The organism is Pectobacterium atrosepticum, from assembly GCA_019056595.1.
Taxonomy (GTDB): Bacteria; Pseudomonadota; Gammaproteobacteria; order Enterobacterales; family Enterobacteriaceae; genus Pectobacterium; species Pectobacterium atrosepticum.
The window spans coordinates 403,701-1,326,446 of the sequence record CP036163.1; the positions used below are offsets into that span (position 1 = coordinate 403,701).

Here is a 922,746-nt window from a genome sequence, read left to right on the forward strand (position 1 = left end):
GTAGTGCCTCGGCATCCAGTATTTTAGGTGTGTTTCTCTCGCCAATTCTGGTCGGTTTACTGATGCATACGCAGGGGGGAGAAACGGACACGCTGCATGCTATCGGTTCCATCATCATGCAATTAATGGTGCCTTTCGTCATTGGCCATCTGTCGCGCCCGTTGATTGCCAAGTGGGTCGAACGTAACCGTAAGTTGATTAATATTACTGACCGGTCATCGATTCTTCTGGTGGTTTATGTCGCGTTCAGCGAGGCGGTCGTGCAGGGGATTTGGGGGCAGATCAACGGATGGTCATTGCTGGCGGTAGTGGGTTGCTCAATAGTACTGTTAGCGATTGTGCTGGTGGTGAATACACTGGTTGCACGTAAGCTGGGCTTTAACACCGCCGATGAAATCACCATTGTTTTCTGTGGTTCGAAGAAGAGTCTGGCGAACGGGATTCCGATGGCAAATGTGCTGTTCCCAGCGGCGGCGGTTGGTGCGATGGTGCTGCCGCTGATGATCTTTCACCAAATTCAGCTAATGGTTTGCGCCGCGCTTGCACAGCGTTATGCCAAACGGCTAAATAAAGAACAAGATACACCTCATCAGTAAGATATTATCGATCCCTCGATACATAAAATAATGCCCTCGGACCTTACACGGTTCGGGGGCATTGTCATGTGTGACCATTCCGACATAGATTAAATAATCTATTACAGTGATAGTTTCTAAAGTGTATCACTTCCCCGATCCGTTACGTTATAACAATGCTGGCTCATCGACATTCGTTGTTGAGGGCAGGGCACAGTTGATGATAATCGGTATTTTGAGAACGAGGGAATATGTTAAAAAAAACGGTGTTAACTTTAGCAATGCTAGGGGCGTTAGCTTCCACATCCGTACAGGCTGCTCAACATATGGACTGTGTACAAACCAGTCAAAAAGAGATTGCGTCGTTATTTGACCGTTGGAATGCCTCGTTGCAAACGGGTGATGCGAAGAAGGTTGCAAAAAACTATGCGCCAGACGCCGTGCTGCTGCCGACGTTGTCCGATAAACCACGTACGACTGATGCAGAGCGCATTGATTACTTTGAACATTTCCTAGCAAAAAAGCCGGTTGGTAAGATTGACACCAGCACAATCCGGATCGGCTGTAATAAGGCTGTTGATACCGGAACATACACTTTCACATTCGGTGATGGTAGCGTAGCCAAAGCACGCTATACCTATACTTACGCTTGGAACGGTAAACAGTGGTTGATCACCACGCACCATTCTTCAGCGAATCCGAGTAGTTGAACCTTATAGATGATCTGTAATAAATTTGCATCAAACGGCTAACGAGAGTTAGCCGTTTTTCATGAGCGGCAGGCAGAAGTGACTGCATGACGTCACGGTGATTAGGCAGAAGCCCGCTTACGCAGAACCTTTTCACGCAGCTGTTGTTTTTCCTGCTCGCTGATAAATGCAATGTTCAGGCCGTTTTCCTGCGCTTTGCGCGTTTCTACCGCCGTCAGGCCGGCAAGTGGTGCTGCGACCTCATATTCGTGGCGGATTTCGATCCCTTGAACCGCAGGGTCATCGGTATTGATAGTGGCGGGAATGCCATAACGCAGGAAGTGGATAAGGGGATGTTTATCCAGTGTTTCCACCGTACTGGTTTGAATGTTAGATGTCAGACAGGATTCAATGCCGATCCCAGTCTCTGCCATGTGCGTCATTAGGCGAGGATCGATAATGGCGGTTACGCCGTGCCCGATACGCTCTGCGCCCAGATGATTAATCGCCTGCCAAATACTTTCCGGCCCGGCTGCCTCACCCGCGTGAACGGTGATATGCCAGCCTGCATCGCGGGCTTGTTGGAAATGAGAGGTAAACTGCGCACCAGGGTAGCCCAGTTCATCACCCGCCAGATCGAGCGCTACGATACGATCGCGCTGTGACAACAGGGCATCCAACTCTTGTTGGCAGGCCTCGGTACCGAATGTCCGACTCATGATGCCAATCAGACGGATGTCGGTATCGAAATCACGACTGCCTGCTGTAATACCATCGATCACAGCTTCAACAACGCCCGCAATCGGCAGCTTATGATTCATCGCCATATAGTAGGGAGAGAAACGTAGTTCGGCGTAATCCAGCCCAGCTTTCATGGCATCTTCAACATTCTCGTAAGCGACGCGGCGGCAGGCATCCAGTGAACCGAGAACGGCTACACCCCAGTCGAGCTTTTGTAAAAAACTCAGTAAATCAGGTTCATTTTTGGTGACCTGAACGTGAGGGCGGAGCGCGTCAAGATCGCTGGCAGGTAACGCAATATTGTACTGGCGTCCTAGCTCCAGAATACTCTGGGCGCGGATATTGCCATCCAAGTGGCGGTGGATATCAGTCAGTGGCAGGCGTAAATCAATCATAATGTTATTGTCTGATTATTGTTTTTCATAGGACAAAGTATAAAAAGAAATCGTGGTAAATAGCTAATCGTTACCGATAAAATTCAAGCGCAATGGACAATAATTGAGCAAAAACAATCTGTTATTGTTTTTTTTGCTTAATTTCAGGCGCGTTTAACTTAGGGATAACCCGGATATAAATGAGTTCACTGAGTAACTCGACTAAAGTTTGGCTGACAATGACGGCGGGAAGTAACGGTAGTGCGCCCGGTATTGCCAAGGCCAGCGGGAGAATAACCAGAGAGTTACGTGTGCTGGCGCTAAAAGCCACTGCTCGTCCGCCAGCCGAATCCAATCGGAATACGCGGCTAGTTAACCAGCCAAGCAACGGCGCCAGCAGAGCGAAGAGCAGGTAAAACGGTATTGCGAGTAAAACGGATTCCCAGGTGGTGCGCAATTGTGGAATGACAGCAGCCACCACGATAAACAACACCAGAGCCGTGGCTGGAACGGGGAGATAGCCTAATGCATCTGAACATGTAGCCATAACACGCAGCCGCGCCGCTAGCCATTGCAGAAGGGCTGCCAGTGCTAAAGGTATGGCGATGAGCCAGATAAATGCGTCGATAAAGGGTGCGAAGACGATGAGTCTGGCGGCCTCATGGCCGAGGAATAGCGTCAGGTAAAAGGGCAACGCCAGCATTTGCAGCATCAGTAGTATGGGCGTTGCGGCCAGAAGGCGGGCGGCATCGGCACGGCCCAGATGCGCGAATGTCACCACGTAATCTATACAGGGTGCGAGTAGCACTAATATGATGCCTAGCTTCACCAGCAGTTCGGCGGGGAGAAAGGGTAACAGCGCCGCGACCAGTAAGGGAATCACGATGAAATTGGCAACGAGAAGCGCGCCGATGAATCTGACCTGAGTGATACTTTTTCCGATCGTGGTCAGCGGAACTTGAAGAAACGTAACAAACAGCATCAGCGCCAGAGCGGGATTAATCACGGCACTGAGTTGCTCTGTTTCCGGCATAACCATGGCGATTGCCGCTGCCGCTATTACAGCAAAAAAGTAGATTGCGGCCTGATGGGCTTCCATAAAAGGTTTCAGCGCGGACATGACGTTATCTCAATATCAAGCAGAAGATTTGGGGCAGAAAAAACGGTGGCTGAAAGGGCGGCCACCGTGTGTTTTAGCACGTAATATTACCGAGTGCTGGATTATTGCGCCGGTGGTGTAATCGGCTCTTGCGGCGCACCAGGCTGGGATTCTTCACCTTCTTCCGTTGGAACGGAGAAATAAGGGGCGATGAAATCGGCCAGTGGTATCTTGTTACCGTTGAAGTCAATTTGACCATCAGCGTAGTGCAGTGAGCTGGTAATCGCATTGTCCTTCGTGACACTCATTTGGTTCATTTGACCGATGTCTGCCATCATCTTAGCTTGCTGCTGCGCCATTTCTGTCGCCTGCTTTTGCTCTTCAGCGTTAGCTGGTTTCGGCCCCGCCTGCACCATTAACTCTGCCAGCATATCGAGCGGTACGTTGAGTTTTGCATCGAATTTTTTGACCGATTGACGAATGATTTTTTCTTCATCCGATACCGTTGCGTCAGCGGCTTTATCCGTGCTCTGCAATGGGTCGGCTAAATCCAGTGCCAGCGTGAATGTGCCTTCTCCTTTACTGTTTTTCCAACTGATCGGAGAAATCTCAACGCTCGGATTACCTTTCAGCAGTTGTGGCAGGTATTGCAGAATAGACATAGCGACTTCATGCTGATAAACATCGGGATCCATAGCACTTGGATCTTGCAACAGTTTCTGCACTTTTGCCTGATAGGCGGTGAGGAACTGTTTGGTACCCGCGCCGTCAAGCTGTGAAATGGACATGCTTGCGTTACCCGAGCCCAGATTACGGTCGCCGATGACTAAGGAACCCAGCGTAACGTCCATTTTGCCCGCCAGATTTTTATCATCTTCCGTTGCGCTACTTTGCAGAGAGAAGTCGTTCAAGGTAACGGGATCGCCGCCTTCTACGGTAAACGTCATCGTTTTAAGAGATAGGGCTCCATCGCCTAAATCAATATCGAATTTGCCTTTTTGATTAGTCCCCTTGATGGCGAAATCGCTGACATCGACCTTCTCGGTTTGGCCCCAAGCGTTTTTCCTTTCCATCTTCACGCTGCTGATGGTGGTGTCCAGCTTGCTGCTGCGTAGATCGTGCCCGATATCCAACAGCGCTTCTGCGCCGCTGAAGGAGAATTTCTGTTCTGGCGTCTGATAGTCGATCGGCACCAGCGTAATAAGTGACTGCGTATCACCGCTGTAAGCGACGCGAGTGTCGGACGTAAAGAATGGTTTATCTTTGGTCAGCTCAAACCAGGCTTTGACTGCCGGGGTGTTGGCCAACTCGGTATGAACAGAAGCCATCGACGGAGCGAGGTTGAATTTCTTTAGCTGTGCCAGCGGGAACGGCCCGTGAGACACGGTTTCGTTGAAGACGAGTTCTTCACCGGGCGCAAGGAACTGTGTACCTTTTGCTGTGCCATCGGTCTGTAAGACATAGGCCAGAGTGCTGCTGAATATTCCGCCTTGATAGTCGCGATAGACCACTTTTAACCCAGCGTTCGGGTAGGCTTGCTTGATCTTAGTGTTCAGCGTATCGGTAAAACCATCAATCTGCTGAGCCACTTGTTTGCCGGTGTACCAGGATGCGCCGGTCCAGATGGCGCCCAGAGCAACAATAACGCCTACGGCGACTAATGACTTATTCATTTTTATTCATCCTTTAGTAAAAAAATGCGCGTTTTCAACGCGAAACGCGGGTAACTCTCAACGTAATGCGCAGGTAACTTTCAACGCGATACGTGGGTAACACAGCGTATGGAACAAGTTATCGGTTAAATACGCGAGCGAGACGCCCCTGTCCCTCAACCGTTATCGGTGACTCACTGGCGGAAATAAAGCAGGATTCTCCCGGACGTAGCGAGAGCCGCTGCTCATTTTTTTGCAAGACGGCATGGCCGTCGACGCAAAATACAATGGCAGCACTGTCTTGGCGGAGCGTTTGTGGGCTCTGGCTCAGTTCGTGCAGTGAAAAAGCAAAATCATCAACAGGAATGGGGAAGCTTAGTTCATTACCCTGTCGCTGTGGCGTAGTCAGCAACTGGTTTGCGGGTTTGCCTTCAAACACGACATTTTCCAGCAGCTCTGGAATATCAATGTATTTCGGCGTTAACCCCGCACGCAGCACGTTATCCGAGTTCGCCATGACTTCTAATGCCACGCCTTTTAGATAGGCATGCGGCGTTTGAGCAAACAAGAACATGGCTTCGCCGGGTTGAAGCGTAATGACATTCAGCAGCAGTGGGGAAAACAACCCGCTGTCATCGGAATAGTATTGTGTAATCGCGCGAATAGTGGCCCACGGCTCGTCATTCTGACTGTTTAGCGCAGCCTTCAATACGCCGAGTGCACGGGATTTTTGCTCACCGTCCATACTCAACAGATTAGTGAACAGCATGGCGAGGTTCTTCGCATCGGGCTGTTGTAAAAACGCGGCGATTGACGGGTGTGCGCTGGCAACTGGCTCTAGCAGGTGCACAATTTCAGATAATTCTCTAAACCCGTTCATGGCCTGAAAGGGCGTTAACGCGTAGACCAATTCCGGTTTGTGATTGGCATCTTTGTAGTTTCTTTCGGCTGCATCCAGCGCGATACCGGCGGCATTTTCTTTCGCAAAGCCTTGTTCTGCCGCTGATTTACTTGGATGAACCTGAATAGAAAGTGGCTGTTCTGCACACAATACTTTAAACAAAAAGGGTAATTCGCCAAAACGTTGCGCGATCGTTGCGCCAAGATGAGCTGTCACGTCTTCGGCAATCACCTCACGCAGGCTGCGGGTGTCGCCTTTTTCATCAATAATCGCCGAACTGCTTTTAGGATGGGCACCCATCCACAGTTCCGCCATCGGTAAATTTTTAGGGTTATCAATGCTATAAAGCTCACTTAACGTGTGTTTGCTGCCCCAGGCATAGTGCTGGACGCAATTGAGCATTTTTTGCATGTCGGCTCCCTGCTATTACATTAATGGTTAATTTCTGTGACGCTGGCTGTTAACTACTTGAATGATTATGAATACACTGCATCTTCTTCGCTTCATGGTAATGTTTTATGTAGCGCGATGCCAGACCGTGTTAGTAGACACAATAAGTGTTATAGGCCAGTTAGTGTTATCAGAATAGGCCCAGCGATGTGATTCGATGTCTTCTACTATTTGAATCTGTGTTTTAAGGAGGAAAGGTAATGAGCACGATGCGTAGTGAAAAAGACTCAATGGGACCAATTGATGTTCCTGCTGAACATTTGTGGGGGGCGCAAACACAACGCTCACTGGAACACTTCCGTATTTCTGAAGAAAAAATGCCACGCACGCTGATTTATGCGCTGGCGCAAACCAAGCGTGCGGCGGCCCGCGTCAACATGGATCTCTCGCTTCTATCTGCCGATCGGGGAAATGCGATTATTCAGGCAGCGGACGAGGTGTTGTCTGGCAAACATGCTGGGGAATTCCCGTTAGCAATCTGGCAGACGGGGTCTGGCACGCAAAGCAATATGAATATGAACGAGGTGTTGGCTAACCGCGCCAGTGAGCTATTGGAAGGAGAGCGAGGCAACAATCGGCTGGTTCATCCCAATGATGATGTCAATAAAAGTCAGAGTTCCAATGACGTATTTCCAACGGCGATGCATGTTGCGGCCGTGGTTGCGATCAACGAACACCTGATTCCTGAATTGAAAGCGCTGCACGCCACGCTGGCGTCGAAGGCCGAGGAATTCAAAGACATCGTCAAGATTGGTCGTACGCATTTACAGGATGCGACGCCATTGACGTTGGGGCAGGAAATCTCCGGCTGGGCCGCAATGTTGCAGCATAATCTGAAGCATATCGAAAACAGCGTGCCACATATTTGCGAGCTGGCGCTGGGCGGTACGGCGGTAGGTACTGGGTTGAACACACATCCTGAATATGCGGTGCGTGTGGCGGCGGAACTGGCGAAATTAACCGGTCAGCCGTTTGTGACCTCGCCGAATAAATTTGAAGCGCTTGCGACCTGTGATGCGCTGGTTCACGGGCACGGTGCCTTGAAGGGGCTGGCAGCATCGTTAATGAAGATTGCCAACGATGTGCGTTGGCTGGCATCTGGCCCGCGTTGTGGCATCGGCGAACTCAGTATTCCTGAAAATGAACCGGGTAGTTCCATCATGCCGGGCAAGGTCAACCCGACCCAGTGTGAAGCGCTGACAATGCTGTGTTGCCAGGTGATGGGCAATGATGTTGCTGTGAATATCGGCGGAGCTTCCGGTAATTTTGAGCTAAACGTGTACCGGCCAATGGTGATTCATAACTTCCTGCAATCGATTCGCCTGCTGGCTGATGGCATGAAGAGCTTTGATGAGCACTGTGCGGTGGGAATTGAGCCTAATCACGATCGCATTACTCAACTGCTGAACGAATCACTGATGCTGGTTACCGCGCTGAACACGCATATCGGCTATGACAAAGCGGCTGAGATTGCAAAAAAAGCACATAAAGAAGGGCTAACGCTGAAGGCGTCCGCGCTCAAACTGAACCACCTCACTGAAGCACAGTTTGATGAGTGGGTTCGACCGGAAGAGATGGTCGGTAGCCTGAAAAAGTAATGGCGCTGTAGTTAGCGTTTTATCACGTAGCCTGCCGATTTATATCCGCAGGCTTTTTTTATTCCGGCGCATCGGTATACAGATGCAAACGCGGGATAAGCAGGCGAAGTTCGGCTGCTTTCGGCTTGTGCTTATGTTTGATGTTGTTGGCATCGTAAGGATTGAGTTCGCCGATAATCGGCATAGTGCCCCCAGATTCCTGCTGACAAAGCACAAGTAGAGGAGACGGGCAGGGATGTTGAACCTGTTTCTGCTGCTCGGCATACCACACGCGTGCGATTGGCTGCACTTTTACCGGACGTTTGATCTTCAAGACCGCGTCTTCCGGTAACTGCAATACGGCATCCATTTCCTGTTCCACATGCTCAATCCATTGCGCTTTGGTATACGGCGCCGCATGCTTTGCTGCATTCAGGCTTTTGGTCAATTTTTCCAACAATTCTATGCGTGTCATGTTGTTGATGACGTGCTTATTCGCCCAGCCAAACCGGACTGACGCTGGGTTGGTTATGAGCGTTAATGAACGGTAAGCGCTGAGTGTGATCAGCCCTTTCAGGTGTGAGTGGACAAACTCAAAGCGCTGTTCCGGCTCTAGACCAGATTCGACGGTAATAATCTGCTCCAGCTCTTTTTTCAGTGCATTAATTTCCGCGATGAGCGAATGTGCCTGCTGATATTGCGCCGCGTTTACCGCAAAGCAGAGAGCACCTGGTAAGCGAATTGCACTTTTGCTGCTGAGCGCTTCCGGGTAGTGGTGAATGAACAGACGCTGAAAGTGCGCGAGTCCTTTATCTTGAGCCTCCTGACCAACGTACTGCGTGACGGCAATGTGCTCAATAGGATCGTGCTCCGTTCCTTTTTCCACAGGGGGAAGGGAGTAGACGCGGCCCGCCAGCAGTCGATACGTTGAAAACTGTTGCTGCATCACTGCAAGCTTGATCTCTAACGTTTGAAAACAGTCGTTCATGCGTTCGATTAACGCGTAGCGATTCATAGCTAACCCCAATTTAGTTACAACATACTTATGTTTATACTCATAAATACACACTTCAGCAATTGTGATTATCGTTATTTTCAAGCAGGGCTGGTGGGATAATATTGAGGAAGGGAGTAGAAACAACGCGGAGTTTACCCTGATGCAGGTAAACCCCGGTAATAAAAGAGATTAAATACGGTGTTTTAGTATCAGGCTGACTACCAACGCGAGAAGTAAGAGCGTCGCGAGAAACACTGTGATCCCCATCCAGCCGAATGAATGCCAAAAGAATCCCCCTAGCGTGCCTGCCAAGCTTGAGCCCAGATAGTAAGAAAAGAGATACATGGACGAAGCCTGACCTTTCGCGCGCCGCGCACGTTGCCCAATCCAACTGCTCGCTACCGAGTGGGCAGCGAAGAAACCTGCGGTAAAGAGCATCATCCCGCCAAAGATAGCGAATAGCGGGCTCAGTGCCGTTATCCCTAATCCGATTAGCATCAGAAGAATCGAAATACTCAGCACCGGGCCGCGTCCGTAGCGGGACGTTAACGCACCGGCTTTCGGTGAACTGTAACTTCCGGTGAGATAGACCACCGAAAGTAAGCCAACCACCGCCTGACTGATTAAATACGGCGGAGCTAACAGTCGATACCCGATGTAGTTAAACAGGGTAACGAATGCGCCCATCAGCAAAAATCCCTCAAGGAACAGCAGCGGCAAGCCTGCATCGCGCCAGTGCAGTTTACTATTCAGTAATAGCGTTTTCGGGCGTAGTGAGCCGGGGCGGAAATGGCGTGATTCCGGCAGAATTCGCCAAAACGTTATCGCCGCAATGAGCGCTAGTATGCCGATTGCACCGATAGCAACTCGCCATGGGAAATAGTCCGTTAACACGCCGCTGACCAAACGTCCGCTCATTCCGCCAATCGAGTTACCGCTGATATATAACCCCATCGAAAACGCCAACACGCTGGGGTGAATTTCTTCACTCAGGTAACTCATGGCGACAGCCGCGACACCACTTAGCGACAGGCCAATCATCGCCCGCATAATCAATATGCCGTTCCAACTGGTCATAAAAGCACAAATTATGGTACAGATTGCAGCCAGCATCAGCGACACGGCCATCACATTCTTACGACCAATCGTGTCGGACAGAGGGCCGGTGAACAACAGGCCAAAAGCCAACATCACCGTTGAGACGGAAAGTGACAAACTGCTGGTTGCTGGCGAAATACCAAAGTCCTGAGATAACACCGGCAGCAGCGGTTGTACACAATACAGCAGGGCGAACGTTGCTAACCCAGCAGAAAATAGCGCGAGCGTGACACGCATAAATTGTGGTGTACCACGCGTGATATAAGGTGTTTTTCCAGAAGATTTCGGGGCAATATCGTCCGCAGCGTCGACCGTAGAAATAGGCCAGTCGTTCGGTGCAGAAGATGGCAGGTTACTCACAATAATTCCTTAGCGGGAAAGATAAATCAGACGTAAAACAACAATAAGCCGATCATAGAAGAGTGATATTATTTTGTATAATATATTAATAATCATGATTGATACGTTTAACATATGAATATAGAACTGCGTCACCTTCGCTATTTTATTGCTGTCGCCGAAGAGCTACATTTTGGCCGAGCTGCTGAAAGATTACGCATTTCACAGCCGCCACTAAGCCAACAGATTCAAATTCTGGAAGAGCAGGTGGGAGCAAAACTTTTAGCGCGCAACAACCGTAATGTTCAACTTACGCCAGCAGGCGCAATGTTCCTGAAAGAAGCCTGGTCGATTATCAATCAGGTTGATCAGGCGGCAGAGCGGGCGTCCCGCATTCAACGCGGCGAGATTGGGGAATTAACAATCGGCTTTACGTCGTCCGCGCCGTTCATCAAAAAGATCTCCAGCAGCCTGCTGCGTTTTCGCCAAACGTACCCGGAAGTGCATATTCAGATGATGGAGCTCAACACCAAGCAGCAAATTGAACCGCTGCTGAACGGTAAGCTTGATATCGGCATTATGCGCAATAACCCGTTACCGGACGCACTGGATCATCAACTACTATTACGCGAACCGCTGATCGCCGTAGTGCAGGAATCCCATCCCTTAGCGCAGCAGGCCGCAGGGCGGGCAATCAACATCACACAGTTGGCAAATGAGCCGTTCGTTTTCTTCTCCCGCGCGGTTGGAACCGCACTGTATGACGATACGTTGACGCTGTTGAAACGCTATGGCATCAGCCCTTACATCACGCAAGAAGTGGGCGAGGCGATGACCATCGTTGGGCTGGTATCGGCGGGATTGGGCGTGTCCATTTTGCCTGCGTCATTTTTGCGTATTCGGGTTGATGGCGTGAAATATTTGCTGCTGGAAGAAGAGGACGCCACAACGGAAGTCTGGCTGGTTACGGCGCGACATCATCCGCAAAGTGCAGCGGCTAACATGCTGATGTCGCTGATGTTGGGTAGATAATATTTTAAATATGCGCGCTAAATCACATAACGAATCAAATATTTGACGAGTTTAGTGAAAAGCCCCACCATACCCGCAGTTTTTTTATTTTGCAGCGTGAAAAATAGTCATACCGCGATAATAAAGATGAATTTTTCAACAGCAGTGCCAGTTATACCCTAAATAATTCGGGTTGTAGCCAATGCATAGGCAGCTTGAAATATGATTGGTATATAATGCGTAGGAGCCAGGTTTGTGATTGCCGACGGTCAACCAGGACACATCGATCAAATCAAACAAATTAATGCCGGTGCAGTTTATCGGCTGATCGATAAGTACGGCCCGATATCACGTATCGAACTGTCCAAACGCGCTCAGCTCGCACCCGCCAGTATAACCAAAATCGTCCGCGAACTGCTGGAAGCTCATCTGGTACAGGAAACTGAATATCAGGATGTTGGCAGCAGAGGGCGTCCCGCTATCGGCCTGATTCTGGATACCCAGGCCTGGCACTATCTTTCTGCACGCATTAGCCACAATACCCTGTTATTGGCGCTGCGTGATCTCAGCAGTAAGCTGGTTGTGGAGGAAGAAATTCCGCTTCCCGCAGAAGCTCCGCAGCCACTGCTCGACCGCATTCTGAATGAAATCGATCAGTTTTTTATTCGTCACCAAAAACGGCTGGAGCGGTTAACGGCAATCGCGATTACTGCGCCGGGCATGATTGATGCCAGCAAGGGCATTATTCATCGGATGCCATTTTATGACGTTGAGGAAATGGCGATTGGTCCAGCACTGGCACTGCGCACGGGCCTGCCAGTGTATTTGCAGCACGATATCTGCGGCTGGACGATGGCCGAAGCGCTATACGGCGCATCACGCGATTGCCAAAATGTGATTCAGGTGGTGATCGACCATAACGTCGGTGCGGGCGTGATTACCGGAGGACGCATTCTGCACGCAGGGAGTCGGAATCTGGTCGAGATCGGGCATACGCAGGTCGATCCTTATGGCAAGCGTTGCTATTGCGGCAATCACGGCTGTCTGGAAACGGTCGCCAGCACGGAAAATATGCTGGAACTGGCACAACAGCGCATGAATACCTCCATGAGTTCGCTTCTGCACGGTTCACCGCTCAGCGTTGAAAACTTGTGCGATGCTGCGCTCAAAGGCGATCAGTTAGCTAAAGATATCATTAACGATGTGGGTAATAACGTGGGCCGAATTGTCGCCATCATGGTGAATCTCTTCAACCCCGATAAAATTCTGGTCGGTTCCCCCCTGAATAAAGCAGCCAGCATTTTACACCCTGCAATTTTAGGCTGTATTCAACAACAATCATTCCCGCCCTATAGTCACAACATCCAGGTGGAAGCTACTCAGTTTTACAATCAGGGCACGATGCCCGGTGCCGCACTGGTAAAAGATGCTCTCTACAATGGAACGCTGCTAGTTAAATTGTTGCAGGGATAACCATAAAGGTGTAGAGCAACAAAACATTGCGCTAACGCAAACCGCCCGAATGAGGCATAGCCTAGACTTTCACGCTTGGAAAGCATTTTAGCTGTGCTTGTTTTTTGGTATTCAGGTGGTCTGGAGTTATCCCATGTTGAAACGTATTTTTGTCACTGGTACTGATACCGCCGTTGGCAAAACAGTGGTATCCAAGGCGCTACTGCAAAAACTGGCGCAGGCAGGCAAATCGGTTGCAGGTTACAAACCGATAGCAAAAGGGTGTCAAGAGACGGAAGCTGGCCTGCGCAATAAAGATGCACTGTTGCTTCAAGCAGCCTCCACGCTGGAATTACCCTATAAGATGGTTAATCCCATCGCACTGCGAGAAGATGAAATCAGCGCCAGTGAAGACGCCATTGATTACTGCACGATGACACAGGGTCTGCGCCACATGGGCGAGATAGCCGATATCGTGGTGGTTGAAGGCACGGGGGGATGGCGAACCGTCATGAACGATCTGCGTCCATATTCCGAATGGGTGGTACAGGAACAGCTTCCTGTCGTGCTGGTTGTCGGCATCAAGCTGGGCTGCATCAGCCATGCGCTGTTGACGGCGCAGGCGATCATCAATGATGGGCTGCCGCTGGTCGGCTGGGTTGCCAACCGTATTAATCCTGGTCTGGCAAATTACGCAGAAATTATTAACGTTCTGCGGAAAAAAATTCCGGCACCGCAACTGGGTGAACTGCCTTACTTGCCGCGTGCCGAACAGCGGGATCTGTCGTCTTATATCGATCTTTCCGCCGTCAGCTACTAATTTCTTTTAGCCCTCTATTCCCGCATCTCTGCGGGAATAAATTTCCTCCGTAACGCCACCTGTTATACTCACAGGCAGTTTTTCTTCTTATCTTGAAAATATAATGAAAACAGAGAATAACCAGAAACAAACACCTGTCCCACATCGCCATTGGATCTTAATTGCCTGTATGTTAGCCATGTTCACGGCAGCGATTGAAGTGACAATTGTCGCGACAGCGCTTCCCACTATCATCGCGGATTTAGGTGGATTTTCCCTACTAGGTTGGGTCTTTGCAGGTTATTTGTTGACGCAGTCGATCAGCATTCCGATTTATGGCCGATTGGCCGATCTGTATGGTCGTAAAAAGATTTTCTTCTTCGGCATGATTGTGTTCCTGCTGGGGTCGATTCTGTGCGGGTTTTCGACGCAGATGGGCTGGTTGATTGTCTTCCGTACCTTGCAGGGGCTGGGCGCAGGGGCGATTACACCGATTGCATTCACCATTGTTGCCGATGTGTACAGCTCAACCGAACGCCCGAAAATACAGGGCTATTTATCCAGCGTGTGGGGCTTTTCCGCCATTATTGGCCCGTTGCTCGGGGCGTTCATTGTGCAACACTTCAACTGGGCACTGGTGTTCTGGGTCAATGTGCCGATTGGGCTATTCTCTATCTTCCTGCTGGCTCGTTATCTGCCGACGATCAATGTCGTTCGTCAGCATCAGTTGGACTGGACGGGCGCGTTCTATCTGGTTGTGTCCGTTGCCAGCTTGCTGATGGCACTGCTACAAGCTGAGGTATTTGGCTACTGGGTGATTCCTCTGCTTGCGCTCTCCGTCGTGGGCGGCATTCTGCTGGTTCGACAGGAAAAACGTACGCAGGAACCGCTGTTTCCGCTGGCGCTGTGGCGCAACCGAGTCATTATCGCCGGCAATCTCGGCGGATTAGTCGTCGGGGCCGCTATGATGGGCGTGAGCGCCTTTTTGCCGACGTTTATTCAGGGCGTGATGGGTAAAACTCCATTGGAAGCGGGCAGTATATTGGCGATGATGTCGATTGGCTGGCCGCTGGCCAGCACGCTGAGCGGACGGTTAATGCTGTGGACATCTTACCGGTTTACGGCGATGTGCGGCGGTATTGTACTGATTATCGGCAGTCTGACATTATTAACGGTTCAACCGGACAGCAATCTTATGTGGGCGCGGCTAGCCGCATTTTTGATCGGTTCAGGGATGGGGCTGAGCAGCACCACGTTTCTGGTATCGATACAAAATTCGGTGGACTACTCCATTCGTGGCATTGCGACCGCCTCCGCGATGTTTACCCGAATGTTGGGTTCCGCGCTGGGAACGGCAATTCTTGGAGCCACGCTGAATATCAATCTGCACTGGCGATTACCGGAAGTGAGCGATCCTCTCCAGACGCTCATGGACCCAGCCAAGCGCATTTTACTGAGCGTAAATCAGCTCGATACGCTGGCATCGCAAGTCGCTTCGTCAATCCACGGCGTATTTATCGTTTCCGCACTCATCGCGGCTATTACGCTGCTTTCCGCCAGAATGATCCCCGCGAGTCAGCGACCAGGACAGACGTAAACCAGACAGGAATACCAGCAAAAGAAAAGGCGCGAAAGCGCCTTTTGAACATATAGAGAAGGGTTTACGGTGTGGTCGTCGGCTGGCCTTCAGCTGGCGCAGGTGCGCTTTCAGCATTAGCTTCACCATCGGCATGACGGGTGTAAACAATCTTGTGTGAATCACTCTCGCAGTGACCCACCACCTGACCACCGGCTTGATTCACCTGATCGTTCGGTACAATATCCAGCGTAAAACCGGATTCTGGCACACCATTGGCGATGATTTTCTGGGTAATATCCGCTTTCACGCTCTCGCAAGATGCCTGTGCAGCCAATGGAGCAACCAGGAATAACGCGGCACTAAAAATGACGGTTTTTTTCATCTTTTGATCCTTTTCTCTGAAAAAAGTCTATTTGAGTATATCAAACGATGAGGATAACGCGAAAAAGCGGCGAAATCAGACCATCAATGATGGCCAGGAAACACTCTAGACGCAGGGGCCGGTGGCGCAGCCATACATCATAAACAGCGGGAAAAGGATAACGGCCGGAATCATGAGAGGGGCAAGCAGTACTTCTTTACCCGAGTTATCGCTGCTATTGATTACAACGGGGATTGGCTGCGGCAAGCGTCCATTGTCTGTCGGGCTGACCAGCGAACCTTCTTTCTTACTGAATGTGCCTTTCGCGCTAAACGTGACTTCGCCTTTTCCCATCGTCGTGGGAATTTGTGCCGCGTAGAGCTCGCGTAAATCGAGTTCCTGCGCTTTGGTCAACCGGCGAGTATCAATCATATTTTTATAGCTCGCATAGACTTGGCCATTATGGAGAGAAAAGTCGACCCTCACACCAATAATGATGTCTTTATAATCGCGATAAAACGCGTAATAGTCCTGATACTCCTTTTGCGTTCTTGCGTCGGGGAATGTGTAAACGTAGGTATTGGACTCAGCGATAAGCGTCCCGTTGTTGTTGGCGATATGCGTGATGTTGTCCGTTTTCGGGTATGTGCTTGCGCATGAACTGACCAACAAGCACATGATCAGCAGGCCCCACAGCTTGATGTGAAAAGGGCGTGAAAATAACCGTGCTAAATCCATATTCATCCTGGTGCACTCCATTTTGGATAAAAACGCGTGTTGCTGCGGTGTAGCGCTAATCGTTGAATTTAAAGGTGATGTCATCCTCGAATGCAGATTAATTTGCTGCAATACGAAGAGGAAAGGGGAAACCCACGCCAGAAGGCGTGGGTAAAGAATTATGGGGCAACCGGACGACCTGTACGACGATCGAGGCAGCGATCGGTCGTATTTTCCCAATAAGCATTGACGTTATAGCTCGCGTTGCACTTCTCACGCCCATCAATGGATTTTTCAGTTTTATCGAATTCTTTCTCAACGCGGTTATTAACTTTATTACGCAGCGAGCGGGTTGAATCCCATTGCTCTTTGCTTTGACGCGCCGCTTCTTTCGACAACGCGCTGTCGCCAGAGTCGACAATGATATGGCGCGTATCAGCCAGTGCGGCAGGCTGCCAGGCAGCGGAAACGATAACCAGAGAAAGCGGGATGAAGGCCCGAATCAAAGAGGAAAAGGAGTAGTGGTTCATGTTTCACCTTGACAGAACGAATGATAAAAACAAACGCCGATGCCGTAAAACGATAACAAGCGCACGGCAAGCGATAGACAACAAAAGGCGACCGCCGTTCCCTGTAACCTTCGCGCTTCGTGCAAAACGAAAGGTTGCCTATAAAGATAAGTATACATCCTTCGCTTCAACGGCACTATAACCGTGCAACATCGGGTTAAATGCTGTTTGTGACATCATAGAAAAGGGCATGAAACCACGTTCACACCCTTAATTCTCGTCCTGTCGGCGATTATCAGCCTTCGCGATGTACGCTTAACCCTGCAAAAGATTGGCTAACTGGCATCATTTCCAGCGTGTTGATGTTGACGTGTGCTGGCAGGGTAGCAACCCAGAAAACAGCTTCAGACACATCTTCAGCGGTCAACGGTGTCGTGTTGTCGTAGGTTTTGCTGACTTTGTCGTCGTTACCCTTGAAACGCACGGCTGAGAACTCAGTTCCACCGACCAGACCCGGTTCGATATTCGTCACACGGATCCGGGTGCCAGACAGATCGGCGCGTAATCCCAGGCTAAACTGCTGCACGAACGCTTTGCTGGCACCGTATACGTTACCGCCTGCGTATGGCCAATTTCCTGCGGTAGAACCGATGTTAATAACATGACCGATATTGCGCTCTACCATGTCAGGTAGCAGCGCGCGCGTCATAAACACCAAGCCTTTGTTATTGGTATCGATCATATTTTCCCAATCGTCTACCGATGCCTTATGTGCAGGCTCCAGGCCTAGCGCCAGTCCAGCGTTATTCACCAGCACATCAATCGCCCGCCATTCGGCAGGCAGAGAGGCAACGGCCTGCTCAATCGCCTGACGATCGCGCACGTCTAATTTTAGCGGATATAACGCATCGCCCAGCTCAGCCTTCAGCGCATCCAGACGTTCCTGACGGCGGCCCGTCGCGATCACTTTATGGCCCGCGCTAATAAATTTACGGGTAATTGACTCACCAAACCCAGCTGTTGCACCGGTAACAAAAATAATCATGCTTTTTTCTCCCTGACCGTTTTCATATTCTGTTTGTGCCTGATATCGATATAAATAATGAAAGGCATGAGATCATTTAGCCGCGCAATTCCCCGTGGGTCAAGCGTTACTCCGGTTTCAACGATACGGTTCAGGAATAATTGCCCCTCAGGAAGAGGGGCGGATATCGCGCCATAACAGTGCGACAAGACAGGTATAACGGATAATTAAATCCAGTTCTTGTTACGGAATTCTCGCATGGTATCCGCGACCCACTGCATTTCCTGCGGTGTGCCTAGTGAGATACGGCACCAGTTATCCGCCGGAGGAAACGCACGGCCGATCAGCACGCCAGCGTCTGCCATATGCTTTTGGTAATCCTTGAGCGGAACGACCAACTGATGGAAAACAAAATTCCCTTCTGACGGCAAGTACGGCAATTTCAGGTCATCTAGCGCCTTCAACAAGATTTGACGCGACACATCATTACTCTTTTTACTGTAGGTAATAAATGCCGAGTCGTTCATGGACGCCAGTGCGGCATCCACGCCGCTAAAGTTAATTTTTTCACCCGCGACATACCGTCCCATCAACGCAATCACGGTGGGATGCGCAACGGCATACCCAACGCGCATACCGGCCATCGCGTGTATTTTGGAAAAGGTTTTGAGCAGAATAATATTTTCTGCGCCTTGAGTAATCATCGGCGAAATAGAGCGAAAACGTGGGTCATTGACGAATTCGGCGTAGGCTTCATCGACGATAAACATCGTATTGGCAGGCTTGCTGGCAATCCACGGTTCGATTAAATCCGCAGGCGTAATCGTGCCCGTTGGGTTGTTAGGATTGACCAGATAAACAATGGAAGGGCCACTGTAACCCGCAACGGCCGCTTTTAGCCCTTCAATATCGAACGCCCAGTTGTCGAGCATTTTGACTTTTGTGACTTTCATTCCGGCAATTTTGGCAAAGTGCTCGCCGTCACCGTAGGTTAATTCAGGAATGACCAGTTGCGCATCCAACGATGCGTAGGCTTCAATCGCTGCCCGGATGCCCTCGGATGAGCCTGCCGTCAGCAAAATGGAAGGGGCCTCCACCTGATGATGCGCTGCCAGTTTATTGCCAAGCATCAAAATTTCATTCTTTGCGTAGCGGTTGGCTTTCACCACCGCATCACGTGCGGCGGCTTGCGCCTTGGGTGACATCCCCAGTGGATTCTCATTGAAGTTAATACGGATTGGGTTATCGGCCGACGGTGCGGTAAATGCTGCGCTCTCAGGCTGTGTCTCGGCAAACACTCGCGAACTTAATCCTGTGGTTACCGCAGCCGTCCCCAGCAAGGCGCCAGAAAGTTTTAATAATGCTCTGCGTTTCGGGTTTAACACGTCGCTTTCATTGATTAAAAAATTCATCAAAACACTCTCCTTAGTTACATAATGACAGGAGAGCTAAAGCATAAAGCGCGCCAGTTTTCCCAATCGCTCGATCTCTAATACCTTGTCAAATAGATGAAATAATATTTTCTTACGACAAGTTTTCCCGTATGGCGGGAAATTTCACCTTTATTGCGTATCGATCAAAGGTAAAAAAAATTGATTTATTCATCAGGTGATTAAATCAAAGGATCGGTGTTACTTATGCAAGAGATCCATCATGACGCATAAAATGATGCATCATGATGCGCTTGCCCTACGAGATAGCGATTGAGTCACGCTTCCTGATTGTCGGCTTCTACCGCAGCGTACAACCGGTCAAGAATATCGGGAAAAGCAGACTGCACGCGGTTCCAGCTCGGTACAAACGGTTTATCACCTGGACTATCGCTGAAGGCATGGCCGGAAAAGGTGATCACATCGGAAAACAACTCCACAGCCGACTCTTCTTTATGGCGGTCAAAACTCAGGCCGTTCATACGGGCATCGTGTTCGAAGGCATCGATCATATCAAGAGCGGTGCGATAGTAGGTCGCACGCAGGACACGGAAAGAATCTGTGGTGATATTCACACCAAGAATGGCCAGCTTGCGATACAGCGCTTTTGTGATATCCGCCGCCATGCGCTGCAATCCTGCGTTCGGATCGTCTTCAGACATCGGCTGATGTTTATGGTCGTAGCGATCCGCAATGTCTACCTGACAAATACGGCGAGTTGCTGTTCCTCGATGGATCTCTGATAGCACACCAATCTCCAGTCCCCAATCGCTTGGAATGCGCAGGTTATTCAGGATTGCGGTGCGCATCGCAAATTCGCCGGAAAGCGGATAACGGTAACTGCGCATGTAATCCAGATAGTCGGAATTACCGTAGACCTTTTGCAGCGATTTTAGTAACGGATAAACCAGTAGGCGTCCCACGCGGCCATTCAGTTTTCCCTCAGCAACGCGGGCGTAATAGCCTTTGCAGAAGTCGTAACTGAAGTGCGGATTCGCCACAGGATAGAGCAGGCGAGCCAACATCGCACGATCATAGGTGACAATGTCACAATCGTGTAAGGCGACACAGGCAGAGCGACGCGATGCCAGCGTGTAGCCGACGCAAAACCAGACATTTCTGCCTTTGCCGAGTTCACGCGGTGCCAGCGATTTTTCTGCCAACTCGTCGCTGAGTGCTTTCAGTCGCGGGCCATCGTTCCACAAAATACGATGCCGCTGCGGTAGACGAGAGAAAAATTCTCGAGCGTAAAGAAACTGTTCCCGATCGGCGCGATCCAGCCCAATCACAATTTCGCCAAGGTAAGAAACCTGGGATAGCTGCTCGATAATGTGGTTCAGCGCAGGACCTTCCAGCTCAGAATAGAGCGATGGCAAAATCAGTCCCATGCTGTTTTGCCCGGAAAATACCTGAAGTTCATACTCCAACTCTTCCGTACGTCTCTGAGTGAGATTGTGAAAATTGGTAATGATGCCATCTTGATAAAATTCGCTCATCGTGTGCTCCCATACCATCTTGTGGCTCATTCATGCCAAGAAATGACCGTTGCTGATAAAGTGATCCAGTCCTTCGCTCCAGCCCCGAGGCCCTGAATTCTTTGTGCAATATTGTTCACCGCCATACGACCCAGGGAGGCTAACAATTTGATTTTCAATACCTTTAATTAATACAGCACAGTCTACGGTGCATAAAAGAGAGATATCGTTCGGGCCATCGCCGAGGCCGAGGGTTTTGACGTCAGTATCGTATTTCTCGATACACTGTGTTTTTATCCAGTTAGCCGTAAATCCCTTACTCGTTTGAGCGCTCATGACGTGATAGAAGCGACCGCCTTGCGTCAGCGCCAAACCCATATCCGCCAATAATTGGCGAAAATGCGGTAATCTGCTGGCATCATCCAGCCAAAGCAACGGTTCAGAGGCTTCACGCTGTTGCGCTAGTCGGGCGTCTTGCTCGCTTAACCCTGTGACTTCTGCTACTTCCTTACCGCTCATATCACCAAAGCCTTTGAAGCGAAAACCGGATGCGCGCAGTTGCTCTAGCTGTGTGCGGATAATGGAATACCCTGAACCCATCCTCTTCCTTGGGTAGTCAGGATGAGGTCGCCATGTCGGCGGCAGTGTCGCAATGGCGCCGTTTTCAGCAATATAAGGATAATCATCCAGCCCAAGCGCCTGCCGTAATGGCTCAACTTCGGCCGCTGTTTTACTGGTGGTAATAATCAGCGGAATTGCTTCATTCGTCAGCCGCGTCAGCCAGGGTTGCGCGTCATCCCATCGGTAGGTCTCATGGTCAAGCAATGACCCATCGAGGTCGCTGAAAATAATCAGCTTCGTATTGCGTGGTTGCATAGGTTCTCCATGTTTTATCGTGGATAAACAGAGAGTAACGATGGACGGTTAACGTTAGTCAGAAAGGGCGTGTGTTTGTCAGTGAGGTTTTGTATTAGCAGTATTGGTGAATGTGATCATAATCACATTTTAAAGATAGGCGGCGATCTGTAGCTTCACCAATAGCATAATGATCTGGCTACTTTTCTGTGCAAAATGAGGATTAGCGAACGCTACTTTTATCCTGAAACGTTTTACGCCAGTCGGTTGGGTTAACGCTAAAACGTTGTTTAAACTGCTGGCGAAATGTCACCACTGACTGAAACCCCACACTATCCGCAATCGCTTCGATTGAATGGGATGTCGATTCCAGTAATACCTGGCTATGGCGAAGCCGTTCTGCCGTTAACCAGTCGCTGACCGTCATGCCCGTGGCACGGAAGAAATGCCGGGTAAATGTTCTGCGACTCATCTGTACGCGGCTCGCCAATGCATCCAAAGAGTGGGGAGCGCGGAGATGGCTGCGCAGATAATCCAGCAACTGATTGATTTTGCTATCCCGTGTATTCTCCGGCACAGGATGTTCAATAAACTGGGCCTGCCCACCTTCCCGATAAGGCGGAATAACCAAGCGGCGAGCGGCACGGTTAGCGATAGCGCTGCCGCAATGCTGGCGCACCAGATAAAGGCAGCAGTCAATTGCTGCCACCGTGCCCGCAGACGTAATCAGATGTTCATCTTCAACATAGAGCGCATTGGTGTCCAATCGCACATCAAGAAAGCGGGCGATAAAATCCTGCTCAAACGCCCAGTGTGTTGATGCGCGGCGGCCATCTAACAACCCAGCATAAGCCAGCACATAGGTGCCTAAGCATAATCCGGCGATCTGTGCTTTGCGTGCTTCTGCAACACGTAATGCATCCAGAAGTCGCGTAGAAGGGCACGTATCTGGATGGTTCCAGTAGGGAACCACGATCAAATCAGCTTTTTCCAACGCTGAAAAATCGTGCTCAACGTTGATAGAAAAACCGTGTTCAGAGGCAACCGTACCCGGTTTTTCTGCACAGAAAAAAAGTTCAAACTGTTTTTCTTCATAGAGCGTGTCGCTGAAAACCATACTCGGTATAGATAAATGAAACGGGCTAAAATTTTCGCAGACAACCACTGCAACGGTTAATACAGCCATAATAGCCCTCGTTAAAGATCAATATGTTCCGGTATTATCCGGTTTAGAATTGCACGCTTTCACCATCGTTCGGTACGTGCGCGATGGACTGAAGCTTTTCTTCGTGCAGATAGTCACGGAGTTCAGCACGGCTCAGGAGGCAATGATTCACCGCTTCCATATGTGTGGCAACTATCGCCGCGTTAGGCACAAGCTGATGTACACGCCGAACATCCTCTTTTCCCATGATAATCGAACCGAAACTGGGGATGAATGCATTACCGATATTCAATGCGACCACATCGGGAGAATAATCCGTCAGTACATCGATAACATGCTGATTCCATACGGTATCACCAGCCAGATAAAATGACTTCTCATTAGCATGTTGAAAGACGATACCGCAGACTTCACCGAGTCGTTCCGCCAGTTGTGGGTTGGCGTAGGTTTCATCAGAACCGTGCTGACCAGCCGTTTTTATCAGCGTTATTCCGTCATATTCCATCTGCTCACCCAGTACACGTACCGATATAAATCCCGCGCGTCGAATGAGGTCAGCATCTTGCGCATTTTGGCTGAAAATTGGCATCGTTTTCGGGATGGCCTTGATAGCTGCATCATCCCAATGGTCAAGGTGTGTATGCGTCACAATCACGGCATCAACGTCCAGAATCGTCGCCATAGGTAAAGGAAGCTCGACCAAGGGATTACGCAGATGATCATTCGCTGTTCCGGGGAAGCCAGGATAGGTTGCTTTTGGTGCCAACATCGGGTCAATCAGAAACGTTTTTCCACCAAATTCCAGTTGTAATGTCGCATTACGAATCTGCGTTATTTTCATCTTATTGTTCCTATATTGGGTTAACTGGCAGCGCCGTTACGCGCCAAACAGAAGCAGTATAAGAATCTGGCAGATCGCTAACAGTGGCCTGAATGACACACTTCGATGAGTTTAGGCCAATTTGTCATAAGCGGATTGTTTATCATCGGGCGGGACTATCCTATTGCTGTCTTCATGCACACTAGCTATCTTAACTAACTGGCTATCTTAACCAACGTGCTGTTTCATCACTGAAAAGGACCATCCCATGCCCCATATTGATGTCAAACACTTCCCAAGAAACCTGTCTGAAGAAGAGAAGAAAATCGTCGCTGAAGATCTCGCTGCCGTTCTGAAGAAGCATTTCGGTTCTTCTAATGATTCGCTTTCTGTCGCGTTCAACGAAATTCAGCCAGAGCGCTGGAAGGATGAGGTTTACGATCCGATCATCAAACCGCATTTGGATACGTTGGCAAAAAAACCGGGATATTCGTATTAAAAAATACGTAATAAAAAGCCGATAACACTGTGAGTGTTACCGGCTTTTATGCTGCTGTAGAGCAGGGGAGATTACGCTGTCAGCAGTTGCTGTGCAGTGCTTTCAACCAGAGCCAGCAGGACTTTGACATCATCCAGGCTCACCGTTGGGTTCAGCAATGTCAGTTTCAGGCAGGTAACGCCATCAAACTCAGTTACCCCGACGTTGGCACGTCCTGATTCCAGCAGTGCATCGCCAATACGTTGGTTAAGCAGTGCAATCGTTGCATTATCCGCTGTTGCCACCTGTTGTGGACGAGAACGGAACAAAACGCTTGCCAGCTGCGGCTGCATTACTAATTCCAGCGAGGCGTGTTCATCCACATACTGGGCAACCTGCTGCGCCAGCGTGACGCCATGATCGATGATCGCCGCGTACTGCTGTTGGCCTAACGCTTCCAGACCCATCCACAGTTTCAGCGCATCAAAACGACGCGTCGTCTGTAATGATTTCGACACCAGATTCGGCACACCCTGCGCTTCATCGAACTCAGAGTTCAGGTAAGCCGCCTGATAGCGCATTAGCTCATAATGGCGAGCTTCTTTCAGCAAGAATGCGCCACAGCTGATGGTCTGGAAGAATTGTTTGTGGAAATCCAATGTAATGGAATCCACCAATTCAATACCGTCCAGATAATCGCGATACTTCTCGGACAGCAATAGTGCACCGCCCCAAGCTGCATCAACGTGCACCCAAATCTGGTGTTCCGCTGCCAGTGTCGCAATCGCCCGCAGAGGATCGATTGCTCCTGCATCAGTGGTTCCCGCCGTCGCGACAATCGCCAGAATCTGCTCGCCGTTAACCTTGGCCAACGCTACTTTCTCAGCTAAATCGTTGAGATCCATCCGCGCGAAGCGATCGGTTTTCACCAGCGTGACGCATTGATAACCCAGCCCCAATAAAGCCATGTTCTTTTGCACCGAGAAATGGGCATTTTCAGAACAGAACACTTTAATTTTCTTCAGGTTACCGACTAATCCGTCTTGCTGGATCGAATGTCCCTGACGTGCGAAGAAGGCATCACGCGCTAACATCAGCCCCATCAGGTTGCTCTGAGTGCCGCCACTGGTGAATACGCCAGCATCGCCAGACTGATAGCCGACTTGAGTACGCAGCCATTCAATCAGCTTCATCTCAATGATGGTGGCTGACGGGCTTTGATCCCAAGAGTCCATGCTCTGGTTGGTGGCGTTAATCAAGACTTCAGCCGCCTGACTGACCACCAGACTCGGGCAATGCAGGTGAGCGACACACTGTGGATGATGCACCGACAGGCTGTCTTTCAAAAAGTACTCAATTGCACGCTCGATAGCGACCTGGTTACCCAGGCCCTGAGGATTAAAATCCAGCGTGATGCGTTCACGCAGTTCAGCAACCGTTTTCCCCTGATACATCTCAGGCTGTTGCAGCCACTGCATAACGGCTTGGCTACTTTGAGTTATCGCTTCCTGATAGGCTTCAATACTCTGCGCAGAAGAAGCCAGAATCGGGTTGATTTTTGTTTCAACTGCTTCTGTTTCCACTACTTCTTTTTCCACTAATTGGGACATCGTGGTCATTCGCTCCACTCAGACTGGCTTCACGCCAGCAGACAGCAGGGCGTTTTCAAATTTATCCAGGAAGATTTCCAATTCAGCATTGCTGATCAGCAGGGAAGGCAGCAGACGCAGAACGCAACCATTACGGCCACCGCGCTCCAGAATCAGGCCTGATTCAAAACATTTTTTCTGTAACAGCGCAGACAGATCGCCGTCGGCTGGATAGCAACCCATGTGATCCTGCGCTTCGCCAGGCTTAACCATCTCAATCCCGATCATTAACCCCAAACCGCGAATGTGGCCGATTACCGGATAACGTTTTTGCAGCTCAGCCAGTTTGGCCTTCAGCCATTCACCTTGCTCAGCGACTTTATCTGCCACCTGATTGTCTTTGAGGTGCATCAGCGTCGTCAGGCCCGTTGCCATTGCCAGTTGGTTACCGCGGAAGGTGCCGGTATGGTGACCCGGTGCCCAGGCATCGAACTGCTTCTTGATACCCAGTACGGCTAATGGCAAGCCGCCACCGACCGCTTTGGACATCACGATGATATCTGGCTCAATGCCTGCGTGTTCAAAGGCGAAGAATTTACCAGTACGTGCGAAACCGGCCTGAACTTCGTCGATGATCAGCAGAATACCGTGTTCCTGCGTCACTTTACGGATGCGCTGCAACCACTCGGCCGGTGCTGGGTTCACGCCGCCTTCACCCTGAACAGCTTCCAGAATGACCGCTGCCGGTTTGCGTACGCCACTCTCAACGTCGTTGAGCAGGTTTTCAAAATAGTAGGTTAATGCTTTAACGCCAGCGTCACCGCCAATGCCCAGCGGGCAGCGGTACTGATGCGGATAAGGCATAAACTGGACTTCAGGCATCATGCCGTCGACGGCTTCTTTCGGTGACAGATTACCGGTTACCGACAGCGCACCGTGTGTCATGCCGTGGTAGCCACCCGAGAAGCTGATCACACCAGAACGGCCAGTGTATTTTTTTGCCAGTTTCAGCGCGGCTTCAACTGCATCGGCACCAGAAGGGCCGGTAAACTGGAGGCAGTACTCTTTGCCCTGACCAGGCAATAAGGAAAGCAGATATTCGGAGAACTGATCTTTCAACGGCGTTGTCAGATCAAGGGTATGTAACGGCAAGCCGCTAGTAATGACACGTTGGATGCTTTGCAGCACGTCAGGATGGTTATGTCCAAGCGCCAGCGTACCCGCACCAGCCAGACAATCAAGATATTGATTATTCTCAACATCAGTGATCCACACACCTTCAGCTTTCGCAATGGCCAGAGGCAATTTGCGTGGATAACTCCTCACGTTCGATTCAAATTCAGCTTGTCTTGCCAAATAGGTTTCATTGTTTCCGTTTAATGAATTCGCACCTAAACTGTCAATACGGACTTTATCCGTCATCATATCTCTCCTACAACCGTGTGCACGCTGGCAATCACAGTTGAATAAATGAATTAAATACGTAACTACTATAAGAAAAACGCGGCCAATATAGGGTTTTTCAGCCACCGACTCAATGATTTATTTCGTTTCGAAAACTTTATTTTTTCACATAAAAATCAATGTGTTGAGTAATTAATTGCTGATCATGATGCCATGACCATCTTACATGCTTATTAAATAAGCAAAAAAAAACCTCCCGCCGCAGGGTTTTTGAGCCAAAAAGGTGGTAATGAACGGAGTAAACAGCACTTTTAGCTAGAGAAAACGGAATGGAAACCGCAGGCTAGGGGGAATGTGATGCTGCTTTATGCGTTGCGATCAGTCTATATAAAGACTAAATTAAGACTGAAATGGTGGAGGGGAAGGAATTATGAAGATCGAAACGATTAGCTATATCAAAAAAAACGCAGCCACGCTTGACCTCGCTGAGCCAATTTTGGTGACTCAGAATGGCGTCCCAGCCTACGTTATTGAATCCTATGATCAACAGCAGGAACGCGAAAATGCCATTGCACTGCTTAAACTTCTGACGCTGTCTGAAAAAGACAAATCTGAAGGGAAAGTGTTCAGCAGGGAACAATTACTGGATGGGTTGGAATTCTGAGCTGACAATATCATCAGGAAGGGAAGCTAAATGAAAGAACCGAGAGTGGAAATAGAATATACCTCGACGGTCAAAATCTGTATCAGTGATATTGTCAGCCATCTTCGCCGTGTTGATGTAGAACCCGGCCCGGTGATCAATGAAATTCTGGATCAATTTGAGAGTAAAATCCGACAATTTCCCTTGAGCTGTCAGATCAGTCCTGAACTGTTGAAAATTGGGTGCGGGAAATACAGGGAATATAATACTTCGGGAGGATATAGAGTTCTCTATTCAATCGAAAATAATCGAGTTACTGTCCATGCTCTTCTTGCTCACCGACAAGATATCAAGCAATTGTTATTTAAGCGCTTGATTCAGACGTGATTGGGCACAAGGGGACAGTACAGAGATTTTGGATGCCGCTGCAACCCGTTAAATTGGATTCCAGCGGTTTCTGAGATAATTGACCGCTTCCTGAGTTTGTGGCTGATTGAGATAGTTTTCTCTGAACAAAATCGTGCCGTCAATGTGCGGAGTAGACTCGTTCAAATCGAGCTGCTTCTTCAGTTCTGGCACGCCACCACTGATCATCCAGTCTGGTTCATTCTTTGACGGTTCACCCACTTTATACAGTGCAACGCCAATATAGAGGCGCGTGCTTGTGGGCTTCACCACATCCGCCCACCATTTTGCCAATACATCGTAGCGAGCCGCATCGCGCGCAAAGGGCCAGTAAAGCTGCGGGGCGATGTAATCCAGTAGCCCTTGCTGAACCCACAGGCGGGTATCGGCATAGGCTTCATCATAGGCAGCCGCGCCTCGTGTGTCGGAACCTGCTGCATCGTGCGACCGGTTGCGCCATACGCCAGCAGGGCTGACACCGAATTCAACCTCAGGTTTCAACTGCTTGATGGTGCGCGAAACCTGCTCAATCAGCTGTTGTGTATTGTGTCGCCGCCAGTCAGCTTTTGAGCCAAATCCCTGACCATACTTTTTAAAGGTCTCTCCATCGTTAAGAACGGAGCCGGGTGATTCAGCATAGAAGTAGTCATCGAACTGCACCCCATCAATAGCGTAACGCGCAACGACTTCGGCCACGATACTGGTGATCCAGTTTCGTGCTTCCGGAATTCCTGGGTCGAGCACAAAGCGATCGCCAGCCGTGCGAATCCAGTCACGATGCAACACAAATACGCTGGCCGGATTCTGCGACAGCGTGCGGTTTAGCTCCGCAACGGTTCCTGACTTGGTGTTGACGGATACGCGATAGGGATTAAACCAGGCATGGACTTTCATGCCGCGTTTGTGCGCTTCATCCAGCATGAACTGGAGCGGATCGTAACCAGGATCCTCACCAATATGGCCTGTCATCATATCTGACCAAGGCAATATTTTAGAGGGCCAGAGTGCGGTGCCATCAGGCTTAATCTGGAAAAATACGGTATTGATACCGAGACTTTTCAATTTATCCAGCTTGCCTTTCAACGCTTCCTGCTGCTGAGTAATGCGGATGGCAGGGCTGTTGGTATTGACTGATGTCACCGGCGGCCAGTCGAGGCGGGAAACGGTCGCCAGCCAGACACCGCGCACCGGTTCCTGATGCTGCTGAGATGTGGCCGGATGTGGCTGTTTAACAGGAGGAAGCGGAGTGACAAGTGAACTCGGCGGTTTGGAGGCGCAACTGGCGAGTAGAAGCGCAGCGGCAATAAGTACGACTGGCTTTTTCACGTTAGTTAGCTCTTATTTTTGCGACTATTAGCCCATGGGTCAGTGGCACTATCATCTGGTGTTACGGGAGCGGCATCATCCAGAGAATCAAGATACAGTGCTTCAACTTCGGCGCGAGCCCACGGCGTCCGACGCAGAAATTTTAAACTGGATTTCACGCTTGGATCGCTTTTAAAGCAATTGATGTTGATCAGTTTACCCAGCTCAACCCAGCCAAAACGGTCAACCAGCGCATTGACTTGCATTTCAAGCGTTACGCCATGTAAAGGGTCTTTAGAAATATGAGCTGTCATGTAGTAAAAGTCCGGTAGTTTCAGATGTTATGTGCAGAATTGGGCTTGTAGCAAGGGAAGGGTACAAGAAAGCAGGGCGTGCGGCAATGTTGTGCGGCCATGCCGATATGACAATATTGGCACGAATACACAGGATTACATCAGCAAAGTGCTAGTATGAGCGTCCTAAGCCATCATCAAGGAAAGATAATGAGAGCCAGTATTCGGACGAAGATAGTGAGAGTATGTGAAGCCAAGATTGCAGCTAAAGGAGATAATGTTGGCGTATCATTTTATGCTTTTTTTGCCAACAAGAACGATGATCCGGAATTACTCATGGAAGTAGCCGAATGGTGGATCATGGAGATGAAGCTGGATCACTTTGAAAAAGCCAGAAAAATCATATCTCTTGTATGACTTAATCAAGCTCATATTCCAAAACTGACCTTAATTGCTGGCTCACCGCAGTTTTTAGTGAGGTATGAGCCAATACTTTTTCAGATATTTCCCCACCATATCGTAGGGTGGAATGAGTAAGTAGAGTCTGACATATAAAATTCGGACTCTACTTTCAATAGTTTACCGAGGAAAGTTAATCATTAAACGCTATACATAAACATCTATAGCATTATCTTCCGTTGGACTATTGACGCCTTCAGCAACTTTGGGAGTGGGATTATCTTTCGATACCTCCTCAACGCCTACGATATTTTTATCCGCAGCCTTCTGAGTTTGCTGTTGCTGAATTTGTGCGAGCTGTGCTTGCAGCATTTGAATTTGTGCCTGAATAATATCCTGCATCGCTTTTTTTTCTTTAGCATCAAGAGTCGTGTCGGAGCCTAACTCTTTTAGCTTTTGCGTCAATTGAGAGATCTGTTTGGTTATCGCAGCAATTTGTGAACCGTTGCCTCCTGAGCTCGCTTTCGAGCTGCTTGACACGCTGCTGCTATCCATAGTTATTGTTGCCATAATTCCTCCGTTAGATGGTACTTATTAAGTATCGACCGCGTTTTTCTTCACTTTAATTATTCTGGCGATCAGCCGTTTTTTGATTCACTCCTCTAGATTACCGATTTCTGATTAATATAATAAGAATACTGCTATAGACAGTGAGCTATAGCAGTCAGGCTAGCGGTTATATAGACCACTTAGCTTTGCGCTGCAGCGATACGCTTTCCAACTTCTGCGGAAAGGTCTATTACGACGCTTGCAGGGCGCATCATTACGACTAAATCAGTGATTTTACCAGCATCATTAAATTCAATAAGATCGACACCGGTGAGAAGTTCGTCACCCATATTGGCGTTGAACTCTAAAACATAACCTGATTTGCTGGAAAAGTGTCTAGCATACTGAAAGTTTTCAAGTACGCTAAAGACGGCTGGCAGAATAACCATCAGTGGTCCCTTGCCGTGGTATGGGTCGAACGTTGATGGGTTACTGAAAACAACATCTTCAGCAAGTAAATCAGGCAGCCGTTCCCAATCTGCTTCAGCGATGATGCGATGCCACTCCTGAAGCCCAGACTGAACCGCTGCATTAGGTGAAGTTTGTTGGATATTGTGCTGGGCATTCTGTTCTACTTTACTCATATCTGTTTCCTTCCACTTATTATTATAGGCACGACTTCTTTTTTAAATCATAGAGTCGTGCTAGTGCTGACATTTACCATTTTAATAAATGGCAGGTTTTCAGTTTCTATAGCGTGCTGCTGCACGGCTGTTGCTAAAACCCTGGGCCAGAAGCATTCTTGCATGCTCAAATGAATTCCATTCCTCAATGTCAGGAACAGGAGGGATCGTGACCAGTTCTTGGCGGTCAAAACCTATAAGTGCGGCGTTGACTAACTGGTCTACACGTTCCTCAATATTGGACGGTTGACGAAATGGATGTTAGTATCGTTTAGATAGTCAGTCAATACAAAAAAGATAGTAACAAAGAAAAGCGGCATTCTTGGGCATCTCAGGCTTTGAAAGTGGTGAAGCGTCAAGTCTGTTCAAGTCTAAGATGTACTGAATATTTAACGTCTTATAAGCAGTTAAGAGCGTTGCTGCGGCGATTTTGATAAAATTGTAAGAAAGGATTCATACTCATCGTGCTAGCAATGCGGTGGGTATACCCCCTGGTTTATTAAAAAAACTGCCTGCGATTACAGTATTGCGTGAAGGTTGTGAAGGGAAAAATGGGGAAATAGTTGATGCTTCATACATGTGATTTATTACACTCAGGGTTGACTGATTACCTCTGCTGACCATTTAGGAAGTGACGACAAGGTGTTGTAGATACTCGCGTTTTCCTCAGTCAACAAGTCAACTTTGAAAATGTGTTTTAAAATCAATTAAGTTCCAACCTAATTTTAGTGAATATTATGAAAAATAAAGATTTCTCAACCGGATCTTGTCCTATTGCAAGAAGCCTCGTTTTTTTAGGGGACGCATGGACAGTGCTGATACTCAGGGATGCTCATGCTGGAATGACCCGTTTTGATCAATTCCGTAAAAGTCTGGGGATTGTGCCGACGATGTTAACCAAGCGGCTGGCCTCACTGACTCAGGAAAATCTTCTGCAAAAGAGGCTGTATTCAGAACATCCGCCACGCGAGGAATACGTTCTGACAGAGTCGGGACGGGACTTTTTACCTGTGCTGTTTATGTATGAAGCATGGGGACGAAAATACCGCGGTGAAGGTGAACTCATGCAGATCCTTGATGATGAAACCGGACTTGAAGTGCGGCCCGTAGCGATAGACCGTATTACCGGTGCTGAAATCGGTACCAGACCGTTCCACATCGTGCAGCCTAAAGACTAGCGGAAATATAACTCAAGATGGAGGAAGTAATGGCATTGTCAGAACCTGAACAAAATACGTGGATAAATCGCCCTGAATATTCAGAAGTTAGCGAAGACAGAATAGTTATAGTGAGTGATGCTAACACTGACTTTTGGGAAAATACTTACTATGACTTCAGCCATTACACCGGACATGTGTACGGGAAAGAAACTGAGAGTGATTTCACTTTTCAGGTCAGAATCAAAGCGGACTTCAGAGCCCTGTACGATCAAGCGGGGATTTTCATTGGAGGAACTGAGACAACGTGGATTAAGGCCGGAATAGAATTTAATGATGGACAGCCATCTATCGGATGCGTTGTCACTAACAATAATTCTGACTGGTCGACAGGACTTTTTCCGGGAAATCCAGGCGACTTTTGGATGCGGGTAACATCTAAAAGCGATGTTATACGCATCCAATATTCTATTGACGGAAAAAATTGGCCCTTGCTGAGATTATGTACATGGCCCGGGACACGAAAAAGATTCATTGGCGTGATGTGCTGCTCTCCTAAAAGAAAGGGATTAAGCGCCGAGTTTACCGAAATATTATTGACTACTCCGCTCGATAGCGATCTTCACGACCTTTCATAGGTAACAAGCAATACAGGTGTTCATAAGTCCACTGTTGAAACCTTCTTAAAAGGTAATGGAGTTTATTATGTACGGTCATATACGAAATAAAGGTGTCAATATTGCTTATGAGAGTTTTGGCGACGAATCGGCAGAAATTATCATCCTTGTCGCTGGACTTGGATCTCAGATGATCAGTTGGTCCGATGCATTTTGTCAAAACGTTGTAAGCAGAGGCTATCGCGTTATTCGTTTCGATCATCGCGATGTAGGGTGCTCCTCACATTTCTACGACTCTCCTGTTCCAAATATGGGAGAGGTTAATAAAGCCATATCAGCAAACCGTCAACCGGACGTTCCTTACACGTTAGATGATATGGCGGGGGATTTAATCGGTATGATGGATGCCCTTTCAATTACAGCGGCGCATTTTGTGGGCCGGTCAATGGGAGGGATGATCGCCCAGATTATTGCCGCTCATCATCCTGAAAGGGTGCTATCGCTCTCAATAATTATGTCAAGTTCCGGAAACCCTTCGTTGCCGCAGACAACGTCGGACGTCATGGCTCTGATGACGCAGCCAGCTCCCAATCCTTTCCTTAATGAACCCGAATATCTTAATCACCGCCTGCGGCTGGCTGAGCGGTTAGCGGGTAAGATCTATCCCTTTGATACTGAGAGGTACCGCAGTCAATTCAAGGAGGAACTCAGACGTTGTTTCAACCCAGAAGGATTTACAAGACAAATGGCGGCTCTTGTTGCTTCTGGCGACAGGCGGAAACTACTCGCTACGATAGCGGCTCCGACACTGGTGGTCCACGGTACTGATGACCCTCTGTTCGTTCCTTCACATGGTGAAGACGTTGCCATAAATATCCCAGAGGCTGAATTTATGCTTATTGACGGCATGGGGCATGATATTCCGAATCAGCTAAATGCACTCGTTACTGACGCTATAGTACGGATCGCACAACGCCGTCATCAGAATTCCGCGTTACGTACTTCTTAAGATTGTGATTAATCAAGAGGGATTATCAATGCGCAGAAAGAATATTAACGATTATCAGGCTTTTATCGCGGTCGCGCGTGAACAGAGTTTCACCAAAGCAGCAGCACAGTTGGGTGTCTCACAATCTGCGTTAAGCTACACAATCAGAACTCTGGAGGCACATCTGGGTATTCGCCTCCTGACACGTTCAACCCGCAGTGTCTCGGTTACCGAAGCTGGCGAACGTCTCCTCAGTCGCATCGGGCCACATTTCGATCAAATTGAAGATGAAATCGCTGCACTCAGCGGGATGCGTGAAAAACCGGCAGGCACGGTACGCATCACCTCGGTTGAGCATGCAGCTGAAACCCTCCTCTGGCCTAAACTCGCGCCCATGCTCCTGAAATATCCTGATATCAATATTGAGATTATTAGTGAGTACGGGCTTAAAGATATCGTTGCGGAACGTTATGACGCAGGTGTGAGACTCGGGGAGCAGGTTGATAAGGACATGATCTCCCTGCCGCTTGCGGAAAACTTTAGTTTTGCTGTGGTGGGTTCTCCCTCTTACCTTAAAAGGAAGGCGGTTCCTGTGATCCCCAGTGATCTTAGCCACCATAGTTGCATCAAATTACGACTTCCAACTCTGGGAAGCATTTATACGTGGGAGTTTTATAAGGAGGGTAATGAGATTAAAGTTCGCGTTGATGGGCAGGGGACATTTGCCACAATAAGTATGATGCGTCAGGCTGCTCTTGATAGTCTGGGTCTCGCATACCTGCCAAAAGACACGGTAGATGCCGAGCTAAAAAATGGCAAACTGGTTCAGGTTCTTGCTGACTGGTGCCCTCCACGGCCTGCTTATCATCTTTACTATCCCAGCCGGAAGCAGCATTCGCGGGCCTTTATGCTGGTACTCGATGCTCTCCGATATCCCAGCGTATAACTTCCCCACATAAATACCCCGTCTACATGAATCTTATCGATTCGATTTTATTAAGAAAATACCTTTCTAAGCTCATGCACTATTAAGCATCTAATCTCTGAATATCATTGGAAGTATGATGATTTCTGAAATGACAAATGAACTATTCGCCGCTGTCATCGAATGAATGAAGGAGTCTTGCAATGAGCAATAAAACAGGTGGGCTCAGCCGCCGAAATTTCATCCTGAAAAGCTCGGTTGTCTCAGCTGGCTTTTTGATGGCAGGTAAGGCATCAGCAGTACTTCCCCCGACGCCGAGTGTTTCCGGAACGACAACCCATATTGACGGTGTCACCGTCCAGAGTGTCATGTTCAGGAATCACGAGATTATGATGTCGGGTAACATCTATCTTCCCAAAGGTTTCAGCGAAGATCAAAAGTATGCTGCAATCGTCGTGGTACACCCCGGCGGAGGCGTAAAAGAGCAGACGGCGGGTCTGTACGCACTCAAGTTGGCGGAAGCTGGCTTTGTTACGCTTGCCTTTGATGCGTCACATCAGGGGGCCAGTGGCGGTTTGCCTCGTTTTCTTGATGACCCTATGAAACGTGTCGGTGATTTCTACAGTGCTGTCGATTACCTGACTACGCTGCCTTATGTTGATACCGCACGCATCGGCGCACTGGGAGTTTGTGCGGGTAGTGGTATTACCGTGAAAGCCGCCATGACCGAACGACGTATTAAAGTGCTGGCAACAGTCAGTGCGGTAGATGTGGGTGCAGCAACCCGGAAGGGCTGGGAGGGTAATACGAATGAGTCTGAACTTATTCAGACTCTGGACGCTGTCGCTAAGCAGCGCTCGGCAGAAGCCGCGGGGGGAGCCCCCGTCTATGTCAACTATGTACCTAAAATCGGGGACACTACTGCACCTCGTGATCTTCAGGAAGCCGCTGATTACTATTTGACAGCCCGCGGTAGATACCCGACATCAACCAATCAGATGTTAATGACCAGTATCAGCACTCTGGCGTCCTTTACTGGATTTGAAGGCGCGGATATTTACATCACACAACCCCTCCTGATGATAGCCGGTAGCAAAGCAGGGTCACTCTGGCATAGCCAGCAACTGCATACCAGTGCTGCCTCAGAGCAAAAAGAACTCTATATCATCCCGGGTGCGACGCACATGGATCTCTACGATGGCAAGGGTGCAACTACCGCGGCTAAAAAGCTGGCCCCGTTCTTCAAGAAAAATCTCGTATAAGGAAAATCATCGATGAAACACGCTGCACTTTTTGAAAAACTCTCACTGGGTCAGGGTATTACTTTACGTAACCGTATTGTCATGGCACCGATGACGACCTGGTCTGGTAACGACGACGGCACGGTGTCTGAAGATGAAGAGGCTTATTACCGTTTACGTGTGAAGGATATTGGTCTGGTCATTACCGGTTGCACGCATGTACAGGAAAATGGCATTGGATTTACCGGTGAGTTTGCTGCTTATGATGACAAATTTATTCCCAGCTTAAAGCGGCTTGCTGCAGCAGCAAAAAGCGGTGGGGCACCGGCGATTCTGCAAGTTTTCCACGCAGGTGTCAAAACCCGACCCGATCTCGTCTCTGACATTGTGGCTGCGAGCGCCGTTCCCGGGGATGCCGGTCCGTCGGCTCCCTCCGTCACTCCTCGTGAACTTCAAAATGAGGAAGTTCTCATGGTCGTTCAGGCCTTTGGTGAAGCAACTCGGCGTGCTATTGAAGCTGGTTTTGATGGTGTTGAACTCCATGGCGCACATGGCTTTTTACTGCAGAATTTCTTCTCACCACATTTTAATCAACGCACCGATTGCTGGGGTGGTTCTCCTGATAACCGTATGCGCTTTCCACTCGCCGTTGCCAGTGAAGTGCGTAAAACTATTTCCGAACATGCCACTGGTCCTTTTCTGCTCGGTTATCGGATCACTCTTGATGAATCACATGAAGATGGCTTACGAATAAAAGACTCTCTTCAGCTCATTGATAACTTGATAGATGTTGGTATCAACTATCTTCATGTTTCATTAGGTAATGCGCTGGAAGCTCGGCCAGTCGACGGGCCGAACGGTCCTAAAATCATTGAAATCGTTCGAGACCATCTCGACGGCCGCATACCGTTCATCGCTGCGGGTCAGATCAGGACACCAGAGCAAGCCGACGACGCCCTTGCGGCGGGCCTTTCTCTTGCCGCAATCGGGCAGGGACTAGTTATGAATCCTGACTGGGTTCGGATTGCGAGTGGTGAATCTTCAGATCCGATCGCTCTCGACGTGGCAGCTTGCGACGTCGAGTCACTTGCTATCCCTCGAAAACTGTGGGGCATTATCGAAGACACTACGGGGTGGTTTAACGTTCGGTAAACTCAGGCTTTCAGGGACATCTTTCACATCCATGAAGAAACACATTTACCTGACCTATAATCCCTTAAAATACTGGTTCTGACGGGCATTGAGTGGGCGCCGGAAATGTGTTTTCGACAAATTTCTCGTTTATTCCATTTCTAAATATTTATCTGGGCAGACACGCTGCCCGGATATTGTAGCCGGTGAACGCAACGCTAGATGATCTACAAGATATTGTAAGGGATACAGCAGAAGCTGGCTGGTCCAAGTATCCATCAACACCCATAGCCGATGTCGGTGGTTGATATTGAGCTGGGTGAGCATGAACATGCGCACCTTTTCTGGGATCGTATCCGTCCTCAACAGTCGTGATGATCAGACCAAATTTATCTCCTAATAATTATGGTTATGAAGAAAATGTACTCTGTACCTAACGCAAGAAACGGGAGGGAAGTCAGAAATTACTAACGTATTGATTTATCGCAACGTGGATGTGGCTTATGAACTTATTTACCATCACAGGTTATTAACTTATGTTGAGTGAGAATCCAATTCATAAACAACAGATGCCATATCTCTTTGCTTTGAATGAGTATTTTTAATAGAAAGAAGAGTTAACTTTCAAATAACTTCACGAACTAACAGAGAATCCGCTTCTTATGAGCATTTTCTGGCCGCTTACTTTTCTTCCGTTCATGAACCGTTTCCCACCATAATCGCATAGTCAGGCCTATCAAGCTTTAGGGTTTATCTGATTGTCTTCTTGAGCTATTCATGAATTTTGTTAACATTCAGATACATCAATACTTAATCGGAACTGATATCTCTGAGGGCGGTAGCGTTGTCAAGGCTGGTTGGTTTTTCCAGCGGAGGATAAGTTCAATCCGTAGTAGCAAGTTTGGTCTGATTTTACCCACCAATAGTGGACACGCCACTAAGTGAGTAAACTCTCAATCAGAGGTGACTCATGACAAAACCATCATCAACCACTAAGAAGCTCCGTAAACAGCACACACCTGAATTTCGCAACGAGGCTCTCAAGCTTGCAGAGCATATCGGTGTTGCCGCCGCTGCACGATAACTCAGCCTGTATGAATCACAGCTTTATGCCTGGCGCAGCAAGCCCACAGACTGATCCGCAAGGATAATGGACAGCGAGTATATGATAGCCGGATTTTAAATGATAAATATAACGATGCACTAAATAACTTTGCAAAATAATAGATCACTTGGAGGGAACTCAGTCCGAATTGAGCGATCTGATCAATCGCCAAACATCACAAATCACCAACCGGACTGAGCGATGCCGATCATAGCAGTAATCCCTGATGAAGAACGACAACTGATGCGTAAAGAAATCCAGCAGACACGCGATAAAAATTACGCCAGACGACTCATTGCCATGCTGATGTTGCATCGCGGGATGACCGTCACCGACGTTGCCAGACTGCTCTGCGCTGCCCGCTCATCCGTCGGTCGATGGATTAATTGGTTTACTTTACATGGTATTGAAGGACTACAAAGTCTCAGGTCCGGACGTGCTCCCCGGTGGCCTGTCGCTGATATTCTTCAGGTTCTTCCACTGCTGGTACAACGCTCTCCGCAGGATTTCGGCTGGCTGCGTTCCCGATGGAGCACTGAGTTATGTATTACTACGCCGGGACATAACCAAAAACATTATCTGGCAGGTGCACTGCATTCGGACACGAGGCGAGTCCATTATGTCGGCGGTAACAGCAAGTGCTCTGATTTATTTATCAATCTGTTAGAGGCATTACGGCGCACATACCGGCGAGCAAAAACGCTCACGATAGTGGTAGATAACTACATTATCCATAAAAGCCACAAGGTGGAGCGCTGGCTGGAGAAAAACAAGAAGTTCAGGTTGTTGTTCCTGCCAACGTATTCGCCGTGGCTGAATCCAATAGAATTGCTGTGGCTGTCGTTGCACGAAACCATAACGCGTAACCATCAGTGCCGATATATGTGGCAATTGCTGGGTCGGGTAAATCAATTTATGAATGCGGCCTCACCGTTCCCCGGCAATCATCATGGTCTGGCTAAAGTGGAGCGATAATATGCAAAGTTATTTAGACCTCGCATTACATATATCGCGAAGACATGAAAAACCAGCAATAAAGTTTTCGAGGGAAAGTGATTTAAAAAATAGCAGTCAACTACTATTCATCAAGAATAAGGATTTAATTTTGCAAAACTACTCTGAAATGAAAGGATATAAAAAGTTAGAATTTAGAGTTATTCCAACCTTGGTTGATTCTTTAAGTTCATTTTTTTGCGCAAGAATAAAATACACCTCCTCGCCGATGAATTATTTAAAGGACAAATACGACCTTGATGTTAGCTTATTTCCAAATAGAGGTGTTTATATTATTGATGATGAAAAAACCGTTATATTAGGAAAGTTTATAGAAAACAAAACAGTTAAGTATGTTTTTTCGATAGAGATAATGGGTGTTAATTTATCATATGTGCCTAGTTTTTTAAATTCATTGGAAGCCGTGATTGCTCGTAAACTAAGTAATAACACTTGCCTTCAGTTAGCCGAAGACTACTTTTTTTTTGGTGATCAGTTATTAGAGAAATCCATTGTACACTTTCTAGGTAAAGGGCATTATAACCAGAGTGCGTTGCAAGTGTTAATGCAATCATTCCACAAAATATCCTCCTTTCAATATGAAGGTAACTCTTTCACAACCGGTTTACTTTTAACGAAATCTTATGTCGACTTTATAAAGAATAAAAGTCTAAAAGAAAGAGGGGGGTTTTTATCTGAACTACATTCAAAGTTAGTAATTATAGGTAGCACTACAGTAAATAAGCGGCTATGGTTTTTAGTTGATGGAGAGTCGACTTTTTTCCTTGCAACGATGCGTCGAGGTAAAACCCAAATACAAAATTATTTCACTCTGGAGTCTAGCGACATTAGAAACAATGGCTTTGTGGATAATTACAACTTAGTCAAAACGATGAAGGGTAATGATATTCTCTTCAGAGTTACTGGTTGTGCTGAGTTTTCGATTACGACTCCTAAAGGAATCGATTTTAATTATAAGGAGGGGAAATGGATTTTCCGTAATTTAGAATGGTACATTTTCATGCTTTGTTCGCTATTGAAAGCAGAACGCAATGTAATGGAAAGCTTACTGAATTATCTCTTTCTACTATCTAATAGAAGAACTAGCAGCATTATTTGGATGCCGGAGAATGAAGAGGAAATCGCAAGTGTCACTAATAACATCAACGTATTTACAAAGGATGAAATTACAATAACAAATATAAATCACAAAGCAATTATAACAAGGATTTTTTCAAGTGATGGGACTGCTATTTTATCAAAAAAAGGCAGCCTTATTTCATTCTCTACAATGATTAGTCATGATAATAATACTACTGGGCCGCTAAGCGGCACAGGTGAAAAAGTTGCAGAGTATTTATCAAAAAATGGAGTCGCAATTAAGGTATCACAGGATGGTAGCATAAAATTATTTCACCAAGGGAAAATTAAAATTATTCTATAACTCAATCATGTTTTAATTTTTTAATAGAATTGAATAGCGCATACTTTTTTTAGAGAGTATCCTTGCTGATTGCCAAATTAAAATTGGAGTCGAGATGGTTAATTTCGCGGAAGAAAAAGATGAAGGGAAAATATTACGCATACTTTCTCTGGATGGAGGTGGCGCAAAAGGTTTCTATACTCTCGGCGTACTGAAAGAGATAGAGTCGTCGATAGAAACTCCGTTACATCAGAAATTCGATTTGGTTTTTGGTACTAGTACTGGAGCTATAATTGCATCACTAATTTCTTTAGGTTACAATATTGACTCTATTTTAGAACTTTATCGAAAATACGTCCCCGCGATAATGTCAAAAAAGAGAGCTCATGACAGATCTGTTGCATTAGAGGCGTTAGCATACGAGGTTTTCGGTGATGCGATGTTTGAGGATGTAAAAACAGGCATAGGAGTTGTGGCTGCTAAGTGGTCAACTGAACGTCCTATGATTTTCAAAGGAAATATAATGCAGGCCCATGGACGGAGAAAATCGTTCATTCCGGGATTTGGTGTTAGTATCGCCGATGCAGTCAAAGCTTCTTGTTCCGCTTACCCATTTTTTGAACGTACTATCGTTCGGACCTCCTTAGGAGAGGAGATAGAACTTATTGATGGTGGTTACTGTGCTAATAACCCTACTTTATATGCTATCGCAGATGCAATTAAGGCTTATAATATTGAGCGGGATAGTATTCGCGTGGTTAATATTGGTGTTGGTAATTACCCAGAACCCAAGCCTAAATTGCTTATGCGTTTAGCTAGAAAGTACTTGGTTAGTATACAATTATTGCAAAAAACATTAGAGATAAATACGCAGTCTATGGATCAACTGCGTCAAATAATGTTTGATGATGTGCCAACTATCCGAATTAGTGACTCATATGTTGCGCCTGAAATGGCAACCGACCTACTCGAGCATGATATCAAAAAACTTGATGTCCTCTTTCAACGAGGGAGAGAGTCATTTTCTTCTCATGAGAAAGAGCTTTTAGAATACTTGATGTAAACAGCGCTGACTGACCGGAATATAACAGGGAACGACCTCATGAACCCCTGAATAACCCGATACCGGAAGAGTACCGACTGATGGCTGAAAAAACCGGAAACACAGTAGTTCTATTTTGCTTACCCATACCGAGCAAACTAACTGATAAATAACAATAAATTTCGTTTTCCGCTTCAACCATCTCAACGTATTTTTGCTTTTGTGGATGATGTAATTATCAACGATCAGTGTGATTGTTTTGGCACAGTGATATGCGCTTCTCAACTTGCGTAACATTTTGATAAATAGTTCTGAGCTCTTACTTGTTCCGCTAGCGTAATCCACTCTTCCCGTTCCTGCATGGAGGGACCCGACAAGAAGCGTTTTTCCGACGAACAGATCATCAGTATCCTCCGCGAAGCTGAAGCCGGGGTTTCTGCCCGTGAGCTCTGCCGCAAACACGCCATTTCCGATGCCACCTTTTATACCTGGCGTAAGAAGTATGGCGGTATGGAGGTGCCCGAGGTTAAGCGCCTGAAGTCGCTTGAGGAAGAGAACGCAAGACTCAAGAAGCTGCTTGCCGAAGCCATGCTGGATAAGGAGGCACTTCAGGTGGCTCAGCGTCCGGCGGCTGATGCGCATTTATCAGGGCGCATCACTGAGCTGGCACTGGAGCGCAGGCGTTTTGGTTACCGCCGCATCTGGCAGTTACTGCGCCGTGAAGGCCTTCATGTTAATCACAAGCGCGTGTACCGCCTTTATCATCTGAGAGGGCTGGGCGTAAAACGCAGACGACGTCGTAAAGGGCTGGCAACAGAACGTCTGCCGCGGCTCGGAAGTTCAGCCCGGTCAGCTACCGTGAACATGGGTTGCCAGTATCAGAGAACCTATTGAAGCAGGATTTTTACGCCAGCGGCCCGAATCAAAAATGGGCCGGCGATATCACGTATTTACGCACGGATGAAGGGTGGCTTTATCTTGCCGTTGTTCTCGATAAATAATTACGAAACTGAATTTCGCCGATAGGGAAGGGGTTAATAGGGTTCGCTCGGGAACGTGAACTCGGCCTGATAACCTCGTAAAAAACCCTTACCATCTCAGGTGTTAAGCTACGGAATTGTTTGTGAGATTTTTTTATTTTACCAATTTGAAACTCATCCCGGAGCATCGATACGCGATTTGTCAATCGAGAGGAAAGACGAGACAATTCCTTAGGAGATTCATCCATATATCGTGGTGAAATATAAGTGTTAATCATATATGTGATAAAGCGAATAACCGAATGCACATGCTTTGCATTCGTGCAACTTTGAGTAGTCGGTTTTTGGTGGTTTGTGATCCTGAGTATAGGAACACCTGGTTTTCCGCATTCCAAATAATGGAAAAAAGCTTCCAGCTCTTCAATAGCAATCAGAGGATTATGTCCCGACTGGTAAAAACTGAAGCAAAAAGTTACTCCATATTTATTAAACCAAAACTCATAGAAAAACTTTAGCGCCTGGAGGGTAGTTGCTTGAGTGGACGCAGAACGTAAAGACAGGCGGTCGACAAGAAATCTAAGTGGAAACAAAAGTGGCAGGTTTGTTTCTGAATCGACCAACACCCACAGTCGCTTATGCGGCACAACATTGAGCTGAGTGACTACAAACACCATAAATTCCTCATCAAGTGCATGGATATGAAGAAAGTAACTCTTAACATAACTGCTGCAATGAAAAGGTGAGCGACGTTTTAACTACATGATTTCCAGTGGTGAGGATTGATTCGTGAAGTAATTGTGCATTAAACAAGATTTAACATAATATACATTATGCGAACCTATAGATGAAAAGGCAGGAACTGACCGTTCTACTGAGTAAATTCCCACGCATCCGCAAAACACTTTTTCCGGCATCAACAATCATTCAACCGTGTTAACGGTAACCACTAATTATTTAATACGGAAAGACACGCGGTGCGATTTATCTGGGACTCAGAGTGTTTTCCTCTACAATGTGTTTTCCAGTTCGCTTATTAGGTCCATTCCCATGCCCAGACTGACTCAGAAAGACATGACAGAAAGTGAACAACGTCAACTCAAGACGTTACTCGATCAAGCGAGAAAAAAACAGGATCGTCCACTGACCAACTCTGAGAGTAATCATATTAAAGATGATTACATCGATAAACTGATGAAGGAACGTGAAGCCGTGGCAAAGCAAGCGCGGGTCGAGAAGAAGAAAAATAAATTCAAGCCTGATTCCTCTACAACTTATGAGTGGTCTGCTAATACGAATTTACGAGGACGCCGCTAGCATCCCGGCTCGGATGATTGAAAAAGATGCCTAACGGCCGCTGCTCGCACGCTCTGACTTAATGCTTCCAGCGGCACAGAGCGGATATTCCACCGGTGCCAGTACAGGCGGATATCTATCGGGTTCCCGATTTGCAACTGCACCAGCTCGCCTTTTTCTTTATGAGGTGATGCCATATGTTCAGGGATCATCCCCCACCCTAACCCTCTGAAAATGGCGCCGACAAAGGCTGCGGTTGAAGGGACAAATTGCTGAGGCGGTTCAATCACTTCAGGAACCAGCGATTCAATGAATAAGGACTGTAGCCTGTCTTTATTGTTAAATATCAGGAGCGGCGCTTTTTGCAAACTGTCTGCATTAATGCCGTCAGCAAAGTACGTATCGTGAAAAATCTGTGAACAATAGGCGCGATAGCGCATCGTTCCCAAATATTCTACGCCGCATCCTTGAATCGGCTCCGGGCTGGCACTGACAGCGGCCATTACCCGACCTTCACGCAACAAGGTCGCTGAATGCTCCTGATCCTCAACGAGGATGTCGAGCAAAATACCGGATTGGTGACAGACATCCTCCATCGCATCCAGAAACCATCCATCTATAGAGTCCGCATTTACAGCCACTGAGATACTTTGTCTAGCTGGCATTTCAAGCGTGCTGAAGAGCTCACTCTCCAACATATCTATCTGTTCTGCGTGTCGAAGTAGCGCTTGTCCCGTTGGCGTTGCACGACAGGGATTGCCTCTTACGATCAGTACCTGACCAAGCTGATCTTCCAACTGCTTGATACGCTGGCTGATGGCAGACGGCGTGACGTGAAGCTTACGGGCCGCAACCTCAAAACTGCCGCTACGGACGATCTCCATGAACGCTTTCAGGCAAGGGTAATTCAGGTGCATGGTTATTTTTTCTTAACAAGATCAGAATGATTTAATTTGCCTTAATTAAGGGAACGATACAACTTTCACAGCGTTGCGAATGCTATACGCGAATCGGGGAAAATTTGTGGGTATGGGAGGAAGAATCACAGAAGTGCTGAATATAGTAACCCAGCGACCATGAGGTCGCCGGGTTACTGTGTTTCTTTTTATCTCAATAACGCATGAGGTAAAGCGTGCTGCTGTTCCAGACGGAAATGCTCTATCGTTTGCGCCAACAGCATGGACTGATCTTCCAGCGAACTGGCGGCGGCAGACATCTGCTGTACCAGTGCGGAGTTTTGCTGCGTTACGCCATCCATTTCATTGACGGCAATCGTTACCTGACTGATGCCTTTCGCTTGCTCATCCGATGCGGTGACAATTTCACCGATAATACTTTGTACCGAGTTGACGGCATGCGTCATATCCTGCATGGTTTTACCCGCGTCGTTCACCAGCTTAACGCCACTTTCAACGCGCTGGCTGGATTCCTCAATCAGAGCGGCAATCTCTTTCACAGCGCTAGCGCTGCGCTGTGCCAGACTGCGAACTTCAGATGCCACGACGGCGAATCCTCTTCCCTGCTCACCCGCTCGCGCCGCCTCCACCGCTGCGTTCAGCGCCAGAATGTTGGTCTGGAAAGCGATGCTGTTAATCATGGCGGTAATGTCGCCAATCTTCTTCGCACTATCATCAATCTGCGACATAGTCTGAACCACCTGACTGACCAGCGATTCACCGCGCAGAGCTATCTTCGTGGCATTTTCTGTCAGCGTTGTGGCTTGATGGGCATTGTTGGCATTGTGTTTCACCGTGGCGGTAATCTCTTCCATGCTCGCCGCCGTTTGCTCCAGCGCGGCAGCCTGCTGCTCCGTACGCGAAGCGAGGTTGAGGTTACCGCTGGCAATTTCCGCAGCGCCTTGTCGCACGGAATCACTGGCGTCTTTGATCTGTCCCACCACCTGACGCAGCTGTGATTGCATCGTATTCAGCGCGAAGAACAGGCTGCTGCGATCGTTGGCTTTCACGTCAATCACATTACTCAATCGTCCTTCCGCAACAGACAGTGCAATGGTTGCGGCTTCAAGTGGCTCGCCGCCAATCGGTTTAAGCACTTTGCGGCTGAATACCCAGCCCAGCAGCGCGCTCACCAACAGAATGCTGATCACCATCATGATGACGGCATTAATCAACTGGCGCTCAGACGCGGCCATCACTTGACTCACGGGCACAACAATCCCGAGATACCATTTCTCTGTGCTGTTGCCAATGGTGACGGGCTGCCAAGTAACCAGCGCTTGCTCGCCCAGAATCGCATCGTCGTGCTGTACCACAGAAGAGGTGAAATTGTCCGTCGGTCCTTGCCAAGCTTTGCTCGTCTGAGATTTGTCAGGATAAGAGATGACTTTACCCGCGCTGGATAACAACATCGCGTAGCCACCGCCTTCCCAGGGTTTAATCTGGTTAATTTTTTGCTGCAATGACGCAAGAGAAATGTCTGAAGTGACGACACCCCACAGTTTCCCCTGACTAACAATCGGTGCGGCGACTGATGTCAGCAGCGTCGGAACGCCGTTGTAAGCATAGGTGTAGGGTTCGATTAGCGTATCTTTCTGGCTCTTTTGCGGCAGCAGATAGTAATCGCCTTGGCCGGGAGTCAGGTAGGAAAGCAGAGGATGCATGGCGTAATTACCTGCCTGATCGCGGTCAACAAACCAGGCATAGCGACCTTTCGGCGCCTGACCCGGTTGATCGGCAAACTCGGCATCACGTCCGTCAAACACGTTCTCTTCAAAAATGACTGAAATCGAAAGGTATTCCGGGTTATCCCGCAGAGCATATTCCATCATTTTATCGACCACTGCGCGGTCTTTAATGCCTGCGGATGGCAAAGCAGCCAGCCCTTGCCCGAGGTTATGCGCTACATCACGTGCGTAGTTGAGTTCCTGCTGAATTCTCAGGGCTTCGCTTTGAGCTATTTGCTGTAAATAGCGTTCGGCCAAAGACTTTTGTTCACTACTAGACTGCCAGCTGAGCACGCCGATGGTGACAGCAAAACCGAGTGCGATGGTGAATGCGCCAGTTAGCAATACCTGGGCGCGGGTGCTCATTGTCTTTTTTTGTATTAATTGTTTGGCCATTATGGCTCTCCTGGTGTTGATTCTGATCGTAATCAACATTCCCTTGCAATGAGTTCCCTGCTATTTGTCTATCGGCGTTTTTTTTTTGAACTTTAGCGGCGCAGGAATGAACTAGAGATAAGGGGCGGAGGCCAATGGTCGTCGGAGATCGTTTTTTTACGTCATAGACTTAGCCGCAGTCTGACGATGAGTCTGATTCCAGACTTTTGTGCATATTAAAACCGGTAATCTGGAATCCCTGTTTTTCATATAACGCCTTCGCGACCGAGTTACTCGTAGCCACTCTCAGCCCGATTTCGCTGATGCCTAATGCAGCGACCGCAACGTCCATCGCTGCTAGTGAAGCTTTACCGAATCCGCAGCCACGCCACGCGGGCAGAAGGCAAAAATCAGATATCCAGGCAGAATTTCCGTTCAGAATCACCCACAAATAGCCGATGACGCCGCCGCCGTCTAAAGAATGAATGCACCATAATTTATTGGCTGGCGTATGGATGCCTTGCGGCAACGCAATATCGATGGATTGCGTTGCGATCGCCCTCGCCTTTTCCGCGTCATATCCCCGAGACTCTTGTAAATCCTGAGCATATTCAAGAATAAAGAACTGACGATAGTCGGGATAATCCGACTCGGTCATATCCGTTAAGTTTACCATTATGTTCGCTTTACCCAACCCGAGTGACGGCCAGTCTCACGGCTGTTATTCAGCAGTGTCAGCCATCACGTAATTTATTTTCAACATAATCAATATAATGACACAATCAGCGCGGTTCCGATAATACGAAACGAAACCGCGCAGAAACGTCAGTATGGGGTTTCTGATGCCGTTCTGGTCGCACGATCGCGAGCGGAAGAAGAACAAATAAAGGCCAGAATCACCATGACAAGCACCGGCAGCATGGCGATGCGTAACCCCGCAACCTCGCCTAGAAAGCCCAATGCCGGCGGGCCCACGAGAAACGCAAAGTAGCCTAATGTTGCGGCAATCGTAACGCGAACAGCACTGTTTTCTCCACTTCCTGCGGCGGAAATCGTGAGCGGGAACCCCAGCGATGCACCAATACCCCAGAAGATAACGGCGGCAGCAGCCAGCAGTGGCGCATCGGAGAAGATAACCAGCGTTAGCCCTAATGCGGCGGAGGCGGCACTGAATCGGAGGACATTGACCTTGCCGAAGCGATCGACAAAATATCCTCCAGCAAAACGGCCCAGCGTCATACCCGCAGTAAACCCGACATAAACCAGCGTCCCCGTCGTGTGACCGAAATTGTGGCCATCGATCATCAGTAACGGCAGCCAGTCATTGGCTGAACCTTCCGCAAGCGCCATCGCCAGAATTACCACACCCAGAATCAACAATCGGCTGTCTTTAAGTTCGTTGAAAACCTGAGCCGTGTAGTTCCCCTTTTCTTCTTGCCCGGAACTGGCCAAATCGCTCAACCATGGCATTTGGCGCATCAGCAAAATAGCGATAAGTATCGACAGTGCAACCACGACGATAAAATGCATCGTCGTATTGACGCCAAAAGCCGTCATCGCCATCCCTGCCAGTGCACCAACCAGCGTTCCCAGGCTAAAGAAGCCGTGCAGCGTTGTCATTATGCTTTTCTTCAGGTGTTGCTCAAACGCCGCACCTTCAATGTTGATGGCGATATCAACCAAGCCGACACCCGCCCCGAAAATTAGTAGTCCCATAAAGGCGCAGGGCGTGCTCCGGATCGAAAGTGAAACGGCAAGCACAAGTAACCCAAGCAGAAGCAGCAGAAATCCACTGGCCATGGTTTTACGAATGCCGAGGACGTTAATGACTTTACCCGCGGCCAATACACCGAGCATGGAACCACATGAAAAACCGAACAGGATCATGCCGATGGTTTCCGTTGAAGCATTCAGAACATCACGCATCACAGGGGTTCGGGTCACCCACGTTGCCCACGTAAAACCGGGAATGAACATCAGCCCAAACAGTGCGAATTTATTGATAGCGGGTTTTGTGGTCATAGCTCTCGTCGTCTTTATTTAAAAGTATTCGTACATATGTACGAATAACTATCGCACGAATATGCACCGCTTTGCACCTGTTTCATTACGTTCTTTTTTCACGGGAAGACGTCCGGCAAGATCGCGCCAGACGATATCAGGATGTCAGTTTTATCACCGTATTGAGAATGTCTTCGCGGCTAACTGCGTCATCATTGAGATAGTTATGGATCGTATATCCTTCAATCATCGCATCCAGTGAGCACGCGGTCGCAATGTTGAAATGAAGGTGAAGTGATTTTCTACTGCGCGTCATCCACTCCTGCAATATCAGCCGATACTCTTCTTTACGTGATGCCAGCGCGTACAGCTCAAAGCTTAATGTCAGATGACGTGGCGTCGCCCAGATATCGCCACAGATCAGATCAACCACCGCTTCACGTGCGCTGTCGATATCCTTTGCCTGCTTGAGGCGGACACGGAATGCCTGTGAGATGCCATCAACCATATAGACGAACGCGTTGTTGAGCAGCAATTCAATGCTGCTATAGCGATAGGTCAGCGTCCCCGGAGAAAGCCCAGCCTGTTGCGCAATTTTCCGGTAGGTTGCCCCCCGCACGCCATGGTCCAGAATGACTTCCAGCGCAGCCTCAAGAATTCTGTGTTGTGTATTTTTGCCATCATGCGCTGCATCGTGTGATGGTGACATCATTCTGTTCCCCTTAACTGGCAATGCTGACGATCGTAACCTTTATAACAAAAAAAGCCGCCAGCGGGTTCTATTCCCACTGGCGGCTTATGGTAAACGAAAAGCGGCTTAGCCTCTCAATTTACTGTGGTATTCACCCTTCAACGTATTGATTTCTGCTAATGCTGCTTTGGCTTCGCTCACTTTACCGGCATCCGCCAGAGCCTGTGCGCTATCGACTTTTTGCAAAATCTTATCCAAGCCTTCCACATAGGCTTTTCTATCTGGGCCGTCTGCAGGTTGCTTGGCGAAATCAGGCGGCACTTGCGTTTTAGCATGCTCGACGTGTTCGCGGAATGTGCTCAGCGCGGTTTTCAACGTTGCAGCATCGTCCGCTTTCGTCGCCGCGGTATAACTTTTTTGCATACCGCGCATGTCTTCCGACACGGTTGCATTCGCTAAAACCGGTGTCAGCAAACTCCCGGCCAGCAGTACAGAAAAACAGATCTTGGTCATTCTATTCATCTTGAATTCTCGCTTGTTTCCATAGCACGACATACTCGGAGAATCTGGCCATCACACGCCGGCCAGCCCAATATTGATCTTGTTATATTGCGTCCTACGCCATTGCCCACATCACGGAGCGATGGCTCTACTAATTTTATGGTTATTACGGTAAAGATGTTAAATTATTTTTAATCGTTTCGTTATTTTTAATTGTATAAATGTAAAAAAGCTCACCAGAATCACTCTGGTAAGCCTTTTATCAGCACTAATTTTATTGGTAAAGCAGATAAACAGTGTTAGTTCAACTGATAATCCAGCGTAATTTCGGCCTTAAGTACTTTTGACACTGGGCAGCCTGCCTTCGCTTTTTGGATAATCTTATCGAACGTGGCTTCATCAATCCCCGGTAGCTTCACCGTGCTGTGAAGGGCGATCTTGGTGATCGCGAATCCACCATCGACTTTATCCAGTGAGACATCCGCAGTCGTATCAATTGACTCAGGTTTATGGCCTTCTTCGCCCAACATCAGCGATAGCGCCATAGAGAAACAGGCCGCATGCGCCGCACCAATCAACTCTTCTGGGTTCGTACCGGGCTTACCCTCGAAACGGGTATTGAAGCCGTAAGGTTGCTGCTGCAATGCCCCGCTTTCCGTTGAAACCGTGCCCTTTCCCTGCTTGATATCACCTTCCCAATGCGCTTGCCCTTTCTTATGAATGGTCATGCAATCTCCTCTATCATTTTAGATTAGCTATTGGCAGCTATCCGCGTTAGAGCGAAATCATGCTGTCGTCATACCCTTTAAACCGTAGAACACATTTCGCATAAACCCAAATTGATTATTTCATCACATAATAATTTCACGCTATAGAAATAAACCTGGTGATATATTCACTGCTTTATTATTTTAAGATAAAACCGATTTACCTATTTATACAAAACTTGGATTATCGACGGGCCAAATCAATAGATTTTCGAAAAATGGACTTCTGTTTTGGCGTATTTATTTTTACAACTCACCTATGTTATTAATCTTGAATCATATTGGATGTGAAACATGAATAAAATAACCTCATTAGCGTTGTCCGCATTATGCGTCATTCCCCTAATTAATACCGCCCACGCCCAGTGGGAACTGGACGATATCTGTTACGGCTACGCTACCGCAACCGGCTCTGGGTATCAGGGCGGCGCGCTCTTGTTGGACCCTATTCCACAGAACATGGAAATCACCGCATTAAACCGGAGCCAACTGGATTATCGCGGCGTGAAAGCATCACTGGCTGGGGCTTACCTCAAAGTGAATGGCCCAAAAGGCAGCACGGTGGTTTATGTCACGGATCTTTACCCTGAAGGTGGAGATTGCGCATTAGACTTATCGTTTAACGCTTTCGAGAAAATAGGCGATCTGCGAGATGGGAAAATTAATATAGATTGGACGCTGATCGAAGCGCCAGTAAATGGCAACGTTATTTATCGTATAAAGGAAGGTTCAAATCCTTATTGGGCTGCGGTGCAATTTAGGAATGTAAAATATCCGGTTATTGAAATGAAATATATGCGCGATAACCAGTGGGTTGCTGCACAAAAAACCGATTATAACCACTTTATTGTTGAGCACGTTGGAATGAACGATATTCCTATTGAGTTTACCGATGTAAAAGGTAACGTCCTCAGTGACACGCTACCACCAATGTCACAAAGTACCTCATCTGCCTACCTGATCACGGGCAACGTCCAACTGTAGTCGCCCACAACTTGAGGGACGCTGACACCGTGCAGCCTCCCTCGCTTCTGCCATATTGCGTTTAAAAAAGCTCTCGCCATTTTTGCCAGCATTTTCATCACATTATCTGGCCATCGTCTACAGCTCGTGAGTACAGTTCTCGTTTCCCACTTTTTCTATTGCTTAAATATTTGTTAGTTTTACCACTTCTTTAAGCGTTTGATTCGCCATCATTCGCACTACAGTATACCCTGTCGCAGATTACATTTTATTTTCTGCTTTAGGCATCATTACAAAAGGTCTCTTTTGCGTGGCAAAATTATTTTTACGTAGTGGAAGTTTGGATGATTTTCTGGCGCTGGGTGAGAACGGGCAGCCAGTTTATGCATCGGCACTTCAATTGCGGGAAACGTTACGTCTCAGAAAACAGCAGCAGATTGCCGATTGTCTGGCGATTCCCCAACCCAACGAGCATGGCGACCGTATTGACTGGTATTCGCCGGTTGACGGTAACGTCACCTCCTGGATTGCCGCCAGTGAAGAAGAAAGAGAAAAAGCGCTGTCGTTACTGGAAACCTATAAAGCCGCAGTTGCCGACATCAGCCAGCGTGCGCAAAATGCAGAAAAAGCGGGGCAGAAACTTTTCGGTGTCCTGCTGGCAAAAGCGATACAGTTCCCAGGGGCGAACCACGTCTATCTGGTTGATGGCATGCCAGTCTTAACATTCTGGGGCTTCGTTAATCTGGATAAGAAATCCCGCCTTGATGCATTGGACTGCCTACGGCCTATCATCAAGGAAGCAGAGCCGCTTTTTGTTGCACCTGCCCCCGCTGCAAGCGCACCAACGCTTCCACTGGTCGACCCCGTACCGGAACCAGAACCACAGCCTATCGTTCAGCCCGACCCCGTCGAGCCAACGCCTGCACCTGCTACGTTACCGACTCGCCCAGCATTCTTTCGCCTGTGGTGGCTATTACCTGCCGCCGCGCTGTTAGCTATTTTGTCATTGCAGATACGCGGTTGCGTGTCTGAACAAGAAAAACCGACATCCGAACAAGCCGCGACGGTCAAACCGGAAAAACGAGCGCTGTCTTCTTCCACACCTGCTGAACCAACACCGCCACCTGCTCCGCCGGTCGTAGAAAAAGAGATCGTGAAAGCGGCTGAGCCCCCCATTTCAGCTCCGCCTGTTGTTTCTCCGGCGCCTATCGTAGAAGCGGCCAAACCAGAAGCCCCTGCTGCCGTTGAACCAAAAGAGCCGGTTGAACCTGTTGTCGAGCAAGTGCCTGCACTGCCTGCGGGCAAAGATGATTTAGTCATGCCAGCCGACGCCGTGAAAATTGGTTCCATCAAGTTCCTGAACGGCAACTGGCGCGTCATTGTTGATAGTAAAGCGCCGATTACCGGCAGGCCGCCTAGCCTGCGCTACCAGATTCAAAATGGAAAAGGAACGGCGCGCATCACTCATGGTGACGGTGTCACGTGTCGCGCCAACGTTGAGGCAGGCTTAATGGGCTCCGGCAACCTGATCGTCAATAGCCGCTCAGGCGCACGCTGTTCCGATAATTCTCGATTCCAAATGCCTGAACTGGTCTGTAAACAAGGTGCATCTGGCACCGCTGCGGAGTGTATCGGTCGTTATGACGCAGACACCGTTTTCCCGATGACGATAAAGCGCGAGAGTAAATAATCATGCTGGCGACGATTACCGATTATAAACAACGCATTACGTTGATTCAGGACAGCGGAATTCAGTTTTTGGATTTTGCGTTAAAGCCACAGTTTTCGGCTGAACAGCCTAACCGTTATGTGCGTAAAAGCGCCAACGGCCCCTTGCTGCACCTGCTTTACGATGAACACACGGACAAATACCTGCTGCCTTCTGCAACGGGTATGCCACCGGAAGTGGTCAAGCCCGAGTTAAGTGCTTCGCTTGATCAATCGCTGAAGCTGCTGGAGAACATCTGGCTGCCGTTGCCCTTCTTCCGCTTCAATCCGCCACGTACCTTTATGGGTGGGCCGGATAACTGGGCGCGGATGCGGATCCTGGCTTTGGATACGCCCGATCAGGACGGCAATACACACCGCATTTGTCTGGCATTCGATACCAAAACCTACCCAGAAGGTCACGAATACGAGTCGCTGGCGCCTAATGCCAATGACATCAAAACCGGTGGGAATTTCGCGTTGGCCTATCACAGCGATGAACTGGGTGAATTTCTCGATGAAACCTGGGTCGACGGCTGGCTGCGTGAAATATTTACTCAGCAGGTTAAAGCGCAGGAAAAACGCGACAGCCATGATGTGAAAGTGGCACTCAGGGGATTCGAATATCAGGCGCATTACCTGAACGTGTTGGATATGCTGGGCAACCAGCTTGAGATACCGGAAATCCGTATCAACACCAGCACATTGCAGGAGCCAGCCGTCAACGTTGACCTGATTTTGGACGTCGGTAACTCGCACACCTGCGGTATTCTGGTAGAAGATCATGCCGATGAAAGCAACGGCCTGAAGCAGACCTATGAGCTGCAACTGCGCGATCTGAGTGAGCCGCATTATCTGTATAACGAACTGTTTGAGAGCCGTGTTGAGTTTTCACAGGCGAAGTTCGGCAAGGAAAACTTCTCCGTAGAAAGCGGTCGTGATGACGCCTTCATCTGGCCGTCAATCACTCGCGTCGGACGTGAAGCCAGCCACATGGCGTTGCTGCGTCAGGGAACGGAAGGATCGAGCGGAATTTCCAGCCCGCGTCGTTACCTGTGGGACGAAGAAAGCTATGCACCTGGCTGGCGTTTTAGCCAGACGGACGCACATTCACAAACTGAACCATTAGCCACTGCCATGCCGCTGACCATCATGCTGAATGATGAAGGTCAACCGCTCTACAACCAGCCGCTGGATGAGCGTTTACCGGTATTTTCGCCGCACTATAGCCGCAGCTCGATCATGACTTTCATGCTCTCCGAACTGCTGGCTCAGGCGCTCATGCAGATGAACAGCGCCGCCCAGCGGTCGAAGATGATCCACAGCAGCGCACCGCGCCAACTGCGCAACATCATTCTGACGCTGCCTTCCGCGATGCCGAAGCCTGAGCGTGAAATTTTCCGCCGCCGGATGCATGAAGCCATTGCGCTGGTCTGGAAAGCGATGGACTGGCATCCGATGGATGAGGATTTCACCACGCTAGCCGACAAACAGCAGAGCCGGGTTCCCGTGCCTGAAGTACAGATTGAATGGGACGAAGCGACATGCGGGCAGATGGTTTACCTGTATAACGAAGCGCAGGTGAACTTTGGTGGCCGAGCGGAAGATTTCTTTGCCAGCATGGCTCGCCCGGATAAAGAACTCGACGAGGGTGAGCCCGCAGGAAAAACGCTGCGCATTGCCTCAATCGATATTGGCGGCGGTACTACCGACCTCGCCATTACGCAATATTTGCTCGATGACGGTGTCGGTAACAACGTTAAAATCATTCCACGCCTGCTGTTCCGCGAAGGCTTTAAGGTCGCAGGTGACGACATCCTGCTGGATGTGATTCAGCTTTATATCCTCCCCGCGCTACAGGCCGCGCTGAAAACCGCAGGAATGGCCAGCCCAGATGCGCTGATGGCGAAGTTGTTCGGCAATGAAGGTCGTATGGATGCGCAGCTTACGCTGCGCCAGCAGGTGACGTTGCAGGTCTTCATTCCAATCGGTCGCGCGATTCTGGAAGCCTACGAGCGCTTTGATCCGCTGGACACCAGCGCCGAGATTGAATCCACCTTTGGTGAATTGTTGGAACAGGCGCCGACGGAAAAAGTGCTGGAATACATCAATACGGAAGTGCAGCGCGAATTGCCCGTTAGCGATACCGTATTCGATATTTTACAGGTGCCGCTCATCCTCAAACTGAACAAGCTGCACGGCGAATTCCTGTCTAACAAAATGAACATCACGCAGAATTTGCGCCTGATGTCTGAAGTCGTGTCGCTGTATTCGTGCGATGTGCTGCTACTCACTGGTCGCCCTTCACGCTTCCCTGGGATTCAGGCGCTGTTCCGCCACCTGCAACCGCTGCCGATTAACCGAATGCTGTCACTGGATGGCTATCACACCAATGATTGGTATCCGTTTAACAAACGTGGGCGCATCGATAACCCGAAATCCACCGCTGCCGTTGGCGCGATGCTGTGCCTGCTGGCGCTCGATCTGCGTCTGCCGGGCTTTTACTTTAAGGTCGGTGATTTCCAGCCGTACTCTACTGTGCGCTATCTCGGCATGATGGACAGCAGCAACGCACTGACGCTGGATAATGTGTATTACAGCGATATCGATCTGGATGCGCCGGATTTCGTGCTTGATCCGAAACACAGCTTCCAGGTGCGTGGTTCTCTCTGCCTCGGCTTCCGTCAGTTGGACAACGAACGCTGGCCCGCCTCTTCACTCTATATGCTATCGATTGTCGATCAGGATTTGGCCCGTAAGGTCGTCGGCGACAGTAAGCTGCGCGTCCGACTGGCTGTGACGAAAGGCGACGATCAAGACAGCCCTGAGCGTTTTGAGATTGCCGATGCAGTATTGGAAGACGGCACCCGCGTTCCACCTCATCATTTACGACTTAAATTAAACACATTATCCGCTAACGGTTCAGGAGCGACCCATTATTGGATCGATAGTGGGAGTGTATTTAAAAAATGAAACGACTAACGCCTAAACAGCTTTCCACCCGACTTCACGGCCAGCTACAGGCGGTCGCGCAAGGTGTTGAACAGGCCATCGGCTGGGTTGAAACCACACGTCAGAACGCCCCGCGTCTGGATATTGAAGCCGACCGTCTGATCGTTAAACTGCGCCGCAACCACAATAAAGCGCAGCACTTGTCCGATGTAGCGCAGAAAGAGATTGCTATCGGTTTTTTTGGCCTGTCTCAGGCTGGGAAAAGCTATCTTATCTCGTCGCTGGCTGGGGGAGAAAACGGTAAGTTGGAAACCTCATTTGAGGGGCAACAGCTGGATTTTGTCGATCACATTAACCCATCTGACCGAGCCACCGCGCTCGTTACGCGCTTTAGCCGACAGTCGGGCGTGAAGAACAAATCGTTTCCCGTTCAGTTGCAGCTCCTCAGCGAGCTGGATATCGGCAAGATCATGGCTAACGCTTTTTTGAACGATCTCAACCAAGAGACAACGTTTGAAGAGCTGGATGAACGCCATATCGCCGAGCACATTAAAACGCTGTTGATGCACCGCCAGCCAGAACCCGTTGAAGGGATGAGTCGCGATGAAGTGGTCGAACTCTGGGACTACCTCGTGCGCCACGATGTTAAACGGCAAAAACAGCTCGAAGCGCACTTCTGGCCAGTTGCGGTTGAATTAGCACCTTATCTCACCGTAGATGACCGCGCCCAGCTTTTCTCCGTACTGTGGGGAGAGTTGAATTCGCTGACCTCCGCGTATCGCCATTTCAACCACACGCTGCAACACTTGTCTGGTGCAAGTAAGTTATTAGCACCGTTACGGACACTGGTGGATGATGAGTTAAATCCCGCAGACGGTCTGGTCGACGGTTCCGCGTTGGAGCGATTGCACAGTACCGACGATCCCAGCGTGCTGGTACGCCCGGTTCAAAACGGCCGCGCGGGGAAAACAGCAGAACTCTCGCTGGCGGAGTTAACGATGCTGACGGCGGAGTTGCTTATCCCGCTACAATCGCCTCCTAAAGAAGCGCTATTCGAGCAGGTCGATGTGCTGGATTTCCCCGGTTTTGGTGAGGTTCGCGAAACGCGGGCTGCGCCACCAGCAAAAGGTCAAAACACGCTGTATCCGCTGGCGCACACGCTATTACGTGCGAAACGCGCCTATCTGCTGGAACGCTATACCGATAATCAGGAAATGAACGTTCTGATGGTATGCAGCGCCGCTGGCGATCGTGCTGACGTTAAAGTGGTCGGCAAAGCGCTGGATCACTGGGTCAAACAGACTCAGGGTGAAAACGCACAGGTTCGTAGCCACCGTAAACCGGGGCTGATTTGGGCGGTTACCCGTCACGATCGCCGTATTACACACGGGCAAAACTACGATGCCGCGGTACAGCGCTATGTCGGTAATCCCGGCGACGCTTGGGGAACGATGCTAGCCATGGATAAACGTGGTGTAACACGGATGGCAACCTGGCTGGGGACTGAAGTTCACCGAGAAGTAAAACTGGGGCGCATCAGCGAACAGCTGAACGAGATCCAACGTGAACTCAGCGATAACCTGTTAGGTAACTGGTATCTGCCTGTTGATGTTGACGATCCAGCGGAAAAACAGCGCATCGCAGAAACCTTGCTTAAATCGCTCCAGACCCGCACTGGCGTGCACGGCGAACTGCTGGAACGGCTTCTGCCCTCGCGTGATGAGCTACGCCGTCTTTATCTGCAACAGAAAGGGGCAAGCTACGGCGGTTTCCACACCGATGCGGAAGACCTCTCTGCCCCCTTAGCCAATAGCGATCCGTTTGGCGTTGGGATCGAAATCGATCTGTTCGCCGATGAACCGATCGCTATCGATCAACCTGTAATGCCCATTCTGACGATCGATCATGGCTATGAGGCGGACTATGCGCACGGCGTTTATCGTTACTGGATTAACTACCTGCGCGGCTTGCCGGAAAATGCTCCGCTTCTCGATCTGCTGAACGTGCCGAAATCAACGATCGAAATGCTGGTCGAAGAATTGATTACTGGCAGCATCCGTTTACGTATCGAAGAAGCGCTGGTCGACATGTTGGTCGATGGTGAACAATTGGGCATCAACCGCGAGAATAAAGCCGACCGTCAGGTTTCACGCGTGCTGACCATTCTCGGCGATTTTGTCGCCTGGCTCGGCTTCCAGCAGCTTGATGAATCTCTGCGCCCTGCCAGCCGCATCAATCGCGGCCATAAGATTTTCGCCAAGCCGGAAAAACAGTCGGTCAGCTTTGGGGCCTCACAACGCTTAACCAAACTCTCGCTCACGCCTACCAACAATACGGCGTTTTATATCTATGACTGGCTGGTTGGCCTGAATGAGATGATTATCCAGAACGCGGGCTACTCCGCTGCGAGAGAAGTCAGCGCTGAACAACGCGAGCAACTTGGCACAATTCTGGCGCTGATTAAACCCGCTGAGAAATAACGTTCAGTCTGCCGCTGTCGATGTAAGAAACATGACGTGACATTGTCACTAAAACTCACGTCATGTTTCCTTTTTTCTGCAACATTCCCTCTCCTAATGTGTTTATCTTCTGTTGTTACTCCTCAAAATCTTATTTGACGAATCGTGGATTCAATCTATACCTAAGTATATGACTTTCAATTAATAAGCGTTGAGTTCCTCTATCTCTGCTAGCCATTTCCACCGCGTGGGAATGGGTGACCTTAACAGGAGTGGTTATGACGATAGAAAAAGCGCGCGAGGAAGGCGATCTCTCGCTAGAAAATGGCGAGTACGAACCTATTTTGCTGAAAATAAGGGAATTCTATCAACAACTGACAACCGAGGGGTTAGCGAAGCTGGGTGAAATTTATCATCAAGATATTCATTTTATCGATCCCGTATCTAGCCATCATGGGTTGAGTGCTTTACATCGTAACTTTTCCCATTCACTCGAAAATTTGAGTTATTGTCGGTTCGATATCTCCGATATTCATACCTTTCGCGGCGGTGCGACGATGTTCTGGACGATGCATTATGCGCATCCGTCCTTAAAGCGTAATGCGCCGCTGATGCTCGCAGGCTGTAGCCATCTGCTCTTTGCCGACAATAAAGTTATCTACCACCGTGATTATTACGACATGGGTGCGATGCTTTATCAGCATGTTCCCTTGCTCGGCTCGTTAATCAACTATCTGAAGTCGAGACTTAAAACATGAAGCGCGTGTTGATTACCGGCGCCAGTTCTGGAATCGGTCAACAGCTGGCGCTGGATTATGCCAGAGACGGCTGGGACGTCCTCGCCTGCGGGCGCGATGAGCAACGGCTTCACGCATTGACTGCCACCTCCCCAGCCATTCGCACTGTGGCATTTGACATGACGAATTTAGATGACACGCGTCAGGCGTTGGAGGGCGTAACAGCCGATTTGGTGATTCTCAGCGCGGGAACCTGTGAATATCTGGATAACGGCGTCGTTGAGGCAGAAAAAATAAGCCGGGTGCTGACAACCAACGTAATTGGCCCGGTAAATTGCCTGTCGGTGCTATTGCCACAGCTTGCCAGCCATAGTCATCTGGCGCTGGTTGGTTCGACCGCTAGCCTCGTTCCTCTGCCACGTGCGGAAGCCTATGGTGCCTCAAAGGCGGCGCTGGCCTATTTCGCCCGCAGCTTGTCGCTGGATTTACAGGCGCGCAATATCACCGTGTCGCTGATCCTGCCCGGTTTTGTGGAGACCCCACTGACCGCGCGTAATGATTTCCCTATGCCGATGTTGATTTCCGTGTCCCACGCTTCTGATGCTATTCGGCATGGGCTAGCAAAGAAGAAACGCGAAATCGCCTTCCCTCTACGCTTTGCGCTATTGCTCAAATTGATTTCTGTGCTCCCACAGTCATGGCAACGTCTACTCGGAAGCCGCTTAGTAAGGTAAAAAATATGAAGATTGCCATTATTGGTAGCGGTATTTCTGGCTTAACCTGCGCACTCAGGTTGTCCGATCGCTTTCAGGTGTCGGTATTTGAAGCGAACGATTATCTGGGCGGGCACACGGCAACGGTCGATGTGGTTCAGGATGGTACGCCCTACGCCATCGATACGGGCTTTATTGTCTATAACGAGCGGACCTATCCAAACTTCATTGCTCTGCTGGATGAACTGGGGCTAACTGGCCAGCCTACCGAAATGAGTTTCTCGGTCAGTAATCCGGTTTCCGGGCTGGAATATAACGGGCATACCTTAAACACGCTGTTTGCCCAGCGTAGCAACCTGTTCCGCCCCACTTTCTATCGCTTCGTTGCGGAAATCGTGCGTTTTAACCGCGTGTGTAAGCGGTATTTGACTGACGACAATTATCAGGGGCTGACGCTAAGCCATTTATTGCAGCAGGAAAAATTCTCGCCGTTCTTTGCTCAGCACTATCTTTTGCCCATGGGCGCAGCAATCTGGTCGTCGTCGCTTGAAGATATGCGACTTTTCCCGCTGTCGCTTTTCCTGACCTTCTTCAACCATCATGGGCTGTTGGATTTGGTCAATCGTCCGCAGTGGATGGTGGTGCCCGGCGGTTCACGAGAATATGTGCGGCGCATTGCCGAGCGTGTCCGCGATCGGGCGACGATCCACCTTCAGACGCCTGTCAGCCAGGTAATTCGTGATGACGCTGGCGTTACGGTGCATACCGCCGAACAGGCGCATCGGTTCGATCAGATTATTTTTGCCTGCCATTCCGATCAGGCGCTGGCGCTGCTGGAAACGAGTACACTCGATGAGCAACATATTCTCGGTGGCATACATTATCAGCCTAACCACGTGATTTTACATACCGATACCCGACTTTTACCCCATAGCCGACGGGCATGGGCGAGTTGGAATTATCGACTGCCGGTCGATCAGGCGCTTAGCCGTTCGCGCGCGTCCGTCACCTATAACATGAATATCCTGCAAGGTATTCGTTCATCCACCACCTTCTGTGTTTCGTTGAACCCTCAGCAAGATATCGACCCGAGTAAAATATTGCATCGCGCGATTTATCATCACCCCGTATTTACGCAACAGACAACAGAGTATCAACAGCAGCGCGAACGCATTAATGGGCACAATCGTAGCTGGTTTTGTGGGGCCTACTGGTATAACGGTTTTCATGAGGACGGTGTAAAAAGCGCGCTGGACGTCGTCAGCCACATCGAACAAGGTGTGCAACATGAATAGCGCACTGTATGTGGGCAAGGTTCGTCATCGGCGCTTCACTCCCGTCACGCATCGTTTTGACTATGCATTATTCATGGCATTAATCGATTTAGATGAAATCCCCGCCTTGCCGCACGTTGGCATTGCGTTGGAACGTTTTGCTCCTGCGTCATTCTATCGCGGTGATTACCTAGGTGGCGGCGATATCAAAACCAAAGCACAGGATCGGATTGCGGAACTGACCGGGGAACGCCTCACGGGGAAGGTCTTGCTGCTGTGCCAGCTACGCTATCTGGGCTGCTATTTCAACCCGGTCAATTTCTATTATTTGTACGATGAACATAACCAGCTACGCTGGTTATTGGCAGAAGTGCGCAATACGCCCTGGAACGAACGCCATACTTATGCTGTCGTCCCCGATGGGTCTACGCCCATTTCCAAGGCGTTTCACGTGTCTCCTTTTAACCCGATGGATATGGTTTACCACTGGCGACTCACGCCGCCCGTCGAGCGTTTGCGGATCCACATAGAGAACCACAGACAGGGACGCGAATTTGATGCGACGCTGTTGTTGCACCGTCAGCCGCTCACTCGCGCGGCGCTGCGCAAACAGCTTTGGTCACTGCCGTTAATGACGATAAAGATCGCCTGCACCATATATTGGCAGGCTTTGAAACTGTGGATTAAACGCTCACCCGTTTATCCTCATCCGCAGTCTGGAAGGAAGGACAACCCATGAGTTCGACGGAAACACAGCTGGTACGTCAGCCAAACAATACCGCTCGCTATACACGAGATCGGAAAGTGGTATTTGCCTTACTTGGGCGAATAGACGGAGGAAGTTTGCGCCTCCGAGAACCTGAAGGTCATGAGATACTCTTCGGAGGCCAGCACGCGACATTGCAAGGCGAAATCACGATACATAATCCTCGCGTTTATCGCCGCATATTGCTGGGTGGAAGCATCGCCGCCGGAGAGAGCTACATTGATGGCGACTGGAGCTCAACAAACCTCACGCTCGTCCTCCAGCTTTTGGCGCAGAATCAGGCGCTAATCGATACGCTTGAAGCGCGTTTCGGCTGGCTGACGGCGCCATTTCATCGGTTTATCCACTGGTGTCACCGTAATCGTCCGCAGCAGGCACAGAAAAACATCGCCGCCCATTACGATCTGGGCAACCATTTTTACCGCAGTTTTCTCGATAGCGAGATGCTCTACTCTAGCGCCTGGTATCAGCAATCCGACATGACACTCGAAGAGGCTCAGCGCGCTAAGCTGCGTCGCCTCTGCGAGCAATTGTCGCTGTGTGAAACCGATCATTTGCTGGAAATTGGCACCGGTTGGGGAGGACTGGCCGAACTGGCCGCCCGTGAATATGGCTGTCACGTCACCACGACCACGCTGTCACAGCAGCAATATGAATACGCGGTTGAGCGTATTCAGCAAGCTGGACTGAGTCATAAAGTGACGGTTCTGCTACAGGATTACCGCACATTGACCGGCCAGTATGACAAGCTGGTATCGGTCGAAATGATCGAAGCGGTCGGGAAAGCTTATTTGCCCACCTTCTTCAAACGCTGCCAGCAATTGTTGAAGCCACAGGGCCGAATGGTGCTTCAGGCTATCACCATCGCCGACCAACGCTACCATCATTACTCTCGCAACGTGGATTTTATCCAACGCTATGTTTTTCCCGGCGGCTTCCTACCCTCGGTCACGGCGATGACCACCACCATGACGCGGCATACCGACTTTATCACCCGTGACCTGTTCGATATCGGCCAGGACTATGCCCGCACCCTCAGCGAATGGCGGCAGCGTTTTCATCAGCAGTGGCATACCCTGAGTACTCAGGGTTTTGATGAATCTTTCCAACGCCTGTGGGTATTTTACCTTTGCTACTGCGAAGCAGGCTTTCGCGCACGCACCATCAGCACAGTACAGCTCACGGCAGAAAGACCATGAGCCAAAAGCGGAACGCTTGACCCTTTACACTCAAATCCTAAGAGGCAAAAGACAATGAAACTGAAGGCACTTATCCTGACAGGCGTGTTCTTTTCCTGTTCTACCTTGGCGGCAAGCACCACGGTTACACTGAATGAAGCGCTGCCAACGGGCGCAGGTAGCAGTATCGGTGACGTCTCCATTACGGAAACACCGTACGGCCTGCTTTTCACGCCGAACTTGAAAGGATTGGAAGCGGGTATTCACGGGTTTCACGTACATGAAAATGCCAGCTGTGAACCAGCCGAGCAAGACGGTAAATCGGTTCCTGCGCTGGCAGCAGGCGGCCACTTCGATCCGAAAAAAACGGGTAAACACCTTGGACCTTATGACGATCAGGGACACGTAGGTGATTTACCCGGACTGGTGGCTAATGCCGATGGTACGTCAACTTATCCGATTCTGGTTCCTCGGATAAAATCACTGTCTGAGGTAAAAAATCACGCGTTGATGGTACATGTCGGCGGGGATAACTACGCGGATATGCCAGCAAAGCTGGGTGGTGGCGGTGCCCGCATGGCGTGTGGTGTGATTAAGTAAAGCGAGAAGAAAAAATAACGATGCCATATCGCGAAGGATATGGCATCGCACGTTAACAATCGTTGGTTATCGAATGGCGCGTTTTAATATACGGTTAGCGCCGCTGAGGAAATCATCGGCAACCTTATTCACTTCACCATTGCCGTAGTCCAGTTTTTGCAGGCTCGTCGTCCACAGTTGAACCAGTTCCTGATTTTCCATAAACGGTGAAACAGCCACCTTCGATTCAGGCTGTGCTGCGGCTGCCCGATAGGCATTTGCTAATAGGTTACCGGGGTTGATCACGCCGATATCCTCCAGCAGTTTTTGCGCTTTCGGGTTGGCTGGCATCCCGTTTTGCAGCCCAAGCGCCTTCACGCCTTCTGGATTACTCAGCATGAAATTCATCAACATCGCCGCTTCTTTAGGGTGTTTGCTGTTCTTACTGATCGCAAACAGTGAGGACGGTTTGCTTGTAAGCCCCGAGTCTTTAGCGCCCGGCATCGTGATAAACGGCCCAGTTTCCAATACGGCATCTTTCGGCATATTGCTCGAATAGGTATAAATGGCAGAATCCCACAGATACATACCCGCTAATTCGCCGTTAATCCACGGACGGATTTCATAGACGTTGGTGCGCCCGAACGAGGAGAAATAGCGCTGATCGGGTATCACATGGGAGTCAACCAGTTTTTTATAAAAGCCGAAGAGTTCCCGCACCTGATCGCGGCTATAGGCGATGCTTTGCTTCTTCTCATCGATCATATCGATGCCATATTTCTGCGCCATATAGCTACGACCGAGCGTGAGAATATCCAGCACATCGCTTGCCCCTTGGGCTACGCCGAGCGGATAGTAGCTGTCACCCAGTTTTTGTTTAAACACCGGGCCAGCAGCAAACAGCTCATCCCAGGTTTTCGGATAGGCAACGCCCGCATTGTCCCAGGTGGTTTTATTGTAAATCATACTGCGGGACGTCATCGAAATCGGGAGGCCTTGCAGTTTCCCTTTTACATCCGCCGTTTTCAGAGCGTTAGGCGGAAAATCCCCTAACCCCAAAATGTCTTTTTGCTTATTCAAATCATAAAAGCCGTCGCCATTGCGTGAAAACTGCGGCAACCAGTTCCAGTCAATACGCATAACATCAGGTTCTTGCCCCCCTGCAATCTGTGTTGACAGTCGGGAAAGATAACCATCCCAGCCAGCATATTCGGCTTTGACGGTGATCGTCGGGTTGGCTTTTTGAAACGCGTTAATTGCAGCCAGCGTGGCCTCATGTCGCTGATTACCGCCCCACCAAGAGATGCGGATTTCGGCAGCGTCAGCAGAGTGAGAAAATGCCGCACCCAAAGGGAGAGCAGCACAGAGCAGGAGTAGGTGAGATAATGTGTTCCGTGTTTTCGCCATAATAGAACCCTTATAATTGTATTCGGAGGTTTCCACCCGCTGCCCTTTTAGGGGCAGACAGGTACTACGGATGCGGAAGCTTTTTCTGCCCAATGGCAGAGACTCTGATTAATTCTCTCTTTTCAGGTTAACGGCCAGCTCGCTTATTTTCACTGGCAATTCGGTGCGTAATGACCGATTAGCGGCAATACCGGTTAAAATAGACATTGCCCCGTCTCGATAATCCGCTGCACGATGTAATGGATCGGGTTCCGGTGTACCAAACAGATCGTTCAACATGACCTGATCGCCGCCACCGTGTCCGCCCGATTTAAATTCAACCGGTACGACATAAGGTTCATCAAACATCGGATAGATCTTTATTTCACATTCATTCAGCGCACCTTCATCCTCTTTTTGTCCGCCTCCGTTTACATAAGACTTTTCTACCAGTTTCATTTCTAACCGGCCCTTGCTACCATTAAATACCACATTCAACCCTTCCCATGGCAAATAGGCATTTAATGAGTATGTCATGATGGCTTTGTTCTTATAGCGCACCATCACACCCAGTACATCTTCAATATTAATACCGTCATCGAACACGCTTTTATCACGGTAATAACCATCTTCGTGTTCGGCGTCTAAATATAAAGCCGTTAGCTGTTCGCTTTGATTCATATGCAACGCAAACGGGTCGTTTTCCGCCGCGGCGCTATTATGTGAACGTGAATAGAAATCCGTGATACCACGCGCTTCGGCATTCGCTTTACCATAAAAACGCAAATCGCCTTGTGCGTAGACCGTTTCCGGTTCGCTATTCAGCCAGAAATTGACCAGGTCAAAATGGTGCGTGGATTTATGCACCAACAGCCCGCCGCTATTGCGTTTGTCACGGTGCCAGCGACGGAAATAATCTGCCCCATGTTCGGTATTCAATAGCCACTCAAAATGAACGGAATAAACTTCACCAATCGATCCTGCGGCAATTAATTCACGGACTTTACTGTGATGCGGTGCGTAACGATAATTAAACGTCACCCGTAATTTACGTCCAGTACGATTAATCGCATCAATAATGGCCTGACATTTTTCTTCGTCAATCGTCATCGGTTTTTCACTGATGACATCACACCCTAATTCCATTGCCCGGATAATATAATGATGATGCGTCCGGTCTATCGACGACACAATAACGATATCTGGCTTGGTTTCCGCGATCATCTGCTCAAACCGATCGGCGTGATACGTTGCCACATTATCGTGTCCAAATTTATGGACAATACGGTTGGCGTAATCCATTCGCGTCTGGTTTGTATCGCAAAAAGCAACAAATTGTCCCTGATCCTGATAATCTCTGGCGATCGACTCCAGATAAAGGCCTGCACGCCCCCCCGTTCCCACTACGGCATATTTCTTTTTCATTCTGTGTATTTCCTCCAAATAACGTAGGCACATAGCTATTCGTACATAAAACAGGACGCTAAAAAACTTCACCGAATTGACGGGTACATACCGATTGAGGGCTGGCTGGTATAGTGATTTTCATCATGACAGCCATACCCACACTCTCCTGCCTTTGTCATAAAAAATAGAGCATATAGACATAGTTCACCTTCACATTATTGCCACGTGATGATGTTATCTGGCAGTAGGAGAAAGATTGGCATGCTCCATCTCTCATAAGTATAAATTAGAGGACTTCTATTTTAGTGATTGATTTTATTGAAAATGTCACACGTGACGTATCTCCGCATACCTCACAGTAAATGGGGATTAGCTTTCTTACGTGCCATGTTGGGGTAAGGCTGAGCTATGTTCGTGATGACTTTCTCTTTCTTCACTTCATCATGTGACATATCTTGCATTTTATTTTCAATCCGCCGACCGATGCCGGATAATCGACACGTAACTAATATAGAGATGCAGGAAAGCGACAAGCGCGTAAGGAATTACTATGCAGACTTTTTTCCAAGACACCATGGCTACCCCACTTGGGGAGTTATTGATTATTGCTGATGAAAATAATCATTTGCGCGCTGTCGAGTGGCGCGAGTATGAAGACGGTTTATTTCGCTCACTCAATCGCAGTTATCGAAATGATCCCTTTTCGTTACAGTCACGTCATAATCCCGGTGGTCTGACAGACAGCCTGCAGCGCTATTTTGATGGCGAATTAGCGATTATTGATACGCTGCCCGTTGCTTCTGTAGGGACAGAATTTCAACAGCAGGTTTGGCGGGAATTACGTAGAATTCCCTGCGGAGAGATTACCACCTACGGCGAACTCGCCACGCTATTGGGACGCACTGGCGCAGCGCGTGCAGTCGGCATGGCAAATGGCTCAAACCCTATCAGTATCGTGGTTCCGTGCCATCGCGTCATCGGTACGGGCGGTGCACTGACGGGCTATGCGGGGGGGATTCATCGTAAACAGTGGCTATTAGCTCATGAAGGTTACTTACCGCACCAAAATAGTTTACCGTTATAATTATAACGCTGCGGCCTGAGAAAATGCCTCACCGAATTGCTTATCAGCGTAAGTGATTCGGATTAATCAACGTGTAACCGTTTGAAAACGCGATGGACGAAAATATTATCGCCACGCGGCACTTATATATCGAAGTATTTCCCAGAAAAATTGAAAATTTATAGTTAGTTCACTATTTATTGGTCTATTCCGGTGATTGTCGGTCTTATCACAGCCGATAAAAGCTGTTAAAATTGACCAATATCAATTATTGCCTGAGCAAAGCCTATGATCCCGGAAAAGCGAATTATCCGACGCATCCAGTCTGGCGGTTGTGCAATCCACTGTCAGGATTGCAGTATCAGTCAGCTATGCATCCCTTTCACCCTGAATGAACACGAGCTCGATCAGCTCGACAACATCATTGAAAGGAAGAAGCCTATCCAGAAGGGGCAAGCGCTGTTTAAAGCAGGTGATGAGCTGAGATCGCTGTACGCCATCCGCTCCGGTACGATAAAAAGCTACACCATCACCGAGCAAGGCGACGAGCAGATCACGGGTTTTCATCTGGCAGGCGATTTGGTTGGCTTTGACGCTATCGGTACCGCTCAGCACCCAAGTTTCGCTCAGGCGCTGGAAACCTCAATGGTCTGTGAAATCCCTTTCGAGACGCTGGACGATCTCTCAGGGAAAATGCCTAACCTGCGCCAGCAGATGATGCGCCTGATGAGCGGTGAAATCCGTGGCGATCAGGACATGATTCTGCTGCTGTCGAAGAAGAATGCTGAAGAACGTCTGGCTGCATTTGTCTACAACCTCTCCCGCCGTTTCGCTCAGCGTGGTTTCTCACCACGTGAATTCCGTCTGACCATGACGCGCGGTGATATCGGTAACTATCTGGGGCTGACCGTTGAAACCATCAGCCGTCTGCTGGGGCGTTTCCAGAAAAGCGGTACACTGGCAGTAAAAGGGAAATACATCACGATCGAGAATATTGATGCGCTTTCCGAATTAGCCGGGTCTTCACGTAAATAGTCTTTCCAGCCTAACTATTTGACGCTGCCACTGTTTTACTGTGGCAGCGTCAACGTTCTATCCTCCCTGCCCGCGTCGTTCGTGATATTTCTTATTTTTTTATTCTGCGGCTTATCTCTGTTGTCCAAATAGATCCCATTGCGGTACTCTTGATTTACAGGCTGTGGAATAACAGCTGTTTGGAGGCGCTATGGCAAAGTATCAGAATTTACTGGTAGCTATTGACCCAAATCAGGATGACCAACCAGCACTGCGTCGGGCAGTTTACCTGGTTCAGCGACTTGGCGGCCGTATCAAGGCATTTCTGCCGATCTATGATTTCTCTTATGAAATGACGACTCTGCTTTCCCCCGATGACCGGGTGGAAATGCGTCAAGGTGTTATTCAGCAACGGACGGAGTGGATTGAGGAACAGTGTCAACACTACCTTGAAGCGGGCGTTTCGATAGAGATCAAAGTGGTCTGGCACAATAAACCCTTTGAAGCCATTATTCGGGAAGTGATTTCCGGGCAACATGACCTACTCTTGAAAATGGCCCATCAGCACGATCGACTGGAAGCCGTGATCTTTACCCCTACAGACTGGCAATTACTGCGCAAATGCCCTTGCCCTGTATGGATGGTAAAAGATCAACCTTGGCCAGCCGAAGGCCGCGCATTGGTTGCGGTCAATCTGGCCAGCGAAGATCCTTATCACGATCCACTCAATATCAAATTGGTATCGGAAACACTGGAACTGGCACAGCAGGTTGACCAAACCGAGGTTCATCTGGTTGGTGCCTACCCGGTTACCCCCATCAATATCGCCATTGAATTGCCTGATTTCGATCCTAGCGTCTACAACGATGCGATTCGAGGGCAACACCTGATTGCCATGAAATCGCTACGGCAGAAGTTTAGTTTGGATGAGCGCGTGACGCACGTAGAAAAAGGGCTGCCAGAAGAAGTGATTCCCGACCTGGCGGAGCATTTGCAGGCAGGCGTCGTGGTGTTAGGGTCGCTGGGTCGAACCGGCCTTTCCGCCGCCTTTATCGGCAACACCGTCGAGCATGTTATCGATCATTTGAAGTGCGACCTGTTGGCGATCAAACCCGATGACTTCGTTTCGCCGATTACACAGGAAGACAGCGACAACAGCTGACCTCATGTTTCATCACGTTCGAATCGAATAATGCCAGCCTCAGTGCTGGCATTATTTTTGCCAATGTTATGCGACGCACATGCAGCGTAAAGTATGACGAGTAAAGCTTATTTTCAGATGTAAAAAAGAGATGTAAAAAAGGGGCGATATTCGCCCCTTTCGTTGTCAGTCGAAAACCACCTCTGAGGAGGTGGCTTTCACTTATTACAGCGCTTTCAAAATCGCCTCGACGCTGTCTTTGGCATCGCCAAACAGCATCTGCGTGTTCTCTTTAAAGAACAGCGGATTCTGTACGCCAGCGTAGCCGGTATTCATGGAACGCTTAAACACGATAACATTCTGCGCTTTCCACACTTCCAGCACTGGCATGCCAGCAATTGGGCTATGTGGATCTTCTTGCGCCGCTGGGTTAACGGTGTCATTCGCGCCAATGACCAGAACGGTGTCGGTGTCGGTGAAATCATCGTTAATTTCATCCATTTCCAGCACGATGTCGTAAGGCACTCTCGCTTCGGCTAACAGCACGTTCATATGTCCAGGCAAACGCCCTGCAACCGGGTGAATACCAAAGCGGACATTGATACCACGCGCACGCAGTTTTGCAGTGATGTCATGCACAGGGTATTGTGCCTGTGCTACGGCCATACCGTATCCCGGTGTGATAATGACCGAGGTTGAGTTCTTGAGTAAATCAGCCACGTCTTCCGCTGAAGCCTCACGATATTCCCCAACCTCTTCGCTCTCACTGGTGGAAACGCCATCGGTACCAAAACCACCGGCAATCACGCTGAAAAAGGAACGGTTCATCGCCTTACACATGATGTAAGACAGAATCGCACCAGAAGAACCCACCAAAGCACCGGTCACGATCAACAGGTCATTGCCCAGCATGAAGCCTGCCGCTGCTGCCGCCCAACCAGAGTAGGAGTTCAGCATGGAAACGACTACTGGCATGTCCGCACCGCCAATCGATGCAACCAGATGCCAGCCAAATACCAGAGCAATCGCTGTCATCAGAATCAGCGCCAACACCTGCAACGCTACGCTTCCCGTGTTGACGAAAACCAACAGCAGCAGGAAGGATACGACCAGCGCCGCCAGATTCATTTTATGGCGATGAGGCAACATCAACGGTTTGGAAGAAATATTACCGCGCAGTTTACCGAACGCGATAACTGAACCCGTGAAGGTCACAGCACCGATGAAGATACCCAGGAAGACTTCCGTCAAATGGATATTGACCATCACCGGGTCGGTGATTTCACCATGATCGAGAAAACTGTTAAAACCAACCAGCACCGCAGCCATCCCCACAAAACTGTGAAGAATAGCGACCAACTCTGGCATTTCGGTCATTTCAACCTTACGCGCCAGATAAATACCGATTGACCCACCGATCGCCATAGCCACGATGATCCAACCAACGTTGCCGGAATCAGGCCCCAGAATCGTCGCGATCAGTGCAAGTGCCATCCCGCTGATACCAAAGATGTTCCCTTGTTGCGACGTTTCGTGCTTGGATAATCCAGCCAAACTGAAAATAAAGAGAATTGCGGCAACAATGTATGCAGCAGTTACTAATCCACCAGACATGTGTTACCCCTTAGTTTTTACGGAACATTTTCAGCATGCGCTGAGTCACGGTGAAGCCACCGAAAATATTGATGCTGGCAATCAATACAGCAATGAATGAGAAGAATGACACCCATCCGCCGTGACCGATTTGCAACAATGCTCCGACAACGATAATGCCTGATATCGCGTTAGTGACTGACATCAATGGTGTGTGCAACGCGTGGCTGACATTCCAGACAACGTAATAGCCCACCACGCAGGACAACGCAAAAACAGTAAAGTGGGACAAGAACTCTTTAGGTGCGACATTTGCCAGCCAGCCAAACAGCAGAATAGCGATCACAAGGAATGCATATTTCTTCCACGGTGATGTTGGCTTGGCTTCTACCTTCACAGCCGCAGCGGCAGGTTTCGCCTGCTGTGGCTGAGCAGAAACCTGAATCGGCGGAGCTGGCCAGGTGATTTCGCCTTCTTTAACAACGGTCACACCGCGAATCACGGTGTCGTCAAAATCGACGTCGATTTCGCCGTTTTTCTCTTTGCAGAGTAATTTCAGCAGGTTAACCAAGTTCGTGCCGTAAAGCTGCGAGGATTGTGTCGGCAAACGGCTGGGTAAATCGGTGTAACCGATAATTTTGACGCCGTTTTGCGTCACCGTCACGCGGTCGGCAACGGTCAATTCGCAGTTTCCGCCCGTTTGCGCGGCCAAATCGACGATCACGCTGCCGGGCTTCATGCTCAGCACCATCTCTTTGGTGATCAGGCGTGGAGCCGGTTTCCCTGGGATCAGTGCGGTAGTGACGATAATGTCGACGTCTTTCGCCTGTGCGGCAAACAGTTCCATTTCCGCTTTGATAAAGGCTTCAGACATGACTTTGGCATAGCCGTCGCCGCTGCCAGCTTCTTCTTCAAAGTCGAGTTCGAGGAACTCGGCACCCATACTCTTAACCTGCTCTTTTACTTCAGGGCGGGTGTCAAAAGCACGAACGATAGCACCTAGGCTGCCAGCAGCACCGATCGCGGCCAAACCTGCCACACCCGCGCCGATAATCATGACTTTGGCAGGAGGAACCTTACCTGCTGCGGTAATTTGCCCAGTAAAGAAGCGGCCAAATTCGTGAGCAGCCTCAACGATAGCGCGATAGCCTGCGATGTTAGCCATCGAGCTGAGCGCATCCAGTGACTGCGCTCGCGAAATACGCGGCACGGAATCCATTGCCATTACCGTCACTTGACGGGCAGCCAGCTTCTCCAGCAGTTCTGGGTTTTGTGCTGGCCAGATAAAGCTGACAACCGTACTGCCCGCACGGGTCAGTTCGATTTCATCATCCTGCGGCGCGTTTACCTTCAGGACGATATCAGATTGCCAGACTTCTGAACTGTCAACAATTGACGCACCGACTTCTTCATATGCCGCATCGTCAAAACTTGCCAGTTTTCCCGCTTCACGTTCTATCGAGACCGTAAAGCCCAGTTTCAGCAGTTGTTCAACCGTTTTCGGCGTCGCTGCAACACGGGCTTCATTGGTCAACCGCTCTCTTGGTACACCAATACGCATGCTGATACCCTTTTCGCTTATTTTTAACGAAGGTTATTATTCTCACCCTACTCTGTTATACGAATTCGCCGAGACCTGCTGCACTCTGAATCCCCGCATTCACACGGTAGGAAGAGGGTCTTATCATCTTCTTGCTACACGCTTTTCTGGGGCGTCTCACTGTAGGCGAACTCATTTATAACGTACTGAAAATGTGATCGATGATCCATAAATAAAATGAATTTCACAGAAAAGCCGAGTTATCACAGGTTCCATCAGCCTTTCTTGGTCGAAAATCATGCTCTTCTCTGTCTTTTGTAGCATTATTACAGAAGTATTTTTCTGTTCTGTTTCACAAAAACGATGTGTTACAAGGTTGTTAATGCGATAAGCCACATAAATATCCCTTATGATGTCAAAACAATCATTAACCGTTATTATTAGCACTTTTCTTGTTCCCAGCCGAAGTATCACGGCTTTTCAGCACCGCTGAAAATGCTAAAGCACAAGAATTTATTCCGTGCGATAATCAGCCCTATTCCGTTACAGGTTGATTGCTATACCTTAAATAATTCGAGTTGCAGGAAGGCGAAAGGATTTTTTATGAAGCTGAAGACTACTGTTATTGCATCTACATTGTTGTTATCACTCTCGGCATTTTCAGCGCAGGCTGCACAGGAACTTACACCTGAGCAGGCAGAATCCCTGCAACCCTTTGAGCGGATTACGTTTAAAGGACGTTTCAACGCAATCAATGAAGCGGTAGCCGCGGCATCAAAACGCGCCGACAAATTGGGTGCCCAGTCGTTCTATGTGCAAGCTATGGATGACGCTAATTCGAGCGGTAACTGGAATGTTACTGTCGATCTATATCGCAAAGATGCGCCAAAGGCGAATCAGGATACCCAATTCCGCACGTTCTACGGTGTAAAAGAGCTGCCGAAAGATGTCGCTTACGGGTTGGAACCTTATGACACGGTAACCGTTGGTGGATTCTTCCGTAGCCAGCCGGATGTGAATGATGCGATTGCGAAAGCAGCAAAAGAGAAAAACGCCGATTCATTCTATATCGTCCGTCAGGTTGATGTGAACTCGAATAGCGCCAATCAAAAAGTCACTGCATATATTTATAAAGCCGACGCACCGAAGCGCCAAACCCAGAGTACGGACGTGATTCCAGCAGATTCTGATGCGGGACGCGCTGCGCTTGCTGCGGGTGGTGCGGAAGCTGCTAAGGTAGAAATCCCAGGTGTCGCCAACTCAGGTAGCCCTAGCCGTAACGTAGGTAACTTCTTTGAAACGCAGTCATCAAAAGGTGGACGTTACACGGTAACGTTGTCTGATGGCACACAAATTCAAGAACTAAACAATGCCACGGCGGCGCAGATGGTACCTTTCGACTCCATTCAGTTCCGCGGCAACTACACCAATATGACACAGGTGTCTGAAGCAGTGGCTAAACGCGCAGGCGAGAAAGGGGCCAAATACTACCACGTCACCAGACAGTGGGAAGGTAAAGGCAACAACCTCACGATTAGCGCCGATCTCTATAAATAACAGCAATCGCACAGTGTCGTAGAAATCAGCGAGCTGTTATAAGACAAAAAACCCGCGATATCGCGTAATGCCGATCAGTTAAGGATCAGTTGATCGATCCAGTGCTGTGTAAGAATCCGTAGTCTTCATGGAAGATTACGGATTTTTTATGCAACTATCTCAGGCTCTCAACGTTATTTCCCAGTATGACACTCTGCGTAATCCCCTCTCCACCCTGGCTGAGGTCCTCGACCCCGAACTTGTCGCGCGCTGCCTTGAAGAAGCTGGGACCGTCACGCTGCGTAAACGCAGACTCACTACCGACATGATGGTCTGGTGCCTTATTGGTATAGCGCTTGAAAGAAAAGAACCACTACATCAGATAGTTAACCGACTGGATATCCTCCCCCCCGGTAACCGTCCCTTCGTCGCACCCAGCGCAGTGGTACAGGCGCGACAGCGTCTGGGTAGTGAGGCTGTCAGGCTTGTTTTTGAACAGACTGCTGACCTCTGGAACCGGCAAACAAACCATCCCCACTGGGGCGGGCTGACCCTGCTGGCTGTCGATGGTGTCATCTGGCGCACGCCTGATACGCCTGAAAACGACACCGCAGGCGCGGAAAAAATGGCCACATCTGGCTGAAAAAATAGCAGTACGGATGACTGAACGTGAAATCAAAGGAAAAACAATCCGCTTCCTGACCTCAATGACGGATCCAATGCGCTGGCCGGGTAAAGAAATAGCCGATCTGTACAGCTACCGGTGGGGAGCCTTGCACAAGGCCTGTCCGATCAAGATCAGCAAGCTGCTCATGGACAACGGCAAGGAGTTCACGGATCGCTTGTTTGCCAGCCGCGAGCGTGAGCCCAGCGGCAATCATGAGTTTGATCAGTTGTGCAAGGAATTGAGCATCGAGCACCGCCTGACCCGACCCAGAACGCCCAAGACCAACGGGATGGTGGAGCGCTTCAACGGGCGTATTGCGGATGTGCTCAAGACCCACAGGTTCAACAACAGTGAAGACCTGGAGCAGACGTTGATGCGTTACACGGCGCTTTACAACCATCAGTTGCCGCAGACGGTCTTGAAGAGTAAGACACCGCTGCAAACCATGAAGCAGTGGCACCAGTCACATTTGTTCCACAGACGTCCTTATGATCGTCCTAAAAGAACTTTATTTTGTCGGTCGTTGGACATGATTTTCTCCGGTGGCGGTTGCTCTTAATCTGCAGGAACCCCGCGCATCGTTGCTTGTGACGCAGGACTACTTCAGTTTCACTTGAGGCAGCGAAGACGGGTCGAAGCCGTTCAACTTGATGGTTCCCAAAGTTTGGCTTGAGAGATTGATCTGCTTCTTGCGGCCGGTCTTTGTGTCGCTGACGCCACGCACAGCCTCGTGCAAGACCCAGCCGTTGATTTCGGGCGCGTACTTGAAGTGAAATTCATTCCACCAGTGTTCCCGGGACCCGCCTTCCGTGACCACAGTGAAACGCCCGGGAGCCACACGTGAATAGCTATAGGGGTCTCCCGCAGCGCCCCCGCACCGGGCGCACGGAACGATCTTGTCGTTCTGGGCGAGCGTTCTCAACTGCCCTTGTCCATCGCGTGCCACTAGCAACAATGTGCGCGACGGGCCTTCCCGTGCACTCGGATCACTGCTGGCAGGGCGCTCAAGTACGACCAGTGCTGCAGCGTTGCCTTGGCCAGTGAGATCGCCAATCTGGGCATCCAGCAGTTTGGACCCGTCGGCAGTCAGACCCTTTAAGTCATCTTTGGTCAGTGGCTGGACGCTGCCCGGCCCCTGTGGGGACTCCGACGTTGGCGCCGAGCCGGCAGTCTGCACACGCACTATGCTTGGTTGAGCGGCGAGGCTGGCTGCAGAGAAACATGCCACCCAAGCCAATGAAAGAACCAAAGTTGATCGAAGTGCGAGCGAGCGAGTGAGATGGGCCGGTCCAGTTGCGGTCGAACTGGCGGCTCCGAACAATGCGCCAAAAAAATTACTTGTTCTCATTTGAATCCTTCAGCTAACGGATACGGACTGCATGCGCTGTACAAAACCACGCAACTCCTGTCGCTATCTTTACACTTTTGGATGCCCGATGCAATCGCTTCATCCACGGTCGCTCTAGACGCGATGTTGTAACCCCATTCACCGACGATCATTGCTGTGCAGCCATTCTTATAGGAGTTCTCGATCTTGCAGTGCTCGCCGCCCTTTGTCGCACAGTCAGCCAACGCTGCATGTTGTGCGGCAGGTTCACTTGGGAGCCAGGTCGAGAAACCAAGAATACCTTTTGGCTTGTCGCCTGCGATCGCACCCCAGCGGTCTTCCCATATGGGCGCCGGAGGACTCGGTTCATACTGCCAGCCGCCCCCGCCCGCGTTGCCCCCACCGGGAATAGGAGCGCATCCTGCTGTGGCACCTCCGCCAATCGGGTAGGAACCTGGCGGGCAGTTTCCTTCGGCATGGACGTCTATGCTGAAGCAAGAAAGAGCGAGCAACGCACCTGCCAAGTTGATGCATTTCATGAGCGTACTCCAGGGTCGCCTTGATAGGACCTCACTCTCTCAGGGGGGCACTTGAGCGCTGGACCGGTACCCTCCGAGATTCGAATGGGCAGCGTTGACAGTCGAAGCCGCAGGCGGTGCTGCCCCACTCCAAGACCCAGGCGGCTGCCCCTGCGGCCCCGGACGGTTCACGGAACCTCCCCCATTGACCTGCGCATAGCTCATGAACTGCCCCATCGTGCCCCAAAAAACGCTGCGGCCATCGGCGGGCCGGCCACACCTAGCAAGGCGATAAACGAAGCACGGCTCTGAGCGTTGGAGCCTGCAGCATCGTCCGGCGGAACCGGGATCGCTTCGATTGCTCCCATCGCGAGCTGGGGCAAGCGGATTGAACCTGGTGACCGCCGCCATCGTGCTGTGGAACACGGTCTACCTGGAGCGGGCTACCCAAGGACTGGTTGACGCCGGAAATCCGGTGAATACCGACCTGTATCAGTACCTGTCGCCGTTAGGTTGGGAGCACATCAACCTGACCGACGATTACGTCTGGCGGCAGAGCCGCAAGCTTGAAGACGGCAAATTCAGGCCGCTACGACAGCTCGGAAAACCTTAGCATACGATTTTTTCCGAATTCTCTAGGCTCCCCACGGTGGGAAATAGAACTGGGCTACCGGGAAATAAAACAGGGACTTCAGGACAGCAGGCTGACGCTGAGAAGTAAAAAATCGGACATGGTGCGACAGGAACTGTGGGGCGTACTGCTGGCATATAATATAGTGCGTTATTAGATGATTAAGATGGCGGCGATGCTAAAAGGAATGTGGCCAAATCAACTGAGCTTCAGGGAATCGACGGCATGGGTAATGAAGCTACTCTGGACGCTGGAAGGGGCATCACCGAGCAGGATCCCGGAGTTGGTCAAAGATGTGGCGAGCATAGCGCAGATGGTGAAGCTTCCGCCGCGCAGAGAAAGAGCTTTCCCCCGAATAGTGAAGGAAAGGCCCCAAAAGTATGCAACGGCACGGAGAAAAAATGCAGCCAAGCTTAACTGACTGGCATTACGCGATATCGCGGTTTTTTTATGGCGAGCTTCCTGCCCGCCACACTGCGGGCCGTCGCAAGCGACGTTGAAAAACGTTCCCTACGTTTTTTACGTCAGCAATCAATCTACAGTGATTAAGATTAGTTACTGGTATCCAGTTCTGGGAAGCTTTTCACTAGATCGTCAATCGCTTTGATCTGTTGCAGGAACGGCTCCAGTTTATCCAGCGGCAGCGCGGACGGACCATCACACTTCGCGTTAGCTGGATCGGGGTGAGCTTCAATAAATAGCCCCGCCAGACCGACTGCCATGCCAGCACGCGCCAGCTCGGTTACCTGCCCGCGACGGCCACCGGACGCCGCACCAAACGGGTCGCGGCACTGTAACGCATGCGTAACGTCAAAAATCACGGGTGAGCCGTTGGAAGCGTGCTTCATGACATTGAAGCCCAACATATCAACAACCAGATTGTCGTAACCGAAATTGCTGCCGCGATCGCACAGAATAATCTGATCGTTGCCACCTTCGATAAACTTATCGACGATGTTACCCATTTGACCAGGGCTGACGAACTGCGGTTTTTTAACGTTGATCACCGCACCGGTTTTCGCCATCGCTTCCACCAGATCGGTTTGGCGTGCTAAAAACGCAGGAAGCTGGATCACATCAACCACATCAGCAACGGGCTGCGCCTGATGCGAGTCATGTACGTCAGTGATAATTTTTACGCCAAAGGTCTGTTTCAATTCTTGGAAGATTTTCATCCCTTCTTCCAGACCAGGACCACGGTAAGAGTGAATCGAAGAACGGTTAGCCTTATCGAATGACGCCTTGAACACGTAAGGAATGCCCAACTTCTGCGTGACCGTGACGTAATGCTCACAAATGCGCATCGCCAGATCGCGTGATTCAAGAACATTCATGCCGCCAAACAGCACAAAAGGCAAGTCGTTGGCAACGGGGATATCCCCTATCTTGACCACTTTATTCGTCATACTTTTACCTTCATGTCGGGAAATAAATTAACGCTGCATTACTGCAAAACGGTTTCTTAATGCAAGACAATCTGTTTTTGCTCTATCGAGTGAATCTGTACTTTTATCATTTCACTCACTGGATCTTCCGGGCACTGTTCAACGAAATAGTTGAGATCGGACAGCGCGATATGGTCGCAATCCAGTTGAGCATAAATCAGGCCGCGATCGCGAATTTCATACGGATCGTCCGGGTCAAATTGCAGCACAGCTTCACTGGCTCTCAACGCCAGTTCCATCTGTTTTTCTTCCATCAGAGCAACTTTCAACGTATCGAGCATTTTACGCACGATCATGACATTTTCTGCTTCATCCAGATCTTCATCCAACAAACGGGTTGAAGGACCGATGTTACCTTTCAGCCAGACTTCCAGCACATGCTCACTCAGCGTATCGCCATTGAGCGGATTGATCAGCCACATCTCTTCATCGAGCCAGTCAGCACGCAAAATCAACTGCGTCGGGAAAATCACCGGCATCAGCGGCAGGCCGAGTTCGTTTGCGATATGCAGGAAGATAATGCCAAGCGACACGGGCATGCCCTGGCGAGATTCCAGCACCTGATCCAGCCATAGTGCATCAGACAGGCGATAAACACCGCCGGCACCGCCGAATCCCCAGGTGTGATAAAACAGCTCAATCAGTTTTTCAAGCTGAAGATCTTGCTCAAGGCCGTCAGGAATAACGGCTCGGGCGCTCTCAACCAGCTGTTGCAGATTTTGCCGCACATCCTGAGCGGGAAAGTCGCGGCGAATAGCCTGTGAAACCAACACGACACCATCACTTAGCAGTGACTGGTTGAATTCAAAATCAGCAATAGCACTCATAATTATTCCATCAGCAACGGTGACTGGGTCAGTGCCAGCAGCACAACCACACCAAAGCATAGTAAAGCAGATACAAACGCCAGCCAGCGAACTTTCTGGCTACGGGGGCGTTTCCCCAAGGCAATAGCGCCAAGAAGGATATAAATGATAACGCCAAACAGTTTTTCCGTCAGCCAGCTTTGCTCGGGCGTAAACGGATAAGTGTGACTCAGAATGATTAAACCAATACCGCTGATCAATAACAAGGTATCGTTAATATGCGGCAGAATTTTAACCCAGCGCTGTTGCAGTAAAGCCGATTGCCGACATAGCCAGAAAAAACGGATGACAAACAGGGAAATACTGATGCCAACCGTTGCCAGATGAAGATATATCGTGGCTGGGTAAAGAGTTATCACGTCCATTGCTCCTAATAATTGATGGTATCCAACCAGCGCCCTAACGACACACGGTCATTGCCACCATAATCCTGATAAGTTTCTATCTGTGTAAATCCTCGTACCTGCAACAGTCGACGCACGGCGTCCCCCTGCTGCCAGCCGTGTTCCAACAGCAGCCACCCACCGGCATCTAAATAATGCGGGGCGGATTCAATAATGGCGCGTAAATCCGCCAACCCGTTGTCGGCAGCAATCAGTGCGCTGGCAGGTTCAAAGCGAACATCCCCCTGCGCCAGATGCACATCATCAACATCGATATACGGAGGATTACTGACGATAAGCGCAAAGCGCATGTGTTCGAGCGGTGAATACCAGCTTCCAGGCAAAAAACGGGCGTTGTCGAGCTTCAATTGCTGGGCATTTTTTGTCGCTAACGCAACCGCGTCCGGTTGAAGGTCAACACCAATCACCCGGCAATCACGTCGCTCGCTGGCCAACGCCAGCGCGATCGCGCCGGTTCCAGTGCCCAAATCCAGCACGGAACACGGCGTTTGAGGCAGGCGCAACAACGCTTGCTCGACCAAGCATTCGGTATCGGGACGGGGAATCAGCGTGGCGGGCGAGACGGCCAGCGGCAGTGACCAGAACTCGCGCACGCCGATCAAATAAGCGATAGGTTCTCCCTGTTCACGGCGCGCCAACAGTTCAGTTAACGGCTGCTGTTCAGCCGCGCTCAACTCGGTTTCACCAAACGCTAGCAAGAACGTGCGAGACTTGCCGGTCACAAAGCCCAACAGAATTTCCGCATCTCGCTTCGGGCTTTCACCCGCTGCGAGTTGCTCCGTCGCAGAGATTAACCAATCCTGATACGTCATTATTCCTGCTCGGACAACGCAGCAAGCTGATCGGCCTGATATTCCTGTACTACTGGCTGAATCAGCGCGTCCAGTTTCCCTTCCATGACTTCATCCAGTCGGTAAAGCGTCAGGTTAATACGGTGATCGGTCACCCTTCCCTGTGGGAAATTGTAGGTGCGGATACGGTCGGAACGATCGCCACTGCCAAGCAGGTTACGGCGTGTTGACGCTTCTTCCTGCTGACGTTTATGGATTTCTGCCGCACGAATACGCGCGCCCAACACTGACAACGCTTTAGCTTTGTTCTTGTGCTGTGAACGTTCGTCCTGACATTCCACAACAATACCGGTTGGCAAGTGGGTAATACGAATGGCGGAGTCGGTGGTGTTAACGTGCTGACCGCCCGCGCCAGAAGAGCGGAAGGTATCGATGCGTAAATCCGAAGGGTTGATGTCCGGCAGTTCCGCTTCCGGCACTGCCGCCATGACAGCGACCGTACAGGCCGATGTATGAATTCGCCCCTGAGATTCAGTAGCAGGAACGCGCTGTACGCGATGACCGCCGGATTCAAACTTGAGCTGGCCGTACACACCGTCACCGGAGATTTTGGCAATCACTTCTTTATAACCGCCATGTTCACCATCGCTGGCACTCATAACTTCCACGCGCCAGCGGCGTGATTCAGCATAACGGCTGTACATGCGGAACAGGTCGCCAGCAAAAATCGCGGCTTCGTCCCCACCCGTTCCGGCACGCACTTCCAGAAAACAGCCGCGTTCATCGTCGGGGTCTTTCGGCAACAACAGCACCTGAAGCTCCTGCTCCAGTGCTTCAATCGCCGCTTTACCCTCTTTCAGTTCTTCCTGCGCCATATCGCGCATTTCTGGATCGTCCAGCATCATTTCTGCGGTCTGCTGATCCTCTTGCGCCTGCTGCCATTGCTGGAAACAGCGGGTAATATCAGTGAGCTGTGCATATTCTCGCGACAACGCGCGAAAGCGATCCATGTCAGCGATGACGCTGGGCTCACCGAGTAACGCCTGGACTTCTTCGTGGCGTTCTTGTAACGCTTCCAGTTTAGCAACAATAGAAGGCTTCATGCGGGCGGTTAAATCCTGTAATAGAGATGAATGCTAGTCCAGCCCAAGGCTGTCACGTAAAATTTGTAACCGGTTTTGGTCGCCGTCACGAGCGGCTTGCTGAAGGGATTTGGTCGGCGCGTGAATCAGACGATTAGTTAAACGGTGTGTCAATTCCTGAATCACCGCCTCAACGTCATTGCCTTGCTGAATGGCAGCCAGCGCTTTGGCCGTCATTTCCGCACGCAGCTCATCGGCCTGAGCGCGATAATCGCGAATCGTTTCCACCGCGGACTGCGCACGCAGCCACGCCATGAAATCGGAGCTTTCCTGCTGCACGATAGATTCAGCCTGCACCGCCGCCGCTTTGCGCTGCGCAAGATTATGCTGAATAATCGCATGCAGATCGTCCACACTGTAGAGATAAACGTTCGGCAATTTGCCCACTTCTGGCTCAATATCACGTGGAACCGCAATATCTACCATCAGCATAGGCTGATTCCGTCTCGCCTTCAGCGTCCGTTCCATCATCCCTTTTCCGATAATCGGCAGCGTGCTTGCCGTTGAACTGATCACGATATCAGCATGAACGAGCTGTTCGTCCAACTCAGCCAAGGTGATGACTTCTGCGCCCACTTCTGTTGCCAATGCCTGTGCGCGTTCACGGGTTCGGTTCGCGATCACCATTTTCTGAACGTTGTGATCTCGAAGATAGCGAGCGACCAGTTCAATGGTTTCTCCAGCACCGACCAGCAGCACAGTGACATCGGCCAGTGATTCAAAAATCTGTCGCGCCAGCGTACAAGCAGCAAACGCCACCGACACCGCGCTGGCACCGATATCCGTTTCTGTACGAACACGCTTGGCGACGGTAAAGGATTTCTGGAACAACCGCTCCAGTTCGCTGGACAAGGAATGGCCACGCTGTGATTCGGCAAACGCCTTCTTCACCTGCCCTAAAATTTGCGGTTCGCCTAACACCAGAGAATCCAGACCACTGGCAACGCGCATGAGATGGCTAACAGCAGCGTTGCCCTGATGCCAATATAGGCTGCTGTTGACTTCTTCCGGGCGCAATTGATGATATTCGCACAGCCAGCGAATCAACTGCTCACGCTGATTTTCCTGTTCGTCAACGCTAAGGTAGAGTTCCGTGCGATTGCAGGTAGACAGCACAACACCGCCCTGCACCAGCGGTTGCTGTAACAGACTATCGAGGGCCACCCCGAGTTTATCTTGTGAGAACACAACGCGTTCACGCAAAGAAACGGGGGCGGTTTTGTGATTAATACCAAGCGCAAGCAGGGTCATTAGGCTGTTTCTAAGTAATACCGATCTTAGTATGGATTTCGTTTGAGTCGCATTCTACTTGATGCAGGAGTGCAAGAAAAGCGACAGCACGCGATACACCTCGTCTGAGGTATACGCTTTTTGATAAAAAACAATAAACGCCATTAACGAATAACAACCATTGACGCTGAGCGGTAAGCCCGTTAGCGTGACGTATTTCACGGACTTCTTCATTACAGGATACGACCGACATGCCAACCAAAACCGTCCGATGCCTGCGTTTACTGCCTTTAGCCAGCCTATTGCTAGCCGCCTGTAGCGTTAATCAACCAACACAAACGGGTAAAAGCCCAACCTCGCCAGAGTGGCAAAAACATCAACAAAAAGTACAGCAACTCACCCAATATCAAACGCGCGGCGCTTTTGCCTATATCTCCGATAGCAAAAGAGTATCAGCCAATTTTTTCTGGCAGGACACGCCTCCGCAGCGTTATAGACTGTTGCTGACCAACCCGCTCGGCAGCACCGAATTAGAACTGCGCGCCCAGCCCGACGGCGTGCAAATCACCGACAATCAAGGCAAACGTTACGTAGGTAAAGATGCCGAGTACATGATTCAGCAACTGACCGGCATGGCGATCCCGCTGAATAATCTGCGTCAATGGATCCTCGGCATACCGGGTGATGCGACCGAATTCACATTGGATGAACGCTATCTGCTAAAAACCATCACCTATCGTCAGGGCAATCAAAACTGGGATGTCAGCTATCAGAGCTACAACACCGAGTTGACGCCCCCGCTTCCAACCAGTCTGGAATTGGTTCAGGGCGAACAGCGAATTAAGCTGAAGATGAATAACTGGATGGTTAAATAGCGATGCAACCGACGGTTATCGAAACATGGCCTGCTCCCGCCAAACTGAATCTGTTTCTTTATATTACAGGTCAGAGGCAGGACGGGTATCACCTGCTGCAAACGCTATTTCAGTTTCTGGATTACGGCGACACGCTGACAATTCGACCGCGTAATGATGACCAGATTAACCTGCTTACCCCCATAGACGGTGTAGAGAACGAGCAAAACTTGATCATCCGCGCCGCACGCTTATTACAGCAGCACTGCGAACGCCGTAATATTCGCCCTGCACAGTTTGGTGCAAACATTCATATCGAAAAGTGCCTACCAATGGGCGGTGGATTGGGCGGCGGTTCATCCAATGCGGCCACCGTGTTGGTCGCCCTTAATCATTTGTGGCAAAGTGGTCTAAACGTTGATACGTTGGCCGAATTGGGACTGCAACTGGGTGCGGATGTTCCTGTGTTTATCCGTGGGTATGCTGCCTTCGCAGAAGGCATTGGCGAACAGCTAACACCGGCGAATCCGCCAGAAAAATGGTATCTGGTGGCACACCCTAGCATTAGCATTGCCACACCGTTGATTTTCGGCGATCCTGAACTGACGCGTAATTCGCCAGTTCGTGATTTAGAAACTTTATTAAACCAGACCTTCGTCAATGATTGTGAAGCTATCGCAAGAAAACGTTTTCGTGAGGTTGAACAGCTACTTTCATGGCTGCTAGAATATGCCCCGGCGCGCCTGACTGGAACGGGGGCTTGTGTGTTTGCAGAGTTTGACACCGAGTTCGCAGCCCGTCAGGTGCTTGACCAGGCCCCGGAATGGTTAAACGGTTTCGTAGCACGAGGCGTTAACGTCTCTCCGCTACAACGTAGACTTTCTGGGCAACGTTAGGTTTTGCTACACACCGGCTGCCGTGCGGCCAGTCTGTAGCAAACTTAATTCATACACCCGTATGCATATTGTTCCTGTTGCTCTTCGCTGCTTGGCAGGTACAATATTTCTCTGGACGCAAGCCTGAGGTTCTTCTCGTGCCTGATATGAAGCTTTTTGCTGGTAACGCCATCCCGGAACTAGCACAACGTATTGCCAACCGTTTGTACACTAGCCTTGGCGACGCCGCTGTTGGTCGTTTTAGTGATGGCGAAGTCAGCGTGCAAATCAATGAAAATGTACGCGGTGGTGATATTTTCATCATCCAGTCCACCTGTGCACCCACCAATGACAACCTGATGGAACTGGTTGTGATGGTAGATGCTCTGCGTCGCGCTTCTGCGGGACGTATTACCGCTGTTATCCCCTACTTCGGCTATGCCCGTCAGGATCGTCGCGTGCGTTCCGCACGTGTGCCAATTACCGCGAAAGTCGTTGCTGACTTCCTGTCCAGCGTGGGTGTTGACCGTGTTCTGACCGTTGATCTGCATGCTGAGCAGATTCAGGGTTTCTTCGACGTGCCGGTAGATAACGTATTCGGTAGCCCGATCCTGCTGGAAGATATGTTGCAACAGAATCTGGAAAACCCAATCGTGGTTTCTCCTGATATCGGTGGCGTTGTGCGTGCTCGCGCAATCGCTAAACTGTTGAACGATACCGACATGGCGATCATCGACAAGCGCCGTCCACGTGCCAACGTTTCTCAGGTGATGCACATCATCGGTGACGTCGCTGGCCGTGACTGTGTGCTAGTTGACGATATGATCGACACGGGCGGTACGCTGTGCAAAGCGGCGGAAGCGCTGAAAGAACGTGGTGCTAAACGTGTATTCGCTTATGCTACACACCCGATCTTCTCAGGCAATGCTTACGAGAACATCAAGAACTCTGTAATTGATGAAGTGATTGTCTGCGATACCATCCCGCTAGCGGAAAACATTCGTTCACTGCCGAATGTTCGTACGTTGACGCTGTCAGGTATGTTGGCCGAAGCGATTCGTCGTATCAGCAACGAAGAATCTATTTCTGCGATGTTTGAACATTAATCGCTTCTGACCGGGTAACCGATCACAAACGATAATGATGGAGCCACCTGTAACAAGGTGGCTTTCTTATTTCTACCGTTGTTGTCGCTATAAAAAACAAAAAGCCACCATAGCGAGGCTACAGCGGCTTTACTGTTTAATGTTCATTCGACTTCATTAACGCTTATGGGTGACGCTGGCGGCGGCAACGCTTATCAAAGTGTTTAACCCACCAATAACGGTCTGCGACTTCTTCACGCCCGCTAATACGCGCCCCCACCAACCAAAATATTGCGCCAGAAAAGATACCAACCAAGTCAATGTAAGTCATATATTCAGGGACATTCAGCTTAGGAAACTGACTAGCGATGGAGAAGCCAATACCACCAATCATCAGAATCATACCAAGCCCCATCAACACATTACCCAATGCTGCCACATTCTTGCGTTTCATCTGCCACCTCCAGATTAATTCTGTGGATGAATCGGAGTGCCATTACAGGTTGCTTCCTTATATTGATATAATTATAGACAATAACGCAGTCGGATGATTGCGGGAGGGATCACAGATAAAGGGAATGATTAATATTTTTTTACGTTTAAACAAATAAATAGACAAAAATATGAATAATCACATCACTAAACAAATAACAATGTATTCACATTCCAATACCGCGATTTGGCTATCCACCATGCGGTGTGTAAACTAGCGTTCTCATAATCACGCTACCCTGCGTAAGTCTAAGCACGTAATCTGGAATATACCGTGAGCAGCATTAAATTAATTGTCGGCCTGGCTAATCCTGGCGCGGAATATGCCGCCACTCGTCATAATGCGGGTGCCTGGTTTGTCGATCGTCTGGCTGAGTCTTATCGCCAGTCGCTAAAAGAAGAAAGCAAATTTTTCGGTTACACCTCCCGTCTGAACCTGGCTGGGCAAGATGTACGTCTGCTGGTTCCCACCACGTTCATGAACCTAAGCGGAAAAGCCGTCGCGGCAATGGCCACCTTCTACCGCATCCAGCCCGATGAAATTCTGGTTGCACACGATGAACTGGATTTATTACCGGGGATTGCCAAACTTAAACTGGGTGGCGGACACGGCGGTCATAACGGGCTTAAAGACATCATCAGTAAATTGGGTAATAACCCTAACTTCCATCGTTTGCGCATTGGTATCGGTCATCCGGGTGATAAAAGTAAAGTGACCGGTTTTGTGTTGGGTAAGCCACCGATGAGCGAGCAGACTCTGATCGACGAGGCCATTGACGAAGCCGTGCGCTGCACAGAAATTCTTATGAAAGAAGACATGATAAAAGCGATGAATCGCTTACATGCTTTCAAAGCGGCATAATCTGGTCAGAATGCGGATGGTAGATCGAGATAAATCACCATTCCGTGTATAATCGGCCGAAATGTTTCCATTCTGACAGGCAAGATAAAGTAATTGCCTGATTAATAAGTTATTTAAGGTGATATAAACATGGGATTCAAATGCGGTATCGTTGGGCTGCCTAACGTCGGTAAATCCACTCTGTTCAATGCGCTGACCAAAGCCGGCATCGAAGCAGCCAACTTCCCGTTTTGTACCATCGAGCCGAACACCGGCGTAGTGCCGATGCCCGATCCACGTCTGGACAAGCTGGCTGAAATCGTTAAGCCGCAGCGCATCCTCCCTACCACCATGGAATTTGTTGATATCGCTGGTCTGGTAAAAGGCGCGTCCAAAGGTGAAGGTTTGGGTAATCAGTTTCTGACCAACATCCGTGAAACGGAAGCCATTGGCCACGTTGTACGCTGCTTCGAGAACGACAACATCATCCACGTCAATAATAAAGTTGATCCGGCTGATGACATCGAAGTCATCAATACTGAATTAGCACTGTCTGATCTCGATACCTGCGAACGTGCCATTCATCGAGTGCAGAAGAGAGCTAAAGGCGGCGATAAAGATGCTAAAGCTGAGCTGGCTGCACTGGAGAAATGCTTACCGCAGTTGGAAAACGCTGGCATGCTGCGCTCGCTGGATTTAAGCGATGATGATAAAGCAGCCATCCGCTACCTGAGCTTCCTGACGCTGAAGCCAACGATGTATATCGCCAACGTCAACGAAGACGGTTTCGAGAATAACCCTTACCTCGATAAAGTGCGTGAAATCGCTGTTGCTGAAGGTTCTGTCGTCGTAGCCGTCTGTGCCGCCGTTGAATCAGACATTGCAGAAATGGATGATGCCGATCGTGAAGAATTCATGACCGAGTTAGGTTTGGAAGAACCGGGTCTGAACCGCGTTATCCGCGCAGGCTATGAACTGCTGAACCTGCAAACCTACTTTACCGCTGGCGTGAAAGAAGTTCGCGCATGGACAATCCCTGTCGGCGCCACCGCCCCACAGGCCGCAGGTAAAATTCACACCGACTTTGAAAAAGGCTTCATCCGCGCACAAACTATCGCCTATGAAGACTTCATCACTTACAAAGGTGAACAAGGCGCGAAAGAAGCCGGAAAAATGCGTTCGGAAGGCAAAGATTACATCGTAAAAGATGGCGACGTGATGAACTTCCTGTTTAACGTCTAAATGATTTCTGTTGTCTCATGGTATCTCAAAGCATCGCATGAAGACTAAAAACCCCATAAAATCCACGCAGTTGCGTGGATTTTCCTTTTCATAGTGTCTCAACTCATCTCGTGACAGCGCAGTCAAAAATGCGTACAAGGATGAGTACAATCAATTTCCATCTTCATGTTCGCGTTGGGTGAGTACTCAGCGGTAAAACTTGCCGAGGCGCGGGAGAAATGCAATCAAGCGCGTAAGCAAGTTGCAGAGGGAGTCAACCCGGCACAGGCTAGGCAACTAGATAAAATCCGCAAGGTCAACTACGCCTCCAACACCTTTGAGCTTATCGCCAAAGAGTGGTTACAGATGAAAGACTGGGCCGAAATCACCAAAACGCGGCGACTGGATATGCTTGAACGTGTGGTTTTTCCCGCAATCGGTAAGCTCCCAGTCAGAGAGATCACTCCACACCATATACTTAAAATTCTTCAGGAAACCGCTAAACGAGGAGCGCCAACAGTTGCCGCTGAAGCCCGTCGCACCATTTCATCAGTTTTTGAGTTGGCAGTCGCGACGCTTAGAGCTGATAGCGATCCCGTATGGCCTGTGCGTAAGGCCCTTCCGGCCAATAAGACACAGCACAAACAGGCACTAAATCCTCAGCAAATCGGAAAGTTATTAAGCTGTTTTGACAATAGTCGTGGCTCGTACCAGGTTAACTATTGCATGTGGCTTATGTGGTGGACATTGGCGCGTCCTGCAGAAGCCACCGAAGCAGAATGGACAGAATTCGATCTTGATAACGCCCTGTGGACCATTCCGGCTACGCGAATGAAAGCCCGAAGAGAACACGTTATTCCCCTACCCTTCCAAGCTGTCAAAATGCTCAGAACACTACAGGGATTAATCGGGCATCGGCAGCACCTTTTCCCGGGCAGAGATAATCCGCTGGGTCCAATGACATCGCACTCTCTGCGTCAGCTACTTAAAAGCCTCGGCTGGAGTGGCACTTATAGCCCACATGCAACCCGAACCACAGGAAGTACCCGTTTAAACGAGATGGGCTATCGACCTGATGCTATCGAGGCTCAGCTTGCGCACGCTGATACCAACAATATTCGTCGCACGTATAACCACGCGACTTATCTTGATGAACGCAAAGTGATGATGCAGGATTGGGCTGATAAGCTTGATGGATGGGTAAGCAGCACTCGCAGCAGTGCTGATGTTTCGTAAACGATGATGCATTGGTGCGTTAACACTGATTACTAACGATTATTTCCCACCATAATATAAAAACTACATTTTAACCTATACTTTAGTAACTATCTGATTTTACAAATATTGTTTGCTCTACTTATCCAGCGTTATAATCCCTCTGTTTTTCCATTCCTCTAATAACACAGGGCATATCCATGAGCCGATACCATGTATCCAGTAGTCAAGGTCAGTATGAGAAAGACTCTGGCGAGCAGAACGGGGCGGCACTGGTCAATACGCTGGCACCGGAATTAATGGGTACTGCGGCAGTGAGAGAGCTGGCGATACGGCGGGCGACACATTACATCGGTGAAGCACTGCGGGGCTATCTGGCGACAAGTAATGAAATCAATTATTCGGCTGAAAATAACGACATTTTAACGGCCATCGGATTCAGGCCTGATACGGCTTCACGGGTAGATAATCAGCAGAAATATACCCCGGTACAGAACCGTGTTTACGCGCACCGGCAGGCAGAACTGAGTCAGCAAAAACCCACTTAAAATCAGCCATAAAATACCGCGATTTAATTCAATTAAACCATGCATTACGGTGCATGGTTTTGCATGTAAAACCCCGTATTTTTCACACCTCAACACCCCAGAGCCGGCGCGGCTCGGGGGTGCTCATGCACCTGCATAAAACCCCACCCATGAAGCGGGCAGGCGTGGCGGAGATAGCATTGCGCGCTAAGAGTAAACATTTCTCACGCACAGCGTTGATATTATATGATGTTTGAAAGTTCATCATTCTGTATGACGAGCCCTTCTCTAAAGGCTGTTTCAAGCAAGGGGCTAATTTTTTGTGTTTTTTCAGTTACGAAAGCTACTTGATATTTAGCTCTTGTAATCGCAACATATAATTTATTGAAAGAAGAGTAATTGATGAAATGGAGTGATTCTCCATTATAAGTTGATTGCTCAGGGAATTTGTCTGAGTCAGCGCCTACAATTATCACTGCGGAAAACTCTAACCCTCCGATGTATTCCATACCTCCGATTACATATAAGTTTTTTTCCGAAGCTTTAAATACAGCAAGATTATCCCCGCGCCTTTCTATAGAAATATGGTTTATATCATGTTTATTTGCATGATTTTTAAGATCTTTCAATGTGCTATCGGTGCACGGAACTATTAAAATGTCACTTCGTTTAATGCCAGAATTTTGCGATATATAATCAGCCAAAGCAAATGTGGATCTATAAACTTCTGATGATCTTTGTTTGCTTATAATATAAGGAATGTCGCATTTTTCCTCAATAAGGGACGTGTGGCCTGTCATTGACTCAGCTAAAGGATTTTCTAACTCTTGGAATAAGGTAGCACCTGAAGCTAACACACAGCTTGCTAAGTTTATAATATGCTCCGATGAGCGGAAAACAGCATTTAAACCATGCTCATGTGCTAGAGTTGCATCAAGCTCTTTTGCAACATCTTCTTTAGTTATAGTCGTGTCCCCAGAAGCTTGGCTTCGATCCATTGTGAATACAATATGGTTTGAATTTGGTTTAAGAAGGTTGTGGAATAAACTCAACTCATTAATATTAAAAAGATGAGTTTCATCGATATACATGATATCAAAACCGCCATTTATTCTTCTGCGCTTCCAAATTGGAGTCGAGGTTTCTTTAAGAGCGGATAGGGTTATATCATCACTATCAAACAAACCTAAAGTGATAAGTTTATCTTGATATTTATTATAAATTGAGAAGATAGTTTTAAAGTCATCCTCATTTTCTAATGGTATGACATTTTTACTACGAGGAAGAGCGGCGTAAGTTTTAAGATCATCACCAGCACGCCCTTTAATGTATGTAGAGATCTCCTCTTGAAGCAAAATAGAAATCCCCCATGGATCATTGTTTCCGAAAAAATCTTTAAGTGCGGGGGAAATAAAGTTGACAGATCCTGCGTAATCATTTATCAAAAAATCTTCAAGAGCTTCGTTTATATATAAGAGCTGTAACTGCTTAGATTCAAAAGCATCGCTATCAAGATACTCTGTTGCTTCTATTCTGTTACCTAAATTTTTGATACACCATTCCTGTAAAGTTGTCACTTCAACAGACTGCTGATGTTCTGAGTCAATAAATTCAGAGCCACCATTAGATGCTATAAGGTTTTCTATATTAGTCTTAGTTGCTATGCTGTGGGTTATAAAAATAGCTCGTAGCAGATTGTCTGTTTTTTTTGAATTTTGAAGCTGAACTACACATCTCAATATTAAACTTAAAGTTTTTCCTGTTCCTGCTGCCCCTTTAAGAATATCCGGCCCATAGCTTTCGCTATAAACAAATCTTTTTTGACTTTCAGTAAGATTTTTTTCCCAATAATCTAACCCCATATGTGGGTTTGATTGAGTATTGGTATTATCAGTTTCATTTATGTTCAGATATGTAGTGACATTCTCCTCTTCTATGTCGGGTATTTTAAACAGAGAAAGCGTATCAATATCATGTATCCCTTCTTTAGCTTTGCGGAAATTAGCTAATTTTGGCACCGCATCGGTAGTGTCATACCCGTCATGAAATATTAAAAAACTACTTTCGTTCCTTTTTTCTTGTCGCTCCTTATCAGGAGATTTATCAAGTATGACTTTATAGGATTTTCCAGTAGTAAATGAAAGAGGTAATAAAGCAATTAAAGAAGAACCACTAATTATTTTCTCACATGGACTATGCCCAATCTTATCCCACAATTTTATCGCCAGCCTGCAAGATTTCTGAATTATCGTGATAATTTCATTACTGTTTTTTTTAAAACCATCAAAGGTCGTTGTGTCGAATATTAACATATTCTTTTTATTTGGGTTTTTGCTTAATATATATATACCAGTATTGATAGAGACAGCTTTAACTTCGAGGCTGAAATCAAGTATTTTTCTGTCTTTCAATAAATCAGCAAGTATCTGACCTTTATCATAATCTGCTGACTGAAGCATTCTTTCAGAAACGATTTTTCGTGCTGCATTACTTTCAATGGCTATGAAACTCATATTTATACGCTCATGATATTGGTTAATAATGCCGAGCGGTGATTAGCTACACCTACTCTAACAAAGTTATTTGTGAAACGTTGCATTAATAATTCTATAAACGGTGATTTCAATTGACCTACAATACTACAAAATTTATTGGAGATATTTAAATTTAGACCAGGATGTAATTCGCCATTATCAAGCTCTATTCCATTAGGGATTTTTTTTGCTGTAAGAAGATTAAATTCATAAATTTCTCTTAAGTTCACTAATACTGAATTATAGCCAAGAACGTCATCAATGAAAAAATAGTCGGGGTTTTTATTTTCAATAATGTCACAAATTATTTTTCTTGCTTCATCATGAAAATAACTTAATAACTGTGAATAAGAAGAGTTTTGCTCTAGGCAATTTATTTTTTCTTTTACACTATTTAGGCGGGTTATCTGTTTCTGGTTAAGCAATTTTTTTCAACGATAATATCATAAATCCTATCAAAGCCATAGGTTTCAATATTAGCTGATGAAAAACTTGCTGTAGTTAGCAACACTGAATATTGCTGTTCTAAATTTTTAAAAACTTGTTTTTTTATAAGAGGTAACAGCCCTTTCTCTTTCCAAATTTCAAATTTCAAATTTCAAATTTCAAATTTCAAATTTCAAATTTCAAATTTCAAATGGAATTGCCGGTATGAAATTATAAAAATCAACCTTATCTTTATTAACTATGTCACATCTTGCGGTTATAACTAAACCTAACGTTTCATTGTTGGGGTACGAAGCGCAATAGGCACAATTGAAAATTGTGCCTTGTGTTAGATTTTTATCATCCGTAACATCGACCATGTCACGCAGCATTTGATCTCCTTATATAGAGTTCTTAGTCACAAAATTTCCCCACCAGTCCATCATCACTGTTCTGATATCGGGATAGATGGAGCGGTTGTAAGCTCTTCTTACTTCATTTTTATCGGCATGTGCTAAAGAAACTTCAATAGCATCGCTATTGAATTCAGCCTCATTTAATGCAGTACTGGCAACGATCCTTAGACCATGCGCAACTAACTTACCACCGTAGCCAATTCTTTTTAAAGCGGCATTAGCCGTCTGGCTATTCATGTTGGTCTGGGCTGGGCGGATAAAAAGCACGATGTCTGCGTTCACTTTAAAAACAGTGAGCGCATATTCCAAGTGATTAAACATACGCCGGAAGCGCTTGATATCTGGCTTACCAAGTTACACCCGAAGGTGAAAGGCAAGATCGCTATTGCCGTTAAGCTGGCAGGTGCCAATAAGGGAGTAAAGCACCGCGGCCCGCTCACCGCCGCTGTCTGAACTGGCAAACAGCCAGTTTTTACGGCCCTGGGCAACGCCCCGCAGGGCGTTCTCCGAGATGTTGTTATCTATTTCGGCCCAGCCGTTGCCGCAGTACAGGTTGAGTGCATCCCACTGCTTCAGCAGGTACGAGAACGCCTTCGCTGTATCCGAGCGTCATCTGCACCTGTATCCAGTCGTACAGTGACTGCATCAGCTGGATAGTTTTCTCTTTCCGGATCGCCAGTCGTTCATCTGCCGGGCTGCCACGTATTTCCGCCTCGATGGCGTACCGCTCACCGATGCGCTTCAGCGCTTCGGTGGTAATGTCGGTCGGGGTACGAACGTGAACGTCGTGGATTTTTCTCCGGGCGTGCGCCATGCAGGCCGCCTCCGTGATGTGGCCGTCTTCGTACAGCGCGTTTGCAGGCAAAAGAGGTGAACAGGCTAACCAGTTTGTTATCCATAATCGCAACAGTGCTGGCACCATCAGTCATCAGCAGCAGATACGGCTTTTTAAGCTGATCTATCCAGATTATATTCAGAGAGCCCGTAACAACTATGACCAGTGGACTGGGAAATATGCTGAGCGTACTCAATGGGATAGTTTAAAATCGGCGATTAGCGATCTTCTGGTCGACTTTGTCTACCAGGGATTCACCAAAGGTGAAGTACCGATGAAAGCTGGCATGACAAATGATGTGGATACACTCATTTATTATATCGAACACAGTACTACTATGATGAGTTATGAAAAAGGACGTAACCGGGTTGGTTACTTGAAGAAAAACCGTTAAAGGGCGTGTTATGAAGAAAATTTTAATCGCTGCCGCAATGCTTGCTGGCATGAGTGTCAGCACTTCGCTTTGGGCCGCTGATTGTGCAAATCCTAGTGCAAGTGCAGAAGTTGACAGTTGTGCCAAACAGGGCAAAGAGGCCACTGAACAGGCATTAAATAAAGCTTGGAGCGAAGCCAAGGGTCGTATCACAACGACTTACAAAGCGGATGATAAGCTGCAAAAAGAGTATCAGCAGAACCTGGTGGATTCGCAGCGTGGCTGGCTAAAATACCGTGATAGTCAGTGCAAAATGCAGGCTTTCCTCGCTGAAGAGGGGACCACAGCTCATGACACACTGACCAATAACTGTATTAGCGATATCGATAAGCAGCGTATTGAGCAGTTAAAACTGATCCCTTATCAGTAATAACAGGCCGGAATGAATGACGGCAGCAAGTGATTTTGCTGCCGTCAGCTGCCCCTGAATCAATAAATTTTGGCACAGGATTTTTTATGAAGTTGGCTGATGGATTGGTAGTAACGATATTGGCACTAGGTGGAATTACTTCGGCTTTTGCTGACGATATTTGCTCCAAACAGCCTTCAGATGGTGCACTTTATCAGTGTATGGTGCAGCAGAAAAAATTGGCGGAAGATGATCTAAATAAAGAGTACGCGGCTGCCAAAAAACGGATTGTGCAGATGTATGGATCGCAGAAGCAGTTAGGCGATCAGTATGTTGCCATTGTCGTTGATACGCAGCGCGGCTGGCTGCCTGTCGATACGATAAGGGGCGATCTGGGTAACGGTTTACTGGTCCCCCTCAAACTTGCCGTCGGCGACAGTCGTATCATTCATCTGAACCTCTATCGGGGGACCACCGATGCGGCAGCGACAAACGCGGCAATGTCTTTGGAGAGTTTGCTGCGCGCTCTCGACTGAACTACGTCCAGATCTCTGATTTATCCTGGCCCCAATGTCGATACCATATCGCTCCCGTTCATACCGGATAATGAGCAGGTATTGCGGATTCAGGACTCAAACGTCGTCAGTTGGGATCTTTCCGCCGCGACCTGTCCCCCAAACTTCGGGCATTCATTAACTGCCTGAGTGAGAAAACATTTAGTTGATGGCGAATACCCTATCCATTCGCCACGCGGCAAAAATGTTGATAAATGCGTTTAACTCTCGTTCAACTCATTACCACCACTGACTAAAAATCTGCTGCGGATTATCGACCTGTACACGTTCACCAATACGGGGCGTCATTAATCGCCAGCCCTGATTTTCGCTGGCTTGAGAAATGCGCTCCAATGGATCGTTCCAGCGGTGGTGCGCCAGCTTAAATTTGCTGTTGTGGCTCGGTAACACCGCTTTGGCGTGCAAGTCACTCGCCGCCTGTGCGCTCTCTTCCGGCGTCATGTGAACGTAGGGCCAGTCACTGTCGTATTGGCCGCATTCCAGTATCGCGATATCGAATCCACCCAAACGCTCGGCGATCTCTTTGTAGTGCGCACCATAGCCGCTGTCACCACCGAGATACAGGCGATGCTGCGCCGTTATCAGCGCAAATGAGCCCCACAGCGTTTGGTTATGCTTGAGGAGTCGACCGGAAAAATGCTGCGTCGGCAGCACGTGAATTTCCACCCCGTTCTCTTTCAAGCTGCTGAACCAGTCACCTTCCGTAATATCTTTCCGAGGGAAGCCCCATTTTACAAAATAGGAACCCACACCGGTCGGCGTGACAATACGACGGATTTTTCCACGTAGCGCGTTCAACGTAGGGTAATCCAGATGATCCCAGTGATCGTGAGTGATCAACAGATAGTCGATTTCTGGAATGTCTTCCGGTGAATACACATTGCTGCCTTTGAAGGCGATATTAGTACGCGGCACCGGCGAGGCGTTGTCACTAAATACCGGATCCAGCAGGAAGGTTTTCCCATCCAATTGAATAAAGTAGCTGGAATGCCCCATCCAGATGATGACGTTATCCGTTTTACTTAACTGATGCAGATCGGTCTTTTCCGACAGCAGGTGGGTATCGGGTAACGCGCCAGCGTCTTTCTCGAAAAGAAAGCGGTACAGCAACCCGAACCGGTTCTGGCTATCTACCGTCGGGCGGGCTACCGGGTTATGAAACGCGCCATCGCGAAAGAGTGGGTTTTCCGGTTGAGGTTTTACCTCTGGTGAAACGTATTGCGGCTGTTTTAACCAGCCGTAAACGGCGACTGCAATCACAGCCAAAACGAGTAACAAAAGCATAGAGTTTATCCAGTGTCGTTTCGTGATGAATATTGTTTTGTAGCGAGTACGAGTTCGTAATAATGATTTCAGGCATCGTATCTCCAGCTTCGGCAGTTATGCACGAACGCTGAGAACCTGGCAAGGGAGAACCGGGGGGTTTTTGGTGCAAAAAAAGCGAAGGCGCTCACCTTCGCTCTGGTTTCTGATGAAAAACTATATGCCCTTTCACCGATAATACTAGTCTTGCTGTGTCACCCACATACTATTTTTTAAGCGTCAGCAGCGTTTTTCCCATCGCGATAACAAATTCGTTCTGTTGTTCGATGGTTTTATTAAGCCCTGCTTCATCCTGAATATTATCGACCGTATTGATCGCCTGAACTTCCAGTACGCGCCCTTTAATCAGCGTCGAGCACAGCGAATGCAGAACCTTGTTATTCAAAATCGTTTGTAAGCAGCGAAAAGGCGTCGCGTCGTCAACCTTTCCCGCACGCTGGTCAGGCTTGATGCGCTGGCGTAGCATCTCTTTTTCCGTACTGGCGATCACTGCATCCAGATCGCTAGGCTTGGAAGCAATCGGGACGTTACCCTCTCTATCTGGCGGCAACATGAACAGTGAAACCAACGCCTTATTGCCTGTCGTCGGATCAACATACTCGGTTTGCACCATGTGGTTTGCCGCATCGACCACTTTTTCTCGCTGAACCATGCTCAACAACCGAGCAGGCAATGCATCGGTGAGATCCTGCGTGGTATAGCCGACGAACAAATCTGGATCCTTTGTCTCGGCAAACCCATGCAGCGGCAGCACCAATAACAGACCCGCAATCCCTTTCTTTATCACACTGATTTTCATTATATTCCTCTACTCTTCATTGTGTGCATCATCCCGTCATACTCAGCACGTTTATGTCGATAGACTTCGACTTTTTTATCGCCTTTACCACCGCATTTAAACACTACAACGCATTCTACAACTACAGGAAAGAATAGCATTTTTTATACAAAAACTTGTTGTCGGAGGATTCCTTCGCTAGAATCGCGCCATTTACTCACCCCCAATGTGTCATTTGGAGCCCTAAAGTGCCCTGTACGTCAGCCCCCCACTAACCGCCGACGACTGCATTAAGCAGCCTCGATTCGGCGCAGTCTGCGCCAGCGTTGGCTGCGGTACTGGTTCCCTTCTCTTTCTCGCCATCACGCGGAACAGAGAATGAATCTCCCGCTTCCTCCCCCGCGACTCTGACCTCTGGAATGCCAGTGGCCAGCCTATTGACTCGCGCTCGAACACGTTCGTCGGCCCTCTTTTTTACCGTAGATGGGCCTGGCTGCGCCAATAACGCAGCAGGCGAAAAACATGTATTTACATTCAATACCGTTATTAAAGTATCCGCGTACACCTCATTTGGAAGGCTCACGCTTACAGCCCGGCGATGATGCATCTGACCAAATTGCACTGAAAGCGCTGGCAGGCCGTTACGTCGTGATCGAAGAAAAAATCGACGGCGCGAACAGCGGTGTGTCCTTCAATGAAACGGCAGAGCTTTTGCTCCAATCACGCGGCCACTATCTGGCTGGCGGTTCGCGGGAACGACAGTTCAACCAGTTCAAACTTTGGGCTACTGCGCACGAAATGCGTTTTCTTGAACTGTTGGAAGACCGTTTTGTGATGTACGGCGAATGGGCCTACAGCAAGCATTCCGTGTTTTATGACCGTTTACCGCACTACTTTCACGAATTTGATCTTTACGATCGTCGTGACGGCATTTTTTTATCGACGGCGCGCCGACATGCCATGCTGGCTGGCTCGCCCGTGTTGTCCGTTCCGGTGCTGTATGCCGGAGAGATGCCAACGAATCCGGCGTTGCTGTGGAAGTTGGTATACCGTTCGCTGGCGAAGAGCCAGAACTGGAAAACCGCGTTTGAATCCACCGTTCAGCGTGAAAGTTTGCCGCTCGCGCTATGCTGGCAACAAACTGACAAATCGGATCGTTCGGAAGGACTTTATCTAAAGGTTGAAGATGATGAACAGGTGCTAGCGCGTTACAAACTGGTACGCCATGACTTCATTCAGACCATTTTGGACAGCGGCTCGCATCATTCTCGACGCCCTATTTTGCCGAACCAACTGGCAGAAGGCGTTGACCTGTATGCGCCTTGTCCACCGGTATCTTGGGAAATGCTGGGGCTGAATACGCTGCGTTCGTTGGACGCACTCGCCACCGCAATGCCCGATAAATAAGGAGTATGACTATCATGGATTGGAATACCATTAAGGGGCTGGTCCCCGTCTCTGGCGTACAGCCAGATTTTGTGAATTGTCTGGATGCGTTCCCTGTACTTAAGCGGGCCAAAGAAACGCCGCAAGAGCCACGCTATCACGGTGAAGGCGATGTCTGGACGCACACCATGATGGTGATCGAGTCGCTATTACAGCTTCCCGATTACCAGACAGCCACGCGAGAACAACAGGAAATCTTGTTTTTTGCCGCGCTGCTGCATGACGTTGCGAAATACCGAACAACGGTCATTGATCCAGTGACGGGCCAGATTGGTCAACCGGGACATTCGCGCAAAGGTGCCATCGACGCTCGGGTGCTGCTGTGGGATGCAGATGTCCCGTTTGCGATTCGAGAAGCGATTTGCCGGTTAATTGCGGTGCATCAGGTGCCGTTTTACTGCCTTGAAGATGAACGCCGTCGGGTGTCGCCGATCTTTACGATTCGCGAACTCTCTTGGCAGTTGAGCATTCCGCTGCTGGCCACGCTGGCGGAAGCTGATATACGTGGGCGAATCTGTCAGGATCAAACGCGCGTACTCGACAGCATTGAGTTGTTCCGCGAACTGGCGCGGGAAGAAGGCTGTTACGGCCAGCCGAGAGCGTTTGTCGATGCTCACACGCGCCTGAGTTATTTTCGCGGTGCCGATGTCCATCCAGACTATCCGCTGTTTCAGGAACCAGGCTCGAAAGTCACTGTTATGTGCGGTTTGCCTGCTTCAGGAAAAGACACCTGGGTACGGACGCATCGGCATGATTTACCGGTGGTCTCTTTTGACGATGCGCGCACAGAGTTGGGGCTGAAACACGGAGAAAATGAAGGAAAAGCGGTGCATTGGGCGACCGATAAAGCACGTTCACTGCTGCGAACCCATGAACCATTCGTGTGGAACGCCACGCATCTGAGTCAGCAAATGCGCACCCGCACGTTGGATTTGTGCTATGCCTACGGCGCAGAAGTGGAGATCGTTTATCTGGAGCGTCCGCGTCAAGAACTACTTCGCCGCAACGGTAAACGAGACACGACGCTGAGCAATAAAACGCTGCAAGGAATGCTGACAAAATGGGAGCTTCCCTCACCAACGGAAGCGCATGTTGTTCGCTATGAAAGCTAACGCAGCTGTAGCGAAGTCCAGCGTGGAAGCGCGGTAAACGGGATCTCGTATTCCGTGCTACCGTGTTTTTCTGCACCAAAATACTGTTTTTCATAGATCAGATTATCGTCCTCGAAGCGTACGGGGACGATAAATCCACCCGCAGCCTGAGAAACCTGGCATTGCCTCTCTTCGAGCACATCAATACACAGCAAAGCCGTTTGCGGGCCGTCGCGTTCCGCCGTAGAGAGCCACTCTTGTGCCACAAGGTAACGAGAATCCGGCGACCACAGCATCTCGTTGCCGAAAACGCGCTCTTCTAATGCGTTGCCGTCGATCGATAGCGAAAAATAAGGCGGGCCAAATCGAATTTCACCAGCGAAAATCAGCATCGCGCTATGTTGTCGATCGAATGATGGCAGTTTGTGCAGCATACAAAGGGTTCCCGAATCAGTCTGATGTTATCTCAATCAGATTACCATCAGGGTCGCTGACGATCGCTTCATAAAAACCGTCCCCCGTCATGCGAGGTGGGGCAACCAAAATGCCGCGTTCAGCCGCTTTGCTAGCTAACGCTTCCACATCCGCTTTACTGCCAACCGAAATCGCCACATGCGCCCAACCGCAACCTTCTTTGTTGGTTAAGGCGTCCGCCAGCACCGGCAGCGTCATCAGCTCAATGGATGCCCCTTCACTCAGTTGAACGAAATGCGATTCAAACCCGGGGCGATTCTGGCTCACATATTTTTCCCCCACCTGAGCAGAGAAGAACTCTTGCCAAAATGCAGCCTGTTCGGCCAGATCGGCTGTCCATAATGCAACGTGTGCCACTTTCATCATGATTCCTTCTTAACCGTTGTTTTTCACATCACCATGGTCTGTTATACAAACCAAAGACGATTACCGCGATCCGTTGAGAATCGCTAAAACCTGCGGGTGCAAGTCTGGATTACCGGTCGCGACCACGGTGCCACCCGCTTCTGCTCGCTGCCCGTTGAGATCGGTAATGATGCCGCCCGCCTGCTCAATAATCGGAATCAGCGCGACAATGTCGTAGGGCTGCAATGCAAATTCCACGCAGATATCAATCTGGCCTGCCGCCAGCATCGCCAGCGCGTAGCACTCACCGCCGTAGCGCGTCATCAGTGTGCTTTCGGTGAGCTCTGCGAAGCGAACGGTCGGATGCATGCTCAGCGCTTCCGGCGCAGTGGTGTGAAGAATCGCCTGTTCGAGTGACACGCCTTTACGCGTACTTAAGCGTGTTTCTCCCTGCCGATCGCTACGCCAGGCCTGTGAGCCATCGGCCCAGAAACACTCTCCGGTAAACGGCTGGCTCATCATTCCCATCACCGCACGTTCATGATGCAACAAACCGATGAGTGTTCCCCACACGGGTAACCCGCATAAGAAAGGCCGGGTTCCATCGACCGGATCCAAAACCCAGCGCACTGGCCCTTCACCGCTCAAGCCAAATTCCTCTCCCATAATCGCGTGCTCGGGATAATGGCGCGTTATGTGTTCACGTATCACACGCTCGGCTTCCCGATCGGCTTCCGTCACTGGATCAAAGCGAAAACCTTCTTTTGGCTTCGTTTCAATTTGGCTGGCTTTGAGAGAACGAAAACGCGGCAACGTTTCTTGACTGGCTAACGTGGCAAGTTCATGAAAAAAAGCAATATCGGGAAGCGACTGACTCATCGTGTTTTACCTTCCTATCGCGTTTGCGCGATCGTATCACTGAGAATTAGGCTGATAGATAGCAATGCTCACTTTAGCTCGATCGCACATCAATGAGCATAACCAATACGCTCGATTATGAGTGAAAAAACAAACACCGACAACCTCACTTTCCTCTACGGATAAAAAAATAGCCCCCAGACGCTACCGTCAGGGGGCTATAACAAGAATAGCTAAACTGAATTATTCCATTCAGCTCAGGTCAGCGCCGTTGCTGGCGATCACCTTTTTATACCAGTAGAACGATTTCTTTTTCTTTCTGGCTAATGTCCCTTCGCCTAGGTCGTCGCGATCGACATAGATGAAGCCATAGCGTTTACTCATCTCGCCGGTAGACGCGGCAACCAGATCGATACAGCCCCACGAGGTGTAGCCGATAACCGGAATACCGTCGCCGATGGCGTCTGCCATCGCGCTGATGTGCTCACGCAGATAGCTGATGCGGTAGTCATCATCAATGTCGCCCTGCGCGTTAATCTCGTCCTTCGCCCCTAATCCATTCTCCACCAAAAACAGCGGTTTCTGATAACGGTCATACATCATGTTCATCGTGATGCGCAGGCCCAGCGGATCAATCCCCCAGCCCCATTCACTCGCCTTGATGTGCGGGTTCTTCAGCGATTTAACGATGTTCGCGGCGCTACTGTTGTGCTCGTTCATATCTGCCGACGCGCAGCGGGAGGCGTAATAACTGAAGGAAACAAAATCCACCGTGTTCTTGAGAATTTCGTCATCGCCCGGCTCAGAAGCAATCGTGATGCCCTTCTCTTTAAACAATCGTCCGGTATACGCCGGATAGGTGCCACGCGCCTGCACATCGATAAAGAACAGGTTTTCACGATCTTTATTCAGCGCCGCCCAGACATCTTCCGGTTTACACGACCACGGATAGAAATTACCGCCAGCCAGCATGCAGCCAACCTGATTTCCTGGGTTAACCTCATGCGCAATCTTCGTCGCCAGCGCGCTCGCCACCAGTTCATGGTGTGCCGCCTGATATTTTACCTGTTCCTGATTTTCCCCTTCGGCAAATACCAGCCCTGCACCGGAAAACGGGCTGTGCAGTAAAATATTGATTTCGTTGAACGTCAGCCAGTATTTCACCAACCCGTCAAACGCTTCAAAACAGGTTCGAGCGTAACGCGTGAAGTACTCCACCATTTTCCGGTTACGCCATGAACCGTATTCCGTGACCAAATGCATCGGCACATCGAAATGGCACAGCGTCACCAACGGTTCCATGTTGTACTTCTTGCACTCGGCAAACATATCGCGATAAAAGGCGATGCCATCCGCGTTGGGCGTCAGCTCATCCCCGTTTGGATAGAGACGGCTCCAAGCGATGGAGGTACGGAACACCGTGAACCCCATTTCCGCCATTAGCGCGATATCTTCCTTATAGCGATGGTAGAAATCGATCGCCTGATGGCTGGGATAAAACTCATCCTCACGCAGCGCAAAACGCGGTTCTTGTCCTAGCTTCACCGGCAGGCGATTCACGCCGTGGGGAATCATGTCCACCGTCGTCAGCCCTTTACCGCCTTCAAGGTACGCGCCTTCTGCCTGATTGGCCGCAATCGCGCCCCCCCATAAGAACCCAGTGGGAAATGTTGATGCAGACATACGCTATTTCTCCTTCGTATTAGTGCTTCATTTAATTCGTGTTCGCTGCGCGCTGCGGCGCGGAAATCTCATCGCCCTCTACGCGTTTTTCTTCCGGTTTTTCTTCTACTGGGATGTCTTCAAAGCCCAGCAGCAAGGTCACGAAGAAGGAAATCACGACGGACAGAATCATGACGCCGAATACCCAGGCAATGCTCATCGGATTGGTAGGATCGAAGAACTGTACGCTGGTGAATAGCCCCGGCGACGCCATTGAATGGCTTGCTAATCCACCGATACCCGCGACGGCACCACAGATAAATCCGGTGATTAAACAAGCGATCAGCGGACGTTTCAGACGTAAAGCCACACCATAAAGCGCAGGTTCAGAGATCCCAGCAACAATCGCTGATGCCGCTGCTGCCAGCGCCGTCTGGCGCAGTTCCGGGTTTTTGGTACGCCAAGCGACGGCCAGTGATGAGCCACCCAGCGACAGGTTCGCGCCAATTTCAGACGGCATGACCATGCCTTCTTTGCCGGTTTCAGCGATGGTTTGAATAATGGTCGGCGTAAACACACGGTGCATACCGGTCATGACCAGAAGTGGCCAGATAGCGCCCATGATGGCAACGGACAGCCAGCCCAGATAGTCATGCACGGTGTACACTACCGCAGAAATACCGCTACCAATCCAAATCCCAATCGGCCCGATAAGCATGATGGCAATCGGGGACGCAATCAGCACGATTAACATCGGCTTGAGGAAGTTTTTGGTCACTGCTGGCGTAATGCGGTCTACCCATTTTTCAATGTAAGACAGAATCCAGGTCATACACAGCGCCGGAATTACGGTATAGGTATACTTCACCGCCGTGACCGACAACCCCATAAACACCACCTGCTGACCCTGTGCTGCTTTTGCCATCAGATCGATAAACGTCGGATGCACCAGTACCCCAGCGATAGCAATCGCCAGCGACATATTGGTTTTGAATTTTACCGCCGCAGACGCCGCCACCATGATCGGCAGGAAGAAGAACGCGCCGTCGCCAATCACGTTCAGAATAGTGATCGTCGATGCGCCCTTCTCAAACAGCCCGGTCATATCCAGAATCATGGCGAGCAATTTCACCATCGACCCACCGATAATTGCCGGGATAAGCGGTGACATCGTGCCAATCAGCGCATCCAGAATGCCTGCACCGATGCGTCGCAGCGTAATTTTATTGTTCACTGGCACCGCTTTTTCAGCAGCCGCACCTTCCGGTAATAGCTTCACCACCTCGGCGTAAGCCTGAGAAACAGTATTACCGATGATGACCTGACACTGGTTATCGTTTTTCACCACACCTAGCACGCCGCCGATCGCCTTCAATTCGGCGACATTCGCCGCATCATTATCTTTAAGCACAAAACGCAGGCGGGTCATACAGTGCGTCACGGCAGTGATGTTATCAGCACCACCGATGGCATCGACTATCGAACGGGATACAGCCGCATAATTCTTTGACATGGATAGACAATCTCTCGTAATCGCGCACGTTACACCTGTTTCAACAAACCGCTTAACGCGAGTTTATTGTTTAGTGAACATGCATTTATTATTAAATTTCATACAGTTATGAAAGAATTCATGCCGGTATCCCTGCTCCATGCAACGTGATGAAACGCCGATGGGTAACCGGTTCCACATAATAGTGTTTATATATGAGTGCGATTTCAATAGATGGATTGTTAATATTTTACTTATGTGACCACGATCGCCATGAAAAGCACAATTCTTCTCCCGAGACCATTGGCTCTGCATTTATCACCCTGCTGCTGCCAGCCTAAAGTGTGTAAAATGATGGAAGTACTCAACGTCTCAGGATGTCCCATGTCAACAATGCAGGAAGTGGCGAAGAAAGCAGGCGTATCAAAAGCGACGGTGTCGCGCGTGCTTTCAGGTAAAGGCTATACCAGTGAAGAAACCAAAACGCTGGTCTATCAGGCCATTGAAGAGACGGGATATCAGCCAAATTTACTGGCGCGTAATCTGGCGACCAGCAAGTCAGCCTGCATTGGTTTGGTGGTGACGAATACGCTCTATCACGGCAGCTATTTTAATGAATTACTGTCACAGGCCGCCAAGAAGCTCGAAGACAATGGGCGTCAGTTAATTCTGGTCGACGGTAAACACAGTGCCGCTGAAGAACGCGATGCGATTCAATTCCTGCTCGGTTTACGCTGCGATGCGATTATCATCTACCCCCGTTTTCTTAACGTGGATGAGATGGATGACATCATCGAGAAGCACAAGCAGCCAATCATGGTGGTCAACCGTAAACTGCGTAAACACCAAAGCCACTGCATCTGCTGCGATCACAAAGGTTCCAGCTACAACGCCACGCAGCATCTGATCGCACGCGGTCATAAAGACATCGCGTTTATCACCGGTTCACTGGATTCACCGACCGCTATCGAACGCCTTTCTGGCTACAAAGACGCCCTGAAAGCAGCTAACATCGCAGTACGGGATGAACTGATCGTGAGAGGGAAATGGACGCCGCGCTGTGGATCACTCGCCATTACCACCCTGCGCGATAGCCAGGTATCGTTCAGCGCCGTGCTTGCCAGTAATGACGATATGGCGATTGGCGCAATAAAAGCGCTGGATGAAGCTGGCGTTGCCGTACCGAACGACGTCTCTGTGGTCGGGTTCGACGATATTCCCACCGCGCCGTTTTTGAAGCCGTCGCTCTCCAGCGTAAAAGATCCGGTGAGCGATATGATTAACGAGGTGATTAACCGCCTGATCGCGATGCTGGACGGCGGGTATTTTTCGAAAGAGAACCTGTTTTTGTCTGAACTGCGGGTCAGAGATTCCATTCAGGACGGGCCGTACGGGTAATCATTCCGCGCTGATCTCAATGCGGGGTCGTTTCAGACCCCGTTTTAACGCCTTATGTCAGCACCAAGAGTGAGTCCTGTTCTTCATCAACAGATTCAGAATTGCCACTGTACGCCCACGCTGTAGCGCGTTTGATCGCCATCCTGATGACCAAAACGACTGCCGATTTCGGAATATAGATTCAGATTCTCTGCCGCAAGCCACTGCACACCGACCGTCGCCTTGCCGAAATTCTTATCCTGCTCTCCCACCGCAACGCGGCGGTTTGCACCATCGACATGATCTTTCACAGTAAAGCTGGAATCGAGCCCATCGGCCAGTTCACGCACCCACGCCACTGTTGCGTAAGGTTGTAGCGACATCGTATTGCTGAATTCCACCTTGCCACGCACTCGCCAGCCCAGACTGGCCTCCAGCGAATCGACATCCTGCTTTTCATACCGCACGCCAGTCCGCAAATTGCCCTTGTCATCAAACGCATTGATGCGATAACGCGCGTAATCCAGACCAACAACCGGGCCAGTGCGCAGGCCGCTTATTGGGAAGTCATAACCGCCGCTAACGCGGGCACCGATAAACTGCGCTTCGGTGTTACCATCCAGCGCGTTGTCCAACAAAACCGGACCGCCTGCAGATTGCAGATAAACCGAGCGGCGTGATTCAATCGCTGCGCGACCTGCCGTCACTTCGCTGCCCAGCCAGGCGGGTCCGCCCTGATTCAGCAAACCATAGACACCCGCTTGCCAGGTATCGCTTTCAATGTGTCCATTGCGCTCCAGCTTATCCTTACTACGCAGCAGACTCAGGCTTCCGCCAATCGTGACAATGTCACTTAATTGATAATCCACCAGTGCATAAGCCATCGCCTGCCGAGAGCGCTGCTGCGGTGCGCGGTCAAAGCCATTTGACGGAATAACATCGCCCTCAACCCCGATCGCCGTATCCAGCGTGCCCACGCTCCGAGTGGTATTTTGCAACAGCAGCCAGCGCTGGTTATGCAAATCACTCAATGACTGACGCTGACGCTTCAGACTCTCTTCCATCGCCTGCTGCATCGCGGCGGCGGAATATGCCGAATGCAGTAAATCGGTATTGGAGATTTCCAGCAACAGTCGCGTCACCAGACGTGAAACGTCACGCAGGTGCTGGTCGATACGCTCCTGCCCGAACACGCTGGTCAGAAAGGCTTCGTTATCAACGGTGGGATCATGCCATGTCGCGCCACCCGGCACCGCGGGGTTTGTGGTTTGCTCATAGCCATCTTGATCGCCAATATCCCAGTTGGTGGCCTCCATATAGAGCACGGGAATATCAAACGCCGCATTGAAGCTATCGCCGTCGCTGCAACAGCCGGTTCCAGCGGGATAACTCGCATTCAACCCCGGATTAGTGAACAGATCGATGCCCAATTCATTCGCAATACGCAGCGTCTGTTCACGCAGGCTTGCCAGAGCAGGGTTAGCCACGCTGTTATCGCCGGCGTGAGCGTAGAGTTTGTCACCGGTGATCATGCTATCCATGTTAATCATGGCCTTAAGATCGCCCGCGTTTCCTTGCGCAATCAGATCGTTAACCATCGCACGCGAACCGCGTAGCCCCTCTTCTTCTGCACCGAAGGCAGCAAAGACCAGCGTTTTTTCCGTCTGGATACCGCTAAAATTACGCGCCACTTCCGTCAGAATGGCGGCACCCGATGCGTTGTCATCCAGCCCTTGTAGCGTTGGCCGCCCGAAGAAGGTATCAAAGTGCGCCCCGGTAATGATGTATTCGCTGCTCAACCCGACATTAGAGGCCAGCACGTTCTGTGACGAACGTGTCGTGCCACCTGCCGTCCAGGAAAAATCCTGCCTGACTGTGCTATAGCCGGGTGCCATACGCTGCGTCATCCAGTCCGCCGCACCAACAAAATTTGCCGTATCGCGATAGCGCCCCGGATAATCATTAATGAGCGTATCCACGGTCTCTCGCGCATAGTCACCATAATCATAAGCCCAGGCCGGTACACATAAACACGCCATCCCTACCGCAACAGCTACTTGCTTCAACATACACCCCACTCCCTTTTCTCGTTATATACACGTAATACTTCAAGCTGCATGTGCGTTGGCTGCGTTCAAATCTGCTCCAGGCAAATTTGTCACCCGAATCACTTACCTGAGATGATCAAGAACAGCACCAGAGGAACCTTATTTAGGTCATGTGTTTGTTAAAGAAAGAAAAATAGCAGCAATATTCATTCCAAGACTATGGAATAGAAGAAAATATGATGAAATGTGTCAAAAAGCAGCAAATAGAAAGGAAGTTATCAGAATTGTGTAATGCTGATTAATCATAGGGTTAATCATGAATTAGCCTGACTTCATCAGGAGACGGGTAAATGACGAGCAGGGAAGAAAAAAGGTGATGGTGGCTCGACAGGTTTGATGAAGGTGCAATGAGGATGTGATGAAGATACTTTTATGAGGATACAACACGATCAAAAAGGGCAAAACACGCACCGAAAACGATCGTTTACAGCGCGCGATTGCCCATTTCTGTAGGAAATTTAAACATAAACGTTAAGCTGGTTAGTTGCCGTTGGGCGATTCACCCCATCTGCTATGGGTGCTTTAAAGACCGAGCCGCTATTTTCATACGCTGTCCGCGTTCGAGTAGAAGCGTCCTGATTAGGGTAACCAGACAGCTGCGACGAACGGGAAATACCTTGGACATAATCCAGTTTGTCAGGCGTGGCGTAATATGACACTGGAGAAACTAAGTTGAGACCAATCATTTTTCTTCCCCCTTATTCATCTCATCTGCCAGTAAAACTTACCTTGCTTATTACTGAGTATAGAACAGTCAAACAGGGGGAATATGTAAGGTTTTGTCTGAAAAAACGCCGCTAACGAGCCCTTATAAGGGGAAAGATAAGGCCAACAATCATTTTTATTTACTATCAAACACTTATTTGTTTTTCTCCCACGTACGCAGGCGTCCGGCCGCATTTTTATAAGGCGCGGCGGTATTGAACTGAATCATTCGACCACGCGTCCACTTGCCGTACCAGCCTTCGCCATAGAGCTGTTCATCGGTATAGCGTTCAACCAATGCGATGAGTGCTAATTTATTCGCGGCAAGCAGCGCGATCAGTTCCGCCCAATCGGTAATAGGGGCATAATCCTGATAGAATTTTTGTGCCAGCAGGCCAAGCTGATTCCATTTATAACCGGCCTCAGGGAAATCAATGGTTTTACCCTGCTCTTCGTCCTCATGCCATTTCAACACCACATTGCCCCAGCCCAGCAAATACGCCACCAGATTTGCCGGGCTCATCTGCGTCCCCTGCGCATGTCCTGCCATTTCTGGCGAGAACGCTCGCTCTGCAGGCACTGCGTCAATTTTCTTCATTAATAGCGTGAACTGACTGTTGATCGCCTTAATCAAGGCCTCCTTGCTCTCCGGCACCGCCATCGCATAACCTCACTTTTCTACCAGACAGCATCAGGTTACTGTCCACATGGCGGCCCGGCGGTGTCATTGCTCACATTTCTAATCATTACTCACGCTGCTAGCCGTTGTTCAGCGTTGCGCCAACAGCCGGATAGACGCCTCACGCTCACGGGGTGATGTCACGGGCGTATGGATAATGAACTCATCTACGCCAAAGCGCTGATGATAGTTCTCCAGACGCTGATGAATATCTTCCGGCGTACCGTAAAGCACATGGCGTGGCTCCTGCTCAATACGGAAATCCGTCACGCCTGCCTGTCGAACGAAATTTTCTGCCTGTTCCTGACTTCCAACCGTTAGCGGCGGCTTGTTTTCAATATAAACCTTATAGTTATGCTGCGTGCTGGCCAGCGCTTCCGCATCCTCATGACGTTCGGCGGCAATCACCGACAGCGATAGCAACGTATGTGCACTGGCTGGCTTCAATTCCCGATAGCTCAAGAGTGATTCTGCCAGCAGCGTTTCGCTGGCGTTAATGAACCCAGCGAACACGAAATTCCAGCCAAGCGATGCCGCTAATCTCGCACTATCCTGACTGGCCCCTAGCAGAAAGCGCTGTGGCGCATGTTCCGGCAGCGGTGTCGCATTCAGACGATCGACCGTATCGTCATTGCTACCGAGAAAACGATTGAGCTGATGTAATTTCTCCGTGAAGGCGACCCGCTGCGCTTCACCGATTTCCTGCTGTAACGCCCGTGTCGCAAGTGGCAACCCGCCCGGCGCTTTACCGATACCCAAATCTACACGTCCGCCTGCCAACGCGCTGATGACATGGAAATTCTCCGCGACTTTATACGGGCTGTAATGCTGTAACATCACGCCGCCGGAGCCAATGCGCAGCGTTGTCGTATGCGCCAACAGCCAGGTGATCAAGACCTCGGGAGACGACCCCGCCAGCTCATCGGAATTATGATGTTCGGAAACCCAAAAGCGGTAATAGCCAAGCGCTTCCGCCACTTTCGCCAACGACACGGTTTGTGCCAACGCCTGCGCCGCGCTCATTCCTTCGGCGATAGGGCTTTGATCTAATAAACTGAGCTTATATCCCACGATGTTTCCTTATTTTCAGCGGCTATCCGTTAGCACTATTCATAGTAATAAATAGTCATAACCAAAAAACAGAAATAGCAAAAAAACCGAATAAGAAGAATGTTGCATAACGGTGTTAAAAATAAATATCAATAATGAGTTTTGTTAGCAGAAATATTCATAATACATGAATACAAAAAACGCCATCATAAAAAGACATGAAATATAACCAGACGGTATTTATCCATTTAGTTGCTATCGGCTACCTTTATCATGTTTACATTTTGTTAAGGAGGTGTATTGATATGGCTGAATCTATCCCCTGTTGTGATACGTCATTTGATCAACAGTTAATTAACTGGCGACGGCACTTGCATCAGTACCCAGAATTGTCCAATCAGGAACACCAAACCACCGCGCACATTACCCGCTGGCTACAAGAAAAAGACATCCGCCTGCTGCCCCTTGCGTTAACCACCGGCGTCGTTGCCGAAATTGGTCACGGCAGCGGTCCGACGATTGCGCTACGCGCTGATATTGATGCGCTGCCGATTGAAGAACTGGTCGATGTCGGCTTTCGCTCTCAAAATGCAGGCGTCATGCATGCCTGCGGACATGACTTCCACACCGCAGTGATGCTCGGCGCTGCCTGTTTGCTGAAAAAACGTGAACATGCCTTACCGGGTAAAATCAGGCTGTTTTTCCAACCGGCAGAAGAGGTATCTACCGGAGCTAAACAGATCATTCGTGCGGGGGCACTCGCCGATGTGGCCGCCATTTTCGGCCTGCACAATGCGCCCGAACTCCCCGCAGGCACCTTCGCCACACGCAGCGGGCAGTTCTATGCCAACGTGGATCGCTTCGCCATTCACATTACAGGCAAAGGCGCGCACGCCGCCAAGCCGGAACAGGGTATCGACAGCATCGTCACCGCCTGTAATATCGTCAATGCACTGCAAACGTTGCCCAGCCGCAGCTTCAGTTCGCTGGAGTCGCTGGTCATCAGCGTCACGCGAATTCAGGGCGGCAACACCTGGAACGTACTACCGCAAACGGTAGAATTGGAAGGAACGGTTCGTACTTACAATGCCGCGATTCGTGCAGAAATACCGGAGCGTATTGAACAACTGATCGGCGGAATTGCCCTTGCTTTGGGCGCAAAAGCGGAACTCAAATGGTATCCCGGCCCGCCAGCGGTCGTGAATACCAGCGAATGGGCCGATTTCAGCAAACAAATTGCCCGAGACGCAGGTTATCAGGTAGAAAATGCCGAACTGCAAATGAGCGGCGAGGACTTTGCCCTTTACCTTCAGGAAGTGCCGGGCACGTTCGTCAGCATTGGCTCAAACAGCGAATTTGGCCTGCATCACCCTCAGTTCAACCCAGATGAAAGCGCGATTGCGCCTGCATCACGCTACTTTGCACAGCTAGCGGAAGCCGCACTGCATCGCTTGCGCACCACGAAAGTTACACCACCACAGGCAGTCCTGTCCTCATCGTGATCGTTGACTTATAAAAATCCCTCCGTCCGGTCAATCCGGCGGAGGGGACTCCCTCAATAATTCGCGTTAGAAAGAGAGCAAAAACCCTATTTTCAGAACGAAAACGGGGGTAATGGAATAGAAGAGTAAAGCGTCCGCGCCAAGGATGGCGCGGCTCGAGCTTACAAGGACGTACTTGCAGCGTCTTTACGATCTATCCATTACCACCGCTCGACGCACTTTGTCTGCAACATCAACTCATATAGATGGCTTAACATATAGTCGATGAATTTCATTACCCGCGAACAGCGTGATAACCACGGGAAAAATACACCAGACCATCGGTACTTTCGCCCTGCTTAATCGCTAACACTCTGCAAATAAAGATATCGTGCGTCGCCGCGCTCACCACTTCCTCAACCCGGCAGTCAAATGCAACCAGCGCATCTTGCAACACCGGTGAACCCGTGTGTAACACGCCCCACTTCGCCGCAGCAAACCGTTCTTCCGTAGACGACCGACTCCCAAACAGCGACGACAGCGCTTCATGATGTGCCGCCAACGTATTAACGCATAAATGTTCATTCACCTGAAACGTGGGATACACCGATGAACCACGATTCAGACACACCAGCAGCGTGCCGGGCGTGTCGCTAACGCTTGATACAGCCGACGCGGTAAACCCAGCCTTACCTGCCGGACCATCGGTGGTAACGATATTAACCGCCGCGCTCAACTTTGCCATTGCATCGCGAAACGCCTGCCGGTCAACGGCGCTAACCGCCGCAGAGGGAACGGCGTCATTCACGGTTACGCGTCGTTCAGCTGTCAAATCAGACATTACATTCTTCCTTTAGATACGGCGAGAGACATGGCTATTAACATCATACTAACAAAATAAGCCGCGCCATCATCTGAAATTTTTGAATTTCATTATCCATTTTTGTTGTTTTACATCACACCTCGCCTCATCAATAGTGAAAACACGCTATTAACGTCCCATTAACCTTTCATTGAATGCGTGAATGCCTATTAATGGCTTATTTATTGACAGCCGATTTTATTGATGGACTGTGTTCACTTTCATGGAAGTTAGCTCAATTAATAACAAGCACATTCAATTAATAACAAGGTTTATAATAATGAGTAAAAAACAAACATCCTCAAATCGACAATTAAGACTAGGTTTAATATTACAAGGTGCGGCGGGAAATATGTCCGCGTGGCGACATAAAAACGTCGTACCGGATGCCAGCATTAATTTTGGTTTTGTGCTAGATGCGGTGAAGAAAGCCGAACTGGGCAAGTTTGATTTTGTCTTCGTGGCAGATGGTCTGTATATCAATGAAAAATCTATCCCACATTTTCTCAACCGTTTTGAGCCGTTGACGCTACTGTCCGCACTGGCTACCGTCACCAGCCATATTGGCCTGGTCGGCACACTCTCGACGTCGTATTCCGAACCCTTTACCACCGCCCGACAGTTCGCCAGCCTCGACCATCTCAGCAACGGTCGCGCGGGCTGGAACGTGGTGACATCGCCATTAGAAGGATCGGCGAAAAATTTTTCCCGTGAGCAGCACCCAGAACACGCGCTGCGCTACCGTATTGCCGATGAATTCCTTCAGGTAACAAAAGGCCTGTGGGATTCCTGGGAAGACGACGCCTTTATTCGTGACAAATCAAGCGGGCAGTTCTTCGACCCTGAGAAGCTGCACACGCCGAATCATCAAGGGGAATTCTTCTCGGTACAGGGCCCGCTGAATATTGGCCGCTCTGCGCAGGGTCGCCCAATTGTGTTTCAGGCTGGCGCGTCTGAGGACGGGCAAAAGCTTGCCGCCAAACACGCCGATGCCATCTTCACCCATCAACACACGCTGGAAGACTCGCAGCGTTATTACCGCGAGGTGAAGCAGAAGCTGGAAGAAAACGGTCGCCACGCCGATCAGCTGCACGTCTTCCAAGGCGTCAGCGTGATTGTCGGCAACGATGCAGAAGACGTCGAGCGCCAGTATCAGGAAACTGCACAGCTGGTCACGATTAAGGACGCGCTAAATTATCTGGGCCGCTACTTTGAGCACTATGACTTCTCACAGCATCCGCTGGATGAGCCCTTCCCCGATATCGGCGAACTGGGGAAAAACAGCTTCCGCAGCACCACCGATGAAATCAAACGCAACGCGCAGGAAAAAGGCTTAACGCTGCGACAAGTCGCGCTGGAAGCGGCGTCACCCCGCCCGGTATTCAGCGGCACGCCCGAGCAGGTGGCGGATGGCTTACAGCTCTGGTTTGAGAATGGTGCGGCAGACGGCTTCATTATTCAGGGCGGCACGCCAGATACGCTCAACCACTTTGTCGATCGCGTCGTCCCACTGCTGCAACAGCGCGGATTATTCCGTCAGGAATATCCCGGCTACACGCTGCGGGAAAATCTGGCGCTGGACTATCCGGTGAATCAATTCACGCGCTAATTCGCGCAACAGGAGATTCACCGTGAAGCATCCCAATTTTATCACTGTAACCGGTCTGGCTACGCTACTGAGCGCCACGCTGGCAGCAAACGTGCAGGCACAAGACGCGGGATTCGTCAGCCGTATCGATCTCAAGGCCAATCAGGTTCCCATTCGTACTGATAAAAACGCCGAGGCTATCGCGCAAATCCCGGCTAATTTCAAATTCGTTACGCCGGGTAAACTGACGATTGCCGTTTCGGCGCTCAGTTCACCACCGCTGTCTCTGCTGGCTGACGACAACAAAACAATTGTCGGCAGCGATGCCGACATCGCACGGCTAGTGGCGGACAGTCTCGGGCTGGATCTGAAACTGGTGCCTGCCTCTTGGGAAGATTGGCCGCTGGGCATTACGGCGGGGAAATACGATGCCGCTATTTTTAATATCGCCGTAACGAAGCTGCGCAAAGAGAAGTTCGATTTCGCCACCTACCGCATTGATACGCTGGGTTTCTACGTGAAATCGACCAGCAAAATTACCGCAATCAACAAACCGGAAGACGTGGCGGGCCTGAAAGTGATTGTCGGCTCCGGCACCAATCAGGAAAACATTCTGCTGGGCTGGGATCGGCAAAACCACGCTAACGGCCTCGCCCCCGAACAGCCTGTCTACGTTACCGACGATGCCGCCGCCAATTTGAGCATCCAGTCCGGGCGTGTCGATGCGTTTTTCGGTCCGCACTCCATCGGCGCTTATAAAGCGGCGTTAACAGGCAAAACGCGCATGGTAGGCAAAGGCCCGACTGTCGCTTATGTCGCGGTCACCACGCAAAAAGGTAACGGTTTGGCGCAGCCAATCAGCACCGCCATCAATGGCGCGATCCACAACGGTAGCTATGCGCAGGTGCTGGATCGCTGGGGTGAAGACGATGAAAAGATCACACAGTCCGTGGTGAATCCGCCGGGTATCGGCGATTAATAAAAGTGACACGTTCTTTAAAGTGACACGTTCTTTAAAGTGACATGTTCTTAAAAGTGACGGCGTCACCATAACAACCTGCAAGGGAAAGACAAATGCAAAAACAGATCGCCTACATCATCGCACATTCGGCCGCGACACCTCGCGTGCTTCCCTCGCTTCTGACAAGGCTACTGACGGGATCGCTGCTGCTCGGCACGCTGTCCGTAACGACTATCGCGCAGGCGGCTATCGACCTGAAAACCAATCAGCAACCGATCCATGCGCCGAAGAATGTGGACGCTATCGCACAGATTCCGGCTGATTTTAAATTTGTCACGCCGGGTAAATTCACCGTCGCGATTGCCACATTGGGATCGTCACCCCCGCTGGCCTTTCTGGCTGACGACAACAAAACTGTAGTGGGCAGCGAACCGGATATTGCCCGACTGGTAGCAGACAGCCTTGGTCTGGAACTAAACATCGTTCCCACCTCATGGGAAGACTGGCCACTCGGCGTAGCCTCCGGCAAATATGATGCCGCCATTATCAATATTACCGTCACCAAAGAACGTAAAGAAAAGTTCGATTTCGCCACTTATCGCATCGACTCACTCGGCTTCTATGTGAAATCCACCAGTAAAATTCAGTCCATCAAGGAAGCGAAAGACATTGCTGGATTGAAAATTATCGTCGGCTCCGGCACCAATCAGGAAGCCGTGCTGCTGGCGTGGGATAAACAGAATCGCGCTAACGGCCTACCCGCCTTTCAGCCCATTTATGTCACGGACGATGCTGCGGCCAACCTGAGCCTGCAATCCGGTCGTTCTGATGCCTATTTCGGTCCAAACGTGATCGGCGCCTACAAGGCAGAGCTAACTGGAAAGGTTAAGCATGTCGGCACGGTAAACGGCGGTTACCCCAACGTTGCACATATCGCGGTCACCACGCGCAAAAGCAGCGGATTGGTACAGCCGATTAATACGGCGTTGAACGGTGTGATTAAAAGCGGTGAATACGACAAAGTGCTGAGCCGCTGGGGAGAAAGCATTGGGCGTATCGAGCGTTCAGAAATCAATCCGCCGGGACTGGGCGATTAATCCCGCTTTATGGCTATCGCGACGCTATAAGCGAAACGCAATAGTTACCGATAGCCCGCGTATCCCCTAATGAATCAGGAGCATGCAATGTCCGACGATATCTTCATTGTTACCCAGCCCGAGGATCCTATCGTGGCCCCTATTATCGACGGCCTGTTCGCGGAATATGAGCAGCGTTATGGTGATTTTTTCGGTGAGCGGGAAAGCGACCCACCGGGAATCTACCAGCAGCCGCACGGCATTTTTATTGCGCTGCTGCGTCAAGGTATCCCCATCGCCACGGGGGCGTTTAAACGCTACGACAGCACTACCGCCGAGATTAAACGGGTATGGACGGATAATTCACTGCGCCGTCAGGGGCTCGCGGGGAAAGTGATGCATGAGCTGGAGCAACACGCTCGACGATCAGGCTATCTGCATTTTTTCCTGACCACCGGTTTCCGTCAACCTGAAGCGGTGCGCTTATACCTGAGCCACGGTTATACCCCTCAGTTCGATACCACCATCGATCCGGTGACCTATAGCCTCCCACCTTACGACGGGCGTTTACCGTTTAAGAAAGCGCTGTTCGAAACGGCGACACCACGGGTTACGCGGCAAACGGAAGTCGATCTTATCACCCGCCATTTGAAAGTGTGTTGACCCTTACGCACCAGTAACAACCCTATGCGCTAACCACAAAACGACATTTTTCAGCATCACATTCAAATGGTATCGATCATGACGCAATCTCTCCAAACATCGTCTCAGCAGCCACCGCTGAGTCAGGCGCAGGAACCACCGTTGAACATTGTTCCGGCGCGTTATCCTTTTCGTTTTGCCGGTGCACTGTTTTCGCTGTTTATTTTTGCTGGGATTATTCAGTCAATCGCGCTGAACCCGCGCTGGGAATGGTCAGTCTTTGCCGAGTGGTTTTTTAATCCGGTCATCCTAGCCGGGCTGGGGCAGACGCTGTTGTTGACCGCGCTGGGTACATTACTCAGCATTTTTCTCGGCACCGCGCTGGCGCTGGCACGGCTTTCACCGTCTTATCTGCTCTCCACCCTGTCGTGGCTGTATATCTGGCTGTTTCGATCGCTGCCGCTGATTCTGGTGCTGATTATTCTCTACAACTTCTCGTATCTCTATGACGAACTGGCGCTGGGGATTCCGTTCACTTCTATCATCTTCCTGCGCTATCCGACGATTGATCTACTGGATCAATTTTCCGTCGCCGTACTTGGCCTGACGCTGGTGCAATCCGCGTATACAGCGGAGATTATTCGCGGCGGTATTCTTGGCGTGGACGCGGGTCAGTTTGAAGCCTCCGCTGCGCTCGGCCTGCCCGGCGGTCGCCGCACGGTACGCATCATTCTGCCGCAGGCGCTGCGTTCGATTCTCCCTACCGGTTTTAACGAGATAATTAGCCTCGCTAAAGGTACCTCGATCGTCTACGTGCTGGCGCTGCCAGAGCTGTTTTACACCGTTCAGGTCATCTACAACCGTACGCAGCAGGTTATTCCGCTGCTGATGGTCGCCACCATCTGGTATCTGTTGATTACCACAGTGCTATCCATCGTCCAATACTACGTGGAACGCTATGTGTCCCGCGGGGCGGTGCGTGAAATGCCGCTAACGCCGCGCCAGAGACTCGTCCGTATCCTGACGCGCAAGCGCGCACGTTAACCCCGATTCTGGAGATTCACCATGTCTGAAGCTATCGATTATTTTGCTCATGCCCGAACGACCACGCAGCCACAGGCAGAAAACGCTCGCGGGCTGATCGAAATCCGCAATGTGGCGAAACATTTTGGTCAGCATAAAGCGCTGGATGATATCAATCTGACGCTGGCACCCGGCTCCGTCACGGTGATCCTGGGTCCATCCGGCTCAGGGAAATCCACGCTGTTGCGCACGATTAATCATCTTGAACGCGTAGATGAAGGGTTTATCCGCATCGACGGCGACTACATCGGCTATCGGCGCAAAGGGAATACGCTCTATGAATTGAAAGAAAAGGACGTGTTACGCCAACGCATCAACGTCGGCTATGTGTTCCAGAATTTCAATCTGTTCCCCCACCTTTCCGTATTGGAAAACATCATTGAAGCGCCGCTGGCACATAAGCTGCATTCCCGTCAGGAAGCGGAAGATCTCGCCTTTACATTGCTGGAAAGCGTCGGGCTACGCCATAAAGCGCAATCTTATCCCCGCCACCTGTCAGGTGGCCAACAGCAGCGCGTCGCGATTGCCCGCGCGCTGGCACTCAAACCGAAAGTGATGCTGTTTGATGAACCGACGTCCGCGCTCGATCCCGAGCTGGTCGGCGAGGTGCTGGATGTGATCAAATCGCTCGCCCGCTCCGGAGTGACGCTGGTTGTCGTCACACATGAAATCGGCTTCGCCCGCGAAGTCGCCGACCGCGTCGTGTTTATGGTGGAGGGGAAAATTGTCGAAAGCGGCGAATCCTGGCAAGTGCTAAACCATCCCCGCCATCCGCGGACGATCAACTTTTTGAATAAGGTACTGTGAGACTCCTACCTGACTCTCATCACACCATTCTCAATGGTAAAGGCTAAAAGCTCAGCGAGCCAGATGACTCCCTTCTGGCTCTATTTCGCATGTTGACCCAATTCATCAGTGACTTTTCCCTACCTTCTTTTGTGAATGCGCCTTGCTGCGTGCGGGAGAAAAAATGGTGGTTTCTGCCCAGCCGTACTCAGGCCGAAGGCATACTGCTATTCACTCTTTGCTAGTATCGGTATGATAGCCAGAGATGAATGGGCAACTACGTGTTGAAGGATAACTATCTGACCGTCAAGATAGTTACTCAACGTATTGACCGCCAAAGCCCGAATCATACTCTGGAGAAATGGGATGACTGCTCAAACACATAATGACGTCGCTGTTTGCTGGAATCAAAATGCCAATCAATGGACTAGTGATGTACGCAATGGCTACGATGTCTATCGCGACTTTTTCACGCTCCCAGCTTTCCTACAATTTTTGCCAACTATGGCAGATCTAAACGTTATCGACTTTGGATGTGGCGAAGGTTCGAATACCCGACACTTCGCTCAGATGGGCGCAAAGGTGGTAGGCATAGATATCTCGAATGGTTTAATCGAGCATGCCAGGCAAGCAGAGCGCGTGGACCCCGTTGGCATAACATATAAGATTGTGTCGTACAGTTCTGACACGGGATTTCCAGCCTCTTCTTTTGATGCAGTCGTTTCGACGATGGCGTTAATGGATGGGCCTGACCTTCAGGGCGCAATGCATGAAGCTTACCGTTTGCTCCGTCCGGGTGGCTTCGTCGCGTTCAGTGTTCTACACCCCTGTTTTATTACGCCCGGCTGGCAATGGCAGAAGGATGAGAACGGTCAGACAACGGGTCTTTGCACCTCACGTTATTTCGATAAATCCGGTTTCACAGAAAACTGGAAATTTGGAAATCGGCCGAAAGACGAGAACGTCGCGCCATTTGCCGTGCCGCGTTTTCCCAGAACGATCGGAGACTATATCAACGCAGTGGCATCAGTTGGATTTCGCATAAGTAAAATTGAAGAACCGCAGCCTACGGAAGAGGCTTGTAAGGCGATTCCACAGCTCCGCAGATGGCGTGATCTCGGCGCGTTTCTTTTGTTGGTAATAGCAGAACGGCCCAAATAGTCATTCTCTGAATTGCCTATAGTGTAATTGGAAAAATCCAATTTATTCCATGGTGAAGAATTGCAATCACTTTTTCCTCAATCTCTATTAAAAAGTTGGTTGTCGTCACACATGAAATCGGCTTCGACCGCGTAGTGTTTGTGGTGGAGGGGAAAATTGTCGAAAGCGGCGAATCTTGGCAGGTGCTAAACCATCCCCGTCATCCGCGGACGATCAACTTTTTGAATAAGGTGCTGTGAGGAAAGTAAAAAACAGTTTATTGATCAAAAATAAATCAGGCCCACCGTGGTGAGCCTGATTTAATTACGCTGTTAGCCATATTTTCTGGCGAAATCTTCATCTGAATCGCACAGGTAAATAATAAACTCCACAAACGCAATAATGCTTGGAATAAATGTCCAGCAAAACAGTAAATATAAAATTCCTTGTCCGACTTTTCCTAAGTAAAATTTATGAGCACCAAAGCCCCCAAGGAAAGCAGCGAACAATGCCGCAGATACTCTACTTTTTTCGCCCTTACCACTAGCTTGCGTAGCCCCACACTGTGGACATGCTTTTGCTGTGCTATGAATTTCCTTGCCGCATCCTCGGCAAAACACCATGGCAGACATAATAATTAGACTCCTAATAATATATTATACTAATTTTACCTTAAGTTTACTTACTGCTATTAACACCACCCAAAATGATCAGCAGCGTACTGCGTCGTGTTTTATACACCACTGATTTTCAGTGTTCAATTTAAAACTATCGTGCTAGCGACAGAAGTGGAATAGTGCGTTCATAGTACTATTTTTTATCCGTTCCGTTCTTATCTATCTCTTTCGACTATTTTCGCTACGCTTGTATACCTTCATGACTAAATACAGGAAATAACTCGCCAGCTAATAACATCAATGAAGGACAATGAATGATAAAAATCACAGTTTTACTTCATTATTGTGATTTTTACGTTAGTTGAAATAATTATTTAGGTAGTAATGGCTCAGTGTATGGACTGCTATAAACTTGAACCACCACGCTCTTATCGGTATCAAACGTGGCAACCGTAACAACGTCATTAGTACCAGCCGCTCGCCAACATTCAGCCTCAACATCGCAACGATCTTGCTTCTCATACCCCACCGAAGTCAGATAGGTGTGAACGTTGCGGGTATCGCCAGTGCCATAGAAATTCACCGTCCATACTTTAGCTTCTGGACCTGTTACGTTCGAAAAACTGAAGTCATAACGATCTGTAATACGCGGCATTTTCTTTAGAATATCGGGGGTATAGAACGCATACTCCCTTTTATCCTGTTTGGTATAATGCGCGCTACTGGCAAAATCCATTTTGATATACGGCCATATCGCACCAACCACAACAGCAATAACGATAATGCCGATCGCAGCAAAAACTTTCAGCGGTTTACTCATCCTTAAGTCTCCTTCCCTTTTTAAAACTGAAGCTAAACAATGAATTATCTTCTTAAGGTTGTATTTTACACCGCTTGCCCGACCAGTATGAAAATTTTGTACTAACGAAATGAAACCAAGGTCACTGCACTCAAATCGCGACCAGTCCCCGTACGCCGTCCTGCTCCATCGTTTCGCCTCGCCCGCGCTGTATGATTTCCCCGCGAGACATCACCAGATAGCTGTCGGCCAGTTCAGCGGCGAAGTCATAAAACTGTTCGACCAGTAAAATCGCCATGTCACCACGCTGCGCCAGTTGGCGAATCACCGCGCCGATCTCTTTAATCACCGATGGCTGTATGCCTTCTGTCGGTTCATCCAGAATCAACAACTGTGGCTTGCAGGCCAACGCACGACCAATCGCCAACTGCTGCTGTTGTCCGCCGGACAAATCGCCGCCGCGTCGCTGTTTCATTTCATCCAATACGGGAAAAAGCTGGTAGATCTCATCCGGCACCTGTCGAGCTTGTTTGCCCGGAAAACGCGATAGCCCCATCAGCAGATTTTCTTCCACCGTCAGACGAGGGAAAATTTCCCGTCCCTGCGGTACGTAGGCAATGCCAGACTGCACGCGCTGGTGAGGTTTACGTGTATTAATTGCCTCGCCCTGCCAGCGAATCGTGCCGGACTTCGCCGGAATCAGCCCCATTAGACATTTCAGCAGCGTGGTTTTCCCTACGCCGTTGCGCCCTAACAGGCAGGTAATCTCACCGGGTTTTACCTCAAACGACAGGCCGCGCAGGATGTGGCTGCCGCCGTAATATTGATTCAGTTCTGAAATTTCTAACATGTTAGCGCCCCAGATAAACGTCAATCACCTGCTCATTAGCCTGCACCTCGCGCAGCGATCCTTCCGCCAGCACCTGCCCCTGATGCAATACCGTAACGCGATCGGCAATACTCTCGACAAACCCCATATCGTGCTCCACCACCATCAATGAATGCTTGCCAGCCAGACTGCGGAACAACTCGGCGGTATAGGCAGTTTCTGCATCCGTCATCCCAGCAGCCGGTTCATCAAGTAACAGTAGATGTGGTTCCTGAACCAACAGCATGCCAATTTCCAGAAACTGCTTTTGCCCGTGCGACAACAGCCCTGCTGGTCGCTGTCGTTCCTGACCGAGTCGCAGCAGCGCCAGCGTATCGTCAATCCGGTCACGTTGCTCGCCGTTCAACCTGGCATGCAGGCTTGCCCACACCGACTTGTCGGTTTTCAGCGCAATTTCAAGGTTTTCAAACACCGTCAACGCTTCAAACACGGTCGGTTTTTGGAATTTCCGCCCAATTCCCGCGCGGGCAATGTCCACGGGAGATAGCGTCGTCAGGTCAGTAAATTGATCGTAAAACACCTTACCGTTATCCGGCCGCGTTTTGCCGGTAATGACATCCATCAGCGTGGTTTTCCCCGCGCCGTTAGGTCCGATGATGCATCGCAGTTCCCCCACGCCAATCTGCAACGAGAGATCGGTGAGTGCCCGAAAACCGTCAAAACTCACGTTAATCTTGTCGAGTTGCAGCACCGGATCGGTCTGGTGTCGATGGCGATCCGACGGATGTTGCTGGGCAAACTGGGTCGGTGAGGAAACCGTCTGTGCAGACACTGAGGATACAGATGCAGGTTCAGTCATGTTTCTTCCTCGTTAGCAATCCAATCACACCACGCGGCAAAAACAGCGTGACGAGAATAAACATCAGCCCCAAAAAGAACAGCCAGTATTCGGGAAAGGCTACGGTAAACCAGCTTTTCGCACCGTTGACGATCCCCGCGCCGAGCAACGGCCCGATTAGCGTTCCGCGTCCGCCCAGTGCGACCCAAATAGCGGCTTCGATGGAGTTGGTCGGCGACATTTCGCTGGGATTGATAATGCCGACCTGCGGCACATACAACGCCCCCGCCAGCCCGCACAGCACGGCGGACAGCGTCCAGACAAACAGCTTAAATCCTTTCGGATCGTAGCCACAGAACATCAACCGGTTTTCCGCATCGCGCACCGCCGTCAACACACGACCAAATTTACTGCGCGCCAGCGCAAACCCGACCAGCAGGCTGGCGGTCAGCAACAGCACGGTGGCGATAAACAACCCGATGCGCGTACCGGTGGCCGTAATAGGAAAACCCAGCAGCGTAGTAAAACCGGTAAATCCGTTATTCCCACCAAAGCCGGTTTCGTTACGGAAGAACAGCAGCATCCCGGCGTAGGTCAGTGCTTGCGTCATGATCGAGAAATAGACGCCTTTGATTTTGGAACGGAACGCGAACCAGCCGAATACAAACGCCAGTACGCCCGGCACCAGCACGATCAGGCACAGCGCCCAGACGAAATACTGGGTGCCCGCCCAGAACCACGGCAGCTCCGTCCACGACAGGAATGACATAAACGCGGGCATTCCCTCGCCAGCGGCCTGCCGCATCAGATACATGCCCATGGCATAGCCGCCCAGCGCAAAAAACAGGCCGTGACCGAGCGATAGCAGCCCGGCGTAGCCCCACACTAGATCCAACGCCACGGCAACAATGGCATAGCACAGAATTTTGCCGATCAGCGTCAGCGTATAGGTAGAGATCGCCAGCGGGTTCTCTGCGGGCAACAACGCGAGAAACGGGAGTATCAGCAAGGCCAATAGCATACTCGAACCGAGGCCAACCATGAGCCGCGGTGCGCGCTGCGTCAGGGTTATCGTCATCGGTTGTTTAATAGATTGCGTAATAGGTTGCGTCATCAGTCAATCACCCGTCCTTTGAATGCAAACAGCCCCTGTGGCCGTTTCTGAATAAACAGCACTATCAGTACCAGAATGACGATTTTTCCCAGCACCGCACCGATCTGCGGTTCCAGCACTTTATTGAGAATACCGAGACTAAATGCAGCTACCACCGTCCCCGCAAGCTGCCCAACGCCGCCCAACACGACGACGAGGAAGGAATCGATGATGTAACCCTGTCCCAGTTCCGGCCCGACGTTGCCCAGTTGTGATAGCGCTACGCCGCCCAGCCCCGCGATGCCGGAACCCAGCCCGAAAGCCAGCATATCGACGCGTCCGGTCGGCACGCCGCAGCAGTCTGCCATCGCCCGGTTTTGCGTCACCGCCCGCACATTCATGCCGAGTCGGGTTTTATTGAGTAATAGCCAGGTGAGCAGCAGCACGCCGAGGACGAACAATATCACCGCAATACGGTTATACGGCAGCACCAGATTTGGCAACAAACGCAGCCCACCGGACAACCACGCGGGGTTCGCGACTTCCAGATTCTGCGTACCAAACAGCATCCGCACCAGTTGGATCAGCATCAGGCTGATACCCCACGTTGCCAGCAGTGTTTCCAGCGGGCGACCATAGAGATGGCGAATCACCGTGCGCTCCAGCGCCATGCCGACTCCCGCAGTGATAAAGAAAGCGACAGGCAACGCCAACAGCGGATAATACGGCAGCCAAGCGGGCGCAAACTGCTGGCACAGCGACTGCACCAGCCATGTCGCGTACGCGCCCAGCATCAACATTTCACCGTGCGCCATGTTAATGACGCCCAATAACCCGTAGGTGATCGCCAGCCCGAGCGCCGCCAGCAGCAAAATAGAGCCAAGCGATAGCCCGGTAAAGGCCTGCCCTAGCAGATCGCCGACGATCAAACTTTGCTTAATCTGATCCAGACTCTCCTGCGCCGCCGCACGCACGCCGGTATCTGATTCATTCGGTGCCTGCGTCAACGGCTGTAACAGTGCCTGCATTTGCGGATCGCCGGTCTGTCCTAAGCGTTTGACCGCATCAAGACGCACCAGCGGATCGGCAGCACTTAACTGGCGGGTGGCAATAGCGATAGTCAGCGCATCGTGCACCTGTGCATCTTTTTCTACCTCAAGCCGTTGCACCAATAGCGGCAGTTGTTCCGCACTGCTGTCGCCTTGCAATTGCCGCACCGCATTCAGTCGTGTTGCGACGTCATCACTGACTAACTGGTGTGAGGCCAGCGCGGTGGCAATCAGTACACGCAGGCGGTTATTCATAAATAGTTTTTTGGTCGCGCCAGTCGGTTGTGCTTGCCCTTCCAGCGGCGTTAACGTGCCTTGCACATCCATAAACGGCTGTTGATTCTGATCGAGTACCACCGATTCGGCGCGCAGTGCCTGTAGCAGCGGCAAGCGCGCGGGCTCTGGTGCAGCAGCCCACTGTTGCAGTAACTCTGCCTGCTGCGTGCGGCTAGCGGCGGCGAAATCGGCTGCAGGCCCGGCCTGTACCAGGAAAGGAAGCATCAGACACAGCGACAGCACAAACGTAGATAATTGACGACTAATCATCGCAATGTCCGCCATATAAGAGAGGGAAGATCCCCGTCCAGCCGTTGGACGGGGCGTATAGGGGCGACGTTTACTGTGCGGCTTTTATTGGATGATCGGGCTTCTTATCATTACCGGCGATGTACGGGCTCCACGGCTGGGCGCGAACCGGTTTATCGGTTTGCCAGACCACGTTGAACTGACCGTTTTCCTCAATTTCGCCAATCATCACCGGTTTGTGCAGATGGTGGTTGGTGCTGTCCATCGTCAGCGTAAAACCATCCGGTGCAGCAAAGGTTTGACCCGCCATTGCGGCGCGCACTTTATCCACGTCAGTGGTGCCCGCTTTCTCTGCCGCCTGCGCCCACATGTGAATGCCGACATAGGTAGCTTCCATCGGATCGTTAGTCACCACCGTGCCCGCGTTCGGCAGGTTTTTCGCTTTGGCATAGGCTTTATAGGCTTCTACGAATTTGGTGTTGGTTGGATTATCTACCGACTCAAAGTAGTTCCACGCCGCCAAATGGCCGACCAGCGGTTTGGTATCGATGCCGCGCAGTTCCTCTTCGCCCACCGAGAATGCGACAACGGGAACATCGGTCGCTTTGATGCCCTGATTCGCCAGTTCTTTATAGAACGGAACGTTAGAATCACCGTTGATGGTAGAAACTACCGCCGTCTTACCGCCCGTCGAGAATTTCTTGATGTTGGAAACGATGGTCTGATAATCGCTGTGGCCGAACGGCGTATAGACTTCCTCGATATCCTTGTCCTGCACGCCTTTCGAATGCAGGAATGCACGCAGGATTTTGTTGGTGGTACGCGGATAGACATAATCGGTACCCAGCAGGAAGAAACGCTTCGCCGCCCCGCCGTCTTCACTCATCAGATATTCCACTGCGGGGAGCGCCTGCTGATTCGGTGCCGCACCGGTATAGAATACGTTCGGCGACATCTCTTCGCCCTCATACTGCACCGGATAGAACAGCAGTCCGTTTAGCTCTTCAAACACCGGCAGCACCGATTTACGCGACACCGATGTCCAGCAGCCGAATACCACCGCCGCTTTATCCTGCGTTAGCAACTGACGCGCCTTTTCAGCAAACAGCGGCCAGTTCGACGCGGGATCGACGACCACCGGCTCCAGTTTTTTGCCCAACACCCCGCCTTTAGCATTGATCTCATCAATGGCCATCAGCGCCACGTCTTTCAGCGGCGTTTCCGAAATCGCCATCGTGCCAGACAGCGAATGCATCACCCCGACTTTGATGGTTTCCGCCGCCCGCACGCTCCAGGTCAACCCCATACCAACCACCGTCGCAGAAAGCGCAAAAACTTTTATCAATGAACGTCTTTTCATTTATTAGCCCTTAAGTCGTGTTGAGTGAGAACGGAATCGTGTGATGCGTCAGGTGAAACGAGTTCAGCAGAAACAGATTGCGGTGAAGTGGATTCAACAGAAGCAGATTGAGGCCGCGCCTGCTGTAGCATGTGCAAGGTTATTTTTCTGACTTCGGCCTTACTGACCGCAATGTGGTCGGTCAGAATGCGCTGCGCCTCCTCGGTGTGTTGTTGCAAGATCGCCAGCAAAATCTGGGCGTGTTCTTTATAGGTCGCATCGATGCGATCCTCACGGGTGAAGTCGAGGCGGCGAATAATGCGAATTTTCTCCGTCAGTTCGCCGTGAATCCGCGCCATTTCGCTGTTGCCTGCCGCCATAACCAACCCACGGTGAAACCCTTCGTCATAGCGGGACACGGTCTTCCCATCATCCAGACGCGGTTCCTCAATCCAGAAACGTTTCAGATCGGCCAATAACTCGGCGCAGCGCCCCGGCGGCATCCCGCACAGTCGCCGAATGGCTTCGCGCTCCAACACAATGCGGAAATCATAAAGTTCTTCGAAATACTCAAAATCAAAGGGGCGCACCTGCCAGCCGCTGCGGAAATAGACTTCGACATACCCTTCCCGCTCCAGCCAGAACAGCGCCTGACGCACCGGCGTGCGGCTAACCGACATCCGCTCGGCAATCTCACTTTCACTGAAGCGATCGCCCGGCATCAGTCGAAAGTCGAAAATGTCGTTTTTCAGCGTCTGATACACCCGTTCCGCCAACGCTTCCGGGCGATCTTTGTTATTTTTTTGTGTGCCTGTTCGCATCGTTTTCTCCGTCTCGCCGTTTATTACCTGTCGTCCGTTTTATGCAGACGCATACTTTATTCCAGCCATAGCAAGGCATCGCCAGGACTGACCGGACGTCCCGGCTGGCAACCGATGCGCTTCACTCGGCCAGACTGCGGCGCGTTAATCGTCAGTTCCATTTTCATCGCTTCGACAATGATCAGCGGCTGTCCGGCCTCAACCTCATCCCCCACATTCACCAGTACTTTCCAGATATTGCCGTTCATATCTGCACTGACCTGAAAAGCGTCGTCGTCGTTTTCTACGGGGGCGATTAAAACGTCCTCCTGCGGCGTGCTGTCATCCTCTTGCTGCCACAGCGCCACCTCGGTTTCAAATGCAGAGGCCTGACGCTGGCGAAACGCGGTGATATCGTCGGCCTGTTCGGTCAGAAAACGCGTGTGTTCAGCGAAATCAAATTCGGTTTCTTCGATGTGGATCCCAGCGCGTCCTTCGCGAAAATCCTCACGCAGCGCCGTTAGTTCGGCTTCGCTGACCGGATAAAACCGTACCTGATCGAAGAAGCGCAGCAGCCACGGTTCACCCGCGATGAATTGATCGTTTTTGAGGAACTTGTTCCAGATCGGCAGCGTGCGCCCCACCAGTTGATAGCCGCCGGGCGAATCCATGCCGTAAATGCACATGTACATGCCGCCGATACCGACCGTGCCTTCCGCAGTGAAGGTGCGCGCCGGATTGTATTTGGAGCTAAGCAGACGGTGGCGTGGATCGACTGGCACCGCACAGGGCGCACCGAGATAAACGTCGCCTAGCCCCAAAATCAGGTAGCTGGCATCGAAAATGGTGTCGCGCACGTCATCACGGCTCGGTAAACCGTTAATGCGCTGAATAAAATCGACATTATTCGGCAGCCAGGGCGCACTGGCGCGTACGGTTTCACGGTAGCGTTCAACCGCGCCGAGCGTAGCGCTGTCTTCAAACGCCATTGGCAAATGGACAATGCGCGACGGCACGGTCATCTGGCTGACGTCGCCGAGCTGGCTTTCCAGGTGCAGCAGCACATCCAGCAGCGCGCGCTGGCGGAGAACTCGGCTGTCGTAGCGTACCTGTAGCGAACGTACGCCAGGCGATAGCTCTTCTATTCCCGCCGTCTCTGAAGCACGGATCGCGATCATCAGCAGATGAATACGTAGCCGCAGCGCCAGATCGAGCACGTTCTCGCCGTACTCGATCAAAACGTAGTTATCGCCTGCCTGACGATAGACGGCGGCTGGCGTGGTCGCCGTGGCTTGCACGGCAGCCAGCACCGTTGCTGAGCCATATTCCGTCGTTGCCAACGAGGGGACGTCAAATGCAGGTACGTGGGCTGCACCCAACGAGGAAACACAGTCAGCCTGCGCCTGTTCCAGCGCAACGGCTTCGTCCGCGCTGATGGGATGGAAACGAATGCGATCGCCCGGCTTAACCTGACCGACTTTCCACAGTTCCGCTTTGGCAATGGTGACCGGACAGACAAATCCGCCTAGACTTGGCCCATCTCGCGTGAGGATCACCGGGAAATCGCCGGTAAAATTCACCGCGCCGATGGCATATTCACAGTCGTGAACGTTGGAAGGATGTAAACCGGCCTCGCCGCCGTTAGCCCTTGTCCAGCTTGGCTTCGGCCCTACCAGACGCACGCCCAGTCGGTTCGAGTTGTAGTGCACCTGCCACTCCGCCGCGAAAAATTCGTCGATTGCCGCATGGGTAAAGAAATCCGGCGCACCATGCGGGCCATAGAGCACGCCAATACGCCATTCGTTGCCATACTGCGGAATCAGCGCGGCGTCCACGGCCTGCGGTTCACTCACTGGTGCCGGCGTAGAACAGGCAGGTAATTCGGGTTGAGAAATCGCTAGCATATCCGCCACGCGCAGCGTTCGTCCGGCGTGGCCGCCAAATTCTCCGAGCGCGAAAGTCGAGCGGCTGCCGAGATACTGCGGCACATCGATACCGTTACGCACCGCAAGATAGGTGCGACAGCCGGACTGCGCCCGCCCCAGCGTCAGCGTTTGCCCAGCGGTTACCGTAACGGGCTGCCAATAGGGCACAGCATCTCCATCCAGCGTCGCTGGGCAGTCAGCCCCCGTCAGCGCAATCACTGCCGTACTGTGGAAACGCAGCGTCGGCCCTTGCAGCGTAAATTCCAGCCCTGCCGCAGCGTCATCATTACCGACAATGCGGTTCGCCAGACGGAACGCGAAATCGTCCATCGGACCGGACGGAGGCACGCCGATGTCCCAATAGCCGAGGCGTCCGGGGTAGTCCTGCACGCTGCTCCAGGTGCCGGGTTGGATGACTTCAATAACTGACGCCGACGGCGTAAAGCTATCGAGCATCCGCGTCCACACCGTTCCGCTACGGAACGCGTCGGTGGTAATAACCTGACGCAGGTAATCCAGATTGGTGGCAATACCGTGCAAACGCGTGGCATTCAGTGCCTGTTGCATCTTCTGCAGCGCCAGTTCGCGGGTTTCTGCGTGGACGATCAGCTTGGCGATCATCGGATCGTAATACGCCGACACCTCAGTACCCGTGCTCACCCAACCATCGACCCGCACGCCGTCGGGAAACGTCACTTCGGTCAGCACGCCGGGGCTGGGCTGGAAATTTTTCAGCGGATCTTCAGCATAAATGCGCACTTCAATCGCCGCGCCACGCGGTCGTTTTGCGAGCTGCGCCCAGTCAAGCGGTTCATCCGCCGCAACGCGCAGCATGCATTCGACCAAATCCAGCCCGGTGACACACTCCGTCACCGGATGCTCAACCTGCAAACGGGTATTCACTTCGAGGAAAAAGAACGCGTCGCGCTCGGCGTCGTAGATAAATTCCACCGTTCCCGCGCTGCGGTAGCTGACCAGCTCACCGAGTTTTACTGCCGCAGCCAGCAGCGCCGCACGCGTGGTTTCTGGCAAATGCGGCGCAGGTGTTTCTTCCACCACTTTCTGGTTGCGCCGCTGCAATGAGCAATCACGTTCGCCCAGCGCCACCACACGGCCTTTACCATCGCCAAAAATCTGTACTTCTACGTGACGCGCCCGATCGATACAGCGTTCGAGAAACACGCCTGCATCGCTGAAAAACTGCTCGCCCAAGCGGCGCACGCTCTCCCACGCTGCGTGAAGTGCGGCGGCATCCGCACAGCGCGTCAGGCCAATACCACCGCCACCGGCGGTACTTTTCAGCATCACCGGATAGCCGATCTCGTCTGCTGCAACTAGCGCGTCCTCCAACGAGGCCAGCAGCGGCGTTCCCGGCGTCATCGGCACACCCGCAGCCGCGGCCAGTTCACGGGCGCGGTGCTTCAGGCCAAATTCACCAATTTGCTGCGCGGTTGGCCCGACAAATGCGATACCCGCCTTTTCACACGCGGCGGCAAACGGCAGGCTTTCGGATAGAAAACCGTAGCCCGGCCAGATCGCTTCTGCTCCCGTCTGCTGCGCAGCCGCCAATACCTTATCGATGCACAGATAGCTGTCGCTGGCCTTTTCCCCGCCAATCGATACGGCGATATCGGCATCTTTCACATGCTGTGCGTTTTTATCCGCGTCGGAATAAATCGCCACGCTGGTAATCCCCAAGCGCTTTAGCGTGCGCATCGCACGGCAGGCGATCTCACCTCGGTTAGCAATCAATACGGTCTTAAACATGGGACGCCTCCTGACGAGCGAGCCAATGACGCCAGCCGCCGAACGCGGTGATATCCGTGGCATCGTTCAGCGCGGCCGGTTCGCAAATAAAGCCTTTAACCTGTCGCCCGTCGGCTAACGTCAACGTACCAATCCCCAGCGGTGCCGGAATCTCTGCGACAAACTCACCAAAACGCGCCAGCGGGATGTCCCACAGTTCGACGATGATCGCCACGCCGTCGGTGCTTTTCGCTAATCCGGGCTTGGCAGGTTGCGTATTCGCCAGCGCATAAAGACGATAGTTTTCCGCGGTGCGCGTCTCTTCTATCCGTACCGCATCACGGTTGGTCAATTGATGATTGAGCGGCATGCCCGTCAGATGCGCGCCGACGACGGCGAGACGGACGTGTAATGCGGAAGGCGGTAAGGTGGCAGATCTGGCAGGTAGCGCTTTTCCCGTTGCGCCCAGCGTAAGCGCCAACTGCGCCTGCCAGCGCAGGCCAAAGCTCGCTAATGCACGGTCGTGCCACGCGGGCGCAATCAACGTGATGCCCGCAGGCAAACCGTCAGCACGGAAAGGCGCAGGCAACGCCAGCGCCGAAAGATCGGCCAGATTAGTAAAGTTGGTGTAGGTTCCCAATTGGGAGTTGTTACGCACAGGCTCCTGTTTCATCGCCTCACGCGTGTGGATGGTCGGCGAGGTCGGCACCACTAACGCATCGAACGAGGCCAGCGTCTGTTGAATCTGGCGCGACAGTTCGGCTCGCAGATATTCGGCTTTGAAAGTATCCACCGCGCTAAAGCGCTCACCGCTCGCCACAATACCGTGCACCACTGGGTCCATCAGTTCGGGCTGGCGCAGCATATTGCCAACCGCCACCGTGCGTTCCGCCACCCAAGGGCCTTGGTAAAGCTGTTCTGCCAACTGTGTGAATACACTAAAATCGATTGGATGCAGCGTCGCGCCCGTCGCTTCTAATTCGACCAGCGCGAGCTGCCATGCTGCCTGTGCGACGCTATCATCAAAAAAGGTCGGATCGCTGGGAATAGCAACGCGCGGTTTTTCCGGTAGCAAGGCTGGCGCACTGCCCGGATGGATGCGCGAATAAGCATCTGCGGCATCGTATCCGCCGGCCAGCTCTGCGACGGTAAACGCATCTTCGACGGTTAACGCAAACACGGAGATCGTGTCATTCAGGCGACAGGCTGGCACCACGCCGCTTGCCGATAGCCACCCTTTTGTCGGCTTCAGACCCACGATATTGTTAAAGCCAGCGGGAACGCGCCCTGAGCCAGCGGTGTCGGTGCCTAATGAAAATGCGGCCAGTCCTCGCGCCAGCACCGAAGCCGATCCTGAACTGGAACCGCCGCTGATATAGTCCGCATTGAAGGTATTCGGTACTTCACCAAACGGGGAACGCGTGCCCACCAAGCCAGTGGCAAACTGATCGAGGTTGGTTTTACCGACAACCACCGCGCCCGCCGCCTTTAATTTGGCGACGGCAGTCGCATCCTTGTCGGCCAGATAGGTGAACGCCGGACACGCTGCGCTCGTCGGCCAGCCTGCAACATCAATATTGTCTTTGACAGCAAAGGGAACGCCGAACAGCGGTAGCGCGTCTGGATTTTCACGATACAGAGGCAACAGCGCCGCGATCTGTACCTGAAGTTGTTCAGGTGTCGCCAGCACGATCCACGCTGGATCGTCCGCAGAGAAACTGGCGAGCAGCGCACTTAGCGTCTCGCCAACGCTATCGGTCTGCTGTTGATAATGCTGTTTCCATTCCTGAAGCGTGAGTCCCGTCATTCTTGGCATAGTGTGAATCCCATCTGGTATACAAGATTGAATTCACTAAAGCGAAAACTATGCCACTTTTCACTGCATTGATTTATATGAAATTAAATGATTTCGTTTCATTATCATGCACAGAAAAGGAACAACCGTGCGCCATCGCGGAGCACGGTTGTTATAGGTTAATTCGCGGAAAATGCTACGTCAGGCGATCTTATTCGCGGCCTGCTGCGCCAGAATCGACAGTTCTGTTGCCTTGAAGATATGCGACTGCGACATCGCATTTTCGGTGCGCTCACGACAGTCACGTAGAAAATCGGGGAAAAAGGCGCGTTCAACGCTACCTGCGGGGGTGAAACGTTGTTCACCCTTGCCATTCACCAGATAAACGACGTTGCTTTCACCGCGCGTGAGATCGACATATTTCCTGATTTCGATATAGCCTTCCGTCCCCAGTATTGTCAGACGACCGTCGCCCCAGACGCTCAGCCCATCTGGCGTAAACCAGTCACAGCGGAAATAGCCCGTTGCCCCATTGTCGCCGAGTAGCATCGCATCGCCAAAATCCTCAAATTCGGGATGGTGCGGGTGGTGATAATTCGCCGTCTGGCTGGTCACCACGCGCGCATTGGTATTGCCAGTAAAATAGAGAAACTGCTCAATTTGATGGATGCCGATATCACAGAGAATCCCGCCGTACTGACGTTTTTGATAAAACCAGTCAGGCCGCGCGCCGCGTTCACGATGTGGGCCAACACCCATCGTCTGAATCACTCGCCCGATCTCACCCCGCTGCACCAGTTCACCGGCAAACAACGCGCTATCCACATTGATGCGTTCATTAAAGTACACGGCAAACTTGCGACCCGTCTCCGCCACCCGACGTTGGACGGCATCCAGCTGTTCCAACGTGGTCAACGGCGGTTTGGCCGTGAAAAAATCCTTGCCCGCATCAAGCGTGCGCAGCGCCAGTTCGGCTCTGTCACAGGGAATCACCGCACAGGCGATGAGATCGATAGAAGCATCGGTAATCAGCTGTTCCGCAGAAGCAGCAAAAGGGACGGACGGGAAAAGCGAGGTAAATTTTGCCCGATTATCCGAGTCAGATTCGAATACGCCAGCCAACTCAGCACCTGCATCAATGAGTTGCTGACACATGTCATAAATGTGGTTGTGTGCTAATCCAATCGCTGCAAACCGAATCTTTTTCATCTTCACCTCTGCCGATCTCGCTATACCGAATCACTACAATAGAGTGGGAATGGGACTAGCTAAAGACAAAAGCCACGCAACGCGTTAGAATTTTCCCTGTTTTTTGACATACCTACATTTTCTGCAACGCAACCAAAAAAGATAACCATGAAAAGAAAACGTATTCTGATCCCCCTCCTCATTCTGATCCTGTTTGTGCTCTATCTGAATCGCGATGCATTGAATCCTTTTGCCCCAGACTGCAAAAACCTGCCAGCGAATCAACCGAAGCCAGAAGCGTGCAAAAAACCGGTGAAAGAAGTTGCACCCGGTTTTGAGATTTAAGCTGACGAAATTTAAGCTGACGCCTTAGCGTGGGTTGGGGATATTAATCTGTTCCAGCGCGGGATTAACCGCCTTGGCAAATCTTCAGGGATATTTGATGGCTGTCGATTACCTATTCATTTTATAGGAACGTCACTTCCATAAGCATATTTTCAGGCTTGTGGCGGAAGTAATACAGACCATAGGTAAATTGTTGTTCGATTACATATCATTATCATCATTAACGTTCAAGAGATACATCCCTCAACCTGACAGCAACGATCCCCGTAACACCTACCCCCCTCTCTTACAATAATCAAACTAAATTATTACAAATAATTTCAAATAGTAACTAAATATGTGATCCACATAAATGAAACAATGCTTCCTTTTCACCATAATGCCACACAGGCTAATTATCAAATTTACTGATTAATTAGAGTGTCCCGTAAAAGGTAGGAATTATCGACACTCACTCATCAGCATAAACCATTTCGCTGATTGAAATACTCATAAGCTAAGCCGTATATAAGGGGTAACCGATGAATTGATAGATCTTGATTTACCAGGGAGAATGCCCTGTCTGACATTATTAATGGCGTTATCATCATTCCTGGTGATTCTATTTATACGCCAAAAAAATGACATCAACTGTCTGGTTTTAAAGATAGAGATTGCACTCGCCAAAAATATTATTTATTCAAAAAAGAGAAAGACAGAATGAAAATAGACACACGTAACCTACTTATTGTTTGCGCTGGACTCGCCCCTTTTCTTGCCCAGGCAGAAACTGACGGCAAAACGACTTTCCAATATGAACATAACTGGAAGACGGAAGACCGCCGCCACTCAGATTCCATCAAGCTCATTCACAAGAAAACAAACGGCTGGTCGTACGAAGTCAAATTCAGTACATCTGCGGGCGGGAACAGCAACTACGACGTCGCCTATGACGATATGCAAGGCGGCTCAGGTGGCATGGTGATTGGTAAGGACTTCAAACTAAGCAAAGCCGCAACCTTAACCCCTAGCTTCGAGTTCTCGATTGGGAATGCCTCCATGATGTATCAGCCGGGGCTAAAATATAGCTACCGGATCAACAGCGACTGGTCCACTTATGGTCGCTATCGCTACGAATATAAAAAACCGACTCGTAGTTCACGTTATTCGACCATTTCCACGTCGGATAAATATGGTTACGCAGGGGAATCTTATCTATCAAAATCTGACACCGGACGCCACCGATTGGATGCCGGGGTAACCTATTCTGGGCTTGACAATATTAATCTGACTTACGTCTTTAACTACTATATCGGTGATAACACCACCAAATCGTATAAATATAGCAAGGGTGAATTCACAGAAAGAGAATACGCCGTCTATGACAATGGTAAAACAGACTATGAGCATCAGTTCAAAGTTCAATATAAGTTAAACAAACAGCTAACTCCTTACATTGAGTATGATGATATTAGCCAATCCAGCACATCATCAAGCCGTCAGGGGAAAATCAAAGTTGGTTTCAACTACGTTTTCTAAGAAATGCAGAACTTTATAAAGTAAATATGCCGTATTTCGTATCGCGTTGCTGAAAAATAAACTCATGAATAAATTTTGTCTATCAGCGCACAGTTTTCATAATTAACGACCAATATTAATGGTGCCCATAATGAAAAAACGCTACCTTGTGGCCGGGATTCTCTTTGCCCAAATTTATGCTATTTCCGCGTCTGCCTCTGATACTAAACTCAGCTATGAACATAGTTGGGGAACGATGAATCGCTATCACGGTGATGAAATCGGCATGCGACATTTTATGGATAATGGCCTGTACGTTGGCGTTAAGCTGAATTTCTATAATAAGAATAAAGATCTGACGATCGATGATGTCGTCTCGAACTCTTATGCTTTTTATACCGGTTATGCCTACAGCTTAACGCCTGAATTAACGCTGACACCCAATCTGGAAGCACGCTTCTACTCCGGCGGCACCAGCGGTGAAGGCACCGTAGGTGATATCGCCGATAGTCAAACGTCCGGTGCACGCTATACGCCGGGGTTAAAACTGACCTGGGCGGTGACGGATAAGACGGATCTTCATGCGCAATATCGCTATGACCTCAGAAAAATCACTCGCAGCAAGCGTACCAGCACGGATGATGACACCCACCGTCAACGTTATGAAGCAGGGGTTGCCTACAAAGGCTTCGATAACTTCACGCTGGCGTACACCGCTTACTACTATCACGCGGATTACGTGCTGCAAAACAACAAAAAACATGACTATCAACAGGATTTCGACGTGTCTTACACCATCAACGACAACTGGACGGCACACGTTGGCGTTGAAGACGTCGCTAGTGGGCGCGATGTGAAATCACGTGAAGGAAAAGGCAAAGTCGGCTTCACCTATACATTCTAACGCCGACTTACTGCTGCGCAATGTTTCTCGGGGATCCTGTTAATCAAGCGGGATCCCTTCATTACAGTTACAGATGAACACTCGTTACAGGGAAATAACATGAAAAGATTTGCGCTGTCGCTCCTTGCGGGTCTGGTCGCTTTACAGGCCAGCGCGACTACACCGGACCGTCTCACCATCGTCAATCAGTATGTTGACAACGTGCTGGCGAAAGCCGGTGACCATTATCACGGTCAATCACCTACACCACTGCTTGCTGATGGCGTCGATCCGCGTACTGGCAAACAGATGGAGTGGATCTTCCCTGATGGTCGTCAGGCCGTATTATCCAACTTCTCCGCTCAGCAGAACCTGATGCGCGTGCTGGTTGGGCTAAGCAACCTGAGCGGCAATGCCAGCTATAAGCAGCGTGCCGAAGCGATTGTGAAGTACCACTTTCAGCATTATCAAGATGAAAGCGGCCTACTGATTTGGGGCGGTCACCGTTTCGTTGATTTAAAAACGCTGCAACCGGAAGGCCCGAGCGAAAAAGAGATGGTGCATGAGCTGAAAAATGCCTATCCCTACTACGATTTGATGTTCAGCGTTGATAAAGACGCAACCGCACGCTTTATTCGCGGTTTCTGGAATGCGCACGTTTATGACTGGAAGATTATGGAAACCAGTCGCCACGGTAAATACGGGCAAAAAATGGGCGCACTCTGGCAAAGCCCGTTCGAACAACAGCCGCCCTTCTTCGCCACCAAAGGCCTCAGCTTCCTCAATGCGGGTAACGACCTGATCTATTCCGCATCGCTGCTCTATAAATACAATAAGGAAGATGGCGCGCTGGTCTGGGCAAAACGTTTAGCGCAGCAGTATGTACTGCCACGGGATAAGGCTACCGGTCTTGGCGTGTACCAATTTACGCAAGCGCTGAAACGCGATGAAACTACCGACGATGCGGATACACATTCCAAATACGGCGATCGCGCCCAGCGTCAATTTGGCCCAGAGTTCGGCCCGACCGCGTTGGAAGGCAATATGATGCTGAAAGGACGCACCAGCACGATCTATTCTGAAAACGCGCTCATGCAGATCCAACTGGGCAAAGATTTAGGTGCGGAAGGTAAAGAGTTGCTGACGTGGACAACCGACGGCCTGAAAGCCTTTGCCAAATATGCCTACAACGCGCCTGACAACACGTTCCGTCCGATGCTGGCTAACGGCAAAGATCTTTCCAACTACGTTCTGCCACGTGACGGCTATTACGGTAAAAAAGGCACTGTGCTTAAGCCTTATGCTGCGGATAATTCGTTCCTGCTTTCGTATGCTCGCGCCTATACCGTTTCACCGGACGCCGAACTGTGGCGTGTTGCACGTGGTATCGCTGGCGCACAGGGGCTGGGTGAATTAGGTTCAGCGCCGGGTAAAGACGTCAAAGTCGATCTCGCCACCAAGAACAACGATCCTTATGCCCTGTTCGCGCTGCTGGATCTGTATCAGGCTAGCAAAGTGAAAGACTATTTGTCGCTGGCGGAAAAAGTGGGCGATAACATGATCAGCACACGTTATAAAAATGGCTTCTTCATGGCCGAGACCAACAGACAGTATGCCGATGTCGATACCATCGAGCCTTATGCCCTGTTAGCGTTGGAAGCGGCGGTACGCAATCAGCCACAGTCTGTTGCTCCGTTCCTGAATGGCGCGGGTTTCACTGAAGGCGGCTACCGCCTGGAAGATGGTTCAACGCGCGTGTCGACTCGCGATAATGAACTTTTTCTGCTGAACGTTGGTGAAACACTCAAACCCAACAACAAGAAATAAGCGTTAATCGTCAACAAGCCAATGGTGGTTCGCTGCCATTGGCAATCCCTTTTGCTTATCCTGCTCAACCATTCACAGAACGATCCAGCCATTACACGATGCGCTATATAGTGTAATGCTGGCCACTATTGATGTGACCAGCATAAGTTGACGCAATAATCTCAGGCGTTAGTTAACCAGAGGGACTTCTGGGTGCACGCCAAGCCAGCCCGGCGTTGGTTCTCCTTTGGCTTCACCCACATACAGGCTCAACTGCGCGCGAAAACGCTCTACCGCACCACGGTCGTACATGAAATCAGCAAAAGCCTGAGGACGCGTGTTGCGGTATTCCCAGATATGCTTGTAACCCACTGGCGGCTCAACATCGGTACGTACTGACCACATACGTGAGACCTGAGTCTGCGTTTGCGGATCCAGCACCCAGCTCAGATACAGCTTGGCGCTTTCTGGGTGTTTAGCCTGTTTAAAGATGGCTGCGCGTTGTGCCCAGGAGACAAACGGATCGGATTTCGGCAGAATAAAACGGGTTACAGCATCGGCTGCCGGAACGAGCGCACCGGAACTGCTAAAGGTCGCGCTGTATTTCCCTGTCGCGATCTCAGCACCGGGTACGTTGGTGCCGCGTACGTAGACGGGATCCTGCTCCTGCAATTTTTTAACAAAATCCCAGCCGTATTTATCTACAGCCAGTTTGTACCAGAACAACACCGCATCATCGTCGTTAGGATAGGCCAGAATCAAATTGCCCCTCAGATTGGGACGAAGATAGTCATTGACTTCGCGCGGCCAGGATTTTTCATCCAGAAGCTGGGTGTTGACCAAATTGCTGAATGCGATGACATAGGCACCAGTCCAGGCACCATCCGCATCACGAAACTCTGGGTAGATTTTGTCCCAGCCCCGTGCCTTGTAATTCAGCAGCACGCCTTCCTTTTTCCAGCGCGGAAAATTTTGCACCGTTTGCAGCTGCACCACATCAGGAATCAGGGTGTCGGTCGCCAGTTGGTTATCGATACGGGCATCATGATATTTGCTGTAATCGACAATCACATTCAGTTTCATGCCAGGAAAACGTGTCTCAAATGCATTCTTAAAGCCAGTCTGCTGTGATTGCACGTCACCACCGGCATAGACCGTGACCGTACCACCTTCTCTCAACGCACTCTGATAGATTTGATCCAGCGAACGCGTCTCAATTTCGACGCTCGCCTGACTTTGTCCGACGCTGAGACCGGCCATCATGGCCAACATCAGCACTGTTTTCTTCAGATACTTCCCAGTGTATTGCATTGTGATTTCCTTCACTTAATGAATAAAACCCGTGCCGACAAACAACAGATATCAGCCGCTGAAACGGCAACGGTGTGACCAGCGAATCGTGAGTACGCGACGCGCAGGATTGGATCGACGATCAAATCGTCAAAAACAAAGTCAGAATAGAAAACGGATGAGCCTTCGTTATTATATCTTCCATCCAAAGGCCAATATCCATGCTTCTATTATGCAATTTAGCCGTGAGTTTACAGGATTAAATAAAAATACATACGAAGAAAAAACGAACGATATAGTTAAAAATATTGAATGGAATAAGAGAGTCGATATTCTATTCAGTGTGAACTAAACAGAGAGAGGGGGAAATTCATAGGGAAAAGAATGGAACAATTTATCTTTATAATGATTCCAGTTTAAATAATGTCATTTTGAAATCATGTAGGTATGATAACATTAGGATTGAAATCACTTACCATTTCGGCCACTAAAAAAAGACTGAAAATAATTACCACTCGATTAACGCTAAGAATCTATATACTAAGCAAAAAATAATACATAGTCGTGATTATCTATATAATGATTATCAGGATTGGAATAAAAGATCCTTCTCAATTATCGTTACCTTATCGGTTTCAGTATCCAGAATAAGCAGAGCTTCGTGTGTCGCATCAGCTTGTATAAGAAGTTTTCCCTCACGATCCCAAATCGCCGACTGCCCTGCACAGATAAAATTATCAGCATGACCAACCGCGTTCGCCATCAGAATAAACATATCATACTCCCTGGCAATCTCAGGATAATGCGCATAAGCCCGCACCACGCCATTAGATGACTTTGCCACGCTCGTAACATAAAGATCGGCACCCAAGTTTGCAGCCTCAAGAGCATGAATTGGCTGCAAAGATTCATAACATATTGCAGGTACAATCAACTTCCCTTCAACGCTAACCGTCGTTTGTTGCATACCTTGTTTAAAAAAAGGCATTTCATCAGGATGAAGTAACCGCTTTGAATAAAATAACGTCTCTTTTTCAGGTTGAAAAATAATCATCGTTATCTTTATTTCATCGCTGAATTTTACGGGATAACCAACCGAAATAGAAAGTTGCTATCGCAGTTGATAAATCAGCATTGTCTGAAAGCATTCCAGTTTCGATATGCTGGAAAAGCTCTAACTTATCTGATTCTCTTAAACAATCCAATTGGTTTACTAATGCCTTGCCCACCAATGAGAACAATAAAATAGTCGGGGGGTTATCTGGAAGCCAATACTTGACACTCTTATTTACTTCATTTTTTATGTACTCCGATTTCTGAGTGAAAATACTAAGGTATTCATTAATATATTTTCCCATTACTACTCACCTTTAAGGTAACTGGCTGGAAGCCGCCGAGTTTGACACAGATATCTCAGTCGTCATCACCGTTGAGCACTGCCAACTGCTGATACACATTGTGGCTGAGTGACAGATGCAAAAATCCCAGCTTTTTTAGGAGCCGGGATTTTTAATGGCTAATAGAATTCGGGATCTATTCGACCTTCCGCTTTCAGGATTTCAAGGAAGCGTTTATATGCAGTTTCATCATACTCAAGAAGATCATCAAGGAGTTTTTCTTCTATCAAAGGTTTATAAAAAACACCTTGGTTAAAATAAATAAAATCACCTGATAAATCAGAGTCAACTATATCTATGCCATCTCCTAGTTTATAAGCAGACAACCCACCATTCCCCTTAGATAGACCATAGAAGTAAGTGTTGCCTCCAACCCAATAGACTGCATAAACATCAACGAGATATCCCCCTCGTTGAGTTATTATTTTCATTGTTTTTCCTTAAATGAAGCACCTTGACGTTGTGGTGTGATAACTTTCATATCATAAGCCTTATTAGTCAATGAGTTATATTGATAATGAACTTCAATATTCCTACCATCCGGGAGTGTATGATTGACTGACATTTTCTGGAACCCTGCCGATGAAGGAAATTTAGGATCATTATTCAATCCCGTCAGTGGATATCCAGCCGATGGATTAGCCTTAACTCCATTCCATAATACTTGCTCATTCAGATCCCTCGGGAACGGATTCTGTATCCCCTTTGCTGTTGATACAGACTCAGCCTTTCTGATTAATTCCTGTTGCTCTCTTGTCAGCGGCGATGCATTAGAGCTTCCACCGATAGGTCTTTCGAGCGTTAGACCAGATATAACTGCAGCCAATATTCCTTTGTTAATATTATCCTGATGTAATTGAGGGTTGTTAACCACTGGTTCGAGCTGGGAAATCGAGTAACTTACTAACTCCTGACATTGACCGACACAATCCGGTGAAACAGCAAGCAACTTCAGTTTTTCCAGTTCTGCTTTTTGTTCCTTCAACGGGATACCGGTCGATAAGGCTTGATGCTGTTTATCTTTATCTAACTGGCTAAGTTCAGCTTTAAGTTGATCTCTTTCCTCATCGGTCTTCGCATTCGCATATTTCTCAGTGAAGATCGTGATGTCCTTATCACTCAGATAGTTATTCTCCACCGCATTACGCCCAGACTGTGCTCCGCTGGCGGCGGAGGCGGTGCTGTTGCCTGCCAGGCCGGATACCAGCCCCGCAGCCAGTGTCGAAAGCGCGCTCACTGACTGTTTTTCCGCTTCCGTCAGGTCGTTCGCCGTCTTGCCGGGATATTGATCGGCCATGATGGCTCGGGCGATCAGTTCACCGCTGGAGGCACCTATCGCCCCCGCTGCCGCATTCTGACCCGACAACTGTGCAACCACCGCACCCACCACTGCATGCGCCATCGCGTTGGCTGCGATATCGGAGGCCGTGACTTTGCTCTCATCCTTCGGCATCGTGACATCTTTCACCAGCTGTGCCAGATACGGTGACGCACCACTGGCAATCGCTTTCTGGATATCCCCGCCCGCCAATGCCTGAATCGCCGCCGTCGCCGCCTGTGCCGCCCGCTGGAAATCGCTACCCGTGCCGTATTTCTGCATCTCGGCCTTGTAGGTCGGCGATTCCGTCAGCGCCTTTTTATAGTCCTCCCACAGCGCGACCGAATCACCGTCTTTCGGACGTTCGACTTTGGAATCACCTTTCGCTTCCGCGGCCTTCTGCGCTTTCAGCTCGCCTTCCGTGCGCACGATATCCATCACCTGCGCGCCGATTTCACCAATCAGCTGCGCCTGTTTCAGGCGTTTTTGCTCTTTCTCTTTGTTAAAGATCGGGCTGAGCGCATTGTTCGCGTGCTCAACATCACGGCTCAGCGTGGCGATATCCTGCACCTGCTTCGCCGTATCCCGCAACAGCAGGCTGCCGTCACTCACCGCCGCATAGGTGGTGCTGGATGCATTGCCACTGTTACCCAATGCCATCAGCGCCGACGGCACATTCATCGCCAGCGTCGACAGCATGCTACCGCCCATCGATGGGCTGGCGCTGAAACCTGCGCCGCTGTGCTCCACCTTGAATTCGGCTTTATTGTTAAGCCCGCTCCAGCCGAGCGTCCCCGTTTCCAGCCGGTTTTTCTCGGCGCTGGCGGTAGAACCAATAACGGCAGCGTCAAGCTGGGTATGTTCACCGGTTTTTATACCAAATCCGTCTTTACCAGCAAAGAACCCCGTCTGCTGCTGCACACTATCATAATTGCTGTGCATCTTGTCCTGGCTGAGGCTGATGTAGCCGCTGCCGCCACCGCCGCCCCAGGTAAAGCTGCCCCCAGCCGCCACGCTGGTCTGTTTAGAATCATAGCGGTCGCTATCCTGCTGGCTTTGCAACAGCAGATTGCGTCCTGCGTCGACATCAATGCGCTCACCGTTAACCTGCGCGCCAATCAGTCGCGTGTCGCGATCGCTTTTCAGCGTGACATGGTTACCTGCATCCACCGTGGTTTCTGACCATGTATTGCCCGTGCCGGTTTCCCGCCCTTTCGCCGCATTAACGTTAGCAAAAATGCTAAGCCCCGCGCTGCCGTTACTCAGTCCCAGACTGATGCCGATATTGCCGCCGCTACTGCTGTTTTTGCCACTTAGTGCTTCACTATTACGGGCGGAGATCAGGTGGATATCCTGCGCCGCGTTCATCATGACATCGCCGCCCGCCTTAAGCTGGCTACCCGCAACCGTGATATCTCCCGTGCGCGCTTCAATGCCGATATCCCGCGTTGCATTCAGCGTCGAACCAAAGCTCTGCTTCTGTTCACTGGTCTGGCTGGAGCGTGAGTTCTGCGCCCCGAGAGAAATACTGACGCCGACAAAAGAAGCCTCCCCTTTGTTGTTCAACTCAGACTGACTGCCCTGGTAAGCCTGATACCCAGCCAGCCCCGCCTTCATCCCCTGAAGTAGCGCCAGTCGGCCATCACTTTCGCTTTTTGCCGCCTGAATGCTCTGCACCGCGCTATTGAGCGCCGACCCCACCACGCCGGAGAGCGCCACGGTCAGACCTGCGCTTTTCTGCTCAAACTCCTGTTGCTGCTTGCGCGTGTCATAACCCGGATCGATCGTGACGTTGTTACCTTGCAGGAGGATGTCTTTCCCCGCCACCATGTCGGTGCCGCTGATGGTGACATCGTTCCCGGCCTTCACCGTCACCGAGTCTGTCGTACTGCCGAGCGTGCTGATACTCTGGCTCTGTGTTGCGGCCTGATCGCGCAGTTTTTGGCTGGTCGACGTCGATCCGATGGTGAAGCCAATGCCGCCGCCGCTGAACAAGCCGCTTTTTTTCTTGCTGTGCTCTTCATAGTTCTGGTAGTTCTCTACGCTGGCAGCGGTGTTGATATCATTATTTGCCAGAAGCGTGACCTGCTTGTCGCCGACCACCGAAGAGCCTTGCAGATTAATATTCTGATTAGCCGCCATAGTGACACTGTCACCAGAAAGCAGACTGCCTTTCTCATCGGTTTGCAACGTTTCCCGCAACGTATGCGTCACCGTCTTCGAAAAGGCCTTTTTCTTGACTTTCGTTTCTTCAAAGAAGGTGTGCTGCGTTTCGGTCGCCGACAGCAGATTGATGTCGTTGCCCGCCTGTGCCGTCACCGCGCCGCTGGCTACACCCTGTGCCGCTTGCAGATTGATGTCTCTGCCCGCCTGCAGGTTCAGGCCCTTGCCCGTCGTTAACTCGGTACTTTGCTGAGTGATGTTTTGCTGCCAGTCGGCATGACGGTTCCACCAGTTGCCGCTGTAGGTTTCTTCCTCTTCAGACAGCAAATTGAGATCGCGCCCAGCCGCCAGTGTCGCCGTGCCCTTGGCATTCAAGCTGGCCGCTTCAGACAAGACATCTCGCCCCGCCACCAGAGTCAGATCGCCGCCGCTCAGTAACTGGCTGTTTGCCACCTCCTGCGTGCGACGCTGCGCCGTGCTGCTGCCCTGATACAGCGTCTCTTTCAGCGTGTCCTGCGCGGTGAGGTGAATATCATTACCCGCCGCCAGCGACAGCGCCGAGCCGCCGGAAAGCTGGCTGGCATCGATCTGAATATCCTGACCCGCTACCGCTTTCAGCGCGCCGCCCGCATTGACGGTGCTGCCTTGCACAGCCGTGTTCAGCGCAGTATTGCTGCTGCCCCACCCGATATCCACGCGATTATTGGTCAGCGTCAGCGCCTCAATCGCCACATTGCCTTTGGCGTTCAGCGCCATATCCTGCCCGGCGTTCAGCGTAGCCGCCACGTTGCGGATATCCTTGCCCGCGCTGAGGGTCAGGCTGTTACCTGCCACGATTTCGGCGGTTTTACCCAATTCGGTGAACGTAAGCGAGCCCGTGCCGCTGCGTGAAGCATTCGGCTGCGCGGTCTGAAAATCGCGCGACGCAGTCTGGTTGATAATGTCGCCGTTAATGCTGGCGAGCTGCAGCGTATTGCCTTCAATCCGGCTGCCGCTGTTTGTGATGTTGCTGAGCGCTACCAGATTCAGGCCGCCGTCTGACTTGATCAGTCCGCCTTCATGGTTATCAATCTTGTCGCCACTGGCAATCGCCAGCACCTCAACTGCCTTGAGCGTGCCGCTGTTGGTGACGCTGCCGCCAGCGTTCAGCTCAACCTTGTTCGCGACAATCGCGCTGCCCTGCAGGTTATTTTTATCCGCCTGCGCCAGATACAGCTTCGGCGCCAGCACGGTCTGGCCATTGACTTCAATATTTTCCCACCAGATCATACTCTGGCTGAGGTTGGCAACCTGATCCGGCGTCAAACTCACACCAAGTTGCAGGTTCATGCCTTTCTGCGCAGCAGCGGCGTTATCGAGCAGCATTTGCATCTGTGCCAGATCGGAGCCAGTGCCATTCAGGTGACGCTGCCCGCTCTGTTTCAGCACCGCCTGACTGATGTAGCGAGTATCAAACTCCGCATCCCCCAGAAAACGGTAGTCGTGATCCGCATCCAGATTGAGTTTATCTAGCAGATAGGACGACCCCAGCACCTTGTCGACCTGCGTCCACTGTGAACGCGTTTCGACAGGCACCACCGTTGACGGTTGTTGTCCCAGCAGCGTTTGCAGATCGCTGAACAGCGCATTGTCGACCTGCCCAAGCTGTTCCAGTTTCGGGTTGGTGTGGATCAGATAGCGGCTGTCCGCATTAGGATCGACAACCAGCAGCCCGTTATTGCCAGTGGGCAGTGGGTACTCGGCGAGCGGATTGGTGCTCAGGTTTTGCAGTCCATTGCCAATGGCGTTTAGCAGTTCTGTGGCAGAAAGAGGCTTCGGCACGGCGGGGGTAACCCCACCCGGAAGGTTGTCTGCGCTCACCGTTTGTTTCGGTATTTCTACCTCCACCGTGCCCGGCTTCGTCAATACGGCAGGCGAACCTACCGTGCCCGCTATCGTGACGCCCGCGACGGTATTGTCCACGGTAACGGGCGTCAGCCCCTGTCCCGCATCAGGACGTTGACCTGTCGACGTGAGCGCAACAGCATCAGGGTGGGCGACAGAGCTGGCGTTGGGATCGGTTAACACTAACGCATCATCGGTTTTCAACGTCAGCGGCCCTGCGGACTGCTGCCCCTGCGTCAACGGCGTAATGTTCTCTGCCTGCACCGCCGTTTGCAGCACAGTGCCTGCTTGCTGCGTCAGCGCGACCGTATCAGGATTGCTGACGTGACCGGAAGTAGAAGGCTGTAACGCCACCGCATCGCTGGTGTTCAGCGTCAGCGGCTCTGCAACCTGCTGCCCCGGCATCATTGCCGTAATGTTCTCCGCCTGCACAGCCGTTTGCAGCGCGGTGCCAGACTGCTGCGTCAGTATCACGGCTTTACCCGTCGCAGCTACGCCTGTGGCATTGCCCGCCAGCGTCGCCTGTCCGCTACCTGTTTTCGTAACGTCTATCGCACCCGTATTAAACGACGAATCCTGACTGACCAACTGACGTGTGGTCTGTTTCTGCAATGGCGACAGCGTGGTGATAGCATCCAGCACCGGTTTGGTGGACGCCGGCATAAATCCGCCGCTGCCCGGTTGCAGCGTGGTGTTGCTGATATCCTGTTTAAAGTCGGCGGTAATGGTGCCGCCTGCCTGAATTAACGCATTATAGCTTTCACCCTCAGTTTTTTCGTAGGTTGGAGTGCCGTCAAGTTGATAACTAATATATCTGAATAGAGCTCTCTGATGATGATAATCGCTAATCGTTGTACTTGTTGCTCTTGGTCCTATATATGCATAAGTCAAATACTCAGTAAATCCACCCTCATGATATGAGCTATTTTCAAATTTATTACCTAAAATAAAAATATTATCGGCTGCATATAATGAAGATGCTCTGTTTATCAAATCATCGGATAATATTGACAGCATATGACCAGAATTAATGACAGCATTATTTCCTTGGGCTACAACGTTTATTTTTTTATCTTTTAAAGTAAAACGCTGAACAATAAAATCTCCGAGAGGAGCATATATGGTTCTATCAGGGGCCCCCAAATGCCCTTTGTTAACATAAACTCCATAACTACCTTCTTTAAACCACTCAATCGGAATTTTTATCACCATTTCACCCACCCAATCCGGCACAGATTCCGCCGTAGATTCACTCTCCGTCACCACAAACCCTTCACGCTGATTAGTCAACGTGCCGGTATTAATCGTGATATCGCCGGACTGGGTTTCGATGGTGCCGGAGCTGTTGAGCAGCGAGGTGCTGGCCGTGCCCTGATCGTCACGCTGAATGAGCAGGTTATTGCCCGCTAGAATGGTGCCAAAGACGTTGGTGAGGGAATCGGACAGCAGACGCATATTGCCGCCCGCATAGAGCATGCTGCTGTTATGGAGCGCGCCACCCGCCTGAATAAGCAGATCGCTCGTAGTGCCAATCAGCCCTTTATTATTCAGCGTGTTATCACTGACCAGCGTCAGATTCCCGCCAGCCTGAACGCTGCCTGCTTCTACCTGCACAATGTCTTTCGCGCTGATACGCGACTCACCGCCGCCCGCCAAAATGTTGCCCTGATTGGTCAGCGTGCCGGTGCTGGTCAACTGGACGGATTTACCCTGTAACGTCCCGCGCTGATCGAGGTCACCCGCTACGTTTAGCGCCAGTTGTTGCCCCGCCGCCATGCTCTGAGTGAAGGTCAGCGGCCCGGTGATATCGGCAGTCAGGTTACCCAGCGCAACCAGTTGCCCTTCCTGTTGTAGTTGATTAGTTTTCAGGCGCAGATCCTGCGCGCTGTAGAGCTTCGCGCCCTGACGGTTAATCAGCCGCTGCGTTTGCAGCGCAAGCTGTGTTAAGCCCAGCAGTGTGCCGTGGTTGTCTAGTTCGTCGGCGATAATCTCCAGTTCGCCCGCCTGCACCAGCCCGTTGTTCACCCACTGCGGAATTTTCAGCGTCAGTTTATCCTGCGCCATCAGGCTGCCCTGCTGGGTAAACTGTGCGGTATTCACGTCCAGCCCGCGCCCCTGCAGCCAGCCGTGATTTTCTACCGCCGCAGATTTCAGTGTCGTGATACCGTCGGATAACAGTTGTCCGGCCTGCTGGTTGACAATGCGGTCTGTCGTGTCCAATTGCAGCGCGGCGGTGCCCTGCACCGTGCCGCTGTTGGTGACGGTATTGGCCGTCAGCGTGGTGTTGGCAGCTTTTATCTCGCCCTGATTATTCAGCGCCGCCGCCTGCACGCTCAGCGTACCATCGCTACTCAAACGCGCCTGTGGCGCATTGCTGAACTGATTGGAGGCTGTCGCGTTAAGCGCACTATCGCCACGCAGAGTGCCGTGATTAGTGAGCTCATCAGCACCCAGCGTCAGCGTGCGGCCCTGCATCTGTCCACGGTTAGTGATGTAATGCGCAGTCAGGCTGAGATCGCCGCCACTGACCAGTTGGCTGCCCTGCGCGCTCTGATACGATCCGGTCAGTTGCAACGTACCACGTTGCACGCCCAGCAGATTGCCCTGCTGATCGAGGTCACGAGCAGTCAGACGCAAATCATCCGCTTGCCACAGTCCCTGATTGCTCAACACGCCAGTCGTGAGTTCGCCCACGCCGCCGCTGAGTAAACGTCCCGCCGCCAAATTATCGACGCGATCGGCCAATTGCAGCGTAAAGCCGCCGACACCCGTCAGCGTGCCGCTGTTTTCCAGCGTCTTGCCCGTTAACGTCGCCGTTCCCTGCGAGAACAGTTCGCCTTTATTCTTTAGCTCGTCGCCGTTGAGCGACAGGCTGTTCAGCCCCGCCACGGTGCCACGGTTGTCGAGCGATTCGCCGTTCAGCGTCAGCATGCCCGCCTGCCATAAACCGGCGTTTTCTGCCTGTTTAGCATTAAGGGTAGCGGCGCCTTTGCTGAGCAGTTGACTGTTTTTATCGCCGACATAGCGCAGCACGTCGAGCAGGCGCAGCGCGTTGGTGCCCTGAATGCGCCCCTGATTATCGATTTCACCAGCACGCAGTTGCAGGTCGTTAGCCTGTAGCGTGCCCGCGTTGGTCACCGATCCGCTGTCAACACGGCCTGCGCCGTTAGTCAGCAGTTCTCCACCGGCATGGTTAAGTAGCGCATCGCGGTTGGCCACCGTCAGGCCATTGCTGCCCAGCACCCGCCCGCCGTTCTCCAGCGTCCCAGTGGTCAGGCTCAGCGTTCCCGCTGCAATTTCACCGGTCTGTGTCAGGCGATCGGCTGTGATAGTGGCCTCACCGTCACTCAATAGGTGGGATAAATCGGTTCCCTGATAGGTGCGCTGTAAATCGAGGTGAAGGCCATCCTGACCGAGCAGCGAACCACCATTAATCAGGTCATTCGCGGACAGTTCCAGTGTTTTCCCCTGCCAGAATCCGTCGTTAATAACCTCTCCTGCCTGCGCCAGCAAGGCACCACTGGTCAGCAGTTGACCATCGCGACCTACCGTCAGGCCTTCACGCAATTCCAGCGTGATGCCGCGCTCACCGACTAGCGTGCCGTGATTGTTCAGCGTCCCACCATTCAGCGCCAGCGCCCGGCTTTCCCAGCGTCCGCTGTTGTTCAGTTGATTACCGCGTAGCGTCAGCGTGTCGGCCGTGTGTAGCAGGCCGGCCCCCTGATAGTCGCCACGGAGCGACAGTGCGCCGTCGGCAATCAGATTGCCCGCGTTGCGAATATCCGCACTCTGCACGTCCATCTTGCCCATGCTGGAGACCGTGCCCTGATTGTCGAACCGGTTGGCTTGCAATTGGCTGTCGCCACCGGACATCAAGCTGCCCAGATTGGTTAAACGGCTGGCGGGATTATTGCTATCCAGCATGATCGATAACTCGCGATCCCCCTGAATATGCCCGCTATTGGTCAGCTGTTGTGCCTCAAACGTCAGGCGATCTGCCTGCATGTCACCGTCGTTTATCACACTTGCGGCACGTAAGGCGGCAATACCCTGCGACAGGAGCGTACCGTTTTGTTGGTTAGTCAGGTCGCGGTTTGTCGTCAGCGACAAAGCATCGAGACCGAATATCTGTCCGGTATTGATCAGATCATTGGCCTGAAGCGTGATATCACCCGCCTGCCACTGGCCGTTATTTTCAACCTGAACCGCCGTCAGCGTGCTGCGGCCCTGACTCAGCAATTTCCCCTGATTGCGCGCCGTATCCGCAATCGCCAGCGTCAGTGCATCCACACCCAGCATTTTTCCGTGGTTATCCAGCGTCTGGGCGTCCACGGTCAACGCGCGGGCTTCCAGCGTGCCCTGCTGATCGAGGCTTTTCGCGATTACACCCAATGTATTGCTACCGCTAATGACACCGCGATTATCCAGCTTATTGCGCAAGTCCAGTTGTAGATCGTCCGAACCCTGCATTTGCCCGTGGTTGAGCACGTCCTCCGCGGTTATATCGATGCGCTGGCTGGTGAGGTCACCAGTGTTGGTCAAGCCACCACCCAGCGTTAACTGCAGGCCGCGCGTGCCGTTAAGCTGTCCGCCGTTGGTCACGTCGCGGGCGGCAATGGCAAGCACATGGCTGTTCAACGTACCCTGATTATCAAGATGATTGCTGAGTTCCAGCGTCTGCCCGTTAACGCCCGTCAGGGTGCCGTGGTTGAATACGTCATTAGCCTTGAGCGTCAGCGCATTGCTGCTGACGTCACGCGCGTTGTTCAGTGTCCCCGTCAGATCCAGGGTCAGGCTGTCCACGCCCGTAATCGTGCCGCTGTTCGTCAGATCGCTGGCGTTCAACGCCAGCACCGACCCGTAGAGCGTGCCGCGGTTCGTGAGGCTGTCACCGACTGTCAGTTCAAGATGGTCGATGCCGTTGATTTTCCCGCTATTGTCCAGTCTGTCTGCCTGCGCGGTCAGTTGATAGCTGTTCAGCGTGCCCTGATTGGTTAACGCATTATCCAGCGTCAACTGCAGCCCGGCCGCGCCAGTGATGTTGCCCTCGTTGGTCAGCGTCTGGGCGGCAATATCGGCGTTATCGCTCCACAGCGTGCCCTTATTGTCCACATCACCGTTCACCAGCGTCGCCTTAAGCGATTTATCGCCCTGAATGTGCCCGCGGTTGATCAAGTTCTGCGCGTCCAGCGTCAGGCTATCCGCCTGCCATTCACCGTCATTTTCCACGTCGGCCGCGTGCAATACCGCGAGTCCCTGTGTGAGCAGCTTGCCATTTTGCGTATTGTCCAAACGGTTTTTCGCCGTCAGCGACAGCGCAGACAGCCCCAGCAATTGCCCGGCATTTTCGACGTCATCTGCCGTCAGCGTCAGCGTGTTGCCCTGCCAGAACCCGTCGTTCACGACCATCCCCGCCTGCGCCTGCAGGGCACCGTTGGTCAGCAGTTTGCCGGTGTCGCCGACCGTCAGGCCTTCACGCAATTCCAGCGTGATGCCGCGTTCACCGACTAGTGTGCCCTGATTGTTCAGTGACCCGCCGTTCAGCGCCAGCGCCCGACTTTCCCAGCGTCCGCTGTTGTTCAGTTGATTACCGCGTAGCGTCAGTGTGTCGGCCGTGTGCAGCAGGCCTGCACCCTGATAGTCGCCACTGAGCGACAGTGCGCCGTCGGCAATCAGATTGCCCGCATTGCGAATATCCGCACTCTGCACGTCCATCTTGCCCACGCTGGAGACCGTGCCCTGATTGTCGAACCGTCTGGCTTGCAGTTGGCTGTCGCCACCGGACATCAGGGTACCCAGATTGGTTAAACGGCTGGCGGGATTATTGCTATCCAGCGTGACCGCTAACTCGCGATCCCCCTGAATACGCCAACGGTTGGTCAGCTGCTGTGCCTCAAACGTCAGGCGATCGGCCTGTACATCACCGTCGTTTATCACACTTGCGGCGCGTAAGGCGGCAATACCCTGCGACAGGAGCGTACCGTTTTGTTGGTTAGTCAGACCGTGGGTTGTCGTCAGCGACAAGGCATTGATGCCGAAAATCTGCCCACTGTTGGTCAGATCATTGGCTTGAAGCGTGATATCACCCGCCTGCCACTGGCCGTTATTTTCAACCTGATCCGCCGTCAGCGTGCTGCTACCCTGACTCAGCCATTTGCCCTGATTGCGTGCCATCCCCGCAATCGCCAGCGTCAGCGCATCCACGCCCAGCATTTTTCCGCGGTTATCCAGCGTCTGGACGTCCACGGTCAACGCGCGGGCTTCCAGCGTGCCCTGCTGGTCGAGGCTTTTCGCGATCACACCCAACGTATTGCTACTGCTGATGACACCGCGATTATCCAGCTTATTGCGTAGGTTCAGTTGCAGATCGTCCGAACCCTGCATTTGCCCATGATTGAGCACATCATTGGCCGTTATCGCCATTTGCTGGCTGATAAGATCGCCGCGATTGGTCAACGCCTCGTTGAGAGACAGTTGCAGGCTGCGCGTGCCGTTGATCTGACCATCGTTAGTGAGATCGTTGGCGGTGATGGACAGTGCATGGCTGTTCAGCGCGCCCTGATTGTCGAGGTGATTGCCGAGCAGGAACGTTAACCCGTTAACGCCCGTCAGGGTGCCGTGGTTGAATACGTCATTGGCCTTGAGCGTCAGCGCATTGCTGCTGATATCACGTGCATTCTCCAGCGTCCCCTTTAGGCTCAGGGTCAGGCTGTCCACGCCCGTAATATCACCGCTGTTGGTCAGGTCGTTCGCGTTCAGCGTCAACGCCGTACCGTACAACGTCCCTTGATTATCCAGGCTATCGACGGCGGTCAATTCAAGGCGGTCAAGGCCGTTGATTTTCCCGCTATTGACTAGTCTGTCGGCCTGCGCGCTGAGCTGGTGGCTGTTCAGCGTGCCCTGATTGGTTAAGGTATTATCCAGCGTCAGTTGAAGACCGTTAACGCCGGTGATGTTGCCTTCGTTGGTCAGTGTTCGGGCAGCAATATCGGCGCTATCGCTCCACAGTGTGCCCTTATTGTCTACATCACCGTTTACCAGCGTCGCCTTAAGCGATTTATCGCCCTGAATGTGCCCACGGTTGATCAGGTTTTTCGCGTCTAGCGTCAGGCTACCCGCCTGCCATTCACCGTCATTTTCCACGTCGGCCGCGTGCAATATTGCGATGCCCTGCGTGAGCAGTTTGCCGTTTTGCGCATTGTCCAGACGGTCCTTCGCCGTCAACGACAGCGCAGACAACCCCAGCAACTGTCCGGCATTCGCGATCTCATCTGCCGTCAGCGCCAGCGTGTCCGCCTGCCAGTGTCCGCTGTTTTCCAGCCGATTAGCTGTGAGCGTGCTGGTGCCCTGACTCAGCAACTTGCCCTGATTACGTGCGGTATCACGGATGGCAAACGTCAACGCATCCACGCCCAGCATCGTGCCCTGATTGTCGAGTGTATTTGCCTGCACCTGCAGATCGCGGCTTTCCAGTGAACCTCGTTGATCGACCTGACTGGCCTCAAGCTGCACTTGCTTACTGCCGCTAACCAGACCACGATTGTGCAAGCCATCTTGCAACGTCAGGTGCAGGTCGTCACCGGAGACGTCGCCCTGATTGAACAGATCGGTCGCCGACAGCGTCAGCGCCGACCCATAGAGTTCGCCTTGATTCGTCAGGCGATCGGCAAGCGTCAATTGCAACGCGTCAATCCCGGCCATCTCGCCGCCGTTGAACACGTTATCTGCCGTAATATCAATCCGTTGCCCCAGCAACATCCCCTGATTATCCAGCGTAAATCCCTTCGCCTGAATGGTATTCGCCCGCCAGTGCCCGGTATTCGCCAGCGTCGTGCCGGACAAGGCCATCAGACCGTCCGTATTAAGCGACCCACTTCCCTGATAATTCCCCGTCAGCGACAGTGATTTCACCGCCACCACGGCACCGGTATTATCAATCGACTCACCAGTCAAAGCAGCGGTACCGTTGCTGGAGAGCGAGCCATGGTTGGCTATTTGCGTGGCGCTCAGGTGTACGTCCCCACCTGACACCAGCGAGCCGCGATTGTCCAGAACACCGCTGTTTTCCCCCGCACCCTGAGGTGAAGCGCTCAGGCTGAGTTGCTGTGCATCTGCCGCCAGCGTTAACGCCATCGCCAGAAAAGACGGCTGACGAAGCGCACGCGTTGGCTCCACGATAATGCCGAGATCGCGATCGGCCTGAATCCGTCCCGTGTTAGTGAAACGCTCGGCCTGCAACGTCAGGTTATCCGCCAGCCATTCACCGTGGTTCTCTGCCCGAGCCGCCTGCAGAATCGCCGCCCCCTGCGTGAGCAGTTTGCCGTTCTGCTGGTTGGTCAGCCCGTGTTGTGCGGTTATCGACAGCGCCTGAATACCGAGTAATTGCCCAGCATTGGTCACCTCATCTGCTTCTAGCGTGAGACTGTCGGCCTGCAGCAGCCCGCTATTGTCCAGTTGCTGCGCGGTCACCATCCCATTGCCCTGCGTCAGCACATTGCCACTGTTTGTGACATTGCCTGCGATGGCGAGCGTCAGCGCATCCACGCCCAGTATTTTGCCCTGATTGACCAGCGAGGCGGCGTCCAGTGTGACGGTTTTCCCTTCCAGGGTGCCGAGCTGTTTGACGTCACCTGCCGTCACTGCCACCGACTGGTTGCCGCTGATGACGCCCGCGTTATCTATTAATCCCGCCACATTCAGTTGCAGGGTATTGATGCCCTGAATATCGCCATGATTGTTCATGCCTGATGCCGCAATAGACAGATTGTCGCTGCGCAACTCGCCGACGTTATCCAGACGGTCAGACAACGTGATCCCCAGAGAATCAACACCTACAACGCTACCGCGATTTGTCAGACGGTTCGCCGATAGCATCACGCCATTCCCTAACACCGAGCCCTGATTGGTGAACGTCAGCCCTTGCAGGGACAGCGCCCGACTTTCCCAGTGTCCGTCGTTAACCAGCGTGTCGCCCTGTAGCGTCAGCGTACCTGCTGTGTTCAGCAGTCCGCTGCCCTGATAGTCGCCGTGCAGCGACAGCCCTGTCCTGCCACCAAACGGCCGTCGTTAATCAACGACATTCCGGTCAGTGCAGTTTGACCCAGACTGGATAGCGTGCCCTGATTATCTATCAGACGCGCGAACAGCGTGGCGTCACCGCCCGTCGTCAATGCGCCACGGTTGATTAACGTGCCCTTGCCTTCAGCGGCCGGTAGCGTCAGGGATAAAGCGTCATCTCCCTGAATCTCACCGTCATTGGTCAAATTATTCGCCGTCAGCGTCAGGCGCTGTGCCTGCCATTCTCCGGCATTGACGACATCCGCCGCGGTGAGCACCGCCGCACCCTGTGTGAGTAATTTGCCACTCTGTTGATTGGTCAGCTCGTTTGTGGCCGTCAGCGCCAGTGAGGTGATACCGAGAATCTTGCCAGCGTTATCCAGCGAACCCAGCTGAAGCGCGGCATTTTTTGCCTGTAATAACCCTGAGTTATCAATCTGCTGCGCCGTCACCGTGCTGTCACCTTCGCTCAGCAACATCCCCTGATTAGACAGGTTGCCAGTTATCGCCAGCGTCAGTGCATCCGTACCGTGAAGCGTGCCCTGATTGGTGAGGCGAGCCGCCTCTGCGTGAAGCTGATTGCCCTGAAGCGTGCCGCTGTTATCCAGATCTCCAGTGATAGCCAGCGTCAGCGCATCGGTACCGTAAAGCGCTCCCTGATTAGTGAGGCGGGCAGCCTCCGCATGAAGCTGGTTGCCCTGCAGGGTGCCGACGTTATCCAGATTGCCATTTAAGAAGAATGACAGGCTATTAATACCGCTGATGTTGCCGCTGTTGTTAAGCGCGCTACCGACTGCAGTGAGGTTTAATGCCTGTAGTGTGCCCCCGTTCTGGACGTTCGCCGCCTGAATGCGCAACGTATCACCGCTTAACCAGTCGCCGTCGTTGGTAAACGCATCAGCTACAGTCAGGGTTACTGCCCCCGGCGCCTGTACTTGACCGTGATTCGTGAGCGTATCAGCCTGAAGAGTCAGCGTATTGCCCTGCAACGTACCGTCATTGCTCATGGCATTGCTGGCAATTGCCCAGTTCCCCGCCGTCAGCAAACTGCCGCGGTTGTCCAACTGAGCAGCCGTAATCTGTCCGTCGCCGGTAATGCTGGTTTTACCCGTATTGAGCCAGCGTTCGGCATTCATCAGGAACTGCTGCGCCTGAATCGCGCCGTCGGTCTCTGCCTGTCCGGCGTTCAGCGTCAGTTCGGTGCCCGCCAGCAGCGTTCCGCTGGCAGATTGCGTCAATTGATGCGTGGCACCGAGGTGCAGCGCGTTATCGGCCTGAAGCGCCCCCTGATTGGCTAGGGTTTCGGTGTGCAGCTGTAATTCAGGAGCGGTGAGCGTACCGTCATTGCTAACGTGGTCGGCGATCACGTGTAAGGCAGTACCGGCCTGCATCAGACCACGGTTATCCAGCGTATTCCCCAGCGTCAGCGCCAGCTTCTCTCCCGAGCTGAGCGTGCCGTCATTCACTACACTGCCGCCATGCAGCGCCAATATCTGGTGAGCGTTGATGGTGCCATGGTTTTCTGTCGTCTGACTGGTCAGATCGAGTTCATTAGCCGTCACCTCGCCCTGATTGGCGAACTGATGACTTTGCGCGGTCAACGCCGTGGATTGCAGCGTCCCACCGTTGCTGATGCTATCGGCCAGCAAGAACATCTGATTATCCGTCAGGATCTTGCCCTGATTGGCGAGCACCGTTTTCAGCTCAAATCTGATATCGTCACGCGCACTGAGTAAGCCAGTATTATCTAGTCGATTCGCATTGACCGTCAGGCGTTCTGCGGCGGCCAGCGTCCCGCCGTTTGTCAGGTCAGTGCCGCTGAACGTCAACCCCTGCAGCGAGGCGATATCACCCTGATTATCCAGCGAATCGACGGCCAGCGAGATCGTTTTCCCCGCCAGCGTACCGCGCTGCACCAGACGTCCCCCCTCAACGGCTAGCGCGTTACCTGCAGTCAGATTACCCCGCCAGTCACCCTGCTGCGTGACGCGCACCGTGGCGTTGTTTTTCGCCTGAAGTTGCGCGCTGCCTGCACCGTTGAGGGTTTTTGCCTCAAGACGAACCGTGTCTGCGTCCGCTATGCCCGCCAGCGACACCACGTCCCCACGCACATCAAGTAAGGTATCTGTCTTAATCCCGCTTTTGGCATCCTGCTGCAGCGATTTCCCCGCATCTATCGCGACCTTGCCCGCCGCAAACTGGGCATTGGAAAGTGTGACACCGTCACCTTTTAGGGATAATTGATTGGCGGATTTGACGATACCTTGTGCATCCACGCCAGCACTGATAAGGCTGTTTTGTGCGGTCAGCTCACCGCCAGACTGGAGATCGATATCCTGCCCGCCACGCAGCGTGGCGCCCTGCAGCGCGATGTCCTGCCGGGCTTTTAGCGTCAGAGCGCTTCCCGCCTGCTGCTTGCCCTGTAGCACTAGCGTGTCAGCGTCGGCCTGAATTGTCCCCTGCGCCACCGTATCACCGAGGCTGAGTTTACCGTTGGCAGACAGCGTGATATCGCCGCTGCGTGCACTGAGGTTCCCGACGTTCACGCCCACGCCTTTATCACTCGAAATCAGCTTGATGCGATTGGTGTACATCCCGCCGAGTGCGCCGGTATCCAACGCGACTTTGACACCATTAACCGCACCGCCATCAGCCGCCTTCGCCGTCACCTTGCCTGTCGCGTCAACCTGATTGGCACCCAGCACAATCTGCGCATCGTTGGCATTCAGTCCGGCATTAATCTGCGCGGTACGGGAAATCAGGCTGAGGTAGTCGCTCTTGCTCGCATCCAGTCCCTGCCCGGTCAGCGTGATATCACCGCGTGTCACATCAATACGCTGCAGATTGCCCTGCGCATCCAACTGGGGTTTCCCAGTGGTCAACGTCACTTGTGGAGTATTGATAAAACCGCAGCCGTCACAGGTAATGCCGTTCGGGTTGGCAACGATGACGCTGGCCGGTTTACCGCCAACTTCCAGATAGCCCGCCAGCGTACTGCGGTTGGTCGATACCACTTCGTTGATAATGGCGTCGGCGGCTTTCCCCTTCAGATTGGGGTTGTTCTGAATCAGCCCACCGAGTTGGGTGGAATTAAGCTGTTCCGTGCCGTTATTCAGGATCAGACCGGGCTTGTCGACGTTAAAATCGTGGTACTGGTTGTGGGAGATCCCCGCACTGTTTGGCGTGGCAATGTTGATGACCGGCACGCCGTTGCCAGCCTGATCCAGCGCGGTATTGCCTGTTGCGACCTGCACGCCTGCGGCCATTGCTGGCAATAGCGGCTGAAACGCAATGAGGTGGATCAGCGTATACGCCAGCAGGCGCTGTGTGGTTTTTATTGGTTTCATCCCTGATCCCCTGCCTTACAATAAAAAGTTAACAAGAAAAAATTAACAATTAAAAAGAAAGTCCAACGCGATAATAAGCAACAGCGTGATCCGGTTTTAGCCAGTCGGGGTGTGCCAACGGCCAACCAACTGTGATTTGCTGTGAGAGGTATTGGTTAGCAACGCCCATTCCTACCGCCGCGCCCCACAACGTGCCCGACGATTCACTGTCTGCCTGCTGTGAGAAAAGATGCCCGCCGTCCACCGCCGCCGTCAGCGTGACACTGCCCAACAGCGGCAACTGCGTCGCCCGCCAGTTGACTTCGTTGCGCCAGTAGCCACCACGATTACCAGAAAGGTATTGCTCTTTGAAACCACGCACGGAGGTTTCCCCGCCCAGCGTCACCTGCTCGCTGCCATATAGGCGCTGTGGTGAATACTGGCCATAGAGGTTGGTGAGGTAATGGAGGTTGTCAGCGATCGGGTAGTAATAACTGGCCGCCAGCGTCACCTTATTGAATTCGGCGCGCGGCGCATCGTCAGATTTACCGTCATCGCTTTCTGCGCCAAACCAGCGCGTTCCACGGCTGTAAGCAGGATTGAGTGTCGCCAGCCCGCCCCACAGTTTCTGGCTGTGGTTAATGCCGATAATGGCGCTGCTGAGTTTGCGACTGCTGGATTGCAGCAGAACATCGTTCAGGTAATTCTGTCCGATACGGTGTGACATGCCCGCCGAGAGGCTGGTTTTCATGTCGCCATTACGGAACACCACACGTGAAAGCGTGGCGCGGTGCGTTTGGCTGTCACCCGTTGAATGCCAGAGAAAATCTCGGTTAGTGAAATCGTTGCGGTAACGACTTTGAGAATAGTCGTAGCTGAGCGTCCAGTAGCCATAGGGTAGCGATAAGCCCGCCTGTAAGCTTTCGGTATTGCGGCTATCCCGAAATTCACTGCTGTGTCCGCCGTTGATAAACCACTGGTCGGCCAGCCCCAGCACGTTATCCGCCCACAGGCCGCCGTTTAGCTGCTGCTCCCCAGTGCTTTTCTGCCCACTATTATCAAAACTGATGTTTGCCGTCAGCGGAATTTGCTTTTTACTGGTGAGGTTAACGATGGAATAGCCAGGCTGGCTACTGGGCTGAATTTCGATACTCACCTGCTGCGTCGGCATGCGGTTGAGTTGTTCCATGCCCTGTTCGATATCGCGGAGATTGAGGATTTCGCCCTCTAGCCCCGGAAAAACCTGTTTTAAGGCTCGCGTCGATTCATTATTAATATTAATGAATTCGAGACGCCCTTCCAGAATATCAATCTGTAATATTCCGCTCGACAGATCTTGCTCGGAAATAAAAGCACGACTGGTAATATAGCCCTGTTCGATATACCAATTGCTGACATCATGAATCAGCTGATTTATATTATTAACATTAATACAACGATTGATATAATCTTTATTTAACGTATTTTTATCTTTTTCACTCAGTAAAGAACTGTTGCGATAATGAATTTCATTAATGGTAAAACAGTGCCCTGCATCGCTTCCACCGGCTGGATTTATCGTCTCTTGTGGCTGATTTAACTGCAATAAGTCATCGCGTTGCTGCCGGGATTGGTCGATCACCTCGGCTTGCCGCTGCTGAATATCAATTCTGTCCGCTGGATTAAGCGGCGCGGATAATACAGAAAATGATATAGAAGAAAATAACACAGGCATGATAACAATCAGCCTAAAAAAACCACGCATGGTTTCATCCCTGATGATAATAATTTTTCGGCATAGTAGAACCGTTAATTACCAAGCTCAATATGTCAGGTAATATATAATTTTATGACAGTTGGTTTGCGTTAAGACGCGATAAAATATTTTCCTAAGCAATAATTTTAGGTTAGTTACACCTCGTCACACAATACTGCGTATTTCATGACCCTTTCTTGACGATTTTCTGCCAGAGAGATACTTCCCCCATAGCCTCGTTGATGCATCATATTGTATATTAGCCTCTCATCGCCGCGAGTCCGTTGCGGTAGCAAACCATATCTTTATCTCATCACGTTGCGCAGCACTTCTCTCTGGGGGAACAGTGAATTATCCAATTGGGCAGATCAATCACAGCTATCTGGGCTCCAGCGTTTACACCATGCTGCGTGAAGCGTTAATTACCGGTCAACTCAAACCGGATGATCGCTTGAGGATACGGGAGCTTGCCGCACAGGTTGGCACCAGCGTAACGCCAGTAAGGGATGCAATCCTGCAACTGGCGAAAGAACAGGCGCTGGTGCTCAAGACGCCGCGCGATATTCGTGTCCCCCAATTAACCGAAGATCAGTTTAAAGAAATCCGCACTTTGCGGTTGGCGCTGGAAGGAACGGGCGCCGAACTGGCCGCCGCGCACATTACGCCGAAGATGTTGGAGAAAATTGAAGAAAATATTCGCCAGAATCGTCTGGCGATTGACGAGAAAAACCTACGCGAAGCATTGCAGTTGAATAGCGAATTTCACCTGTTTCTGGCACAGGCAGCACGTATGCCGCTGTTAACGCAGTTTATCGGCAGCTTATGGATGCGCACTGGCCCGCTGATTGCGCAGGCCTATGCACATTTTTCCGTGCAGATGGCGATAGAACATCACGAAGACGTTCTCGCAGCCTTACAGCAACACGATGCCAGTGCCGCTCGACAGGCCATCCAGTCTGATATTCTGGACGGGAGCGAAACGATGCTGGCCTTTATTGCCATGGATCAATAGATTGCGGCGTTAAGCTGCCATGAGCCGTGGCAATAGCCCGCGAATCAGAAGTCGGGTCTCTTTTACCTGGCTGATAAACGCGGGCAGCAGCGCCGTAAAACTTGGTTCATCTAACGATTCTGCGGTGTGCTGAGTGCACAAACGCAGCGTCGAATTCTCATCCAACGCCAGCCAACAGCCTTTCATCGCCGCCATCTCAAAATTAAGCATCAGCATCAGTTGATACACCTCGGTGCCGACGTCTCCCTGAAACCGCATCACGTCACTATGCAATACCAACGCGCTGCCGCTCGCGGGGACTTCCAAAACCACCGCTTCCTTCCCGTCTGGCTCGCGCAGTGCGCAGATCCCGTTCTGCAAGCCCAGTTGAGTCCGGTTGAGCGCACCATAATGGCGTAATAAGCGGGCAATATGTTGTTGTGTCGGTGTCATCCTGTTCTCCTTTAATCACAGCATTTTGTTTACATTAACCGTTAAGCTGCAAGCCTTCTTGCTGTAGCTGCTGCAACGCATTAGCGGTAGCAGGATTGGCTTTTGCAATCTCGCCACTCAGTTTGTAGCTTTGCGGTACGGTTTGATCCTGTCCGTAGCTGAAGCTGACGCTGCCCAGCAGTTTATTCATGCTGACGCCTGCACTGCTTGAGGCGTTGATGATGACTGCCGGGGTATTGAACCCTTCGCTCTTCTTCACCGTCTGCGAGACATCGATGCTGGCGAGACGTAAATTATTACCGTCTTTAAACAGCGCAATGACATCATCTTTGCCGTGCGTCTTGTTCTGAATGCCCTTCTCTATCTTTTCCCGCACATCGTCTTTCAGCTCTAGTCCAACCGTCACTGAGGCGCTGTCGCTATCCTGCAAGCGGCTTACGATATCCTTCAGTGCCGGGTTGTCCGCGATCAGTTGATTGATACGGTCGGCATTACTTGGCGGGAGCGAAGAAAACAAATGGTTGCCGATGACCTGAAACAGCCCATTTTCCGTCAGTTTGCTGAGATTGGTGTAGGACGTCGTGTGCTTAACGCTATCCAGCGTCGCCCCATCACGCTGGGCGACATCCTGTCGCACGTTCAATTTTTGCAAACTCATCAACCCCTGATGCTGATCGTCGGTTTTGGCCGTTTTATCGGCGAAGTGCTCATTCAGAATGGCAAGCTGATCGTCCGGTTCTGCCATTTTTTTCACACCGTCGATCAATAGTTGGCTGGCAGGATCGTTAAACGCGGAGTTCAGCGTCTTGGTCAACGCGTCGATATCCTTTTTCTCCAACGGCTCGGCTTTCTTCATGCCCAGGCTAATCGATTGGTTAGTACGCGAGTCTGCCGCCACATTCACCCCAACGCTGGCTGAGGTAAAGAACGGAACCGTCCCCTCTGGTGTGTTTCTGGCTGCCCCGGCGCTAATGGTCGCGTTTGCCCCCATCGCCGCCTGATTCATGAAGCGCAGACGGTTGTCGGATTCGGTGTAGGTGGAGGATTGCTCACCTTGCGCGATGCTGGACGAACTGGCGCCAGACAGAATATTAGCGCTCGCCGTCAGGCCGACAGAGCCGCGTAATGTGGCGCTGGTGGGTGCCGCACCTTTTTCTGTCAGGTTTATCCCACCGCGCAGTTCCAGCGCCGCATTGCTATCCAGATTGAAGCTGACCGTTTTACCCGCCTTCACGCTGTGCTGCTCACCTTTATCCAACAGAGCAAGCGGATTGATCGTACCGCTCGACAGACCGTCAATAAAACCGGGCAGTTCTTCTTCGCTGAGGGTAAAGTTCAGGGCGTTTTGCTGCGCCATTTGCAGGCTGGCGGATACGCCGAATGACGCTCGGACATCCGGTGCAAAGCTGTGTTTGCTGTTAATGTTTTGCGTCATCTGCGCCGAGGTTTTTCCTGTCAGATACTCGCTGACGTCATATCCGCCGGAGTAACTCACTTTCCCGGTAATCCCGCCCGAACGCTCGAAGGCGACATTAATGCCGTTTTCACCACGGGAAAAACTCAGGTTGTAATTTCTTTCGCCGCTGACACCGCCGCCCGGCACCGGAGGGAAAGGCAGAGGCGTGCCGTTGACCACAAACGACATGGATGCCCCGCCGCCATAGGTCCGGTTAAAGGCGATGCTTTCGTTGCTGTCCAACGACAAAACGGTCGCCTTCATTTTATCGATCATGTCCGTCTGGTTCGCCGCCTGCATCACGGTTTTCGAGGTCACGCTGACGGCATTCTCTTCTTTCCTGAACGCCTTCATAAAGGTTTTAACCGAATCGTAATCCGCTTCCAGCGACTTATGGTTGGTGAATCCCATGTCGGTCATTTTCTTCACCGGATTGTCGCCATATTCCCCCTGCCGTAACGCGTTTAGCTCCTTCATCATCGATGCCAACGCCGCCTCATTCGGCGAGGTGCCTGATAGCGCCCCAGCGCGATCGGTCAGCTTGTGCAAATCACCTAACACCAGGGTATCCAGCACCAGACGCGTTTTTGCCAACGACAAAGCATCACTGGTATCACGCTGCTGCCCAAACGCCTCACTATTCGGCTTTTGCGCTATCGGTGTTTTACTGTCTACAAAGGCTTTTATCAGCGTACCGGCGGTACTCGTTTTCGATGACGGATGGCTCTCCATCGCTGCCAGCAGCACCGGAGCTAGATCTTTTTCCCTGCCGTGCACGCTGGCTGGCTTGCCTTCCGGATTCATCACACCGTTATCGTTCACCACGCCCTGCTGCCTGCCGATAAGCAGAGCCGCTTTGGCCGAACTGCTTTCCAGTTCGGTCTGGAACTGTTTTAACAGGTTCACCAACGGTTTCCCCTTCTCCCCCAGATCCAGCGTGTCGAGCTTACTCGCCAGATCCATCGCCGTTCCCTGCGGCTGGCTCGTCGTGGCGTCCAGCTTTTTCAGTAATTCGGTCTGCATGTCGTAAACGGGCTTCAGACCTTCGCGGCCGCTGATGTGGTGCTGCACATGATCGGAAAAGGTTTTTAGCGGTCGGGGTACTTCCATGGAGAACGAGACAACATGGGCTCTGAGCAAATCTGACAGCTTGCTTTTAACCTGCTGTGACTCTTCACCCGTTTTACCCAAGATCTGAACATCGGCTTTAACTGACACGCCGGTCAACGGTATCTTCATCCCTTTTGTCGCCACATCAAGCCGACCAAACACCGTTTCTGCCGCACGCGCTTCCGAAGGTAATGGCGCTTCTCCTTTCGGCACTGTCGTTTTCCACGCGCTCCCGTGTTGGGTATGGAGTTCATGATCGTCATGCGCAACCTGCAAATGATGCTGCGCATCCGTACCCAATGAATTCACTTTGCCTTCTGCTGGCGTCTTCACCGGCTGCCATTGTGCCTTGTCATGGTTCGCGGCATTCTGCCAGTCGTCTTTCGGTAGCTGAAAGAGATGCCCTTCTTTATTCAGAGCGAACAACGTCTGCTGGTGATCCAGCGTGATGTCCTGTATTTCACCGGATAACCCATTTTTAGGCAGCGCCAGCGGCGACGCAGCGGGCTTCTCCGTTCCCGGCTTGATCTGGTGGAAATGCAAATCACCCTGTTTATCGACGGCAATAAATTTATTGCGGTTGAGCACCGCCATCGCCGATACACCATCGTCCTTGGCGATCCCGGGAAGTGCCGTGCCTGCGGACGGCGTCATACGCACCTGCGACAGCGCAAAAACGGTGTTGTCACCGTGCGTAAACGACTCTGATTTCTGATTGATGGACAGTGGCGTGATTTCACCGTCTTTCAGCGTGTAAGCCTGATTATCAAGCCCGCGCTTTAATTGGCTGGCTTCAACGCTGGACGCTTCCCAGTTTTTAGTATTGCCGTTGTAAAAATGGACTTTGCCATCCTGTAGCCCTATTTGCCCCAGTCGTCCCAGATCTACGGTGTCTTTCGCTGCTGGTGCCTCCGTCGTCAGACCCAGTTTATTATCCACCACCAGACTGTCGCTCAGGTTCCATCCCGGCGTTGGCGACACCCCATTTTGCCCCAGAGACGCGACATGTTTTTGTCCCTGACGATCGGTGGCGAGTGCCTGCGTCTGCCCATGTTCATCGTGGGCAAATCCAGTAATACTGTGGTCAGTCCCCAATGCCGCATTCAGTTCAGACGTACTGACTGCCGTTAAGGTGGCATGTTGTTCGCCCGCCTCAGGCCGCGGGGCGCGGTAAAGCTTGCCATCATTATCAGCAACGAGCAGATGTTCAGCGGTTAATCCCACCGCTTTCGCATACACCGGTTCACCATTTTCCAGTTTGAGATCCACCGGCTGCGGCGCGGCATCCAGCGCGTTCATCAGATGCAATTGTGTCAGATGATCCTGTTCGGTCAGCACGGCCGATTGTCCGTTCTGGTTGGCTGAGAACGCGGTAATTTTATCGCTGAAGGACGATGACGCCGTCCCCGACGACAAGTTGCTCAGTGTGTGGTCATCTTTGACTGCATACAGTTGACCATCTCCCTGCCGGGATAATTGGCTATGGGGGACATCGCTGTTTTTCTGCCAGACGCCAAATTCGGTATTCAATGAAAACAGCTTGCCGTCATGCAGACGCAATTGCTCGCCCGCGCCAGAAGCCGAGTCAGGCTGTAGGTGGATACCGGTCAACAGCTCGTGGTTCATCCGTCCAGATAGTGGCACATTCGTGGCTTCACCAGATTTTGTTTGCAGGGAGATATGTTGCGGCGTGGATTCCAGCTTTACGTTATCCACCTCCGACTTACCTGACAGCATCGCGCTCCGGCCGCTGCTGTGAAGTGCAATATGCTGATTCCCATCACTTTGAATAACGAATAGCCGCCCTGATTTATCGGCTAACGCATGCTGTTGTTCGCCCGCTCGTCCATCTTGATTTTCATGATGGGCAACGAACGGTTGGCTGTTTTTCCCTATGGTCTGCTGCAACAGCGTAGTCAGCGCTTCCGGTAAGCCCTTGCCGAACTGAAGCTTACCGTGGCTGTCCAGCGTGATATCAGATTTAGCGGCGGATGTAGGATTACCGCTGCCGTTTATTTTGATTTCAGCAGCTTCGGTGGAAGCAAAACGCGGCAAGCTCTGACTCATACCTTCCAATGAAAATAGCTCGCGTAAAGTCGTCGAGCGAGCCCCCTGACTCTTCACCTGACTGCTGCTTCCCTGCTCCAATTCAGGCGGTTTGTTTTTATCATGCAAACCTTGCTGAATCAGGGATTGCGCCCCCTTCTGGCTCGCACTGGTGCTACTGCCCTGCGATAACGATGTTTTAGCTAGCGCGGCAGGTGCAATTTCCGAAATGGACAGACTGGGCTGAGCATGCTGGATTTTCTGCATAACAAGTTCCAAAGGTGATGAAGTGAACGTGCCAGTTAAGTGGTCATTTCCCCCCTCTGGTTCCCCACCATCTTTCTCTCCCCCGCTCGGGAACCACATCACACCGCTCTTCACTTAATACGCAACAGACATAAGCCTGTTAATAACCCATCACTATTCACTTTCAAGGAGATGTTATGGCTGATATGACGATTACGCTCAGCATACAACCCGGCGCAGGTCTGTCATCGACAGGTCTGAATTCCCCGCTTTCAGGCAGCAATGGCGGGGCGTCACCACGTTCTGGGCAGCAAGATAGCCAACTGATGGAAGCGCTGAGCACATTGTTGAGTGCCCTTCTGCCCAATTCACAAGGCAATACTCCCTCATCAACAGACGGCAGTTCGCAGGGCCAGGCAGGGATAGGTAATGGAGGGAGTTCAGCATTAGGGCAAAACGGCAGCGCTGCCGATATGCTTATGAAACTGTTGGAAGCGCTGATCCCTAGCAAAAATGGCCAGGAAGCAGGGAATCCGCTCTCTTCCGGTTCGTCGGGTGCAGCAGGCGGCAACAGCGGTGCCTCACCGCTGACGGGTTCATCCGGTGCTGGAGGCGTGGGTGGCGCACAAAACCCAGAAGATCTGAGCCGTTCCCTGCTGCAAGATTCTGCAGGCAGTGCGTTAAATAACGCGATCAATCCAACGGCAGACGGCGGTGGCCAACTGAGCGGCAACGATCTGTTAAAAGCGCTGCTGGAATTGATCGGTAATTTGATGGATTCACAGAAAGGTGAATTTGGTCAGCCGCAAGGTAGCGGCCAGTCACAGGGTGGCGGATCGCCGTCAACGGGCGCGCCGCAGGCGTCATCTGGTGGTGGAGGTGGCTCCCCAGCTGCGCCTTCAGCACCATCTTCATCAGTCGGCGGTAACGGCGGTGCCGCGTCCGCCCCACTAACGGCGGCGCCAACCGGCGTTGATGGCGGTTCGGCCGCATCACCCACGGCGTCAACAGCAGGTGCTGGCCCAGTTTCCTTCCCAACCGCCAGCGCTAACCCCACAGTAGTAAACGACACCATCAAAGTCGGCCCCGGTGAAGTTTTTGACGGCGGCGGCAAAACCTTTACCGCCAGCAGTAAATTAGGTGACGGCGGCCAGGCTGAAGGCCAGAAACCACTGTTTGAGTTGGCTCAAGGCGCAACGCTGAAAAACGTGGTGTTTGGTGATAATGCGGCGGACGGCGTACACGTTCGCGGCGATGCCAAAATTGATAACGTGCACTGGACCAACGTCGGTGAAGATGCACTGACGGTGAAGTCAAACAGCGGTAAACCTGCCAACGTTGAAATCACTAACAGCAGTGCTCAGGGCGCTTCCGATAAAATTTTCCAGTTGAACGCGGATGCCAACCTGACTATCGATAACTTCAAAGCGAAAGATTTCGGTACGTTCGTCCGCACCAACGGCGGACAACAGGGCGACTGGAATTTGAACCTGAGTAACATTGACGCAGAAAACGGCAAGTTCTCGTTCGTGAAAAGCGACAGTGAAGGGTTGAACGTCAAAGGCAACAATATCAACCTGACGAACGTCAATAATCACTACAAAGTACCCGACTCCGCCAACTTACAGGTGAATTAAGATGCCAAATACGATGACATCGTCCACACCGCCTCGCTGGGCGGATCTCGCCAAGCAAGGCGGATACATTACGCCCGCTCAGCGTGAATCATTCACTCAGGCTATTCATCTGGTGAGAGCACAGTTGAACACGGTACTTAGCCAGTCAGGAACGCAGCGGTGGGGTGAGTTCGAGTTCGATAACTTTGTGGATTCTCTGGAGCAGGACTTCCTGCATCAGGCCAATATCCATAAGGAGAATGGACTTCATAGCGACGTGGCACAAACCTCATTCTGGGTCGCCCGCCTGATCGCCGATCGCTGTATTGCGGTGCGTCAGATGTAATACTTGCGCCACACCACACAGGGAAAAGCCAGCCAGAGAAACCTGCGCTGGCTTTATTAGGATTTGCGTCGACAGATATCAGGCGTAAGTAAACCCTCACCCAATGCTTACCGTTCCCCCGCCAATCAACACGCCGCCACAGCTAACCGCATCACCAGTGCGAGCAGCAGGCTTTCCATCAATGAGCACGGTGGATGAACCACCGCTAATACTCCGGTCATGGCCGTGAGGAACCAGAGGATCGCCTTGTCGAGCCAACGGCATACCATCAACCTTAACCGTTGATGAGCCCGCCGCGACGGGCGTCGGCGGATGGTTACCGTGCCCCGTGTCGCTATCGCCTAATTTAACTGCGTTACCCATTTTTATTCCCTTATTAATCCGTTTATTAAAACACCGAGATAAATCGGTTTATTTAATAGGCTGCTGGTCCGTTTTAGGCTGCTTAGCACGGTAATCATCCATGATCGGCGCCCAGTCCATTCCCAGTGGGATAGGGTGTTGTTTAAACAGTTCGCCGTATTCTTTGTCAAAGTCTTGGAGCGTCACGGTGTATTGGCTCACACCAATCGGAAATTTTTTATCATACCAATTGTCTGTCACCTCTTCGGCGATACCACGGGCAAGCAACAAATCTGGACTGACGCCAAGTCCCCTCCCCATCAAGACCACTTCATAATAGCCGCCTGGGGCCAGACCAAAATACAAACGTTCGCGGCGATCGTAGCGCCCCTGAACTTGATAAACTGCTCTCATTCTCTGTTCTAAATCCGCAGGTAAATCAACCTTGATGCGGTAACGCTTGCGATCGTAGAGAGACACCATTTCTATCACCGCGCGGTCGGGAACCGCAATTCCTTCTACAGGTAAACCGCCACCGCCGGCCCAATAGTAACGTTTTTCCGTAATCCGTTTTACACTGGCACCAGGTCCTACGCCCCCCCCTGGATAGCCGCCAATTAATGTTCCTCCACGATAAAATTCAACGTTGGTCGTCCACGTTTCATCGATATTACTGCCAGTACCATATCGCCATGAAAAAGCTGGGATCGTTGGAGCCGTCGCACAAGCAGCCAATGAAACGCAAAGACCCAGCAACACAATACATTGTTTAAACATCATGCTTCCTCATTCCCTATCATGTGCCGCCGCTCTTTACTCACGGTGACACAATCACTTCACAGGCTGCTGGTCCGTTTTAGGCTGCTTGGCGCGGTAATCATCCATGATCGGCGCCCAGTCCATTCCCTGTGGGATGGAGTGCTGCTTAAATAGTGCGCCGTACTTTTTGTCAAAGTCTTGGAGCGTCACAGTGTATTGGCTCACGCCGATTGGAAATCTTTTATCATACCAATTGTCCGTCACTTCCTCGGCAATACCACGGGCAAGCAACAGATCTGGGCTGACGCCAAGTAAATCCCCCTGCAATAGCACTTCATAATAACCACCGGGTGCAAGGCCAAAATAGAGCCAGCTACGTTGATCAATACGCTTGCCAATCTGATAGCGCTGCTGCATTTGCTGGGCTAAATCAGCCGGTAAATCGACTTTGATGCGATACCGCTTGCGATCGTAGAGGGACACCATCTCGATCGAAGCCCTGTCAGGGACGGGAACACCATCAGTAGGTAACCCGCCGCCCCCAGCCCAGTAATAACGCTGGCCTGTGATTCTGTCACTCAGCAGTCCGCCCGCCCCGCCGCCCGCTTCACGATCGGCGTAAATAAGTTTTCCACCACGATAAAATTCCGTTCGCGTATTGTTAGTGATATCAATGTTGCTGCCAGTGCCATAACTCCAGCTAACCGGAGTTCTTAAATTCGGGCTTGAGCAGGCGACTAGCGAGATGCTGAGGCCCACGACCATAATCAAATACCTGAACATTATGCTTCCTCATTCCCTATCATGTGCCGCCGCTCTTTACTCACGGTGACACAATCACTTCACCGGCTGCTGGTCCGTTTTAGGCTGGTTGGCGCGGTAGGCATCCATGATCGGCGCCCAGTCCATTCCCAGTGGGATGGAGTGCTGCTTAAATAGTGCGCCGTACTTTTTGTCGAAATCATCAATGCCATATTGTTCAGCCACAGATACTTTTTTATCATACCAATCATCGGTAACCTCTTCGGCAATACCACGGGCAAGCAACAAATCTGGACTGACACCAAGTAAATCCCCCTGCAATAGCACTTCATAATAACCACCGGGTGCAAGGCCAAAATAGAGCCAGCTACGTTGGTCAATGCGCTTGCCAATCTGATAGCGCTGCTGTATTTGCTGGGCTAAATCAGCCGGTAAATCGACTTTGATGCGATACCGCTTGCGATCGTAGAAAGACACCATCTCGATCGAAGCCTTATCAGGAACAACAACGCCCTCAGTAGGTAACCCCCCGCCGCCCGCCCAGTAATAACGCTGGCCTGTGATTCTGTCACTCAGCAGTCCGCCCGCCCCGCCACCCGCTTCACGATCAGCGTAAATGAGTTTTCCACCACGATAAAATTCCGTTCGCGTATTGTTAGTGATATCAATGTTGCTGCCAGTGCCATATCGCCATGAAAAAGCCGATTTTGTGGATGTCGTCGCACAGGCAGCCAATGAAACGCAAAGCCCCAGCAACACAATAAATTGTTTAAACATCATGCTTCCTCATTCCCTATTATGTGCCGCCGCTCTTTACTCACGGTAGTTTCAAATTTGCTGGTATTGGCTGGACTGGCGATACCCTGATTGCTGGCGCTACGATGGACATAATCGCGGCGCAGTGACTGATAAACCTCCGCAGAGAGTTGCTGGCTCAGATTTTTCACTACACCCTGCTCGGTGGCCGCTAATGCCCACACCTCATCTAGTTTAGTCAGATTGACCGCTGGCAGTTTGGCTGAAAGTGGTTCAAGCTGAAGCTGTTTATCTTTTGATCGCCACGCCTTAAACGGCACGCTGGCGGCTCGTCCCGCTTCCACCATCATGTGTAGTGGAATGCGCGAATACTCCCCCTCCACCACGCGGCTCATCACCACCTCCACATACACGGCCTTTTTCGGCCACAAATCATCCTTGCCACGCCGTCGGATAAACGAGTAGGGGATCAAACTGATCGCCCCTACAGGAGGAATAGCGGCACGCAGCAAACGCGGGTGAAGACGTCCGACCCAGCCCTGCGCAATTTTTTCCTCGGCATAGGCGTAGGCCTGACGATAGGCCTGACTTTCATCATCCGGCGTGGAGGTCGCTTCTTCACTCATAAAGCGCTCCAGTTCGAGGCACTCGGTCAGCGCCGGATCGCTGTTCGGATTAGGCAGGCTCCAGCGGCTGTAATAGCCGCCGCCAAGATCCGAATGCGCGCCCGGCAGCGCCAGCTCGGTGAAGTGTGGCGGAATGCTAGAGCCTATCGCCGTAGGAGTGACACGCGTTAAGGGGAAGTGTTTTCGCACCTCATCCAGCGCTGTCAGATGCACCACCCGTTCGGCACAATCATCCTGCAAGTGGATGTTCAGACTGGGATGGTACGATGAAGCGACCGTGTCAAAAATCCCGACAAACGTGATACGCACATCGTCCCTATTGGCCCAGTCAAACCCAGCCTTAAGACGGATAGTGGGCGTATTGGCGATCGCCTGTACCAACGGGTGATCGGTTTTCTGGTCGATGACATTGACAAAATGGCGTGCCGCCGCCGCCCCACGACTAAAGCCAAATACATCGAACACGATGCGATGAATGCATTCAATATTCGGTAATACCTCCCTTAAATCACGTTTGACCGCATCCGTAATCCCTTGACTACAAGCCTGATTAACCTTGCCAACGATAGAGGTATTTTCACCGCCAAAATCCAGATCCAACCCTTTTGTCAGCATATTGTCCGATCGGTATTCCAGACCATCTTTTCCTGCAACCGGATCGCGAGTGCCAATGCCGCTGATATAGCTATGGACGACCAACGGGCCAGCAGTCAGATCGTATTGGTTGAATAGTTTACCTACATTAGTAATATCGTTAGCCGCACTATCCCCAACCGGGAGTTGCCCCATCTGGCAGCCACGCAGCTCTTTCTCCCGCTGCGCCGGATCGGAGCAGGTTTCAGCCAGCCATTGCTCCACTTTTTTAAGACCAGACTCGGCATTATACGTGTTATTCCCCGTACCATCGAAGAACACACCGATGCGCAGCACGTTGATCTGATAACCTTTTACTTCGATAACGTAAGAATGCTTGGTAAAGAAACGGACGCTACCCGCTTTCCCTTCCTGATGCGCCTCTGGCAAGGGTTGCTCCGGTGCGGTCAGGCACAGGTCTCCGGTGGTCGCCTTAATATGTTCACGTAGCGTTTCATCATACCCAACCTTTTTTGCCACATAAGCAGGGACGGCACTTTGCCCGTCCTTCAATATTTCACGCGATTGCGCTGCCTTGAGCCAGGGCTGCGTCTCTAGTTTGACGGCTATCGGGCCTACGGCAAAACCACGTACGACTACAGGCCCTTCTTTGAGGGTGACCGTTTCGGATTTGCCGGTATCGTCGGTCAGTGTCGCTTTTAGGCCCTTGAACGAACGATTGTGTTCATCACGAACCTCAATCTCTATCCAGGTATCGTAACGTTCGCAGGGAATACAGTGGGGATCGGCTGCCATTAGTTAGCTCCTATCAACGCGTTATGCTGCACCATCCAGTGGTTGACCTGCGCGAATTCAGCCTCGGTCAGCATCAGCGGCGCTCGAATACTCTCCAAAGGAAGTCCGGCCTGCAAGGTCAAGGCTCCAGCCACCACGCCATCGAGCACATCGTCTTGAAGCCTCTCCGCATTGGCTTGCCTGAGAACGGACAAAATAGTCCCTGCCGGATCGGGATGACGTTCCATCATGCTCGTCATGGTCTGCCACAGACGCCGACGAAGAATGTAGGCGTGACGCTTTTCGTCATACAACGCCGCCATATGGTGTGAGCGGATGTGAAACCAGGGACTCTTTAACCGGAGATGGAAGGGAATATCAGGATTACGCGTAAATCCATTTTCGTTGATCCAGAGTCCATTGCAGGGGCCAAGCACGGCATCCCGCTCTTCTGGGCTCATGGCGCAGAACATCGGAAGAAAGATACGAGGTTCAGAGAAACGAAACCAGACAGCCTCTCCTTCACGGATAGCTAATATCAGGCTTTGCCAATGGTTGCGAACGACGTCAAGAGACTGTTCACTGACCAGATAGAATCCACTCAACGCGGGAGAATCCGTCACGAACGCGGGCGAAGGGTTAGACAGCAGCCAAGGGCCAAGTGCGGCTTGCTCGTTAAACTCGGTCCCCGCAAAGAGGGGGAAAGCTTCACCTTGGCTGAGTTCATAGAAACGGGCTACTGCCGAGCGATCTACCGCGCCGTCGACGATCGCAAAGAGCGCGCCGCTATGCTGGGCTTGCCACGCATTCAGGCTCATGCTTTGCCTCCCTTAGCGAGGGGACAAGGTTTGACAAGCGGTGACATCGATTCCATGCTTTTATGAATGGCAGGGGCAGGCAATGTCGCGGGTGGTGCAGGTGGGACGGCAACACCACCCGGCAGAATGGGGCTCTGTCCTGCCCAACCAGAACCGCTCCCAGCACTGCCCCCAGAGTTAATTTTGATAGCCGGGCCCACCACGCTCACGCCGCTGGGATCGATCTTGATGAAGCTTCCCCCGACTTTCAGCGTCAGCTCCGCCCCCGCTTCAAGAACCACCTTAGCCCCCGCTTTCACATGCACTTCTTGCCCTGCCTCGACCAGCAAAGCCTGTCCCAGTTTCTGGTGCATAGAGGCATCGACGTTCAGTGAGTAATCCCCTTTAACATGATCACGTTTCTCGCTCTCGACCGTCAGGTGATCGTTGGCTTTAACGCGAGTTACACGGTCATTATCAATATCCGTATGTGCATCGCGTTTGATATGCCAGACAACATCGTTCTCAATCAGCGCGTTGAGATCTTTCTGACCATGAATATAAATCTCTTCCTGCCCTGCCTGATCTTCAAAGCGCAGCTCATTAAATCCTTCGCCCTGATGGGTTTCCGTACGCAGCACGGTGCGCGTCTTGTGCGCAGGCAAGTCGTAAGGAGGACGGTTGGTCGCGTGGAACGTACGCCCGGTGATAATCGGCTGGTCGGGATCACCTTCTAGGAAGCTAACAATCACTTCATGGCTGATGCGCGGGATAGCAATCATGCCGTACTGACCGCCAGCCCAGCCCTGACTGACACGCACCCAACAGGAGCTCTGGTCGTTGCTCGCGCCATAGCGATCCCACGGGAATTGCAGTTTTACCCGACCGTACTGGTCGCAGTAAATCTCTTCTCCCGCCGGGCCGACGACGGTGGCGATTTGCGGGCCATCGACCATCGGTTTGTATGGCAACTCCGCACGCCAAGTCGTGTTGGCGCTAATGACGTCGAAGCTGTTACTGTAGGTGGTCGGTTCGCCGCCACTTTCCTCCTCCAGCGCCTGCGGTTGCTGCCCACTGTGCGTGATAGCCACCAGTTGCCAGCCGCTATTCAGCGCCGGATTGGGGTGCTCGGTCAACATGAAACTGCTGCCCGGCATTAACATCGCCGCATTCGATTCACCCGCGCCGGTCACCGCCCCTGAACGTAGCGCATCCAGCCGGTAACCGCTGAACGCCTTGCCGCTCGGTTCTTGTTTATAGCGCCCCGGATAATCGTAGTGCTGATAGCTTTCGCGCTGGTGCGCCAGCTCGTTGCTCATCTTCTTGTGTGACAGCCCGTAAGCCGGGGTTTTGAAGCTGTAGTCCTTCAATTCCACTTCTGCCGTACTCACCCGCTCCGCGTAGTGGAACCGCCGGACATAGTCGCCTTCGCTCAGCCCCTGAACCGCCAGATTGAAGAACAGCTCGGGGCCTTTGGTCAGCGCCCCGGCATCATCAGCAAACACCACACGGTGTTTGCCTTCCTCAAACTCATGGAAGAAGTACAGGCCTTCCTCTGCGGTCAACCGGGTAAGAAACGCCAAATCACTTTCTCGGTACTGCACGCAGTATTCCCGCACCGTATGGTCATGGCGCAGCGAAAAGGCATAATCGGTGATACCCGTTTCTTCCAGCAATATGCTGATAATCGCTTCCGGTTTCTGTGCCTGAAAGATACGGGCATTGGTGCGAAGCCCTAGTCGCCACAGGGCAGGCCTGACTTCTGCCTGATAGCGCGTGCGGCGAAATCCGGTGTCACCCTGCGTGAATCCACTAATAATCCCGCAGACTCGGCGTTTTAACTCGCCCTCATACCAAATCATCAGTTCGCACGGCTGGTCCAGAACCGCGCCAAAATCGACATCCGGCAACGCGCTCGCCAGACTCAGCGACAGGCTGAAAGGCCGGTTCAGCCCCTCATCCAGCCTGAAATCCACCACCGCAAACGTGCCTGCCGCAAGCGCGCCGACCTTTACGGTGAATTGCAATCCGGTACTGTTTGCCATCGGTCTTCTCCTTATTATTCTTGTGCTGTTACCACGGCGACCGCACGCCTCGGGTTCCCTCGGAGCGGCACGTCGCTATCCTGATTAACATCAAAACCTGAGTTGTGGTCTGAGTCTGCTCACACCACGACCTAGGTTGATAAAAACATCACACGGGAAAAATGTGATTTCAGAGAAAAGCACAGAAAATTAGGGGGAGTAGATATTCGGTGTGTTCACGCCATCGGAGACAAAAAGAATACGGGGTTGAAGCGGAGTGAAGAATAATGAAAACGTTCCATGTGACATCCTTGGCGCTATTCCTTTTGAGAAAATATGTGTAAAGGATAACAAGATGCTCACAGAGCTAATAGCGCAAAGAAAGGACAAAAGCTGAGTAAACTAATTGATTTGAATTGAAATAATTTCATTAAAACTAATAACAAGAAAGCAGAGCTTTCGCCCTGCTCCCGGTAATTTTTCGTTTTAGCTCGCGAGCTTTTGCAGCCCCATATTGACGATGCGGTCACCGATCATGGCCGCATCAATCCCCAGAGAAGCGCCGCCGTTGCCACGAGCATTCAGGTTGGTATTGCCGGTATCACCCGCTACCGCGCTCTTGATCATGCCGACAACCTTCATAAATTTATCCATGCTGCCTTTGGTCATGCCATCGTCATCCGGCTTGCTCAGCGCCTTGGCCCAGGATTTGTCATCCTGCTTCGCCGTCTGCCAGTTATCTTTCTGGTATTCCGGCTTACCGAAGACTTCAGGATATTGATCCATAAACTGACCAATTTCTTTCGCCATCCCCCGATCTTCTTTATCCACGAAGTAACGGGTCGGGCTGTCATTGTGCGTGCTGATGTTATTCAGCTCCTGCAAACCGGCTTTTTGCCCAACGCTCATCCCCAACGTGCTACCCAATTGATTGAACGCCCCTGCGCCGCTCAAGCCTTGCAGACCGTTGTTACCCAGTTGCAGCGGTGAGTTCTGGCCTTGTGCCTGACTCAAGCCGTTGCCCAAAATCGCTGATAACGCATCGTTAACGCCTTGGGTATACGCCGAAATTTCCGGTGATGCAGGCTGTTTATTGCCAAACAGGCCCCCCTGTTGCTGTGACATACCGCCGCCCAACAGATCCTCCAGCGCGCTAAACAGCAGGCTGCCCATCATTGCTGATGGATTCATGGCATTCATACCGGCACCCAGCGCCCCACCTAAACCACCACCGAGTGCGCCACCCAATCCGCTGCCAAGACTGCTCCCGAGACCACCGGCCAGACCGCCACCAAGGCCTTGTCCCAGCAATCCGCCGCCTAATCCGCCCAGGCTACTTCCCAGACCGCCGAGCGCGCCACCCAAACCGCCCCCCATACCACCGAGGCCACCGCCCATGCCGCCGCCCATCATGCTCCCCATGAACATCATGGTGGTCATGATATCGGACAACTGTTCTGCAATATTGCTACGCTGGCCACCAAACCCCGATTGCGATGGCGATGCGCCATTTTGTGAAGACTGAGATTGAAATAAACTGCCGTTACCACCCGCTTTGATCGTAATTTGCAAAGAAGTACCGCCACCAAGAGAATTAAGCATAATGTTTCCTCAATGAATAAATGGAGTATGAAAGCGCCAATAGGTTTGCGGTCAGCCCGCGTGATTGTGACACTCCCCCATTAAGTGATTTTCTTGCCTGCGTGGTTCCCGCCTTACATACGAAAACACAGGACTTTTTCACGGTTCAGCGCGGAGGTAGACCGGCTAAACGCCACAGTTCGTCGATCGCTGCGACGGAGTCAGTCAATATGGATAATGAGCGGCGTAACCGCAGAGTGTGCTGTTCATCCAGGCTCAGGCTGCATGCAGGTAGCGTGTCAGCCTCCAGAAAGCGGCGTTGTAAAATTTGCCGCAGCATACCGGGATAATGTCGGGCAGGTGCCAGCGTTAAGATGAGTTCAACCTGCCGCGCCGACACTACCGTAAACCACAGCCTCACGCCCGGTTGTACTGACCAACATGCCGTCGGCGTGGTTTCCAGCGCTGAGAGAAAATCATGCTGATTGTCGAATACTTCCGTTGGCTCACTCATCCACGCTTACCCTGCTGTAATCCGCCGGGCCATTGCGCAGGTCAGGCTGCCACCAGATGATGAGCTGTCGCGTTTCTGGCTGCGGGCGACAGGTGACTGAAGCACAGTTAGTCACCTGCCGCGGTGAATTGCAGGCACTCAATAAGAATGCGATGAACACCACTAACCACGTTTTATGGTTCATATGCATCTCCTGTAGTGGATAAGATTATTAATTTGATATCAGCACATTGCGTCGGGTTGGTTGAGCCGTTAGCGCGGGCTGCAAAGCAAGGAACACCTCGCTGGATTCCCCCGGTGCCAGCGTCGTTTTCGGCCACACGGCCACCGCTAGCGTGCGGCTACTGGCACAAGCCGCTTCATCAAAACGCTGTGGCTGGGTGCCTCCATTACGCACCACGCCTACGCTCAGGCGTACCTGACCGTTGCCATACCATTGATAGCGCGAGCTGTCATAGATCAGGCCCGACTGTGAGCGGCACACCTCTCCCAATCGCGCGCCTTTGCTGTCGGCCTGAAACCCGGCAGGAAGCTGGCGGCTGGCAAGATCGCGGAACGCGCCTTCAATCAGGCTATAGAGATCCGTTTTACCGTTGCGCTGCGCCACGCGGTTCATGGCACCGTTCAACTGCTGGCGATTGACGGAGGACACATAGCGCGTAGGATCGGTTTGATCGCCAACAAGGTGGGGTGTAAGAATGAAAAGGCGCTCGCGGCGAGAGACTTCATGACGCGTCGAGGTAAACAGTTTCCCCAGCAGCGGGATATCCCCAAGGATCGGAATACGACGATCGCGGTCACCGCTCTCCTCGACGTGAAAACCGCCCAACACCAGCGCTCGGTTCTCACCAATCAACGCCTGCGTGCTGACAGTACCGCGCTTCACGCCAGAGGCTTCCCCCTCGCGCCCTGTCTCGACCTGACCATCTTCGATATCGATAACCAGTTGGATGCTGCGCTGTGCCCCTTCACCAATCACCCGCGGCGTCACTTGCAGGCTGGTGCCCGCCGTCACTGGTTGAATGTCCGCGACACGCTCACCCGTCGCCGTGATGAACGCCGTCCGGCTGAAATCGACAATCGCAGGCTGGTTCTCCAGCGTCAGCACGGAAGGATTGGCGACGATGGAGGCCGTCCCTTCTCCCTCCAACGCCTGAATATCAGCGAAGAAACGCTTGAAATCACTGACAAACAACGTGCTTCGTCCCATCATCATGGTGCTGCCCGCGCTCACATTGCCGAGCTGCGCCTGCCAGTTCGCTTCCAGCCGCGACAGCGCGGTACGATCCACATCCAAAATAATGGCATCAATGTTGACCAGATTTTGCGGTACATCGATATGCTCGACGAGCTGTTGGTACTCCGCCCGGCGTTTTTCATCATCCCGAATCAACAGCGCATTATTGCGTACATCAGCGGAGATCTTGCCGCTTAGCGTCACGCGGCTTGACGCCTCACCGCTGCGTCCTGGGCTAGTGCGGGTTGCGAGCCGAGTCATCAGCGAACGCGTACTGTCCCGCATAGCTTCCATCCCCGTATCCGGCTGTACGGGCATCGGACCAGATGCGCCCGCCGGTGCGGCTCGCTGACCATCCATCAGTTCATTGAGAATGGTCGCGACGCCCGGAATCGTGATTTTTTGATCGCGGTATTGCAGCGTTCGGTCGGATACAGAGGCATAGCGCAGCGGGAAAATCATCACCTTACGCCGTTCGTCCTGCTTTTCCCGCTGTTGGCTAAAATTACGGATCAAATCGATATACGCCTTCGGCCCGGTAACCAGCACTACGCCCTCTTCAGGTAACTCCCCCCAGCCGAAGCGCGAGTCGATCAGCCCGATGCCACTGAGTGCCTGTTTGATGTCAGGCGCAGCATCCGGTGAGATCTCCAGACGCACCGACGCCTGTTCATCCTGTGGGCTGACATACAGCGCATTGTTATACACAAACCACTGGAAGCGATGCTCCAGCGCCAGCCTGTCGAGAAACAGCGTGGGATTATCCGCCCGAATCTTCGCCGTCACCTCATTGTCCGCAATATTGCCCAACACCAAATCCACGCCGTGGCTGTTGGCGAAATCCGCCAGAATCGCAGACAGTGGCGTTTGCTCGGCAGAATACGCATACGCCCCTTTATTCCAGTCGGCGGGTGTGGCGGCGTACGCCAACGAAATAACCCCATTCACGGGGATAATCCCGATCAGCACTATTGCCCAGCAAAACCAGCGATAGATCACCAGCAAAATGCTATACGATCCATTACGTATCAATCCCTTACGCATGTCGTTCTCCTTGCAAAAAAGCCAGCGTGCTCAGATTAAGTGGGGCGGAAACAGCCGCTTTTGTGCGCGGCGTGAGCAGGCTCAGCCAGACGTCCCGTTGATTAAGTAAGGTTTCCAGACTGCGGCACAGTTGCATGACGTCGTCGGCATCGGGCCACATCCATAGCCAAAACTGTTCATCCTGCGGTGAGAGCGAAAGTACGGCGGTATCCTCCTGAAACTGCGCGTGAGCGGCATCAGCCAGCTGTAATGCGCGTGCCAGCATCGGCTCATCCGGCACCGTGTGCAGCGGAATCGCCGCACTGCATGCCACGCCCGATGACTGCCGTACTATCGCCACTGCGCCGCCGTCGATCTCCAGTTTCAGCATTGACGCTCCGCCGTTTAGCCAGCGCTCCAGCATCGCGGCTAACTCAGTTGAAGTCATTGATGATGGCCTTTGCCAAACCGTGCTTAACGCTCAACAGTTGCCCGACCGCCCAGTTGGCATTGGAATAATCCATACTGGCTTCAAAAAAAGCGTAGCTATCAGCCTGACTGGCACCGCCTTCGGCAACATTCAGAGCAATATCATCCAGTTGCTGCTGCGAATCGACCAGGTGCGCGTCAAGGCGGCGCTGAATGGGGTTAAGGGACATAGCACGTTCTCCTCATAAGGTATTTTTCTCACAAAACAGGTTTCGGTCGCTGACCTGATAGTGAGTGGTTAACCCTGGCGTGCAGTTCCCATTGGCAAACGATGATTTCACATAGCAGCGGCGGAGTGATTGGGAGGAATGAGCTGCTGTGTCGCCTGCCGCCAGTTCAGCGACATCACGCCATGCGCCGTGATCAGCTTCATGGCATCGTTATCCAATGCCTCATCGCTGGCGAGACGCCACTCCAAATGTGGATGCGCGTCCAGCCAATGTTGCACATCGGCAAGCTGACCGGGATGGCAGTACAGCGTTCCTCGGCTCTCCCCCTGCTGTTGTTTCAGCAACTGTCGCAATAAGGCATGATGGCGTGACGGCGTAGGCGTTTTATCCAGCAAGTGCGCCAATGCATCGCGCAGCAGTTGTCCGGCTTGCGTAATCATGGTCTGCTCAAGGCGCATCCTGTCTTGCCGAACGCCCAGCAGTAATGCGTTTGCCTGCTGCCAGAACGCAGCTTCTGCATTTTCTACCGCCTGTTCGCAGAGCGTTCCAGCACGATTGTGCGCCTGTGCCACGATCGTCTCTGCCTGTACAGTGGCTTCTTCCCAGAGTGTCCGACTGCGACGATGCGCCGCAACCCGCTCCGCCGGAATAATCACCGCTTCATCTCGACTTGCGCCGGGTAATGTCACAAACATCTTTGTCGTCAGCATGCTTCGTCCTTAGCAAAATGAATAAAAATGAGGAGGGTTATGCGGGGGTTGATGCCTTCCAGATTAGGGCATCGCACAGCGCATTCAGCCGGGCGGCGGGTAATGACACTGCTGGAGCCTGACAGTGGGTTCCCCAATCACGGGAACAATCATATGGAAAGAGCAATCGCAGACGCGGCCAGCACGCTTCGCCATAGCGAACGCGCAACAGCATCAAGGCGTCCTGGTCGCGTGATGTCGAGGGATCCGGTGATGATTGAGCAGAAAAAGCAGCCGGTGTCGGTAGCCACAAACCGGGCCGCAGCGCCTTTGCCAGCCGTTCACACCATATGCCCTCTGCGTCAGAGTGATTCGGTTCACGTATGGGCTGGCACACCCGTGCCATCAGGTGTAATACCGTTTCCCGCTGCGCCGTATCCAGAGTCCCCAGTTGCATCAGCGAGGCAAGCGGATCCGGCGGTAAGACCAACGGCAGAGAGAAATAGCGATTAAGCTGTACGGCGTTCACATGCAGCCAGTCGCGACGCCGTGGCGAATCAGGCAACATAACGCCCCCCGTCCACCAACTGGGGTCCGCTTGTAACAGACAGTCCTTTACCCACCAGGTCAGCCACGCAAGCGGTGTGATGCCATCCGATTCGCGCCCTCTGGTTTGCTCTTGTGTTGTCATTGTGACGACGACGCCCTCGCTTTTTTCTGCTGCCATTGTCGCAGGTAAGGCGAGCCAATACGCCAGCCTAATAGCCCAGCCAGCACTAGGCCAAATAGCCCAGCGCTCCACTGCCAACGACGCATTTCATCCGGCGTCAGCGTGAACGGCCCCAGCGTAACGACGGGGATCGTGTCCTGATACGGTTCTGCCGGAACAAAAACGATCGCCAGTTCTTTATCGTCCTTACCAGACAGACCGGGAATACTGCTGGCGACCATCCGACGGATACGCGGCTCCATCCCATCCGGTTCCAGTTCGGCACGATATTTAATAAATACCGCTGCTGAGGCGGGCTGAACCGGTTCGCCGGGCGCGATACGCTCGGGCAACACCACATGCACTCGCGCCACCATCACGCCATCGATCTGCGCCAGCGTCGCTTCGACTTCCTGCGACAAGGCATAGATATAGCGGGCTCGCTCTTCCAGCGGCGTCGAGATCACACCGCTTTTCTGAAAAACTTCCCCCAGATTAGTGCGCGACTGCTTCGGTAAACCCGCCGCATTTAGAATGTTGACGGCGCGTTCCATATTTTTTGCATCGATCACCAGCGTGACGCCGGTTTTCTCAACCCGTTTCTCCGCACCGATCTGATAGCGGCCAAGCATTGAAATCGCTTCGTTGGCATCGTTCTCCGACAGCCCGCGATTCAGCTCAATCGGCTCACCGCAGCCAGCCAATAATCCGATCAGCAGGAGCAACACTCGCTTATCTATTTTCATAGGCCGCTACTGTAAGTTGGTGAGTTTTTCCAGACTTTGCACACTTTTCGCCACCAGTTTGGCGCTCAGCAAGCTTTCCAGATAGAACGACGACAGTGTTCGGGTTGCATCCAGTACATCCTTTGGATTATTGGAACGCATCGCCTGGCTGACGTCGCGTTCGGCGGATTTGAAGACGCCGTTCAATCCCTGAGATTTTTCCGCCAGCGCACCCAGCCACTGACTGTTACCGCTTCCTGCCGTCATCGGTGCCGATGACAACGCCGCACTAAACCAGGAAACATCCTGATCGTTGGCAGAAAAGGAAAAAGACGTGCCGTTGTCCGCCAGCGGAGCATCCCCCGGCTGAGGCAACGTACTGGCGTGGTTGATTTTCATGGTGTGGATTCCATCGCGGACGGGATAAAAATAAAGCCGGAGCATAGCCCCGGCTCGTTGACTCACGATCAGAACTGGATAGCTTTCGCCGCTTTCTGCCCAGAGTTCAGTGATTTGGAGGCAGAATCCATCTGACCATCCAGAATGGAGTTTTCCGTATCCAACGCAATTTTCTGTGCCTGCGCGCCTGCTGCACGAGTCAGAGAACCGGCCATCGCGGTATCCAGAGTCTGAGAAGCCGCCTGAGATGCAACCTGAGAAAGTCCTAAAGCCATGATATATCTCCAAATATGATGAATGTTTACGGTAGTGAACTGTCATGCTGTACATACAGTCATCTTGTTCATTCATTAAGTAGAGATCGGGCTGGAGGAGTTCCCGCTGAAAGGAAATTCTTTCGGGAAATCGTATTCGAGGGGAAGAACTAGGCTGGTTTTATCAACCTTTCCGACCGTTAGCTAGCGACCATTTTCCTTTAAAATAGCAAAGACCACGACTGCGTCTGCCGAAAACGCACGCGTGGTTTTGATTTGTAGGATCGTTTACGCCATTCTTCTGCCCCTGAATAATGGCTGATAAACGCTGTACCGTTGGCAAGGATGCGATATCTGAATCTATGCCGCTTTTATTTCCGTCATGCTGCCGGATGATCGCTATGCTCGCCTTAACGACGAATACTGGATTGTGGTTCAGACTGGTTTCAATTTCACTTGGCAGCGCATTGCTAGCCCTGTTACTTGGGCAAGCCATTGTCGCCAGGATGGAACAAACACAACTACTGCACTATAGCGAGGAGGTACTCGATCAGGGAATCGCCGTCGCGAATGAAGGCCGGGAAACCATCAACCGGGTTCTGACGCTGAATAACACCCCGTGCTCCAGTGCCGATCTAAAAGAATTACGCCTGATCTCTTTTTACTCCGTTTATCTACGCGATATCGGACGTATCAAAAATAATTATCTCATCTGCTCTGCTGGCTGGGGGATGCTCAATCCTCCTATTTATCTGCTGCCACCGAACCTGACGACGCCGGATGGCGTGCAACTGTGGACCGCAATGAAGGATGTGGTTGATCCACGTATTACCGCAGATATGGCAAGCCTCAACGGTGTGGTCACCATCACCGCCGCCGCTGCATTTCGCCGTTTCACTCAGCCGCCGGCCGAGCATAGTGCGATGCTACTCACACGTAATCTGGACCATGTTTATCAAAAATTTGGCGACATTGATCTGCCTGCGTTTAGGCAAACACGGCAGCAGAATAACGCGTGGCTGACCATGGGAAAACGCCAGACGTTTTTCTGTGCGCAGAACCGAGATATCTGCGTACTGGCTCAGTTGGATTCCGCAGGTATTCTGTATCACCCTTGGTATGTCATCGCTTCTCTTCTGTTTCTCGGTTTGCTGATTGGTGCCAGCTCTACCTTCTCCTATCAGCTCTACTACGATCGGCATCAGGCTTTGCCATCACAGCTAAAACGCGCGATCAAACACCAACGGTTTCAGGTGCATTATCAGCCTCTGATCAGCCTGCCACAGCGTGCCATTATTGGCGTAGAAGCATTGGCCCGCTGGAGAAACGAGCACGGCGACAACGTCTCGCCGGAATACTTCATCAATATTGCAGAAGAAATGGGCTATTTACCGGAGCTCACTCGGATCATTACGCGTCAGGCATTGCATGATATGCAGCCGTACCTCACGCAGGAGCCCCCCTTCCTTCTCAGTATTAATCTGTCGGTAACCGATATTGTTTCGCCTGACTATCACCATTTCCTACAGAAGATGTGTGACGAACTGGGGATAGACAGAGCGCGTATCATGTTAGAACTTACCGAGCGGTCGAGCACATCCCACCAGACGCTGGCCAACGGTCTTGAGGCATTACGACGCGAGGGCTATAAGGTTGCGCTTGATGATTTCGGCACGGGGTATTCCAATCTGGATTATCTGAGCCACTTACCGTTTGATATGATCAAAATCGACAAAGTTTTCGTCGGTGCCATTGGTACGGACTCGGTTAATGCCGCCATGGCGGACCTGCTCTTCACCCTGGTCAAAAAACTGGACGTCCCCGTAATTATCGAAGGGGTAGAAACACGCGAGCAGGCCGCTTATATCCTTCAGCAGTGCCCTTCAGCGATGATACAAGGATGGTATTTCAGTAAAGCGGTAGCATTATGCGATCTACCAGATATCCATCACTATCAGTGCCCACCGATAGAAACGGCGTAACCTGAAAGTAGGTCTACCGTCAAAGGTAGACCTACTTCCATCGTCCACGGTATATGGGTGTTTAAACGATCGGTTTAAACGATCGTCATGCGTTTATCATGCCTGACACGTTTCCCCGCCCCCTGCGCACATTTCTCGCACCGTCACGTTAAGCACTTTCAGGCGATGGTAGAGCGTTCGTTTGGGGATCCCCAACTCCACAATCACATCGTCAATACAGTGGCCGTGGCGGCGCAGCGCATCCTGAATCAGAAACTTTTCAATCCGCTTTAAACGGTCTTTGAGCTGCAAAGGGCGTGGATGCAGTAGTTGTTGAATTTCAGCCAAGGGCGACAGCCCCATTGCCCAGCGATCGGCCGCCGCTTTCAGCTCACGGATATTGCCCGGCCAGCTGTGGGTCAGCAGTTGCTCGTCAATTTCCGCCGTCATCGGCGGCAATGTCATCCGCAGGCGTACCGCCGCTTCCTGACTAAAACGCTGAAACAGCGGCAGAATGAGATCACTGCGGGAACGCAGAGTCGGCAACTGAATTTTTACCGTATCCAGACGGAAATAAAGATCGCGTCGAAACAATCCTTTCTCTACCAGTTGCAGCAGCGGTGTTTGCGTCGCCACAATCACACGCATATCTACGGGGGTGAACTGAGTACTCCCCAGCCGCTTAACGCCGCGGCTTTCCAGCACGCGTAACATCTTGGCTTGCAGCGTCATGGGCATGCTGTCGATCTCATCCAAAAACAGTATTCCCTTGTCTGCACTTTCAAGATAACCGGCGCGGGAGCGGTTAGCGCCGGTATACGCACCCGATACCACGCCAAACAGCTCGCTTTCAGCCAGATTTTCCGGCACAGCGGCACAGTTCACCGCCACCAAAGGGCCGCTGCATTGAGAAATTTGATGGATCCGGTTTGCCAGCGTGTCTTTCCCCGTACCCGTTTCACCTTCGAGAACGATGTCGACATTGAGAGGAGCAATAACATTGATGATTGGCGACAACGATGAGTGAATATCCTCAGCCGTGTAGGTGGAATAGCTCGACGGTAACGAGGAATATTCGAGTGATCGGTTTGCTAATGGGGGATTTTCTAATGCTGAATTCTCTGATGATGAATGTCTTAATGATGAATAGTGCTGTCTGTCCTGACGGTAATGATTGTTCATTAACTACTCCTGGGGCCCAAACGGGCTAACTCACTGCTTTCCATAACGTGGGGCGAACCACCGCATTTCTCCGCGTAGCGCACACCGATTCATCACTGGTGGAACGATGACAATCATTACCGTCATTGAATAATGAAACCATCAGGCATCGCTGAACATCAGGTAGGAATTTCAGAGGGATTTGTAGGGAAATGACTACAAACAATCGGCCAAAATTAGTAAAAACAGCCCGTTACTCTTCCAGATGATTCGCAGGAAAACGAAAAGGGATTGTCAGGAAAACGTTAGCTTCAGCAAAAGGGATTCATCGACTGTTGAATCCCTTTTATCTGTTATCGTCTCGGGCTCCCATTGCTAGGGAATGAGCTTCTTGCTAAAGACGTATTTAACAATCTCCACATTGGTACTGAACTGCATTTTTTCCATCAGGCGCGCTTTGTGGGTACTGACCGTTTTGTTGCTGATGGCCAGCTCATTGGCGATGGTGTTAATCCCCATCCCCTGCGCAAACATAATCATGATTTGGTGCTCTCTGGCCGTCAGGACGTCGTGCTCGGCTCTGCCGCCCTCGGTATAATGAGAAAAAACCAGCTGCCCGGCAATGGTGTGATCGATATAGCGGGCGCCCTGCGCCACACGACGGATCGCCGCCAGCAGCGCCTCTGGGTCTTTATCTTTGGTGATGTAGCCTCTGGCACCGCTTTTCAGGGCATGCTGTGCAATCTGCGCCTCGCTGTACATGCTGAGCACCAAAATCGGCAGACGCGGATATTGCGCCACTACGCGCGAAATCAGCGCTTCACCGCTGATACCGGGCATCGACATATCCAGCAGCAGCAAATCGGGTGCCACGCTGCGCAACTGCGCCAGCACCTGTGCTCCGTTTCCGGCTTCAGCGACGACGCTCAGCGAGTCATCCAGCGCGAAGATCTGCTTGAGTCCTTCACGCATAATGACGTGATCGTCTGCGATCATTAAACGTATTTGTTTGTCCATCGCTCATTTCTTCCTTTTGTTATTCTTGTTCCGCGATTAACGGAGATAGCCATTTTTAGGAAACGTTAACTGCACCTGCGTGCCTTTGCCGGGTGCACTTTCAATGATGACTTCGCCCCCCAGCATGCGACCTCGCTCTTTCATACTCATAAGACCGAAGGCGTTTTTATTTTTCGCGCGGGAATCAAACCCTTTACCGTTGTCTTTGATACACAGCACAACGCAGTCCTGCTGATTTTCCAGCGTAATGATCACCTGTGTGGCAGCAGCATAACGCGCCACATTGGTCAACGACTCCTGAGCGACACGAAATGCCGCGGTAGTGCTTTCATCATTAAGTGCCAACGTTTCCCCCGGCGTTCGCAACAGGCAGGTTGCACTGTAGTGTCGGTTAAATTCGTCGCACAGCCATTCCAGCGCAGGCGTGAGCCCCATATTTAATACATTCGGCCTGAGTCGCGTCAAGACATTACGCACCACCTGAATCGTTTGGTCAGTCAGTTGCATCAACTTTTGCAGATGCGCCTGCATCTCTGGATTTTTCTTGGCAAAGCACATGCGCATCAGCGACAGGCTCATGCGAATCGTGGTCAGGTGTTGCCCAAGCTCATCGTGAATTTCCTGTGCGATATGCTTGCGCTCTTCCTCGCGTGAAATCTCACGCTGGCGTGCCAGTAAGCGCAGTTGCATATGTGAATCGGCCAGCGTCTTCTCCGCATAGCGAATGGCGGTAATGTCCCGCCCCACGGTCAGAATGGAAACCAGAGCGCCACGCTGATCGAACTCCGGCACGCAGCGAATATGGTGAATGCTTTGATGACGCTGATCGCCTTTCCCTAGCTCTTCCATCACTTCGCCTTCCGCGCTGCTGCGGGTATCGACAACCTGCTGCACCAACTGTTCCATGCGGATGGCACACCCCGCTCCGGGCATCAACTCCGTAATCATTCGGCCTCGAAGTTGCTCTACGGTAAATTCCAAATGTTTCAAACTGGCGGGATTGGCATACAGGCAATTCAGGCTGGGATCGAAGCGAATAATCAAATCCGGTGAATTTTCTACCAGCGCGCGAAATTCCTGATCTCGCGCGTAAGCTAACTGTTCGATATGTTTACGTTCCCTGATATCTCTGACTACACACATGCTGTAGCTGCGTCCTTTATGTTGGAAATGCGTTAGATTGACCTCGACTGGAATAGTCATACCGTAGCGAGTGAGGTGCCGGGTTTCAAAAGTGGTACCCACGCCAGATTCATACTCCAGCAACCAATCGGGCGAGCGATGCTCGGCGGCCCAGCAGGGATCGATATCAACCACACTCAGATGCATAAACTCCGTGATGCTGTAGCCCAGCGTCTGACTGGCAGCCTCATTGACATAACAGAAACGCTGATCTGCATTGACGATATAAATCGCATCCTTGATACGGCCAAACGCAAAATCTACTAGCTCCAGTTCGGGGGCCTTGGTTTGTTCATCGGAACGAAAAGGTTGGGTAAACATCATTGCCATCTCCTTATTTTGAATTAAGACATTGGTGCAGCCACCCGCGGTGCAGGTAGCGCAATACGGCGTCTCAACATTCCAGAAGATGGACAGGAAACCCTGCAACGGCTAAACGCGACCTGATATCACAACGTGCGACCTACGTCCTGAGCGGCAACCGCCCTATTGAATCAGGCGGTCACCACATCAAGCAGTGAAAAACGGCGGCGGCAGACACGTCCTTTCGTCCCGTGGGATAGCGTCAGGATTCAACGGCCTGACGGATCACACCTCGGGCACGAGACAGTCGTGACCGCACCGTACCGATGGGGATCCCCAACTGCAACGCGAGATCCTGGTAGCTGGCATCGGTATCCAGCAGTTGCATCAGCATCTGACGAGTATCCTCAGGCAATGAGACGATAGCATCCATGGCGCGTTTCAGGGCTCGCTGGCTTTCGGTAATCGCGCCGGGATCGAGTTCTATCGCGATATGTTCCAGCATCTCATCGCCCATTTCCTGAGCGCGCTGTCGTGCCTGCTTGAAATAGTTGCGCACCAGATTGAGAGCAATGCCGAACACCCATGTTTCCGGCCGCGATGCCCCCGCAAATTTATCCTGATGTTTGAGCACTTCCAGATAGGTCATTTGCTGTAAATCCTCAACGTCATCATGGTTGCTGACGCGCTTGCGGATAAAGTTATGCAATTTCTTTCCGTGTTGACGAAACACCTGTTCCCAATCGACAGCTAGCGCCGGGTAAAGCGAAGGGGTCTGTTCGGTGTGTTTGGTAGACATTTCCATTTGCTGACTCTCCGTTGTTGTGCCCTATTGGCAAAAACGGAAGAGCAAGCCTTATGCCAGCCCAAAATAATTTTTATTCCACTGATTTTTAATCAGTTATTTTTAATTTTGTTTTTTATCGCGCCACTTATTGCCAACGCCAACGGCGTGAAATTGCAAGTTATTGCAATCAGTAAAACGGCATTTAATCCAATCCGCCATCAAATTCAGCCTGCTCCGATGACTTCACACCGGGGAACCCATCCTTTTCTGCGTCCACACAGCAATACATTCATATCACTGCACGTTCACACCACGACACGTAGCCGGTTCATTCAGGATGACATCATGATCAAAATACCGACGGTTCTTCCCACTAGCAGCGCCCTACCGCGCCCTGTCGTCGTGGATGACGATCCCGTGCCGCAGGTTGCGGTACAGCAGACGAGTTCGCTTCATGCTTCACCCGGTTCTCCACTCTCTACCTCAATGGAGGAGGTCGCCATGGCATTTGGCGAGCAGGCCGAACGTAGGAGTAAATCACTGAATCGGCGTCAAATCGCCCAGCAGCCAGAAGCGCGTGCCACTGCCAACGTTGAACGGATCGAGAAACTGACGGAACTGTTCAAAATGTTGGAAAATCCGTCACAAAGTACCCTCGACCAGCAGTTGAGCCGCATGCGCGATCTGTTGACGCGGCAAGGTTCACCGTCTATTGATTCTGTGCTGGAGGCCGCAGGCAACGATCCGGCACGCGGGGACATTTTGCTGCGCCACATCCAGCAGCAATCAGCGCAGCAGCCTGAGCTGGCAACCGCGGCAGAAAATGCGCTACAGCAGTTGCATCAAGAGAAAGGGCCGGAAGTTCGGGCTGGCCTGAATACGGCAACGGCCATTGCTCTGTTCAGTACGCAGCCGGAACAAAAACAGGCGATGCGCGATCTGTACTACCAGAAAATCGTGCATCAGCAGTCGGCCAGTGCGCTGCTGGACTCCCTGTTGGAACGCTTTGACGCCGCGACATTTTCCATTGGGCTGCGCACGTTGCAACGCGCATTAGCGGCGGATATCGCCTCGCTGACGCCGTCTATTTCAAAAGCCGTTCTCAGCAAGATGCTGAGCAATCTCAACGATTCCCGTCACCTGAGCCACACGCTGTCATCCAGCCAGACGCTGCTCACTCGATTGGCGAACAAAGTGCCCGCGTTTACGCTGGGTGCCGTGGAATTGACGCGTCGTTTGATTGGCCTGAGCGCAAACGGCGCCTACGCCCGCGATCTGCATAATCTCGGTCGGGAAGTTGCCGGTACACAGGTGCAACATCAGGCTATGTTTTTCAGCGCCCTGCTGCCGCTCGTCAGCGACCTGCCACATCCGCTGTGGCGAGACAGCAAAAATCGGCAAACGGCGCTCCAACTGATACGCGGCATGATTGGCGATATCGCCCAATACGAGAAACAGCAAGCCAAAAATACTCAGCATGATGATCTGGCACAGCCAAAACAGCCCCCGCACACGCCGGATAAGGGGCAGCCATGAATCTGCTGATTATCTGGCTAAATCGTATTGCGCTGAGTGCAATGCAGCGCTCGGAGGTGGTGGGCGCGGTGATCGTCATGTCTATCGTTTTCATGATGATCATCCCGCTGCCCACCGGACTGATCGATGTGCTGATCGCGCTTAATATCTGTGCCTCCTCTCTGCTAATCGTGCTGGCGATGTACCTGCCTAAACCACTGGCTTTCTCGACGTTTCCGGCGGTGCTGCTGCTAACCACCATGTTCCGGCTGGCGATCTCCATTTCCACCACGCGCCAAATTCTGCTCCAGCAGGACGGCGGCCATATCGTTGAGGCTTTCGGTAACTACGTGGTGGGCGGGAATCTGGCGGTCGGTCTGGTTATTTTCCTGATTCTGACGGTAGTGAATTTTATGGTCATCACCAAAGGCTCTGAACGTGTGGCCGAGGTGGCGGCACGCTTCACGCTCGATGCGATGCCAGGTAAACAGATGTCCATCGACAGCGATCTCCGCGCTGGGTTAATCGAAGCCCATCAGGCACGGCAGCGGCGGGAAAATCTGGCGAAAGAAAGCCAGCTTTTCGGGGCAATGGATGGCGCGATGAAGTTCGTTAAAGGCGATGCGATTGCGTCGCTGGTTATCGTGTTCATTAACATGATCGGCGGCTTTGCCATCGGCGTGTTGCAACACAATATGGCCGCGTCCGATGCCATGCACGTCTACTCGGTATTGACCATCGGCGATGGGCTGATCGCCCAGATTCCGGCACTGCTGATTTCACTGACCGCCGGGATGATCATTACTCGCGTTTCGGCCGACGGGCAAAAAGTGGATGCCAATATTGGTCGGGAAATAGCGGAGCAGCTCACCAGCCAGCCCAAGGCGTGGATCATCTCCTCCATCGGCATGTTTGGATTTGCACTGCTGCCGGGGATGCCAACGTTGGTGTTTGTCGCCATCAGTTTGTCCTCGCTCGGCAGCGGTCTGTTTCAGCTCTGGCGCATCAAACAACAAGGCCAGTTGGATGCCAACCAATTGGAAGCGGACAACATGCCTGCCGAACAGAACGGTTATCAAGATCTACGGCGCTTCAACCCCACGCGTGCCTACCTGCTGCTGTTTCATCCGGTCTGGCAAGGGCAGCCGACGGCGACGGTGTTGGTGCAGAATATCCGTCGCCTGCGTAATCGGCTGGTCTACCGCTTTGGCTTTACGCTGCCGTCCTTTGATATCGAATTCAGCGACCGTCTGGCGGAAGATGAATTCCAGTTTTGTGTCTATGAAATTCCCTACGTTAAAGCCACATTTGTCACCGACCAGTTGGCGGTTGCCAATGGAGCCATCGAACAGGTTGACGCGACGATCGCCACGCCAGGCCACACGTTACGGGATGAAAGCCAGTGGCTATGGCTGCCGCTGGCGCATGTCGCCCAGCAGCCGGACGACATACCGCGCTGGACATCAGATGAGCTGATTCTGGCTCGCATGGAACAGGCCATTCACCGCACAGGTTCACAGTTCATCGGCTTACAGGAAACCAAATCTATTCTGGCCTGGCTGGAGAGTGAACAGCCGGAGTTGGCGCAGGAGCTACAGCGCATCATGCCGCTTTCGCGTTTTGCCAGCGTACTGCAACGGCTGGCTTCCGAACGTGTACCGCTGCGGTCGGTGCGCCCTATCGCCGAAGCGCTGATTGAAGTCGGCCAACACGAACGGGACACGCTGGCGTTGACCGACTACGTGCGTCTGGCGCTCAAATCACAAATCTGCCACCAGTACAGCGATGAGAACAACCTCGCGGTCTGGCTGCTGACGCCGGAAAGCGAAGAGCTGCTGCGCGATGCGCTACGCCAGACGCAGAACGAAACCTTCTTCGCCCTGACGCAAGACTACGCCTCAACGCTGCTCAGCCAATTGCGGCAGGCGTTTCCACCGTTCTCGTCACAGAGCAGTCTGGTGCTGGTAGCACAGGATTTACGCAGCCCGCTGCGCACGCTGTTACAGGACGAATTTCACCACGTCCCCGTGCTGTCCTTCACCGAACTGGAATCCACCCTGTCGATCAACGTCATTGGACGCCTTGATCTTTACGACTCCCCTGATCCCTTTAGCGCATAGGAAGACACCATGTTTGAATTACGCGTGCTGACTGGTTTACATCGCGGAGCGGCGCTGCCGCTCTGTGGAAACGCCTGGCGCATCGGTGCAGCCGATGATGCCGACCTTGTGCTCTACGATCCCGGCATTGCGCCTTATCACGGCCAGTTGGAGAAGGCCGCAGACGGCTGGGCGCTTAGCGCACAGGATGGCACCTTGTCTAATGCGGAAGGCCACTCCGTCGAATACATTAACGCGCTGCCGCCCGGTACCCCTTTTGCACTGGGGCAAATTTGGCTCTGCATCGTAGCCGCCGATACCCCCTGGCCTGATGACAATGAAACGCCTCTGTCTACGGAAGAGGACATCCCCTCTGCGGATATCCCCGCCGATGACTCACCAGTTCATACCACTGTGCCCATTCCCACCACTGCACCCGCGCCGCGCCTACCGCTGTGGGCCAAAGCCTGCTACTTGCTGCTCGGCGCATTGCTGCTGGTGATGGTGGGCAGTTGGCAGCTACAGGAGAGCGTCGCAATGCCTGCCGCCCCGCCGCCGCAGGATACCCGCAAGCCACTTGGCACGCTGCCACAGTTAGAAAGCACGCTGCGGATTATGTTGCAGGAACGGGAGCTGAGCGCGGCCGTGAAAGTGGCGGCGTATCAGGATCGCCTCACGCTCACCGGGCAATTAACGCCAGACGATCAAAAAAAGCTGGAACGGATGCTCGCCCAGTTCCACCAACGTTATAGAACCGCGCTATCCGTTGATAACCGGACACAGCTGAAAACGGAGCAATTGCCGTTTCAGATCATTCAGGTAACCAGCGGGTCACGCGCCAATGTCGTTACGGCAGATGGTCAGCGCTTTTTCATCGGCGATGAGATCGACAACCTGCGTCTGGTGAGAATTGACGAGCACCAGATTGAATTCAGCGGCAGACAACAGATAACGGTGAACTGGTGATGCAGACACAATCTTCTTCTTTTCCGCTGCTCGATCAGTGGGTCGCCCGACAGCGCCAGCATCTGGCGGGTTACGCGCCGGTGGAGAAAAAAGGCCGCGTCATGGCCGTCAGCGGTATTTTGCTGGAGTGCAGCTTGCCGCAGGCACGTATTGGCGATTTGTGCTGGGTGGCGCGTCAGGATGACAGCCAAATGATGGCCGAAATCGTTGGATTCAGCCCGGACAATACTTTCCTCTCCGCACTCGGTGCGCTGGACGGCATTGCACAAGGTGCGACCGTGACGCCGCTGTATCAGCCGCACCGTATTCAGGTGTCAGAACGTTTGCTGGGCAGCGTATTGGACGGATTTGGTCGGGCATTGGAAGACGGCGGCGAGAGCGCCTTTGTCGAACCGGGTCAGGTCACGGGGCGCACGCAGCCGGTGCTGGGCGATGCCCCGCCGCCGACCTCCAGACCGCGCATCAGCCAGCCGCTCCCCACCGGATTACGCGCCGTCGATGGCCTGCTGACCATCGGTCAGGGTCAGCGCGTCGGTATTTTCGCCGGTGCGGGCTGCGGCAAAACCACGCTGCTCGCGGAACTGGCGCGTAATACGCCGTGCGACACCATCGTTTTCGGGCTGATTGGCGAACGTGGGCGCGAACTACGCGAGTTTCTCGACCACGAACTGGACGACGAGCTGCGTAGCCGCACCGTGTTGGTATGTTCGACTTCCGACCGTAGCAGTATGGAGCGCGCCCGCGCGGCATTCACTGCCACCGCCATCGCCGAAGCCTACCGCGCAGAAGGCCGTCAGGTGCTGCTGATTCTTGATTCCCTGACGCGTTTCGCCCGCGCCCAGCGTGAAATCGGTCTGGCACTCGGGGAACCACAGGGGCGAGGCGGGCTACCGCCGTCGGTCTATACGCTGCTGCCGCGTCTGGTCGAACGTGCCGGACAAACGGAAGACGGTGCCATCACCGCGCTCTATTCCGTGCTGATCGAACAGGATTCCATGAACGATCCGGTCGCTGACGAAGTTCGTTCGCTGATCGACGGACACATCGTGCTCGCCCGACGTCTGGCGGAACAAGGGCATTATCCGGCTATCGACGTGCTCGCCAGCCTGAGCCGTACCATGAGTAACGTCGTGGATACCGATCACACCCGCAATGCGGGCGGCGTACGGCGTCTGATGGCAGCTTACAAACAGGTCGAGATGCTGATCCGCCTCGGCGAATACCAGCCCGGTCATGACGAATTAACCGATTCGGCAGTCAACGCCCATTCAGAGATCACACAGTTTCTGCGCCAGTCGATGCGTGAACCGATGCCTTATGGCGTGATTCAACAACAGCTCGCTGGAGTCAGCCGCTATGCCCCATAACACCGAACGTGATGCCGAGTTACAAAGCGTGCTGAATCTGCTGATGCCGATACGCCGCCAGCGCTTAAGCCGCAGCGAGCGCCAGCAGCGGCAGGAAGAACAGCAGCTTATCAGGATTGCGGAGCAGCAACGCCATCACCGGCAGCAGGTCGAGGCGCTGCGACAGGCCAGTCACACACAGCGTGACGCGTTTGTCCAAGAGACTCAGGGACAACGCCAAACGCTGGAAAACCTGAAAAAACACCTTTCCGCCGAACAGCGTTTACTCGGCGAGATAGCGGCAGAAGCGCAGCAGGTTCAGGCCACACAGCAGCAGCACGACGACCAGCAGCGTCAGGTTGATGACGCCCGCAACGCGACCCGCCAATGTCAAAAGGCGGTGGAGAAACTGGAGTATCTGCTTACGTTACCTCAGGAGCACGTATGAATAACCGACAGATTGCGTCATCCGAGTCCAAGGCAACACAGAACGCACAGGCCACGCTACACGGCAAATCCTCACGCGCAGACGACCCGCAACATACCGATTTCTGGGAAGCCTTCACGTTTTCAGACGGCTTTGAAGACGCGCTCTATCAGGAAACGCCTATCGCGTTACCGCAGGGCAACCCCATCAGCACGTCGCTGTCGCTGTATAGCGAGGCACCAGAAAGCCCACAAAATGTGACACCGTCACAGTGGCAGCCACTGCAATGCGAACTGATGGAGGCGATGGACAACATTTGCGCCCCACCGTTTGCCTTTAGCCTGCAACTACCGCAGTTGGGCGACATCGATGCCCGTTTAGCCAATATGGTGCCACGCGGCTGGGACATTTCTCTGCGCTTTAGCCGGGAAAGTTACCACCAGTTAAAAGATCGGCGTGAAGCGTGCCGTCGCGCAATAGCCACCGCGCTGGATTGCCCTATCAACCTGCGTTTTGACGCCAGAGAGTATGAGCGATGAGCCAGAATGCACTCGACTTCAATTCACTGCATGTCAGACCGCTGACGCTGCCGATCATGCGCATACAACACGCCCGCATCAGATCGACGCTGGCCGCCGGACTATCGCTGCCTTTTGTCCGCGATGGGCTGGCTGGCTGGCTGCACCTTCAACTGGCACATAAGGGTGAGCAGATAGAGGAAACGTCTGCCGCACAGGTAAGCAACTGGCGTAGCGATATCGGCAATTTCTCACTGACCGATCCGTTTCCTGTGCTCAGCCTGCTGTCCGACTGCCCGCTGTTGCCCCTTACCGAAGACGACGACGCGGCGCAGACGTGGTACTGGACGCTCTACAACCAGTCGCTGAACCCCGTGCTGCGGTCGCTTGTGGGGGAGATTTATCCAACGGCAGCGACCTCGGAAGAACGTGATTCTGCACAACAGCACGACACCCAACAGTACAGCCCTCAACAACACAGCGCCCAACAATGCAGCAATAGTGCCGCACTCTGCGCCTGGTTCAACGTGAGCTGGAACGGGATTGTGGTGCGCAGCAGGATGCAGGCTGCTGACGCCACCTGGCTAAAACTATTTTCTCTTGCTGAATGGCATCGCCAGCGCCGTGCGCTACCCGCAGGAATGACTATCGCTATCCCGCTGACGCTGGCTGACGTCGTGTTGCCGTTTACCACGCTGCAACACCTCCAAACTGGCGACATAGTTCTCCCTAATCGCCCGTGGTTTACGCCGTCCGGCGAGGGAACGCTGTCATCCGGCACGCTCCGCCTTCGCGGCACGCTGCAACTCGCAGAACACGCGCCCTATATTTTTACCGTTACCGACATGGAGACTGTCTCAATGCCCGCGACCGCGACCGATATAATGCTAGCCGATCCTAACTCCGATACATCGGCGTTTGAATTTACGCTCGATAGTGACAATGTCACTGAAAGTTTACCGCCGCTGCCGATCACCTTACACATTCGCTGCGGCAGCCTGACGATGACGCTGGCGGAATTGCAACATCTTGCCAGCGGTAGCGTGCTGACGCTGCGCGATGTGGTGCCGGGGCAAGCCTGGCTGTATCACGGGGATATCGCGCTGGCGAGCGGCGATCTGGTCGATGTGGAAGGCCGATTGGGGCTACAGATTACCCAGCGCTTTTCCACGCCGAAACCTATGTTACCAATGCAGGATGAAGAACACGCCGCCGCACAGGAGCTGGCACCATGACGTCCGGCGCATTCGATCCGTTGATGTTTGCGCTCTTTCTGGGCGCGCTCTCTTTGATTCCGCTGATGATGATTGTCTGCACCTGCTTTCTGAAGATTGCGATTGTGCTGCTGATTACCCGCAACGCCATCGGGGTGCAGCAGGTACCGCCTAATATGGCGCTGTACGGTATCGCCCTTGCGGCAACGATGTTTGTCATGGCTCCGGTGTTTCAGGACATCAGCAAGCGCGTGCAGGAAAAACCGCTGGATATGACCGATATCACCTCGCTTCAGGCCAGCGTGACCTACGGGTTGGAACCGCTGCAAACCTTTATGTCGCGCAACGTTGACCCGGATATCCTCACCCATTTGCATGAGAACAGCCTGCAAATGTGGCCTGCCTCGCTATCCGAGAAGGTGAATACGCAAAACCTGCTGCTGGTGATTCCGGCTTTCGTGCTGTCGGAGCTACAGGCTGGGTTCAAAATCGGCTTTCTGATCTATATCCCGTTCATCGTCATCGACCTCATCGTCTCCAATGTGCTGTTAGCGCTGGGGATGCAGATGGTCGCACCGATGACGCTCTCGCTGCCGTTAAAGCTGCTGCTGTTCGTGCTGGTCAACGGCTGGACACGGCTGCTAGACGGCCTGTTCTACAGCTACCTGTGAGGCCGCGATGGAAATAATCACGCTTTTCCGTCAGGCCATGGTGATGGTCGTGCTGCTCTCTGCTCCGCCGCTGCTGGTTGCAGTGATTGTCGGCGTGTTGATTTCACTGCTACAGGCGGTAATGCAATTGCAGGATCAGACGCTGCCCTTTGCCGTCAAACTGATCTCTGTCGGGCTGACGCTCGCGCTCTGTGGCCGCTGGATTGGCGTAGAGCTGATGCAATTAGCCATTACCGCGTTCAACATGATTGCGCACACTGGGGTATAAATCCGCATGATCGCCACCATTCAGCACGTTTACGACTTTATCATCGCCATTACACTCGGCATCGCCCGGCTGTATCCCTGCTTTATTCTGGTGCCGGTTTTCTCACTCAACGTGTTGAAAGGCATGATGCGCAACGCCGTGGTGATTTCCCTGACGCTGTTGCCCGCCCCCATCGTGCAGCAGCAACTCCTGTTGACCCCGCTCTCCTGGCCGATGCTACCCGCGCTGTTGTTCAAAGAAATCATGGTGGGATTGCTGATTGCACTCATTCTGGCGATGCCGTTCTGGCTGTTTGAGTCTGTCGGGGCGCTGTTCGATAACCAGCGCGGTGCGTTGATGGGCGGCCAGCTCAACCCCGCGCTGGGCTCGGATGCCACGCCGCTCGGTCATCTACTGAAACAGACCCTAATTCTGCTGCTGATTGTCGGTATCGGCCTAAAGGGGCTGACACAGCTGATTTGGGACAGCTACCAGATCTGGCCGGTACTGTCCTGGCTGCCTGCGCCGAGCGAAAAAGGGTTTGAGGTGTATCTCAACCTGCTGGCCGACACCTTTACTCATCTGGTGGTCTACGCCGGGCCGCTGGTAGCGTTACTGCTGCTATTAGAGTTCAGCATTGCGTTACTCAGCCTGTATAGCCCACAGCTTCAAGTGTTCGTTCTGTCAATTCCGGCTAAATGTCTGGTCGGGATGGCATTTTTCATCATCTATCTGCCGGTGCTGCAATATTTAGGCGACCACAAACTTCAAGGGTTGCCGGATCTCAAACACCTGCTCCCGCTGCTTTTTACCGCATCGAACAGCTAACAAGGCGGAACCGATGAGTGAGAAAACGGAACAACCCACAGAGAAGAAACTGGAAGACGCACGCCGCAAAGGGGAAGTGGGGCAAAGTCAGGATGTGCCCAAGCTGCTGATCTGCGTCGGCCTGCTGGAGTGTGTACTGGCGCTGGCGGACAGCACGATGGGGAAACTGCAAACGCTGGTACAGCTGCCGCTGCAACGGCTTGGCACACCGTTTGCGCAGGTGGCGAAAGAAGTGTTTCATGACGCCGCTGTGCTGGCGGGTACGCTCTGCCTGCTGTCTGCAGCAATTGCCGTGCTGTTACGCATCGCGGGTGGTTGGCTCCAGTATGGTCCGCTGTTCGCGCCCGAAGCGCTGAAGCTCGATCTCAATCGGCTGAACCCAATCAACCAGTTCAAACAGATGTTTTCGATGCGCAAGCTGGTGGAAATGTTGACCAACATTCTAAAGGCGGTGGTGATCGGTACGGTCTTTTATAAAGTGGTGGTACCGGAATTAGAGGCGTTGGTTGAATTAGCCTATGGCGATCTGCACGGCTTCTGGCAAGGGGTGAAAGCGCTGCTGACGCGCATTACCCGCACCACGCTAACGGCGCTGCTGGTGCTGTCGGCACTGGATTTCGGCATGCAAAAATATTTCTTTCTCAAGCAGCAGCGCATGAGCCACGAAGATTTACGCAACGAGCACAAAGATTCCGAAGGCGATCCGCATATGAAAGGCCACCGCAAATCGCTGGCGCATGAACTGGCGAACGAATCCGCCGCGCCGCGTCCCAAGCCGAAGCTGGAAGATGCCGATATGCTGCTAGTCAACCCGACGCACTATGCGGTGGGGCTCTACTATCGCCCCGGCAAAACTCCGCTGCCGCGCATTTTGTTTAAAGGTGAAAACAAGGCGGCGCAGGAGCTCATCGCACAAGCGAAAAAAGCGGGCATCCCGGTGATTCGCTTCATTTGGCTGACCCGCACGCTGTATCGCACCACGCCGGAAGGCCATTATATTCCGCGCGAAACGCTTCAGGCGGTAGCGCAGGTGTATCGCGTCCTGCGCCAGCTCGAAGACGAGCAAAAACGCGACATTATCGAGATGGAGTGAAATAAGCGATGGCAATGAACAGTATCAAACCATATCCGTCGCCATGTGACTCAGATAGTACGCCTCCCCCTGACGCAACTCCGCCATCATGAAATCCAGAAAAGCCTGCTGCTGCGGCGCATGCGCTTTACCAGCCAGCGTTTGGATCTGGAGCGAACGCTGGTCGAGCTGCTTAATATTTAACGGCTTCAGGCGCATCGGTTCCTGTAAGCACTTATACATCACGGAATAGAAGCTACAGGCGGTGACCGCACCCGGCGTGCTCATCGCATAGTAATAGAGCGTGGTGAAGTTGTTGCAGCACAGCGTCGGTTCCAGAAAGGTGCCGTTCATGCGGCATGAGAGGTCAAACAGCTGTCGTAACGTCGTCGATGATTCCGGCAGCGCCAGCGGGAAAGGATGCAGATCCGCCAGTTGAATAGACTGCTGCGCCAGCGGATGTTCATCCGACATCAGCAGCATCAGCGGCGCAGGCAGCGCCAGCTCTACATTCACGCCCTGCTCGGGAGCCAGCGCAAACTGTAGCGCGATATCCACTTCACCGTTACGGATCATCTGGGACACTTGCATCGCCGAGTCCACTTTCAGCGCAAAGGTGGTATCTGGATCATGTTGGCGAAAACGCGCAAACAATGTCGGCAACAGATCAAACGCCATTCCTTCCGTACAGCCAATCCGCAGCAGTGCCCGGCGACTGGCCTTCAGCCCCTGAATCTCTGCCACAGCGGCATCCATATCCATCATACTCTTGCGCACATGATTTTCCAGAATGCGTCCCGCATCATTTAACACCATGCCGCGTGCATGACGCTCGAACAGCGGCACACCGATGCGTTCCTCTAATCGCTGAATCTGGCGGCTGATAGCAGAAACGGCAACAAACAGGTGCTGACTGGCGGCGCTGAGCGAACCGGTGGTGGCAACCACCAAAAAATAACGAATCTCGGAGCTGTGCATACCGGCCTTCCTTTCAGACAGAGCGAGGGGACTCGGAGGTTTATATTAAAAGCAAAGCTTAATTGCAATTTTTATTATTGTTGCAAAGCTCGTTTTTCCTTTAAATATCGGTAACTTCGGCACATTATCCAGCAAGGAAAGGCATGACCAGCGCAGACCTTATTCGTATCGCCTGTGAACGTTTCGATCGCGGAGAATTTAAGCAGACGCTGGCACGGCGTATTGCGCATACCAGCGAGAGTCAGAAAACCGATAACCAGCCTGCGCTGAACCGCTATCTGACTGACGAGATCCAGCCCGCGTTGCTGGCGATGGGGTTCAACGTAAAACTGATCGCCTCGTCAGATGAACGTCATCCCCCTTTTCTGCTGGCCGAACGCATTGAAGATCCCAACCTACCGACAGTGCTCTCTTACGGCCACGGCGACGTGGTTTTCGGTGATGAAGAAAACTGGCGCGATGGGCTGATGCCCTGGGAATTGGTGGAAGAAGGCAACCACTGGTACGGACGCGGCAGCGCCGATAATAAAGGCCAGCACAGTATTAACTTGATGGCACTTGAGCAGGTGTTTCAGGCGCGCGGGCAGCGTCTGGGCTTCAACTGCAAGCTGCTGTTCGAGATGGGTGAAGAAATAGGTTCTCCGGGGCTTGCCGACCTATGCCAACAGCATAAACAGGAACTGGCTGCCGATATTTTTATTGCCTCCGACGGGCCGCGACTTAATGCAGAACGCCCGACGTTGTTCCTCGGCTCTCGCGGCTGCGCTAACTTCCGTTTACGCATCAAGGCACGTGAGCAGGCATACCATTCTGGTAACTGGGGCGGGCTGCTGAGCAATCCGGGTACGCAGTTGGCGAACGCCATAGCCAGTCTGGTGGACGAGCAAGGACGGATGAAAATCGACGCCCTGCTCCCCCCGCCGCTGACACCAGCACTGCGGGAAATTCTCAGCACGATTGATCCCGCAGGCAGCGAGGGCGATCCGGCGATTGATGAAAACTGGGGTGCAGAGGGACTCACGCCTGCCGAGCGGCTATTTGGCTGGAACACGCTGGAAGTGCTGTCGTTCATTACCGGTAACCCAAACAAGCCGGTGAACGCGATCCCCGCTGACGCCACCGCGATTTGCCAACTGCGCTTTGTGGTCGGCACCGACTGGAAAAATTTGGCACAACATGTGCATCAACACCTCGACCAGCACGGCTTTGATCAGGTAGACGTTGAGGTGCTTAACACGTCTCCAGCGACGCGGTTTAACCCCGAAGATCCGCTGGTAAACTGGACGCTGGCGCTGATGCAGCAAATCAGCGGTAAGCAACCCGCGCTGTTACCCAATCTGGGCGGCTCGCTGCCTAATGACGTCTTCGCTGACATCCTCGGTCTGCCAACGCTGTGGATCCCCCACTCTTACCCCGCATGCGGCCAGCACGCCGTCAACGAACACCTACTGAAATCTGTCGCCCGAGAAGGATTAGCAATCATGACCGGCTTGTTCTGGGAATTAGGGGAGCAAGGCAGTCACCTGCTGGCACGGCACAAGCAACACGAGAATAGAGATGGGTAACAACATCCTTCATGTTGATAAATTTAATCCCATACTACGAATATTCAGGTTCTGAGTGGTGATGCCATATTGCTTATGGTGTCATTAATAATTTTTCACAGCGTTAAAGGCAGAAAATTTTTTAGTACACATTCCCTTGATGCACCATTTTGGATCGAAAAAGCTCAAGTACTCATCTCTGGATACTGACTCATACCATTGTAGAAATTGAGTGTAAGGATATGACTTTCGCCTTCTTTCATAACACAAACAGAGTCAGTTAATGGAATGTTACATTCTTGATTACTTCAAATGCATTTATATGGTGCACTTAATCGTTACACTGCACTCATTTTGAACGTACCCATTGAAAATAAAACAGATTTATCAGGAAAAAATACTTGATCACCTAATACCTGGCATGTAAATGTATTAACAATGTCACAAGATAAGCGTGATGTTTAAACGAAGACGACTGCAAGTATGTGTCGTTTTTTTTAACAAAACGAAAACCGAACGTCCGTTCGTTCGTAAATTTATCATTATAGTAATAGCAACCTCTAAAGGTGCCAATATGTCCGAACTGACACCCACTATAGCGATCGTTGGTAGCGGCCCTGCTGGCTGCTACAGTGCACAATTTCTTAAGAAATCCATACCCAGTGCTGAAATAACTGTGTTTGAAGCGTTACCCGTTCCCTATGGCCTCCTGCGGTATGGGGTAGCAGCTGACCACCAAGGTACAAAAAATGTTTCTGCCCAATTCGAACGTTTATTTACCCACAGTGGTGTGCGCTTTATGGGTAATGTTGAGATCGGTAAGGATCTCGGCGTGGACGAACTCATGGTTGCCTTTGATGTGGTCGTTTTTGCAACCGGTCTGAGTTCAGATCGTAGGCTAGGTATACCTGGGGATGACCTAGAGAATGTAATCGGTGCAGGAAAGCTCCTGCGCGCGTTGAACGGCTATCCGAACAAAAGCATTAACGGTCAAGACGTTACTCGCCCTCTTGGAGATCGCGTCGCTGTGATAGGCAACGGTAACGTTGCTATGGACATCGTAAGACTCATCGCTAAAAGCGAAGATGAGCTTTTAGGTTCAGATGTTGATGACAACCTGAGACTTGAATTGTGTACTACCAATGTCAGGCGTATCGACATAATTGGCCGTTCTCCCATTGAGTCTGCAAAATTTGACCTAGCCATGCTACGTGAGATCTGCCACCTGAAAGGGGCTACGGTCAACTGGCTTAATAAACCATTAGACATTAACTGCCCAGCCGCTGACCTACTGCTAAGTACAGAAGCGGTATCTTCACTTGTATCGGGTTCGGTTGAAATCAATTTTCGTTTCAGTGCCGCCCCTCTTCTCATCTCTTCTCGAAACCAAGCCACCGTATTGACATTGCGACTTAACGAAGGTGGAACGGTTGAAGACCTCGAGTATGACACCGTGATAACAGCCGTAGGATTCTGTAGCGAAGAGAGTGACTCGTTAGCATTGACGCCGGGAACGTATCCAGTTGGCTGGGCACGCCGTGGCCCAAAAGGAACGGTTGCCGAGAACCGAAGAGATGCCGCAGAGGTCGCCTCTTTAATTGTGGAGGATTTGCATAACGGCCGTCAAAACATAGGTAAACCAGGATTAAAGGCAATTGAACATCTTGTTACCCATAAAGCGGTTTCGTTTGAGCAATGGAAGCGACTTGATCGGCATGAAATTCATTCTGCGGCACCAGGAAGGTGCAGAAAAAAAACAACGTCCATAACTGAAATGCTTTCCGTTATGGAAAATCAAGTTCCTGTAGCGAAATAACAGGGTCCTAGTCCGTCAACGGTTTCTTGCCCCACGCGTCTGAAAATCGTGTTGAGCGGTTACTTAGTTATCTAACAGAGGTTTTAGATGTTGAAAATTATTTTTGGTACAGAAAGCGGCAATGCTGAAATGGCTGCGGAAGATATGGCTACCGCGCTGAATGATTCAGGAATTACCGCCACCGCTGTCGCGATGGATACCTACGACGTGGCTGAAATTGCAAATGAAGAGCACATCATCCTGATGACCTCGACTTACGGAGAGGGTGAACTGCCCATGACGGCAGCACCGTTTTACGAAAGCCTTAAAGCCTCTTCTCCAGATTTGAAAGGGGTGAAGTTTTCAGCGTTTGGGCTAGGTGATAGCACTTATGAGACTTACAACCAAGCGATCAAGTCATTGATTAATCTGATGCAAGATCTGGGAGCCAAGCAAGTGGGTGAACCCGGTTTTCACGATGCGGCACTGCCGTATGCTGTCAGCGATATGGCTGTCTGTTGGGCAAGCCGCCAATTCATTATTGCCAACTAAAACTCAGGGGAGACCACTCATGTTTGCACATCCAGAAAGGCAGGATAAATATTTCCCATGGGCCGATCGTCTTTTTCGCGTAAACCCGTATCCGTGGTATGACAAAGTCCGCGCCGAGCACCCAGTGTACCGCATGGAAAATGGTGAAATTGTACTTACTCGTTATCACGATGTCATGACGTGGCTAAAAGCGCCGCTGGGTATTTCTAATTTTGGCAATGGTCCTTGGAATAATTTTGATAATACCGTTCTGAATTGCGATCCTCCTGAGCACACAACATTGCGTCGCCACTCTAATAAGTGGTTTACACCAAAACTAGTTAACCAGTACGTCACAATTGCCACTGAATTGGCGGAGAATGCTCTTGATCGTTACAGCGACGGTAGCGTGATGGATGCGTTTTACGAGCTAGCAGTCGTTCCTCCGCATGCAACCATGTGCCGTGCTCTTGGCGTGCCGGAAGATGATGCTGGCCTAATTTATCGTCATTTTTTGACCTGTACGGATGCACTGGGTCATGGTGTTGGCCGTGATGATACAGAGAAAGCATCTCAATCTTTTGACTATCTTTTTGAACGTTGTGCTCATTACATTAAAGAAAAACGCAGCAATCCAAACGTTGGTCCGCAGGGGCTGGTCGATGATTTCCTTAAACTGGCTGACGAAGGAAAACTGACAGAACGCGCCGTATTGGAAACGATGGTGCTGTTCTATGGTTCTGGATCGCCTAACCCAGCAACAGTCATTGCATCGGGTCTTAACCATTTTGCTCGTGAACCAGAAACGTTCGAGCTGTATCGTACACAACCGGAAGAACGTAATGCGATAATCAATGAGTTAACCCGACTTTATCCCGCCGAAATTTCAATGATTCGTTATGCGACGGAGGATACCGAGATAGATGGCATTCCCGTTACCAAAGGCACACCAGTGCGTGCTGTTATTGCTGCGGCGAACCGAGATCCTGAGTTTTTCGAAAACCCACACGAGTTCAACCATAAACGTCCACCAGAAACCAGCATGAATCTGACTTTTGGTGTGGGCCACCATGCCTGTGCGGGTCAGTTGATCAGCCGTTCTGCGGTTCGCTCGGTATTCGATGCCGTTGCCAAGAAAGCAACCCGCATTCAGATCGCTGGCGAAGCGGGGATTGCCCATACTGACCGTGTACGTGGCTATCTTTCTCTTCCGCTACGTATTTACTGATATTTATCCCAGTTCATTGATGGGTGAAAGTTAGAAAGCAAATTCGGGGTCTCATGGCCCCCGATATCTCCGCCCTTACCTTCAGAAAAAATAGTCATGTTTAATTCAGCACTGCTTTTATTTTCTGCCTGTATGGAGACAGTAATTGTCGTAAGTATTTACGCACGCATTATCTCTTATACAACCGAATATTAAGATCAAAACACATGAATGTTTAATCATCTTAAAAGATGGTGTGGCGTTTATTTTGAATGTATGAAGAAAATTCAAGGTGATTAAAAACGTGGCCAGAACACAGGATATGCTGAAAAAGCAAAGAGTACGTCTGCTGGAGATCGCACTTGCACTTGGTGGCTTTGCATTAGGGGCGACTGAATTCGCATCAATGGGCCTGCTTCCTGATATCGCCCGTTCTTCTGGCATAACGGAAACACGTGCCGCTGGTGTAATCAGTGCTTATGCTCTCGGCGCTATAGTCGGTGCCCCCCTTCTAACATTGTTGGGTGCAAAGTTGTCGCGACGAAGTTTACTGCTATTAACGATGACGCTAGTAATAATTGGTAATTTTGCTACCGTTTTTTCTACTAGTTTTAGCAGCCTTTTCTTCGCACGCTTCCTAAGCGGCATTCCTCATGGTGCATATTTCGGCGTAGCTGGGTTTGTTGTTGCCTCTTCTGTCCCCCTGCATCAAAGAGCCAGAGCAATAAGTCGTTTTATGTTAGGCGTGACGTTATCAATTGTTGTCGGTACTCCCTCAGCAACATTCATCGGTCAGGTATTTGGGTGGCGATGGGCGTTCGTTATGGTCTGCATACTTGCCATGTTAACTCTGATCATGATCGCCCTCTTTCTTCCCCCCAATCCAAATGAGAAACGTAGCGCACCACAGATTGAGTTACAGGCAATGATGAATATTCAAGTTTGGCTTACGTTGGGAATTGCGGCTGTTGGGTTTGCAGGTATGTTCTGCGTATATAGCTATCTTGCGCCAGCGCTAACCAACATTACCAAACTATCTCCTCACGGGGTGCCATTGATGCTGGTGTTATTTGGCATTGGTACGGTCGTGGGTAACGTAATTGGTGGTCGACTATGTGACCGCTTTGGTTTTGATTCTGTGGGCATAATTTTAGCAGGGAGTGCTGTTTGTATGTTCATTTACCCATCTGCAATGCACGGGACTTTATACGCAGCTATATCAATTCTTTTGGTAGGTTGTCTCATGGCTCTCGCACCTGCTCTGCAAATTCGACTTCTGGAAGTAGCAAGTAGTGCCCCTTCTCTAGCCGCAGCGTCTAATCATGCTGCGTTCAACATCGCCAATGCGGTTGGTCCATGGCTAGGCGGAATCGCGATCTCCGCAGGGTATGGATGGACCTCAACAGGATATATCGGTGCAGCAATGGCGATAGGCGGGCTAGGTATTTGGTATATTTCGCGCCGTCTTGGCACATAATTTTTTTGCCAAGTGACGGCTTAGCGTAATAAAACCAACAATATTCCCATTACCGATACTCGTTTCACTTTAGGCTGAATGTGTTTTTTATTGTAAAGTGTGGTTTTCCCTTACATACGCGATAATTATGCATTCCCTTACCACAACGAGAAAAATGCTACAGAGATTGGACGTCTATCTTACTTCCTTTGAATGGGGAAATTTTTCTAAAAGCAAATTATCAATTCTTCAGGCTTTTCTTAAAATAGCCACTAAAGACGGTTATGATGCCGTTTCAATGCGTAGCCTAGCTAAAGCTGTTGATTTAAAACCACCTACAATGTATTCCCACTTTCCTGCCGGCAAAGATCAGATTGTTTCTTCAGCGTTTCGGTGGCATTACTATTCCTTTGCTATGGCGGTTAAGGAAGGGTTGAGCCAAAGTGAAACATTGGAAGAATACTGGTCAGCACTCATTCGAGTACATATCATTCAGCAGATAAAACATCCTGAAAATGATCTATTTGATATGCTAATGGCTACGGATCGACTGGGAAGTATTCTACCAACAGACCTACGCTCTGAGATGATTGAGTGGCTATCCTTCTGTGATTTTATGTATGAATCAATTGCAACGGATCTAGGTATCGATGATGCAAAACAGAAATCTAAGATAATTCGTGTAACACTCGATGGAGCGAACAGTTGGTGGAAGTGGGATGATAGCCAAGAGAATCTCGAAGAATGTATTCGCTACGCGGAAAGAATTGCGGCAGGAATCCTAAAGATTTAATACTCAATGTGTAAACTCTGGATTCAATACCTTATTACAATATGACAGCCGCAAAAGCGGCTGTCATAAGACGTACTTTTTATGATTATAAATGTGAGCGTCCAAGGCACTCATATACTTTTGGATACTTCTTCTTATAAAACTGAGCTAATCCCATACCAACGAAAAGCACACCTAGCAGACAATAAAGCATCCAGCGGCGTTCACCGGGTTCTCCCCCCACGAGAAGATCAAAGTTTTTAGTAACCAACACTGTCAAACCAATAAAGAAAACACCTGAAATAACGGGAGCCATAAATAATCTGACAACACTGAGTTTTTCAGGACGACCAACACGGAAATACCAAACCAGTGAGGCAATACAAACGACTGTCATCAACATGATGATCCCAGCAGTGCCTACGCCAGACAACTGTCCATAAAGAACATCAGGTTGTGCGCCGCTGATAATGAACGGTGCCATAACCAAAAGAACCAGAGCAGAAACACTCAATGATGCAACATAAGGTGAAGCATGCCGAGGATGCACTCTACGCAACACTCGGGGGAATGCGCCATCTGTACCAAGATTATGCAGATAGCGTGACAACACATTATGGATAGAGAGCACACAGGCGAATGACGAGGTCAATACTAAAACAGCAACAATCATGCTTAGCTTCGGGCTTATATATTTCGAAAATGCATCTGAGAACATAGTCGCTGGAGCATTTTGAGCGATAGTTCTCACTTCCGGTCCATAAGCCGCAATTAAAGCATAGGCGCAAATGGTATAAATCGTTCCAATGAAAATAATCGCTCCGTACGTCGCTCTCGGAATCGTTTTCTCTGGAGAGCGAACCTCATCACGAAACAACGCTGTTGCTTCGAACCCAATAAAGAAAGATACCGCAAAGAGCATAGCAAAAGGAATATTAGCCCCTTCTGCGGTCAATTCAGATACGGCAAATGGAGCGAAAGTAGGAATCGCTATATCCCCACTACCGATGATGCTCCCAGAAAAAACCAGACAAATTATCACTTCGCTAAGCATAACCCATGACAATACTTTTGCAGAAAGTTCAACATGCAAATAGCCCAGTAATGCAACCGCTGCCCAACAAATTAGCGCATAGGCATACCAGGGTAATGAACTTCCAGTTATCCCTTTCATAAGCTCAGATGCCGACACCCCAAAAAAAGACGCGACACCAGCAAGAAGAAGGAAATAAGAGACTGCAGCCATTAACCCTGCTCCCAAACCTACTGATTTACCCAGTCCGAAGCTGATGAAAGAATAGAAGTCACCGGGACGATTAACAGCATTAATGACTGCAGTGTAACCAACAGCGAATAGCAAAATGACAGCGGTTATGATCATAAACACCAAAGGTGCGGCCACTCCTCCAAACATCATTGCTACCGGAATGTATCCAGATACGGTGGTAAGCGGGGCTGAAAAAGCCAGTACGGTAAGTGCCAGACTCACAGCTCCCATCTGGCCAGTGAGTTTGTGCTCACTAGATGAGGCGGATAGGTCGATAAATTCTTTGGTTTCCAAGCTCATTTTTAATGTCTCACGCAGATGAATCGTTGATAGTTATTAAAAGCAGCTGACTCAAACGTTTAGGCTCGGCGGCGTAGTTAACAAACACGACAACTAACCGAACGAACGTTCGTAAACGAAGCAAACTATGTGCCAGATCATCATTGATTGAATTTAGAGGGCTTTGCGTGAGTCTATAGCGCAATATTGCACTGTAAGGATGCTTGTTTCCGTTTCGTTGCACTAAGATGAAACGTTTATAGATAAGTTGTGAACAAAGAAATAACCGTCACGCTATTCAGAGCGAGTCCTCACCTCCTAACAGCTAAATCAATAACGCAGGTTTGAGTTTGAACCGTTATTACACCTGATAGATTTATTTTGAACAGCTACCAGAACAGTAGCCTAAGTGACACGCCCTATCGTGCCCAAACGGCATAGCCGTGTGACATTGCTGGACACGCTAAATATGGCTACAGAGGAAGTTGTTAGTTGCAAACAGCTAACGGGGCAAAAAAATAAAGCCATCTCGATAGGAGATGGCTTTATCGTAAGACAGACTTATATAAAAGCCGTCTTTAATTTAGATTGAGCAATAAACGCGTGCTTCTCTCGGCGTATAAATCCCGAATGTCACCACCCCAAGTAAACCGTTAACAAAGGTCGTCTGTGTTTCAGTGCGAGCAACTTTATCAGCACCGCCACATACCGCCGCAGCATCAATAGTTTTCTTCTGACCAATCCCAGAGACGAAGAAGTGATGTGTTGTCACCTGTTTAGGTGTTGCAACAGCGGCATTCTTGACTGTAAACGTTTGTTGGGCACATCCGGTCAGCACCAGCGCCAATACAGCAGCAGAAAGTATTTTTTTCATTAAATCCTCGTTATGTTGTGTTGATAAATCTTACGAAGAATGACATTTATACAAAAAATTACAATACTTGAAATATTTTTATCTTTGAGTTAACAAAGTATGTTGGCTAGGAGGGAGTTTGCTGGTTGAGACACGTTCAGTGAAGAAGCCAGTGACCGACGAGCAATAGGTCACTGGCAGCTTGAAAGGTCAATTACTTCTTCATCCACTCAGGCTTCTGGAACGCGTGAAACATTGAGTTTTTGTCCGCAAAGAACGCGGCGAATTCTGGGGATTGAACGGCGGCTTTCAGATCCTGAGCAAACGGTTTGTCGGTATCTTCCGCACGCACGACGATCATGTTTTTCAGGTCTTCCGGCAGCACATCCAGTTGAATGGCGTCAGACAGATTCAGACCTGCGGAAATCGCGAAATTGGCATTAATCAGCGAACCCGTTACACCGCCCAGCGCACGTGGTATCTGTGCCGCTTCCAGCGGTTTAAAGACCAGCCCTTTCGGGTTTTCCTTGATATCACGCAGCGATGCTTTGGTCGGCGTAATGTCTGGATTGATCTTGATGAGGCCGTATTTTTGCAGGAAATCCAGCGAGCGTGCCAGATTTGACGGATCGTTCGGTAACGTAATGATATCTCCGGCTTTCAGTTCATTCAGCGAGCGCACTTTGTTGGAGTAAAAGCCCATGCTGGCCGTCGGCACGGTGATCACTTCCGCCAGTTTCAGCCCTTTATCCGCGCTGAAGCGGTCAAGGTAGCGGCGGTTTTGGAACAGGTTGGCGTCGATACTGTTATTCGACAGCGCCAGATTCGGCTGGATGTAGTCGCTGAATTCCCGCACTTTCACGTCGTAGCCTTTTTTCACCATTTCCGGCTTGATCGCTTTCGTGACCATATCGCCATACGGCCCCGGCGATACGCCGATGGTGATTTCTTTGCCTGAATCTGCTGCGTAAGCCTGAGAAATGCCCAACGCCAGCATGAGTGGAATGAGTTTTTTCAATCGCATTGTCGCGTTCCTGTCTGTCCGATTTAGTCAGTCTTTATCATTATTTTGGGCGCAATAGGTGCCATGATATTGATGACGCAGTAAGGCGGGCAGAGAACGTGGGTAGATCGTAAAGACGCGGTGAATACATCCCTGTACGCTCGAGCCGCGCCATCCCTGGCGCGGACGCTTTACTCTTCTATCCCACGCTCTCTGTTGCCATGTCGTATAACGATTATGGGCGTCTGTAGCGCCCTGTTCTATTTTTATGACGTTATTCCCTGGTGTTGGATAACGCTTTACTGCTTACTAACTTTAAAGTTTTTTATTTAACAAATAGTTAAAACAAAAAGGTTTCCTGTCCGTAGCAATATTTGTCGTACAGTTCAGGCTTGATATCAAAGCCGATTCCCGGTTTATTTGGCACCGCGACACAGCTGTCGTTGTCTAATTCGACAAACGGCAGCATGAAGTCTTCATGCCAGTAGCGGGAAGATGGCGGAATATCGTGCGCATAGATAAAGTTCGGCAGCGTAGACACCGCAATGTTGTGCGCTTTACCGACCGCCGTATCCAGCATACCGCCGCACCACACCGGAATATTGTGCGCCTGACAGTAATCATGAATCAGCTTGGTTTCAGTAATACCGCCCACGCGCGCCACTTTGATATTGATGATTTTGGCGCTGCCCAGCTCTATTGCTTTACGAGCATCTTCTACCGACGCAATACTTTCATCCAAGCAGATAGGCGTGTTCACCGCTGCCTGAAGTTTGCGGTGGTCGATAATATCGTCGTGCGCCAGCGGTTGTTCAATCATCAGTAGATTGAATTTATCGATGCGCTTAAAGAAATCGATATCGTCCAGCGTATAGGCGGAATTGGCATCCACCATCAGCGTAATATCACCAAATTCCTGACGCAGCGCCGCAATATAGTCGTAATCTTTTCCCGGCTTGATTTTTATTTTGATGCGCTTGTAGCCTTCCTTCAGGAAATTATCGACCACGCTGACTAATTTATCGGGCGTTTCCTGAATACCGATACTGACACCCGCTTCGACTTTATCCCGTACTCCGCCCAGTAATTGATGCAGTGGGACACCTTTTATCTTTGCGTAAGCATCCCAGATGCCACCTTCGATTGCCGCTTTAGCGCAGTTATTACGCTTTACCGGAGCGAAAATATCGCGAACCTGCGAAGGGTGCTCAATATCTCCAGCCTGCTTAATCATCGGGATCAGGAAGTCACGCATAATATGCCAGGCGGTGACGTTGGTTTCTTCGTTATAAAATGGCAGGGAAATGGCGGAACAATCGCCGTAACCAATCTGCCCACCCGCGTGAATTTCCGCGATGGAGAAGTGTTTCTCCGTCTGCGTCGCAAAGCTGGTGGTAAATGGCGTTTTGAGCGCCATTTTCATTTTTCGTAATACAATTTTGTCTATTTTCATGACATCTCTCTGCTGTCCTGAATAACGTATTCTGTCGCGGCTTAGCGGCGTTCGCGCTTATTCGCCCGTCGCGAGAGCATATCGCCCAGCGTTTGTACGACCTGCACCAGTACCACCAATGCAATCACCGTCACAACCATGACTTCGGTTTCATAGCGATAATAGCCGAAGCGGATCGCCAAATCGCCGACACCGCCGCCGCCCACAATTCCGGCCATCGCCGAGTAACCAATCAGGCTGACCAGCGTGATCGTCAGGCCGCGTAACAATCCCGCCAAGGCTTCAGGCAAGAGCACGGTCGCGATGATGCGCGTCGGGCTGGCACCAAAAGCCTCAGCCGCTTCAACAATACCCGGATCAACTTCACGCAGCGCGGAATCCACCAGTCGGGCATAAAACGCAATCGCCGCCACAGACATCGGTACCGCCGCCGCAACAGGCCCTATTGTGTTCCCCAGCAGCAGTTGTGTTAATGGCAACAGTAGCACCAGCAGGATCACAAACGGGATCGAGCGGATGATATTCACCAAAACGGTAGATACCAGATAGATAAAACGGTTCTGCCAGAACAAATGACGATCGGTCACATAAATCGCAATACCTAACGGCAAGCCGAATATCACCGCACAAAGCGTTGAAATACACACCATCGTGAAGGTTTCACCGAAGGCGAAGATTAATTCACCTATTAACTCAGTCATTGATGACCTCCACCCCAAAGGTATTCTGTCGAATATAAGTAATAGCCGCCGCGAGATTTTCTGCTGCTGGATCGTCACGATATGAAATCTGGGCGATAATATGCCCCAATGCGCGATCGTTAATGTACTCAATATTCCCGTGCAGAATATTCACCGATACCTGAAACCGCTGCGCAACGTCGGATAATATCGGTTGTTCTACCGAATCATCGGCGAAGAGTATTTTCAGCAGGACACCTTTATTATTCTGCTTAAAACGCTCAGGTAATTCGATCGGCGTGGTATGGCTAACCAGCTGTTTGGTGTAGGCGTGTTGAGGCGCAGAGAAGATCGTAAAGACCTCACCCTCTTCCACAATATTTCCGCCCGTCATCACCGCCATGCGCTGACAAATACTTTTAATCACGCTCATTTCATGGGAAATCAGCACGATTGTGATACCTAACCGAACATTAATACTTTTCAATAACGCCAGAATAGACGCTGACGTTTCCAGATCCAGCGCCGAGGTAGGTTCATCACACAGCAGCACTTCGGGATGGTTGGCAATGGCACGGGCGATGCCTACACGCTGTTTCTGCCCACCACTCAACTGCGCTGGATACGAGGCCTCTTTATCCTGCAACCCGACCAGCGCCAGAATTTCCGGCACGCGCGAGGCAATCTCTTCTTTACTCTTGCCCGCGGCACGCAGGCTGAACGCCACGTTGTCATACACATTGCGGGTATGCATTAGATTAAAATGCTGGAAGATCATCCCGATACGCTGACGATGCTGGCGCAATTCACGGCCAGAAGCATCGCTGATCAGCGTATCGCCCAGAAACACGCGCCCTTCGGTTGGGCGCTGCAATAAATTGATCGTCCGCAACAGCGTACTTTTCCCCGCGCCGCTGGTGCCAACAATCCCAAAAACTTCACCCTGTTGAATGGTCAGGTTGACGTTGTTCACCGCCCTGGACTGTGCATCTTTACCGGCGGGAAAATCAACGCTCACGTTTTCTAACCGAATCATTACCTGACTCACTCCTGCTGTTACTGACTATTTTAAGACATATGACGTTGGCATACGCAAGGTAAGCCTGTTTGATGTAGGGAAACCTTTGTTCGTGGGTAAAATCATTTCGCATTAGCGTGCGTTAAACCTATCCCACGGAACTGTTTCACTTATTATTTTGAACAGAGATAGGCTCTTCATCGCCTTTTTTGCATTGAGGAATAACCGGGCTATTTATGGCTGCCATTTTTGTTATAATTAGATTAATTTCTTATAAATCAATAAAATATTAAAAAATATTCGTCTGTTTAAGTTAGAGAGAAATGAGCTTTGCGTCAATGATAAAAAAAGCAAATCACCCTTCTGTTTTTTAGAAACTCTTTTATGTCTTTTTCTTCTATATATCCCCGCCATCTTTGTTTATGCCGTTGACGTTTACTGCGTCACCAAACATAACAAATCATGATAATTCTTTGATAAGTATCTCAAAATATATCCTGAAACATTACCATCACAATCAGCGCCTAGCCTGATCCCGCACCGACAAACGTTTGTCCTCCCCATAAGGATGCCATCATGCGTTATCGCACGACTATGCTTGCGACGATCAGAGTGTTACCAATCACCAGTCTTTTTCTGCTACCGCTTTCTGGGATTGCCGCCTCGCCCCAGCCGGACAGCGCGACTATCAGCACCATTGTGGATTCCACCACGCAGGCCAGTAACCGTCCTCACGTTATTGAACTGGAACAAACCATTCAGGCCGCGCTGCGCAAAGCAATCCAAGGCGATGCGCCGCAGCTCACCCGTGCGCAGTTAGCGCAGGCGCAAGAAACATCACAAATGGCGGATATCAACTGGCTGAATGCCAGCGGATATGACTTCGCAGTCAAAGCCAACCAGCAGGCAGGCATTGCGCTATTGGAATCCTTCTCACACCTTTCTACTGATGTGTTGCAGCAAAACACGGCTATCGTTACACGCATTAATCGTGAAGCCACCACGGGACAACGTGAGCAGGCAGTCGTCGATGCTGAAGGCCAGGGATATCTCTATTATCTGGCGGATGCGCTAGGCCCGAGGCTGGGCAAGGTATTTATCACCGCCTATAACCACGGTGAAATACGGAAGGCCGCCGTGTTACTCAAGTTATCAGGCGTCAGCACGTCCGCCGCAAAACTGCATTTCAACTATCCTCGTCCTTTTCTACAGCCAAATAACACGATTCATCTGGTGCCAGATACTGCTGTAATCGGCGATAACAAACCCTATACCGCAACCGGTGGCGCGTTTCCGAGCGGCCATACCAACACCGGCTATACCGATGCCCTACTGTTAGCGGAAATGATCCCTGAACGCTTCGTCCCGCTAATCGATCGCGGCGCACGCTATGGCTATTCACGCGTCGTGCTGGGCGTTCATTACCCATTGGACGTCATAGGTTCACGGATGATTGCCGAACGTAACGTGGCACATTATCTCAACGATCCACAGTATCGTCGGCTGTTTGAACAGGCCAAGGTCGAGTTACGCAGCGCGTTAGAGAAAGCCTGTGGTACCACGTTGAGCGCCTGCGCCAAGAATGCCCCGCAGGACGATCCTTACGCGGCACCGGAAATGAAAACCTTTTATCACTACACCATGACGTACGGGCTGCCTGCTCAGCCTGGCGCAACGTCTACGGTTAGCGTTCCCGAAGGTGCAGAGGTGCTGCTCGACGCCGTGCTGCCACAGCTCTCTGCCGCCCAACGCAGAAATTTGATGGTGAAAACTGCGCTGGCCGATGGCTACCCACTCTCCGGCGCGCCGGGTGATAACGGTGCGCAGAATTTCTGGCAGCGCCTCAATCTCCATGAGGCCGTGCAATTGGCTCAACATCCTTAACCGTTCCCCCTCTTCCTCCGCATTTTCTCGCGCAGAGGAAGAGGGTGTGATAAGGATATAAAAATGAGTAACGGAAATTTATTACCCTCGTTATTCTCTTAATTCCCTGTATCTTTTCATTTTTTAAAACAAACCGTTCTTTTTTAAACATAGCTATTCTGGCGATAAAATGAAGTCACCATACTGACTCCGTGGCTTTGCCGTGATTATTATTTACTTCACTTAGCTGTAACGGTAACTTTCCGGACAGAATAATATATTAACTATTTTTTATCATTCAGCATAGAATATCGAACGTTTTGTAAATCAATGTAAACAAATGCTATTACAAGTCCCCTAATGCCATTTTAAAATTTTAGTTTACCCCAGCATAAACATTCTCCTCATTTCGTCGATATAAGAATACCGCTCCTTATCTTGGAGTAATTTAGAGGTACTTATGAGCATTAAACTTAAATTAATTTCGGTTATGTTGTTAATGGCATTATTGCTTTCGGTTGTCTCTCTTACCGGCTTGTTTGGCATGAATAATACCAATCAGTCGATGAAGACCCTGTATCAGGATCGACTGATCGCGCTGGGTTATCTGGATAATATAACCAGACAGGTAAATAGCGTGATGTTTGAAATCGCGAGCGTTGATCTCTCACAGCCAGACAATGTCAAAACGGGGTTGGCGCACATTGCGGAAGCGCAAAAAATTTATGATACCCAATGGGATTTATACAGTAAGACGTATTTAACTGGTGACGAAAAAATATTAGAAGAACAGTTTTCCATGTTATACAAGCAGTACAACGATAAAGTCATTACCCTTGCCATTAATGCAATACAGAAAAATGATAAAGACGCGTTAGAAAACATTATCAATCACACATTAAAAAGCGAATATGCGCCCCTGCAAAAAATTGCCGATCGGCTGATTAAATTACAATCTGACGTTGGTCAGGAACTCTATTCCGAATCACAAAGTAGCTTCAATAAACTATTATTTTCCGTAGTGATTATCCTTCTGGCGGGCATCGTTATCGTTGCCTTATCCGGCTGGCGGTTGATTGTTTCAATTGCCGTACCGATAAAAAATGCAGTGGATTTAGCAAGAAAGGTAGCGAGTGGCGACCTGACCCATCGTATCGCGATTACTTCACGTGATGAAATGGGACAGTTGCAAACCGCGCTGCGGGAAATGGTGTTGAATCTGACGGACATCGTAGAACGCGTACACAGTAACGCCGACATTATTGCGACGGCATCCAGCCAGATTAGCAGCGGCAATATCGACCTCTCCTCTCGAACCGAACAGCAGGCTAGTTCACTGGAAGAGACGGCGGCGTCAATGGAACAGATGACCTCCTCCGTCAAACAGAATGCTACGCATGCCGCTCACGCCAGCCAGCTGGCAACAACCGCCTCACAGCGCGCTGTCGATGGGGGCAAGATGATGGGCGATGTGACATCAGCGATGCAGCTGATGGTGTCATCCGCAGATAAAATAACCAACATCATCAGCGTGATAGACGGAATCGCTTTCCAAACCAACATCCTCGCACTGAACGCCGCCGTGGAAGCGGCTCGGGCAGGAGAACAAGGCAGAGGCTTTGCCGTCGTCGCAGGCGAAGTCCGCACGTTGGCGCAACGCAGTGCAAACGCGGCCAAAGAGATTAAAAACCTGATCGGGACGTCCGTCGAACAGGCGAACCTTGGCCACACTATCGTCATTGACGCTGGCAACACGATTCAAAGCGTGGTGGAGGACATAAAACGAGTGGCGTCGCTCGTGACCGAAATTTCCACCGCCAGCAATGAGCAAAGCCTGGGCATAGGGCAGATTAATACCGCAATTTCACAGATGGAAACGGTGACGCAGCAAAACGCCGCACTGGTTAACGAAGCCGCCGCTGCCGCGGGTTCATTGTCCGAACGGGCAGGTGAACTCAGTCATGCCGTGGCGGCGTTTCGTATCTAACGCCCTGTCCTTTTCACCGTAACCGCACAATCGATTATCTCTGTGCACGAGTGCCGATGAGCGCTAAAACGTCACTCAGCGTGGTTAAGAACACATCGGCGTGTTCTTCCAGAAACACCAGCGGCGGGCGAATTTTCAGTATGTTCGCCGCTGGCCCCGTCGCGCTGATGAGCACACCACGTTGGCGCATCGCATTCACCACCTGCAACGCGGATTCACTTGCCGGCGTTTTACTTTCGCGATCGCTGACCAGCTCCGCACCAATAAACAGGCCGTAAGCCCGAATATCACCAATCAGCGGGAAATGCTGCGCCAGTTGCTGCAACCCTTGCCGCAGATAATCACCGACCCGCTGGGCATTCTGCTGCAACTGCTCTTCCCGAATCACCCGCAGCACCGCGTGCGCCGCCTGACAGGAAACCGGATTGCCGCCAAAGGTATTGAAATAGCGCACATCGCGCCCAAATGCGTCGAACAGAGCGGAACGCCCCACCAATCCAGCGATGGGATGTCCGTTGCCCATCGGTTTCCCTAGACTCACCAAATCAGGGACGACATTGTGGCGCGCAAAGCCCCACAGTGATTCCCCGGTGCGCCCGAAGCCCGGCTGCACTTCATCCGCAATAAACAGCCCGCCCGCCTGACGGATCAACGCCGCCGCCTGTGCCATTTCGCCTTCCGGCGCACAGAACACGCCATCGCTGGAAAAAATGGTATCTACCAGCAGCGCCGCAGGACGAATACCTTCCCGTTGCATCTGCGCCAGCGCTTCACGAATGCTGGTAAGAAATGCACCGGGCTGACGATAAGTGTCTGGCGCGTCGATCAGCTTCACATGGCTACCGCGCACAACGCCATCCCCCAGCGACGGAGACAGTTCCGCCAGCGCGCTGGTCACGCCGTGATACGCCCAGCGCGTCACCAACATCCCCGTCCCGCCCGTGACATGTCGGGCGATACGCAGCGCCAGATCGTTAGCCTCACTGCCGGTACAGGTCAGCATTACATTGTTCAATTCGGCGGGAAATTCGCTCAGCAAATCTTCCGCAAAATCGACAATCGCGTGGTGCAAATAGCGCGTGTGGGTATTGAGTTGTGCGCTCTGTCGCGCCACGGCTTCAACCACCGCGGGGTGGCAATGTCCGACCGAAGCCACATTATTGTAGACATCCAGATAACGTTTCCCTTGGTGATCGAACAGCCACACGCCCTCGCCGCGCGCGACATGCAGCGGCTCTTCATAAAACAGGCGATAACCGCCGCCCAACACTCGCTGACGGCGCGCCAGCAAAGCTTCTGTCGCTGTCATTTCAGACGTCATTCCTTTCTGGTTCATCGCGCATTCTCCGGGCAAACCTGCTGTAGGCGAGTCAAAAATTGCGCATGGGAATAGGTCGCAATGCGCTGCAAACTGTGCCAACAGCGCGGCACGTTACGCAGCAGATACTCCCGATTGTCGGGATAACGCGATGCTCGCCACTGCGCAATGGTCAGGGTCAGCGCCATACGGGTCGCTATCAGATCGGGTAACAGCGCAATCTCCTCCGGTGCTAACGGAATGCGTTGGTGATAGGCCGCAACAAACGGCACAACATGCTCCAACAAATCGGTTCCATCGCCGATCTGATACGCCAGTGCCGTCGCGACTTCGCAAATTAACGGGGCAAATACGGCATCGCCAAAATCGATAATGCCAGTAACCCGCGTCGGCGACGATCCATCCACCAGCACGTTATGCGGATTCAGATCGTTATGAATGACCTGACGACGTAGCGTCGTCAACAGAGGAGCAACGTTACTGTCATAACGGTCAAAAATACGCTGAAGATGCTGATACTGCTGCGGTTCAGAAACGAAATCGAGGTAAGGACGCACCTGCTCTGCCCGGCTGATATCCCACAGCAGCGCACGGTTTGCCGCCGGATGCGTAAAGCTGTGAAGCGCGTTATCCAACTGCGCCAGCGTTCCCCCCAACTGCGGCATCAGCGCCGTTGACGGTGAGGCCAGATACTGCGGCATTCCTGCCAGATAGCTCACAAGCCGCACACGCAGCAGTACACCATCGATCTCAACGCCTGTTTCCGACTGACCCGCTTTTGTCGACCTGATACGCGGTACGGGCAGTTCAGGTGCCTGACGGGCAAGATGCAGCAGCAGCGCGGTTTGGAAATTGCTGACGTCGGCAGGTTCTGCCGCATTGATGACTTTCAGCATGTAGCGTTCATCTGGCGTCACCGTCAGACAGAAATTCACATCACGCTCGCCCTGAAGCAGCGACATCTGCCCAGACAAGCCATATTCTTGCTGCGCAATCGCCAACGCCTGCTGACAGGAAACCTGCGGTACGGCCTGCGTCATTAACTCGTCGTCGTGCGGTGAAGCCTCGGCAAATACGGGCTGATTGGACGCCGGGTGTGGGAATGCAGGAAAAAGTGCGGTGAGTCGTCCGTCAGACATGCTGCCCTCCGTTAACATGAATTTCGGCACCGTTGACATAAGAGGCACCGGACGTGCAGAGAAAATAGATCAGGCTGGCCACTTCTTCGGGCTTACCTAAGCGCTGCATCGGCACCTGCCGCTCGATGATGTCGTTCGTGCCGGGCGACAGAATCGAAGTTTCAATTTCTCCCGGCGCAATCGCATTCACACGAACGCCGTGCGGACCAAAATCAAACGCCATTTCTCGCGTCAGCGCAGACAGCGCCGCTTTTGAGGTGGCATAGGCCACGCCAGCAAAGGGGTGAACGCGCGAACCGGCAATCGAGGTCACATTAATGACGCAGCCCTGTGAAGCCTTGAGCTCATCGAACAGGCCGTTTGCCAATAGCGCACAGGAAAACAGGTTAACGTTGAAGACGCGCAGCCAGGTCGCATAGTCTGTGTCACGTACGCCAAGACGTTGCCCTTCTGCACCCTTTGGTGAAATCCCTGCGTTATCGACCAGCGCATCCAACCGCCCGCCTAGCTTTTCCTTAATCAGCGGCAGCGTCTGTTGCAGGCTGTCGATATCTTCCAAATCGAGATGAATATGATTGAGCAGCTTTTCTGCCCACGGGCACTCTTCCGCCCAGTTCTGGCGTGAAGCGGTAAAGATCCGCCACCCCGCCGCGTGGAAATGCTTAACGGTAGCATGCCCGATTCCCCGGCTGGCACCGGTCAGCAATAACGTTTTTTGCGCTGTCATACCGAACCTCCTGAACGCTTTTACACAATAATTTTTTTACACAGCACACATCAAAATGGTGTTTGATGCATCATCATTTTGGTTTTAAAAAAAGCTGAAAAAAATTTCAGCGAAAAAAACGATTTTTCCCTTGGCGTAGAATGATGCTGAAGAGAAAACGTTTTCCAGGATGAGCAGCATGGATGCTGCGAAAGCCAGTGCCGCGTAGGGAACGCGTCACTGGCGGTCCGTCAGGAAAACGTTATCTCTGAAGGCACCGCGCAGCGGCATCATGTACCGCCAAAAAGCCAGGGTTCCAAGGGCGACGGCAACTGAGCCGCCCTTGGTCGTGCGCTCTCCCATGCAAAGGGAGAAATCCAATATCAAAGCGCACGAAACAAACCACCAACACTAAACAAGAATTACGAGGCACACCCTAGCGTGGTGTGGTTAACCACCTTATCCCCCACTCCGTAACCGCTCCGAACGGCGACGTAAAATTTCCATCACGATCAGTAGGATAAGCGCCGCACCGACCATCATTGTCGCGGCGGCGGCTATCGTTGGGTCGAGGTTTTCACGAATGCCGGCAAACATCTGTAGCGGTAGCGTGCGTTGGCGCGGGCTGGCGAGAAACAGCGTGACGATCACCTCATCGAACGAGGTCGCAAAGGCAAAGAGCGCTCCAGAGAATACCCCCGGCGCAATCAGCGGAAACGTTACCTTGCGAAAAGCCAACAACGGTGAAGCGCCCAGACTGGCAGCTGCGCGCGTCAGGTTGTGATCGTAGTTCTTTAGTACCGCCGTGACCGTAATCACCACGAACGGCACGCCCAGCATCGCATGCGCTAACACCAGCCCCAGATAGCTGTTCAGCAGCGACAGTTTGGCGAAGAAGAAAAACATCCCTACCGCGACAATCACCACTGGCGCAATCATCGGCGAAATCAGTACCGCCATCACCAGCGATTTGCCGCGAAATTCACCACGTACCAGCCCGACTGACGCTAATACGCCGAGCACCGTCGCCAACAGCGTCGCCAGCGGTGCAATCAGCAGGCTGTTGCCCAGCGCCCCCAGCCACTCGCTAGAGTTGAAAAACTCGCGATACCAGCGCAGGGAAAATCCCGTCAGCGGATAGCTCAGAAACGACCCCGCATTAAACGAAAGCGGAACAATCACCAGCACGGGGACGATCAAAAACAACAACATCGCTGCGCCGTAAAAATTAAAGAACGTGTTCCACAGACGGATACCCACTTCACCCTGCTGTCTCATTTGTTATCTCCCCAGTATAAGGTTATGGATATCGTACTTAATGCGCTGCCGCTTCCGCATTGGTGCGCGTCACACGGATATACACCACGTACAGTAGCGTCACGATGATCAGCAATTGCGTACCCAGCGCGGCGGCCATCCCCCAGTTCATGGTGGTATTGGTGAAGAACGCGACAAAGTAGCTCAGCATCTGGTCGCTTGGCCCACCCAACAACGCAGGCGTAATGTAGTAGCCAATCGCCATCATGAAGACCAGCAGCGCCCCCGCCGTTACCCCCGCATACGTTTGTGGCACGTAAACCCGCCAGAACGCGATAAACGGATGCGCCCCCAGCGAGATCGCCGCACGCACATAGTTCGGGGAAATGCCTTTCATTACCGCGTATAACGGCAGAATGAAAAACGGCAGCAGGATGTGGGTCATCGAGATATAGACACCGATGCGATTGAACACCAACACCAGCGGTTCATCAATAATTCCGGTGCTCATCAACGAACGGTTGATCAACCCGCCGGACTGCAACAGCACAATCCAGCTCGCCGTCCGCACAATCAGCGATGTCCAGAACGGCAGTAAAACCAGAATGAGCAACAGGTTGGCACGGTTAGACGGCTGTTTTGCCAGCCAGTATGCCAGCGGATAGCCCAGCCCCACGCACAGCAGCGTCACGACACCCGCCATCAGCAACGTGCGCAGCAGCACGTCCACATACAGCGCCTGATCGGCAGGTAGCGGAACGATTTGCTGGGTAGTGGCATCAACTTTATGGTCAAACACCGCCAATAGGTAATAGCTGGTGAAAGGCCTTGCGGCGCGATCGAACGTTTGCCAGGTAGATAATGCTCCCCACATCGGCTGTTCGCGTATCAGTTGGTCACGCATATCGCTGCTGCCCTCAGCGGGCAGCTTACGCAATGTGCGGGTAATCAGCGTGCGATATTCCGACCCTTCATACCCTAACCGTTTAGTGATCGTGCTTAGCTTACCGCTGCTGCGGGCATCACGCAGATCGCCGACCAGCGCCCGGAAGACCGCTTCATCCGGCACATCGTTACCCGACCAAAGCCGCATTGCGGCAATGGTCTGCGGCATATTGTCGCGCAATTCCGGATTGGAGACGCTTTTCCCCAAAATCGAGGTGATCGGGAACAAAAAACTCACCACGATAAACAGAAACAGCGGTGCAATCAGCAGCAGAGAGCGTTTCTTATAGGCTTTCTGCGCGATCCTCAGTTGCTGTTTCAGTGTCGAATCTTCCTCGCTCCCGCTAGGCGGTGCAGAGTCGACGATTTCGCTCTGGGACATAGGCTCTTTCTCCATCATCACGTACGGTAAATCACTGCAACTTTATTGGGCGGCCCAGGCGTTGAAGCGTTGTTCCAACTCTTCACCGTGATCGATCCAAAACTCAGTGTCTACTTGCAAGGCCTGTGCCAGATTATCTGGAGCCGTTGGCAGATTGGCGGCAACAGCCGGAGCCAGCAGGCTGGTGGTCTTGACGTGTGTCGGGCCATAAGGAATGTTCTCGGCGAACACCTTCTGGTTTTCCGGCTGATTGGCAAAGGCAATAAACTGCTCCGCCAGTGCCTTATGCTTGGAACCTTTAACGATCGCCCAACTATCCAGATCGTAAATACTGTCAGCCCAGACAATCTTGAAGTCATGCCCTTCTTTCTGCGCTGCCGCGACGCGACCGTTATAGGCGGACGTCATCACCACATCACCCGACACCAACCATTGCAGCGGCTGCGCACCAGATTCCCACCACTGAATATTTGATTTGATCTGATTCAGTTTCTTAAAGGCGCGCTCGACACCTTCTGGCGTCGCCAGCACCGTGTAGAGGTCTTCACGCTTCACGCCATCGGCTAGCAGCGCAATTTCCAGCGTAAATTTGGCGCTTTTACGCAACGCACGCTTGCCGGGGTAATCTTTTACATTCCAGAAATCGGCCCAGCTTTTCGGTGCCTGTTTCAGTTTCTCAGCGTTGTAGGTCAAGACGGTTGACCACAGGAAGATCCCCGCGCCGCACTCAGTGGCTGCGCCTTTGACAAATTGGGATTGATCGCCCAGCTTTGACCAGTCCAACTGCTCGAACAGCCCTTCGCTACAGCCACGCATCAGCTCAGGGCCTTCGACTTCCACGACATCCCAGCCCACCTGCCCGGTTTCTACCATCGCCCGGATACGCGCCATTTCACCGTTATACTCACCGGCTTCTACCGTACCTTTGCCCGCCGCGGCGAACGGTTTGTAAAACGCTTTATCCTGCGCATCTTTGTTCAAACCGCCAAATGAGATCACCGTGACAGATTCCGCCTGCGCCTGACAGGCCATCGTCACCAAAAAAGCCGTCGCTGCTATTTTCTTCAGCGCCTGACGCGTGAACAGCCCTTTTGCTTTGGAGGAAGTATTGAGTTTGGACATTGCTTTGCTCCTGGAGTGGTAGTCAACGTAAAGGTCAAATGCGTATCACAATTTTGCACACTCTATTTCGTGTACTGCATTCTTGATGCATCATGTATCAACGTAATCATGCAAAAAAATATGAGCATAAACTGTGCCAATTCAAAAATTTCATTGATGTTTTTCTACTGCGGCGGCGGGAACGGCGATGAGAAACATCAGTAGTACGCAGTGTTGCCTTATGCCTGATTGTATTTCGCCATTTTTGCCATGTTGTGGTGCAAGCCGACATTGCCTTGCACCACTCAGACGCATTGCGCGTCTGTCGCACGGGTGCCGACGTTGACTGCCGACACGCGCTTCTTACCGACTATGGGGATGAAAACCTTATCGGGAAAGATCGACGCAAAGGTATTTCATTTCCAGATAGTCTTCGATACCGAAACGTGAGCCTTCACGGCCCAGCCCTGACTGTTTCACCCCGCCAAACGGCGCGACTTCATTCGAGATCAATCCGGTATTGATGCCAACCATGCCGTAGTCCAGTGCTTCCGGCACCGTCCACTGGCGTATCGCGTCGCGCGTGTAGACATAGGCAGCCAGACCGAACTCGGTATCGTTCGCCATCGCAATCACCTCGGCTTCATCGCTGAAGCGGAACAGCGGTGCGACTGGCCCGAACGTCTCTTCACGCGCAAAACGCATCTCGCGGGTCACGTCGCCAACGATGGTCGGCGTGAAGAACGTACCGCCTCGTTCGTGGCGTTGGCCGCCCAGTAGTAGCGTTGCCCCGTGCGATAACGCATCGGCAATGTGCTGCTCGACTTTGCTGACCGCATCGTCATCAATCAGCGGCCCCTGTGTGACACCTGGCTGTGTACCGTCGCCCACGTTTAATTTACGCACTTCCTCGATCAGCCGTTCTACCAGCGTCGGGTAAATCCCGTTCTGCACATAGATCCGGTTAGCACAAACGCAGGTCTGTCCGCTGTTACGGAATTTGGAGGCCAGAATGCCTTTCACCGCCTGATCCACATCGGCATCGTCAAACACGATAAACGGCGCGTTGCCCCCTAGCTCCAGCGACAATTTTTTCACCGTTGGCGCACTCTGCGCCATCAGGATGCGGCCCACTTCCGTGGAACCGGTGAAGCTCAGCTTGCGCACCACTGGGCTATCGCACAGCACCTTACCGACGGACTGTGCGTCGCCGACAATCACCTGCAATACGCCGCGCGGAATACCCGCCTGCTGCGCCAGCTCAGCCAGCGCCAGCGCGGTAAACGGCGTCTGCTCCGCAGGTTTAACGATCATCGTGCAGCCCGCCGCCAACGCGGGTCCGACTTTACGAGTGATCATCGCAGCCGGAAAATTCCACGGCGTAATCGCTGCACACACGCCGATGGGCTGCTTAATCACCATCAGGCGCTGCTGCCCCTGCGGCGATTGCAGCACGCTGCCTTCAATGCGTTTAGCTTCTTCCGCAAACCAGTCGATAAAACTGGTGGCATAGGCAATTTCGCCCCGCGCTTCCGCCAGCGGTTTTCCCTGCTCCGCCGTCAGCAGCACAGCCAGATCGTCCTGATTGTCCATAATCAGGCGTGCCCACGTCTGCAATAGCACGGCACGTTCTTTTCCCGTCTTCTTACGCCATTCAACCAGCGCCTGTTCTGCGGCGGCAATCGCCTGCTCGGTTTGTGACACCGTCACGAGTGGTACTGTACCCAGCACCTCACCCGTCGCCGGATTGATGACATTCAGGCGTTCACCGCTTTGGCTATCCTGCCACTCGCCGTCAATCAGGCAGTGTTGACGAAATAGCACCTGTTGTTTCAGTGAAATAGACTGTTTCAGTTGCATAGCTTCTCTTCTATCGTGTTAATACGCGCGTCAGGATGTTCATCGCTTTGCTGAACTGCTCATCAGGAACCGTCAGCGGATACAGGAAACGAATCACGTTGCCATGCACACCGCAGGTCAGCAGCAGCAAGCCCGCCTCTAATGCGCTTTTCTGAAATTGGCGGGTAATCTCTGCCGAGGGTTTACCCGTGTTCGGATCGTTAAATTCAGCCGCGACCATCGACCCTTGCGCACGAATCGCTACCAGTGCTGGACACTGCGCTTTTACTTTCTCCAGCGTTTCTACCAGTGCAGCACCCAGACGCTGCGCACGTTGGCACAATTTTTCTTCTTCAATCACATCCAATACCGCCAGCGCCGAAGCGACCGACAGCGGGTTACCCGCATAGGTGCCGCCCAGCCCGCCCGGCGATGGCGCATCCATCACCTCAGCACGGCCGACCACGCCAGAGATCGGGAAACCACCGCCCAGGCTTTTCGCCATGGTGATCAGATCCGCTTTCTCCGTGTAATACTCCATCGCAAACAGCTTACCGGTACGCGCAAAGCCCGTCTGCACTTCATCGGCAATCAGCAGGATGCCATGCTCATCGCACAGCTTACGCAGCCCGCTGATAAAAGCGGGCGGCGCAACATGAAAACCGCCTTCACCCTGTACCGGTTCCAGAATAATCGCAGCAACCTGATCGGCGGCGATATCGGTATGCATCAGACGTTCGACGCTTTCCAGTGCCTGTTCAACGGTAATACCGGTTTGTTCATTCGGATAAAGCGCGTGAAAAATGGAACCGGGGAACGGGCCAAACCCCGTGGAGTACGGTGCTACTTTGCCCGTCAGCGTCATGGTCAGCAGTGTACGACCATGAAACGCCGCGTTGAAAGCAATCACGCCAGGACGCTTGGTGTAAGCACGGGCGATTTTCACCGCGTTTTCCACCGCTTCTGCTCCGGTGGTAAAGAACGTGGTTTTTGCCGCGCCTTGAATCGGTGCCAACGCATTAATACGCTCGGCCAACGTGACATAGCTACCGTAAGGCACAATTTGATAGGCCGTATGGGTAAAGCGATCCAGTTGTTCGCGCACCGCAGCGACAATTTTCGGGTGGCGATGGCCGGTATTCAGCACCGCAATCCCGGCGGCGAAATCGATAAACTCGCGTCCTTCAACATCCCACAGGGTGCTGTTTTCCGCTCTCTCAGCATAGAAATCACACATGACACCTACACCACGCGGTGTGGCGGCCAGACGGCGTTGATTCAGTTCGCTATTCTTCATTGTCTGCTCCGGTATCCCAAATACATCTGTTATTAGTTGAAGATGGTGAGTTGAACGATGACAGGTCGTTGCAAGATGATGATGTCATTTAGACGTGAGATGGTTCTATAATCCAGTGCCAGTTTTGAATATTTGAAGGATCCACTTTTGCGCTCACTCCTGACCGACTTATTGCTTCAGCGTTTAGCCAATCAGCAAGATGGTGCGCTGAACAAGCGTTTGTACGACAGTATCCGGCTCGCGATTCTTGACGGCGCGATTGCCGCAGGCGTTCGTCTACCGTCGTCACGCGATCTGGCGCAACAGCTCGCGCTGTCACGTAATACCGTGCTAACGGCTTACGAACAGTTACTGGCTGAAGGCTATATCGAGGCGCGCAAAGGAAGCGGGACCTTCGTCACGGAACAGTTGCCCGACGGCAACATGCAGCCCGTGGATAGCGACAATACGGGGGAAATACGGGAACCTAAACACGAGCTTTCGCGTCGCGGCATGCATCTGCTGGGTTATGCCGGTGCCTCCGTCCGCCAATGGGGAGCGTTTATGCCCGGCATCCCCGATATCGCCAGCTTCCCTCATGATTTATGGCGGCGTATTCAAACGCGGTTGACGCGGCGCGTTCGTCCTGAACAACTGTCTTACTCGCCGATTGGCGGTTCTCCCGAACTCCAGTTGGCGCTGGTGGATTATCTGCGCGTCGCTCGTTCCGTGGAGTGTACGCCGGAGCAGATTCTGATTACTGAAGGCACCCATCAGGCGATGGATCTGCTCGCCAAAATGCTGTGCAATCCCGGTGATTTGGCATGGATTGAAGATCCCTGCTATTGGGGGATTCGCAATGTTCTGACGATTAACGGCCTGCGCATTGCTCCAGTCGATGTGGATGAACAAGGGCTAGTGCCGCCGGATACCCTGTTGCCCGACGCCGCACCGCGTTTGATTTGCGTGACACCGTCACATCAGTATCCGCTGGGTGCAGTGATGAGCCTGGCACGTCGTCAACGACTGCTGGCACTGGCACAGGAGCACGGCTGCTGGGTGGTGGAAGATGATTACGATAGCGAGTTTCGCTTTTCTGGCAGCCCAATCCCCGCACTGCAAGGGCTACAGGCGCAATCACCGGTGATCTACATCGGTACATTCAGCAAAACGCTCTACCCCGGCCTGCGCGTCAGTTACATGGTGCTGCCGCCGCTGCTGGCGCAGTCTTTGAAGACGGCACATTCCGAGCTTTATCGGGGAGGACATTGGCTAACGCAGGCAACGCTCGCGCAGTTTATCCGTGAGGGCCACTACGCCGCGCACATCCGCCGCATGCGCCTGTTGTATGCCAAACGCCGTGCGTTATTGACATCGCTGATCGAACAGCATCTGGGGGCGGATTACGTCGGAGATAACAGTAATGCCGGTCTGCACATGCTGCTTAGCCTGCCGCCCCACGTTGATGATGTTGTGCTGAGCGCCGCCATCCTACGCCGTGGCGTGATGGTCAAACCGCTTTCCAGCTACTACCTGCAACCGACGCAGCAGCGCGGTTTATTGCTGGGCTATGCCAGCATCGAAGAACCTCAAATGGAGCAGGCTTTCGCTGTGATTGTGACGTGTATTCAGGCGCTGAATACGCATGATTTGAACGCCTGACGGGGTGCATTTTTATAGGGCACAGCGATACAGCATGCTCGCACCATTAGAGTGCCACCTATCCATGACGCGCCCCATTACAGGGCATTCATCGTAGCAAGCGACGGCATTTTTGCCTGTCGTAGTATGACAATCCTCAGCTCTCTCGTATCCGGCATGGTTTATGCATCCTTATGAATAACAGTGACTGCCGGAGAGTGAAAAAATGAGAAATTATGTCAGCTTCAAGAACGTTCAGAAGACCTACGACGGCGACCGCCTGATCGTCAAAAACCTGAATCTGGATATTCGTGAAGGTGAATTTCTGACCCTGCTTGGGCCGTCCGGCTCGGGAAAAACCACCAGTTTGATGATGCTCGCCGGGTTTGAAACCCCAACGCAGGGAGAAATCCTGCTGCGCGATGCACCGTTGCATCATCTCCCGCCGCATCAGCGCGACATCGGCATGGTGTTTCAGAACTACGCACTGTTTCCACACATGACTGTGGCGGAGAATCTGGCGTTTCCGCTGTCCATCCGCCGTCTAAACCGCGTCGATATCAAAGAGAAAGTCGATCGCGTGCTGGATCGCGTAAAGCTGACTAGCCTAGCCGATCGCTACCCCGCACAGATGTCCGGCGGCCAGCAGCAGCGTGTGGCGCTGGCTCGCGCGCTGGTCTTCGAACCGAAACTGGTGCTGATGGATGAACCACTGGGTGCGCTGGATAAGCAACTACGCGAGCATATGCAGTTAGAAATCAAAGAGCTGCATCAATCGCTGGAATTAACCGTGGTGTACGTCACCCATGACCAGAGCGAAGCGATGACGATGTCCAACCGCGTCGCCGTGTTTAACGACGGCGTGATTCAGCAGATGGACAGCCCTAGCGATATCTACGAAAAACCGGAGAATGCGTTTGTGGCGCAGTTTATCGGCGAAAACAATACGCTGCTCGCCACGCGCGCCGAGGCCGAAGGCGCGTTCTACCGGGCAACGCTAGACGACGGCACATCGCTGCGTGCGCTGAAAGTCCGCCCCAGCTCGCCGGGTCGTAAAATCACACTCTGCATTCGGCCGGAACGTATTCACGTCAACGCGGCTCATACCGACGACACAATGCAGCATGTCAAAGCCCGCATTCAGCAGTTCATCTATCTGGGCGATCACGTCAGGATGATGACGGAAGTCGCAGGCCAGCCGCAGTTTATGGTGAAACTCCCTGCTAACGAGATTCAGCCGCACTGGAAAGCGGGCACCGAAGTCAACCTGTCGTGGCAGCCAGAGCACCTGCGCGCGCTGGATAGCATCATCACGCATTAATGGTGACGCATTAACCTCTTTCGTATTAGCCACTTTCCAGACCCATTCACCGGGCGCAATGTGCGCCCGTCTCACTGATTTCCAGCCCACACTATTGTATATCTCGCTAACAGACACACGGCTGAACTCACGACCTCATGGATATACTGTGCTTTATCATCGCGTTAACCCCGATCACATTATCTCCTGGAGCCAGTTTTACGCTGGCAATGAATAACGCAACCAGTGGGGGAATACACGCCGTATCGCGCATTATTATCGGTACTGCGCTGGGTATTTATACACATAGCTTACTGGCAAGTATTGGTCTCGCAGGGCTGCTATCCTTTTACCCTACGATCATGCATACCATTACCGCGATTGGTACGGGTTATTTGCTCTACTTAGCGTTTCGTTTGATAGAGAGTGGGTTGCGGGAGAAAAGTACAACCTCATGCAACAGCAGCAGAGTGGGTATCAAAGAGGCCTATTTGGCAAATGTTCTGAATATTAAAGCGATCCTACTTTATGTCACTATTGTTCCGCTGTTTGTGAATACCAAAGGCACCTCACCCGTGTCGCTTGCGTCCTACCTAACACTCGCTACCCTACACATTGTAATGATGTCGGCCTGGCTGCTATTTTCAGCACAGTTACTTATCCGCTCATCAGGCAGAATCAACCCCATTGCGTTGAAAAAAAGCATTAATATTGGTGGAGGGATCGTGCTGGTTGTTCTGACACTCTCTCCCTATATCTCAACTTATTTTTACTAGAGATAATATTCCCGCCGAAGTTAAGGCCATCGACCGAATCGATGTCTACTCGCGTCGCCGTGATTCAGCAGATGGACAGCCCCAGCGTTCTCTACGCGTTAACCATAATCGCTTTCCTCACTACCATGCACAAACAGCCTGAAGTTTGACGGATATATACTGGCCTTATTTTTAAGCAATAAAATATATACTAAAAAAGCATCTTGTGGATAAAAACAAAAGCAGCTTATATGTCATAGTATTTTAGATAATTCCATGTATTTTTTGAATAGACAGGAGGGAAACTCTCGTTAAATGAGGGTTTTATTTACCACAGCAACAACCCTGCACCATCGTAGGATGAATCCAACCAGAAATAAAATAGTAAAATGATAAAAAGGTTTTTTCATTATGCTTTCAAAATATAATAACCCGCCCATTATAAAAACATTTTATCGCCCCATCGAAGTGGCTATTCGGTGGAGTCATTTAATGTCGTCAGAATCTGAAATACTTAAAAAACTCGATGAAGACCCCCTGTTTTTTTTACATTACGCGTATCAAACATGGCCAAAATTGTCGTTAAATCAAGAAAGAGTGATTGATGGGCTTATCAATGGGGAATTGCGTCATAGCAAACGAGGGGTTACTAGTTTGACACCGGTAGACTTAAACGATCCAGATTTATCTATTCGACATGTCGATCTAAAAAACTGGATGATGTCATATTATCCGAACGAAAAGCCCGATTTTTTATTTTCCCCAGAAGAACGATTAACCCCGATAACAATAAACATGAATTCGGTGCAAATATTGCTAGCCGAATTAGAGGTGATGCGTATAAAAAATACCGCTCTTGAAGTTCAGCGAAATAATATAAAAAGCGATTATCTTTCACTAAACGCTACTTACGCATCAGTGATGATGCACCCTACACAACCCATACTCGGGGAGCGTAGTGAAAGTACGTATCTGACGATTATTGGCGCGTTAATCAGCCTATATAACCAACGCTCACCATCAGGCAAGGCCTATACACTTTTTAACTCTCAGGACGCTGTGATTTCTGCCTTAATTGCGCATTATGGCGATAAAAGAGGGATTTCCAAAAGCACGCTTGAAAGTAAGTTCGCTCAGGCAAAACGCCAGCTCAATGGCACGTAGTTCCTACCCTTGCCAGGGTCCAATCCACCCCAGTTAAGGTGAAAGCCGTATACTCTTTTTTGCATAGTAGGTTATCCGCATCATTCTATTACGCCATAGGGATAATCTACTATCATGCATAAACAGGATCGTTTTGTATTAGCGTATCGCCCATCATTTCACGCCCAGCGAATCTCACCGACCAGTAGAAAATCGCTAGTATCATCTTTTGTATTTCGCATGCCCTGCTTTCTCATTCTGCTGTGGACACTCACATTCAGCCCCCCAGGTGTTGCCTTAACGATCGCAGAAACACGACATCTGATAGATCGTACCGGATTTGGCACAACCCCACAGGATATTGAACGTTTCAACGATATGACGCGGGAGCAAGCCGTGGACTATCTACTGGGCACGCTCAATGCGCCTTTTTACACGCTTCCCCCGACTTTCGTGCAGCAACCTCATCCAGATTACTGGCAGGAAGGTTGGCGAGAGCAGAAAATGATTTTTTTCCGTATCAACGAAATTAACCAGCTACAGGCTTGGTGGGTACAGGAAATGATCCTTACTCCCACTCCTTTTGCCGATCGTCTCACGCTGTTCTGGCATAACCATTTCGTTTCCCGGTTTGACAATACCCTCATCACCGCGCCTTTTTTCGATCAGCTCACGCTATTTCGTCAAGCGGGTAGTCAGAGCTTTCGCCTTTTGGCACGAAAAATACTGCAAGATCCCATGATGCTCAGCGGGTTGGATAACACGTCCAATACACGCCAACATCCTAATGAAAATCTTGCTAGAGAATTAATGGAGCTCTTTACCCTGGGAGAGGGTAACTACAGTGAAAATGATGTCAAACAGGTTGCCAAGATTCTGGCAGGGCACGGTGTAAACGCCACGCAACAATGGCGTTATCAATTTGACGCCAGCGCAGCGGTATCCGGCGAAAAAATGCTGCTCGGCCAGAAAATTCAAGGAACGCCCGATGAAGAACTCGATCAACTTGTCGATGTTTTGTTGTCGCAACCCCAAACGGCAACGCGTCTGGCGGGGAAATTCTACCGAGCGTTTATTTCGTTAGAGGACGACCCTGAAACAGTATCGGTATTAGCGCAAGTGCTACGCAATCATGACTATGCGATGAAACCGTTCATGCGAGCATTGCTGCTCAGTCCCGCGTTTTGGCACGAACACCATCGTGGATCATTGGTCAAATCCCCATTGGATCTGATCGTCGGCTTTTCTCGCACGCTGTCACTGGTGTTACCCGATCAACACATCCTACTGGATTATCTCCAAAATTTGGGACAGAGCCCGTTTATGGCCCCCTCCGTAGCGGGATGGGAAGAAGGCACCGCCTGGCTTGATGGGAAGACACTGGTCGATCGTACCAGAGTGTTAACCCGGCTGTGGTCCGCGATAGAAAGCTCGCCGCTGACTGACAATACGAAGCTAATCGTGCGTTTTTCATCCGAAAGCCGTGGACTTCCTGCACGTTTTATCGTTACCGCGAATGGGCAACAGCTTGCCAGAATTACCGCCAAGCTCGGAGCAGATACCCGGCAAGAACAAGCGTCCAACGAACCGGGAAATCTGAAACCGATGTGGGAAACTGTCGCCATTCCACTCCCCAATGCGTCTGCGGTATTGGAAAATGTCACTATTACGATGGATGCTGATGAACCCGACACCCATTTATTTATCAATTGGATTTCCTTCAAGGGCTATCGTTTTTCCCCCTATCAGGCCAGTTGGATCATTCCGAATGGTTCTTCCTGCCTTGCCGACTCACCGTTAGGATCTTTTTACTGTAACTTAAGTTTATCTTTTGACCTCACCACCCCAATCAGGAGCGAAGCAGCCAGCCTGATCGATCGGCACGCTCCGCTCAACGCCAATATCGAATACGGTACGGGTCGCCTGAGGCCGCAATTTAGCCAATCGGGAAACCGACTCCCCGCCAGCATCACGCCTTATACCCGCATACCTGTTGATTCACTACTGGCTACCACACCTTTCGGGCAGCCCGTGCCACCGGATAACAGTGCCACGGCCTTAAAGGCACTGACGCTTGATCCCGCATTTAATCTGAAATAGATAAGGACATCTGCTTATGTCTACACCATTTACATTGTCACGGCGCGTGCTCCTCGGCGGGCTTGGCGCGGGCCTATTAACAGCCATGCTTCCCCTGCGCGGGTTTGCCCAAAACGCCATTCCCACAAACAAGCATTTGATCGTCATCGAATTATTTGGGGGAAATGATGCATTAAACACGCTGGTTCCCTATCGGGATCCACTCTATCGACATTATCGCCCTACGCTGGCGTTAAACGCTCACGAATATGCACCGTTAAGTGATGATCTGGCCTTTAATATCGTCTGGAAAAAGCTCGCTAATGTATTTCAAAAGGGGGAATTAGCGGTAATACAAGATGTTGGCTATCCGTCTCCCAATCTGTCTCATTTTAGTTCCGCCGCAATCTGGGCCAATGGTGCTGACACCCCAACGCTGAAGTCAGGCTGGGCTGGCCGCGTTCTGAGCACATCTTCACGTGAGGATCGCTATCATGATACTGACGGCATTATTCTCTCTGGCGATCAGTCTTTACTCATCCATCCGGCGATCCAGGCACTGACGCTTCAGGATAGTCGCGCCCTACTTAATGCCAATTTCACCCTACCCTCTGCCCACACGAATGATAGAAGTACGACGGCAGCACAGCATATCCTCCGGTTAATGGAGAGTACCAGCACGATAAGTCGCCGGATTCAAAATAAGCTGCGCAATCAGAACCATTTCACCCGTCGATTTACACAGGACGGCTACATTGAACCGCAAAACGCGCAAGCGGCAACGATACTCTGGCTGATAGAGAACAATGTCCGTTCACCACTATATAAAATCAGTTTGTCTGGCTTCGATTTGCATAGCCATTTACGCGGTGAACATGAACGCCAGCTCAGTAAAGTAGAGACGTTGCTGCTTGGGCTACGGCAAGGACTCATCGATATTGGTGCCTGGCAGGATAGCCTGATTATGGTGCATTCGGAGTTCGGCCGTCGGCCAAAAGAGAATGCATCGGGCGGAACCGATCACGGCACGTGCGGGCCGATGCTGCTAGTTGGCGGTCAAGTCGAGGGAGGTATCTGGGGAAATCGCAGCCCACTCGATAAGTTGGATAACGACGGCAACCCTTATTTTTCGACCGACTTCCGCTCGGTATATGCCACCGTCGCCGAACGTTTTTGGCGACTTCCCGCCGCTCAGGTTAGCGGAACATCGCTCTCCCCGCTGAATATTCATCTTTAACCCACCGCCTTATTTCTACAGGACACGCTTTCTATGCAGAAAACAATGACACCAAGCCATCCTCCGACAACGACAGACATGACAGACAGCAAAAACTGGCAGATGTTGGCAAAAATCCGTCAATCTTGTCGTGATAATATCCATATCAGTGGAGAGCTCCCCACCGGACAAACCGATATTCTGGTTTGCCTCACGCTGTATAACGAACCTGCGCCCATGCTTGCCGATACGCTGGCGGGGCTGGTGCGTAACCAGCAAGAGTTAACCGCAACGTTTGCCGATCGTCCGCCCAACATCATCATTTGCATCCTGCTTGATGGCACCAACAGTGCTCACCCATCAACCGTTTCACTTTTAGGGTCGCTAGGGTTGCTGCCAATGCAAATGCCCAGAGCGGATAGCCAGAATAATTCACTGACGCTTCAGGTCAGCGAACAGCCCGCCTCGCATATTCTGCGCTGCTGCGATCAATCTGACGCCATTGAAAACGCGGAGCAGAGCATTACGCTACTTCTTGCCAACAAACACCATAATGCAGGAAAGCTGGATAGCCACGCCTGGTTTTTCTGGGGCGTTGGAAGTGTCGTTAAAGCCGAGTTTGCTATGCAGATTGATGTCGGTTCGGTGACAGAATCAGCATGTTTGATACAGTTGCTACAACACATGTGGCGAGATCCTTATTGTGGGGCCATCACAACGCGCGTTATGCTCCCGGTTCCCACGAATGCAAACCTGTCTCAGAATTGGCAATACGCCGATTTTATCTGGGAAAAAGTCAGTGATTGGGCCATCGGCAGCGCTCTGCATTATCTGGAAGTGGTTCCAGGGCAATGCAGTATGATTCGATGGAGCCAATTTTGTGAAAACCACGGACATTCGCACGCGCCGCTCGACGCCTACCTGCGTGGGCTAATTCCTCAGAGTTTACTGGAGCGCAACCTGTTTCTCGCGGAGGATCGGGTTCTGGGATTTGAACTGACCAAACACCATAAAGGAAGCGGAGTACGTTATGAGCAAGGTGCCATCGTTCGTTCGGATCCTGCTCCCACCTTCATAGAACTTCTGCGCCAGCGACGGCGCTGGGTCAACAGTACTATTGCCGCTCGCTTGCACTCACTGTCCCGATTGCCTGCGGTGATGACACAGTCTTCTCTTTCGCCACTGCGGCGCTGCGGTATTGCGCTTTCTTTGCTTTGGGGAATGTTGCAGTTTATTGCTCAATTTATCATGCCGGCATTTGTCGCCATCTTGCTCGCCACTGGCGTACACCCACTTGCCAGCCATATCCTGCCAGATGCCGCACCGTCTCTTATCACCGCCGCAGCCATAGGTATGGCGCTGCTTTTCCTTGTCGTATGGATAAGCATCCTCTTTATGAGCCGCAGTACCACCTTGACTAGCGAGGTTGGCACACGCTACCACGTCTCAGCGATGTTGCTATTAGGTGCATTAATGGGGGGCGCATTCGTCTTCACGCTGCGGGTGGCACCCATACCGAGCATTGGCCTCATGGGTGTAGCACTTTTCTTGCTTTGCCTTGCAATTAGCCTGCATTCATTGCGCTATCTGCGACAGTTCATACGCTGGATGCCCCTTTACCTCATGCTATTACCCGTCTTCAGTCTCTATCTGACAACCTACTCTATCGCCAACATTAACGATGTCAGTTGGGGAACCAAAGGCTTGACTACTAATCATGTTGAGGAGAATAAACAAAAATCGTGGGCGGCCACACGCAACAAAGTGCTCTTTATCTGGAGTGCCTGTTCACTGAGCGCCGTGCTGCTGTTCTTGCTGACACTCCCTAACACGCAATGGATGTTCGTTATCCAATGTGCCTCCACGTTTTTCTGTGCCCGCATAATACTGTCATCCTCCGTCAGCATCGGTGCCAGTATCACCAAACGATTGCGGACTCTGCGTAAACACACCCCCATGCCGTTTGTCGATCGCGTTGAATGTCCAGTTTCCACCTCACTCCCTATCGTCAGGCCGGTTTTTCCCCCTTTCGCGTCATTCGCTTCGCTGATCAAAGAGAGTCTTACCTCCGGCCATGTCACGAACAATGGCCCCTATGTTCGTCAGTTAGAAAGCCGATTAACTGAATATCAATCGGTCCCCACACGCGTATTCTGTAACGGTGAGCAGGCGCTCATTACCCTGTTACTGGCCGCCGACATTCGGGGTAAAGACGTCATTGTTCCCTCATTTACCTTTGCTGGCACGCCCCATGCGGTTGTTATGGCTGGGGGAAACCCCGTGTTTGCTGATATCAAAAGCCGGGATTGCCCGCTGCTGGATGCCAACGATGTCGTGCACCGCATCACGGCGAATACCTGTGCGATTGTCGCGGTGGACGTGTATGGTTACGCCAGCGACTATTCCGCCTTGCAAAAAATTGCGCGAGACCACGGACTGCGTCTGTTTATCGACAGTGCCCCTGCGTTTGGTACTACGATCAATGGACAACGAACCGGTGGTTTCGGCGATGCACAGATTTTCAGTTTTCACGCAACAAAGCCATATAACACCATTGAAGGTGGCTGCCTATGCAGCCATGACGCAGAGCTTATCAAGCGTGCCGAAGCGATACGCAATTTCGGGTTGGATGCATCAGGCATCTGCGTATCTCCTGGATTAAATGGCAAGATGAGTGAACTCAACGCGATTATCGGGCTGGCGCAGCTTCCTTATCTGGAATCGCAATTAACGTGCCGCCGACAAGCGGCGTCACATCTGATTGCAGGTATAACGTCCATCCCCGGCCTTACACTCTGCTTACCTCCCGAGGGCCAATCCCCTGTCTGGCAGTATCTACCCATTCACGTAGACGCAAAGCGCTACGGTATGGATCGTAACGACCTGCAACACGCGCTGCATGCCCAAGGGATCATGGTGCGCTGCTATTACGCCCCAGCCTGTCATCTCATGCCAGCCTACGCAGGGGAGCATCAGGCCACGCTCCCACAAACCGAACACCTGTCTGCCTGCGTTCTGGCATTGCCAATTTACAACGACATGACGGAGAAAGAATGCGAACGCATCATTACCTCGCTCCGTGCAGTCGCCCTTTCTCCCATCACTCACCACGCGGCTGAAGGAGTATACGCATGAAAAACACGATTCTGGTCGCTGGCGCAGGTGGCTACATAGGCATACCGCTATGCCATTTATTAATTAATCAGGGATATCGCGTGGTGGCCTTCGATCGCTTTTTCTTCGGCCTTCCTGTATCAGAAATGCCACAATCACCAGAGTTCCATACGTTACGTGGCGATATACGCTACATCACCCCCGATATATTGCACAATGTTGAAGCCGTCATCGATCTCGCGGGATTAAGCAACGATCCTGCCGCACAGATATCATCCACGCTCACTCATGCCATCAATTACGAAGGCGCTTGTCATCTCGCAAATACGGCGAAAAAGGCGGGTATTCAGCGCTATATCTATATGAGTTCCGCCTCAGTTTATGGTCGTTCTGGTTCAACACCCGCAGATGAAGAGACAGAGTGCCAACCACAGAGTCTCTACGCGGAGCTGAAACTCAATGTGGAACGTGAACTTCTTCGACTGCGTGATACCACCTTTCATCCGATCATTCTGCGCAATGCCACCGTGTTCGGCCTCGCGCCTCGCATGCGTTATGATCTCTCCGTCAATATCATGACGCATATGGCTGTGCGGGATAAATTCATTGCCATTGATGGTGATGGTCTCCAGCAACGTCCGTTTATTCACGTTAAGGATGTCGCTCGTGCCGTACTACTCACCTTACAGCTTAATCGCCCGCTTTCGGCGCCACCCGTATTTAATATTGGTGGCGACGTGTTAAATCACAACATCAATAGCATTGCTAGCATCATCGCTGAGGAAGTGCCCAACGTGAAAATCGTTCATCGCCCGCAATCTCTGGATACCCGTGATTATCGACTCTGTTTTTTCCATGCGAAAAACACGTTAGGCTTTTCACCGACACGCAGCATTCGAGATGGTGTAAGAGAAATTGCGCATGTCCTGACTACCGATCAAGAGGCAGGAACACAGCCGACCTGCTTTACTGCACAGTGGTACACCGATTTGATTGAGTGGGAGAAACGCTTACAGCCTTTGCAACTAGATGGACACCTCTTTTAGGTATTAACAACAGAAAGCACGTTGCCCCTGAACCGGGGCAACGGATACATACTCTAAATAATTCAAGTTTCAGGAAGGCGGCAAGGGAAGGAATCCCGATGAGCTTACTCAGGTAAGTGATTCGGGTGACTAAACGCAGCCAACGCACATGCAATTTGAAGTATGACGAGTATAGAATTAATCTCGAATCTTGCGGTAAACCCACAGCACAACAATCGCGCCGACAACCGCGACGACAAAGCTGCCGAAGTTAAAGCCATCCACCCGACCGAACCCAAAGAAAACGCTGATGTAGCCACCCACAACTGCACCGACAATCCCGAGTAGCACCGTCAGGATGAAGCCACCGCCGTCTTTACCGGGCATAATCCACTTAGCCAAAATCCCCGCAATCAAGCCAAAAATAACCCAAGACAGAATACCCATACTTACTCCTCGCGTTTTCGTTTCACCACACCCAGCTTGCAACTCGTTGGCAAGTCGGGCAGTTAAGCAAGTATAGGTGAGGATTTGGGAAGTGGTTGGTGGGGGCATGATACAACACAGCGCATCAACTCCCTTGGGATCAAAACGGTGGCGTGTTAGAAAATCCAGATGCATTTAACTTCAGTTTTAAACTCTTGGATATAGAAGACAGGCCCTCAGTTGCCTGCATGTGCAGTTTTTGCCCGCGAACGGAATGGGAAGAAGATGAAGAACACTTTGCGGAAGGTCCAACGCTAAATATTGAAATGTTACAAAATTTTCATTTGCGTGATTCAGAACTGGATGGGAATACCCTAAAGTATGCGCTCTACGCTGTACTATTTTTCATCATAGAGACACAGTGTACTGGGGTTCGCTTAATCGAACCGATTAATGATAGCGTGGCTAACTATTATCTTGAACAGGGTTTTGAGGATATAACGGGAGGTAGCAAAGCAATACTGTGGCGATCTTCAGAAAATCTTCTTCAGTGGCTTGGTGAATACATTCAGGTAGTAAACGACGACGTTGAAGATGAGTATTTTTTAGGCGATAATGAACTCAATCAGAACGAATTTAATGGGGGTGAAAATGGCAACTAACAGAAAAAAAACCTATGCTCCGCCTCTAACCAAAAATAGTCATGACATTGATTTTGATGAAGATAAAATTGGATCGATTCATATGGGCAGTATAAAATACACACAGGAAGAGCTTGCTCGCATAACACCACGCGGGAAATGCATCACTGCTACTAAAGAAGAGGATTTTTCTATCATCTTAGCCTCCGCCAGAAGAACTAAGCGCCAGAAAGACCCTATAATTGAAGCAATTGGCTCAATTTATAAACCCGCTAAATAACGTTTAACGGTCGCATATATTTCTTTATTTGCGACCATTTTGCTGAAAAAATCAAACCACTCCCATACAGTTAACTCTGCGCATCAAAGCAATCTGATATTAAACGCTTTCACCCTACTCCTTCGCATACAAATACACCGAAGCTCTCGATACGCCGAGGTGCTGTGCGATGGTTTCCATCGATTTTTTGACTTCCAGCAGGCCGTTGTCTTTCAGTTCCTGAAGCAGTACTTTTCTGTCCTGCGCTTTTAGCGCCCGTGGCGTGGTGGCAAGCCGTGCGGCGAAAAGATCGATGTGTTGTCTGATCGCCGCTGCACCGTTTGGTTCTAAATGCTCGGTTACGGAGTCCGAAGCAAGCTGGGTGAATTGCGCCAGCGCATTCTGCATGCCGCGAAATAGCGTCATATCGACATTAAGGCACAGTGCGGCGACGTATTCACCTTCCGCGTTTTTGATGCCGACCGAGGTGCTTTTTACCGGACGCCCGTCAGCAAACTGGTTAGCATAGTTCGCTAAAATATTAGGAAATTCGGGTGAAGCGATGCGTGCAAGGCCCAGCTCCGTCGCGGGTGCGCCCACCTCCCTGCCAGAGAGGTTATTGTGAATAGAAAGTATTGCGTGTTCCGGGTTCTTCAGATCGTGCACAACCACTTCACAGAATGGCGCGAACGTCTCGCTCAACCCTTTCGCTATGGCATCTAACTGCGTCAGCAGCAGACCCTCTCCAGATGCAGACATATTCCTCTCCAATACCAATACTGGCGCAACCGCGTTTTCTGGCGCTGAGTGTACTGTAAGTACACCTGTTTTAGCATCACACGCTGCGTCTCACGTAAGCTGAGAATCTAAAAATAAATCAAATTAGACAATTTATCTAATTTTATATATTTTGTTTATCAAGCATTCGATAGCATCGGGGTCAACGGCCTCGGTATTCATAATCGCTACTAGCAGGTGATCCAGACATGAGCGACTTACGCCTCCCAACCTTCGACGATGTGGTAGCCGCAGCGGAACGCATTGATGGCTATGCCAATAAAACGCCAGTGATGACATCACGCACGGTCAATGATGCCTTCGGCGCAGAGGTTTTCTTCAAGTGTGAAAACTTTCAGCGTATGGGCGCATTCAAGTTCCGCGGAGCCATGAACGCGCTGTTGCAGTTCTCAGATGAGCAGAAAGCCGCAGGCGTGGTCACCTTTTCTTCCGGTAACCATGCGCAGGCCATTGCCCTTTCCGCCAAATTACTTGGCATTCCGGCAACGATCGTTATGCCGCACGATGCACCCGCAGCAAAGGTCGCTGCGACACGTGGCTATGGCGGAAACGTGGTGGAATATAATCGATATACCGAAGATCGTGAGCAGATCGGTAGAGATCTGGCTGAAAAGCAGGGTCTGACGCTCATTCCCCCTTATGACCACCCGCACGTCATTGCAGGACAAGGTACGGCTGCGAAAGAGCTGTTGGAAGAAACCGGTGAGCTGGACGCCCTGTTCGTCTGCTTGGGCGGCGGTGGATTGTTGGCAGGTTCCGCACTGTCCGCGCGTCAGCTGTCTCCACGCTGTAAAATTTATGGCGTCGAACCTCTCGCGGGCAACGACGGGCAGCAATCTTTCCGCAGCGGCAATATTGTGCATATCGATACGCCCAAAACCATCGCCGATGGCGCACAGACTCAACATCTGGGCAACTATACCTTCCCGCTGATTCGCCAGAACGTCGACGATATTCTGACCGTGACGGATGACGACCTGATTGACGCAATGCGGTTTTACGCTGAGCGCATGAAGATCGTCGTTGAGCCGACGGGGTGCCTCAGTTTTGCGGCGGCGCGTAATCTCAGGGAATCACTACACGGCAAACGTATCGGTATCATTATCAGCGGCGGGAATGTCGATATCAGCCGCTACGGCGCATTTCTGACCGGCAGCGTTTGAGGAAAAAACGATGATCTTTATTTCTGAAGCGGAATCGGCAGCGCTCATAAGCCATGAGCTGGCTTATGATGCCGTTCGCGAAGCCCTGCTTGCCGCCAGCGAACCGGAAGCGCGCAGCTTTCCAGTAGTACACGGACAAGGCTCCGATCCGGGCAATACATTCAGCATCAAAGCCTCTGCGACCCGTGAGCTTGCGGGGCTAAAAGTGGGTTCATTCTGGCCGGGAAACCCCGCTAACGGCCTGCCCCGCCATAATTCCCTTATTCTGCTGTTCGATCAGCAAATCGGGAAAATGGCTGTGGCCATAGAAGCCGGAAAGGTGAACGCCTTTCGTACCGCCGCCGCCGATGCTGTCGCAGCCGATTTGCTGGCGAGACCCGATGCCTCGGTTCTGGCGGTGTTCGGAACCGGTCATCAGGCCCGTTACGAATGTGCTGCACTGGCAAGAATACGGCCCATTCGTACTGTACTGATTGTCGGGCGCGATAGCGGCAAATCCGCAGAGATGGCGCAAGAACTCAAGGCTGCTGGACTGGATGCACAAGTCAGCGATGCCGAAAGCGCATGCCGCGCAGCGGATATCATCGTGACCGCCACACCATCGCGCGCGCCGCTGTTTAACGCCGAATGGGTCAAGGCAGGAACGCACGTCGTCAGCATGGGATCGGACGCCGCCGGCAAGCAGGAACTGCCGCCAGAACTGTTTACCTCCGGCCGCCTGTTTTGTGATCTGCCTTCTCAGTCCAGAACCATCGGTGAGTTTCAACACGCACCAGCCCATGCGACATTGACCGCCATCGGCGATGTAATTAGCGAGAACGCCACCGGACGGCAAGCGCCGGATGACATCACCATTTTTGACAGTTCTGGTTTGTCCATTCAGGACTTATATATCGGCCAACGCATTCTTGCTGTCTGGCAGGCAGAGAAACAAAATGGAGGCATAGAATGAGTAACGCCGAGTGGCTTAACGCGTTGGAAACACCCTTTTTACTGATCGATGAATTCCGCTTTCAACGCAATATCGACAGGCTTTATCAGCGTACGAAAAATCTAGGCAGCCAGGTTCGACCGCACCTTAAAACGCTACGTTCGATTGAGGCTGGCCGCTATTTGCTCAAAGACTCCGCCTCACCGGCGACGGTTTCAACACTGGCAGAAGCCGAAGCCTTTGCCGGAGCGGGTTACACCAACCTGCTCTACGCCGTGGGAATCGCTCCGCACAAGCTGCCGCGTATCGCTAACCTCATCCATAAAGGAGTGAATCTTCATATTCTGCTGGATAGCGTGGAACAGGCGCGGGCGGTGACGGATTATGCTCTCGCCAATAACGTGACATTTTCAGTGTTTATCGAGATCGACTGTGATGGACATCGCGGCGGTATTCCGCCGGAAAGCGATGCGCTGCTTGAGCTAGCGCAGCAGATCGACGGCAACGGCGCGACACTCACTGGCCTGCTGGCTCATGCAGGAGAATCCTACGCCTGCCGCACGGACGAGGCGATCAGAGCAGCCGCGCGGGCCGAGTGCGCAGCCATCAATATCGCCGGACGGCGTGTACGGGCGCTGGGAATTGCCTGCCCCGTGCTCAGCGTCGGAGCCACGCCGACGGCACACTTTGCCGAAGACTTAACTGGCATTACGGAAGTCAGAGCGGGCGTGTTCACCACGTTCGATCTGGTGATGAAAAATGTCGGGGTCTGTTCGCTGGATGATATCGCCCTCTCAGTCGTCAGCACGGTGATTGGGCATAACCGCGAAAAAGGCTGGGTGTTTATCGATGCAGGCTGGATGGCGCTATCGCGCGATCGTGGTACGGCTTCTCAGGCAAAAGATTACGGTTACGGACTGGTTTGCGACCTGCATGGCAGCCCTTACCACGACCTCTGCGTGACCGTCACCAATCAGGAACACGGCATCATCGCGCTACCTACCGACAGTGGATTTTCGGTCGATAATTTCCCCGTCGGCACGCGGTTGCGGATATTGCCTAACCACGCCTGTGCGACGGCCGCGATGCATCAACACTATCAGGTGTTGAAATCGCACCGGCATGAACAGGAAACCTGGCAGCGCATTACTGGATGGTGATGACCTGCTGAACGTAATCGATCATTCCGCCCGGTCTAAACACATCGGGCGGTGATTTTTGCTTATTTCTTCGCGTAGTTCCCTGTTCAGCTCTTCGTCCCTAACGTCGGCTCACAGTTGACCGGGAAATTCACCGAGTGAGCGATGTAGCAAGCATCATGTGCCAGTTCGTGCAAGGTGGCATATTGCTCGGCGGTAGGCTGCTTTTCACCGCTGAATGTTACCTGCGGGTGCAGCGTGACGTCCAACATCGCCGTTTTCCCCGCCGCGTTAACGCCCATCGTTCCCACCGCGTGATCCTGATAATCATCCACGCAAAACCGCTTTTTAGCCGCAATCGAAAGAAACCACAGCATATGGCAGCTCGACAACGAGGCTACCAGCGCCTCTTCGGGATCGACCGCGTCTTCCAGCGAAAAAGGCAGCGGTACGACATGAGGTGATGACGAGGCGCGCAGCGTAATACCGCCATCAAACTGCCACTGATGAAGTCGGCTGTAGCGGTTATCAATAAAATCTTGTCCATCGCGTTGCCAGCAGATTGAAGCACGGTATTCAGACATGGCTCAGTTTCCTTTGTTATGACTTTCCAACCCGCGCAATAGCGCCGCGAGATTGGTATCAAGTGCCGCCAGAACCTCAGCAGGCAGCACCGAGAGCACCTGCCGCTCATTCTCAATGTGCGCCTCAACGGCACGGTTAATCAGTTCAAGTCCCGAGCTGGTGAGCTGCACGAGCGTACTGCGCGCATCCAGTTCGTTTTGCACTCGTTCGATAAATCCTCGGGTTTCAAGGCGCTTGAGCCGATGAGTCATGGTTCCTGACGTTACCATCAACGTGGAGAAGAGTTCGGTCGGACTAAGGCAATGCGGTGCACCTGCACGCCGCAGCGTAGCCAACATATCAAACTCCCAACTGCTCAGATCGAATCTGGAAAAACAGGATTCCAGACGCTGATCCATAAGCACAGCACATCGCCTGAGGCGTCCAATCGGTCCCATAGGGCTGGCATCCAGATCGGGGCGTTCGCGCCGCCACTGTTCAAGGATGGCATCTACCGCATCGTATTCGTGCTCGTGCTCGTGCTCGCTGGTTTGATTTTTCATTTATCTTGACTTCAAGGTAATTAATCAACACTATCATAGTATCTTGAATTGAAGGTAAAGTCATGAATACTCCATCCCCATCACACTATTGGCGTGACGTCATACTCACGGCGCTGGCTCCCGCGATTTGGGGGTCTACCTACATTGTGACATCAGAATTTTTGCCACCGGATCGCCCCTTCACGGCTGCGTTTATCCGTGTACTGCCTGCTGGCCTGCTGCTACTTTTATTCACCCGCGTCTTTCCCGCTCGGCGAGACTGGTGGCGAGTGGTCGTGCTCAGCGCCCTGAATATCGGCGTTTTTCAGGCACTGCTGTTCGTCGCGGCTTATCGTTTACCCGGCGGATTGGCTGCGGTACTTGGCGCTATCCAACCGCTGCTGGTGATGGTGCTGGTCTGGGCGGTGGATCATCACGCTCCCAAGCTGGCCACGCTGTGGTCGGCGATAATCGGTGTGATTGGCATGAGCATTTTGCTGCTGTCGCCGCAGACAACATTCGAGCCGGTGGGAATTGCCGCAGCGCTGCTGGGTGCGGTATGTATGGCGACGGGAGTCTGGCTGACGCGTCGCTGGCAGCTTGATTTACCCGTACTACCGCTTACCGGCTGGCAGCTCTTTATCGGTGGATTGATGCTTGCGCCCGTTGCGTGGCTAGCCGATGCGCCGCTGCCTACCTTGACTCTGTCGCAGTGGGCCGCTTACGCCTATCTCTGCCTCGCGGGTGCAGTGCTAGCTTATGGGCTCTGGTTTCGCGGCGTATCCCGTCTTCCAACGGTTGCCGTTGCATCACTGGGATTATTGAGTCCGCTGACTGCCGTGCTGCTGGGTTGGGCGCTGCTTTCACAGTCGATGACCGGTACGGCATTTCTGGGCTTGGCGATCGTGTTAGCCAGCGTCTTCGCCGTGCAATGGACGACGGCACGAAGCAGGTAATCGACTGAACTGCGAATGGTGAGTGCTATTGGCGGGGAAAGAGGAAAAGAAAGAGATTAAAACGGCGGTGTTATCATAACACCGCCGTTTTCTATCATACTTAGCGACGGTTACGCACTAACTGGTAGCGACGCGTCAGGTACTCGACCGGTGCGCTCCAGATGTGAACCAGACGGCAGAACGGGAACAGAACGAACAGCGTCAGCCCCAGTACGATATGTAGTTTGAAGATCAGCGCGACACCCACCAGATGCGCAGACGCACCGCCCTGGAAGTACACCACGCTCTGTGCCCAACCGACCAACTTCAGCATTTCACTACCGTCCATGTGCTGTGCAGAGAACGGGATGGTCAACACACCTAAACCGGCCTGAATCACCAACAATGACAGAATAAGAATGTCACCGACGCTGGAAGTGGCACGAATACGCGGGTTAGTCAGACGGCGCTTTAACAACAGCGCGCCACCGACAAATGTCAGCAAACCTGCTGCACCACCGCCGAACATCGCCATTTTCTGTTTTATTTCCATCGGTAGGAAGGCTTCGTACATCCAGTGCGGCGTCAGCATCCCGAGGAAATGTCCGGCAAATACGCCCAAAATCCCCAGGTGGAACAGGTTAGACGCCAGACGCATCCCTTTCTTATCCAGCATTTGGCTCGAACCGGCACGCCAGCTGTACTGGCCGTAGTCATAGCGCAGCCAGCTGCCAATCAGGAAAATAGCCATCGCCAGATAGGGATAGATGTCAAAAAAGAACACGTTGCTGAAGTTGATAAAAGAAGAGTTCGTGAAAGCACTCATTAACGTTGCCCCCCCGCCGATGTAGCGTCAAGATTCAGATATTGCGGCACCACAGCGCCAGCAAAGCGGCGTTGGTGTTGCGTTTGTTGGGCCGATGAGCAGCCTTCTTCACCGAGGAACTTAATCTGTTCCTCTTCCCACACGGCATCCAGCGCCTGCGGCGTGTCGTCGCGCGCTTCGTCAGCGACCTGGTGTGTGACGTCGTCACTTTTTAGGTCGCTGCCAGACAGCGCCAACAACAGATCGAACAGCACGGAATAACCACTGTCACGCTGTTGCAAACGCGCACCAACCAACGCGAGAATCGGCGCGATGTCGAGTAAACCCGCACGACTCTGCGCAGGTTCCAAACGAGAAAGGTACTCAAGATACAGCGGCAGGTAGTCCGGCAGCTCACGGCAATCCAGCGCCAGCCCGGCATCTTGATATTGCTGCATGAGATCGACCATCGCCTGACCACGGTCACGAGACTCTCCGTGAACATGCTCGAACAGCAGCAGCGAGGTTGCCCGACCTCGGTCAAACAGGCCGCTGTACTCCGCCTGTTTGTCCAACAAGTCCTGCGCACACAAGGTATTGATGAACTGCATCAGTTGATGGCTTTCATGCAACGGTAGGGTATCAGTCTGCTCCACCGCTTCGATCAACTCAGCTTTATTTTCCCACAGCTCGCTATCGGGATAGTCCAACAAGCGGGCAATAATCCTCAGGCTAATCATGGTTCGTCTCCCGCATGATTTTGCTGTTCATATCGCGCGTTTTGTTGCTGACATCAATGGCATCAATACGCTTGCTGTTGAACAGGTTGAATTTGGTATCGCTGCCGTGGCAACCATCGCCAAAGCTGAAGCCGCAGCCTTTGCTTTCAGGGAAGGCTTCACGCGCCAGCTCACGATGGCTTGATGGGATCACGAAACGGTCTTCGTAGTTAGCAATCGCCAGATAGCGGTACATTTCCTGCGCCTGTGCTTCCGTCAGCCCAACCTGCTCCAGCGCGCTGGTATCGATTTTGCCTTCTACGGTTTCTGCACGTTTGTAGTGACGCATCGCCAGCATACGTTTCAGCGCCAGCAATACCGGTTCGGTATCCCCAGCAGTCAGCAGGTTCGCCAGGTATTGCACCGGAATACGCAGGCTTTCTACGTCCGGCAATACACCGCTATGCGCCAATTGACCCGCATCCGCGGCAGATTGAATCGGTGACAACGGTGGCACGTACCAGACCATCGGCAACGTGCGGTATTCTGGGTGCAGCGGCAGCGCCAACTTCCAGTCCATCGCCATTTTGTAAACCGGCGACTGCTGTGCCGCTTCAATTACGCTGTTTGGAATACCATCTTTCAGCGCTTGTTCAATGACTTTCGGGTCGTGCGGGTCAAGGAACACATCCAGCTGGCTCTGATACAGATCTTTCTCGTTTTCTACCGCAGCAGCTTGCTCAATACGGTCGGCATCATAGAGCAGCACGCCCAGATAGCGGATACGCCCAACGCAGGTTTCCGAACAGATCGTCGGCTGACCGCTTTCGATACGCGGGTAGCAGAAAATACATTTTTCTGATTTGCCGCTCTTCCAGTTGAAGTAGATTTTCTTGTACGGGCAACCGGTCAAACACATCCGCCAGCCGCGACATTTATCCTGATCGATCAGGACGATACCGTCTTCGCCGCGTTTGTAGATCGCGCCGCTCGGACAGGTCGCTACGCACGCCGGGTTCAGGCAGTGTTCGCACAGGCGCGGCAAATACATCATGAACGTATTTTCAAACTGGCCGTACATCTCTTTCTGTACGTCATTGAAATGGACGGGATCGAAGTTTTTGTCCTTCGACCGCTTGCTGAATTCGCCGCCCAGATCGTCTTCCCAGTTCGGACCCATCTCGATTTTCTTCATCCGCTGACCGGTAATCAGCGAGCGTGGACGGGCAACGGGCTGGTGCTTACCTTCCGGCGCTTTACGCAGGTTCTGATAGTCGTAGTCGAACGGCTCATAGTAGTCGTCGATTTCCGGCACATCCGGGTTAGCAAAGATTTTGGACAACACACTGATGCGGTTACCCATACGTGGTTCGAGCTTACCGCTGATCTTACGGATCCAGCCACCCTTCCACTTTTCCTGATCTTCCCAGGCATGGGGGTAGCCCACGCCCGGTTTGGTTTCGACGTTGTTGAACCAGGCGTATTCCATCCCTTCACGGCTGGTCCAGACGTTTTTACAGGTAACGGAGCAGGTGTGACAGCCGATGCATTTGTCCAGATTCAGCACCATGCCCACTTGTGAACGAATTTTCATCAGGCTTTCCCCCGCTGTACCGCTTTCTGAACTGTTTGTTGCTGAACATAGTCCTGACCTTCATCATCCAGCCAGTCGATGCGTTTCATTTTACGAACCACGACGAACTCATCACGGTTTGACCCGACGGTGCCGTAGTAGTTAAAACCATAAGCCAGTTGTGCATAGCCGCCGATCATATGGGTCGGTTTCGGAGTGATACGGGTCACCGAGTTGTGGATACCGCCGCGCTGCTGGGTAATTTCCGATCCCGGCAGGTTGATGATGCGTTCCTGCGCGTGGTACATCATGGTCATTCCCGACGGTACACGCTGACTCACCACCGCACGCGCCGTCAGCGCACCATTGGCGTTGAACGCTTCTATCCAGTCGTTATCCTCAATACCCAAATCGCTGGCATCCTCTTCGCTCAGCCAGATAATCGGGCCACCGCGACCCAGCGTCAGCATCAACAGGTTGTCGCTGTACGTGGAGTGAATGCCCCATTTCTGGTGCGGCGTCAGGAAGTTCAACGCTTTTTCCGGGTTGCCGTTAGGTTTCTGGTTCATCACCGGTGCAGCAGCACGAGTGTCGACTGGCGGACGGTACACCAGCAGGCTTTCACCGAAAGCACGCATCCACTCATGGTCTTGATACAGCTGTTGGCGACCAGACAGCGTACGCCACGGAATCAGCTCGTGAACGTTGGTATAACAGGCGTTATAGGAAACGTGTTCGTCTTCCAGGCCAGACCAAGTCGGGCTGGAGATAATTTTGCGCGGCTGTGCCTGAATATCACGGAAGCGAATTTTCTCGTCTTCTTTATTCAGTGCCAGGTGCGAGTGATCGCGACCGGTGAATTTGCTCAGCGCTTCCCACGCTTTCACGGCCACCTGACCATTGGTTTCCGGAGCCAGAGACAGAATCACTTCTGCCGCATCGATCGCCGTTTCAATCTTCGGACGACCAGCTGCCGCACCTTCAGTTTTGGTGTAGTTCAGCTTTTTCAGGAAATCGACTTCGGTCTGCGTGTTCCAACCGATACCTTTACCCCCGTTGCCCAGCTTGTCCATCAACGGACCGAGCGAGGTGAAACGTTCGTACAGGTTCGGATAATCGCGCTCTACCATCATCAAGTGTGGTGCCGTTTTACCCGGAATCAGATCGCATTCGCCTTTTTTCCAGTCATCCACGCCGAACGGCTGCGCCATTTCTGCTGGAGAATCGTGTTGAATTGGCAAGGTAACCAGATCAGTTTCCTGCCCAAGGTGTCCCTGACACACGCGAGAGAAGGCTTTAGCGATGCCTTTGTAGATTTCCCAATCACTCTTGGAATCCCACGCAGGATCGACAGCCGCAGACAGTGGGTGAATAAACGGATGCATATCCGAAGTATTCATGTCGTCTTTTTCGTACCAGGTTGCCGTTGGCAGGACGATATCGGAGTACAGGCAGGTGCTGGACATACGGAAATCGAGCGTCACCACCAGATCCAACTTGCCTTCAACGCCGTGATCGCGCCATTCCACTTCTTCCGGCTTCACGCTGCCCGCCATGCCCAAATCTTGCCCTTGAATACCGTGCTCCGTACCCAGCAGGTACTTCAGCATGTATTCGTGGCCTTTACCGGAGGAACCCAGCAGGTTAGAACGCCAGATAAACAGGTTGCGCGGGTAGTTTTGCGGGCTATCCGGCTGTTCAGCGGCAAATCTGATCTCGCCTGACTTCAGCGCGGCAACCGTATAATCCTGCGGCGTCATCCCTGCGGCACGCGCTTTTTCTGCGATATCCAGCGGGTTAACATTCAACTGCGGTGCAGACGGCAGCCAGCCCATACGTTCGGCACGCACGTTGAAGTCAATCATGCTGCCGCTAAAGCGAGATTTATCCGCCAGCGGTGACAGCAATTCCTGCGGCGTGACCGTTTCATAACGCCATTGGCTGGAATGGTTATAGAAGAACGACGTGCTGTTCATGTGACGCGGCGGACGCTGCCAGTCCAGACCAAACGCCAGCGGCGTCCAACCGGTTTGCGGACGCAGTTTTTCTTGTCCGACGTAGTGCGCCCAACCGCCACCGCTCTGACCGACACAACCGCAGAAAACCAGCATATTGATGATGCCGCGGTAGTTCATGTCCATGTGATACCAGTGGTTGATACCCGCACCCACGATAATCATGGAACGACCGTGCGTTTTATCGGCGTTATCCGCGAATTCACGCGCAATACGGATGATGTTCTGACGAGAAACGCCAGTAATCTTCTCGGCCCAGGCTGGGCTGTACGCTTTTACATCGTCGTAATCACGCGCGCAGTTGTCGTCACCCAGACCGCGATCCAGGCCGTAGTTCGCCATGGTCAGGTCATAAACGCAAGCAACTAGCGCCTCGCTACCGTCAGCCAGCGTCAAACGCTTAACCGGCAGTTTGTGCAGCAGAATGTCTTGTAACTCGACATTGTTGAAATGTTCGCTGACCGCGCCGCCAAAATACGGGAAGCCGACATCAACCACATCGTCGTGTGTACCTAGCAGGCTCAAGCGCAGTTTAACGTCTTCACCGCTGACGCCGTCGCGCTGTTCCAGGTTCCATTTACCCTGATCGCCCCAACGGTAGCCGATCGACCCTTGCGGTGCCGTCAGGTTGCCGCTTTCATCGTCAATCGCGATGGTTTTCCACTGCGGATTGCTATCATGCCCGAGGTTGTCCACCAGATCGGAGGCACGCAGCATACGACCCGCGGCGTAGTAACCGTCTTCACGCGGCTCCAACAGCACCAGCATGGGTAAGTCCGTGTATTGGCGCACGTACTCGCTGAAATACTGGCTCGGTTTATCGAGGTGGAACTCTTTCAGAATAACGTGGCCCATTGCCAGCGCCATGGCGCTGTCGGTGCCTTGTTTCGGGTTCAACCACTGATCGCACAACTTAGCGATTTCAGCGTAGTCCGGCGTGACCGCAACCGTTTTGGTGCCTTTGTAGCGCACTTCGGTAAAGAAGTGGGCATCCGGCGTACGGGTCTGTGGAACGTTAGAACCCCAGGCGATGATGTAAGAAGAGTTATACCAGTCAGCAGATTCCGGTACGTCAGTCTGTTCACCCCAGGTCATCGGTGACGCTGGCGGTAAGTCGCAGTACCAGTCGTAGAAGCTCAAGCACACGCCGCCGAGCAGAGAAAGGTAACGCGCGCCCGCCGCATAGGACACCATCGACATTGCAGGAATCGGTGAGAAACCGATAACGCGGTCTGGGCCATAGGTTTTGGCGGTGTAAACGTTAGAGGCAGCAATCAGTTCGTTAACTTCGTTCCAGTCAGAACGAACGAAACCACCACGGCCACGAATTTGTTTGTAGTATTTGGTTTTTTCGGGGTCGTTGACGATGGATGCCCAGGCATCAACCGGATCGCTGTGCGTTAGCTTCGCTTCACGCCACAGTTTCATGAGGCGCTTACGCATCATTGGGTATTTCAGGCGATTGGCGCTGTACAGATACCAAGAGTAGCTGGCACCGCGTGGGCAGCCACGAGGCTCATGGTTAGGCAGGTCCGGGCGGGTACGCGGATAGTCAGTCTGCTGCGTTTCCCACGTCACCAGACCGTTTTTCACATAAATCTTCCAGCTACATGAACCGGTGCAGTTTACTCCGTGAGTAGAACGTACAATCTTGTCATGCTGCCAGCGACTGCGATAGCCATCTTCCCAGTCACGATTGCTATTGAGGGTCTGCCCGTGACCGTCAGAAAACGGTTCGGCCAGTTGTTTGAAGTAACGTAACCGGTCAAGGAATTTGCTCATCCGGACTCTCCTGCTGCGAAGCCTGTTGGCTCCTGTCGTTATGAAATGCTCGTAGCAGACATCTGTTTTTGCTGACGACACATCGCTCAAATTGGCGCTAGGGTATCCAGCAACCGCGCAGCCAAACTTGATAACGATCAAGAGTGTCCCCCGATGAAAAACGGAGTACACCGCTAACTACCACTAAAGAATTATTACGAAATAATTAATCAAATTATTGATTTTAAAGGTTAAAAATAAAACCACTAACTTTGTGTTTATACTGAATTCATACACACGACTATTTAGAGGTAGTAGTCAGAAAGTGACGAAGAATCGTGCGCACAAGAGAGATTACATATAGGCATTTTAGTGTGGGCATAAGACCTAAGATCACAGAATGCTCTCTGTGCTTATTTTTTCCGGCGTAAGAAATTGTGCTGAGGTGGACGTGACTGCCGGGTGAGCCGCATGGAAGCGGCGAAAACCAGTGCCGCGTCGAGAACGCGTCACTGGTAGCCCGAGTGGCAGTTACGAACGCCGAAGGTATCGCGTAGCGACACAGTTAGCGCCAAACAGCCACAAGTCAAGGAGCGGCGGCAACTGAGCGCTCCTTGTCGGGCGTGTAATAAAGTTACATAGGAGTGTCGAAATTAATACGCACGAAACTTCGCACTACTGCACATAAACATGTGGAGCTCGCATTGTTCGGCACTTGTTAATAAATTAAAAATCCTAATTTTTCTTTCTGGCATAAAACAACCACGTCACCAGTACACACACCACGTAGCACACCACAAACACTTTCATCGCACCGGTGGGTGAACCCGTTAACTCAAGCGACATCCCAAAGGCTTGAGGAATGAAGAAACCGCCGATAGCGCCAATGGCCGAAATAAAGCCCAACGCCGCTGCGGTATCCGTGACTGCCGCACGCTGCGCGTCAGCATCTTTCCCGCCTTCCGATTTAACGCGATCCGCCGTTAATTTACGGAAAATGACGGCAATCATCTGGAACGTTGATCCACTACCCAAACCAGCCGTCAGGAACAGCATCATGAAGATGCCAAAGAACATTCCGAATGAACCAGCAGAGCTCGCACTCGGCAGAGACAAGAATAACAACACCGAGAAAATCGCCATCAGGATGAAGTTAATCAACGTGACTTTCACACCGCCAAAGCGATCGGACAGCATTCCGCCAACCGGACGCGCCAACGCCCCTAGCAGCGGCCCGAAGAATGCGTAGTACAGAATCACGATGTCTGGGAACTGCGTTCTGGACAGCATCCCGAAGCCTGCTGAAAAACCGATAAATGAACCAAAGGTGGACAGATACAGGAAGCTGAGCACCCACAGGTGCATTTGCTTCAACACTGGCAGCTGTTTGCGTATAGACGCATTGGCCGTCGAAAGATCGTTCATGCCAAACCAAGCAGCGGTTGCGGCAATCACCAAAAACGGTACCCACATCCACGCGGCATGATGCAGCCAAATCTGGTGGCCATCAGGTTGCACAACGCCATTGCCGGAGAATCCCAGAATCGGCAGGAAAATCACCACCGGCACCAGCAACTGCATTACGCTCACACCGAGATTACCCAACCCACCGTTAATACCTAACGCACTGCCCTGACGTGATTTGGGGAAGAAGAAACTGATGTTAGCCATGCTGGATGCGAAGTTAGCACCGGCAAAACCACACAGCAGAGAAATCGTGACGAAAACGCGGTAAGGCGTTTGTGGGTTCTGTACGACAAACCCGAGCCAAATACATGGGATAACCAGAATAATGGTGCTTAATGTCGTCCAACGGCGACCACCAACGATTGGAATAACAAAGGAGTAAGGCACACGTAACAGCGCGCCGGAAACGGAAGGCAGCGCGGTAAGCAAAAATAGCTGGTCTGTGGTAAAACTAAATCCGACCTTGTTTAGGTTAACGGCCACGGTGCTGAAAATCATCCAGACACAAAACGATAACAGCAGGCACGGTACAGAGATCCAAAGATTACGCTGTGCTATCCGTTGTCCGCCAGATTGCCAGAATTTAGTATCTTCAGGATCCCATTCCCTTAGGAGCGTGCTTTGCGATACTTTTTCGGGTGATGAAGGCTGCGTCATAAAAACCTCGATAAATAAAAACGCGGTAGAATTAAGGCGCAACATTAGGGATTACACCGCAGGTAAAGTTGATGCAAATCAACGCGCTGTCAGGTAAAAAAACTGGGTAAAAATAACCACACTCCTTAATGAGTAATAAAAATAGAAAAATAAGCAACGATAATTCAAGCTGTTATATCTCTATTTTTTCTTACTGCCATACCCCCTTTCAAAGCGTGGATATTTAGTGGTACTCACTAGTGGGTATGGGGTTATCTCGTAGGATCGGGAAAAATGCCGAAAGGGTTATCCTTCTCGGTACTGGTTTTCTACTCCTCCAGCAGAGGTCGCTTTATTATGTTGAAACGTTTCCTGCTGCCGCTGTCGCTCGTCAATCAGGTTGCACTATTGATGCTGCTACTCGGTTTGCTGGGTATTGCAGGCATGTCGGTTTCCAGTTGGATGTCTCAAAGCATTCAAGGGAACGCGCACGCCATTAATAAAGCGGGCTCACTGCGTATGCAAAGCTACCGTCTGTTATCGATGGTACCGCTCTCTGCCGAGAATGAAATTTACCTGCAAGAGCTGGAAGAAGACGAAATAAGCAGTGACTTGCAGCAGGCCGTACGCCGAGAAGGGCTCAGTGAGCAATTCACTGCGCTGCGTGTTTTCTGGCTCGATAATCTGCAGCCGCATCTGCGACAGGCAACGCATTCCGCCGATGCCTCGGCGGATGTCGCTCGCTTCGTGAAACAGCTGGACGATCTGGTTTCCGCCATCGATCATAAAACCGAGCAGCGGTTGATGATGGTCACGCTGGTGCAGCGTATCTTCATTGGCATCATGTTCATCCTGCTGATCGCTACATTTTTTTATCTGCGTCGCCGTCTGCTGACACCGTGGCGACGTTTGGTTTCGATGGCGCAGGCTATCGGGCAAGGTGATTTCACCCAGCGTGTCGCTATCACCGGACACGACGAAATGAGCAAACTGGGACAGGCGCTGAACAGCATGTCGGATGAACTTTCCGCCATGTATCACAGCCTGGAACAACGCGTCGCCGAGAAAACGGCCGATCTGCAACAGAAAAACGATCTACTCTCTTTCCTTTATCGCGCCAGTCGACGCCTGCATACCGGCGCACCACTGTGCAGCCGACTGATGCCAATCCTGAACGAACTGCCGTCGTTAACGCCGCTCCGCAATATTCAACTGCGGCTGTATGAAGATAACAATCAGGAACAATTTCATCAGTTTAGCGATTGCAGCCAGTCACAGCCGGAGCACTGCCCGGATAACAGCTGTCAGAGTTGCGGTATGCAGGTAAAACGTGACGACCTGCAGGGTGAACCTCACTGCTGGGATCTGCACGACAAACATGGGCAATATGGCGTTGTGTTGGCCACACTGCCGGGCAATACCGCGCTGAGCCGCGATCAGAATCAGTTGCTGAATACGTTACTTGAACAGTTGACCAGCACGCTGGCGCTGGAGCGTCAATCCAACCACCAACAGCAGTTAATGCTGATGGAAGAACGCGCAACGATTGCCCGCGAGCTGCACGACTCTATCGCGCAGTCCCTCTCCTGTCTGAAAATTCAGGTGAGCTGCCTACAAATGCAGGGCGGCGATTTACCTCCTGCCTCGCAACAACTGCTGATGGAAATGCGGGAAGAATTGAACACCGCGTATCGCCAACTGCGTGAACTGCTGACGACCTTCCGGCTGAAGCTTTCTGAATCCGGCTTACTCGCGGCGCTGCGAGCATCGATCGATGAATTCGGCAAGCGGCTGGGGTATCCCATCGAATTACATTACCGTTTGCCACCGCAGTCGGTATCCGCTCACCAAGGCATTCACGTTCTGCAAATTGTACGTGAAGCGCTGAGCAACATTTATAAGCACGCGCAGGCCACGCAGGTCGATATCACGCTGCAACTACGTCAGGGTTACATCGAACTCAGCGTGACCGATAACGGCATCGGTATTCCTGATGATGCCAGCCGCGCCAACCACTATGGACTTATTATCATGCGTGACCGTGCACGGGGTTTGCACGGCGAATGCATTGTTCGACGCCGGCCGTCGGGAGGCACTGAAGTGAATGTCAGCTTCCTCTCCGAATACCGTCACCGGCTGCCATTAACAGGAGAAACTCATGATTAACGAAGATGCTGCCACCCTACTGCTGATTGACGACCATCCCATGTTGCGCAATGGCGTTAAGCAACTCATCAGTATGGACCCAGAATTGCAGGTGGCAGGTGAAGCTAGCCACGGCGAACAGGGTGTTGAGCTAGCGGAACAACTGGACCCGGATTTGATTCTGCTCGATTTGAACATGCCTGGCATGAATGGCCTAGAAACGTTGAACCGCCTGCGGGAAAAATCGCTGTCTGGCCGCATTGTCGTCTTTAGCGTATCCAACCATGAAGACGATGTGGTCAATGCATTAAAGAATGGTGCCGATGGTTACCTGTTGAAAGATATGGAGCCGGAAGATTTATTAGCCGCGCTGCATCAAGCGGCATCAGGAAAAATGGTGCTGAGTGAAACGTTGACGCCGATTCTGGCCGCCAGCCTGCGCGAAAGCCGCCACAGCAGCGACCGGGATATTCAACTGCTCACGCCGCGCGAACGCGATATTCTGAAATTGCTGGCTCAGGGGCTCTCCAATAAAGTGATTGCTCGCAAGCTCACGATTACGGAAAGTACCGTCAAGGTACACGTCAAACACCTGTTGAAAAAAATGAAGCTAAAATCGCGGGTTGAAGCAGCAGTCTGGGTATTGCAAGAAAAAGTCATTTAATCAAACGGTAATAACAAGCAGCTATGATCGGCGGTACGGATAAGGCGCTCAGGCGCCCTTCCCACCGAGATTATCCTCGCACGAGCGAGGGTGCCGCAACAACTGGTGGAAATGCCACCGCCCCAATCCCCAAAGTAAACGGTTACTAAACGACACCGGCATTTATAGCCATTATCCTAATTAATGTGACGTTGCTCTCGTCTAAACTAGTTCGTAATCGCATTTTTCGGCTTTTACACCGAGTTTAACGTTGAGGAACAACATGAAGAAGGTCAGTAAAGAGCGATTTATCGGCCTAGAGTGGCTACGATTTTTGCTCGGCTGTTATGTGATGATTTATCACACGGTCCACATTTATCCCCAGCGTGAGCGCATTCCTTTCTTGAGTGAACTCACCAGCATGGGATTCTTCGCGACCAGCACGTTCTTTGTCCTGTCTGGCTTTTTGCTAGCGCATGTGTACATTAAGGACGGACGTCTGCGTGAACCTGTTCGCCAGTTCTGGGCCAAACGTTTCTTTAATCTTTATCCTATCCATATCATTGCCCTACTGTCTTCTATTGCCGTTGTCACGCTCATGCAGTGGTTGGCTGTGCCGCCGGAAGGACAAGTCGCCAGCGCGCGTTTCGTCATTTATGACACCAACGATCCCGCTGCCGACCCCGAAACGCTGCGCCATTACATGACAAACGCACAACTGGCGTTCAACGGGTTATTGCAGGTACTGATGTTGCAGGCATGGAATCCTTACTTCCTGACCTTCAATGCCCCGTTATGGTCGCTTTCTACGCTATTCTTTTTCTATCTGGCGTTTCCGCTGTTAGCCCCGCGTCTGTTGAACAGCCGCCATCCGTGGCTGTGGATGGGGATCGTTTGCCTGCTGTATCTGCTGCCACCGATTTGGGTGATCTGGCAACAGCAGTTCGGCATGCCGTACACTGGGTTATTGCAGCGTGGGCCAATCTTCCGTTTACCAGAGTTTTTGGCTGGGATTTTGGGCTATGCACTGTTCCGTCATTATCGCCAGAAAGATCGCTCACCGCTAAGCAAGGGCCAGCGTTACGGTGTCGCCTTCTTCATCGGTGTGAATTTTCTTGTCGCCACCTGGCTGTTCACTAAAGGCGAAGCCTATTGGTACTTCTTGCTGCACAACGGTTTGATGCTGCCAGCTCAGGTCGGTTTGGTTTGTCTGAGTGCGCTGGCGCGTGAACCTAACAGTGAATGGTTGCGGCATTGGTCGCCTCGGCTGGGCGCAGCCTCGCTCTCTATCTTTGCGCTGCATGTTCCGCTGTTTAATCTGTTCCGCACCTTGGAGCAACTGGTGCGTGGTAATCCGATGGCCTGCTTCAGCGATTGGGATCAGTGCATTGCCGCTGCCGGTCAGGTACAGCTGTCCATGACGGGCTATATCATTTTCCTGCTCAGCACCGTGACGCTATGCGTTCTCTTCCAGGAACGGATCGTGTTCCGCGTAAGAACATTACTGATCTCGCGTTTCATTAGTAACAACACATCACGCACGCAACGCACTGCGTAGCACTATAACTGCTCGCAATTCTCTGGCCTGAAACAGACTGGGCCAGAGATTCACCGTCCCACATCGATATCCCCTTCTACCGCTAAAAACGTGACGGACATCGCGTTATAGCAGTTAATCATCAATAGCAACTTTTATAACTATTTACATTCTAATCAATTATCGTTTTCGGGTAGAGCATCACTCCGATTCCTGTTAATGTTTGCCGTTCCGGGCTAAACCGGTTCATTTTTATAGGCTGTACGTCTTTGTCTCTCACGGACGTCTCACTACATGTCACCACGGTTTATTTGGCAATAATGACACTATCCAAACATGCAATCTCTTCCCTCAGCTTGGTTATCGCCCTCTCTGCTGGCATTACACAGAGCCGCGCTGACACCATTTGGCTGAACAACGGCGACAAGCTCACAGGGAAAATCACGCTGCTTGACGGCGGTAAACTCTTTATCAACACAGACTATGCAGGATCTATTTCTGTAGCCTGGGACAAGGTGAAAACCTTTGAAAGCGATCATGGCCTGGTGATTCAGGGCGAACGCTACGAGAAAGGCGTATTGTATCCGGCAGTGAAGGCTGGTGAAAACCGCGCTATCGTCGCAAGCCCATCACTTTCTAACGAAGCCGCAGGTCCGCAAACATTGCCGCTTTCCGAAATCACCTCAATCGTGGCGCAGAAGCCGCTGGTGACTGATTTATCGTGGAAAGGCAACATTGACGCAGGCATGTCACACAAGAAAAGCTCGACCGAAACCGACAACTACGATGTGACGCTGAACACCAAAGCACGTCACGATACGTGGCGACATAACCTTGATGCCAACTATCATTTGGCAAAAGAGGATAAAGTCGAGAGCACCAAAAATGCGGCTGGCGAATATGCGTTGGATAAATTTGTGGATGAAAACTGGTTCTGGCAGGGCCGTTATCAGTACAAACGCGACTGGATTGAAAGCATTAAAATCAACCGTTCTTTGGGTCTCGGTCCAGGTTATCAGTTCTGGGATAACGATTTAGGTTCGTTCTCACTGACGTCGCTGGTTAACTCCCAAACGTTCGTGTACCGCGATCAAGGCGATGATGATTTCTACTCTGGTGCGCTAAAGTGGGCATACAACCGCTATCTGTTCAGCAAATCGGTTGAAGCCTTCACCAACGGTGAATTGGGGCGTTCATTTGATGGCACGGCACCAATCTACCTGAAAGCGGATGCAGGCTTGCGCTTCAAGCTGACCGACTGGTCTTCTATGACTATGAAAGTGTCACGTACCCGTATCGAAAGTAATCAAGGGAATGTTGACGACACGCTGTACACCATGGGTGTTGGCGTCGGCTGGTAATTCGGCAGCTTTACATCGTCTCAAGGTGAACAGCAATATCGCTGTTCACCTCAAATCTCACGCTCGCCCTGTCGTTATTGTCCGCCCCCTGCTGGCGCAGGACATGATTGTTGCAAGGTACGCACCCGCTGCGCCAATTCGCTCACGCTTTCATCTTCCGTTCCGTGATTCTTCAGCTCTTGCTCTAGCGCAAACAGATATTGCGCATTGGTGCCGAGCGGACCGCTCGCACGGGCGATCAGCGGTGCAACGCTTTGAATACAGGTATCATTTTCATTCAGGGGATGTTCCGGTTCAGAAACAAACACCAGTGCCGTCAGCGGCGCACCGTTCTTGCGATGCAGTTCACACCAGAGCGGACGATAGCAGCCCGTCAGCATTTCACGCTTCCACAGCAGTTCCAGATCTTCACGCAATGAGGTTTTCGGCAGGCGGAAAGCCAGGCCCGTCGTTTGTCCACCAGGTTGCAACGCCAGCATCCGCCCCGGCTGTGTTACCGTACCGCGACCAATGGTGAGGCGCAGACAGAAAGCACGCTGCCACCCCGTCAACGTGGCCAGACAGGTTTCTTCGGCGTCAAAAACTGGGTTCCACATGAGTGAACCGTAGCCAAATACCCAAACAGGACAGCTATTTGGCCGTAGCGCCAACATCCTGTCCAACGAATCAGCCCGCTGCTGCGGCGTGAGCAGTAAGGTTTCTTCAATACACCCAAAAGACGTTCTACAATCTGCTTTCTGCAAAAAATCGCGTGTTAACACTACTTCCCACCCCCAACCTTACTCTTTTTCTGCTCGTCAGATCGGCTCTCGCCCTGCGTTTAAAAACCTAACTACTTCATCTGCTTAATTTTACAACACCATATAACTTGAGATTATTCATTTATGGCTTTGCGATCAAGTTTGATACTGGTCACAAAACCTGAAAAAGTTAGTGATAATGTTTCATTCATACATGATGCAGCGTTAATACCCTAAATAATTCGAGTTTCAGGCAGGCGGCAAGGGAAGGACAAATTCGTCGGGAACGAATTTGACCAGCCAACGGCTGGCCTCCGGTGAGAGACAGGATGTCTCTCATTTAATCCCGATGAGCTTACTCAGGTAAGTGATTCGGGTGACAAATCTGCCGGGAGCAGATTTGAACGCTGCTTGCAGCGGCCCTTCAGGGCGAGGCCCACGACGGGCCGAGTATTTCAACGCAGCCAACGCACATGCAACTTGAAGTATGACGGGTATATCAACTTAATCGGCAACTCATCGCTGGACTTGACGCTTTCCTGACACAAACCTCATTTTTGTGACGTCAGGAGCCTGCCACAAGCCATTTGTTTAATGTAAAAGCGCTAGCAGCGTATTTGTTTCGATGAAAATGTATTTATTTTGAGAAAAATAACAACAAAGACACGAAATGATAATAGTTATCATCTCGTGTTACTATCATCCCTACACTGGAATTGATTACCACGGAGACACTGAATGGCAACGCCGCGTCAGCCTGTTTTAGTTCAGATTAAACAGATCCACGATATTTCCCCTCATTTACGCTGCATTACTTTTCATCATGACGCGTTGCGTGATTACCCAACCGAGCGATATGGCGCGCATATCAAACTCTTTCTGCCTCAGGCTGGACAGCAAAAACCGGTTCTGCCTACCATCAGTGAGCGCGGCCCGATCTGGCCAGAAGGCGAAGCTCGCCCCATCGTTCGCACCTACAGTGTTCGCTCGTTGCGCCCAGAGGACGCGGAGTTGGATATGGTTTTCGCGCTGCATGAACACGCAGGGCCTGCAGTCAACTTTGCCCGCCAGGCCAAACCTGGTGACTGGGTCGGTATTTCGCAACCCGGTGGCCCACACCCGATGCTGCCACCTGCTGCCGCTTATTATCTGGCAGCCGACCCGGCTTCGCTTCCTGCGCTAATGGCGCTGCTTGAGAATTTGCCTAGTGATGCCCAAGGGCATGCCGTGATTCGTGTCGACAGTGAAGCGGATAAACTCAATATCGCTAAACCCTCACAGCTTCAACTACATTGGATCGTTGGTGGGACAGACGCTACCGACGCGCTGTTGCAGCATTATCAGGCACTTCCAGCGGCTGATAATGCATTTCACTGGTTGGCGGGTGAGGATCGCATCGTGGTTCAGCTTCGGCGCCACGTGCGTCGCGAACGCGGGTGTGAGCGAAATCAGATGTACGCAGTGCCTTATTGGCGAGAAGGGTTAAATGAAGAGGATTATCATCATAAACGCCACAATATCATGGATAATCCTGACGAATAACCACAAAAAACATATTTGATATTATCATGATAGGGAGAAGATACGCAGATTCTCCCTTTTCATTTAGATTTTAACTCAAAGCGTAAAAATCCGTAAAATCTCCCGCACTCACACGACAATCTGTTATTATATTGTTCGTTTTATTACGTTATAACTACTTTTTAGTAACCTTTTGCGGTTTATTATTGTTTTATGACCATGAATAAATGGTTTTATACCTTTAATAAATTGCTTTATGCCCTAAGTAATTCGAGTTGCCAGTGCGCTAGCTTGACGTATGACGGGGATATTTTGCCGTATCATTCCTCTGGATAAGGAGAACTCCCGCAATGAAGTCTCATGCTGAGGTGGTTAAAACTCGCCATCATGAATACTCACTCGTTTTTCCTGTTATTGCTCTGGTCGTGCTCTACATATGGGGCAATTCACAAGATTTTATCGCCATTCTTGGTATCAACGCCGTCGCGCTAGCCGGGATACTTTTCAGCGCGTTTAGCGTGGTGCGTCATGCTGATGTGCTCGCACATCGCTTAGGTGAACCCTACGGTTCGCTGATCCTCAGCCTATCCGTTGTGATCCTCGAAGTCAGCCTGATTTCAGCGCTAATGGCCACTGGCGATGCTGGCCCGGACCTGATGCGTGACACCCTCTATTCCATTATCGTCATTGTCACCGGCGGCCTGGTGGGCTTCGCCCTCTTGCTCGGCGGCCGTAAGTTCGCTACGCAGTATGTCAACCTCAGTGGTATCAAACAGTACTTGATGGCGATCTTCCCATTGGCCGTGATTGTGCTGGTTTTCCCCAGCGCCTTGCCCGATGGTAACTTCAGCGTAACGCAGTCACTGATTGTTGCCGCCATCTCTGCAGCAATGTACGGTGTTTTTCTGTTGATTCAAACGCGTACGCACCAAAGCCTGTTTGTCTATGAACATGAAGACGAGGGTGACGGCGACGATCCGCATCATGGTAAACCGTCCGCGCACAGCTCGCTGTGGCACACCGGCTGGCTGCTGGTTCACCTGATTGCTGTTATCGCAGTAACCAAGACGAATTCCATGCCGTTGGAAACGCTGCTGACCGAAATGAACGCGCCAACGCAGTTTACGGGCTTCCTGGTAGCGCTGTTAATTCTCTCTCCTGAAGGGCTGGGGGCAATCCGCGCCGTCCTGAAAAATCAGGTACAGCGCGCGATGAACCTGTTTTTCGGTTCCGTACTGGCGACGATTTCACTGACGGTCCCTACCGTCACGATCATCGCCATGATTACCGGCCGCACGCTGAACTTCGGTCTGGATATGCCGCATATCGTCGTGATGCTCTCCGTGCTGGTGCTATGCCACATTACGTTCTCCACGGGTAGAACCAACGTGTTGAGCGGCAGCGCGCACTTGGCGCTTTTTGCCGCCTATTTGATCACCATCACGCTGTAACCCCTTTGCCGACGCGGTTTTAGCCGCGTCGGCCCCGCCAAATCTCACTTCTCTTGATGTATATCTGGATCTTCTGAGCGCGTCCAGCGTATCGTAAGGCTGTCGTCGACGGACCGGCAGGCCCGCCATGTTGATTTACTTCCTTACTTTGGTTTCTGCTTAGATGAAAACGCACGGAATTAACGGCATCAGGCCGTTCAGCGCGCTGATTGATGCGTGCTGGCGCGAAAAATATACGCTGCAACGTTTTACCCACGACATTATCGCTGGTGTTACTGTCGGCATCATCGCCATACCGCTGGCGATGGCACTGGCGATTGCCAGCGGCGTTCCTCCGCAGTACGGGCTATATACGTCGGCCATTGCTGGGATCGTTATCGCCGTCAGCGGCGGTTCACGCTACAGCGTATCCGGCCCGACAGCCGCCTTCGTCGTTATTTTGTATCCGGTATCGCAGCAGTTCGGGCTATCCGGCCTACTGGTTGCTACCTTGCTTTCCGGTGTGTTTCTGCTGCTGATGGGCCTCTGCCGCTTCGGCCGTTTGATTGAATATATTCCACTTTCCGTCACACTGGGGTTTACCTCCGGGATCGCTATTACCATCGGTACGATGCAAATCAAGGATTTCTTCGGTTTACAGATGGCAGTAGTGCCCGAGCATTACGTCGAGAAAGTGGCAGCGCTAGCACAGGCGCTACCTACTCTGCATCTTGCTGATACGTTGATCGGCGCAACGACGCTGCTGGTGTTGATCGTCTGGCCCAGACTCGGTATTCGCCTACCCGGCCACTTGCCTGCGCTGCTGGCCGGTGTCGCGGTGATGGGGATCATGTCGCTAGTGGGTGAAAATGTGGCCACAATCGGTTCCCGATTTAGCTATATGCTGGCGGATGGTTCACAAGGGCAAGGGATTCCCCCTATCCTGCCGCAGCTCGTTTTGCCATGGAATATTCCATCACCGGATGGGAAAACGATGACGCTGGATTGGCAAAGCATTTCCGCTCTGCTGCCTGCGGCATTCTCGATGGCGATGCTGGGGGCGATTGAGTCGCTGCTGTGCGCCGTTGTGCTGGATGGCATGACAGGCAAAAAACACAACTCCAATGCAGAACTGATGGGACAAGGTTTCGGTAACATCATTGCGCCATTCTTTGGCGGTATTACCGCGACCGCTGCGATTGCCCGTTCCGCCGCCAATGTCCGCGCGGGCGCCAATTCACCGGTTTCCGCCGTGATCCATGCGCTACTGGTGTTGTTGGCGCTATTAATACTTGCCCCGTGGCTGTCTTATCTGCCGCTGGCCGCGATGGCATCGTTGCTGCTGATCGTCGCCTGGAACATGAGCGAAGCGCACAAGGTGGTAGATTTGCTACGCCACGGACCGAAAGACGACATTATTGTGATGTTGCTCTGTATGTCGTTGACCGTACTGTTCGATATGGTGATCGCCATTACCGTTGGTATCGTGCTGGCCTCCTTGCTCTTCATGCGTCGCATCGCGCAGATGACACGTCTGAGCGAACTGCCGGACACTAAAATACCGGATCATCTGGTATTGCGCGTTAACGGTCCGCTATTTTTCGCCGCGGCGGAACGCATCTTCAACGATCTGACCGTGCGCAGCGAAGGCTACCAAAATATCATCTTGCAGTGGGATGCTGTGCCAGTGCTGGATGCGGGTGGATTGAATGCGTTCCTGCGCTTTAGCGAAACACTACCCGAGGGTAAACAGCTCATCATTACTGATATTCCCTTCCAGCCGCTAAAAACGCTAGCACGGGCGAAGGTTCACCCAATTGAAGGGCGACTGAGCTTCTACGGTTCATTAGCGCAGGCGATTGAAGCGACGACGGTGCATTCAGCGTAACAGGGACAAAGTAGAAATAGAGAACAGGCCACGCCGTGCTATTGTCACGGTTAGCCCCCTTTTGACTAGCGTGTTGAGGAGACCTAATTGTGACAACTTTTTCTTCTGCTCCCGTGTTAATTACCGGCGGCGCGCGACGTATTGGTCTGGCGCTGGCACGTTCGTTTTTGGCCCAGTCGATTCCCGTCATTATTAGCTATCGCACGCCTTATCCCGAACTGGACACGCTAGAGCAAGACGGTGCTGTTTGTCTGGCTGCCGACTTTTCCACCACGGAAAGCATCTATACGTTTGCTGAGAAAATCCAATCACTCACGCCGCAGCTACGCGCCATTATTCACAACGCCAGCCGCTGGGAGCCAGAAAACCCCTCAATACCGCCAGAACAGACGCTGGCCGATATGCTACAAATTCATGTCTATACGCCCTATTTGCTCAACCAACTGCTAGAACCTTGCCTGCGTGGGCAAGGCATTGCTGGCGCGGATATTATTCATCTGACGGATTACGTGGTTGAAAAAGGCAGCGAGAAACACATCGCCTATGCTGCCAGCAAAGCGGCGTTGGATAACATGACGCGGTCGTTTGCCCGTAAGCTGGCACCGGAAGTGAAGGTCAATGCTATTGCTCCCAGCTTAATCCTGTTTAAGGAACAGGATGACGACACATATCGCCAACAGGCGCTGGAAAAGTCATTGATGAAAATCGCACCCGGCGAAGAGGAAATTGTCCGACTGGTGGATTACCTATTCAGCAGCCGCTACATCACGGGGAAAACGTTGGGCGTTGATGGCGGACGCGCGTTGCGCTAAAGCCCTGAGCAGCAATGTGAGGATAAGAAAATCACCACCAGTGAAGTTCGCCAGCAGCTTACTGCACACCTAACACGCCTGTGGCGCTATGGGCTAGTCCTGTCGCGCAGCCACGAGGTTGCCGAAGAGTTAGTCCAGTCTACCTGCGTTCGTGCGCTCGAAAAAAGTACACAATTTACCCCAGGCACTCGTATCGACAGATGGCTGTTCTCCATTCTCCACTCAATATGGATTTCCGAACTGCGCGCCCGTCGCGTACGTCAGGGGCAAGGATTTATCGAAAGTGAGGAATTGCTGGCTCCAGATACCCATGAGCGGGACAACGATCGTCTGCATTACCAGAAAATAATGCAGCGCGTCAGCGCACTGCCAGAAGCACAGCGCAACACTGTATTTTTAGTTTATGTCGAAGGGTTTACCTATCAGGAGGCGGCAGACACGCTGTCAGTACCGATCGGCACTATTATGAGCAGACTGGCCGCCGCGCGGGGTACGCTGGCTAAATCAGCTGACACCCCGGCCCCTGCAAAGGAGAAACTGTCTTGAAACCCATGAGTTTTACTCCCCCTTACAGTGACGAAGCCATTGTTGCCTGGTTGGATGGCGAGATGACTGAGGCCGATGCGCAAAGATTCAAGGCACGACTTGAAGGGGACGAACAGCTTGCCGAGCGCACCGCTGAACTGATGAAAAGCCAACTTGATTTTGAAGAAGCCTTCGCCCCGTTACTCGACAAAGCACCTGAGGCGAAGATGCAGGACAGGCTTGAGAGATTAGTAACGACAGCGCCAATACCCAGCAAACCTTCATCTCACGCGGGAGTCAGTCGCCGCTCGCTGATTGCTGCTTCCCTCAGTTTTCTGGTGATTGGCTCAGGGCTAGGCTACTTCGCACATTCGCCCCAGATCACTCTCAGCGACAGCGAGAAAATTCGCGATCTTGAAGCCCAGTACATGTCTCTTTACAGCGCTAAAACTCTACTCGATGCGGACAGCTCCGCACAGACCTTGCAGAGTGGGCTGTCTCGTGCTGCTCAAGACATAGGGTTGTCTCTCAATGAACAACAACTGACGCTTCACGACGCAGAGTTGAAAATGGTACGTCTACTGAGCTATGACAATACGTCAATTGCGCAGATTACCTGGATGCATGCCAAATATGGGCCGATGGCACTGTGTATTTCCCCTGAACATCAGGCAACTGCTACTACGCTTAACAATGAGCAACGCCATGATATGCAGGTTGTCTGGTGGCGCGATCGCGGCTATCAGTTCGTATTAATTGGCCGTAGCCCTGTTACGCCGCTGACGGAAAGTGCGCTCAGGTTACAAGCGTCGCTGGCATAAACAGTGAATGCCCTTCACGCACGGTCAACTCCGCGTGTGAAGGGCAAATATTTATACGGTGGGTCGGGCTTTCGCCTGAATTTCAATATTAATCGCTACGCGATCGTCCACCACCCCGGTAAACCGATCCATATTAAAAGATGAGCGTGAAATAGCAGTGGTCGCATGAAGAGACAGCGAACCCTCATGGGATGAGATTCCTCCATGTTCTTCAAGCGTGGCTTCCAGAATTACCGGACGTTGAACGTTTTTTACTGACAGTGAACCAAAAACCCGAAAGTGACCATGACCCAGCGCCACCACTCTGCTGCTGGTGAAAGTAATCGCGGGATAGTGTTCAGCATCAAAAAACAGGCTGCTTTTTAACTGATAAGTCAGCAAACGGTTGGACGCCTGTAGCGTCGTGATTGGAATTTTCACATCAATACGGTCATTCATTTCCTTTTCAGCATCCAGTGTAATGTTGCCCGTCACGCCGTCAAGAGAGGCCTGCGACGGGTGTCCAAATGCTTGCCATGAAAGCCCAATAACCGTGTTATCAGTAGCAACGGTGTAGTTAAGCGGCATAGCGTGCAGCAGTGGGCTGATGAGCAGCCCGAAGGCCAGTACAGGAACGATGCGAGTCATAACAGAATTCTCCTCAGAATAGACAACGCGTAAACGCTCCAGAGCACGACTTTATTCGGACACGTTTCACTATTTCTGTTCATTCTGAGGAAAAAGTTTGGCGAGCTTTGCATTAGCAACCCGCTCAACGAGGTTGTTGACGCGATTACGAACCTTTTTTCTTCGCACGCCCCTTGCGCTGGTAGGCTTTATGTTCGGCTATATATGTCAGGTAGGCTGCCCGCGTCATCCCGTCGGTACGTTGGGCAAACACATCGTAGGTCGTATCGGGCGGAAAGCCAAACTCAGCCAATACCTGCTCCCATGCTTCGAGTTGTTCTGGGTTGAGCAACGTCTTATCCCAGTCTGGGAATCCTCTATCGACAAAACAGTCGGCTGACACGCTGCTATAAGCCCCATTGTTCATATAGTTGCGCCCGGTTTTCAAAGCCGTATCCTGACTGGCTTTACTGATCGAACAAGGTCCCCACGACAGGCGATAATCGCTTTTCTGTGCGCTGATGCTTGAGCCATAACCAACGGGAAACAGGATGTCCTCTTCCGCCAATATTTTCAATCCCACATATTCGTAATTGCCACGCAGGAAAGCGTTATCCATAACAATCCAGCATTTGTCTGACAAAGGAGAAGCCACAATCTCCGACAGCGATGGATTACGCACGGTCGTGCAGAAAAGGTAAGGCCGAACAAACAGCGGCATCGTCATCACATCATTCCAGATGCTGTGTTCAGCAAATAATTCGTCCTTTTGCATCTGGCGCAGATTGCCAATAACCAGAACATAGCCATCGGTATGTAAGTCTATTTCTACGCGAAAGACGTCGCCCGGAATGGTTTTATGCTGCCGATTTTTCATATGCATCAACCGCTCCAGCTTATGCGCATAATCAGCAGGCAAGCGTTCGCGATAAGATTGCAGCCATTCGACAATCTCTTCTTTACTGGCCAGGTCGCGGCATTCCGGCAGAGGCAGTCGGACAGAATTTCGATAATTACTGACGGTAATATATCCGTAGCGTCCCGAGTTCAGCGTTCTGATACCCGCCGAAAACACAATGCCGTCAGCTATTACAATGGAAACGCTAGTGTAAGTGAGTTTTTTCTCTTTACCGCGTGCGGTTCTCGGCAGAACAACCTCGCGCTCACTCGTCTGAATAATGACATCTTCTTCCTGATAATTTAGCTCTGTGGCCGTAATGCGCTTGCGGATCGTATCGCCATCAAAACAGATAAAATAGCCATCACGGACGGTTAAAATATCCCATTCGTCCGATAACGGTTCCAGTCCGAAATAAGGGCGTAGGGCTTCCTGCATCCAGCTAGTTATCTGATCAATTGGTTTCATCTTCAGCACGGTTCCCAGTGAAGTATTCAGTCATCATGTCGTGGTCGTTCTCGGTAAACAACGAGAATCAGGTGCAATACCGCCTAAAAAAGACACGCGCCGCAGCTTATCTAATTTTGATAGGTAAACAAATACTTAACACCCATTTACGCTTCATTTCTCGTTTATCACCTATCATCAGGCTATGCTATGAGCAGTGAGATGGGGATAACGTAGATACCATGCATAAGATTGTTTTTATAGAAGATGATACCGAGGTTGGAAAATTGATCGCTGCCTACCTCGGCAAGCATGACATTGATGTTCAAGTTGAAGCACGAGGCGATCAGGCATTAGCCTTTATTGAGCAACAGCAGCCCGATCTCGTGCTGCTGGATATAATGCTGCCCGGCAAAGACGGGATGACCATCTGCCGGGAGTTGCGGCCACAGTACAGCGGCCCGATTGTGCTACTGACGTCGCTGGACAGCGACATGAATCATATTTTGGCATTAGAAATGGGTGCCGATGATTACATTCTGAAAACCACACCGCCCGCTGTCTTGCTCGCCCGCCTGCGCCTGCATTTGCGGCAATACGCCACCGCGCCACAAACAGTGGCAGAAAATGCAGCGCCCGCCGCGTTGCAGGTGCATAAATCACTGCACTTCGGCCTGCTCTGTATCGATCCGGTTAATCGGGAAGTGACATTAGGGCAAGAGCATATCGTGTTATCGACTGCGGATTTTGATCTCCTCTGGCAGTTGGCGACCCATGCTGGTCACATCATGGATCGGGATGCGCTGCTGAAAAATCTGCGCGGCGTGACCTACGACGGCATGGATCGCAGTATTGATGTCGCTATTTCCCGACTGCGTAAAAAACTGTACGACAACCCGCTAGAGCCATTCCGTATCAAAACCGTACGCAACAAAGGCTATCTGTTCGCCCCCAATACCTGGGAGAGCGTGACGCTATGAGAAAGCTGTTCGTCCAGTTTTTTCTATTGCTGTTTGCCTGCTTTGTCGTCATGACGCTACTGGTCGGGCTGGTTTATAAGGTGACAGCTGAACGCGCTGGGCGTCAGTCCATGGATGATCTGATGAAAAGCTCGCTGTATCTCATTCGTAATGAGCTACGCGCTATCCCCCCTCGCGAGTGGCATAAAACTATCAGCCAGCTCGATCTAAATCTGTCGTTCAAATTGCACATCGAGCCGGTGAGTAAATACGCGCTGAGCCCCAAGAATCGGCAGCGTCTGAATCAGGGGGAGATTATCGCGCTGGATGATGAATACACCTTTATCCAACGCATCCCCCGCAGCCATTACGTTCTCGCCGTCGGCCCTATTCCTTATTTGTTCTTCCTGCACGAAATGCGGCTGCTGGATTTACTGCTGGTGATGCTCATCGGGCTGTCGCTGGCATTACCGGTTTTCTTGTGGATGCGGCCACATTGGCAGGCCATGTTAAAATTGGAGAATGCTGCGCAGCGTTTAGGGGATGGTCATCTGGAAGAACGTATTCATTTTGATAGCACCTCAAGCCTGTTTCGTCTTGGCATCGCCTTCAACCGGATGGCGGATAATCTGAACCAGCTCATCAACAGTAAAAAGCAGCTGATTGACAATATCGCGCACGAACTGCGTACGCCGTTGGTCAGGCTGCGCTATCGGCTGGCGATGAGTGACAACCTGACGGAAGACGAACAGCAGGCATTAAATCGGGATATTGGTCAACTTGAAGCACTGATTGACGAACTGCTAACGTATGCCAGACTCGATCGTCCACAGGTGACGCTGCATCTTGCCGATATTGATATTCCTTCGTGGCTACAGGCAAAAGTTGACGATTTTCGGCTTATCCACCCTGATAAACACATCTCGCTGGACATGCCTCATTCGGCACAGATTGGTGCACTCGATTTGCGTCTAATGGAGCGAGTCCTGAATAATCTGATCGGCAATGGGTTGCGCTTCTGCCATAGCCAATTGCATGTCAGCCTGACGTCCAACGCCGAGCATATCGCCTGTCTGCAAGTCGAAGATGACGGCCCTGGTATTGCACCCGAAAGCCGGGAAAGCGTTTTTGAACCGTTTATCCGTCTGGATGCAGGTATTGAGAACAGCAGCGGTGGGTGTGGGCTGGGGTTGGCGATTGTTCATGCCATCGCGCGTGCTTACGAAGGCAGCATTACCGTGGATGAAAGCCCACTGGGCGGCGCTCGTTTCCGTTTCTGCTGGCCGGTAAAAACCGCAACGACACAGGCTGCAATCACCATTCAGCACTAGCGCCAAGACAGCGGTAACCCCTCGCTGTCTTTCAATGTATTTATCGCCCTTCCAGACTTGTACATTAGGTTACACGCCGAAACCAATCACTCACTGAAGCCGCCCTCTGTTTCTCCTATTCTCTCTTCAACGGCCCGCGTGAGGGTCACGAAACGTGAATGAGATAACGAGGAAATGATGATGAATAAAGTATTAGTTATGATCGCAGGTGCTGCACTGGGTCTGTCCTCTGTAGCCTTTGCCGCGGATACCGTAACCAGCGCACCTGTTCAGCCTTCGGCGACCACTACCACCTCTGCTCCGGCTAAAGCCGTTCATCATAAAAAGCAGATGAAGAAAGCTAAACCAGCCGCTGAACAGAAAGCGCAGGCTGCCAAGAAACATGTGAAGAAAGCTAAACCGGCCCCAGCACAGAAAGCACAGGCTGCCAAGAAACACGTGAAAAAAGCTAAACCAGCCCCTGCACAGAAAGCACAGGCTGCCAAGAAACACGTGAAAAAAGCTAAACCAGCCCCTGCACAGAAAGCGCAGGCTGCTAAGAAACACGTGAAAAAAGCTAAAACGGTAAAACCTGCTGATACCACGCCAGCAGCGTAATCAATTAGCACCCACTCCTTCCCCCACCGGGAAGGAGTCACTTCTGGCTAACCCCGATTTGAATCGTGTAACTAAAAGGTTTACCGAAAAAATAGGGCAACCATCAAACACCCGGTTTACCGGGTGTTTATTTCATAGGGGGACGGGAGAATGATGCGGCGTTACTCATTTGAAATTATGTTATCTCTTGTTCTGCTCTGTGGCGTTATTACTCTGAGTTTTTTTCTTTAGCCCCCAAGGGCAGTATCCCAGCCGCTACCAATCAAACACGCTAGATCCATACGCAGAGAAAGCGCTATCTCAATACAATAACCTCTCCATTAATAATTCGGCTCAACTCATCAAATCCCTTTGAAGATCTGCACATAGATATCACCAAATAATAGAACGTCAAAAAAATAAGATATCGATCCAAACAAAAATTTTGGAATAGTAAAGTTTTACCATTCCGCGCCGTTTATATCATTACACTCCGAGCAATACCGAGAACACCATAATGAAAAAAATCCTGCAAATATCTGCCATATTGCTTAGCACTATGACTGCGACATCGTATACATTCGCATCCCCCTCTCCGTCAGCCGGTATCATTCGATTTTCGGGTGCCATCGTCGAACCCGTTTGTGATGTTACAACGCACTCAAACAATGTGACCGTCAGTTGCGAACGACAAGGTGAAGTACAAACGCTACAAATGAAAAACAGCTCACAACACGCCGCTTTACCTCAAGGCATCGGTTCTGTGAGTTCAAAAACATTGAATTCAGATGCACGTATCGTGATCGTCAGCTACGAATAAGGCTGACGCCGCTCGCGACGATATAACGTTTATTGATGCAAAAACGCGACGCCACCTAAAATCGTGGCGTCGCGTTAATCTTGGCGATCGGCAATACCATGCCAGCCATAGCACTGTTATGTCATGAGCATCCTTTTACACTCGATAACATTTTAATTCCCCGCTCCACGCCAACAATTACATCTATAGTTAAAGCAACACGCTATATTTAGCGCCTCAAAATGACTTTTATCATAAGGCCCATTGACGACATGCGCATATCAGCCTGGTTGCTATGTTCATTATCCTTTATTGCCCCGTTAAGTTGGGCAGAATCCTCACCAGCAGACATCGCTGCGCAGAAACAGCAGCAAATCTTATTTTTCAACCACGACGATCGGGATATCGTTCCTGACACAGCTGTCTGGCCGTGGCAGGCGATTGGGCAGTTGGAAACCGCCAGCGGCAACCTTTGCACCGCGACGCTTATATCACCGCATCTGGCGCTGACGGCTGGGCATTGCGTGGTCACCCCACCGAAGGGCGGGATAGATAAGCCCGTCGCGCTGCGCTTTCTGGCGACAGAAAATGGCTGGCGTTATGAAACGTCGGAAATTGAAGCGCTGGCGAATAAAACACTCGCTAAAAAATTGAAAGCTGACGGCGAGGGGTGGATCGTTCCGCCCTCAGCAGCACCGCTGGATTACGCCTTAATTCGGCTGAAACAAACACCGCCAGGTATTCGTCCGCTCCCGCTCTGGCAAGGCAGCCGCCAAGAATTGATGCAGGCCTTGAAGGACAATGGTCAACGCGTCACGCAGGCTGGCTACCCAGAGGATCATCAGGAAACGCTTTATCGCCATCAGGATTGCTTGATCACTGGCTGGGTTCACCCTGCCGTTATGGCACACCAGTGCGACACGCTGCCTGGCGATAGCGGCTCCCCTCTGATGCTGAACTCGGCAGCAGGTTGGGTACTGATGGGAATTCAAAGCTCAGCACCCGATGCCAGTGAACGCGATCGGGCCGATAATCGCGCTGTTTCGGTTACCGCCATTCGTCAGCAGTTAGAAACATTGGCAAAACTAAGTTCACCAAAACCAGGTTCACCAAAACTTTCACCAAAGTAATGCTAACGCCCACTACGCAGTGGCCCACAGTCAGGCGGCAATCGCAATTCAGGATACCGCCCGACGCCTCCCGCTTCACACCTGCTTCATGGTATAAAAAAATATCTGTTCTATTCTTATCAGAGGTATAGGTTAATCATCCATATTGTCGCCCGACAGCGGCGCGACAATTAACAGGATTTTATTTTATCTTATGAAAGATGCTTCTTTTATAATTAGATTCTCATTTATTCGCAGAGCATTTCATCAGCAAAATCAGTTATCGCTGCTCGCAAGTAATGGGAAAATATCATAAATTCATACCGCACACTGAAAACCGAAAACACGGTTAAGACAAGAAAGCCACTGAACCTTAACGGAAAGATAAAGGTAATATAATAAGTTACCTCAAATTTTAGCCTCTATGTTATTGTGTCGCCGTTAAATTAAATTGATGTCGTCGCGGTTATTATTGCGAAAAGGAAGAGTCTACATGTTAAAACATTTGAGCCATGACGAAAAAAAACGCATGCAGACTCTCGATGAATTACAAAAAATCGATATATCTCAAGACGATGTTCTTCACAAACTCACAAAAATGGCCTGCCAACTGCTCGGAACCCCAACGGCACTCGTTACACTAACAGGTTCTAAATCTCTGCATGTAAAAGCAAAAAACAATTTTCCTATGGATGATATGGATAAAATTGGTTCATTCGACCATTTTACCGTACAAACGGGCCAAGCTTTTGTCTGCACCGATGCCACTCAGGACGACCGTTTTAAAGATAGCCCCTTTGTAACAGGCAAGCCTTTTATCCGTTTTTATGCTGGCGTTCCGCTTAAGACCAAAGATGGCTATTCCATCGGTACTTTCTGCGTCATAGATTATGTTCCACGCTCCTTCACTAAGGTCCAACTGCGGTTACTGCACGATTTAGCCGCCATTGCGATGGTGTTAATGGAATATCGTAATGCGATTGGCCTGATCGATGGGGTAACCCTGTTGCCCAACCGCCAGCGCCTGATTGATGACATCAGCCACATTACCGATATTCACGAGAATTACCTGCTTATCCTGATTGATACCATCGACATTTCTTACGCTTATGAAATGGGATGTGCATTGGGTATGCCAACGGTAGAAGGCCTGCTGAAAGATATCGGGATCTTTTTACGTCTTAGCTTAAATTCATCAGATAACCTTTACTCTGCCGCCGTCGGTCGTTTCGCACTTCTGGTGAAGTCGAACAAGAAAGAACTGGTTCTGGCGGAGCTCGACGCTTGTGCCGAACGGATTCATGAAAGTATCGCCAGCCATATCCCGCTTAAGCTGGAGCTTTTTGTTGGCTATACTGAATTTCAGATTCCGGCCAAAGATCCCCATCAGATCCTGCGTGAATCGATGAGTGCGCTGCGCGCCGCCATCACCACGAATACCCGCCAGTTAGCTTACGACACTGAGGCCGATAAGGCGCAGCAAATCGCCTTTACCTTGCTCAATGAGCTGGCCGATGTGTTACAGAACAATAAGCCGGGTTTGTATTTGGTCTACCAGCCAAAATTAAGCATCAAGACCAATGCCGTCATTGGTGCCGAAGCGCTGATTCGCTGGCGTCATCCCGAATTAGGCGAGATTTATCCTGACCAGTTTATTCCGCTAGCGGAGGGCACGACGCTAATGCGCCCGCTAACAGACTGGGTCACCAGAGAGGCGGCATGTCAGGTGAAACAATGGCGTCAGGAGGGGTTAACCTTCCCTGTGTCGATTAACGTTTCTGCCCGAAATTTTTCCGAAAATGACTTCATTCCGCGCCTAATTTCCATTCTGGACAATCACGGTCTTACTCCTCAGGATATTGACATAGAGTGTGTCGAAACGCAGGAAATCATCGAAAGCACTGAAACGCTCGCCACCATCCAAGCGCTGCAACAGCTCGGATTTACTATCGCTCTTGATGATTTCGGTACCGGGTATAGCAACTTAAGCTATCTGCGTAACATCCCCTCTACGGTGATAAAACTGGATAAGTCACTGATTAAAGATATAAAAACTGACCGAAAAAGCCGCGTTATTGTGCAATCCATTATCAGCATGCTGCACAAACTGAATTATATTGTGCTGGCGGAAGGGGTGGAAAATAAGGAAACGCTCGAACATCTGGCTCATTTTGGCTGTGATGAAGTACAGGGCTACTATTTTTCCAGACCTATCCCACCCAAAGCATTTACCGCTTGGTTAGCGGCGCGCTCGTCACAAACTTCTGCATAATAGTCCCGCCAAACGGGCCATTCAGTAACAGTATGGAGAACACATATGACTCTTCTTACTTCAGAGGATGAGCTCGCTATCAGAAATGCCATAGCTCTGCTGGAAGCCCCTTCCTTTGCAATACAGGCGGCGAATCAGGTTGGAAAACCGATTGAATGGAGCCTATCGAAGTTACCGTCCATAGTGAAAAACAAAATACAGAATCTGGTTCACGCCGCGCTACACAAAGCGGTAAACGCCGCACTCTATACGCTGGAAGACGCCCCTGCTCGCGTGGCATCACCAAGGACACATAAGCTAGCCGTCGCCGCTTCCGGCGCAGTCAGCGGTTTTTTTGGCGCTGCCGGACTGTTGGTTGAACTGCCTATCAGCACCACGATCATGATGCGTTCCGTGGCTGATATTGCTCGCAGCGAAGGTTTCTCCCTCACTGATTATTCCGTCAAAGCCGCCTGTGTGGAAGTTTTCGCGCTCGGCGGTACACAAGAAAGCGACGATGCTGCCGATTCGGCCTATTACGCGTCACGCGCCGTACTTGTCGATATCACAAGACATGCCACACGAGAGTTGATTGGGATAGCAGGAAAGAAAAGCGCGGAGAAAGCATCAGCAAGGGTAACTACCGCACAGGCAGGAAAAACGCTGGCAAAGCTGATTGATGTGGTCGCCACCAGACTAGGTATCACCATGACGGAAAAAATGGCCGCGCAGATTGTCCCCGTGATCGGTGCCGCCAGCGGCGCAGCCATTAATACGCTTTTTATTCACCATTACCAAAACATGGCGAAAGGTCATTTCATCATAAAACGTCTGGAGCAGCAGTATGGTGAAGAGGCGATCAGGTCGGCTTACCTTGAGCTAAAACAGCCACAATCGCCGACCTGATGTAATACGAGAGATTACCCTTCTACCTGCTCCATCGCCTGTAATACGCGTTTATCCGAGATCGGGAACGGCGTTCCTAGCTGTTGGGCAAAGTAGCTAACGCGCAGCTCCTCAAGCATCCAGCGCACCGCCTTCACATCGTCGTCATCGCGTCGTTCCGCAGGCAGCTTATTCCACCACTGCTGCCACGCCTGTTGAACCTGTTCCACTTTCAGCATCTGCGCCCTGTCACGATGTACATCCTGCGCCAGCTTCTCCAGACGTCGCTCTATCGCGTGCAGATAACGCAGTACGTCCGGCAGGCGCTGCCAGCCGTTTTCGGTCACAAAACCGCGGAACACCAGGCCGCTCATCTGGCTTTTGATATCACTTAACGCCAGCGCCATCGCCATATCTATACGCCCTTTCAGGCGCTTGTTAATGGTGAAGACGGCAGTCAAGATTTGCTCAACCTGTTTGGCGATATCGACCACCGTCTCGTTCAGCTCCGCGCGTACTTTCTCATGCAACTGCTGGAAGGCGTCTTCCTGCCAGACAGGACCACCGGATGATTCAATCAGCTTGTCCACCGCACAGGCAATACAGTCATCGATGAGATCCATCACCTTACCGTACGGGTTGAAATAGAGGCCGAGTTTCGCCTTGTTCGGCAGTTTTTCATGCAGATATTTGATCGGCGACGGGATATTCAATAACAACAGACGGCGCAGTCCTTGTCGCATTACCTGCTGTTGCTGGTGTGGCGTGTCAAACAGGCGAATCGCCACGCTATCCTTTTCATCCACCAATGCAGGATAGGCTTTAACCGAGTAGCCACCACGCTTCTGCTCATAACAATTCGGCAGCGAGCCGAAACTCCAAACGTGCAGACCGCGTTGCTCTAACCCATCATCCACCACGGATGACAGCGTTTGTTGCACTTTATCTTTGAGCTGATCTTTCAGCGCGTTCAGGTCTTTACCTTCCCGCTGCGTCCTGTTTTTCTCATCAATGACGCGGAACGTGATTTTCAGATGATCGGGCACCTGATCCCACTGCCACGCTTCGCGTGGCACCGTGACACCCGTCATCAGACGCAGTTCACGTTCCAGCGCATCCAATAACCCTTTCTCCAAGGGAGTGGTACGCGCCAGAAACGCCTCAGCATAGTTCGGCGCAGGGACAAAGTTACGGCGTAACGGCTTAGGCAAGGATTTAATCAACGCGATCGTCAGTTCGCGACGCACGCCGGGAATCTGCCACTCGAAGCCTTCTTCACGCACCTGGTTGAGGATAGGCAACGGAATATGTACCGTCACGCCATCTGCATCCGCGCCCGGCTCAAACTGATAGGACAGGCGCAATTTCAGACTGCCCTGATGCCAGAAGTTCGGGTAGTCCAGCGCGCTCACTTTCTCCGCGCCGTCTTTGATCAACATGCTCTTTTCAAAATTAAGCAGGTCAGCGTTGTCGCGGCTGGCACCTTTCCACCATGTATCAAAATGACGCGACGACACAACATCATGCGGCAAGCGCTGATCGTAGAAGGCAAACAGCGTTTCGTCGTCCACCAGAATGTCGCGACGGCGCGATTTATGCTCTAAATCTTCTACCTCTGCCAGCAGCTTGAGATTGGCACGGAAAAAGGCGTGATGCGTTTGCCAATCGCCTTCCACCAGCCCATGGCGGATGAACATCTCACGCGCCAGCGTCGGATCGATTTGGCTGTAGTTCACCTTACGCGCCGCGACAATCGGCAGCCCGAAGAGCGTCACCTTCTCCTGTGCCATTACTGTGCCCTGCGCTTTCTCCCAGTGAGGATCGCTATAGCTCCGTTTAATCAGGTGCTGAGCCAGCGGCTCGATCCACTCTGGTTCAATACGCGCGGCAATACGTCCCCACAGGCGGCTGGTTTCCACCAGTTCGGCCACCATCGTCCATTTGGGCGGCTTTTTGAATAATCCAGAACCAGGGAAAATAGCAAACCGTGCGTTACGCGCGCCGCTGAACTCTTGTTTCTCAATATCTTTCTGCCCGATATGTGACAACAGCCCGGTGAGCAACGCACAGTGAATACTCAGGTAATCAGCTGGTTCGCTGTTGACCGGCAGCCCCAATTCTTTCACCACCTGACGCAGTTGCGTGTAGATATCTTGCCATTCGCGAACGCGCAGGTAGTTAAGGAAATCAGTGCGGCACTGACGACGGAACTGGCCGGAAGACAGCGCCTTCTGCTGCTCACGTAGATAGTCCCACAGATTGACGAAAGCCAGAAAATCAGAGTCTTTATCGGCAAAGCGGCGGTGTTTTTCATCCGATGCCTGCTTCTTATCCATCGGCCTTTCACGCGGGTCCTGAATCGACAGCGCGGCGGTGATCACCATCACTTCACGCACACAGCCCGTTTTGCGCGCTTCCAGCACCATTCGCGCCAAACGCGGATCAATCGGCAATTGCGCCAACTGTTGCCCTTGCGGCGTCAAATGGTAATGTCCGTTCTCTGCCAGATGAATCGCACCCAACTCCTCCAACAAGCGCACGCCGTCCTGAATGTTGCGCTTATCCGGCGCTTCAACAAACGGGAACGCGGCGATATCGCCCAGCCCCAGCGACGTCATTTGTAGAATAACGGAAGCCAGGTTGGTGCGAAGAATTTCGGGATCGGTAAATTCAGGTCGCGACAGGAAATCCTGCTCGGAATAGAGACGGATACACACCCCAGCGGCGACACGCCCACAGCGCCCTTTACGCTGATTCGCCGACGCCTGCGAGACAGGCTCAATCGGCAGGCGCTGCACCTTGGTGCGGAAGCTATAGCGGCTGATACGCGCGGTGCCGGGATCGATCACATAGCGAATCCCCGGCACGGTTAATGAGGTTTCCGCCACGTTGGTCGCCAGCACGATGCGACGGCCATGATGTGACTGGAAGACGCGGTTCTGTTCCTGATTCGACAGGCGCGCATAGAGCGGGAGAATCTCGGTATGCGGCAAGTCCAGACGGGTCAACGCCTCTGCCGTATCGCGAATTTCACGTTCACCGCTCATGAAGACCAGAATATCCCCCGGCCCTTCGCGCGTAAGCTCATCAACCGCATCAAAAATCGCCTGTAGCTGGTCGCGCTCGCTGTCATCAGCGTCTTCCACCACGGGACGATAGCGCACATCCACCGGATACGTTCGGCCAGACACTTCAATGATCGGCGCATTATTAAAATGGCGGGAGAAGCGCTGCGGATCGATGGTGGCCGACGTAATAATCACTTTTAAATCGGGGCGTTTTGGTAAAAGCTGGCACAAATAGCCCATAATGAAATCGATATTCAGGCTGCGTTCGTGCGCTTCATCGATAATCAGCGTGTCGTACTGCATCAACAGGCGATCTTGCTGAATTTCAGCCAGCAAAATACCGTCGGTCATCAACTTGACCAGCGTATTGTCACCGACTTGATCGTTAAAACGGACTTTATATCCGACGCTGCCGCCCAGCGGCGTTTCCAACTCTGCGGCAATGCGATCGGCAACGGTTCTGGCCGCCAGACGGCGCGGCTGCGTGTGGCCAATCAGACCGTGCACACCGCGACCCAGTTCAAGACAGATTTTCGGCAACTGCGTGGTCTTACCCGACCCCGTCTCACCTGCGACGATAATTACCTGATTATTACGCAGGGCCTCCAGTATCTCGTCTTTTTTCTGGCTAACGGGAAGCTGTTCAGGATAGTGAATCGTCGGACAGCTTGCCCGCCGGTTTTCGACTTTCTGGCGTGCAGCAGCGATTTCCCCCTCAATTTCCTGAGCGATGGCGGCCTGAGCCTGCGGGCTACTGACCTTCGCTGCGCCCTGTAAACGGCGGCGCAAACGTTGCCGATCGCGAAGCATTAGCTCACTTAACTGCGTAGATAATGCACTGAGAGGTGATTTCACGTTGCTCTTCCTTAATCGTTTTCTAATTCTTTTCTCTGTCGGGGAGATGATCGCCACCGAATCTGGCTCAATTGAGCCTAACCTGATTTTAAGGCACTGAATTTTTAAGCCGTGGATAGTAGCACATTGTCATAACCGGCTCTAATGGCACCACCTGGTCTTAGGTAAGAACGGTCTTATGCAAAAACTGTCTTATTCAATAAAATCGAATAAAGACCTCGAATATTTGCACTTTTTACTTTCCAGAACACCGCATAAGATGTGAAGCATCAAAGGGCGTTATGTTGTCGCCCACTTCAATCACTAAAGGAATTGGCAATGAGCAAAGTATTGGTTCTGAAATCAAGCATTCTGGCAGGTTATTCTCAGTCAAACCAACTGGCCGACCACTTCACCACTCAGTGGCAGTCTGCACATCCAGACGATAGCATCACCGTACGCGATTTGGCCGCTCAACCGATTCCGGTTCTCGATGGTGAATTAGTCGGCGCACTGCGTCCTTCCGATGCCACTCTGACTCCTCGTCAGCAGGAAGCACTGAAACTGTCCGACGACTTAATCGCTGAATTGCAGGCACACGACGTGATCGTGATCGCTGCACCAATGTATAACTTCAACATTCCTACCCAGTTGAAGAACTACTTCGACCTGGTGGCACGCGCGGGTGTAACGTTCCGCTACACCGAGCAAGGCCCTGAAGGTCTGGTGAAAGGCAAACGCGCTATCGTATTAACCAGCCGTGGTGGTATCCATAAAGGCACACCAACCGATCTGCTGGAACCGTACCTGCGTGTGTTCCTGGGCTTCCTCGGTCTGACTGACCTTGAGTTCGTATTCGCTGAAGGCTACGGCTACGGCCCGGATGTGGCACAGAAAGCGACCGAAGACGCAAAAACACAGCTGTCCCAACTGGTCACCGCATAACGAACCATTATTCATCGCGAATAATGGTTCATATACCCTAAATAATTCGAGTTTCAGGCAGGCGGCAAGAGAAGGAATCCCGATGAGCTTACTCAAGTAAGTGATTCGGGTGAGTGACAAATCCGCCAAAGGCTGATTTGAGCGCTGCTTGCAGCGACCCCAACGGGGCGAGGCCCACGCGAGTGGGCTGAGTAGTGCAGCCAACGCACATGCAACTTGAAGTATGACGGGTATACCGACCTTGCCATTACATTGATTTAATTGGCTTAATTATTGCGCGCCTTCCGGCGCGCTTTTCTTTATCTCATCACCTGCCGCATTGTCGGATCTTTCCAGCAGTTGCGTCGCTTCTTTATCCGCTTTGATGTGAATCTCATGCTCGATCTTCACATTCATATTGATGGTGATCGGCTCTTTGGGCGCGGCAACCTCAATGCGCGGCACACATCCCGTCAGGAAGGCTACCGTGCAACACACCAGCACTGTCTCGCTTTTATTCATTGTCCTGCCTTGAGTTTATTCATTCGCCTGCTGTTCCAGCGTATCCCGCAAGTTATCGCCAAAGCGCAAACTGCGCCATAGTTGGAAGATATTCTCCTGATGGCGATAGTTAAGAATAACCTGTCGTTTCGCGCTGAGCTGCGGATTTTTCCCCTGCACCCGCGACGTTAATGTCAGCTCACCTTGGTTATTCAGGTCAAGCGTGGCATAAGAACGCCCGATCTCCAGATAGCGCAACCAACCAATCGCCGCACCGCCCGCCAAACTTTTACTCGCTAACTCGTCTGCCAGTTGGTTATCCAATCGTAGCGTCAGGAAACCATCGTTGGTAATTCGTCCACCTTCAATCAGCGTGGTCGGATGATTAAAATTCAGCGGAAGCGTACCACTCACACGCCCGGACAGCGCAAACTGCTTTTGCTTTACCACAGTGATCAGTTCGCTGAGATCGACACTCTTAACGGTGAGAAGTGCCGGCTCACGCTGCGGCCAGCGCAACGTGGACAGGCCGACATGCCCATTCAATACGTCCATATCAGCCTGAGACATAATCAGCGGTCGTCGCTCACTGTACGGATAAAACCCTTGTAGATCGACGCGGATATTGTTCATCCTAAACAGGTTATCCAATACATCGATTCGCAGCGTGACGGGCTGCTTGACGCCCAGTTGCCAACGTTGATCTTTCAGGCGATAAGGGAGAACAAAATTTACCCCGCTAACTTCGCCATCCTGTAGCCATAGCCCACCATTTTTCACCACCCAATGTCCGCCAGCGCTGAACCCTTCTTTACGTGCAGCGGAAAAGGCCGCCTGTGCGTAAAACTGTCCGGTGCGGATATTCATTTTCAACAACGGGGAAAGCAGAGGCTGAAACACCTTAAGCGGCTGTATTGGCCACCATGCGCCACCGCGCAGTCGCTCACCATCCCAGCGTCCGCGCAGCCTAACGGGCCCAATATCTTCAGCCTGTAGCTGCCCCTGTAGCTGGAAATCATTTGGGCTGCGCCCCTGCATTTCCAGCGTTAACAATGAAGGCGGTAAATAGCCACCGTTGCTGAAGTGCGCTCGCTCGGAGGCCAGTTGCAACGCCCCTTGAAAATGTTCGCCTGAGCGGGCGCGCTGCCAACGGATCGGCTCAGTAATCGTCAGGCGAGGCTGGTGTACCGTCACAATGCCATAACCCAGTTGGTCCAGCCCACTCGACAGTTGGCTCACTTCAATCAGCGTATCCTGCCAACGACCTCGACCCGCTACGTCCCACTGTCCTTTCAGCGGCGGCAGGCGACCACTGCCCCAATAGCGCCATTGCCACTCACCTTGGTCCGGCCAGAAATCCTGCGCCTGACCGTCAAGGTGCAGGTTAAAGCGTCCCCAGTATGCTTCCCGTGCCTTCACAATCGCCTGTAGCCGCCCATTCACGCCCGTCGCACTGATCCTAACGCCAGCCAGCGGCCAACGCGCTTCTTCAAGATAAATCTGTGGTGCGGGCGTTCCCCAGGCACGTAGCAGCGCGCCCGGTAAAAGAGAGAGTTCGGGGTTGAGAATAGAACCCTGCAAAATCCCCGGTAGCGTCGCCGTCAGGGAGAGCGCCGGTAAGTTAGCCTGTCCGGTAAGCTGAAAGCGCAATTCACTGTTGAGCAAACCGATATTGCCCGGCCCCAGCACCAACACGGCGTTAGCCTTGCCGTTATGTCCTTGCGTCAGCATATTCAACCGCGCATTAATCGTGGTGGCATCCAGCCCTTGCCGCCAGTGCTGTAATGTCATGGCTACTTGCCCTGAGAGTGGCTGATCCGCATAAGGCCAGCGCCAGACGCCGTTAATGACCTGAATAACGTCATCCGTCAGTTGCCACGGCAGCGATATCAGCGGCGTCTCATCATTCGCCGCATTCAGTACCAGTTCGCCTTGCTGCTTATGCCAATCCAACAGGAGCGAGAGCGGATCCGGCGTCTGCCCTGAATCCAGCTTGCCGGTAAGCCGCCCCCGCACCGGTGCGGCATCCAGTGTATCGGCCAACTCCATCTCACCACTGACTTGTAAACGCACAAATCCTGCTGGCGTGGCAAGCGTGCTTTCATGCAGAGTCAGGCGTGTATCATTTAGCTCTGCCCTAAACGCTAACTGATCGCCCTGATAATCGAGTGTTTGTTGTTGTTTGCCATCGCTACTGAACCTCACCTGTCCGGCATAATCCTGCCAAGGCTGTAGCGTAAATGTCTTTACCTGAATAGTGGCAGCAGGCAGTCGCCGCTGCCATTGCGATAGCTGCACCGCAGGTTCAGTGCTGTTACCTGCTGGCACATGCTGCAAGCAGTCGCTGTTTAACGTCACAGCATCAATATCGGCATGCCATCGCCAGCTATGCCAGCGCAACGTCATATTCCGTACGTCAAATAGCGTGCATTCCCCAGCCGTAATACTGAATCCCGCGCTATGTAGCCCGCCGCCCTGCCAGCCAGGCGACCCATTTACGGTCAACGACAGGCCCGCAGGTAGCCAGATTTCGGCAAGGCGCGGCAGCCACTGTGGCAATGCCCGCCAGGAGAGAAACAGCAAGGCTGCCAACAGAAAAGCGATTGGAAGTGCCTGTTTTTTAATCATTAGAGAATGTTAAGCATATGTTCAATGTCCGTAAAAATCCGTCCTGAATTTACCCGTTGATTGTTCATTCACAAATAGCTCTTTTTATTAACAAATAACCCTACCCAACTCACATTTAGCCCTATTGTGCGTACAGGCTCATTACCCTTTCGTGGTAAAATGTTTAATTGAGGTTATATTTTGTAATGAATCTCGTTATCTCATCATGAACAAAGCGTTTCTGGGTGGATATCAGGATTATCTCCTTCTGTCCGAATCGCCTTAAAAAAAAGCAATGAGCAACCTGAACCATTACCGCTATCCGCTGATTCATTTTCGTGGGTATGCCTCATGTTAAATCAGTAATCGGACACAGCATATCAAGGACTGCTTTATGCGTAATAACACCCCAGTCACCGACCATCAACTCCCGCTTTCTGAAAAAACCAGACTCATGTCGGTCACCACGCCAGAAAGCCACATTACTTATGCAAACAAAGATTTTATTGATGTCAGCGGCTACACCACCGATGAGCTGATGGGGCAGCCCCATAATCTTATCCGACACCCGGATATGCCACCAGCCGCCTTCGCAGATATGTGGAAAACGCTGCGTGCAGGGAATATCTGGACGGGAATTGTAAAAAATCGGTGCAAAAATGGCGATCATTATTGGGTAAAATCCAGCACCACGCCGTTGAGAAAAGGCGGTGAGATTACCGGTTATATGTCTGTGCGAACCGCCGCGTCGCCCGACGAAATTCGCCAAGCCGAGACGCTCTATGCCAGTGCGAACGAAGGTAAACTGAAACACCGCACGTTCCATCACGGTCTACTTATTTATACTGGACCATTGCGTATCCTGAGCCTTTTTAAAACCATGCCGCTACGCTGGCGCATCCGCAGCTATTTTCTGCTCTTTAGCCTGATTCCATTAATCGCCGCCTATTCCCTACTGGCGGGAACGGCATTGGCTTCTGTGCTTTTTCCGCTGCTTATCGCCTGCTGTTTTGTCAGTGGAGAGCTTCTGGTGCACCATGTCGCCCGCCCCATCGAGCAAATATTGGCTCAGGCCATGCGTTCCGCTGCCGGACAGGCAGACAATCTAACGCAGCTTAATCGCGTGGATGAAATTGGCATGTTAATGCGGGCAGTAAACCAGTCCGGTATGAACTTCCGCACTTTCGTGGACGATGTGAACACCAATCTGAGCGAGCTGAAAAACGCCTGTAATGAAATCGCGCAAGGCAACCATACGCTGGCACAGTGCTGCGAGGAGACGGAAAAAAGCCTGCAACAGACTGCCGCGTCCGTGGAACAGCTCACTGCAACAATAAAAAGTAATGCGGAAGCCTCGCTTCAAGCCTCTATATACACGCAGGATGTGAATCAGGCGGTGAACTCTGGCGAACAGGCCGTCAGCCAGGTCTCCGATACGATGGAGACGATCACACGCTCCAGCGAACGCATTACGGATATCGTCAGCGTGATGGATAATCTCGCGTTTCAGACTAATATTCTCGCCGTGAACGCCGCCGTCGAAGCTGCGCATGCCGGAGAACAGGGGAAGAGTTTTGCGGTGGTCGCGAGTGAAGTTCGTTCGTTAGCGCAGCGCAGTGCCTCCTCCTCCAGCGATATTTCGACCATTATTGACGAAACGCTGAATAGTATCCGTACCGGCGAACAGCAGGTCTCGCATACACACAAATCCATGAGCAATATTCTGCTTCAGGTTCAGCACGTCACTAATTTGATGAATGAGATCAGCCTCGCAACGCAGGAACAATCTTTAGGGCTGGAGCAAATTAATGAGGCGGTAAATCGCATTGATGAACTCACACATCAGAATACCGCATTGGCCAGTCAGTCACATTCAGCCACCGATCACCTGCAACAGCAGATATCGAGTATGGTACAGGCTGCCTCGGTCTTCAGCCTTTCCCGCTAATCTCATCTTTAACGGGCGCTTACATCAGGGCGCTCGTCGCCTTCCCTCTCATCATCTCCCGTCGTTCTTCAACATGTGTTGCCCACAGTGCAAATTTGCAAAGGCATAATATACTTAGCAAATGAATGCTTTTGGTCATCAGCATGCGCGTTTGCAGCCAGTCAGGTCGGACAACTACTTTCCGAAAGGGAAAATAACGTAAGAAACTAATGAGAATATATAAATCCCTGAGCTAATTATTTCTTAGACATTGCCGTTAATTAGATAGCGTTAATCGTTTTTCAGTTAGCTAATGGATCTAAAAACATCATATTTACGCTTGCTTATACTAAAAGGATCAATAAATGCGTAAGAATTTTCCTGTCAGCGATATTCAGTATTTATTAGATGAAAAAGCCAAGCTAATGTCGGTTACGACCACCGATAGTCATATCACTTATGCAAATGACGATTTTATTGATGCCAGTGGTTACGACTTTGAGGAAATCCTCCACCAACCTCACAATATCGTACGTCACCCAGATATGCCCCCGCTGGCGTTTGCCGACATGTGGGCAACGCTGAAGGCAGGTAAAATCTGGACGGCGGTCGTCAAGAACCGCCGTAAGAGTGGCGATTACTATTGGGTGAAGGCCAGTACGACGCCGCTGATGAAGGAAGGGAAAATAACAGGATATATGTCGGTGCGAACGCGCGTTTCTCAGGAAGAGATTCGACAAGCTGAAGCGCTTTATCATCAAATGAATGAGAATAAATTAAAAAACCGCCGACTGTATCAAGGATTGCTGATTTATAAAGGGCCGCTCAAGTTCCTTAGCTTATTTAATGTCATTCCGGTACGTTGGCGGATTAGAAGCTATGTTTTCCTTTTCATGTTATTCGCGCTTCTTTTCTTACTCGCAACCCTTCCACTCACCACACCGTTATTCGTTTTTGTTTTGGCGCTACTCGCTGGCGCGACAATAACCAGTGAATTATTAGTTCAGCACTTGGCAAAACCGCTGGAAAAAATTCTCCGCCAAGCCATTAATTCTGCATCCGGGCAGGCGGATAACTCGTTTCAACTTAATCGGGTGGATGAAGTGGGCATGTTATTACGCGCCGTCAATCAATCCGGTATGAATTTCCGTACGTTTGTCGATGATGTCAACGGCAAGCTGGCCGAGCTACGCCACGCCTGCGGCGAGATTGCTTCTGGGAATTACACGCTCAGCCAGCGCTGTGAAGATACCGCACAAAGTTTGCAATCTACTGCGTCATCAATGGAAGAGTTAACGGCAACGATTCAAAGTAATGCGTCTGCCACACAGTTGGCGACACGATGTGCAAATGATGCCAATCAGGCTGCCGACGCTGGCGAGAAAGCGGTCAACCAAGTAACAGAGACGATGGCGACCATGACGCGTTCCAGCAAAGAGATCACCGACATCATCAGCGTGCTGGATAATCTGGCGTTCCAGACCAATATTCTGGCGCTTAATGCGGCAGTAGAAGCGGCTCATGCTGGAGAACAAGGAAAGAGTTTCGCCGTGGTTGCGGGGGAAGTTCGTATTCTGGCACAGCGTAGCGCTGCTGCCGCAAAAGACATCGCGGAGATTATCGACACCACGATTGCGAATATTCACACCAGCGACAAATTGGTCAACCATACCAGCCAGTCAATGCAAAATATTTTAACGCAGGTGCAGCAGGTTACGCAGCTTGTGAATCAGATCAGCTTGGCGACACAAGAGCAATCACAAGGGCTGGGGCAGATTAATTCCGCAGTGAACAACATTGATGAATTGACGCGCCAGAACACCATCTTAGCGACACATTCCAGTTCTGCCATCAACAGCCTGGAACAGCAGATATCTACCATGTCCGAAGCCGTATCGGTCTTCAGCATCCCTCGCTAAATCCGTTCTTATGCAGTTATCACCTCTTATTTTCAAACCGTTACTGTCAGTAAGGTAACGGTTTGTCACCGCCCAATTTTCTGATAGCTTAATCTGAGGATTTTTCGGAGAAACTATCAATGAAACTGGCAATTTACAGCACTAAGCAGTATGACCGTAAATATCTGGAACAGGTCAATCAGCAGTTTGGCTATGAACTGGAGTTTTTTGATTTCATGCTGACCTCGCGCACAGCGAAAACAGCCGCGGGCTGTCAGGCCGTCTGCATCTTCGTGAATGATGATGGCAGCCGCGACGTGTTGACCGAACTGGCGGGGTTGGGCATTAAAACACTGGCGCTACGCTGCGCAGGCTTTAACAATGTCGATTTGGAAGCCGCCAAGGAGCTGGGTATCAGCGTGGTACGCGTTCCCGCGTATTCCCCCGAGGCCGTCGCTGAGCATGCAGTCGGCCTGATGCTGACGCTCAACCGCCGTATTCACCGCGCCTATCAACGTACCCGCGACGCGAACTTCTCTCTGGAAGGGCTGATTGGGTTCAATATGCACAACCGGACGGCGGGCATTATCGGTACTGGCAAAATCGGCATCGCCACCATGCGCATCCTGAAAGGCTTTGGCATGCGCCTGCTGGCATTCGATCCTTACCCGAACCCGCAGGCGTTAGAGTTAGGGGCGGAATATGTCGATCTCAAAACGCTGTACGCCAATGCGGACGTTATTTCTCTGCATTGTCCGCTGACGCCAGAGAATCATCATCTGCTGAATCAGGCGGCCTTTGCACAAATGAAAAATGGCGTCATGATCGTCAATACCAGCCGTGGCGGACTGATCGATTCGCAGGCCGCTATCGATGCATTGAAGCAGCAGAAAATTGGCGCGTTGGGTATGGACGTTTATGAAAACGAGCGCGATCTCTTCTTCGCCGATAAATCTAACGATGTAATCCAGGACGATATTTTCCGCCGTCTATCGGCGTGCCACAACGTACTGTTTACCGGACATCAGGCTTTCCTGACCGAAGAAGCGTTGATCAGTATTTCCCAAACCACGCTACAGAACCTGAAAGACATCAGCCAGAACGTGCCCTGCGCCAATCTGGTTACGCCTTAAGGTTTTCTGCGGCAGTACAGACTGCCGCACATTCACCCCGCAGGACAGCTTCCATTCATCACCGATTGTTCGCTACAGCGCTTACCATTTGCTAACTGACAGGCTCCCACGTTCATACCATCCAGTTGTCTGGCACTCGCCATCGTCCCGCCAATCAATGTACAGTTGACGTCAACCGGAGAACTGCTTTTCAGCAACACCGCGGTACTCCTATCATCATTTTGCATAGCATCTTGTTGGGCAACCGCAGCGTTCTCACTATGATTACTGCATCCCGCCAGCAGGAGCGCAGCAGCAGTACATAGCCATGGCAAAAATTTCATGTTTTGGCCTCGTATCGGATGGACCACAGATTCTGACGCCACATTGGGCACCAAAATCTGACGAATAGACTTTTCAGATAAAGACTATATCCACCACATCTCACGTCGGCAACCGCGATCGTGAAGCAAAAGGCATTATCCCCCTAAACCCCGCACCAGAGGAGACGAAAAAATCATCACTCGGAAGTCAAAGCGATGTACCAAACACCGTGTTTTTTCACGCTAAGCAATCTTTCACATACTTATATTTAATATAGGTAATAGCAAAGATAGCTTGTCGACTTCTTATTAAATAAAACCATAACCATCATTTAATTTAAACATAATAATTAGCTGATAAATCATTTAAATTATTAACACTTCATTGATTTCTTCATTTAAATACCAAGTTTCAGTTATTTTTTTGATATCGCAAATATTAACTTTTTACATAAAGAAAGGAATTAATTATCATTGGTAAATAAAATCACATCGAATAGTGTCATTTCAATGCTCTCAGAAAGACTAATAGAGCATCACAGCAACAATATTAACAATAAAATTAAATAAGGTGACATAATGTCAAATCAACTTCTTAGTGGATGGATTGCTTTCCGTGATTTGAATGATACAGATAAAGCGCTTTTTAAATCTACTGTACATCTGTTGGGCGTGACCTACTCTCCTTTATTTGTCGCAACACAGGTGGTATCAGGCACAAACTATTCTTTTCTGACGAAAGGCACGGTAACGTCTCCAGAGGCACCGCTGAGAATTGTCAAAATCCATGTTTACAAACCGCTAAGCAGCGAGGCGCACATTACTAAAATTGAAGAAGTTCTGCCGCAATAAATAGTTCATAAAATAAATATCACTACGGCTAGTTTATTTATCTTACTAGCCGTAGTACCGTTTTACTGTATATTCCCAACTTGCCAGAACCGCCTCCTATTTTACCTGAACCTCCACCCAGCAATGAAAGTGTATCGCTATTGCTACCTAATAAATTTCCGGGGGTGCGAGGCCACTGCAATCAAAAATCGGTCCAATACCCGCCGACTCCCCAACAGGAATGAACTGACCCCATAATGATTTTGTGGTATAAAAACCGGAGCAACTTTTTAAGGCATACTCCGGTATTTTTCGCGAATTTAGCGCGGATTATCCCTTAACTCAAGTTCAAAGAACTAAAACTAGTAATACTCTGATTAATTAGAAAAACCTACGATAGTGATTATAAAGGCATTATATCCTTTAGAGGAATCATCGTTGATATTTTCGATAGCATTATCATTGCTCTTTTTTATTTCACTTTTATCAGTCAACTTATCGAAACCATCCCACCGAGTGTTCCCATCAGGTTGGAATCCTGGATTCAACCAGTGACCACCTTCGATCATTCCGATTGGTAGATTGCGTTTAGTCGCTTCCTGGCATACTTCAATAGCTGCCTTTGGTGATAATTTCATTACAGCATTACCACCAAGTTCAAAGAAAAATTCACCTTCGCTAAAAAAATCTCGCTTATTTTTATTCATTTTTATCTCCCCAATTAATACGTGAATCATCAACCCATTCGGGATCACTTTTATCACTGAACTGAACGACTTCCCCTGTCCGATCATTAACTACGATATATTTCCCAAATTCGCCATAAACAGAGGCAGGATCATTTCTACCTAAAAAATCAGGGGGCGTCTTTTTAGGACTACACTTATCTTCGGCGCTGCCTTTTGCTCCTTTTGAAACGGTATCTCGAACATCTTGTTCCGTCCACCCACGATTTCCAAGCTGCTCCCTGATTTTATCATCCAACTTCAGCTCAGGAGCTTTACCTTTATCCTTTTCTTGCTCATCCTTCAGCTTTTGATCCGCCGATTTTTTATCCTGCTCAGCTTTTACCCTGCTTTCCAACGCAATAATCAGAGATTTTTCAGCGTTGCTAATTAGTTCCTTGCTCTTTAGCAATTCACTGCGGAGATAACCGTAATATTCCAGAGCTTGCTCTTTGTATACGTCACCTAAGACAAACATAGTTTCGCTAGGATCATTCAGCATATCTTGTGAAAGATTGTTCACAGAATATTTTGTAATGACATCATGCCAAATGATTTCGTCAGTAAACAAAGCACCGGATCCCTGTGCAAAAAGATCGTTGAGATATGAACAAAAAAATTAGCTACTCTTTCTCGTCCATAGGGCAATTGTGGAATGCTGCGGTAAAACGATCTGGCATTCGTCGCCGTAATCCGTACCATACACGCCATGATCACGCAGACCATATTGGCGTCTGCTCTGAACCGTTTTCCACCCGTAACGCCTTTTGCAACGAGCACAGATAAAAATGTCAGAAAATCAACAAACTAACCAAAAAGAACAATACAATTTAAACAAATTGCAAAAGCGCCTGCGCCGTAACGTCGGCGAAGCTATCGCTGATTTCAATATGATTGAAGAAGGCGACCGCATTATGGTGTGCCTTTCCGGCGGGAAAGATAGCTTCACCATGCTGGAGATTCTGCGCAATCTGCAACAAAGTGCGCCAATTAACTTTTCTCTGGTCGCAGTGAATTTGGATCAGAAACAGCCGGGATTCCCGGAACATATTCTGCCGCAATATCTTGATAACATCGGCGTGGAATACAAGATCGTCGAAGAAAATACCTACGGGATTGTGAAAGACAAGATCCCGGAAGGAAAAACGACCTGCTCGCTGTGTTCACGCCTGCGCCGTGGGATTTTATACCGTACCGCGACAGAGCTCGGCGCAACAAAAATCGCCCTTGGCCACCACCGCGACGATATTCTGCAAACGCTGTTTCTGAATATGTTTTACGGTGGAAAACTGAAAGGTATGCCACCAAAGCTGATGAGCGACGACGGTAAACATATCGTCATCCGCCCTCTTGCCTACTGCCGTGAAAAAGATATCGAACGCTTTGCTGAAGCCCGCCAATATCCGATTATTCCGTGTAATTTGTGCGGCTCACAGCCCAATCTGCAACGTCAGGTGATTAAAGACATGCTGCGCGATTGGGATAAACGCCACCCTGGTCGTATTGAAACCATGTTCAGCGCTATGCAGAACGTTGTTCCTTCTCATCTTGCCGATCATGCGCTGTTTGATTTCAAAAACATTCGTCACGGTAGCGACGTGGTGGATGGTGGCGATCTGGCTTTCGACCGCGAAGAACTGCCGTTACAGCCTGCGGGCTGGCAGCCGGAAGAAGATGACGACGCATCGCCAATTACTCGCCTTGATGTGTTGGAAATAAAATAAGCGCGACATTCTCATTAGGGAATGACATTACCGTCAAAAATAGAGACACGGTGGCAAGAAGCAGAAATTACTGTTTCACCACCGTGTTTTTTATTTCCGTTTTCCACCAAGCACAGCTATCTATCTTGCGGTGGTTCAGTGACAGGCTCGTGTTCCGGCCCTGTGGGTGGGTCAGGAATTGGCGGTGGATCGGGGAGTGGATAAGGTGACGGGTCGTTCGGCACAATAGGAATCGGTTCAATGGGAACCGTGTCGGCTTGCAGATAATCCGTCGCGCCTTGCATGAGCATATTTTCCTCCTCGGTGTTGGATAATGTTAAAGCAAATCCAGCTACTGAAGCAGTACAGACATGCGTTACAACTGGTCAAGCAGCACCAGCGCTTCCCTTTAAGCATAGTAAGCTAATGAATAAAATGCCAAAGGCATTTTACAACGTCGCCTGCGACGGCCCGAAGGGTGGATGGAAAAGGAAGGAACCGGATCGAGGGACAAAAAAAAGCCGACAAAACTGTCGGCGTGGTGTGAATCAATTGTGCTATGCAGTAATTCAAAAAAGGAAGTAAGACAATATGGAGCGCAACGCCCATCGCTTGACGTTGCATTCACCTGCGAGAATGATAGTGCCGCACAACAAGGTAAAAAATGTTGATATTGCTCAATTTACGCGTGGTTTTTTAGCCGTTCGCGACAGTTTGTGATTATCTACGCACTCACTCACCGCGAGTTTCTATAGCCATTTACTGCGCTTTAACCACCATGCAACGCCGCCAACCAATATCACCAACATCAGGCAGAACGTGAAAAAACCAAACGGCGCATCGCCGCCGGGAATTCCCCCTAAATTGACGCCAAATAAACCGGTTAAGAACGTCGTTGGCAGAAAAACCATCGCCAAAAGCGACATCGTATAGGTACGGCGGTTCATCGCTTCGGTCATCAAGGCGGTGATTTCATCCGAAAGTACCGTGGTGCGAGCAACACTGGCATCCAAATCCTCCAACCCGCGCCCTAACCGATCGGCAATTTCCTGCATTCTGCGTCGGTCGTCATCCTGCATCCAAGGCAGCTTCTCGCCGGAAATACGCGAGAATACATCGCGCTGTGGCGTCATATAGCGGCGTAGCACGATAAGCTGTTTGCGAATCAGCGCCAGCTCGCCGCGCGGCGGAATCTTTTGTTCCAGCAAATCGTCTTCCAGATCGATGATTTTCTCATGCAAATCATCAATGAACTCGCTGGTATGATCGGTCAAGGCTTCCGCAATGGAGACCAGCCAGTTTCCGCTGTCCGTCGGGCCATTGCCTTCTTTCAGGTCGGTAAGAATCTCATCGATAGCCAGAATCTTACGGCGTCGAGTAGAGATAATCAGCTTGTCGGTAATGAACACCCGAACGGCCACGAGTTGATCTGGCCGCGCATTGGCATTCAGGTTAATGCTGCGCAGCGTGATCAGCGTACCTTCGCCCAAACGCGTAACTCTGGGGCGGACGCTTTCCCCCGCCAACGCAGTGCGTACGCTATCGGGTACCACTAGCGTTTTATTCAGCCAGCGTGCGCTAGCTGGCACTGTAGAATCCAGATGTAGCCAGCAGGGTTTCTCGCTGTTGACAACGTCTTGCTCGCCAATCGGGGTAATGCCCCCCCTTCCATCCAACTGATACGCATGAACCGCACCGCTGTGTTGCAACTCTTTTCCTGCAAAGGATTCCACGTTTTGCCTCCAACGGTTTTTGCTATCAGCTCTTTACCTATTCGTTCTTTTACTACCCGTTCTGCGTTCTACCAGCCGGAAGATCCATCATGACCACTCCGGCTTTATTACCACATCATTCGATGTATCAATACGGTACTTAATGCTTTTCAATGTAGAGCATATGACTGTACGCCACATCTTCAGGGTTAGTAATCGGATAACCCTTCACCCACGGCTTAATCAAGCGACCGTTGGTATATTGATAGATCGGCGCAATCGGCGCTTCATCCATCAATATCTGCTCTGCTCGGTTGTAGTCCGCATTCAACGCCTGCGGGTTAGTCTGGTTACCCGCTTCATCTAGTACACGATCGTAATTCGCACTTTTAAAGCGGGCGATATTCCCGCTGTGGTGCGATGTCATCAGAGAAAGGAACGTCGAGGGTTCGTTATAGTCACCGACCCAAGAGGCACGCACGACGTCAAAATTACCGCTATTTCGGCTGTCTATGTAGGTTTGCCATTCTTGATTGGATAAGCGTACGTCTACTCCCAACGTTTTCTTCCACATGGAAGCCACGGCAATCGCGATCTTCTGGTGGCTTTCCGACGTGTTGTACAACAACGAGAGTTTCAACGGGTTATTTGGGCCATAACCGGCGGCCGCCATCAGCGCTTTTGCCTGCGCATCCAGCTCATCCTGAGAATATTGCTGCAACAGGCTTTCCGTAGGTTTGAAGCCTGCGGTGACATCAGGCGTAAAGTGCCAAGCCGGCTTTTCCCCCGTGCCCAGCACTTTCTCGGCAATCACTTTACGGTCGATGGCATAAGACAGTGCTTTTCGTACCCGAACATCATTGGTGGGCGCACGTTGCGTATTAAACGCGTAGTAATAGGTGCCAAGCTGCTCTGGCGTATAAACCTGACCGGGTAAATCCTTCAGCAGCTTCTGATACAGATTTTTAGGGAATGACTCAGTGATATCAATATCACCAGACAGATAGCGTTTTGTCGCGTTCGATTCCTGATTGATCGGAACAAAAGTCACCTTTGTCAGGCGCGTGTTGGCGTTATCCCAATAATATTGATTCTGCGTGAGCATCAGCTTCTCATTAACGACGCGATGATCCAGCTTAAACGCGCCATTTCCAACCAGATTTCCCGGCTTCGTCCAGTCGTTCCCGAATTTTTCTACCGTGGCCTGATGGACTGGAAACATGCTGAAATTCGCCGTCAGGCTGACAAAATAAGGTACTGGCTTGCTGAGTTGCACTTTCAACGTGTGGTCATTAACGGCCGTCACGCCAAGTTGATCGACAGGCATTTTGCCCGCGAGAATCTGTTCGGCATTCTGAATCCCCGCGAGCCGGGCAAACCAGGCGAATGACGAGCTGTTTTCAGGCGTGACCAAGCGACGCCAGCTATAGACAAAATCGTTTGCCGTAACGGGTTCACCGTTAGACCAGCGAGCATTATCACGCAGGGTAAAGATAAACGTGCGGTTATCGGTCGTCTGCCAGCGCAGAGCCACACCAGGGACGATGTTGCCCTTCGCATCCTGATTGACCAGACCTTCAAATAGATCACGTGCCACCTGTGCTTCCGGCAGCCCCACCGCTTTTATCGGATCGAGAGAAGCCGGTTCATCTTTAATGTGGCGGACGATTTCCTGTTTCTCAGCCAGAACCGTTCCCGCCGGAACCTGCGCCGCGACAGCATTGCCCGCCATCGCCACCATCAACGCGGCATAAAATGCAGAATATCCATAGTGCATGATGAGTTGACCTGAAAGCGTAATGAATTGATTGAAGAATATAATAGTCAGAAATCATCGCTATCATCCAGCAATACGCCTGCAATTTGTCAATCCACATCACCGTTTGCGTCTCTGAAGCGATTTTTTTATGATGAAATGCATAGGTAACCACAGGGCGATATCATGGAAAACACAATCATTCCGCTTCAGGCGCGTCAGCAACGAGGTAATTTGCCGTCGCTGGGCGAACCTTATGGGAAATCGCTACTAGGCGCACCGCTACTCTATTTCCCAGCCGAATTAGCGCCTTCAGAAAGCGGGCTGATTATTGCCGGGACACACGGTGATGAAACCGCGGCGGTTGTGGCGCTATCCTGCGCGCTTCGCACCCTCTTTTCAGGGCAGCGCCGCCATCACGTTGTTCTTGCGGTAAATCCCGATGGCTGTCAGTTGGGCCTGCGTGCCAACGCTAACGGTGTCGATCTCAATCGCAATTTTCCAGCCAGTAACTGGCAACCGGGGAATACGGTATATCGCTGGAATAGTGCCGCAGATGAACGTGATGTCGAGCTATCCACGGGTGAAACCGCAGGCTCAGAGCCAGAAACAAAAGCCCTTTGCACGCTGATTGAGAAACTTAATCCTCACTGGGTTGTCTCTTTTCATGAGCCGCTCGCCTGTATTGAAGATCCACACGGGTCCGAACTGGGTCAATGGTTGGCGCAGCAATGCGAACTGCCCTTAGTATCGAGTATCGGCTACGACACACCGGGATCTTTCGGAAGCTGGTGCGCCGATCGGTCGCTCCATTGCATTACCGCTGAGCTTCCGCCAATCTCGGCAGATGCGGCCAGCGAATGCTATCTGAACGCCATGGTCGCGTTGCTAAGCCAGCAATTTTAATCGTAATTTTTATACCAATGTTGCTAATGTTGCCCTAAACTGAGCAGCGTGTTAATCACCTGTAATTAAGGACGCAAACATGTCACAGAACGTACATTTTCAAGGCAATCCTGTGCCAGTAGCTGGGTCATTCCCGGCCAAAGGAAGCAAAGCGCCAGCATTCACTCTGGTCGCTAAAGACCTGTCAGATGCTTCACTCAGCAACTATGCTGGCAAGCGCAAAATCCTGAACATTTTCCCAAGCATCGATACCGGTGTTTGTGCCGCGTCCGTGCGTAAATTTAACCAGTTGGGTTCTGAGCTGGATAACACTGTTGTTCTGTGTATCTCTTCCGATCTGCCGTTTGCACAGTCCCGTTTTTGCGGTGCGGAAGGTCTGAACAACGTGGTTGTACTGTCTACCCTGCGTGGCGGTGAGTTCAAAGAAAGCTACGGCGTCGCTATTGCAGATGGTGCGCTGAAAGGTCTGACCGCTCGTGCTGTCGTGGTGCTGGACGAAAATGACAACGTGCTGCATAGCGAACTGGTGAATGAAATCACCACTGAACCAGACTATGACGCTGCACTGGCTGTTTTGAAATAAGCCATACTGCCAGTTATTCGTACTGATGATAGTGAAGAAACGGCTGCGCAAGCAGCCGTTTTGTTATTTACTCTTCGTCATCCCCCGCCGGTTTGCGTTGGCTGAGTCCATATTCCCGCAGTTTGTTGGCTATCGCCGTGTGCGATACCCCTAGCCGCTTCGCCAATTTGCGTGTGCTTGGATAGGATTGATAAAGACGAGTCAGCACAGAGCGCTCAAAACGCTTGTTGATATCATCCAACGAGCCATCCAGCAGAGTTTCATCTTGTGGCACATCAATCGAAAACGCAGGGAGATCGATGTCTTGCATATGCAGTTCGCCACCGTGCAACTGCGTCAGCGCGCGATAAATGGTATTTCTTAGCTGCCGAACATTACCCGGCCAACCGTACTGCGGCAGGAAATGTTCCACATCTGCTGCCAGCTTGGGACGAGGAATTCCCTGTTCGTCGGCAAAACGTGCCACAAAGAGTTCAGCCAGCGGCATAATGTCCGCCGGACGCTCGCGGAGCGGCGGTAACATTAACGTGAGCACATTGAGACGATAATAAAGATCCTCGCGGAATTCCCCACGCTGCACCAGTTCCAGCAGATTTTTCTTAGTCGCGCAGATCACCCGCACGTCCACATGGACTTCATGATCTTCGCCCACGCGGCGGAATGTCCCGTCATTCAGGAAACGCAACAATTTAGTCTGCATCTGTGCCGACATTTCACCGACTTCATCCAGCAGAACTGAACCGCCGTTAGCCTGTTCGAAGAACCCTTTCTTACCTTCCTGCGCATTGAGATACGCGCCGGAAGCATGGCCAAACAGCTCGCTTTCCATTACGTCATCGGGCAATGCGGCGCAGTTCAGCGCCAGGAAAGGATTCTTGCCACGCGGCCCGCGCAGGTGGCAGGCACGCGCCAGCATATCTTTGCCCGTCCCCGTATCACCTACGATCAACAGCGGCGCGTCCAACATCGCCAACTTACGTGCCTGTTCAACCACCTGACGCATTTTTGGACTAGCGGCGACGATGTGATCGAATTCGTTTTCATCGTTCACGGCAAGATTCTGTAACTGTCGGCCCATGCGAGCGGCCGATTTCAACATCACTAGTGCGCCTGCGGTTGCCACGTTACCAGCATCATCTTCCAGGCGGACCGGTGTCATTTCCAGCAAGAAATCTTGACCTCGAATCACTACGCGTTCCGCGACGATGGAGCTACTCTTCTCAAGCCAGTTGGCGAAATTGAAACTGGGAATCATCGTGGCAATCGTCAATTCGCTGATGGTTTCTGCCGATTGTTCAAACAGCGCCAGCGCGGCCGGATTAAACAGTTCCGGTTTCCCTTTCATATCCAGCGAGAACACGGGTTCAGGCATAGACTCCAGCAGCGCATTCAACGCCCGATGCTCACGTTCAGATGGCATAAACGCCACGGTGCGCACATCGCTGACGCTTTCAATACGGCGGATTTCCGTCATCAGTGGACGAAAATCATCAAAATCTAGGGTGGCAAAATTGAGGTAAATACGGCCAATAGACGCAATTTCGATGCCGCGTAAATCAATATGGCGTGACGCAAGCAGATCTAACAACTCACGGACCATACCAATGCGGTCTTCACAAATAACTTCCAGATGCATCAACGGCTACCTTCTTCAAGAGACACGACATGGCTATTGCTACTGATAATACCCTTTCGTTTGCACCGGATGAAGTAAAGTGGCAGCAAAAGTTGACACATCTGTACGTTTTTTCCACGTCAATAACGAAACGAGGTTAAGACAGCGGCGTGGTTGCCATCGCCACAATGGTTCGAATACCTTCCAGATAGTTACCGAGACGTAAATTCTCATCAAAACTATGCTGATTATTATCGGCATTAACTAGAGGCACGATCACGTACGGCACTTTCAACACACTGACCGCACCGCTCATCGGCAGCGTACCGCCCATCATACGGTTCTTCTCCGGTGCGATACCACGCGGTGCGGTTGTGGTGGCAACCGCCCAATGACCCAAGGGAGAATCGATCTCGGTTCTGGCCGCATAGGCGCTGCTCGGATAGGCCGTCAGATGAAGTGAAATCAGATGCGGATACTGCTCGCGTTCTGCCTGTGTAGGCGATTCGCCTGCAATGATATGAAAACCTTTGCTGGCAATATACTGGCGTAATAGCGCATACATATCATCCGGCGGCGTTTCCGGTACGGTACGGATATTCACGCTGGCGGTCGCGGTTGATGGAATGGCATTCGATGCTTTCTTCCCCGTCTCACCAGCTTTAATGCCGAGAATATCCAGTGAAGGATACTGCACCGCCTCTGCCGCATTGCCTGCGACCTTATCCAACTGCGCGACGCCAAAGCGTTTTTCCAGCGAACCCGCAGGTGGTGCAGTCTCGGCTACCTGTTTTTTATCGCTATCACTGAGCGTGACGCGGTCATAATAACCGGGGATCGTGACCTTGCCGTCCGCATCTTTCATGCTGGCCAGCAGCGTAGCCAGATTTTGCACCGGATTTGGAATAACATTGCCATAGCCACCGCTGTGCGCAGCGGCATTCGCACCGAAAACCGTCATGTCTATCTGAATTGAACCACGATTACCAAAGTTGATACCGGGGCGATTGCTGGACGGCATCGCACCATCATAAATCACCATACCATCGCTTTTCAGCAGCGTCAGATGATCGGCCATCACCGTCGTCAGGCCGGGTGAACCTTTTTCTTCTTCGGAATCCAACAACACTTTGATGTTGACGGCCGGTTCAACGCCCTTCTCTTTCATCGCATCCATTGCCGCGAGGAACATCACGATCGGCCCTTTATCATCGGCCGATGCTCGGGCGAAAATACGCCATTCTGGGTTGATGTCCCCTTTCAGAAGACGCGACTCAGGCAGCGTCTGCCATTTACCCGCGGCATCTTTTTCTTTTAGCACAGGCTGCCACGGCGGCGTTTGCCACTCGGACGGATTCACGGGCTGCCCGTCAAAATGCATGTAGAACAGGATGGTTTTACGATCGGACTTTGCCGCACCAAACTCAGCATAAACCAGCGGCTTATCGCCATTCGTCAACGTTTGCGTGGTAAAACCGCGCTTCTGAAACGCCTTTTCCAGCCAGTCGGCATTACGTTGGATATCCGCAGGCACGGCAGCATCATTTTGCAGCGTCAGTAATTCGAGATATTCAGGGAAGCTGTTTTGCGCATAACGTTCAGCATCGGCAGGTGCCAGAACCAACTGGGCACTGGCAGGTAAACAGAGAATGCTCGTCGCCAGCGATAGCGCCGCCAGCGTCAATTTTTTACCGAGAATCATAAAAACGTCCTGTTATACAGAAATGAGAAGTATTTATCCTACACACGATTCTGTAACAACGGTACTCTCTGCCATACCGATACGCTTTTGCATTACATTCCCCAGTTGAACAATGACAAATGACGATGGCGCACACCGTACACCATCGTCTTCACCACTAACGTCCTTTTTGCAGTGTTTCTTTTACCTGACCAATCAGCTCGCGGCGGAAATCACCGAGGCGGGGTTTGTCATCCAGCCACGGCAGCGGGCGACATAATTCCATCGCTTTGATACCCAGACGCGCAGTCAGCAGACCTGCGCCAATGCCCTGTGCGGCGCGGGTCGATAGCCGTGCGGCAAGATCCTGCGACATCCAGTCCATGCCAATTTCCCGCACCAGCTCCGATGCACCGGCAAACGCAATATTAATCAACACCAGACGGAACAAGCGAATGCGGCTGAAATAGCCGAGTTCGATGCCGTATAACGCGGCAATCCGATTAATAAGCCGCAGGTTACGCCAAGCAATAAATGCCATATCGACCAGCGCTAGCGGGCTGACGGCGATCATCAAGGTAGATTCTGCCGCAGAACGACTAATTTCACGCCGCGCCTGCGTGTCCAGTACAGGCTGAACCAGACGCGCATACAATTCCAATACTTCGCGATCGTTGTGCGTTTCGTGGAGTGAAGCCTGCCAGCGCTGTATAGCCGGATGACCGCTATCCAACCCTGCCTGCCGCGCCAGTTTTTCACAGAACTCACGCCCACGTTCCACTCCGTGGCTGTGCAGCAGATCGCGCGCCACATCGCGCTCTTCCGCACGTTCTCGCAGGCGATAGAGTCGTCGCCACTCGACAGCCAATGAGCCAACGCCCGCCGCCACAATCAGGCTGCCCGCCGTAATACCGCCCAGCGCGATCCAATCCTGTTGCACCCAGGCGTTATGCAGCGACTGAACGCCCTGCGCCAGCGCGCTAATGCCGAATAATGCGACGCCCGCCATCACCATACGCCGCCACAGGCTGCGTTTTGGACGTAGCGCCGCACTGATAGCCTCTTCCGCCGCACCTTCTTCCGGCACTTCTTCTTCGCGGCTGATAGGGGAAAATGGCGTGCTGCTCTGCTCGTCAAATGCCAATCCGGCACGTAGTTGTGGCTGCGGCTCTTGCGGTGAAACATCGTCGAACGTAACGCGTGGTTTTAGTGGCTCGTTCATCGCAATTTATCCTTTAGCAGAAAGTCCATGACCGTATCTAGCCGGATATGCGGCAACGGCGTATCTACCGTCATCTCGCGCGGACGAAATTGATCGAAGTGGAAGCCCTGCGTTTGCCAGAATGCAGCGCCCGGTAAACGCGCGGGCACTTCACCGGGATAGACCGTCAACGGTTGACCATCGCTGAGCCGATGCCCTTTCAGCGCCGGAATTTTCTGGCCCTGATGATCGACCACCCCGCTCTGCGTTGATTGAATCGATGCAATGCCTTCACAACGCATATCAATGCCTTCAAATGCCGCGTTCTGCCAGGCCTCTTGCACCAATTGCTGAAGTAAAGACACCAGATTGGAGTGCTGATCGGCGGTAATGTGATCGGCTTTACTCGCGGCAAACATCAGCTTGTCGATGCAGGGCGAAAACAAACGCCGGAACAGCGTGCGTTTACCGTAGTGAAAACTTTGCATCAGTTGGGTCAGCGCCAGCCGCATATCGTTAAATGCATGAATGCCGCTATTGAGCGGTTGCAGGCAGTCGACCAGAACAATCTGTCGGTCGAAACGTACGAAGTGATCCTTATAAAACCCTTTGACGACCGACTGGCAGTAATAGTCAAAACGCTTACGCAGCATGCCGATATTGGTTTTCTCATCCGCCTGCGCCAGCTTGGCCTCACCGATGTTATTCACCTGCGGCCAAGGGAAGAATTGCAGCACTGGCGCCCCGGCCAGATCGCCCGGCAGCACAAATCGCCCCGGTTGGATAAAGTGCAGCCCTTCCTGTTTGCAGCGATGCAGATAGTCGGTGTAGGCCTGCGCTACCTCAGCTAACTGATTTTCATCCGCGGGTGCCAGCGGATCGATTTTCTCACACAGTGCCAGCCAGGGTTTCGCCCATTCAATGCGTCCCCCTTGCAGCAAGCCGCTCATCTGCTGTGACCAGCTCAAATAAGTTTGCTCCAGCAGCGGCAAATCCAACAGCCACTCACCGGGGTAGTCAACAATTTCGAGATAGAGCGTCGAGGTATCTTTAAAATGGCGCAGCAGCGAATCTTTGGAGCGATAGCGCAGCGCCAGACGGATCTCACTCACGCCACGCGTCGGCGTCGGCCAATCCGGCGGTGAACCATACAGCGCTGCCATGCCTTCATCATAGGCGAAGCGCGGCACGCCCAGATCGCGCTGTGGCACACGCTTTACGCCGAGCAAACGCTCTTCGCGCGCGGGGGAAAACATCGGCAGATGCGCACCGCTGTGGGTATTTAATAATTGGTTGACGAACGCGGTGATAAACGCGGTTTTGCCACTACGGCTCAGCCCAGTGACGGCAATACGTAGATGGCGATCCACGCTGCGATTGACCAGTGAGTTAATTTCGTTCTGTAGTCGACTCATCGAATGAACCATCACTCCTGTCGTTGCAAAAGTATGTCGTTAAAAATGCGCATTCAGGCTACCGCATTGATCGCGCAGAAAAAAGCAGCGCGACGCTATCCACTTGCGATCTGCATCGCACGGTAGATAACGTCAGCGGCGGTTATAACGACTAAATGTCATCACTGATGACGAATTACAGATGGCGAAAGCGGTTCTGAACGCCAAACGTATCCGAGGTAACATAGCGCTCAATATTACGTAGACGCTGTTCGCTGGCCTGCAATGTCGCATCTGCCTCATCCAGCAGTTGGCTGGGTGTCCGGGCCGCTTTTTCATCCTCAAATCCCATTCCCGCCGGAGCCGGATCGAGCATAAAGGTCAGAATGATGTAAGCCACAATCGTGAAAAAGAACAGGCCGAAAAACATCGACAGCACCACGATTATCCGCAGGAGTTTCACCGGCACGTCAAAATAACGCGCTAAACCAGCACAAACCCCTTTCAGCATGCCTTCTTCCGGTATGCGATATAACGTTTTACCTGACCACGTATTTTTCATTACGATTTTCTCCAGTCCGGGTGTTCTGCATCCAGAATGTCTTCCAGTGCCCTGATACGCTCACGCATACGGCTGGACTCTTCCGTTAAGCGTGTCAGTCGTTGCATATCGTTTTGTCCCAGTTGAGCACTGTTTTTACGCTGACTGTAATGTAGCCAAAGCCATATCGGTGCCACAAACAACATGAAAATGGTCAGCGGAATGGCAAGAAACAACGCACTCATTGTATCTCCTTAGTATTATTCACACGCCTCAAACAGCGCGAGGGCTAAGCGTTGGCTGCCATTTTGCAACGGCAGCCCGCCCAATAGCGTTTACGCTTTAATTACTCTGCTGGCTTAACTTTAGCTTTAAGTGCCGCCAGCTGCGCGCTGATTTCATCGTCCGCTTTCAACTCGAAAAACTGCTGATCCAGCGATTTTTGTTTCCCCAGCCCGTGGCTTTCAGCTTCCGCTTCCATCGTGTCGATGCGGCGTTCAAACTGATCGAAACGCGCCATAGCTTCATCCAGCTTGCCGCTATCCAGTTGGCGGCGCACATCACGCGATGATGCCGCAGCCTGATGGCGCAACGTCAGTGCCTGCTGGCGAGCACGGGTTTCGCTTAATTTGTTTTCCAGCTCACCGATTTCACGCTTCATGCGCTCCAGCGTTTCATCCACATTTTCGGCTTCATGCTGCAACACGGCGATCAAGTCGGTCAGCTTCTGCTTTTCAATCAGCGCCGCCCGAGCCAAATCGTCTTTATCTTTACGAAGAGCAAGCTCTGCTTTTTCCTGCCACTGCTCTTGCTGACCGTGCGCTTGTTCAATACGGCGGGCGATCTGTTTCTTTTCTGCCAGCGCACGCGCCGAGGTTGAACGCACTTCAACCAGCGTATCTTCCATTTCCTGAATCATCAGCCGCACCAATTTCTGCGGATCTTCAGCTTTATCCAGCAATGAATTGATGTTGGCGTTCACGATGTCGGCAAAACGAGAAAAAATACCCATAATTACATCCTCTTCATGATTTCCAGCGTCTGATTACGCCTGATTTATCATCGTGACCAGACGAGCCAGTCGCGATCTCGTTCTAGATATATCAATAAGCATGCCAACTTTTAATTCCATTTAACTAACTGAAAATAAAAGAATAGATAATTTTGACTATTTTTTCCTTTTCGTTAGATTAGTCAAACACACTAATAGTTAGTAAAAATAACGCGGTGAAACATCATGATTCAGGAAAAAGAGAACCTGCTGGGCGAAGCCAACAGTTTTTTAGAGGTACTGGAACAGGTGTCGCAGTTGGCACAGTTGAATAAACCGGTGCTGGTGATCGGCGAACGTGGCACAGGTAAAGAGCTGATCGCCAGCCGCCTGCACTACCTTTCCCCGCGTTGGCAAGGGCCGTTCGTTTCTCTCAACTGTGCGGCGCTCAACGAGAACCTGCTCGATTCCGAGCTATTTGGTCATGAAGCGGGTGCCTTTACCGGAGCGCAGAAACGCCATCTGGGGCGCTTCGAACGCGCCGACGGCGGAACGCTGTTTTTGGATGAATTAGCCACAGCTCCGATGCTGGTGCAGGAAAAATTACTGCGGGTAATCGAATACGGCATGCTGGAGCGCGTAGGTGGCAGAGATCAGCTCCAGGTTGACGTGCGTCTGGTGTGTGCCACTAATGACGACCTGCCTGCGCTGGCTGCCAGCGGTAAATTTCGTGCGGATCTGCTCGATCGTCTGGCGTTCGATGTCGTGCAACTTCCGCCGCTGCGCGAGCGCCAGCAGGACATCATGTTGCTGGCGGAACACTTTGCCATTCAGATGTGCCGAGAATTGCATCTGCCGCTGTTTCCCGGCTTTACCTCTGCCGCACATACGACGCTGCTGAATTACGATTGGCCGGGCAATATTCGTGAACTGAAAAACGTGGTTGAGCGCTCGGTGTATCGTCACGGCGATAGCGAACAGCCTCTCGATACCATCATTCTTAATCCCTTCAGCCGGACTACCGCCGTTCAGGAAACACCTCTGCGTGCGGCAACTGGCCAGCCAGATTTACCGTTGGACATGAAACCGTGGCTGCTGGAACAAGAGAAGGGCTTGATTAATCGAGCGTTAAATCAGGCAAAGTTTAACCAGCGCAAGGCCGCTGAACTGCTGGGGTTAACCTACCACCAACTGCGTGGATTGCTGAAGAAACATGATATTGCAGTGAATGAGTGAAGGTCTGGAAAGAAAATGCGGGCGAATTAACGCCCGCACTATCAGTCGGTTAATGGGGTAATAACGCGCTATTGCGGCTCAGCGCCCCATACCAGCGTGCCTTTATCATGCACGGTGATCTTATCCCAGTTGGTGTAGCTCGTGACGTTAGCACCGTATGAATAGTCATTCGTTTCATTCACGTTGCTCCAGTCACCAGCGTGAATGCGGACCTGTACCTCACCGGTCTCCGCGCCCGGTTGAAGGGAACCGGCTCCGCTGCTGAAGGTCACCAGAACATAGCGATTGGCCTTATCGGTGCTGGCGGCAGGCATCCCCGTGCTGGTCACGATGTTGTTAGGGCCGACATTCGCCCAATCAACAAAGAGGTTCGCACCCGGTTTACCATCATCGTGGAAGTAGTAACGTACTTGCAGATCGCTGAGTTTGATCGGCGTACTTCCGGTATTTTTGATGTTGAAGGCCATACGAATTGCATCATCGGAAGGGTTGTTATCCACATTACGATATTGCAGCACGACGTCACCCGTTGTTCCATTGCCTGGGTTAGTCGGCTCCGTTGGCGTGGTCGGCGTATCGCCACCACTCAGGTCTGCACCCGCACGAACCTGCTCTCTGACAAATTTTCCTGACGTCGACAGATTCTGCTCCGTCCAACCGCCTGATTTACTCGCCCCTGGAGTCAGCGCCGCAGACGTCTCAGACTTATCGCTTAGTGACCAGTTTACCCAGCTTATGCCACGGTTATTCAGGAAATCGATCCAGGTTTGCGATTCTGGCAGGAACGGCCCGCCATTGCCGGACGCATCGCTTGTCCCCCACTCGCTGACGAAAATTGCGGCACCGCGGCTTTGCGCATAATCGATACGATCGCGCAGGAACTGCCCGTGCGTACCGGCATAGAAATGCAGCGCGTACATCGTATTCGGATCGGGCAACAGATTGTCCGCCGCATCATGGATGTCCTGGCTCCAGGTCCCGCTGCCGACGATAATAAGGTTATCAGGATCTTTGCTACGGATAGTGTCAGTAACATCCAGCGCATAAGGCCGAATCTGTCCGTTCCACGTCACGCCGCCGTTTGGCTCATTGGTGATTTCATAAATCACGTTCGGCGAGTTACCATACAGCCCCGCCATTTCAGCAAAGAAGGTTTTTGCCTGCGCTTTATAAGTATTGGGATCGTTATCCGACAAGGTGTGCCAGTCGATAATGATGTAGATGCCAAGGCTTTGCGCCGCCGCAACAGCCTCTTTTACCTTATTGGCGAGGGAAGGGTTAGCAATATAACCATTCTCCGCCGTGTACATGGCAACGCGAAACACATTGATCCCCCAGTCGTCACGCAGCCATTTTATCGAATCTTTGTTTACGTAATCACCAACCCACTGCAACCCGTTCGAGCTGATTCCTCTCAGTTGCACTCTTTTTCCCTGCTCATCCACCAGTCGCCCATTTTCGATGGACAGTTGGCCATGTGTTTCCACCGGCGTGGCGGATAATGCGGAGAAACTGAGCGACATGCCCAGCACCGTTGTTACCACACCTAACGTCAATTTCCTGACGATTTTATTCCTTCTGATCCACATATTCCTTATCTCCATTGTGAACACCCATAATCTTGGGTATAGGCATGATAAGGGAGATTTCCACTCACGAAAATAATTTAGGAAATATCCAAATCATATTGATTTAATTAATTATTTACAAATAAATAGAAAGCAGGATAAGGATGTGGCGAAGCCATTTAGTGGGCAAAAAAAAGCCAGCACGTAGGCTGGCTAAAATAATACTGGAAGCAATGTGAGCAATGTCGTGCTCTCCTTCAGTGTCTGCGAGGAGCCACTGCTGAAGTGCGAGAATAATGATAATAGTTATCAGTATCATCTGTAAAGTACTTTGTTGAGAATTTTTCTCATTTCCATACTGACTATAGGGTTCTTGCCCGTGTATCCATCTCTACTCGGGACTCTGTTTGGGAAATGGATGATATTGCACGCTAAGGCTAAAATTCAACCATAGTCACCGTCGAGAAAACCATAGCTAGCATAATTTCTCTTTATGTCACAAATCCTTATCTACACTCAGCGCTACCGTTCTGGTTTCCTCCAGGATCTGGATCCGAGTGTTCAGCGCATCGCGGATCGAGTGGTATGCCTTGCTGCCGAGTGCCAGGCGGAAAGGTGGAGTATCTGCATCCGCAGCAGCAATAATGGCCTCTGCCGTTTTAGCCGCGTCACCTAGGATGGCAATACTGCCATCTACCAACCCCCTGCGTACATCACCAGCCGGTGTATCATCGTAACAGTCCATCTGCTGGGCAATATCCACCCCGCTGGCGAAATTCGTATCAGTAGGTCCAGGTTCCGCTATCAGAAAATCAATCCCGAAAGGAGCCACTTCCTGCGCGACAGATTCAATGAATCCTTCAATACCCCATTTGGTAGCGTGGTACAGACTGAAATTTGGCCAAGCAATTTGGCCGCCTTCTGACGATACCTGAACAATACGCCCGCCCCCCTGACGACGCAGATACGGCACCGCGGCACGAATAAACTGAATGGAGCCGGTGAGATTGGTAGAAATCTGCCTGTCTATCTGCGTATCACTGACCTCTTCCGCTGCGCCGAACAGGCCGTATCCGGCATTACTCACCAACACATCAATATGGCCAGCACGATCAAATGCTGTTTGCACGGCTCTGCGTATTGCTGCGGTATCGGTTACGTCCAACAACAGGATGTGCAGTTGTTCGCCATATTCCGCCAACAATTCGTCCAAGGCTCCTGGACTGCGCAGTGTGGCAAATACTCGGTCACCCCGTGCCAGCAGGCGCTCTGTCATCACCCTCCCTAATCCGGTGGACGTACCGGTAATAAACCACGTTTTTACATTCATTGCTGTTCTCCACAAAAAATCATTAATCCGCAATCACAGATTATGGCAACATGGTTAGCATGATAAGACTCAACAAATAGCACGAAGAGGTGAAATAAAATCACCAATGAAAACACCAACACTCTCTGATCTGAAAGCGTTTATTGCGGTGGCTGATCAACGTAGTTTTCGACGCGCAGCGGATCTATCCGGTGTTACCCGATCCACGCTAAGCCATGCCATTTGTGGGTTGGAAGAACGTCTTGGTGTCCGGCTGCTGCACCGCACCACACGCAGCGTGGCACTGACAGAAGCTGGGGAGCAATTATTACAACGGATGCGACCCCATCTCAACGGACTGGAACAGGCGTTGGAAGAGGTAGCTGACACGCAGGGGCAACCGATCGGTAGTCTACGTATTAACGGGGGTGAAGAGGCTATTCGTCTCTTGCTGCATACCGTGGTGCCCAGCTATCAGGCACGTTACCCCAGCGTGGTTCTAGATTTGGTCGTCGATGGAAGGCTGGTGGATATTGTCGCTGAGGGGTTTGATGCAGGCATTCGGCTAGCAGAAGATGTTCCTAGAGATATGGTGGCAATACGTTTTGGTAATGATATGCGTTTTCTGGCGGTGGCATCCCCTGCATATCTGATGAAACATCCTGCTCCATCAGTGCCAGATGATCTGGTGCAACACCAATGTATTCGCCAAAGATTACCCAGTGGAAGACGTTATCGCTGGGAGTTTTCCCGCCATGGGCAGGACGTTGCTCTTGATGTTCCCGGCACGCTGACACTAAACAGCTCACCGTTAATGGTGTGTGCCGCTATACAAGGATTAGGGATTGCTTATGTTCCTGAAGTTCACGCGCGGGCGGCGCTGGATGATGGCAGGTTGGTGACGGTGCTGGAGCCTTGGAGTCCTCCTATCCCCGGTCTGTGTCTTTATTTTCCCGCCAATCGCCATATGCCCGCCAGCCTGCGAGCCTTGGTAGATATGATTAAGAAAACGCCAACTATAGTCAGAAACGTGGTGGCTGAAATCAATAAGACGTAGCAGGCTCAGTGTTAGCGATTGAAAATTAGCCAGACGCACACAACAAGAGTGGGGAGGATGCCAAGAGTACGATACACTCTCTCTATAATCGTATTGACTGAAAAATCCCGTATGTTCGGAAAAACCTGTTTCGCACTGGCATTCACCTGGCTGGCTTTGCCTGCACTGGCCGCACCGCAGTCCGTGCTAACGCCACCTGCTCCACTGGAAAATATTCGCCAGAGCGGTTTTGTCTATTGCGTCAATGATGTCCTAAACACGTTTAACCCGCAGATGGCACGCAGCGGCGTTACGATTGATACGCTGGCGGCGCAGCTTTACGATCGCCTGCTGGATGTCGATCCTTATACTTATCGCCTGATGCCGGAACTGGCGCAGCGTTGGGACGTGTTAGATAACGGTTCGACGTACCGTTTCTACCTGCGCCACGATGTGCCATTCCAGAGTACCGACTGGTTCAGCCCGACCCGCATGATGAATGCCGACGACGTGATATTCAGTTTCCAGCGCATGCTGGATAAAAAACACCCGTATCATGATGTCAACGGCGGCGAATATCCCTATTTCGACAGCCTGCAATTTGCCGATTCAGTGCAAAGTATTCGCAAGCTGGGCGAGTACAGCATTGAAATCCGCCTGAACAGCCCAGATGCCTCTTTCTTGTGGCATCTGGCTACGCATTACGCCCCGATTCTGTCCGATGAATATGCCCAACGTCTGGCGAAAGAGGATAAAAAGGAGATGCTGGATCGCGAACCGGTCGGCACCGGGCCTTATATGCTCAATGAATACCGCAACGGGCAATATATCCGGCTGACGCGCAACGCTGATTATTGGCGCGGTTTGCCACGTATGCCGCAGGTGGTTATCGATCTCGGTTCCGGCGGTACGGGTCGCCTATCCAAGCTGTTGACGGGCGAATGTGATGTTCTCGCTTATCCGGCGGCCAGCCAGTTGACCATCCTGCGTAATGACCCGCGTCTGCGTCTGTCGCTACGTCCCGGCATGAACGTCGCCTATTTAGCCTTCAACGTACGAAAACCGCCGCTGGACGATCGCCGCGTGCGAGAAGCCATCGCGCTGGCGATCAATAACGACAGGCTGATGCAGTCAATCTATTACGGCACGGCGGAAACCGCCGCCTCTATTCTGCCCCGGGCCTCGTGGGCGTACGACAATGAATCGCAGGTTACGGAATATAACCCGCAGAAAGCGCGACAAATCTTGCAGGAACTGGGGCTGACTAACCTAAACCTTCGCCTGTGGGTGCCCAGCACCTCTCAATCCTACAACCCCAGTCCGCTGAAAACGGCAGAGCTGATACAGGCCGATCTGGCGCAAATTGGCGTCACCGTCACCATCGTGCCGGTAGAAGGCCGCTTTCAGGAAGCACGACTGATGGAACTCAGTCACGATTTAACACTGGCAGGTTGGGCAACGGACAGTAACGACCCGGACAGTTTTTTCCGACCGTTGTTAAGCTGCGCGGCGATTCGTTCTCAGAGCAACTACGCACACTGGTGCGATCCTACCTTTGATGAAGTGCTACAAAACGCGCTCTCGTCACAGCAGCTCTCTAAGCGGATTGACTATTATCAGCAGGCACAGCGCATTCTGGCAGAACAATTACCCGTTCTACCGCTAGCGTCATCATTGCGATTACTCGCCTACCGCTACGACATGAAAGGGCTGGTATTGAGCCCGTTCGGCAATGCCTCGTTCGCAGGCGTATTCCGCGAGGATCAACAAGCGCAGCAGAAGCCCCCTGCACCGGAAACCGTGGAGGAAGCACAGCCGTGATTATTTTTACCTTGCGACGTCTGGTGTTATTGTTCGTGACATTGTCACTGCTGACGCTGGTTGGCTTCAGCCTCAGCTACTACACGCCTAACGCCCCGCTCAATGGCGCAGCGTTGTTTGATGCCTATCATTTCTACCTCACCAGCCTGCTTCAGGGCGATTTCGGTCGTTCCAGCATTAACGGGCAGGCCATCAGCGAACTGCTGAAAGAAGTGTTCCCAGCCACGATCGAGCTTTGTCTGCTGGCGTTTGCGCTCTCGCTGCTGGTCGGTATTCCGCTGGGGATTACCGCAGGCGTGATGCAGAATCGCAGCGCGGACATCGTGATCAGCACGCTGGCACTGATCGGCTTTTCCCTGCCGGTGTTCTGGCTGGCGCTGCTGTTGACGCTATTCTTCTCGCTGCATCTCGGCTGGCTGCCGGTTTCAGGCCGCTTCGATCTGCTCTATCAGGTTAAAACCGTGACCGGCTTTGCGCTGATTGATGCCTGGCTGTCAGATTCACCGCATCGGGGTGAAATGATCGCCAGCGCCATACGCCACCTGATTTTGCCAATTACCGTGCTGGCCGTCGGGCCGACCACCGAGGTGATTCGCCTAATGCGCGTCAGCACCACGGACATTATCAGCAAAAATTACATTAAAGCGGCGGCAACCCGTGGGCTTTCGCGCTTTACGATCATTCGTCGCCACCTGATTCACAACGCGCTGCCACCGATTATCCCCAAGCTAGGGTTACAATTTTCCACGATGCTGACGCTGACGATGATTACCGAAGTGGTCTTTAATTGGCCGGGCGTGGGTCGCTGGCTGGTGAATGCTATTCGTCAGCAGGATTTCGCCGCGATTTCTGCGGGCGTAATGGTGGTCGGCGCGATGGTCATCACGGTCAATATCCTGTCCGATATTTGGGGTGCTATGGCAAATCCGTTGAAACACAAGGAATGGTATGCCCTACGATAACGTCTATAGCGAAAAGCGGCTGCCTAGCCGACTGGGCGATACCTGGCGGGCATTCCATCAAGATATGCTGGCGATGGTCGGGCTGTACGGTTTTCTGATCCTGATCGGCCTGTGCCTGTTCGGCAAATTTCTTGCGCCTTATGAAGTTGACCAGCAATTTTTGGGCTATCAACTGCTGCCCCCTTCCTGGTCGCACTACGGCGAAGTGTCGTTCTTTCTCGGCACCGATGATTTAGGGCGCGACCAGCTAAGCCGCCTATTGAGCGGTGCGGCCCCCACCGTCGGTGCGTCGCTCATCGTCACCTACGCGGCGGCGCTGTGCGGCATCGTGCTGGGTGTCTTTGCTGGCGTCACGCGCGGGCTGCGTTCGGCGATGCTCAATCATATTTTGGATACACTGCTGTCGATACCGTCGCTGTTGCTGGCGATTGTGGTGATTGCCTTTATGGGCCCTAAGCTCGAACACGCAATGCTCGCCGTCTGGCTGGCGCTGTTGCCACGCATGGTGCGCACTATCTACAACGCCGTACACGATGAAATGGACAAAGAATACGTGATCGCCGCCCGTCTTGACGGTGCCTCAACGTTTTATCTTGTCTGGTACGTCGTCTTACCGAATATTGCTGCGCTGCTGGTTTCCGAGTTTACCCGCGCGTTGTCGATCGCTATTTTGGATATCGCTGCGCTGGGTTTTCTCGATTTAGGCGCACAGCTACCAACCACCGAATGGGGTGCCCTGCTCGGTAACTCACTGGAGCTGGTTTATGCCGCGCCGTGGACCGTGATGCTGCCCGGTGCGGCTATCGCGCTGAGCGTGTTAATCGTCAATCTGCTGGGCGACGGCATCCGCCGCGCGCTCGTCGCGGAAACGGAATAAGAGGCGACGACTCCCTATGCCATTACTTGATATCCGTAACCTGACGATTGAGTTTCTGACCGCCGACGGCGCCGTAAAAGCCGTCGATCGCGTCAGTATGACGCTGAGCGAAGGAGAGATTCGCGGGCTGGTGGGCGAATCAGGCTCAGGAAAAAGCCTGATCGCTAAAGCCATCTGTGGGATCACCAAAGATAACTGGCGCGTGACCGCCGACCGCTTCCGCTTTGATGATATCGACCTGCTGCAACTGTCGTCGCGCGAGCGGCGTAAACTGGTCGGCCATAACGTTTCCATGATTTTTCAGGAGCCGCAATCCTGTCTCGATCCGTCCGAAAGTGTGGGTCGGCAGTTGGTGCAGGCAATTCCCGGCTGGACGTATAAAGGCCGCTGGTGGCAGCGATTTAACTGGCGCAAGCGCCGCGCTATCGAATTGCTGCACCGCGTCGGGATTAAAGATCACAAAGACATCATGGGCAGTTATCCCTATGAACTAAGCGATGGCGAGTGTCAGAAAGTGATGATTGCCATCGCGCTGGCGAACCAGCCGCGTCTGCTGATTGCCGATGAACCGACCAACGCGATGGAATCCACCACGCAGGCGCAGATTTTCCGCCTGCTATCGCGCCTAAACCAAAACAATAACACCACGATTCTGCTCATCAGCCATGACCTACAAACCATGAGTAAATGGGCAGACCGGATTAACGTGCTTTACTGCGGACAAACAGTAGAGAGCGCTACCTGTGAAGATTTGATCACCGCGCCGCATCATCCTTATACGCAGGCGCTGATCCGCGCAATGCCAGATTTCGGCCGCTCACTGCCACACAAAAGCCGGTTAAATACCCTGAACGGCGCGATCCCCTCACTGGAACACCTGCCGATTGGCTGCCGACTCGGCCCGCGCTGCCCTTATTCACAAAAACAGTGTATGCAAACGCCGCCGCTGCTCTCCGTGAAGAACCACTTATATGCCTGCCACTTCCCACTTAACATGGAGGAGCCGTAATGGTTGAGATGCTGCTTGAAGCCCGCAACCTAACTAAGACGTTCCGCTACCGAACCGGGCTGTTTCGTCGTCAGCATGTTGAGGCGGTGAAGTCCGTCAGCTTTACGCTACGTGAACGCCAGACGCTCGCCATCATCGGTGAGAACGGTTCGGGGAAATCGACGCTGGCCAAAATGCTGTCAGGCATGATCGCTCCGACGTCCGGTGAGCTGGTTATCGATGATCATCCGCTGCATTACGGCGATTATGGCTACCGCAGCCAGCGCATCCGCATGATTTTTCAGGATGCGAGCAATGCGCTCAACCCGCGTCAGCGTATCGGGCAACTATTGGATGTTCCGCTGCGGCTAAATACCGACCTCAGCGCCGAAGCGCGCGAAAGAGCGATTAATCAGGCGCTACAGCAGGTCGGGTTACGGCCCGATCACGCTTATTACTATCCGCACGCGCTCGCGCCGGGGCAAAAACAGCGCGTCGGTCTGGCGCGTGCGCTCATTCTGCAACCGAAAGTGATTGTTGCCGATGAAGCGCTGGCTTCGCTGGATATGTCTATGCGGTCACAGATTATCAATCTGATGCTGGAGTTACAGGAAAAGCACGGTATCTCTTATATTTACGTGACGCAGCATCTGGGCATGATGAAGCACATCAGCGACCAGATTCTGGTGATGCAGGCAGGCGAAGTGGTCGAACGCGGCAGTACTGCCGATGTGTTGTCCGCCCCGCTCCATGACCTGACGAAACGTTTGATTGCCAGCCACTTCGGCGAAGCGCTCAGCGCCGATGCCTGGCGACGAGACGGCGCACAACGTTAATCTTCGCGCACTACGACAACTGCTCGGAGTACCCCTACCGTCCCCAACATGGTAGAATTGCGCGGTTTATTCATCTCGGTCGTCACTTGCCACGTATGTTTACAGGCACAGAAGTGGCGATCGCAGCAACAATGATCACAAGGATTACTGCTATGGGTTTTCTTACCGGTAAGCGCATTCTGGTAACAGGTGTTGCCAGCAACCGTTCTATTGCCTACGGTATTGCAAAAGCAATGCAACGTGAAGGTGCCGAACTGGCGTTCACGTATCAGAACGACAAATTGAAAACACGCATTGAAGGCTTTGCCAGCGAGCTGGGTTCCAGCATCGTTCTGCCGTGTGATGTCGCGGAAGATGCCAGCATCGAAGCACTGTTTACCGAACTGGCTAACGTATGGCCGAACTTTGATGGCTTCGTGCATTCCATTGCTTACGCACCGGGCGACCAACTGGACGGTGACTACGTTGATGCTGTTACCCGTGAAGGCTTCAGCATTTCTCACGACATCAGCTCTTACAGCTTCGTCGCGATGGCGAAAGCCTGCCGTAAGATGCTGAACCCGAACTCTGCGCTGGTTACCCTGTCCTATCTGGGTGCTGAGCGTGCCATCCCTAACTACAACGTGATGGGTCTGGCAAAAGCCTCTCTGGAAGCGAACGTACGTTACATGGCAAATGCTATGGGTGCTCAGGGCGTGCGCGTCAACGCCATCTCTGCTGGCCCGATCCGTACACTGGCTGCATCTGGCATCAAAGACTTCAAGAAAATGTTGTCTCATTGTGAAGCCGTTACGCCAATCCGCCGTGTCGTTACCACTGAAGACGTAGGCAACTCTGCTGCGTTCCTGTGTTCCGATCTGGCCGCCGGTATCTCCGGTGAAGTCCTGCACGTTGACGGCGGCTTCAGCATCGCCGCGATGAACGAGCTGGAACTGAAATAAGTTCTCACCGCTAACGGTGTTTCAACAATGCGCTCTTGAAAAGGAGCGCATTGTTATTTCCCCATCCCCAAAAGAAGATCGTCAGTACGATCATCCTTCATAGATAAAATATAATAATTGAATTAATGCATACAAAATAATATGCATGGAAAAGTATGTTTGTGCAGAATAAAATCCCATACAAAAAGCAACCCCTAACATTAATAACTATATATTTAAAAATATTGAATTTTTATCATTTATCCATAAAAAACACAAATGCATAATACTCATTAAATAACAAAGGAATAGTGAATTAATTACAGATGTATTAAAAAATAAATCCTGTCAAATCAAAAGAATGATAAATAATAAAGCAGAACGCAAAAAACAAATCTTCATCTATTATTTACCTGCGCGCCAGTCGAGCCGTATTTTATTTTTCCACAAAAAATTTACACGCTAATTATTTAACGTTTAGTTAAATAATATATTTACCTATCATTTTAAAACGAGGTCATTATGAGTAACGCTGATGCATCTAGTTTCAAATCCAGTAATAGTATTATCAACATCATTGTTGTTATTGATACGGATAGCATTATTAATGATTTTACAGGTAAAAACCCCAGCAAAAATGAAAAAAGCCCGACCCCTATTGGCCATCAATATTCGTATATGGTTGTCGCTTCTGAATCGGCCATTAGTGGTTCAGGCACAGCCGATCTTAATATCAGCGCCAATGTTGGTGATGTGATTCGCTGGACCGGAACATCAGAATCGGGGAACTTTGACTCCAGTGTGTTGATTTATGGTTTACCAAAATTTGGTGGGCAAGATGTATTTACCAGCCCAACCTTTAAAATGTACACAAAGACCTCAATGCTGCCAGCGCAGAACGGTCCTTTTCCAGTAACGTATACCGATCAATCTTACTGGTTCATTCAGGCGGATATCAACCAGAAAGGCAAAGAAAACTATCAAGTGCAATTCGGGTTGTACTATCGCCCAAATGGGGGGACGCAGGAGCTTTTTGGTTATTTCCAATGGGACCCGACGATCACTGTTAACAATTAAAAATACACATCGATTAATAGTATTACTAAAAATGGATGGCCGATTTTTCTTGGCCATCTATTTGTCTATTTTAGAATAACGATAACTACAACATAGTCACCAAATAATCCTCATCCAGCAATTCAAACCGATAGTGCCGCTGCGAAGAAAAGATTATCTCTTTATTCTTCGTCACAAAAACAGCTTCAATATCTTGCAGATTCTTTAGAAAGTGAATGCCTGCGCTCACGCCCATGCCATAGAGTAAGGTGGTGTAGGTATCACCGTCGAGAGAGTCGTTCGAGATAACCGTCACGCTGTGCAGCTCATTATCTAGCGGGTAACCCGTCTGGGGATCGAGAATATGGTGATAGATACGATCGTCCACGGTAAAAAATCGCTCATAAACACCGGAGGTCACCACGGATTTATTCTTCACCTTAATCACACCGAGCAGACTATCGCGGTCCGCAAAAGGTTTCTGCAACCCGACACTCCATAGCCCTTGCTCATCCGTCAACGCACTGCCGATAGCCAGTACATTACCACCCAGATTAATCAGTGCATCCTGAATAGCGTGTTGACGCAGGACGTCCCTGACGATATCGGCAATATACCCTTTCGCAATCGCACCCAGATCGATCTCCATTCCTGCGTTTTCTAATAACACGGCGCAGTCTTGCTCTCTGAGGATAATACGCTCGGGATGCGTTAATAGCAGCGCCCGATGTATCGATTCTTCATCAGGCACCGTGCAGCCGCTAAAGCCAATTTTCCATAATTTGACGACGGGGCCAATCGCCACGTTAAAACCGCTGTTTTCAATCAAGCTCACCGTTTTGGCACGTTTAATCAATTCAAAAACAACCGGGCTGACCGAAACATAATCTTTTCCCGCTGCGTGGTTGATGCTCATCACTTCCGACTGTGCTCGATTAACAGTGAGTACGTCTTCGAGCTGCTTGATACGCTGAAATACCTGCCTGACCGCGGTTTCATCATGGGTAAACAGTTTAAGCAGAATGGGACTGCCCATCAGATGTACGGAATAGACGTAAGCGTTATCGACAGAAGGCATAAGGGGATTCCCATGAACGAAGGAGGTACTGAGAGGAAACGGTGGAAAATGGCGAGCGCCTTTTCATACGCTCGCCAGTAGCGCTATTCTTCTATCATAACAGACTGTTTTTCAGCCGTTTTAGCCATAGATGTCACAAACTTGGCTTTACGCGCCTTGGTAGGAAAAATGCCAGAATGGCGCGGTGAATTCGCATAAGCCGCCGCCTGAATCCCCGCCTGAATGCCGAAGATGATGATATCCGCTACGGCGTTGCCGCCAATGCGGTTCGCACCGTGAATCCCCCCCACCACTTCTCCTGCCGCATAAGCACCGGAGATTGTCTCTTTATGTCGATTCAACACTTCCGCTTTCTCATTAATCGTCACCCCACCCATCGTGTGGTGTACACCCGGCGCGACTTTAATGGCGTAGTAAGGTGCTTGATTCAGCGGATCGCGCATGCCCGTTGAACGACCAAAGTCTTCATCGTGTTTCCCTGCAATAAAGGTATTGTAGCGTTCGAACGTGGCTTGCAACGCAACCTGCGGCATGTCGAGCTTGTCGGCCAGTTCGGTGACGCTGCTGGCGCTGACGGTCAGCCCTTGGGCGACGTATTCTTCAACCGCCCGATTGCGGTTTCTCACCTGTTCATCGAACAGGATGTACGCGTATTCTTCCGGCAAGTTAACAATGGCTGACGAGACGTTATCGCGTGTTTCCATCTCGTTGAAGAAGCGTTCTCCACGCTGTGACACCAAAATAGCACCACCGCCGCGAATGGATTCGGAGATCAGATAAGAGGTCGTCTGTTCAACCGTTGGGTGGGTTTGAATTTCGCCCATGTCCACCGTATCCGCGCCAATCTGCTCCAACAGACGAATCCCGCCGCCCGTTGCGCCTTTGTGGTTGGTCGTGACAAACCCTTTCAGGTCTGGACGGTACGACTCCACCATCGCCTGATTCGCGCTGAAACCGCCCGTGGCAACAATCACCGCTTTTGTCGTAATCAGGCTTTCTTCCTGTTCGTCATTAACGACTTTGACGGCGGTCACTTTGCCCTTATCTTGCACAATCTCCGTCACCGACGTTTCCAGCAGGACCTCAATATTGTATTTATTGAGGTTTTTAATCAGTCCGCTGACCAGATAGCCCCCCACTGCTGCGCCGTTGGCAGGCCGATGCGTTCTGTCCACGCTCATACCGCCCGTCGTGGTGATGTCGCTCAGTTCAATATCGTGCTGCGCCAGCCAGTTAATCGCATCCGACGCATGATCGACGAAATATTGCACCAACGTCGGGTTGTTCTTCTGCTTTCCACTTTTCAGGGTTTCGTTATAGAACAGCGCGTGGCTATCTTCGATACCTCTGTTTTGCTGGAAGACCGTTCCCGCCGCGTTCATCCCGGCAGAGGCCTTGATGGTATTGCCGCCGATGACTGGCATCTTTTCAATGACGATAACGCGAGCGCCCTCTTCGCTAGCCTGAATTGCCGCCGCCAGCCCCGCGCCGCCGCTGCCAATCACCACAACGTCCGCTTCGCGGCGTGCATTCGGATTACCACCATCGGCAATAATGGCGTCTTTGCTCGATTTCACCATCGCCTTGGTGACGGCTTTTTTGATCGCCTCACTCTGCGCTGTTGCGCCCGTTACGGCGTCAACGTGTGGGCTATTGGTATCCAAAATACGTTCACGGATAATTTCAAAACTGATTTTCAGTGAATCATCGATATCACAATTATCCAACGCAATATCAGCGACCCGATTCTGCTCAAAATGGACAGTAATCTGCAATTCGCCACATTCGTCCTGAACGTTTTCCTGATACACCCCAGATTTAAATTTCTTGCCGGTTAAATTCACGTCCCGAATCATGGCTTCGACTAATGAAAAACGCCACAGCGGCTCGGGGATCATGAGTGCTTCACGTTTATCGCTGGCAATATAAAGATCGAGTTTTTTCTGCTCGGCAATGCAATCCGTCCAATCGGGATAAGCAATACAGGCTCTGCCAACAGCAATCAGGTCATAACCATTTTCTAACGCCGCATCGGCGTCTGCTTGATTGACGATATCGCCTACGCCAATAACCGGAATAGCTGCTAATGTCGCAGAACGACGAGCAACATATTTTTTAATCAGTGGCGTCGGATCATTTGTCTCGATAATGGACGAGCGCAGGATATTCCCCATAGAGAAGTGGACATAATCCAGCCCGCGCGCCGCCAGTTTTTCCAGCAGATAGATCGAATCATCAAAATGAATACCCGGCTCTTCAATCTCTTCTGGTGAGAAGCGATAACCGATAATGAACGCAGGATCGGCGTATTTATCGGCTACCTCGTGGGCGATATCCAGAACGGCAAGCGGAAACGCCGCGCGTTTGTCACGACTGCCGCCCCATTGATCTGAGCGTTGATTAGAGTGGGGAGAATAGAACTGTTGAATCAGGTAGGTGTTGGCGCCGTGTATTTCCACGCCATCAAACCCCGCCTGAATGGCACGATGGACGGCAGCGCCAAACTTTCCGATCATGGCTTCGACTTCATCGCCTGACAACGCGACCGGAACGATGGCACCCGCACGCGGTGCAGCAATGGCGCTAGGAGCAACCGGCGTCGCACCGCCAATAAAACGCGGTTCGACCATACGGCCGCCGTGATAAATTTGCAGGATCGCCGTCGAGCCTTTTTCTTTAATCGCCGTCGCAATTTTGGTCAGCCCGGCAATTTTGTCGTCGTTGTCGATCCCTATCGCGCCAGGAAAGGCCAACCCTTTATCATCAATAAAACAGCACTCTACAATCACGGTGCCGATGCTGCCTGCTCTGGCCTGATAATATTCCACCAGTTCTTTGGTCACGCTCCCATCGTAAAACCCACTACAGGTGGTCATGGGAGCCATCAAAACCCGGTTTTTCAGCGTAGCGCCGTTGGGAAGTGTAAAAGCGGCAAATAAATCATGGTGACTATTCTTCATAGTGAATACTCCACTTAAAATAAAAACTCTGTTCGCAAAGGAATCAGAAGCCGCCATGTTTTGTTTTTATTAATTTTTTCGGCTGATAATTCGCGAACTTATTACTTACCAAGTATCTATTTTTTTAACTGTTATAAAACGTTTTTTTACTATTTAAACTATTGTGTAGTTCCGCTGTTATTAAGGGTATTAGTACAACTCTTTTTTATATTTAATATCCCATTCACTTCATTAACATCTCTTTATCCTGACAGTAACCAATCGGATATTATTCATATTCTGCATAACAAAAAAAACGCCCCGGTAATAAGTCCGGGGCGCAATAGGAAGCGATAGGTATAGCGGTGACTATTGGTGTTGATAGGTATCCGTGCGAACGCCATTAATGTACAAATTGCGCTGCTCGCCTGCTGGCAAGCGCAGCGTCGCGTACTTCCAGGCTGGCTGATACTGTCCTTCTGACGTAAACGTGATGTCAATCCGCTGGCTATCCGCGCGGATTTCCCAACGTAACCACAACGCGTTTCCTTCACGCCATTGCCACGTTTCCCCATCATCTTCAAACAGCAGTCCACTGTCCGTGCCGCCTGCGGTAGGCGGAAAGAGCAGGAATTCGCGCTGTTCGTCTTCATGTTGGCTGACATACGCCGTTCGGCTCGACAACGGGATCATCGCTCCCGCTCTGACCAGCAGCGGCAGGCGTTCCAGCGGTGCATCTAACACTATCGTCTGTCCACCGCTGAACCATTGGCCGGAATAAAAATCGTACCAGCCAGACGTATTCGCGGGTAGATAGACTGTACGCTGGCGCTGCTCTGGTTCAACCACGCTGGCGACCAGAATGTCTCGCCCCAGCATGAAATCGTCGGTTTCCTCCAGCGTCGCACGATCCTGTTCGTGATCGAGGAACGTCGGTCGCAGCATCGGTTCATCGTCCGCACTGGCCTGCCAGAGCAACGTATAAAAATACGGCAGAAGACGATAGCGAAGTTCAATCGCGCTGCGTATTGCAGCCGTTACCGAGGGATACATCCACGGTTCGTTCACCGTATGGTCATCATTCCAGGAGTGGATGGTGAAACGCGGGTGCATCACCCCGTTTTGTACCCAGCGCACAAAAAGCTCGGCGTCCGGCTTGTCACCAGAAAACCCCCCGACGTCATGCCCAACATTAAACAAGCCGGACAGACTCATCCCTACTCCCATTCGGGTGTTGTAGCGTAGCGTCTGCCAGTTGGTGCGGTTATCGCCGCTCCAGGTCTGCACATAGCGCTGCATTCCCGCACAGCCGGAACGAGAGATTAAATAAGGACGCAACGTCGGGGCGAAGCGCTGTTGTGCTTCCAGCGAGGCGCGCATCATCAACAGCGGCATCAGCGGACGAATATTTTTGATCGCCATCGGTTGGCCGAACCCGTGACAACGGGCTTCGCCATCCCAGACTTCATACTCGTTGTTGTCATTCCACGTCGAGTCGATGCCTTTCTCCAGCAGTTGCCGAGTGACGTTCTCCTGCCACCAAGCCACCGTTGCGGGGTTAGTGAAATCAAGGTGAGAACCTTCGTCGTCCCAAAAGCTGGAACGTTCGGGCTCATCCGATTCGGAATCACGGATAAACAGCCCCTGCGCCGACACCTCATCGTATTTCGGGTGATCTTGCAGTAAACAGGGTTTGATATTGGCCGCCAGCTTGAGGCCAGCATCGTGGAACGCCTGCGACATCACTTCAGGTTGAGGGACTTTGTCGTGGTTCCAGTTAAACACATAACGCTTATTGTTAATCGACGTGTAGCCCGACGAGAGTTGAAACGAATCACACGGAATATGGTGTTCACGGCACAGCGCAATAAATTTCATCAACTGCTGCTGCGCATCGGGTGCATCGGTGTAATGCATGGTGGAACCGCTGTAGCCCAGACTCCATTTTGGCCCAAAGAGCGTTTTCCCCGTCAGCCGCACGAAGGCTTTTGTCACATCCAGCACACGTGGCCCAATAAACAGGTAATAATCGAGATCGCCCGCCTCCGCCTGATAGCGTCGATACGCCAGATGATAATTATCGATTTCATTGCCGAGATCGAGCCATGTCGTGCTCAGGTTATCGTAGAACAGACCAAAGCTGACATCCTCACGCCGGGTGATGGTGAAAGGAACATGCTTGTACAGCGGGTCGGTACTCGCCGCGTTGTAGCCCATAGCATCCAGATTACGAAACTCAAATCGGCGTCCAGTACGTTCAAGATCGCCTGCTTTTTCACCCAAACCATAATAGCGCTCTGTCGGGAAACGGCGCTGATAGTGCGCAACGCCCTCGCCGTGTGGGTTCAGCAGGTAGGCACTGGTCGGTCGGTCAGCAGCAAACGGCTGCCATTCGCCCTGCTCATCCCGATATTCCCACGCCAGCCACAGCGGCTGGTGAATCGTAATGCGCATCCGCGCGGTGCTGATACGCAGCACGTCGTCCAGATGTTCCAGTGAAAACCCCGGCAGGCTGAAACCGTCGCTACTTTCACGGTTGCGCCCCTCCCAAGGAACATCCTGCTGCGGCGCAATGCTCCAGGTGCGGTTCAGACTCAGTTCGCCATTCTGTTTAATCAGCACGCGGGCCAACATAGGCTCAAGCACGTACAGGCGAAAAACATGTCTGTCGTCCACCAGCAGCTCAACATGATCGGTGCTCTGATGACGAAACACCCAATTTTTCAACGTTTTCATACAGCGTCCTTTTCAGGAAAAAATAAACCAGCCGTTACGCTTGATGCAGGTCACGTAAGCCCATTGTTAGGAGAAACACGGGGATGAGGTTACCGTAGGAAAGCCTCACCCCGGGGTCGCTCCGTGTATCTCGCTTCTTAAACGGTCGGCATAAACCGTTATGCCTGCGTGCGCGTTTTCCCACGGCGTTCAGCAATAAACGCAATCAGAAAGACGGCACCAATCAGATCGAAGAATCCCATCGCCACAAACAGCGGATTAAACCCGATCTTGTCGGCAGTAACGCCAATCAGCAGCGAGAACAGAAAGCTGGCAATCCACGCAAACGAACCACGCATCCCGTTCACAGTTGCCATCTGCCCTTTATCAAACGACTCCACTACCAGTGCACTCAACATGCAGGAAATCACCTGATGGCCGAACCCACCGATAGAAATAAGGAGAATCGCCACCCACGGATCTTTACTGATGGCGACCAGCGCCAGTGACAGCATCAGAAATGCGCCCGTTACCGAACTGGCCACAATCGAGTTGACGCGTGAACAGCCGAACCAGCGGGCGTAAAGCCGAGTGAGGTAACCGCTGGCGATACTGCCCAGATCGGCAGCAAGAAACGGCAGCCACGCGAACATCGCGATCTGTTTCAGGTCCATACCGCGTTCATTCGCCAGATAGAGCGGCACCCAAAAGCTGAGTACGGCCCACGCGGGCTCCGCCATAAATGCCGGAAGCGCGATACCATAAAAGCGTTTATTTTTTGAGACCGTTTTCAGTGCGGTGAAGAAAGGCAATTTGACAGGGGGAGCTTCATTGTCCTGCCGGATGAAATCCAGCTCCTCACGGCTTAAATTGGGGTGTTCTTCTGGGTTATGGTAGAACAGCCACCACAGCACTACCCACATCAGCGCCAGCGCACCCGTGAACATAAACGCGCCCTGCCAGCCCAGATAGACATGCGCTACGACAATAATCGGCGGTGCCAGCATCGCACCGATTGAAAAACCGACTCCGGCCCAGCCTGCCGCAATCGGTCGCTCTTTCTTAGGGAACCATTCGCCCAGCGTTTTGGCGTTCGCCGGAGTTGCAGCGGCTTCGGACGCCCCCATAAAGAAGCGTAGAATCGCAAGGTGCACCCAACTTCCTGCTCCCGCGTGGAGTATGCACATGAGCGCCCATATCACCGCACAGATCATAAAGCCTATTTTCAGACCGATGACATCGATCAGCCAGCCGCAAATCGGCTGAAAAATGGTATATGCAAGCTGGAATGCACCCACAATCCAGGAATATTGTTCGGTGGTGATGCCCATACTGGTTTTCAGTTCTGGTGCCAGAATACCGAGCGAATTACGCGTGATGTAGTTAACGGTAACGCCGAGCAGAAACAGGCTCAGCATCCACCAGCGCAGGTTTCTGAATGTCCGTTTACCTTTGGTAGCGATGGAGGACGGATTGATGTCGAGACTCATGGTGACTCCTTTACAGGATAGTAGGGTTACATTGGTCTGATATCTCGAAGGCATTTTTGTATTTATAGCCTATCGGACGATCAGAACATTTTCATCTCATTGTATTTATTAGTTTAAATCCTATTTTATTACATGTAACCACTGAAATTGGTTTACCAAATTGAGAGTAGAACAATTGAAAATCGCGAAACACTCACTTTTTTGAAAACATTTTCATGATATGGTCGAAATGCAGGCAAAAAACCGCCTCGATCACCGAATAACAGGTGATAGATAGTGATGAAAACTTTGTCATTTTCAAAAGTGAACGGGATCACAAAATGAAAGGAAACCTGAAAATACGTGAAATCGCGCAGCGGACGGGCTACTCGATCAGTACCGTTTCACGCGTGCTGTCTGGTCAGTCCAATACCAGCGAGCGGGCCAAAGCAGACATCCTCAACTGCGCCCGTCAGTGCGGGGTATTGGCCGATCTCGCCAACGGCCGCCTGCTTTTGAACGGGCTGACTATCTTCGCCCCACCGCGTGCGTTTGATATTCGGTCCGATATCTTCTATCACAAGGTGGTGCAAAGCATTATTGATGCCCTGAAGCCACACGATGTGCGAGTGCGATACTGCGGGCTGGAGGAAAATGACAGCGACGTGGCGCTGTTTTTAGACAAAATGCGCGATCCGGCCACGGAGGCCGCCCTGCTTATCGGTATTGACGACCCGTATATTCACGCACTGGCGGCAGACAGCGGGAAGCCTTGCGTGTTGATTAACTGCATCGACCGTAAGATGAGGTTACCGGGTGTGGCACCAGCACATCGGTTAATTGGCGAGTTCTCCGCCCACTATCTCTTTGAACAGGGTCACCATACCGTGTTAACGCTATTGTGCCTGCGTCGCTACACGATGGAGCTGCGCCTCGACGGCATCCGCGATGCCTATCAGCACCATAACCTTTCTTTCTCCCCTGAAGAGCATTTGCTGGCGTTAGATAATTTCAGCACGGCGGATGCAGAACACGCGATGAGCGATTTTTTAGCCCGTTGCCCGCAGGACAAATGGCCCACGGCGATTCTGGCAGGCGGTGACTTTATCGCGGTTGGGGCGGTGAATGCACTGAACAAGGCGGGATTACGCGTGCCGCAGGACGTCTCCGTGATGAGCATGGATGGGTTCAATCTCTCCGCGATTCACGATGTGCCGCTAACATCGGTACATGTGCCGCGTGAGGCGCTGGGCGAAGAGGCCGTCAAACTGTTGCAATATCGTCTGATTCGCCCCGACGCCCCCGTTGGCAACCTGCTGTTAAACGGTACGCTGGTGATTCGCCAGTCCGTCAGACGGCTTCGCGGAAGCAAATCGGTTGCCCCGGTACAGGACAAAAGCCTCTATGACTGAGCCTGCAACCACTGCTGTGCCACGTCAAAGAAATTCTGTGCCAACGCCGTCGCTCTGCCCGCCTGCGCGATGACAACGGCAGGCTGGCGGCGCATCGGGGGAAATTGCAACGGACGCAGCGTTAACGCAGGCGTCATCTCTGGGATCAGGCTGCCGTGGGGCACAATCCCGCAGCCAAGCCCAACATAGACGCTTTGGATCAGTTGCAGAACGGAAGCGCTTTCTACCTTTACCCACGGCGAGACGCCCATTTCACGAAAATGGCTATCCAGATAGCGACGAAAATAGCGGCTGGCTTCCGCCAAACAGAGCGGTACGTCGGAAAGTGCATCGAGTGCCAGCGGCGCATCACCCACCAACTGCGGGAAATGGTGCGGATGAAACAACAGGTCAACGCCCTGCTCTGTCAGAGGCGATGCCTGAAAGTGCAGTTCTTGTAGCGTTGAAAATTCAAAAAAGCCGATACCAATATCCACCGAATGGGCATTCAACGCTTCCAGCAGTTGATCCGCGCTGAACAGCGAGATCTGGAAATCCAACTGTGGGTATTCCTCATTCACCGCCGCCAGCAGGCTCGACAACGCGATACTGCTTTGCGGCACCGCACCGATGCGCAATACCCCGCTCACACCGCGCTTCAGCGAAGCGACTTCCAGTTTTAATCCCTGATAAACTGAAACGATCTCCCGCGCCCAAGCCAGCACGCGCTCGCCTTCGGCCGTAAAACCTTCAAAGTTGTTACCCCGGTTGATTAACGCCAGATCCAACTCCCGCTCCAGATTTTTCAACCGCATGGAGAGCGTTGGCTGACTGACAAAACTGGCTTCCGCTGCCCGACCAAAATGGCGCTCTTTCTCCAAATTGCACAGGTATTGCAGTTGCTTAATATCCATCGTCGGACTCTGTAGTGGGTGAGCGACAAGTATACCGATAAACCGCCTCTATCCCACCATAGCCGTATTTGATTAGACGCGATCGCCGACGACACCTAAACTTCAAAATAAGAGCAAACATTTAAAGTTTTGTTCACATAAAAAAAACAAAACCCTAAATAATTCGAGTTTCAGGCCGGCGGCAACGCAGCGAGTCCCCAAGAGCTTACATAAGTAAGTGACTGGGGTGAGCGAGGCGGCCAACACACCTGCAACTTGAAGTATGACGGGTTTATTCACCTGCGGAACACATATGAAATTCAAACCATCTATCAAGCCATACCGCAACGCGGCTGGCGGCTGGGGCTCGTTGGAAGCCACCACGCGTTTTGTCCTCGATAGCAAGCAAGCGCTGAAAAATATCCGAAACTTGTTGCGTGTCAATAAATCGAAAGGATTTGACTGCCCCGGCTGTGCCTGGGGTGATGACAACAGCAGCACGTTCAGCTTTTGTGAAAACGGCGCGAAGGCGGTGAGTTGGGAAGCGACGCGCAAAGCGGTCGATCTGGATTTCTTTGCCGCCCACAGCGTCACCACGCTGCGCCAGCAAAGTGACTATTTCCTTGAGTATCAGGGCCGCTTAACCCACCCGATGCGCTACGACCGCGCCAGCGATCGCTATGTTCCCATCGACTGGGACGCGGTTTTTACGCTGATCGCTCACCATATCAGTAACATGGAACACCCTAATCAGGTGGAGCTTTATACCTCCGGCCGAGCCAGCAATGAAGCGTCTTATCTGTATCAACTTTTTGGCCGTATGCTGGGCACCAACAATTTTCCTGACTGCTCGAATATGTGCCATGAAGCCAGCGGCATCGGCCTGAAACAGAGCATCGGCGTCGGCAAAGGGACTATCCGATTGGATGATTTCGAACACGCTGACGCGATTTTCGTCTTCGGTCAGAACCCCGGCACCAACCACCCACGTATGCTGCACAGTCTGCGTCATGCTGCCGATCGCGGCGCGCACATCGTCTCCTTCAATACGCTCCGCGAGCGCGGGCTGGAACGTTTTGCCAATCCACAGAATCCGCTGGAGCTGCTCACGCCATTATCCGGCACCATCAGCGAAACCTACCTGCAACCTAATCTGGGCGGTGATATGGCTGCCGTGCGTGGCATGGTAAAAGCGCTGCTGGAAACGCATCGTCAGCGCCTGTCTGCCGGAGAAAAGGGGTTATTCGATCAAGATTTCCTGTCCACGCATACCCAACAGGTAAACGACTACCTCGCCGTTGTCGATACGACAAGCTGGCAGAAGATCGAACAGCAGTCAGGCCTGAGCGAAGCACAGTTGCGCTCTGTGGCGGCGATTTATCAGCAGTCACCGCGCGTAATTTGCACTTGGGCGATGGGGATTACTCAGCACAAGCATTCCGTTGCCACCGTGCGCGAAATCGTGAACCTGCAACTGCTGTTTGGGCAGTTGGGGAAACCGGGTGCGGGGTTATGCCCAGTACGCGGTCATAGTAATGTGCAGGGTAATCGCACGATGGGGATCGATGAAAAACCAAGTGCCGCGTTTCTTGATCGTCTGGCTGCGCATTATGATTTCACACCCCCTTACGCCGCAGGCCACAACACGGTAGAAGCGCTGGAAGCCATGCTGCGCGATGAGATAAAAGTGCTGATCGCGCTGGGTGGTAACCTCGCTGCTGCCGCGCCGGATTCGGCACGCACCGAAGAAGCACTCAGCCGTTGCGATCTAACCGTACATATCAGTACCAAACTCAACCGCAGCCATCTGGTTACCGGCAAGGTCGATGCACTCATTCTGCCAACGCTCGGCCGTACCGATCTCGATATGCAGGCCAGCGGTGCACAGTTTATTACCGTCGAGGATTCCTTCAGCATGGTGCACGCGTCGCAGGGCGTCGGACAGCCGCTTTCGCCATTGCAGCGCTCGGAAACGGCCATTGTTTGCGGTATTGCTAACGCGGTTCTCGGCAATGAAAAACTCGACTGGCTGGCGCTGGCGGATGATTATTCACACATCCGCGACCATATCGCCGCCACCATTCCCGGCTTCACGGATTTTAACGCCAACTGCGACCTGCCGGGCGGATTTTATCTCGGCAATGCGGCCGCCGAACTCCGCTTTAATACCCTCAGCGAAAAAGCCCAATTCGGCCATGCCGCGCTGCCCGATACGCTGTTCCCGCAACTGCAAGGCAGCAATGTACCCTTTACGCTGCAAACCCTGCGTTCACACGATCAGTACAACACCACGATTTATGGTCTGGATGACCGCTATCGCGGCGTTTATGGTCAGCGGGAAGTGCTGTTCATGCACCCGGATGACATTGCCGCGTTAGGGCTGGAAGATGGCGATCTGGTCGATATCGAGACGCTGTGGAACGATGGCATTACCCGCATCGTCAACGGCTTCAAGCTGGTGAGCTACAATATTCCACGCGGTAATCTGGCGGCCTATTACCCAGAAACCAACCCGCTGGTGCCGCTGTCCAGTTTTGGCGATGAAACGCACACGCCGACCTCTAAGTCAGTACCGGTTAGCGTTCGGCGCAGTATCCAAACGGAGTCTCTGCTGCGCATCGCTTAAGAACCTGTCAAGTAGGCTATTTTATTTGCCATTTTGAACCAGGGCAGTGCTCAAACAAACGCAATTGCGTTTGAACGCCACTTGGGGCGGCCCGCAGGGTGAGCGTAGCGAATAATCCTCACGTACTACGTGTACGCTCCGGTTTTTCCGCGCTGTCCGAGTCCAAACTGGCTGCACCAATAACGCCTACTGAGATAGGTTCTACACCATAACTCGCATTGCAAAACTAATGGCGCACATGACAGGGGCCTCACGCCAATCAGCATTGACTTTATTCGTATTTATCTGCCCTTTCGCTACCGTTATACGGCCGCGGCATCCCCGATTATTCTTGCCGCCAGCACCTGATTCGAGTAAAACTGTGAACTGCTAATTGGGCCACTCACAATCGTATTTCTGGACGCTATGTTTCAAGATAATCCGCTGCTTGCACAGCTAAAACAGCAACTTCACTCTAAGACACCGCGTGTTGAAGGTGTCGTCAAAGGTACCGATAAGGGATTTGGCTTTCTTGAAGCTGACGGACAAAAAAGCTATTTCATTCCGCCTCCACACATGAAAAAAGTGATGCACGGTGACCGGATTACCGCCACCCTGCATACGGAAAAAGATCGGGAAATTGTCGAGCCAGAAACGCTGATCGAACCTTTCCTTACCCGATTTGTTGGGCGTATCCATAAAAAAGACGATCGCTTATCAATTACGCCTGACCACCCGCTGCTGAAAGAGGCGATTCCCTGCCGAGCCGCGCGTGATGTTACAGACGATTTTCAGGAAGGCGATTGGGCCGTAGCTGAAATGCGTCGTCACCCGTTGAAGGGCGATCGTGGATTTCATGCCGAGCTGACGCAGTACATCACCACGGGCGATGACCCACTGGTGCCGTGGTGGGTGACGTTGTCACGCCACAATTTGGAGCGTTCTGCCCCAGAAGTTGAAACCACTGAACGCCATGATGGCGAACTCGTCCGTGAAGATCTGACGGCACTGAACTTTGTCACCATCGACAGCGCCAGCACCGAAGATATGGACGATGCACTGTATGTGCAGGACAACGGTGATGGTTCACTGCAATTAACGATCGCTATCGCCGACCCAACCGCCTATGTGGATGCAGGCAGCGAGTTGGACAACATTGCACGCCAGCGCGCCTTCACCAACTATTTGCCCGGCTTCAACATCCCGATGCTGCCGCGCGCGCTGTCGGACGATATCTGTTCCCTGCGCCCGAACGAGCGTCGCCCTGTTCTCGCCTGCCGCGTGACGATTGCCGCTGACGGTGCGCTGGGTGACGATATCCACTTCTTTGCCGCCTCGATCGAATCCAAAGCCAAATTAGCGTATGACAACGTCTCTGACTGGTTGGAAAACCAAGGCGAATGGCAGCCGCAGAACGAAGAGATTGCCGAACAAATCCGTTTGCTGCATCGCCTCTGTCTGGCACGCAGTGAATGGCGCACCACACACGCGCTGGTGTTTAAAGATCGCCCGGATTATCGCTTCCTGCTGGGTGAAAAAGGCGAAGTGTTGGATATCGTAGTTGAACACCGTCGCATCGCTAACCGTATCGTTGAAGAATCAATGATTGCAGCCAACGTCTGCGCAGCCATTGTGCTGCGCGACAAGCTGGGCTTTGGCATCTATAACGTGCATAACGGCTTCGATCCTGCCTCGATTGAACAAGCGGTCGCCGTACTGGACACGCATGGCGTTCAGGCCGACGCGCAGACGCTGTTGACGCTCGATGGCTTCTGCACGCTGCGCCGCGAGCTGGATGCCCAGCCGACGCAGTTCCTGGATAGCCGTATCCGTCGCTTCCAGTCATTTGCAGAAGTCAGCACCACACCGGGGCCACACTTTGGTCTGGGGCTGGAAGCTTATGCCACCTGGACATCCCCGATCCGTAAATACGGCGATATGGTGAACCACCGTTTGCTGAAAGCGATTATCACCGGACAGGCCGCGGAAAAACCGCAGGACGACGTCACGGTACAACTGGCCGAGCGCCGTCGCCTTAACCGTATGGCTGAGCGTGATGTCGGTGACTGGCTGTATGCTCGCTACCTTAAGGATAAAGCAGGTACAGATATTCGCTTCAACGCGGAAATCATTGACGTCACGCGCGGTGGCCTGCGCGTTCGCCTTTTAGATAACGGCGCGGTGGTGTTTATTCCGTCATCCTTTATCCACGCCGTGCGCGATGAACTGGTGTGCAGCCAGGAAATGGGTACCCTCTCGGTAAAAGGCGAAGTGGTTTATCGTCAGGGGGATACGCTGGACGTCATCATCGCTGAAGTTCGTCTGGAAACCCGCAGCATCGTGGCAAAACCTGCCGCATAATAGTCATACTGCTGCAATACAGCATCTCCGCGCGGGCGTTCATAGTGAACTGACCCGCGCGTCATCATCGTTTATTCCGCTATATGATTTAGCCGCGCCGGATCCGTTTTGAGAACAATCAACGGCACGCATGCAACCCTACTAACAGGAGTGTTCCCGATGAAGAAAATGACAATCGGCACATCCGCGATACAGGCTTCCAACATTGCGTTGGGCTGTATGCGAATGGCGAAGAAAAGCACGAATGAAACTGCTGACATCCTCAATGCTTCCGTTGAGGCTGGCATCGATTTCTTCGATCACGCCGATATCTATGGCTCAGGCTTGTCGGAAGAGATTTTCGCCGCAGGTTTACAGAAGACGTCCATCCGCCGGGAATCGCTTTTTCTGCAATCAAAATGCGGTATCCGTAAGGGCTTTTTTGATTTTTCCAAAGCGCACATCATCGCGTCCGTTGAAGGCAGCCTGCAACGTTTAAAAACAGACTATCTTGATACGCTCCTGTTGCACCGCCCGGACACCTTATTTGAACCTGACGAAGTCGCTGCTGCATTCGATGAGTTGGAAAGTAGCGGGAAGGTTCGCCATTTCGGCGTCAGCAATCAGAATCCGTTGCAGATTGAGTTGCTGAAAAAATCCGTACGCCAGCCGCTCATCGCCAACCAGTTACAGTTCAGCATTATGCACACGGGCATGATTGATGCCGGCTTTAACGTGAATATGACAAACTCGGCATCGGTGAACCACGATGGCGCAATTCTGGAATACAGTCGTCTGAATACGATGACGATTCAAGCCTGGTCACCTTTCCAATACGGCTTTTTTGACGGCGTGTTTCTCGATAATGAGAAATTCCCCACGCTAAACGCAGCGATTGATCACATCGCAGAGCAACACAACGTCACCAACACCGCGATCGCCACCGCGTGGATCTTGCGTCACCCAGCTGCCATGCAGGTGGTTATCGGCACCATGAGTCCAGAACGTATCCGTGACATTGCGGCGGCGTCTACATTGTCGCTCAGCCGCGAAGAATGGTACGAGATTTACCGCGCCGCCGGAAACGTCCTGCCTTAAGCGCATCGGCCCTGCCAGCCACTGAATTATCCACAGCAGGGCCTCTGATTTACCGCTTCTACATGTTAGCCATTGTTTAGCCTTTAAGTTTCTTTACAGAAATTCACGTTCGCTCACATTTTCTCATCCATTCGCTTCTCTTCGTCAACAAACCCACTATTGTTAAATTGCATTAACACCCGCGCCATATACCTCAAATAATTCGAGTTGCAGGAAGGCGGCAAACGCATGAATCCCCAGGAGCTTACACAAGTAAGTGACTGGGGTGAGTAAGAGAAGCCAACGCACATGCAGCTTGAAGTATTACGGTATACCCTTTCTGAATAACGAAGGAGCCGTTGTTATGAGTAACATAAAGAGCATTGTGATCTGGCTGCTAGTCGGACTGGCGGGCGCTTTTTCGTTCGCTATGCTGGCGCTAAGCCGAGGTGAGCACGTCAATGCGGTATGGTTGGTTATCGCCGCAGTATCGTGTTACAGCATCGCTTATCGGTTTTACAGCCTGTTTATCGCCAAAAAAGTGTTTGAGCTCGACGATCGCCGACTAACACCGGCTGAACGTCATAACGACGGTCTGGATTACGTCCCCACCAATAAATGGGTACTGTTCGGACACCACTTCGCCGCTATTGCTGGGGCAGGTCCGCTGGTTGGACCGATTCTCGCCGCACAGATGGGTTTTCTTCCCGGCACAATCTGGATTTTGGTCGGCGTGATGCTGGCGGGTGCCGTGCAGGATTTTCTGGTGCTGTTTATCTCCACACGTCGTGACGGTCGTTCGCTGGGGGAAATGGCAAAACAGGAACTGGGCACGTTCGCGGGTATTATCACCATGCTCGGTGCGCTGGGCGTCATGATCATCATTCTTTCGGCGCTGGCACTGGTTGTCGTTAAAGCGTTAGCGGAAAGCCCGTGGGGGTTGTTTACGATCGCCGCCACCATCCCCATCGCGCTCTTCATGGGCGTTTACATGCGCTTTTTACGTCCGGGTAAAATCGCTGAAGTGTCCATCATCGGCTTTGTGCTAATGATGCTGGCGATTGTCTACGGCGGCAACATCGCCGCACACCCATACTGGGGCCCATTCTTCACGCTGAAAGGCACATCGCTCACTTGGGTGCTGGTTATCTACGGCTTCGTGGCGTCAGTCCTGCCCGTCTGGCTGCTGCTGGCACCGCGTGATTACCTCTCTACGTTCCTGAAAATCGGGGTTATTATCGGGCTGGCCTTCGGTATCGTGTTCGCCATGCCGGAAATGAAAATGCCCGCTGTTTCTCGCTTTATTGATGGCAGCGGCCCCGTATTCTCAGGTTCTCTGTTCCCCTTCTTATTTATTACCATCGCCTGCGGCGCGATTTCCGGCTTCCACGCCCTCGTTTCCAGCGGCACTACACCGAAGTTAATCGAGCGTGAGAGCCATATCCGTTTTATCGGATATGGTGCCATGTTGATGGAGTCCTTCGTGGCAATCATGGCGCTGATTTGTGCATCGGTCATCGAGCCGGGCATTTACTTTGCCATGAACTCACCCGCCGCACTGATTGGCACCACGGTTGAGAGCGCTTCGCTGGCCATTAACAACTGGGGGTTTGTGATTACCCCGCAGGAATTGAGTGCCATTGCCAATGATGTCGGCGAAATCTCTATTCTTTCCCGTGCCGGCGGCGCGCCAACCTTCGCGGTGGGCATGGCCTATATCATCACGGAAATCTTTAATAGCCGGGCGATGATGGCATTCTGGTATCACTTCGCGATTCTGTTTGAAGCCCTGTTCATTCTGACCGCCGTTGACGCCGGGACGCGCGCCTGTCGCTTCATGGTGCAGGATCTGGTCGGTATTGCGATTCCAAGATTAGCTAACAGCCGTTCCTGGATGGGGAATCTGGCCGGTACAACCGTTGCCGTTTCTGGCTGGGGATTCTTCGTGTATCAAGGTGTAATCGACCCGTTGGGTGGTATTAACACGCTCTGGCCACTGTTCGGTATCGGTAACCAGATGCTCGCATCGATGGCGCTGATTCTCGGCACCGTGGTGTTGTTTAAGATGAAGAAACAGCGCTATGCGTGGGTGACTATCGTACCGACCGTCTGGCTGTTTATTACGTCGATGACAGCGGGTTGGCAAAAAATCTTCCATGAAAAACCGAGCATCGGCTTTCTGGCTCAGGCGAAACGCTTCGCTGCGGGTATTGAACAGAACACGCTGATCGCACCGGCTAAATCGATTAAAGACATGGAAACCATCGTCTTCAGTAACCAGATCAACGCCGCACTGTGCGGGTTCTTCATGCTGGTGGCAGTGACTATGCTGGTTTCCGCGTTCTTCGTCATTCGTCGTGCACTCAACAGCAATGTGCCAACGACAAAAGAGACGCCGATTGTCTTACGGGACGGCGCTCAACCTTAAACGTCGTCGGCGTATATTCTCCAATCCCTCCCGCGTGGAGGGATTTTTTTAATCAAAGATAACGTTTTAGGGAATTAGAGTTGAATTAGTGCAGGTCAGGAGCAGCGACATGTGACTCTAACGACGCAACGGGCTTGCGTCGTTAAGGTAAACCGAAGAGGAACTACTGTCGGTTTATTGTCCGTAATACGCGTTCTTACCGTGCTTACGCAAGTAGTGTTTATCCAACAGCGTTTGCTGCATCTCGCCCAACTGAGGTGTTAGCTGGCGCGAGAAAATTCCCATGTAGGCAAGCTCTTCCAGAACCACGGCATTATGCACCGCATTATCGGCATCTTTCCCCCACGCAAAGGGGCCATGCGAGTTAACCAACACGGCTGGGACATCCATCGGAGAAATGCCGCGCTGGCGGAAAGTTTCGACTATCACCGTTCCCGTATCCCACTCATAGCGACAGTTGATTTCCTCGTCCGTCATCAGACGCGTGCAGGGAATGGGGCCATAAAAGTAGTCCGCATGCGTCGTTCCCCAGGCGGGGATATCTTTACCGGCTTGCGCCCAGATCGTGGCATGGCGGGAATGGGTATGAACAATACCGCCGATATCGGCAAATTCCAGATACAGTACACGGTGGGTATCGGTATCTGACGATGGTTTCTTCGTCCCCTCCACCACTTTGCCGCTTTCCAGCTCAACGACAACCATATCCTCCAACGTCATGGCCGAATACTCCACGCCGGAAGGCTTGATCACCATCAGGCCACGCTGTCGGTCTACCGCACTGACATTTCCCCAAGTAAACGTCACCAGATGGTGCTGCGGCAAGGCCAGATTGGCTTCCAACACCTGTTTTTTTAGCGTTTCTAACATAATCAGTCTCCCATCGGCGCGATGACACCATTCTCGCGGCCTGAGGATCTCGTCGCTATGGGCTAAATCGCTAAAGACCTAGCGGTGTTCTGCTATGGGAAAAAGAAAGAGACATGCCACAGAATTGAGCAAAAAACAGCCAAATTTATCAATTATTGCTATCGTTAAGGTAACGTAGGGGAATTAAGAGTTTTTACCTGTTGCAGTTTTTCCCGATGATTATACTTGTCATCACGCGGTAAAGGGCTCGGTTTCTTTATTTAATACCGTATAAAGCACTTTTTTCGATATTTTCCTCACAAGAAACGTGAGGCCAAGAGCAGAAAGGGGAAGAAAATGACATTAAACAAACGCGTTGCAACGGCCGCTCTGGCAATTACGCTTGCTGTTACGCTGGTGGGCTGTTCAAACATGTCAAAACGTGACCGCAATACCGCCATTGGCGCCGGTGCGGGAGCGGTAGGTGGGGCTATCTTAACGGATGGCGGAACATTAGGAACGTTGGGCGGAGCCGCTATCGGCGGGCTGATTGGCCGTCAGGTCGATAAATAACGAATTTGTAGCAGCAGGTTGACGGGAGTAAACCTGCTGCTCTCATACTCGTCATACTTAGCCACCAGCCAGCTTAACCTTCATCCCTTTCGCTTCCAGAAGCTGTTTTAGCAGGTCTCGCTTGTCTCCCTGAATTTCGATCACGCCTTCTTTCACTGAACCGCCGCAGCCGCATTTTTTCTTCAGTTCAGCAGCCAGCTTATCCAATACGGCATCGTCAAGATCGAGACCGCTAATCAGGCATACACCCTTCCCTTTGCGTCCGCTCGTCTGGCGCTGAATGCGCACGATACCATCGCCCTTTGGCCGAACGACCTTTTCTTCTTCCGGCGTAATGCGCCCAGTATCTGTAGAGTAAACCAGTTGACTGTTCTTATCATGATTCATGATGCAATACCGTTTAGCAGCGACGCGCGAATATCACGCAGCGTCTGAGCCGGATCAGACGATTGGGTGATCGGACGTCCAATCACCATGTAATCCACGCCTGCCTGCTGCGCCTGAACGGGCGTCATGATGCGGCGCTGATCGCCAACGTCACTGCCTGCGGGGCGAATCCCCGGCGTGACCAGCTTAAATGCCTGACCGCATACCTGCTTCAACCGCTGCGCTTCATGTGCAGAGCACACCACGCCATCCAACCCACTGTTATGCGTTAGCACAGCCAGCCTTTCCGCCTGCTCCGCTGGGCTAAGGGTAATGCCAAGCCCGCGTAGATCTTCTTCGTCCATACTGGTCAACACGGTCACGGCAATCAGCAGCGGTGCATCTTTACCAAACGGCACCAGCGCGTCTTTCGCCGCTGCCATCATACGCGAACCGCCGCTGGCGTGGACATTGACCATCCACACGCCAAGATCGGCGGCTGCCGCCACAGCATGCGCGACGGTGTTCGGAATATCGTGGAATTTCAGATCGAGAAACACATCAAAGCCGCGCTGTTGCAACGTCTGTACGAACTGTGGGCCAAATAAGGTAAACATCTCTTTGCCTACCTTCAAACGGCAATCCTGCGGATCGATACGGTCAACAAACGACAGCGCTGCATCCTGGCTGGCATAGTCCAACGCGACAACAATCGGGGATGATACCGTTTGATTCTTTTGCTGTAGATTCTCGTTTTTCATTCGTCACCCAGTCTCTAGCGAAGCCAAAATTCCCGCCGCATTCTACATCCCTCGCCCCCGAAATCCCAGCCACCTGAAGACCAATGCGATTAAAGAAGTCTGCTGAAACGGAAATCACGTACAATTATTAGCATGTTGTAACTAAAGTACGTTAAAAAATAGCCGCTCAATATCGCGAGAGGCTATTGTCCGTCTAATCCACGGATCGGCTTCACGCTGGCCCAGGTACGACAGGAAGGACATTGCCAATAGAGGGATTGTGACGTGAAACCGCATTTACGGCAGCTGTAGCGGGGCTTAGTACGAATCTGCTCGCCCACCATGTCGCGCAGCACCACCAGGCTTTCTTTTGCTCGTCCGTCTTCCGCTTCATGCAGGTGAAAATCCATCAGGCGATGGAACACACGCATAGTCGGGTGACGTTGCAGCTGACGATTGATGTAGACCTGCGCAACCTCTGCACCCTCTTCCCTTTCGAGGATATCGGCCAGCATCAATTCCGCCGTCGCTCCGGTATTTTCTTCCACGCAGCGCTTGAGGAAATGAGCCCAATCCAAGGTGTTACCTAAGTGCTGATAGCACTCCTGCAACATCGGTAATGTTTCACTGACCAGCTCTTTATCTTGATCGAGAACCTGCCGCAAGGCCTCCACCGCACGTGAATAATCCTGCTGCGCCATGTAAATACGCCCCATCATAATGGACGCACGAGCGCACTGGTTGTCCGCCGAGGCCCCTTTCTTCAGGAACGTTAACGCTTTATCCAGATCGTCACTGCCCATAGCCAGCAGCGCTAACTCGCAGTAAAAATGAGCGATGTCCACGCGAAGCTCATCTTTTCCCATTTTGACCAGTTTTTCCGCAACATCTATCGCCGTCTGCCAGTCGCTGGTGGCCTGATGGATCTGCAATAGCTGCTGTAAAGCGCTACGCCGAAAATCTTCTTCATCCACCAGTTGGTTAAAAATCTCTTCGGCACGGTCATACAGACCAGCAGCCATGTAATCGCGACCCAGCTGCTGCACCGCCAGCAGGCGTTGTTCAAAGGTTAACGATGCGCTTTCGGTCAGTGCCTGATGGATGCGAATCGCACGGTCAACTTCGCCGCGCGAGCGAAACAGGTTACCGAGCGTGAGGTGGGCTTCAAAGGTATTACTGTCATCCTTGAGCATGTCGAGGAACAGTTCCACCGCCTTATCCTGCTGGTTAGACAACAGGAAGTTAACCCCGGTAACATATTCACGGGACAGGCGGTTGGATTCCTGCTCTTTGTCCTGCTGCGCACTTCTGCGACCCATGTACCAACCGTACGCGGCGGCCACGGGCAGCAACAGAAACAGCAGTTCTAACATAGAGAGAATTCCTTAGTGGGTGACCGTCTGCACCGGCGTCACATTCTCCTCGGTGGAGGTAGAAAGCTGTTGTTCCAGACGCTTGATTTTACGTTGTGCACGGCCAATCGCAATGCGCTGACGCAGATAAAACAGACCACAGATAACCCAGCCAAGAACAAAGCCCAAGGCAAACAGCGTGGCGAGCAGTGTGGAGATACGATAATCCCCCTGTGCCAGCAGGTAGTTAAATGTCACAACCTGATCGTTGTGCGCACCCAGTGTGACAGAAATGATGAATATCGCCAGCACGAGTAAAAAAATCAGCAAATATTTCACATTGTCCTTCCTGTGATATCCATTAACCGGATGAATTATGCCAAATTTTGGCGACTAACCCCATTAAATTACCATGTCCAGCACGGACAGGGAAATCAAGAACCGACCTCCACTGCCGTCTATGCTTGTTATTTATTCTGTGCTGAATAAAAATGACAGCAGCATGCCAGCAAGGGGAAAAGTCATGTCAAAGCAGGACGAACAGCGATTATTAGTCAAGATCGCTACGCTCTATTATAGCGAAGGGATGAAACAAGCAGAAATTGCCGCCTCACTCCATTTGTCACAGTCTTTTGTCTCGCGCGCTATCACACGCAGTGTTAAAGAAGGTGTGGTCAAAATCAGCGTAATTCAACCCCCGAACATGTTCATGGGGTTGGAATCTGCCATTCAGAAGCGCTACGGCATCGATCAGGCTATTGTTGTGGATGTCGCCGACAACGCCACGCTGACGCAAATCAAGCAGGCGATTGGCTCTGCCGCTGCGCACTATGTCCAAACCAGTATCCGCCCTGACGATCTGGTTGGTATCTCATCCTGGAGTAGCACGCTGCGGGCGATGGTGGACAGTTTACATCCGCAAAGCGTCAAGGCGCAGGGCGTGATCCAACTGTTGGGCGGCGTGGGGCCGAACGGCAATGTGCAGGCGACCATCCTGACACAGACCCTAGCCAACCAATTAAGTTGTCCGGCCTATCTTTTACCGGCACAGAGCATTGAACGTTCGGTGGAAGATCGCGCTCGCTTGGTGACCAGCGATGAGGTTTCCAGCGTGGTCGATAAGTTTAGCGAAGTGAGCCTGGCACTTGTGGGCATCGGCGTGCTGGAACCGTCACAATTGCTGAAAAACTCCGGCAACTATTATCACGAAGCGATGCTGCAACAGTTAGCAGAACGCGGTGCCGTCGGTGATTTATGTCTGCATTACTACAACGCAGAAGGCGAGCCGGTGTTGCAGGACGATGAAGATCCGGTGATTGGCATGGCATTACCACAGCTGCGTCAATGTCCACGCGTGGTGGCACTGGCGGGCGGTGTCGAGAAAAGTGCGGCCATTCGCGGCGCGTTAGTCGGCCACTATATTGACGTATTGATTACCGATCGGTTAACCGCTGAGACGCTGATCTAACGCACGTATCACCAATGGTTTGTGCGGCTGGATGTGATGTACCGCGAGTCGCGATGATAATCGCGAAGCAATAAGAGTAACGTCAGGCGCAGGATGATTCCCACTGCTCCGCGCCTGACGAACCGTGACGCGATTATTCGCTAACGTTAATGGATGACAGCAGCGCATCCTGCACAATCCGCTGTGCCTGTAACGGATTTTGCGCTTCCTGTGCCGCCTGAAGCGCGGGGATATCCAGCTTGTCCAGCGCACGATAGATGTGCTTCAAGAAACGGATGGACAACTGCGCCGCCTCCACGTGATTCTCACGGAACGGGAACTGATCGAGCTGCCAGACGCCCTGCCAGTTGTTGATTTTCAACACATAGAAGAATTCGAAAATCTCAGTCATGTGCACCGTGCCGACCACCAAATCGTCATCCCAGCCGCGCAGATTGTCGTTTACATCCATTCCGAACAGCCGGCCGCGATCGATAATCAACTGGGCAGAATCAGCGGGTGATTCACCGCCATACAGTGCATGTCCGAAGTCCAGCAGCACGCCGACGTTATCCAGCCCGATGTCTTCAATACCCAGCAGCGTTCTCGCAGCGGAATCCCAGGTCATTTTCACGCGCGGTTCACGCGGCTTGTATTCGATGGCGAATTTCACATCGGGGTTAGCCCCTGCCAGATCGCGCATACCATCAACGGCAAGCTTCCACAGATTTTTATGGCTGACCTGAAACGGATAATCCCAGCCATCCTGCCCCGGCCAGACTTTGACATAATTCGCACCCAATTCACGCACAATGCCAGCAGATTCATGCATCAGTTCAAACGCCGCAGCTCGGGCCGCCGGATCGGGGTTGGTGAAGGCGCCACGCGACCACTTTTGCAGGTAAATTTCCGGCGTGATGCCAATCGCTTTCAGCCCTGCATCCTTCAGTGCATCTTTCACTTCGCTTAGCGTGACGCCCGGCGTGAAGGGATAAGGCAGGTCGACATAGGAAAGCTCGCCGACCTCTTTCGCGGCGTTGATCTGATCGATCGTGCTCAATGCCGGGCCGTAGCCATCTACGGCGTAGCGGTCGATATAATTCGCAAAATGCCACAAACCGGCACCAAATTCAGGGTAGTTATACGTTGCCATAAAAGTCACCTCATTGATTTATAGGATATTGAGCTGCTTATCTTTCTTGCGTATCGGATAGGTTTTTACGGTTAACATTTCTTACTGCTAAAAATGCTTACGGTTAAAAATGGTCATGCTTCAGGCCGCAAACGTGCTCGCGCCACCGCCGTACGCCACTGTTGGTAGCTCTCCAGAATGGCGTGATTTGTCGCCGACGGTTCGATGACTTCCACCTCTCTCGGCAGCGCGGCGATCTGTTCGTTGTGCTCCCACCATCCCAGCATCTTGCCGCCCAGATAGGCCGCCCCCAACGCAGACACTTCCGCGTTGTGATTGCGAATCAGAGGGCGTTGTAATAAGTCAGCCTGAAACTGCATCAGCCAGCGGTTTTGCGTCGCGCCACCGTCAACACGCAGAGCGGGTAAAGCGGCCTGCGACGCCTGTTCCATAGCGAAAAAAACGTCAGCGATTTGATACGCAATCGCTTCAAGACCGGCACGAGCGATGATGGCGGGTGTGGTGGCGTCGCATAAACCACACAGCAGACCGCGCGCTTGCACATCCCAATAGGGTGCACCCAGCCCGGATAAGGCAGGAACAAAGAAAACTCCCTGATTCGATTCGGCGCTGAGCGCCAGTTCGGTCAGTTGCGTAACAGAAGGGACGCCCAGCATCTGACCAATCCAGGCAAATCCCGAGCCGGTATGGGTGATATTGCCTTCCAGCGCGTAGCGCAGTTCGCCATCGTGCCAGGCAATGGTGGTGCTGAGCCCAGCGGCGTGAAGGTGCGGCGTGTTGATCGTGGTCATCAGCGATGAACCGGTGCCGTATGTCGCTTTGATTTCACCGCTTTGGGTGATGCCCTGACCGTACAGCGCAGCATGGGAATCCCCAATCAGCGCCACAATCGGTACGCCAGCGGCAAGCCCACTGATGCCCGTCACGCCGGTGTGACCGTGTAACGCCGAGGAAGGCGTGACGGCAGGCAGACAAACGCTAGGGATACCGAACAGCGCCAGCAGGTCCTCATCCCAACAGCCGCGGTGAATATTGAACAATTGAGTTCTCGCCGCGTTGGAATAGTCGGTGGAGAACGCCCGCCCCCCGCTAAACTGCCAGTTAAGCCAGCAATCCACCGTCCCGATGCACAACTCCCCCTGCATTGCACGGGCGACACCGTTTGGCAATTCTGCCAGCATGGCATGCAGTTTGGCGGCGGGAAAAAGCGGATCGACTTGCAGCCCGGTACGGGATTCGATCAGACGTGCCTCAGCGCTTCCTTGTAATGCCTGACAGAATCTCTCCGCACGGCGATCTTGCCAACTGACCAATGGCGTCAGCGGTTTTCCGGTTTGCCTGTCCCAAATCAGCACCGACTCACGCTGATTGCTGATGGCGACACCCACCACCTGAGCACGGTGTAATGATGACAAGCAAACCTCTGCCGCCTGACAAACCGCACGCCAGATCGCCATCGCATCCTGTTCGGATCTGCCCGGTTGCGGGTGCGTGACCTGCAAAGCGACCGCCGCTTTAGCCAGAATGCGTCCCCGCTCATCGACGGCAATCGCCTTGGCGTTCGTCGTCCCTTCATCGATTGCCAAAATAACCGGCGTATACATCATCAGCCTCCCGGACAAAGACGCAGTGCCGCGTTGACAATGCCCGTCGCGTCCAGCCCGTGATGCGCCCGCATCGCGCTCCGATCGGCAGCAATCGCGTACTGACCATCAGGAATCCCCAGCCGTACCAGAGGAATTCCACTGCCCGCTTCCGCCAGCACTTCCGCAACCAGACTACCTGCACCGCCGTTGACGTTATGTTCCTCGACGGTAATAACGCGAGGTGTTTCGCTCAGAATTTCAAGCAACTGCTGAGTATTACACGGTCGAATAGAGGAAAGATTGACCACCGTAGCGGCAAGTCCTTTTTCTGCTAATAATTCAGAAGCCGTCACAATTTCATGTACGGTCGACCCCAATCCGACCAGTGTGATATCACGGCCTTTGCGCAGTACATCGATCTGTCCCGGCACAAAGCGATAGTGCTCATCATGCAAGGCAGGCAGTGGTTTTCCATCGAGGCGAATATAGACTGGTCCCTGATGTGCAAACGCATAATCGATAATTTGGCGACACTCTTCCGGGCTGGATGGCGCGTAGATCTCAATATTGCCAAACCCTCTCAGCACCGCGATGTCGTCAATACTGTGGTGCGTGCTAGCGAGCGGGCCGTAGCTACAACCCGCATTCAGCCCAAACAGCTTAACGTTGCTGTTGTTGTAGCAGACGTCGACTTTGAGCTGTTCGTTGGCGCGGGAGATCAGAAATGGTGCCGCGTTGCAGGTCACCGCAATCTTGCCGCCGATGGACAGCCCTACCGCCGTTCCCACCATCGTTTGTTCGGCAATCCCCACGTTGACGATGCGATCGGGAAAACGCTGAATGAACGGTGAAATCTTCGCCGTGGAGGTCGAATCCGCCAACACAGGCACTAAATCAATCCCCTGTTCGACGGCCTTAATGAACTGCTCGACCATGACGGTTGCCAGATGCTCTGCGCTACTCATCTTTTAGTTCCTCCAACGCCAGTGCAATTTCTTCGCCTTTCGGCACCCGGTGATGCCATTCAGCCCGCCCCTGAATAAACGATACGCCCGCGCCTTTTTCCGTATTCGCAATCACCACATTCGGCTTGCCGTTGCGAGGCAGATTCTCCAGCGTGTCCACCACCGAACGCATGTCATTACCCGCGCATTCCGTCACCTGTAGGCCAAATGCCTGCCACTTTTCCGCCAGCGGATCCGTGTTCATGATGGAACAGGTCGTTCCTGCCAGTTGCAGCTTGTTCTTGTCGTTGATGATAATCAGGTTATCCAACTGGTAATGCGCCGCCGCCAGCGCCGCTTCCCAGTTACTGCCTTCCGCCAGCTCGCCGTCGCCCGTCAGGACAAACACCCGACGCGGGCTGTTGTCACGTTTTGCCGCTAGCGCAATACCGACGGCAACCGGCAACCCGTGTCCCAACGCCCCCGTGTTCAGCTCAATCCCCGGCGTCTTGTGCTTGACCGGATGCCCCGGTAAATGCGAATCAGGGTGCTGATAGGTTGCCAGCCACGATTCGGGGAAATAGCCTGCTTCTGCCAGACAGCAGTAATAACCGCCAACCGCATGGCCTTTTGACTGGATGTAAATGTCACGCTGCGGATCCTGAAGGCGATCCGGCGCACAGTTCAGAATGCGGAAATACAGTGCCGTCAGAATCTCCACCTGTGACAGATCTGCACCCGTATGTCCGCCAGCTGGACTATTGGCATTCAGATGAATAATGCGGCGACGAATGGCGCGGGCTTTGTGCGTCAGCGCCTCCACCGACAATGCGTACGGATTCATACCTCACCTCGCTTGAATTTTTACTCAAAAACGAATATTTATTCACATTAAATCAAAAAAAATTGCGCTTAAATCAGGCCTCGGTATGTCTACCGACATCGCTCCCGCCACAACCCAACGCCCCGTGCTATTTGCTCTTAAATACACCCACTCTTAAATACAGCTTAAATGCTATCGACACTTAATGTACCTACGCCTGATTAAGCGCCTTCCGCCGCGGCCTTCTGTGACACAATTGCGGCCCTGTGCTGCATACGGTTTTGCATCTGGTCGATAATCACCGCCACAATAATGACGATGCCTTTAATCACCATCTGCCAGAATTCACTCACGCCCATCATCACCAACCCGTCGGCAAGAATTCCGATGACAAATGCGCCAATCAGCGTGCCCAAAATCGTCCCGCGACCGCCCGCCAGCGACGTTCCGCCGAGTACCACGGCAGCAATCGCGTTCATTTCAAAAGCTGTGCCCGTCGCCGGATGGCTGGCGACCAACTGAGAGGACACCACGATGCCGGCGATAGCTGCGCAGAAGCCGGAAATGGTGTAGACCCAGACTTTTACCTGACGAACCTTGACGCCAGAAAGCTCCGCAGCACGTTCATTGTCGCCAATCGCATAGACATGACGGCCAAATGGCAGGCGACGCGCCACATAGGCAATCACTAGAGCCAGTACCAACATCAGCCAGATGGCGAGCGGCAATCCCAAAATCGTGCCGGAACCAATCAGCTCAAAGCCGGTATTGCCCAACTGCGGGTTACCGCCTAAGCCTGGGAATGTCTCCCCACCGGAAATCAGCATCGAGGCCCCACGCACGATATACATCGTGCCTAACGTGCAGATAAAGGGCGCAACGTTATACCGCGTGATAATCCAGCCGTTAATGGCACCAATGAGCGCACCAATCACCAACACGACGGGCACAACGACCCACACGCTGGGGAAAATCGCGATGCCGAACATGGGCAGCACAATGCCCTGGGTAATCATGTAGCCCGCCACCATGCCGCACAGCCCCAGCGTGGCCCCGATTGACAGGTCAATCCCGGCGGTAATGATGACAAACGTGATCCCTAATGCCAGAAACGCGTTGATAGCAATGTGCTTCACCATGATGATCAGGCTACCTGTCGCCAAAAACCCGGGCACCGTGAAGGCAAAGAACCCCAGAATCAGGAGCAGCGCGATGAACGTGCGCAGCCTGAGGATCAACAGCAGGATGCTCTCTCGTGAGCGTACAAACTTACCCGGTGATAGCGCGCCCGACGCTGCCGGAAGGTGAGTCGTTTTCATGTCAGAATCCTTGAGCACTTGCCGAAACCAATGCCGATTCGCTGGCCGACTGACGCACAATATTCGCCGTCAGTTTGCCATTCGACATCACCAAAATACGGTCCGATACCGCCATAATCTCTTTCAGATCCGAGGTGGAAAACAGCACGCCGATGCCCTGTTCGGACAGCCCAACCATCATTTCAAACACATCGGCTTTTGCCCCCACATCAATACCGCGTGTCGGTTCGTCCAGTAACAGCACCTTAGGGTTGGTCAGCAACGAGCGGCCAATCACCACTTTTTGCTGATTGCCGCCGCTGAGCGCCTGAATTTCCACTTCAGGTGAAGACACTTTGATTGCTAACCGCCCAATCGTGCTGGCAACCACCTCTTGCTCCTGTCGCTGGAAGATCGCCATGCGGTATTTCAGTCGCCGCCACAGGCTGGCTATGGTGAGATTGGAAGCCACCGACGAGAGCGGAAAGATGCCAGTTTTTTTGCGATCTTCCGGCACCAGACTCATTCCCATGCGAATGCGCTGCGCGGTAGAAAGGCGCGGACTCACCGGTTTGCTATCGAGATAAATCTTGCCCAGATAATCATTCTGAATGCCCAACAGACACTCAAAAAGTTCGGTGCGTCCTGCCCCCATCAGCCCATAAATACCGACGATTTCCCCTTCACGTACCATCAGCGAGACATCGTTAACGACCTGATGTCCTGCATCATTGAGGCAGGTCAGATGCTCCGCTTCCAATATCGGCGCACCGAACGTTCTACCCGAATGCAGGAAACTGGTGACAGGGTCACCGCCGAGCATTTCCCGGACGATCCACGGCACGTCAATGTCGCTGACCGCCGCTTCCGCCTGAAAACAGCCGTCACGCAGGATAGTGATGTAGTCACCAATCGCCATCAGCTCTTCGAGCCGATGCGAAATGTAGATGATGGAAACATTCTGGCGAGTCAGTTCGCGGATCACGCGAAACAGAATCTCCACTTCGTTTTTGCTTAGCGCGGAGGTCGGTTCGTCCAGAATCAGAATGTCGGCCTGATCCGCCAGCGCCTTGGCGATTTCCACCAACTGCTGCTGCCCGACTTTCAGGCTGGCGACTTCGGTACGCGGTGAAATAGCCTGATCGAGACGCGACATTAGCTCTGCTGCAATCCGCTCCTGCTCCAGATAATCGATAGGTGCAACGCCTTTTTGCCGTTCCCGCCCCAGAAAAATGTTCTCCGCCACGCTCAGATTCTCGGACAGGTTAAGTTCCTGATGCACCATGCCGATGCCTTTCGACGCCGCATCGCGCGTATCCGCTATACGCACCGCGGTGCCATTCAACAGAATCTGGCCAGACGTCGGCTGTTGCACACCAGCCAGAATCTTCATCAACGTCGATTTACCCGCCCCGTTCTCACCAATGATCACGTTGACCTTGCCGCGATAAACGTTGTAATCGACGTTATCCAGTGCTTTGGTGCCGGGAAACAACATCGTAATACCTCGGGTCGCCATCACTATTTCGGGTCGGCGAACCGCGTCTGGTTGCATAGCCGCATCTGAACGTTCCATCATTGCGTACCTCCGCTGCTCGCTCCGGTCAAATTTAGCGTCATCGGCACCGCATCGCTGATGCCCTGCTTGGTCAACACCAGCGCCGCCAGTACGTTAACGGGTTTACCCTGCACATCCACATCCAGCGCCGGCAACGACGCAATCGCTTTGTTATTCAGCGCGCGTGCCAGTTGGGCAAACTGCACCTGATTCTTGAAATCATCAAAGCGGATAAACCCTGCCGCATCGCGAATCGCATTGCCTTTGATTATCGGCCCCAGCTGAAGCGTGACAGCGTCACCTTGTACATCAAGCGTCAATTTCCCTTCACGACTTTCCCGGTCAATTCCGCTGATCGTGCCCTGAATCCGGGCGTAGACGGCTTTACGTGCGGTTCCCTCCAGCGCTGCCTGTGCTTTCTTCAGCTCATCCCAGGATAGCGCCTGCTGCTGTGCCGCTGGGAGCAGTGTGGGTTGCCACAGCGCAGTCGCAATGCTCTCTGGTGTCATGGTGCTATAGCCTGGCGTAGCGGCTGGATCGACCGGAATAATCGGCTTACCGTTCTCATCCAGATCGACCACCGTACAGGCAGACAGCAGTAAGGCGCAGAGCCCAACCCAACCAGCGCGATATCGTTCATCAAACAACATAACGACTCCTCTATCAGCAGGCGCTAACGCGCCCGCTGCCTCGATTACGGTTTCAACGCAAAGGTGTTGAGTTTGTTCGCGTTAGACTCATCGATCAGAATGCAGTCCATCAGCTGTTTTTCATCAAGCTGCGCCTTGCCGTTCTTCAGGTAGTAATCGGCCTGTTCGACCGCCATCTGCGCCTGTTGCCAGCCGGGTTGCAGTACCGTGGCTTTAATATTGCCTTTATTGATGATGGAATCGCGCACGTAGTCGCTGCCGTCAAAGCCCACCACAATCACATCGTGACGCCCCGCCGCTTTCAGCGCCGCTTCTGCGCCTAGCGCCATGGTGTCGTTGCCGGAAATCACGCCAGTGATATCGGGGTTCGCCTGCAAGATGGCTTCCATACGGGTAAACGCTTCCGTCTGGCTCCAGTTCGCCGTTTGTCTGGCAACCCGCTTCATGTCGCTGTATTGATCGATCACATCGTGGTAGCCCTGCGAACGAACGTGCGCATTGGTGTCCGACTCACGACCAATCAGTTCAACGTACTTGCCTTTCTGGCCCATCAGTGCAACGAATTTCTCCGCGCCGAGCTGCGCGCCCTGATAGTTATTGGAAACGATCTGCGCCACGGCCACGCCGGTTTCATTGATTTCACGGTCAATCAGGAACGCGGGAATGCCAGCGGCTTTCGCCTTCTTCAGCGGTCCAATGGTGGCATCAGCCCCGGCATTATCCAGAATGATGGCTTTCGCCTTACGGGCAATAGCAGTTTCAATCAGTTGATTTTGCTTACTAACATCATCGTCGTGCGAGGCCACCAGCGTGGTGTAGCCCAGCTCGGCGGCTTTGGTTCTGGCACCTTCGGCTTCCGCTTTAAAAAACGGATTATCGTGTGAAGGGGTAATAATGGCGATCAGGCCGTTATCTGCGGCGAACGTGCCCGCAGAGAGGGAAAACATGATAGCCAGCAGGGAGGATTTCAGACGGTAAGGTTTCATTGTTATTCTCCTATTTGAATATATATTCAATATTGAATTAACATTCAAATGAAGTTTTACAACCAACCGAAAAATTGTCCAACAGCAAAAACAGGAATAGCGAAGCAGCTCACAAATTGTTTACATTTTGCGCGAGGAGATAACGGTGGGGATGAGGAAGAAACAGAAACGAGGGAGAAATTTTTAACGTTGCGTCAGCAACGGCCTGCAGGGTGACGGACAAGGAAGTCCGTCATAAAAATGCGGATGACCGATGTCATCCGCAGGATACGAACTACAGCGATAACTCACTCTAGAGGGCTACGAGGATTTATTCTCAGCGGCATCTTCTTCCGCCTGTTCTTTAATCTCTTCATGCTGGAGCGACAGTGGGCCACACCAGCGCTGTGCTAACCAACTGGCAACGACAACCAGCAGCCAGCTGATTAACGTCGCCACCACCAGATCCTGCGGCCAATGCATGCCAAGCACCAGACGGCTGCCCATGACGCCGTTGGCCCAGAGCATCAGGATCACTACCGTTTTATAATGCCGACGTGCCCACAGTAACCCGACGCCCAGCAGCGCCCAGGTCGCGGCAAACATGGTGTGCCCGGAAGGGAAAGCAAAACCGGTTTCAAACTGCCAGTGGCTGCGTAGCCACTGTGGAATCTGCGCTTGATCCTGCAATTGCGTTTTAACCAGCTCCGAACGTTCCTTGCGCGGCAACGAGTAGAAATAGCTGTCATCCACCTGATGATTTTTCTCCAGCCAGACGACATAGGGACGAGATTCCTGTACCCACTCTTTAATCACCGATTTGATGCCCTGTCCAATCAGCACCGTAATCGCCATAATGACCAACAGGCCGAGAGCAGGCCTCAGACGAAAACGCAGACACCAAAGAAACCAAATGCTCAATACGATGCTGGTCAGAATGCCCCATGGCGATGTCACCGTCTCGGTGATCCAAAAGAGTACGCGCAGCCAGAGCCCGTCATACTCCGGTTGCCACTGCCAGCCGCTCATCCAGATAATCATTGGCATAATCAGTAATAGCACAGCGCCAATGGTTGTTCGTTTGGCAATTTCGTACATAATTTCTTCCCATAATTCAGTATGATGCTTTGCAACAAAACTTTCACAATTCTATCAGAAAATCCGACATGAACTGTCAGTATGGCGTAAAATAGCGCTCAGTTCTGTCAACGAACCTGAAACCAAACCGCGGTCAGGGCACATTCTAATTCAATTTTTGTGACGTTCTTAGACAGGCTTTTTTGCTGGTCAAGCGCGATAGGTCGCAGTAGGATTCGCCTCAGCACTTTTTTGGACACAGCTTTTTTGGACACGGCTTTTTTGGAGAAAAGTATGCAGCTAAAACGGGTGGCGGAAGCCAAATTACCCACTCCGTGGGGCGATTTTCTGATGGTGGGTTTTGAAGAGATCGCCACGGGTCACGATCACCTTGCACTCGTCTATGGTGATATTTCCGGTTCAGTTCCTGTACTGGCTCGCGTGCATTCCGAGTGCCTGACGGGGGATGCCCTGTTTAGCCTGCGCTGCGACTGTGGTTTCCAGCTTGAGGCTGCATTAGGCCACATCGCCGAAGAAGGTCGCGGCGTGCTGTTATACCATCGTCAGGAAGGCCGTAATATCGGGTTGCTCAATAAAATCCGCGCTTATGCGTTGCAGGATCTGGGGGCAGATACGGTAGAAGCGAATCATCAGCTTGGGTTCGCCGCCGATGAGCGCGATTTTACGCTGTGTGCAGATATGTTCAAATTGCTGGACGTTGATGAAGTTCGCCTGTTGACTAATAATCCACAGAAAGTGAAAATCCTCAACGAAGCAGGCATCAATATCGTCGAACGTGTGCCATTAATCGTCGGACGTAACCCGAAGAATGAGCACTATCTGGCAACCAAAGCCGCCAAAATGGGGCACATACTGGATATGAAATAACGTTCCCACGTATCGCTTTGGGATCGCTTGCTTCAATGCCTACAGCCGGTTTTTCACCGGCTGATTTGTTTAGATTAGTGCTTGAGGATGTACATATCTTGCGTGTAATAATCGCCGCGAACATTGGGCGAAAAACCACCGATATACGTCTTAACCATCTGCGGCTGAACATAATAGTAGATGGGTAATAATGGAGTGTCGTTATCTAAAATATCCGAGGCCTGTTGATAAATTGCCTCTTTCTCACTCTTATCTTTGACCGTCAGCGCCTTTTTCAGCAACGCATCATACTGCGTATTACTAAATTTACCGTTGTTGTTGCTGTCGTTGGTTTCCAGAGTATTCAAGAACGTACTTGCTTCATTGTAATCCCCTGTCCAAGATTGTCTGACCACTTCAAAATTACCCGTACGTACGGTATCCAGCATGGTCTTCCATTCCTGATTTTGCAGCGTCACTTCCAGACCAAGATTTTTCTTCCACATTGAACTGGCGGCAATCGCCACGCGTAGATGCGACTCGGAAGTGTTATAAAGCAGATTGAGTTTCAGCGGGTGTTTCTCATCAAATCCGGCCTCTTTCAACAGTTTCTTCGCCTCATCATTACGCTGCTGCTGTGTCCAGCTTGCCCACTCAGGATCTTTACGTTGAAATCCCCCTACATTTTTGGGAATCAAACTGTAAGCGGGCGTCTGGCCCATGCCCATCACCTTTTCAGCGATGACCGCTTTATCTAAGCTGAGGTCTAAGGCGCGGCGAATGCGTGAATCGTCAAAAGGGGCTTTTCCCGTATTGAAACGATAAAAGTAGGTAGACAACAACGGCGAAACCTTCACTTCCTGAGGGTACTCTTTTTGCAGCGACGCAAACTGAATCGGTGATAAAAGCCCTGTGATATCAATCTCGCCCGATTTATAACGATTCAATTCCGCCGCCTGCGAGCTGATCGGCAGATACGTGACTTTGTTAATCACGGTATGCGCATCATCCCAATACTGGCTATTGCGCTTACCGACGATGCGTTCGTTAACCACCCATTCGCTCAGCGTATAAGGGCCACTGCTGACGAAATTCCCAACCTGTGTCCAACTTTCTGGATGCTTTTCAATGACTGCTTTCGGTAATGGCACCAGAACATGATAAGCCGACATTTCCAGGAAATAGGAAAGCGGGTGTTCCAGCGTAACTTCAACCGTATGGCTATCCAGCGCTTTTATGCCCAACGTATCTGGCGCCTTTTTGCCAGCAATAATATCTGCCGAATTCTTCACGTACATACTGGCGATGTAGCTGCCGTAAGGCGACAACGTTTTTGGATCGCCAAGGCGTCGCCAACTGTAAACGACATCATCCGCAGTAATCGGTGAACCATCGGACCATTTAGCATCAGGTCGCAGATGGAATGTCCACACCGTGTTGTCTTTATTATCCCAGCGCTCGGCCAGTCGCGGCTGGATAGTGCCGTCATCGCCCACGCGCACCAGATTATCGAAGAAGTCGTTGATAATATGGCCTTCTACATCGCTTTCTACCTTATGCGGATCTAACGATGCAGGCTCTGAACCATTGCCTCGCACCAGCTCTTGTTTCTCCGCCAGCGACGTGCCAGCAGGAACCTGTGCCGCAAAAACCGATGTCATTGATCCCGCCGCACATAGTGTAAGCAGCAGCGAGTGTTTAAAACGTTTTTTGATTACAGCATTCATATAACCTCCTGTTATATCCCCGTCATTCTTCAAACTGCGTTGGCGTTGTCGTCGGGGCATGGCTGGGCAATAATTTTTACTTATTCCCCATGTAGTTAGCGTCAATACAACATAACCACAATTTGCCGGAGGATACGAGAATTTCATGTGGGAAAAAGTGCGCTGGTGCACTAAGACGAATATCTCGTTCTTCGTCGCCAGAAAGGGGAACGCTATTCTGTCTGGATTAACGCTTCATTTTTAACGGTCACTAGTCCAAGCTATAAACCTACCTGACTGTAACAAATGGAGATTGTTATGGATGATCAAAAAGAAGGAAGTTTGCGACTGCTTACGTCTGGTGAAATAAGGCTGGCTAAATCTATTTTTGGCGACTCTGTTCACTATCACAAAGTCTGGATTCATCACGACAGTTACCTTCCATTCAGCCTTCAAGATAAAAATACGGCGATGAGCCCGAATGGTGAACTGTACTTTCGGGCATGGTATAGCGACGATTTCTCCCTCACGAGTATGTCCAGCCAACACCTATTTATTCATGAAATGAGCCATGTCTGGCAGCGTGAGCGAGGTATGAATGTCATATTTAGAGGTTTAGTAAGCTGGGCTGTCAGTTATCGCTACCAGTTTGGTAACCGCACATTACGATCCTACTCAATGGAACAACAGGCACAGATAATCGCTGACTATTTCATTTTAAAAACTTACGGTCATCAAGCGTGGAAAATGTTGAGAACGCGAGGAGATGTTACCCTTGATGGCGATACTTCTGAGGCTGTAATACGTCAACACTATCAAAAAACCATGCAATTCTTTCCCTGGAATTAACGATGACATTTATTGCAAGATTGCCTGCATATTTGCTTTTATTTAGCGCCTTTATTCTTGTTGGCTGCCCCGGTTCAGGTGACCGATTGCAGCCAGATGAATTGACATCTGTCAGGCAAGTTAAAGGTGATATCTGTTTTTCAGTTAATAAACCTGTGGATTACCAACCCACTCTTATTGTGATTAGTACAAGGCTCGCGCCACCACAGGAATGGGTGCTGTATGAAAATCCCAGAGTTATCGTTACACAGGGAGAATTGTGTATTCCCCCTTCCTTTTACCGCTTTTTAGACGACAGGACATATGTCGTCAGGTATATCCTGCAATCGAAAAAGCACAGTGATTTGCGAAGAAGCGTCGTGTCTGCGATAGCGATTACCAACGGTAGTGTTCGGAGCGAACCGCTTAGGGAAGATGAAGCCGCTTATTATTGATGTCCGATTTTTCAGGCATATAGACAAGAGATATCGAACGATAGACGAAGCACCACGAGCAGATTTTCTGCTCGTGGTGGCTGCATATAAAATTACAACATATTACGGATAACGTAATGAAGGATGCCGTCGTTCTGGTAATAGGTCAGTTCATTACGGGTGTCGATACGGCAGCGGGTGTTGATCACCTGCGTATTACCATCAGCATCAGTGATATTTACCTCAACCGTGGCGCCAGGTGCCAGTTGATTTAATCCCGTAATCGAAATCTGCTCATCCCCGGTTAATTGCAGCGTTTTACGCGTCACACCGTCGGGAAATTCCAGCGGCAGAATCCCCATCCCAATCAGGTTAGAGCGGTGAATACGCTCGAACGATTCGGCGATCACCACGCGAACACCCAGCAAACGTGGGCCTTTCGCGGCCCAGTCTCGGCTAGAACCCGAACCGTACTCTTTCCCAGCAAACAGCGCCAGTGAGACACCTTCTTCCTTGTAGCGCATTGCCGCGTCATAGATCGTCATCTCATTCTGCGACGGAATGTGACGGGTATAACCGCCCTCTTTACCCGGCACCATTTCATTACGGATACGGATGTTGGCAAACGTCCCGCGCATCATCACTTCGTGGTTGCCCCGCCGTGAACCGTAAGAGTTGAACTCCGTGGTTTCAACGCCGCGTTCCAGCAAATATTTCCCTGCAGGGCTATCACGCTTGATGTTGCCTGCTGGCGAGATGTGGTCGGTTGTAACCGAATCGCCCAGCATCGCCAGAATGCGCGCCTTGTGGATATCCTGAACCGGCTCCGGTTCTTTCCCCATATCCAGAAAGAAAGGCGTCTGGCGAATATAGGTCGATTCTTCCGGCCACTGATAGGTAGGATTATCGTCGACCTCGATATCTTGCCACTCCTGCGTACCTTCAAACACTGCGGCATATTGTTTGTGGAACATGCCAGCGTTGACATTCAATACCGCGTCCGCCACCGCTTTCGTCGAGGGCCAGATGTCTTTCAGATAAACGGCTTTTCCGTCACGATCTTCACCCAGCGGTTGTTGCGTCAGATCGACATTCATATTTCCCGCCAGCGCGTAGGCGACCACCAGCGGCGGTGACGCCAGCCAGTTAGTCTTCACCAGCGGATGAATACGGCCTTCAAAGTTACGGTTACCTGACAACACGGCGCCGACCGTCAAGTCGCCTTCTTTTATCGCGGCTTCAATCGCATCCGGCAGCGGGCCGGAGTTACCGATACAGGTGGTACAGCCGTACCCCACCAGATTGAACCCCAACTCGTCGAGGTATGGCGTTAATTCCGCTTTAGCATAGTAATCCGTGACGACCCGTGAGCCCGGTGCCAACGAGGTTTTGACCCACGGCTTGGTTTTAAGACCACGCTCTACGGCATTTTTTGCCAGTAGCCCAGCCGTCATCAGCACGCTAGGGTTGGAGGTATTAGTACAAGAGGTGATCGCCGCGATCACGACCGCCCCCTGATGCAAGCGATGCGTCTCACCTTCCAACGTGAACTCTTCATAGTCAGAGCGGTTCTTCACCGAGCTGACATCCAGTTCCCGGCTGGCTTTAAAGGCTTCCGGCACACCCGCTAAAGGCACGCGATCCTGTGGGCGTTTCGGCCCTGCCAGACTGGTTTCCACCGTTGCCAAATCCAGCGCTAGCTGGCTGGTGAATACCGGCTCATCTCCAGCATTGCGCCACAGCCCCTGTTGCTTACTGTAGGCTTCCACCAGTGCAATCTGTTCTTCGGCGCGGTTGGTCAACCGCATGTAATCCAGCGTGATGTGATCGATAGGGAAAAAGCCACAGGTTGCACCATATTCCGGTGCCATGTTGGCGATAGTCGCGCGATCTGCCAACGGTAGAGAATCCAGCCCATCACCGTAAAATTCCACAAATTTGCCGACAACGCCGTGTTTACGCAGCATCTGCGTTACCGTCAGAACCAAATCGGTTGCCGTGATCCCTTCTTGCATTTTGCCGCTTAATTTGACGCCAACCACATCGGGAATCAGCATCGAAACAGGTTGCCCCAACATCGCGGCTTCTGCTTCTATCCCACCGACACCCCAGCCGAGCACGCCCAAACCGTTAATCATGGTGGTGTGCGAATCGGTTCCTACCAGCGTATCAGGGTAGGCAAACTGTTTGTCGCCCTGTTTTTCGTACCAGATGGCCTTGGCGAGATACTCCAGATTCACCTGATGGCAGATCCCGGTTCCCGGCGGCACGACGCTGAAGTGGCTAAAGGCATTTTGTCCCCAGCGCAAAAACTCATAACGTTCACGGTTACGCGCCATTTCCAACTGCGTGTTATCCGCTAGCGCCTGACGATCGCCGAAGTGATCAACCGTAACCGAGTGGTCAATAACCAGATCGACCGGCGACAGCGGGTTGACCTTATTAACATCGCCGCCCAACCGTTTCACCGCTGCACGCATCGCCGCCAGATCGACCACGGCGGGCACGCCGGTAAAGTCCTGCATCAGTACGCGCGCTGGCCGATAGGCGATTTCCCGATCGGCGTGACCGATTTTCAGCCAGTCCACGACCGCCTGAAGATCGTCCTGCTCGACCGTGTCGCCGTCCTGATGACGCAATAAATTTTCCAGCAATACCTTGAGTGACTTCGGTAATTTATCGATATTGCCAAGCGTTTTCGCCGCCTTCGGCAGGCTGTAGTAATGGTAAATCTGCTGTCGAACCGTCAGTGTGTCCAGACAAGTGTCGCGAAGGTGTGATGACATGCTTCCTCCCAAATTAACTTGCTATACCCGTCATACTTCAAGTTGCATGTTCGTTGGCTGCGTTTAGTCACCCGAATCACTTACTTGAGTAAGCTCATCGGGATGCCTTCTCTTGCCGCCTTCCTGAAACTCGAATTATTTAGGGCATATTCGTTATTCTGCATCGGGCGATCAATGAATAACCAGCCTGAGCTTGCGGTCTTATTTAAAGATAACACAAACAAAAAATAACGTTTTTGCAACAATGCCATATGAACGCAGCGATAGCCGTCAGCTATTAAAAAAAGATAAGCCGGAGTAAACACGAAGGGGATGAAAAACAACAACGTCAACGAGCAGAGAATACTGAAGACAATAGGGAGACAATAATCGAGAAAGCGGCCCGAAGGCCGCCTGTTTCAGCGTATTAATCTGACGATAATTTAGATATTCCCGGTTGCCATCACAGGGACTTCTTCGTCGGAATGGTCATGGTTTTGCTCCAGTTTGGCAACAACGGCTGTCGCCATGCCGTTACCAATCACATTGGTCGCCGTGCGGCCCATATCCAGGAACTGATCGATACCAATAATCAGCAAAATACCTGCCTCGGGTAAGCCGAACATCGGCAATGTGGCTGCCACCACCACGACCGCTGCGCGAGCTACCCCCGCCATGCCTTTACTCGTGATCATCAGTGTCAGCAGAATCAAAGTCTGTTGCGTCAAACTTAGGTGAATATTGTATGCTTGCGCAATAAACAGAATGGCAAAAGCCTGATAAATCATGGACCCGACAAGGTTAAAAGAGTACCCCAATGGGAGTACGAAGCTGGTGATTTTTTTAGGAACACCGAATTCGCTCAGTGCCTCCATCGTTTTCGGATAGGCCGCTTCGCTACTTGCCGTAGCAAATGCCAGCATACTGGGCTCCCGCAGCAGTTTGAGCAGTCCCCAGGTTGCTTTCTTACCCAGGAACAATGCACCCGCACCGAACATCAGCCCCCATAACAGCGCCAATCCAAGGTAGAATTCACCAATGACTTTGCCAAAGTCGAGAAGAAGCCCCAGGCCTTCGGTCGTAATAGAAGACGCTAATGAGGAAAATACCGCCAAAGGTGCTAATCGCATGACATAATCCGTCACCCGAAACATCACTTTCGCCAGTTCTTCTATCATCGACTCCATCGTGACGGCATGTTTATTTTGACCTTTCACAAAAGCCAGTGCGGAACCGAAAAACATGGAGAAAACGAGGATTTGCAATATTTCGTTATTCGCCATCGCTTCGACGATGCTGCGTGGAAATATATGGGCAATAAAGCTTTTCAGTGTAAATCCGCCGGTACTCACGCCGGTATCTACCTGTATTGGCGTGCTTGGGATGGCGAGATTCATTCCGACGCCGGGTTCGAAGATATTGGCTAACAGCATGCCAATAAAAAGGGAAACCAGCGAAGAACAAATAAACCACACCATGGCTTTCAGCCCTATTCGGCCGACGGAAGAAGAGTTCCCCATGCTAGCAAGGCCAGAGACCAATGTTGCGAATACCAATGGCGCAATGATCATTTTTATCAGACGAAGAAAAACATCGGTCACTAAATTAAAGTAGGACACCACCTCTTTTGCTTCTTTTGCAGTCAATAGAGAATGACAAACCCCGCCGACAATAATCCCGAGAATAATAGCCAAGGCTATAAAAAATAATAACCTGTTCTTTTTCATAGTAACCTCATGGTAATGAATAGATTCAGACAATACACATTGTTAGTAGAGTTAGCCGTCCGACTCGCAATCGTAAGCACCTGCGGTTTATCCTATTTTTCGTCGTGTTGTCTGTGTCTTGATGTGATGATAATAATTACTCAGGAATATTATTTATTTTTCTATCACGGATAAGCGGTCTCGCCACGGAAACTATTAAATATAACTACCCCTATTTTGTTACACGCAACAAAAAGGGGTAGTTTAATCAATGTGGCAGTGAAACAGTTTTCTTTCATACCCCTTCCTATTTTTTAATATCCATTAAACACCGGCCTTGGAGAAATAAACTAAATGGACAACATCATGAAAAACACGAAATGTGTCACTAATGAAATTTTTCTTATCAAGAAATTTAGCAAAAATTAATTAACCTCTATAAATCACCCGTCGAAAATCATCACTCACACAGTTAATTTAAGTGTATTTGCTTCAAAAATAGACAATGTTATTTTATTTAACGATTTCCTCTGTTCTATCGCCTCTTCCATCTGCACATCGCGATTTCACCAACCCAGAAGCCCCCTGAACAGTCTGTCGCATTGCCGTTCCAACACGGACTGAACCCGGAAATGTCACGCGCTACAGGATTTTGCTTATCCCTCAGTTAAAGCAGCTCTGATAACACATCAAAATTTGACTTTGTTCCGTCAAAATCGCCCAAATTTCATACGTCAGTCATACATAAGGAGTATTTTGCAAGAAGCCTCACACTCTATCGTTACGTTTTGTTGTAAAAAAACGACATGTCGTCATTCAACAATCATCAGCGCATGTGTTGATGGAAAAATAATAATAGAAAGGGGTTTTCATGAAACTGTTTTACAAAGCTGAAAGCAGTTCTCTTTTTACACACATCGTTTTGATCGAATCCAAATTGGAGTTCAAGCTGGAGAAGGTTAATCTGCGCACGAAAAAAACGGAGCGTGGAACCGACTATACCTTCATCAACCCGAAGGGCATGGTGCCAGCGTTAGAGTTAGAGGATGGTTCAATCCTGACTGAAGGGGTCGCAATCGCCGAATACATTGCCGATCTGGTTCCGCACTGTAATCTTATTGCTCCTACCGGAAGTATGGCGCGCTACCATACGATTGAATGGCTGAACTACATTTCTGCCGAACTGCACAAAACGTTTACGCCGATTTTCCGTCCCGGCACGCCAGAAACGTATAAAGAGCTGTTAGTTGAATATTTGCAGGTCAAATTCCGTTATATCAATCTAGTACTGAGTGAACAAAACTATCTGGTCGCCAACCGCTTCAGTATCGCCGATGCGTATCTGTTTACCGTTATGCGCTGGGCGCAGTCGTTAAAACTGGATATGTTCCGCTACCCTGCACTGGCGGCCTATCTCGACCACATCGCCGAGCGCCCTTCCGTCACTACCGCGCTTAAAGTTGAAAGGTTGAAAGGATAACATGCAATAACGCCCCGAATTTCGGGGCGTTATTCGTTTCACGACAAGCGAACAGCCTGGAAATGATGACGCGGATTGGCAATACCATCCTGAGCAGCAACCAGTTGCAGCTCATATTCATTCATCTCTTTCGTTACCAGCATGACTTCATACACCGCCGCCGTCGTATGCTCCAGCGCTTTATCCAGCGCGACACCTTTCAGCAAGTTGACCAGCAGTAATCCGCTGGTCAAATCGCCCACACCTACGGGCTGGCGTTCAAATTCCACCAGCGGGCGGCTGATGTGCCAGGCATCCGTCGGCGTGACCAGCAGCATTTCGAAGCTGTCTTCGCGGCTAGCCGCTCGGCTAAGGTGCTTCACTAGAACGATTTTTGGCCCTTTCTCACACAGCGCACGCGCGGTTTCCACGGCTTCTGCCACGTTATGCACGGTACGACCACCGAGCAGCTCCAGCTCAGGCAGATTCGGTGCAACAATGTCGGCAGCTAACAACGACTGCTGGCAGTGGAAATCAGACACGCCGGGCGCGACGATACAGCCTTTCTCCGGCGTACCCATAACCGGATCGCAGAAGTATAACGCATCAGGATTGGCGGCTTTTACCTGCCGAACAATACCCAGAATATGTTCCCCTTGCTCAGCAGAGCCGATATAACCACTCAGCACCGCATTACAGGTCTTCAGTTTGTCGATGTTCGCAATCCCCTGCACCACTTCAGTTAAGTGGCTGGCAGGCATCACACATCCTGTCCAGTGACCGTATTGGGTATGGTTCGAGAACTGCACTGTATTCAGTGGCCAAACGTTTGCGCCCATCCGACGCATTGGAAACTCTGCCGCACTGTTACCGGCATGACCAAAAACGACATGTGACTGGATGGAAAGTATATTTTTCATTAGATATGACTCAAATCCTTGCCAGCGCCTGTGCGCCTCAACTTACAAGAAGAAAGGGAGCTCGCGCTCCCTTATCGGTAATGATTATGCTTTCCAGCAGATCAGGCAGTAATGCTTTTTACCACGACGCAGCAAGGTGTAGCGATCAAACAGACGGTCGGAAGCGCTGAAGATGTATTCAGGATTGGCCTGTTTTTCGCCATTAATCGTTACCGCATTCGAGGAGATCATCGTGCGGGCTTGACCACGTGACGGCACCAGCTCAGCGCTGACCAGCGCCTGTTGCAAATCAGCACTGTTTTCCAGTTCGATGATAGGCATACCATCTTGCGCCAGTTGGGCAAAATCGTCCTGCGTCATATCCTGCAACGCGCCAGAGAACAGGCTTTGTGTAATACGACGAGCAGCTTCCAGACCCGCTTCGCCATGTACCATACGGGTGACATCTTCCGCCAGCACGTATTGAGCGCGCGGCGCTTTGCCGCTGTTTTTGTCTTCTTCTTCCAGCGCGTCGATATTTTCGAGGCTCATGAACGTGAAGAACTTCAGGAAACGATACACATCGGCATCCGCCGTGTTGATCCAAAACTGATAGAATTTGTAAGGACTGGTCTTACTGGCATCCAGCCAGATTGCGCCGCCTTCCGTTTTACCGAATTTCGTGCCATCAGATTTGGTGATCAACGGAACAGTCAGGCCGTAAACCTGCTTCTGATTCATGCGGCGCGTCAAATCGATACCAGACGTGATGTTGCCCCACTGGTCAGAACCACCGATTTGCAGTTCGACGTCATGCTGCTTGTTCAGCGAGGCAAAGTCGTATCCCTGCAACAGGTTGTAAGAAAACTCGGTGAACGAAATACCGACGTCATCACGGTTTAAACGCTGTTTGACGGCTTCTTTGCTAATCATCTGGTTAACGGAGAAATGCTTGCCGATATCACGCAGAAAATCCAGCACGTTCATGTTGCCAAACCAGTCATAATTATTGGCGGCAATCGCGCTGTTTTTGCCGCAGTCAAAATCCAGAAACGGAGAGACCTGACGGCGGATTTTTTCTACCCACTCACCCACAGTTTCAGACGTGTTCAGCTTACGCTCTGTCGCTTTAAAACTGGGGTCACCGATCAGTCCCGTAGCGCCGCCGACCAGCGCAACCGGTTTGTGGCCGGACAGCTGGAAGCGCTTCAGGCAGAGCAGCGGCACCAGATGCCCCAAATGCAAGCTGTCAGCGGTGGGATCGAAGCCGCAATACAGTGCAATTGGCCCTTGCGCCAGCCGCTCTGCTAACGCTTCCTCATCCGTCACCTGGGCAATCAAGCCCCGCTCTTGCAATTGTTTAATCAGGTTACTACTCGCCATCGATAACTCCATTTTTATAAAAAAAGCCGTTACGTTCCCTTTGGGTTTACGCACAAAGCCGTGAGAGATGCACAGCATACCTGTCTGCTGTCACATGATGATTTCGCTGCCGCATTACCTTACGCAACAGGCCATGAACGCCATATCGCTACGCAACGCCCAGTCAACGCGAAACCTCATAGGATAAAGTGCGGATGATAGGAGCGCCAGCGTTTAACACGGATATTTCGCGATCAAGGCGCTAAACGATCAATCTGCCAGCTCTCTTCCTGCCGCTGGTAAAAAAACCGGTCATGCAGACGGTGTTCACCGCCCTGCCAAAATTCGACAGAATCGATAACGACGCGGAAACCTCCCCAGAAACTCGGCAAGGGGACCTCACCGCTTTGAAATTTTTGCTTCAATTCCAAAAACTTGCTTTCCAGCACCCCGCGAGCTGAGATTCTGCTGGACTGTTTTGATACCCATGCGCCGATTTGACTGTCTTTCGGGCGACTGTGGAAATATTTCAACACCTCAAGCGCCGGCAGCTTCTCTACGCGCCCCAGCACCATCACTTGCCGTTCCAGCACATGCCAAGGGAACAGCAGGCTGATACGTGGATTGTTTTCCAGATGATGCGCTTTGCGGCTGCCCATATTGGTATAAAACACCATGCCTTTCTCATCATAGTGTTTAAGCAGAACGATACGCTGATATGGCTGGCCACGCTCATCAACGGTCGCGACAGACATCGCGGTAGGGTCGGCCAGTTTCGCTTCACAGGCTTGTTTCAGCCAGCGTTCGAACAAGTCCAGCGGGTTAGCGGGAAGATCACCACGACGAAGCCCACCACGAGTGTATTCACGGCGGATGTCGGCGATATCGGCTGGTTGAATAAGAGGAGTACCGTCAGAGGGGGAGCGTTCCTGAGTCATAATATCCTGCTGTCGCAATGTCGGGCCAGAAGCGGGGAAAATCCCATTCTGCTCCCGTACCCGAAAAATCGCAATCAGCAGTAACACTGCAACCGTGCGGCGTCAGTTACATCGTTGCCAGCACACAATCATCGACGATAACCCGTTCACCCCGCTGGATAAATGCACGATCGCCTTTACTCCAGAATGTGTAGGTATCATTGCTATATCTGACACCAGAAGCGGACACCACTTGGGGCAGGATGAGACGTTCACCGTCCAGTAGGAAACTCACCTGCGAAGGCGCTTCCCTCCCCTGCTGTAGCGTAACGGTTAGTGGCATCGTGCCACATTGATAATGCAGCGTTTCCACTGTCTGTTTATGACCAAAATAGCTGCATCCGCTCAGCAGAATCAGCGCTGCCCCTGTCAGCAATCGTTTCATTTTTTTCTCCTGTTATTCTTGTCAATGGCGGCAACTCACGCTGCCGCTCATTCAAGTTTAACAAGAGGATAACGATGAACCTCTCGGCAAAATCTGATTAATCCACGTTAACCGGATAAATCGCACCTAACACCGTTTCCTGACTCGCTCCCGTGACAGACGGCAGATTACCCGGCAATCCCGATAGCGTACGCGACGCCAGCCAGGCAAATGCCAGCGCTTCCATATCATCGCCGTTCACGCCACACTCATCGGTCGTGCTGACTTCGATGCCCGGCAGCAGGGCCGAGAGACGCGCCATGATGAGTGGATTATGCGCACCACCGCCACAAACTAATAAGCGTTCACATCCACCGACCAGCAGCACTTGGTCGGCGATGCTTATGGCCGTTAACTCAACCAGCGTCGCCTGAACATCCTGCGGCGCTATCGGCGGCAAGCCAGCCAACATTCTTTCGAGCCAGCCCAGGTTGAAATACTCACGTCCGGTGCTTTTCGGTGCTCGTAACGCAAAGTAAGGATCGGTCAACATCCGGCGCAGCAGTAACGGGTTCGCCTGTCCGTTTATCGCCCACAGGGCGTCTTTATCATACGGTTGCGCGCAGTGCCGCCAGATCCAAGCATCCAGCAGCATATTCCCAGGCCCGGTATCGTAGCCGCGCACAGGCGCCCCCGGCACCAGCAGCGACAAATTGGCGATTCCCCCGATGTTAAGCACGATACGGCGCTCAACGGGGTGCAATAGTAACGCGTGATGGAATGATGGCACCAGCGGAGCACCCTGCCCGCCATAAGCCAAATCGCGGCGTCGAAAATCCCCTATGGTCGTGATGCCAGTCAAGGCGGCAACGCGGTTGTTATCACCTATCTGCAACGTACAGGGTGCTTCGCCCGTGGGCTCATGCCAGACCGTCTGCCCATGGCAGCCAATCGCAGTAATACCCTGCGCCCTCAGGCCCGTCTCTTTAAGCAGCGTCAGCACTGCTTCGGCAAACAAGATTCCCAGACGCGTATCCAACTGGCCCAGCGCTGACAACGTCACCGCCTGCCCCTGACACATCCCCAAGATAGCCATTTTGATATCCTGCGGTATCGGGTGGCAGTAGCGGGCCTGCTGAGCCACTGTATGTTCGTCAATCGCGGCTAGCACGACATCCACACCATCAAGACTGGTGCCGGACATCACGCCAATATATCTGCCTGATCTCATTATGTAGCCTTTGCCTCTATGGAATAAAAAGAGAACATCGATAACAACCGTTATGTCGAGAATAAAAATAGCACGTTAACACGCTGAATTATTAAATTTTTTGTGTTTTTTGCCACACGGGTTAGGTTTTAACCAAAAGTAGTTTTTTGATAATATTTGCTACAAAAAAAGCCCTTTCTCGTGTTATTTACCCCTCTGTTTATACGCAATTTAAGCGCACTATTATATTCTGCAAAAAAGAGTAAAAAGAGTGGCATGCTACACTGAGCCAGACCATAATTTATTGGTATAACACTGCGTCGGCCGAGGCTGAGCCAGCCCGACATATTCGCTATTAAGGAGTTTGTATTATGATGAAGCGTTTGCTTGTGGTTACCCTTGCTGGTATCACGCTGGCTGGTTGTGCTAATACCAGTACGCTTTCCGGTGATGTGTACAGTGCATCCGAAGCTAAACAGGTGCAGACCGTGACTTACGGTACCATCGTTTCTATGCGTCCGGTTCAGATTCAGGCAGGAGAAGATTCTAACGTTATCGGCGCTCTGGGCGGTGCTGTATTGGGTGGTTTCCTGGGCAACACTATCGGCGGCGGGTCTGGTCGTAGTCTAGCGACAGCGGCGGGTGCAGTGGCAGGTGGTGTAGCGGGTCAAAGCGCAACGGGTGCACTGAATCGTACACAGGGCGTAGAGCTGGAAATCCGCCGTGATGACGGCAGTACCATTATGGTGGTGCAAAAACAAGGCGATACGAAATTCAGCGCAGGTCAACGCGTTGCTATGGCCAGCAATGGCCGCAGTATCACCGTCTCTCCACGCTAATTGTTGTGTGACGATCGCCGCTATCTGTGGCGCTCGTCACAACGAATAATCAACTCCCGGAATAAATAACCAATAGCAGGTATCGGTAATCTTGCCGGGATTTAATTCTCCCTTTGCGTAACCCAAATTTAGCTACGCTTGATTCTCATGTAATGCCAATATATTTTTCTCAAGACGCGCAACCAGCAGCGCTAATTCATCAACCTGCTCCGGCGTAATACCAAATAACACTTCACTACGTGTATGACTAATTACCCCATCGACTGCCTGTATTATCGGTTCTGCTGATTCGGTCAGCATAATACGTTTTGCTCGGCGATCGTGCGCACAAACGTGGCGAGTGATTAACCCCTTCTCCTCAAGCTGATCCAATGTTCGGACTAATGAGGGTTGCTCAATACCTATTGCTTTGGCTAGTTGAATCTGCGACTGGCCAGGGGGTAAATGGTATATGTTATGCAACGTGACCCAATGCGTCTGGGTCAGTTCAAGTGGTTTTAATCGATGATCGACCAGCGCACGCCACACGCGCACCAGACGGGCTAAATCAGATCCTAATGGCAATTCCATCACCTTTCCTTATTGTTAGCACACTAAGTTATATCCCTGGATTGCAATCAACTCTGATTTATAAGAATAAAAAACGATTTTGTTATCGTAAAAAATAGAACCTTAACGGAAGTGGATTCTATCAAATAAAAATATTTTAAAAATGATCTTAGCCTTATTTTATTCAATCGGACGCTTCTGCGTTGCTTAAACAAAATTTCACGTAAATAGATCATCTAAGACAAGAAGACTTAAAACAACGATGGCTGATGGGACTCTGCTAACGCATCGGCTTTCTCTGAACGCTGTAACCGTTTCATTCTCTGCCGACACAAACGCAGCACATCCTGTTTCTGCGCATCACTCATTTGGCCCCAACTAAAGCGCTCATTACGATTGCGAAAGCAACCGCGACAATATCCGCGCTCATCCGTCTGACAAATACCACGGCATGGATTAGGGACAACAAAGAGTTCAAGTTGCTCTGGCACAACACCTCCTGCTACAACTCTATTTATTGAAGCCCTGTTCTTTACTGCTGGCAAGCCCAAACGGACAGTCACAATGAAAATAATTAGGTAACCATTGTAATAACTGACGATTTTTTTTACACGCAAGGTAGCCTAAAACTGACCCAGCGCGCTATTTACCCCTCCTGATAGTACGTTTTAACACAAACCTCACTGCAGTGTCGCCTTTTTAGCATCAACCCAACGGCTTGGACTCAACAGAGCCACAACGCTATACTTCCCTTTTGTTGCACTTTTTAACGAGGACACTATGCGTTTACTTCACACCATGCTGCGTGTTGGCGATTTACAACGTTCTATTGATTTCTATACCCAGATTTTGGGAATGCGCGTACTGCGCACCAGCGAGAATACCGAGTACAAATACACGCTAGCTTTCGTCGGTTATACCGAAGAGAGCGAGGGTGCGGTTATCGAGCTGACCTACAATTGGGGCGTCGACAGCTACGATCTGGGCAATGCCTATGGTCATATCGCGTTGGGCGTTGATGATGTTGCCGCAACATGTGAGCGTATCCGTAAGGCAGGTGGCAATGTGACACGTGAGGCCGGCCCAGTCAAAGGCGGCACGACCGTTATCGCATTCATCGAGGATCCAGATGGTTATAAAATCGAATTGATCGAAAATGCCCACGCTGGTAGCGGCATCGGCCACTAATATCCTGCGCAATACAGGTGCTGCATCGGCACCTGTTCTTCTCTCCTCCTCTACCACTTCCGCCATGTGAAATGGCAACGGGCATGCTGCATCTCCAGCCAAAATTTGCAATAATGCGCGCTGCGTTTTGCTAACAATTTAAGAGACAAATGGCTGATAAAAGTGATCTGAACGCCCTGAGCGGCCGTTTTCGTGGGTTTTACCCGGTAGTGATTGATGTTGAAACCGCCGGATTTAATGCGAAAACCGATGCCTTGCTGGAAGTCGCGGCGGTAACATTAAAAATGGATCAAGACGGTTGGTTGCAGCCAGATGAAACGCTACATTTTCATGTTGAGCCATTCGAAGGCGCAATTCTGGAACCCGCCGCGCTGGCATTTAACGGTATTGACCCCACCAACCCGCTTCGCGGCGCGGTAAGCGAATACGATGCGTTGCATGAAATTTTCAAAGTCGTGCGTAAAGGGATCAAAGATCGAGGCTGTAACCGTGCGATTATCGTGGCGCATAATGCCACGTTCGATCACAGCTTTATGGCAGCAGCAGCGGAGCGCTGTAGCCTGAAGCGTAACCCGTTTCACCCTTTCGCTACCTTCGATACCGCAGCACTCAGCGGGCTGGTTTTAGGCCAAACGGTTCTTGCTAAAGCCTGTATTACCGCTGGTATTGCGTTTGACTCCAGTCAGGCGCACTCCGCGCTGTATGACACTAATCAGACCGCATTATTGTTCTGTGAGTTGGTTAACCGCTGGAAACGTCTGGGCGGATGGCCGCTTGCGCTGGAAGAAAGTTCGCTGGAAGACACATCAGCCGAAGACTGAGACGACGGGAAAGATCGAGATCAAAAAACGGGTGCCATAAGGCACCCGCTGGAAAGATTAACACTCGCAGCATAACGACGTTTCGTATCGTCATTATGTTGATAAAAGCTATTACTCTTGATCGGCCTGCTGTGCTTTGTATTTGTCTGCCGTTTCTTTGATCAACTGCTGCAGTTCACCGCGCTGAAACATTTCAACCACGATATCACAGCCGCCAACCAGTTCGCCGTCAACCCACAGCTGTGGGAATGTCGGCCAGTTCGCATATTTTGGCAGCTCAGCTCGAATATCTGGGTTCTGTAAAATATCTACATAAGCAAAGCGTTCGCCACATGAAGACAATGCCTGAACGGTCTGTGCGGAAAAACCACAGCTTGGCAATTTCGGGGAGCCTTTCATGTACAGCAGAATCGGGTTTTCAGCAATTTGGCGCTGAATTTTTTCAATTGTCGGTGTCGTCATCTTCTTGCTTCCTTAAATCTATAGGATGGCTAACGTCCAAAACGCTAGCCATGAGCCGCCGTCAGAGGTATTACGACAGCGACATTGACTCAATGATATTGTACCGATGCCACTAGCTACAAAAAAACGCCATTTTTTGTAGGGTTATTTTCTCTTATCGCTTTGCATCATTGATGAAATCAACGCCAGAAAGTGCTGATAAATCAATCGAAAAAATAACTATTAACGTTTTTTCACTATTCTGTATGAATAAAGCGACCGTGCCCACTTTTTTATGACGCCGTTTTCAGGAATACTGTGGGGATTGAGCGAGTTAAGGATTATGTTCGGTCACTTTTATTATGCGCTTATTTATTACTCTTTTTATATTATTTTTCAGTAATCTATCCCTGAACCTTGTTCAGGCTGCGCCGCATACCCCGCATTCGGCGCCGAAGAAAAGCGCCGTTGAAGAAACGAATAAGAAAAGCCGTCAAACAAAGGGTAATGCTAAATCACCGACTCCGATCAAAAGCAAAAAACCAGAACCTACCGCAGTAAGCAATAAAACCAAACCCCGAACAGCTAACAAATCGACAGAAAAAAAGCCGTCACGGACGCAAAGCAGCACTCCTGCGCTAGTGAAGAAAAACCTTAAAAAGCTGAAATCTGAAGAAGAAAAGCAGACGACTGCACAGGTCAGAGTCAAAACAGGGTTAAAGAAGACGGCCCTCAAAGGAAAGTTGGATAAAAATCCTTCTCCTACAGAAAAAGGAATGACGCTCAGCGCGGCGCATAAAAAACGCTATCAGCATGCCAAAACAACAGCAATGAATAAGTTGATGAGCCAAATAGGTAAACCTTATCACTGGGGCGGCTCATCTCCCTTTACCGGATTTGACTGTAGCGGGCTGGTTTATTACGCCTATAAAGATGTCGTCAAGATACAAATCCCGCGCACCGCAAATGAAATGTACCACCTGCGTGATGCTGCGCCGATTAAAAAGAGCGAGCTGGAAAGTGGCGATCTCGTCTTCTTCCGCATCAATAACCGTGGCGCTGCCGATCACGTTGGGGTTTATCTGGGAGAAGGGAAATTTATCCAGTCGCCGCGTACAGGCTCAGATATTCGTATCAGCAAGTTGAGTGAAGATTATTGGCAGGAGCACTACGTTGGCGCGCGTCGCGTCGTTACGCCACAGACGATTCGTTAAGCAGATTATACCGGTTATACCCTAAATAATTCAGACACGTTTATGCACCACAAACGTGTCTGAATGCCAACCAGCGGCGGAAGCACCGATCGGTTAATTCAGCACCGCGATAAAGCTAAATGCGATGATCACAGCCAACGAACCAACGGTTGTCAGCAAAGACATTTTCAGATTTGTATCCATAAACCACTCCTTATTAGCGAACAAGTTTCATCTGAAACTTCATCTAAAAAAAGACACCACCATTCACAGCAGAACCCACGTAGGTGGTTAAAACTACAAATAATAGGGTTATTACGATTCTTTCATAATTCTAGCGAAAAATCTCGGACGAATGCATCACTAATAGTATAAATTAGCCCTTTCACTTTCATGATAAATCGGACACAATCCGCTGTTTATGAAAGCGCTGCGTATCAGTCGAAAAACGTCAACCCAGACCCCTTCGGTATAACATTCGGCATTCTCCTTCTGAAATCCTGTTTTTTAGCTTAGAAGAAGAACTTTAAACGTAGGCAAACGATTAACAATATACTTACGTCTGTAACAGGTAAGTTCAGGAGTCATTTTTAGATGGCAACGATTAAAGACGTGGCAAAACGTGCTGGCGTTTCCACCACAACCGTATCGCACGTGATCAATAAAACACGTTTCGTCGCCGAAGAGACCAAGGCAGCCGTCAGGGCAGCAATCAAAGAATTGCACTATTCGCCCAGCGCCGTCGCTCGCAGCCTCAAAGTTAATCACACTAAATCTATTGGCTTGCTGGCCACATCCAGCGAAGCGCCCTACTTCGCCGAGATCATTGAAGCAGTCGAAAACAGCTGTTATGCCAAAGGTTACACGCTGGTGCTGTGTAATTCTCATAATGACATCGGTAAACAGCGCGCCTATCTTTCCATGTTGGCGCAAAAACGCGTCGATGGCCTGTTGGTGATGTGCGCCGAATACCCGCCGGAGCTATTGGGCATGCTGGAAGATTATCGCAGCATTCCAATGGTCGTTATGGATTGGGGACAAATGCACAACGATTTCACCGATACGATTATCGATAACGCCTTTGAAGGCGGTTATATGGCAGGCCGCTATCTAATTGAACGCGGCCATCGGGATATCGGTGCCATCCCTGGCATTCAAGAGCGCAACACAGGCAGCGGACGCTATCTCGGCTTTTTAAAAGCGTTGAAGGAAGCCGATATCACCGTGCGCGACGAATGGGTTGTTCAGGGTGATTTCGAACCGGAATCAGGCTATAAAGCCATGCATCAGATTCTCGCGCAGAAACAGCGACCTACGGCCATATTCTGTGGTGGCGATATTATGGCGATGGGTGCCATCTGTGCAGCCGACGAACTGGGTTTGCGCGTACCGCAGGATATTTCAGTGATCGGCTATGATAACGTGCGCCACGCGCGCTTCTTTACGCCAGCACTGACCACCATCCACCAGCCGAAAGAACGCCTGGGCCAATCCGCATTTTCTATGCTGCTGGATCGCATTACTAGTAAACGGGAAGATGCGCACGTCATTGAAGTTCACCCGACGCTGATTGAACGCCGTTCGGTTGCCGACGGCCCGTTCCGCGATTATCGCCGCTAACCTCGACGACGCAATACAGACGGTTTTTCTATTCCTGCCCGCTTTCCCTCTCTGCTTGCTTCAGCCAATTTTCTTGTATATTGGCTGGAGCAACTCTAAACTGAACCCTGCGTTTCAGTTTCACTGATAAAACCAAAATAGCGATAGCCGCACGTCAGTAAGCAGGTCCGTGTTTTTTGCCAATGAGCTCCTGTTTACGTGCAAATTTCTTCTTCATTTTTCTCTGGTGACAGCCGATACGTCGGCTGCAGTAAGTGCTGTCCAGGTGTTTTACGATACTTTTATACGTGAAAAGTTAAGGAGACATGATGGGATTACCTTATGCAGAAGAATGGGATCACGATACCGCGCCTTGGTTCCACATAATGCAGGACATGTTGGCCACCGCAGATATCACGATCAACGGTACTCGCCCTTTTGATATCCACGTTACCCATCCCCGCTTTTTTAAACGCGTCTTGCGAGAAGGTTCGCTGGGATTAGGTGAAAGCTATATGGACGGATGGTGGGAGTGTGAACGGCTGGATATGTTTTTCCATCGTGTCCTGCGCGCAGGACTAGGAAATACGTTACCTCGCCGCCTGCACGATCTTACACGAGTCGCCATTTCCCGCGTCACTAATTTGCAGTCCCGCAGACGCGCTCAGGTTGTCGGCAAAGCACATTACGATTTAGGTAATGACCTCTTTACCCTGATGCTGGATCCCTACATGCAATATTCCTGCGCTTATTGGAAACAGGCACACACGCTGGAACAGGCGCAGGAAAACAAACTCACCATGATTTGCGAAAAACTCCAGCTAAAATCAGGGATGACGCTGCTGGATATCGGCTGCGGCTGGGGCGGGCTTGCTGAGTTCGCGGCGCGGCGCTACGGTGTCTCCGTTTACGGCATCACCATTTCCAGAGAACAGCAGATGCTGGCGCAACAGCGCTGTCAGGATCTTGACGTCACCATTGCGCTACAAGACTACCGCGATCTGAACCAGCAATTCGATAGGATCGCCTCTGTTGGCATGTTTGAACACGTCGGCCCGCGTAACTATGACACTTACTTTCGCATGGCAAAACGCAATCTTAAGCCCGATGGACTCTTCCTGCTACATACTATCGGTGCCAATAAGACCAACCCGCACATTGATCCCTGGATTCACAAATACATATTCCCCAACGGCTGCATTCCATCCATACAGCATATCGCGCAGGCGAGTGAGCCTTACATGGTAATGGAAGACTGGCACAACTTCGGCGCCGATTACGATCGCACATTAATGGCGTGGCATACGCGCTTTCAGCAAGGGTGGCCCCAGCTTTCTACACGCTATACCGCCCGCTTTCGTCGGATGTTTAGCTACTATCTGAACGCGTGTGCAGGAACGTTCAGAGCCAGAGAGCTTCAGCTCTGGCAGATCGTATTCAGTATCAATGGGATTGATGGTGGATTACGCGTTTCACGCTGAGAGAAACGAGAAAACCGGATGATATTGTTCATCCGGTTTACAAAAAGAGGCAACGCAGGGATTACTCTTCGTTGACGAGCTCGTTCGCCTGCTTGCTGGCTAACACGCGTTCTACCGTGTCGACCACGGCCTGCGTTTGCGGGTCGATTTCAATATTGATGCGATTCCCCAGTCGTTTCTGTCCCAGCGTTGTGCGGTTCAACGTTTCTGGAATTAAATGCACGCAGAAACGTCCGCGGGTCACTTCTCCAACAGTCAGACTAATGCCATCAATCCCGACGAAGCCTTTATGCAGCACGTATTTCATCAGCGCTTCATCTGCCAGGCGGAACCAAATCTGATGATTGTTTTCTGAAATCTGAATCTTGACCACTTCTGCCGTACACATAATATGTCCCGACATGACGTGCCCGCCGATCTCATCGCCAAATTTCGCGGCTCGCTCAATATTCACGACATCACCTTCATGAATATCGCCCAGATTTGTTAGCCGCAGCGTTTCTTTCATGAGATCAAAACTGACGCGATCGCCATCAATTGCCGTTACCGTCAGGCAGCAGCCATTGTGCGCCACTGATGCACCGGGCGTAAGCCCTGGCAGTAGGTCGGGTGGGAGTTGAATAACGTGAGTACGAAAGTTGGATTTTTCTTCAATCGACACCACTGGCGCGGTGCCCTGAACAATACCGGTAAACATGCAGTTTGCCTCTTAAAAACAAAGAAATGACTGTATGCAGTGTGCCCGATATTCTGTGGAAAACCAAACCGGAATACCGAGCGTCAAACGCTACCGAAACCGCAGCGTAACAAAAAGAATATATTCTCTTTCAAGCTGGTTTACTTTTATTAAGTCGTTACAATAACACTCTCGTTTTATTCTTGACGTTTTCCATATCCAGATTATTCATCCCGCTAGCAAAATTAAGTCATTCAAGGAAGGTATCCGTGCAACAGTATCTGACAGAAGCGCGTAAATTATCGGCGCTTGCTGTTCCTGTCATTATTGCGCAAGTGTCCCAAACGTCGATGGGTGTGGTTGACACCATCATGGCAGGTGCTTATAGCGCCACCGATATGGCCGCCGTCGCAGTGGGAACCTCTATCTGGCTACCCGCCATTCTTTTTGGTCACGGTCTGTTATTAGCGTTAACCCCCGTTGTCGCACAGCTCAACGGTTCTGGCCGACGCGATCGCATCTCTCATCAGGTGCGACAATCTTTTTTCCTGGCCGCCATCATTTCTGTGTTAACGATGCTGGTGCTGTATCAGGGTGAATATGCCATCAATCTGATGAGCAACGACTCGCCGGAACTGGCTGCAAAAGCCATTGGTTATCTGCATGCGCTGCTGTGGGGCGTTCCCGGCTATCTGTTCTATCAGGTGTTGCGCTGCCAGTGTGAAGGGCTGTCCAAAACCTACCCTGGCATGATGATTGGGTTCATCGGGCTATTAATCAACATCCCGATCAACTATATCTTTATCCACGGTAAATTTGGCATGCCCGAGCTAGGTGGCGTCGGTTGTGGCGTGGCTACCGCATCGGTTTACTGGATCATGATGCTGTTAATGATGCTTTATACCCGACGTGCTTCCTGGTTACGCGATATCCGCCTTCATCGCCCAGCATTCCGACCGGATTTTACCGTACTAAAGCGCCTATTTGGCCTCGGCTTACCCATTGCGCTGGCACTGCTTTTTGAAGTTACGCTGTTTGCAGTGGTGGCACTGTTAGTGTTACCGCTAGGCGTCGTCAATGTGGCCGGTCACCAGATTGCCCTGAACTTCAGTTCACTGATGTTCGTCCTTCCGCTCTCGGTTGGCGTTGCTACGACCATCCGAGTCGGGCACCGCTTAGGGGAAGGTTCAGTTGAGAATGCCCGTATTGCCGCGCACACTGGTATCATGGCTGGCGTGGCGTTAGCCTGCTGCACGGCAATTTTTACCACGCTGCTACGTGAGCCTATCGCCCTGCTCTACAATCAGGATCCACTGGTGGTGGCAATGGCCTCTCAGCTCATGCTGTTGGCTGCCGTTTATCAAATTTCCGATGCTGTTCAGGTGATCGGCACTGGCGTATTACGTGGCTATAAAGATACCCGTTCGATTTTCTATATTACCTTTGTCGCGTATTGGGTGTTGGGGTTACCGAGCGGCTACCTACTAGCGTTGACGGATGTTATCGTGCCGCGCATGGGGCCTGCGGGGTTTTGGTGCGGTTTCATCATTGGCCTAACGGCAGCAGCGGTGATGATGGTGACGCGAATTCGTTTTCTTCAGCGCCAGCCTGCCGCACGAATTTTAGCGCGAGCCGCCCGCTAGCTAACGTTTCACTCAGGTATTGTCGAAAAAAACGGCGGAACGGATACAAGCTCAGCAATCACGCTGGCAAGCGCACAAAATTGCATTTTTCCGCTTGCCAGTTTTTACCTTGATCGCTACTATTCGTCCCGCTGTCAGACAGGCAGCGAGGTATCTAAATGCGTTCATAGCTCAGTTGGTTAGAGCACCACCTTGACATGGTGGGGGTCGTTGGTTCGAGTCCAATTGAACGCACCATTCCTTGTTTTTCACTTCTCCATTCCTTTTGAATTACCGTTTATTTTCCCTCTTTTAATACAATAACCACCGTTATTCTCGGCGGTTTACTAGCTCAGTTTTCCTATCCCACCCAGTTAAATAACTAAATTAACCATTAAGTAACTAATTTCACACTCATTTCGCACTTCTTTGTTTCATCTGACCCGATTCAGCTAAAATTATTTAATAACCACTCATTATATAAGTGTATATAGCACCACGTTGGTATCCCTTGTTTTTTAACTTCTTAAAATCAGGATGTCAGGACACCGCTATGCACGATTATTTATATTTTTTGCTGGGTAGCTTCCCACTGTTGGTCATGATTGTTCTTATTCTCAAAATAAAAATGCCTATCCACCACGCAGTACTGATTACGCTGACGCTAACTGTCGTGATCACCGCCCTATTCTGGCATACGCCGCTGAAAACTCTGGGGCTAGCAGCAAGCTATGGCGCACTAAAAGGTCTATGGCCAATTATCATCGTTATTCTGGGTGCGATATACAGTTATAACCTGATGCAAAAAACACGCAGCATGGATGTACTACGGGATGTCCTTGCCAGTATCAGCGATGATAAACGTATTCAGGTATTGCTGATTTCATGGTGTTTTGGTGGTTTTCTCGAAGCGGCTGCGGGTTATGGCACCGCCGTTGCGATCCCCATCGGCATCCTTATCGCACTCGGTTTCGACCCGATGAAAGCGGCCATCGCCTCACTGGTCGCCAATACCGTCCCTACCGCTTTTGGTGCCGTCGGCATTCCGGTGTCTATTTTAGCGGAACAGGTTCACCTTTCGGTCACCACATTAAGCGCCACGGTGGTATTGCAACTGGCGTTATTCAACATTCTCCTGCCCTTTGTCATCATCGCGATCGTTGGCGGCGGCATTAAAGCCATTCGCGGCGTGTTCGCTATTACGCTGGTGTGCGGCGTAACCACGCTGGTGCCGCAGTATATTGTGGCCGTCCACCTCGGCGCCGAATTGCCCGCCTTCGCAGGCAGTTTAGTCAGCCTGGTTGCGGTTACGTTAATGGCAAAATGCCGTAAGAAAGAAACCGAAAAGACCTACCTTATCGACAGCGCTCAGCGCGCGTCCCTATCGGGCTATTCCGCCAGTCAACTGCTGCGCGCCTGTGCGATTTATATCCTGATTTTTACCTTTATTCTGCTTTGCTCTCCGCTATTTCCCGCTATCAAAAGCACCGTCTCTCAGGTGGCTTCCGTCATTCCCTTTTACCTGACGGACACACAGGTGCTGAAGTTGAAGATCGATTGGATTGCCACTCCCGGCGTCCTAATCATCATCGCCAGCCTGCTGGGCGGTTTTATACAAGGCGCGAATCTGGGGACCATGTTGAATGTCTTCGTCAGCACGGTAAAACAGCTTAGAAATTCGATTATCGCGATTACCGCCATCGTCGCCATGGCAACGGTAATGGATGTCAGCGGACTGATCGCCACATTGGCACAAACCCTGGTGGACGTAACCGGAGGGGGCTATCTGTTTATTGCCCCCGTGATTGGGGCGTTAGGTACTTTCGTCACTGGCAGCGACACCAATTCCAACGTGCTCTTTGGCAAGCTGCAAACCATGGCAGCGGAGAAGTTGCATGTCGATCCCGTCTGGCTGGCTGCGGCGAATACCGCAGGGGCCACCGGCGGCAAGATGATATCGCCGCAAAGTATCGCGATCGCGGTGTCGGCAACACGTATGGAAGGACAAGGCAGCGCGATCATGTCCGGTACGCTGAAGTATTGCGGCGTCTATATCATCATCCTTGGGCTCAAGGTCGGCCTGGTGTACTACCTGTTTATGGCCTGATATCACAATAAAAAATCCATCTACATTGAGTAATGGGAGTCTGTCGTGAATGTTAATTTTTTTGTTACCTGTATTGGTGACGCCCTTAAATCCCGTATGGCGCGTGATTCCGTACTGCTATTGGAGCAGTTGGGCTGCAACGTGCACTTTCCCGAAAAACAGTCATGTTGCGGGCAACCCGCCATCAACGGCGGTTATATCAACAGCGCCATTCCCGGTATGAAAAGCGTGATTGCCGCGCTGGAGGACAATGACGACCCGATCATTTCTCCCGCAGGTTCATGTATGAACGCCATCCGCCACTATCCCGAATATCTGGCCGATGAGCCCGAATGGGTGCTACGTGCCGAGCGTGTTGCCGAACGCATGAAAGATCTGACCTCGTTCATCGTCAATACGCTGGGCGTGACGGACGTCGGTGCACGTTTGTCGGGGACTGCGGTTTATCACCCCTCCTGTAGCCTGTTTCGCAAACTGGGCGTGCGAGAGGAGCCCATCGCGCTGCTCAGCCACGTTCAGGATTTACACTTACTGCCGTTTAAGGCAGAAGAAACCTGTTGCGGTTTCGGCGGCACATTTTCGGTGAAGATGGCAGAAATTTCCGGCGAAATGGTGAAAGAAAAAGTCAGCCATATGATGGAGGTCAAACCCGACTACCTGATTGGCGCCGATGTCAGTTGCCTGCTCAATATCGGTGGCCGAATGCAGCGTGAAGGCCACCCTGTCAAGGTGATGCACATCACCGAAGTTCTGATGAGCCGCTAAGGAGAGAATATGAGCCTAAAAACCAGCGATGTTAAATTTAAGGATCGTATTCAAACCCAGATTCACGATCCCATCATGCGTAAGGCGGTTGCCAACGCGCAGGAACGTATCGGCGCAAACCGTCAGAAAATGGTCGATGAGTTAGGCCATTGGGAAGCGTGGCGCGATCATGCCGCTCAGATTCGCGAGCATGTACTTAACAATCTCGATGCTTACCTTTATCAGCTATCAGAAAAAGTGACGTCCAACGGCGGACAGGTCTATTTCGCCAAAACCAAGGAAGATGCCACCCGTTACATTCTTCAGGTTGCTCAGGCTAACCATGCCAAAAAAGTCGTCAAAGCGAAATCGATGGTCACCGAAGAAATCGGTATGAATCACGTCTTGCAGCAGGCGGGGATTGAGGTTATCGAAACCGATCTGGGCGAATATATTCTGCAACTGGATCAAGACCCGCCTTCGCATGTCGTCGTTCCTGCCATCCATAAAGATCGCTACCAAATCCGCAAAGTACTGCACGAAAAGCTGGGCTATGACGGGCCAGAAACCCCAGAAGCCATGACGCTGTTCATTCGTCAGAAGATACGTGAGGATTTTCTCAGTGCGGAAGTCGGCGTCACCGGCTGTAACTTCGCGGTGGCGGAAACTGGCTCGGTCTGTCTGGTCACCAACGAAGGCAATGCGCGAATGTGTACCACGCTGCCAAAAACGCATATTGCGGTGATGGGGATGGAGCGGATTGCGCCGACCTTTGAGGAGGTGGACGTCTTGATCACCATGTTGGCGCGTAGTGCGGTCGGCGCGCGTCTGACGGGTTACAACACCTGGCTGACGGGGCCACGCGAAGCGGGACACGTTGATGGGCCGCAGGAATTTCATCTGGTGATTGTCGATAACGGTCGTTCACAGATTCTTGGCTCCGCGTTCCGCGATATTCTGCGCTGTATCCGCTGTGGTGCCTGCATCAACACCTGTCCTGCCTATCGTCATATCGGTGGACACGGCTACGGCTCTATTTATCCTGGCCCAATCGGTGCCGTCATTTCCCCCCTGCTGGGTGGCTATCAGGATTTCAAAGAACTGCCTTATGCCTGCTCGCTCTGTACCGCCTGCGATACTGTGTGTCCAGTCCATATTCCATTATCGTCACTGATTCTCAAGCACCGGCGCGTTATGGCGGAAAGCGGAATAACGCCAAAAGCCGAACAGCGCTTCACGAAACTCTTCAGCTACGTCAACAGTCACCCGATGCTGTGGAAGGTCGGAATGATCGCCGGAGCCCATGCCGCAGGCTGGTTTATTAAAAACGGTAAAACACGCATTGAGATGGGTGCTATCGGTGAATGGACGGAAGCGCGCGATCTGCCAGATGCAGACGGCGAAAGCTTCCGCAGCTGGTTTAAGAAACATCAGGCAAGAGGAAAGAAATAATGGAAAACCGAGATAGTTTTCTGGCTGATATTGCCCGCCAGCTCGGACGCAAGGTGCGCCACATTCCCGCTTCGTTGCCAAGGCCTGCCAGCCATCATGCTCGTACTCGATTAACCGATCTGAGCGTACAGCAGCGTTGTGATGCGTTTATAGATGTCGCGACTAACGTCATGCTAGCGCACTGCGAAATCGTCAGCGAAGCCGACGCAGCGCAGGCCGCGCTGCAATTGTGCGATAAATACGGCCACGCGCCCGTGATCGTCAGCGACGATCGGCGTTTAGAGGCATTAGGGATCACCGCGTGCTTGCAGCGTGAATGTCAGGCCAGCGTATGGGATCCCAGCGTGGGAGAAGAAAATCTGCGGCTGGCGGAGCAAGCCAAAGTCGGCGTAGTCTACGCGGAGTATGGCCTAACCGAATCAGGCGGCGTAGTGCTATTTTCCGCACCACAACGAGGACGCGCCGTCAGCCTGTTGCCGGAATCCTCTCTCTTTGTACTGCGAAAAAGCACATTGTTACCCCGTATCGCTCAGTTGGCGCAGCACCTGCATCACATGGCGCAACAAGGCGAGCGTATGCCATCGTGCATTAATATTATTGGTGGCCCGAGCTCCACAGCCGATATTGAACTGATCAAAGTAGTCGGCGTACACGGGCCGATTAATGCCGCCTATCTGATCGTTGAGGACTGTTAACACTAAAGCAGGCGGCCTCATTTCGCCGCCTGCAAAGATCCGGTGCAAGACTTATCCCTGAGACTCAATCACCACCACGCACTGCCCTGCACGAACGGACGCTCCAGGCTGGCAGCGAATCTCTCGAACCCTGCCGTGCTGCGGCGACACAATCGGGATCTCCATTTTCATGGATTCGAGGATCATCAGCGTTTCCCCTTCAGCTACCGTCTTACCCACTTCGGTAGCCACCTGCCAGAGGTTGCCGGCAATCGGGCTTTCCACGCCGACCTGCCCCGGCTGGATCGGCATTTCGCTCGTTTCCTCAATCACGGCGTCCACACTATCCGTCACCGATTGGCCGGCAATACGCCAGCGCTCACGCTCCGCCTCAAACGCTGCCCGCTGGCGCACGCGGAATGTCTCGATGTCTTCCGCTTCCCGCGACAGGAAATCCTGATAGGCGCTTAGCGCCAATTCACTTTGCTCGATCCGCAGCGGATAACGCCCTAGCGGGAAATCCCGTCGGATGGATAACAATTCATCAGCCGACACCGGATAAAAGCGAATTTGGTCGAAGAAGCGCAGCAGCCACGGTTTACCGTCAAAGGCGTCAACGTCGCGATAACGATCCCACATTTGCAGCGTGCGTCCGACAAACTGGTAGCCGCCCGGCCCTTCCATGCCATAAACGCACAGATAAGCGCCGCCAATCCCCACCGAGTTTTCCGCCGTCCAAGTGCGCGCCGGGTTATATTTGGTGGTGACTAAACGGTGACGCGGATCCAGCGGCGTTGCCACCGGTGCGCCGAGGTAAACGTCGCCCAGCCCCATGACCAGATAGCTGGCCTCAAACACCGTTCGATAAACCTCATCGAGATTATCCAGTTCGTTAATACGGCGGATAAATTCAAGGTTGCTTGGGCACCAGGGCGCATCGCTGCGTACCGTGATCATGTATTTCTGAATCGCCAGTTGGCAGGCAGGGTCGTCCCAGGACAGTGGCAGATAAACCACCCGCGATGGCACGGTCAGATTTTGCTGGGCGCAAACGGCCAACCATAGCGAGGAAAGCCCCTCCAGCAGAGGCGACAATGCCAGCGTTTCAGGACGATAGTGCACCTGCAACGAGCGAATACCCGGCGTGATATCAATGATGCCATCAAGCGTTTGTTGTTCCAGCGCCATCATCAGCGCATGAACGCGAAAACGCAGCGCTACGTCCAGCTCCGCCGCCCCCACTTCCAGCAGTAGATGCGTATCACCGGACAGCCTTGCAACCAGCCGCTTATCCGCGTCACCGATATCCAATACCACCGGAGAAATGAGCGCGGCAGGCGACCAGTCGATGTTGATCGGCGCAAGCTGTTCTACCTCAGCATGACACGCCAATGCCAGCGAACGCGCCGTAGCGAGATCGACGGGAATAAAGCGCACGCGATCGCCAGCATTAAGCTGCCCCAGCGCCCACAAGTCGGCTTCGATCACCGTCACCGGACAGACGAAACCGCCCAGACTCGGGCCATCCGGCCCCAGAATAACCGGCATATCGCCGGTGAAATCCACCGCCCCGATGGCATACGGGTTGTCGTGAATGTTCGAAGGGTGCAGCCCCGCCTCTCCGCCGCTATCGCGTACCCACTCCGGTTTCGGCCCAGTCAGGCGTACGCCCGTACGGCTGGAGTTAAAATGCACTTCCCATTCAGTGGTGAGAAAAGTGTCCATATAGGCAGGCGTAAAATAGTCGGGTGCGGCATGCGGGCCGTAAATCACGCGCAGTTCACGCACCGCAGACAACGTGGTGCGTAACGCATCCGGCAGGCGGTCACCAACTCGTCTGTCCGCCAGCGCAGCAAGGTGTAAAACATCCCCCGCCCGTAGCGCACGCCCGGCATGGCCGCCAAACTGTCCCAGCGTGAAGGTGCTTTTACTGCCAAGGTAATCCGGCACCTCGATACCACCGCGCAGGCAGAGATAACTGCGTACGCCCTGTTCCTGCATTGCCCCTAAACGCAGGCTGGCACCAGCCGGTATCGCAAACACGCGATCCATCGGGATGGGCTGGTCGTCTATCTCAATAGCAATCGCCGCTCCCGTAACAACTGCCACCGCATCGGTGTTAAAACGCAATGTCGGCCCGTTCATCGTGACCTCCAGCGCGGCCGTCCCCGCCGGATTTCCCACGAGTCGATTCCCTAAACGCAGCGCGCGATCGTCCATCGGACCCGACGGTGGCACGCCGACCGACCAGTATCCGAGACGTCCGGGATAGTCCTGTACGGTGGTTTGCGTACCCGCACTCACCACTTCGCAGGTTGTCGCCTTATAGGCCAACGCATCCAAACAGCGCGTCCACGGCTGGCCGCTGGCAAACGGTTCTGCCGCCAGAATCTGACGCAGATAGTCACGATTGTGCTCAACGCCGTAGACCCGCGTCTCTGCCAGCGCGCGATCCAGCCCGGCCATCGCCTGCTCGCGGGTTGGCGCGCAGGCGATAATCTTAGCCAGCATCGGGTCGAAAAACGGGGGGATATCGCACCCTGCCGTCACCCAGGTATCGATGCGCAGGCGGTGTTCTTCTGACGCGGGGAATTCGACTTCCGTCAATAATCCCGGTGATGGTTGGAACTGTTTGCCCGGATCTTCGGCATATAAACGCGCCTGAATCGCATGACCACGCGGATTCAGTTGAGCTGCCAGCTCACGCAACGGCGGCAGATCCCCTGCGGCCAGTTCAATCATCCACCGTACCAGATCCACACCCCAAACCTGCTCCGTTACGCCGTGCTCGACCTGTAGGCGCGTGTTGACTTCAAGAAAATAAAAACGGTCGGTCGCACTGTCATAGACGAACTCCACCGTCCCCGCACTGCGGTAATTCACCGCCTGCGCCAGACAGATTGCCGCAGAACACAGCGCGTCAGCGACGCCGTCCGGCAGATTGGGCGCAGGCGTTTCTTCAATGACTTTCTGGTTACGACGCTGTACCGAGCAGTCCCGAACGCCCAGCGCCAGCACGTCGCCCTGACCATCACCAAAAATCTGTACCTCAAGATGCCGGGCACGTTCGATATATTTTTCGATGAAAACGCCCGCATCGCTGAAATTGTTCTGTCCCAGCCGTTTTACCGTTTCAAACGCCTCGGACAGTTCCGTGGCGCTATAGCAGACGCGCATCCCAATCCCGCCACCACCGGCCGTGCTTTTGAGCATGACTGGGTAGCCAATCTCTGCCGCCGCGCACAGGGCGGCATCAATATTTTCCAGCAGTTCAGTGCCTTCCAGCACCGGGACGTGGTATTTCTTCGCCAGCGCGCGCGCCGTATGTTTTAAGCCAAATACGCGCAGCTGCTGCGGCGTCGGCCCAACAAAGGCAATTTGTGCCGTTTCACAGGCTTCGGCAAATGCCGCATTCTCAGATAGAAAGCCATATCCCGGATGGATGGCCTGCGCGCCACTGCGCTGCGCCGCCGATAAAATTTTCGCGACATCCAAATAGGTATGAGCCGCCGCGCCCTCTCCCAGACTAATGGCTTCATCGGCGTCCTGAATATGCAGGCTACTGATATCGGCATCAGAATAGACCGCGACGCCACGGACGTTCATCTCGCGCAGCGAACGCAGAATACGGCACGCAATCGCACCACGGTTAGCAATCAGAAGTGTGTCGAACATACGCTAGACTCATGCAAGGGCAGGTCGTCCCGCCAAAATGCGATCCGCATGATGGTCGTCCATCGCGGTAACGGTCAAAGGATGCAGAGGCGTGCTACCACACCGGAATCATCCGGTTTTGTCAGACGGAGAACGGCTCGTCGACGGCAGAAAATACCGGTTCGCCCTCGCTTCCAATGCACTCACCAGCCACACTTTCACACGCTGCCATCGCGTATGTTTTTCACGGCCTCGATCCGGCGTCAGTTCCATACCAGCACCTCCGCTGGCGTCGGATTCCAACCATTGCACGGATTATTCAGCTGCGGGCAGTTGGAAATCAGCACGATGACATCCGTTTCAGCGCGTAACTCCACGTATTTCCCCGGTGCGGAAATGCCATCCTCGAAGGTCAGTCCGCCTTCCGCCGTTACCGGCACGTTCATAAAGAAGTTGATGTTCGCGCCAATGTCCTTTTTGTTCAGGCGACCATCGTGCAGGCAGGCACAGAGAAAGTTGTCACGGCAGCTGTGCATGTAGCGTCGGTCGAGCGCATAGCGCACCGTGTTGCTCTCTTGCGCACAGGCACCGCCAAGCGTGTCATGTTGACCGCAGGTGTCGGCGACGATCGTCAACAACGGATTGCCAAGGTTGGAATACAGCACACTACCGGTCGTCAGGTAGACGTTATTCTGGCGGCGCATCGTACGTTGAGGATCGTAGCGTTCACGTGGGTCGCTGACGCGATAGAACAGCGTATCCACCGCCTGATTGCCTTCTAAATCCAGCAGCCGCAGCGTCTGCCCCTGTTTTACTTCGAACAGATAGGGTTCTCCGGCTGGGATGACATGGCGGAAGACCGCGTCCTCGGCCATTTTGTTGCTGGCAATTAATGTCATGTCCGGCCTCCTTACAGGTAATCGCGTTCGGTATTGTGAAACGCGCGTGCATTTTCCTCACGGAACTCACGGCAGTATTTGGCAACATCCTCGCTTTCTGCTCGGCTCCAGGTGAGTGCAATTGGACGCGGCGCATACGTCGGGTTGGGATCCATCGGGTGTTGCAAGGCCGTCAGCACGACCAGTGTGTCCATCGGTGCATACAGCTCGATGTAGTTGCCCGCTTGAGAATGATTGGCGTGAAAGTGAAACTGCCCCTGCGCATTCACCGTGACTTTGCTGAACAGGTTGATCGCCATCAGTAGATCTTGCAGGTTGAGATTCCATTTCCCCATTTCGACCAGCAGGTTATCCATGCCGTTACGGAAAAAGCCGTTGCGCAATTCCTGATAGCGCCCCTGCCCGTATTTTTCATGCACCTCCTGCGCATTGAGCACGCCGCCAACGCTGTCGTGCCAGCCGCAGGTATCGGTAACGATCGCCGCCAGTACCCGTCCCATATCAGAGTAAAGGCAGTGCCCTACCGTTAATTTGGCGGTGTGTTGCCCTTTCAGGGTATCCGGCAGGTTTAAACGTTCGCTGGTCTGGTGAGCGTTAAACAGCAGCAAGCCCACATTGCCGCCGCCTTCCACATCGGTTATCCGCAGAATCTGTCCGCGCTTGAGGATGACGGAGGTATGGCCTCCACCCGGTACCGTTTCTTCATCCAACGTTGACCGGCCTGTCGATGTATTTTTCGATGCGTGTGTGTCTGTTAATACCTGTATCTCTGTCATCACAGAAAGCTCCTTAAACGGGGGATGTCGCCGCACTGACAACAGGAGACAGCGGCGTAAAGGCGCGCTGGCGCGTAGCGAGACGTTCCTGATTCAGCGGTATGTCATAAGTAATACGAGCGCCATAGGCTTCAGGCGCATGGGGATCGACGCGCACTTTGTCGAACACCAGCAAACGTGTGCCGAGGTGGAATCCTTCCGGCAAATCGTGGGTGACCATGAAGACCGTTAAGCGGGTTTCCCGCCACAGCTCCAGCAGTAAGGTATGCATATCGCCGCGAATACCGGGGTCCAACGCCCCAAACGGTTCATCGAGCAACAGGATGCGCGGCTGGACAATAAACGCCTGAGCAATCGCAAGCCGCTGCTGCATCCCCCCGGAAAGCTGATTGGGATATTTGTTCATCGCATGTCCAAGCCCGACGCGTTCCAGCATGCGAGCAGCACTGTCACGCACCTCCTGCTTACGCCGTCCGAACAGCCTGCCGAACCAAGGGGAGCGCGGTATTTCCAGCCCAATCACCACGTTTTCCAACACGGTTAAATGTGGGAAAACCGAATAGCGCTGAAACACCACACCGCGGCTGGCATCCGGCTCGGCGGGCAGCGTTTTCCCTTCGAGCCGCACTTCGCCACGACTGGGCGTTTCCTGCCCCAGCAGCAGGCGCAAAAAGGTGGATTTACCGCAGCCGGATGCACCGACCATCGTGCAAAACTCCCCTTCCTCGACGTTCAGATTCAACCGTTCCAGCACAACGTGGGCGCCGTACTCCTGCCAGATGTTATCGATCTCGATAAAACTCATGCTTTGCTTTCCTCTGACCACGGGAACCAACGGCGATGTAGCCAGCGCAGTGCCATATCCATCAGCCATGCCAGCAACGTGATCCATACGACGTAAGGCAGAATCACGTCCATCGCCAGATAGCGGCGTACCAAAAAGATGCGGTAACCCAGCCCAGCCGCTGCCGAAATTGCTTCGGCAGAAATCAGGAACAGCCACGCTGCACCCAGCAGCAGCCGCAGGGAAATCAACAGCCGTGACAGCAGTTGCGGCAGGATGACGCGCAACACCACCACCCAGCTGTTCGCCCCCAGCGTTTGCGCTTTGATCAGCATTTCCTGTGGGATATTGCGGGCACGCTGTTCGAGATCGCGTGCCAGCATCGGCGTGACGCCAATGACGATCAACATCACTTTCGAGAGTTCATCGAGCCCGAAGACGATGAAAAGAATGGGTAAAATCGCCAGCGGCGGGATCATCGACAGCACCGTCATCAGCGGCGAGAGTGACGCACGGAACAGCGGAAAAGCCCCTGCCGCAATCCCAAACAGCAGACTCAACAGGCTGGCGATGCCGAGCCCCAGTGCAAGACGTATCAGACTGGCCTGCGTATCCAGCCAGAACAGATAATCTCCGCTACGTTTGTCTTCGGTAAATGCCATGCGCTGAATTGCCTCGGCCATTTGCCCAAGACTTGGCAGCAGTTTGTCATTGGGATTGGCTTCCAGCCGCAGCGCTGAACCCACGAGGTACAGCACCAGCAACACGGTAAACGGCAGCAGGACAAGCAGCAGCCGTCCGCCCCGGCTGGGGGAGCGATTGATCAAGCGCACGATAGTCTCTCCAGTCTGCGAGGTCAGAGTTTGTTCTCTGCGGCCAGACGAACGAAGGTGTCGTCAAAGCGCAGTTTCACATTGGCGCTGTCACCTTGCGTGATCTGCCCAGGGAACGTCATGCCGATAAAATCGGCACTCTGTGCGCCAGTGCCGAGCAACCCTTTATCAAAGGAGAAATCCGCAACGCGTTTCATGGTGTTCGGGAGATCGGCGCTGGTCAGAAACGCCAGATTGTCCTGCGCGGAATAAAACAGATGAGTGGTTTTTAGCTGTGCCTGATAACCGGCTAAATCGGTACCGGAGGCGGCTGCCATCGATTCCAACGCGGGTTTGTCACCCGCTTTCATTAGCGACATCATTTCAAACCAGGCACCGGCCAGCGCTTTACCCAGCGCCGGATTCTCTTGCAGCGTCTGCGTGTTCACGACCATCATGTCGATCAGCTCGCCGGGGATCTGACCGGACTGAAAGACTTCCGAGGTATCCGGCTGGCTTTTAATCGCGGAAAGCTGTGGGTTCCAGGCGACAACCGCCTGTACGCTGCGGGTGGCGAAGGCGGCAACAATATCGGCATCCGACGTGTTGACGACGGTGACATCCCGCTCACGCAATCCGGCGGTTTCCAGACCGCGCACCAGCAGGTAATGAGAAACGGAGAGTTCAGGCAGATTGACCTTCATCCCACGCAAGTCGCTTAGCGTTTTCCCTTTGCCCTTGAGTACGATGCCGTCATTACCTGCGGAGAAACTGCCAAGCAGCAACGCCGTGGTATCCACACCGCCCGAAGCCGGAATGGTCAGCGCATCCATATTGGTCATGGTGCAGCCGTCAAACTGTCCAGCGGTGTATTGATTGATCGACTCGACGTAGTCGTTAAGCTGGGTAACCTTAATTTTGATGCCGTACTTGTCGGCCCATTTATCGATAATGCCCTGCGTGCCGATGACGCCCCACGGCATCCAGCCAGCATAGATAGTCCAGCACACGTTGAATTGCGTTTTAGGCGCAGCCTGTGAAGGGAAGCTCAGCAGCGCTGAGAGACTGAGGACGCAAACGCCCAGTAAACGAGATAAGTTCATGCCAGACCTCCAGTTGAGTAGGAAAAAAGCGGGAACAGCGCGACACCATGGGTGTTGCTGTCTCCCGGGCTTTTGTCCCGCCGTGTAACCTCAACTGGAGGTCGCCAGCTCTCGGACCAGACATCCATATTGCATGGATCGGAACCCTAGCCAGCTATTCAGGTTGTTCAGCGCCCTATGTGGTGCTGTCCCGAAGAGATAAGAGCAAAATGCGTGCCAGCACCGCAAATGCCGGTACGGCTGGCGTTTATGCAGGGAAGAACCCCGTTCTCGCGCCATCGCGGTGCAGCAGTACGATGAGTACGCCTCACGGCAGTGCAGAGATCGTCAGTTGGCACAGGATTTAGTGTTTCGCATCGCTCGCCGCTATTTTTTCCAGCAGCGCACTGAACATGGCTTGTTCTTCAGAGGACAGCGCCTGAAGCATTCGCGCCTCTATCTGCTTTTCCTGATGCAGAAAAACCTGCGTAAATGCGGCGCCCTTATCGGACAAACTGAGCCACACGCTGCGTCCATCATCCGGGTTATCAATCTTGCGGACATAATTACGTTTAACCAGCTCCGCCACCATTCGGGTGATCTGCGCCTTATCGCGTCCTACAGCTTTCGCCAGCGACTGAGGCGTAATCCGCCCTTCCATCGCGATGATCTTACATAGCCGAATGTGCACGACATCCAGACTTATATCGTGCGCTTTCATCTGTTCCTGCATCTGTGCCTTATAGCTTTCTAATAAGGAAAAAAGCGCTTTCATCATAATTTATTGACTCAGTCAACCAATGATCATATAGTTGATTTTATCAACTATCCATCACGAGTTCAATTTACTGAGGCCACAATGGGAAACATCTATCAGATTACGGTGGAAGAAAAAGCCGAGCACCAACGCACGCTGTCGTTTGAATTCTCGCTTCACGACGACCTGTTCAAGCTACTGGAAAAAGTCGATGGCAAGATGGACATGACGCCGGAACAAACGCAGGCCTTTATGGTGGGATTGAAGCTGTTTGGAGAGGTGATGATGCAGCAAAGAAAACATCCGCTATTTAAGGAATTTTCTGCCCCGTTCAGAGCGTTCATGATGAACCTGAAGAAACAGTAATCTGTACAGACACACCGAAATGCATCACAGTAGAAAATGATTCTCCCCACGCGGCACAAGCGCCCGCGCAGGGAGTGGTTACGTCTTACTCTGCCAGATCGAAGCGATCCGCATTCATCACTTTCACCCAGGCAGCAACAAAGTCATTCACAAACTTCTCTTTGCTGTCGTCCTGTGCGTAAACTTCAGCGTAGGCCCGCAGAATGGAGTTGGAACCAAAGACCAGATCCAGACGCGTCGCCGTCCATTTGACTTCACCCGTTTTGCGATCGCGGATTTCATACAGGTCTTTGCGGTAAGGCTTCCACGTGTATTTCATGTCGGTCAGATTGACGAAGAAATCATTCGTCAGCGCCCCTTCACGATCGGTAAATACACCGTGCTTCGTACCGCCGTAGTTGGTTCCCAGCACGCGCAGGCCGCCCACCAATACCGTCATCTCATTCGCTGTCAGCCCCATCAGTTGGGTACGGTCGAGCATCAGCTCTTCTACGCTAACGGCATAATCTTTCTTCAACCAGTTACGATAGCCGTCATGGATCGGTTCGAGGACATCGAAAGACTCCACATCAGTCAGGGCATCGGTGGTGTCGCCACGTCCCGGCGCAAAAGGCACCGTCACCTGTACGCCAGCCGCTTTTGCCGCTTTCTCAATCCCCACATTACCTGCCAGCACAATGGTATCAGCCACGCTGGCTCCCGTTGCGGCCGCAATACTTTCCAAAACGACTAATACGCGCGCCAGACGCGCAGGTTCATTCCCTACCCAGTCTTTCTGCGGGGCAAGACGAATGCGCGCACCGTTGGCACCGCCGCGCATATCGGAGCCACGGAACGTACGGGCGCTGTCCCAGGCGGTTGCCACCAGCTCGCTAATGGAAAGGCTGCTTTCCGCAATGCGTGCTTTGACAAGATCGACATCATAGTCGGTACGGCCCGCCGGAACCGGATCCTGCCACAGTAAATCTTCCTGCGGCACATCTGGGCCAACGTAGCGCGCTTTCGGCCCCATATCGCGGTGCGTCAGTTTGAACCACGCTCGGGCAAATACTTCGGAGAAGTAGGCCTGATCCCGAGAGAAGCGCTCGGAAATTTTGCGATATTCTGGGTCAACTTTCAGTGCCATATCGGCATCGGTCATCATCGGGTTGTAGCGAATAGACGGGTCTTCAACGTCAACCGGTTTATCTTCTTCTTTAATGCTGACAGGCTCCCACTGTGACGCGCCCGCTGGACTCTTTCTCAGTTCCCATTCGTGATTCAACAGCATTTGGAAGAAGCCGTTGTCCCATTGTGTCGGATGCGTCGTCCAGGCACCTTCCAGCCCGCTGGTTACGGTATGGCGACCTTTGCCCGACCCCGCCGGGTTATGCCAGCCGAGACCTTGTTCTTCAACATCCGCACTTTCTGGTGCCGCGCCCAGCAGGCTGGCATCGCCGTTGCCGTGGGTTTTACCAACCGTATGTCCACCCGCCGTCAGGGCGACGGTTTCTTCATCATTCATTGCCATACGAGAAAACGTAACGCGCATGTCTTGTGCGGTACGCAGCGGATCGGGATTACCGTCGACGCCTTCTGGGTTAACGTAAATCAGCCCCATCTGTACGGCAGCCAGCGGATTCTCCAGAGAGGTACGATCGTCGCTGCCATAGCGTTCAGTACTTTTTGCCAGCCACTCTTTTTCCGCTCCCCAGTAGGTATCTTTTTCCGGTTGCCAGATATCTTCACGACCAAAAGCGAAGCCGAAGGTTTTCAGCCCCATGGATTCATAGGCGATAGTGCCCGCCAGAATAATCAGGTCTGCCCAACTGAGTTTATTGCCGTATTTTCTTTTGATTGGCCACAGTAAACGGCGCGCTTTATCGAGGCTGACGTTATCCGGCCAGGAGTTAAGCGGTGCAAAGCGCTGGTTACCCGTTCCGCCGCCACCGCGACCGTCAGTTGTGCGGTAGGATCCCGCCGAGTGCCAGGCCATACGAATCATCAGGCCGCCGTAGTGCCCCCAATCCGCTGGCCACCACTCCTGGCTGTCGGTCATCAGTGTATGCAGGTCTTTTTTGAGGGCATCGACATCGAGGGTTTTAAGGGCTTCACGGTAGCTGAAATCGCTGCCTAACGGGTTGGTTTTGGTGTCGTGCTGATGAAGAATATCGAGATTGAGGGCATTGGGCCACCAGTCCGTGTTTGATGAGCCAGTAGAAGTATTTCCGCCGTGCATAACCGGACACTTGCCGGTTGGTTTCGTTTTATTCTCGTCCATCATTATCTCCCAGTATGTTGCATTGCCTTAATCGCTGCGCCAGAAAGTGGGTCGTTCTCCGATAGCCTTGTCATGTGACAACGGAGCCTTCACCTATTCCCTCTTCTTGATGCAAGACAGTGCCAGAGTCTCCCTATCATTTATAATTGTATATACTAACTTCTGCGATAGCTTAACCTGATGAAAAGCAGCTCAATCGCACATTTTTCCTATCTGCATCAATAATCTTGCGGATAGAACGGCTTGCGATAATGAGTCTGCTTGTGATCGCGGCCTCTTTCAAGAAGCCGCTGATTCAGCTACCACAAAAAAACTACAGCGCAGGCGAACGGAGTATGAACTGGGTAATTTCGGCGCGTTTCCCTAATCGGATCGGAAAGCCGTTCCACAGACCTGCGCCATTGCTCACGTATAAATGCATGCCATCGACGTCATAGCTGCCTGAAACATAGCCTTCATTCGCTAACTGCGTCACCCAATGCATGCCTAGCACCTGTCCGCCGTGCGTATGGCCGGAAAGCTGTAAATCGGCTCCGGCACGCGCGTTCTCTTTCGCCCCCGTGGGTCGATGGCTCAGCAGAACGACGGCGCTGTCGGGCGATATACCCTCAAGCGCAGCACGAGTATCCGGCAGCAGTTGTTGAAAATCCGCAGCAGTGCGATCGGTGATACCCGCCAGTACAAACGCGGCATTATCACGACTAATCGACACATGTTCATTGAGCAACATCCGTAAACCCAACGCATTCAACCGTTGCACCCATTGCGTATATTCCACGTAATACTCATGGTTGCCCACGATGGCAAACACGCCGTGTGGCGCAGTCAGGTTACGCAGCGGCTCCATATCATCGTGACGGGCGCTGACGGTGCCATCGGCCAGATCGCCGGTAATCACTGTTAGATCGGGCTTAAGCGCATTAGTTTTTGCTACCACTGCTTCCATCCAAGGGCGCTGCAACAGACGGCTGGCATGTAAATCCGTTAGCTGCACCAGTCGGAAACCGTCCAGCGCTGGCGGCAGGTGTTTTAATTCAACCTCTACCGTGCGAACTTCAGGAACACGTACCGCTTCCCACACTCCAATAGCCGCCAGCCCCATCGCCACAGCGGCAATGCCGCCACGCAGCACCATGTTGTTCAGCAGAATATTTCCAGCTGACGGGGATAAAAAACGCACCACGACGCCGAGAAGATCGACGGCCAACAGCAGGAATGCAGATATCAACAGCGCGCCGAAAGCCCATCCCAGCAGCATCAGGACGAATGCAGGCACTTCAGGCGATGCCATCGTGCCAAAAAAGGTGCGCGTAATTAGGTGATGCTGTGAAACCAGCAGCAGTAACACCGCCAGCATGCGCTTTACAGGCACCCCGACACGTAAGCGCCAGACCAGACGCCAGATAACATAGAGGGCAATGAGCCCAGTAATGACATGAAACACGGATGTTTTCTCTCTTTATCGGTGATATCGGTATATTGACGCGGACATTATTTCCCAAGGAAATGTTTATAGTGTCCACTAAGATCGTGTCAAGCCGTTTACCTCGCGGCTCACACATTGCGGATCAACGCAGTAGAGGTGTTGTGTTGCCAGAAGGGGCAGATTAACATGGCGCGATTCCCTGCTGTACACGTCACTGACCAGAGTGAAGCCTGCTAGCTGACGGCAGGTTGTGCATGATTTTGATTAACCAAGGACATTTATGTTCGATTACACCGACTTTCCCGAACAACGGCAATCCAAAATCAGGCAGATCCTCAGCGAGGAAGGCAAAGTCGTCTGCACACAGCTCTCACGCGAATTGAACGTATCCGAGCACACCATACGGCGCGATCTAAAAGAACTGGCACAATCTGGTGCCTGCAAACGCGTCTACGGTGGTGCAGTCAGCCTGCCGCCAGAAGCCATCGATTTTGCCAGCCGAGCAACCATCGACGCAGCCCAGAAAGATCGCATCGCTCAGGCCGTCATCCCACTGATAAAGCCCAACGGCTGCGTCTTCTTTGACACTGGCACAACCAATCTGGCAGTGGCGAAACAGATCCCGACGGGGCTGAAATTTACCGCAGTGTGTAATTCGCCGATTATCGCGGCGGAATTGATGCAACATCAGGATGTAGAAGTGATTGTTCTTGGTGGAAGGATCCAGAAGGAAGTCGGTGGCGCAATTGGGATCGATACGCTTAGGCAGTTGGAGAAGATGTATTTCGATCAATGCCTGCTGGGAGGCTGTGCCTTTGATGCTAATGAAGGCCTGACCGTTTTTGAATATGACGATGCGGAATTCAAAAAGTGCCTCGTAACCCGCAGCAGCGAAGTGATCGTGGCCCTCACTGCCAATAAAATCTCCGCTCTGGCGCGCTATCGCGTCGCTGAATGTGATGAGATCACCTCGCTGGTGACCGATGACGAAATCCCCCCTGCCTGCCAGAGCGTGTTAAGCGAAAAAAATCTGGATCTGATTATTGCCCGATAATACAACGGTAGCCCCAGCGGCTGCCGGATCCACTCATGAAAGCAGCAGCTTTATCGTTTTTAGTACCCCATCGTCGTCATTACTGCGGGCAATAAAATTCGCCGCGGCTTTGGTTTCCTCAAACGCATTGCGCATCGCAAAGCTGTAAGCTGCGCGGCTCATCAGTTCAATATCATTGTAACCATCGCCAAACACCATCGTTTCATCTGGCGTAATCGCCAATGTATTCTGAAGAATCTCTACGGTGTGCCCTTTGTGTACGCCAACATTGGCAATGTCGATCCAGGCCGCTTCGGAGACCACGATATAAACATGGTCGTGAAACGCATCGAGATACTTCGCCGTCTCATGACAGTGTCCTGCTGGGTCATAAACCGTGATTTTCACAAAGTCATCGGTGACGACAGCAAAACTGGGTATCAACGTCACGTTGGTGTACGATTTCTTCACCTTTTCCAGTAAGGCTGGGCTGATCGTTTCTTTTACCATTGCTCCATTTGGAGTACAGCCGATGATCACATGCTGGTCGTCTACGCTTTCCAGCACGCCAATCAGACTCAACGCAAGACGGTTTTTGATGAGCGATTGGTAAATATAATTTCCCTGATGTTTGATACGCGTCGCGCTATCTCCCAGAATCCAGATGTCTTTCGCCTCATCGCCAAAAAGCGCTTCCACCCGTTCACACTGCTTACCCGTGCAGGCAGCGAACTGTACGCCCTTCTCTTTCATTAATGCATAAACCTCGGCAAACAAGGCTCTGTTGTAATCGCCATCGCTGTGAAGAAACGTGCCGTCCAGATCGGTAATTACCAACTTGATCATTCCACTCCCCTTTCAGATTGTACGTACACAGATAGCCACGTGTCAGGCTGGGAATAGCCCACCTGAACAAGGAAAAACATCGCTTTTTCACAGTGTGCTAAATGATCGACGTGATGATTAAACGCCAATGCTCGATTAAGCTCGATAATGTATTCACCACACAGAAAAGAGCAAAATGCATACGATGAAAACTACTTACTGTCAGATTCATTGAGATTTTACGCGAAAATTAGCATAGCATTTATTGACAATACGCAACAAGAAGCAAAATCAATCAATAATGAGCAGCGGAGGGATAGGGATAATGAAAACCGTGGCCGAGGCCACAATGAAAATAGCTCCGCAACACATTAGCGGTTCAAATGAAGCCGATGCGGGACGAAACCCGTACTCAGATGAGCCGCAACAGCACCATATTTTGCTGACATATCGGCTTCATTCGACGAATACGGCTAAACATTCGGCACTTGAAAGACGATGATAAACAAAGCGCTTGCCACGAACGTCGGAGCCGTCCATAATAGCGCCCATTCCAAACGCTGGAATGAAGAAAAGCATTCTAATCAAAACGTTACTGATTAAGATGTTATCTACTGTACGACCGTAGCTCAGTTGGTTAGAGCACCACCTTGACATGGTGGGGGTCGGTGGTTCGAGTCCACTCGGTCGTACCAATTCATGTTCTGTAAATATTACCCTGCGCCCGTAGGTTAATGAATGTGAATTGAAATTTCTCTTACTCGTGTCCTGTTAATCTCATCAAAACCTATTCAAATAAGCGTTTTTACGCTCATTTTTAGCCTGATCCTGGGCGCTAATCTAACCCGCACGACAATCCTGTTACCGACTTTGCAGCATTAACCATAATTGCACACCAATCTCTATTGATGTCACTCATCATCAAAACACTTGACGGAATAGATGATGATCATCATTATAAAAATCAGCTCATTTCCTGTAAGAGATGATAAATCATGGCGAGTTCCCTGTCTGACCCTTTCAGCCCACTTCAGCGCAGTCGATAGGGAGTAGAGCCGACCTCACTCAGGGCCTTAATCACCGAGCCTATGCCACGCTCCCCTTTCAAGGACAAAATTATGACGACTCGCTCCACTGTTCTCATCACTGGTGCCTCAACCGGAATTGGTGCCACTTACGCTGACCGCTTCGCTCGTCGCGGACACGATCTGGTATTGGTCGCTCGCGACAAAGCACGCCTCGACACGCTCGCCACCCGTCTGCGGGACAAACACCACGTCGGTGTTGATGTTCTGCAAGCCGACTTGACCCGGCCCGAAGATCTGGCAACAGTCGAACGCCGTCTGGTAGACGATTCCGCAATTGACATCCTCATCAACAACGCCGGCATCGCACAGTCTGGGGGGATCGTCGATCAAACCGCCGGTAGCATTAACCAACTGATCGCATTGAACATTACAGCGCTGACGCGACTCGCCACAGCCATTGCCCCACGGTTGGTTCAGTCCGGCACGGGAACTATCGTCAATATCAGCTCAGTCGTTGGCTTGGCACCCGAGTTCGGCATGTCAGTGTATGGAGCAACCAAGGCCTATGTACTATTCCTTTCTCAGGGACTGAGTCAGGAACTCGCGCCCCAAGGCATCTATGTACAGGCGGTGCTGCCAGCATCCACGCGCACCGAAATCTGGTCGCACATCGGCATCGATGTCAATACGTTGCCTGAGGTGATGGAGGTCGACGAACTGGTGGACGCCGCCCTCGTTGGCTTCGATCAGCGTGAACTCGTGACGATCCCCCCTTTGCACGTCGCTGCACGCTGGGACACGCTGGATGCAGCACGCCAAGGCCTGCTGTCGGATTTACGTCAGGCAAATGCGGCGCAACGCTATCGCCCAGCCATTTGAAAAAACCAGTTACCGCTAAAGCCTCTGCCAGACAGAATGGGGATATGCCATGAGCGCTGTCCCTATTTTAACCGTTACTCCTCTCTCACAGGCATAGGGCCATATATCATGAAGGCATTTTTCATCAATCGCTACAAGGACACCGGCCAGATTGGTCAACTGCCTGACCCTGAGGTCGGGCACAACGACGTGTTGGTACAGGTGCATGCCGCCAGCATCAATCTGCTGGACGCCAAGATCCGTAAAGGCGAATTCAAGCTCATCCTGCCCTATCGCTTTCCGCTGGTGTTGGGCAATGATCTGGCCGGTGTGGTCGTGCGTGTCGGCCGCAATGTCCGTCAGTTTAAGGCTGGAGACAAAGTTTATGCTCGTCCCCCAGAGGATCGCATCGGTAGCTTTGCCGAACTGATTGCCGTGAAAGAGGAAGCGCTAGCACTCAAGCCGACCAATCTCGATATGGAACAAGCCGCCTCCATCCCGCTGGTTGCCCTAACGGCCTGGCAGGTGCTGGTCGAAACTGCACAGTTAAAGAAAGGTCAAAGGGTGCTGATTCATGCAGGTTCGGGCGGCGTAGGCACTATCGCCATCCAACTGGCTAAACACCTCGGTGCGTTTGTTGCGACCACCACCAGCACCCGCAATGTCGAATGGGTGAAAAGTCTGGGTGCCGATGTTGTGATCGATTACAAAACACAGGCGTTCGAGAGCGTCCTGAAAGATTACGATGTCGTCCTCAACAGCCTAGGCAACGACGTACTCGAAAAATCACTTCAGGTGCTCAAGCCCGGTGGTCGACTTATCTCTATTTCTGGGCCACCGACACCAGCCTTTGCCAAGCAACAAGGGCTGTCTTGGTTCCTGAAACAGGTGCTACGCCTGTTGAGCCGACGCATCCGCCAGAAAGCTGACAAGCGCGGCGTGCGCTATAACTTCGTTTTCATGCGTGCAGACGGCGACCAACTGCGAGACATCACTGCGCTGATCGAATCCGGAGTCATCAAACCGGTCATCGACCGAGCTTTCCCATTGGAAGCAACCGCAGAGGCACTGGCTTATGCCGAGCAGGGAAGATCGAAAGGCAAGGTAACCATCAGTATTCGATAGCTCGGTGGTGCTGAATAGCAGAAGACGTTTCGCTCAGGGCACATTCGGGGGAACGTGGAAATAAGGCTAACGCCGACAATTCCTCCCCTGTTCCCGCTGCCTTCGATCCTTAAGTATCTCTATTAGTGCTTATGGACACAGAGCCATTTAATCACGCAGGAGCAAGGCAGAAATTGACACGGTTGCACCAAACCCAGCCATTAATAGCCACGCCAGACTGTATTGATCTGCATAAAGCGCCGTTCCCGATACCGCAACAAAGACAGAAACCCCTACCGCCGCACCGATTTGGCGAGCCGTATTAATAATCCCAGTGCCTGTAGCATACTGCTTCTCAGGCAGCGCAGCCGTGCCGCCAGCCAGAAAACCCGTTTGCCCAATACCAGCCCCTGCACCTGCCAGAAGCAATCCCGGCAGGTAGCTCACCAAATAGTCAGGTTCGGAGCCTAACATGGCATACCACCAAATCCCTGCGATCAGGAAAAGGAAACCAGCCAGCGCGGTCAGTCGCTTAGGTGAAATATTTATTTTGCCCACCAGTAATGATGCCAGTACGGCAGCACCCGGACTAATACCAATACCCGCTCCGGCAATCATCGGTTCCCAGCGCCACACCTGTGTCAGGTAGAGCGAGCCTCCCAACAGCATGATCGCAAACCCCATATAAAAACAGGCCATCCCGAACGTCGCAAACGAGAAGGCCGGAGCCTGAAAAACGCGCAGATCCAGCGCAGGTGACAACACGGTTAAGCAACGCCGCACAAACAGCACCAAAAATAATGTTGCCGCGCCGAATGCCAGCCAGAGGCTTATACTCTCCGCGCCCCACACCGACGTGTACGAAATGCCCGTGACAAGGCAACCAATCCCTGCGATCAAAAGCACAGAACCCGCAATATCGGGAAATACACCGTCCGTGGCTGGGCTTTCAATCAGGTGCTTGCTAAGCCACAGCGCCACCATGACCACGGGCAAGTTGATCAGAAAAATCAGACGCCAGTCGATCTCAACAAGCGCACCGCCCAACGTAGGACTCAGAGCGGCAGCGACCGAACCCGCTGCAGCCCAAATGCCAACCATCTGCTTGTGTCGCGTTTTGGGGTAGGTAGCAAGGAGCAAGCCAAGGCTGGTGGGGATCATCAAGGCAGCGCCTAACCCTTTTAAGCCCCGCGCGAGAATCAAAGAGACAACATTGGGTGCAAAGGCGCAGGCGGCGCTGGCTAGCGCGAAAACCAGTAGCCCTGCGATAAACACTCGCTTGCGCCCGTAGAGATCCGCCAACCGGCCACTGGGCACCAGAAAAGCCGCAAACGTGATGGTATAAGCGGTCAGCACCCATGACATAATCTGATTTGTCGCGCCGGGAAAACTGTCCCGGATGGCAGGGAAAGCCAGGTTGACAATAAACAGGTCAAGCGACGACAGCACACTGCTCGCCCCCACGGCAACCATTACCCAAGGTGAAACACGGGTGGGTGGTTCTTCAATCATTAAGGTATTCGTTGGCTGGGACATATCCTCTCCAGACGATGGTATTTCTGGAAGAGGAGTGTGATAAATACATCAGGTCGTGTATTGGACATCTGATAAATACGCCGCCGTGTACTGCGCAGGTGTGATGCCAAATGAGCCCTTAAAGCGCCGAATAAGATGGCTCTGATCGGACAGGCCAACGGAGGCCGCTACATCAGCAGCACAGTGGCCGGATCGCAGGAGTTGTTTCGCGGCATCCAATCGTACGGCATTGAGATAGGCATGGAGAGGAAGGCCATAAGCCGCGCTAAACAATTGATTCAGTCGAACCCGGCTAAGCGCGGCGGCTTCCGCCAACACTGATGTGGTCAATGGCTCAGAAAAACAGGCGTGGATAAGTTCACGAACACGTTCGATACGAGGTTCATTACACACTGGTTGAGGTTTGATAGGGGTCGTTGAGTAACGTTGAAATAGCGGATTTAACGCGTCAATCATGCTGACTTCACGTGCCAGCAGATCCTGTTCACTAAAAAGTACACCATGGAGTTTTTTCAATAAAAAAACGATATCTGCATCCATGATTAATGAGTGGGTAAAGCGTGTGGTGGAAGAGGGAAAAACGTCATGCGCCTGAGCGAGATCATCAATCATCCAGGGATCGATATACACCATGCTGTAGATATAACCCTGCTCGTCACAAGGCTTCCCGTCATGCATCTCTCCGGGATTGATGATCATCGCGCTACCCGGAGGAGCAATGAATCCCCCCTTTTCCAGAGCAACTTTTGGCGCACCAGCATCAATCGTACCCAACACAAAATAGTCGTGGGAATGGCGTTCGTACTGATGTTTGTTGAAGTAGGCGTGCAGCCCCTGCATTCCCAATGAAGGAACAGCAACAAACTTCTTCCATTCACGCTGTTGGGATTGCATACACTCCGCCCATGTCTGATCTGAAAATCAATCGCCCCTAGGGATCAGATTCACCCCGTCAGCCATGATTATGGCGAGTTTGCTCCCGTTAATCATCCAGAAATATAAGGCTTTACACCGGCCTAAATGGCAACGAATTTTCCCTTGCTGTCATGCTAAAAGGCAAGAGAGCACCGCTTAGAAAAGGACAGCCACGGCATACTGACCGCCAGCCCCTCTGGATAGAGAGGCTCCATGACTCAAGAGACGTAAATCGTTCTTTGCGGCGGGCGACAATCCACCGTTAATTAACTACGGCCCTACTGCCCGCGAGTTTCCAGATAAAGCACCGTGGCGGCGACGCGGGAGCGCACGTTGAGTTTGCGCAGCATGTTGCGAATATGCACTTTTACCGTTTCTTCTGAGATATACAGCACAGCGGCGATTTGCTTGTTGGATAACCCTGAAGCCACTTCCTGAAGCACATCCAGTTCGCGCTCCGTCAATACGGTAAAGGGCGACGGCGTCTCCTTTATGGCGATACGGTGGCGCAACACGTCGCGCACCTGTTCACTGAATGCATCACTGCTACGGATAGAATCCAATAAGTGTTCTGGGGCGCTATCCTTAAGCAGGTAGCCATCGGCACCCGCGTCCATCAGCGCATAGATATCGCTGGGCGCATCGGAAACCGTCAGCACAATCACGCGAGCGCAGATCCCATCACGCCGCAGCGCGTGGAGCGTATCCAGCCCGCTTAATCCTTTCATGTTGAGATCGAGCAAAATGATATCGGGAGAATCTCGATTCGCGAGGCTTAGTGCCTCCACGCCATTGCTAGCTTCCCCAATCACGTCAAAGATGGCGTCAGTTGCCAGTAACTGACGGATTCCCCGGCGCATAAGCGGATGATCGTCGACGATCAGCACGCGATAAGATGGTTTTTCTGACATGCCCAGCCCCAATGTAATATGGATCTTATTATTTTTTATTTATGATTTATCCCTGTCATCTTTCAAGCGATATGTACGCCGCTCGAATTATTCAGGGTAGAGATTATTCGTGTTGTCACGTTCACGCGCTGTCGTCGGCGTCGAAAAACGAACGCTAACCTGCGTCCCTCCTTCAGGGTGGAGACCAATAGCTAATCGTCCTCCTAACCGTTCGGCGCGTTCCTGCATAATATTTAAACCGTAATGTCCTGCGGGTTCTTCCTGATTGATAATGCCGCAGCCGTCATCTCGAATATCAACACAATGACTACCATCGGGCTGCGTACGACAGTTGACGGTAATCGTCGTCGCCTGCGCGTGTTTAATGGCGTTTAGCACCGCTTCACGAATAATTTGCAGCAGGTGAACCTGCTGTGATGCATCTAGCGCCTGCGTAGGAATACGGCAATCGATATCAATCGTCGCCGGAGTCTGCGCTCTTAGCGGTTCAATCATTTCCTGCATCGCCGCAGGCAAATCAGCCTGTTGCAGCGTCAGCCGGAACGTTCCTAACAATTCCCGCAGTTGGCGGTAAGCATCGCTTAACGCCTGTTCAAAATCGGTGATGATCTGCCGAGCCTGCGCATTTTCTTCCGCTACCGCGCGCTTTAATAACGTCATCTGGATATTCAGATAAGAAAGCACCTGAGCCAGTGAGTCATGCAGTTCACGCGCAATAGTGGCTCGCTCCTCCATCAGTAGCAACTGCTGGTAGTGCTTCTGCGCCTGATTAAAATAGAGGCCGCGCCCCAGCATATTGGCGACGCTTTCCATCAGCTGCGCCGACGGCTGCTGCGTTGATGCCTGCCACCGTAGCTGTCCAAACTCGACCTCTTGCAAACGGATGGGCAGCGTCTGCCATGCTGTCTGCTCGTCCGACTGGCCTTCACATAACAGCCAGTTCTCCCCTACCCGCATTTCCAGACAGACGACCGTTTCATAGCGATGAACAATTTGCAGAATCTGCTGAAAGCAATGCCTGTCGATCGTGCTGACATTCATCGCCTGAGAACAGTTGTACAACACCTTCAGCATACGGTTCACTTCCTGCAAACGCAGCGTTTTCTGCCGTACCTTGTCTTCCAGAGAGCGGTAGAGCTTTTGCAATTCGTCAGTCATGCTGCTGAAGGTTTGCGCCAGTAATCCCAATTCATTCGGCAAATTGACATCCAGCCGCGAATGAGTAAAACGCCCCTTCTCAATGGACGCACAGGCCGCCATCAGCTTATTCAACGGCACGACGACCTGACGGCGAATGCGGCGCAGCGTAAAGAAGATCAGTATATAGATAGTGATCGAACCAATTATTGATGTCACAACCACTATCATCATCTTGCGCTCGGAATAATGCTGCAACGCCAACACAAAGAGATCGATCTGCGTGACATAGCGAACAATATTGTCCTGATACCACACCCGATCCCCCGCGCTTAGGCGCTCATCCATCGTTTTCCAGCTCTGCAACAGTGCGGCATAACGATCGCGTACATCGCGCGGCACATACCAGCGATCCAACAGATGAAAAACTGGGGAATCCAGCGTTTGCGCATAGAGGTGGCGATGCGCTTCTAACGCTGCACGGTCGCCCTGTAGGTCATATCCCATGCGATAGCTTTGCATACGCATGGAGCCAGCAACGTTGATCGCTTCCGCATCGCGCAAACCGCTGGCTAACGTCAGCAGCGCAATGCCCGTCGTCAGGAATGAGAGCAACGCGATATAAAAAAATGCGCGAGCCAGACTGGTAGAAACAGGACGTTTGACCATCACAACAAGCAATCCTCTTTAGCATCAGGTAAGTGATTCGGGTGAGTGACAAGTCTGCCAGAGGCAGACTTGAACGCTGCTTGCAGCGGCCCCAACGGGGCGAGGTCCACATAAGTGGGCCGAGTAGCGCAGCCAACGCACATGCAGCTTGAAGTATGACGGGTATCCACTATCACGATCCCCGCGTGCTCAGGCAAGCCGATAAGGCACGAATCCTACATAAGCTTGATCCGGCACCCCCATTTACCTCTAAAGGGTGATTATCGCATACAGCCTAGGGAGCATAGTGTAACCCCTATAAAAACAACGTGTTTTTTATTGGATATTTTACCGAGTGCCAGAGCGACAAACCGCCATGACTAACCTCTCTCGACGTTCCTTACTGACCGGTGGCCTACAGCGTACAGACAACGCGCTGCGTCCGCCGTGGAGTGGTGCCGAAAGCCATTTTCTGAGTCAGTGTACGCGCTGTAATGCCTGCGTTGAGGCCTGCGAAACGAGGATCATCCAGCGAGGTTCAGGGGGCTTTCCCACTATCGATTTCCAACGCGGCGAATGCACCTTCTGCTACGACTGCGCTCGCGCGTGTCCACAAGCGCTGTTCGCGGAAAGCCACACCGCGCCGTGGGAATATCACCTGACGATTCAGGATGCCTGTTTATCGCTACATCAGGTGGAATGCCGCAGCTGTCAGGATGCGTGTGAAACAGGCGCGATACGGTTTCGGCCAACCCTCGGACGCATTGCCGCACCGTCGATCGATGATGACGCCTGTACCACCTGCGGCGCATGTATTTCAGGGTGCCCCGTCGGTGCCATGTCGATGAAAAAAATAACAGCGGAATATCACACCGCGCCAGCGCGTCTCACGACGCAACAGGAAAACCGATGAGCACAGTCTGGCATGTTTGCAGTGTAGTGGTTCACGTCAAGACGGAACGTATGGCGGCGGTAAGCGACGTATTGGAAAAATTACCCAATGTGGAGGTTGCCGCCAGCGATAGCGATACCGGAAAAATGGCCGTGGTACTGGAGTCAGATTCAGAAGACACGCTGTTAAAACACATAGCGTCAATACGCGAGCTTGCAGGCGTATTGGCGGTTTCGCTGGTTTATCACCAGCTTGATGAACAATCTCAGGGTGAGGAAATACCATGAAACTCAGTCGACGACACTTTATGAAGGCGAACGCTGTTGCTGCGGCCGCCGCGGTCGCAGGCATCACCATCCCTATCGCGGTTCGCGCCGCGACCGAGCAGTCGGATGCAATCCACTGGGATAAAGCCCCCTGCCGCTTCTGTGGCGTAGGATGCGGTGTCTTGGTGGGGACGCAAAATGGGCGCATCGTCGCCAGTCAGGGCGATCCCGAAGCACCGGTTAACCGTGGACTAAACTGCATCAAAGGCTATTTCCTGCCCAAAATCATGTACGGACAGGATCGCCTGACCCAGCCTTTGCTACGCATGCGTAACGGCCAGTTCGACAAAGAAGGCGAATTCACTCCCATCTCCTGGGACAAAGCGTTTGACATCATGGCGGAGAAATTCAAAACCGCGCTGAAGGAGAAAGGCCCGAACGCAATAGGTATGTTTGGCTCTGGGCAATCAACGATTTGGGAAGGTTATGCCTCCGCCAAACTGTTCAAAGCCGGTTTCCGTTCCAACAATATTGACCCTAACGCGCGCCACTGTATGGCCTCGGCGGTGGTAGGCTTTATGCGTACCTTCGGTATGGATGAACCCATGGGTTGCTACGATGATATCGAGCAGACCGATGCGTTTGTGCTGTGGGGCTCCAACATGGCGGAGATGCACCCGATTCTCTGGTCGCGTATTACTGACCGCAGCCTGTCAAACAACAATGTCACGGTCGCTGTGCTGTCTACCTATCAGCACCGCAGTTTTGAGCTGGCAGATAACGGGATGGTGTTTACGCCGCAAACCGATCTCGCCATTCTCAACTACATCGCCAACTACATTATTCAAAACAATGCGGTGAACGAGGCGTTCTTTACTCGCCACGTGAATCTACGTAGAGGCGTAACCGATATCGGTTACGGGCTACGCCCGACGCACCCGTTGGAAAAAGCGGCGAAAAATCCCGGTTCCGACGCGTCCGAGCCGATGAGTTTTGAAGAATACAAAGCCTTTGTCGCCGACTATACGCTGGAAAAAACGGTCGCGATCAGCGGCGTTCCTGCCGACCAGTTGGAAGCGCTGGCAAAACTCTACGCCGATCCGAAGAAAAAAGTGATCTCCTATTGGACTATGGGCTTTAACCAGCACACGCGCGGCGTCTGGGCGAACAATCTGGTCTATAACATCCACCTGCTGACCGGCAAGATCTCTCAACCGGGCTGCGGGCCGTTCTCGTTAACCGGGCAACCTTCTGCCTGCGGCACCGCGCGTGAAGTCGGCACCTTTGCCCACCGCCTGCCAGCAGACATGGTCGTAACCAACGAGAAACACCGTGCGATTGCGGAAAAACTGTGGCAGTTACCGACAGGCACCATCCCTGAAAAAATCGGTCTGCACGCCGTCGCACAAGATCGGGCGCTGAAAGACGGCACGCTGAATGCCTATTGGGTGATGTGTAACAACAACATGCAGGCTGGCCCTAACATCAATCAGGAACGTATGCCGGGCTGGCGCGATCCGCGCAATTTCATTGTCGTTTCCGACCCTTACCCAACCATCAGCGCACTGGCCGCCGACCTGATTTTGCCTACCGCGATGTGGGTGGAAAAAGAAGGGGCCTACGGCAACGCCGAGCGTCGGACACAGTTCTGGCGTCAGCAGGTTAAAGCGCCGGGCGAGTCAAAATCGGACCTGTGGCAGGTCGTCAGCTTTGCCAAACGTTTCACCGTGGAGGACGTGTGGCCGGAAGAACTCCTGGCGCAGAAACCGGCCTATCGCGGCAAAACGCTCTATGACGTGCTGTTTGCGAACGATGTCACCACGCGCTTCCCGCTCAGCGAATTAGCGGAAAATCAGCTGAACGACGAATCTCGCGAATTTGGTTTTTATTTGCAGAAAGGTCTGTTTGAAGAATACGCCGCGTTTGGCCGGGGACACGGTCACGATTTAGCACCATTCGATGCTTATCATAAGGCTCGCGGGCTACGCTGGCCGGTCGTTGACGGCAAGGAAACGCAGTGGCGCTACAGCGAAGGGCACGATCCTTACGTCAAAGCGGGAGAAGCCTACCGTTTTTACGGTAAACCGGATGGCAAGGCGGTGATTTTCGCGCTGCCATACGAACCCGCAGCAGAAGCGCCGGACGAAGAATACGATCTCTGGTTCTCTACCGGTCGCGTGCTGGAGCACTGGCACACCGGCAGCATGACGCGTCGCGTACCAGAGCTGCATCGCGCCTTCCCCGAAGCCGTGCTGTTTATCCACCCTCAGGATGCCAAAGCGCGCGATCTACGACGCGGTGAGAAAGTGCGCATCATCTCACGCCGTGGCGAAGTCATCTCCGTGGTTGAGACTCGCGGTCGTAATAAACCGCCGCGCGGGCTGGTGTATATGCCGTTCTTCGACGCCGCACAGATGACCAACGTCCTGACGCTGGATGCGACCGATCCGCTGTCGAAAGAAACGGACTTTAAGAAATGTGCCGTCAAGCTGGCTAAGGTGTAGCGAACATGGCACGCCCGGAGAATTCACCACCCGCTCGCCGCCGCTTTCTGCGTGACGCCGTTCGTGCCGTTGCGGGTTTATCCGTAGCGGTGACGATACTCGGCATTCAGCAGCGGCGCGCGCAGGCTGACGTACTCCGGCTGCGGCCGCCGGGTGCGCTGCCTGAAGCGACGTTTTCCGGTGCCTGCATCCGCTGTGGTCAATGTGTTCAGGCCTGCCCCTACGACACGCTAAAGCTGGCGACGCTGGTATCCGGTCCCGCAGCGGGTAGCCCTTACTTTGTCGCGCGTGATATCCCGTGTGAGATGTGCGAGGACATTCCCTGCGTGGTCGCCTGCCCTAGCGGTGCCTTACAGCCGCTGGATTCTATCGATGATGCCCGCATGGGATTGGCGGTGCTGTTAGATCAGGAGAACTGCCTGAACTATCAGGGGTTACGCTGCGAGGTGTGTTATCGCGTCTGCCCCCTTATCGATAGCGCCATCACACTGGAGCCAGAGCGCAATGCCCGTACCGGAAAGCATGCTCGCTTTCTGCCTACCGTGCATAGCGATGTCTGTACCGGCTGCGGCAAGTGTGAAAAAGCCTGCGTGCTGGAACAACCTGCGATAAAGGTCTTACCGCGCACGCTGGCAAAAGGCGAACTCGGGCATCACTACCGTTTCAGTTGGCTGGAGGCACGCGATGGCAAATCGTAAGCAAGACGCTGGACGAGAAGCTCGGGCGAAAAAAGGTTGGTGGCGAAGTCACCGCTGGCTGGTACTGCGCCGCCTGACCCAATCTCTGGTGCTGCTGATGTTCCTCAGCGGCCCGCTGTTAGGGTTCTGGATCTTGCGCGGTAACTACAGCTCCAGCCGATTGCTCAACACCGTGCCACTTAGCGATCCGCTAATGGTGCTGCAAAGTCTGGCCAGCGGCCACCTGCCCGCCGCACTTGCACTGGTCGGGGCGCTGATTATTGCGCTGAGCTATGCGCTGGCGGGCAAGCGCCTGTTCTGTAGCTGGGTCTGCCCCGTGAATCCGCTCACCGATTTAGCCGCCTGGCTGCGTCGTCGTTTCGGCATCACCGCCTCGGCAACACTCCCCCGCAACCTGCGCTATCTGCTGCTGATACTTATTCTGGCAGGTAGCGCACTGACGGGCGGGCTGCTGTGGGAATGGGTCAACCCTGTCTCATTGGCGAGCCGTGGGCTGATTTTTGGGTTTGGTGCAGGCATCTGGCTGCTATTAGCGTTGTTTTTGTTTGATTTATTGGTCGTGGAACACGGCTGGTGCGGGCACCTTTGCCCGACGGGTGCGCTGTACGGTGCGCTTGGCAGTAAAGGCGCATTAGTTGTGGATGCCGCCAAACGTGAACGCTGTACGCGCTGCATGGACTGTTTTCATGTCTGTCCAGAGCCGCAGGTATTGCGCGCACCCTTGCTCGATAAAGACAGTCCGGTACAGGTGACTGACCGAGACTGCATAACATGCGGACGCTGTATTGATGTCTGCGCTGAAGACGTTTTTAAAATAACCCTTAGATGGAAATCGGGAGCAAAGTCATGAAAAGCCTGAGAATGGGATGGTTTCGTTGGATCACCGCCTTGGCAATAATGTGCAGTGCGATAGCCACTGCACAGGTCGATTTAAGTCAATCGCCGGAAGTCGCCGCGACACAGCCGGGAAATAGCCGGATGCCGAAGCAGCAGGAGCGTATGGCGCTCAACTATGTCAACCAACCGCCGATGATCCCACATAGCGTGGATGGCTATCAGGTCACCCCAACCTTTAACCGCTGCTTACAGTGTCACGGAGTAGAGAACTACCGTTCCACCAGCGCCCCCCGCGTCAGCCCGACCCACTTTGTCGACAGAGACGGTAAAGTGCTGAGCAATGTGGCCCCCGCACGCCATTTCTGCCTGCAATGCCATGTGCCGCAGACGGATAGTTCGCCGATTACCGGCAACACGTTCACCCCTTCTAAAGGCTTTGGACAGTGAGGTTTGCTATGAAACAGCCAGGAAAAGTAGGACGGTTGTTGCGCCAGCTGTGGCAATGGTGGCGTCGCCCAAGTCGGCTGGCACTGGGAACGTTGCTGATTAGCGGCTTCGCGGGCGGTATTTTCTTTCTGGCGACATCCCAGAAAGGCATGGAAATGAGCAACAGCGAGGCGTTCTGCATCAGCTGTCATGAGATGCGCAATACCGTCTATCAGGAATATATGGAAACCGCGCACTACAGCAACCGCAGCGGCGTGCGTGCCACCTGCCCGGATTGCCACGTTCCGCATGAATTAGTGCCGAAAATGGTGCGTAAGATTCAGGCCAGTAAAGAGCTGTACGGCAAAATAATGGGCACCATCGACACGCCACAAAAATTCGAAGCACACCGACTAACGATGGCGCAGAGCGAATGGCGGCGTATGAAAAATAACAACTCTCAGGAATGCCGCAACTGCCACAACGTTGACTATATGGACTTATCAGGGCAAAAAACGGTCGCGGCGGAAAAACACAGCGAAGCGATAAAACTCGGTCAAACCTGTATCGATTGCCACAAAGGCATCGCACACAAACTGCCGGACATGCACGGCGTCAAAAGCGGGTTATAAGCACACCTCTTCTTAACACATAGGACGGTGTATGCCGTCCTCACCACAAGCGGAAACATCCGACCCAAACTAGCAATGTGCTGGGTTCAGTCTTTTGACCTTATGGGTTGGCTCGCGTAAAAAATCGCGCTGAGGTGGGCGTAGCCGCCGGATGAGCGGCATGGACGCCGCGAAAGCCTGCGCCGCGTAAGACAAAAACGTCAAAGACGTTTTTAAACAGCACTTGTGCTGGCCCGAAGGGCGAGTCCCATTAATGGGGCGAGTAATCGCGTCGCAGGTGGTCCGAACCGCGGATACGAACGCCGAAGGCATCGCCAAGCGGCGCGATTTCCCGCAAAAAGCCAGGGGTCACGGGGCGACGGCGATGAGCCGCCCCGTGTCGGGCGCGTGCGACGCGAGTTGCAGAAATTCACGCGGCGTGTAGCGCACGAAACCTTCACCGTAACAACAGAAACAACAAAAGGGCGAGGTTGCTGACACAGTCCGTAGAGCGGGAGTAACGGATAGATCGTAAAGACGCTGTGAATACATCCTTGTACGCTCGGCTTGCGCCATCCCTGGCGCAAACGCTTTACTCTTCTATTCCGTTACTCCCGTTTTCATTCGGCAAATAAGTTTGTCAACGGTCTGAGGGCGATATATCGCCCTTTTGCTCAAGACAAAGATAAAAAGAACTTACTTCCCAGTTACCGCCTGCACCGACAGAGAGGCTTCGGCCTGCGCCACACTGCGCTCGATGACAGCACGGCGTGTGTCGTTTTGCGGGAGCAGTTTTAGCATCGCTTTCCAGGCATCAATCGCGTCTTGATAGCGCTGGGCTTCATAGGCATTGAAAGCCAAAAGGCTCAGTACGCGCACATTGGTCGAGCCGGAATTCATCAGCTCACGCAGCATGTCACCACCGCGCTGGCTATCACGCGGGTCGGTGGATCTCGAAAGTAGATCGGCATAATCCAGCGCCAGATCCGTATTTTTCGGATCGAGCTGGAACGCTTTGGCAAACGCCTGCACAGACATGTCATAGTTATTCAGCAAGCCCGCAATACGCCCCAGCATCCACCAGTCTTGTGCATTATCTGGCTGCGCTTCCAGTTGGCTGCGTAACCCCAAACCGAGGCGCGAGACTTCTTCGATGGTCAGTGGTTCTGCATCAGCATCCAGCGCTCGCTTCATCAGATCTGGCGTTAACGCCACCACCTGCTGCAACTCTTGCACCCGATTAACCGCAGAAGTCTGCCAAAACACACCGAGGCTGACGATGACCAGCAACAGCACACCCGGCAGCAAAACCCAACGGTTCAACGGACGCCGTTGTACCGTTGTACCGTCAGGAATATCTTGCAATAGCGTATGCTGGAGTTCTTCAACTAACTGAGCACGCTCCTGCTCATTGGCAACATCCCCATTAAGTTCACGCAGACGATCGCGATACAGCGCCTGATTGATCGCATCGCGATCGTATTCGCCCCGTGACGACCACGGCGCAAGCAGCAGCGCGGACAGTGCAATCAGCGATAAGACAATGATGGTTGTCAGTAACATCATTCCGATTTCTCCTCACGTCCCAACAACATCTGCAAACGCTTTTTATCCTGTTCACTCATCGGTTCTTTGGCACTTCTGATGCGGCGCGCGCGCTGAATAATCATCGCCGCCCCCGCCGCCAGAAACAGCGCAGGCAATAGCCATAGCAGGATCGTGAAAGGCGTAATCGGCGGTTCATACGTCACAAAATAACCGTAACGATCCACCATATAATCGACAACCTGCTCTTTCGTTTGCCCTTGCTGCATGAGCTCATACACTTTCTGCCGCATATCCGAAGCAATCATCGAATTGGAATCGGCAATGCTGTTGTTCTGGCATTTTGGGCAGCGCAGTTGCATCGTCAATTCGCGAAACTGTTGCTCCTGCGTGTCGTTGTCAAAACGCAATACTTCGGATGACGCCAGCACGCTGAACGACAGCAGCAGTGCACCAAGGAAGCTGAGCACTCTCATGCGCCGCCCTCCTTGCTGTATTTTTCCCACAGCGGTTGCAGCGTTTCTTGCCACACCTGCATGTTGAGATCGCCCGCATGGCGATAGCGAATGATGCCTTTCCCGTCGATCAGGAAGGTTTCCGGCGCGCCGTACACACCTAGATCTAGCCCCAACATGCCGTCGCCATCAAACAAGCTCATTGCATAGGGGTTGCCTAGCGTCTTCAACCATTCAACCGCTTTGGGGCGTTCATCTTTATAATTCATGCCCACGACGCGAATTCCCTGCGCCGCCAGCGTATTGAGAAACTGGTGTTCAGCCCTACACGTTGGGCACCAGGTCGCCCAGACGTTTAGCAGCAGCGGCTTGCCATCACTCAGTTCAGATTGGCTGTAAATCTTTCCCGGCTGATCCAGCGATTCAAGACGAAACGCAGGGATTGATTTGCCAATCAGGGCGGACTCCAGTCGCATGGGATCGTCACCGTCGCTGTTACGCACCAGTTGCCACAGCAAGGCAACAGCCAGCAGCAAAAACAGGGCGAGCGGGATTAATAAAATCTTACGGCTCATGCTGATGTCTCCCTAACGGCCCGACGCAGGCGATAGCGAGGGTCAAACATGCACAGAATGCCACCTAACGCCATCAGCCCCCCGCCATACCAAATCCAGCGAATAAAGGGTTTGTAATACAGCCGTACCGCCCAGCTATCGTCATCTAATTGTTCGCCCAAGGCCGCATAGAGATCGCGCGTCACACCCGCATCAATAGCAGCTTCCGTCATGACCGCGCCGCTGGTGTTATAGAAGCGTTTTTCCGCTTTCAGGATCGCCTCCGGCTTGCCGTTACGCGTGACCTCAATCGTCCCTTTACCGCTGTGCCAGTTAGGCCCCACAACATTCTGCACACCTTGAAACGTAAACCGATAATCATGGATCTGGATGCTGTCGCCTGCCCGCATCCGCACATCACGCTCGACGCTATAATTCTGACTGAAGGCGATGCCCACCACCGTCACCGCCAGCCCAATATGACCGCACACCATGCCCCACTGGCTCAGTGAGAGTGTGGTCAAACCGCGCAGCAGGCCATGACGTCGAGTAGAATTGGCATGCAGGTCGTACACCGTTAAGAAAAATACCCACAGCGCCATCGACAAGCCGACTACCGTCATGGCAACCAGCGAGTCCTGCAACAACCACGGAAGCAGCAGCGACAGCGCGGCGGTCACAGCCAGCGCAACCAGCAGCAGCTTACGCAGCTTTTGCGGCTCATCGCGCCGCCAACGAACCAGTGGCCCCACGCCCAACAGCAGAGCAAAAGGCGACATTAACAGGGTAAACATGGTGTTGAAGAACGGTGCGCCAATGGAAATGCTGCCCAAACCCAATTGCTTATGCACCAACGGCAGCAGCGTTCCCAGCAGCACCACGAGCGTGGCCGCCATCAGGATCAGGTTATTGCCGAGCAGGAACGTCTCACGCGACCAGAGCGAATTCGTCACCCGTGCCCGTACTCTGTTGCCTTTGATGGCGAACAGCAGCAATGAACCGCCGATGACAATGACCAGAAATGCGAGAATAAACATCCCACGCGCCGGATCGGAGGCAAATGCATGCACCGACACCAGTACGCCAGAACGCACCAGAAAGGTACCCAACAGGCAGAGCGAGAACGCGCCGATAGCCAACAACACCGTCCAGGCTTTAAAGCTGCCGCGTTTTTCGGTGACCGACAGCGAATGCAGCAGCGCCGTGCCCACCAGCCACGGCATCAGTGAGGCATTTTCTACCGGATCCCAGAACCACCAACCGCCCCAGCCGAGTTCGTAATACGCCCAACCAGAGCCGAGCACGATACCCAACGTCAGGAACGACCAGGCCGCCTGCGTCCACGGTCGAGACCAACGTGCCCACGCGCTGTCCAGCCGTTCAGCCAGCAGCGAGGCAACCGCAAACGCAAACGCCACGGAAAACCCGACATAACCCATGTAAAGCAGCGGAGGGTGGAAGATTAACCCGACATCCTGCAGCAGCGGATTGAGATCGCGCCCGTCAATTGGGTAGTCCGGCAGCGTGCGCGTAAAGGGATTCGACGTCAGAATAATGAACAATAAGAAGCCGACATTAATCATTCCCATGACGGCTAATACCCGGGCGACCGCATCCAGCGACATCCCTCGGCTGAAGACCGCCACGGCAAAGGTCCAACCGCTCATCAGCAGAACCCAGAGCAGCAGCGATCCTTCATGTGCGCCCCATGCCGCCGCCACGCGATACCACACTGGCAGCGCACGATTCGAGTTGTTTGCTACATAGAGGACGGTGAAATCATTGATCACCAGCGCATGCACCAGCACGAGGAAGGAAGCCAAAATGCATGCAAACAGCGCCCAGGCAAGTGGACGCGCCAGCGCCATTAGGCGTTCATCCTGACGTGATGCCCCCCACAGCGGATACACGCTGAGCAACAGCGCGACGCCCAGCGCCAGACAGAGCAGATAATTGCCCACTTCAGGCATCATAACCGTTTACCCTCTGTGCCAGCCGCGGGTGCATGGCCGTTCTGCCCTTCCATCGCCGCTTTGATTTCCGGTGGCGTGTAATTTTCGTCATGTCGGGCAAGCACTTCTTTCGCCGCAATATGATCGTCGGTATCCAGAATGCCCTGCGCCACAACGCCTTGCCCTTCACGGAACAGGTCCGGTAGCATCCCGTTGTAAGTCACGTCCACTGAACCCTTCGCGTCATAAACGGTGAAACGGACCTCCAGACTTTGGCTATCACGGCGTACGCTGCCCGGCATCACCATGCCGCCAACGCGCAAACGCTGTCCGATCGCCGGTTTTTCCTGCGTTTCATTTTTGCCGTAGAGAATTTCGCTGGGCGTATAGAAGAGATCGATATTTGAGCTCAACGCATAGAGCATCAGCGCTATCGTCAGTACCGCGCCGCAGACGACGGCCAGAATGGCATAGAGGCGAGTTTTACGCGGTGCACTCATTGCACCACCCCCATGGTTTCCGACTGACGCGCCGTGCTCTTACGCTGATCACGCGCCTGCTGGCGGCGGATATCCCGCAGCAATGCACGACGGCCCAAAAGGGTATGCCCGATCAACGCACTCAGCGGTAGCAGCGTTAACACCACGGCCAGCCACACGTACAAGGCATAGCCGCCCATCGCAAAGAAATCTTGCCAGCTCGTGAAGGCGATATTCATCGTGCTACTCCTCCTTTATTGACCAGCGCAGCAACCCAAGGTGCACGGCGCTGCTGCACCAGTATCAAATTACGCAATCGCATGAGTGACAACGTCACGAATAAACTCATAAACCCTAGCATCATGATTCGCAGCGGAAGGCGCATGGCGGGATCGATGGTCTTCTGCATTTTTGTCGATCCCTGATGCAGGGTATTCCACCACTCGACCGAGAAATGGATGATGGGTAAATTCACCACGCCAACCAGCACCAAAATGGCCGCCGCACGACCGGCAAGGCGGCGATCGTCAAATGCGTTGTAGAGCGCGATGATACCGACGTACAGAAATAACAGGACGAGTTCCGACGTCAGGCGTGCATCCCAAACCCACCAGGTTCCCCACATCGGTTTGCCCCAGGTAGCGCCAGTGGTCAGCGCAATAAAGGTAAACACCGCACCAACGGGAGCCATCGCTGCCACGGCAAGCTCCGCCGTTTTTGACTGCCGAATCATCCCGACCAGCGCGAAAATCGCCATCACGGCATAGACACCCATCGACCATACGGCAGCTGGCACGTGCAGATACATGATGCGATACCCTTGCCCTTGCTGAGAATCTACAGGCGCAAACCCGAACCCTAACAGGCAACCGCCGATCAGCAACGCGACGCTGATCAGGGCAATCCAGGGGATAAGCCTGCCGCAAAGGCCATAAAGGCGATCCGGCTGCGTAAGCTGATAGTTTTTTTTCAACATAATCGTGTGCTCACTTTGCGTAAAACGCATCCCAACGGGACGACGAATGCGATCCTGAGATCGGAAAATTATTGTATGCTCACCCGCAACGCCGCCGCCGTGGCAAACGGGCTTAGGGTGGCGCTACCCACCAAAAAAGCACCGAGGATCGCCAGATACCCACCCACTGGCAGTTGCATCATCGCGGCCTCTACCGCCGCCGTCGCAAAAATCAGCAGCGGTATGGTCAGCGGCAGTACCAGCAGGCTTAACAACACGCCGCTGCGGCGCAGCCCGACCGTTAATCCCGCGCCAATAGCGCCTAGAAAACTCAGTGTTGGCGTGCAGAGCAACAGCGTTAATGCCATCACCCACCAGCCGTGGCTGTCCAGCCCAAACAGAAGTGCCGCCAGCGGGGAAAGCAGTAGCAGCGGCAGCCCACTGACCATCCAGTGCACCACCACTTTCGCCAGCACCACTAGCGGCAGCGGCAAAGGCAGCAGCGTCAGTTGTTCTAGCGAACCATCCTGATAGTCATCGCGAAAAAGACGATCCATCGCCAGCAGAGACGCGAGCAATGCCGCGACCCACACCACACCCGGCGCCACGCGCATCAGCAGCTGCGGTTCTGGCCCGATGGCCAACGGAAATAAGATGATGACGATGAGGAAGAACCACAGCGGGTTAAGAATCTCAGCGTTATTGCGTAACGCGACGCGCAGTTCTCGAGCAATCAACCGCCGCATTATGGCGTGCCCTCACTTGGTGTGAGCTGGATACAGCGGATACTTTGAGCAAACGGACGTAGCGGCTGATGAGTGGTTAAAATGATGATGCCGCCGTGCGCAATATGGTGTTCCATACGCTGTGTCAGCATTTCGACGCCCGCCACGTCAAGCGCGGTCAGCGGTTCATCCAGAATCCACAGCGGCACATCGGTGAGCCACAAACGCGCCAGCGCAACGCGACGCTGCTGTCCCGCCGAAAGACGCGCCACAGGCACGTCTTCATATCCAGCCAACCCGACAGCAGCCAACGCCTGCCAATGTGCATCCTGATGCTGTTGCGGATAGAAAAAGCGCAGATTTTCTTCACCGGTCAGGACGCTCTTGATGCCCGGCTGATGGCCTAGCCACAGAAGCTGCTGATTAAAATGCTCGCGGATACGATTGATTCGCTGCCCCTGCCAGCAGATTTCCCCCGACTCGGGCGTCGCCAGACCGCTTAACATGCGCAGCAGCGATGTTTTACCTACCCCGTTAGCACCGGCAATCTGCACCATTTCTCCCGGGCTGGCGGTAAACGACAACGCGCTGAACAGCACATGCTCATCGCGTATGCAAACCACATCGCGCGCTTCTAACATCGGGGTTTACTCCTACTTTCTTCGTGGCTATAGAATAACATGACGCCTTTACTCCCCCTCTTGGGGGTCGTAACCCTAAAGAGTTAATCTTTTTTATTGAGATCAATAAAGTCGGTGATTCCGGTTATCTCCGTCATCATGACGGTGCCAAAAGCGGTGCTGGCATTGCTGAGCCGAAGGAAATCACGCACTATTTCTGGCTGTTCTTCAGCAGCGTTGCCGTGTTGATCGCCGCGATCAATTGAGCGCGGTTAACCCGCGGGCTGTATGTATCCAACAGGCGCTGCCAAATCGTAATCGCGCGTGCATAATCGGCCTTCAAGAATGCGTCAGACGCCAGCAGCATCAGTGCCGTGACTTCATTGGCGTCCAGCGCCAGCGCTTTATCGACCATCTCCTGCATAGCAGGCGTGACAACCTGACCAGACTGGTAATACAGCACTGTCGCCAGCGCCGAATACAGCTCCGCACTGTCACCCTTAAGCGCAATCGCCTGCTGATAAGCGCGCAGCGCGTTGTCATAAGCGTTACGGTAAAGATAATACTCACCCAGTTCAGCCCAGAGGACGCTGTTGCTCGGCGTTTTACGAATGTTGTCCTGCAAGGCAACAAGCTGTTTTTCCTGCTGTTGCGCGTCGCTAAAATCACGTAGCGGATCGGCAAGCCGCTGGCGTTCCGCCTGAACCAGCACACCACGCTGGCCCAGCGCATAGAACGCCGCACTGCTCAATAGGATAACGATGACCGCGACCACAATGGCGATAGTGGGCATCGGGCGCAGTGCAGAAAAAGAGGATTGCGTTAGCGGTAGGTCATGCGTCAGCTCACGCCCCAACATCTTGGCCTCATGCTCGGACAGATGCTTCCCTGCCTGTTCACACTGAAAATGCCAGATACGCTCCGCTAAACGCGGTAGCTTTCCATCCCCCTCGGTCTTGCGCAGGGGTAATAGCGGCCACAACAGTCCGACAGCCAGAGCAAGAATAGCGACAGCGACGATCAATTCGTTTAATAGGTTCATGAGCGCGCCCCTCGGTTCTGTCGCCGTATCACCCGCCACGCAATCACCGCGATCGCGAGCAGCAAAAACAGCGGCGTTAGCCAAAGGATGCCGGTTTGCATTTTCATCGGGGGGTTGTACTGAACAAAATCGCCATAGCGCTGGTTCATAAACGCCATAATTTCTGATTTGTCTTTACCTTGCTCCACCATGGAAAAAACCTCATGGCGCATGCTGACCGCGACGGGCGAATTCGACTCCAGCAGGCTTTGATTCTGACACTGTGGACAGCGTAACTCTCCGGCAATTGCCATCGCGTCCTGACGCTGTGCCTGACTGGAAAACACCCAGGTATCAACCACCTGTGCCTGCACAGAAAAAGCCAGCAACATGAGAAGAAGCGCAAGGTGCTTAGTCATAGACCCTTCTCCCTCGGAACCATCCCAGCAGTGCGCCAGCGACCATCAACATGCCGCCGCCCCACACCCAGCGAACGCCGGTTTGCACATAGAAACGCATCGCATAGCGGTTTTCGCCGGTTTTCTCTCCCATCACGGCATACCATTCTCTGATTGGCCCCCAGGCAATACCCGGTTCAATCATCTGATGTTTGCGTGTATTGTAATAACGCCGTTCAGGTATGACGCGAGCGATCGGCGAGTCGCCACGATAAATCGCAATCACGGCCTGCTCTGCGGTGTAATTCTGCGCCGCCACTAAATCCAGCTGTAAAAAATGAAATTGATAGTCACCCAGCGTGACCTGTTCGCCCTGACCCACATTGGCGCTGATTTCTTGCTTGCTGCCCGCAGAGAACGCAATCCCCAAGGCAAACAACGCCACGCCCGTATGTGCTAACAGCGCAGGAAGCTGCTGGCGTAGCGCCGACAGCGGCTGTAGCCACTGAGCTGCCATCACCCAGCCGATCAGACCGGAAGCCAGCGCCACATCGTATCCATACGGCCATAAGACCAGAGCGGTGACGACACCGACTGCCAGCGTCACGCCTAAGTGCCAGACAGGCCACCGCGTACTGCGTTTCCAGTAGCCTCCCGCCGCAACGCCAATGAGCAACAGCATCAAGCCAGCAAAGGGCAAGAGCACGCGGTTAAAATAGGGTGCGCCTACTGAGATTTTCCCCCAGCCCGCTAGTCCATAAATCATCGGATAAAGCGTACCGAGTAGTACCACCAGCGCGACGGCACTGAATAGCAACAAAACCAGCAGTATTGCCATTTCCCGTGACCAGCCAGAGAAGCGGGCTGCGGAATGGACAAGCTGAGCACGCCAGCCATAAACAGCCAGCGCAGCCATGCTTAAGCAGGCAAACAAGATAAATAAAGGTACCGCGCGATCATGTTCGAGGGCAAAGGCATGGACAGAAACCAGTATTCCGGAACGAACAATCAGCGTCCCCAGCAGGCATAAAATGAACGTCAACAGCGCCAATATCAGCGACCAATGGCGGAAGATACCGCGCATTCGAGTGACAGACAGACTGTGAAGCAATGCGCTAGCCGTTAACCACGGAAGCAACGAGGCGTTCTCTACCGGATCCCAGAACCACCATCCTCCCCAGCCCAGCTCGTTATAAGCCCACCACGATCCCAAAATGATTCCCAGCGTCAACAGGCTCCAGGCGGGCAGCGTCCAACGCCAGCAAATCCAGGCGGCTGGTGCAGTAAACTCGCCGTGAATCAGGGCAGCTAACGCCAGTGCCGCACTCACGGTTAAGCCGCCATAGCCTAGATAGAGCAACGGTGGATGGAGAATGAGGCCAATATGTTGCAACATCGGGTTGAGATCCCTCCCCGCCACCGCAGGCGGGAAGAGGCGCACAAAAGGATCGGAAAAAAACACAATGAATACCAGCAATGCGGTCGCAATCACCGCGAGCATCGCCAGCGTCAGCGGGAACAGATCGCTCATCGCCTTGCGATAGCGGCAGGCAAATGTGGCGCTCCAGCCGGATAAACACAAGAGCCACAGCAGCAGCGAACCTTCATGCCCGCCCCAGACCGCCGCAATTTTGAGCCCCAGCGGTAAATCACGGTGGCTATGCTGAGCGACGTAATTAACAGAAAAATCATCCTGCACCACGCTCAACGTCAGCGCGACAAACGCGAACAGCACGAGACCAAACAGCACCAGCGTCCAGCACCGCGCCAGTCGGTAAGTGCCCGACCAGCGCAGGGTGTAGCCTGAAAATGTCAGCAATGCTGTTGCCACACCGACGCAAACCGCCAGTAACAGCGACACATACCCAAACTCTGGCAATAACAACATCAACAGGCCTCTTGCTGGGAACTAGACAACGGTTAACTGCCCCGCATAGAGGATAAAGAAGCGCAGCAGTAAAACGCCCACCAGACTCATGCCGCAGACCGCCAGCACGCCATAGGGTGAATGCTGTCGGTTAGCCCACGACTTGAGCAGCAAGGGAATGACTAATCCAATCCCTACAACGCCCAGCCAGAACCACACGGCCCAGAATCCACCACCCAACGCAGCCACTAGCGCCCGTTGCTTCCCATCGTCCCCTAACGCGAGGCCAATAAAGAACGCGAACAGCAAGAAGATCTCTAGCCACACGACCGGCGTTTCGACGCGATGGATAAAGTGCGCCTCTTCGCTATGCGGATTGCGGCGATAGCGGCAGGTCATAGCGATCAACGCCACTGCGGCACCGGAGGACACGCCCGAAAACAGGAATAACGCAGGTAGAATCGGATTATTTAGTAGCGGATAGGTCTTCAGCGCGGAGAGCAAGAATCCGGTATAAGCCCCTAACATCACCGCCAGCAACAACATCACGATATCCAGCGATTTCTGCATCGGTGCCAGCCAGCAGAGCACCTTGGGGAAGAGAGTCAGCTTCGGCAGCCAGCGCTGTTGCAGCACAATAGCCTGCTCGCTAAAAATATTGATCAGCCAGACTGCCAGCGCCGCCATGTAAACCTGAAACAGCATAACCCCAACGGACATCACGGAGGTAAAACTGTAATGGAACATGAGCTTCCAGAACGTCCAGGGGCGCGTGAGGTGGAAGACCAGAATCAACAATCCCAAAATGATGGTGCACGGCGCGAGAATAAGCGTGGTGCGCATTAGCGTACTGTCTGCTGTGGCCTGTTCGGGATGGTAGCGCCGCAGTAAGGCAGACAGCGTCACCAGCCCCGCAGAAATCCCCACCAGGAACAGGTAAATCGCAATCGGCCAGTCCCAGACTAACGAATCAAAATGGAATGCGCTTGAAGACACGGGCGTCATTGATGAACCTCCCCGTATTTAAACGGTACGCGATAAACCTTAGGACGAGTGCCGAGCGCGATTTTGTAGCGATAGGTCGGCTGTTGACGAAGCTGACGGGAAATGTCGCTGTCAGGGTCGTCAAGGTTACCGAACGTCAGCGCGTTCGTCGGACAAGACAACACACAGGCGGGCAGTTTTCCGGCTTTCAGGTTAGTCTTGCGGCAAAAATCGCACTTATCCGCCGTTTTCGTCTGCGGATGAATAAAGCGCACCTGATAAGGGCAAGCCGCAATACAGTATTGGCACCCGACGCACAGATCGGGATTCACATCCACAATGCCGCTTGCCGCATCACGAAACGAGGCTCCGGTTGGACATACGTCAACGCAGGGTGAATTTTCACAGTGCTGGCAGGAGTGACGGAAAAAGCGGTATTTCACGTCTGGGAATGTCCCAATCGGTTCGCTGCGAATGATCGTCAGACGCGATACGCCCTCCGGCACCTGATTGACCTCACGGCAGGCATCCATGCACGCCGTACAGCCGATACAGAGCGATTCATCATGGATCATGCCGTAGCGGACGCCGTTGATATTCAGCGTCTGTGCGACGACTTGTCCCGCCGTGCTGGTGATGGCGATCAGCCCGCCCATACGGGCAAGAAATTGACGACGAGAGCAACTCATGGCTGCCTCTTATTACCCAGATGCACTGAGGCTGGGTTGAAGTCTGGGTTATTGCGCTGATCGCTATGACAATCCACACACAGTTTGATGCGGCTCTTGTCGTTCAGCGTCTGCATACTGTCCTGCGTGGGGTGCAGTTGATGGCAACTGGCACACGCCACTTTCGCCACATGCACATCGTGTGGCCAAAACGCTTTCTGCAACTGCTCCGGCGCATGGCATGACATACAGACGCCGTTCTGTTCTTCCACCTTATACATCGGGAAGTTAAAGCGCATGACATCTTTAACGCCTTCGCGGTGCAGCAGTGACGGCTTGCCATGACAGTTTGTGCAGGTCAGCTGTTGTTGATTATGCGGGTTGACTGCGGAGGCATGTTTGCCCTGCATGCCATCCTCTTCCGGTTTATGGCACTGTAGACAAGCCTCATCGGGATTGCGCTGTGGCATTACCGTCCACCGCTCTCCTTTTTCCGCCTGGGGTGCGGGCTGCGTCAGCCCTGGCAATGCCCAAAGCATGCCTGATACCAGCACCCCGGCAGTCAATAACGAACGTAATACGCTCATATCCACTCCACTTTATGATCGCCCGCGTCCACGGGCGATGGGGTTATTAGTTCAGTCGTCCAGCTTTACGCGCTTGCTCATCCCACTGCGGCACTACCGTGTTCAGGAAATCCTGTTTCTCGGCGTTGATTTGCTGCATGTTGAGACCAATCGCCTGTTGCGCTTTCTCTTTCGTCGAGATATCCGGCAACTTGACTTCCCCTGTCACCCCTTTCTGTGCCAATAAGCGCACCAGTTTGGTTCTCGCCTCGGCAGATTTGCTCAGCGAGGTGCCAAGCATCCGTAAGCCTTCATCCGGCGCATGCATGTGAATGCCGTGAGACGCCACCGCCAAATCCCAGCGCCACTGCGCATGGCGGATATCTATCAAAATCGGCTGCATGTCTGCTTCGGTTGCACCGGCATCCCAGGCCGCTTTGGCCTCAAAATGCGCGTGAACCAGTTGCTCTTCTGCTTTCAGTTTTAATTCCTGAATGGCCGTTTTACGTTCAGCGACAACCGCTTGCATTGCTGCTTTATCCTGCGTATGGCAATTGGTGCACGTTTCGCCGTAATTATCGAAGGGGTTACCGATCTTGTGATCGGTGTACAACTTGCCGTCTGCGTTTTTCACTTTCGGCATATGGCAGTCGATACAGGTCACGTTATTTTTACCGTGGATACCAACGCTCCAGGTTTCATACTCTGGATGTTGGGCTTTCAGCATCGGTGCGCGGGAAAGGGTGTTGGTCCAGTCGGAGAAGGAAATGGCGTCATAGTATTTCTCCATGTCCTCGACTTTCGTGCCGTTATCCCATGGGAATTTCACGGCTTTGTCTTTGCCAGAAAAATAATACTCAACGTGGCATTGTCCACAGACCATGGACTGCTGTCCGAACCGACTGGCGCTATCAAACGGCTTGCCAATCGCCTCCATCGCGCGTTCCGCGTAAGGACGGGATAGCGTCAGCGCGGGCTTGCCCTGAGCAAAATCCGGTGACGCGGTATCATGGCAATCTGCACAACCGAGATCGTTAGTAATCTCCGGCCCACCTCGCGCCCATTTGCCTTTGAAGTAGCCCTCCTCGCCCTCCTGTTGGATCAACCGAGCGACGTCCGGGCTTTTACAACTCCAGCACGCCATTGGCAGAGGGCCATCTTCTGCCGTCTTCGGTGCACCGGTGCGTAGCGTTTCACGTACGTCCGTTATTGCGTAAGCGTGGCCGCGCGGCTTGTTATAGTCTCTGGAAAAGGGGTAACCCGCCCAGAGGATCACCATATAGGGATCTTCTGCCAGCGCATCGTGGCGCTCAGACTGTTCGCTGGTCGCCTTCCACGAGTTGAACTGATCGGGGTGTTGATTGATGAATACCGAATTTCTTGCCTCTATCGGGGCGGGAGAAGGAGACGCCGGAACATCCGCCGAATAGGCTGGCATCATTAGAAAGAGACTGGCTACCATGCCCCACAGATAGGAGATTGACATGCTTATCCTGACCATGCGTTTGTGTCCACATTAAGCCGCCTGCTGGCGGTCATTTTAGTTATCCATTCGACAGAAACCACACCAACTGTCGTGACATTACTCGCCCTATGAATACCAAAAAGATGCATTTGAAATATTGTTTTTGATCAAAGGTAAAGAAAAGTAATGAATCGTATCGAAAGTTATATGAGGATTATCTCAATCACGGAGGGAGGACATTGCCAAAATAAGACAAGGGACTTAAAAATTGCGGGCTTAAAAATTCAGGACTTAAAACCTGTCAGCTTTGACATCAAAGTATGCGGTGTGAGCACTGGGATGAGGTGTTCATGTCGGAAATTCATCCCAGTGTGTTTTCTGATAAAACGCGGCGTGAGGCATCCCCGCGGGAACGCATTACCGTGAACGCGCTAAATCCACGCTTGAGTAAGCGGTATTAACCCTTCAGGGATTTTTATTTTCCCTGACCATAAGCCAACGCCAGTTTGGCGTAGAAATCTTCCAGCGTGAAGCGGGCATCAACCGCGTTATACACCCGAATCTGGCGCGCATTGTCCTGAGGCGCATAGGTCAGATCGTCGTTTAACTGTGGCGCGTTGACCAGCGTGTAGTGATATTCGTGGTCATCCAGCAGCAGAGAAACCGAGGGATTGTCACCCAATACCCAAACTTCACTTTTCGGCCAGGGAACATCTTTGATGGTTTCGGAAATCGCACGATTAAACTCGATCAGCTGTTGCCATAGGTACTCCCCGACTTTGCCTTGCGGCTTAACGCGTACCGCAAGTTCAGACAGCGAAACACGCACGGACATATAGACATTGTGCGGAACCTGCCATAACGGCACCTGAGATTTGAATACGTGGTTCGCCGCCACCGGATCGTTGAACATATTGTATTCCCAGCCGCCTTTCGGGTAAGGCATACCACCAATCCACACAACCGTCATTTTGCTAGCGATCTTCGGTTCAGCTTGCAGCGCAGCGGCAATATCCGTGATCGGCCCCATGACTAACACAAATAACGGATGCGGATCGTCTTTTAACGCCTCCTTGATGAGCATCTGCGACCCTTCACTCAGTGCTGGCGCGCCACCGTCGGCTTTCAGCGACTGTGTCGCACCGCGATAAACGGGAATATCTGTCTTTCCCATCACATTCATCAGTCGCTGGAGCTCATGATAGCTTTCCATCATGCTGTTTTCGCCATCACGTTTCATCAACGGCGCGGTACGGGAGTAATGGGCGGCAATCAGTCCTTTCACCTGCATCGTTGGCGTCAACACCGCATGCGCAACGGCAAAATCATCATCAGCCTCGTTTTTAGCATCGGCACTGATAATGACGCGGATCTGTTTATGATCGGCTACATCAAAAGGTGAGGTTTGAGCCTGAGCGGTAAATGCGCTGAGGAAAGGCAATGCGACGATCACCATGGCAAACTGGGAAAAAGACCTGTGAATAAACATGATTATCCTTAACTGTGCTGAGCAGTCGTTGATATGGCAGCCCAGCGATTCAGGCTGCCCAGAGAACGCGGGCACGCGACGACTCTGCCCGCAGCACGCCGATGCTATTTAAAAAGCTTCTGAACAAATTCGCTGTAGGCCGGTCGCCAGACATCCATCTCATGGCCGAGGTTAGGATAGTGGGTATAGTCAAACCGGATATTTTTCTGCTCTAACATCGTTTTCAAACCCGCAATATCCTTACCGGTGATGTTATCGGTTTCGCCAATCACCACTGTGAGGTTCTTCAGTTGCTGATTAATCTGCTCAGGCCGTTCAAGCTGTGCAGCAACAGCCATGTTTGGCACCGTTTCGGTAGTCACGCCGCTGAACGTTGCAAGCCAACCAAAATGATCCAGATGGCTCATACCCGATACCAGTGCCTGATAGCCGCCTTGAGACAAGCCGGCCAGCGCCCTGCCGTTTGCATCCTGACGAACATTAAAGCGTTTGCCGATCGCGGGGATAATGTCATGAATAAGTTCTCTGTCCGCTGCTAAGGCATTGCGCGGATAGAACACCTTGCGCCGCTCCTGCGGTGGGTATTCTTCCGGGATAATCCCAGGAACGTCGGTTTCCGTATCAGGGATGACAACCAGCATCGGTTCAATTTTTTTCTCTGCCAGCAGGTTATCCATCATCTGCGGTATCCGCCCCTGCACAACGGCAGACGCACCTGTGTCGCCAAAGCCATGATAGAAATAGAGCACGGGTAACGGTTTTGACGATTCGCTATAGCCCGGTGGCGTCCAGACATACATCTGACGCTCTGATTTCAACGCGTTGGAGTGGTAGGTCAGTGTTCTCAGTTCACCATGCGGAATCTGGCGTACATCCAGAATGCTCCCCGGCACCAGAATCAGGCTGGTGTTCACCTGACGCTGCGGTTTGGTAAACGCCGTACCGGTATCAATGGTGCGAAAACCATCCACGCTGAAGAAGTATTCATACAGATTCGGTGCCTGCACTGGCGTTTTAAACGACCACACACCTGCTTCATCTTTTGTCATCGCATGGGACACGATGCTATCGGGTGTCGAACCGGTAAAAACACTGACCTGCTTCGCCGTTGGCGCAAACAGGCGGAAAGTAATGCTGCTGTCCGCGTTAACCGCCGTAACATACTGGCTCACGGGGGCCGTTGCCGCTGGCATAACAGGAAAGTCAGCCGGTAGCGCAGACGCATTGATAGAAAGGCCTGACAGAACGCCCAGCGTTAATAATGATAAAGAGATTTTCTTCATGTTCATTCGCATAATCCCATCCCAACGATTACGTAATCGAGTCTGTTTTTGCTAAATGTGACGGCACTGCGGTAGCGGTGCCGACGTGATGACAGGTATTACCACCAGACTTCTGCCTGAACACCCAAGGAGAATTGATCGCTCTTGCTGTCGTTAAATGTGGCCTGACTGATGTCGTTATCTTCAATTTTCAGGTAAGAACCATAAAATCGAATCTCTGGACGAGAATTCAAGATACTCGTGTCAACTTTAAGCGCATGGTACAGCGTAGTTTTATAACCGGATTCATGGTAACTCACGCCGTTCGTTTTATTGGTTTGGTTAAAATACGCCAATTCTACGCCGGTCTGATTGAACTTATCCCAAATATAGGCGGGACGAAGTACGGCACGGAGGCTATCAAAGTCAGTATTTGCACCGGTATCATAACTGTAGATATCGTTACCTTTTGAATAGACCAGCGCATTGGCCATAATGACATCATCACGCAAATACATTTCTCCTTGCGAGATCACGCGGAAGGCATTACCTGAATGGTTGCCATAGTAGTCACCATTACGGCTATACGTCGGGTTAGCATCAGATATATTAGCAAAACCGCTGGCAATAGAATTACTCGCACCTTGCACGGTGAATTCATTAAATCCACCGTTATACAACCCTTGACGTAAAATGACACCAGCAGTCCAAGCATCCTTTAACTTATAAGACAAACCATCGATTTCGTCATTATTCTGTACATTGCTTTTATTGGCTTGTGCATATTTACCAATCAGAGACAATGTTGCATCATCCCACAGCGGAATACCCTTATAGCGGATATCAACCGCATTCGTATTGACCTGATTTTTATCCTTCTTCGGATCATTATATACGAATCGGCGCGCGTTAACGTCTTCACGGTTCAAAGAGACATCAAGTTTACCCACGCCCAACTGCCAGTTCTCAATACCTACACCGCCTGCCGCTTCTGAACGATGGCTTTTCCAGTCCAGCATCTGAATTTCATAGACTGGCAGGGTATTTTTACCTACCCAAAAATCAGCCTCTGGGGCGAATGGTAAGAACCCTTTTGTATTGACGTACATCTGGGAGAATTGCAGTTTATTTTCATTATCGGCGTCTTCGCCAAACCAGGCGCTGTTGTACTGCATACCCACGTTACCATCCAATTGGATAACGGCGTCGACACGTTTATTCCCTTCTGCATAAACTTTTTGGCTCAGTATGAGATCAAACCAACCACTGTGCTCATTACCAAAACGCCCTAATGAACCGATCGCATACGATTTTGGTGCGCCATGATCGGCCGTTGCCCATCCAGAACGGAAATACCCCGTATAGCTAAAGCCAATATCATCCTTAACGAACTTGCTCACCTCAGCTAACGTTAATGGCTTTTGTGGTGCACTCATAACATCATCAGCCGTATTTGCGGCTGGTTGAGCGACAGGCGCAAGAACAACCTGATTAACCGATGACGTGCCAGAAGAGGCAATAACCAGTGGTTTATCCTTTGCCACAGAGTTTGCTGCCAAGCGTGCTTTATTTTCTGCGATCGTCTTATATTCACGCAGCTCTTTTTTCGTTGACTGCAATTCGGCTTTATTTTCCGCCAATTCTTTTTCCAATAGTTCCAATCTTTCTTCTACGGTCAATTTTGCGGCCATAGCACCATTAGACAAAAACACTGACGACATCAGTAATACCATCATCTTTACAGGGAATTTTTTACGCATGATTATTATCCGTGTAGGGTACATTATTAAATTTATAACGATGCACTTTCGACGCTAGCCGATGGCTCGTCTATTTATAAAAAGCTATTTGTAAAACCCAAATGATCGTTTATATAAATTAATGGCTAGACCACGTCCTCCTGTTTCATTTTATTCTCCTGCCATCTTTCCCATGGGTAGTAAAAAATATAATTCGCATTCATTCCAGACCTTATTCTTCTGAGAATGAATGCGTAAATGACGTATCGATATGCTGATTTATTTCAACGCTTCACCATCAGAGGCAATAACCTCTTTATACCAGTAGAAGCTTTTCTTACGTCGACGCGCTAATGTACCGTTCCCTTCATCATCACGATCGACATAAATGAAACCGTAGCGTTTCGACATTTCAGCTTTTGACGCACTGACCAGATCGATAGGCCCCCAGCAGGTGTAACCCATCACCTCAACGCCATCTTCTAGCGCTTCGCCGACTTGATACAGGTGATCGTTCAGGTATTTGATGCGATAGTCATCGTTAATGCTGCCATCGCTTTCCAGTTTATCTTTGGCACCCAACCCATTTTCTACAATGAACAGCGGTTTTTGGTAACGGTCATACAGATAGTTCAGCAAATAACGCAGTCCTTCTGGGTCGATCTGCCAACCCCACTCGGAGCTTTCCAAATGCGGATTCGGCACCATATTCAAAATATTGCCACGGGCTTTTAGGTTCACCTCTTCGTCGGTGGTCACACAGCCCGTCATGTAATAACTGAAAGAGATGAAATCGATGGTTTCCTTCAGCGACTGACGATCGTCTTCGGTTACCGACAGCGTAATACCGTGCTGTGCAAAGAAACGCTTCATGTACGCTGGGTAGTATCCTCTGGTTTGTACATCACCAAAGAACAACCAGTCGCGGTTCTGCTGCATCGTTTCCATTACATCCGCAGGCTTGCAGGTTAATGGATAGAACATGGAACCCAACATCATATTGCCGATTTTGGCATCAGGGATGATTTCATGGCACGCCTTCACCGCTTTAGCGCTGGCAACGAGCTGGTGATGAATCGCCTGATAAATATCCTGCTTATTACTCTCGGTAGGTAAGCCAATTCCTGTAAACGGCGCGTGCAGCGCGCAGTTGATTTCGTTGAACGTCAGCCAGTATTTCACTTTGTCTTTATAGCGCTGGAATACCGTGCGAGCGTAACGCTCGAAGAACGTAATCGTTTCGCGACTTCTCCAACCACCGTAATTCTTCACCAGACCGTACGGCATTTCATAGTGGGACAACGTCACAAGCGGCTGAATGCCATACTTTGCCATTTCATCAAACAGGCGATCGTAAAATGCCAGCCCTGCCTCATTCGGCTGAGTTTCATCGCCCTGCGGGAAAATACGCGTCCAGGCAATGGAGGTTCTCAGGCATTTGAAGCCCATCTCAGCAAAAAGCGCGATATCTTCGGGATAGCGGTGATAAAAATCGATCGCGGTGTCTTTAGTTCCGCTGTCGCCCGGCGTACGCATGACGATCTCGCCGAAGATACCCTGTGGCTGTAAATCGGACGTTGATAGCCCCTTGCCGTCCGTTAAATACGCGCCTTCAACCTGATTGGCTGCGATCGCGCCTCCCCACAAGAATTCTTTCGGAAACTGATGGCTCATCTTCTCTCCTCCCAGTTGGGTCGTAAATGTCAATTTCAGCGGATTAACGTCAACAGTGCGCCCTGTTCCTGCACGGTGTTTCCGGCGGTAGGCAGAACATCAACGTAATTTTCGCTATTCGTGATAATGACGGGCGTTGTCGTGTCATAACCGGCTTTTTCGATCGCCTGATAATCAAATTCCACCAGAAGATCGCCCTGTTTCACGATATCGCCGGTCTTAATGTGTGCGGTGAAATACTGACCATCCAATTTCACCGTATCGATACCGACGTGGATAAGCACCTCGGCCCCCTCTTCTGATTCAAGGCCAATGGCATGATTGGTCTTAAACAGCGAAGCAACCGTCCCGTTCACCGGTGAAACAACGCGTCCAGCCAACGGTTTAATCGCGATACCTTTTCCCATTAATCCGCTGGCGAACGTTTCATCACCAACCTGATCAAGGGTCAGAACCGTTCCCTCAATCGGGCTGGTTATCGCTTGTTTACGCGTGGCATCATTTGGGTTCTGCGTAGCTTGCGGGGCCGCCGTGGGTGCATTTATTGCTGCGGTATTTTCTTGTGCGGGAATCCCAAAGGCCCAGGTAGCCACGGCCGCGAAGGTAAAGGCGATTGCCGTACCAATAATGGCGGCCCAGACCGTATTATCGACACCTGTCGGCGGGATAACCTGAGTAAAGGTGAAAATACTCGGGAAGCCGAAGGAATAAATAGTGGTATGGAAATACCCCAGAATTGCGGCCCCCATTGCGCCCCCCACACAACCGAAGATGAAAGGACGTTTCAGCGGCAACGTAACGCCATACACCGCTGGTTCCGTAATACCAAAGATTGCAGCGGAGAAAGCCGAACCGGAAATACCTTTCAACTTCATGTCACGGGTACGCAGCAATACGCCCAGCACCGCTCCGGCCTGCCCTAATACCGCCGGAACCAGAAGAGGCATCATGGTGTCGTGCCCCAACACGCTGAGATTGTTAATCATCAGCGGTGTTAAGCCCCAGTGCAGGCCAAAAATAACGAACACCTGCCACAGCGCGCCCATCAGTGCGCCCGCAATTGTGGAGTTCAGCCCGTAGATCAATTGGTAGCCGCTGGCCAACATATGCCCGAGCCAAGTTGCCGCGGGACCAATCAGCAGGAACGTAACGGGAACGGTGATACAAAGGCACAGTAGCGGCGTGAAGAAATTACGGATATTGATATGCAAAATGGCATTCAGTGGCTTTTCCAGACGTGAAGCAAGCCAAGCCGAGAAAATAATCGGAATAACCGAAGAGGCATAATTAATGAAGGTGATCGGAATGCCGAGGAAATAAAGCTGTTGATAACCGGTATTCTGCATCGCACCAAATTCAGCAATCATTGATGGATGTACCAGCGTTGCACCAATCACCATGGTAACGAATGGATTTCCGCCAAATTTCTTCCCTGCGGTATAACCTAAAACAATCGGGAAGAAAAAGAATAATGCATCGCTCGCAGCGAATAACACTTTATACGTCCCACTGGTTTCAACCATCCAACCACAGGCCAAACTGAGCGCCAGAAAACCTTTTAAAATACCGGAGGCTGCCATCACGCCAATTAATGGCGTAAATATTCCAGAAATAATATCGATGAAGCGAGAGAAAACATTTCCTTTTTTCTCATCACCTTCCTCATGATTTGCGGAATCACTTTGATCGGTCAATCCAGAAACATCCAGTAAACTACGATATACATCACTGACATGATTGCCTACAACGACCTGAAATTGTCCGCCACTTTCAACCACCATGATCACGCCTGAATTATTCTTCAGCGCCGCTGCATCCGCCTTTTTACTGTCTTTTAGTTTAAAACGCAGCCGGGTTGCACAGTGCATCACGCTAATGATGTTGCCACGTCCGCCGACACCATCGAGTATCTCACTTGCTAATGCTTTGTATTCCATCGCCTATCCTTAAATACTTAACAGACATATATATCAATATGTTATGTTTGCCAGATCTGTTTAAGACAAAAAAAAACCTAAATCGCTTTTCCCAATAAACATTGAGAAAACGATTTAGGTTTTGCCTGCCTGCTGAGACGAGCCTGACAGTAACAATCCTGATTATTTGCCAGCACAACTCATGCACCGACAATAAAAACTTACTTCATCTGATAATTTTCTTTCCACATACTCTAGTCTTTCACTTTCATCGTAAGCAAGGCATTTATCTCGCTACGCTGCTATTTTGTGACGAAAAGCAGATTAACAGAAATCATTCTCCATCACCTGGTTCTATTTTCTCCTGGCCTTCCGTTCGCACGCGTTCAATATGAATAGTCAAGAACATTAATTCTTCTTTCGTTAACGTGTAGTGATACTTTTGAATAATGTGAGCTTGTATTTTTTCCGCACAGCGATAAGACAATGGATATCTTTCTTTCACCACATCATGCAGTGATTCGTCATCACTAAATACGGTACTTTTTCCTATTAGTCGTTGCGCAAAAAACTTCAAATGCGTAACAAAACGATGATAGCTTAACGCTTGCTCGTTATAATCCAGGCTCAGCTGATATTTTACAATATTCAGTATTTCCTGCATGATTTTGGTAATTTGCAAGACTTCTGGCATTTCGCTGTCAAGCTGCGCATTAACCAAATGCAGCGCAATAAATCCAGCTTCATCTTCCGGTAACCGCACGGACAAACGTTGCTCAATAATATCCAGCGCTTCCAGACCAACGGCGAATTCCTTTGGATACAGGCGCTTTATTTCCCATAAAAGCACATTGCGGATATCGACGCCTTGCTTGTGGCGCTCGATCGCAAAGTGGCAGTGATCTGTTAAAGAGATATAGACGCTATTTTGCAGTTTCCCGGGCAAACGCGCTTTTGCCAGCAGAATGATCTTGTCTGCCGTTGTGATGACATCCATCGGGATTTCTGACAGCAGCTCCTGTAGGCGCGATGTCAGTTCTTCTGACTTCATCACAAACACACGTTCAATCAGCGTTTCATCCAGCAGATCGCCAGAGTGTTTTTTGAAGCCCAGCCCGCGCCCCATCACAACCGACTCATTATTGTTTTCGTCGATTACGGTGACGACATTATTGTTGAGTATTTTGGCAATCTTCATTTTTCAAACCCTGGAAACAAAAAAACCAGACACCCGTAGCAAGAACGAGCATCTGGTTTTGCCTGCTTACGCAGTAACAATCCGCAATGGCTGGTAAACTACCATCTGCATTCATCTTCTCAAGAAGAATGACACAAAAACGTGATGCGGATCGACAGAAAAGCATGCCGCTTACATGCTCTTTCTTTATCTATTGTCGGCCGTTACAAGAATCAACCACTTGCCATCACCCGCTGCAATACCGTATTTATACGGCGGGTTTTCTTAGGCAGTTGCGCAACAAAGTTAGGTAAAAACCCCAAATCGCTCAGTTTTTTGCGTAAACGCGACAAAATATTCAACTTCATACCTTTTGCCACCTTGTTTCTCTTCGCTTAATAACTATAATACGGAACGTCGTTTCAATTGAATGGTTTCAGCTAAACACGTGCCACTATCAATAATATTATTATCAACGGCATCGCCAACGCGACTCTCCGCTAATCTCATGCAACGAGCGGCCTCGCACTTCATTACCCATTCGCTACGACCATCTATACTTACCTCTTTTACGCGGTTTCCTCACACATTCTTTCCAGCGGCTTGTCCCACATCGCCACTGGTTCACTCGTTTTTTTATCCATCACAACTTGTAGAAACTATCTTATGAAAAAGACAAAAATTGTTTGTACCATCGGGCCGAAAACAGAGTCAGAAGAAATGCTTGGCAACCTGCTGTCTGCCGGCATGAATGTTATGCGCCTGAACTTCTCTCACGGGGATTACGTAGAACATGGCCAACGCATCAAGAACCTGCGTGCCGTCATGGAAAAAACCGGTCAGCAAGCGGCGATCCTGCTTGACACCAAAGGCCCAGAAATCCGCACCATGAAGCTGGAAAACGGCGCTGACGTAACGTTGACCGCCGGTCAAACGTTCACGTTCACCACCGATCAGAGCATCGTGGGTAACAAAGATCGTGTCGCAGTCACTTATGCTGGATTCACCGAAGACCTCAGCGTCGGTAACACCGTTCTGGTTGATGACGGTTTGATCGGTATGCAGGTTACAGCGGTCAGCGGTAACGACGTCGTTTGTAAGGTGCTGAACAATGGCGATCTGGGCGAGAATAAAGGCGTTAACCTGCCAGGCGTTTCCATCCAGTTACCTGCTCTGGCTGAAAAAGACAAACGCGACCTGATTTTCGGTTGCGAACAAGGTGTCGATTTCGTCGCAGCTTCCTTTATTCGTAAACGTTCCGACGTTGAAGAAATTCGCGCTCACCTGAAAGCACACGGTGGCGAGCACATCCAGATCATTTCCAAAATCGAAAATCAGGAAGGTCTGAACAATTTCGACGAAATTCTGGAAGCGTCTGACGGCATCATGGTTGCTCGTGGCGACCTGGGCGTTGAGATCCCAGTTGAAGAAGTGATCTTCGCACAGAAAATGATGATCGAAAAATGTAACCTGGCTCGCAAAGTGGTGATCACCGCAACGCAAATGCTGGATTCAATGATCAAAAACCCACGTCCTACCCGTGCTGAAGCTGGCGACGTGGCTAACGCCATCATCGACGGTACCGATGCCGTTATGCTGTCTGGCGAAAGTGCGAAAGGTAAATACCCGCTGGAATCCGTTACCATTATGGCGACGATCTGTCAGCGCACCGATTCCGTGATGAAAAGCCGTCTGGATACCATCAAGACACCAGGAATACTGCGTATCACTGAAGCCGTCTGCCGTGGTGCAGTAGAAACCGCAGAAAAACTGGATGCACCGCTGATTGTGGTTGCGACCAGCGGCGGCAAGTCAGCCAAATCGATCCGTAAATACTTCCCGAATGCGCGCATTCTGGCGCTGACGACTAACGAAGTCACCGCGCGCCAGCTTCTGCTGAGCAAAGGCATTGATACGCTGCTGGTGAAGGAAATCGCCTCTACTGATGATTTCTACCGCATTGGTAAAGAAGCCGCGCTGAAGACCGGTCATGCGCAAGCTGGTGATGTTGTGGTGATGGTATCTGGTGCACTGGTTTCCAGCGGCACAACCAACACTGCTTCCGTACATCGTCTCTGATCCTAACCATCAGATCGGTAAAAAGCGCCTTAATGGCGCTTTTTTTATATTCTGAAACGACTTTCTACAGTGCGATAACCTAATTAATGCGTTTGCGTAACACGCCTTTTTAATAGCCAAAGCCTCAGAGTTATCCGATAAAAATAGCGCTGTTTTCCTTACTTTTTTAATTAATAGGTAAAACTCGCTGTTTCTTTGAGCGAACGATCGAAATTAAGCATGTTCTCATCAAAAATTTATTCTCATTAGAAAAAAGTTTGTGTAATACTTGTAACGCTACATGGAGATTAACTCAATCTAGAGGGTATTAATAATGAATCGTACTAAACTGGTACTGGGCGCGGTAATCCTGGGTTCTACTCTGCTTGCTGGTTGTTCAAGCAATGCTAAAATCGATCAGCTGTCTTCTGACGTTCAAACTCTGAACGCTAAAGTTGACCAACTGAGCAACGACGTGAACGCAATCCGCTCTGACGTACAGGCTGCTAAAGATGACGCAGCTCGTGCTAACCAGCGTCTGGACAACCAAGTTCGTACTTACAAAAAGTAATCGAGCTGGTTAAGTAGTGAAAATGGCGCACAGTGTGCGCCATTTTTTTTGCCTTTTTTCTGTCAGCAGTTCTGTTCCATCGACCTTCGCTTTCATCCCTTTTCCACGTTACCTTACGTATCTACTCTTCTGCCCGATCTCTGAACCAGCACAGATGCGTCTAAGACGCACCAGGCCAGTTTATTTCATAATTAACGCGAGGTAGTATTAATAGAAGTGATTGGCGCAACCTGATGGGTTTCAGGCGCTTCTGGAGACGATTCTACCGGTGGCTGGTAGGTATTGATATCTTGCCCCACGCTCACCACAATCGGCATGCCGGAACGACGCACAATCGCATCAGCAACGGCTTTACTGTCCGTCTCCGCCTCCTTAACAAACTTCTGCGTCTTCACCGTCAACGGAATCTTCATGGTTTGTGGATCGTCCTTATCGGTCTTCGACAAAGGCTGATGCACTTCAACGTAGCGTTTACCGTCCGGTTCAACGGAGGTTTTAATCGCATCATTAAGAATCTGTACACGCGTACCTACTGGCACGTTGTCGAACAACGCCTTGATGTCATCTGGGCGCAGACGGATACAGCCGGAGCTTACGCGCATGCCGATACCGAAGTCCGCGTTCGTACCATGCAGCAGATAAACGCCGCCATGTGCTGACAGGCGCAACGCATGTAGCCCCATCGGGTTATCCGGGCCAGCAGGAACGACCGCAGGCAGCTTAATGCCCTGCTCTTCGAGATAATGCTTACGGATGTTCGCCGTTGGCGTCCAGGTTGGATTCTCACGTTTCTCGCTCACGCTGGTCGTCATCAGTGGCGTATTGCGCCCCAGTTGACCAATGCCGATCGGGTAAACGATGACGGTGTTTTTCCCTTTCGGGTAGTAGTAGAGGCGTAATTCCGCCAGATTGACCACGATGCCTTCACGCGGGGTGTCCGGCAGCAGCATTTGCGTCGGGATCGTGAGAGTCGAACCCGGTGTCGGCAGGTAAGGATCCGCGCCAGGATTTGCTTCCAGCATGCCCAGTAAACCAATCTTGAAATCTGCCGCGATGGCTTCCAGCGGACGACCGTCATTAGGAACGGTATAAGCGATGTTCTCGCCGATAAGGCGACTATTGGGTGGCGGTAGCGGATATTCCGTCGCTCTAGCGGCGGTGCTGGCCAGGTATGCTGCGAAGGCCATACCAAGTAAAGTTAACGCGCGTTTCATATTAGGTTCCCTACAATCAATAACATCTGGCTGTGTACCCAGAATGCAGTATCCGGCTATACCTCTTGATCTGGTGTCAATGCGGCTATTGGTGCCACTTTCCACCGAACGTGGGTATATATTAGCATTGTTGTAACAAAAGAATATTTGATTTAAAAATCAAAGCATTGATATTCAATTCTTTACAAAACAGAGTCAGCATAAAATTTAATGGGGAATAAATATACGGGACGAATTCTGAAATATCAGCGAGTTAATAAATGAACCGAAAAACAATAACGTGCCGTTGGTAAAAATCAGTAAATGAAAAAAACAAAAAAGCGCTGGACGTTTTTTCCGTCACAGCGCTTTTTTATACTCAGAGAAGCAGAGAAAACAGGGAAGAAAATTAAAGCAGTGCCGCGGCATGCGCACGAATCGCACGCAGCATTGCCTCAAGCCCCTGAGAGCGAGATGGTGTTAGATGTTGGTTCAACGCCAGCGATTCAAAGAACGGCCGCACATCCAGCTCAACAATCTCCTGCGCTGTTAGCCCCTGATACAGGCTGAAAACGACCGCGATCAGGCCTTTCACAATGGCAGCATCGCTGTCGCCGTGCAGAATTAGCACGCCCTGCTCATCAGGCTGTGTCACAATCCACACCTGACTCTGGCAGCCCGAAATTAGGTTCTCAGGATTACGCCACTCATCGGGCAGTGGGTCAAGACGCTCCCCTAACTCGATGACATACAGATATTTTTCTTCCCAGTCATTACAGCGCGCAAAATTGCGCGCCAGCTTCTGCGGTTCTGGCAGACTCGCCATGGTTTCCTCCCCGAACAGGTTCGCGCGCGGCGCTTAACTGCCCAGCAATCGATGGATACGTTGCAATCCGGCAACTAGCCGGTCAATTTCTTCGCGCGTAGTATAAACGGCCAGCGAGGCGCGGCACATACTGGGAACACCATAGTGTTCCATCAGCGGCATCGCGCAATGGTGGCCGGTGCGAATCGCAATACCGTACCGATCGAGGAAACTTCCCACATCATAGGCGTGGTGCTGCCCAAGGTTAAACGCAATAACACCGTGACGTTCAGCAGGACCGTACAAGGTCAGATCGGGAACCTGCGTTAACGCTTCAAGCGCGTACTGCATCAGCGAAGATTCATAACGCTGAATATCTTCACGTCCCAGTGCCGTCACATAATCCAGTGCGGCACCTAAGCCCATAATACCGCCCGTGTTAGGCGATCCAGCTTCAAAGCGCCACGGTGAATCAGCATAGGTGATGCCCGTACGCAGGCTGACCTGACGAATCATCGCCCCGCCGCCTTCCCACGGTGGCATGGCTTGAAGCAGGTCACGTTTGCCATACAGCACACCAATGCCTGAAGGGCCGTAGATCTTATGTCCTGAAAAGACAAAGAAATCGCAATCCAGATCCTGCACATCGACAGGCTGATGCATAATCGACTGTGCACCATCGATCAACACAACAGCACCCGCCGCTTTTGCCTGCGCAATCATCGCTTTCACTGGGTTCAGCGTGCCCAATACGTTGGATATCTGCGTCACCGCCAGCAGACGAGTGCGTTCATCCAACAGTACGGGAAGCTGTGCCACATCCAGCGAGCCATCTTCAGCTAGCGGCAATACACGAACTTCAACGCCATGCGCTTCCGCCAGCATCTGCCAGGGAACAATATTCGCGTGGTGCTCCATCTCGGTGATGATCAGGTTATCGCCCGGCTGGATGAAGGTGCGACCATAGCTGTTGGCCACCAGATTGATGGCCTCCGTCGTCCCACGTACAAAGACAATCTCTTCCGCTGAAGCGGCATTGATAAAAGATGCCACCTTCTCGCGTACAGCTTCCATCGCACTGGTCGCCTGTGCGCTCAGCGTATGAATGCCGCGATGCACAGCGGCGTATTCATGGCGATAGAATTCAGCTTCACGATCGATAACCGAATGCGGCTTTTGCGCACTCGCGGCACTATCCAGATAGGCTAACGGTTGGCCGTTAACCTCGCTTGCCAGCAACGGGAAATCAGCACGAACTCGCTCAATAGGATAACTCATCATACCGCCTTGCCGGCATTCGCCAACGCGTTGGGCAAACGCTGCGCGATACGTTCCAGAACCGCATCTCGCAGAGACTCGTTTTCAATCGCTTCTGTGACTTCCGCTGCGAAGGCGAAGATGATCATCTGTTGTGCATCCTGCTGCGTAATACCGCGAGAACGCAGATAGAACAGCTGTTCTTCGTCCATACGGCCAATGGTCGCGCCGTGGCTGCATTTCACGTCATCCGCATAGATTTCCAACTGCGGCTTGGTGTCTACCTCGGCCAGTCGACCCAGCAGCAGGTTGTTATTGGTCATCTGTCCGTCGGTTTTCAGCGCATGCGGCGCAACCTTGATCATGCCGTTAAATACCGCTCGGGCGCGATCGTTGACGATGACTTTATGCAACTGACGACTTTCGCCGTTGCCCTGATTGTGTTCCAGATACGTTCGCGTATCACACACTTCGCTGCCGACAGGCAAAATCAGGCTGTTCATGGACAGATTCGTCCCTTCGCCGTTCAACTGAGCACTGGTGTGGTGACGCGTCAGCCCGGCTCCCAGCAGGAAGCTATGGCTGCGAACCCGAGCATCGCGTGCCAGAACCAGATCGTTGTGCGCGAAGTGGTAGCTCGCCGCCGCTTCAAATGCCAGCTTATAGTGGCTAACCTGGCTATTTTCCGCTGCATTCACCGTCAGGCGTGCACCAGTAAAGTGCGCATGTTCATCCAGGCTGACGTAGTGCTCGATGATTTCCGCGCTTGCGCTACGTTCAACGTTCAGATGGTGACGATGGTGAACCGTGTTCAACGCCGCAGCCTGGCTGCTGCTGATGTGCAGCAGATAAAGCGGTTTTTCCGCTTGCTGCCCGGCAGCCAAACGAATCAACGTACTCGTACTCGCCAGACTTTCGGTCAGATGCAGGAACACTTCTGACTGAATCGCCGTAGGCAGCACACCATGCGCATGCGACGCCTGTACGTTAACCTGATACGGTCCCCAGGCGCTGTCGCTGAGTTCAGCGTTGAACACGCCATCGATGAACACCAGACGCCAGCTATCCACCGCGAATGCCAGTGCATCTACCGCCGCACGATCGATAGACGGTGCCTGCGGTGCGACAAATTCATTACTCAGCAAGACATCGAGCGGCGTGTATTTCCAGTGCTCATGCTTACGATGCGGTAAGCCAAGACGTACGACGTCCTGCCAGTGTTGGTTTGCGTCTTCAGAACGACGCGACGCATCGCGTTCAAACAGGCCATGCCATTGTTGCAGCGCCTGCTCTTGTTTCTGTGCGATGCTGGTTTTACCCGCCACGTTATCGCTCGTCACATTATTGCTCGTCGGTAAGCCAGCCATAGCCTTGCTCCTCCAACTGTTTCACCAGCGAGAAATCACCGGATTTAACAATGCGCCCTTGATACAGAACGTGTACGTGGTCCGGTTTGATGTAATCAAGAATACGCTGGTAGTGCGTGACAATGATGAACGAACGTTTGCCGTCGCGCAGGGAGTTCACGCCGTTAGAGACGATTTTCAGTGCGTCAATGTCCAGCCCGGAGTCAGTTTCATCCAGAATGCACAGATCCGGCTCCAGCGCCGCCATTTGCAAAATGTCGTTACGCTTCTTCTCGCCGCCGGAGAAGCCCACGTTGACCGAGCGGGTCAACAAATCTTCCGGCATATTCAGCAGTTTGATCTTTTCTTCGATAAAGTCAGCGAAGTCAAAGCGATCCAGCGGTTCCTGTTCGCGGTATTTACGCACTGCGTTAACAGAAGTTTGCAGGAAGAACTGGTTGCTCACGCCGGGGATCTCTACCGGATACTGAAACGCCATGAAGACGCCTTCACCTGCGCGATCTTCTGGAGACAGCTCCAGTAAATCTTTTCCTTTGAAGCTCACCGAGCCGTCGGTGACTTCATATTCTTCGCGTCCAGCCAGCGTCGCGGAGAGCGTACTTTTCCCTGAGCCATTCGGGCCCATAATCGCGTGAACTTCACCCGGCTTAATAGTGAGATTAAGCCCTTTGATGATCTCTTTGCCTTCTACGCTGACTTTTAAATTTTCGATGCTTAACATGCTTATTCCTTCCAACGCTCAATATGGCGAGCGCTTAATGAATTCCGGGACCGATGATTCTCATTATTCGTCTGTGAAAATCCCGATAACCGCCGAATTAACCCACGCTGTGTTCCAGGCTAATCGCCAGTAACTTTTGTGCTTCTACCGCGAATTCCAGCGGCAATTCAGAGAAGACGTCCTTACAGAATCCGTTCACGATCATCGAAATAGCGTCATCTTCGCTGATACCGCGTTGCAGACAGTAGAACAACTGATCATCGCCGATTTTCGAGGTCGTCGCTTCATGCTCCAACTGCGCAGTATTGTTGCGCACTTCCACGTACGGGAAGGTGTGCGCGCCGCACTCGCTGCCGATTAGCATGGAGTCACATTGGGTAAAGTTACGGGCGTTGGTCGCGCTCGGCATAATCTTCACCAGACCGCGGTAGGTGTTCTCGCTACGCCCGGCAGAAATGCCTTTGGAGATGATGGTCGAACGGGTGTTTTTACCGATGTGAATCATCTTGGTGCCGGTATCGGCCTGCTGACGACCGTTGGTCAAGGCAACAGAGAAGAATTCACCCACGGAGTAGTCACCGCGCAGAATGACGCTTGGGTATTTCCAGGTGATCGCCGAACCGGTTTCCGACTGTGTCCATGACATTTTTGAATGATCACCCGCACACAGCGCGCGCTTGGTTACGAAGTTCAGAATGCCACCTTCTGTGTCATCTTTACCGGAGAACCAGTTCTGCACCGTGGAATATTTCACTTCGGCATTCTTGTTGATGATCACTTCCACCACTGCGGCGTGCAGCTGGTAGGTGTCACGAACAGGTGCGGAGCAGCCCTCAATGTAGCTGACGTAGCTGTCGTCATCGGCGATCAGAATCGTACGCTCGAACTGACCGGTTTTTGCCGCATTGATACGGAAATACGTCGACAGTTCCATCGGGCAGCGCACGCCTTTCGGGATGTACACAAACGTGCCGTCGGAAGCGACTGCCGAGTTCAGCGCCGCAAAGAAGTTGTCGTTCGCCGGTACGACCGTGCCGAGATACTGACGCACCAGATCGGGATGTTCCTGAATCGCCTCGCTGAATGAACAGAAGATAATGCCTTTTTCAGCCAGCTCATGCCGATACGTGGTCGCAACGGATACCGAGTCGAAAATAGCATCGACCGCGACTTTCTGACCTTCACGGACGGGAACGCCCAGTTGATTAAAGGCATTCTCTACTTCGCTGGTCAGGTAATTATTCACGTCCGTAATCCCGGATTGCTGCTTGGCACCGGGCTCAGAGCCACAGCTGTCGTCGCAGTTACCGCAAGAAGGCGCGGAATAATAGCTATAGTCCTGATAGTCGAGTTTCTCGTAATGGGCTTTCAGCCAATGCGGCTCTTCCATCTCCAGCCACGCTTTGTAAGCGTTAAGACGGAATTCCAGCATCCACTCAGGTTCATTACGCTTCGCCGAGATCGCCCGTACGACATCTTCGTTGATGCCGTGCGCCAGCTCATCGGTTTCCAACTGCGTGAAGAAACCTTCTTTATAGCGTCCATCACCCATCCAGATCTGGACATCATCAGGTACATCTACCGTGCTACGTGCCATAATTTTTCATCACTTAAATGCCAAAGCTTTCGCCACATCCACAAGCATGCTGCGCTCTGGGATTATTAAACTTGAATATCTGATTCAGCCCTTCACGGACGAAATCAAGTTCTGTGCCGTCAATGAAAGGCATCGCTTTCAGTGGGACATACAGTTTTGCGCCATCACGTTCGAATATCAGATCGTCGGTTTCAAACTCCTGCACCAGATCCAGCACATAGCCAAACCCAGCACAGCCTGATTGTTTAACGCCAAGCCGCAGCCCTTGCACGGCTTCATCCTGCGTCATCAGATTCTTAATCTGCTTCACGGCGCTATCGGTTAGCGTCAGTCCCTGCCAGACATTTTCATCCAGTGAAAATGTCCCTACATTTTCCGCTTGCATATGGAATACCTCATTGCGTGTGGTACCAGTTTTAGGCTGGTTTCCCCTAATGTTAGTGATTATGAAACTAGCTTCAACCTCTTGTTTCGCAGGGCTATTCGTAACATTTGTTTTTTTAGCGATCCAATAGCATCATTTTACACGTCTTAAGTACGCCAAACAACGTGGCAACAACCCAATTAAGAGATTGATAATAAAGAAATTACCTTCACCAACCATGGCTCTTGCAGTCGAATAAAAAATATCATCTCGTTATCATTATTATAACATTTATCGGTGATACCTATTTATAAAACAGGGAAGGTATATGAAGATTTATGTGATTTCCGATCATACTTTTGATGTTAAAGCACGTTTTGCCCATTGATCATGGCCTTTTTTATTAATATGATAATGATTATCATTTCATATTCAGGATCGATAACCATGCTTTCCATGAATGCCTGGCTGCACCACCAGATTGACGAATATAAATTTCAGATTCGCGATGCCACTGTTGATTTCTATATGGCGGAAGCCCGTCTGAACCGCCCGGGAAGCAATATTGATCATTTACGTCGCTTTCATAACGCCTGTATGGACATGGTTGAACTCTGTCTGAGAAATGGCGATGACGACAGTTATTTACATGCGCTGGTCAAGTTGCACAATCGGTTGATTAAAGAGATCAATAATGAAGGACGTTGCCACCTCTTTCGGGTGCAAAGCTACTACTTTGCCCGTAACACGCTGAAGTCGATTTGCCATCAGTTAAGCATGCAAGGCTCATGGGATAAAGCGACCGCGTTTCAGTCGGATTTCGTTAAGCGCGTGCCTTTTCTCCCCTGAAGAACTATCGATTTACCAACAACTGAACCAGACCCACCAGCAGTCTGGTTCAGCGTTTCATGCTTACGGCGTAATCACCGACGTCGTCAGACGCGAAATGCAGCACAGGCGATTCTGATTATCAAAAATCTCAATCTGCCACACCTGGCTACGGCGGCCAACGTGAAGCGCACGGCATACTCCCCGCACTTCACCTTCACGCACGGCACGCAGGTGATTGGCATTGATTTCCAGCCCCACCACCTGCTGATCGCCCTCAGAACACAGATAGCCCGCGACGGAACCCAGCGATTCCGCCAGCACGACGGAAGCGCCGCCGTGCAGTAAGCCAAATGGCTGCCGCGTGCGTGAATCCACTGGCATCACCGCTTCCAGATAATCCTCCGCAAGGCAGGTATAACGAATACCGACATGACCAACCATACACGCTTGGCTCTGTTGATTAAGCTGTTCAAGCGTAGCCTGTCGTTTCCATAGCATCAGAGAATCTCCAGTAGGGCCTGTAGCGGATGGCGTAATGCACTGCCTTCCATCCGTTTTACCTGACTACGGCACGAATAGCCGGTAGTCAGACAGCGTTTCTGCGGCAACTTCTGCAACACCTGTTGCCAGGATAGCGCATAGATTCCCTGCGAGTTGGCAAGGTTTTTGGCTTCATGACCGTAGGTTCCCGCCATACCGCAACACCCAACGCTGACATTCTCCAGTTTTGCGCCAAAGCGCGAGAAGATATCGGCCCACTGCTTAGTGCTGATCGGCAGCGCGGTCGTTTCGGTACAGTGGCCGAGCAAATACCAGGACTCGCCAGTGGAAGACTGAGGCGTGCTGTCTGCCAACGCTGTCACCAGCCATTCATGCACCAATTGCACCTGGAAATCACCACGCTTCTCACCCAGAATTTCACGGTATTCATCGCGGTAGCAAAGCACCAGTGCCGGATCGACACCCACCATCGGCATCCCCAACTTGGCAACGCGATTCAGGAAATCTGCCGTCTTCGACGCCGTTTTAGCAAAGCGCTGTAAGAAGCCTTTAATGTGCTGCGCCTTCCCGTTCGGCGAGAACGGCAATAGCACCGGTTTCAGCTTCAGTTTTTCGATCAGATGAACGAAATCCGCCACCACCTGCGCATCATAATAGCTGGTGAATGGATCCTGCACGATTAACACGTACTGCTGGCGCGCCTGTTCCGATAGCTGTTCCAACTGTTCAAGCGTGGTGTTGACTCCGCTATGCCCGGCAAACTGCTGACGAAGCGACGGCGATGACAGCAAGGGCAAATCAACCATGCCGATCTGGCTGCGGCTCAGGTTATTCAGCAACGGCATTTTCAGGAAGAAGTTAAACGTCTTCGGACTCCGCGCCATCAGCGGCGCATAGCTTTCGACGCCGGCCACCAGATAGTCACGAACCGGGCGCAGGTAGCGCGTGTGATAAAGCTGTAGGAAGCGGGAACGGAAACCGGGCACGTCGATCTTGATCGGGCACTGCGTTGAGCAAGCTTTACACGCCAGACAGCCTGACATCGCCTCTTTAACTTCATGCGAGAAGTCGTAATCGCCTTGCTTCGCCTGCCAGGTATTGCGGGTTTTCTGGATAAAGGCGCGCAGGCTCAATTTCTGCTGCGGTAAGGCGTTCTCCAATACAACCGGATCGACGCCCTGCTCCGCCAGCAGACGTAACCATTCACGCACCAGCGTCGCGCGGCCTTTCGGGGAATGAATACGGTTTCCGCTGATTTTCATCGACGGACACATTGGGCTACGGGCATCAAAATTGAAGCACAATCCGTTGCCGTTACATTCCATCGCACCACGGAACGCAGTACGCACCGTCAGCGGGATCGTACGGTCGAACGTGCCGCGCTTGACTGCATCAACTTTCATCATCGGTGCGTCGACATCGAGCGGCGCACAAATCTTCCTAGGATTAAGTCGGTTATCAGGGTCAAACGCCGCCTTGATGCGACGCAGCTCGGCATACAGTTCCGGCCCAAAGAATTCGGGACTGTATTCGGCGCGGAAGCCTTTACCGTGTTCGCCCCACAGCAGGCCACCGTATTTGGCGGTCAGCGCGACAATCTGATCGGAAAGCTGTTTCATCAGCATTTCCTGTTGCGGGTCACACATGTCCAGCGCGGGGCGAACGTGCAGTACTCCTGCATCCACATGACCAAACATGCCATACGTCAGATTGTGGCTGTCCAGCAGCGCGCGGAACTCTTCGATGTAATCCGCCAGATGTTGTGGCGGCACGCAGGTATCTTCCGCAAACGGGATGGGCTTGGCCAGCCCCTTACTGTTGCCCAGCAGCCCGACGGCTTTCTTACGCATGGCGTAAATACGTTCGATTCCGGTAAGGTCGTTACAGGTTTGATAGCCAATTATCCCGCCTTCCCCAGTAGCCAGCAGCGTGTCCAGCCGTTGACATAGCGACTCAACCTGCCCGTTGATGAGTGCTTCATCGTCACCGGCGAACTCAACGATATTTAGGCCAAGCATTTCCTGATTAGGTACATCGGTAATCAGTTCACTGACGGAATGCCACACGATATCTTCACGGGCAAGGTTTAAGACTTTGGAATCCACCGTTTCGACGGATAACGCTTTCGCTTCCACCATAAACGGCGCATTGCGCAACGCGGAATTAAAGGAGTCGTACTTGATATTCACCAGACGACGGCTCTTCGGCAACGGCGTGATATCGAGCTTCGCTTCAGTGATAAAAGCCAGCGTGCCTTCAGCCCCAGTCAGAATACGCGTCAGGTCAAAGGTGCGGAGATCGTCGCTGAACACATGGCGCAGGTCATAACCGGTCAGAAAGCGGTTCAACTTGGGGAACTTGTCGATAATCAACGCGCGTTGTTCACGACAGCGGTGCAGCACCGTGTGGTAAATACGGCCGATAGATGAATCTTCTTCCGCCAGTTGCTCTGCCAGTTCTACTGGCATTGCCTGCGTATCCAGCATCTCGCCGCCCAGCAGTACTGCACGTAGCCCCAGCACATGGTCTGAGGTTTTACCGTACACCAGCGAGCCTTGCCCTGACGCATCGGTATTGATCATGCCGCCCAGCGTCGCACGGTTACTGGTCGACAGCTCAGGCGCGAAGAAATAGCCATAAGACTTAAGATACTGGTTGAGCTGGTCTTTAATAACGCCAGCCTCGACGCGCACCCAGCCTTGCTCAGGATTGATCTCAAGAATGCGGTTCATATAACGCGACATATCGACCACGATGCCGCGATTCAGCGCCTGCCCGTTCGTTCCTGTCCCGCCACCGCGTGGGGTAAAGGTTAGCCCTGAAAAGCGCGCCTCACCCGCCAGTCGCGATAGGATCGCGACATCGGCGGTTGAACGGGGGAAGACCACCGCATCCGGCAAGAGTTGATAGATACTGTTATCCGTCGCCATCGTCAGACGATCGGCATAATCAGTCGCCGTATCGCCCGTGAATCCGTTTTTCTTCAATGCTTCCAGAAAATTAAGCACCGGCTGGACCAGCCCGGGAGATTGCGTGATCTGTGGGATCATTATTTTTTGACCCTGTCCGTACATGATGTGTTTGCCAATATGTCGTGATATGCCTGTGAAGAGGGGTATATTCGCTTAAGGATAGAGATACCGTGGCGACCACGGTGTGAGGCATCCCTACGGGGACCTCATCACCGTGTTTCCCCTAAAGCCATGCTTAAGTGACTAGCATTTGTATATATAGCCGCCCTTTCATCGGGGACATCACGTTTTATCACATTTCGCAATCGTGTGCGCTCCCAGAACGGCAAAAACATACAGCGTGTTGGCTAACGGCTGTTTCACCAACAAAATGTTCAACAGGCTGTCAAAACACCCGGAAATATCTCATGATGACTTGTGATGAGATCCGTTTACCTAAACCACCTCGCCTTCAGCCTTTTCTTTTTCTATTAAGGAACGATTCGTTGAGCAAATATTCTCAACCACCACGATTTGACCTGGCCAGAATCCTGTTCAGTCTGGTGTTTATTACCATCATGATTATTGCCTGTTTTTGGGTGGTGCAGCCTTTTATTCTAGGATTCGCCTGGGCATGCATGGTGGTCATTGCCACCTGGCCAATGCTGATTAAATTTCAGGCGCTATTATGGGGGCGACGCTCTCTGGCGGTACTCGTCATGACGCTTCTGCTTATTCTGCTATTTGTTGTGCCGATTGCCGTCCTCGTCAGTAGTGTGATCGATAACAGCTCGGCACTAATGAGTTGGGGATCCAGACAGGAAAACCTTTCACCACCAACACTGGAATGGCTGACGTCAATCCCCTTAGTCGGGGAGAAGTTGTTCAACAGCTGGCAGGCACTATTGCAAAGCGGTGGCAGCGGTCTGTTCGCCAAAGTGCAGCCCTATTTTGGTAAAACTGCGACCTGGCTGGTGGCACAGGCTGCCCATGTCGGGCGCTTTCTGATGCACTGCTCCCTCATGCTTATCTTCAGTGCTCTGCTGTATTACAAAGGTGAGGCCGTTGCGAAAGCCGTGCGACATTTCGCTATCCGGTTGGGGCGGGAGCGCGGCGATGCTGCCGTGATTCTGGCTGCACAATCGATTCGTGCCGTTGCACTGGGCGTGGTGGTAACGGCCATCGTGCAGTCGGTGTTGGGCGGGATCGGTCTGGGCCTATCTGGAATCCCCTACACCACACTACTAACCGTTCTGATGTTTCTGTGTTGTCTGGCGCAGTTGGGGCCACTTCTGGTACTTATTCCGGCCATTATCTGGCTGTATTGGACGGGTGATAATACCTGGGGCACCATCCTGCTGGTCTGGAGTTGCGTCGTTGGAACGATTGATAACGTGATTCGTCCAATGCTAATCAGAATGGGTGCCGATCTTCCTATGCTACTGATTCTTTCCGGCGTGATTGGCGGATTGCTGGCGTTTGGCATGATTGGGCTGTTTATTGGCCCGGTCGTCCTCGCCGTTTCCTATCGTCTGCTGTTTGCCTGGATGCGCGAAATTCCCGAACCGCAGAACCTCCTCTCTGTTAATACGACCAAGACACCGAATAAAGAGTCATAGCGGTAAATCTCCCCTTGTCTTTCCGTGAGCGGTGCGCCGCTCACGCATTTCCCTCGCATTCCCTTCTTTCAGGATCGCGTCTTCGTGAGTATTTTTTTCTCATGACTCAATAGGTAAAAATAGCTAATGATTAAGCCTCTATTCTTAGGGATTACTCTTAAAAATTTTGGTATCATTTCTCTAATGCATCAATATTATTGACAATATAAAAACTCTGAGAGGCCAATCCTTAAAAGATAATTAACTATTAGGATGATTCTTAATGACTGAGTCGGGCATAATCCATAGGATTAATAACGGAGCTAGTATTAACCTACTGTTTGTCAATGAGGTTTCCTCCTCGTCAGAGCTAGTAACGAATTGCTGTGTGTAGTCTTTGCCCATCCCCTGAGATGGGCCTTTTTTTTCCTTTCATTTCTCTTCCATTCAATTACGCTGCATTCCTTTTTTGCTACTCTCCTGTCTGCCACCCTCGGTTCAGCTTTTTCAGGAGTTTTTCATGACGCCTCTCGCCGCGAAGAGATTACTACTCTGTGGCTTATTCAGTCTTCTGACAGCCTGCGATAATCCGACACCTTCAGCACAGCGCCCTTTGTTGACAATTGAAGGCAAAACAATGGGGACGTTCTACAGCGTAAAAATTAGCGGCGACGTCACCGAAGATAAAACACAGCTGCAACGGGAAATTGATGCTCTGTTGGAGCAAGCCAATAACGACATTTCTACCTACCGTGACGATTCCGTCCTATCTCGCTTTAATCAGTATCGGGGAACGGACCCGCAGCCTATCAGCAATGGCATGGCCGATATTATTCTAGCCGCACTGCGTATCGGTAAAGCCACTCACGGCGCGATGGATATCACCGTCGGCCCGTTGGTTAACCTCTGGGGGTTCGGCCCGCAGAAGCAGCCGACACGCATTCCCAGCCAACAGCAGATCGATTTAGCACGGCAAAACGTCGGGCTGCGCCACCTGAAACTGATCGGTGACGAAAAAGGAGAATGGATTCAGAAAGATCTCCCGGATTTGTACGTCGATCTTTCCACACTGGGTGAAGGTTACGGCGCAGACATTCTCGCGCAGTTGATGACGCGTAAAGGGATCACTAATTATCTGGTTTCCGTCGGCGGTGCGATTTCTAGCCGTGGCATAAATGCCGAAGGAACGCCATGGCGTGTGGCGATTCAGAAGCCAACCGATCAGGAAAATGCAGCGCAGGCGGCTGTGAATTTGCAGGGTTACGCGATTAGTACGTCCGGCAGCTACCGAAATTATTTTGAGGAGGACAGCAAGCGCTATTCTCACGTTATCGATCCCGAAACGGGCAGGCCGATTACTCATCAGTTGGTTTCTGCCACCGTGATTGCTCCGACTGCGCTGGAAGCGGATGGCTGGGATACGGGTTTGATGGTGTTGGGAACGGAGAAAGCGTTGAAGTTGGCGGAGCAGCAAGGGCTGGCGGTTTATCTGATAACCAAAACGGATAAGGGTTTTAGTACGGTAATGACACCGCAGTTTAAATCATTCCTGATTTCAGCACCGTGATTTTCAGCACGGCTTGCCATCAGCGGCGGTCAAGCGGTGGTAATGGATAGATCGTAAAGACGCTGTGAATACGTCCCTGTACGCTCGGATTGCGCAGATATGAATCTCATCCCTGAGATTCACCCTTTCAGGGCCGTCGCAAGCGACGTTCAAAAGTGTTCTTGACGCTTTTGTCCATGGCGCAAACGCTTTACTCTTCTATTCCATTACCACCGTTTTCATTCTGTGAATACTGTTTCAGTTACCTGATGCCTGATGATTATATATCAGGCATTCACCGTACTGATTACTTGTGCTCAGCCAGATTCAGCCAGGTTTGCACCACGGTGTCTGGGTTGAGTGACAGGCTATCGATACCCTGTTCCATCAGCCAGATCGCGAAATCTTCATGGTCTGATGGGCCCTGCCCGCAAATACCGACGTATTTACCCTGCTTCTTAGCGGCTTTAATCGCCATCGACAGCAGCGCTTTCACCGCATCGTTGCGTTCGTCAAACAGCGCTGATACCACACCGGAGTCGCGATCCAGACCCAGCGCCAGCTGCGTCATGTCGTTTGAACCGATGGAGAAGCCATCAAAGTGTTGCAGGAATTCATCAGCCAACAGCGCGTTGGACGGAATTTCACACATCATGATGATTTTCAGGCCATCCTCGCCACGGCGCAGCCCCTGATTCGCCAGCTCAGCAATGACCGCTTCCGCTTGCGCCACGGTACGAACGAACGGGATCATGATTTCTACATTCTTCAGACCCATCACGTTGCGCACGCGTTTAACCGCTTCACATTCCAGCGCAAAACAGGCTTTGAAGTCTGGTGATACATAGCGACCTGCACCACGGAAGCCCAGCATCGGGTTTTCCTCTTTCGGCTCATAGCGCTCGCCGCCGACCAGATTGGCGTATTCGTTCGATTTAAAATCGGACAGACGGACGATGACGCGCTTCGGCGAGAATGCCGCTGCCAGCGTCGCAATTCCTTCCGTCAGACGACCCACGTAGAATTCCACCGGATCGTCATAACCCTGCATCAGCGTTTTAATCTCGCGTTGCAATTCTGGGGCCTGCTGGTCGAATTCCAACAGCGCACGCGGGTGCACGCCAATCATACGGTTGATGATGAATTCCAGACGCGCCAGACCGACGCCATCGTTCGGCAGGCAGGCAAAATCAAACGCACGATCAGGGTTGCCTACGTTCATCATGATTTTCAGCGGCAATGCGGGCATTTCGTCAATCTGTGAACTCTTCACGGAGAAGTCCAGCAGATCCTGATACACATAACCCGTGTCGCCTTCCGCACAGGACACGGTTACTTTCTGCCCCTTGCGCAAACGCTCGGTCGCATCGCCACAACCCACAACAGCCGGAATGCCCAGCTCGCGCGCGATAATCGCTGCGTGGCAGGTACGTCCGCCGCGATTGGTAACAATCGCAGCCGCTTTCTTCATGATCGGTTCCCAATCTGGATCGGTCATGTCGGTCACCAGCACATCACCCGCGTTGATCAGGTGCATCTCGCTGATGTCCTGAATCACTTTCACTTCGCCCGCACCGATGCGGTGGCCGATCGCACGGCCTTCCACCAGCACCGTACCGCTGGCAGGTAGATGATAACGCTCCATAACCTGACCGTTGGAACGTACCGTTTCCGGACGTGCCTGCACGATATAGAGTTTGCCAGTATGACCATCTTTCGCCCATTCGATGTCCATCGGGCGACCGTAGTGTTTCTCAATCAGCAGAGCCTGACGCGCCAGCGCCTGCACTTCATCATCCGTCAGGCTAAAACGCGCTGTTTGTTCTGCCGGTACATCTTCAATCCGCACTTGCTTGCCATGTTCCTGGCTCGCGGCATACACCATACGGATTTTTTTCGATCCCATATTACGGCGCACAATAGCAGGCTTGTTGCTCTGCAAGGTCGGCTTGTGAACATAGAACTCATCTGGGTTCACCGCCCCCTGCACCACCATTTCGCCCAAACCGTAAGCCGAAGTAATGAACACCACCTGATCAAAACCGGATTCGGTATCAATGGTAAACATCACGCCCGCCGAGGCCAGATCGGAGCGCACCATACGCTGTACACCTGCCGACAGCGCCACGCCACGGTGGTCATACCCCTGATGCACGCGATAGGAAATAGCGCGATCGTTGAACAGCGATGCAAATACGTGCTTCACCGCGACCATCACCGCATCAATGCCTTGCACGTTCAGGAAGGTTTCCTGTTGGCCAGCAAAAGACGCATCTGGCATATCTTCCGCGGTGGCGGAAGAACGCACGGCAAACGAGGCCTCTTTTTCGCCATCGGCCAGTTGCTGATAAGCATCACCGATCGCCTGCTCCAGTTCTGGCTGGAACGGCGTATCAATAATCCACTGGCGAATCTGCGCACCGGCGCGGGTCAATTGGCTCAGATCGTCAATATCGGTACGATCGAGCAGCTCATAAATGCGCTGGTTAATCCCGCTTTGATTAAGAAAATCATTAAACGCCTGCGCCGTTGTCGCAAAACCGTTGGGAACGGCTACACCTAAATCTGAAAGGTTGGTGATCATTTCACCCAGAGAGGCATTTTTGCCTCCCACCCTTTCAACGTCGTGCATACCGAGCTGGTTATACCAAAGGACATTACGCAAATCAGGGCCGTTATTGGACATCGAAAATAATCCTTTCTGCATACAATTAGGGTATGAAAGAGTTCGGTTGAGAATCGCCTCAACACAATCAGGTTAGCATAGCGTTTTGATGAACATGGACAGGTGAATCGATCAACCTATGAAAAAAAACTGATTTCATGGCGAATGATTGCTTAACGCGGTAAAAATCCAATATCGTAGAAGATTAGTATTCTTTATCATGAAGATAATGAAATGGCGTTTTAATAAAAGTGTTATTGAAACGCAATTTTTGACGAAGTTAACGTATTTGAGCTGTCGAAAATATCACCAGGGGGTTATGTGGAAAGAAGCGTATTTTATGTCTCGGACGGTACGGCTATTACGGCAGAAGTACTGGGCCATGCGGTGCTGTCTCAGTTCCCCGTGAACACAGTTAGCTATACCTTACCTTTCGTTGAAAGTGAAGTTCGCGCTAAAGCCGTGTGTGAACAAATCAATACGTTGTATCAGCAAACTGGTGTGCGGCCGCTGGTGTTTTACTCCATCGTGACACCGACCGTTCGTAATATTATTACCAGCAGCGACGGGTTTTGCCAGGATATCGTACAAGCGCTGGTTGCGCCTTTGCAGGAAGAATTGAATATCCCTCCTACGCCGGTTGCCAACCGCACTCACGGTTTGACAGCCAATAATCTGGGCAAATACGACGCCCGTATCGCGGCTATCGACTATACGCTGGCGCACGATGACGGCATCTCGCTGCGCAATCTCGATCAGGCTCAGGTTATTCTGCTGGGTGTGTCACGCTGTGGCAAAACACCGACCAGCCTGTATCTGGCGATGCAGTTCGGTATTCGCGCTGCCAACTACCCTTTCATTGCCGATGATATGGACAACCTGCGCCTACCGGATGCGCTGAAACCTTTCCAGCACAAGCTATTCGGGCTCACTATTGATGCCGAACGGCTAGCGGCAATTCGGGAAGAGCGACGAGGCAATAGTCGCTATGCTTCTCTGCGCCAGTGCCGTATGGAACTTAACGAAGTCGAAGCGCTGTTTCGCAAACATCAGATTAAATATCTCAATACCACCAATTATTCCGTCGAGGAAATCTCCGCCAAAATCATCGACATTCTCGGCATGAGTCGAAGGATGTACTAGTACATGGTGTATTTTTTTGTCCTGATGCGGTTGTAATGTGCGCCATTTCGTTTATTGTGTGCTCCATCACTTCCCGGCATTTCGCCGCTGCGAAGCAACCCTTTAGTTGAAAACATCGCTTGAAAACAGGGTCTGAAACACTTTCAGCTCAACGTTTTTTCGGCAAAGACAGGTTTTCGACTTGACCGTATTCAGAGACAAAACATGCTACAAACAGATGAACTGCGGAGCGCGCGCATCGAGAGTCTGGTTACGCCCCAAACGCTACTTGCCAGACTCCCGATTACCCCTGACGTTGCCGAAAATGTCACCTCCTCACGCAAGAAAATTGAAGCCATTCTCACCGGCCACGATCCCCGTTTACTCGTTGTGATTGGCCCATGCTCGATCCATGACACCGACAGCGCCTTGGACTATGCGCGCCGTCTGGCAGTGCTACGCACGCAGTATCAGGATCGACTGGAAATTGTCATGCGCACTTATTTTGAAAAACCGCGCACGGTGGTGGGTTGGAAGGGGCTTATCTCCGATCCTGCACTCAATGGCTCGTTTCAGGTGAACGAAGGGCTGGAGATTGCTCGTCGCCTGTTGCTGGACGTCAATCAACTTGGATTGCCGACCGCAACGGAATTCCTCGATATGGTCACCGGCCAATATATCGCCGATTTGATTAGCTGGGGCGCGATTGGTGCGAGAACCACCGAAAGCCAAATCCACCGTGAAATGGCCTCTGCGCTATCCTGCCCTGTCGGTTTCAAAAACGGGACGGATGGCAATACACGCATCGCCGTCGATGCGATCCGTGCCGCACGCGCTCAGCACATGTTTCTCTCGCCGGATAAACAAGGTTTCATGTCGGTTTACAAAACGCAGGGCAACCCGTTTGGCCACATTATTATGCGCGGCGGGAAAAAGCCGAACTATCACGCGGAAGATATTGCCGCTGCCTGTGCGCATCTCAGCGAGTTTTCTCTGCCCGAACATCTGGTGATCGATTTCAGTCATGCCAACTGTCAGAAACAGCACCGTCGCCAGCTCGATGTTGCCGATGATATCTGCCAGCAAATTCGCGCTGGTTCACGCGCCATCGCGGGGATCATGGCGGAAAGTTTCTTAATCGAAGGGAGTCAGCCGGCCATCAACCCGCTGGCGCTAACGTATGGGCAATCCATTACCGATCCTTGCTTAAGCTGGCAGGACACCGAAACGCTGCTGGCACGTCTGGCAAGCGCTGTCGATAGCCGATTCTAGGCCTAATCACTCCCCAGTGGTTCACCGCCACTGGGGAGATTTAGAGTATGTCATTCGTTCCGACGATTTCGCGACGTAATAACCTTCCCTCCCTCTTTTATCTAATGAATAATATGGTGATATTAGTTTTCACGCTTATTTTTTCGCAGAAAAATAACGTGCGGACGTAGTGTCCCCCGGGCAACTATAAGTTGACCATATAAAACCACCGAGTAAAGTTATTAATAGAATCCAGAATAGGATTCATTATTTATATTTATCCATGCACGACAAGGCTATTCTTATTTCTGTACAGCAGCCTACTGGTGATATGGCATGGCTGTTTTCACTCAGCCAAATTATAATTATTGAATATGTGGTTTACTTACTATGACGATACTAACTACTCGAATTACGCTCAGCGCAATGCTGGCGGCAGGATTATCATTTTCAGCCGTTAATTACGCGGCAACAGATCATAATCAGCAAGATACACAGGCGATGGTAGCCGTTAATGATGGCGTTTCTGCGCATCCAGTGTGGTGGAAAGAAGCCGTATTCTATCAGGTTTATCCCCGATCATTTAAAGACAGTGACGGTGACGGGATTGGCGATCTGAAAGGGCTGACTGAAAAGCTCGATTATTTAAAAGCGCTCGGTATTAATGCCATCTGGATTAACCCCCATTATGATTCGCCGAATACCGATAATGGCTACGATATTCGTGATTATCGCAAGATAATGAAAGAATATGGCACAATGGATGACTTCGACCGACTCATTGCAGAAATGAAAAAGCGTGATATGCGATTAATGATAGATGTTGTCGTTAATCACACCAGCGATGAGCATGAATGGTTTGTTGAAAGTAAAAAATCAAAAGATAATCCTTATCGCGACTATTATATTTGGCGCGATGGCAAAGATGGCACACCACCTAATAATTATCCCTCCTTCTTCGGCGGTTCCGCCTGGCAGAAAGATAACGCAACACAGCAATATTATCTGCACTATTTTGGCGTACAGCAGCCCGATCTGAATTGGGATAATCCCAAAGTACGTGAAGAAGTGTACGACATGCTGCGTTTCTGGATTGATAAAGGGGTATCTGGGCTGCGTATGGATACCGTCGCAACCTTTTCCAAGAACCCGGCTTTCCCCGACCTGACGCCAAAGCAACTGCAAAACTTTGCCTACACCTACACGCAGGGCCCTAATCTGCATCGTTACATTCAGGAAATGCACCAAAAGGTGCTGACAAAATACGATGTCGTTTCCGCAGGTGAAATTTTCGGTGTACCGCTGGAGGAAGCGGCCCCGTTTATCGATCAGCGCCGTAAAGAGCTCGATATGGCCTTTTCATTCGATCTTATCCGTCTCGATCGCGCCGTAGAGGAAAGATGGCGGCGGAATGACTGGACGCTGTCCCAGTTCCGTCAGATCAACAATCGACTGGTTGATATGGCCGGGCAACATGGCTGGAATACCTTCTTCCTGAGCAACCATGACAACCCGCGTGCGGTATCACACTTCGGTGACGATCGCCCCGAGTGGCGCACCCGTTCCGCTAAAGCACTGGCGACGTTGGCGTTAACGCAGCGCGCAACTCCGTTTATTTATCAAGGAGACGAATTGGGCATGACCAACTACCCGTTTACGTCCTTGTCTGAATTTGATGACATTGAAGTTAAAGGCTTCTGGCAGGACTTTGTAGAGACAGGAAAAGTGAAACCTGATGTCTTCCTGGAAAACGTGAAACAAACCAGCCGCGATAACAGTCGCACACCGTTCCAATGGAGCAATACGGCACAGGCAGGCTTTACTACAGGTACTCCCTGGTTCCGTATTAACCCCAACTATAAGAACATCAATGCAGAGGAGCAAACGCAAAACCCAGACTCCATCTTCCATTTCTATCGTCAACTGATCGCATTACGGCATGCTACGCCAGCGTTCACGTACGGAACTTATCAGGATCTCGACCCGAATAATAACGAGGTACTTGCTTATACTCGTGAACTCAACCAGCAACGTTATCTGGTTGTGGTGAACTTTAAAGAGAAACCCGTGCATTACGTTCTGCCGAAAACACTTTCCATCAAACAGTCTTTACTTGAAAGCGGGCAAAAAGACAAAGTAGAACCAAACGCGACGACGCTTGAATTACAGCCGTGGCAATCTGGGATTTATCAGTTGAACTAATCGGTACGCCCGCACGTCGCACCCCGGCGAGCGGGCGAATTTACAGCGAAAGCTTATTACGCTGCATATAAAAGCTAACCTGATAATCATGTACGTTATAAATCATAATCGAAAAGTCGAGATACGCACCTTCAACCGACTGCGATAGAGAGGTCATTTGTAGCAACGGCGCGCCCTCGCTCACGCTCAATAAACGCGCCACCGACGCATCAGCCAAAATCGGCGAAAAAACCTCGTAGCAACCGGCAATCTCAATATGTTTTTCGTCCTCGATATAAGCGAATTTCGATCCCTGCAAATGTTTTACCGACAGTTCAGGAAAGGGAGCAACCGGTAAATAGCTGTCTTCCAACATACAGGATTTACCGTCCACGTAGCGAATACGTCGGGCAAAGTAGATCTTTTCATCTGTCCGAAGCCGCAGCTGTCGGGCAATCGCTGGCGGCGCGGGGATAATACGAAAATCCACGACGTCATTCGTCGTCGTACGACCAATCAAACGCATATGTTCGGCAAAACTGTTCAGCGCGTGACTCTCATGCTGGACATCTTTTTGCAGAATATAGGTTCCACTCCCGTGGCGGCGATCCAGTAACCCTTCCGCCACCAGCATTTCTAGCGCTTTACGCACGGTCATCCGCGAAACGGAGAATTCTTTCGCCAGATGTTTCTCCGCTGGCAACACCTCACCAACGCGAAATTCTGCGGAATTAATGCGTGAACGAATCTGTTCGGCAATAAATTTATAGATCACTTTTAGACCTCCCTTTCCTCTTTCCGATGCCATGAGATTCGCCTGACATCCTTAATTTTTATTTCCTAATCATAGTATTACGTTTCTCTCACCGCCAACGCTCTCCTGCAAAGAATAAACAGGTCTGCAAGACTGCCAAAAGCTATACCTCTTCCCGTGCGCCAACTTGTTGATTGAGCTCACAAATCATCGATACATGCCCTGTTTGTGTGAAGCAACCTGCTTATTCTCACTACAGAACGCGTTATCTAGACCAAAAAAATAAATTTCCCTACAAACATAAAAATGAAGGACACCATTATGCTCAGTCAAATTCAGCGGTTTGGTGGCGCAATGTTCACACCCGTGCTGCTATTTCCTTTTGCCGGTATCGTCGTCGGGTTGGCGATCATGCTGTCGAATCCCATACTTGTCGGTGAGTTAGCCAACCCGGACAGTCTATTTTTCCAGATAGTTTATGTGATTGAAGAAGGTGGATGGACCATCTTTCGCAATATGCCACTGATTTTTGCTTTCTGTCTGCCGATTGGATTGGCAAATCACTCGCCTGCCAGAGCATGTCTTGCAGCACTGGTTTCTTACCTGACCTTTAATTATCTAATTCAAGCAATGGCAACCCAATGGGGCAGCTATTTCAATATTGATTTCAGCGCTGAGATCGGCGGCATCAGTGGATTAACGACGATCGCAGGCATCAAAACGCTGGATACCAGCATTATTGGCGCTATCGCCATCTCCGCCTTTATCACCGCGCTTCACAACCGTTATTACAATAAAACGCTGCCAGTTTATCTCGGCATATTTCAAGGCACTGCTTTTGTGGTGATCATCAGCTTTCTGCTGATGCTTCCAGCCGCCTGGTTGACCTTACTTGTCTGGCCTAAAATCCAGATGGGAATCGCGTCCCTTCAGGGATTGCTGCTGGCATCAGGCGCTGCCGGAGTCTGGGTATACACGTTTCTGGAACGCATTTTAATCCCCACCGGACTGCATCATTTCGTTTACGGACCGTTTATCTATGGTCCAGTCGCAGTAGAAGGCGGTATTCAGGTTAACTGGATCGCCAATATTCAGGCTTTCAGTCAGTCCACACTGCCATTGAAGACGCTTTTTCCCGTTGGTGGATTCGCGCTGTTTGGCAACGCTAAGATTTTTGGTGCCATCGGCATCGCCGCAGCCATGTACGCCACAGCCAGCCCTGAAAACAAAAGCAAAGTTGCAGGCTTGCTGATCCCTGCCGTACTTACCTCCGTGCTGGTTGGTATCACCGAACCACTTGAGTTCACTTTCTTGTTCATCGCCCCTGTCCTGTTCGCGATCCATGCTGTGCTGGCCGCCACGATGGCCACCGTGATGTATATGCTGGGCGTAGTCGGCAATATGGGCGGCGGGCTGATTGAAATCGCCACGCAAAACTGGCTCCCCATGTTCCACCATCACGCCATGAATATGGTCATCCAAATTAGCGTCGGCATCCTGTTCTCTTTTCTCTATTTCCTGATTTTCCGCGCCGTGATTTTGCGTTTCAACATCAAAACACCGGGACGGGAAGACAGCGAAATTCGCCTCTACTCAAAAGCGGATCTTGCTGGAAAAACCACGCCTCAACACATGACACAACACGCAGCACAACAGGACGAAGCCAAAGCGTATCTGACCGCGTTGGGCGGAGCAGAAAACATAGCCAGTCTCACCAACTGCGCAACCCGTTTACGCATCACGCTGGCAGACCCAACGCTAATGCAGCCCGATGACGTATTCCGCCAGCTCGGCGCACACGGCGTCGTCCGCAACAGTCACGCCATTCAGATTATCGTCGGCCTGTCGGTTCCTCAGGTACGCGATCGTCTGGAAAATCTCATGCACAACACACATCCTATGGAGATTTAACCATGAAAAAGTTTTCAATTTTGATCGCAGGCGGCGGCAGTACCTTTACCCCCGGCATTGTTCTCATGCTGCTGCAAAATCAGGATCGTTTTCCAATCGGTACGCTGAAATTTTATGACAACGACAGCGCGCGTCAGGAAATCGTCGCCGAAGCCTGCAAAATTTTGCTGCGAGAGCAGGCACCTGAAATCAAATTCAGCTATACCACCGATCCACAAACCGCATTTACCGACGTGGACTTTGTGATGGCACACATTCGCGTCGGTAAGTACCCCATGCGCGAACTGGATGAAAAAATTCCACTGCGTCACGGCGTGGTTGGGCAAGAAACCTGTGGCCCAGGCGGGATTGCCTACGGTATGCGCTCTATTGGCGGCGTGCTTGAACTGGTGGATTACATGGAGCAGTACTCACCACAGGCGTGGATGCTAAATTACTCCAACCCAGCGGCAATCGTGGCAGAGGCGACCCGCAAGCTACGTCCTAATGCAAAAATACTTAATATCTGTGATATGCCAATCGGCATAGAAGGCAGAATGGCAGACATTCTTGGCCTGAAATCGCGCAAAGAGATGACGGTACGCTACTACGGACTGAATCACTTCGGCTGGTGGACATCGATTCAGGATAAAGACGGTAACGAGTTACTGCCAGCTATCCGCGAACACGTTGCACAACATGGTTATATTCCACTGACGGTTGAGAACCATAACGAAGCAAGCTGGAACGACACGTTTGCCAAAGCGAAAGATGTCTGCGCACTCGATCCGCAGACGCTACCCAATACTTACCTGAAATATTATTTCTTCCCCGATTATGTCGTGGCGCATGCCAACCCTGACTATACGCGAGCCAATGAAGTGATGGCCGGACGGGAAAAACAGGTGTTTGGCGCCTGCCGTGCCATCACTGAAGCGAAATCGGGTGCGGCTGGCGATCTCGAAATCGATGAACACGCGTCTTATATTGTTGATCTGGCACGCGCTATCGCATTTAACACGCGAGAAAGAATGCTATTGATTGTTGAGAACAACGGCGCGATACGTAACTTTGACCCTAGCGCGATGGTGGAAATTCCGTGTCTCGTTGGCAGCCACGGGCCTGAGCCGCTGCAAATAGGCGACATTCCTACATTCCAAAAAGGATTAATGAGCCAGCAGGTTGCCGTCGAAAAATTGGTGGTTGAAGCCTGGGAAGAGGGATCGTATCAAAAACTGTGGCAAGCGCTGACATTGTCCAAAACGGTTCCTAGCGCAAGCGTCGCCAAAGCCATTTTGGACGATCTGATTGATGCCAACCGCGATTTCTGGCCTGAATTACACTAACAGGAAACGACTTCCCGCCCCTTCTTATTGCGAAGGGGCTTTCTCCTGTCACTTTTCCCGTTATCGCGCAGCACGTAAATTCCTCTCTCAATTTCCCTTATTCCACTTATTAAGAAAACTTCACTTGAGGTTGCGTTTTTGTTACATGAAAATGATTCTCATTCATTGCTATAATCTCTACGACAACGATTAAGGGAACGAACGAGATGCAGACGTCCATTTACCAACAGTACCTTCAGGCTAAAGTTGAACACCCGCGTAAATACGCACGCGATCTGGCTACACTACTCAACATCAGTGAAGCGGAATTGACTCATGCCCGCGTCGGACATGATGCGCAGCGCCTGCAGGGTGACGCCAAAGTTTGGTTAAGTGCGCTGGAGCAGGTTGGTAATACCAAGTCGATCACACGCAACGAGTACGCCGTGCATGAGCATACCGGTTACTACCAAAACCAGACGCTTGATGGACATGCCGGTCTTATCCTCAACCCGCGCGAGTTGGATCTGCGTTTGTTCCTTTCTCAATGGGCATCCGCCTTTGCGCTGCGTGAAAATACCGCACGCGGTGAGCGCCAGAGCATTCAGTTTTTCGATCATCAGGGTGATGCCATTCTGAAGGTCTACACGACCGACACCACGGACATGGCCGCCTGGCAGCTATTCGTTGAGAAATTTACTAGCAGCGAAAACCCAGCGTTGACACGTCGTCCAGCGAGTAACACCGCCGTGGAACAGCCGGTTGCCCATAATCCTCAGTTTGAAGCAGACTGGCGTGCGATGACGGATGTGCATGATTTCTTCATTCTGCTCAGACGCTATAACCTGACGCGTCAGCAGGCGTTTAACTCGGTCGCTGACGATTTGGCCTACCGTGTAGAAAACGATGCGCTGTCACAGATTCTGTTTGCCGCACGTGAAGATCAGAACGAGATCATGGTGTTTGTCGGCAACCGTGGCTGTGTGCAAATCTTCACCGGTACGCTTGAGCGTGTCGAGCGCATGGAGCAACACGCCGAATGGATTAATATCTTTAATAAAGATTTCACCCTGCATCTGATCGAAGGCGCGATCGCTGAAAGTTGGATCACGCGTAAACCGACAGCCGACGGCATCGTGACCAGCCTGGAACTCTATGCCGCAGATGGCTCTCAAATTGCACAACTCTTTGGGCAACGTACCGAAGGAACGCCGGAACAACAGCAATGGCGCAACCAGATCGATGCCCTGAAACTGCGTAAGGATCTTGCTGCATGAAAAACTGGTTATTCCCCCTGTTATTGACACTTCCTCTCGGGGTGTCCGCTGCCGAGCGTGTCGTTTCTATCGGTGGCGACGTTACCGAAATCATCTATGCGCTGGGCGCAGAGAAAAATTTAGTTGCACGCGACAGCACCAGTCTGCACCCAGAAGCCGTGAAAAAGCTGCCTGATGTGGGCTACATGCGTCAGCTCAACACCGAAGGCATTCTGGCAATGAAACCTTCTCTGGTTGTCGCCAGCGATCTGTCCCAGCCATCGCTTATCTTGCAGCAGGTTGCGGACAGCGGCACCAAAGTGGTTCATGTAACCGCCGAGCCATCGCTGGATGCCGTGCCGAAGAAAATCGGGGCCATCGCGCAGACGCTAGGAAAAGACGCAGAAGGTAAAAAACTGACAGAAACCTATCAGCAGCAGTTGGCGGCAGTCAAAACGTCACCGCTGCCGGTTAACGTGCTGTTCGTTCTCAGCCACGGCGGTATGACCGCGATGGCGGCAGGAAAAAATACCCCAGCGGACACAATTATCCGCCATGTCGGGTTGAAGAATGCCATGCAGAACGTTGAACGCTACCAGCCGCTGTCGCAGGAAGGCGTGATTGCCAGCGCACCGGATCTAATTCTGATTTCCAGCCAGGGACTGAAAATGCTGGGTGGTGAAGCACAAGTCTGGAAATTACCCGGTCTGGAACTGACGCCTGCGGGTAAGCACAAGCGTCTGTTGGTGGTCGATGACATGGCGATGCTCGGCTTTACGCTCGAAACCCCAGCGCTGATGGCTACGCTGCGTCAGACAGCCGAAGCGATAAAATGACGTCACGGTTTCACCCGCGATTTTGGTTGATCGCACTGCTGTTACTGATGGTGGCACTGATGGTCGGTGCCGCCAACATGGGTGCGCTGAGCCTGTCGCTAAAAATGTTATGGCAGACCCCCTTTGACGATCCAATCTGGCATATTTGGCTGAATATCCGCGTTCCCCGCGTGCTACTGGCGATACTCGTCGGTGGGGCATTGGCCTGTTCCGGCGCGATTATGCAAGGGCTGTTTCGTAATCCGCTGGCCGACCCCGGCCTGCTGGGTATCAGCAGCGGTGCCGCCCTCTGCGTAGCGCTGACCATCGTGCTACCGCTCGGCCTGCCTCCGCTGTTGGCGCTTTACGGTCCGATGTTCGCCGCCTTTGCGGGTAGTCTGGCGATTACCGCTATCATCTTCATCCTCAGCCGTTCCGAACAGGGTGGGTTAACGCGGCTATTACTGGCAGGTATCGCGCTCAATGCGTTGTGTATTGCCTTCATCGGCGTCTTGACCTACCTCAGTACCGACCAGCAGTTGCGCCAGTTTTCACTGTGGGGCATGGGGAGTCTCGGGCAGGCGCAGTGGCCAATGCTGCTTGTTGCCAGCACGCTGACAATCCCTGCGATGATCGCTACATTGTACTATGCACGTCGCCTGAATCTGTTGCAGCTAGGGGATGAAGAAGCGCACTACCTCGGTGTTAACGTGAAGCGCACCAAATACACGCTACTGTTGCTGAGTTCGCTGCTGGTTGGCGTGGCGGTTGCGGTCAGCGGCGTGATCGGGTTTATCGGGCTTATCATCCCACACCTGATGCGTATGCATCTGGGTGCCGATCATCGCTGGCTCCTTCCGGGATCTATCCTGGGCGGTGCCTGTCTGCTGCTGTTTGCCGATACGCTGGCACGCACATTACTTTCTCCGGCAGAAATGCCCGTTGGGTTATTAAGCAGCCTGATTGGCGGCCCCTATTTCTTATGGCTGATCGTTCAGCATAAAGGACGCGGCAATGACTGACTCAGCGCTCGACCGGACGTTAGTCGCCCGCCATCTGCGCTTTCAGACCAACGGGCGTTATCTGACCGATGATGTCTCTCTGGAACTGAATTGTGGGGAAATCGTGGCGATTATTGGTCCTAACGGCGCGGGAAAATCGACCCTGCTCCGTTTACTGACCGGTTATTTGACGCCCGATGACGGTGAATGCCTGTTAGCCGGACAACCCTTTTCGCACTGGCAGCCCAGTGCATTGGCAAAAACGCGTGCGGTGATGCGCCAGCATAGCGGCATGGCGTTTGCGTTTAGCGTGCAGGATGTCGTTGCGATGGGGCGCTCCCCTCATGGGCGCTACCCGAAAAACGATGACGTTGTTCAACAAGTCATGGCGCAAACGGGCTGTCTGGAACTGGCGACGCGCGACTATCGTCATCTTTCTGGCGGAGAGCAGCAGCGGGTGCAGCTGGCCCGTGTGCTGGCACAGCTGTGGCATCCCGAACCGACGCCAGGCTGGTTATTTCTCGATGAACCAACCTCGGCGCTGGATCTGTACCATCAGCAACACCTCTTGCGGCTGCTCAAGCAACTCACGCGTGAACAGCCGCTAGCCGTATGCTGTGTCCTGCACGATCTGAATCTGGCGGCGCTGTATGCCGACCGCATTCTACTACTGCACGAAGGCAAACTGGTCGCACAAGGCTCGCCTGCGGACGTACTACAGGCAGAGACGCTGGCTCACTGGTATCGTGCCGATCTTAGCGTGGGTTCGCATCCTGACTACGCCATCCCACAGGTTTATCTGCGTCAATAGTTTGCCCCCCTGCTCCGGCTTAGCTGGAGCAGGATATCTCCAGATGCTTACCCCAGTCTGGCGGTAACGCCGCCAAATCGTGGCTATCCGGCTGCTCGTCAAACGGCCGACACAGCGCCTGATGCAGACGTGCCAGCGCGCTAGTATCGTCACTTTCCGCCCGTTCAATCGCCATTTGCGCCAGATAATTACGCAGAATATATTTTGGATTCGTCGCATTCATCAGACGACGGCGTTCCTCATCGTCCTGATCTTCCTGCATCAACCTCTGGCGGTAGGTAGCAAACCAGCTATCGAATGCCGCTCTATCAATGAATTCATCACGGAGCGGCGAGCGCGATGCCTGCTTCTCGCTGTCCGCTAACAGCCGGAACGTGCGGGTGTAATCGCTGCCTTCTTTCTGCATCAGGCGCAATAGCCCGACCAGCACGTCATTATCGTCGGGGCTCGCGGTAAATAAGCCCAGCTTGGCGCGCATCAGCGTGCCATAGTGCTGCATCAGCGCCGGTTCATAGCGAGCAAGCGCACGCTCCAGCGTGTCGGTATCCATCAATCCCGACAGCGCCTGCCCCAAACGATGTAGATTCCACAGCCCAACTGCAGGCTGGTTGTCAAACGCGTAGCGCCCGCGATGGTCAGAGTGATTGCAAATGAAGTCCGGCTGATAGGCATCTAAAAAACCATAAGGGCCGTAGTCGATAGTCAGCCCCAGAATCGACATGTTGTCCGTGTTCATGACACCGTGCGAAAATCCGACCGCCTGCCAGTGTGTAATCAGCCGAGCGGTACGTTCTACCACATCGCCAAACCACAGTTCATAACGACGTTCGTCGTTTTCCCACTGTGGCCAGTGACGAGCAATCACATACTCCACCAACTGACGCACTTTTTCCGGCTCACGACGATAGTAGAAGTGTTCAAAATGACCAAAGCGCACATGGCTTTCCGCCACGCGCAGCAGCATTGCGCCCTTTTCTTCTTGCTCACGCTGCACTGGATGTTGGCTGGTGACAATCGTCAGCGCCCGCGTAGTGGGAATCCCCAGATGATGCATCGCTTCCGAGGCCAGAAATTCGCGTATTGCCGAACGTAACACGGCACGACCATCCCCCATGCGCGAATACGGTGTTAGCCCCGCACCTTTCAGGTGCCAGTCCATGCTGCGGCCATCCGCCAGCTGTTGTTCCCCTAGCAGGATGCCACGCCCGTCACCCAGTTGGCCGGCCCACGAGCCAAACTGATGACCGCTGTACACCTGCGCCAGCGGCTCCATTCCCGGCAGTAAACGCGTACCGCTCCAGACGTCATCCTGTTCTGGCGTAAACCAGTCGGAAGACAGGCCAAGTTCTGAGGCCAATCCCTCACTGTGATAAAGCAGACGAGCGCCATGCAGCGGCGTCGGCTGTAGCGCGGTATAGAACCCTGGCAATTGATGAAAATAGTGGTTTTTGAATAACGGTGTTTGCTGCATCTTGTCTCCCTAATACCACCCTGCTCAGGTGAAGAGAGCCACACGCTCACCACACAACGACTAACGGGTATGCAGAAAGTGTAGAGGGATGGCAACGAAATTAACACGGAGGAAATACAGGGATATTATTTTCACAACGCATATTCAGGAAGAACATCGTTGCCAAAAGCGGTGAATCTATTGCATTAGCCGATCAGCGCCGTACGCTGCTCAAGTCGTTCGAAATGTACCGCTGGCCACATCCGTCCTTGGACGGCATCAATGTTCAACGGCTTTATTTTATTCAAAATCGCCAGGGTATCGATCTCCTTAGCGACGATACTAATCCCTGAATAGCTGTTTTTAATCGTCCGTAATAACGGCTCCATCATCAGCGTATTGGTCGGCCGCGATAAAAGTTGCCCGATAAACTGACGATCCAGCTTCACGCCGCGCACTAACCCATCGTGTAAAGGTTTAAGCGTGGTTTTTCCAGAACCAAAATTATCCAGCCATAAAGGAACGGATTGGCTCAAATTAAGCAGTGCTGCGTTTTCTTTTCCCTGCGATAGCTGTGGGAAAAGCTCATTAATTTCCAATAAAACAAAATTGAGGTGTTTGATTTCGCCGCGCAGTACGTCGGATTTAATTAACATCTCTGTTATCTGACGCCCTACCTTGAGTACCAGTTGAATGTGGTTATCGATAAACCATGCCGATTTTTCTTTGATAAAAAGAAGCTGTTCATGAATAAAATCATGTTGTTGTCGCGGGCTTAACTGCATAAGGAGAATATCGGCGGGCATGCTCAACTTACCCGCAAGACCATTAAAATGGCTTATCATTTCAACGGCAAGCAGTGTTCCATCCAACCTGAATATCGGCCAAAAAACGTAGTCACTGGTGTAATCAACAGCAAGATGGATGCGCATGATCTTGTACTACACAGAATAAATAATAATCACATTAAGTTATTATCATAGACGAATCTATAGCACTTACTCGTACTAAGCACGAAAAGCACTCTTCTGCCATAACGCCAGTTTATTCAGAGTCCGGCTTCGCTTAGAGTTGCGTCCACTTTACGTGGGTAAGATCATGATTCGGTTGCCCTCAGAACGAGGGCAACCGGAAAGCAGGGTTTAAATCACCATATTCAGCAGCAGACAGCCAATCAGGCCACACACCGCAATAATGGTTTCCAACGCAGACCAGGACTTCATGGTTTCGACAATAGTCAGGTTGAAATACTCTTTAAACAGCCAGAAACCCGGATCGTTCACGTGAGAGAAAATCACGCTGCCGGAACCCACAGCCAGCACCATCAGCTCAGGACTCACCCCAGTGATGGTCAGCAACGGCGCAACAATCCCGCCTGCGGTCATAGCCGCAACGGTCGCTGAACCCAGAGCCAGACGCAATGCCGCAGCAATCGCCCATCCCATCAGTAACGGCGACAGCGTACTGCCCGCCATCAGCGTTTCGATATACTTCGCAACGCCACCGTCCACCAGAATTTGTTTGAATGCACCGCCACCACCGATAACCATCAACATCATGGCGATGATCTTGATGGAATCGCTAACGGTATCCATTACCTGATCCATGCTACGACCGCGATTAAGCCCGAAGGTAAAGATCGCCACGATAACGGAAATCAGGGTCGCCATAACCGGGTCGCCCAAAAACTCCGCGTAACCCAGCACTGGGTGGCCTTTTTGCAGCGTCATTTCTGCCACTGCACGGCCCGTCATCAGAATAACCGGAATCAGGGTAGTGAATACGCTGATACCAAAGCTCGGCATCTCATGGTCGGCAAACACTTTTGGATTGTGCAATCCAGCAGGAATAGGTTTATCGATACTTTTCAGGAAACGCGCATAGACCGGCCCCGCCAAAATCACAGTAGGGATAGCAATCAGGGTTCCGTAAAGCAGGGTTTTACCCATATCGGCTTTGAACAGAATAGCGATAGCGGTCGGGCCCGGATGCGGAGGCAACAGCGCATGGGTTACCGATAACGCGGCAGCCATCGGCACACCGATAAACAGCAATGGAATTTGCGCCGCAGCTGCAATGGTAAACACCAGCGGCAGCAACAACACAAAGCCAACTTCATAAAACAGCGCAAAACCGACAGTAAAACCGGTTAAGACCACTGCCCACTGGATACGGTCCTTACCAAATTTATCGATAAGCGTTGTCGCAATACGCTGGGCGCCGCCGCAATCTGCCAGCAGTTTGCCCAACATGGCGCCAAACCCCATGATCAGGGCCAGGCTGCCCAGCGTGCCGCCAACCCCATTTTTGATAGAAGTGATCACGCCATTGACGTTAAATCCCCCCTGAGTGGTGTAACCCAACGCCAAGCCGACGGCCAGCGACACCAGAATCAATGAAATGAACCCGTTCAATTTACAACGGATCATCAGCAGCAGCAGCAGGGCAACCCCAATTGCTACGATGATTAATGGCATAATAATTCTCCGATATAGGAATCGTACAGATGCTGTCGCTATTCTAGTCAGATCTATAAAAGCTACGTTGACTTCAAGATAGCGTTCTTTTTGTTACCGGGTAGCGCTTGCTACCGAGCTTTGGGGGCCAAAGCCTGACATGCCGGAGTTGTACTTCACGCCCTCTATTATGCCATCGGTAATTTGTGATTTTTGTCACACCCCTACTTGTTACCGGTATCATGATACCGGTAACGTGATAAAATGCGAAACTACCAAGTAAGCTTAAATATTCATTTTGAGATAGAGATCAAACTATGGCTGGACAAAGCATCATCATCATGGGCGTATCTGGGTGTGGTAAATCCAGTGTGGGAGCCGCCATCGCGAACGCGCTGGGCGCTAAATTCATCGATGGCGACGATCTGCACCCGCGAGCCAACATTCAAAAAATGGCCAGCGGCCAGCCACTAGATGATAACGATCGTGCGCCGTGGCTTGAGCGTCTCAACGATGCCGCCTACAGCCTGCGCCACAAGAACGAAGTGGGCCTGATCGTCTGCTCTTCGTTAAAACGCCGTTACCGCGATCGCCTGCGTCAGGACAATCCAGAAATGCTGTTCCTTTATATGAAAGGCAGCTTTGACGTCATTCTGGAACGCCTCAAGGCACGCGCTGGGCATTTCATGCCAACCGATCTGCTCAAAAGCCAATTCGAGGCGTTGGAAGAACCGGCCGCTAATGAAACTGACGTGGTCAGTATCGACATCGATGGCGACTTTGATGAAGTGGTTGCGCGTGGCCTGGCAGCATTGCGCAACGCGGGTGTTGTATCTCGCCGCTAAGGGTTCAAATACTGCCGCCGTGCAGGATAGTGAAGCCCAAGTCCAATCGTTGCGGGGTAACAACCTCCCCGCGTAACCGGGCCAGCAGCCTCTCTGCCGCCACCTGCCCCATTACTTCACGCGGCGTCAACACGCTGGCCAGTTTAGGTTCCATCGACTGGCCAATATCGTGTCCGTGAAAGCCGGCGATCGCCATTTGATCGGGGATGTGCAACCCTTGCCGTTGGCACTCGAAGGCGGCACCAATGGCGATATCATCGTTGGTGCAAAACAGGCTGTCGGTTTCCGGATAACGCTCGAGCGCTTCTTTCATCAGTTCGCCGCCCAGGCTGTAAGACGAGGGACGATCGGTACTGACATCACGCGGCATCAGCCCGGCCTCACGCATCGCCTGTTCATACCCCTGCATTTTAATCAGAGTACGTTCATCCAAACGCGAGCCGAGATAAACAGGAAAACGGTGTCCACGCGCCAGCAGTACCTGAGTCATCTGGTAGGCAGCTTCAAAATTGTTAAAACCCACGGCCAGATCGATACAGGGAGACTCGCTGTCCATGATTTCAATCACTGGAATGCCGGCCACTTCAATCATCTTGCGCGTGCGTTCCGTGTGCGAACGCTCAGAAAGGATCAGTCCATCGATGTTGTAGGAAAGCAGTGACGTCAAGCGCATCTCTTCACGCTCGGCGTGGTAGCCATAGTGCGCCAGCATCGTCTGGTAGCCATGCGCATCCGTCACGCGCTCAATGCCACGCAATACTTCAGCAAACACCTGATTGGTCAATGAAGGAAGCAGAACGCCAATCGCTCGGCTAGTGGCATTCGATAAAATCTCTGGTGCCCGGTTGGGTATGTACCCCAATTCATCCAGCGCAGCGGCAATCCTGTCGCGTAGCGTCGCCGATACCTTCTGCGGATCGCGTAGATAGCGGCTAATGGTCATTTTAGTGACGCCTACACAGTTGGCCACATCTTGTAAACCTGGTCTTTTCTTCTTCATTTTCAATCAATTGAAATATTGTTGGCCGGTACTCTAGTGTAACAAAGAAAACCAACGCTGTCTGTGAGCGAGGGTGACACGATGGCAACCCGTTCACTACCCGAACCAACATAACAATTAAATGATTAATAATGACAAAACAACCCTGCCCTTCCCCTTATTTTTCATTGAAAAAACGTCATAATTCCGAGCACATTGACATCCATAAAAAATATTCAACGCGGCGCTTTGGGAAAAAAAATTCCGCGACACATTAGTTAACTTCTATTTTTCATTCTTTAACTTTAAATAATATAGCCCCATAAAAACGACATTAAAAACCCAAACTAATTTTTATTTTTTCCATTATTATTTTAGATATTACTACCCATCACGATAAAGCCTGATATAGCACATTTTGCGCCTTTCCCACTAGCACACATCACAACGTGATCTTCATCACAAAATAATTTTCATCTCAGCTGAATCGAGTAAAGCGTCATCATTAAACTCATTGTTACCGGTATCATTTGAGTATATAGTGGTCTCATCACCGTCAGGGCGTCCTGATACATGGCCTATTGGAGAGAAAACTTAGCGGCAAAGATGAAAGTCTGAATCAAGTGAGGTCGCGATAAACCCTATTCGCGCCCTGAATACGCCCATACTGTTTTACGGTATATACACCGTATTAAAGGGCACTTTATTTATTGACGATCTCGTATCGTGCGTTTATTTGCACGAGAGCATTTCTCATCTTAAAAATAATAAAAACGCCCGCTAACCACAGTAGTCCGATTATTTCTTTCGACGTCATTGGCATCTAATTTTAATTAAGCAAAGCATCAATGTTAAACACATGGGGCATAGCATGAATCCTATTGTTGCACGCGTCACCCAGAATATCCTGTCTCGTTCTCAGGCTGAACGTAGCCGTTATCTGGCACAGATTGCATTAGCCAAAAATAAAACCGTACACCGCTCCGAGCTTGCCTGCGGCAATCTGGCGCACGGCTTTGCCGCTTGCTCGCCAGAAGATAAAGCCGATTTGAAGAACATGATCAAAAGCAACATCGGCATTATTACGTCCTATAACGACATGCTCTCTGCCCATCAACCTTACGAACGTTACCCAGAACTGATCAAAAAGGCGTTGCACGCCATCGGTGCCGTCGGCCAGGTAGCAGGCGGTGTACCCGCCATGTGCGACGGCGTGACACAGGGGCAAGATGGCATGGAGCTTTCACTGTTCAGCCGAGATCTGATCGCGATGTCAGCGGCGATCGGGTTGTCACACAACATGTTTGATGGCGCGCTCTTTTTAGGCGTGTGCGACAAGATTGTCCCCGGGTTGTTTATTGCCGCCCTCTCTTTTGGCCACCTGCCTGCGGTTTTTGTGCCCGCAGGTCCGATGCGCACTGGCATTTCCAATAAAGAGAAAGTGCGTATCCGCCAACTGTATGCTGAAGGGAAAGTAGGCCGTGATGCGCTGCTGGAATCGGAGGCCAGCGCTTACCACGGTGCCGGTACCTGTACCTTTTACGGTACGGCCAATTCGAACCAGATGGTCATGGAGATCATGGGGCTGCACCTGCCCGGATCCTCTTTTATCTACCCGGATATTCCGCTGCGTGATGTGTTAACTGAAGCTGCTGCACGTCAGGTCACTCGAATGACGGAAAGTGCAGGAGATTATCTGCCTGTCGGCAAGTTGGTGGACGAAAAAGTGATCGTCAACGGTATTGTCGCACTGCTTGCAACCGGTGGCTCCACTAACCACACCATGCATCTGGTGGCAATGGCGAAAGCGGCCGGTTTTACTGTCACCTGGGATGATTTTTCTGAACTGTCTGAAGTCGTGCCACTGCTGTGTCGCATCTACCCTAACGGCCCTGGCGACATCAACTATTTTCAAGCCGCAGGCGGCGTATCATTGTTGGTCCGGGAATTACTGCGCGGTGGCTTGCTGCACGAAGATGTTCACACCGTGGCAGGTTTTGGCCTACACCGTTATACCCAGGAACCGTTCCTCGAAGAGGGTAAGTTGGTCTATCGCGAGGGTCCACAGGTATCGCTGGATGCCGATGTGATTGCCCCGCTGGAAGCCCCGTTCGCCAAACACGGCGGCACCAAGGTGCTTTCCGGCAATCTGGGGCGCGCAGTGATGAAAACCTCTGCTGTGCCGAGTGAAAGACAAACCATCGTAGCGCCCGCCGTGGTCTTCAACGATCAGAATGATGTCGATGCCGCCTTTAAAGCCGGTCGACTGGACAACGATTGCGTCGTTGTCGTGCGTTATCAGGGACCGAGGGCGATAGGCATGCCGGAACTGCACAAACTAATGCCACCACTCGGCGTCTTGATGGACAGGGGCATCAACGTCGCGCTGGTGACGGATGGCCGCTTATCGGGCGCATCTGGCAAGGTGCCTGCGGCTATCCATGTCACACCGGAGGCTTACGTCGGAGGGTTGCTGGCAAAAGTCCAGGATGGCGATATGATCCGCGTTGACGGCATCAGCGGCGAAATCAGCCTGTTGGTCGATGAAACCGAACTGGCACAGCGCCATCCCGAACAACCGGATTTATCCGCATCCCACGTGGGTATGGGGCGAGAGTTGTTTACCGCATTACGCGAGAACATTACCGGTGCAGAACAGGGAGCCAGCGCGATCCCCAACCGTTACGCACATTCGCCACAGGAATCTGCGTAATAGCGTTTTACGCACGTTTTAAGCACAAATAGACGTGCAAACCAGGATTGGTCGATGTCATCGCGAATAACGGGACAACTTGCGTGTGATGCGTGACATCGGATGGAATTAGATGCGGCGGGCCTGCCAGTAAGCCCGTTTCCAATAGACGTTATCCAGCGACGAACGGATGACGCCCTGACTGGTGGAAGCGTGAATAAACTGGTCGTCTTTATCGTAAATACCGACGTGCAGCCCGCTGCTGCCACTGCCCGTTTTGAAAAAGACCAAATCGCCCGGCAGCAGATTATCACGGTCAACGCGCTCACCCAGCTCGGTTTGTTCTTCCGTCGTGCGCGGCAACTGCATGCCAAACTTATCGCGAAACGTCAGGTAGACGAAACCGGAACAATCGACGCCGTTACGATCCAGACCGCCATAGCGATAAGGCGTTCTGTACCATTGCCCCAGTTGATCGTTTAGCTGCACCATCACCATGATTGAATCGCTCAGACGCGCATTCGGCGGCGGGTTGTTATGCCGACTACTGCTACAGCCGACCAAAATCAGGCTGGCGAGGAGCAACCCATATCGTAGAACCAAACCAGGTCGTAGACGTATCATGCGCGATTACCATAAAAGCAGCCGAGGCCACAGGCTGACGGCGGCAGAGAAGAATGCCAAGTATAGACTCTACATAATTCGAGTTTCAGGACAAAAACGGCAAGGCGTTTTTGAACAGCGCTTGCGCTGACCCCGAAGGGGTGAGGCCATAAGGCTGAATAACGCGGCAAGCGAAGGAATCCCGATGAGCTTACATAAGTAAGTGATTCGGGTGAGTGAACGCAGCCAACGCACATGCAACTTGAAGTATGATGAGTATTGATTAATTTAGCGTTTAATCGGGGTGGCTGGCAAGTAAAGGCGATTTTTCCTATTTTCTGGCGACGCAGATTCTCTCGCGACAGCAATTAGGCACTGCGAGTGGTGATCCAATTTCTGCCATCGACCACGTGCCGCTGAAACGCAACACCGAACACAGGAGATAACACCTCCGGCAGCATGACATCCTCCGTTTCACCCTGTGCCACCAGAACGCCCGCCGACAGTAGCCACACGCGATCCGCATGGTGGGCGCTGTGGTTGAGATCGTGTGCGCAAACCACGACGGCAATCCCCAAGCGACAGAGTTCGCTCAGTAGCGAATCCAGTGCCACCTGCTGAGCCACATCCAGACTGCTGGTGGGTTCGTCCAGCAGCAGCAAACGCGCGTGCGGATTGGTCGTCGGCCAAATCTGCAATAACGCCGCCACCAGCCGAGCACGCTGCCACTCACCGCCTGACAACTGCGTAAGCGGGCGCGCCAGCTTATCGGTTAGCATCAGGCGTTCCGCCAAGAAATGCACCACCTTTTCAACCGCGTATTCCTGAGCCAGCGGCGGTTGATGCCGTTGCCAATACTGAAACACTGGCATCAGTGCCAATGGCGGTTGCTGCTGTGCCAGATAGGCGCGCCGCACGGCTAGGTCCGCTGCCGTATACTGCGACAGCGGCGTGCCAGCCAGATAGACCTCGCCTTCACCCGCCAATAAGCCAGCCGCTCTTGCCAGCAAGGTGCTCTTTCCTGCGCCGTTCGGGCCGATAATATGCAGTAGTTCACCGGGACGGCACTCTGCATTCGTTGGCGACAAACGCGGCAAGACACTAGCCTGCCGCAGTTGCAATACCGGGGAAGTCTGCTGCGTCAATTATTTTGCCAACGCCGCTTCTATCGCTTTGACGATAGTGTCATGGTCAGGCGACATATCCGGAGCAAAGCGCTCAATCACGCGCCCTTCGCGATCGACCAGAAACTTCTCGAAGTTCCACAAAATATCTTCTGGATTCTTGGGCTTACGGCCTTTGTTTACCAAACGAGCAAAAAAATCACTCTTCCAGGTGCCGTTGGCCTCGGGTTGCTGGCGAATCAACAGCTGATACAGCGGGTGGCGGTTCTCGCCATTCACTTCAATCTTGCTGAACATCGGGAACTGAACGCCAAACGTCCCACGGCAGAATTCTTGAATCTCTTCTTCTGAACCCGGTTCTTGCCCCGCAAATTCATTTGATGGGAATCCCAGCACGACCAACCCTTTGTCACGATAGGTTTCGTAGAGTTTTTCCAACGCGTCGTATTGTTTAGTCAGGCCGCATTTCGATGCGACGTTGACAACTAAAGCAACCTGTCCTTTAAACGCTTCGAACGTTGTCGCTTTCCCGTCGATGATGGTCAGCGGAATAGCATAGATTTCAGTGCTCATCGTTTTGATCCTTTTGTTGGTAAAAATCAGCAGCGTCAGCAATATAGACGAGCTAGAGTCGATTACGTAATAACAGCCAGATAAACCATGGCGATCCCAGCGTAGCGGTAACCACGCCTATCGGCAACTCGGCTGAATTCAACGCAACGCGTGCGACCGTATCCGCCAGCAGCAAAACGCTACCGCCAGCCAATGCACATCCAGTCAATAAATAACGCTGATCGGTCAGTCCACATAGTCGCAACATGTGAGGAATAATCAATCCAATAAACGCAATAATACCGGCTAGCGCCACGCTCAACCCAACCTGTACGCCCATAACCAGCACGAGAACCGTCCGCCAGCGGTAAACTGGGATGCCCAACTGACGCGCCTGAATCTCACCCAGCGTCAGCCCGTTCAACACCGTGCCCTGACCGCTCAGCCACAGCAGCAGCGGCAATAGCGCCAGCATCAGCCAGCCGTGTCGCCAATCAATGCCGCTGAAACCGCCCATCATCCAGTACATCAACTGGCGTAAATCAAGACTGGTACTGAAATAGACCGCCCAGGTCATCACCGCGCTACAGATAATCCCGAGCGCAATGCCGATGAGTAGTAAACGGGTATTGGAAATATGACGGCGAGCAAAATGGAGTAACAGAAAGGTAATCAGTAGCGCACCGGCAATCGCACTCAGGCTTAACACCCAGACAGGTAAAAGTCCCTGCCCCAGCAGTACCGTTAGCACCAAGGCTACGCCTGCACCGTTCGCCACACCCAACAGCCCCGGTTCAGCCAACGGATTATCAAAGACGGCCTGCATGACAGTGCCTGACATAGCCAGACTAGCGCCTACTAGCATCACGGCCAGCGTTCTGGGTAACCGCAGTTGCCAGACAAAGAGTTGCTGAGCATCATCCAGCCAGGCCGTCGGCCAAATCCAGCGTTCCCCCGCGCACAAGCTGACAACCAGCGTGAGCACAAGAAACGCCAATAGCAGCGCCAGACTCCGACGATCGCGTCTGCACTGCTGTTGTTTTAGCTGGCTGTAATGGGGTAACTGCATCGCGTGTTTTAGCGGGATATCACCCGGCAGTAATGGCTGCATTGTTCACCGTAACAAGGAATCCAGCGCAATAAGAGCATATTCCCTAACGGTTCTACCGCTTGGGGCATCTCTAAACGTTGTCACGTATGTTAAACGATTTCGCCTGCCTTACACGCTTTTTCCTTGTTGCCGCTACACGTCAAAAGGACGTAGCGCCGCATACTGTCATTACTTGGTGCTGCACACGGCAATATAGTTAAGCTGGTTCCGATTGCGGCGGAAGGTATGAAACATGTTGAAGAACATGCTGCGATTTTCTTTTTTCAGCGCATTTTTTACGATACGCGCCGCACCGGCCACGCCTTCATCATAAATCAGCCCTTGTGGCGTCAGCAGCGTCATCGCGCCGTTATCATAGTTGACCTTGCTAAAACCACATTCCTGAAACAGCGTAACCCAGCGTTCACGCAGCATCGGCTGAGCGTGTACGTTGATCGCTTTATGCATCTGTTCCACCGCCTGCAACGCTCCAGTATCCTTCTCGGAAAGCAGCATGATATCGTGGGTAATGAGGCGACCGCCCGGCTTCAGCACGCGATAATACTCGGCAATAATGCGACTCTTGGCCTTATCGGCATACATGGTCAGCATGGCTTCATTAATCACCACGTCAAAGTGATTATCGGGAAACGGCAGTTCCAGCGCATTCGCCTGCATAATCGTGACCTGTGAGGCCAGACCGTTCGCCGCCACATTTTCCTGCGCCTTCTGTAGTGCCGCTTTATCCATGTCAGCGCCGATGACCTTGCAGCCAAAGCGACGCGCGATTTCCATCGCAGTGGTGCCCATATTGCAGGCCACTTCCAGCACCACGCTGTCCTGCCGGAACGCCGCCTGACTCAGTAGCCACTCGGTTGCCTTTCTGCCGCCGGGGCGCAGGCGTTTTTTCCCCAATCGGGCTAAGAATTTATGTCCTGCTTCATGATCGCTCATACTGTCACTCCTTCATTCGGTGTTATCGCAGTTGCCGTTTACTGAGCTTTCAGCGTCTTCAACATGGTCAGCAACATACGTGACGACTGCTGCGCATCGACGGCGTGAGGGATATTGGCAGGCATACGCACCAGCGTGCCGGGCTGTGCGACGACGGGTTCCCCCCCGATCGTCAGCAATAATTCACCTTCAAGTACCATAACCAGTGCATCATAAGGCGCACTGTGTTCGCTCAACCCCTGTCCTTGGTCGAAGGCAAATAGCGTGACATTGCCGCCGTCGGTACGGGCCAGTACGCGACTGGCGATACCGTGTTCGGTTGGGGTAATCAATTCATGGAGAACCAGCGCCTGTGCCGCCGGAAGGGTATTTTCTTTCATGGAAACGCTCCGCTATTTTCGATTCAGCGTGCCGTGATTTTGCTTGCTGAATTCATGCAAGTGATTATTATTTTCATTTACTAGTTTGATGGTAATACCAGCCTCTGGGAGGGCAAATGACATTTGTCAAAAAGGCACTATCACCCGATGAATACGGCGAAGTGCTGTTTCAGCATGACTGGATGCGCGGTGAACCCAGCGACGTGGTGTGCGAGTTATTGGCAAAAAGCGAGCGCCTGTTTTTCCGGCAGGATGATGTTCTGTTTCGCGAAGGCGACAAAATGCAGCACTGTTTGCTGGTTGAAACGGGAAAATTGCAGGCTTTTCGCCATACCTATGGTGGAGACGAGAAAATTTTCGGGCAGTTTGAACGTGGTGAGTTTGTCGCGATTGCCGCCGTCTTTATGGATCACGGCCGTTTCCCGATGAATATCCGTGCGCTAAGCGATGGCCACACGCTGATGATTCCGCGGCAGGATATTCATCAGTTTTGTTTGCAACGTCCTGAGTTGGCGCTGCGTTTGCTGAATTATCTGGGCAAAAAGCTCTACTCAACGATCAACCAAATCGACTGGCTGACCTCCAGCTCTGCGCCACAGCGTCTGGCGGATTACCTATTGCGGCAACACCACATTCAGCAAACTCAGCATCTGACATTGCCGGTGAGCCGGGGACAGCTCGCCACGTCATTGGGGATGCGCGGTGAAACATTGAGTCGATTGATGTCCGACTGGAAGCGGCAAGGTCACATTACCTATCGGGGCCATCAGGTGGAATTGTGCGATCTGAATTATCTGAAAGAACTGGCTGCCGAGGCAAGAAGGACATTCTGACGGGGATAACTGATTATGCTAAGGCTTTGTAAGATGAAGCATAGCGGTGCTATAGAACAACATTGGATATACATTTTGACAATTGTCATTCCCCCATCACCGGATTATCAACTACGCTTAGCTTACATTGATGAGAATAGCTCTCATTAACATAAGTATCTCATTAACATCGTGATGAGATACCGTGAGGGTAACGCTATGCTAGGCTTTCTCCGACGAACCTTATCTCTTCATGGAGCGCGGTCATTCCATGCACTGTCACGCAATAACGGCCAACAGCCGCCGCATCCGCAGACGGCCGTGCCGACAGAAACCGCAGTCCATGCTCGCTGTAGCGAGAGCGAATATTGTTTCTTTAATCACGCCGCCATGTTGCCATTCGATCAGCTTGACGAATGTTGCTACAGCAACGATCGACAAGAGAAAGCGTCATCCTCACACGATTCATGACGCTTTCACTTTTTGCTGGCGCTTAAAACGTAATGCTTTTGCCACGCGTCAGCCAGGCACTGACAAACTCGGGCACTACGGTGCTGGCAGGGCCGTAAATTTTTTCATCAAACTGGCTTTCTACCTGACTGGGTTCCAGATTCAGTTCCAGCGTGTAGGCACCGTGCGAGTGGGCTTCATGGACAAAGCCAGCGGCGGGATAGACGTGCCCGGACGTACCAATCGCGATAAAGTAATCCGCCTGCGACAGCGCATGGTAAATCTTGTCCATGTGCAACGGCATTTCACCAAACCATACAATATGCGGGCGTAACGGCGCGGGAAATTGGCAACAGTGGCAGCGTTCACCGACGGCGAGATCGTCCCTCCACTCAAAAATCTGTCCACTTTGGCTACAGCGTATCTTCAGTAGTTCACCGTGCATATGAATGACGCGCTGGCTGCCAGCACGTTCATGTAGGTTATCGATATTCTGTGTGATCAGTTGAAAATTGTCTTCCAGCATCGCTTCCAGATTCGCCAACGCCAGATGCGCGGCATTGGGCACAATTTCCGGCTGCTGTAGCTGACGACGACGGGCGTTATAAAATTCCTGCACCAGTTCGGGGTTGCGCTGAAAACCTTCAGGTGTTGCGACATCCTCAACGCGGTGTTCTTCCCACAGGCCATCGGCTGCGCGAAAGGTACGAATACCCGATTCTGCTGAAATGCCTGCGCCCGTCAATACCACAACGCGCGGCTTTTTCACTTCGCTTGCGGCCAGATAATCACGATGGAAAATACGCGCCCGAAGACGCTGTTGCCGCATACGCTTTCCCTTGTGAAAACGCCCTAATCGTTGACGCGTATACATACTTTCTCCAGCTAGTTATCCATTAAGTGTAGCAACGCCGCGCCACGTACGCCGCCCGCATCGCCATGACGCGCTTTCTCTATACGTGGCAGTTTCGCAATCGGTAAAAGTCGCGAAGGAAGACGCGTCGGCAAAATTTGATAAATTTCGTCAAAATTAGACAGGCCGCCGCCCAATACTAACAAATGCGGGTCGAACAGGGTCAGCAGATTACCCAGACAGGCCGCCAGTAAATCCATAAAACGATCGACAAACTCTAGCGCTTTCTCTTCTCCGCCACGATAGTGCCGGATGATAGTTACCGCTGGCAGGGCTTCGCCATACAGATGCTCGTATAACCACTCAAAACCACGGCCAGAAATATAGTTTTCGATACAGCCGAATTGCCCACAGCCGCATTTCACGCGGGGAATATCCACGCCGATGATATCCAACGCGTCAGACGGCAGGCGGAGATGACCGAACTCACCCGCGATACCGTTGCGCCCGTCCACCGGACGTCCGTTAATCACCAGTCCACCACCCAGTCCTGTGCCCAAAATCAGCCCTAACACGACAGGATAGGAACGGAATTCCGCGTCCCAAGCCTCAGACAGCACAAAGCAGTTGGCGTCGTTGCTAATGCGAACGTCGCGCTGCAAGCGCTGTGACAAGTCAATCCGCAGCGGTTTTCCCATCGTCGCAGGCAGGTTGGCTGTAAATAACGCTCCGCTTTCATCCTGGATGCCCGGTACGCCGATACCCACACTCCCCAACACGCCAACCTGTGCGTCGGCTTCATGCACCAGATCGATCAGCGTAGTGAGCAGATCATCATAATTATTGCGCGGGGTCGGTACCCGCTTTTGCCACACCTTGTTCAGCTCAGCGTCGAACACGCCCAGCTCAATTTTCGTGCCGCCCATGTCAAAACCGTAGTACATGACTGCTCCTTAGGGTGTGATCGCATTGCCACACGATAGGGAATATCCCCGTCATCTCTCAAGCCGCATGTACGTTAGCTCGGCTTACTGTCCGCTCAACACGCGGGCTGGATCAATCCTGCTAGCACGTCGCGCCGGATACCAGCTGGCAATCAAACTCAACACCAGCGACGTTCCTAACACGATAAACACATCCATCAAATGCAATTCCGACGGCAGGAAATCGATAAAATAGATATCGCCGGACAGTAGCTTATGGCCGATGAGTGCTTCAATACCGCGAATCATCGGCGTCAGTTGCAAGGTGGCGATCACGCCGACCACAGCCCCTATCACACTGCCCAACAGCCCAGCCAATAGCCCGTACCAAATAAAGATAGCCCGAATCAGCCCATCTGACGCACCTAGCGTACGCAGAACCGCGATATCGCTACTTTTGTCTTTCACCGCCATCACCAGCGTTGAAACAATATTAAAACAGGCCACGCCGATCACCAGGATCATCGCCAGATACATGATGGTTCTCACCATCTGAATATCCCGATACATATAACCATAGGTGCCAATCCAACTGCGAATATGGACATAGAGATTCGTCGCTTTGCCTGCATCGCGCACCAGTTTATTGGCAGAGAACACGTCGTTTGCCTTGATGGCGATCCCCGTCACGCTCTGCCCCATATCCAGATACTGCTGGGCATCCGCAAGCGGAATCAGCGCTAAGCTATGATCGAGCTGACCACTCAGTTGCAAAATACCGCTGACGTGGAGTCGGATGCGTTTAGGCTGCATCAGCTTCATTTCCGGATCGCTGTTCGGGATCATCACCGTGACCCAATCCCCTTGAGCAACATTCAGCGTTTTTGCCACGCCTTGACCGATAATGACCTGCTGCTCACCTGGGCGAAACCGCTGCCAGGCATCATTGAGAACATAGTTGGGCAACGCGCTGAGGTGTGTTTCCTGCTGCGGATCGACGCCTTTTACCTGAATAGCCTGAAGTTTAGCGCCGCTCTCTAGCAGCCCGGTGAAATTGATATAAGGCGCGGCGGCAGCGACGCCGGGCACCTGCTCGATGGTAGGTAGGAAGTCTTGCCAACCATCAAAAGGCTGATTAACTGGCTCAATCTCGCCATGTGGCACCACCGCAAGAATGCGATTATTCAGTTCACGCTCAAACCCATTCATCGCACTCAGGCCGAGAATCAACACCGCCACGCCGAGAGCGATACCCAGCGTCGAAATGACTGAAATCAGTGAAACCATGCCGCCACGCCGACGGCCACGGCTAAATCGCAGGCCAATCTGCAACGAGAGCGGAGGAAAGGTCATTGCCGCGCTCCCATCAGGGTCAGTTCCTGCTGCAATTGACCGTCGCGCATTTCCAGTTGGCGGTTCAGTCGACCAGCCAATTGCAGGTCATGCGTCACCACCAGAAAGGCGGTTCCCTGACGAACGTTCAGCTCCCCCAGCAGTTCAAAGATGTTATCTGCCGTACGCTGATCGAGATTACCGGTCGGTTCATCCGCCAGCACCAGCGACGGGCTGTTAACCAAGGCTCTGGCAATAGCGACACGTTGTCGCTCACCGCCGGACAGTTCCGACGAACGGTGGTGGCTACGCGCTTCCAGCCCGACAGCCGCCAGCATTTCGCGTGCTTTATCCTGCGCCTGTGAAGTCGGTACTTTGCCAATCAGCAACGGCATCGCTACGTTTTCCAGCGCGGTGAAATCCGGCAGCAGATGGTGGAATTGATAAATAAAACCCAGTTCACGATTGCGCAAATCTGCTTTTGCTGCCGCCGATAGCGTACTCAACGGTTGGCCTTTAAAGATAACCTCGCCTGACGTTGGCGTATCTAATCCACCCAGCACATGCAGCAGCGTACTTTTGCCCGAGCCAGAACTCCCGACTATCGCCATCATCTCACCACTGCTCATCTCAAAAGAGACATCGCGCAGCACGTCGGTAGACAGCTTGCCGTCCTGATAACGCTTGGACAGGCTAGTACACTGCAATAATGATAAATCACTCATAACGTAAAGCCTCAGCGGGTTGAACGGTGGCAGCGCGCCATGATGGGTAAAGTGTCGATAAGAGGGCAATCACCATCGCGGAAATGGCGATAGTCACCACCTGCATGGGATCAATATCCACTGGCAACGCGGCACCATCCAGTAATACGCCCAGCACTGGCATCAGCGTATTCAGTTGGCTGGCCAATAACGCCCCCAGCAATGCCCCTAACAACGCGCCAACAATGCCAGCGCTGCCCCCCTGCACCATAAACACCGCCATCACCTGACGTTGAGTCAGCCCCTGCGTTTGCAGAATGGCGACTTCTCCCTGTTTTTCCATCACCAGTAAACCCAGCGAGGTAATAATATTGAACGCGGCCACAGCAACGATCAGGCTGAGCAACAGCCCCATCATGTTTTTCTCCATGCGAACGGCCTGAAACAGCTCACCTTTACGCTCGCGCCAGTCTTTCCAGACCGTGCCTTCCGGCAGCGTTTGCGTACTCAACGTATCAACCGACAGCGGCTTTTCCAGCCACAAACGCCAACCGGTAATGTGGTTCGCCGGATAGCGCATCAGGCGCGAAGCATCCTGTTGGTTCACCAACAGTTGGTAGCTATCTACTTCACTGTTGGCGGCAAAGGTTCCGGCAACAGTGAAGATACGTTGGCTAGGAATACGCCCCATCGGCGTCAGTTGGCTAGCGCTCGTTACCATCATGCGTACCTGATCGCCCGTATTCACACCCAGTTGCTCGGCCAGTTTCTCACCCAAAATGGCCTGATACTGACCGGGTTGAAGCTGCTGCTGTTTGACGTTGACCAGATAGCGTGACAGCGGTTCCTTCTCGTCAGGGTCAATCCCCAACATCACGCCAACGGCGACGCTGCGAGCGCTTTGCAGCACCACATCGCCCGTTGTCAGCGGCGCAACACGCGTCACGCCTTCCAGCGAGTCTAGGGAAGAAGCAGGAATCAGCGCGGGGTTCAGCGAACCTTGCGGCGTAGAGATCACCGCCTGAGGCATCACGCCCAGAATGTTGCCTTCCAGTTCGCGCTCGAAGCCGTTCATGACGGAAAGCACGGTGACCAGCGCCATCACGCCCAGCGTGATGCCAATGGCGGATAACCAGGAGACAAACCGGCCGAAGCGGTCTGATGCACGCCCACGCATATAACGTAGGCCAATAAATAAAGCGACAGGTTGATACATGAAATCCGTCTGGATAAGGTTGCCAAAGCAAAGTGATCAAGGATAATAAAGGGTAGTACTGCTTTATGGAACCCTAACACCCTCACTCTACGGCTTTTTCTTGGCCGGATGCAGGGGGACGAGACCCGATAATCAGATGATGCCTGAAAATTACCGTTATTCGTTGCCACCCAAAGCGGGCGAGCAACGCCTGTTAGGCGAGTTAACCGGCGCGGCCTGCGCCGTTGAATGTGCAGAGATCATTGAACGTCACGCTGGGCTGGTGGTGCTTATCGCTCCCGATATGCAAAACGCTTTGCGATTGCGCGATGAGATTCAGCAATTTACCAACCAGCACGTCACTACACTGCCTGACTGGGAAACGCTGCCCTACGATAGCTTTTCTCCACATCAGGAAATTATTTCGACTCGACTCTCCACACTCTATCAATTGCCCAACATGACGCGCGGCGTCCTGATTCTGCCGGTCAATACGCTGATGCAGCGCGTTTGTCCGCACAGTTTCCTGCACGGTCATGCGCTAGTGTTGAAGAAAGGCCAGCGCCTCTCGCGCGACAAGCTGCGTTCACAGTTGGAGCAGGCGGGCTATCGCAGCGTCGATCAGGTGATGGAGCACGGCGAATATGCGACGCGCGGCGCATTGTTGGACCTGTTCCCAATGGGGAGCGAAGAGCCCTATCGTATCGATTTCTTTGACGATGAGATCGACAGCCTGCGTCTGTTCGATGTGGATACGCAACGCACGCTGAATGAAGTACCGCACATTAATCTGCTGCCCGCACATGAATTCCCAACCGATAAGACGGCAATCGAGCTTTTCCGCAGCCAGTGGCGCGAACAATTCGAGGTCCGGCGCGATGCTGAGCACATTTATCAGCAGGTCAGCAAGGGCGTCTGGCCCGCAGGGATCGAATACTGGCAACCGTTATTCTTCAGTGAGCCGCTGCCGTCGCTGTTCAGCTACTTCCCGAGCAACACACTGATCGTTAACACGGGCAATATCGAGCAGAGCGCTGAGCGCTTCTGGCAGGATATTCAGCAGCGTTTTGAAAGCCGCCGTGTCGATCCGATGCGACCGCTGCTACCATCGGACTCACTCTGGCTGCGCGTCGATGGTCTGTTCACGGAGCTGAAAGCATGGCCGCGCGTGCAGTTAAGAACCGATATGCTGCCGGAAAAAGCCGCCAACGTGAACCTGGCCTATCTGCCGCTGCCGGATCTGGCGATTCAGCATCAGCAAAAATCCCCGCTGGATGCATTGCGCCGTTTTATCGAACAGTTCGACGGTCAGATCATTTTCTCCGTCGAGAGCGAAGGTCGTCGCGAAACGCTGCAAGAGCTACTGACCCGTATCAAACTGAACCCCACGCCTATCAGCACATTGGAGCAGGCACAGGGGCGTGGCTCTTATCTGATCATCGGTGCCAGCGAACACGGCTTTATCGACACTCTGCGCCAGCGCGCCTTAATCTGCGAAAGCGATCTGCTGGGTGAACGCGTCAGCCGTCGCCGTCAGGATAGTCGCCGCACAATTAATACCGATACGCTGATCCGCAATCTGGCAGAGCTGCGTCCGGGACAGCCCGTTGTTCACCTCGAACACGGCGTTGGCCGCTATGTCGGGCTGACCACGCTGGAAGCCGGTGGCATCAAAGCCGAATACCTGATTTTGACCTATGCGGGTGAAGACAAGCTGTACGTCCCCGTTTCTTCGCTACACTTGATTAGCCGCTACGCGGGCGGTGCCGATGAGAATGCGCCGCTGCACAAACTGGGTGGTGAAGCATGGTCACGCGCACGCCAAAAAGCGGCGGAAAGAGTGCGTGATGTCGCCGCCGAGTTGCTGGATATTTATGCCCAGCGCGCGGCGAAAAGTGGTTTTGCCTTTAAGCACGACAAAACGCAGTACCAGTTGTTCTGCGAAAGTTTCCCTTTCGAAACCACGCCCGATCAGGCGCAGGCCATCAACGCCGTACTGAGCGACATGTGCCAGCCGCTGGCGATGGATCGTCTGGTGTGTGGTGATGTCGGTTTTGGTAAAACCGAAGTGGCAATGCGCGCCGCGTTTTTAGCGGTTGAAAACCATAAGCAGGTTGCCGTTCTGGTGCCGACAACGCTGTTGGCACAGCAGCATTTTGACAACTTCCGCGATCGCTTTGCCAACTGGCCAGTGAAGATTGAAATGATCTCCCGCTTCCGCAGCGCGCGTGAACAAACCCAGATTCTGAAGGAAACGCAGGAAGGCAAAGTCGATATTCTGATTGGCACCCATAAACTGCTGCAGAGCGACGTGCACTGGCACGACTTAGGGCTGCTCATTGTCGACGAAGAACACCGCTTCGGCGTGCGTCACAAAGAGCGCATCAAAGCGATGCGGGCGAATGTCGATATCCTGACGCTGACCGCTACGCCAATTCCGCGAACGCTCAACATGGCGATGAGCGGGATGCGCGATCTGTCGATTATCGCCACACCTCCAGCCCGCCGTCTGGCGGTGAAAACGTTCGTGCGCGAATATGACAATCTGATGGTACGTGAAGCCATCCTGCGTGAAACTCTGCGCGGTGGACAAGTGTACTACCTGTATAACGACGTCGAAAATATCGAGAAAGCCACCCAACGGTTGGCGGAACTGGTGCCGGAAGCACGCATCGCGATCGGCCACGGTCAGATGCGCGAACGCGAGCTGGAACGGGTGATGAACGATTTCCATCACCAGCGTTTTAACGTGCTGGTGTGTACCACTATCATCGAAACCGGAATCGATATACCGAGCGCCAACACCATCATCATTGAGCGAGCCGATCACTTCGGTCTGGCACAGCTGCACCAGCTACGTGGTCGTGTGGGGCGTTCCCACCATCAGGCTTATGCCTATCTGCTGACGCCACCGCCCAAAGCAATGAGCACCGATGCCCAGAAACGTCTGGAAGCGATCGCCTCATTAGAAGACCTCGGTGCCGGCTTTGCGCTGGCGACGCATGATCTGGAAATTCGCGGCGCGGGCGAACTGCTTGGGGACGATCAGAGCGGACAGATGACTAGCGTCGGTTTCTCGCTGTATATGGAACTGCTGGAAAGCGCTGTAGATGCCCTGAAAGCAGGACGAGAGCCGTCACTGGAAGATTTGATCAACAGCCAGACTGACGTCGAGCTGCGGTTACCCGCCCTATTGCCTGACGATTTCATCCCCGACGTCAATACACGCCTGTCACTATACAAACGTATTGCCAGTGCGAAAACCCTCGCCGAACTGGATGAGCTAAAGGTTGAGCTGATCGATCGCTTCGGCCTATTACCTGATGCAAGTCGCCACCTGTTGCAGGTTGCCGCCCTGCGCCAGCAGGCGCAAGCGTTGGGTATTCGCCGTATTGAAGGGAACGAAAAAGGTGGATTTATCGAATTCGGCGAGCAAAATCGCGTCGACCCGTCTCACCTTATCGGTCTATTACAGCGCGATCCGAGCACCTTTCGTCTGGATGGGCCGACTCGTCTGAAATTTATGAAGGATTTAAGCAACCGTCCACAGCGCATCGAGTTTATCGGTTCACTGCTGGGGAACATGGCGCAGCATACACTGGCGGCATAATCCGCTTTCACGATAAAAAACGGGAACCTTCGGGTTCCCGTGAGGTTGCTGACAAAAGCCGCCGTTCGGGAAAGTCTTCCGTTGCATCCACCTTTACAAGTACTGCCGTAACGCAGTAAAGTCGCCAACCTTTTTTAGGGCCTGCCATCCTTGGCGGCATCCCTTCCGGGCCGTCGCTGGTGCGACGTTAAAAGTTTCTCCCGGAAATTTTTTATGGCATGGGGCCTCACTATGTTTATCGGTTTTGACTACGGTACCGCCAACTGTTCCGTGGCAGTTATGGATGCAGGCACACCAAGGCTCCTGTCGCTGGAAAATGGCTCGCCTTATCTCTCTTCCCTGCTGTGCGCGCCAGTGCGTGAAGCGGTTAGCGAGTGGCTATGGCGGCATCATCAAGTCAATGCTGAGGGCGAGAGTGCGCTGCTACTGAAGCGCGCCATCAGCTACAACCGCGAAGAAGATATTCGCGTGCAGCCCGATAGCGTGAAATTCGGGCGCGATGCGTTACGCCACTATATGGATGATCCAGAAGAGACATGGTTCGTTAAATCGCCGAAGTCCTTCCTCGGTGCCGTCGGGCTTAAAGCACAGCAGATTGCGCTGTTTGAAGATCTGGTCTGCTCCATGATGCTGCATATCCGCACGCAGGCAGAAACCCAGCTCGATCAGCCTATTCGTCAGGCCGTCATCGGGCGACCGATCAACTTTCAGAGCATCGGCGGCGAAGAAGCCAACCAGCAGGCACAAGGGATTTTAGATCGTGCGGCACACCGCGCTGGGTTTGAAGACGTCGTCTTTCAATTTGAACCCGTGGCTGCTGGGCTGGATTTTGAATCTACGCTGACGAAAGAAACGCGCGTGCTGGTCGTGGATATCGGCGGCGGAACCACCGACTGCTCCATGCTACTTATGGGGCCGGAGTGGCATAAACAGCACGAACGTTCGCAAAGCCTGTTAGGACACAGCGGCTGCCGCGTTGGCGGTAACGATCTGGACATCATGCTTGCGTTCAAACAGTTGATGCCACTGCTTGGCATGAATAGCGAGTCGGAAAAAGGTATCGCCTTGCCGATCATGACTTGGTGGAATGCGGTCGCCATTAACGATATTCCGGCACAAAAAGAGTTCCATAGCACCGCCAGCCGCGCGTTAATCAACGAAATGATCCGCGATGCCCGCCAGCCCGAACTAGTGAAAAGATTGCTGACCGTTTGGCAACAGCGCTTGAGCTACCGTCTAATCCAACTGGCCGAAGAGAGCAAAATCGCGCTTTCCAACCAAGCGGAAACGGCGGCCGATTTGCACTTTATCGAATCAGGTCTGGCAACACGCATTCATGCTGATGAACTCAACGCCGCGATTGATAATCCGCTCACGCGTATTCAGCAACAGGTAACGCTGGCGTTAGAAACCAGCCAAACCCAGCCAGAAGTCATCTACCTGACTGGCGGTAGTGCGCGATCTCCTCTTCTGCGTCAGGCAATTCAGCAGTTGCTGCCTGATATTCCTATCGCCAGCGGCAACGATTTTGGCTCCGTTACCGCCGGACTAACGCGCTGGGCAGAGATAGTTTTTCGCCGTTAAGTCAGATACAGGACGTAAGCTATGCGTCTCGTCAGACTATGGCTTTATTAACTATCGTGGCTTGACCAACAACCCACGCAGCAGTAATTCCAGCGCGGCAACGGCTTGTGCCAGCCGCGCATTACCATCTTCTCCGTCCGCGATCCAAAACGCCGCTTCGGCCAGACTGCCGTAGATCAACGATGCCAGCGCCTGTGGATCGGCTTCAGCCACCACGCCTTGGCGTATGAGATTGTCGATCAATCGCTGCATCGACTCAACGCAATGCCGTTGTGAATCCGGCGATGCGCCACCCAATACAGCCCGCGCATCACGCAGCACGATGCGCTGAATCTCCGGCTCCAGCGCCATTTCCAGATAGGCACGGCAGCGACACCGGAAACCTTCCCAGTCATCTTCGGCGGTATCGGAGATCGCTTGCAGTCGCTCATCCATCTCAGCATCGATCTGCTCCACCACCGCCGCCAGCAATCCTTTCTTGTCACCGAAGTGGTGATAAAGCGCCCCACGGGTCAGGCTCGCCTGCGCAGTAAGATCGTCCATTGAGGTATCGGCATAGCCGCGTTCGCTGAAGACCTTACGAGCGGTCGCCAGCAGTGTAGCGCGTGTTTCTTCCATTTCAGCACGGGTACGACGAACCATCGACACATCCTTACATACACATCGTATGATTATTTACATTCACTCCGTATGAATATATGCTTTTATTCATACGCTCTGTATGTATTGTCGCTGCACCGCCATCTTGTGGCAAGTGGATTCACTTTGGAGAACGAAATGCTCAACCCTTATCGAGAACTTTTCACCGCCCCTGGTACGAGAGGCTTTGCGCTGGCAGGCCTGTTGGCACGGATTCCGCTGCCCATGACGGGCATCGGCATTATCACCATGCTGTCGCAGTTGCGCGGCAGCTATACGTTGGCAGGAGCGGTATCTGCCACTTTTGTCCTGACCTACGCACTGCTATCACCACAGATCTCCCGTCTTGTGGATCGACATGGACAAGGGCGCGTACTGCCGCTGGCAGCGATGATCAGCACGATCGGCATGCTGCTTCTGCTCGCCAGTTCCCGGTGGCAAGCGCCTGACTGGACCTTATTCATCGGCGCATTATTGGCCGGCTTCATGCCCAGCATGTCAGCGATGGTAAGGGCTCGCTGGACGGCTATCTATCGCGGGCAACCTCGCTTGCAGACCGCTTACTCGCTGGAGACAGTGCTCGATGAAGTCACCTTTATCGCCGGGCCTCCGCTGGCTGTCGGGCTGTCCGTCGCGGTGTTTCCTCAAGCTGGCCCGCTGGCAGCGGCGCTATTGCTGATTATTGGTGTGTTTGCTCTGGTTACACAACGCGGCACCGAACCACCGGTGGAAAAGCAGGATGTCAGCACGGATCGTTCGGGAGCGGTGATCAAGCAGTCAAATGTGCGCTTGCTGACACTGTTGATGGTGGCGATGGGCATCATCGTTGGCACCGTTGACATCGTCAGTGTGGCCTTCGCCGAACAGCATGGCCAACCGGCAGCAGCTAGCCTGATCTTGTCAGCTTATGCGGTCGGTTCCTGTCTAGCCGGACTGCTCTTCGGTGCCCTCAAGCTGCGAACTGCACTGCATCACCTGCTATTACTCGGCGGTGTGGCAACAGCAGCAACCACGCTGCCTCTGCTGCTGGTTGGCAGCATTCCCACATTGGCTGCGGCCGTACTGATCGCGGGACTGTTCTTCGCTCCCACCATGATCGTGGCGATGTCACTAGTCGAACGTTTGGTGCCTGAACACCGCTTAACTGAAGGTATGACCTGGCTGCTGGCAGGGCTAAATATCGGTGTGGCTCTGGGCGCTGCGGTATCGGGTCACGTGGTAGATGAAAGTGGCGCGCGTGCTGGATTCGCCATTGCATTATGCGCTGGTGTTTTGGTGCTGCTGGTCGCGATTTGGGGATATCAGCGCTTGCGGGTACATGCCTCCTCCCTTCCCACTGCCGTTTGACTCTCATAGCCTGTTTCCCGTGTTAAGGACTAAACCATGAATACGTCTTCACCTATCCTCACTGGGCCTACTGCACAGTATCCTTGGCTGGCCGTCGTCTCCATAGGCCTTGCAACTTTCTCTGTTGTCACGACGGAAATGCTTCCGGTCGGTCTGCTAACCCCGATTGCCGACACACTAAGTACCTCTACCGGAACCGCAGGCCTGATGATCTCACTCCCTGCACTGTTGGCCGCATTATTCGCCCCACTGGTGGTGATCGCATCCGGTGGCATGGATAGACGCAGGATTTTATGCGGTCTGCTGGCGCTACTGGTTATCGCCAACATCGCCTCGGCACTGGCACCAGACATCGGCTGGATGCTGGCAGCACGCGTGCTTGTAGGCTTCTGTATGGGCGGCATCTGGGCGATTGCGGGAGGTCTGGCTGCACGACTCGTTCCCGAGCCTGCCATCGGTCTGGCAACATCCATTATCTTTGGCGGCGTCGCCGCGGCGTCCGTGCTGGGTGTACCGCTAGGTGCCCTGATCGGTGATGTCGCCGGATGGCGCTGGGCTTTCGGCTGCATGGCCGTGCTTAGCGGGCTAGTGCTGATACTCCATCTCGCGGTCATTCCTGCGCTACCCGTCGCCGGTTCAGCCACCGTGCGCCAGTTCGGCGAGCAACTGACCAACCGTAAGTTGCAAGTCGGACTGATTCTGACGCTGTTACTGGTGGCAGGGCATTTCATTGCCTTTACCTTCGTGCGCCCGCTGTTGCTATCGGTGTCAGGATTCGATGCGCAGTGGATTAGCGCATTGCTGTTCGCCTATGGCGTTGCAGGCATCGTTGGCAATTTTCTGGTAGGTATGATCGCGGCACAGCGTACGGCTTTAGCCTTGATGGCGATTACTCTGGGGCTGTTGTTGACCTCGATACTGTTCCTGACCATCGGGGGCTCGCATGTTGGCGGCGGCATGGCGTTGCTGGTCTGGGGGCTAGCCTACGGCGGTGTATCCGTTGGTTTGATGACATGGATAATGAAGGCCGCACCGCGCGCCGTGGAGATGGCTTCCGCGCTGTATGTTGGCGTTTTCAATGTTGGTATCGCGCTTGGGTCCTGGGTCGGTGGCCAGATAGTCGATGGCTCAGGCCCAATCGCAACGCTGTGGCTGGCGGGTGGATTCGCGGCGGTCGCCTTGCTGTTATCCCTGAAGATCAGGTTGACTGAACGGCAGAACATCGTCGAATGAAAAAAACCGCGAGCACCTTATTCAGGTGTCTCGCGGTTTTTAGAGATGGTGTCAGCGCAAAAACGTAGACGTTGGGGGAAATCAGCTCTGTTGATTCAGGACTAATTGACCGTTCCTGTCCACTGGAATTTGTGTACCCGGATCGCGATCCATACGGATTTTACCCTGCTGTTCGCCGATTTTATAGGTGACATCATAACCTAGAACTTTTTGTGATTTATCGTACACCGTCTGACAACGCTGCTGCTGTGTCGTGTACGTATCATTTTCCTGCATGCCACTTTGTACACGGTTACCCGCGTAGCCGCCTGCCAGTGCACCCGCTACCGTCGCGACATCTTTACCGCGTCCGCCACCGAACTGATGTCCCAGAACACCACCCGCCACGGCACCCAGTACCGATCCGGCTATCTGGTTTTCATCCTGCACCGGACGACGGTGAGTCACGTTTACGTTACGGCACTCTTGGCGAGGCGTTTTGACCGTTTCTTTAATAGGTGTTGCCGTTAGCACCTGTGCATACTGAGGTTTAGAGGAAAAAACGTCCATACTCGCCACCGCCGCCACACCCAATGCCGCAGCCACACCAATACCTACACCCGCTAACATTGATTTGTTCACAGGATACCTCCCGAATCTATTCTCACGCATTCCCCATCTGCAATTCTGCCGTAATCTTGTTTTACGTCAGCTCGCGTTTAACGCGATGAATCCGATGGTTCCTTCTGAATAATCGCATTCAGAATTTTCGGCGTGCGTGCTACGCCTTCTGTAAACAGTGGAAAGTCTGCACAATGTTTCACACTCTCGCAATAAGACTAACTAACCAAAAGTGTCAGATTCGTAACATAAAACTGTCATTTGGGAATTATCTTAACCGGAATTGCTAATAGGACGATATTTTATACTGTTATTTCAGGGCGATGCTCAGTGGCATGACGAACGGAGGTGCGGCTTAGGGGGGAATATTGTCAATACATTGACGGGAAGGCACGTCTTTTCCAGAGAACCAGAGCAGACCGATAAGAAAAAGAATACGGGCGCGAAATTGCGTTCACGCCCGTATCAGAAGGATGTCAGCCGTTGCGGATTAATGCAGTTTGAGGCGCGGGCGTATCACCCGGTTGATGCCACCGACCAGCATCATCAAGCCCGTTTTAACATAGCCGTGCAGGGCAACCTGGTGCATACGATAGAGGGAGATGTAAACGAAGCGAGCAATGCGCCCCTCTACCATCACTGAACCCCGCATCAGGTTCCCCATCAGGCTACCTACCGTACTGAATTTAGATAGCGAAACCAGCGAGCCGTGATCTTTGTAGACGTAAGACTTCAGCGCCTGTCCATTCAACAACGCGATGATGTTGCTGTGACAGCGTGATGCCATCTGGTGAGCCGCCTGCGCACGCGGTGGCACGAAACCGCCGCCTTCCTGCGGGCAGGATGCACAGTCGCCAATGGCGAAAATGTTAGGATCGCGTGTCGTCTGCAACGTGGGTTCAACAACAAGCTGATTGATCCGGTTGGTTTCCAGACCGGCAATGTCTTTCATTGCATCCGGTGCTTTGATTCCTGCCGCCCAAACCATCAGGTCGGCTTCGATAAATTCACCGTCCTTCGTATTCAGACCGGCGCTTTCCGCACTGGTTACCATGGTTTTCGTCAGCACGCGGACGCCAATATTATTCAGCTCATGGTGTGCCGCCGCTGAAATGCGCGGCGGAAGCGCTGGCAAAATACGTTCGCCCGCTTCAACCAGCGTCACATTCAGTGTTTGGTTATCCAGTCCGTCAAAACCATAGCTGTGCAGCTGTTTCACCGCGTTATGCAATTCCGCAGACAGCTCGACGCCAGTCGCTCCACCGCCCACAATCGCAATATTTACTCGCTCTTTTTCGTCCTGATTTGCTGTGAATTTCAGGAACAAATTCAGCATTTCATTATGGAAGCGACGGGCTTGTTTTGGATTATCCAGGAAAATACAGTGATCTTTCACGCCCGGCGTGCCGAAGTCATTTGAAGCGCTGCCTAAGGCAACTACCAAAATGTCATACGGAATGCGGCGCGCCGCAACCAGTACGTCGCCTTGATCATCACACACTTCGGCCAGTTGAATCTGCTGCTGTTCACGATCGATATCCGTCAGCATCCCCAGTTGGAACTGGAAATGGTGATTGCGGGCGTGCGCCAGGTAGCTCAGCGCATCCATATCGTCGTCCAGCGAACCGGTCGCGACTTCGTGCAGCAATGGTTTCCACAGGTGGCTGTGGTTACGATCCACCAGCGTAATGTCCGCTTTTTTCTTGCGTCCTAACTTGTGGCCCAAACTCGTTGCGAGTTCAAGTCCGCCAGCTCCCCCGCCGACAATGACAATTTTTTTGGTTGGTGATGTCAAAATGACCCCCTAAAATGTGAACCAATCGTTAATAAAGAGTAAAAAATAATATCCTTATATAACATAGGGTTCGCGTAAGTTAAGCCTGATATCTGCTGCAAGAATAGCACGCTAGGTTATTTGGTCATACCAAAATTGATATATATCAATTTATTTTGCGGCGCGGGTTTTTACCGAGAAAATTCCATCTTTATTTCAGTGAATTAGCGGAAGTCTATCTGAAGGGAAAATGCTGAATCGTGCGCCTATGCACGTCTGTACGAACTAAGGAAAGGGAATAAATAACGTCACTCCTCCTGATATCCCTCTCAAACAGGGACATCAGAAGAAACACCCGCAGCCATTAACACCGCATGCTAACCGAGCGTTTTGAAGGCTTTTATCCGCTGTAGATGGGGAGAGATACTTTTGAATTTATGCGTCTGGATATCGTCCCAAACAATCTCATAATATTCTCCCAGCGCTTGCGCACTGCGCTGGCTGTCGAGCATCTCATCCTGACGGGAAAGCATGACCATGCAGCGATCGCGGTTTTTTTCACGAAAATTCGCGACACACTTCGTGGCGATATCCAGATATTCTTCCGGTCGATCGATTTTCCCGCTCATGTTTTCCTGCGGGAAAAGGTTCGGATTGACAATAACTTGTCGTATATCACACAGAAAACCGACCCGTTCAGCCCAAAAACCGCCCAACCCCACGCCACAAATCAGCGCACGATCGTCATTTGAATGCTGAATCATCTTATCCACCTGCTTTAGCAGGTGTTGCATATCATGACGCGGATGCAGCGTGCTATAGCTAATCAGCCGTACATCTTCATCGATAAACTGAAGCTGCAAGACTTTTTCATGGTTACCGGGGCTGGTTGAGTCAAAACCGTGTAAATAGATAATCATCTTTTATCCTCACCACTGACTAGGTTGCCTATTTCTCACCATTTTTATGCGCCTGCCAGCGCTCACTGAGTGCGCTGAGCGCCTGATTTGCCTGCTTCCAGCGCGACGAATCCAGCAGTTCCCGACGAGAAAACGAACCCTGATGATATAAGCGCGTTAGTTGCTCCGCTTTGACCGGGGATAGGTTATCCAGCACGCTGACCGCTCCTTCACGATGATTGCAAACCAGAATCATGTCACATCCCGCCTGCAACGCGGCCTGCGCCCGCTCTGGGTAACTTCCCATTACAGCCGCACCTTCCATCGACAGATCGTCGGAGAAAATGATGCCATCAAAGCCTAACTCTTCACGCAGTACTGTTTTAAGCCAGTAGGGAGAACCGCTGGCGGGACGCGGATCGGCCTCGGTGTAAATCACATGGGCAGGCATGATCGCATCCAACTGCTGACGTTGGATCAGCTCTTTAAAAATCAGCATATCGTGTGCGCGAATCTCCGCAAGCGGACGCGGATCGCGCGGCGTTTCTTTATGTGAATCGGCGCTGACCGCACCGTGACCGGGGAAATGCTTACCCGTGACTTTCATTCCTGCGCTGTGCATACCGCGAATAAAGCTCTGCGCTACAGCCAACGCCGTTTCCGGCTGTTCATGAAACGAACGCTCGCCAATCGCCGCACTCTGGTGACCGATATCCAGCACGGGTGCAAAACTAATGTCGATATCCATCGCGATCATTTCTGCCGCCATCAACCAGCCGCCTTCTTCCGCCAACCGTTGGGCTTCTGGCATGCTATTTAATGCAGCAAACGCCTGCGCGGCGGGCAAACGGGTAAATCCATCACGAAAACGCTGAACGCGCCCGCCTTCCTGATCCACAGAAACCACGAGACGCTCGCGCGACGCCGCGCGGATTTGGCGCACTAATTCACGTAACTGCGCCGCATCATGAAAATTACGGGTGAACAGAATAACGCCGCCAACGAGCGGGTGTTCCAGCACTTCACGATCTTCTGCATCCAGCTCATAGCTGGCGACATCTAACATTACCGGACCCACAAAAACCTCATTCTTTAATAGTACTGCTGAGTAAAATGACTACGACCACAAAAATCATACCGTCAGCTTGACTGTAGCCCATGGCCCAGTTGTAGCCGATGATAGAGTGCGGGAATTTCCGCTAAAAACTCGGGGTTCTTCGTTTGTTGCCAGCGTATTTCAAACCACATCAATACCAGATAATCGACCCAGGGGAACCACTGCATCATCTGTTGCTGAAGACGGCTCACGGAAAACCCTCGCCGATGCTGCTGGTAGCTCTGTAGAAAGTGCGTTTGCGCCATGCTTTCCATCTGACTGGCTCGGACAATGAACGCTAGCTCAAAGGCGATATCGCCATCTGAGGCATATTCCCAGTCGATCAGCATGGTTCCTTGCGGTGTAATCAGTAGGTTCTCAGCATGTACATCCAGATGGAGGGGACCTAACGCCAAAGGCGTGGGTAACGCAGCACGTTGAAAATGATGGTGGGCACGCAACAACGCAGGCGAACGACGGCACGGATCCATCAGTTGCCAATGTTGAGCGAATAATATTTTGAGATTGAGGGGATGACCGCTACGCGGCTGACGATGGAGCTGAGACAATACACGCGTCACTTCGCCATTAGCCAGCATCATCAGGAACTCATCTGTGGTAGCAATGCGCCCCGGCACCCACTCGACAATTAACCAGCCGTCACGCCACAGCAGCGGCCGTGGCGCGAGTCCTATCGCCGACGTCTGCCGCAGCAGAGCGAACTCTCGCTGACGGTCGACGCCCATTTTTCGCTCAACTGGCGACTGCCGGCGTGCAAGCCACTCAATACCCGGCCCACGAATACGCCAGCTTTTACTACTTAGCCCCCCGACCAGCTCAAAGCGAATATCCGCCATCTCCACAGTAGGGAAATGTTTCTGGATCGTCGCCGTCAGCTGTTGCCGGATGCCCGCCGATTTAATGCTGAACGGCGCCATTGCCTGACCAAACAATTTCGCCGGTCTGTACCAGCATCAATTGCATATCAATTTGCGGTGATTTCACATCACCACTGACATCGCTGTACAACACATACTGCGCGCTAACATAACGCGCCAGACCAATCGCCTTGCTGCGCGATCCTAAGCTGTCATCAACCGACAGACCCAGCGTTTGCTTCGCAGTAGCCAGTTGCTCACGTGGTACCAGCGTAAAGGCCTTACCGGAGGATAACGCGCTGTACAACGCATTTGTTGCTTTCGCTATCGGCAATGAACCATTGGTGTTATTTTTCACGCTATCCACCAGCAGTATGCTGCCCGGTGTAACGCCATCGGCTTTCAGCATCTGTGCCACCAACGGATTGATGCTGGCTTCCCAGTTCAACGTCTGGATTTTAGGCGGTTGCGGTACAGATTCCCCCGGCGGCGGCGTTGGCGTGGTTGGCACTTGAGGCTCAACCGGCTCAATGGTCGCAGGCGGTTCAGTCGGTTCCGGCGGACGGCTTGGGCACCCTGTCAGTACCAACGCTGCCAGTATCACCCCTAGATACTTTTTCATATTTTCTCTCTCAGCACACCATTACAAAAACAGATGAAGACGAACCTGACGCGCATTAGGATTGCTACGCGTTGAAAAAACCGTCATTTCCGTCTGTGGCGGGATTTCAATGGACTGCACCTCTTCAAACGGCAGCACGTCCAGCCCGTTTTCATCATACCAATAGAAACGGTAATGCACGGTCACCGCATGTGAAGCATCGTTGCTGACAGCGGAAGAAGCTCGCAGTCTGCCATTTTCTGAATCCAGAGACGGATTCCCCGCCGTAATGCCAGCGGATAGCACGGGAGCATCCAATACCAGCGTTTGTCGCTCATTGATAGTCAGCACCTTTGGCGCACTACAGCCCGCTATCAATCCCAGCATCAAACACGCAAACATAAAAGGCGTCGGGTTACGCATGGTTTACTCGCATGATGGTTTTCTCACCTGATTGTCTAACCATGTCTATCGAACTTAGCTCTACAGGATCTAGTTCGCCAGCAAAGGCCCTAATGCACGGCCACCAAGTAGATGCATATGGATGTGATAAACTTCCTGCCCACCGTGTCGGTTGCAGTTAATAATCAGGCGATAGCCGTCTTCTGCAATGCCTTCCTGCTGCGCAATTTTACCCGCAACCGTCACCATACGTCCCAGCGCCGCTTCATGCTCTGGCGCCGTGTCGTTAACGGTTGGGATTAATACATTCGGGATAATCAGAATATGGGTTGGCGTGCGGGGCGCGATATCACGGAAAGCGGTGACCAGTTCATCCTGATACACGATATCGGCAGGAATTTCCCGGCGGATGATTTTACTAAAGATGGTTTCTTCAGCCATGATTGATTTCCTTGTTAAAGCTGGCGTTGAACGACGTCATGTAGGCAGTATGAGTGACATATTCCATTTCTTTCAACCTTCTTCGTCTATTTCTGGTGCAGGTGGTCAAAATACGACACGCAGAAAAAACCTGTCTGTACCGAACACTGCCACGCTATCACCACGGCGGCAAGGGTTTGACGCCGCTTAGCGAATGCCCATCGCGTCCCTTCCTTTGTCAGTTAACCGACTGCGGCGTTCTCACCAACATTAACAACAGGATGCAAACCAGCAAAGCCGCGCCTAAGTTGTAGAGCATTCCCACGACAAAGGCAGAAATGTATTGATCCGCTTGTGTAACAGCGTCATCGCCTGTCGCCAGCGCGGTGCCAAACAAGATGCCAACCACTGCCACACCCAACGCCGCCCCAACCTGCTGAACCGTCGAGATCACGCCCGATGCCATACCGGCCTTAGCTTCATTTACAAAGCCCAAAACCAGATTCAGTAGCGGCGTCATGATAAAACCTTGACCTGCACCAAGCACCACCAGCACAGGAATCAGCCATGCGGCCACCAGATTCGCTCCCGCTAGCTGCACTTGCATAATCAACAGCCCGATGGAAACGGCATAAACTAACGCCCCCGCGACGATGGCTGGCATACCCCAGCGGGCAACCAGGCGCGGTGCAGCCAGCGACGCCAGAACGAAGCCCACGCTACAAGGCGCGAAAATACTACCGGCGAGAAAGGGATCGAGCCCCAACCCAACTTGCACCAGCAGAGCAAAACACAAGAAAAATGAGCTGGATGTGGAATACACCAGCAGCACCAGCAACACGCCCAACAGGAACCGACGCTGCACGAGCAGACGCATATCAACCAGCGGAAGATGTCCCGCTAGTTGTCGCCATTCCTGCTGGTGATAAAAAACTGTCAGCAGGACAGCCGCAGCAGCCAGCATCCACAGGCTCCATGCAGGCCAGCCTTGTCCCGGTCCTTCGATCAGCGGCACCAGCAGCAACGTCAACCCAATGCTAACCAGCGCCACACCCGCCCAATCCAGCGAAGGGCGCAGCGGCGTACGGGATTCAGGAATAAATCGAGCTGCCGCGATAGCCAACAGACCAATAGGAACATTAATAAGAAAGATGCTACGCCAGCTCAGCCCGAATAGGTTGGCATGCACCAGCCATCCTCCCAGTACCTGACCCGCGATAGCGGCTAGCCCCAGCGTCATCCCCAGCAGACCGAAGGCACGGCGACTATCGTTCCCATCGAAATTGACGCGGATAGAGGCGTAAACCTGTGGGAACAGTAGCGCGGCCGCGAGTCCCTGCAAGATGCGTGCGCTAATCAGAAATTCTGCGTTGGGCACTAAGCCACACAGCGCAGAAGCAATCGTAAATCCAGCCATGCCCACGACAAACAGGCGGCGTCGCCCAAATATATCTCCCAATCGGCCACCCGTAATCAGCAGCACACCGAAAGCCAGTTCGTAACCCGCAACGATAAAGCCGATCTGCGCGAAGCTGGCACCCAAGTCGGCCTGCATGCTGGGGATGGCAACATTGACCACGAACAGATCGAAGATCGTAACAAAGCCCGCCATGAGCAGCACAGACAGACCGAGCCAAGGCGGACTATTGGCCGTCGTCGTTACAGCCGAAGCACGATAAGTTGAGTTCATGTTGTCTATCCTTGTGTATCGCGAATTTATGTATCAAGAGTCATCACGCCATCATTCTCAAACCTCTTTTAAACGATTACAATTTAACAACTTATGCTATTACTAAAAGTAACTCGGTAAACGATGAGAACATTGGAGAGAACTCGCCACGATCTGGCGGCCTTTTTGCGCGCGCACCGCGAACGGGTGTCACCCGCTGATGTAGGTTTGCCCAGTGGTGGAAGACGGCGCACGCCGGGGCTGCGACGCGAAGAAGTGGCCGCACTGGCCGGGGTCGGCCTGACCTGGTATACCTGGCTCGAACAAGGACGCGACATTGGTGTGTCAGCAGCCTTTTTGGACAGCCTGGCACGGGTGCTCAAACTTGATGCGGCCGAACGTCGCCATCTGTACCTGCTGGCACATGAACGGCCACCTGTCGAGCCGGGTAAGACGTGGTGCGTGGTTCCACCACTGGTACGGCGTCTAATGCACGATCTGGCCCCGCATTCAGCTTACATACTCAATCTGCGCTGGGACGTACTGGCCTTTAATGAACCGGCGAACCAGTTTTTCGGCTTTGACGCGCATCCCTCCGAGAGACGTAACCTGCTCTGGCTCTTGTTTACCGATCCGTTGTTGCATGAGCGATTTGTCGGCTGGGAGAAACAAGCACCACAAATGTTGTCGAGTTTTCGCCGCGATTTCGCTCGCGCAACGCAGGAGGCTGATATTCATGAGCTAGTGGATGAACTGGAACAAGTGTCGCCAGACTTCAAAATGTGGTGGCGTCAGCATGATGTGCATGCGCCGTGCAGTGGGGTTCGCCAACTGATGATTGAGGGCAAGCCTGAAGCCTTCGAGCACACGTCGCTGACCATCGATGAAGATCGGCATCTGCGCCTGGTGGTTTATGCGCAGCAATCTCAGGAAAGAATATGATATGGCGCTGATGCGGTATCAGAAAGATAGACAAATATACGATAGGATCTCGCTACATAAGCAGATAAGAGTCTCGCCGTTCATGTTTTGAAGACCGTTTGATGATAACCATAAAAAAGGGGCTTTCGCCCCTTTCTGCAACTCCCCAACAACTCATCAATGGTTACGGATGTAGTCGTCCATATCGGTTTTCAGGTTATCGGATTTTGTACCGAAAATTGCCTGAACACCGGAACCTGCCACAACAACACCTGCTGCGCCCAGTTTTTTCAGGCCAGCCTGATCAACTTTAGCCACATCGCCTACGCTAACGCGCAAACGAGTGATGCATGCATCCAGGTTAGTGATGTTTTCTTTACCACCAAACGCGCTAACCAGTGCAGCAGCCATTTCGGTGCTGTCCTGCGAAACTTGCTCAGATGAGCTATCTTCACGGCCCGGCGTTTTCAGGTTCAGCTTAGTAATCAGAACGCGGAAAATGGTGTAGTAAATCAACGCATAGCACAGACCCACAATCGGGAACAGCCACAGGTTGCTACCGTTGCCGCTCAGTACCACAAAGTCGATCAGACCGTGAGAGAAGCTTGTACCATCACGCATACCCAACAGGATACAGATTGGGAACGCCAGACCCGCCAGAATCGCATGGATCACATACAGGATCGGCGCAACAAACATGAATGAGAACTCAATTGGCTCAGTGATACCCGTCAGGAACGAGGTCAGTGCCGCAGAGATCATGATACCGCCCACTTTCGCGCGGTTTTCTGGTTTAGCCGAATGCCAGATAGCAATCGCCGCCGCTGGCAGACCGTACATTTTGAACAGGAAGCCGCCGGACAATTTACCCGCAGTTGGGTCACCCGCGATGTAACGTGGGATATCACCGTGGAAAACCTGGCCAGCCGCATTGGTGAATTCACCCACTTGCATCTGGAAAGGTACGTTCCAGATATGGTGCAGACCAAACGGTACCAGAGAACGTTCAACGACACCGTAAATACCGAATGCCAACGTCGGGTTCTCATTCGCTGCCCAGTGAGAGAATACCTGGATAGCACTACCGACCGGTGGCCATATGAAAGACAACACCGTACCGATAATGATTGCCGTCAGACCCGAAATAATCGGTACAAAGCGTTTACCGGCAAAGAAGCCCAGATACTCAGGCAGTTGGATGCGGTAGAAGCGGTTAAACATATACGCGGCAATCGAACCGGCAATGATCCCGCCCAGAACACCGGTATCTGCCAAGTGCTTCGCAGTAATCTCGGCAGCCGGTAGATTAAGAACTATCGGCGCAATCGCCGCCATGGTTTTCACCATGATGCCGTAAGCCACCACCGCCGCCAGTGCGGAAACACCGTCATTGTTGGTGAAGCCCAGGGCAACACCGATAGCAAAAATCAGCGGCATGTTGGCAAATACCGAGTCACCAGCCTGTGCCATGACGCTGGAGACAATTTCAGGTAACCAGCTAAAATTGGCCGAACCGACACCCAGCAGAATACCTGCGATAGGGAGTACGGATACGGGCAGCATTAGCGACTTACCTACTTTTTGCAGGTTTGCGAATGCATTCTTGAACATAATTGAGTGTGCTCCTGAGTAATAGTGCTTTTACTTCTGATACTTCATCTATAAGCAAAGGTGGGGAGGATGGCCTTTGCGAGTTGGGGTGTCTTAGCCCCCTTTAATTTTTACGCAGAGTAAAATAAATAGCGTTCACAATGTTTGATTGCTATCACGTTTCCACAAGCCAACAGGCTGAGAACGAACAGATATTGCACTTTTTTGTGATATATCGCTAAAAAACACGCCCCCCTGAAGAGGAAAAACCTGATCAAGGGGATTATGTGTCGCTATTAATTACACGGGTAAAAAAAACTCGGCTATTCTCAGCCACTATTGTGCTGTGGTCAACCGAGCCGGATCGATGTGAAACAGGCGGGAAAAGTTTTCTGTCGTGGCAGCCGCGAGGGTTTCCAGCGATGTACCTTTCACTACGGCAAGGTATTCCGCGACATCACGCACATACGCAGGCTGGTTTTCCTGACCTCGGAATGGGACAGGCGCTAACCAAGGGGAATCTGTCTCAATCAACATCCTATCCAGCGGTACGTAGCGCGCTACGTCACGCAATTCCTCTGCATTACGAAACGTCACGATCCCAGAAAATGAGATGTAGAACCCCATATCCAGCAAGGCTTTTGCCGTGATCAAATCTTCCGTAAAGCAGTGTAGAACGCCACTGCATTTCTCCGCGTGTTCGTCACGCAGAATTGCCAGCGTATCTTCACGGGCAGCTCGCGTATGCACGATGACTGGCTTATTCAGGTCATTGCCAATCCGAATATGTTCGCGAAACGATTCCTGCTGTTGGACTTTCGTTTCCTGCTGATAGAAATAGTCCAACCCCGTTTCCCCCATTGCCACCACGCGACTGGCGCTGGCTAGCTCACGCAGTTCGGCATAATCATAGGGGGCTTCCTGATTGAGGGGATGAACACCGCAGGAAAACGCCACGTTATCACGCTCTCCGATCAACTCCACCATGGCACGATAGCCGGGCAGCGTTGTCGCCACCGCCAGAAGGAAACCGACATCGCGGCGTTTCGCTTTCTCCAGCACGTCGGAGACGTCTTTATGCAATGACTGATAATCCAGACCGTCAAGATGACAGTGGGAATCCACTAACAACATGATATTTACTCGATAGTAATTAAACAGAAAATGGATGGCTGTCGCGCTTAACCGATGAAGCAAGCGTGCGTTCGCCATCAAGAAGGCGTTCCGTTAACAGCAGTTCACGATTCACACCGGTGACAGTCAGCAATTTTTGTCGGCAAGCCAGCCACTGTTGCAGTTCATACTGTAAGTGCGCAGAAGGTTCGAGCGCCAGACGCTCAACCAGTTCGATCTGATCCTGATTCACCAGATGCTCACGGGCTCCCTGTTGCCATTTCATTGCATCCAGCAGTAGCGCGGCCAGCCAGTGAATACGTGCATCCGCATCGTCATGATTCAGTTGTGCTATCAACGAAAACTGGTCCCGTGAAGTCATCGCAGCAGAAAATGTTTGGCACAGCACGCTCCGCTGCTTCCAACGTTCTGGCTGCAATAATGCTTCGGCAGCGAGCGGCGCGCCCGATTGCAATCTCAATGCCGTACGCAATGCCTTACTATCATGACGATGGCGCGTATTCAGCCACAAGATACTCTGCGTCTCATTCGGCACATCCAGATAGTGATACAGGCAACGACTGCGTAAGGTTGCTAACAACCGAGCCGGCTCACGGCAACCCAATAAAAAGAAGGTATTTTGTGGGGGTTCTTCCAGCGTTTTCAGCAGTGCGTTCGCTGCGGCTTCTGTCAGTTGCTCAGCGGAAGCCAGCCAGATCACTTTTGCTCCGCCCTGTCGGGAGTGTTGGTATACTTTTTCCACGACGTCACGCACCGGATCGACACCCAGACTGTGCTTGCCTTTCTCCGGGCTCAGCACATGCCAATCTGGGTGCGTTCCCGCAGTCATCAAATTACAAGAATGGCACTGGCCGCAGCTTTTCATTCCGTCAGGTCGCTTGCAGATTAGCCAGCGACTCAGCGCATAAATAAGCGATTCATCACCCATGCCCGGCAGCGCATGCAGCAACACCGCATGGTGGCCTCTGCCTGCCTGATATTGACTGATAAGCTGCCGATAAGAGGCATTCAGCCACGGATACCAATCCATCAGTACTGTACCTGTACGACAGGCTGCAATCCTTGTTGCTGCAACCACTGCTGTAACGCGGCCTGAATATCCGCACTGACGGCATCAATAGATTGTGAAGCATCGATCGTCAGGATGCTGTCATCCTCCGCCGCCAACGCCTGATAGCGGGTACGTGTGCGATCAAAGAAAGCCAGCGACTCTTGCTCGATTCTATCCAGTTCGCCGCGTTGACGCGCACGCTGCAAACCGATGGCTGGCGGCAAATCAAGATAGAGCGTCAGGTCCGGACGAAAATTACCCAGCACGGTATCGCGCAGTGAGCGCAGCAGTTGCTGATCGATCCCACGTCCACCGCCCTGATAAGCCTGCGAAGAGAGATCGTGGCGATCGCCGATAACCCATTTCCCATCTGCCAATGCAGGTTTGATGACATTATCCACCAATTGAACTCTGGCCGCGTAGAGCATCAAAACTTCCGCTTTGTCGGTGACCTTCTCATCGGCCATACCTTGCTTGATGAGTTCACGTAGCTTCTCCGCCAACGGTGTACCGCCGGGCTCTCGCGTGAACAGCACCTCTTTCACACCATGTGATCGCAGCGTTTCCACAACAATATTGCGCGCCGTGGTCTTCCCTGCGCCTTCCAATCCTTCAATGACGATAAATTTACTGTTCATCCCGTTCCTTTAACGCTGAGCGGTATACCTTTACAGCACGATTATGGTCTGCAAGGTTAGTGGTAAAACTGTGTCCGCCTTTTCCATCCGCCACGAAATACAGATACGACGTTTTAGCAGGATGTGCAGCCGCATCCAATGACGCTTTCCCCGGCATCGCGATCGGCGTCGGCGGTAAGCCGGTGATGACATAAGTATTGTAAGGCGTCGGCGTATCTAATGCTTTACGGGTTATCACACCTTTATAGTCATCCCCCATGCCATAAATCACCGTGGGATCAGTTTGCAACCGCATACCAAGCCGTAAGCGATTGATAAAAACGGAAGCGACCTGCGTGCGTTCTTCATTGATTGCCGTTTCTTTTTCAATGATTGACGCCATCGTCAGCAACTCGTCAGGGGTCTTGTAGGGTAAGCCTTCTTCACGCCCTTTCCATACGTCATCCACCGTTTTTTTCATACGCTGATGCGCACGCTGTAACAGGGCGCTATCGCTCGTACCGGCCGTGTATGAATACGTGTCAGGATAAAACCAACCTTCCGGGTTCGCCTTATCGTTGATTTCCAACTGAGTGGCGATGTCCTGTTCGGTTTTATCGGCCAGCGCATGCTTGATATAAGGTGCCTGCTGTAATGTGACAATCCACTCTTTTAGACGTGAACCTTCAACAAAGCGGATGGTAAATTGCGCTTCCTTGCCGCTGGACAGTAAGGCCAACATCTCGCGTACGGTCATTCCCGTCGTAAAGCGATACGTACCTGCCTTGAATTTTGCCAATTCAGGCTCGATACGCAGCAGCCACGGAAAAAACGCACCATCAGTAATAATTTTTTGATCGAGAAGCAGCGTTTCCAGCCCTTCTCTTCCCGTACCGGCCGGAAGCGTGAAAATAGTTTCTTTTTCGATAGCCAATGGAGAACCAGCAAAACGCTGCATTTTCTGCCACGCTACCAGCAACATCAGAACAACAGCGGCGATAATCAGCAAACCAATTTTCTTTTTTTTCATAAATCAACCATCTACTAGCAGTCAGAACTCAGGAATTGATAAAGCTCTCGGGAGTGGTAACGCCAGACATGCGCCTGATTCACGGGGACTATCGGCATTAATGCGTTACAAATCAGCACTTCATCCGCGTCAGCCAATGTGTCTACTGATTCACTGACGATCTGGAGATCGAAGTCAGAATCTGCCAGCAAGGCAATCATATGCTGTCGCGCAACGCCATCCACACCTGATTGAGATAAATCCGGCGTATAGACACGATGATCCTTACGCCAGAATAAATTAGCGGCACAGCATTCCACTAGCGCACCAGAGGTGTCAAGCACGAGGGTCTCATCGGCTGGGGTCTGGTCAAGATGTGCACGAATTAACACTTGTTCAAGCCGATTCAGATGCTTGATTCCCGCCAACAGCGGGTTTTTAGCTAACGCCACAGGGCTCAAATTCAGGCTAATACCCTGCTCACGCCAGACGGCATACTGCGCAGGATAATCTGCCTGCATGACTATTCGGGTTGGCTGCACACAACCTTGCGCACTATAACCACGCCCGCCGACGCCACGCGTTAGCATGACTTTCACTACGCCGCTCGATCGTCCCTGCGCTGCGCTTATCATTTCAACGTGCAGATCTTCCCAGTCAACGGCAGGAAATAATAAGCGCGTAGCAGCCTGTTGCAGTCGTGCGATATGTCGATCGAGCCAGACAATCTCGCCATCACATATTCTGGCGGTCGTAAAACAGCCGTCACCATACTGTGTACCCCGATCGAGTACCGAGAGCTGTTCCTGTAACTGACCATTAATCCACAGCATAATAAGCTCCACGTCATTCATCGCCGTCAGCTTGCCAGTAAAGCGGCATCGTAGACAAGCAGGTGTGTCTGATTTTATTCAGGCAAAAAAAAACCCGGAAACCGGGTTTTTTATGACGCTATTGCAATCAAACTTTACGGAAGATCAGAGAACCGTTGGTTCCACCGAAACCGAAAGAGTTGCAGAGTACGTATTCCAGATTGCTGACCTGACGCGCCTCATGCGGCACAAAATCCAGATCGCAGCCTTCATCTGGATTATCCAAGTTGAGCGTTGGCGGAACAGCCTGATCGCGCAGAGCAAGAATACTGAAGATTGACTCCACCGCGCCTGCTGCACCCAACAAGTGACCCGTCATGGATTTTGTCGAGCTAACCAGTACACGACTGGCGTCCGCACCAAACACGGATTTCACGGCCTGTGTCTCAGCTTTATCACCCGCAGGCGTAGAAGTGCCATGCGCGTTGATATAACCGATCTGGCTCGTTGACACACCAGCATCACGCAGTGCGTTCTCCATCGCCAGCGCGGCGCCTGAACCGTCCTCCGGCGGAGACGTCATATGATACGCATCGCTGCTCATGCCAAACCCAACAATTTCTGCATAGATTTTCGCACCGCGCTTTTTCGCGTGTTCATACTCTTCCAGCACCATGAGGCCAGCGCCGTCGCCCAGTACAAAACCATCACGATCTTTATCCCACGGACGGCTTGCCGCCTGAGGATCGTCATTGCGCGTAGACAATGCACGAGCGGCACCGAATCCACCGACGCCTAATGGCGTACTGGCTTTTTCTGCACCACCGGCCAACATCACATCCGCATCGTTGTAGGCAATGATACGTGCGGCATGGCCAATATTATGCACGCCAGACGTACAGGCAGTAGCGATAGAAATGCTGGGGCCACGCAGTCCGAACATGATAGTAAGATGCCCAGCCACCATATTGACGATGGTTGACGGTACGAAGAACGGGCTGATTTTACGCGTGCCACCGTTCACCAGCGCAGTGTGGTTCTCTTCAATAAGACCCAGACCGCCGATGCCGGAACCAATCGCCGCACCGATACGCGGAGCGTTTTCTTCCGTTACTTCCAAACCGGAGTCCTGCATAGCCTGAACGCCAGCAGCAACACCATATTGAATAAAGGCATCCATTTTGCGTGCTTCTTTACGCGAAATGAATTCCTCAGAATTAAAATTCTTTACTAAGCCAGCAAAACGCGTTGCGTAGGCACTAGTATCGAAATGGTCGATCAGGCTGATACCACTCTGACCGGCAAGAAGAGCACTCCAGGTAGACTCAACTGTATTGCCGACAGGAGATAACATGCCCAGTCCGGTCACAACTACTCGACGCTTAGACACGCTTATCCTCCAGGGAGGGAAAAAAAAGACACTGCGGGACAAAAAAACTTAGGCGGTCGAATGACCGCCTAGATATGTTCGCTTACTGCTGGTTAGCCTGAATGAAATCAATGGCTGCCTGAACAGTCGTGATTTTTTCAGCTTCTTCGTCTGGAATCTCAGTATCAAACTCTTCTTCCAGAGCCATTACCAGCTCAACAGTGTCAAGAGAATCAGCGCCGAGGTCATCAACGAAAGAAGCATTGTTTACGACTTCTTCCTGCTTAACACCAAGCTGTTCAACGATGATTTTCTTAACGCGTTCTTCGATAGTGCTCATACTCTTAAATTTCCTATCAAAACTCGCTTTCGCGATGGTTTTCGTAGTGTATAAAATGTTTGAAAAGATGCAACAAAATCTCGGCTGGTCGAACCACGATTTTGTGCTATTTTGCGGTTATCACCGCAAATAAAGCAAATAGTTTTCGAGCTTTTTAGATCATATACATGCCGCCGTTGACATGCAATGTTTCGCCAGTAATGTAAGCAGCTTCATCAGAGGCTAAAAATACAACAGCACTGGCGATTTCTTTAGCATCACCGAGTCGGTTAGCTGGAACCGACGTCAAAATGCCTGCTCGCTGTTCTTCTGTCAATGCCTGAGTCATATCTGTTTCGATAAAACCAGGCGCGACCACGTTGACCGTAATACCACGAGAAGCCACTTCACGCGCGAGGGATTTGCTGAACCCAATCAGCCCCGCCTTCGCTGCCGCGTAGTTAGCTTGTCCTGCATTGCCCATCGTTCCCACAACGGAACCGATGGTAATGATACGGCCAAAACGTTTCTTCATCATGGCACGCATAACTGCTTTAGACATACGGAATACCGAGGTCAAATTGGTATCCAGAATATCGTGCCATTCATCATCTTTCATACGCATCAGCAGGTTATCACGGGTGATACCCGCGTTATTGATAAGAATATCAATTTCCCCGAATTCTGCGCGAATTTCTGCTAACACGCTTTCTACTGATGCTGCATCAGCAACATTCAGCATATAACCTTTACCGTTCTCACCCAGCCAGCTGCTAATGGCTTCAGCACCTTTTTCGCTGGTTGCAGTACCAATGACTTTTGCCCCGCGAGCAACCAACGTCTCGGCGATGGCACGCCCTATACCACGGCTTGCACCGGTAACCAGTGCAATTTTCCCCTCAAAACTCATTGTCTTCTCCGCTCTTATTTCTCAATCGCCGCTGATAGAGAAGCAGGATCGTTCACCGCAGCTGCTGTCAGGGTATCGACGATTCGTTTGGTTAAGCCAGTCAATACTTTACCCGGCCCGACTTCTAATAGTGACTCAACGCCCTGAGAGGCCATGAATTCAACACAGTCAGTCCAACGTACTGGGCAATGAAGTTGTCGCACCAGCGCATTGCGAATCGCTTCTGGTGTGGTTTCGATACTTGCATCTACATTATTTACAACTGGGATGACCGGAGAATTAAATGTCACGGATTCCAGTGCCACAGAAAGCTTCTTCGCAGCGGGCTCCATCAACGCGCAGTGTGACGGTACGCTGACAGGCAAAGGCAACGCGCGCTTCGCGCCAGCAGCTTTACACGCAGCACCAGCACGCTCAACGGCATCTTTATTACCCGCAATCACTACCTGCCCCGGTGAGTTGAAGTTTACCGGCGATACCACCTGCCCCTGCGCGGATTCTTCACACGCTTTGGCAATCGCATCGTTATCGAGGCCGATAATGGCATACATCGCACCAGTGCCTTCAGGCACCGCTTCTTGCATCAGTTTGCCACGCAATTCAACCAGACGAACAGTCTGTTGGAAATCCAGAACACCCGCACAAACCAGTGCAGAATACTCACCGAGGCTATGACCAGACATCAACGCAGGAGTTTTTCCTCCCTGCTGCTGCCAGGCACGCCAGATAGCAACAGAAGCGGTCAGTAACACAGGCTGTGTCTGCCAGGTTTTATTCAACTCTTCAGCTGGCCCTTGCTGGGTAAGCTGCCACAAGTCATAACCTAACACTTCGGAAGCTTGAGCAAACGTTTCGGTAACGACCGGGTATTCTGCTGCAAGTTCAGCCAACATCCCTACCGTCTGCGATCCCTGACCGGGAAACACCATTGCAAATTGCGTCATATCACAATCCTGTTTAATTAAAAGCGAACCAGCGCGGAACCCCAAGTAAAGCCACCACCGAAGGCTTCAAGCAGCACCAGTTGTCCTGGTTTAATACGCCCATCGCGTACCGCTTCATCAAGCGCTGAAGGCACGGAAGCCGCAGAGGTATTACCATGACGATCCAGCGTCACAACCACTTTGTCCATCCCCATGCCCAGCTTTTTCGCCGTGGCACTGATGATACGCAGGTTAGCCTGATGAGGCACCAGCCAGTCTAATTCACTTTTGTCCAGTTGAGCCGCTTGCAGCGTTTCTTCAACAATGTGTGCCAGTTCAGTCACAGCCACTTTAAAGACTTCATTACCCGCCATCGTCAGATAAGCAGGCTTATCAGTATGGTTACGATCCTGATGAGGCAACGTCAACAACTCGCCATAGCGGCCATCGGCATGAAGATGGGTGGAAAGAATACCCGGTTGCTCTGATGTTGTTAACAACACGGCACCCGCACCATCACCAAACAGAATAAGCGTACCGCGATCTTCAGGATCCAATGTACGAGACAACGTATCGGAACCGATCACCAGTGCGTATTTCACCGCACCGCTTTTAACGTATTGATCGGCAACGCTCAGCGCATAGGTAAAACCCGCGCAGGCAGCAGCCAGATCGAAAGCAATCGTATCTTTGATCCCTAATAACTGCTGAACCTGACAGGCTGAGCTAGGGAAAGCATGGCTTGATGATGTTGTAGCAACAATTAGAAGGCCGACTTCAGAAGCATCGACATTCGCCATCTCCAGCGCTTTCTGCGCGGCACGGTATCCCATGGTCGCAACGTTTTCATCCGGCGCAGCAATACGGCGCTCACGGATTCCAGTACGTGTGACGATCCATTCGTCCGTCGTTTCCACCATTTTTTCTAAATCAGCGTTCGTCCTGATTTCTTCAGGCAGATAGCTGCCTGTTCCGATTATTTTTGTATACATGTACGCTTAGTCACTCTTGGGTAATACTGCTTCTAGACGAGCGGCAATCCGCTCGGGAAGCTGCCGCCGTACCGTCTGCATTGCCTGTTCAATAGCAACCGCAAACGCTCTCTGGTTTGCTGCGCCATGGCTTTTGATTACAGTTCCCCGCAATCCTAGCAGGCATGCGCCATTATATTGATCGGGATTCAAATGACCGAAACGCTTTGATAAGCGTTTTTGTAACAAACGTCCCAGCCATTTCAACCACCAGGATCGCTTTTGTTTTTGCTCTGGGCCTGAAGCAGGAGACTTCAGCAGTGACAGGAACATCCTTACCACGCCTTCCACCGTTTTCAGTGTGACATTACCCACAAAGCCGTCACAGACCATCACATCCGTTTTTCCCGTCAGCAGATCGTTGCCTTCCAGATAACCGATATAATTTATTGATGGTGTCTCTTTTAGCTGTGCCGCTGCTTCACGGATAGTACTCAGCCCTTTGTTTTCTTCTTCACCGATATTCAACAACGCGACCCGAGGATTCGTCAGTTCCAGCACTTCTTCTGCCATCACTGAGCCCATCACAGCAAACTGAACCAACATTGTGCTGTCGCATTCAACATTAGCCCCCAGATCCAACACAACTGTCTTTCCGTGCTGCTGGTGAGGTAATACCGACACCAATGCAGGTCGCTCAATGCCTTCAAGTGGCTTAATCAGGAGCTTAGCCAGTCCCATAAGCGCACCCGTATTGCCTGCACTCACACAGGCCTGTGCCCTACCGTCTTTAATCAACTCAAGCGCGATGCGCATTGAGGTACCACGGCTCGCACGAATAGCCTGCGACGGCCTCGCATCACTAGCAATAACCGACTCCGCCGGAACAACTTCTAAGCGAGAGAGTAAATCAGAATCGACTTTGGCAAGTAATGGAGTAATCGCAGCAGGATCGCCGACTAATAGCAAATTGAGTGCTGGATTAGAAGCCAGTGCCTGCAATGCAGCAGGCACTGTTACGCAGGGACCAAAATCCCCGCCCATCGCATCTAACGCCAGAGTTAGGCGTGTCAAGGTATTGCCTTGCAAATAATTCGCAAGAATTACTTGGCAATGACCTTGCGACCGCGGTAGTAACCATCCGCAGTGATGTGGTGACGCAGGTGAGTTTCGCCAGAAACTTTATCTACGGATACAGAAGAGGTAGTCAGCGCATCATGTGAACGACGCATACCACGTTTGGAACGGCTAGGTTTGTTTTGTTGTACGGCCATGGACCTTACTCCTTAATTACTTATGCTTTAAACTGGCTAATACGGCAAACGGATTTGGTTTTTCCGCCTCTGCAGGCAGTTGACCAAAAACCATGTCCGCTTCGGACACTTCACAGTGTTCAGAATCATGTACCGGGGCGATAGGCAACATCAGAATAATTTCATCCTCAATCATTGCCAGCAGATCGACTTCGCCAAACTCATCAACGCCGATCGGCTCATACGCTCCCGGTAACGCTTCGGCCTGCTCATCATTGACGACCGGGCTGAAACAGAATGTCGCATGGACCTGATGTTCAAACGTCTTTCCGCAACGCTGACACATCAGTGTCACCGCAACGTCAGCGTTACCGTCAATCACAGCCAGACGCTGATTATCAATATTGAAAGATAAAGAGGCCTGAACATCACTATCCACACTCACCACTGACTCGGCAATACGCTCTACTTGTTCAGACGAATAGATACCAACGTAATCTAAACGTTTCTGAGCAGTACGGACCGCGTCAAGGGTTAAGGGTAATTTTACCTTTTGCATAGGGCGCGCATATTAACGTCGTAACGACATAGAGTCAAAGAAAAAGGCAGTTATACACCGCCCTTCACCAATATTCGCTTCCAGAGCGGCACACAGTTTAAAATGCCTTTCATCATTACGCTACGGTTTATCAAAAAATTATGCAGCAGATCGTTCTCGCCTCAACTTCGCCTTACCGTAAAGCCTTATTGGAAAAGCTGACGGTCCCCTTTGTCTGCGCGTCGCCAGACATCGATGAAACCCCTCGCATTGGCGAAAACGCCATCGATCTCGTGATCCGTCTTGCTGAAAGCAAAGCACGAGCGCTGGCCACACACTACACCAATCATTTGATTATTGGTTCCGATCAAGTTTGCGTACTGGGGAATTCCATTACGGGAAAACCGCATAATAAGATTAACGCAACACGGCAATTACAGCAGGCCAGCGGAAAATGCGTTTCCTTCTTTACCGGTTTAGCGCTTTTTAATAGCGCAACCCAATCAATACAGAGCATCGCAGAGCCCTTTGATGTGTATTTTCGTACACTAACGGAAGCTGAAATTGACGGCTATCTGGAGAAAGAGCAGCCATGGAACTGCGCGGGGAGTTTTAAAAGCGAAGGGTTGGGTATTACCCTCTTTGAACGGTTATCTGGTCGAGATCCAAATACGCTCATTGGATTGCCGCTGATCGCGCTAACACAGATGCTACAAAAGGAAGGTTTGAATCCATTGACAGTGAGAAATGAATAGGGATAGCCCGATGAAGCGCTATCCCGATAGATAAAAGCATATAGATATGAGTGGTTAGCTTTTTGTCTCGCGCAACACCTGTAGGCAGCGGCGTAATCCATTATCCAATGGCGCTTCGACTCTCAACGTCTCGCCAGTATTCGGGTGCTCAAAACGCAGCGCCTGCGCATGCAGGAATAGACGTTTTAAACCCGAACCTGCCAGTTGCCGATCGAACTCGCGATCGCCATAACGGTCGTCAAACGCTATCGGATGTCCGGCATACTGGGCGTGTACACGAATTTGATGTGTACGCCCGGTAACTGGGCTCGCCCTCACCAGAGTTGCGTGTTCAAAACGCTCTTCTATTTTAAAACGTGTTTCTGACGCTTTACCTTCGCTGTTTACCCGTACTATGCGTTCACCACTTTGCAGGATATTTTTCAACAGCGGCGCCTGAACGACCTTACAGTGAGACTGCCACTGGCCGCGAACCAGCGCCAGATAGTCTTTTTGCATACCTTTCAACCGCAGTTGTTCATGCAAAGAACGTAAGGCCGAACGTTTTTTTGCCACCAGTAAAACACCAGAAGTATCGCGATCGAGGCGGTGCACTAGCTCCAGAAAACGCGCTTCCGGGCGTAAAGCACGCAGCCCTTCAATTACGCCGAAGCTTAGGCCACTTCCGCCATGCACCGCAGTACCCGAGGGCTTATTCAGCACCAACAGGTAGTCATCTTCATAAATAATGCACTCGGCCAACGCCGCTACTTTACCAAGACTGGCAGAAACAGGCGTTTCGTCGCGTTCAGCCTGTCGAACAGGCGGAATACGGATGACATCACCGTCGAGCAATTTATACTCCGGCTTGACCCGTTTCTTATTTATCCTTACCTCACCTTTTCGCAAGATTCGGTAAACCATGCTTTTAGGCACACCCTTTAAGTGGGTATGCAAAAAATTATCGATACGCTGCCCCGCTTCATCTGCGGAGATCGTCACAAACTGTACTGAAGGATTATCTGTTTTCATGATGCGCGATTCTAAATAGAGCAACCCGATAGCGCCACTTCTTTTTCTGTGCTTAACTGTGTGTCTGACTTATGAAGATATTGTTGCACTATCGGGTGAGTAACGGGTGAATTGCGCTGTAGCATCAAACCCTGTCCGTTTTGGTGATAACAACAGAACTATCTTTATACAGACAGGCAAAGTCATCTTGCTATAACGGTATCAGCAGTGGAATAATGCTTTTGCGTTTCCCACGCGGATTTCCGATAAACAAGGGGAAATTGCGAAGTTACTAAATTTGCCTGATAACGCACACACGCAGCAATGGCGTAAGACGTAATGCGAAATCAAGCAGTTAGCGGGCTGTGGATTGCAGCTTGGCCGGCAAATGGAATCAGATCTGGCGACATTATTCAGAAGCTGTTCCCTCAGTAAATGCGCTGTTTTCCATCAGGAAATACAGGCTACCGAAACATGCGTCTCTATGCAGGCGACAACCGGGAGGTTGACGTCCCTGCGATAAGCCACGAGGCCATCGGTTCACTCCGGTCATGCGGTTCTTTTTGTCCGCAGCTCTATCAATAATGCAAGTAAAAATAACGAGTAAGTTGAAGATGAAAAGAATGTTAATTAACGCAACTCAGCAGGAAGAGTTGCGTGTTGCCTTGGTTGATGGTCAACGGCTGTATGATTTGGATATTGAAAGTCCAGGTCATGAGCAGAAGAAAGCAAATATCTACAAAGGTAAAATCACTCGTATCGAACCCAGTCTTGAAGCGGCTTTTGTTGATTACGGCGCTGAAAGGCATGGTTTCCTTCCTCTTAAAGAAATCGCCCGCGAATACTTCCCAAGCAACTATGCTTCCCATGGTCGTCCTAACATTAAAGACGTGTTACGTGAAGGTCAGGAAGTTATTGTTCAGGTAGATAAAGAAGAGCGTGGCAACAAAGGCGCAGCGCTGACTACCTTTATCAGCCTGGCTGGTAGCTATCTGGTCTTAATGCCGAATAACCCTCGCGCAGGCGGCATTTCACGCCGGATCGAAGGTGACGATCGTACCGAGCTTAAAGAAGCGCTGGGATCGTTGCAATTGCCCGATGGCATGGGACTCATTGTTCGTACTGCTGGTGTGGGTAAATCCGCTGAAGCACTACAATGGGATTTGGCTTTCCGTCTGAAACACTGGGACGCAATCAAAAAAGCCGCTGAAGGTCGCTCGGCGCCATTCCTGATTCATCAAGAAAGTAACGTGATCGTCCGTGCTTTCCGTGACTATCTGCGCCAGGATATTGGCGAAATCCTGATCGACAACCCGAAAATTCTCGAGCTGGCGAAAGAACATATTTCTGCGCTGGGTCGCCCTGACTTCAGCAGCAAAATCAAATTGTACAGTGGTGAAATCCCGCTTTTCAGCCACTATCAGATCGAATCGCAGATTGAATCGGCTTTCCAACGTGAAGTCCGCCTGCCGTCCGGCGGTTCTATCGTTATCGATACTACCGAAGCGTTGACGGCCATTGATATCAACTCCGCCCGTGCAACACGCGGTGGCGACATTGAAGAAACCGCGTTTAATACTAACCTTGAAGCCGCAGACGAAATTGCGCGCCAATTACGCCTGCGTGACCTTGGCGGCCTGATCGTCATCGACTTCATTGATATGACCCCGGTTCGTCACCAGCGTGAAGTTGAAAACCGCCTGCGCGATTCAGTACGCCAAGATCGTGCACGTATTCAGATCGGTCGGATTTCCCGCTTCGGTCTGCTGGAAATGTCACGTCAGCGTCTAAGTCCTTCACTGGGCGAATCCAGCCATCACGTTTGCCCACGCTGTACCGGCACAGGCACGATTCGTGACAATGAATCACTTTCGCTGTCCATTCTTCGCCTGATTGAAGAAGAAGCGCTGAAAGAAAACACCAAAGAAGTTCATGCGATTGTTCCAGTCCAGATTGCATCTTATCTGCTGAACGAGAAGCGTGATGCCGTTAACGCCATTGAGACACGTCAGGGCGGTGTACGCGCTATCATCGTGCCACACGACGGTATGCAAACACCGCACTACTCTGTGGTTCGCGTACGCAAAGGCGAAGAAAAACCGACGCTCAGCTATTTGTTGCCTCAGCGTTTGGAAACGGAAACACAGCAACTGCAAGACGAACAAACGATCGAGCGTAAACAGCCTGAGCAGCCAGCTTTAGCAACGTTCAGCATGGCTGAAATGCCAGAAGAAACCACGCCACCGGTTGCCAAAGCGGCTCCTGATGTAGCAAAAGCCGCAGAAGAAGCTCAACCGGGTCTCATTAGCCGTTTCTTCAGTGCCTTAAAAGGCGTTTTTGCTTCTGAACCAGCTGCAAAAGCAGTAGATAGCGTTGACGAGAAGAAAGTAGAAGAAGAGAAAGCCGGTGAAGGCCAGCGTTCTGAACGTCGGAACCCACGCCGTCAGGGTAATAACCGCCGTGACCGTGGCTCTCGTGAACAGCGTGATGATCAGCGCCGTAATAAGCGACAAACCGAAGAAGTGGTCGCGGAAACACGCGTTGCAGAAAATGTGGAGAAAGCCGATTCGGAAGAACAACCGCGCCGTGAACCACGCGCTGAACGTCAGCGTCGTCGTCAGGACGAGCGCCGTCAAGCTCCGGTAGAGGAGAAAATTCAGCCAGTGGCCGATGATTCCGATGACAACACAGCCGAGCAGGATAAGCCTACTCAGGTTATGCAACGTCGCCAACGTCGTCAGTTGACTCAGAAAGTACGTGTCCAGTCTGAAACTCAGCAGGATACTTTGTCTGATAACACGGCACCGATTGCTGAAGCCCCTGAGCTAGCTCAATCTTACGTCAAGCCAAACGATGTTGCGGTAGACAATAACGAGAGCGATAACGAGCAAAACGATGCAAATCGTGCCAATGGCGAAAATGGCGGTATGCCACGTCGCTCACGTCGTTCTCCTCGCCATCTGCGCGTCAGCGGCCAGCGCCGTCGTCGCTATCGTGATGAGCGTTACCCATCCCAGTCGCCGATGCAGTTGGAATTTGCCGCCGCGTCACCGGAAATGGCATCAGGGAAAGTGTGGATCAGCTACCCTGTCGCACAGTCACAGCAGGCTGAAAACCAACAGTTGGAAGAGAACGTGGCAGCTATCGAAACACCACTGTTACCAGCCGTTGTCGACGTCGCAGTGACGGCACAAGCCGATACCGCTGAATCCAACGCGATTGAAAACGTTGCGATTACTGAAGCAGTCGTTCACGAAGATGCCGTTGTAACAGCAACAGTACAATCTGCGGACGTCATTCAGGACAGCAATGTAGAGCATGTCGAAGTGAGTGCTGCAGACGAAGAGACTGTCGTTGAGCCAATCACAGAGAACACGGCGATCGATGATGTCATCGCTGCGATTGCTGTTAGTGCAGTTGAAGAAGCCAAAGCCGTTGAGGTTGATGATACTGATACGACACAGGCGACCGAAGATGTACAGGCCGTTGAAGCTGTCGTTGCTGAAGAAAAACAGGCAGATGACATCGCTGATGCGACCGAGAAAGCTGATGTAGCAGAACCGGTTTCTAGCCCAGTGGTTTCCGTAGTACAGGAAGTCAGCCAGCCACAAAGCATTCAGGATGAGCCAGTAGCTGCAATCAGCGCGCAGTCGGTTGTGGAAGAACCGGCATCGGGCGTAACAAAAGCAGCTACCGTTGTTGAACAGCCGCATTATAAGCTCCATGCAACGGCACCAATGACTAAAGCGCCAGCCCCAGCATATAACGCGGAGCCTGCTCGACACAGTGATTGGGTACGCCCAGACTATCCGTTCTCAGGAAAAGGCTCGGCAGGCGGTCATTCCGCAGTTAACCAATCAACTGCGCCAGCAACCAAGCCAGCGCCAGTTAACGAGTAACTCTGACTTTTATAGACAAACACCCGCCAATTGGCGGGTGTTTTTTTATCTACAATCTTTTGCTAATTGCTTAACCTAAAAAACTCAATAGCTTGATATCTACACTGTCCGTTTTACCATCCAGTTCGGCCAGGAAACTTTTAAAGTGCGCACTCTGCTCATGTAATGCCAGAGCCTCACGATCCTTCCAACGTTCGAAGAACACAAACGAACCGGGTTTACCCACGACTTCATGCAGATCATACTGCACATTGCCCGCTTCCTGCAGGCTGGGCGATACCACGCGTTTTAGCGTTGCGGTAACATCGGCAATGAACTCTGCCTTTGCCTGAATAGTGGCGACAATACGAATTTCCATATACATCCCTTATTTATCAATGAAAAGATAGTGCTATCAGATGCCAATCTGCGCCTAATTTCAAGCATTCATCAACAAACGGATGCATTCAAATGGCTTTACGCTTATCCTTATCCCCCGCCGTATCAGTCCCAAAACCAACCGAAAGACGATGTTTTTCTACTGACCGCCGGAGCGCAATTCCATGACCGCACAGCACACTATTCTTAAAATCCGTCGCCCTGACGATTGGCACATTCACCTGCGTGACGATCGGATGCTGGAAACCGTTCTCCCCTATACCAGCCGTTTCTTCGGCCGTGCGATTGTTATGCCAAATCTGACGCCACCGATTACCAGCGTAGCCAGCGCTATCGCGTATCGTCAGCGTATTTTAGCCGCAGTCCCGCAAGGCGATAATTTTCATCCACTGATGACGTGCTATCTGACTGATACGCTAGATGCCAATGAAATCGTGAGTGGTTTTGAGCAAGGCGTCTTTACCGCTGCCAAACTCTATCCAGCCAACGCCACAACGAACTCCAGCCATGGCGTAACTAGCGTCGCCACTATCTCCGGGATTCTGGAGAAAATGCAGAAAATTGGCATGCCGTTACTCATTCACGGTGAAGTCACCGATCCCGCTATTGATATATTCGATCGGGAAGCTCGCTTTATCGAAACCATTCTGGAACCGTTACGCCAGGATTTCCCTGAACTGAAGGTCGTCCTCGAACACATTACGACGAAAGAAGCAGCGGAATACGTTATTGCAGGCAATGATTATCTTGCAGCAACCATCACCCCCCAGCACTTGATGTTCAACCGCAATCATATGCTGGTTGGCGGCATCCGCACTCACTTATATTGTCTACCGATCTTAAAACGCAACACGCATCAACAAGCGTTGCGTGAAGCCGTCGCCAGCGGCTGCGACCGACTTTTCCTCGGTACAGATTCAGCGCCACATGCCAAACACAGAAAAGAATCCAGCTGCGGCTGTGCTGGTGTGTTCAATGCTCAGGCTGCATTAAGTACCTACGCCACCGTTTTTGAAGAAATGAATGCGCTTGATAAACTCGAAGCATTCTGTTCCCTGAATGGCCCGCGGTTTTATGGCCTGCCAGTGAACGACAGCTGGATTGAACTTCACCGTGAAGCAGTCACGTTCCCAGAAGAAATCGCTCTCGGCGACGAGTCGCTAATCCCCTTCCTTGCCGGACAAAGCCTCAACTGGTCAGTTCGTTAATCGGTAAGCCCATCCGCATTATGCCGATGGGCTAAATTTTATTGCACATCTTGTTCTTCCTCCCTAATAACTGTATAAATAAACAGTTAAAAAATTGGAGGTCAGCATGCGCGTAGAAATTACTCTTACAAAGACAGCGCCTTTACCCGCCGGTGCCATCGAAGCGCTCAGGCATGAGCTGGAAAAGCGTATTCACAAAATTTATCCCGATACACCCATTCAGGTTCGTTATGCATCCGCAAATAGCCTGACGGTGATGGGAGCTGGTAAAGATGACAAAGATCGTATCTCTGAAATTTTGCAGGAAACGTGGGAAAGTGCCGATGACTGGTTTACAGCAGAGTAATCTAAAGCTTGAAAGATAACGAAGATATAGGCTGTAATGGCAGTTTAAAGCGGCATTTCGCCATGTGCTATGATCGAGGGTATCTGTAATGACGGTAGAAAAACCAGACGAGGCAATGACATTCGGGGAACTACTGGAGCTGATTGGCGAGCAACAACGCAAGATCGATGCTCTGGAACTCGCCTTTTCGTCCCTGGCATTCTGCCTCGATGAAAAAGCAAACAAACTGATGATTCACAATCTGACATTGGAATCTCAAAATGAGAATCGGGATCCCGCGATGAAGAAATACCTTGCCCGACTTGCTGCCGCATTAGAAAAAAACTCAGGGCCAGCTACGGAATAATGTTCTACTGCTTCTGTAACAACACCTTCGGGATGAAAGCCTACTCATCCCGATATTTTATCTGATACATCGTTTATCTCTTCGACATACCTGCCTGTGTAATTTTTTTACGAAAAATTGAAAATATTTCCCATAAATTAAATAAGCCACAGTATACTGTTAATGCTCGTTTAAAATAATGAGCCACCTGAAGCCTCGTTAGTCACTCATGTTAGTAACTAGTCAATAAGGGGTATTTATGGATAGAAAAAATGAAGTTATTCAGACACATCCTCTTGTAGGTTGGGACATCAGCACCGTTGACAGTTATGACGCCATGATGATCCGTTTACACTACTTATCCACCTCGGATCAAGTACCAGATGAAGCACATGTAGACCGTACGCTTTGGCTAACGACCGACGTAGCAAGGCAGCTGATACACATACTTGAAGCCGGCATTGCGAAAATTGAATCAACAGACTGTGACGTCAGTGATTATCGAAAACATTAGCAATTTATAACGTTATTAATATTATATTCAATACTCAATAATTTGTTTTAATGTCATTTGCTTTAGTAACAACACCGCCCTATCGGCGGTGTTGCTATTTTAGGCCTATTCTCATTTCTTTTTATACCCGCGAATCAATTACACCGAGTCACCAGCCTTTATACCAATAATCACTCACTAGATAATTACTCAACTAATAGAGCACTCCCCATCCCTTTAATTTATTCCGCTATCGTATTTATTCATCTTTCTTTCGCCTGAAAACAGGTATCAGAAATATCTATTTCTATTAAAGAGTTTCCATAACCAAATTGAATAAATTATGAATTTAAATTCAAAAAATCTGCTCATGTTTATGATAATGTTGCAATTTGAAAGTTTATATTGCTTTTATGTTTCTTCCTGTTAAATTTTTTTCCGGATTGACCCCGTTACCGATCTGATTAAGGAATTATCACTATGCTTTGGCGTAATACCTCTTCCCGTTATGGCCATATCAGCATTCTTTTGCACTGGATTGCAGCGTTGACCGTTTATGGCATGTTCGCTTTAGGACTGTGGATGGTCACATTAGGGTACTACAGTACCTGGTATCACCGTGCTCCAGAGATTCACAGAGCCATTGGCGTGCTGCTCTTTTCCATCATTATTTTCCGCGTGGTATGGCGTTTCATCTCTCCGCCTCCACCGCCATTGAAAAGTTACTCCACATTGACCCGCGTCAGCGCGACGCTGGCGCATATTGCACTTTATGTCATTCTTTTCGCCATTCTCATAAGTGGATATCTCATTTCCACTGCGGAAGGACATCCAATCTCAGTTTTTGGCTGGTTTTCTATTCCGGCCATTGTCAGCGGCTTGACGGATCAGGCCGATATAGCAGGCGACGTGCATCTTTATCTTGCATGGGCGGTGGTTGCCTTATCAGCACTGCACGGTTTAGCCGCATTAAAACACCACTTTATCGATGGTGATAACACGTTGAAACGAATGTTGGGTCGCAACATTTCTTAACTTTCTGGATTTATGGAGAAAAACCAATGCTGAAGAAAACACTACTGAGCCTAACCGCAGTATCCATGCTTGCCTCTGCCGGTTCTGCACTGGCGGCAGAGTACAAGTTCGATAAAGAAGGCCAGCACGCGTTTATTGAATTCCGCATTAAACACCTCGGTTACAGCTGGCTTTATGGCAGCTTTAACGATTTCGACGGCACTTTTGCCTTTGATGAGAAAAACCCATCAGCGGATAAAGTGAATGTCACTATCAACACCAACAGCGTTGACACCAATCACGCTGAACGTGACAAGCACCTTCGCAGTGCAGAATTCTTAAACGTATCCAAGCATCCGCAGGCAACGTTTACCTCAACGGAAGTGAAGAAAGACGGTGATGACTACGATATTACCGGTAATCTAACCTTAAATGGCGTGACCAAGCCTGTTAAGTTGGATGCCAAGCTCATCGGTCAGGGGGATGATCCATGGGGTAACTATCGCGCAGGATTTCAGGCCGAAGGAACTATCAAGCTGAAAGATTTCAACATTACGACCGATTTGGGTCCCGCTTCACAGGATGTAGAACTGATTATTGCCGTTGAAGGCGTTCGCCAGAAATAAGGTTCCGTCATGTAGCTAACAGCAAAAAGCCCCTTCCAAAGGAAAGGGCTTTTATATTAGCGAGCAACAGTGAGTTATTCTGCGTTGTCTTTCGCTGCAGGTGCCGGAATATGTAACGTTGACTGCAATAATCCTTTAGATTTATTGAAAATCTTCATTCCATTTTCACGCCCGCTGCGTATTGCTCTTTGTTCTTCTAACGGCAATTTCATTTCATCCTGACACTGTGTGCTACAGCAACCTTCGTATTTTGCGGCACAGCTCGGACATTGGATAAACAGAAGATGGCAACCTTCATTACGACAGTTAGTGTGACTATCACACGAAGCACCACACTGATGACAATGCGCGATAACGTCATCAGAGATGCGTTCTCCCATGCGTTCATCAAATACGAAATTCTTGCCGATAAACTTCAGCGGTAACCCTTGTGCTTTAGCCTGGCGCGCATATTCAATAATACCACCCTCGACGTGATACACATTTTTAAAGCCATGATGCAGCATGTAGGCACTAGCCTTCTCGCAGCGAATGCCACCGGTACAGTACATAACAATATTTTTATCACGGATATCATCGAGCATATCCACAGCCATCGGCAACTGCTCACGAAAAGTATCCGACGGCACTTCCAATGCATTCTGAAAATGTCCGACTTCATATTCGTAGTGATTGCGCATATCGACGAAAACAGTATCAGGATCGTCGGCCATCGCATTAACCCGATCGGCTTTCAGATACTGCCCGACATTCGCCGGATTAAACGTAGGATCATCAATTCCATCGGCGACAATCCGTTCACGTACTTTCATACGCAATACCCAAAACGACTTTCCATCATCTTCCAGAGCGATATTTAAGCGAATCTGATCGAGCGCTGGATGCGCACTGAACAATCCCGTCTTAAAGGCATCAAACTGATTATTGGGTACGCTGATTTGGGCGTTAATCCCTTCAGCTGCAATATAAATACGCCCGAAGACCTTATATTGCTCAAGCTGAATATATAGGCGATCGCGAAATGCTTTTGGATCGTCTATCGTAAAATATTTATAGAAGGAAACTGTGGTACGCGGCTCGGTTTCCGCAAGCATACGAGCCTTCAGTTCCTCATTGGAAACTCGGTTATGTAACACTGGCATGGTGTACGTTCCTGTCTTCACTGAGGTTAGCATGTGACGTTCATTGCCGGCCATAGCCTGACACATTGAATCGCCCGGCATCATACCTGATAGCGCAGAAGCTGTCAGGGCATGAAATGAATAGCGAAACGATAAAGAGTGATCTACCGTAAACGGATGACCTCTGGGATTCACTTTCGCTTTCATGAAGTATCATCATCGAAGGATCTGTCATTATGAGTCAGCTTTTCTCCCCCGTATCTCTTGGTAAACTCGAACTGCCCAACCGAATCATCATTGCCCCAATGTGCCAATATTCGGCTGAGGATGGTAAGGCGACAGCCTGGCATACCATGCATTTAGGTAACCTGTCACATTCAGGAGCAGGACTACTCATTATCGAGGCCACAGCAGTTTCACCAGAAGGCAGGATTTCCCCGCACGATCTCGGCCTGTGGGATGACACCACCGAACAAGCCCTTGCCAGCGTGATTCAGTCTGTCAAAACCTATTCTGCCATGCCCCTTGGCATACAACTGGGACATGCTGGTCGCAAAGCCTCGACGGGCGTTCCGTGGAGCGAACGGGCATTTCTGCACCCGGAACAGGGAGGATGGCAGACTATCGCACCATCGGCGATTCCTTACAACGCCAGCGACGCTGCGCCACTGGCAATGTCAGAGCAGCACATCCGTGCGCTAGTTGATTCGTTCGTCGACTCTGCTAAGCGTGCGGACAGTCTGGGCTTTGACCTGATAGAAATTCATGCTGCTCACGGCTATTTACTGCACCAGTTCCTTTCTCCGCTGACAAATCAGCGCACAGATAGCTACGGCGGATCGCTTCAAAATCGGATGCATCTGGTCGTTGAAATTTATCGCGCGGTACGTGAAGTTTTCCCTGCACATAAAGCCGTCGGCGTACGTATTTCTGCAACAGATGGTGTTGAGGGAGGTTGGGATCTGGAGCAATCGGTGCAGCTCAGTAAAGCGTTGCACGAATTAGGCTGCGATTTCATCCATGTTTCCAGCGGCGGGCTATCACCGTTACAACAGATTCATCCCGCACCTAATTATCAGGTGCCCTATGCTCAGCGGATTAAGCAAGAAGTTGGCATCACCACCATCGCAGTGGGGCTAATAACCGAACCAGAACAGGCAGAAGCGATCGTCGCAACCGGTGAGGCAGATGCTATCGGGTTGGCCCGTGCCATACTTTTCGACCCACGCTGGCCATGGCATGCCGCCGCCCGATTGGGCGCTCAGGTATCTGCGCCCGCTCAGTACTGGCGCAGCGAGCCACGTTACGCCAGAGGTATTTTCAAGCAATAGCGGTAAAATATAATGTGCCAGGCGATCCTATCAGGGTCGCCTTTTCCCCACGCGACTACATAGCATGCCACCAAAGATCAAAACTCATTTTTTGGGAATGGTACGATTAAGGCCGTTTTTTGCATAAAAATCAGTCAATAAGATGGCAATAATTTGTTTTATTGTCAAAGCACGCAATAATCTATCTTGCAGTTAACCATTAACTCGATTCTTTTTAACGGTTCGCGTGCTGACCAGCACCAAAATGTTGATACTGAGGCCATGACACAGATCCCTTCCTTCAATCGTTCATTGCTGCATCCGCGCTACTGGCTCACCTGGTTGGGCATCGGCATCCTTTACCTTATCGTTTTGCTACCCTATCCCGTACTTTATCGTATCGGCACCGCCCTCGGTCATCTGGCTATGCGCCTGTTGCCACAGCGCGTCAAGATCGCTGCACGCAACCTTGAAATGTGTTTTCCACAGATGCCGCAGGCCGAGCGCAATGCACTACTCAGGAAGAACTTTGAATCTGTCGGTATGGGTGTGGTTGAAACAGGTATGGCGTGGTTTTGGCCGAATTGGCGTCTTGAACGCTGGTTTACGGTAACAGGCCTTGAGCACATACTCCCTGAGAACGAACGAGAGCAAGGAGTCTTGCTTATCGGACTGCATTTTTTAACGTTGGAACTCGGGGCGCGAGTTTTTGGTATGCACAACCCAGGGATCGGCGTGTATCGCCCGAATGATAACAAGCTGATTGACTGGTTACAGACGTGGGGCAGACTGCGATCCAACAAATCCATGCTGGACCGGAAAGATCTTAAAGGAATGATACGCGCCCTCAAGCAAGGTGACATCATCTGGTATGCGCCAGATCATGATTATGGCCCGCGCAGCAGCGTATTCGCCCCTCTGTTTGCCGTAGATACGGCGGCAACAACCCGCGGTAGCTATATGCTGATAAAAACGGCGCGCCCGGCAATCATCCCGTTTGTGCCGCGCCGCTTGCCCGAAGGAAAAGGTTATGAACTGCTGATTCAGCCTGCTGAACAAGGTGCGCCTGTAGATAATGAAGCCGTGACCGCTGCTTGGATGAACAAGGTTGTTGAAAACAATATTCTGCTCGCACCGGATCAATACATGTGGCTACATCGCCGTTTCAAAACTCGCCCAGAAGGCGAGCCGTCCTTTTATTAACTTACACGTTCCGATTGCTCATTTCAGGAACTGCGCACTTTGTTACAGACGAAAAAAAGCAACGGCGACTGCCGTTGCTTTATCTCTCAGACTAACAATCTTTCACACTACACGCAGTTAGCTTTTGATATGCGGTGCAGGAAGTTTTTGGTAAAACTCAACCCATGCCGCATACGCTTCCGGTTTTTGCCACACATGGTAGTGCATGCGCGATATTGTAACGGGATCGCTAAGCAGTGCCAGGCGCTGATTATTGCTCACCTCTTCCGGCTTACGATTCAAGGCCTCTCGCACATTCTGCTCACGTACGTCCTCAATCGCTCGGCTAAAGCGGTGACGCGCCGTCGCCATTGCACTGGCAAGAGCGTTAACTGACGGATCAAAAACGGCCTGCATAAACCCGTCATCGAGTCTACGCTGGTGGTTCAATCGACAATATTCATCCGTAGCAACCAGTTCACGCGGTGGATTGAATTCTTCCGGTATCAGCAGCAGCTTCGCACGTTTACAACCCAGCCCTAATGCTGCACGACTCGAATAAACCGACACCACCGGCGACAAAATCAGTGAGAAGACAATCGGCGACAGCCACCACAAGAAGCGCAGATCCAACCACGCCATACCAATCGCCCAGACCAGTCCCAGAATCAGTTGGGAACCATGGCGCACAAATGCCTCACTCCACGGCGTTGCGTCGTCGTCACGCTGTGGAGAATTCCACTGCACCGACCAACCGAGGAACGCGCTGACAACAAACACCGTGTGGAACAACATACGAACCGGTGCCAGCAGAACCGAGAACAGCATTTCCAGCAACAGAGAAAGGAATACGCGGAAAGCGCCACCGTACTCTTTTGCACCTTTCGCCCACACCAGAATCACGCTCAACAGTTTTGGCAAGAACAACAGAACCAATGTCGTGGAGAAGAGGGCGATAGCCAGTTCAGGTCGCCACTGTGGCCAGACGGGGAACAGCTGTCGGGGCTGCAAGAAGTACTGCGGTTCCATCAGCGTATGCACAACCTGCAACGCGGTAGAAAGCACCAGGAACATAAACCACAACGGTGCAGACAGATAGGACATCACGCCAGTCAGGAAAACTGCGCGGTGAACCGGATGCATGCCTTTAACCAAGAACAACCGGAAATTCATCAGGTTACCATGGCACCAGCGGCGGTCACGTTTCAGTTCATCCAACAGGTTAGGCGGCAGCTCTTCATAGCTTCCCGGGAGGTCGTATGCAATCCAAACGCCCCACCCCGCACGACGCATCAGCGCAGCTTCAACGAAGTCGTGAGAAAGAATCGCACCAGCGAACGAACCTTCACCCGGCAGAGGTGCTAGTGCACAATGCTCAATGAACGGTTTAACGCGGATAATCGCGTTATGTCCCCAGTAATGCGACTCACCCAACTGCCAAAAATGCAGACCTGCGGTGAACAATGGGCCATAAACACGCGTCGCAAACTGCTGACAGCGCGCATACAGTGTATCCATGCCAGAAGCTTTCGGCGAAGACTGAATGATGCCAGCGTTCGGATTCGCTTCCATCAGTCTGACCAGAGATGTCAGACATTCGCCACTCATGACGCTATCGGCATCCAGAATCACCATGTAACTATACTGGTTACCCCAGCGGCGGCAGAAGTCATCGATATTGCCGCTCTTACGTTTGACGCGGCGACGGCGACGGCGATAGAAAATACGCCCTGCTCCCCCAACATCGCGGCACAGCTCCATCCAGGCTTTTTGCTCTGCTACACAGATATCGGGATCGTTACTGTCGCTCAGAACGTAAATATCAAAATGCTCAAGATTACCCGTCGCTTCAACCGATTCATACGTCGCACGTAGCCCCGCAAACACACGTTCTACGTCTTCGTTACAAATCGGCATGATTAACGCCGTGCGATGCTCAGGATTCAGGGCCTCGTCACCTACCGTCGTGGAAGAGATACTGTATTTATCTCGACCAATAAGCAGTTGTAGAAACCCCATCAGCGCGGTCCAGAACCCAGCCGATACCCAGCAGAACAGTACCGCAAACAAAACGAGTATGCCGCTTTGCAGCACATAAGGCAGCAACTGCATCAACGAACGCGTCCAAGGCTGCCCCGCCATTTCAAACGGATCGATCAGCGCCCAGCCCTGATAAGGCAGGATGGTTTTCATGTACCACGTCGCGATCGCCGTCTGGAACAGCGTCAACGCCAGCAGAATATAGCGGCGAATTGTTCCCACCAGGCGCCAACGGTTCTCGGAAATTTTCTCTTCCGGGCTGTAATGAGGACGAGGCGGTACGGTACGCCCCAGCAGGCTTTCCCACCAGCGAATCAATGGGTTCGTCCGCCAAACATCTGGGAACATAGAGGCGCGGGTAATGACAGGCATCGCTTTTAATGCCGCCCGCCCTTCTCTGTCTGTACCGAGTTGCTTACCGTTGTCCAGACCATCAGCCCAAGCCATTTCAAGACGCGCCTGCACAGAATGTAGCGCAACATCGTCTTCAGCCTGAACATTAACTTGGTTACCTTCAGGCTGGCTACCTTCAGACAGGGCCTGATGCAAAACGGCCTGATCGTTCCAGGCCGCTTGCGGTAATTTTTCGCGAAGAACCTCTGCCTGCTCGGCAGGCAGAGGTAGTTTCTCAATGTAATCGAGAGAAGAAGTTGACTTATTCATTAGCAGGTAGCTGATTGCTCCAGGTTTCAGTCAATGTCGTCTCGCCATTAACCAACGCAGCTCTCATTTCAGTCGGCTGTTTCGCATCTTTCACACGCACACGCAGCGTCAGACGCCAACCATGAGTTACTGGGTTATAGCGAACATTATTTTCTACAATCTCGCCGTTATCGCCGATGCTGACCTGAGAGGCTACCGGAGCGTTCTCATCCAACTCTTTCAAATTCGGTCCAATGAAATCAACAATATAAGCGATCGTGCCGTCAGGCTGGCGGATCAGGTTAGATTGTTTAACATCACCGGCAGAACGACGAGTCTGTTGGACATAAGCAATATTCGGGGAATGTAATTGATCTTCATCGCGCGTAAAGTGCAGACGATATTTAACATCCAGTGGTTTGCCCGTTTCTGGCAACACATCAGGCGTCCAGAAAGCAACGATATTGTCGTTAGTTTCATCTGCGGTAGGGATTTCAACCAGCTCAACCTTCCCTTTACCCCACTCGCCTTTCGGCTCAATCCAACCGCTTGGACGCAGATCGTAACGGTCATCAAGATCTTCATAGGCGGTAAAATCACGTCCGCGTTGCAGCAGACCAAATCCTTTCGGATTTTCTACCGCATAGGTGCTCACAGACAGATGCTTCGGATTATTCAGCGGACGCCAAATCCATTCACCATTACCGGCATGAATTGACAAGCCGTTCGAGTCGTTGAGCGCCGGACGATAGTTCAGCGTCGGCGACGGCTGGTTCGGCCCAAACAGATACATACTGGTCAGCGGAGCAATGCCCAGCTTGCCCACTTTGTCACGCAGGAAGACTTTAGCCTGAACGTCTACTACGCTGTCACGCCCCGGATAAACGGTAAAGCGGTAAGCCCCTGCGGCACGTGGAGAATCCAGCAGCGCATAAATAACCAAGTGTTTATCATTTGGTTTGGGACGTTCAATCCAGAACTCACGGAAGCGAGGGAATTCTTCGCCGGAAGGCAATGCGGTATCGATGGCAAGACCACGGGCAGACAAGCCATAAATCTGGCCTTTACCTACCACACGGAAATAGCTGGCACCCAGCATACTGACAATTTCATCGTTCTTATCGGCTTTATTGATCGGATAGAGAACTTTAAAACCGGCAAAGCCGAGATTTTTAACCGACTCAGGATCATGGTTAACGGGGCCAAAATCAAAGAACTCAGGAGCGTATTTAATCTCATCAACCGTTGTCGCGGTGACTTCATTAATTTTCACCGGAGTATCGAAATACATCCCCTGATGGTAAAACTGGAGTTTGAATGGCGTCTGTACATTATTCCAGTATGACTTATCGTTATTGAAACGAATTTGCTGATAGTCCGCAAATTTCATATCACGAAATTGCGCAGGAAGATTACTTTTCGGCGCTTCAAAACCCTTTTGTGCCAGCTTTTCAGCCTGCTGTGCAACGTCATCAATAGAGAATGCCCAAGCAGGCACTGCGCTTACAGACAGCATAATGGCGGCAGACAGCCAGCGAAGGCTAGCAACCCGCTGTTTAAACCCAAATTTATTATCCAGCACAGCTCCCCCTGTTGGTGTGCTTCAATCAACTAAAATCCATATTAATGGATAAGTTAGCCTTCCTACAACTTGATAAAGATATTGTTCATCATAATAGGTCAGCGTTTAAACAACGAGAACGCTAAAGCATGATAAACCGGGTTGTAAAAATGGAAAACAGCCACGGACTATAGCGAATATCGACCTGCGCGGGCGTAGGATTATTCCGTTTACGCCTGCACCATGTATTATTGCCCCACCGATAAAAGTCCTGACGGACAGTGACATCGGCTCACATACTGCTTGAAGCATGGCAGGTATAAACATTTGTGTAACAATACAGGGACAAGTAAAGTACACTTCCCGTCTGAACCCAGTATTGTTGAATTAAGACTGCTATGCCTTTGTCCGCATTACGACGGCGAAGTTTCCCAGCCTGGGTCGGCATCTTCGCTATTTTGACCATCTTCATTGCCCCAGTGATTTCACAAACACTGGTACTCCACGAGCACGGGCTTTATGAAGTTGGTACAACCACAAACAGTACGACCACCACACATAGTACTACCGCGCATGATACAACTGCGCCCGCTAGTCACAGCGGCAGTATAGCTGAACCGCATCATAATCATACTGGCAACGCGATGCCCGAGCATCACTCGGCGCAATTACACCATTCTCCCTCATCGCCGTCCATGATGATGGATCATGCTGCATGCGGCTACTGTGTACTTTTTTCGTATACGCCAGCACTGTTCACAACAGACTCCCCTAATCCCATACTGACGTCATCTTTATCAGAAGCGTTGGTTATTCACTTTATTTCTCGCATTGTCCTTCCTGAACGCTACGCCTCTCCCATCGTACGCGCGCCACCTTTCTGAACTATGCAGCATCATGCCTGCGGGCATTTATAACGCATCGCGCTATACCTTTTTCGGTATGGTGTTCGATCATTTTTTGCTAAATGATTTCAGAGGGTTTTATGTCACACCCTAACCAGGCATCAGCCACTGCTGCCTCCAGCACGCGCCCAGCCAGAAAAATCGCGGGCGAAAAACATGCAATGGATAAGGTATCGCCACGTGCAGCGATCGTCGCCCTGTTCATCCGGCTTCATTTCTACATCGGTATTTTTGTCAGCCCGTTTATTTTCGTTGCAGCTCTGACAGGAACGTTGTACGTCCTGACACCGCAAATTGAAAACCGACTGTATTCGCACCTGCTTTTCACTGAAAGCCAAGGTACGCCGCATTCACTGGCAGAACAAATTCGAGCGGCACAGGAGGGACTCTCACACTCTCAAGATGCCAAGCTGCTTGCGATACGCCCTGCTCCCGTCACCGGAGAAACCACTCGCGTCATGTTTGCCTTGCCGGAATTGGGGCCATCGGAAAGCCGTGCTGTCTTCATTGATCCCGTTTCGCTGGAAAATCGCGGCAGTGAGACTGTATACGGCACCAGCGGTATCCTGCCATTTCGTACCTGGCTTGATTACCTGCACCGAGGACTGCTGTTAGGCGATATCGGGCGTAATTACAGCGAACTGGCAGCGTCCTGGCTGTGGGTCGCAGCATTGGGCGGAGTTGTCATCTGGTGGTCAACCCGTAATATGTCGTCAGCAACCAAGCGGCAGAAATTGAAAAATAGCCAGACGACGGCAGCAAAAACGCAGCGCTTGCGTCACTGGCACGCCACGATGGGACTTAGCCTTCTACTTGGTTTGCTCTTTTTTTCCGTGACGGGGTTAACCTGGTCGCAATGGGCAGGAAGCAACATCTCTGTCGCACGCACCGCGCTAGGGTGGCAAACTCCATCGGTGAAAACCCAATTACCCACGCCGATGTCTCACCATGACATGATGCACGGGCATGATATGGCGATGACGGCGGATGAACACGCAGAACACCATGCGTCAATGCCGATGGAGGATACTGAAACCTATTCACCTGAGTTATTTGATGAGGTGCTAACTGTCGCGCGTCACGCTGGGATTGATACCAATAAAATCGAAATTCGCCCCGCGACCAAGCCACACCGCGCCTGGACCGTCAGTGAGATCGATCGTTCTTGGCCAACTCAGGTTGATGCCGTGTCGGTAAATCCAGATACATTGGAGATTGTGGACAAAACCGATTTCAACGCCTTCCCGCTCGCCGCCAAACTCACCCGCTGGGGCGTCGATGCGCACATGGGCGTGTTATTCGGTCTGCCAAACCAGCTGATTCTCGCGGCATTTGGCCTTGGGCTCTGTGCGATGATCGTGTGGGGCTATCGGATGTGGTGGATACGTCGTCCAAAATCGCGTCATGACGCGAATCCGGTCAACACACTAACAGCGGCATTGCTACGGGTTCCTGTCTTTCACCGGGTGCTCATTGCGCTCATTACACTGCTGCTGGCAGTGAGTTTGCCCGTTATGGGGATCAGCCTGCTCATCTTCCTGCTGATTGACGTTGTTCGGTGGTATATGAGCCATCCAAAGCAGGATATCGTCAAAAGCTGATTGATTCATGACCATCATCGCTCGACCCAGCAATAAAAAAACCGCCCTTGTTTGCAACACAATTTGTGCAACACAATGGCGGTTTTTCAGCAATACACCGCTAGCGACAAGGGATTAGAACGTGGTCCAGTCCGCCAATTCGCCTTTAGCAGACGTTTTTTCTGCACGGTTATTTTTAGGTGCAGCCAGCGCAGGCGTTTCCGTTTTTCTATTTAACGCAGCACTTTTATAAGATGCACCAAGGTTGAATACGCTGACCGTACGCGCGAGGCTATTTGCCTGATCCTGCAAAGAGAGAGCCGCGGCAGCAGATTCTTCAACCAACGACGCATTTTGCTGGGTTGTGGTATCAATCTGCCCAACAGCCAGATTGATTTGGTTGATTCCATCACTTTGCTCACGGCTGGCCTGCGCAATTTCGCTGATAATCCCTGTTACGCCCTGCACGTTCGTCACCAGAGAATTCATCGTGACACCAGTTTCTTCTACCAGCCCCATGCCGTCCTGTACTTTCTTGAACGAGTCATCGATAAGTTCTTTGATTTCTTTTGCCGCCGTCGCGCTTCGCTGAGCCAGCGCTCGCACTTCGCTGGCGACAACAGCAAATCCTCTCCCCTGTTCACCAGCACGCGCAGCCTCAACGGCCGCATTCAGCGCCAGAATATTAGTTTGGAAAGCAATGCCATCAATCACGCCGATAATTTCCGCCATACGCTTTGACGAATCGCGGATGCCACGCATTTCCTGCGTTACCGTTTCCATCATCGCGCCGCTTTTCTTCACCGTTTCAGAAGCGCTGGCCGCAAGGTCTGTCGCCTGCGTCGTATTATCTGCGGTATTTCTTATCGTTGACGTCAATTGTTCCATCGATGACGCCGTCTCTTCCAGCGAACTGGCCTGCTCTTCTGTTCTGGCAGATAAATCCTGATTCCCTGCAGCAATTTGCGATGCGGCACTGGAGATCGTCTCTGCACCATCACGCACCTGGCTGACAATCTGTCTCAGGCTACCGTTCATATTATTTAAGGCGGACAACAGCTGGCCCGTCTCATCTGTACGGTCGGTATAGATTTCAGAGGTTAAATCGCCTTTTGCGACTTTTTCAGCAACACCTAGCGCTTCCCGTATCGGCTGGGTTACGCTGCGGGTAATCAATGAAGCAATAACCAATCCAGCCAGCGCACTGATTATAATGATCGTGGCAAGAACCATCAGCGCATTTCTATAGCTTTCCCCAACTTCTTGCGCTGAGGATGACATCTTATCATCCTGTATATCGATGAACTCATTCACTTTACTGGTGTATTTTGCTTGTGTAACACGCGTTACATTGAAATATTCTTCGGCAGCTGCATCAGTATTCCCTGCCGAGATCAGTGAAGAGAGCTTATTCGCTGACCCAAGGAAATCACGTCTGATGTCACTAATATCACGCAGTACCGCAACAGATCTATCGTCATTTACGGACTGATTTAAATACTCCATGAGTTCAGATATCTTTCCTGAACGTTCCTTATTCAATGCCAACTGTTTATTGATTTCACTTTCTGATTTAAGTAATAGCAAAAGTTGTTGATTATTGAGATAACCATTCAGCTCATCAATGAGCTTATTACTTTTGACAGTTAATGGATAGTTTTGTGAAACAATATCATCCATTTTCTCGTGAAAATCACTTAGTTTTGAAATTGCAACGCTGCCAATTATCAAAAGCATTAATACCAGAAAAGAAAACCCCGCTCCTAATCGATATCCTATACGCCAGTTGGACAAACTCATTAACATCTCCTTAATTAATTTTCTCTATCTGCATAAAAATATATAATTTAAAAATTAATATTTATTGAATAAATACAGATAGCTCCAATACTATTTTTCATAAAAAATACACATCTCTGGACAGACCATTTATATGCACTGGTGAGAAACTGCAGGTAGACATGCTCATCAAACCACATTCATCATGGCGCCGTCGAATTGGTCTAACCAGATACAGCGCGCCGTACCAGACTTCTGCACATGCTGATAGTAAAAACACGTCATCCTTTACACCTCACCTTTCGCCGCACTTTTCCGTACCATAACCTGGTTTTTACATTCTCATGGCCTATAAAACCCAAGAGAATTACCGTTACTAAAATTATGGTTTAATAGCAGCAACAGGAAATAATACAAGCCAGAACAAATTTTCCTGACGCCGAAGGCGGTATCGGCCTTTTGTAGATAATCTTTATATTTTCTAACTTATGGTATCAATATCTATTTAATCGATCATTTCCTTATAATCTATCTATTTATAAGATACATGTATTTTATAAAAGTAAATATTGCATTTAGAATGTAACAATAAAACCAAAAACAAATAATAACAATTTGTTATACATTTAAATAAATACTGCCTGGGTTTATGTGATATCGCTCGTTGGGAATATATATATGGGATTAAAAATAGCGTGGGATAGACTTCTTTCCAGAGGTTTTTACTTTTTACACGAATGTCAGGCATTGAGCAAAAAAGGCTCACCCAGCCACCTTTTCATCAAGATGCCTGGGTGATTTAATTTTATTATCTATTCTTGGAACCAATCAGCGTTCAGAATCACATTCCAGCATTACTTTTTTTTGGAAGTCGCTTTGGATTTACCTTTCAGCAATTCCCGGAGTTTCTTGAGTTCTTTCTGCGTCAATGGCGCTTCTGCACCCACTTCTTCCGTCCCCTGACTGTCCACCGATTCAGGAGACAGTTCTGAAGCTTGTTGGCTTTCATCAAAGCTTCTCAGCAGTCGGGCACTGACTTCTGCACTGAGGGATACTTCATTTTCTAGGGCAGCGGCTTTGATTTTTTCTTTCAGCTCTGGGGAAATTTTCAGGGACAGGCTAGATATCTCACTCATTTTATTACCTTTCTAATGGGGTAAAATAGTAAGCTATGACAGCTAGCCTACAATGTCCATACTGAAATAAAAATTTAATATTTCTGTCACATAAATAATTTAATTAATTTATTAGCAAAGAGATTATTATTTCGCTATTTTAATTCTCCTGTCAGATGTTATGTATTCCCATTTTTCATTATCCAGTCGTCAATCATTTTTCTTGTCACATCGTCTTTGTAACAAATTGGCGTATAGCCGCCAACTCGACTCCATGCGCTACGTTTACCACATTTGCTACCATTACGAGCTGAATTATAAGGACAAGGGCAATTACCGGAATAAGACGAAATCGATTCCTGAATAATCTTTTCTTTGATCTGCTCATCAGAAATCCGAGAACTTTTTGCCATACTAGGCGTAGAAACAGAAAGCAGGGCCACAGCACACACCATCGCAACAGCCAGCGTTGTTTTCATACCGGAGGTCTCATTTTAACCAGAGGATACTAACTGTAGTACAAAATACGCACCGCAGAATGGGACATCCCTGCTACCCATTAGGGGTTAAAAAATTGATCATAAAATATTAACAACATAAAATGCAGACGCTTCGAGGATAAAAGGAAACAACCGTGCCACATCACTCCTTCTGGGAACTCATAAAACTAACCTACATGATCGGTTTTGTCGTTTCCCTGTTCGTTACTTTCTTGTTAAGTAAAGACAAATCCCTGTTCATCCGATTTTTTGCTTCGTTAATAGTCGGTCTAACCTGGCCGTTGAGCTTTCCTGTCGTCCTGCTGTTCTCCATTTTTTGAAGCAGCACTCTCTTCCCAGACAACATGCTTTATGGCTCAATGCAGCAACGCCTATACTCGCCTTTTAGAGGAAAAGCCCCACGATGAGTAATATTCTGATCAGCGCCTGTCTTTCCGGCTTTCCCGTTCGTTATAACGGTACTGAAAAGAAATCTGTCGGCGACTATCTCATCCAGTGGCGCAAACAGGCGAGGCTGATTACGTTTTGTCCGGAATTGGCCGCAGGTTTCCCAACCCCTAGACCTTCAGCAGAGATTATTCCGGCTTCTGGTAGCAATTCGGTTATCAAGGCTGGAGCCAAAGTTGTCGAAGCCACCGGCGGCGATGTGACCGAGCGTTATATTCTGGGAGCCTGGCTAACGCTGCAAATGGCGCAACAGCATAACTGCCGCTTCGCTCTCCTTACGGAAGGAAGCCCATCCTGTGGCAGCAACATCATATACAGCGGGCGATTTGATGGTTCACAAACGGCAGGCAATGGTGTTACCGCAGAGTTGCTGCGTCACCACGGTATCGAAGTGTTTTCCGATCGCGATATCGAGCGGTTGATCGAACGCGTTGAATATTGCGATCGCCATGCTAACGCATAGCGTCGCTGCTGCCCGTCACAACACCCAAACGCAGCAGCGTTATAAAAACTAACGGACAACGAGGACTGACATTTTCGCATGGCGAACGATAGCAGCAGCATTTGAGCCAAGCAGATAGGTTTTCACATCCGGTCGGCGTGAACCGATGACGATCAAATCTGCATTAATCTCCTCCGCCAGCGATAGCACCTCATCTCTTGCCGATCCGAAGCTGACGCTGCATGACAAACGCGATACAGGAAGATCGATTGTTTTCATCAGTGATTTAAGCTTGTCATTCGCTTTCACCACTGCTTCATTCTCAAACTCTTTGATACCAAAAGAATAAGCAGATAAAAATGCCGATGCATCAGGAAGGGAATGAAAGAGGTGTATTGCAGCACCCGACATTTTGGCCAACCTGACTGCATGCGTAAGCGCGTGTTTGGTGAGTTCATCTTCTTCTATATCTACTGGCACCAGAATGCTCGTGTACATAATCACCTCTCCCCAGCGTAGATAACTGATTACCTGTCAGTATGTAAGAAGCGTAGTCTGCTCGTCGTCAGTAGAATATGATCCCGTTCACTTTTACGTATGTTGCCCGCAATTTTTAACCAGATAGACGCATAACCGGGCACCATTAACTCATCAATTTACGTTTAAAGCGAGCGGGTATAAATGCGTGACGACTCACCCCAAGGGTGATAACCCATCCCAGTTAAGTGGAACCCATAGCGTTCATAAAAATCGAGCAGTTCAGTGCATAAGTGCAGCTGAGAAAAACCAGCGCGGTGGGTTTGCTGAACAACGTATTCGATCAACTGCCCCGCATAACCCTTGCCACGATGACTCTCTTCAACATAAAGCGCACACAGCCACGGGTAAAGATCCATACGGCTGATGAAATCATTGGTAATTAATCCTGCACCACCAATGATATCCCCCTCTTTTTCCATCAAATACCAATCAGGCAATGGATTTTCAGCATCAATGCAGTGGCTGATACAATCTTCATAAAGAATCAATGTTTCATCCGACGCCCAGTGGCGTTGGAAATAGTGGATCGCCCGGTCTTTGTATTCGGGGCGATTTCTGACAGAAATAATATTCAGCATGGGGCTAGCGGCTCGCATTCCATGAAGCAACAATGTTTTCCGTTGTTTCTACCGTAATCGTGTTACCCGGAATAATAAAATCCCGCCACACATTATTGTAATGCGTGATTAGTTGCTCTGCTTTCAACTCACCGCGATTAGCCGTCGTGTGTGCATCAGAAGCAATCGTCAACGCATAACCACGGCTAGCCGCATTTTTAATGGTTGCATCAACGCAATAATCCGTCGCACATCCGCAAATCGTCAGGTGATTAACACCCAAATCAGCCAACACATCGGCCAACGACGTACGATAAAACGCATCGCACGCTGTTTTTGTTATCGACATACTGCCCTCTGGCTGGTGCAGCTCAGGTAATAACTGCCATCCCTCGCCGCCTGACAGCATTCCATCCCCTTCGTGCTGAATAAAAATCGTCCGATCTGCTGCACCTGAAAGCTGGTTTATCAATGCGACGGTCTGCGTTTGTCGCGCTCTTGGCATTGCAAACACTGCATTCTGCATATCAATGGCTATCAAAACCTGCATCTTTTTTTCCTTATTTTGGCGCTTAACATCATCATCACGAAGGCAACAGCTTGCTATCACTCACCCCAGCCATTCGGCTGCTGCTAAATCATGTCCACTATACCATGAGGATAAAAATTGATTTCCCCGGAGCGCAGCAAATCAATATCAAACCAACGGGTCACGATCGGAACGCCGTTTGTCTCTATACCATGGATGATATCTTGCTGATAAAGCAACTCATCTTGAAAGCGAGCTTCATAGACAAAGACAATTTCATGCCCTGGCTTGCCATTGCAGGAAAAGATATTCTCTGAAACGCCCAACAGCGAAAAGTCACTGGTCGCTGCGCTAATTTCTTCCTGAACTTCCCTCTCCGCCGCCGCCTGCGACGATTCACCAAACTCGATGCCACCACCGAGAGGCAAAACATAGTGCTCATCTTTTATGGGGTCATACCCTTCAGCTAACAGAATCTTGCCATCGTTTCGGAAAAGACAAACTGCTTTTGCTCTGATCTTTTGCATGCCGACGCTCCAGGTAAACTACGGTGCCATTCTCAATAAACAGGTTTTGATAAAAAGACATTTTTTGATAAACGGCACGTGCTACAGAAAAATGTCATCTCCTAGTACAGATCAAAATCCTATCGACTTAATCAAAATGCATTAATAGTCTTTATGTCCAGTTAATCTATTTCCCGGCCTCTTTTCATCTCGTCATGTTTAACTTATTGAAGTTATACACCTCGCATAATTATTTCAGACATAATATTTGTGGGAAAAGATAAATTCATATTTATCCACCTGACCATTGATCGCCGTCATCCTTTCACGCTCGGGCGAGCCGCTGAGTAACGCAGTGTTTATTTATCTTATCGACTGGTTTTATGCGTATGATCGACTAAAGTTAACTAACCATTTCTTCATGTCTGGCGGACCGCGGATTCCTACTGTCTGGCAGGGTGTGTATTGACCATGTCAGAAAGCGCGAAAGGGAGAAGATGCAATGAATTCAGAGGTACCTCAAAACGAGCGCCCGATATCTAATGTCCTCGGCATTGATTCCCACATCAGTGACATGGAAATGCTCGGCAACATTGTGGAAGAAATCATCCAATCCGGCCATTCCGTCAGCAACAAGGCCATCATCGCTAAATTAATTCACAAAATTGAAACAGAAGCCAACACCGCTTTTCAGGAAAAATATCGAACCCTGCTGGATTTGATAGTTTATAAAACTCAGGATGATTTCCTGATTTAATATCCCGTAAATATATTCAACCATCACCTCGGTAAGATATGTATATCTGCTGGATATTTTTTATTTAACTAACGGTACCGTCGATAATGAATAGACCGGTACGGAGGAGTCAAAATACCTTCACTTCTATATTTTGGTTATCCATTATGAATGGATATATTCAAAATCAGGTATGATATATATTTATTTTTTGCTAATCGTTAGCATTCATTTCCGAATGAATAAGTGATGAAAGACTCCCGCACGACACTCGCACAGATTTAAACAACTTAGTACATTCTGACCCAAACAGAAATAAAAACACCACAATGCAAAACGCGATGTCGGATTCGACAGCGGAAACGAAAACGGGCTAGCCTAAGCTAACCCGTTGAATTTTTTTGGCGGAGGAGTAGAGATTCGAACTCTAGAACACTTTCGCGTCGCCGGTTTTCAAGACCGGTGCCTTCAACCACTCGGCCACTCCTCCGCAATGACGCGAACTATAAACAGTGTGTAGGATCTTGTAAAGCATCACAGCGCTCAATTGCCTGAAAAACAACCTAATGAAACGTAATTGAACGCAAAATCGTCATGCGATGCATGAAATAGAGCAATTTATCCCCACCCTCATACGAATTGCAGGACAAAACACGAACGCTAACACGGAGTATGACGAATTTGCAGAGTAAAGAAGGGTAAAACATCTTTAATAACGTTCTGCAACTATTTATTCTTTGACGTTGGATAATAGCACCCTGAAGAGAGAGTCGCTGATATGGATCGTATTGTTGTTTCCTCTACCCGTGAAAGTTCACTACTCAGCACTCACAAAGTGCTGCGTAATACCTATTTCCTGCTGTCGCTGACGCTGGGTTTTTCTGCCATTACTGCAACGGCAAGTACTGTACTTAACCTGCCCGCCCCTGGCTTAATTCTGATGCTAGTTGGGTTTTATGGTCTGATGTTCCTGACGCATAAACTGGCGAACAGCCCTGCTGGTATTTTGGCGACATTCGCACTGACTGGGTTTATGGGTTATACGCTAGGCCCAATTTTAAGCTCACTGATTTCTTCCGGTGCAGGCGACATTGTCATGTTGGCGTTGGGCGGTACGGCACTGGTGTTCTTCTGCTGTTCAGCCTATGTATTAACGACACGTAAGGATATGTCCTTCTTGTCTGGCATGATGATGGCAGGATTCGTTGTACTGATTGTTGCCGTCATTGCCAATCTGTTCCTACAGATCCCAGCCTTGCATCTGGCTATCAGCACCCTGTTTATTCTATTTTCTGCGGGTGCCATCCTGTGGGAAACCAGTAACATCATTCACGGTGGCGAAACCAACTACATCCGGGCGACGGTTAGCCTGTATGTCGCGATATACAATATCTTCGTTAGCCTGTTGAGCATTCTGGGCATCATGCGTAACGACTAAAGCGCGTTTATCGCAACACCGAAAGCCCCATTTGGGGCTTTTTTTTTGGTTCACGCTAATACGCGATGAACCTTTTTTATTCCGGCACAGACAGCAAAATTTGTTAAACTGTGGGCTGAGATATCGCAGGCGGAGAGAAAATGTTGGAGTTTGAAGGGCGAACGATCGCCACAGACGCGCAGGGTTACCTGATGGACAGTACAGCATGGAGTGAAGCGTTGGCTCCCGTGTTGGCTGAACAGGAAGGCATCGCGTTGACAGAACCGCATTGGGAAGTCGTCCGGTTTGTGCGAAACTTTTATCAGGAGTTCAACACCTCACCCGCTATACGCATGTTGGTTAAAGCGATGGCACAGAAGTACGGTGAAGAGAAAGGAAATAGCCGCTACTTGTATAAACTTTTTCCCAAAGGCCCAGCAAAGCAGGCAACCAAAATAGCTGGCTTACCCAAACCAGTGAAGTGCATCTAACTTCCCCAGTATCAATAGCGGATCGTAAAACCTTTATAGTCCGTCTTGCCATGTGGCTCAATAAGCACCTTATCAACTCTGGCGCTTCGTGGGCCACCTTGCTTCAGCCACTCAATCAACATCTCTACCGCATGAGGCTCTCCGCTTGCCACGACTTCTACACTGCCATCATCACAATTGCGCGCATACCCACTGAGCTCCAGTTGCGCAGCCTGACGTTGCGTGCTGTAACGAAAGCCCACGCCCTGAACCACACCGTAGACATAAGCCGCTGTCGCTACCTTGTCCATATTTCCCCCTTCTCGGCCCAAGCAGCCAAACAACATTTCATTAGCCGGACTGTATCTTCTAAAAATTTACACCATACTGTTAATAATGTGTTCAGCCAGCGTTCAACGAGCACATACGTCATCTCTTAAAAAACCTCTGTACGCCAAAAGACGTTATCGGATGCGGTTGTCCTTCCTCTACAAAATCCGCAGCGAGTAGAAAGTGTAATCAATTTCCAGGGGGTTATATGATCATCAGTAAATTTGGTCTCGGACAACAGATTCGTCATAAACTCCTGGGGTTTCCAGGGGTCATTATCGATATCGATCCCGAATACTCATTAGAAACGCCCACCTGGGAAGAAATCAGCGGCAATGACACGCCGCGCTCCGAACCGTGGTACCACGTTGTGATGGAAGATAACGAAGGCCAACCAATGCATACCTATCTGGCGGAGGCACATCTGATGAAGGAAGAGCTTTCTGAGCACGACCACCCTTCACTAAACGAATTGGCCGAAGTCATTCAACGCCGCGCACCACAGTTGCGCCACTAACATCCACCAACAGTAGATACGGGTCACCACAGTCAGGCATTGGCGATGTTGTGATATTCAGCATCGCCCAGCGCCTACGACCTATTTATCCAAACCCAGCCGTGGGATTTCAATTTTCGGGCAACGGTCCATCACGACTTTCAGCCCGGCATCGTGAGCCAAAATCGCCGCCTGTTCATTAATAACGCCGATCTGCAACCACAGTACGGAAGCACCGATGGCGATGGCCTCTTTGGCGACCTCATAAGCCGCTTCCGGCTGACGAAACACATCGACCATATCAACGGATTTAGGAATATCCGCTAAGCTGGCATACGCTTTTTGGCCCAAGAGTGTCTGCCCGGCCAGATTGGGGCTAACGGGGATAACGTCGTAGCCCTGCTCAAGTAAATACGCCATGACGCCATAACTCGGACGAGATAACTTATCGCTGGCCCCCACCAATGCAATGGTTTTTACCGTTTTCAGCACAGATTCAATATCACCGTCATTCATGCTCTTCAGCCTCTCTTACGTGATTTATTAGAGTGTATCGCACATTCCAAGAATAGCGGAAAATGGCGCAAGGACCCCACAGCCTGATGTCGCACGGAACGAAAAATGCCATAACAGCCTGTTTCAAATTGAAACCTTTGACACATTCAGACAATTCCTCAACAATACTCAAATTACGTGCTATCTGGGAAAATTATGAAATTCGGCTTCATCACTGTCTGCCTTTTTATTGCGGGTTTAAGCACCTCAGCAATTGCGGCAACAACGTTGAAATTAGATCAGAAGATCGATCTCCTGATGGTTGACGGGCAAAGAATGTCAGGCTCGTTGCTGAAAGGTGCCGATAGCCTCGAACTTGGCAGTGGGCAACACCAGATTCTGTTTAAAGTTGTCGATAACGTCGATGCCCAAACTGGCGCGCCATCGACTTATTTCCCTTCGACATTTATTGCGACATTTAACACAGAAAAAGTGGCCTCAGTGTCATTTAAATTGCCGCCACTGCAAACCCTTCAGGATCGCCAAAACTTTACTGCCCTCCCCCAATATCAATTGCTTGATGAAAAAAATCAGGTTATCCCCGCACGTACCGATGCGCTTGTCATTGCTGATAATGAATTGCTCGATATAGAGCGAAAAATGTCGGAATACAACGCCGCGGCGAAAGGTGCTTCAGTTGCAGGTTTTGCTAGCGCACTGAATGAATCTGTAACCTGGTGATTTTACGCGCAGTCACATCAGATTTTTGATACCCGTTCGCCTTTTCCCGCTTTTATCGCTTTGCACTGAAACAGCGTTTCCGTAATCTGTCCTTACCCTAGCGTCAGCTTTACTACACCAGATTGAAGGACGTAACCATGGAGTTCACCACCCGTACCATCCCCGCGCAAAAACATATTGCGCTGGTAGCCCACGACCACTGCAAACAATCTTTGCTGGATTGGGTTGGTACTAATAAACAACAGCTCACAGAGCACACGCTTTACGCCACCGGGACCACCGGAAACCTGATTCAGTCAAATACGGGCCTGCCCGTAAAAAGTATGCTGAGTGGGCCGATGGGGGGCGACCAACAGGTCGGCGCACTCATCTCCGAAGGGAAAATCGATTTGATGATCTTCTTTTGGGATCCACTTAACGCCGTGCCACACGATCCCGATGTAAAGGCGCTGCTGAGACTCGCGACAGTTTGGAACATTCCTGTTGCTACCAACCGTGCAACGGCGGATTTCCTGATCAACTCTGCGCTATTTAAAGAACCGGTTCAGATAGCCATCCCTGATTATCAGCGCTACCTGCAAGACCGACTGAAATAATATCAGTACATCAAAATGGACCAGCGGCGTGCGATACATCCGACGCTGGTCTCTGCGGTTAAACGGCTTTGTTCCGCTTTAGCTATCCTGGCTTACGCTGTGTCGGGACGCCTAAACGATGAAGATGTTCAACAAACACCGACGGGTTTGTCACGTCCTGTAGCAACCAGACGCGATGTTTCGCCCTCGTCAACGCCACATACAATAAGCGACGTTCTTCTGCATCGGGGAAATCCTCAGGTTCAGGTAACAGCACCGCTTCAATCACAGACTCTCGTGCCGGAGCCGGGAAGCCATCTTTCCCCTCGTGCATACCCACAATAATGACGTATTCCGCCTGCTGCCCTTTACTGGCATGCACTGTCATGAAATCAATCTGCAAATTCGGCCATTTGGTTGCTGCCTTTTCTAAAATCGCTGGGCGCAAATGGTGATAACGGGCAAGCACGAGAATGCGCTCATCATCCTTAACAAAGCCGCTCAGTTTATCCAGAAGTGGCTCAAGCTGATCCTGTGGAAGAATGGTTACCGCTTTTTTATCCCCTTTGCTCAGGCTATTCAGCGGTTTCTTTAACTGGTACGGATTCTGTTGTATGAACGTGTTAGCAATTTCACCAATACGCTCATTAAAGCGATAAGTTGTATCCAACGCGCACTGCTCACCTACGCCAAAATGCTGTTCAAACGCCGTCGTCAACGCCAGCTCAGCGCCGCTAAAACGGTAAATTGCCTGCCAGTCATCTCCCACGGCAAAAAGGCAGGTACGGCTATTTTGTCGACGCAGTGCCGCTAACAAACTTGCACGCTGTGGCGAGATATCCTGAAATTCATCCACTAGAATATGTTTCCAGGGACTCACAAAACGCCCTTTATCCAGCAAATTCACCGCCTGATGGATAAGGCCGGAGAAGTCGACCGCGTTTTCGTCTTTAAGCGCTTTTTTCCAAGCTTTTAACAACGGGGCCATCAGGCGAATACGTTGCTGAAACTCCGTCTGAATGGATTCTGGTGCTTGTTCAACCATTTCACTTTGGCTGCCACCGTGCATACGCATCAACCCTAACCAGCGCTCAAGTCGCCCTGCCAGCCGACTCGCCAGCTTCGGATCGTTCCAGAAATCACCTTCTGGCACATCCCACTCCAGCTCTTCAGTTAACCAGCGTCGCCATCCGTTAGCCTGCGTTTTTTTCTCAGCACATTGCTGTTGCCAGTGAGAAATCAGCAGTTCGCGACGCTGTTTTGCATCACTTTCTAGCTGGCTTATCATCGGAGCTTTACGACTAGCCTGCTGAATGATGTGCAATGCTAAAGCATGAAACGTCTTAGCCTGAATTTCATCCGTGTGGAGCCGCTCATGGATGCGCTCATTCATCTCTTCGGCTGCTTTACGACCAAATGCCAGCAGCAAAATCTGATCGGGCGTGGCCTCTTGTCGATGCATTAACCACGCTGCTCGGGCCACCAGCACGGAGGTTTTCCCACTGCCTGCACCCGCCAGCACCAGTACACCCTCTTCACCATTAATCACGGCTTTACTCTGCGACATGTTTAATGGCGAACTCTCTACCGTTTCAAAGAAAGGCTGCTCTGCCGCCAGCGTGCGATCCATCCATGCCTGATTCGCCGCAGTGCGCATTTCGTCGCCCTGCTCAAGCCAGCGTAAGCAGTGCTGGTAATTATCACAGCAGTTATCGAAGGTTTCTAATCGGGAAACCGGCAGAGGCAGCGCCGCTAGCGAATCACGGATAGCACTCTGCAATGTTGACAGAGCCTGACGGTTACACCATTTATCCTGCTGCGTCAGTGTTTGAATACTGTCCGTCTGACGCTGTAAAACCTCAGCGCTGATCAGACTCATCTCCTCGCTCCAGTCAAGCCAGGATTTGAGAAGATGGCGGTAAAAAGCCTGCGTTTCCTGCCACTCCGTGCCATGCAAACGCACCACTTTTCCAGCCGGCAATTCAAACTCCAGCTCACCCCACACCAGCCCTCTTTTGCAGTGAATACTCAGCAACTGATTAAAGGGGATCAGGTATTCATGCTTATCGCCACTCACTTCGACACCGGCATTCAGTAACCGCACCCGATTGTAAGGATGCTGGGCCAGATGTTTACCTAACGAGGTAGATTTCAGTTCCATGATGTTCGCGCCATGACTATGTGAGAGGATATTCGTCTATTGTTTGTCGTTTCTCTGTTACCTAGTTTACCCGTTATCGGACTTCACGCTCTAGCCTTAAAAACAGGTTAGGATATCCTGATGCTTAGTGTGATAATTCTTTTACCATCAGCGAGTTTGGTTATCTTATCTGGTTACCTTACAAATAAAGGAGAGACTATGCGTACTGTGTTAAACATCCTTAATTTCGTACTGGGTGGTTTTTTCACCACGTTAGCCTGGCTTCTGGCGACAGTTGTCAGCGTGCTGCTGATTTTTACCTTACCGTTAACACGTTCATGCTGGGAAATCACCAAGCTGTCGCTCTTGCCTTATGGCAATGAAGCCATTCATGTTGACGAGCTACGCCCGGAGGAAAAGAGCACTATTCTCAGCGCAGGCGGTTCCCTGCTGAATATCTTCTGGTTCATTTTCTTTGGCTGGTGGCTTTGTCTGTCGCACATCATTACCGGCATCGCTCAGTGCATTACGATCATTGGCATTCCTGTTGGCATCGCTAACTTTAAAATTGCTGCCATCGCGCTGTGGCCAGTAGGCCGCCGCGTGGTTTCTGTCGAACTGGCGCAGGCTGCGCGGGAAAATAATGCTCGCCGCCACTACCGCTAACGGCATCTAAGGACATTACGTTGCTTACCTTTGCCCCAGGAATTCGTCGCTATGTGTATAACAGCAGTTGGCTGTATACCATCCGTATTCTCATTGCACTCAGTGGTGCGACAGCCGTTCCCTGGTGGTTAGGTCAACCAACATCAACCATTCCGGTCACACTTGGCGTCGTCGCGGCCGCTCTCACCGACCTCGACGATCGTCTCACTGGGCGTTTGCGTAATTTATTCATTACGCTGGCCTGTTTTTTTGTCGCTTCCGTTTCGATCGAACTGCTTTTTCCCTATCCCTGGCTGTTCGGCCTTGGTCTGGCGGTGTCGACCTGTGGTTTTATTCTGCTCGGCGCATTGGGGCAGCGCTATGCGACTATTGCATTCGGCGCACTGCTGATCGCAATTTATACCATGCTAGGAATATCCCTTTACGACAACTGGTATCAGCAACCCATCATGCTGCTGATCGGGGCATTGTGGTACAATTTGCTTACGCTGTTCGGCCATCTGATATTCCCCATCCGCCCGTTACAGGACAACCTCGCGCAGTGCTATCAGCAGTTGGCTCGCTACTTAGATGCAAAAGCCAATCTGTTCGATCCCGATATTGAAGAAGAAACCGACAAACCCTTAATTGACGTCGCGATGGCAAATAGCCAACTGGTTGCGACGCTCAATCAGACTAAATCATCGTTGTTAACGCGTCTGCGTGGCGATCGCGGCCAGCGCGGGACGCGCCAAACGCTGCATTACTATTTTGTTGCTCAGGATATTCACGAACGCGCCAGTTCATCGCATGTTTACTATCCGCAATTGCGTGAAAAGCTGCGCTATAGCGACGTCTTATTTCGCTTTCAGCGCCTGCTGAGCATGCAGGCCAAATCCTGTCAGCAACTGTCACAATCCATCCTGCTGCACCAAAAATATCAGCATGACAGCCGTATTGAACGGGCTTTTGTGCATCTCGAATCTGCTATTGCGCGTATCGCTGCCAACAAAATGGCAGATGCCGCGCAAACCAAGGCGCTCACTTATCTATTGAACAACCTGCGCGCCATTGATGCTCAGTTGGCGACTATCGAATCCGAACAGGCCATTGAGCAAGAAAACAACCCCGAAAACACATTAGCAGATGACAAAATCACAGGTTGGAGCGATATCCGCTTACGCATTAGCCGCCACCTGACACCTCAGTCTGCGCTGTTTCGCCATGCCATCCGCATGTCCGTGCTGCTCTGTAGCGGCTACGCGTTGATTCAGGTAACGGGCTTGCAACACGGTTACTGGATTCTGCTGACCAGCTTGTTCGTTTGTCAGCCCAACTATAACGCGACTCGGCGGCGGCTCACGTTGAGGATTATCGGGACATTAACCGGTATTTTGCTCGGCCTGCCCATCCTGTACTTCGTCCCTTCGCTGGAAGGACAGCTAACGCTGATAGTCATTAGCGGTGTACTGTTTTTTGCCTTTCGCAACGTGCAATACGCGCATGCGACCATGTTCATTACGCTGCTTGTTCTGCTCTGTTTCAATCTGTTGGGCGAAGGTTTTGAAGTCGCGGTGCCACGTATTATTGATACCTTGTTGGGGTGTGCCATCGCGTGGGCGGCGGTGAGCTTTATCTGGCCAGACTGGCGTTTTCGCGGTCTGCCAACCGTTATCAATAAAACATTGAATGCCAACTGCCGTTATCTTGATGCGATCATGGTTCAATATCATCAGGGGAAAGATAATAGCTTGCCTTATCGCATTGCCCGCCGCGATGCACATAACTGCGATGCAGAACTGGCATCTGTTGTGTCAAATATGTCTTCTGAACCCCATGCCACCAAGAATAAGCTGGACAGCGCATTCCGCTTCATGTGCCTGAACCATACGTTGTTAAGTTATATCTCAACGCTCGGCGCACACCGTGGAAAAATCACTTCATCGGAAACGCTGCAATTGCTGGATGATGCTGTATGCCATGTTGATGACGCGCTACACGGCAGCGAAGAGAAAAATGGGCGTATCAATCAGGGATTGAAAACCATTACCGCCAGCATTCAATCCCTTTCACCTGAATCAGACAGTAAAGAGTCATTAATTATTCAGCAAATCGGTCTGCTCATCGGCCTCTTACCCGAACTCGTACAGCTAAAAAATGACATGACTGCACAGTAACAATATGACGCATTTCTTAGTGCTTTGGCCCTTTGGAGACCGCATTGTTTTTATACCATTCCAACAGTTCGTTGCGGATGCCGTGTGGGAGTGCCGCCTGATGCGTGCCACAAATGGCACCAGCAAGCGCCAATAGCACGTTAACACTCAGATTAGCCCGAACTTTTCGCAACTCAAGATAGCTGTATTTCGCACCATAATGCTGTAATTCATCGACATTCTTTATCCCCGCTTTCCACAGCAGGCGCTCAATATCATGGTTAAGATTCGGAAGGTCCTTCAATCTCCCGTTCGTACTTCTGACGGTTTTATCATACTGCGCGCCCATCAGCGCCATACGGGCAAAATGCAGTAGTTGCACAGATTCTTGCCATAATGCTTCATCGACAAGGAAGTAGTTCAGCGGGACCGGCATACCGCGTTTGGTATAAATCAGATTAGGCATATCGCGCTGCTGAAAATATTCTTCATCTTTTTTACTCGCGCGAAGATAAAGTTCCCCTTCCGACACCAGTCCAAAAATCATTTTATTTGCTGCGATGCTGTAGCCACCAAATTGGGAACGCGAAGTAATGTCCCCCAAAGATGAAAAAGACTGCTGGGATTGCAAAATCCTTTTTTTGCATAATTGCTTCATTGCTATAATCCTTAGTATTGAAATGATCTCTTCTTGAACAATTAAAATATTTGTAGCAGGAACAAATAATTAAACACAGCCCCGAGGTGGCTTCAAACATAAAATGTGTTTACTGTCTCTTGCATAAGGAATATGCGAAGCGCTTTCAAAAAAATCAGGTTGATTTTCACGCACACAGCAGATACTGTATGTTCATACAGTATCACTATGGGTAGGACTCATTATGAGTACGCAATCAGTCAGCTCTCACAACATCGAGTCATCATCTTTCTCTGCAAATCAACACGCAGCAGAACCCTCGGTTGCCACGGGCGGAATTATCAGCGAAATCGTGTACAACGCCGATCAGCCCATAGTCACACACCTGTTATTACCGCTCTTACAACAGTTGGGCACACAGTCTCGTTGGCTGCTGTGGCTTTCACCTCAGCAAAGATTGAGCCGCCCATGGGTACAGCAATCTGGGTTACCGCTGGATAAAATGGTGCAACTTCACCACATCAATCCTCTGTTTACGGTTGATGCCATGGAGAGAGCCTTGTTGACAGGGAATTACAGCGCCGTTTTGTGCTGGTTACCGCACGAATTGACGGAAGAAGAGAAGGTTCGGTTACGGCACGCCGCACAGGCAGGAAATACGTACGGCTTTATTATGCGGCCAGAAAGTGCTGGCGATGACGCCTATAGACTGTTTCCTAGCCTTAAAATTCATTCGACATTGTATCATTAAGTAAATTAAGAATTTTCTCAGCCCACTCAGGCTATATGTCTTGGCGATCGCCGCAGAGCGGTATTCTGCGGGATTTTTGGATATATTTAATACAGCCAAAAGACGTAAGTTCTGTCAAAAGCCTCTACTCTTTGTTAGCAAGTATGTATGAATCGTGCGATTTTCTTATGACACAAATCACATCATACTTGTAACTTTCTCATCAGGTTGTAGACTTTAACTCGCTGGAGTTGCTCTTTTATAACGTCAGTTGACTGACAGTGAGTCATAAATAAGGGCAAAGTTCTCCAACCCAAGGATTTTAACCAAAGGTTTATTAGCCCTCCAGGTTAATTGCCGATTTGGATGATAATGAGGCGTAAAATGAAAAAAACAGCTATCGCAGTTGCAGTGGCACTGGCAAGCTTCGCGACCATCGCGCAAGCAGCTCCTAAAGACAATACCTGGTACACCGGTGGTAAACTGGGTGTGTCTCAATTCCACGATACTGGTTTCTATGGTAATGGTTACACCGGTGTCAACAACAACCCGATCAAAAGTAAGTTAGGTGCTGGTGCGTTTGTTGGTTATCAAGCCAACCCGTACTTGGGCTTTGAGCTGGGCTACGACTGGCTGGGCCGCATGAAATATGCAGGCTCAACTGCATCAAACGATGACAGCGCTAGCTTCAAGGCACAGGGCATCCAACTGGCAGCTAAATTGAGCTACCCAGTTATGCCAGATCTGGACGTTTATACTCGTCTGGGTGGTATGGTATGGCGCGCTGACAGCCATGCGGCCACATCTGTAAACACGGGTACAAGAGCTGACATCAACAACGACGACACTGGCGTTTCCCCGCTGGCTGCAATCGGTGTTGAATACGCTATCGACAAAAACTGGGCTACCCGCGTTGACTACCAATGGGTAAGCAACATTGGTGATGCTGGTACCGTTGGTGCCCGTCCAGACAACCTGCTGATGAGCGTTGGCTTGTCTTACCGTTTCGGTCAGGATGATCGCGTAGCACCTGTTGCTGCTCCAGCTCCGACTCCAGCCCCAGCTCCAGTTGTTGAAACCAAGCGTTTCACCCTGAAATCTGACGTGCTGTTCAACTTCAACAAAGCAACGCTGAAACCAGAAGGCCAGCAATCACTGGATCAGCTGTACACTCAGCTGAGCTCTCTGGATCCGAAAGACGGTTCCGTTGTTGTTCTGGGCTTCACTGACCGTTTAGGTTCAGAGCAATACAACCAAGCTCTGTCTGAAAAACGTGCACAGAGCGTAGTTGATTACCTGGTTTCTAAGGGTATCCCTGCGAACAAAGTCTCTGCTCGTGGCTTGGGTAAATCTCAACCAGTTACTGGTTCTACCTGTGACAACGTGAAACCTCGTGCTGCGCTGATCGACTGCCTGGCACCGGATCGTCGCGTAGAGATCGAAGTTAAAGGCATCAAAGACGTTGTAACTCAGCCTCAGGCTTAAGTTATTAACGAAAAAAAACCTCGCTTCGGCGAGGTTTTTTTATACTTTTTTATCAGTAGATATATGACAAAAACTGATTACTTTTCGTCTTTATTCAGAATGGCTTTAAGATCCTGCTTAAGCAGCGACATCTGGCTGGCATATTTTTCTTTATGCTCAGCGTCTTCAATTAGCTGCACAATCGTTTCTGACAAGGTAGACCCACGTCTCTGAGAGAGAGCCGCAAGGCGCTGCCAGACCAGATATTCCAGATCGATCGATTTCTTGCGTGTATGCTGGTGCTCCGCGTTGAAATGACGCTTACGCCGCGCGCGAATCGTTTGCTTCATTCGATTTTCTAAGGTGGGATTCATACATTGCGCAATCCACTCCAGCACTTTAACTGGCTGGTTTTCCATTTTAAGCAATGCCTGTACGGCGTCATCCGCAGCACTTTGCTCCAGAAAACGCGTAATCTCCTCTCCCTCCCGATGCTTCTTAACGAGGTATTTCCATTTCCATCCGCACTCAAGATTTTCTAGTTGTTGATATTTCATATTAAATTCTTCAGTGACCGCGTAACGTTACTTTCAGCATAACAGTTTTCCCTGATTTTGACCGCTTTCTGGCGGCTTTCCGAGAGCTTTTAAGACGATTAGCCAAACACGGATTGAGCTTCAACGTGTGAAAGATGACGGAGAGATGACTCTCCTTATGCGCAGTCCGCATTATTCTTGTATAATCACGCTTTTCCTTTAGACGATTACATTGATACTTTGACCAGTAACCGACTCTCATGGCAGCATTTACTGCCAAATAATACGCCTTATCAAACGCTATTCACTCAGGCAGCTCAGCTTGCTCCTGCTGAATTCTCCGCTATTCAGTCGCGTCTGGCAGACAGTCTGACGCTCTTTTGCCACCCTCGTTCTCCATCCCGCTTTATGCTGTTGAAAGCGCAAGAGAACGATGAATATATGGCATTGATCGCCCGTGCGCTGAACGCCATCAGGCCAGACTCCGGGGCGATACATGGCAGTAAATATATCATTGAGGGTCGTCATATCCGGGTCGAACCCGCCACTCAGCCTGCGGATAATTTTGCCGCACAGCAATCCTGTGGCTATCAGGAATGGATTGAGCCCGAACAACTCTTCGGCTGTGTACGCAATTTTCACGATGAAATCACCCTGCATCCAGGACTGATTCATCAGGTTAATGGCGGCACGTTGATCCTGTCTGCCAGAGCATTGCTAGCTCAGCCGTTGATGTGGCTGCGTCTGAAGCAGATTATGGCAGAGGGACTCTATCGTTGGCACTCGCCAGACGAGCGCAAACCACTTCCTGTTGATGTGCCACCGATGCCGCTTGATATTCGCCTGATTATTCTCGGTGACCGAGAAAGTCTGGCAGATATCCATGATATGGAGCCGGAATTAGGCGAACACGCGATTTATGGTGAGTTCGAAGCGCAATTGCAGTTGATTGAAACAGATGACATGGCGCGCTGGTGTACCTACATCAATGCACTATGCAGCGAGAATCAACTGCCGCTGCTAGATGTGGATGCCTGGCCGGCATTAGTCAACATCGCGGTACGCTACAGCGGCGATCAGGGCAATTTACCATTATGCCCGCGTTGGTTAATCAGCCAATTAAAATATGCATCTCTGTACGCCAGAGATGGTCAGATTACCGAGCAGGCGCTGATTGACGCGATTGCCGCTCGCCAATGGCGTGAAGGCTATCTTCATGAGCGCATGCAGGATGAAATAGAACTAGGCCAGATTCTGATCGAAACAGAAGGCGAAGTCGTCGGTCAGGTTAATGGACTTTCCGTGCTGGAATTCCCAGGCTACCCTGTTGCCTTCGGTGAGCCGACACGCATCAGCTGCGTAGTTCACGCTGGCGACGGTGAATTTACTGACGTCGAGCGCAAAGCCGAGCTTGCTGGCAATTTACACGCTAAAGGCATGATGATCATGCAGGCGTTTCTGATTACCGAACTGGAACTTGATCAACAACTTCCTTTCTCGGCCTCCATGGTCTTCGAGCAATCGTACAGCGAAGTTGATGGTGACAGCGCTTCACTGGCAGAGTTGTGCGCACTGGTCAGTGCCCTCTCCTTGCGACCAATCAATCAGCAGTTCGCCGTTACCGGTTCCGTCGATCAATTTGGTCGTGTCCAGCCAATTGGCGGCGTGAATGAGAAAATCGAAGGCTTCTTTGAGGTCTGCCAGCGTCGTGGGCTGACAGGTACCCAGGGCGTGATTTTACCTGCGACTAACTTGCGCCATCTCTGTTTACAGGAAGATGTCGTTGAGGCAGTACGCGAAGGGAAATTCCATTTGTTCCCGGTAGAGACCGCGTCGGAAGCTGTGTCATTACTCACCAATTTCGCTTACGACGATGAGCAGCAGCCAAACCTGCTAGCGGAGATTCGCGAGCGAATTGGACAATTTGCACCGCAAGAGCGTAGACGTTTCCCTTGGTTTTTCCGTTAAACCAACTGGTTCAACCAGACGCAACAGACTTGCCCAGCGTACAGGTGTACGCTAATCTGCGTGCTTCATTAAAACAAGGCTTACAGAGACCATGGTAGATAAACGCGAATCCTATACAAAAGAAGACCTCCTTGCCTCCAGTCGTGGTGAACTGTTCGGCCCGCAAGGCCCTCAGTTACCCGCCCCTAACATGCTAATGATGGACCGCGTCGTTAAAATGACAGAAGACGGCGGTAAGTACGGCAAAGGCTTTGTGGAAGCCGAATTGGATATCACGCCTGACCAGTGGTTCTTCGGTTGCCATTTCATCGGCGATCCAGTGATGCCAGGCTGCCTTGGTCTGGATGCTATGTGGCAGCTAGTCGGCTTCTATCTGGGCTGGCTGGGTGGCGAAGGCAAAGGTCGTGCACTTGGCGTGGGTGAAGTCAAATTCTCCGGACAAGTTCTGCCAACAGCTAAAAAAGTGACTTACCGCATTCACTTCAAACGCGTAATCAATCGCCGTTTAGTAATGGGTATTGCTGATGGTGAAGTGCTGGTTGATGGCCAACACATCTATGCTGCTGATGAACTGAAAGTCGGTCTGTTCAAAGACGCGAGCTCTTTCTAAGTGCCAGATGATAACGCGGGCCAATAATTTTTCGCCCGCGTTATCCCTTCCATTTATCCGATTGTATCCAACCGCAGCCCTAAACCACTCGACTTATCATGATGGGCTTTTAAGTTCATTGGTGATCGACTGCCGCACGTCTTGCGGTATCTTCAATTCCGTCGCTAACGCATCCAGATAGCTTTTCTCCATGAAGTGATCGACATCAATGACCGCGCAGCTCAGGAAGTAGACCTCAAGCGCTTCTTCCTCATTCTTCACGTCTTTCGCCAGCAAAACCGGGTCAAGCGGTTGTTCTATCGCTTCCTGCACCCAGCGATGCGCATCGCTTCCCAATTGCAGCTGCTGAATATTGTCATCAATGCGCTGTTTCTCGGTCGCATCAATATGGCCGTCACTCTTGGCAGCAAAAACCAGCGCCTGAATCAGACGTCGAGCGCGAATATTATCGGCCGAGGATTGGGTACCAAACTGAGGATCATCCTGATGTGTGTCGCGAACACGTTTCTTATACTGATTCCACAACACCACACCCGCCGCCGCACTGCCCCCAATGATCAGGGCATTTTTACCCAATGAGCCCATAATTTTCCGTGCGGACTTATTCGACAACAACACACCCGCCAAACCGCCCAACGCCGCAGGTTTCAGCATATCGCCCAAATTGCCGTTTTTACCGCCTTGATGATGAGACCCCGGCTTGCTACCGGCACCTAATAAACCCTGAATTTGTTGCAGCCAATTATTCATTTTCATTCCTCAAGGAAAAGTGACATCACTGATGGTGTTGTCACCCATAGTAATGGTGCGGAAGGCGTTTGTTTGTCAGATTGTGTATAGCAATGAAAAGTATGGACCGCGGTTTCTACTCGGTCCATTTGGGCGGTCCATCTGGCTATGCTGGGAACGTTATGACGCGGGTTTCAACGGCGCTTTTCTCACTGGCGTGCTTCCAGCGACATAGTAGCGCGCCTTGCTGCGTGGCAGAGGCTGACGACGGCGAATTCGGTCTGCAATCTTCTCCGCGATCATGATGGTCGTCGCATTCAGATTACCAGTAATAATCTGCGGCATGATGGAAGCATCGACAACACGCAATCCTTCCATGCCGTGGACACACCCTTGCCCATCGACAACCGACATGTCGTCCTCTCCCATCTTGCAGGAGCAAGAGGGATGGAATGCCGTCTCAGCATGAGTGCGGATGAACTCATCCAGTTCCTCATCCGTCTGAACTGCCAGACCAGGACTGATCTCTCGCCCACGGTATTTATCGAGCGCTGGCTGCGCCATGATTTCACGCGTAATGCGGATCGCGTCACGAAACTCCTGCCAATCTTGTTCCGTTGACATGTAGTTGAACAGGATGCTAGGGTGCTCGCGGGCATCTTTGGAGCGCACCTGAACACGCCCCCGACTGAGTGAGCGCATAGAACCGACGTGCGCCTGAAACCCGTGCTCTTTCACTGCATTGCTGCCGTTGTAATTAATCGCGACGGGCAGGAAATGGTATTGAATATTCGGCCAGGTGAATTCGTCCCGACTGCGAATAAAACCGCCCGCCTCGAACTGGTTGCTAGCACCAATGCCTGTGCCGTTGAACAACCATTCCGCGCCGATTTTCGGCTGATTAAACCACTGCAATGCCGGATAGAGCGATACCGGTTCTTTGCAGGCATATTGCAAATACATTTCCAGATGGTCCTGCAAATTCTCGCCGACACCGGGCAAATCGTGCACCACTGAAATATCGAGCCTCTGGAGCAAATCTTTCGGCCCCACACCAGAACGTTGCAGAATTTGCGGTGAGGCAATTGCACCAGCACACAAAAGCACTTCGCGGCGTGCCTTTGCCGTCTGGGCACTTTCGCCTTTAAAGTAAGCCACGCCAACAGCACGTTTTCCGTCAAAGAGAATCCTGTCGGTTAAGGCATGCGTCACGATAGTCAGATTCTTACGGCTTTTCGCCTGATCCAAATAGCCACGGGCGGTGCTGGCGCGACGCCCCTTCGGCGTGACGGTTCTGTCCATCGGCCCAAAGCCTTCCTGCTGATACCCGTTGAGATCGTCCGTACGCGGATAGCCCGCCTGCACGCCAGCTTCAACCATCGCGTGAAACAGTTCGTTGTTTCCCATCTTCGGTGTTGTAACCGAAACAGGGCCAGACGCGCCATGGTAGTCATTCGCCCCCACATCCCGCGTTTCCGCTTTGCGGAAATACGGCAGGCAGTCAAGGTAACTCCAATCTTCCAGACCCGACATAGTCGCCCAGTGATCAAAATCCATCGCATTGCCGCGGATGTAACACATTCCGTTAATCAGCGACGAACCACCCAATCCTTTTCCTCGACCGCATTCCATTCGGCGATCATTCATATGAGGCTCGGGATCGGTTTCATAGGCCCAGTTATAGCGTTTCCCCTGTAATGGGAAGGCTAATGCGGCGGGCATCTGTGTACGAAAATCCAGCCGATAGTCGGGGCCACCCGCCTCAAGCAGCAGCACGCTCACATCGCTTTCTTCTGTTAAACGCGCAGCCAGCACATTGCCTGCTGAGCCAGCACCGATAATGATGTAATCATATTCCATTAGGCTTTATCCCCTTCGTTTAAAATACCGAGCGGAATTCACCCAGTTCAACCTGTATAGATTTAATTTGCGTGTAGTGTTCCAACGTTGTTACGCCGTTTTCACGTCCGACACCCGAATGTTTGTAGCCGCCCACAGGCATTTCGGCCGGAGATTCTCCCCAGGTGTTGATCCAACAAATCCCCGCCTCAAGCTGATGAATAACCCGATGCGCTCGATTTAGATCGCGGGTTACAATGCCAGCCGCTAGCCCATACTCACTATCATTGGCGCGGCGGATAACCTCATCCTCGTCCTGATACGTCAGAATACTCATGACCGGACCAAAAATTTCCTTTCGGACAATCTTCATGTCATCCCGGCAGTCAGTGAACACCGTAGGGGCAACGTATGCGCCTTGTGCATAGTCACCATCTGTCATAGGTTCACCGCCCACCAGCACGCGAGCGCCCTCTCGTTTTCCGCTTTCGATGTAACGCAGAACGGACTCTCTATGCGGGAAACTGACCAGTGGTCCAAAATTCACCGATTCATCGGTAGGATCGCCAGCGCGAATTCGCTGAACACGTGCCAGGATTTTTTCCTCAAACTGCGTCTGCAATGCCTGTGGTACAAAGACGCGCGTGCCGTTAGTGCACACCTGCCCTGAGCTGAAAAAATTCGCCATCATGGCAATGTCCGCCGCCTTATCAAGATCGGCATCATCAAAAATAATCAGCGGCGATTTCCCCCCCAGCTCCATCGTGACGTCTTTCAGCGTCGAGCCTGCGGCATTGGCCATGACCGTTTTCCCGCTGGTGATACCGCCAGTGAAAGAGACCTTGGCAATGCCAGGGTGTGTGGTCAGCGCCTGACCAACGGATTTCCCTGTTCCCGTCAGCACGTTAAATACACCTGCCGGCAACCCAGCTTCGGTGTAAATTTCCGCCAGCTTCAGCGCGGTGAGCGACGTGACTTCACTGGGTTTGAAGATCATTGCGTTGCCTGCCGCCAGCGCGGGCGCCGATTTCCACAACGCGATCTGAATGGGATAGTTCCAGGCACCGATACCGGCGACAACACCAAGCGGTTCACGACGTGTATAAACAAACGAGGTATCGCGCAGCGGGATCTGTTGACCTTCCAGCATAGGAATCAACCCCGCGTAATACTCCAAAACATCGGCGCCGGTCACGATATCGACGGTACGCGTTTCTGAAAGCGGCTTGCCGGTATCGTGCGTCTCAAGCAACGCGAGTTCACCATTGCGCTCACGTAAGATATCAACAGCACGGCGTAAAATGCGCGAACGCTCCATCGCCGTCATCGCCGCCCATACCTTCTGCCCTGCGGTGGCTGCGCTGACCGCCCGGTCAACGTCAGCGGCGGTGGCAGACTGAATACAGGCAATAATGTCGCCATTAGCAGGATTCACGGCATCAAACGTATCGTTACCTGTGCTATCGACATAGGCACCGTTGATGTAAAGCTGTTGTAAACCGTAGCGAGACATAAATTCTCCTGTCTGATGACTGCCCGATCGTGCGTTTCGAGCAGGGAAGGCAAAATAATAAGGAAGGATTACGCATGAGTGAGCTGCTGATCGATATAATCGTAGGTAATGCTCAGCGCTTCTTCACAGTTGAAGACGTTATGACTTAGCGCACCGCGCAGCCACAAGCCATCGATCAGCCCCGCCACTCCTTTTGCCGCAATGCGTGCTTTGTCTTTCGGCAAACAGCGGCTGAACTCGACACTCAAATTGGAGTAAAGCCGCCGATCGTTAACCTGCTGTAGCCGATGAAGCATGGGGGAATGCAGACTGCTGGCCCAAAACGCTAGCCAGGTTTTCATCGCTGCGCTATTCGTCTGGCTATCATCAAAATTCCCCTGAACAATCGCCCGCAAACGAGCACGAGGCGTATTTTCTGTCAGGTTCAGTAATCTTGATTTCACCGCTAACCCCAGATGGCTAATCAGATAGCGCATCGTCGCTTCCAATAAGCCATTTTTATCGCGGAAGTAATGACTGATGATTCCATTCGACACCCCTGCGCGTCGGGCAATCTGCACGATTGAGGCATCGTGCATCCCCACATCGTTAATCGCTGCCAGCGTCGCTTCGATGAGCTGCTGCCGTCTGATGGGCTGCATTCCGACTTTAGGCACCGCACTCTCCCTTCATTTTTTGTGTTATGAATCACGGTAAAAGACAGTTATTCGTGATCCGATTTATCCCATTAAACTTTTTTTTGATTGAACGTTCAATAAAAAATGAATATCTTTTATTACCGAAAGGTTAAAAGTCTGTATCAATTATCACGAAAAGTGGCTTTACTTCAGACGATAACGTCGCTTTAAAATAAATGACTTGTTTTTTGTTCTGACAACCATCTTCAGCGGAAAGCGTACTCAGCGGATGTCCTGCGCCTTGTTATTGGTCTGGGTTAAGCTCTTGGTATGCGCTAAGCGCGCTTCGTGGAAAGAGAAGTCAGAGTACTGGTTCACATAACGCAAGGGATAACCATGCCAGCCTCAGAAACCACCACCCAACAGGACCGCCTGAATCCTGTCGTGTTCTACACATCAGCGGGATTAATTCTGACCTTCTCGCTGATGACGATGCTGTTTAACAAAGAAGCGAACGAATGGATTACCCATGCTCTCAACTGGGTTTCTGCCACATTTGGTTGGTACTACCTGCTAGCCGCCACGCTCTACATCGTTTTCGTCATCTTCATTGCATCGTCTCGATTTGGGTCGATTAAACTCGGACCAGAGCAATCAAAGCCTGAATTTAGCCTGATGAGCTGGGCGGCGATGCTCTTTGCGGCAGGGATCGGCATCGATTTAATGTTCTTTTCCGTCGCGGAACCTATCACGCAATATATGATGCCGCCTGAGGGACAAGGGCAGACGATGGAGGCGGCGCGGCAGGCCATGGTCTGGACATTGTTTCACTACGGACTGACGGGCTGGTCAATGTACGCGCTGATGGGGATCGCGCTGGGTTACTTCAGTTACCGGTATAATTTGCCGCTGACGATTCGCTCGGCCCTGTATCCTATCTTTGGTAAACGCATCAATGGCCCGATTGGGCACAGCGTCGATATTGCAGCCGTGCTAGGCACCATTTTCGGTATCGCTACCACGCTGGGCATCGGGGTAGTTCAGCTTAACTACGGGCTGAAAGTGCTGTTCCAAATCCCAGAGAATCTCACCGTGCAGGCTTCCCTGATCCTGCTTTCCGTGATCATGGCGACCATTTCCGTAACGTCCGGTGTCAATCGCGGCATTCGCTTCCTCTCCGAGCTTAACGTTCTGCTCGCGCTGGGTTTAATTCTCTTCCTGCTCTTTTGGGGCGATACCGAGTTTCTGTTAAACGCGCTGGTGCTTAACGTGGGGGATTACATCAATCGCTTTACGGGCATGACGCTCAACAGTTTTGCGTTCGATCGCCCGACAGAATGGATGAATAGCTGGACGCTGTTTTTCTGGGCATGGTGGGTCGCGTGGGCACCGTTTGTTGGACTGTTTCTGGCACGCATCTCACGCGGTAGAACGATTCGCCAGTTCGTCGTCGGCACGCTGATCATTCCGTTTGTCTTTACGCTGCTATGGCTCTCCATTTTCGGCAACAGTGCGCTTTATCAGGTGATCCACGGTAATCTGGACTTTGCGAATGAAGTCATGCAGCACCCGGAACGCGGATTCTACAGTCTGCTGGCACAGTACCCGGGCTTCAGCCTGAGCGCCTCTGTCGCCACCATTACTGGCTTGCTGTTTTATGTCACGTCTGCCGATTCCGGTTCACTGGTGCTGGGCAACTTTACCTCTCGCCTTGCCGACATCAACAATGATGCGCCAAACTGGCTGCGCGTTTTCTGGTCAGTCGCCATTGGCCTGCTGACCCTGGGTATGCTGATGACAAACGGCGTTTCAGCATTACAGAACACCACCGTCATCATGGGGTTACCGTTTAGCTTTGTGATGTTCTTCATTATGGCAGGGTTATATAAATCACTACGGGTTGAGGACTACCGTAAAGCCAGCTCATTACAAACATCGGCACCCATGCCAATATCAGGCGACGATCGCTTGAACTGGAAGCAGCGCCTCTCGCGCGTCATGAATTTCCCCGGCACGACGCATACACAGAAAATGCTGGATAACGTCTGTAAAGCCGCGATGGACGATGTTGCACGTGAGCTACGTCTACGAGGCGCCAGCGTTGAAGTCAACACATTGCCCCCTGTCGAAGATGAACGCTTGAACCATCTCGAACTCTTGGTTGATTTGGGTGATGAACAGAACTTTCTTTATCAGATTTGGCCACAGCGTTATAGCGTCCCAGCGTTTACCTACCGCGCCCGCTCAGGCAAATCAGATTATTACCGACTTGAAACCTTCCTGCTGGAAGGAAGCCAGGGGAATGATCTGATGGATTACAGCAAAGAACAGGTGATTAACGACATTTTGGATCAGTACGAACGACACCTGAATTTTCTTCATCTTAATCGAGAGGCACCGGGCAATACGCTGACCTTCCCTGACGCATAGTCCCTACGCTATGGCGCTGAAATACAGCGCCATTTTTCAATATGTTATGCATTTATCCTCCTTTTTCTTTCATCCTCTTTTTCCTGAATCTATGTGCTGTGCCGCATTCTTTGCTTCGACGATTTGCGCTTTATTTTTGAAACGGTATACTGCTCACATCAATTTGAAATACAGTTTTAAAAAATGTATTTGTCCGTCACAGAAAAGGAACGAACATGAAAATTGCACTGATTAACGAGAACAGCCAAGCTGCCAAAAACGCCATCATCGCCGAGTCTCTGACCAAAGCGGTTGCACCGTTGGGCCACACTGTACACAACTACGGCCAATACGCCGTTGAAGATGCAGCGCAGCTGACCTACATCCAGAACGGTATTTTGGCAGCTATCCTGCTGAACTCCGGCGCGGCTGATTTCGTTGTGACCGGTTGCGGTACTGGCCAGGGCGCAATGCTGGCTTGTAACTCTTTCCCAGGCGTAATCTGCGGTCTAGTTGTTGACCCATCTGATGCTTACCTGTTCTCTCAGATCAACAACGGTAACGCCGTATCTGTTCCTTACGCTAAAGGCTTTGGCTGGGGCGCAGAACTGAACCTGGAAAACTTGTTTACCCAGCTGTTCAAAGAAGAAGGCGGCCGAGGCTACCCGAGCGACCGCGTTGTTCCTCAACAACGTAACAAGAAAATCCTGGATGCCGTAAAAGCGGTGACCTACAACGATCTGATCACCATCCTGAAAGGCCTCGATCAGGATCTGGTTAAAGGCGCAATTGCTGGTCCTAAATTCCAAGAATACTTCTTCGCTAACAGCAAAGACGAAGCACTGACCAGCTACATCAAAACGCTGCTGGCGTAATCGTCCGATAGCTGACAAAAAACCACAGGCCATCACGGTCTGTGGTTTTTTTATGCCAATGATCAACTCGTTTTGCCTACATTTTAACGACACGGTTACGCAGACTATCCTTTACCGTTCAATGCTTAGCCATACGCACCGTTAGCGCTAAATACTGCTTGACCGAAGCTAGGCGACTCCCTATAGTAGCGCCCCGTTGCCCCTTCTAGGCAACCCCCGGTGAGGTGTCCGAGAGGCTGAAGGAGCACGCCTGGAAAGTGTGTATACGTGAAAACGTATCAAGGGTTCGAATCCCTTCCTCACCGCCATATAAAAGAAAACGCCGCTGATGCAAATCAGCGGCGTTTTTTTATGCTGATGGCACAGAAACGTCCATTCCCATGCCACACAGACATCAGCCATAGGCATGGAGCGTACGCTGGCACAGCGCCGAACGCACACAGTCCTCTTTACCGAAAGAGACGACGCCAATCATGTCATCCTCAACAAAACGCTCCAGTGCATCGCGCAGGCCGGATTTAACTCCAGATGGCAAATCACACTGCGTCACATCACCATTGACGATAACCGTGACATTTTCGCCTAAACGCGTCAGGAACATTTTCATTTGGTTCACTGTTACGTTTTGCGCCTCATCCAGAATCACAACCGCATTTTCAAACGTCCGTCCGCGCATATACGCAAAAGGCGCAATTTCGACTTTGGCGATTTCCGGCCGCAAACAGTACTGCATGAAAGAGGCTCCCAGTCGACGCAAAAGTATGTCGTAAACCGGGCGGAAATAAGGCGCAAATTTCTCCGCAATATCTCCAGGTAAAAAGCCAAGATCTTCGTCAGCCTGTAATACTGGCCGCGTAACGATAATACGCTCAACCTCTTTATGGATTAGTGCCTCTGCCGCTTTCGCAGCGCTCAGATACGTTTTACCGCAGCCAGCTTCACCTGTGGCAAAAATCAACTGTTTATTTTCTATCGCAGACAAGTAATGTTCCTGGGCAGTTGTACGGGCTTGAATAACGGAATTATCACGATTCTCACGCGCCATTCCGATTGTTTCAATCCCGCCCATCTGTACCAGAGAAGTGACCGACTCTTCCTCACGCTGACGATGGCTACGCGAATCACGACGGATAACGCGTTTTGCTTCACGACGAGCTTTGATCACTGCTTTTTGTCTTCCCATAGTGGCACCTTACAGTTTGTTTCACTTACCGCACTGCTTTGCAGCGCGTGACGTTTAACTCACTAACGAGGTCAGGCTTCCTTATTAAGCCAATAGCGGACAGAAAATACATATGAGTCATCCACGAACCGAGTGAAAAACGGGCCGAGCATTCATGGATAGAAAAATAAAATAAATGGAGTGTTTGGGTAAAAAGAGAATGGCGCAGTGTTGAAAATAAGTGGGAGGAAAATCCCTCGCATCGGCGAGTCAGCAGCGTAGAATCTTGACATCGACTACAAAGTCCACAAAAGGACATTACCATTCGCGTTCCTCACTGTGACAACGACTATTCCACTGAATAATGATTGATCGCATCGTAGAACTACCGCTAACCATTGCCTAAAAATTAGTGCCGAATGATTTCAGTAGTATGACAGTGCAATAATTTGCCCCTGCAATGCAAGCATTTTTTACACTGTCATAACATTTACGTATAGTCAGTATCCCTTGGATTAGCAATGTCGGCCTGAGAACGACGCATATGCGCGTCAGAAATGTCGCTGCCAGTCCAAATATTGATCGTATTTTCGTAAGGCGCTGCGGTAGATATTTTGTTCAATGTCAGGAAGGTAATCGCATACCCGCTGCTGTACCCCACCACGGTGCCCGGAAAAGGTTTCTGCAGGATAATTATTTGCGACCAGCAGTTCATCCAACCGCCGCAGACGAATGACATACTCGCGCATCGTGCTATGACGAACTTCGGTTTGCTCGATCAGATATTGTGTGAAAGCTTTAATATCGAAATAGCTAGCAGTGGTATTGCATAATATTTCGCTACAAAAGCGGCAAAGTGGGATTAATTCCTTCTGGAGACCAGACCATATTTCGTCATCGATAAGTCTGTCGATGCTGCCAATCGATTTTTTATTTATAAGCTGGTTGCGAAACACCAGTGAAACGCGGTCGAGCTCTTTATCACACTGGGAACAGTTGGTCTGTCTATGTTTAAAGTCTTTCAGATAACGGCTTAGCAGCTGTTTCTTCCTAATTGATGGGTGCATGAATCCATTCCATGACAATATATAACTTCAACGCGAAGCAATAGCACCGCTCATCACGCCAGAGGGTCGGGTGCTAAAAAACAGGCAGCATTGACTATTTAGGTACTGATACAAAACACTTATCAAGATTCAAAAATTGTCATAACTCTGCAGCTTCAGTGGATGAAGATATATTTTGATAACAGTATTCCTACGCAGCGCAATTAAACATCGTTCATTAATTTCACGCGCAGGCGCTTTATCGCCTGGCTATGCAACTGGCTGACTCTCGATTCTCCGACCTCAAGAACAGCACCGATCTCTTTCAGGTTCAACTCTTCCTGATAGTAGAGCGTCAACACCAACTTCTCACGTTCTGGCAAGTTTTCAATGGCATCCATCACACGATGGCGCAAGTTGCCTTCCATCAGTTGATGCAATGGGTTGGCATCTTCATTGCCTTCCAGTAACGCCTCGGCGCTATCACCATGTTCTTCACGCCACTCATCGTAAGAGAAAAGCTGACTATTGTTCGTATCCAGCAATATCTGACGATAATCTTCAAGCGTGATATTCAGGGTCTGCGCAACTTCCTGCTCCGTTGGAGTACGACCGAGTTGTTGTTCAGTCTGTTGCATTGCTTGTGCCACTTCCCGCGCATTACGCCGTACACTGCGTGGAGCCCAATCACGACTGCGTAATTCATCCAGCATCGAGCCACGAATTCGTTGAACGGCATAAGTGGTAAACGCCGTACCTTGCAACGAATCATAACGTTCAACTGCGCTCAGCAAGCCAATACCGCCAGCTTGTAGCAGATCGTCAAGTTCAACACTCGCGGGAAGACGAACCTGTAAACGCAAGGCTTCATGGCGCACTAGTGGTACATAGCGCTTCCAAAGGGAATTTTTATCCATTGTGCCTTCGGCGGTATACAAATCGCTCACAGTGACAAATACCTACGATGATAATGTTATCGACACTATTATGCTTTTAGGTAGGGTAGCCAATCGTCTGAATAGGGTCAAAAAAGGAGGGTTATTCATGCCATATATGACAGAATTGAGTAAGGAGTCTGCGGAGAGAAACACAAATGGCACGTACAGATGATGCAATGCGACAGAAAATCTGTGATGTATATCTCTTTCGAAGGAAGATGATTCTAGCGCAGATCACAAACAGAGGAAAGAATGACCCTGTAAATAATTGACCTTGTACATGAGCTGGCAATAAGGCCATCTCACAGCCGGCCAAGAGTCAGTAACGACAACGCATATGTGGAGTCGCTGTTCCGGACACTGAAATATATCCCGCAGTGGCCGTCATCGGGGTTCGATACATTGGATGAGGCGCGTGAATGGGTAGAGGATTTTACGCAGTGGTATAACGAAACGCACAGACATAGCGGCATCAGGTATGTGACGCCGGGTCAGCGACATCGTGGAGAAGACGGTGTGTTGCTGAAAAATCGGGATGAGGTGTACAAAAAGGCAAAAGCGCAACGGCCTGAACGCTGGTCTGGCAGAACACGAAACTGGCATCAGGTAGGCAAGGTAATGCTGAATCCAGAACGGGAAAAATAGGCAGCCTAGGGTGTGTCCCGTAACTATTTTTTGTACAATCAGGGACATGATTTCACCACAAAAAGTCCTTTAATTTGGCTCGTTACGATTTTCCCGATGACGCCTGGGCGTTGATTTCTCCCATGCTGCCACCTGAAAGAGGCTCTTCCCGAGGCGGGCGTCCTTATTTTGCGCACAGACATGTCATGAATGGCATATTTTGGGTGCTTTGCTCTGGCGCACCCTGGCGGGATTTACCTGAGCGTTATGGTCAATGGAAAACCATTTACAACCGCTTCAATCGGTGGTCTAAAGCCGGAATAATGAACAGCATTTTCAATAAATTACTCCAGATTCTGGATGAAAAAGCGCTGATTGACTGGGATGTTATCGCGCTGGATGGCAGTAACGTTCGCGCCCTGAAAGCGGCCGCGGGTGCGAAAAAAAACATCCCGATGAATGCGAGGACCATGGGCTGGGTCGCTCTCGCGGCGGCTTTGGCACCAAAATCCATCTGGCGACAGATGGCACAGGATTACCACTGAGTTTTTGCCTGAGCGGTGGACAGGCCCACGAAAGCCGATACGCGGAAAGGTTGCTCAACCGGGTCGGGATTATCCGAAAAAGCGGGCACCTGAAATCACGTCCGAAAGCGGTGCTGGCGGATAAGGGTTATTCAGGTAAAAACCTTCGCATTCATTTGAAAATGAAAGGAATAAAAGCGGTTATTCCGTTTAAATCGAATGAGAAGGCCAGTCAGGACGGACGTCGCCCCCTCGACACGCGCCTGTACAAAAAACGCAATGTCGTGGAGCGCTGCTTTGCGATACTTAAAGAAAATCGCCGTATTGCCACCCGCTCGGAGAAAACAGCCAGAAACTACCTGAGTATGCTAAAACTGGGAGCGATCAGGTTATTTTTAAAACGGTTGTTAAGTTAAGGGACACGGCCTAAATCAACCGGGGGTGCCAACTACCTTGACACTTACCGAATCTTTACGCAGCGCATTGAGCGTAACAACCTGACTCTCCGTACCCGAATCAAGAGGCTGGCTCGCAAAACGATTTGCTTCTCGCGCTTAATAGCGCTCCACGAAAACGTCATTGGAGCCTTCATCGAAAAATATATGTTCTACTCATTGGAGGCATTACCCCAGTAGGCGAGGTGATGCTGAATCCGGAGCGAGAAAAACAGGCAGCCTAAATCAACTGGGAGTGCTACTTTATTAACGTCCAGTGCGTGGAACTAAAAAGGGGGCGTTTACACCATCACCCTTGGGTAATATAATATACTATTTTGTAAAAAATTTAGTTTCCAGCGAACCACACATCACCAAAAAATCAACATCGATTATAAATGGCATGGCCGCTCTACAATCGATGCTAAATATATTCATCACTCGACGATCATAACGCGAAACTGGATATCATCAGTATGTGAGCAAAGCACCATATCTTTTTCTTGTAATAACCCAATAATTTTATTACCTTCCAGTCTGTATACATTCTGCCCTCGCTCAGCAACGATATTATTCCTTCCTACTGAAGAAAGTAATGAAATAATATCCTCTCGCCTAAAATGTCTAACATGGTGTTTAAAAAAAGGACCAAATTTATCAAATGGCAGCCCTGACTCATCCGGAAATGAAATAGCAAGAGGACCTTTGGATGCCACTGCTATTTGCTCTAATAATCCCTTAGGGTCATCAACATGTTCAATCGACTCAAAACTTATAGCAAAATCAAAAAAATCAGTATTAACTTCAAAAGGATATAGTGCTTGACCAAATACAACACGATGTGAGCCATATATATTTTCGGCTAAATCAATCGCTTCAGCCGAACCATCAAGCCCAACCATGCGAGTACCAGTCATATCAGCAATCATTCGGCTCCCATATCCATTACCACAAAAAACATCTAATCCTACCTTATTACGAGTTTCCATACCAAATCTACGCCGAATCCAGTGTGAAGCAAATATATAACGCACTCTATGATCAAATCGAATTTGCTGTAGATTTATACCTGTTTGACGTTCGCCACTATCGAGTGAAAAATCTTTATCTTTTCCTAGCTCTTCTGAATAGCTTGAGACTAGTAAATGTAACAATTCATTTCTAGCAAGTTGGCTACGGGGCTCAGTAATCAGTGCCAACCAAAGACACTTGAAAGCTTCCATAGGATAATTATTGGCTTGCGCGATTGTTGCCGAAAGAATATAGAATCGATTATCCATAGGGAAATAAAAAAGCCCTTTTTTAACCATGCTACTTGCTGCTTCTATATCATTCTTCTTTAAAAAATCTAATACATTAACAACTATAGAGTCCGAATTATGTAATGGCATTATACACTACCTTTCCAAAGTGAAAATAGCTATACTTAAACTCAAGCAATAACCTTCTCTATAAATCCGTAGCCCCAGTCTGCATTCATTGTTCTACGCAATTGATTTGGAAACCAAAGATTAGATGCTTCATTATTATTAAATACACTGTTATTTCCATTTATTAACTGGAGCCAAAAATCGCTAGTTACCCACAGACCATTGAGTGGTATCGAATACCCAACCTTATAATCCATTGGTAACTCGACACTATTATAATCATAGAGATAAGGAACTAAGTTATCACCACGTTTTCCAAAAGCTTTACTTTCGCACAAACCACTAGAGTTTAATGCAACTGCACCTTCTATTTCTGGCTGAGTGAGTAAATAATAAAAATTCACATTTGTTTCAACAATTACAGGTAATGTCTTTATAATATCAGATGTCGACTCAGCATCTAGATTATAAGGATGAGGTTTAAAAAACACTTGTGGATGTTCAAAGCATAATTCATGCAAACGTTCTAAGTGATCATCAAAGGATGCAAAAGATCCATTTTCTTGAATAAGAGCACGATCAACTTTAACCTGATCTAACAAGATAATTGAACCTGGAGGAATATCAAAAGGTTTTTGCATCCACACTGATTTGGCCAAAATTGCACTAGCCTGATATTCCACCTCATCTTTGGATAAGCGATACCGTTCGAATACTTTATAAAAATAAGAAACATTAGTACGGAAAGAAAACACAAGATCTGGTAAAAAACGATATGGGTGTAATGCTATGTCAATAAATGGCCTTTTTAGTTGACATAATGCATCAAGTAAGACATCAGGCATTTCATATCCCACAATAAGTGCATCATGTAAAGAAGCACGTAACATTTCAACAAAAGCTTCGGGTGCATGTTTTTGAACAGAAAGTTTAGCCCAAGAGTTAAGATTAAGAGGTAATGATAAGTCCTCATATAACGCAGGGGTATCAAAATAAATATCTCCGGGAAGATACTGGATTTCATTCCACGATAATGTTGAAACCTGAAAATTTTGCCGACGTAAAGCAGGAGCAAGAATTTCTCGTAGCCAACGTATATTCTTCCAAGTAGCACTTTCCACCCTATCCCCTATATAGAAAGGGCGTAAGATATCACCACTGAACACAACTTTAGAAAACATAAAAACACCATTAATTGTTAAATATCCTACGCCCGCGAATTCAAGTAATCCGCCCCAGAAGATAAAGTACGATACACTAACCTGATTATGTCATTCTTCCTCATTGTTTTTATATAAATAAATCCATCTGTTCTCAGCCAATTTATAATCCCTTTATTAAACTCGCCACCATCAATAAGGTAATCGATATTATTAACCAATTCACGAGACTCATTATCTTCATTTTTAGTGAAGAAATATTTATTCTCAACCACAGAAAAGTCCATGATTTCCAACATCGAATCAACATGGCCTAGCATGATGATTATTTCCGTAGTTAATACTGGAATATACAATGAATAGAACCCATCGAATGTATATCTAGATTCTATTTTCTGTGGAAATGTTTCAGTTTCATTAACATACAGAACATCTACTTCATACCGTCTCTGAATACTATCAGCAACAGAGAAGTCTATTGAATTTCGATAACTCGAAAGTAGAGAAATAGCATAATCTACCCCTAAATATCTCAACTCCGAAGGATAATTAGTCCTAAAGCCACCTCCATTATCAACCAGACGAGAAATACCATATTTTTTAACATAATCCATGCCTTTATTTACATTTAAAAAATTTACTTTATTTTTGGTTCCTAAATTTACTTCAAAAGTTAAACTTTCAAAAAATCTAGTTTCCATAATCGTAGGGAAATATATAAATCTTGCTATATCAGCCACGGCTGACTCACTTAAAACGCTATCGTCCTCAAAAATTTGAGTTACATCTTTTGAATTTAATTCAATAAATTTTATTGCTTGAATCTGTATTTCACTTATTTTTTCTAGTATTGAATAAGATATTGAATTTAATTCATAGATCGGATCTCCTGATAAATCATAATCAACAACCGAATTATCGTTTGATGAGCATAATAACTCAAAACTCGCTATATGGTTTGTTAGAGACAAAATTATACGCCAATCATAATCACGAGGAGAAATCAATCCTGTACGATTCCTCTCCCAATCAGGAGTATGAGAAACTATAAAGTAGCACCCAACAATATAGATACCTAACTCTTTTTCTAAAATATCTGATAATTTATTTTGCGTTGTTCCTTCATAACCTAAATCAATCAACATAAGCGTATCACCAGCCTTCAAACCAGTCTCTTTCTGAATATGCATAATAAGACGCTTACGATATTTTAAAGAATTATCAATAATTTCTTTTAGAACCTCTCCCGAAAAGATAGCGTCTATCAACGAATGAACATAATAACCACTACTTCTAAGCTTGGATTTTATTTTATATTTAGTCTTCTCCTCTACCAATAAATGTTTTAGCGTCACATTTATCAGCTCATCATTCCCCTCTAACGAAGCATTTTCAGATAAGAATGGACTAAAAGCCTTCATCAAGTAATCTTCAATGTCTTTTTTACAAGAAAAAGAACTAGATATTGATGTTAACCTTGAGATTCTCAGGTTATATGTAGTCTCAGAGGGGTACATTGCTTCATATGCCAACTTAGGCATATATCCATCACGCATTAAGAATGCCAACTTAGCACTAGGATGTTTTTCAGATTGTTTCTTTATATGCTTACAGAATCCAAATAGCGCAGGACCTAATACAGTACATCCTAATATTTTTTCTGCTGTCAGATTATTTCTAGCATAGGATGAATACCAAGAACGAAACAATGATGGGATAGCTTTTACGTGCTGATAATCAGAAAATAATAAACTAGCAGCAATCCTTCTCTGCTCCATTATATGCATCATAGTTTTTTCATTTTGCATATAATGAAAAGCATTAACACCTATTTCTGATGGTTTTTTAAAATCTGCATTGAAATTGTCACCAACATGAAATATATCTCTTGCTTTTATTTTCTCTTCTTTTACAACATAGTTCCACAAACCTGATGTTTTGCCACATCCAACATCAGAAGAGGTATAAATTTTATCTATAAGCAAGGATGTTTCTGGTGATACCATTCTGATCAAGTAAGCAAGTTGAGTAGAACTTAAATAAATATCACTAACAATTATAGTTCTAACTCCTCTGTCCTTAGCTGCTTTCAGTAAAGATAAAGCTGGCTGATGAATGAAACCAAATTTAATTTCAGCATCAATTTCTTCATGTATCCGCTGCTCTATCTCCTCTGAATTAAAGAATTTAGACATTTCTTTATAGATATCAAATATAGAAACTTCTGCGGTCCTGCCTTTAAATAAAGCTCTTGCCCTTGCTTTACTCTCTGCTTTAGCTCGAGATGCAGGCCCTTCATCTTTGTTTATTAAAGAAAAAATATCATGAGGCTTATCAACTCGCCTCCAAAATAGAGTATCAAAACAATCTAATGATAATATTTTTGTTGTTCCACTTTGAGAGAATATTTCTGAAATTACCTCAAAGCTAAATGAATCAGTCCCCATAGCACACCTTTCAGCACAATAGAATTAACATTACTTTCATTATTCACATAGCTAACTCTTTACCAGAGAATAAAAATACGATTTTTTACAATTCCCTTTCGTGCCAAACATCATTTTATTCCCTTAAAACCGATCAAATTAGCACCGTAATTTTATTATAAAATATTGTTCTCCTTCTTTTAAGTAGACGAAAAGATGTTTTCTCAGTAGAAAAATTAAACGCATCAATGCTGAAAAAATCAACACAGATAACGAGAAATCCAATAATTCGCGTGGTCTTATTAGCGTATAATAATCTTGTGGTTTTTTGTTCTGGAGCCATTCCCCCCAACTGATAACATAGTATCTGACCCCATAAAACTGCAATTCGTTAAGTAATGGATCTAAACAAAGGACAAAGGTATCGGCAATCACAAGTAGCCGATTATGGTAAGTCATGCCGACAGGAGGCGAATACTCATAATGACGTTGAGGAATAGGAAACTCCTGAATAACTGGAAGCTCAATGCTATCATTAAGTAAAAAGTGGGCAAACCGAACCGACGTAGAAAATACGTTATCCGCCATACAGTTATCTAGCTTAGTTTCGCTATCCGGCTTATCAGCACGTCGTGATTTACCCGATCAAAGAATTTCTCCAGATCGAGATCGACTACCCAGTGATACACAGAACCGATATAGTCCTGAGCCTGTTTCACTGCCTGATGTGCCGAGCGTCCGGGCCGGAACCCATAGCTGTTATCGCTGAACGAGGCATACCACTGCCGTTGCAGTTCCTGCATCACCGCCTGTTGGATAAAGCGATCTACTACCGTCGGGATACACAACAGGCGTTCGCCGCCGCCGATTTTCGGGATGCTCACTCTTCTCACGGGGGATAGGCAATAACTGCCGGATAGCAGTTGCGCTTTCAGTTCCAGCCAGTGGTGTTTCAGGGAGTACGATAGGTCGCTTACGCGCATGTCGTCACTTCCCGCCGCACCTTTATTGGCTTTCACTCTTTTCATGGCTTGCTTGATATTGACGGGTTCACAGATGGCTTCCATCAGCCATGCTGTTGACGACAGATTTTCTCTGTTCGTAGGTGCCCGCACGGTTTCAGCTCCCTGATGGCTGGCATTCGGGGTTTCACCCCATCCTACCGCTACAGGACCGCAATGCGTTTTCTGCTGCATGACCGCTCAGAACCTCCGATGATACTCGTCACTCATTACCGTTCGGGCCTTCAGACGTAGTGTCCTACTATGCCCTCTGCTGACTCCTGTCCGCCAGTCAGCGCGCCTTACAGTACGCTCAGTTCTGAATGCAGAACGCCTCTTGGGGTAAGCTCAGCCGCTTTCACCACACACCTGCCCAATCTACCACCCCGGTTATTGATGGTTATGGCCTTCGCAATCAGTAGCTTGCTCCGCCAGCCGGGTAGGCCTCATATCAGGTTTCTGTTCGTCAGGTCATGATTTTGCTCCACGTTTCCTTCAGCCCCCGCCTCACGACGACACCCTTGAGCTTCACTAGTCCTTCTCCACCATCAGGCTGGACAGAGGACTTTCACCCCGCCCCGAGCTGCTGAGCATGCCCAGCACACCATAAAAAACCCGGCACACGACCGGGTTACACTGGAAATCACTTTATTATAATTAACGCAGCAGAGACAGAACAGTCTGTGGAACCTGGTTTGCCTGGGACAGTACAGAAGTACCAGCCTGTTGCAGAATCTGGCTACGGCTCATGTTTGATACTTCAGTTGCGTAGTCAGCGTCTTCGATACGGCTACGAGCAGAAGACAGGTTGTTGATAGAGTTGTTCAGGTTGGTGATGGTAGATTCAAAACGGTTCTGAATCGCACCCAGGTTACTACGTGCAGCATCAACAGCTGACAGAGCAGTATCCAGAGAGGTGATCAGAGCCTGAGCCGCTGTGTTAGCGCTACCGGTAGCAACAGCGCTCAGATCAGTGATTTTCGTTCCAACATCGTTCATTGTACCACCAGTGCCAGTGGTTGCATTGATCAGCGCGGAACTATCAATAGTAATAGTTTCAGTGGTACCAGTATTAGCACCAACTTGAATGATGATACCAGCGCTTGCAGAACCGTCCAGCAGTTTAGTACCGTTGAAAGACGCGCTCTGCGCAACACGGTTAACTTCGTTAATGCGCTGAGTCATTTCCTTGACGATAGAGTCACGGTCAGTTTTACCGTTAGGATCGTTCGCTGCCTGAGTCGCCAGTTCACGGATACGTTGCAAGTTGTTGTTGATTTCGTTCAGGTTGCCTTCAGCAGTCTGAGTCAGGGAAATACCATCGTTGGCATTACGAGCAGCCTGAGTCATACCTTTAACTTGGGCGGTCATACGGTTAGCGATCGCTTGACCAGCTGCGTCATCTTTCGCGCTGTTGATACGCAGACCAGAAGACAGACGCTCAATAGCGGTACCCAGAGCAGACTGAGATTTGTTCAAGTTGTTCTGAGTAGTCAGAGACATGATGTTAGTATTAATTACTGCCATGATAGCGTTCCTTAATCAGTGGTTATCGGTTTCGGGTTAGACCCACGGGTTCATCCCCGTCGCTAACATTTATCGGAACGCTTTCCAGAAGCTTTAACTTTTTTTTAGCCTAAATTCATTTTTATTGTTTAGAAGGCAATTCTGATAGCCCCTTATCCGGCGACATTAATCAGTAATAAAGATGACCGTTCTTTACTGCTAAACTTATTTTCTATCCTGCCGATAATGGTTTCATAGCTCATCGCACTCTGAATAAAAGGATTCTATCATGGCAAGCGTTTCTTCATTAGGTGTAGGTTCTGGACTGGGTTTAAGCGATTTGCTCACACAGCTTAGAACCGCTGAAAATCAAAGACTTGTACCAATAACCACTCAGCAATCCAGCTTCAAGTCACAGCTAAGCGGTATTAGTGCTCTGAAAGGTGCGCTTGATAAACTTAAAACTGCGAATGACGCTTTAGCTATCTCTGAATCTTTCGGTGTTGTAAAAGGTTCAATTGATGGGCTCACATCCACCAAAGTTTCCAGCACGAACAAAGCTTTCTCCACAACCACCGATAGTAAGGCGGTTGCGGGTACTTATAGCATTGAAGTAAAACAATTGGCGCAGGCACATTCAATAATGTCCGGAGCCAAAACCAGCGCCACAGAGCCCTTAAGTGCAACAGACACAAAACTCGTTATATCTCAGGATAATGGTAAATTCACTAAAGTCGGTAATGACTACCTGAAATCTCTGGAAATAGACATCAAAGCCGGTGAAACATCATTAAACGATGTCCGTGACGCTATCAACAAAGTTAATGGCACCGTGACGGCAAGCGTTGTTAAAGCGAAGGATAATGAGTACTACCTGATGCTGACCGCTAAGAACAGCGGTACTGAGAGTAAAATCTCGATTAGCGGGGACGACACAAGCATTTTTAATGGCGCGCCAACAGAAAAAGTCGTAGCTAAAAACGCACAAATTACAGCAAATGGCATTGATATAGAAAGACAAAGTAATTCTATTTCTGATGCTTTTGAAGGTGTAACGATCAATCTTCTGGCTCAGACCGAAGCAAGCAAACCGGAAACCCTGACGATTGAGCAGGATATCACCGGAATGAAAAACACGGTCAAAGCCTGGGTTGATGCTTACAACTCACTGCAAGACACCATTGCAGCTCAAACAAAATACACTGCAGTTGACGCGGGTGAGTCCCAAGCAAGTAGCAATGGCGCATTGCTAGGGGATTCTACGGTTCGTGGTATCCAGAATAAACTCAAGGCGCAGCTGACAACAGTACAAAGCGATAGCGATGAATTCCGCATTCTGGCAGACCTTGGGATTACGCAAAACTTCAAAACTGGGAAACTGGAAATCAGCGATACCAAGTTAGACGCAGCGTTGAAAGAAGAACCAGGCAAAGTTCGGGCGTTTTTTGTTGGCGATAATGACAAAACAGGCTTTGCGACACAGACCCGCACCTACCTGAAAGAAGTCCTTGATACGACAGAAGGGCTGATCAAAAACAAAGAAGACGGTATCAATAGTACGCTGAAGAAATTGGACTCTCGGTCAACTCTCGTCAAAAATGGGATAGAAGATACTATTGCTCGTTATCAAAAACAGTTTGTTGAACTGGATAAAGCGATGACTAACATGAATAGTACAATGAGTCGCTTAACGAGCATGTTCTCTAAACTCTAAATTTTCGCTGAAAGAAAGATAGGTAATGTGATGTACAACATGAAAGGCAGCCAAGCCTATGCTCAAGTAGGCCTCGAAAGCAGTGTGATGAGCGCAAGCCCTCACCAGCTTATCGTCATGCTGTTTGATGGCGCGCGCAGTGCGATGGTGCGCGCGCGCATCCTCATGGAGCAAGGCGACATCCAAGGTAAGGGTATGGCGTTATCTAAAGCAATCAACATTATCAATAACGGACTAAAAACCGGGTTGGATATGGAAGGCGGGGGCGAGCTCGTTGAAAACCTGTCCGCTCTGTATGACTACATGTCTCAACGTTTGTTGATTGCCAATTTACATAACGATGCAAAAGCGATAGAGGAAGTCGAAGCATTGTTGGAAAATATCGCTGATGCCTGGCGGCAAATCGGCCCTAATTACAAACCAGAGCAGGAAGTACGTTAATGGCCTCCCCCCATCGGCTTCTAAAAGATTACCAACAGCTTTTGTCTCTGAGTCAAAAAATTCTTCATCTGGCCGTCAGCGGCCAGTGGGATACGTTGGTTGAGCAAGAGATTGTTTATGTTCAGTCCGTTGAAGGCTTAGTTAACACGCCAATTCCTGACGAAATTGACAGTGTGATGCGTTTGCATCTGCGACAGATTTTGCAGGAAGTGATGGATAATGAAGCGAAAGTAAAACAACTTCTGCAGAAGCGGATGGACGAATTAAGTTCGTTAATGGGGCAATCACTGAAGCAAAAATCAATTAATACGACTTATAGCGAATTTGCAGGGCAGCGACTGCTACCGGGTGAGCCCTTGCCTGACGAAACACACTCATAACGTACTATAATGCTGTTTTCACCGCGCCTTTGGTTTTATACGAGGCGCGTTTTTTTATTCACAATTGATGCTTTTTACGTGCCCTAGCTATCGGCATAACGAAATCAGTGCGCGTTAAGAATTTGAAGCGTAGAGGGCTTGAAGATAAGGAATAAACAGGCGGAAGTCAGTACAAATAAAGATTGTGCGTAATTTCATTGGATTAACAGTGAGATTACGCACAATGGCTTTACTGGTTGCCGATTGATGTCATTAAACGACATCAAACAGACATATTCATCACTTCCTGATACGCAGATACCAGCTTATTACGCACCTGAATGCCCATCTGCATTGAAATGGATGATTTCTGTAAATCCACCATCACATCATTCAATGCTACGCCTGGCACACCCAAGGTAAATTTTTCAGCCTGCGTACGAGCCGTCTGCTGTGTGTCGCTGATCTTATCGATCGCGGCTTTTAGCTCACTGGCAAAACCAGGCTCTACCGATGGTCTGGCTATTGGCGTGTCAGCAGCCTGCAGAGCTTTGACCTGCATTTGCTGTAAAACACCATCAATACCTTGAACTGACATAACACCTCACTACATCATACAGAGTAGACTGCTTATGCATTTTCTATGACAGCATTACCCTACCACACAGCTTTTCAGATAAATCGCACAATTAGCGCGAAAAATGCCACCTTATCGACCCATCGATTTTTCTTTTACGGAAAATAATGACATGCCGATAAATGTAGGCGAAATGTTTTATTGATTGCGCAATCAGGGAGTTCTGTTTTGTCACGTCACAACGTTAAGTATATCGTTCAACAACCAAGCAGAGATAGAGTATGAACGCCTCATTAACCGGCTCCGCTACCGGTAAAAATAGCTTTGGCGAAATACTCAACCGGTTACGCGCCAATCCGAAGATCCCACTATTGATCGCAGCAGCTGCGGCCATTGCCATCGTCGTTGCGTTGACTCTATGGGCCAAAGGCCCAGATTATCGGGTTCTTTATAGCAACATCAATGACCGAGACGGCGGTGCGATTGTCAGCGAACTAACAAAGCTGAATGTTCCTTATCGTTTTGCGGAGAACGGCGGCGCGATCATGATTCCCGCCGAAAGTGTCTATGAGACCCGACTCCGACTTGCTCAATTGGGGCTGCCAAAAGGCGGTGCTGTTGGCTTTGAATTGCTCGATCAGGAAAAATTTGGCATCAGCCAATTCAGTGAGCAGATAAATTACCAGCGTGCGCTGGAAGGTGAGCTGTCCAGAACGATAGAAACGCTCGGCCCTGTCCAGAATGCGCGAGTTCACCTTGCCATACCGAAGCCTTCACTGTTCGTTCGTGAACAAAAAGCCCCCTCTTCTTCTGTCACCCTGACATTACAGCCGGGTCGTGCATTAGATGAAGGTCAAATCAATTCCATCGTTTATATGGTTTCCAGCAGCGTTGCTGGCCTGCCACCAGATAATGTTACGGTCGTCGATCAGACAGGACGCCTGTTAACCCAGGCGGGCGGCAGCAGCCGCGATCTGAATGCTGCGCAACTGAAGTACAGCAACGAAGTCGAGGCGATGTACCAACGCCGCATAGAGTCAATCATCGCACCGATGGTTGGCATGGGTAACGTACATGCTCAGGTTACCGCGCAAATCGATTTCTCTGCTCGCGAACAAACTGACGAGCAGTATCAACCTAACCAACCGCCAGACAAAGCGGCTGTTCGCTCTCAGCAAACCAGCCAGAGTGAGCAAAAAGGCGGCCCGAACGTCGGTGGCGTTCCAGGTGCATTAACCAATCAACCCGCACCGGCACCTACAGCCCCTATCGCGACACCGCCAAATAATGCCAATGCAAACAATCAGGCTGGCCAGCAGAACCAAAACAATGCGGCAGGTGCGCAAGCTAATGCGGCAAATGCGAATACCGTTATTCAAACATCCAATGTTCGCAATGATGCAACAACCAACTATGAAGTCGACAAAACGATTTTACATACCAAACACAGTTCGGGTGGTGTGAAGCGCTTGTCTGCGGCCGTTATTGTTAACTACCAACCTCCTGGTGAGGACGGCAAGCCGGTTGCACTGACGGAAGAACAGATCAAACAGATTGAAACAGTAGCACGCGAAGCAATGGGCTTCTCCACTGAACGTGGCGATACATTAAATGTCGTGAATACGCCATTTATGGATAGCACTGACGGTTCTGGCGAACTCCCCTTCTGGCAAAAACAGGCATTTTTCGATCTCCTGATGGAAGCTGGCCGCTGGCTGCTGGTTCTGATCGTTGCCTGGATTCTGTGGCGTAAACTGGTTCGTCCACAATTGCAGAGAAAAGCACAGCAACAAGAAGCGGCGCTGGCGGCAGCTGCACTATCTCAAGGTACAGACAGCGATGTTATGGTCAACTTGAGTAGCTCGGAAGTTGAACAGCAGCGGAAATCGCAGCAACGCGTCAATGCAGAAATGCAAAGTAACCGCATACGCGAAATGGCAGAGAACGATCCACGCGTTGTCGCTCTGGTAATCCGTCAATGGATGAGTACTGAACTATGAACCTCACAGGAACAGAAAAAAGCGCCATCTTATTGATGACCATTGGTGAAGACCGCGCCGCGGAAGTGTTTACTCATCTTTCGACTAAAGAAGTGCAGCACCTGAGTTCTGCAATGGCGAACATGAGACAGGTATCACAACAGCAGTTGCTCGAAATTCTGAGAGAATTTGAGGCTGATTCAGAGCAATATGCCGCTCTCAGCGTGAATGCTGGTGACTACCTTCGCTCAGTGCTTGTCAAAGCTCTTGGTGAAGAGCGAGCGTCTAGCCTGCTGGAAGATATTCTGGAGAGCCGCGACTCTACGAGTGGAATGGAAACACTCAACTTTATGGAGCCGCAGATTGCCGCAGACCTTATTCGCGACGAACACCCGCAGATTATCGCAACAATCTTGGTGCACCTGAAGCGTGCTCAGGCTGCCGATATCTTAGCCCTGTTTGACGAACGTCTTCGTCATGACGTTATGCTACGTATCGCGACCTTCGGCGGCGTTCAGCCTTCCGCACTGGCAGAATTGACAGACGTTCTGAATGGCTTGCTGGATGGTCAAAATCTCAAACGCAGCAAAATGGGTGGTGTTCGTACTGCAGCTGAGATTATCAACTTGATGAAAACTCAGCAGGAAGAAGCAGTTATCGATGCAGTACGCGAGTTCGATGGCGAACTGGCACAGAAAATCATCGACGAAATGTTCCTGTTCGAAAACCTGGTGGACGTGGACGACCGCAGCATCCAGCGCCTTCTGCAAGAAGTCGAGTCCGAGTCTCTGCTGTTGGCATTGAAAGGTGCCGAAGAGCCTTTACGCGAGAAATTCCTGCGCAACATGTCTCAGCGTGCGGCAGAAATTCTTCGCGACGACCTCTCAACTCGTGGTCCGGTACGTATGTCGCAGGTCGAAAACGAACAGAAAGCGATTCTACTTATCGTCCGTCGACTGTCAGACAGCGGCGAGATGATTATCGGCGGCGGCGAGGATGCCTATGTCTAACGCCCCCAAAAATCTGGCCTGGCAGCCCTGGAAGCCCAATGACCTGGCTGAACCAATTTCAAAGTCCGTACCGACATATCAGGTAAATGATGAACCTGAAGTGCCTGCGATTGAGCGTTTCAATGAAGAGAACGCCGTCCCTACCTTAGAGGATGAGCTAGCGTCTCTGCGTGAAAGCATGATGCAACAGGCACGAGAAACAGGTTTTTCGCAAGGGCATCAACAAGGTTATGACGCAGGTTATCAGGAAGGTTTAGCCAAAGGACAGCAGCAGGGTTTGCAAAACTCCTTGCAGCAGCAGCAGCCGATCATAGAACAGATGCAGCAAATGGTCACCGAGTTCCAGCAGACGTTGGATACTCTTGACAGTGTGATCCCTGCTCGCCTGATGCAGCTGGCTTTGACCGCAGCCAAGCAGATCCTGGGGCAACCTCCAGTGTGTGACGGTAACGCTCTGCTAGGCCAGATACAGCAACTGCTCCAGCAAGAACCTATGTTTTCAGGTAAGACGCAATTACGCGTTCACCCTTCTGATCTGGAACGCGTTGAACAATATTTGGGCCCGACACTCAGCTTACATGGCTGGAGATTGCTTGCTGATAGTCAGCTCCATCCGGGGGGTTGCAAGGTCAGCGCGGAAGAAGGCGATCTGGATGCCAGCCTGGCAACACGCTGGCATGAACTTTGCCGTTTAGCCGCCCCCGGAGAGTTATGATGACTTCACGCCTCGGACGCTGGCTCTCTTCTCTTGATTCATTTGAGAAACGCATTGACGACACACCTTCAGTGCGTCGTTACGGCCGCTTAACCCGGGCGACAGGTTTGGTATTAGAAGCGACAGGGTTGCACATGCCACTGGGTGCCACCTGCCTCATCGAACGGCAGAATGGCTCTAAGGTTGAAGAAATCGAAAGCGAAGTTGTCGGTTTCAACGGGCAAAAACTCTTTCTTATGCCGCTGGAAGAAGTTGAAGGTATTACCCCTGGAGCACGTGTTTACGCACGCGTCGGCCAAGACAGCAGCAGTCAAGGAAAGCAATTACCATTAGGGCCTGAATTACTGGGGCGTGTGCTAGATGGTAGCGCAAAACCGCTGGATGGTTTACCCGCACCCGATACAGGCTATCGCGCACCGTTGATTACGCCACCAGTCAACCCATTACAGAGAACAGCAATCGACAGTGTTCTAGACGTGGGCGTTCGAGCCATCAATGCCTTGCTCACTGTGGGCCGAGGGCAGCGAATGGGCTTATTTGCTGGCTCGGGGGTGGGTAAAAGTGTGCTATTGGGTATGATGGCACGCTATACTCAGGCTGACGTCATTGTTGTTGGCCTTATCGGCGAACGTGGCCGAGAAGTGAAAGATTTTATCGAAAATATCCTGGGCACGGAAGGCCGAGCTCGATCTGTCGTTATTGCCGCACCTGCTGATGTTTCTCCATTATTAAGGATGCAGGGGGCAGCGTATGCCACGCGTATTGCTGAAGATTTTCGCGATCGCGGTCATCACGTTCTGCTCATCATGGATTCGCTCACGCGTTATGCCATGGCACAGCGTGAAATTGCTTTAGCTATTGGCGAGCCGCCGGCAACCAAGGGTTATCCCCCTTCTGTCTTCGCCAAATTACCCGCGCTGGTTGAACGCGCAGGAAATGGTATTCATGGCGGTGGTTCAGTCACCGCCTTCTATACTGTTCTGACAGAGGGTGACGATCAGCAGGATCCTATAGCCGACTCCGCTCGCGCCATCCTTGATGGACATATCGTGCTGTCCCGTCAACTCGCAGAGTCTGGTCATTATCCGGCAATTGATATTGAAGCATCGATTAGTCGTGCGATGACAGCGCTGATCGATGAAGACCACTATGCTTCGGTAAGGCAGTTCAAACAGTTACTATCTAGCTACCAACGTAACCGTGATTTAGTCAGTGTTGGAGCCTACGCCGCAGGCAGTGACCCTATGCTTGACAAAGCAATTCGTCTCTATCCGCACTTGGAGGCCTTCTTGCAGCAGGGTATGTTTGAGCAAAGTGACTATGAAGAATCCTGTCAGGCGTTGCACACTATTTTCCCTCGTAATGAGTAGGAGAGCAGATGAAAACCCAGTCACCGCTGGTTACACTACGCGAACTGGCGCAGAAGGATGTTGAGAAAGCCGCAGGGCAGTTGGGCCAGGTACGTCAGGCTCATCAACAGGCCGAGCAGCAACTCAATATGCTGTTAAACTATCAGGATGACTATCGTCAAAAATTGAACTCGACGATGTCCTCTGGTATGGCGAATAATAGCTGGCAAAATTACCAGCAATTCATCCGAACGCTGGACGGCGCAATTGAGCAACACAGACAACAGCTCTCGCAATGGACGTCACGTTTAGATTTAGCAATGAAGACTTGGCAAGAAAAACAGCAGCGATTAAATGCATTTGAGAAACTGCAGGATCGCGAAGTGACAAGACAGCTTGCCAAAGAAAATAAAATAGAACAAAAACAAATGGATGAATTTGCCCAACGGGCCTCACAGAGGAAAGCAGAATCATGAATCTGTCCGCGTTACCTATAGCTACCACTGCCAGTGATACAAGCAGTTCTTCTGCTTCTCTACTGACACAGGGTGAGCTACCAAAAGATTTTGTTGATCTGTTGAGCAAACGCATATCACAAGTAGCCGATACCTCGGGTAAAAAGACGCTCGACAAAGTAGATGAAGAAGCCCTGCTAAACGCTTTAGGGAAAAATAATGCTTCGCTCAGTCGTGATGATTTAAATGCCCTGCTTTCTTCATTCAGTTCTCTGACTGGGGCAACCATTACAGCAGGTAAGCAAAATCCAGAAATTGCAGAACAGGCGAAGTTAAAAGGTCTGGGTAAAAAAGATAGCGACAATACTGCAGAAGACGCGATGGTAATGCAGGCACTGCTTGCCATGTTGCAAACAGCACCACTGCCTACGCCAACTGCAGCCGATAGTATCGCAGCGACTGTCGTTAATACGACGGGTTTAAATATTCCGGGACTCATTGATGCTAAGCGCCAGAATGAAGCTCCAGCAGCTGCACTAAACAATGCAGGTGAGAGCGCCAAAGGCACGCTGGCAAAGCTGCTCGACACATCAGTAATGCCAGATAAAAATGCTGATATCTCACGCGATCTGCATCATGCAACTAAACAGGCCTCATCGACAGCGACCGAGTCTACGGACAATGCTGCAAAATTTGCGCTGACGACACCGCATTCCCTTGCTGGCGATCGCAATGCGTCTGAACCGGTTTCTACGTTAGGCAACGGCGCGTCTCAAACAACACCATCGGTGGTGCAGGCAATGCACGTTCAACCTGCATCAGTTGGAAGTACCGCTCCAGCCCCGCAGGCAGCAAGTGCTCAGTTGAATGCCCCGTTTGGCTCGCCTCAATGGCAAGATGCATTGGGACAGCAGATCATTATGTTCAGCCGTAATGGTCAGCAGACAGTAGAGTTGCGTTTGAATCCACAGGAATTGGGCGCACTGCACATCAGTCTAAAAATTGATGACAACCAAGCACAAATTCATCTGGCTTCAGCAAGTAGTCAGGTACGTTCAGCGCTGGAAGCTGCGCTGCCCCACTTGCGTAATGCGATGGCAGAGAGCGGGATTAACCTTGGTCAGAGCAGTGTAGGCAGTGACTCCTCTGCCTGGCAGCAGCAAATGGCGAGTAATAACAACGATGGCAACAGCCGTGGCCCGTCTTATCAGCAGCAATTTGGTCATTCATCGGAAAGCACGAGTGAATTATTAGACGTACCAGAAACGTTGAGATCGATGGCATCATCAGTCAACGGCGTTGATATCTTTGCCTGAAAGTGAAGTAAACGAATAAGTTAGCACAATTTTCCCTGTCTATTCTCTGTATTGAACATTGCAATAGGCAGGATAATCATCGACATTACGCATTTATTTATTGCTGGTTTCATCCAGCAATAAATATCGATAAGTAACGGGAACTATCTTTGGCTATGTCTGATATGCAAGTTCGACCAGGACGTAAACGGTCTATTTGGCTAATACTACTGATTATCGTTGCTCTCGCTGCAACTGGTGCTGCGGGCACTGCCTGGTGGCTATTAAATCAGAAAAACGCGGCAACGGCTGAGCAGGAAGCACCACCACCGCCAGAGCCTGTTTTCATGCCACTGGATACCTTTACCGTTAATCTTGTCAATGCAGATAATGACCCTGACCGCGTGTTATATGTTGGATTCACGCTGCGTTTGCCAGATGAGGCAACGCGCACACGCTTCACTAATTATCTGCCAGAAGTTCGCAGCCGTCTGTTATTGTTGCTTTCTCGTCAGGACGCAATTGCGCTTGCCAATGAGCAAGGTAAACAGAAGCTGATCGAGCAAATTAAGCAAGTGCTAAGCCCACCATTAGTTCCTGGTCAACCTAACCAGGTCGTTACTGATGTTCTGTTCACGGCCTTTATACTGCGGTAACCATTATGGGCGATAGTATTCTTTCACAAGCAGAAATTGATGCACTATTAAATGGCGACAGCGGCGATAGTGACGCTGATGCAAATGCGGCATCAAAAACGGATGGGGGTGTTAAACCCTATGATCCGAATACTCAGCGACGCGTTATCCGCGAGCGTTTACAGGCATTAGAAATTATTAATGAACGTTTCGCGCGCCAATTCAGAATGTCGTTGTTTAACCTGTTGCGTCGTAGCCCCGATATTACCGTCGGTGGAATCAAGATCCAGCCTTATCACGAATTTGCCAGGAACCTTCCAGTACCGACAAACCTGAACCTTATTCACTTAAAACCGCTACGTGGTACTGCGTTATTCGTGTTTTCGCCAAGTTTGGTGTTTATCGCTGTCGATAACCTCTTCGGCGGTGATGGGCGCTTCCCGACGAAGGTCGAAGGTCGCGAATTTACGCACACAGAGCAGCGAGTGGTTAAGCGCATGTTACGCTTGGCTCTGGAAGCCTATGGTGAAGCCTGGAATGCGATTTATAAACTTGATATCGAATACGTGCGTTCAGAAATGCAGGTCAAGTTTACCAATATCACAACATCACCTAATGATATCGTCGTGACGACACCGTTTCATGTTGAAATCGGTTCACTAACTGGCGAATTTAACATCTGTATTCCTTTTTCAATGATAGAACCGCTGCGCGAACTGCTCGCGAATCCGCCATTGGAAAACTCACGTCAGGAAGATCAAAGTTGGCGGGACACCTTAGCTAAGCAGGTACAACATTCCGAATTGGAATTAGTTGCAAGTTTTGTTGATATTCCGCTGCGACTGTCCAAAATTCTGAAGTTGCAGCCCGGCGATGTGTTACCGATCGACAAACCAGACAAAATCGTTGCTCATGTTGACGGAGTGCCTGTGCTGACCAGCCAATATGGCACATTGAACGGGCAATATGCCCTACGTGTTGAACATTTGATTAACCCTATATTGAATTCTCTGGATAACGAGGAACAGCCCCATGAGTGACACCAAGAAACCGTCCGACGACAAGGAATCAGTGGACGATTTGTGGGCTGATGCATTTAACGAGCAGCAGGCTGCAGAAAAACCGGCCGCGACAACAGAAGGCATTTTTAAGTCGCTAGACGGTCATGACCCGTTGGGTGCCCTTCAAGATATTGATCTGATATTGGATATTCCAGTCAAACTCACTGTTGAGCTCGGCCGGACCAAAATGACGATAAAAGAGCTCCTGCGCCTAACCCAAGGCTCTGTTGTTGCACTTGATGGCTTAGCGGGTGAACCGTTGGATATCTTGATCAATGGCTATCTGATCGCCCAAGGTGAGGTCGTCGTCGTGTCTGACAAGTATGGTGTTCGTATTACAGACATCATTACACCATCTGAACGTATGCGCCGCCTGAGTCGTTAATGGCAACAGCCTCGGTATCATCCCCTACTTCAGTAGCAAGCCAGCAGTCGACTCTTGTTACTGAACCACCACTTACCGGCAGCATGTTACTGACACAGGTTGGTAGCGTGCTTGCTGGTATTTTATTGTTTATTCTGCTGATTGCCTGGCTTGCCCGTAAACTCGGTTTTGCTCCGCAAACCAAGCAAAACAAGTTGCTAAAAGTCGTATCCAGTTGCCCTGTAGGACAGCGTGAGCGAGTAGTTATTGTAGAAGTTGATAATACTTGGCTAGTCTTAGGTGTTACAGCTCAGCAAATTACGCCGCTGCATACACTTCCAGCACAACCAATCAACGACAGTTCCTCCACTGGCGACACCAAGCCAGTAGATTTCAACCAACTGTTAAAGAAAGTTTTAAAGCGTCCGGAAAAATCGGAATGAGTGCCTTGCCTAATTATTTTCGTATCACCACCTTGCTTCACACCCTTCGCTATGGTTTAGCCATCGGTTTATTGTTCATGGCACCATCAGTATGGGCGCAGCTTCCTGGAATTGTGACGCAACCGCTACCTAACGGTGGGCAGAGCTGGACACTATCAGTACAAACGCTGGTTTTCCTAACGTCACTAACCTTTCTCCCTGCCGCCTTGCTAATGATGACCAGCTTCACCCGTATCATCATTGTACTGAGTTTGTTACGCAATGCGCTGGGTACACCAACCGCGCCACCGAATCAGGTGTTACTCGGATTGACGCTTTTTCTGACGTTTTTTGTCATGTCGCCGGTATTAAACCGTGTTTATGACGAAGCCTATCTTCCATTCAGTCAGGACCAAATCAGCATGGAAGTCGCCATCGAACGTGGCGCGGAGCCTCTTCGTGAGTTCATGTTGCGGCAAACCCGGGAAACCGACTTGGCATTGTTTACCAGGCTAGCAGAAATCCCGGAAATTCAGGGACCTGAAGCGGTACCCATGCGTGTACTTCTTCCCGCATTTGTGACAAGTGAACTAAAAACCGCTTTCCAGATTGGTTTTACCGTATTTATTCCTTTCCTCATTATCGATCTCGTTGTTGCCAGCGTATTGATGGCACTGGGGATGATGATGGTTCCTCCGGCGACAATTTCATTGCCTTTTAAACTCATGCTTTTCGTATTAGTCGATGGCTGGCAGCTGCTACTCGGTTCATTAGCCCAAAGTTTTTACAGTTAGACGAATAGAGGAATGCGACTATGACACCAGAATCGGTGATGGCGCTTGGCTATGAAGCAATGAAAGTAGCATTAGCGCTGGCGGCCCCGCCCCTGATAGCGGCACTGCTCAGCGGGCTGACGATTAGCCTCTTGCAGGCAGCTACTCAGGTAAACGAAATGACATTGTCATTTATCCCTAAAATACTAACAGTATTCTTCACTTTAGTGATCGCTGGGCCTTGGATGTTAAACCTCATGCTGGACTATATGCGCACGCTATTCGGCCAGTTACCTAACATTATTGGGTAAGCATGCTGACGTTTAACAGTTGGGATATGGTGAATTGGGTTAGCCAGTTTTTCTGGCCCTTTGTCAGAATTCTTGCATTGATCAGTACCGCACCAGTCTTTAACGAAAGAGCGATTGGTAATCGGATAAAGATCGGCCTAGGTGTACTGATTACCCTGCTGGTTGCGCCTTATTTGCCGTTAAACACCACGCCTATTTTTTCTGTTGCAGGCGTGTGGCTACTAATACAGCAAATACTTATCGGTGTGACACTAGGCTTATCAATGCAGTTAGCATTTGCCGCTATTCGCCATGCGGGAGAGCTCATTGGCTTACAGATGGGGCTCGCTTTTGCGACCTTCTTTGATCCAACGGGTGGCCCGAATATGCAGGTAATAGCCCGTTTCTTGAATATTCTCGCAATCCTACTGTTCTTAACCTTTGATGGACATCTCTGGCTTATTTCGTTGTTGGCAGATAGTTTCTATACCCTGCCTATCAGTACCAATCCAATTAACAGCCATGCTTTCCTCGCGCTTGCACGTGCCGGTGGATTAATTTTTATTAACGGATTGATGCTGGCGCTTCCCATCATAACCCTCTTGCTTACTATCAACCTGGCGTTAGGCATGCTTAACCGTATGGCGCCTCAACTCTCAATATTTGTTGTAGGCTTCCCGATTACACTCACTGTCGGAATTATGACGCTAGGCTTATTACTCCCGCTCATTCCACCATTCGCGGAGCATTTATTCAGCGAGGTTTTCGATTTACTCGCGGATATTCTTAGCCAATTATCAACTCCGTAGTTACTGACAAATCCGTAGGGTAAAAAGATAAAGCAATGCGGATTTCGTATCCGCAGACTTGCCCCTCATTTCAACATACCACGCTGTCAGGCCCAGCATATATCTATAGAATAAGTGATGGTGATAAACAGCATTTATCAATGCCGCATCAGATATCGATGTGATGAAGAGGAATGCGTTATATAAAAATAGTAGAGATAACTCAGAACGATAGGGAATAAAAAATGGCATGTCATCCATTCAGTATAATGAAAAGAGTGACACGCCTAAAAAATACGCCCGGTTTAAGCGTATTCAAATCGTAAAGTAGAATAGATGAATATCGTCTATTACTACTATTTCATCTGGAACAACGACATTCCCTGCATGTTCTGGAAAGAAGTATAGGAAGCTTGCAAAGAGGACTGCTGCATAATATAAGACGAGATCGCCTCATACCAGTCAGTATCCTGCAATTGCGACAGTGTCGTTTTATTCGCCACATCACGATCTTTACCAACCGCATCGAGATTATCAACTTCATTGAGTTGGATACCCAACTCTGCACGAACGGCTGAAATATTATTAAATGAATTGTTTAAACCGCGGTTTGCAGTCTCTAATGCTGCAGCAACACCTGCTTTTGTTGCATCATCAGCGCCATCGAGAGGGGTTTCAAGCGCTTTGATTGCAATATCCAGTGTTTCAAATAAATCCGATTGGATACTACCATCTGGCTCTTTTTTAGCATCGCCCGTTATACCGTTGAAAACCGCAGATCCAACATGGCTAACCGTCATATCTCGGGCTGCATCTACACGCTGCGAAATAGCCTGAAATCCGCCCTTATATTCAATGCCAGCGGCACCTTCAACAAAGGGAGCCTTATCAGTTTCATAACCAGAAAAAATATAGTTACCATTACCATCGGTACTGTTAGCCATATTCAGCAATTCAGCTTTCATACCGCGCAGAGAGGTCGCGACCGATTTGCGGTCATCATCATTTAGAACACCGCCACCTTTGATTACTTCGGTCAATGCGCTGCTAACAGTGGTAGTACTCTTACCCAGTATAGATTCTTCCAAGGTCATACTTTGCTTTGCAAAGGTGCGGGCCAACGTATACTGACTGTTCTCCGACTGGGCCTGGCCGAGCATAACAACACCAGCCGCCGCTATCGGATCATCTGATGGATTTACGACACGTTTACCGGTTGACAACTGCTCACCCGTTTTCTGCCACGTGGCCTGACCATTAATAATGCCTTGCATATTTTGCTGGTACATCATGCTAGTACTTAAGCGCATGGTATCAATTCCTCTTTCTTAAATGGTCAAACTAGCTACGGGCCGCTAAAAGTGCATCAAATATGGATTGTGCTGTTTTGATGACCTGAGCATTTGCCATGTAATATTGCTGAAAACGCATCAGATCGCCGTACTCTTCATCCAGATTCACACCGGATACGGACTGCTGTTCTGCAGTCAGTTGCTTAACAACGTTTTGCTGCGATGTATTATTTATCTTCAGGGTGCTGGCCTGGTTACCAATCGAACCAACCAGGCTGGCGTATGCACCAGAAACACTGGCCTTCCCGCCCACAATTTTCTCATTTTGTAGAGCAAGTAATGCTTTCGCATTGGTATTATCACTAACACCACCAAAGACAGGGTCACCGTTTACATCCAGGACAGGGGCGCCATTCTCATCAACCTTAGTGGATGCAGCAGCAATCTTATTCGGGTCGGAAACAGCTACTGCCATATCGATAATGACGTCATTAACCGGCTTAAGCAGGAAATTGTCATTCGTTGCAGGTGTTCCTGTGATGGTCATTTTAACGCCGTCAAAACTCAAGCTGCTTTCAGGAGGAGTCCCTGCTGTCGTCACTGCCGCCGTAAATTTTGAATTATCAGACAAACGGGTTACTTGCCAATTAGCGCCATCGTATTTAATCGCATAATTAGTTGCCTGCACATCTTTGGTATCGGTGTAAGACGGTGTCAAAACTGCGTTACCGCCATTTTTACTGTCATTTAAGACAACCGCTTTGCCAAATGAGAAGAAATCGCCGCCTTTAACACCATTGCGATCGTAACCTTGCTGATGTTGAGCATTGAACGCATCGGCGAATGCCAGTGCTAACTGCCCCAACTGGCCGCGCGCCTCATCTAGCGTTTCGCTGCGGAAAGAGAGTAAACCGCCTAATGAACCGCCCGTTAACGTACTCTCATTCAGCGTGACAACGTCATTTGTTTGATCTTTATATCCGATGGTGAGACGAGACGGATCGCTGCTGGAGTTAACTGCAACTAGCTGATTGCTCGTGCCTGCCTGAACTAGATTGGTACCATTTTTCAATGCGACGTTGTAAACAATTCCATCCTGAACGGTAACATCAACGCCAACCAATTTGTTAAGCTGATCGACAAGAAGATCGCGCTGATCGAGCAAATCATTAGGCATAGTGCCGCTATTTGCGCCCATCAGCTTCATAATTTCGTTATTTAAAGAGGAAATCTGATCGGTGTACGTATTAATTTGGCCAACAGTACTTTGAATCTGTGTATTCAGGCCGCTGTCCATGTCACGCAGGTATTTATCCGTGACTTTGAATTGGTTTACCAGCCCTTCCGCTTTACCCAGTACGGTTTGGCGAGTCGACGAATCGCCCGCGTTACTAGTGAGGTTTTGCAGGTTAGAAAAGAAACCCTGAATGGTTGATGAAAGACTGGTTGTACTGCTGGCCAGCAGATTATCAATCTTGGAAATCTGCTCGTAGTAAGTAGAAACAGAACTGCTTGTCGTTTGCGAAGCACGCAACTGATTGGTGATGAATTCGTTGTACTGGCGATTAATGCTAACAACATTGACACCGTTACCAATATATCCAGCCGATGTGCTGCTGCTAATTGCTTGCTCAAGTATCGCATTTTGCCGACTATACCCGGTAACAGCCTGATTACTAATGTTGTTACTCACGGTACTCAGCGCAATCTGTGCACCTTTTAAGCCACTCATCGCGGTGTTAATTAAATTGGACATAAGGTGTTGTTCCTTTTACACAGGCTCTTTTCGCCCTGCGCGATTAACTAAATGCTGAAGGCAGCAAATACGCTACATAAGTTAATTACTTTATCGGTCAGGAAGCGCAAATCTTGAATAAAAAAATCAAAATAGCCTGCTCAAATCGTGAGTGTAAGCTTTCGCCACTTTCTCACCTGAATTCTTCATTTGCTGGATCATACTAACCAGTTTCTGAGCATATTGCGGATCCGTTGCATAACCCGCTTTTTGTAATGCATGAGCCGCTTGCTCAGCAGTTCCAGCGCTCATCACAGCAGAATAGCGTGGGTTATTGGTCAGCAATTTCACATAGTCGCCAATAGCCTCAATATAGGAATCGTAAACTCTGAAGCTGGCTTTTACCTTTTTGGCCACACCTTGCTCATACTCTGTCGTGGTTATTTCAGTTGTCGGTCCATTCCAACTGCCACCCGCCTTGATACCGAACAGATTGTGGCTTGGGCGCCCATCCTCAGTAGTGATTTCACGCTGCCCCCAGCCAGATTCAAGCGCCGCCTGGGCAATGATAAGGTGATGAGGTATGCCGCTATGCTGGCTGGCAATCTGTGCAGGCAAAGAAATCTGAGACACAAAATTGCTGTTGGATAATGGCAAGGCTGAACCCGTTGTTGGTAATTTGGGCAACGCTTTACGTACCATCTGCTCCACTGCCGCCGTTGGCATGCTTTTGAGCACATCGCCATCAAACGTTAATGGAACCGAGGGAACAGCAGCTTTAGCCGCCGTGGTATCTGGGGATTGTCGGGTCAATTGTTCAACCATGACATCGGCGAGCCCAAGTCCCTTGCCCTTAGTTGAAATCTCTTGAGCAATTTGCTGGTCATACATTGAGGTATACAGACGCGTCTGATCGCTGCTGAAGAGTCCGTCCTGCGGAATCGCAGAGCGCATGCTTTTCATCATCAATTGTACAAACACGCCTTCCATCTGTTGCGCAACCGCCCTGATGCCCTCTTTACTTTGAGGATTACCTGAAACTTCACGCTTCAACGTATTCAGGGACTGCGCATCATAGGCCGCGTTATTCAGCGTCTGCATATCACTCATCAGATAATTTCCAGTTTGGCACGCAAGCAGCCAGCACTTTGCATCGCCTGCAGAATAGACATCAGCTCCATCGGCGTCGCACCCAAGGAATTCAGTGCACGCACGACGTTGTTGAGGTTGGCGCTGGAATTAACTCGCTGTAAAACGCCGCCTGTTTGCTGAACTGAAATCTCTGTTTGCGGAGTCACAACCGTCTGACCGCCACCAAATGGGGTATTTGGCTGACTGACGTTGGCCTGCTGATTAATCGTCACAGAAAGGTTGCCCTGAGCGATAGCACAGCTATCCAGTGTGACATCACGATTCATTACGACAGAACCGGTGCGGGAGTTGATCACCACTTTAGCGTCCTGAATACCGACGTTGACTTCAATATTCTGAACATCGGCCAAAAAGCGTACCTGAGAGCTGTTGCCATGTGGAGCAAGAACCTGAATAGTGCGAGAGTCCAGTGGGGACGCTGTACCGCCGTATCCAGAGCGATTGATCGCATCACTGACTTTCTGCGCCATCGAGAAGTCGTCATTCTTCAGTTGCAGCATGATCGTATTTGACGTGCCAAACGTGCTGGGTAACTCACGTTCAATAACTGCACCGTTGCTAATTCGTCCACCGGCTAGTTGGTTAACCTGAACACTGCTTCCGCCAGCTGAGGCACCGGCACCGCCAACCAAAACGTTCCCTTGAGCCAAGGCGTATACTTGGTTATCCACCCCTTTTAATGGGGTCATTAGCAACGTCCCGCCTCGCAAGCTCTTCGCATTACCAAGTGAAGACACAACAATATCAATATTTTGGCCTGTTCTGCCAAACGGTGGAAGTTCTGCCGTTACCATCACCGCAGCTACATTCTTCAACTGCATGTTAGTGCCGGCAGGGACAGTAATACCTAATTGGGAAAGCATGTTTGTTAAGCTTTGCGTGGTAAACGGTGTCTGCATGGTCTGGTCACCAGAACCATCCAGACCGACAACTAAACCGTAACCAATTAACGCATTACCACGTACGCCCTGGATATTAACCAGATCGCGAATTCTCTCTGCCGACGCAGGCGTAATATTCAGCGTCAGTAACGTCAGCAGTACAGTGAAAAATGATGCAATCCGCATGGCAGGCCTCTTAAGCTTAGAACGGAGAAACATTGAGGAAGAACCGCTGTAACCAGCCCATGTTTTGCGCTTCATTAATATAGCCATTACCGACATATTCAATGCGCGCATCCGCTACCTGGGTTGATGGCACCGAGTTGTTACCACTAATGGTTCTCGGATTTACCACGCCAGAGAAACGGATAAACTCTGTTCCCTGATTAATTGCAATTTGTTTTTCGCCAACGACGTTAAGGTTGCCATTAGCCAACACTTGACCGACCGTGACTGTAATCGTGCCACTGAACGTGTTATTGGCGTTAGCACCACCTTTCCCTGAAAAATCATTCGTGCCTGTGGCATCCAATGCAGCACGGTTGTTCCCCAGAGGTCCTTCGAGATAGCGCGGTGTTGTCGCTACACCAAACGTTGACGACCCATTACGAGCAGCATTAGCTGATGAGCTTTTACTAGCGCTAACATTTTCCTGTAATACGATCGTCAATGTATCGCCAATATTGCGTGGGCGACGATCTTCAAACATCGGCTGATAGCCATAATTCATTGGCTGCACGGTTTGGAAAATAGAACCATTAGGACCCGCTAATACCGGCGATCCCGGCTGGGCTGTTGTAGGCCCAGTGACAACTTTATCATGCGGAATATAGGCGCAACCGTTAAGTGCTAACATCGCGATCAATGCCAGCAGACGGGGTCGGCGGAGTGGTTTGATAACCGACTTTGCATTCATTATCACTGCGGATATCGCCTTAAATTAATCTATTTCACATATTCACGGGGTAAATCAAAACCATATTTGCTCCACTCATCTGGTGGTTATGGTCATCATTACCCCGTTAAACACTGTCTATGTTGCCAACATCAAGCCACCAGAGCACCAGCTCTCACCCCTGACGTTAGCGGGTTACCATTACAGCTGGGTCAATTTCTGCAACATTTGGTCAGAAGAAGAAATTGCTTTACTGTTGATTTCATAGGCACGCTGAGTCTGAATCATCGATACCAATTCTTCAGCCACATTGACGTTGGAAGTTTCGACATACTTCTGATACAGCAGACCTGCGCCATTCAAACCTGGGTTCGTTTCATTCGGCGCACCAGAGCTCGCGGTTTCCAGATACAGGTTTTCACCCATGCTCTCAAGGCCGCTATCGTTAATAAAGGTCGTTAGAGTCAACTGACCAATCTGGTTTGTTGCTGCCTGTCCCTGCACTTTAACGCTGACAATACCATCACGACCAATATTCAGTTCAGTCGCATTCGCTGGAACGGTAATGGCAGGCTGAACTTGATAACCGCTGGACGTCACTAACTGGCCGTTACCATCAAGCTGGAAGGCACCATCGCGCGTGTAAGCCGTTGTCCCATCAGGCAACTGAACCTGAAAGAACCCTTGACCTTTAATGGCAACGTCCTTCGAGTTCCCCGTCTCAGAAAACGTCCCTTGAGTATGGATACGTTCTGTTGATACCGGACGAACACCGGTACCTAACTGCAAACCAGACGGTAGCATGGTTTGCTCTGAAGACTGAGCACCGGGCTGACGAATTGTTTGATACATCAAGTCTTCAAATACCGCACGCTGACGCTTGAAACCATTAGTGCTGACGTTTGCCAAGTTATTGGAAATAACGTCCATATTGGTTTGCTGAGCATTCAAGCCGGTTTTTGCAATCCACAAAGAACGGATCATTTATTCACTCCTGTGCGCACTCGGCGCTTAACCCATTGCTAATATCTGATTAGCGCGTTGTGCATTATCGTCGACGCTGCTAATGACTTTCATCTGCATTTCAAAGCGACGGGCATTGGCAATCATATCGACCATAGTATCGACCGTGTTCACGTTACTGCCTTCGATCACACCCGGCATAATGCGCACGGTGGGATCGTTTTGCAGAACATTACCACGTTGCTGCTGAGCCTGTTGCGTCAAGCGAAACAATCCATCATCAGAACGCTCAACTTCTTGTCCGGTAGCTTTGACAAGCTTCAAACGCCCCAACTGGGCAATCGTATTAGGTGGATCCCCAGCATTAAGGGCAGAAATCGTACCATCAGCAGAAATGCTGATCTGAGCCTGCGGAGGGATGTCAATCGGTCCACCGTCGCCCATGACTACACGCCCCTGAATAGTCAACTGCCCATCAGCGTTGATCTCCATATTACCATTACGGGTGTACGCTTCACCGCCATTAGCAGTTTGCACCGCTAACCAACTCTCTTTCGGTAAAGCGACATCCATTGCACGGCCAGTATAATTCATCACGCCTTCGGTCATATCAGCGCCAGGCGTTGAAGCGACAACCAGCGTTCGGGTGGGCAGTGTCAACCCATTTACCGGCACAGCGCGCAATGCTGATAGCTGAGCCCGAAAACCCGGCGTTGAGGCATTAGCCAAGTTGTTCGCAGTAATCGCCTGCTTTTCCAATGACTGACTCGCGCCACCCATTGCCGTATAAATCGCGTGATCCATGCAACGTCCCCGTTAGGATAATTAACGCAGGCTAACCAGCGTTTGTAGAATGGAATCCTGCGTTTTGATGGTTTGCGCGTTTGACTGGTAGTTACGCTGCGCAACGATCATGCTAACTAGCTCTTTACTCAGATCAACGTTCGAGCTTTCGGTAGATTTGCCGATCAGTTTACCCAGACTTCCTGTACCCGCCAGACCAACAACAGCCTGACCAGAACTTGCTGTTTCAGACCAAGCGTTATCACCTTCAGGCGACAAACCTTCTGGGTTGGCAAAACTAGCCAACAGAATTTGGCCTAACGCTTGCTTTTGACCATTGCTGTAGCTACCTTCGATCGTACCATCGTCATTGATCGCAAAACCCGTCAGTGAGCCTGGAGCGAAACCATTCTGGGTCGGGCTCTTATAGCTATATTCGGTATTTTGCTGCACGCTGCCAGTCAGATTGAGAGTGAAGGTACCATTCGCAGCACCATTCGTTCCCGTAAGATTGAGAGTAAAAGGTGTGTGTGCAGTAGCCCCAGTAGAACTTAAGGCACCATTCGCTTCAAAATTCAGCGTTCCTGCATTTTGATACGTAGCTGGATTGATTGAGTCATCCTTAGCATACGTCTGCCATGTATTGTTTGCCGTTTTAACAAAATACAGGGTGAAGTTATGCACGTTACCCTGACTATCATAGGTTGTAAGTGCAGTTTTGCTGTTATAGGTGCCTTCTGCACCAGGCGTTGTAGCCCAAGCGTTTGTTGGAACCGAGTCTGAAGATTTCAGGTTAGCCTTAATTGATGCAACTGACGTTTGGCTCGCCAGCATATCTCCATCAGGAACAGTCAACGGTACTGGATCGGCCCCTGTTTGAACAGTTGGCGGCGTACCCGCAACTGGGTAACCCGTCAATTGCATGCCTTGTGCGTTGACGATATTACGGCCGTTCAGCATAAACTGACCATTACGGCTGTAATAAGTAGAACCATTGGTGTCTTGTAGACGGTAAAAACCGCCGCCGCTAATCGCGATATCCAAGTCTCGTGAAGACGACGTAACAGTACCGTTACCGAAATCCTGCAATACCGATGCGACCTTCACACCCATACCAACTTTAGAACCCGCAAACATATCAGCAAATGTGACGTTCCCGGATTTAAAACCCACTGTCGCTGAGTTAGCGATGTTATTACCGATAACATCAAGATTATTAGATGCTGCGTTTAAACCACTGACCGCCTGAGAAAAACCCATGCCGTTCTCCAGATGAATTGATTAAGTCATATTCCAGGTAGTGAGTTTTACTGGAATAATATGAAATTTATATCGTTACAGAATCTGCCTTACATCGTCCAGAGTGGCTTTGCCGCGCAGACCTAAATCAAGCAATGCGCCGCTATCGCCGCGAACAACACTATTTACAACCGCATAGCTCAATGGCTGTACAACTTGCTGCGCGCCACCCGTGCTGGCAGCAACCGTAAAGGTATAAGCCCCATCTGGTGCAACAGTGCCATCAGCAAGCTTACTATCCCAGTTGAACGAGTGAACCCCAGCAGACAGCGTCCCTAATTCGATCGTACGAACAGCTTTACCTGTCGCATCATTAACGGTAACAGTGACAACTTCAGCCGCTTTTTCCAGTTCAACACCAAAAGGCGTACTGGTTTCTTTACCAACCAGAATGTCTTTTCCAGGGATCATGACACTGTGGCCAATCAGCGTTGATGCCTGCATAGACTGGTTGTTATTGATCTGCCCAGAGATAGAACCCAACGTGGTATTCAACTTCTCGATACCGCTAACCGTATTAAGCTGAGCAAGTTGACTTACCAACTGATCATTACTCATCGGATTCGTCGGATCCTGATTCTTCAACTGCGCAACCAGCAATGTCAGGAACTGATTCTGTAGGTCAGCGCTGCTGTTTTTCTCTACCGCCGTTGTCGACGAGAGACCCTGCGTGCTACTCGCCGAGGAGGTATCATTAATTGTTACAGACATTATTTCGTCTCCCGATTATTGCCCGATCGTTAACGTCTTCAGCATCATCGATTTTGTCGTATTCAAGACTTCGACGTTTGCCTGATAACTGCGTGATGCTGAAATGGTGTTCACCATCTCAGCCACTGGGTCAACATTCGGCATGCGAACGTATCCCTGCCCATCAGCCAGTGGGTTGCCCGGCTCGTAAACCAGTCGAGCAGGTGATGGGTCTTCGATAACATTAGCAACGCGCACGCCGCCAGTTGATTGCCCCGGGGCTGCATTCACTTCGAATACTACCTGCTTGGCACGATAAGGTTGACCATCAGGACCCGTCACGCTGTCTGCGTTAGCCAGGTTGCTGGCGCTCACATTAAGGCGCTGAGATTGCGCAGAAAGCGCAGAGCCTGAAATTTCGAATATATTTAATAACGACATGAATATTTACCTTCTCACCGCGCTACGATCACGAACCTGACTGCAGGACCGACATCATGCCTTTAATCTGTCCGCCCAGAACGGTCAGGTTGGTTTGATATTTCAGGCTATTATCGGCAAAATTAGTGCGTTCACGATCCATATCGACCGTATTGCCATCCAACGCAGGTTGATCGGGCACGCGATATAACAAATCAAGCTCCGGCGGCTGAAAACTCTGCGCAGGTATATGCCGCACAGAGGTAGTTTTCAGTGCGATACCTGTACCGTTCACACGCCCCTGCTCCATAGTTTTACTGAGCTGGCTGGCAAAATCGATATCCCTGGCCTGATAGCCTGGCGTATCCGCATTGGCAATATTCGCGGCCAGAATTTCCTGCCGCTGGGCACGCAAGTTCAACGCTTCCTGCTGAAACCGCAACGAGGCGTCTAATTTATCAAGCATGCTCCCTCCGCAAGTTAGAATTTGGAGTGAGTAGGATAATTCTCATTATGGCTATACCATCGAACGAATAGACGCCAAATGCAGCGCTATTTATTGCCTTAACCTTACACTGACATCGTTACACTTATGCCCGATATAAACAGAACCAGGAGAGCGAACTAAAATGAAAACAATACATTATTATCTCTGCCTGGCGGTGTCCTGTTTTTTCGTCCTATGTGCCCCCGTCAATGCGAACGACCTTCCGGCACAGATCAATCAATTTTTTGCCTCACGCTTTCAGGGAAGCACGAATGCCGTTAACGTTGTGGTAAAATCGCCAGAGTCGCAGTGGCCACAGTGCGAAGCGCCCCAAATCACGTTCCCCGGGAATACGAAAATGTGGGGTAATGTGAGCCTGTCTGTACGGTGTGGGCAGCAGCGCCGCTTCATTCAAACTGAAGTTCAGGTAACAGGGAACTATGTCATCAGTTCACGGCCTATAAATCGCGGGACAGCGCTGACGGAAAAAGATATTAGTCTGACAAAGGGCAGGCTCGATTTATTACCGCTGCGCCCTATACTGACGTTGCAAGGTGCACAGGGTGCGGTCATTTTACGCGACCTAACACCTGGACAGGTTATTACTACGTCCATGATCAGACGTGCCTGGATAGTAAAAGCAGGTCAGTCGGTGCAAATTATCGCCCAAGGGGAAGGCTTTACGATTAATGGCGAAGGAAAAGCCATGAACAATGCGGCAGCCGGACAAGCAGTCAGAGTCAGAACAGCAAATGGACAAATAATCAGCGGAATCACAAATGAAGATGGGATTATTCTGATCTCACAGTAATTAATTAAAGATTTGCTCATGTTTGCCGATGATAGTTACATAGTCATTACTGACGACGTTTTAAAATTGAACACCAATGTGATGAACGTTCCGTAACACATTGATGATTAACTATTTATCCTCAAACCAGAGGGATGTATTATGAGTATTGATCGCACACAGTCACTGAAGCCGGTCAGTCAAGTTCAGCAACGTGAATCTGGCGATGTCGCTAAAACCAAACGCAAACAGGCTGAAGCTCAGTCTGAAGTTAGTGCAACACAGGTAAAACTGAGCGATGCACAGGCAAAGTTGATGCAGCCAGGCACGCAGGACATTGATATGAATCGCGTGGAAACCTTAAAGCAGGCGATTCGTGATGGCTCACTAAAAATTGATGCTGGAAAAATCGCGGATGCATTACTTAAAGAAACGCAGGATTTTTTAGCAGGTAATTAATATTTATGGAAAATCTGCAATCAATTCTGGATCAACTGCTAAGTAATCTACGTGAGCTTGATGCGGTTCTGTCTGAAGAGCAAACGCTGCTTTGTGCCGGGTATATTAATAACATTGCTCTGCAACAGGTGACTGAGAGGAAGACGTCCTTGCTGGCGACGATGCAGCATTTGGAAACGCGACGCCATGAATCCGAATCCGCTCTTACGCTACAAGCGCCTTATGACGGCATTGAACCGTTGTCTGTATACTGGCAGCAAGTTCAAGAGTTAACCAGACGTCTAAATAATCAGAATAAGCATAATGGCCTTCTGCTTAGTCGCCATATTGCGTATACGAACGAAGCCATCAATATATTGAAGCCTCGTCATGGCCAAGGGTTATATGGTCCTGATGGTCAGTCGAAAGGTGTGACCGTTGGCGGTAGAAAAATCACGTTCTAAAAGTCTCTGCATCTTAGCAGAGACTTTTCATCATTTAAAACAGCCCGTTATTTAAAGATAACCATTTCAAAAATCACTTATAGTTCACCGCAATGTCGATCGTACGGACGCTGAACGAGTGGTTAATACGTCCATTTCCTTCAATGTAGTATACAAAACGAAACTCATTATTTGCCGCTAACCCATCAAATGCCTGAGTTTGTCCGTCGCCACTACCATCTAAGTCAACACAGCGCTGCGGCGATTGTGAACACAGTTTCACAACAAGCCCTACAGGTATCGCTGAATCAATCACATGCCGCCAATATATTGTCGTAATCGTTTCATCTGGCTTAACCGCTATATTAGGAATAAAAGCTGACGTCGTAACCATTTCACCACGATGATCAAGTTTTATTCCCGGCATGCTTCCGTTCCAACTACCTGGCGTCGCAATAGCACAAAGTGGGAATACTAGCGCTGTTGCTACCAGAGAACGTATCACCTTCCTCATTTCTGAGCTTCTCCAATAACCGATGTCATGCGAATTTGGCGATGATCGCTGATTTCCAAATTAGAAAGTACGGCCATGTTCGGTAGGCTACGATGCAAGAATCGGGCGAGTAAAGCACGTAAAGCATGGTTCACAAGCAGAACCGGCGGAGCACCCAACATTTCCTGCCGCTGTAGCGCTTGTTTCGCCTGTTCAAGTAGACGATCGGCAAGCCCTGGCTCGAGGCCACCACCGCCTTGAAGCGCCTGTAGCAGAAGGCGCTCCAACGACCCTTCCAGGCCGATAACCTGAAGCTCACTGTCTCCCGGAAACCACTGCTGAGTGATAGCCCGTCCCAGAGCAACCCTAACCACCGTGGTGAGTTCATAAGGGTCTGGCTGCACTGGCGCATGTTCAGCCAATGTCTCCATGATAGTGCGCATATCCCTAATCGAAACTCTCTCGCTAAGCAGATTTTGCAAGACCTTGTGCAAGGTAGTTAGCGTTACCACACCAGGAATGAAATCTTCTGTCAGTTTTGGCATTTCCTGAGCAACGCGCTCCATCAATTGCTGAGCTTCTTGTCGACCAAACAGTTCACTGGCATGTAAGGCAATTAGGTGGTTCAAGTGTGTTGCAACCACTGTACTTGCTTCTACTACCGTGAATCCCTGAGCTTGCGCTTGATCTTTCAATGCATTATCAATCCAGACTGCTGGCAGCCCAAACGCAGGATCCTGCGTGATATCTCCAGACAAAGAACCAACCGCATTACCCGGATTGATAGCCATCCAACGACCAGGATGAGCTTCACCGCTACCCACCTCAACACCTTTCATCAATATGCGATAACTAGCAGGCTGGAGCTCTAAATTATCCCGGATATGAACCACTGGCGGTAAGTATCCCATTTCCTGAGCAAACTTCTTCCTGATACTACGAATCCTACCCAGTAGTTCGCCATCTTGCTGCGCGTCAACCATTGGGATCAATCGATAGCCAACTTCCATACCCAGCGGGTCTTCAAGCTGTACATCAGACCAGCTGGCTTCAATAACCTGATGTTTCTCCATTGATGCCGGAATAGGTTGCATAGCGGGTTCTTTTGTCTGTTCCCCACGTATCCACCAAGCAAGCCCCAATAAAGATGCAGTGAATAACAGAAAGACAAAATTAGGCATTCCAGGAACCAACCCAATGAGCCCAATTACCGCAGCACTCAGCACCATAACCCGCGGATTATTGAATAGCTGGGTGACCATCTGTTGGCCAACATCTTGATCGGTACTCACGCGAGTAACAATGACACCCGCCGCGGTAGAAATAATCAGAGCAGGGATCTGAGCAACCAAGCCATCACCGATAGTAAGCAGCGTATAACTCTCCGCAGCCTGCCCTACCGGCATTCCGTGCTGTACAACACCGACGATCAATCCACCAACAATGTTGATGACCATGATAATCAATCCTGCGACAGCATCACCACGCACGAATTTACTAGCACCATCCATTGAGCCATAGAAATCTGACTCCTGAGTTACCTCGGTGCGACGCTTTTTCGCCTCTTCTTCACCAATTATCCCAGCATTAAGATCGGCATCGATCGCCATCTGTTTACCTGGCATACCATCCAACACAAAGCGGGCACCAACTTCAGCGATACGTCCGGCACCTTTGGTGATAACCATAAAGTTGATTAGGACAAGAATGATAAAGACCACAATACCAATGGCAAAATTCCCACCTACCAGAAAGTGTCCGAATGCTTCGACAACCTTCCCAGCTGCGGCAGTCCCTGTGTGCCCATCCAACAAAATAATACGGGTAGATGCAACGTTGAGTGACAAACGCAATAGCGTAGAAAACAGTAGAATGGTAGGAAATGCGGCAAATTCCAGTGTCCGTTGCGTAAACATCGCAACCAGCAATACCATGATTGATAGTGCGATGTTAAAGGTAAATAGCAGATCCAGAATGAATGGCGGCAGCGGCAATACCATCATGGAAAGTATCAGCAGGATCAGTATTGGTCCGGCTAATATTTGCCATTGACTACCTTTCATATTACTCGGTAAACGAAGCAAAGAGGCCAAATTAGCCATCAGTAGTATTCTCTTTAGCAAAATCCAGTGCATCCGGCACTGGTAGATGTTTCGGTTTTCTAGGAATTAAGCCACCTTCACGCTTCCAGCGTTTCAGTTGATAAACCCAGGCTAAGACTTCTGCAACAGCAGCATACAGCGCAGCCGGAATGTGCTGCCCGACCTCTGAATGACGAAATAGTGCTCGCGCCAACGGTGGTGCTTCTAAAATAGGAACGCGGTGTTCTGTCCCCAGTTCACGAATACGTAAAGCGATGTCGCCAGCTCCTTTAGCCAACACTTTCGGCGCATTCATTTTTTTATCATCATAGCGTAATGCTACTGCATAATGCGTCGGGTTAGTGACTATAACATCAGCCTTAGGGACATCAGCCATCATCCTACGTTGGGCCATTGCCCTTTGTTGCTGACGAATACGTCCTTTAACATGGGGATCGCCTTCGCTCTGTTTATGCTCGTCACGGATTTCCTGCTTCGTCATCCGTAATTTTTTGATGTGACTCCAGACTTGCCAAAACACATCAAAAGCGACCATCGGAATAAGGCCAATAATGATGAGAAAGCCACACATTACGGCCAATTCCAACGCATCACCTAACGCCGCAATCGGCGCTTCGGATACCAGATGCAATATTTTAGGCCAGTTGTGAATCAAGAATAAGGTACTAATGATCCCAACTATGACTGATTTCAATATCGCCTTAAAAAGTTCAGCTAATGCTTGGGAAGAAAATAACCGTTTCAGCCCAGAAATAGGATCTAATTTTTTGAAGTCAACTTTTAATGACTTAGTACTAAATAATATCCCACCCAGTAGCATCGGTGCAGACAGCGCAACTAATACGGCCCCGAGCATAATCGGTACCAGCGCCGACACAGCCTGGCGCAATAGTGAACCAACATGGCGTAGCATTTGGGTATCATCGCCAATCGTCGCGTAATCAAAATTTAACGACTGTGAGACAATTCTGGCCAAACGGCCAGCCATGACATCGCCCCCTATCCACAGAATAGCCAATCCTGCGACCATCATCAGAACAGAAGTCAGCTCTCTAGATCGCGGGATCTGGCCTTCTTCTCGCGCCTTCTCCTCTTTTTGGGGAGTGGGGGCTTCTGTTTTTTCTAGATCGCTATCTTCAGCCACGTTGGCGTTCCTGTTACGACTTTCGGGATAGGAATTTGCTGCCTAGCATGACAAATACGAGAAAGTTTTATGGCTGGAACAACGAGAAAAACCGACGCTTTTTTAACGAATAGTAAAAAAGAAAGGGAGGGAGAAATCGATCTTGGTTATTTATGGCCATAAATACTGGCCATAAATAGCTGGGGCATTGGTGCTCGTAGCCTTTTCAAAAAAGAAGATGACTCCTTTTTCTGACGCAAGACTCATTAGAATCCGAGACTATCCAGAAGGTCGTCAACCTGATCCTGATTGGCTACGATACCAGCTGCACCTTTATCCAACTGAGGTCCATTCAGAAGACCATCATTTACACGCTTAGGTGCATCTGGTTTTTCTGGAATATTGTCAAGCAACACCATCAGCAGTTGTTTTTCAATCTCTTGAACAACATCCATCATACGCTTGATTACCTGACCGGTAAGGTCCTGGAAATCCTGCGCCATCATAATTTCCAACAGCTGAGCGTTGGTAAACGAGGTATGCTGTGGTACATCTTCAAGATAGCTACGCGTATCCGTCACTAATTCGCGGGCATCGGCCAGTTCGATTGGATTTTCAAACCATTCATCCCAACGTACCTTCAGAGATTTAGCATCAGCTTCTAGCAGGTTCTGACGTGGTTGCGCAGCCTCTACGCAGTTCAGAGCACGTTCTGCCGCTTGCGCAGTCATCTGGACTACATAGTCAAGACGATCGCGTGCATCAGGAATAGCCTCTGCTGCTTCTGCTATCGCATTATCGAGACCCAGTTCTTTCAAACTGTCGCGCAGCATACGAGTCAATTGGCCGATACGCGAAATAATCTCGGTTGCTGAAGCTGTGTCGTTCACGGACGGCATCTGTGGCGTCATAAGATCCCCTTACATACCCAATTTTTCGAAAATCTTACTTAGTTTTTCTTCGAGGGTAGCTGCAGTAAATGGTTTAACTACATAGCCGCTAGCACCTGCTTGTGCTGCAGCAATAATGTTCTCTTTCTTCGCTTCTGCCGTTACCATCAGTACGGGAAGCTTGGAAAGCGCGCCGTCAGCACGAATAGTCTGCAATAGCTCCAATCCATCCATATTGGGCATATTCCAGTCAGAAATGACGAAATCAAAAGCACCGGAGCGAAGCTTATTCAGCGCATCTGAGCCATCTTCTGCCTCTTCTACGTTATTAAAGCCCAGTTCCTTAAGCAGGTTACGGACAATTCGGCGCATTGTCGAAAAATCATCCACTACCAGAAATCTGAGTTCTTTATCGGCCATACCTACTCCTAAAATATTTATTGCTCACCGAGAGCTGCTTATATACGTAATGCCTGTCCGGCAGAGATTTGTGCCAACATTCGCTGGCTCACCTGGTGCAAATCCACCACTTCATCGACGCCACCCATCGCAATCGCTTCACGTGGCATCCCAAAAACCACACAACTTGCTTCATTTTGGGCCAGAGTATAAGCACCAGCCTGATGGAGTTCCAACATGCCGGCCGCCCCATCATTCCCCATTCCCGTGAGGATTACCCCTACGGCATTTCGCCCAGCGTATTGGGCAACCGAACGGAATAACACATCAACAGATGGACGATGCCGATTGACGGGTGGTCCATCATTTAAACGTACCTGGTAGTTTGCCCCACTGCGCGCCAACTCAAGATGGCGAGCCCCCGGCGCAATATAGGCATGTCCAGGAAGGACACGTTCCCCATCTTCTGCTTCTTTCACCGTAATCTGGCATAACTTATTCAAACGCTCGGCGAAAGATTTCGTAAAGCCCGGAGGCATGTGCTGTGTAATCAATAACGCAGGACTTGTCGGCGGCAGGGGTTGTAATACATGCCGTATCGCTTCCGTTCCCCCTGTGGATGCACCAATCGCGATTAGTTTTTCACTACTGAGCAATGGCATATGCTGAATAATTTTTGTTGGCTCTGCCGTTGTACTACGTTGCGGCAGACGCGCCTTCGCTGCCATGCGAATTTTTTCCGCAATCAGTTCGCTGTATGCAAGCATCCCCTCGCGGATACCTAACTGCGGTTTGGTGACAAAATCAATAGCACCAAGCTCCAGAGCGCGAAGCGTAATTTCAGAGCCTTTTCCCGTTAAAGATGACACCATTACAACAGGCATCGGGCGCAGGCGCATAAGCTTTTCAAGAAAATCCAGCCCATCCATGCGCGGCATTTCAACGTCCAGCGTTAATACCTGAGGATTGAATTTTTTAATCAAATCACGAGCAACTAATGGGTCTGGCGCAGTCGCGACAACTTCCATATCAGGATGGCTATTAATTATTTCAGTCATGATCTGACGCATTAGGGCAGAATCATCAACGCATAATACTCTTATCTTGCTCATTATCTTTCCTTAGCCAGTCCATATACAGTTTGCCCGCGCAAATAGAATTCACGACTGATCTGGCTGAAATTCTCTGAATGCCCAGCAAATAACAGTCCACCCGGTTTAAGCATCGGGACGAATCGACGGAGAATACGCTCTTGAGTTTCTTTATCGAAATAAATCATTACATTGCGACAAAAAATAGCATCGAATGGTGCGGGGACGGACCAATCAGGTGCGAGCAGATTTAGTTGTTGGAAATGCACCATGGACGCAAGCTCAGGGCGAACGCGAACCAAACCGCTATGTGGCCCAGTACCGCGTAAAAAAAACCGCTGTAGTTGCTGTGGAGAAAGAGAGCGCAATTCTTCTTGGCGATAGATGCCAGCCGTTGCCTTTTCTAACACTTGGGTATCAATGTCACTGGCCCATACCTGACATCCACTCGCTTTGTTACCTAAGACCTCAGCAAGTGTCATCGCCAATGAATAAGGTTCTTCCCCTGTAGACGCCGCCGTACTCCAGATGGTGTAGCCATTTGGACGTTTTTTTGCATGTTCTGCCAATATGGGAAAATGGTGGGCTTCGCGGAAAAACGCTGTCAGGTTAGTCGTTAATGCATTAACAAAGGCTTGCCATTCCGCACTGTTAGGATCTGACTCCAGTAGTGCTAAATACTGGCCAAAGTCATTGATACCCAATAAACGGAGACGTCTGACCAAACGGTTATAAACCATTTCGCGTTTGTGATCGGCGAGGACAATGCCGGCACGCTGATATATTAATTGGCTGATTCGACGGAAATGTGTGTCCGACAACGGCAACCGGTCAACCATCTGCGTCAGAATAGAAGCAGATTCAGGGCGATTTTGCGATGGTGTACTTTTCATATCAAACCGCTCTAATCTTGTTTTTTGCTATGGTGTTTTTCAATCTGAACTTTCCTTTACAGCTAACGCAGGTTTTTATTGTCATTCGTCAATTATTTATCGCATTGCGATTAAAACTGACACTGTATTGGTAATACACCCCGCAAGTTCTGAAAACCGAACCGCATAGCGGTGCCTGTTCTACCAAAGCCACATGCTGTTGGGTGGCGTTGTCCCTCTCATCACAGCTGTGCTACCTGCTTGCTTTGCTCTTTGGCCTTAATATTTTTAGCCTTAATACCAAAGCCACCTCACCCCATCACATCCATAACACAAGTTACAGATTGAACAATACCATGAATTACCATACCGCAAAGTACCGAGCACCACCTTACGATAATCCAAGTGCACACCGATAAATTACTCGCATATTCATTTTTTAAATTATGGCGAGTAAACAATCACCCAGCCACTTACATGTAAGCGGCTGGGGATGTACTTAGTAACGGCTTTACTGCATTTTGGGCTTATTTATAGAGCCTATGCCACGGTTTTTATCAGAAGGTTTCCCAATTGTCAGTTGATGAACCTTCTTTCGCTTTCTTACCGCCATTCACCGATGGGGCCAACAACACAGGTTTCTGACCCGCGGTTGCCTGTGTCGTTCTTCTGAACGACCCCGTATCTTCCGACAAACGGAATACAGCGACGGCCTGATTCAGCACTTTCACTTGTTCTTCCAATGCAACGGCGGCAGCCGCAGATTCTTCAACCAAGGAGGCATTTTGTTGCGTAACCCGATCCATCTCAGTTACAGCCTGACCGACCTGATCAATACCTTTACTTTGCTCATCAGAAGCAGAGGCAATTTCGCCCATAATATCCGTTACACGAGTGACGGCACTGACGATCTCTCCCATCGTCTCACCAGCACTTTCAACCAAGACAGAACCTTCATCGACCCGGCTGACAGAATCTTCAATCAGACTTTTAATTTCTTTTGCAGCCTGAGCACTACGCTGCGCCAAATTACGAACTTCCCCTGCAACAACCGCGAATCCACGGCCCTGCTCTCCTGCCCTGGCAGCTTCAACCGCCGCATTCAGCGCAAGAATGTTGGTTTGGAAAGCAATACCATCAATTACACTAGTAATATCGGCAATTTTTTGGGAACTTCCAGCAATATTGTGCATGGTTCTGACGACATTATCGACGACCTTGCCACCCTTCTGCGCCGTCTCTGACGCACTCAGTGCCAACTGGCTGGCCTGACGAGCATTTTCCGCATTCTGTTTAACTGTTGCCGTCAGCTGTTCCATGCTTGCCGCCGTTTCTTCTAGCGAGGCAGCCTGTTGTTCAGTACGTGAGGAAAGATCGTTATTCCCTGCACTAATTTCTGTAGCGCCGGTATAAATAGCATCAGCACCTTGTCGAACCGCGCTCACCGTCGAAACAAACTCACTTTGCATATGGCGAATGCTGTCAGCCAGAATTCCCATTTCATTACTACTGTGAAAATCAGTCGTTTTTGTCAGATCGCCTTTCGCAATATGGCGAATATGTTCAACAATACTATTTAGCGGTCTAATTAATAATTGTTGAATACCAAACCAGGAAAACAAGGCTAGGGCAAAAACCAAAGTAATGATAGAACCTAGAATCCAAAGCGCCGAGTCATACGCTGCATCATTTTTAGCTATACCAGCCTGATAAAGTTTATCGTTTTCTGCTTTATAGACGTAATACGCTTTTTCAAAGTTATCCTGAAAGCGCTGGGTCGGTTGCTCAATAAACTTCTTAAACTCCCCTGCGTTCAAAAACTGAATGAGTTCGGTCAGTGCCGCATTCAGAGCGACATAGTTTTCTTTTACGCCACGAGAAATACTGTCATCCTGCCGTGCATCCTGAGGCATTTTCTCATAGCGGATGAAATAATCATTTGCCACTGCAAGCTGCTTTTCAGCAGAGGTGAGAAGCTCTTTACCACCAACTCCCGCCCCCGTCCCGCTTACATCAAGGGCAAAACGCGTACCCGCGCGGTTGAGTGTATTACGGGTCTGTAATAAATATGACCATGCAGAGTCCAACTCGGAACGCTTCTGGTTAATAACCTGCGTTGAGCTGAAGATATCCTTATCATTTTTTAATGCACTAAAGAATAAACCACCAGAAATAAGCTGGAGTGCCCCAAACAACACCAGTACAAGCATCAAACCGGTAACAACTTTTATACGGTTAAACATATAACGCCTTTTGAGTAGAACAACCACCGATAATATCGGCATTATTCTGGATATCTTTACGAATTTTCGAACTGACAAGGATATGACTAAGGAAGGTTTTTGGGGCCACTTTCGTAGCCCCTGACGGTCGATGAATTAGACCTTCAATACGCTATCGACCAGCGCCATTTCTTCGCTGCTCAACAGTTTCTCGATATCAACCAGAATCAGCATTCTCTCGCCCAGAGAGCCCAAACCAGTCAGGTACTCTGTTGACAGCGTTACAGCAAACTCAGGTGCTGGTCGAATTTGGTCCGCAGTCAGTGACAACACATCAGACACGCCATCTACAACGATGCCGACTACGCGCTGGCCAAGGTTCAGAACAATAACAACCGTGTTGTCGTCGTATTCAACATCCAGCTTGGCGAATTTAACGCGTAAATCAACAATCGGTACAATGACACCGCGTAGGTTGGTGACACCTTTAATGAAGGAAGGTGTATTGGCAATACGTGTTACCTGGTCATAACCACGAATCTCTTGTACTTTTAAAATATCAACGCCGTACTCTTCGTCACCCAGCGTAAAAATCAGGAATTCCTGTCCTACTGTTTCGCCAGTTAATTTCGTGACGCTTGCAAGTCCAGTCATGTTTTCCACCCTTTATTAACGATCTGTTTTATTAAGCAGCAGTTTCAACCACACGCTTTTCACGATTAAGCGCTTGTAACGCTGAAACATCCACAATCAGCGCAACGCTGCCATCACCAAGAATGGTAGCGGCTGAAACGCCTGGTACCTTGCGATAATTACTTTCCAGGTTTTTGACGACGACCTGATGCTGCCCAATCAACTGATCGACCAACAAGGCATAACGTCTACCTGCACTTTGCAGAATAACGACAATACCCTGGGTAGCATCCGTTTTAGCGCCATCCACATCAAAGATATGGAACAATTCAACGAGAGGTAAATATTCACCACGAACCTGCAATACGCGCTCTCCGCCAGCTAACGGATACAGGTCTTCCGACTGCGGCTGCAAAGATTCCATCACGGCGTTAAGCGGTAGAATAAAGACTTCTTTGTTAACTTTAACGGACATGCCATCAAGAATGGCTAACGTTAATGGCAACAGAATTCTGATAGTCGTGCCTTTTCCAGCCTGGAAGTGAATTTCGACATGACCACCCATTTCCTGAATATTCCGCTTCACTACGTCCATGCCTACGCCACGGCCAGAAACATCCGTGACTTTCTCAGCTGTGGAGAAGCCTGGAGCAAAGATCAACATGCCCACGTCTTCATCAGACATCGAATCGCTCACTGCCAACCCTTGAGACAACGCTTTAGCCAGAATTCTCTCGCGGTTGAGCCCGGCCCCATCGTCGATAACTTCAATGCAGATGTTACCACCTTGATGTTCCGCAGAAAGCGTCAGGTTACCTACAGCAGCCTTACCGGCCGCAACGCGCTTATCTGGAGATTCGATACCGTGATCGAGGCTGTTACGCACTAAGTGTGTCAGAGGATCAATAATACGTTCGATCAAACTCTTATCTAATTCAGTCGAACTCCCCATCAGCGTTAGCTCGACCTGCTTATCCAATTTGGCAGCCAAGTCACGAACCAAACGAGGGAAGCGGCTGAATACATATTCCATCGGCATCATACGGATGGACATAACGGACTCTTGCAGATCGCGAGCGTTACGTTCCAACTGGCCCATACTGTTGAGTAGGTCACCATGCGCCACAGGATCGAGTTCACTTGAGCGCTGTGCCAACATTGATTGCGTAATGACTAACTCACCAACGAGGTTGATAAGCTGATCGACCTTCTCTACCGCTACGCGAATGCTGGTATCACCGGTTTTTGCTTTATTTTTTCCATTTTCCGGTGCAGATTGCGGTTTTGCAGCAACTGGCGCGGGCGGTGCCACTGGCACTACAGGCGTTTCAACCGCGGCCAATGCCTCCACGACTTCAGCGACAACAGGTTGACTGGCTACGGCAGGCTTAAAGCTTATTTGTTCAGGTTCGAGAACAAAACACAGCACAGCACTAATATCGTCTTCGCTTTCAGACGTGACCAATGTCACTTCTACGCTAGTGTCAGTCTGGTGAGGATCTTTAACGGTTCCCAGATTGCCGAGTTCTTCCAGCATCTGAGGTATTTCCTGAGATTTCAGACCGGTTAATGCGATACGCATTTCACCTTTACCTGCACCGTTAGATGCCTGACTAGCAGAATGCTGTGTGGTGTCATGCTGGGTTGCGTCATCATCAGCTTTAGATTCCAGAGCAAGCTGGCGCAGAGCCTGACAGATGTACTCAAAGCTTTCAGCATTGGGTTCCTGTGCGGTTTTATAAGCGTCCAACTGATCCTGCATAATGTCTTTTGTTTCCAGAAACAGATTGATGATATCAGTGCTAAGACGCATTTCGCCACGTCTTGCCCCATCGAGTAAATTTTCTAAAAGGTGCGTAGTTTCCTGCAATGCTTTAAAGCCGAATGTGCCAGCGCCTCCTTTTATGGAGTGAGCCGCACGGAAAATCGCATTCAATTGCTCGGTATCGGGCTCCGATGGATCCAACAATAATAAGTGTTGTTCCATATCTGCCAGTAATTCATCTGCTTCATCAAAGAATGTTTGATAGAAAGCACTCATGTCCATGCTCACGTGGTCACCTCTGCTGTGAATCGCGGCTTATTGAGAAGGCGTCGCCTGGCTATCGGGCGCAGCAGGCAACGCAGTCGTTGGCTGTTGGCGCTCTGGAGCAGGAACTCCATTAGTTGGTTGTGGCGATGATCCACCACTTCCACTCGTATTGTTGTTATCACTATTTTCGGCAGCCGGAGTGGTAGGTTTAGGCTTATCCAACCCTATATTTTGTAAATTTTCCGCCTTGTCTATATTTACAGCAGAGCTTTCTGCATTTTCTTCTTCAATGTCTTTTTGCGCTTGTCTGCTCAATACCAACAAACTGATGCGTCGGTTAATCGCATCATTTCCACTTGCCGCCTGTTTGAGGCTCATTGTCGCAGCCATACCAACAACGCGCAAAACTTTTCCATCAGACAAACCACCCCAAATAAGCTCTCGGCGTGATGCATTGGCACGATCTGCGGACAATTCCCAGTTACTATAACCACGTTCCCCTGTCGTATACTGAACATCATCAGTATGACCTGATATACTCAGCTTATTAGGGAAATCATTCATAATAGGGGCTATCGCACGCAGGATATCTCGCATATAAGGCTCAACCTGTGCGCTCCCAGTTTTAAACATTGGACGGTTTTGACTATCAATGATTTGGATGCGTAATCCTTCCTCAATCATTTCAATTAACAGATGTGGGCGGAGTGCACGTAATCGAGGATCAGCCTCAATTAACTGATCCAAGCGTTCACGCAGTCTATTGAGTCGAACCTCATCCAACTTCTTTTCCACGTTATCCGTTTTGATGGCCTTTCTCACTTCACCATCTTGCTGAGTGGGATCATTCCCCCCACCGGGTATTGGGCTAGAACTGTCGCTTGATTTAGAGCCTGAAGTTAACGCAACCTTTAGCGGAGTACGAAAATACTCTGCGATTTGCGCCAGTTGCATTGGCGTAGAAATTGCGATAAGCCACATTACCAGAAACAATGCCATCATTGCTGTCATAAAGTCAGCGTAGGCAATCTTCCAGGAGCCACCATGGTGGCCCCCATGTCCAGACTTACGCTTTTTGCGAATAATGGGATGCTGATGTTTCATGCGTTACTGTCCGACGCTTGCTGAGTCGGTGATTTCACTCGACGAATGTGCTCTTCTAATTCGGTAAAGGAAGGACGCTCCGTTGAGTAGAGCGTTTTACGTCCAAATTCAACGGCAATTTGCGGAGCATAGCCATTAAGGCTCGACAGTAAAGTGACTTTAATGCACTGCAATACTTTGATTTTTTCTGCATTTTTCTGACGCAACAGCGCTGCCAGTGGAGAGACAAAACCGTAAGCCAGTAGAATACCAAGGAAGGTTCCCACCATAGCGTGGGCGATCATCATCCCCAACTCAGCGGCAGGCCGGTCAACATAGGCCAATGAGTGAACAACGCCCATAACTGCGGCGACGATACCAAACGCAGGGAGACCGTCCCCCATCATCGTCAAACTGGACGCAGGCACTTCACTCTCGTGTTCAACCGTTTCGATCTCTTCATCCATCAGCGTTTCAATCTCAAATGCATTCATGTTACCGCTGACCATCAAACGCAAATAATCGGTGATAAACTCAACAATATTGTTGTCGGAAAGGATATTCGGATAGCTTGAGAAAATTTCACTTTCACGAGGATTATCAATATCAAACTCCAAGGAAAGCATGCCTTGCTGGCGGGATTTGGCCATCACACGAAAGAGCAAGGCCATGAGGTCCATATACAACGCTTTATTGTACTTGGAGCTTTTGATCAAAAGAGGTAACGCACGTATTGTTGCTTTTATCGCCTTTCCGTTGTTCCCAACGATGAAAGCGCCTATCGCTGCACCGCCGATAATAAGCAGCTCCGAAGGTTGATAAAGCGCCCCCAAGGCCCCACCGACCATGAGATAACCGCCGAGTATCGAGGCCACAATTACGATATAACCCAATATAACCAGCACAAGAAATCCTTATAATAAAAAAGGTGGGCGGGAAGCGAGATAAAACTGCGGAGCCGTAGCCAGGACGTTCTTGAGGAAGAAATCTATCACCGCCGTCACAACCAACAGTGATAGATTCACAAATCGCTACAGGCTCAGACTGCGTGTTTTACCTGTTCATCCAGCAGTTGAGGTATTATATCGGCAAGATTTTGCGAAAGTTTACGCCTTTTTACCGCTCGGGAAGGGGGTTGGCATAAACTACAAACAAAACTGTTTTTAGGTTGATGAGCGTGGGTAATGAACATCCCTTTACAGCAATTACATGACGATAGTTGCAGCATACCGCTGTCAACAAACCGGACTAGTGTCCAAGCCCGTGTCAATGCTAACAGTGGAGAATCGCTCTGCGGCGGACACTGTTCCAAGTAAAGTCGATAAGATTTAATAACTGCTTCAACGCCGCTGCACTGCCCATTTTTGATCAAAAAGCTGTAGGCGTTGTAGAACATTGATGAATGAATATTCTGTTCCCAGGTCATAAACCAATCCGTTGAAAAAGGTAACATTCCTTTTGGCGGCGGACTTCCTCTAAGTTCTTTGTACAGTTTAATCAAACGTCCGCGACTTAACTGAGTTTCACTTTCCAGCATCTGTAAACGAGCACCGAGCGAAATGAGCTCCATCGCCAATTGGATGTCTTTCGCTTCCTGAACAATACTTTTCTCCGCCATTACTTATGCCCTTTTCTTAGGCAGGTTTTCTTCTTTCGAAGCTAACTGTTGTAATAAGCTGCTCGACAACAAAATCCCCGTATGAATTTGCTGTAAATCATCCACACGTGATTCCTGGGTCAACACTTTGATTGTATTGTGATCGTTAAAGCGGAAATGGCATATCAGTTGGTTAGTTTCTGCCAATTTAACCATCTGCGGTAAAGTCAGTTGCATCAAGATATTTGCCATCTCGTCATTGATTCCCAGACGAAACATCGCAGAAGCTTTTTCATCATTTATTAAGCGTTGCGCCAGTAACAAATAAGACAGATTAATGTCATAAATGTGTTTGAGTAATTCAGAGGTACCCATATTTCCCATCCCGACAGGCTATGTTTAAAACATAAGTTAGGTGATAGACCATATCGCCCAGTTCGAAAATCACTCTCCATTGATGGCATAAAAAACTATCGGTGCCAGATACTGCGAGCTACTACTTTATCATTTATTATTCGGGCAATCGTTACTTGCCAACTTTACGCATCACGCTGAGAATCCGTCCATCCGTTGCTTTCTAGTCCTACCCTGAAGACCCTCTCCAGCTAAAGCATAGGATTAATCCTAAAACAGCGCAACTGTACCGCCTAATCCATAGCACATACAACGCGACTGAAGAATGATTTTGGTCATTATGTGACACGGATCACATAAATGAAAGCGTTATGAACCTAGCCCTGTCTGGTCAGATCACTTTTATGCTTATTTTTACGTCAGAAATGCGTACAAAGCGTTACAAAAAAGAGCATTCAAAATAATCAAAAAGAAACAATTTGGTTGCTATATAAATGATAGATATACAAAAAATCTGCAACACCCCAAACACATACCGTTATGTAAGTTTATACCTTTCACAAAAAACTTACACTTTTTACCCAAAAAACTCTTAATTGCATATTCTGAAGCAAAATTTATCTATCTCTTGCCAACCCGCAGTTGCAACAATAACAAAGTATATAGGCATAGCAGCGAAAGAGCAGAAAAACAATTAACTTATTGATATTAAAATAGATAACCTGCCCATGATAATGAATTGTAGTCGCTAGCAGTACGAAGCCATACGAAACAAACGTATGGCTTCAACGACCTCAGTGTCACGCTACAGGATGCGTCTGCAGCACTGGAGGGTGGATTGTCTATAGAGTCATTTTCCCGATCGTGTCTTCACGACCCGGTTAACCAGCCAAATGCCTGAGCATACCAGAATGAGTGCAAAGAAATATTTCCACTCCAAGATACTCTCATTAAGAAACAGCGCTGACAGCAGTGTGCCAGACACCGGGATGAGAAAATTGAATGGAGCAACCATACCGACTCGATTATATTTCAGCAATTGACTCCATAATGAAAAAGCGGCTGAAGACAGCAAAATAAGATAGCCTAGCATCAATACAGCCCTCCAATCAGGTATGATGAGTGACCCACCTGTACAATACCCCGATATTGTTAAAATGATCCCACCAATAGCGAGTTGATAACCGGTCATGACGGTTGGGTCCATCGTTTGTGATATCCGCTTACCATATATAGTCGATGCAGACAAAATAAATGAGGCAATAACGACGAACCCATCACCTAATAGTGTAAAACCAATATTCATTCCATTACTGTTTATATTAACTGCCATCACACCAGCGAAACCTAATATACAACCAATTATCTTATTGATATTTAATTTATCATTTTGGTATAAATAATGAGCAAGAAGGACGCTGAAAAACGTACTGGTTGCATTCATGATCGAACCTTTAACACCGGTGGTATAAGCCAAACCGATATAGAAAAAAACATACTGCAATGATGTCTGAAATGTTCCCAATATTGTCAGTTGGGCTAACTGCCCACGCTGGAAACGCCCGATAGACCGCCCGCTTAACACGGCTAGCGCCAGCAGCAGCAGTCCGGCAAACGCGAATCGATAACCCGCGAAGACGAGTTTTCCAGGAATATCATCATCCGCAATGTGAAACAGCTCATAGCCATTTTTAATGGCCGGATAAGCACTCCCCCACAGTAGACAGCATAATGTGGCGATAAAAAAAACAACTTTTTTATCAGAAAAAAAATGCGTGCACTTTTCCAAGAAAAATCCCTCCGAAGATAGAGCCGACATAATAGCGTTGAATCCCCGACAAATAAAGTTCGAGTGCCAGACCCTTTATTTTTTATTATCAATCTGTATGATTTCGCATCACGTAATTTTATTTTCTTTTTAAAGAGTTAAAAACGTGATCGGGATCGCATCGAATTTGGTTAAGGTTTCTCAATATATGCCGATTATCTTTTACATTGGTTGTTTAGCTAATAGATTGTCATTAATGTAGACACTAAAACCTAAACGCCAATGCCGCCGCTAGTGGCATGGTAAATCATAATTTCCTGAGAATGAGCGAATGGATATGAAAATAACTTCAAGGTCTGAGCAGCACGCCGAGGTTGGCATGCTGAGCAATTTACGGCTAGTTCCCTTATTCATCATTATTCTGGGTGGTATCATGCTGTTATTTGCAGCATCTATAGGCACATCCAGCTACTTTTTACAGAGCAGTAATCAGTCATTAGATGACGTCACACAAGAAATCGATACCCGGATGGGGATTTCAAACAGTTCCAACCACCTTCGCACCGCACGTTTATTGTTAATACAGGCAGCAGCAGCTGCACGTATTGGCGACTCTCAGGTCTTCAATGACAACCTGAAGCAAGCTGAGCAACGTCTGGATCAATCAAAAAAAGCTTTCCTTGTCTATGAAGAACGTCCAGTTAAAACACCTCAGGATATGGCGTTGGACGGCGATTTACGCAAATCCTATGATGCTTATGTTAATCAAGGTCTTATGCTGATGCTTACTGCAGCTAAGCAAGGACTGTTTGAAGAGGTCATTACCCTCGAATCTGAAGAAACCCGTATTTTAGATTTAGCCTATAACAAATTTTTGCTAGAGGCAGTCTCTTACCGCACGCAAAGAGCGAAAGAATTAAACGAAACGGCGCATAAAAATGCGTTACTCGGATATTCGTTAATGGGAGGCAGCTTTGCTCTGGCCACCATTTTAACGCTTCTGACATTCTTCCTTCTGAGAGGGACCCTCATCAAACCAATTAATCAGTTGGTTATGAGAATTCAGCGCATTGCGCAAGGAGATCTGACTCAAATGTCGGATCGTTATGGCAAGAATGAAATTGGTACACTCGCCAGCAATGTTCAGCAAATGCAATCTTCTCTGGTTACTACCGTTACTACCGTTCGGGAAAGCGCGGATTCTATTTATCAAGGTTCAACGGAAATCTCATCCGGTAACACAGACCTTTCTTCACGAACCGAACAGCAAGCCGCAGCGCTTGAACAAACAGCGGCAAGCATGGAGCAATTAACCGCAACCGTGAAGCAAAACTCAGAAAATGCGCACCACGCAAGCCAACTCGCGGCGAATGCTTCAGGAAAAGCCAAACAGGGTGGAGAAATCGTTGCAAACGTTGTCAATACGATGAACAGCATTTCGGGTAGCTCAAAGAAAATATCTGAGATTACCAGCGTCATTAACAGTATTGCTTTCCAAACTAATATTCTCGCGCTCAATGCCGCAGTTGAAGCAGCCAGAGCGGGAGAACAAGGTCGCGGTTTTGCCGTTGTCGCGAGCGAGGTTCGCAGTCTCGCACAGCGTAGTGCGCAGGCTGCAAAAGAGATCGAAACGCTGATTTCCGAATCAGTCAACCTGGTCAACAGTGGCTCTGTTCTGGTTGATAACGCTGGTCAAACAATGCGAGAGATTGTCGATGCCGTCACTAACGTCACTGACATCATGGGTGAAATAGCCTCTGCTTCTGACGAACAAAGCCGAGGCATTACTCAGGTCGGTCAGGCAATATCTGAAATGGACAGCGTGACACAGCAGAATGCTTCGCTCGTTCAGGAAGCCAGTGCCGCTGCGGCATCGCTGGAAGAGCAAGCGGCATTGCTTACCCGTGCAGTTGCGACATTTAAATTATCCAGCCATTTATCAAGTGGTCATTCAGCACCTGCCCGACCGAACGCGCTGGCTGCCAAGGGCCGTTCATCACTCGCCCTTCCCCGTCAGGCCAATACGGAAAACGGTAACTGGGAAACGTTCTAATACTGGATACCAACATCACTGCGAGCATTATTCACTCGGACAATGCTCGCATATTGATGTGTTCCTCTTCACTCTTTTTCCGATAGCGTTTTCAACTCAACAAACGTGCCATCCTTACTATCAACTTCATTGAAAAACCAGATGCCAGCCGGGTAATCTTCTAATGCGACTAAATACATTATTCCTTCCTGAAACGTTTCCACAGCCAGAATCGTCCCTTCTCTACGCGTCTTCCCATCGGTTTTAACAGTAACCAAATCATTAACTTTCATAAATTTATCTCAAAATAGCTTCTAACATCAAAAAAACAGCATTATCATTTACCGCTACGGCAATAAAAGTACCTGTATGAAATGATTAATTTTATTTATTTTTAACAACGCCATGTTGACCCTCTCTATCATTAAATATCGATTATTCAGGCAAAAATTGATCGTTTCTATCCTAGTACATCCGACATACCCGCAAAAGAGATTAAAAGTTGAACGAACTACTGAACGTTAATGAACAGAGAGATAACGGTGAGTCGGGCTACAATCAAGTTATAACATCCGAATGGACGCAATTGATAGCCACAACCTCACAACAATCTTTTAATCTACTGCGTACCCTCGCCGTTCAAAAAGCATCCGATTTTGCTGACGAGTTCTACATCTACATGCTCAAAGATCAAGAAGCTTCGCTTTTTCTTTCCAGTCAGCAGGTCCATGATCGACTCCATGGCTCTATGAGCAAATGGATAGCAGACATTTTAACGAATACCGGCGACAGTCTGGCAGACCTGATTAACCATCAAAAGAAAATTGGTCAGATTCATGCGCGTATTGGTATTCCCGTCGATCTGGTTGAACGCGGCGCTCGACGTCTCAAATGGCACCTTTATGAACACATCGCACAGGTGGCAGATGATAAAGCACTATGCTTTGATGCCATGCGTTTCGCTTCGATTTCCATGGATATCGCCATAGAGATAATGAGTAAAACGTATTCGCAATCGCACGATCTGGCAGCCAAAAATGAAGAATCCTATCGGCTATTTTCTATTCTGGAAAATGCCAGTATGGAGAGAGAACGGCAAAATGCATCGCTGCTAAATTGGGAAAATGCCTTTATTTTTAGCGTTGCTACCGGTACGCCACTTTCCAGCATCCAGGATTTAAGCGATTCGGATTTTGGCCTGTGGTTTAACCATAAGGGGAAATCCAGCTTCAGTAACATTCAGGGAATACGTACCATCGCGACAATCATGACTGAAACCGATGAGTACATCCGCAACTATAGTCACACAGCACTACTGACGCAGCAGGATTACGCACCGCTACTTAAAGCGGTCAGAAGTAAAATCTATAAAATAAATATGCTGTTGGGATCGCTATTTGACGAAGTTCAAAAACTGGAGAGTGGCAAAGATACATTGACCCTTCTGCTAAACCGCCGCTTCCTGCCAACGATTCTTCGACACGAAATATCGCTGACAATGCATTCAAATACGCCGCTCAGCATCGCTATGATTGATATTGACCACTTTAAATCCGTCAATGACACCTATGGTCATGCCGCTGGCGACAACATCCTGAAAAGGATTGCAGAAATTCTGTATGAGAGCACGCGAAACAGCGACTATGTGTTCCGTTATGGCGGGGAAGAATTCCTGATCGTACTCATTGAGACACCCAAAGTTGCCGCTCACACCATCATCGAACGGCTGAGAAAGAAAATCGAGAATCACTTTATCCATCTTCAAAACGGCGAAAGCGTCAAGATGACCATCAGCGCAGGCATCGCCGTGTATAGTGGCCATCCAGATTATGAGTGCCTGATAAAGGCTGCGGACGATGCACTCTATCAGGCCAAGGCCAACGGCAGAAACCGGATCGAATACGCGCCGGAATAGCTATTCCCTCTTATTGCAAACCTGCATTTCAACCCACATCGAAAAAAGAATAGTGCCCTATTCATCATCGCAGGTTTGCATCATGTCCATAACTAAACGGATAAATTCCCCTCATTGGACAAATTCACTTTTCTCACACAGATATCTCAACCCGCTAGCGAGAGCGATTTTCTTACGCCAGCAAGGACATAGAGATAATTTGTTTTGAGAGTGTGAGCTAGAGGAGGTAAAAGTGAATGCTCGGCAAAATACAACATGATAAAAATAGGTGAATTAGAAAAGAGCTATTTTCAACACGTGGCTTTCATGTGAAAATTTCATGTAGGAAAAAATCAAAAACAACCATTAACTTACTTATTTTATTACATAATTGGCGGAAAGAGTGGGATTTTAATCCCAGTGGAGTTACCCCCCCACTCCAGTTTTCGAGACTGGTTCGCTCAGCCGCTCCGGCATTTCTCCGTTTAAGCTGTTGCCATGATCCCCGTTTTTGCGGCATGTTAACAGAACCCAACCTCGCCTTTAAATTCAAGTGACGACTTAACGAGCAATAACAATGATTAAATGGCCGTGGAACAACTCTCAACCACAGGTGCAGACGCTTGAACATTGGCAAGCTGCAATTTCGATCCCGCTTCTCGCTCCCTTAAGCGACGAAGAACACCAGAAACTGGCCGCCCTTGCCGATCAGTTTCTGAAGCAAAAGCGCCTGATTCCGTTACAGGAACTGCTGTTGACAGATATCATGCAACGGCGCATCGCCTTGTTGTTTTCCCTACCAGTGTTGTCGCTGGGAATAGGTGCACTCGATGGCTTCCACGAGGTTCTGGTTTACCCCGGCCCGTTTATTGTCGAGGAAGAGTGGCAAGACGACATCGGACTCGTACATACAGGGAAAATGGTACAGTCCGGGCAAAGTTGGGATCAGGGACCGATTGTCCTCAATTGGCAGGAAGTGCAGGACTCCTTCGACCTCTCCGGTTTCAACCTCATCATTCATGAAGTTGCCCACAAGCTGGATATTCGCAGCAGCGGTGAAGCAACGGGCGTTCCCCTGATTCCACTGCGCGATATTGCTGTCTGGGAGCAGCATCTTCACAGCGCAATGGATGCCTTACAGGAAGAAATCGATCTAGTGGGAGAAGATGCCGCCAGCATGGATCCCTACGCCGTCCACGATCCAGCAGAGTGCTTTGCGGTGCTGTCGGAATATTTCTTCAGCGCCCCCGAACTTCTCGAAGAGCGCTTCCCCGACCTGTACCGCTGCTTTCAAAAATTCTATCGACAAGATCCACTCGCCCGACTAAAAAGCTGGCAAAACAACATCAACTACCGCGCACCATCCATTTATTAACTCATAAAAAAACAATAAATTGTACATAGCCTAAACAGTCAGACGAGAAAGCTGATTTTGCCGTTGACAGTACCGCAGGTGCCGGATATCATCCGCCCCGTTCACACGATTCCTCTGTAGTTCAGTCGGTAGAACGGCGGACTGTTAATCCGTATGTCACTGGTTCGAGTCCAGTCAGAGGAGCCAAATTCTTGTTTTCATGCCTCTTTACGAATCCCTATGTGATTCAGATTCAATAAGTTAGCGTGAAAAGTCTTCCCGATGCATTTTTAGTTTACCCTCCGTATCGGGAGAATTTGGTGGTCAGATTTGGGGTCAGGTTAGTTCGATAACGGAGTGCCCCCCAAATGCCCCTTAACGACCGGGAATTTTGACCCGCATTGAGGGCTACCAGCAAGGACGATAATTAACTCGCTTGGCAAGCATCACTCACCCTGCACCTGTTCATCCGTTCAAGCGAACTGTTCGGGATAGGGTTTGGTCGCCCAAGACTAAATCTACACTCTGATTCATTGACAGAAGCGAACGATTCATCCGCCCCTACGCATGAACCTTCCTGCTTTTGAGGAGTATCCGATCGAAAAAGGGATCATTGGAATATCCTGCAATTCGATTTTGATTTTGAGGTGGTGCTTGACACTGAAGGCGAACAGCTCGGGCCTATGGAGGAACCGTCCCATCACAGAACATCAAGCCGCTATGTTCGATACCGAAGGGTTTCGACAAGCAAAGAGAACGCGGAAGAGTGGTGCCTGCGGTTAGGGTAGTAGAGATGGTAGCCAGGCATGTCCGGTGTAAACTGACTGAGAACCTGAATAAGGCTTCCGTTGTCAACAAATCTCTGAATTTGGTCCAGATGGATACATGCCAGGCCATGTCCATCAAGTACCGCGTCGACCAAAAGGTCAACCGTATTCACGACCAGTTGTCCCTGGCCGCGAACTGTTATTTCTCGTCCGCCACTCATTAGGCGCCATCCAATTAACGTGCCGGATGTTGGCAGGCGGAAGTTGATGATGCTATGGTCGATCAGCTCTGCGGGCGTTGTCGGCGCGGGGCGTCTTGCCAGATAGGATGGGCTGGCAACGATAGCCATCGGGATGTCGGGACCAATCCGCATCGCAATCATATCCTTGTCGATCTCTCCGCCCAAGCGGATGCCAGCATCAAATTGATTGGCAACGACGTCTACCAGCGCATGATCAACGCTGACCTCAATATGGATATCAGGATTGTCTGCCAGTAACCGTTTCATAGCCGGCATGAGTATGGTCTTTGCCGCATGCTCCACCGTCGTGATCCGGAGCGTTCCAGAAGGCCGGGCGCGCAGTTCACCGAGGGAGCCGATCACCGTGTCGAGGTCATGCAGCATTGGTCCAAGCTTCGCAAGCAGGCGCTCTCCAGCCTCTGTAGGCGCGACACTGCGTGTCGTGCGCGCGAGCAACCGAAGACCCAAGCGTTCCTCGACACGGCGGACGATCTGACTAAGGGCTGACTGTGCCATCCCCAGACGGAGGGCAGCCTTCGTGAAGCTGCGTTCCTCAGCAACCACCACGAAGGCGGTCAGATCGGCAATCTCGTCGCGACGCAAGGCTTTCTCTCCTCACCATTAATCACTGAAATGATAAGGCTAAGTGTTTTTATACATCTAGTCCACCTAATCGATAACTCTTATCTTAGTCGGCGACACCGTGGCTCGGTCCTACCGGATCAAAATTGTGCCGCACCCATTCCAAGGAAAATTTCATGCCCCATTCAGACCTCCTTTTCGACCATTTTCGATTTGAAAATGGCATGACACTTCGAAATCGCGTGGTAATGACGCCGATGACAACCTGGTCCGCCAATCCAGACGGAACTATCTCCGACCAAGAGGCCGCTTACGTTCAGGCGCGCGCCAAGGATGTAGGCATGGTCATCACTGGGTGTACGCACGTCACACCGGAAGGGATCGGCTTCACGGACGAGTTCGCCGCCTATGACGATCGCTTCATCCCCAGTCTGCGCAAGCTGGCGCAAGCCGCAAAGAGTGGCGGCGCTTCTGCCATCCTGCAGATTTTTCATGCGGGTAGCAAGGCGGTGCCAGAACTCGTACCGAACGGTCGGGTCGTTGGACCCAGCACGATGGAAGTACCCGCCGGTCTGTTCAACAACGGTGGGAACACTGCCACTGCTCTGAGACACAGCGAGATTGAGAGCATCATCAAAGCATTCGGTGACGCGACGCGACGCGCGATCGAAGCTGGCTTCGACGGCGTTGAGTTGCATGGCGCACACGGGTTCCTCCTTCAGGACTTTTTCTCGCCATTGGCAAATAATCGCGATGACGAATGGGGCGGCTCTCTGGACAAAAGACTTCGCTTCCCGTTGTCTGTTGTGCAGACCGTCAGGCAGGTCATCAGTGCACACACTGATCGGCCCTTTCTCTTGGGATACCGGATCTCGCCTGAAGAACAGGCGGACGGCGGGTTGCGGATCGCTGATACGAAGATACTGCTCGACAGGCTGATCGATACGGGTGTTGATTATATCCATGCGTCTCTACACGACGTGCTCAATGGAAAGCCGATTGTGGATGACGGCGGCAAAACGACGGCACGATTGCTCATTGAGCATGTGGCCGACCGTGTTCCATTGATCGCGGCAGGCGGGTTCAAGACGCCGACGCAGGCACAAGCGGCATTAGACGCAGGTCTCTCATTAGCCGCGATCGGTCAGGCCCTGATCATGAATCCGAATTGGGTTGCGCTGGCCAAGGCAGGTCGCGAGGAGGAAATCGTGAACGTCCTCAACCCCGCATCAGTGCAGGATCTGAACATTCCGGAAAAGCTTTGGACTGTCATCCAGCAGGCAAAGGGCTGGTTCCCGTTGGTTGAGACCGAGCAGGCTGTCGAGTGACATTCTCCAACGGTCATGAAGGATATAACCATTACTGCTACCGGTGTTTAATTCACATTGAACAAGCAAATGAAAGACAAAGTCCAGGCAGGGTGAAATTTTTATTTCAGTGAGAATTAAAACCTGAACAATGTTGTCGCAGAGGGGTAATACGGGCAGTATGGATGCTACCTGACACAATAATAAATAAGGGACGTTAATGTTCCGAAAATCGACTCTGGTGACTTTACCTCTGCTGATAGCGTCGGTATTCCTGCTAACAGGGTGCCCACCACCACCGGATATAACGCAGTGGCAACGCCCTAATACGGATATCGGCGGCGTGCGCGTCGCGATGGGTAAATGCGGCGTGCAACTCCCCGGCCCTGACATCCCCAAAACGGATAATGAGTCAGTTCTGTATTACCAATGCATGGAGAGTATGGGGTTTACCCGTAAAGACGGATTCAAAATTTGCAGCCTTCGTGTCTACCATGACACCCCATCCTGCCTCCAGCAAGAGCAGGGGTATCCTTTGAGCCAGCGCCAGCTAGAGGCGCTGCCTTTTGTCGCAGACAGAGGGTTTATTCCGATTAAGCCGGATTCCGGCGTGAGCACGTTTTCGTTGATTAGCTGGCGTAAAGCGGGGGCCTCGCTGCATTTTTCTCATCAAGTTGAAAACGACAAACAAGCACTGGCGGTGATGTATCAATGCGGTTATCCGCAGCCTTTGGGTTCGGTGCCTTACGTGCCGACGCTGCGCAAAGCCGCTGATGTGCAGCGATGCATGCTGGATAAAGGCTTCGAGCCGAAGAATAAACTCAATCTAGTCTGCCGCAATTACCCGCAAGTCACGGGCTGCCCAAAAACATAACGCCCGACTGAACTTCCCCCGAAGCAACTGTATAGTCTGTTTGTAGTGGTCAACAAGGCACTCCACCTGATGGGCTATACACGAAAGATGAAATCTGCGGCCATGGATTCCACGCAATAGTATGCAGTGCTTTGATGCCGATCCCCTTTTGTTCGCTACCGTAGCTCAGAAGGTTGTCGTTAATCGCAACGCGCTTCGAGCCCTGTAGGATGAAAACGATACTGGCATAGCACGATTATAGCGATGCTCCAGCACTGCGTAAGATGACTGATACAATCAGGCAAGAAACTGAGCTTATCAGGCGTAGGTTACAAATCGTTCATTACCTATCATGGGTAGGTCAAGCACGCACCGCACCGAAACGTGCGTCTAATAACCTAAGAGAGACAGCCCATGACCCATAAGATTGCACTCATCACTGGCACCAGCCGTGGCCTCGGCCGCAACATGGCTCTTCACCTCGCCAAGCGCGGCGTCCACATCATCGGCACCTATCGCAGCGGCGCTGTAGAAGCTCAAGCGGTGAAACAGGAGATCGAAGCGTTGGGTGGTAAAGCTACGATGCTGCCACTCGACATCACCGATACCGCCAGTTATCAGACTTTCTCAGACGCCGTGACTGAAACGTTGATGACCGATTTCGGACGCGAGCGTTTCGATTTTCTCATTAACAATGCCGGTAACGGCCTCTTTGCAAATTTCGTTGACGCGACTGAGGAGCAATTTTCTTCGCTGGTAGCCACGCATCTTCAGGGGCCGATTTTTCTGACTCAGAAACTGTTACCGCTTGTTGAAGACGGCGGGCGTATCCTGAACGTGTCGTCTGGCTTCGTGCGCTTTACGTTACCGGGATACAGCCTTTATGCGGCGGTGAAGGCTGCCGTTGAAGTTCTGACCCGCTACATGGCCGTAGAGCTGGGTTCACGTCAGATCCGGGTCAATGCCATTGCCCCAGGTGCCATCGCAACCGATTTTGGCGGTGGTGCAGTGCGCGACAATAAAGATGTCAACGCCTATGTGGCTCAGGGCATTGCTCTGGGGCGCGTCGGTCTGCCGGACGATGTAGGTAGTGCAGTAGCCGCCATCCTGTCCGATGACATGGCCTGGGCTAACGGCACGACCTTTGACATTTCGGGCGGGCAGCTGCTGTAGTAACTGCACGTTATTCCATCACTTCGCCACCTTATCAGGGGATTCATATGCTTAACGCTCAGTCGACGCTTATCAGCTATCCCCCGTTCGTTCAGCGAGCAGCGATTGTGCTGCTGGAAAAGAATGTGCCCTTTGAGAGGATCAAGGTAGTCGTCGATGGCGAAACGAAGTAAAAAACCGCCATGAATACAATTGACCGCATCGTTCTCACAAAGACGACGCGGTTAATTTTTGCAACGCAGTAAGAACAGTAACAGAGCGATCAGACAGACCGTCGCCTGTATGCCTCCCAGTGCTGTGACTGCGGGGAATGTCAGCACAGAACCGAGCCAGGTTGTGATTGCAGCGGCTCCCATCGTAAGAAATCCAAGCAAAGCGGATGCCAGCCCGGCCTGTTTCCCAAAGGGACCCATTGTGATTGCCGTTCCCAATGGATTGGCTAACCCCATGCCCCAGAGGAACATAATCATAGACAGGGTATACCAACCCAGACCGGGATCTTCCGGCCCAATCAACAATAGGCTACCGCCGAGTAACGCGATGAAGATGCCTCCCGAGGTAATGACTTGCACGCCATAGCGGTGCGCCAGTCGCGGTGCAGCCATACCCGCGGCAAAAACGACAAATACAGTGGAGGCAAAGTACAGCCCGGCTTGTAATGATGACAACCCTATCCCACTCATCAAGATGGCAGGCGCGGCGCCAAATGACGCAAACAAACCGCTCATCAACAGGCTCATCGATAGTGCCGGAAGGATAAATTTTCTATCCACAGCCAGCTTGACGTACGCGACTATTACGCTCGGAATTGAATGTGGCGCACGCCGTTCGGCAGGGTGCGTTTCTCCCAATGTATTGACATAGAATACAGCGACAGCAAAAGCGGCAAGGCCCACAAGGATGAAAATCGCCCGCCACCCCAGCATGGTTGTCAGCACGCTGCCAACCAACGGTGAGAAGCCCGGGGCCGCCGCTGTGGCGATCATGGTCAAGGAGAGTGCACGCGCTAATGTTTCACCGTCAAACAAATCACGCGCAATGGCACGAGCCAAAACGGCAGCGGCACACACACCCAACGCTTGGATGACGCGTCCGGCAATGAGCGTTTCAAGTGAGTCGGCAAGCCCTCCCACTACCGTACCCACAATGAATATTGAGAGTCCCCCTAACACAAGTTTCTTGCGTCCATAGCGATCGGCCAACGGGCCGACCACCAACTGTCCCAGTGCGAAGGTGATAAAAAAGCTGGAAAGGGTAAGTCCAAGCTCGCGAGCAGATACCCCTAACTGCTCCCCGATATCCGGAAATGCAGGAAGAATAATGTTAGTAGACAGTATGCTGATGGCCGAAAGCCCTGCCAGTAACGCGATAATTTTCCCTGTCAGCAGCGGCCCCCCTGACAAGTGGGCTTCAGGGGTGATTACAGTGGAAGAATGTTCTGGATTCATGATAAACGCTCATGAAAAGAAACTGACGATCTGAATAAGAAAGACATGTCATTCAGTGGCTTTTGAATCGCCACCACATATTTTCCTGCATAAATAAAATCTGGGATTAGACGATGAAACTCACTCATGGCGTCGTCTCCCATCGGCGAAAAAGCACACTTGCATTAACGCCGCCGAAACCGAAACCGTTGGATAAGGCATACGTTATCGTAGCGTAACGTGCCTTTAACGCGACAAGATCCAAGCCGCGTCCTGCCTCGTCCGGGTTACGCAGGTTTAGCGTGGGCGGAATAACCTGGTCACGCAGGGCAAGCACAGTAAATATCGCTTCAATGCCACCTGCCGCGCCCAGAAGATGGCCGGTAGCTGATTTGGTCGAACTGACTGCCACGCCTGATTCACTACCAAACACTGACCGAATCGCCGCCAGTTCCCCTCTGTCACCTACCTGAGTCGATGTCGCATGGGCATTGATGTGTTGTATCTCATCCGCATTGATCCCAGCCTGGCCTAAAGCCAATTCCATCGCCCGTCGGGCACCGCTACCGTCTTCTGGCCCAGCGGTCAGATGCCATGCATCGGCACTGGTGCCATATCCCACTAATTCTGCCAGTGGCGTAGCACCACGAGCCAATGCATGCTCAAGGGATTCAATCACTAATAATCCAGCACCTTCCGCCATAACAAACCCGTCTCGATCACGATCAAAAGGCCGCGATGCTTCTTCTGGCTTATCTGCAAATCCGGTAGAAAGCGCACGTGCAGCAGCAAAGCAGCCTAGCGTGACACGATCAATAGCGGCTTCTGTGCCACCACAAATGGCAATGTCCGCTTCTCCGTTTCTGATAAGGCGGGCCGCATCACCAATCGCCTGCACACCAGCTGCACATGCTGTAATGGGCGCGCCCAATGGTCCCCTGAAACCCTGCTGGATCGAGACTTGGCCTGCTGCCATATTGGCCAGAAATGAGGGCGCGGTGAATGGTGACAACCGTCGGGGACCGCGCGTATCGGTAGTGCGAACCGCTTCAGCAATGGCACCAAATCCCCCCACTCCCGATGCGATAATTGTCGCCGTCCGCTGCCGCTCGTGTTCATTAGCTGGATGCCAGCCTGCCTGCGTCACAGCCTCTTGAGCGGCGATAAGGGCAAATTCTATGAAACGATCCATTTTCTTGCGCTCTTTGGCCGGTATAAAACGCTCTGGCTCATAACCTGCTCAGGGTCATCCGAAAGCCCAGGGACCTGCCCTGCTACGGAAATACCCGTGCCGTCGCTGATATCAGCAGGAAGCGTTCTTATGCCCGATCGCCCTTCCAGCAGCCTGCGCCAGACTATATCTGTACCGCACCCCAGAGGACTGATAATGCCGCAGCCGGTTACCACTATTCGCTTATGATTTGTTAGCGTCATCGTTAAATCCTCATCATTTCAGTCGATGTATTTAGGGCCGCCGAGTCGAAGTACGGCGACCACATCCGCATCAGTGTCACGCAGTAGCCTGTTGTTCTACACGCTTCTGGTCATCGGGACGTATCTTGAACCAGATGGCATACATTGCAGGCAGGAATACCAACGTGATGATGGTGCCGCCAAATGTCCCGCCAATCAGGGTATAAGCCAGCGTTCCCCAGAAGACAGAATGCGTCAGCGGGATAAACGCCAGTATGGCGGCCATCGCCGTGAGCAACACGGGCCGGGCTCGCTGTACTGTCGCTTCCACCACCGCGTGGAACGGCGCTAGCCCTTCCTGCTCGTTGTGATGGATCTGCCCTATCAGGATCAAGGTGTTACGCATTAGGATGCCCGACAGAGCAATCAGTCCCACAAGCGCATTGATACCAAACGGCTGATTGAAGATCAGCAGCGTTGGCACCACCCCAATCAGCCCCAGTGGCGCGGTGAGGAAGACCATTACCATCGCCGACATCGAGCGCACCTGAAGGATGATTATCAACAGCGTCATGGCAATCATGATGGGGAACAGCGGAGCCATCGCCCCGGTGGCTTTTGCCGACTCTTCAATTGGCCCCGCCTGCTCAATGCGATATCCGGCCGGAAGTGTATCGATGACGGGCTGTAACTGTTTCAGGATCGCCGTCGAGACATCCGGCGGTTGCAGATTTTCAGCGATATCACCGCGCACGGTGAACGTCGGGGTACGATCGCGACGGCGCAGAATAGGGTCTTCCATCTGCACACCGACATCCCCTATCTGTGACAAAGGAATACGCTGACCGGCAGAACCCACCAGAGTAAAACCTGCTATTTTTTCAGGATCGAGTCGGATATTCCCCGCCGCGCGTGCCATAACTTGCACCGAACGGATATCTTCACGCACAGACGTGATCGGAACGCCCGATAGCAGGAACTGAAGCTGCTGAGCAACAGCATTCGATGTCAATCCCACCGCCTGCAGGCGGTCCTGATTGAGCGTAAAATGCAGCGTCGGCACCTGCGGGCCCCAGTCGGTGTTGACGGTTCTCATCATCGGACTACCCAGCATCACCTTTTCTACCTTGCCTGCAATCTCGCGTAGCTGAGCGGGATCCGGCCCCATGACACGGTAGGCAACCGGATAAGGTGAATTCGGGCCAAACACCAGTTGCGTCACACGCACCAGCGCCTCGGGTGCCAGGCCCTCAGCAGCGACTTCACGAAGCCGGAATTTCAGCGCCTCACGCGCTTCTGGGTTGTCCGTCAGCACAACAATTTTCGCAAAAGACGGATCGGGCAGCTCTGGTGCCATGGCTAGGAAGAAACGGGGTGAGCCCTGCCCGATATAGGACGTCACGATTTTTGCCTCTTTCTGATTCTTCAGCCAGGCTTCAACTTTTGCGGCGGCGGCGCTGGTCTGCTCAATCGACGTACCATACGGCATCTGGATTTCTACCAGCACCTCTGGGCGATCGGAGGTCGGGAAAAATTGTTTTTTCACCAGCCCCATGCCAAGAATAGCGACAGTGAAAACGGCAATAACGGTGCCTGCCACTACCCATTTGCGCGCGATGACCTGCGTCAGCAATCGGCGAAAGCGGTTGTAATGTCGAGTGTCGTAGATGGCCGCGTGCCCACCCTCAACCGTTTTGATGTTCGGCAGCATTTTCACGCCCAGATAAGGCGTAAATACCACCGCGACCACCCACGAAGCAATCAGGGCAATCCCCACAATCCAGAACATGTTGCTGGTGTACTCACCGGCGGTGGATTGCGCGAAACCGTTGGGCATAAAACCGACTGCCGTCACCAGCGTGCCGGCCAGCATCGGTGCCGCCGTGTGACTCCAGGCATAGGCCGAGGCTTTAACGCGGTCATAGCCCTCTTCCATTTTCACCACCATCATTTCGATGGCGATGATGGCATCATCTACCAACAACCCCAGCGCCAGAATCAATGAACCCAGCGTAATACGGTCGAAGTTTTTGCCGGAAGCCTCCATCACCACGAAGACGATAGCCAGCGTCAACGGCACGGCAGCAGCGACCACCACTCCCACGCGCCAGCCCATACTGACAAAGCAGACCACCATCACAACGAGCAGCGCGACGAAAAATTTGATCATGAACTCGTCGACGGACGAACTGATATTCACTGACTGATCGGTAACTTTCGTGAACGTCATGCCGAGTGGCATGCCTTCATTGATTTTTGCCGTCTCGACATCCAGTGACTTACCCAAATCCAGACCGTTCCAGCCCTCACGCATAATGATACCCAGCAACAGTGCGGGTTCACTCTGGTTGCGGACCAGGAAGGTCGCCGGATCTTCGTAGCCACGTTCAACCGTCGCCACATCTGAGAGTTTCAGTGTCCTGCCCTGTACGACGATTGGCGTTTCGCGGATCTTTTCTAGTTTGTCGAAGGCGCCATCTAGGCGGATAAAGACCTGCGGCCCGTTGGTGTCAATCGAACCGGCAGGCGTCAATACGTTCTGGCTGTTGAGAACGGAAAAAATATCCTGCGGAGCAATGCCCAGCGTTGCCAGCCGGTCATGAGAGAACGAGACAAAGATGCGCTCAGCCTGCTCGCCGATAATATTGACTTTCTTCACTCCCGGCACATGAAGCAGACGCTGGCGCAACGATTCCGCATCACGGACCAGCAGCCGCTGTGGCTCCCCTTTCGCCTTCAACGCAAAGAGCGAAAAAGTAACATCGGAGAATTCGTCGTTAACCATCGGTCCGATCACACCTGCCGGCAGATTCTTCGCTTCATCGCCGAGCTTCTTACGCGCCTGATAAAATTCTTCCTGCACCTGTGAAGGCGGTGTACCGTCCTGCAATGACAGCATGGTAAAAGCCAGTCCAGGGCGCGTGTAAGTCTCACTACGGTCATACCACTTGAGCTCTTGCATACGCTTTTCAAGCGGTTCGGCTACCTGATCCTGCATTTCCTGCGCGGTAGCACCCGGCCAGGCAGAAACAATCGTCATCTGCTTGACCGTAAACGGTGGGTCTTCCGCTCGGCCCAGTTCGAAGAACGACAGAATGCCGGCCACGGTAATCAGGATGATAAGAAATAAGGTGATTGAGCGCTCGCGGACGGCGAGTGCCGAAAGATTGAATCGCCCCTCGCTCATGGTTGGCCCCCGGCGACACTGACATCACTTTGTGCAACCGTGCGGACGGCCTCACCGTCATGCAACAGATGTGCGCCTAAAGCCACAATCTGTTCACCGGGCTGTAGGCCGCTAGTCACTCTCGCCGTGTCATCCCCCAACCCAATCACCTGAACAGGATGCCACGACACTTTGGCAGGTTTGTCTGAAATACCCCAGACACCCGGCCCTTTCCCCGCATCATAAATCGCGGCGATAGGCACCTGAAGAACCTGCGCAGGTAACTTGCCTTCAGCAATATTGAGTGTGACGGTGGAGCCAAGCGGTGCGCTCGCCAACGCGCCCTCAAGGACATACCTCGCCTCGAAGGTGCGCGTCACAGGGTCTGCCGCATCGGAGAGGAGGCGCAGTTTCGCTGGAACTGACTGTTTATCGATACCGTACAGCGTGGCCTGAGCCTCGCTCCCAACAGCTGGACGTAGTGTCTCTGGCAATTGCACGATAGCCTCCCGCTGCCCCGCTCGCGCCAGTCGGACAACAGGCTGCCCTGCACTGACCACCTGCCCAGGTTCAGCCAGCGTGTCTACCACCACGCCGTCGGCATCGGCCAGCAGTACGGCATACCCCGTAGCATTACGCGCCACATCGGCCTGAGCCTGCGCGGCGCTCAGATCCGCTTTCGCCGTCTCAGCAGCAGCCTTTATCTGATCGTAGGCTGAAGCGGATATAGCACCTGCAGTGACCAGGCCACGATAACGAGCTTCGTCATCGATCGCCTGTTTGGCTCGGGCACGGGCCGCGGTAACAGCCTGCTGCTGGGCTTGTGCCTGCAAACTGAGATCGATGGGGTCCAAACGCATCAAAGGCTGACTGCGTTTCACGGTCTGCCCGGTATCCACCAGACGTTCAAGGATTTTGCCCTGCACTCTAAAGCCAAGGTCGCTTTGAACTCGGGCGACAACAACGCCAGTGAATGCACGGGAAGCATCAACGGCGCTCACCACGGTAGCCGCTCTCACCAGAGGAGGCAGATTGCGGGGATCGTCGACGTCAGAAGCGTCGCCACACGCCACCAGGGCGAGAGGCAACAGGCAAACAGCAATAGTGGCAGATTTGAGCCGAAGCATGGGTTCCCTTATCAAATTAGCAGGACAGTAACCGCATTCTCCAACCAGTGACCAAATTTGTCAATGGTCACAATCTTTAAGGTGCCAGACTCCGTAATATCAACGATGGTAGTAATACAGCAGCTGACGCTGACGTATCCAAATTGTATTGCAGTTGAACAGGACAAACATAAGGGCGCATGACCAGATAGATGGCATGTGCCGCCTCATCCAGCGGCGTCTTGCGTTCGAATTCCCCGGACTGTCGTCCCTCAAGAAGAATTTGTTGAACAAGCTGGCGTAGATTTTCTTCATATCTCGCTGCTGAAGGCCACCTGTCGCGAGAGGATACAGCGGCGATGTCATACAGCTTGCGATCGTGAAAAAATAAGTCGCCGCCCGCGTCTATCAAGGCTTTGAACAGGCGTCTCAGTTTTTCTGAAGCCGTTGGCACATCCGCGATCGCTGAATTGACAATATCCATAATCATTGCCAATCGATTAGCGCAGATCATCTCACCGATCGCCTGCTTAGAATCAAAAAATTTGTAGATGTATGCCTTAGAAAACCCAATCGCCTTGGCTAGATCGGACACCGTTGTCTTCTCATAGCCAAAGTGTCCGAAGTGCTCAGTGGCAGCTTCCACAACCTGATCTCGGACGCTATGGTCCGACGGCCCACGTGGGGGATGTGCATTCGTATGTTTAGTCATTTTTCAAGCTTATCTCACCGAGCCCTGATTGACAACAAGTGACCAATTGATAATATAGTCACAATCGTTAAACTCAAGGAATTACTATGTTACCCCTCCGTACCCTTGCCTTGGTTGTGACTACTAGCGTAATGGCGGGTTGCGCGGTTGGACCGGATTATCATCGTCCGGACGCGCCACTCGCGGATCGTTATCAGGCGCAATCCGCCGCACAGCAATCTTTCGCAAAACAAGGAAACGCAAACCAGACTGCCAACATTGCCGTCTGGTGGGAAAGCTTTAATGATCCCTTACTGAGTGAGTTAGTTTCAAGGGCTCTCGCACAGAATCTTGATTTAGCCCAAGCGTCCGCACGGATGACTCAGGCACGTGCTGGGCTTGGCGCGGCAACAGCGGCTCTGCTGCCATCAGGTAACGTCAGCGGACAGGCCACTCGCGCGTATCAGTCGGTTGAAACCGCACAAGGCCGGTTGCTCAACTCGGTTCCTGGCTACAATCGCTACGGCAATGCCTATGAAACCGACCTCAACGCAAGCTGGGAGATTGACGTTTTCGGTGGTCTGCGACGCGATCGTCAGGCGGCACTGGCTGACTATCAGGCTTCAGAGGCTGGCGTAACAGCCACGCGGCTGGCCGTCGCCGCGCAGACTGCCGATATTTATATCGCCCTGCGCGGGTTACAAACTCGTTTGAAGATAGCCAATCGGCAGGTTAATACACAGCAAGAATTGCTAGAAAAAGTGCAGCTACTCCACAGCAAAGGGCTAGCCGCAGAGTATCAAGTCCGCCAGACCGAAGGCTCACTTTCACAGGTTCAGGCAACCGTGCCCGTTCTCCAAACGGGTATCGATGCTGCGATGAACGCGTTGGACGTCATGCTCGGCACGCCTCCTGGAACCTATCGTAATCAGTTGGCTTCTTCGGGTCCTATTCCACAGCCCCCACAGCTCATATCAACAGGGACACCTGCCGATCTGCTGCGTCGTAGACCCGATATTATCGTAGCCGAACGCCATCTCGCGGCGTCCAACGCGCGCATCGGGGTCGCCATCAGCGAGTATTATCCTAAATTTTCACTCAACGCATTACTCGGTAGCGCAACATCGGTGTCGAGCGGCAACCTGTTCTCCAACGGTGCCAGCCAATCGGCGGGTGTATTGGGGCTGCGCTGGCGACTCTTCGATTTCGGCCGTATTAACGCTCAGATCGATCAGGCTAAGGGGCAGGAAGCCGAAGCATTGGCAGCTTACCGTCTGTCAGTATTAAGCGCGACCGAAGACGTTGAGAACGCACTCTCGGCGCTGCTCAATCGTGAGACGCAGACAACAACATTAACCGCAGGCGAAACGGCGTTGGCTAGCGCACGCCAATCATCTTTCATCGCTTACCAGAAAGGGACCGCCAGCCTGATTGACGTCCTGCATAACGATGAAACCCTGTTGCAGACTTCCGACGCCAGAGCGCAGGCCCAGACGGAATCTGCACGCGCAGCGGTCGCTACGTTTAGGGCGCTCGGCGGTGGCTGGCAGCCTCCAGAAACCGCTGCGAAGATGCTCTAATATATCCATGTACCGGTGCGCAAACATGCCATCGACTAACACCTGCACAGCTCACAATAAATAACCGGAGTGATTAACATGACAGCAAAAAACAATGCGTGGGTGCTCATCACAGGGGCTTCAGGCGGATTTGGCGAAGAGTTCGCGCGTCAATATGCCGCGCAGGGAAAATCACTCATTCTGGTGGCTCGGCGGCTCAATAAGCTTGAATTGCTGGCAGCAGAATTGCGGGAGCGTTTTAACATTGATGTGATGGTTGAACAGGCCGATCTTTCTGTGATGACCGCAATTAGCGATCTGCACAGTCGACTGCGGGAACAAAATATTGTGGTTGATATATTAATTAACAATGCTGGCCATGGTTTGCAGGGCAGCTTTTTGGATCAACCACTGGATGACGCGCTGGACATGATCAATCTGGATATCGCAAGTTTGACAGCAATGACTCGGCTCTTTGCAGAAGATATGCGCGTCAGGCGGAAAGGACATATTTTGATGGTCGCCAGCCTGTTGTCTTATCAGGGCGTAAAGAATTTTGCCGTTTACTCAGCAGCGAAAGCGTATGTGCTCCGGTTCTCCGATGCTCTGCATCGTGAGCTTAAAGACGACGGCATCATTGTCACCGCGCTTTGTCCGGGTATGTCTGACACTGGCTTTGCTACCGTCGCCAACCAGAAAATAACCCCTCTATTAAAAGGGGCAATGATGCAGCCTAAACCGGTTGTACAAGCCGGCATCCGAGCGCTTCAGGCTGGGCGAATGAGCGTTGTTCCGGGGATGGGAAATAAGGCAATTACATTGCTGACCTGGGCAACGCCACGCTGGTTACATCAGGCCATCATGGCCCGTGTGATGGGTGTATAAAACGCGGCCTGAACGCGTGTATGGATCAAAGAAGAATGAAAGCAATGAAGCGCTTAGCATGAAATCAAAAGGTCAAGATCGGGTATGGAAACCCGCATGTAAAGTCATCGTAAGGCAACATATCCTCATGGATTATCTTGCCTCAGATTTTATATCCCTAATACGGCGCCTTTCTTCAGCCCAGTCGATCAATGCTTCCATCGCGGGCCCCAAAGCAATGCCCATGTCGCTCAGCGTATATTCAACTCTGGGTGGCACTTGCGGATAAATTGTACGTATGACTATGCCATCGCTCTCCAGTTGCCGAAGCTGCTGAATCAGCATCTTCTGGTTCACCCCTTCAACCAAGCGCTCTAGGTCAGAAAAGCGTATCGGGCCCTTGGCCGCAAAGAGTTGACAGATGATGATGATTTTCCACTTTCCCTCCAGTACCCGAAGCGCCTCGGTGGTCGCCGCCGCCCATACCAACCGCTGCTGGGGGTCCTCACAATTCCAGACACGTTCTTTCTTCATACTTACCTTTTAGGGTGTTACCCACTTAATGGTGTGTTCTTGTTACATTAACCTGTACATCCTAATATAACCAGAACAACCAGCTTACCTTAATAACACGAGGCAAAAAACATGGAAATAGGCATTATTGGGACAGGCAACATTGGCGGAACCCTTGCACGCAAGCTTATAGCCGCGGGCCATCAGGTACGCGTTGCGAATTCCAAAGGCATTCATGGCGTTCAGAGCTTTGCCGATGAAATCGGGGCTACGGCAGTGGACGTCTATGGTGCAGTTAAGGGAGCCGACGCTATCATTTTGTCAATCCCACTACCGGCACTGGCATCGCTGCCAAACGGTTTTTTTGATGACCTTCCCGAAACGGTACCGCTAATCGATACCAGTAACTATTACCCAGGCTTACGCGACCCGCTTATTCCCGAAATTGATGACGGTATGACTGAGAGCGTATGGGTGTCGCAACAACTCTCACATCCCGTGATCAAAGCCTTCAACAACATTCTCGCCTGGTCGCTTGCAGAGCTTGGGACGCCAAAAGGTTCGGCATCACGTTTGGCTATTGCCGTAGCGGGCGATAACGCCACGTTAAAACAGATTGTCATGAATTTGGTGGATGACACGGGCTTCGATGCTATCGATGCAGGCTCCCTGGAAGAATCATGGAGGCAGCAACCGTCAACACCAGCCTACTGCTGCGATTACGATGCGGAAACGATGAAGAAAGGCCTGACAGCAGCCGTGAGGGGTGAGGCGGCATCGAAGCGCGATCGCCTACCAGAGTTGTTTGGCAAATTGGGTGCAAATCCTACTCATGAAGATATCGTGGCGATGAATCGCTCGCTTAACCCCTAACGGCTGCTGCCAGCCCGTTCACACCTCGGGTGCAAAGCAGTGCGCCCACTCGCAGCAGTCATCACAGCTTGGGGAACGGCAGATCAGTTCCCCCTCACTGTGCAGACAACGTTGGCGGTAAAAGAATTTCTTCCAACGCATGTTAGTGGCGTTCATCACCACTAAAGAGGGAAAACAGTCTGTCATCAATTCGCGCAGTTCATTGCGGGAATCTAACCCTAAATCCTGCCACAGATGATTAAATCCTAACGAAGCGCTGGCAATAATGTGGTGCATCGGTGCCGCATCACGGGACATATGCTCGTACAGCCAGTCAGCCAGTTGTTCCCGTTCCTCAGTGCGATGCGCCTGTAATTCGTTCAGCAGCGCATAGCGCTGCTCACGTTCAGGGCAATGTGCAGACGGCACGGCGTCCATACGTTCAAGGAGACGCTGCCACTCCGATAGCGACAATCCCATATGTTGCGCAAAACAGGCAGAACCTCTCTCATATTGCGCCAATAAGCGCCGTAGCCAGCGTTGCGCCTGTGGCATCACGCCGCTCCCTTATCCTTTTGCTCATTCAACCGTTCTCCCCGTCGCTGTTGCCACCAGGCTGTCAGCACTTCAGTGACATTTTGCCAGGCACCCTCAATGCAGGGTTGGATCCCTTGTTGTTCCAGCTTATTCCATGGTTCGAAGCCAATGCGGGCACAAAATACAGCATCAACATCCGCCAAAAGCGCCAGCAGTGCGCCCAAGCGCTCAGTATTTTCCTCCGGTGGGCACGCCCCTTCACCGTGGCAATATTTAGGGGTAAAACGCTCGTTAACTAGTACCACACCGGCAGGTGACAGGCTGTAGATCTGGAAACGTTCGGCGTGGCCAAAATGCAGGTCAATTACCTCACCGTGCGAAGAAGCCACGGCGACCAGACAGGCTTCCGGCTCCTCAGATTCTCCCTGTGATGCGATGCTGGCGTGCAATTGAGCACGCTGATGTAGCAGGGGCAAATACGGCTGTGGTTTTTCTGGCAGTGCAGATAAAGGGAATTGCTGGCTGCGATCATCGCCTAGCATGCCGATAGCATCCGCGCGACATTGTTGGCAATGCGACATTTGCGGCATCACCTGACCGCACTCTGCCCGCACGCGCGTCATGCATTCAGCATCCGGTTCCCTTTGCCCCTCAAGGCCAAATACCGTGCCGTGTTCTGGTCGGGCGATCAGCGGCATAATATTGTGCAGAAATGCGCCCCAACTGCGTGCTTTTTCACTCACTGCCCTCATCGATGCCTCGTTAATGTCAGGGATCAACACGGAATTGATCTTGACCAGCACGCCATGTTCCGTCAGGCGGCGAATGCCCTCTTCTTGCTTCGCAAGCAGGATTCTGCCCGCCTCCAACCCGGTGTAACGTTCTCCCTCCAGCCATAGCCAGGCATAAATACGAGCAGCGACCGCAGGGTCTAACGTATTCAGCGTCACCGTAACGTGATCCACACCGATATCCAGCAATGGCACCACGGCCTCAGGCAACATCAGTCCATTGGTGGAAAGGCATAGCTTCACATCCGGCATTTGCTCACGCAGCAACCGCAATGTGCTAAAAGTCCGTTTCATGTTTGCCAGCGGATCGCCCGGCCCGGCGATCCCCACGACGGAAAGCTGAGGAATAGCGGCGGCAACCTGCCGTGCTTGTGCCACCGCCTGTTCTGGCGTTAACAACGTCGATACCACGCCGGGACGGGATTCATTACTGCAATCGTATTTACGGTTGCAGTAATTACATTGCACATTACATGCAGGCGCGACCGCGAGATGCATACGGGCAAAACGGTGATGACCGCTCACCGAATAGCAGGGATGGTGTGCAGCTTTGCTGGCCTGCAACGGGGTAATCCCATCAGCCAGCGTTGATCGGCAGCCTACCGTGCCGGATGCGGAGGAACAAGATGCCATAATAGTGCCTACGGTTGCGGAGTCATAGGCAGAGAGGTGCAAAGGCCGTACCGTTTAGCGTGACTATTAAAATCAATGTAAAACATGAAGATACAGAATGTCTACGTCATCGAATTTGTCAGGATTGCAGCAGTAGGCCGACAATGTGGCATATGCCACAATCCTGTCTCATCGGAATCACAGACGATGCATATTGATATCCATCGTCTGAATGCGATAAGCCACCTGGCGCGGTGTCATACCTAACAAGCGCGCCGCCTTGGCCTGCACCCAACCGGTTTTCTCCAGTGCGGCAATCACCCGCTGCCGTTCATCAAGAGACGGATCGCACCAGCCTTCATCCGGCACAGGTAAGATGTTGGTCGCTTTTGGCGCTACCTCACGATGGTTAAACATAATCACATCGCGATCAATCAATCCGCTTTCTGACATCACGGCGGAACGTTCCAGACAATTCTCCAACTCACGCACGTTGCCCGGCCAGCTATAGCCCATGAGTAAGCGGATGGCTCCATCGCTTATCCGCAAGGGGCGTCCCTGATGTTGGCCGATTTTCTGCACCAGAAAATCGGCCAGTTCGGCAATGTCCTCTTGCCGTTCACGCAGAGGAGGAAGCGCAAGCGGCATAACATTCAGACGATAATAGAGATCCTCACGGAAATGGCCGGCCCTCACCTCTTCTTCCAGATTACGGTTAGTCGCCGCAATGATACGGACATCCACCCGAATGGTTTCATCGCCGCCAACGCGTTCCATCTCCCCTTCTTGCAAAATCCTCAGTAACTTGGCCTGAAACGAGGCGCTGCTTTCACCGATCTCATCAAGAAACAGCGTGCCACCATCGGCTAACTCGAAGCGTCCTTTACGTTGCCGCACGGCACCGGTAAAGGCCCCTTTCTCATGACCGAACAATTCGCTTTCTAACAGATTATCCGGCAGCGCAGCGCAGTTGAATTTGACGAATGGGGCGGCTGCACGCGGTGAATGATAATGGATAGCATTGGCTACCAGCTCCTTACCTGTGCCGCTTTCCCCCTGAACCAGCACCGTGGTATCCCAGCGTGAAACCTGACGGATAATCTCCATGGTTTGCCGCATTGCCTGACTCTTTCCCACCATATTGTCGAAACGGTAGGAACGCGGCGGCGTGACGCAGGTTCTCGCGCGTACGGTGGTCACCGCAGGTTCTGGCACTGACCTCGGGCGGGCGGGCTGCATCAGACGCACCGTTTGCGCCACCAGATTGGCCACGGTTTCCAGAAAGCGCGTACACGCGGGCAAGCGCTCTTCGTAGCGAGCCATCGGCTGTGCAGCCAACACGCCAATTGGCTGAGATTCAATGCCAAACAGCGGCACCGCGATAAACGGCAGGTTGTAGTCGTACAGGCCCAGTTTATCGAGAAAGCGTTGATCGTCAGCCACCCGAGGCAGAACCAGCGGTTGATGCTGTGCTAATACCGTCCCTACCAATCCTTCACCGGGGCGGTAGCGAACATGAGTCCCGCTGGCGATCAGTTTTTCATCAGCTTCATGCAGCGCCTCCACCGCCATCACCCCATTCTGTTTGTCATACAGACAAACCATACCGTGTTGCATGAATGCATCATCGTGCAGCACGCGTAACACCGCCTGCAGTGCTTCGCGAACCTCTGTCGCTCGGCTCAATGCTGCGCTAATACGCTGTATGGCGGTAAACTGCTGAGAAAGATCGAACCGCCAAGTCAGGTTGCTTGTTTCAGGAGCCTGCGTCATTTTGCACCTCCAGCCAGAGAGGGTGAGAGAGGAAAGCGCAGGATAAGGCAGGTACCGCCTTGTGCATGCGCCGACAGGTCGATGGCACCCTGATGATCGGCCACCAGCGTCTGAATCAGGCGAAGTTCCATTCCCTTGCCCGGTGAACTCAACGTGGCGGGGGCGGGAGCAAAACGGACCTGCGTCATCGGTACGTTGTCTTCCAGATAGAGCGACAGCCAACCACGCTCTTCGCGAGCATAAATCTGGATTGATAGTTGAAAAGGTGCAATTTCTGCCGCCAGCGCCAGCGTGCGGTCCAGCCATAGGCTAAGGCACGCCAGCACCTGCGTTCGTTGGCCAAAAACCGTCAACTGCGGCGACTGCAATTCATACTGCAAGCGATCTTCACTATTCAGGCGCGACTGGTATAACGACGTCAGATCGTCCAGCAGGGATTTTATCGACCACTCATCCTCGGGTTCGAATGCCAGAGAAGGACGGCACGCCTGTAACCGCGCCATCGCTTCCTCCCCCTCACGCCATGCGGACTCCAATGCGACGTTACTATGATCTTCACCGTTTAAACGCCGTGCAGCGGCCAGCATGTTGAGCGGACAGTTCAGTTGCACCATGGCAGCACCCAGCGATTCACGGATTGCCGCCAGCAATATGCCATTAGCAATTTGCTGCTTCAGACGATCGAGTCGCCCCTGCTGTTGCTGCTGTTGTTGCTCCGTACAATCGGTAATCACAACGACGGTGCGCGGCAACGCACTGTCCGTGAAGTAACGGCTGGCTTCTTCATTGACGCCGGGTAATGCCCACATTCCCAGCATCAGCCAACGAACCGAGCCGCGAACCATCACGGGCAACGGTTTTCCCTCTCGCAACACGTTCTTATTTTTGCCATATTCCAGTACTGACAAGAGTTCTTTGCCACCACAGTCGGCACACAGCGTTTTATAGGCCAGGTTATCCATAATGACGCGGTCGTTATCATCAACCACCACCACCGCCGCAGGAATGTTATTCAGCACAGCAGTCATAAGCGTCATATGGTTACGCAACCGCTGTTCAAGGGCATAACTGGCGCTAATGTCTTTATGCATCGCCAGATAATGTTCCAGCTCCCCCTGCGCATTAACGATCGGCGTGATATCAATATCAGCCAGATAGAGGGAGCCATCCCGTCGGCGATTAATCAACTGTCCTCGCCAAGCAGCTCCCTGTAATAAGGTCTGCCACATATCGCTGTAGACCTCTCCGGGCGTTTGCTGACTGGCGAGAATACGGTGATTTTGGCCGAGTAATTGAGACAGAGGAAAACCCGTCAGACGGCAAAATGCCGGATTGGTGTACACAATACGCGCCTGTGGATCGGTCACAGAGATCGCCACTGACGATTGCTCCACCACAGTAGAGAACAACGCCGGATGCTGGCGCGATAAATGACTGACAATCTCCCCCTGCGGAAGAGACTCCATTATCAGGTTTATGGTCATGGCCTACCCTTACAACATCAGATGCCGTCATGTCAGGTTCGCAACAATTTGTGCCACGAACCGACACCCTTCTCCGGTCGACTACCGGCATCAATAACCATGCAAACACTACGCCCTTTATTCATTAACTAACCTAAAGATTGATCGCACCCCCTGTTTTAACGTTAAACCACGTAAAATCCTTACTGTATCAGGTAAACACCCTATCTTCTGGCCTGGCTAGCCTCCTCAATAAGTGCATCAATAGTGCAGCCTTGCGCTAAAAACGTGCAAAATATCGCCAGCACACTGAATGCCAAATTTGGCATGATATTCGCACCTCACTGTACAGATACCTGCTGCCTCCGGCGGCGATCCTTCTCAATATCAGTCAGGAGTGAACTATGGCGAACATTGGTATTTTCTTTGGCACCGATACGGGAAAAACCCGCAAGATCGCCAAAATGATCCATCAAAAATTGGGCGACACGGCGGATTCGCCGGTCAATATCAACCGCACTTCTCTGGACAGTTTTCTCTCTTATTCGGTTCTGCTGCTCGGCACGCCGACGCTGGGTGAAGGCCAGTTACCGGGGATGAATGCGGGATGTGAGAACGAGTCATGGCAAGAGTTTATCGCTGAATTGCCTGATGAAGCGCTGGCTGACAAGACGGTCGCCTTGTTCGGATTAGGCGATCAGCAAGGCTATCCTGATAATTTTGTCAGCGGGATGAAAACCTTATATGACGTGGTTACCGCCTGCGGTGCCAAGGTCATCGGTGCCTGGCCGAATGCTGGTTATGATTTCAACACTTCAGCCGCCTTGGTGGATGACCAGTTTGTCGGATTGGTACTGGATCAGGATAACCAGTACGATCTCACGGATGAGCGCCTCGATAGCTGGTTGGAAACACTCAAGCCCGCTATCGGCTGATCCGCTAGAAGGTGGAGGCCTCAGGCACTCCACCTGAGTTTGCTGACAAAGTACGCTGAGCGGTGATAATGGGTAGATCGTAAAGACGCTGCAAGTACGTCCCTGTAAGCTCGGATTGCGCCATCCATGGCGCAAACGCTTTACTCTTCTATCCCATTACCCCCGTTCTCGTTCCGTAAACAGGTTTGTCAACGGTCTGAGGTAGAAGCCTAATGCTCTCTATCTTTTTATTTCTACCCACGGCCCGGCACCAGTTGGACTAACCATTGGCGTTGCTGTTCTTTCTGACGTTGCAGCAACAGGTGATCATAGGCTTTTGCCAACGCGTCTTCCTGCGCCATCGGCGTTTCTGGGCGGATCGCTTCACATAACAGCAGGTGCCATCCTATATCGGTCTCGATGATGGCACTTAACTCCCCTTCGTGTAGCGTAAATAGCGCCTGATCCAGTGACGTAAACAACAGCCCGCGACTCACCCATCCCAGCAATCCACCTTCCAACGCCGTCGGACACTGGGAATGACGTTCGGCCAACGTCGCAAACGCGGCGGTGTCCGATTGTAGCTGGCGACGCAGCGCAAGAAGCTGCCTGCTAATGGCCTCAGAATCGTCTTCCCCCGTGGTCAGCAGGAGATGCCGGGTCAAACGCTGTTCTGGGCGACAAAAGCGTGCAGCATGACGCCGATACCACTGTTCGACCTCTGCTGATGTCGGCACTGCTACCTGCTCAGAAATACTCGCTAGCTGTCCCGCCATCAGCACATGGTGCTGGATCACCGCCGTACGATCGGAGGCAGAGAATCCAGACTGCCGTAAATCAGGTTCCAGCTCCTGTGTTACTGCCTGCACAAGATCTGGCGTCACTGTCGATAGGCTATTTTGTGCCGCTTCCACCACAGCTTGTTCCAGCAGCAACTGGCGAGCCAATTGCTGCTGGAGAAGCCGCTGGCGATCCACCGGCAATTGCGTCGCTGTGGTGTTCCACATTTTTTGCGCCAGACGCCATTCACTAAACCGCTGCCAAGCCAACATCAGCGATCCTCCTCCGCCAGTTCCAAAACACTGGCAGGGACCTGAAACCAGCGTTCTCCGAACATCACCGTATAGCAATCCCCCTGATCTCCTTGACCAGTAGCGAAAATTTGCCCGCGCTGACCAATGTCCACCACCAGTTCGCCGTTGATGGAAAGCGTTTGCCTGCTATGAACGCCATCACCGTACTGAAAGATGCCAGCATTCCACGGTATTTCCGCCGCGATCAGCTCCTGTTCGCGGCACCCCACAACGCGATCGCTATCAAGGAAATGCACCTGATAGATCAGTTGGTCCTGAAGAAAAACGCCCCATTCACGCACATATCCTACCGTGCCGCGCCGTACCAGCAGTTCACCTCGTTTCATTCCTGCCATGGTGCCGTCGTTACGCAACGAACGCACGACGCGCACCGCATCGCCAAATGCAAAGCGCGGTATCATGGTGTGATCTCCGGTTGGTAGCAGCGATAACTTTCTGCCAATAGCCGACGCGCCAACTGCCAGTCAGCATCTTGCACTGCCTCCAGCGCGTTACGCAGTGGCACCGCCGCACGCAAACGACGGTGAAAATCACTCAACACCGATAAACTACAAATTTGCAGGGCGTGGGGGTCGTATGGCACAGCAAAAAAATCAAAAAAGGCCTCGGCACTCTCCAGCTCATCAACGCCGGGTAACTGGTAGAACCATTCCATCGTTTGCCCTCCCCATCACCGCATCACTGCCACACAGTTCGCGATACATCTCCAGCAATTCATAATCCAGAGGATTACGCTTCCAGTTTTCCGCAAAAGCGCGGACGCTGCGCAACAGCGCTTCCGTCTCACTCGCCTGCGGCTGAAAACCTAAACGGGCGAAAATCCCCGCCACCGCTTGCCGTCCCGAATGCTTACCTAGAACCAAACAGAACTCACGCCCCATGAGCGCCGGGTCGATGCCCTGATAACTGCGGCTGTCGTTTAGCAAAGCTGCGACATGCACGCCGGATTCGTGAGTAAATACCTGCTCCCCCACCAGCGGCTGCTGCTTGTCGATGGTGCGCTGTGCCGCGCTTGCCACCAGTTGGCACAGCGCGGGCAAACGAGCGAAGTGGATGCCACTGTCACGATCGAGACAGCGTTCCAGCGCTAACGCCACGGTTTCCAATGCAGCATTACCTGCCCGTTCCCCCAGACCCAACACCGTGGTATTAACATGGGAAACGCCAGCCTCTATCGCTGCCAGCGTATTGGCCGTAGCCAGCCCAAGATCGTTATGCGCATGCATTTCAATCTCACCGCCCCAGTTTTGCCGCAAGGTACTGATACGGGCGAAGGTGGAGAACGGGTCAAGCACGCCCAGCGTATCCGCAAAGCGCAGCCGTTCAGCCCCTGCTGCATCGGCAGCAATCGCTATCTGACGCAAGGTGTCATCGCTAGCGCGCGATGCATCTTCACAGCCGACACACACACGTAACCCTTGCTGACGAGCCTGAGCAATCAGCGAGGAAAGCTGTGCCAATAAGACGTTAAGCGGCTGACGCAGCTTCTGTTCGCGCAATCGATCCGATGCAGGAACCGAGATATCCACCCAATTCATGCCCAGATCGGCACTTTGCCGGATTTCCAGCGCATTCATCCGGCACCAGGTCATCAGCACCGTGTCCGGCAGGCGGCGGCGAATAACCGCAATACGCGCCCGTTCATCGTCTCCCATCGCCGGGGTGCCCACTTCCAACGCGGTCACCCCAGCATCAACTAATGCCTCGGCAATCGCCAGTTTTTCGCTGGCGCGAAACGCTACGCCGGGGCTCTGCTCACCATCACGCAGCGTAGTGTCATTGATAATGATATCCGCCATGCCGTTCCCCTTATCAGCCATAGGTCGGCATAAACTCGCCGCCGGATACCGTCTGAGGCTTACCTTGCTGCCAATAAGGTGACAGGGTGCGCAGCCGTTCAATAATCGGCGGTAGTGCCGTAATCACCTGATCGATCTCTTTCTCGCGGGTGTAGCGCGATAGCGAAAAACGAATGCTGCCGTGAGCGGCCGTATAGGGAATATTCATGGCGCGCATCACGTGGGAGGGTTCGAGCGAGCCAGATGTGCAGGCGCTGCCGCTGGAGGCGGCAATACCGACATGATTGAGCAGCAGCAGAATGGCTTCTCCTTCAATAAACTCGAAGGCAATATTGAGCGTATTGGGCGTGCGCGGTTGCCCCTCGCCCATCACGATTACGCTGGGAATCACCTGCGCCAGCCCCTTTTGTAAACGGTCACGCAGGGGTTCCACCGCCGCACTCATCATCGGTAGATGCACGTCCGCCAATTCACAGGCACTGCCCATGCCGACAATACCCGCAATATTCTCAGTGCCGGCACGGCGTCCACGCTCTTGATGCCCCCCGCGCAGCAGCGGGCGAAACCGAGTAGAGCGGCGTAGGTAGAGGCATCCGACCCCTTTCGGGCCATGAATTTTGTGCGCAGAGCAAGACAACATGTCGATGTCACAGCTCGATAATACAATGGGGATTTTCCCGACCGCCTGTACCGCGTCACAGTGAAACAACGCCCCCTGTTCATGAGCCAGTGATGCCATTTCACGCACCGGAAACAACACGCCGGTTTCGTTATTCGCCCACATCATCGTCACCAGCGCGACACGGTCACTCAGCAGGGCGCGGTATTGCGCCATATCCAGTTCGCCCTGCGCAGAAACACCAATCTGATGGATGGTATAACCTTGCCGGGCAAGGTGCTCACAGACTTCCAGAGTGGCGGGATGCTCTACGGCACTGATGATGATCTCACGCCGTTCCGGTGCCAACGCCACAGCGGAATGAATGGCGGTGGACGTTGCTTCGGTGGCACATGATGTGAAGATGATTTCGCTGTCATAGCGCGCGCCTAGCAGGCTGGCAACCTGCTGGCGCGCTTTCTCCAGCGCACCCCGACAGGGCGTGCCGAAATCATGAATCGACGACGGATTACCGTAATAATCGGTCAGGAATGGCATCATGGCTTCCAGCACCATCGGATCGAGACGGGTGGTGGCATTGTTATCGAGATAAATGTTTTTCATGTGCGCTGCCTCGCTGAACAGTTAATAAGCTCACGCGGCCTGTGCCGCAACCACTTCCATATAGCGCCCCGTGCGCTCAACCAGCTTTTGTTGCAGCCAAGCGAGCGTCATGTCGGTCATCATGCATCCCTGGCAACTGCCCGACAGGCTGACCGTCACCTGATGATCGCTGACGTTGAGTAGCGCCATGTCACCGCCATCGGCCTGAATATACGGGCGCAGTTCCGCCACCACGTCAGCGACCAGTCGCCACGCGGAAGTCTCCACCTCCGGCACCTTGAATTTTTCAGGCAGCGCTGCCTGTTCTTCGATAATTTCCGCTAATGCCAGCTCGATCTTTTCATGGCACGCCGTGCAACCGCCGCCCGCTTTGGTGTAGTTGATTACTTCTTCCAAGGTGGTCAAGCCATTGGCCACCACCGCACGACGGATCTGGCCTTCATCCACGGCGAAGCATTTGCAAATCAGCGCCCCTTCCTCATGGTCATCCTCCAGCGTCTCACCACGGTAATTGGCGATAGCCGCACGTAGCGCTTCCTGCCCCATCACAGAACAGTGCATTTTTTCTGGCGGCAGCCCATCGAGATAATCTGCGATTTGCTGATTGGTGACCTGCTCCGCCTCATGCAGAGTGCGGCCAATAATCAACTCAGTCAGCGCCGAGGAGGAAGCAATCGCGCTCCCACAGCCGAAGGTTTGAAAACCGGCCTCCTGAATCGTTTCCGTGCCCGGATCCACACGCAGCATTAAGCGTAAGGCATCACCGCAACTGAGCGAACCGACATCACCAACGGCATTCGCCTGTTCCACCACGCGGGCGTTACGCGGGTTAAAAAAATGGTCTTTTACTTTCTCGGAATAGTTCCACATGCTCTCAGCTCCCTACGATGCAGATAAGCAGAACCCTAAGGCTCCGGCCCCCGCATAGGCGTTATGGACGGGTTAGCTCAAAACAAGCAAATGTGATGCCATTCACAAAAATACATTGCAATCAATGTGATGGGGAAATTCGCCATAAAAAAAACCGCGATGAATGTCGCGGTTTATGTCGGTTTTGTCGTACAGACGACATTGTTGCGGGTTATGCCGTAATGATTCAGGAGGCGTCATCTTCCTCACGCCATTCGGTTTCCACCATCAGTTGCTGGAAGCGATCCGGATCCCGTTGGCGACGTCGGGTAGCCTGTTCACTATCCACCCAACATTGTTGGATTTGCTGCAATAGCTGTGCAATGGAAGTCGCCTCTGGTACGCGGATGGCGCGAACGCCGACCTGCAACAATTGACGGAAGACCGTCTCGCCAATCGCCACACAATAAAGGGTGACACACTCTTCCAATGCACTGATACGGCTGGCGAGTTTGTCTTCGCCATGCCCGTATTCCACGTTAAAATCCACCACCTTCAGCAGCCTGACTTCATGTTGTTTGACGCCATAAACCACCAGACGTGGCGTCGCGCCAAAATGCTGGTCCACATGGTGGTAATCTGAGCTGGCGAAAGCGACTTGCATCGACCACACCGCCGAACTGATGGTGCTGAGATTGCGGTTAACATGCTGCATGTTCCACCCCCTGACGCCTCACTGCCGGAAATTGCTGCCGCAGTGGCGAGTGATAAGCGGGCACCGGATGATGTTCATTCAGCAACCGATTCGCCAATTCGAACAGCGTATCGCGCATGCCCGCATATCCTTGGCGCACACGACGAAATTCGCCAAGACGGTCATATATGGGAAACCCAGCACGAATCAGCGGAATACCACATTGCTCAGCCAACCCTGCGGCATGAGAATTGGCGACCAGTAGATGCGCGGGGGTTTTAATCAGCAGATCCTGCATATCCTCAAGATCGCCGATCAGAACCTGCTCAACCGGCAGGTTCAGTAACCCGGGTTGGCTCACGGGCGCGACCACTGGTCCCGGCACCATGCCTTGGCTAAGGGCGAAGTCGCTCCAGGCCGCCAGCACATCCCCCTCTGCGGCCAACGCGATGGCTTTATCCTGTAATGCCATATGACAATCGATCATCGCATCCTGCAACTGACCTCGCTGACGGTCAATCCAGGCAGGTACGTCACGCCCAGAGAGCTGTTGCAGGTGGTGGATAAAGGCATCCATGGTTGTAAGCGTCATCAGGTGCGGTAAATTTAATGCCACGCCACGACTACGCTGCGCCAGTAAACCCGCCGCGCGCTGGAGCGACACACCCAGCGTGATGGTGCTCAGGCTTTGCCCCATCTGCTCAATATTGCGTAACACCGCCCCGCCTTGGGTAACAGATTGGTAATCGCCACTCGCGAGATGACCATCCAACGACTGTGACAGATCCGGTAGCAGTATCGGTTGCAGGCCAAACGCCTCGACATAGCTGCGGATAAGCTCCACATCCCCCGGCGTAAACACATGGCTGAGCAGCAAGTTAACGCGACGGTTGCGCATACCTGCGGGCGGTTTTTCTGGGATCCATTGTGTAATCACCCCTTCCAGCACCGCGCTGTAGCCATTTTCCAACGATCCATAGAAATCTGGCGTATTGACCGTGAGCAACGCCGTCGATTTAAAACGCGGATTATCAGCGCGGAATTCGCTTACCGCACGCGTCATATCGCTACCTTGTGCTTCCGACAAGCCGGTACTGATGATGACAATCGCCTTAGGCGCATTGCGCTGACACAATGTGCTCAAGGCCGTCAAAATATTGCTGTCTGACCCCATTACCGTCGTGGTGGGATCCATGCCGGTGGACTGGAGCGGAATGGGATCGTGAAAATGCTGAATAAAAAACACCTTGGCAAAGGCACTACAACCCTGAGCGCCATGAACCAGAGGAATGCAGTGTTCAATACCCTGACTGGCCAGAATCGCCCCCAGAGGCTGCCCACTTTTAATTGGACTGGTCGCCAGCGGCTTTTTGTTACGAATAACCTGAGCCATAATTTGCTCCTAATGCCAAGGGGCACGTTGATGAGTCTGCGCCCAAATCGGGCTTTCCAGCGTCAGGCATAGCTGTTCCGCCAGCGTCACAATACCGCGATACCCTGCGTAAGCGTGCTCGCGCTCCTGATTGATATCGAGGAACGGCAACCGGGCCTTATAGGCGGTGTACATGTTGCGCCCCCCGGCGATCATCAGGTCAGCGCCATAGCGATACGCCACATCCAGCAAGGTGCGCGCATTCCCCTCATCCAGCATGATGGCATCATCCCCCATCAGTTCGCGGATACGCTGTTTGTCTTCCTCGGTAGATTTACGTGTCCCAGTCGCCACCACGGTCATACCGAGATCCTGCAAAGCCGAGACCACCGACCAGGATTTTACGCCTCCGGTATAGAGCAGTACCTTGCGCCCTTGCAGGCGTGCACGATACGGAGCCAACGCCTGTTGCGCCGTCGCTTCTTCTCGCGCAATCACGGTTTCCGTACGCTGTATCAGGTCGGGGTCGTCTAGCATGGCCGCGAGCTGACGCAGCGCATCGGACATGGCACGCACACCATAGAAGCTGCCTTCAAACCACGGCGTGCCATAACGTTGTTCCAGCGTGCGCGCCACGTTGATCAACGCACGCGAGCACACCAGCATGTTGACCTGAGCACGATGCATCGTCTGGATTTCGGCAAAGCGCCCATCGCCGGATAAATTGCCCAACACGCGGATACCCAGTTCATCCAGCAGCGGCTGCACATGCCAAAATTCACCAGCAATGTTGAACTCACCAATCAAGCCAATATCGTGACGCTGTGCGTGGGAAAACGCGGTGTCATCCCGCCACGGCGCGGGTTCACGCGTCCCAATCACCTGTTTTGCCATCACTTCCCCTGCCAGACGGTTACCCAGATTCTTGCTGCCGTAGAATCCGGCGGCATCCACCGCAATCACCGGAACCCCTACCGCGACCGACGCTGCCCGGCACACCGCTTCAATATCATCGCCCTCCATCGCCGGGACACAGGTGTTGTAGATAAAAACGGCGGCAGGGTCATATCGCTCCACGATATGGCGCACGGCATGAAACAGCCGCCGCTCACCACGCCCCATGATCACATCCTGTTCATTGAGGTCGGTGGTAAACCCTAGACGATTGATCGCTGGCCCGGAACTTTGGCTACCACGGTTATCCCATGAACTGCCCGCGCAACCGATAGGGCCATGCACCAGATGGGCAACATCCGCCAGCGGCAGCAGCGTAATTTGCGCCCCGTCAAACGCACAGCCGCCTGCCGTCGCGCCAGGCTTAGGCGCACTGCATCCCGATTTTTGTTTGTGGTTATGTTCGCAGGCGGGCTCATCGAGCAACGCCAAAATTTCATTTCCCTTCATCTTTGCCCTCTTCGAGTCGGTTGACCTTACTCAACTCTTTTTGTGCAATTCACGGGCCATAAATTAATTAATTATTTTCAATCAGATAGGTTTGTCGCCTTTGTGACAAAGGCGACAATAGCGGAATATTGAGGGGAGTGGTGTTACTGGGCTCCGTTTGGATATCGAAAATTATTGTACGTTAAGGCTATTTTTTGTACTAACTGACAGCCATTGATCAAGCAGATAGAACAACACGATTAGGGTCAGACACATCGAAAACAGAATCGCATACGGGTTTAATTACACGCTACAAACGTGCGGTGTCCCATAATTTCATTATTTGCGCGATGCCCCGTAGTGTCTCTTTCAGCGGCACATTATCCCGGGCGAGCGTCGATATTCCCACCAGAAAACTGTCAAAACAGACCGCCTGGGAAAGGGTATCCTCACCATTAACAAGCTCACCGCTGTTTATGCCTCTCTGTAAGCAATGCTTTATTCCCTCCCTGGTGTGACGCCTTGACTCAGCAAGGGGCTTCAGGAGATCCCCGTTTTCATCAGAGCATAGGGGCATTACGCTGAGCGCAACCATACATCCCCGAGGATGCCCGGGTTCGTACTGCATTTTTGCCGAATTCGTTAATGCCATCTCCAGCGCCTGTCGTGGAGGCAGGTTGGGATCCCAGAGCGATGATGTTACCTGTGCATGTGTTTTCAGATAACAATCAACTGCCTCGTTAAAAAGAGAGGCTTTCGAACCAAACGCCGCATAAAAACTGGGCGCACTGATCCCTTTGCCTATCGAGGCCTTCAGGTGGGCAAGTGATGTTGCCTCATAACCCTGTTCCCAGAAAAGATGCATTGCCTGTACGACAGCTTCATCTCTGTCAAACTGCCTTGGTCTGCCTGTTTTCATGATCCTGCCCTCCTTAAATATATACTAATCGATACAAAATTCATTGACAACTCTCCCTCCCGACACTCAACATATATACCGATCGATACATTAATGATCATTTATAGCTGCCTTGTGAAATCCACGCAGGGTGAGAAATCTTCTGGAGAGTTATTTAATATGAAAAAACATACGCAAAATGATGAGGCTGATAGCCTGCCTGTTTTTGCTTTACTGGCACTGGCCATGACGGGTTTCATCTGTATATTGACCGAAACAATCCCAGCGGGTCTTTTGCCTGGCATAAGTTCTGGCCTTAATATATCACCATCCGTTGCCGGGCAGATGGTAACCGCTTATGCAGCGGGTTCACTTCTGGCCGCCATTCCCCTGACTATCATGACCCAGGCATGGTCCAGACGTCTGGTTTTGCTTACTACGGTGGGCGGCTTTCTGCTCTTCAACAGCCTGACGGCTTTATCTGATAGCGTTGCTGTCATTATGTGCGCCCGCTTTCTTGCCGGTGCAGCTGCAGGGCTGGCATGGAGTTTAATTGCGGGCTATGCAAGAAGAATGGTTGCTCCTTCACTTCAGGGACGGGCTCTTACGCTGGCAATGATTGGTACCCCTGTCGCACTTTCCCTTGGCGTGCCTGCAGGAACCTGGCTGGGGGATCTTCTGGGGTGGCGTCTGACCTTCGCCGTTATGTCCGGATTATCCGTGGCACTGATGGCCTGGATCATTCTGGCTGTTCCTGATTATCCAGGGCAGGCAACCCGGCAAAAAATGCGTCTCACTTCTGTCCTGTTGATCCCCGGTATCCGTCCTATTCTGGGAGTGGTTTTGACCTGGATGCTTGCGCACAATATTTTGTATACCTATATCGCCCCTTTCCTGTCCCAGGCAGGGCTTTCATCAAGCGTGGATATTGTTCTGCTGGTTTTTGGCCTGGCTGCGATGGTCGGGATTTTCATCACCGGTAGGGTGATAGACTCCGGCCTGCGTATTGCCGTGCTTCTTTCACTTTCAGTATTCGCCCTTGTTTCGATCATCTTTGGTATTTCTGCCACATCCCCCGCCGTGATTTATCCCGGAATAGCAGTCTGGGGCCTGACGTTCGGAGGCGCTGCGACATTACTGCAAACAGCACTGGCAGATACGGCGGGTGAGCATGCTGATATTGCGCTTTCAATGAATGTGGTGACCTGGAATAGCGCTATCGCTCTTGGTGGCCTTACAGGCGGGCTTCTGCTCAGACATGAAGGAGCCAGTTCTTTACCCTGGGCCCTACTTGCTCTGTTAATCGTTGCTCTGATTATTGCCTTTCGTGCCAGGAACCATGGATTCCCAGCGGGGGAGCGCTCATCGTAAACAACTTGATTATATTTTTGTCAGGGCGATTAAGCCTGCCCATGACTTTCTTATAAGAGGTCGTAAAAAAGGTCGAGGGGGCTGTGTTGGCAGGGTGTGGACACTGGCTACCCGAGGAATGTCCGGCACCGTTGAACCCACTGGTTGTGAAATTTATTAACGACCAATAATAGCCCCTCTGTTTTCCATAAAAACTACGCTTTCGCGTAGTTTTTTATCACTGGATATTTTCAGTTAAAGGTTAAAATTTAGTCTTAACGTACAATAATTTTCGATATCCAAACGGAGCCCTTACTTGTGGGCTAAATACTTGCGGGCTAAAATATCCGTTCCTCCAGCGGATTGCCTTTTTCCAACCGTTTCGCCAACCAGGGTGGGAGACGGTCCGCCATCAGCGCTTGCAGGGCATCGCACTGTGACAGAATAGAGGTTCCCGGTGGGACTTTCATCGGGTGCACATTATGGCGAATAATGCGCGCTGCCGCTGGACCGCCAATCGCTTCGCAAAAGAGCAAATGGCACCCTTCCAACAGCTGCGCACGGACTTCATTCCCCTCTTGTTCCCCTGACTCGCTAGGATAACGGCGTAGCCCGTGTAGCCAGTACCCCGCCTCGTCACACGCATAGATAAAAAACAGCCGACACTGACCAAAATGTCCGTTGATGGTCATGCCATCCTGTGACGAAAATGCAGCCAGTAACTGCGGTTGACGTCCCTTCGGCGAGACCACAGCCAGATGCGGTGGCAGTTCGCCCCGCAGACAAGCCATCACATTCTGCCAACGGCTGCGCGTCAGGAACGCGGGATCACCAGGAAACGTGGCCAGCAGCTGTGGCTGATTCAGGGACATGAGAAACGCCACATCCAGAGAGACATCCTCTCCCTGATTGAGCCAGTGTAATAACTGCGGTGGCGAGAGTTCCGGCAGGCATTGAATCAGCGCAAACAACCGCCAGAACAGACGATCATCATCAGACATGCTCCCCTCCTGTTCATACCACATCAGGTCGTGTGGCACGTAAACTGATCGGAAAAGCAGGTTTCTCTGCCTGTGGATTAACGTAGTAACGTTTTCCCCCTTCCAGTTCAACCTCACCGCCCCAACGTTCGTGGCTATCGAATTCAATCCCGGTCACTCTCGCTTCCAGATCTTGTTTGGCGATATAGCAATACAACTGTGAATTGCGTTCACGAAAAATCACCATCGGCATCGCGTCCTCCTTTGCTGCATGTGACGGCCCGAACAACATCGGGCCGATATGACGGTCAAAATAACCACATGATTAGCGAACAAGATCAAAGCCGTAGTCCGTTTTTCCCAGTTTCATGGTGTCGCGATCCAGTTTTTCCAATACCGCATTCACCAGCGAGGTGAGGATGGACATCGCTCCTTCATAACCCCAGGTTGTTTGGCGGTGCAGATGATGGCGATCAAATAGCGGGAAACCGAGGCGAATCAGCGGTACTTCAAACTGCTCGCCCTTCGCCAGCGTGTCACGCTGAATGAATTTGCCGTAGGAGTTGCCGATCATAAAATCGGGCTGTTTGGTGAACATCAGCGAGCGGAAATGCCACAGATCGCTATTGATGTACACGTCGCTTTCCTGCCCATAGGGTGATGCTTCCAGTATTTTTTTCATCGCTTTCTGCCAGCGTTTGTTGCCGTTGTGGCACAGGATCACCGTTGGCTCGCATCCAAGTTCTAACAAGAACTGTGTCAGCCCCATGACAAAATCCGGGTCGCCATACAAACCGAAACGTTTACCGTGCAGCCAGGTATGTGAGTCGAGCATCATGTCCACTAACCGCCCACGTTCCAGCGTCAATGCTTCACCGATCGGCACGTCGGTCAGCGCACTGATGGTCATCAGGAGTTTATCCGTTGCGTTTAATCCGATGGGGACTGACACCTCGGTGGCAGGCTGATTCCAGACATCCTGAACCATTTTCTTGGTTTTGATCAGGTGCCACGGCTGCAATAACAGCGTATCAATGGCGTTCGGCGCATCACGCATCTCTTGCTGGGTAGTCCCCCCGGCATACATGCGGTAGTGGCCGTCTGCAGGGGTATCCAACACCTCGGAAGGGTCGGACAGAATGGCACAGGGGACGCCCATGTCAGCCATCATGCGTTTCAATACCCGATAGTTCCCCAGATAGGTTTCAAATCCCGTCACCAGATTAAGGCGCGGCAGGCTACCCGGCTGATAATGTTTATCTTCCCCCACGGTAAAGGTACGGGCGAACCCCTCAAACATATTGTCCCAGCCGGTGATGTGGCTACCGATAAAGCTGGGCGTATGGGCATAAGGGATCGGCATGTCTGCATCGACAAAGCCATCTTTCTTGGCATTGGCGATAAACGCCTGAAGATCGTCACCGATGACTTCCGCCATACAGGTGGTAGAAACCGCAATGACCTCCGGTTTGTAAAGCGCGCTGGCGTTCTCCAGACCCGCGTTCAGGTTGTTATTCCCCCCGAATACGGCGGCATCTTCCGTCATTGAATCCGAAACGCAGGCGATCGGCTCTTTAAAGTGACGGTTGAAGTAAGTACGAAAATAGGCAACACACCCCTGCGAACCATGAACATAGGGCAAGGTGTTGGCAAAGCCGAGAGAACACAGCACAGAGCCTAAAGGCTGGCAGGCTTTCGCGGGATCAATGGTTAGCGCTTCGCGCTTAAAATTCAGTTCCTGATACGCTTGCGTGGTGGTCCACTCAAAGACCTCGCGTACCCGCTGCTCATCATGCGCCTCTTCCAATGGGCGTTTATTGTGAAACAGCGTTTGGTATTCCTCCTGCTCGAACAAGGGGTAGCAGGACTGGGCTTTCTCTGCAGTTTGGCTCATGGTGCTCTCCTCCCGCGCCACTCATCTGTGAACTAACGGGATATCAGGATAATAAGAATCAGGCTGATTTCAGCCACGGGGCTGTCAACGCTTGCCAACTCGGGTTATTGAGCGTCATGTCCATATCGCGGGCAAAAATGGCGAAACCGTCATAGCCGTGATAAGGGCCGGAGTAGTCCCAGGAATGCATCTGGCGGAACGGCACGCCCATTTTCTGAAAGATATACTTCTCCTTGATCCCCGACCCGACCAGATCCGGTTTTAAGGCTTTGACAAACGCCTCCAGCTCATAGCTGCTGGCGTCATCGAACAGCAGCGTGCCCTCTTTCAAATCAGGCAACGTCCGGTCGTAATCGTCGTTATGACCAAACTCATAGCCGGTTCCGATAATCTCCATACCGAGATCTTCGTACGCCCCGATAATGTGGCGTGGACGCAACCCGCCGAGATAGAGCAGGACTTTGCGTCCTTCCAGTCGCGGACGGTATTTGGCGATCACCGCATCCGTTTGCGCCTGATAGCGAGCAATTACCGCTTCGGCGTTTTTCTGAATCGTCTCATCAAACTGCAAGGCAATCTTGCGCAGTGATTCGGCAATTTTGGTCGGCCCGAAGAAGTTGTATTCCATCCAGGGAATGCCATGCTTTTCTTCCATATGGCGTGAGATGTAGTTCATAGAGCGGTAGCAGTGGACCAGATTCAGCTTCACATAGGGGGTGTTTTCCATCTCCACCAGCGTGCCGTCGCCGGACCATTGCGCCACGACTCTCAGCCCCATTTCTTCCAGCAGAATGCGTGAAGCCCAGGCATCGCCGCCAATGTTGTAGTCACCGATAATCGCGACATCATAGGCCGTTGATTCAAAAGGTTTACCCTCACGGTTATCCAGCACCCAATCGCGGATCACGTCGTTGGCGATATGGTGACCTAGCGACTGCGACACACCGCGAAAGCCTTCACAACGCACCGGAACCACAGGTTTGCCGATAGCTTCACGGCTAACATTCGCGACCGCTTCGATATCATCCCCAATCAACCCCACTGGGCATTCCGACTGAATAGAGATACCTTTGGTCAACGGAAACAGAAGTTCCAGTTCCTCGATCAATTTGGTGAGCTTTTTATCGCCACCAAACACGATGTCCTTCTCCTGAAAATCGGAGGAGAAATTGAGAGTACCGAAGCTGTCAACGCCGCTAACGCCGTTGTAGTAGTTACGACGCCCCGCGCGGGAATATTGACCGCAGCCAATTGGCCCGTGGGAAACATGGGCCATGTCCTTGATCGGCCCAAATACCACACCTTTGGAACCGGCGTAGGCGCAGCCGCGAACCGTCATCACCCCCGGCTGGGATTTACGGTTGGAAACCAGACATTTTCCGACGCCCTCCTGCGTCGGATCGGCCACCATCATGTGTTTCTTGCGCTCTTTACGCGTTTTGTCAGGGAAAACCTCCAGCACTTCCTGGATGATCGCCTGATTGCGTTCACTCGTAGCATTTGCCATTCCAATGTTCCTTCTGCGTCATATGCCCCCTAACGGCAGCCTATGACGGGGGTTAAGCGATCAGGCAGCGTTCTCTTCGGCGGCAGTCTTACCGATGATAGTGGTGTCCTCTTCCTCCATGATGCCGAACTCCATCAGCAGCTCTTCCAGCTCATCCATGGTGCAGGGCACCGGTATGACCTTCATGGTGTTAGCGACAATCTTCTGTGCCAGTTGGCGATATTCATTAGCCTGGCTACAGTTCGGGTCATACTCGATCACAGTCATACGGCGAATTTCAGCACGCTGTACGATGTTGTCACGCGGAACAAAATGGATCATTTGGGTGCCGATTTTTTCTGCCAGAGCGATGATCAGTTCATCTTCACGATCGGTGTTACGTGAGTTACAGATCAGGCCCCCCAGACGCACCTTGCCGGTTTTGGCGTATTTCACGATCCCTTTGCAAATATTGTTGGCGGCGTACATCGCCATCATCTCTCCCGAGCACACGATGTAGATTTCCTGCGCCTTGTTTTCACGGATCGGCATCGCGAAGCCGCCGCATACCACGTCCCCCAGCACGTCATAGAACACGAAGTCGAGGTCGTCGACATAGGCACCTTCCTCTTCAAGGAAGTTGATGGCGGTGATAACGCCGCGGCCAGCACAGCCAACGCCCGGCTCTGGGCCACCTGATTCTGCACAACGTACGTTGCCGTAACCGATTTGCAGCACATCTTCCAATTCGAGATCTTCAACCGAACCGACCTCTGCAGCCATCTCCATAATGGTGTTCTGCGCTTTGGCGTGCAGAATCAAACGGGTTGAATCCGCCTTCGGATCACAACCGACGATCATGATCTTCTTGCCCATTTCCGCCAGTGCGGCGACCAAATTCTGAGTCGTGGTGGATTTGCCAATCCCCCCTTTGCCATAAATGGCACATTGACGCATAGCCATGGTGTCTTCTCCTGTTTCGGGTTGAATGCGTGATGCACGTCCTAACCGTTGCAGGGAACATACCAGCCGGGCCAATATCATTAATGCATTGAATTTTATGATGTTAATAAAATAAGAGGCGTAAAAGGCGAGACAAACACAAGACAATCAGCGAACCAATTGTTGTAAAGAGAACAATTGTGGTCAGGGAAGGGGTTGAGCGTGTCGGCAAGCCTGTTCAGCCCGCATCACCACGACAGTTTGTTGGCAGCCCGACAGGATGTGGCTGTTTCTGTCTTATTCCACGCAATTCCTCACCCTATCCCTGTGACATTCGCGGCAACTACTCAAGTTAACCCATTAAAAAATAGTGTCATTTTTTCTATACCTCGACATGGCACAGGCTGTGCTACTGACTCGCTGAGACGGTGAATCAGGGGCGCTGCCTGTCATTGCCCATTTTCACCTGCGCCCAACGTGTCACCTGCTCCCAACCAAGAGGAATCCCGCATGACCCGAAAAATGAAAACGATGGATGGGAATGCCGCTGCGGCGTATATCTCTTACGCCTTCACCGACGTAGCAGCCATCTATCCCATCACCCCTTCTACCCCCATGGCAGAAAACGTAGATGAATGGAGCGCACAGGGTAAAAAGAACCTGTTTGGTCAACCGGTGCGCCTGATAGAAATGCAGTCCGAAGCCGGAGCGGCTGGCGCGGTACATGGTGCTCTGCAAGTCGGAGCCTTGACCACCACGTACACTGCCTCGCAGGGATTGCTGTTGATGATCCCCAATTTATACAAAATTGCTGGTGAACTGCTGCCGGGCGTGTTTCATGTCAGCGCACGTGCGTTGGCTACCAACTCGTTGAACATTTTTGGCGACCATCAGGATGTGATGGCCGTACGCCAAACGGGCTGTGCCATGCTGGCAGAAAGCAGCGTGCAGCAGGTGATGGATCTCTCCGCCGTGGCGCACCTTACTGCCATCAAAGGCCGTGTGCCTTTTATCAATTTCTTCGATGGTTTCCGCACCTCGCACGAAATCCAGAAGATCGAACTGCTGGACTATGAAGAACTAGAGCCGTTATTGGATCGTGACGCGCTGAATGCCTTTCGCCGTCGTGCCCTGAACCCCGATCACCCAGTGATTCGAGGGACGGCACAAAACCCAGATATTTACTTTCAAGAACGCGAAGCCGTTAACCGCTTTTATGACGCGCTGCCTGAGATGGTGGAAGGCTATATGGCGCAAATCACCCAACTCACCGGACGCGAATACCATCTGTTTAACTACCACGGCGCGCTGGATGCCGAACGGTTGATCATCGCCATGGGGTCGGTGTGCGAGACCATTCAGGAAACCGTCGATTATCTGAATCAGCAAGGGGAAAAGGTGGGGCTGCTGACGGTACATCTCTACCGCCCGTTTTCTCTGCCGCATTTCTTTGCCCACATCCCAGAAACCGTACAACGCATCGCGGTACTCGACCGCACCAAAGAGCCGGGATCTCAAGCTGAGCCCTTATGCCTCGATGTGAGAAATGCCTATTACCGTCATGCACAACCGCCGCTGATTGTCGGTGGACGCTACGCGCTGGGAGGAAAAGATATTCTGCCAGCACACATCGTTGCCGTATTCGAGAATCTTAAGCACCCATTGCCGCAAGATAGCTTTACCGTGGGGATTATTGATGACGTGACCCACACCTCGTTGCCGGTTTCAACGACACCGATCAACGTCTCGAAACCAGGAACGACCGCATGTAAATTCTGGGGACTGGGTTCCGACGGAACTGTGGGTGCTAACAAAAGCGCCATCAAGATTATTGGCGATCACACCCCGCTCTACGCTCAGGCCTATTTTTCCTATGATTCGAAAAAGTCGGGCGGCATTACCGTCTCCCATTTGCGCTTTGGACAGAGCCCGATTACCTCGCCTTATCTGATCCACCATGCGGATTTCATTGCCTGCTCGCAGCAAAGCTACGTGGAGAAATACGATCTGCTGGTGGGGTTAAAACCGGGCGGCACTTTTTTGCTTAACTGTTCCTGGACGGCTGAAGAGCTGGCAGCGAAATTACCTAACGCCATGAAACGCTATCTGGCGCAGCACGCCATCCGTTTCTATACCCTCAACGCGGTACACATTGCGCAGCGTCTTGGGTTAGGTGGCCGTTTTAATATGATTATGCAGGCGGCTTTCTTCAAGCTGGCCGCGATCATTGCGCCAGAAACCGCCGCCGACTATCTGAAAGCGGCAGTAGTCAAATCCTATGGCAGCAAAGGTCAAAACGTGGTGGACATGAATAGCGCCGCGATAGACGAGGGGATGCAGGCGTTGGTCGAAGTGATAATTCCCGAAACCTGGGCGACGCTGCCGGAGGTGGAAGGGAAAGAAGTGCGCGTCCTGCCCGATTTTATCCGCAATATTCTGGAACCGATGAATCGTCAGGAGGGAGACAACTTACCCGTCAGCGCCTTTATTGGCATGGAGGATGGGACTTTCCCTCTCGGTACTGCCGCCTATGAGAAACGCGGTATCGCAATTCAGGTGCCCGCATGGCAACCCGAGGGCTGTACTCAGTGCAACCAGTGTGCCTTTATCTGTCCTCATGCCGCTATTCGCCCCGCTCTGCTGAGTCAGGAAGATCGAAGTAACGCCCCGGTGGTGCTGCTGAGTAAAGTAGCTCAAGGGGCGAAAGCCTACGAATACCATCTGGCAGTATCACCGCTGGATTGCTCCGGCTGCGGTAACTGTGTCGATATTTGCCCGTCACGCGGCAAAGCACTGACAATGCAACCGATCGATAGCCAGCGTCACCAGATTCCGCTATGGGAACAGGTGCTCTCCCTTGCGCCTAAAGGTAATCCCTTTAACAAAATCTCGGTAAAAGGCAGTCAATTTGAAACACCCCTATTGGAATTTTCTGGCGCATGCGCGGGCTGCGGCGAAACGCCCTATGCCAAGCTGTTGACCCAATTATTTGGCGATCGCATGTTGGTAGCAAACGCGACTGGATGCTCCTCCATTTGGGGAGCCAGCGCACCGTCCATTCCCTACACCACCAACCATAAAGGGCAAGGACCGGCCTGGGCTAACTCACTGTTCGAAGACAACGCCGAATTTGGTCTGGGTATGTTGTTGGGAAGCCGTGCGATCCGCGATCAACTTGCTAAGGATGTACAAGCTGCACTGGCCTTACCCCTCACCCCAGCACTGAATACGGCATTCAGCAACTGGCTGGAACTGAAGGATCGCGGAGAAGGCTCACGGGAACGTGCCGATGCAGTGATCGATATGCTGGCAGAAGAACGCGGTAAGGATCCCCTACTCACTCACCTTTACCAGAACCGTGATTACCTGACCAAGCCTTCGCAGTGGGTCTTCGGTGGCGATGGTTGGGCATACGATATTGGTTACGGTGGGCTGGACCATGTGCTGGCCTCCGGTGAAGACATCAATGTGTTGGTATTTGATACCGAGGTGTATTCCAACACGGGGGGACAATCATCCAAATCCACACCGGTTGCCGCCATCGCCAAATTTGCCGCCGAAGGAAAACGCACGCGCAAAAAAGATCTCGGCATGATGGCCATGAGCTATGGCAACGTGTACGTGGCGCAGATCGCCATGGGCGCGGATAAGACGCAAACCCTACGCGCGATGGCAGAAGCGGAAGCCTGGCCGGGTCCGTCGTTGATCATCGCCTACGCTGCCTGTATCAATCACGGGTTAAAAGCGGGCATGGGATGCAGTCAGCGTGAAACTCAGCGAGCTGTGGATGCTGGTTACTGGCATTTATATCGCTTCGATCCACAGCGTGTGGATAAAGGGAAAAATCCCTTCTCGCTCGATTCAGACGAGCCGGAAGAGGATTTTCAGGATTTCCTGATGGGTGAAGTTCGGTATGCGTCGCTAAAACGTCAGCACCCAGCCATCGCCAATAGCCTGTTTGAGCAAACGGAACGGGATGCTAAGGAGCGATATGAACGTTACCGACGCTTAGCGGGCGGCTGATCGCGGAAGAAGACACAACGGTGGGCGGATATAGCGAAAGCGCTATCCGCCCCTTCGTACCCCAGCAAACGTCCCTTTGCCCGCCAACACAGGACAGTATCTTTTATACTGCCGATAATTTATCCTCTCCCGCCTTTCGTCATTGACTATAAAAATTAAGCCTGCACCTATGATCTCATCACCCGACGCAACGCCGACGCCGGTTCAATCAACCACGTCAACGCTTGCCGCCTTACGCTCGCCCTCGCTGCTGATGCGCGAAATTTTGGCGGGCACTATCACCGCGCTGGCGCTTATTCCCGAGGTGATTTCATTTTCTATCATCGCGGGTGTTGATCCCAAAGTCAGCCTGATCGCCTCGATTGTCTTATGCTTCACCATGTCTTTTCTCAGTGGCCGACCGGCGATGGTCACAGCGGCGGCAGGTGCCGTAGCGCTGGTTATCGGGCCGATGGTGCACGCACACGGCGTGGCCTATATTCTGCCTGCCGTGATTATGGCGGGGCTTATCCAGATTCTTTTTGGGCTGGCTGGGTTGGCAAGAATGATGCGCTACATTCCCCGTTCGGTAATGATCGGTTTCGTGAATGCGCTGAGCATCCTGATTTTCGCCGCGCAAGTGCCGCATGTTTACGGGCATTCCTCGCTTGTCTGGCTACTGTTTGCATTAACGGTAGCGATCGTTTTGCTGTTGCCTTATGTGGTGAAAAGCATTCCCGCCCCGCTGGTCGCGATTGTGACCGTGACGGCGATTGCGATGTTTACCGGCATCACGGTGCCTAACGTCGGTGATGCTGGGCCAATGCAGCCCGGATTGCCGGGTTTCACCCACTGGCTGGTACCGTTCAATGTTGAAACACTGCGCATCATCTGGCCAACCGCGCTCAGTATTGCCTTCGTCGGCCTGATGGAATCGCTGCTAACCGCCAAACTGGTAGATGACATTACCGATACCCCATCCAGCAAGCGCCGCGAATGCTGGGGACTGGGCGTTTCCAATATCTTCGCCGGATTCTACGGCGGCATTGCTGGATGTGCGATGATCGGGCAAACCGTGGTCAATGTGGAGTTAGGGAAAGCGCGTACACGTATCTCTACCCTCGCCGCCGCACTGGTGCTGTTGCTGCTGGTGACGGGCCTGAGCGAAATCATGGCTAAGATTCCGATGGTAGTGCTGGCAGGGATTATGATGATTGTCGCGCTGAAAACGATGAACTGGCATAGCCTGCGCCCCACCACGCTGAAACGGATGCCACTGTCGGAAACGCTGGTGGTCGTGGTAACGGTGATCGCCACCGTCTCGACGGCAAATCTGGCAATCGGCGTAGCGGGTGGCGTGATCTTTGCCATCCTGCTATTTGCACGCCGCGTGGCGCACGTTATTCATGCGGAACGTCGCGTGAGCGAAGATGGGCAGTCGGTGCACTACACGGTACGCGGACCGCTATTTTTCGGCAGCAGCAACGACCTCTTCGAGCACTTCCTCTATGCGCAAGACCCGCAGAACGTCACCATCGATCTGACGCACGCCCAAATCTGGGATGCCTCCAGCGTGGCAGCACTCGACGCTATCGAAACCCGCTATCACCGTTACGATGCGAAAGTTGCGATCATCGGGCTGGATAACCACAGCAGCAAAATTCACCAGCGCCTGTCCGGGCATCTCTGATCGCGCGCAGGCGACGCGATGCTCTGCATTAATCCAATATTCTTGCGTTGGATGTATGCGGCATCGCGCCGGTGTGCCGGGTGTTAGTTCGTCAAACTGACACCCGCCCTCTTGTCCTTGCTGCGCACTAACCTGAACAGCCCGCTTTAACCGGGGATGCGCAGGCGGAATCGATGCCAAGAGAAAACGCGTATACGGATGACGCGCCTCTGAAAATAGCGTAGCTGCGGGTGCTTCTTCGACAATGCGCCCGCGATACATCACACCAATACGGTCAGCAATATGGTGTACCACGCTCAGATCGTGCGCGATAAACAAATACGCCAGCCCCTGCTCCCGCTGTAATGCCAAAAGCAGATTCAGAATTTGCGACTGGATAGAGACATCCAGCGCCGAAACCGGTTCGTCACACACTATCAATTTAGGTTCCAGCACCAGCGCGCGAGCAATCCCGATACGCTGGCGCTGCCCGCCGGAAAACTCATGCGGAAACCGTCCGGCATCCGCAGCGGTAAACCCGACTCGCGTCAACATCTTGACTACCTGCGCCTTGCGCCATTGGCTGTCGTGTATTCCGTGGATAATCAGCGGTTCTTCAATGCTGTACCCGACGCTACGCTTGGGGTCGAGCGAGGAGAGCGGGTCCTGAAAGATCATCTGCATGTCGCGCCGCAACTGTCGTAACTGCTCAGCATTCTGTTGCCGGAGATCGTGACCGGCAAAGTGCAGTTCACCGGCATTGGCGGGCGTCAGCCCTAAAATACTGCGCCCCGTGGTGCTTTTGCCACTGCCCGACTCCCCAACCAGTGCGTAAGTTTCACCGGGGAAAATATGGAAACTGACATCATCCAGCGCCACTAGCGTTTTTTTGCGCCATCCGTGCCCAACCCGAAAGGTTTTACGCAGGTTTTTCACCTGTAATAACGGCGCGATCATACACCGCTCCCGAGGCTGTCCGCTTTCCAACAGCGTACTCGATGACCCGATCCGTCAGCCACGGAGAGCACGGGTGGAGAATGGTGACAGCGTTCATCCGCCAGCGGGCAGCGCGGAGCAAAACCACAGCCGGTTGGCGGATGGGACAGCGGTGGGACACTGCCAGTTATCTCCGGTAGCTCGCTTTTGCGCGGCGCATCGAGATTAGGCACCGCTCGCAGCAGCGCCTGCGTATAAGGATGACGAGCATGATCAAACAACGTGAACACATCCGCCTGCTCCACCACTTCCCCCAAATACATCACAATCACGCGTTGACACATCTGCGCCACCACCGACAGATCGTGAGTAATCAGCACGATGCCCATGTCGGTTTCGGCTTTTAACCTATCCAACAGCGAAAGAATCTGCGCCTGAATGGTGACGTCGAGCGCCGTTGTCGGTTCATCGGCAATCAGTAATCCCGGCCCACAGGCAATAGCGATAGCAATCATCACACGCTGGCGCATCCCGCCGGATAGTCGATGCGGATAGCTCACGGCACAGGCGGCCGGATCGGGCATCCCCACCTGAGTAAGCAATTCATGTACCCGCGCTTTCCGCGCCTGACGCGATAGCGTGGTGTGCTGCCGCAGGCTTTCCTCTATCTGTTCACCGACGGTATAAACCGGATTAAGGCTGGAAAGCGGGTCCTGAAAAATCATCGCCAGCGCATTGCCACGCAGACGTCGCCGCGCTTCATCTGACAGCGACAGCAGCGGCTGGCCGTTCAGACTAGCCTCGCCGTCGACCCGACTAGCGCGCGCAGGCAACAGCCCCATCAGCGCATCGGCGGTGACACTTTTTCCACAGCCCGATTCACCGATGATGCCCAGCGTCTCACGCGGTTTCACCTCAAAAGAGATCCCTCGAACGGGGTGCAAGAGGCCAGACGGCACGGCAAACGTGACTTTCAGGTCTTTGACAGACAGTAGCGGCGTTTCACTCATCATATTCACTTTGGGGTCGTTACTGCTTTCAGCAGACGGGAAACCCGACGTGAAAGCGGTTTAAGCGTGGGGTCGGAGATATCGCGCAGGCCGTCTCCAATCATATTCAGAGACAGGATCAAGAGCACGATGGCAATACCGGGGAAAAAGGTCATCCACCAAGAGGTAAAAATTACTTTTTTCCCCTCCAACAATAAATTACCCAGGCTGGGCGTTGGGGCGGGGATCCCCGAACCTAAAAAACTCAGCGCGGCCTCGGTGAGGATCGCAACCGAGAAGATCCACGACACTTGAACGATCAGCGGCGATATCACGTTGGGTAGAATGTGCAGCCAGATGATCCGGCGGCTCTTTGCCCCCTGTGCACGCAGCGCCTCAATGTAATTTTTCTCCTTGATCACCAGCGCCGCCGCACGCATCACGCGTGCCACCGACGGCACATACACCAGCGATAGCGCCAGCACAACATTGGCGGAGTTCGGGCCAAGAATACCGACGATGGAAATCGCCAGCAGCAGAGAAGGAAAGGCAAACAACCCGTCACAAATCCGCATGATGATCGCGTCCAGCAGACGATACCAGGTGCATAGCAGGCCAATCAGCGTGCCAATCGTTCCCGAAATCAGCGCCACAGCGCCACCAACGGACAGCGAAATCTGTACGGCAATCGCCACCCGCACAAACACATCGCGACCAAAATTATCGGTGCCAAACCAGTGCTGAAACGTAGGCGCAGACAGCCGCGCGAGGGGATTCAGCGCATAGGGATCGTAAGGGCTGAGGAACGCGCCCCCTACCGCAACGACAAGAATAAGTAGCAGGATAGCGACGCCCGCTGTCAGGAGTTGATTGGAAAACAGCGCTTTCATGTCACTCCTTCTCCCCAGACAGAGAGATTCGCGGGTCAACGGCATGCCCCAGAATATCCACCGCCAGATTAATCAGAACATAGCTGATGGTAATCAGCAGCACCGCGCCCTGAATCACAGAGAAATCGCGCCGTTCGATGGAATCCACCACCAGCGAGCCCACGCCGGGAATGCCGAACACGCTTTCAATCACAATCGTTCCCGTCACTAGCGAACCGAAAGATTCACCGCAGATAGTTAAAATAGGCAGGAGCGCATTTTTCAAACCGTGGCGCAGTAAAACCCGGTATTCAGATACGCCTTTGGCACGTGCTGTTTTAATGTAGTTTTCACTTAACACGTCGAGCATTACCGCTCGCGTCATGCGGGCAATCAGGGCGGCAATGCGCAGCCCTAACGCCAGTGCCGGGAGCGTCATATACCAGAGATTGACCAGCACATCGCCGCGCGTCGAGCTGTATCCCACGACCGGAAACCAGCGTAACTGCACGGCAAAAAAGAAAATCAGAAACAGCCCGAGTAAAAAGCCGGGAATCGACATTCCCACCGCCGCCAGTCCCATAATCAGGCGATCGAGCAGCCGTCCCTGCTGCGCCGCACTGATCACGCCGGCAGCCAGACCCAGCAGCAGCGCTAACCCTTGCGCATAGAGCGCTAGCGCCAGCGTGGGTTGCAGGTGCTGCAAGAAAAGCGACATCACGCTGGCGTTCATGAAGAGCGAATGGCCGAGATCGCCACGCAACGCCGCACCAAACCACACGACAAACTGTGCCAGCAGGGGCTTATCCAGCCCCATTTGTTGACGCAGTGCGGCGACATCCCCGGGACTGGCATCATTGCCCAGTATCACCAGCACCGGATCGCCCGGCGCCAGATGTACCAGACAAAACACCACAATGGAGACCACCAGCAGCACCGGTATCAGCGCCAACAGCCGATGGAAAATAAACCATCCCATTCGCTTCTCCGCTTACGGTTTTGTGATGCTGACGTTCCACAGAACGGGGCCGATTAAATCCCGATAGCCGTGAACATGATGCTTGATCGCGACCGCATCAGGCGTGGTGCGCCCCAGCACAATCACGGGCAGATAGGTCCAGGTTTGAACGTGAAGTTGATCCACCAATCCTCTTGCCGCCTGTAGCGACGGTGCCTGTTTGATATCATCCAGCAGCGCGTCGATTTCCGGGCTATTGCTCAGACCGGGGAATTTGGCGCGAGAATCAAGGAAAGGGTACTGATGCAGTACCTGACGCATGGAAAACTCCAGCGCGCACAGGTCGAAGTTTTTAGGATCCTGACGCCGCTGTAACACCGTGGCCCAGTCATAGACATCAAGGCGAGATTTCACGCCAATTTGTTTGAGCACCTGCTGTGCAACAATCGCCAGATTGTACAATTCGGCGTATTCCTTGGTGGCGATGATCACCACTTCTTCGCCGTTATAACCGGACTCTTTCACCAGCTTTCTTGCCTCTTCCAGCTTGTGCTGATTCCAGTAAGGCTTACCGGCTTCACTGTGCCAATCCACCTGCTCAGGAAAACCCAATGACGAATCCTCCCTGAAAAAGCGTGGATCGCTGTATCCCGCCAACAGCACCTGATGTACATCGAGCGCCAGATTGAACGCCTGACGCAGTTTCACATCGGCAAACGGTCCACGATTCTTATTGAACAGGTAGGTGATGAGCGATCCCCCTGCTTCGGGGCGATACAGCTTCACATCGCGAGCACGATTCAGTGCCTCAATGTTGTCTTTCGGCAAATCAAAAACGACGTCATATTCACCGGTCAATGCCCCTGCCAGCCGGGTGGACTCATCCGTGATGTAGCGAAACCAGATATCTTTCACCTCTGCCGTCTTCTGGCCCGACAGACCGTTCGCCGGTTCGCTGCGCGAGACATAGCCGTCATAGCGCGTCAGATGCAGATAATCTCCCTGTTTGAATTCCGCCAGCTTGTAAGGACCGGTGCCAATCAGTTCACTCACCGGTTTTTTGCTGGTATTGGCTTCGTCAATCAGGCGCTTAGGCATAATGGAAGGCAGGTTTTTCAAGTCGGCCAGCACATTCAGGGTAATCAGAGACGGCGTCTGTACCGTCAGTTGCACGGTACGCTCGTCAATCCGGCTAAACTGCGCCCCCGGCAGGTTGGCTTTACCCTGCGTGGAAACGGCCAGCCAACGGTTCATCGATGCCACCACATCATCGGCTGTTAGCGGCTGACCATCATGAAAGCGGATGCCGTCGCGCAGTACGAACGTGTAGACCTTGCGGTCATCACTCAGCGAATAGCGTTCAACCAGTTCCGGCACCGGTTCAAACCGATCGTTAATCGTAAAAAGCTGTTCAAAAATGTGGCGCACCACATCCGTGGTCGCACTATTGGTTGTCAGGTAAGGATCGAGCGTACCCGGTCGTTTGCCATAAGCGATATTCAGCGTTGCATCGCGATTGACGGTCTCCGCCAGCGCGATTCCCCAGGGTAAGCTAGCCGCCAGCAAGAGTGCGGCGGCAGGAAAGTTAAACCATTTCATTGATGGGAAACTCCACTATTTTTATGATATTCAGCCGGTTCAAACGCAACATCAGGCGGCGTCGGTAACCGAGTGACGACCCGCAAACTCGTCTTTGGCATCCTGTAACGCGCGAGCATCCGTCAACAATCGCAGACCGGTTCGAGCCAGCACCTGCGCGCCCGTCAGCAGCGCGGCGTAACCGAGTGGAGAATTTGCCGCTTCACGGAATGGCACGGTATGACCGATCAGATCGTCAGGGCCGATTTTAATAGTAGGGTGTGCCGTCGGCACCGCGTGGCTGATATCTCCCGCGTCCGTCGAACCGATACCCTCTTTCGCGTTTTGATCGACCACTTCCCCTGCGGCGGTGAACTCCTCAAGCAGGATCGCATTCAGTGCGTGGTTGATCAGGAAATCGCGCGGGCCTACCTGATGTTCAATTTTCACCGTAGTGCCCGTCGCCAGCGCGACGCCATCCGCAATCGCGCGAATACGCGGTTCCAACGCCAGCACTTCTTCACGCGTTTTGGCACGGATGTAATAGTGGGCGGAGGCGTATTCTGGAATCACATTCGGTGCCTGTCCGCCGTTGGTGATAATGCCGTGAACCCGAACGCCGTCCGGCAGTTGCTGGCGCAGCACGCTGATCCCGTTGTAAAGCAGCACCAGCGCATCCAGCGCGTTCACGCCTTTATGTGGTGAACTTCCGGCATGGGAGGGTTTACCGTAAAAATGGAAATAGAGGTGATTATTTGCCAGTGACGGTCCAGTGAGCCGCGTTTTTCCTGACGGATGAACCATCAGCGCGACATCGACCTTATCGAGGAAGCCGTGTTCGACAAAACGCGCCTTCACGTTGCCATTAATTCCGCCTTTCCCGCGCAGGCCGCCTTCTTCAGCAGGCGTCCCCAGCACCACAACCTTGCCGCCGGTCTGATCGATAACCTCTGCCAGCGCAATCGCCGCAGCCAGACTGGTTACTCCGATAATGTTGTGACCGCAGGCGTGGCCGATATCGATCAACGCATCGTATTCAGCCAGGTAAGCAATGGTCGGCCCCGGTTTGCCGCTGTCTTTTTCCGCATAAAAGGCCGTTTCATGTCCGGCAACATTCAGCGTTACCGTGAAGTGATGTTTCTTTAATAAATCCGTTAATAGTCCGCTAGCGTAATACTCATTATTTCCAGTCTCAGGATGCGCATGAATATCCTGGGAAATCGCAATATATTCTTCGCGATGCTGCTCAATACTGCTAGTAATACGCTGCTGTAATGCGGTAGTTCCCATCTTGCTCACCTTTCTATTTGTTATGGATATATGTGTTATGGATATATACCCGTAATACTTCAAGCTGCATGTGCGTTGGCTGCGCTCACTCACCCGAATCACTTACCTGAGTAAGCTCATCGGGATTCCTTCCCTTGCCGCCTTCCTGCAACTCGAATTATTTGGGGTATATCACGCAATAATCCTGCCTTTATTCCACAGGTTTTAGGGATGAAAACGCCTGCCCGCCGATAACGGCAGGAAATAAAAGTCAATGCGGTGTTGTTTACGACGAATACCTGCGACGCCGAGCATTTATCAAACGACGGTAAAAATAATAAGCGTGCTTCTAATTACTTATTTCACCATCACTATAACGGCAACCTGCCATTTCTTTTATAGAGATTCAGGATAAGGATATCTAATAAATGGTATTGCACGCGTTAGCCGTGCCGATCTCGCTCAGCCAGATGCGCCATTCGGCCCCGACTGCGTCCGCGTATTGGATGCCGCGCTGACGTCAGCGTTGACAACCCGCACGCCTCTGTGATTAGACTCAATGCTAAGCAGGCTAACTTAAGGAAAGCGTTGATGAAAATTACCGATGTGCGCGTAATTTTAGCGAACCGATATATGTTTGTTGAGGTCACCACCGACGAGGGGCTGACGGGCATTGGCGAATCCGGTGCCTGGGGCTTTCTGGATGCGTCCAAAGGCGCGGTGGAGGCATTACGCACTTATCTGATCGGGCAAGATCCGCTGCGCATTGAGCACCACTGGCAGTATATGTACCGCTGCTGGCATTTTCGTGGCGCCGCCATCATGGGTGCTATCAGCGCCATTGATATCGCTCTGTGGGACATCGCGGGCAAGTATTACGATACGCCGGTTTATAACCTGCTAGGCGGCCGCTGCCGCGACAAGGCGCGCGTTTATGCCCACGCGGGAGGTCGCACTACCGAAGAAACCATCGCCAATCTGGAAAAAGCCAAAGCTGATGGTTTTACCGCGATTGGTCATCTCACGCCTTTTCTGGATGAATCGCGTGATACGCCCTATTTCATCACTCATGCCAAAGAGATCGGCGAAGCCATCGAACGTATCGGCCTCTATCGGGAAGCAGTCGGTAACGATGTCGATCTGTGCATTGAAGTCCATCGTCGCCTGAAGCCCGCCGATGCCGTGGTATTCGCTCGCGGCATTGAGCCGTTTTATCCGTATTTTATTGAAGACCCTATCGGTGCGGATAACTTCGATTCCATGGCGGAGGTGGCCGACAAAATCAATATTCCTATCGCTACCGGTGAACGCCTGAATAACCCGCAGGAATTCGCGATGCTGATTCGCCGTAATGCGGTCGCCTATGTGCGTCCTGACGTCTGCATGTGCGGCGGGATTACTGGTGCGAAAAAAGTGGCAGCATTGGCAGAGGCCAATGATTTGATGGTGGTGCCGCATAACCCACTTAGCCCCGTCTCTACCGCCGCCTGTTTACAGATCGCCGTCAGCATCCCGAACTTTGCGCTGCTGGAGTATCCGGGGGATGACCAGCCCGCACTGTCGGAAAAATTTGGTGCGACGGGCGTAGAGAATGGCGTGCGGAAAAAAGACATGGTGAAGAACACGTTCAAATGCGTAGAGGGATTTATGGAGATACCGACACAGTCCGGCATCGGCATTGAGCTGGCAGACGATCTGGAGAGCCGCTTCCCCTACCGCCGTCGCGGCCTGAAAACCCGACTGCACGTCGACGGTTCCGTCGTCGATCAATAAAACGCATCAACAGGTCGTGACGCATCAATAATAGTGCCACGACCTGTCGTATTTTCCCCTACGCCGTAGGATTTTCCACCTTCCGCCCTTCCCACTGCATCAATAGACTCAGCGCCGCAGGCAGGGCAAGCAACGTCAGCAGCGTCGCCACCATCAATCCGCCGATAATCGCGTAGGCCATCGGCCCCCAAAACACCTGATGCGCAATCGGGATCATGCCAAGAATCGCCGCCAGCGCGGTCAGCACTATCGGGCGTGAACGATGGCTGGCCGCATTCACGATTGCCTCCGTGGCGGGTTGTCCATTTTTCACATTCAGATCGACTTCGCCAATCAGAATGACGGCATTACGAATAATCATCCCCGCCAGCGCAATTGCTCCCAGCAGCGCCACAAATCCCATCGGCGTTCCGGTCGGCAACATGGCCGCAACGATGCCGATCAGGCCAAACGGTGCGGTCAGGAATGCCAGCACCATGCGGGAAATACGCTGTAGCTGAATCATTAACAGCACCAGCATCACCAACAGCGTAACTGGCAACACCGCATACACCGAACCATTGCCCTTGTCGGATTCCGCCGCAACGCCGCCTTCCGTGATGTGATAGCCCGTCGGTAACGAGGCACGGTAGCGTTCAATTTCCGGTGCCAATTTTTCAGACAGCGCCGGTGCCCGCACGCCCGGCGCGACATCCATCTGCACCGTGATGAACGGCTCGCGCTGACGCCGCCAGATAATCGGATCGTCAACGCCGTACGAAACCGTGGCAATCTGTCTCAGCGGTACCGAGCGCCCCTCCGCAATCGGAATTTGTAGATTCGCGATCGTGGCGACGTCTCTGCGTTCCTGCGGCGTACCGCGAATCACGACGTCCACCAATCGGTTTTCATCGCGCACCGAGGTCAGCGTTGAACCGGAGAATATCGCCGCCAGCATGCTGGCCACATCCTGTGAACTGATACCAACCGCGCGGGCTTCAGTCTGATTCAGCACCACGTTCACCGAGCGTTCAGGTTCACCTGCCGTCAGATTCACCTCGCGGACATCGGCTCGGTTTCCCACCAGGCCGGCAAGCCCCTGCGCAAGATCACGAACCCGATTAATATCCGGCCCCGCGACCCGATATTTAAGCGGCCAGCCCACTGGCGGCCCTAATTCCAATGCCGAGACGCGCGCCACAATGCTACTAAAATCGCGCTCAAGCACCTGATTCAACCGTGCCGCCAGCGCGTCCCGCGCATCCAGATTTTTTGCTACCACCACCAGTTGAGCGATATTTTCGTGACTCAGTAGCACATCCATTGGGAGATAAAAACGTACCGCCCCCGCCCCAACATAAGTGGAGAAATGGTCAACGTCAGGATCGTCCTTCAGAAGTGCTTCCAGCCGTTTCGCCTGCACTTCCGTCGCAGCCTGTGATGCATTCGAGGGCAACGTCAGGCTAACCAGCAGTTCTGGCCTGTCCGACGCGGGAAAGAATTCTCCCTCCAATCGGGTTGCGCCGAACAAGGCGACAACCAGTAGGAGCACCGCAATGATTAACGTCATTCCCCGGTTTGCCAACGCCCGTTGCAGCCATTGGCGATAAATGCGTCCCACTCGTCCCGGTTCGTTGTGATGGTGACAAAACGTTTTTGGCAACAACCAGACACCGAGCAGCGGGGAAAAAAGAATCGCGACGATCCAGGAACTGAGCAAGGCGATGAGGACGACGACGAAAAGCGAAAAACAGTATTCACCCGCGCTGGATGAGGCAAACCCGACGGGAATAAATCCGGCAATCATCACCAGCGTCCCCGTCAGCATGGGAAAAGCTGTACTTTCATACGCCCAGGCCGCCGCCCGTTTACGATCCCACCCCTCTTCCAGCCGCGACACCATGGCTTCTACCGTAATCATGGCGTCATCCACCAGCAGTCCCAGCGAAATAATCAGCGCCCCGAGCGAGATACGCTGCAAACCAATACCGGTTATCTCCATGCCAATAAACGTCATCGCCAGCACAATAGGGATGGATGCAGCAACGACCAGTCCCGCACGGCTGCCGAGAGAAACGAACGACACCGCCAACACGATGGCAACGGCCTCCAGCAGCACTTTGATAAAGCCGCCGACCGCGCCTTTCACCACCTCAGCCTGATCGGCCACACGCGTCATTTCTATCCCATGCGGTAACTGGGCAGAAAGCGTGTTCATTTTTTCGCGAATAGCCTGACCGAAATTGAGCATGTTGCCGGTAGGTGCCATAGAAATAGCCAGTCCAATGGCTTTCTCGCCATTTACTCGAAACGTCGGCGACGGCGGTTCCGCTATTTCACGGCTAATGGTGGCGATATCAGTAAGCGGAACAAATTTCCCGCCAATACGTAAGGTAATCTGGCGCAGACTCTCCTCAGAGGTAAACGCGCCGCTGACGCGCACGGCGATCTTCTCATCCCCAGTACGGATAATACCGGCAGGCGTAACCGCATTCTGTGCTTTAAGTGAATCAATCACCTGCTGCGAATCGATCCCTAATCCAGCCAGCCGTCGGGGAGAAAACGTTACGACGATCTGTTCTTCTTCCACCCCCAGCATGTCGACCTTGCCGACATCCGGCACGCTCAGTAACGCAGAGCGAATATCCTCGACGCGATCGCGCAGTTCACGTGGTGAGAACCCATCCGCGGTGAAGCCATAAATCGTACCAAACGTGTCATCAAACTCGTCATTGACGTCTGGCGGGCTGACACCATCGGGGAGCGAACTGGCGATATCCGTCATCTTCTTACGCACCGTATACCAGATATTCGGCACGGCAGAAGGCGGTGTATCATCACGCAGGTTAACGAAAACCACCGCTTCCCCAGCACGGGTGTAGCTCTCGACATAATCGAGATACGGCGTTTCCTGTAACTTCTTCTCCAGCTTATCGGTGACGAAATTGACGGTATCGCTCACCGTCGCCCCCGGCCAGGCGGCAGATACCACGGCAGATTTGATGGTAAACGCCGGATCTTCGTTGCGTGGCAAGCGCTGGTAGCTCATCACGCCTGCCGCCATAATCACCAGCATCATAAAAGCGACCAACTGCTGATGCGCTAGTGCCCAAGCGGAGAGATTGAAGCGCGTAGAGGTAGAAGATTGAGATTCACGAGACATTAGCGACGCCCCTCTTCATCCAGCCGAATTTTCTCATCCGGCCGTAGCTTACTGACGCCAGCCGTTACCACGCGGTCACCCTGTTTCAGCCCATCGGTGATGTAGATCGCCGTGTCGCTGTAGCGTGCAACGGTAATCGGCTGCAAGCGCACCGTCTGGGTTTCCGTGTTCACGACGTAAACCGCCGGGTTTTCTTCCTGACGGGTGAGTGCAGAAGCAGGTAACTCAATGACAGCTGTGTCGGACTGCTGTATTGCGCCATTCACGCTGGCACCCAGTACCATCGCTACCGGTGGCGAGGTTAACGTCACCCGAACCCGAAACGTTCGCGTGACTGCATCGGCCTGCGGACTGATATCACGCACGCGTCCTTGTACCTGAATCGCCGGATCGGATAGCAGCAACACGAGAATCGTGCGCGAAGGAAGCGACTGATTGACCAAACGTTCTGGTACATCAAACACCGCATCGCGCCCATCGAGCGAAGCTAGCTTGACGACTTCCTGCCCGGCACTGACCACCTGACCGGGATTCGCACTGACCGTTGTTATCACACCATCCTGTGCGGACGTGAGTTGCGTATAGCTGAGGCGTTCCTGCGCCCCTTTGACGGTCGTCTGTGCGCTTTCGCGCCGGGAAACAGCGGCATCCCAATTTGCCTGCGCTTCATCAAGCTGTACCCGCGCAATGGCCCCGCCCGGCGCCAGCGCCTTCATGCGGGAGAAATTACTTTTCGCCAGCCGTTCTGCCGAGGTTGCGCTGGCTAAATCAGCCTGTGCGCTGCGCAGCTGATTTTCACTGTCGCGAGCATCGAGCGTCGCAATCACATCACCGCGCTTCACGGATGCCCCCACATCCACCAAACGATTCAGGATGCGGCCATCCAGCCGGAAACCTAACGCCGTTTCTTCATGCGGGCGAATCTCTCCCGTCAGCGTCACAGGCTCACGACTCATTGCTGGCATGACGACCAGCGTTTTTACCGGCCTCACGGGCGGCGGCGCAGGCGAACCATCGGTACTGTCACAGCCGCTAAGCAACACGGCTGACAGCAGACAAAAGGCAAAACGGCTGACCATCATCACATCCTCTCACTCATCAAACGCCATCAGAACGAATACAGAACAGCCAACGTGGCGCCAGTATCATTCCGTCGTTCCACAACCTGACTATCCGCGACTTTGTCAGTCAGCCACGTTGAGGTAACCCCGACGTTGGTTGACCAGGCAGGGCTAAATTGATGCGTCCAGTTCGCGCCCAGTGCATAACCGTAGACACCTTTGCCAGCATGATAGGCGGCCAACCCAGAACGGCTGCTCTGCTGCTGTGTCACACCGTAATAGGTTTGATTAAAGCGGGCATCGCCCATCAGCACGTCTGCCGACAGCGCCAGCACGTCGTCTTTTGTCGTGGACTGCCACACCGTGCTCTTTGCCCCGACGCGATACTGATTTCCTCTTTTTGTCTCGCTCAGTGCAAATTCACCGCTCGCTTCCAGCGCCAGCCAGGGTGCAAACTGATACCCCGCCGTTACGGTGGTAATTACCGATCCTTTGATTTTCCCCATCCCTTTCAATCGGTTAGAACCCGCACGCCAATTGCTGTTTTTGTCATCCCTTCCCATGTCGTAGCCAATCGCGTGATCGAGATAAAAACCGGAAGGAGACTGGTATTGCCAGCCAATGCCGTGCGAAGAATCGAAATAGAGTGCACCGCGCTGAACCGTCAGCACAGGCAGTGCCATGGTTTGACGATTTTTACTCCCCTTGTAACGCGGTGCATTCTGGGCTGCAACGCCAACGGTAACATCCGTGTGGTCACCCAAAAGCGAGGGCGCTGATGCCTCCGACTCCGCAGCGAATGCGGTGCCAGATAACACGATAGCGGACAGACTGGTGGATAAAATCATTGTTGTTATGTTCATACATCCCCTCTTTAACGCGGTAATCTTGCACCGTGGTGTTTCCACGGCGGGTGCAATGTAATTGGTGTTGGCTTTTCAGCACCGTGACGAATTATGCTGACGCTTAATCAAGAAACGCTTTGTGGTTTTTTAAGATTTCATCAAGAGGTTGTGATGGCAGAAAAACGGGTGTTGGTTATTGAAGACGATATGGATGCCGCCAGCGTGCTTGAGGCTTATCTGCGGCGCGATGGCTATCAGGTTTCTATCGCGTCTGATGGGCAAAAAGGTCTGCACATGGCGCTGACCAGTAAACCCGATTTGATTTTGCTGGATGTGATGCTGCCGAAAATGAATGGTTCTGAGGTGCTGTCCGCCCTGCGGCAGCGCAGTAATATTCCGGTAATTATGGTCACCGCCATCGGCGATGAACCGGAACGGATCGGCGCGCTGCGTTACGGCGCGGATGACTATGTCGTCAAGCCCTATAATCCGCAGGAAGTGGTAGCGCGAGTGCAGGCCGTGCTACGGCGAACCGGCTACGCCATCCGGGAAGATGCGATCCTGACATTCGAGAATTTATCGGTTGATCCAACCTCCGTGACGGCAAGCATTGCGCTCTCACCGTCTGAATCTGTCGTTCTCGATCTTACGCCCACCGAATTCAACATTCTGGTGACGCTGCTCAAAGCGCCAAACCGCGCCTTCACTCGCGGTGAGCTACTGGAAGCCTGCTTGCCGGAAAGCGATGCGCTGGAACGCGTGGTGGATACTCACGTCCACAACCTCAGGAAGAAACTCAACCAGTACGACATCATCAACGTGCTCGTCACCGTCCGTTCTGTTGGCTATCGATTCCGGTGAACCTGATGAAAAAATCGATCTTCCTGTCAGAAAAAATGTCGCTGTGGCGCTGGCTGTGCTTTCGTATTATTTCTCTGCTGCTCGCCACCCTGCTCATCATCGCCACCCTGATGTGGCTACGCTTCGCCATCAACAATGTCTACGTCGAACAGCAGATGCCGGACGAGGTACGGGCTGAATTTCAGCAGTTAAGCAAACAGGAAGATTACGGTAATCCCCGCTACCAACAGATTATCAATCAGTATTACGGCCCGGATTTCTTTGTGCCAAATATTGCCAGCACTGACTGGCTGGTGCTGGCGATTATGGTTCTGATCGCCTTACCGACCGTCGTCGTCATCGTGCTGTGGCGGGCGCGACCGCTGTCACAACAATTTTCCAATATCGCCAGCGCCGCACGCGACGTTGCTCAGGGAAATTTCGATGCTCGCACACAGCTTGTCGAGCAGGCACCGATGGAGTTGATTACGCTGGCGAACGACTTTAATAATATGACCGCACAGTTGGAGCGCTACGAGCGGGAACTCCGCGAATCCAGCGCGGCGTTGGCTCACGAACTGCGTACGCCGTTAAACGCGGCGATGGGGCGCGTTCAGGGCATGCTTGATGACGTCTTTCCGCGCGATAAATCACAGCTGACGATGGTCATCAAACAGCTCGAACAGCTCAATCACGTGATTCAGGATCTGCACTTTCTTTCACTCGCCAGAGCCGGACAACTGCAACTGGTCAAAACGCCGCTGTATTTCGACGAGATCGTCACTGAGCGGCTTACCTGGTATCGGCCTCAGCTAGAGCAGGCTGGGTTTCAGACCCATATTCATATCGAACAACATGACTTTTGTGTTGCCGACCGCGAACGATTGGGACAGGTGTTCTCTATTCTGATCGAGAATGCCTTAAGCTACGCCAGCGAGGGGCGCTATCTGGCAATTGAGGTACGTGAAATGACCGTTCGTGAAATGGCAGTACGTGAAAACGTGCCGTGCTGGCAGATTACAGTTTCTGACCACGGACCGGGGATTGAAGCAGAATCGCTGCCCCTGCTTTTCGACCGCTTCTGGCGGGCAGAACATTCACGCGGAAGACACTCCGGCGGCAGTGGACTTGGGCTGTCTATTGCCTCAGCCATTATCACTGCACATGGTGGTGCTATTTATGCAGAACGCGGCAATAACGGCGGACTTGCCATCGTGATGACGCTGCCACACACCGCCTGACGTAGCTGCATGCCGTTGGTCATTGACCAATAATGAGAAAGCATAGCGAAATTATTGCTATGCCCTTTCTCTGGTAAAAAAACCGGGAAATACTGCAATACTCACCCGCTCAACGATGAGACAAACGCCACCACCTCAGACTCCACGCCCTACGGCGAGGCACACCGCTGTCTAACACGTTTTTTGTCCTGACCAATACTTATATTTATCTGGAATGAGATAAGGCGAAAAAGACTAATTTCGCTATAAGTATTTCGCTACTCTGCATGAGCGAAATATATCGCCTCGATTAAAACTCAATCATCAGGGTAACTATTATGAAACGTTCTCTTCACCAGGTATTCATGGCGATGACGCTAGTTAGCGCCTCCTTTTTCAGTCAGGCTGCGGAAACACAGCCATCAACGTGGCAACACATCAAACAAACCGGTGAATTACGCATCGGCGTGGCACAGGGTGAGCCGTGGTATTTTAAAAATCCATCGACCGGAGAATGGGATGGCATCGGCTATAACATCGGCAAGGAGTTAGCCAACGATCTTGGCGTGAAGCTGGTGACGGTAGAAACCACCTGGGGTAACGCCATTGCCGCCTTACAAACGGGTCAGATCGATACCATGCTGGTACTCGATCCAACGGAAGAGCGGAAAAAAGCGGTCGATTTCCCTGAGCAGCCTTTCTTTTGGTATGCGCAAGGCGTGTTGATTCGCGACGGCATTACCGTTACCAACTGGGACGATCTCAATCGTGAGGATGTCAAAATCGGCGTCACGCTGGGTTCCAGCCCAGATCTGATTCTGACCAAACGTCTGCCAAAAGCACAGCTAGTGCGCTTCCCAAATATGGATGAGGGCGTAGCCGCATTCTATGCTGGCCGTGTCGATGCACTGTCGTATTTCCATCCGGCTCTGGCGCTGCAACAGGCTAAAGTCGGCAAAGGCAATTTGATTCTGCCGAAGCCGATTATTGAAGTCAGCACCAGCGGCGCAATCCGCAAAGAAGCCGACCAGACCTTCCACAACTTCCTGAATGACGAATTTGCCAAGCTGTATAAGTCTGGTAAAACCCAGCACTACTATGAACAGGCGCTCAAACTGCGCGGCGTGGACGCAAGCAAAGTGCCGTCAGTCATTAAAGAAGACTGGAAATAAGCGGGATTTGGATAACAGAACGGTCCTGAACGGATTCAGGACATCTGCATCAGCGGCGTAACCAGTGCAGCTACATCCTTGCATTGTTCAATCTCAGAGAGCGCCGCTACTGCCTGTGCAATATCAGCAGGGGCAAGCCGTGACGATAGATTCTCCGCAAATTTCTCCATGATGTTGCTTTCCGTTAGCGGGTGTTCCACACAGCCCAGCGGAAATGCAATGCGTTCACCTGCCACAACGTTTCCCCGCGTGACAACATCAACCTGCAATACCGGGCGACGCGCTTGCGCCATAAGCTGGTCAAGTTCGGGAGACACCTCAACGTGAACCTTATCGGCTAGCGCCAGAAGCATAGGATTGATTAACGTATCGCCCGCACTCCAGCGGTGGCGCGGAATACGGTAGGCAAGACAGGCCAGCGCAAACGGCAGGCTGAACTGCGCATCCGTTTCATTTTTCGGTCGCCTATCCATAAAGTCAGCGGCCAATCTCTGGCTGCCTTTAACCCGAATAAGGTCAATATCCTGCGGCACCAGCGCCAACTCGTCCTGTACACGTTCGAAGGATTCCAGTGCAGTATGTATCCAGCGACAGGCCGGATACGCTTTGAAACTGGCGTGCTGGAGCGCCCACTGCTCTCCTAAACCGGTCGACAAAATCGTCTCATCAAAACGATCTGACCCCATCATGCGCCAGAATCCCTTCTCGCCGGACAGCACATCTCTTGGGCCGATCATTCCTGCGTGGTGCAGCTCGACACCACGGACGCCCGCTTCCGCGGCTGGCGCGTTGTAATCCTTAAAGGAAACCAACGGTCGCTGCTGCCAGTTGTATTTGTGCAAGCTGGGCAACGGCGTCAACGAGGCCGCCAACCCGATAGCGTTCTCTAATCCTTCGGCATCACACCCCGTCAGTAACCCGTAGGCCACCGCTGCACCTACCGATTCATGCTGACACACGCCATAAACCTGCTGAAAACGCGCCGGACTCGGTTGCTGAGATTGGATGATCCGGCCATTGATTTCATATGCAGCGGCCAGCGCACAGATCAGCGTTTCGCCGTCGATAGGGCGCTGCCCCAGCGCCGCCAGCGCGGCGGCAACCAGCGAGGCACCGGGATGCCCCATGCCGCACCCGGCCACTTCATACCCGTCATCGTAATCCAACGCATTGATCGCCGCCGCATTCAAAAACGCCGCGCCAATAGCCGCCAGCGGCGTTCCACCATCCAATACTGGGCTGTTGCCCGCAGCATAGTGCAGACGAGTGACCCGTGCGCAATCCTGAACCGCCTGACTCTTTGCGCCTGCAATGCCGCAGCCCAGGCTGTCGATAAAATGCAGCGCAATCTTTCTTCTTAATACGACAGGGATGTCCTGAATCGTCAGTCGACAGGCAAAGGTCGCCAGACGCAACGTCAGAGGTAATTCAGTTGAGTGGGGCATCGGCATATCGTCATTTGTTTATAAACAAAAGGAATATTAACACCACGTTTTATTATTTATTTATCATTTTTTCGACCTGCTAAGATGCATAGGTTCTAACAAAATAAGAAACGTTTTTCCTAATATACCCTAAATAATTCGAGTTTCAGGCAGGCGGCAAGCGAGGGACAAATTCGTCGGGAACGAATTTGACCAGCCAACGGCTGGCCTTCGGTGAGAGACAGGATGTCTCTCATTTCATCCCGATGAGCTTACTCAGGTAAGTGATTCGGGTGAGTGACAAATCTGTTAAAAGCAGATTTGAACGCTGCTTGCAGCGACCCCTACGGGGCGAGGCTCACGTCAGTGTGCCGAGTATCGTAGCCAACGCACATGCAACTTGAAGTATGACGGGTATACGCCATTTCCAGGGGTTCTGTATCTATGTCATATCAGTGGGATTTTTCTGCCATCTGGCCTTACCACCAACTGCTGTTGGAGGGGCTATGGGGAACGATAAAGATCGGTGCCACCAGCATCCTGATCGGAATGCTGGCAGGCATGGTGCTCGCCGCGATGAAAATGTCGCCTCGGTTGTTATTGCGCTTGCCCGCCGTGATGTTGATTGGCTTCTATCGTAATACGCCCGCGATTGTGCATTTTTTCTGGATTTACTACGCCCTGCCCGTTATTACGCCCTTAACGTTTTCACCTTTCACCGCCGCCGTCATCGCGCTGTCGGCACAGTCCGGTGCCTTCTATGCTGAGGTCTATCGTGGAGCGATTTCTTCGATTCACCCAGGGCAATGGGAAGGAGCAAAAGCGCTGGGCATGCCGCAATCGACGGCATTGCGACGGGTCATTCTCCCGCAGGCCTTGCGCAGAATGATCCCGCCTTTTATTGAGCGTTCGTTTGAACTCATCAAATCCACCTCGCTGGCTTCCTCACTGGCCTATAGCGAACTGCTTTATCAGGCGATGCAGCTAAACAGCCAAACTTACCGACCGCTCGAAGTCTACAGTCTAGTGGCCGTGATGTATTTCACTCTGCTGCTGCTGATTAGCCTGTTCAGTCAACATATTGAGAAACGGCTGTCGCTGGCAGACCGTCGGCTCGCCTAAGGAACATCATGCACTATCAATGGGATTTCTCGCTGGTCTGGGACAACATTCCGGTGTTGCTGAAAGGCCTTGGCGTCACGCTCGAACTGTGGCTGATAGCAGGCGTGCTGGGAACTGCGCTGGGGCTGGTTTTGGGTATTTTTCGCGTGTTTGGAAAGCGCTGGCTGTCATTGCCCGCCAGATTCTTTGTCGAGATATTCCGCAATACGCCCGTCCTGATCCAGCTGATCTGGTTTTATTACGCCTTCCCGGTTCTGGTCGGTGTGCAGTTTAGTACCTTTGCCGCCGCCGTGCTGGCTCTGACGCTGTATAGCGCCGCGTACTGCACCGAAATTTTCCGTGCCGGACTACAATCCATCGACCACGGACAATGGGAAGGCGCAAAAGCGTTGGGCATGCGGCACACGGTGATCCTACGGCGCGTGGTTCTGCCACAAGTATTGCGCAACATGCTACCTGCCTTGACCAACCGGATGATCGAGTTGGCTAAAGTCACCTCGCTGGCCTCCATATTGGCCGTCAACGAACTGATGTACCAAGGGCGGCTGCTGAGCAGCACCTATTATCGTCCGCTGGAAATCCTGACGGTGGTGGCACTGCTCTATTTCGTTTTGATCTGGCCGGGGAGCTACCTTGCCGCACGACTTGAACGTCGTTTCCGTTCAACCCCCTAGCCCGACAGTGACACAGGATTACTATGCGTGAAGATATTGCTTTAAGTGAAGAACGTGTTCTAAGCGAAAATCGTGATCTGAGTGAAGATACCGTTCTGCGTATTCGCGGACTCCAGAAACGCTTCGGTGCCGTTGAGGTGTTGAAAGGTATCGATCTGGATGTACGACGCGGTGAAAAAATTGCCATCATCGGCGGCAGCGGATCGGGGAAAAGTACGCTATTGCGCTGCCTGAATTTCATGGAAATCCCCAGAGCTGGCACCATCGAACTGGATGGCGTAGTGCTGGGAAAAACAGACGCTAAAGGTCAGCACGACTACCCAGAGAAACAACTTTGCGCCGTGCGGGAACGCGTGGGAATGGTGTTTCAGCAATTCAACCTGTTTCCCCATCTCACCGTGCTGGAAAATGTGCGTGAAGCACTGATATCGGTGAAAAAGATCCCACGACATGAGGCGGATATCATCGCCAAAGCCCAGTTGGAAAAGGTCGGGCTGAGCAATAAGCAAGACGCTCGCCCCAGCAGCCTGTCCGGCGGTCAGCAGCAGCGGGTAGCGATAGCCCGAGCGCTGGCAATGTCGCCTGAAGTGATGCTGTTCGATGAGCCGACATCGTCACTGGATCCCGAACTGGTAGGCGAAGTGCTGCACACCATTCGGGCGTTAGCGGACGAAGGTCGCACCCTTCTGTTAGTCACCCATGAGCTGGGTTTTGCCTATCACTTCGCCGACCGCGTCGTGTTTATCGAAAATGGCGTGATCCATGAAATGGGCAGCGCCGAACAGGTACTCAAAAATCCGCAGCAGCCGCGTACACAGGCTTTTCTTGCCCGCTTTGCCGAGCGGGCCTTTTAATTCATCATTCACATTCACATTCAGGAACAGCACGATGCAACCGACGTTATCCAGCCAAAGCAGTCAGGCCTATTTGCAAGATCCGCGTAACAACGACGTACAGGTGTATGTGAATGGGGAATTTGTTCATCGCGACAACGCGGTGGTGTCGATCTTTGATTCCGGCTACGTGTGCGGTGACGGCGTATGGGAAGGATTGCGCTTGGTTAATGGCCGCCTGATTGCGCTGGATGCCCATCTGGATCGATTGTTTGACGGTGCTGCTTCAATCCAACTGGATATCGGCCATAGCCGAGAGGCGCTGACCGCTATTCTCTATAAAACGCTCGCCATCAACGGGATGACTGATGGCGCACATATTCGCCTGATGATTACCCGTGGGAAAAAGCATACGCCGAATCAGGATCCTCGCTTCATCATCGGTGGTGCAACCATCGTGTGCGTGGCGGAATACAAGGTCGTCGATACGGCGGCAAAAAAGCGCGGGCTGACGTTGTTTACGTCCACTTACCGCACCAGCACGCCTGACGTCTTCGATCTACGGCTCAATTCGCACAGCCGACTTAATCTTATTCAGGCGCTGCTACAGGCGTTGCAGGCCGGTGCAGACGAAGCGTTGATGCTGGATCCGCACGGTTTTGTCGCCAGCTGTAACTCCACCAACTTTTTTATCGTCCGCCGCGGTGAACTGTGGACGTCATCGGGGCGCTACTGCTTCAATGGCATTACCCGCCAGACCCTTATCGATCTCGCTCACGCCAACGGACTCACGGTCAAAACTCAGGATTTTACGCTGGCAGAAGCGCTTACCGCTGATGAAGCCTTTGTTACCGGCACGCTGGCAGGCATCACCCCAGTAAAAGCGCTGGATGGCCACTTGTTTAGCGCCGAACATCGCCCGATTACCGAAAAGCTTAGCCAGTGGTATGAGGCGTACCTGCACGCACAGTGATAGAGACGCATCGTCGTGATAACAATGACGATGCCACATAAGGAATGGATAGACACTGACAAGTGAGGATATTAGTGATGATTAGAACATTCCAATTTCAGGAACTCTGCAATCGCAGCCGTGACTGCCTGCGCAGCTTCAGTCGGAGGATGATGACCTGTTTTAGCCAAAATGAGTATACTCGCGTCAGCGATCAGGGTAGCTATTTCCTGACTCAGTTCAACAGGTGTTGCAGTGTCCTGTTCCCCACAGATGATCAGTGTCGGAGCACTGATGTCAGCCAGTAGTTCCGTTATATCACCCCGCTCAAAAACCGCTGCATCCAATGCAAGCGCTAATCCTGTGCGATTGTGAGACAGCATAATACGACGCTCTCGGACAGCCTCTCCCTGATTATTCTGCAACCACGCCTCATTATTGATATGACCCTGAATTTTTTTGAATAAATCCTCACGCGCATGTTCTGAACCGGTGAGCAGAATGTCACGCTGCCTGTGCCAGTTTTGCAGACGTTCAGGAAATTCCGCTCTGGCACTGGTGCCGATCAGAACCAACCCGGACACCAGTTGCGGATAATGGGCTGCAAGCCTGATGGCAACCATTCCGCCCTGACTCTGTCCAATAAATGTCACTTTGCCGAGTGACAGTTCCTGAATCATTAACGCTAAATCCCTGCTCAGATCGTCAAGTTTCCAACCAGCGGGATCGTATTCGCTCAGGCCGTGTCCCGGCATGTCCAAGACAATACAACGATACGACTTACTCAGTACCTGAAATTGTGCAGAGAAAATTTCATGATTTGCGAACAGTCCGTGAGCAAAAATAAGCGTCGGTCCTTCACCAATATCGCGATAACGATACAGAGTGCCATTAATTCTAACCTGCTGAAGCTGCCATTCATCACTGGCATCAAAAGCTCTGCTAAGTAGAGCTGAATCTTCAAACATTTGATAACGGGTGATTTTCGACCCTGATACCTTAAAGTGAATGATCATATCGCTGCCAACCGCATTTCCCGTACTCAGTACGGTATGACGAAAACGCCCCAGTACCAGAACGCTGTCATTATGGGCAATGATGTCACTGATGGAAAAATCCAATGGCCTGAAGTTCTGCGGGAAATTTTGCAGCCAGCGCCTGACTCGCCCCGGCCCCTGTAACAGCCCAACGGTAGATACCCCAGGCTCACCATCGATATGCCACACGACGTTGTCATCAAGCAGGCTGACGATATCATCCAACTTTCCTTCAGCAAATGCCGCCAGATAAGCCTCGACCGTCTTTCTTGCACTCAGCCCCTGTATATCATGCGTATTTGTTGCTTCCATTTTATTGTTCCTATTTAAGAAATATTAAGTTGGCAAATGCCATGAGGAAGAGTTTATTTGTTCCATATTTTGAAAACTATAGATAAAATCGATCAATCATCTTCCAAAAACAGAAAACTTTATGCGTGAAATAAGCATGGACTGGAACGACTTACGCTTCTTTTTGGAAGTCGCGCGAACAAGCAGCCTCACCAAAACTGCCATTAAGCTGAAGGTCAGCCAGTCAACTGTATCAAGAAGGATTGGCGCACTTGAAAGCAGTTTAAAGACCCGCCTGTTCCTCCATCATCAGACCGGATATTTTCTTACTGATGTTGGCAAAGAAGTTCTCAAATATGCTGAAGATGTGGAAGGTAAAGTAGGAACACTGGAGAAAAAAATCTCTGGACGGGATCTGGCTCCTGCCGGAATAGTCCGCCTGGCTACAGCAGTGACGCTAGCAAACCACCTGATTATTCCTCAGCTACCCCGCTTCATGGCCTGTTATCCTGAAATCATTCTGGAGCTCGTCACGGGTGTAAATACCGTATCAGTAGTACGAAATGATGCCGATATTGCGCTGCGGCTTGTCCGTCCTGAACAGAATTCCTTAAAGATACGAAAGGTAGGTGTTGTGGCTTCTGCGGTGTACGGTTCAGAAACCTATGTCCGCGAGCATCCTGCGCCCGAAGATAACCCGATAATAGGCCGAAATTTTATCACATGGGACAAGTCGTTCAGTCATCTCCCCTCTGCCAGATGGCTCAATGAACACTTCCCTGACATGACGTCGACATTAGCCTTGACCAGCCTTGTAACACAGATTGCTGCAGCAAACGCTGGTTTAGGACTCGCAGTTTTACCCTGCTTCATTGCCGCGCAGAACAGCGACCTGGTGGAAGTCATCCATACCCAACGCGTGTTTTCTGAAGACCTCTGGTTGGTCAGTCATACCGACCTAATAGCATCTTCACGGATCAGGGTAGTGGCTGACTTTTTAATGGAAATTATCGCTGAAGCTCATCTGGCATGACCTTTCTGAGTTATTGCTATCAAGCTCAAAATATCTGCTTCTGGCACACAGGGGACAAGTACGTGACGCTGAAGGTCTGCTGAGAGCGAGGAGCGGACGTTCGCAGTTTGACAAAGGCATGACTAAAATCGTGGTCTGTTAAACAACAGGTGCAGGTCAAGTGATATATTCAATTGTCATCTGGCCATTTTTCAAAATATTATATCGAACATCACCTGTTATTGATTTTTTTTGTTGTTCATTGTCACATTTTCATCGTGGGATTAAATAAAAAAACCTTATTTATCATAAGCATTTAATTTTCTGAAATTGCTACCCCACCTCAGATTACTGGGCTGACCTAATCTATAGATCAGTTTCCCTTTATAATTTATGTTAGCAAGACACTAAGATGATTCTTAGAGACGCCCTCTTGACGGTAGAGGAAGCGTGCATTGATTTTTACGATCACTGCCTTTCGCCCCCCAACCTAATCCGCGAATGATGCTTCCTGAACTTGCGTGCCTGTTATTATACTCGCCGCCAGAGCAATCAAATTGCTGATGCTTTCTGCCTGCTTAATGCATCTCCTGTCGTCAACATTACTGTGCATATTTGAGTGATTTCCTCTTAAGGAGAACTAGTTTCATGGGTATAAAAGCGCAGGTGAGTATCGCGCACAAGCTGGGGTTCACATCACACCAGAATGCTGTTCCGCTGTTACGTGAGCTTGTCTTGCATAATGAGTCCGAAGAGACATTTCAGGATCTGACGCTGCATCTGCGGACCGCGCCCGCCGTGCTCGAAGAAAAAAAATGGAATATCGACCGCCTGCTTCCCGGTACTTCATTGGATATCAGGGATCGGGATGTCAAACTTAATGCCGAATGGCTTGCCGAACTGACCGAGAGCGTACTCTGTGAAGTCACTTTGAGTTTGCGCCTAGGTGAGGAAGAACTCTTTATTACCCATTACCCGCTTGAAGCACTGGCGAAAAATGAATGGGGCGGCAGTGCAATGATTGAATTGCTACCTTCATTTATTATTCCTAATGATCCAGCAGTGGATCGTGTACTCAAGGCCACCTCTGATGTTCTTCGCCGGGCAGGCAAGGATGACGCTCTTAATGGCTATGAAAGCAAGTCCAGAACTCGTGTCTGGGAAATTACCTCAGCTCTCTGGACTGCTGTCTGCAACCTTAATATCAGTTATGCCCTTCCCCCAGCCAGTTTTGAACACAATGGACAGAAAATTCGCACGCCAGGCGCCATTCTGGAAGGAAAAGTCGCAACCTGTCTGGATACAACCTTATTATTTGCTTCCGCGCTGGAACAGCTTGGTCTGAATTCATTGCTAATGCTCAGCGAAGGTCATGCGTTTGCCGGCGTCTGGTTACAACCGCAGGAGTTTTCGCAGCTAGTGACAGAAGATGTCTCAGCGGTGCGCAAACGTGTCGACCTGAAAGAAATGGTCGTATTTGAGACAACACTCGCGACCCGAGCTCACCCGCCTTCATTTACACAGGCATCTGATGAAGCGTTAAAGCATCTTAACGAAGATGTTTTTCACGCAGCCATTGATTCCCGTCGCGCGCGGATGCAGAAAATTCGGCCACTGGCTCTGGGTATCATCCGCCTTGAAGACCAGCCGGATTCCGGCGAGGTTAATTTGCATGGGTTTGAGGAAGCTCCCTCTCTCCCTGATGTTGACATCGATATTGAGACGGCTGGTGAGAAAGAAGCCGGGGGCCGGCTGGTACAGTGGCAACGAAAACTTCTGGACTTAACCACACGGAACCGCCTGTTACATCTTCCTGAAAGCGCTAAGGGCATTCGTTTGATTTGTGCGAATCCGAGCCATCTTGAAGATAAACTGGCTGAAGGGAAACGCATTCGCATTGTCCCGCTCCCTGATCTCGAGAGTGGCGGTCGCGATGCCGAACTTTATCAGCAGCTTACAAACGAGAACCTGCGCGAAGAATACGCACAGCTTGCGCTGGAACGCGGTGAAGTTGTCTCCTCAATGGAAAAATACCGCCTGGAGTCATCCCTTATCGATCTCTATCGAAAATCGAAAAGTGATCTTGAGGAAGGTGGCGCCAACACCCTTTTCCTCGCTGTTGGCTTTCTTAAATGGAAAAAATCCGCTGATGACCCCAAAAGTTACTCCGCCCCACTGATACTGCTGCCGATTCAGCTTGACCGTAAAAGTGCGCTTTCGGGCGTGACCATGCGTTTGCTTGAAGAAGAGCCTCGCTTCAACCTTACACTGCTTGAGCTGCTACATAATGACTTTGCTCTGACAATCAATGGCCTCGATGGCGATCTTCCGACTGATGAAAGTGGCGTTGATGTGGATGGCATCTGGAATATGGTACGGCGCGCTGTGCGCGATATTCCCGGTTTCGAAGTCACCCGTGAAGTTGTGATTGGCACCTTCTCTTTTGCCAAATATCTGATGTGGAAAGATCTCATCGATCGTGCACCGCAGCTTATGCAAAGTGCGCTGGTAAAGTATCTCATTGAACGCGGCCAGGACAATGCCGTTCTGGATGAGAGCGGGGAAGTCATCAACGTTGAGCAACTCGATGATAACATCAATACGCAGGACCTTTTCCTGCCGTTGCCAGCCGATTCCTCGCAAATCGCCGCCGTTGTAGCCTCTGCAAAAGGCAGGGATTTTGTTCTGGATGGACCACCCGGCACTGGGAAGTCGCAAACCATAGCCAACATGATTGCACATAATCTTGCGCTGGGCAGGCGTGTACTGTTTGTGGCTGAGAAGAAAGCGGCACTGGATGTGGTCTACCGCAGGCTCGAGGCTCAAGGTCTCGGTGAATTTTGTCTGGAATTGCACTCGAGCAAAACGTCCAAGATGGATTTTCTCAAACAGCTTGAGCGGGCATGGGATGCACGTGATCTACTGACCACCGCAGAGTGGCAGGAAGAAGCGGCCAAGGTGCAGCACCTGCGTGACAAACTCAATGAGGTTGTCCGTTTGCTACATCTGCGCTGGCCAAATGGCTTAACGCTCCATCAGGCAATGGGCACGGTTATCAGGGATGCCAGTAGCGCCACACCGCACTTTACTTGGCCTGCATCGACTTTGCATTCTTCTGCAGAGATGACGCAGTTCAGAGAGATAGTAAAACGGCTTAAGCTGAACCGTGATGCCTGGAAACAGCACAGTGACCATTTTGACCTCATCACCCAGGCTGATTGGACAAATGGATGGCAATCCTCTCTTATTGCTGAAGCAAACGCATTGCCAATAACTATTGATCGTCTTGAAAACGCCACCGAGGAATTACTTAAAGCGACGGGAATCACTCTGGACTCTACCGAACCGGAGAGACTATCGCAGTTAACTTCATTCTGTGAATTATTGTCGGAAGCTTACGGCATTGATCTGAGCTTCATGTTCGCACCGGATGCCACGAGCCGTATTGAATCAGCTCATAAAGCCATTCACCTCCTAGGTGAGATCGAAGCAACAAAGGCTCATCTGTCCGTTACCTATCTCGGTAACAGCTGGCAGCACGTTAATGTTCCGAAGATCAGAAACGCACTTGAAGTCGCTGACAAAAAATTCTGGTTCTTTGCGACCAGTGCCCGCAAGAAAGTGATTGGTGAAGTTATCCGGCAACACTCGCTGACTTCAGCTCCCGACTTATCCGTTGACCTCCCCATTGTTGAAACTCTGCAGACATTACTGCAACGCCTAACTGAGCTTAATTCTGCCACTACATCCCTGCCGGGATGGGTTGGTCTGGATACCAACTCTGCGCAATTGCAGGCCACCCTGCAACTCGCCGAATCTATCCGTAATATGCTAGGTGGTTTTGCTTCTTCGCCACAGCAGCTGGCCGGGATCCGCACTGCGGTAAAAAACCTGATTATTGATGCCAACGACCTTCTCGGTTCACAGGGTGTGATCCCCACCCTGACCCGGAAACTGCACACAGCTATTACCGATTTCAATGATTCGCAGGTTCGCTTCTGCAATCTGATAAAACCATCTGAGGACAAACCTTCGCTCACGGCTCTGCGTGACTGCGCACTCAATATCCTGCAACATCAGTCCGCTCTTAAAGCCTGGAGTGACTGGAGCCGTGTGCGTGAAGAAGCTATTTCTCATGGCCTGCAGCCCGTGATAAACGCGCTGGTCCATCTTGACTCAGGAGACGTAAGCGCCGCAGAGATATTTGAAACTGCCTATTGCCGCTGGTTTGCATCCTGGATGATCGATTCAGAGCCGCTGCTGCACAATTTTGTGCCGGCTGAGCATATGAGTGATATTGAGGCTTACCGTACGCAAACCGATCGTCTGGCCAAACTGACAGTGCGCTACATACGTGCCCGTTTATGTGGCGTCATTCCTGCAAAAAATGAGGTCAGTAAGCCGGGGGGGTTTGCCCTGCTCAAACATGAGCTACAGAAGTCCCGTCGTCATAAGCCGGTACGCCAGATGGCAGCGGAAATGGGCGATGCCATGGCCAAACTTGCTCCTTGCATGCTGATGAGTCCGCTTTCAGTCGCCCAGTTCCTGCCCTCGGACCAGGCCTTGTTTGACCTGGTAATTTTCGATGAAGCATCACAGATTGCTCCGTGGGATGCTATCGGCACTATGGCGCGAGGAAAACAGGTGGTAATCGCCGGCGATCCACGCCAGATGCCGCCTACCAGCTTCTTTAATCGTGCGGCTAATGACACAGACGATGATACTGAAGAAGATATGGAAAGCATTCTGGATGAGTGTCTGGCTGCCGGCCTGTATAACCACAGCCTGAGCTGGCATTACCGGAGCCGTCATGAAAGCCTGATCACCTTCTCTAACCATCGTTACTATGACAGTAATCTGATTACTTTCCCTGCTTCGGAAACAAAGCAAAGCGCGGTTCAATGGTGCAAGGTCGCAGGCGTCTACTCTAAAGGCAAAGGACGTCATAATCAGGCCGAGGCAGAAGCAATTGTTGCTGAAACGGTGAAGCGACTGACTGATAAAGACTTCATTGCGTCAGGCAGATCGATAGGCATTATCACTCTGAATACCGAACAGCAGAAACTGGTCAGCGATCTTCTGGACCGAGCCAGACAACAACATCCTGAAATTGAACCTTTCTTCCAGTCTGAACTGGAAGAACCTGTTGTGGTTAAAAACCTCGAAACGGTTCAGGGGGATGAGCGCGATTTGATCATGCTCTGTATTGGGTACGGCCCGACTGAGCCAGGCGCAAATACGATGTCGATGAATTTTGGGCCTCTAAATCGTGAGGGAGGCTGGCGCCGGCTGAATGTTGCCGTCACGCGCGCGCGACAGGAAATGATGGTCTTCAGCTCGTTCGACCCTTCCTTTATCGACCTTAATCGTACCAGCGCACGCGCGGTTGCTGACCTCAAATATTTCATTGAATTCGCACAGCGCGGCCCTGTGGCTCTTGCCCAGGCAGTACGTGGATCTGTAGGCGGTTATGACTCACCATTTGAAGAAGCGGTGGCAAATGGCCTGAGAAAAAAGGGTTGGCATGTTGTCCCACAAATTGGCGTATCCCGTTTCCGTATTGATTTGGGGATCGTTCATCCGGATAAGCCTGGCGACTATCTTGTCGGTGTTGAATGTGACGGCGCCACTTACCATAGCGCAGCAACAGCACGCGATCGCGATAAAGTCCGCAGCGCCATCCTGCAGGGCCTGGGCTGGAAATTACTGCGCCTCTGGTCAACAGAATGGTGGATTGATAAAGAAGGTGCACTTGACAGGCTGGATACAGCAATACGTCGCCTGCTTGAAGAATCCAGAACAGCGGAAGCCACACTGATTGCAGAAGCAGAAAAACAAAAGCAGATTACGCCAATCATCGATCCCGTAACCGATGATGTCAGTGAAGACATACTGGTTTCTGACACTACACCTGTCGCTAATGATGAGGAAATATCTGCTTCAGTAACCCCTATCAGCCCGCTTCCTGGCGAAGTAATTGAAGATGGTGATGTCACTGAGTTCAAGTATGCATCTTTAGCTTCTCAGGACGACGACAAGCCAGCACATGCCGGTAAGTATATCGTCAACGATCTTCAGGAATGGCACGGCAGGGCAGATGCAGAACAATTCTATACAGCTGAATATGATGAGACACTTAAAACGCTCATTGAAGCGGTGGTGACAAGTGAATCACCCCTTCTGGATACTACGCTTGTTCAACGCATCGCACGTATACATGGCTTCACTCGCGCCGGCAGGTTGATACGTGAACGCGTAATGGATATTGTGGATCAACACTATCACCTTGCAACAGATCTCTCGGGTGAAGACTTCGTCTGGCTGTCTGCAGCGCAACGCGCTGACTGGAATACGTTTCGTTTGCCTGCCACGGATAACGATATTCGCCAGGTTGACGCGATCCCCTGCGAGGAATTACGCGCATTGGCTCTGAGTATTGAAGGTGACAATAAGATACAGCAAATGACCCGGTCGCTTTGGATTAGACGCCTGACCAGTCAAGCAAAACAAAGGCTTGAATCAATACTTGAAGTTGTTTGAAGGTCAACCGTGCAGGAAACCACGTATAGAGACTAACAGTCTGAAATATAAAGTCTCATTAGACAATTGTGAGGCAAAGAAACAGTTCAACATCTCGTTTTGTTGCCGTTTTGAGATAATTATTATTAGAGTCGATTTCTGACATCTCTTAACATGGTTTTCTGTATCACCAACGTCGACCAGTTGGGCGTCCTCGAGGAGGACGCCTGGAAAACGGAGAATATCCTACGCTAAGCCTATTTCTGAAGTAGCATTACAGGCAGCTTAGAGCGAGAAGCGGATCTTGAAATGTGGTCTGTGCTATGTGGATTTTTATTGTTCTTGCTTCACTAGCGGGAGAGATATCCTCGCCTCCGAAATCAATTTCTCCACTGCTTCAAGAGGGATATTCTCTTCGTAGCAGGTCAAAAAGAATTCTTGTGTAACGTCAGAATAGAAAACTTCAGCAACTTGCCGTAAAGGAGATGTCTCACTGACAGATAATTCCAGATACATGCCATCACGTAGCACATCGCTTCCACGCCTCAGTTCAAACTTAATCTTAGACATATACGAATTCCTTTTTTTCAACGACGCAAAAAAATTATTTTTTGATTTAAAAGCAATTTGCTCAGGATGTGGCGGGATAATATTCCGACCACGTCAGTTTGAACTACAAAGCCATTATATGGGTAATCCTGAAATCGTTATAACGCGCTAACTTCCGCTTCTGGCACTCTACAGCCCTTCGAAAGACCTCCGACAGCTTTGAGCAAGGTTCGAACATTCGCTTTCACACGATTACGATATGCCCGTTGAGTGACTCTGTTGTTTTGCCATCACGGCGCTGTAGTAGCCGACCATAATGATAGAAGTGCCACTATGCAAAGTTCTCCAGTATCTGCTTTGCATGAAGGTATTCGTAAGACGTAACTTCAATCTTGTTGTTGCTGAGATCGCAGAAGTACACGGACATAGATACATCGTGGTCACTGATGGTGAAAGGGATTTTTTTGTCCTTGAGGGTTGGGATCAGCTCAATAAATGCTGATCCCACTACGCCGAAAGCCATCGTATGACCAGGATGCTGAGATGTTCTGAGGAAAAGGGAAAGTGACGCTCCGTTATTGCTTATAACCAACGGTCCTCCCTGAATCATCTTTGATAAACAGCCGGCAAAGAATTGATTCAACCAAATATTAACCGTTAGAAACATTTCATGTAACCTATCGCTCTTTTTCAAAGGAGCAGGTCAGGGAATGAAAGCCGTAAAGTTACTGTTTGGCATCTTACTATTGAATATGGCCATAGGGATTAGCACGGCTATCGCAGCACCGGACGACACCCCACACTCTTTTTACGCGGGTAAAACGCTGGCGCATCCGATCATTTCGGGCGCACGCGACAGCAACGCCCTTCTGGTTTTCATTCAGGAAAACCAGGTGGTCAACGGCTATTACTGCTTCTGTAGCGAAGAGGATCACAGTGTCGATCACCTTCCCCACCTGCTCGGTACTTTCCCCGATTCCACCATCGAATCCGTGTTTTATGCCGATGTGGACAAGTCTGGTCAAATCACGCTGGTGTTGAGTAAAAGTCACGGCAAGTTCGCCCTGCGCAGTTGGCGTTATATTGAAGACGGCAGCTATATTCCGGTACTGAGTTTACAACCGGTTCTGGATAAGTTGGTGCGCGAGAATAAAGATCTCAATTCAACGCTGATAAAACGTGCCCTCGGCCAGCTTCCGCCTTATGACTACAGCGCGCAGTACCCTACGTTCGATAATCAGGATTTCGATAACATCGACTTTACTCAGGGCAAGTTTGTCGGCTGGTATTTTGAGGATGGCATACCTTCCCATGCCGCGAAACAGCCAGCAGAAAATGTCTACGCCTATAAAAAAACGTTTGCGGAAAAAGACGGTTTATTTCTCACCGCGACGTTCAGCCGTGAGTCAGACAGCGCCACAGCCGAATTTCGTGTAACTGCCATCAGTTGGCAAGCTGATCCGGCTAAATTCAGCGGCAGCGAAAATGGGCCCTATGTCTATTATTCGAAGCAATATGGCTTAGTAAAAGGGTTTTTCCTCCATGGCATCCCTGACGAAAAATGGACCACCGTTGGTGAGAACTTCGACAGTTCAGGTAGCTATATAGCGGGACAACAGCAAGGCCAGTGGACCATCAGCGATGAGCAAGAAACGGCCACTGGCATGATGAAAAACGATAAGCGAGAAGGCCGCTGGGAGATAACCGACGGCGCGAATAGCAATACACCCGAGCTAAGTGGCTTCGATACTTACCTCAATGGCCAGCGCCATGGCCCAAGTGAGCGCCGTCTGGCGGGCGTGCTGCGCACGAAAGGCGATTATATTGATGACCAGCCTGAAGGCATGTGGATCACCGAAAACGGCGAAGGCCCGTTTGTGAAAGGCGTGGCTAACGGGATGTGGCAGCTAAACACGGCTGACGGCGAGATCCAGCAGGTCGAACTGATCGCTGGCGTAAAGCAGGGAGAACTGCGCTGGAGTGATAAGAAAGGCCATCTGACACAAATCATTCATTATAAAGATAATCTTCCCCACGGGGTGTACCAGAAGTTCAACTCTACCGGGAAACTGGTTTATCAAGCTGGCTATGTGATGGGGACGCTGAACGGCCGCGAAATCGAATATTACGACGATGGCACCACTTTGCGCGCCGATCGCGGCTACCGCAATGGCGAGCTCGACGGCCGGAATATCTATAATTTCTCCGACGGAAAACCGCAGTCCATATCAACCTATGACCACGGTGATGAAGTCGGACTGGCGCAAGAATTTACCGCCGCTGGTGTCAAAATTATCGAGCGTAATTACTGCCCTCCGTCGATGAGTGGTCGCGGCTACTGCGGCAAACAGCAAACCTTTAACCCTGACGGCACGCCCCTCACCGAGGCCGATTATCTGTTCAACCGTCAGCAAACCAATAATACCTGGTATGCCAACGGCCAGCGTCAGGATGAAACGCGTATCGGCACCGATGACAGCTACACCCAAATCAGCTATTACCCTAACGGTCAGATGCAATGCATTAGCCGCGCACAGGGTTTCAAATCGTTAGTGGTCGATGGCAAAGAGTACAAAGATTATCAGGGTGCCCTGCGCCAGGGAGAAAGCGCCTGTTATTACCCCGATGGCAAAGTCAAAAGCAGCGGAGTCTGGAAAGACGGCAGGCTGACCACAAAATGTAAAACACGTTTCGATGAGAACGGAAAACAGACCGCACCCGGCCCTAACGGCTGCATATTCCCGAAATGGGAATATGCACGCTGATCTCTACAGATAGACTGCTATGACCACCTATATTCTTCTTGGCCTAGCCATCGTTACAGAAGTGATTGGTACAACGATGATGAAATACTCTGAAGGGTTTTAGCGGCTTATGGCCCTCTGTGGGGACAATTTCCTGCTACGCCGCCGCGTTCTACCTGCTTGCGCAGACATTGGCATACATCCCTACCGGGATAGCGTATGCCATCTGGTCTGGCGCGGGGATTATGCTGATCAGTTTACTAGGCTGGTTGGTCAGCGGACAAAAGCTGGATCTGCCAGCCATACTGGAAATGGGGCTGATTTGCGCGGGTGTGCTGGTGATTAATATCTTTTCGAAAGTGGCACCGCATTGAGTGAGGTTATATGGAGGCGAGTGCTTTGCTTTCCATTACGCACTGGCCAGGATCATGCTGACGATGACGTCTGCAAAGGGTATAAAAAGGAACGCCTTAAGGACAGCATGACCGCCAGAACCTAGGTTATTAGGGCGCCGGTGATTGGGCACCCTAAGTCGGACGTAACATCAATGCCACAGAGATATTGATCAGTAATTAATAACGTTCCAGCCAGTGGGCGTACGGCGTTGGCAGCGTCCACGAGGCGCGATCGATGCCCAGTTCGCGTGCCGCCTGATAGCTCCAGTGCGGATTCGCCAAATGTGCTTTTCCTACCATTACCAGATCCAACTGACCCGATGCCACAGCCTGCTCAGCCAATTCTGGCGTCCCGAAGCCCCAGGCGGAGGACACAGGAAGATCGGCCTGTTCACGCACCTGTTGAGCAATTGGTCCCATAAAGGCAGGTGCCCACGGAATATTGGCTTCCGGCGTAGAGAAACCGATGCTGACGCTCAGCATATCCAACCCTGCGGCTTTGAAACGGCGCGTCAGTTCGATGGATTCTTGCAGCGTTTCTTCATCGCGGCCGTCAAATTCAATCACGCCGAAACGAGCAGTCAGCGGCAAATGTTGTGGCCAGACGTCACGAACGGCAGCCAGCGTTTCCAGCAGGAAACGGCTACGGTTTTCAAAACTGCCGCCGTACTGATCGTTACGCTTGTTGGAGTGAACAGAGAAGAAACTCTGTGCCAGGTAGCCGTGAGCAAAATGCAGCTCCAGCCATTCAAACCCAGCTTCCAGCGCACGGCGAGCGGCAGCGACAAAGTCATCACGAACGCGGGCGATATCTTCCAGCGTCATTTCCTGCGGCTGCTTGGATAAATTTGCACCGAAAGCCGCTGCGGAAGGGGCAATCGTCTGCCAACCGCGTGAGTCACCCGCGGGGATATGGTCATCACCTTCCCAAGGAATATTGGCACTGGCTTTACGTCCGGCGTGCGCAATCTGAATACCCGGCACGGAGCCTGCATCCTTAATGGATTTGGCGACCTTGGCAAACGCCTGCGCCTGCTCATCGTTCCAAATTCCGGTACAGCGCGGAGAAATGCGGCCTTCGGGCGCAACAGCCGTCGCTTCAACGATAACTAACCCTGCTCCACCGCGCGCCAGCGACGCATAATGCACTTCATGCCATTCGTTGATCAGGCCATCATTCGCGGAATAAGTACACATTGGTGGAACGGCAATGCGGTTACGTAACGTAATATCTTTCAGTTTGAAGGGCTGGAACAGTGCGGACATAACATTTCCTATTTCATCTGTTAATTTCGATAATTCGATATTAATCGAACAATGGATTTTAGACAACCCTATCGCTATAATTCATCTATGAGACCTTTTAAGCACCCGTCCCCTGAAGAATTTACTCTTGAGCGTGTTCTGTACGCCTTGAGCGATCCGTTGCGCTTAGCCATTGTGCGTTGCCTATCCGTACAAGAAGAAGCGACATGTAGCGAACTCGACGGCGGTCGCCCTAAATCCAGCGTGTCACACCATTTTCGCGTGTTGCGCGATTCGGGCCTGCTGCATACCACCAACAGCGGCACCACGCACATCAACCGGCTGCGCCGCAGCGAAATGCAACAGCGTTTCCCCGGCTTACTTGACGCGATCCTGTCTCAATCGGCGGAATAAGTTATAAAAAAAGCATCTTGTTTTTTATCCCTATAAAGTGAATGGTTAAGGTTCTTCCATACCTGAGGGAAAAGCAGACATGACAACGCTATCGATTTACCACCGCCCGCACATCACACAGCCCGTCCAGCAGCTCACCGCGTTTAATGATATTGCATCGCTGCTTGCCAGCGCCGGTATTCAGCTAGAGCACTGGCAGGCCGAAGCGCCTCCGCTCAACGCTAGCAGCGAAACCATTTTGACGCAGTATCATGCCGATATTGAGCGCCTCAAACAGCAAGAAGGCTACACTTCCGCCGACGTGATTAGCCTGGCGCCAGATCACGCAGAGAGAAAGGCATTACGGGAGAAGTTTCTTCAGGAGCACACGCACAGTGAAGATGAGGTTCGCTTCTTCGTACGCGGTAGCGGCGCGTTCTTTGTGCCGATTGGCGAACAGGTTTTTCAGCTTACCTGCGAAGCAGGCGATCTCTTGCGCGTCCCCGCCAACACGCCGCACTGGTTTGACTGCGGTGAATTTCCTGATTTTGTCGCGATCCGTATTTTTACCAATCCAGAAGGCTGGGTTGGGCACTTTACCGGACGGGAAACGTTTCACTAATTCCACGATCGTTTCTGCATTTCTCCGCCGTTCCCTTTATACTGTGCGCTTTGTACCAAGACGAACGGCGAGACCCCCTCAGTAATGATGAATAACGATGTCCTGCGCAGCGTGCGCTATATGCTGAATTTCAATAATGACCACCTGCTGAAGATCCTGGCGCGGGTGGAGATGACCGTCCCTCCCCAGCAGTTGGCGAGTTATGTCAAAAAAGAGGGAGAGGAAGGCTATCAGCCTTGCCCGGATATCGTAATGAGTTATTTCCTGAATGGGCTAATTCTGCAAAAGCGCGGTCAAGATGAAAACCAGCCTGCGCCGCAGTTTGAGCGCAAGATGACGAATAACATTATCCTGAAAAAACTGCGTGTCGCCTTTTCACTAAAAACGGATGATATTCAGGCAATTCTACTGGCACAAAACTTTCAAGTTTCACTACCGGAAGTGACTGCGATGATGCGCGCACCTGACCATAAAAACTACCGCACCTGCGGCGATCAGGTGATCCGCTACTTTCTAAAAGGGCTGACCGCTCGGGTACGGAAAGGCTAAAAATATCCCGTTAACGAAAAGACGTGAGCGTTGCCTGACAGGCCTTTCCCCGTAAAGGCACTGACAACGCTCCGTTTTTAGTACGGTATCAATGCTGAGTTTCATGCAGGACAGCCGTTACCAGTTGCTCCAGCTCTTCGTCATCGAGTCGGGTAATTTGCCGCACTTTTTCCTTATCCATACCCGTTAACAGCAACTCTCGGGCAATCTGTCTGGCACTGTTTTTCATCCCTTGTTCAATACCCTGCTCCAATCCTTGCTGAATACCGCGTTGGATTCCCTCATCGAATCCCATTTTTTTCAATTGTTCTGCAATCGTCATAATGTCCTCCTGACCGGTTGATAGCGGTGCAGCCAGTGCGTCAATGAAATCTGCGGGTCTGGATGTGCTTCCCGTTTGCGCAATATAGAATAGTATCGCTCGGCGCTGCGTCAGCGGTACCGCCCAGCGTTCAAATAATAACCCAATCTCTCGCGCCAACTCCAGCATATCGCGGGTACGAATATGTTTTTGCACCAGTTCCAACAACGCCATCCGTCGGTGCGTACAAGGAGCCTGTTGCCATCAGGCGGCTTCATGCTTTTCCATCGTCAGCAGCGCGGGTGTCGCTTCAACATGCAGCGCAGGATGGCGGCAGAAGCGGACGACATCACCGACCACCAGCAGGCTGGGTGACTGTGGTTGATAGCGTGCCAGCAATGCCGGTAAGGTCGCCAGTGTAGCAATCAGTAATCGCTGATCCGGTTGCGTGCCGCGTTCAATAATCGCGACGGGCGTCTGCGCTGACAACCCGTGTTCGATCAGGCGCTGGCATAGCCGACTGCTGTGGCTCAGCCCCATATAAAACACCAGCGTTTGCTGGCTGTCCGCCAGCGTCGGCCAGTCCAGTTGCGGCTCGCCGTCGCGCGAGTGACCGGTGACGAAACGCACCGACTGCGCACAGGCACGGTGTGTCAGCGGTAGTCCTACAGCCGCCGCACAGCCTGTCGCAGCAGTAATACCGGGCACCACATGGCAGACGATCCCGGCTTGCTGGGCATAGTCCATCTCTTCACCACCGCGTCCAAAAATAAACGGGTCGCCGCCCTTGAGACGGATCACCCGCTGCCCAGCCTGCGCCAGCTCGACCAACAGCTGATTGATTTTTTCCTGTGACAGGCGGTGACAACCGCGCGTTTTACCGACGTCGATACACAGCGCCAACTCCGGCACCAGATCCATAATCTCCGCCGATACCAGCCGATCGTAGACCACTACATCCGCCTGCTGGATTGCCCGCAACGCCTTCAGCGTCAGCAATTCCGCATCACCGGGCCCTGCGCCCACCAGCCAGATTTCACCGCCGAGTACGGGCTGACGCCTCTGACCCTTCGCCAATATTGATTGTGTTGTCATCATGTCACACCTCATTACGCCGTGGCGCTTAACCTGCTTTTTTCAATTCATTGACCGTTATCGGTACATGCTGGCTCAATAACGCCTTCAGTTCAGGGATACAGGAACCGCAGTTGGTGCCACATTTCAGTGCGCCGCCTAATGCCGCCACGCTGTGGCATCCTTTACGAATGGCGCCGACAATGATCGCTTCACCGACGCTATAGCAACTGCAAATCGTGGCCCCCTGCGTCACCTGACCTTGCGGTGCCTGACCCGCCAGCAGAGCATGGCGCTCGTGTGGCAACAGTGGTGGCGTGATAAACGCCTGACGTACCGCATCGCTATCAATATGAAGCGCCTGCGCACTGACATAGCAGGCCAAGGCCACGCGGCTCTCGCGCCAGCCAATCAGATGAAATATGCCTTTGCCCTGCGCAATCTGACATTGCATATTTTCCAACCCATAGTGTTCAGTCAGCCATGCCTGCCAGTCATCTACTGTCGTGCGGTCGGCAAACAGGTACTGCGTCACGCCCTCATGAGGGATCTTGCTCCAATAGGTCGCAGGCGGAGGCAGAACATCATGCTCTGCGGGTAACGCTAATGGTGATGACATCGGTTCGTCGGCAAAGAATAGCGTGGCCTGCCAGGCGGTATGCCACGGTTGGATACGCACCCGACTGTGCTTGCTTTCCGGCTGGCCGGAATAAGGATCGGTAATCGGGGAAACTAAACTGTCGACCCGCGACTGAGCGCTGAACTGCTGATTCCAATGCATAGGCACAAACACACTACCGCGCGCTTGCCCAGCATCGAGTCGCGCCCGCGCCAGCATCCAACCGTGTACTGACGACAGGCGCACCAGATCGCCCGCCTGAATATCATGCGTCTGTGCATCCTGTGGGTGCAGCTCGCAGTAAGGTTCTCTGATATGACGCATCAGCCGAGCGGCTTTACCCGTACGCGTCATGGTGTGCCACTGATCGCGAATACGCCCGGTGTTCAGCACCAGTGGATACGCCGCACTCCACGGGCTTTGCGGCAGCGACGGCGTTACTGCCACCAAATGCGCCTTACTATCGGTATGCCAGAATCGACCATCGTCACCCAGTCGGGCCCGTCCGTGCGGGAATGCCGCATTCACCGGCCACTGTATCGGTTCCAACTGCTGCCACTGCTGATTACTGAGCGTCGCCAGCCCGCTGATATCGAACGCACGGCTGCCGTTATTCTCAAACCCAGACAGCGCAGCGTGTTCACGGAAAATCTCTGCGGGATGCTGATAAGCAAACGCTTCAGCAAATCCCATGCGCTGCGCAACCTGACTCAACATCCACCAGTCAGCTTTGGCTTCCCCCGGCGCAGGCAGAAAGGCACGCTGGCGAGACAATCGGCGTTCGGAATTGGTTACCGTGCCGTCTTTTTCCCCCCAGCCTAATGCGGGGAGTAAAATATCGGCAGTTTCTGTGGTATCGGTATGGCGCATCACCTCGGAGACAATCACCAGCGGGCAACGCTCCAGTGCCAGTTTCACTCGGTCGGCATCCGGCATCGATACCACTGGATTGGTGCCCATAATCCACACCGCTTTAATATCGCCACGTTCAATAGCGCGAAACAGATCCACCGCATTCAAACCGGGCTGTGTCGCGACATTATCGCTCTGCCAGAAGCGCCCAACCCTCTCGATATCCAGCGGCGTAAAGCCCATATGGCTGGCGAGCTGATTGGCTAAACCACCGACTTCCCGACCGCCCATGGCATTTGGTTGTCCGGTTATCGAAAAGGGGCCTGAACCCGGCACGCCGATTTTGCCGCTCAGCAGATGCGCATTGATGATCGCATTGCACTTATCACTGCCCGAAGACGACTGATTAACGCCCTGCGAATAAAGGGTGACCACCTTTTCGCTGGTGCTGAACAGGTGGTAGAAACACTCGATATCGGCGTCATCAAGCTGGCAGAAATCTGCCACCTGCGCCACCGACCATGCTTGCGCTGACTGTAGTGCCGCCTCCACACCGGAAAAACGTTCGGCCAGTTCAGTGAGATCGATGCGTGGGTCTTGTGCAATCCACTGCAGCAGGCCGTTAAACAGCCCTGCATCGCTGCCAGGTTGCAGCGGTAAATGCAGATCGGCGATATCGCAGGTTGCGGTACGTCGCGGGTCGATCACCACCACCTGCATCTGCGGTCGCTGCTGTTTCGCCTGCGCCAGCCGCTGATACACCACCGGATGCGCCCAGGCGGTATTAGACCCCACCAGCACCACCACATCCGCTTGTTCAATATCTTCATAATTACAGGGAACGGCATCCGCCCCTAATCCGCGCTTGTAGCCAATCACCGCCGATGCCATGCACAGGCGTGAGTTGGTATCCATATTGGCGACGCCAATAAAGCCCTTCATCAGCTTATTGGCGACGTAATAATCTTCCGTCAACAGCTGGCCTGAACCATAAAACGCCACCGACTGCGGGCCGTGCTGCTGCATAGTCGCCAGCAACCGTTCGGCCACCACATCGAGCGCCTGATCCCAACTGACGCGACGCCCTTCCACCAGTGGCCACAGCAGCCGGCCTTTCAGGTCCAGCGTCTCTCCCAGCGCGGAACCTTTGACACACAGGCGACCAAAGTTAGCTGGGTGCGCCGGATCGCCACTGATCTTTACCTCGCCTTGCCCGTCGTGTTCTGCCAGCACGCCACAGCCGACGCCACAATACGGGCAGGTTGTCCGACAGACGTGCGCGTTCATGATGCTTTCGCCATGTCATTGTCTGCCAGACCGACGCTTTCCGGCACGGCCAGCGGTTGACGGCATACCCAGATTTCGTCGTCTTCCACACGCACCGGCCAGGCGCGAACGTATAGCGCACTGTCATCCGGGCTGACGCCATCCCGCAGCTTGAAGCGTTTTTTGTACAGCGGAGAAATCACCACCGGTTCACCCGCGACATCACCGATCAACCCACGCGACAGCACATTCGCCCCGCTGCCCGGTTCGTGGTTTTCCAACGCGTACACCTGCTGCTCGCTGCCCGGTAGGTGGAACAGCGCGATCTGCTGCTGTCCGAGACGGGCCGCCATTCCGGCATGACGCGGAATGTCACCCAGCGTTGCTACCTGTACCCATTCCGCTTCATGCGTGGCAGGTTTCAGGACTACCGGCTCTGTCGATACTGCTTTTTCATGTTCCTGCGCTGGACGAATCTGCCCACGTTCCGGCACCATCACCACCGCCTCATCCGGGCTATCGCTGTTCAGGAAACCACGGAACAGCGCCAAACGTTCTGGGTTTTCCAGCGTGGTTTGCCATTCGCATTGGTAAGCCTCCACCACGCGCTGCATCTCTTTATCTAACTCTTCGCCGATATTCAGGCTGTCTTCCAGAATCACCTGTCGCAGATACTCTATTCCGCCTTCCAGATTATCCATCCAGGTGCTGGTACGCTGGAGACGATCGCCGGTGCGGATATAAAACATCAAGACCCGATCGATGGTGCGCAGCAGAGTTTCGGTATCCAGATCGCTGGCAAAAAGATCCGCATGGCGCGGTTTCATACCGCCGTTACCACACACGTACAGATTCCAACCTTTGTCCGTGGCAATCACACCAATATCTTTGCTTTGTGCCTCCGCACATTCACGTGTACAGCCGGAAACCGCCATTTTGACTTTATGCGGCGAGCGCAGCCCCTTATAACGGTGCTCCAGTTGGATCGCCAGCCCAGTCGAATCCTGCACGCCATAGCGGCACCAGGTCGATCCCACGCAGGATTTCACGGTACGCAGTGATTTTCCGTAGGCATGACCGGTTTCAAACCCAGCGTCGATCAGCTCACGCCAGATTTCCGGAAGCTGTTCCAATCGCGCCCCGAATAAATCCACCCGCTGACCGCCGGTAATCTTGGTGTACAGGTTATAGCGCTGCGCGACCTGACCGATAGCGATCAGCCCAGCTGGGGTGATTTCCCCTGCGGGAACGCGCGGCACGACGGAATAGGTGCCATCTTTCTGGATGTTGGCAAAGAAACGATCGTTGGTATCCTGCAACGGCAGGTGCTGCGGTTGTAGCAGGTAGTCATTCCAGCAGGACGCCAGCATCGACCCCACTAGCGGCTTACACACTTCGCAACCTAAACCGTGGCCGTAACGCTCAAGAAGGCCATCGAACGAGCGGATCTCATGCACGCGGATCAGGTGATACAGCTCCTGACGCGAATAGGCAAAATGCTCGCAAATGTCCTTCTTCACTTCGACGCCCAGTTGCGTCAGTTCGTACTCCATCACCTGTTTAAGCAGTGGCACACAGCCGCCGCAGCCCGTCCCCGCCTTGGTGCAGGTTTTTAGCGCCCCCAGCTCGCCGCAGCCACCCGCCACTGCGGCTGAGATGTCGCTTTTGCTGACGTTATGGCAGGAACAGATCTGTGCGCTGGCGGGTAAGGCCGCCACGCCCAGTCCTTTCGGTGCATCGCCAGAACGCGCCGGTAAAATCAGTCCTTCCGGCTGTTTAGGCAACGGCATATCGTTGAGCATCATTTGCAGCAGCGTGCTGTAATCGCTGCTGTCGCCAATCAGTACCGCACCCAGCAAATGCTTACCGTCGGCAGACACCACGATTTTCTTGTAGACCTCGTTCGGACCGTCCGTCCACTGGTAGCTTTGGCTTCCTGCCGTGCGCCCGTGCGCGTCGCCAATCGACGCGACGTCCACGCCCAGCAGCTTCAATTTGGTACTCATATCTGCGCCAGTAAATGGCGTATCACGCAGCGCTAACGTATCGGCCACGCTGCGTGCCATCTGGTAGCCCGGAGCTACCAGCCCGAAAATCTGACCTTTCCACAGCGCACATTCGCCGATAGCGAAAATCGCATCGTCAGAAGTTTGGCAACGGTCATCAATCACGATGCCGCCCCGTGGTCCTTTCTCTAAATCGCAGCTATCCGCCAGTTTGTCGCGTGGACGAATGCCAGCGGAAAATAACACTAAGTCGGTTTCCAACACGCTACCGTCGGCAAAGCAGAGACGATGCAACGCCTGCTCGCCGTCGGTAATTTCACGCGTTTCTTTGCTGACATGAATCTGTACGCCCAGAGCCTCGATCTTGCGGCGTAGCATCGAGGCACCGCCGTCATCCAGCTGTACCGCCATCAGGCGTGGTGCAAATTCCACCACATGAGTGTCCAGTCCCAGTTGACGCAGGGCGTTGGCGGCTTCCAGTCCCAGCAAACCGCCGCCAATCACCACACCGGATGTGGCTTTTTTCGCTTGTGCTGCAATCGCGTCCAGATCGTCTAACGTGCGATAAACCAGACAGCCAGGGCGCGTATTGCCGGGAATCGGTGGAACAAATGCGTAGGACCCCGTTGCCAGCACCAGTTTGTCGTAGGCGGTTTCTCTACCCTGCGCGTCACACACGCACTGACGTTCACGATCGATCGCCACGATCTCGCTGGTGCTGCGTAATTCAATGCCGCTCTCGGCAAAAAAGCCGTCTTTTACCAGTGACAACGAAGCAGCGCTGCGCCCAGAAAAATACTCGGAGAGATGAACACGGTCATAGGCTTCATAGCGTTCCTCGCCAAATACCACGATGTGGTAATGCTGGTGCAGGTCACGCTCAACCAGCTGTTCAAGAAAATAGTGGCCGACCATACCGTGGCCTACGACCACTAAAATAGGTTTGCTCATGACAGGAATCCTTACAGCTTCAGGCTGTGAGTCAGAATCAGGGGAAGAAAGTCCGAAAAGCAGCGTGGCAGGCGGTATCATCTCGCCTTCAGTCGTGTTATCCATCGCGGCTAGCAGGCGCGGGCTGTCGTCAGTGTCGCCATACAGCAGAACACCGCTCAGCCGACCGTCACGCAGTAGCAGACGGCGATAGTGCTGCGTCTGCGGATCAAACGTGGTGTACACCTCATCATTCGGAGCAACGTTAATATCGCCGCCGCTGACCACGCCAATTCCCGTGACTTTCAGCCGCGTCGTCGCCTGTTCACGCAGATAGTCTTGCGGTGCATGTCCAGCAAGGCGCTGCGCTACCAGCGTGGCATGGGCGAAACACGGGGCAACCAACCCGAACGTTTCACCATTGAGTTCGCAGCATTCACCGATCGCGCTGATATGTGGATCGGCGGTTTGCAACTGTCCGTCCACCAGCACACCACGGTTGCAGGGCAAGCCGCACTCGCGAGCCAGTTGGCTGGCAGGGATCACGCCAGCGGTCACCACCACCAGCCCGGCGGGGATCGTGCGGCCATCTGCCAGTTCGACTGCCGTTACGCCGTGTGCGTCGCCATGCAGTGCAGCAACCTGCACATCTGTTTCACAGGCGATACCGCGCGCGCGCAGGCTGTCACACAGCAGGTCGCTTGCTGTGGCATCCAGTTGACGTTCCATCAGAATCGGAACACGATGCAGCAACGTCACATCAGCACCACGCAGCCTTAGCGCCGCAGCCGCCTCAATACCGAGCAGCCCCCCGCCAATCACTACCGCAGGAACGGACCGGCTAATCGTCGCCAACATCAGTTCAACATCATCCAGCGTGCGGAAACCACATACGCCAGCCAGATCGATACCGGGCATCGGCGGCATAAACGGCGTTGAGCCCGTCGCCAACACCAGATGGTCGTAATGCAGTTGCCGTTGCGTCGTTGTCACCTCACGCGCTTGGCGATCGATATGGGTAACCCGCTCCCCCAACAGAGTGTTCACCGGCAGTGCCGCATCATCGTCGATAACCGCAGGCGTCAGCAGCGTATCCGTAAACGCTTTTTCGCCGCTTAATACCGGCGACAATAGAATGCGGTTATAGCTGGCGCGCGGCTCATCACCAATCACAGTGATGCAGTAGCGCGTCGCGGCCAGTTGCCGCAGCGCATCGACGAATCGCGCGCTCGCCATTCCGTTACCAATCACTATCAGATGCGGTTTCATCATCGTTCTGGCCTCGCTATCAGGCTGCTTTAGGCTGTTTTTCATATAAGAAATGCAACACCTGCTGACGGTAATGGTGGTAGCGCGGATCGTCAGCCAGCGCGACGCGTGAACGCGGACGTTCCAGCTCAACCGCCATGATTTCACCGACCGTCGCCGCGGGGCCGTTGGTCATCATCAGCACGCGATCTGACAGCAGCACCGCTTCGTCTACGTCATGGGTAATCAGCACAATCGTGGTTTGCAAACGCTGCTGAATCTCCATCACTGCATCCTGAAGATGCGCACGGGTCAGCGCATCCAGTGCACCAAACGGTTCATCCATCAGCAGCACTTTCGGCTTCATTGCCAACGCGCGGGCAATCCCTACACGCTGCTTCATCCCGCCAGAAATCTCATTTGGACGCTTGTTCAGCGCGTGTCCCATGTGCACCAGTTCCAGATTGTGGATAATCCATTCGTGCATTTCGTGCTTGTTCATCTGCCCGCGAAACACCTGCCGTACCGCTAGCGCGACGTTTTCATAGGTGGTCAGCCACGGCAGCAGAGAATGGTTCTGAAAGACCACGCCGCGTTCCGGCCCCGGCCCGTCAATTTCACGGTTGTCACACAGCAGGCCACCGCTGCTCGGCAGCGTCAGGCCGGCAATCAGGTTCAATAACGTAGATTTTCCGCAACCGGAATGGCCGATCAGGCTGACTGTTTCACCGGTATGAATATCAAAACTCACCTGATCCAGCGCCAGAAACTCACCGCTGGCGGTATTGAAACGCTGGCTCACCTTTTGCACTTGAATAATCGGTGTTGTACGCATCGTCGACTCCTTAGTGGTTGTCATAGCTGAAACGGTTAGCAATCCACACCAGCCCCTGCTCAAGCAGCAGACCAATAACGCCAATCACCACGATGGCGATGATGATGTTTTCCACATTCAGGTTGTTCCACTCATTCCAAATCCAGAAACCAATCCCCACACCACCGGTCAGCATTTCCGCCGCCACAATCACCAGCCAGGCGATACCAATCGACAGACGCACACCGGTCAACACGTTAGGCAGCACCGCAGGCAGCAGAATTTTGCGCATGATGGTGAATTCGGAAAGCTTCAGCACCCGCGCCACGTTCAGGTAATCCTGTGGGATACGGCGTACGCCTTCGGCGGTATTGAGGATCATCGGCCAGATGGAACAGATGAAAATCGTCCAACTCGATGCTGGCTCAGCACGCTGGAACAGCAACAGGCCGATAGGCAGCCATGCCAAGGGACTGACCGGGCGCAGCAGAGAAATAATCGGGTTGAGCATGTTGGCCAGAAAGGTAAAACGACCAATCAGGAAGCCAGCGGGTATACCAACCAGCGCCGCCAGCCCGAAACCGATAGCCACGCGTTGCAGCGAGGCCAATACGTTCCAGCCAATGCCCTGATCGTTCGGCCCTGCTATGTAAAACGGATCGGCAAAGAGGCTGAGCGCCGCGAGCCAGGTCGTCCACGGCGTTGGAAAGTTTTCGCTGTTGAGCGCAGCAATTTGCCAGACGGCAATCAGCAGCCCCAGCCCCAGTACCGCTGGGAAAAGTTGCTGAAACAGCTTACGCAGCAGCGGGCGGTAAGCAAAAGCGGGAGCCGCTGGCGCTTTCCCAGGCGTCGCTGGTTTAGTTGGCAGCGGCATAATCTCGGCGCTGTGTACAGTTTCCGGGGCGTTATCTGCGGTAATTGGAATGACCTGGGCCTGGTTTTTCATCATCAACCTCACTTATTTCTTCACGCTAAAACTGTTGGCATAACCCGCCGGATCGCTACCGTCCCAGCGACGACCGTCGATGAGCACGCTGCTGCGCATGTCGCTACCGGGCAAGGGCACATTCCCTACGGCATCGGCTGCCTGCTTGTAGATATCAATACGGTTAACCTGCTTCGCGACGGCCAGATAGTCCGGTTCTTCGGTGAGCAAGCCCCAGCGTTTATGCTGAGTGAGGAACCACATCCCGTCGGACAGGTACGGGTAGTTCACCGAACCGTCGTGGTAGAAACGCATCGCGTGTTCGTCTTTCCAGCTTTTCCCTAATCCGTTTTCGTACTGACCCAGCATGCGTCCGACAATGGTTTCTTCTTTGGCATTGATGTAAGCGCGTCCGGCAACCACACCAGCCGTCTCACGGCGGTTGTCGTCCGAAGCATCAATCCAGCGCGAGGCATCGAGGATCGCAGCGGTCAACGCACGGGCACTATTCGGGTTGCCGTTCACCCAGTCAGCGCGAGTACCCAGCACTTTTTCCGGGTGATCCGGCCAAATGTCTTGCGAAGTGGCGGCGGTGAAGCCGATGTTTTCACTGATGGCACGCTGGTTCCACGGTTCGCCAACGCAGTAGCCGACCATGTTGCCAATCTTCATGTTCATCACCATCTGCGGCGGCGGTACTACTACGGTGCGCACATCGTTCAGCGGATGAATCCCCGCAGAGGCCAGCCAGTAGTAGAGCCACATGGCGTGTGTGCCGGTCGGGAAGGTTTGCGCGAAGGTGTAAGTACCCGCAGGGCTGGCGGAGACATATTTTTGCAGTGCGGCGAGATCCGTGACGTTGGCTTCACGCAGTTGGTTCGCTAGCGTGATCCCTTGTCCGTTCTGGTTGAGCGTCATCAGCGCTGCCATATTACTCTGCGCCCCGGACAGCCCCATTTGCAGACCGTACAACTGCCCATAAAGAATGTGGGCCGCATCCAGTTCTCCCGACACCAGCTTGTCGCGCACCGCAGCCCAACTGGCTTCTTTGCTGGGAACGAGGGTGATGCCGTATTTCTTATCGAAGCCTTTCACTGCGGCCATCACGACCGAGGCGCAGTCCGTCAACGGGATGAACCCAACCCGGATTTCCTTTTTCTCCGGCGCGTCGGAACCCGCAGCCCAGGCGCTATTCATCAACCCCGGCAGCATCAGGCTGCTTCCCAGTGCGGCGCTCCCCAACAGAAATTGGCGGCGAGAGACGGTTATGCTCTTGGTTTTGGAATCACTCATCAACGACACCCTTGCGCAAAATGCCTTTTCAGGCGGTAAAAACAAAAACGGCGTCCACAAGCCCATGCAGAATCTGCACGCTTATGGACGCCGTTGTCCGATTAACACCTTCCGCACCGCCATTGGCCCGAAACGCATTATGAATGTTTGGTTGTTGCTAATGAGTTAAAGCAAGGTTTGTGCCAGCTATCACAGTTTTGCGTACCGTCCCTTCGCAGGGGGCGGTTTATTAATCACATATCTATACAGGTTCAGAGACAGTTTCGTGCGCCATACAGCACCCTTTATCTGCGATACCGTGCACGCGCCCGACGCAGGGCGCTCAAGCGCCGCAGCCCTGCGAACCCTGGCTTCCGGCTAAATTATGCCGCTACGCGGTGCCATCGGTGTTCATGATCGCTAGTCGAGCCGCCAGTGACGCGTTCCCTACGCGGCACTGACTTTCGCGGCATCCATGCCGCTCACTCGGCGGACATGCCCACCGCTGCATAATTTTTACGCCACTTGAAAGTAAGGCACTAATAAATATTGAAATTTATGATTTACGACCACAAAAGAACAGGGGAAGATCGCGGTTTGTCTTTTCTGCCGCGTAAATTACGCTGAGGACAAATCAGTATCCAGGATGAGCAGCATGGACGCTGCGAAAGTGGCTGCCGCGCCGGGAGCGCGTCAGCCACGGTCCGTCAGGTGACTGATTTTCCGAAGGAACCGCGCAGCGGCGTAATTTCCCGCGAAAAAGCCTCGGGTCACGGGGCAGCGGCGACTGAGCGCCCCGTGTCGTGCGTGTGCTACGACGTAGCATAGAAATGGCGATCTTTGTACGCACGAAACCACTTCACACCGTCAATTACTCCGCCATTGACTCCGCGATTTCCTCTTCACAAGACGGAGTCTTGCACCGCCAATAAGCAGAACACGCACAGTTCATGTGCATATACCTCTTAAGGGGTATCTCCAAAAACATCTGCCACCGCGAGCATCGCCATCGCGATTTCAATCAGCTTTTTATTCTGGCTCATCGCCATGCGGCGCAGGGTTTTGTAGGCTTCTTCTTCGCTCAATCCACGGTGCTGCATCAGCAAGCCCTTCGCCCGATCGATCTGTTTTCTTTCATTCAACGTGGCCCGTAATGCTGTCAGTTCATGGTCCAGCGCCTGTAAGCGCCGTGACTGTTGTTGCACCAGCGATAGCAGCGACCGCCCCAGTTGTGGGCTGACGCCGTCGCTATGTAGCCAACCGGGCTGCGCGTTTTGCCCTTCCATGTCGTGACCAGCAATAAATATCGAATAGCCTGGATCGTCATTTTCCTGCTGCGCCATCAGCTCTTCGAGATCCGCCCGCTGATCGCTGCACGCCTTCTCCGCTGCCGCAATACGGGTACGGCAGCGCTGCATCAGCGTCTGCTCCAGTTCATCTTCCATCTGTTTCATTTCGTCAATGCGCCGTGTGGCAACCGAAAACCAGTGCAGGCTATCGGCTTCAGATAGTTTTTCTATCGGGCTTCGGGTACACACAATGCGGCGCAGACGTTCAAACTCGCTGTCTGCCTCGATAGCACGCCAGCGCTGCTGGCTTTCTTCATCGCTAAAATTCAAGAAGGTATCGAAGCAGCGCTCTTGCCGCTCGATCAAATCCAGCAGTTTTTGCCGAGTGTCCTCATCGACACTGCCTGCCGCATAAGCCGCCGCGCCGACAGCACGCTCCTGCCCTGCCAGCTCTTTGCCCTGCATAAAACTGAACATGGCAATCAACGCGCGGGAAATTCCCGGATCGGCCGCCGTGTCCGACACTTCAAAAACCAGAGCCAGCAGGTTACGGATAATGTCGTTAAAGAATGTCATCGCCTGAGGCTGAGGCAGCAAACGCTGGCGAATCTGCTGGCGCAATGCGGGCAGCAGACTCAGCGCATAGACCACGCTGGCGACGCGACTGAATAAGCGGCTCGCCTGTGGCAATTCCGCCGTCATTTTTTCTAATCCGGCCAGATGCGTCATCAAATGCGTCTGCGCTGCCTGTACGTCTTTTTCACGTAGCGCCAGTTCGTCGGCGAAAAATCGGCCATCGGAACAAAGAAACAGGTTGGCGGTTCCCCGTTCACGCTGCAATAGATGCACAAGCTGGCTGATCTTTCCCACCAGTTCACCACTTTGCAGCAGGTAGCGCAGGCTGTTTAGCTCACACTGGCGCGAGGCGAGTAAAAATCGAATTGTTGTTGAAGGCTCCGCCACCATCGCTATCTCTCCTGAAAAAAACCACTGTCAGAAAGATGCAATTAATGCGCCATTTGCACTAATTCGCATTTGGTAGGAAGCAAGAGCATGTTGTCCGCACAGCCACCGCCGCTTCTATGTGCTTTTCACTTTAATTTTTAAACTCCGTTGCTAAACCCCCGTCATCCCAAACGCTACTCTCTTCGTCGTCACTAAAACGGTTTTATAGCCATAGCACGATGCTGGCACTAGCGCGGAAACAGAAAGAACCGCGGTAAAAGTCGCATCGTAGCTATGCCACAGTCAACAGGAGCGTATGAACATGGCGAATTTATCTGAACAAGAAGACTGGATTGATGGGATTTATCAGCTTGAAACATCAGACCCGGTTGTCGCGGGCCCAGGGGGAATCTCCAACCGTCAGGCAGAGCAGTTAGCCAGCCGCACGGCTTACCTGAAAAAAATGCAGGAAACCACGGGCGAGAGTTTGCAAAAGCATATCGCAGCTAGCGACCCGCATTCGCAATATGCCCCCAAAAATAGCCCAGCGCTAACGGGAACACCAACCGCACCAACGACAGCCCAGACGGCAAACAATACGCAAATTGCCACCACGGCATTTGTGAAATCGGCTATTGCCGCACTGATCAATGGTTCTCCCGCGGCACTGGATACGCTGCAAGAGTTAGCGAATGCGCTAGGCAATGATCCGCACTTCAGCACAACTATATTGAATGCGATTGCTGATGTGAAAACTGACTCGACCAATAAGCTAAATGCCCATGCTTCCATTCTTGATGCGCATCCCCAGTATGCCCCTAAAGCCAGCCCTGCACTCACGGGAACACCCACAGCACCAACGGCTGCCTCAGGTTCTAACGACATGCAACTGGCTACAACAGCCTTTGTGAAAACCGCCGTGGCAGCATTGGTAAATGGCTCGCCTGCTGCACTCGATACGTTGCAAGAGTTGGCGAACGCTTTGGGGAATGATCCGAACTTCAGCACAACGGTGTTGAATGCACTGGCAGGGAAGCTGGCAAAAAATCAGAACGGCGCGGATATTCCTGATAAATCGCAGTTTCGACAAAACATCGGGCTTAATGCATTGTTTGGGGCGTCGCTAAACACTGGAATTATTAATGATTGCAATCTCATTGATGCAGGTGAAACAGCATTGTGTTCTGCTAATGCTGAAAACGGTCCAGGTTTTTATGCAATCGTGTTCAGCGCATACGGACATACTAATCAGTACATTATTCAAATTGCTTGCGCGTATGGCGGTAGCCAGTTTGCATACAGAGCGCGAAATGGAGATGTGAATCAGTGGACAGCATGGTCGCGCTCATGGAATTCATCAAATCTAAATCCCATGACCACAGATACAGCACAAACAATAACCGCGGCAAAAACATTTAAACAAAATTGGGAGTCGTTAGCTGTAATAAACGAAGGGTTAGGTGAACCAGGGTATTTGATTGGTAAGGATTTCGACGGTTCGGCGCGATGGACATTTGGCTATCAAGATATTGCAACGGATCGGCTGACAATCAGAAATAATAAAAAAAACAGCGCGATTGATCTGGATGAAAACGGCTCCGTTCGTGTTTTTACGCCAGATAATCAACCGTTCACAATAAATGGCATGGTGGCATATCATCGCGGAAACCTAACCTCGGCGACCATTGGCGCACTGCCAACCTCTGAACTAGCGGGTATCCCACTGCCGTTCCCCGGCGCTGTCGCACCCGCTGGCTATCTGAAATGCAACGGCCAGCAGTTCGATACAGCACAATTCCCTGTTTTAGCGTCCCGTTACCCTAGCGGTTTCCTGCCTGATTTGCGCGGCGAGTTCGTGCGCGGCTGGGATGACGGGCGTGGGATTGATACTGTGCGTGCATTGATGTCGGCGCAGGGTGATGCGATCAGGAATATTGTTGGTTCATTATTTTATGGTTATGACGCAGATGTACCTGTACTGAACACAAACTCGTCGTCAGGCGCGTTGTATTACGAAATGAGCACTGCATTACGTGATACAGAAAGTTTGCTTTCATTAGTCACGGATTCAGTAGCGAACAACTGGTATCCGGCAAAATTAGACGCATCACGCGTCGTCCCAACAGCAACCGAAAACCGTCCACGCAATATCGCCTTTAACTACATCGTGAGAGCAGCATAATGAGCAACTATTCAACACAAATTAAAAACGCAGAACTGAACGAACGCGGCTTGGCAATCAACACAGGCTGGATTACGGTTTATCACGTCAATCCCGCAACGCGGGAATATCAGAGCGCCAGCTATGAGTATGTTATGCAAGGTGTCGGTCTTCCTGCCGATAGCTATGCCGACGAGCCTGACCTGCCGCCAGTTGGACAAGCCCTGCGCCGTTCCGCTGATGGCAAATCGTGGGAACAGGTACCAGATTACCGCGGCCAGGCAGTTTACAGCACAGAAACACGCCAGCCGCAGACAGTTATGCAATTCGGCGTTCTGCCTGAAAACATGACGTTTCTGGCTCCGGTAACCGAGTTTGATGAGTGGGATGGAACGACGTGGGTGACAAACCAGAAGGCACAACAACTCGCCGCGACCAAAAGCCTACAGCAGGAACTGGCGGCACGGCGCGCGACGGCAAATACCCGAATTACCGAGCTGAGCTACGCGGTGGATTTAGCCATTGCCACGAATGAAGAGCAACAGCCATTCATTATAAAATAAAATGTGCCGTATTTAACGTACGGCCATTTCAGTCTCAATAGACAAGATGCTCTGATAGTTCCCCATTATTATTTATCAAAAAATGTAAAATTAAATAAAAAATGAAACTGTTATATTTATCAATTACAAATCTGTACTAATTAAATTAACACTTCACTTTAACACCAACCAAAATAAAGAATAAAAAACCAATAAGTTAAAAAAATAAGAATTAAGATCCTAAAATTTAAATAAATAAAAACATAAAACCAAAATGACAGCATTAAAGATAAAAACGCCAAATCAACAAACTGTACTATTTATCCTCTCGTTTTTGCACGGTATAATCCCCGCACGTTTCATTCACTATTCATTCTTATCTCACTTCAATCAGTGAAGTTAATTTCCGACGGATGAAAATACCGTCGACGTTAATTTATTCGCATTTATTCATCACTATTTATTCCGGCAAGTATCGGAATAACAGCATTTTCCTGCCTGAAGCTAAATAGCTGATCCTAATATCGCTACACTTTTGCCTGACCGTGCTTCCTGCCAGGAAATGGGCTTACCGTTTTCATAAAATAGCGTACTTTGTTCAGTAATTGCCACATCGAACGACAGCTATGATTTCTAGTTATTGTGTCGTGTAATGCCTGCCATAACCGTTCTACGTGGTTCACCCACGGTGAGTAAATTGGTTGATAAATAACAATAAATTTTGGGTTATTCTTCAGCCAACGAAGCGTTTCACGACTTTTATGGATGATGTAGTTATCAACGATCAGCGTGATCGTTTTTGCTCGCCGGTACGTGCTTTTTAGATGTTTTAACAAGCTGATAAATAACCCCGAGTTTTTACTGCTGCTGCCGACGTAACTGACTTTTCCTGTGCCGCTGTGCAACGCGCCAGCCAGATAATATTTTTCGTTTTTACTCGCTTTTGTTGACCACGTAGCTGCCAGTCACCACCTATTTTGGGGTTGAGATGGATATCGACCTCATCCTCGACGCTACACTCGATTAGCGCCTCTGCGATAGCGGCCATTTTCTCTTATTTATACGCGTCGCGAATGCGCAGCGTCGGCACCCGGTTATCTCGTTGATTTTTATTGCTAACAGTTCAGTACTCCAGCGAGAACGCTGATAACCAAAATCTTCCGGCGAATGCTTAATCAGTTGACGCAACAGCACACAAATGCGCTCAAACGGCCAGCGTCGGCCACGACCTGAGGGTAATGATTTCAGGCCTTCCAGCCCGTAAAGTGTGAACCAATTAATCCAGCGCCCCAGCGATGAACGTGCGCAGCAAAGCGTTTTGGCAACGTCACTTATCTTGTCCCACGATGAAGCATCAACATCGCGGTGAGTCTGCGGGCATAGTTTTTATCACATGTTTTATGGATGGTTTTTTGCATCAGACACCTTTCGGCGTCGGGTATCGGTGCTATGATCGGCATGACTCAGTCCGGTTGGTGATTTGGGATATTCAGCGATTGATCAGATCGCTTAAATCGGACTGAGTTCCCTTCTGGTGATCTACTATTTGGAACAGCTATTTAGGAGCGTAACATGTTTGATGTCGTTGACCTGTCGCGGCTGCAATTTGCCCTGACTGCCATGTACCACTTTCTTTTCGTCCCTCTGACGCTGGGATTGTCTTTCCTGCTGGCCATTATGAACACCACGTATGTGTTAACCGGCAAGCAAATCTACAAGGATATGACCAAATTCTGGGGCAAGCTGTTCGCCATCAATTTTGCACTGGGTGTGGCAACCGGACTGACGCTGGAATTTCAGTTCGGCACCAACTGGTCTTACTATTCTCACTACGTGGGCGACATTTTTGGTGCACCGCTGGCGATGGAAGGGCTGATGGCGTTCTTCCTGGAATCCACGCTGGTCGGCCTGTTCTTTTTCGGCTGGGATCGCCTGACCAAAGTCCAGCATATGATGGTGACCTGGTTCGTCGCACTAGGCTCCAACTTCTCCGCCTTGTGGATTTTGGTCGCCAACGGCTGGATGCAAAACCCGATTGCCGCCGAATTCAATTACGAAACCATGCGCATGGAAATGCTGAGCTTCGCCGAACTGGTGCTGAACCCCGTCGCACAGGTGAAATTCGTACACACCGTGGCAGCAGGCTACACCGCGGGTGCGATGTTCGTGTTGGGGATCAGTTCTTACTATCTGTTGAGAGGCCGCGATATCGCGTTTGCCAAGCGCTCGTTCGCCATTGCCGCCAGTTTCGGTCTGGCCTCAGTGCTGTCCGTCATCGTGTTAGGTGATGAATCCGGCTATGTGATGGGCGATGTGCAGAAAACCAAGCTGGCAGCGATTGAAGCCGAATGGGAAACGCAGCCCGCCCCCGCCTCTTTCACGCTGTTCTCCATTCCTAATCAGGAGACGATGCAAAACGATTACGCCATCCATGTTCCTTACCTGCTGGGATTAATTGCTACCCGTTCGCTCGACAAACCCGTCGTCGGCATTAAAGACCTGATGGCGCAACATCAGATACGCATTCGTAACGGTATGACGGCCTACGGTCTGTTGGAGGAGCTGCGCTCAGGCAACACCGATCCCACCGTTCGCGCACAATTTGAGGCTGCCAAGCGCGATCTTGGCTACGGCATGCTGCTTAAGCGCTATACCGATGACGTCGCCAACGCCAGTGAAAATCAGATTCAGCAGGCGACAAAAGACTCGATTCCTCGCGTCGCCCCGCTGTATATCGCATTTCGCCTGATGGTGGGCTGCGGCGTGCTGATGCTCGCTATTTTTGCCCTGTCGTTCTGGAGCGTCATACGCGGCCGCATGGGACAGCGTAAATGGCTGCACCGTGTGGCGCTGTACGGTATTCCCCTACCTTGGATCGCCATTGAATCCGGCTGGTTTATCGCTGAATACGGTCGTCAACCGTGGGCGGTCGCCGAGGTCCTGCCTACCGCCGTTGCCAACTCGTCTCTGGAAGCACACGATATTCTGCTGTCGATGGGGCTGATTTGCGGGCTGTATACGCTATTTCTGGTCGCAGAACTGTATCTGATGTTCAAGTTTTCCCGACTGGGGCCAAGCAGCCTGAAAACCGGCCGCTACCATTTTGAACAGCCGACAACACCGCCACTCGCCGCACCTGCAAAACCTTAACGGGAGCCACAATAATGCTGGATTATGAAACATTACGTCTGATTTGGTGGGGATTGATTGGCCTGCTGTTCATCGGCTTCGCCATCACCGACGGCTTTGATATGGGCGTGGGCATTCTGCTACGCCTACTGGGAAAGAGCGACACCGAACGGCGGGTGATGATTAACGTGATCGCCCCACACTGGGACGGCAATCAGGTCTGGCTGATCACCGCTGCTGGCGCGCTGTTTGCCGCCTGGCCGATGGTCTATGCTGCTGCCTTTTCCGGTTTCTATTTCGCTATGATTTTAGTCTTGGCCGCCCTGTTTTTCCGCCCGGTTGGCTTTGATTACCGCTCAAAACTGGAAAATCGCCGCTGGCGTAATATGTGGGACTGGGGAATTTTTATCGGCAGCTTCGTCCCCACGCTGGTGTTTGGTATAGCACTCGGGAACCTGTTGCAGGGCGTGCCATTGAGCGTAGATATGTATTTGCGCCTCACCTACCACGGCGGATTCTTTGGCCTGCTGAATCCGTTCGGGTTGCTGGCGGGGTTAGTGAGTGTCGCCATGATCGTTTCCCACGGCGCGATTTACCTGCAAATGCGCACCACCGATGCACTTCAGCGTCGCGCGCAAAAAACGGTCCTGACCGCCAGCGTACTGATGAGCATCACCTTCTTACTGGCTGGCCTCTGGGTACTAACCGGAATCGACGGCTATGTGATTACCTCCGCGCTGGATAAAGCAGCACCGTCCAACCCATTGAAAAAAGAAGTGGTCCAACAGGCTGGAGCCTGGTTAACCAACTTTACTGCGTATCCCGTGTTATGGACGATCCCAGCTCTGGGTGTAGTCCTGCCGTGGTTCACGAGTCTCTTCTCACGCGTGAACCGCTGCGGCTGGGGCTTTCTGACATCGTCACTGACGATTGTCTGCGTGATTCTGACCGCGGGGATTACGCTATTCCCCTTCGTGATTCCTTCCAGTTTTGATCCCAATGTTAGCCTGACCATCTGGGATGCCACCTCTAGCCAGCTTACGCTTCAGGTGATGACGATTTTGGCCTGCATTTTTGTCCCCACCATCCTGATCTATACCAGCTGGTGTTATTACAAAATGTTTGGCCGTATCGACGCACGTTACATCGAAGAAAATAAGCATTCTGTTTACTAACGATTTTTGAGGAGAAAGAAGATGTGGTATTTCGCCTGGATACTCGGCACGCTACTGGCCTGTGCATTCGCACTGGTCACCGCATTGGCCGTAGAGAATCATGAAGCGGGGAAAGACGCGTCCTAATAAAACGGCGCGCCGCCATCGCGGTGCTTCATCATGCCGTTCTGATGCAATCATCGCTGATACAATCGGGCAGACGAAATCCGCCGAGGGCGCTAGAATGCAAACGCGGCGCCCAAGCGGATACCTTTTTCAACCTGAAATCAGATGATAACATGACAACACCCAGACAGGACAAAACTCCGTGGTGGAGCCAGGGGAAAACCCCGGACTACCGTTTTTCATTAGCGAATGAACGCACCTTTCTGGCGTGGATCCGCACCGCGCTGGCGTTTCTCGCGGGTGCAGTGGGTATCGATCAATTTACCGTGCATATCGATCCGTTGCTGCGTCAAGGGCTGTCGTTGTTACTGGTCGTCAGTGCGGCGCTGCTGGGCGGCTTGGCCTATCGTCGCTGGGTCAGCAATGAAAAAGCCATGCGGCAGGAAAATGATATGCCGTACACGCCGATGCTGCTGATCGTGACGCTGTTTATCACCCTCATTGCCATTGCTCTCGCCGCCATGATTCTGTTCGGGTAGCGTATGGAGACGACCCGCGATCCGGGGTTACAGTCACAGCGAACCGGCATGGCGTGGTCCCGTACCCTGTTTGTGATGCTGATCAATAGCCTTCTGTGTTTTCGCCTCAGTATGGCAGACGATAGCCGCGCGGTGTTTGCCTGCGCCATGCTGCTCTTATGCGTTTCCGCTCTGATGTCGGTGCTGGCGATTGTGCGTTATCGTTTTAATGCCAGTTGTCAGTTGGTGTTATCGCGCATTAACCACGGACTGATCGTGCTGACATCTGCGTCAATTGTGATCACTGCGTTGGTATTGCTGCTACATTTCAGCGGTGTGTGGCAGAGGTAGGTTTTCTAGACGAAAGGCGGTGAAGCCCAAACGCGCTTCACCGATTAGGTGGACTATTCGATCGAACTTTCAGGGAACAGGAACGGGTTGATACTACTTCGAGAAAAACCTTCTTCCTCCATTTTCACATCCAGTACCAGCGACGCCAGATCGTCGGCGACGGCTTCCACACGGTGATCTTTTTCCTGATATAACAGCTTCACATACGTGCCGCAGTGACCACAGCTTTCCGCTTTAATCGCGGAGTTTTCGCTATCCAGAGACCAGTAATTGAGTTCACTGGACTCTTCACAGTTGCTGCATTTCACCCGCACCATGTGCCATTCGCTTTCGCACAGATTACAGTGCAGATAACGCAGCCCGCTAGATGTGCCTAACTGCACCACGCCAGAGACGGGAATACTGCCACACACGGGGCAGAACTGGCGATGCTCGCCAGGTACGGCGCGCGCTTTACCGGGCAACAGACCTGCCATCTGCGCCCAGAACAGCGACAGTGCCGCCCAGATGAACGGGGCTTTATCGTTGTTTTCGGCACGAAACTCGTGTTGCAGCAGCGCCGTTGCCTGTTCTTCCAGCTCCTGCTCTGACGCTTTTTCCAGATTTTCCAGCGTGGATAACACCTGTCCGCTGGCATCCGGTTTCAATTCTTCGATCAACGCACGCAGTAGCGTATGCCAGTGCGCATCACGCGGGAACACCGCAATATCGAGCGGCGGGCGTTCGCCGGACTGTTTCAGCACATCACTCAAATCAAGGTGCAGCGGATGATCGTGCAACACTTTCTGCTGAGCTTCCACCACACCTGCGGCGAAGGTGAGATAATCCCCCAGCGGGTGGTCTTCAGCTAACTGACGCAGACGCTCCGCGCGACTGCTGTACAGGCTCTTCAGATTAGCAAAAAGCAGCGGAGGGATATGCCCTTCCCGCGTTGATTGTTCATTCTGTTCTAACTGTTCCTGAGGAACAATGCGAATACTCATCAGGGGGATTTTTCCTGTTGTTTACGTTGTCTATCCGATAGATTTCGGGGTGCGGGAAGGCTGCCTGCGCGGTCCGAAAGATAGCGGGTATAGCTCACCTTTGATAGGGATTATACCCATCACGCCGATCGACTTCCTGATTTCTGGCAAGGTTATGACTATTTTTCGCCATCAATACCTTTCAGCCATCAATGCGCGGCCTTCCCACTTTCCGCCATAACGGGAACAGTAGCAGAAAAATGGCAAACCTCTCCACACCCATAAAGGAGTGATCAGGTCATACGAGAGGATAGCTGCGCTCGAATCAGCGAGGCTAATGCGATCACGCTTTGTTCGCAGCGATCGTCCCAGTCGTAGGACGCGTTGAAGCGGAAGTAGCGATCGTATTTGTCGCCAGTCGTGAACATTTTGCCCGGAGCAATGCTGACACCCCGTTCCAGCGCACGCCGGTAGAGTTCAGTGCTGCTGACGCCTTCAGGTAATTCCAGCCAGAGAAAATAGCCGCCTTGTGAATGATTAATACGAACTTCGCCCGGAAAGTGTCGCCGTAGAGACTGTAGCGCAGCGTGTTTTCGTTGCTCCAGCGCCCGTCGCAGGCGGCGCAGGTGGCTGTCATAGCTGCTGGTCGCCAGATAATCCGCAATCGCCAACTGCATCGGTGCGCTGGTTGATAATGTACTCATCAGTTGCAAACGCTGAATGCTTCCCGCATAGCTCCCTGCTGCCACCCAGCCGATGCGGAACCCGGCTACCAAGTTTTTAGAAAAGGAGGAACAGTGCAAAATCGTACCTTTTTTATCCAATGCCTTGGCTGGCAACGGACGTTGCAGACCGGTATAAAGCTCGCTGTAGACGTCATCCTCAACCAGGCCAACACCGTGGTTTTCCAGCATCGCCACCAGCCGCTGTTTCTTCTCCCAAGACAGCGTGCAGCCAAGCGGATTATGGAAATTAGTCATCAGCCAGCAGGCTTTGATCGGGTAGTCATGCAATGCCTGCTGTAGCGCGTCAAGATCTATGCCCTGCTGCGGATCGGTAGCAATCGCAATGGCTTTGAGTTTAAGACGTTCAATCGCCTGTAGCGCACCGTAAAAAGCGGGAGATTCGATCACCACGTAGTCACCCGGTTCCGTCAGCACCTGAAGGCTGAGATTGAGGGACTCCATCGCCCCTGCCGTAATAACAATCTCATCGGGCGAAACGGCAATGCCCTGCAACGCATAGCGCTGGGCGATATTCTTCCTCAGGCTTTCATTACCCGGCGGCAAATTATCCAGCGCGCTTTGCGGCTGCATATGACGCGCCACCGAGGCCAGCGAGCGCGTCAGTTGGCGCTGTGGAAAAAGCTGCGGATCGGGGAATGCCGATCCGAAGGGCATCACCGCCGGATCTTTGCTGGCCTGAAGTACATCAAAAATGAACGCATTGACGTCCACGTCTTCGGTAAGCTGGACGCGATCCTGCCCAACGGGCGAATACAGATTGTCTGCTGGCGTTGCGGCCAACTGAGGTGCCGCGTAGTAACCCGATTGTGGGCGCGACACAATCAACCCCTGACTTTCCAGCAGTTGATACGCATGCAGCACCGTCATCAGGCTCATGCCTGCATGCAGTGATTTTTCCCGCAGCGAGGGTAATTTATCGCCCGGCTGCCAGATACCTTCCTGAAGCTGTTCACGGATTTGGTGAGCGAGCTGTTCAAACTTTGCCATAGCGCTACGGTTTCGCTGGGTGAGCCTGTCATTATTTTGGATTCGATCATCACCGATAGATGACGAGCGAGCAGGATTTTTTATTGAGAACAACGCATTGAACGCACGCTATTTCGCCGCATAACGCTGTACAAAATCCAGCAAAATCTTACGCGCCCAGACAGGCTCTTGTTGAATATCCATCATCCGATCGACATCCCAACCGCCCTGTCTCAGCGCCGTTTCAGTATGACGCAGGCACGTCAGCATGATGTCCGCATTGAATTCTGGGTGGAACTGCACGGTCAGGACTTTCTCGCTGTAGCGGATAATCTGACAACCGTCCATCGCTGAACTCGCCAGCACCTGAGCACCTGCTGGCGCTTCCAGCACCGACTGTTGGTGGGTCAGGTAAGCGCCGAACTGCGATGGATAGTCACGCAGTAAGGGGTCTTGTGCTGCGGCGTCATGAGTTGTCACAACCTGAACGCCGACTTCCTTGCCGTTCGGGTTGTCGCCTACTTTGCCGCCCAGCGCATCGGCCAGCAGTTGATGCCCATAACACACGCCCAGCAGCGGCACATCTGCGTAATACGCCTCGCGCAGCCAGCCTGCGGTGTATTCGCTCCACTCCAGTCGATCCGTGACCATCGACCACGAGCCAGAGATAATCACCGCTGCCAGCGTATCAAACGGTGGCAGCGGTTCCCCAAGATCGGGACGAACCACCTGTACTGGCTGAGAGTTATCCTGTACCGCATCGCTAAACCATTTCCCCTGCTGCCCAACCTGAGAGGCAATACCTTCCGGCGGTTGGCCCAACTGAATCACCAGCAATACCTTTTCGCTCATCGTCCTGTTCTACCCGTATTTGAGAAACCATCAACCAGGAAAACTATCGGTCTGAAAAATCAAAAGAAATACGACATCCGTCGCTTACAATGAACGTAGCACTCTGTTTTTATGAAAACCAGTCTTTATGAAAACGAATCCCTGAGCAATCCAGACACCATACAAACTTCAGCATGGTGAAAACGACGGGATTATCTGGTCATTAGGAAAGTGGATAGTCGGAGGGCGAGAGCGCTGGCTATGCCGAAGGCTGTTGCCGATAGGCCAGCGAGAAGACGTCATAGAAATCAACATCACCTTTGGTACGCTGAATTTTCTCTATCCCTGCTTTCACAGCGGGCGGCACCTGCTCGTTGCGTAACAGCTTATCCAGCGTGTCCTGCGATACGTGGCGGATCGTAAACCACTCACCGTTGTAGCAAACACGTAAATCCAGCGTATCAATGTCTTCAAAGCGATAGGTCGGATTGATATCCATCGAGAGTGCCAGCGTCATCACCAGCAGGAAGACGGTAAAGCCGATCAAGTACGGCAAACCAAAATAAGAGGCATAAAAGAGGATAATCGCAACCGGCACATAGCTCGCCAGCATCGCGGCAAACAGATAAGGGTGTGACTGCATGAATTTTCGGCTAAAACGTATTTTATTGTCGCGTTTCTCTTCCCGATTAATACGTTCGATCTCTTCGGTCAGAAGGCGTTTTACTTCATCCATCGTCATCACCATCATGCATATAAAAACTGTCATGCTTTAACAAAAACACAACACGGCTGGCGTCGATTAGACCATAGCCACCTGAGAGATAACAGATACAGTTTTCGACAGATTGGCTATAACAGTTTATCTGTTGCCGGGATAACGATCCCAGCAACATTGATGACAGAATGGCGGGGATTACGGAATAGCGGGCATGGTGAGATCGGGATCGATCAGATTGTAGATGTGATTGCCAAACACGGGCTGTTGCAGCAGTTGATCAACCGCCAGCGCCACATCCGAGCGTGACACCAATCCCAACGTAGCAGCACCTTGCGTCAGTTTCGCATTGTGTGTCGCCACTACGTCCAGCAGACCGCCAGGGCGAACGATACAGTGATCCAACGTACTGCTTTGCAGCCAGCTTTCTGCCAGCGATTTCTCCCGTACCGCAAAGCCAAACGCAGCTCTAGCGCGTGGCGACAGCAGCGGCCAGCTATCACCGCAGCCCAGTGAGGTCACCAGCAGCATACGCTTGATGCCAGCCTGCTCTGCTCCGTCAATCACCGTTCGGTGACCCTGATAATTTACCGTGCCGCCACCCATCGTCGATACTACAATGGCAGAGGGACCCGCAACACGGCAGGCTTCCGCCACCGTTTCTGGGTCGCAGGCATCACCTTCTACCACTGTCACACCCTGTTCACGCCAGTGTTTGGCCTGTTCAGGATTGCGTAATACCAGTACTACTGCCTGCTCGCACTCGATGGCGCGCTGTAATAAGCACCCACCCACCCCATTACCTGCGCCGAAAAGTAACCACGTCATACCTGCTCCGGTTGTAATTCACTCGCCAGCGCGCGGAACGCATCGACCTGAGCGCTCAGCAACTGGCGGTGGCTGTCTCGTCCAAGGAAGATTTTAAACATCGCCGCACCATTGGCATTAAAGAACACCACGGACGCCGTGTCCATCCCCATGAACTTACGCTCAATAAACGCAATGTGCTGACAGCTCGTCGCACGGATGTGTCCACTCAGGCCATTTTTGCCACGCAAGTTAAAGTAACCGTGGCGGTGCGTACCGGTTGGCAGCTCGCTCTTGAATTCCAGAATCGCATCCGCCGTGTGGCTAATGAGCGTCACTTCACCCCAGGTCGCAATCGTGTCCCACACCTGATCGAAACGATCGCCCGTCGCCAGCGTGCACTGAGCCGTAGGCAACGCCTCAACGACGGCAAACAGCGACGTATTGTATTTTCCGGCAATATCTTCCAATGTGCCATCAGGGTTGGTTGCCAGTAATTCATTCAGTGTCATGGTCATGATTGCGTCTCCGGTTAGTGGGCATGCTCTTCGGCATTAAGCTGAGGGATAATTTGTTGTAATGCCTGCATCAGGTTATTCGCCCAGAAGCGGCCATCGTTGGTCAAACGCAGGCAGGTGGAATCGTCACAGGTTAAACCGGCCTGATGCCACTGGCTCAGCAATGGCTGAAGTTCACGGGCATGCTGGGTCAGTTGAGGCAGTTTGATGCGACCGACCTCAATACCCGCCTGAAGCTGATGCTGCCACGGCCCGGTTGAGCTGGCTGGCGTCATCATCATGATCGGTTTTTGCCCCTGATCGATCTGCTGATAATAGCGCTCCAGACTGCGTTCCATCATGTAAGCCTGTCCGTTTATATTGCCGCCCGCACCGCTCCCCATTGCCAGGCAATCCGCGCCTTGTTTAATCAACAGATTGTACAGATTGCGCTCACGCGTGGTGCGCGCCCAGTGGCTGTTACTAAGCTGGTGCCAGCCAGAGTCAGCCAGAAATGCCGCGCCAGTCCGGTAAAAGTCACGCCGAGCGACCACATCAGGCAACGCAACACGCTGGTTTTCGGCCGCTTTCGCCAGCGGCGTTGTCGGTAACAGATTAAGTGCATACAGATCGACGCCGTCTAACGGTAAATCGCTGACGATCGCCAGATCTTCGCGCCAGATTTCCGGCGTTTGTCCCGGCAAACCGAACATCAGATCGCATACCACAGCGGCCCTGTCCCGCCCGCACAGGCGTTCAAGGAAGCGGATTGACTGCTGTTTATCCGAGGTACGCGCCATACGCTGACGAATACGGGTATCAAACGTCTGAATCCCAATGGAGAAGCGGTTCGCTCCTGCATCCAAACAAGCATCAATACGCTCATCGTCAAAATCCATCGCCCGCCCTTCTACCGTGATTTCACAGTCCGGTGCTAAGGGCAGCGAAGTGCGAATCGCACGAATGATTTGCGACAGCTCATCAGCCGCCAGCGCCGTTGGCGTACCGCCGCCAAAGTAAACCGCATGAATGGGCGCAGACTGGTGTAGCGGGCTGTCCGCTTCCATTGCTAATTCCTGCAACAGATAGCGGGTATAGGTCGCCGTACTGTCATCGCGCAGTTTGTTTTGGTAAAAACCGCAGAACGTGCAGTGCGTGGCACAAAAAGGAATGTGCAGATAGAGCAGACGCTTACGCGCAGGCACACTCTGCTGCTTCAGCGTCTGCCAACCGGCTGGAATTTGTTCTGGTGAAAGTGGCACATGGTTGCGCCAAGGCATCGCCATACGTCGGGCGCTAAAAGGCTGCTCACCGGGCTCGGCATAATACGGCGTCAAATCGATGTTCATTAACGGCCCCCAAATAATCAATAAAATAAATTAAATGATAATTATTTTTATTTGGCAATGTGGCGACAGCATAAATGAACGTGCAAAATTTCAGTGGGGTAAAATAACGCAATGGATTAACAATTTTTTTTCTTTTATGCAAACTGAAAATCATACAAGAAAAAGTTATTACCATTTTATTTCATGCAGTTACGATGAGTATTTCTTTTCTTTTTTAACAATTCCGAAAAAAACACCGCGTTTATTAAAGTTCGTTAATTTGGGTGATAAACAGACAGGATAAGTGAATATTTTCGCCCAATGACGACATCGGCAAGAAGAGATAAAAAGGAGAGAGAAACTGAGAATATCCGTTCCCCGTCCTAAACAGTGGTTAGGACGGGGACGGTTTATGGCTTACTGAATACCCTGACTGCGCAGGTAATCTTCGTAGTTACCGGTGAAATCGTTCACTTTGTTTGGCGTCATTTCCAGAATACGGGTTGCCAACGAGCTAACAAACTCACGGTCATGAGACACGAACAGCAGCGTCCCTTCATACATTTCCAGCGCCATGTTCAGCGATTCAATGGATTCCATATCAAGGTGGTTGGTCGGTTCGTCCATTACCAGAATATTCGGACGCTGCATCATCAGCTTACCGAACAGCATACGACCCTTTTCACCACCGGATAAGACCTTCACTTTCTTCTTGATATCATCCTGACTGAACAGCAAACGACCGAGCACGCTACGCACCGCCTGTTCGTCATCTTTTTCCTGTTTCCACTGGCTCATCCAGTCAAACACCGTCAGCGTCTCATCGAATTCGTATTCGTGATCCTGTGCGTAGTAGCCAATTTGAGTATTTTCCGACCACTTAACGGTGCCACTATCTGGTGCGAAATCACCGACCAGCGTTTTCAGCAATGTCGATTTACCCACACCGTTGGCACCCAGAATGGCGACTTTTTCACCCACTTCGATCATGAGACCCAGCTTGCTGAACAGCGGGCCATTATCAAAACCTTTGGTCAACGCTTCAACTTCCAGCGCATTACGGAACAGTTTCTTATCCTGATCAAAACGGATAAACGGGTTTTGCCTGCTGGAGGCTTTCACTTCATCCAACTGAATTTTATCGATCTGGCGCGCGCGCGATGTCGCCTGTTTGGATTTAGAGGCATTGGCGCTAAAGCGGCTAACGAACGATTGCAGTTCGGAAATCTGCGCTTTCTTCTTGGCGTTATCGGACAGTAAACGCTCGCGAGCCTGCGTCGCGGCCGTCATGTATTCATCATAGTTGCCCGGATAAACACGCAGCTCGCCGTAGTCCAGATCCGCCATATGCGTACAGACCATATTCAGGAAGTGACGGTCATGCGAGATAATGATCATGGTGCTGTTACGCTCGTTCAGCACCTGCTCCAACCAACGGATAGTATCGATATCCAAGTTGTTGGTCGGTTCGTCGAGCAGCAGGATTTCAGGATCGGAAAACAGTGCCTGTGCCAACAAGACACGCAGTTTCCAACCGGGAGCAATTTCGCTCATCAAGCCATAGTGCTGATCAACAGGAATCCCCACACCCAGCAACAGTTCGCCCGCGCGTGATTCCGCGCTATAGCCATCCATCTCACCGTATTCCACTTCCAGATCGGCCACTTTATAGCCGTCGGCTTCGCTCATTTCAGCCAATGAGTAGATACGGTCGCGCTCTTCTTTTACCGCCCACAGCTCACCGTGGCCCATGATAACGGTATCCAGCACGCTGTATTTTTCAAACGCGAACTGATCCTGACGCAGTTTACCCAGACGTTCATTAGGATCGAGGAAGACGTTACCGCCGCTCGGCACCAGATCGCCGCCGAGAATCTTCATAAAGGTGGATTTGCCGCAGCCATTCGCGCCAATCAAACCGTAACGGTTTCCGCCGCCAAATTTAACGGAGATGTTTTCAAACAACGGCTTGCTGCCGAACTGCATGGTGATATTGTTACTTAATAGCAAAGGATTTACTCTTCTCTTATAGAAACGTGATTTTGGACACATTATGCCACAAGATAGCAATGGGATCGCCTACAGTTATGTGCGTTTTTCGAGCAAGAAACAGGCATCGGGTGATAGTCTCCGCAGACAAACGGAAATGGCTGAGGAATACGCCAGCAGACATATGCTGAGACTTTCCAGCAAGAATTTTCAAGATCTGGGGATAAGTGCTTTCCGTGAAGGTAAACGCCCTTCGTTAGCTGATATGCTCACCGCAATAGATGAAGGGCAGATTACTGCTGGCTCAACAATTATTATTGAAGCACTGGATCGGCTTTCACGACGTGGCATAGATGTAACACTGGAAACGGTGAAAGAAATCCTCAGCAAGGATGTGCAAATCGTTAGTTTGTCTGATGGATTGGTTTTGACTAAAAGCAGCCTAAATGAGTTGCAAAGCGTTATTCGAATCGCTTTAGCCGCCGACCTTGCTTACAAAGAATCAGAGCGTAAAGCGCAACGTCTGCGAGAAACCAAAGGACAGCAGCGACAAGATGCACTTAACGGCATACCTATCAATAAAATCCTCCCTTTTTGGCTAAAGCGCACTGAAACGGGATACGCGTTCAGCGACAAAGTGGAAACGGCTAGGCAGATAGTCACGCTCAAGCAAGAGGGTAAAGGTAGCAATATGATAGCTAAATTTCTCAATAAACAGGGCATAGCAGGGATTCGTACAGCACAATGGAATCATGCATCAATAACTAAAATGCTAAAGAACCCAGCGTTATATGGTGCCTATCAGACGGGGGAAACGAACAAAGAAAGAGAAATGATCCAACTAGAGATAGTAGAAGGATACTACCCTGCCCTGATCAGTAAAGATGAGTGGTTGTTACTTCAATCTGACCAAAGCAAATCCACGCGAGGACGCCGTAGCACTGATAATCCTTATAGTGGTCTATTACGCTGTGGATGCGGTGGTGCATTAATAAAAAGAAAGAGCACGGTAAGAGGGAAACTGTACGTTTATCATGGTTGCCTAAACGCCAAAGATGGTCGTTGTTCTCAAAATCTCTCGATCAAAGGATTAGATGACGCATTAGCAACTATGCTGGGTCGGCTAGAGTTCAAAAAGGCTGTTACGTCTGACAGATCAGCCTATCTTGAAAAAAAACAGCTTGAGAAGAGAATAGCTAATCTAAACATCACGTTACAGGAAGTTGATGAAGTCCCTTCGTCTGTCATTAAAACAATCAGTACAATGGAAGCACGCGTAAAAGAAATAACAGAGCAGCAAGCAAAAATTGAGCGAGAACAGCGTGGCATTGACGCCGTCAATAACGCAAAGCTATCAAGTATCACTGATAGTTTAGAGCTTAATCTTATGCTAAAACGGGTTTTAAAAAGCATCACGGTAACTCGCTCAGGATCTAGTTGGGCAGTGAGAATTTTTCATCTATCAGGCCATACACAGAGCTTCATGCTAGACAATGGAAAACTCAAATTTGTGAGCGATTCGATCGCGATGCAAAGATTATTGGCTGAATTTACTGAAGACAATCAAACCTCGTCTTATGAACCAATTTATGATTAAGCGAACTCTATCTAGAGTACATTTTCCGGTTCAAAAAAATCAAATAATAGTTAGTATCTTAACTCATACAAAGATCATTTTCGTAAACTTTTATTATCAGTAGACAATTTTTTTATTATATAAAACTTATTATCAAGAATGTTATCAATATATTTCTTCCTACCGACTATTTTTTTATTATCATTCGGTTTCTCGTTCTTTTTTGTGGGATATTTCAACCTCGCAATTAACTCACTTGCATCTTGTTTATCAGTATCTGACAAACTTAAAAAACCAATTTTTTCATAACCAAAATATGCACAACTTAAATAAGCCTTACCTATATCTTTTTTGTTTTTAATCTTGTAATTTAACAATATAGCAATCGCCTGTTCTCTTATCTTTCGGCGTAGGGTTCGCTCATATCTTCCGGTCAGAGTTCTAACCAATTGTTGATCTATTGTACTTCCTCCTTGTATGACATTTTGGGTTAATCTTAAATACACACACCGAATAATAGCTATTGGATCAAGGCCAAAATGAATACTACTCCTATGATCTTCAGCTATGACTAAAACATAATAATAGTAGTCATCTATCATGGAGAAATGTTCTTTTTCATTATTAATGAAATCGACACATTTAGTTAAATCACTAGCAATTTTTCTATTGAAGCATGAAAACATAGTGACAATAAAAAAAGGTATAGTAAGTATGATTAATAAAACTCTCATTTCTTTAATGAAACTTTTCATTTTGGAATACAGCAATTCCATTAGCATCTGCAGCTGTTGTAGTAAAAACTCCCGTAGTTTTATATTTGGCTTTATCCAAACTTACAACTAAGGATGATGGTCTCTGTACTCCATTTGGGTCACCATCTAAAGAAATGTGTATATTAGCTTTATTAAATCTCAAATAATATCTTTCTATTGTTAATATTACATTCCCTACATTTCTATCTTTACCTGTGTATTTTCTATGAAAACCTGTATTTTCTATATCATAAATCTTTTCTATTTTCCCAATTACCTTTGTTGCGGATTCATTAATTAATGTGAGCACAAAAAAAGAAGATAGCCCCTTGTAATCTTCTTTTTTAGAATTTTCCGTAGTTATTTTAAGATAAAAAACCCCAGAGAATGATGGTGGTTTTTTAAATACATCTTTAACAAAAAAAACAAAGAAAGTGCTAATAAAAAAAACTAAAAGTCCAGCTATAAAACTTCCTAAGTTAGTCGAAGAGGAAGCGAAGCAGTTGAGCGACTCAATCATATGGTATCTCCTATCACGATCCATAAATGATAAAATAGATATCCAAATCGATAAAGTATGGAATTCAGGTTAGAATAGAATAGAATAGAATAGAATAGAATAGATCATATTTTTATTAGCATGCCATATGCTATGCTTTATTTTAATATGCGATCAGAAAACTCAAAAAAAACAACTCATCAGCAACAATAGTACAACATAAAACCTACATGTAGAGAGATTTACTCAGACAGACTTAGCCATTACTTCCTGTCTGAGCTGGCATGCATAACTAATGATTTAACTGACTATTATGCAGCAAAAATATCTAATATATCATCGGAATCAAACTGATAGTCAGAACCATCATCAACGCATTGGATATTGACAGGTAACTGTTCAACGTCGAAAGAGACATGATATGTAGTGATGTGATGGACGTCCCTCCCTCTATGTAAGTTTTGCCATACTTATGCTGAGCGATTTTATTCACAGAGGTACTGCATCATGAACGAGATTAAAGTTATCGGTATCGATCTGGCAAAATCTGTCTTTCAAGTTTGCGTCTGGATGAACGATGGGAGTATTGCATCTAACCGTAAGGTTTCCCAGGCTAAATTGCTCGATACCATTCGTCAATTCCCTGCCGGTTCGATGATTGCAATGGAGGCTTGCGCGACTTCCCATTATTGGGGGCGGACTTTTCAGTCAATCGGCTTTCAGGTCAGACTCATACCCACGCAACATGTAAAAGCATTAACACATCATCAGAAAAATGATGCCAACGATGCACTTGCTATTTGTGAGACAGCTTTTCGCCCTGGTATTCATTTCGTGGCTATAAAAACAGTTGAACAGCAAGATATTAAGGCTATCAGAGCTGCCCGCCAGTTGATGGTAGAACAGCGCACTGCGCTGGCAAATCAGGCCCGGTCACTGGCAGCAGAGCAAGGTGTTGAGATCCCTGTCGGAATTCATATTTTACAGCAGAGACTGCCCGATATTATTGAAGATGCAGAACAGCTAATTTCCCCCGTGCTGCGCCAGTTACTTGCCTCATTGCTCGAAAGTATACATTCACTTAATGAACGCATTCTTTCTGTTGAGCGCAGTCTGACAGCTCTTTGTCAGCAACAACCTAAATATAAAGTACTGATGACAATACCAGGTATTGGTCCACTTATCGCTACCGCTTTTCTGAGTGAAGTAAACGCAGATCAGTTTACTAACGGACGACAATTATCTGCCTGGTGTGGTCTTGTTCTCAGACAACATAGTTCAGGGTGCAAAAACAGTCTTTCTTCGATGACCAAAAATGGCAATCGTGATCTACGGACATTGATCATTCATGGTGCGCGGTCTGTGATGCACTGGGCTCATAAACGCGATGATGCACTGGGTGTGTGGTTGAAACGGCTTACTGAACGAAGAGGTAAAATGAAAGCCACAGTTGCACTGGCTAATAAGATGACACGGATTGTCTGGCGATTATTGACAGAGCCTACAAGTTTTAACATTAACAGGGCGTTCGCTATGAACTAACCATTGCTTTATCCAAGGAATATTATTCCCCCTGAGTTTGCAAATACTGATGAGAAAATGGTAAACCGATCCTGTAATAGCCTGACGTGTGCCAAGGTAGTAGTGACATACCGGTGTAGTGATAAGGAAACAGGATGCGGATGACATCATGGCGCGGGTTGTTTGGCCCAGTAATGACGCCGAATATATGGCAGCAAACCATATCAATTTAGTACTTGCACAACACGGGACGTCCATATGTGGCCAAATTCAGTGTGCCACTACAGACAACAATTAGCAGGGTAACTAAATTGCAAGGCTAGGTTTAACTAAATGATTTTTTAGATACTCCATTAACTGTATTTTCTTATGCTTTGCCTTATACTTTTCTGTTTGTAATCATATCTAATATGATTGGCTGCATTGTTTTTGTATTCATTAGGTTGTAGTAACGAAGTAGTTAGTGTTCTAACAAAAGCAAAGTGATCTCTAAGGAGTATGATAAAACTCATTAATATTTTCTTTACAAAATATATTGTTATGTGGGATATTTACAGGTGAATTTTATTTTGGAATGATATATTGCTATTTCTGTAGGTAGTCAGCGCGTTATTCTTTAAAGAGTAAAGTTAATGAAGAAATCTAAAAATATTATTTTTTGTTCATTAGGTGCTCAGGGTAAAACCTTAGATTTTTTTATAAAATAGAGCAATCGAATGTATATGGCAATTTAGTTGAGAGTTCTGATTTATGGATATGAAATATAAAAATCTGATGTTCCCCAGTAGTTCTATCAGTGCTTTAATCGCATCGCAGGAGACTATTGCTGAGAAATATAAAAATCTGATGTCTCCCAGTAGTTCTATCAGTGCTTTAATCGCAACGCAGGATACTATTGCTGAGAAATATAAAAACCTGATGTCTCCCAGTAGTTCTATCAGTGCTTTAATCGCAACGCAGGATACTATTGCAGATAAATATAAAAACCTGATGTTTCCCAGTAGTTCTATCAGTGCTTTAAGCGCATCGCAGGATACTATTGCTGAGAAATATAAAAATCTGATGTTGCCCAGTAGTTCTATCAGTGCTTTAATCGCAACGCAGGATACTATTTCAGAGAAATATAAAAACCTGATGTTTCCCAGTAGTTCTATCAGTGCTTTAATCGCATCGCAGGATACTATTGCTGAGAAATATAAAAATCTGATGTCTCCCAGTAGTTCTATCAGTGCTTTAATCGCATCGCAGGAGACTATTGCAGAGAAATATAAAAACCTGATGTTTCCCAGTAGTTCTATCAGTGCTTTAATCGCAACGCAGGATACTATTGCAGAGAAATATAAAAACCTGATGTTTCCCAGTAGTTCTATCAGTGCTTTAATCGCAACGCAGGATACTATTGCTGAGAAATATAAAAATCTGATGTCTCCCAGTAGTTTGATCAATGCTTTAGTTCGTCCACGGACATCTGGAGAAGGTGAACTTAACTCAATAAAAGTATTGTACAACTCAGTCAATAGCTATTTAGATAACATCAGTGCCGAAGAGTTAAATTCTATTGTCAATGTGGCAAATATTTATACAAGCACCGCTGAAGGTGCTGCGTATATAGCACAAAGTACTCAGGATTTTAACGAAATCGAACCAGATGCAATTACTAAACTCCAAGAGTTTAAAGATAAAAGCTCGTATGTTAAAAAATTCAGAGAGTTGCCTATAGTAATACAATTGATAGTTTATTATTTCATAATGCATATTATTTTCCCTATTGCTGAAGATAAGATAAAAGCTGAAGCTCTTGAGCTTTTTAATAAGAGTGGAGATTTAATTATTCAATCTTTATCTATAAATTCCTATATAAAAGAACTTGTCTCCAATAAGAATGAAACTGTCAATTGGGAAGTATTGAAAGATTTCAGGGTCATCACCGCTGATAGCGTTAGATTACGCGATAAACCTTCAATGCAAGGCGAAGTTATAGAAACGATTAAAAAATACTCTGTTGTTGCAGTTTTAGATAAAAGCAATAAGAAATGGCTTTATGTTAAAATATCCTTAAATGGCGAACAAACTACTGGGTGGGTGAATAGAATTTATACAAAACCATTAAATAAATATTAATAATCGAAATGATATTTACTTGATTTAATAGTTTTAAAGTCTACCTAAAGACAGTCCGTTCGTTTAGTTTCAGCTTTAAAATGTGTTCTTCTGTGAGTCGTAATTGTTCTACCGGCACGACTTCTGAGAGATATGTGTATAGATAGCTTTTTGCTCTTAGCTAGCTGTTGGGGGTAAAGGCAGAGCTTAATCAGAGTAAGCCCTAGGCTGTGTCCCGTAACTATTTTTTGTACAATCAATGACATGATTTCACCACAAAAAGTTCTTTAATTTGGCTCGTTACGATTTCCCCGATGAAGCATGGGCGCTGATTTCTCCCATGCTGCCACCTGAAAGAGGTTCTTCCAGAGGCGGGCGTCCTTACTTTGCTCACAGGCATGTCATGAATGGTATATTTTGGGTTCTTTGCTCTGGCGCGCCGTGGCGGGATTTACCTGAGCGTTATGGTCAATGGAAAACTATTTACAACCGCTTTAACCGGTGGTCTAAAGCCGGAGTAATGAACAGTATTTTCAATAAATTACTCCAGATCTTGGATGAAAAAGCGCTGATTGACTGGGATGTTATCGCGCTGGATGGCAGTAACGTTCGCGCCCTGAAAGCGGCGGCCGGTGCGAAAAAAAACATCCCGATGAACGCGAGGACCATGGGCTGGGTCGCTCTCGCGGCGGCTTTGGCACCAAAATCCATCTGGCGACAGATGGCACAGGGTTACCGCTGAGTTTTTGTCTGAGCGGCGGACAAGCCCACGAAAGCCGGTATGCGGAAACGTTGCTTAATCGGGTCGGGATTATCCGAAGAAGTGGGCATCTGAAATCGCGTGCGAAAGCGGTACTGGCGGATAAGGGTTACTCAAGTAATAGCCTCCGCATTCATTTGAAAATAAAGGGAATAAAAGTGGTGATTCCGTTTAAATCGAATGAGAAAGCTAGTCAGGACAGACGTCGGCCCCTCGACAGATGCCTGTACAAAAAATGCAATGTCGTGGAGCGTTGCTTTGCGATACTCAAAGAAAATCGTCGTATCGCTACACGTTCGGAAAAAACAGCCAGAAACTACCTGAGTATGCTAAAGCTGGGGGCGATCAGGTTATTTTTAAAGCGGTTGTTAAGTTAAGGGACACAGCCTAGCGTTACTGAATAGCAACGACATTGTCAGCAGACTACAGCCCAACATACGCTTCACAGTCATTAGAAAAACCTTATCATTATCATAAAATCAAATAGTTAAGTCCATTTAGCAAAAAGAGTGGGTAAGACAAACTGCTTTTTACAACCAGACGAAGTATAGCATCCCCACACCTTTAAATCTATTAAATCTATCAATATCAATTTATCGATCGTTTTTACAGATCGATAAATTGATTAAAATCTCTTCACATTTTGCCTTATCAGGGCCATGTAGCTTAATCCATTGTTTAAATTGATATATTTCTCAAATTAGCCCTTCACATCAATTAATTCATGGCGGCTGTGAGGGATACAGTGCACATGCAGGAAAAAATCACAACCAACTAAAGCCAGACGGTGCAATTCGTCTATGCGATGACAATGGGGAGCGGGTATGAAGGTATGGCAGAAAAATATTATTACCACATATGAAACTGCATGGTGATATTGTTGGTACTTAACACAGCACTTATACTCGAGTCGGAATGTGATTTGGCGCGCATTATGCCACAAGCGCGCGATAGGATCGCGGTTAGTTTTGAGTGATATTTAAACGATGCCGCATACAGGAGAGAAATGCGATGCCTATAGTACGTCGTTTCAAACAGGTCGACGTTTTCACCCAGCAGCCTTTCAAAGGCAATCCGCTTGCCGTCATTATGGAGGCGAATGGATTAACCGATGAGCAAATGCAAGACATCGCCCGCTGGACAAACCTGTCGGAAACCACGTTTGTTCTGCCAGCCACCAATCCTTTAGCGGATTATCATGTCCGCATTTTTACGCCAGAATCAGAGATTCCGTTTGCCGGGCATCCCACACTAGGCACCGCACACGCTTTACTGGAAGAAGGATTACGTCCTAAATCCTCGGGGCAGTTGATACAACAGTGCGGTATTGGTTTGGTTCCAATCAACATCGGTGATGATGAGAGCCTCGCTTTTCACGCGCCGCAGGCCACCATCGTTCCGTTTGGCGATGAGCACATGCCGCTGCTGGAAAAAACGCTGGGCATTACCAACCTTGGTGCTAACCGTATCGATAAACGCTATCCGCCTGCCGCCGTACACATGGGAATTCGCTGGCTCGTGGTTCGTGTAGACAGTGCCGACACCTGTCTGAACATCACACCGGATGCAGAAGCACTCGCCGCCGTGGAAAATCTCAGCCAGACCAACGGTATCGCCATCTATGGACCACACGAGGGTGCAACGCCCGCTGATTATGAAGTTCGCACGTTCTATATTGAACGCGGCCATCTTAAAGAAGATCCCGTGACTGGCAGCGCCAATGCCTGTCTGGCAGCGCTGCTTCGTCAGCATCACTCCATGAATAACATCGACGCACCGCTCAGTTATCTTGTGCGACAAGGCACGATGCTGCAACGTGACGGCCGAATTACCGTGACTTATCTGAACGATGAACCTTGGATCGGCGGGCATAGTGTCACGATCGTTGATGGAACGTTGCAGCGTTAAAGGGAGGATCTTTATGGAACAGTTATCTACAGATACGTTATTTGCAGACAACTTATTTGGAGACAAGCTGTATGAGCTACGCCATCAGCCCCATCTGCGCCTAGCGATACAGGAAGAGAGCGACGCTGAGGCGCTCTTTACCTTGATTCAGCAGGAAAAACCACGTCTACGGCGAACGTTGCCTTGGCCAGATTCCGTCAAAAGCGTCGATGACACGCGGGAAACCATTCGCGGCAACAGAAAGGAATTCTTCGACAAAACGGCCGCCGTATACGTCATCCGCTGGGACGATGCGCTGGCAGGCATCGTTTCCTTCAACACGATCCAGAATAAAGAAGGCGTCATCGGCTACTGGCTCGCCGAAGAATTTGAAGGTAAAGGCATCATTTCTCAGGCCGTCAGTACGCTGATAGCAGCCTATATCGATGCGAACCTCGTTGAGCGCTGCGTCATCAAAGCCTCAACCGCCAACACGCGTAGTAACGCCGTCGCCCAACGCCGTCGCCCAACGGCTCGGCTTCCTTTTTCATCACACAGAGAAAGATGCGGAGCAGATTGACGAGCAGTGGTTCGATCACAATATTTACCACTATTCCGCCTGACACGGACTCGTAGTGTATCCCCTCACCTGATTCGCGGCGCTATCGGGCGCGCATCAGGTTCTCTTCACTCCTCCGTGTATTTCATTGACTCACTCGTTATATTTTTGTGACTAACATCACAAAAATGTTGAAATCCAATTTCATCTCCGCTAACATTAAAAACGTGATGAACATCACACTTAATTAACCCGTTAGAGGAGTCTGATAATGACTATGCTTCGTAAAATCAGCAAATTCTTTAAAAGAATGGGAGACGTTTATGTCAGCTACTGTGAACGTATTGGTTCAATCATCAGCCCGTTCTGATTGTGATATAAACAATCTCTAAAGCCGCCTCCTACAGGCGGCTTTTGTTTTTCTCCTGTTCCCACATTCCATTCATTCCTCTTTCTTTTTTTGTCTACCCACACATCACAGATTTGTGCATCACACCGCATGCCTGAACATTCTCTTTTAAAAACAGCCCAATGCATTTTTCTCTCGCAGCAAAATCATCATTAACAGACTATGCTTTTCTGTAGCTGTACTTGCTTCGCGTCCCCGACGTCTGCGTTAAAAGATATAAGGACATGACTATGAGTAAAGTTAAACAACAGGATATTGACCGTCTGATCGAGCTGGTTGGCGGGCGTGAGAACATCGCGGCGGTCACGCACTGCATCACCCGTCTTCGCTTTGTCTTGCACGATGCTTCCAAGGCGCACCCCAAAAACATTGAAGAAATGCGTATGGTAAAAGGCTGCTTCACGAATGCCGGACAATTTCAGGTCGTGATCGGCACTGACGTAGACGAGTATTACAAAGCGCTGCTCGCCACCACGGGAAAAGGAGAGATTAATAAGGAAGAAGCCAAAATCGCCGCCCGCCAGAATATGAGCTGGTTTGAGCGCAGCATTTCACATTTTGCCGAGATCTTTTTCCCTCTGCTTCCCGCACTCATCAGCGGGGGCTTGATCCTCGGGGCGCGTAACGTTATCGGCGACATCCCGATGCGTGACGGGCAAACGCTGGTACAGCTCTACCCGACCTGGCAAACCGTCTATGATTTCCTCTGGCTACTCGGCGAAGCCATCTTCTTCTACCTCCCTGTAGCCGTCTGCTGGTCAACCGTACGTAAAATGGGCGGGACACCGATTCTCGGTATCGTGCTAGGCATCACGCTGGTATCACCACAGTTAATGAATGCCTATCTCATCGGCCAACAAACGCCTGAAGTGTGGAATTTTGGCTGGTTCACCATTGAAAAAATAGGTTATCAGGCACAGGTCATTCCTTCCGTATTAGCCGGAATGGCGCTGGCTTTGATCGAAATACGACTGAAAAAAATCGTGCCGGATTACCTCTATCTGGTAGTCGTGCCCGTAACATCACTCATTCTGGCCGTTTTCCTGGCACACACGTTGATTGGTCCGTTTGGTCGTATGATTGGCGATGGCGTCGCCTGGGCCGTTAAGGCGGTGATGACAGGCAGCTTCGCCCCAGTTGGTGCCGCGCTGTTTGGGTTCCTGTACGCGCCGCTGGTCATCACGGGCGTACACCAAACGACATTAGCGATTGATATGCAGATGATTCAGAGTATGGGCGGCACCCCAGTTTGGCCACTCATCGCGCTGTCCAACATTGCACAGGCAGCTGCCGTCGTCGGGGTGATTATCGTCAGTCGGAAAGCCAACGAGCGCGAAATATCTGTTCCCGCTGCGATTTCCGCCTTTCTTGGCGTGACCGAGCCGGCCATGTACGGTATCAACCTGAAATACCGCTTCCCGATGCTGTGCGCCATGATCGGCTCCGCCGCTGCTGCGCTCATTTGCGGCCTATATGGCGTAACAGCAAATGGCATCGGCGTCGGTGGATTGCCGGGTATTCTCTCCATCAAACCTCAGTTTTGGGGAGTCTTTGCTCTGGCGATGCTGGTTGCCGCCGTCATCTCGATAGTGCTGACCGTGCTGGTCTATAAGCGCAAAAGTCGCAATGGCACGCTAGATCCCGCATAACCGTCCTAATATCTATTCAGCCGCGCCTGTTAAGCCGCGGCGATAACGCTGCAGGAGGATTTTTCATGAGTACATCACTCCCCTGGTGGCAAAACGGCGTGATTTATCAAATCTATCCGAAGAGCTTTCAGGACAGTACCGGAAATGGCATTGGCGACATCGCTGGTGTCACCGCCCGACTCGATTACCTACAACAGTTGGGCATCGATGCTATTTGGCTGACTCCGGTTTACCTTTCTCCTCAGGTTGACAACGGCTATGACGTGGCCGACTACTGCGCTATCGACCCAGCCTACGGCACGATGGCCGATATGGAAACGTTGATCGCCGAAGCACATCGACGTCGTATTCGTATTGTCATGGATATGGTGTTCAACCATACCTCTACTCAGCACCACTGGTTCCAGAACGCTCAGGATCGCCGCAGCCCCTATCGTCATTTTTATATCTGGCGTGATGGTAATGACGGTGCACCGCCCAATAACTGGCGTTCAAAATTTGGCGGCCCAGCTTGGCTGTGGCACGCGGAAAGCAAACAATACTATCTGCACCTTTTCGCTACCGAACAGGCCGATCTGAACTGGGAGCACCCGCGCGTACGGGATGAATTAAAACAGGTCTGTGGATTTTGGGCGGATAAAGGCGTAGACGGGCTGCGGCTGGATGTAATCAATCTAGTCTCCAAGCAGCAGGATTTCCCGTCAGACACACAGGGCGATGGACGCCGTTTTTATACCGATGGGCCACTTATTCACGATTACTTACAGGAGTTCAGTCAGGATGTATTTCAGCCCCGCGGGTTGATGACTGTCGGTGAGATGTCATCGACCTCACTGGAACATTGCCGCCGCTACGCCGCACTGGACGGCAGCGAACTCTCCATGACGTTCAATTTTCATCATCTGAAAGTTGATTACCCTAATGGGGAAAAATGGACGCTGGCGGAACCTGATTTTATCCAACTCAAGCTGATTTTTAACCACTGGCAGCAGGGTATGCATAACCACGCCTGGAATGCGCTGTTCTGGTGTAATCACGATCAGCCACGCATCGTGTCGCGTTTTGGCGATGAAGGGGAATTCCGTGTGCAATCCGCCAAAATGCTGGCGATGGTGCTACACGGTATGCAGGGCACGCCCTATATCTATCAGGGCGAAGAGCTGGGCATGACCAATCCCGGCTATACACAGATTGAACAATACCGCGATATTGAAAGCCTGAATCAATTTGCCGAACAGCGCGATCGGGGTCAGGTAGATGAGCAAATCTTAGCGATCCTCGCCAGCAAATCACGCGATAACGGCCGTACGCCAATGCAGTGGGATGAGAGCGATCATGCTGGATTTACGACCGGCACACCGTGGATAACCCCCAGCCAGAACTTTCCTCACATCAACGCAGAGCAGTCGCTGGCGGATAAAGAGTCCGTCTTTTATACCTACCAGCAGCTTATTGCTATGCGTAAAGCCCTTCCGCTGCTAACGCACGGCGACTATAAGGATCTGCTGCCAGACCACCCTAACGTCTGGTGCTATCAGCGCACTTGGGAGGGGCAACGGCTTCTGGTTCTGGCAAACCTCAGCAAACAGCCCCTGCGCTGGCAACCTCCGATGGAGACCCACGACCGCCGCTGGCGACTGTTATTTAGCAATTATTCTGATGCACAGCCGCAACCGGCAATACTGGAGTTGCGACCATTTGAAGCCATCTATTGGATACAGGGAATGCAGGAGAAAGAGGATAAGATCCAAGAATAGAGAGTATAAGAAGATGTAGCGGGTAACCCCCGCTACATTGATTGTCAAACATCTTACATGATTCTTCAGAAACTCGCCCCCTGCCTTGCTCATCGTTACCAAGCGACGGTTACAGAGCTATGTACCGCAGAGCGACGTTGACTCAGTGTGGCAGAAACTAGCGCTTAGCCAGCAGTAATCCCAGCACCAGACCGACCGTGGCGCCAATACCGATGCCGTGCCACGGTTTGTCGTGCACATAAACATCGGCTTTATCGGCTACCTGCTTCGCGCGCGCATAATAGCCGTCAGTCACGCCAATGCGGGCTTTAACTTCCAGCAGCGCTTTTTCCGCTCCCTTCTTCAAATCAAGATAGGTTTGGTCTGCCTGATCGCCCGTATAGCGTAGTACTTCGTCTAGCGTTTCAGACAGAAGTTTTAAATCATCATCGACACGAATTTCTTCAGGCTGTTTTTTTGTCGCCGCCATAAAGTGCTTCCTTCTGTTATGAAAAGTCATTAGTTATAAATCGTGGCCTTCTTAACTATAGACAATTTTGCGCGACTTTTACGGCTTCAATAGACCAGATCATTCCTAAAACGAACGTTACTGATATAAAAAACGCCGTTGACTCTCATCAACGGCGCTTCATAACTCAACCTAACTCTCGTCAGTGGTTACATCATTGGCTGCGCCAATTGAACCAGAGAGATAAGCGGCTGCGGGTACAAACCAAAGAACAGTACCACGATGGAAGAGATCAACACGACCACACCACCCGCGGTTAATGCCCAGTTGTTTGGCGTATCACGCTGCAACACCTGAGGCGCATTCAGGAACAAGCTAACCATGACACGCAGGTAGTAGTACAGACCAATGGCGCTACCCAGAACGACCGCGCCGGTCAACCACCACAGTTCAGCATTAACACCGACAGCCAACACGTAGAATTTCCCGAAGAAGCCCAGCGTCATCGGGATACCCGCCAGCGACAGCATCATTACCGTCATAACCGCAGACAGAATCGGTTTATGCCAGAACAAACCACGGTAAGAGAACAGCGAATCGGCATCCGGGCCACGGTACGGGCTGGACATCAGACTAACTACACCGAACGCCCCGAGGCTGCTGAACAAGTAACCGACCAGATAAACACCGACAGTTTCCAACGCCAGTTGATGACTCTGAACCGCGATCAGGGCAACCAACAAGTAGCCCAGATGCGCGATAGAGGAGTAACCGAGAAGACGTTTGATATTAGTCTGCGATACCGCCATCACGTTACCGAACATTATCGATGCAAACGCAATAATACTCAGCACGATTCTGACGGATTCGCTGTCAGCCACCGGCGCGTACAGGAACAAACGCATTACCGCACCGAAAACCGCAATCTTACCGGCCGTCGCCAGAAACGTAGATACTGGCGCAGGCGCCCCCTGATACACATCAGGTGTCCACAGCTGGAACGGAACCAGAGACAGTTTGAAGCCCAGACCGACAATCATCATCCCCAAGCCAGCCAGCAGCAGCGGTTCATGGATTTGGTGATCGCTCAGGCTCTTACCTAGGCTGGCAAAGCTCATATCGCCCGATTCAGCATAGATCAGCGCCATCCCAAACAGCAGGAAGGAAGACGCCGCCGCCGACAGCAGCATGTATTTAATACTGGCTTCCAGCGAACGCTTCAGGCGGAAGGCATAACCGACCAGACCAAACAGCGGGAGGGAAAGCAGTTCAATCCCGATGAACAGCGAAGCCAGATGGTTGGCGCTCGACAGCAGGATCCCACCTAACGCAGCAATGAGAACCAGCAGGTAGAACTCATCACGGTTGTCTGGGTAGCCTTGCAGCCACGGATAGGCAAACGTGCTGGTTGCCAGACTGGCAAGCAGAACCAGTCCGGTATAGAACATCGAGAAGCCATCAACACGCAGCAGCGGCGTCACATCCGTTGGGCCAACCTGGCCGACAAAGTACAGTGACAGCAACGCAATATTCAGGCCGATAACCGTCATGGTTGCGTTGACAAAATGGTTGCGTCGCCACGCAATGCACAGCATCACAACCACTACCGTCAATCCGACGATCAACAGCGGCGATAGCGCAATTAGTTGTTGAAGAGTTATTGTCATGGCGAATTACGGCCTTGTTGTTGAAATAATTGAATCTGGAGCAGACGACATAAACCACTGCTGGATATTTGACATCGCGGCACTGGAGGTATCCAGAATCGGTTGCGGGTAAACCCCTAACAACACCAGTAATACCACCAACAGCAGCACGATAGACAATTCGCGGATCGACATACTCTTCAATGGTTCATCAGATTTAGGCGTACCGTAATAAGCACGCTGGATCATGATCAGTGAGTAGACCGACGCAAATACCAGACCGAAGGTTGAGATCACCGTAATCACCGGCACAACCTGATAGCTGCCGAACAGAATCATGAATTCGCCAACAAAGTTGCCCGTACCCGGCATCCCCAAGGTCGCCACAGCAAAGAACAGAGACAGCGCTGGCAGGAACTTCAGACGCGACCATAGCCCCCCCATTTCACGCATGTCACGGGTATGCAGACGTTCGTACAGCTGGCCGCACAGAATAAACAGACCGGCAGCAGACAAACCGTGCGCAATCATCTGAATCACTGCGCCCTGATAAGCGAGTTGATTACCGGAATAGATGGCAATCATCACAAAGCCCATGTGCGACACCGAGGTGTAAGCAATCAGGCGTTTGATATCCGTCTGTTTGAACGCCAGCCATGCGCCGTAGAAGATACCAATCACACCCAGCCACATGGCAATCGGTGCAAAGGCATGGGAGGCATTCGGGAACAGCGGCAGACTGAAACGCAGCAGACCATAGGCCGCCGTTTTCAACAGAATACCCGCCAAGTCAACAGAACCTGCTGTCGGAGCCTGACTGTGTGCATCCGGCAACCAACCGTGCAATGGCACGACCGGCATTTTTACAGCAAACGCAATGAAGAAGCCCAGCATCAGCAGATATTCAACGCCATATGACATTGGGGTCTTCAGCAGGTCTTCATAGTTGAACGTCCAAACGCCGGTAGCATTGTGATGCACAAAGACCAGCGCCAGAATCGCGATCAACATGATCAGGCCGCTCGACTGGGTATAGATGAAGAACTTGGTCGCCGCCGTAATTCTGGTTTTACCATCGGAGCCTTTATGCCCCCATAGCGCAATCAGGAAGTACATCGGCACCAACATCATTTCCCAGAAGAAGAAGAACAGGAACATGTCGATGGCAAGGAACACACCGATAACACCGCCCAGAATCCACAGCAGGTTCAGGTGGAAGAAGCCCTGATAGCGCTGAATTTCATTCCAGGAACAGAGGATTGCCAACACGCCCAGCAAACTAGTCAGCACCACCATCAGCAGCGACAGGCCGTCTAGCGCAAGATGAATGCCAATGCCGAAGCGCGGGATCCACGGCACATAAAACTCGGATTGCCATTGTGGTACGCCTGTCGGCGCTGTCAGTGAGTAACCGCCTTGCAACCACAGTTGCAGAGACAGTGCGAGTGTCAGCCCCATTGCAATCAACGCTATCCAGCGCGGCACTTTCGTACCAAAACGCTCTAACTGCCAACACAGCAGACCGCCGATAAAGGGGAGAAGAATTAGCCAAGGTAGTAGCATGGCGTTTTGTGTCCCTAAATTAAAGAAATCTGAAAACTTGCCGTGGCGGGCATTCCTGTCTGCTGAATACCCTACCTTTTATACGTTACCGGATACTGCCTTACACCAGCAGTAACAAGCCCAGCACCAGTACGGCACCAAAGCCCATAGAAGCAACGTACCAGCGCAACTGACCATTCGCACTGAGCGCCAGCCCACGATTACCCCAGCGGATAACAGTAGCCGGAAGGGTCATCAATGCATTCAACGGATCACGCTGCAACAGCTTCGCGATAGCCAGATACGGTTTAACAAAGACATGGTCGTACAACCAGTCGAAGCCCCACGCGTGGAACCACCAGGTCGAGAAGAAACGGCCCGGGGCACTCTTCGCGATGCTATTCACCGCCTGACGTTTACCCAGCCACAGCAGAGCGGCAAGCAGAATACCGGCAATCGCCACCACGCCAGAGGTAATTTCCAACGTCATCAACTGGCCGTGTTCAAGCTCAGTCGTCGCCGGTAATACACCGTGCAACGGCGGAACAATCATCGCACCAATAAAGGTGGACAGAATCATCAGCACAACCAACGGTAAGTGGTGAGAAATGCCTTTTCCTGCATGCGCCTTAATTTTCTCTTCACCGTGGAACACGATGAAAATCATACGGAACGTATACAGCGAGGTCATGAAGGCACCAGCCAATCCAGCCACCATCAGATTGATGTGACCATTTGCCCATGCGCCAGCCAGAATCTCGTCTTTACTGAAGAAACCTGCGGTAACCAGCGGCAATGCAGATAGCGCAGCGCCCCCGACCAGGAAGCAGACATAAACCAGTGGAATGGTTTTACGCAGGCCGCCCATCTTGAAGATGTTCTGCTCGTGGTGGCAGGCCAAAATCACCGAACCAGAAGAGAGGAACAGCAGCGCTTTAAAGAATGCGTGCGTCATCAGGTGGAAAATCGCGGCATCCCATGCCTGAACGCCCAGCGCCAGGAACATGTAACCAATCTGGCTCATCGTGGAATAGGCCAGCACGCGTTTGATGTCGGTTTGCACCAGAGCGGCAAAACCCGCCAGTACCAGCGTCACCGCACCCACAATACCTACCAGATGCAGGACATCCGGTGCCATCAGGAACAGGCCGTTGGTACGCGCAATCAGGTAAACACCCGCAGTAACCATCGTAGCGGCGTGGATCAATGCAGATACCGGTGTTGGACCGGCCATCGCATCTGCCAGCCAGGTTTGCAACGGCAGCTGTGCTGATTTACCAACCGCACCACCTAGCAACATCAGCGTAGCCCAGGTGATTTCCGGTGAACCTTCAGCCAGTTTCTGCGGTGCCAATACCATCAGCTCGCGGAAGTTAAGCGTGCCCAACTCTTTGTAAAGAATGAACAGTGCAAAGGCCAGAAAGACGTCACCCACGCGCGTAACGATGAAGGCCTTCATTGCAGCCGCGCCGTTTTTCGGATTGGTGTAGTAGAAACCGATCAGCAGATAACTGCACAGCCCTACCCCTTCCCAACCGAGGTACATCAGCAACAGGTTATCAGCCAGTACCAGAACGACCATACTGGCGATAAACAGGTTGGTGTAAGCGAAGAAGCGAGAATATCCCTCTTCCCCACGCATATACCAAGAGGCAAACAGGTGAATAAAGAAACCGACACCAATCACCACGGACAGCATCGTCACAGAGAGACCGTCGAGCATCAGCGTTACGCTAATGTCGAAATTGCCAACGGTCATCCATGTCCACAAATGCTGATTAAAGAAGGTGACACCACCGGTGTGCTGCTGGCCCATAAAATCGACCACAACCCAAGCGGCAACTAGCGCGGCCAGACCAATCGAGCCAACACCGACGGTCGCGGACGTATTTTCCGACCAGCGACCGCGGGAAAATGCCAGCAACAGAAAGCCGAGCAGCGGGAAGAGTATTGTTAAATAGAGTAAGTTCATCCGCGCATCTCACTGACTGTATCAATATTCAGGGTCTGACGACGACGATACATCTGTAACAACAAGGCCAGACCAATACTGGCCTCGGCTGCTGCCAGCGTAATCGCCAGAATGTACATCACCTGACCATCTGGCTGCTGCCAATAGCTACCCGCGACGACAAAAGCCAGTGCGGCAGCGTTGATCATGATCTCCAGACTGATCAACATAAACAGCAGGTTACGACGAATCAACAGACCCGTCAGCCCCAGAACAAACAGAATAGCGGCTAAAATCAACCCATGTTGTAACGGAATCATGCGCGTTCCCCCGTTATTTTTTTCTCAACGTCCTGGTTCGCGCCGCCTTCTTTATTGACAACGTCACCACGTTTATCTTCACGACCAATATGGAAAGCGACAACCAATCCCGCCAGCAGCAACATTGACGCTAACTCAACTGCCAGAACATAAGGCCCAAACAGGCTGATGCCCACCGCTTTCGCCTCAACGGGCGTGCCAGTGATACCCTGATCTTTCAGGCTAAGGATCGCGTTGACCACAATCACCAGTAACGCCAGTGAGAGAATACTTGGACCAATCCAGACGCTGGGTTTCAGCCAATTCCGCTCTTGTTCTTCTACAGAAGAACCGAGGTTGAGCATCATGACGACGAACACAAACAGCACCATGATGGCACCCGCATACACGATGATGCTCAACGCGCCGGCAAAATTAGCCCCCAGCGAGAAAAAGACGCCCGCAATCGCCATGAGCGAGGTGACCATATACAACAATGCATGCACAGGATTGGTATGCGTAATGACGCGCAGTGTCGCCAATATCGCAATCAAACCTGTGGTATAAAAAGCGAATTCCATGCTAGCTCCTTAGGGCAACAGGCCTTTGACATCAATAGGTTTGGCTTCGTTTTCAGCTTCGCCTTTATCTTTCCCATCGATTGCCATACCAGCCATCCGGTAGAAATTGTATTCCGGATATTTACCCGGCCCCGATATCAGCAGATCTTCTTTCTCGTACACCAGATCCTGACGTTTGTACTCGCCCATCTCGAAATCCGGTGTCAGCTGGATAGCCGTTGTCGGACACGCTTCTTCACAGAAGCCACAGAAAATGCAGCGCGAGAAGTTGACGCGGAAGAACTCGGGATACCAGCGACCATCTTTGGTTTCCGCTTTCTGCAATGAGATACAGCCGACCGGACACGCCACCGCGCACAGGTTGCAAGCAACACAGCGCTCTTCACCATCGGGATCGCGCGTCAGCACGATACGACCACGGTAACGTGGCGGCGGATTCACAGGCTCTTCTGGGTACATCCTGGTTTCGCGCTTCTTGAAAGCATTCGATCCCACCATACAGATACTGCGTATCTGGGTGCCGAAACCAACCACTAACTCTTTCAATGTCATGGTTTATTCACCCCTTCTTAAGCGTTGTACAAAATGACGGCGGCTGTCGCCAGCAGATTCAAAAGCGTTATCGGCAGACAGACTTTCCAACCGAAAGCCATCACCTGGTCATAACGTGGACGGGGTAACGAAGCACGAATCAGGATGAACATCATCATGAAAAAGCCTGTTTTCAGCGCAAACCAGACAAACGGTGGCAAGAACGGACCATGCCAGCCACCGAAGAATAAGGTCACCATCAGCGCAGAAACGGTAACGATCCCGATATATTCGCCCACAAAGAACAGACCGAACTTCATACCGGAATATTCAATGTGGTAACCATCGGCCAGTTCCTGTTCAGCTTCAGGCTGGTCAAACGGGTGACGGTGACACACCGCCACGCCTGCGATGGCAAACGTGATAAAGCCGAAGAACTGCGGAATAACGTTCCACAAATGTTCCTGAGAATCGACGATGTCACGCATGTTGAACGAGCCCGCCTGCGCGACCACTCCCATCAGCGATAGGCCGATGAAGACTTCGTAGCTCACGGTCTGAGCGGAAGCACGTACCGCTCCCAGCAACGAGTATTTGTTGTTACTCGCCCAACCAGCGAACAGAACCGCGTAAACCGCCAAACCTGCCATCATCAGGAAGAACAGGATACCGATGTTCAGATCGGCGACACCCCAGGTTGGTGTGATCGGTACAATCGCAAAGGCAATGAGCATTGACGTAAACGCGATCATCGGTGCCAGTGTGAAGATTACTTTATCGGTGAAGTTCGGCACCCAGTCTTCTTTGAAGAACATTTTGATCATGTCAGCGACAAGCTGTAATGAACCGCCCCAACCAACCCGGTTCGGTCCATAACGTCCCTGGAAGAGGCCGAGCAGTCGACGTTCACCCATACTCATGAATGCGCCACAGGTCACCACAACCAGCAGAATCACGACCGCTTTTCCGACGGTGATCAGAATCTCGATTAATTCCGGCGTTAACCAACTCATTGTGCGGCCTCCCGCAGATTTTCAACGGTTGCACCCGCCAGCACCGGTGCAATACCCGGCAAGCCCAGCGGTAAACCAACCTGTCCCTGACTCAATGCCGCACTTAAGCGCAATGGCAGACGTAGCGTTTGCCCTGCACAGGTCAACTCCAGCAACGTACCAGCGTTTACGCCCAGCGTCGCCGCATCAGCCGGGTTCACCATCACGTAAGGCTCTGGCATACGCTGCTGAATCACATCAGAACGCTGTGACATTTCATCACTGCCAAACAGGTGATAATACGGCGCAACGCGCCATTGACCCACTTGTGGGACGAAAGCCGCAGGAATGTTGTCGAAGTACGCCAGCGAACCTTCTCCGGCTTCGATCATACGCACACCCGGATCGCCATGACGCAAATGTCCACCCACTTCATTCTGGAATTTGTTCCAGGCTTGCGGTGAGTTCCAACCTGGCGCCCAGGCAAACGGAATCTGCTGACGATTGGCTGTCGGACTGTTGTTCCCTTCCATTGAGAAGGCAAACATAGTGTCTTTATCGACTGGCTGACGCGGTTCATGCACGCTGATATTGGCACGCATCGCAGTACGTCCACTGGAGCGAATTGGTGAACGCGACAGTTTCTGACCACGAATACGGAACGAGGCGTCTGGTGCGGCATCTTTAATCGCAGCCAACTGCGGCAGCGCAGCGACACACGCGTCAATCACGTTATCCAACTGCGTCCAGTCAACCTGACGGCTGTTATAGGTGATATAGAGTGAGTGCAGCCAGCGCCAGCTTTCCAACATCACAATCTTGTCGTTGTAGTACGTTGGGTCATAAACCTGGAAGAAACGCTGAGCGCGGCCTTCCTGATTCACCAACGTACCGTCGCTTTCAGCAAAGCTGGCGGCAGACAGAATGATGCTGGCCTTGTCCATGATGCGAGTACGCTGATGATCGACCACAATCAGGTTCTCAGCTTTTTCCAGTGCCGCATCAACGCGAGCGACCGGTGCATGACGGTAGAGATCATTCTCCAGAACCACCACGCTGTCGGCTTCGCCGTTTTCCAACTGCACCAGCGCGTCATCCAGCGAACCGCCGCCCATGATTGACAACCCAATGCTGTTTGCAGCAGGTGCAACAAAGGTAATACCGACGTCAGAGCCGCGACTCTTCAGCGCCTTGGCAACGTTTGCCGCAGCAGAGATCACATCTTCGCTGCCCGCGTTAGTGCCGGAAATGATGAGTGGTTTTCTCGCACCAGCCAGTGCCTGTACGATGATATCGACTTTCTGGTCGAGACCTGCAGCCAGATCGGTGACTGCTGGAGCACTGCTATCTAACCCGTGTGCAATCGCAAAACCAAGACGTGCCTGATCGGCAACGGGTGCACGGTAGTTCCATGCAGCAATATCGTCCAGACGGGTATTGTCGACGTTGGTGACAAACAGCGGGTGCTTGGCATGCTGACCAATGTTCATGATCGCCGCAATCTGCCAGTCAGCCACTTTCTGCGCTGCTGCCATTTCGCGAGCTTTGCCTTTAACGGCTTGACGAACGGCCAGCGCGATACGCGCACCGGTCTGTGTTAAATCTTCACCCAGAATCAGAACTGCATCGTAGCCTTCGATCTCACGCAGCGCCGGCGTTCTTACACCGCTTTCGCGCAGCACTTTCAAGATCAGTTGCAGACGATTTTGTTCTTCCTGCGCAATACCGGTATAGAAGTTCTCTGCACCCACCAGCTCACGCAACGCGAAGTTGCTTTCAATGCTGGCACGCGGTGAACCGATACCGATGGTTTTCTTCGCCTGACGCAGAACATCCGCAGCACCTTGCAGTGCCTGATCGGCATTCAGCGCGATCCAATCATCACCACGGCGTTGCAGTGGTTGGTTCGGACGGTCTTTCTGGTTGACATAGCCGTAACCAAAACGGCCGCGATCACACAGGAAATAGTGGTTTACGCTACCGTTGAAGCGGTTTTCGATACGACGAAGTTCGCCATAGCGTTCACCGGGGCTGGTATTACAGCCGATGCTGCACTGTTGGCAGACGCTCGGTGCAAACTGCATATCCCATTTACGGTTATAGCGCTCGGAGTGCGTTTTATCGGTGAATACACCAGTAGGGCACACTTCAACCAGGTTACCGGAGAACTCGCTTTCCAGCGTGCCATCTTCCGGGCGACCGAAGTAGACGTTGTCGTGTGCACCGTAAACACCGAGATCTTTACCATCCGCATAGTCTTTGTAGTAACGCACGCAGCGATAGCACGCGATACAGCGGTTCATCTCATGAGAAATGAACGGCCCGAGATCCTGATTGCGGTGAGTACGCTTGGTGAAGCGATAGCGACGGAAGTTCTGCCCCGTCATAACCGTCATATCCTGCAAATGACAGTTACCGCCTTCCTCACACACCGGACAATCGTGCGGGTGGTTGGTCATCAGAAACTCAACTATCGTCTTACGGAATAGTTTCGCTTCTTCATCTTCAATCGCGATGAACGTTCCTTCGGTTGCCGGTGTCATACAAGACATCACCAGACGACCGCGAGTATCTTCCGCGTTTTGATACTGTTTTACCGCACAGAGGCGGCAGGATCCTACGCTCCCGAGCGCGGGGTGCCAGCAAAAGTAAGGAATATCAAGTCCCAGAGTCAGGCAAGCTTCGAGAAGGTTGTTCGCTCCGTTTACTTCATACTCTTTGCCGTCTACATGAATAGTAGCCATAGTCAGCATGCTTCCATAATGGCCCGTGTTACCACAGGCGCTAATCAAAAATTCTGTATACCCTTATCTTTCAAACCGCAAATGCGTTGGCTACCTGCGCCTTGAAATCTATTGGGTTTATGAGGGTGGCTTATTTGCGCCACCCTGCGGATACATTCACTGCATCTCGCACGTGTTAGGCGCTGGTTTACCAGCGCTCTTTCAACAGGTTAGGCTGAATACCGCCAATCGCTTTAAGGTTGCCTAAATACTGTTTAGAGATACCCGCTTCGAATTCTTCCCGGAAATACTTGATGGCACTTTGCAGCGGCTCGACCGCACCCGGCGCATGCGCACAGAAGGTGTTACCCGGTCCGAGGAAACGGCAAAGCTGCTCCAGCGTTTCGATATCGCCAGGCTGACCTTCACCATTTTCCAGCGCACGCAGAATCTTCACACTCCACGGCAGACCATCACGGCACGGTGTACACCAGCCACAGGATTCACGGGAGAAGAACTCTTCCAAATTGCGCGTCAACGAGACCATATTGATTTCGTGATCGACAGCCATCGCCAGCGCGGTACCCATACGGCTACCTGCTTTTGCAATGTGCTCAAAGTCCATCGGCAGATCGAGATGGCTTTCCGTTAGGAAATCTGTACCTGCACCGCCCGGCTGCCAAGCTTTAAGTTTCAGACCATCGCGCATGCCGCCCGCGTAATCTTCCAGAATCTCACGCGCCGTGGTGCCAAAAGGCAGTTCCCAGAGGCCCGGATTCTTGACGCGGCCAGAAAAGCCCATCAGTTTCGTGCCGGCATCTTTACTTTTACCCGCAGACAATCCCTGATACCACGCCGCACCGTGCTCGATAATCGCGGGCACGTTACACAGCGTTTCGACGTTATTGACGCAAGTCGGTTTGCCCCAAGCACCCGCAGACGCAGGGAACGGCGGCTTGGAGCGAGGGTTAGCACGACGGCCTTCCAGCGAGTTAATCAGTGCAGTTTCTTCGCCGCAGATGTAACGCCCTGCGCCCGTATGCACGAACAGCTCGAAATCAAATCCGCTGCCCAGAATATTCTTACCTAGCAAGCCAGCGGCTTTTGCTTCTTCAATTGCGCGACGCAAGTGAACAGCAGCTTCGATGTATTCACCACGCAGGAAGATGTAGCCGCGGTAGGCTTTCAGCGCAAAGGCGCTGATTAGCATGCCTTCAACCAGCAGATGAGGCTCTTGCTCCATCAACAGGCGGTCTTTATAAGTACCTGGCTCCATCTCATCTGCGTTACATAGCAGATAGCGGATGTTCATGCTTTCGTCTTTCGGCATCAAGCTCCACTTCAAGCCTGTTGAAAAGCCCGCGCCGCCACGCCCTTTCAGACCAGCGTCTTTAACCAGTGAGACCACTTCATCCTGCGCCATACCCGTTAACGCTTTTTGCGCGGCAACATAACCATTTTTACTGCGATACTCATCCAGCCATACCGGCTGTTTGTCTGCGCGTAAACGCCAGGTCAGAGGATGCTGCTCAGCCGTCAGAACAATGTCTTTACTCATTGATACTGCTCCAATAACGATTCAATACCTTCTGGCGTCACATGGCTGTGGGTATCGTCATCAATCATCATTGACGGCCCCTTGTCACAGTTACCCAGGCAGCAGGTCGGCAGCAGCGTGAAACGTCCATCGAACGTTGTCTGTCCCGGTTTGATGCTGAGCTTACGCTCAAGCGCAGCCTGCACGCCCTGATAGCCATTGATGTGGCACACGACGCTGTCGCAATAGCGAATAATATGACGCCCGACCGGCTGGCGATAAATCTGGCTGTAGAACGTTGCCACGCCTTCCACGTCACTCGCAGGGATCCCCAGCAGATCGGCAATCGCGTTGATAGCACCATCAGGTACCCAGCCGCGTGCTTTTTGCACAATTTTCAGTGCTTCGATTGATGCGGCGCGTGCATCTTCGTAGTGATGTTTTTCGTGCTCAATAGCGTCACGTTCAGCGTCACTCAATACAAAAGCATTGTCTTTTGTCAGCGAATCAGCAGCAGGTTGTCCCTGAGCGTCGATATGATCGTGATTGTTGTGATCATGCATAATTAGCGGTCCACATCTGACATTACGAAATCAATACTGCCGAGGTAAACGATCAGGTCGGATACCAGACACCCGCGAATTACAGAAGGAATCTGTTGCAGATGCGCATAGCTCGGCGTGCGAATACGAGTACGGTAGCTCATCGTGCCGCCGTCACTGGTCAGGTAATAGCTGTTAATGCCTTTTGTTGCCTCAACCATCTGGAATGATTCATTGGCAGGCATAACCGGTCCCCAGGAAACCTGAAGGAAGTGGTTGATCAGCGTATCAATATGCTGCAACGTGCGCTCTTTTGGCGGCGGCGTCGTCAGCGGGTGATCCGCTTTGAACGGCCCTTCCGGCATGTTCTTGAGGCACTGATCCAGAATCCGCAGGCTCTGACGCAGCTCTTCAACTTTCAGCATAACGCGGCTATAGCAATCGCTGATGCCGTCGCCTACTGGCACTTCAAAGTCAAAGTTTTCATAGCCGGAATACGGACGCCATTTACGCACGTCGAAACCGATGCCTGTGGCACGCAGACCTGCACCCGTTACGCCCCATTCCAATGCTTCTTTCGCATTGTAGGCGGCAACGCCCTGAGTACGGCCTTTCAGAATGGTATTCTGCAACGCGGATTTGACATACGTGTCCAGACGAGCTGGCATCCAGTCGAGGAATTCACGCAGCAGTCGCTCCCAGCCGCGTGGCAAATCGTGCGCCACACCACCGATACGGAACCAGGCTGGGTGCATACGGAAACCGGTAATCGCTTCAACCAAATCGTAAATTTTCTGGCGGTCAGTAAACGCAAAGAACACCGGAGTCATTGCCCCGACGTCCTGAATATAAGTACTGATATACAGCAGGTGACTATTAATACGGAACAGCTCAGACAGCATCACGCGAATCGTTTTAACGCGATCTGGCACCTCAATACCTGCCAGTTTTTCTACTGCCAGCACGTACGGCATTTCGTTAACGCAGCCGCCAAGGTATTCAATACGGTCGGTATAAGGGATGTAGCTGTGCCAGGACTGACGCTCGCCCATTTTCTCCGCGCCGCGATGGTGGTAACCCACATCAGGCACGCAGTCGACGATCTCTTCGCCATCCAACTGTAGGATAATACGGAAGGCACCGTGTGAAGACGGGTGGTTCGGACCGAGGTTGAGGAACATGAAGTCCTCATTTTCAGTGCCACGCTTCATTCCCCACTCTTCCGGTTTGAACGTCAGCGATTCCATTTCCAGATCTTCTTTCTGCTTAGTCAGCTCGAAAGGATCGAATTCAGTCGCACGCGCCGGATAATCTTTACGCAACGGGTGCCCTTCCCACGTCTTCGGCATCATAATGCGCGTCAGATTTGGATGACCATCGAAGGCCATGCCGAACATCTCCCACGTTTCCCGCTCATACCAGTTGGCATTCGGAAACAGTTTGGTCACGGTCGGCAAATGCATATCATTCTCGGCCAACGCGACTTTTAGCATGATGTCGCGGTTACGCTCGATAGAAATTAAATGATAAAAAACGGAGTAGTCGGCAGCAGGTAAACCTTCACGATGGGTACGCAGACGCTCATCCATACCGTGCAGGTCAAACAGCATGACATAAGGCTTCGGCTGTTTTTTCAGGAATGTGACAACATCGAGTAATTGCTCACGTTTAACCCACACAACAGGAATACCTGTGCGGGTTGCCTGTACAGTAAATGCATCTGGTCCAAAACGGTTACACAGTTCGCCAACGACCGGATCATTAAGGTGATCGCGGGTTTGCCAGCCTGGCTGAGCGAGATCGTGTGTCGTTAAATCTGTCATAAATATGTCACCACATTAAATGTGCTATTTCTGTATCTGATAATGACCGCACACTATTATCGGGGTATTACACGGCCACCGGATTTATCATCTACAGGTCAAATCTCATCAGGCGAACGCAGGTTGGTCACCGCGATTCGCTCGCCGCGTTTGCGCTCACGCTCAGATTGCATGTTGGCGCGGTAAACGCCCTGTTCACCAACCACCCATGACAGAGGACGGCGTTCTTTACCGATAGATTCTTTCAGCAGCAGCAGCGCTTGCATGTAAGCTTCTGGGCGCGGAGGACAGCCCGGAATATACACATCAACAGGCAGGAATTTATCTACACCCTGAACGACGGAATAGATATCGTACATACCGCCGGAATTGGCGCACGCGCCCATGGAAATAACCCATTTAGGTTCAAGCATTTGCTCGTACAGACGCTGAATAACGGGAGCCATTTTGGTAAAGCAGGTACCAGCAACCACCATAAAGTCAGCTTGACGTGGCGACGCACGCAAAACCTCAGCACCAAAACGCGCAACGTCATGGACAGCGGTAAATGATGTCACCATTTCTACGTAGCAACAGGAAAGACCGAAGTTGTACGGCCACAGGGAATTCTGACGACCCCAGTTCACCGTATCGTGTAATGCATGTTCCAGTTTGCCCATATAGACACTGCGGTGAACATGTTGCTCCAGAGGGTCGGAAACGATCTCCTGACGTTGCAGGGGATAACGGTCATTCTCACCGTCCGGCTCTATGCGGGTGAGCGTATAGTCCATCTTAAAATGCCTCGCTGTTACTGCGGATGAGTGTTGGTAGTGTTGATGATGTCTGATTTAACGACTTGTCTCTTGGAACGTACCGGGGTCCAGTCAAGTGCCCCAACGCGTACCAGATAAATCAAACCAGCCAACAGCACCAAAATGAAAATGGTTGCTTCGATGAAGCCAATCCAGCCGCTTTCTTTGATAGACACAGCCCAAGCGTAGAGATAGAGGGCCTCAACGTCGAAGATAACGAAGAACATAGCGACAAGATAAAATTTAGCAGACAGACGTAGCCGCGCTGAACCCACTGAGTCGATCCCGGATTCATAAGGTACGTTCTTGGCTCTGCCTTTTGCTCTCCCGCCCAGCAAGAATCCACCGGTCAGCATGAAGACGCAAAGGCCTATGGCGATGATTAGGAATAGCGCAAACGCCCAATGATGGGCGAGGATTTCAGTAGTTGTTGACATTCTCTTTGCTTACTCATCAAAAGTGGCGGGTAACATCTCTGCTCTATTATCGGCAGTTAATGGGCCACATCGATTAAAAGGAAGGATTAATAACCACAAAAAAGCATGGAAACGTATCAGGTAAGCCTTGCTTGGTATGGTTGAGCCCCTAAATTTGTAACCTTTTTTCAACCTTACTAAAAATAACAGTACATTCCTTTACATGCACGCTGTTTTGTTAACATTTTGTGTTATCACCCGTAGCTAAATCGAGTCAGTACTTTCGTCGGTTAACCAGAGTACAGCGACACAGAAAGCAAGTTTGCTGCGTCACTATACCAGTTTCACAGAAAATGCCTGTTCCCCCATGGGGTTATTAGGGGTATTTTTTGATCCAGCACACATTTTTACCAATTTAGTTAGTAAAAAAATCGAGATGATGGTGGACAAGGGGAGATGCTATTTTTCATAACATAATTTTAAAAAAATAGAACCAGCGTTTTATAAATTACAGGAAACCAATAATCCCGCTACGCATAGTCTATTGATGTGAAATGAAAAACACAAAGTGGGATCAGATTGAGGAAATTGGGTCACTAAGACTCTGTCGACGCTGGTTTAACACGTTAGCCATAAACCATCATCATTCGGGGTGCATCCCTACCCTCCCCGAATGATAGTTAACTACCCATTACGATTAGATCACGTCCTTCAGCGACGGATCGGAAGACAGCTTTCCATTCGCGCTATTTGCGAACATGCCGACAGGCGTAATGTGAGAAGGCTTCCCTGATTCAATCACATTAAAAATTGCCGTCGCCAGTTCACTCTCCTGGTTAGGATTCTGGCAGAGGAAATAACGTGTTTCAGGCAATCTCGGCAACCCTTCCTCCTCGCCTAACACTCGCAGTTCTGGGCTCATCATTTCTACTGAACGCACGGTGACACCCATGCCAGCCTTCACCGCAGCTCGCACAGCAGATAGCGTTGAAGCTACATACGCGATTCTCCAGGGGATCCCTGCGGCCGTCAGTTGCTGCGTAGCCAGCGTACGGAAAGGGCTCGGCTCATCCAGTACAACCAGAGGCACGGGCTCTTGTGCTCGGAATTGATAATCCGCGGCGCAATACCATAACGTCGGAGAGCTACGCAATAACACATGAGGAAACACCACACCGTTCATTGTAGTAATAACCAGATCTATTTTCCCCTGACTCAGCATTTCCATCATTTCAGCGCTGCGTTTTACACTAACGTTGACGGAGAGCTTAGGAAATACGGATGTCACCCGATGTAAAATATAAGGAAGGATAGTGTCTGCAGTATCGTCAGACGCCCCAATGGTCAGCGTACCCTGAATATCGCTGTACATTAATGAAATACAAGCTTCATCATTGAATTGTAGTATTTTTCTGGCATAACCCAGAAACTGGATACCATGTTCGGTCAGTAATTTATTACGCCCGTGCCGAGCAAAAAGCTCCTTTCCGATGAGTTGCTCCAGCCGCTGCATCTGCTGACTGACAGCCGATTGAGTTCGATTGACTGCGGCCGCCGCGGCTGCAAACGTATTTAAATCTGCAACGGCAACAAACGTCCTCAGTAAATCAAGATCGAGATTAAGTACTGGTCGATTTGCACTGGTCATACGATTTTTCACTTATCTATTTTAATTTTAACAAAATATTCCTGGTGTTTTATTACATGTAAAGGTAATGACCGATACATTTAAAGACACTATCGCAGACGCACGATAAGGGCAAAAAAATACTTATATTTCGTTACCCCTATCGCCTTTCCATTGGTAAGACATCATGTAATTAAATGGCTCACCAGCCTTAATCCTTAATTCAATAACAACGACACTTTCTCTTTATTTCATACTACGAAATAAATATGCCCCATACGTAAATAAACGAGCTTTCCCTGTCACCTTATTCTGGCGCTAAAAAAGTGCGGTATGAACCGTCGTCCGCACCCCTACCATATCGCACCATCCAACGAGTACACAACCATATAGTGCAGATGCGCAATCATTTGCAGCGAAAGCGATAATCATTCTTCAAAAGGTATTATAGGAGGAGTACATTAAGCAGGTTATGCTATTCCGTATGGGAATATGCGCTCTCTGCAGAAGGTTCGTACTATTTATGTCTCCGATTGAAAAATCCAAGAAACTGGAGAACGTATGCTATGACATCCGTGGCCCAGTCTTAAAGGAAGCCAAGCGGCTTGAAGAAGAAGGTAATAAAGTCCTTAAACTGAATATTGGCAACCCTGCCCCTTTCGGCTTCGAGGCACCGGACGAAATTCTGGTCGATGTCATCCGTAACCTGCCTACTGCACAGGGCTACTGTGATTCCAAGGGGCTCTATTCCGCCCGTAAGGCTATCGTTCAGCACTATCAGGCGCGCGATATGCGCGATATGACGGTTGAAGACGTCTATATTGGTAACGGTGTTTCTGAACTCATCGTGCAGTCCATGCAGGCGCTACTCAATCCGGGTGATGAAATGCTGGTTCCCGCACCGGATTATCCACTCTGGACTGCGGCGGTTTCCCTGTCTAACGGCAATGCCGTTCACTATCTCTGCGATGAGTCCTCCGATTGGTTCCCCGATCTGGATGATATCCGCAAAAAAATCACGTCTAATACTCGCGGTATTGTCATCATCAACCCGAATAATCCGACGGGTGCGGTCTACAGCAAAGAGTTGCTGCTGGATATCGTGGCTATCGCGCGTGAACACAGCCTGATCATTTTCGCCGACGAAATTTACGACAAAATTCTGTATGACGATGCGCAGCACCACTCTATTGCTGCGTTAGCGCCGGATCTGCTGACAGTCACGTTCAACGGGCTGTCCAAGACATATCGTGTGGCGGGGTTCCGTCAAGGCTGGATGGTACTGAACGGCCCGAAAAAACACGCAAAAGGGTACATTGAAGGGCTGGAAATGCTGGCGTCCATGCGTTTGTGTGCCAACGTGCCAATGCAGCATGCGATTCAGACCGCCTTGGGTGGCTACCAAAGCATCAGCGAATTTATTCAACCCGGTGGGCGTCTGTATGAACAGCGCAATCGCTCATGGGAATTGATCAACCAGATCCCCGGTGTATCGTGCGTAAAACCACGCGGCGCGCTCTATATGTTCCCGCGCATTGATGCCAAACGATTTAATATCCATGACGACCAAAAACTGGTGCTGGATCTCCTGTTACAGGAAAAAGTGTTACTGGTTCAGGGAACCGCATTTAACTGGCCTTACCCGGATCATGTACGTATCGTCACGCTGCCGCGTATTGATGAGTTGGACATGGCAATCCACAAATTAGGACGCTTCCTGGGGCACTATCACCAGTAACCCAGCAGTAATCGAACCACTCATCGCCGGGCCGTCGTCGCCCGGCGAAAACCTGACCTTCGTTTGCATAATCTTCGGCAAATGCTCACAATAGACGCCCACGATATCGATATTTCACCGTGCTGTTGTCTGAGAGATCGCCATGAATCAGAGCCACTTTTTCGCCCACTTATCCCGTCTAAAACTTATCAGCCGTTGGCCATTGATGCGCAACGTGCGCACGGAAAACGTCTCCGAGCACAGTCTTCAGGTCGCCTTTGTCGCTCACGCGCTGGCGGTAATCAAAAATCGTAAATTTGAGGGTAATCTGAACGCAGAACGCATCGCGCTATTGGCGATGTATCATGACGCCAGTGAGGTGCTGACTGGTGATATGCCGACACCAATCAAGTACTACAACGCGCAGATCGCGCACGAGTACAAGAAGATAGAGAAGATTGCGCAGCAGAAACTGATCGAGATGCTGCCTGAAGAGTTGCAGCAGGATTATCGGATGCTGCTGGATGACAGCTACACCAGCGAAGAAGAACGCGCCATCGTTAAGCAGGCAGACGCACTTTGCGCCTACCTGAAGTGCCTGGAAGAATTATCCGCAGGAAACGCGGAATTCACGCTTGCCAAAGCGCGGTTGGAAAAGACACTACAGCTGCGCCATAGCTCGGAAATGGACTACTTCATGACGGTGTTCGTTCCCAGCTTCAGTCTGTCGCTCGACGAAATCAGTCAAGACTCTCCGTTATAACGAACATCCGCTATAACGGTCTGGAAACATCAGAACGGATACAGCCACGGCACCATCACTACGCTGACAAGCATCACCAGTACGGTAAAGGGGACTCCCATACGCACAAAGTCCCCGAATTTATAGCCGCCCGGCCCCATCACCAATGTATTCACCGGTGACGATACGGGCGTCATAAAGGCGGCAGATGCCGCAACGGCGATGATCATCGCAAAAGGGTAAGGTGACACGCCCATTTGCTTCGCCGCGGCAATCGCAATGGGCGCCATCAACACCGCCGTCGCCGTGTTGGAAATAAACAGGCCAATCACGGCACACAGCACGAATAAGCACACCAGCATCACATGCGGCCCGGCATTCCCGGCAACATCCATTAGCCCTTTAACAATCAGCGCAACACCGCCAGTTTGCTGTAACGCCAGCGCAAACGGCATCATCCCGACGATAAGAATAATGCTCGGCCAGTGAATCGCTCGATAGGCGCTTTCCATGTCGATACAGCGGAATTTGCCCATCAGTAAACAAGCGATCAGCGCGGCAACTGCATTCGGTATTTCGTCCGTCAGCATCATCGCTACCATCAACGCCAGGCAAAACAGCGCGTGTGGAGCCTGACTTACCGCGGGGGCAACGTCATCAACTTCGGCAGGAAGATTAAGCAACAGGAAGTCATTTTTCTGCGCATGCAACTGCCGAATCATGCGCCAGTCGCCCATCACCAGCAGAATATCGCCGAGTTGGAGCGGTTCATCGGCGAGGATACCTTCCATCGATTCACCTGCCCGGCGAATCCCCACGACGCTAAGGCCATAACGGCTACGAAATCCAACATCGTAAAGCGTTTTCCCTAAGAGTTCGGAATCGGGTATGAGAGAGACTTCCGCCATCCCCACATCACGCGCCTGCTCAGAGAAATACTCACCGCGCAGCACCATCGGTTCAAGCCGCTGCGAAGTGAAAAATTCGCGTAAATCCACCTCAGATGCCGACATATCAATCAGTAAGACATCATTCAGGCGAAGTTCGGTATTGCCTGCCACGCTGATCATTACGCGGCGAAATTTACGCCAGCGCTCAATCCCGACTACATTCGCCCCAAAACGCTGGCGCAGACGTAGATCATCCAGACGGTGGCCGATAAAAGGTGACCCTGGTCGAATTGCCAACCGACGCGCCCGGCCCGTCAGTCGGTAATCACGAATCAGATCGCGAAACGTTCTTCTCTTCCACATCTCTTTTGCGGTTGCCGTCTCAGCGTCGCCAAGCCAGTAGCGCGCCACCATCATATACGCCACGCCCAGCAGCAGCACGACCATCCCTATCGGCGTCACGCTGAAGAACCCGAAGCCCGCAACGCCCTCGCGCATCAGTTCGCTGCTCACCACCATATTCGGCGGCGTCGCCACCAGCGTCATCATGCCGCTAATCAACCCAGCAAAGCTCAGCGGCATCATCAGCCTTCCGGGAGAAATTTTCATCCGTGCAGAAACACTCAGTACCACGGGAATAAAAATCGCGACAACGCCGGTGGAACTCATGAAAGCACCCAGCAGCGCAACGGTGACCATCAGTAAGATCAGCATCTTTATTTCACTGCTGCCCGCAACGCGAACCAGCCAATCACCGACCTGATAAGCGACACCGGTACGAACCAATCCTTCACCAATCACAAACAGGGCAGCAATCAATATCACATTAGGATCGCTGAACCCTACCAGCGCTTCAGATAGCGCTAGCGTACCGCTCAATACAAACGCGATAATGACCAACAGCGCTACGACATCCATGCGTAATTTATTAGTGGTAAACAACACAATGGCGATCAGCAACAGGGATAAAACCCAGAGAAGTTCGCTATTCAAAACGGTTCCCCTGACAGAAAGGTACATGTTGGGAGGTGTCGGTTTCAGCACGCTACAAAAGGGAAGCCAACGCCCATTCAGCTTGAAGTATGACGGGTATAGTCTGCCATAAAAAAACCTCGCGGATGCGAGGTTTGATCATATTTAGTCACAGTTTTGTCATTATGTTACAGACAGCCTACTGGCACAGAAGCACCTTAGCACCGTTCGGTAATTGTTCTATTTCTATCTGCTCCAGCGAATCAAGAATCAGATCGACCTGATCCAGTTTCGGCGTATCCGCTGGCGCTTTCACCGCGATGACTTTGCAGCCAGCCGCCAGACCCGATAGCACGCCCGCTGGCGCATCTTCAACGACCACACACTCTTCCGGTTTAAGCCCTAGTTGCTGTGCGCCAAGTAAATAGGCATCAGGGTTAGGTTTACCTTTGGCAACCTGCTCCGCCGTAATAAAGGCGCGAGGTGCAGGTAGTTCTCCGCGTTGATGACGTGCGCTGGCAATCGGCACCGTGCCAGATGTCACAATTGCCCAGGGGATATCCAGCGCATCTAAACGTTCCAACAGCGCCTTCGCTCCAGGCATGGCAACAATACCTTGCGTATCAGAAGCCTCTGTTTTCTCCAGCGCATCAAACTCCTGTTGAATCGTTTCTTCGCTCTGCCCCTGAAGAAAGTGACGCAAGGACGTAATTGCCTGCTTACCATGAATAAAGTCGAGCACTTCCTGTGGTTCAATATCGTGATCTTTTGCCCAGTTAATCCACGCGCGTTCTACAGCAGGCAGTGAATCAACTAGCGTACCATCGAGGTCGAACAGAAAACCTTTACACTCCACAGAAAGCCCCTTTTTCATTATCAGGCGTTGATGATCTGTGCGATCTCAACCGCACTCAAGTGATACTGGCGCGGGCAGGACTGCCAGACAGCCAGCATTCTGTTGTACTTTTCCCACATTTTCGTCTGGGCGTTAAAACCATGCGTGCCCGCATCAAAGTGAGGATAGCGACCTTCTACATGCACCATAAAGCGCACAAAACCGAGGTAACGCGCTTCCGTTGCGGCATCAAAGCCCAGGAAGGTCAGGCGTCGTTCATCCAAATCCTGCTTATCTTTCAGATTGGTCCACGACACCTGCAAAGCATGATGCATTTCCATGACGTTAATAATGGTGCGGCAAACCTCTTCAGTCAGCTCACCAAACTCACGGTCCAGTTCACGCATCTGCAAGCCGTAACCACGCTCGATGATCGTTTGTAGCCGACGATAGCGCTCAGCATTATCTGGATCGAGCATCGTCATCATTTTGTATTGGTTTGAAAGGATCAATCTCTGGGCATTCGTCATTTCCATGTTGCTCTCCTGAACCCTCTTTGGTGTAAGCCAATGTCACTAAATAGGTATGAACCGCAGAATCGCATACTGAATCGTGTCACGATAGCGGTAGCCGCCGCTTCTTTGATTTGAAACAGGGGAAAGAACAAAATAGCCATCAACCCGCACACAGCCTGACGCCGATCACAAATCATCAAGGAAGGTTTTATCAAGCTGGTTAAATGCACGTTTCAGCACATCAGCCAACGTTTGGTAAGTGGGTGCTTCTTCCAGAGGGGCTAATGCCTGACCCGACTCCAATAGCTTATGGCGAATTTCATGAAACCACTGCGCCAACGTCGGAGGTAGAGGAGTAACAGAGCGGCGACCAAGCCACCAGAGGCCCTGCAACGGCAGGCTACAGGCAAAAAGCGCGGTGGCGATGGCCGGGCCGAGCTGGCCACCGAGCGCAATCTGCCACGTTAAGGTAAACACCGCCAGTGGCGGCATGATGCGAATACCGAACCGCGTCGCTCGCGCCACACGATTTTCAGGAAATAGGGGTGCCAACTGCTTTTCTGCTGGCCACGTCTTCATGTAATGCTGCCCACGTTGGAGTAACTGTAGCCAACTGATTCTACTGTCTGGTTTCGTCGCCATAGCCACACCTCAACTTTACAGATAAAAAATAAAACTTTTGAACAAATCAACAACTCAAGTTGATAAGGTTAAAATATATTTTGTGTTTAGCCTACGCTATCGGTATCCTAAACCGGCCTTTTGGCCGCTGTATACCTAAAGTAGTATGACTACACGCAAGGAGTATAATTCCCTTCGCGATACAAACGCAGCCAACGGCCATAACGCGGTTATCCATCGCTTTAAAAGCTGCGGTTTACATTAGGTCGCTGTCGCATTGTTGTAGCGATAACTCGATATAACATACGTCATAGTATCGACCCTATTTCACCATTGTGTCTGGTGTATCACACCAAGGTATGATGTTAATCATAAATGCCAGTGGCGGCATGCGATACGCTATGCCCTGTATGACATTTTTTTAACCATGTATAACAAGTAGGTACTTCCATGTCGAGTAAGTTAGTACTGGTTCTTAACTGCGGTAGTTCATCCCTGAAATTCGCGATCATCGATGCGATTAACGGAGAAGAGTACCTGTCTGGTTTAGCCGAGTGTTTCAACCTGCCTGAAGCCCGCATCAAATGGAAAATGGACGGCGGTAAACAAGACGCCGAACTGGGTGCCGGTGCAGCTCACAGCGAAGCGCTGAACTTCATCGTTAATACCATTCTGTCTCAGAAGCCAGAGCTGTCTGCTCAGTTGGTTGCTATCGGTCACCGTATCGTTCACGGCGGTGAGAAGTTCACCAAATCCGCGATCATCACTGATGATGTTCTTCAGGGTATCAAAGATTCCGTACCTTTTGCACCTCTGCACAACCCGGCGCACCTGATCGGTATCGACGAAGCACTGAAATCTTTCCCGCACCTGACTGATAAAAACGTCGCTGTTTTCGACACCGCGTTCCACCAGACCATGCCGGAAGAATCCTACCTTTATGCACTGCCGTACAAACTGTATAAAGAAAACCACATCCGTCGTTATGGCGCTCACGGCACCAGTCACTACTTCGTTTCCCGCGAAGCCGCAAAAGTGCTGAACAAGCCGGTAGAAGAGCTGAACGTCATCACTTGCCATCTGGGCAATGGTGGTTCCGTTACTGCAATCCGTAACGGTGAATGCGTTGACACCTCTATGGGTCTGACCCCGCTGGAAGGTCTGGTGATGGGAACGCGTTCCGGCGATATCGATCCCGCCATCATTTTCCATCTGCACGACGCACTGGGTATGGATGTTGCGAGCATCAACACTCTGCTGACCAAAGAATCTGGTCTGCTGGGTCTGACTGAAGTAACCAGCGACTGCCGCTACGTTGAAGATAACTACGAGACGAAAGCAGATGCTAAACGTGCAATGGACGTTTACTGCCACCGCCTGGCTAAATACATCGGTTCTTACGCTGCACTGATGGAAGGCCGTCTGGATGCCGTAATCTTCACCGGTGGTATCGGTGAAAACGCAGCAATGGTTCGCGAACTGTCGCTGAAAAAACTCGGTCTGCTGGGCTTTGACGTCGATCACGAACGCAACCTGGCTGCACGCTTCGGTAAAGGTGGCAACATCGCTAAAGATGGCACCCGTCCGGCGCTGGTTATCCCGACCAATGAAGAATTGGTCATCGCCGAAGACGCTTACCGTCTGACCGCGTAAAACACGTAACTCCCAACACCGTCAGCCAAGGCTGACGGTGTTGTTTTGACTAACGAGCAACCGTAAAGAGGTTCGGCCGTGTCCCGTATAATCATGTTGATCCCCACTGGCACCAGCGTTGGTCTGACAAGCGTCAGCCTGGGTGTCATCCGCTCCATGGAACAAAAAGGCGTTCGCCTGAGCGTGTTCAAACCTATCGCCCAGCCACGCAGTGGCGACAATACGCCAGATCAAACCACCACCATTATTCGTGCTAATTCCGCCATCAACGCCGCCGAGCCGCTGGCAATGAGTCGCGTTGAAGCTTTGCTGAGCTCCAACCAGCAAGACGTGCTGATGGAAGAAATCATCGCGCGCTACCACGAAAATACCAAAGATGCTGAAGTCGTTCTGGTTGAAGGTCTGGTTCCTACGCGTAAGCACCAGTTTGCTAACGCGCTGAACTATGAAATCGCCAAAACGCTGAACGCAGAAATCGTCTTCGTACTGGCGCTGGGTAACGATTCCCCGGCACAGCTGAAAGACCGCATCGAACTGGCACGTTCCAGCTTCGGCGGCAGCAAAAACAAAAATATCACTGGCGTGATCATCAACAAACTGAATGCGCCAGTAGACGATCAAGGCCGTACTCGCCCTGACCTGTCTGAAATCTTTGATGACTCCACGAAAGCCAGCGTTGCCAACATCGATCCTAAGCAGCTGTTTGCTAACAGCCCGCTGCCAGTTCTGGGCTGCATTCCGTGGAGCTTCGACCTGATTGCCACGCGCGCCATCGATATGGCGAAGCACCTGAATGCCCGCATCGTCAACGAAGGTGATATTCAGACGCGCCGCGTTAAGTCTGTAACCTTCTGCGCACGCAGCATTCCTCATATGCTGGAGCATTTCCGTCCGGGTTCACTGCTGGTGACCTCCGCCGACCGTCCTGATGTTCTGGTTGCTGCTTGCCTGGCTGCCATGAACGGCGTGGAAATCGGTGCCCTGCTGCTGACTGGCGGCTACGAAATGGATCCAAGCATTGCCAAGCTGTGCGAACGCGCCTTCCAGACTGGCCTGCCAGTATTCATGGTTGACACCAACACCTGGCAGACCTCACTCAGCCTGCAAAGCTTCAACCTTGAAGTACCGGCTGATGACCGTCAGCGTGTCGAGAAAGTGCAGGAATATGTCGCACGCCACATCGACACCCAGTGGATCGATTCCCTGAGCGCTGAGTCTGAGCGTTCACGTCGTCTGTCTCCGCCAGCGTTCCGCTACCAGTTGACCGAACTGGCGCGCAAAGCGGGCAAACGTATCGTTCTGCCAGAAGGTGATGAACCACGTACCGTTAAAGCAGCGTCTATCTGTGCTGAACGCGGTATTGCACACTGTGTACTGATCGGTAACCCAGAAGAGATTCAACGTGTTGCCGCGGCTCAGGGCGTAGAACTGGGCAAAGGCATCGAAATCGTCGACCCGATTGTCGTACGTGAGCGCTATGTTGCACGTCTGGTTGAACTGCGTAAGAGCAAAGGCATGACCGAAGTGGTTGCGCGCGAACAGCTCGAAGACAACGTGGTTCTGGGCACACTGATGTTGGAACAGGGTGAAGTTGACGGTCTGGTTTCTGGTGCCGTTCATACCACCGCTAACACCATCCGTCCGCCGTTGCAGCTGATCAAAACCTCACCAGGCAGCTCGCTGGTGTCTTCCGTGTTCTTCATGCTGCTGCCTGAGCAGGTTCTGGTCTACGGCGACTGCGCCATCAACCCAGATCCAACCGCAGAGCAATTGGCTGAAATCGCTATCCAGTCTGCTGACTCCGCTATCGCATTCGGTATCGACCCACGTGTTGCAATGATCTCCTACTCTACCGGTAACTCCGGCGCGGGTAGCGATGTTGAGAAAGTGCGTGAAGCGACCCGTCTGGCGCAGGAAAAACGTCCTGATCTGGTCATCGATGGTCCGCTGCAATACGACGCCGCTATCATGGCAGACGTTGCACAGTCCAAAGCACCGAACTCACCTGTTGCGGGTAAAGCTACCGTGTTCATCTTCCCTGATCTGAACACCGGTAACACCACGTACAAAGCGGTACAGCGTTCTGCCGACCTGATCTCCATCGGGCCAATGCTGCAAGGCATGCGCAAACCGGTTAACGACCTATCTCGTGGCGCACTGGTAGACGATATCGTTTACACCGTCGCTCTGACCGCAATTCAGGCTACACAGCTCTAATCTATTCAGATTAATTCTGTTATCTTCTATGCCAGCCTCAGGGCTGGCATTTTTTATTGTTATCCGCACGAAAAATCACACCACGCAGACACAAAAACAACCATAAAACAGGGTCGATGGATGACTGTAATACAACGAGTAGATCAACACTTTCAGCAGCAATTGGAAAAAGGGATCACACCTTCATCGCCAAAAGGGTTAGCCCGTTTTTTTATTGAATTTCTCTATTTCGGCGTCAAAGAAGCTCGCGCCTGTCTCTTCGTTGGTCTGTTCTTTCTTGCGGTTTTCAGCGTGCCGAAAGCGGGATGGTTTTCTATCCCGCGTTATGATTTGCTACTGATATTCGCCATTCTGATTCAGGGATGGATGGTTGCCAGCAAATTGGAAACCTGGGACGAGTTAAAAGCCGTTACGTTGTTTCATCTCGTGGGTTTTGCGCTGGAGGTCTTTAAAACCTCATCGGGTATTCGTTCCTGGTCTTATCCTGATTTCGCCTATACCAAGGTATTCGGTGTGCCACTGTTCGCCGGATTCATGTACGCCTCTGTAGGTAGCTACATCATTCAGTCATGGCGATTGTTTGATCTTAAAATTCGCCATCACCCGCCCTACTGGCTAGCGACGCTGGTTGCGCTACTTATTTATGCTAATTTCTTCACCCACCACTACATCGGCGACTATCGCTGGTACATCGCCGCACTAGCCGTCGGGCTCTATGCGCGGACCACCGTCATTTTCACGCCTTACGATCGAGAACGACGAATGCCGCTGTCATTGGCTTTTATTCTGATCGGATTTTTCATCTGGCTGGCTGAAAACATCAGTACGTTTTTCAGTATCTGGCGCTATCCAGAACAGCTCGGTGCCTGGTCGATGGTTCACGTAGGAAAATGGAGTTCGTGGGCTTTGCTGGTGATCATGACGTTCACCATCGTAATTTACCTGAAGGACATCAAAAAGAGTATTCATGTTCCTGAGTGATGCACTGCGCGCCATCATCTGGAAATATACGCCGCTGCGGGGAAAAGCAGCGGCGAGGTAGGGATTTAACTGATGTTAGATTATTTCTGCGAATCAGCTTCCGATGACTCAACGTTATTGTCGTTTTCATCATGAATATCTTCACCATGAATGCTTTCATCATGAGTACTTTCATCATAAACAACAGACGTCGCAGAAGCTTCTACCGCTTCGTTCAGCTTACGTGAAATCGGCTTACCATATTCCTGATCGCTATAGCGCGTCAGCCACAGCGACAGGGCTTTCAGGGAATCCGGCGTAAATTCATCGCAGCGTGCCGTGATTTCTTGCGGCGTCAGCCAGCTGACTTCATCAACTTCTTCTTCCTGTAGCGCGAACGGCCCGTGGGTGACGCAGCTAAATAACCCGCCCCACACTCGGCAATTTTCGCCTTCGTAATAGAACAAACCGTGTTCCGCGAACGGCACGCCAGCAATGCCAAGCTCCTCTTCGGCTTCACGACGCGCGGACTCCAGCATCTGTTCACCGCTTTGCACCACACCGCCTGCTGTTGCATCTAGCCAGCCTGGATAGAAGTCTTTGATTTTCGTTCGACGCTGCACCAGAATCTTACCCATGCCATCATGCACAACAATGTAAGTAGCGCGATGACGAAGACTCTGAGCACGCATCTGCTGACGACTTGACTGAGCAATTACCTCGTTGTTTTCATTGACGATATCAACCCACTCTGTGCCTGCTGCTTGACTTTGTTCCGCCATCCTCTGAAACCCTTTAGTATTGGCACGTTGCTACGCGCGTCTGTTTTAAATGATCGATCTTTGCTGCGAATATTCTCTGCTACCTTGCCATGATTCAAGGTCAAAAACAGGATATACGCTAAATTAGTGCCTAATCACGACCTGTGCAATAGGCTCACCACTGTGTAGCGGCAGAACCCGCAGCTTGTCTTGTTCAAGTAAACCGTAGCTCGCGGGGTATCCCCCTTTCGGCAAACTCACTGAACCGGGATTAAAAAAATAATATTCACCGCGTTGCTCAGCAACCGGAATATGGGTGTGGCCATATACCAGCACATCCCCCGCGTGTAACGGCGGTAGATTATCTGGATGATAAAGATGACCGTGCGTCAGGAAAAGGCGATTCTGCGGCAATAGCACATGTTGCCACGGTGCCGTTATCGGAAAGCTCAAGAGCATCTGATCAACCTCGCTGTCGCAGTTCCCCCGCACGGCAATGATGCGTGACGCATAATCGTTCAATCGAGCAGCCACTTCCGCAGGCTGATACTTTTCCGGCAGCGGGTTGCGCGGGCCATGATTGAGAAAATCGCCCAGTAAAATAAGCCAGTCAGCATGACTCTGCTCAAAGATCGCCAGCACCCGCTCCGTCGCACTGAGAGAACCGTGTATATCGGACGCAAACATCAATTTCATCGCTTATCCTCGCAACGTTTATATCAACCATGTTGTATCCACAACACCCTCATCCGTCATCGCGAGTAGTCTATCAAAGTTGGCAGAGTGCTTCCGGTAAAGATCGTGCAACGACGTGCGGCATTGCTTATTTTTCACCCGTAGAAGTGGTAGGGTAAGAGCCCGTTCCCCAATACGCTATTCTGACAGCATATCGCTCTCTGAGGCGATCAACTGCCATACAGTTCCATGATGTTTTTCTGAATTAAAACGGAGACTTGATTCATGATTGACCTGTATTACGCACCAACCCCTAACGGGCACAAGATCACCCTATTTCTGGAAGAAGCTAATCTCCCCTACCAACTCCACCGCGTAAACATCAGTAAAGGCGAACAGTTCAAGTCGGAATTTTTGGCTATCTCGCCTAACAACAAAATTCCCGCGATTGTCGACACGCAGCCAGCGGAAGGGGACACACCGATTAGCCTGTTTGAATCTGGGGCGATCCTACTCTATCTGGCGGAAAAACATGGCGTGCTGCTGAGTTCGTCGCTACGTGAGCGTACAGCCACGCTACAGTGGCTGTTCTGGCAGGTCGCTGGTTTCGGACCGATGCTGGGGCAGAATCATCATTTTAACCACTATGCACCTCAGCCAGTGCCTTATGCCATTGAGCGCTATCAGCAGGAGACACAGCGTCTGTATCGCGTGCTGGATAAACATCTGCAAGACAGCCCTTGGCTAGCCGGTGAAAATTACAGTATTGCCGATATTGCGACCTACCCGTGGGTCGTGCCTTATGCCCGCCAGCGCGTCGACCTTGATGATTACCCGGCGGTAAAAGCGTGGTATACGCGCATTAGCGATCGCCCGGCAACGCAGAGGGCTTACCAGCTAGCCGAGCTGTAAAATTCTGGCGCATCTCATTCGGCCTTTGGGTATCTTCTGTTATGGTAATCAACATATTGTTGTTAATGATACTGTTACCAACAAGCAGCTTACCTGTTAACGATATCCATGACGCTGCGATTTATTCGCAGTAACAGAAGCAACCGAGGGCCGAGCAATGCCATATCATCATTCTGACGCCATTATTCGTATAAAGAATCTGCGGCTGCGCACCTTCATCGGTATCAAAGATGAGGAAATCACGAATAAGCAGGATGTGATCATCAACGTTGTGATTCACTACCCAGCAGAACAAGCGCGTAACAGCGAGAATATCGCTGATGCGTTGAACTACCGCACCATCACCAAAAATATCATTCGCCACGTGGAAGATAACCGCTTCGCTTTGCTGGAAAAATTAACGCAAGATGTGCTCAACATCGCCAGCGATCACGACTGGATAACCTATGCTGAAGTAGAAATAGATAAACCGTTTGCCCTGCGATACGCCGACTCGGTTTCTATGACCCTGCGTTATCACAAGGCATAAAGTTCATATACTCTAAATAATTCAAGTTTCAGGAAGGCGGCAAGGGAAGGAATCCCGATGAGCTTACTCAAGTAAGTGATTCGGGTGAGTGAACGTAGCCAACACACATGCAACTTGAAGTATGACGAGTATAAAGGGGAGAGCGATGCAACTACTTATAACAGGCGGAACTGGCCTTATTGGCCGCCATCTTATCCAACGATTACAGCTGCTTTCCCATCACATCACGGTACTGACACGCGATCCTGAGCGCGCACGAGGTGTTCTCGGCAATCAGGTGGAATATTGGTCAACGCTGAGTAATATCACCTCACTGAACGACTTTGATGGCGTCATCAATCTAGCGGGCGAACCTATCGCCGATAAACGGTGGACGCCACAACAAAAGCAGCGTCTGGCACAGAGCCGCTGGAGCATCACCGAGCAGCTTGCCACGCTGATTAAAGCCAGCAGCGAACCACCCGCCGTTTTCATCTCAGGATCTGCTGTCGGATACTATGGCGACCAAGGCGAAGCGCTGGTCACGGAAGGTGAATCCCCTGTCGATGAATTCACACACCACCTGTGCGCCCGCTGGGAAGCGCTGGCGCAGTCTGCCGAAAGCGATAAAACTCGGGTCTGCTTGCTGCGCACCGGTATTGTTCTTTCGGCACAGGGCGGTGCGCTGGCAAAAATGCTGCCGATTTTCCGCCTAGGTCTCGGCGGGCCGATGGGTTCCGGCAAGCAATATATGCCATGGATTCATATTGATGACATGGTTAACGGCATTATCTATCTGCTGGACCAGCCAATATTGCGCGGTCCCTTCAATATGGTTGCGCCCTATCCGGTTCACAATGAACAATTTTCCGCCATGCTGGCACACGTATTGGATCGCCCCGGCTTTCTACGAGCGCCCGCTTTCGCGATCAAACTACTGATGGGAGAAGCCTCGACGCTGGTGCTAGGTGGACAGCGCGCCATCCCACAGAGATTAGAGGCCGCAGGCTTTGGTTTCCGTTTCTTTGAACTGGAAGAAGCCCTGCAAGACGCCACCAAAAAACTGGGCTGACCCAGTGCTGAGAGCAGTGATAATGGATAGATCGTAAAGACGCTGCAAGTACGTCCCTTGTAAGCTCGAGCCGCGCCATCCTTGGCGCGGACGCTTTACTCTTCTATTCCATTATCACCGTTTTATTTGAGAGAAACGTCTGAGGCTGATAATCATCATCCCCAAAACCTACTTCAACGCGCCTGACAAAAATTGCTGCAAACGCGCACTTTTCGGGCTACCGAAAAGTTGATCCGGCGGCCCCTCCTCTTCGATCACACCCTGGTGTAGGAAAATAACGTGGCTGGAGACATGGCGGGCAAACTCCATCTCATGCGTTACCACCACCATCGTTTTCCCTTCCTCCGCAAGCTGCTGCATGATGCGCAACACCTCGCCGACCAGTTCGGGATCGAGCGCCGACGTCGGCTCATCAAATAGCAGTACTTCTGGCTCCATCGCTAACGCCCGTGCAATAGATACGCGCTGCTGCTGACCACCGGAAAGATCCGACGGGTACTTCTGTTGGGCAGAATCCGTAATCCCGACCTTGTTCAGATAAAATACCGCCCGCTCACGCGCTTCCGCTTTACTGAGCCCTAATACCTGAATCGGCGCTTCCATCACGTTCTCCAACGCGGTCATGAAGCTCCACAGGTTGAAGTGCTGAAATACCATCGTTAGACGCGTCCGCAGCATCTGAAGCTGCTTTTTATCAAACACCTTCAACTGTCCGTCAGTGTCGCGCACCATGCGGATTTCCTGATCGCTGACGTAAATCGCCCCTTCACAGGGCTTTTCCAGAAAATTAATACAGCGCAGTAAGGTGCTTTTTCCCGAACCAGACGATCCAATAATCGAAATAACGTCACCCGCTTTCGCCTGTAATGAGATCCCTTTGAGCACCTCATGCTGGCCATAACGTTTACGCAGTTCCGTCACCATTAATTTGTTATTCGACATGCTCTTTTTCCTGCGTTTAATGAGATGAACGGGTATAAAGATGACGTAGCCAGTGCCGTTCTGCCTTTCTGAACAGCCCAATTAACACAAACGAGATCGCCAAATAGATGACAGCAGCAATACCGAACGCATAAAACGGCTGGTAGGTTGCTGCGTTTATATCACGGGCAATCTTCAGAATATCCGGTACGGTTACAGTAAAAGCCAGCGCCGTCGAATGCAGCATCAGAATCACTTCATTACTGTAGGCTGGCAGCGCAATACGCAGCGCACTGGGCAAAATAATGCAGCGATACTGCTTAAAACGGGAGAAACCGTATGCTCTGGCAGCTTCAATTTCCCCATGGGGTACAGAACGGATTGCCCCCGCGAAAATCTCTGTGGTGTATGCACAGGTATTGAGCGCCAGCGCTAAAATAGCGCAGTTCAGCCCGCTGCGAAAAAAGGCGTTCAGCAGATCGGTGCCACGAACGATTTCTAAGCTATATACGCCAGAATAGAACACCAGAAGCTGCACATAGAGCGGTGTGCCGCGGAACACGTAGGTAAATAACCAAACCGGCAGACTGAATCGGCGTCGCGGTGACACACGAGCAATCGCCAGCGGCAGCGCCATCAGCCCGCCGATGACCACCGAGGAAATGAGCAGCCAGAGCGTCATCGCCAGCCCTGTCAGACGGTAACCATCGCTCCACAGTAGCGGTTGCCAATATTGTTGCAGGATCTCATTCATAGTTTACTTTCTTGACTCCCTGCGAATAGTGCCTTTCCAGCCACCACAACACGCCGTTAGAAACGGTGGTAAAAATCAAGTACATCGCCCCAGCAACCAGTGCGAAATAAAACGGTTCGTGGGTCCCCTTGCCAGCTAACTGCGTCGCCTTAATCACATCATTCAGGCCAAGCAATGACACCAACGCTGTCGCTTTCAGGATCACCTGCCAGTTATTGCCGATGCCCGGTAGTGCGAAGCGCATCATGGAAGGAAATAGAATACGACGGAACACCTTGATAGGAGAGAAACCGAATGCGACGGCAGCTTCGATTTGTCCACGCGGCACAGCGAGATACGCGCCACGAAAGGTTTCCGTGAAATACGCGCCGTAAATAAAGCCCAGCGTAATAACCCCAGCGGTCAAAGGGTCGATGTCAATCTGCTCCAGACCGATCGACTCCGTCACGCCGTTTAAGACAATTTGCAGGCCATAGAAAATCAGCAGCATCAGCACCAAATCGGGGATGCCGCGAATTAACGTGGTATAGCAGGAGAAGCACCCTGCCAGCAGGCGATTAGAAGACAGCTTCGCCGACGCGCCAATCAGGCCAATAGCCAACGCCAGCAGTAGCGAACTCACCGCCAACTCCAGCGTCATGATGGCACCATCCAGAATCAGCTGGGAATAGCCATAGAGCATCGATTATATCCGTTGAAAATAGCGGTTGATGGCACGGTGCGTTATCAATCAGGAACACGACACGGGAGGAACGTTCCCATGTCGTATTGTCCTGCGGATCCGCTACACAATTTACCGTGATAACGAAATTTTACCGTGATAACGAAAATGAATAGTGGTGACGAAATTAGCCGCCGTAGACGTCAAAATCGAAGTATTTTTTCGCGAAGGTGTCGTAAGTACCGTCTTTACGCATAGCGTCAAAAGCTTTATCCAGCGCAGCTTTCAGCTCGGTATCGGCTTTACGCAGCCCCATCCCCGTACCGACACCGAAGAACTTGTCATCTTTTACTGCCGGACCAGCAAACGCATAGTCTTTGCCCATATCGAGTTTCAGGAAGCCTTCACTTCCTGCTACTTCATCCTGAAATGCCGCATCGATACGACCTGCGCTCAGATCGGCGTAAATCAGATCCTGATTTTGATAAGCGACAACTTCAACACCTTTTGGCTGCCAGTTCGCGTTGGCAAAAGCCTCCTGCGTTGATGCCTGCAGTACGCCGACACGCTTACCACCCAGAGAAGCCAGCGTTGGCTCGATGCTCGCGCCTTTCTTCGCAATCAGGCGTGCATTGGCAGCATACAGCTTCTCAGTGAAGGCGATTTCCTGCTGACGTTTTTCGGTAATGGACAGAGAAGAGATGATGGCATCAATTTTTTTAGCTTTAAGAGAAGGAATTAACGCATCAAAGTCGCTTTCTACAAACGTACAATTAGCCTGAATACGCTTGCACAGCTCTTTCGCCAGATCGATATCAAACCCAACCAGTTCACCGCTGGCATTTTTAGATTCAAAGGGAGCATAGGTAGGATCGGTGCCGATTTTAATATTTTTAGGAATTTCCGCCATGGCGCTGCCTGCAGCCAGAATAAGTGCCAACGGCAAAACTTTGATCAGTTTCTTCATATTGCTACCCTTAACATGAGTGATTGATGTCGTGTGTCGTCAATGTCGGAAGACATACCGATTTATTGCTTTAAAAATGAACGATATGAGTGCTATTTTTTTTCTACGCCGACTATTACAGTTTTCATAAGCAGTTTTCATGCCACAATGAACGTAAGGTCGTTATAAAGAGTCCATGAGAAAAACACGCAGGAAATAATGATTAACCCTTTGATTATAAAATCTTTTCCGAGTTATTTTTTGGCGTATAACAATAAGAATAGATAACATTGGCGCGAATACAAAAACCCAAGCGCACTATTTAAGTGCTTCCGTGCGTAAAATTGGTGCAATGTGATAAAAAAGCACAAAAAAAGGGCAGTAAAGGTTTACTCCCCCATGAGAAAAAAATAACGCGCCTTGGCATCTATCCTGCTATGACGCACCCTGCCAGCGAGTAAAGAGATCTTTCGGCAGATCGATATCAAACTGATCCAGAATACGATTCACCGTCTGATCGACAATGTCCTGCACACTTTCTGGGCGATGATAAAACGCTGGCACTGGCGGCATGATTATCGCGCCCAGCTCAACGGCAGTGGTCATCAGCCGTAAGTGCCCTAAATGCAATGGCGTTTCACGCACCCCCAACACCAGAGGGCGACGTTCCTTCAGCACCACATCGGCTGCCCGAGTCAATAGATTGTCGCTGTAGCTGTGCACAATCCCGGAAAGGGTTTTTATCGAACAGGGCAAAATCACCATCCCCGCCGTTTTAAACGACCCCGAAGAAACGCTGGCAGCGATATTACGCGTGTCATGTACCACATCGGCCAGCACCTGTACGTCACGCAGGCTAAAATCCGTTTCCAGCGCCAACGTATGCCGAGCGGCTTGGCTCATAATCAGATGGGTTTCGATGCCTTCCAGTGTCTGTAAAACCTGTAGTAGTCGGATACCGTAAATAACACCGCTGGCACCGGAGATCCCTACAATGAGTCGCTTCATTCATACTGCCTCTGGCTGGCCGCGTACGCAGAAACGCGGAAAAATCATCTGCGCAAACTTTGCCGTATTGATTAGCGATAAGCAAGGATAAGCACTGAAACCCTATTTTCTATATACAAGAAGGGGGAAGACACTTTCGCGCCCTCCCCCTTCAATAAAGCCTTACGTGCGGCTAGCCGTTAACCTTCGTTGTGCAGTTCCAGATCTTCGACTTCATTCTGGCTACGTAACGCTTTAGCATCATCGTTACGCAGTACTTCCAGATAATCCAGATAGCCTTGATCGACGTCTTTTGTCACGTAAATCCCATTGAACACTGAACATTCAAACTGAACAATATCCGGGTTATCTTCACGCGCTGCGTCGATCAGATCGTCGAGATCCTGGAATATCAGCTCATCGGCACCGATAATCTTACAGATCTCGTCCACTTCGCGACCGTGGGCAATCAGTTCATTAACGCTCGGCATGTCGATGCCGTACACGTTAGGGAAGCGAATTTCCGGTGCCGCAGAGGCCAGATAAACACGCCTGGCTCCTGCTTCACGCGCCATCTCCACAATCTGCTCCGACGTTGTGCCACGTACGATAGAGTCATCGACCAGCAGCACATTTTTATCACGGAACTCGGCACGGTTCGCGTTCAGCTTGCGACGCACAGATTTCTTACGCGCCTGCTGTCCCGGCATGATAAAGGTGCGACCAACATAGCGGTTTTTCACGAATCCCTGACGATACGGTTTGTTGATAATGCGCGCGATTTCCAACGCGATATCACAAGAGGTTTCAGGAATCGGGATCACGACATCAATATCGAGATCTTCCCACTGACGTGCAATCTTTTCACCCAGCTTCTGACCCATGCGAACGCGTGCGCTATAGACCGAAATTTTATCGATGAAAGAGTCAGGACGAGCGAAGTAGACATATTCGAACAGGCACGGGTTGCTCTTTGGATTCTCTGCGCACTGGCGAGTAAACAGTTGCCCTTTTTCCGTAATGTAGATCGCTTCTCCCGGCGCAACATCACGTAAGAACTCAAAGCCCAGCGTATCCAGTGCGACGCTTTCAGACGCTACCATATATTCGCTGCGACCATCTTCCAGGTCACGTTTACCAATCACCAGAGGACGAATACCGTTAGGATCGCGGAACGCCACCATGCCATGACCGATAATCATGCCAACACAGGCATAGGCACCACGAATTTGCTGGTGCGTCGCGGCAACGGCCGCAAAAATATTATCGGCTTCCAACGGATAATGTTGGAAACGGTCCAGTTCTCTGGCAAAGATATTCAACAGGATTTCAGAATCGGACGTGGTGTTAACGTGACGGCGCTCCTGCTCGAACAGCTTTTTACGCAGTTCGTGGGCGTTCGTCAGGTTACCGTTGTGAGCCATCGTGATGCCGAACGGAGAGTTTACATAAAAAGGCTGTGCTTCCGAGGCGCTGGAACTGCCTGCGGTCGGATAACGTACATGGCCAAGCCCCATGTTTCCCTGTAAGCGCTGCATGTGCCGCGCTTCAAACACATCTTTCACCAGGCCATTGGCCTTACGCAGGCGAAAACAATTAAAGGCATCGATGGTCACAATACCCGCGGCATCCTGCCCACGGTGTTGCAACACCGTTAACGCGTCATAAATCGACTGGTTGACCGGTGTAAAACCGGCGATACCGACAATACCGCACATGGTGTCTTTTCCTCATCAGCGCTACCGCAGCGGCAAATGCTGCGGCAAGAAACTTGACGTGCTTTGCAGGTAGTCAAAAAACCACCTGATAATATAACTGAACTGCGGGATTAACTGGGACTGCTTCCAATCATCACTTTGTGAAAAACCGGTGAACGTATCCAGAAAAAATAGCAGTGCGGAAACAATCAGCACCCCGCGCAGCGCACCAAAACAAATGCCCAGAACGCGATCGGTGCCGGATAATCCGGTACGTTCAACCAGTGAACTAATCACATAGTTGACGATAGCTCCCACAATCAACGTAGCAATAAACAGAATGGCAATCGCAATGCCGTTACGCACCAGCTCATCATCAAAACGGGTGAAGTAGACCGCGAGGTAGGCGTAGTAATGGCTGGCAACAAAAAAAGCACATCCCCAGGTTACTAACGACAGCGCTTCACGAACAAACCCCCGGATCAGGCTAACCAGCGCCGAAAACCCGATGATGCCAATAATGACGTAATCAACCCAAACCATGAACTATCCTAATAATGAACGATGCTACCGATAAGCCGCTACGTCATCCTGTTCGCGGCGCATTCTAACAGAAAAAGAAAACGTTTGCGTAGCGTATTTCCGCCGATTTCATCGATAGATAATCAGCGGAAAAAACCGACAATACGCAATACCTGATTCTATTATCTATCGGTATCTCAACGAACCGAATGCGCTCGTACCTGCCCACTGAGTCCACTGAGCTGTTGCAGCTCGCCCAACGAAGACTCCAGCTTCTGCTTAGAGGCATCTGGCCCTATATAAATACGGGTGATCTGTCCTGAAACCGGCGTTGACGGCACGGTATATGCGCGATAGCCAGAGAGACGAAGCTTAGCGACAATTTCGTTCACCTTATCCGCATTTTTCAACGCACCAAGCTGCACAATATAGGCCTGTCCGACAGGTGCTTGCTGCGTCGGTTGCGTTTCAGGTTTCACTTCCGGTTTGGGTTCCGGTTTAGGCTCTGGCTTTGGTTTCACTTCTGGCTTCACCTCAGGTTTTGGCTGAGGCTTCGGCGTCGCTGGCACAGGTGTCTGAACCGGCGGACGCTCAACCACCACTGGCGGTGCCGTCATGGCAGGCGTTTGCGTAGGGGTTTCAGGCACTTTATTTTCAGGCGGTTCGGTTTCCGCACTATTCTGCATCGCCGCTTCCGCCCCTTCCGGTGGCTGACTCGGTAACGACGGATTCAGCGCAGGTAGCGATTCCATCTCATTGCTGTCTCCCGGCTTAGGGATCAGCGGAATCGACGCAAATTCGTCTTCGTAGTGCTTCTTCTTACCATCCAACAGGCCAGGCAAGACGATCACGCCCAGCGCGACCAAAATAACCGTGCCGACCAGGCGGTTCTGAAATTTACTCGCCATTCACCTTCTCCTCATCCAGCGCTTCCATCACATGCGCTACCGTATGAAAAGATCCACACACAATGACAATATCCTGCTCCGTCGCGTCGGACATCGCCTGCTGCCAGGCGGTAACGACATCGGGGAATGATTGACTGCGCGTCAGATGCTCGGCAATCTGCTGCGCCGTTGCGCCACGCGGGCCTTCCAAGGATGCGCAATACCACTCATCAATCAACGGTATTAAGTGAGCCAGCGTGCCAGCGATATCTTTATCCGACAGCATGCCGACAACAGCCCGCATTTTTCCGGCTTTCGGCAACCCAGCCAAACGGTTTGCCAGATACGCCGCCGCATGAGGGTTATGTGCAACATCAAGAATCAACCGCGGTGATTCCTGCACTATCTGAAAACGCCCCGGTAATGCCGCGCGCTGTAAGCCTTGTCGAATCGCCTCTTCACTCACATTCAGTGAAGAATAGTGCAGCGCAGCCAATGCAGTAGCAGCGTTCGGCAGCGGAACATTAGGGAGTGGCAGACGCGACAATTCACGCTGCTTATCCTGCCAGCTCCATGTTTCGCGCTGAACTGAAAACTCCCAGTCGCGACCACGGCGGCGCAGCAATGCGCCTTTCTCAGCGGCAACATCGGCAATCGTTCCCGGCATATCCGGCTCACCAACGACGGCTGGTCTACCCTGTCGGAATATACCGGCTTTCTCGCGGCCAATGCTTTCCCGATCGTTACCTAACCAGTCGGTGTGGTCGATCGCAATGCTGGTGACCACAGAGACATCCGCATCCACAATATTGGTGGCATCCAGACGCCCGCCTAATCCCACTTCCAGAATGACGACATCCAGATTCGCTTGCTTGAAGAGTTGCAATGCCGACAGAGTACCGAATTCAAAATAGGTGAGCGATACTGCCCCCCTTCCTGCTTCGATATCCGCAAATGCTTGCGTGTGCTGCGCATCGGACAATTCGTGGCCCTGAATACGCACCCGCTCGGTATAGCGAACGAGATGAGGAGAACTGTACACGCCAACCCGTAGTCCGGCGGCCAACAGAATGGACTCCAGCGTACAGCAGGTGGTTCCTTTGCCGTTCGTCCCCGCTACGGTGAAAATCGTGGCGGCAGGCTGTAGCAGTTGAAGATGTTCAGCAACCTGCTTAACGCGCTCCAAGCCTAAATCAATGGCCTGAGCGTGCAGGTGCTCAAGATAATGAAGCCACGTGACCAAAGGTGACGTGGCTTGAGGTATTTGAAGAGTATCCATGAGTCCCGTTCACTAGCTTACGGTTCATTGCGGACAGAGCGTGTGCCTTGCTATTCGGTCGAGAACGACTTGGTCGAGTGCCACACGCCCAGCCCATCATGTCAATTATGCGTCATCCTGTGATGATTCAGACGGCGCATCGCTGCGGATTTCCACGTCATCATTGCCTGGTTCTGGATGATTCGTCAGTTTGGCAAGAAGAGTGGCTACCTTGTAGCGCATTTCTGGGCGACGTACGATCATATCAATCGCCCCTTTCTCAATCAGGAATTCACTGCGCTGGAAACCCGGCGGCAGTTTCTCACGCACGGTTTGTTCGATAACGCGTGGGCCAGCAAAACCAATCAACGCTTTCGGCTCGGCAATGTTCAGGTCGCCCAGCATCGCCAGACTCGCGGAAACACCGCCCATGGTTGGGTCAGTCAGCACAGAGATGTAAGGCAAGCCGCGCTCGCGCATTTTCGCCAATGCAGCACTGGTTTTCGCCATTTGCATCAGCGACATCAGCGCTTCCTGCATACGTGCACCGCCACTGGCGGAGAAGCACACCAGTGGGCAACCATCTTCCAATGCCTGCTCAACGGCACGCACAAAACGCGCACCCACAACGGAAGCCATTGAACCGCCCATGAAAGCGAACTCAAACGACGCGACCACAATTGGCATGCCGTAAAGCGTGCCTTTCATGACGACCATCGCGTCTTTTTCATCGGACTGCTTCTGCGCAGAAACCAGACGATCTTTATATTTTTTGGAATCCCGGAATTTCAGGACATCCTTCGGCTCCAGTTCACTTCCCAGCTCGACAGTGTTTTCTTTATCCAGAAAAGCCTGTAGACGGGCCCGTGCAGACAGGCGCATATGGTGATCGCACTTCGGGCAGACCCCCAAATTACGTTCCAACTCAGCACGATAAAGAACCTGACCGCAGCTATCACATTTTGTCCAGACCCCTTCAGGGATATTCGCTTTACGGGTCGGTGTGATATTGCTTTTGTTAAGAATTCGTTCAATCCAGCTCATTGATAACCTTTCTGCTTGAACCTGGCAAATGCCAGTCCGCTGTTCATGTTATTCCCTGACAACATTGCCAATGAAAAAATGCCTGAGACGCACCACAATCGCGGTACAAAGGCATCGGCATCAAGGATGTTCCCAAGAACAGACCATAAATGCTGCCCATTAAACCATAACGCTCCGGGACTGTGGATAAAAAACTGGTCAAACCGGATGTTAAAATACGTCACTTATTTCACATTGCCGCGCGTGGCTGCTCTACGGTGACGGGCAATTTCAATAATACCCGGCAGGATAGAGAGAAAAATAATCGCGACAATCAGTAATTTCAGATTTTCCTGCACCACCGGCAAATCGCCAAACAGGTAGCCCGCATAGGTGAACGACAGCACCCACAGCAACGCACCAATGACATTATAGGCTGCAAAATGCCGATAGCTCATGTGCCCCATCCCAGCGACAAACGGTGCAAATGTTCTCACAATCGGGACAAAGCGCGCCAGAATTATCGTCTTGCCACCGTGACGTGCGTAAAACGCATGCGTTTTATCCAGATAGCTGCGGCGGAAAATCTTTGAGTTCGGGTTGCTAAACAGCTTCTCACCGAACAATCGTCCAATCGTGTAGTTCACTGCATCGCCCGTAACCGCGGCAATAATCATCAGGAACACCATCGTATGCACATTCAGGTCGTTCGACGGCAACGCCGCCAGCGTCCCTGCGACAAACAGCAGCGAATCTCCCGGTAAAAACGGCGTCACCACCAGTCCCGTCTCACAGAACAAAATAAGGAACAAAATGGCATAAACCCAGACGCCATATTGCGCCACCAGTTCCGCCAGATGAACGTCAATGTGCAGAATAAAATCAATAATAAACTGTATAAATTCCATCACAACGTCTTCTCTCCAAAATGTATAGCGATCGCACGCGGTCGATATACGCAAGGCAGCCGCACTATCCGGGTTTCCTTGCGTATAGCATGATCCTTAATACGCGTTACACACTACTTTTGGCCTACAGCCATCCGACAGCATGTAACACGCAAAAGGCGTACGCGTTACAGCAAAAAACGTCAATCTGCTAAAAAGAGCGGCCCCATCGTGGGCTGTGGCAAAGCAAAACGCGCAGGGTAATCAACCGCCACTAAATACAGCCCTTCGGCTCGGGCCGTTGCGCCTGCCAACGTACGATCTTTGGCCGCCAACAATTCCGCAATCCACGACTCGGGACGATTGCCACACCCGACGTCCATCAGGCTACCGACGATGTTGCGCACCATATGGTGAACGAACGCATTAGCCTTAATATCTACCACGATATAGTTACCGTGACGTGTAACCTTTAAATGATTTACATTGCGCCACGGCGTGCGCGACTGGCACTGCACCGCACGAAAAGAGGTGAAATCATTTTCCCCCAGCAAACACTGTCCGGCGCGTTCCATCCGTTCAACATCCAGCGGGTGATAAAAGTGCGTCATGCCATGCGAGAGCACAGCGGGGCGATAGCGGTGATTATAGATAATATAACGGTAGCGACGTGCCGTTGCGCTGAAGCGCGCATGGAAATCCTCATGCACCGCTTTCACCCAGCGTACCGCGATATCCGGCGGTAAATTCGCATTTACGCCCATCGTCCAGGCAGCATCCTTTCTGATCGCCTGCGTGGTGAAGTGCACAACCTGCCCAGTGCCATGAACTCCAGCATCGGTTCGTCCGGCGCACAACACTTCTATAGGTTCATCCGCGACTTTGCTCAGCGCCTTTTCAAGACAGGCCTGCACGCTAGCGACATCAATCTGACGTTGCCAGCCATAATACTGGCTGCCGTCGTACTCAATGCCTAGCGCGATTTTCAGCGGGGCGCGTTCGTTCTCCGCAACGGCGGCGGCTTGAATAGCCGCCGCCTGAGTGGTTTCCGACATTACCCAAGATACTCCTGCACCAGACATTCTGCCGTTTCTACTGCCATCAGTGCGCCGCCAAAGCGCGCGTTATCGGCAACCGACCAGAATTGCAGCAGCTCAGGAATACCATAATCATTACGCAGACAGCCGACGCTCAGTTGCCCATTACCGGAAGCATCGCCCACCTGAGTCGGATAATCCTGCTCCTCACTCACCTGAATATTTCCGGCATTGAGCAGTTCATCACGCGCTTCTTCCGCAGACAGCGGACGCAGCGATTCAAGATGAACAATCTGTGCGTGACCATAGAACACAGGGGATTGAATGCAGGTCACTGAAACGGGTAATCCTTCATCCTGCAAGACTTTACGCACCTGATCTACCAGGCTACGCTCTTCACGCACGCTGCCCACATCATCGGGCAGTAAAGGCAACAGATTGAACGCCAGCTGTTTCGGGAAAAGCCCTTCTTCAGGCGGAATGCCATTCAGCAGACGGGCACTTTGCCCAGCCAGATCGTCTATCGCCGCTTTGCCGTGTGCGGAAACTGACAGCATATTGACAACATGTAGGCGCGAAAGCCCTGCCGCATCAGTCAACGGTTTAATCGCCGTCAGAAGTTGGCTGGTCAGGCTGTCTGCCACCGCGACAATATTACGGTTACGATAATCCGCCAGCGTATGCGTATTCACGCCGGGCACGACCAGCGGCACATCCGGCTCCAGTGCAAATAGGCCGCTGCTGTCGATGACCAGGCAACCTGCATCTCCCGCGGCTTCTGCGTAGCGAGCGCTAGCATCCTGACCGGCAACAAAAAACGCCAGTTGCGCCTGTGACCAGTCAAAATCAGCCGCATCGGTGACCAGACAGGATTTGCCGTTAAAACGTATGGTTTCACCCGCGCTACGTTCGCTGGCCAGTGGATACAGTTCACCCACTGGGAATTCACGTTCCTGCAATAATTCCAGTAACGCCGAGCCTACTGCGCCCGTGGCACCCAGCAGAGCAATATTCCAGCCGTCAGACATTTGGTTCTCTCCCAAATTTTGAATGAAACACAAATCATGAATGTAACCGACAGACGATAGCGACACCCTCTGTCAGTTCATGGATAAAAAAGAGTCATGCTCGCGCGGAACGCCGTTAGCGTGCGCCCCGCACTGACGCGTTGAATCCCAGCGCGTTCAGACAATCTGCGCTCTCAACATCGGCGCAGATGACATGGAGTGACGACCATTCGCGTCGTTCCTGATAATGTTTACGCAGGCGATCAAACTCGCCTTCCTGATGCGCAGCATGACGCAACAGCGCATCGTCTCGGCGCACATCATACACCAGATGCACGAGGCGTTTTAGCAGCGCCTCATCCACCGGTGCAGTTAATGTCACTTCGGCATAGTCCGGTTCAGGTAACAGCGACGAAAGCGCAATCTGCTGCGGCGTTCCGATAAACTCGCTCCAGGCTTCAAAAACCTGTGTGGTGCCGCGTGCTTTTCCTTCCAGCGTATAACCGGCGATATGCGCCGTGCCGATGTCCACCCGCGCCAGCAGATCGGTCGATAATCCAGGTTCAGGCTCCCACACATCAAGAATCACACTGAGTTTTTTGCCCTGTTGCAGCGCTTCAAGCAAGGCAGCATTATCCACCACTGGGCCACGGCAGGCGTTAATCAGAATACGTCCGTCCGCAAACGCGTTCAGTACGGTGGCATCAACCAAATGATGCGTTCGGTACGGCCCGTCGAGATACAGCGGCGTATGCAATGTCAAAATGTCAGCATCACGCACCAGCGTTTCCAGCGACAGGAAGTCGCCCGCATCGCCGCGATCGGCACGCGGCGGATCGCACAACAGCGTTTTTACGCCCCAGGCTTTCAGTCGTGTATCAAGGCGTCTGCCAACATTCCCCACGCCGACAATGCCGACAGTTTTATCACGCAGTTGGAAGCCATCACGTTCGGCCAGCATCAGCAAAGAAGAAAACACATACTCCACCACCGCAATAGCATTGCAGCCGGGCGCAGCAGAAAACGCGATGCCGTTGGCGTTAAGCCAAGTGTCATCGACATGGTCGGTGCCAGCCGTCGCGCTGCCGACAAATTTTACCGACGAGCCAAACAGCAGATTAGCGTTCACTTTTGTAACCGATCGCACCATCAGTGCATCAGCGCCTACCAGCAGTTCGCGCGGTAAAGGGCGTCCCGGTACCGCCTGAACCTCACCCAAACGGCTGAAAAGCTCGCGAGCATACGGCATATTTTCATCAACCAGAATCTTCATTGTTTTCTCCGGTACCTGTAGCCAGCCAAAAAAAGCGGGGAGATATTTTGCCACCGAATGGTGCAGAAACCCAAGGCAATTACGATGCGATATCTTTCCTCCATCGGTTCATATCGATACTACACCGCTATCGATCCCACGATAGATGGCAATTTACCGCGGCAGATCCATATCTAGACTGCGTTAAGAGGCGGCCCTACAAGGTTGATAGTCATCACATGGCTCTGTTATGTTGTTTGCCATTGCCGCACTTGCCCCATTTTTATCTACCAGACTGGCAACCGGTGCATTTTCCGTCTGGTTCGCTATGAGAAACCCACGTTGAACGCCCTATTTCCCATTATCGCCGTCCTGATTTGGTCAGTTAACGTCATTGTCAACAAGCTCTCCGCTAACGTCATCGACCCAGCCGCCATTTCATTTTACCGCTGGCTACTGGCGTTTATCGTCATGACGCCGTTCATGCTGCCAGGCCTTCGCCACCATGCGACAGCCATTCGCCAACATGCATGGAAGCTGCTGGTGCTGGGCCTGCTAGGCATGGTGTTGTATCAAAGTCTGGCCTACTACGCCGCACACACGATCAGCGCCGTGATGATGGGAATCATGGGGTCGCTCGTGCCGTTACTCACAGTATTGCTCAGCATTCCTCTGCTGCGCGTAGCGCCCACGCTGGGCGTGTTGCTCGGTAGTCTGCTGTCGCTGGCAGGGATTGTCTGGCTGATCAGCGGCGGGCACCCCGAACAGATTCTGGCACAGGGCATCGGGCCCGGTGAATTCATGATGTTTTGTGCCGCGTTGTCCTATGCAATATATGGTGTGCTGACCAAACGCTGGAGCATCCCGCTGCCCAATTGGGTATCGCTCTACGTGCAAATTGCCTTTGGCGTGATAGTGCTGATTCCAAATTTCTTGCTGACGGACAATGTGCAGCTCAACGGCGAAAACCTGCCGCTGGTGGTTTTCGCTGGAATCATGGCCTCAATCATTGCACCTTTTTTGTGGATTCAGGGAGTAATGCGTCTGGGAGCCAGCAAGGCCGCCATTTTTATGAACCTGACGCCGATCTTTACGGCGATGATTGCGATTGGCCTTTTACACGAGCCTTTGCACCATTATCATCTGGTTGGCGGTGGCATCACGCTACTCGGTGTTATCCTCGCCCAACGTTTGCGTATCCCGCTAGGGCGTGCCTCATGAGATTCGTGTCGTTTTAGGCGACGCATGACTATCGGCCGTCACGGGAGATTGCTATGATTCATCTCAATCATGACGGCAGTGAGGATAACCGATATGCAACCTGTAAGTGGCCCAGGTGCCCCGCTGCCCGGCGAACGCTCGGTTATGCCGACAACCACATCGTCGACCTCAACATCATCCTCTAACGCCGCAGGTTCCACCAACGGCGATCGACCATTAACGCTGGCGCAGCGCACGACGCTGGAAAATCTGGTGCTTAAAGTTGCCGCGCTAACAACGTCAAAGGCAGCAGAAGTCTGGACGACGGTAAAACAGGGGTTAGGGCTGGCAGAAAATAATGAGCTGCTGTCCCGCCACTACCAACCGGCCGAGCAGATACTTCAGACGCGTCTAACACAGGCGCAAGATAACAGCGGCCGCCAGCCGTTGCTCCAACGTCTGACAGATATGCTGTCTCAGGGCAATAATCGTCAGGCAGTCAGTGATTTCATCCGGCAGCAGTTCGGCAGCACCACGCTAAGCGCGCTGAATAAAACACAGCTACAGCAGGTTGTTACGCTACTGCAAAATGGGCAAATTCCGCAGTCAACGGCATCAGCCACAGCGCCGCAAGCGGCTCAGGCTGCCAATTCGCCCGAACGTCCGCTCTCTCCAGTGGAACAACGCGGCTTGAATCAGTTAGTCACCCGGTTAGCAACTATGACTGGGGAACAGCCAGCGAGAGTGTTGAGCAATCTGATGATGATGCAGAATCTTAACGTAGGCGACGCGATCCCGTTAAAGCATCTGCCGCTGCTCACGCAATTCCTGCAAGCACAAGTTGAGCTGCAACAGACGCAGACGCTGCTTCGCACCACCTTGACGCCACAAGGAACGCAGACCCATGCAGGAACGGCTGGCGCGTCGCCGGAACCGCTGACAGCCAATACCGCTAGCACGGCAAACGCAAATCAAGCATCAACAACGAATCTATCATCACAGCCGCTGCCGACACAGAACGTGCTGCTTTCCCCGAACCTTGCTCCGTTGCAGGCTCTGTTACAGCAGCCAATGACCACGCAGGAACAGCAATTATTGATGGATTACACACAGAATCGCTTCAATATCGGCTTACAAACCCCGTTGACGCCGATGCAGGTCAGCGATCTGCTGACGTTCCTGTTTACACAACGTATTCAGCGCTCACAGGAAACGGACTGGACGGCAACCTCACAGTTGCTGCATCCGCTGTTTAACCCGTTGATTGCCTCGCTGCCGCTCAGTTGGCAATCCCTGTTCCATAAGCCGATGTTTCTGGTGATTGTCAGTACCTGCATAGCTGCGTTTCTGCTCTGGGTGCTGATCTAAGCGCCATACCGGTTCGGCTACGATTGCAGTTCATCATCACTGCCACCATCCAAAAAACAAAAACCCCGCGGCTTGTGCCTGCGGGGTTTTATTTATTTGAATGATAATCTCTGTGTGAAAAGCCGATTATTTATCGAGTTTTCTCATCACCAACGTCGCGTTCGTACCACCGAAACCGAAGCTGTTAGACATCACCGTGGTCAGTTTACGCTCCATCGGTTCAGTCACAATATTCAGGCCAGCGGCCTGCTCGTCCAGATTTTCTATGTTAATGCTCGGTGCAACGAAGCTGTGTTCCAACATCAGCAGGGAGTAAATGGCTTCTTGAACGCCTGCAGCACCGAGAGAATGACCGGTCATCGCTTTCGTCGCAGAGATAGCAGGCGAGTTATCACCAAACACTTCACGAATCGCACCCAGCTCCTTCACATCGCCAACCGGCGTAGAAGTACCGTGAGAGTTCAGGTAATCGATCGGCGTATCAACACCGTTCATCGCCATCCGCATACAGCGCACCGCACCTTCACCTGATGGCGCAACCATATCCGCACCGTCAGACGTCGCGCCGTAGCCGACCACTTCTGCGTAGATATGCGCACCACGCGCCAGCGCGTGTTCCAATTCTTCTACCACGACCATACCGCCGCCGCCTGCGATCACGAAACCATCGCGACCGGTATCATAGGTACGGGAGGCTTTTTCTGGCGTCTCATTGTATTTGGTAGACAGTGCGCCCATGGCATCAAATTCACAGGATAGTTCCCAGCACAGTTCTTCAGCGCCACCGGCGAACACGATATCCTGTTTACCCATCTGAATTTGCTCAACCGCGTTGCCGATGCAGTGGGCAGAAGTCGCACAGGCAGAGCTGATGGAGTAGTTCACACCGTGAATTTTGAACGGTGTTGCCAGACAGGCAGATACCGCAGAACCCATTGATTTGGTCACCACATAAGGGCCAACGGCTTTCAGACCACGCGGGCTACGCATCGCATCAGCACCAAATACCTGATAACGCGCAGAACCGCCGGAACCGGCAATCAGGCCTACGCGCGGGTTATTCTGATACACCTCATCAGACAGCCCAGAATCTTTAATCGCCTGCTCCATGGATAAGTAGGCATAAATCGATGCATCACTCATAAAACGCACAACTTTGCGGTCGATGAGGCCAGTGGTGTCCAGTTTGACATTCCCCCAGACGTGACTACGCATGCCGGAATCTTTCAGCTCTTGAGAGAAAGTAATACCCGAGCGGCCTTCCCGCAATGATGCCAGAACTTCCTGCTGGTTATTACCAATGCTTGATACGATCCCCAGGCCAGTAATCACTGCACGTTTCATTTAATACCTCTTCTTCCACTTATAGAGTTTGGGATTTCGCTTCGCACTTTAGCGTACAGTTGTAAGCTGAACAAGTCCGATCAGCCGAACTATCGCGAAATTATTGCTAAATTTGCACCACGATATTCAGCTCGTTAAAATCTCGTCATCACTTGAATAATGAGCTTTTGCCGTGGCTAACCTTCCCATCCAACACGCATCGTTAAGTTGGAACGCTCAGGGTACACCTGTATCGCAACAGTTTGATGACGTCTATTTTTCGAATCAGGATGGGTTGGCCGAAACCCGTTATGTGTTTTTACAGGGCAATCAATTTCCTGAACGATTCGGCACGCACCCGCGCACAGCCTGCGTGATAGCGGAAACCGGCTTTGGCACCGGTCTGAATTTTCTTACGCTGTGGCAAGCTTTTGCTCACTTTCGTCAACAGCAGCCGCAGGCAACACTGCGACATCTGCATTTCATCAGCTTCGAGAAATTCCCCCTGCGTCAGCACGATCTGGCTGCCGCACACGCGCAGTGGCCGGAGCTGGCAGAATTTGCGGATGAGTTGCGCCAGCAGTGGCCGTTGGCGCTGCCGGGTTGTCACCGTCTGATTCTGGCGCAAGGCAGCATCACGCTCGATTTATGGTTCGGTGACGTCAACGTCATATTGCCTGAGTTGGATGACACCCAGAACCATCAGGTTGACGCTTGGTTTCTGGACGGCTTCGCGCCCTCCAAAAACCCAGATATGTGGACGGATAATTTGTTTCAGGCGATGGCACGTCTGTGTCGTAAAGAAGGGACATTCGCCACTTTTACCGCCGCAGGCTTTGTCCGACGCGGTCTACAACAGGCGGGCTTTCACGTCAGTAAAGTCAAAGGCTTCGGACAGAAGCGGGAGATGCTAAGCGGCCTCCTTCCCGATACACTGCCCATTACCTCGCCGACACCGTGGTATTCACGTCCCGCTGCCAGCACGACTGACGATATTGCGATTATTGGCGGCGGCATCGCCAGCGTGCTTACTGCACTGGCTTTGCAACGGCGCGGCGCAAACGTCACGCTCTACTGCGCGGAGTCACAGCCTGCCACCGGCGCATCAGGCAATCGTCAGGGCGCGCTGTATCCTCTGCTGAATAACCGACACGATGCGGTGTCCCGCTTTTTCTCGCTCGCCTTTGACTTTGCCCACCGCAGCTACTCGGCGCTGGCGCAACAGGGGCTTGAATTTGAACACCAGTGGTGCGGCGTCAGCCAGCTCGCCTGGGATGAAAAAAGCGCGCGTAAAATCGAACAGATTTTGCAAGGGGAATGGCCGGAAGAGCTAGTCGTTAGCGTGGATGCACAGCAACTGGAAAAACAGAGTGGCCTGAATCCCGGGGTAAATGGCATCACCTATCCCGACGGCGGTTGGCTGTGTCCGGCAGAACTAACAGCTGCTGCACTGAAGCTGGCACAGCAGAACGGCCTGTCGGTACAGATGAGTACCGCCGTTTCAGCGCTGGAAAAAACGGACAGCGGCTGGGCGCTCACCTTAAGTGCGGGTCAACAGGTCAACCATGCTGTTGTGGTTCTGGCGAATGGTCACCACATTACCGACTGGCCACAAACCCGCCATTTGCCCGGCTACGCCGTGCGTGGGCAAGTTAGCCACATCCCGACTAACCCTGTCCTAGGGCAATTAAAGCATGTGTTGTGCTACGACGGCTACCTGACGCCGGTGAGTCCGCAACATCAAACGCACTGTATCGGGGCGAGCTACCTACGCGGCCAAGCGCACGGTGATTATCGGGAGGAAGAACAACAGGAGAACCGTCAACGGTTGCTGAATTGTTTGCCTAATGCAGACTGGGCCAAAACCGTCGATATCAGCGATGCGCAGGCTCGTCAAGGCGTTCGCTGCGCGCTACGTGACCATCTGCCGCTAATTGGGGCCGTTCCGAACTATGAGCAAACGCTGAAAGAGTATGAAAATCGGCTGCATCCACAGCACCGCGCCGACACAGTGTCAAGCGCACCTTATTGGCAGGATCTGTTTATTATCGGTGCGCTAGGCTCACGCGGGCTATGTTCTGCCCCACTCGCAGCGGAAATTTTGGCTTCGCAGATGTATGCCGAACCACTACCGCTGGATCGTGACACGCTCGCTGCGCTAAATCCGAATAGATTCTGGATAAGGAAACTGCTGAAAGGCAAACCCGTAACACACGATTAATGGGGAAGAGGATGTGCTGGCTCTACTGAGCCAGCACTGACAAATTGGCGGTTAGCACAGATGAAATCAGTGCGTACTAGTTTGCGCCTGCTGGAACAGACGTTCCCACATTCCGTTAACCAGCACCTGATCCGGCGGTGACAGTTCACCGTTTTTGATCGCGTTATTAATGCTGTTACTAACGCGCATATGCAGAGCTTCAAGCGTGTGTTCACCGTGCTCTTCCACTTCTGCAACCGACACCGTCAGATGACCACGCAAATAGCCACCGGCAAAAAGCTCATCGTCGCTGGCATGCTCTACCATGTCATCAATCAGCGCCAGAATGCGCGTTTCAAATTCTGCGATCATTTCTTATCCTCAATTTTTTTGCAGTTCCCGCTCACCACAGATCGGCTGGATACGGGAAGCTCGCCGCCGTCAGCGGTGGCGTATTGTAAAACGATTGTAACGCGCGAATAAAGCTTGCTGGGCGCGCAGGAATCCCTTCGTCCAGATACTGCATCACTTGCGCATGCACACGTCGTTGGAAATCAATACGATCTGGCTCACCGTCGCCGTTCAGATTGTCGCAGCTGACGTTAAACGGAAAGCCCGCTGCGACGCAGAATAGCCAGTCGAAGGCCTGAGGTTTGATCTCCACCACTTCAAATTGGCTTTGCGTCGTGGCATCGCGGCCATCGGGGCAGTACCAGTAGCCGAAGTCGACCTGCAAACGCCGCTGTGCGCCGGCAATGCACCAGTGGGAAATTTCGTGCAGCGCGCTGGCATAAAAACCATGGGCAAACACAATCCGGTGATACGGAATGTCATTATCCGCCGGCAGATAAATAGGCTCATCGTCACCTTTTATCAGACGGGTATTGTATTCATCGCCAAAACAATCATTAAAAATATCAACCAGTTGTTGATAATGGTGCGTTGTTGTCATGTTATCTGTTGTTATCATAAAATTGTTGTCATAAAAATTGTCCCAGCCAGGCAGCAATCGCATGCCCATGACTGTCATAAATCAGCTTGCTGCTCATAATGGCGGAAACCAGCACCAGCATAGGACGAATCAGCTTTTGCCCTTTCGTCATCACCATTTTGGCACCAAGCCGCGCACCGAGGATCTGTCCGATCAGCATCACACCCCCGACCACCCAGACCACTTTTCCGCTGAGCATAAAAAACAATAGCCCGCCGAAGTTGGAGGTAAAGTTCAGGATTTTGGCATTCGCCGTCGCTTTTGCCAGATTGAAGCCATATAGGGTGACAAAGGCCAGGGCGTAAAACGACCCAGCACCGGGGCCAAAGAAACCGTCATAAAAGCCGACGCAGCCGCCTGCTACAATCGCAAACGGAAGCGGCGACAGGCGACGCTGCCGATCTTCATCGCCGATTTTGGGCGTGAGTAAAAAGTAGAGGCCGATGCCAATAATGAGAAACGGCAACAGCTGACGTAGAAAATCGGCGTGGATTTGCTGAATCAGCCAGGCACCAAAGGTGGAACCGATAAATGTCAGCGCAATAGCCAGTTTCTGCTCACCCAGATTCACCGCGCGACGACGAATGAAATACAGGCTGGCGGAAAAGGATCCGCCGACGGCCTGAAGCTTATTCGTTGCCAGTACCTGCGCCGGAGACAAGCCCGCCGCCAGCAAGGCAGGGATCGTCAATAACCCACCGCCACCTGCAATCGAATCAATAAACCCGGCCAACGCCCCAACAAAAAACAGCACGACCAGCATGTCTGGCCCAAGCACTAACCAATCCATCGTTATTCGTTATCTCGCGGCAAAATGTCTGTCGAGTAATGCCTGACAAGAAGGCGGCAACGGTGGCGGCGTCGTTTTTTCTGGCGCTTCGCTACTAGGCTGCTTCGGCTGGAACCAGCTGGTTAACTCAGCACCGCATCCGTCACCGATGGGTGGTTCGCTTTGTTCCTGACACTCCAGGCTGTCTGCCGGGCAGCGCAAACGCACGTGCATGTGCGCGCGATGCGCAAACCAAGGGCGTACTTTACGCAACCAGTCACGATCGTGACCTGCTTCGGCACACAGCTGTTTTTTAATCGCCGGATTGACGAAGATGCGCGTCACGTCGCTATCCAGAGCGGCAGTCTTGATCAACGTAGTAACTTCCGGTCGCCAAACGCGCGGGTTGACGTTAAGTCCGCTGGCGTTAACCAAATCGATAGGCTGCGGTTTCAGCAACTGTTGCTCACTCCAGCGCTGTCGGGGTAATTGCAGCCAGATATCCACATCCAGCCCGGATTGGTGACTGGCGTGGCCGCTGCTGAAACGTCCACCGACAGGCATTCCCATATCCCCCACCAGCACATTCCCTGAAGTCGTGCGCTTCACCTCGGTGCTCAGGCGGTGAATAAACGCCAGAAGATCGGGGTGACCGAAATAGCGGCGCTGATCGACGCGCATCACCTGATAATCCAGAGACTGCAACGGCAATGGCTGGGCACCGATAATACAGCCATTGGAAAAACTACCAATTGACTGCGGCGTACCCGCGACCGGATGCGCGATCTCCTGCCAGGGCGTTTTCGCCCATACCGCACTCGACAACAGCGTCGCACCCAGCGCCAGCGCGAGAACCCCGATTAACCCTTGTTTCATTATTTTTACCAGCGAGGAACCTGACTGTTCACATCCCCACACTGTGCGCGTTGGCGCAACAGGTGATCCATTAACACAATCGCCATCATCGCTTCGGCAATCGGCACTGCACGAATACCCACACACGGATCGTGACGCCCGCGCGTGACCATTTCAGTCGCTTCACCCTGACGATTGATCGTTTTCCCCGGCACCATAATGCTGGAGGTCGGTTTCAACGCCAGATGCGCGACAATGTTCTGACCGCTGCTGATCCCGCCCAAAATGCCGCCAGCATGATTGCTCTGGAAGCCTTCCGGTGTGATTTCGTCACGGTTCTCGCTGCCACGTTTAGTGACAACCGCAAAACCATCGCCAATTTCAACGCCTTTCACTGCGTTGATGCTCATCAGCGCGTGAGCCAAGTCGGCATCCAGACGGTCAAAGACCGGTTCGCCTAACCCAACAGGCACCGATTCCGCCACGACGCTGACCTTCGCACCAATGGAGTCGCCCTCTTTTTTCAGCGCTCGCATCAGTTCATCCAATGCGTCCAGCTTATCGATATCTGGGCAAAAGAACGGATTTTGCTCAACCTGTTCCCAATCTTTCAGCTCGCAGGTGACATCGCCAATCTGTGACAGATAGCCACGAACCTTCACACCGTGTTGCTGTTGCAGGTATTTCTTCGCAATAGCACCGGCGGCAACGCGCATCGCGGTTTCACGCGCAGAAGAGCGGCCGCCACCACGGTAATCACGCTGGCCGTATTTTTGCTCGTAGGTGTAATCGGCATGACCGGGGCGAAAGACGTCTTTAATCGCACCGTAATCCTGAGAACGCTGATCGGTGTTTTCAATCAACAGACCAATGCTGGTCCCTGTTGTCACGCCTTCAAAAACGCCGGACAGAATCTTGACCTGATCAGGCTCGCGGCGCTGCGTCGTATAGCGGGATGTCCCCGGACGGCGGCGATCCAAATCGTGTTGCAAATCCGCTTCCGTCAGCGGAATACCCGGCGGTACGCCATCAACAATACATCCCAGAGCAATACCGTGGGATTCACCAAATGTAGTGACGCGGAAAAATTGCCCAATACTGTTGCCTGCCATCACAACTCCTTCGCATGTGTTCTGTTTCTGCCTTACCGTCTGAGCTGATGCACAAACAGTAAGGCTGATGAATATCGTTATGACCGTTTAATCACGGTAAGCGCTAAAATGCTCTTTGCAATCAACCAGCTGAGATTGGGTTAGCATAAACACGCCGTCACCGCCGTTATCAAACTCCAGCCAGGTGAACGGAACCTCTGGATATTGATCGATCAGGTGCACCATGCTGTTACCCACTTCGCAAATCAGCACGCCGTCATCGCTAAGATAGTCTGGCGCACAGGCCAGAATACGACGAACCAGATCCAGACCGTCGTTGCCCGCCGCCAGTCCCAGTTCAGGCTCGAAACGGAATTCCTGCGGCAGATCGGACATATCTTCTTCATCCACATACGGTGGATTGGTCACAATCAGATCATAGCGAATCGCCGGTAAATCGCGGAACAGGTCAGAGCGAATCGGCGTTACTCGGTATTCTAGCTCATGCTGCTGAATATTTTGCTCGGTCACCGCCAGCGCATCGCTGGAGATATCCACCGCATCGACTTCCGCTTCTGGGAACGCCTGAGCGCAGGCAATAGCAATACAGCCGCTGCCAGTACACAGATCCAGAATAAGGTTTGGCACTTTTGGCAGTTGCTCATCAAAGTAGTTATTGATCAGCTCACCGATAGGAGAGCGCGGCACCAGTACGCGTTCGTCAACGTAAAACTCCAGGCCGCAGAACCAAGCCTTGTTGGTCAGATAGGCGACTGGGATACGTTCATTGACGCGACGGATCACGCGTTCAACAATGCGCTGCCGTTCGCTAGTGATCAAACGGGACGTGTACATATCTTCAGGAATATCGAGCGGCAGATACAAGCTAGGTAATACCAGCTGTATAGCTTCATCCCAGGGATTATCCGTCCCGTGACCGTAATAGACGTTGGCTGCGTTAAACCGGCTAACAGCCCAGCGCAACATATCCTGAATGGTATGAAGTTCACTGACGGCCTCATCGACGAAAATTTTGTCCAAGGGTGTCCTCCGCAGACAGTTCTGAATTAGGAAATTGTCGCTTAGTTTGCCATGAAGCCCGCGACAAATCAGCAGATATAACCGACTGAACGCGCCCCGATACAGACTTTTATTTAGCGACAGGGGAGAGACAAGGTAAACTGCTCGAATGTTGACGCAAGATGAATGAAACATGAGTAATAAATATTCGCTGAATGACGACGAATTGCAGCTTTTTCGCACGTCAATCACTGGCACAAAAAAGTTGCGTCAGGATACCTATACCCATAAACCGCTGCGCAGGAAAATAGGCGAATTACCGGCCAAACGGGCATTACAAGAACAGGTTGATGCCAGTTTTTATTTTTCGGATGAATTTCAGCCGCAGTTGGACACGGAAGGCCCGACGCGCTATGTCCGCCCTGGCGCCAGTCATTATGAATTGAAGAAACTCCGGCGTGGGGATTATTCACCGGAGCTGTTTCTGGATTTACATGGCCTGACGCAGCTTCAGGCAAAACAAGAATTGGGTGCGCTGCTGGCAGCCTGTCGCCGGGAGCACGTTTACTGCGCCTGCGTGATGCACGGGCACGGCAAACATATCCTTAAGCAACAAACGCCGCTGTGGCTGGCACAGCACCCAGATGTGCTGGCTTTTCATCAGGCGCCAAAAGAATTTGGGGGGAATGCGGCGCTGCTAGTGCTGGTTGCGTTGGAAGCGCCTTCGCTTGAATAACCCTCGTCATACTTCAAGCATGCCGAGGCGTGTAACACGCTACACGCCTCATACCGTATGAATTCCGAGCTTCTCGATTAGCAATCAGGGTTTCGCAGTCAGTTGTGCTGGGCTAACTTGCCAGTGCAGAACGCCATTGCCAGATTCAGTGTCTACCTTCACGCAGGCAATAGCAGACGTGGCGAACATCGGAGCCGATTCATTCTGACATAGCTCTGCTACCAAATAGCCCACCAGCGGCAAATGCGAAACCACCAGAACCGCACCGACGCCTTCTCTCGCCAGCGTTTGCAGATAATCGCTGACAAGCTGGGCATCACCGCCGGGCGTCAGTTCATTTAGGCAATCCGCTTCTTCCGGCAAAGGTAGGGATTTTTTCACCACGTCGAGCGTTTGCTGGGCGCGTAAATAAGGGCTCACCAGAACGCGCTCAATATCGATATCTTGCTCGTTCAACCAACACGCCATCTGACAAGATTCATCACGACCACCGTCGCTCAATGGCCGCACAGCATCACTCGCTGCATCAAGTACCGCATCACCATGACGCATTATCAACACTTGCATATTACACCGCTATGTTAATGAAATATATGATGTATACCCGCCATACTTCAAGCTGCTTGTGCGTTGTTCAAAACGCTAACGTTTTGTCACGCAACTCGAATTATTTAGAGCATATTCTCTATAAGCCAAGCTACATATGCATGAATTATCCTGCACCTGAGACTCGAATTATGTAAGGTCTATCCTGCTTTATCTCTGTAGGTTACCTGAGTTTCTCGCCCTGATAAACTCGCCTGACATCATGTTTCGGTCTGGATCGTGACCTGTTCCCATTTACCTGCAGTAATCACATGATAAATAAAAGGTTTAAAGACACTTAGCCGAGTACATTGTCTTGGGAAGATATATCCACAAAATAAAGATGGACATTATAATCAATTACAAACAAATCAATTTATTTTACTAAAAATCAGATTAAAAATAAAAAATCAGCACAAAACACTACTAAAAACACCAAAATAGATGGTTTGCACTTTTTTAACGCATATCAATTTTGCAATATTGTTAAACAACCACTCTACTTCTATCTTTATCTTATATAGCGTTTTTTTATCCTTCATTTTATATATACCCTAAATAATTCGAGTTTCAGGAAGGCGGCAAGAGAATGAATCCCGATGAGCTTACTCAGGTAAGTGATTCGGGTGACAAATCTGCTGGGAGCAGATTTGAACGCTGCTTGCAGCGGCCCTTTAGGGCGAGGCCCACGACGGGCCGAGTATTTGAACGTAGCCAACGTACATGCAACTTGAAGTATTACGGGTATAAACAAGGTAATTATACGGAATATAAGGTCATATAATAAAAATAGATTACTCTTCTACTTATGGACCATCGTGCAATTTTCGATAAAGCCCAAAGAGTCTTTCTGTTTCTTATATGCCTCCCATTATTCATCACCATGGAAGATAAAATTAGCAATACGTTTCCTTTATAAAATTATTTTCACCATGCGGAAAGTACTGAAAGTAATAGCGATATATATTTCAGCAGTGTGACATCTTTGTGTCAGTGGTTCAGACTATCAGGAAAGAGAATATATTCTCTGCATTTTCCCGAGCGGCGAATCCATGCCATATAAATATCCGCACTGATTAAAACGACTCGTTATGATTTCTTTTGTAATAGTCACCGTAGCGAGCAGTTTTCACGAAAATCAAGACTCTTTCGTGAAGACACTTTCGATGAAAATATGTGAGAGGCATATAAAGGAATCGTTATGAATTCTAAGCGTATAACATTACCTATTCTGGCGACACTATTCACCACATTCGGCCTTTCTCCCACCGCCAGCAGCGTGACGATTAATGGTCAGATCCCCGTATCACTGACCATTACGGCCGCCTGCACGATCAACAATGGTGGAGGCGCAGGCACCACATGGGGAACAATTAGCTTTGGATCCCATTCCGATCTGACGGCCAATATTGACAGTCAGGTCACCAGCGTCAGTGGCAACGGGATTACGGTCAGTTGCTCTGTCGGCACACCAGCAACATTGAGCATTGGCCCAGGGGCGAATGACAACACATCGTTACGCAGGCTCGCGCCAGGTACAGGGACCTATAACGTACCTTATCGTCTATACAGCGACTCAACTCGCACCACCGAGATACCAATCGGTACTGCAACCGGTATTGCGATTGTCGCAACGGGCAACCCACAGTTGGTTCCGGTCTACGCACGTATTCTACCCGCAGATCAAACCGTTCTATCACCAACAGCGGGGACTTATACCGACACCGTCACTGCAACGATTGAATGGTAATTTTTACAGGCCGGCATGCTCGCATGCTGGCCTTTTTAGGGTCTCTGACCAACAAAGTAAGGAGCCGTTATGTCACCACATCTCATGTGCGATTCCGCGTTTACTGCCTACGCCCCACAGTCGGCTCCAGGCATATCTCGTATCGCTATTCAGGCTAAGTAGCCATCGGTATCGCGATGCGTTTTCCATCGGTATTGACTTCGTCACTTCTGCTGTTTGGCACCCTTTTACCCACGGTGACGATGGCGCTCACTGTTAGCAGCACCTTTGACGTCGAAGCCACCATACAAAAGGGCTGTGTGTTTGGCACCAGTACAGCAAGCAGTCAACCCAATATGGGCACGCTTAGCTTCGGGATACGCGGGGCCACAGCGACAAACGTTGATGTTGCCAGCACAAGCGGAAGTGGATCGATTATCGCCACCTGTACGCCGGGCATTAACGCCATCATTGAACTGGACTACGGCACCAACGGCGGCAGCAGCACGCAACGTTATCTGAAAAATGCGGCAGGAACGCGGCTACTGGCCTACCAGCTTTATCGCGATGCCGCCCGCACACTGGTATGGGGAACGGGGGGGCTGGCGCTCAGTATCGTCTCTTTTCCAGCGACGCCCCAGACTTACACCGTTTATGCCCGCTATTTTGGCGGCACGCCTCTGCCTCCCGCGGGGATTTACACCGATAACGTGACCGTCAGCCTGACTTATTAAAAATAAAAACGGGATAAATACAGGATGAAAAGGAAAATGACGTTTTTTATTCGGGCAATGGTCTTTTTGTTGAGCAGTATCAGCCTATCTTGCTTTGCCGCAAGTTCTATCCTCGTTTGGCCGATTTATCAGGTCATTGAATCAGATGAGAACAGCTCGGCGCTGTGGCTGGAAAACAAAGGCAATGCCCCCGTCGGTCTACAAATCCGCATCATGTCCTGGAAGCAAATAGATTTTCAGGATCGTTATGCCGACCAAAGTAACGTGATTGCCACACCGCCGTTCATGACGCTGGAGCCGGGTAAGCGCAATATGATACGCCTGATTCGCGTCAACCCGCCTCCCGCCAATACTGAACAGGCTTACCGCATCATCATTGATGAGATTTCCGCGCCCTATCAACAAAACTCCCCGCAGATGGGGCTGCAATTTCAGATGCGCTATCTGTTGCCTTTGTTTCTCGATGGTCAAGGCATCTGGACACATGCTCGCCCAGATAAACGGCGTGCCGACACCCAACCTACGCTACCCGTTCTCAGCTGGCGAATCAGCGCAGTGGGTGGGAAAAACTATCTTTATGTCCGCAACCGAGGTGTGGTACATGCCCGCCTGAGCAACGTCTATTGGTCCGCCGACCGAAGCGGGAAAGGAAGCCGGACTACGTTAACCGACGGCTTTTTAGGCTATGTGCTACCGGGGCAAGAGATGCGCTGGCCGCTACCCGCAGGCATATCGCCCCCGGGTGCAGCGATGCAACTCTTTACCCATCTGATCGATATCACCGACCCCATCTTAATTAAACGCGAATGATAGAGCGATTAACGGCAGAGGCAGGTTTATTGACCATGCGGCCATGGTGAGGTCAGGCATGATGATCAAAACAGGTGTCTTGCCCCTGCTCATGTATGCCTCGTTTGCGCTGTTGTATTCTGCGACGATTCTCGCGGAAGACTATACCGATCTTCCCGCCCCTCCCCGCGCCATGCCCTCAGTCAGTGAGTCCGTTTATTATTTAACGCTTTCTGTTAATGGACAGGGTGATGACGAGGTTGTCCCGGTCACCTATCGCGCAGGAAACTATTATGTGGATGCAGCAACGCTGCGTTCGAATTACGTCCGCCTGCCGGATCAAAGCACGGGGCTCGTCAATGTCAGCACACTGCCAGAGGTCACTGCCGATTACGATCAGGCTATACAGCAGCTAAAGCTCACCGTGCCCACATCCTGGCTACCAGAGCAATCCGTTGAAGGCGGAGGGCAAAACATGGAGCATTACCCCGCCCGTAGCAGCCCCGGTTTGTTATTCAACTATAACCTGTATTACACCGCCCCCAGCAGCAATTCCGATTCGCTCAGCAGTTGGATGGAGCAGCGCTTTTTCAGCCCCTACGGAACCTTATCCAATACGGGAATCTACTATTTCACATCTGGCAGCAGTAACACACAGCAAGATGGCTATCAGCGTTTCGATACCTATTGGCGCTACAACGATAACGAACGCATGATCACCTATCAGGTTGGCGACCTAATTAGCAACTCTCTAACGTGGAGCAACTCGGTGCGCATGGGCGGCCTGCGTATCGCTCGCAATTTTGGTCTTCGCCCGGATATCGTGACCTATCCCATGCTGCAATATACCGGTACAGCCGCCGTGCCCAGCACGCTGGACCTATTTATCAATGGCTATAAAGCGAACAGCACCAGCCTGAACGCCGGTCCTTTCACCCTCACGAATACGCCTTATCTGAACGGCGCAGGGGAAGCGACCGTCATTACTACAGACGCCCAAGGGCGGCAGGTTTCCACCACGATCCCTTTTTACGTCTCCAACGCATTGCTGAGAGAGGGATTAAGCGATTTCGATCTGTCCGTTGGCGTTTTACGTCAGGATTATGGCGTACAGAATAATGCCTATACTGACGATCCTACCGTCAGCGGCATCTATCGGTATGGCTTGACCAATAAACTCACGGTGTCGGCACATGGCGAAGCAGTGAAGGACCTATCTCTGCTTGGTGCAGGGGCGGATTTTACCCTCGGACGCTGGGGGACACTGAGTTCGTCCTACAGTCAGAGCGAACAGGAAGCCACCGGACACCAATACACAACGGGCTATTCCTACTACACCGCCTCATTTGGCCTGAACGTTCAGCATGCCACTCGCAGCGAAGAATACCGTGATTTAACGGCCATACTCACGGGAGGTCGTCTCAGCCGAGAAAGCAATCAGGCAACGATCAGCAGCCAAATATTCGGTGACGGCAATGGCTCGTTCGGCGTGGGTTATTTCGATATACGCGCCTACGATTCAACCCGTACTCGCCTGCTGAATTTCTCTTTCAGCCGACAGCTGTGGCAAGGCAGTTCCATCTATCTCGCCTTTAACAAAGCGCTGGGAGAAAACGGCTACAGCGCCCAGCTCCAGTTCGTGATGCCTTTTGGCAACAACGGCAGCGTCAATGCTGGGGTTCAGCGCGACAACAATGGTGATTATTCCCCGCGAGTCGGGGTGAACCGTACCACGCCGACAGAAGGCGGGTTCGGCTGGAACGCCGCGTATGGTGCAGGAAGGACTCCCTATCATCAAGGTTCGCTGAACTGGCGCGGCCCTTATGCGATGGTAGCTGGCGGGACCTATGGCAATGCAGGAAATACCACTCAGTGGGGAGAGCTGAGCGGTTCACTGATCTACATGAACGGGGGGCTTTTCCCTAGCAATCGTATTAACGACGCTTTTATTGTTGTCGATACCGAGGGATATCCTGACGTCCCGGTAAGGTACGAAAACCAACTGGTAGGGAAAACCAATAACCGCGGCCATTTACTCGTACCCTGGGTCGCGTCCAATTACCCTGCAAAAGTGGAAATCGATACGTTACAACTGCCAGCTAACGTCACTACCCCACAGGTGGAATCCCGCGTGTCGGTAAAAGAAGGCAGTGGCACTGTCGTGACATTTCCCGTTCATGTCGTGCGCTCCGCCAACATTATGCTGCGCAATACAGACGGTAATCCTCTCACCATCGGCACCTGGATAACAGACGAAGCAAGCGGCAACACCACGATCAGCGGCTACGATGGCCTGGCCTACTTCACCAATCTGGGGACGTCTAACCGCTTACGCTTTAAACAAGAAGACGGACGGCTTTGCCGCGTGGCGTTCTCACTGCCGGAATCACAGGCCATGATGGCGACCATCGGCCCGCTTACCTGCCAGACTGACTCAAAAGGATAAAACGATGCTGACCCCGATACCGCAAATCCAGCACCTCTTCGCCACCAACCGGCGGTCCGCCCGTTGGTTACAGCTGGCTTTCCTGCTGATGGCGCTGTATTACGCACCATTTAGCCACGCTGCCTGTACCACGCCGCCCAGCAACACCGTGCTGGGGCCTTATGGTTCTTCCGTTGTCGGCGTTAACGGTACGCCACAGGTCGTGGCATCGGGAAGTGGATTTCGCTGTACGGGAAGTGTGTTGAGTTTAGCAAGTACCAATACCATCACCGCTACGATACAGAGTGACAGCAACCCCAGCGGCACCACCATGCGGATGCGTAGAGGGACAACCACAGACTATGTTCCTTACAGCCTGTGTATGGATTCGGGCTGCGGTACGCTCTATAACATCAACTCGACCTACACCTGGAGTCGGACCACCTTTCTGGACATACTCGGTCTGTTCAACTCCACTGACGGCACGATGCCGATCTATATCCGCACCAGTATAGGCAGCAACGTTTCCGCCGGGACCTATACCGACACGGTGACGATCAAATGGGATTACCGACTTTGTGCACTGGGCATATTGGGCCTCTGCTCTTACGATGAGGGATCAACGACCTCAACGCTCAATATCACCATGACCATCACCAATGATTGCCAGATCACCAGCGCGCCAAATATCAGCTTTGGTACGGCAGCATTTCCCGCCAATTTCGCAGCGGTCAACAATAATCTCGGCGTTCGCTGTACGCTGCTGGGCGCGTATACCGTCAAGCTCGTCAGTACTCATCCCGACGATGCCAACTGGCGCAGAATGACGGCCACTGTCGGTAGTACGCCTTACTACTTGCAATATCAGCTCTATCGTACTGGGAATATTGCCTGGACCGAGACTAACGATTATAGCGGCGCGGGAACGGGGATTACGCAGAATATCCCGTACACCGCCCGCATTAACGCCAGTCAGGCCAGCAAGCCTGAAGGGACGTATAAAGACACCGTCACGATCAACGTCACGATCAACTAATGCTATTGTCTTTATCGGCTGGCGGATAGAACGTCCGCTGGCCTTCCCGCATCGTGAGTAAACGCTCGCAGGGTGCGAACCGATCGCCATACTGTTGTTGCAGTACCAATAGCGTTTTCACTACCGTTTCCATCCCCAGACGATCCATATAATGGAACGGACCGCCGAGGAAAGGCGGGAAGCCAATGCCAAATACCGCGCCGATATCGCCGTCACGAGCACATTGAATCACGCCTTCATCCAGACAACGCGCCGCCTCATTCAACATCATCATCACGGCACGCTGGCTGATTAATGCAGGATCGATATGCGCCTTCGGTGTCACATCCAACAACGGATAAACCGAGCTGTCGACTTCTTTCCCCGAGTGCCAGAAACGGCGCGTTTTATTGTACCGATAGAACCCTTTGCCATTCTTGCGCCCTTTGCGCCCATCTTTCAGAATCGCATCAAACGCTGGCGGGGAGGTAAAGCGATCGCCGAGTTCTTCACTCAGCACCGGTACAATTTTGGTCGCGACATCAATACCGACTTCATCCAGCAGCGCTAGCGGGCCGACGGGGAAACCAAAACGCACCAGCGCATAGTCAATCGATTCAATTGGCTCCCCTTCTAACAGGCAGTAAGCCGCTTCGTTGATGTAAGGTGCCAATATACGATTCACATAAAAACCAGCGCTATCACCCACGACGATCGCGGTTTTTCCTTGTTTTCTCGCCAGGGCAACCGTCGTCGCAACCGTCTCCGCGCTGGTGTGCGCGTGGGGAATGACTTCAACCAGCGGCATTTTATCTACCGGGCTAAAATAGTGCAGGCCAACAACCAGTTGTGGACGACGCGCGCCCTCCGCGATTTGATGGATCGGCAACGAGGAGGTATTTGATGCGAAAATGGTATGCGGCGCGGCATGATCTTCAATCTCCGTAATCATTTGCCGCTTCAGTGCCAGATCTTCGAAGACCGCTTCAATAACGATATCTGCATGTTCAAAACCACGATAGTCCGTACTACCGGAAATCAACGTCATCAAACGCTGGCGCTCCGTCGGCTTCATCCGTTTACTCTGAACACGCTTGGTCAATAATTGCCAGTTGTACTTCAACGCATGGTTAATACCCTGCTCATTGATATCTTTAATACGCACAGGCAACTGCCCGCGCGTTGCCGTCACGCTGGCGATCCCTCCGCCCATTAACCCGCCACCCAGAATGCCGACACGATGGATCGGCTTCGCCTCAGAGGCCGCACCGGAGGTTTTCTTTAATGCGTTAGTGGCAAAAAACAAGTGGCGTAGTGCGGCAGACTCCGGCGTCATCACCAGTTTTCCAAACGCTCGCGCCTCATGCCGATACCCTTCTTCCCGGCCTTTTTCTATTCCCCGGCGTACCACCTGAATGATCTTTTCAGTAGCGGGATAGTTGCCATGTGTTTTCGCGCGAGTCTTGCGTTTCACCATTTTGAAAAGCAAATGACGAATACCCGGACTGTTCAGCAGACGCGAACGCCAGCCCAGCGGCACCGCTTTGCGTTTTCCTTTTTTGAGAATCTCGACTGCCGTATCCAGCAGAATATCGTGCGGAACCGCCTCATCAACCAGCCCCTGCCGTAGCGCCTGACCCGCCCGGAGATGGCGACCCGTCAGAATAAGATCCAGTGCGCTATCCAGACCAATCAAGCGTGGCAAACGCTGCGTTCCGCCCGATCCAGGAAGGAGGCCAAGCTGCACTTCCGGTAGCCCCAGCACCGTTTTTTCATCCAGAGAGCAAACGCGATAGTCGCAGGCTAATGCCAATTCCAGCCCACCACCTAAACAAGCACCATGAATCGCAGCCACCACGGGGAAAGGTAACGCTGCAATCTGATCAAACGTTTCCTGCCCTTGCTTGGCTAGATTTTCGGCCTGCTCGGCGCTGCTGCACTTATTCAACATGGTGATATCCGCACCAGCAATAAACGAATCAGGCTTGGCGGAAATAAAAATCAGCCCCCTGAGCGTCGCATGCTGCCGCGCCAACTCAAAGACCGAGAGGATCTGTTCTGCAAATTCACTCTTTAGCGTGTTCACCCTCTCGCCGGGGACATCAATGCTGATCACACCGATATTGTCCGGCCGAATGGTGAGGGAAAATGCAGATGTTTTTTCCGTTGTAGGCGATGCTGTAACGGAGAAAGGCTGTTGATCGTTCATGGCGTCACCTCCAGTACCATTGCAGCGCCCAGCCCGCCTGCCGCGCAGGCGGTGGTTAATCCCAGCCCGCCACCGCGACGGCGCAGTTCATTCAGCGTTTGGGTAATCATCCTCGCGCCAGTGGCAGCAAAAGGATGCCCATAGGCAATAGAGCCACCCAATACGTTGAACTTAGCGCGATCCACCTCACCCAGCGCGGCATTTCTGCCCAATTGATTCCGAGCAAATTCATCGCTGGCAAACAGCTTCAGATTTGCCAGCGTCTGGGCAGCAAAGGCTTCGTGCATATCAATGAGCGTTAGATCGGCCAACGCCACACCCGCTCTTGCCAGCGCAAGCGGGGAAGCATAGGCAGGCCCCAACAACATATCACGCTGCACGCCGATGGCACTGAATGCATAACTGCGTAGATAGCCTAACGGCGTAAGCCCCAGACTTTTGGCCTTGGATTCACTCATCATCAAGACTGCCGCTGCGCCATCCGTTAGCGGCGTGCTGTTTGCCGCCGTCACCGTACCGTGTCGGCGATCGAACGCCGGACGTAAACGCGAATACTGCTCTATGGCGGAGTCATGGCGCACGTTGTTATCTTCACTCAACGCCTTCTCGTAAGGGGGGACGTAAGCCGTCATCACTTCATCCCGCAGCACGCCAGATTCCCAGGCCTGTGCGGCCAGCTTGTGCGAGCGGTGTGCCAGTTCATCCTGTTCTTCACGCGTGATGCCGTAGGTTTTTGCCATCTGTTCCGCAGTATCCCCCATACGCAGCCCAGTGGAATACTCCGCCACGGCGGGCGCAACCGGGAGCAAGTCTTTCGGACGCAGGCCGCTCAACAGCCTCAACTTCTGGCCCAGCGTTCGGGCCTTGTTCATATCCACCAGCGTTCTGGCCAGCGCTTTACTGACGCCAATGGGTAGCACAGAAGAGGAATCCGCGCCCCCAGCAATACCGACTTCCACCGTACCCGCCATAATGCTTTCTGCCACATTAGCGACAGCCTGAAAGCTGGTGGCACAAGCGCGGGAAACACTATACGCATCGGTATGCACGCTCATGCCCGTACCAAGCACGATCTCTCTGGCGATATTCGGCGCTTCAGGCATTTGGACCACCTGCCCAAACACCAGTAGCTCGATCAGCTCAGGATCGATACCGGTTCGAACCAGTAACTCACTGGTGACGAGCTTCCCTAACTCGATGGCAGGTACGCCATGGTAGGCCGTTGCCTGCCGGGCAAATGGGGTGCGTAATCCGCTCACGAACGCAATGCGATCGCCACGGCGGGTTATCAGAGGTAATACCTCGCTCATAAACGCTCCTGTTAACCGAAAATAAAGTACGCGCACAACAGGTCAGACCTGATTTCATTGTTAACCAAATAGTTACATTACGCAAAGCCGCGCAACATAAAAGTGTGAAGAGCATGCAAGTAGCGACGAACAAAAAAGATGAAGAAACGGCAAGAAGAGAAGAAACAGAGGTCAGGCGATAAGTTAGGGAAAGGAAGCAATAGCAGGAGCCGCGAAAGGGCTCCTGCCAACACAAAAGTTAACGCAGGCCGAGCTGGAAAATCATCGTTTCAACCTGACAGCTGAACGTAAAATCAATGTCCAGCTTAACGCCGCCGTCTACGTCTTCCAGCGTGCTAGCGATTTCGCAAGGTTCAGACTCTACCGCACGCGCTTTTTCCGTCAGGGCCGCTAATGTCGCTTCCGCGTCAGAACGATCGCCGAACACGTTGCTGTAAGATGCCGTGCAATCTGTGTTATCCATGATTGTGCCGACATCGACACAGCAGCAGGCTGCGGTTTCTTCAGCACTGCATTTGTTGATTACGTTCGTCATGATGCTTTCCTCTTAAGACTTAAGACGCAGGAGATTTGATCCAGTTCAAAAATTTTTATCTTCCTTATATTTTACTCCCTCATCCCAAAGCAGTGCCAGCACTTCATGCTAGCCAGCAATTTTAGTGATATCAGTCACATTAATGTGTTATTGAGCAGTGAAGGCTGAGTAATATCTCCTCACACAAATTAACCAAACCGTTAAGCAGATCTAAATTTTGCATCATTTTAGAAATATTTCGGATACACAAGCGCAACATTATTGTATTCCCAACTTATACTTTGCCAACTGGTCTGATTTGTCAGGCTGAGTGCGCCCCCTACAATGCGCGTCCCTTGTTACTTTGTGTAACAACGTTAAATAACAAGCATATAAAGAGGTTTTGGTCATGAGCCAGAAAAACCTGTTCAAACAATCCACAATTGCTGTTGCGGTGGCCCTGTTTTCAGCAAATGTGTCCGCAGCTGGTTTCCAGCTTAATGAATACTCATCATCGGGTCTGGGACGCGCGTTTTCTGGTGAAGGTGCCGTAGCCGACAATGCGACCTCCGGTAGCCGTAACCCGGCGACCATGACCATGTTTGACCGCCCATCGTTCTCTGGTGGTGTCACCTATATCAACCCAGATATTGATATCAGTGGTTCAAGTTCATCTGGGCAAAATGCTGATGCGAAAAATATCGCACCACATGCCTGGGTGCCGAACCTGCATTTTATTATGCCGCTTAACGAACAGTGGGCGATTGGTGCTTCTGCGGTAACCAACTATGGTCTGGCGACTGAGTTTAATGACAACTATGTAGCTGGCTCTATCGGCGGTCAAACCGATCTGCTGACCTCGAACCTGAACCTGAGCGCCGCCTATCGCCTGAACCAGCATTTCAGCTTTGGTTTAGGTGTTAACGCCGTCTATGCCGATGCCAAGTTTGTGCGTCATGCAGGGGAACTGTCCGCTGCATTTCCTCCTGCTCTAGGGGTGACCCCCCGTACAGAAATATCACGTATGGAAGGTAAAGAGTGGGGCTACGGCTGGAACGCCGGCATCCTGTACGAAGTAGATGAAAACAATCGCATCGGCCTAACCTACCGCTCTAAAGTCGATATCGACTTTAATGGTGACTACAGTAACCAACTGCCTGCAGGAGCAGGAGCGCTTAATGGCGCAACAGTGCCTGGTAAACTGACGCTAAATCTGCCGGAAATGTGGGAAGCATCGGCCTATCACCGCGTAGCGCCGAAATGGGCGGTACACTACAGCCTGACCTACACCAGTTGGAGCCAGTTCCAGGAATTGAAAGCAACGGGTAGCAATGGACAAACCTTGTTCCAGAAAGAAGAAAACTTCCGTGATGCTTACCGTATCGCACTCGGTACCACCTACTATCACGACGATAACTGGACGTTCCGTAGTGGTATCGCGTTTGATGACAGCCCGGTACCGGCCGACAGACGTTCTATCTCCATCCCCGATCAGGACCGTTTCTGGTTGAGCGCAGGTACTACCTATGCGTTTAACAAAGATGCCTCTGTTGATGTTGGCGTGTCCTACATGCATGGTAAAAAAGTTACCATCACCGAAAAAGGCCCAACTGCAACGTCTCCAACGTACAACTTCAGCTCTGAAGGTAAAGCCTGGCTGTACGGCGTGAACTTCAACTATGCGTTCTAAATAACGTACGAATTTCTAAATAAAAAAGCAGGTAAGGCAACTTACCTGCTTTTTTTATTGTCCGTATGTACCTAGGCGAAGGCACAAAAAAGGCCGCTTTCGCGGCCTTAGATCGTGTGATCCGGTTAATACCGATTACTCAGGCTTAACCTCAATATAATCCAGACCCAGCGTACTGCTGGTGTAGCTGCGGATTTTATTGGTCATCTCAATATTACCGTCCAGCTTCTGACCATAAGACGGTACAATCTCTTTCAGCTTGCTCTGCCATTCCGGCGTCGCTACTTTATCTTTAAACACTTTTTCCAGCAGGCTCAGCATAATCGGCGCTGCGGTAGAAGCGCCCGGAGAGGCACCCAGCAGTGCAGCAATCGAGCCATCCTGCGAACTGACAATCTCAGTACCCAGCTTCAGCACGCCGCCTTTATCATCATCTTTCTTGATAACCTGCACGCGCTGACCTGCAACCGTCAATCTCCAGTCTTCTTTCTTCGCGTTCGGGAAGTATTCCTGCAACGAAGCGAAACGATCGTCGTCATCCATCATGACCTGACTGACCAGATATTTCACCAGATCGAAGTTATCCAGACCGACGTGCGTCATTGGCATCACGTTGGAGAAGGTCACGGAACCGATCAGATCCCACAGTGAACCGTTTTTCAGGAACTTGCTGGAGAAAGTGGCAAACGGCCCGAACAGCAGAACTGGCTTGCCGTCAAAAATACGGGTGTCCAGATGCGGAACGGACATCGGCGGCGCGCCCACGGAGGCTTTACCGTACACTTTTGCCATGTGACGTTTCACGATTTCCGGGTTTTCTGTCACCAGGAATTCGCCACCAACCGGGAAGCCACCGTATAGATCGGCCTCAGGAATTCCGGATTTCTGCAACAGTTTCAGTGCCGCCCCACCCGCACCGATAAAGACAAATTTCGCCTTAATCACGCTCTCTTTTTCACCGTTCTTCAGATCGGCGTAAGTCACGCTCCAGGTGTTGTCCGCGTTACGTTTGATATCACGGACTTCTGAATTCAGGTGCAGCGCAAAGTTGGACTTGGTTTTCATCGCGCTAACCAGCTGACGCGTGATTTCACCGTAGTTCACATCGGTACCGATAGGCATACGGGTTGCAGCAATCTTCTGAGCCGGATCGCGACCTTCCATCACCAACGGAACCCACTCTTTGATCGTATTGGGATCGTCAGAGAACTCCATGCCACGATACAGCGTGCTGTGCTGCATCGCATCATAACGGTGTTTCAGGAAGGCCGTGTTCTCGTCACCCCAGACAAAGCTGATGTGCGGCACACTGTTGATGAAAGCATGCGGATTCTTCAGCACGCCGTTTTTCACCTGATAGGACCAAAACTGGCGCGAAATCTCAAACGCTTCGGTGATTTCCAGCGCTTTGCTGATATTGATAGGGCCGTCGGGATTATCCGGCGTGTAGTTGAGTTCCATGAAGGCCGAGTGACCCGTACCGGCATTATTCCAGCCGTTAGAGCTCTCTTCCGCCACGTTATCCATACGCTCAACCATGTCGATAGACCAGTCTGGTTGCAGCTCCTGTAAATACACGCCTAGCGTAGAGCTCATAATGCCCCCGCCGATCAGTACCACGTCCGTTGTCTTCTCTGTCGTTTTAGCATCTTCAGCCATAGCCAGTGGGGCGCTGACCACCACGCTCAGGCAGAAGAACATAGCAAGTAGTTTTTTCATGCTTATATCTCTATTTTTATCAGTGCAGGTAAATAGAATTCCAGGCATTCATTAACACATGAGTGCACCACTATGAGTAAAAAGCATCGTTCTTATGACCTTTTTGTTAATCACCTTGCTAACAAAAAAATCAGCACGCTGACGCATTTCAGCCACGATGAGCATCCGTACTGGTTAATGACGTTACATTATTGTTATCTGACGGGAAGAAATAAATTTTAGTAAGTAAATAAATGAACAACAAAGTAATAACTTTTAAGAAACAAACCACAGAATCATCATGGTAAAAATAAGTTTAGCCGTATTTTATAAAAACAAAAGGCACCCGCAGGTGCCTTTGAGATGAGTGATAATGCGCAACGCTACTTCGCTGAATCGATCTCGTCGAGCGAGTCTTCAATCGCGGCGGCATTCGGGTTCTGCTGCGGGGCGATTTGCCCATCGCTGGCGAGGAAATCGTGCCGCTGGAAATAGGCTTCGCGTATCATCAGGTAAGGATCGGAAGAATTACGCAGTAAACCATCAGAATCCAACAGCTGTGCTCGCGTTTCCAGTCCCTCGATAGCCCACTTGCCAGCAGACATCCAGAACGTCAGATAACTCAGCATCGGATATAGTGTATCCGCTACGCCACCGCCGTCTTCACGTGGTGTTACGCTACCGTAGCCGGGCAACACCACATAAGGCCCGTATCCCACACCATAATTACCCAGCGTACTACCAAAGCGGCGAGACTCTTCTTTCGCCAGTTTAGGATTAGCCATCGATGCCACGTCAATCAGACCGCCCATCCCGAGCAAGGTATTCAGGAAAAAGCGGTTAAAGTGAATCATCGCTTTATACGGCTTGCCTTCAACGAAGTAGTTCACCATCGTTGCAGGCTCTTCCAGGTTGTTGAAGAAGTTCCCCAGTCCGTTGCGCGCAGGCGTCGGCACATAATCGCGCCAGGCAACAGCCGCTGGACGTACCACATACGGATCCAGCACGTCGTAGTTGAAGTTGAACATGGTACGGTTAAAGCCTTCAAGCGGATCAGAACGTCCTTCTTGAGCGCGATCCCCGGAACTGGCGCAGCCGATGAGTAACACGCTGGCAAACACCACCCCACTCAGGCGGTAATTCATATCTGTTCTCCCTGATTTATAGTGCGCTATACCCGTCATACTTCACATTGCGTGTGTGTTGGTTACGTTACTCGGCACACTTACGTGCACCTCGCCCCGTTGGGGCCGCTGCACGCAGCGTTCAAATCTACCTCTGGCAGATTTGTCACTCACCCGAATCACTTACTTGAGTAAGCTCATCGGGATTCCTTCACTTACCGCCGGCCCGCAACGCGAATTATTTAGGGTATATACCCGTGACCGAAAATGGGTATTCCCAGTATCAGCACTAGCCTATAAGGCTGAGTGACAAGGACGGGATATCGGCCAACAGTGTAACATTTTATTGATCTATCGCTACGTTGGCTTACGCATTACTACATTTCAGAGGCTTGCCATTTTTTCTTATGGGGACAACACGCGCTATCGTTACGACACGCGTTCCAGCGTGGACAACAGCACAGCATTTCATTATTCCTCTCACAGCATAGCACTGCCCACCTAAATCAGTGAATCACGCGCGGCGTCCCAAGTTGTAAAAACTGACTACGCTTATCATCGGGGTTGTCGGTGCTCACACCCGCAACTTCAGCGCCATTACCCAAGCACCAATCAGCACGATCGTCGAGAGGACCGCTATGAACCCGCCTTCAGAATCCAAGCAGACCCGGCAAGAGAAAGAAAACGACGTTGCGGTAGAGAGTGAGGAAAGCACGCAAGGAAAAGCGATCGATGTTGACGAAGAACATTTACCTTCCCCTGCTGCCGCGATCCATGAGGAGATTCGTCAGGAAGGACAAAAGGAGCTGGAACGCGATGCGATGGCGTTATTGTGGTCGGCGATTGCGGCGGGAATCTCCATGGGAACATCATTCATGGCCGTCGGCATGCTCCACAACCATCTGGTTGGCGTACCCGGCAGCTTTCTGCTGGAGTGTTTCGGTTATACCATCGGCTTTGTAATTGTCATTATGGCGCGCCAGCAGCTGTTTACCGAAAACACGGTTACGGCGGTGCTTCCCATCATGCATAAGCCAACACGCAGCAATTTCCACCTGCTTGGTCGGCTATGGTCCGTCGTGCTGACAGGTAACCTGATCGGGACAGCTTTGGCCGCCCTCGCCTTTACCTATATGCCCGTTTTTGATGGTGAAACGCGGGAGGCGTTAGTCGAGATCGCCATGAAGGTCATGAAAAACTCTCCAACGGAGATGTTCGCCAACGCCGTTGTCTCTGGCTGGATTATTGCCACTATGGTCTGGATGCTGCCTCACGCCTACTCCGCCAAACTGTGGATTATCATCATCATGACCTGGATGATTGCTTTCAGCGATCTCACACACATCGTGGCCGGTGCCTCAGAGATTTTTTATCTTGTGTTCATTGGCCACATCCCCTGGCAGGCGTTCATCTGGCCGTTTGCCTTGCCCACACTGGCGGGGAATATTATCGGCGGTACCTTTATTTTCGCACTCATCAGCCATGCGCAAATTCGTAATGACATGAACAGTTCATCCCACGCCAAACGGCAAAAGGCGCATGAGAATGATGGAAAAGAACACCGACAGAAACGCTGATTGCCGACACTTTGAGCAAACGCGCCGTTAAGTGCTTATTCTCAGAGCAAAAATGCGTATAATGGTCGCGCTTCACGTCTCCATAGTTAAACGGATATAACAAGCCCCTCCTAAGGGCTAGTTGCAGGTTCGATTCCTGCTGGGGACACCATAACCCTATCTTACATGCTCTCTAATAGTCTAAAAAACACTTTAAAAACAACAAGCATAGCCAAAGCGTAGTCTTAGTTGATACCATAAAATCTTGTAGAAGCTATACACAAATGCGTATAAAATCGTGTATACATTTGGTTCGATCTTTTTCTTATACACATGCTGCTAACCGACCTCAAAATTAAAAAGGCGAAAGCCCAAGACAAGCCCTACACACTTAATGACGGTGGCGGACTGTCTTTACTGATTGATCCTAAAGGGACGAAAGGCTGGCGCTTCCGCTATCGGTTTGCCAACAAGCCTAAGCTCATATCGTTTGGCACTTACGATACCGTATCCCTTGCCGATGCCCGTAAGAAACGTGATGAAGCCCGATCTATGTTAGCTAATGGCATTAACCCCAGCGATGCACGCAGAGCCGATAAGCTCTCTTTGCTGTTCTCTACGGAAAACACCTTTGAAGCGGTGGCGAGAGAATGGCACACATCAAAACTCACTACCTGGTCGGAAGGGTACGCCAAAGAAGTTATACACTATCTGGAAAAAGAAATTTTCCCGTTCCTGGGTAAACGTCCGATAGACCAGATCACGCCGCTTGAACTTTTGGCCGTTCTGCAAAAGATCGAAAAACGCGGAGCATTGGAACAAGCCAGCAAAATCCGCCGCCGCTGTGGTGAAGTATTCCGTTACGCAGTCGTAACCGGACGTGCTATGTATAATCCAGCGCCCGACCTGGCCAGCGCCATGAACAAGCCAAAGAACAATCACTTCCCGTTCCTAACCGAAAGTGAACTACCCGACTTTGTTCAGGCACTCAATAATTACAAAGGAAGCCAGATCACCAAATATGCCACTCAGCTTTTAATGTTGACCGGTGTCAGAACCATTGAATTACGCGCGGCTGAGTGGGTTGAATTTGATTTAGATAATGCCCTGTGGGAAATACCTAAAGAACGGATGAAGAAGCGCCGCCCACATTTGGTGCCATTGTCCACGCACGCAATTGCTATTCTGAAAGAACTGAAAGTGCTAACTGGCTATTATCAACTTGTCTTTCCTGGTCGAAATGACACCAGAAAGCCGATGAGCGATGCCGCGATAAATAAAGTAATCAAAATGCTGGGTTATCACGGCAGACTTACTGGACACGGTTTCCGGCATACCATGAGTACCATTTTGCACGAACATGGATATAACAGCGCATGGATTGAAACCCAGCTTGCGCATGTTGATAAAAATTCCATCCGTGGAACTTATAACCATGCGCAATATATAGAAAAAAGAAAAATCATGCTCCAGTGGTACAGTAATACCATTTATAAGATCAGCCCCTTAATAGAGGCCGAAAGGGTTTAATTTCTTTTGAAATATAATTCGACGGCGTCACGTAAGTCAGAGCTATATTTACCTCGTTTTATTTGATCATCCGTTGGAGTTTCAAGGCTGTCAATTATTTTTTGACATATTTTAAAGTACTCAACATATTCATCATTACAGAGGGTTTTTATAATATTAGCGCAATAGGCTGTGATTTTTTTAGAAGAAGGATCCGGAGTTTCTACTTTATTGTTGACCACCCATGGATATAACATTGCAATATGCCACCGTAACTTATTATATTTAGGTGCGTCATTTTTCCTGCCATTTATTAATGTATTGTATTTATAGCATATATACGCAGCACAATGATATGCACATTCATTGTCGTTGTCTGCAAAAAGTATATCGCTAGTATTCAATACTTTTTTTACATATCTAGAAGCATCGTGCGGGCGAAATTTAAAAACGGATATAAAACATCTTGCAAGTTCTTTAATGTCATATATTTTTGTATTTTGAATGGATTTGTTTCTATATTCACCCTCTCTTCTTTCGAAATACAACTTCTCTTTTGATTCATCATTTCTTTGAATATCAAAAAATTTTTGAATTAATCTAGCCTTTTCTCTTAAAGCATAAAAAGCTTCATTTTCTACAGCCGATTGGTTGTTTGTCGCTGTAACGATCTCGATGGCTACATCAGTATCTTGAGATTCTATAAATTTCACGATTAACTCAACGCTATCATCCAAGATATGGAAGTTTTCAAATAAAGTATTTGTCGTTTGGCATCCATTAATTATCTGATAATTTGTCAAATGCATAACTTTTGTATTTGATTGGATTGCAATTTCTGGCGCAATTATGGTCACACCATTATTGAGAACTGAAAATTGTTTGGCCTTATCACTATTGAGAGTGTTAGCTATATCTCTATTTACTGGGTTTTCTCCGCCGAGAAATGCACGCACATTCTCGTCAAAAACTTCTTCTCTTATTTTTCCTTCATCGTCCATAGCTATTTTATTAAGAAACTCTTTTGCTTTTACAATCGATATATATGCTTGGGGTATCCCAGGCATCTCATTGATTCCTATGTAATCAATTAATTGCAATGAAGCCTCATTCTTGTCAGATATAGACCCCCACATTTTCATTAACTCTTTACGACCTAGTGGAAGCACTTCAATATCATTGAAAATATCGGCTGATTTACAAGTTCTCTCTATGTTCTTGAAGCTAGCAACAATTTCCCTCTCTTTATTGTATACTCCACTAGTGCAATAAAAAACTTTTAAATTTGGCATTTTGTTTTTTATTTTCTTCACATTAGCCACAATGATTTTTATTATTTCAATGACCTGACCATTGTAAATACCATTTGGGAATTTTGGATCCAATGTAAAGAAATCTTGTAAACCAATATTAAAATTCGCTATTTCATCTTTATAAAAACTCTCGCCTGACTTTGCTTGATTTATTATAATTTCCACAGGCAAAGATGTTTTATGAGTGTCAAAGGCACTTTCAGCATCATCAACACTAATGATTAGCTCTCCATCAATGATGATCGCAATTCCATCTAAAGATGCATCGTCTTCTTGAGTTGTTATATCGACAGGGTTAAATCTACCGAGAAAATACTTAGAAGTTATAACGTAATTGCAGAAATATTCAAACAGCTTAGACTCATCATGCTCCTGAACTTCAAATTCAGTTGCCAAGTCTTTAACATATTGAGAAAGTATAGCATGCATAATAATTACCTTGTTAATTATTATCTAGAAAACGCTAGAGGTTTTAATTCAGATGATATAATTTTTCTTGTCATCTCACATTTACTCAATCAATTAGCTCAAAGTAATAAAAAAACCTATCAGCACAATTGAATTGGTTAATTCTTGAAAAGAATAGAGCGCAACATAACATTTATTTTTTAGAAATAAAATTTAATCCTAAGATAGTTAATTATGTTGATGACATAGTAGCTGAATTTTTTATTCACACATAGCATAACAAAGATCCCATATTTAATGTAGTAATGAAACCTGCCGAACGGAACACTTTGTTTCTGCTTTTAACCAATTGATAAAAATAGATAATATCCATTTTCCTTCCGCCTCGCTCGTCCAAATGGCTTACAAACCCTACTAATAGAACACCAGTAAATAAAAATAAGCATCCACATGACAAAATCGGCACTACACCGCACCCGCCTGCGGTTTTCGGATCATAAAAATTTTTCAGTTTTACTTTTCTACAAAACAACCCGCCAGACCGCGCCATATCTGGGCTTGTGCGCTTTGGTGCCAACTGAAATCATTGAAATAAATTTCAGCTTTTTTCAGTTTTGCCATTTTTTTCTGGTTTTGAAGCCCGCAAAAAATCACGCTATCTCTTTGAATTTAAAGACACTGTATTATTTTTCGTGGCGCGGTGAAAAATATCAGGCAGGAAAACAAACGTGCCACTGTTCCGGTGATCCCTTGCGGGATCCGGCTTACAGATGAGTAGATGGGGTGGAGTCACTGAAAAACACGAACAGCCAGATACAAAAAAACCCAACTGGTGAGGTTGGGTTTTCATCTCTAACCTAAATTAACCATCTAGATTAGAGAACATCATACTTCCACTAACAGCCGGTAGTTTAATCGCTGTCTACAGGGATAACAACAGCCCGTTACCTTTCCCCAACTTTACGCCGCACCACAACCAGAGAACTTTCCGGCTCGTCCACGTTTTCGGCCTTTTTGTCGTCCTCCTGCGCCTGGTTCAGCATGTCGATCATCTCTTTGCGCTTCTCCGGGGCGATGCCGTCTATCACGCTCTTAATCACATGCCCGTGAGTTTTAGCACTGGGGCTGAGGGTATGTGAGAACGTCATGTTCATCACGAACGTATGCCCGCATTCCACATCCGCACAGGCGCAGTAAATATCTGAGATATGCGGGTGCTTACGGTGAGTTTTCTTCACCGTGGCCACCGTGCCGCATTCCGGGCAGTAAACACGCATTATCCTCATGTCGCTCACTCCTTCCATTCTGTTAACCCCGCCCGCCAGAAATAAAGCCCTAACGGACGGCCATTTTTACTGTGTTTATCTTCTCTGCGCGTGGATACAGCGGTTACAGTGGTTACACGATTGATATAAAAGGGTTTTTACTGTAACCACGCCATTTTCACTACTGGTGACAGCGGTTACAGGTCGTATTTTGTAACCTCTGTCACCACAGGCTATTTATTCATGGTGACAACACCAGCCCTTGCCCTACCTGCTTGTCACCTCTGTAACCACTGTATCCTCAGAAAAATAAGATACGTGCGAGAGTATTAACCCAATACGCTGCTATTAAACTGGTACACCCATTTGACGCCTATTTCTGGCAGGCGGATGTTTTTCTGTGTGCGGCTGCTGCCCTCTGCCACATCCAGATAGCCCGCCCTGACGCAAAGCTGTGCCACCTTCTTGGCATCAAACCCCTTACAGATTTCTTTCCAACCCGATGACAGCACGTAAAACGTGGTGGCGGCATCCTCGGTGTTGTTGCCTTTCACTACCTGACGGAAACCCACCAAGTTGGCCGGGCGGCTGTACTCGTTGTGCCAGTCGGCAAAGCGGCTGAACTGGTTACGGGTGATGAAGTCTTTCACCTGCTCCAGCGCGGCGGCTTCCTCCTGATTGGCCACATGGCCACGATCTACCATCCACGCATCCAGACAGACTTTTGCCGCCCGCAGTGCTTCCCCCGCAGGCCAGCCGGTGATCCCCGCTTCGGTGGCCAGTTCGCCCGCCATCGCGACCAGAGCAAAGCGCGTGACTGCCCGCCCTACCTGGTTACCTGCATCAGGTGGGGTTAATTCGCGAGTGTAGGTTTTCAGCAACGCTTTGGCTTTGGCCGTCATGCCGGATAAATCCGCCGTGAGATGGCGCAACCATTCGCGGAACGCCGCGCCATGGTATTCCGTCACTGCCTGTTCTAAATGCTCGGCCAGCGTCTTGCCGCCCGAAAAACCATGCAGTTCTTCAAACACACCGTACTTGCCCGAATCGCTGGGGATTTGCACCATACGCACTTCTACACCGGCATAAGTACGTTCTCCGGCGTTGGCGGCGTGTTCAACCAGTGACAGTTCGCCTGTGGAAAGGAACAGCAGACACCAACGATTGGTTTCCCTTACGCTGCCGTCCGTTCTGGCTCTGGCCTTACCCTGGCCGTTAGCCAGCATGTAGGCGATATTTCCGGCCTCCCGTCCGTCTACCTCACGGATTTCATCGAGCATCAACGTGGCATCATTGCGGCGGCTGGCAGTCCCTTCCAGCGCATTGCCGGTTGACCGCCAGGTATGCCAGAAGTCCGAACCGCCGCACACTGACGCCGCCACCTTCATGGTGGTGGTTTTGCCATCCGTCGATTCCCCTTTCAAGTGATAGCCGCCACCGCCCACACCAACCAGCTTTAACAGCGGTGCAGCAAAAGCCAGACTGACGGAGAACGCCACGCGGGCATTACCGACGCAATACCGTGACACCTGATCACGCCAATCAGCCAACGTTCCCGCAGTGCGAAAATCCCGCCCCTGTACGCTGGACGTTTGCAGAATGACCGATTCCGCCCCCTCACCTATCACCTCGTCCTGGAGCACGTACACCGAACCGTGCCAGCCGGTTTTACTGACGCATGTCACCTTACGGTCTGGTTTACACAGGGAAAGGTATTCCATCAGGTGCGCCCGTGCCTGACCGTTGGTGTTGATGTACGACAAGCCGTTAACCAGCAGTACCCGGCGCAACTCTTCCCCGCTGCCACCTAACAACTCCATCGGCATCGCCCATTTGCGGCTAATGCCGTTGGTGTCTTCCCATTCCAGCAAGCGGCCGTAGTTGCTGCCGTCCATGTCACAGGTGATAGCCGTCACCCGTACCGGGCTGCACAGTTTGATATTGCGAATTTCCGTATCGCCGTCTGACTTGTTCACCAGTTTGTCAAACCACAGGTATTCTTTGGTCAGTCGGAAGCCTTGCGGCAAGCGGGTCTTGCCCTTGCCAAACAAAATCATTTCTTCGCGCAACGCCTCTTTGGTGCGCTCCTGGCCGTGCTCCTGCCTGAAATCATCCCAATCCGCTTTATGGCGCGTCGGCGGCAATGTCACCCAACCGTCTACCGCTTTGGCCGCTTTCTCCGCCCACTGTTTCCCGGTGTTTTCCTTGCCGTCGCCAAAATCGTTATCGCCAGCAATCACCAACCGCACATCCGGCCAGCGCTGCCGGAACACCTGCGCCACATTCAGCAAGTTACTGGCGGCAACCGCAGCCACCGTGACGCCCTCGGTCAATGCCGCCACCGTCAGCGCGGTAGCGTAACCCTCGGTGATAGTCACCTGCTCCGGTGCCTCACTCGGCAGCGGTTGCAGAGCAATGAAGCTGCCCGCCAGAATGGAGTTGGCCAGCAGCCGTTTATCCCCCAATGGGCTGATTAGCTGCGCCCCCGTTATCTGGCCGTCAACGTCAGTCAGCGGCAGCAACAGCGAACCGGCAGGAAACACCACGCCACCGCTCTGTTTCTCCTGGCGAGTCAGGGGCAAGCCCTGCCCCGTTAAGCCTTTATTGGTCAGATAGGCGCTTTCGCCGGTTTCACAAGTCGCCCGCAGTGTGCGATAGCTGGCGCTGAACTGGCGGCGCTTTTCGGCGCCGTCGGCTTCTTTCCTGGCGGGCGGGGTTGTCGGGTGTTGCATCTCCGGTAAGCCCAGCACAGATGCCACCGCATCGGCGGCAGTTTTGTTGTCGTCGCCGCTGACCAGTTGCACCAAATCCAGCCCGTCACCGTTGCCACACTGCGAACAAAACCACGTCCCGCGCCCGTCCTTATCATCAAAGCGGAAACGGTCTGTACCGCCGCATTTCGGGCAAGCGCTATGCTTGCCGTTGGCCGGAACCGTAATTCCCAGCGCCGGTAATATCTGCGCCCAGCGGTTATTTGCTGCCTTCACTGTCTCGGAGAGTTTGGGTCTGCTCATTGCGCCGCTCCTCCCGTCGTCAGCGTTTCCACCACGGCACCGGGCGGCAATTTGCCATCCGTCGCACCGCTGGCAATATCCTCATACATGGCCGACAGGCATCGGTAGCCATACGCTGACAGGCGCACCGCCTCACGCATAAAGCCCGGTTCGAGCATTTCATACAGCGCCTGCGCCGCCATCGCTTGCCCCATCGCACAGCCGAACTGGTCGATATAAGGCGCTTCAATGTGGGAAATGATGTTAATCGCCACCTTGTCGGCGGTCAGTGGAATACAGCGACCGTTCAGCACATATGCCGCCTGGCCGTGTTGGGCTGTCATTGCTTCAAAGAAAGCGTTAGCGATGTAATGGCGCAAAAGCGCCATTTTGAAAGCCGGTGAGGTCGGCAGGTTAATTGCGCTCATGGTTCACCCCTCCGGCAAAGAATTCACTGGTTTCTACCGCACCGTTGAGTTGGTCACGAACACATTCAAAAATAGCGGCCAGGCCGTCTGAATTAAGAGGCTTACCAGGGTGATCGGCATGGTGGCGTAACAGCTCGGCCATACACTCGGTGGCCTGTAAAGCGCGATTTATACGCTCTTCACCATTCTGCGTGTAGCCACAAGGAAACTGAGCATTAGTCATGTTCACCCTCCGCTACCGGCTGGTTAAAGGTGCGGTGCAAGCAGTCCAGCCGCTCCGACAGAACAAAGGTCAGCACCTCTTTCACCTGGGACTGATCCAACTCAACCAGCGCATACGCCAGCGCCCGGCATTGGTCGATGATTTCTTCCAGATCCAACGGCGTGTTATCAAACATGACGCGCCCCCTCAACCGGCAGACGGCCAGCAAAAGCGAGTACATAGTCACGCGCCAGCAGACGGCGGGCGCTGCGTTCATTCGGGGCAATAACGGTTTCACGGTGCGGAACGGCGTGAACATCAGCACGGCGCACAGCCAGAAATAAAAAGACAAATTCGGGGTGAGTATAGCCAGGGGTCGTTGACATGCGTCAATCTCCAGTAGATAGCAAAACTTGCTACCACCAGAGCTGCAAATCTCTTGAATGGTGGTAGCCCAGACGGGGTTTGCAGTACCGGCTCTACTGGATACCGGCCAGCCCGAAAGCTGCCCCGCCTGAGCCACCATTGATTCGGTACGGAATAATGCCGTAGAAAATGGGTGCACAAAGGCTACGACACAAAAAAAGACGCAAGGCGCGTCTGGTGTCGCCAGTAGAATACACGGGCTGCAAATCCCGATTGCCGATTTTGCGGCAACGCGAAAACTATACCCCGCGTATTCTGGCGACAGCAAGCAATTTTTATCCGAATCCCCGTGATTGACCGGGTGTGTTATCGCGTACATAGTGTTTCCTGCTCAGTGACGAGCCATGACGTTAGATGACAAGGGAGTGTTACCCGGTGCCTGCCGCACCGGGTATTTTTTGCCTGCGTTTAGCCGCCTGAAATCGCGGAATACCAGCCGGACGGTGGCAGCGAAAACTGACAGGGGATCGGCTGACTGAGTCGGCCACGTTTCCCCCGGCGTGAGAAATACCCGCGATTAACGCTAAAACGCAGACGATCCGTTCCCACACTGGCGGGGCTATCCGTTACCGCCAACCCACTGAGATAAAACCGTCCGGCTTCGGGGAAATCCTCTTCAATCTCAATCGAGCAAAACAGCTTTTGCCCTTTCTCGTTGTAGCTGACCAGTTGCGACGTGGGACGGATACGCACAAACAACCGGGATTCACCATCGATAACCTCATGTTTCACGGCCAACACTTCCCCCAGGTTATCGCCCGTGCGCTTGTGTTCTCCCCAAATCAGCGCGGTATAACGTGACGGGTTGTAGGTCGCGCCCATGTCTTTTAGCCAGGCCGGATCGATATAGCGTCCGTCAATGGTGACGCCCTCGGTGGCCACGCAAAACCAGCCGGTAGTTAACTGTGAATCGTTCATGTTCTCCCTCACGGTAACAACGTAATGGCCTGCTCATCGGCGGCGGCATACAGATAACCATCCCCCAGCGCGTAGCCCTCATTACGCCAGTAGCTGTGCTCATACACGGAACGGTCATCCACAAACTCCGCCCGGAAATAGCGGCTATGCTTCTGCGTGTAGACGTGCAGGTTTTCCAGCGTGGTCACGGCCAGTCGTTTACCCGGCATAAACGGCGGAACAAAGGCAAAGCGTCCCGCTACAGAACTGGTGACCATCTGCGCGGCGGCGAGATCCGCCGGACGGTCTGCCATATTGAACAACCGTAGCCGCTCCGCCGCCGCCAGCTCTGCACCGACCAACACCACCAGGCGCGGATCTTCGCGTAATCCCTCTGGTATCTTTTGGGTTATGAGGTGATTGGCCAATGCATCCAGATGTGGGAAATCGCCACCGCTCCCCAGGGTGATCGCATCCGTCAGTGCCTGGGAGCCGCCATTAAATTGTTTGGCGACGGCATGCCAGCCAAGATTGATATCTTCCCCTTTGGGATATTTGGTAGGGTTGGTTTCCGGGCTGAGAAACGCGCCATTTAGTCCAATACGCAAAATATCTAACGCCATTGCGCGTTCAAAGAACGCCGCCATCGTCCGGGTGAAGTGGTCAATCCCGCCCACATTGGCAATCAGTGACATTTGCTCATACGACAGCGACGCGCAGGAGTCCGTTTCAACCAGCATGTACGGCGTACCATTGACAGCCAGCGGCTTGTTAAATCGCCCTTCTAGCGCACGCCCGGTATGCAAGCTGCTATCACCAAACGTGATCGCCTGGCCGGTTTCCTCTGCCATGTCCATCATGGTAATGCCCTGCATCATCCAACCGGATTCCAGTAAGGCAATGCGTAATTTATTTTCTGCCTCATCAGATACAGAAAAACTCTTTTTGTTATTGCTTAAATAATTCGCGCCGCGGGTAAAATTACGATGAAATTCCCCCGCCAATGCCGGAGCATTAACGTGATGCATAAAATATCCTTTTATATGAATGGGGTAATAAGGTGAATTACAGTGTGTCTCGCATCATGCGATTTTTATCTTGTTCGGCGTTCACCGTCTCGATCATTAACTCCACATAATCATTCACTGGCATGAGTTGGCGAAATAGCTCACCTTCATGGCCGTAATATAAACTGCATAACTCAGCCTTTGCGATCCCATTACGGTTTAATTCATATTTATCTATAGGATGACGACAGAGTTTTAATATCTCCTCTACCGCTTTTTGTAATTCATCCATCTTTGACCAGGCATAAATATGAGACTTACTGCTTAGGCCATTAGAATAGGAATCCATCCTGTAGGAATATGCAGGCAACGAGGCAACTGGCAGTTTCTCCATGACCTTGTTCATAAAACCTTTGATATTCTTTTTCAGCATCGCTTCCACAACAGGGCGCAATAAACCCAATAACCCCTGCCGCGCCTGATAGATTAATTTAGCCTTTTCGTGATTGTCCTCCGCACGCTGCCGCTGCACTTGTAATTGTCTCAATGCCTCTTTCATCGAGACAAGGCCTTGCCGGGTATCAAGTACATTGTGATTAGGATTAGGATTAGGATTATCCGCTTCACCACCGTAGCGGAGAACGCCTTGATGGGCTTCATTAAACGCTTCCTGTGCCGCCTCACAAATCGCCGTACCACGCTCAATCAGGAAGTTGATTTCGTCCGGGTCACACATGTAGCTGGGCATGTTATAGCCCGTCAGCGTTTCCAACTCGGCTAATGAACGCTCCATTTTAAACAGGCGATAAATCTCAATGACGCGGATCGCATAACCGCCATCCCCGTATTTAGGTTCAAATGGAACCAGCTGATAAGCCGAAATGACATTCAAGGTTTTATCATATTTACAGCGTTCTATTTTTTTCATTTCCTTACTCCGCACTTTTCCTATTTACCAGATTGCTATTAATCCAATCGATAATTTCCTGCTCCACCCATGCCACCGTTCTTTCCCCGATCGATACATTAAGCGGGAATCGACCATCCTTCATTCGATGATAAATCGTTGAACGAGGAAGCCCCGTTTTAGACATTACATCCCTCAGACGGATTAACCGTATCTCTTTGTTTTTAATCAATGAAGCATCCATAGCCATACCTTCCACACATTTATTTGAGATGCACGTTCCCTCTGAGATTAATTCAGATTCAAAAGGAGTTCGTAAGATGTATATAGATTTACATGGCGGGATTTTGTTGTAAATAGGGGTAGTCAGGTGAGAGTCATTATTTAAAGGTCTAATAATTCATATTGGCATATATTCAGCAATATTCAGTAATATCCAGTAATATCCAGTAATATTCGTCCTAGAAGCACCAATGGTAACAAAATGTAAAAAAAAGATAGTGCCCGAGAATTACACATCTTTGAAAATAAGTATAAGAGCATGTATAGTAAAATTTATCGAACGACAAAAACTAAATTAAAAACAATAAATTAAACCATAAAATCGATTCCTGCTGGGGACACCATTCACACGTCTAAAAGCCCTTAATAAACTCTATTTTTCCCTATAAAATCATAAAATTAAATCATATACGTTGTCGGCTAAAAACTACGATGTTGTACCAACATAGGTATAAGAATGCCGCTTATCGTCGGCTTGGACCGGGGAAATTATCGACGAGTCTAATTTTGAAGTCAGGGTGAGCGTCAACAATCTGAATTTTAAAATCAGGAAAGTTATCAACAATTTTCCATTGCCCTGCTCGGTTAGCAAACGCGGTAACTTCTTCTACTCTAAGGTGTTCGTGCGCGTTGACAATCTGCACCCTATAGTCTGGAAACGAATCAACAATTTGAATTCTTCCATACACTTTAGATACATCGACAGCAAGGGAGAATGGCGAGAAAAGAACAGCGCAACAGAGCAATGCTAAACCTAAAGGCCTCATATTTATTTCCTTGATTTATATATATTCCTGAAGATTATTTCATGGTAACTATCTGATTTTGTCAATATAGATAGATGCTTACACGACGTTAATCTAACAATACGGAGGTTATATGGAATGGCGCGATATCTCGCTTCGTCTGGCTACGCCGGAGGACGAGCGGTTCCTGTTTGAGCTTCGCCGTGCGGCGATGGATGAACATCTTCAAAGAGCTGGCGTTATTGCTGATGATTTGGCGCACTGGCAGCGAATAAAATATCATTATAATGACGCCTATATTGTGCTGATGGGGTCTCAACGCATTGGATTATTCAAACGACATAAAGGCGACAATGCGTGGATTATTATACAAATCCAGATTTTACCGGCCTACCAGGGACAGGGCATCGCGGCGTGGTTATTAAAAACATTTTTACAGCAAGCGGATGAAGCCAATGTCCCCGTTACGCTGAGTGTTTTGAAAGGCAACAGGGCAATAACGCTCTACCAACGTTTAGGTTTTAAGATCGTTGATAGCTCTGCTAGTGCATTAAAGATGAAGCGCAGCCAACGTTTACTATAATTTTAGAGTGTCATCCCCTTCGTAGGGTAAATATCTTTCCTGTCCGCTATTTCTCCGATGCTATTTCTCATGCATTACGTCCCCAATCAGTAATGAGAAGCCAACATTAAAAGGTTTCAATACATTGAGAAGCGCAAAACAGGAAAATACCCCACAATAGAAAGAGGTATGTTTGAGCATACCTCTCTTATCATGATTATTTCGATACTGTTATACTGGCATCTGTAAATTCTGGGTAACCGGCCGGGCGGCCATTATTCAGGTTAGTCAGGAAATTCCCGTCTTTAAGAGGAATCGAAGCTGAACCATAATCAAACGCATTTAATAGGTTACGCAACTCTTGATTATTAATACCATCGCCAAGCATTGAGTACCAGCTGATAAGATCTGGCGTGACAAATTTTCTATACGGATTTTCCGCTTGTTCATTCGTTTTAGAAAAGCGGAAAGCATGGGTTAATGGTCCATCTTTGTGATAAGAAAATTTCAGATGACCATCCTGCTTGTCGATACTCGACGCCTCTTTGGTCGTTAACTTACCATGTGCACTGTAGCTACCGTGCGTCACCACACCATTTTTAGTCCAAATAGCCACATGTTCCCAATCATGGCGGTGGCCTGAATTTACACCATTCAGTATCTGGTCTTTTAAAAAGTAGAGCGCATAGAAGCTACCGCAATAACGAGATCCAGCAGAATTAACACAGGCGTATCGATGCAATGTATTTGACGAGTCGAGAAAGTTACTCCATCGGCACCCACCCGTTATATTTCCTGATGGTTTCAACCCTCCATTCTGTACGCCGCTACGACTTACTCCAGCGCTAGGAAGGCAACCATCTGTATCAAAATCAAATACAGGCGCAATGGCTCGTGCATCAATTCCGGATGGCAACGCTTGGTTCAATTTAGGGAAATTATCTGCATGTGAAGAAAAAGTGGCGAACAACATTGAGAATACTAGAATCGTTTTCTTTCCTGAAAGCATATTAACTCCTTTGGCAACGGATAGTCCTTTTAAAATCAACACTATCAATAGTAAAAAATGTAACCATAATGAAAGTGTAGGAAGGAATACTTTTAACAAGAAAGAGGGGGAAGTAAAAATCATTTATTTACAACAATAAATCATTGTATATTTAGCCTGCAAAATAATGCATGTGATTTATATATAATAAATCAGTAAAGATCCTAACCCGTTAGGATCTTTACTCGCTAACCACGTCATAATGCTGGTTGCCTGCATCAAAACGGTATTCCAATAGAATATCGCCTCCACCATGGGAATAGCAGTTCAGCGTAATGCTATGGTTATCTACACCGTTCTCAATATTCATATAAATTGGTGTCATGAAAAAACCAAACTGGCATTGCTGAAAATCAGGTTTGAGAAGTTGATCGACATTGCCGCTCTTCTTATTGATCGCCTTGATTCCCTCAACAACCATCCCTGTATCGCTGTTTTGATACACCCCAACGAAGCTATGCGTCGCCGTTTGTCCCCAGAAAGGAATATCAACCTGCCCTTCTAGCTTTGCGGGTTGCTCGCTATCGTCAAAGGATGCCACACGCCGTAAACTAACATCATAACGTGCCTTTCCGTTTGACCACTCGCCACGGAGTTCTTCCCCTATTTCCGTCAATTTAAACGGGCAGTGGGTTGTATCGATACCGGACTTAACGCCCTCAATGATATATTTATCATAATCCTGCGGGGAGTGGATTTCGCAGATCTCAAGCGACGTTTCCGTGAGTCGTCCATACAGAGGAATCGGCGCTCGGTATTTATCGTAAAAATAGCTCCCGAGAAGATTTTTATCTTGGTCTGAGCTGTATTTCTGCAATGAAAAATGTACTGGATAAGGCCCAATGTGGCCTTCGTAATTGCTTACGACATACCAGCCAGCATGCGCTTCCCATGTTGCCGTCAACAGTCCACAGGCTATTAAGGTTGATACTGCTAATCTCATACATTCACCTTGTCTACCCGTCATACTTCAAGCCGCATGTGCGTTGGTTTTCTGCAACTCGCGTTGTTTAGTGTATCGATCATGAAAGTGAATCGCTCAAAAGCAGCGCACAACTTCAGCATATTAAACTAATCATGGTGACAGCAGGGGCAGATTTCCACCGTAGAAACCGTCATCACGGTTGTGCCCTGACAATCCCATTCAACACGGACAGGCCGATTTTCAGGCCCTGAGTAGTGCAAATACTTATCGACTGGGCTTTCCGTCATACCGGTAATCACCTCAGTAGCAATGAGATCATCACCCGCAAATACGCGGGCTGTCGCCTGTGACGCTTCTCGCGTTTCACCTGATTGCCGATACAAATAGTTAACCGTCAGTTTAATACTGGGCATAGCACTTCTTAACAGAGCAAAGATAAGGAAAACAGTGTATCGCGTTCCCCCGCACTTGTAGAGCACATACATGGCATGAGGCACTACCGATCCCTGCTAATACCATGATAGTTATCTATTTTTTAAAAACTGATATGTTTGGTCACAAAAAATCACACGGTTAGTAATCAAAAAGTTAAATCTTATGCCTTTTGGATATTAATGAAGCAAAAAAAATAGCCGATACCTTTTTTGATAGGGTGTTTTTAATGCAACTGCATTTTGCATAGATCGTGTTTGGCATAAATACTGTTTTACATTAACCGTGTTCTGACTGAACCATTTATTTAACGTCATGGTGTTGAATAATAGGAAATTATACTCAGCAGATTGATGCCTCTTCCAAGGAAGGTAATTAACCTGCTTGCGTCAGTGACCTACATTTCAGCAATTTTGGCATTAACGTATGTGGTTTTAACACACTGAAGTAACTCACTGGTAAAAACCATTACCAGCATTAAATAGATATAAGAAGGAGTTATACTGTGGTAATTCCAGATATTCAACTCGTGAGTGCGACGACCCCGGCTACCATGCCCCCTATTGGCGCGGCTGCAAATCCGACTGTCGTTGCAGCCATCAGCCCAAGTAATAAAACCGACACATCAGCAAACTCAGACTCTCAAAATATGCCGGACTCGAACGAGAGTACGAAGGTCACGCTGTCTTCTCAAAAGAAGCGCGCTACTGAAGAGAAAGATGCCCAGCCACCTGAACAGATCAAGGCGCAGCAAAAAGCCGCAGCCGAATATTCTCTGGCAACGACGGGTATTCCTTTGTACAACGGCAAGCTGGTTTCTGTGATTAAATACCCAGATGGTAATTCTGAAATGTTTGATGCCTATACAGGACAGCGCATCACACAGGAAGATTTGGCACTCATGAGCGCTCTTCATAGTTCTGGTGGTGAACAGGTATTACATTTTGAGAGTAAAACGTCATATAGCAATTTGTCTGCCGCCGAAGTTTATCAGCAGATTCAAGAAATGCTGCATGGTTCAGGCGATCAAGAAGAGCTGTCTTAATAATAAATAGATGCCAAGACAGATAATCGCATTGCCCTGGCATTAAATAAAAATATAACGTTATCTTAATAGTTTAAGATATCGACTTGATGGAAACCGGCCGATTAACGATTAGGAATGAGTATTTCCGAAAACTCAGCTAATCTTTTCAGGCCATATTCCCAGGGACCAAATCCCGCTTCTGCATTAATATGTCCAGCTTCCCCCACATCAACCAGTTCGCTATCCCACGCCTGCGCCCAGTATTGGGCGCGAGTAAAACTCATCAGCGGATCGTTATGGCTGGCAAATGTCAGTGTTGGAACCGACAGCGGTGAGGCCTGAATACGATCGTCAATCTCAAAGCGCATGGGCTCGGCTGGTGCCACCAGCATAACACCCGCGATCCCTTCCTGCCCTTGTTGCACAACATGGCAGGCGGCCAGCGCACCGAAACTGTGGCCGATTAGAATCACAGGCTGTGTACAGACACTGAGCTCACGGCGGATCGCCAACACCCAGCGATCCAGATCGGCCTGATACCATTCCCGCTGGCGTATACGCTGCCAGTGAGGAAAACGCCGTTCCCAATGGCTTTGCCAGTGCTCGTCATCGCTGTCCCGCAATCCCGGCACCAGCACCATCGTTAGCTGCTGGCTCACTTCCGTCAGCCGCAGATCGATTTCTGTTGTCTGCATCCGCCCTTAACACTCCTGTCTGTTACCCAGTGACTCTCATCCTACCCTGTCTGGTATATCAGCCACCGGTTACTTTAACAATCTGGCCTTACAGCTTTTTCCTTTGATTTTGCCTTTCTGGAGCTGTTGCAGCGCACGTTTAGCACTGTCTTTACGGATTGCGACATAAGCATGTAGAGGGAACATATCAATTTTCCCGACTTCCGCTGCCGTTAATCCTACATCGCCAGTTAACGCGCCAAGAATATCGCCGGGACGGATTTTGGCCTTTCTGCCACCATCAATGCACAGCGTCATCATCTCAGGTTCGAGCGCAACATCACCACTGCGGCTAATCTCATCCGCCGATGTCCATTTAATTCGCATACCGATATAGTCTTCAATCAGGTTAGCGCGGTTCATTTCCTGTGGCGTACACAGGCTCACAGCCAGACCCTGCGTCCCCGCGCGGCCTGTTCTGCCAATGCGATGAACGTGAACTTCAGGATCGAAAGCCAGCTCAAAATTCACCACCAGCGCCAACTCTTTGATATCAAGACCGCGAGCCGCAACATCCGTTGCTACCAACACGCGACAGCTACGGTTAGAGAAACGCACCAGAACCTGATCGCGGTCGCGCTGTTCCAAATCGCCATGCAATGCCGATACGCTAATCCCGCGCATCTCCAGTGCCTCAAATACGCTCTGGCAATCACGTTTCGTGTTGCAAAACACCACGCAGGATGCTGGCTGATAATGGCTCAGAATGGCAATCAACAGCGGCAGGCGCTGATCTTTCGTTGTCTCATAGAAACGTTGTTCAATGGCCGACTCTTCCACGTCATCTGCTATTTCGAAACGTTGCGGCTGACGCTGAACCCGTGCGCTGATCTGTTCGATCTCTTGCGGGTACGTAGCGGAAAACAGCAGTGTTTGACGATCGGACGGCGTATAGGAAATCACATCATCAATGGCGTCAGTAAAGCCCATGTCCAGCATGCGATCCGCTTCATCCAGCACCAACACTTTCAGGCTATCTAAAGCCAGAGACTGCTTGCGTAAATGATCCTGAATACGCCCCGGCGTACCGACAACAATGTGCGGTGCGTGGACCAGTGAATCGAGCTGCTGCCCCATCGGCTGACCGCCGCACAGTGTCAAAATCTTAATGTTTTGCGCAAAACGCGCCAGACGGCGCAGTTCTTTGCTGACCTGATCGGCCAGTTCACGCGTCGGACATAGCACCAGCGCCTGCGTGGTAAAATCGCTGACGACAATACGATCTAGCAACCCAATCCCAAATGCCGCCGTTTTGCCACTACCGGTTTTCGCCTTGGCCCGCACGTCTGCGCCGCTCAGAACGGCTGGCAGCGTCGCCGCCTGGACTGGCGTCATTTCGGTATAGCCCAGTTCATTAAGATTGGATAACTGCTCTGCCGGCAGCGCGAGGGAAGAAAAAGAGGTTGTACTCACAGTGATTACTCTACCAAGGACGAAATAACGAAAGGTGACGCCGAGCCAAAGAACGGCGCAGATATGTCGCAATCATAGCAGAGTTCGCCATCGTTGACCGATTTACCTCCCGCAGCCCCACTAAAACAGCGAGACGAATCCTTTACTCACCAAAAAACCTTGTCCTTCAGGGGATAAAAGATAGTTCGCCAGCAGTCGGGCTTCACGCCGGGCTGGCTTCATGATGGCCAACATGTACTCGGCATCAATGCGATAAGGATCGGGTAAGTGAACCACATGCAAATCTGGCTGATTGAGCAGCAATGGCAGATAGCTGGCATAGCCAATGTGCATATCGCTCTGCCCGGTCCGAATCAGGCAACTCCCTGCCGTCATACCCGCCGGAATCGCATGGTCTAGTCCCCCACCCACCAGCGGTTTCGCCTTGTTGCGCAGCTGATTTCCCCATCCGCGATGCAGGCGTTCAATGCGATCAAAGAGCTGAAAAGCATAATCCCCACCGGGGTCACTGCCCGGCGTTGAGGTTGACAGCACAAAGCGAGGGTCAAGCAGCGCCATCAACCAAGACTGCGAGGTCAGTTCCGGTACATTGCGCATGACGATGCAAAGATGGTTGCGCGTAAACACGGCGGTTTCCTCCGCCAGTCCCCGCGTTTTCAAGCGCAAAGGGTGCGCGCAATTTGCCGATGCGAAAATATCCACCGCGTCACCGCGCATCATTTTTTCACTCAGCAGCCCCGCGGGGCCGAAAGTCGGTATCACTTCCACCGCATAACGTTCACTGAATGTCGCCAGCAAAGGAGCAAATGCGAGGCGTAGGCTGCCAGCAGCATACAGGCGAAGGGGATCGGTCATTGTGGCTCCGTCATGGTTAATATCGGTATCAGCGCACGATACGGCTGCGGCGCCATTTCCACGTAAACCTGACGCACCGGAATGCCGTACAGACGAGATAGGTTATCTTCCGTCAACACGTCATCACAGCGGCCATAAAGATAGCGCTGATTATCCATAAGAAGCAGCGCCTGCTCTGCAATGATCACGGCGTGAGCTGGGTCGTGTGTGGTCAACAGGATACTCAGACGTTGCGTTTTAGCCAGATGCTGTAATAACCGCAGCACCTGCGCCTGATTTTGCACATCAAGCGCCGCCATCGGCTCATCCAGAATCAGCGTCTGACACTCCGATGCCAATGCCCGCGCGATTAATACGAGCTGCCGTTGCCCGCCGGACAACGCGCTAAATTCACACTCGGCAAGCGAGGCGATTCCCAGCAGAGTCAGCGCATTCTGAGCCACGCGGATATCATGGGCAGAGGGCATAGCAAACAGCCGAACACGCGCCGCCCGCCCCATCAGCACCATATCCAAGACGCTATAGGAAAACGGTGGGGTAAATATTTGTGGCACAAAACCGATGTGCCCATCGCGCTGAATCGTCCCGGAAAGCGGCGATAAGTTTCCCAATAACGTATTCAGCAGTGTGGTTTTCCCTCTGCCGTTCGCACCCAGAATCGCCGTAATTTCGCCTTCCCGACAGCACAGATTTAACGGTGAAAAAAAGCCCTGCCCCTGCGGGTAGCCATACACCAGTGCTTCTGTCGATAGCCTGATTCTCGGCATGCTAGTGTCCTCTACCCTGTCGCTGTGTTTTATACAACAGCACGGCAAAAAGTGGTGCGCCGAGCAGCGCCGTCAGAATGCCCAACGGGATCTCGGCTTCACTGAGGTTACGTGCCAGATCGTCTACCAACACCATAAAGCCGCCACCCAGCCACAGCGACACCGGCAGCAATCGGCGGTGATCGGCCCCCACCAGCCTACGTGCAACGTGGGGAATAACCAGCCCAATCCAGCCAATACTGCCGCTAACCGCTACCTGAGCAGCCACTATCGCGGCACATAAACTTAATATGAGCCAGCGCAACGGCTGCACGGCCACACCCAGCGCGCGAGCGTCTTGCTCGCCCATCGACAACACGTTCACATGCCAACGCAATCGCAGCAGCAATCCCCCCGCAAGCGCTAACGGCACCGCCATCGTAATCAGCGAATTCCAGTGCGCGGTCGCAAAGCTACCCAGCAGCCAGAACACGATGCTCGGCAGCTTTTCTTCGGTATCCGCCAGATATTGCATCAGGCTAACCAGCGCACCGAAGAAGCCGCTGAGGATGACGCCAGCAAGAATCAGGATCAGTACGTTCTGCTTACCGAAGGCGGCAGCCATCATGAAAATCAACAAGAGCGCCAACATGCCGAACGTAAACGCCGACAGCAGCAAAAGCAGCGGCGTCCAGCTTAATAGAATCGCCAGCGTACCGCCGAAGGCCGCACCGGCAGACACGCCAATAATATGCGGATCGACTAGCGGATTACGGAAAACACCCTGCAGCGTGGCTCCGCTCAGTGCCAGCGCCGCACCTGCACACCAGGCTAATAACACGCGCGGTAAACGTACATTCCATACCACTTGCCGCTCGATATCCCCAAGTAAAGGGTTATCGCCAGATAGCGGCTCGACAAGGATCTGGACGATGCGCCACGGGGATAAGCTAAAACGACCTATCCCCAGTGAGCACACGGCAATCAACAGCGTCAACATCACCACCGTGAGCAGTGTGATCCGGTAGGTGCGATAACTCATTGTGCCGCGGAAGCTTCCGCACGGTAGTCCATACGGTAGAAGCGCTGGTAATACTCATTAGCGGCTTTTTGCATATCGATATCGGCAAAGCGCTCTGGATACAGCTTTTTCGCCATCCACAATTCACCAATCGCTAACGCTTCCGGCATCGGATAACCCCAAGCTTTAGCATATTCCGGCATCAGATAGACTCGATGCTGTTTCACCGCATCAATCGCCTGCCAGGCCGGATCGTTGACAATCTGCTTCACGACATCCGGGTAGCGATCCTGCACAAAAATTACCTGTGGGTTCCAAACCAATACATTTTCAATCGATACTTGCTTGAAGCCTTTTATCGATGCTGCCGCCACATTCAACGCTCCTGCATGCGACATCATCAGGCCGGTATATTTTCCTGAACCGTAGGTTGTCAGGTCTGGGTTAGCCATGTACACGCGGATTCGCTTTTCTTCTGGAATGGAATCCAGACGCGCGCTAACGTTTTGCCGTTGCGTAAAGGTATAGTCAATCAGCGCTTCGGCCTGTTTCTGGCGCTCAACCACCTCACCAATCAGCCGAATTCCAGCTTTGAGCCCCTCGTTATACGCGGTGTTTTCATCACTCATCGTAGGATTGATTTTGTCGGCCTCGCCCGGCTGATCCTGACGCAGCGAGATCGCCACAACCGGAATTCCCGTCCGTTCAATCTGTGCAATCATTTCCGGCGGCGCATAATTAGCGACAAAGACCACCTGCGGCGATAGCTTCAGCAGGCTTTCAATATTGACCTGCGTGAGATCGCCCGGCATCGTTAAATCCGCCAGATGTGGTGCCAATCGTAAATAATGCTCTCCCAGCTGTTTCTTCCAACTGGACAACACACCAACGACGCTGTCCTGTGCATCCAATTGCACCAACAGGTTTAAGGTTTGATGCTGCAACACCACTACGCGATTAACGTGGTCAGGAATAGTCACATCGCGCCCCAGTTGGTCGGTCACCTGACGCGCTGCCCAGGCGTTAGAAAACACCAAAAATAGCCCGGTAAACCACAGCGTGTAGCCAAATTTCTTTATCATGTTGGTATCCTAATTTTCGTTATATATAAAATAATACAGCGATAAAGAAAAAGAAAATACTGATCTCGCTCATAATAATATTCAGATACCAATTTTGGAGTAGATAAACCGAGGAGCGTTTTCCCTAAATAACCAGGTCGCTATTGACACGAACAACGTCAGAAATTATCTGCCAAAAAGATTGTTTATCCTGCTAACGCTTGGTCAGATAAACTGAATTATTACGTTAAAAAAATGATATTTATTCTCACTATTAATCGCGTAGAGTGTTCCCATTACTGAATTTGTAGCACCTTGCTGTGCAGGGCGAACGTGCTAAATATTTGTCTGAATATAAGGATAAATACCCTATGAAGAAGATTGGATTTTTATCATTTGGTCACTGGACGCCGTCGCAGCAGTCCGGCACACGCTCAGCGGCAGATGCATTACTGCAATCCATCGATCTTGCTGTCGCCGCTGAAGAACTGGGCGCTGACGGTGCCTATTTCAGGGTCCACCATTTTGCCCGCCAGTTGGGTTCACCTTTTCCACTGCTCGCGGCCATTGGCGCGAAAACCCGCAGCATTGAAATTGGCACCGGCGTCATCGACATGCGCTACGAAAACCCGCTGTATATGGCTGAAAATGCCAGCGCCGCCGACCTGATATCAGGGGGTCGTTTGCAGCTTGGCATCAGCCGTGGTTCCCCTGAACAAGTAGTCGATGGCTGGCGCTACTTTGGTTATCAGCCCGCAGAAGGTCAGTCTGAGGCGGATATGGCACGGCATCATACCGAGGCACTGCTGGATGTGCTGCGCGGAGAAGGGTTTGCGAAACCGAATCCACAGCCAATGTTCCCAAATCCACCGGGCCTGTTGCGTCTGGAACCTTATTCGGATGGGTTACGCGAACGAATTTGGTGGGGTGCAGGATCGAATGCCACGGCAGTATGGGCAGCGAAGCTGGGAATGAATCTGCAAAGCTCCACGCTAAAGGATGATGAAACTGGCGAACCTTTTCATATCCAACAGGCGCAGCAAATTCGTGCCTATCGGACCGCATGGGCTGAAGCTGGGCATACGCGCTCACCGCGCGTGTCTGTCAGCCGAAGTATTTTTGCACTGATGGATCAGCGCGATCGCGCCTATTTCGGCGGAAGCAGTAACGATAGCGACAAGGTCGGATTCCTCGATGAGAAAACACGCGCGATTTTCGGACGCAGCTATGCCGCCGAACCAGAAGCGCTCATCCAACAGTTAAAGCAGGATGAAGCTATTGCCGAAGCGGATACGCTATTGCTAACCGTACCGAACCAACTGGGCGTTGATTATAATGCGCATGTTATCGAAGCAATTCTGAAACATATCGCGCCGGCGATGGGATGGAGAGATTAGGCCAACCATCTAAATAATTAGCCTATTTATGAGCAGGTAACAATACTATCACTCGGCTATTAATGAGGCGTTACCCCCGAAGATAACGCCGTCAGGAATTGGGGGAATAAGGTACGATTTTCATCGGCATTCCCCCGGTTTTTCCAGCCTGTGAAACGGTTCAACGCTTTTTAATGCTATTTTGAAAATATAGTCTCTGGACCTATTGAATTCCCCCCCTCACTCGGCGTAAATTTAGCGCCGATCCCGTCATAACTGGTGTGACTCTAGTGATGACAGCGGGAAAGATTACCCTTCGGTGATATAACCAACAGCGTAATTATTTCCTTCCATAATAAAACGCACAATCGGGATCGTTGCTGGCGTGGTTTCTGCTGGAGAATAAATCGGTGAAGTATTTTTTTATGGGTATCTCATTCTGTTTAGTCGTTTGGGTGAGTACCTTTATGCTGATGGTAGAATAACCTGTCATTTGCCCGACAAAGATTTATTCGCTGAAGGGCACACACACAGAGATACAAAAGGCTGATGGTATTTATACCCTCAGCCTATTTTTATGCCCGTCACTCACCGTTCAGTTAATGATTCAGCATTATCTTTGCCATGTTCTACAGACTTAGCCCGTTCATTATCACACCGAACACGCCGCCGATTGCCAGCCACGGGCCAAAGGCCAGCGGTTTAGCCGTATCTTCTTTACGCAACCCGCGCCAGACAAGAGTAACGACCAATCCACTCAGCGCTGCAACCAAAACCAAATTCGGTAACGCCTGCCAGCCCAGCCAGGCACCTAGCGCGGCCAGCAACTTAAAATCACCATACCCCAGCGCCTCTTTACCGGTCGCGTATTTGAATACCCAATAGAGTAGCCACAGAGATAAATAACCCGCCATCGCGCCCACCACGGCATCCCCCACTGGGACAAACGTCTCAGAGAGATTAAACAGCAGCCCTACCCACAGAAGCGACAGCGTAAGCACATCCGGCAGCAACAGCGTTTTGATATCAATGACGGTCAGTACCAACAGGAAAGACAGTAGAATCAACGCCCCACACAACGCCATACTGGGCTGCCATAGCAAACCCGCCGTCAGGAAAGCCAGCATGGTGATAACTTCCACCAGCGGATATTGCACAGACACTGACTGATGACAGCAGCGGGAGCGACCGCGTAGCCACAACCAGCTGAACAGCGGGATGTTATCTTTCACCGCAATAACCTGCTGGCAGTGCGGGCAAGACGACGGCGGCCACCACAGGTTGTAGCGTGTACTGTCAGGGCTGGAATCGGTCATTCCGGCCTGAAGATCGAGGTCCTGCTGCCAGCTTCGTTCCAGCATAATCGGCAGACGGTAAATCACGACGTTTAGAAAACTACCAACAATCAGCCCCAACACGCCCAGCGCACCCAACCACCATGCCGGAAACACTTGTGCGAATTCCCTTAAATCGTCCACGTTAGTCCCTGATTATTGATAAAGAAGTGGTATAGATGAGCGTTTCATACTTTGCGGCTAGCACCAACCCTAACAATGGAGTGCTGCTAATTCTTACGATCGACTACGCAACGATGATCCCTGTTACAACAAACGCCCCTGAAAATTCAGCGTTCTGGCTCCCTGCTCGTCCACTTTACCGGTAGTCGCCAGCAGTTTTTTCATGGTCGCCGGTAAATCATTCCCGCTGCTAAGCCGCCCCGTAAAACGATATTCACCTTTCGGCGTAACGCTACCTTTGCCAGACAGCTGTAGATGAGAGGAAACCTGCCGCAGGCTCGCTTCTAGCGCCCCTTGCTCGCAACGCAACGTGGCCTGAGGCGTCGCCAACACCAGCCCACCCAGTGGGGTTTTCACTCGTGCATCTGGCCAAATGACGTTAGCATCCAGCGACTGACAGCCTGAACGATCGACCGTCGCCTCTTGCAGATTTAGCTGCACATTTCCTTCCGCCCCAATGGGCACAATAAAACGCAACTGGCTGAATAAATAGCCAGCCGGAACAGAAAGCCGCCATTGATAAAACTGCGGCTGCTGCCAGCCGCGAATAATGCCTTTACCTTCAATGCCTTCCGGGTTTTTAAACGCAATCTCGAGCGCGGGCATAAAACCTGAAAAGGTGATTTTCCAGTGCACATCGTCCAACGTTAACGTGCGCCAGCTAAACCGTTGCAGGTTCCCCTGCCATAGCGTTCCAGTGGCCTGCGCGATCGCCATTCCGGCGGGCAGCGGCATCGCAGTGAGCAAACGGGCAGGTGCATAACACGTCAGGAACAGCCCATAGGCCAGAACCAGAGCGACACCTGCGCCGATGCCGGATTTAAGCTTCATCCGCCCGTTCCAACATAAGCCGAGTGACATCCACCATTCCCGGGCTTTGCTCGACGGCATTCACATCCAGCGACACGACACGCACGCCGTTTTGCCGTTCCAGTTCGCTCAGCCAGCGAAGCAGACTATTAAAATCACTCTTGGCTAGCGTTACCGATGCCTGATTGCCCTGCGGCTGCAAACGTACGACGGTCAGCCCATAACGCTTGGTGCTTTGCGAGATCAAAATCGGCAGACTGGTTTCTCTCTGACTGTTTTCCCCCTGCGCCTGATTTCCCTGCGGAATCGAGGAGGCCTGCTTCTGCATCCAACTGACAGTCTGTTGCTCGCGGGAAATCGTACGCTCCCACTGATCTTCCCGCAGTTGCCACGGCTGAAAAATAGCGTAATACACCAGACAGAGCAGAAGCACCGCCGCGCACATCACCATAAGCTGACGTTCACGCTGACTCATTGTCTGCCAGCGTTGCCGTAATTCATTCATTGCTGGCTCCTTAATGTTAAGCGACCTTCAACCCGATCGTTTTCCTGCCGCATCTCCCCCGCCTGAACTTGATAATAGGCGGCAGCCTGCTGCTGAAATTGCTCTAGCTCCTGATACGACGTGCCCTGCAACGCCAGCCGGAATTCACCAGCAGCACCGTCGTAAGACAGCGACTGAATTTTGATAGCGCTATTCTGCGTCATCAGTTGCTGCAAGGGATTTAATTGCTCCAGCAGCCCTTTCCCTGAGCCCCCAGCAGCCGTACGTTGCAGGTGCTGCTGCATCTGCGCACGCGGGTTAACGACATTGCTCTCGGAAGGGAAAATTTGCCGATAGACACGCACGCTTTCCTGTCGCCAATGCTCAGCCTGTTGATAAAGCTGATAGTGCGCCCAACCCGCATCCGCCACGACCAACAGAAGGTAACAGGCAAAAGCTATCCCAACGCCACGCCATGGCAGCAGAGTGTTTTGCCAAGCTTTCTCCGGCGCATAATCGCCTTGCCGTAGATCGACAGAGGCGGGTAACTGCGCCGTTGCAGCCAGTGTGAAAAGATCCGTTTCCGGCTGTGCTTTCCACTCGCCCTCCTCCTGCCATTCGTACTGCGACAGCTCACCGCCAACCGATACGCCGCTGTAGCTGTATATCGCAGGCAACGGCATAGACGCCTTCAGCAGATCGCCACACCAGGACGATTCCGCCGCCATGGCATGGCCGGTCGGCTGGCGAAACAGCCACATATCGTCATGCTGTAACGCGCTCCAGCCATCCTGATGTTTCGGCAATACGCAGGCGTCAGGCAATAAAGCATCAACGCTGAGCCCCAGCGCATCACACTGCGCCAGCCAGCGCTGCATCCGTTTTTTTTCCACCACTGCGACCGTGCCATCATCGCCGTGAATGTCCAACACGGCAAAATGCAGTTTTTCAATTTCTGTAGCCAACTGATCTTCCAGCATAAACGGCACGATTTGAGTCAACTGACGCCGCGCCTGTCGGGGCAACGTCAGGGCATAAAACGTCACGTCAGTTGCCGGTACTAGTACGCGGGTAAACGTCACGGACGGATAGGCCGCCAACACCGGACGAACCAGTTCTACGCTACCACGCCCCTGACTCAGTAAATTCTCCCCATTGGATGAACGAACCTGCCATTCGATCTCTCCCTGCTCTTCTACCGGAAGACGAACAATGAGGCACGGATGTCGAACAACCGTTCCTCGATTTAATGGGGTTTTTGCGGTTTTTCGCTTCCATTTTCCCGCTATTTTCATGGATTCACCGTCCTATATCCTCCATATTGCCGCTGTACAACCTGTATCTTTTGTCCACTCAGATGAAGCAAGCTGCGTTGATGAAAATCACTGTCACCGACGCGCACCTGGAGTTTTACAAAGAACCATTCACTTTTTACTGCCAGCACCCGCTGCGCCGTATTTTTACTATTCGGGGGCAATGCCCCTGTTTGTTGCAGAACCTCAATACTTGCCCATCCCATACGTGGGCGTTGCTGCACCAGCGCTTTTGCCTGCGACATCGTCATTTCATTCAGGAACACGGCGGATAACAACGGAGCATCAAATTCGGTCAACGTATTGATATTAATGGACATCGCATCCACTGGTAGCGCACAGACATAGGGTAATAATCGGCGATAGAGATCGCTGTCCATGCCATAAACGGCTCGTAATTCGCTGATTTCACTCATTCTTTGATTGGCAGTACGATAAGGCACTGGCAACGTGGCATAGACCTCGTCTTCTGCACCGTTCGCCGATGGATAGTTATCTGCGTCAATCCAGTCTCGCACCGCCGCAGTAATTTTTTCTGCACGATCCGCATCCTCACCCAGGTTTTTCAATAGCAAACGGAAAACCTGTGCCGGATAAGGCGTTTTCACCAGCGTGCTTTCGTTATCCACGCCTTGATTGATCGCATTCAGATTAAAGCAGGTGCGCGCATCGCTAATCTGGCCGATGATTTCCCCGCCGTCCACGGGGAAACGGTGCCCCGGCTGCGACCAGTTCTGTCCGGCAAACGTGCGCCCCGGCATATTCCGCGCATCGCGCAGTAATATCTGACCACTCAGCGTCTCCGCCCCTAATGCATACCATTTCGCCTGCTGGCGGCTCAGGTGATTCTCGGTGCGCATAAACGCTTTACCCGTGCGCTCTGTAATCACCGCAGCAATGGTCACCATTAATGCCAGAATCAAGAGCACCACCAGCAGCGCAACACCGCGCTGACGCGACCTCATTTAACCGGTCCGGTGGTAATCAAGAACATACGCGACATTTCTCCGTAATCCCTTAAGGTCAGCACCACTTCAATCCCTTGTGGCAATTGCGTCGTGTTATCCCAGCGATCGCGCCAGGTTTTATTGCTGAAAAAGCGCAGGCGGAAACCGTCAACCTGTGTGAGAAGCGGTTTTACGCCAGGATCGAGTCCCTCAATCGGGTCAGGCACCGAGTGGGTTAACCGTTCCAGAGTGTGTTCCCGCAGCCGATAGGCCACAGGCTGAAGTTCAGAACGCGGCAATATGCCAAACGGATTCTGCCAGCCATTACGCATAAAGCTGACGCCCCAGTCATCACTTTTTACCTGATCGCGACCGGCGTAAAATATCGAGGTGCTTCCTCTACTGCCGCGTGCAATCATCTGAGAAAAATCGCTGTCCATTTGTGAGAAAGCGCGCTGTATTTCAGCAAGACGATCTGCTTTGCGCTGTGAGATTTCATCATTACGCATCACGCCGTTCAGCACTTGAAACGCGCTGAGGCTCAGCGCCGCAAAAATAGCGATCGCCAGAATCATTTCCAGCAGCGTAAAACCCTGCTGACGTTTCTGTCGCATGGTCTCTCGCCCCTGTCTTGTTTGGCTACACATCCTTGTTTTACTGCGCATTATTGTTTCACCACATAGGTGCGTAACGAGGCATCGGCAGCAAGGGCATCCTTATTACGTCGCACTTCCACATCCAGCGCTTTAGTCTGAGGATCACCGGTCTCTACGCCCTGCCAGCGCCAATTCCAGCGCACGCCAGCAAATTTCGTTTCGCCTTTCACCCACGATGCTTCAGGCCAGCGCTGCTCAAGCCGCAGTTGAACCTGCTGATTTTCCGCCACCCAGCCTGCGAACGTCTTCTCTTCCAGCCGGCTCAAGCTGCTTGCTTGTCTGGCTGTCGTTTGCAAAACGGCAATGCCAGCCAGTGCAAAAACGCTCAGCGCAGCCAGTACTTCCACCAGCGTCATCCCTTTCTGTCGCTTCATCGTTTCTTACCCTGACTCATCGACGTCACAAACCGTCCGTTGGCATCGACCTGAAGCCAATTCGAAAGCGCTTTGTTTTCAGACTTAAAGGCCAGACGGAAAGGCGTGATTTCACCACCGGGCAAAATTAGGATATCGGGATCGTCGCCGCTCTGCGTTTTATCCACTTTTTTCCCATCGGCCTGCAATAGTTCAAGCCGCAATGCATCGGGCAGCGTCGCCGATGCGCTCACCCGATACGGTTGCCACGGCTGCCACTTGTAACCCTGCCAGCGGTCGTTGTCTGGGATCGGTGTCCCTTCCGTTGTAGCAGGTCGCTGGAGTTGATAAAACTGCCAGCGATCGGGATAAATGCGCACACCCAGCATATATTCGTTAACCTGACTGTTTTCAGCAGCAAATTCCAACTGCGCCTGAAAACGTGCCAACTGCCAGGCGCTGTCATTCTGACGTTGGGGAGGAAACGCCATGACCACCATGCTAGCCGCGATGCCAGCCAGTAACACAACCAGCATCATTTCCAGCAGGGTGAATCCCTGCTGCTTCCTCGTTGACCGCTTCATTGCGCTTCTGCCGTCCTTTTCCCACCGCCATCGATGACATTCATCTATAAAAACAGACGTGCTGCCGCATGCTTTTATTTTTTATCAAGATTCCAGTTGCCGATGTCATCTTCTGTTCCCGGCATCCCGTCTGGCCCAAGGGAGAAGATATCCAATTTACCGTGCTGGCCCGGGTTCAGCAGTTGGTAGTCAGTGCCCCACGGATCCTGCGGCAGGCGGCGAATATAGCCATCGGCTGGATAGTTACGCGGTTCTGGCTGTACCGTCGGCTTCGTGACCAGCGCTTTCAGCCCCTGTTCGGTGGACGGATATCGGTTGTTATCCAGCTTGTACATATCGAGTGCGCTTTCCAGAGACACAATATCGCTGACGGCTTTTTGCTTATCCGCCTTTTCCTTATTCCCCATCAGATTGGGCACCACCAGGCTCGCCAATACGCCGAGAATGACGATCACCACCATAATTTCCAACAGAGTAAAACCACGCTGACTATAACCACGTTGACGTTGCTGCATCCTTACTTTTCCTCGTTCAATTGTTGGTTCTCTTACCGAACTCATTGTTGCTACAAGCTCATTGACCTTATGAACTCATTAACGTATTCAGTTGTAGAATCGGTTGTAAAATCGCCAATACGATAAACAGGACGACTGCCGCCATGCTGACAACTAGCAGCGGTTCAAATAACCCCAGCGCCAGCGTCATGTGCGAACTGAATTCACGATCCTGATTATCTGCCGCCCGTTCCAACATGCTGTCCAGCTCGCCGCTGCGTTCACCGCTGGCGATCATATGGCGCATCATCGGGGGAAAGAGCGCCGTCTGTTCCAGCGCTTTGTGTAGGCTAACGCCCTCTCGTACCGCATCCGTTGCCATCGCGAGACGATAGCGGGCATAGTCATTGCTCATCACATCACCGCTAATGCGCATCGCCTGCAACAACGGCACCGCACTGGCATTGAGAATACTGAGTGTTCGCGCGTAGCGTGCCGTATTCAGACCACGAGCTATACGGCCGATCAGCGGTAAATGCAGTATGCGTCGATGAAAACTGACGCGCCGCTTCTCCTGCCGCAGCATCACCCTGAGCGCCATAAATCCGGCCAGCAATGCCAACAGGAACCATGGCCCAAACGTGCGCACTGCATCACTCATCCCCATCAAAACCCGGGTAGAGAGCGGCAGCGCCTGCTTCATATGAATAAATTGCTCGACAACTTTCGGCACCACGACAGACAGCAAAATGCTGACCACAGCAATCGCGACCACGGTTAGCACGCACGGGTAGATCATCGCCTGCTGTATGCGGCTACGCATCTGTTGGCGCTGCTCAGTGTAGTCTGCCAGCCGATTCAACACGGCATCAAGATGACCTGATGTCTCACCTGCGGCGACCATTGCGCAGTACAGCCGTTCAAAGCTGCTGGGAAAGCATTTCATGGCATCAGCCAGCGAATGACCTTCCATGACCTTGCTGCGCACCGCCGCCATCAACTGACTCAGATGCGGTTTTTCGCTCTGTTTTGCAACCGCATCCAGTGCTTCTTCCAACGGCAACGATGCCGCTACCAGCGTCGCTAACTGGCGAGTCAATAGCGCCAAATCTGAGGTACTGATACGAATTTTACGCCGTAGAGAAAATCCTGTAGAACCCGACTTCTGCTGATCGCCTCGGCTTTCATCAACCGACAGCGGCACCAGTCCGCGCTCCCGCAATAACTGACGCGCCTGTCTGGCAGAGTCTGCCTCCTGACTGCCACGGCATTTTTTCCCCTGCGCATCCAGCGCCTGATACTGGTACTGTGCCATGTCATTCCTCTTTGGTTACGCGGATCACTTCTTCCCAGGTCGTAAGCCCTGCCAGTACTTTCTCCAAGCCGTCCTGACGGATGGTGGCGCGTTTCTCTCCTAAAATCCGCGCTATCGCCATTTCACCGTCACTGCGGTGAATTGCGGCACGGACATCGTCATTGATCAGCACCAGCTCATGAATACCGATACGCCCCCGGTAGCCGGTAAAGCTACACTGCGGACAGCCAACGGGGTTATGCAACAGCGTATCAGGCACAATCCCCATCTGTTTCGCCTGAACCGGATCGACCGGCTGTGGCTGGCTACAGTCAGAGCATAGCGTCCTGACCAGACGCTGCGCGAGTACACCCAACAGGGAAGTTGACAGTAGGAAAGGCTCTACGCCCATATCCTGTAAACGAGACAGCGCGCCCAGCGCACTATTGGTGTGCAGTGTGGATAACACGAGGTGGCCAGTCAGCGATGCCTGAACGGCAATCTGCGCCGTTTCACCATCACGAACTTCCCCCACCAGCACGACGTCCGGGTCCTGACGCAGAATGGCACGTAGCCCACGGGCAAACGTCATATCCACCTTGGTATTCACCTGCGTTTGTCCGATGCCTTCCAGTTCATACTCGATGGGATCTTCCACCGTCATGATGTTACGTTCCGAGGCATTCAGGCGACTGAGTGCTGCGTAAAGCGTGGTACTTTTCCCCGACCCTGTCGGGCCAGTGACCAGAATAATCCCGTGCGGACGGTGGATCAGGCTGTCCAACAGTTGTCGATTACGTTCCGACATGCCTAACAGTTCAAGATCAAGCTTAACGCTGTTTTTATCCAACAAACGCAGCACGACGCGCTCACCGTAGTTCGACGGCAATGTGGACACGCGCACGTCAATCGCCCGTCCCCCCACCCGCAGCGCCATGCGCCCATCTTGCGGGATACGCTTTTCCGCAATATCCAGCTTAGCCATGACTTTGATACGCGATACCAGCAGCGAAGCCAGCTTACGCTGTGGACGCAAGATCTCACGTAATACACCGTCAACCCGGAAGCGGATCAGCAAATAGCGCTCATAGGTTTCGATATGAATATCCGACGCCTTATTCTTAATCGCCTCGGTCAACATGGCGTTGATGAGGCGGATAATCGGTGCGTCGTCATCGGCATCGAGCAGATCATCGCTGTCTGGCAGTTCTTCCACCAGCGTATAGAAGTCCATCTCGTTGCCGATGTCCTCCATCATACGGCGCGCCTCTTCCGAGTCGCGCTGATAGCTAATGACCAATTGCCGCTCAAACTCTTCTTCCGTGACTCGCTCAACCCTGAGCGAACAGCCCGCAACCCGACGCGCTTCCAGCAAAGCGGCTGACGGCGTCTGCGCGACACAAATCGTCCGAAGGCTCGCGTCATTTTCCCCCTGCAACAGCAGAATTTGCTGCGATCGTGCATAGGCGAAAGGCAATATGGGGCGTAATTCTATAATCTGAGAGGCAACGTCACTCATTTCCCGCCCGCCGGATAGAACGCCACAATAGAGGACTGGACCTGACGGAACGTATAAGCGTTCCCACCCTCTGGCAGGCGCAGCAAATCGTTATCCAGAAGCCCGCCATCACCGCTATTTACGTTTCTCTGTTTCTGTTCTTCATTGCTGAATGAGTGATATTTACTGGCAGAGGCACTCTGATATTGGCTACGATCGCGGATAATAGAAGGACGGATAAACAACATCAGGTTACGCTTTTTCGTTTCCTGACTGTTTGAACGGAACAAATGCCCCAGAATCGGAATATCGCCCAAGAAAGGCACTTTACTGGCGGACTCATTCGTACTTTTATCCAGCAAGCCCCCCACTACGACGGTTTCGCCGCTGCTGACCAGCACCGCGTTATTGACGGTACGTGTGTTGAATGTTGCCCCAAGATTGGTGCTGCTGCTGGAGGCAGCATCAGCCACGCTGGAGACTTCCTGCTCGATTTCCAGCAGAACGGAGTCGCCTTCGTTGATTTGCGGTTTCACCTTCAGTTTGATACCGACCGTTTTACGTTCAACCGTTTGGAAAACGTTGTCACCGGATGTCGTCTGTGAACCCGCTAATACAGGCACTTCCTGACCAACGTTAAACGTCGCTTCCATATTGTCCAGCGTCACAATACTCGGCGTTGCCAGAATATCGTTCTTGCTGTTGCTGGAGAGTGCCGTCATCAGCATGCTCCAGTTGCCCTGATAGAAACCGGCGGCAATCCCGTTGAAGCTGCCCAGTGCACTCGTCGCAGCCGTGCCAAGCGTTCCATCACGCCGAAACTGGTCCGCTCCCGCCATCATTGTCGTGATCGGTAACCCCGTATTCGTGAACTGTGTCACCCCAGCATTTTTATTCGCCCATTGAACGCCCAGGTTCATCCCATCGGCATCTTGCACTTCCGCGATGATCGCTTCGACCAATACCTGCGGACGACGGATATCCAGCTGTGCAATCACCTGTTCCAGATCGCGCATGATGTCAGGTGCCGCATTCACAATCAGCGAGTTGGTTTGTTCGTGTGCCTTAATCGAAATGTCTTTGCGCAGCGCGGGCAACGCATTTTGTTGGTCGGTTTGGATACTGTCGCCTACTCCCGTGAGCACTTCAACCAGATCGGTGGCCTTGGCGTATTTGAGATAGATGACTTTGGTATTGCCCTGTACCGCCTGCTGGCGATCGAGCTGCTTGATCATATCGATAACGCGCTGGCGTGAATTCGGCTCTCCGCGCACCAGCACCGAGTTGGTTCTTTCGTCGGCCACCACATTGGCGGTCAACATACCCGGCAAGGCAGATTTCTCATCCATCTTGTTCAGTTCATTCACCATCTTCACCACTTCCAGCGAAGAGGCATAAGACAGCGGAATGCTCGTCACATTCCGATCGCCGGTCTTATCAACCCGTTCCACAATCGTCATCAGCCGCTTGATCACACCCGCGCGGCCGGTCATCAACAGCACGTTCGAGGGTTCGTAATGCACCACGCTCCCAGCCCCCGCGTTGTCGTTCAACTGGCGCAGCAGAGGTGCCAAATCGCGAGCCGCCACGTTGTTGACTGGCACGACGCGCGTGACGACTTCATCACCGATACCCGGCTGCTCATCACTCGCCAACGGCATGGATGTCGATTTCGCATCCTTCGAGCGAATAATTTTCAGGACATTGTTATCCATCGGAATAACCGTGAATCCATAGACATCCAACACGCTCAGGAAGAACTGGTAATACTGATCTTCGTTCATCATGTCATAGCTGCGTACGGTAATTGTTCCGCTGACCGATGGATCGATAATCACCGTCTTATTCAGATTCTTACTGACGGTATTGATAAACTCCTGAATATCCGTGCCCTTAAAACTGGCTGAGAATTCGGCACTCCACGCCAATGATGACGCCATCAACAAAATACTACCACCGAGCAACAACATGCTCTTGCGGCGTGTATTACCAAGCCATTGGTTTTTATATTTCGAAAAAACCTGACGCTTAAAAAATCCCTGTCCCTTGCTAAACAAATTAGTGGTCTCCATCCAATGCCAGATATATATCCTGCTGTTGACCATCACGCTCGACGGTCAAATTAAATTTGCTCATCCCTGCCAGTTGCGCCATCGCCTGCTGAGCCTGATCCGCATCGCGTAAATCCATGCCGTTTAATGAAACGGCGAGATCGTTGTCCTGCAAGCCTGCGCGGTAGAAAAGATCGGGATTTTTGCCGGGGTTTAACTGATATCCTTTCAGTACTTCTTCTTCCGTGACGGGAGAAATGGTGAGGTAGTCCTGCGCCGTGAAGGGATCTTTTTGTATCTTCTCTTTCGCCTGACTAAAGGCACCAGAAGACGGCGGTGCGTCGGCAGTGCTTTCCTCCTGATACAAATGCAGCGCCTCATAGCGCCCTTGATACTGGAGCACGACACGATCGGCAGAGATAGTCACAATTTTAGCTTCATAGCCCGGCACAGCATCGCCGACGTTGCGGCTATATTGCTGACTATCTTTAGCGATAATGGCAATCGAACGTTTGGCGTCTTCACTCGCTAGCACGCCAGTCAGACTGATATTTAACGATGACAGAGGAATATCCCCGGATAATGCGGCGTCGTTAACAGCGGACGCATCCGCATCGGGAGCATGACCGAACAAGGTAAAAACACCCGACGTTGTGGGCTTTTCTTTCGCCTGGGCAGGCGTGACCGACACGCCAATAATGCGTGAGTCTTCAGGTAGGAGAAAGCGCCAGGTCAGCACGGCCAACTGCTGACAAATCAGCAGCAAAATCAGCCCCAATACAATACGTCGAATCAGAGGAGCTGGCAGTGACCGAAAAGTAGCGACCAGCGAATTAAAAGACGGTTCTTTGAAAGCTTGCAATCGTGCCATAGGTAATCATCCATAATACTCCCCACGCCCAGCGGCGTGGGGAAAATGCCTTATTCCGTTGCGGCTTCCCGGGTGATGGTTTCATCACCGCTGGTCGTCAGCGCGGCATCATTATTTACACGGTCTTCGAGCCTGATATTTTCAATATGACCGAAATTCCAGGCTCCCGGTACATTCTCAAAAATGACATTTTTAAATTCACTGCTCTTCAGGAACGTGATGTCCGTGGCTTTTACATTTTTGAATTTTACATTCTCAAAATGCAAGCCTTGGTGATAAGCATCACGTTCAAAGGAGAACTTATACGCATCAGCCATTTCAGCCACGGTCATCCCGTCGACCATGATGCTGTTTTTCTTCGGTGAACCATCAACCGTGACGTTAGAAACGGTCACATCACGGAACTGCGCGGGTTCTGCCGCTGGCTGGGTATCGTTCACGTCCGCTTTATATTTGATAGTGAACACGAACGGCTCGTTGACAATATCACGCATCGCGTTATTACGGAATACCACGTCACGCGAGCCGCCACCATAATAAGGTCGGCTCTTCATGCGTAAGCCAACATCCGTCTTATTCATTACGTTATCTTCAGCAACGATTTTTTCAATCCAGGCACCGGTGTGGCTACCCGTTACCACCGCACCATGACCACGGCGGAAGTAGTTATTGAAGATCCAGGCACCGCTCTGTGCTTTTTGCCCCAGCGTCGCCACCTCGGCACCGTATCCCGCGGCAAAGTTTACGCTGTCATCACCCGTATCAAAAAAGTTATTAAATACCATGACGTTCTGGCTGTTTCCGAATTCAATGCCATCCGCGTTGTTTGCATCATATGTCGTGTGAACCAACGCATTCATCGCCACATTTTCAGATTCTAGCACCATCACGCCGTGGTATGCCGGGTTCAGAATTGTCAGCCCTTCCAGATACATATTGCTTACACCGCGCAACGTCATCAGGCTGGAGCGGCGGTTTTTGTACGCTTCATCCAGTAATATTCCTTCAGCAACGGCTTTTGCCGTTTGGTCTTTTGCCAGAATACCGTCACTGCTGACATTGGTGGCTTTGCTCGCACGATAGAGAGGTAAGGTATTATTTAATTCATCAATTTCAGTAATGTTTGCATCACCGGCTTTAATGCCTCGCGTCCAGCCATTACCATCAATCGTGCCCTGCCCGACGATACGAATATTTTTAAAGGTGCCAGCATGGCTGCTACCCTGATCGTCCGCTTCCAGTACGTTAATCAGCGACGGTGGGCGCTTAGGCAATTTAGGTGCACTGTACGGGTAGAGATAGTAGCCACGGGCAAGTGGGTAATCGTCACCGTTTGCTGACCCCAGCAACGTAGTGCCTTTCGCGACTTCAAACGTCATATCGCTATGCAGGAACAGCGCACCAGTTTTAAACGTCCCACCTTCAACTACAACTTTACAGCCTTTCGGATACGCGGCTGGCGTACAGTCATCAATCGCCTTCTGAATCGCCACCGTATCGTTTGCTACCCCATCCCCTTTAGCACCGTAGTTAGTCACGTTCAATGAGGCTGGCGTGGCCGTTGTTTTCTGCACAACCGCGTCACTATCAACGGATTCTTTACCGTCTTCATAAAGCGCGCGCACCGTGAAACGGTACTCTGTTTCCGGCGACAGGTTAGCCACCTTGAAATTATGGAAGCTGACGCGGACGTGCCAGTTGGTGGTATCAATCGCGTTGTAGAAGTTATCGATATAAGGCTTCGCTGGCGAGTGGGTGTTCTGGTTATCAATGGTTCCGCCCAACAAGGTTCCATTCATATAGACACGATAATCTTTAATGCCTGCGGCAGGTTTAGTCGGTTTCTCCCAGGCAAGTACCACGCTATTGTCATCATAGGCGAGCGTCGGCACTTTAAGATTCTGCGGCGCGGCGGAACGATCGACACCAACATCCGGCGCTGAGTCGCTATCGCTGCATCCGGCAATCAGGCTGCTCAGAACGACTGTCGCACAGAGCGTAAGACGAGTACGGGGTAAAAAGTAAGTCATAGTATTTCCTGTATTTTTACTATTATTTTTCCCGATATCTCTCACTCGGCGGCAGATTCATTACCGCAAAATGATTGGTATTGGGCAGAGGGGTTACAGATAACTATTTCAATAAAAATAATGTGTTAATGACGATAATGTATTAATGACGATAACTAGGGGAGAGAAATATCCAGCTTTCCAGAGCCAGCATTTTCCAGGACATATTTCTCAACGGCGGCGATGGATTTCCCAACGCTATACACATAAGGCGGGCTCCATTCCAATTCATTGGTGCAAGTCTCCAGCGCCCATCCCGGCACCGCTTTCCCAGAGCTTGTCGCAGCGGCTTTCTCGGTTTCTTGCAGTGCGCTGCACTTATCCAATGCGATTTGATTCAAATTGCTTGCCGGATTGCCATTGAACCAGGAACCGTTGTCTTTAAACTTACTTCCCTTATAAGCACCAATAATCAGTTTTTCGTCTGCATTGCCGCCCTCGAAGTTAAAAACGTTACTCTCAGAAAGAATCGATGAATCGAAGCCCATCCCAATGGCATACAGAATGGGATAGTTTGTATCCGTTGCGCCACGATGATAGTTATTCAGCAAATGCACCTGACCAAAACGCACACGCGGTGAACGCTGCACGCTGTTGTCCCATAAATTGCCTTCAAAGGTGATCCGATATTCCCCTTTATCGCCGTCACCAGAGCCGATTAATACTGTTTTGTCATGCTGAGCAAAAATGTTGTAGGAAATCGTCAGGTAATCAGCACCATCTTCTATATCCAGCAGGCCATCGTGGCGTTGGATATGTTTACCGAACAGCACCGGCTCTAAATGATCAGGATATTCACCATCCGTAAAGGTGCAGTGGTCGACCCAGACATTTTTGCTGGCATTAATTGATACAGAATCATAACGCGCATTCCAGTTGCCTTTCTCACCGTCGCCCGCATCCCAAGCTGGGGCAAAGTCACGCGGTGCCTGAAACGTAATATTGCGGATAATGATGTTGCTGTTATCCGTTTTGCCGAACGTGTGGCTTAACGTATTGAGGGATAAATAGCCTTCCACCAGTTTGGCGTCGCTACCTACACCTAAAATCGTGGTATTCGGCGGAACCTGAAATTGAATCTGCGCTTTCTGATTGTTAGCATACTGTGAACGCTGACCATTCTGTTTTTTCAACAGGCTAAGCTCTGCACTGGCTGCTGCCGCATCAGCTCCACCCGCATCTGCCGTGGCTTTCAGCTGCGCCATATAATTCTGATCGAAGGCTTTGACATATAAATCGAAATCGAACGTAGTTTTATTCGGTTTGGTTTTATAATCCTCCGCATTCGCATTACGTCCATTCCCTAAATCATCACCACGGACAGTACCTTGCCAATAGATAATCTTAGGTTCTAATTTTGCCTGTAACTCCGCATCGGAATCGCCTGCGATATAACGTGCGCTGCGGATATTATTTAACGCGTCTTTCAATTCCTGACGATTGGTGACGATATAAATGCTATTTTCATGTGCGCCCTCACCTCCCGTCGTTGCGTAAAACTTACCATCCGTGTTCTGATATTGTGCAGCCCAACCAAACGGGGTGGTTTTCACCTGCAAATCTGGCGGCGCCGTTTCTGCCACTGGCTGCTGACTATTGTCACACCCAGAAAGTATTATCCCTGAAAGGGCAATAGCTACCGCACAGGTGCGTAAGCGACCAGTCCCAATAACCGTTCTAAACATTTTATCCCTCAGTATTTTTTAATTATTAAAATAGAAAAATAAATCCGCACAAAATCCTGCGATATTAATCGCATTCTTTAAAATTGCTTTTATTCGTAATTTAGCGGCAGATTGACACATCCCTTATAGATAAAAAAGTAGCGTAATACCTGTAGTAAAAACCACATAATAATGCTACCGATTTAACACTCAAGATGCTTAATTAAATTCTTATGATTCGCCCCTCGTTTATTGACTACCAAATCACCAAAAAGAAACGTTATACCTACAATGGTAAAACGTGGTTTCATTAAAGCAAATTCGCACATTTTTTTTGCGACCCGCATCAAGATTCCATCCGTGATTATTATGATTACAATAGTTTTTAATCAAATTGGAGGAACTGTCACATAACCGAGAGATTCAGTTTTCTGCCGCTTCCTATTTTTTGCAAAATAAGGCATGTAGCACCATCCTACTCACCCGACTTTCGTTTATGATGTGATGCTACACGACCTAAGTACCCCCTAAATAATTCGAGTTGCAGGAAGGCGGCGACGCAGTGAATCCCCAGGAGCTTACATCAGTAAGTGACTGGGGTGAGCGAGGACAAATCGGCATAGCCGATTTGAACGCCGTAAGCGGCGGCCCTTCAGGGTGAGGCTCATAGATGAGCCGAGTATTGCCAACACACATGCAGCTTGAAGTATGACGGGGATAAATAATTAAGGATTAGCGCGTGGATAACGCACCGGACGCACCGACACACTCACAGCCAGCGCTACTTGCCAGATATCCGATGCCCGGTTATCTGATGGTTGTTTATGCTTTGCTTTTTATCGCGCTAGGCTGGTTCAGCCACCAGCGCTGGGGTAGCCCCACCGAGTCTCCGACGACCACGTTGGCCGTTCAAGCCGCCACCTTACCTGCGGCTGAGGGACAAGCGCAGACAGCACTCACGGCTACGCCTCACCAAGGAGAGGCTCATGTCGATGCGCCTGCTGCATCCCTTGAGAAAAAGACCACGCTGTCGTTACCTCCCGTCAGCAATGGCGAGATTCCACCATTGACCTACAGCGCACATGTTTATACGTCGGACGAAGCCAAGCGCAGCATCACGCTCAACGGCCTGCAATTCCGTGAAGGCGACTCGCCGATGGAAGGGCTAACCATAGAACAAATCCAGCAGGATATGACCATTTTCAGCGTAGAGGGCGAGGTGTTTATTCTGGAAGCACTGGAGGATTGGCCGGGCGGAAAATTCAACGAGAATGAACGTTCCGCCGACAACGAAAGTGGAAGCGCGACGCCTTAGCCGTGGCTGCGCATAGCATCAATAAACGGCGTCAGCGTACGGTTAAATTCCGAACACTGCGCCTCTTTTGGCGTGCTGTCTTTTAATAACCCTTGATACAGGCTTTCGCTGCGCTGCGGTAAAGCCTGATAGTTCGCAACATTCCAGCCTCTTTGCTTCGCCACAGTCAACGCAACATTGGCAATCGTCGCATCATCGGGGAGATCGCTACGGTTACACTTCGATTTGAGATATCGGGTAGCCGCAACCAGCGACGACAGCTGGTTCAGTTGATCGTTAGAAGAGACCGTTACCGCAGAAGACTGACCTGCCACCGTTCCTTTGTGGGCAGACGTTCCTGTTTGTTGGCACCCGGCCAGCGTGACGCAAAGCAGCGTTAACGCAGAAAATTTAGACAGAGATAACGACATGACAAACTCATCCTGATTGAGATTAACGGTAGGCATTCTAGCAAATGATAAGCCGCTGTCACGGCATGTTTATGTTGCTCCCAGTCAGGCGACTGGGAGCCGAGGATATCAGGCAGCAGGGCCCTTTCCTGCTAAGGGTTTCGTGGTCGGTAAGATACCGTCAGCGCGGAACATCGTTTTAATGCCGCGCACCGCCTGCCGAATACGATCCTGATTTTCGATTAAGGCAAACCGAACATGGGTGTCGCCATAATCCCCAAACCCAATACCGGGCGAGACGCAAACCTTCGCTTCAGACAGCAACCGCTTGGCGAACTCCAGCGACCCCAGATGCGCATAGGCGTCAGGGATTTTCGCCCAGACGTACATTGAGGCTTTCGGTTCATCAACCATCCAATCCGCTTCATGCAGACCACGTACCAAAACGTTACGGCGCTGGCGATATTGCTCGGCAATATCCCGCACACATTGCTGATCGCCTTCCAACGCAGCAATCGCAGCAACCTGCAACGGCGTAAACGTGCCGTAATCGTGGTAGCTCTTAATTCGCGCCAGCGCGTTTACCAGCTCTGGATTTCCGACCATAAAGCCAATGCGCCAACCCGCCATGTTATAGCTTTTCGACAGCGTGAAGAATTCCACCGCGATGTCCTTTGCGCCGGGAACCTGCATAATCGACGGTGCCTTCCAGCCGTCATACACAATATCGGCATAGGCCAAATCATGGATGACCAACACGCCGTACTGTTTAGCCAACTCAACGACGCGCTCAAAGAAATCCAGTTCGACGCACTGCGCCGTCGGGTTTGACGGGAAACCGAGAATCATCATTTTCGGCTTCGGAATACTCTCGCGGATAGCGCGCTCTAATTCATTGAAGAAGTCGACGCCTTCCACTAGCGGCACGGAACGCACCTGCGCCCCGGCAATCACCGCGCCATAAATGTGAATCGGATAACTGGGGTTCGGCACCAGCACCGTATCACCATGGTCCAACGTCGCCAGCATCAGATGCGCCAGCCCTTCTTTGGAACCAATCGTGACGATCGCTTCACTTTCCGGATCGATATCAACCTCATAGCGATCGGCGTACCAGCGGGAGATCGCACGGCGTAAGCGTGGGATCCCTCGGGAGGTCGAGTAACCATGGGTATCTTCACGCTGTGCAACTGTACAGAGCTTTTCCACGATATGAGGAGGCGTCGGGCCGTCAGGGTTACCCATGCTGAAATCAATAATATCTTCGCCGCGACGACGCGCAGCCATTTTTAATTCAGCAGTGATATTAAATACATACGGGGGAAGACGATCGATGCGCGTAAAACGGCGCGGAGAAGTAGAATCAGCCATAACATCCTCAAATTAACGTGAGCGCCCGGACCGTCCGAGCGACGCAGTGCCTGTAAAAAGCACTCTACTCAACATCATTCAAATCGCAGACAGGCAGTTTCGTTGACCACCAGGGTACATGCGATCTGAAGTATGGTGAGTCGTTCCAAGCTATCTCAGATAATTCGCTCTGTCGATACCCGCTCATAAATTTTCTCAGCCAGGAATTACACCTCATTTATTTCTTACTCACATCGCGAAAAATGAAGAATACGCGCAGGAAGAAGCATTACACTTTAGCATCAGATCGGCCCTGTCAAATGAGGCACTTACGGTGCTGGGGCACAATAGGGTTAATTCGAGATGGTTTATTCAAGAGCAAACTTATGATCGAGATGCGATATTTCACCGAAAGTTGGCCAATAGAGGGAGCATTTACCATTTCACGCGGCAGCAAACGTCAGGCGGATGTCGTTTTCGTTGCGCTCCAGTCCGGTAACGTGACGGGCTATGGCGAATGCGTTCCTTATTCACGTTACGGTGAATCACTCGACAGAGTAATGGAACAGATTGCCTCACTGCACAGCGATATCCGTAACGGTCTGGATCGGGAGGCGCTACAAACCATTTTGCCAGCAGGCGCGGCGCGTAATGCGATCGATTGCGCATTCTGGGATCTGGAGTGCAAGCAGCATCAGCAACGCATTTGGCAGCGTCTGAATCTTCCTTCGCCAACAGCGTTGGAGACGGCCTATACGCTATCGCTCGATACACCAGACCGCATGCACCACGCTGCGATACACAATGCCAATCGCCCTCTTCTCAAATTAAAGCTAGCAGACGCAGACGATCTGGCCAGAGTTGCCGCCGTTCGCAAAGGCGCACCATTGGCCCGCCTGATTGTGGACGCTAATGAAGGATGGGATACCGAGCGCTATCTAACTCTGGTTCCTGAACTCGCCGCGCTTGGCGTAACGATGATCGAGCAACCTTTCCCTGCGGGGAAAGATGATGTGCTGGCAGATCTGCCCCGCCCGATTCCCGTCTGTGCCGATGAGTCCTGTCATGACAGTCAGTCACTGACCGCCCTAGTGGCGCGCTATGACATGATCAACATCAAGCTGGATAAAACGGGTGGACTGACTGAAGCCCTGCGTTTACGACAATACGCGCAAGCGCAAGGTTTAAAAATTATGGTCGGCTGCATGGTGAGCACATCGCTTTCGATGGCACCCGCATTTGTCGTGGCTCAAGGTGCCGACGTCGTCGATTTGGATGGCCCACTGCTCTTGCAGCGCGATCGCACTAACGGACTGCACTATAACGGTAGCGAAATATTACCGCCCGACGCATTATTGTGGGGATAACGCGCGTTAACCTGCATTGAGCAACTATTAAGGAGTGTTGTGATGCAACGTCTTGTTTACGTTGATGGACAGTATTTAGAAGAGAATGAAGCAAAAATTTCTGTATTTGATCGTGGTTTCTTGTTTGCCGACGCCGTCTATGAAGTGACGGCGGTAATCGATGGCAAGCTGGTTGATTTCCCCGATCATATTACTCGCCTGCAACGCTCCTGCCGCGAGTTATCGCTTACGTTGCCCGTCACCGCAGAGGCGCTCAAAGATATCCACAATGAGCTGATCAACAAAAACGATCTGAAAGAAGGCGCGATCTATTTACAGCTTAGCCGTGGTAATGCCGGCGATCGTGATTTCTATTTCCCTTCTGCTGACGTTAAATCCACGCTAGTTTTATTCACTCAGGCGCGTTCGCTGGTCGGTAACCCGAAAGCAACAACAGGGCTACACGTTGTCACCACCGAGGATATCCGCTGGCATCGTCGGGATATTAAAACCGTCAGCCTGCTCGCCGCGAGTCTGGCGAAAGAGTATGCCCATGCGAATAAGGCAGACGACGCCTTCTTTGTCCAAGATGGCTTCATTACCGAAGGCAGTTCCTGCAACTGCTACATCGTCCTGCATGACAATACGGTTGTGACCCGCCCACTCAGCAACGATATTCTGCACGGTATTACCCGTCAGTCGCTGCTCAAGCTGGCAGAAAAGGACGGTATTACGCTGGAAGAGCGCTGTTTTACGCCGGAAGAGGCGTATCACGCCAAAGAGATTTTTGTCAGTTCAGCCACCATGATCGTCCTCCCCGTCGTGATGCTGGATGGAAAAACGATCGGCGACGGCAAGCCCGGCCAGATTACTCAGCGGCTACGTGAAATCTATCTCGATATGATTAACCAGCAGGGAAAATAGCCGCGATTCACACCCTGTGAGCACGGCTTCGATGTCCATCCGTTATCCGTTCAATATCGGATAACGGATGGCTGAGTAAATTATTTATCCTCGCCCGAAATGCTGTCAGGCAGAGCAAGCCCTGAATTTTCCAGCACCATCTTCTGCGGTACGGCCAGTGGAATGTTTGATGCCCGTAGCCGTTTGATGATCTCAAACAACAGGTCGCTCTTCGCTTCCGATACCATTCTCGGGCTGCTGACATAGCCCGTAACGCTCAACACCATGCCAGTCGGGTTCAACTGACTGAATTTCACTGACGGTGCAGGTGACTCCAGAATCGCATCGTGGTTGATGTAAGCATCCAGCAAAAGTGTCCGAACTTCTTCAGGATCGATATCCAGCGGGAACGTTAGTGCCAGCGTGGCAACCCCAAACGGATTCCCCATCGTAATATTGCGCACATTCTGTGAAATGAATTGAGAGTTCGGCACGATTACCGTCGAGCGGTCACCCAGTTGAATTTCCGTCGCACGCACGTTAATCCGACGGATATCTCCTTCGACCCCGCTGATACTGACCGAGTCCCCGACTTTCACCGGGCGTTCCGTCAACAAAATCAGGCCAGAGATAAAGTTCTTCACTATCTCCTGTAAGCCAAAACCGATACCCACCGACAACGCACTGACAATCCACGCCAGCTTGTTCCATTCAATCCCCAATGTCGCCAACGTCAGCAGAATAATCAGGATATAACCGATATTGCTGAATAGCGTCACCAGCGACGCACGGATTCCTCGCTCTAGCGTCGTCTTAGGAAGAAACTCATCTTCCAGCCAGCGTTTTGAGGAGCGTAAGACATAAACCCCTACCACCAGAAAGAGTACGGCATTGACCAGATGGGCAGGCACGATGCTCAAGGTTTCCAGCCCTTTCCCTCCCCAGATTTCAACAGCTTTTTGCACCAACTCCAGAGGAGTAGTAGTGCCAAACGTGCCATTAAGTAAGGCGACGGCTGCCATCAAAATCAAAAAGACTTTACCACCAGCCGACAGAAGCAATGTGGCCTGAGCCAGATGCCGATCGTCCAAATTGAGCGAATTTTTCATTCGCTTGCCGCTGGCATTGTTGGGAGAAAAAAGACTTTCGCAGATATCGGTAATAAATGTTGAGAATAAATACAGGCAGGAGAACACCATGCCAATCCACACCAGCTCGAACGCAAGGAAGCGGCCTAGAGAGATATAACCGATAACCAGCGACACCAGAATAGAGAACGCCGTCGCCAATACCGCAAGATGAATAACGCCAGATAACGTCGAGCGCGCTTCCGGCTGTTCCCCTGAATGCACCATCTGCCGACGAATCTGATCGCTTTTCAGCGTGATCGTCCCCGCTGTAAACGCTAAGAACAGTGCAGATAAGCCATTCACCATAATGGTTGCCGCGACCGATGTCCCCACCGTCGCCGTCACTTGTTCAATAAAACCGAAGATCAGAATAATTCCAGCAGCAACCACAGGAAACGGCTTCATGGCTTTTGCTACAGGATTAGCAATCGCGGGCAAACGCCATGAAGGGCGCTGATTCGAAAGAAATGCTCGCCCCAACCCAGCGATCATTGAACAAAAAATTGCCTGCCTCACTAGCGCATCAAGGAAGGACACTACGCGTTCTGTCGCCTCGCCATGACGCGTGAAAGTAAAGTCGATCAAATTCACTGCAATACCGATCGTTACCACGGTTGAGATAACTGACGCCGTGGCTAAAAAGCTCCGCCGCAGCCGCCCTTCCGGTAGCCAGTGAATTCCCGCCCAGGCCAGATATTTCTCCAGATACCGACGCCCTGCCGAACTCATAGCCATTGCAATCAGAATCAGGAAAGCAGAGCCGTAACGCCAATCTGGCTCCCAGGCTGCCGTAAAGGCATCACTTAATTGATCCTGAAAGGCACTCAGACGACGTACATCCTCGGCCTGCGGTGCTACAACAGGAGCCCAGAAACGCCCGCCCAGAATGCTGCCGGAATTCAAGGCCAGTTGCGTTTTCAGCGCACTACGACGCAGCGTAACAATCTGCGCAGACAGATTAGCCGCACTGGTACGTAAAGCCTGAATCTGCTCAATCTGCGCGTCCATTTTTGCTTTTTGCGCATTCAGGCTGTTGCGCTTGCGCGTCACTTCACTGGTTTCACTAATACTGGAACCGGATTCTGGCGCGGGCCCTAATACATCCAATTGAGCCTGAATTTGAGCACGCTGCGGTGCAACCGCATTAGAAAGCTCGTTGGCGTTATTCGCCAATTCCTGCGTTGTGTCATTCAACGCACCAAATTTGCTGTCGTTATTTGTGCCTGAAACCTGCTGCTTGATGCTATCTAACTGCTTTTGCAGCTTGATCAACTCAGCATCAACATTAATTTTTACTGGCGCATCGGTCTGCGCGGGCTGTGGATCAGAATCCGCACTCGCCGCCGATGCATATCCAACAGGCAGCATCAACATCGCCAGCAGACAAACGCGCAAGAATGCGGATGAAAGAATGTTCATAAATCAAAAGGTTCCAAAGTTCGACAAAATAGCGGATTCACAAATAGCCGAGCAACAAGCCTCGCGAGTGAAAGCAGCCCACACTCATCCAAAGCCCAACGAATGCGGGCATAGTGTACCAATAGCGCAGGGTGCAGAATATGCCTGTTCATAACTTGAAAAGAATTACTGAACGCGTCCAGCAGATAAGACTGAAACTATCATTACAATGTCTAATTCATGTGGACGACGCTCGCAATTGTGCAAAAAAACCACACCAGAAAAAGCAACATCCACCAAAGTTGTACAGGGATTCACCGTATAGCGTAAATCCAGCGCCAACCCGTTGACTCACTGGGACGTGTGGGTATAATCCAGCCCACTGTTGCGACAAGCAGCAGCCACTTCTTTGCGCAATGCGCCCTTAGCTCAGTTGGATAGAGCAACGGCCTTCTAAGCCGTAGGTCACAGGTTCGAGCCCTGTAGGGCGTACCATTTCGAAGTAAATAGACGTCAACCGACGTCTTTTTTTATTCCTTAAATTCAGTGAGTTAGCTATAAATTCGCTATTTTCAGTCAACCAGACTCTACCGACATATACGTGTAAGTATCCCAATAAACCGAACCATTCGCTTTTAGACGTCTTCTGAGATACTCATTTCTTGTCTGTTGGGAAAAATCATCACCTGAGCATTACAATTCCGCGTTCCAATTTCCGAAATAACGCTTTAATTTCTCGACAGTGTGTCGCCATTTCTGGGTTGTAGGCTTGCAGACCGTATTTTGATTACCGAAGAACCCCACTTCGTTAACCGCCTCTTGTTCACTGCGGGTTTCCAGCCATTTTACGGAAACAAAATACTCAGACTTTTCGGGATCATCCGCGTTCAAGCGATAGAGATCGCTGTGCTTCAGCACATCCATTGCCAGCTTTTCCCCCTCTTCGGTGTTGATAGTGAAGCTGCTGGCAGGTTCAACGGCGCTCTGCACAATACCAACGCCAACGTAGCCTTTCGCCGGGATTTTTACCCACACACGGTTGCCCGGTTGTAGCTGTTTTAACGTCTGGCTGTACCAGCTTCCGCCGCCCGCACTGATAAAGTTGTAGTGTTGCGCCTCTTCCCAGACACGGCTTTGCGGATCGCCAAACGAGACATAAAACTCCCCGTTCCACGGTTCCTTCGCGTTTGCGTTTGCTACGGCGGTGGCCTGTGCGGCATTGGTTTGTGTCTCGCTCGGGTCGATAAGCCAGGTGCGGCTTAAGAACTGCTCGTCGCCGTGCTGGAATACCTTAAAGAACAGCACATTAATTGAGATACCGTTTTTGCTCAGATAGTCCACGATACGTTCGGTAGACGGATCCAGCTCCGCTGCCACAATGATGATTTGGTGCGACTGGTTGAGTGACTCTTCTTCCAGTTCAGTATTGAAGCGTTGCTTGAACGCGTCTCCCAGATTACCGCCACCGGAGAATTTTTCATAAATCTGCGACAGACGATCGGCGGTTAAATCATCCACCCAGGAGGCGTAATCCAGCGCCTGAGCAACGACTTCACGCGGCGTACGGTCTCGTTTAAGTTCAATCAGGATCAGCGATGCATCCGGCGCAATAGCCAACAGGTCGATACGCCCTTTATCGAGCGTCGGTTCCTGATGCCCGATAATCATCCACTGGTCAGAGAGGATGGTGGGATCGTTTAGAATCATCTTCTCCAGCAGTTGTTCGCTGCCGAGTTTGCTGATGGTCAGCGGCTGAGGGTTTTCCCCTACTCGCCAGATAGCATGATGAACCGGCATCGTCTGTTCCTTAGTTTAATGCTGCGTCGGTGAGGGCATCCGCCAGATGGAGCTGGGTTTTCTGGACGGATTGTAGGCGGGATGTCAGAGAGCCACAAAGCAAGAAGAGCTCTTTGATTTTAATCACCAGTTGATTCTGAACAGCGAAAGGAGGGACAGCTATAGGTATTTCCTCAACTACTTTCTTGCTTATTTTAGGCATTGTTCCTGACGTTCCAGTCATTTTTGACCACATGAAATCCCTGGCAAAAGGAGAGGATAACCACAACACGGCATATTCAGGTAATAACTCATCTTTTGTTCTAATTTTCATCATTAAATCTGGATAGATTAAATCATCAAAATCCTCTTCAATTAACAAGCTACAACCTACAAAATTAGATGAATTACCCCGCTGAATTAAAATATCATTTTTCTTAAGGAATAAATATGATTTATCTTTTACATCAATATCAACATACTTAGTTTCTTGCAGCTTCAAATAACCATACGAGGTCGCACCTAACTTTAAGACTTTTACATCAGTTTCATATTTTACTTCACTAGGAGATAGACCATTTTTAGGTCCAAACGACAGATATTTCTTTAAATGACTTCTCTGGCTAAACTCAGCACTTTCGATCAACAATCCCATCACCGCCAGTTGCAGAATGGTTTGCTTAATCGCATCGATACTCGCTTCGGTGGTAAATAGCGTGTCGAAATGCTGGCTGATTCGCGCCCAGTTTTCGGCGAGTTCTTCGGCATGTTGACTATCGACCAGCGTTGCCAGCAGGGTTTCCACCAGCTGCTGATGTGCATCCAGACTGGTTAGAGATTGCTGTTCCAGTTGGTCGCAGAGGGACATAAGCTCTGCTGCTTTGTCGTTTATCCTTTCCTGTTCCCTTTGCGGAGGGAATGGAACTAAGAAAGAATTAACAACAGAAGAATTTAATTCCGCCTGATTTGTTGTACCAGATAATAATGTATTCGAATGTTTTGGATCAAAACGCTGCTGTATCCCATAAGTAGATATATAGTTACTAATAAACTTTCCGTTATCTCTAACGGTTCGAATTAACGTAACATGGCTATCGACAACAAGTTTTTCTTTAACTACAGGAAGATAAATAACCCTACCAGCAGTGCCACCAGCACCAGTTGAGTTCCAAAGGACATCCCCATCTTTCAAAAATCGATCTTTAGTATATGAATGAATAGATTCATCCGTTATCCAACGAGATTGTTCTAATTTAAAACCGCTCCATTGCACACATTTCTGAGACACAACTTTTACAGAACCATGTTCAGCGTACTTCGGGCCTTTTCCTCGTTGTATGTACTCACTGATATCACTCAACCTTACCCATTCCCATACCTCCGGCAGCTCAAACGGCTTCTCATCCTCACTAATTTCCGGCAGCAGCTTCTGTTTTTTAATTTTTCCCTGCTTGACCAGCTCGGCTTTCTCGGCAGCAATACGTTTTAGCAGCTCAGACGCGGGTTTATCATTCGGGTCCTGCGGCACCAGTTTGCCGCGCACCGCCAGCTCCAGAATCAGCTCACGCAGTTTCTTAATGCCATAGAGGTCGATTTTGCCATTACTACCACGCCCCGCAGTAGAACGGGTTTGCAGCGCAGAAGACCAGATAGCGATATGATCGGTGATCGGCTTCTCAACGGTCATTAGTTCGCCCCCTTGTTGCCCGCTAGCGCAGCGCCGAGGATGTCGCGTAACTGGTTACGCAGTTCGCTGATTTCCGCCTGCTGCGTCTGGTACTGCGCCAGCAATTCATCCGGGTCATGGCTGATGGTTTCACCTTGATACGGGTTCTTGATATCAAGATTGAAGTTGCGGGCGATGATGTCGTCGATGCTGACTTTCCACGCCTGCTTGTTTTCTTCACGACTGGCAAAACCGTCAGCTTCGTTGCCCCACCAGTCGATCTCGGTCTGGAATTCTTCAAACTTCATCGGTTTGGTTTTGCTGTAGTTCTTCACGCCGTCTGGGTACGGATGTTCGTAGAACCACACCTGTTTAGTCGGCTGACCTTTGGTGAAGAACAGAATATTGGTTTTGATACTGGTATAGGGATTAAAGACGCCCTTTGGCAGACGCACGATGGTGTGCAGATTGCACTCTTCGGTGAGCAGTTTTTTGATTTTGGTTTTCACACCTTCGCCAAACAGCGTGCCATCCGGTAATACCACCGCAGCCCGGCCTTTATCGGCAAGCACTTCGATAATCAGTTGCAGGAACAGATCGGCGGTTTCACGGGTCTGCATTTCTGCCGGGAAGTTTTTCTCGATGCCGTCCTCTTCGGTGCCGCCAAACGGTGGGTTGGTCACAATCACATCAACCTGTTCATCCCACGAAGAGAGCGGCTTGTTAAGCGTGTTGTCGTGGCGGATCTGCACCGGCACTTCAATGCCGTGCAGCAGCATATTGGTAGTACACAGCAAGTGTGGAAGCTGCTTTTTCTCTACGCCATAGATCTGCTTTTGCAGCGTTTTGTGGTCTTCGGTGGTAATAACGTAATTGTCTTTCACATGGTCGAACGCGCAGGCGAGGAAGCCGCCAGTACCACACGCCGGGTCCATAATTGACTCACCCAGTTTTGGGTCAATGCGGTTGACCATAAAACGCGTTACCGCACGTGGAGTATAAAATTCACCTGCATTGCCCGCGCTTTGCAGGTCGCGCAGGATCTGCTCGTAGATATCGCCAAACAGATGGCGTTCCTGACTGCTGCTAAAGTCGATTTCGTTTAGCTTGTTGATCACCTGACGCAGCAGCGTACCGTTTTTCATGTAGTTGTAGGCATCGCTGAATGCTTGTTTGACCACAAAGCCACGCGGGTTCTTATCAATCGGCGCAGTGAGGTTTTTCAGGATCGGGAACAGATCATCATTCACAAATTCCAGCAACGCATCACCCGTGATGCCCTCGCTGTTCGCCGCCCAACTACGCCATAAATAGCGCTGTGGGATCGGAAACTGGTAGTCATCCTGCTCCAGTTCCAACTCTTCTTCCTGAGTATCAAAAATCTTCAGAAACAGCAGCCATGAAAGCTGCCCCAAACGCTGGGCATCGCCGTCCACCCCGGCGTCTTTACGCATAGTGTCCTGAAGGGATTTAATGACTGAGCTAATCGACATGTTTTCTTTCCATACTTAAAAAAGGATGCCACCGGTCGCAGACGCGGCCAGTGGCAATGTATTTATAGGTTATCAGGCTGAGCGCGGCGGTAACTGGTAGATTTCGTTTTCCAGTTCGTTGACGGCTTTCTCATAAGCCTTCTTGTCACCAAAGCGGGTTTTAATGATCTCTATCGGACGACCCAGCGCATCAAACGGTTTCAGCTTGAGTACCTGGACATCCTCGATTTCCTGCACGCCTTCATCGGCGTATTTATCCAGCAGCGTGTTGAGCACCTGCTGCGCCGGTTCTGCATATTTCGTAAAATAGTTACGCTTACGCACATTCGCCGCACGCTCCTGACGCGTTAACGGCGGCTGACCGTACACCACATGACAGAGTAAATCAAACGGGTCAAGATCTTTACCCACCTCTTCCGCCAGCACATCCCACAGAATCCCCAATTGCTCCAGTTCTTCTATAATGACCTGTTTGCGTGGTGCATCCTGCCATTTGCGTATAAAGCTATCCAGTGAAGCGTACTCACCATCTTTGAGCATCGTTTTACGGGTGTAATCCTGAAAGGATTCTGTCACCAGTTTGCCATCAGAATCGTAATACTGAACGCGCTTAGCCAACACTTTTACATCTACACCGTTCACATAGAATTTGCGGACTTCGTCATCGTCATGGAATTCACCGTTTCCCCAATGCTTATCATGATTAATCTGATAGTCAGCGGCGTCTTCTTGCGCTTCATTGGCGATATTATCGCCGTCATCTTCCTCATCCAGCTTTTCATTGAAATCAGAATCTTGATCAGAAATGTCGCTGGGTTTTACCACCAGCACTTTTTCTGGCAAACCATCAAAGCGTGGATCGGCAAACAGCTCTGTCGCTTTTTTGAAGTCGAGAATGGTAAACCACAGCTTGCCGTACTTTTCGTTGATTCGCGTGCCGCGCCCGATGATCTGTTTAAATTTGGTCATGGACTGGATGTTTTGATCCAGCACGACCAGCTTGCAAGTCTGCGCATCGACGCCGGTGGTCATCAACTCTGAGGTTGTCGCAATAACGGGGTAGGCTTTTTTAGGATTAATAAAGTTATCCAGTTGCGCCTTGCCGATATCATCGTCGCCAGTGATTTTCATCACGTATTTTTCGTTCTTAAGCACCTGTTCAGGGTTAAGTACCACCAGCGCATGACGCATTCGATCGGCGTGATCGATGTCGTTACAGAAAACGATGGTTTTATCCATCGGGTTAGTACGTTTCAGGTAATCGGTGATGGTCTGCGCCACCAGCATCGTGCGTTCATCAATGACTAGCGTGCGGTCAAAATCTTTCAGGTTGTAGATGCGGTCTTCAATTTCTTTACCGTATTTATCCAGTTGACCTTTTATTGGCCGCCAACCCTGCACATCCACGTCGATATCAACGCGTACCACTTTGTAAGGCGCGAGGAAACCGTCCTCAATGCCCTCTTTCAGCGAATAGGTGTAAACCGGTTCACCGAAGTAATCGATATTGGAGACCTCTTCGGTTTCCTTTGGCGTGGCTGTCAGACCAACCTGCGTGGCATTGCCGAAATACTCCAGAATCTCCCGCCAGGCTGAATCTTCAGACGCGCTGCCACGGTGGCATTCGTCAATCACAATCAGATCAAAGAAATCCGGTGCCACCTGCTTATAGGCTTTTTGATGTTCTTCCGGCCCAGTAATCGCCTGATACAGTGCCAAATGCACTTCATAGGCCGGATCAATGGTGCGTCCGGTGACTTTGGCCATGGCTGGGCCAAAAGGCTGGAAATCGTTGTTTTTAGTCTGATCAACCAGAATATTGCGGTCCGCGAGGAACAGGATTCGTTTTTTGTTTTTGGCTTTCCACAGCCGCCAGATTATCTGGAACGCCGTATAGGTTTTGCCCGTGCCAGTCGCCATGACCAGCAGAATACGGTTCTTACCTGCCGATACGGAATCCACCGTTCGATTAATCGCCTGCACCTGATAATAACGGGGAGATTTCCCGCTGCCGTCGTCGTAATAGTCTTGACTGATAACGGGCAACTGCTCCTGAGTGAACCCTTTCCAGATACAGTATTTTTGCCAGAGCTGTTCAGGCGTTGGGAAATCACTGAGAGCAATTTCAGATTCGAGCTGCTGCGGATTGGTTTTATCGTGGAAGATAAATCCGTCACCGTTGGAGGCAAATACAAAGGGAACGTCGAGCAGGTTAGCGTAGTCTAACCCCTGCTGCATCCCTTTGCTGATGGCGTGCTTGTTAGCTTTGGCTTCGATAACTGCCAGCGGCAAGTTATGTTTATGATACAACACGATATCGGCAGATTTAACTTTGATACGTGAGGCCAGTTTTCCACGAACCACAATCTTGCCATCACGCAGTTTCACTTCCTGACGAATCTGAACCAAATCATCCCAGCCTGCATTCTTAACCGCAGGAAGGATAAATTTGCTGATGATGTCCGTTTCGGTCAGATGAGTTTTGTTTACGCCAGCCATAGCAGAACTCTCAATGGAATAGGATTAGCTCTGATTTTACACAGATTAGTACGTCAGGTAATGACCCGGTGTGATAACTCTCCCTCTCCACGTAGAGATTCCATACGGTGTGGCCTTTTTTTCCTTCTTACCTCGATTATTCAAACCACAATGAAGAAAGCCCTATAACCATCACAATGCCCATAATCACCTGAATCAAGACGATAAAAAATGCAAGGACGCCAAGCACTGTGATTTTTCTACGAAGGATAAACGTAATGCCGGAAAGTACAGCGCTGAACAGAATTGTTTTAAGCAGGTAAGCTAGCGGCACCATTGCTGCGTGGCCTGTCTGCACACCTGCCATCCCAATGAGACCAAGAAAAAAACCGCCGCAAAAACCCCATCCCCAGAACGTCATCGGCAAACTTAGTTGCCCTGTTACCAGCTTTTTCAGCACGGTTGCATCCCTTTTATAATGTTAGTGCATTAACAATCATTATCCGCCAAGTATCTTGGTCTGCCGCACACTTTAATTCCAGCTAAATGCAACTATCACGAGAGTAAATACTTGATGTCAGGGATACTTCCTGCCGTCATTACGGACAGTTTGCTATCAGTTCTATCACGCTAATGGGACTGATCTATGATGCTGAGAAATCGGTGAACTCAGAAAAGAATCTCACCGTGCTTGAGGGTTTTCTGCTCGTCTGGACGTGCAAGCTTATGGTGTTGACGCTGCGGTGCATACGAGGAAAATTCGTGCGGAACTGGCAAGACAAGGAACACTCATCGGCTCGTATGATGCCATGCAAGCGGGTCATGAGCGGTTCCCAGGTTTCCTGACCACACACCTGATCATGAATATAATTCATCTTTGATGAAATTAACTCTCTTTCACTCATCCAATGACTCTGGCATAAAATATGCAATATTAACGTATTGACAACATGAAGACTGCTGAGTGATAAACAAACAAGATCATTAAAATCAACAAATTAATTCAGTTTTCATATCAAAATTTAGGATGCAAAGACCGCGATGAATAAAGATTTTACATTTACGATTAAGAGCAGCTGCTTCGATGAGAATTATAACCCCTCCGAAAACACGCGTATCACGACCAACTTTGCTAATTTAGCCAGAGGGAAGAGTCGCCAGGAGAACTTACGCAACACGTTAGTGATGATGGATAATCGCTTCAATACATTGGCGTATTGGGATAACCCTAAAGCTAACCGTTACTCTGTCGAACTTGAGATCATTTCCGTTGAGATTGATATTGAAGGCAATGGCGATACCTTCCCTGCAATTGAAATATTGAAAACGAATATTGTTGATAAAAAAACCAATGAACGCATTGAAGGCATCGTAGGGAATAACTTTTCCTCTTACGTCCGAGATTATGATTTTAGCGTATTACTGCCAGAGCATAATAAGAGTCATCCCGGATTTAGCACGCCAGATAATTTTGGCGATTTGCATGGAAAATTATTTAAATGTTTTACGAATTCAAAATTTTACAAAGATAACTTTAATAAACAACCGGTTATATGCCTAAGTGTTTCAAGTAAAAACACCTATCATCGGACGGGGAATCAGCATCCTGTATTAGGCATCGAATATCAGCAAAATGAACCTTCCTTGACCGATCATTACTTCGAAAGGATGGGGTTACAGGCTCGCTACTTTATGCCTGCAAATAGTGTTGCACCTTTGGCTTTTTATTTTTCTGGTGATTTGCTGAACGATTACACGAATCTTGAGCTTATTAGTACTATCAGCACGATGGAGACTTTCCAAAAGATTTATCGACCTGAGATTTACAATGCTAACTCGGCAGCAGGGCAATACTATCAACCCAACCTGAATAACCAGGATCATTCATTAACAAAAATTGTTTATGATCGGGTAGAACGCAGTCAGTTGGCTATTGAGCAAGGAAAGTTTACTGAAGAGCACTTCATCAAACCCTACAAGAATATTCTTGAACAATGGTCTGCTCACTACGCGCGTTGATTCACCAAAAATATAAGGTCACCTGTTATGAAAACATTGCTACCTACTTCAACTGCTGGCAGTTTGCCCAAACCGTCCTGGCTCGCAGAGCCTGAGAAACTGTGGTCCCCCTGGAAATTACAAAACGAAGAGTTAATTGACGGGAAAAAAGATGCCCTGAGTTTGTCGCTGTTTGATCAACTGCGTGCAGGTATTGATATTGTTAGCGATGGCGAACAAACGCGCCAACACTTTGTCACGACGTTTATTGAGCACCTTAGCGGCGTGGATTTTGAGAAACGTGAAGTCGTTAAAATTCGTAATCGCTATGACGCAAGCGTACCAACCGTTGTCGGTGCGGTGACGCGTCAAAAACCGGTTTTTGTTGAAGATGCCAAATTCTTACGTCAACTCACGAAGAAACCGATTAAATGGGCTCTGCCAGGGCCGATGACGATGATCGATACACTCTATGATAACCACTATAAAAGCCGCGAAAAACTGGCCTGGGAATTCGCAAAAATTCTCAACCAAGAAGCCAGAGAACTCGAGGCTGCTGGTGTGGATATTATTCAGTTTGATGAACCCGCATTTAATGTCTTTTTTGATGAAGTGAATGATTGGGGTATCGCCGCGTTAGAAAGAGCGATTGAAGGGCTGAAATGTGAAACAGCGGTACATATCTGCTACGGATATGGCATCAAAGCCAATACAGATTGGAAAAAGACGCTGGGATCAGAGTGGCGCCAATATGAAGAAGCGTTTCCAAGACTGCAAACATCCAATATCGATATCATCTCACTGGAATGCCATAATTCGCATGTTCCCATGGACCTGCTTGAACTAATTCGCGGTAAAAAAGTGATGGTCGGGGCCATTGACGTGGCAACCAATGCCATTGAGACACCAGAGGAAGTAGCCGATACTCTGCGAAAAGCGCTTCAGTTTGTCGATGCAGACAAGCTCTATCCTTCAACCAACTGTGGCATGGCTCCTTTACCTCGTCGGGTAGCCACAGGCAAGCTCAATGCGCTAAGTGCTGGCGCAGAAATCGTCCGAAGAGAACTCTTGGCTAAATAACACTATTGTAGTGGCATCGTGAATTTGGACACTGACCCAGCGCTAGTGTAAACATCTCAGCATCCACAAAAAAAGACCCTGAATAAACCTATCCAGGGTCTTTAAATAGTGTAAAACCGTCGCTGTTTAGGGATTAGCCACGGTTCTCTTCAATGTAACGAGCCAGATCCGCAGGGGTCTTCAGAACGGTAGCGACTTCGGTTGGTGGGATCACGCAGCCGTAAACGTCCTGCACCTCCAGCACCAGATCGACCGCCAGAATCGAGTCGAGAATATCGGACTCAATCAGCTCATCGTTAAAGCCCACTTTACGGGATAAGATCTTTTCAAACAGCGCGAGTATTTCTTGTTCCATAATTTTTCCTGGGATAATTAAATCGTGCGGGCATGGGTATCCAGCAGTTTACGATCAATTTTGCCGTTAGGATTCAGCGGCAACGCATCTTTGATAATGATTTGGGAAGGCACCATGTAAGGCGGAATCACCTTAGAGAGCGAGGTTTTAATCACTTCGGGTGCTAAGCTCGTCACGCAGAATGCCGCAATACGCAGCACGCCACCGCCCGATTTCATCAGCGGCAGGACAACCGCTTCGCTGATGTCGGATATCGCCAGCAGGCGATTTTCAATCTCGTTGATTTCAATGCGGTAGCCATTGAGTTTGATCTGGCTGTCATTGCGGCCCTGACAGTAAAGGAGCCCGTTCTCATAGCCCAGGTCGCCGGTTCTGTAGCCTCGGAACGCTTCACTTTCCCGATGCAACAATTTCTCAGCGTTCTCCTGCGCGAGCCCAAGGTAGCCGCGCATCACATTTTTGCCCCAAATAATCAGCTCACCCTCAGCGGTAATTTCCATTCTGGAATCCGGCATCATCGCGCCAACCGGCAGCAGATCGTTTTCGCTATGCAGGATGTCATCGGTGATTTCGATGACGGTGGTGGCGATAGTCGCTTCCGTTGGGCCATAGGAGTTGAGAATTTTGGCGTGCGGGAAGCGGCGGCGTAACTGTTTGACCAGCGCTTTGTTTAGCACTTCACCGATGAACACGAAGACGTTGAGTTCAGGTAAATATTCACTGTTGAACTGAGGAGAGAGCAGTTTCTGATAGGCAAAAGATGGCGTTGAAACCCAGACAGAAACGCCATTGTCTTTTAGGCGATCGAGCCAGTTTTCTGCCGCAATATCCTCTTTCGCATTCAGAACGATGTGCCCCCCAGTGGCAAGATTCGCCAGCAGCGGGATCAGGGAGAGATCGAAACTGAACACCGCATGGTTCATCAGCACTGGCGCGTCTGGCAGCGAGAAATCCTCACGCACCCACTTCATGAAATGCCACAGGCTTTCACGCCCGATCTGCACACCCTTGGGTTTTCCGGTGCTGCCGGAGGTGAACATGATATAGGCGAGATTCTGCTCGACCAGTGCCTGACCAGCCTCACCGGTAGCAATGAACTGCCGGGTCGCGACATCGTAGTAGTAAGGGGCGTTCGCCAGGTGGCAAATCTCCTTAAGCCGCTCCTGCGGATAGATGCAGTCCACCGGGATATACGGAATGTTATGCAGCAGGCAGCTATAGATCGCCACGGCAAACTCCGCCTGCTGATGCCCATATAATACGACGGGTGAACCTGCGGGCCGCTGGCATTGCTGATAGCGATGCGACCAGTCTGTAACGGCAACGGATAGCTGTTGCCAGGTCATCGCGTCATCGCTACCGCTAATCGCCAACTGATTTGGGTTAGCGGGTTGAAGTAATGCCGCACGAAGGAAATCTTGCAGTTCCTGAAGCTCTGAATGAAGGTTCATAGAGGAGACATTCCGCTAAAGATGTAGAGGGAGGCTGCGGCGCTTGCCAGCGTCAGAATTCGACCGATGAACGCAATAACCGGATGATGTAGACAATTGTTCAAAGCCGGACTGCGTTTAGCAGACCACTGCAACATGTTGTGAGCAACGGAAATGGCGCCGAACAGCGCGCCGCTGATGACATAGTGTCGTTCGAGTCCGTTCCATGCCCCCATACAAAACAGGGTGCAGAAGATGCCAATATTTTGCGCCAGCGTTTTGTTCTGTCGGAAAAAATCGAGCTTCATCAGATTCATATAAATCGGCATAAAGACCACGTCTCTCAGCCATTCAGACAGGCTGATGTGGAAACGCCGCCAGAAATCTTGCGGGTTTTTAGCCAAAATGGGCATATTGAAGTTCGCCGGGATATTCAGGCCAAATAAGCGCCCCGCGCCAATAGCCATATTGCTGTAACCGGCAAAATCAAAATACAGATAGGCGCTGTAGGCCAGCGACATCACCACACCAACGCTTAGCGTAAACGGACGATGGCTCCACGACTCAATGACCAGATTATTGATCAACATGGCGAATAAGAACTTCTGAATAATACCGGTAAGAATTTGCTCTATGGCCACTAAAAACTGCTCACGGGTCATCGTGAAAACCGGTTTATTAATGTCAACAAGCCATGTCCGCCAGCGATACATCGGGCCAGCCAGAATAATAAAAGGCATAAAAAGGTAGCAGAAGTAATGCAGGAAATTCTGACCATCTTTTTTGCTGCGATAAAGTAGAACGTCAATCGCGCGGAAGGTCATAAAAGACAGACCGATCATGCCCCAATGGTTATTGAGGTGTAATTTCACCAAAAACAGCGGAAGCAACGTCAGGCTGACCGCCTGCCAGGTTTTTAACCAGCCTTTCTCTTTTAAGGTGACGATAATATAAAAACTCAGGAAAACCGCCACAGGAACAACGTAATCCCCCTGGAAAATATATCCCCAGCCCAATACCGCCAATACGGAAAAGGCGGATAAATACGTCAGCCGATAACTGAATACGCGATTAATCAGCGCAAACAATAATGCTGATGAAAACAGAAGGAAAAAAAACATTCCGGAGCTGTACATCATTCATCCTTCAGAATTTTTGATATTCAAAATGCACTTTTAAACTCATGCTTTCATCAACAGAGGTCCATGCAACGATGGTTACCGCCAGAAAGAGATAAAGGAAAAAAAGACGAATGGCAGTTTTCATCATTTAAAACTCTCAGCAATAAATTTATCCATCGCGACCCATGCTGGCTCGGTTGGGTGCAGGCGATCCCAATTCCAACCGTTCTGATAAGGCTGCGCATACATATCAAAATAAGGAACTTTATTTTCCTCCAGCATCGACCTGATCTGGCCATCGACTGGCTGGAATTTCTGGGAGTTATTAATCGCCCACGGATTAATCGGATCGACAATGACGACAAACTGGGCGTTGCGCGCTTTAAGCAATTTAATCGTCGCCCGTAATGCCTCCATTTGCGCAGGAACAATCGGCGCATTGTCCCACTCTTCCGGTGTTTGATCGTCGGCAAAAACAGTCTTATCCATCCACAACGTGGCGACGCTTTGCTGACGCGACTTATTCAACTCATGAGCCTGAGTCAGTTCGCGATCCCAGTCAGGCGCAACATTGGTCGTTGACGTGTGAGGCCACGGTTGCGTGGGTTGCGGGACAATACGTAGCATCGCCAGCCAGTAGTTTTTTATCAGCTCACAGAAATTAGCAAATTGATAACTCACTTCCTGCCAAATAATTTGTGGGTGCCAGCCATAGACTTTCATTTGGCCGAAAGTTAAATGGCTGATATCTTCTTTATCGATATGTTGTAAGTAATTGACCATAAAAGGACGCGTTTGGTCATCCTTCATCAGCGGATTAAAAATAGATGCTGGGAAATTGTTGGCAAAAATTGACGGCGGAATGCCGTCTGAATAAAAGCTATCGGGTGCCAGAAGCAAAACAACTTTACTGTTAGCGTTAAGCTCGTTTTTAAAACGCGAGAGCAGTAAAAAATGCGTGACGCTATCGACATAACTATCGCCATAGGCCACTACCGGACGATGTAACTGGTTATTAAAGTAATTATATACTGCGTAATGTTCGTCTTCAGATGTCGACACTTCAGAAGCACCGAGAAAGAAAATCGCATTTCCCTGTAAGGCATGGGAAATGGTGGCTATTTTTTCCCTTTGTTCTTTTGGCGTTCCTTCCATGGTGTTAATCAGTGGCTGGAATGTTAGCGCCGGATCAAAGCTCGTCACCAGCGGGGGAACGCTAAGAAACAGGATGGCGAGGGTAGCCATCAGGATATGTAGGCAGAGAGTATTTTTGATTTTCATTATAAAGTAAGACTACATGATATTTATTGTTTGAAATTTGTGAATTTTTATCTTCACGGTAAATCGATCCCTGTATTTTTGGATTATATACCAGGGTTATCTTCGATGATGAGCGTTGCTGTGTAACGGTATGTACAGTGTTTATGTCCGTCACAATAATCAGGTTAGAGACTACGTCAGGAGACGATTTCCTGTATCTTTTCTCGCTTACTCAGTCTGAACATGAGGGAGAAAGGTTCGATGGCAGGAGCCTCGAAAGTCACAGTTTACTGGTAATGCGGGGATGATTGGACTCAAGGAAACTTCGGCTATGAATAAGTGCGGGATAGCGCAATCCTTGCTTCCCTTTTAGTTAACCTGACAAATCGCTATCTTAGTGTTAATTTAATAAATTCGCAGTTTTACCGCACTCGGTATACCACCACATGTTTTGTGAGGCTACTGTTGCGCGATTGAATTTAAGATCAGGCTTATGTGTAATTGCAAAGAACTTCCCACTAGTGTGGCTGAGATCGAACATTGGGGGCACGGCTTCCATTTTCCGAATGCATTAACTCATAATCGGCATTTTGAAACTCTGGATAGTGAGTATTTCGAACCGCAGCTTGATTACTCAGAATTCATGTATCGCTGTACGGAATGCGGGCAAGCATGGTACATCGAGTGCACGCCAGAAGCATCCCCCTCCTCCCTATTCGCCTTAAAGGTTCGGGATACCGAATCATTACCTTCAGATAAAGAGGTAAAGTCAGCCAAAGAACACCTTTGTATTCTTGCGCACGGCGGATTCGATTCAGAAAAGTGCAGGATGGCAGGGTGCCAAAACGACAAGCTATTGGGCCGTGAACTATGCTATTTGCATCTATCTTTTCCATAACGTATGGAATTGAACAGCGCTGAGCGGTAATGTATACAAAAAGCTAACAGGAGAATGTATGAAATACCGTCAGGCTACTATCCATCGGCTATTGATCGCCTTGATAACCCTGTTTGTTACCGCCTGTTCCTCCAATGCGAAAAAATCCCCCACGGATGAAACGCCGGAGTGTATGAAGTATCGCTTGATGATGACGGCCCCCTTGCCACCAGCGGAAATGATGAAGTTAAAAAATCAGTGTGAGCAGTCAAGGCATTAACGCGACAGTTTTTTTATCAGAGTTCAGCTAAGCTCAAACTTATTTTTATTGGACAGGGGATTACGCAAGAATAAACCTACTCCCCTAAGCAATAACGCTGGAAAATAGCAAACTTCATCACAAAAGGCGGCTATTCGCGTCAATTCATCACCTGTTCCAATTCACCATAGAATAAATAAGGGCGCTCATTCTCAATCCACTTTGCTTTTTTTATAACACAAATATCTTCTTCTATATAAACATCTAAACATCCAATTTCCACTGAGAATTCATTGTGTTTATATTTTGGGCCGAAGTTATGATAGGTTATCGCGCCTTTGCCAAAATATCCCCCAATCTCTTCTCGCCATAATAACGTTATTTCTGCCTCAAACGGGCCGCTCCTCATTTTCCCTTTCAGGCTGGCAATAATTTTTTCTTTCTCAACAAAACTCCACCGCACGGCGTCAAGGCTCCAGGTATTATCGTTCACGCTAAATTCGCCGGAAAAAACGTCTACAAATGTTTTATTGTTATCAGAATACATTTCATCTCCTTGAATATTCAAAATGAGTAACCCCGCAACCTTCCCCATCAGAAGCGCTTTTTCTTTCCCTAACGTACCACATCACACACCGCGATTCATGAATGAGGTCGATAACAACATTCTGCCAGCGCCTCTTAACCAACGGGTTATCTCCGCGTTGCTAACGCGGATAGCGCAGCGCCTCCACAAACAGTGAAAAGGCGGTGGTATGCTGTTTGCGGCTGGGATAATACAGATAGTACCCTGGGAATGGTGGGCACCATTCCGTCAGTACCTGAATCAGGCGACCGCTGGCAATGTCATCTCGCACTGAATCTTCCGGCACATAGGCCAGACCCAGTCCGATTTGTGCGGCATCGATCCGCTGGCGCAGGCTATTCATCGTCAGTTGGCCCTCAACTCGCACCTTGATTTCCCGACCACTTTTTTCAAACTCCCACGCATAGATGCCACCCATCGTCGGCAGACGCATGTTAATACAGCGGTGATGCTGCAAATCCTGCGGTGTTATAGGGACAGGGTTGCGTGCGAAATAGTTAGGGGAACCGACCACCACCATACTCATTTCAGGTGCGATACGAACAGCGATCATGTCTTTTGCCACCTGTTCACCCAAGCGAATGCCCGCATCAAAACGGCCGACAACGATATCTGTCAAAGCGTTATCCATCGTAATTTCGATGTTAATATCGGGATAATTCGCTAAAAATGGCTTTAACATCGGCCATAATATCGAATCAACCGCGTGCTCCCCCGCAGTGATGCGAATATTCCCCGCGGGTCTATCCCGCATGTCGCCCAGCGCAATCAGTTCGCTTTCAATATCCGCGAAACGCGGGCCGAGGCTATGCGCCAATTTCTCCCCCGCTTCCGTCGGTGCGACGCTGCGCGTGGTTCGGGTCAGCAATCGCACACCAAGACGCTCTTCAAGGCCACGAATAGAATGGCTTAACGCCGACTGAGAAAGCCCGAGCTTCGCCGCTGCCTTGGTAAAACTGCGTTCTCTTGCCACCACGAGGAACGAAATAAGGTCATTAAAATTTTCTTTTAACATCAGAGTGTCCAAATAGTGGTACATCAACTTTTATCTATTATACAAACTCATGAATGATATCCATGTGAAACCGCCAATAATCGGCGGTTTCACACTAAAAATAAGCAATGATGAATAATATGCGCTACATTCCTCCGCGTAATTAATGAATATAATTCATAGCCTCTTTCTGATTTTACCCTCTGGTACTTCCCCATAAATCGCAGTAACGTTTTCATAGTCGCTGTCTTTCATCAACACTGAATTTTTCAATCACAGCGAATCTTTCAATAACAACTACGCTTTCCAGCAAGGAGGAAAAATTGAAAATTACCCGCAGTGGTTCACACCCGTCCCAGCCTGGCCCAGACAGCTATTTTTCCGGCAACGTACGCATTGATGCGCCCTTCCAGAGCACCTCCCCCGCTCGGGTTGGCGGCGCAACAGTAACTTTTGAACTCGGTGCCCGCACGGCATGGCATACCCATCCACTCGGCCAGACGCTGATCGTCACGCAGGGTCGAGGCTGGCTTCAGGAATGGGATGGCGAGATTCAGGAGATCAATCAGGGTGATATCGTCTGGATACCCGAAGGCGTAAAACACTGGCACGGTGCGACGGCACAAACCGCCATGACCCACATTGCTATTGCCGAATCGCTTAACGGCAGCCCGGTCGAATGGCTGGAAAAAGTCAGCGACGAGCAGTACGGGAAGTCGCGATAAAGAAGAGTTGCACATCTTAGGGGTAAGCCACTCAGCGAGAAGCTGAATGGCTTTTCATTTGCTCAGTAATACGGTTAGCGCATGTGCATATTGACGCCAGATACATCTTTCCTGAGTTCAATAATCTCTTCAGCCAGTTCACGGCACAGCATCGCATTCATCAGATGATCCTGTGCATGCACCACAATAAGTTCGAGATTGGTTTTTTCCTTACTCTGATAGCCAATAAATCCGGTCTGGATCAATTGCGCCCGATTCAGCGCCACCGCAGCCATTTTTAATAGTTCATCGACGTGATCCCACTCGCCCCGGCGAGCTGCTCTAAGTGCTTCCATTGCGCAGGAACGTGTTTCGCCAGATTTAACGATAAGCTCAATCATCCGCGTTTCTACATCCATTTTTCCATCCCCCGAATATCAGTTGCTGTGTCACCTTTTTGTCGGCCAATTAACCCCAAATTGCAGACAAGCGCACGTGACACCGAAGAAATACGGTGCATTTGTTGTATCGCTACTCACAGCCTGCACAGTAAATATAGATGATTAATCATAATTTGTTGCTGTAAATCATGACGTTATGTCTCATTTCCGATGAAATAAATTTCGCAAACATATCGACCTATTTTTTAATCGATGAATTTATACAATTTCACACCGTGACACGCGCTGAAATAAAGTCATAACCGAAACGTCACATTCACCGGAACCTTAATTTAACCTTAAGAAAGCGAAATAATAATAACTATCATTATTATTATCGATATGTAGAATTCTTTTCCGACTGCCACTACATCTCGGCCTGTGTCGCTAAATAGCCTGGCTATTATGAGCAACGCGGGGGCACCCATGTAGGTCAGCAATACGCAAACACGACAGGTATTGATAAGGGTAAATAATATGAAGCTTGGTTTTGGATTACTGAGTTCTGCCGTTTTATTAGCTTCCGGCCTGACTCTCAGCGCATCGGCAAATGCAGCAGAAAACGATGAAGGGATTGTGATTTACAATGCCCAACATGAAAACCTGGTGAAATCCTGGGTTGACGGTTTTACCAAAGAAACGGGCATCAAGGTGACGTTACGCAGCGGCAGCGACACCGAATTGGGCAACCAACTTGTGCAGGAAGGAAAATCGTCCCCTGCCGATGTGTTTCTGACCGAAAACTCACCGTCGATGGTGCTTGTCGATAATGCCGACCTCTTTGCTCCGTTGGACAAAGCCACCCTTGCTCAGGTAGCACCTGATTATCGTCCGTCCCACGGGCGCTGGGTAGGGATTGCCGCGCGCTCTACCGTATTTGTCTACAACCCGACCAAATTTACCGATGCACAACTACCGAAATCCTTAGCCGATCTGGCGAAGCCTGAATGGAAAGGCCGCTGGGCCGCATCTCCGTCCGGTGCGGATTTTCAGGCCATCGTCAGCGCCTATCTAGAGCAGAAAGGTGAGAAAGCCACGCAGGAATGGCTGAAAGGCATGAAAGAGAACTTCACTGCCTACAAAGGTAACAGCACGGTAATGAAAGCGGTGAACGCGGGCCAGATTGATAGCGGCGTGATCTTCCACTATTACCGTTTTGTCGATCAGGCTAAAACCGGCGAAAACAGTAACAACACCCAGCTGTACTACTTCAAGCACAAGGATCCGGGCGCGTTTGTCAGCATTTCCGGTGGCGGCGTGCTGGCATCCAGTAAACATGCGAAAGACGCTCAGGCCTTTATCAAATGGATCACGGGCAAACCCGGTCAGGAAATCTTGCGCACCAACGATGCGTTTGAATATGCGGTTGGCGTCAATGCGCTCTCAAACGACAAATTGGTTCCGCTGAAAGATCTGGACGCACCAAAAGTTGATGCCGCCAAGCTCAACAGCAAAAAAGTCGTAGATCTGATGACGCAGGCTGGCTTGTTGTAACGGATAGATTGTAGCGAATAGATTGTAATGATAGCGCCTTCGTCAGGGCATTTTCGCCCTGACGAATTATCATAAGAATGGCCGCTCAACGCGGCTTCACCGTCTAAGAATATCGTCCTGACGAGGCAACTGCAGGCAGCATGACAAACGTTAGCTACAGCGAAACCACGACCTCCACCGCCTCCTCTCCGCCATTACGCAAGCCTGTCGCGTTGCTTGCGATCGTCGCTCTGGTATTATCCCTGCTGGGCTTTGTCCCGCTGGGCTTTGTGATTGGCGTAAGTATTGATACCGGCTGGGAAACGGCTCGTGCCTTGTTATTCCGCCCACGCGTTGGCGAGCTTCTGACAAATACGGTGCTGCTGGTTGTCCTGACGCTGCCGATTTGTACGATTCTGGGCGTGCTGTTAGCCTGGCTGACGGAACGAACCACCCTGCCCGCTCGACGCCTGTGGTCCCTGTTGCTCACCGCGCCACTGGCGATTCCCGCATTTGTACAAAGCTATGCTTGGATCAGTACCGCCCCCGGTCTGCATGGCTTACCGGCTGGCGTATTTTTATCCGTCGTCGCCTATTTACCGTTTCTTTATTTACCCTGCGCGGCGACGCTTCGGCGTCTTAACCCCGCGCTGGAAGATGTCGCGGCTACGCTGGGCGTGCCACCTATTACCGTATTTTTCCGCGTGGTGTTGCCGCAGTTAAAACTGGCCATCGGCGGCGGGTTGCTGCTGATCGCTCTGCATCTGTTGGCGGAGTATGGCCTGTTCGCCATGATCCGCTTCGATACCTTTACCACCGCAATCTTCGATCAGTTTCAGTCAACGTTTAATGGCCCAGCAGCCAACATGCTGGCCGGTGTACTGGCGTTGCTGTGCCTGTTTCTGCTGTGTGCGGATGCCCGCGTGCGTGGCGTCACGCGCTATGCTCACGTGGGTTCCGGCGCGCCGCAGGTTGTCACACCGATTTGCTTGTCACCACTTTCTCTCTCGCTGGCGCTGCTGTTACTGACAACGCTGGTGCTGCTGACGCTCGGCGTGCCTTTTATTACGCTGTTTCGCTGGCTAGGTTTTGGCGGCTGGGAAGTGTGGCAACGGCGTGAGTTGCTTGATGCGTTTCGCCAGACCATGACGCTGGCGCTGAGCGGTGCTGTGCTGACGACGCTGGCAGCGATCCCGATGGCCTGGCTGACCATCCGCCACCCTAATCGCCTGTATCGGTTTTTGGAAGGGTGCAATTACATCACCAGTTCTCTGCCGGGTATCGTCGTCGCGCTGGCGCTGGTAACTACCACGATTCACGCCATCAGACCGCTCTACCAGACTGAGTTCACCGTGCTGCTGGCTTATCTGTTGATGTTCATGCCACGGGCGCTGGTTAACCTGCGCGCAGGAATAGCACAGGCACCGGTGGAGTTGGAACAGGTCGCGGCCAGTCTGGGACGTTCACCCTTACAGACGCTAATGACCGTGACCATCCGGCTGGCGGCGCCCGGCGTCGCCACGGGGGCAACGCTTGTTTTTTTGGCGATCATCAACGAGCTAACCGCCACGCTGCTGCTGGCACCCAACGGCACGCGCACGCTGGCGACCGGGTTTTGGGCGCTAACCAGTGAGATCGATTATCCTGCGGCGGCACCCTACGCGCTTATTCTGGTCTTACTGTCGCTGCCGTGGACCTGGTTTCTCTACACGCAATCACAAAAAATAGCGGGGCGATAATCATGTTGGAACTTCATCGCGTCAGTAAAAGCTTTAACGGACGCACCGTGCTGTCTGACATTCATTTAACGTTAGAAAACAGCCGTCGCACGGCGATTGTCGGCCCATCCGGTTCAGGGAAAACCACCCTGCTGCGCCTGATTGCCGGGTTCGAAACACCGGATACCGGCGTCATTACGCTAAACGGCCAAACGCTCTGCGATAACGGGTTCTCCGTCCCTGCCCATCAGCGCAGAATTGGCTATGTCCCGCAGGACGGCGCGCTGTTTCCGCATCTCTGCATCGCGGACAACATCGCCTTTGGGCTCAAAGGCTCGAAAGCGGAAAAACAAAAACGCGTAGATGAATTGATGGCGCTGGTTTCGCTTCCCACGCATTTACAGAAACACTCACCGCATGAAATTTCCGGTGGTCAACAGCAGCGTGTCGCACTGGCCCGCGCGCTGGCGCAGCGCCCTGCGTTGATGCTGCTGGATGAACCGTTTTCCGCGCTGGACACCGGACTGCGTGCCGCCACCCGTAAGGCGGTAATGGACGTATTGCAGCAGGCTAACGTGGCTTCGATTCTGGTGACACACGATCAGGGGGAAGCGCTGTCTTTTGCCGATAGGGTGGTCGTCATGCGTGAGGGTCAACTGTCGCAATCGGGTTCCCCCTGGGCGCTCTACCACCAGCCCAACAGTGAAGACATCGCCACTTTCCTCGGTGAAACGCTGATTCTCAATGCACAGATTGACGGTGGTAAGGCTGACTGCCTGCTTGGGCGCATCGCAGTAGATCGCCCAACGGCAAACGGTCGAGTAAGAATCATGCTCAGGCCGGAGCAGATAACGATTCAGGATACCGAGATAACGAGCACGGCACATATGCGTGCCACTATCCGCAACGTCGAGTTTTCCGGCTTCGTCTCTACACTGACGCTACGCATCCACAACGCAGAAGCCGATGTCATTGAACTTAAAACCGTCAGTCACGCCGCTTTCATCGTCGGCCAACAGGTTAGCCTAAGCGTGAACGGTGCCGCACACGTTTTCAGTCAATAATATCCCTCGCAGGCACAAGCACAGGCGGTTTACTTCGTCGCCTGTGCGTCGCGGCTAACCAGCCAAACCCCGAGAAGAATAATCAGAACGCCGAGGTTTTTACGCAGGCTCATCGGTTCATTCAGCCACGGCAGAAAAACCGCAGCAAGGTAGACCACCGCATAGCTCAGACTAATCAGCGGGTAGGCACGGCTTAGCGGTAAATAGCGTAGCACCATGAACCAGCACACCATCGACAGGCCGTAGCAGATAATCCCGACCAGCACCGCGACAACAGGCCAGCCCGCCATCAGCGTGCTGAGCGATGGCCAGTGCGTCATGGAAATGCTCGGCAGCGCCAGCATCCCGCTTTTCATTAATACCTGGGCGGCACTAGCCAACACGAGGCTGGCAACGACCCAAAAATATCCCTTGTTCGTCATCACTCCCCCTGCATCAGATAGATACCGATGACAATCAGCGCAATGCCCCACCAGTGATGCCTATCCACGCGTTCGCCAAACCCATAGTGCGCCAGCAGCGTAACCAGAACAAAATTGATGCTCAGCAACGGGTACGCCACGCCGAGCGGGAGATGTTGCAAAACCAAAAGCCACAGCAGCAGCCCAATACCCAGCAGCAATGCCGCCAACATCAGCCATCCGAACGTCACCCGTTGACGCTGAGCCACGGGCAAACGCCGCCAGCATTCTGCCGCCTGTTTCTGGCACAGTTGCCCTAAGCTGGTCAACAGACAGACGATGGCAACCAATAAATAACTCATGGCACGACCTGCTTATAAAACAGCAGCACATAGCGGTGCGATTTTCTCAACTGATTAGGGGCGGGCAGATTACGATATTCGTCATCACTGTCTCTGTCGGTCTTCAGCACCAGCGCGACATTTCCGCTACGTCGTTTATCGGCAAGCCAAGCGGGGAAAGCGCCCTCATCCACAAAGCGATCGGCAGCATCAGCATAGTCCAGCCCATAGTTCAGTTCGCCACGCGCCTTAAATAAGGTGATATCACTGCGCTTCAGTTCCCACGCCAGTCCGGCAGCCAGCCCCACTTCGTCGCTAAGCACATAGCGGCTGTCTTCAAGCAACGGCTGGTGGCTACGAATAAAGGTTTGGGGATTCTTGGAATCAACCACACTCGCCGGAATACTCCCGCCAACGAGCAGCGCCAGAAAGAGCGGACAGCCCGCCACCAGATAGCCCCACGTCTGCTGTTTCCTCAAGCTAACAGCAGCAAAGGCTATCCAACCGATAAAGCAGACGATTCCCGATATGATGGTAAGGCCTTCTCCCGGTTGATAGAAATGCGGCACGATGATGCCAAGGCCAAGCGCGGCAACCGCAAGCCCCAACACGCCGCCAAAAACAATATTGAGCCAGCTATTGATGCGCAATAGACGCTCGCGCACTACGGGGGCCAGTCCGGAAATCCACGCCGCCATCAGCAGCGCCAGTGGTGCAAAGCACGGCAGAATGTAGGTCAACAACTTACCTTTGGCGATGCTGAAAAACAGCAGCGGCATCACCATCCAACACAGCAAGAAGAACCGCTCTGGGTTCACTTTCCGTTCAGTCCAACCGCTGCGTAACGCGCCCGGCAACAGCGCCAGCCAGGGGAATGTCCCCACAATCAGAAACGGCAGGTAATACCAGAACGGTGCCTTATGCTGCGCATCGTCTTCAGCAAAACGCTGGATATGTTCAATCCAAAAAAAGTAATGCCAGTAATCAGCTTCTCGTGCGTGCACCGCCAGCGCCCACGGCGCACTCAGCAGCACCGCGACAACAATCGCCAACGGCCCGAACAGCAGCAGTTCCTTGATACGCTTTTGCGCCAGCGCCACGGGCAGCACGCTGATCACCGGCAACGCCAGCGCCAGAAAGCCTTTGGTCATGAACCCCATACCGCAGGCTAACCCCATCAACCCCCAGGCCAACAGCCGTTCACGCGTCAGTTTTGCCCGTAGAATCATCGCATGGCTGAACAGCGCCGCTGTCATCCAGAGCGTCACCATCGGATCGAGCACACTGTAAGTACCAATGCCATAAACAAGGAGTGACGTCAGATAGATCGTCGCCGCCAGCAGCGCCGTGCGCTGGTTTTTCCACAGCATCATCGCTAGCCAAAATACCAGCAGCGCACTCAGCGCAGTAGAAAACACCGAGGCAAAGCGCACGGAAAAATTGGTATGACCTAGTAACCACTGGCTCATGTTATTCAGCCAGTAGCCCGCGACAGGTTTCTCAAAATAGCGAATATCCAGCAAATGCGGCACAATCCAATCGCCGCGCTGAAGCATCTCACGGCTGATTTCGGCATAGCGAGTTTCATCCGGCGACCACAGCCAGCGACCGTTAAGCGGCAGCAGGTAGAGCAAAGCAAACAACACCACTATCACAGTACTTTTCAGCTTGATCATGCTTTTTTCCATGCTGTCTCCTGCTTTATTTATTCTTCCGTTTGCACGCCAAGCCACCCTTCCCGTCCGGGAAACGGCGCGCGTTCAATCCGCCCGACGGGCAACGTAGTCGAATCATCAGGCAGTAACGAGGAAAGTGGACAAAATTCGATGTGCCGCTGACGGGCAAGAAGCAGTAACTGACGGAACAGCGCCAATTTCGCGCCTCCTTCAACCTCTGCGTGAATGGTATACACCGGCACGCCCCGATCCTGCTCGATTGCGTCGAGAATAAAGTCGTTGAATTCGCCGTCACTCACGCGCTCACCAATAACCTCATCATAGGTCGGCAGCGTTACGGGGATCTGCGTCGTGCCAAGCCCCCCATTTTTCAGTCGTGGCCGAAAAGGCTGGGTGCCGCGACAGTCACTGTTATAGTCCAGATTCCAGCGCTGCTTCATTTCAACGACGCGTGCATCAGCTCGCCAGCCCGCTACGGCGGAGCAGCGCACTGGCGATGGCAGAATCTGCGTTAACGCATCCATGCCTTCATGGAACTGCGCTGCCAGCTGCGCATCCGACCAGCGGGCGACATTCGCCTGCCAGCCGTGATGATCCCAGGAATGTAGCCCCACTTCATGCCCGGCGTCGTGCGTCTGGCGGATTAACGAGCCAAACCGTGCGCCGATATGACGCCCCGGCCACGCCGTGCCAGCCAGCAAGATATCCCAGCCGTAGAGCGAGGCCGCGTTGGAGCGCAGCATCTTCCATAAGAAACGTGGGCGCAGCAGACGCCACAGGTGACGCCCCATGTTGTCCGGCCCGACGCTAAAAAAGAAACTCGCCTGGATATCAAACTCCGCCAGCACCTTCAGCAGCGCGGGTACGCCGTCCCGCGTACCGCGCCAGGTATCGACATCAATTCGCAGGCCAACGCGCGTCATCCCTGCGTATCCGTGGCATCAGCGGTGTGCGGGACGTCAACGGTACGCAGAAAATAGTCCAACGTTTCCGCGACGGTTTGCTCCATCTTCACCGTCGGTTCCCATTCCAGCAGGCGTTTGGCGTTGCGAATGCTCGGCGTGCGGTGCGCCACATCCTGATAGCCTTTGCCGTAATAGCTGCTGCTTTCCACGTCAATAAATCCGGCAAACGGCGGGAAACGGTCACGTAACGGGTGAGCATTAAAGCTGGTGAGCAGCATTTCGCCCAGTTCGCGGATGCTGGCTTCATTATGCGGATTGCCGATATTGATAATCTGCCCGTCACACTGACCGTTGCGATTTTCGATAACGCGAAATAGCGCTTCAATGCCGTCGTGAATATCGGTAAAGCAGCGTTTCTGCGCCCCGCCGTCCACCAGCTTGATCGGCGATCCTTCCACCAGATTGAGGATCAGTTGAGTAATGGCACGCGAGCTGCCGATCCGCGCGGCGTCCAGCGTGTCCAGACGTGGCCCCATCCAGTTAAACGGACGGAACAGCGTGAAGCGCAGGCCGTTTTTGGCGCCGTACGCCCAGATCACCCGATCCAGCAGTTGCTTGGATACGGAGTAGATCCAGCGCTGCTTGTTGATCGGCCCGACAATCAAGCGTGAGGTGTCTTCATCAAACTCTTTGTCGTCACACATGCCGTACACTTCTGAGGTAGACGGGAAAACGATGCGTTTGTTGTAGCGTACGCAGTCGCGCACAATTTTCAGATTCTCTTCGAAATCCAGCTCGAATACGCGCAGCGGGTTACGGGTGTATTCGATAGGCGTTGCAATCGCTACCAGCGGCAGAATGACATCGCATTTCTTGATGTGGTATTCGATCCATTCGTTATGAATGCTGATATCACCTTCCACAAAATGGAAACGCGGATCGCCAAGAAAACGCGCGATGGCATCAGAGCTGATGTCCAGCCCGTAGATCTCATAGCGATCGTCGCGCAGCAGGCGCTCGGTCAGGTGGTTACCGATAAAACCGTTCACACCGAGGATCAGCACACGCGTGCGGCGTCGTTGCACACGGCTGGCGAGGTTACCCAGCCGCGCCTGTGGCACCATGCCCATTTCCGCCGCCAGTCGGCTACCCGACATATACAGCCCGGCTTCACTCTGTCCGCTGACGATCTCAAGCGCGTCTTCACCACAGGACACCACCAGCGGCGAAGTCGAAATAATCGATCCCGCATCACCGCCATGTGGATGATTAACGTTCACACGGTTGTTTTTAACCACACGGGCGCGCCAGATAATCACCTTGCGCTCACCGAGAAACGTAAACGCCCCCGGATAGGGTTCCGTCACCGCGCGAATCAGGTTGTTGATCTCATGGGCGCTTTTTTGCCAGTCGATCAGACCATCTGCGGCCGTGCGACGACCGAAATAGCTGGCCTGGCTGTCATCCTGTGGCGTCAGCGCAATCTCACGCGAGCGAATCAGCGGTAACTGCTGCGCCAGCAAAGTGGCTGCGGCGGTACGACATTTTCCATGCAAAGTCAGCGCGGTATCTTCATCGTCAATCGCCACCACAGACTGCGCGACGATATCACCCGCATCAGCACGGGAAACCATCTTGTGCAGCGTAACGCCCGTTTGCGTTTCTCCGTTCACCAACACCCAGTTAACGGGAGCTCGCCCACGGTAGCGCGGCAGCAGTGAGCCGTGCAGATTAAATGCGCCAAACGACGGTAACTGAAGAATGTCATCGCTTAATATCGTGCGGTAATAGAAAGAAAAAATAACATCGGGTGCCAGTTCCCGAATACGATTCACCCAGAGCGGATGGTTAATATCTTCTGGTGCAAATACCGGAACATCCATCCCGGCAGCCGTTTTCGCCACCGAGGCGTAGAAGTGGTTCTCGCCCGGAGCATCGCTGTGCGTGAACACCGCCTGAATCTCATAGCCCGCTAACGCTAACGCTTCAAGACCCACACAGCCGATATCATGGTAGGCAAATACTATCGCTTTCATTCTTCTTCATCCCGTAAACTGGTGGTCAGTGGCGTTGCCGCACTCACTGTCTTTTGCACAAAATAGCGTGGACGGGCACGCACATCGGTATAGATACGACCAATGTATTCGCCCAATAGCCCCATCCCAACGAACTGCGCGCCGATAAACATGAACAGCACAGCAAACAGCGTGAACACGCCCTCTGCCGCCCACTCCGCGCCGAAAAACAGACGCAAGCCAATCAACAGCAGTGCCAGCAGGAAACCCGACAGCGCGACGACGCTACCAATCAGGCTGAGAATACGCAGCGGCGTCGTCGTCAGGCAGGTCAGCAGGTCGTACATCAGATTAATCAGCTTCAGAAAGCTGTATTTGGACGTGCCAAACTCCCGCTCGGCGTGCAACACGTCGATCTCGATGGTTTTTCGTGCGAACGTGTTGGCAAGGATAGGAATAAAGGTGCTGCGTTCGTGGCAGCGCAGCATCGCGCTGACAATGTGGCGGCGATAAGCACGCAACATGCAGCCGTAATCCGCCATGGATTTCCCCGTTGAGCGGCGAATCATCATATTGATGGTTTTCGAGGCCAGTTTGCGAAACAGCGAATCCTGTCGATTTGCCCGCACGGTGCCAACCACGTCATACCCTTGCGACGCATACTCCACCAGCCGCGGGATTTCCTCCGGCGGGTTCTGCAAATCAGCATCCAGCGTAATCACCACATCGCCTACTGCCTGCTGGAATCCGGCCATGATGGCCGAATGCTGGCCATAGTTGCGATTCAGCAACACGGCGATAATGTGCTTTTCCGGGTCGCTCGCCGCCTCGGTTAACAGTTCCGCTGAACGATCGTTGCTGCCGTCATCAACCAGAATAATTTCCCAGGGTTTACCGATCTTCCGACAAGCCGCCAGCGTGCGTTCAATCAGCACCGGTAGGCTCTCTTCTTCGTTATAAACGGGAATCACAACAGAAACATTTTTGATGTCATCAATCACGAACAGACTCCAGAATCGAGGTTAACGCCGCGACGACGCGATCGACATCGCTGTCTTGCATATCGGGGAACAGCGGCAGCGTCATGAGCGACGCCGAATTCCACTCCGTTTCCTGCAGGTGCAAATGCGGGTAGCGCTCACGGTAATATTTCTGCGTATGCACCGCTCTGAAATGCAGCCCGGTGCCAATGCCATGTGTTTGCAGCGCCGCCATCAGATCATCGCGTGAAATACCGCACTGCGTTTCGTCCACGCGCACCATAAACAGGTGCCAGGCGTGCAAATGGGGATAGTCAGGGACAGCCAGCGGCTGAAGCGGCAGCGAGTGCAACTGAGTGAGATAACGCGCGGCAAGCTGCTGACGGCGGGCGTTGATCGCAGGGAGTTTATCCAGTTGGACCAGCGCAATAGCCGCATTGATATCCGCCAGATTGTATTTAAACCCCGGCGTCACCACTTCGGCCTGCGGCTTGCGCCCCTGTAACTGCCTGTCAAACGCATCCACACCCAGCCCGTGAAATTTCAGACTGCGTATACGCTCGGCGAGTGCTTCGTCATCCGTCACCACCATGCCACCTTCCGCACAGGTGATATTTTTAATCGCGTGAAACGAGAAAATGGCGGTTCCACGCGCACCAATCCACTCACCACGGTATTGCGTACCGACGGCATGCGCCGCATCCTCAATGAGCGGAATGCCATAGCGTTCACTGAGTGCGCGCAGCGCATCCAGATCGGTAGGCGCACCGGCGTAATGCACGGGAATAATCGCTTTGGTCCTCGACGTAATGGCAGCTTCAATATCCTGCGATCGCACCATCAACGTATGCCGATCCACATCCACCATCACCGGTTCCGCACCCAATAGCGTGATGATATTGACGGTTGAAACCCAGGTCTGAGACGGCGTAATAACCTCATCACCGGGGCCAATGCCGAGCGCCATCAGCGTAACGTGCATTCCGCCCGTCGCGGAGCTAACCGCAATCGCCTGTCGGCACCCAAACTGCTGGCAAAAAGCCTGCTCTAACTGCTGACATTTCGGCCCCGTGGTTATCCAGCCAGAACGTAATACTTCTGCCACGGCAGCAATTTCCTCGTCGCCCATGGTCGGGCGGGAAAAAGGCAAAAAATCCGTCATAAGGTATTCCCAAAATAAATAATGGCGATAAATCATTATTCAGTAGTCTAAATAATGAAGCCTTAAGCCAACCTTAATTTATTGCGATAATCATAAAATCATAGATAAGCCACACGAAATGGCGAAGCCACAAAAAAGACATAGTTAATTACAATGCAAAAGTGAACTTTTTACGAATAGTCCAATATCGAATAAAAATATCGATTTATTGATTTACGACAAGAAATCAATCCTCGCCGAATAAGTCTCGCGTATAGACTTTCCCTATCACATCTTTTAATTCATCGGCATAACGATTGGTAATAATAATGTCACACTGTTGTTTGAAACTGTCGAGTTGATGCACGATCGGGAAATCTAAAAAGTTATCATCATCAATCCCAGGTTCATAAATCACCACATTGATTCCTTTCGCTTTTATCCTTTTCATAATGCCCTGAATGGAGGAAAAGCGAAAATTATCCGACCCCGCTTTCATGATGAGGCGATGGACACCGACAGTTTTAGGGTGGCGGCGGATAATCGTATCGGCAATGAAATCTTTCCGCGTATGGTTAGCATCCACGATAGCCTTGATCAGGTTATTCGGCACGGTACGATAATTGGCCAAAAGCTGTCGAGTATCTTTCGGTAAGCAGTAGCCGCCGTAGCCGAAAGACGGATTGTTGTAGTAATCGCCAATACGAGGATCGAGACACACGCCTTCAATAATCTGCCGGGTATTCAACCCCAGCGATTCGGCGTAGCTATCCAACTCATTAAAGTAGGCCACGCGCATCGCCAGAAAGGTATTCGCAAACAACTTTATCGCTTCCGCCTCTGTCGGATCGGTAAAAAGAACGCGAATATCTTTCTTTAACGCACAATATATCAATAAGTTAGCGAAGAATCTCGCTCTTTCAGACCGCTCACCCACCACAATCCGCGACGGATAAAGATTGTCGTGCAGCGCCTTTCCTTCACGTAAAAACTCGGGCGAAAAAATGATGTTATCCGTATCGAACTGCTGGCTGATTTTCTCGGTGAAGCCAACAGGCACCGTCGATTTAATCACCATAATCGCCTGCGGATTAATCGCCAGCACGTCACGAATGACCGCCTCTACCGATGAGGTATTGAAATAGTTGGTTTGCGGATCGTAATCCGTCGGCGTAGCAATAATCACAAACTGCGCATCAGCATACGCCTCATGCTTGTCCAGCGTAGCCGAGAAATTCAGCGTTTCATGCTGTAAAAAGCGTTCAATCTCAGCGTCATTAAACGGCGATTTTCGTTGATTTAGCAACGCTACTTTTTCTGCCACAATATCCAACGCCACAACCTGATGCTGTTGTGCTAATAATAATCCATTCGATAAACCGACATATCCCGTTCCGCTAATCGCTATTTTCATGAAGGGCTCTTTATTTCATAACTGGCTGCAATTCTATTTCGCCGCAGTATCTTTTTTATTTTTCCATCTGAATAGAGGTGTTACATTTCAATTTATTTCCTGCTAAGCCATCGAGATTAATGATCTCATCATTCACGAAGGCACCTCTTACTCATCAGTCGAAATGTCAGAAACACCATACCATTATCATTAGCAACTCCGATTAAACGCCAATTAAACATAGCGTATTTAATGATAAATAAAATTTTTTTTACACCCTGTCACGCTTTCAAATAATTAGCCTGAAAACAAACCACATACAAGGCTTTGCATGAAGCAACGCTTTGTCATTTACTTTTACAGTTGGATAAAACCGATCCCGTATTTAACATCGTCGTTGATAACAAAAAAGACTATTCAATCGCAGCACGAAAATGAGATACAGAAAAAAACATAAGCCAACCTCATCAATAGCGGCGCAAATGGCAAGAGCGTCTACACTTATCATCAGTCATTTCTTTGGCTAAGGATGAGAAGGACGATGAAGGCCAGCATGAGCGAAAAAGCCAGCCAGTATCAAATGCCACTGCAAAAATTGATGATTATATTTATGCTATTCATCATCACGGCGGTAGTGGCACTGAACGGATGGGCAGTATTCAATTCTCACCAACAGCTTATCGATTCCACAGAGCGAAACGCCAAAAATCTGTCGCTGTCGCTGGCACGCCATGCCGAAGATACTTTTTTACAAGTCGACATATTGCTGCAAGATTTACAAGAGCGTATCGAGCAGGATGGTCAATCGTCCGTACAATTGAACCGATTAGGCGATATTTTAAGGAGCCGTAAGGCAACGCTGCCACAGTTGCATGGCATCTTCATTTATGACGACAAAGGCGAATGGTTGGTGAACTCTGGGATAGCAAAACCGGCAAATGCGAATAACGCCGACAGAGAATATTTCAAGTATCACCAGAATAACGTCAGTCAGGCCATGCACATCGGCAGCGTGATTCAGAGCCGATCTACCGGCGATCTGATCATTCCGGTCTCGATGCGTATCAATAAGCCAGACGGGAGCTTTAGCGGAGTGCTGCTCGCCACCCTCTCGCTGAACTATTTCAAACAGTATTATGGCTACTACTCCATGGGGAATATGGACGTGCTTGCCATTCTGCTTTCCGACGGCCGGATTCTGTACGGCCGTCCTTACGACGACTCTTATATCAACCGAAATGTGTCGAGCGGCCCGCTATTTTCAGAACACCTGAAACAGTCGGAAAGCGGAACAGCAACGTTTGTCTCCACGCTCGACCATGTCGAACGCATTTATGGCTACACAAAATTAAAGCGTTACCCCATCGTCATCGCCGCAGGTTTCGATCTTGGATTGGTTCTTAGTAAATGGAAATCGGACAGTCTGGTTTACGGTGCCATTACCTTAACTCTGCTATTCACTATTATCCTGCTCGGTTTGATCGTGCTGAGACAGATTCGTATGAATTTGAAAAATCAGATCGATTTAACCATCGTACGTGATGAGCTCACATCGGTTAACCACACCTTACAAACGCTAGCGCTGTTTGATGGCCTGACAGGCTTAGCTAACCGCCGCCAGTTTGATATTTTCCTGCAACAAACCCTATTGCGGGTTGCGGAAACGCGGCAGTGTATGGCGCTGATCATGATCGACGTCGACGCCTTCAAAAAATATAACGACCATTATGGGCACGTGGCCGGCGATGAGTGCCTACGCAAGATTGGTAACGCCCTGAGCAAAATGCCGAAGCGAAAAGAAGATTTAGTCGCCCGCTATGGCGGTGAGGAGTTCGCCATCATCATTACCGATACGGATAAACAAGGGGCCACCACGCTCGCTCAGCGCGTGCTGAATTCAGTGCGAGAGGAAAAAATCGCGCATGAAATGACGCTGTTCCCAGAGAAAATCGTCACCATTAGCGCCGGTGTCTATGTGTTCTGCGTCGATAACCCACCACCAACAGCAGCATCCGTTATTGATATTGCCGATGCCGCGCTGTATCGCGCCAAAAATAGTGGTAAAAACCGGTTCGAGGTCAGCGAATAGCGAGAACAATTGGAATTAATGTTGACGCAATGCCTGACAGCACGCGTAGCTTCTGACAAAATAGCGGCCATCTCCCCCTGTATTCCAATTGATGGGTCTCATCTCAGATGGCAGCAAAGATTATTGATGGTAAAACGATTGCGCAGCAGGTTAAAGACGAAGTTGCCGCACGAGTAACGCAGCGTTTGGCTGAAGGAAAACGCGCACCGGGTCTGGCTGTTGTGCTGGTTGGCGAGAACCCAGCGTCACAGATTTATGTCACCAGTAAGCGCAAGGTATGTGAAGAAGTCGGCTTTATCTCCCGCTCTTATGATTTACCCATCACCACAACGGAATCAGAGCTGTTAGCGCTTATCGACCAGCTCAACGCCGACCAGACGATTGACGGTATTCTGGTTCAGCTCCCGCTGCCGGAAGGCATTGATAACACCAAAGTGATCGAACGTATCGCCCCAGATAAAGATGTTGATGGCTTCCACCCTTACAACGTGGGCCGTCTGTGCCAGCGTGCGCCGCTGCTGCGTGCCTGTACACCACGCGGTATCATCACGCTGTTGGAGCGTTATAATATCGATACTTTTGGGCTGAATGCCGTTGTCGTCGGCGCATCCAATATTGTTGGCCGTCCGATGAGTCTGGAACTGTTGCTGGCGGGCTGTACTACTACCGTCACGCACCGCTTCACCAAAAACCTGCGCCACCATATTGAAAACGCCGACCTGCTGGTTGTCGCGGTGGGTAAACCGGGCTTTATCCCTGGCGAATGGATTAAACCAGGCGCAATCGTGCTGGACGTGGGTATCAACCGTCTGGAAAGCGGTAAAGTCGTCGGCGATATAGAATTTGAAACAGCGCAGGAAAGAGCGTCTTATATCAGCCCTGTACCGGGCGGCGTCGGCCCTATGACTGTTGCCACACTGATTCAAAACACGCTACAGGCGTGCGAAGAGTACCATGACCACGCCGAATAATTGGCGAGTCAAACACGAATAAGCAGGAATTTATGGCAACCTTTAATCTTGAAAAACATCCGTACGTTGAACTGTGCGATCTCTTGAAATTGCTGGGCTGGAGCGAAAGCGGAGCGACGGCTAAACTGGCTATCGCCGCAGGCGACGTAACTGTTGACGGCCAGACGGAAACACGCAAGCGCTGCAAAATCGTCGCTGGGCAAACCGTTCAGTTCAACGGCGAGACCGTAACTGTCGCCGAGTAGCCCTTACAACGTCAATGATGCCGAAAAAAAAGCCCGCAGAAGAATAATCGCGGGCTTTTTATTAGCTGAAAATGTGTTTATTGAGAGAAACGGTATTTACTACTTACGGCGCCAGATCGTTCCCTGCGGGCCGTCTTCCAGCACGATCCCCATCTCATTCAACCGATCGCGCGCCTGATCCGCCAGCGCCCAGTCTTTGGTCGCGCGTGCATCTTTACGCTGTTGGATTAATGCTTCGATTTCTTTCACTTCGTCATCATTCACCTGCGCACCGTTTTGCAGGAACTGCTCAGGATCCTGTTCCAGCAGGCCGAGCACGCCAGACAGTTTACGCAGTGTAGATGCCAGTTGATTCGCCGCCTGCACATCTTCCGCTTTCAGGCGGTTAACTTCGCGCGCCATATCAAATAGCACCGAGTAAGCTTCAGGCGTGTTGAAATCATCATCCATCGCGTCGTGGAAACGCGCTTCAAACTCGTCACCGCCGTGCGCTTCAACGCTGGGATCCGTTCCGCGCAGTGCGATATACAGGCGTTCTAACGCCGCACGCGCCTGTTTCAGGTTATCTTCACTGTAGTTCAACTGGCTACGATAGTGGCCTGACATCAGGAAGTAACGCACAGTTTCAGGGTCGTAATACGCCAGCACGTCACGCACGGTGAAGAAATTGTTGAGCGACTTTGACATCTTTTCGCGGTCAACCATCACCATACCGGAATGCATCCAGTAATTCACATACGGGCCATCGTGTGCACAGCAGGATTGTGCAATCTCATTTTCGTGGTGCGGGAACATCAAATCTGAACCGCCGCCGTGAATATCAAAGTGCTCACCCAGCTGTTTGCAGTTCATGGCTGAACATTCGATGTGCCAGCCGGGGCGCCCTTCTCCCCACGGAGAAGACCAGTGAGGCTCACCCGGTTTGGACATTTTCCACAGCACAAAGTCCATCGGGTTACGTTTCACTTCTGTAATTTCAACACGCGCGCCAGCCCGTAACTGATCGAGATCCTGACGAGACAGCACACCGTAGCCCGACGCAGTATCAACGGAGAACATCACATCGCCATTGCTCGCCACATAGGCGTGGCGACGGGTAATCAACGTTTCCACCATTTCGATGATATCGGTAATATGGTGCGTCGCACGCGGTTCAGCATCAGGACGCAGGATATTCAAGGCATCAAAATCAGCATGCATCTCTGCAATCATGCGGGTTGTCAGTTGGTCACTGGTTTCCCCATTTTCGATTGCACGTTTAATAATTTTGTCGTCAATATCGGTGATATTACGCACATATTTCAGTGAATACCCCAGATACCGCAAATACCGCGCCACCACATCAAACGCCACGAAAGTACGTCCATGACCGATATGACACAGGTCATAAACGGTGATGCCACACACATACATTCCCACCTGATCGGCGTGGATGGGTTTAAATTCCTCTTTTTGGCGACTCAGCGTATTAAAAATCTTTAGCATCAGGGCGTTCCAGTGTTTTTATAAAAAATGGTTTTCACAAAAAAATGGTTTCACAAGAGTGGTGTTCACAAAAACATCGTGTTCACACGATAGGTCAATCACAGTGGCAGTTAGCGTCAGCAATATCAATACATTCAGGGTTTATACCCCAACGGCGTATTGAAACCTGAACCCTACTGTATTGCAAGGTTAAGAAGAGGGAATAAGCGAGAAAGGATAAAAATGAAATGGCCCGGATTTCCCGGGCCATTTCACACAATCGGCGTTACTGACGAAAAAATAACCTGCTGACAAAAACAATCAGCGCCAACGTGGATTCGACATCACTGAGTATTTTCCGCTACCGAGCAAGGCAATAGCGATACCCGCAAAGAAGAAGACAGCCGCGCCTTCAACTGCCCACGCACCCGTTTTTTCCAGAGACAGGAAATCACCAGAATGCACCAGCAATGACGCGACAAACATAGTGAAAGAGAAGATCAGTGCGGCAGGACGTGTAAAAATGCCGAGAATCATCATGATTGGTATGATGATCTCACCGACATAAACACCGTAGCCCACAAAGGCTGGGAGTCCGGCATTAGTCAACATCCCCTCAATAAAACCAATCCCGCCGTGCAGCTTGTGCCACCCGTGGAACAACATCAAAACGCTGAAAGATACGCGCAAGAACAATTTGCCGAAATCGGGCTTATCTAATACTCGATTAATACTATCCAGCATGATCCACCTATCCATTTAGAGGTATTTATGGGTAATAAGAATGACTCTCAGATTAATCTGAGCTGAAAAAAAAGAATACGTTGATTACGCAAAACATTGATCTAGGGCAACAAAATTCTCATTCAAATTAATTAACCATTAACTGTGCATTTAATCAATTTATTTGTTTTCAAAAGCCTGCTTTGCGTGATTAAGCCATCATCGATGCATACTTGACCACAGTACATTTTCCCCGACGATTGCCTAAATATGAGTAGTAAACATTTTTATACGGCTTTTTCATCACACCAACCGCCAGCAAACGCGCAGAAAGACCGAAATACTGACTCAATCGACCAGTTATGCTATAACAGCGCTCTTGTTGTTCACCGTATTTTGTGAACTGCACTCTTATCACTAAGGCTATCTAGGGTTCATTATTATGATTACGCTTCATACCAACCACGGCGATATCGTTATTAACACGTTTGCAGACAAGGCGCCGGTTACTGTAGAAAACTTCCTGAACTACTGCCGCAGCGGTTTTTATGACAACACGATTTTTCACCGCGTGATTAATGGTTTTATGATTCAGGGCGGTGGCTTCGCTGCTGGCATGGATCAAAAAGAAACCAATGCGACAATCAAAAATGAAGCCAACAATGGCCTGAAAAATACCCGTGGCACGCTGGCGATGGCTCGTACCAACGATCCACATTCTGCTACTGCCCAGTTCTTTATCAAC

Annotated in this window: 792 protein-coding genes, 8 tRNA genes, 1 other RNA gene and 41 pseudogenes (2 of these 842 running past the window's edge); 344 read left to right on the forward strand and 498 right to left on the reverse strand. The window is 51.1% G+C overall.

Features of this window, described 5'->3' with window-relative positions:
• Together DCX48_02460 and DCX48_02465 are read left to right on the forward strand one after the other, a co-directional pair.
• On the forward strand, window positions 1-596 hold the 3' portion of the coding sequence (locus DCX48_02460) for a bile acid:sodium symporter (protein ID QXE13471.1). It extends 397 nt beyond the left edge of the window; only the last 596 of its 993 coding nucleotides appear in the window; its start codon lies off the left edge, out of view; the stop codon is at window positions 594-596.
• Between the two features lie 230 nt (window positions 597-826).
• The gene (locus DCX48_02465) at window positions 827-1,285 is read left to right on the forward strand and encodes an SgcJ/EcaC family oxidoreductase (GenBank protein ID QXE13472.1); all 459 of its coding nucleotides are present in this window, start codon (window positions 827-829) and stop codon (window positions 1,283-1,285) included.
• 101 nt (window positions 1,286-1,386) lie between these two features.
• Here the strand turns inward: DCX48_02465 and DCX48_02470 are convergent, their stop codons facing one another.
• From DCX48_02470 to DCX48_02485, 4 genes are all read right to left on the reverse strand, one after another.
• Window positions 1,387-2,400: an adenosine deaminase gene (locus DCX48_02470; GenBank protein ID QXE13473.1), complete on the reverse strand. Its 1,014-nt coding sequence runs from the start codon at window positions 2,398-2,400 to the stop codon at window positions 1,387-1,389.
• A 121-nt stretch (window positions 2,401-2,521) separates the two neighbouring features.
• Entirely contained in the window at window positions 2,522-3,499 is a 978-nt protein-coding gene (locus tag DCX48_02475; protein QXE13474.1) for an arsenic resistance protein, read from the reverse strand.
• A gap of 101 nt (window positions 3,500-3,600) precedes the next feature.
• The gene (locus tag DCX48_02480; protein QXE13475.1) at window positions 3,601-5,151 is read right to left on the reverse strand and encodes a DUF945 domain-containing protein; all 1,551 of its coding nucleotides are present in this window, start codon (window positions 5,149-5,151) and stop codon (window positions 3,601-3,603) included.
• 118 nt (window positions 5,152-5,269) lie between these two features.
• Entirely contained in the window at window positions 5,270-6,442 is a 1,173-nt protein-coding gene (locus DCX48_02485; GenBank protein ID QXE13476.1) for a mannose-6-phosphate isomerase, read from the reverse strand.
• A 239-nt stretch (window positions 6,443-6,681) separates the two neighbouring features.
• Here DCX48_02485 and fumC point away from each other — a divergent pair, with 239 nt between their 5' ends.
• Complete coding sequence (gene fumC / locus DCX48_02490) at window positions 6,682-8,079, forward strand: class II fumarate hydratase (GenBank protein QXE13477.1); 1,398 nt, start codon at window positions 6,682-6,684, stop codon at window positions 8,077-8,079.
• A 58-nt stretch (window positions 8,080-8,137) separates the two neighbouring features.
• On the opposite strand, the gene tus is transcribed toward fumC, so the two are convergent.
• Window positions 8,138-9,073 carry a DNA replication terminus site-binding protein gene (gene tus / locus DCX48_02495; GenBank protein QXE13478.1) on the reverse strand — a complete coding sequence of 312 codons (936 nt, stop codon included), beginning with the start codon at window positions 9,071-9,073 and terminating at the stop codon, window positions 8,138-8,140.
• 171 nt (window positions 9,074-9,244) lie between these two features.
• Window positions 9,245-10,513, reverse strand: coding sequence for an MFS transporter (locus DCX48_02500; protein QXE13479.1), 1,269 nt, complete (start codon window positions 10,511-10,513; stop codon window positions 9,245-9,247).
• A gap of 114 nt (window positions 10,514-10,627) precedes the next feature.
• On the opposite strand from DCX48_02500, the gene DCX48_02505 reads away from it, so the two are divergent.
• The 4 genes from DCX48_02505 (at window position 10,628) to DCX48_02520 (ending at window position 15,351) form a co-directional block, all read left to right on the forward strand.
• Window positions 10,628-11,524, forward strand: coding sequence for a LysR family transcriptional regulator (locus tag DCX48_02505; protein ID QXE13480.1), 897 nt, complete (start codon window positions 10,628-10,630; stop codon window positions 11,522-11,524).
• 234 nt (window positions 11,525-11,758) lie between these two features.
• Complete coding sequence (locus DCX48_02510; protein QXE13481.1) at window positions 11,759-12,976, forward strand: ROK family transcriptional regulator; 1,218 nt, start codon at window positions 11,759-11,761, stop codon at window positions 12,974-12,976.
• A 133-nt stretch (window positions 12,977-13,109) separates the two neighbouring features.
• Window positions 13,110-13,775, forward strand: coding sequence for an ATP-dependent dethiobiotin synthetase BioD (gene bioD / locus DCX48_02515; protein ID QXE13482.1), 666 nt, complete (start codon window positions 13,110-13,112; stop codon window positions 13,773-13,775).
• A gap of 103 nt (window positions 13,776-13,878) precedes the next feature.
• The gene (locus tag DCX48_02520) at window positions 13,879-15,351 is read left to right on the forward strand and encodes an MFS transporter (GenBank protein ID QXE13483.1); all 1,473 of its coding nucleotides are present in this window, start codon (window positions 13,879-13,881) and stop codon (window positions 15,349-15,351) included.
• 64 nt (window positions 15,352-15,415) lie between these two features.
• On the opposite strand, the gene DCX48_02525 is transcribed toward DCX48_02520, so the two are convergent.
• From DCX48_02525 to DCX48_02565, 9 genes are all read right to left on the reverse strand, one after another.
• Window positions 15,416-15,715 carry a DUF1161 domain-containing protein gene (locus tag DCX48_02525; protein QXE13484.1) on the reverse strand — a complete coding sequence of 100 codons (300 nt, stop codon included), beginning with the start codon at window positions 15,713-15,715 and terminating at the stop codon, window positions 15,416-15,418.
• A gap of 105 nt (window positions 15,716-15,820) precedes the next feature.
• A complete protein-coding gene (locus DCX48_02530) occupies window positions 15,821-16,438 on the reverse strand; it encodes a hypothetical protein (GenBank protein ID QXE13485.1) in 618 nt (205 codons plus the stop codon).
• Window positions 16,439-16,590: 152 nt separating this feature from the next.
• Window positions 16,591-16,941 carry a DUF1283 family protein gene (locus DCX48_02535; protein QXE13486.1) on the reverse strand — a complete coding sequence of 117 codons (351 nt, stop codon included), beginning with the start codon at window positions 16,939-16,941 and terminating at the stop codon, window positions 16,591-16,593.
• A 274-nt stretch (window positions 16,942-17,215) separates the two neighbouring features.
• The gene (gene ydfG / locus DCX48_02540) at window positions 17,216-17,965 is read right to left on the reverse strand and encodes a bifunctional NADP-dependent 3-hydroxy acid dehydrogenase/3-hydroxypropionate dehydrogenase YdfG (protein QXE13487.1); all 750 of its coding nucleotides are present in this window, start codon (window positions 17,963-17,965) and stop codon (window positions 17,216-17,218) included.
• Window positions 17,966-18,171: 206 nt separating this feature from the next.
• Window positions 18,172-19,356 carry an aminotransferase class I/II-fold pyridoxal phosphate-dependent enzyme gene (locus DCX48_02545; protein QXE13488.1) on the reverse strand — a complete coding sequence of 395 codons (1,185 nt, stop codon included), beginning with the start codon at window positions 19,354-19,356 and terminating at the stop codon, window positions 18,172-18,174.
• A 296-nt stretch (window positions 19,357-19,652) separates the two neighbouring features.
• The gene (locus DCX48_02550) at window positions 19,653-20,870 is read right to left on the reverse strand and encodes a glycosyl transferase (protein QXE13489.1); all 1,218 of its coding nucleotides are present in this window, start codon (window positions 20,868-20,870) and stop codon (window positions 19,653-19,655) included.
• A gap of 30 nt (window positions 20,871-20,900) precedes the next feature.
• On the reverse strand, window positions 20,901-21,725 hold the full coding sequence (locus DCX48_02555) for a mannosyl-3-phosphoglycerate phosphatase-related protein (GenBank protein QXE13490.1): 825 nt from the start codon (window positions 21,723-21,725) through the stop codon (window positions 20,901-20,903).
• A gap of 202 nt (window positions 21,726-21,927) precedes the next feature.
• The gene (locus DCX48_02560) at window positions 21,928-22,890 is read right to left on the reverse strand and encodes a helix-turn-helix domain-containing protein (GenBank protein QXE13491.1); all 963 of its coding nucleotides are present in this window, start codon (window positions 22,888-22,890) and stop codon (window positions 21,928-21,930) included.
• 43 nt (window positions 22,891-22,933) lie between these two features.
• Window positions 22,934-23,710 carry an MBL fold metallo-hydrolase gene (locus DCX48_02565; protein QXE13492.1) on the reverse strand — a complete coding sequence of 259 codons (777 nt, stop codon included), beginning with the start codon at window positions 23,708-23,710 and terminating at the stop codon, window positions 22,934-22,936.
• 247 nt (window positions 23,711-23,957) lie between these two features.
• Here DCX48_02565 and pptA point away from each other — a divergent pair, with 247 nt between their 5' ends.
• Window positions 23,958-24,188: a tautomerase PptA gene (pptA, locus tag DCX48_02570; GenBank protein ID QXE13493.1), complete on the forward strand. Its 231-nt coding sequence runs from the start codon at window positions 23,958-23,960 to the stop codon at window positions 24,186-24,188.
• 71 nt (window positions 24,189-24,259) lie between these two features.
• On the opposite strand, the gene DCX48_02575 is transcribed toward pptA, so the two are convergent.
• Both DCX48_02575 and DCX48_02580 read right to left on the reverse strand, forming a co-directional pair.
• Window positions 24,260-25,777: an aspartate aminotransferase family protein gene (locus DCX48_02575; GenBank protein ID QXE17128.1), complete on the reverse strand. Its 1,518-nt coding sequence runs from the start codon at window positions 25,775-25,777 to the stop codon at window positions 24,260-24,262.
• A gap of 18 nt (window positions 25,778-25,795) precedes the next feature.
• A complete protein-coding gene (locus tag DCX48_02580; protein QXE17129.1) occupies window positions 25,796-27,178 on the reverse strand; it encodes a diaminobutyrate--2-oxoglutarate transaminase in 1,383 nt (460 codons plus the stop codon).
• Window positions 27,179-27,590: 412 nt separating this feature from the next.
• Between DCX48_02580 and DCX48_02585 the strand changes: the two genes are divergently transcribed.
• Both DCX48_02585 and DCX48_02590 read left to right on the forward strand, forming a co-directional pair.
• Window positions 27,591-27,824, forward strand: coding sequence for a type II toxin-antitoxin system Phd/YefM family antitoxin (locus tag DCX48_02585; GenBank protein QXE13494.1), 234 nt, complete (start codon window positions 27,591-27,593; stop codon window positions 27,822-27,824).
• A 30-nt stretch (window positions 27,825-27,854) separates the two neighbouring features.
• Window positions 27,855-28,190 (forward strand): type II toxin-antitoxin system RelE/ParE family toxin, encoded by a 336-nt coding sequence (locus DCX48_02590; GenBank protein QXE13495.1) that lies wholly within the window; start codon window positions 27,855-27,857, stop codon window positions 28,188-28,190.
• Window positions 28,191-28,238: 48 nt separating this feature from the next.
• On the opposite strand, the gene DCX48_02595 is transcribed toward DCX48_02590, so the two are convergent.
• Complete coding sequence (locus DCX48_02595) at window positions 28,239-29,534, reverse strand: glycoside hydrolase family 10 protein (GenBank protein ID QXE13496.1); 1,296 nt, start codon at window positions 29,532-29,534, stop codon at window positions 28,239-28,241.
• Between the two features lie 5 nt (window positions 29,535-29,539).
• Complete coding sequence (locus DCX48_02600; GenBank protein QXE13497.1) at window positions 29,540-29,827, reverse strand: DUF2132 domain-containing protein; 288 nt, start codon at window positions 29,825-29,827, stop codon at window positions 29,540-29,542.
• Between the two features lie 189 nt (window positions 29,828-30,016).
• Here DCX48_02600 and DCX48_02605 point away from each other — a divergent pair, with 189 nt between their 5' ends.
• Window positions 30,017-30,223 carry a hypothetical protein gene (locus DCX48_02605; protein ID QXE13498.1) on the forward strand — a complete coding sequence of 69 codons (207 nt, stop codon included), beginning with the start codon at window positions 30,017-30,019 and terminating at the stop codon, window positions 30,221-30,223.
• Window positions 30,224-30,412: 189 nt separating this feature from the next.
• Here DCX48_02605 and DCX48_02610 read toward each other — a convergent pair whose 3' ends face one another.
• The 3 genes and pseudogenes from DCX48_02610 to DCX48_02620 form a co-directional block, all read right to left on the reverse strand.
• Complete coding sequence (locus tag DCX48_02610; GenBank protein QXE13499.1) at window positions 30,413-30,775, reverse strand: hypothetical protein; 363 nt, start codon at window positions 30,773-30,775, stop codon at window positions 30,413-30,415.
• Between the two features lie 179 nt (window positions 30,776-30,954).
• Window positions 30,955-31,398, reverse strand: coding sequence for a nuclear transport factor 2 family protein (locus tag DCX48_02615; GenBank protein ID QXE13500.1), 444 nt, complete (start codon window positions 31,396-31,398; stop codon window positions 30,955-30,957).
• A gap of 99 nt (window positions 31,399-31,497) precedes the next feature.
• Window positions 31,498-31,662, reverse strand: a pseudogene (locus tag DCX48_02620) (SDR family oxidoreductase).
• A 512-nt stretch (window positions 31,663-32,174) separates the two neighbouring features.
• On the opposite strand from DCX48_02620, the gene DCX48_02625 reads away from it, so the two are divergent.
• The 6 genes from DCX48_02625 (at window position 32,175) to DCX48_02650 (ending at window position 37,517) form a co-directional block, all read left to right on the forward strand.
• Complete coding sequence (locus DCX48_02625) at window positions 32,175-32,615, forward strand: transcriptional regulator (protein QXE13501.1); 441 nt, start codon at window positions 32,175-32,177, stop codon at window positions 32,613-32,615.
• A gap of 17 nt (window positions 32,616-32,632) precedes the next feature.
• Window positions 32,633-33,232 carry a DUF1349 domain-containing protein gene (locus DCX48_02630; GenBank protein ID QXE13502.1) on the forward strand — a complete coding sequence of 200 codons (600 nt, stop codon included), beginning with the start codon at window positions 32,633-32,635 and terminating at the stop codon, window positions 33,230-33,232.
• A 67-nt stretch (window positions 33,233-33,299) separates the two neighbouring features.
• Window positions 33,300-34,220, forward strand: coding sequence for an alpha/beta hydrolase (locus DCX48_02635; protein QXE13503.1), 921 nt, complete (start codon window positions 33,300-33,302; stop codon window positions 34,218-34,220).
• Between the two features lie 28 nt (window positions 34,221-34,248).
• A complete protein-coding gene (locus DCX48_02640; GenBank protein ID QXE13504.1) occupies window positions 34,249-35,145 on the forward strand; it encodes a LysR family transcriptional regulator in 897 nt (298 codons plus the stop codon).
• Window positions 35,146-35,492: 347 nt separating this feature from the next.
• Entirely contained in the window at window positions 35,493-36,386 is an 894-nt protein-coding gene (locus tag DCX48_02645; protein QXE17130.1) for an alpha/beta hydrolase, read from the forward strand.
• A 12-nt stretch (window positions 36,387-36,398) separates the two neighbouring features.
• Window positions 36,399-37,517, forward strand: coding sequence for an NADH-dependent flavin oxidoreductase (locus tag DCX48_02650; protein ID QXE13505.1), 1,119 nt, complete (start codon window positions 36,399-36,401; stop codon window positions 37,515-37,517).
• A gap of 129 nt (window positions 37,518-37,646) precedes the next feature.
• Here the strand turns inward: DCX48_02650 and DCX48_02655 are convergent, their stop codons facing one another.
• Together DCX48_02655 and DCX48_02660 are read right to left on the reverse strand one after the other, a co-directional pair.
• Window positions 37,647-37,829, reverse strand: a complete 183-nt coding sequence (locus tag DCX48_02655; protein ID QXE13506.1) for a hypothetical protein — start codon at window positions 37,827-37,829, stop codon at window positions 37,647-37,649.
• A gap of 752 nt (window positions 37,830-38,581) precedes the next feature.
• Window positions 38,582-38,773: a hypothetical protein gene (locus DCX48_02660; GenBank protein ID QXE13507.1), complete on the reverse strand. Its 192-nt coding sequence runs from the start codon at window positions 38,771-38,773 to the stop codon at window positions 38,582-38,584.
• Between the two features lie 29 nt (window positions 38,774-38,802).
• Here DCX48_02660 and DCX48_02665 point away from each other — a divergent pair, with 29 nt between their 5' ends.
• The 7 genes and pseudogenes from DCX48_02665 (at window position 38,803) to DCX48_02695 (ending at window position 44,353) form a co-directional block, all read left to right on the forward strand.
• Window positions 38,803-39,576, forward strand: a complete 774-nt coding sequence (locus DCX48_02665; protein QXE13508.1) for an IS630 family transposase — start codon at window positions 38,803-38,805, stop codon at window positions 39,574-39,576.
• Window position 39,577: 1 nt separating this feature from the next.
• Window positions 39,578-41,038: a hypothetical protein gene (locus tag DCX48_02670; protein ID QXE13509.1), complete on the forward strand. Its 1,461-nt coding sequence runs from the start codon at window positions 39,578-39,580 to the stop codon at window positions 41,036-41,038.
• 94 nt (window positions 41,039-41,132) lie between these two features.
• Window positions 41,133-42,080 (forward strand): patatin, encoded by a 948-nt coding sequence (locus tag DCX48_02675; GenBank protein ID QXE13510.1) that lies wholly within the window; start codon window positions 41,133-41,135, stop codon window positions 42,078-42,080.
• A 339-nt stretch (window positions 42,081-42,419) separates the two neighbouring features.
• Window positions 42,420-42,887: pseudogene (locus tag DCX48_02680) on the forward strand (IS3 family transposase).
• Window positions 42,887-43,054, forward strand: a pseudogene (locus DCX48_02685) (IS3 family transposase). The pseudogenes DCX48_02680 and DCX48_02685 overlap by 1 nt, the downstream one beginning before the upstream one ends.
• A gap of 293 nt (window positions 43,055-43,347) precedes the next feature.
• Entirely contained in the window at window positions 43,348-43,554 is a 207-nt protein-coding gene (locus tag DCX48_02690; GenBank protein ID QXE13511.1) for a hypothetical protein, read from the forward strand.
• Window positions 43,555-44,086: 532 nt separating this feature from the next.
• A complete protein-coding gene (locus tag DCX48_02695; protein QXE13512.1) occupies window positions 44,087-44,353 on the forward strand; it encodes a DUF3811 domain-containing protein in 267 nt (88 codons plus the stop codon).
• On the opposite strand, the gene DCX48_02700 is transcribed toward DCX48_02695, so the two are convergent.
• The 7 genes from DCX48_02700 to DCX48_02730 all read right to left on the reverse strand — a co-directional run bounded on the left by DCX48_02700 (window position 44,350) and on the right by DCX48_02730 (window position 51,311).
• Window positions 44,350-45,249, reverse strand: coding sequence for an ArgP/LysG family DNA-binding transcriptional regulator (locus DCX48_02700; protein ID QXE13513.1), 900 nt, complete (start codon window positions 45,247-45,249; stop codon window positions 44,350-44,352). The two genes, DCX48_02695 and DCX48_02700, sit on opposite strands and share 4 nt — an antisense overlap.
• 188 nt (window positions 45,250-45,437) lie before the next feature.
• The gene (locus DCX48_02705) at window positions 45,438-47,411 is read right to left on the reverse strand and encodes a methyl-accepting chemotaxis protein (GenBank protein ID QXE13514.1); all 1,974 of its coding nucleotides are present in this window, start codon (window positions 47,409-47,411) and stop codon (window positions 45,438-45,440) included.
• Between the two features lie 169 nt (window positions 47,412-47,580).
• Entirely contained in the window at window positions 47,581-48,066 is a 486-nt protein-coding gene (locus DCX48_02710; protein ID QXE13515.1) for a GNAT family N-acetyltransferase, read from the reverse strand.
• Window positions 48,067-48,215: 149 nt separating this feature from the next.
• Window positions 48,216-49,412 (reverse strand): MFS transporter, encoded by a 1,197-nt coding sequence (locus tag DCX48_02715; GenBank protein QXE13516.1) that lies wholly within the window; start codon window positions 49,410-49,412, stop codon window positions 48,216-48,218.
• Between the two features lie 136 nt (window positions 49,413-49,548).
• A complete protein-coding gene (locus DCX48_02720; GenBank protein QXE13517.1) occupies window positions 49,549-50,103 on the reverse strand; it encodes a TetR family transcriptional regulator in 555 nt (184 codons plus the stop codon).
• 105 nt (window positions 50,104-50,208) lie between these two features.
• Window positions 50,209-50,604: a cytochrome B562 gene (locus tag DCX48_02725; GenBank protein ID QXE13518.1), complete on the reverse strand. Its 396-nt coding sequence runs from the start codon at window positions 50,602-50,604 to the stop codon at window positions 50,209-50,211.
• Between the two features lie 278 nt (window positions 50,605-50,882).
• Window positions 50,883-51,311: an OsmC family peroxiredoxin gene (locus tag DCX48_02730; GenBank protein ID QXE13519.1), complete on the reverse strand. Its 429-nt coding sequence runs from the start codon at window positions 51,309-51,311 to the stop codon at window positions 50,883-50,885.
• 333 nt (window positions 51,312-51,644) lie between these two features.
• Between DCX48_02730 and DCX48_02735 the strand changes: the two genes are divergently transcribed.
• The 10 genes from DCX48_02735 (at window position 51,645) to DCX48_02780 (ending at window position 64,699) form a co-directional block, all read left to right on the forward strand.
• Window positions 51,645-52,334: an Expansin-YoaJ gene (locus tag DCX48_02735; protein QXE13520.1), complete on the forward strand. Its 690-nt coding sequence runs from the start codon at window positions 51,645-51,647 to the stop codon at window positions 52,332-52,334.
• Between the two features lie 289 nt (window positions 52,335-52,623).
• Complete coding sequence (locus DCX48_02740; GenBank protein QXE13521.1) at window positions 52,624-54,003, forward strand: hypothetical protein; 1,380 nt, start codon at window positions 52,624-52,626, stop codon at window positions 54,001-54,003.
• A 2-nt stretch (window positions 54,004-54,005) separates the two neighbouring features.
• Entirely contained in the window at window positions 54,006-56,993 is a 2,988-nt protein-coding gene (locus DCX48_02745) for a virulence factor SrfB (GenBank protein ID QXE13522.1), read from the forward strand.
• Window positions 56,990-59,452, forward strand: coding sequence for a virulence factor (locus DCX48_02750; GenBank protein ID QXE13523.1), 2,463 nt, complete (start codon window positions 56,990-56,992; stop codon window positions 59,450-59,452). The genes DCX48_02745 and DCX48_02750 overlap by 4 nt, the downstream gene beginning before the upstream one ends.
• A 257-nt stretch (window positions 59,453-59,709) precedes the next feature.
• Window positions 59,710-60,189, forward strand: coding sequence for a DUF2358 domain-containing protein (locus DCX48_02755; protein ID QXE13524.1), 480 nt, complete (start codon window positions 59,710-59,712; stop codon window positions 60,187-60,189).
• Window positions 60,186-60,902, forward strand: coding sequence for an SDR family NAD(P)-dependent oxidoreductase (locus tag DCX48_02760; protein QXE13525.1), 717 nt, complete (start codon window positions 60,186-60,188; stop codon window positions 60,900-60,902). Before DCX48_02755 ends, DCX48_02760 begins: the two co-directional genes overlap by 4 nt.
• Before the next feature lie 5 nt (window positions 60,903-60,907).
• The gene (locus tag DCX48_02765) at window positions 60,908-62,176 is read left to right on the forward strand and encodes an FAD-dependent oxidoreductase (GenBank protein QXE13526.1); all 1,269 of its coding nucleotides are present in this window, start codon (window positions 60,908-60,910) and stop codon (window positions 62,174-62,176) included.
• Window positions 62,169-62,894 (forward strand): DUF1365 domain-containing protein, encoded by a 726-nt coding sequence (locus DCX48_02770; protein ID QXE13527.1) that lies wholly within the window; start codon window positions 62,169-62,171, stop codon window positions 62,892-62,894. Before DCX48_02765 ends, DCX48_02770 begins: the two co-directional genes overlap by 8 nt.
• Window positions 62,891-64,120: a class I SAM-dependent methyltransferase gene (locus tag DCX48_02775; GenBank protein ID QXE13528.1), complete on the forward strand. Its 1,230-nt coding sequence runs from the start codon at window positions 62,891-62,893 to the stop codon at window positions 64,118-64,120. The genes DCX48_02770 and DCX48_02775 overlap by 4 nt, the downstream gene beginning before the upstream one ends.
• A gap of 54 nt (window positions 64,121-64,174) precedes the next feature.
• A complete protein-coding gene (locus DCX48_02780) occupies window positions 64,175-64,699 on the forward strand; it encodes a superoxide dismutase [Cu-Zn] SodC1 (protein ID QXE13529.1) in 525 nt (174 codons plus the stop codon).
• Window positions 64,700-64,765: 66 nt separating this feature from the next.
• Here DCX48_02780 and DCX48_02785 read toward each other — a convergent pair whose 3' ends face one another.
• Window positions 64,766-66,085 (reverse strand): extracellular solute-binding protein, encoded by a 1,320-nt coding sequence (locus tag DCX48_02785; protein QXE13530.1) that lies wholly within the window; start codon window positions 66,083-66,085, stop codon window positions 64,766-64,768.
• 108 nt (window positions 66,086-66,193) lie between these two features.
• Window positions 66,194-67,489: a Gfo/Idh/MocA family oxidoreductase gene (locus DCX48_02790; protein QXE13531.1), complete on the reverse strand. Its 1,296-nt coding sequence runs from the start codon at window positions 67,487-67,489 to the stop codon at window positions 66,194-66,196.
• A gap of 532 nt (window positions 67,490-68,021) precedes the next feature.
• Here DCX48_02790 and DCX48_02795 point away from each other — a divergent pair.
• The 3 genes from DCX48_02795 to uspE all read left to right on the forward strand — a co-directional run bounded on the left by DCX48_02795 (window position 68,022) and on the right by uspE (window position 70,710).
• Window positions 68,022-68,555 carry a methylated-DNA--[protein]-cysteine S-methyltransferase gene (locus DCX48_02795; protein ID QXE13532.1) on the forward strand — a complete coding sequence of 178 codons (534 nt, stop codon included), beginning with the start codon at window positions 68,022-68,024 and terminating at the stop codon, window positions 68,553-68,555.
• A gap of 267 nt (window positions 68,556-68,822) precedes the next feature.
• The gene (gene fnr / locus DCX48_02800; GenBank protein ID QXE13533.1) at window positions 68,823-69,569 is read left to right on the forward strand and encodes a fumarate/nitrate reduction transcriptional regulator Fnr; all 747 of its coding nucleotides are present in this window, start codon (window positions 68,823-68,825) and stop codon (window positions 69,567-69,569) included.
• A gap of 190 nt (window positions 69,570-69,759) precedes the next feature.
• On the forward strand, window positions 69,760-70,710 hold the full coding sequence (gene uspE / locus DCX48_02805) for a universal stress protein UspE (GenBank protein QXE13534.1): 951 nt from the start codon (window positions 69,760-69,762) through the stop codon (window positions 70,708-70,710).
• Window positions 70,711-70,914: 204 nt separating this feature from the next.
• On the opposite strand, the gene DCX48_02810 is transcribed toward uspE, so the two are convergent.
• Both DCX48_02810 and pntA read right to left on the reverse strand, forming a co-directional pair.
• Window positions 70,915-72,303, reverse strand: a complete 1,389-nt coding sequence (locus DCX48_02810; GenBank protein QXE13535.1) for a Re/Si-specific NAD(P)(+) transhydrogenase subunit beta — start codon at window positions 72,301-72,303, stop codon at window positions 70,915-70,917.
• A 10-nt stretch (window positions 72,304-72,313) separates the two neighbouring features.
• Window positions 72,314-73,843, reverse strand: coding sequence for a Re/Si-specific NAD(P)(+) transhydrogenase subunit alpha (gene pntA / locus DCX48_02815; protein QXE13536.1), 1,530 nt, complete (start codon window positions 73,841-73,843; stop codon window positions 72,314-72,316).
• Window positions 73,844-74,425: 582 nt separating this feature from the next.
• On the opposite strand from pntA, the gene DCX48_02820 reads away from it, so the two are divergent.
• The 3 genes and pseudogenes from DCX48_02820 to DCX48_02830 all read left to right on the forward strand — a co-directional run bounded on the left by DCX48_02820 (window position 74,426) and on the right by DCX48_02830 (window position 76,584).
• Window positions 74,426-75,379, forward strand: coding sequence for a DUF1471 domain-containing protein (locus DCX48_02820; GenBank protein ID QXE13537.1), 954 nt, complete (start codon window positions 74,426-74,428; stop codon window positions 75,377-75,379).
• Between the two features lie 127 nt (window positions 75,380-75,506).
• Window positions 75,507-76,125: pseudogene (locus tag DCX48_02825) on the forward strand (hypothetical protein).
• Between the two features lie 6 nt (window positions 76,126-76,131).
• A pseudogene (locus DCX48_02830) lies at window positions 76,132-76,584 on the forward strand (transposase).
• Window positions 76,585-76,623: 39 nt separating this feature from the next.
• Here the strand turns inward: DCX48_02830 and DCX48_02835 are convergent.
• Together DCX48_02835 and DCX48_02840 are read right to left on the reverse strand one after the other, a co-directional pair.
• A complete protein-coding gene (locus tag DCX48_02835) occupies window positions 76,624-77,373 on the reverse strand; it encodes a hypothetical protein (GenBank protein ID QXE13538.1) in 750 nt (249 codons plus the stop codon).
• Complete coding sequence (locus DCX48_02840) at window positions 77,370-77,891, reverse strand: DUF4189 domain-containing protein (GenBank protein QXE13539.1); 522 nt, start codon at window positions 77,889-77,891, stop codon at window positions 77,370-77,372. The genes DCX48_02835 and DCX48_02840 overlap by 4 nt, the downstream gene beginning before the upstream one ends.
• Before the next feature lie 358 nt (window positions 77,892-78,249).
• Between DCX48_02840 and DCX48_02845 the strand changes: the two are divergent.
• Together DCX48_02845 and DCX48_02850 are read left to right on the forward strand one after the other, a co-directional pair.
• A pseudogene (locus tag DCX48_02845) lies at window positions 78,250-78,483 on the forward strand (hypothetical protein).
• A 34-nt stretch (window positions 78,484-78,517) separates the two neighbouring features.
• Window positions 78,518-78,922, forward strand: a pseudogene (locus tag DCX48_02850) (IS4 family transposase).
• A gap of 130 nt (window positions 78,923-79,052) precedes the next feature.
• Here the strand turns inward: DCX48_02850 and kdsA are convergent.
• Genes kdsA through DCX48_02880 form a run of 6 tightly spaced genes read right to left on the reverse strand, consistent with a single transcriptional unit; the run spans window position 79,053 to window position 84,400 of the window.
• Entirely contained in the window at window positions 79,053-79,907 is an 855-nt protein-coding gene (kdsA, locus tag DCX48_02855; GenBank protein QXE13540.1) for a 3-deoxy-8-phosphooctulonate synthase, read from the reverse strand.
• 56 nt (window positions 79,908-79,963) lie between these two features.
• A complete protein-coding gene (locus DCX48_02860) occupies window positions 79,964-80,773 on the reverse strand; it encodes a tetratricopeptide repeat-containing protein (protein QXE13541.1) in 810 nt (269 codons plus the stop codon).
• Window positions 80,774-80,775: 2 nt separating this feature from the next.
• A complete protein-coding gene (locus tag DCX48_02865) occupies window positions 80,776-81,177 on the reverse strand; it encodes a siroheme synthase (protein QXE13542.1) in 402 nt (133 codons plus the stop codon).
• A gap of 5 nt (window positions 81,178-81,182) precedes the next feature.
• On the reverse strand, window positions 81,183-82,028 hold the full coding sequence (prmC, locus tag DCX48_02870) for a peptide chain release factor N(5)-glutamine methyltransferase (GenBank protein ID QXE13543.1): 846 nt from the start codon (window positions 82,026-82,028) through the stop codon (window positions 81,183-81,185).
• Window positions 82,028-83,110 carry a peptide chain release factor 1 gene (prfA, locus tag DCX48_02875; GenBank protein QXE13544.1) on the reverse strand — a complete coding sequence of 361 codons (1,083 nt, stop codon included), beginning with the start codon at window positions 83,108-83,110 and terminating at the stop codon, window positions 82,028-82,030. The genes prmC and prfA overlap by 1 nt, the downstream gene beginning before the upstream one ends.
• A gap of 33 nt (window positions 83,111-83,143) precedes the next feature.
• Entirely contained in the window at window positions 83,144-84,400 is a 1,257-nt protein-coding gene (locus DCX48_02880; GenBank protein ID QXE13545.1) for a glutamyl-tRNA reductase, read from the reverse strand.
• Window positions 84,401-84,630: 230 nt separating this feature from the next.
• On the opposite strand from DCX48_02880, the gene lolB reads away from it, so the two are divergent.
• The 3 genes from lolB (at window position 84,631) to DCX48_02895 (ending at window position 87,214) form a co-directional block, all read left to right on the forward strand.
• Window positions 84,631-85,254, forward strand: a complete 624-nt coding sequence (gene lolB / locus DCX48_02885; GenBank protein ID QXE13546.1) for a lipoprotein localization protein LolB — start codon at window positions 84,631-84,633, stop codon at window positions 85,252-85,254.
• A 2-nt stretch (window positions 85,255-85,256) separates the two neighbouring features.
• On the forward strand, window positions 85,257-86,129 hold the full coding sequence (locus DCX48_02890) for a 4-(cytidine 5'-diphospho)-2-C-methyl-D-erythritol kinase (GenBank protein ID QXE13547.1): 873 nt from the start codon (window positions 85,257-85,259) through the stop codon (window positions 86,127-86,129).
• 137 nt (window positions 86,130-86,266) lie between these two features.
• Window positions 86,267-87,214 carry a ribose-phosphate pyrophosphokinase gene (locus DCX48_02895; protein QXE13548.1) on the forward strand — a complete coding sequence of 316 codons (948 nt, stop codon included), beginning with the start codon at window positions 86,267-86,269 and terminating at the stop codon, window positions 87,212-87,214.
• Window positions 87,215-87,377: 163 nt separating this feature from the next.
• On the opposite strand, the gene ychH is transcribed toward DCX48_02895, so the two are convergent.
• The gene (ychH, locus tag DCX48_02900) at window positions 87,378-87,647 is read right to left on the reverse strand and encodes a stress response protein YchH (protein QXE13549.1); all 270 of its coding nucleotides are present in this window, start codon (window positions 87,645-87,647) and stop codon (window positions 87,378-87,380) included.
• 312 nt (window positions 87,648-87,959) lie between these two features.
• Between ychH and DCX48_02905 the strand changes: the two genes are divergently transcribed.
• From DCX48_02905 to DCX48_02925, 5 genes and pseudogenes are all read left to right on the forward strand, one after another.
• Entirely contained in the window at window positions 87,960-88,547 is a 588-nt protein-coding gene (locus tag DCX48_02905) for an aminoacyl-tRNA hydrolase (protein ID QXE13550.1), read from the forward strand.
• A gap of 129 nt (window positions 88,548-88,676) precedes the next feature.
• The gene (gene ychF, locus DCX48_02910; protein QXE13551.1) at window positions 88,677-89,768 is read left to right on the forward strand and encodes a redox-regulated ATPase YchF; all 1,092 of its coding nucleotides are present in this window, start codon (window positions 88,677-88,679) and stop codon (window positions 89,766-89,768) included.
• Window positions 89,769-89,933: 165 nt separating this feature from the next.
• A pseudogene (locus DCX48_02915) lies at window positions 89,934-90,983 on the forward strand (DUF4102 domain-containing protein).
• 179 nt (window positions 90,984-91,162) lie between these two features.
• Window positions 91,163-91,510: a hypothetical protein gene (locus tag DCX48_02920; protein QXE13552.1), complete on the forward strand. Its 348-nt coding sequence runs from the start codon at window positions 91,163-91,165 to the stop codon at window positions 91,508-91,510.
• Window positions 91,511-91,563: 53 nt separating this feature from the next.
• The gene (locus tag DCX48_02925; GenBank protein ID QXE13553.1) at window positions 91,564-91,746 is read left to right on the forward strand and encodes a hypothetical protein; all 183 of its coding nucleotides are present in this window, start codon (window positions 91,564-91,566) and stop codon (window positions 91,744-91,746) included.
• On the opposite strand, the gene DCX48_02930 is transcribed toward DCX48_02925, so the two are convergent.
• From DCX48_02930 to DCX48_02940, 3 genes and pseudogenes are all read right to left on the reverse strand, one after another.
• Window positions 91,732-94,002 (reverse strand): DNA helicase UvrD, encoded by a 2,271-nt coding sequence (locus tag DCX48_02930; protein ID QXE13554.1) that lies wholly within the window; start codon window positions 94,000-94,002, stop codon window positions 91,732-91,734. The two genes, DCX48_02925 and DCX48_02930, sit on opposite strands and share 15 nt — an antisense overlap.
• A gap of 2 nt (window positions 94,003-94,004) precedes the next feature.
• Window positions 94,005-94,841: pseudogene (locus tag DCX48_02935) on the reverse strand (hypothetical protein).
• Window positions 94,842-94,850: 9 nt separating this feature from the next.
• Window positions 94,851-95,102 (reverse strand): annotated as a pseudogene (locus tag DCX48_02940) (integrase).
• Here DCX48_02940 and DCX48_02945 point away from each other — a divergent pair.
• A pseudogene (locus DCX48_02945) lies at window positions 95,082-95,264 on the forward strand (IS110 family transposase). The pseudogenes DCX48_02940 and DCX48_02945 overlap by 21 nt on opposite strands.
• On the opposite strand, the pseudogene DCX48_02950 reads toward DCX48_02945, so the two are convergent.
• Window positions 95,256-95,718, reverse strand: a pseudogene (locus DCX48_02950) (IS66 family transposase). The pseudogenes DCX48_02945 and DCX48_02950 overlap by 9 nt on opposite strands.
• Window positions 95,719-95,722: 4 nt before the next feature.
• On the opposite strand from DCX48_02950, the pseudogene DCX48_02955 reads away from it, so the two are divergent.
• From DCX48_02955 to DCX48_02965, 3 genes and pseudogenes are all read left to right on the forward strand, one after another.
• A pseudogene (locus tag DCX48_02955) lies at window positions 95,723-96,094 on the forward strand (hypothetical protein).
• 10 nt (window positions 96,095-96,104) lie between these two features.
• Window positions 96,105-96,503, forward strand: a complete 399-nt coding sequence (locus DCX48_02960) for a DUF1311 domain-containing protein (GenBank protein QXE13555.1) — start codon at window positions 96,105-96,107, stop codon at window positions 96,501-96,503.
• Between the two features lie 86 nt (window positions 96,504-96,589).
• Window positions 96,590-96,850, forward strand: a pseudogene (locus tag DCX48_02965) (DUF1311 domain-containing protein).
• Window positions 96,851-97,276: 426 nt separating this feature from the next.
• On the opposite strand, the gene DCX48_02970 reads toward DCX48_02965, so the two are convergent.
• Both DCX48_02970 and DCX48_02975 read right to left on the reverse strand, forming a co-directional pair.
• Window positions 97,277-98,341 carry an MBL fold metallo-hydrolase gene (locus DCX48_02970; protein QXE13556.1) on the reverse strand — a complete coding sequence of 355 codons (1,065 nt, stop codon included), beginning with the start codon at window positions 98,339-98,341 and terminating at the stop codon, window positions 97,277-97,279.
• A gap of 244 nt (window positions 98,342-98,585) precedes the next feature.
• Window positions 98,586-99,179, reverse strand: coding sequence for a hypothetical protein (locus tag DCX48_02975; protein ID QXE13557.1), 594 nt, complete (start codon window positions 99,177-99,179; stop codon window positions 98,586-98,588).
• A gap of 501 nt (window positions 99,180-99,680) precedes the next feature.
• On the opposite strand from DCX48_02975, the gene DCX48_02980 reads away from it, so the two are divergent.
• Entirely contained in the window at window positions 99,681-100,565 is an 885-nt protein-coding gene (locus DCX48_02980) for a DNA ligase (GenBank protein QXE13558.1), read from the forward strand.
• Window positions 100,566-100,570: 5 nt separating this feature from the next.
• Window positions 100,571-101,716 (forward strand): HD domain-containing protein, encoded by a 1,146-nt coding sequence (locus tag DCX48_02985; GenBank protein ID QXE13559.1) that lies wholly within the window; start codon window positions 100,571-100,573, stop codon window positions 101,714-101,716.
• Here DCX48_02985 and DCX48_02990 read toward each other — a convergent pair.
• The 5 genes from DCX48_02990 to ascF all read right to left on the reverse strand — a co-directional run bounded on the left by DCX48_02990 (window position 101,713) and on the right by ascF (window position 106,547).
• Window positions 101,713-102,129 (reverse strand): hypothetical protein, encoded by a 417-nt coding sequence (locus DCX48_02990; protein QXE13560.1) that lies wholly within the window; start codon window positions 102,127-102,129, stop codon window positions 101,713-101,715. The two genes, DCX48_02985 and DCX48_02990, sit on opposite strands and share 4 nt — an antisense overlap.
• Before the next feature lie 16 nt (window positions 102,130-102,145).
• Window positions 102,146-102,532, reverse strand: a complete 387-nt coding sequence (locus tag DCX48_02995; GenBank protein QXE17131.1) for a glyoxalase/bleomycin resistance/extradiol dioxygenase family protein — start codon at window positions 102,530-102,532, stop codon at window positions 102,146-102,148.
• 63 nt (window positions 102,533-102,595) lie between these two features.
• Window positions 102,596-103,393: a histidinol-phosphatase gene (gene hisN, locus DCX48_03000; GenBank protein ID QXE13561.1), complete on the reverse strand. Its 798-nt coding sequence runs from the start codon at window positions 103,391-103,393 to the stop codon at window positions 102,596-102,598.
• 231 nt (window positions 103,394-103,624) lie between these two features.
• Window positions 103,625-105,055 (reverse strand): 6-phospho-beta-glucosidase, encoded by a 1,431-nt coding sequence (locus DCX48_03005; protein ID QXE13562.1) that lies wholly within the window; start codon window positions 105,053-105,055, stop codon window positions 103,625-103,627.
• Between the two features lie 31 nt (window positions 105,056-105,086).
• Complete coding sequence (ascF, locus tag DCX48_03010) at window positions 105,087-106,547, reverse strand: PTS cellobiose/arbutin/salicin transporter subunit IIBC (protein ID QXE13563.1); 1,461 nt, start codon at window positions 106,545-106,547, stop codon at window positions 105,087-105,089.
• A 363-nt stretch (window positions 106,548-106,910) separates the two neighbouring features.
• Between ascF and DCX48_03015 the strand changes: the two genes are divergently transcribed.
• Window positions 106,911-107,924 (forward strand): LacI family DNA-binding transcriptional regulator, encoded by a 1,014-nt coding sequence (locus DCX48_03015; GenBank protein QXE13564.1) that lies wholly within the window; start codon window positions 106,911-106,913, stop codon window positions 107,922-107,924.
• 95 nt (window positions 107,925-108,019) lie between these two features.
• Here DCX48_03015 and DCX48_03020 read toward each other — a convergent pair whose 3' ends face one another.
• From DCX48_03020 to DCX48_03035, 4 genes are all read right to left on the reverse strand, one after another.
• Window positions 108,020-109,972 carry an autotransporter domain-containing protein gene (locus tag DCX48_03020; protein QXE13565.1) on the reverse strand — a complete coding sequence of 651 codons (1,953 nt, stop codon included), beginning with the start codon at window positions 109,970-109,972 and terminating at the stop codon, window positions 108,020-108,022.
• 497 nt (window positions 109,973-110,469) lie between these two features.
• Complete coding sequence (locus DCX48_03025) at window positions 110,470-110,697, reverse strand: hypothetical protein (protein QXE13566.1); 228 nt, start codon at window positions 110,695-110,697, stop codon at window positions 110,470-110,472.
• Between the two features lie 173 nt (window positions 110,698-110,870).
• Complete coding sequence (locus DCX48_03030) at window positions 110,871-111,377, reverse strand: ClbS/DfsB family four-helix bundle protein (protein QXE13567.1); 507 nt, start codon at window positions 111,375-111,377, stop codon at window positions 110,871-110,873.
• Window positions 111,378-111,485: 108 nt separating this feature from the next.
• Window positions 111,486-112,466, reverse strand: coding sequence for an LLM class flavin-dependent oxidoreductase (locus tag DCX48_03035; protein QXE13568.1), 981 nt, complete (start codon window positions 112,464-112,466; stop codon window positions 111,486-111,488).
• A gap of 284 nt (window positions 112,467-112,750) precedes the next feature.
• On the opposite strand from DCX48_03035, the gene DCX48_03040 reads away from it, so the two are divergent.
• Entirely contained in the window at window positions 112,751-113,947 is a 1,197-nt protein-coding gene (locus tag DCX48_03040; GenBank protein ID QXE13569.1) for an amidohydrolase, read from the forward strand.
• 274 nt (window positions 113,948-114,221) lie between these two features.
• On the opposite strand, the gene DCX48_03045 is transcribed toward DCX48_03040, so the two are convergent.
• A complete protein-coding gene (locus tag DCX48_03045) occupies window positions 114,222-114,767 on the reverse strand; it encodes an FMN reductase (protein ID QXE13570.1) in 546 nt (181 codons plus the stop codon).
• A gap of 301 nt (window positions 114,768-115,068) precedes the next feature.
• Between DCX48_03045 and DCX48_03050 the strand changes: the two genes are divergently transcribed.
• The 8 genes and pseudogenes from DCX48_03050 to DCX48_03085 all read left to right on the forward strand — a co-directional run bounded on the left by DCX48_03050 (window position 115,069) and on the right by DCX48_03085 (window position 122,324).
• On the forward strand, window positions 115,069-116,397 hold the full coding sequence (locus tag DCX48_03050; protein ID QXE13571.1) for an LLM class flavin-dependent oxidoreductase: 1,329 nt from the start codon (window positions 115,069-115,071) through the stop codon (window positions 116,395-116,397).
• Between the two features lie 22 nt (window positions 116,398-116,419).
• On the forward strand, window positions 116,420-117,355 hold the full coding sequence (locus DCX48_03055; protein ID QXE13572.1) for a transporter substrate-binding domain-containing protein: 936 nt from the start codon (window positions 116,420-116,422) through the stop codon (window positions 117,353-117,355).
• A gap of 95 nt (window positions 117,356-117,450) precedes the next feature.
• Window positions 117,451-118,434 carry an ABC transporter substrate-binding protein gene (locus DCX48_03060; GenBank protein ID QXE13573.1) on the forward strand — a complete coding sequence of 328 codons (984 nt, stop codon included), beginning with the start codon at window positions 117,451-117,453 and terminating at the stop codon, window positions 118,432-118,434.
• An 87-nt stretch (window positions 118,435-118,521) separates the two neighbouring features.
• Window positions 118,522-119,076: a GNAT family N-acetyltransferase gene (locus DCX48_03065; protein QXE13574.1), complete on the forward strand. Its 555-nt coding sequence runs from the start codon at window positions 118,522-118,524 to the stop codon at window positions 119,074-119,076.
• 78 nt (window positions 119,077-119,154) lie between these two features.
• Window positions 119,155-120,099 (forward strand): amino acid ABC transporter permease, encoded by a 945-nt coding sequence (locus tag DCX48_03070; protein QXE13575.1) that lies wholly within the window; start codon window positions 119,155-119,157, stop codon window positions 120,097-120,099.
• Between the two features lie 21 nt (window positions 120,100-120,120).
• Complete coding sequence (locus DCX48_03075) at window positions 120,121-120,945, forward strand: amino acid ABC transporter ATP-binding protein (protein QXE13576.1); 825 nt, start codon at window positions 120,121-120,123, stop codon at window positions 120,943-120,945.
• Between the two features lie 345 nt (window positions 120,946-121,290).
• Window positions 121,291-122,085, forward strand: a complete 795-nt coding sequence (locus DCX48_03080; GenBank protein QXE13577.1) for a class I SAM-dependent methyltransferase — start codon at window positions 121,291-121,293, stop codon at window positions 122,083-122,085.
• Between the two features lie 95 nt (window positions 122,086-122,180).
• Window positions 122,181-122,324: pseudogene (locus tag DCX48_03085) on the forward strand (ectoine/hydroxyectoine ABC transporter ATP-binding protein EhuA).
• A 72-nt stretch (window positions 122,325-122,396) separates the two neighbouring features.
• On the opposite strand, the gene DCX48_03090 reads toward DCX48_03085, so the two are convergent.
• The 11 genes from DCX48_03090 to DCX48_03140 all read right to left on the reverse strand — a co-directional run bounded on the left by DCX48_03090 (window position 122,397) and on the right by DCX48_03140 (window position 136,628).
• The gene (locus tag DCX48_03090; protein ID QXE13578.1) at window positions 122,397-122,696 is read right to left on the reverse strand and encodes a zinc-ribbon domain and TM2 domain-containing protein; all 300 of its coding nucleotides are present in this window, start codon (window positions 122,694-122,696) and stop codon (window positions 122,397-122,399) included.
• Window positions 122,697-123,051: 355 nt separating this feature from the next.
• On the reverse strand, window positions 123,052-123,501 hold the full coding sequence (locus tag DCX48_03095) for a hypothetical protein (GenBank protein QXE13579.1): 450 nt from the start codon (window positions 123,499-123,501) through the stop codon (window positions 123,052-123,054).
• A 130-nt stretch (window positions 123,502-123,631) separates the two neighbouring features.
• On the reverse strand, window positions 123,632-124,330 hold the full coding sequence (gene urtE / locus DCX48_03100) for an urea ABC transporter ATP-binding subunit UrtE (protein ID QXE13580.1): 699 nt from the start codon (window positions 124,328-124,330) through the stop codon (window positions 123,632-123,634).
• Between the two features lies 1 nt (window position 124,331).
• A complete protein-coding gene (gene urtD, locus DCX48_03105) occupies window positions 124,332-125,141 on the reverse strand; it encodes an urea ABC transporter ATP-binding protein UrtD (GenBank protein ID QXE17132.1) in 810 nt (269 codons plus the stop codon).
• A 19-nt stretch (window positions 125,142-125,160) separates the two neighbouring features.
• Window positions 125,161-126,237, reverse strand: a complete 1,077-nt coding sequence (urtC, locus tag DCX48_03110; GenBank protein ID QXE17133.1) for an urea ABC transporter permease subunit UrtC — start codon at window positions 126,235-126,237, stop codon at window positions 125,161-125,163.
• Between the two features lie 23 nt (window positions 126,238-126,260).
• On the reverse strand, window positions 126,261-127,850 hold the full coding sequence (gene urtB, locus DCX48_03115; GenBank protein QXE13581.1) for an urea ABC transporter permease subunit UrtB: 1,590 nt from the start codon (window positions 127,848-127,850) through the stop codon (window positions 126,261-126,263).
• 55 nt (window positions 127,851-127,905) lie between these two features.
• A complete protein-coding gene (urtA, locus tag DCX48_03120) occupies window positions 127,906-129,174 on the reverse strand; it encodes an urea ABC transporter substrate-binding protein (protein QXE13582.1) in 1,269 nt (422 codons plus the stop codon).
• Window positions 129,171-129,974, reverse strand: coding sequence for a GntR family transcriptional regulator (locus DCX48_03125; GenBank protein ID QXE13583.1), 804 nt, complete (start codon window positions 129,972-129,974; stop codon window positions 129,171-129,173). Before DCX48_03125 ends, urtA begins: the two co-directional genes overlap by 4 nt.
• 56 nt (window positions 129,975-130,030) lie before the next feature.
• Window positions 130,031-133,645, reverse strand: coding sequence for an urea carboxylase (gene uca / locus DCX48_03130; GenBank protein ID QXE13584.1), 3,615 nt, complete (start codon window positions 133,643-133,645; stop codon window positions 130,031-130,033).
• The gene (gene atzF / locus DCX48_03135; protein QXE13585.1) at window positions 133,638-135,440 is read right to left on the reverse strand and encodes an allophanate hydrolase; all 1,803 of its coding nucleotides are present in this window, start codon (window positions 135,438-135,440) and stop codon (window positions 133,638-133,640) included. Before atzF ends, uca (DCX48_03130) begins: the two co-directional genes overlap by 8 nt.
• Window positions 135,441-135,620: 180 nt before the next feature.
• Window positions 135,621-136,628: a Gfo/Idh/MocA family oxidoreductase gene (locus DCX48_03140; GenBank protein QXE13586.1), complete on the reverse strand. Its 1,008-nt coding sequence runs from the start codon at window positions 136,626-136,628 to the stop codon at window positions 135,621-135,623.
• Window positions 136,629-137,651: 1,023 nt separating this feature from the next.
• Between DCX48_03140 and DCX48_03145 the strand changes: the two genes are divergently transcribed.
• The 3 genes from DCX48_03145 (at window position 137,652) to DCX48_03155 (ending at window position 141,159) form a co-directional block, all read left to right on the forward strand.
• The gene (locus tag DCX48_03145; protein QXE13587.1) at window positions 137,652-138,470 is read left to right on the forward strand and encodes a porin; all 819 of its coding nucleotides are present in this window, start codon (window positions 137,652-137,654) and stop codon (window positions 138,468-138,470) included.
• 130 nt (window positions 138,471-138,600) lie between these two features.
• A complete protein-coding gene (locus DCX48_03150) occupies window positions 138,601-139,353 on the forward strand; it encodes a porin (GenBank protein QXE13588.1) in 753 nt (250 codons plus the stop codon).
• A 99-nt stretch (window positions 139,354-139,452) separates the two neighbouring features.
• Window positions 139,453-141,159: a pectate lyase gene (locus DCX48_03155; GenBank protein ID QXE13589.1), complete on the forward strand. Its 1,707-nt coding sequence runs from the start codon at window positions 139,453-139,455 to the stop codon at window positions 141,157-141,159.
• Between the two features lie 168 nt (window positions 141,160-141,327).
• Here the strand turns inward: DCX48_03155 and DCX48_03160 are convergent, their stop codons facing one another.
• The 7 genes and pseudogenes from DCX48_03160 to DCX48_03190 form a co-directional block, all read right to left on the reverse strand.
• Entirely contained in the window at window positions 141,328-142,449 is a 1,122-nt protein-coding gene (locus DCX48_03160) for an extracellular solute-binding protein (protein QXE13590.1), read from the reverse strand.
• Window positions 142,450-143,014: 565 nt separating this feature from the next.
• A pseudogene (locus DCX48_03165) lies at window positions 143,015-143,536 on the reverse strand (carbon-nitrogen hydrolase family protein).
• A pseudogene (locus tag DCX48_03170) lies at window positions 143,535-143,786 on the reverse strand (hypothetical protein). Before DCX48_03170 ends, DCX48_03165 begins: the two co-directional pseudogenes overlap by 2 nt.
• Window positions 143,787-143,944: 158 nt before the next feature.
• Window positions 143,945-144,256: a hypothetical protein gene (locus DCX48_03175; protein QXE13591.1), complete on the reverse strand. Its 312-nt coding sequence runs from the start codon at window positions 144,254-144,256 to the stop codon at window positions 143,945-143,947.
• Window positions 144,257-144,942: 686 nt separating this feature from the next.
• Window positions 144,943-158,082: pseudogene (locus DCX48_03180) on the reverse strand (hemolysin BL-binding protein).
• 155 nt (window positions 158,083-158,237) lie between these two features.
• A pseudogene (locus tag DCX48_03185) lies at window positions 158,238-161,594 on the reverse strand (filamentous hemagglutinin N-terminal domain-containing protein).
• A 49-nt stretch (window positions 161,595-161,643) separates the two neighbouring features.
• Window positions 161,644-163,317: a ShlB/FhaC/HecB family hemolysin secretion/activation protein gene (locus tag DCX48_03190; protein ID QXE13592.1), complete on the reverse strand. Its 1,674-nt coding sequence runs from the start codon at window positions 163,315-163,317 to the stop codon at window positions 161,644-161,646.
• Between the two features lie 337 nt (window positions 163,318-163,654).
• On the opposite strand from DCX48_03190, the gene DCX48_03195 reads away from it, so the two are divergent.
• Entirely contained in the window at window positions 163,655-164,320 is a 666-nt protein-coding gene (locus DCX48_03195; GenBank protein QXE13593.1) for a GntR family transcriptional regulator, read from the forward strand.
• 9 nt (window positions 164,321-164,329) lie between these two features.
• Here DCX48_03195 and DCX48_03200 read toward each other — a convergent pair whose 3' ends face one another.
• Together DCX48_03200 and DCX48_03205 are read right to left on the reverse strand one after the other, a co-directional pair.
• On the reverse strand, window positions 164,330-164,752 hold the full coding sequence (locus tag DCX48_03200) for a DspFAvrF family protein (protein ID QXE13594.1): 423 nt from the start codon (window positions 164,750-164,752) through the stop codon (window positions 164,330-164,332).
• Window positions 164,753-164,786: 34 nt separating this feature from the next.
• Complete coding sequence (locus DCX48_03205) at window positions 164,787-169,631, reverse strand: AvrE-family type 3 secretion system effector (protein QXE13595.1); 4,845 nt, start codon at window positions 169,629-169,631, stop codon at window positions 164,787-164,789.
• 176 nt (window positions 169,632-169,807) lie between these two features.
• Here DCX48_03205 and DCX48_03210 point away from each other — a divergent pair, with 176 nt between their 5' ends.
• Both DCX48_03210 and DCX48_03215 read left to right on the forward strand, forming a co-directional pair.
• Window positions 169,808-171,247 (forward strand): pectate lyase, encoded by a 1,440-nt coding sequence (locus DCX48_03210; protein QXE13596.1) that lies wholly within the window; start codon window positions 169,808-169,810, stop codon window positions 171,245-171,247.
• 1 nt (window position 171,248) lies between these two features.
• The gene (locus DCX48_03215) at window positions 171,249-171,572 is read left to right on the forward strand and encodes a DNA-binding protein (protein QXE13597.1); all 324 of its coding nucleotides are present in this window, start codon (window positions 171,249-171,251) and stop codon (window positions 171,570-171,572) included.
• A 96-nt stretch (window positions 171,573-171,668) separates the two neighbouring features.
• Here the strand turns inward: DCX48_03215 and DCX48_03220 are convergent, their stop codons facing one another.
• The 18 genes from DCX48_03220 to DCX48_03305 all read right to left on the reverse strand — a co-directional run bounded on the left by DCX48_03220 (window position 171,669) and on the right by DCX48_03305 (window position 186,817).
• Window positions 171,669-171,935, reverse strand: coding sequence for a type VI secretion system PAAR protein (locus DCX48_03220; GenBank protein ID QXE13598.1), 267 nt, complete (start codon window positions 171,933-171,935; stop codon window positions 171,669-171,671).
• Window positions 171,936-171,983: 48 nt separating this feature from the next.
• Complete coding sequence (locus DCX48_03225) at window positions 171,984-172,691, reverse strand: DUF2931 family protein (protein ID QXE17134.1); 708 nt, start codon at window positions 172,689-172,691, stop codon at window positions 171,984-171,986.
• Between the two features lie 54 nt (window positions 172,692-172,745).
• A complete protein-coding gene (locus DCX48_03230) occupies window positions 172,746-173,456 on the reverse strand; it encodes a DUF2931 family protein (GenBank protein QXE13599.1) in 711 nt (236 codons plus the stop codon).
• 54 nt (window positions 173,457-173,510) lie between these two features.
• The gene (locus DCX48_03235) at window positions 173,511-174,212 is read right to left on the reverse strand and encodes a DUF2931 family protein (GenBank protein ID QXE17135.1); all 702 of its coding nucleotides are present in this window, start codon (window positions 174,210-174,212) and stop codon (window positions 173,511-173,513) included.
• Complete coding sequence (locus DCX48_03240) at window positions 174,212-176,206, reverse strand: DUF2235 domain-containing protein (protein QXE13600.1); 1,995 nt, start codon at window positions 176,204-176,206, stop codon at window positions 174,212-174,214. The genes DCX48_03235 and DCX48_03240 overlap by 1 nt, the downstream gene beginning before the upstream one ends.
• Window positions 176,206-177,003, reverse strand: coding sequence for a DUF4123 domain-containing protein (locus DCX48_03245; protein QXE13601.1), 798 nt, complete (start codon window positions 177,001-177,003; stop codon window positions 176,206-176,208). Before DCX48_03245 ends, DCX48_03240 begins: the two co-directional genes overlap by 1 nt.
• A complete protein-coding gene (locus DCX48_03250; protein ID QXE13602.1) occupies window positions 177,000-179,027 on the reverse strand; it encodes a type VI secretion system tip protein VgrG in 2,028 nt (675 codons plus the stop codon). The genes DCX48_03245 and DCX48_03250 overlap by 4 nt, the downstream gene beginning before the upstream one ends.
• Window positions 179,028-179,492: 465 nt before the next feature.
• Window positions 179,493-180,608, reverse strand: coding sequence for a type III secretion protein HrpN (locus tag DCX48_03255; protein ID QXE13603.1), 1,116 nt, complete (start codon window positions 180,606-180,608; stop codon window positions 179,493-179,495).
• 145 nt (window positions 180,609-180,753) lie between these two features.
• A complete protein-coding gene (locus tag DCX48_03260; protein ID QXE13604.1) occupies window positions 180,754-181,101 on the reverse strand; it encodes a type III secretion protein in 348 nt (115 codons plus the stop codon).
• Window positions 181,094-181,285 (reverse strand): type III secretion protein HrpT, encoded by a 192-nt coding sequence (locus DCX48_03265; protein QXE13605.1) that lies wholly within the window; start codon window positions 181,283-181,285, stop codon window positions 181,094-181,096. Before DCX48_03265 ends, DCX48_03260 begins: the two co-directional genes overlap by 8 nt.
• Window positions 181,286-181,312: 27 nt before the next feature.
• Window positions 181,313-183,382, reverse strand: coding sequence for an EscC/YscC/HrcC family type III secretion system outer membrane ring protein (locus tag DCX48_03270; GenBank protein ID QXE13606.1), 2,070 nt, complete (start codon window positions 183,380-183,382; stop codon window positions 181,313-181,315).
• Window positions 183,375-183,809 (reverse strand): type III secretion protein, encoded by a 435-nt coding sequence (locus DCX48_03275; protein ID QXE13607.1) that lies wholly within the window; start codon window positions 183,807-183,809, stop codon window positions 183,375-183,377. The genes DCX48_03270 and DCX48_03275 overlap by 8 nt, the downstream gene beginning before the upstream one ends.
• Window positions 183,796-184,020 carry a serine kinase gene (locus tag DCX48_03280; GenBank protein ID QXE13608.1) on the reverse strand — a complete coding sequence of 75 codons (225 nt, stop codon included), beginning with the start codon at window positions 184,018-184,020 and terminating at the stop codon, window positions 183,796-183,798. Before DCX48_03280 ends, DCX48_03275 begins: the two co-directional genes overlap by 14 nt.
• A 107-nt stretch (window positions 184,021-184,127) precedes the next feature.
• Window positions 184,128-184,730: an HrpE/YscL family type III secretion apparatus protein gene (locus tag DCX48_03285; protein ID QXE13609.1), complete on the reverse strand. Its 603-nt coding sequence runs from the start codon at window positions 184,728-184,730 to the stop codon at window positions 184,128-184,130.
• 37 nt (window positions 184,731-184,767) lie between these two features.
• Window positions 184,768-185,400, reverse strand: a complete 633-nt coding sequence (locus DCX48_03290) for a type III secretion protein (protein QXE13610.1) — start codon at window positions 185,398-185,400, stop codon at window positions 184,768-184,770.
• The gene (locus DCX48_03295) at window positions 185,397-186,164 is read right to left on the reverse strand and encodes an EscJ/YscJ/HrcJ family type III secretion inner membrane ring protein (GenBank protein QXE13611.1); all 768 of its coding nucleotides are present in this window, start codon (window positions 186,162-186,164) and stop codon (window positions 185,397-185,399) included. The genes DCX48_03290 and DCX48_03295 overlap by 4 nt, the downstream gene beginning before the upstream one ends.
• A 6-nt stretch (window positions 186,165-186,170) precedes the next feature.
• On the reverse strand, window positions 186,171-186,542 hold the full coding sequence (locus tag DCX48_03300; protein ID QXE13612.1) for a type III secretion protein: 372 nt from the start codon (window positions 186,540-186,542) through the stop codon (window positions 186,171-186,173).
• A 68-nt stretch (window positions 186,543-186,610) separates the two neighbouring features.
• Entirely contained in the window at window positions 186,611-186,817 is a 207-nt protein-coding gene (locus DCX48_03305; protein QXE13613.1) for an Hrp pili protein HrpA, read from the reverse strand.
• A 380-nt stretch (window positions 186,818-187,197) separates the two neighbouring features.
• Between DCX48_03305 and DCX48_03310 the strand changes: the two genes are divergently transcribed.
• Window positions 187,198-188,778, forward strand: a complete 1,581-nt coding sequence (locus tag DCX48_03310; protein ID QXE13614.1) for an EAL domain-containing protein — start codon at window positions 187,198-187,200, stop codon at window positions 188,776-188,778.
• A gap of 96 nt (window positions 188,779-188,874) precedes the next feature.
• Here the strand turns inward: DCX48_03310 and DCX48_03315 are convergent, their stop codons facing one another.
• The 4 genes from DCX48_03315 to DCX48_03330 form a co-directional block, all read right to left on the reverse strand.
• Window positions 188,875-189,939 carry a sigma-54-dependent Fis family transcriptional regulator gene (locus DCX48_03315; protein ID QXE13615.1) on the reverse strand — a complete coding sequence of 355 codons (1,065 nt, stop codon included), beginning with the start codon at window positions 189,937-189,939 and terminating at the stop codon, window positions 188,875-188,877.
• 354 nt (window positions 189,940-190,293) lie between these two features.
• On the reverse strand, window positions 190,294-190,935 hold the full coding sequence (locus DCX48_03320) for a response regulator transcription factor (protein QXE13616.1): 642 nt from the start codon (window positions 190,933-190,935) through the stop codon (window positions 190,294-190,296).
• A 36-nt stretch (window positions 190,936-190,971) separates the two neighbouring features.
• Entirely contained in the window at window positions 190,972-192,441 is a 1,470-nt protein-coding gene (locus tag DCX48_03325; GenBank protein ID QXE13617.1) for a PAS domain S-box protein, read from the reverse strand.
• Between the two features lie 241 nt (window positions 192,442-192,682).
• Complete coding sequence (locus DCX48_03330) at window positions 192,683-193,225, reverse strand: RNA polymerase sigma factor (GenBank protein QXE13618.1); 543 nt, start codon at window positions 193,223-193,225, stop codon at window positions 192,683-192,685.
• Window positions 193,226-193,552: 327 nt separating this feature from the next.
• Here DCX48_03330 and DCX48_03335 point away from each other — a divergent pair, with 327 nt between their 5' ends.
• From DCX48_03335 to DCX48_03385, 11 genes are read left to right on the forward strand one after another with little or no spacing between them, the layout of a single operon-like run.
• Window positions 193,553-194,743, forward strand: coding sequence for a YopN family type III secretion system gatekeeper subunit (locus DCX48_03335; protein ID QXE13619.1), 1,191 nt, complete (start codon window positions 193,553-193,555; stop codon window positions 194,741-194,743).
• Window positions 194,740-196,842 (forward strand): EscV/YscV/HrcV family type III secretion system export apparatus protein, encoded by a 2,103-nt coding sequence (locus tag DCX48_03340; protein QXE13620.1) that lies wholly within the window; start codon window positions 194,740-194,742, stop codon window positions 196,840-196,842. The genes DCX48_03335 and DCX48_03340 overlap by 4 nt, the downstream gene beginning before the upstream one ends.
• A 9-nt stretch (window positions 196,843-196,851) precedes the next feature.
• Window positions 196,852-197,787 (forward strand): EscD/YscD/HrpQ family type III secretion system inner membrane ring protein, encoded by a 936-nt coding sequence (locus tag DCX48_03345; GenBank protein QXE13621.1) that lies wholly within the window; start codon window positions 196,852-196,854, stop codon window positions 197,785-197,787.
• The gene (locus DCX48_03350) at window positions 197,787-199,154 is read left to right on the forward strand and encodes an EscN/YscN/HrcN family type III secretion system ATPase (protein ID QXE13622.1); all 1,368 of its coding nucleotides are present in this window, start codon (window positions 197,787-197,789) and stop codon (window positions 199,152-199,154) included. Before DCX48_03345 ends, DCX48_03350 begins: the two co-directional genes overlap by 1 nt.
• Window positions 199,144-199,581 carry a type III secretion protein gene (locus DCX48_03355; protein ID QXE13623.1) on the forward strand — a complete coding sequence of 146 codons (438 nt, stop codon included), beginning with the start codon at window positions 199,144-199,146 and terminating at the stop codon, window positions 199,579-199,581. Before DCX48_03350 ends, DCX48_03355 begins: the two co-directional genes overlap by 11 nt.
• On the forward strand, window positions 199,578-200,099 hold the full coding sequence (locus tag DCX48_03360; protein ID QXE13624.1) for a type III secretion protein: 522 nt from the start codon (window positions 199,578-199,580) through the stop codon (window positions 200,097-200,099). Before DCX48_03355 ends, DCX48_03360 begins: the two co-directional genes overlap by 4 nt.
• Complete coding sequence (locus DCX48_03365) at window positions 200,096-201,313, forward strand: YscQ/HrcQ family type III secretion apparatus protein (protein QXE13625.1); 1,218 nt, start codon at window positions 200,096-200,098, stop codon at window positions 201,311-201,313. The genes DCX48_03360 and DCX48_03365 overlap by 4 nt, the downstream gene beginning before the upstream one ends.
• On the forward strand, window positions 201,310-201,963 hold the full coding sequence (locus DCX48_03370; GenBank protein ID QXE13626.1) for an EscR/YscR/HrcR family type III secretion system export apparatus protein: 654 nt from the start codon (window positions 201,310-201,312) through the stop codon (window positions 201,961-201,963). Before DCX48_03365 ends, DCX48_03370 begins: the two co-directional genes overlap by 4 nt.
• 7 nt (window positions 201,964-201,970) lie before the next feature.
• Window positions 201,971-202,231, forward strand: a complete 261-nt coding sequence (locus tag DCX48_03375; GenBank protein ID QXE13627.1) for an EscS/YscS/HrcS family type III secretion system export apparatus protein — start codon at window positions 201,971-201,973, stop codon at window positions 202,229-202,231.
• Between the two features lie 6 nt (window positions 202,232-202,237).
• Entirely contained in the window at window positions 202,238-203,038 is an 801-nt protein-coding gene (locus tag DCX48_03380) for an EscT/YscT/HrcT family type III secretion system export apparatus protein (GenBank protein ID QXE13628.1), read from the forward strand.
• A 13-nt stretch (window positions 203,039-203,051) separates the two neighbouring features.
• Window positions 203,052-204,131 carry an EscU/YscU/HrcU family type III secretion system export apparatus switch protein gene (locus tag DCX48_03385; GenBank protein ID QXE13629.1) on the forward strand — a complete coding sequence of 360 codons (1,080 nt, stop codon included), beginning with the start codon at window positions 203,052-203,054 and terminating at the stop codon, window positions 204,129-204,131.
• Between the two features lie 24 nt (window positions 204,132-204,155).
• Here the strand turns inward: DCX48_03385 and DCX48_03390 are convergent, their stop codons facing one another.
• Window positions 204,156-205,088, reverse strand: coding sequence for a LysR family transcriptional regulator (locus DCX48_03390; protein QXE13630.1), 933 nt, complete (start codon window positions 205,086-205,088; stop codon window positions 204,156-204,158).
• 143 nt (window positions 205,089-205,231) lie between these two features.
• On the opposite strand from DCX48_03390, the gene DCX48_03395 reads away from it, so the two are divergent.
• The 6 genes from DCX48_03395 to DCX48_03420 all read left to right on the forward strand — a co-directional run bounded on the left by DCX48_03395 (window position 205,232) and on the right by DCX48_03420 (window position 212,414).
• Window positions 205,232-206,653, forward strand: coding sequence for a M20 peptidase family dipeptidase (locus tag DCX48_03395; GenBank protein ID QXE13631.1), 1,422 nt, complete (start codon window positions 205,232-205,234; stop codon window positions 206,651-206,653).
• 436 nt (window positions 206,654-207,089) lie between these two features.
• Complete coding sequence (locus DCX48_03400) at window positions 207,090-208,448, forward strand: oxidoreductase (protein ID QXE13632.1); 1,359 nt, start codon at window positions 207,090-207,092, stop codon at window positions 208,446-208,448.
• Between the two features lie 87 nt (window positions 208,449-208,535).
• Window positions 208,536-208,979, forward strand: a complete 444-nt coding sequence (locus tag DCX48_03405) for a nitric oxide synthase (protein QXE13633.1) — start codon at window positions 208,536-208,538, stop codon at window positions 208,977-208,979.
• Complete coding sequence (locus DCX48_03410; protein ID QXE13634.1) at window positions 208,906-210,186, forward strand: cytochrome P450; 1,281 nt, start codon at window positions 208,906-208,908, stop codon at window positions 210,184-210,186. The genes DCX48_03405 and DCX48_03410 overlap by 74 nt, the downstream gene beginning before the upstream one ends.
• Window positions 210,187-210,487: 301 nt before the next feature.
• On the forward strand, window positions 210,488-211,642 hold the full coding sequence (locus DCX48_03415) for an MFS transporter (GenBank protein QXE17136.1): 1,155 nt from the start codon (window positions 210,488-210,490) through the stop codon (window positions 211,640-211,642).
• A 127-nt stretch (window positions 211,643-211,769) separates the two neighbouring features.
• The gene (locus tag DCX48_03420) at window positions 211,770-212,414 is read left to right on the forward strand and encodes a TetR/AcrR family transcriptional regulator (GenBank protein QXE13635.1); all 645 of its coding nucleotides are present in this window, start codon (window positions 211,770-211,772) and stop codon (window positions 212,412-212,414) included.
• Window positions 212,415-212,499: 85 nt separating this feature from the next.
• Here DCX48_03420 and DCX48_03425 read toward each other — a convergent pair whose 3' ends face one another.
• From DCX48_03425 to DCX48_03450, 6 genes are all read right to left on the reverse strand, one after another.
• Window positions 212,500-213,960: an APC family permease gene (locus DCX48_03425; protein QXE13636.1), complete on the reverse strand. Its 1,461-nt coding sequence runs from the start codon at window positions 213,958-213,960 to the stop codon at window positions 212,500-212,502.
• Between the two features lie 562 nt (window positions 213,961-214,522).
• Window positions 214,523-214,813, reverse strand: coding sequence for a lipoprotein bor (locus tag DCX48_03430; GenBank protein ID QXE13637.1), 291 nt, complete (start codon window positions 214,811-214,813; stop codon window positions 214,523-214,525).
• 193 nt (window positions 214,814-215,006) lie between these two features.
• Window positions 215,007-215,816: a metal ABC transporter substrate-binding protein gene (locus DCX48_03435; GenBank protein ID QXE13638.1), complete on the reverse strand. Its 810-nt coding sequence runs from the start codon at window positions 215,814-215,816 to the stop codon at window positions 215,007-215,009.
• Window positions 215,817-216,135: 319 nt separating this feature from the next.
• On the reverse strand, window positions 216,136-217,248 hold the full coding sequence (gene menC, locus DCX48_03440) for an o-succinylbenzoate synthase (protein ID QXE13639.1): 1,113 nt from the start codon (window positions 217,246-217,248) through the stop codon (window positions 216,136-216,138).
• A 41-nt stretch (window positions 217,249-217,289) separates the two neighbouring features.
• Complete coding sequence (locus DCX48_03445) at window positions 217,290-217,949, reverse strand: ABC transporter permease (protein QXE13640.1); 660 nt, start codon at window positions 217,947-217,949, stop codon at window positions 217,290-217,292.
• Window positions 217,942-218,964, reverse strand: coding sequence for a methionine ABC transporter ATP-binding protein (locus tag DCX48_03450; protein ID QXE13641.1), 1,023 nt, complete (start codon window positions 218,962-218,964; stop codon window positions 217,942-217,944). Before DCX48_03450 ends, DCX48_03445 begins: the two co-directional genes overlap by 8 nt.
• A gap of 558 nt (window positions 218,965-219,522) precedes the next feature.
• Between DCX48_03450 and DCX48_03455 the strand changes: the two genes are divergently transcribed.
• Window positions 219,523-220,830 (forward strand): phosphatase PAP2 family protein, encoded by a 1,308-nt coding sequence (locus tag DCX48_03455; protein QXE13642.1) that lies wholly within the window; start codon window positions 219,523-219,525, stop codon window positions 220,828-220,830.
• A gap of 439 nt (window positions 220,831-221,269) precedes the next feature.
• Entirely contained in the window at window positions 221,270-222,796 is a 1,527-nt protein-coding gene (locus tag DCX48_03460; protein QXE13643.1) for a HAMP domain-containing protein, read from the forward strand.
• Between the two features lie 34 nt (window positions 222,797-222,830).
• On the opposite strand, the gene DCX48_03465 is transcribed toward DCX48_03460, so the two are convergent.
• The 3 genes from DCX48_03465 to DCX48_03475 are packed head-to-tail and all read right to left on the reverse strand — an operon-like array spanning window position 222,831 to window position 225,980.
• The gene (locus DCX48_03465) at window positions 222,831-224,132 is read right to left on the reverse strand and encodes an aminotransferase class III-fold pyridoxal phosphate-dependent enzyme (GenBank protein ID QXE13644.1); all 1,302 of its coding nucleotides are present in this window, start codon (window positions 224,130-224,132) and stop codon (window positions 222,831-222,833) included.
• A complete protein-coding gene (locus DCX48_03470) occupies window positions 224,129-225,253 on the reverse strand; it encodes a phosphotransferase (GenBank protein ID QXE13645.1) in 1,125 nt (374 codons plus the stop codon). The genes DCX48_03465 and DCX48_03470 overlap by 4 nt, the downstream gene beginning before the upstream one ends.
• Entirely contained in the window at window positions 225,246-225,980 is a 735-nt protein-coding gene (locus tag DCX48_03475; GenBank protein QXE13646.1) for an SDR family oxidoreductase, read from the reverse strand. Before DCX48_03475 ends, DCX48_03470 begins: the two co-directional genes overlap by 8 nt.
• A gap of 178 nt (window positions 225,981-226,158) precedes the next feature.
• On the opposite strand from DCX48_03475, the pseudogene DCX48_03480 reads away from it, so the two are divergent.
• Window positions 226,159-226,374, forward strand: a pseudogene (locus DCX48_03480) (hypothetical protein).
• Between the two features lie 44 nt (window positions 226,375-226,418).
• Here the strand turns inward: DCX48_03480 and DCX48_03485 are convergent.
• The 5 genes from DCX48_03485 to DCX48_03505 form a co-directional block, all read right to left on the reverse strand.
• Complete coding sequence (locus DCX48_03485; protein QXE13647.1) at window positions 226,419-227,237, reverse strand: ABC transporter permease; 819 nt, start codon at window positions 227,235-227,237, stop codon at window positions 226,419-226,421.
• A 37-nt stretch (window positions 227,238-227,274) separates the two neighbouring features.
• Window positions 227,275-228,543 (reverse strand): ABC transporter permease, encoded by a 1,269-nt coding sequence (locus DCX48_03490; GenBank protein QXE13648.1) that lies wholly within the window; start codon window positions 228,541-228,543, stop codon window positions 227,275-227,277.
• 42 nt (window positions 228,544-228,585) lie between these two features.
• A complete protein-coding gene (locus DCX48_03495; protein ID QXE13649.1) occupies window positions 228,586-229,665 on the reverse strand; it encodes an ABC transporter substrate-binding protein in 1,080 nt (359 codons plus the stop codon).
• A gap of 366 nt (window positions 229,666-230,031) precedes the next feature.
• Window positions 230,032-231,504, reverse strand: a complete 1,473-nt coding sequence (locus DCX48_03500; protein ID QXE13650.1) for an NAD-dependent succinate-semialdehyde dehydrogenase — start codon at window positions 231,502-231,504, stop codon at window positions 230,032-230,034.
• 10 nt (window positions 231,505-231,514) lie between these two features.
• Entirely contained in the window at window positions 231,515-232,780 is a 1,266-nt protein-coding gene (locus DCX48_03505) for a 4-aminobutyrate--2-oxoglutarate transaminase (GenBank protein ID QXE13651.1), read from the reverse strand.
• 147 nt (window positions 232,781-232,927) lie between these two features.
• Here DCX48_03505 and DCX48_03510 point away from each other — a divergent pair, with 147 nt between their 5' ends.
• The 8 genes from DCX48_03510 (at window position 232,928) to DCX48_03545 (ending at window position 245,053) form a co-directional block, all read left to right on the forward strand.
• The gene (locus DCX48_03510) at window positions 232,928-234,421 is read left to right on the forward strand and encodes a PLP-dependent aminotransferase family protein (GenBank protein QXE13652.1); all 1,494 of its coding nucleotides are present in this window, start codon (window positions 232,928-232,930) and stop codon (window positions 234,419-234,421) included.
• 205 nt (window positions 234,422-234,626) lie between these two features.
• On the forward strand, window positions 234,627-235,721 hold the full coding sequence (locus DCX48_03515) for an ABC transporter ATP-binding protein (GenBank protein QXE13653.1): 1,095 nt from the start codon (window positions 234,627-234,629) through the stop codon (window positions 235,719-235,721).
• A gap of 137 nt (window positions 235,722-235,858) precedes the next feature.
• Window positions 235,859-236,476: a LysE family translocator gene (locus tag DCX48_03520; protein QXE13654.1), complete on the forward strand. Its 618-nt coding sequence runs from the start codon at window positions 235,859-235,861 to the stop codon at window positions 236,474-236,476.
• 390 nt (window positions 236,477-236,866) lie between these two features.
• Entirely contained in the window at window positions 236,867-237,619 is a 753-nt protein-coding gene (locus tag DCX48_03525; GenBank protein ID QXE13655.1) for a hypothetical protein, read from the forward strand.
• A gap of 114 nt (window positions 237,620-237,733) precedes the next feature.
• Window positions 237,734-239,698, forward strand: a complete 1,965-nt coding sequence (locus DCX48_03530) for a DUF1800 domain-containing protein (protein ID QXE13656.1) — start codon at window positions 237,734-237,736, stop codon at window positions 239,696-239,698.
• Between the two features lie 16 nt (window positions 239,699-239,714).
• A complete protein-coding gene (locus DCX48_03535; GenBank protein QXE13657.1) occupies window positions 239,715-240,914 on the forward strand; it encodes a DUF1501 domain-containing protein in 1,200 nt (399 codons plus the stop codon).
• A gap of 102 nt (window positions 240,915-241,016) precedes the next feature.
• On the forward strand, window positions 241,017-244,028 hold the full coding sequence (locus DCX48_03540) for an aminotransferase (GenBank protein QXE17137.1): 3,012 nt from the start codon (window positions 241,017-241,019) through the stop codon (window positions 244,026-244,028).
• Entirely contained in the window at window positions 244,025-245,053 is a 1,029-nt protein-coding gene (locus DCX48_03545) for an SDR family oxidoreductase (protein ID QXE13658.1), read from the forward strand. The genes DCX48_03540 and DCX48_03545 overlap by 4 nt, the downstream gene beginning before the upstream one ends.
• A gap of 177 nt (window positions 245,054-245,230) precedes the next feature.
• Here the strand turns inward: DCX48_03545 and DCX48_03550 are convergent, their stop codons facing one another.
• Window positions 245,231-245,479 carry a GlsB/YeaQ/YmgE family stress response membrane protein gene (locus DCX48_03550; protein ID QXE13659.1) on the reverse strand — a complete coding sequence of 83 codons (249 nt, stop codon included), beginning with the start codon at window positions 245,477-245,479 and terminating at the stop codon, window positions 245,231-245,233.
• A 152-nt stretch (window positions 245,480-245,631) separates the two neighbouring features.
• On the opposite strand from DCX48_03550, the gene DCX48_03555 reads away from it, so the two are divergent.
• On the forward strand, window positions 245,632-246,120 hold the full coding sequence (locus DCX48_03555; protein ID QXE13660.1) for a hypothetical protein: 489 nt from the start codon (window positions 245,632-245,634) through the stop codon (window positions 246,118-246,120).
• A complete protein-coding gene (locus tag DCX48_03560; GenBank protein QXE13661.1) occupies window positions 246,110-246,379 on the forward strand; it encodes a hypothetical protein in 270 nt (89 codons plus the stop codon). Before DCX48_03555 ends, DCX48_03560 begins: the two co-directional genes overlap by 11 nt.
• 114 nt (window positions 246,380-246,493) lie before the next feature.
• On the opposite strand, the gene DCX48_03565 is transcribed toward DCX48_03560, so the two are convergent.
• Window positions 246,494-247,117 (reverse strand): transcriptional regulator, encoded by a 624-nt coding sequence (locus DCX48_03565; GenBank protein ID QXE13662.1) that lies wholly within the window; start codon window positions 247,115-247,117, stop codon window positions 246,494-246,496.
• Window positions 247,118-247,344: 227 nt separating this feature from the next.
• Here DCX48_03565 and DCX48_03570 point away from each other — a divergent pair, with 227 nt between their 5' ends.
• Genes DCX48_03570 through DCX48_03580 form a run of 3 tightly spaced genes read left to right on the forward strand, consistent with a single transcriptional unit; the run spans window position 247,345 to window position 250,410 of the window.
• Window positions 247,345-248,319: a threo-3-hydroxy-L-aspartate ammonia-lyase gene (locus tag DCX48_03570; GenBank protein QXE13663.1), complete on the forward strand. Its 975-nt coding sequence runs from the start codon at window positions 247,345-247,347 to the stop codon at window positions 248,317-248,319.
• A 10-nt stretch (window positions 248,320-248,329) separates the two neighbouring features.
• A complete protein-coding gene (locus DCX48_03575; GenBank protein QXE13664.1) occupies window positions 248,330-249,271 on the forward strand; it encodes an ornithine cyclodeaminase family protein in 942 nt (313 codons plus the stop codon).
• Entirely contained in the window at window positions 249,268-250,410 is a 1,143-nt protein-coding gene (locus tag DCX48_03580; GenBank protein QXE13665.1) for a DSD1 family PLP-dependent enzyme, read from the forward strand. Before DCX48_03575 ends, DCX48_03580 begins: the two co-directional genes overlap by 4 nt.
• Window positions 250,411-250,496: 86 nt before the next feature.
• Here the strand turns inward: DCX48_03580 and DCX48_03585 are convergent, their stop codons facing one another.
• Window positions 250,497-250,973 (reverse strand): OsmC family peroxiredoxin, encoded by a 477-nt coding sequence (locus DCX48_03585; protein QXE13666.1) that lies wholly within the window; start codon window positions 250,971-250,973, stop codon window positions 250,497-250,499.
• Between the two features lie 3 nt (window positions 250,974-250,976).
• Window positions 250,977-251,516 carry a MarR family transcriptional regulator gene (locus DCX48_03590; protein QXE13667.1) on the reverse strand — a complete coding sequence of 180 codons (540 nt, stop codon included), beginning with the start codon at window positions 251,514-251,516 and terminating at the stop codon, window positions 250,977-250,979.
• Between the two features lie 62 nt (window positions 251,517-251,578).
• On the opposite strand from DCX48_03590, the gene DCX48_03595 reads away from it, so the two are divergent.
• On the forward strand, window positions 251,579-252,451 hold the full coding sequence (locus tag DCX48_03595; protein ID QXE13668.1) for an EamA family transporter: 873 nt from the start codon (window positions 251,579-251,581) through the stop codon (window positions 252,449-252,451).
• 100 nt (window positions 252,452-252,551) lie between these two features.
• Here the strand turns inward: DCX48_03595 and narI are convergent, their stop codons facing one another.
• The 6 genes and pseudogenes from narI to DCX48_03625 all read right to left on the reverse strand — a co-directional run bounded on the left by narI (window position 252,552) and on the right by DCX48_03625 (window position 261,427).
• Window positions 252,552-253,256 (reverse strand): respiratory nitrate reductase subunit gamma, encoded by a 705-nt coding sequence (gene narI / locus DCX48_03600; GenBank protein QXE13669.1) that lies wholly within the window; start codon window positions 253,254-253,256, stop codon window positions 252,552-252,554.
• Entirely contained in the window at window positions 253,256-253,975 is a 720-nt protein-coding gene (gene narJ / locus DCX48_03605) for a nitrate reductase molybdenum cofactor assembly chaperone (GenBank protein QXE13670.1), read from the reverse strand. Before narJ ends, narI begins: the two co-directional genes overlap by 1 nt.
• Complete coding sequence (gene narH / locus DCX48_03610) at window positions 253,968-255,548, reverse strand: nitrate reductase subunit beta (GenBank protein QXE13671.1); 1,581 nt, start codon at window positions 255,546-255,548, stop codon at window positions 253,968-253,970. Before narH ends, narJ begins: the two co-directional genes overlap by 8 nt.
• Window positions 255,548-259,324: a nitrate reductase subunit alpha gene (locus DCX48_03615; protein ID QXE13672.1), complete on the reverse strand. Its 3,777-nt coding sequence runs from the start codon at window positions 259,322-259,324 to the stop codon at window positions 255,548-255,550. The genes narH and DCX48_03615 overlap by 1 nt, the downstream gene beginning before the upstream one ends.
• 402 nt (window positions 259,325-259,726) lie before the next feature.
• A pseudogene (locus DCX48_03620) lies at window positions 259,727-259,816 on the reverse strand (addiction module killer protein).
• 222 nt (window positions 259,817-260,038) lie between these two features.
• Window positions 260,039-261,427: a NarK family nitrate/nitrite MFS transporter gene (locus tag DCX48_03625; protein QXE13673.1), complete on the reverse strand. Its 1,389-nt coding sequence runs from the start codon at window positions 261,425-261,427 to the stop codon at window positions 260,039-260,041.
• 273 nt (window positions 261,428-261,700) lie between these two features.
• Between DCX48_03625 and narX the strand changes: the two genes are divergently transcribed.
• The 4 genes from narX to DCX48_03645 all read left to right on the forward strand — a co-directional run bounded on the left by narX (window position 261,701) and on the right by DCX48_03645 (window position 267,092).
• Window positions 261,701-263,572: a nitrate/nitrite two-component system sensor histidine kinase NarX gene (gene narX, locus DCX48_03630; protein ID QXE13674.1), complete on the forward strand. Its 1,872-nt coding sequence runs from the start codon at window positions 261,701-261,703 to the stop codon at window positions 263,570-263,572.
• Window positions 263,565-264,215 (forward strand): two-component system response regulator NarL, encoded by a 651-nt coding sequence (gene narL / locus DCX48_03635; protein QXE13675.1) that lies wholly within the window; start codon window positions 263,565-263,567, stop codon window positions 264,213-264,215. Before narX ends, narL begins: the two co-directional genes overlap by 8 nt.
• 262 nt (window positions 264,216-264,477) lie before the next feature.
• The gene (locus DCX48_03640; GenBank protein ID QXE13676.1) at window positions 264,478-265,752 is read left to right on the forward strand and encodes an acyltransferase; all 1,275 of its coding nucleotides are present in this window, start codon (window positions 264,478-264,480) and stop codon (window positions 265,750-265,752) included.
• 299 nt (window positions 265,753-266,051) lie between these two features.
• Window positions 266,052-267,092, forward strand: coding sequence for a DUF481 domain-containing protein (locus DCX48_03645; protein ID QXE13677.1), 1,041 nt, complete (start codon window positions 266,052-266,054; stop codon window positions 267,090-267,092).
• A 74-nt stretch (window positions 267,093-267,166) separates the two neighbouring features.
• Here the strand turns inward: DCX48_03645 and DCX48_03650 are convergent, their stop codons facing one another.
• Entirely contained in the window at window positions 267,167-267,853 is a 687-nt protein-coding gene (locus tag DCX48_03650; protein ID QXE13678.1) for a gamma-glutamylcyclotransferase, read from the reverse strand.
• A gap of 717 nt (window positions 267,854-268,570) precedes the next feature.
• Between DCX48_03650 and DCX48_03655 the strand changes: the two genes are divergently transcribed.
• From DCX48_03655 to DCX48_03680, 6 genes are all read left to right on the forward strand, one after another.
• Complete coding sequence (locus DCX48_03655; GenBank protein QXE13679.1) at window positions 268,571-269,374, forward strand: siderophore-interacting protein; 804 nt, start codon at window positions 268,571-268,573, stop codon at window positions 269,372-269,374.
• 329 nt (window positions 269,375-269,703) lie between these two features.
• Window positions 269,704-270,804, forward strand: coding sequence for a sodium-potassium/proton antiporter ChaA (gene chaA / locus DCX48_03660; protein QXE13680.1), 1,101 nt, complete (start codon window positions 269,704-269,706; stop codon window positions 270,802-270,804).
• Window positions 270,805-270,967: 163 nt separating this feature from the next.
• Window positions 270,968-272,671 (forward strand): C4-dicarboxylic acid transporter DauA, encoded by a 1,704-nt coding sequence (gene dauA / locus DCX48_03665; protein QXE13681.1) that lies wholly within the window; start codon window positions 270,968-270,970, stop codon window positions 272,669-272,671.
• Window positions 272,672-272,760: 89 nt separating this feature from the next.
• The gene (folM, locus tag DCX48_03670) at window positions 272,761-273,483 is read left to right on the forward strand and encodes a dihydromonapterin reductase (protein QXE13682.1); all 723 of its coding nucleotides are present in this window, start codon (window positions 272,761-272,763) and stop codon (window positions 273,481-273,483) included.
• Between the two features lie 30 nt (window positions 273,484-273,513).
• On the forward strand, window positions 273,514-274,029 hold the full coding sequence (locus tag DCX48_03675) for a sigma-70 family RNA polymerase sigma factor (protein QXE13683.1): 516 nt from the start codon (window positions 273,514-273,516) through the stop codon (window positions 274,027-274,029).
• Window positions 274,026-274,829 (forward strand): hypothetical protein, encoded by an 804-nt coding sequence (locus tag DCX48_03680; GenBank protein ID QXE13684.1) that lies wholly within the window; start codon window positions 274,026-274,028, stop codon window positions 274,827-274,829. Before DCX48_03675 ends, DCX48_03680 begins: the two co-directional genes overlap by 4 nt.
• A gap of 51 nt (window positions 274,830-274,880) precedes the next feature.
• On the opposite strand, the gene DCX48_03685 is transcribed toward DCX48_03680, so the two are convergent.
• Window positions 274,881-275,456, reverse strand: coding sequence for a YceI family protein (locus tag DCX48_03685; GenBank protein ID QXE13685.1), 576 nt, complete (start codon window positions 275,454-275,456; stop codon window positions 274,881-274,883).
• A gap of 145 nt (window positions 275,457-275,601) precedes the next feature.
• On the reverse strand, window positions 275,602-276,801 hold the full coding sequence (locus tag DCX48_03690) for a hypothetical protein (protein ID QXE13686.1): 1,200 nt from the start codon (window positions 276,799-276,801) through the stop codon (window positions 275,602-275,604).
• Between the two features lie 221 nt (window positions 276,802-277,022).
• Between DCX48_03690 and rstA the strand changes: the two genes are divergently transcribed.
• The 7 genes from rstA (at window position 277,023) to DCX48_03725 (ending at window position 284,711) form a co-directional block, all read left to right on the forward strand.
• A complete protein-coding gene (gene rstA / locus DCX48_03695) occupies window positions 277,023-277,760 on the forward strand; it encodes a two-component system response regulator RstA (GenBank protein ID QXE13687.1) in 738 nt (245 codons plus the stop codon).
• On the forward strand, window positions 277,757-279,070 hold the full coding sequence (gene rstB, locus DCX48_03700; protein QXE13688.1) for a two-component system sensor histidine kinase RstB: 1,314 nt from the start codon (window positions 277,757-277,759) through the stop codon (window positions 279,068-279,070). The genes rstA and rstB overlap by 4 nt, the downstream gene beginning before the upstream one ends.
• Before the next feature lie 180 nt (window positions 279,071-279,250).
• A complete protein-coding gene (locus DCX48_03705) occupies window positions 279,251-279,667 on the forward strand; it encodes an acid shock protein (GenBank protein ID QXE13689.1) in 417 nt (138 codons plus the stop codon).
• Between the two features lie 496 nt (window positions 279,668-280,163).
• Window positions 280,164-280,466 carry a type 1 fimbrial protein gene (locus DCX48_03710; GenBank protein QXE13690.1) on the forward strand — a complete coding sequence of 101 codons (303 nt, stop codon included), beginning with the start codon at window positions 280,164-280,166 and terminating at the stop codon, window positions 280,464-280,466.
• 251 nt (window positions 280,467-280,717) lie between these two features.
• On the forward strand, window positions 280,718-281,575 hold the full coding sequence (locus DCX48_03715) for a serine protease (GenBank protein ID QXE13691.1): 858 nt from the start codon (window positions 280,718-280,720) through the stop codon (window positions 281,573-281,575).
• A gap of 472 nt (window positions 281,576-282,047) precedes the next feature.
• Window positions 282,048-283,826, forward strand: a complete 1,779-nt coding sequence (locus DCX48_03720) for a sensor domain-containing phosphodiesterase (GenBank protein ID QXE13692.1) — start codon at window positions 282,048-282,050, stop codon at window positions 283,824-283,826.
• Window positions 283,827-283,871: 45 nt separating this feature from the next.
• Window positions 283,872-284,711 (forward strand): EcsC family protein, encoded by an 840-nt coding sequence (locus DCX48_03725; protein QXE13693.1) that lies wholly within the window; start codon window positions 283,872-283,874, stop codon window positions 284,709-284,711.
• Between the two features lie 14 nt (window positions 284,712-284,725).
• Here the strand turns inward: DCX48_03725 and hrpA are convergent, their stop codons facing one another.
• Complete coding sequence (gene hrpA, locus DCX48_03730) at window positions 284,726-288,613, reverse strand: ATP-dependent RNA helicase HrpA (protein ID QXE13694.1); 3,888 nt, start codon at window positions 288,611-288,613, stop codon at window positions 284,726-284,728.
• A gap of 318 nt (window positions 288,614-288,931) precedes the next feature.
• Between hrpA and DCX48_03735 the strand changes: the two genes are divergently transcribed.
• Complete coding sequence (locus tag DCX48_03735; GenBank protein ID QXE13695.1) at window positions 288,932-289,537, forward strand: FMN-dependent NADH-azoreductase; 606 nt, start codon at window positions 288,932-288,934, stop codon at window positions 289,535-289,537.
• A gap of 270 nt (window positions 289,538-289,807) precedes the next feature.
• Here the strand turns inward: DCX48_03735 and DCX48_03740 are convergent, their stop codons facing one another.
• Both DCX48_03740 and DCX48_03745 read right to left on the reverse strand, forming a co-directional pair.
• A complete protein-coding gene (locus DCX48_03740) occupies window positions 289,808-290,038 on the reverse strand; it encodes a YnbE family lipoprotein (GenBank protein QXE13696.1) in 231 nt (76 codons plus the stop codon).
• Window positions 290,039-290,053: 15 nt separating this feature from the next.
• Complete coding sequence (locus DCX48_03745; GenBank protein QXE13697.1) at window positions 290,054-292,645, reverse strand: YdbH family protein; 2,592 nt, start codon at window positions 292,643-292,645, stop codon at window positions 290,054-290,056.
• Between the two features lie 373 nt (window positions 292,646-293,018).
• Here DCX48_03745 and DCX48_03750 point away from each other — a divergent pair, with 373 nt between their 5' ends.
• The 3 genes from DCX48_03750 to DCX48_03760 all read left to right on the forward strand — a co-directional run bounded on the left by DCX48_03750 (window position 293,019) and on the right by DCX48_03760 (window position 297,582).
• Window positions 293,019-294,572: a PAS domain-containing methyl-accepting chemotaxis protein gene (locus DCX48_03750; GenBank protein QXE13698.1), complete on the forward strand. Its 1,554-nt coding sequence runs from the start codon at window positions 293,019-293,021 to the stop codon at window positions 294,570-294,572.
• Window positions 294,573-294,916: 344 nt separating this feature from the next.
• Window positions 294,917-296,470, forward strand: a complete 1,554-nt coding sequence (locus DCX48_03755; GenBank protein QXE13699.1) for a PAS domain-containing methyl-accepting chemotaxis protein — start codon at window positions 294,917-294,919, stop codon at window positions 296,468-296,470.
• Window positions 296,471-296,589: 119 nt separating this feature from the next.
• Window positions 296,590-297,582: a 2-hydroxyacid dehydrogenase gene (locus DCX48_03760; protein ID QXE13700.1), complete on the forward strand. Its 993-nt coding sequence runs from the start codon at window positions 296,590-296,592 to the stop codon at window positions 297,580-297,582.
• Window positions 297,583-297,614: 32 nt separating this feature from the next.
• Here the strand turns inward: DCX48_03760 and DCX48_03765 are convergent, their stop codons facing one another.
• A complete protein-coding gene (locus DCX48_03765) occupies window positions 297,615-297,905 on the reverse strand; it encodes a DUF333 domain-containing protein (GenBank protein QXE13701.1) in 291 nt (96 codons plus the stop codon).
• Between the two features lie 558 nt (window positions 297,906-298,463).
• Here DCX48_03765 and DCX48_03770 point away from each other — a divergent pair.
• Window positions 298,464-298,736 carry a hypothetical protein gene (locus DCX48_03770; GenBank protein ID QXE13702.1) on the forward strand — a complete coding sequence of 91 codons (273 nt, stop codon included), beginning with the start codon at window positions 298,464-298,466 and terminating at the stop codon, window positions 298,734-298,736.
• A 356-nt stretch (window positions 298,737-299,092) separates the two neighbouring features.
• On the opposite strand, the gene DCX48_03775 is transcribed toward DCX48_03770, so the two are convergent.
• On the reverse strand, window positions 299,093-299,353 hold the full coding sequence (locus DCX48_03775) for a colicin transporter (protein QXE17138.1): 261 nt from the start codon (window positions 299,351-299,353) through the stop codon (window positions 299,093-299,095).
• 61 nt (window positions 299,354-299,414) lie between these two features.
• A complete protein-coding gene (locus DCX48_03780) occupies window positions 299,415-299,942 on the reverse strand; it encodes a hypothetical protein (protein ID QXE17139.1) in 528 nt (175 codons plus the stop codon).
• A gap of 104 nt (window positions 299,943-300,046) precedes the next feature.
• Between DCX48_03780 and DCX48_03785 the strand changes: the two are divergent.
• Window positions 300,047-300,151: pseudogene (locus DCX48_03785) on the forward strand (site-specific integrase).
• 77 nt (window positions 300,152-300,228) lie between these two features.
• Window positions 300,229-301,164, forward strand: a complete 936-nt coding sequence (ttcA, locus tag DCX48_03790; GenBank protein ID QXE13703.1) for a tRNA 2-thiocytidine(32) synthetase TtcA — start codon at window positions 300,229-300,231, stop codon at window positions 301,162-301,164.
• A gap of 454 nt (window positions 301,165-301,618) precedes the next feature.
• On the opposite strand, the pseudogene DCX48_03795 reads toward ttcA, so the two are convergent.
• The 3 genes and pseudogenes from DCX48_03795 to DCX48_03805 form a co-directional block, all read right to left on the reverse strand.
• A pseudogene (locus DCX48_03795) lies at window positions 301,619-301,825 on the reverse strand (hypothetical protein).
• Between the two features lie 67 nt (window positions 301,826-301,892).
• Window positions 301,893-302,876: a zinc transporter ZntB gene (zntB, locus tag DCX48_03800; protein ID QXE13704.1), complete on the reverse strand. Its 984-nt coding sequence runs from the start codon at window positions 302,874-302,876 to the stop codon at window positions 301,893-301,895.
• Window positions 302,877-303,015: 139 nt separating this feature from the next.
• The gene (locus DCX48_03805) at window positions 303,016-304,632 is read right to left on the reverse strand and encodes an oligopeptide ABC transporter substrate-binding protein OppA (protein ID QXE13705.1); all 1,617 of its coding nucleotides are present in this window, start codon (window positions 304,630-304,632) and stop codon (window positions 303,016-303,018) included.
• Between the two features lie 165 nt (window positions 304,633-304,797).
• On the opposite strand from DCX48_03805, the gene mpaA reads away from it, so the two are divergent.
• A complete protein-coding gene (gene mpaA / locus DCX48_03810) occupies window positions 304,798-305,517 on the forward strand; it encodes a murein tripeptide amidase MpaA (GenBank protein QXE13706.1) in 720 nt (239 codons plus the stop codon).
• A gap of 79 nt (window positions 305,518-305,596) precedes the next feature.
• Complete coding sequence (locus DCX48_03815) at window positions 305,597-306,100, forward strand: thiol peroxidase (GenBank protein QXE13707.1); 504 nt, start codon at window positions 305,597-305,599, stop codon at window positions 306,098-306,100.
• Between the two features lie 67 nt (window positions 306,101-306,167).
• Here the strand turns inward: DCX48_03815 and tyrR are convergent, their stop codons facing one another.
• From tyrR to pspA, 7 genes are all read right to left on the reverse strand, one after another.
• Window positions 306,168-307,736, reverse strand: a complete 1,569-nt coding sequence (tyrR, locus tag DCX48_03820; protein ID QXE13708.1) for a transcriptional regulator TyrR — start codon at window positions 307,734-307,736, stop codon at window positions 306,168-306,170.
• Window positions 307,737-307,872: 136 nt separating this feature from the next.
• A complete protein-coding gene (locus DCX48_03825; protein QXE13709.1) occupies window positions 307,873-309,417 on the reverse strand; it encodes a M20/M25/M40 family metallo-hydrolase in 1,545 nt (514 codons plus the stop codon).
• Between the two features lie 157 nt (window positions 309,418-309,574).
• The gene (locus DCX48_03830) at window positions 309,575-310,618 is read right to left on the reverse strand and encodes a TIGR01620 family protein (protein ID QXE13710.1); all 1,044 of its coding nucleotides are present in this window, start codon (window positions 310,616-310,618) and stop codon (window positions 309,575-309,577) included.
• The gene (locus DCX48_03835) at window positions 310,615-312,012 is read right to left on the reverse strand and encodes a YcjX family protein (GenBank protein ID QXE13711.1); all 1,398 of its coding nucleotides are present in this window, start codon (window positions 312,010-312,012) and stop codon (window positions 310,615-310,617) included. The genes DCX48_03830 and DCX48_03835 overlap by 4 nt, the downstream gene beginning before the upstream one ends.
• A 175-nt stretch (window positions 312,013-312,187) precedes the next feature.
• A complete protein-coding gene (pspC, locus tag DCX48_03840; GenBank protein QXE13712.1) occupies window positions 312,188-312,553 on the reverse strand; it encodes an envelope stress response membrane protein PspC in 366 nt (121 codons plus the stop codon).
• The gene (gene pspB, locus DCX48_03845; GenBank protein QXE13713.1) at window positions 312,553-312,777 is read right to left on the reverse strand and encodes an envelope stress response membrane protein PspB; all 225 of its coding nucleotides are present in this window, start codon (window positions 312,775-312,777) and stop codon (window positions 312,553-312,555) included. The genes pspC and pspB overlap by 1 nt, the downstream gene beginning before the upstream one ends.
• A gap of 101 nt (window positions 312,778-312,878) precedes the next feature.
• Window positions 312,879-313,544 (reverse strand): phage shock protein PspA, encoded by a 666-nt coding sequence (gene pspA / locus DCX48_03850; protein ID QXE13714.1) that lies wholly within the window; start codon window positions 313,542-313,544, stop codon window positions 312,879-312,881.
• 225 nt (window positions 313,545-313,769) lie between these two features.
• Between pspA and pspF the strand changes: the two genes are divergently transcribed.
• Window positions 313,770-314,759, forward strand: a complete 990-nt coding sequence (gene pspF / locus DCX48_03855) for a phage shock protein operon transcriptional activator (GenBank protein QXE13715.1) — start codon at window positions 313,770-313,772, stop codon at window positions 314,757-314,759.
• A 68-nt stretch (window positions 314,760-314,827) separates the two neighbouring features.
• Here pspF and DCX48_03860 read toward each other — a convergent pair whose 3' ends face one another.
• Window positions 314,828-316,348: a 1,3-beta-glucanase gene (locus DCX48_03860; GenBank protein ID QXE13716.1), complete on the reverse strand. Its 1,521-nt coding sequence runs from the start codon at window positions 316,346-316,348 to the stop codon at window positions 314,828-314,830.
• Window positions 316,349-316,561: 213 nt separating this feature from the next.
• Here DCX48_03860 and DCX48_03865 point away from each other — a divergent pair.
• Window positions 316,562-316,624: pseudogene (locus DCX48_03865) on the forward strand (hypothetical protein).
• Window positions 316,625-316,823: 199 nt separating this feature from the next.
• On the opposite strand, the gene DCX48_03870 reads toward DCX48_03865, so the two are convergent.
• Window positions 316,824-317,657, reverse strand: a complete 834-nt coding sequence (locus DCX48_03870) for an SDR family oxidoreductase (GenBank protein QXE13717.1) — start codon at window positions 317,655-317,657, stop codon at window positions 316,824-316,826.
• 94 nt (window positions 317,658-317,751) lie between these two features.
• Between DCX48_03870 and DCX48_03875 the strand changes: the two genes are divergently transcribed.
• The 8 genes from DCX48_03875 to DCX48_03910 all read left to right on the forward strand — a co-directional run bounded on the left by DCX48_03875 (window position 317,752) and on the right by DCX48_03910 (window position 326,153).
• Window positions 317,752-318,693: a LysR family transcriptional regulator gene (locus DCX48_03875; GenBank protein QXE13718.1), complete on the forward strand. Its 942-nt coding sequence runs from the start codon at window positions 317,752-317,754 to the stop codon at window positions 318,691-318,693.
• A 111-nt stretch (window positions 318,694-318,804) separates the two neighbouring features.
• Complete coding sequence (gene sapA / locus DCX48_03880; GenBank protein QXE13719.1) at window positions 318,805-320,493, forward strand: peptide ABC transporter substrate-binding protein SapA; 1,689 nt, start codon at window positions 318,805-318,807, stop codon at window positions 320,491-320,493.
• Window positions 320,490-321,455 (forward strand): peptide ABC transporter permease SapB, encoded by a 966-nt coding sequence (sapB, locus tag DCX48_03885; GenBank protein QXE13720.1) that lies wholly within the window; start codon window positions 320,490-320,492, stop codon window positions 321,453-321,455. Before sapA ends, sapB begins: the two co-directional genes overlap by 4 nt.
• The gene (sapC, locus tag DCX48_03890) at window positions 321,442-322,332 is read left to right on the forward strand and encodes a peptide ABC transporter permease SapC (GenBank protein ID QXE13721.1); all 891 of its coding nucleotides are present in this window, start codon (window positions 321,442-321,444) and stop codon (window positions 322,330-322,332) included. The genes sapB and sapC overlap by 14 nt, the downstream gene beginning before the upstream one ends.
• A 16-nt stretch (window positions 322,333-322,348) precedes the next feature.
• Complete coding sequence (gene sapD / locus DCX48_03895; GenBank protein ID QXE13722.1) at window positions 322,349-323,341, forward strand: peptide ABC transporter ATP-binding protein SapD; 993 nt, start codon at window positions 322,349-322,351, stop codon at window positions 323,339-323,341.
• On the forward strand, window positions 323,341-324,156 hold the full coding sequence (sapF, locus tag DCX48_03900) for a peptide ABC transporter ATP-binding protein SapF (protein QXE13723.1): 816 nt from the start codon (window positions 323,341-323,343) through the stop codon (window positions 324,154-324,156). Before sapD ends, sapF begins: the two co-directional genes overlap by 1 nt.
• Window positions 324,157-324,308: 152 nt before the next feature.
• Entirely contained in the window at window positions 324,309-325,097 is a 789-nt protein-coding gene (fabI, locus tag DCX48_03905) for an enoyl-ACP reductase FabI (GenBank protein QXE13724.1), read from the forward strand.
• Window positions 325,098-325,598: 501 nt separating this feature from the next.
• The gene (locus tag DCX48_03910; protein ID QXE13725.1) at window positions 325,599-326,153 is read left to right on the forward strand and encodes a hypothetical protein; all 555 of its coding nucleotides are present in this window, start codon (window positions 325,599-325,601) and stop codon (window positions 326,151-326,153) included.
• Window positions 326,154-326,238: 85 nt separating this feature from the next.
• On the opposite strand, the gene DCX48_03915 is transcribed toward DCX48_03910, so the two are convergent.
• The 4 genes from DCX48_03915 to DCX48_03930 all read right to left on the reverse strand — a co-directional run bounded on the left by DCX48_03915 (window position 326,239) and on the right by DCX48_03930 (window position 334,354).
• Entirely contained in the window at window positions 326,239-327,210 is a 972-nt protein-coding gene (locus tag DCX48_03915) for an FAD:protein FMN transferase (GenBank protein QXE13726.1), read from the reverse strand.
• An 83-nt stretch (window positions 327,211-327,293) separates the two neighbouring features.
• The gene (locus tag DCX48_03920; protein QXE13727.1) at window positions 327,294-330,170 is read right to left on the reverse strand and encodes a flavocytochrome c; all 2,877 of its coding nucleotides are present in this window, start codon (window positions 330,168-330,170) and stop codon (window positions 327,294-327,296) included.
• A gap of 348 nt (window positions 330,171-330,518) precedes the next feature.
• On the reverse strand, window positions 330,519-332,885 hold the full coding sequence (locus DCX48_03925) for a glycoside hydrolase family 31 protein (GenBank protein ID QXE13728.1): 2,367 nt from the start codon (window positions 332,883-332,885) through the stop codon (window positions 330,519-330,521).
• Between the two features lie 158 nt (window positions 332,886-333,043).
• Complete coding sequence (locus tag DCX48_03930) at window positions 333,044-334,354, reverse strand: MFS transporter (GenBank protein ID QXE13729.1); 1,311 nt, start codon at window positions 334,352-334,354, stop codon at window positions 333,044-333,046.
• A gap of 320 nt (window positions 334,355-334,674) precedes the next feature.
• On the opposite strand from DCX48_03930, the gene DCX48_03935 reads away from it, so the two are divergent.
• Complete coding sequence (locus DCX48_03935; GenBank protein QXE13730.1) at window positions 334,675-335,745, forward strand: LacI family transcriptional regulator; 1,071 nt, start codon at window positions 334,675-334,677, stop codon at window positions 335,743-335,745.
• Here DCX48_03935 and DCX48_03940 read toward each other — a convergent pair.
• On the reverse strand, window positions 335,736-336,638 hold the full coding sequence (locus tag DCX48_03940; GenBank protein ID QXE13731.1) for a LysR family transcriptional regulator: 903 nt from the start codon (window positions 336,636-336,638) through the stop codon (window positions 335,736-335,738). The genes DCX48_03935 and DCX48_03940 overlap by 10 nt on opposite strands.
• Window positions 336,639-336,930: 292 nt before the next feature.
• On the opposite strand from DCX48_03940, the gene DCX48_03945 reads away from it, so the two are divergent.
• From DCX48_03945 to DCX48_03960, 4 genes are all read left to right on the forward strand, one after another.
• On the forward strand, window positions 336,931-339,243 hold the full coding sequence (locus DCX48_03945; GenBank protein ID QXE13732.1) for an FdhF/YdeP family oxidoreductase: 2,313 nt from the start codon (window positions 336,931-336,933) through the stop codon (window positions 339,241-339,243).
• Window positions 339,244-339,648: 405 nt separating this feature from the next.
• Window positions 339,649-341,583: an exoribonuclease II gene (locus DCX48_03950; protein ID QXE13733.1), complete on the forward strand. Its 1,935-nt coding sequence runs from the start codon at window positions 339,649-339,651 to the stop codon at window positions 341,581-341,583.
• 159 nt (window positions 341,584-341,742) lie between these two features.
• On the forward strand, window positions 341,743-342,660 hold the full coding sequence (locus tag DCX48_03955; protein ID QXE13734.1) for an aldo/keto reductase family oxidoreductase: 918 nt from the start codon (window positions 341,743-341,745) through the stop codon (window positions 342,658-342,660).
• 343 nt (window positions 342,661-343,003) lie between these two features.
• The gene (locus DCX48_03960) at window positions 343,004-345,067 is read left to right on the forward strand and encodes a carbon starvation protein A (protein QXE13735.1); all 2,064 of its coding nucleotides are present in this window, start codon (window positions 343,004-343,006) and stop codon (window positions 345,065-345,067) included.
• 174 nt (window positions 345,068-345,241) lie between these two features.
• Here DCX48_03960 and araD read toward each other — a convergent pair whose 3' ends face one another.
• On the reverse strand, window positions 345,242-345,937 hold the full coding sequence (gene araD, locus DCX48_03965) for an L-ribulose-5-phosphate 4-epimerase (protein QXE13736.1): 696 nt from the start codon (window positions 345,935-345,937) through the stop codon (window positions 345,242-345,244).
• A 336-nt stretch (window positions 345,938-346,273) separates the two neighbouring features.
• On the opposite strand from araD, the gene osmB reads away from it, so the two are divergent.
• Window positions 346,274-346,489, forward strand: coding sequence for an osmotically-inducible lipoprotein OsmB (gene osmB / locus DCX48_03970; protein QXE13737.1), 216 nt, complete (start codon window positions 346,274-346,276; stop codon window positions 346,487-346,489).
• A 57-nt stretch (window positions 346,490-346,546) separates the two neighbouring features.
• Here the strand turns inward: osmB and yciH are convergent, their stop codons facing one another.
• The 4 genes from yciH to DCX48_03990 all read right to left on the reverse strand — a co-directional run bounded on the left by yciH (window position 346,547) and on the right by DCX48_03990 (window position 349,286).
• Window positions 346,547-346,876: a stress response translation initiation inhibitor YciH gene (gene yciH, locus DCX48_03975; protein QXE13738.1), complete on the reverse strand. Its 330-nt coding sequence runs from the start codon at window positions 346,874-346,876 to the stop codon at window positions 346,547-346,549.
• Window positions 346,873-347,616 carry an orotidine-5'-phosphate decarboxylase gene (locus DCX48_03980; GenBank protein QXE13739.1) on the reverse strand — a complete coding sequence of 248 codons (744 nt, stop codon included), beginning with the start codon at window positions 347,614-347,616 and terminating at the stop codon, window positions 346,873-346,875. Before DCX48_03980 ends, yciH begins: the two co-directional genes overlap by 4 nt.
• Window positions 347,617-347,798: 182 nt before the next feature.
• Window positions 347,799-348,968: a lipopolysaccharide assembly protein LapB gene (lapB, locus tag DCX48_03985; protein QXE13740.1), complete on the reverse strand. Its 1,170-nt coding sequence runs from the start codon at window positions 348,966-348,968 to the stop codon at window positions 347,799-347,801.
• A gap of 12 nt (window positions 348,969-348,980) precedes the next feature.
• Entirely contained in the window at window positions 348,981-349,286 is a 306-nt protein-coding gene (locus DCX48_03990; GenBank protein ID QXE13741.1) for a LapA family protein, read from the reverse strand.
• Between the two features lie 184 nt (window positions 349,287-349,470).
• On the opposite strand from DCX48_03990, the gene DCX48_03995 reads away from it, so the two are divergent.
• Window positions 349,471-350,415 carry a sugar-binding transcriptional regulator gene (locus DCX48_03995; GenBank protein ID QXE13742.1) on the forward strand — a complete coding sequence of 315 codons (945 nt, stop codon included), beginning with the start codon at window positions 349,471-349,473 and terminating at the stop codon, window positions 350,413-350,415.
• A gap of 133 nt (window positions 350,416-350,548) precedes the next feature.
• Here DCX48_03995 and DCX48_04000 read toward each other — a convergent pair whose 3' ends face one another.
• The 9 genes from DCX48_04000 to DCX48_04040 all read right to left on the reverse strand — a co-directional run bounded on the left by DCX48_04000 (window position 350,549) and on the right by DCX48_04040 (window position 360,469).
• A complete protein-coding gene (locus tag DCX48_04000) occupies window positions 350,549-351,547 on the reverse strand; it encodes a sugar phosphate isomerase/epimerase (GenBank protein ID QXE13743.1) in 999 nt (332 codons plus the stop codon).
• Between the two features lie 113 nt (window positions 351,548-351,660).
• Window positions 351,661-353,151, reverse strand: a complete 1,491-nt coding sequence (locus DCX48_04005) for a glycerol kinase (GenBank protein ID QXE17140.1) — start codon at window positions 353,149-353,151, stop codon at window positions 351,661-351,663.
• 2 nt (window positions 353,152-353,153) lie between these two features.
• Window positions 353,154-354,098 carry a transketolase family protein gene (locus tag DCX48_04010; GenBank protein ID QXE13744.1) on the reverse strand — a complete coding sequence of 315 codons (945 nt, stop codon included), beginning with the start codon at window positions 354,096-354,098 and terminating at the stop codon, window positions 353,154-353,156.
• Window positions 354,091-354,921: a transketolase gene (locus tag DCX48_04015; protein ID QXE13745.1), complete on the reverse strand. Its 831-nt coding sequence runs from the start codon at window positions 354,919-354,921 to the stop codon at window positions 354,091-354,093. The genes DCX48_04010 and DCX48_04015 overlap by 8 nt, the downstream gene beginning before the upstream one ends.
• 200 nt (window positions 354,922-355,121) lie before the next feature.
• The gene (locus DCX48_04020; GenBank protein QXE13746.1) at window positions 355,122-356,219 is read right to left on the reverse strand and encodes an ABC transporter permease; all 1,098 of its coding nucleotides are present in this window, start codon (window positions 356,217-356,219) and stop codon (window positions 355,122-355,124) included.
• Between the two features lies 1 nt (window position 356,220).
• A complete protein-coding gene (locus DCX48_04025) occupies window positions 356,221-357,774 on the reverse strand; it encodes a sugar ABC transporter ATP-binding protein (GenBank protein QXE17141.1) in 1,554 nt (517 codons plus the stop codon).
• The gene (locus DCX48_04030; protein QXE13747.1) at window positions 357,774-358,406 is read right to left on the reverse strand and encodes a DUF2291 domain-containing protein; all 633 of its coding nucleotides are present in this window, start codon (window positions 358,404-358,406) and stop codon (window positions 357,774-357,776) included. Before DCX48_04030 ends, DCX48_04025 begins: the two co-directional genes overlap by 1 nt.
• Window positions 358,407-358,450: 44 nt before the next feature.
• Window positions 358,451-359,425, reverse strand: a complete 975-nt coding sequence (locus DCX48_04035) for a D-ribose ABC transporter substrate-binding protein (GenBank protein ID QXE17142.1) — start codon at window positions 359,423-359,425, stop codon at window positions 358,451-358,453.
• A gap of 267 nt (window positions 359,426-359,692) precedes the next feature.
• The gene (locus tag DCX48_04040) at window positions 359,693-360,469 is read right to left on the reverse strand and encodes a phosphatidylglycerophosphatase B (GenBank protein QXE13748.1); all 777 of its coding nucleotides are present in this window, start codon (window positions 360,467-360,469) and stop codon (window positions 359,693-359,695) included.
• 273 nt (window positions 360,470-360,742) lie between these two features.
• Here DCX48_04040 and ribA point away from each other — a divergent pair, with 273 nt between their 5' ends.
• A complete protein-coding gene (gene ribA / locus DCX48_04045; protein QXE13749.1) occupies window positions 360,743-361,336 on the forward strand; it encodes a GTP cyclohydrolase II in 594 nt (197 codons plus the stop codon).
• 74 nt (window positions 361,337-361,410) lie between these two features.
• On the opposite strand, the gene DCX48_04050 is transcribed toward ribA, so the two are convergent.
• The gene (locus tag DCX48_04050) at window positions 361,411-363,042 is read right to left on the reverse strand and encodes an oligopeptide ABC transporter substrate-binding protein OppA (GenBank protein ID QXE13750.1); all 1,632 of its coding nucleotides are present in this window, start codon (window positions 363,040-363,042) and stop codon (window positions 361,411-361,413) included.
• 297 nt (window positions 363,043-363,339) lie between these two features.
• Between DCX48_04050 and DCX48_04055 the strand changes: the two genes are divergently transcribed.
• Window positions 363,340-363,870 carry a type IV secretion protein Rhs gene (locus DCX48_04055; protein ID QXE13751.1) on the forward strand — a complete coding sequence of 177 codons (531 nt, stop codon included), beginning with the start codon at window positions 363,340-363,342 and terminating at the stop codon, window positions 363,868-363,870.
• Window positions 363,871-363,872: 2 nt separating this feature from the next.
• A complete protein-coding gene (locus DCX48_04060) occupies window positions 363,873-364,304 on the forward strand; it encodes a hypothetical protein (protein ID QXE13752.1) in 432 nt (143 codons plus the stop codon).
• A gap of 92 nt (window positions 364,305-364,396) precedes the next feature.
• On the opposite strand, the gene acnA is transcribed toward DCX48_04060, so the two are convergent.
• Window positions 364,397-367,069 (reverse strand): aconitate hydratase AcnA, encoded by a 2,673-nt coding sequence (gene acnA, locus DCX48_04065; protein ID QXE13753.1) that lies wholly within the window; start codon window positions 367,067-367,069, stop codon window positions 364,397-364,399.
• Window positions 367,070-367,491: 422 nt separating this feature from the next.
• Window positions 367,492-368,775, reverse strand: coding sequence for a dicarboxylate/amino acid:cation symporter (locus tag DCX48_04070; GenBank protein QXE13754.1), 1,284 nt, complete (start codon window positions 368,773-368,775; stop codon window positions 367,492-367,494).
• An 850-nt stretch (window positions 368,776-369,625) separates the two neighbouring features.
• On the opposite strand from DCX48_04070, the gene gstA reads away from it, so the two are divergent.
• A complete protein-coding gene (gene gstA, locus DCX48_04075) occupies window positions 369,626-370,234 on the forward strand; it encodes a glutathione transferase GstA (GenBank protein QXE13755.1) in 609 nt (202 codons plus the stop codon).
• Window positions 370,235-370,272: 38 nt separating this feature from the next.
• Here the strand turns inward: gstA and pdxY are convergent, their stop codons facing one another.
• From pdxY to DCX48_04100, 5 genes are all read right to left on the reverse strand, one after another.
• A complete protein-coding gene (gene pdxY, locus DCX48_04080) occupies window positions 370,273-371,133 on the reverse strand; it encodes a pyridoxal kinase PdxY (GenBank protein ID QXE13756.1) in 861 nt (286 codons plus the stop codon).
• 84 nt (window positions 371,134-371,217) lie between these two features.
• Window positions 371,218-372,495 (reverse strand): tyrosine--tRNA ligase, encoded by a 1,278-nt coding sequence (locus DCX48_04085; protein ID QXE13757.1) that lies wholly within the window; start codon window positions 372,493-372,495, stop codon window positions 371,218-371,220.
• 233 nt (window positions 372,496-372,728) lie between these two features.
• Window positions 372,729-373,412 (reverse strand): pyridoxamine 5'-phosphate oxidase, encoded by a 684-nt coding sequence (pdxH, locus tag DCX48_04090; GenBank protein QXE17143.1) that lies wholly within the window; start codon window positions 373,410-373,412, stop codon window positions 372,729-372,731.
• A 106-nt stretch (window positions 373,413-373,518) separates the two neighbouring features.
• Window positions 373,519-373,836: a lysozyme inhibitor gene (locus DCX48_04095; protein ID QXE13758.1), complete on the reverse strand. Its 318-nt coding sequence runs from the start codon at window positions 373,834-373,836 to the stop codon at window positions 373,519-373,521.
• Window positions 373,837-373,933: 97 nt separating this feature from the next.
• Window positions 373,934-375,046, reverse strand: coding sequence for an anhydro-N-acetylmuramic acid kinase (locus DCX48_04100; protein ID QXE13759.1), 1,113 nt, complete (start codon window positions 375,044-375,046; stop codon window positions 373,934-373,936).
• 350 nt (window positions 375,047-375,396) lie between these two features.
• Here DCX48_04100 and DCX48_04105 point away from each other — a divergent pair, with 350 nt between their 5' ends.
• On the forward strand, window positions 375,397-375,864 hold the full coding sequence (locus DCX48_04105) for a glycine zipper 2TM domain-containing protein (protein QXE13760.1): 468 nt from the start codon (window positions 375,397-375,399) through the stop codon (window positions 375,862-375,864).
• 132 nt (window positions 375,865-375,996) lie between these two features.
• Here DCX48_04105 and slyA read toward each other — a convergent pair whose 3' ends face one another.
• The gene (gene slyA / locus DCX48_04110) at window positions 375,997-376,434 is read right to left on the reverse strand and encodes a transcriptional regulator SlyA (protein QXE13761.1); all 438 of its coding nucleotides are present in this window, start codon (window positions 376,432-376,434) and stop codon (window positions 375,997-375,999) included.
• 230 nt (window positions 376,435-376,664) lie between these two features.
• The gene (locus tag DCX48_04115; protein QXE13762.1) at window positions 376,665-376,904 is read right to left on the reverse strand and encodes a DUF1289 domain-containing protein; all 240 of its coding nucleotides are present in this window, start codon (window positions 376,902-376,904) and stop codon (window positions 376,665-376,667) included.
• A gap of 289 nt (window positions 376,905-377,193) precedes the next feature.
• On the opposite strand from DCX48_04115, the gene gloA reads away from it, so the two are divergent.
• Window positions 377,194-377,601, forward strand: a complete 408-nt coding sequence (gene gloA, locus DCX48_04120; GenBank protein ID QXE13763.1) for a lactoylglutathione lyase — start codon at window positions 377,194-377,196, stop codon at window positions 377,599-377,601.
• Between the two features lie 149 nt (window positions 377,602-377,750).
• On the forward strand, window positions 377,751-378,422 hold the full coding sequence (locus DCX48_04125; GenBank protein QXE13764.1) for a ribonuclease T: 672 nt from the start codon (window positions 377,751-377,753) through the stop codon (window positions 378,420-378,422).
• 111 nt (window positions 378,423-378,533) lie between these two features.
• On the opposite strand, the gene DCX48_04130 is transcribed toward DCX48_04125, so the two are convergent.
• Window positions 378,534-378,884, reverse strand: coding sequence for a Grx4 family monothiol glutaredoxin (locus tag DCX48_04130; protein QXE13765.1), 351 nt, complete (start codon window positions 378,882-378,884; stop codon window positions 378,534-378,536).
• Window positions 378,885-379,225: 341 nt separating this feature from the next.
• Here DCX48_04130 and DCX48_04135 point away from each other — a divergent pair, with 341 nt between their 5' ends.
• Entirely contained in the window at window positions 379,226-380,077 is an 852-nt protein-coding gene (locus tag DCX48_04135; protein QXE13766.1) for a peptidoglycan endopeptidase, read from the forward strand.
• A gap of 93 nt (window positions 380,078-380,170) precedes the next feature.
• Here the strand turns inward: DCX48_04135 and ynhF are convergent, their stop codons facing one another.
• The gene (gene ynhF / locus DCX48_04140; protein ID QXE13767.1) at window positions 380,171-380,260 is read right to left on the reverse strand and encodes a YnhF family membrane protein; all 90 of its coding nucleotides are present in this window, start codon (window positions 380,258-380,260) and stop codon (window positions 380,171-380,173) included.
• A 390-nt stretch (window positions 380,261-380,650) separates the two neighbouring features.
• Here ynhF and purR point away from each other — a divergent pair, with 390 nt between their 5' ends.
• Both purR and DCX48_04150 read left to right on the forward strand, forming a co-directional pair.
• On the forward strand, window positions 380,651-381,676 hold the full coding sequence (purR, locus tag DCX48_04145) for an HTH-type transcriptional repressor PurR (protein ID QXE13768.1): 1,026 nt from the start codon (window positions 380,651-380,653) through the stop codon (window positions 381,674-381,676).
• A gap of 308 nt (window positions 381,677-381,984) precedes the next feature.
• A complete protein-coding gene (locus DCX48_04150) occupies window positions 381,985-383,136 on the forward strand; it encodes a cyclopropane fatty acyl phospholipid synthase (protein ID QXE17144.1) in 1,152 nt (383 codons plus the stop codon).
• A 61-nt stretch (window positions 383,137-383,197) separates the two neighbouring features.
• Here DCX48_04150 and DCX48_04155 read toward each other — a convergent pair whose 3' ends face one another.
• Entirely contained in the window at window positions 383,198-383,833 is a 636-nt protein-coding gene (locus DCX48_04155) for a riboflavin synthase (protein ID QXE13769.1), read from the reverse strand.
• A gap of 248 nt (window positions 383,834-384,081) precedes the next feature.
• On the opposite strand from DCX48_04155, the gene DCX48_04160 reads away from it, so the two are divergent.
• From DCX48_04160 to DCX48_04185, 6 genes are all read left to right on the forward strand, one after another.
• Window positions 384,082-385,455: an MATE family efflux transporter gene (locus DCX48_04160; protein QXE13770.1), complete on the forward strand. Its 1,374-nt coding sequence runs from the start codon at window positions 384,082-384,084 to the stop codon at window positions 385,453-385,455.
• A 160-nt stretch (window positions 385,456-385,615) separates the two neighbouring features.
• Window positions 385,616-385,692: transfer RNA gene (locus DCX48_04165), tRNA-Val, on the forward strand.
• 295 nt (window positions 385,693-385,987) lie between these two features.
• Complete coding sequence (locus DCX48_04170) at window positions 385,988-387,541, forward strand: L-lactate permease (protein QXE13771.1); 1,554 nt, start codon at window positions 385,988-385,990, stop codon at window positions 387,539-387,541.
• A gap of 45 nt (window positions 387,542-387,586) precedes the next feature.
• Complete coding sequence (locus DCX48_04175) at window positions 387,587-388,306, forward strand: (Fe-S)-binding protein (GenBank protein QXE13772.1); 720 nt, start codon at window positions 387,587-387,589, stop codon at window positions 388,304-388,306.
• A 9-nt stretch (window positions 388,307-388,315) separates the two neighbouring features.
• Window positions 388,316-389,737, forward strand: a complete 1,422-nt coding sequence (locus DCX48_04180) for an iron-sulfur cluster-binding protein (GenBank protein ID QXE13773.1) — start codon at window positions 388,316-388,318, stop codon at window positions 389,735-389,737.
• A complete protein-coding gene (locus tag DCX48_04185; GenBank protein ID QXE13774.1) occupies window positions 389,737-390,432 on the forward strand; it encodes a lactate utilization protein C in 696 nt (231 codons plus the stop codon). Before DCX48_04180 ends, DCX48_04185 begins: the two co-directional genes overlap by 1 nt.
• A gap of 51 nt (window positions 390,433-390,483) precedes the next feature.
• Here DCX48_04185 and uca (DCX48_04190) read toward each other — a convergent pair whose 3' ends face one another.
• From uca (DCX48_04190) to DCX48_04220, 7 genes are all read right to left on the reverse strand, one after another.
• Window positions 390,484-394,086, reverse strand: coding sequence for an urea carboxylase (uca, locus tag DCX48_04190; protein ID QXE13775.1), 3,603 nt, complete (start codon window positions 394,084-394,086; stop codon window positions 390,484-390,486).
• A 242-nt stretch (window positions 394,087-394,328) separates the two neighbouring features.
• Window positions 394,329-394,964: an urea carboxylase-associated family protein gene (locus DCX48_04195; protein QXE13776.1), complete on the reverse strand. Its 636-nt coding sequence runs from the start codon at window positions 394,962-394,964 to the stop codon at window positions 394,329-394,331.
• A gap of 11 nt (window positions 394,965-394,975) precedes the next feature.
• Entirely contained in the window at window positions 394,976-395,740 is a 765-nt protein-coding gene (locus tag DCX48_04200) for an urea carboxylase-associated family protein (GenBank protein QXE17145.1), read from the reverse strand.
• A 13-nt stretch (window positions 395,741-395,753) separates the two neighbouring features.
• Window positions 395,754-396,545: an ABC transporter ATP-binding protein gene (locus tag DCX48_04205; GenBank protein QXE13777.1), complete on the reverse strand. Its 792-nt coding sequence runs from the start codon at window positions 396,543-396,545 to the stop codon at window positions 395,754-395,756.
• Window positions 396,542-397,357, reverse strand: a complete 816-nt coding sequence (locus tag DCX48_04210; protein QXE13778.1) for an ABC transporter permease subunit — start codon at window positions 397,355-397,357, stop codon at window positions 396,542-396,544. Before DCX48_04210 ends, DCX48_04205 begins: the two co-directional genes overlap by 4 nt.
• Window positions 397,358-397,380: 23 nt before the next feature.
• The gene (locus DCX48_04215) at window positions 397,381-398,439 is read right to left on the reverse strand and encodes a lipid kinase (protein QXE13779.1); all 1,059 of its coding nucleotides are present in this window, start codon (window positions 398,437-398,439) and stop codon (window positions 397,381-397,383) included.
• 343 nt (window positions 398,440-398,782) lie between these two features.
• The gene (locus tag DCX48_04220) at window positions 398,783-399,196 is read right to left on the reverse strand and encodes a MarR family transcriptional regulator (GenBank protein QXE13780.1); all 414 of its coding nucleotides are present in this window, start codon (window positions 399,194-399,196) and stop codon (window positions 398,783-398,785) included.
• A gap of 81 nt (window positions 399,197-399,277) precedes the next feature.
• On the opposite strand from DCX48_04220, the gene DCX48_04225 reads away from it, so the two are divergent.
• Entirely contained in the window at window positions 399,278-399,541 is a 264-nt protein-coding gene (locus tag DCX48_04225; GenBank protein ID QXE13781.1) for a DUF3861 family protein, read from the forward strand.
• 85 nt (window positions 399,542-399,626) lie between these two features.
• Here DCX48_04225 and katG read toward each other — a convergent pair whose 3' ends face one another.
• Together katG and DCX48_04235 are read right to left on the reverse strand one after the other, a co-directional pair.
• A complete protein-coding gene (gene katG, locus DCX48_04230) occupies window positions 399,627-401,801 on the reverse strand; it encodes a catalase/peroxidase HPI (protein ID QXE17146.1) in 2,175 nt (724 codons plus the stop codon).
• 313 nt (window positions 401,802-402,114) lie between these two features.
• Window positions 402,115-403,245, reverse strand: a complete 1,131-nt coding sequence (locus DCX48_04235) for a metallophosphoesterase (GenBank protein ID QXE13782.1) — start codon at window positions 403,243-403,245, stop codon at window positions 402,115-402,117.
• A 262-nt stretch (window positions 403,246-403,507) separates the two neighbouring features.
• Between DCX48_04235 and DCX48_04240 the strand changes: the two genes are divergently transcribed.
• Window positions 403,508-404,281, forward strand: coding sequence for a DeoR/GlpR transcriptional regulator (locus DCX48_04240; GenBank protein QXE13783.1), 774 nt, complete (start codon window positions 403,508-403,510; stop codon window positions 404,279-404,281).
• Between the two features lie 33 nt (window positions 404,282-404,314).
• Here DCX48_04240 and DCX48_04245 read toward each other — a convergent pair whose 3' ends face one another.
• Window positions 404,315-405,106: a Cof-type HAD-IIB family hydrolase gene (locus DCX48_04245; GenBank protein ID QXE13784.1), complete on the reverse strand. Its 792-nt coding sequence runs from the start codon at window positions 405,104-405,106 to the stop codon at window positions 404,315-404,317.
• Between the two features lie 597 nt (window positions 405,107-405,703).
• On the opposite strand from DCX48_04245, the gene DCX48_04250 reads away from it, so the two are divergent.
• The 3 genes from DCX48_04250 to DCX48_04260 all read left to right on the forward strand — a co-directional run bounded on the left by DCX48_04250 (window position 405,704) and on the right by DCX48_04260 (window position 408,096).
• Window positions 405,704-405,780, forward strand: a tRNA-Val gene (locus tag DCX48_04250).
• A gap of 423 nt (window positions 405,781-406,203) precedes the next feature.
• Window positions 406,204-406,992, forward strand: coding sequence for an SDR family oxidoreductase (locus DCX48_04255; GenBank protein ID QXE13785.1), 789 nt, complete (start codon window positions 406,204-406,206; stop codon window positions 406,990-406,992).
• 108 nt (window positions 406,993-407,100) lie between these two features.
• Window positions 407,101-408,096 (forward strand): NADP-dependent oxidoreductase, encoded by a 996-nt coding sequence (locus tag DCX48_04260; GenBank protein QXE13786.1) that lies wholly within the window; start codon window positions 407,101-407,103, stop codon window positions 408,094-408,096.
• A gap of 147 nt (window positions 408,097-408,243) precedes the next feature.
• Here DCX48_04260 and DCX48_04265 read toward each other — a convergent pair whose 3' ends face one another.
• The 4 genes from DCX48_04265 to narQ form a co-directional block, all read right to left on the reverse strand.
• Window positions 408,244-409,611 (reverse strand): MFS transporter, encoded by a 1,368-nt coding sequence (locus DCX48_04265; GenBank protein ID QXE13787.1) that lies wholly within the window; start codon window positions 409,609-409,611, stop codon window positions 408,244-408,246.
• 48 nt (window positions 409,612-409,659) lie between these two features.
• Window positions 409,660-410,505 carry an AraC family transcriptional regulator gene (locus DCX48_04270; protein ID QXE13788.1) on the reverse strand — a complete coding sequence of 282 codons (846 nt, stop codon included), beginning with the start codon at window positions 410,503-410,505 and terminating at the stop codon, window positions 409,660-409,662.
• A 299-nt stretch (window positions 410,506-410,804) separates the two neighbouring features.
• Window positions 410,805-411,437 carry a nitrate/nitrite response regulator protein NarP gene (narP, locus tag DCX48_04275; GenBank protein ID QXE13789.1) on the reverse strand — a complete coding sequence of 211 codons (633 nt, stop codon included), beginning with the start codon at window positions 411,435-411,437 and terminating at the stop codon, window positions 410,805-410,807.
• A gap of 87 nt (window positions 411,438-411,524) precedes the next feature.
• Window positions 411,525-413,243: a nitrate/nitrite two-component system sensor histidine kinase NarQ gene (gene narQ / locus DCX48_04280; GenBank protein QXE17147.1), complete on the reverse strand. Its 1,719-nt coding sequence runs from the start codon at window positions 413,241-413,243 to the stop codon at window positions 411,525-411,527.
• A 355-nt stretch (window positions 413,244-413,598) separates the two neighbouring features.
• Between narQ and napF the strand changes: the two genes are divergently transcribed.
• The 8 genes and pseudogenes from napF (at window position 413,599) to DCX48_04320 (ending at window position 419,901) form a co-directional block, all read left to right on the forward strand.
• The gene (gene napF / locus DCX48_04285; GenBank protein ID QXE13790.1) at window positions 413,599-414,135 is read left to right on the forward strand and encodes a ferredoxin-type protein NapF; all 537 of its coding nucleotides are present in this window, start codon (window positions 413,599-413,601) and stop codon (window positions 414,133-414,135) included.
• On the forward strand, window positions 414,132-414,401 hold the full coding sequence (gene napD / locus DCX48_04290; protein ID QXE13791.1) for a chaperone NapD: 270 nt from the start codon (window positions 414,132-414,134) through the stop codon (window positions 414,399-414,401). The genes napF and napD overlap by 4 nt, the downstream gene beginning before the upstream one ends.
• On the forward strand, window positions 414,398-416,884 hold the full coding sequence (gene napA, locus DCX48_04295; protein QXE13792.1) for a nitrate reductase catalytic subunit NapA: 2,487 nt from the start codon (window positions 414,398-414,400) through the stop codon (window positions 416,882-416,884). Before napD ends, napA begins: the two co-directional genes overlap by 4 nt.
• 5 nt (window positions 416,885-416,889) lie before the next feature.
• Window positions 416,890-417,582, forward strand: a complete 693-nt coding sequence (napG, locus tag DCX48_04300; GenBank protein QXE13793.1) for a ferredoxin-type protein NapG — start codon at window positions 416,890-416,892, stop codon at window positions 417,580-417,582.
• Window positions 417,569-418,432, forward strand: coding sequence for a quinol dehydrogenase ferredoxin subunit NapH (napH, locus tag DCX48_04305; protein QXE13794.1), 864 nt, complete (start codon window positions 417,569-417,571; stop codon window positions 418,430-418,432). Before napG ends, napH begins: the two co-directional genes overlap by 14 nt.
• Window positions 418,429-418,866 carry a nitrate reductase cytochrome c-type subunit gene (locus DCX48_04310; GenBank protein QXE13795.1) on the forward strand — a complete coding sequence of 146 codons (438 nt, stop codon included), beginning with the start codon at window positions 418,429-418,431 and terminating at the stop codon, window positions 418,864-418,866. Before napH ends, DCX48_04310 begins: the two co-directional genes overlap by 4 nt.
• Before the next feature lie 8 nt (window positions 418,867-418,874).
• Window positions 418,875-419,477: a cytochrome c-type protein NapC gene (napC, locus tag DCX48_04315; GenBank protein ID QXE13796.1), complete on the forward strand. Its 603-nt coding sequence runs from the start codon at window positions 418,875-418,877 to the stop codon at window positions 419,475-419,477.
• A gap of 160 nt (window positions 419,478-419,637) precedes the next feature.
• A pseudogene (locus DCX48_04320) lies at window positions 419,638-419,901 on the forward strand (hypothetical protein).
• Window positions 419,902-420,152: 251 nt separating this feature from the next.
• On the opposite strand, the gene ccmI reads toward DCX48_04320, so the two are convergent.
• The 22 genes from ccmI to bglG form a co-directional block, all read right to left on the reverse strand.
• Window positions 420,153-421,022 carry a c-type cytochrome biogenesis protein CcmI gene (ccmI, locus tag DCX48_04325; GenBank protein QXE13797.1) on the reverse strand — a complete coding sequence of 290 codons (870 nt, stop codon included), beginning with the start codon at window positions 421,020-421,022 and terminating at the stop codon, window positions 420,153-420,155.
• A complete protein-coding gene (locus tag DCX48_04330) occupies window positions 421,019-421,477 on the reverse strand; it encodes a cytochrome c-type biogenesis protein CcmH (protein ID QXE13798.1) in 459 nt (152 codons plus the stop codon). Before DCX48_04330 ends, ccmI begins: the two co-directional genes overlap by 4 nt.
• Complete coding sequence (locus DCX48_04335; GenBank protein ID QXE13799.1) at window positions 421,474-422,031, reverse strand: DsbE family thiol:disulfide interchange protein; 558 nt, start codon at window positions 422,029-422,031, stop codon at window positions 421,474-421,476. Before DCX48_04335 ends, DCX48_04330 begins: the two co-directional genes overlap by 4 nt.
• Window positions 422,028-423,983: a heme lyase CcmF/NrfE family subunit gene (locus tag DCX48_04340; protein ID QXE13800.1), complete on the reverse strand. Its 1,956-nt coding sequence runs from the start codon at window positions 423,981-423,983 to the stop codon at window positions 422,028-422,030. Before DCX48_04340 ends, DCX48_04335 begins: the two co-directional genes overlap by 4 nt.
• Window positions 423,980-424,462: a cytochrome c maturation protein CcmE gene (gene ccmE / locus DCX48_04345; protein ID QXE13801.1), complete on the reverse strand. Its 483-nt coding sequence runs from the start codon at window positions 424,460-424,462 to the stop codon at window positions 423,980-423,982. The genes DCX48_04340 and ccmE overlap by 4 nt, the downstream gene beginning before the upstream one ends.
• Complete coding sequence (ccmD, locus tag DCX48_04350) at window positions 424,459-424,680, reverse strand: heme exporter protein CcmD (protein QXE13802.1); 222 nt, start codon at window positions 424,678-424,680, stop codon at window positions 424,459-424,461. Before ccmD ends, ccmE begins: the two co-directional genes overlap by 4 nt.
• Complete coding sequence (locus DCX48_04355; GenBank protein QXE13803.1) at window positions 424,677-425,417, reverse strand: heme ABC transporter permease; 741 nt, start codon at window positions 425,415-425,417, stop codon at window positions 424,677-424,679. Before DCX48_04355 ends, ccmD begins: the two co-directional genes overlap by 4 nt.
• A gap of 68 nt (window positions 425,418-425,485) precedes the next feature.
• On the reverse strand, window positions 425,486-426,142 hold the full coding sequence (ccmB, locus tag DCX48_04360; protein QXE13804.1) for a heme exporter protein CcmB: 657 nt from the start codon (window positions 426,140-426,142) through the stop codon (window positions 425,486-425,488).
• The gene (ccmA, locus tag DCX48_04365; GenBank protein QXE13805.1) at window positions 426,142-426,762 is read right to left on the reverse strand and encodes a cytochrome c biogenesis heme-transporting ATPase CcmA; all 621 of its coding nucleotides are present in this window, start codon (window positions 426,760-426,762) and stop codon (window positions 426,142-426,144) included. The genes ccmB and ccmA overlap by 1 nt, the downstream gene beginning before the upstream one ends.
• Window positions 426,763-426,952: 190 nt before the next feature.
• On the reverse strand, window positions 426,953-427,783 hold the full coding sequence (gene nrfG, locus DCX48_04370) for a heme lyase NrfEFG subunit NrfG (GenBank protein QXE13806.1): 831 nt from the start codon (window positions 427,781-427,783) through the stop codon (window positions 426,953-426,955).
• The gene (gene nrfF / locus DCX48_04375) at window positions 427,780-428,181 is read right to left on the reverse strand and encodes a heme lyase NrfEFG subunit NrfF (GenBank protein QXE13807.1); all 402 of its coding nucleotides are present in this window, start codon (window positions 428,179-428,181) and stop codon (window positions 427,780-427,782) included. Before nrfF ends, nrfG begins: the two co-directional genes overlap by 4 nt.
• Entirely contained in the window at window positions 428,174-430,048 is a 1,875-nt protein-coding gene (locus tag DCX48_04380) for a heme lyase CcmF/NrfE family subunit (protein ID QXE13808.1), read from the reverse strand. Before DCX48_04380 ends, nrfF begins: the two co-directional genes overlap by 8 nt.
• A gap of 21 nt (window positions 430,049-430,069) precedes the next feature.
• Complete coding sequence (gene nrfD / locus DCX48_04385) at window positions 430,070-431,032, reverse strand: cytochrome c nitrite reductase subunit NrfD (protein QXE13809.1); 963 nt, start codon at window positions 431,030-431,032, stop codon at window positions 430,070-430,072.
• Window positions 431,029-431,700 carry a cytochrome c nitrite reductase Fe-S protein gene (gene nrfC, locus DCX48_04390; protein ID QXE13810.1) on the reverse strand — a complete coding sequence of 224 codons (672 nt, stop codon included), beginning with the start codon at window positions 431,698-431,700 and terminating at the stop codon, window positions 431,029-431,031. The genes nrfD and nrfC overlap by 4 nt, the downstream gene beginning before the upstream one ends.
• A complete protein-coding gene (locus DCX48_04395) occupies window positions 431,697-432,266 on the reverse strand; it encodes a cytochrome c nitrite reductase pentaheme subunit (protein QXE13811.1) in 570 nt (189 codons plus the stop codon). Before DCX48_04395 ends, nrfC begins: the two co-directional genes overlap by 4 nt.
• Before the next feature lie 46 nt (window positions 432,267-432,312).
• Entirely contained in the window at window positions 432,313-433,746 is a 1,434-nt protein-coding gene (nrfA, locus tag DCX48_04400) for an ammonia-forming nitrite reductase cytochrome c552 subunit (protein ID QXE13812.1), read from the reverse strand.
• 439 nt (window positions 433,747-434,185) lie between these two features.
• On the reverse strand, window positions 434,186-435,199 hold the full coding sequence (locus tag DCX48_04405) for a nucleoside hydrolase (GenBank protein QXE13813.1): 1,014 nt from the start codon (window positions 435,197-435,199) through the stop codon (window positions 434,186-434,188).
• A 104-nt stretch (window positions 435,200-435,303) separates the two neighbouring features.
• Window positions 435,304-436,488 (reverse strand): esterase family protein, encoded by a 1,185-nt coding sequence (locus tag DCX48_04410; protein ID QXE13814.1) that lies wholly within the window; start codon window positions 436,486-436,488, stop codon window positions 435,304-435,306.
• 92 nt (window positions 436,489-436,580) lie between these two features.
• Complete coding sequence (locus tag DCX48_04415; GenBank protein QXE13815.1) at window positions 436,581-438,221, reverse strand: carbohydrate porin; 1,641 nt, start codon at window positions 438,219-438,221, stop codon at window positions 436,581-436,583.
• Between the two features lie 258 nt (window positions 438,222-438,479).
• On the reverse strand, window positions 438,480-439,874 hold the full coding sequence (gene ascB / locus DCX48_04420) for a 6-phospho-beta-glucosidase (protein QXE13816.1): 1,395 nt from the start codon (window positions 439,872-439,874) through the stop codon (window positions 438,480-438,482).
• Window positions 439,875-439,909: 35 nt separating this feature from the next.
• Window positions 439,910-441,811: a PTS beta-glucoside transporter subunit IIABC gene (gene bglF, locus DCX48_04425; GenBank protein QXE13817.1), complete on the reverse strand. Its 1,902-nt coding sequence runs from the start codon at window positions 441,809-441,811 to the stop codon at window positions 439,910-439,912.
• Between the two features lie 313 nt (window positions 441,812-442,124).
• On the reverse strand, window positions 442,125-442,988 hold the full coding sequence (bglG, locus tag DCX48_04430; protein ID QXE13818.1) for a transcriptional antiterminator BglG: 864 nt from the start codon (window positions 442,986-442,988) through the stop codon (window positions 442,125-442,127).
• Between the two features lie 128 nt (window positions 442,989-443,116).
• Between bglG and DCX48_04435 the strand changes: the two are divergent.
• From DCX48_04435 to DCX48_04445, 3 genes and pseudogenes are all read left to right on the forward strand, one after another.
• Window positions 443,117-443,366: pseudogene (locus tag DCX48_04435) on the forward strand (hypothetical protein).
• A 267-nt stretch (window positions 443,367-443,633) separates the two neighbouring features.
• Window positions 443,634-445,046 carry a pyruvate kinase PykF gene (gene pykF / locus DCX48_04440; GenBank protein QXE13819.1) on the forward strand — a complete coding sequence of 471 codons (1,413 nt, stop codon included), beginning with the start codon at window positions 443,634-443,636 and terminating at the stop codon, window positions 445,044-445,046.
• A 313-nt stretch (window positions 445,047-445,359) separates the two neighbouring features.
• Window positions 445,360-445,596: a major outer membrane lipoprotein gene (locus tag DCX48_04445; protein ID QXE13820.1), complete on the forward strand. Its 237-nt coding sequence runs from the start codon at window positions 445,360-445,362 to the stop codon at window positions 445,594-445,596.
• A 191-nt stretch (window positions 445,597-445,787) separates the two neighbouring features.
• On the opposite strand, the gene DCX48_04450 is transcribed toward DCX48_04445, so the two are convergent.
• The 7 genes from DCX48_04450 to sufA form a co-directional block, all read right to left on the reverse strand.
• On the reverse strand, window positions 445,788-446,810 hold the full coding sequence (locus DCX48_04450) for a L,D-transpeptidase (protein ID QXE13821.1): 1,023 nt from the start codon (window positions 446,808-446,810) through the stop codon (window positions 445,788-445,790).
• 388 nt (window positions 446,811-447,198) lie between these two features.
• Complete coding sequence (gene sufE, locus DCX48_04455) at window positions 447,199-447,615, reverse strand: cysteine desulfuration protein SufE (GenBank protein QXE13822.1); 417 nt, start codon at window positions 447,613-447,615, stop codon at window positions 447,199-447,201.
• A 33-nt stretch (window positions 447,616-447,648) separates the two neighbouring features.
• Complete coding sequence (locus DCX48_04460; protein QXE17148.1) at window positions 447,649-448,872, reverse strand: cysteine desulfurase; 1,224 nt, start codon at window positions 448,870-448,872, stop codon at window positions 447,649-447,651.
• Window positions 448,872-450,218 (reverse strand): Fe-S cluster assembly protein SufD, encoded by a 1,347-nt coding sequence (sufD, locus tag DCX48_04465; protein ID QXE13823.1) that lies wholly within the window; start codon window positions 450,216-450,218, stop codon window positions 448,872-448,874. The genes DCX48_04460 and sufD overlap by 1 nt, the downstream gene beginning before the upstream one ends.
• Window positions 450,193-450,939 carry a Fe-S cluster assembly ATPase SufC gene (gene sufC, locus DCX48_04470; protein QXE13824.1) on the reverse strand — a complete coding sequence of 249 codons (747 nt, stop codon included), beginning with the start codon at window positions 450,937-450,939 and terminating at the stop codon, window positions 450,193-450,195. The genes sufD and sufC overlap by 26 nt, the downstream gene beginning before the upstream one ends.
• A gap of 97 nt (window positions 450,940-451,036) precedes the next feature.
• Entirely contained in the window at window positions 451,037-452,536 is a 1,500-nt protein-coding gene (gene sufB, locus DCX48_04475; GenBank protein ID QXE13825.1) for a Fe-S cluster assembly protein SufB, read from the reverse strand.
• 13 nt (window positions 452,537-452,549) lie between these two features.
• On the reverse strand, window positions 452,550-452,921 hold the full coding sequence (gene sufA, locus DCX48_04480) for a Fe-S cluster assembly scaffold SufA (GenBank protein QXE13826.1): 372 nt from the start codon (window positions 452,919-452,921) through the stop codon (window positions 452,550-452,552).
• A gap of 426 nt (window positions 452,922-453,347) precedes the next feature.
• Here sufA and DCX48_04485 point away from each other — a divergent pair, with 426 nt between their 5' ends.
• Complete coding sequence (locus tag DCX48_04485; GenBank protein ID QXE13827.1) at window positions 453,348-453,749, forward strand: hypothetical protein; 402 nt, start codon at window positions 453,348-453,350, stop codon at window positions 453,747-453,749.
• A 63-nt stretch (window positions 453,750-453,812) separates the two neighbouring features.
• Here DCX48_04485 and DCX48_04490 read toward each other — a convergent pair whose 3' ends face one another.
• Both DCX48_04490 and DCX48_04495 read right to left on the reverse strand, forming a co-directional pair.
• Complete coding sequence (locus DCX48_04490) at window positions 453,813-454,229, reverse strand: hotdog fold thioesterase (GenBank protein ID QXE13828.1); 417 nt, start codon at window positions 454,227-454,229, stop codon at window positions 453,813-453,815.
• Window positions 454,229-457,282 (reverse strand): FAD-binding oxidoreductase, encoded by a 3,054-nt coding sequence (locus DCX48_04495; GenBank protein QXE13829.1) that lies wholly within the window; start codon window positions 457,280-457,282, stop codon window positions 454,229-454,231. Before DCX48_04495 ends, DCX48_04490 begins: the two co-directional genes overlap by 1 nt.
• Before the next feature lie 407 nt (window positions 457,283-457,689).
• Here DCX48_04495 and ydiK point away from each other — a divergent pair, with 407 nt between their 5' ends.
• The 3 genes from ydiK (at window position 457,690) to apbE (ending at window position 460,348) form a co-directional block, all read left to right on the forward strand.
• A complete protein-coding gene (ydiK, locus tag DCX48_04500; protein ID QXE13830.1) occupies window positions 457,690-458,802 on the forward strand; it encodes an AI-2E family transporter YdiK in 1,113 nt (370 codons plus the stop codon).
• Window positions 458,803-459,098: 296 nt separating this feature from the next.
• Window positions 459,099-459,210, forward strand: an RNA gene (gene rprA / locus DCX48_04505) — antisense sRNA RprA.
• A gap of 91 nt (window positions 459,211-459,301) precedes the next feature.
• Window positions 459,302-460,348 carry an FAD:protein FMN transferase ApbE gene (apbE, locus tag DCX48_04510; protein QXE13831.1) on the forward strand — a complete coding sequence of 349 codons (1,047 nt, stop codon included), beginning with the start codon at window positions 459,302-459,304 and terminating at the stop codon, window positions 460,346-460,348.
• A gap of 286 nt (window positions 460,349-460,634) precedes the next feature.
• On the opposite strand, the gene DCX48_04515 is transcribed toward apbE, so the two are convergent.
• A complete protein-coding gene (locus tag DCX48_04515) occupies window positions 460,635-463,013 on the reverse strand; it encodes a phosphoenolpyruvate synthase (protein QXE13832.1) in 2,379 nt (792 codons plus the stop codon).
• 300 nt (window positions 463,014-463,313) lie between these two features.
• Here DCX48_04515 and DCX48_04520 point away from each other — a divergent pair, with 300 nt between their 5' ends.
• From DCX48_04520 to DCX48_04530, 3 genes are all read left to right on the forward strand, one after another.
• Entirely contained in the window at window positions 463,314-464,135 is an 822-nt protein-coding gene (locus DCX48_04520) for a kinase/pyrophosphorylase (protein QXE13833.1), read from the forward strand.
• Between the two features lie 204 nt (window positions 464,136-464,339).
• Complete coding sequence (locus DCX48_04525; GenBank protein ID QXE13834.1) at window positions 464,340-465,386, forward strand: 3-deoxy-7-phosphoheptulonate synthase; 1,047 nt, start codon at window positions 464,340-464,342, stop codon at window positions 465,384-465,386.
• A 369-nt stretch (window positions 465,387-465,755) separates the two neighbouring features.
• Window positions 465,756-467,567 (forward strand): alpha-glucosidase, encoded by a 1,812-nt coding sequence (locus tag DCX48_04530; protein ID QXE13835.1) that lies wholly within the window; start codon window positions 465,756-465,758, stop codon window positions 467,565-467,567.
• Window positions 467,568-467,607: 40 nt separating this feature from the next.
• Here the strand turns inward: DCX48_04530 and DCX48_04535 are convergent, their stop codons facing one another.
• Window positions 467,608-468,354, reverse strand: coding sequence for a GntR family transcriptional regulator (locus tag DCX48_04535; protein QXE13836.1), 747 nt, complete (start codon window positions 468,352-468,354; stop codon window positions 467,608-467,610).
• A 267-nt stretch (window positions 468,355-468,621) separates the two neighbouring features.
• Between DCX48_04535 and DCX48_04540 the strand changes: the two genes are divergently transcribed.
• The 6 genes from DCX48_04540 to DCX48_04565 all read left to right on the forward strand — a co-directional run bounded on the left by DCX48_04540 (window position 468,622) and on the right by DCX48_04565 (window position 475,398).
• The gene (locus DCX48_04540; GenBank protein ID QXE13837.1) at window positions 468,622-470,211 is read left to right on the forward strand and encodes a PTS alpha-glucoside transporter subunit IIBC; all 1,590 of its coding nucleotides are present in this window, start codon (window positions 468,622-468,624) and stop codon (window positions 470,209-470,211) included.
• Between the two features lie 2 nt (window positions 470,212-470,213).
• A complete protein-coding gene (locus tag DCX48_04545) occupies window positions 470,214-471,536 on the forward strand; it encodes a 6-phospho-alpha-glucosidase (protein ID QXE13838.1) in 1,323 nt (440 codons plus the stop codon).
• A gap of 206 nt (window positions 471,537-471,742) precedes the next feature.
• A complete protein-coding gene (locus DCX48_04550) occupies window positions 471,743-472,792 on the forward strand; it encodes a hemin-degrading factor (GenBank protein ID QXE13839.1) in 1,050 nt (349 codons plus the stop codon).
• A complete protein-coding gene (locus tag DCX48_04555; protein ID QXE13840.1) occupies window positions 472,789-473,607 on the forward strand; it encodes a hemin ABC transporter substrate-binding protein in 819 nt (272 codons plus the stop codon). The genes DCX48_04550 and DCX48_04555 overlap by 4 nt, the downstream gene beginning before the upstream one ends.
• A complete protein-coding gene (locus DCX48_04560; protein QXE13841.1) occupies window positions 473,604-474,608 on the forward strand; it encodes an iron ABC transporter permease in 1,005 nt (334 codons plus the stop codon). The genes DCX48_04555 and DCX48_04560 overlap by 4 nt, the downstream gene beginning before the upstream one ends.
• On the forward strand, window positions 474,601-475,398 hold the full coding sequence (locus DCX48_04565) for a heme ABC transporter ATP-binding protein (GenBank protein ID QXE13842.1): 798 nt from the start codon (window positions 474,601-474,603) through the stop codon (window positions 475,396-475,398). Before DCX48_04560 ends, DCX48_04565 begins: the two co-directional genes overlap by 8 nt.
• Before the next feature lie 19 nt (window positions 475,399-475,417).
• Here DCX48_04565 and DCX48_04570 read toward each other — a convergent pair whose 3' ends face one another.
• The 3 genes from DCX48_04570 to gntT all read right to left on the reverse strand — a co-directional run bounded on the left by DCX48_04570 (window position 475,418) and on the right by gntT (window position 479,325).
• Window positions 475,418-476,869: a YdiU family protein gene (locus tag DCX48_04570; GenBank protein ID QXE13843.1), complete on the reverse strand. Its 1,452-nt coding sequence runs from the start codon at window positions 476,867-476,869 to the stop codon at window positions 475,418-475,420.
• Window positions 476,870-477,054: 185 nt separating this feature from the next.
• Window positions 477,055-477,780: an EAL domain-containing protein gene (locus DCX48_04575; protein ID QXE13844.1), complete on the reverse strand. Its 726-nt coding sequence runs from the start codon at window positions 477,778-477,780 to the stop codon at window positions 477,055-477,057.
• 210 nt (window positions 477,781-477,990) lie between these two features.
• Window positions 477,991-479,325 carry a gluconate transporter gene (gene gntT / locus DCX48_04580; protein ID QXE13845.1) on the reverse strand — a complete coding sequence of 445 codons (1,335 nt, stop codon included), beginning with the start codon at window positions 479,323-479,325 and terminating at the stop codon, window positions 477,991-477,993.
• Window positions 479,326-479,621: 296 nt separating this feature from the next.
• Between gntT and DCX48_04585 the strand changes: the two genes are divergently transcribed.
• Window positions 479,622-480,149 carry a gluconokinase gene (locus DCX48_04585; protein ID QXE13846.1) on the forward strand — a complete coding sequence of 176 codons (528 nt, stop codon included), beginning with the start codon at window positions 479,622-479,624 and terminating at the stop codon, window positions 480,147-480,149.
• A 4-nt stretch (window positions 480,150-480,153) separates the two neighbouring features.
• Here DCX48_04585 and gntR read toward each other — a convergent pair whose 3' ends face one another.
• Window positions 480,154-481,149: an HTH-type transcriptional regulator GntR gene (gene gntR / locus DCX48_04590; protein ID QXE13847.1), complete on the reverse strand. Its 996-nt coding sequence runs from the start codon at window positions 481,147-481,149 to the stop codon at window positions 480,154-480,156.
• An 850-nt stretch (window positions 481,150-481,999) separates the two neighbouring features.
• Between gntR and DCX48_04595 the strand changes: the two genes are divergently transcribed.
• Window positions 482,000-483,841, forward strand: coding sequence for a phosphogluconate dehydratase (locus tag DCX48_04595; GenBank protein ID QXE13848.1), 1,842 nt, complete (start codon window positions 482,000-482,002; stop codon window positions 483,839-483,841).
• A 108-nt stretch (window positions 483,842-483,949) separates the two neighbouring features.
• Here DCX48_04595 and DCX48_04600 read toward each other — a convergent pair whose 3' ends face one another.
• The 6 genes from DCX48_04600 to DCX48_04625 form a co-directional block, all read right to left on the reverse strand.
• A complete protein-coding gene (locus DCX48_04600) occupies window positions 483,950-484,444 on the reverse strand; it encodes an endopeptidase (GenBank protein QXE13849.1) in 495 nt (164 codons plus the stop codon).
• A 347-nt stretch (window positions 484,445-484,791) separates the two neighbouring features.
• Window positions 484,792-485,568 (reverse strand): vitamin B12 ABC transporter ATP-binding protein BtuD, encoded by a 777-nt coding sequence (gene btuD, locus DCX48_04605; protein QXE13850.1) that lies wholly within the window; start codon window positions 485,566-485,568, stop codon window positions 484,792-484,794.
• Complete coding sequence (locus DCX48_04610; protein QXE13851.1) at window positions 485,569-486,120, reverse strand: glutathione peroxidase; 552 nt, start codon at window positions 486,118-486,120, stop codon at window positions 485,569-485,571. It lies immediately after the preceding gene.
• 52 nt (window positions 486,121-486,172) lie between these two features.
• A complete protein-coding gene (gene btuC / locus DCX48_04615) occupies window positions 486,173-487,210 on the reverse strand; it encodes a vitamin B12 ABC transporter permease BtuC (protein ID QXE13852.1) in 1,038 nt (345 codons plus the stop codon).
• Window positions 487,211-487,378: 168 nt separating this feature from the next.
• Window positions 487,379-488,143 carry a class I SAM-dependent methyltransferase gene (locus DCX48_04620; protein QXE13853.1) on the reverse strand — a complete coding sequence of 255 codons (765 nt, stop codon included), beginning with the start codon at window positions 488,141-488,143 and terminating at the stop codon, window positions 487,379-487,381.
• A gap of 38 nt (window positions 488,144-488,181) precedes the next feature.
• Window positions 488,182-488,523: a cupin domain-containing protein gene (locus DCX48_04625; GenBank protein ID QXE13854.1), complete on the reverse strand. Its 342-nt coding sequence runs from the start codon at window positions 488,521-488,523 to the stop codon at window positions 488,182-488,184.
• A gap of 116 nt (window positions 488,524-488,639) precedes the next feature.
• Between DCX48_04625 and DCX48_04630 the strand changes: the two genes are divergently transcribed.
• Window positions 488,640-489,356, forward strand: a complete 717-nt coding sequence (locus DCX48_04630; GenBank protein ID QXE13855.1) for a Crp/Fnr family transcriptional regulator — start codon at window positions 488,640-488,642, stop codon at window positions 489,354-489,356.
• A gap of 198 nt (window positions 489,357-489,554) precedes the next feature.
• Window positions 489,555-489,806 carry a hypothetical protein gene (locus tag DCX48_04635; GenBank protein ID QXE13856.1) on the forward strand — a complete coding sequence of 84 codons (252 nt, stop codon included), beginning with the start codon at window positions 489,555-489,557 and terminating at the stop codon, window positions 489,804-489,806.
• Window positions 489,807-489,828: 22 nt separating this feature from the next.
• On the opposite strand, the gene DCX48_04640 is transcribed toward DCX48_04635, so the two are convergent.
• The 5 genes from DCX48_04640 to lolC all read right to left on the reverse strand — a co-directional run bounded on the left by DCX48_04640 (window position 489,829) and on the right by lolC (window position 494,813).
• Window positions 489,829-490,659: an NAD-dependent protein deacylase gene (locus tag DCX48_04640; protein QXE13857.1), complete on the reverse strand. Its 831-nt coding sequence runs from the start codon at window positions 490,657-490,659 to the stop codon at window positions 489,829-489,831.
• Window positions 490,660-490,670: 11 nt separating this feature from the next.
• Window positions 490,671-491,582 carry an N-acetylglucosamine kinase gene (locus DCX48_04645; protein ID QXE13858.1) on the reverse strand — a complete coding sequence of 304 codons (912 nt, stop codon included), beginning with the start codon at window positions 491,580-491,582 and terminating at the stop codon, window positions 490,671-490,673.
• Window positions 491,583-491,666: 84 nt separating this feature from the next.
• Window positions 491,667-492,914 carry a lipoprotein-releasing ABC transporter permease subunit LolE gene (gene lolE, locus DCX48_04650; GenBank protein ID QXE13859.1) on the reverse strand — a complete coding sequence of 416 codons (1,248 nt, stop codon included), beginning with the start codon at window positions 492,912-492,914 and terminating at the stop codon, window positions 491,667-491,669.
• Window positions 492,911-493,618 carry a lipoprotein-releasing ABC transporter ATP-binding protein LolD gene (lolD, locus tag DCX48_04655; GenBank protein QXE13860.1) on the reverse strand — a complete coding sequence of 236 codons (708 nt, stop codon included), beginning with the start codon at window positions 493,616-493,618 and terminating at the stop codon, window positions 492,911-492,913. Before lolD ends, lolE begins: the two co-directional genes overlap by 4 nt.
• Entirely contained in the window at window positions 493,611-494,813 is a 1,203-nt protein-coding gene (lolC, locus tag DCX48_04660) for a lipoprotein-releasing ABC transporter permease subunit LolC (protein ID QXE13861.1), read from the reverse strand. The genes lolD and lolC overlap by 8 nt, the downstream gene beginning before the upstream one ends.
• 139 nt (window positions 494,814-494,952) lie before the next feature.
• Here lolC and DCX48_04665 point away from each other — a divergent pair, with 139 nt between their 5' ends.
• Window positions 494,953-498,402 carry a transcription-repair coupling factor gene (locus DCX48_04665; GenBank protein ID QXE17149.1) on the forward strand — a complete coding sequence of 1,150 codons (3,450 nt, stop codon included), beginning with the start codon at window positions 494,953-494,955 and terminating at the stop codon, window positions 498,400-498,402.
• A 231-nt stretch (window positions 498,403-498,633) separates the two neighbouring features.
• Window positions 498,634-499,986 (forward strand): molecular chaperone, encoded by a 1,353-nt coding sequence (gene yegD / locus DCX48_04670; protein ID QXE17150.1) that lies wholly within the window; start codon window positions 498,634-498,636, stop codon window positions 499,984-499,986.
• A gap of 51 nt (window positions 499,987-500,037) precedes the next feature.
• Here yegD and DCX48_04675 read toward each other — a convergent pair whose 3' ends face one another.
• A complete protein-coding gene (locus tag DCX48_04675; GenBank protein ID QXE13862.1) occupies window positions 500,038-500,628 on the reverse strand; it encodes a TetR/AcrR family transcriptional regulator in 591 nt (196 codons plus the stop codon).
• Between the two features lie 135 nt (window positions 500,629-500,763).
• Between DCX48_04675 and DCX48_04680 the strand changes: the two genes are divergently transcribed.
• Both DCX48_04680 and DCX48_04685 read left to right on the forward strand, forming a co-directional pair.
• The gene (locus tag DCX48_04680; GenBank protein ID QXE13863.1) at window positions 500,764-501,972 is read left to right on the forward strand and encodes an MFS transporter; all 1,209 of its coding nucleotides are present in this window, start codon (window positions 500,764-500,766) and stop codon (window positions 501,970-501,972) included.
• Window positions 501,973-502,008: 36 nt separating this feature from the next.
• Complete coding sequence (locus tag DCX48_04685) at window positions 502,009-503,205, forward strand: MFS transporter (protein ID QXE13864.1); 1,197 nt, start codon at window positions 502,009-502,011, stop codon at window positions 503,203-503,205.
• An 81-nt stretch (window positions 503,206-503,286) separates the two neighbouring features.
• On the opposite strand, the gene DCX48_04690 is transcribed toward DCX48_04685, so the two are convergent.
• The 9 genes from DCX48_04690 to DCX48_04730 form a co-directional block, all read right to left on the reverse strand.
• Window positions 503,287-503,826: a glycine zipper 2TM domain-containing protein gene (locus tag DCX48_04690; GenBank protein ID QXE13865.1), complete on the reverse strand. Its 540-nt coding sequence runs from the start codon at window positions 503,824-503,826 to the stop codon at window positions 503,287-503,289.
• 469 nt (window positions 503,827-504,295) lie between these two features.
• Complete coding sequence (locus DCX48_04695; GenBank protein ID QXE13866.1) at window positions 504,296-505,600, reverse strand: NAD(P)/FAD-dependent oxidoreductase; 1,305 nt, start codon at window positions 505,598-505,600, stop codon at window positions 504,296-504,298.
• A 356-nt stretch (window positions 505,601-505,956) separates the two neighbouring features.
• Window positions 505,957-506,499, reverse strand: a complete 543-nt coding sequence (locus DCX48_04700; GenBank protein ID QXE13867.1) for an alpha/beta hydrolase — start codon at window positions 506,497-506,499, stop codon at window positions 505,957-505,959.
• Window positions 506,500-506,527: 28 nt separating this feature from the next.
• A complete protein-coding gene (nagZ, locus tag DCX48_04705) occupies window positions 506,528-507,556 on the reverse strand; it encodes a beta-N-acetylhexosaminidase (GenBank protein ID QXE13868.1) in 1,029 nt (342 codons plus the stop codon).
• Between the two features lie 62 nt (window positions 507,557-507,618).
• Complete coding sequence (gene thiK / locus DCX48_04710; GenBank protein ID QXE13869.1) at window positions 507,619-508,512, reverse strand: thiamine kinase; 894 nt, start codon at window positions 508,510-508,512, stop codon at window positions 507,619-507,621.
• Window positions 508,493-509,074, reverse strand: coding sequence for a penicillin-binding protein activator LpoB (gene lpoB / locus DCX48_04715; GenBank protein ID QXE13870.1), 582 nt, complete (start codon window positions 509,072-509,074; stop codon window positions 508,493-508,495). Before lpoB ends, thiK begins: the two co-directional genes overlap by 20 nt.
• A 21-nt stretch (window positions 509,075-509,095) precedes the next feature.
• Window positions 509,096-509,476: a DUF1425 domain-containing protein gene (locus DCX48_04720; protein QXE13871.1), complete on the reverse strand. Its 381-nt coding sequence runs from the start codon at window positions 509,474-509,476 to the stop codon at window positions 509,096-509,098.
• A gap of 69 nt (window positions 509,477-509,545) precedes the next feature.
• Window positions 509,546-509,896: a purine nucleoside phosphoramidase gene (locus DCX48_04725; protein QXE13872.1), complete on the reverse strand. Its 351-nt coding sequence runs from the start codon at window positions 509,894-509,896 to the stop codon at window positions 509,546-509,548.
• A gap of 217 nt (window positions 509,897-510,113) precedes the next feature.
• A complete protein-coding gene (locus tag DCX48_04730; GenBank protein QXE13873.1) occupies window positions 510,114-511,565 on the reverse strand; it encodes an MFS transporter in 1,452 nt (483 codons plus the stop codon).
• A 123-nt stretch (window positions 511,566-511,688) separates the two neighbouring features.
• Between DCX48_04730 and DCX48_04735 the strand changes: the two genes are divergently transcribed.
• Window positions 511,689-512,486 (forward strand): XRE family transcriptional regulator, encoded by a 798-nt coding sequence (locus tag DCX48_04735; GenBank protein QXE13874.1) that lies wholly within the window; start codon window positions 511,689-511,691, stop codon window positions 512,484-512,486.
• A 156-nt stretch (window positions 512,487-512,642) separates the two neighbouring features.
• Here the strand turns inward: DCX48_04735 and ptsG are convergent, their stop codons facing one another.
• The 14 genes from ptsG to yceD form a co-directional block, all read right to left on the reverse strand.
• On the reverse strand, window positions 512,643-514,076 hold the full coding sequence (ptsG, locus tag DCX48_04740) for a PTS glucose transporter subunit IIBC (protein ID QXE13875.1): 1,434 nt from the start codon (window positions 514,074-514,076) through the stop codon (window positions 512,643-512,645).
• 315 nt (window positions 514,077-514,391) lie between these two features.
• Window positions 514,392-515,189 carry a metal-dependent hydrolase gene (locus tag DCX48_04745; GenBank protein ID QXE17151.1) on the reverse strand — a complete coding sequence of 266 codons (798 nt, stop codon included), beginning with the start codon at window positions 515,187-515,189 and terminating at the stop codon, window positions 514,392-514,394.
• A 19-nt stretch (window positions 515,190-515,208) separates the two neighbouring features.
• Window positions 515,209-516,219 (reverse strand): DNA polymerase III subunit delta', encoded by a 1,011-nt coding sequence (locus DCX48_04750; protein ID QXE13876.1) that lies wholly within the window; start codon window positions 516,217-516,219, stop codon window positions 515,209-515,211.
• The gene (locus DCX48_04755; protein ID QXE13877.1) at window positions 516,219-516,878 is read right to left on the reverse strand and encodes a dTMP kinase; all 660 of its coding nucleotides are present in this window, start codon (window positions 516,876-516,878) and stop codon (window positions 516,219-516,221) included. The genes DCX48_04750 and DCX48_04755 overlap by 1 nt, the downstream gene beginning before the upstream one ends.
• On the reverse strand, window positions 516,868-517,887 hold the full coding sequence (mltG, locus tag DCX48_04760) for an endolytic transglycosylase MltG (GenBank protein QXE13878.1): 1,020 nt from the start codon (window positions 517,885-517,887) through the stop codon (window positions 516,868-516,870). Before mltG ends, DCX48_04755 begins: the two co-directional genes overlap by 11 nt.
• Window positions 517,888-517,901: 14 nt before the next feature.
• The gene (locus tag DCX48_04765; GenBank protein QXE13879.1) at window positions 517,902-518,699 is read right to left on the reverse strand and encodes an aminodeoxychorismate lyase; all 798 of its coding nucleotides are present in this window, start codon (window positions 518,697-518,699) and stop codon (window positions 517,902-517,904) included.
• A gap of 127 nt (window positions 518,700-518,826) precedes the next feature.
• A complete protein-coding gene (gene fabF, locus DCX48_04770; protein QXE13880.1) occupies window positions 518,827-520,068 on the reverse strand; it encodes a beta-ketoacyl-ACP synthase II in 1,242 nt (413 codons plus the stop codon).
• Window positions 520,069-520,150: 82 nt separating this feature from the next.
• The gene (locus DCX48_04775; protein QXE13881.1) at window positions 520,151-520,387 is read right to left on the reverse strand and encodes an acyl carrier protein; all 237 of its coding nucleotides are present in this window, start codon (window positions 520,385-520,387) and stop codon (window positions 520,151-520,153) included.
• A gap of 154 nt (window positions 520,388-520,541) precedes the next feature.
• Window positions 520,542-521,276 (reverse strand): 3-oxoacyl-ACP reductase FabG, encoded by a 735-nt coding sequence (fabG, locus tag DCX48_04780; GenBank protein ID QXE13882.1) that lies wholly within the window; start codon window positions 521,274-521,276, stop codon window positions 520,542-520,544.
• A 14-nt stretch (window positions 521,277-521,290) separates the two neighbouring features.
• A complete protein-coding gene (gene fabD / locus DCX48_04785; GenBank protein ID QXE13883.1) occupies window positions 521,291-522,220 on the reverse strand; it encodes a [acyl-carrier-protein] S-malonyltransferase in 930 nt (309 codons plus the stop codon).
• Window positions 522,221-522,237: 17 nt separating this feature from the next.
• Entirely contained in the window at window positions 522,238-523,191 is a 954-nt protein-coding gene (locus DCX48_04790) for a ketoacyl-ACP synthase III (protein ID QXE13884.1), read from the reverse strand.
• Between the two features lie 6 nt (window positions 523,192-523,197).
• Entirely contained in the window at window positions 523,198-524,244 is a 1,047-nt protein-coding gene (gene plsX, locus DCX48_04795; GenBank protein ID QXE13885.1) for a phosphate acyltransferase PlsX, read from the reverse strand.
• A gap of 29 nt (window positions 524,245-524,273) precedes the next feature.
• Window positions 524,274-524,444, reverse strand: a complete 171-nt coding sequence (locus tag DCX48_04800; protein ID QXE13886.1) for a 50S ribosomal protein L32 — start codon at window positions 524,442-524,444, stop codon at window positions 524,274-524,276.
• A 16-nt stretch (window positions 524,445-524,460) separates the two neighbouring features.
• On the reverse strand, window positions 524,461-524,982 hold the full coding sequence (yceD, locus tag DCX48_04805) for a 23S rRNA accumulation protein YceD (protein QXE13887.1): 522 nt from the start codon (window positions 524,980-524,982) through the stop codon (window positions 524,461-524,463).
• A gap of 140 nt (window positions 524,983-525,122) precedes the next feature.
• Here yceD and DCX48_04810 point away from each other — a divergent pair, with 140 nt between their 5' ends.
• The gene (locus tag DCX48_04810) at window positions 525,123-525,716 is read left to right on the forward strand and encodes a septum formation inhibitor Maf (GenBank protein ID QXE13888.1); all 594 of its coding nucleotides are present in this window, start codon (window positions 525,123-525,125) and stop codon (window positions 525,714-525,716) included.
• A 54-nt stretch (window positions 525,717-525,770) separates the two neighbouring features.
• Here DCX48_04810 and rluC read toward each other — a convergent pair whose 3' ends face one another.
• Both rluC and DCX48_04820 read right to left on the reverse strand, forming a co-directional pair.
• Complete coding sequence (gene rluC / locus DCX48_04815) at window positions 525,771-526,727, reverse strand: 23S rRNA pseudouridine(955/2504/2580) synthase RluC (protein QXE13889.1); 957 nt, start codon at window positions 526,725-526,727, stop codon at window positions 525,771-525,773.
• 201 nt (window positions 526,728-526,928) lie between these two features.
• Complete coding sequence (locus tag DCX48_04820; GenBank protein ID QXE17152.1) at window positions 526,929-527,138, reverse strand: DUF2655 domain-containing protein; 210 nt, start codon at window positions 527,136-527,138, stop codon at window positions 526,929-526,931.
• A 182-nt stretch (window positions 527,139-527,320) separates the two neighbouring features.
• Between DCX48_04820 and DCX48_04825 the strand changes: the two genes are divergently transcribed.
• Window positions 527,321-530,605 carry a ribonuclease E gene (locus DCX48_04825; protein QXE13890.1) on the forward strand — a complete coding sequence of 1,095 codons (3,285 nt, stop codon included), beginning with the start codon at window positions 527,321-527,323 and terminating at the stop codon, window positions 530,603-530,605.
• A gap of 70 nt (window positions 530,606-530,675) precedes the next feature.
• Here the strand turns inward: DCX48_04825 and DCX48_04830 are convergent, their stop codons facing one another.
• Window positions 530,676-530,963, reverse strand: coding sequence for an antibiotic biosynthesis monooxygenase (locus DCX48_04830; protein ID QXE13891.1), 288 nt, complete (start codon window positions 530,961-530,963; stop codon window positions 530,676-530,678).
• A gap of 184 nt (window positions 530,964-531,147) precedes the next feature.
• On the opposite strand from DCX48_04830, the gene DCX48_04835 reads away from it, so the two are divergent.
• The 6 genes from DCX48_04835 to DCX48_04860 all read left to right on the forward strand — a co-directional run bounded on the left by DCX48_04835 (window position 531,148) and on the right by DCX48_04860 (window position 534,995).
• Window positions 531,148-532,191 (forward strand): dihydroorotase, encoded by a 1,044-nt coding sequence (locus DCX48_04835; protein ID QXE13892.1) that lies wholly within the window; start codon window positions 531,148-531,150, stop codon window positions 532,189-532,191.
• Between the two features lie 106 nt (window positions 532,192-532,297).
• Window positions 532,298-532,537: a DNA damage-inducible protein I gene (dinI, locus tag DCX48_04840; GenBank protein ID QXE13893.1), complete on the forward strand. Its 240-nt coding sequence runs from the start codon at window positions 532,298-532,300 to the stop codon at window positions 532,535-532,537.
• An 88-nt stretch (window positions 532,538-532,625) separates the two neighbouring features.
• Complete coding sequence (locus tag DCX48_04845) at window positions 532,626-532,883, forward strand: hypothetical protein (protein QXE13894.1); 258 nt, start codon at window positions 532,626-532,628, stop codon at window positions 532,881-532,883.
• Between the two features lie 238 nt (window positions 532,884-533,121).
• Entirely contained in the window at window positions 533,122-533,376 is a 255-nt protein-coding gene (gene bssS / locus DCX48_04850; protein QXE13895.1) for a biofilm formation regulator BssS, read from the forward strand.
• A 459-nt stretch (window positions 533,377-533,835) separates the two neighbouring features.
• Window positions 533,836-534,390, forward strand: a complete 555-nt coding sequence (locus tag DCX48_04855) for a cytochrome b (protein QXE13896.1) — start codon at window positions 533,836-533,838, stop codon at window positions 534,388-534,390.
• Window positions 534,391-534,419: 29 nt separating this feature from the next.
• Window positions 534,420-534,995, forward strand: coding sequence for a YceI family protein (locus tag DCX48_04860; GenBank protein QXE17153.1), 576 nt, complete (start codon window positions 534,420-534,422; stop codon window positions 534,993-534,995).
• Window positions 534,996-535,069: 74 nt separating this feature from the next.
• On the opposite strand, the gene DCX48_04865 is transcribed toward DCX48_04860, so the two are convergent.
• The gene (locus DCX48_04865; GenBank protein ID QXE13897.1) at window positions 535,070-536,137 is read right to left on the reverse strand and encodes a rhodanese-related sulfurtransferase; all 1,068 of its coding nucleotides are present in this window, start codon (window positions 536,135-536,137) and stop codon (window positions 535,070-535,072) included.
• Between the two features lie 215 nt (window positions 536,138-536,352).
• On the opposite strand from DCX48_04865, the gene DCX48_04870 reads away from it, so the two are divergent.
• Both DCX48_04870 and lpxL read left to right on the forward strand, forming a co-directional pair.
• The gene (locus tag DCX48_04870; protein QXE13898.1) at window positions 536,353-537,447 is read left to right on the forward strand and encodes an NADH:flavin oxidoreductase/NADH oxidase; all 1,095 of its coding nucleotides are present in this window, start codon (window positions 536,353-536,355) and stop codon (window positions 537,445-537,447) included.
• 261 nt (window positions 537,448-537,708) lie between these two features.
• Complete coding sequence (gene lpxL, locus DCX48_04875) at window positions 537,709-538,629, forward strand: LpxL/LpxP family Kdo(2)-lipid IV(A) lauroyl/palmitoleoyl acyltransferase (protein QXE13899.1); 921 nt, start codon at window positions 537,709-537,711, stop codon at window positions 538,627-538,629.
• Window positions 538,630-538,746: 117 nt separating this feature from the next.
• On the opposite strand, the gene mdoH is transcribed toward lpxL, so the two are convergent.
• Both mdoH and DCX48_04885 read right to left on the reverse strand, forming a co-directional pair.
• Window positions 538,747-541,311, reverse strand: coding sequence for a glucans biosynthesis glucosyltransferase MdoH (gene mdoH / locus DCX48_04880; protein QXE13900.1), 2,565 nt, complete (start codon window positions 541,309-541,311; stop codon window positions 538,747-538,749).
• Entirely contained in the window at window positions 541,304-542,806 is a 1,503-nt protein-coding gene (locus DCX48_04885) for a glucan biosynthesis protein G (protein QXE17154.1), read from the reverse strand. The genes mdoH and DCX48_04885 overlap by 8 nt, the downstream gene beginning before the upstream one ends.
• 443 nt (window positions 542,807-543,249) lie before the next feature.
• Here DCX48_04885 and DCX48_04890 point away from each other — a divergent pair, with 443 nt between their 5' ends.
• Window positions 543,250-543,735 carry a DUF2946 domain-containing protein gene (locus tag DCX48_04890; protein ID QXE13901.1) on the forward strand — a complete coding sequence of 162 codons (486 nt, stop codon included), beginning with the start codon at window positions 543,250-543,252 and terminating at the stop codon, window positions 543,733-543,735.
• A gap of 101 nt (window positions 543,736-543,836) precedes the next feature.
• Window positions 543,837-545,357 carry a PepSY domain-containing protein gene (locus tag DCX48_04895; protein ID QXE13902.1) on the forward strand — a complete coding sequence of 507 codons (1,521 nt, stop codon included), beginning with the start codon at window positions 543,837-543,839 and terminating at the stop codon, window positions 545,355-545,357.
• 114 nt (window positions 545,358-545,471) lie between these two features.
• Here the strand turns inward: DCX48_04895 and DCX48_04900 are convergent, their stop codons facing one another.
• The 3 genes from DCX48_04900 to DCX48_04910 form a co-directional block, all read right to left on the reverse strand.
• Entirely contained in the window at window positions 545,472-547,136 is a 1,665-nt protein-coding gene (locus DCX48_04900; GenBank protein ID QXE13903.1) for a HAMP domain-containing protein, read from the reverse strand.
• Window positions 547,137-547,969: 833 nt separating this feature from the next.
• On the reverse strand, window positions 547,970-548,251 hold the full coding sequence (locus tag DCX48_04905) for a hypothetical protein (GenBank protein ID QXE13904.1): 282 nt from the start codon (window positions 548,249-548,251) through the stop codon (window positions 547,970-547,972).
• A 158-nt stretch (window positions 548,252-548,409) separates the two neighbouring features.
• Window positions 548,410-548,709: a hypothetical protein gene (locus tag DCX48_04910; GenBank protein ID QXE13905.1), complete on the reverse strand. Its 300-nt coding sequence runs from the start codon at window positions 548,707-548,709 to the stop codon at window positions 548,410-548,412.
• A 155-nt stretch (window positions 548,710-548,864) separates the two neighbouring features.
• Here DCX48_04910 and DCX48_04915 point away from each other — a divergent pair, with 155 nt between their 5' ends.
• Together DCX48_04915 and DCX48_04920 are read left to right on the forward strand one after the other, a co-directional pair.
• Window positions 548,865-549,050 (forward strand): GhoT/OrtT family toxin, encoded by a 186-nt coding sequence (locus DCX48_04915; protein QXE13906.1) that lies wholly within the window; start codon window positions 548,865-548,867, stop codon window positions 549,048-549,050.
• An 83-nt stretch (window positions 549,051-549,133) separates the two neighbouring features.
• On the forward strand, window positions 549,134-549,640 hold the full coding sequence (locus DCX48_04920) for a DUF523 domain-containing protein (protein ID QXE13907.1): 507 nt from the start codon (window positions 549,134-549,136) through the stop codon (window positions 549,638-549,640).
• A gap of 48 nt (window positions 549,641-549,688) precedes the next feature.
• On the opposite strand, the gene DCX48_04925 is transcribed toward DCX48_04920, so the two are convergent.
• The 4 genes from DCX48_04925 to DCX48_04940 form a co-directional block, all read right to left on the reverse strand.
• Window positions 549,689-550,117, reverse strand: a complete 429-nt coding sequence (locus DCX48_04925; protein ID QXE13908.1) for a universal stress protein — start codon at window positions 550,115-550,117, stop codon at window positions 549,689-549,691.
• Between the two features lie 164 nt (window positions 550,118-550,281).
• Window positions 550,282-550,737, reverse strand: a complete 456-nt coding sequence (locus tag DCX48_04930) for an N-acetyltransferase (protein QXE13909.1) — start codon at window positions 550,735-550,737, stop codon at window positions 550,282-550,284.
• 4 nt (window positions 550,738-550,741) lie between these two features.
• Window positions 550,742-551,266, reverse strand: a complete 525-nt coding sequence (locus tag DCX48_04935; protein ID QXE13910.1) for an isochorismatase family protein — start codon at window positions 551,264-551,266, stop codon at window positions 550,742-550,744.
• An 83-nt stretch (window positions 551,267-551,349) separates the two neighbouring features.
• The gene (locus DCX48_04940; protein ID QXE13911.1) at window positions 551,350-551,772 is read right to left on the reverse strand and encodes an NUDIX domain-containing protein; all 423 of its coding nucleotides are present in this window, start codon (window positions 551,770-551,772) and stop codon (window positions 551,350-551,352) included.
• 481 nt (window positions 551,773-552,253) lie between these two features.
• On the opposite strand from DCX48_04940, the gene DCX48_04945 reads away from it, so the two are divergent.
• On the forward strand, window positions 552,254-552,508 hold the full coding sequence (locus tag DCX48_04945; protein QXE13912.1) for a DNA-binding response regulator: 255 nt from the start codon (window positions 552,254-552,256) through the stop codon (window positions 552,506-552,508).
• A gap of 381 nt (window positions 552,509-552,889) precedes the next feature.
• Here the strand turns inward: DCX48_04945 and DCX48_04950 are convergent.
• A tRNA-Ser gene (locus DCX48_04950) sits at window positions 552,890-552,977 on the reverse strand.
• 288 nt (window positions 552,978-553,265) lie between these two features.
• Between DCX48_04950 and yccA the strand changes: the two genes are divergently transcribed.
• Both yccA and tusE read left to right on the forward strand, forming a co-directional pair.
• Entirely contained in the window at window positions 553,266-553,925 is a 660-nt protein-coding gene (gene yccA, locus DCX48_04955) for an FtsH protease modulator YccA (GenBank protein QXE13913.1), read from the forward strand.
• A 140-nt stretch (window positions 553,926-554,065) separates the two neighbouring features.
• Entirely contained in the window at window positions 554,066-554,395 is a 330-nt protein-coding gene (tusE, locus tag DCX48_04960; GenBank protein QXE13914.1) for a sulfurtransferase TusE, read from the forward strand.
• 11 nt (window positions 554,396-554,406) lie between these two features.
• On the opposite strand, the gene DCX48_04965 is transcribed toward tusE, so the two are convergent.
• Complete coding sequence (locus DCX48_04965) at window positions 554,407-554,685, reverse strand: acylphosphatase (protein QXE13915.1); 279 nt, start codon at window positions 554,683-554,685, stop codon at window positions 554,407-554,409.
• 227 nt (window positions 554,686-554,912) lie between these two features.
• Here DCX48_04965 and hspQ point away from each other — a divergent pair, with 227 nt between their 5' ends.
• Complete coding sequence (gene hspQ, locus DCX48_04970) at window positions 554,913-555,221, forward strand: heat shock protein HspQ (protein QXE13916.1); 309 nt, start codon at window positions 554,913-554,915, stop codon at window positions 555,219-555,221.
• An 81-nt stretch (window positions 555,222-555,302) separates the two neighbouring features.
• Here hspQ and DCX48_04975 read toward each other — a convergent pair whose 3' ends face one another.
• A complete protein-coding gene (locus tag DCX48_04975) occupies window positions 555,303-555,716 on the reverse strand; it encodes a CoA-binding protein (protein QXE13917.1) in 414 nt (137 codons plus the stop codon).
• Window positions 555,717-555,911: 195 nt separating this feature from the next.
• On the opposite strand from DCX48_04975, the gene DCX48_04980 reads away from it, so the two are divergent.
• Both DCX48_04980 and DCX48_04985 read left to right on the forward strand, forming a co-directional pair.
• Entirely contained in the window at window positions 555,912-556,436 is a 525-nt protein-coding gene (locus tag DCX48_04980; protein QXE13918.1) for a DUF2057 family protein, read from the forward strand.
• A 137-nt stretch (window positions 556,437-556,573) separates the two neighbouring features.
• Window positions 556,574-557,032 (forward strand): methylglyoxal synthase, encoded by a 459-nt coding sequence (locus tag DCX48_04985; protein ID QXE13919.1) that lies wholly within the window; start codon window positions 556,574-556,576, stop codon window positions 557,030-557,032.
• An 82-nt stretch (window positions 557,033-557,114) separates the two neighbouring features.
• Here DCX48_04985 and helD read toward each other — a convergent pair whose 3' ends face one another.
• Window positions 557,115-559,172, reverse strand: coding sequence for a DNA helicase IV (gene helD / locus DCX48_04990; GenBank protein QXE13920.1), 2,058 nt, complete (start codon window positions 559,170-559,172; stop codon window positions 557,115-557,117).
• A gap of 198 nt (window positions 559,173-559,370) precedes the next feature.
• Here helD and DCX48_04995 point away from each other — a divergent pair, with 198 nt between their 5' ends.
• Both DCX48_04995 and yccS read left to right on the forward strand, forming a co-directional pair.
• Window positions 559,371-559,817: a YccF domain-containing protein gene (locus DCX48_04995; GenBank protein QXE13921.1), complete on the forward strand. Its 447-nt coding sequence runs from the start codon at window positions 559,371-559,373 to the stop codon at window positions 559,815-559,817.
• Between the two features lie 20 nt (window positions 559,818-559,837).
• Complete coding sequence (yccS, locus tag DCX48_05000) at window positions 559,838-561,973, forward strand: TIGR01666 family membrane protein (GenBank protein QXE13922.1); 2,136 nt, start codon at window positions 559,838-559,840, stop codon at window positions 561,971-561,973.
• 16 nt (window positions 561,974-561,989) lie between these two features.
• On the opposite strand, the gene DCX48_05005 is transcribed toward yccS, so the two are convergent.
• The gene (locus DCX48_05005) at window positions 561,990-562,610 is read right to left on the reverse strand and encodes a TfoX/Sxy family DNA transformation protein (protein ID QXE13923.1); all 621 of its coding nucleotides are present in this window, start codon (window positions 562,608-562,610) and stop codon (window positions 561,990-561,992) included.
• A gap of 223 nt (window positions 562,611-562,833) precedes the next feature.
• On the opposite strand from DCX48_05005, the gene sulA reads away from it, so the two are divergent.
• The gene (gene sulA, locus DCX48_05010; GenBank protein ID QXE13924.1) at window positions 562,834-563,340 is read left to right on the forward strand and encodes a cell division inhibitor SulA; all 507 of its coding nucleotides are present in this window, start codon (window positions 562,834-562,836) and stop codon (window positions 563,338-563,340) included.
• A 363-nt stretch (window positions 563,341-563,703) separates the two neighbouring features.
• Complete coding sequence (gene ompA, locus DCX48_05015) at window positions 563,704-564,804, forward strand: porin OmpA (protein QXE13925.1); 1,101 nt, start codon at window positions 563,704-563,706, stop codon at window positions 564,802-564,804.
• Between the two features lie 77 nt (window positions 564,805-564,881).
• On the opposite strand, the gene matP is transcribed toward ompA, so the two are convergent.
• The gene (gene matP / locus DCX48_05020) at window positions 564,882-565,340 is read right to left on the reverse strand and encodes a macrodomain Ter protein MatP (GenBank protein ID QXE13926.1); all 459 of its coding nucleotides are present in this window, start codon (window positions 565,338-565,340) and stop codon (window positions 564,882-564,884) included.
• A gap of 177 nt (window positions 565,341-565,517) precedes the next feature.
• On the opposite strand from matP, the gene DCX48_05025 reads away from it, so the two are divergent.
• Both DCX48_05025 and fabA read left to right on the forward strand, forming a co-directional pair.
• Window positions 565,518-567,287: a Lon protease family protein gene (locus DCX48_05025; protein ID QXE13927.1), complete on the forward strand. Its 1,770-nt coding sequence runs from the start codon at window positions 565,518-565,520 to the stop codon at window positions 567,285-567,287.
• A 91-nt stretch (window positions 567,288-567,378) separates the two neighbouring features.
• A complete protein-coding gene (gene fabA, locus DCX48_05030; protein QXE13928.1) occupies window positions 567,379-567,897 on the forward strand; it encodes a bifunctional 3-hydroxydecanoyl-ACP dehydratase/trans-2-decenoyl-ACP isomerase in 519 nt (172 codons plus the stop codon).
• Window positions 567,898-567,993: 96 nt separating this feature from the next.
• Here fabA and DCX48_05035 read toward each other — a convergent pair whose 3' ends face one another.
• From DCX48_05035 to betI, 4 genes are all read right to left on the reverse strand, one after another.
• A complete protein-coding gene (locus DCX48_05035; protein ID QXE13929.1) occupies window positions 567,994-568,647 on the reverse strand; it encodes a tellurite resistance TerB family protein in 654 nt (217 codons plus the stop codon).
• Between the two features lie 159 nt (window positions 568,648-568,806).
• Window positions 568,807-570,486, reverse strand: a complete 1,680-nt coding sequence (gene betA, locus DCX48_05040; GenBank protein ID QXE13930.1) for a choline dehydrogenase — start codon at window positions 570,484-570,486, stop codon at window positions 568,807-568,809.
• A 19-nt stretch (window positions 570,487-570,505) separates the two neighbouring features.
• Complete coding sequence (gene betB / locus DCX48_05045) at window positions 570,506-571,978, reverse strand: betaine-aldehyde dehydrogenase (protein ID QXE13931.1); 1,473 nt, start codon at window positions 571,976-571,978, stop codon at window positions 570,506-570,508.
• Between the two features lie 68 nt (window positions 571,979-572,046).
• Window positions 572,047-572,634, reverse strand: a complete 588-nt coding sequence (gene betI, locus DCX48_05050; GenBank protein QXE13932.1) for a transcriptional regulator BetI — start codon at window positions 572,632-572,634, stop codon at window positions 572,047-572,049.
• Window positions 572,635-572,991: 357 nt separating this feature from the next.
• On the opposite strand from betI, the gene DCX48_05055 reads away from it, so the two are divergent.
• From DCX48_05055 to DCX48_05065, 3 genes are all read left to right on the forward strand, one after another.
• Entirely contained in the window at window positions 572,992-575,025 is a 2,034-nt protein-coding gene (locus tag DCX48_05055; GenBank protein ID QXE13933.1) for a choline transporter, read from the forward strand.
• A 215-nt stretch (window positions 575,026-575,240) separates the two neighbouring features.
• Complete coding sequence (locus DCX48_05060) at window positions 575,241-575,879, forward strand: hypothetical protein (protein QXE13934.1); 639 nt, start codon at window positions 575,241-575,243, stop codon at window positions 575,877-575,879.
• A 218-nt stretch (window positions 575,880-576,097) separates the two neighbouring features.
• Window positions 576,098-576,187, forward strand: a tRNA-Ser gene (locus DCX48_05065).
• Window positions 576,188-576,273: 86 nt separating this feature from the next.
• Here the strand turns inward: DCX48_05065 and phoH are convergent.
• From phoH to DCX48_05080, 3 genes are all read right to left on the reverse strand, one after another.
• Window positions 576,274-577,062, reverse strand: coding sequence for a phosphate starvation-inducible protein PhoH (gene phoH, locus DCX48_05070; GenBank protein QXE13935.1), 789 nt, complete (start codon window positions 577,060-577,062; stop codon window positions 576,274-576,276).
• A gap of 530 nt (window positions 577,063-577,592) precedes the next feature.
• Window positions 577,593-578,108 (reverse strand): flagellar regulatory protein FliZ, encoded by a 516-nt coding sequence (gene fliZ, locus DCX48_05075; protein QXE13936.1) that lies wholly within the window; start codon window positions 578,106-578,108, stop codon window positions 577,593-577,595.
• Between the two features lie 203 nt (window positions 578,109-578,311).
• The gene (locus tag DCX48_05080; protein ID QXE13937.1) at window positions 578,312-579,034 is read right to left on the reverse strand and encodes an RNA polymerase sigma factor FliA; all 723 of its coding nucleotides are present in this window, start codon (window positions 579,032-579,034) and stop codon (window positions 578,312-578,314) included.
• A 255-nt stretch (window positions 579,035-579,289) separates the two neighbouring features.
• On the opposite strand from DCX48_05080, the gene DCX48_05085 reads away from it, so the two are divergent.
• The 3 genes and pseudogenes from DCX48_05085 to DCX48_05095 all read left to right on the forward strand — a co-directional run bounded on the left by DCX48_05085 (window position 579,290) and on the right by DCX48_05095 (window position 580,808).
• Window positions 579,290-579,670, forward strand: coding sequence for a transposase (locus tag DCX48_05085; protein ID QXE13938.1), 381 nt, complete (start codon window positions 579,290-579,292; stop codon window positions 579,668-579,670).
• Window positions 579,671-579,744: 74 nt separating this feature from the next.
• Window positions 579,745-580,589 (forward strand): IS5 family transposase gene (locus DCX48_05090; protein QXE13939.1). Its coding sequence is split into 2 segments (ribosomal slippage): window positions 579,745-580,090 and window positions 580,090-580,589, totalling 846 coding nucleotides; the frame shifts between segments, so codons are not numbered across the junction.
• 33 nt (window positions 580,590-580,622) lie between these two features.
• A pseudogene (locus tag DCX48_05095) lies at window positions 580,623-580,808 on the forward strand (transposase).
• A gap of 236 nt (window positions 580,809-581,044) precedes the next feature.
• On the opposite strand, the gene DCX48_05100 reads toward DCX48_05095, so the two are convergent.
• The 6 genes and pseudogenes from DCX48_05100 to DCX48_05125 all read right to left on the reverse strand — a co-directional run bounded on the left by DCX48_05100 (window position 581,045) and on the right by DCX48_05125 (window position 588,091).
• Window positions 581,045-581,998 carry a class I SAM-dependent methyltransferase gene (locus tag DCX48_05100; GenBank protein QXE13940.1) on the reverse strand — a complete coding sequence of 318 codons (954 nt, stop codon included), beginning with the start codon at window positions 581,996-581,998 and terminating at the stop codon, window positions 581,045-581,047.
• 41 nt (window positions 581,999-582,039) lie between these two features.
• Complete coding sequence (locus DCX48_05105; protein ID QXE13941.1) at window positions 582,040-583,158, reverse strand: hypothetical protein; 1,119 nt, start codon at window positions 583,156-583,158, stop codon at window positions 582,040-582,042.
• A 26-nt stretch (window positions 583,159-583,184) separates the two neighbouring features.
• On the reverse strand, window positions 583,185-585,584 hold the full coding sequence (locus DCX48_05110) for a hypothetical protein (GenBank protein QXE13942.1): 2,400 nt from the start codon (window positions 585,582-585,584) through the stop codon (window positions 583,185-583,187).
• 138 nt (window positions 585,585-585,722) lie between these two features.
• Window positions 585,723-586,151: a hypothetical protein gene (locus DCX48_05115; GenBank protein ID QXE13943.1), complete on the reverse strand. Its 429-nt coding sequence runs from the start codon at window positions 586,149-586,151 to the stop codon at window positions 585,723-585,725.
• Window positions 586,152-586,168: 17 nt separating this feature from the next.
• Window positions 586,169-586,759: pseudogene (locus DCX48_05120) on the reverse strand (group II intron reverse transcriptase/maturase).
• A 462-nt stretch (window positions 586,760-587,221) separates the two neighbouring features.
• Window positions 587,222-588,091: a flagellin FliC gene (locus DCX48_05125; GenBank protein ID QXE13944.1), complete on the reverse strand. Its 870-nt coding sequence runs from the start codon at window positions 588,089-588,091 to the stop codon at window positions 587,222-587,224.
• A 268-nt stretch (window positions 588,092-588,359) separates the two neighbouring features.
• Here DCX48_05125 and fliD point away from each other — a divergent pair, with 268 nt between their 5' ends.
• The 3 genes from fliD to fliT are packed head-to-tail and all read left to right on the forward strand — an operon-like array spanning window position 588,360 to window position 590,605.
• On the forward strand, window positions 588,360-589,784 hold the full coding sequence (gene fliD, locus DCX48_05130; protein ID QXE13945.1) for a flagellar filament capping protein FliD: 1,425 nt from the start codon (window positions 588,360-588,362) through the stop codon (window positions 589,782-589,784).
• A gap of 30 nt (window positions 589,785-589,814) precedes the next feature.
• Window positions 589,815-590,225: a flagellar export chaperone FliS gene (gene fliS / locus DCX48_05135; protein ID QXE13946.1), complete on the forward strand. Its 411-nt coding sequence runs from the start codon at window positions 589,815-589,817 to the stop codon at window positions 590,223-590,225.
• On the forward strand, window positions 590,225-590,605 hold the full coding sequence (gene fliT, locus DCX48_05140) for a flagella biosynthesis regulatory protein FliT (protein ID QXE13947.1): 381 nt from the start codon (window positions 590,225-590,227) through the stop codon (window positions 590,603-590,605). The genes fliS and fliT overlap by 1 nt, the downstream gene beginning before the upstream one ends.
• A gap of 262 nt (window positions 590,606-590,867) precedes the next feature.
• On the opposite strand, the gene fliE is transcribed toward fliT, so the two are convergent.
• A complete protein-coding gene (fliE, locus tag DCX48_05145; GenBank protein QXE13948.1) occupies window positions 590,868-591,182 on the reverse strand; it encodes a flagellar hook-basal body complex protein FliE in 315 nt (104 codons plus the stop codon).
• Window positions 591,183-591,442: 260 nt separating this feature from the next.
• On the opposite strand from fliE, the gene fliF reads away from it, so the two are divergent.
• From fliF to fliR, 13 genes are all read left to right on the forward strand, one after another.
• Window positions 591,443-593,161 carry a flagellar basal body M-ring protein FliF gene (gene fliF / locus DCX48_05150; GenBank protein QXE13949.1) on the forward strand — a complete coding sequence of 573 codons (1,719 nt, stop codon included), beginning with the start codon at window positions 591,443-591,445 and terminating at the stop codon, window positions 593,159-593,161.
• Window positions 593,158-594,150: a flagellar motor switch protein FliG gene (gene fliG / locus DCX48_05155; protein ID QXE13950.1), complete on the forward strand. Its 993-nt coding sequence runs from the start codon at window positions 593,158-593,160 to the stop codon at window positions 594,148-594,150. The genes fliF and fliG overlap by 4 nt, the downstream gene beginning before the upstream one ends.
• Window positions 594,143-594,865 carry a flagellar assembly protein FliH gene (gene fliH / locus DCX48_05160; protein ID QXE13951.1) on the forward strand — a complete coding sequence of 241 codons (723 nt, stop codon included), beginning with the start codon at window positions 594,143-594,145 and terminating at the stop codon, window positions 594,863-594,865. The genes fliG and fliH overlap by 8 nt, the downstream gene beginning before the upstream one ends.
• Window positions 594,865-596,235 (forward strand): flagellum-specific ATP synthase FliI, encoded by a 1,371-nt coding sequence (fliI, locus tag DCX48_05165; protein QXE17155.1) that lies wholly within the window; start codon window positions 594,865-594,867, stop codon window positions 596,233-596,235. Before fliH ends, fliI begins: the two co-directional genes overlap by 1 nt.
• A gap of 8 nt (window positions 596,236-596,243) precedes the next feature.
• Window positions 596,244-596,690, forward strand: a complete 447-nt coding sequence (gene fliJ, locus DCX48_05170; GenBank protein QXE13952.1) for a flagella biosynthesis chaperone FliJ — start codon at window positions 596,244-596,246, stop codon at window positions 596,688-596,690.
• Window positions 596,687-597,985 carry a flagellar hook-length control protein FliK gene (locus DCX48_05175; GenBank protein ID QXE13953.1) on the forward strand — a complete coding sequence of 433 codons (1,299 nt, stop codon included), beginning with the start codon at window positions 596,687-596,689 and terminating at the stop codon, window positions 597,983-597,985. The genes fliJ and DCX48_05175 overlap by 4 nt, the downstream gene beginning before the upstream one ends.
• Window positions 597,986-598,140: 155 nt before the next feature.
• Window positions 598,141-598,620 carry a flagellar basal body-associated protein FliL gene (gene fliL / locus DCX48_05180; GenBank protein ID QXE13954.1) on the forward strand — a complete coding sequence of 160 codons (480 nt, stop codon included), beginning with the start codon at window positions 598,141-598,143 and terminating at the stop codon, window positions 598,618-598,620.
• A 5-nt stretch (window positions 598,621-598,625) separates the two neighbouring features.
• On the forward strand, window positions 598,626-599,639 hold the full coding sequence (gene fliM, locus DCX48_05185) for a flagellar motor switch protein FliM (GenBank protein ID QXE13955.1): 1,014 nt from the start codon (window positions 598,626-598,628) through the stop codon (window positions 599,637-599,639).
• A complete protein-coding gene (gene fliN / locus DCX48_05190; protein ID QXE13956.1) occupies window positions 599,632-600,045 on the forward strand; it encodes a flagellar motor switch protein FliN in 414 nt (137 codons plus the stop codon). The genes fliM and fliN overlap by 8 nt, the downstream gene beginning before the upstream one ends.
• Window positions 600,045-600,467 (forward strand): flagellar biosynthetic protein FliO, encoded by a 423-nt coding sequence (gene fliO / locus DCX48_05195; GenBank protein QXE13957.1) that lies wholly within the window; start codon window positions 600,045-600,047, stop codon window positions 600,465-600,467. Before fliN ends, fliO begins: the two co-directional genes overlap by 1 nt.
• On the forward strand, window positions 600,464-601,240 hold the full coding sequence (fliP, locus tag DCX48_05200) for a flagellar biosynthesis protein FliP (GenBank protein QXE13958.1): 777 nt from the start codon (window positions 600,464-600,466) through the stop codon (window positions 601,238-601,240). Before fliO ends, fliP begins: the two co-directional genes overlap by 4 nt.
• 20 nt (window positions 601,241-601,260) lie before the next feature.
• Complete coding sequence (fliQ, locus tag DCX48_05205; protein QXE13959.1) at window positions 601,261-601,530, forward strand: flagellar biosynthesis protein FliQ; 270 nt, start codon at window positions 601,261-601,263, stop codon at window positions 601,528-601,530.
• 2 nt (window positions 601,531-601,532) lie between these two features.
• Window positions 601,533-602,318, forward strand: a complete 786-nt coding sequence (fliR, locus tag DCX48_05210) for a flagellar type III secretion system protein FliR (GenBank protein QXE13960.1) — start codon at window positions 601,533-601,535, stop codon at window positions 602,316-602,318.
• A gap of 335 nt (window positions 602,319-602,653) precedes the next feature.
• On the opposite strand, the gene flgL is transcribed toward fliR, so the two are convergent.
• The 11 genes from flgL to flgB form a co-directional block, all read right to left on the reverse strand.
• Window positions 602,654-603,607, reverse strand: coding sequence for a flagellar hook-filament junction protein FlgL (flgL, locus tag DCX48_05215; GenBank protein QXE13961.1), 954 nt, complete (start codon window positions 603,605-603,607; stop codon window positions 602,654-602,656).
• A 31-nt stretch (window positions 603,608-603,638) separates the two neighbouring features.
• On the reverse strand, window positions 603,639-605,345 hold the full coding sequence (flgK, locus tag DCX48_05220) for a flagellar hook-associated protein FlgK (GenBank protein QXE13962.1): 1,707 nt from the start codon (window positions 605,343-605,345) through the stop codon (window positions 603,639-603,641).
• 126 nt (window positions 605,346-605,471) lie between these two features.
• The gene (flgJ, locus tag DCX48_05225) at window positions 605,472-606,434 is read right to left on the reverse strand and encodes a flagellar assembly peptidoglycan hydrolase FlgJ (protein ID QXE13963.1); all 963 of its coding nucleotides are present in this window, start codon (window positions 606,432-606,434) and stop codon (window positions 605,472-605,474) included.
• A complete protein-coding gene (gene flgI, locus DCX48_05230; GenBank protein QXE13964.1) occupies window positions 606,434-607,543 on the reverse strand; it encodes a flagellar basal body P-ring protein FlgI in 1,110 nt (369 codons plus the stop codon). Before flgI ends, flgJ begins: the two co-directional genes overlap by 1 nt.
• 16 nt (window positions 607,544-607,559) lie before the next feature.
• Window positions 607,560-608,273: a flagellar basal body L-ring protein FlgH gene (flgH, locus tag DCX48_05235; GenBank protein ID QXE13965.1), complete on the reverse strand. Its 714-nt coding sequence runs from the start codon at window positions 608,271-608,273 to the stop codon at window positions 607,560-607,562.
• Between the two features lie 180 nt (window positions 608,274-608,453).
• Window positions 608,454-609,236 carry a flagellar basal-body rod protein FlgG gene (flgG, locus tag DCX48_05240; GenBank protein ID QXE13966.1) on the reverse strand — a complete coding sequence of 261 codons (783 nt, stop codon included), beginning with the start codon at window positions 609,234-609,236 and terminating at the stop codon, window positions 608,454-608,456.
• Between the two features lie 27 nt (window positions 609,237-609,263).
• Window positions 609,264-610,019: a flagellar basal body rod protein FlgF gene (locus DCX48_05245; protein QXE13967.1), complete on the reverse strand. Its 756-nt coding sequence runs from the start codon at window positions 610,017-610,019 to the stop codon at window positions 609,264-609,266.
• A gap of 21 nt (window positions 610,020-610,040) precedes the next feature.
• Complete coding sequence (locus tag DCX48_05250) at window positions 610,041-611,258, reverse strand: flagellar hook protein FlgE (GenBank protein QXE13968.1); 1,218 nt, start codon at window positions 611,256-611,258, stop codon at window positions 610,041-610,043.
• Between the two features lie 75 nt (window positions 611,259-611,333).
• Window positions 611,334-612,008 carry a flagellar hook assembly protein FlgD gene (gene flgD, locus DCX48_05255; GenBank protein ID QXE13969.1) on the reverse strand — a complete coding sequence of 225 codons (675 nt, stop codon included), beginning with the start codon at window positions 612,006-612,008 and terminating at the stop codon, window positions 611,334-611,336.
• 15 nt (window positions 612,009-612,023) lie between these two features.
• Window positions 612,024-612,428: a flagellar basal body rod protein FlgC gene (gene flgC / locus DCX48_05260; protein ID QXE13970.1), complete on the reverse strand. Its 405-nt coding sequence runs from the start codon at window positions 612,426-612,428 to the stop codon at window positions 612,024-612,026.
• Window positions 612,429-612,456: 28 nt separating this feature from the next.
• Entirely contained in the window at window positions 612,457-612,873 is a 417-nt protein-coding gene (gene flgB / locus DCX48_05265; protein QXE13971.1) for a flagellar basal body rod protein FlgB, read from the reverse strand.
• Between the two features lie 163 nt (window positions 612,874-613,036).
• On the opposite strand from flgB, the gene flgA reads away from it, so the two are divergent.
• The 3 genes from flgA to DCX48_05280 all read left to right on the forward strand — a co-directional run bounded on the left by flgA (window position 613,037) and on the right by DCX48_05280 (window position 614,586).
• A complete protein-coding gene (gene flgA, locus DCX48_05270) occupies window positions 613,037-613,705 on the forward strand; it encodes a flagellar basal body P-ring formation protein FlgA (protein ID QXE13972.1) in 669 nt (222 codons plus the stop codon).
• A gap of 141 nt (window positions 613,706-613,846) precedes the next feature.
• Window positions 613,847-614,143, forward strand: a complete 297-nt coding sequence (gene flgM, locus DCX48_05275) for an anti-sigma-28 factor FlgM (protein ID QXE13973.1) — start codon at window positions 613,847-613,849, stop codon at window positions 614,141-614,143.
• Window positions 614,144-614,148: 5 nt separating this feature from the next.
• Window positions 614,149-614,586 (forward strand): flagellar biosynthesis protein FlgN, encoded by a 438-nt coding sequence (locus DCX48_05280; protein ID QXE13974.1) that lies wholly within the window; start codon window positions 614,149-614,151, stop codon window positions 614,584-614,586.
• A gap of 73 nt (window positions 614,587-614,659) precedes the next feature.
• Here the strand turns inward: DCX48_05280 and DCX48_05285 are convergent, their stop codons facing one another.
• From DCX48_05285 to DCX48_05355, 15 genes are all read right to left on the reverse strand, one after another.
• Entirely contained in the window at window positions 614,660-615,079 is a 420-nt protein-coding gene (locus DCX48_05285) for a flagellar protein FlhE (GenBank protein ID QXE13975.1), read from the reverse strand.
• Window positions 615,076-617,160 carry a flagellar biosynthesis protein FlhA gene (gene flhA / locus DCX48_05290; protein ID QXE13976.1) on the reverse strand — a complete coding sequence of 695 codons (2,085 nt, stop codon included), beginning with the start codon at window positions 617,158-617,160 and terminating at the stop codon, window positions 615,076-615,078. Before flhA ends, DCX48_05285 begins: the two co-directional genes overlap by 4 nt.
• Entirely contained in the window at window positions 617,153-618,304 is a 1,152-nt protein-coding gene (flhB, locus tag DCX48_05295; protein ID QXE13977.1) for a flagellar type III secretion system protein FlhB, read from the reverse strand. Before flhB ends, flhA begins: the two co-directional genes overlap by 8 nt.
• Window positions 618,305-618,549: 245 nt before the next feature.
• Entirely contained in the window at window positions 618,550-619,194 is a 645-nt protein-coding gene (gene cheZ, locus DCX48_05300; GenBank protein ID QXE13978.1) for a protein phosphatase CheZ, read from the reverse strand.
• Between the two features lie 9 nt (window positions 619,195-619,203).
• The gene (gene cheY, locus DCX48_05305; protein ID QXE13979.1) at window positions 619,204-619,593 is read right to left on the reverse strand and encodes a chemotaxis protein CheY; all 390 of its coding nucleotides are present in this window, start codon (window positions 619,591-619,593) and stop codon (window positions 619,204-619,206) included.
• Window positions 619,594-619,631: 38 nt separating this feature from the next.
• A complete protein-coding gene (locus tag DCX48_05310) occupies window positions 619,632-620,684 on the reverse strand; it encodes a chemotaxis response regulator protein-glutamate methylesterase (protein QXE13980.1) in 1,053 nt (350 codons plus the stop codon).
• Complete coding sequence (gene cheR / locus DCX48_05315) at window positions 620,684-621,556, reverse strand: protein-glutamate O-methyltransferase CheR (GenBank protein QXE13981.1); 873 nt, start codon at window positions 621,554-621,556, stop codon at window positions 620,684-620,686. Before cheR ends, DCX48_05310 begins: the two co-directional genes overlap by 1 nt.
• 536 nt (window positions 621,557-622,092) lie before the next feature.
• On the reverse strand, window positions 622,093-623,778 hold the full coding sequence (locus DCX48_05320) for a HAMP domain-containing protein (GenBank protein ID QXE13982.1): 1,686 nt from the start codon (window positions 623,776-623,778) through the stop codon (window positions 622,093-622,095).
• A gap of 135 nt (window positions 623,779-623,913) precedes the next feature.
• On the reverse strand, window positions 623,914-624,411 hold the full coding sequence (gene cheW / locus DCX48_05325; protein ID QXE13983.1) for a chemotaxis protein CheW: 498 nt from the start codon (window positions 624,409-624,411) through the stop codon (window positions 623,914-623,916).
• Window positions 624,412-624,442: 31 nt separating this feature from the next.
• Complete coding sequence (cheA, locus tag DCX48_05330; GenBank protein QXE17156.1) at window positions 624,443-626,437, reverse strand: chemotaxis protein CheA; 1,995 nt, start codon at window positions 626,435-626,437, stop codon at window positions 624,443-624,445.
• 33 nt (window positions 626,438-626,470) lie between these two features.
• Window positions 626,471-627,526 carry a motility protein MotB gene (motB, locus tag DCX48_05335; protein ID QXE13984.1) on the reverse strand — a complete coding sequence of 352 codons (1,056 nt, stop codon included), beginning with the start codon at window positions 627,524-627,526 and terminating at the stop codon, window positions 626,471-626,473.
• The gene (motA, locus tag DCX48_05340; GenBank protein ID QXE13985.1) at window positions 627,523-628,410 is read right to left on the reverse strand and encodes a flagellar motor stator protein MotA; all 888 of its coding nucleotides are present in this window, start codon (window positions 628,408-628,410) and stop codon (window positions 627,523-627,525) included. Before motA ends, motB begins: the two co-directional genes overlap by 4 nt.
• Before the next feature lie 134 nt (window positions 628,411-628,544).
• Entirely contained in the window at window positions 628,545-629,123 is a 579-nt protein-coding gene (gene flhC, locus DCX48_05345; GenBank protein QXE13986.1) for a flagellar transcriptional regulator FlhC, read from the reverse strand.
• Window positions 629,124-629,126: 3 nt separating this feature from the next.
• Entirely contained in the window at window positions 629,127-629,477 is a 351-nt protein-coding gene (flhD, locus tag DCX48_05350; GenBank protein QXE13987.1) for a flagellar transcriptional regulator FlhD, read from the reverse strand.
• A gap of 829 nt (window positions 629,478-630,306) precedes the next feature.
• Entirely contained in the window at window positions 630,307-631,245 is a 939-nt protein-coding gene (locus DCX48_05355) for a DMT family transporter (GenBank protein QXE13988.1), read from the reverse strand.
• 310 nt (window positions 631,246-631,555) lie between these two features.
• On the opposite strand from DCX48_05355, the gene DCX48_05360 reads away from it, so the two are divergent.
• Entirely contained in the window at window positions 631,556-633,277 is a 1,722-nt protein-coding gene (locus tag DCX48_05360) for a HAMP domain-containing protein (GenBank protein QXE13989.1), read from the forward strand.
• A 68-nt stretch (window positions 633,278-633,345) separates the two neighbouring features.
• Here DCX48_05360 and dsrB read toward each other — a convergent pair whose 3' ends face one another.
• The gene (gene dsrB, locus DCX48_05365) at window positions 633,346-633,549 is read right to left on the reverse strand and encodes a protein DsrB (GenBank protein ID QXE13990.1); all 204 of its coding nucleotides are present in this window, start codon (window positions 633,547-633,549) and stop codon (window positions 633,346-633,348) included.
• 209 nt (window positions 633,550-633,758) lie between these two features.
• On the opposite strand from dsrB, the gene DCX48_05370 reads away from it, so the two are divergent.
• Entirely contained in the window at window positions 633,759-635,171 is a 1,413-nt protein-coding gene (locus tag DCX48_05370) for a diguanylate cyclase (GenBank protein QXE13991.1), read from the forward strand.
• Window positions 635,172-635,542: 371 nt separating this feature from the next.
• Here the strand turns inward: DCX48_05370 and DCX48_05375 are convergent.
• Window positions 635,543-635,633 (reverse strand) — tRNA-Ser (locus tag DCX48_05375).
• A 94-nt stretch (window positions 635,634-635,727) separates the two neighbouring features.
• Here DCX48_05375 and mtfA point away from each other — a divergent pair.
• Together mtfA and DCX48_05385 are read left to right on the forward strand one after the other, a co-directional pair.
• Complete coding sequence (gene mtfA / locus DCX48_05380) at window positions 635,728-636,525, forward strand: DgsA anti-repressor MtfA (GenBank protein ID QXE13992.1); 798 nt, start codon at window positions 635,728-635,730, stop codon at window positions 636,523-636,525.
• Window positions 636,526-636,635: 110 nt separating this feature from the next.
• Window positions 636,636-636,711 (forward strand) — tRNA-Asn (locus DCX48_05385).
• Between the two features lie 511 nt (window positions 636,712-637,222).
• On the opposite strand, the gene DCX48_05390 is transcribed toward DCX48_05385, so the two are convergent.
• Complete coding sequence (locus tag DCX48_05390) at window positions 637,223-638,116, reverse strand: LysR family transcriptional regulator (GenBank protein QXE13993.1); 894 nt, start codon at window positions 638,114-638,116, stop codon at window positions 637,223-637,225.
• Window positions 638,117-638,271: 155 nt separating this feature from the next.
• On the opposite strand from DCX48_05390, the gene DCX48_05395 reads away from it, so the two are divergent.
• From DCX48_05395 to DCX48_05410, 4 genes and pseudogenes are all read left to right on the forward strand, one after another.
• Window positions 638,272-639,423: an NADH-dependent flavin oxidoreductase gene (locus DCX48_05395; protein ID QXE13994.1), complete on the forward strand. Its 1,152-nt coding sequence runs from the start codon at window positions 638,272-638,274 to the stop codon at window positions 639,421-639,423.
• Window positions 639,424-639,622: 199 nt separating this feature from the next.
• A complete protein-coding gene (locus DCX48_05400) occupies window positions 639,623-640,276 on the forward strand; it encodes a hypothetical protein (protein ID QXE13995.1) in 654 nt (217 codons plus the stop codon).
• Window positions 640,277-640,669: 393 nt separating this feature from the next.
• Window positions 640,670-641,428 carry an SDR family oxidoreductase gene (locus DCX48_05405; GenBank protein QXE13996.1) on the forward strand — a complete coding sequence of 253 codons (759 nt, stop codon included), beginning with the start codon at window positions 640,670-640,672 and terminating at the stop codon, window positions 641,426-641,428.
• A 47-nt stretch (window positions 641,429-641,475) separates the two neighbouring features.
• Window positions 641,476-641,577, forward strand: a pseudogene (locus DCX48_05410) (glutathione S-transferase family protein).
• Window positions 641,578-641,652: 75 nt separating this feature from the next.
• Here DCX48_05410 and DCX48_05415 read toward each other — a convergent pair.
• The 5 genes and pseudogenes from DCX48_05415 to DCX48_05435 all read right to left on the reverse strand — a co-directional run bounded on the left by DCX48_05415 (window position 641,653) and on the right by DCX48_05435 (window position 649,252).
• Complete coding sequence (locus DCX48_05415; GenBank protein ID QXE17157.1) at window positions 641,653-642,849, reverse strand: Bcr/CflA family efflux MFS transporter; 1,197 nt, start codon at window positions 642,847-642,849, stop codon at window positions 641,653-641,655.
• Window positions 642,850-643,000: 151 nt separating this feature from the next.
• A pseudogene (gene fabF, locus DCX48_05420) lies at window positions 643,001-644,289 on the reverse strand (beta-ketoacyl-[acyl-carrier-protein] synthase II).
• Between the two features lie 76 nt (window positions 644,290-644,365).
• Window positions 644,366-647,455, reverse strand: coding sequence for an efflux RND transporter permease subunit (locus DCX48_05425; GenBank protein QXE13997.1), 3,090 nt, complete (start codon window positions 647,453-647,455; stop codon window positions 644,366-644,368).
• Window positions 647,452-648,561, reverse strand: coding sequence for an efflux RND transporter periplasmic adaptor subunit (locus DCX48_05430; protein ID QXE13998.1), 1,110 nt, complete (start codon window positions 648,559-648,561; stop codon window positions 647,452-647,454). Before DCX48_05430 ends, DCX48_05425 begins: the two co-directional genes overlap by 4 nt.
• A 76-nt stretch (window positions 648,562-648,637) precedes the next feature.
• A complete protein-coding gene (locus DCX48_05435; GenBank protein ID QXE13999.1) occupies window positions 648,638-649,252 on the reverse strand; it encodes a TetR/AcrR family transcriptional regulator in 615 nt (204 codons plus the stop codon).
• An 86-nt stretch (window positions 649,253-649,338) separates the two neighbouring features.
• On the opposite strand from DCX48_05435, the gene DCX48_05440 reads away from it, so the two are divergent.
• Both DCX48_05440 and DCX48_05445 read left to right on the forward strand, forming a co-directional pair.
• Window positions 649,339-650,811 carry an efflux transporter outer membrane subunit gene (locus DCX48_05440; GenBank protein ID QXE14000.1) on the forward strand — a complete coding sequence of 491 codons (1,473 nt, stop codon included), beginning with the start codon at window positions 649,339-649,341 and terminating at the stop codon, window positions 650,809-650,811.
• A 78-nt stretch (window positions 650,812-650,889) separates the two neighbouring features.
• A complete protein-coding gene (locus DCX48_05445; GenBank protein QXE14001.1) occupies window positions 650,890-651,675 on the forward strand; it encodes an SDR family oxidoreductase in 786 nt (261 codons plus the stop codon).
• A gap of 132 nt (window positions 651,676-651,807) precedes the next feature.
• On the opposite strand, the gene DCX48_05450 is transcribed toward DCX48_05445, so the two are convergent.
• Window positions 651,808-652,188 (reverse strand): transcriptional regulator, encoded by a 381-nt coding sequence (locus DCX48_05450; GenBank protein ID QXE14002.1) that lies wholly within the window; start codon window positions 652,186-652,188, stop codon window positions 651,808-651,810.
• 111 nt (window positions 652,189-652,299) lie between these two features.
• On the opposite strand from DCX48_05450, the gene DCX48_05455 reads away from it, so the two are divergent.
• The gene (locus DCX48_05455; protein ID QXE14003.1) at window positions 652,300-653,040 is read left to right on the forward strand and encodes a 3-hydroxyisobutyrate dehydrogenase; all 741 of its coding nucleotides are present in this window, start codon (window positions 652,300-652,302) and stop codon (window positions 653,038-653,040) included.
• Window positions 653,041-653,058: 18 nt separating this feature from the next.
• On the opposite strand, the gene DCX48_05460 is transcribed toward DCX48_05455, so the two are convergent.
• From DCX48_05460 to nifL, 4 genes are all read right to left on the reverse strand, one after another.
• A complete protein-coding gene (locus DCX48_05460) occupies window positions 653,059-653,577 on the reverse strand; it encodes a nitrogen fixation protein NifQ (GenBank protein ID QXE14004.1) in 519 nt (172 codons plus the stop codon).
• Window positions 653,574-654,980, reverse strand: coding sequence for a nitrogenase cofactor biosynthesis protein NifB (nifB, locus tag DCX48_05465; GenBank protein QXE14005.1), 1,407 nt, complete (start codon window positions 654,978-654,980; stop codon window positions 653,574-653,576). Before nifB ends, DCX48_05460 begins: the two co-directional genes overlap by 4 nt.
• Window positions 654,981-655,157: 177 nt before the next feature.
• Window positions 655,158-656,732 (reverse strand): nif-specific transcriptional activator NifA, encoded by a 1,575-nt coding sequence (nifA, locus tag DCX48_05470; protein QXE14006.1) that lies wholly within the window; start codon window positions 656,730-656,732, stop codon window positions 655,158-655,160.
• Complete coding sequence (nifL, locus tag DCX48_05475) at window positions 656,729-658,216, reverse strand: nitrogen fixation negative regulator NifL (GenBank protein QXE14007.1); 1,488 nt, start codon at window positions 658,214-658,216, stop codon at window positions 656,729-656,731. Before nifL ends, nifA begins: the two co-directional genes overlap by 4 nt.
• Before the next feature lie 383 nt (window positions 658,217-658,599).
• On the opposite strand from nifL, the gene DCX48_05480 reads away from it, so the two are divergent.
• Window positions 658,600-659,130 carry a flavodoxin gene (locus DCX48_05480; protein QXE14008.1) on the forward strand — a complete coding sequence of 177 codons (531 nt, stop codon included), beginning with the start codon at window positions 658,600-658,602 and terminating at the stop codon, window positions 659,128-659,130.
• 233 nt (window positions 659,131-659,363) lie between these two features.
• On the opposite strand, the gene nifM is transcribed toward DCX48_05480, so the two are convergent.
• From nifM to DCX48_05530, 10 genes are all read right to left on the reverse strand, one after another.
• The gene (nifM, locus tag DCX48_05485) at window positions 659,364-660,161 is read right to left on the reverse strand and encodes a nitrogen fixation protein NifM (GenBank protein QXE14009.1); all 798 of its coding nucleotides are present in this window, start codon (window positions 660,159-660,161) and stop codon (window positions 659,364-659,366) included.
• Window positions 660,161-660,604 (reverse strand): nitrogen fixation protein NifZ, encoded by a 444-nt coding sequence (locus DCX48_05490; GenBank protein QXE14010.1) that lies wholly within the window; start codon window positions 660,602-660,604, stop codon window positions 660,161-660,163. Before DCX48_05490 ends, nifM begins: the two co-directional genes overlap by 1 nt.
• Window positions 660,601-660,858, reverse strand: a complete 258-nt coding sequence (locus DCX48_05495) for a nitrogen fixation protein NifW (GenBank protein QXE14011.1) — start codon at window positions 660,856-660,858, stop codon at window positions 660,601-660,603. The genes DCX48_05490 and DCX48_05495 overlap by 4 nt, the downstream gene beginning before the upstream one ends.
• Window positions 660,827-662,002 (reverse strand): homocitrate synthase, encoded by a 1,176-nt coding sequence (gene nifV / locus DCX48_05500; GenBank protein QXE14012.1) that lies wholly within the window; start codon window positions 662,000-662,002, stop codon window positions 660,827-660,829. Before nifV ends, DCX48_05495 begins: the two co-directional genes overlap by 32 nt.
• A gap of 13 nt (window positions 662,003-662,015) precedes the next feature.
• Window positions 662,016-663,224: a cysteine desulfurase NifS gene (nifS, locus tag DCX48_05505; protein QXE14013.1), complete on the reverse strand. Its 1,209-nt coding sequence runs from the start codon at window positions 663,222-663,224 to the stop codon at window positions 662,016-662,018.
• A gap of 30 nt (window positions 663,225-663,254) precedes the next feature.
• Window positions 663,255-664,094, reverse strand: a complete 840-nt coding sequence (gene nifU, locus DCX48_05510) for a Fe-S cluster assembly protein NifU (protein ID QXE14014.1) — start codon at window positions 664,092-664,094, stop codon at window positions 663,255-663,257.
• A 226-nt stretch (window positions 664,095-664,320) separates the two neighbouring features.
• Complete coding sequence (locus tag DCX48_05515; GenBank protein ID QXE14015.1) at window positions 664,321-664,788, reverse strand: nitrogen fixation protein NifX; 468 nt, start codon at window positions 664,786-664,788, stop codon at window positions 664,321-664,323.
• Window positions 664,775-666,160, reverse strand: a complete 1,386-nt coding sequence (gene nifN, locus DCX48_05520; protein QXE14016.1) for a nitrogenase iron-molybdenum cofactor biosynthesis protein NifN — start codon at window positions 666,158-666,160, stop codon at window positions 664,775-664,777. Before nifN ends, DCX48_05515 begins: the two co-directional genes overlap by 14 nt.
• A gap of 9 nt (window positions 666,161-666,169) precedes the next feature.
• Window positions 666,170-667,543: a nitrogenase iron-molybdenum cofactor biosynthesis protein NifE gene (nifE, locus tag DCX48_05525; GenBank protein QXE14017.1), complete on the reverse strand. Its 1,374-nt coding sequence runs from the start codon at window positions 667,541-667,543 to the stop codon at window positions 666,170-666,172.
• Window positions 667,544-667,832: 289 nt separating this feature from the next.
• Window positions 667,833-668,444: a TetR/AcrR family transcriptional regulator gene (locus DCX48_05530; protein ID QXE14018.1), complete on the reverse strand. Its 612-nt coding sequence runs from the start codon at window positions 668,442-668,444 to the stop codon at window positions 667,833-667,835.
• A gap of 156 nt (window positions 668,445-668,600) precedes the next feature.
• Between DCX48_05530 and DCX48_05535 the strand changes: the two genes are divergently transcribed.
• Window positions 668,601-669,791: an MFS transporter gene (locus DCX48_05535; protein QXE17158.1), complete on the forward strand. Its 1,191-nt coding sequence runs from the start codon at window positions 668,601-668,603 to the stop codon at window positions 669,789-669,791.
• Window positions 669,792-669,862: 71 nt separating this feature from the next.
• A pseudogene (locus DCX48_05540) lies at window positions 669,863-669,961 on the forward strand (alpha/beta hydrolase).
• Between the two features lie 147 nt (window positions 669,962-670,108).
• Here the strand turns inward: DCX48_05540 and DCX48_05545 are convergent.
• From DCX48_05545 to nifH, 5 genes are all read right to left on the reverse strand, one after another.
• Window positions 670,109-670,771 (reverse strand): nitrogen fixation protein NifY, encoded by a 663-nt coding sequence (locus DCX48_05545; GenBank protein ID QXE14019.1) that lies wholly within the window; start codon window positions 670,769-670,771, stop codon window positions 670,109-670,111.
• Window positions 670,772-670,784: 13 nt separating this feature from the next.
• Window positions 670,785-671,003 carry a putative nitrogen fixation protein NifT gene (gene nifT / locus DCX48_05550; GenBank protein QXE14020.1) on the reverse strand — a complete coding sequence of 73 codons (219 nt, stop codon included), beginning with the start codon at window positions 671,001-671,003 and terminating at the stop codon, window positions 670,785-670,787.
• A 72-nt stretch (window positions 671,004-671,075) separates the two neighbouring features.
• The gene (gene nifK, locus DCX48_05555; protein QXE14021.1) at window positions 671,076-672,644 is read right to left on the reverse strand and encodes a nitrogenase molybdenum-iron protein subunit beta; all 1,569 of its coding nucleotides are present in this window, start codon (window positions 672,642-672,644) and stop codon (window positions 671,076-671,078) included.
• 58 nt (window positions 672,645-672,702) lie between these two features.
• Complete coding sequence (nifD, locus tag DCX48_05560) at window positions 672,703-674,151, reverse strand: nitrogenase molybdenum-iron protein alpha chain (protein ID QXE14022.1); 1,449 nt, start codon at window positions 674,149-674,151, stop codon at window positions 672,703-672,705.
• Window positions 674,152-674,211: 60 nt separating this feature from the next.
• Window positions 674,212-675,093: a nitrogenase iron protein gene (gene nifH, locus DCX48_05565; GenBank protein ID QXE14023.1), complete on the reverse strand. Its 882-nt coding sequence runs from the start codon at window positions 675,091-675,093 to the stop codon at window positions 674,212-674,214.
• A gap of 489 nt (window positions 675,094-675,582) precedes the next feature.
• Between nifH and nifJ the strand changes: the two genes are divergently transcribed.
• Window positions 675,583-679,095 carry a pyruvate:ferredoxin (flavodoxin) oxidoreductase gene (gene nifJ / locus DCX48_05570; protein ID QXE14024.1) on the forward strand — a complete coding sequence of 1,171 codons (3,513 nt, stop codon included), beginning with the start codon at window positions 675,583-675,585 and terminating at the stop codon, window positions 679,093-679,095.
• Between the two features lie 169 nt (window positions 679,096-679,264).
• A complete protein-coding gene (locus DCX48_05575; GenBank protein QXE14025.1) occupies window positions 679,265-680,764 on the forward strand; it encodes a SulP family inorganic anion transporter in 1,500 nt (499 codons plus the stop codon).
• On the opposite strand, the pseudogene DCX48_05580 reads toward DCX48_05575, so the two are convergent.
• From DCX48_05580 to DCX48_05605, 6 genes and pseudogenes are all read right to left on the reverse strand, one after another.
• A pseudogene (locus DCX48_05580) lies at window positions 680,753-681,700 on the reverse strand (ABC transporter ATP-binding protein). The gene DCX48_05575 and the pseudogene DCX48_05580 overlap by 12 nt on opposite strands.
• Window positions 681,697-682,692 (reverse strand): ABC transporter ATP-binding protein, encoded by a 996-nt coding sequence (locus tag DCX48_05585; GenBank protein ID QXE17159.1) that lies wholly within the window; start codon window positions 682,690-682,692, stop codon window positions 681,697-681,699. The pseudogene DCX48_05580 and the gene DCX48_05585 overlap by 4 nt, the downstream one beginning before the upstream one ends.
• A gap of 2 nt (window positions 682,693-682,694) precedes the next feature.
• Window positions 682,695-683,558, reverse strand: a complete 864-nt coding sequence (locus DCX48_05590; GenBank protein QXE14026.1) for an ABC transporter permease — start codon at window positions 683,556-683,558, stop codon at window positions 682,695-682,697.
• A 1-nt stretch (window position 683,559) separates the two neighbouring features.
• Window positions 683,560-684,516, reverse strand: a complete 957-nt coding sequence (locus DCX48_05595) for an ABC transporter permease (GenBank protein QXE14027.1) — start codon at window positions 684,514-684,516, stop codon at window positions 683,560-683,562.
• A 12-nt stretch (window positions 684,517-684,528) separates the two neighbouring features.
• On the reverse strand, window positions 684,529-686,094 hold the full coding sequence (locus DCX48_05600; protein QXE14028.1) for an ABC transporter substrate-binding protein: 1,566 nt from the start codon (window positions 686,092-686,094) through the stop codon (window positions 684,529-684,531).
• Between the two features lie 51 nt (window positions 686,095-686,145).
• Window positions 686,146-687,363, reverse strand: a complete 1,218-nt coding sequence (locus DCX48_05605) for a M20 family peptidase (GenBank protein QXE14029.1) — start codon at window positions 687,361-687,363, stop codon at window positions 686,146-686,148.
• Window positions 687,364-687,933: 570 nt separating this feature from the next.
• Between DCX48_05605 and DCX48_05610 the strand changes: the two genes are divergently transcribed.
• A complete protein-coding gene (locus DCX48_05610) occupies window positions 687,934-689,115 on the forward strand; it encodes a mandelate racemase/muconate lactonizing enzyme family protein (GenBank protein QXE14030.1) in 1,182 nt (393 codons plus the stop codon).
• A gap of 58 nt (window positions 689,116-689,173) precedes the next feature.
• Here DCX48_05610 and DCX48_05615 read toward each other — a convergent pair whose 3' ends face one another.
• Genes DCX48_05615 through DCX48_05625 form a run of 3 tightly spaced genes read right to left on the reverse strand, consistent with a single transcriptional unit; the run spans window position 689,174 to window position 694,181 of the window.
• Window positions 689,174-692,257 (reverse strand): efflux RND transporter permease subunit, encoded by a 3,084-nt coding sequence (locus DCX48_05615; GenBank protein ID QXE14031.1) that lies wholly within the window; start codon window positions 692,255-692,257, stop codon window positions 689,174-689,176.
• A complete protein-coding gene (locus tag DCX48_05620) occupies window positions 692,257-693,339 on the reverse strand; it encodes an efflux RND transporter periplasmic adaptor subunit (protein ID QXE14032.1) in 1,083 nt (360 codons plus the stop codon). Before DCX48_05620 ends, DCX48_05615 begins: the two co-directional genes overlap by 1 nt.
• Before the next feature lie 26 nt (window positions 693,340-693,365).
• The gene (locus tag DCX48_05625) at window positions 693,366-694,181 is read right to left on the reverse strand and encodes a MipA/OmpV family protein (protein ID QXE14033.1); all 816 of its coding nucleotides are present in this window, start codon (window positions 694,179-694,181) and stop codon (window positions 693,366-693,368) included.
• 153 nt (window positions 694,182-694,334) lie between these two features.
• Between DCX48_05625 and DCX48_05630 the strand changes: the two genes are divergently transcribed.
• The 3 genes from DCX48_05630 (at window position 694,335) to DCX48_05640 (ending at window position 697,395) form a co-directional block, all read left to right on the forward strand.
• Entirely contained in the window at window positions 694,335-695,024 is a 690-nt protein-coding gene (locus DCX48_05630) for a response regulator transcription factor (protein QXE14034.1), read from the forward strand.
• A 5-nt stretch (window positions 695,025-695,029) separates the two neighbouring features.
• Window positions 695,030-696,244, forward strand: a complete 1,215-nt coding sequence (locus DCX48_05635; protein QXE14035.1) for a HAMP domain-containing protein — start codon at window positions 695,030-695,032, stop codon at window positions 696,242-696,244.
• Window positions 696,245-696,561: 317 nt separating this feature from the next.
• A complete protein-coding gene (locus tag DCX48_05640) occupies window positions 696,562-697,395 on the forward strand; it encodes a transporter substrate-binding domain-containing protein (GenBank protein ID QXE14036.1) in 834 nt (277 codons plus the stop codon).
• Window positions 697,396-697,430: 35 nt separating this feature from the next.
• Here the strand turns inward: DCX48_05640 and DCX48_05645 are convergent, their stop codons facing one another.
• Entirely contained in the window at window positions 697,431-698,840 is a 1,410-nt protein-coding gene (locus DCX48_05645) for an MmgE/PrpD family protein (GenBank protein ID QXE14037.1), read from the reverse strand.
• 423 nt (window positions 698,841-699,263) lie between these two features.
• On the opposite strand from DCX48_05645, the gene DCX48_05650 reads away from it, so the two are divergent.
• Genes DCX48_05650 through DCX48_05665 form a run of 4 tightly spaced genes read left to right on the forward strand, consistent with a single transcriptional unit; the run spans window position 699,264 to window position 702,421 of the window.
• Window positions 699,264-699,941 carry an amino acid ABC transporter permease gene (locus DCX48_05650; protein ID QXE14038.1) on the forward strand — a complete coding sequence of 226 codons (678 nt, stop codon included), beginning with the start codon at window positions 699,264-699,266 and terminating at the stop codon, window positions 699,939-699,941.
• A gap of 8 nt (window positions 699,942-699,949) precedes the next feature.
• On the forward strand, window positions 699,950-700,615 hold the full coding sequence (locus DCX48_05655) for an amino acid ABC transporter permease (protein QXE14039.1): 666 nt from the start codon (window positions 699,950-699,952) through the stop codon (window positions 700,613-700,615).
• A gap of 23 nt (window positions 700,616-700,638) precedes the next feature.
• Window positions 700,639-701,469 (forward strand): amino acid ABC transporter ATP-binding protein, encoded by an 831-nt coding sequence (locus tag DCX48_05660; GenBank protein QXE14040.1) that lies wholly within the window; start codon window positions 700,639-700,641, stop codon window positions 701,467-701,469.
• 34 nt (window positions 701,470-701,503) lie between these two features.
• Window positions 701,504-702,421, forward strand: coding sequence for an aminotransferase class IV (locus tag DCX48_05665; GenBank protein QXE14041.1), 918 nt, complete (start codon window positions 701,504-701,506; stop codon window positions 702,419-702,421).
• A 71-nt stretch (window positions 702,422-702,492) separates the two neighbouring features.
• Here the strand turns inward: DCX48_05665 and DCX48_05670 are convergent, their stop codons facing one another.
• Window positions 702,493-703,749 (reverse strand): alpha/beta fold hydrolase, encoded by a 1,257-nt coding sequence (locus DCX48_05670; protein ID QXE14042.1) that lies wholly within the window; start codon window positions 703,747-703,749, stop codon window positions 702,493-702,495.
• A 121-nt stretch (window positions 703,750-703,870) separates the two neighbouring features.
• Between DCX48_05670 and DCX48_05675 the strand changes: the two genes are divergently transcribed.
• Together DCX48_05675 and DCX48_05680 are read left to right on the forward strand one after the other, a co-directional pair.
• Window positions 703,871-704,761, forward strand: coding sequence for a LysR family transcriptional regulator (locus DCX48_05675; protein ID QXE14043.1), 891 nt, complete (start codon window positions 703,871-703,873; stop codon window positions 704,759-704,761).
• 627 nt (window positions 704,762-705,388) lie between these two features.
• The gene (locus DCX48_05680) at window positions 705,389-711,280 is read left to right on the forward strand and encodes a DUF3320 domain-containing protein (protein ID QXE14044.1); all 5,892 of its coding nucleotides are present in this window, start codon (window positions 705,389-705,391) and stop codon (window positions 711,278-711,280) included.
• Between the two features lie 312 nt (window positions 711,281-711,592).
• Here DCX48_05680 and DCX48_05685 read toward each other — a convergent pair whose 3' ends face one another.
• Entirely contained in the window at window positions 711,593-711,829 is a 237-nt protein-coding gene (locus DCX48_05685) for a hypothetical protein (GenBank protein ID QXE14045.1), read from the reverse strand.
• 310 nt (window positions 711,830-712,139) lie between these two features.
• A pseudogene (locus DCX48_05690) lies at window positions 712,140-712,412 on the reverse strand (VOC family protein).
• A 106-nt stretch (window positions 712,413-712,518) separates the two neighbouring features.
• Between DCX48_05690 and DCX48_05695 the strand changes: the two are divergent.
• Both DCX48_05695 and DCX48_05700 read left to right on the forward strand, forming a co-directional pair.
• Window positions 712,519-714,573, forward strand: coding sequence for a hypothetical protein (locus tag DCX48_05695; GenBank protein QXE14046.1), 2,055 nt, complete (start codon window positions 712,519-712,521; stop codon window positions 714,571-714,573).
• Between the two features lie 19 nt (window positions 714,574-714,592).
• Window positions 714,593-714,926: pseudogene (locus DCX48_05700) on the forward strand (EmrE family multidrug efflux SMR transporter).
• A 198-nt stretch (window positions 714,927-715,124) separates the two neighbouring features.
• Here DCX48_05700 and DCX48_05705 read toward each other — a convergent pair.
• A complete protein-coding gene (locus DCX48_05705) occupies window positions 715,125-716,213 on the reverse strand; it encodes an NADH:flavin oxidoreductase/NADH oxidase (protein QXE14047.1) in 1,089 nt (362 codons plus the stop codon).
• Between the two features lie 51 nt (window positions 716,214-716,264).
• Here DCX48_05705 and DCX48_05710 point away from each other — a divergent pair, with 51 nt between their 5' ends.
• The 3 genes from DCX48_05710 (at window position 716,265) to DCX48_05720 (ending at window position 717,756) form a co-directional block, all read left to right on the forward strand.
• Window positions 716,265-716,606, forward strand: coding sequence for an ArsR family transcriptional regulator (locus DCX48_05710; GenBank protein QXE14048.1), 342 nt, complete (start codon window positions 716,265-716,267; stop codon window positions 716,604-716,606).
• Between the two features lie 79 nt (window positions 716,607-716,685).
• The gene (locus DCX48_05715; GenBank protein ID QXE14049.1) at window positions 716,686-717,207 is read left to right on the forward strand and encodes a cupin domain-containing protein; all 522 of its coding nucleotides are present in this window, start codon (window positions 716,686-716,688) and stop codon (window positions 717,205-717,207) included.
• Between the two features lie 84 nt (window positions 717,208-717,291).
• Window positions 717,292-717,756, forward strand: a complete 465-nt coding sequence (locus tag DCX48_05720; GenBank protein ID QXE14050.1) for a DUF1456 family protein — start codon at window positions 717,292-717,294, stop codon at window positions 717,754-717,756.
• A gap of 88 nt (window positions 717,757-717,844) precedes the next feature.
• On the opposite strand, the pseudogene DCX48_05725 reads toward DCX48_05720, so the two are convergent.
• From DCX48_05725 to DCX48_05755, 7 genes and pseudogenes are all read right to left on the reverse strand, one after another.
• Window positions 717,845-718,303 (reverse strand): annotated as a pseudogene (locus DCX48_05725) (transposase).
• Between the two features lie 18 nt (window positions 718,304-718,321).
• The gene (gene cobA / locus DCX48_05730; protein ID QXE14051.1) at window positions 718,322-719,155 is read right to left on the reverse strand and encodes a uroporphyrinogen-III C-methyltransferase; all 834 of its coding nucleotides are present in this window, start codon (window positions 719,153-719,155) and stop codon (window positions 718,322-718,324) included.
• Between the two features lie 25 nt (window positions 719,156-719,180).
• Complete coding sequence (locus DCX48_05735) at window positions 719,181-721,889, reverse strand: nitrate reductase (GenBank protein ID QXE14052.1); 2,709 nt, start codon at window positions 721,887-721,889, stop codon at window positions 719,181-719,183.
• Window positions 721,886-726,073 carry a nitrite reductase small subunit NirD gene (nirD, locus tag DCX48_05740; GenBank protein QXE17160.1) on the reverse strand — a complete coding sequence of 1,396 codons (4,188 nt, stop codon included), beginning with the start codon at window positions 726,071-726,073 and terminating at the stop codon, window positions 721,886-721,888. Before nirD ends, DCX48_05735 begins: the two co-directional genes overlap by 4 nt.
• Before the next feature lie 19 nt (window positions 726,074-726,092).
• Window positions 726,093-726,887, reverse strand: a complete 795-nt coding sequence (locus tag DCX48_05745; protein ID QXE14053.1) for an ABC transporter ATP-binding protein — start codon at window positions 726,885-726,887, stop codon at window positions 726,093-726,095.
• 10 nt (window positions 726,888-726,897) lie between these two features.
• On the reverse strand, window positions 726,898-727,812 hold the full coding sequence (ntrB, locus tag DCX48_05750) for a nitrate ABC transporter, permease protein (protein ID QXE17161.1): 915 nt from the start codon (window positions 727,810-727,812) through the stop codon (window positions 726,898-726,900).
• Window positions 727,813-727,824: 12 nt separating this feature from the next.
• The gene (locus DCX48_05755) at window positions 727,825-729,084 is read right to left on the reverse strand and encodes a nitrate ABC transporter substrate-binding protein (GenBank protein QXE14054.1); all 1,260 of its coding nucleotides are present in this window, start codon (window positions 729,082-729,084) and stop codon (window positions 727,825-727,827) included.
• Between the two features lie 625 nt (window positions 729,085-729,709).
• Here DCX48_05755 and DCX48_05760 point away from each other — a divergent pair.
• A pseudogene (locus DCX48_05760) lies at window positions 729,710-729,891 on the forward strand (hypothetical protein).
• Window positions 729,892-730,028: 137 nt separating this feature from the next.
• Here the strand turns inward: DCX48_05760 and DCX48_05765 are convergent.
• Entirely contained in the window at window positions 730,029-731,318 is a 1,290-nt protein-coding gene (locus tag DCX48_05765; protein ID QXE14055.1) for an ANTAR domain-containing protein, read from the reverse strand.
• Between the two features lie 301 nt (window positions 731,319-731,619).
• Between DCX48_05765 and DCX48_05770 the strand changes: the two genes are divergently transcribed.
• The gene (locus DCX48_05770; protein ID QXE14056.1) at window positions 731,620-733,479 is read left to right on the forward strand and encodes a phage tail protein; all 1,860 of its coding nucleotides are present in this window, start codon (window positions 731,620-731,622) and stop codon (window positions 733,477-733,479) included.
• Window positions 733,479-734,021 (forward strand): tail fiber assembly protein, encoded by a 543-nt coding sequence (locus tag DCX48_05775; protein QXE14057.1) that lies wholly within the window; start codon window positions 733,479-733,481, stop codon window positions 734,019-734,021. Before DCX48_05770 ends, DCX48_05775 begins: the two co-directional genes overlap by 1 nt.
• A 506-nt stretch (window positions 734,022-734,527) precedes the next feature.
• Here DCX48_05775 and DCX48_05780 read toward each other — a convergent pair.
• Window positions 734,528-735,460, reverse strand: a pseudogene (locus DCX48_05780) (IS630 family transposase).
• A gap of 112 nt (window positions 735,461-735,572) precedes the next feature.
• On the opposite strand from DCX48_05780, the gene cydA reads away from it, so the two are divergent.
• From cydA to DCX48_05805, 5 genes are all read left to right on the forward strand, one after another.
• Complete coding sequence (gene cydA, locus DCX48_05785) at window positions 735,573-737,150, forward strand: cytochrome bd-I ubiquinol oxidase subunit CydA (GenBank protein QXE14058.1); 1,578 nt, start codon at window positions 735,573-735,575, stop codon at window positions 737,148-737,150.
• A gap of 14 nt (window positions 737,151-737,164) precedes the next feature.
• Complete coding sequence (gene cydB / locus DCX48_05790; GenBank protein ID QXE14059.1) at window positions 737,165-738,304, forward strand: cytochrome d ubiquinol oxidase subunit II; 1,140 nt, start codon at window positions 737,165-737,167, stop codon at window positions 738,302-738,304.
• 21 nt (window positions 738,305-738,325) lie between these two features.
• Window positions 738,326-738,430: a cytochrome bd-I oxidase subunit CydX gene (gene cydX / locus DCX48_05795; GenBank protein QXE14060.1), complete on the forward strand. Its 105-nt coding sequence runs from the start codon at window positions 738,326-738,328 to the stop codon at window positions 738,428-738,430.
• 152 nt (window positions 738,431-738,582) lie between these two features.
• Window positions 738,583-738,948 (forward strand): DUF202 domain-containing protein, encoded by a 366-nt coding sequence (locus DCX48_05800; protein QXE14061.1) that lies wholly within the window; start codon window positions 738,583-738,585, stop codon window positions 738,946-738,948.
• A gap of 3 nt (window positions 738,949-738,951) precedes the next feature.
• Window positions 738,952-739,278: a DUF202 domain-containing protein gene (locus tag DCX48_05805; GenBank protein QXE14062.1), complete on the forward strand. Its 327-nt coding sequence runs from the start codon at window positions 738,952-738,954 to the stop codon at window positions 739,276-739,278.
• 53 nt (window positions 739,279-739,331) lie between these two features.
• Here the strand turns inward: DCX48_05805 and fdhE are convergent, their stop codons facing one another.
• The 8 genes from fdhE to DCX48_05845 all read right to left on the reverse strand — a co-directional run bounded on the left by fdhE (window position 739,332) and on the right by DCX48_05845 (window position 748,143).
• A complete protein-coding gene (gene fdhE, locus DCX48_05810) occupies window positions 739,332-740,261 on the reverse strand; it encodes a formate dehydrogenase accessory protein FdhE (GenBank protein QXE14063.1) in 930 nt (309 codons plus the stop codon).
• Between the two features lie 272 nt (window positions 740,262-740,533).
• Entirely contained in the window at window positions 740,534-741,973 is a 1,440-nt protein-coding gene (locus DCX48_05815; GenBank protein QXE14064.1) for a PLP-dependent aminotransferase family protein, read from the reverse strand.
• 108 nt (window positions 741,974-742,081) lie between these two features.
• A complete protein-coding gene (locus tag DCX48_05820) occupies window positions 742,082-742,804 on the reverse strand; it encodes a glutamine amidotransferase (protein ID QXE14065.1) in 723 nt (240 codons plus the stop codon).
• A 238-nt stretch (window positions 742,805-743,042) separates the two neighbouring features.
• Complete coding sequence (locus DCX48_05825) at window positions 743,043-743,534, reverse strand: hypothetical protein (protein ID QXE17162.1); 492 nt, start codon at window positions 743,532-743,534, stop codon at window positions 743,043-743,045.
• 165 nt (window positions 743,535-743,699) lie between these two features.
• The gene (locus DCX48_05830; protein ID QXE14066.1) at window positions 743,700-744,329 is read right to left on the reverse strand and encodes a hypothetical protein; all 630 of its coding nucleotides are present in this window, start codon (window positions 744,327-744,329) and stop codon (window positions 743,700-743,702) included.
• Window positions 744,326-744,826, reverse strand: a complete 501-nt coding sequence (gene hutX, locus DCX48_05835) for a heme utilization cystosolic carrier protein HutX (GenBank protein QXE14067.1) — start codon at window positions 744,824-744,826, stop codon at window positions 744,326-744,328. Before hutX ends, DCX48_05830 begins: the two co-directional genes overlap by 4 nt.
• A 14-nt stretch (window positions 744,827-744,840) precedes the next feature.
• Entirely contained in the window at window positions 744,841-746,154 is a 1,314-nt protein-coding gene (locus tag DCX48_05840) for a heme anaerobic degradation radical SAM methyltransferase ChuW/HutW (protein ID QXE14068.1), read from the reverse strand.
• Between the two features lie 396 nt (window positions 746,155-746,550).
• The gene (locus DCX48_05845) at window positions 746,551-748,143 is read right to left on the reverse strand and encodes an ABC-F family ATPase (GenBank protein ID QXE14069.1); all 1,593 of its coding nucleotides are present in this window, start codon (window positions 748,141-748,143) and stop codon (window positions 746,551-746,553) included.
• Window positions 748,144-748,186: 43 nt separating this feature from the next.
• Here DCX48_05845 and DCX48_05850 point away from each other — a divergent pair, with 43 nt between their 5' ends.
• Complete coding sequence (locus tag DCX48_05850) at window positions 748,187-749,719, forward strand: recombinase family protein (GenBank protein ID QXE14070.1); 1,533 nt, start codon at window positions 748,187-748,189, stop codon at window positions 749,717-749,719.
• Between the two features lie 74 nt (window positions 749,720-749,793).
• Here the strand turns inward: DCX48_05850 and DCX48_05855 are convergent, their stop codons facing one another.
• Both DCX48_05855 and DCX48_05860 read right to left on the reverse strand, forming a co-directional pair.
• Entirely contained in the window at window positions 749,794-750,480 is a 687-nt protein-coding gene (locus DCX48_05855; protein QXE14071.1) for a hypothetical protein, read from the reverse strand.
• Complete coding sequence (locus tag DCX48_05860; GenBank protein QXE14072.1) at window positions 750,437-750,973, reverse strand: hypothetical protein; 537 nt, start codon at window positions 750,971-750,973, stop codon at window positions 750,437-750,439. Before DCX48_05860 ends, DCX48_05855 begins: the two co-directional genes overlap by 44 nt.
• A gap of 486 nt (window positions 750,974-751,459) precedes the next feature.
• On the opposite strand from DCX48_05860, the gene DCX48_05865 reads away from it, so the two are divergent.
• From DCX48_05865 to treC, 7 genes and pseudogenes are all read left to right on the forward strand, one after another.
• Window positions 751,460-752,494 carry an IS110 family transposase gene (locus DCX48_05865; protein ID QXE14073.1) on the forward strand — a complete coding sequence of 345 codons (1,035 nt, stop codon included), beginning with the start codon at window positions 751,460-751,462 and terminating at the stop codon, window positions 752,492-752,494.
• 729 nt (window positions 752,495-753,223) lie between these two features.
• A complete protein-coding gene (locus DCX48_05870) occupies window positions 753,224-754,594 on the forward strand; it encodes a hypothetical protein (GenBank protein ID QXE14074.1) in 1,371 nt (456 codons plus the stop codon).
• Between the two features lie 271 nt (window positions 754,595-754,865).
• Window positions 754,866-755,710, forward strand: a protein-coding gene (locus DCX48_05875; GenBank protein QXE14075.1) for an IS5 family transposase whose coding sequence is annotated in 2 segments (ribosomal slippage) — window positions 754,866-755,211 and window positions 755,211-755,710 — 846 coding nt in all. Because the reading frame shifts where the segments join, the coding sequence is not laid out codon by codon here.
• 634 nt (window positions 755,711-756,344) lie between these two features.
• A complete protein-coding gene (locus tag DCX48_05880; GenBank protein ID QXE14076.1) occupies window positions 756,345-757,241 on the forward strand; it encodes a PhzF family phenazine biosynthesis protein in 897 nt (298 codons plus the stop codon).
• Window positions 757,242-757,254: 13 nt separating this feature from the next.
• Window positions 757,255-757,843: pseudogene (locus tag DCX48_05885) on the forward strand (GNAT family N-acetyltransferase).
• A 575-nt stretch (window positions 757,844-758,418) separates the two neighbouring features.
• Window positions 758,419-759,837 carry a PTS trehalose transporter subunit IIBC gene (treB, locus tag DCX48_05890; protein ID QXE14077.1) on the forward strand — a complete coding sequence of 473 codons (1,419 nt, stop codon included), beginning with the start codon at window positions 758,419-758,421 and terminating at the stop codon, window positions 759,835-759,837.
• A 65-nt stretch (window positions 759,838-759,902) separates the two neighbouring features.
• Window positions 759,903-761,594: an alpha,alpha-phosphotrehalase gene (treC, locus tag DCX48_05895; GenBank protein ID QXE14078.1), complete on the forward strand. Its 1,692-nt coding sequence runs from the start codon at window positions 759,903-759,905 to the stop codon at window positions 761,592-761,594.
• A gap of 157 nt (window positions 761,595-761,751) precedes the next feature.
• Here the strand turns inward: treC and elaB are convergent, their stop codons facing one another.
• From elaB to lrhA, 15 genes are all read right to left on the reverse strand, one after another.
• Window positions 761,752-762,063, reverse strand: a complete 312-nt coding sequence (elaB, locus tag DCX48_05900; protein ID QXE14079.1) for a stress response protein ElaB — start codon at window positions 762,061-762,063, stop codon at window positions 761,752-761,754.
• 188 nt (window positions 762,064-762,251) lie between these two features.
• The gene (gene nuoN / locus DCX48_05905; GenBank protein ID QXE14080.1) at window positions 762,252-763,709 is read right to left on the reverse strand and encodes an NADH-quinone oxidoreductase subunit NuoN; all 1,458 of its coding nucleotides are present in this window, start codon (window positions 763,707-763,709) and stop codon (window positions 762,252-762,254) included.
• Window positions 763,710-763,715: 6 nt separating this feature from the next.
• Window positions 763,716-765,251 (reverse strand): NADH-quinone oxidoreductase subunit M, encoded by a 1,536-nt coding sequence (locus tag DCX48_05910; GenBank protein ID QXE14081.1) that lies wholly within the window; start codon window positions 765,249-765,251, stop codon window positions 763,716-763,718.
• 100 nt (window positions 765,252-765,351) lie between these two features.
• Complete coding sequence (locus tag DCX48_05915; protein QXE14082.1) at window positions 765,352-767,202, reverse strand: NADH-quinone oxidoreductase subunit L; 1,851 nt, start codon at window positions 767,200-767,202, stop codon at window positions 765,352-765,354.
• Complete coding sequence (gene nuoK, locus DCX48_05920) at window positions 767,199-767,501, reverse strand: NADH-quinone oxidoreductase subunit NuoK (protein ID QXE14083.1); 303 nt, start codon at window positions 767,499-767,501, stop codon at window positions 767,199-767,201. Before nuoK ends, DCX48_05915 begins: the two co-directional genes overlap by 4 nt.
• The gene (locus DCX48_05925; GenBank protein QXE14084.1) at window positions 767,498-768,061 is read right to left on the reverse strand and encodes an NADH-quinone oxidoreductase subunit J; all 564 of its coding nucleotides are present in this window, start codon (window positions 768,059-768,061) and stop codon (window positions 767,498-767,500) included. The genes nuoK and DCX48_05925 overlap by 4 nt, the downstream gene beginning before the upstream one ends.
• 9 nt (window positions 768,062-768,070) lie before the next feature.
• Window positions 768,071-768,613 (reverse strand): NADH-quinone oxidoreductase subunit NuoI, encoded by a 543-nt coding sequence (gene nuoI / locus DCX48_05930; protein ID QXE14085.1) that lies wholly within the window; start codon window positions 768,611-768,613, stop codon window positions 768,071-768,073.
• A gap of 17 nt (window positions 768,614-768,630) precedes the next feature.
• The gene (gene nuoH, locus DCX48_05935) at window positions 768,631-769,605 is read right to left on the reverse strand and encodes an NADH-quinone oxidoreductase subunit NuoH (protein ID QXE14086.1); all 975 of its coding nucleotides are present in this window, start codon (window positions 769,603-769,605) and stop codon (window positions 768,631-768,633) included.
• Window positions 769,602-772,328 carry an NADH-quinone oxidoreductase subunit NuoG gene (gene nuoG / locus DCX48_05940; GenBank protein ID QXE14087.1) on the reverse strand — a complete coding sequence of 909 codons (2,727 nt, stop codon included), beginning with the start codon at window positions 772,326-772,328 and terminating at the stop codon, window positions 769,602-769,604. Before nuoG ends, nuoH begins: the two co-directional genes overlap by 4 nt.
• Window positions 772,329-772,515: 187 nt before the next feature.
• Entirely contained in the window at window positions 772,516-773,865 is a 1,350-nt protein-coding gene (nuoF, locus tag DCX48_05945) for an NADH-quinone oxidoreductase subunit NuoF (protein QXE14088.1), read from the reverse strand.
• Window positions 773,862-774,407: an NADH-quinone oxidoreductase subunit NuoE gene (gene nuoE, locus DCX48_05950; GenBank protein ID QXE14089.1), complete on the reverse strand. Its 546-nt coding sequence runs from the start codon at window positions 774,405-774,407 to the stop codon at window positions 773,862-773,864. The genes nuoF and nuoE overlap by 4 nt, the downstream gene beginning before the upstream one ends.
• 2 nt (window positions 774,408-774,409) lie before the next feature.
• Entirely contained in the window at window positions 774,410-776,209 is a 1,800-nt protein-coding gene (locus DCX48_05955) for an NADH-quinone oxidoreductase subunit C/D (GenBank protein QXE14090.1), read from the reverse strand.
• Window positions 776,210-776,307: 98 nt separating this feature from the next.
• Entirely contained in the window at window positions 776,308-776,982 is a 675-nt protein-coding gene (locus DCX48_05960; protein ID QXE14091.1) for an NADH-quinone oxidoreductase subunit B, read from the reverse strand.
• A 17-nt stretch (window positions 776,983-776,999) separates the two neighbouring features.
• Complete coding sequence (locus tag DCX48_05965) at window positions 777,000-777,440, reverse strand: NADH-quinone oxidoreductase subunit A (protein QXE14092.1); 441 nt, start codon at window positions 777,438-777,440, stop codon at window positions 777,000-777,002.
• Between the two features lie 676 nt (window positions 777,441-778,116).
• On the reverse strand, window positions 778,117-779,067 hold the full coding sequence (gene lrhA / locus DCX48_05970; GenBank protein ID QXE14093.1) for a transcriptional regulator LrhA: 951 nt from the start codon (window positions 779,065-779,067) through the stop codon (window positions 778,117-778,119).
• A 502-nt stretch (window positions 779,068-779,569) separates the two neighbouring features.
• On the opposite strand from lrhA, the gene DCX48_05975 reads away from it, so the two are divergent.
• The gene (locus DCX48_05975; GenBank protein QXE14094.1) at window positions 779,570-780,784 is read left to right on the forward strand and encodes a pyridoxal phosphate-dependent aminotransferase; all 1,215 of its coding nucleotides are present in this window, start codon (window positions 779,570-779,572) and stop codon (window positions 780,782-780,784) included.
• Between the two features lie 142 nt (window positions 780,785-780,926).
• Window positions 780,927-781,526, forward strand: a complete 600-nt coding sequence (locus DCX48_05980) for a 5'-deoxynucleotidase (protein QXE14095.1) — start codon at window positions 780,927-780,929, stop codon at window positions 781,524-781,526.
• Window positions 781,527-781,555: 29 nt separating this feature from the next.
• On the opposite strand, the gene DCX48_05985 is transcribed toward DCX48_05980, so the two are convergent.
• From DCX48_05985 to DCX48_06000, 4 genes are all read right to left on the reverse strand, one after another.
• The gene (locus DCX48_05985; protein QXE14096.1) at window positions 781,556-783,388 is read right to left on the reverse strand and encodes an SLC13 family permease; all 1,833 of its coding nucleotides are present in this window, start codon (window positions 783,386-783,388) and stop codon (window positions 781,556-781,558) included.
• 178 nt (window positions 783,389-783,566) lie between these two features.
• Window positions 783,567-784,223, reverse strand: a complete 657-nt coding sequence (locus tag DCX48_05990) for a sugar phosphatase (GenBank protein QXE14097.1) — start codon at window positions 784,221-784,223, stop codon at window positions 783,567-783,569.
• Between the two features lie 20 nt (window positions 784,224-784,243).
• Entirely contained in the window at window positions 784,244-784,738 is a 495-nt protein-coding gene (locus DCX48_05995; GenBank protein ID QXE14098.1) for a YfbU family protein, read from the reverse strand.
• A 165-nt stretch (window positions 784,739-784,903) separates the two neighbouring features.
• A complete protein-coding gene (locus tag DCX48_06000; protein ID QXE14099.1) occupies window positions 784,904-785,359 on the reverse strand; it encodes a DUF412 domain-containing protein in 456 nt (151 codons plus the stop codon).
• Between the two features lie 429 nt (window positions 785,360-785,788).
• On the opposite strand from DCX48_06000, the gene DCX48_06005 reads away from it, so the two are divergent.
• From DCX48_06005 to DCX48_06015, 3 genes are all read left to right on the forward strand, one after another.
• Window positions 785,789-786,991: an acetate kinase gene (locus tag DCX48_06005; protein ID QXE14100.1), complete on the forward strand. Its 1,203-nt coding sequence runs from the start codon at window positions 785,789-785,791 to the stop codon at window positions 786,989-786,991.
• A gap of 78 nt (window positions 786,992-787,069) precedes the next feature.
• Window positions 787,070-789,208 carry a phosphate acetyltransferase gene (locus tag DCX48_06010; GenBank protein ID QXE14101.1) on the forward strand — a complete coding sequence of 713 codons (2,139 nt, stop codon included), beginning with the start codon at window positions 787,070-787,072 and terminating at the stop codon, window positions 789,206-789,208.
• A 120-nt stretch (window positions 789,209-789,328) separates the two neighbouring features.
• The gene (locus tag DCX48_06015) at window positions 789,329-790,189 is read left to right on the forward strand and encodes a DUF817 domain-containing protein (protein QXE14102.1); all 861 of its coding nucleotides are present in this window, start codon (window positions 789,329-789,331) and stop codon (window positions 790,187-790,189) included.
• A gap of 80 nt (window positions 790,190-790,269) precedes the next feature.
• Here DCX48_06015 and yfcD read toward each other — a convergent pair whose 3' ends face one another.
• Both yfcD and DCX48_06025 read right to left on the reverse strand, forming a co-directional pair.
• Window positions 790,270-790,950, reverse strand: coding sequence for an NUDIX hydrolase YfcD (gene yfcD / locus DCX48_06020; GenBank protein ID QXE14103.1), 681 nt, complete (start codon window positions 790,948-790,950; stop codon window positions 790,270-790,272).
• Between the two features lie 123 nt (window positions 790,951-791,073).
• Window positions 791,074-791,625, reverse strand: coding sequence for a phosphodiesterase (locus DCX48_06025; protein ID QXE14104.1), 552 nt, complete (start codon window positions 791,623-791,625; stop codon window positions 791,074-791,076).
• Between the two features lie 264 nt (window positions 791,626-791,889).
• Here DCX48_06025 and yfcG point away from each other — a divergent pair, with 264 nt between their 5' ends.
• The 3 genes from yfcG (at window position 791,890) to DCX48_06040 (ending at window position 794,096) form a co-directional block, all read left to right on the forward strand.
• Entirely contained in the window at window positions 791,890-792,516 is a 627-nt protein-coding gene (gene yfcG / locus DCX48_06030; protein QXE14105.1) for a GSH-dependent disulfide bond oxidoreductase, read from the forward strand.
• Between the two features lie 157 nt (window positions 792,517-792,673).
• Window positions 792,674-793,045: a dihydroneopterin triphosphate 2'-epimerase gene (locus DCX48_06035; GenBank protein QXE14106.1), complete on the forward strand. Its 372-nt coding sequence runs from the start codon at window positions 792,674-792,676 to the stop codon at window positions 793,043-793,045.
• A gap of 145 nt (window positions 793,046-793,190) precedes the next feature.
• Window positions 793,191-794,096, forward strand: a complete 906-nt coding sequence (locus DCX48_06040; GenBank protein QXE14107.1) for a TIGR01777 family protein — start codon at window positions 793,191-793,193, stop codon at window positions 794,094-794,096.
• A gap of 168 nt (window positions 794,097-794,264) precedes the next feature.
• Here the strand turns inward: DCX48_06040 and hisP are convergent, their stop codons facing one another.
• The 15 genes from hisP to pdxB form a co-directional block, all read right to left on the reverse strand.
• Window positions 794,265-795,038 carry a histidine ABC transporter ATP-binding protein HisP gene (gene hisP, locus DCX48_06045; GenBank protein QXE14108.1) on the reverse strand — a complete coding sequence of 258 codons (774 nt, stop codon included), beginning with the start codon at window positions 795,036-795,038 and terminating at the stop codon, window positions 794,265-794,267.
• 16 nt (window positions 795,039-795,054) lie between these two features.
• Window positions 795,055-795,771 (reverse strand): histidine ABC transporter permease HisM, encoded by a 717-nt coding sequence (gene hisM / locus DCX48_06050; protein ID QXE14109.1) that lies wholly within the window; start codon window positions 795,769-795,771, stop codon window positions 795,055-795,057.
• Window positions 795,764-796,453 carry a histidine ABC transporter permease HisQ gene (hisQ, locus tag DCX48_06055; protein ID QXE14110.1) on the reverse strand — a complete coding sequence of 230 codons (690 nt, stop codon included), beginning with the start codon at window positions 796,451-796,453 and terminating at the stop codon, window positions 795,764-795,766. Before hisQ ends, hisM begins: the two co-directional genes overlap by 8 nt.
• Window positions 796,454-796,619: 166 nt before the next feature.
• On the reverse strand, window positions 796,620-797,399 hold the full coding sequence (locus DCX48_06060) for a transporter substrate-binding domain-containing protein (GenBank protein QXE14111.1): 780 nt from the start codon (window positions 797,397-797,399) through the stop codon (window positions 796,620-796,622).
• A gap of 414 nt (window positions 797,400-797,813) precedes the next feature.
• A complete protein-coding gene (locus DCX48_06065; protein ID QXE14112.1) occupies window positions 797,814-798,386 on the reverse strand; it encodes a UbiX family flavin prenyltransferase in 573 nt (190 codons plus the stop codon).
• Between the two features lie 179 nt (window positions 798,387-798,565).
• Complete coding sequence (locus DCX48_06070; protein ID QXE14113.1) at window positions 798,566-800,083, reverse strand: amidophosphoribosyltransferase; 1,518 nt, start codon at window positions 800,081-800,083, stop codon at window positions 798,566-798,568.
• A gap of 21 nt (window positions 800,084-800,104) precedes the next feature.
• A complete protein-coding gene (locus DCX48_06075) occupies window positions 800,105-800,605 on the reverse strand; it encodes a colicin V production protein (GenBank protein QXE14114.1) in 501 nt (166 codons plus the stop codon).
• Window positions 800,606-800,781: 176 nt separating this feature from the next.
• Entirely contained in the window at window positions 800,782-801,492 is a 711-nt protein-coding gene (dedD, locus tag DCX48_06080) for a cell division protein DedD (protein ID QXE14115.1), read from the reverse strand.
• On the reverse strand, window positions 801,482-802,750 hold the full coding sequence (gene folC / locus DCX48_06085; GenBank protein ID QXE14116.1) for a bifunctional tetrahydrofolate synthase/dihydrofolate synthase: 1,269 nt from the start codon (window positions 802,748-802,750) through the stop codon (window positions 801,482-801,484). Before folC ends, dedD begins: the two co-directional genes overlap by 11 nt.
• A 105-nt stretch (window positions 802,751-802,855) precedes the next feature.
• Window positions 802,856-803,773 carry an acetyl-CoA carboxylase, carboxyltransferase subunit beta gene (gene accD, locus DCX48_06090; GenBank protein ID QXE14117.1) on the reverse strand — a complete coding sequence of 306 codons (918 nt, stop codon included), beginning with the start codon at window positions 803,771-803,773 and terminating at the stop codon, window positions 802,856-802,858.
• Window positions 803,770-803,997 (reverse strand): hypothetical protein, encoded by a 228-nt coding sequence (locus DCX48_06095; protein QXE14118.1) that lies wholly within the window; start codon window positions 803,995-803,997, stop codon window positions 803,770-803,772. The genes accD and DCX48_06095 overlap by 4 nt, the downstream gene beginning before the upstream one ends.
• Window positions 803,998-804,660, reverse strand: a complete 663-nt coding sequence (locus DCX48_06100; GenBank protein QXE17163.1) for a DedA family protein — start codon at window positions 804,658-804,660, stop codon at window positions 803,998-804,000. It lies immediately after the preceding gene.
• Between the two features lie 182 nt (window positions 804,661-804,842).
• Window positions 804,843-805,694 (reverse strand): tRNA pseudouridine(38-40) synthase TruA, encoded by an 852-nt coding sequence (gene truA / locus DCX48_06105; GenBank protein QXE14119.1) that lies wholly within the window; start codon window positions 805,692-805,694, stop codon window positions 804,843-804,845.
• A complete protein-coding gene (locus DCX48_06110) occupies window positions 805,694-806,704 on the reverse strand; it encodes an aspartate-semialdehyde dehydrogenase (GenBank protein QXE14120.1) in 1,011 nt (336 codons plus the stop codon). The genes truA and DCX48_06110 overlap by 1 nt, the downstream gene beginning before the upstream one ends.
• 115 nt (window positions 806,705-806,819) lie before the next feature.
• A complete protein-coding gene (pdxB, locus tag DCX48_06115; protein QXE14121.1) occupies window positions 806,820-807,956 on the reverse strand; it encodes a 4-phosphoerythronate dehydrogenase PdxB in 1,137 nt (378 codons plus the stop codon).
• Window positions 807,957-808,160: 204 nt separating this feature from the next.
• Between pdxB and DCX48_06120 the strand changes: the two are divergent.
• Together DCX48_06120 and DCX48_06125 are read left to right on the forward strand one after the other, a co-directional pair.
• Window positions 808,161-809,156 (forward strand): annotated as a pseudogene (locus DCX48_06120) (DMT family transporter).
• A gap of 93 nt (window positions 809,157-809,249) precedes the next feature.
• The gene (locus tag DCX48_06125) at window positions 809,250-810,503 is read left to right on the forward strand and encodes a flagella biosynthesis regulator Flk (protein QXE14122.1); all 1,254 of its coding nucleotides are present in this window, start codon (window positions 809,250-809,252) and stop codon (window positions 810,501-810,503) included.
• Between the two features lie 126 nt (window positions 810,504-810,629).
• On the opposite strand, the gene DCX48_06130 is transcribed toward DCX48_06125, so the two are convergent.
• Entirely contained in the window at window positions 810,630-811,847 is a 1,218-nt protein-coding gene (locus tag DCX48_06130; GenBank protein QXE14123.1) for a beta-ketoacyl-ACP synthase I, read from the reverse strand.
• A 172-nt stretch (window positions 811,848-812,019) separates the two neighbouring features.
• Here DCX48_06130 and mnmC point away from each other — a divergent pair, with 172 nt between their 5' ends.
• Entirely contained in the window at window positions 812,020-814,047 is a 2,028-nt protein-coding gene (gene mnmC, locus DCX48_06135) for a bifunctional tRNA (5-methylaminomethyl-2-thiouridine)(34)-methyltransferase MnmD/FAD-dependent 5-carboxymethylaminomethyl-2-thiouridine(34) oxidoreductase MnmC (GenBank protein QXE14124.1), read from the forward strand.
• A 66-nt stretch (window positions 814,048-814,113) separates the two neighbouring features.
• Here the strand turns inward: mnmC and DCX48_06140 are convergent, their stop codons facing one another.
• From DCX48_06140 to DCX48_06165, 6 genes are all read right to left on the reverse strand, one after another.
• Window positions 814,114-814,398 (reverse strand): YfcL family protein, encoded by a 285-nt coding sequence (locus tag DCX48_06140; protein ID QXE14125.1) that lies wholly within the window; start codon window positions 814,396-814,398, stop codon window positions 814,114-814,116.
• A 31-nt stretch (window positions 814,399-814,429) separates the two neighbouring features.
• Window positions 814,430-814,978, reverse strand: coding sequence for an elongation factor P hydroxylase (locus tag DCX48_06145; protein QXE14126.1), 549 nt, complete (start codon window positions 814,976-814,978; stop codon window positions 814,430-814,432).
• Window positions 814,979-815,006: 28 nt separating this feature from the next.
• A complete protein-coding gene (locus DCX48_06150; GenBank protein ID QXE14127.1) occupies window positions 815,007-815,807 on the reverse strand; it encodes a hypothetical protein in 801 nt (266 codons plus the stop codon).
• Window positions 815,808-815,816: 9 nt separating this feature from the next.
• Window positions 815,817-816,662: a penicillin-insensitive murein endopeptidase gene (locus DCX48_06155; GenBank protein QXE14128.1), complete on the reverse strand. Its 846-nt coding sequence runs from the start codon at window positions 816,660-816,662 to the stop codon at window positions 815,817-815,819.
• Window positions 816,663-816,667: 5 nt separating this feature from the next.
• Complete coding sequence (locus DCX48_06160; GenBank protein ID QXE14129.1) at window positions 816,668-817,753, reverse strand: chorismate synthase; 1,086 nt, start codon at window positions 817,751-817,753, stop codon at window positions 816,668-816,670.
• Between the two features lie 87 nt (window positions 817,754-817,840).
• On the reverse strand, window positions 817,841-818,773 hold the full coding sequence (locus DCX48_06165; GenBank protein QXE14130.1) for a 50S ribosomal protein L3 N(5)-glutamine methyltransferase: 933 nt from the start codon (window positions 818,771-818,773) through the stop codon (window positions 817,841-817,843).
• Window positions 818,774-818,945: 172 nt separating this feature from the next.
• On the opposite strand from DCX48_06165, the gene smrB reads away from it, so the two are divergent.
• Complete coding sequence (smrB, locus tag DCX48_06170) at window positions 818,946-819,488, forward strand: endonuclease SmrB (protein QXE14131.1); 543 nt, start codon at window positions 818,946-818,948, stop codon at window positions 819,486-819,488.
• Between the two features lie 84 nt (window positions 819,489-819,572).
• On the opposite strand, the gene sixA is transcribed toward smrB, so the two are convergent.
• Window positions 819,573-820,055: a phosphohistidine phosphatase SixA gene (gene sixA / locus DCX48_06175; GenBank protein ID QXE14132.1), complete on the reverse strand. Its 483-nt coding sequence runs from the start codon at window positions 820,053-820,055 to the stop codon at window positions 819,573-819,575.
• A gap of 1,219 nt (window positions 820,056-821,274) precedes the next feature.
• Here sixA and DCX48_06180 point away from each other — a divergent pair.
• The 5 genes from DCX48_06180 to DCX48_06200 all read left to right on the forward strand — a co-directional run bounded on the left by DCX48_06180 (window position 821,275) and on the right by DCX48_06200 (window position 826,786).
• The gene (locus DCX48_06180; protein QXE14133.1) at window positions 821,275-821,823 is read left to right on the forward strand and encodes an SCPU domain-containing protein; all 549 of its coding nucleotides are present in this window, start codon (window positions 821,275-821,277) and stop codon (window positions 821,821-821,823) included.
• Window positions 821,824-821,999: 176 nt separating this feature from the next.
• A complete protein-coding gene (locus DCX48_06185) occupies window positions 822,000-822,536 on the forward strand; it encodes an SCPU domain-containing protein (protein ID QXE14134.1) in 537 nt (178 codons plus the stop codon).
• Window positions 822,537-822,572: 36 nt separating this feature from the next.
• A complete protein-coding gene (locus tag DCX48_06190; protein QXE14135.1) occupies window positions 822,573-823,346 on the forward strand; it encodes a molecular chaperone in 774 nt (257 codons plus the stop codon).
• A gap of 58 nt (window positions 823,347-823,404) precedes the next feature.
• Window positions 823,405-825,771 (forward strand): fimbrial biogenesis outer membrane usher protein, encoded by a 2,367-nt coding sequence (locus tag DCX48_06195; GenBank protein QXE14136.1) that lies wholly within the window; start codon window positions 823,405-823,407, stop codon window positions 825,769-825,771.
• 4 nt (window positions 825,772-825,775) lie between these two features.
• Window positions 825,776-826,786 (forward strand): SCPU domain-containing protein, encoded by a 1,011-nt coding sequence (locus DCX48_06200; protein ID QXE14137.1) that lies wholly within the window; start codon window positions 825,776-825,778, stop codon window positions 826,784-826,786.
• On the opposite strand, the gene fadJ is transcribed toward DCX48_06200, so the two are convergent.
• The 3 genes from fadJ to DCX48_06215 all read right to left on the reverse strand — a co-directional run bounded on the left by fadJ (window position 826,779) and on the right by DCX48_06215 (window position 830,819).
• On the reverse strand, window positions 826,779-828,974 hold the full coding sequence (gene fadJ, locus DCX48_06205) for a fatty acid oxidation complex subunit alpha FadJ (protein QXE14138.1): 2,196 nt from the start codon (window positions 828,972-828,974) through the stop codon (window positions 826,779-826,781). The two genes, DCX48_06200 and fadJ, sit on opposite strands and share 8 nt — an antisense overlap.
• Window positions 828,971-830,284 carry an acetyl-CoA C-acyltransferase FadI gene (gene fadI, locus DCX48_06210; protein QXE14139.1) on the reverse strand — a complete coding sequence of 438 codons (1,314 nt, stop codon included), beginning with the start codon at window positions 830,282-830,284 and terminating at the stop codon, window positions 828,971-828,973. Before fadI ends, fadJ begins: the two co-directional genes overlap by 4 nt.
• A 238-nt stretch (window positions 830,285-830,522) precedes the next feature.
• Complete coding sequence (locus tag DCX48_06215; GenBank protein QXE14140.1) at window positions 830,523-830,819, reverse strand: DUF406 family protein; 297 nt, start codon at window positions 830,817-830,819, stop codon at window positions 830,523-830,525.
• Between the two features lie 388 nt (window positions 830,820-831,207).
• On the opposite strand from DCX48_06215, the gene fadL reads away from it, so the two are divergent.
• Window positions 831,208-832,488, forward strand: a complete 1,281-nt coding sequence (gene fadL / locus DCX48_06220) for a long-chain fatty acid transporter FadL (protein ID QXE14141.1) — start codon at window positions 831,208-831,210, stop codon at window positions 832,486-832,488.
• 135 nt (window positions 832,489-832,623) lie between these two features.
• Here the strand turns inward: fadL and mqo are convergent, their stop codons facing one another.
• Entirely contained in the window at window positions 832,624-834,207 is a 1,584-nt protein-coding gene (gene mqo / locus DCX48_06225) for a malate dehydrogenase (quinone) (protein ID QXE14142.1), read from the reverse strand.
• A gap of 362 nt (window positions 834,208-834,569) precedes the next feature.
• On the reverse strand, window positions 834,570-835,331 hold the full coding sequence (gene mlaA / locus DCX48_06230) for a phospholipid-binding lipoprotein MlaA (protein ID QXE14143.1): 762 nt from the start codon (window positions 835,329-835,331) through the stop codon (window positions 834,570-834,572).
• A gap of 617 nt (window positions 835,332-835,948) precedes the next feature.
• Between mlaA and DCX48_06235 the strand changes: the two genes are divergently transcribed.
• The 3 genes from DCX48_06235 to DCX48_06245 all read left to right on the forward strand — a co-directional run bounded on the left by DCX48_06235 (window position 835,949) and on the right by DCX48_06245 (window position 838,396).
• Window positions 835,949-836,887: a hypothetical protein gene (locus DCX48_06235; GenBank protein ID QXE14144.1), complete on the forward strand. Its 939-nt coding sequence runs from the start codon at window positions 835,949-835,951 to the stop codon at window positions 836,885-836,887.
• A 76-nt stretch (window positions 836,888-836,963) separates the two neighbouring features.
• A tRNA-Arg gene (locus DCX48_06240) sits at window positions 836,964-837,038 on the forward strand.
• Between the two features lie 161 nt (window positions 837,039-837,199).
• Window positions 837,200-838,396, forward strand: a complete 1,197-nt coding sequence (locus tag DCX48_06245; protein QXE14145.1) for a DUF4102 domain-containing protein — start codon at window positions 837,200-837,202, stop codon at window positions 838,394-838,396.
• Here DCX48_06245 and DCX48_06250 read toward each other — a convergent pair.
• The 14 genes and pseudogenes from DCX48_06250 to DCX48_06315 form a co-directional block, all read right to left on the reverse strand.
• The gene (locus DCX48_06250) at window positions 838,393-840,117 is read right to left on the reverse strand and encodes an abortive phage infection protein (GenBank protein ID QXE14146.1); all 1,725 of its coding nucleotides are present in this window, start codon (window positions 840,115-840,117) and stop codon (window positions 838,393-838,395) included. The two genes, DCX48_06245 and DCX48_06250, sit on opposite strands and share 4 nt — an antisense overlap.
• A gap of 244 nt (window positions 840,118-840,361) precedes the next feature.
• Window positions 840,362-840,673 carry a hypothetical protein gene (locus tag DCX48_06255; GenBank protein ID QXE14147.1) on the reverse strand — a complete coding sequence of 104 codons (312 nt, stop codon included), beginning with the start codon at window positions 840,671-840,673 and terminating at the stop codon, window positions 840,362-840,364.
• A gap of 367 nt (window positions 840,674-841,040) precedes the next feature.
• Entirely contained in the window at window positions 841,041-841,382 is a 342-nt protein-coding gene (locus tag DCX48_06260) for a transcriptional regulator (GenBank protein QXE14148.1), read from the reverse strand.
• Between the two features lie 308 nt (window positions 841,383-841,690).
• Complete coding sequence (locus DCX48_06265; GenBank protein ID QXE14149.1) at window positions 841,691-844,375, reverse strand: DUF927 domain-containing protein; 2,685 nt, start codon at window positions 844,373-844,375, stop codon at window positions 841,691-841,693.
• Window positions 844,372-844,782, reverse strand: a complete 411-nt coding sequence (locus tag DCX48_06270) for a hypothetical protein (protein QXE14150.1) — start codon at window positions 844,780-844,782, stop codon at window positions 844,372-844,374. Before DCX48_06270 ends, DCX48_06265 begins: the two co-directional genes overlap by 4 nt.
• The gene (locus DCX48_06275) at window positions 844,769-845,005 is read right to left on the reverse strand and encodes a hypothetical protein (protein QXE14151.1); all 237 of its coding nucleotides are present in this window, start codon (window positions 845,003-845,005) and stop codon (window positions 844,769-844,771) included. The genes DCX48_06270 and DCX48_06275 overlap by 14 nt, the downstream gene beginning before the upstream one ends.
• The gene (locus DCX48_06280; protein QXE17165.1) at window positions 844,998-845,180 is read right to left on the reverse strand and encodes a hypothetical protein; all 183 of its coding nucleotides are present in this window, start codon (window positions 845,178-845,180) and stop codon (window positions 844,998-845,000) included. Before DCX48_06280 ends, DCX48_06275 begins: the two co-directional genes overlap by 8 nt.
• Complete coding sequence (locus DCX48_06285) at window positions 845,173-845,370, reverse strand: host cell division inhibitor Icd-like protein (protein QXE17164.1); 198 nt, start codon at window positions 845,368-845,370, stop codon at window positions 845,173-845,175. The genes DCX48_06280 and DCX48_06285 overlap by 8 nt, the downstream gene beginning before the upstream one ends.
• Before the next feature lie 8 nt (window positions 845,371-845,378).
• A pseudogene (locus DCX48_06290) lies at window positions 845,379-845,729 on the reverse strand (host cell division inhibitor Icd-like protein).
• A gap of 89 nt (window positions 845,730-845,818) precedes the next feature.
• Window positions 845,819-846,328, reverse strand: a complete 510-nt coding sequence (locus DCX48_06295) for a capsid protein (protein ID QXE14152.1) — start codon at window positions 846,326-846,328, stop codon at window positions 845,819-845,821.
• A gap of 8 nt (window positions 846,329-846,336) precedes the next feature.
• A complete protein-coding gene (locus tag DCX48_06300) occupies window positions 846,337-847,335 on the reverse strand; it encodes a major capsid protein (protein ID QXE14153.1) in 999 nt (332 codons plus the stop codon).
• A 37-nt stretch (window positions 847,336-847,372) separates the two neighbouring features.
• The gene (locus tag DCX48_06305) at window positions 847,373-848,242 is read right to left on the reverse strand and encodes a hypothetical protein (GenBank protein QXE14154.1); all 870 of its coding nucleotides are present in this window, start codon (window positions 848,240-848,242) and stop codon (window positions 847,373-847,375) included.
• Between the two features lie 4 nt (window positions 848,243-848,246).
• On the reverse strand, window positions 848,247-848,465 hold the full coding sequence (locus tag DCX48_06310; GenBank protein ID QXE14155.1) for an AlpA family transcriptional regulator: 219 nt from the start codon (window positions 848,463-848,465) through the stop codon (window positions 848,247-848,249).
• A gap of 502 nt (window positions 848,466-848,967) precedes the next feature.
• Entirely contained in the window at window positions 848,968-849,270 is a 303-nt protein-coding gene (locus DCX48_06315) for a hypothetical protein (GenBank protein QXE14156.1), read from the reverse strand.
• A 112-nt stretch (window positions 849,271-849,382) separates the two neighbouring features.
• On the opposite strand from DCX48_06315, the gene DCX48_06320 reads away from it, so the two are divergent.
• Entirely contained in the window at window positions 849,383-849,832 is a 450-nt protein-coding gene (locus tag DCX48_06320; protein QXE14157.1) for an N-acetyltransferase, read from the forward strand.
• Window positions 849,833-850,028: 196 nt separating this feature from the next.
• On the opposite strand, the gene DCX48_06325 is transcribed toward DCX48_06320, so the two are convergent.
• The 3 genes from DCX48_06325 to DCX48_06335 all read right to left on the reverse strand — a co-directional run bounded on the left by DCX48_06325 (window position 850,029) and on the right by DCX48_06335 (window position 852,197).
• Window positions 850,029-850,820 carry a sugar-binding protein gene (locus DCX48_06325; protein ID QXE14158.1) on the reverse strand — a complete coding sequence of 264 codons (792 nt, stop codon included), beginning with the start codon at window positions 850,818-850,820 and terminating at the stop codon, window positions 850,029-850,031.
• Between the two features lie 220 nt (window positions 850,821-851,040).
• Window positions 851,041-851,802 carry a hypothetical protein gene (locus DCX48_06330; protein QXE14159.1) on the reverse strand — a complete coding sequence of 254 codons (762 nt, stop codon included), beginning with the start codon at window positions 851,800-851,802 and terminating at the stop codon, window positions 851,041-851,043.
• Window positions 851,803-851,930: 128 nt separating this feature from the next.
• Window positions 851,931-852,197: a hypothetical protein gene (locus DCX48_06335; protein ID QXE14160.1), complete on the reverse strand. Its 267-nt coding sequence runs from the start codon at window positions 852,195-852,197 to the stop codon at window positions 851,931-851,933.
• 524 nt (window positions 852,198-852,721) lie between these two features.
• Between DCX48_06335 and DCX48_06340 the strand changes: the two genes are divergently transcribed.
• The gene (locus tag DCX48_06340; GenBank protein QXE14161.1) at window positions 852,722-853,261 is read left to right on the forward strand and encodes a hypothetical protein; all 540 of its coding nucleotides are present in this window, start codon (window positions 852,722-852,724) and stop codon (window positions 853,259-853,261) included.
• Between the two features lie 104 nt (window positions 853,262-853,365).
• Here DCX48_06340 and DCX48_06345 read toward each other — a convergent pair whose 3' ends face one another.
• From DCX48_06345 to DCX48_06370, 6 genes are all read right to left on the reverse strand, one after another.
• Entirely contained in the window at window positions 853,366-853,938 is a 573-nt protein-coding gene (locus DCX48_06345) for an alpha/beta hydrolase (protein ID QXE14162.1), read from the reverse strand.
• 69 nt (window positions 853,939-854,007) lie between these two features.
• On the reverse strand, window positions 854,008-855,390 hold the full coding sequence (dbpA, locus tag DCX48_06350; GenBank protein ID QXE14163.1) for an ATP-dependent RNA helicase DbpA: 1,383 nt from the start codon (window positions 855,388-855,390) through the stop codon (window positions 854,008-854,010).
• Window positions 855,391-855,510: 120 nt separating this feature from the next.
• Window positions 855,511-856,245 (reverse strand): molybdate ABC transporter substrate-binding protein, encoded by a 735-nt coding sequence (locus DCX48_06355; GenBank protein ID QXE14164.1) that lies wholly within the window; start codon window positions 856,243-856,245, stop codon window positions 855,511-855,513.
• Entirely contained in the window at window positions 856,242-857,012 is a 771-nt protein-coding gene (locus DCX48_06360; GenBank protein ID QXE14165.1) for an ABC transporter ATP-binding protein, read from the reverse strand. Before DCX48_06360 ends, DCX48_06355 begins: the two co-directional genes overlap by 4 nt.
• A 1-nt stretch (window position 857,013) precedes the next feature.
• On the reverse strand, window positions 857,014-858,033 hold the full coding sequence (locus tag DCX48_06365) for an iron ABC transporter permease (protein ID QXE14166.1): 1,020 nt from the start codon (window positions 858,031-858,033) through the stop codon (window positions 857,014-857,016).
• The gene (locus DCX48_06370) at window positions 858,030-859,094 is read right to left on the reverse strand and encodes a hypothetical protein (protein QXE14167.1); all 1,065 of its coding nucleotides are present in this window, start codon (window positions 859,092-859,094) and stop codon (window positions 858,030-858,032) included. Before DCX48_06370 ends, DCX48_06365 begins: the two co-directional genes overlap by 4 nt.
• Window positions 859,095-859,444: 350 nt before the next feature.
• Between DCX48_06370 and DCX48_06375 the strand changes: the two genes are divergently transcribed.
• Window positions 859,445-860,470, forward strand: a complete 1,026-nt coding sequence (locus DCX48_06375; GenBank protein ID QXE14168.1) for an LLM class flavin-dependent oxidoreductase — start codon at window positions 859,445-859,447, stop codon at window positions 860,468-860,470.
• 389 nt (window positions 860,471-860,859) lie between these two features.
• Entirely contained in the window at window positions 860,860-860,934 is a 75-nt protein-coding gene (ypdK, locus tag DCX48_06380; GenBank protein QXE17166.1) for a membrane protein YpdK, read from the forward strand.
• Window positions 860,935-861,078: 144 nt separating this feature from the next.
• Here the strand turns inward: ypdK and DCX48_06385 are convergent, their stop codons facing one another.
• From DCX48_06385 to DCX48_06455, 15 genes are all read right to left on the reverse strand, one after another.
• A complete protein-coding gene (locus DCX48_06385) occupies window positions 861,079-861,927 on the reverse strand; it encodes a prepilin peptidase (GenBank protein ID QXE14169.1) in 849 nt (282 codons plus the stop codon).
• Between the two features lie 123 nt (window positions 861,928-862,050).
• On the reverse strand, window positions 862,051-862,797 hold the full coding sequence (locus DCX48_06390) for a type II secretion system protein N (protein QXE14170.1): 747 nt from the start codon (window positions 862,795-862,797) through the stop codon (window positions 862,051-862,053).
• Window positions 862,787-863,281, reverse strand: a complete 495-nt coding sequence (locus DCX48_06395) for a type II secretion system protein M (protein ID QXE14171.1) — start codon at window positions 863,279-863,281, stop codon at window positions 862,787-862,789. The genes DCX48_06390 and DCX48_06395 overlap by 11 nt, the downstream gene beginning before the upstream one ends.
• Window positions 863,278-864,555 carry a type II secretion system protein GspL gene (gene gspL, locus DCX48_06400; GenBank protein ID QXE14172.1) on the reverse strand — a complete coding sequence of 426 codons (1,278 nt, stop codon included), beginning with the start codon at window positions 864,553-864,555 and terminating at the stop codon, window positions 863,278-863,280. The genes DCX48_06395 and gspL overlap by 4 nt, the downstream gene beginning before the upstream one ends.
• On the reverse strand, window positions 864,552-865,538 hold the full coding sequence (locus tag DCX48_06405; protein ID QXE14173.1) for a general secretion pathway protein GspK: 987 nt from the start codon (window positions 865,536-865,538) through the stop codon (window positions 864,552-864,554). Before DCX48_06405 ends, gspL begins: the two co-directional genes overlap by 4 nt.
• Window positions 865,535-866,134 (reverse strand): type II secretion system protein GspJ, encoded by a 600-nt coding sequence (gspJ, locus tag DCX48_06410; GenBank protein ID QXE14174.1) that lies wholly within the window; start codon window positions 866,132-866,134, stop codon window positions 865,535-865,537. Before gspJ ends, DCX48_06405 begins: the two co-directional genes overlap by 4 nt.
• A gap of 50 nt (window positions 866,135-866,184) precedes the next feature.
• On the reverse strand, window positions 866,185-866,550 hold the full coding sequence (gspI, locus tag DCX48_06415) for a type II secretion system protein GspI (protein QXE14175.1): 366 nt from the start codon (window positions 866,548-866,550) through the stop codon (window positions 866,185-866,187).
• Window positions 866,547-867,113: a type II secretion system protein GspH gene (gene gspH / locus DCX48_06420; GenBank protein QXE14176.1), complete on the reverse strand. Its 567-nt coding sequence runs from the start codon at window positions 867,111-867,113 to the stop codon at window positions 866,547-866,549. The genes gspI and gspH overlap by 4 nt, the downstream gene beginning before the upstream one ends.
• Before the next feature lie 74 nt (window positions 867,114-867,187).
• Window positions 867,188-867,628 (reverse strand): type II secretion system protein GspG, encoded by a 441-nt coding sequence (gene gspG, locus DCX48_06425; GenBank protein QXE14177.1) that lies wholly within the window; start codon window positions 867,626-867,628, stop codon window positions 867,188-867,190.
• Between the two features lie 67 nt (window positions 867,629-867,695).
• Window positions 867,696-868,922, reverse strand: a complete 1,227-nt coding sequence (gene gspF / locus DCX48_06430) for a type II secretion system protein GspF (protein QXE14178.1) — start codon at window positions 868,920-868,922, stop codon at window positions 867,696-867,698.
• A gap of 1 nt (window position 868,923) precedes the next feature.
• A complete protein-coding gene (gene gspE / locus DCX48_06435) occupies window positions 868,924-870,420 on the reverse strand; it encodes a type II secretion system protein GspE (protein ID QXE14179.1) in 1,497 nt (498 codons plus the stop codon).
• On the reverse strand, window positions 870,417-872,471 hold the full coding sequence (gspD, locus tag DCX48_06440) for a type II secretion system protein GspD (GenBank protein QXE14180.1): 2,055 nt from the start codon (window positions 872,469-872,471) through the stop codon (window positions 870,417-870,419). Before gspD ends, gspE begins: the two co-directional genes overlap by 4 nt.
• The gene (gene gspC, locus DCX48_06445) at window positions 872,458-873,321 is read right to left on the reverse strand and encodes a type II secretion system protein GspC (GenBank protein ID QXE14181.1); all 864 of its coding nucleotides are present in this window, start codon (window positions 873,319-873,321) and stop codon (window positions 872,458-872,460) included. The genes gspD and gspC overlap by 14 nt, the downstream gene beginning before the upstream one ends.
• A gap of 50 nt (window positions 873,322-873,371) precedes the next feature.
• Entirely contained in the window at window positions 873,372-875,351 is a 1,980-nt protein-coding gene (locus DCX48_06450) for a glycoside hydrolase family 28 protein (protein ID QXE14182.1), read from the reverse strand.
• 155 nt (window positions 875,352-875,506) lie between these two features.
• On the reverse strand, window positions 875,507-877,075 hold the full coding sequence (locus DCX48_06455) for a pectate lyase (protein QXE14183.1): 1,569 nt from the start codon (window positions 877,073-877,075) through the stop codon (window positions 875,507-875,509).
• Window positions 877,076-877,793: 718 nt separating this feature from the next.
• On the opposite strand from DCX48_06455, the gene DCX48_06460 reads away from it, so the two are divergent.
• Window positions 877,794-878,369 (forward strand): general secretion pathway protein, encoded by a 576-nt coding sequence (locus tag DCX48_06460; protein ID QXE14184.1) that lies wholly within the window; start codon window positions 877,794-877,796, stop codon window positions 878,367-878,369.
• On the opposite strand, the gene DCX48_06465 is transcribed toward DCX48_06460, so the two are convergent.
• Window positions 878,366-878,779, reverse strand: coding sequence for a lipoprotein, PulS/OutS family (locus DCX48_06465; protein ID QXE14185.1), 414 nt, complete (start codon window positions 878,777-878,779; stop codon window positions 878,366-878,368). The genes DCX48_06460 and DCX48_06465 overlap by 4 nt on opposite strands.
• Before the next feature lie 108 nt (window positions 878,780-878,887).
• Window positions 878,888-880,129, reverse strand: a complete 1,242-nt coding sequence (locus tag DCX48_06470) for an alanine transaminase (protein ID QXE14186.1) — start codon at window positions 880,127-880,129, stop codon at window positions 878,888-878,890.
• A gap of 365 nt (window positions 880,130-880,494) precedes the next feature.
• Between DCX48_06470 and DCX48_06475 the strand changes: the two genes are divergently transcribed.
• Together DCX48_06475 and DCX48_06480 are read left to right on the forward strand one after the other, a co-directional pair.
• Window positions 880,495-881,475 carry an L-Ala-D/L-Glu epimerase gene (locus DCX48_06475; GenBank protein ID QXE14187.1) on the forward strand — a complete coding sequence of 327 codons (981 nt, stop codon included), beginning with the start codon at window positions 880,495-880,497 and terminating at the stop codon, window positions 881,473-881,475.
• A gap of 42 nt (window positions 881,476-881,517) precedes the next feature.
• Window positions 881,518-882,378 (forward strand): D-amino-acid transaminase, encoded by an 861-nt coding sequence (locus DCX48_06480; protein ID QXE14188.1) that lies wholly within the window; start codon window positions 881,518-881,520, stop codon window positions 882,376-882,378.
• Window positions 882,379-882,458: 80 nt separating this feature from the next.
• Here DCX48_06480 and DCX48_06485 read toward each other — a convergent pair whose 3' ends face one another.
• Complete coding sequence (locus tag DCX48_06485) at window positions 882,459-884,906, reverse strand: mechanosensitive ion channel family protein (GenBank protein QXE14189.1); 2,448 nt, start codon at window positions 884,904-884,906, stop codon at window positions 882,459-882,461.
• A 397-nt stretch (window positions 884,907-885,303) separates the two neighbouring features.
• Between DCX48_06485 and DCX48_06490 the strand changes: the two genes are divergently transcribed.
• Window positions 885,304-885,380 (forward strand) — tRNA-Arg (locus tag DCX48_06490).
• A 198-nt stretch (window positions 885,381-885,578) separates the two neighbouring features.
• Here DCX48_06490 and DCX48_06495 read toward each other — a convergent pair.
• The 5 genes from DCX48_06495 to DCX48_06515 all read right to left on the reverse strand — a co-directional run bounded on the left by DCX48_06495 (window position 885,579) and on the right by DCX48_06515 (window position 892,758).
• Window positions 885,579-886,682, reverse strand: a complete 1,104-nt coding sequence (locus DCX48_06495) for a DUF91 domain-containing protein (GenBank protein ID QXE14190.1) — start codon at window positions 886,680-886,682, stop codon at window positions 885,579-885,581.
• 10 nt (window positions 886,683-886,692) lie between these two features.
• Window positions 886,693-888,348: a restriction endonuclease subunit S gene (locus tag DCX48_06500; protein ID QXE14191.1), complete on the reverse strand. Its 1,656-nt coding sequence runs from the start codon at window positions 888,346-888,348 to the stop codon at window positions 886,693-886,695.
• Complete coding sequence (locus DCX48_06505; GenBank protein QXE14192.1) at window positions 888,348-889,820, reverse strand: SAM-dependent DNA methyltransferase; 1,473 nt, start codon at window positions 889,818-889,820, stop codon at window positions 888,348-888,350. Before DCX48_06505 ends, DCX48_06500 begins: the two co-directional genes overlap by 1 nt.
• Before the next feature lie 72 nt (window positions 889,821-889,892).
• Window positions 889,893-892,319 carry a DEAD/DEAH box helicase gene (locus tag DCX48_06510; GenBank protein QXE14193.1) on the reverse strand — a complete coding sequence of 809 codons (2,427 nt, stop codon included), beginning with the start codon at window positions 892,317-892,319 and terminating at the stop codon, window positions 889,893-889,895.
• Between the two features lie 136 nt (window positions 892,320-892,455).
• Entirely contained in the window at window positions 892,456-892,758 is a 303-nt protein-coding gene (locus DCX48_06515; protein ID QXE14194.1) for a hypothetical protein, read from the reverse strand.
• 116 nt (window positions 892,759-892,874) lie between these two features.
• On the opposite strand from DCX48_06515, the pseudogene DCX48_06520 reads away from it, so the two are divergent.
• The 3 genes and pseudogenes from DCX48_06520 to DCX48_06530 all read left to right on the forward strand — a co-directional run bounded on the left by DCX48_06520 (window position 892,875) and on the right by DCX48_06530 (window position 895,376).
• Window positions 892,875-893,179 (forward strand): annotated as a pseudogene (locus DCX48_06520) (VapC toxin family PIN domain ribonuclease).
• Between the two features lie 160 nt (window positions 893,180-893,339).
• Entirely contained in the window at window positions 893,340-894,317 is a 978-nt protein-coding gene (locus DCX48_06525; GenBank protein ID QXE14195.1) for a DUF1852 domain-containing protein, read from the forward strand.
• 27 nt (window positions 894,318-894,344) lie between these two features.
• Entirely contained in the window at window positions 894,345-895,376 is a 1,032-nt protein-coding gene (locus DCX48_06530) for a methionine synthase (GenBank protein ID QXE14196.1), read from the forward strand.
• A 133-nt stretch (window positions 895,377-895,509) separates the two neighbouring features.
• Here DCX48_06530 and DCX48_06535 read toward each other — a convergent pair whose 3' ends face one another.
• The 4 genes from DCX48_06535 to DCX48_06550 form a co-directional block, all read right to left on the reverse strand.
• A complete protein-coding gene (locus DCX48_06535; GenBank protein ID QXE14197.1) occupies window positions 895,510-895,731 on the reverse strand; it encodes an acyl carrier protein in 222 nt (73 codons plus the stop codon).
• Between the two features lie 17 nt (window positions 895,732-895,748).
• Window positions 895,749-897,182, reverse strand: coding sequence for a D-alanine--poly(phosphoribitol) ligase (locus tag DCX48_06540; GenBank protein ID QXE14198.1), 1,434 nt, complete (start codon window positions 897,180-897,182; stop codon window positions 895,749-895,751).
• On the reverse strand, window positions 897,179-898,297 hold the full coding sequence (locus tag DCX48_06545; GenBank protein ID QXE17167.1) for a membrane-bound O-acyltransferase: 1,119 nt from the start codon (window positions 898,295-898,297) through the stop codon (window positions 897,179-897,181). Before DCX48_06545 ends, DCX48_06540 begins: the two co-directional genes overlap by 4 nt.
• Window positions 898,298-898,426: 129 nt before the next feature.
• Entirely contained in the window at window positions 898,427-899,563 is a 1,137-nt protein-coding gene (locus DCX48_06550; protein ID QXE14199.1) for a DltD, read from the reverse strand.
• 472 nt (window positions 899,564-900,035) lie between these two features.
• Between DCX48_06550 and DCX48_06555 the strand changes: the two genes are divergently transcribed.
• Together DCX48_06555 and DCX48_06560 are read left to right on the forward strand one after the other, a co-directional pair.
• Window positions 900,036-900,440, forward strand: a complete 405-nt coding sequence (locus DCX48_06555; GenBank protein QXE14200.1) for a hypothetical protein — start codon at window positions 900,036-900,038, stop codon at window positions 900,438-900,440.
• Between the two features lie 58 nt (window positions 900,441-900,498).
• Window positions 900,499-900,699, forward strand: coding sequence for a hypothetical protein (locus tag DCX48_06560; protein QXE14201.1), 201 nt, complete (start codon window positions 900,499-900,501; stop codon window positions 900,697-900,699).
• A 139-nt stretch (window positions 900,700-900,838) separates the two neighbouring features.
• Here the strand turns inward: DCX48_06560 and DCX48_06565 are convergent, their stop codons facing one another.
• Both DCX48_06565 and DCX48_06570 read right to left on the reverse strand, forming a co-directional pair.
• The gene (locus DCX48_06565) at window positions 900,839-901,225 is read right to left on the reverse strand and encodes a hypothetical protein (GenBank protein ID QXE17168.1); all 387 of its coding nucleotides are present in this window, start codon (window positions 901,223-901,225) and stop codon (window positions 900,839-900,841) included.
• Between the two features lie 160 nt (window positions 901,226-901,385).
• Window positions 901,386-902,279 carry a LysR family transcriptional regulator gene (locus DCX48_06570; GenBank protein QXE14202.1) on the reverse strand — a complete coding sequence of 298 codons (894 nt, stop codon included), beginning with the start codon at window positions 902,277-902,279 and terminating at the stop codon, window positions 901,386-901,388.
• 302 nt (window positions 902,280-902,581) lie between these two features.
• On the opposite strand from DCX48_06570, the gene DCX48_06575 reads away from it, so the two are divergent.
• A complete protein-coding gene (locus DCX48_06575) occupies window positions 902,582-902,983 on the forward strand; it encodes a cupin domain-containing protein (GenBank protein QXE14203.1) in 402 nt (133 codons plus the stop codon).
• Between the two features lie 74 nt (window positions 902,984-903,057).
• Here DCX48_06575 and DCX48_06580 read toward each other — a convergent pair whose 3' ends face one another.
• The gene (locus DCX48_06580; protein ID QXE14204.1) at window positions 903,058-903,381 is read right to left on the reverse strand and encodes a PTS lactose/cellobiose transporter subunit IIA; all 324 of its coding nucleotides are present in this window, start codon (window positions 903,379-903,381) and stop codon (window positions 903,058-903,060) included.
• 498 nt (window positions 903,382-903,879) lie between these two features.
• Here DCX48_06580 and DCX48_06585 point away from each other — a divergent pair, with 498 nt between their 5' ends.
• The 3 genes from DCX48_06585 to DCX48_06595 all read left to right on the forward strand — a co-directional run bounded on the left by DCX48_06585 (window position 903,880) and on the right by DCX48_06595 (window position 907,657).
• Window positions 903,880-904,896, forward strand: a complete 1,017-nt coding sequence (locus DCX48_06585; GenBank protein QXE14205.1) for an iron ABC transporter substrate-binding protein — start codon at window positions 903,880-903,882, stop codon at window positions 904,894-904,896.
• Window positions 904,897-905,036: 140 nt separating this feature from the next.
• Window positions 905,037-906,614: an iron ABC transporter permease gene (locus DCX48_06590; GenBank protein ID QXE14206.1), complete on the forward strand. Its 1,578-nt coding sequence runs from the start codon at window positions 905,037-905,039 to the stop codon at window positions 906,612-906,614.
• 2 nt (window positions 906,615-906,616) lie between these two features.
• The gene (locus DCX48_06595; protein QXE14207.1) at window positions 906,617-907,657 is read left to right on the forward strand and encodes a Fe(3+) ions import ATP-binding protein FbpC 2; all 1,041 of its coding nucleotides are present in this window, start codon (window positions 906,617-906,619) and stop codon (window positions 907,655-907,657) included.
• Window positions 907,658-907,686: 29 nt separating this feature from the next.
• Here the strand turns inward: DCX48_06595 and arnF are convergent, their stop codons facing one another.
• The 8 genes from arnF to DCX48_06635 all read right to left on the reverse strand — a co-directional run bounded on the left by arnF (window position 907,687) and on the right by DCX48_06635 (window position 916,530).
• Entirely contained in the window at window positions 907,687-908,079 is a 393-nt protein-coding gene (gene arnF / locus DCX48_06600; protein QXE14208.1) for a 4-amino-4-deoxy-L-arabinose-phosphoundecaprenol flippase subunit ArnF, read from the reverse strand.
• On the reverse strand, window positions 908,079-908,420 hold the full coding sequence (locus tag DCX48_06605; GenBank protein QXE14209.1) for a 4-amino-4-deoxy-L-arabinose-phosphoundecaprenol flippase subunit ArnE: 342 nt from the start codon (window positions 908,418-908,420) through the stop codon (window positions 908,079-908,081). The genes arnF and DCX48_06605 overlap by 1 nt, the downstream gene beginning before the upstream one ends.
• Window positions 908,417-910,087, reverse strand: a complete 1,671-nt coding sequence (locus DCX48_06610; protein ID QXE14210.1) for a lipid IV(A) 4-amino-4-deoxy-L-arabinosyltransferase — start codon at window positions 910,085-910,087, stop codon at window positions 908,417-908,419. Before DCX48_06610 ends, DCX48_06605 begins: the two co-directional genes overlap by 4 nt.
• A gap of 17 nt (window positions 910,088-910,104) precedes the next feature.
• A complete protein-coding gene (locus tag DCX48_06615; protein QXE14211.1) occupies window positions 910,105-910,998 on the reverse strand; it encodes a 4-deoxy-4-formamido-L-arabinose-phosphoundecaprenol deformylase in 894 nt (297 codons plus the stop codon).
• Window positions 910,995-913,016, reverse strand: a complete 2,022-nt coding sequence (gene arnA, locus DCX48_06620; protein QXE14212.1) for a bifunctional UDP-4-amino-4-deoxy-L-arabinose formyltransferase/UDP-glucuronic acid oxidase ArnA — start codon at window positions 913,014-913,016, stop codon at window positions 910,995-910,997. The genes DCX48_06615 and arnA overlap by 4 nt, the downstream gene beginning before the upstream one ends.
• Entirely contained in the window at window positions 913,013-913,996 is a 984-nt protein-coding gene (locus DCX48_06625; protein QXE14213.1) for an undecaprenyl-phosphate 4-deoxy-4-formamido-L-arabinose transferase, read from the reverse strand. The genes arnA and DCX48_06625 overlap by 4 nt, the downstream gene beginning before the upstream one ends.
• Window positions 913,989-915,137: a UDP-4-amino-4-deoxy-L-arabinose aminotransferase gene (locus DCX48_06630; GenBank protein ID QXE14214.1), complete on the reverse strand. Its 1,149-nt coding sequence runs from the start codon at window positions 915,135-915,137 to the stop codon at window positions 913,989-913,991. The genes DCX48_06625 and DCX48_06630 overlap by 8 nt, the downstream gene beginning before the upstream one ends.
• Before the next feature lie 226 nt (window positions 915,138-915,363).
• Window positions 915,364-916,530 carry a nucleotide sugar dehydrogenase gene (locus DCX48_06635; protein ID QXE14215.1) on the reverse strand — a complete coding sequence of 389 codons (1,167 nt, stop codon included), beginning with the start codon at window positions 916,528-916,530 and terminating at the stop codon, window positions 915,364-915,366.
• Window positions 916,531-917,050: 520 nt separating this feature from the next.
• Here DCX48_06635 and DCX48_06640 point away from each other — a divergent pair.
• The 3 genes from DCX48_06640 (at window position 917,051) to ybcJ (ending at window position 919,814) form a co-directional block, all read left to right on the forward strand.
• The gene (locus DCX48_06640; GenBank protein ID QXE14216.1) at window positions 917,051-918,598 is read left to right on the forward strand and encodes a GGDEF domain-containing protein; all 1,548 of its coding nucleotides are present in this window, start codon (window positions 917,051-917,053) and stop codon (window positions 918,596-918,598) included.
• A 107-nt stretch (window positions 918,599-918,705) separates the two neighbouring features.
• On the forward strand, window positions 918,706-919,569 hold the full coding sequence (folD, locus tag DCX48_06645) for a bifunctional methylenetetrahydrofolate dehydrogenase/methenyltetrahydrofolate cyclohydrolase FolD (GenBank protein QXE14217.1): 864 nt from the start codon (window positions 918,706-918,708) through the stop codon (window positions 919,567-919,569).
• 32 nt (window positions 919,570-919,601) lie between these two features.
• The gene (ybcJ, locus tag DCX48_06650) at window positions 919,602-919,814 is read left to right on the forward strand and encodes a ribosome-associated protein YbcJ (protein QXE14218.1); all 213 of its coding nucleotides are present in this window, start codon (window positions 919,602-919,604) and stop codon (window positions 919,812-919,814) included.
• Window positions 919,815-919,913: 99 nt separating this feature from the next.
• Here the strand turns inward: ybcJ and cysS are convergent, their stop codons facing one another.
• Together cysS and DCX48_06660 are read right to left on the reverse strand one after the other, a co-directional pair.
• Entirely contained in the window at window positions 919,914-921,299 is a 1,386-nt protein-coding gene (gene cysS, locus DCX48_06655) for a cysteine--tRNA ligase (GenBank protein ID QXE14219.1), read from the reverse strand.
• A gap of 300 nt (window positions 921,300-921,599) precedes the next feature.
• Window positions 921,600-922,022, reverse strand: coding sequence for a DoxX family protein (locus tag DCX48_06660; protein QXE14220.1), 423 nt, complete (start codon window positions 922,020-922,022; stop codon window positions 921,600-921,602).
• Between the two features lie 421 nt (window positions 922,023-922,443).
• On the opposite strand from DCX48_06660, the gene DCX48_06665 reads away from it, so the two are divergent.
• On the forward strand, window positions 922,444-922,746 hold the 5' portion of the coding sequence (locus DCX48_06665) for a peptidylprolyl isomerase B (GenBank protein ID QXE14221.1). 192 nt of this gene lie beyond the right edge of the window; 303 of the gene's 495 nt are visible here — the first part of the coding sequence; its start codon is at window positions 922,444-922,446; its stop codon lies off the right edge, out of view.

Excerpts from the sequence above, each read along its gene's own strand:
- DCX48_06595 (QXE14207.1), top strand. The coding sequence starts at position 906,617 with ATGTTGGAACTTCATCGCGTCAGTAAAAGCTTTAACGGACGCACCGTG.
- DCX48_02735 (QXE13520.1), top strand. The coding sequence starts at position 51,645 with ATGAATAAAATAACCTCATTAGCGTTGTCCGCATTATGCGTCATTCCC.
- DCX48_04540 (QXE13837.1), top strand. The coding sequence starts at position 468,622 with ATGCTCAGTCAAATTCAGCGGTTTGGTGGCGCAATGTTCACACCCGTG.
- DCX48_06060 (QXE14111.1), bottom strand. The coding sequence starts at position 797,399 with ATGAAGAAACTGATCAAAGTTTTGCCGTTGGCACTTATTCTGGCTGCA.
- DCX48_03980 (QXE13739.1), bottom strand. The coding sequence starts at position 347,616 with ATGAAAAACGAGAATCTACAGCAAAAGAATCAAACGGTATCATCCCCG.
- DCX48_02675 (QXE13510.1), top strand. The coding sequence starts at position 41,133 with ATGGTTAATTTCGCGGAAGAAAAAGATGAAGGGAAAATATTACGCATA.
- DCX48_02975 (QXE13557.1), bottom strand. The coding sequence starts at position 99,179 with ATGAAAATCAGTGTGATAAAGAAAGGGATTGCGGGTCTGTTATTGGTG.
- osmB (QXE13737.1), top strand. The coding sequence starts at position 346,274 with ATGACATTAAACAAACGCGTTGCAACGGCCGCTCTGGCAATTACGCTT.
- DCX48_04245 (QXE13784.1), bottom strand. The coding sequence starts at position 405,106 with ATGATCAAGTTGGTAATTACCGATCTGGACGGCACGTTTCTTCACAGC.
- DCX48_04025 (QXE17141.1), bottom strand. The coding sequence starts at position 357,774 with ATGGAACGTTCAGATGCGGCTATGCAACCAGACGCGGTTCGCCGACCC.
- DCX48_04240 (QXE13783.1), top strand. The coding sequence starts at position 403,508 with ATGTTCGATTACACCGACTTTCCCGAACAACGGCAATCCAAAATCAGG.
- DCX48_03240 (QXE13600.1), bottom strand. The coding sequence starts at position 176,206 with ATGGCAGCCGATCCCCACTGTATTCCCTGCGAACGTTACGATACCTGG.
- DCX48_03030 (QXE13567.1), bottom strand. The coding sequence starts at position 111,377 with ATGGCGGTGCCGGAGAGCAAGGAGGCCTTGATTAAGGCGATCAACAGT.
- DCX48_06130 (QXE14123.1), bottom strand. The coding sequence starts at position 811,847 with ATGAAACGTGCAGTGATTACTGGCCTGGGGATCGTATCAAGCATTGGT.
- DCX48_04495 (QXE13829.1), bottom strand. The coding sequence starts at position 457,282 with ATGATCCCACAGATCACGCAATCTCCCGGGCTGGTCCAGCCGGTGCTT.
- DCX48_02475 (QXE13474.1), bottom strand. The coding sequence starts at position 3,499 with ATGTCCGCGCTGAAACCTTTTATGGAAGCCCATCAGGCCGCAATCTAC.
- DCX48_03520 (QXE13654.1), top strand. The coding sequence starts at position 235,859 with ATGGATATACTGTGCTTTATCATCGCGTTAACCCCGATCACATTATCT.
- flgL (QXE13961.1), bottom strand. The coding sequence starts at position 603,607 with ATGCGCTTAAGTACTAGCATGATGTACCAGCAAAATATGCAAGGCATT.
- DCX48_06360 (QXE14165.1), bottom strand. The coding sequence starts at position 857,012 with ATGCCGAGAATCAGGCTATCGACAGAAGCACTGGTGTATGGCTACCCG.
- phoH (QXE13935.1), bottom strand. The coding sequence starts at position 577,062 with ATGGGAAGACAAAAAGCAGTGATCAAAGCTCGTCGTGAAGCAAAACGC.
- DCX48_04220 (QXE13780.1), bottom strand. The coding sequence starts at position 399,196 with ATGATGAAAGCGCTTTTTTCCTTATTAGAAAGCTATAAGGCACAGATG.
- narJ (QXE13670.1), bottom strand. The coding sequence starts at position 253,975 with ATGATTAGCCTGAGGATTATTGCCCGCTTGTTGGACTATCCCGATAGC.
- DCX48_05925 (QXE14084.1), bottom strand. The coding sequence starts at position 768,061 with ATGGAATTCGCTTTTTATACCACAGGTTTGATTGCGATATTGGCGACA.
- cheZ (QXE13978.1), bottom strand. The coding sequence starts at position 619,194 with ATGACGCCACAGATGCCGTCCGTGAACGACACAGCTTCAGCAACCGAG.
- DCX48_05955 (QXE14090.1), bottom strand. The coding sequence starts at position 776,209 with ATGACAGATTTAACGACACACGATCTCGCTCAGCCAGGCTGGCAAACC.
- DCX48_03160 (QXE13590.1), bottom strand. The coding sequence starts at position 142,449 with ATGCAATACACTGGGAAGTATCTGAAGAAAACAGTGCTGATGTTGGCC.
- DCX48_05975 (QXE14094.1), top strand. The coding sequence starts at position 779,570 with ATGTCTCCGATTGAAAAATCCAAGAAACTGGAGAACGTATGCTATGAC.
- dedD (QXE14115.1), bottom strand. The coding sequence starts at position 801,492 with ATGGCGAGTAAATTTCAGAACCGCCTGGTCGGCACGGTTATTTTGGTC.
- DCX48_04810 (QXE13888.1), top strand. The coding sequence starts at position 525,123 with ATGCAGCAGATCGTTCTCGCCTCAACTTCGCCTTACCGTAAAGCCTTA.
- ccmA (QXE13805.1), bottom strand. The coding sequence starts at position 426,762 with ATGTTAGAAGCGCGCGATGTGGTTTGCATACGCGATGAGCATGTGCTG.
- DCX48_05910 (QXE14081.1), bottom strand. The coding sequence starts at position 765,251 with ATGCTACTACCTTGGCTAATTCTTCTCCCCTTTATCGGCGGTCTGCTG.
- DCX48_06365 (QXE14166.1), bottom strand. The coding sequence starts at position 858,033 with ATGAGTTATCGCACCTACCGGATCACACTGCTCACGGTGGTGATGTTG.
- DCX48_04855 (QXE13896.1), top strand. The coding sequence starts at position 533,836 with ATGCTTTGGCGTAATACCTCTTCCCGTTATGGCCATATCAGCATTCTT.
- DCX48_04975 (QXE13917.1), bottom strand. The coding sequence starts at position 555,716 with ATGAATGACGGTGATATTGAATCTGTGCTGAAAACGGTAAAAACCATT.
- DCX48_04460 (QXE17148.1), bottom strand. The coding sequence starts at position 448,872 with ATGAGTTATCCTATTGAGCGAGTTCGTGCTGATTTCCCGTTGCTGGCA.
- DCX48_04800 (QXE13886.1), bottom strand. The coding sequence starts at position 524,444 with ATGGCCGTACAACAAAACAAACCTAGCCGTTCCAAACGTGGTATGCGT.
- flgG (QXE13966.1), bottom strand. The coding sequence starts at position 609,236 with ATGATCCGTTCTTTGTGGATTGCAAAAACCGGCTTGAATGCTCAGCAA.
- DCX48_03255 (QXE13603.1), bottom strand. The coding sequence starts at position 180,608 with ATGCTTAATTCTCTTGGTGGCGGTACTTCTTTGCAAATTACGATCAAA.
- DCX48_05685 (QXE14045.1), bottom strand. The coding sequence starts at position 711,829 with ATGTCTAAGATTAAGTTTGAACTGAGGCGTGGAAGCGATGTGCTACGT.
- ascB (QXE13816.1), bottom strand. The coding sequence starts at position 439,874 with ATGAGCCATCAGTTTCCGAAAGAATTCTTGTGGGGAGGCGCGATCGCA.
- DCX48_06500 (QXE14191.1), bottom strand. The coding sequence starts at position 888,348 with ATGACCGTTGAGAAGCCGATCACCGATCATATCGCTATCTGGTCTTCT.
- DCX48_06525 (QXE14195.1), top strand. The coding sequence starts at position 893,340 with ATGAATAAAGATTTTACATTTACGATTAAGAGCAGCTGCTTCGATGAG.
- DCX48_05105 (QXE13941.1), bottom strand. The coding sequence starts at position 583,158 with ATGTTTTCTAAAGTTGTGTTCAGTGGTGATATCTTACGCCCTTTCTAT.
- elaB (QXE14079.1), bottom strand. The coding sequence starts at position 762,063 with ATGGCGGCGACAAAAAAACAGCCTGAAGAAATTCGTGTCGATGATGAT.
- apbE (QXE13831.1), top strand. The coding sequence starts at position 459,302 with ATGACGCCTCTCGCCGCGAAGAGATTACTACTCTGTGGCTTATTCAGT.
- pdxB (QXE14121.1), bottom strand. The coding sequence starts at position 807,956 with ATGAAGATTCTGGTTGATGAAAATATGCCGTATGCTCGCGAGCTTTTC.
- fadI (QXE14139.1), bottom strand. The coding sequence starts at position 830,284 with ATGAGCGAGGTATTACCTCTGATAACCCGCCGTGGCGATCGCATTGCG.
- nifK (QXE14021.1), bottom strand. The coding sequence starts at position 672,644 with ATGAGCCAAACTGCAGAGAAAGCCCAGTCCTGCTACCCCTTGTTCGAG.
- DCX48_03445 (QXE13640.1), bottom strand. The coding sequence starts at position 217,949 with ATGACTGAGTTAATAGGTGAATTAATCTTCGCCTTCGGTGAAACCTTC.
- DCX48_03775 (QXE17138.1), bottom strand. The coding sequence starts at position 299,353 with ATGAAATTATCACCAAAGGCAGCTATTGAAGTATGCCAGGAAGCGACT.
- chaA (QXE13680.1), top strand. The coding sequence starts at position 269,704 with ATGAAGTCTCATGCTGAGGTGGTTAAAACTCGCCATCATGAATACTCA.
- cysS (QXE14219.1), bottom strand. The coding sequence starts at position 921,299 with ATGCTAAAGATTTTTAATACGCTGAGTCGCCAAAAAGAGGAATTTAAA.
- DCX48_06125 (QXE14122.1), top strand. The coding sequence starts at position 809,250 with ATGCAACCTGTAAGTGGCCCAGGTGCCCCGCTGCCCGGCGAACGCTCG.
- DCX48_06320 (QXE14157.1), top strand. The coding sequence starts at position 849,383 with ATGGAATGGCGCGATATCTCGCTTCGTCTGGCTACGCCGGAGGACGAG.
- gspE (QXE14179.1), bottom strand. The coding sequence starts at position 870,420 with ATGAGTGACGTTGCCTCTCAGATTATAGAATTACGCCCCATATTGCCT.
- ntrB (QXE17161.1), bottom strand. The coding sequence starts at position 727,812 with ATGAAAAACCAGGCCCAGGTCATTCCAATTACCGCAGATAACGCCCCG.
- yfcG (QXE14105.1), top strand. The coding sequence starts at position 791,890 with ATGATTGACCTGTATTACGCACCAACCCCTAACGGGCACAAGATCACC.
- DCX48_02700 (QXE13513.1), bottom strand. The coding sequence starts at position 45,249 with ATGCACCTGAATTACCCTTGCCTGAAAGCGTTCATGGAGATCGTCCGT.
- flgJ (QXE13963.1), bottom strand. The coding sequence starts at position 606,434 with ATGAGTGATATGCAGACGCTGAATAACGCGGCCTATGATGCGCAGTCC.
- DCX48_05850 (QXE14070.1), top strand. The coding sequence starts at position 748,187 with ATGCCACAAGATAGCAATGGGATCGCCTACAGTTATGTGCGTTTTTCG.
- DCX48_04405 (QXE13813.1), bottom strand. The coding sequence starts at position 435,199 with ATGTTTATTCACAGGTCTTTTTCCCAGTTTGCCATGGTGATCGTCGCA.
- hisQ (QXE14110.1), bottom strand. The coding sequence starts at position 796,453 with ATGCTCTATGGCTATTCCCAGCTGATTCTGGATGGTGCCATCATGACG.
- DCX48_06180 (QXE14133.1), top strand. The coding sequence starts at position 821,275 with ATGAATTCTAAGCGTATAACATTACCTATTCTGGCGACACTATTCACC.
- flgK (QXE13962.1), bottom strand. The coding sequence starts at position 605,345 with ATGTCCAATTTAATTAACACCGCGATGAGTGGCTTAAAAGGTGCACAG.
- DCX48_05865 (QXE14073.1), top strand. The coding sequence starts at position 751,460 with ATGAACGAGATTAAAGTTATCGGTATCGATCTGGCAAAATCTGTCTTT.
- ydfG (QXE13487.1), bottom strand. The coding sequence starts at position 17,965 with ATGATTATTTTTGTTACCGGTGCAACAGCTGGGTTTGGTGAGTCAATT.
- yceD (QXE13887.1), bottom strand. The coding sequence starts at position 524,982 with ATGCAAAAGGTAAAATTACCCTTAACCCTTGACGCGGTCCGTACTGCT.
- fliQ (QXE13959.1), top strand. The coding sequence starts at position 601,261 with ATGACACCAGAATCGGTGATGGCGCTTGGCTATGAAGCAATGAAAGTA.
- DCX48_02480 (QXE13475.1), bottom strand. The coding sequence starts at position 5,151 with ATGAATAAGTCATTAGTCGCCGTAGGCGTTATTGTTGCTCTGGGCGCC.
- DCX48_05585 (QXE17159.1), bottom strand. The coding sequence starts at position 682,692 with ATGATGAGTGAAACGCCGCTACTGTCTGTCAAAGACCTGAAAGTCACG.
- DCX48_04905 (QXE13904.1), bottom strand. The coding sequence starts at position 548,251 with ATGAGTGAGATATCTAGCCTGTCCCTGAAAATTTCCCCAGAGCTGAAA.
- DCX48_05445 (QXE14001.1), top strand. The coding sequence starts at position 650,890 with ATGACAGCAAAAAACAATGCGTGGGTGCTCATCACAGGGGCTTCAGGC.
- yccA (QXE13913.1), top strand. The coding sequence starts at position 553,266 with ATGGATCGTATTGTTGTTTCCTCTACCCGTGAAAGTTCACTACTCAGC.
- DCX48_03040 (QXE13569.1), top strand. The coding sequence starts at position 112,751 with ATGGCTGAATCTATCCCCTGTTGTGATACGTCATTTGATCAACAGTTA.
- DCX48_04865 (QXE13897.1), bottom strand. The coding sequence starts at position 536,137 with ATGCCAGTGTTACATAACCGAGTTTCCAATGAGGAACTGAAGGCTCGT.
- DCX48_03125 (QXE13583.1), bottom strand. The coding sequence starts at position 129,974 with ATGCGAACAGGCACACAAAAAAATAACAAAGATCGCCCGGAAGCGTTG.
- DCX48_03835 (QXE13711.1), bottom strand. The coding sequence starts at position 312,012 with ATGAGTCGACTACAGAACGAAATTAACTCACTGGTCAATCGCAGCGTG.
- flgM (QXE13973.1), top strand. The coding sequence starts at position 613,847 with ATGAGTATTGATCGCACACAGTCACTGAAGCCGGTCAGTCAAGTTCAG.
- DCX48_06455 (QXE14183.1), bottom strand. The coding sequence starts at position 877,075 with ATGTTTAGAACGGTTATTGGGACTGGTCGCTTACGCACCTGTGCGGTA.
- DCX48_05590 (QXE14026.1), bottom strand. The coding sequence starts at position 683,558 with ATGAAAGCGCTGTTTTCCAATCAACTCCTGACAGCGGGCGTCGCTATC.
- napD (QXE13791.1), top strand. The coding sequence starts at position 414,132 with ATGAGCACAGTCTGGCATGTTTGCAGTGTAGTGGTTCACGTCAAGACG.
- DCX48_06390 (QXE14170.1), bottom strand. The coding sequence starts at position 862,797 with ATGAAGCTTAAATCCGGCATCGGCGCAGGTGTCGCTCTGGTTCTGGCC.
- DCX48_03760 (QXE13700.1), top strand. The coding sequence starts at position 296,590 with ATGAAACTGGCAATTTACAGCACTAAGCAGTATGACCGTAAATATCTG.
- DCX48_02760 (QXE13525.1), top strand. The coding sequence starts at position 60,186 with ATGAAGCGCGTGTTGATTACCGGCGCCAGTTCTGGAATCGGTCAACAG.
- mdoH (QXE13900.1), bottom strand. The coding sequence starts at position 541,311 with ATGAATAAGTCAACTTCTTCTCTCGATTACATTGAGAAACTACCTCTG.
- DCX48_03435 (QXE13638.1), bottom strand. The coding sequence starts at position 215,816 with ATGCGATTGAAAAAACTCATTCCACTCATGCTGGCGTTGGGCATTTCT.
- DCX48_05630 (QXE14034.1), top strand. The coding sequence starts at position 694,335 with ATGGCAGAAAAACGGGTGTTGGTTATTGAAGACGATATGGATGCCGCC.
- DCX48_03710 (QXE13690.1), top strand. The coding sequence starts at position 280,164 with ATGAAAAAAATCCTGCAAATATCTGCCATATTGCTTAGCACTATGACT.
- DCX48_03230 (QXE13599.1), bottom strand. The coding sequence starts at position 173,456 with ATGTTCAGGTATTTGATTATGGTCGTGGGCCTCAGCATCTCGCTAGTC.
- DCX48_05995 (QXE14098.1), bottom strand. The coding sequence starts at position 784,738 with ATGGAAATGACGAATGCCCAGAGATTGATCCTTTCAAACCAATACAAA.
- gspC (QXE14181.1), bottom strand. The coding sequence starts at position 873,321 with ATGGCACGATTGCAAGCTTTCAAAGAACCGTCTTTTAATTCGCTGGTC.
- DCX48_03090 (QXE13578.1), bottom strand. The coding sequence starts at position 122,696 with ATGTCTGCCATGGTGTTTTGCCGAGGATGCGGCAAGGAAATTCATAGC.
- pspC (QXE13712.1), bottom strand. The coding sequence starts at position 312,553 with ATGAAAAATACGTGGTCAGGTAAAACGTTATATCGCATACCGGAAGAA.
- DCX48_06485 (QXE14189.1), bottom strand. The coding sequence starts at position 884,906 with ATGAACATTCTTTCATCCGCATTCTTGCGCGTTTGTCTGCTGGCGATG.
- fliS (QXE13946.1), top strand. The coding sequence starts at position 589,815 with ATGTACAACATGAAAGGCAGCCAAGCCTATGCTCAAGTAGGCCTCGAA.
- DCX48_04980 (QXE13918.1), top strand. The coding sequence starts at position 555,912 with ATGAAATTCGGCTTCATCACTGTCTGCCTTTTTATTGCGGGTTTAAGC.
- treC (QXE14078.1), top strand. The coding sequence starts at position 759,903 with ATGAGTACATCACTCCCCTGGTGGCAAAACGGCGTGATTTATCAAATC.
- nuoE (QXE14089.1), bottom strand. The coding sequence starts at position 774,407 with ATGCATGATCACAACAATCACGATCATATCGACGCTCAGGGACAACCT.
- DCX48_03060 (QXE13573.1), top strand. The coding sequence starts at position 117,451 with ATGCAAAAACAGATCGCCTACATCATCGCACATTCGGCCGCGACACCT.
- DCX48_06585 (QXE14205.1), top strand. The coding sequence starts at position 903,880 with ATGAAGCTTGGTTTTGGATTACTGAGTTCTGCCGTTTTATTAGCTTCC.
- DCX48_06185 (QXE14134.1), top strand. The coding sequence starts at position 822,000 with ATGCGTTTTCCATCGGTATTGACTTCGTCACTTCTGCTGTTTGGCACC.
- nrfF (QXE13807.1), bottom strand. The coding sequence starts at position 428,181 with ATGACTAAGCACCTTGCGCTTCTTCTCATGTTGCTGGCTTTTTCTGTG.
- fliM (QXE13955.1), top strand. The coding sequence starts at position 598,626 with ATGGGCGATAGTATTCTTTCACAAGCAGAAATTGATGCACTATTAAAT.
- DCX48_04490 (QXE13828.1), bottom strand. The coding sequence starts at position 454,229 with ATGCTATGGAAACGACAGGCTACGCTTGAACAGCTTAATCAACAGAGC.
- DCX48_05100 (QXE13940.1), bottom strand. The coding sequence starts at position 581,998 with ATGCCATTACATAATTCGGACTCTATAGTTGTTAATGTATTAGATTTT.
- DCX48_04010 (QXE13744.1), bottom strand. The coding sequence starts at position 354,098 with ATGAGTAGCGCAGAGCATCTGGCAACCGTCATGGTCGAGCAGTTCATT.
- nifU (QXE14014.1), bottom strand. The coding sequence starts at position 664,094 with ATGTGGAACTATTCCGAGAAAGTAAAAGACCATTTTTTTAACCCGCGT.
- DCX48_04155 (QXE13769.1), bottom strand. The coding sequence starts at position 383,833 with ATGTTTACCGGTATTGTTCAGGGCACCGCGCCAGTGGTGTCGATTGAA.
- DCX48_04415 (QXE13815.1), bottom strand. The coding sequence starts at position 438,221 with ATGCGTAAAAAATTCCCTGTAAAGATGATGGTATTACTGATGTCGTCA.
- DCX48_06160 (QXE14129.1), bottom strand. The coding sequence starts at position 817,753 with ATGGCAGGCAACAGTATTGGGCAATTTTTCCGCGTCACTACATTTGGT.
- sufE (QXE13822.1), bottom strand. The coding sequence starts at position 447,615 with ATGGCGAGTCTGCCAGAACCGCAGAAGCTGGCGCGCAATTTTGCGCGC.
- DCX48_06630 (QXE14214.1), bottom strand. The coding sequence starts at position 915,137 with ATGACGGATTTTTTGCCTTTTTCCCGCCCGACCATGGGCGACGAGGAA.
- DCX48_06330 (QXE14159.1), bottom strand. The coding sequence starts at position 851,802 with ATGAGATTAGCAGTATCAACCTTAATAGCCTGTGGACTGTTGACGGCA.
- DCX48_04020 (QXE13746.1), bottom strand. The coding sequence starts at position 356,219 with ATGAAAACGACTCACCTTCCGGCAGCGTCGGGCGCGCTATCACCGGGT.
- DCX48_05960 (QXE14091.1), bottom strand. The coding sequence starts at position 776,982 with ATGGACTATACGCTCACCCGCATAGAGCCGGACGGTGAGAATGACCGT.
- DCX48_04750 (QXE13876.1), bottom strand. The coding sequence starts at position 516,219 with ATGGATTGGTATCCGTGGCTGAATGCCTCTTATCGGCAGCTTATCAGT.
- DCX48_05055 (QXE13933.1), top strand. The coding sequence starts at position 572,992 with ATGCCAGCCTCAGAAACCACCACCCAACAGGACCGCCTGAATCCTGTC.
- pspA (QXE13714.1), bottom strand. The coding sequence starts at position 313,544 with ATGGGTATTTTTTCTCGTTTTGCCGACATCGTGAACGCCAACATCAAT.
- mpaA (QXE13706.1), top strand. The coding sequence starts at position 304,798 with ATGGAAAACACAATCATTCCGCTTCAGGCGCGTCAGCAACGAGGTAAT.
- DCX48_05965 (QXE14092.1), bottom strand. The coding sequence starts at position 777,440 with ATGTCAACAACTACTGAAATCCTCGCCCATCATTGGGCGTTTGCGCTA.
- DCX48_03075 (QXE13576.1), top strand. The coding sequence starts at position 120,121 with ATGTCTGAAGCTATCGATTATTTTGCTCATGCCCGAACGACCACGCAG.
- DCX48_04700 (QXE13867.1), bottom strand. The coding sequence starts at position 506,499 with ATGATTATCTATTTACACGGTTTTGACTCAACCAGCCCCGGTAACCAT.
- DCX48_03590 (QXE13667.1), bottom strand. The coding sequence starts at position 251,516 with ATGAAAAATCAAACCAGCGAGCACGAGCACGAGCACGAATACGATGCG.
- sapC (QXE13721.1), top strand. The coding sequence starts at position 321,442 with ATGCCCTACGATAACGTCTATAGCGAAAAGCGGCTGCCTAGCCGACTG.
- DCX48_03595 (QXE13668.1), top strand. The coding sequence starts at position 251,579 with ATGAATACTCCATCCCCATCACACTATTGGCGTGACGTCATACTCACG.
- fliL (QXE13954.1), top strand. The coding sequence starts at position 598,141 with ATGTCTGATATGCAAGTTCGACCAGGACGTAAACGGTCTATTTGGCTA.
- DCX48_06295 (QXE14152.1), bottom strand. The coding sequence starts at position 846,328 with ATGAACGATTCACAGTTAACTACCGGCTGGTTTTGCGTGGCCACCGAG.
- arnF (QXE14208.1), bottom strand. The coding sequence starts at position 908,079 with ATGACGAACAAGGGATATTTTTGGGTCGTTGCCAGCCTCGTGTTGGCT.
- DCX48_05870 (QXE14074.1), top strand. The coding sequence starts at position 753,224 with ATGGATATGAAATATAAAAATCTGATGTTCCCCAGTAGTTCTATCAGT.
- DCX48_06405 (QXE14173.1), bottom strand. The coding sequence starts at position 865,538 with ATGAGGTCGCGTCAGCGCGGTGTTGCGCTGCTGGTGGTGCTCTTGATT.
- DCX48_05820 (QXE14065.1), bottom strand. The coding sequence starts at position 742,804 with ATGAGCGAAAAGGTATTGCTGGTGATTCAGTTGGGCCAACCGCCGGAA.
- truA (QXE14119.1), bottom strand. The coding sequence starts at position 805,694 with ATGTCGGAAACCACTCAGGCGGCGGCTATTCAAGCCGCCGCCGTTGCG.
- DCX48_03355 (QXE13623.1), top strand. The coding sequence starts at position 199,144 with ATGCCCCATAACACCGAACGTGATGCCGAGTTACAAAGCGTGCTGAAT.
- DCX48_04995 (QXE13921.1), top strand. The coding sequence starts at position 559,371 with ATGCGTACTGTGTTAAACATCCTTAATTTCGTACTGGGTGGTTTTTTC.
- DCX48_03485 (QXE13647.1), bottom strand. The coding sequence starts at position 227,237 with ATGAGACAGCAGGGTGAAGTGGGTATCCGTCTGTGGAACACGTTCTTT.
- ynhF (QXE13767.1), bottom strand. The coding sequence starts at position 380,260 with ATGGATACAAATCTGAAAATGTCTTTGCTGACAACCGTTGGTTCGTTG.
- DCX48_06270 (QXE14150.1), bottom strand. The coding sequence starts at position 844,782 with ATGAGCGCAATTAACCTGCCGACCTCACCGGCTTTCAAAATGGCGCTT.
- treB (QXE14077.1), top strand. The coding sequence starts at position 758,419 with ATGAGTAAAGTTAAACAACAGGATATTGACCGTCTGATCGAGCTGGTT.
- DCX48_06075 (QXE14114.1), bottom strand. The coding sequence starts at position 800,605 with ATGGTTTGGGTTGATTACGTCATTATTGGCATCATCGGGTTTTCGGCG.
- DCX48_05805 (QXE14062.1), top strand. The coding sequence starts at position 738,952 with ATGGAGACGACCCGCGATCCGGGGTTACAGTCACAGCGAACCGGCATG.
- prfA (QXE13544.1), bottom strand. The coding sequence starts at position 83,110 with ATGAAGCCTTCTATTGTTGCTAAACTGGAAGCGTTACAAGAACGCCAC.
- DCX48_04685 (QXE13864.1), top strand. The coding sequence starts at position 502,009 with ATGAATACGTCTTCACCTATCCTCACTGGGCCTACTGCACAGTATCCT.
- DCX48_04395 (QXE13811.1), bottom strand. The coding sequence starts at position 432,266 with ATGAGCGTATTACGTTCGTTATTGACTGCCGGGGTGCTGGTATCAGGC.
- DCX48_06470 (QXE14186.1), bottom strand. The coding sequence starts at position 880,129 with ATGGCTGATTCTACTTCTCCGCGCCGTTTTACGCGCATCGATCGTCTT.
- DCX48_04835 (QXE13892.1), top strand. The coding sequence starts at position 531,148 with ATGACCGCACAGCACACTATTCTTAAAATCCGTCGCCCTGACGATTGG.
- DCX48_02520 (QXE13483.1), top strand. The coding sequence starts at position 13,879 with ATGAAAACAGAGAATAACCAGAAACAAACACCTGTCCCACATCGCCAT.
- DCX48_03645 (QXE13677.1), top strand. The coding sequence starts at position 266,052 with ATGACACTATCCAAACATGCAATCTCTTCCCTCAGCTTGGTTATCGCC.
- acnA (QXE13753.1), bottom strand. The coding sequence starts at position 367,069 with ATGTCATCACACCTTCGCGACACTTGTCTGGACACACTGACGGTTCGA.
- uspE (QXE13534.1), top strand. The coding sequence starts at position 69,760 with ATGGCAAAGTATCAGAATTTACTGGTAGCTATTGACCCAAATCAGGAT.
- DCX48_06610 (QXE14210.1), bottom strand. The coding sequence starts at position 910,087 with ATGGAAAAAAGCATGATCAAGCTGAAAAGTACTGTGATAGTGGTGTTG.
- DCX48_05595 (QXE14027.1), bottom strand. The coding sequence starts at position 684,516 with ATGGGATGGTTTATTTTCCATCGGCTGTTGGCGCTGATACCGGTGCTG.
- ychH (QXE13549.1), bottom strand. The coding sequence starts at position 87,647 with ATGAAACGCAAGAATGTGGCAGCATTGGGTAATGTGTTGATGGGGCTT.
- DCX48_04070 (QXE13754.1), bottom strand. The coding sequence starts at position 368,775 with ATGAAAAAGAACAGGTTATTATTTTTTATAGCCTTGGCTATTATTCTC.
- nuoG (QXE14087.1), bottom strand. The coding sequence starts at position 772,328 with ATGGCTACTATTCATGTAGACGGCAAAGAGTATGAAGTAAACGGAGCG.
- matP (QXE13926.1), bottom strand. The coding sequence starts at position 565,340 with ATGAAATATCAACAACTAGAAAATCTTGAGTGCGGATGGAAATGGAAA.
- DCX48_06100 (QXE17163.1), bottom strand. The coding sequence starts at position 804,660 with ATGGAATTTATACAGTTTATTATTGATTTTATTCTGCACATTGACGTT.
- fabA (QXE13928.1), top strand. The coding sequence starts at position 567,379 with ATGGTAGATAAACGCGAATCCTATACAAAAGAAGACCTCCTTGCCTCC.
- DCX48_06355 (QXE14164.1), bottom strand. The coding sequence starts at position 856,245 with ATGACCGATCCCCTTCGCCTGTATGCTGCTGGCAGCCTACGCCTCGCA.
- purR (QXE13768.1), top strand. The coding sequence starts at position 380,651 with ATGGCAACGATTAAAGACGTGGCAAAACGTGCTGGCGTTTCCACCACA.
- DCX48_03740 (QXE13696.1), bottom strand. The coding sequence starts at position 290,038 with ATGAATAAAAGCGAGACAGTGCTGGTGTGTTGCACGGTAGCCTTCCTG.
- DCX48_03070 (QXE13575.1), top strand. The coding sequence starts at position 119,155 with ATGACGCAATCTCTCCAAACATCGTCTCAGCAGCCACCGCTGAGTCAG.
- tusE (QXE13914.1), top strand. The coding sequence starts at position 554,066 with ATGTTGGAGTTTGAAGGGCGAACGATCGCCACAGACGCGCAGGGTTAC.
- nrfC (QXE13810.1), bottom strand. The coding sequence starts at position 431,700 with ATGAGTTGCTCTCGTCGTCAATTTCTTGCCCGTATGGGCGGGCTGATC.
- DCX48_04180 (QXE13773.1), top strand. The coding sequence starts at position 388,316 with ATGAGCCTAAAAACCAGCGATGTTAAATTTAAGGATCGTATTCAAACC.
- DCX48_04830 (QXE13891.1), bottom strand. The coding sequence starts at position 530,963 with ATGGAAATTCGTATTGTCGCCACTATTCAGGCAAAGGCAGAGTTCATT.
- gloA (QXE13763.1), top strand. The coding sequence starts at position 377,194 with ATGCGTTTACTTCACACCATGCTGCGTGTTGGCGATTTACAACGTTCT.
- DCX48_02575 (QXE17128.1), bottom strand. The coding sequence starts at position 25,777 with ATGTCCCAATTAGTGGAAAAAGAAGTAGTGGAAACAGAAGCAGTTGAA.
- DCX48_03270 (QXE13606.1), bottom strand. The coding sequence starts at position 183,382 with ATGCGTAAGGGATTGATACGTAATGGATCGTATAGCATTTTGCTGGTG.
- narP (QXE13789.1), bottom strand. The coding sequence starts at position 411,437 with ATGTCAGAAAAACCATCTTATCGCGTGCTGATCGTCGACGATCATCCG.
- smrB (QXE14131.1), top strand. The coding sequence starts at position 818,946 with ATGAGTAATAAATATTCGCTGAATGACGACGAATTGCAGCTTTTTCGC.
- betA (QXE13930.1), bottom strand. The coding sequence starts at position 570,486 with ATGGAATATGATTACATCATTATCGGTGCTGGCTCAGCAGGCAATGTG.
- DCX48_06265 (QXE14149.1), bottom strand. The coding sequence starts at position 844,375 with ATGAGCAGACCCAAACTCTCCGAGACAGTGAAGGCAGCAAATAACCGC.
- sufC (QXE13824.1), bottom strand. The coding sequence starts at position 450,939 with ATGTTAAGCATCGAAAATTTAAAAGTCAGCGTAGAAGGCAAAGAGATC.
- ybcJ (QXE14218.1), top strand. The coding sequence starts at position 919,602 with ATGGCAACCTTTAATCTTGAAAAACATCCGTACGTTGAACTGTGCGAT.
- DCX48_02790 (QXE13531.1), bottom strand. The coding sequence starts at position 67,489 with ATGAAAAAGAAATATGCCGTAGTGGGAACGGGGGGGCGTGCAGGCCTT.
- DCX48_05425 (QXE13997.1), bottom strand. The coding sequence starts at position 647,455 with ATGAGCGAGGGGCGATTCAATCTTTCGGCACTCGCCGTCCGCGAGCGC.
- DCX48_03025 (QXE13566.1), bottom strand. The coding sequence starts at position 110,697 with ATGATTGGTCTCAACTTAGTTTCTCCAGTGTCATATTACGCCACGCCT.
- DCX48_05605 (QXE14029.1), bottom strand. The coding sequence starts at position 687,363 with ATGGGAACTACCGCATTACAGCAGCGTATTACTAGCAGTATTGAGCAG.
- lpoB (QXE13870.1), bottom strand. The coding sequence starts at position 509,074 with ATGAAAAAGTATCTAGGGGTGATACTGGCAGCGTTGGTACTGACAGGG.
- DCX48_06065 (QXE14112.1), bottom strand. The coding sequence starts at position 798,386 with ATGAAGCGACTCATTGTAGGGATCTCCGGTGCCAGCGGTGTTATTTAC.
- ptsG (QXE13875.1), bottom strand. The coding sequence starts at position 514,076 with ATGTTCAAGAATGCATTCGCAAACCTGCAAAAAGTAGGTAAGTCGCTA.
- flgA (QXE13972.1), top strand. The coding sequence starts at position 613,037 with ATGAAAACAATACATTATTATCTCTGCCTGGCGGTGTCCTGTTTTTTC.
- DCX48_04985 (QXE13919.1), top strand. The coding sequence starts at position 556,574 with ATGGAGTTCACCACCCGTACCATCCCCGCGCAAAAACATATTGCGCTG.
- DCX48_04200 (QXE17145.1), bottom strand. The coding sequence starts at position 395,740 with ATGACAGAGATACAGGTATTAACAGACACACACGCATCGAAAAATACA.
- arnA (QXE14212.1), bottom strand. The coding sequence starts at position 913,016 with ATGAAAGCGATAGTATTTGCCTACCATGATATCGGCTGTGTGGGTCTT.
- DCX48_06140 (QXE14125.1), bottom strand. The coding sequence starts at position 814,398 with ATGATCGCAGAATTTGAAACGCGCATTCTGGCGCTGATTGATGACATG.
- DCX48_04720 (QXE13871.1), bottom strand. The coding sequence starts at position 509,476 with ATGCGTAACCCGACGCCTTTTATGTTTGCGTGTTTGATGCTGGGATTG.
- DCX48_06145 (QXE14126.1), bottom strand. The coding sequence starts at position 814,978 with ATGACAACAACGCACCATTATCAACAACTGGTTGATATTTTTAATGAT.
- DCX48_02525 (QXE13484.1), bottom strand. The coding sequence starts at position 15,715 with ATGAAAAAAACCGTCATTTTTAGTGCCGCGTTATTCCTGGTTGCTCCA.
- DCX48_03420 (QXE13635.1), top strand. The coding sequence starts at position 211,770 with ATGCATTCCCTTACCACAACGAGAAAAATGCTACAGAGATTGGACGTC.
- DCX48_04610 (QXE13851.1), bottom strand. The coding sequence starts at position 486,120 with ATGAGCACTGAAATCTATGCTATTCCGCTGACCATCATCGACGGGAAA.
- DCX48_03745 (QXE13697.1), bottom strand. The coding sequence starts at position 292,645 with ATGATTAAAAAACAGGCACTTCCAATCGCTTTTCTGTTGGCAGCCTTG.
- DCX48_03920 (QXE13727.1), bottom strand. The coding sequence starts at position 330,170 with ATGAAGAATAGTCACCATGATTTATTTGCCGCTTTTACACTTCCCAAC.
- lapB (QXE13740.1), bottom strand. The coding sequence starts at position 348,968 with ATGTTAGAACTGCTGTTTCTGTTGCTGCCCGTGGCCGCCGCGTACGGT.
- fliF (QXE13949.1), top strand. The coding sequence starts at position 591,443 with ATGAACGCCTCATTAACCGGCTCCGCTACCGGTAAAAATAGCTTTGGC.
- DCX48_06200 (QXE14137.1), top strand. The coding sequence starts at position 825,776 with ATGCTGACCCCGATACCGCAAATCCAGCACCTCTTCGCCACCAACCGG.
- DCX48_02925 (QXE13553.1), top strand. The coding sequence starts at position 91,564 with ATGGTTTTGCATGTAAAACCCCGTATTTTTCACACCTCAACACCCCAG.
- DCX48_05655 (QXE14039.1), top strand. The coding sequence starts at position 699,950 with ATGCACTATCAATGGGATTTCTCGCTGGTCTGGGACAACATTCCGGTG.
- yciH (QXE13738.1), bottom strand. The coding sequence starts at position 346,876 with ATGAATCATGATAAGAACAGTCAACTGGTTTACTCTACAGATACTGGG.
- fadL (QXE14141.1), top strand. The coding sequence starts at position 831,208 with ATGAGCCAGAAAAACCTGTTCAAACAATCCACAATTGCTGTTGCGGTG.
- DCX48_04725 (QXE13872.1), bottom strand. The coding sequence starts at position 509,896 with ATGGCTGAAGAAACCATCTTTAGTAAAATCATCCGCCGGGAAATTCCT.
- fliN (QXE13956.1), top strand. The coding sequence starts at position 599,632 with ATGAGTGACACCAAGAAACCGTCCGACGACAAGGAATCAGTGGACGAT.
- lolC (QXE13861.1), bottom strand. The coding sequence starts at position 494,813 with ATGTATCAACCTGTCGCTTTATTTATTGGCCTACGTTATATGCGTGGG.
- DCX48_03140 (QXE13586.1), bottom strand. The coding sequence starts at position 136,628 with ATGAAAAAGATTCGGTTTGCAGCGATTGGATTAGCACACAACCACATT.
- DCX48_05695 (QXE14046.1), top strand. The coding sequence starts at position 712,519 with ATGAAAGCCGTAAAGTTACTGTTTGGCATCTTACTATTGAATATGGCC.
- DCX48_03640 (QXE13676.1), top strand. The coding sequence starts at position 264,478 with ATGAAGAAGGTCAGTAAAGAGCGATTTATCGGCCTAGAGTGGCTACGA.
- nifN (QXE14016.1), bottom strand. The coding sequence starts at position 666,160 with ATGGCTCAGGTTATTCGTAACAAAAAGCCGCTGGCGACCAGTCCAATT.
- sapD (QXE13722.1), top strand. The coding sequence starts at position 322,349 with ATGCCATTACTTGATATCCGTAACCTGACGATTGAGTTTCTGACCGCC.
- DCX48_02810 (QXE13535.1), bottom strand. The coding sequence starts at position 72,303 with ATGTCTGGTGGATTAGTAACTGCTGCATACATTGTTGCCGCAATTCTC.
- DCX48_04005 (QXE17140.1), bottom strand. The coding sequence starts at position 353,151 with ATGTATACGCCGGTTATTTTGGCAATCGATGAAGGGACGACGAACGCC.
- pykF (QXE13819.1), top strand. The coding sequence starts at position 443,634 with ATGAAAAAGACAAAAATTGTTTGTACCATCGGGCCGAAAACAGAGTCA.
- btuC (QXE13852.1), bottom strand. The coding sequence starts at position 487,210 with ATGCAGCCATTACTGCCGGGTGATATCCCGCTAAAACACGCGATGCAG.
- DCX48_04665 (QXE17149.1), top strand. The coding sequence starts at position 494,953 with ATGCCTGAAAATTACCGTTATTCGTTGCCACCCAAAGCGGGCGAGCAA.
- DCX48_02980 (QXE13558.1), top strand. The coding sequence starts at position 99,681 with ATGTATTTACATTCAATACCGTTATTAAAGTATCCGCGTACACCTCAT.
- DCX48_03155 (QXE13589.1), top strand. The coding sequence starts at position 139,453 with ATGAAAAGATTTGCGCTGTCGCTCCTTGCGGGTCTGGTCGCTTTACAG.
- DCX48_05825 (QXE17162.1), bottom strand. The coding sequence starts at position 743,534 with ATGATGGTGATGACGATGGATGAAGTAAAACGCCTTCTGACCGAAGAG.
- DCX48_03565 (QXE13662.1), bottom strand. The coding sequence starts at position 247,117 with ATGTCTGCATCTGGAGAGGGTCTGCTGCTGACGCAGTTAGATGCCATA.
- DCX48_05455 (QXE14003.1), top strand. The coding sequence starts at position 652,300 with ATGGAAATAGGCATTATTGGGACAGGCAACATTGGCGGAACCCTTGCA.
- DCX48_04930 (QXE13909.1), bottom strand. The coding sequence starts at position 550,737 with ATGCTGAATATTATTTCTGTCAGAAATCGCCCCGAATACAAAGACCGG.
- DCX48_02770 (QXE13527.1), top strand. The coding sequence starts at position 62,169 with ATGAATAGCGCACTGTATGTGGGCAAGGTTCGTCATCGGCGCTTCACT.
- DCX48_02970 (QXE13556.1), bottom strand. The coding sequence starts at position 98,341 with ATGCTTTTGTTACTCGTTTTGGCTGTGATTGCAGTCGCCGTTTACGGC.
- DCX48_05670 (QXE14042.1), bottom strand. The coding sequence starts at position 703,749 with ATGGAAGCAACAAATACGCATGATATACAGGGGCTGAGTGCAAGAAAG.
- DCX48_03400 (QXE13632.1), top strand. The coding sequence starts at position 207,090 with ATGTTTAAACGAAGACGACTGCAAGTATGTGTCGTTTTTTTTAACAAA.
- DCX48_03825 (QXE13709.1), bottom strand. The coding sequence starts at position 309,417 with ATGATTCTCGGTAAAAAATTGACGCTGGCGGCGCTATCGCTGGCGACG.
- DCX48_02820 (QXE13537.1), top strand. The coding sequence starts at position 74,426 with ATGAAGCTGAAGACTACTGTTATTGCATCTACATTGTTGTTATCACTC.
- DCX48_03015 (QXE13564.1), top strand. The coding sequence starts at position 106,911 with ATGTCAACAATGCAGGAAGTGGCGAAGAAAGCAGGCGTATCAAAAGCG.
- DCX48_04355 (QXE13803.1), bottom strand. The coding sequence starts at position 425,417 with ATGTTGAAAAAAAACTATCAGCTTACGCAGCCGGATCGCCTTTATGGC.
- gntT (QXE13845.1), bottom strand. The coding sequence starts at position 479,325 with ATGCCATTAATCATCGTAGCAATTGGGGTTGCCCTGCTGCTGCTGCTG.
- DCX48_02635 (QXE13503.1), top strand. The coding sequence starts at position 33,300 with ATGTACGGTCATATACGAAATAAAGGTGTCAATATTGCTTATGAGAGT.
- cheR (QXE13981.1), bottom strand. The coding sequence starts at position 621,556 with ATGAAAAGTACACCATCGCAAAATCGCCCTGAATCTGCTTCTATTCTG.
- DCX48_03925 (QXE13728.1), bottom strand. The coding sequence starts at position 332,885 with ATGAAAACGTTGAAAAATTGGGTGTTTCGTCATCAGAGCACCGATCAT.
- DCX48_03935 (QXE13730.1), top strand. The coding sequence starts at position 334,675 with ATGAAAGGAAACCTGAAAATACGTGAAATCGCGCAGCGGACGGGCTAC.
- DCX48_03830 (QXE13710.1), bottom strand. The coding sequence starts at position 310,618 with ATGAACGAGCCACTAAAACCACGCGTTACGTTCGACGATGTTTCACCG.
- accD (QXE14117.1), bottom strand. The coding sequence starts at position 803,773 with ATGAGCTGGATTGAACGAATTCTTAACAAAAGCAATATCACACCGACC.
- DCX48_06505 (QXE14192.1), bottom strand. The coding sequence starts at position 889,820 with ATGTCGATTAGCTCAGTCATTAAATCCCTTCAGGACACTATGCGTAAA.
- DCX48_04965 (QXE13915.1), bottom strand. The coding sequence starts at position 554,685 with ATGGACAAGGTAGCGACAGCGGCTTATGTCTACGGTGTGGTTCAGGGC.
- DCX48_06005 (QXE14100.1), top strand. The coding sequence starts at position 785,789 with ATGTCGAGTAAGTTAGTACTGGTTCTTAACTGCGGTAGTTCATCCCTG.
- DCX48_03690 (QXE13686.1), bottom strand. The coding sequence starts at position 276,801 with ATGAAACCAATTGATCAGATAACTAGCTGGATGCAGGAAGCCCTACGC.
- DCX48_06325 (QXE14158.1), bottom strand. The coding sequence starts at position 850,820 with ATGCTTTCAGGAAAGAAAACGATTCTAGTATTCTCAATGTTGTTCGCC.
- napF (QXE13790.1), top strand. The coding sequence starts at position 413,599 with ATGACTAACCTCTCTCGACGTTCCTTACTGACCGGTGGCCTACAGCGT.
- DCX48_06260 (QXE14148.1), bottom strand. The coding sequence starts at position 841,382 with ATGAGGATAATGCGTGTTTACTGCCCGGAATGCGGCACGGTGGCCACG.
- DCX48_04680 (QXE13863.1), top strand. The coding sequence starts at position 500,764 with ATGCTCAACCCTTATCGAGAACTTTTCACCGCCCCTGGTACGAGAGGC.
- sufD (QXE13823.1), bottom strand. The coding sequence starts at position 450,218 with ATGGCTGGCTTACCGACGAGCAATAATGTGACGAGCGATAACGTGGCG.
- fliO (QXE13957.1), top strand. The coding sequence starts at position 600,045 with ATGGCAACAGCCTCGGTATCATCCCCTACTTCAGTAGCAAGCCAGCAG.
- DCX48_06615 (QXE14211.1), bottom strand. The coding sequence starts at position 910,998 with ATGACGCGCGTTGGCCTGCGAATTGATGTCGATACCTGGCGCGGTACG.
- DCX48_05600 (QXE14028.1), bottom strand. The coding sequence starts at position 686,094 with ATGAAATGGTTTAACTTTCCTGCCGCCGCACTCTTGCTGGCGGCTAGC.
- DCX48_02695 (QXE13512.1), top strand. The coding sequence starts at position 44,087 with ATGCCCAGACTGACTCAGAAAGACATGACAGAAAGTGAACAACGTCAA.
- DCX48_02725 (QXE13518.1), bottom strand. The coding sequence starts at position 50,604 with ATGAATAGAATGACCAAGATCTGTTTTTCTGTACTGCTGGCCGGGAGT.
- DCX48_06555 (QXE14200.1), top strand. The coding sequence starts at position 900,036 with ATGTGTAATTGCAAAGAACTTCCCACTAGTGTGGCTGAGATCGAACAT.
- DCX48_02590 (QXE13495.1), top strand. The coding sequence starts at position 27,855 with ATGAAAGAACCGAGAGTGGAAATAGAATATACCTCGACGGTCAAAATC.
- DCX48_05435 (QXE13999.1), bottom strand. The coding sequence starts at position 649,252 with ATGACTAAACATACGAATGCACATCCCCCACGTGGGCCGTCGGACCAT.
- gspJ (QXE14174.1), bottom strand. The coding sequence starts at position 866,134 with ATGCGACAGAAACGTCAGCAGGGTTTTACGCTGCTGGAAATGATTCTG.
- DCX48_02880 (QXE13545.1), bottom strand. The coding sequence starts at position 84,400 with ATGACCCTGCTTGCGCTTGGTATTAATCACAAAACCGCCCCCGTTTCT.
- DCX48_03245 (QXE13601.1), bottom strand. The coding sequence starts at position 177,003 with ATGAGCCTGAATGCGTGGCAAGCCCAGCATAGCGGCGCGCTCTTTGCG.
- DCX48_03300 (QXE13612.1), bottom strand. The coding sequence starts at position 186,542 with ATGAAAATCAACCACGCCAGTACGTTGCCTCAGCCGGGGGATGCTCCG.
- kdsA (QXE13540.1), bottom strand. The coding sequence starts at position 79,907 with ATGACGAATAAAGTGGTCAAGATAGGGGATATCCCCGTTGCCAACGAC.
- atzF (QXE13585.1), bottom strand. The coding sequence starts at position 135,440 with ATGCCAAGAATGACGGGACTCACGCTTCAGGAATGGAAACAGCATTAT.
- DCX48_02600 (QXE13497.1), bottom strand. The coding sequence starts at position 29,827 with ATGACAGCTCATATTTCTAAAGACCCTTTACATGGCGTAACGCTTGAA.
- DCX48_03950 (QXE13733.1), top strand. The coding sequence starts at position 339,649 with ATGTTTCAAGATAATCCGCTGCTTGCACAGCTAAAACAGCAACTTCAC.
- DCX48_03395 (QXE13631.1), top strand. The coding sequence starts at position 205,232 with ATGACCAGCGCAGACCTTATTCGTATCGCCTGTGAACGTTTCGATCGC.
- DCX48_03780 (QXE17139.1), bottom strand. The coding sequence starts at position 299,942 with ATGCTGAATGATCCTAGCGAAACTATGTTTGTCTTAGGTGACGTATAC.
- sapA (QXE13719.1), top strand. The coding sequence starts at position 318,805 with ATGTTCGGAAAAACCTGTTTCGCACTGGCATTCACCTGGCTGGCTTTG.
- DCX48_03705 (QXE13689.1), top strand. The coding sequence starts at position 279,251 with ATGAATAAAGTATTAGTTATGATCGCAGGTGCTGCACTGGGTCTGTCC.
- uca (QXE13775.1), bottom strand. The coding sequence starts at position 394,086 with ATGTTCGACACACTTCTGATTGCTAACCGTGGTGCGATTGCGTGCCGT.
- DCX48_04910 (QXE13905.1), bottom strand. The coding sequence starts at position 548,709 with ATGAAAACAACGCTGGCTGTTGCGATGGTGTGTGCTGTGGCCCTGCTT.
- DCX48_04620 (QXE13853.1), bottom strand. The coding sequence starts at position 488,143 with ATGAGCGATCATGAAGCAGGACATAAATTCTTAGCCCGATTGGGGAAA.
- DCX48_02995 (QXE17131.1), bottom strand. The coding sequence starts at position 102,532 with ATGAAAGTGGCACACGTTGCATTATGGACAGCCGATCTGGCCGAACAG.
- DCX48_02485 (QXE13476.1), bottom strand. The coding sequence starts at position 6,442 with ATGCAAAAAATGCTCAATTGCGTCCAGCACTATGCCTGGGGCAGCAAA.
- DCX48_04340 (QXE13800.1), bottom strand. The coding sequence starts at position 423,983 with ATGATGCCTGAAGTGGGCAATTATCTGCTCTGTCTGGCGCTGGGCGTC.
- pdxH (QXE17143.1), bottom strand. The coding sequence starts at position 373,412 with ATGACTCAGGAACGCTCCCCCTCTGACGGTACTCCTCTTATTCAACCA.
- yegD (QXE17150.1), top strand. The coding sequence starts at position 498,634 with ATGTTTATCGGTTTTGACTACGGTACCGCCAACTGTTCCGTGGCAGTT.
- nifD (QXE14022.1), bottom strand. The coding sequence starts at position 674,151 with ATGGCAAATGCTACGAGTGAACGCAATCAGGCGATCATCCAGGAAGTG.
- DCX48_05615 (QXE14031.1), bottom strand. The coding sequence starts at position 692,257 with ATGTCTCGTGAATCTCAATCTTCTACCTCTACGCGCTTCAATCTCTCC.
- DCX48_03150 (QXE13588.1), top strand. The coding sequence starts at position 138,601 with ATGAAAAAACGCTACCTTGTGGCCGGGATTCTCTTTGCCCAAATTTAT.
- DCX48_05620 (QXE14032.1), bottom strand. The coding sequence starts at position 693,339 with ATGATGGTCAGCCGTTTTGCCTTTTGTCTGCTGTCAGCCGTGTTGCTT.
- hspQ (QXE13916.1), top strand. The coding sequence starts at position 554,913 with ATGATCATCAGTAAATTTGGTCTCGGACAACAGATTCGTCATAAACTC.
- DCX48_06025 (QXE14104.1), bottom strand. The coding sequence starts at position 791,625 with ATGAAATTGATGTTTGCGTCCGATATACACGGTTCTCTCAGTGCGACG.
- folC (QXE14116.1), bottom strand. The coding sequence starts at position 802,750 with ATGGATACTCTTCAAATACCTCAAGCCACGTCACCTTTGGTCACGTGG.
- DCX48_04735 (QXE13874.1), top strand. The coding sequence starts at position 511,689 with ATGAGAACATTGGAGAGAACTCGCCACGATCTGGCGGCCTTTTTGCGC.
- DCX48_05715 (QXE14049.1), top strand. The coding sequence starts at position 716,686 with ATGACAACGCTATCGATTTACCACCGCCCGCACATCACACAGCCCGTC.
- DCX48_03050 (QXE13571.1), top strand. The coding sequence starts at position 115,069 with ATGAGTAAAAAACAAACATCCTCAAATCGACAATTAAGACTAGGTTTA.
- DCX48_03065 (QXE13574.1), top strand. The coding sequence starts at position 118,522 with ATGTCCGACGATATCTTCATTGTTACCCAGCCCGAGGATCCTATCGTG.
- DCX48_02785 (QXE13530.1), bottom strand. The coding sequence starts at position 66,085 with ATGGCGAAAACACGGAACACATTATCTCACCTACTCCTGCTCTGTGCT.
- fliZ (QXE13936.1), bottom strand. The coding sequence starts at position 578,108 with ATGCACCCATCAATTAGGAAGAAACAGCTGCTAAGCCGTTATCTGAAA.
- fdhE (QXE14063.1), bottom strand. The coding sequence starts at position 740,261 with ATGAGTATTCGCATTGTTCCTCAGGAACAGTTAGAACAGAATGAACAA.
- DCX48_05680 (QXE14044.1), top strand. The coding sequence starts at position 705,389 with ATGGGTATAAAAGCGCAGGTGAGTATCGCGCACAAGCTGGGGTTCACA.
- DCX48_03235 (QXE17135.1), bottom strand. The coding sequence starts at position 174,212 with ATGTTTAAACAATTTATTGTGTTGCTGGGGCTTTGCGTTTCATTGGCT.
- narQ (QXE17147.1), bottom strand. The coding sequence starts at position 413,243 with ATGGTCAAACGTCCTGTTTCTACCAGTCTGGCTCGCGCATTTTTTTAT.
- DCX48_03220 (QXE13598.1), bottom strand. The coding sequence starts at position 171,935 with ATGGGTAACGCAGTTAAATTAGGCGATAGCGACACGGGGCACGGTAAC.
- narI (QXE13669.1), bottom strand. The coding sequence starts at position 253,256 with ATGAGTGCTTTCACGAACTCTTCTTTTATCAACTTCAGCAACGTGTTC.
- DCX48_02990 (QXE13560.1), bottom strand. The coding sequence starts at position 102,129 with ATGCTGCACAAACTGCCATCATTCGATCGACAACATAGCGCGATGCTG.
- DCX48_05125 (QXE13944.1), bottom strand. The coding sequence starts at position 588,091 with ATGGCAGTAATTAATACTAACATCATGTCTCTGACTACTCAGAACAAC.
- mqo (QXE14142.1), bottom strand. The coding sequence starts at position 834,207 with ATGAAAAAACTACTTGCTATGTTCTTCTGCCTGAGCGTGGTGGTCAGC.
- DCX48_04150 (QXE17144.1), top strand. The coding sequence starts at position 381,985 with ATGGGATTACCTTATGCAGAAGAATGGGATCACGATACCGCGCCTTGG.
- fliR (QXE13960.1), top strand. The coding sequence starts at position 601,533 with ATGCTGACGTTTAACAGTTGGGATATGGTGAATTGGGTTAGCCAGTTT.
- DCX48_05545 (QXE14019.1), bottom strand. The coding sequence starts at position 670,771 with ATGTCTGATGATGATCGTCTGTTCTGGCGGTTGTTTGCGCTGATTCAA.
- DCX48_06475 (QXE14187.1), top strand. The coding sequence starts at position 880,495 with ATGATCGAGATGCGATATTTCACCGAAAGTTGGCCAATAGAGGGAGCA.
- DCX48_06070 (QXE14113.1), bottom strand. The coding sequence starts at position 800,083 with ATGTGCGGTATTGTCGGTATCGCCGGTTTTACACCGGTCAACCAGTCG.
- DCX48_04885 (QXE17154.1), bottom strand. The coding sequence starts at position 542,806 with ATGCTGTCTGTAAGCGCAGTGCCTGCTTGGGCATTCTCTATTGATGAC.
- DCX48_05320 (QXE13982.1), bottom strand. The coding sequence starts at position 623,778 with ATGTTTAACCGTATAAAAGTTGTTACCGGTTTGATGCTTGTACTGGTG.
- DCX48_05735 (QXE14052.1), bottom strand. The coding sequence starts at position 721,889 with ATGAACGCGCACGTCTGTCGGACAACCTGCCCGTATTGTGGCGTCGGC.
- DCX48_04100 (QXE13759.1), bottom strand. The coding sequence starts at position 375,046 with ATGAGATCAGGCAGATATATTGGCGTGATGTCCGGCACCAGTCTTGAT.
- ttcA (QXE13703.1), top strand. The coding sequence starts at position 300,229 with ATGTCAGAAAATCAACAAACTAACCAAAAAGAACAATACAATTTAAAC.
- DCX48_04030 (QXE13747.1), bottom strand. The coding sequence starts at position 358,406 with ATGTTGTTTGATGAACGATATCGCGCTGGTTGGGTTGGGCTCTGCGCC.
- DCX48_03765 (QXE13701.1), bottom strand. The coding sequence starts at position 297,905 with ATGAAATTTTTGCCATGGCTATGTACTGCTGCTGCGCTCCTGCTGGCG.
- flgI (QXE13964.1), bottom strand. The coding sequence starts at position 607,543 with ATGCGGATTGCATCATTTTTCACTGTACTGCTGACGTTACTGACGCTG.
- rstA (QXE13687.1), top strand. The coding sequence starts at position 277,023 with ATGCATAAGATTGTTTTTATAGAAGATGATACCGAGGTTGGAAAATTG.
- hisP (QXE14108.1), bottom strand. The coding sequence starts at position 795,038 with ATGTCGAATAACAAATTAATGGTGACGGAACTGCGTAAACGTTATGGC.
- DCX48_04895 (QXE13902.1), top strand. The coding sequence starts at position 543,837 with ATGTCACACCCTAACCAGGCATCAGCCACTGCTGCCTCCAGCACGCGC.
- DCX48_03425 (QXE13636.1), bottom strand. The coding sequence starts at position 213,960 with ATGAGCTTGGAAACCAAAGAATTTATCGACCTATCCGCCTCATCTAGT.
- gspG (QXE14177.1), bottom strand. The coding sequence starts at position 867,628 with ATGCAGCAACGTCAACGTGGTTATAGTCAGCGTGGTTTTACTCTGTTG.
- napC (QXE13796.1), top strand. The coding sequence starts at position 418,875 with ATGAAACAGCCAGGAAAAGTAGGACGGTTGTTGCGCCAGCTGTGGCAA.
- DCX48_03405 (QXE13633.1), top strand. The coding sequence starts at position 208,536 with ATGTTGAAAATTATTTTTGGTACAGAAAGCGGCAATGCTGAAATGGCT.
- DCX48_06150 (QXE14127.1), bottom strand. The coding sequence starts at position 815,807 with ATGGATTGGTTAGTGCTTGGGCCAGACATGCTGGTCGTGCTGTTTTTT.
- tyrR (QXE13708.1), bottom strand. The coding sequence starts at position 307,736 with ATGCATCTGGAAGTTATTTGTGAAGACCGCATTGGTATGGTCCGTGAG.
- DCX48_03715 (QXE13691.1), top strand. The coding sequence starts at position 280,718 with ATGCGCATATCAGCCTGGTTGCTATGTTCATTATCCTTTATTGCCCCG.
- DCX48_03345 (QXE13621.1), top strand. The coding sequence starts at position 196,852 with ATGTTTGAATTACGCGTGCTGACTGGTTTACATCGCGGAGCGGCGCTG.
- DCX48_03320 (QXE13616.1), bottom strand. The coding sequence starts at position 190,935 with ATGGACAAACAAATACGTTTAATGATCGCAGACGATCACGTCATTATG.
- hisN (QXE13561.1), bottom strand. The coding sequence starts at position 103,393 with ATGAGTCAGTCGCTTCCCGATATTGCTTTTTTTCATGAACTTGCCACG.
- DCX48_05710 (QXE14048.1), top strand. The coding sequence starts at position 716,265 with ATGGATTTTAGACAACCCTATCGCTATAATTCATCTATGAGACCTTTT.
- nrfA (QXE13812.1), bottom strand. The coding sequence starts at position 433,746 with ATGGTCAGGATAAGCATGTCAATCTCCTATCTGTGGGGCATGGTAGCC.
- DCX48_04595 (QXE13848.1), top strand. The coding sequence starts at position 482,000 with ATGAATCCTATTGTTGCACGCGTCACCCAGAATATCCTGTCTCGTTCT.
- hisM (QXE14109.1), bottom strand. The coding sequence starts at position 795,771 with ATGAATGAGATCCTGCAACAATATTGGCAACCGCTACTGTGGAGCGAT.
- bglG (QXE13818.1), bottom strand. The coding sequence starts at position 442,988 with ATGAAGATTGCCAAAATACTCAACAATAATGTCGTCACCGTAATCGAC.
- DCX48_05535 (QXE17158.1), top strand. The coding sequence starts at position 668,601 with ATGAAAAAACATACGCAAAATGATGAGGCTGATAGCCTGCCTGTTTTT.
- gntR (QXE13847.1), bottom strand. The coding sequence starts at position 481,149 with ATGAAGAAGAAAAGACCAGGTTTACAAGATGTGGCCAACTGTGTAGGC.
- narX (QXE13674.1), top strand. The coding sequence starts at position 261,701 with ATGCCGAAAGGGTTATCCTTCTCGGTACTGGTTTTCTACTCCTCCAGC.
- urtE (QXE13580.1), bottom strand. The coding sequence starts at position 124,330 with ATGTTAGAAATTTCAGAACTGAATCAATATTACGGCGGCAGCCACATC.
- urtA (QXE13582.1), bottom strand. The coding sequence starts at position 129,174 with ATGAAAAGACGTTCATTGATAAAAGTTTTTGCGCTTTCTGCGACGGTG.
- DCX48_04055 (QXE13751.1), top strand. The coding sequence starts at position 363,340 with ATGGATGATCAAAAAGAAGGAAGTTTGCGACTGCTTACGTCTGGTGAA.
- DCX48_04940 (QXE13911.1), bottom strand. The coding sequence starts at position 551,772 with ATGCAAAAGATCAGAGCAAAAGCAGTTTGTCTTTTCCGAAACGATGGC.
- DCX48_06395 (QXE14171.1), bottom strand. The coding sequence starts at position 863,281 with ATGAATGAATTACGGCAACGCTGGCAGACAATGAGTCAGCGTGAACGT.
- DCX48_02640 (QXE13504.1), top strand. The coding sequence starts at position 34,249 with ATGCGCAGAAAGAATATTAACGATTATCAGGCTTTTATCGCGGTCGCG.
- DCX48_05495 (QXE14011.1), bottom strand. The coding sequence starts at position 660,858 with ATGGAATGGTTCTACCAGTTACCCGGCGTTGATGAGCTGGAGAGTGCC.
- DCX48_05115 (QXE13943.1), bottom strand. The coding sequence starts at position 586,151 with ATGGCGGATAACGTATTTTCTACGTCGGTTCGGTTTGCCCACTTTTTA.
- betB (QXE13931.1), bottom strand. The coding sequence starts at position 571,978 with ATGTCTCGCTACGGTTTACAACAGCTTTACATCAACGGTGCCTATGTC.
- DCX48_03370 (QXE13626.1), top strand. The coding sequence starts at position 201,310 with ATGACGTCCGGCGCATTCGATCCGTTGATGTTTGCGCTCTTTCTGGGC.
- DCX48_06580 (QXE14204.1), bottom strand. The coding sequence starts at position 903,381 with ATGGATGTAGAAACGCGGATGATTGAGCTTATCGTTAAATCTGGCGAA.
- DCX48_04445 (QXE13820.1), top strand. The coding sequence starts at position 445,360 with ATGAATCGTACTAAACTGGTACTGGGCGCGGTAATCCTGGGTTCTACT.
- DCX48_05245 (QXE13967.1), bottom strand. The coding sequence starts at position 610,019 with ATGGATCACGCGATTTATACGGCAATGGGTGGCGCGAGTCAGTCATTG.
- DCX48_03930 (QXE13729.1), bottom strand. The coding sequence starts at position 334,354 with ATGAGTCTCGACATCAATCCGTCCTCCATCGCTACCAAAGGTAAACGG.
- DCX48_04515 (QXE13832.1), bottom strand. The coding sequence starts at position 463,013 with ATGTCCAATAACGGCCCTGATTTGCGTAATGTCCTTTGGTATAACCAG.
- DCX48_02860 (QXE13541.1), bottom strand. The coding sequence starts at position 80,773 with ATGAGTGCTATTGCTGATTTTGAATTCAACCAGTCACTGCTAAGTGAT.
- lrhA (QXE14093.1), bottom strand. The coding sequence starts at position 779,067 with ATGACCAGTGCAAATCGACCAGTACTTAATCTCGATCTTGATTTACTG.
- DCX48_04600 (QXE13849.1), bottom strand. The coding sequence starts at position 484,444 with ATGATACGTCTACGACCTGGTTTGGTTCTACGATATGGGTTGCTCCTC.
- DCX48_06660 (QXE14220.1), bottom strand. The coding sequence starts at position 922,022 with ATGCTGGATAGTATTAATCGAGTATTAGATAAGCCCGATTTCGGCAAA.
- DCX48_02710 (QXE13515.1), bottom strand. The coding sequence starts at position 48,066 with ATGGTAAACTTAACGGATATGACCGAGTCGGATTATCCCGACTATCGT.
- DCX48_03560 (QXE13661.1), top strand. The coding sequence starts at position 246,110 with ATGGCAACTAACAGAAAAAAAACCTATGCTCCGCCTCTAACCAAAAAT.
- DCX48_03960 (QXE13735.1), top strand. The coding sequence starts at position 343,004 with ATGAGTAACATAAAGAGCATTGTGATCTGGCTGCTAGTCGGACTGGCG.
- DCX48_04755 (QXE13877.1), bottom strand. The coding sequence starts at position 516,878 with ATGAACAGTAAATTTATCGTCATTGAAGGATTGGAAGGCGCAGGGAAG.
- DCX48_05430 (QXE13998.1), bottom strand. The coding sequence starts at position 648,561 with ATGCTTCGGCTCAAATCTGCCACTATTGCTGTTTGCCTGTTGCCTCTC.
- DCX48_02630 (QXE13502.1), top strand. The coding sequence starts at position 32,633 with ATGGAGGAAGTAATGGCATTGTCAGAACCTGAACAAAATACGTGGATA.
- DCX48_02615 (QXE13500.1), bottom strand. The coding sequence starts at position 31,398 with ATGAGTAAAGTAGAACAGAATGCCCAGCACAATATCCAACAAACTTCA.
- napA (QXE13792.1), top strand. The coding sequence starts at position 414,398 with ATGAAACTCAGTCGACGACACTTTATGAAGGCGAACGCTGTTGCTGCG.
- DCX48_04775 (QXE13881.1), bottom strand. The coding sequence starts at position 520,387 with ATGAGCACTATCGAAGAACGCGTTAAGAAAATCATCGTTGAACAGCTT.
- DCX48_03340 (QXE13620.1), top strand. The coding sequence starts at position 194,740 with ATGAATCTGCTGATTATCTGGCTAAATCGTATTGCGCTGAGTGCAATG.
- uca (QXE13584.1), bottom strand. The coding sequence starts at position 133,645 with ATGTTTAAGACCGTATTGATTGCTAACCGAGGTGAGATCGCCTGCCGT.
- DCX48_04185 (QXE13774.1), top strand. The coding sequence starts at position 389,737 with ATGGAAAACCGAGATAGTTTTCTGGCTGATATTGCCCGCCAGCTCGGA.
- napG (QXE13793.1), top strand. The coding sequence starts at position 416,890 with ATGGCACGCCCGGAGAATTCACCACCCGCTCGCCGCCGCTTTCTGCGT.
- sufA (QXE13826.1), bottom strand. The coding sequence starts at position 452,921 with ATGCAAGCGGAAAATGTAGGGACATTTTCACTGGATGAAAATGTCTGG.
- DCX48_03815 (QXE13707.1), top strand. The coding sequence starts at position 305,597 with ATGTCACAGAACGTACATTTTCAAGGCAATCCTGTGCCAGTAGCTGGG.
- pntA (QXE13536.1), bottom strand. The coding sequence starts at position 73,843 with ATGCGTATTGGTGTACCAAGAGAGCGGTTGACCAATGAAGCCCGTGTT.
- DCX48_03535 (QXE13657.1), top strand. The coding sequence starts at position 239,715 with ATGTCTACACCATTTACATTGTCACGGCGCGTGCTCCTCGGCGGGCTT.
- rluC (QXE13889.1), bottom strand. The coding sequence starts at position 526,727 with ATGAAAACAGATAATCCTTCAGTACAGTTTGTGACGATCTCCGCAGAT.
- DCX48_04335 (QXE13799.1), bottom strand. The coding sequence starts at position 422,031 with ATGAGCCGTAAGATTTTATTAATCCCGCTCGCCCTGTTTTTGCTGCTG.
- DCX48_02665 (QXE13508.1), top strand. The coding sequence starts at position 38,803 with ATGCCGATCATAGCAGTAATCCCTGATGAAGAACGACAACTGATGCGT.
- DCX48_05005 (QXE13923.1), bottom strand. The coding sequence starts at position 562,610 with ATGAAGCAATTATGCAAAAAAAGGATTTTGCAATCCCAGCAGTCTTTT.
- katG (QXE17146.1), bottom strand. The coding sequence starts at position 401,801 with ATGGACGAGAATAAAACGAAACCAACCGGCAAGTGTCCGGTTATGCAC.
- DCX48_04040 (QXE13748.1), bottom strand. The coding sequence starts at position 360,469 with ATGTACGAAATTGCCAAACGAACAACCATTGGCGCTGTGCTATTACTG.
- gstA (QXE13755.1), top strand. The coding sequence starts at position 369,626 with ATGAAACTGTTTTACAAAGCTGAAAGCAGTTCTCTTTTTACACACATC.
- DCX48_03450 (QXE13641.1), bottom strand. The coding sequence starts at position 218,964 with ATGATTCGGTTAGAAAACGTGAGCGTTGATTTTCCCGCCGGTAAAGAT.
- gspH (QXE14176.1), bottom strand. The coding sequence starts at position 867,113 with ATGAAGCGGTCAACGAGGAAGCAGCAGGGATTCACCCTGCTGGAAATG.
- DCX48_03190 (QXE13592.1), bottom strand. The coding sequence starts at position 163,317 with ATGCGTGGTTTTTTTAGGCTGATTGTTATCATGCCTGTGTTATTTTCT.
- DCX48_06250 (QXE14146.1), bottom strand. The coding sequence starts at position 840,117 with ATGCATGCTATACTTTCTCAATATGTTAAAGACTTGGCAACTGAATTT.
- DCX48_04555 (QXE13840.1), top strand. The coding sequence starts at position 472,789 with ATGAAAAACTGGTTATTCCCCCTGTTATTGACACTTCCTCTCGGGGTG.
- DCX48_05625 (QXE14033.1), bottom strand. The coding sequence starts at position 694,181 with ATGAACATAACAACAATGATTTTATCCACCAGTCTGTCCGCTATCGTG.
- menC (QXE13639.1), bottom strand. The coding sequence starts at position 217,248 with ATGAAAATAGACAAAATTGTATTACGAAAAATGAAAATGGCGCTCAAA.
- DCX48_06155 (QXE14128.1), bottom strand. The coding sequence starts at position 816,662 with ATGAAACAAGGGTTAATCGGGGTTCTCGCGCTGGCGCTGGGTGCGACG.
- DCX48_03540 (QXE17137.1), top strand. The coding sequence starts at position 241,017 with ATGTTGGCAAAAATCCGTCAATCTTGTCGTGATAATATCCATATCAGT.
- sixA (QXE14132.1), bottom strand. The coding sequence starts at position 820,055 with ATGCAAGTGTTGATAATGCGTCATGGTGATGCGGTACTTGATGCAGCG.
- bssS (QXE13895.1), top strand. The coding sequence starts at position 533,122 with ATGGATAGAAAAAATGAAGTTATTCAGACACATCCTCTTGTAGGTTGG.
- DCX48_04270 (QXE13788.1), bottom strand. The coding sequence starts at position 410,505 with ATGCAATCCCAACAGCGTGAATGGAAGAAGTTTGTTGCTGTTCCTTCA.
- thiK (QXE13869.1), bottom strand. The coding sequence starts at position 508,512 with ATGGCGCCGTTCAGCATTAAATCGGCGGGCATCCGGCAACAGCTGACG.
- DCX48_02645 (QXE17130.1), top strand. The coding sequence starts at position 35,493 with ATGTTCAGGAATCACGAGATTATGATGTCGGGTAACATCTATCTTCCC.
- sufB (QXE13825.1), bottom strand. The coding sequence starts at position 452,536 with ATGGCACGTAGCACGGTAGATGTACCTGATGATGTCCAGATCTGGATG.
- DCX48_05755 (QXE14054.1), bottom strand. The coding sequence starts at position 729,084 with ATGAGTGATTCCAAAACCAAGAGCATAACCGTCTCTCGCCGCCAATTT.
- DCX48_03655 (QXE13679.1), top strand. The coding sequence starts at position 268,571 with ATGGCAACGCCGCGTCAGCCTGTTTTAGTTCAGATTAAACAGATCCAC.
- DCX48_05645 (QXE14037.1), bottom strand. The coding sequence starts at position 698,840 with ATGCCCCACTCAACTGAATTACCTCTGACGTTGCGTCTGGCGACCTTT.
- fabD (QXE13883.1), bottom strand. The coding sequence starts at position 522,220 with ATGACGCAATTTGCAATGGTGTTTCCCGGTCAGGGATCGCAGACGGTA.
- DCX48_03460 (QXE13643.1), top strand. The coding sequence starts at position 221,270 with ATGAGCATTAAACTTAAATTAATTTCGGTTATGTTGTTAATGGCATTA.
- DCX48_04265 (QXE13787.1), bottom strand. The coding sequence starts at position 409,611 with ATGTCCCAGCCAACGAATACCTTAATGATTGAAGAACCACCCACCCGT.
- DCX48_06000 (QXE14099.1), bottom strand. The coding sequence starts at position 785,359 with ATGGCGACGAAACCAGACAGTAGAATCAGTTGGCTACAGTTACTCCAA.
- DCX48_03475 (QXE13646.1), bottom strand. The coding sequence starts at position 225,980 with ATGACAGCGCAAAAAACGTTATTGCTGACCGGTGCCAGCCGGGGAATC.
- fadJ (QXE14138.1), bottom strand. The coding sequence starts at position 828,974 with ATGAACGATCAACAGCCTTTCTCCGTTACAGCATCGCCTACAACGGAA.
- DCX48_02470 (QXE13473.1), bottom strand. The coding sequence starts at position 2,400 with ATGATTGATTTACGCCTGCCACTGACTGATATCCACCGCCACTTGGAT.
- gspI (QXE14175.1), bottom strand. The coding sequence starts at position 866,550 with ATGAAGCGACAGAAAGGGATGACGCTGGTGGAAGTACTGGCTGCGCTG.
- DCX48_05800 (QXE14061.1), top strand. The coding sequence starts at position 738,583 with ATGACAACACCCAGACAGGACAAAACTCCGTGGTGGAGCCAGGGGAAA.
- fabG (QXE13882.1), bottom strand. The coding sequence starts at position 521,276 with ATGAGTTTTGAGGGGAAAATTGCACTGGTTACCGGTGCAAGCCGTGGT.
- DCX48_02780 (QXE13529.1), top strand. The coding sequence starts at position 64,175 with ATGAAACTGAAGGCACTTATCCTGACAGGCGTGTTCTTTTCCTGTTCT.
- DCX48_03580 (QXE13665.1), top strand. The coding sequence starts at position 249,268 with ATGAGTAACGCCGAGTGGCTTAACGCGTTGGAAACACCCTTTTTACTG.
- DCX48_03805 (QXE13705.1), bottom strand. The coding sequence starts at position 304,632 with ATGCACTATGGATATTCTGCATTTTATGCCGCGTTGATGGTGGCGATG.
- DCX48_04000 (QXE13743.1), bottom strand. The coding sequence starts at position 351,547 with ATGGCAACGTATAACTACCCTGAATTTGGTGCCGGTTTGTGGCATTTT.
- nifS (QXE14013.1), bottom strand. The coding sequence starts at position 663,224 with ATGAAAAACATTTATCTCGATAACAATGCCACCACCCGTCTCGATCCG.
- DCX48_03385 (QXE13629.1), top strand. The coding sequence starts at position 203,052 with ATGAGTGAGAAAACGGAACAACCCACAGAGAAGAAACTGGAAGACGCA.
- DCX48_03615 (QXE13672.1), bottom strand. The coding sequence starts at position 259,324 with ATGAGCAAATTCCTTGACCGGTTACGTTACTTCAAACAACTGGCCGAA.
- DCX48_03205 (QXE13595.1), bottom strand. The coding sequence starts at position 169,631 with ATGCAGAAAATCCAGCATGCTCAGCCCAGTCTGTCCATTTCGGAAATT.
- pptA (QXE13493.1), top strand. The coding sequence starts at position 23,958 with ATGCCCCATATTGATGTCAAACACTTCCCAAGAAACCTGTCTGAAGAA.
- flgB (QXE13971.1), bottom strand. The coding sequence starts at position 612,873 with ATGCTTGATAAATTAGACGCCTCGTTGCGGTTTCAGCAGGAAGCGTTG.
- nifH (QXE14023.1), bottom strand. The coding sequence starts at position 675,093 with ATGGCTATGCGTCAATGTGCCATTTATGGCAAAGGGGGGATTGGCAAA.
- fliT (QXE13947.1), top strand. The coding sequence starts at position 590,225 with ATGGCCTCCCCCCATCGGCTTCTAAAAGATTACCAACAGCTTTTGTCT.
- DCX48_06245 (QXE14145.1), top strand. The coding sequence starts at position 837,200 with ATGCTGCTAACCGACCTCAAAATTAAAAAGGCGAAAGCCCAAGACAAG.
- DCX48_05815 (QXE14064.1), bottom strand. The coding sequence starts at position 741,973 with ATGGCAAAGTTTGAACAGCTCGCTCACCAAATCCGTGAACAGCTTCAG.
- DCX48_05440 (QXE14000.1), top strand. The coding sequence starts at position 649,339 with ATGTTACCCCTCCGTACCCTTGCCTTGGTTGTGACTACTAGCGTAATG.
- DCX48_05840 (QXE14068.1), bottom strand. The coding sequence starts at position 746,154 with ATGAACATCGATTTGACGCCGTATTATGCCGAGCCCGGTGAGCAGCCT.
- fnr (QXE13533.1), top strand. The coding sequence starts at position 68,823 with ATGATCCCGGAAAAGCGAATTATCCGACGCATCCAGTCTGGCGGTTGT.
- flhA (QXE13976.1), bottom strand. The coding sequence starts at position 617,160 with ATGGCTAATTTGGCCTCTTTGCTTCGTTTACCGAGTAATATGAAAGGT.
- DCX48_06285 (QXE17164.1), bottom strand. The coding sequence starts at position 845,370 with ATGTCAACGACCCCTGGCTATACTCACCCCGAATTTGTCTTTTTATTT.
- DCX48_03005 (QXE13562.1), bottom strand. The coding sequence starts at position 105,055 with ATGTCTGCATCAACATTTCCCACTGGGTTCTTATGGGGGGGCGCGATT.
- DCX48_03310 (QXE13614.1), top strand. The coding sequence starts at position 187,198 with ATGCTCGCCTTAACGACGAATACTGGATTGTGGTTCAGACTGGTTTCA.
- tus (QXE13478.1), bottom strand. The coding sequence starts at position 9,073 with ATGAATCGCTACGCGTTAATCGAACGCATGAACGACTGTTTTCAAACG.
- DCX48_02730 (QXE13519.1), bottom strand. The coding sequence starts at position 51,311 with ATGACCATTCATAAGAAAGGGCAAGCGCATTGGGAAGGTGATATCAAG.
- DCX48_04170 (QXE13771.1), top strand. The coding sequence starts at position 385,988 with ATGCACGATTATTTATATTTTTTGCTGGGTAGCTTCCCACTGTTGGTC.
- DCX48_06280 (QXE17165.1), bottom strand. The coding sequence starts at position 845,180 with ATGTTTGATAACACGCCGTTGGATCTGGAAGAAATCATCGACCAATGC.
- DCX48_04050 (QXE13750.1), bottom strand. The coding sequence starts at position 363,042 with ATGAATGCTGTAATCAAAAAACGTTTTAAACACTCGCTGCTGCTTACA.
- DCX48_02545 (QXE13488.1), bottom strand. The coding sequence starts at position 19,356 with ATGAATTTTTTAATCAATGAAAGCGACGTGTTAAACCCGAAACGCAGA.
- DCX48_04790 (QXE13884.1), bottom strand. The coding sequence starts at position 523,191 with ATGTATACAAAAATAATCGGAACAGGCAGCTATCTGCCTGAAGAAATC.
- DCX48_03330 (QXE13618.1), bottom strand. The coding sequence starts at position 193,225 with ATGGAAATGTCTACCAAACACACCGAACAGACCCCTTCGCTTTACCCG.
- DCX48_04545 (QXE13838.1), top strand. The coding sequence starts at position 470,214 with ATGAAAAAGTTTTCAATTTTGATCGCAGGCGGCGGCAGTACCTTTACC.
- DCX48_06305 (QXE14154.1), bottom strand. The coding sequence starts at position 848,242 with ATGAAAAAAATAGAACGCTGTAAATATGATAAAACCTTGAATGTCATT.
- DCX48_03495 (QXE13649.1), bottom strand. The coding sequence starts at position 229,665 with ATGTCCAAACTCAATACTTCCTCCAAAGCAAAAGGGCTGTTCACGCGT.
- DCX48_03430 (QXE13637.1), bottom strand. The coding sequence starts at position 214,813 with ATGAAAAAAATACTTTCTGCTGCTGTATTGGCGCTGGTGCTGACCGGA.
- cobA (QXE14051.1), bottom strand. The coding sequence starts at position 719,155 with ATGATGACAACACAATCAATATTGGCGAAGGGTCAGAGGCGTCAGCCC.
- DCX48_05915 (QXE14082.1), bottom strand. The coding sequence starts at position 767,202 with ATGAACTTACTCTATTTAACAATACTCTTCCCGCTGCTCGGCTTTCTG.
- DCX48_04255 (QXE13785.1), top strand. The coding sequence starts at position 406,204 with ATGACGACTCGCTCCACTGTTCTCATCACTGGTGCCTCAACCGGAATT.
- DCX48_05175 (QXE13953.1), top strand. The coding sequence starts at position 596,687 with ATGAATCTGTCCGCGTTACCTATAGCTACCACTGCCAGTGATACAAGC.
- DCX48_05035 (QXE13929.1), bottom strand. The coding sequence starts at position 568,647 with ATGAATAATTGGCTGCAACAAATTCAGGGTTTATTAGGTGCCGGTAGC.
- fliD (QXE13945.1), top strand. The coding sequence starts at position 588,360 with ATGGCAAGCGTTTCTTCATTAGGTGTAGGTTCTGGACTGGGTTTAAGC.
- DCX48_03375 (QXE13627.1), top strand. The coding sequence starts at position 201,971 with ATGGAAATAATCACGCTTTTCCGTCAGGCCATGGTGATGGTCGTGCTG.
- DCX48_03305 (QXE13613.1), bottom strand. The coding sequence starts at position 186,817 with ATGGCTTTAGGACTTTCTCAGGTTGCATCTCAGGCGGCTTCTCAGACT.
- pdxY (QXE13756.1), bottom strand. The coding sequence starts at position 371,133 with ATGAAAAATATACTTTCCATCCAGTCACATGTCGTTTTTGGTCATGCC.
- bglF (QXE13817.1), bottom strand. The coding sequence starts at position 441,811 with ATGGAATACAAAGCATTAGCAAGTGAGATACTCGATGGTGTCGGCGGA.
- DCX48_05720 (QXE14050.1), top strand. The coding sequence starts at position 717,292 with ATGATGAATAACGATGTCCTGCGCAGCGTGCGCTATATGCTGAATTTC.
- DCX48_05610 (QXE14030.1), top strand. The coding sequence starts at position 687,934 with ATGAAAATTACCGATGTGCGCGTAATTTTAGCGAACCGATATATGTTT.
- DCX48_04525 (QXE13834.1), top strand. The coding sequence starts at position 464,340 with ATGCTACAAACAGATGAACTGCGGAGCGCGCGCATCGAGAGTCTGGTT.
- DCX48_05745 (QXE14053.1), bottom strand. The coding sequence starts at position 726,887 with ATGCGTACAACACCGATTATTCAAGTGCAAAAGGTGAGCCAGCGTTTC.
- DCX48_02565 (QXE13492.1), bottom strand. The coding sequence starts at position 23,710 with ATGAAAATAACGCAGATTCGTAATGCGACATTACAACTGGAATTTGGT.
- nuoH (QXE14086.1), bottom strand. The coding sequence starts at position 769,605 with ATGAGTTGGTTAACGCCGGAATTAATCGAGATTCTGATCACCGTCGGA.
- DCX48_03515 (QXE13653.1), top strand. The coding sequence starts at position 234,627 with ATGAGAAATTATGTCAGCTTCAAGAACGTTCAGAAGACCTACGACGGC.
- DCX48_04900 (QXE13903.1), bottom strand. The coding sequence starts at position 547,136 with ATGAGTTTGTCCAACTGGCGTATAGGATATCGATTAGGAGCGGGGTTT.
- DCX48_04330 (QXE13798.1), bottom strand. The coding sequence starts at position 421,477 with ATGAGAGTGCTCAGCTTCCTTGGTGCACTGCTGCTGTCGTTCAGCGTG.
- DCX48_02865 (QXE13542.1), bottom strand. The coding sequence starts at position 81,177 with ATGGACGTGATAACTCTTTACCCAGCCACGATATATCTTCATCTGGCA.
- DCX48_06195 (QXE14136.1), top strand. The coding sequence starts at position 823,405 with ATGATGATCAAAACAGGTGTCTTGCCCCTGCTCATGTATGCCTCGTTT.
- DCX48_03225 (QXE17134.1), bottom strand. The coding sequence starts at position 172,691 with ATGTTTAAACAATGTATTGTGTTGCTGGGTCTTTGCGTTTCATTGGCT.
- DCX48_03500 (QXE13650.1), bottom strand. The coding sequence starts at position 231,504 with ATGCAACTGAAACAGTCTATTTCACTGAAACAACAGGTGCTATTTCGT.
- DCX48_05765 (QXE14055.1), bottom strand. The coding sequence starts at position 731,318 with ATGGTGGCGGAGCCTTCAACAACAATTCGATTTTTACTCGCCTCGCGC.
- DCX48_04745 (QXE17151.1), bottom strand. The coding sequence starts at position 515,189 with ATGTTGTTAGTGGATTCCCACTGTCATCTTGACGGTCTGGATTATCAG.
- DCX48_06635 (QXE14215.1), bottom strand. The coding sequence starts at position 916,530 with ATGAAAATAGCGATTAGCGGAACGGGATATGTCGGTTTATCGAATGGA.
- DCX48_05395 (QXE13994.1), top strand. The coding sequence starts at position 638,272 with ATGCCCCATTCAGACCTCCTTTTCGACCATTTTCGATTTGAAAATGGC.
- DCX48_06640 (QXE14216.1), top strand. The coding sequence starts at position 917,051 with ATGAAGGCCAGCATGAGCGAAAAAGCCAGCCAGTATCAAATGCCACTG.
- lolB (QXE13546.1), top strand. The coding sequence starts at position 84,631 with ATGCCAACCAAAACCGTCCGATGCCTGCGTTTACTGCCTTTAGCCAGC.
- narL (QXE13675.1), top strand. The coding sequence starts at position 263,565 with ATGATTAACGAAGATGCTGCCACCCTACTGCTGATTGACGACCATCCC.
- DCX48_05650 (QXE14038.1), top strand. The coding sequence starts at position 699,264 with ATGTCATATCAGTGGGATTTTTCTGCCATCTGGCCTTACCACCAACTG.
- DCX48_06510 (QXE14193.1), bottom strand. The coding sequence starts at position 892,319 with ATGGCTGGCGTAAACAAAACTCATCTGACCGAAACGGACATCATCAGC.
- yfcD (QXE14103.1), bottom strand. The coding sequence starts at position 790,950 with ATGGCGGAACAAAGTCAAGCAGCAGGCACAGAGTGGGTTGATATCGTC.
- DCX48_04095 (QXE13758.1), bottom strand. The coding sequence starts at position 373,836 with ATGAAACGATTGCTGACAGGGGCAGCGCTGATTCTGCTGAGCGGATGC.
- DCX48_04935 (QXE13910.1), bottom strand. The coding sequence starts at position 551,266 with ATGCAGGTTTTGATAGCCATTGATATGCAGAATGCAGTGTTTGCAATG.
- nifM (QXE14009.1), bottom strand. The coding sequence starts at position 660,161 with ATGTTGGCTTGGCAGCGGTTTAGTGAATGGCGTCTGGCGCAAAAAATG.
- ccmE (QXE13801.1), bottom strand. The coding sequence starts at position 424,462 with ATGAGTGCACCGCGTAAAACTCGCCTCTATGCCATTCTGGCCGTCGTC.
- DCX48_04130 (QXE13765.1), bottom strand. The coding sequence starts at position 378,884 with ATGACGACACCGACAATTGAAAAAATTCAGCGCCAAATTGCTGAAAAC.
- DCX48_05060 (QXE13934.1), top strand. The coding sequence starts at position 575,241 with ATGAAAATTGCACTGATTAACGAGAACAGCCAAGCTGCCAAAAACGCC.
- DCX48_03200 (QXE13594.1), bottom strand. The coding sequence starts at position 164,752 with ATGACACCGACACAACAACATATTGCCCGCTTATTACGCCATTATGGT.
- sapF (QXE13723.1), top strand. The coding sequence starts at position 323,341 with ATGGTTGAGATGCTGCTTGAAGCCCGCAACCTAACTAAGACGTTCCGC.
- DCX48_04380 (QXE13808.1), bottom strand. The coding sequence starts at position 430,048 with ATGTTGTTATTGCCAGAGTTTGGGTATGTGTCGCTGTTACTGGCGGTT.
- DCX48_06235 (QXE14144.1), top strand. The coding sequence starts at position 835,949 with ATGAACCCGCCTTCAGAATCCAAGCAGACCCGGCAAGAGAAAGAAAAC.
- dauA (QXE13681.1), top strand. The coding sequence starts at position 270,968 with ATGAAAACGCACGGAATTAACGGCATCAGGCCGTTCAGCGCGCTGATT.
- DCX48_04485 (QXE13827.1), top strand. The coding sequence starts at position 453,348 with ATGCTTTCCATGAATGCCTGGCTGCACCACCAGATTGACGAATATAAA.
- DCX48_03490 (QXE13648.1), bottom strand. The coding sequence starts at position 228,543 with ATGTCCCAGAGCGAAATCGTCGACTCTGCACCGCCTAGCGGGAGCGAG.
- DCX48_05665 (QXE14041.1), top strand. The coding sequence starts at position 701,504 with ATGCAACCGACGTTATCCAGCCAAAGCAGTCAGGCCTATTTGCAAGAT.
- DCX48_02505 (QXE13480.1), top strand. The coding sequence starts at position 10,628 with ATGAATATAGAACTGCGTCACCTTCGCTATTTTATTGCTGTCGCCGAA.
- cydA (QXE14058.1), top strand. The coding sequence starts at position 735,573 with ATGTTTGATGTCGTTGACCTGTCGCGGCTGCAATTTGCCCTGACTGCC.
- DCX48_02720 (QXE13517.1), bottom strand. The coding sequence starts at position 50,103 with ATGATGTCACCATCACACGATGCAGCGCATGATGGCAAAAATACACAA.
- flhD (QXE13987.1), bottom strand. The coding sequence starts at position 629,477 with ATGGGTACCTCTGAATTACTCAAACACATTTATGACATTAATCTGTCT.
- DCX48_04015 (QXE13745.1), bottom strand. The coding sequence starts at position 354,921 with ATGAATCCGTACGCATTGTCGGTGGAGGCGCTGACGCACAAAGCCCGC.
- DCX48_02560 (QXE13491.1), bottom strand. The coding sequence starts at position 22,890 with ATGGCTGTATTAACCGTTGCAGTGGTTGTCTGCGAAAATTTTAGCCCG.
- nifL (QXE14007.1), bottom strand. The coding sequence starts at position 658,216 with ATGACCATAAACCTGATAATGGAGTCTCTTCCGCAGGGGGAGATTGTC.
- DCX48_06565 (QXE17168.1), bottom strand. The coding sequence starts at position 901,225 with ATGTATTCTGATAACAATAAAACATTTGTAGACGTTTTTTCCGGCGAA.
- DCX48_06345 (QXE14162.1), bottom strand. The coding sequence starts at position 853,938 with ATGCAGACAACAGAAATCGATCTGCGGCTGACGGAAGTGAGCCAGCAG.
- DCX48_05360 (QXE13989.1), top strand. The coding sequence starts at position 631,556 with ATGGATATGAAAATAACTTCAAGGTCTGAGCAGCACGCCGAGGTTGGC.
- DCX48_02610 (QXE13499.1), bottom strand. The coding sequence starts at position 30,775 with ATGGCAACAATAACTATGGATAGCAGCAGCGTGTCAAGCAGCTCGAAA.
- pspF (QXE13715.1), top strand. The coding sequence starts at position 313,770 with ATGATTCAGGAAAAAGAGAACCTGCTGGGCGAAGCCAACAGTTTTTTA.
- sulA (QXE13924.1), top strand. The coding sequence starts at position 562,834 with ATGAGTACGCAATCAGTCAGCTCTCACAACATCGAGTCATCATCTTTC.
- DCX48_02670 (QXE13509.1), top strand. The coding sequence starts at position 39,578 with ATGCAAAGTTATTTAGACCTCGCATTACATATATCGCGAAGACATGAA.
- DCX48_02715 (QXE13516.1), bottom strand. The coding sequence starts at position 49,412 with ATGACCACAAAACCCGCTATCAATAAATTCGCACTGTTTGGGCTGATG.
- nifV (QXE14012.1), bottom strand. The coding sequence starts at position 662,002 with ATGGCGGATATCATTATCAATGACACTACGCTGCGTGATGGTGAGCAG.
- ascF (QXE13563.1), bottom strand. The coding sequence starts at position 106,547 with ATGTCAAAGAATTATGCGGCTGTATCCCGTTCGATAGTCGATGCCATC.
- DCX48_04410 (QXE13814.1), bottom strand. The coding sequence starts at position 436,488 with ATGAACATGAAGAAAATCTCTTTATCATTATTAACGCTGGGCGTTCTG.
- DCX48_04845 (QXE13894.1), top strand. The coding sequence starts at position 532,626 with ATGACGGTAGAAAAACCAGACGAGGCAATGACATTCGGGGAACTACTG.
- nuoI (QXE14085.1), bottom strand. The coding sequence starts at position 768,613 with ATGACATTGAAAGAGTTAGTGGTTGGTTTCGGCACCCAGATACGCAGT.
- ccmB (QXE13804.1), bottom strand. The coding sequence starts at position 426,142 with ATGCGGCGGTTGATTGCTCGAGAACTGCGCGTCGCGTTACGCAATAAC.
- fumC (QXE13477.1), top strand. The coding sequence starts at position 6,682 with ATGAGCACGATGCGTAGTGAAAAAGACTCAATGGGACCAATTGATGTT.
- urtB (QXE13581.1), bottom strand. The coding sequence starts at position 127,850 with ATGGCGGACATTGCGATGATTAGTCGTCAATTATCTACGTTTGTGCTG.
- nifT (QXE14020.1), bottom strand. The coding sequence starts at position 671,003 with ATGCCGATGGTGATTTTTCGTGAACGCAATTCACAGTTGTATTGCTAT.
- ribA (QXE13749.1), top strand. The coding sequence starts at position 360,743 with ATGCAGCTAAAACGGGTGGCGGAAGCCAAATTACCCACTCCGTGGGGC.
- DCX48_05880 (QXE14076.1), top strand. The coding sequence starts at position 756,345 with ATGCCTATAGTACGTCGTTTCAAACAGGTCGACGTTTTCACCCAGCAG.
- DCX48_05400 (QXE13995.1), top strand. The coding sequence starts at position 639,623 with ATGTTCCGAAAATCGACTCTGGTGACTTTACCTCTGCTGATAGCGTCG.
- DCX48_02840 (QXE13539.1), bottom strand. The coding sequence starts at position 77,891 with ATGAAATGCATCAACTTGGCAGGTGCGTTGCTCGCTCTTTCTTGCTTC.
- DCX48_06375 (QXE14168.1), top strand. The coding sequence starts at position 859,445 with ATGAAGAAGATTGGATTTTTATCATTTGGTCACTGGACGCCGTCGCAG.
- DCX48_06530 (QXE14196.1), top strand. The coding sequence starts at position 894,345 with ATGAAAACATTGCTACCTACTTCAACTGCTGGCAGTTTGCCCAAACCG.
- DCX48_05640 (QXE14036.1), top strand. The coding sequence starts at position 696,562 with ATGAAACGTTCTCTTCACCAGGTATTCATGGCGATGACGCTAGTTAGC.
- DCX48_03505 (QXE13651.1), bottom strand. The coding sequence starts at position 232,780 with ATGAAGAATAGCGAACTGAATCAACGCCGTCTGGCCGCCACACCGCGT.
- DCX48_03720 (QXE13692.1), top strand. The coding sequence starts at position 282,048 with ATGTTAAAACATTTGAGCCATGACGAAAAAAAACGCATGCAGACTCTC.
- DCX48_03525 (QXE13655.1), top strand. The coding sequence starts at position 236,867 with ATGCTTTCAAAATATAATAACCCGCCCATTATAAAAACATTTTATCGC.
- DCX48_02960 (QXE13555.1), top strand. The coding sequence starts at position 96,105 with ATGAAGAAAATTTTAATCGCTGCCGCAATGCTTGCTGGCATGAGTGTC.
- DCX48_04765 (QXE13879.1), bottom strand. The coding sequence starts at position 518,699 with ATGCTGTGGATTAATGGTCAGTTACAGGAACAGCTCTCGGTACTCGAT.
- DCX48_04550 (QXE13839.1), top strand. The coding sequence starts at position 471,743 with ATGCAGACGTCCATTTACCAACAGTACCTTCAGGCTAAAGTTGAACAC.
- lolE (QXE13859.1), bottom strand. The coding sequence starts at position 492,914 with ATGACCTTTCCTCCGCTCTCGTTGCAGATTGGCCTGCGATTTAGCCGT.
- DCX48_03415 (QXE17136.1), top strand. The coding sequence starts at position 210,488 with ATGCTGAAAAAGCAAAGAGTACGTCTGCTGGAGATCGCACTTGCACTT.
- DCX48_06310 (QXE14155.1), bottom strand. The coding sequence starts at position 848,465 with ATGGATGCTTCATTGATTAAAAACAAAGAGATACGGTTAATCCGTCTG.
- nirD (QXE17160.1), bottom strand. The coding sequence starts at position 726,073 with ATGAAACCGCATCTGATAGTGATTGGTAACGGAATGGCGAGCGCGCGA.
- DCX48_03390 (QXE13630.1), bottom strand. The coding sequence starts at position 205,088 with ATGCACAGCTCCGAGATTCGTTATTTTTTGGTGGTTGCCACCACCGGT.
- DCX48_04450 (QXE13821.1), bottom strand. The coding sequence starts at position 446,810 with ATGAAACGCGCGTTAACTTTACTTGGTATGGCCTTCGCAGCATACCTG.
- DCX48_02555 (QXE13490.1), bottom strand. The coding sequence starts at position 21,725 with ATGCAACCACGCAATACGAAGCTGATTATTTTCAGCGACCTCGATGGG.
- DCX48_02765 (QXE13526.1), top strand. The coding sequence starts at position 60,908 with ATGAAGATTGCCATTATTGGTAGCGGTATTTCTGGCTTAACCTGCGCA.
- DCX48_06015 (QXE14102.1), top strand. The coding sequence starts at position 789,329 with ATGACTGTAATACAACGAGTAGATCAACACTTTCAGCAGCAATTGGAA.
- nrfG (QXE13806.1), bottom strand. The coding sequence starts at position 427,783 with ATGAACCTATTAAACGAATTGATCGTCGCTGTCGCTATTCTTGCTCTG.
- DCX48_05250 (QXE13968.1), bottom strand. The coding sequence starts at position 611,258 with ATGGGTTTTTCTCAGGCGGTCAGTGGTTTAAACGCAGCATCTAATAAT.
- DCX48_04635 (QXE13856.1), top strand. The coding sequence starts at position 489,555 with ATGCTAGGCTTTCTCCGACGAACCTTATCTCTTCATGGAGCGCGGTCA.
- mltG (QXE13878.1), bottom strand. The coding sequence starts at position 517,887 with ATGAAAAAAAAGAAAATTGGTTTGCTGATTATCGCCGCTGTTGTTCTG.
- narH (QXE13671.1), bottom strand. The coding sequence starts at position 255,548 with ATGAAAATTCGTTCACAAGTGGGCATGGTGCTGAATCTGGACAAATGC.
- DCX48_03325 (QXE13617.1), bottom strand. The coding sequence starts at position 192,441 with ATGATGTTTACCCAACCTTTTCGTTCCGATGAACAAACCAAGGCCCCC.
- DCX48_05515 (QXE14015.1), bottom strand. The coding sequence starts at position 664,788 with ATGCAGCATGTTAACCGCAATCTCAGCACCATCAGTTCGGCGGTGTGG.
- DCX48_02625 (QXE13501.1), top strand. The coding sequence starts at position 32,175 with ATGAAAAATAAAGATTTCTCAACCGGATCTTGTCCTATTGCAAGAAGC.
- DCX48_03940 (QXE13731.1), bottom strand. The coding sequence starts at position 336,638 with ATGGATATTAAGCAACTGCAATACCTGTGCAATTTGGAGAAAGAGCGC.
- DCX48_06370 (QXE14167.1), bottom strand. The coding sequence starts at position 859,094 with ATGATAAAGAAATTTGGCTACACGCTGTGGTTTACCGGGCTATTTTTG.
- DCX48_06190 (QXE14135.1), top strand. The coding sequence starts at position 822,573 with ATGACGTTTTTTATTCGGGCAATGGTCTTTTTGTTGAGCAGTATCAGC.
- DCX48_04585 (QXE13846.1), top strand. The coding sequence starts at position 479,622 with ATGGCTGGACAAAGCATCATCATCATGGGCGTATCTGGGTGTGGTAAA.
- mtfA (QXE13992.1), top strand. The coding sequence starts at position 635,728 with ATGATTAAATGGCCGTGGAACAACTCTCAACCACAGGTGCAGACGCTT.
- DCX48_02690 (QXE13511.1), top strand. The coding sequence starts at position 43,348 with ATGCTTTGCATTCGTGCAACTTTGAGTAGTCGGTTTTTGGTGGTTTGT.
- fliH (QXE13951.1), top strand. The coding sequence starts at position 594,143 with ATGTCTAACGCCCCCAAAAATCTGGCCTGGCAGCCCTGGAAGCCCAAT.
- DCX48_04645 (QXE13858.1), bottom strand. The coding sequence starts at position 491,582 with ATGTACTACGGTTTTGACATGGGCGGCACGAAAATTGAGCTGGGCGTG.
- DCX48_05635 (QXE14035.1), top strand. The coding sequence starts at position 695,030 with ATGAAAAAATCGATCTTCCTGTCAGAAAAAATGTCGCTGTGGCGCTGG.
- DCX48_06040 (QXE14107.1), top strand. The coding sequence starts at position 793,191 with ATGCAACTACTTATAACAGGCGGAACTGGCCTTATTGGCCGCCATCTT.
- DCX48_03910 (QXE13725.1), top strand. The coding sequence starts at position 325,599 with ATGAGTAACGCTGATGCATCTAGTTTCAAATCCAGTAATAGTATTATC.
- DCX48_02530 (QXE13485.1), bottom strand. The coding sequence starts at position 16,438 with ATGAATATGGATTTAGCACGGTTATTTTCACGCCCTTTTCACATCAAG.
- DCX48_03360 (QXE13624.1), top strand. The coding sequence starts at position 199,578 with ATGAATAACCGACAGATTGCGTCATCCGAGTCCAAGGCAACACAGAAC.
- DCX48_02920 (QXE13552.1), top strand. The coding sequence starts at position 91,163 with ATGAGCCGATACCATGTATCCAGTAGTCAAGGTCAGTATGAGAAAGAC.
- DCX48_06315 (QXE14156.1), bottom strand. The coding sequence starts at position 849,270 with ATGAGGCCTTTAGGTTTAGCATTGCTCTGTTGCGCTGTTCTTTTCTCG.
- rstB (QXE13688.1), top strand. The coding sequence starts at position 277,757 with ATGAGAAAGCTGTTCGTCCAGTTTTTTCTATTGCTGTTTGCCTGCTTT.
- DCX48_03380 (QXE13628.1), top strand. The coding sequence starts at position 202,238 with ATGATCGCCACCATTCAGCACGTTTACGACTTTATCATCGCCATTACA.
- DCX48_06465 (QXE14185.1), bottom strand. The coding sequence starts at position 878,779 with ATGTCGTTATCTCTGTCTAAATTTTCTGCGTTAACGCTGCTTTGCGTC.
- DCX48_05310 (QXE13980.1), bottom strand. The coding sequence starts at position 620,684 with ATGAGCAAGATAAGAGTATTATGCGTTGATGATTCTGCCCTAATGCGT.
- slyA (QXE13761.1), bottom strand. The coding sequence starts at position 376,434 with ATGGAATTGCCATTAGGATCTGATTTAGCCCGTCTGGTGCGCGTGTGG.
- DCX48_02750 (QXE13523.1), top strand. The coding sequence starts at position 56,990 with ATGAAACGACTAACGCCTAAACAGCTTTCCACCCGACTTCACGGCCAG.
- ychF (QXE13551.1), top strand. The coding sequence starts at position 88,677 with ATGGGATTCAAATGCGGTATCGTTGGGCTGCCTAACGTCGGTAAATCC.
- DCX48_03455 (QXE13642.1), top strand. The coding sequence starts at position 219,523 with ATGCGTTATCGCACGACTATGCTTGCGACGATCAGAGTGTTACCAATC.
- pspB (QXE13713.1), bottom strand. The coding sequence starts at position 312,777 with ATGAGTGCGTTGTTTCTTGCCATTCCGCTGACCATTTTCATGTTGTTT.
- DCX48_04195 (QXE13776.1), bottom strand. The coding sequence starts at position 394,964 with ATGACATTAATTGCCAGCAACAAAATGGCCGAGGACGCGGTCTTCCGC.
- DCX48_05860 (QXE14072.1), bottom strand. The coding sequence starts at position 750,973 with ATGATTGAGTCGCTCAACTGCTTCGCTTCCTCTTCGACTAACTTAGGA.
- folD (QXE14217.1), top strand. The coding sequence starts at position 918,706 with ATGGCAGCAAAGATTATTGATGGTAAAACGATTGCGCAGCAGGTTAAA.
- DCX48_06550 (QXE14199.1), bottom strand. The coding sequence starts at position 899,563 with ATGAAAATCAAAAATACTCTCTGCCTACATATCCTGATGGCTACCCTC.
- DCX48_04625 (QXE13854.1), bottom strand. The coding sequence starts at position 488,523 with ATGAAAGAAAATACCCTTCCGGCGGCACAGGCGCTGGTTCTCCATGAA.
- DCX48_06035 (QXE14106.1), top strand. The coding sequence starts at position 792,674 with ATGCCATATCATCATTCTGACGCCATTATTCGTATAAAGAATCTGCGG.
- napH (QXE13794.1), top strand. The coding sequence starts at position 417,569 with ATGGCAAATCGTAAGCAAGACGCTGGACGAGAAGCTCGGGCGAAAAAA.
- nifE (QXE14017.1), bottom strand. The coding sequence starts at position 667,543 with ATGAAGGGAAATGAAATTTTGGCGTTGCTCGATGAGCCCGCCTGCGAA.
- DCX48_03080 (QXE13577.1), top strand. The coding sequence starts at position 121,291 with ATGACTGCTCAAACACATAATGACGTCGCTGTTTGCTGGAATCAAAAT.
- DCX48_02755 (QXE13524.1), top strand. The coding sequence starts at position 59,710 with ATGACGATAGAAAAAGCGCGCGAGGAAGGCGATCTCTCGCTAGAAAAT.
- bioD (QXE13482.1), top strand. The coding sequence starts at position 13,110 with ATGTTGAAACGTATTTTTGTCACTGGTACTGATACCGCCGTTGGCAAA.
- DCX48_03265 (QXE13605.1), bottom strand. The coding sequence starts at position 181,285 with ATGAACCATAAAACGTGGTTAGTGGTGTTCATCGCATTCTTATTGAGT.
- DCX48_03955 (QXE13734.1), top strand. The coding sequence starts at position 341,743 with ATGAAGAAAATGACAATCGGCACATCCGCGATACAGGCTTCCAACATT.
- dinI (QXE13893.1), top strand. The coding sequence starts at position 532,298 with ATGCGCGTAGAAATTACTCTTACAAAGACAGCGCCTTTACCCGCCGGT.
- DCX48_05280 (QXE13974.1), top strand. The coding sequence starts at position 614,149 with ATGGAAAATCTGCAATCAATTCTGGATCAACTGCTAAGTAATCTACGT.
- DCX48_05705 (QXE14047.1), bottom strand. The coding sequence starts at position 716,213 with ATGTCCGCACTGTTCCAGCCCTTCAAACTGAAAGATATTACGTTACGT.
- DCX48_05575 (QXE14025.1), top strand. The coding sequence starts at position 679,265 with ATGATCTCATCACCCGACGCAACGCCGACGCCGGTTCAATCAACCACG.
- cheA (QXE17156.1), bottom strand. The coding sequence starts at position 626,437 with ATGGACATGAGTGCTTTCTATCAAACATTCTTTGATGAAGCAGATGAA.
- DCX48_04920 (QXE13907.1), top strand. The coding sequence starts at position 549,134 with ATGAGTAATATTCTGATCAGCGCCTGTCTTTCCGGCTTTCCCGTTCGT.
- DCX48_05830 (QXE14066.1), bottom strand. The coding sequence starts at position 744,329 with ATGACGTGGTTACTTTTCGGCGCAGGTAATGGGGTGGGTGGGTGCTTA.
- DCX48_03725 (QXE13693.1), top strand. The coding sequence starts at position 283,872 with ATGACTCTTCTTACTTCAGAGGATGAGCTCGCTATCAGAAATGCCATA.
- flgH (QXE13965.1), bottom strand. The coding sequence starts at position 608,273 with ATGAATGCAAAGTCGGTTATCAAACCACTCCGCCGACCCCGTCTGCTG.
- DCX48_03410 (QXE13634.1), top strand. The coding sequence starts at position 208,906 with ATGCGGCACTGCCGTATGCTGTCAGCGATATGGCTGTCTGTTGGGCAA.
- fliE (QXE13948.1), bottom strand. The coding sequence starts at position 591,182 with ATGTCAGTTCAAGGTATTGATGGTGTTTTACAGCAAATGCAGGTCAAA.
- DCX48_05770 (QXE14056.1), top strand. The coding sequence starts at position 731,620 with ATGGCGAATTTATCTGAACAAGAAGACTGGATTGATGGGATTTATCAG.
- DCX48_03045 (QXE13570.1), bottom strand. The coding sequence starts at position 114,767 with ATGTCTGATTTGACAGCTGAACGACGCGTAACCGTGAATGACGCCGTT.
- DCX48_02535 (QXE13486.1), bottom strand. The coding sequence starts at position 16,941 with ATGAACCACTACTCCTTTTCCTCTTTGATTCGGGCCTTCATCCCGCTT.
- DCX48_03275 (QXE13607.1), bottom strand. The coding sequence starts at position 183,809 with ATGACTTCAACTGAGTTAGCCGCGATGCTGGAGCGCTGGCTAAACGGC.
- DCX48_04535 (QXE13836.1), bottom strand. The coding sequence starts at position 468,354 with ATGGCATCGGAAAGAGGAAAGGGAGGTCTAAAAGTGATCTATAAATTT.
- DCX48_03295 (QXE13611.1), bottom strand. The coding sequence starts at position 186,164 with ATGAAAATAGATAAGCGAGTGTTGCTCCTGCTGATCGGATTATTGGCT.
- lpxL (QXE13899.1), top strand. The coding sequence starts at position 537,709 with ATGACACAGATCCCTTCCTTCAATCGTTCATTGCTGCATCCGCGCTAC.
- DCX48_04560 (QXE13841.1), top strand. The coding sequence starts at position 473,604 with ATGACGTCACGGTTTCACCCGCGATTTTGGTTGATCGCACTGCTGTTA.
- nuoK (QXE14083.1), bottom strand. The coding sequence starts at position 767,501 with ATGATTCCGTTACAACATGGGTTGATTTTAGCCGCTATTCTGTTTGTT.
- DCX48_05855 (QXE14071.1), bottom strand. The coding sequence starts at position 750,480 with ATGCTAATGGAATTGCTGTATTCCAAAATGAAAAGTTTCATTAAAGAA.
- DCX48_05490 (QXE14010.1), bottom strand. The coding sequence starts at position 660,604 with ATGATACCGCGCTTTGCATTTGGCGATGCGGTGCGCGTCGTGCGTTCG.
- DCX48_04225 (QXE13781.1), top strand. The coding sequence starts at position 399,278 with ATGGGAAACATCTATCAGATTACGGTGGAAGAAAAAGCCGAGCACCAA.
- fliP (QXE13958.1), top strand. The coding sequence starts at position 600,464 with ATGAGTGCCTTGCCTAATTATTTTCGTATCACCACCTTGCTTCACACC.
- DCX48_02550 (QXE13489.1), bottom strand. The coding sequence starts at position 20,870 with ATGAGCGAATTTTATCAAGATGGCATCATTACCAATTTTCACAATCTC.
- cheW (QXE13983.1), bottom strand. The coding sequence starts at position 624,411 with ATGACTGGACTTGCAAGCGTCACGAAATTAACTGGCGAAACAGTAGGA.
- DCX48_03285 (QXE13609.1), bottom strand. The coding sequence starts at position 184,730 with ATGCTGACGACAAAGATGTTTGTGACATTACCCGGCGCAAGTCGAGAT.
- cydB (QXE14059.1), top strand. The coding sequence starts at position 737,165 with ATGCTGGATTATGAAACATTACGTCTGATTTGGTGGGGATTGATTGGC.
- DCX48_02835 (QXE13538.1), bottom strand. The coding sequence starts at position 77,373 with ATGAGAACAAGTAATTTTTTTGGCGCATTGTTCGGAGCCGCCAGTTCG.
- DCX48_03995 (QXE13742.1), top strand. The coding sequence starts at position 349,471 with ATGTCAAAGCAGGACGAACAGCGATTATTAGTCAAGATCGCTACGCTC.
- DCX48_03550 (QXE13659.1), bottom strand. The coding sequence starts at position 245,479 with ATGGGTATTCTGTCTTGGGTTATTTTTGGCTTGATTGCGGGGATTTTG.
- DCX48_06495 (QXE14190.1), bottom strand. The coding sequence starts at position 886,682 with ATGCCGGTTCATCATGCTATCTGGCGAGTAGGGGAAAACCCTCAGCCG.
- fliJ (QXE13952.1), top strand. The coding sequence starts at position 596,244 with ATGAAAACCCAGTCACCGCTGGTTACACTACGCGAACTGGCGCAGAAG.
- DCX48_03735 (QXE13695.1), top strand. The coding sequence starts at position 288,932 with ATGAGCAAAGTATTGGTTCTGAAATCAAGCATTCTGGCAGGTTATTCT.
- nuoF (QXE14088.1), bottom strand. The coding sequence starts at position 773,865 with ATGAGTAAAGACATTGTTCTGACGGCTGAGCAGCATCCTCTGACCTGG.
- DCX48_04085 (QXE13757.1), bottom strand. The coding sequence starts at position 372,495 with ATGGCGAGTAGTAACCTGATTAAACAATTGCAAGAGCGGGGCTTGATT.
- DCX48_02775 (QXE13528.1), top strand. The coding sequence starts at position 62,891 with ATGAGTTCGACGGAAACACAGCTGGTACGTCAGCCAAACAATACCGCT.
- DCX48_03290 (QXE13610.1), bottom strand. The coding sequence starts at position 185,400 with ATGACAACACAAGAGCAAACCAGAGGGCGCGAATCGGATGGCATCACA.
- DCX48_02795 (QXE13532.1), top strand. The coding sequence starts at position 68,022 with ATGCAGACTTTTTTCCAAGACACCATGGCTACCCCACTTGGGGAGTTA.
- DCX48_06535 (QXE14197.1), bottom strand. The coding sequence starts at position 895,731 with ATGGAACAAGAAATACTCGCGCTGTTTGAAAAGATCTTATCCCGTAAA.
- DCX48_03625 (QXE13673.1), bottom strand. The coding sequence starts at position 261,427 with ATGACGCAGCCTTCATCACCCGAAAAAGTATCGCAAAGCACGCTCCTA.
- DCX48_03020 (QXE13565.1), bottom strand. The coding sequence starts at position 109,972 with ATGTTGAAGCAAGTAGCTGTTGCGGTAGGGATGGCGTGTTTATGTGTA.
- DCX48_03545 (QXE13658.1), top strand. The coding sequence starts at position 244,025 with ATGAAAAACACGATTCTGGTCGCTGGCGCAGGTGGCTACATAGGCATA.
- DCX48_05110 (QXE13942.1), bottom strand. The coding sequence starts at position 585,584 with ATGGGGACTGATTCATTTAGCTTTGAGGTAATTTCAGAAATATTCTCT.
- dsrB (QXE13990.1), bottom strand. The coding sequence starts at position 633,549 with ATGAAAGTTAATGATTTGGTTACTGTTAAAACCGATGGGAAGACGCGT.
- DCX48_03350 (QXE13622.1), top strand. The coding sequence starts at position 197,787 with ATGCAGACACAATCTTCTTCTTTTCCGCTGCTCGATCAGTGGGTCGCC.
- DCX48_03260 (QXE13604.1), bottom strand. The coding sequence starts at position 181,101 with ATGAGTGAGCCAACGGAAGTATTCGACAATCAGCATGATTTTCTCTCA.
- flhC (QXE13986.1), bottom strand. The coding sequence starts at position 629,123 with ATGGCGGAGAAAAGTATTGTTCAGGAAGCGAAAGACATCCAATTGGCG.
- DCX48_03860 (QXE13716.1), bottom strand. The coding sequence starts at position 316,348 with ATGTGGATCAGAAGGAATAAAATCGTCAGGAAATTGACGTTAGGTGTG.
- DCX48_03145 (QXE13587.1), top strand. The coding sequence starts at position 137,652 with ATGAAAATAGACACACGTAACCTACTTATTGTTTGCGCTGGACTCGCC.
- DCX48_04125 (QXE13764.1), top strand. The coding sequence starts at position 377,751 with ATGGCTGATAAAAGTGATCTGAACGCCCTGAGCGGCCGTTTTCGTGGG.
- DCX48_04925 (QXE13908.1), bottom strand. The coding sequence starts at position 550,117 with ATGTACACGAGCATTCTGGTGCCAGTAGATATAGAAGAAGATGAACTC.
- hutX (QXE14067.1), bottom strand. The coding sequence starts at position 744,826 with ATGACCATGACACTGAATGAATTACTGGCAACCAACCCTGATGGCACA.
- DCX48_05450 (QXE14002.1), bottom strand. The coding sequence starts at position 652,188 with ATGAAGAAAGAACGTGTCTGGAATTGTGAGGACCCCCAGCAGCGGTTG.
- gspL (QXE14172.1), bottom strand. The coding sequence starts at position 864,555 with ATGAAAATAGCGGGAAAATGGAAGCGAAAAACCGCAAAAACCCCATTA.
- prmC (QXE13543.1), bottom strand. The coding sequence starts at position 82,028 with ATGACGTATCAGGATTGGTTAATCTCTGCGACGGAGCAACTCGCAGCG.
- DCX48_04675 (QXE13862.1), bottom strand. The coding sequence starts at position 500,628 with ATGGTTCGTCGTACCCGTGCTGAAATGGAAGAAACACGCGCTACACTG.
- DCX48_05480 (QXE14008.1), top strand. The coding sequence starts at position 658,600 with ATGGCGAACATTGGTATTTTCTTTGGCACCGATACGGGAAAAACCCGC.
- DCX48_02465 (QXE13472.1), top strand. The coding sequence starts at position 827 with ATGTTAAAAAAAACGGTGTTAACTTTAGCAATGCTAGGGGCGTTAGCT.
- DCX48_06450 (QXE14182.1), bottom strand. The coding sequence starts at position 875,351 with ATGACTTACTTTTTACCCCGTACTCGTCTTACGCTCTGTGCGACAGTC.
- ompA (QXE13925.1), top strand. The coding sequence starts at position 563,704 with ATGAAAAAAACAGCTATCGCAGTTGCAGTGGCACTGGCAAGCTTCGCG.
- DCX48_06540 (QXE14198.1), bottom strand. The coding sequence starts at position 897,182 with ATGAACCTTCATTCAGAGCTTCAGGAACTGCAAGATTTCCTTCGTGCG.
- DCX48_04310 (QXE13795.1), top strand. The coding sequence starts at position 418,429 with ATGAAAAGCCTGAGAATGGGATGGTTTCGTTGGATCACCGCCTTGGCA.
- DCX48_03915 (QXE13726.1), bottom strand. The coding sequence starts at position 327,210 with ATGCCTTCTGTCGATAACGCTTACGTCTATTCCGTACATCTGATGGGC.
- DCX48_02655 (QXE13506.1), bottom strand. The coding sequence starts at position 37,829 with ATGTTCATGCTCACCCAGCTCAATATCAACCACCGACATCGGCTATGG.
- DCX48_04205 (QXE13777.1), bottom strand. The coding sequence starts at position 396,545 with ATGAGTTTTATCGAGATCGATAACATCTGGCAGGAGTACGGCGCCCAC.
- DCX48_04060 (QXE13752.1), top strand. The coding sequence starts at position 363,873 with ATGACATTTATTGCAAGATTGCCTGCATATTTGCTTTTATTTAGCGCC.
- DCX48_04575 (QXE13844.1), bottom strand. The coding sequence starts at position 477,780 with ATGCGCATCCATCTTGCTGTTGATTACACCAGTGACTACGTTTTTTGG.
- DCX48_04825 (QXE13890.1), top strand. The coding sequence starts at position 527,321 with ATGAAAAGAATGTTAATTAACGCAACTCAGCAGGAAGAGTTGCGTGTT.
- DCX48_03215 (QXE13597.1), top strand. The coding sequence starts at position 171,249 with ATGCCAAATACGATGACATCGTCCACACCGCCTCGCTGGGCGGATCTC.
- nuoN (QXE14080.1), bottom strand. The coding sequence starts at position 763,709 with ATGACAATAACTCTTCAACAACTAATTGCGCTATCGCCGCTGTTGATC.
- nifA (QXE14006.1), bottom strand. The coding sequence starts at position 656,732 with ATGACGCAGGCTCCTGAAACAAGCAACCTGACTTGGCGGTTCGATCTT.
- DCX48_03335 (QXE13619.1), top strand. The coding sequence starts at position 193,553 with ATGATCAAAATACCGACGGTTCTTCCCACTAGCAGCGCCCTACCGCGC.
- DCX48_04640 (QXE13857.1), bottom strand. The coding sequence starts at position 490,659 with ATGTATACGCGTCAACGATTAGGGCGTTTTCACAAGGGAAAGCGTATG.
- lolD (QXE13860.1), bottom strand. The coding sequence starts at position 493,618 with ATGAGTGATTTATCATTATTGCAGTGTACTAGCCTGTCCAAGCGTTAT.
- cheY (QXE13979.1), bottom strand. The coding sequence starts at position 619,593 with ATGGCCGATAAAGAACTCAGATTTCTGGTAGTGGATGATTTTTCGACA.
- DCX48_06590 (QXE14206.1), top strand. The coding sequence starts at position 905,037 with ATGACAAACGTTAGCTACAGCGAAACCACGACCTCCACCGCCTCCTCT.
- DCX48_03095 (QXE13579.1), bottom strand. The coding sequence starts at position 123,501 with ATGAGTAAACCGCTGAAAGTTTTTGCTGCGATCGGCATTATCGTTATT.
- DCX48_02890 (QXE13547.1), top strand. The coding sequence starts at position 85,257 with ATGCAACCGACGGTTATCGAAACATGGCCTGCTCCCGCCAAACTGAAT.
- DCX48_03755 (QXE13699.1), top strand. The coding sequence starts at position 294,917 with ATGCGTAAGAATTTTCCTGTCAGCGATATTCAGTATTTATTAGATGAA.
- DCX48_04730 (QXE13873.1), bottom strand. The coding sequence starts at position 511,565 with ATGAACTCAACTTATCGTGCTTCGGCTGTAACGACGACGGCCAATAGT.
- DCX48_04135 (QXE13766.1), top strand. The coding sequence starts at position 379,226 with ATGCGCTTATTTATTACTCTTTTTATATTATTTTTCAGTAATCTATCC.
- fabI (QXE13724.1), top strand. The coding sequence starts at position 324,309 with ATGGGTTTTCTTACCGGTAAGCGCATTCTGGTAACAGGTGTTGCCAGC.
- ccmD (QXE13802.1), bottom strand. The coding sequence starts at position 424,680 with ATGAATATCGCCTTCACGAGCTGGCAAGATTTCTTTGCGATGGGCGGC.
- DCX48_03685 (QXE13685.1), bottom strand. The coding sequence starts at position 275,456 with ATGACTCGCATCGTTCCTGTACTGGCCTTCGGGCTGCTCATCAGCCCA.
- DCX48_02705 (QXE13514.1), bottom strand. The coding sequence starts at position 47,411 with ATGGCCAAACAATTAATACAAAAAAAGACAATGAGCACCCGCGCCCAG.
- DCX48_06110 (QXE14120.1), bottom strand. The coding sequence starts at position 806,704 with ATGTCTGACGGCTGGAATATTGCTCTGCTGGGTGCCACGGGCGCAGTA.
- helD (QXE13920.1), bottom strand. The coding sequence starts at position 559,172 with ATGGAACTGAAATCTACCTCGTTAGGTAAACATCTGGCCCAGCATCCT.
- flgC (QXE13970.1), bottom strand. The coding sequence starts at position 612,428 with ATGTCGTTATTAAATATATTCGAAATTTCAGGCTCTGCGCTTTCTGCG.
- DCX48_03575 (QXE13664.1), top strand. The coding sequence starts at position 248,330 with ATGATCTTTATTTCTGAAGCGGAATCGGCAGCGCTCATAAGCCATGAG.
- DCX48_05660 (QXE14040.1), top strand. The coding sequence starts at position 700,639 with ATGCGTGAAGATATTGCTTTAAGTGAAGAACGTGTTCTAAGCGAAAAT.
- DCX48_03945 (QXE13732.1), top strand. The coding sequence starts at position 336,931 with ATGAAATTCAAACCATCTATCAAGCCATACCGCAACGCGGCTGGCGGC.
- DCX48_02580 (QXE17129.1), bottom strand. The coding sequence starts at position 27,178 with ATGACGGATAAAGTCCGTATTGACAGTTTAGGTGCGAATTCATTAAAC.
- nrfD (QXE13809.1), bottom strand. The coding sequence starts at position 431,032 with ATGACGCCCGTGTCTTCAAGCGCATTCCATTTTGATTCGTTAGTCTGG.
- DCX48_03470 (QXE13645.1), bottom strand. The coding sequence starts at position 225,253 with ATGTCTGACGGACGACTCACCGCACTTTTTCCTGCATTCCCACACCCG.
- DCX48_03280 (QXE13608.1), bottom strand. The coding sequence starts at position 184,020 with ATGTCCCTTAACCCCATTCAGCGCCGCCTTGACGCGCACCTGGTCGAT.
- DCX48_04570 (QXE13843.1), bottom strand. The coding sequence starts at position 476,869 with ATGCAGCAAACACCGTTATTCAAAAACCACTATTTTCATCAATTGCCA.
- DCX48_03365 (QXE13625.1), top strand. The coding sequence starts at position 200,096 with ATGAGCCAGAATGCACTCGACTTCAATTCACTGCATGTCAGACCGCTG.
- DCX48_04530 (QXE13835.1), top strand. The coding sequence starts at position 465,756 with ATGACGATACTAACTACTCGAATTACGCTCAGCGCAATGCTGGCGGCA.
- DCX48_04105 (QXE13760.1), top strand. The coding sequence starts at position 375,397 with ATGATGAAGCGTTTGCTTGTGGTTACCCTTGCTGGTATCACGCTGGCT.
- DCX48_04630 (QXE13855.1), top strand. The coding sequence starts at position 488,640 with ATGACATTTGTCAAAAAGGCACTATCACCCGATGAATACGGCGAAGTG.
- gspD (QXE14180.1), bottom strand. The coding sequence starts at position 872,471 with ATGGAGACCACTAATTTGTTTAGCAAGGGACAGGGATTTTTTAAGCGT.
- DCX48_06605 (QXE14209.1), bottom strand. The coding sequence starts at position 908,420 with ATGAGTTATTTATTGGTTGCCATCGTCTGTCTGTTGACCAGCTTAGGG.
- DCX48_03585 (QXE13666.1), bottom strand. The coding sequence starts at position 250,973 with ATGTCTGAATACCGTGCTTCAATCTGCTGGCAACGCGATGGACAAGAT.
- DCX48_02605 (QXE13498.1), top strand. The coding sequence starts at position 30,017 with ATGAGAGCCAGTATTCGGACGAAGATAGTGAGAGTATGTGAAGCCAAG.
- DCX48_03175 (QXE13591.1), bottom strand. The coding sequence starts at position 144,256 with ATGAAAATAATAACTCAACGAGGGGGATATCTCGTTGATGTTTATGCA.
- DCX48_06545 (QXE17167.1), bottom strand. The coding sequence starts at position 898,297 with ATGTACAGCTCCGGAATGTTTTTTTTCCTTCTGTTTTCATCAGCATTA.
- DCX48_02585 (QXE13494.1), top strand. The coding sequence starts at position 27,591 with ATGAAGATCGAAACGATTAGCTATATCAAAAAAAACGCAGCCACGCTT.
- cydX (QXE14060.1), top strand. The coding sequence starts at position 738,326 with ATGTGGTATTTCGCCTGGATACTCGGCACGCTACTGGCCTGTGCATTC.
- DCX48_03770 (QXE13702.1), top strand. The coding sequence starts at position 298,464 with ATGTCAAATCAACTTCTTAGTGGATGGATTGCTTTCCGTGATTTGAAT.
- ccmI (QXE13797.1), bottom strand. The coding sequence starts at position 421,022 with ATGATGTTACTGACAACCATCATTGTCTTATCGCTGATTGCACTGTCC.
- gspF (QXE14178.1), bottom strand. The coding sequence starts at position 868,922 with ATGGCACAGTACCAGTATCAGGCGCTGGATGCGCAGGGGAAAAAATGC.
- DCX48_03530 (QXE13656.1), top strand. The coding sequence starts at position 237,734 with ATGCATAAACAGGATCGTTTTGTATTAGCGTATCGCCCATCATTTCAC.
- fliI (QXE17155.1), top strand. The coding sequence starts at position 594,865 with ATGACTTCACGCCTCGGACGCTGGCTCTCTTCTCTTGATTCATTTGAG.
- DCX48_03315 (QXE13615.1), bottom strand. The coding sequence starts at position 189,939 with ATGAACAATCATTACCGTCAGGACAGACAGCACTATTCATCATTAAGA.
- DCX48_05980 (QXE14095.1), top strand. The coding sequence starts at position 780,927 with ATGAATCAGAGCCACTTTTTCGCCCACTTATCCCGTCTAAAACTTATC.
- DCX48_06560 (QXE14201.1), top strand. The coding sequence starts at position 900,499 with ATGAAATACCGTCAGGCTACTATCCATCGGCTATTGATCGCCTTGATA.
- DCX48_06215 (QXE14140.1), bottom strand. The coding sequence starts at position 830,819 with ATGACGAACGTAATCAACAAATGCAGTGCTGAAGAAACCGCAGCCTGC.
- DCX48_04565 (QXE13842.1), top strand. The coding sequence starts at position 474,601 with ATGACTGACTCAGCGCTCGACCGGACGTTAGTCGCCCGCCATCTGCGC.
- DCX48_02650 (QXE13505.1), top strand. The coding sequence starts at position 36,399 with ATGAAACACGCTGCACTTTTTGAAAAACTCTCACTGGGTCAGGGTATT.
- DCX48_04215 (QXE13779.1), bottom strand. The coding sequence starts at position 398,439 with ATGAACTTATCTCGTTTACTGGGCGTTTGCGTCCTCAGTCTCTCAGCG.
- DCX48_05405 (QXE13996.1), top strand. The coding sequence starts at position 640,670 with ATGACCCATAAGATTGCACTCATCACTGGCACCAGCCGTGGCCTCGGC.
- fliG (QXE13950.1), top strand. The coding sequence starts at position 593,158 with ATGAACCTCACAGGAACAGAAAAAAGCGCCATCTTATTGATGACCATT.
- motB (QXE13984.1), bottom strand. The coding sequence starts at position 627,526 with ATGAAACATCAGCATCCCATTATTCGCAAAAAGCGTAAGTCTGGACAT.
- DCX48_04870 (QXE13898.1), top strand. The coding sequence starts at position 536,353 with ATGAGTCAGCTTTTCTCCCCCGTATCTCTTGGTAAACTCGAACTGCCC.
- DCX48_02930 (QXE13554.1), bottom strand. The coding sequence starts at position 94,002 with ATGAGTTTCATAGCCATTGAAAGTAATGCAGCACGAAAAATCGTTTCT.
- araD (QXE13736.1), bottom strand. The coding sequence starts at position 345,937 with ATGTTAGAAACGCTAAAAAAACAGGTGTTGGAAGCCAATCTGGCCTTG.
- DCX48_04945 (QXE13912.1), top strand. The coding sequence starts at position 552,254 with ATGAATTCAGAGGTACCTCAAAACGAGCGCCCGATATCTAATGTCCTC.
- DCX48_03750 (QXE13698.1), top strand. The coding sequence starts at position 293,019 with ATGCGTAATAACACCCCAGTCACCGACCATCAACTCCCGCTTTCTGAA.
- DCX48_05285 (QXE13975.1), bottom strand. The coding sequence starts at position 615,079 with ATGAGGAAGGTGATACGTTCTCTGGTAGCAACAGCGCTAGTATTCCCA.
- DCX48_03465 (QXE13644.1), bottom strand. The coding sequence starts at position 224,132 with ATGAACCAGAAAGGAATGACGTCTGAAATGACAGCGACAGAAGCTTTG.
- DCX48_02985 (QXE13559.1), top strand. The coding sequence starts at position 100,571 with ATGACTATCATGGATTGGAATACCATTAAGGGGCTGGTCCCCGTCTCT.
- DCX48_06335 (QXE14160.1), bottom strand. The coding sequence starts at position 852,197 with ATGCCCAGTATTAAACTGACGGTTAACTATTTGTATCGGCAATCAGGT.
- mlaA (QXE14143.1), bottom strand. The coding sequence starts at position 835,331 with ATGAATTACCGCCTGAGTGGGGTGGTGTTTGCCAGCGTGTTACTCATC.
- DCX48_04260 (QXE13786.1), top strand. The coding sequence starts at position 407,101 with ATGAAGGCATTTTTCATCAATCGCTACAAGGACACCGGCCAGATTGGT.
- nifB (QXE14005.1), bottom strand. The coding sequence starts at position 654,980 with ATGGCATCTTGTTCCTCCGCATCCGGCACGGTAGGCTGCCGATCAACG.
- flgD (QXE13969.1), bottom strand. The coding sequence starts at position 612,008 with ATGTCTGTAACAATTAATGATACCTCCTCGGCGAGTAGCACGCAGGGT.
- DCX48_06480 (QXE14188.1), top strand. The coding sequence starts at position 881,518 with ATGCAACGTCTTGTTTACGTTGATGGACAGTATTTAGAAGAGAATGAA.
- nifJ (QXE14024.1), top strand. The coding sequence starts at position 675,583 with ATGACCCGAAAAATGAAAACGATGGATGGGAATGCCGCTGCGGCGTAT.
- DCX48_05675 (QXE14043.1), top strand. The coding sequence starts at position 703,871 with ATGCGTGAAATAAGCATGGACTGGAACGACTTACGCTTCTTTTTGGAA.
- DCX48_03250 (QXE13602.1), bottom strand. The coding sequence starts at position 179,027 with ATGGCAAACAGTACCGGATTGCAATTCACCGTAAAGGTCGGCGCGCTT.
- DCX48_06300 (QXE14153.1), bottom strand. The coding sequence starts at position 847,335 with ATGCATCACGTTAATGCTCCGGCATTGGCGGGGGAATTTCATCGTAAT.
- DCX48_06275 (QXE14151.1), bottom strand. The coding sequence starts at position 845,005 with ATGACTAATGCTCAGTTTCCTTGTGGCTACACGCAGAATGGTGAAGAG.
- DCX48_05775 (QXE14057.1), top strand. The coding sequence starts at position 733,479 with ATGAGCAACTATTCAACACAAATTAAAAACGCAGAACTGAACGAACGC.
- DCX48_04890 (QXE13901.1), top strand. The coding sequence starts at position 543,250 with ATGCCTTTGTCCGCATTACGACGGCGAAGTTTCCCAGCCTGGGTCGGC.
- DCX48_06570 (QXE14202.1), bottom strand. The coding sequence starts at position 902,279 with ATGTTAAAAGAAAATTTTAATGACCTTATTTCGTTCCTCGTGGTGGCA.
- DCX48_03210 (QXE13596.1), top strand. The coding sequence starts at position 169,808 with ATGGCTGATATGACGATTACGCTCAGCATACAACCCGGCGCAGGTCTG.
- DCX48_03870 (QXE13717.1), bottom strand. The coding sequence starts at position 317,657 with ATGAATGTAAAAACGTGGTTTATTACCGGTACGTCCACCGGATTAGGG.
- DCX48_03570 (QXE13663.1), top strand. The coding sequence starts at position 247,345 with ATGAGCGACTTACGCCTCCCAACCTTCGACGATGTGGTAGCCGCAGCG.
- DCX48_02745 (QXE13522.1), top strand. The coding sequence starts at position 54,006 with ATGCTGGCGACGATTACCGATTATAAACAACGCATTACGTTGATTCAG.